The sequence below is a fragment of the Nonlabens sp. Hel1_33_55 genome (genome assembly GCF_900101765.1).
Classification (GTDB): domain Bacteria; phylum Bacteroidota; class Bacteroidia; order Flavobacteriales; family Flavobacteriaceae; genus Nonlabens.
Genome location: NZ_LT627735.1, coordinates 346029 through 1268774 on the forward strand (window position 1 = coordinate 346029; position 922746 = coordinate 1268774).

Consider the following 922746-nt stretch of genomic DNA (forward strand, 5'->3'; position numbering starts at 1 on the left):
GTCTTAAGTCACCATCTGTAATGATTCCCAATATTTTTAGATTCTCTACCACAACGGTCATTCCCAGCATGTTTTCTGAAATGTTGACGATCACCTCACGCAATGATGTCGATGGTGCTACTTGCGGTTTAGATCGTTGATCTGCGAGATCTTTTACTCTTAGATATAATTTTTTGCCCAGCGCTCCACCTGGATGATAACGCGCAAAATCTGCATCTGTAAAGCCTTTTAACTCGAGCAAACTAATTGCTAAAGCATCGCCCATGACCAGTTGTGCCGTGGTGCTCGTGGTAGGAGCGAGGCCATTGGGACAGGCTTCCTCTTTAATAGGAGCGTGTAAAATGAAATCGGCCTCTTGAGCGAGAAACGATTCCCTATTGCTGACTATGGCGATTAATTTGTTGTCAAAATTTTTAATGAGCGGTATGAGCACCTTGATTTCTGGTGTGTTGCCGCTTTTTGAAATACAGATGACGACATCATTTTTTTGGACGATTCCTAGGTCACCGTGAATGGCATCTGCAGCGTGCATAAAAATCGCTGGTGTGCCAGTGCTGTTCATCGTCGCAACAATTTTCTGTGCGATAATGGCACTTTTTCCTATACCAGTTATAATGACTCTACCGTTTGAGATGTGTATGTGTTGTACCGCTTTCGCGAAAGCGGAATCAATACAATCTTCCAGCTCTTTAATGGCATTTGCCTCAATACGAATTGTGCGACGGGCGACTTCCAGAATTTTATTTGTGTTGCTCAAGAGCGTTCGCGGTTTATATCGTTTGTGAGAAACGAATTTAATTGTAAATTGTAACGAACAAAGATAAACAAAAAGGGAGCAGCCGTATGGCATTTAAGCAATCTGGATTAGAGGATAACCTCAAAAAATACTTCGGTTTTGATCAGTTTAGAGGACTGCAAAAAAGCGTAGTTACCTCAGTATTAAACAAGGAGGATGTATTTGTCATCATGCCTACCGGCGGTGGGAAATCCCTATGTTATCAATTACCTGCTTTAATGCAGGAAGGCACTGCCATCATCGTGTCGCCGCTCATTGCCCTGATGAAAAATCAGGTGGATGCCATACGTGGTATATCTGAGAATGAAGGCGTGGCGCACGTTTTGAACAGCAGTTTGAACAAAGGAGAAGTTCAACGAGTCAAGGATGATATAGAAAACGGAGTGACCAAGCTACTATACGTTGCTCCAGAATCACTTACCAAAGAAGAATACGTCGATTTTCTAAAAGAACAGAAAATCAGTTTTCTAGCTGTGGATGAGGCGCACTGTATTAGTGAATGGGGACATGACTTTAGACCGGAATACCGAAACCTGAGAAGGATCATTGACCGTATAGGTGATAATATACCTATTATAGGACTGACGGCAACGGCAACGCCTAAGGTTCAGGAAGATATTTTAAAGAATCTCCAGATACCGAATGCGACAACGTTTAAAGCCTCATTCAACAGGCCTAACCTTTATTATGAGGTACGTCCCAAAACAGATCAAGTAGACGCGGACATCACTAGATTCATCAAACAAAATGATGGAAAATCAGGTATCGTGTATTGTTTGTCACGCAAGCGTGTGGAGGAATTGTCGCAAGTGCTGCAGGTGAATGGTATTAAAGCCGTTCCCTATCATGCAGGACTTGACGGGAAAACAAGAGCTTCACATCAAGATAAGTTCCTCATGGAAGATGTGGACGTTGTTGTGGCGACAATCGCTTTTGGGATGGGAATCGACAAGCCAGACGTACGTTTTGTGATTCATCATGATATCCCGAAAAGTATAGAATCCTATTATCAAGAAACTGGTCGTGCCGGTCGCGATGGCGGTGAAGGTCACTGTCTGGCTTACTATAGTTATAAGGACATAGAAAAGCTGGAGAAGTTCATGTCAGGAAAACCTATTGCTGAACAAGAGATTGGACATGCGCTATTGCAGGAAATGGTTGGTTACTCAGAGACTAGCATGAGTCGTCGTCAGTTTATATTGCATTATTTTGGTGAAGAATTCGATCCAGAAACTGGAGATGGTGGCGATATGGATGATAACATGCGCAATCCAAAACCGCAACGTGAAGCCATTAACGATGTCAAGAAATTAATTGAAGTGATCGATGCAGCAGGTGAGCGATACAAGGCAAAAGACATTGTCAAGATACTAGTAGGTAAGAGCAATGCGATGATATCTGCTAATAAACTGGATTCCCATGAATATTTTGGTAGTGGTAAAGACAAAGAGGCAGCCTTCTGGACGGCATTGATACGCCAGGTAATGGTCGCCCGATATATTAGAAAAGACATTGAGTCCTACGGCACGTTGAAAATCACTGAAGCTGGTCACGAATTCGTTAAGTCTGGAAAGACTTTTATGATGAGTGATGACCATACCTATCATCAGGAAGATTCCATGCCTGCTGGATCAGGAAAAGCAGCGGCTCTTGATGACAAACTGGTCAAGATGTTGAAGGAACTTCGCAAAAAAGTTGCGAAACAAAAAGAAGTACCGCCTTACGTAGTATTTCAAGATCCTTCCATTGATGATATGGCTACCAAGTATCCTATTTCGTTGGAGGAAATGGCTAACATCCATGGTGTAGGTGATGGGAAGGCCCGCAAATTTGGAAAACCATTTGTGGAGCTTATCGCCAGATATGTTGAGGATAATGATATCACTAGAGCAGATGATCTTGTGATTAAATCCACTGGAACAAAGTCTGGAAACAAACTGTATTTTATTACAAGTATTGACCGTAAACTCTCTTTTGAAGATATCGCAGATGCTAAAGGCATGGAAATGCAGGAACTCATAAGCGAGTTGGAAAGCATCGTTTTTAGTGGTACAAAATTGAATATAAGTTACTGGGTTGACGAGATGCTCGACGAAGAACAACAGGAAGATCTACATGCCTATTTCCTAGAAGCAGAAAATGATCATATTGATGCTGCCATGGAAGAATTTGATGGAGAGTATGAAGAAGAAGAGATACGCTTGTATCGCTTGAAGTTTATTAGTGAGGTTGGGAATTAGAACGATTAATTTCAGATTCGATAATTTGAAATTAATTAAGTTCTAGTTGAAGCCTATGGTCGAATGATTTCGCTTTCGCGAAAGCGATATTATCCAAAAACTCTTTATCAAGTCTTAAGATTTTATTGATTATATAATAGGGGTTGTAACCCTTAACTTTGCAATTCAATTAAAATTACGACATGGAAGACGGATTATTTGCCAAATTAAATACCTCAAAAGGAGAGATACTACTTCAACTGCACTACAAAAGAACCCCAGGAACAGTAGGGAACTTTGTAGGATTAGCAGAAGGAAATTTAGAAAACACCGCTAAACCACAGGGAACGCCATTCTATAATGGATTGAAATTTCATAGAGTGATTCCTGATTTTATGATTCAAGGTGGCGACCCTCAAGGCACTGGTGCTGGAGATCCTGGTTATAAATTTGATGACGAGTTTAATTTAGAATTGCGTCATGAAGGGCCCGGAGTTTTAAGTATGGCTAATTCGGGACCTGGAACCAATGGGTCACAATTTTTTATCACTCATATAGAAACGGCATGGTTGGATGACAAGCACACGGTTTTTGGTAAGGTTGTAGAAGGACAAGATGTAGTCGATGCCATAGCTCAAGGAGATGAGATCAAGACCGTTGAGATTATACGCAAAGGAGCTGATGCTGAGTCTTACAACGCAGTAGAGGCTTTTCGTCAGTTTACTGGTGCAGCGTTGCAACGTCAGGAACAAGCCAGAAAACAAGCGGAAGGGGAATTGGATGAAATCGCTGCTGGTTTTGACAAAACAGATAGCGGTTTGAGATATAAAATCATCAATAAAGGGGCTGGACCTAAAGCAGAAAAAGGAAAAATGGTCAGCGTTCACTATAAAGGAATGTTGCCTAACGGTAAAGTTTTTGATTCCAGTTTTGAGCGTAAAAAACCGATCGATTTCCAACTAGGTGTAGGTCAAGTGATCTCTGGTTGGGATGAAGGGATCCAATTGCTACAGGTAGGAGACAAAGCTAGATTTGTGATACCATCGCACATTGCCTATGGTAGCGCAGGCGCTGGCGGAGTGATTCCACCAGATGCAACACTTGTATTTGACGTCGAACTGATGGACGTTAAATAAAAACTTATAGTTTTAATAAAATCCCCAATCGTTGACCGGTTGGGGATTTTTGATTTGAGAAGTGAACTATTACTTGATTCAAGCTTATTATCTTTGAGGTAATTCTATTCTTATGAAATTACTGGTTGGTATTTGTCGAGTCTTTGTGGGTGTTCTTTTTATATTCAGTGGATTGGTCAAGCTCAACGACCCTGTGGGTTTTGGTTTTAAACTGGATGAATATTTTGGGGCTGCCGTTCTAGGTCTAGAGTTTTTGCAACCATTTGCATTGCCTCTTGCTATTTTTCTGGTGATTCTAGAAGTCATTCTGGGCGTCATGTTGCTTATAGCCTTTCAAAGAAAGTTTACCGTGTGGTCACTATTACTGATGATCATATTCTTCACGTTTCTAACATTTTACTCGGCATACTTCAATAAGGTAACTGATTGTGGTTGTTTTGGAGATGCTATACCGCTTACACCGTGGGAAAGTTTCACTAAGGATGTGATCCTGCTATTTATGATCGTGATTCTCTTTATGAACGTGAACCTAATACAGCCTATCTTCAAAAAATTTACAGGAATGGTGACTACGATGCTGGTAACCATTGGATGTTTTGGGATTGCCTATTACGTTTTAATGCATCTGCCTATCATTGATTTTAGAGGTTATAAAATTGGAACCAACATCAATCAGGCCATGCAACCAGACCCAGAGCGACCTGATGTTTATGGTTACGACTGGTATTATAATGAAAATGGTAATGAAGAAATCATCACCACTAAAGGAACGCCACCAGAAGGTAGACCAAATTATACCAAGGTTGAAACCAGACTTCTTGAAAAAGGATATGAACCACCCATTCATGATTTTGCCATCAATTCTGAAACTGAAGGCGATATTACTCAAGAGATTTTAAATGAGCCCAAGGTGGCGCTGCTTATCATGTATAATCTTAATAATACAGAGAATCGCGGGATGCTCAAGCTGCCTCAAATTATTAAGCGCGCGAAAGCCTCAGGTTACAGGGTGATAGCTTTGAGTTCATCTGCACCTAAGGAAGCAGATCAGGCTAAATCCACCTACGGACTTGATGTAAATTTCTACACCACAGATGGCACAGCTCTTAAAACGGTTATACGTTCCAATCCTGGAGTTGTGTTATTGAAAAACGGAGTCGTTACTGCCAAATCGCATTGGAATGATTTTGAGGAAATGGATTTATGATAAGCTATCTGCTTAAGAAATTAGGGTATGCCATTCTTACACTCTATGGAGTAGTAACGGTTGTGTTTCTATTATTCTATCTGTTACCAGGAGATCCAGCCCAAATGATGATGGGTCAAAATGAAAGTGAGGGACAACTCGCGGCAGTAAGAGCTAAGTATGGCTTTGACCAATCGCTGGGTCAACAATACCTGTACTTTCTAAATGATCTGAGTCCGCTATCGGTGCACTCGACACCTCAAAAAGACTTCACTTATAATGATGGCAAGTATACCGGTTTGAAGATCATGACCATGGGAGAAACAAGTTTGATGCTCAAATGGCCTTATTTACGAGAATCGTTTCAAAAATCGGGTAAGAAAGTGAGCCGAGTGATAGGCGAGACTTTGCCTAACACCATCATTTTAGCAGTAGTTGCTATCATCATTGCCTTGATGATAGGATTGGTGTTGGGAATTATTTCTGCATTGAATAAAGGAAACTGGATAGATCAAACGATACAATTGGTCAGTACGATAGGAATGAGCGTTCCCAGCTTTTTCAGCGCGATCATATTTGCTTTTTTGTTTGGCTATTTGTGGCATGAATATACAGGATTGAGAATGAGTGGTAGTTTATATGAACTGGATGACTATGGTGAGAATATGCAACTTCAGTGGCGCAATTTGATATTGCCAGCCGTTGTTTTAGGAATACGACCGCTAGCCGTCATTAGCCAACTTATGCGCAATAGTTTACTGGAAGTCATGAGTCAGGAATATATAGTTACCGCTTATGCCAAAGGTTTGACTAAATACCAAGTCATCACAAAACATGCGTTTAAAAACGCCTTAAACCCAGTTATCACAGCAGTAAGTGGTTGGTTTGCCAGTATGCTTGCAGGAGCCGTTTTTGTTGAATATATTTTCAACTGGAACGGTTTGGGAAAGGAGATTGTAGAAGCGTTAAACACGCTGGATCTTCCCGTAATTACTGGTGCTGTATTAGTCATTGCAACGCTATTTATTCTGATCAATATCCTTGTGGATATTGTTTATGTATGGTTAGATCCACGCGTGAAACTAGATTGATTCAGAGGCTACAATCTGCCGAATGGCATAAACCATTTTAAGTTCAATATCTTTGTGGTAAGTTAATATTGAAGAATCATCACTTAAGAAACTAAATACCATTGAATAAAACTTTACTAATAATACTTCTTGTATCAAGCCTTTTTGGGTTTTCACAAAGCGACGAAGCTATGTTGAAAGCTGATTTTGCTAAGTATGCCAGCGCACTTAAAAGCAGGCAATACACTCAGGCAACGAGCTACATGCCAGACCAATTGTTTGATGTGTATAATAAGGAAAAACTGGTTCAACAAATGAAGCAAACCTTTGAAAGCGCAGATACAAAGGTCAAGATTAACGCAGTAGAAATAACCAGTGTAGACAGTAAAATTATCGACGGCGATGAATCATACATTCCGTTTGAGTTTCGTCAGAAATTTGACCTGCAATATATCAATCTGTTTGACGCCACAGATGATGAACAATCCAGAGATTCTACCACAAAGTTCATCGTGGATATGCTCAATGAATCATTACCAGATTCAACCATCAGCTTTGACAATAAGCAAGAGGTTTTCATGATCAATAACCTCAAAAAAGCTATCGCTATAAAATCAAATTCAACAGACTCATGGAAATTTTTGGTCATCGAGCCATCGCTCAAAAATGTGATGGATAGATTAATACCAACTACCGTGATGCAAAAAATAAAATTATGAGAAACAATATACTAGCAGGAAACTGGAAGATGAATTGCGATCTTCCCATGACGCAAGAACTTATTTCAAACATCAAGAAGCAATTGCCAGAGCAGTTGGATTGTGAAGTGATGATCGCACCATCACATCCATTTTTATACGCCGCTTTCAATGATTCACTGGACACACCTATTGAGGTCATTGCGCAGAATGTATCACAACATGAGAATGGTGCTTTTACAGGCGAGGTCTCTATTGATATGCTACAAAGCGTTGGAATCAAGACTGTTATTCTAGGTCATTCAGAACGTCGTGATGTATTTCTTGAAACAGATAAGGACCTAGCACAAAAGACTAAAGCTGCCATTGATAAAGGTATGCGCGTTGTGTTTTGTTGTGGGGAACACCTAGACCAACGCAATACGGGCAACCACTTCAAAACAGTAACAGACCAGATTGAGAAGGCTCTTTTTGACCTATCTTCTAAGGAATGGAAACAGATAGTCGTTGCCTATGAGCCAGTTTGGGCAATAGGAACCGGTGAGACTGCAAGTCCAGATCAAGCTCAAGAAATGCACCATCATATAAGAAAATTTATTGCAGATAAGTACGGCGATAAAACGGCAGATAAGTTGAGTATCCTTTACGGCGGTAGTGTAAAACCTGCAAATGCTCAAGAAATATTTGCACAACCAGACGTTGATGGTGGTCTAGTAGGTGGTGCGTCGCTTGATGCAGACTCCTTTATTGCCATTGCAAAAGCTTTTTAGATGTCAAAAGTGACAGATCAGCTGTATGTAGAATATACATTCACGGTAACTCCTTTGGAGCCTTGGAATGATGTACTTGCAGCGCAACTGGGTGCCATTGGATTTGAGAGTTTCATGGAAACTGACAATGGTTTGCTGGCATATGTTCAAAAGGATCTGGATCATGATACTATCTTGAACGATCTGGAAATCCTGCAAAATGATTTTGTTGATATCGCTTTCGCGAAAGCGGAAATACCACCAACGAACTGGAATCATGAATGGGAATCGAACTTTGAACCCATCATGGTGGACGATCGCTGTGAAGTAAGAGCACCATTTCACGAGAAGCACGATGTTGATTATGATATCGTGATTGAGCCAAAAATGAGTTTCGGGACTGGTCATCATCAGACAACGTATATGATGATGGAGCACCTTCTGGAATTGGACTTTACAGATACAAAAGTTCTTGATATGGGAAGTGGTACTGGTGTCCTCGCTATTCTAGCTCAAATGCGAGGTGCTGTTGCCGTAGATGCTGTCGATATTGATACCTGGTGTTATGAGAATGCGCTAGAAAATGTGCAACGCAACAACGCAGATAAAGTTGAGGTGATTCTGGGTGGTGCAGAGGTGTTGCAGGACAAATACTATGACATCATCATCGCAAACATCAATCGCAATATACTGTTAACCGATATTCCCACTTATGCCAAATGCCTTTCATCAGGAGGCAAATTGTTACTTAGCGGTTTTTATGAAGAAGATCTAGAAGCCATTAAAAGCGCTTGTCTACAGGCTGGAATGGAGTATTTGAGCCACAGGAAAAAAGACAACTGGATAGCTCCTATCTTCCTTAAAAAGTAAATTTGAGTTAAAGCAATTTCATAGAACAACAACATTTTTTAATTTTGTACCATTATGAAAATGAGTACGTACACACAGGAACTTCCAGAACTGGATATCGAGGTAGCTGAAAAAGTCGAGAACAAGATCGTCCTTTTCAATGATGAGGTCAATACCTTTGACCACGTTATAGATATGCTTGTTGAGGCTTGTGACCACACAGCGATTCAAGCAGAACAATGCAGTCTAATTGTGCATTATAAAGGAAAATGTAACGTGAAAACCGGTGAATACAGTGACCTAGAACCTAGATGCTCTATGTTGTTGGAAGCTGGTCTTACTGCAGAGATTCAGTAGAAAATATAAGAATTACAAGATATAACCATCGCAACATCGATGGTTATTTTTTTTTATAAAAAGCTACATTGCCAGTTGCTCAAAAAAGGAGCCTATTTTTTTATCCCGATCAACAAGATGGATCTCAATAATCCAGTGTCTGGGATTGCCTGATTGATCCAATTGATTCAACGGGATGTGATTTTCTGGATGAATATAATTGGTCTTTTCCTCACCATCGAGTTGTTCATGTGGGAAATGTCCAATCAAGTGTCCAGCGATAGGTCCACCAAATTCCCATCCTGCATCTTTCGCAAGATCTGTGCAATACTGATAAAGCTGTGATCCTGTTATTCCAGGATTCTCAAGAGCATATTTTTGAGCAATATACCATAGACGCTCGCTGTCGTCAGCTAGTCGTTTTTTAGTTCTGTCGTGCCCTAAAACGTACGTGCGTCCATAGTCTGCTTCCCATTCTTCCAGGATTGGTCCAAAATCCAGAAACACGATATCATCTTCCTTAACAGTTAGATCAGGTGGATTCTCATCATAAGGATGCAAGGTGTTCTCACCAGCGCGTACGATTCTTTTATGCCAGTATTTTTTGATGCCAAATAACTCTTCGGCTAGTTCAAAAACGTGGGTATTGATTTGTTTTTCGGTAATTCCAGCTTTAATAATCGACCGCTTCTCAATTTCCTGAAACAGTTGCGCCGCCTTTTTTTCTGCAAGATTTAATTTTTCTAACGTATTGATCATTGAATAAAAATAGAGATAAAATGCAGTTAGTTTTCGCGAAAGCGATCACAAAAAAGTCCTCTCTAATATCCACAGTTGTTAAATAAAACTAATAATATTATTAGTTAATAGTAATACTATTACTTTCGCAAACTAGAAATAACTTATGGACACGCTACTGAAGAATTTGAAGGTAGAAATTAACGAGATGATTTTTCTCAAAGATCCTGAATCTTCAGATTTGGGTCGTAGGATTGTGCAGCATAGCATACAAATGATTCATGAGATGGGCTTTGAGCAATTTACATTTCGCAAGCTGGGAAAGGAGATAGGTAGTAATGAAAGCTCCATTTATAGATATTTTGAAAATAAACACAAGTTGCTGTTGTACCTCACTTCATGGTACTGGAGCTGGATGGAATACCAACTTATTATTAAAACGATGACCATTGCAGATCCCGTAGCAAGGCTGGAAACTGGTGTGTCCATTCTGACTCGGGAAGTTGTTCAGGATATGAACTTTGGTCATGTGGACGAGGTTACCTTGAGTAAGATTGTAGTAGAGGAATATTCAAAATCCTATTTGACAAAGGAAGTAGACGAAGAGAACAAAAACGGTTATTTCGCTATATACAAGCGACTGGTGTTGCGATTGAGAGACATGATTACTAGCGTAAACCCTAATTATGAGTATGCCGCAAGTTTGAGTAGTACTATTATAGAAGGTTCTTTACATCAGCATTTTCTCAAACGACATTTTAAAGCCTTAACGGACTGTAATCAAAAGGTCACACCTACAGACTACTTCCTAAATCTTATTCACCTTACAGTAAATCCTTCATGAAAAAAGACAAGAATATTCTGACCGCATGGCAGCGCTTGACTAGAATGCTGGAGCTGGATAAACGAGATGTTTATCAAATTTTTTATTACGCAATTTTTGCTGGTCTAGTTGGTCTGTCCCTACCATTGGGAATACAGGCAATTATCAACTTGATTCAAGGTGCCCAGATTACCACATCGTGGATATTGCTTGTGGTAGTAGTGACCTTAGGAGTTGCCTTTGGAGGTGTTTTACAGCTCATGCAAATTAGAATTACAGAGAATGTCCAGCAAAAGATATTCACGAGATCATCGTTTGAGTTTGCCTACCGCTTTCCCAAAATTAAGATGAGCGAGCTGCGCAATAATTATCCGCCAGAGTTGGCCAATCGTTTTTTTGATACACTAACGATCCAGAAAAGCCTTTCAAAACTTTTGGTAGATTATCCTACGGCAATTTTACAGATCATTTTTGGACTGATACTATTATCCTTCTACCATCCATTTTTTATTGCCTACGGAATGCTGTTGTTGGCTTTGGGTTTTATCCTTTTCAAGTTTACAGCAGACAAAGGATTAAAAACAAGTCTTCAAGAGTCCAAGAGTAAATACAAGGTAGCGCACTGGTTGCAAGAAGTAGCCAGATCCATAATTAGTTTCAAGCTTTCTGGTAGCACATCACATGCAGTAGACCGCAACAATATACTCACTACAGAATATTTAGAGTATCGTGAGAGTCACTTTAAGGTATTGATAGTTCAGGCGATACAATTGATAGGTTTCAAGGTACTGGTTACCGCTGGATTGCTGATCATTGGTGGTTTTCTTGTACTTAATCAAGAGATGAACATTGGACAGTTTGTAGCTGCAGAGTTGATTATCCTTATCATTATAGGCGCTGTGGAAAAAGTAATTTCAGGGCTGGAATCTTTTTATGATATGCTAACATCACTGGAGAAGCTGGGTGAAGTTGTAGATAAAGAAATGGAGTCAGGCATAGGTGAGAAACCTTTTAAAGCAGAAGAGAACTTCAGTGTGGAACTTGAGGATGTTACCTATACCGTAGAACATCGCACCGCTCCAATTTTGAATCACATTTCCCTGAAGCTGAAAGAAAACTGCTCCGTTGTGATCAATGGTCCCAATGGTAGCGGTAAATCTACCTTGCTGCGACTTATTGCAGGAATCATTGAACCTACAGAAGGAAATGTATATCTAAACAACACCAACTTACGCGGAGTAAATCTCAATTATTACAGATCCAATATAGGTCAATCCATGGCTGAAGAAACTCCGTTTGAAGGAACCTTGCGAGATAATATCACCTTTGGTGATACTAATATCTCTGATGAGGATATTTATTGGGCCATGGAAAAAGTTGGGCTGCTACCTTACCTCAAATTATTACCACTAGGTCTAGCCACACTTATTTATCCTGAGGGAAAACAAATAAGTTATACCGTTGGTAAGAAAATTGTCCTTGCGCGCAGCATCGTGAGGAAGCCTAAAATGTTGATACTCAAAGATCCTTTAGATCAATTTGAACCAGAAGAAAGCGATCGCATCATGAAGTTCCTGACAGATCCATCAAATGGATGGTCTATTGTAGTCGTGAGCCAGAGCTCACGATGGTTGGATCATTGTAGTAGAATAGTATCGCTTGAAAACGGTAGAATCATAACAGATAAAACGATCTAATCATGTTGAATATTTCAGAAAATAAACTCATCGACAGGCTGGATCTCAATGAATATTCCGCTGGTAAACGAGTGCTTAATAGAACGCATTTTGAATATTTCAATAGATTTCTCACGGGATTCTCTATAGTGTTGATCATTATTCTCTTTATGCCGTGGACTCAAACGGTGACAGGGAATGGATCGGTAACGACCTTGACTCCAGCACAGCGACCACAAACATTACAATCGCCTATTCCAGGTAGGTTGGAACAATGGTTTGTGCGTGAAGGTGATAGGGTAAGAAAAGGAGATACCATATTACAGATAAGCGAGGTCAAAAGCGAATATTTCGATCCTTTACTTGTAGAGCGTACTGGCGAACAGATCAATGCTAAAAACAGCAGCGTTAACGCATACGGCCAAAAGATTAATGCACTTAATCAACAGACTGGTGCTCTAGCATCAGAGCTGCGTCTCAAACTGGAGCAATCGCAGAATAAAATTGAGCAAGCGAGATTTCAAGTTACTAGTGATAGCATTGACCTACAAGCCGCACGCACTAATATAGAAATTGCACAACGACAGCTGGTTCGGGAACAAACCTTGCAGGAGGAAGGTCTTAAGTCTGTAGTTGATGTGGAACAAAAGCGTTTGAAACTACAGGAAACTCAAGCAAAACTTATTTCTCAAGAACAGAAGCTCTTGAAAAGCCGTAATGAAGTCATCAATGCAAGGATTGACATCAACAGATTGCAGCAGGAATATGCAGAGAAAATTGCCAAAACTCAAAGCGATCGATTCAGTGCAGAATCTGCCCAGCTCGATGTGGCCGCGCAGGTAAGTAAACTGGAAAATGATCGTAGTAACTATAGCATACGTAGTGGCATGCTTTTCATAGTTGCACCTCAGGATGGTTATATCAATAAAGCAATAGTTGCTGGACTAGGTGAAACTTTTAAAGAAGGTGAACCATTAGTCAATATCATGCCAGCAAATTATGACCTTGCTGTAGAAACCTATGCAGACCCGCTGGACTTGCCATTGCTTTATGTGGGTGAGAAAGTGCGCGTACAGTTTGATGGATGGCCAGCGATTGTGTTTTCAGGATGGCCTAATGCCAGTTACGGTACCTATGGTGCAGAGATTGTCGCCGTGGAAACTTTTATCAGCCCTAATGGTAAATACAGAGTGTTGCTCGCACCAGATGAAGATGAGGATCACGAGTGGCCAGATGCCTTGCGACCAGGTTCTGGTGCCTACACTATAGCCTTGCTGGATGATGTTCCCGTGTGGTACGAGTTGTGGCGTCAGCTTAATGGTTTCCCGGCAAATTACTACCAACCAGAAAATGCCAATGGCGTTCTAAAAACCAAAAAATAGAATGAGGTTCACACTATTGATAGGCTTTTTGTTAGTGATGCAGGTGGATGCTAGCTCGCTTTCGCGAAAGCGAACTCATCAACAACCACCTACACAAATCATTCAGGATACGACTGTTTTAAGCTTTTCTGAATATTTAGGTTACGTTAAACGTCATCATCCAGTTGCTAAGCAAGCGGAACTTTTGCTTGATGAAGGTCAGGCAAATTTACTGCGTGCGCGAGGTGGTTTTGATCCAAAAATTGAAGTCGATTACCGCCGCAAGGATTTCAAGGGTACGGAATATTACGACGAGTTATCTGGAGTTTTCAAGATTCCGACATGGTATGGAGTTGAGTTCAAAGCTGGAGCAGAACGTAATCAAGGTGAGTTCCTGGATCCTTCTCTTACCGTTCCAGAAGATGGTCTTTACAGTGCAGGAGTTCAAGTGAATTTAGGCCAAGGTTTATGGATTAATGAACGTATGGCAACCTTGCGCAAGGCACGATTGTTTGAGCAACAAAATGCGGCGCAACGGGATCTTGCTGTCAACGAGATTTTGTATGAGGCGTCGACGGCTTATTTTGAATGGTGGCGAGCGACTAAAGAAGTAGAAGTTTACATTGACATTTTAGACGCTGCAATCATTAGAGAGCGAGGCGTTATCATTAGTGCACGTGCTGGTGATGTCGCTGCTATTGATACGGTTGAGGCCGGCGTGGCAACCCAGAACAGATTGTTAGGTCTGGAACAGGCACGAGTAAATGAAATAAAAAGCCGTTTACAACTATCCAACTATTTATGGCTGGATGGTGTCCCGGTTAAATTACAGCCTACAGTGATACCACAGCAAGACCTCAATATTTCTATTGATGTGACCCTGGGATTGCTGGGAACTAACCTGTCAGAATTCAATATTGAGAATCACCCTAAAATACAGGCGCTCAACTTCAAACTGGACCAGTTGGATGTTGATAGGCAACTAAAGGCTAACAAACTACTACCTAAAATCGCCGTGGATTATAATTTCATTACAGCAGATTATGATCAATTCAATACCATCACTCAGGAAAACTATAAAGCTGGATTGACCTTTGCCTATCCCATTTTTACCCGTAAGGAACGTGGCGATCTGCGTCTTGCCAAAATCAAGATTGCAGATGCGCGATACGGCCTACAGTCAGAGACCTTGATGTTGCGCAACAAAGTAGTTTCAGTTTTTGCAGAGTTGGATGGTTACAATCGGCAATTGGACATCGCCACATCACTAACTGATGGAACCGCCACTTTACTCAATGGAGAAGTGCGCAAATTCGAATTAGGTGACAGTTCTCTTTTTCTAATCAATACACGGGAAGTTAAGTTCATAGAGGCCCAATTGAAACAACTGGAAGTTCAAAAGAAGTTGTTCGAGGCAAAAGCGGCATTGTTCAGGAGTCTAGTGATCTTGCCAGAGAATTTGTAAGTGCCTGTTCTTATTCTGGATTTTTTTCAATTTTTGCTACTAGTTGCAGGAATACGGGTGAATGATCTCGCTTTCGCGAAAGCGTTTACCATACAGACCTAGCAAGATTGAACGCTGTTTATCATCTGGACATTGCTTTGTTAGATTTATGAAGGGTTTAGGATCGTAAAGGTTTGTCGCTTTCTAACTTTGGATTTAATTATTTGGTAAGCGATTATCCTTTTCGTGATGCTTCCTTTATTTTTTGAAAATCCAACCCATGACCAACTTACTTAAAAATCTTTTTGCCGTATTTGTACTTTTAGTAACCATTATATCTTGTAAAGAGACGAATACCTCTAATACTGAAAAAGAAGAGTTCCAACCTGCAGATTCGATTTCACAATCAGTTACTCAAGTAGCAAGTTTTAAAGGTCAACAAGTTACTGGTGTCACCGTAGCGAGTGATGGACGCACATTTGTCAATTTCCCTAGATGGCGTGAAGGCGTTGAAAATTCTGTTGTTGAAATCAAGGCAGATCAATCGCTTCAAAGTTTTCCTAACGACTCTTGGAATAGTTGGGAAATTGGCCAACCCACAGCGTCAGATCAATTCGTAGGAGTTCAATCTGTTGTGGCTTTTGAAAACGAGTTGTACGTGATCGATACAAGAAGCGTGAAATTTCAAGAAGTGCTGGATGCACCACGCATTTACGTTTTTGATCTAGAATCAGACGAGTTGAAAAAGACTTACATCTTAGACGATGCTGTTTATTACCCAGATTCCTATATCAATGATTTGAGAATTGATCCTATCAAAAATTTGATCTATCTGACTGATTCTGGTCATGCGGGATTGATCGTATTGGATCGTGAGACTGGAAACTCCAGAAGAATTTTGAACGAACATCAATCCACAAAAGCAGAACAATCCTATCTAACTTTTGATAATAATAAATGGGAAGGATTTATCAATTCTGATGGAATTGCTCTAGATGCGGTCAATGGTCGCTTGTATTATCATGCTCTAACGGCTTATAGTTTATACTCAATACCTACAGATTCTTTATTGACAAAAAGCAAGAAAGCTATTGAAAACAGCGTTGTTTTTGAAGATAAAACTGGAGCTCCAGATGGTATGATCCTAGACAGCAAAGGCAACCTCTATTTTGCCGATTTAGAGAACAATAAAATCCAATACAGAAAACCAGATGGTTCGATCCAAACATTATTAGAAGGCGATCAAGTACGCTGGGCAGATACCTTTAGTATCTATAACAACGAATTATACTACACCAATTCCAGAATCAATGAAGCGACTGGTGATATTTCAGATATGACGTTTACTCTAAATAAAACGCCATTGCCTGTCCAATAGAGTCTTAGGCAGAATTAATTAATAAATTTTAAAATTAAATATGAGTCATCTTAAAAATAAGAAAGCCATTATTACCGGTGGCAGTAGAGGATTAGGTAAAGCAACAGCTATTGCTTTTGCAAAAGAAGGTATAGATGTAGCGGTGACTGGAAGAGATGAAACTGCCTTGCAAGAAACCGTGAAAGAGTTGGAGCAGCTAGGAGTTAAGGCGCATTACGCTGCATTTGATGTAAGCAATTATCAAGAAGTGAAAAATAGTGTTGCTAATCTTATAGGTAAATTGGGATCTGTTGATATTCTTGTGAATAATGCGGGAATCGCGGCATTCGGTAGCTTTCAAGATATGGAAGTTGAGCAGTGGTCACAGATTATACAGACCAACGTGATGGGAATGTATTACATGACTAAAGAAGTTTTGCCACACCTTATCGATAAAAACGAGGGCGATATTATCAATGTAAGTTCTACCGCTGGACTTTCTGGTAATGCCAATACATCTGCTTACTCGGCATCAAAATTTGCTGTAATTGGCATGTCAGAATCTTTGATGAAAGAAGTTCGTAAAGAAAATATTAGAGTATGCACGCTAACTCCTAGTACGATCGCAACAGATATGACGGTGGAATTAGGAATAGCAGATAAGGACTCAGAAGACAGCGTTTTACAGCCAGAAGATTTTGCACAACTTATTGTCGCTGGATTGAAGTTACCACGTCGCGCCATGATGAAGAGCGCAGCTTTATGGTCAACAAACCCATAGCGGTTTTAGAATACATTTTTTTAATTTATATCAATCTCACTTATTAAACTCTTGTTTAAGGCAATTTAAAACCATGAAAAAATCATTTTTATTTAAGATTAGCACTTTGATCATCATCATTCTAATTACGGCAGCATGCAATACCAATCAAAAGTCAGAGGTTGACCAAGAGTCCACCAAAGAAGAAATTACATCACCAGTAGAAATGTCTTCAACGGCAGATGATGAAGAAGATGACTCTATCGTAAACTTCGAGAATGGTAGGTGGATAAGTACAGAAGATGCAAATTCAGGCATTGAAATACGTGACGACAAATGGATCATGTTCTACAAAGGAACAGACCAAAGCCCCAGAGATGTTTATGATTATAAGGTGGAAAGAAAGCCTGTTAATGAAACAGATCCTGATGCAGCGATGATTACCTATTTGACGATCAGTAATTCAAATGAAACATTGGAATATGCTCTGTTAGAATACAATGAAAACCTACTTAGTTTAAGTTATGTACCGCGTGGTAATACGTTGAACTACAAGCCAGAATAGGTCGTATGAAATAATTTAAAGGCATAATAAAGCGCGTCAGGCTATTAAGTTCCTGCTTATTGATTAAGAATAGATAAGTCTGTGGTACAAAAATGAAATGGCAGTGATTAATAATACAGATCAAGCTTTATTAATGATCATACCCATTTTAAACCTCCATCTTCTTCAACTCTTCATAATTCCTTTTGAGCCTTTTCAAGAGAATTCCATAAATCAGACTGTATACTCCATAGATAAGAGCACAGAAAATGGCAAAGAACAGTACCATTACTGTGATGTAGCCAGCCATAAACCTTACTTTATGCTCTTGAAATTCTGCAGAATTAATGACCTCTGAGAATTCGGGAGAATTAAATAAAATCATTACGGCTCCTACAATCCCAAAGATCATAATAAAGATAAGATTGTACCATATGTACCACTTCATGGTGCGTCTGGTTTTCAAGATGTTCTTCATCAATTTACGCGCTGGTTGATCTGCAGAGATACTCTTATAATTCATCCAAAATCTGTAAATAAAGAAAAGGACCACTGCGTAACTAAAAGCATAGGAACCGTAATATAGAGGCTCACCTAAAGCCGAAACAAACGGTTGAACATTTTCTCCATCCATGTAAAAAATGTTGAAAAGAGTCAATAACACAAACTCACCTATACCTATGTAAAAAATCCACTTTACGATGCTACTGGATTTTTTAGCCAGTAATAACGTCAACTGCTCTGCAGTATAGGATGGATAATCGCTTTTTTGCGACTGCCATTTTGATTTTAATATATCTAATTGATCCATGATTATGGATTTATAATGTTCGTTAATTTAGTCTTGATCCTATTCATTTTCACTCTGGCATTTACTTCACTTATTCCTAATGTTTCTGCTATTTCTCGATAATTTTTATCTTCTAGATATAGAAACACCAGCGCCTTATCAATGTCATTCAATTGCTTTACGGCACCGTACAGTAAGGTGAGCTGCTCCATCGTTTCATCATCCTCAGTGGTGTCTTCAATTTTGAATTCAACCGTCTCGTAACGCTGCGTTTGCACACGTCGTTTAGACTTACGATATAAAGTGATTGCCGTATTTAGGGCAACCCTATACATCCATGTTGAAAATTTTGAATCACCCCTAAATTTGGGATAAGCCTTCCATAATTGTATCGTTACTTCTTGAAACAGGTCGTTGTGAGCATCTTGATTGTCCGTGTAGAGCCTACAGATTTTATGGACAATATTCTGGTTCGTTTCTAACTGTTCAACAAATTCCTTTTCTAGTTGAGAACTCACTGGTTGGGTTTGGTTAAAGGATTAGTATCTCAATATTACTTTGTGTTACAAGGTTATGAAAAGATTGTTAAGCGCAGGTCGATATTGGTCATCGTGGGTTAATTTTATAAAAAATCCAACCATGCAGATTCCTGCTAGTCAAAATCCCAGAGTCGTTATTATAGGTGGCGGTTTTGGAGGTGTTACGCTTTCGCGAAAGCTAACAGAGCACAAATTTCAAGTCGTATTAGTAGATCGGCATAATTATCACACCTTTCAACCACTTTTATATCAGGTTGCGACCAGCGGCTTGGAGCCAGATTCAATCGCTTTCCCGTTGAGAAGCATCGTAGATGAAACGCACGATTACTTGTTCAGAATGGCAGAAGTCGAGAAAGTCAATCTTGAAAAAAATTCCATTACCACAAGCATAGGAGAGATTGATTATGATCATTTGATCCTTGCCACGGGAACCAAAACCAATTTCTTCGGGAACGATAAAATTGAGGAGAACGCACTTTCCATGAAGTCTGTGCCAGAAGCCTTAGATATAAGAAGTCTCATGCTTCAAAATCTTGAAAAGGCCACCATTACGGACGATGTCCAAGAGCAAAAGAAACTCATGCGTATCGTGATGTCTGGTGCTGGACCAACAGGTGTGGAACTTTCAGGAGCCTTTGCCGAGTTCAAAAACGGAGTTTTAAAAAATGATTATCCAGATCTCAATCCAGATTTCATGGAGATCCATTTATTGGATGGAGCAGATCAGGTGTTGCCACCATTCAGTAACAAGGCTTCTTTAAAAGCCTATAAGTATTTAAAGGAATTAGGAGTTCAGATTCACCTAGAAGAAATGGTCACCAATTATGAAGATGATATAGTGACTACTAAAAGTGGTATGGAATTAGAAACGGCTACTTTTATCTGGAGCGCTGGTGTCACAGGTGCACATCCCACTGGTTTTGCAGATTCCATGATTACCGAAAAAGGAAACAGGCTCAAAGTGGATCTTTTCAATAAAGTGGAAGGAACTTCAAACGTGTATGCCGTAGGAGATATCGCCCTAATGAAAACAGATGATTTCCCTCATGGTCACCCACAAGTGGCACAGCCAGCTATCCAGCAAGGAAATAATCTTGCAAAAAATTTGATTCGCATGGCTGAAGGTAAAGAAATGAAACCATTCAGCTATTTTGATAAAGGATCAATGGCCACAGTAGGAAGAAATCGCGCTGTAGCAGATATTGGAAAGTATACCTTAGGTGGTTTTCCAGCCTGGTTTGCTTGGTTAGGCGTTCATTTATACTTCTTGGTTGGCGTACGCAACAGGATTGTGGTATTCTTGAATTGGACGTATAACTATTTCAATTTTGATCGTGCGGCACGGCTTATCATCAGACCTTATCACAAGCGCATCAAGATGCCTAAATCAGTTAGTGAAATGCAGGAAGAAGAGCCTACAATCTAATATGCCTTTCCTATCTTTGCAATCCTTTTTAACACATAGAAAATAGAGTTATGAGTACATATGACGTAGCAGTAATAGGTTCTGGACCAGGTGGATATGTGGCGGCAATTCGTTGCGCACAATTAGGCATGAAAACAGCCATCATTGAAAAATATGATACCCTAGGAGGAACTTGTTTAAATGTAGGTTGTATTCCATCTAAAGCTTTGCTAGATTCTTCTCACCATTATGAAGATGCAACAAAGCATTTTGAAGAACATGGTATTGAAATACCTGGCGATATCAAGATCAATTTTGAAAAAATGATTGCCCGCAAGGCAAGCGTTGTTTCTCAAACTTGTGATGGTGTGGCTTATTTGATGAAGAAGAATGAGATTGATGTATTTACGGGAATGGGTTCTTTTGTAGATGCTACTCATATCAAGATCGATGGTGAGAAAGAGCAAACTATCGAGGCAAAAAATATAATTGTTGCAACTGGATCTAAACCGGCTAATTTACCATTCATTACCCTAGATAAGGAAAGAGTTATCACTTCTACTGAGGCTTTAAAACTTAAGGAAATACCTAAACACATGATCATCATTGGTGGTGGGGTTATTGGTTTGGAATTAGGTCAGGTATATAGAAGATTAGGTGCTGAGGTTACTGTAATAGAATATCTCGATCGCATTGCAGCAGCAATGGACAGTTCACTTTCTAAAGAATTAATGAAGGTGATGAAAAAGCAAGGTGTGAAATTTCATCTTTCTCATGCGGTTAATAAAGTGGAACGCAACGGTGATGAAGTAACAGTTACCGCCAAAAATAAAAAAGGAGAAGAAGTAGAATTCAAAGGAGACTATGTTTTAGTTTCTGTGGGACGCCGTCCTTATACTGATAAACTTAATGCTACCGCTGCTGGTATCAAGATCAACGAGCGTGGACAGGTAGAAGTGGATGAGCACATGAAAACCAACGTCGATAACATCTATGCTATTGGTGATGTAGTTCGTGGTATCATGCTCGCTCACAAGGCAGAAGAAGAAGGTGTTTTTGTAGCCGAAACTCTGGCAGGTCAAAAACCACACGTCAATTACAATTTGATACCTAATGTTATCTACACCTGGCCAGAAGTTGCCAGCGTTGGAAAAACAGAAGAAGAGCTTAAAGAAGCTGGTGTTGAATACAAATCAGGTCAGTTTCCTATGCGTGCTTTGGGTCGTTCCAGAGCATCTGGCGATACAGATGGATTAATTAAGATCCTCGCAGACAAAACAACCGATGAAGTGTTAGGAGTTCACATGATTGGTGCTCGTGTTGCAGACCTTATTGCAGAGGCCGTAACCGCGATGGAATACCGTGCCAGTGCAGAAGATATCGCACGCATGTCACATGCACACCCAACGTATGCCGAAGCCGTGAAGGAAGCAGCTCTTGCCGCTACTGAGGATCGCGCATTACACATATAATAGACACTATTAAATCAAATTCACTAGCCAGCTTTAGAAGCTGGCTAGCTTGTTATAGCCATTTTCAAAAGTCACTTTACGGTTTCTTTAACAGTCGTTTCAAAACTGAAACATTTTTTTCGCACGTACTTATTACAACTATACCACTGACTAATGAAACACCGTTTTTCTGCACAAAAGAATATGCAATCGGCAATTCTTGTTTTAGTTTTTTTATTCTCAAATTTCATTCTGGCGCACACCATAACGGGTACGGTCGTCGATACTGACAACCGTCCAGTGAAGGATGTTTACGTGCTGCATGTCAAGTCTGGAACACACACGCACACAAATGCAAAAGGTTATTTTGCTATCGATCAAGTGGAAGAAGGTGATGAATTGAGGTTTTCTAAGTTGGGATATTCCGCTTTCGCGAAAGCGATAACAAACGAGGCTGAGGTGCTACAAATTGTTCTTGAGTATGCTGCGATTGACCTTGATGCCATAAGCTTGACAAACGAAGTCGATGTATTAAATACAATCACACAAGCAGATTTTGAAGTGAATCCCGTCACATCAACCCAAGAGGTGCTCAGGTCCGTTCCAGGATTATTTATAGGCCAGCATGCAGGTGGTGGTAAGGCAGAGCAATTATTTTTGAGAGGTTTTGATATCGATCACGGTACTGACGTTGCTATAAGTGTCGATGGTATGCCGGTCAATATGGTGTCACACGCACACGGTCAAGGTTATGCAGATTTGCACTTTGTCATTCCAGAGACGATTGATAATATCTCGTATGGCAAAGGAAGCTATGATAAGAAAATAGGGAACTTTGCTACTGCTGGTCATGTGGATTTTCGCACGATGGATTATGTGCGGGAAAACGTAATAAGTTCAGAGATTGGAGATTTTAATTATCAACGTTACGTTGGACTGGTTCAAGTTTTAGATAACACGAATACCAGTGCTTACATCGCTACGGAGTATTTGACTTTTGATGGACCATTTGATAGCCCACAAAATTTTGACAGAGTCAATCTGTTTGGAAAACTGAACCATATCTCAAATAACGGAAATGAGTTGGGCATCAGTATTTCTCACTTTGATAGTGAATGGGATGCCAGCGGTCAAATACCACAACGTGCTGTAGATCGTGGTTTGATAGGAAGATTTGGAGCGATTGACGATACTGAAGGTGGAGAAACCTCACGCACGAGTGTGAACATCAATTATGACATGCAGGTGAGCGATAATGAGGTTTTTAGTACGCACTTGTACTATTCCAAATACGATTTTTTGCTGTTCTCTAATTTTACATTTTTCCTAGAAGATCCAATTAACGGTGATCAGATCAAGCAACAGGAATCGCGTGATCTTGCAGGTTTTGATGCGGCATATACTTATACGACTCAATTATCTAATCATAAGCTAGACCTGACTGCAGGAATCAGATTAAGAAATGATAGAACTGAAGGTAGTGAGCTTTCCAGAACATTAAATCGTAGAACAACTCTGGAGAACATTCAGCTAGGAGATATTAATGAAACGAACACTTCGGGATTTGTTGGTGCCACCTGGTATGTCAATGATTTCTTGATAGATGCTGGTTTGCGTTTAGAACGTTTCAAATTCACTTACAAGGATGCACTCACCACTTTATATGACACTCAAGCACAATCAGAAACCGCTTTACTACCAAAATTAAATTTCAATTACAGAGTGAATGAAGACGTTCAGTTGTACTTCAAAAACGGAGTTGGTTTTCACAGTAATGATACAAGAGTGGTTCTGCAGCAAACAGCAGATGATATTTTACCTAAATCGTATGGATCAGACCTGGGAACCATCTGGAAACCGACTGATCGTATGATTGTAAATGCCGCTTTGTGGTATTTGTTTTTAGAACAAGAATTTGTGTATGTGGGCGATGCTGGAATTGTAGAGCCTAGCGGTGAAACGGAACGTTATGGTTATGATTTGGGAATTAGGTATCAGCTTACGGACCATCTTTTTTTTGATGGGAACCTCAATTATGCACATGCTAGAGCGGTCAGTGAGCCCGATGGTGCAGATTTAATTCCGTTGGCTCCTCGATATACTTCTACCGGTGGTTTGAGTTTAAAGGATTGGAATAAGTTCAATGCTGGTATTAGATATAGATACATAGGTGATCGCCCTGCAAATGAAGACAACAGTATCGTTGCAGAAGGTTATTTTGTATCAGATTTGAATGTGAACTATGATATTAGCAATAATCTAAGATTAGGTGTTGCCATTCAGAATTTATTTGATGTAGAATGGAACGAGACCCAATTTGCTACAGAGTCCAGATTACAGAATGAAGCCGCACCTGTAGAAGAAATTCATTTTACACCTGGAACTCCTTTCTTCATAAGAGGATTACTGCAGTACAGGTTCTAACCCATCAAGAACAACGAAAACATAATTTACCCGATTTGATTTGAACGTCTAATCGGGTTTTTTGTGATCTATTGTTTGAGTTGGAGCAATCCAATTTACCTTTGCCACGTGAACAACGAGAGAACGTCCCATAGCTTTTCCATTGAAAATCAGGCCGACTTCAAAAAGCGCTTACTGCGTTTTTTTGAAGAAGAAAACTATATATCATTTTTGGATAGCAATGATGCAGACGGTTCTACTTATAGCTGTCTTTGTGGGATAGGTGCAATCGATGTGATAAGCTGTGATTCTGGAAACGCTTTTGAAAAATTAAAAAATTTTCAAGAAGAGCATGAAGATTGGTTGTTTGGATATTTAGGCTATGACCTGAAGAACGAATTGGAACCATTAGAAAGTAAAAATTCAGACGAATTAGAATTTCCAGATTTACAATTCTTTATTCCTGAAACGGTAATTGAAATAGGAGAGAAGCAGGTAAGTTTTCATGTGTATGAAGAGGATCAAGAGGTAATCCAACAACTTTTAGAATCAATCCTACAGCAAGAACTGGATGCTCCAAAAAGCTACAAGCAACAAAATTACCTTATAGCAACTGATTCCAAATTAGAATATTTAAAGAAAGCAAGATCATTCTTAGATCACATTCAGCGAGGTGATATTTATGAAGCTAATTTGTGTACACAATTTCTAGCTAGAGATATTGAAATTGATTCTTTAAAAGCTTTTGAAGATTTGAATGAAAGTAGCAAACCACCATTTGCTGCCTATTCTAGATGTAATAATCATTTCATTATCAGTGCCAGTCCAGAACGTTACCTTAAAAAAATAGGTCGCAAATTACTTTCTCAACCTATAAAAGGAACAGCCGCTAGATCCAAAGATCGTGCGACAGACGAGCAGCTCAAACAAGAATTGCTCAAAAACCAAAAGGAACGATCAGAAAATGTGATGATTGTCGATCTTGTGCGCAATGACTTATCCAGAGTTGCACTACGAGGTAGTGTTAAGGTTTCAGAACTTTTTGGGCTGTATTCCTTTCCTCAAGTTCATCATATGATTAGCAGTATTACGGCACAGTTGGGTGAGCAATTTTCTGCAATCGATGCGATTAAAGCAACTTTTCCTATGGGAAGCATGACTGGAGCACCTAAAATTAGCGCGATGAAAATCATTGAAAAAACGGAATCTTTCAAACGTGGTGTTTATAGTGGTGCCGTTGGCTACTTTAAACCTGATGGTGATTTTGATTTTAATGTTGTCATTCGTACCATTCTTTACAATGCTGGGAAAGGAGTTGTTTCCGTTAGCGTTGGTAGCGCTATAACAGCTTCTGCGATTCCCGAGGCAGAGTATGAGGAATGCCTGATAAAAGCTGCCGCATTGATGCAGGTTCTTAAGTCACAAGGCATTGCTTTTTCTTAGATTTGCAGCATGCTACAGGCGTTTGTCGATCATATAAAAGTTACGTTTCCGCAGTTGTTTGACGGCACTCATTTGCTTGCCATAAGTGGTGGATTGGACAGTGTGGTTTTAGGAAATTTGCTCCAGTACGCAGGTATAAAAGCGCAATGGGCCCATTGTAATTTCAACTTGCGTGGCGTGGAGAGTGATGGTGACGAACAATTCTTGATCGAACTAGCCAAAACCCATGATATCAAACTTCACAGATCTAGCTTTGATACTAAGGCGATTGCAAATGAGCGCGGTATTTCTACCCAAATGGCAGCGCGGGATCTGCGTTATGAATGGTTCGAGGATCTACGATCGCAGAATGATTTGAACAGCGTTCTAACGGCGCATCACCTAGATGATCAGATAGAAACATTTTTGATCAATCTGAATCGTGGCGCTGGACTGGCTGGACTGCAGGGAATTCCTGCTGTGAATCAGCATATCATTAGACCGTTGCTCCCATTTTCTAGAGATCAAATTTTGGAATATGCTCAAGAGCACGAATTAAAATGGCGTGAGGATTCTAGCAATGCCAGTAACTCTTACCAGCGCAATGAGTTGCGCAATCAAGTATTGCCATTGCTCCACAACGCTTTGCCGGATTTGAAAATGAATTTTGCCAAAACTCTGTCCTACCTCAATGATGCTGGAAGTATAGTGGATGATGCGGTAGCACGCTTTCGCGAAAGCGTGACAACTCCCAACAACACTGCCTTTGAAATTCATATTGATGAGGTTAAGGCATTTGATGGGTATTCTAAATATCTATTTTATCTGTTGCATCCTTACGGATTCTCCCAAGTGGAAGACGTTATTCAACTGCTGGATGCAGAAACGGGTAAGCAACTGAAGAACGATAGATACACATTGCTGAAAGATCGCGATTTGTTGAGGTTGGAGGGAAATCAAGATCTATTAACGGCAACCTGGTATTTGTTGCCAGAAACTACAGCGGTCAAAGTAGATGATGCGCAACTAACTATAGAAACGGTAAATCCAGAGGATTCAATAACGTTTCTCAATTCTAATCTGGCTAAAAATGTGTTGCTGCTGGATACGTCACGGCTGGATTATCCGTTAACTTTACGGGTGTGGCAACATGGTGATAAGATGGAGCCTTATGGGATGAAAGGGTCGCAGTTAGTGAGTGACATCCTGATTAATGAAAAGATTTCCCGATTGGAAAAAGAGCGTTGCTTTGTTCTGGAATCGGGTTCAAAAATAATTTGGTTATTAGGCTTGCGATCTAGTAAACATCACGCAATAAAGCCACAGACCAGAGAAATTAAAAAGATTACATGGAGTACATAAAGAGTTTACTGTTAGCACTTTTAGTGTCAGTTGGTTTTATATCAAGTGCACAAATATTAGATCCTGCTAGCTGGAGTGTTAAGGTTAATGATTTGGGCGATGATACCTATGAGTTAGTTTCTACGGCGCAGTTGGAGCCTGGATGGCACATTTACTCACAATTTTCAGTTGGTGCAGGGAATATCCCAACAGAATTTAGATTCTACGAGGCTGACAATCGCTTTCAATTGGATGGGCCTAATCAAGAAACAGGAACTTATAAGGAATACACAGAAGTTTTTGGAGCAGATGTCTACCAATTCAAGGACTTCGCCATCTTCAAACAAAAAGTAAGACTACTTAATAAAGATGTTGACTACATCCTTGCCGAAGCTATTTATCAAGCCTGCGATGATGAGAAGTGTTTACCACCATCACCAGAAGTTCTAGTATTTAAGATCGATCCACAAGCTGTGGTGGATGAAGATGTAGCTAACATTATAGGTGAATATTATGACAATGATATCGAACCGCTTATTGCTACAGCTCCAGATTTATCAAATTTACAGGAGAAGGAATCAAATGAAACTCAAGCAAGCTTAAGCGATGATATTGAGAAAGACAATGAAAATGATTTGACCACTATTTTCATTTTGTGTTTATTGGCTGGGTTTGGAGCTTTACTGACGCCATGTGTTTATCCAATGATCCCTATGACGGTATCGTTTTTCACGAAGCAAAACGAAAAAAACACTGAGGGAAAATTTCAGGGAATCCTTTATGGTTTATTTATACTGCTCATTTATGTTCTGTGCAGTTTACCATTTCATTTATTTGAATCCATCTCGCCAGATATCTTCAACGAGTTTAGTACCAATCCATATCTGAATATTTTCTTCTTTATCATTTTTGTGGTATTTGCGATCAGCTTTTTTGGAGCTTTTGAGATCACTATGCCTACATCCCTAATCAATAAGGTGGATAAGGCTTCAAATATCGGTGGTGTGATAGGTATCTTTTTTATGGCTTTAACGCTGGTGCTGGTTTCATTCTCGTGTACAGGCCCAGTTATAGGTAGTGTTTTGGGAAGTGTGCTATCATCAGATGGTGGTGCTACGGCATTGACTGTTGGATTGGCTGGTTTCGGTTTTGGTTTAGGAATACCATTTGCGTTGTTCGCTATATTTCCTAGTTGGTTGACCGCTTTGCCTAAATCAGGTGGCTGGCTTAATACCGTGAAAGTGTTTTTAGGATTTTTGGAATTGGCATTTGCCTTTAAGTTTTTGTCTAATGCAGATCTAGTTTGGCAGGCAGGTTGGTTGCAACGTGAATTATTTATAGCGATCTGGATAGCCATTTTCGGAGCCTTGGCGATTTACTTATTTGGTAAGATACGCTTGCCTCATGATGATAAAGACCAGCCGATATCGGTTGGGCGTTTGCTACTTGGGATCTTGTCGCTGTGTTTCACGCTTTATTTGATTCCGGGACTTTGGGGCGCGCCGCTCAAGTTGATTAGCGGTTTCACGCCGCCTATGACCTATAGTGAATCACCTTACGGATTCTCAAGTAATGCAAGTACTGCCCAGATTGAGATACCAGATGGAGCACATTTAGGCGTTCACGATATCATTACTTTCGATAATTATACAGAAGGTCTCGCTTATGCAAATCAAGTTGGGAAGCCGGCTTTGATTGATTTTACTGGTTGGGCTTGTGTGAATTGCCGTAAGATGGAAGAGCGAGTTTGGGGAGAACCCGTTATCAAGGATCTTCTCAAAAATGATTTTATTTTGATCTCGTTGTACGTTGATGAAAGAGCAGATCTGGAGCCAGAAAATCAATATATCTCTGATACTACTGGTAAAAAGATCAGGACCGTAGGTAATAAATGGAGTGATTTTCAGATTGAAAGATATCAGGTAAACGCCCAACCCTTTTATGCGATCGTCGATGATAAAGGGAATGATCTAGTAGAACCTGTAGGTTACACGCCAGATGTGGATGACTATAAGAAATGGTTGGAATCTGGTTTGAACAAATAATATTGCTATGAAAAAAATTGCGTTGTTTGCCTTATTGATCGTGTCGGGATCTTGTAAAAATGATAAAGAGAATCACGCTTTCGCGAAAGCGGAACAAGTTCAAATCTCTAATCAATTCAATGACTGGCTAGAAGAACAGTTTCAGAAAGACCTTGCTAGGGATCCACAAATGCAAACCCAAATGGGTATCAAAACCAATTATGGACAGTGGACGGATATCTCATCTGCTAGAGATCTAGAGGATAAAGAACTTGCAGAATCCCGATTAAATTACCTCAATAAGGAAGTAGAAACAGCTGCATTGGAAGGTCAAGATCTCTTGAGTTACCGACTCTATAAAAGCGAACAAGAACAAAAAATAGCCGATTTTGATTACCGTTTGTACAGCTATCCGGTGAATCAGATGCATGGAATGCAGGCAGAAATCCCTGCATTTTTGATCAATATGCACCAAGTAAGTGATGAGTCAGACGCGCTGGCTTACATTGAACGGTTGAAAGGAATCCAGCCATTGTTTGAGGAGTTGGTGAATAATTTGTCAATTAGAGAATCTAATGGTGTGATGTTACCGCGGTTTGTTTTTGAGAAAGTTCTTAAGGATTCGCGCAATGTAATTACCGGCACTCCTTTTAGTGATGTAGGTGAACAAAGTACACTTTCGGCAGATTTTAGCGATAAGCTCAAGAAACTAGACTTAACTAAAAAGCGGAAAACAGAGCTTCAACAATTAGCAGATGATGCGTTAATCAATCACGTGCAACCTGCGTATGAGTCATTGATTACCGTATTGACAGATCAACAACAGCGTGCTACAGGAGAAGATGGTGCCTGGAAATTCCCGAAGGGTGATGAGTTCTATCAATACGCTCTTAAAAGAACAACGACAACAAACATGACTGCAGACGACATTCATGAATTAGGTCTTAAAGAAGTAGAACGCATCAATAATGAGATGAAAGAGATCATGAAACAGGTAGAGTTTGAAGGGACTTTGCAGGATTTCTTTTTATTCATGCGTGACGATGAACAATTCTACTATGCAGATACAGATTCAGGAAAGGCTAAGTATTTAAGGGAAGCAAAATCCAAAATAAATGTCATGAAGGCAAAACTTCCTGAGCTCTTCAATACATTACCCGAAGCTGATATTGTAGTAAAGGCTGTGGAGAAATTTAGAGAGGCTAGTGCTGGAAAGGCATTTTACCAGCAACCTGCTGCAGATGGCAGCCGACCAGGAACTTATTATGCGAACTTATATGACATGAAAGCTATGCCTACCTATCAAATGGATGCGCTTGCTTATCATGAAGGAATACCAGGCCATCACATGCAGATTGCAATTGCACAGGAATTGGATAGTATTCCAGAGTTTAGAAAACACTCATTTCATACAGCCTACGTAGAAGGTTGGGGACTCTATTCAGAACTAATTCCAAAGGAAATTGGATTTTATCAAGATCCTTATGCTGATTTTGGTAGACTCGCCATGGAATTATGGCGCGCTTGCAGACTAGTTGTAGATACAGGAATCCATTCCAAAAAATGGAGTAGGGAAGAAGGTATTGATTACTATGTGACAAATACCCCAAATGCAGAGAGTGATGCTGTCAAAATGGTGGAACGTCATATAGTAATGCCATCACAGGCAACGGCATATAAAGTTGGAATGAATAAAATTGTACAATTGCGCTCCAAAGCTAAAGCTGCGTTAGGTGATGAATTTGATATCAAAGAATTTCACGATGTAGTGTTGACTAACGGATCTGTTCCTTTGAGTTTATTGGAAGAATTGGTTGATGAATATATTGAAGGAAAGAAGTAAATATTCAAAAGAGATCTAGGAATAGATCATAGCACAGTACAAGCATTTGTACAATTAAATACTAAGATAATCGCATTATGAAACGGTCATCACCGTATTTTTAATAGCTATGGCTTGCTTGTAGTTGGATTCTTTAAAAGCTTTTCCCGATAGAGTTCAAACTATCTATGACTTACAAGCCTATAATCCATGGGTACTTTTGTGCCTTAATCTTACCATAGATAGGAAGTGAAAGGTACATACCTTTGTATTCAGGCCTGACAACGACTAAGGCGCTCTTAAATACCTAGTCGTACAAACCAGTCTTTATCATACTAGTTCTATAACTGTTCTATACTGTTGCACACTAATTTGTCGAGTATTAGTCGAATGAGAGTCGTGTGTTAGTCGAGTCAGTCATACTCTTCTCACACGCTCCTCATACATTACCCCTTAAGCATCTCCCTAGTATCTCCTAATTATGTCAACTTATCAAAGTAATTTATTTACCATAATACCTGGTAATCATATTAGGATGGTATTGAATTACTTTACCCTGCGCTGAGTCTATCTGTATAAAAATAAGAAGGTTGTATTTGATGCTAAGGCTTGAATTAATTTGAATTCAGGTGTTGTCTTGATGTAGCTCTTTTTCTTATGGAAAGGTTTTTAAATTGGAAGCATAAAAAAAAAGGGCTGCCAATTGGCAGCCCTTTCATATTTAATATTATTTCTAAGATTAGTTGTTCACTTGGAACTTCACTCTTCTTACTAATTGTCTTGCAGGTGAGCTAGACTTCTCAACAGAAGCATCTTCGCCATTACCTTCATAAGATAATCTACCAGCATCTACACCAGTTGCAACAAGAATATCATTTACCATCTTAGCTCTACGCTCAGAAAGATCTTGGTTGTAAGAATCAGAACCTAATTCGTCAGCATAACCAGTTAAGCTTGCAGAAGCACCTGGGTTGTCTTTCATATAAGTTGCAAGGAAGTTGATAGAAGATAAAGAGTATTGAGTTGGCTTAGTGCTGTTAAACTCAAAGTAAACATTCACATAACCATCGTTAATCAATTTCTCAATCATTCCGTCAGTGTCACCGCCGTTGCTTCCATTAGCGCCTTTCATAGCATAACGAGCATCAAGAGCAGATTCCATGTCGTCAGGAATACCATTCTTGTTAAGATCTAATGCACGACCTTTAGTATCTACACGTACACCACTTTCGGTAGTATTATCACGATCTAAATAGTTAGGTACACCATCTTGATCATCATCTGCGTTGTTAGTTTCTAGAAGAGCTACTCTATCTTCAAGATCATCAAGTCTTGAATCAGCACTATTATCGTACCAGTCAGCATGAACTTCATTTCCACCTAAGTAGAAAGAAATACCAACTGATGCATTAACTAAAAAGGAATTAAATCCTCGTACTGAATTGTCAACACTTTGTGTACCATCAAATGTAAGATTTTGACGAACATGCCCAAAAATGGATAGGTCACCGAATAAAGCTACACGATCACTTAATCTTAGTTGCGGAGTTACACCTGCAGTAAAATTCAACATCTGATCTCTATCATCAATATCATTAGGTTCTGCGTAAGAAAGAGAAGTTACACCACCACCACCGTGAACTAAAAGTCCGAAACGATTGGTCCATTCCTTAAAACCGACTACATTACCAATGTTGATAACACCTTCAATAGATGCTCTGTAGGCATGAGATTTAAAAGGAAGACTCTCATCATCTCCTTCAAAACGGTTGTATCCAAGGTCTAAATTCAAACCGAATTTGTCATTGATCATATATCTTACACCAAGATCAGCTTGTCCGAAAGATGGAGTGTTGGTAAAATAGCCAGGGGCAAGAGGATTAACAGGTTTGTGTACACCTACACCAAGGTCTAAAGACCATTGATTGTAAGGTATAACTTCGCGATCTGCTGTGCGATCATCAGTCATTGAATCATTCATCATAGTATCCTGAGCCATTGCGGTCATTCCACTTAGTAATAAAACTGAAAATAATAATTTCTTCATGTTAAGTTTTTTTGCTTTCAAGGAGCAAATATATAATTGTTGTAATGATTAGCATGCTAAATTGATGATAAAAGGGCTATTTAACTATTATTTATAAAGTCAATTAGGAATATGGCAATAAAATCTGATAGGTATTACAAATCAAGCATTAAAACATATCTAAAATTAATAATTAACTATATTGGACAATCCTGTATTTTCATAAGCCTTTCTTTTTTGATGTGGACAAATTATAAGACTGGATATTTATTTATTTCTGTTGGTTTGTTAGCATAATAGCCATCTTTTATTAAATTTTTTTGGAGGCCTGTTAATCTGAAATTAACTTTAATAAATGAAATGACTTACAACTTGATAAAATCATTTATTTATATAAACCGTAATTTTGGATTTTATAATAATGTAGAATGAATAAAGTTAGGACAGTAGAATTGATGCTGCCAGCTTTGTGAATTTTTCAGAATCACATAGAATTTAAATGAAAGTAAAAAATATATGCTGTATTGGTGCGGGTTATGTAGGAGGTCCTACCATGTCCGTCATCGCAGCAAAGTGTCCTGATATACAGGTTCATGTTGTCGATTTAAACGCCCAACGCATTGCTGCCTGGAATGATGCCGACTTAGATAAGTTACCCATTTATGAGCCAGGACTTTCTGATATCGTAGCTGAAGCTCGCGGTCGTAACCTTACCTTCAGTACTCATGTAGATCAAGCCATTCAAGATGCAGACATGATCTTTATATCGGTTAATACACCTACCAAAACCTATGGAATAGGAAAAGGTATGGCCGCCGACTTGAAATACATTGAACTTTGCGCTCGCCAAATTGCTGCTGTGGCTACCACAGATAAGATCATTGTAGAAAAATCAACCTTACCAGTCCGAACGGCTGAGGCTTTGAAATCCATTCTTTCCAGTACAGGAAATGGCGTTAATTTTCAAGTCTTGTCAAATCCAGAGTTTTTGGCAGAAGGTACTGCGGTGCAAGACTTGCTGCAACCGGATCGTGTCCTGATAGGTGGTGAGCGAACCCCTGTAGGTGAAGAAGCCATGCAAGCGCTGCACGATGTTTATAATAACTGGATTCCAACGGAACGTATTTTATTGACCAACGTTTGGTCTTCAGAGCTTTCTAAGCTCACGGCTAATGCGTTTCTGGCTCAACGGGTATCCAGTATCAACAGTTTGAGTGCATTGTGTGAAGCGACTGAAGCTGATGTGGATGAAGTCGCAAGAGCTATAGGACAAGACTCGAGAATAGGACCTAAATTTTTAAAATCCAGTGTTGGTTTTGGTGGTTCTTGTTTTCAAAAAGACATTTTGAACTTGGTATACCTGTGTCAAACCTACGGTTTACAGGAAGTCGCCGAATATTGGCATCAAGTCATTAAGATGAACGATTATCAAAAACGCCGATTCGCACAAAAAATCATTAGCACGTTATATAATACCGTTAACGGTAAAAAGATCGTTCTTTTAGGTTGGTCCTTTAAAAAGGATACGAACGATACTCGAGAGTCCGCAGCTATTTATGTGGCCGATTATCTGTTGAGCGAAATGGCAGAGATTGTTGTTTATGATCCAAAAGTTACTGCAGAGCAAGTGTATGCAGATTTGGATTATTTAAATACGAGGAGCGAGTCCAAAAATAGAAGCTTAGTAACGGTTGTCAACAATTACGATGAGTTGTTCCATGAAGCTCACGCTGTGGCCGTCATGACCGAGTGGGATGAATTTAAAGAGATTGATTGGAATGGCGTTTTTGAAAACATGTTGAAACCTGCCTTTGTTTTTGACGGTAGGGCCATTCTAGACATGCCTGCTTTAGAAAAAATAGGATTCACAGGCTTTGCGATAGGCAAAGGATAATTTCGCTTTCACGAAAGCGAACAAAACACTTAGGTTGATCCAAGCATGAATTTGAAATAAGAATAGCGCGGATTCAAACATTAATTTAAATTATGAAAATAGCCTTAATCACAGGAGTCACAGGTCAAGACGGTGCCTATTTAAGTGAGTTTTTGCTTAAAAAAGGATATACCGTCCACGGACTGAAAAGACGTTCTTCTTTACTGAATACCGATCGGATTGATCATTTGTATGAAGATCCTCATGTAGAAAATCAGCGTTTTATTCTGCACTATGGTGATATGACGGACAGCACCAATTTGACCCGATTGATCCAAAGTATCATGCCAGACGAGATTTATAACCTTGCTGCGATGAGTCATGTTCAGGTTTCTTTTGAGATGCCTGAATATACCGGTAACGCCGATGGATTGGGAACCCTGCGTATTCTAGAAGCTGTGCGATTGCTGGGAATGGAAAAGAAAACGAGGATTTATCAAGCTTCTACCTCAGAATTGTACGGGAAAGTACAAGAGGTTCCACAAACAGAAACTACTCCATTTTACCCTAGATCGCCTTATGCGGTTGCCAAAATGTACGCTTACTGGATTACCGTAAATTATAGGGAGGCTTACGGGATTTATGCCTGTAATGGTATCCTGTTTAATCATGAATCTCCCATACGTGGGGAGACTTTTGTTACTCGTAAGATTACCCGTGCCGCAGCTCGCATCGCTTTAGGTCTTCAAGACAAGTTCTATATAGGAAATCTAGATGCTCAACGAGACTGGGGTCATGCTAAGGATTATGTACGTATGATGTGGATGATCCTACAGGCCGATGAGCCTGAAGATTGGGTTATCGCTACGGGAACGACCACTACGGTTCGTGACTTTATACGTATGGCCTTTAGAGAGGTAGGTATAGAGTTGGCGTTTAAAGGTACTGGCGTTGAAGAGAAAGCTTATGTAGCGTCCTGTTCCGATCCTAAATATACGGTCGAAATAGGTCATGAAGTTTTGTCCGTTGACCCGAAATATTTTAGACCTACTGAGGTAGAACTCTTGATAGGAGATGCCACCAAGGCTAAGGAAAAATTAGGCTGGGAATGCGAGTATCAGTTGCCTGAATTGGTGAAGGACATGATGAAAGGTGATCTTAAACTCATGCAGAAAGATCAGTTTTTAAAAGATCATGAGTATGATACCTTAAATTATTTTGAATAGTTCGCTTTCTATTCAAAGAATAGAAGTTCATGCCGCACTTGATGCGGTACGAAAGCGGAATACCTTCAAAAGTTAAAACATGGAAAAAGATTCAAAAATTTATATCGCTGGTCATCGTGGCTTGGTAGGAAGTGCGATTATGAATCATTTAATAGAAAGAGGATTCTCCAACTTGATCACAAGAACTTCTGCGGAATTAGATTTGAGAGCATCTGTAGCGGTTGCTGCTTTTTTTGAACAGGAACAGCCAGAGTATGTTTTTCTAGCTGCTGCAAAAGTTGGCGGTATCGTTGCTAACAACACCTATCGGGCAGATTTTATTCATGATAACTTAATGATCCAGAATCATGTGATCCATCAGAGTTATGTACATGGGGTCAAAAAGCTGCTTTTTTTAGGAAGTACCTGTATTTACCCTAAGGAATGTCCACAGCCTATGAAAGAAGAATACCTGTTGACAGGTCCTTTAGAATATACCAACGGACCTTATGCTATCGCTAAGATCGCTGGTATCAAGATGTGTGAGAGCTATAACTTGCAGTATGAAACGAACTTCGTTTCGGTCATGCCTACCAATTTATATGGTCCCAACGATAATTTTGATTTAGAAAAGTCCCATGTGCTGCCTGCATTATTAAGAAAAGTTCATTTAGGCAGGGCACTAGAACAAGGAGATTGGAGCGCTATTCAACGAGATTTGGATCGTTTGCCTATAGAAGGAGTTACTGGGCAGTCTAGTCAAGAGGATCAGCTTAAGGTGTTTGATAAGCATGGCATTCTTTTATCTGACCATGGTGTTCAAGTAGCCATTTGGGGTAGTGGAGCCCCCATGAGGGAATTTTTATGGAGTCAAGATATGGCAGATGCTTGTGTTTTTGTGATGCAACATGTGGACTTTAAAGATTTGGCAGGAACAACGGATGAAGTGCGAAACACACATTTAAACATAGGTACGGGTCATGATATTAGCATCAAAGACTTGGCGGGTCTTATCAAAAAGCAGGTTGGTTTTCAAGGTGAGTTCTTTTTTAGAGATGATAAACCTGATGGGACTATGAAAAAGTTGACGGATGTTTCTAAGCTTTATGGCTTAGGTTGGGAACACAGAGTAAACCTAGAAAACGGAGTTGAGAGGATGTACAAGTGGTATCTGCAACAAAAATAATATACTTTTAAAATCCTTATTCATTAGATTAAAGTGAATAGTCTCTATAATTTTAAGCTTCAGATACTTCAGAATATTCATACCTTTGCCGCTTTGTTTAGAAACCTTCAAAAACCTTAGCTTGAAGATATTAATAACTGGTGTCGCCGGATTTATAGGGAGCAACCTTGCAGAGTACTTTTTACAAAAAGGCGAGCAAGTCGTTGGTCTAGATAACTTTGCGACCGGGCATGCTCACAATATTGAGCCTTTGAAGAAAATGGAGTCTTTTTCTTTTATAGAAGGAGATATTCGAAATCTGGATACCTGTCATCAAGCCGTCAAGGGTTGCGATTATGTATTGCATCAAGCTGCATTAGGGAGTGTTCCTAGATCTATTAAGGATCCGATTACTTCTAATGATGTGAATGTGGGCGGATTTTTAAATATGCTGGTCGCATGTAAAGAAGCTGGTGTTAAGAAAATGGTCTATGCTGCCAGTAGTTCTACTTATGGTGACTCTGCTGCGTTGCCCAAAGTGGAAGATGTTATCGGGAAGCCGTTATCTCCTTATGCAATTACCAAATATGTGAATGAACTGTATGCTGATGTTTTTTATAAAACCTACGGCTTAAATACGGTAGGACTCCGATACTTTAATGTTTTTGGCCGCAAGCAAGATCCTAACGGAGCCTATGCTGCTGTGATCCCTTTGTTTACGAAGAATCTAATGAATAAACAATCGCCCAATATCAATGGTGACGGTACGTATTCGCGAGACTTCACTTATATCGATAACGTGATTCAAGCTAACGAGAAAGCGATGTTGTCAGAGCATCCTGATGCTGAAAATACCGTTTTTAATGTGGCCTATGGAGATCGAACCGATCTGAATTTGTTGGTAGATTTACTACGAAACAGCCTTTCCAAATACGATGCAGCTATTGCAGATGTAGCCACTACTTATGGACCCGAACGAATTGGTGATATTCCACATTCCTTGGCTTCCATTGATAAGGCTCGTTCTATCATTGGCTATGATCCCCAATATAATATACAGACAGGTATCGATGAAGCTGTAAAATGGTACTGGAATAATTTATAAAACTTCGCTTTGATTACGCAGTAATCAAGTTTATGCCGCACTTGATGCGGTACCATTAGTTAAAGAAAATGAAACAATAAAAAGATGCAAAGAAAAATCGCCGTCGTTGGATTAGGATACGTAGGACTGCCATTAGCTAGATTGTTTGCTACAAAATTCCCAGTTGTGGGTTTTGATATCAATGAAGCCCGAGTTACTGAATTGAATACAGGTCATGATAGTACGCTGGAAGTAGAAGATGACATTCTTAAAAAAGCCTTGAAGCCTACTAATGACGATGACAATGGGTTGTTTTGTACTTCACAGTTAGAACATATTTCTGATTGTAATTACTATGTCGTTACTGTTCCTACACCCGTAGATAAGAACAATAGACCAGTCCTTACCCCTTTGTACAAATCTAGTGAAAGTGTGGGGTCTGTCTTGAAAAAAGGAGATATTGTCATTTATGAATCTACAGTATATCCTGGGGTGACTGAGGAGGAATGTGTGCCGGTTTTGGAGCGCGTGAGCGGTTTGATTTTCAACAAAGACTTCTTTGTAGGATACTCACCAGAGCGTATTAATCCAGGAGATAAGGAACATACGGTAGATAAAATTTTAAAGGTGACCTCTGGTTCCACACCAGAAGTCGGAATCAAGGTAGATGCTTTATATAAAGAAGTCATTACTGCTGGGACTCATTTGGCGCCTACAATAAAAGTAGCCGAAGCGGCTAAGGTGATTGAAAATTCACAACGCGATATCAATATTGCGTTTGTCAATGAGTTGGCGAAGATCTTTAATAAACTGGATATCAATACGCATGATGTTCTCGAAGCTGCCGGGACTAAATGGAATTTTCTTCCCTTTAAGCCAGGCTTGGTAGGTGGGCACTGTATAGGTGTTGATCCTTATTATTTGGCACAAAAGGCTCAAGAAGTAGGGTATCATCCCGAGATTATTCTAGCAGGAAGACGTATGAATGACAGTATGGGTAGCTATGTGGCTAGTGAAGTCGTTAAATTGATGCTTTCCAAAAATATTGCCGTTAAAGGATCTAAGGCGCTCGTACTCGGTATAACGTTCAAGGAGGACTGTCCTGATGTCAGAAATACCAAGGTAATTGATGTCGTATCCAATCTAAAGGAATTTGGTATCGATGTGACGATCTTTGACCCGCTAGCTAATCCAGACGAGGTAGAGCACGAATATGGAGTGCGTAACATCAAAAAATTAGGAACTGAAACCTATGATGCTATTGTATTAGCGGTAGCCCATAAAGAATTTCTAAGGCTTGACTTTAGTGCTAGTTCTAAGGAGACCGCTGTGTTGTACGATGTCAAGGGTGTTTTAGGAGATCGAGCCGATAAGAAATTATAATATGAAAAAGATTTTAATTACCGGAGGAGCTGGTTTTATAGGATCCCATGTGGTAAGACGATTTGTTAGCCAATATCCAGATACGGCGATTGTCAATTTAGATGCATTAACCTACGCGGGTAATTTGAACAATATTACCGATATTGAGGATGCATCTAATTATACTTTTGTAAAGGGTGATATTACCAACTCTGACTTTATCCATAAGCTATTTCAAGAACATAGGTTCGATGGCGTGATACATCTAGCGGCTGAATCTCATGTGGACCGATCTATAACCGATCCCGTAAGCTTTGTAATGACTAATGTGGTAGGAACTGTTAATTTGCTTAACGCGTTCAAGGAATTGTGGAAAGGTGATTTTACCAATAAGCGCTTTTACCATGTAAGCACAGATGAGGTATATGGATCGCTAGGAGAAACTGGTTTGTTTACCGAATCCACCTCTTACGACCCCAATTCGCCATACTCCGCTTCTAAAGCAAGCTCTGATCATTTTGTACGTGCCTATGGAGAAACATATGGAATGCCCTATGTGATTTCCAATTGTTCCAACAATTATGGTCCACATCATTTTCCAGAGAAGTTGATCCCCTTATTTATCAATAATATTATTCATCATAAGCCCTTACCAGTATATGGTGATGGTAATTATACACGTGATTGGTTGTATGTGATCGATCATGCCATCGCTATTGATCTCGCTTTCCATCAAGGGGAAAACACCGCTACCTATAACATAGGTGGTTTTAACGAGTGGAAAAATATAGATCTGGTGAAGTTACTTTGCCAAATTATGGATGAAAAACTAGGCAGAGATACTGGTGCCTCTGAACAACTTATCACTTATGTAACCGATAGGCCCGGTCATGATTTGAGGTACGCCATAGATGCTTCTAAAATTAATAGTGAATTGGGTTGGAAGCCTACAGTAACCTTTGAACAGGGATTAGAAAAAACTATAGACTGGTATTTACATAATGAAGAATGGTTGGCACAGGTAACTAGTGGAGCCTATCAAGATTATTACAACCAACAATACAAATAATAAGTTCGCTTTCGCGAAAGCGGAATACCGTTCGATATTAATTGCAGACAATGAACTTAAAACACACAGAGATAGAGGGTTGTTTTCTTTTAGAACCAAACATCATCAAAGATGAGCGCGGTTTTTTTATGGAGAGTTTTAATCAGCAAAAATTTGAAGCCCTTACGGGTGTAAAGATGGCTTTTGTACAAGATAATATGTCGCATTCTACCTATGGAGTTATTCGTGGAATGCATGCGCAAGCTGGAGAACATGCCCAAGCAAAACTAGTAAGTGTCTTGCAAGGCGAGGTCTTGGATGTAGCTGTTGATATCAGAAAAGAATCGGCCACCTACGGAAAGGTCGTTACTGCATTATTAAATGATGTCAATAGGCATCAACTCTTTGTTCCCAGAGGCTGTTTACATGGTTTTGCGGTATTGAGTAAACAAGCTACATTTTTCTATAAATGCGATAACTTTTATAATAAAGCATCAGAAATTGGTGTCAAATATGACGATTCATCGCTTCATATAGATTGGAAAATCCCAGCGGATCAGCATATCATTTCAAGCAAAGATGCAGATCTTCCAATTTTAAAGGATTTGAAACTATGAGCATGGTTTTAGTCTTTGGCGGCAATGGTCAGTTGGGTCAATGCCTGCAAGAGGTGGTCAAGGATCAAGGATCTAATGGATTGAACTATAAATTTCTTTCGACAGCTGAAGGAGATATTACTAATGATAAAAAGCTGACACTTCTATTTCAGGAGAACCAACCATCTTATATTATCAATTGTGCTGCCTATACCGCAGTAGACATTGCAGAGGATGAAGGGGAAAAGGCAAAAAACATTAACACGATCGGTGCGGGAAATCTAGCAAAGTTATGCGGTCAATATGGAACAACACTCATACACATCTCAACAGATTTTGTTTTCGATGGTTCACAATCTTTTCCTCTTAAAGAAACCGATGCTACAAATCCATTAGGGATTTATGGAGTAACCAAACTAGCGGGCGAGCAATCGATTGCTGAAAATTGTGACAGGTATTTTATTATTAGAACGAGCTGGTTATACAGCACCTATGGTAAAAATTTTTTGAAAACCATGCTTCGACTAGCTCAGAATCGAAATACTATTTCAGTAGTTTCTGACCAGATCGGTACGCCAACTTATGCCATGGATCTTGCAGGATTCATCCTTCATCTCATTGACAACAACGCTAATCAATATGGTGTTTACCATTTCAGCAATCAAGGTGTGGCTTCATGGTATGATTTTGCAAGCGAAATTTTAAAGAACACAAAAACTATCGCAGTAGTGCCGGTAAATAGCGATGCATATCCTACTAGGGCTATCAGGCCTGCATTTTCTGTTCTGGATAAAAATAAAATAAAGAACACCTTTTCCTACAATATTCCTTACTGGAGAGATAGTGTGGAAAAGTGTTTGTTAAAATTAAATGCTTCACTATGAAAGGAATAGTTCTCGCCGGTGGATCCGGTACTCGATTGCATCCATTGACATCAGTTTTGTCTAAACAATTGCTGCCCGTGTATGATAAACCCATGATCTATTATCCGTTATCCACGCTCATGAGCGCGGGAATCAATGAGATATTGATTATTTCAACTCCCAAGGATCTTCCCATTTTCAAGGAATTACTGGGCGATGGTAGTAAATACGGTTGTCATTATGAATATGCTGTGCAAGAGAATCCCAATGGACTTGCTGAGGCTTTTATTATAGGGAAGGATTTTATAGGTAAAGATAAGGTCGCGCTCATATTGGGCGACAACATTTTTTACGGCACTGGTCTCAATGATTTATTAAAAAGCAATAATGATCCTGATGGAGGCATTATCTATGCCTATCATGTCCATGACCCAGAACGGTATGGTGTGGTAGATTTTGATAAAGATGGCAAGGTCATCTCCATTGAAGAAAAACCCAAGGCGCCTAGGTCAAACTATGCCGTTCCTGGGATCTACTTTTATGATAATTCTGTTGTAAAAATCGCAGAAAACATAGAGCCTTCTGCCCGTGGAGAGTTGGAAATAACTGATGTCAATAGAGAATATCTCAAAAGGGGGAATCTTAAGGTAAGTATACTTGATAGAGGTACTGCATGGCTTGATACCGGTACTTTTAAATCACTTATGCAAGCCTCTCAATTTGTAGAGGTAATTGAAGAGCGACAAGGTTTGAAAATAGGATCTATTGAAGCAACTGCGTTTGAAATGGGTTATATTGATAAGGAGCAATTGGAAAAACTCATCACACCATTGTTCAAAAGCGGATATGGAAACGCATTGAAGGATAAATTGAACGATTCCATTTAAATACTGCAAATGATAAAAATATTGATTCTTTTTGGAACGCGACCAGAAGCCATTAAAATGGCTCCGCTGGTGGAGGAATTCAAAAAGCGAAAAGATAAGTTTGATGTAAAGGTCTGCGTTACGGGTCAGCATAGGGAAATGCTGGATCAGGTGTTGGATTTTTTTGACATCGTGCCAGATTTTGACATGGATTTGATGAAGCCCAATCAAAATCTATACAATCTGACAGCCGAGATCCTGACTGGATTGAAACCGATCTTGGAGTCCTATCGACCAGAGTTTGTATTTGTTCACGGCGATACCACTACCACAATGGCTGGAAGTATAGCTTCCTTTTATGCAGGAGCAAAGGTTTGCCACGTTGAGGCTGGATTGCGCACCTTTGACAAGTTATCTCCATTCCCAGAAGAAGTTAATCGTCAGATCACAGGACGCATAGCAGATTATCATTTTGCTCCTACTTCCACCTCCAAAGAAAATCTACTCAAGGAAAATGTGGATGAAAGCAAGATCATTGTTACGGGCAACACGGTAATAGACGCATTGTTGCAAAGTGTGGAAAAGGTTTCCAAAAAGCCAACCTTATTTGCCGAGGAGCTTTCTAAAGAACTAGGCGAGAAAAGAGTGGTATTGATAACTGGCCATAGAAGGGAAAACCATGGCGCGGGATTTGAAAGAATTTGTCAGGCGATAAAAAAGCTCGCGACGGTAAAACCTGAAGTCGTTTTTATTTATCCAGTTCATCTCAACCCCAAGGTTTTAGAGCCAGTCAATAAAAATTTATCTGGTGTTGAAAATGTCATGTTGATTGAACCCCTAGCCTATGAAAATTTCATTTGGCTCATGAATAGGTCAACAGTTATTTTGACAGATAGTGGTGGCGTTCAAGAAGAAGCACCTAGCTTAGGCAAACCAGTGCTAGTTCTTCGGGACACCACTGAAAGGCCAGAAGCGATTGAGGCCGGCACGGTCATTCTTGTTGGCACTGACGTCGATTTGATCGTGAATCATACTATGGAGCTATTGGAGAATGAGGATAAGCTGATAGAGATGAGTAATCGTCATAATCCTTATGGAGATGGACAAGCTTGTAGAAAAATTGCAGATTTCATTAGTAATAGTAGATAAGAAAAATTATGAATCCAGAAGTAGTAATGATAGGTCTAGGTTATATTGGACTGCCGACGGCGGCTCTAATAGCGTCAAATAAAGTTGAAGTTCTTGGAGTAGATATCAATCCTAAGGTAGTTGAGACCATTAACAAGGGCGAGATTCATATTGTCGAACCAGACCTACATACGGCAGTTCATAAAGCAGTTACTGATGGGTTTCTAAAAGCATCAACTACTCCAGAAAGCGCCAATATTTATATTGTTGTGGTTCCGACTCCATTTAAGGATAAAAACGAGCCAGATATTTCTTTTGTTGAAGCTGCTACTAAGGGTATAATTCCTTTATTGAAAGATGGGGATCTTTATATCATTGAATCCACCTCACCGGTAGGTACCACAGAAAAGATGAGGGATTACATTTTCAGTGAGCGTCCAGAATTGATGGACAAGCTGGACGTTGCCTACTGTCCAGAACGAGTGCTGCCTGGGAACGTGATGCATGAATTGGTGCATAACGATAGGGTTATTGGTGGGATTGATCAAAAAAGCACAGAGAGAGCAACCAGTTTCTACGCGAAATTTGTACAGGGAGATCTTCATCCAACAAATGCGCGAACTGCTGAAATGTGCAAACTCGTAGAAAACTCTTCACGGGATGTTCAGATTGCGTTTGCTAATGAACTGTCACTCATCTGCGACAAAGCAGATATCAACGTATGGGAATTGATAAAACTTGCAAACAGGCATCCACGAGTGAATATTTTACAACCTGGTTGTGGAGTAGGTGGCCACTGTATAGCAGTTGACCCCTATTTTATTGTGGCAGATTTCCCTTTAGAATCCCAGATTATAGGAAAGGCCCGTGAAATAAATAACTACAAGTCTTTCTGGTGTGCAGAAAAGGTCAAGAATGCAAAATTGAAATACCAATTGGATTATGGTAAAAAGCCAAGTATTGCTTTAATGGGTCTTGCATTCAAACCCAATATTGACGACCTCAGGGAATCACCGGCAAAATATATTGCACAAAAGGTACTTCAGGATTCACAGGATGAAACCTATTACATTGTGGAGCCGAATATCGAGGATCACAAGGTTTTTAAATTGACCAATTATCAAAAGGCGGTTGATCAAGCAGATATCGTCGTATTTCTAGTGGCCCACGATGAATTCAAGAATCTCAATTTGTCTGATGATAAAATGATTCTAGATTTTTGTGGGGTAAATAATAAATAATTGGATTCCGTAAAAAACAGCAACTCTTTCGGTCAGAGCAATACGGCACAGGCTTTCTGGGTTGCTGCTGGTAGCTTGAGTTCCTTTGCTCTTGCCATGGTAAGTGCTGCGGTATTGTCACGATATTTTGATAAAACGGAGTATGGTACATATCGACAGATCCTTTACATATACAGTTCACTACTGATCATATTTTCTGCGGGATTGCCTCGTGTGTTTGCCTATTTTCTACCTAGGCATACAATTGAGGAAGGAAAATATATTGTCAAGCAAATTACCCAAGTTCTGTTTCTTGCAGGAATGCTGTTTTCTGCATTTCTTTTTTTTGGATCGGGATTGATTGCCCAGTTTCTTAATAATGAAGAACTGGAATATGGATTGAGGATATTCTCACCTATTCCCATGCTGCTTTTACCTACACTAGGTATTGAAGGCATTTTTTCTACCTATAAAAAAAGTATGTATATCGCCATATACAACACCGTTTCACGGTTGATTATGCTCGCCTTTATTCTGGTGCCAGTGCTTTATTTTGGAGGTACTTACATCTATGCTATTTATGGATGGCTGGCTGCATCAGTGTTGATGCTGTTTATGGCGTTGTGGTTTAAGAACATTCCATTTAAGGGTATTGTATCCCAATCAAGTTCTCTAACCTATAAGGAGATATTTGGTTATAGTCTGCCATTGGTTTTTGCAAGCATTTGGGGAATCGCGATCAAAACGGCAGATGAGTTTTATATCAGCCGCTATTTTGGTGCAGACACGTTTGCAGAGTTTTCCAATGGATTTACTGAGCTTCCTTTCGTTACCATGATTACCGCAAGTACATCGGTGGTTTTGATGCCCTTGTTTTCCAAGCTTTTCAAGGAAGGTGGGAAGATAGAAGAGCTCATAACGACGTGGCGTAGTGCATTGAAAAAGTCCGCGATTTTAATTTATCCGTTGGTCATTTATTTTTTGGTGTTTAGTACAGATATTATGGTTTTTCTCTATTCTGATAAATATGAAGTTTCGGGATCCTACTTTAAGATCAAGCTGCTCTTCAATTTTTTCAATATCGTGGTGTTTGCTCCTTTGTTTTTAGCAAATGGAAAGACAAAGCTCTATGCGTACGTTCACATGTATCTGGCGATTTTTTTATGGGCAAGTGATTACGCCTTGATTTTATTATTTGATTCTCCTTATGCAATTGCAATAAATAGTATTTTTTTGGCTGTAGCCAAAATTTTAATATTCGTATACCTTTCTGCAAGATTCATCAAGGTGCCAGTGTTAAGGTTTTTCCCATTAAAGACCTTGGTAAAGCTATTGATTCACGGAAGCATCATTATCGCATTGGTCAAGTTATTTGATATATATATATATCATGTGGATATTTTATTGCTCCATTTGACGATCACATTTTCTCTGTTCTCTTTACTTTTGGTAATCAGCGCCAGATTCTTCAGACTTAATTATCTAGAAATTTTTATTCCGTTTATAAATAAAGTAATCAAGAAGAAATGATACCATTGAAGATTACGATTATCACTGCGTTTATCTTTCCAGAAATGACGCCACGAGCAAATAGGTCGACAGAGCTGGCCATTGAGCTGGCCAGGACTGGTCATGAAGTTACTTTGTACGCCATACTGGGCAATTACGATTATTCTTCTTTTGAAATGGAGCATTCCTTGAAGGTTAGGGATTTTCCCAAAATGAGGTTCGTCAAAAAAACGAGCAGCTCCAATGAAAGGCGAGGTTTAAAAGACCGAATACTGCGCAAGCTATTTGGAAGGTTGTTGGAATTCCCAACCATTGAATTAAGCTTTAGGGTGCAATCCATTTTAAAAAAGACAAAAGGCGCTGATTTGTTGATTACGGTTTGCGGTAGTTATCCAATTAATTGGGGAACCGCTTGGTTCAAAGTGAAAAACACGACGCTCTTTCCGAAAATTTGGATCGCAGATTGTGGCGATCCCTATATGGGCAATATATTCAACAATCCACCTTTCTATTTCAAATATGTGGAAAAATGGTTTTGTAGAAAAGTAGATTACCTAACAGTTCCCATCGAGAATGCTAAAAATGGTTATTACCAGGAATTTTGGGATAAGATCAAAGTAATTCCTCAAGGATTTAGATTCAATAAACCCAAGACCAACCTTGCCGTAATAAATAGTAGCCCTACTTTTGTGTACGCTGGAGCTTTTTACCCAGATTTGAGGGACCCTAGGGTACTGTTGGAATACCTTGCTTCTCTTGAGATAGATTTTAAATTTATAATATACACAGGCGCGATAAATTTAGTGGAACCCTACATGGATAGGCTGCAAGGAAAAATCGAGTTGAGGGATTATATCATGCGGGATGAGCTGATTGACGTAATGGCTTCGGTAGATTTTCTTTTGAATCTTGAAAATGAAACATCAGTGCAGAATCCAAGTAAGCTTATAGATTATGCACTAGCTGAAAGGCCTATTTTAAGTATCAGATCATCTACCTTTAACCATATAACAGTTGATGAATTCTTAATGGGTAATTATAAAAATCAATTAGAGATTGAGAATTTAGAGCAGTATAATATTAGGAACGTAGCCCAACAGTTTGTTGAATTATATTCCATTGATAAAGTCAAGTAGATGATAAATGTTACACAAACATTTTTTCCACCTTTGGAAGAATATAATTCTTATCTCCGGAGAATATGGGACAATAAGTGGTTGACAAATCGTGGTAAATTGGTAGTGGAGTTGGAAGAAAAACTCAAATCCCATTTGGGCACTTCCTCTATTTTAACCATGACTAATGGTACGCTTCCCATACAGATTGCCTTAAAGGTGTTGGGCGATGGTGGAGAAATAATTACAACACCCTTTAGTTATGTGGCGACAACATCTGCCATTATTTGGGAAAATTGCACACCTGTTTTTGTTGATATCGATCCAGAGCATTTGACCATTGATGAAGAATTAATAGAAGCTTCAATCACATCAAAGACTACGGCAATACTAGCAACGCATGTTTTTGGCAACCCATGTCATGTAGAGAAGATAGAGGAAATAGCACAAAAACATCAACTTAAAGTAATTTACGATGCAGCGCATTGTTTTGATGTTGTTTACAAAGGCAAATCCATTTTTGAATACGGCGATGTAAGCACCTGTAGTTTTCACGCCACAAAACTTTTTCATTGTGGAGAAGGTGGAGCCTTATTCTGCAGGGATGAGGATCTTATGCATAAATTGTTTTATTCCCATAATTTTGGACACGATGGACCGGTAGCTTTTCATGGTTTGGGGATCAATGCAAAAATATCAGAACTTCAAGGAGCAATGGGTTTGTCAGTATTGCCCTACATGACTGAAATCGCAGCTGCTCGAAAAAAAGTAGTCGACTATTATCGGGATCATTTGGACTTCTCAAAAATTCAGTCGATGAAGATAAGGAAGGACACACAGTGGAATTATAGCTACTTCCCAATCATATTTAAAACCGAAAAGGATTTGTTACAAGTGCAGTCCCGTTTGAATGAAGCAAAAATTTTCCCTAGGCGTTATTTTTATCCATCGCTCAATACTATACCTTATGTAAATGGTAGCAGTATGCCTATATCGGAACGAATAGCGTCGCGTGTATTATGTTTGCCTTTATATTTTGGTTTGGAAGAAATTGATCTGAAAAAAATATGTAATTTGATAAATTTGAATGATGAATAAAATAAAAGTTGGAGATCGGGCAATTGATAAACGGCGTTTCTCATCTGCAGACGTTCAAAACTATGCTGATCTAAGTGGGGATTTTAATCCTATTCATTTTGATGAGGATTATGCTAAGGATACAATTTTTAAAAAACCGATTGTGCACGGGCCTTTAGTAATAACTTTAATAACAACCCTATTTGCTAAAGAGCTTCCGGGACCTGGGAGTGTTTATCTTAGTCATGATATAAAATATCTACATCCAGTATTTATCGATGATGAGGTTACAGCAATTTTAGAAGTAATTGAGGTTACAGATAAACAGCATGTTATAATCAAAACTAGTTGTTACAACGCTCAAGAAATATTGTTACTTGAGGGAATAGCACGATTAAAAAAATATTGAGGCTATGGATTTGGCAATAATGCAACCATACATATTCCCTTACATTGGTTATTATCAGTTAATTTATGCTGTAGATAAATTCATCTTATATGATGATGTAACTTTTATAAAAGGAGGTTGGATAAACCGAAATAATATATTGATAAATGGTACCGCCAGTCTTTTTACTGTTCCTCTAACCGGAGCGAGTTCTAATCGAGAAATTGGAGCCATTGAAATCAATGAAAAAATGTATCCGATCTGGAAAAAAAAATTCCTCAAAAGTCTTTCTCAAAATTATTCTTCAGCTCCTTTTTACGATGACGTATTCCCTTTGATTGAAGAGGTATTAAATGTTTCTTCCTGCTCCATAAGTACTTTAGCTGGTAGAAGCCTACTAGCGGTTTGTGAGCATTTGAAAATTAATACAGAGTTTGTAAATTCTTCATCAGTCTATGGAAATCATCATCTTTCAGGAAAAGATCGAGTTATCGACATTTGTAAAAAGGAAGATGCTGAGCACTATATTAACCCGATAGGCGGTAAAGAACTTTATGATAAAAGTGATTTCGAGGGCGAGGGATTGCATTTAAGTTTCATTCAGACAGGTGAAATCTCTTACACTCAATCTAAAGGCGATTTTGTGCCGTATCTTTCAATAATTGATGTCTTGATGTTCAATTCCAAAACGGAAACATTAAAATTGATGCAAAATTATCAATTAGTATGATAGCGATTGGTGGCTATTTTGAATTAGAATTAAGAAATGGCGAGACTTATCACCCTACGGCTATAAAATTAAATACCGGTAGAAATGCACTTGAGTATATACTAAGAGAAAGGAAATATGATAAAATTCACCTACCTTATTTTACATGTGATGTAATTTTGGAGCCGTTAAAGAAATTAAATATTTCATTTAAGTTTTATTCCATCAATGATCAATTTGAGCCAATACTCGAGGTAGAAAATATTCCTGAGAACGAAGGTTTCATTTTAAATAATTATTTTGGATTAAAGGATGATCTAATTTATAAGTATCGTAATTTTTCAAATCTTATAGTTGATAATTCTCAGGCATTTTTTTCCAAACCACTGAAAAATGTCGACACATTTTATTCGCCAAGAAAATTTTTTGGCATTCCAGATGGTGGCTATTTGTATATTAACGTGAATAGTCAAATGCAAATGAAAAGGGATATCTCTAGTGATAGATTTGAGCATCTTTTGTTAAGAACAGAGAAAGGCGCCGAAGCTGGGTATAGAAGTTTTCAAATAAATGATGAAAATCTTGAGGAACAACCTATTTTGGCTATGTCTTTAATTACAGAAAAACTTTTAAAATCAATAGATTATAACTTTGTAATCAATAGGCGCTGTAACAATTTCAAATTACTAAATCAAGGCTTGAGAAAACACAATCAATTTACTCATATCTTGAAAAGCGATGATGTACCGATGGTTTACCCTTTTTGGAGTAAAAATAAGTCTATAAGGGAAGCATTGTCAAGTCAGCTCATATTTACCGCTGTTTATTGGCCGAATGTCAAAAATTGGTGCGAACCCCAAACTTTGGAATATCGACTTGCCGATGAGGTAGTTTATTTGCCAGTCGATCAAAGATATGGCGCCGACGAAATGAATAAAATTTTAAAAATAATAAATGATGAACTTTAAAATAGGATTTAGAGCATTTGAGGTAGCCGATTCAACTTTTATAAATGCTCTAAGAAACCTGGAAGATTATGAAAATTCTATTGGCGGCAATAAAAGATTCGTTTCTAAGGAGAGAGAACAAAAATGGGTTGAAGACCTAATTTTTAATGATTATCAAGATAGAATATATATGGCAATTTATGAAGCTGGAGATGAAGCTCGCCAGATAATAGGCTATACTTCTATTTCTGATATCGATCATGTCAATAAATCTTGTTTTTGGAGCGGTATTAAAATCCACCCTGATTTTAGCGGGAAAGGATATGGTACGCAGACTGCGCTTCTTATTTTAAAATATGTTTTTCAAGAGTTAAACATGGAAAGGTGTACTGGAGAATGTCTTGAAAATCATCCCGCAGTCAAAAAAATGTTAGAGAAAGTAGGTTATTCGGTAGAAGGCTTAAAAAGGCATAGTCTTTTTAAAAGTGGGGAGTATCAAAACCAATTCCTTTTCAGTATTTTAAAATCTGAATTTATCCAAGTAAAATCTTCATTTGATTTGTAAACCAAAATAGTTCTATGGGAAATGAAAAAATTTTGGTTAGTATCTGCTGCACTGTTTATAATCATGAAAATTATATTCAAAAATGTCTTGAGGGTTTCTTAGAGCAGGAAACAGATTTTGAATATGAAATACTTGTTTTTGATGATGCTTCAAAAGATAACTCTCAAGAAATCATTAAGAGATTTGCAGATAAAAATCCCTCCATTAAAACGTTTCTTCAAACAGAGAATCAATGGGTGCAGAAGATTTATGGATTGATAGATTTTATGTTTCCCGCGGCTAAGGGAGAATACATTGCACTTTGTGAAGGCGATGATTACTGGACAGACCCACTAAAACTGCAAAAACAGGTTGATCTAATAAGGAGATCAAAGGATTGCAATATGGTAGTTTCAGACAGTCAGTATCTCTATCAAGCAACTGATAGTTTTAAAGATTTCAACGTTCCCAGTAAATTTATATCTTCTACTAATAAAGTGAGTCTTGAATACATTTTTCTTAAAAAGGGAGTGGTTTTTAGTACCGCTTCTTTTTTGTTTAAAAAACATATTTTAGACAATGCTTTTGATGAATTGCTTAAGAATATATCGGTAGGAGATCGTGCTCTACAATTGAGAGCCATTTTAGATGGTTCTATCTATATAGTTCCAGAACAAATGACGGTCTATAGAGTCGCATTTACTGGAAGTTCTTGGACCGCAGCAAACTCGTCAAAATATGATCCAGATCGCCTTACCAGGCTTTTAAAATTTCAGGATTTCTTAAACAAATGGTCAAATTATAAATTCGATAAGTACATCGGTTTTTCTAAGTCAGGCAATGTTGTAACTGAAGTGAATAGATCCAGTTTAAAATTATCCAAATGGCAGCAACTAAAATTACTATTTAGACATCGCCAGGCCGTTACGTGGAGCGATTGGTTTTTTATACTTCCAAGGGTTGCATTGAAGCGCAACCGTCTATTCTAAATAATTTAGATAGATAATTGTGATTTGATACATGGTTTGGTTAAGCCATGATCAATTCCCATTGATTCCTCTTTAAGACAAAAAAGATAGAAGGTTAAAGCTCTTATTAATTCGCTTTCACGCTTGTTAACCGTACGAATTTTCCCCTATATTGCCTTCTTTAAGAAGTGATAACGCTGGATCATAATTACAATAGTCACATACAGCGTTTATTGAGTATGTGATAGCCTAAGAATGCACATGAGGAATAATTCGATTGATTTACTTAGGTTTTTAGGCTTGATGATGGTTATACTAGCCCACACATCCACACCTACGTTTTTTCTACAGATCAGAAATTTTGATGTTCCGTTGATCGTGCTCATCTCTGGAATTTCCTTCAAGCTTTCCTATAAAAATGATATTACGTATCTGAGTTACGTTTGGAAACGGATTAAAAGATTGGTGTTTCCGGTATGGATATTCTTAACCCTGTTCTTCTTGGTATTTGAGATATTCCTGCCAGGTAAGATTAGCAATAGAGAGATCGTGACCTCATACGCCTTTTTATCGGGAATAGGCTATGTTTGGATAATTAGGGTATTTCTTATGGTGGCGCTAATAGCCCCTTTTCTATATATCATTGAACGTCGCATAAAGGGAAATAAAGTTTTTTTCTTATTTCTCATCCTTATATTCTTATCCTATGAATTTTTGGTTTATTTCTCATACGCATACTTTGTCGATCAAGGCAATCTGAATGTACTAGGTAGCATTATCTTTTGTATCAAACCTTATTCCATCATCTATTTATTGGGAATGCGCTTGATCAAATTTTCTCAAAAAGGTATCAAATCGCTATTTATCTTTTTCTTGATTCTTTTTTTAATCTTGGGAGTTTGCTTGTATATTATTAATCAGGAGCTTATTCCTACACAGGACTTTAAATATCCCATATCTACGTATTATCTATCCTATGCCTTGATGTTCTCTTTATTTTTATTTTATATAGCTGATGATATTTGGAAATTACTGAATGAATTTCAAAAGAAGCTTGTAGTTTTTATATCCATGAACTCGATTTGGACCTATTTGTGGCATATACCTTTAATCTTTTTAATAGGTAAAATTGATCTTCATTTTCTAATTGAATACGCAATAGTCGTTATTGCCGCCTTTTCCATTGTGTATGCTCAGGTATTCGTGATCGATCGCATCATGGTTCCAAGAATCAAGAATAAAAAAGTAGCCAAGGTCTTTAGAGGCCTATTTACTGGTTAGATCATTCATTTATAGAAACATTATTAGAGTAAACGCTTGCTTTTACGCAGAAAAAGATTGCATTTAAATCTTTAAAAAGGTATTAAATTCATGATCCTTCCAATTAATCAGCGACGTTGAATGTCTTTAATTTTTCGTTGGATGGAATGGCAGTTTTCCATGTTCAATGCACGATACCTTAATTGATCGATGACAGCATTATTTTATATGGACTATTTTAGGCATTTTTGCAGCTGATTGAGGAATTGCCTTAAGACCTAAAGTAAGGTTTCAAAATACGGTAGCTTACGCTATTACACACATTCAAAATGAAGATCATACGTCTTACAACATTACTGGATTTTGGCGGTCAGGAAAGAAAATATATTTCCTTTACAGAAGATCAAACCATGCTGCATCACAAGTATATTTTTGCGGCAATAGGTCGTGGTGGCAATGCAGAAAAAATTATAAGGGGAAGAGGTTTTGAGGTAAGGGTTTTCAACCTCAGTCCATCCATAAAGTCGTTGTCCAACATAAAATATCTGTACAAATGGATAAAAAGCGAGCAGCCAGACATTGTGCATACCGCTGCCGCCGAGGCTAATTTTCATGGTATTATAGCAGCCCGACTAGCTGGCGTGCCTGTGATCATAGGAGAAGAAATTGGGATTCCAACACATTCTAAAATTGCCATCAAGGCTTTTGAAACCATTTACAGATTTGCACAGGCAGTCATTTGCGTTTCAAGAGCCGTAAAAGAGCATTTGGTTAATATAGGCGAGATCCCAGCGACTAAAGGCATCGTGCTCTACAATCCGGTTAGTAAGCCACGGACCTTTTCAAAAACCAACTCTGATAAATTCCGTATTGTTTTTGTGGGTAGGCTGGAGCATGTGAAGAATGTCAAGACATTGATCAAGGCTTTTGCGGCAATGCAGCATAAGGATAAATGCACACTTACAATTGTAGGCAATGGTGCTCAGCGGTCAGAGATTGAAGCCTTGATCAATGAGCTACAGCTCACTAATGTTGTGATGCAGGGTTTTCAGGACACGCCTGAAAAATTTGTGTCACAGGCAAATCTTTTCGTGCTACCGTCATTTTCTGAAGGTTTTGGGATTGCCGTGGTTGAGGCCATGATGCAGGGAATACCTTGTCTATGTTCTCAGGTAGGTGGCATTCCAGAATTTATAACAAACGATGACAATGGCTGGTTGTTTGACCCCAATAATGTAGGTCAACTCACGCAACAGATGGATAAAATCCAGGCAATGGATAAGGACAGATTGGAAGAAGTAGGTCTTAAGGGTCTCGCTTTCGCGAAAGCGAACTTTACCAGCAAAATTTACATCAAGAAACTGGAGTCTATCTATGAGGAATTATTTGAAAAATCACGACACAACAAGAAATAACCAGTACCTATGGCCATAGCCCGAAAAAATGTCTTGTTTATCTCTTGGGATGGTCCACAGACCAGCTATATGGAAGGCCTATTCTTACCTATTTTCAAGGCGATAAGTGAGCAGGCCGCATTTGATTTTCACGTTATTCAATACACATGGGCAGGTCGTGAAAAGCTAGCTGCCATACAAAAGGTCGCAACAGAATTCAACATAAGATATACCAGCCATAAGGTGCGACGCAAGCCTACCGGTAGTATTGGCAGCATACATACCTTGTTGACAGGCTCGGGATTTATAAAAAAATATATCAGGAAAAACGATATCGATATTGTGATGCCCAGAAGCAATTATCCGGCTTATCTAGTTTCAAAACTCAAGTCAAAAGATCTCAAAATAGTTTTTGATGCAGATGGACTAGCGTTGGAAGAACGTGTTGATTTTGCGGGCTTGAAAAAGGAAAGTTTTATGCACCGCTTTTTTTCAAAGGTAGAACGCGAACTGTTGCAAAAAGCAGATGCTGTTCTTACCAGGTCAAATAAATCCATCGATATACATCTTGAAAAGATAGGAGTAGGCAATAGAGGTAAATTCTATAAGGTACTCAATGGAAGAGATATAGGAACCTTTAAGCCAGATCCCGATCTAAGAAAGGAGAAAAGGCAAGAATTGTTGCTTGATCCGCAACAGACACTATTTGTATATTGTGGTTCCTTGGGGCCGCAGTACGGTTGGGATGAAATGCTGGCCATATTTAAGGGATATCAACGTCAAGATGAGGACGCGCATTTCCTGATACTTTCTGGCAACCAAAAATTTGCCTTGGATAAAATCCCTAGCCAGCTCAAGAATAAAATCACAGTAATGTCGGTTCCATTTGATCAGGTTCCTGCCTATCTCAGTGCCGCAGATATTGCTTTTGCAATACGGCAACCTACCTATAGCATGCAGGGCGTGTCGCCCATAAAATTGGGTGAATATCTGTTGATGGAACTGCCCACGATTGCTTCTAAAGGAGTAGGCGATACAGATGAGATCATCAACGGTCTGGATGGCGCGTTCATTTTTGATCACAATGATGGAGCAATCGTTGATAAAGCTATTACATTTGCAAAAAACTCCCGTAATGTGGACGTTACTAAGTTGAGACAAAGAGGAATCGAACATTTCTCCATGCAACAAAGCGCAAGCAGTTATATAGAAGCACTGACCAATTTATAGAAAACGACAATGAAAAATATATTGATTACCGGCGGCGCTGGTTTTATAGGCTCCAACCTCGCACTGCATCTGATTGAAAAAGGATTCACTATTACCGTACTGGATAACCTTTCAAAACAGATCCACGGCGATGATCAGGATTCCTCACTTTATAAGAGCATCAAAAACAAGGTCACGTTTATCAAAGGAGACGTAAGAAACCTCGCCGACTGGGAAACCGCTCTTAAGGATCAACATGCCGTCATCCACCTCGCAGCAGAAACTGGTACGGGTCAATCCATGTATGAAGTGCAGCGATATGTTGACGTCAATGTGAATGGAACAGCCATATTATTGGATTATCTGGTAAATAAAGATCATTCCATTAGAAAGGTAGTAGTAGCTTCTTCCAGAGCTATCTATGGGGAAGGCAAGTATAATTGCTCTCAACATGGCGCGGTATTTCCAGATGAACGCATTGAAAAGCATCTAGAAAAGGGAGATTTTGAGCCTAAATGTCCTGTCTGTCAACAAACCGTGCAACTTGAACCTACTGATGAGAGTTCAAAAATACATCCTTCATCAATTTATGGTATCACTAAGCAGAATCAAGAGCAAATGGTTTTGAATATCTGTCAGTCGCTGGATATCGCAGCTGCCGCATTCAGATATCAAAATGTGTACGGTCCAGGTCAATCACTCAAGAATCCATATACTGGCATACTATCCATATTTTCCACACAAATAAGAAATGGAAATGACCTCAATATTTTTGAGGATGGTCAGGAAAGCCGCGATTTTGTTTATATCGATGATGTCGTTCATGCGACAACGCTTGCCATAGAAAACAATGAAGTCACGCAAAAAGTCTATAATGTTGGTTCTGGAGAGGCAACAACCGTACTCGAGGTTGCAGAAACTTTAAAAGAGCTATACGATTCTTCCATCGCGATCACGGTAACGGGCAATTATCGTTTGGGAGATATACGCCACAACTATGCAGATAATTCTAGAATTGAAAATGAATTAGGCTTCAAGCCGAAATTCAATTTCAAAAAAGGAGTGACAGAATTTGCAAAATGGGTTAAGACTGAAGCTATTGAAGAAGATCGTTATGCAAAGTCCATTGAAGAAATGAAGAAAAAAGGACTGTTCAAATAAATAGCTGGAACGCCATGAAATATATTTTCTTTACGATGAATAGTTTTGCCCATGAAGGTGGCGGTACCATCAGGATGACAGGCATCATGAATGAGCTGGCCAAAAGATGTAACGAGGTACTGTTCATATCCAACGTTACAAAAGAAATCACGTTGCATGAGTCCATTGAGCAGATCCATATTGATCTCTTATTCTCGGCTACAGACAAAAGAATATTTCAGGGATTGGTTGCTGTATCTGACACCATGCTGGCAAATCTCCATTACAGGAAATTATTGAAAAGGCTCAAGGAAATTTATGCAAGTCTATCGATAGAAAATGCGCATCTTATCTTTTGTGAATATCTGGATAATTCCATCGGGTATTGGCTCAAAAAAAATGGTGTTATACCGCACTATACCAATGATCTTCATGGAGTAGCCACCCTTGAGCTTAAATTCCAAGCAGATCAGGCAAAAGGATTTGCTGAAAAATTGAAATTCTCTACCAAATATACCTTTTCGCAGTTACTGGATAAAAAGGTCTTCAACGCCGCAAACCGATTGATTTTTGCAAGCAGTGCGATGAAGGATTTCTTTGAAAACCTATACCCGGCGGTTGCTGATAAGGACAATTATATTTTACCGTATTTGTTGAGTACCAGTTCCTTTAATGATGAGGTGGATGAAGGTATGCGCAACCAGATATTGCAACAATATAATATCACACCTGAAAAAAAAGTAATCCTGTTTGCCGGAGCATTCAAAAAAACAGGTGGTGTAGCAGATCTGATCAGGGCATTTAATAAGCTGGAAAGCGATCATGAAAACGCATTGCTTTTATTGATAGGCGATGGTTATGCCATGAAAGACTGCCAGGATCTTGTCGAGAAGAATAATCTCAACGACAGAGTTAAATTTATAGGTAGGACTAAGTATAAGGAATTGAGAACTTATCAAAATATCTCAGATATATTGGTATGTCCTGATAAGCAAAACGTCTATTCTCAATTGATCATACATGTGAAGTATCTTGATGCCTTGTTAGCGCAAAAGATTGTGATCAATGGTAAATTCAAAAGTGTTCAAGAAGTAAATATCGATGAGAAACTATCCCTCAACTTTGAGCCATCCAATATTGAGGATCTTAAAAACACGCTGGAAAGGGCTCTTAAAAACACAGAAGCACTCAAGCAGAAATATATGGGCAGTAGGGCTTATGCGCTCAACAACCTAACCTATGAATCCAAGATTGCAGAATTAGAAAAATATTCAAATCCCTAACCATTAAGAGTTAACGATACCACTTCATGATTGATATCTTTGTTTTCCTTGTTGTTTTACTTTTGGGGATCAATGCCCACAAGGTATTGATTAAAGATGCAACCTATCAGGATATAAAGATAGCAAAATGGCTATGGATCTATCACGTGTCGTTCGGTGTGATTTATTGGGCATACATTAGATTTGGACCTGGCGGTGATGCGTTCGGCTATTACAATACAGGTAGTGTAATTGATATTGGTCAGGCATTACAGGCCTTTTACGTTCATGGGCCAGGTACTTTTGGCATGCATATTCTCAACGTGTTGCCCGCAAAGCTTATGGGCTTTTTCGGCTTATCCATGATCTATACGCTCATTGGTTACTTCGCTTTCTTGCTTTATTACGATTTTTTTAAAAATAGAATCCCATTCAATAGCAAACTAATGGGATACAACCTGTTTCCGCTCATTTTGTTTTTGCCCAATTTACACTTTTGGTCAGCTGGATTGGGCAAGGATACCATTCTATTTTTTTGCATCGCGTTATTCGTTCATGCAATGCAAGATCCAAAAAGATATTTTGTACGGATTATATTTTCTCTCGCATTATCTTATTTGATAAGACCGCACATCACTATTTTTCTTATTATTTCTTATGGGGTTGCCTTTATTTTGGATGGAAGGTTGAAGGCTTACCAGAAGGTATTCTTATTTTCTATAGCTTTAATTGGGTTCATATTATTGTTTGACAATATCCTGACCTATCTGAAAATAGAAGAGCTAAATTTAGAAACGGTTGATCAATATAGTGATGCTCGCCTCGAGAATACCAGTAGATCGAGTACGGGAAGTGGACTGGATGTAAGCTCCTATCCATTGCCATTAAAAATATTCACATTTCTTTACAGGCCGCTATTTTTTGATATCAATAATGCTCTGGCCGTAGTTGCTTCATTTGAAAATTTAATTCTGTTGGTTCTAACGTTGAAATATCTGGCGTCCAAACCATTCAGAGCGTTCAAGAAAGGTAGCTACCATATAAAGGCATTACTGATATTTTTAGTACTTGGAGCTGTCTCTTTCTCATTCATTTTGGGAAATCTAGGGATTATGCTTCGTCAAAAAAATATGTTCATGCCAGCATTGATTTTTACGGTAATGTGGGCAATTTCCTATCAATTCCAGTTCAGTAAAGCAATTCGGTCATCTTAGGTACAGTTGGACATACAGTAAAAAATCGGTTCGAGTTTCCTGCTTTTTTGTTTTGGATGTTGATGCTGATCGTGCATATTATCTGCACGATCGTTTTTTACCTATTTATCCAAAAAAATGGCGGCGATGCAAACACGTACTGGTACGTCAGCGATTTATTTACCACTGATAAAAGTCTGAGTGAACTCCTGCTGGGATCAGGTCTAATCAAACTCTTCAACTACCCATTTGCGATTGTATTGGGACTACCTCAATACGTGGGTTTTGCTATATATTCGAGCATAGGGTTTGTGGGTATTTGTCTACTCTACAAACTTTTTATACTGGCATGTCCAGATGGGTTTTATGCCTTTGGGATCAATATTATACAGCTATTTTTTTTATTGCCCAACCTGCATTTTTGGACGTCTGGAATAACGAAGGAAGCGCTAGTTTTCACATGCATGGCCTATCTTTTTTTATTTTTTTTCAAAAAACGGTATTCTTGGTTGTTTGCAATCTCATGGATTCTTCTTGGTGCCATTCGACCACATCTTGCCCTATTGTTATTAGTTGGTTTTGGTGTTGCGGTACTGTTGGATAGTTCGCTTTCGCGAAAGCATAAATCCTATTATATTCTTGCAATTACCGGCTTGTGTGCAATTCTACTCGCCTTTGTTTTACGTATCCTCAAGTTCAACCCATTGAATATTGGTAGGTGGATGATTACAAATTCCTATTCCAGGCAATCTTTTATGGGAAGTACTACGTACATAGATATGGAAAATACAAATATGCTCTTTCAACTATACAGTTTCCATCTAGCGCCATTGTTCCATGACATTGTACATCCGTATATATGGATCATCAGTATGGAAAATATGATGATGAGCTTCATTTTTTTATTGATGGTATTGAGGTTGGTAGGAAATTACAAAAATTTAAAATTTAGCTTTTTGACAACCTGGATCTTAAGTTTTTTTGTAGTTGGAACCATTGCATTCATGCTGCGGTATTCAGGATTGGGAATATTTTTAAGGACGAGGATGCTCTTGTTGCCATTTCTTGTCCTAGCATTATTGATGATGCTTGACGCTGGGAAAGATGCGAGGAAAGATAGATTCGTAAAAATATCATAACAAGGTAAAATAAATTAACTACAGTGACATACGATTACACAATACCAGATAATTGGCTGCCGCAGGGTAAAATGGCGGCCGTCTGTTTTACCATTGACGATATACACCCAGGAAAAAGCACGGATCATTTTGAAGCTGGCGGCGATTTACACGATGGAGCTCTAGGACTTGTGGCAGATCTATTGGATGAGTTCCCAGAGTTGATAGTAACCTTGTTCACGACAGCAAACTGGAGAGAAACTACACCTGTTCCCGCTTATAAATTATTGGCGGCTATTCCCTATCTACGTGATTTTTTCTACCTCTCCAAACGGTTGGAAAAGGACAGCATGAACTTGATCAACCATCCTGAATTCATTTCATACCTTAATGATAATGAACGATTTGAATGTGCGTTTCATGGTCTCTATCACATACATAAAGGATTAAGGATACCGGTCGAGTTTCAAAATCAGTCCAGCAATGAATTCAAGGGAATGCTCAGGGAAATGATGCGTATTTTCAATGGATCAGGTTTAAAATTCTCCACTGGCGTATGTCCACCAGGCTGGAATGCACCTGAAAACTTACTGAGAGTCCTTAAGCAACAGGGTTTTGATTACATCGCATCGTCAAGGGATATATTGAGCCCGATAACCAGTGATCAAACTGGTGAGATGAGTGGTTTGAAAGGATTGCCGTTGATGAAACCCTGTGTTTTGCCTTTTGATGGACTCTTGCATTTCCCAACCAATTTTCAAGCGACTTCAACCTATGATCGAGCCAAAGCTATCATTGACAATGGTGGTCTGCTGTCGATAAAAGCTCATATTGTCAAGGAAGTTGACGGCTACGTGGCGCTTGATGGTGTGGATACAGCATACATGAATTATCTTTCAGAAATTCTAGCAAAACTCAAATCTGAATACGGAGATATAATCTGGTGGACTTCTATGGGTAAAATGTGTGAAAAAATTAATGGTACGTATGTTACAGAATGAAATTGTTAAGAATCCGGAAGGAGTCAAGGAAGAGTATTTAAAGTATTTGAATGTTGCCTTTACAAACTGGGGCGAAGAGCACTTATATTCTTGGGTTTTTGATCGTCAGGTAGGAGACTTGACAACAGATCAACTCATTATAAAAAGGGAAGGTAATGTTATAGCAGGATCTGCCGTTACCTATCGTAAAATAGCACTGGGCGGAGCAGATATAATCAACGTAGGCATTATGACCGGTTCCTGGACGTTGCCAGCAGCGCGCAAGACAGGTTGCTTTACAACAATTATTGAAGAGTCAAAGATAATGTGTAGGGAAAATAAAGTTCCTTTTTTAACTGCTTTCGTTACAGATGAGAATCCTAGTTCAAGACGTCTTGCCGCAGCTGGAGCATTAATGATTAAGTCGTGGAACTTGTTTGCGCCCAAAGAGATTTCAGAATCAAAAAACCAGATTAATTTTATCGATGATTTTGAGGATAAGAAAAGCCAGGAAGTGATTTACCAGAAATTCATGGAGCCGGATGGATCAACGGTTGCCTATAGCTATAACGAGGCAGAATTTATCGGTCAATTTATTAAAAGGCCTAATGTGCCAATCATTCTTGAAGTCAATGGTGTTTTTGTCATCATGGAAGAGGGATTTAATGCCATGAAAATCTTAGTAACAACAGCTCGTGGTATACCTCAATTAGTTGAAGTTCTAAATGATGTAAATCAATGGTGCATCCAGCATCATGACAAAAACCTATTCTTCTTTACAATGGATGAAAAAATCGAGAATGAGTTTTCAAAATTGGGATACACTTCAAAATTGGGATATTATACGGTAATTGATTGCGACAATGGATCCAGTCCAGAGCTGATTGAAGATGTTAGAATCAACATGGGAGATAAGATGTGATGAAAAAATTAATAAGAATTACGACTGTACCTGTTTCTTTGGAAAAACTCCTTGAGGGACAGCTCGAATTTATGAAGTCGCATTTTCAAGTGCTTGCCGTATCGTCAGATGCAGATCATTTAAAAACATGGGGCGATCAACATCAAATCCCTACCAGGTCAATTCCCATGACCAGGAAAATTACATTGTTCGCAGACTTGAAATCACTGTATCTAATGTACAGGCTTTTTCTAAGAGAAAAACCCCAGATCGTACACACTCACACGCCTAAGGCTGGCATAGTTGGTATGCTTGCCGCATATTTTGCAAGGGTGCCCATACGGCTGCATACGGTTGCAGGTTTACCATTGCTCATTGAGACTGGAGTCAAAAGAAAAATTTTGGAGATAGTGGAGAAGCTCACGTTTAAATGTGCTACGATGGTGTATCCCAACTCCTTGGTAATTCAAGAATATCTAGTGAATAATCAATTTTTACCAGCAAAAAAATCGATGGTCATCGCCCAAGGCAGCTCCAATGGAATCGATACCAGCTACTTTGACCCACAAATTCATGACGATAATTTCAAAAGAAAATTCAAGGCAGAATTAGGCATCCCGCCGGATAATCTCGTTTTTATTTTTATTGGGCGATTGGTTTCTGATAAAGGTATCAATGAATTGATTGAAGCTTATAAAGAAATCAAAAAAGAGCATTCAGGATTAAACCTATTGTTGGTAGGTCCTGAAGAACCGGACTTGGATCCCTTGTCAAGCCAGACTAAAAATTATATTACGAATGACAAATCAATTATTACTACAGGTTATCAGGCGGACATCAGGCCATTTCTGAGTGTTTCAAACGTCTTAACATTTCCCAGTTACAGGGAAGGTTTCCCCAACGTTGTTATGCAGGCTGGAGCAATGGGACTTCCTGCCATTGTTACTAATATTAACGGTTGCAATGAGATCATCAAATCAAATGAGAATGGTTTGATCATACCTGTAAAAAACGCCTTAGCTTTGCAGCAAAGTATGAGTGAATTGTTGACTAACCGTGAAAAAACCAAAAATTTGGCAGACAATTCTAGGGCTGCGATAGTAACTAGATTTGAACGTCAACAAATTTGGGATGCTTTATTAATTGAGTACAAAAGACTACAAGCTAGACTATAATATGTATAGAAACATAATCAAACCATTTTTAGACTTTGTATCTGCTCTTATGGCATTGATAGTCGCAAGTCCCGTGCTTTTAATCTTTGGGATATTGTTGATAATAAATAATCGTGGTTCGTTGTTTTTTACACAGTTGAGACCAGGAAAAGACGCCAAATTGTTTAAGGTCTACAAGTTCAAGACGATGACTGATCAAAAGGATGCTTCAGGTAATTTGCTGTCAGATGAAAAAAGATTGACGCCCATTGGTAAGTTTGTTCGAGCAACTTCCATGGACGAGCTTCCCCAGATTCTCAATGTTCTCAAAGGCGATATCAGTTTTGTGGGTCCACGACCATTGTTGCCATCCTACCTCGAATTGTATACCAAAAGACAGGCAACAAGGCACGAGGTAAAACCTGGTATTACTGGTTGGACACAGGTTAATGGCAGGAATGCTATTCCATGGGAACAGAAGTTTGAATACGACGCCTGGTATGTGGAAAACCAGTCCTTTCTACTTGATTTCAAAATTGTCTTGATGACCTTTAAAAAGGTCTTTCAATCTGACGGAATAAGCGATGCTGATAGTTCCACAATGGTTTCATTCACGGGAACCAAGGACGAACCAGAGAACGGATCAAAGCAAACGAATAACGCCACTGTTTAAACTCTTATTGATATGCCAAGGCTATTAGACCTTATACTAGCCTTGATAGCTGCACTGGCTTTTTTCCCATTCCTGATTGTTATCTGGATAATTTGCATACTCGATACCCAAAGCATCGGAATTTTTGTCCAGACTCGTATAGGACAGTACGGCAAGAAATTCAAGATCATTAAATTTAGATCCATGGTCGCGGGATCAGCTACTACATTTGGATCGTGGATCAGGAAATACAAATTTGACGAGTTGCCACAACTTATAAATATCATTAAAGGCGACATGGCTATTGTCGGTCCTCGGCCAGATATTCCCGGTTATTACGATAAATTGGTCGATACCGATCTAATATTGCTAAATTTGAAGCCAGGATTGACAAGCCCGGCGGCGATTGAATTTAAAAATGAAGAGAAAATATTAGCCCAACAATCAGATCCCAAAAAATTTAATGATGAAATCCTTTTTCCGGAAAAAGTAAAGCTCAATTTGCTATATCAAAGTAGGAAGAGCATCATTTATGATTTGAAGGTAATTACAAATACAATTTTCGGCTCTATTTGGAGTCTCTAATACGATCATCTTGGAACAAGAAACAAGAGTACTAGTTACTGGTGCAGGCGCACTTTTAGGACAAGGCATGTTAAGATGTCTCAATGCCTCGCAGCACAACTACCATATCATTACTGCAGATCCTGAAAATAAATCCACGGGTCATGCCCTAGGCCATACAGCCTATCGCATTCCCATGGCAAAGGATCCAGCCTATATAAGCCAAATAGAAAAGATCATCGTTGCAGAGCGCGTTGATGTAATATTGGTAGGAACTGATGTTGAGCTACCCATCTTAAGCGCCCACCAAAAAGCTATTGAATCCAAACACAAGGTAAAAATCGTGATCTCACCTGAGCATATTGTGGATATAGCAAACGACAAATGGAAGACCGCTGAATTTTTAAGGAAAAATAATTTCCCCTATCCACAGTCATCACTTACCACAGATGCCGCAGGTATCGCAAGCCTCAAAAAATTAAATAAATATCCATACATAGCAAAACCGGTAGATGGAGCTCGATCCATGGGACTTGAGATCATTAGGTCAGAAGCAGAGCTGGATCACCTTACCACCTATAAGAACAACCTTGTGGTTCAAGAAATGATTGGTGATGAAGAAGGAGAATTCACAACAGGATGTACCGTTTTGAATGGTAAGTGTGTTGCCGTAGTCAGCTTGACCCGAGAACTTAGGGATGGGAATACATGGCGAGCTTATCGTACAGGCAATTCTCCATATGATACCACTATTGCAACAATTGCGGAAAAACTGGGTTGTGAAGGTCCAGTAAATTTCCAATACCGCATAAGAAGTGGCGAGCCGGTAATTTTTGAGATCAATTGTAGGTTTAGCGGCACGACGCCTTTGCGGTTGATCTATGGATTCAATGAGGTAGAGGCAGTTATAGAATATTACCTAAGAGGTAAAATCGTTGAGAAACCAACACTTAAGACAGGAACGGTATTGAGAACCTTTTCTGATATCTTAATATCAAATGAAGAGCTTGATACATTTGACCGTCAGGGAAAGATTGATAATTTATCTGTAGAATATATACCATTTAAAGCTTGATATGAGAGTTGCTGTTTTCGGCGGTACTGGTTTGGTAGGTGCAGCAATCGTTAAGTTATTGGTTCAGCAGGGTCACGATGTGATTAGCATCTCGCGTTCTGGCAAGAGTAACGTTGCCAGATCCATCAATCTTGATATCGTTGAGAGTGATAATTTTAGCCGCATTGATTTTGTACCCGATGTTGTTATCAACTGTGCTTCCATGATACCGCAGCGCGGCAAAACATCAACCGACCCATCTTTTGTGGAAATGATGCAAAAGGTAAACGTTGTTGGCGCCCTGAATATCGCCAATTGGGCTGTTGCTCAAAAAGCAGGGAAGATTATCAATTACTCTACATTGGTTACCGTTAAAAAGCCGTGGCCTGCACCGCTCCTAGAATCATATGCTTCAACACCTGATGGCTTTCACGTTGCTTACAGCATGTCAAAATTGAGCCAGGAGCAACTCATGACGCAAGCGGTCAATGGAACGGGAACGTCAATCGTCCACCTTAGACTCGGCGCCGTATATGGTAATGAAATGACCCGTGATGGTATATTGTTCAGCCTGTTTGATCAACTTTCAACTAATGAACTGGTAAAGTTAACTAATGGTAATAAAGTTAGTTTTGACTTTATACATACTCAAGATATTGCTGCTATCACTGCGTTAATAATGGATTCTGGGATAAGCTCGGGAATCTATAATTGTGGATCAAGTGAGGAAACTTATTTATATCCACTTGCAAAATTAGTAAAGGAAATAACCCAAAGTAAAAGCACGATTGATAATGTGGACGAGTTGGAAAATGAGAACCGTGCTAGCATAGATATCTCTAAATTGTTAAATGCCATTAACTTGAATGCTTCTGAACTAACATCATTAAAAACTGGATTAACCCAACTTTTCAATATTAAAAGCGCATGAGACTTTTGGTAATGGGCGACATACACGGCAATTTACCAGCGCTGGAAAAGACATTATCCATTTATCGCGATAATGTTGATGCCATCGTCTGTCACGGTGATGTTGTGAACTATGGACCATGGAGTAATGAATGCGTACAATTGTTGCATGAAGAAAAAATCATCTGTTTGCTGGGAAATCATGAAGAGGCTTATCTTCAGGGATATTATCCGGGAAATAACGCTATGGTCAAGGATTTCTTTGACGTGACTTTCTCGACATTCACACATATCGATAAGTTGAAAAACTATGCCACCCAACTTATTATTGATGATTACCTCATAACACATACCATCAACAATAGGTACTATTATCCTGATAGTGATCTTTCTGGAGTCGATCTCAAACAAAATACGATCATTGGTCATTCCCATTACCCGTTTATTAGGAAGACTGAAAACTCTAATTACCTGATCAATACGGGTAGTATTGGCCAAAATAGGAAAGACCTAGCCATTATCAATTTTTTAATTCTTGATACCTTAACGGGCAAGGCTGAAATTATAGATTGCCATCACGATACAGGCCAACTAATTTCTAAAATGGTCTCTTTGAACTATCCAAAAGTTTGCCTTGATTATTATAGGAGCAAGCTCCATTAACACATTTTACAATTACAAAATATGTCACAAGAAAAAATATGGCTATCCTCACCACATATGGGTGGAGCGGAGCGTGACTTCGTAACTGAAGCATTTGATACCAATTGGGTAGCACCATTAGGGCCCAATGTCAATGGTTTTGAGAAAGATATAGAGAAATACTTGGATCAGGAAGTTCATGTGGCAGCACTGAGTTCTGGTACGGCTGCCATCCACCTAGCTTTGATACAGGCAGGTGTGACTGCAGGAGATGAAGTGATATGTCAGAGTTTCACCTTTTGTGGTAGTTCAAATCCTATATTGTATTTGGGAGCCACTCCAGTTTTAGTTGATAGTGAGCGAGATACATGGAATATGTGTCCGCAATCGCTTAAGATGGCCATTAAAGATCGGATGGAGAAAGGAAATAAGCCTAAAGCTATAATAGCCGTTCATTTGTATGGGATGCCTTATAAAGTTGATGAGATTCACGCTTTCGCGAAAGCGTACTCCATACCAGTCATAGAAGATAGTGCAGAAGCTTTTGGTAGTACCTATAAGGGACAGAAATGTGGGACGTTTGGTAACTACGGAATATTGAGTTTCAACGGTAATAAAATTATAACAACCAGCGGCGGTGGTGCCATGGTGTGTCATACTATGGAGGATAAACAAAAAACGGTTTATCTCGCTACTCAAGCCCGAGATGATGCTCCACACTATCAACATAGTGAGGTGGGTTATAATTATCGAATGAGCAATATAAGTGCAGGAATAGGTCGTGGGCAAATGCAAGTTTTAGATGCCCATGTCCAATTAAGGCGTGAAATGAATGCGTTCTATCGAGAAATTTTCTCTGACATTAATGGAGTAGAAGTACTGATAGAGAAGACTGATGATTACTTTTCCAATCACTGGCTCAGCGCCATTCTAGTTAATCCTTCAAAAACTGGAGGTATCACTCGAGAAGACTTGCGTCTAGCGCTAGAAGCTCAAAATATTGAATCACGACCGCTCTGGAAACCCATGCATTTGCAGCCTTTATACTCCAATTATCCTTATTATGGAGGTAAGGTGTGTGAGGAACTATTTAACAACGGATTGTGTTTGCCATCTGGATCAAATCTTACTAATGATAATCGTGAAAGGATTTCAAATGCAATTAAAGCGTTGTTTGTCAAATAATTAAACCCTTATCCTTCTCTTAGACGAATATCCATTCATTACATCGTAATTAACGTATAGATAAAGTTGAGTTCATTTTTAGATGAAAAAGTCGGGCTATTTTTAGATCGTCTTAAACATATAATTATGAAACATTTTTTACTCAAAAGATTCTGGTTCTTTTTCTTTTTTGCTTGCTCCATTGGCTTAGCACAGCAAAATGCATGGATAAATGAGATTCATTATGATAATGCTGGTGGTGATATCAACGAGGGAATTGAAGTTATTGTTGAAAATTCTGGTGCAGCTTCGGACTATTTAATAACCGCCTACAACGGTTCTAATGGAACTTCTTATGATACCGAAGATTTAAGCGCTGCAACAGCGACAGACTTAGGCAATGGTTTTACATTATACAATTTGCTAATTTCAGGAATTCAGAATGGTGGGCCAGATGGTATTGCTTTAAGTTATCAAGGTTTGCTTATTCCTGGACAGTTCTTGTCATATGAGGGAAGTTTTACAGCGACCAATGGCGTGGCCGATGGTAATACTTCGACAGATATTGGTGTTTCAGAAACGTCAAGTACTCCAACAGGTCAGTCTCTTCAACTTTCGGGTTCTGGTAATAATTATTTTAGTTTTGGGTGGCAGGATCCAGCATCAGATACATTTGGTGCTCTCAATAATGGGCAAACAATTGCGGCAGGTGTTGCTACTACTCAAGTCAACTTTGCCGCAACAGCGGTAGCCGTCAATGAAGGCGTTGGAACAACCTCCGTAGAAGTTATTATAACCAATGAAGATGCCACAAACGAAACTAATGTAGATGTCGTTCTAACCTCGGGAGATGCGGCAGATGTAAATAATTTTTCCACGCAAAGCCTTACTTTTTCTGCAGGGAGCTCTATGAATCAAACGGTGACATTTACCATCACTGATGATGCAGTAGTTGAGGGAAATGACATTCTAGTATTCTCACTTCAAAATGTCACAGGAGGCAATGACGCAGGCGTTGGTAGTCTAAACACATTTACCTTAACGATTGAAGATAATGATTTCCCACCAGCACCTACTTTGATTTTTACAGAGATCGCTGATCCCTCAGATGTTTCTAGTGGTCGATTCGTAGAGATCTACAATAATGGTTCTGAAATCATTGACTTTAGTGCCACACCCATTTATATATCCCGTTTTGTTAACGGAGCTACCGCAGCAACGAGTGGCGATACAGAATCGTTAACGACTGGTAGTATTGCTCCAGGTGAGTTTTTTGTGATTGCCTCTAGCGGTGTAAACTTTAAAAGTCAATATGGTTTTACTACCAATGAGATTAACGGTGGATTCGCGGTGGATGGGAACGATCCTTTCGGAATGTATACAGGAACATTCCCAAATGGAGTTTTGTTTGATGTTTATGGCGAAATAGGAACTTTCGGTAATGGTGAGGCATGGCAATACAATGATTCCCAAGCGGTTCGAAATGACCTGTCAGTTATGCCATCAACAATTTGGAATGCAAGTGAATGGGATATAACTACTGCAAACATTGCAGATATGACACCAGCAACTGGAGAAAGTGGGATTTCATATACCTACAGTGATGATTTATGGTCGCCACGATCACCTGAAGGTAACGCAACAATTAACGATTTAGTCGTAGTTGTTGAAGGTACTGCGGCCATTACGGGCGATGTTAATGCATTCCATATAAAAGTTGAGGATGGAGCCACCCTAGATCTAGGTATTAATATTCTGAATGTAAACACACTCATCACCAATAACGGAACCTTGGTAGCAGATCAAGGAACCCTCAACTTTGCTGGAATAGTACCTTCTACCGTAAAAGGGAAGGCTTTTGCATTGGAAAATCTAATCGTTAATAATGTTTCAGGACTGTCTATAAACAATCCTTTAGCTCTTGAAGGCATGTTAACTTTGACTAATGGAGAGCTATCAACAAACAATAATCTTACATTTAAAAGCGAATTGAACAAATCTGCGGTAGTTGATGAAGTGATTAGTGGTTCAATTTCTGGAAATGTGACCATAGAGCAATTTTTCCCAGCAACAACAGGAAGAAAATTCAGATTTGTATCTGCTCCTTTAAACTTTGAAGGGTCTATTTTTGAGAATTGGCAAGAAGTTGGTGCTTCTGTTGCAGGATTAGGAGTTCAAATTACTGGTGGGACAATAGCTGATGGATATGACCAATCTGCAACCAATAATCCTTCATTATTTAGATTCGATAATGATTATACGGTTGCAGCTGACGCCTGGACAGCAGTAAGTAGTGAGAATGGCGATGACCTAACTATGATTTCACCTGTTGCAGGAGATTCTTTTCGATTGTTTGTTCGTGGCGACCGTACCACAGATTTATTTTCCAATACGCCAGCAGCTACCGCTACTACTCTAAGAGCTACTGGAACATTAGTTGCGGGCGCCTATCCAGCGACTCCTATCACATTAGCAGGTCCCAATCTTTATTCTCTCATAGGGAATCCTTATCAGTCTAAAGTAAACGTACAGCAGCTACTTCAAGCAGCAACTAATGTGGTGGCTAGTGAATATTATCAATGGGATCCAACGATTAACAATTATGTTCTTTATGAATTTGCCACGCCTAACGTGCCTATGGGTTCAGAAGTTACTGAAGAAGCGTTGCCGGGACAATCCTTCTTCGTGCAGTCTGATGCTACGGGTAATGGTACTTTACAATTTCAGGAAAGTTTCAAAATCTCTGGAAGCGAAGTTCCTACCAAAAGCCTTGAATCGCTAAATCAGTTAACGATTAATTTATCCACCCAAGAACAAGCGGCAAATGGTAAGGCAAATGATATCGCAATTGCTCGTTTTGATGAACAGTTTAGCAGTGATTTTAACGAGATAGATACAAAGAAGTTTTTTGGGTTATCTCACAGTATTGCATGGGAAAACGATGGTGAACATTATATAGTGAATAGAGCAAATACCCCACAAGACGGTGATCGATTTATATTGAACGTTTTTGTATCCAAGACTGATACTTATACATTTACTATTCAAAACAGTTCAATAAATGGGATCGATGCCTATTTCTACGACAGTTTAAATGACACATATGATCTACTTAACGACGATGACAACACTGCGATTACAAAATTTATTGATTTGAATGATATCGAATCTGCCACGGTAGATCGATTCAATATTGTCTTTAGTAAGTCGACGTTAGGTATTAATGATAGTTCCGCTTTCGCGAAAGCGATATCCATTTATCCTAATCCTTCCACAGGGAATGACGTTACTATCACAAACTTGGTGCAAGGGGAATCTTTGTCGATAGAGGTTTACAATAGCTTAGGTCAAGAAATGCTGAAGGTGGAAAAGGTGATCAGTGGACCAAATGAGACATTGAAGGATTTGGATAATTTCGCAAATGGTTTATATTTGGTGAAGGTGTCCCAAAATGATCTCCAAACCACTGTTAAACTAATGATTAACTAAATTTATTATGAAAAATATAAAATCTCTACTTTTTGTTACAGTACTTTTGTTTGCTGGTAGTTTATACGCACAACCACCTGCTTTTGAAGAAGAAGTTAACGATGTAGAAGCGGCACCTATTTCTGGAATATTATATGCCGTAGTAGCTGGTGTCGCCATAGGTTGTGGAACTTTATATAAAAAGTCTAAGTAGCTAAACTATTTGACCTTGTAATTAAAAAGATGCTGTGAAAACAGCGTCTTTTTTAATTATATTGCACCTATAAAAAGCTGCTAGATTGAGATGGAGGTATTTTAAAATACGCGCCAAACAAATATTTTGGAATGAGGATAATAGAGTGCGTATACGTAATCTTAATTATCTGCCTCGTTGGTTGGTGCTGATTATTGATTTAGTTACTGTAGTATTTTCCTTCTTCATGACGTTTTTCATAGCGTCTCATCTCAACGTTACATTTTATGAAGTGTTAACTCTTTGGGAAGAATGTGTTTTCATCTCTTTAGTTTATTTCTCTTCGTTTTTCCTTTTTAGTACTTATGCTGGGTTAATTCGCCACAGCACTTTTGTTGATATTTTCAAAATAGCTTTCTCCTGTGGTTTCAGCGCTGTTTTATTAGCTGTGATAAGCTATAGCTACTATTTATTTTCAGGGTTTAAAATTTTTCTCATTCCATTTTTAATCATTCACGCGGTCATCACATTTGCGTGTATGTTAATGTTGCGCATTTTAGTAAAGTCTTTATATACCTATATGATGAATATGGGACGTAAAAAATACCGTGTTTTGATTATGGGAGTCAACGATGACAGTATTGCTGTTGGAGAAGCCTTATCTATTTCAGATCATCAAAATTTTGTACTTGCTGGTTTTGTCAGTTTTAAAAAGCGATATCAAAAGATAAAAATACAAGGTGCTCCCATCTTTAAATATGATGCTGATTTTTTTGAACGTATTGTTGACTATAAAGTAAACGGTATTGTTCTAGTTGGGAGTCAGTTGAGTGTTTCAGAGAAGAATAAAATAGTAGATCGAGCCTTAGAAAAAAATCTGAGAATTTATTATGCTCCATCCATCTCCCAATGGGAGAACGCCTCTGATGTAAGTGCTAATATCAAAGAAATACAGATTGAAGATTTGCTGGAACGTTCTCCCATTTTGCTTGATGACACTAAAATTAATGAGTATTTGAGTGGAAGGTCCATATTAGTTACTGGTGGTGCGGGTTCTATAGGAAGTGAAATTGTTAGGCAGGTAAGTCAATACCACCCTAAAAAATTAATAGTCCTGGATCAAGCCGAATCTCCGCTACATTCCCTAGAATTGGAGCTAAGAAAAAACTTCCCAAATATTGACTTTGAATTCGTTCTCGCCGATGTGCGTAAAAAGAATCGTTTGGAGCATATTTTTCAAAGTAATGATCTATCCGTCGTGTTTCACGCTGCCGCCTACAAGCATGTTCCCTTGATCGAACGTAACCCTACCGAGGCGGTGCAAGTTAATATCCTAGGCACCATTACCCTAGCTGACCTGGCTTCTGCCTATCAAGTGGACCGATTTGTTATGGTAAGCACAGATAAGGCTGTAAATCCTACTAATGTTATGGGCGCCAGTAAGCGTGCAGCAGAAATATATGTGCAGGCCTTGATGCATTCTGGGAGCTCAGACACTAAATTTATTACTACCCGATTTGGGAACGTTCTAGGTTCCAATGGGTCTGTTATACCCTATTTTAAGGAGCAAATTAAAAATGGTGGGCCGGTCACCGTGACCCATGAAAATATCATACGTTATTTTATGACTATTCCCGAGGCCTGCCAACTTGTGTTGCAAGCAGGTACCATGGGGCAAGGAGGTGAAGTTTTTGTTTTTGACATGGGGAAACCCGTCAAAATCATGGATCTGGCTCGTAAAATGATAAAGTTGTCTGGACTGGAACCGGATACCGATATTGAAATCGCGGTTATAGGTTTACGACCTGGAGAAAAGCTTTACGAAGAACTGTTGAGCGATGCTGCTACCGCTTTGCCTACCCATCATAAAAAAATATTGCGAGCTATAGACGAGCCCATGCCGTTAGATCGGGTGATGCATTTGATCATTGAAATTGCCGCCGCAGCAGAAACGTCTGATGATGTTTTAATGATTAACCAATTAAAAATACTCGTACCTGAATTTAAGAGTGAAAATAGTGTTTATCAACTGTTGGATTCGGATCGAAAAAATTAATAGCATAAGCCTATATTTGCCCATTCATATTAAATATCTCTATGTATTATAGATTTCTAGTTTTGATTCTCTTTTCCATATTATTGGTGAACTGCGTCTCTCGTGAAAAGGTAGTTTACCTAAATGATATAGATTCGTTAGAACAAACTTCAAACACTACCTATTCTACTATCATCAAAACCAATGATATTTTGAACATTAGTGTTTCTAGTAGTAATATGGAGAGCGTGCAAGACTTTAATAAATCTACTGGGTCTGCTAATAATTTATCTGGAAACACGTCATTATCATCACAACCTGTAGGCTATCTTGTGGATGGGTCAGGCAATATCAACTTTCCTGTATTAGGAACATTATCTGTGGCTGGATTAAAAAAATCTGATTTGGAACTTCTACTGCAAGATAAGTTGTCCGTTTATTCTAAAGATGCGTTGGTTGATGTGCGTATTTTAAACTTTAAAATCACCATTCTGGGTGAGGTAAATGCGCCAGGTACCTATCCCATAACAGATGAACGAATTACAATTCTACAAGCTATAGGACTGGCAGGAGACCTTACTTTAAATGGACAACGTGGTAATGTATTGCTTTTAAGGGAAGTGAATGGTACTCAAGAATCTTTTAGAGTTGACTTAACTACTACTGCATTACTGGATTCCCCAGTCTATTATTTACAACAAAACGATGTCGTTTATATTGAACCGAGTAAGAATCAAATCAATTCAACAGCTGTTGGTGCCGATACCCGGTTGTATTTATCCTTGGCTTCATTTCTGTTGACGCTTGTGCTATTATTTGTTAGATAAATCCAGAACTCATTGGAAAATATTCAGAATACCTCATCAGATACCTCTATTGGACAACTTATAGCTCCTTACTTACGGGTATGGCCTTGGTTGATTCTCAGCGTTTTTATCGCATTATTAGGAGCTTTTTTATACCTTAGATATACTGCAAAGTCCTATCAAGCTTCGGCCTCCATTATCATTAAAGATACCCAAGGCGGAGGAGGTTTTTCTGAGCTCAGTACATTTCAGGATATAGGAGTTCTTGGAAGTTCAGGTAACAGCCTGGCTAATGAAATTGAAATTCTTACCTCTAAACGATTGGTGAGAGCTGTCGTGAATGAGCTTCACTTAGGCGTGCAAATTTTGCAAGAAGGGAATATTAAAATCACAGACGTTTATACGGAGTTCCCATATGCTGCCCGTTTTATAGATGATGTAGGATCTAGTCCTAAGGATAGAAAAACTCAATCTATCTATTTAAAAACAGTAAGCGACAGCTCCTTTGCTTTTAAACTGGTTGAAAATGAACCTTACCAAGAGTTTAATTTTGATACTCCACTACTATTACCACAAGGCTCTTTATTTCTAACTCCTAAGTCCTTGATATCACCACCATCTAATTTTGGACGGGAATATGTTATCAAAATGTTAAATGCAGAAAACTTAGTATCTTCTATAGCGTCTCGCCTTCAAGTTTCTACTGGTAGTAGAGGTGGAAGTGTATTGAACCTATCTCTAACAGATAATGTTTTGGCTCGTGCTGTTGATATTCTTAATGAATTGGTCATTCAATATAATGCGGATGCTATTAATGATAAAAATCTCGTTGCTACTAATACTGCACGATTTATTGAAGAACGGATAGAGGCCATAAGTGTTGATTTAGATTCCGTTGAAAATACTATACAAGATTTTAAGACCTCTAATAATATTTCTAACATTGAGGCACAATCTCAAATGAATCTTGACTTTTCTAGCGAGTTCACGAAGCGACTGATCGAAGCAGAGTCTGAACTACAAGTTGGAAATTTTTTACAACAGTCGTTGCAATCTACGCCCCTAGGGGAGTTGTTACCTGGCAATGTAGGCTTGCAGAGTCTAGAAATTAATACTGGATTGGATCAATATAATCGACTAGCGCTACGTTATCAAGAACTTTTGAAAACCTCTACCGAATTGAACCCCACAGTTATTCAATATAGGGATCAACTCACCACCTTACGTAATTCAATATTAAGCTCATTGAGTGGTTATCTATCTGCTTTACGAATCAAGCGTAATGCTTTGAGCGCTCAAGAATCTAAGGTGGACGATAGGATTGCTGAGGTTCCCGAAGCAGAACGTGTCTTTAGAGGTATTGCACGTAATCAAACCATCATCGAGTCTATTTATCTATTTTTAGTTACTAAACGAGAGGAGACTGCTATTTCACTAGCCGTTACTGCTCCAAAAGCAAAAGTTGTAGATGCAGCTTGGGGAAGTACATCAAGCATTGCGCCTAAATCCAATGTTATTTATTCAGGGGCATTGATTTCAGGACTATTGATCCCTTTAGCGTTTGTTTATTTGATGGGCCTTTTTAATAACAAGATTGAAAATCGTAAAGACGTTACGAATAGACTTTCCAATACTCCTTTTCTAGGAGAGGTGCCCGAATTATCTTCTGACGAGTCCGACATGATTGAAAAGAACGATCGATCTGTACTGGCCGAGTCCTTTAGAATCTTACGAACCAATCTTCAATATAAACTTTCCGCTTTGGGAAGTTCAGTAAAATCTCCAGTGGTAATTGTTACCTCTTCTGTAAAAGGAGAAGGTAAAACATTTGTGTCTTTCAATCTTGCTATGACTATGGCTAATTCAGGAAAGAATGTCTTGCTCATCGGTGGTGATATTAGAAATCCACAATTGCATAGATATTTAGAAAAAGGTAGTAAGAACTTAAAAGGAGTAACGGAGTTTCTTGTTTATCCAGAATATAAACCCGAAGAACTGATTCATGAAAGTGATGCCAACCCAAATCTGAAAATATTCTTATCTGGAGCTATACCGCCTAATCCAGCCGAATTATGGATGAGTTCTCGAGTTGATGAGTTATTAGCTTACGGTAAGGCAAACTATGATGTGGTTATCATTGACAGTGCCCCATCGATGCTAGTTACAGATACTTTATTAATAAGCGATAAAGCAGATGTTACGGTATATGTGGCTCGAGCCAACTATACTGAAAAACCGCTGTTAGACTTTGTGAGCGACACCATAGAAAGTGAAAAGCTCAAGAATGTAGCTATGGTTCTTAATAATGTTAAGATCGCCAACTTTGGTTATGGGAATAAATATGCTTATTCCTATGGAGTGGATCAAGACAGTGCTTGGACTAGATTAATGAAAACCTTAAAGTTCAAAAAGTAAAAAATCACAGAATCGCGATTTAATTGAATTTGGCCATTTGAACTTCCACTAGATGTTGAAGAGCTGGCATGATCTTCTTATCCATTTGAATCTGTTTTACTTTTTCCAAATGCTCGGGTTTGTGAGCATCAGTGGCAAGAATTTCATATTGGTTATCTTTCAAAAGGGCAAGTGATTTTTGCTTTGCATCTGATCCGTAATGTCCAGAAAGACTTAATACATTGAGTTGTAAGGCACAGCCTCTATTCTTGAAGTCTAGAATCTTCTTAACATCTAAATATCTGTATCGCTCTGGATGAGCCAGAATTGGATGGATCTCTAGATTATTCATTTCAAATATCAATTCTTCCGCATTGACTGGTTTTTGAAAATAACTAAATTCAAATAGCAACTGCTTGTTTGGTAGCGTCAGGAAGTTTTCTGTTTTAAGAAGCTCTTCAAAGCCGCCATCCATCATATATTCTGATGCAGTTCCCAGTAAAAAACTTGCTTCGTTTTCTGATAAATCGGCCTTGGTTTGAGTGAAAGAGTTTTTGATCTTATCCGCATCATTCCCATAGTAATCTTCCATGGTATGTGGTGTTGTATATACTCCAGAAAAACCCAACTCTCGATACAACTTAATCATTTGAGAAGTAGTTTCCAGACTATCTGAACCGTCATCGATATTAGGTAACAAATGATTATGCACATCGACAATACTATCGATCGCATCAGCGAGGAAAATTTTTTTTGTAAAAAAGAACATCAGCTGTATCTGGCGATAAGGTCTTTAACTTCTTTCTCTTTCAAAAGCTGTGGGAATAACTCTTCAAGAATGATCACAAACTCAGGGTCGTTCTTTAACGCATTTTGCAGGTGGAATCTAGCCTTTACATTTTCATTCAATTTGTAGTAGGCTCCGGCAATACGGTATTCCATTTCCACTTGTTGTGGGTAGAATTCTAGGCCATGATTAAGGTTTGAAACAACAGCCTCAGTTTCTCCTAAAGCTAATAGAATGTCTGCTCTTGATAGCCAGGTTTCTTCTTCGTAATTACCTAATTCAATGGCTTTTCGGTAACCATATTCAGCTTCTTCAAAAAAGTTTAGGCGTTTATTTAGGTGCGCATATCTAGTCCAGTATAATGCATTTTCTCCATCAACCTCTATCGCTTTTTCTATATAGCTTAAGGCTTTAGGATAATTAAGCAATTTTGAGTAATAATCTACTATAGCAATCCAGCCTTTATCTAATAGCGGATCTTCATTAATCGTTTTCTTATAATACTTAATGGCCATCTCACTGTTTCCTAACTTGTTGAAACATTTTCCCAAGCGCAAATATGCGAAAGACGTGGGGTCGTCCAATTCTAAGGTAATCTGATAATTTTCAATGGCCTCGTTGTATCGTCCCAACTTTTCCAAAACCTTTCCTTTTTCTAAATAAGCGCCAACAAAGTGGTCATCAGAAATAATAGCGAACTCAAAAGCTGCCAGTGATTTCTCATACATTTTTAAATCAAAATACTGCTTCCCTACTTGATGCCAAGCGACCTCACAATACGGATTCTTGTTTAGAAACATATTCAAGAAGTCGATCGCTTGCTGATTTTCCTGTAAAAAATCGAAACAGTATATGATATTATACAGCGCAGAATAATCTGTGTCATCTAACTCTAGACACTGCATGAAATTGAGTTTGGCACTGGAATAATCTTCGATGAAAAGGAATTCCATTCCTATTAGATTGTAAACATCTGCGCGATCGTCAGTTAATGCTAAGGCATCGTTAAGCAGGTTGATAGCCTTTTCATGCTGTTCAGTTTTTGAAAAAATGTTGGCTTTCTGGATAAAGATCTCAGAATTCTGAGGTTGTAGTTCGTGCAGCTCGTCTAATAATCCATGAGCCACGTCAAACTTGTCATCAAAAATTAGCATCTCTGCATGGAACAGTCTAAGATTTACTGATGACGGATGCTGATTCATGGCAAGATGAATCGCTTTGCGGGCTAGAGCCATCTTTCCGTTCTCTAGATAATGTTCAATAATTTCTTCAAATTCATCACTATCAAAGAAACCTACTTCGTTTGTTTTCAGCATTAATTCAAACTTCTCAATGCTCAAATCATCATCACTATTTAAGTTGAATTCCATGGGTCGAATTTTTAATGATCCGCTTCTTACTAAGTTCAAAAGATTTGCCAAAGTCTCGCACCAACTGTCTAATCTCTTGTCAACATCTTATAAACACTGCAAAACGGTGGTTTTTAGTTGTAAAATTCAGCGATAGTTTCCTTCAAAATATTACAGGCATGATCAATTTCGTCCATGGTCACTGTATACGGTGGAGTGATGCGAATGGCGCGTTTTTCGAAAAGCAATAAAAAGAAAATAACTCCTTTTTCTCGGCATCGGTCAACTATGGCAGCCGTGTATTTAGCATCGGGCAAAATGGCAGCCAGCATCAAACCAGTACCTCTTACTTGCACAATGTTTTTGGAGAGTAAGCTTTCGCGAAAGCGTAATTCCATCATCTTCATACGTTCCATATAACCATCTTCTACAACAGCTTTCAAAGTTGCAAGAGCCGCCGAAGCGATCACTGGATTCCCACCAAAAGTGGTGATGTGCCCCAACATAGGTGAGGTTTTGAAATGATTGAGGTGTGCCGCACTAGCCGTCAATGAGCCTATAGGCAAGCCACCAGCCAGACCTTTACCACTAACCACCACATCTGGTACGATTCCATATTGCTGAAAATGCCACATGGTGCCCGTGCGACCAACTCCTGGCTGAATCTCATCCAGAATCAATAAGCTACCGGTTGCTGTACACTTTTCTCGCAGTGCGTTGAACCAACGCTCATCTGGCATAATAAATCCTGCACCACCTTGAATAGTTTCCATGATGACGGCGGCTGTACGCTCGGTAATTTTGTTGAGATCTGGTAGGCAATTGAATTGTATGTGATTAACATCTGGTAATAACGGCCTAAACGGAGCCTTACGCTCTTCATAATCCATCAAACTAAGGGAACCTAACGTATTACCATGATAGCAATTTTTCATGGCGATGATCTCAGAACGCTGTGTGACGGTTCGTGCAAGTTTTATTGAAGCCTCAATGGCTTCTGTACCACTGTTAACTAAATAAGTCATTTCCAGTGGTGCAGGCATTGTGCTGGCTAGCAGTTTGCAAAGTTCAACGGCAGGCTGTTGTGAATACTCGCCATACACCATTACATGCATGTAGCGATCCAGCTGAGTTTTGACCGCAGCTATAATTTTGGGATGACAATGACCTAATGGCAGCGCGCTTACTCCAGCGACCATGTCAAGATATTTTTTTCCAGCGATATCTGTAATGTAATTGCCAGATGCGCTGTCAATTTCTAATCCTGGTGCAAATGGAGTAGTAGGAGCCTGGTATTTAAAGAAGTCTTCTTTCAATTGTCACCGGTTCCTTCAATGTTTTCAATCTTGTCTTTTTCTCTGTTTTCCAGATCTTCTTTTTTGAGCTCGCTGTTTTCGTTCAGGTTTTCTAGATCGTCTTCTGTAAAGAAATCTTCTTCAACTTTTGGTAATGGTAACCCTTGGATCTTAATTTGTTTGGGAACAGGTTGACCTTTAAAAAGATCACTATAGGAATAAGGTCGCTCTTCTTCACGCCAGTTTAATCCTCTTAAGGTTCGTGCATTTACGGGCAACTCTTCTGGAGGGAACGTGGTTCCCTTTGCCTCATTATAATAGGTATTGACAATTACCTCTTGATTTTCTAGTTCAAGGACCATACGACCACTCGTTCTTTTATCAATTCCAATGAGCTCTTGAATGTCGTTGCGCAAATAAATGAGGTGCTCCACATTTTTATCAATGTTGACTATACTCAATTCGTTATCCTTAAATAAACCCGTGAGCTCCTTTCCCTTAATTTGATTGAATCCTCCAGCGGTGTCTTGATCTGCAATAAATGCATTATAGAAAACTCTCAAGGAATCTAGTTTTTCGGTCTCCACGTTGCTTTGAATGAAAATGCTATCGCCAGTAATCTGGCTCTTTCCACTCCATAAAACGGGATTTGTAATCATCTTAGTTAAACCAGTAGTCTGTCTAGAAACGATACTGTCTGATCTACCACTCAGATCACTTTTGAATAGCCGAACATCATAAAAACCTCGAACCAATCTATCATCTTCTTTACCAGTGATCATTAAGGTATCTGCATGTATGTAAACGCTGTCTTGACCCTGCAATGAAATAGCTACAGCTCGTTTTGTTATAAAAACGGAGTCCTTAGACCTAAAAACCTCGGCATAGTCTCCTTTGATGATGGAATTATTAATGGTGTCTGTGATCTTTATATTGTTGACTCCGCTAGCGAAATCTCGTCCACGATTAAAGTAGAGACTATCGCCCTTTACATTACGGTCATTGTAATCAATGCTGGAGTTTTTTACAAAATACCCTTCATCTGCCCGTGTGTCGTAAAATCCGCGCTCGCAATAGACCTTGCTCGTTTTACCGGTAATGGTCGATGGACCATACATGTACACATACCCTGAATCAGAATAGAAATTCAAGTGGTTGGAGTTGATGACGTATTCTGGGTTAGTGACTACAACCTTATCAAGGAATTGATATTTTTTATCCTTCATAAAATAAGTGCCAACCCTACTTTTTAAGGTGCTAGCTGTATCCCGTACGGTACCACCGCTACGATAATAAGCTTGCTGACGTTTTCTATTAAACCACAAGGTATCAGTTTGAAGCGTGGATTCTGGACTACGCATATTGACATTTCCACTAGCAAATGCAAGCTGGTTGCCACCATTATATTCGGCATACTTGGAGCTCATGGTAATGGTATCACCTTGATTCATCCTCACGTTACCAATAGCCTTGATGAAGTTACTTTCCTTGTAAAATACGGCTTTGTCGCAGTACATTTCAATACCTCTATGTTGCACAAAGACTTGTTTTCCTGCATTTCTCAAGTACAAAATAGCTCCAGGAAATTCCTGCTCATTGATACTCTCAAATGGTGATTCTACTCTTATAAGCGAATCAACCGGTTGCTCCTGCGCCAAGGAAACAAATGCCGTAAGCATTATAAAAACAAAGGCAGATATATATTTAGGGCGCGTCATGGAGAATTATAAGTTTACCTCTATAGCATTTTCTGGTTGCGAGAAAAGGTCTTTTTTAACCATACCAAATTCGATATTACTGATGTTAGCTTCACCTATCACCTTAGAACGATCAATACCATTGGAATAATTATAAAATTTCCAACTGGTAGCTATAGGGACATTTTCAACTGTTTGATAGTCGCTGTACGCTATGGCGTGAGCATTTTCTGCGGCCTTTTCTGCTGGCGTCCCGCCGTAGGTGACGATATAACCTGCGTGGTCAATAAGATCAGTTTCTTTATCGATATAAATTTCATACCAATCATCTGGTGCATCACCTGTTCCGTTTTCAAAAGTCAGCCGGATCACTTTAAAATTTTCCGTATCCGGAAACAAATTGGTGATGGTGCCTTCATCTGATAATTTAAAAGGTAAAGCAAAGAAATAGCTCCAAGTGAACATATCAAATCGAGCACCTTCATTATTTGCATCTTTAGGACTCATCCATACCTGCTTTCCATCATAGATAAGAGAGCTTCCATCTGTTTTATCAACTCTTACGTATTTGGAATCTGTGGACATGTAAACAGTTCCTTCCAATCGCTGCTGGCCTCCAAAACTCAGGTCAATATCAAATTGAACCATTTCCTTGTTAGTAAACTGCTCCTTACCATGAGCCAATTCTACCAAATCAACAAGTAGCTCATCTTCGCTTAGAACTGCTAGTTCAGTAGTTTGCTCTTTTGGTTCTTCGGTAATTTCTATTGTTTTATCCTTGCAACTGGTGAGGATGAAGAGCATTATGAAAAGGGAAAATAAATATTTCATCTATCGTGTTTTGTTGGTTTTAAACATAGAATCAAGAATAGTCTGGATGCCTTGATACATAAAAACGATGGCAAGAATTGCAAACGCAATTCCTGGTATTAAAAATATGATGGGATGCTCGCTACCAGCACCTATATAAATAAGAATAGGGCCCAGAAAGAAAAAAGGAATCGCCATCATAAGGCGTTTCACTCCTTTGCTCAAAACATCTCTATCTGTAGACGGTTGTTGGGTTTCCATTAGCAAATTCCTATATGATCAAGAACGCTTCTAACACTACCGTATTTCTTGAGCATTTCTTGAGACTGTTCATAATCCATTTTAGTAGCTTCCATGATCATGCGGGTACCTCTATCAACGAGTTTGTCGTTGCTCAATTGCATATCGATCATTTTATTTCCTTTAATGTGTCCTAATTTAATCATCACGCTGGTACTGATCATATTGAGTACCATTTTTTGTGCAGTTCCAGCTTTCATACGACTACTACCAGTCACAAATTCTGGACCCACGACAGGAACGAGTGAATAATCTGCAATATCATCCAGTTGACTTCCTGGATTACAAGTGATTCCTCCAGTAATGACGTCACGCTTTTTACAATCTTCAAGACCACCTATCACATAAGGTGTGCGACCACTAGCTGCAATACCTATTACTACATCATTCTTACTAAGGTTATATTGATCAAGGTCTTTTATGGCTTGTTCACGATCATCTTCAGCATTTTCAACTGCATTTCTAATTGCTTGATCACCACCGGCGATGATGCCTATGACTTTATCTGGTGCTACTCCAAAAGTTGGTGGACACTCACTCGCATCCAAAATTCCCAAACGACCACTAGTTCCAGCACCTATGTAAAACAGCCTTCCAGCATTCTTCATTTTCTCAACAATGACATCCACTAATGCCTCAATCTTTGGAAGAATCATTTGCACTGCTTGTGCGACCTGTTGATCTTCATTATTGATAGCAGTAAGCAATTCACGTGTGGTCATCTTTTCTAGATGATCGTGATTTGAGTCTTGTTCAGTAATATTGTTTGAGGCCATGTTGTTGAGTTCGCTTTCGCGAAAGCGAAATTTATTTAATAATCCACGGTTTCTACAATCTCAAGGTCATAGCCTATAATCCCAATGCGTTTGCTTTGCTCGCTGTTGGTCATTAATTTGAGCTTGGAAATATTGAGATCATGTAAGATTTGAGCACCTATTCCATAATCCTTGTTGTCCAAATGACGTCTTGGTGCTTTATGGGTGCCATTTTCCTGAAGTTCTTTAAGCTCTTCCAATCTTCCCAGCATATTCTCAGGCTCAAACTGCTGGTTAATAAACACTATGGCGCCTTTGCCTTCTTTATTTAATCGCTCAAACATGGCGTCCAACTTGCGGTCTGCCTCTGATGTTAGGGTAGAGAAGAGGTCATTGTTCACCTGAGTCGAATTCATTCTCGTCATCACCACATCATCGTGATCCCAATCTCCCAATGTCAATGCAAGGTGGATTTGATCGTTAGTGGTTTGCTGGTATGCTCGTAAACGATAATTCCCAAAACGTGTCTTTAGTTCAAAGTCTTCTTTCTTTACGATCAGGCTATCATTTTTCATGCGATAGGCCACTAAGTCTTCAATACTGACCAATTTTAGATCGTGCTTGCGCGCTACTTCAACCAATTGCGGCAACCTTGCCATGGTGCCGTTCTCATTCATGATCTCTACAATCACGCCTGCGGGCTCATGACCGGCCAATCTGGCAAAATCTATAGCGGCTTCAGTATGTCCTGTTCTTCTTAGAACTCCACCATCTCTAGCTTTCAAAGGGAAGATATGTCCAGGTTTAGTAAGGTCGTGTGATTTGGTATTCTTATCTATGATCGCTTTGATAGTGAGTGCTCGATCGCTGGCGCTGATGCCAGTGGTGACTCCATGACCACGCAAATCAACGGAAACTGTAAATGCTGTTTCCATAGGATCAGAATTATTGTTTACCATCATGGGTAACTCTAGTTCCTTGACACGTTTCTCTGTAATAGGACAGCAAATCAAACCGCGACCATGGGTCGCCATAAAATTGATCATCTCTGGAGTTACTGATTGTGCACTGGCAAGAAAATCACCCTCATTCTCCCGATTCTCATCGTCAACAACGATAATAACTTTACCGTTCTTGATATCCTCTATAGCATCTTCAATACGATCCAGCTGAATCTTTGTTTGCTGCTGTTCTGTAACCATGGTACTTTTCCTCTTTCAATTCTTACACAAAGATACGGGTTTATGCCGCGGTGGTTGGGGCTTTGGGTTTCTTTTTGAACTTGTTGAGTAGGGAATTAAAGGTACCGCCTAGATCAAAGAAACCTTGATCTGTTGTAGCGCGATAAGTGAGGAAAATGCCTATCGGGAAAATAATGAGCGTGCTCATCCATGCGCCTAGCCATGCTGGGAAAGCACCTTCCGCAGCAGATTTTTCTGCAAAAATCCCGATGAAGTGATACGTTAAAAAGAAAATGGTGGCCACAACTAGTGGTAATCCCATTCCACCTTTTCTAATAATGGCTCCTAATGGTGCTCCTATAAAGAACAAAATGACACAGGCAACTCCCAAAACATATTTCTTATGAATCTCAATTTCATATTTATTGAGTCGTACTATTTCTCGCTGCAGCTGCTCCTTGCGTGCTTTGATCGCATAGATTTGTTGGGTCACTTTATTCATACCAACATCTACAGCTCGTTTTTGGTCATTTAGAGATAGGCGCTCATAGAAAGGCTCTAGATTCGTAGTGGAATCAACATATCGTGTCAAACGATCAGATAGTTTATCTGGTGACCATTTTAATAGCTGTGTCCTGTTGTAAATATCTTTCTGCGAATTGTAATTGGCAGAAAATGAATCAATCTGCGTTTGCAGTTCATTGATCTTAAGCATCTGGTGATCATCCGTTACGTTTTCCTTATCCATGTCCACGTCGTTCAATTCTGATACGTCAACATTCAAGGTATAAGTATCAAAATAGCTTTTTACAAAAGGAGATGATGCTCGCTTTCTGGGATCATTCACAAAGAGATCTTCGTAATAGTTACCATTAGTCAATACCAATTGTATGATATCAGACTTGAGGGAACTTTTTAATTCGCCTTTTTCGCTTTTGATGACTCGCCAATTTCCAGAACGACCAGGACTCTTCTTGTGGATGATCACATCATCTAGAAACTCACCGCGATCACCAGTTTTATCAGAAACCTTGATATTAATATCACCCAGCTGATTGAACACGTTTTTGCTAATCGCCATGGCAGGTTTCACCTGAGCTATATTGCGACGTAGATTACGCTGTTTTAAATTTCCCCAAGGAATGACCGTATTTGCAAATACAAAACTGGTGATACCCAGCGAGAAGATTACAATCGTCAAGCTGCGCATGGCACGCTGCAAAGAAATACCGTTGGATTTCATGGCGGCAAACTCATAGTTTTCTGCCATGTTCCCAAATACCATGATAGAGGCAAGAAGGATACTTAAAGGTAAAGCCAGCGGCACGATCACTGGTATCGTGTACATCATGAACTTACCAATGGTGATAAGGTCAATATCCTTTCCAGCAATATCTTTAATGTAAAGCCAGATCGCCTGCAAGATCAAAATAAACATTAACACAATAAAGACGCTCAAGAACGTCTTTATAAATTGTGTCAATATGTAGCGATCCAGTATCTTCAATCTAGTTCATTTCCTCGATGTCCCAGTTTTTGTACTGGCTAGAATCAAATGTAAAACAGTTTTTGGCTAGAGGTTCATTTGTCTTGAACGTTTGTAAGGTAAACGTAATCACCGTACCGCTACGTTCTGTAATGATGGTGTTGTAGATATGCTTGGTATTGGCATCAATACCTAACAATATATTCTTGTAATCTGAGCCTGATTTAATAGGAGTGAGCTTGACGTATTGGATTTTTCTTCCCTTTACATTCTGTACGATATCCAATTCCTTGTTATAACCTTTCTGGTAAAACGTCATGATATTGGATGGGTTGATCATCTCACTGCCGTCGTTGTTTTGAGTGGCGATAGTTACCTGCTCATCCTCGCGATTGATGGTATATAATTTTTTACCGTCATACATATAAGTTGTCCCGTTATAGGTCGCGTTATACTTATTACCGCTCAATTTTGCTTCACCTTGGAGATCTGTGTCAAAGTTGGCTTTGGAGTTTTTTAAATTTCCTTTATAGGTAAAGGTGACGTTGTCATAGCCCTTGTATTTGGCTGCTACTTGATCCAATAATTTAGTTGCTTGACTGGATTGTGCTGTTCCCGCTTTCGGGAAAGCGAAAAATACCAAAACCACTATATATAAATTCTTCATTTTCATCTATTTATTCTTTTCTTCATTTAAAAGTACCTCGAGCGCCGCTAGATCTGGAACCAAAACCTGTCTAGCCTTGCTGCCTTCAAAACCTCCAACGATTCCTGCAGCTTCCAACTGGTCAATAATTCTACCAGCACGGTTGTAACCCAACTTCAATTTGCGTTGCAATAAAGAGGCACTACCTTGTTGTGCAATCACGATAATCTCTGCACCTTCACGGAACTTTGAATCGCGCTCGTCTATACTAATATCAAGACTTGTGCCACCTTCCTCGCCCACGTATTCTGGTAACAAATGAGCGTCTGGATAGGCTTTTTGAGAGCCAATAAAATCAGTAATTTTCTCTACTTCTGGCGTGTCCACAAATGCACATTGAATACGAATAATCTCGTTTCCAGACGTATATAACATGTCACCACGACCTATCAATTGATCTGCGCCACCGCTATCAAGAATTGTTCTTGAATCCACTTTCTGTTGAACTCTAAAAGAAACACGCGCAGGGAAGTTGGCCTTGATCATACCCGTGATTACATTAACTGACGGTCGCTGTGTTGCAATAATCAAGTGAATTCCTATGGCACGAGCTAGTTGCGCGAGTCTTGCGATAGGCGTTTCTACTTCTTTACCAGCCGTCATAATCAGATCTGCAAACTCATCTACAACGAGTACTATATAAGGAAGGAATTTGTGCCCGTTTGCTGGATTGAGTTTTCTAGCCTTAAATTTTGTGTTGTATTCCTTGATGTTACGGCACATCGCCTCTTTCAAAATATCATAGCGCTGGTCCATTTCAATACATAAACTATTGAGTGTATTGATCACCTTGGAATTGTCAGTAATAATCGCTTCCTCACTATCGGGAAGCTTAGCTAGATAGTGACGTTCAATTTTGTTGAACAGCGTCAATTCTACCTTTTTCGGATCGACGAGTACGAATTTGACTTCGGCGGGATGTTTTGAGTAGAGTAGTGAGGTAAGCACGGCATTCAATCCAACCGATTTTCCTTGACCCGTAGCACCAGCCATGAGAAGGTGAGGCATTTTGGCAAGGTCTACTACAAAAGTCTCGTTACTAATTGTCTTCCCAAAAGCGATAGGCAGCGCCATTTCGGCATTCTGGAATTTAGGCGATGCGATCACAGATCGCATAGAAACAATGGACGGATTTTGATTGGGAACTTCGATACCTATCGTTCCCTTTCCAGGAATAGGAGCGATGATACGTATACCTAACGCCGCGAGCGATAATGCAATGTCGTCCTCTAGGTTTTTGATTTTGGAAATACGTACACCAGCCTCGGGAACGATTTCATAAAGAGTTACAGTAGGGCCAACGGTCGCTGTAATTTTTGCAATTCCAATCTTGTAATTCTTAAGCGTGTCAACGATACGATCTTTATTGGCTTGCAATTCCTGCTCGTTGATGGTAATCGTTTTTCCTTTTGTGTAATCCTTGAGAAGATCTATTGGTGGGAACTGGTAATTGCTCAATTCTAAAGTTGGATCAAACTCACCAAAATCTTGCACCAACTTAGACGCCTTATTGTCAAAAACCTCTTCTTCATCAACGGTTTGCTCGATATCCATTCCGATATCGTCGCCATCTCCTGAGGCAGGAATTGTAGTTACTACTGGTTTGGTTGGCTCAGTTTTGAGGACTGGTTCTGGAATATCTTCCTCCTCGGTATTTTGAATATCATTCAGATCAACGCCTGAAGTATTGGATTGGCCTTCAATAGTATTTGTTTTCCAATCGGTTTCTTCATCTGTGGCTTCTGTGTTTTCCAGTGGATCAAATCCTTCCTTGACTTGTGCCGTTGTTCTTTTGAAATAACTGCTCACTTTTTCTGGTGTGACACCTAATCTTAAGGTCAAATAGATCAATGCGAGAAAGGACATTACGATGATGGCACCTATAAAACCTATGTAATCCTGCATAAAATCGTTGAGCTCCATGCCTACCATACCGCCAAGTAATGGCAAACTTTCATGAAAGAACCCAAAGAATACAGATAGCCATAGCATGAGCGGTAGTCCCCAAATCCATAGTAGAGAAATACGCTTTCGCGAAAGCGAAAAAGCTCCACGTTTTGCTGCAAATAAATAAATACCTGTGATAACTAATAGGATTGCAATGGAAAAGGCAGCAATCCCGAAACCGTCGTATATAAAGACATCACCTAACCATGCACCTAATTTACTCAACCAATTTTGTGCTTCCAGCTCACGTTCTGTAAGGCGTCCTAGAATGCTCTGATCGCTGCGCCAGATAAGTAGAAAGGAAGTGAAAGACAATAAAAAAATAATGCCCAGTGCAATCAGGAAAAAACCTACTATAACTTCTTGTAAACGAGATAGTTTAAATGAAGATATAGTGAATGGTTTAGACTGTTTTGAGACTTTCTTTTTAGTGGTTGATTTTTTGCGGGCCATATCAATAGTGAACGAGCAAAAATAGCAATATTGTATGGTTTCTTTGAGCCACCAGCTCGCTGATTATACAATTTATACTTCCAGCAAATTCCTGAAATATGGTAGATAGATAATTAAGCCTATGATGGTTGCAATGACAGCTGCAAAGAAGACGGCACCAGCAGCAATATCTTTGATGTGGCCTATTTTGATATGATAATCAGGATGAATGAAATCTGCTACCGCTTCAATAGCGCTGTTGAGACCTTCTGCAGTAAGTACGAGTCCTATGGCAAGCAATTGGAACATCCATTGGGTTGCTGTAATTTGGAAATAAAATCCCATGGCAGTCACCACGACAGAAAGAAAAACCTGAACTTTTATGCTAGGTTCGGTTTTAATAAGGGTTGCGGCTCCATTAAAAGCATAGACACAACCCTTTAATCTTCCTTTTATAAATTTTTCAAATCCCAATTATAGTAGGGATTTAAGAGCTTCTAGATAATCAGGTTCCTGTCCTATCTCTGGTACTTGTTGATTGTAGATGACCTTACCATTTTCATCAACGACCACGACAGCTCTAGAATGAAAGCCTTCAAATGGTCCATCTTGAATGGTAACACCATAGCTCTCACCGAATTCACCATTCCTGATATCGCTTAAATTCATAACGTTGCTAGTGTCCTCATCCTTAGCAAACCTCTTCAAGGCAAAAGGTGTATCTCTAGAAACACTGACTACCTGGGTGTTGTCTAATTCTGTAGCTCTTTTATTAAAGTTGCGAACTGAAGTTGCACAAACATCAGTATCGATGCTTGGAAATATATTAAATACTACACGGCTACCTTTGAAATCTTCTAAGGTTGCTGTTGAAAGATTATCTTTAAGTAATTTAAAGCCTGGTGCTTTTGACCCTACTTCTGGAAGTGAGCCTGCAGTATGAATCTCGTTGCCGCCCAATGTAATCGTTGCCATCTTTTCTGTTTTTCGGTTGGACACTAAATTACCTATGGTAGCGGGCGGTTTAAGTTGGTAAAATGTTAAATAATTTCAGAACGCTTGCTAGATAGGTCATGTAAAGCAATAGAGCAATCGAATAGATTTAATTAATTTTGTAGAAAATATCTATCATGACCATCACCCAGCTTAAATATGTTCTCGCGGTTGCTCAACACCAAAATTTCACAAAAGCAGCCAATAAGGTATTTGTTACGCAACCCACGTTAAGCATGCAAATCCAGAAGCTGGAAGATGAGTTGGATGTTCAGATTTTTGACCGCACTAAAAAGCCCATCGAATTAACAGAGACCGGTAAAAAGATCGTTCAGCAGGCTCAGAATATTGTCAATGAGAGCGACCGCATTCAAGATATTGTGGATCAAGAAAAAGGATTTATTGGTGGTGATTTCAAATTAGGAGTAATACCAACGGTCATGCCTACCTTGTTACCTATGTTCCTGATGAATTTTGTTAATCGTTATCCTAAGGTAAGATTGCGAATAGAGGAGTTGACTACGGATAATATTATCGACGGTTTATTAGAAGGTTCCATTGACGCTGCCATTGCAGCGACACCGCTAGAAAATGAAGTCATCAAGGAACGGGTTCTTTATTATGAACCATTCGTTTGTTACGATCCTCGTAATGCAGGTAAGAGTAATGAAAAAATAAAGGTTGAGGATATCAACGTCGATGAGTTATTGCTGTTGGAAGATGGCCACTGTTTTAAGGACAACGTTCTTAATCTTTGTCGCAGCTCCAAAAAGAAGGATGATGACAAGTTTACATTGGAAAGTGGAAGTTTTGAGACCATGATCAAGTTGTCTGATGAAGGTCTTGGAATGACGTTGTTACCGTACTTAAATACGTTAGATCTTTCTGAAGTTAAAAAGGAAAACCTTAGATTTTTTGAAGAACCTTCACCAGCTAGAGAAGTAAGCCTGATCTATCATAAATCAGAATTAAAACTACAAATAATAGATGCACTTCAATCTGTCATTGCAGGAGTGATAAAAGGAGCTATTGCATTTAGCAATGTCCAGATCATAAGTCCGTTGTCAAAGAAATAGATAAGGTTTCACTAAATAAAGTTGACCTAAGTAAAACTAGGTGGCAAACATACTTTCAATTCAGGCTGCATCATGTATAGATTTTTAAGCCAGATATTTAGTTCCTGAATTTCAAAGGGTAGAAGATGCTTTAACGCTTTTTCCAGTTCCTTGCAGAAAAGTGTAGGTTCAAAACTTACTTTTTCAAGAATCAAGATGGTATACTCGAACATTGCTCGTGCCATAACATTAGAATTTTAGAAGCGTAGTTTTATTCAATAAGTGGAATTTTTAACCAACTAAATATAGGGAATGATGTAGTGATTCTCAGAATTCCATTTGTTAATATTTGAAATCTGAGAAAGTTAAAATTGCACATAAACACTTCAAATAAATGTATTCCAGTTAATTAGCTAATCACCAAAACTGATATAACTGAAAGCAATGCGAGTAAAAAAGTAGAAAGAGCTACTTTCTTCAATTCAGGATCCAGTAAAACCGACGATGCTGTTTTTTTAACCGTAAATAAATGTGCTATCAATGGGATAAATGCAAGCACTGGTAAGAATAAAATCCATTGGAAGGATATTCCCAGATTTGCAGCTTCTGTAAATTGGATTAAGAGAAATAGGGTCATCGCAACCAGAGCACTGATGATATAAGTATAATGTAGTTTTTTGGACTTCGCTAGCCCTAATTTGACCGGTATGGTATTCTTTCCAGCTTTAAGGTCACTTTTAATGTCTCGCATATTATTCAAATTAAGGACTGTGACACTCAAAAGTCCTATGGAGATAGACGGTAGGATTAGTTGCCAGCTCAAAATGGATGTGATTAGATAATAGATGCCTATAACACTGACGGGTCCAAAAAATATAAATACAAATACATCACCCAAACCTCGATATCCATAGGCATTATCGCCAACCGTATATTTAATAGCAGCCCATATGGCCGCAATTCCCAAGCCCAAGAACAGCAAGGAGTCGACTAATTGTTCCAAACCTAAGCTTACATAAATCAGCGCAATGGCACACATAAATGTTAGAATGGAAGTGATGATGATCACTCGTTTCATTTCCGCGGGCTGTATGATGCCGCTTTGAATGGCTCTCATGGGACCTATGCGTTCGTGATTATCTGTGCCTTTGACGCCATCGCCATAGTCATTGGCAAAATTGGATAGGATCTGAAATCCTAATGTGGTCAATAATGCTAGAACGGGAATCCACCAGTTGAAAAGTGCATTATATAAACTAGAGACAGGTATATTAATAACATTTTCTCCAAAAGCTGATTCAAGTTCCGCTTTCGCGAAAGCGATATCCAGATAAGCATAGGCGCTACCCACAAGAATCCCGCTAATGCTCAATGGCAGGGTACGTGGCCTGGCTGCACTGATCCAGGCTTGAGTTTTATTCTTCAAGGCGCCATGATTTTAACCATGGTTTCTTTCAATAGATCTGCGTGTGGCATCTGTATGGCGCCTACACCTTTTGACTTCACGTCCATTTCTCGTATAATCTGTATCGCGCGGCTGCAATATTTCATAGGATAATTGCGTACTGCAACCAACACTTCTTGTACGAAAAACGGATTGATACCAGCAGCTCTCGCCACGCTTTTGGGCGATCGATCCTTAAGAGCATGCACTTTCAAAAGCTGCACAAAAAAACTGTGTAGCTGCGCTGTAGTTAGGACAATGGGATTATCCTTTGGGTTTTCTGCAAAATAATTGATGATGCGGTGCACCTTGACGGTGTCACGAGTTCCTAATGCTTTGCGCAATTCAAAATTGTTGAAGTCTTTTGAGAAACCTATATTCTCCTCAATAGCCTGTGGAGTAATGGGTTGACTTTTATCTTGGACAATGGTCAGTTTTTCAAGCTCATTGCTTATTCTGCTTAGATCATTCCCTATAAATTCCACCAACATTTGTGTCGCCTTAGGCTCTATGGAATATCCCAGCTGCTTAAGATGTCCAGTTATCCAATTGGGCATCTGATTATCATATACCGTTTTACTCTCAAAGACAACCCCATTTTTCTTGATGTTTTTGAAAACCTTGGTACGTCCATCTGGCTTTTTGTATTTGAAATTGAAAACGAGAATTGTGGTAGCAGATGGGTTTTCCATATAGCTTTCCATCTGTGTCAACTTGGAGCTTAGATGTTGCGCTTCTTTCACGATGATCACTTGATACGGCGCCATCATTGGGAAGCGTTTTGCGCTTTCTATTATCTCATCAACCTTTGTGTCCTTTCCATATAAAATCATCTGGTTGAATCCTCTTTCTGACTCATCCAGAACGCTGTTCTCAATGGCATCACTTATTTGATCTATGAAGTAAGGTTCATCACCATATAAAAAATATACCGGAGAGAATTTTTTAGCCTTGATGTTGGAAAGAATATTATTGAGATCACTCATCTAGAGCCGTAACGCTTTTTGTAGTTTTGTTTTATGAAGGCACTGCGATTGCCGCCTGCAAATTTCAGGGTTAAAAATACTGAAAAAGGGCGTCTCATTTTTGATCCCATACGTAAAAAGTTTGTCCAGCTGCAACCAGAAGAATGGGTGCGCCAGCATATCATTCATTGGCTCATACATTTCAAAAAGACACCCATCAACCTTATAAATGTTGAGAAACAATTGATTATAGCGGGAACTTCTAAACGATATGATATCGTTGTTTACAGGCCTGACGCCAGCATCGAGGTTATTGTAGAATGTAAGGCACCTAGCATTGATATTGATCAAACGGTTTTTGACCAGATTGCACGGTACAACCTTGCTGTAAACTCTAGGTTTCTAATGGTCAGTAATGGTATGGAACATTACTTTTGCACTATGGATTATGAGCAACAACGTTATAATTTTATAACAGATCTTCCTGAATATAGCTTATGAAATTAGCCATTGTAATTCTCAATTGGAACGGTCTTGAGTTGTTGAAGGAATTTCTACCTAGCGTCGTGGAATTTTCTTCAAATCACCGAATTATAGTTGCAGACAACGCATCAACAGACGGTAGCGTTGAATGGGTAAAGAATACATATTCTAATGTTGAGGTAATAGTTAATCAAGAAAACTTGGGTTATGCTGGTGGTTATAACGCGATCATACCTCAAATAGATGCAGAGGTATTGTGTCTTTTAAATAGTGATGTAGCAGTAACACCAAACTGGTGTGATTTCATCCTGACTGAATTTGAACAAGACTTAGATCTAGGAGCTGCGCAACCTGTATTGATGGATTATAATAATAAGGAGCGTTATGAATATGCCGGTGCTAGCGGTGGATTTTTAGATCATTTAGGTTATCCATATTGTCGTGGACGTGTTTTTGATTATTTGGAAAATGATCATGGCCGATATGATAATTCCATCGAGATCGATTGGGCAAGTGGTGCCGCGTTATTTGTTAGAAAAAAAGCTTTTGTCGAGGCTGGACGTTTTGATGAGGATTATTTTGCGCATCAAGAAGAAGTGGATCTGTGCTGGAGAATGCGGCGATTGAATTACAAGATCAAGGTTTTTCCAGAATCGAAAGTCTATCACTTAGGAGGCGGGACGTTGAGTAATTTGAATTCAAGAAAAACGTTCCTCAACTTTAGAAACAGTCTTTTTACCATCGTTAAGAACGACTCTCGCTCTCATTACTGGCTTATCATACTTCTAAGATTACTTTTAGATGGTGTTGCAGGATTCAAATTCTTGTTTGAGCTAAAATTCAAACACTTTGTTGCAATAATTAAGGCACACATCAGTTTCTATGGACAATTCAATGAATTGATAAAAAAGCGTAGAGTATTGAGAAATTCTAGGATGTCCTATGTGAAAAATAGTGGTGTAACTAGCATTGTATTAAGTTATTACATTTCTGGAAAAAGACACTTTTTCTAAGGAACCTTTCTTATAATTCTATGTTAACAATTCTTTGAGGTACCTTTACATTTTTACTTTTGAACGTTAAATAAACATAACAAATCCGATGAAAAAAATAGCCTTATTAGCACTAACTGTATTATTAGCAGTATCATGTGCATCAAAAAAAGATTTAGAAGCTGCTGAAGCAAGAGCTAGACTTAACCAAGAATTACTTGATTCTGCTACCGTTAAATTGAATGCTTGTCTTGCAGATGAGAAAGTGTCTGCTGCAGAGCTTTCTGCTTTACGTTCACAAGTAGCTGACTTACGTGCTAACAACCAGTCACTTATCGACAATACTGGAAACTTGACAACTCTTTCTAAAAAAGGAGCTGAAAATCTTGAGAAATCTTTAGAAAGTCTTCGTGAAAAAGACCTTCAGATTCGCACTCTTAATGAGGCAATTACAAGAAAAGACAGCGTTACTCTTGCATTGGTGCAGAGCTTCAAAGGTGTTTTAGGTAACATAGATGATGAGGACATTAGCATCAACGTCGAGAAAGGTGTTGTGTTTGTATCTATCAGCGACAAGTTATTGTTTGCTAGTGGTAGTGCTAACGTGAACAACGCTGCAAAAAATGTATTAGGTAAAGTTGCTAAGGTTGTAAATGACAAGCCAGACATCGAGATCATGATTGAAGGTCACACAGATAATCAATCAATCAGCACTGCTAAATTCGAAGACAACTGGTCATTGAGTGCTGCACGTGCCGCATCTGTTACTAGAATCCTTCAAAACGACTTCAATGTAGCTCCAGAGCGCATGACTGCAGCAGGTAGAAGTTACTATGTGCCAGTTGCAGATAATGATACTGCTTCAGGGCGTGCAAAGAATAGGCGTACAAGAATCATCGTACTTCCTAAGTTGGATCAATTCTTTGACATCGTAGAACAAGGAATGGAAAAGGCTAGAGCAGGAGAATAAATCCTAGCTTCGGTAATATTGAAAAGCCTCCTAGAAATAGGAGGTTTTTTTTATGCCTTAATAGAAAGGTTTTGATGAGGTTATTAATGAGTTCGCTTTCGCGAAAGCGATATTATCACGCACATAATTACTCCATAGAAACCATGAATGATAAGATATTTTAAAGCGGAATTAGTGGACTGCAAGTCGAGTTCTATTATTCGGAAAACGACTTATACTACAGAGAATATAGCAGCACCGTAAAGGGCAAATCGCAAGAAACGCAGTAAACCGATGATTACCCAATATTTGAAAGGGTATCGCAACATTCCAGCGACGAGACTACCAACTGAAAAAGGCAACGGCAAGAGCGCGCCCACTGCGATCAAGATGCCACCCCATTTTCTGGCCATGATCAATTGTTTGGCCATTTTTACTTCTAGATAATTGTGAATGGCTGGAATTTTAAGCGACCATCTTCCAATGAAATAAGAACACATTCCTCCAAGATAGGAGAGAAGTGCAATGAAAAATAGGTTGAGTGCAGGCTCTGAGGTTTTTCCTGCCCAGGCGATAAATAATTCTGGCGGTATCAGACCTAAAATCGTTTCTGAAACGAAAAAGAATGCCAATACACCGTAGTTAGGAAGTTCTGCCACAGCTAGTTCCAGCGCATCTGGAATAGGCATTACAGCAAAATGAAAGATGACCAGTAAACCAACGACTACTAGTACTGGTGGCATCGATTTCTTGATGCTTTCCATTACGAACGAGTAAAAACCGGTGATTTTATAATACCGATGTGCTCGTTGAGGCTGAAATTTATTTTTGGAAGAACCCATTCAATCGCGTTGGAATTTGCAAAAATAGGAATAAGCGCGTCTTTACATTGTTAAATTCGCATCAATAAAAATTAATTAAAAAAGTCAACGTTTACGGTAGTTTCAAAAGGATTTAAATTCCCTATTTTTGCAAATCCCAAAACTGAAAATAACATCATCTATGCAGCAAGAACCTAAATCAAAAATCAAAAAACTTTATGATTACCAAAAGCGTGATCTAAGTCAGATTTTTGATCGCATTGATGAACAACCAGATGATTACAAATTACTTTATCAGCTTCCAACTGGTGGTGGTAAAACCGTAGTTTTTTCTGAGATTGTAAGGCGTTATCTTAAACAAAAAAACAAGAAGGTTGTCATTCTAACACACCGTATCGAGTTGTGTAAACAGACCTCTAAGGTTTTGGACAATTTTGAGGTGAAGAATAAGATTATCAACTCTAAGGTTAAAGAGTTAGATGATCAAAAGGACTACCAGTGCTTTGTTGCCATGGTAGAAACACTTAATAACCGTATCCAAGACGATAAGCTTAAACTGGAAGATATAGGGATGGTTATTGTGGATGAGGCTCACTATAACAGTTTCCGCAAGTTGTTTAAGTATTTTGAACACTGCTTCATGTTAGGAGTTACGGCAACGCCGCTTAGTTCCAACTTCAAGTTACCCATGAAGGATAATTATGATGAGCTCATTGTAGGTGATAGCATTACATCGCTAGTTGAAAATGGTTTTCTTTCTAGAGCTGTAACGCACACTTATGATGTAGGTCTAAGTGGTTTGACCATAGGGATGAACGGTGATTACACCGTTAAGTCTAGTGAAAAACTGTATACTGATCATTCCATGCAGGATAAGTTACTGCAGGCTTATTTTGAAACCAGTAAAGGAAAGAAGACCCTGATTTTCAATAATGGTATACGAACCAGCCTTGAGGTAGAGGACACCTTTAGAAGAGCTGGTCTTGAAATTAAGCACCTGGATAACACCAATAGTAAGGAAGAACGTAAAGAGATACTTCGCTGGTTCAAGAAAAAACCTGATGCGATCTTAACATCGGTTAGTATTTTGACGACCGGTTTTGATGAACCGTCAGTAGAGTCCATCATATTAAATCGAGCGACAAAATCATTGACGCTTTATTATCAAATGATTGGGCGTGGATCCCGTATATATAAGGATCAGGAAGAATTTCAAATTATCGATTTGGGTAATAATGTTGCCCGTTTTGGTTTGTGGAATGAACCGGTAGACTGGCAGCAAGTATTTAGATCTCCGGATTTCTATGTAGAGAATATTGTTTCTGATGAGGAGATTGAGCGCAATTTCGTTTATAAAATGCCGGATGATGTCAAGGCAGAATTCCCTAATACAAAGGACTTCACTTTTGATATACGAGGTGCATACAAACGCATCACTAAGGAAAACCGAAAGTCAAAAGAAGTCCTCGATGAGAGCATTGCACAACACGTTCAATGGTGTGTAGAAAATAGTGAGGACGTTTTTGACGCCCGTATACTGGCAAAGCTGCTCAAAGAAGATATCAAGGATCGTATTCGTAGGTATTCGTACTGTATCATTAATAACACCAACAACTATAAAGATTGGTTAGAAGAGGATTACTACCGTAGATTAAGAATGTCAATACAACAAGAATTTGCTGGAGTAGAAAGTTAGAGGATGATGTTATCTCGCTTTCGCGAAAGCGTAATTATGTAAACTACGAAGCACTAAGCCTCCAAAAATTTAAGACAATAAAAAAGCACCCAATTGGGTGCTTTTTTCATTTGAAGTTATTTCCTAACCTTCCGTCAACATAGGGCGGTTATCTGAGTTTGCCAATTCCCACGCAGTTACAAATATCAACTGAGCGCGTTGGGCATATAAGTCATATTCAATCTTATCTGGAGTATCACTTGCCTTGTGGTAATCTGCATGTGTTCCATTAAAATAAAAGATTACTGGAACATTCTTCTCTGCAAAACTATAATGGTCAGATCTATAGTAAAAACGATTGGGATCATCCTTACCGTTGTAAGTGTAGTCAAGATCCATATTTACATACGTTTTATTTGCCTTTTCACTCATGTCATGTAAGTCTTGACTCAACATATCACTACCAATAAGATAAACGTAATTTGTTTTTGCTTCTCTCTCTGGATCGATACGACCTATCATATCAATGTTAAGGTCTGCAATTGTGTTTGCTAAAGGATATACTGGGTTTTCAGCATAATACTTACTTCCTTGAAGTCCTATTTCCTCTGCAGTAACATGTAAAAATAGAATGGATCGCTTAGGTCCATTACCTTCATTTTTCGCTTGTTTAAAAGCTTCAGCGATTTCAACAAGAGCTATGGTACCACTACCATCGTCATCTGCACCATTGAATACTTCACCATTGCGAGTTCCAATGTGATCCAGGTGAGCAGAAATCACAAGTACTTCTTCTGGCTTTTCAGAACCTTCAATAAATGCAAGAACATTTTCTGAAGTGATATCTTTCTTTCCAAAGAACTCTTTAGGAATGTTCTGAAAATACTCTCCATTTTGAGCACCACCAGGAACGTTCATTACCTGATATTTTCCTTTCAAATATTCTACAGCTTTTCTTTGTCCAGCTGTTCCAGTCATGCGACCTTCCATTTCGTCACTCGCATATTCGTAGAGTTGCTCTTTGAGCTCTGCTGCGGTAATAGTATTCATGTACTTCACCACTAATGGATCTTTCCCATCAGCCATCATTCTAGGCTCATCGTCAACAGGACTTATTGGAGCCGCTGGTGGAGCAGGAGGCGCCGGTGGAGCGTCTGTGCTGGAAGTTTTTGCTGAAGTACAGCTGGTAATTGCAGCGATCGCAAATGAAGCGATCAAAATAGTATTACGTATCATAGTTATAATTTCAATTTTGTTTGAGCACTTTATATTCCTCATAACATTCACTAATGGCATCGAGGATTTGAAGATCGTTTGCTCCGGTTATAAATTCTTTAGAATATTGACAGTTCCGCAATATGGCATCAATACTCACCTTATCCATTTGTAGCAGATTGACGAGCGTTTCCCTATCGTATTTGGATTGTAACAAATTGCGAATTTCATCCTGTTCTTTGATCCTACGAACCTTACTCAACGATTTTCCTTCTTTACCAAAGGTGTTGAATAAAAAGTCTACCGGATTAAAAATGGAGTTCAATGTTTTCTCAATAGCTCCAGGAGCCTTGTTTCCAGCTTCATAAGCTTCTGGCAAACCGCTAATACTAAATCTGCGAGTAGCATATATAGGTGCACGTTTTGCATCAATTTCAAGATAGCCTGTCAGACCGTTGTCAGTTACAACAACATCTTCAAGTGCGATTCCTTTTTCAGTCATGGAAATGGTGACATCGCCGTATTTTATCCAGTCTTCGGTAACTCTTACATTAATCGTTTGGAAACCTATATAAGAGAAATACAACGTGTCGTTGACTGCCGCTCTTATTTGGAAAGTTCCATCTGGTTTGGTAATCGTACCTACTACTTTGTTGAGGTTCACGATATTCACGTCCTGCAGAATAGAATCATTCTTTGCGTTGAGGACTTTACCATTAACAATGGAGATCTGTTGTGAGGTGTTTGTATTGTTGCTGTTTTCGCCTTGAGCGATACCCAAATAGGAGCCAAGGAATATAAAAATAACAACGAGTCTAATTGTGTTCATATGGAACTATAAAAATACGGTATGTGTACTGTTTTAAAAGGATATTTAGACAATTTTGATGCCATTTAAATGCGAAATCAGTTTTTTAAGCGCCTTTCCTCGATGACTTATAATTGATTTTTGATTCATGTCCATTTGAGCAAAACTTTTTTGATACCCATCTGGTTGAAATATAGGATCGTAACCAAATCCCTTCTCGCCCTGACGCTGGTGTAAAATCATCCCATTACAACGTCCTTCAAAAATAAATTGCTGCCCATCCATGAAGAGTGATATTACCGTGAGAAAGTAAGCAGACCGATCTTTATCGCCTGTTAGATTCTTGAGTAAAAGATCCATATTGTCCTCACTATCTTTATGTTCACCTGCATATCGAGCAGATCGCACTCCAGGATTACCATCAAGAGCCGGCACAATTAAACCTGTATCATCTGCAAACACAGGCATGTCGAATCTAGCTTTTATATAATCCGTTTTGAGAATTGCATTTTCTTTGATAGTCGCCGCCGTTTCTGGAATTTCATCAAATAATTGGACGTCTTCTAGGCTTAAAAGTTTAATGCTTTTAGGCATCATTTGCTGCACTTCTTTGAGTTTATTAGGATTGTGAGTAGCAAATATTAGTTCCATAATTATAGTGTTTTGGCAATTGATTTCAATAATTGCGTATCGACTTCATGTTTGATATCTGGACGATGTAATTCACAAGTGTCCCTAAATAGTAAATCAATTTTTTGCTGCTCCTTTTTAATTCGCTCATCAGTAAGATATTCATCTTTAGTTCCAACAATATGAATAATACGATTTGCCGTTTGCCTAAACAATTGTCCATCTTCTTCATTAAGCTCATCTGGTATGCTACCACTGTGGAGTATAAGCGCTTTGATAGACCTTGCATAATGCTTCAAATAACGAGTTGCAATAGAAACACCTTGAGAATAACCCATGAACACTAAACGCGGGTCATCTAGTAAATCTTCGATTTCTAATACCTGATCTATATAGTTGATGTTGTTTTTCATTTCCTGAACGGTATCTACTTTAGTTAGCCAACTTGCGCCAACGTGCTTGAATTCTTTTCCCAGATAGAATTTTGATGGAGCCTGAAGTACAAATACGGCATGAATATCTGGATCAAAGTCTTTAAAATACTTTTTAAAGAACCTTGCTAGATATCCTAATCCGTGAAAGCAGATCCAGATATTTTCCGTGCTTTTTTTGATAGGGTAGAGCACTTCGTAGGAGTTGGTGTGTTTGTAAGAAACCGTCTTTACCATAGAGTCAATTTGATAGCTTATTTTTGATAAAGATATGGACAAAGAAAAGATACTGTCGCAGTGCAATGCCATTTGTAAAAATACACTTATGGATACACTGGACATAGAATTCATCGATGTAGGTGCCGATTTCCTTACGGCAAAAATGCCCGTTAATTCTAGAGTACATCAGCCTGATGGAGTTCTCCATGGAGGTGCCAGTGTTGCCCTAGCGGAATCAGTTGGAAGTGCGGCTAGTTACCTATTTCTTGATACCGATAATTTTGCTATTAGAGGTCTCGAGATTAGTGCAAACCATACACGTTCAAAAGTAAATGGACATGTTTTTGCGACTGCTAGATTCCTACACAAAGGCCGGACCACTCAGTTGTGGGAAATCAAAATTATAGATGAAGAGGAGCGGTTAATTTCTATTTGTAAATTGACGACCATCGCACTCAATAAAAACGCTTAAAACCTTATCGCTTGCGCGAAAGCTTACTTACATACACCGCTAAATTATTATCAGAAAATCTGCCTTTTCTCCTGCTACGCAAAAGTGGTGGTGCCGAAGTTAAAATCATACATCAAGAATCAAAAAAGCTCTATAAAAAGGCACATGACACAATGTCAAGTGCTTTTTTTTCAAAGTTTTTATCATCTGATAATCAGTTTTATATTTATGGTGAAGTGATTAAAAGATTTGACTGGAATTTTAAGCCTTTCAAATCAGAAATAGCTACGGTTAAATTATCAAAAGACGTAAGATTGGCCCACGAAATGTTGGTTAGTGATGCCGTTTCTACAATCCAAAATACCAATTTGGAAAAGGTAGTTTTGTCTTTGAAACATCCTATTCAAGCAAAGAAAACTCCTTTAGAAATTCTGGGTAATTTGCTGGATAAATACTCGCAAGCCAACTGCTATTTCTTTTACCACCCAGCAGTCGGATCTTGGATGGGTGCGACTCCAGAAACATTGCTTTCCTACAACAGTGGCTTGCTTAAAACCATGTCTCTGGCTGGAACTAAATCGGCTGAAAATGATCACGAAAAACCTTGGGGAATGAAGGAGCAAAACGAGCAGTTATTAGTTACTGAATACATAGCTAAAGCGCTACAAAAAGTAGCCGATAGTCCACCTACTATAGGTCCGGTCAAAACTGTGCAAGCAGGTTCGTTACTGCATTTGAAAACAACGCTGGAAGTTCCATTGAGTTACGATAAAATTAATCAAGCGATTAAGGAATTACATCCAACACCAGCCATATGTGGACTGCCTAGAACAGCGGCACAGGACTATATCATCACTCATGAAAATTACGACCGTAGTTTTTACACGGGCTATCTAGGAATACAAAATCCGCAGGATCAAACTGCCGATTACTTTGTAAACCTAAGGTGTATGGAATTGAAAAATAATTATGTTGATTTATATGCTGGTGGTGGAATAACGGGCATGAGTGTACCACAAGATGAAGTTGATGAAATAGAAAACAAGCTGTCGACAATGGCTAGCATTGTATAGTATTTGCCAGGATTTATCCCAGAAAAATTCCAGCGGCACTTTTCACGGTCCGGCGCATCTCGTAAATTAAGATATAACTATAAAGTGCTATGTACTTAATAATGATCATATTGATCTAATGGTTAACAGTGATTAATGTACAACTTATTGTGATTCAACTGTAAGAATTTTACCATTCATTTTAAGATTGGTCCTTACAAAAGTCAATTCTTCCTCTTTTTGCAATTTAGCTTCAACGGTATTGAGCACTAAACCTACTGGTTATAGACGTAAATATTTCGATATGCTAACTACTAAAAGATGTAGTTAAACCACTATGATAAGGTTACCGCCTCTATTACCTTTGGGATATGATTACATCAGTTCTACACGCTCAACAGATCATTCAGCTGTTTAAGAAAAGAGAAATTAAAAACATCATAATTTCTCCTGGTTCGCGCAATGCTCCGTTGACGATAAGTTTTACTCAAGATCCTTTTTTTAAATGTTATAGTATTGTTGACGAACGGTGCGCTGGACATTTTGCGCTGGGAATAGCACAGCAGTTGCAAGAACCGGCTGTTTTGGTTTGTACTAGCGGTAGTGCTTTACTCAATTATTATCCAGCAGTTGCAGAGTCTTATTATAGCGAGATTCCCTTAATTCTGTTGAGCGCAGATCGTCCACCACATAAAATTGATATAGGTGATGGGCAGACCATCAGGCAAAAACATGTTTTTGCAAACCATATTCTTTGTGATACACAGTTGGAAATGATTTTCAACATAGATCAGAAGGAATATTTGATTACGAATGAACGTGAACTCAACAAGGCGATCAACACGGCAATTTCTAAACACGGACCGGTTCACGTTAACGTTCCTTTTGAAGAACCTCTCTATAATTCCGTTGAGAAACCATCCATTGAAGTGAAGGTAATGGATGTTTTAAAAGATGAAACTACAGAAATACCAGCAGAATTCTACGAACATTGGAATGCCTCAAAGCGTAAACTCATCATTCTATCGACGCTCAATCCGCCAGTTTTTGAGAAAGAAGATATTGACCGGTTAACCGCAGATGGTAGTGTACTTGTCATGAGTGAGGTAAGCTCAAACATTGTGCATGATAACATCGTTTGGGGAATCGACACCTTGATAGCTCCTATAGAGTTTGATGACAACCAAATCGCAGCCCTACAACCCGATATGGTGGTGACCATTGGTGGTATGATCGTTTCCAAAAAAATCAAACAATACCTGCGTAGGTTTGAGACTAAGATCCATTACCATATAGGTAAACGTAGAGCTTACGACACCTTTTTTAAACTTGCTGCACACATCAAAATCACTCCAAGAAAGTGGTTACACTCTCTACCAGCGCAAACGGTACCTAGTAATTACCAACATCAATGGTTGAATCATTTCAAAAATTATCTGGAAAAGCGTCCTAAATATTTCGACAAAATAGGTTGGAGTGACATGAAGGTTTTTGAGCTGTTATTCCAACAACTGCCAGACGATATTGTCTTACAACTAGGTAATAGCAGCACGATACGCTATGCGCAGCTTTTCAAGATGAACGCATCACACCGTATTTTTTCCAACCGTGGCACAAGCGGTATCGATGGATGTACTAGCACGGCAATAGGCGCCGCAGTTGGCTCTGGATGGCCTACGATCTTAATCACGGGTGACCTAAGTTTCTTTTACGATTCCAATGCATTGTGGAACAATTATATTCCCAAAAACTTCAAGATTATTCTCATCAACAACAGTGGTGGCGGGATTTTTAGAATACTTCCTGGCGAGAAGCAGGAAGATTATTTCAAGACTTACTTTGAAACCACACACGACATGGACGCTAGTCATTTGTGTGCAATGCATGGTTTTGGATATAGCAGGATTGATGATGAGTTCGCTTTCGCGAAAGCCTACAAACATTTCATCACCACTAACAATCAACCGCAATTGTTGGAAATACAAACTCCTCGAGAAGTAAATGACAAGATTTTACTCGAGTACTTCAAATTCCTGAGATAAAACTTTTGTTAACGTCTTTTTTTAATTAGCTTTAACTCATCAACTAATCCCTAAAAAATTGACAATGAGTAAATTTGATGAAAAATTAGAAAAGTACATGGCTTCCTATAAGGAACACATAGGCGGCAAATTGGACGAGGAATTGCTCAAAAAAGTAACCAAAGGTCTAGGACCATCAATCTACAATCGCGATGCAGAGACAGTAAGTGCAGAAAAGTCTGAAATGGAACGTGTAGTAACAAACTACTTGAAGAAAAAATTAGGACTCTCTGGAGATAACTTGCTAGCATCTGTAGAGGCTGTCATTGAGAAATATGGTAAAAGTAACCGCTCCAAATATCGTGCGGTTGTGTATTATTTGTTGTGCGAGCACCACAAAAAACAATCTGTTTACAATTAGAAGATTTTATATTGCTTTCAAGAAAATCCCCAACCGATTACCGGTTGGGGATTTTTAATTCAATGAATTGAAAAGTTATTATTCTTCAATCGCTGCCACTTCTTCAACAGTAACTATATCTCCTTTGTTCCAGGTTTGAATGGTATAATTCATAACATCTGCTATTTCTTCATCATCTAATCCTAAAGGCAGCATGACGCTGTTATAGGATTCTCCATTGACTTCAATCTCTCCTTTGAGTCCGTATTTAACGGCATGTATACTTTCTGTTCTCTTTTCAGTAAGCCAGTTGGATGGATTCAATGGAGGAAAAGCTCCAGGAACACCTTTACCATTAGGTAAATGACAAGTGACACATAACTCAGAATACACTTCGCGGCCACGTTTAACGCTTTCTGCAAGTGGATCTTGAGGTTGTTCTTTGACTATGGAATTTGTAGCTGCAGTTTCCTTTTTATTGGTTTCTCCACAACTTATCGCTACGGTCGCTAGGATCACTAAAAATGTATTTTTCATATTATAATTTCTGAATTCTGATTTGAAGCAGATGTGCTGCCAGTCCATTGATTTTATTAGCTAAGAGGATAAAATTGGTCTTGAGCTTACTTATTAGTGTTTGCTATCCTTTCAAATTGATCGTTTAGATATATCTGAGTACCACTTCTAAGAAGCCACTTTTATTGCTCGCTCACAGTTTCTAGGTTTATTTATCAATTCGATAAATTCCTTTTCCTTCAACACCTATATATATTTTACTATCAGGACCGATCTTTACATTACGTAAACGTCCTAATCCATCTACTAATTTCTCTCGCTTTGTCACTTGATCACCATCCATATAAAGCATTTCTAAGTATTGGAATTTCAAACTACCAACGAGATAGCTGCCAGCCCAATCACCATAGGATTCGTCTGTGACAACAGCAAAACCACTGGGTGCGATGCTAGGTACCCAATAGTAAATAGGTTGTGCCATTCCTTCTTTCTGTGTGATTTCAGTGAATTTGCTACCGCTGTAATTGATTCCATAACTTATGACTGGCCAGCCATAGTTGACACCAGCTTTGATAATGTTGATTTCATCACCACCGCGTGGACCGTGCTCGTTTGCGACGATTTCACCAGTAGTTGGATGCTTCAATAAACCCTGCGGATTCCTATTTCCATAAGTGTAGGCTGCGGTTTTTGCATCAGTAATCCCTACAAATGGATTGTCATCTGGAATACTGCCATCATCGTTGATTCTATAAATTTTACCACCATCACGAGTGATATCCTGCGGATTCACATCACGCTCACCGCGTTCACCTATGGAGAAATAAAGTTTGTCATCATTTCCCCAGGCAAAACGGCTCCCGAAGTGTTGCCCTTTTTTAGTGTTGGGTTCTGCTTTGTATAATACTTTAAGATTGGTTAATTCGTCGCCATCAAGCACTGCACTAGCGATAGCGGTATTTCCGCCATCATCATTACCCGTTGAACTTGCGTAGGATATAAAGATTTTATTATTTGCATTGAAGTCTGGATGCACCATTACATCCATTAATCCACCTTGACCGCGTACATACACCTCAGGGACATTTTTAATTTCAGTAGATGTATTCCCGTTAAAACGGAACAATTTACCTTCTTTCTCAGTATAAATCATATCGCCATTAGGCAACCAATCCATTCCCCAAGGATTCGTTAGGTTTTCAACGATAGGTGTAACGGTATAGTTTTTTTGGTCCTCGATCAAGGGAATGTTATCTACCTGAGGAACTTTTTGATTTACACTGTCTGCAATAACTTTAGGAGATTGCATGGAAGTGCTAGCTAATTCATCTGCGTCATTCGTTTCTGAAAAAGCCTTTTTACAGGAACTTGTAAGAATGACACATAAGCATAAAAATAGGATAGTTCTCATAGCACGATATTTAGATAAAAATACTCGCCTTTACTTGAAGTTTTGGTTAAATCCATAAAAAAATCCCTAAGCAGGTTGGAAGCTTAGGGATTTTTGAGATAGAGTAGAAGACGTCTGCTGGTTTTGTGCAGCGATGGCATTATGCTAATCGGTATCTTCTTTTAGTATTCCAAGATTCAGACAAAGACTTCTCTGGTCTAAATCTTTTGTTGATTAATTCTCTTGTCTCGTTGAAGGTGTTTGAAGCATTCATAATATAAAGTTTTAAAGGTTATACTATATAGACGAGCCATTTTTAAATTTGTTACAGTACTGTGTAATACAAAGTAGTATATTCGGCGAAGAGTCAAATTAATTCGATGATTTACATAAAAAAGTCCAGATTTAAAGATCTGGACTTTTGCTTATTGAATTTAGGTTTGCTTATTTCAGTGAAATATTACTCCTCTTTTTTGGACTCTTCTGGAACATTGAAGATTATGGGCAAGCCGTAAATGACACCTACCTTATGTCCTCGTTGAGTTCCCGGTTGCATTTTGGGCAACAAGTTGACAACTCTTGCCGCTTCTGCTTGAAGTTCTGGAGCTTTAGCTCTTGATATGATATTTGCAACGTTTCCATTTTGATCAATTTTAAATTGAACAGAAATAGTTTGCTTACCGTTTAATCCAACTCTGCTGGCGATGGAAGTGTCAAAATTCTCTTTAACAAGTTGCGTGATATTTTGCTGCATACATTTCTTTTTCTCTGCGTTATCGCCACTGCAACCTGGGTAAGTTGGAACGTTTTCTATAATTGCAAAAGGAACAACGGCTGCTTGTTTTTGCATATCATACTTTTCTTCCACTACCTCTACTTCTGTAACTACCGTCACATCGTCGGCCTTTCCGTACTTCTCATGTAAATTTTTTAAATAAGATGAAATTTCATCATTACTCATATTTAATTGATCGATCGGACCAGTTCCTGTAAAAGTAGGACTACCATTTTCTGATTCTTGAATTGTCAAAACATAATTGTTGTTCTCAATATCACGTACTATTGTTTTTCCATTATCGCTTATTTTTTTGGTGACTCTACGATATTCCTTCAAATTTGGATCCCGCAACATCCTTTTAGCAACTTCAAAACTCTTCTCGTTGCTGGTATCATCACTTAGATACTGTTTCATAATCTCGATCCCTTTTTCTAAAATTTCCATTTCTTCTGCTGTAACACCTTTATAAAAATCAATTTGCCCATAGATATGTTCCTGAAGAGTAGGTAATTCATCAACTCTATACGTTTTCTGCTCCACTTTAATAACCTCTTGTTCAGTGCTACAAGCCGTATAAATCAAACTGGCAAAAAGTATAGGCAAGATCCACAACAGCTTGAGGTAGTTGAATTTTTGTGGGTTGTTATTTTGTATCATAGCTAATCGGGTTTTAATTGTTTTGGATTTAAAAAATGGGTTTGCAAAAGAGAAGTCAGGACAGTCCATGACTTGCTTCAATAGGTTTTCATAGTAGGATTTCTTTCCGTGTACTTCGATGGTTTTCTGGTCGGCAATGAATTCGTGTACTAATTTCAATTCACGCTGGCCTAAATAGGAAACAGGATGAAACCAAAATATCACGCGCAAGGTTTCAAAAAATAAAAGATCCCAACTGTGCTTTTGATTTACGTGAACTTTCTCGTGTTCAAGGATTTGTTGGTATTCTGCTTTCGCGAAAGCGTCACTTATATAGATACTATTCAGGAAGGAAAAGGCACTGGGCAGACCGTGAACGCGAGTGACATAAGTACCGTTTTGATATGCCGTTTTTCCGCTTTCTTTCCATTGCTGGATTTGAGCCAGTTTGTATAGAAATAGGATGAGCGATACGCAAAGACCAACCAAATAAATAATGCCAAGAATCTGGGAGATATCAATAGGATTAGGTTGAGTTACCGCTGTGGTACTTTTACTTGAATCAACAACCTCGACCATCATGGAGTCAACGACCGCAGGTGTAAATACCGGACTACCTGCAAGACCAAAATCAACTGGAACAACCATTAATGGTAGTACGAATGAAACTACTGGAATAGCCAATAAATAAAACCGGCGCGTCTGGAATCCTTGTGATTTTTGAATGACCAACTTGTATAGTAAATACAGGAATAGCGCGAGAATGCTGCTGTGTATAAGATGTATCATATTCACGATTTTTTATTGATTTCCTTCAGGATTTCTTCCAGATCCTTGACGCTCAGTTTTTCCTGTTCCATAAAAAAGGAGACCATACTTTTATAACTGCCCTTGAAATAATTACTGGCCAATTTTCCTGCAGTAGCGCGTGAATAAGCGTCTTTACTCACCATAGGGAAGTAGATGTGGCCGCGACCTTCCTTGCGGTAATCCACAAACTTCTTGCTTTCTAGAATACGTGTGATGGTAGAAACGGTGTTGTAGGCAGGTTTGGGCTCTGGCATTTTCTCAATGATCGAGGCCACATTTGCCTCGTTGAGATCCCAGAGAATCTGCATGATTTCCTCTTCGGCTTGAGTTAGAGTTTTCATAGTAACTAAATTGTTAGTTCAAATATAAACTAATATTTTAGTTTAACTAATTATTTAGTTGAATTATTGAAATAAAAAGAGATCAATCGATCTCTTCCCATAATTTTTCAGAGGATAGGCGGTAGGTGCCCACGTGATCCCAGCGGCATTCCTGCGGGCCTATGACAGATAGAAAGTTGCCCTCATTATTTTGGTATAGGTGATATGTCTCGCCCACAATGGGTTCAAAAGAAAATTTTGCGCCGTAAACCAATTGGTTATCGTTGAACTTTTTGGTCATCTCATCATACTGCGCCTTGAGTTGGTCAAATTGAGATTTGATCTCATGATTGACCTTTGAGATATTGTTTTGCTTCCACGAGGTGATGTCTGGCGTTGTAATTTTGGGAGCGCCTACACCGCTTGCATAGGGAAGTAGCGCGGCATTGTAGGTTCCAGACTCTTCATCATACACCACCGCATCGGGTTTCTTTTTCTCACTCATGTTACAAATTTAAGGGACAGCTTGCAGTAATGTTTATAGTTAACGTGATTTTGTTAAACAAGAGTGTAGATTAAAAATATTCCGCTTTCGCGAAAGCGTAACATTCATCATCATCCTGCAACTAATAAAATATGACAATAACCATAAAACACATCGACTTTGCTCCAAAATCACTAGAGAAAAGCTTCTGGGGATCGCACACATATGAAGACTTAGGCATGGTGCTGGAACGCGCGAATGAGTGGATACGCAGGAATTATAATGTAGAAATCATCAATGTGGAAACCGTAGTGATGCCCAATATCTTCATAAAGGAAGCATCGATAACGGATCAAGTGACACAGGTTGCCACTGGCGGTTCAATCGTGCAGAATTTCCAGATCATCAGAATATGGTATAAAGGGTAGCGCGGTCTATCTTTGAATCTTAAACCAATTTTATGAGCATCCACTGGAAAACAGCCAAAGAATATCAAGATCTCACCTACAAAAAAGCCGATGGTGTAGCACGTATTGCCTTCAATAGACCAGAAGTGCGCAATGCCTTTAGGCCTCAAACTGTAAGTGAGTTGATCGATGCGTTCTATGATGCGCAGGAAGATTTGTCCATAGGTGTGGTCATTTTGACTGGTGAAGGACCTAGTTCCAAAGATGGCGGCTGGGCTTTTTGCAGTGGTGGCGATCAGAATGCTCGCGGTAAGGATGGTTATAAGGACAGTGCTGGTACTGGCCGCTTGAACATTCTTGAAGTGCAACGTATGATAAGGTTTATGCCTAAGGTAGTTATTTGTGCCGTTCCAGGTTGGGCCGTTGGCGGTGGACACAGCCTACACGTGGTATGTGATATGACTATTGCCAGTAAGGAACACGCCATTTTCAAGCAGACTGATCTGGATGTTGCCAGTGTTGATGCCGGTTATGGAAGCGCCTACCTTGCCAAAATGGTAGGACAGAAAAAAGCACGTGAGATTTTCTTCTTGGGAAGAAATTACAACGCGCAGGAAGCGATGGATATGGGAATGGTCAATGCTGTCGTACCGCATGCTGAATTGGATCAAACGGCATATGATTGGGCACAAGAAATCATGGAAAAATCACCAACGGCTATCAAGATGGCAAAATTTGCTTTGAATGCCACAGATGATGGAATGGTAGGCCAGCAGGTATTTGCCGGTGAGATGACCCGATTGATCTATATGACTGATGAAGCCAAGGAAGGACGTGATGCATTCTTACAGAAACGTAAGCCAGACTTCGGTGCGGATAAATGGATTCCGTAGATCTTCACCAATCTTTTTTAATTGATTAACTCGTTTCTTGTTTGAACAATAAAACGACTTATTGCTGTTCCACGGTAGTAAGTCGTTTTGTTATATATGTAAACGTGTTGAAACCTTTAGCCTTGCAGAAGTTGAATGCCCATCAAAATCAAAGTTTTTTGCTCCATTTAATGGTTCTAAAAACGTAATTAATACTCTTCTAACAATCCAAGCAAAAGCAGATGGATCAATTTGAACTAAATTCTTGTTGAAAATGGTCGATGGCGAATAAAATATTTGTTCGGAGAAATGAAATATTGAAAAAAATACGGTTGTAAATTTTTCACTTCGTATAAAAATAATGTTCGCATTTTGCGATTTATGCAATTATGAATTTTCCCTTTAAACTGTTTCAATTGCTTTGTTTACAATTATTTGATCTATTAACTCATAAGTTAAACAAAACGTAAGCTTAACTAAACATTAAGATTTATAGAAGTGTCGCATGAATGAAAGGAGCTAAATTACTTTTGAAAGTAATTCGTTTTATCATGGTTGATAATATAAAACATAGCACATTTCCTTACGAGAAACTCATGACTAGCACTTGTCTCATATGCTGTGTTGTCGATAATAATTCAAAATTAATTCAAGCCAATCCAGAATTCTATGATGCTCTAGGTTATGAAGAATCTTATTTTGAAAATCATACCATTTTAGACATTTTAGGAGATGACAGTAATTGGCCAGACTTCAATGATATCGATCGAGCAAGTCAAAATACAATATCGGCTACCATCAAATTTTATAGTAATGAGGGAATACCGGTTTATCTTAAATGTAATTTTGGTTTTAGGAAACACTTGATTTACGTCGCTGGTGTGGATGTAAGTGTTGATATTTTTTTACATAAGAATAATAAAACAATCAGTGAAATTGCCAACCTAGGCGCGTGGTCCTACATTCCAGCTAAAGATAAGTTCCAACACACAGAATTCTTTAGAGAACTATATGGTTTCTCAAAAGATGACACTATCGATAACAAGGCACTTTATGAATCTGTACAGCGGGATAGCCGCGAAGTCATTGATCACGCCTTAAAAAATCTATACGAGAATCACGAACCTTATGATGTAGAGATAAAGGTATCCTTAAAGAATGGGGAAACTGCCTGGTTAAGAGTGATGGCGGCACCTGAGGTCCATAAAGGAGAAGTAACTGCTATTAATGGTGTAACTCAAAATATTACCAAATACAAAGAGCTTAATTTATCGCTAAAAGAAACCAAGCGTAATCAGGAATTGGCCTTTAGAGCCATAAAATCTGCCTACTTCACTTTCAATTTAAAAACCCAAGAAAGTGAATCTGGAGATTCTTTTACCGCACTATCAAATTTTCCCTAGGATATAAATGCAGAAAATTTCATGGAGCATTTACATCCAGATGATCGTGAGGCAGCACAGCACCAGCATGATAGGGAAATTAATGATGATGGTGAATTCTATTTCAATGCATTTAGAATGCGCAATACTTTAGATGCTTATAGACATTATGAAATTCACGGGTTCAAGGTATTCAATAATCACGATGAACCGGTCAAGCTTGTAGGTAATCTTATTGATGTTGAGGATAAATACCGACTTTCAGAAATGGAGGATAAGCACAGGTACCATTTAAATACGATGTTGGACAATGCATTTGTTCGTACCATACTATTAGACAAAGATTCAAGAATAATAGGATTGGATGGTAAAACTAAAAAGATTTTAATTGAACATTTAGGCTATAACCCAATTTCAAAAAAGTCATTTTTTACAGATATAATTTCTGATTATGATCTTTTGAAATTCAGCATTATTGACAGGGTTTTGAAAAAAGGTCAAGAATACCGCAATGAATTATATCTAGATTTATTTGAAAACAGCAGTACCTGTTATGACACTTTATGTAAACCTATCCTAGATTATTCAAAGGAAATTGATGGCTATGTATTTTACTTTTTTGACTTAAGTGGTAAAATACGATTACAACAAGAGGTAAAATCCTTCCAGAATAAATTAATTACAGCGCATCATTTTACTAATAATGTGCTCTCACAAGTTGCAGATGAAAGTAAACATCCAATCTATAATTTACTAACTACAACCAAAGGTATTTTTGAAGAAGAGTCTAATTTCAAGCTTGAAGATAACTTGTCAGAGAACCAAATACAAGGTGGACTGCAGTTGATGAAATCAATTGATGAGATCATAAATAATGTGGAATTTGAGCATCTTTTCTTCACATCTCAAAAATCAATAGATCTAGCACTTATGTTACAAAACATGACTGCGAATTCTGTTGTAAAAGCAAATCAAGAAAACATCGATTTTTCATTTGATAATTTTGATAAGCTTGTTCTTGTCAATGCAGATCCCGTGTTTTTAAGGCAGTCTTTATCAAATGTCTTAAATCTTCTATTTACCATTTGCGTCAATCAAAAACTGACTATCTGGTCAAGGATTAATAATAATCAAGCTCAGATAATGGTAAAATCCTTAGCTCCTCAAAAAGCCCATTCTCAAATAGAAAGTATTCTTGATGCTCATCATGCATCAAGAACTAGAGAAACAGATATATTCAGACCGTTAGGTGAAGGGATTCCATTTGCCATCAAATATTTGGAAGGTATAAATGGAAGCGTCCGTATATCGAATAATGATGATGGAAGTTGTGAATTTACAATGTCGTTTCCTTTAGTGTAATATCTATATTACTGTACGTTCAACTACCTCTTCTATAGTGAGTTGCAAATGTTTAGGTAGTAAGTTGTCCTTAGGTAAAACAGATAGTTGCCTATCTTCATTAGAATCAAAAACACTTTTAAACATCGGTTTTTTTTCACTTAGAACATGACAAATATCTTTGATCAAATCACTGTGATGAACTAGATCCTTGCTTCCCAAGTGAAATATACCACGACGTCTTCTATTGATTAGATAATGAATTTGCTGCGCTAGTTTATCGATATGAGCAGCATTGATAACCACATTAGGGAAAACCTCGATGGGAACGTCATTTTCTATTTGAGCTTTCAATTCCTTAACTCTAGGACTATTGGCGCCAAAAATCATCGGGATGCGGCAAATCACATACTTATCAGGCGGTAATCTTAAAAGTCTATTTTCGATTTTGATTTTCAATCTGCCATAAATACTTTCAGAAAAAGTCTTGTCATATTCATAGCTAGGGAAGTTGGTAAAGCGATCAAAAACGTTAGCACTGGAGAGAAATAATAGTCGGCAATCATTATTCATGATGTATTTGATCAATTGATCATGCAAGTACAATTGACTGTTCTCGTTTCCTCTAATAGCGCTAATGATGTATTTAGGTTTTAATCGCTCTAAAAGAATTTCAACCATATCTGTTTCCATGTCAAATTCATGAAAATGTTGATTGTTTCTATATTCTTTGCGATCACTTAAGTAGGTCGCATGAACATCATATAGTGGTGCCAGTTCCTTGTAGATCGCATTACCTACAAAGCCACTACCGCCTATGATTAATATCCTATTCAAATAATTATGATTTGTAGAACGGTAGTTTTACCACGGTTGCAGGCACAATTTTCTTGCGTATTTGCACGTAAACTTTGCCATCTGGAATACCCAGAGAAGAAGGAACGTAACCCAATCCTATGCCTTTATTTAAAGACGGCGACATGGTACCACTAGTAACCATACCTATGGCGTTGCCTTCAGGATCTGTAATGTTGTAACCGCCACGAGGTATGGCTTTTTCATCCATGGTGAAGCCTATTAATTTTCGCTCTGCGCCAGTTTCCTTTTGAGTGGCAAGCGCTTCGTGATTTACAAATTCCTTTGAAAATTTGGTAACCCAACCTAAGCCAGCTTCAATAGGACTTGTGGTATCATCAATATCATTGCCGTATAAACAGAATCCCATTTCCAGCCTCAACGTATCTCTCGCAGCGAGACCTATAGGCTTGATACCAAAATCTTTTCCAGCATTAAGCACCGCATTCCAGATATCTTTCACCTCGCTATTTTTACAGTAGATTTCAAATCCACCGCTGCCCGTATATCCTGTAGCGCTGATGATGACGTGTTCCGCTTTCGCGAAAGCGCCAACTTCAAAATGATAGTATTTAATCGCTGACAAATCAATATCAGTTAGGGATTGCATCGCCTCAATAGCCTTGGGGCCCTGAATGGCAAGAAGGGAATAATCATCGCTCAAGTCGCGTAGATTAGCATCTATAGTTTCATTGTATTTTGAAATGTGATTCCAATCCTTTTCAATATTTGAGGCATTGACAACCAGTAAATATTGCTCATCTTTTATTTTGTAGATCAGTAGATCATCAACGACACCACCAGTTTCATTAGGTAAATAGGAATATTGCGCTCTACCTACCATCAATTTTGAAGCGTCATTTGCAGATACTCTTTGAATCAATTCCAAAGCATTAGGACCGCTTACCAAAAATTCACCCATATGGGAAACATCAAAAACGCCCACATCATTGCGAACGGTATTGTGTTCAATAGTTACACCTTCATATTGTACGGGCATATTATAGCCTGCAAACGGGACCATTTTTGCACCTAGTGCTTCGTGAATACTGGAGAGTGCCGTGTTTTTCATATTCTTATTATTGGGATGGCAAATGTATCAAAATACTAGGGATTCACATGAGGTTTGATGGTCTATACCAGCTTCCTCTTTCAGTTTATAAGACATTGATTTATTAAATTGCAGTACAAATCAAACTCATGAAAATTCTTACCGCGGCGCAACTTGCAGATGCAGATAAAGCTACCCTAAAATCCCAAAACATATCTAGTGCAGACTTGATGGAACGGGTTTCTATGATAGTGTTCAATAAGATCCATGAGCGTTTAAATGGTGCACCGGTGCCAATTAAAATCTTTTGCGGTATAGGCAATAACGGTGGTGATGGCCTTGCCGTCGCGCGGCATATGATACAACATGGATATCATGTGAAGGTTTACGTGACCAATTGCAGTAAGAAACGTTCAAAGGAATTTTTAATCAACTATGATCTGATTAAGGATGTGACAAAAGACTGGCCCACGCTACTTGATTGTGAGGATGACATTCCTAAAATAGGCCCTAAAGACATCGTGATTGATGCGATTTTTGGAATTGGGCTTAACAGACCTGTTGAAGGCTGGATGGCGGCTTTGTTTGAGCGCATCAATGAATCACAAGCTTTTACGGTGAGCATTGATATGCCCAGTGGTTTATTTTCTGATTCGGCACAGCCTAAGGATTCTGCTGTCATACAAGCAGATCACACCTTCACTTTCAACAATTCCAAATTAAGTTTCTTTCTAAAGGATACGGGAAATTACACGGGATCTTTTGAAGTTCTTAATATAGGGTTAGATCCAGAATTCATTCATAATGCCGCTCCAGCTGCTATGTTAATTACAAGTGAAGCCGCTCAGAATATATATCGACCTCGTAAAAAATTCACGCATAAAGGAGACTACGGTCATGTTCTGGTAGCTGCTGGTAGTAAAGGAAAAATGGGAGCAGCTGTGCTTGCCGCAACCGCTGCTATTAATAGCGGTGCTGGAAAAGTTACAGCTTACATTCCTGCATCTGGGAATCAGATTTTACAATCCTCTATTCCTGAGGTGATGACCATTACCGATGCAGGAACGGATCATCTGGCAGATTTTCAATTGGAACTCAAAGAATACACGTTATGCATTGGACCCGGATTGGGAACTGACGAAGAAGTGGTTTCCGCTTTCGCGAAAGCGATTAAACAACAATCTGCTCCAATTCTTATCGACGCTGATGGGATCAATATTTTGTCCAGCAATAAAAAACTTTTTGAGAGTTTACCACCTAAATCTGTGCTGACACCACATGATGGCGAACTAGAGCGATTATTAGGACCTTGGAGTTCTAGTATGGAGCGACTAGAAAAGGCTCAGAAATTTTCCAAAAAGCATGATGTGATTTTTGTGCTTAAAGGAGCGCATAGCATTGCCGTCTACCACGACAACATATATATAAATGACTCTGGAAATCCTGGAATGGCAACTGCTGGAAGCGGTGATGTGCTGTCAGGAATAATCAGTGCTTTCATGGCACAAAAATATGATCCATTGATGGCTGCTGTTTTTGGTACGTATATTCATGGAGCAGCTGCTGACGTGGCTTCACAGACTTATGCTCATGAAGGATTGCGGGCAAGTATCATCTCTAATTTTGTGGGTGCAGCGATTTTGCAGCTGTTTAGGCAAGAAAAGCCGCAGCAGAAGTGAGAGCTGTCGAATATTTAAAACATATAAGACATAAAAAATCCCGAGCAATTGCTCGGGATTTTTAATATTTAATGGCTGTCAATTACTCAGCAGATTCTGTTGCTTTTTCAATCTTTACGGTAAGTTCATTGGACTTCTCATCCAGATCCATATAGATAGAATCACCTTCAACTAGCTGGCTGTTAACAATCTCTTCGGCAAGTGCATCCTCAATGTATTTTTGAATAGCTCTTTTGAGCGGTCTAGCACCATATTGTTTGTCAAAACCTTTGTCGGCTATGTAATCTTTTGCTTTATCGCTAAGCTTGAGGTTGTAACCTAAATCATCAATACGAGCAAAAAGTTTTTTCAATTCGATATCGATAATCTTGTGAATATCCTCACGCTCCAAGGCATTGAATACAATCACGTCGTCAATTCTATTTAAGAATTCAGGAGCAAAAGTTTTCTTCAACGCACCTTCAATCACACTACGAGTATTATCTGCTTCTGCAGATTTTTGAGCAGCTGTACCAAATCCAACTCCAGAACCGAAGTCCTTGAGTTTTCTAGCACCTATGTTTGAGGTCATGATAATAATGGAGTTTCTAAAGTCGATCTTACGACCTAAACTATCTGTCAAATAACCATCATCTAATACCTGCAATAACATATTAAATACATCTGGATGCGCTTTCTCAATCTCATCAAGCAAGATTACAGAATATGGTTTTCTACGAACCTTTTCAGTAAGCTGTCCACCTTCTTCATAACCTACATATCCTGGAGGTGCACCTATCAAACGAGATATAGCAAACTTCTCCATGTATTCACTCATGTCCACTCGTATCAACGAGTTTTCTGAATCAAATAATTCTTTTGCAAGAACTTTAGCTAGCTGTGTTTTACCAACACCAGTTTGTCCTAAGAAGATAAATGACCCAATAGGTTTATTAGGATCTTTCAATCCAGCACGATTACGCTGTATGGCTTTAACCACTTGTTTCACAGCCTTATCCTGACCTATTACAAGATCTGTGATCGTGTGATCCAGATCCTTAAGTTTCTTCATTTCTTTAGTCGCAATACGATTTACAGGAATTCCTGTCATCATGCTCACAACCTCTGCAACGTTTTCTTCAGTTACGGTGTCTTTATGAAGTTTAGAAGCTTCTTGCCATTCTTCTTGAGCTTCGGCAAGGGCTTTTTCAAGTTTCTTCTCATCGTCTCTTAATTTGGCAGCTTGTTCGTATTTCTGCTTTTTGACAACACTGTTTTTTTCCTCCTTAACATCTTCAAGCTGTTTTTCAAGATCCAGAATTTGTTGTGGTACTTCAATGTTGGCAATGTGTATACGTGAACCAGCCTCGTCAAGCGCATCAATAGCTTTGTCTGGTAAAAATCTATCAGTCATATAACGACTGGTCAATTTCACACAGGCCTCAATGGCACCGTTCGTATATTCAACGTTGTGATGTTCTTCATATTTGTCCTTAATATTATTAAGGATTTCAATCGTCTCTTCAACGTTGGTAGGTTCTACCATCACCTTTTGAAAACGTCTTTCTAGAGCACCATCCTTTTCAATACTATTGCGGTACTCATCTAAAGTTGTCGCACCTATACATTGAATCTCTCCACGTGCTAAGGCAGGTTTGAACATATTACTGGCATCCAAAGATCCAGCGGCACCACCAGCACCTACGATTGTATGAATCTCATCAATAAATAAAATGATATCCTCATTTTTTTCAAGCTCGTTCATTACCGCTTTCATGCGCTCCTCAAACTGACCTCTATATTTAGTACCAGCCACAAGGCTAGCAAGGTCAAGAGTGATCACACGCTTGTCGTATAGAATTCTAGAAACCTTGCGCTGAATGATACGCAATGCAAGACCTTCTGCAATGGCGCTTTTACCAACTCCAGGCTCTCCTATAAGTAAAGGGTTGTTCTTCTTACGACGACTTAGGATTTGAGACACACGCTGGATTTCTTCTGTACGGCCTACCACAGGATCTAATTTATCCTCTTCAGCCATTTTAGTAAGATCTCGCCCAAAGTTGTCCAAAACTGGAGTCTTAGACTTCTTGTTCGTTTTCTTATCTCCAGAAGGTGAGAAAAGATTCTCCTTTCCATCATCCTTCATATCCTCCGCGTCATCGCTAAACGATGATGCTAGCGGGTCTTCATAGCTATCATCACTCTGTGACAATAATACTTTGAATTCCTCTTTAACACCATCATAATCAACTCTAAGCTTATTTAGTAACTTAGTGGTTGGATCATTTTCATTGCGTAAAATACACAACAGTAAATGTGCTGTATTAATAGAGGTACTTTGAAAAAGTTTTGCTTCTAAAAATGTTGTTTTAAGTGCTCGTTCTGCCTGTCTAGTAAGGTGTAGGTTTTTCTTCTCATTGATTACTGCTCCAGAACCTGGATTTGCAGGGCTTAAAATCTCTACTTTTTTGCGTAGATGATCTAAGTCCACAGAAAGATTATTAAGTATTTCAATTGCTTTGCCATCGCCATCACGCAATAATCCTAGCATTAAATGTTCAGTTCCTATAAAATCGTGTCCCAATCGCAGGGCTTCTTCCTTGCTGTAGGCGATCACGTCCTTGACTCTTGGTGAAAAATTATCGTCCATATCGCTTCTTTGTCTAAATGTAATTTAAAGATATGTTTCAAAAAGCATTCCGCATTGTAATTATGGGTTAAAGTGAAGTTACGCTTTCGCGAAAGCGTACTAACCACAAGCCTCAACGCATTATTTGAGCAACTGAATACTTATCCACACAAATCCTATCAAAGTGTTAATAAAAACACTGTCTAATCTGTCGTAGAGCCTTATCATTACTGACATTTTACTTAAATTGCTCTTTGTTAAAATTATACGTAATAAAATAGATTTTTAAATGGCAGATGGAGAAAAGTTAATCCCAATCAATATTGAGGATGAGATGAAGTCAGCGTACATCGATTATTCGATGTCGGTCATAGTGTCACGAGCACTGCCAGATGTGCGAGACGGCTTGAAACCCGTGCACAGACGCGTGCTTTATGGAATGTATGAGTTGGGAGTTCTTTCCAATCGTGGTTATAAAAAGAGTGCAAGAATTGTAGGTGAAGTTTTAGGTAAGTATCACCCACACGGTGATACATCTGTTTACGATACCATGGTTCGTATGGCGCAGGAATGGTCATTGAGATATATGCTCGTTGACGGTCAGGGAAATTTTGGATCTGTAGATGGTGATCCACCAGCGGCAATGCGATATACAGAGGCGCGCATGCGCAAAATCTCAGAAGAGCTACTTGCCGATATCGACAAAGAAACGGTCGATACTCAGCTTAATTTTGACGATACACTTTCAGAACCAACGGTTTTACCTACTAAAGTGCCTAACCTATTGGTTAATGGAGCAAGTGGTATCGCTGTAGGTATGGCGACTAATATGCCACCACACAACCTAACCGAAGTTGTTGATGGAACCATTGCCTATATAGATAATCATGACATCGAGATTGATGAGTTGATACAGCACATTAAAGCACCAGATTTCCCTACCGGCGGTATTATTTATGGATATGACGGCGTGAAAGAAGCGATGCACACAGGTCGTGGTCGTGTAAAAATACGTGGTCGTGTTAGAATAGAGGAAGTCAAAGGTCGTGAGTGTATTATCGTGGACGAGTTGCCATATCAGGTCAACAAAGCTGACATGATCAAGAAAACGGCAGACCTTATTAATGACAAGAAACTGGACGGCATAGCATCCATACGCGATGAGTCTGACAGAAAGGGAATGCGTATCGTTTATGTATTGAAACGTGATGCGATACCTAACATCGTTGTAAACACGCTTTACAAGCATACCGCATTACAATCATCATTTAGCGTTAACAATATTGCCTTAGTCAACGGTCGTCCAGAAATGCTGAACGTCAAGCAAATGATCCACCATTTTGTGGAGCATCGCCATGAGGTTGTAGTACGACGTACCACATATGAGTTGCGCAAGGCAGAAGAGCGTGCCCACATCCTTGAAGGATTGATTATTGCGAGTGATAATATTGATGAGGTCATCAAAATTATTAGAGCTAGTTCTAACGGCGAAGAAGCTCGTGAAAACCTGATCAAACGTTTTGAACTTTCTGAAATTCAGGCAAGAGCCATAGTTGAAATGCGACTGCGTCAACTAACTGGTCTGGAGCAGGACAAACTAAGAACAGAATATAATGACCTATTAGTCACCATCGCCGACTTAAAAGACATTCTAGCTAAGAAAGAACGCAGAATGGAAATCATCAAAGAAGAACTTGCTGAAATACGCGAGAAGTACGGTGATGAAAGAAGATCTCAAATTGAGTATGCTGGAGGTGATTTGAGTATTGAGGATATGATTCCTGATGAGCAGGTAGTAATTACCATTTCACATGCCGGTTATATCAAAAGAACAAGTCTTACTGAATATAAAACCCAAAACCGAGGTGGTGTAGGGCAGAAGGCAAGTACTACCAGGGATGAGGATTTCCTAGAAGATATTTTTGTGGGAACTAACCATCAATACATGCTCTTCTTTACCGAGAAAGGAAAGTGTTTCTGGATGCGAGTCTTTGAAATCCCTGAAGGTAGCCGTACCTCAAAAGGTAGAGCGATCCAAAACCTTATTAATATCGAGCAGGATGATAATGTAAAAGCTGTCATTTGTACTCAAGATATAAAGGATGAAGAATACATCAACAGTCACTATGTTATTATGTGTACTAAAAAAGGTACCGTCAAGAAAACTTCTCTCGAGCAATACTCTAGACCACGTACGAATGGTATCAACGCCATAACTATTAAGGATGGCGATACGCTGCTAGAAGCAAAACTGACTACTGGAGATAGCCAGATCATGTTAGGTCTCAAAAGCGGTAAAGCCATTAGATTTGATGAGAAGAAAACGCGATCCATGGGTAGAAACGCTAGCGGTGTTCGCGGTATAAGACTTGCAAACGATAAGGATGAAGTGATAGGAATGGTTGCAGTTAATGATTTGGACTCTGAGATTCTCGTTGTTTCAGAAAAAGGTTATGGTAAACGCTCCAGCCTTGAAGATTATCGTGAAACCAATCGTGGTGGTAAAGGTGTAAAAACAATATCTGTCACTGAGAAAACTGGTGGTTTAGTAGCGCTTAAAAATGTAACAGATGACGATGGTTTAATGATTATTAACAAATCGGGTATTGCAATTCGCATAGATGTTTCAGATCTTAGAGTCATGGGACGCGCAACTCAAGGTGTTCGTTTGATTAAAGTCAAAGGTGATGATAGCATTGCCGCTGTCGCGAAAGTTGCTAATGAAGAGGACGAGGACGAGGAGCAAACAGCAGAGGATGCTACCAACTCAAGCGATACGGAAGATGGCACAACCCTTGCAACTGATGATAGTGAAGAATAAAAACTAAAGAACTACAATTATGAATTATAGGTTATTAATATTAGGACTGGCATTTTCAAGCCTTGCTTTTGCTCAGAAACGAGAGATAAGAAAGATAGAAAAAGCCGTTGAGGATAATGATTACAAAGAGGCTTCTTCTTTATTTAGCGAAATTAATGAGAGTGAAGTAGAGGAAAAATATGTGGCAGACTATACTTATTTCAAGGCCGTTACAATGTTAGGAAATCCTAATAGAGTGACCGCAAGTGGTAAAGAATTGCAGAACATAATGGTTTTATTTGATAAAGCTAAGGATTTAGGATATGATTCAGCAGCCGTTAGTGGCCAAAAAAGTTTGGTAAGTGATGCTATTTTCGCACATGCACAAAAAATGTTACAGGCTGGAAAACAAGATGAGGCATTAGCTTCAGTAAATTATTTGTTAGAATTAGATCCTTCTAATCAACGGATGAGAGAGAATGCAGCAAACCTAGCTTACCGATCAGGTGATTTCAAAAGCGCTAAAGATAATTACCAGCAGTTATTAGATGAGGGCTATACGGGAATAGAAGAAACGGCTTTAGCAACTTCTTTGGGAAGTAATAAGGATGAAGTTTTTCCAAATCTAAAAACAGCTGAGGTTGCGGTAAAAACGGGTCAATATACTAATGCTCGATTAGAAAAATCTGATTCTAAGCTCGGCACAATTGTAACGAATTTAGCTTGGGTTTATAATAACAACGGTGAAAAACCAAAAGCTAAAAGCCTTGTAATGGAGATATTCGACAAATATCCAGAGGATGAAAGTTTAAAAATCGCAGCCGCAAATTTATATCTTTTGGTAGGTATGGAGGAAGAATATAAAAAAGCTGTTTCTAAAATGAATGAAGAAATTACAGATCCTGCAGTATATCAAAATTTAGCAGTAGCTGCTGCTGATAAAGAAAATTGGGATCAAGCTATAGATTACTACAATAAGAGTATAGAGTTAGATAACTCAAATTACGCAACTCAAAATAATTTAGCTGCGGCTTATATACAAAAAGGGAACTTAGAGGAAACTACAGCGGTTCAACAGAAAGAATACTATATGAATGCTGCTAAACATTATGAAAAAGTGCTTGAACTTAAGCCTGATATGGATTCTGCTAAAACGACATTAATTAGTATTTACAAAGCTTTTAATATGGACGATAAGGCAGCGGCTCTAGAGGCAGGTAACTAATTAAATTATTAAAAGAACTTTGATTTGAAACCCAGCAGTTGCTGGGTTTTTCTATACAATTTTTTTAATCATCCTCAGCTTATGAGAGTGACTGGAAGTATTTAAGTTAAATATTCCCGTTTGATCTAAACGGTCAATTCTAACCTTTCCATGCGCATGAATGATGTAATTATCTTTCATGATGATTCCAACATGAGTTATCAAACCTTCTGTGTTATCAAAAAATGCTAAATCGCCTGGATCTGACTCCTCTATAAAACTTAACACTTCTCCTTGCTTAGCTTGTTCACTGGCGTCTCTAGATAGGTAATAACCGTTCAGTTTATAAATTAGCTGAGTAAAGCCGCTACAGTCGATTCCCATATTTGAGCGACCACCCCATAAATAAGGTGTGTTTAACAATAACAAAGCTTCACTTACTAAATTTGACTTTTCATGCTGAACTTTTAAATTGGCAATATCTGTGGATGAAAAACTATCTCCTAGAAAAGTAGCAGACGATATTTGAGAGCCTATTAATATTGAACTAAGCGTTTGATTTGAATGGGTGACCGTGCTAATGGGATCTTTCGCGAAAGCGATATTATTTTTATCACTTAGATTCTTATAATCATTTTCTTGTATTTCTAGGTATTGCTTGTTGTCAATCCATCCTTCATAATGGTCATTGCTCAGACGTATGCGTGACCATTTTTTACGATATTCCAATACTTTAAAAACTTCTCCATACATCATCTGGGACACCATCTCACTAGTATCACTAGTTTCTTGTCGCATAGGTACAATGGATATAGGACAAATACCGTATTTCATCTAAAAGTGAGACTCGATAACTAAGGCTGAAGCTCCACCGCCACCATTACAAATTGCCGCAGCGCCTAATCTACCACCTTCATTTTTAAGTGTACTTAATAGAGTCGTGACTATGCGAGCACCGCTACATCCTAATGGATGACCCAATGAAACAGCTCCACCATAAACGTTTACGTTTTCATCATTGATGCCTAATAACTTCATATTGGCAAGTCCTACAACTGCAAACGCCTCGTTGAGCTCAATGAAATCCATATCCTTTAGTCCCAATTTGGCCTTATCCAACGCTTTTGGTAATGCTTTTGCTGGAGCGGTGGTAAATCTTTCTGGCTCTACAGATGCATCTGCATAGCTGATAATTGTGGCTAATGGCTCTATATTTAATTCTTTTGCTTTTTCCTCACTCATGAGAACCACTGCTGCAGCACCATCGTTTATAGTACTTGCGTTTGCAGCTGTTACCGTTCCATCTTTAGAAAATGCAGCTCTAAGTGATGGGATCTTATCCATTTTGACATTGGAAAATTCTTCATCAGTATCTACGATAATATCGTCACCTCTGCGTTGTTTTACAGCAACTGGAACCACTTCTTCTTTAAATTTTCCAGCTTGCCATGCCGCAGCAGATCGTTCATAGGATTGAATGGCAAATTTATCTTGATCCTCGCGAGAAAAACCATTTTCAGATGCACATAGATCTGCACAAACTCCCATGGCATTTTTATTATAGGCATCTACCAGCCCATCGCGCTGCATACCATCAATCATAGTTGCTGGTCCAAATTTCTGTGGGTTTCTCAAATTTAAATAGTGCGGTATCTGACTCATATTTTCCATACCACCCGCAACAATAACATCTTGATCACCTAACGCAATACATTGAGCTGCTAATATGATTGATTTCATACCACTTGCACACACTTTATTTACAGAAGTTGCTGGAACGTTATTAGAGATTCCAGCACCTAAAGAAGCTTGCTTTGCCGGAGACTGACCGGTGTTTGCTTGAACTACGTGACCCATTAAAACTTCTTGAACATGTTTAGGATCCAACCCGATTTTGTCAAGAGCGCCTTTAATTGCAATGGTGCCTAATTCAGTCGCTGGAACTGAACTCAGGGATCCCAAAAAGCTACCTATGGGTGTACGTGCGTATGAAACTATTACTACTTTTCTCATCGAGATGTTTTTTTGCGAAAATAATAATTTCAAGTTCTATTTTCTGTCAATAATATCTCAAAAGGTAACAATCCTTAATTGTACCTAATAATTATTTCGATAGTTGTTACTTTGCATTAATGAAGGCTTCTAAAAATAAATTGTACCAACATCAAGATCTGGCCATCAGAATATTTTTAGTTCTGTTTTGTACGGCCATCATAGTTTATTTCTTCCCTAAAAGCGATCGTTTTAAATATGACTATGCTCAAGGTGAGCCATGGGAATATGAAACGCTCTACTCACCGTTCCGGTTTGCAATCATGAAAGATGAGGAAGAACTCGCTGAAGAGAGACTGGAAGTAATTGAACAAACTCCTAGGCATTTTTATAGTACCAATGTTGATCAGAACGAGTTGTTAAATAATTATACGGAAAGTCTACAAGCAGGACTATCTGATAGCATTTATAATATTTATAACCGTAGGATTTACACTACCGCCAATGAATACCTGTCAAAGCTTTTAAAAAATGGATATCTGGAGGATGTACAGGATCTAAAGGATATTCATCCTATTGTATTGAAAACTGGTGATGATGAATTACAACAATTGACTTATGGTGACCTCGTGCTACCAAAAGAACTAAACCAACAAGTTGATGAATTATTTCAAGATTATCCCGATGAATTTAATGCAGTTCTTACACGCAGGCTTAAAGCGTTAATAGAGCCTAATATTTTTTATGATCAACCCATAACCGATCTTAATATCGAGAGTGAGCTTGAGAAAATATTACCTACTCGAGGTTTGATTGCTCAAAATTCCAGAATTATCGCTCAAGGCGAAATTGTAGAAGGCGACAAACTCCAGATACTTAATACTCTCAACAGTACTTACGAATCGCAAACATGGTCTGACTCCCAATATAACTGGAAATTATTAGGCTACGTGATTCTGGTAGGGATGGCGCTTACTATGCTTATGTTGTTTATAAAGAAATATAGAACAGAGGTCTACCAGAGTAATAAGAAGCTACTATTTATATACTTCAATATTTGTCTTTTTGCAATCCTAACAGCAGCTGTGGTAAAATTAGATGCTGTATTTGTATACATCGTTCCAGTGTGTATGTTACCACTAATAGTGAAAGCATTTTTTGATGCTCGTTTAGGATTGTTTAGTCATGTGATTATTATTTTCATATTGAGTTTTGTAATTCCATCTAGTGCTGAATATCTGTTTTTACAGATCATGGCTGGTATTGTGACGATTTTGTCGGGAAAAGAGATTTATAAGCGAGCGAACTTATTTGTCACCGTTGGTAAAATCGTTTTGGTTTATTTCATCTCTTATTTCGCATTCTATGCTGTATACCAAGGTGGAATAACTGGTTGGGAATGGGATAGGCTTCTTTATTTTACACTCTGCGGTTTAGCAATGCTATTTGTGTGGCCGTTGATCTATGTATTTGAAAAGATATTCAATTTGGTAAGTGACGTCTCCTTATTGGAGTTGTCAGATACAAATTCAAAATTACTGAAGGAACTTTCTAATAAAGCTCCTGGAACATTTCATCATTCCCTCAATGTTGCAAACATAGCAGAGACGATTGCAAATGAGGTAGGTGCAAACGCCATGCTGGTTAGAGTAGGAGCTTTGTATCATGATATTGGTAAGATGGCTAATCCAACTTATTTTACAGAAAATCAGGGTAATGGCATTAATCCTCACGATGATCTTGACCCAGAAGAAAGCGCTCAAATTATTATAGATCACGTAATTCACGGAGTAGAAATCGCCAAGAAAAATAATCTCCCAGATAGAATTATAGATTTTATTAGAACGCACCATGGCGATAGTCTAGTTTATTACTTTTATAAGAAAGAACAGGCAGATCATCCAGATCTGGATGAAAGCCTATTTAGATATCCTGGCCCACGACCTTATAGCTTAGAAACGGCGATTTTGATGATTTCTGATAGTGTAGAAGCCGCTTCTAAAAGTCTTAAGAGTCCTAGTAGTGTGGCTATTGATAAGCTTGTGGAAAGCATTATTACTTCACAGATGAATAATGGTCAATATCTTAATGCAGATATAACCTTAAAACAGATCGAGTCCATTAAAACTATCATCAAAAAGAAGCTCGCGAGCATGTATCATCTTCGCATAGAATATCCTGAGTAAATTCATTTAAAAAAAGTCAGGATTACTTGGGCAAAATATAAACATACCATACATTTGCATCCGCTTTCAGAAATGGTAGCCGTTCTTTAAAACTGGAGAGGTGCCAGAGTGGTAATGGAGCAGATTGCTAATCTGTCGACGGGTAACCGTCGCCAGGGTTCGAGTCCCTGTCTCTCCGCAAACGAATTAAGTCAGATCCGTAACTGACATAAATAAAAATCGGGGTGTAGCGTAGCCCGGTCATCGCGCCTGCTTTGGGAGCAGGAGGTCGCAGGTTCGAATCCTGCCACCCCGACGACGATCTAACAAGATCGCATCTTTAGCCCATCAAACGTTGTTTGATGGGCTTTTTGTTTCTTCCTGTTTTTCTCAGATATGCCTGCAAACGGAATCTATAAATTTTATTTTTCGGTTTGATTCATTGAGACTAGGTTTATTCTCATTTTAGCCGGTATTAAGGTTCAAATCGGATAACGGAATCTGAACTCTTTAGCACAAAGGTTTAAGAACTAAGTAATGGTTGTAGGATTTGTCCGCTTTCGCGAAAGCGATATCAAATTCACTTATTATTACATCGAGAATGTAGGTTACACTCGTGGAGGTTTTGTGAAACCTTTCTTTAGAATCATCCATTTAATTTATCAAATTCATAAATTGCAGGGAAACCCAGTACATGGAACAGAACCTGCACGAGTCAAGGAAATCCTATGAGAAGGATGCTTTATTAGAGGAAAATCTCTCGAACGATCCTTTTGAAGTTTTTTCCAAATGGTTTCAAGATGCCGAAAATGATGATGGAGTAGAAGAGGCTAATGCGATGGGAATCTCGACAATTGGTAGCGATGGATTTCCTAAATCTCGCATCGTTTTACTCAAAGAAATTAAGGATAACCGATTCATTTTTTATACCAACTACACTTCAGAAAAGGCTGTTTCCATTGCTAATGACAAGCATATCTGCATTCATTTTTTCTGGCCTAGTCTGGAACGTCAGGTGATTATAAAGGCCATATCCCAAAAGGCATCCCGAGAAAAGTCAGCATCTTATTTTAATTCTAGACCACGTGGTAGCCAGCTGGGAGCTTGGGCAAGTCATCAAACTAATGTCATAGAATCCCGAGAAGAGCTGGAAAAACAACTTCAAGAAGTGGAAGAGCGATTCAAAGATCAAGATGTACCACTTCCAGAATTTTGGGGTGGATTTGAGTGTGAACCCGTTTCATTTGAGTACTGGCAAGGACGACCCAACCGTTTGCACGATCGCATTCTTTTTGATAAACTTAATGGTGATTGGAATTCTAAAAGACTTCAACCTTAATGAAAAAATTGATTATCACCAGACACGGGAAATCCAGTTGGGAGTTTGATGTTCGCGATCACGATAGACCATTGATCCAAAAAGGAATTGATGATGCACATACTATTGGTAACGCTTTGAAAGAGTTGAATACGAGTCCAGATTTAATCCTATCAAGTACTGCGGCAAGAGCGTTGCAAACAGCTACTATCATTACAGAATATATTGATTACCAGCTTAAGAAACTTAAATTGACCAGAGACTTATACACTTTCAACTGGAACGAGCAATTGAAGGTTCTTAAAGATCTTGATAACGATATTGACACCTGTATGATCGTTTCCCACAATCACGGCCTCACTGACCTTGCAGGAATAATAGGCTCTGAACGCTTTTCCAATATTCCTACCACAGGTGTAGTTATTATTGAGTTTCCAGTCGATGATTGGTCTCAGATTAATAAAGGTAATACTACATTTCACCTATTTCCCAAAAACATCCAATGAGCAACGAATATTATAATAGAGAATTAAGCTGGCTCAAATTCAATGCTAGAGTATTACAGGAAGCCAACGATCCAACTGTACCGCTAATTGAGAGATTGAGGTTTCTTGGGATTTTCTCTAATAATCTTGATGAATTTTTCAAAGTACGCTATGCTACCATACAGCGTATTTATCGAGCTGGAAAAAATGCTACAAAATCACTGGGTGGAATATCTGCCGGTGATTTGTTGAATGAGATCAATGAGGCGGTAATTAAGGATCAAACGTTGAGTTTCCAGATATTGAATGATCTGGAGCAGGAACTAGGTAAAGAAAATATCATCATTGTTGATGAACAAGAGATTCTTAAGGAGCATGAAGATTTTATACGACAATACTTCAATGAGAAGGTGAGTCCAGCTCTAGGCGTCATCATGATCGATGAGACCACGACATTCCCACCACTACAGGATGGAATGGGATATCTCGCCGTGAGAATGACTTTTGCCAAGGATAAGATCAAACACGCCTTGATTGAAAAGCCAAAACACTTGAATAGATTTGTGGTGTTACCAGATCTCAATGATGGCAAACAGTATATTATTCTGATTGATGATTTGATCAGACACCGCATGCATTATTTATTTAGCATCTTTGAATATCAGCACATACAGGCGCATATGATCAAGGTGACTCTTGATGCAGAATTAGACATGGATCTTGATCTTAAAAAGAGTCTATTAGAAAAAATCAGGGATAGTGTGTATGATCGCAAGGATGGCGATCCAGTAAGATTTGTATTTGATAGGGAAATTCATCCAGAGACGATTGATCTTATCATGAGCAAGCTTGATATTGATGATACAGACTCGATCATACCTAGTGGTAGGTACCATAACAGGAGAGACTATCTTAAGTTCCCAAGTTTAGGCAGGCAAGATTTGCTCTATCAAAAGCAAACCGCACTACCTATTAAAGGAATTGATATCAAAGGATCACTTTTGAAACGAATCGCACAAAAGGATATTCTTCAATATGCACCATATCACACCTTTGCAAATACTACTAAATTCTTGCGGGAAGCTGCACTGGACCCTAAGGTGGAAGAGATAAAAATCACTATTTACCGCCTAGCAGAGGTTTCGCAGATTGCTGGTTCTTTAGTGAATGCGGCAAAGAATGGTAAATCAGTAACTGTTTCCATAGAGTTGCAGGCCAGGTTTGATGAGCAGGCAAACATCAATTATGCAGAATTGATGCAGGAAGAGGGCATAAAAATGATTTTTGGCGTGCCTGGTTTAAAAGTTCATTGTAAGGCTTGTATGATAACCAGACGTGAGAACGATAAGCTCATGCGTTATGGTTTTATAAGCACTGGGAATTTCAATGAGGCAACCGCTGGCATCTATACAGACTACACACTTTTCACAGCAGATCGTAAAATTTTAAAAGAAGTAGAACGTGTTTTTGAGTTCTTTGAAGTCAATTACAAGCAGCACAAATACAAGCACCTATTAGTTAGTCCCAATTTCCTAAGACCAGGTATAGAGCGATTGGTTCGTCGTGAGATCGCTTTCGCGAAAGCGGGAAAACCAGCAAAAATTCGTCTCAAACTCAACTCGTTTTCTGACTACAGCATGATTGACCTATTCTATGAGGCATCACGTGCTGGCGTTAAGATTGAATTGATCGTTCGCGGTATATGCTGTATTATTCCTGGCGTGAAAGGTATGAGCGAGAACATAAAAGCCATAAGTATTGTGGACCGCTATTTGGAACATCCACGCGTCTACTACTTTCACAATGACGGTGATCCAGCAGTATATATCTCAAGCGCAGACTTTATGCAACGCAATCTAGATAGCCGTGTGGAAATCGCATGTCCTATCTATGACGAGGATATTAAAAAAGAAATTCTTGAGACGCTGGATATTTGTTGGAACGATAATGTCAAAGCGCGTGTACTTGATAAAACGCAATCCAATAAATATGTCAAAAACAACAAAGCCGAATTAAGATCTCAATATGCCACTTATGAATATTACAAAGCCAAAAATCAAAGCTAATGGGATTTAAAACTGAGAAATATGCCGCTATTGATATAGGTTCCAATGCGATTAGATGTTTGATAGCCACGGTCAATTTATTTGATGATCTAGCTCCAGTTTTCAAAAAAACGAGTTTAGTTCGAGTACCAATCCGTTTGGGTCAGGATGTTTTTACTAAAGGAGAGATATCTGATTACAACCAGAAGCGTATGGTACAAACAATGAAGGCTTATAAACATTTAATGGATGTTCATGAGATTTTGGATTATAAGGCTTATGCTACTAGTGCCATGCGTGACGCGACAAATGGAAAAGAGGTGTCTCGTAAAATTAGAAAGGAAGCCGGCATCGATATTGAAATCATTGACGGTTCCCACGAGGCTGCCATCATCGCGATGACAGACTTGCATAGCATTATTGATCAGGAAAAAGTTTATTTGTACGTCGACGTTGGTGGTGGTAGTACAGAATTTACTCTTTTTGCTAACGGTCACGCCGTTGAATCAAAATCCTTCAAAATAGGAACAGTACGTCTCCTAAATGACATGGTAAAAAGTTCCCTGTGGACCGAAGCAGAAAACTGGGTAAAACAAGTTTGTGAGCCATACAATCGAATTGAACTCATAGGTTCAGGTGGTAATATCAATAACATATTCAAGAATAGCGGTAAGGCTTATGGCAAGCCATTATCATATTTCTATATGACTAGTTATTATGAAAAGCTACAAAGCTATACTTATGAAGAACGTATCTATCATCTAGCGCTTAATCAGGATAGGGCAGACGTTATCATTCCAGCCTGTAGAATCTATTTAAGATCCATGAAATGGAGCGAGGCAAAGAATATTCACGTTCCTAAAATTGGACTCACTGACGGCATCATTAAATCCATCTATAATTCAAAAACCCAAAATACTGCGCTATAGGCGATTTTTTAATTACTTTTAAAAATTATTACAGAGAACAGACTAAAATAAAAACATGAAACAATTTTTACCATTCATAATGCTTGCGCTTATATCAAGCACAGCAATAGCTCAATATAGAACTGAAACGAAGTTTGGGATACGTTTGGGCGCCAATTATTCTGATCTGGAAACCAATTTGTTAGAAGATCCAGAATCTCGTATCGCACCAGCCGTGATTTTCTTTTCAGAAATTCCGCTGGGAAACACATTTGCTCTAGTTCCAGAAATTGGCTTTAGCGCACTTGGAGCAAAAGAAGATGAGGTAGAAGGAATCAATGGTAATGATGATAGATTAAAAACTAACTACTTGACGGGTGGATTATTAGCTCAAGTCAACATCGCACGTTTCCTATATTTAAATGTAGGTGGACAGCTGGCTTTGAACGTTTCAGAAAACGATAGAGGTGATTATTACGATGGCGATTATCAGGCAATAGGTGGCTTAGGGATTAAGATAACTAATGGTTTGAGCATTGATGCGAGATATGGTTATGGTTTCAATAATGTTTTTGAAGGCGATTTAGGAGCTCAAGGATTTGAGGCAGAAAATCGTTTCTATCAATTGACACTTTCCTACAGAATGTAAGATAATATCGCTTTCGCGAAAGCGAATAAAACAAAAGCCGCATCCATAAGATGCGGCTTTTGTTTTGACACTTTTCAAGTTATTAAAACTCTAGATTGAACGTCCTGCGTAGTAAATCAACCGCTGGGTTTTTCTCTGCCAACTTATTGAATTTGTCCTGATCTGTATAGATGTATTTCTTGGTTACCGTTTTGTCAACTTCTATTTCGAAATCAATTAAATAATTGTTCAGTTCCCTTTTGAGATATTCTAAGATTTGGCCTTTATCCTTTTCAAGGTCCTCTTTCATGGAAGCGTTGGGGAACTTGAGGTGAATTGTAGTTCCTTTCAATCTTGGTTGGTCAATTCCTAAAATACTGGATAAGATAAAGTCGCCTCTTTCTTTGAGATGATCTGCATATTTGTTCCATACCATCGTCAATTCTTCCTGAGAGAATTCTTTTTCAGGCAAACGATCAGATGATGTAGTTGCATCTTTCTGATTTTCTAGCATCTCCTTTTTGCGCTCCATTCCTTGAATAGAGAGTGAGCTCACTCGTTTTTGACCTTTTTGAAGTAGCGCTTTACGTTTTTCGGCTAGCGATATTTGATCCTCACTTGAAGACGCATCAGTTTTAGATGAGGGTTCAGAGGTTTTGTTTGGAGTAGAAGGTTCCGGAACATCTTCGAGATCTGCGACACTATTCATTGCAGGGACTTTTGTACTAGTTTCCTGAATGGATTCATCTGATTGCTTTTCTGGTTGTTGGCTATAGTTTGATTTATCAACTACAGGTTCTGCAACTACAGCATTTTCAAAGGTTTTAGCTGGTAGTATGTACGTTAGAGGCTTTTTTTTTTCGCCAGATTCTGGCAGTAGGATAGAGGCAAGCTGCATCAAACACAACTCAACCAGCAATCGCTGATTGCGACTGTTGCGATATTTTAAATCTGCATTATTAGTGATTTCAATAGCAGTTTTTAAAAATTCAAGATCTGTTTTCCTGGATTGTTCTAGATATTTCTGCTTTGTGGATTCTCCTAACTCCAGTAAAACGATAGTGCGCTCATCTTTGCACACCATCAGATCTCTGAAATGCGAAGCAAGCCCGCTCAAGAAATGTTGTCCATCAAAACCTTTGACCATAATCTGATCATAGTCAATCAACAATTGCGGAATATTATTCTCCAAAATCAGCGAAGTCATGCTGAAATAAGTATCCCGATCCAAAACGTTTAAGTTCTCAGTCACAGCCTGAACCGTGAGATCCTTCCCTGAAAAACTAACGACTCTATCAAATATGGAAAGTGAATCTCGCAATGCACCATCTGCCTTCTGGGCAATGATCTGCAGTGCTTCTTCATCTGCATCAATACCTTCCTTGATAGCAATCTTTTTAAGATGCTCACGCATGTCGCTTACAGTAATTCTTTTAAAATCAAAGATTTGACAGCGCGATAGAATGGTCGGTATGATCTTGTGTTTTTCTGTGGTAGCAAGAATAAAAATTGCATGCGCTGGTGGCTCTTCAAGAGTCTTTAAAAAAGCATTAAAAGCGGCAGATGAAAGCATGTGAACCTCATCAATAATATAAATCTTGTATTTACCTACTTGTGGCGGTATGCGCACTTGTGCGATAAGTTCTCTTATCCCATCAACGCTATTGTTGGAAGCAGCATCCAGCTCAAAAATATTGAATGCAAAATCTTCATTTGCATCATACTCAACATTATGCTGGTTGATCTTTTTGGCAAGGATACGTGCACAAGTCGTTTTTCCAACACCGCGAGGACCTGTAAATAGAAGTGCCTGCGCTAGGTGATTGCTCTCAATCGCATTCTCCAAAGTTTTGGTAATAGCAGATTGACCCACAACATCCTCAAAGGTTTCAGGTCTATATTTTCTGGCAGATACTATGAAAGGTTCCATGGGTTTCAAAGATAAAATGATGTACCTCTTCATCCTTCATTGACGCCTGTTGTTTTTGCCCTAATTATTAACAGGCATCACATAATTCGGTTAGTTTTGCAGCAGCAGGCCGCTCTATCGTCTCAGCTTTTGTTGAGGAGGAAAGTCCGGACACCATAGGATATCATAGCGGCTAACGGCCGTCGTTTTGTTTTCGCTTTCGCGAAAGCGAGATAGGACCAGTGCAACAGAAAGAATGTACAGATAATGCTGTAGTGAAACCAGGTAAACTCTATGTGGTGAAATGTCGCGTAAATCAGAGCTTGAGTGCGATCCGTGCGATCTGAAGGGTAGGCAGTTTGAGATCTTGAGTAATTGCGATCCTAGATAAATGATAGAGGTTCCCGTTTGTGCGGGATCACAGAATCCGGCTTATAGGCCTGCTTTTTTAATTTTAAGGGATTGTAGGCTTTCGAATATGTGACTTAGCTCATCAGCCAATATAAAAATGATATAACTATTATTGAACAAACGGTGAATATGGCCAGCTTGAGTCTTGCCTCTTTTCTGTTCGTTTGAACAACTTTATTTGTAATTACTTTATTGATGTGATTAGGTCTGGTTTTTTGAAGCTTGCCTAGTTTATTAGGTTCAACAAGATCTTTTTTCTTGTTTGATAGATCTGTTCTCAAACTTAGTTTGACTTCGTTCCTGCGTTTTGAACGATCGTTATGGCCAGATAGATGATGATTCATCTTTTAATTTTCTTCTGGCGTAGTTTTGAAAAAACTAAATACCGTGCCTCCATATCTACGGGCATTGTCAAACGATGGGTGCTCACTTAGGTCAGTGTGTTTGGAGTGCTCAATAATTAAAAGACCATCCTCGTTGAGCATTTGGTTTTCTGCAACCGTATCGGCTATTTTGAGAAAATCTGTGGATTCTAGTGCATATGGAGGATCTGCAAAAATGATATCATATTTGATGCTGTGATTCTCTAAAAACTTGAAAACATCTGCCTTGATGGTATCAATAGGAAGATTAAGTTCCTCTGCGGTTTTTTTGATGAATGCAATGCATGGAAAATGTTTGTCAACGGCTAGAATATTACCAGCACCGCGACTGGCAAACTCATAAGACATGTTACCGCTACCTGCAAAAAGTTCCAAAACCTTGATGTCGCTTATATGAATAATATTGCGCAGAATGTTGAATAGAGCTTCTTTGGCCATGTCAGTAGTGGGACGCACCGGCAAATTTTTGGGAGCTTGAATACGGCGGCCTTTGTGAATACCTGAAATTATGCGCATATGACTTTGTTGAGGTAATCCTTATAATCTTCTATAAAACTTACATTCCGCACATAAGTGTAGAGATGGTTAAATAGTTTTTGGTCTTTGTTGTTCTGGATAATGGTAAGCGGAATCGTTTCTGGATCTAGTTTATTCTGTTCTAATGCAAATAAGGTATAGTATAAGATATCTTCTACCTGTTCAAATGGGAAAATATTATGGGCTACAAGATGATCCTTATCCATCACCGTAAAGTAAAAATGGGACTGCATGATCTCTAGATAAATACCGCTAGGCATTCCAGAAAGTGTCGTTAGTGATCTCGTAGAATAATGAAAATATGAGTGATCACCGTAGGTTTCAAAGAAGTAATTATTGACGTTGGAATACGCTACATAAACCATCTGTGCTCCAAAAGCAGGAACTGGATCGTCAATGCTAATAGTATCTGTCTGTAACAGTTTAGTATTATACTTTAAATAATCTGCGGCGTACTCTTCCTCAAATAAAGCTGATGGTACCGCTGCAAAAACATTATGATGATAGATGAGTTTCACATCTTCAAATTCCTGTTTCAAAAACTCTTGCGAAGCCATCACATCTTCAATGGCAGCCAGTATCTCAATAGGGTTTGAAGAATATTTAAATTCTTTAGAAAAAGTTTCTTGAATACCCGTTGAGTTATGGGTATAAAAAGAAAGTCCATCCTGATGAATCAGGACGGACAGACTATATTTCTTTTCGGTATTAGTTACTTCGGTTTGGGGCATATTGTCTTGGCCAGTTTCCACTTGTGGTCACCTCAGAAAGGCTTCCTACTATAATGTTAGGTCCATCAATAGCTTCCACTGCCTTTGCTTCAAGTTCTGCATTTACTAGACGTTCTGGTTGATCAAAAAGAATGTCTGCTTTAGATGCTTTTGCTTCAAAGACACTCAAAATATTCTCACCATCAACAAACGTATCTGTTGCTAATTCGATTTTACCTGGAGCTCCTTCAATAGGGTAGTTCAACAAGGATCTAATGTCAACACCACTGAATAAAGAGTCCTTCACAGATCTAAATCCTAAAGTGTCGATAAGAGTAATTTCCTTAGTATATCCACCAGCACCAGAAAGTCCATATCTTCTGTTCTTTTCTACATCGACTACGGTACTATCTCTTTTTTGGGTCAAGGCAAATTCTGCCGTATCAATGAATCTAGCAAGAGCGTCGATGTCATTTGTATATTTACCCTTAATGAGTTTATGTGCAGCTTCTGCATCACGCAAGGTGATCAATTGAGAAACGACATCTTTGTAGCGTTCTTCTTTGACTGCTTCAAACCTAACAGGTTCAGCAATGGATTGATAAAGTTTATATGCAAAGAATCCTATCAATGCTAAAAGCACAAGAATAATTACAATATGAAGTTTGCGTGGTATTTTATTGATAAAAATCGCAAGTAGCACTAGCACTATAATTCCAATTACTACCGACAAGATCAAATTGAACATAAGAAGAGTTGTTTATTAACTTAATTTCAAAGCAAACAAATCTACAATTTTTTTTGTCTCGTCCTAATGAGCCGTGACATTTTTGAATTAAGTTTATCCATTACCTTTCCACACTTTTTTGATGACTCCGCAAGATTTTTTTAAAATTCTTAAACTCGATTTTCCTTTTGAACCTACTTTTCAGCAGGAAAGAGCCCTGGAAGAACTATCGCAGTTTATTCTTAGTCCAGAAAAGGACGAGATATTCATGTTGCGCGGTTATGCTGGTACAGGTAAGACCACCATCATTAGTAGCCTGGTCAAAAGTTTGTGGAAAGTAAAAAAAAGCCCGGTACTACTGGCGCCAACTGGTAGAGCTGCAAAGGTGATTAGTAGTTATTCCAATAAACAAGCGGCTACCATTCACAGGGAAATTTATTATCCAAAAGGTCAAGGATCTGGCAATGTTCAATTCACGCTCAAGGTAAATAAGCATCGCAATGCTCTATTTATTGTAGATGAGGCATCCATGATTCCAGATGTTGCAGCAGAAAATAAGATGTTCGGTGGGAATGGCTCACTGCTGGATGACCTGATTGAATACGTTTATAATGGATTTAAGTGCAAACTGATTATTATAGGAGATACAGCCCAACTGCCACCTGTGAAATTAGACATTTCGCCAGCCCTGGATGCTCAACTTATAGAACAGCGATATCTCAAAACGGTTATCGATATGGAACTGGATGAGGTCAAGCGACAGTCAGAAGGTTCTGGAATTCTCTATAATGCTACCCAAATCAGAGAACATATCGAACAAGATGATGCTACTTTTAAATTCAAAACCCAACCATTCAAAGACATCGAGCGATTAATTGACGGCCATGAAATTATGGAAACGGTGATGAGTGCTTATGATAATCAAGGTCACGAAGAAACAGCGATCATCGTGAGGTCCAACAAGCGAGCTAATTTATATAACCAACAAATCAGGTCGCGTATTCTCTTTCGCGAAAGCGAGCTAGCGGCAGGAGATTACCTTATGGTGGTCAAGAATAATTATCACTGGCTGGATATAACTAGCGACGCAGGGTTCATCGCAAATGGTGATATTATTGAGGTGTTAGAAATCTACGATTTTAAGGAAATCTATAATTTTAAATTTGCAAACGTCAAGGTGCGCATGGTGGATTATCCCAACGCAAAAGCTTTTGATACGACGTTATTGCTCGATACATTGACGTCAGAGTCTCCATCGCTTACCTATGAGCAGAGTAACAGTCTGTACCAAGAGGTGCGTATGGATTATCTGAAATTACCCAAGTGGAAACAATACAAGGAAATCAAGGCAAATGCCTATTTCAATGCGCTACAGGTTAAATTTTCTTATGCAATCACGTGTCATAAATCGCAAGGTGGACAATGGGAAAATGTGATTGTGGAACAACCTTATTTACCAGATGGTCCCAGTAAAGAATATTTGCGATGGTTGTATACTGCAGTGACGCGAGCTAAAACAAATTTGTACCTTATCGGCTTCAAAAATGAGAACTTCATAGAATAAACATGCTAGAAATCATCATAAGTGTTTGCCTGGGAATAGGCCTATCTGCAAGTGCAGGGTTTCGGGTTTTTGTGCCGCTTTTACTATTAAGTATCTCGGGATATTTGGGATGGATACCGCTCAATGAGGACTGGCAATGGGCAGGAAGTTTGACTGCAATCATCGTGCTTGCAGTAGCTTCGGTTATAGAATTGGGTGCCTATTTTATCCCGTACGTGGATAATTTGCTGGATACGGTTTCCATACCGCTGGCGACAGTCGCGGGAACGCTAGTGATGTTTACGGTACTTAGTGATGTAGACCCTATTTATAGTTGGACTCTGGCGATAATAGCCGGTGGTGGTACGGCCGCAAGTATCGCCACGACCACAAGTGCAGCCCGCGCGACAAGCACGACGGTTACTGCTGGCATTGCAAATCCTATTATTAGTATTCTCGAGGCTATATTTTCCACATTCCTGAGCATACTCTCCATTCTAGCCCCATTTTTAGCGGTCATTGTGGTGATTCTGACATTTTTTGGAATTCGCAAATTGTACCGTAAAATGTTTAAGAAAAGTCCGCTTTCGCGAAAGCGTAACAACCCAACTACAATCGAGCAATAATGAGTTTCTTGGAACGAAAATCAACAGAGTGGACGTGGTCTGAAAAGGAACAAACGCTAAGTATCATTGATAGGGATCAATATATCATATGGTGGCTTCCAGCCTTATTATTTATACCCGCAATAATTCAATTGATTTACGGTATATATTTTTCAAAATGGATTGAGGTTGCACTAGCATCAATAGTTGTAATTCCAGGCACAATACTATATTTGATTGGTTTGAAAACCATTAGCTTGAAACGTTATATAGCGTTTCAAGAAATCGATCTTATTGTAGTGAAAAATAATACGATCAATGTGGTAAGTATTAAACTTTGTAATGGTAGGTACCGCCAGCTATATTTTACTAAGCGTGCTGATTATAATGAATTTATAGAATTTGCAGAGAGTAAAAATATCAAAATCAAAGAACGTTCTCTCTATTGGTCATTACCATTAAATTATTAGTATGCTTAAGAAAATAGCGATTATTCCCGCACGTTTGCAATCGCAAAGACTGCCCAAAAAGTTATTGCTCGATTTAGGAGGATCTCCCGTAATCGTTCGCACGTATGAAGCGGTGAAAAATACGAACCTGTTTGACGAGGTTCTTGTCGCAACAGATAGTAAAGATATCTATCAAACCGTATTACAATTTGACGGTAAGGCCGTGATGAGCGATCAAGAGCATGATTGTGGTAGCAACCGTATTGCCGAAGCTGTTGAAGATCTTGATTATGATATTGTTGTTAATGTTCAAGGCGATGAACCTTTTACCAACAAAGAAGATCTGCAGCGACTGTTAGAAGTTTTTGATGATGATGAGCAAAACGAAATTGCGCTTGCTTCACTTATGCATACCCTAAGCGAGGAACGAGATATTGAAAACCCTAATAACGTAAAGGTGATTGTTGATACATATTGCAATGCCATGTATTTTTCTAGGTCACCTATACCTTTTATAAGAGATGAATCTGCAACTGCTGAGGTTTATAAACACGTTGGGATCTATGCTTTTCGCAAAGATGCGTTGATGGACTTTTATAAATCAAAACCTACACCACTAGAGCTAGCGGAAAAGATTGAAGCCATCAGGCACCTTGAATATGGTAAAAAGATAAGAATGGTTGAGACCTCAAATCATACCATAGGTATTGATACAGCTACAGATCTGGAAAAGGCTCGAAATTACTGGGAGCGCTGGGCGCAGTTACATCGTTAGATACTAATACCTACAGGAAGCATTTCTTTATAATCATTGCGATGCTTGCGTACAAAACCAGCAATCTTTGGATGCGTAGGTACTACCTTCAATTTTTTGTTATCTCTAATATCTGCAAAAACAGCTTTTAGAAAATTTTCCCTGAACTCAACATTGTCTTCTAGGGATTCTGGAATTATAAGTTTAGTAAGAAAAATTTTACGTTCTTGTTGAGCATATTCAATTTTTGCCATGCCAGATTCTTGCTGACATTCATATTGACGTAAAAAGGCATTATCGGTAACTTCAATCATATTGGATTCCATATTCATTCTTTAAACTCATTCTAGTATTAAGTGCAGATAGTTGTTGTTTCAAAAAGTTATGAAACGATTTTGAGAAGAGTAAAAATTGCTTGATTAACTTTGCAAAGATACCTTAAAAACCGCATTATCGCTGTACTCCATCCGTTAAATCCGCTATTTTGAAAGATTTTTCCTCATGACACAGGTTTATTTCATGCCAGGAATGGCGGCATCTCCACTCATTTTTGAGAATGTTTTTCTACCTCAAGATCAATTTGAAGTGCATCTTATGGATTGGATCATTCCAGAGCCTAAAGAATCGTTAGCTTCTTACTGCAACCGACTGCTAGAACAAATAGATCATGAAAATCCAGTATTGATTGGTGTTTCTTTTGGTGGTGTGATCGTACAGGAACTAGCCAAATTGATCAAGGTGAGCAAACTCATCATTATTTCCAGCGTTAAGACCCATCATGAGTTTCCTAGACGTATGCGATTAGCTAGAAAAACGGGTTTACATAAGTTGTTGCCTACTAGTTTAATGGGCAACTTTGACCAGCTATCCAAATATGGTATGTCAATTGCACCCAAGAAGATGGAGATGTACAAGCGATACCTCAATCTTAACGATCCTAGATACCTTGATTGGGCGCTTGATGCCATCATTCAATGGCAACAGGAAAAGCCTATGGAAGGTATCGTTCATATCCATGGAAGTGCAGATCCCGTATTTCCCATAAAATATATTGAAGGCTGCATTATAGTTGATGGCGGCACTCATGTGATGATCATTAACAGGTTTAAATGGTTCAATGAAAACCTTCCAGAAATCATTATGGAAAGCTAACTTTCATTAGGCTGTTTCTCTTACCTTTAAACAAAAAATAAGGATGAAAAAAATCGTCATTGGTTTCTCGATAGCAATCCTATCTATTGTCACCATAAGCGCCATTCAAATGGCAGATAATTCAAACGAACAGGAAGAAAGCACGCAGGATACTGAGCCAACATTGGTTCCTGGATATACCATTCACTCGTTGCCCATGCCAGAGAATTTGACGTTTGCCGGTGAGGCAGTTCCGTTGGACGATCCAGATATTCAAGAACGATTTGATAATGAACTTTTGTCTAATGTTTATTTTCAGTCAAATGCGGTAAAACTCATTAAAAAATCAAAGAAGTATTTTCCAATAATAGAGCCTATTTTGAAGGAGAATGGTATACCGGACGATTTCAAATATTTAGCAGTGGCAGAAAGTGCGCTGACTAATGCCGTTTCACCAGCAGGAGCTAGAGGTTTCTGGCAATTAATGCCGGCGACTGCAAGAGAGTTGGGAATGGAAGTGAATGATAACGTAGATGAGCGATATGATATGGTAAAATCCACCGTCGCCGCTACGCAATACCTCAAGGACAGTAAAAAGAATTTTGGCACATGGACGCTGGCAGCCGCAGCTTACAATGCGGGTAATGCAGGAGTAAATAGAGAACAGAACAGACAAGAATCAGAAGAATATTATGACCTGTTACTGAATCAAGAAACGGCTCGATACGTCTTCCGTATTCTGGCGCTCAAGGAGATTCTTGAGAAGCCAACAGCCTACGGTTTTGATGTAGATTCAGCACATTTATACACTAATGTTCCAGTAAAAAAGTTGAAAGTTGATTACGAGATTGATGATCTTGTCGCTTTCGCGAAAGCGAACAACATTTCATACAAAGTGCTCAAGATCCACAATCCATGGTTGAGAGAAACTAAGCTGAACAACAAGTCTGGAAAGACCTATTACATTTCCATTCCAGAAGCTGGATATTACAAATAGAATATGATCTGGTTCTGGAAAAATTGGTTTTTGACCGCATTGATCATCAACTATTTGGTGGCGCTCAGTGCTGCATTTTTCTTGATACGCAATAACCAGAATCCACGTAAGACAGTCACCTCTTTACTTTTTTTGGTTGCTTTTCCATTTGTAGGTCTAGCGGTCTACTATTTCTTCGGACTTGAATATCGCAAATCAAAAATCTTCAAGCGCAAGGATCTTAACTCTCATCATCTGGTAGAACGCTGGAATAATAGGCTTTTTATGGATGATAAGAAGCTAGCGAAATATGAGGAGTCATTTCTTGAAGATCGGGTAAAAATGGTGCGGTTGTTACGCCACAATCAAAAATCACCTTTGACTCTACGCAATGATCTTGAAGTATTATACAATGGAGAAAATACGTTTGAATCTATTTTCAAGGCTCTCGATCAAGCCAAAGACCACATACATTTGGAATATTTCATTTTCAACGATGATACTATAGGTAACAAATTCATCGACCATCTTGTTGATGCAAGAGAACGCGGCGTTGAAGTAAAACTGATCTACGATTCGGTAGGTAGTGACTTATCAAGAACTGGAAAGAAACGAATGACAGATGCCGGTATAATCTATCACTCTTTTATGCCGGTACTTTTTTCCAGATTCACCAGAAAAGCAAATTATCGCAATCACCGCAAGATCTGTATTGTTGATGGGCACATTGGGTTTTTAGGTGGTGTGAACGTTAGTGATGAATATGTAAATACTCCAGATCGTGACCCTAAGGATTACTGGCGTGACACTCATTTACGCATTGAAGGTCATGCAGTAAAAAGTCTACAGGCACAATGGCTTCTTAATTGGTTTTTTGTTTGTGATGGAGAATACCATGAGGTTGATGAAGAGATCAAGGATAGCTATTTTCCAGAAATCGATGAGAAAGAAAACAAGGCTGTACAGATTGCTGCAAGTGGACCAGATACAGACTGGTCCAACATTATGGAAGCAATATTTGCAGGAATTAATAGCGCAGAAAAGTCCATAAGAATCACAACGCCTTACTTTATTCCTAATGAAGCTATTTTAATCGCTCTTAAAAGTGCTGCTAGATCAGGAATCGATGTAGAAATCATGGTTCCCAGAATTGGGGATAGTTGGGCGGCGAGATATGCATCACGATCTTATTTTGAGGAAATAATGGAAAGTGGTATCAAGATCTATTGGTACTGCAAGGGAATGCTTCATGCAAAAACGATGGTAGTTGATGATAAGTTCCTCACGATAGGAACCTGTAATATGGATTACCGTAGCTTTGATATTAACTTTGAGATCAATGCCTTGATATTTGATGCAGACACGGCACGCAGTCTAGATGATAAATTTGATGAAGATTTAAAGGATTGCCAGCAGTTGGATCTGGAAGAATGGAGAGATAGATCCAAATTCTATAAATTCAAAGAGTCTTTTTGTAGATTGTGGGCACCATTATTATAATATGAAACCAGGTAAAATGACATTAGAAATAATCTTACTGCTTTTGCTATTAGGCCTTATAGCTGGATTCTTAAGCGGTAGTGTTGGAGTAGGTGGTGGCGTGGTAATGGTACCATTGGCTATCTGGTTTTTGGGATATGATCAATACCAGGCACAAGGTATGAGCCTTGCCGTGCTGGCCGTTCCAGTAACTTTTATAGCGGCTTATACTTATCATACTAGCGGGCATTTTCTAGACTGGCGTTATGCATTGATTATCGCTGCAGCGTTTGTTGTAGGAGGTTACTTTGGTTCTAAGATCGCCATAAATATTAACCAACAAGTGCTCAAAAAGATATTTGGCTTCGTACTATTGCTGGTAGCCATCAAAATGATTTTCTTTTCAAGCGCCAAAGCTTGATCCAATTAACCTAAAATTAAAAACATGAAAATGAATCGACTTATTTTACTTTTTCTATGCTGCGCGACTAGCTTAACGCTTCAAGCTCAAATAGAATCACCACAACCTAGCCCTAAGGCTAAGGTAATGCAGACCGTAGGTCTAACAGACATTACACTGGAATACTCCAGGCCAGCCATGAGAGATCGCGCCATATTTGGTAGTCTCGTTCCTTTTGGAGAGCTATGGAGAACAGGAGCTAACGAGAATACAAAGATCACATTCTCTGATGATGTAACTGTTGGCGGTGCAAAACTAGCTGCTGGTAGTTATGCTATTTACAGCAAGCCAGGTAATGATCAATGGGAAGTTATTTTTTATTCCAATACAGATAATTGGGGAACCCCACAGGATTGGGATGAAAATCTAGTAGCTGCTACCGTTATGGCAAAACCTGTAACTACTGCTGACAAGCAACAAAACTTCGCTATCGAGATCAACAATCTTGAAATGAATGGAGCAGATCTTGAGATCAAATGGGATCAGACTATGGTAAGTGTTCCACTTGAAGTTCCTACTGACGAGAAGACGTTGCAAAGTATCAATCGCATCATGTCAGGCCCATCTGCAGGAGATTATTACAGTGCTGCAACCTTTTATATGGAAAGCGGTAAGGACATGAATCAGGCTTATGACTGGATCAATAAAGCTGTTGAGAAAAACCCAAATGCCTACTGGATGTGGAGAAGTAAATCCCTTATGGAAGCTCAAATGGGTAACAAGGACAAAGCGATCGCAAGTGCAAAAAGATCTATGGAATTAGCTGCTGCGGCACCTAATCCTGACTATGTAAGATTGAACAGAATTTCGCTTGAAGAATGGGGCGTTAAGATGTAAGAATAATTGTCTCGCTTTCGCGAAAGCGAACTAAACTCAAAACCGTTTCTATCTTTAGAAGCGGTTTTTTATTGCGATAAACCTTAGTTAAAGCCCATTGCACGACGAGTAGATGGCTGTATTTTTATGGAAAATACTTACAACTATGAAATTTTCAAGAAAAGCAGAAGCTCAATGGCAAGGAACCGGTAAAGAAGGTAAAGGCCACATATCTACAGACAGTAAAGTAATGGTCGATGTTCCTTATTCATTTGGGACACGATTTGAAGGTGAGCAAAAAGGAACCAATCCTGAAGAATTATTAGGAGCAGCACACGCAGGTTGTTATACCATGCAATTGAGCTTTCTTTTAAATGAAGAGGACTTTACAGCAACAAAACTACACACAGACGCAAAGGTTCACTTTGAGGACGGCGAGATAACCACAGTTGATCTTGACGTGACTGGTGAAGTGCCAGAAATTAGCGCAGATAAGTTCAAGGAAATTGCAACTAAAGCCAAAGAGGTTTGTCCAGTTTCTAAATTGTTCAAAGCAAAAGTAAACCTGAAGGTGACATTGAAATAATCATCTTAAATAATTAGAAAAATCCGCTACGGTTATCTGTAGCGGATTTTTTATTTCTATAAGTCTCTATATTATTTCTCCTTCAGAATAGGCTGTGGCTTCATGGAGCTATCACTCCAGCCAGATTGTATGATCAATGCCAGCGCTATAGTCAGCAAAGCACCCAGCGGATTCAACCATAAGAAAGGCAGTATCTTGATCCCATTGTCTGCGAGGTCAACCAGATAACACGCCACCACAACAGCTTCAGAAATCAGAGCGGCTATAAAAATGGCGCGTCCTTTTATTTGTTTAAAATAGAAGGCGACCAAGAAAATTCCCAAAATGGTTCCATAGAAAAGTGAACCAATAATATTCACAAGCTGAATTAGATTGTCAAATAGCGACACGACACTCGCGAAGGTAATGGCAATAACGCCCCATAATAGAGTAAACCATTTACTGGCTACCACAAAGTGGTCATCATCCTTTCCAGCGCCACGAAATCTTTTATAGATGTCAATGGTTGTGGTCGATGACAATGCATTTAATTCTGATGCTGTGGAAGACATGGCTGCGCTTATTATAACGGCGAGCAATAATCCAATCAAACCTTTGGGCAAGTGATTAAGGATAAAGTTGATGAATACAAAATCCTTATCGTTGGTCTCGGCACTTGGATCTGCTTTTGTGATGAGTTCGCGTGCTTTTTCGCGATTTAGTTCTTCGGTGTTTCTTAACCCTTTCAATTCGTTGCTTAAAGCATTTGACTTGGCTGAGGTTCCGTTTTCCAATAGTTTGCCGTAGGCAATTTGCTTCGTTTGCTTCTCTGCTAGAATCGCTTCATGCTGGAGTTGTAAGCTTTGGTAGTCTCCTGCATATTTACTTTTGAGAACCGCCTTTTCTGCAGCTGGATTAAAATTGAGCGGTGTAGAATTGAATTGGTAGAAGACGAAAACCATGACGCCTACCATCAAAATAAAGAACTGCATAGGAACTTTAAGCAAACCGTTGAATAGTAAACCTATACGCATTTGCTTGACTGATTTTCCAGACAAATACCGCTGTACCTGTGATTGATCGGTCCCAAAATAACTGAGCATCAAAAAACTCGCTCCAAACAGCGCGGTCCAAACATTATATCTGTCATCTAATGAGAAATCGAAATCCAGAATTTTCATCTTGTCAGCGTTTCCTGCCATGGTCAAAGCATTGTCAAAGGAAACGCTGTCTGGAAGTTGGGTAACGATTAAAACAAATGCCGTTACCATACCGGCCATTATGACGATCATTTGCTGCTTTTGAGTAACGTTCACCGCTTTGGTCCCACCAGATACGGTGTAGATAATCACTAGAATTCCAATGGCAATGTTGAGGTATTTCAACTCCCAATTCAACACGGCGCTCAATATAATGGCAGGCGCATAAATAGTGATTCCGGCCGCAAGACCTCTTTGTATCAAGAATAGGATGGAAGCAAGTGATCTAGTTTTGACATCAAATCGCTTTTCAAGAAACTCGTATGCAGTGTACACTTTGAGTTTATGATAGATTGGGATAAAAGTCACGCAGATAATAATCACCGCGATAGGCAGTCCAAAGTAAAATTGCACAAACTCCATCCCATCGGTATAGGCTTGTCCTGGAGTGCTCAAAAAGGTAATGGCACTAGCCTGGGTCGCCATGACGGACAAACCAACGGTCCACCATCGCGCATCGCCACCTTTGATGTATTGCTCACTAGTTTGCTTGCCACGTGTTTTGTAAACGCCGTAGAGTACTATAAATGCTAGGGTAGAAGCCAGGATAAACCAATCTACCATCGATAGCTCGCCCAGATTTCCTGAGAACAAATCAACTATTCCCATAAACCGAACTTAGGATGTAGAATGCCACGGCAAACATCAGGTTAGCGACGATCACGAGCACATACAATCGGTTCCACTTTTTAGAACTTTTGATCTTGTTTTGTTTCAAGGTTAGGTTTGGTTTTACTCAAGCTTATCATATTTGCCAGCAACTTATAAGCGCCAGCAACTCCAACCGGCAACTCACGGAAGAGACTCAGTCCTGTATAAACCACATGACCATCTCCATATTCAGCAACGATCAGGCTGCCATCAGTTTGTGCTTCTCCTTTATCGCTCATTCCTAGAATAGGTTGAAAAGCAGGATCCCATTTTTCTGGAAAATATAATCCGCGTTCCTGAACCCAACCTTCAAAGTCTTTTTGAGTAATCTTATTAGGTACGTTCAGGACTTTATTTTCTGGATCTAAGAAAGTGACTGCAGCATTCTCGTCAGTAACTCGCTTTCGCGAAAGCGAGATCTCCAACGGTCCCAATACATCATTAGGAATACCGCGATCTGTATTATACTGCATCACCAGAGTGCCACCATTTTTAACAAATGTATCCAGCCTATTTTGAAGGCTTGCCATGGCTTCTGGCTCCACGTTAAAAGCTCTAATGCCTACAACTACAGCATCATATTTGCTCAAATCTGCAGGAACCTCACTAGGCTCAAATTTGAAAACCTTGCTACCTATGGCTTCAATAGCCGTGGCAACATCATCGCCAGCACCATTGATGTATGCGACGGTTTGGGCAAGATTTGAAAGCCCTGGGTTGACCAATTTTGCAGTCGCAGAACGAACCAATTGCTGATCTGGAATGTGGTTATAAGAAATATTGACTACTTCCTTATCAAACTTTTTATCGCCAGTATTCACATAAACCTTCATCTCACCTTCAGAGAAGCCAGTCGGTGCTGAAATTTTGAACGTATAAGATCTCGATTCCCCTTTTGATAATGAAAACGGCTGCTGTTTTACCATAGGCTGAATCCAACCATTAGGAATGTCAGCAAAAACAGTAACATTGGAAACATCAGCAAAAGCTTTGATGTTGACGGATATGCTTTTCATTTCCTCATTTCCAAAAACATAGACTGGATTCTCTACAGATATCGCAATTTCTGGGACAACATTGAACGGCTCATAGATCTCTCCACGTACACGATCGGTGGTTTTGTAGATGACCGGTAGAGACATTTCTATTTTCTGGTCATCAAACATGAGAATTACTGGAATCTGAAAAGCTGCCGCTGCTTCTGGCATTCCTATTTTGTTGGGGTCATCCACTACATACATTCCTAAACTACCTTCTTCTTCAAGATAATAAGGGTTTGTCGGTGCCTCATTTTCAGGAATGTTAAGAATTCCCTCTATAGTAACCGACTTATTTTTTGCAACCGAACCTTTCGATTTCTCAAAGTTCACTGCAGGGTTATCGTTGATTTGATAGTCTAAATTGGCGATGGTGCGATTTGCTAATTCTACCTCAAGTTTAATCGATTCACCAGATGTGCCAAAAGGTTGATTGACCGTTGCCTTGGCATATAATCCAATGAGGTCTCTTATGATCAAGTCGGTTTCTTCGAGCTTCAAATCTCTCCAGTAACCAGAATCCAGTGCATTAATCTGCTTGCGCAATTCAAGCAAATCATTCAAGCTAGCAGATGGATCTTTGAAGTCATAAGTTTCTTTAACCTTATTCAGTTGCGCCATCACTTTCTGTCCGCCTTGTACTCTTGTCCATGTCGTATTAATTCCAGAAAATGGGTCTGACTTATCGGTAGGGAACGACCCTTTCAAAAACTCAAGATATTCCGTAGAAGAACCTCTGGAACCTGATGATCCAAAGCCTTGTGATTGGTGTCTGCTTCGGCTTAATGCTGCGATCTCGCCTACAGAATAGCCTGTGGAGGTGAAGTAATCTCCGTTGTCTATTTCCAGGAGATTTGTTTTGTCCGCTTTCGCGAAAGCGTCCTCACTACCATAGAACCACCAGCTGGTGTTGAAAAATAATCGCTCTGGTTTCCAAGTATTTACATATTTCAACTGTGCAGGAAATGCACCTTTATCGTTTGCCAAATCAAAAGCCTGAACGCTCAAAATAGCGCTGCTCGTGTGATGACCATGAGTGGTACCAGCGGTCCTGTGATCAAAGCGGTTGATAATAATGTCTGGTTGAAACTTGCGAATCACCTGCACCACATCAGAAAGCACTTCGTCACGTTCCCATATTTCAAGGGTTTCTTCTGGATCTTTGGAATACCCAAAGTCATTGGCCCTTGTAAAAAACTGCTCACCACCATCGATGCTTCTCGCCTCCAGTAATTCTTGGGTGCGTATCATTCCTAATTGTTCACGCAATTCTGGTCCGATTAGGTTCTGACCACCATCGCCACGAGTGAGCGATAAATAAGCCGTCCGAGCCATTTTCTGGTTGTCCAACCAGGCTATCAACCGTGTATTCTCATCATCTGGATGTGCGGCAATAAAAAGTGCAGATCCTAGAAAACCTAATTTCTCGATATTCTGATAAATCTCTGAACTACTGATAGGTTGATTACCCAATCTATTCTCTTGTGCCGCGACGACTGCCGATAAAAACAACGTCAAAAACAGGCCAAAAATTAGCTTCTTCATAAGTCGTGAAGATAGAAAAAGCAAAGTTATTTATGGAAATATAGTGGTGGGAACTGACCTTCAAGGTAAGGTACTATTAGAACTATTTAATGGGGATATTTCTATGCTTGCCACTCATAATTAAGAACATGCCGTAACATATGATCCCAAAAGAAACCACACCCATAAAAAAGGCACCATAGGTAACGCTGATAAATGCAAACGCCGCATCAAAACCATCTGGTAAATTATCCATACTATAATAGGCAGATCGCGCCAAAACGTAGGCAAAAACAGCAAAAACAATCCCACGACTGAAACGTCCAAATCGTCCTAATAACATTAGATACTTGTATTGTCTTGCGGTTAGATCGTCACTGTGTGTCATTTTATCCATCATGGAAGAAAAGGAAATCCACCATTCATTGACCGCGCTCACGGCGAGACCAACGGCGACAATAAAAACGAGCACTTTTCCAAAATCAGATTGCAATACCATTAACTTGATATTGGAATCATCATCATTTTGTGCACCTATCAAAACCGTTACGCATGTGAATAGTAACAGGCAATATCCCAAACCATTTATGAGATAGGCAGCTCTTCTAAAAGTAGGTTTGCTATTGGAGCCATCGTAATCGCTATTGTTGAATGTGAGGTAGAATCTTGAAAATATATAGCCAACTAAACCAATGGTCATGAGCAATAGCAAAAACCAGCCGATGGATAATCCATAGATCCACTCGATCACCTCACGTTCATTTTTTAAGGCATTGGCAAGATTGCAGGCGGTTACAAAGGCCATAAAGCCCAAAAGAAAGAATACGATACCTTTTGTAACAATACCTATTCTGGAAAAACGTCTAGAATTCTTCAATTAACGTACGATTCAGCCTTCAAAGATAAAGCTGGAAAAATGGAAGAAAGAATGCTATGTTAGTTAATAACAGCGTTAATGCGTTCCCATAGAAGATCGTGCGATTGTATGGGAACCAAATCATCGTCAGCAGAGTTGCCCATTCTTATAATAACTAATCCCATAGATGGAACTACATCTATAATTTGGCCATTTTTACCTAAGGCACTGTACATATCGTCAGGTGCATTGCGCACTACAGGACGATTAAACGAATCTGCAAAACCTGGAAAAATGGTTGAATCTGTTCCATTAATCCACCAAAGATATCCATAAGAAGGATTCAACTGCTGGGAAGTTGTAGTCATTGCTGTAAAGAAGTTTTCTGATACTAATTGATCACCGTTCCAGTTGCCATTATTTAAGTTAAGCAAACCAAAACGTGCTGCGTCAAGTGGTCTGCTCCAGAAAACATTGCTGCCACCTGTAGAACGCCAGGATCCATTGATGCCAGTAGCGCTTAGACTTTCAGTGGTAAACTGATTGTAACTTGTTCCAGACGCATTTTCTATCACATCATGCAACAAAAGATAAGGAGCGTTGTAATAATACCATTCTGATCCAGCATCTGCCTTGTAATTTAAGCATATAGGATCTTTGCAATTTAGATTCCCACCATCATAATCAAATCCAGTGGTCATCTGTAATTGAGTTTTTAAGGTGATCAGGTTTTCTTGAGCAGGAGTGAGCGTTGTCCATCCATTTCCTAGGTAATCAGACGTTCTATCATCAATATTTAATAAACCATCGTTCTGGGCTATTCCTGTTAAGAAGGCTGTTAGCGATTTACCAGCACTGGCCCAATACCATTGAGATTCTCTCGTAAACTCTCTATTGAAGAAATCGTTACCGTAATACTTCTCTATGGCAATCCTTCCATCTTTAAGGACGATAAAAGCTTTGGTTTCCTGATCTATAAGAAAAGTCTCCAAATCGTCAATGGCCTCTGTATTCCAGCCCAAATCATTTGGTTCTACGGTTTCCCATTGCGAATTATCTAATGGCGGGAAATACAGAGCATCTACCGCAGGTTCTGCTTCCAAAGTTTGAGAATCAGAACATGCCAACAATAAAGCGAAAATCAGAAAAGAAAAAACTTTCATAATCCTAAGACGTTTAAAGATTACAAAAGTTTGATTTTTAATTAAATATGTTCGTTGATCAACCAACTTATTGAATAGGAATATTTCTATATCTAGAGCTTGCCAGCAAATAGATTCCATAAAGCGCGAGGCCAAAAGCTACAACTCCCATGAGAATCAAACCACCTTGTTCTTGAAGAAATGCAAAGGCTTGTTTAGTTCCTCCAGCTTCTTGAGCATCAGATTGTGAAGCCGCTTTGTAAAATAGAAATGCTATGATTCCAAATACTACTGCTCTCGCGGTGAAGCCAGCTTTTCCAGCTTTAATAAGGAAGGATTGGCTTTTGGAATCTAATTCTGAATTTTGAATACGATCTGTAAATTTCCCAGAATAGGCTCGGTATAATTCATAACCAGCTTTACCTAACAAGATCAAGGCAATAATATAAATGGCAATCGATCCCCATGATTGATCTAATATCATAGCTAACCATCCCTTTTTGCTAGAACCACCACTAGAGCTATTTAATAAAAGTTCTATAGCGGTATAACAAAGTAGCGCATAGGAAATGGCACTAAAAACATAACCTATTCGCTTCACTGTAGATTTGGTATCAGAATCACCTTCTGGATTTGCAATAGCGAGGTACAGTCGCCAGAAAACGTAACCAGCAATACCTATAGCGGTTATTAAAAGTAATATCTGTCCAAAACTTTGACCTGCAATGTACTTAAGTGCACCATCACTGGAAGTCATGTTTTGGTTGGAATTGAACGCGGCGTATGCGGTGATTCCACCTAGAATCACGTAAATAATTCCTTTTGTTGCGATCCCTATTCTTGCAAAGGTTTCTTTTTTACTGGAGCTCATGGATAGTATTTTTGGTTAGTTGTAACTGAGAATTTTAAAAATAAAAGCTTTTTCCTACAACAGATACAATTTCAGGTTAAACCTAAAGGAGCAATTTGAGCATCCATCGGTGTAAAGTTTAAAACATCATTGGCAAGTCCAACGCTATCATTTTCGTAATTTTGCAGCGTCTAAAATCAGAAATTCGCAATGCAAGATCAAACACCATACGTTCCAGTAAATAAAGTAAGAATAGTGACTGCAGCTAGTCTTTTTGACGGTCACGATGCAGCCATCAATATCATGCGTCGCATCATACAATCTACCGGTTGCGAGGTGATCCACTTGGGTCATGATAGAAGTGTGGAAGAAGTTGTGAATACGGCAATTCAAGAAGATGCAAATGGTATTGCTATGACTTCCTACCAAGGTGGCCATAATGAGTACTTCAAATACATGCGCGATTTATTGGTGGAGAAAGGTGCTGGTCACATCAAGATTTTTGGTGGTGGCGGTGGTGTGATTTTACCTTCAGAAATTGCTGAATTGATGGAGTATGGAATCACGAGAATCTATTCTCCAGACGATGGTCGCTCCATGGGATTGCAAGGGATGATCAATGATTTGGTCGAACGTTGCGATGTGCCGGTTCCTACCATGGAAGAAGTGTTGAAGAATAAAGGTGATCGGGATTCCGCTTCCGCGAAAGCGAACTTAAATGGAGAATTATTGCACAACCACGTGCTTACGATTGCAAGACTTATTTCGCTAGCTGAAAATCGTCATGAAGATTTTGTCAAGCATTTTGCCGAAGCCGATAAAACAGAAAAACAAGCGCCAGTACTTGGGATAACCGGAACTGGTGGCGCAGGAAAATCCTCATTGGTAGACGAGTTGATCCGTAGATTCTTGATTGATTTCCCTGAGAAAAACATTGGAGTAATATCTGTAGATCCATCTAAACGTAAGACTGGCGGCGCTTTACTAGGTGACAGAATTAGAATGAACGCGATCAACAATGACCGTGTTTACATGAGATCGCTGGCCACACGCCAATCCAACCTCGCACTTTCAAAACACGTGCAGGAAGCTGTAGACGTCTTGAAAGCTGCCAATTATGATTTAATCATTTTGGAAACCAGCGGAATAGGGCAGAGCGATACCGAAATCTTAGAGCATAGCGACGTGTCTTTATATGTAATGACGCCAGAATTTGGTGCCGCAACTCAGTTAGAAAAAATCGACATGCTTGATTTTGCAGATGTCGTAGCGATCAACAAATTTGATAAACGTGGTTCGCTAGACGCTTTGCGAGATGTAAAGAAACAATACCAGCGTAACCACAATCTTTGGGAAGCAGATCCAGAAACATTACCAGTTTATGGAACTATCGCGAGCCAATTCAACGATCCAGGTATGAATGCGTTGTATGAAGCGCTGATGGCTGAGGTAACTGAGAAAACGGGGGCCGACTTCAGTTCTAAGAACGAACTTAACAAAGCCCAAAGCGAAAAAATCTTTGTAATCCCACCATCAAGAACACGCTATTTAAGTGAAATTGCTGAGAGCAACCGATCTTACGACAACACTGCCGCCGTACAATCCGTGGTCGCTCAAAAGCTGTTTGGAGTGTATCAAACGATCCTCACCGTACTTGATACAACCACAGTTTCATCATCATTAAATCCAAATATTGTAACTCAAAACAAGGGTAAAGATAGCGCTCCTGATAATGATTTCTTAGCCGAAAAAGGTCTCAATGAAGAGCAGATCTTAAAGCAAGTTCAGGATGTTGATAAAGAATTTATAGATCTATTGATCGCACAATTCAACAAATCATTGAAAGATCTTGATCCCTACAATTGGGAGATCATCACCACTTGGGACGATAAAGTAAATAAGTATAAGCAACCTATTTATGAATTTCAGGTTCGTGATAAGGTCATAAAAATTGAAACCCATACAGAATCACTTTCTCATAAAATGATTCCTAAAGTGGCGCTCCCTAAATACACCGCGTGGGGTGATATTTTAAAATGGTGCCTGCAGGAAAATGTTCCAGGTGAGTTTCCATACACGGCTGGACTCTATCCATTTAAGAGAACTGGAGAGGATCCTACTAGAATGTTTGCTGGAGAAGGTGGACCAGAACGTACTAATAAGCGTTTTCATTACGTGAGTCTAGGAATGCCAGCTAAGCGATTGAGTACCGCTTTTGACAGTGTGACTTTATATGGTAATGATCCTGGATTGCGCCCAGATATATATGGGAAAATCGGTAATGCAGGTGTAAGCATTTGCTGTCTGGATGATGCTAAAAAACTCTATTCTGGTTTTGATTTGTCACATGCGATGACATCTGTTTCTATGACGATCAATGGACCAGCGCCTATGTTGTTAGGGTTTTTCATGAATGCAGCGATTGATCAAAATTGTGAGCGATTCATTACAGAGAATGGTCTAGGCGATAAAGTAGAGGCAAAGCTCAAAGAAGTTTATGACGATAATAATGTAGAACGTCCTTCTTATTTGAACGCTCAAGGCGAAAAAGTATATTCCAAAAACGGTCAGGTAGATACTAGCAAACTCCCAGAAGGAAACGACGGATTGGGATTGATGCTTTTGGGACTTACAGGAGATCAAATCCTAGAGCCAGCAGATTATGCCAAAATTAAAGCTGAAACGCTAGCGCAGGTACGCGGTACGGTTCAGGCAGATATTCTTAAAGAAGATCAGGCACAGAACACTTGTATTTTTTCTACAGAATTTGCATTGCGATTAATGGGTGATGTACAACAGTATTTTATTGAAGAAAAGGTGCGCAATTTCTATAGTGTTTCCATTTCAGGATATCATATTGCAGAGGCTGGAGCAAATCCTATCACTCAATTGGCATTCACACTCGCTAACGGATTTACTTATGTAGAGTACTATTTAAGCCGTGGTATGGACATCAATAAATTTGGTCCTAATCTAAGTTTCTTCTTCTCCAACGGTATCGATCCAGAATATTCTGTAATTGGTCGTGTGGCTAGAAAGATTTGGGCCAAAGCCATGAAGAACAAATACGGCGCAAACGAACGTGCCCAGATGTTAAAGTACCACATACAAACTAGTGGTCGTTCTTTACATGCTCAAGAGATTGACTTCAACGACATACGTACCACATTGCAAGCGCTATATGCGATTAATGATAACTGTAATTCACTGCATACCAACGCTTATGATGAAGCGATCACCACACCTACAGAAGAGTCGGTAAGACGTGCGATGGCGATACAATTAATCATCAATAAAGAATTAGGTCTCGCCAAAAATGAGAACCCAATCCAAGGAGCATTTATTATCGAAGAATTGACAGACCTTGTAGAGTCTGCAGTGCTGGAAGAATTTGACCGCATCACAGAACGTGGTGGAGTTTTAGGTGCGATGGAGACCATGTATCAACGCAGTAAGATCCAAGAAGAATCCATGCACTACGAGATGTTGAAACACACCGGCGAGTTCCCGATTATAGGAGTCAACACATTCCTAAGCTCTAAAGGCAGTCCAACTGTTTTACCAGCTGAGGTGATCCGTGCGACAGAAGAAGAGAAGCAAGCTCAAATTGCAACCAAGAATAATTTGCATTCCGCTTTCGCGAAAGCGCAACAAGAACAACTTTCCAACATACAACAAGCAGCGGTGGATCAAGGCAACATCTTTGAACACTTAATGGAGGCTACCAAGATTTGTACATTAGGACAGATAACTGAAGCCTTGTTTGAAGTTGGTGGACAGTACAGGAGGAATATGTAAGAAGTATATTTCTTCGATAAAATAAAATCATAATGAATGAGAATGCGGTTTTAGTTTATCGAAGGAATTTAGGTCAAATGCTAAATTGAAAATGCTTAAAACAAATTCAATCAGTGCTTTCCATATAGAAATTTGCTATAAATTGTAGAAGACTAAAGTGTTACTCTTATAATTTCTTCATTACCATACTCCTTGAACTTTCTTCTCAAAATTTTATAACATTCAGAAAGAGCTTTTTGAGTGTTCAAAGATCTTGACAAAGAGGAAAATGTTATGTAGTCTTCTACAAATAAAGTTTTACCGTTCACCTTTTCAGTTTCTTTAGCTATCAGTCTATTTTTATGAAATTCTACTAAGAATGAACGTAAATTATCATTTCCCAAATCGCTATAAAGTTTGTAATACACAGGTATCAATCCGCTGGATCTAAGAAGTGGATCTTTATCCAAAAATGATTTCCTCATTCGATCGAGAGTTTGTAAAACATTATTTTTCGCCGAGTCAAAATTATAGCTTTCGGCATCAACTGCTTCTTTAACAAATCGGTCTAGTTGAATTTTTTGTACATCTACAAAACGACCTCGAAATTCAGTAAGTAAAAGTTTTGCTGCTGTATTCCTACCTTGACTTCTTTGTGTACTAAAGTTAATACTTTTTTCAAAAAAATTGTGGCTACTTATTTGACGAATTAGGTCAGGAACAACACCTTCCATTGCATTTCTTAATTCTGCGCCATTTAAAGCTTTACTGTTGTTTAATCTTACGAATAGCTCATTTATCTTAGAAAAATCGTCCGTCAAAATACTAACAACTGAAAGATTGTAGTTTTCAAATTTTGAAGATATTTTCGGGAATTTGATTTTCAAATCTTTGTAGCTTAATCCCGCTAGTTTCATTGAAGGATCGTCCAGATAAATAAAGTCATCATTCAAAGTTATTTTACTTTCGAAGAAATCAAATATCGCTTCAAATCTTTGTTTACCGTCGATGATTGCGTAAGGTTTTTTAGAGGTATTCAAATTTGATTGAGTGATAGTGAAATCTGCGATATAAAGTTTTGGTAAATCGAATCCATTGAGAATCGAATCTATCAAAAAGGATTTATCTTTTTTACTCCATAAATTCCCTTTTCGTTGATATGGTGGATCGAAGTCTAAATCTTCTTTCTGAGTGAACCACCAACTTAAAGTTTTGGTTTCAAAATTTCTAATTGTAAACATTAAATACTGAATTTATAAAATCGTTGAATTTCTTTACTTAGACCGTCAAGATCTGGAAAGACTGTTGAATCGGTAATTCCTATAGAAATTAACGAATTAAGGACTTTGTCAACATTATTTTTTGGAATATCAATTCGATATAAGGCGTCGTTGGCAAATCCACTTTCGACAAGAGTATCCATTGGTGTTGTTTGTTTTCCGAAAATCGTAAAAACTCCGCGCTGCGCTACAATTCTGGTGCTGTTGTGATTACCATAAATAGCAATTGGTTTGTCTCTCATATGTTCCGGCTGACCACTCAATGGTTGGTAACTATCTGTAAGTGTATGATCATGACTTAGTATTCCATTTTTATAGCTTACGTCCTCCAAAGCATGCCTGTTCCATCTGACAGGATCTAGTAACCAAACATTTATATCATCATCGTATTCCTTTTTCCCGCCTTTGAGCCACTTGAATTTTGCACTAGTACAGGCAAAATATAAAGCTACGTATGGATTTTCTGACCAATCTAAAAGCCTTGTTGGAGTACCAAAATGTTGCATGTAAAATAAAACTTCCCAAGAATTTTTAAGGTCTACTTTTCTTTCCAGAAAAGGTATTGATCTTTGTTTAAATCTTTGAATTATTTTAGATTCCAATTCAAGAATTTCCTTTTCCCCTGTTATCAAAGGATGTCTATGTAGTGTAGGAGTCAGCTTGTAATTACTATTCCCTGATCCTCTAAACCATAGTGTTTTATCGATAGTATTCGTAATTGTTTTCGATATATAACTGGTATAAGCGTTTAATGATTTGACTTCCTTTATTTCCAAATTAAAATTATTTTACATCACGAATTTAATCTAAAGACACGTATATAAAACTACCCTAACTATTTTCGTTTTTAAAATGTGTCTTTCCTTAAATTATTTTCTACGTGGTCTTTGCGAATTCGAGAATAACTAAACAATAATGTTGCGAATATTATTTCTTATATTTTTACTCTTACAATAATGCCGATTAAAATAGCTAATTCTTTCATTTTTAAGTATAAATTAATTCGCAGGCTGAATTATAAATAGTATTTTAACTTAAAAGCCAACGAATGATTCAATCCAACCATCCCATTTTTTCTTCATACGAGAGAAATCCAGAGCTCTTTGATGAGATTTTTGATAATGACGGTAATGTAAAGCAGATGTACCAAAAGCTTTTTGATATCTATAGTGAACATAGTATTGAGGATTTTGCGACTTTGAATAATAATGCTAAATCCTCTTTCTTCAATCAAGGAATCACCTTTCAGGTGTATGGTGATAAGGAAACTAAAGAGAAGATATTTCCCTTTGACCTGTTTCCGCGCATAATAGATGCTAAAGAATGGGACCATATTGAGCGTGGCGTGCTGCAGCGCAGTAAAGCTTTGAACCATTTTTTACATGATGTTTACCACGAGAAAAAAATTATCAAGGCAGGAATCGTACCTCTTGAGCTGATCAGCTCCAGTACGAATTATCTCAATCAAATGAATGGACTCGAGCCACCAGGTGGGATTTATAACCATATATCTGGAACAGACTTGATCAAGCATAGTGATGGAGAATATTATGTACTGGAGGATAACATACGTTGTCCTTCTGGAGTGAGTTATGTGATCTGTAACAGGACAGCTTTGAAGAAGGCACTTTTTGGTGTATTCAACGAATACCAAACTTTTACGGTGACTGATTATGCTCAAAACCTGCTGGAGATCATGCAAACCGTAAGACCCAACGGTGTAGATGAACCTAATTGCGTGGTGATCACTCCAGGAATTTACAATTCCGCTTACTATGAACATTCTTACCTAGCTAAAGCAATGGGCGTGGAGCTGGTAGAAGGTCGTGATCTATATGTTGAGAATGATTTTGTCTACATGCAAACCATCAATGGACCAGAACGAGTCGATGTTATTTATAGACGTATCGATGATCAATTTATCGACCCGCTAGAGTTCAAGCCTGATTCTACGTTGGGTGTTCCTGGATTGTTCTCTGCTTACAGAAAAGGTAATGTGACCTTAGTCAATGCGCCAGGAACTGGAGTTGCAGACGATAAAGCCATCTATACCTACATGCCAGAGATCATCAAATTCTATTTGAATGAAGAGCCTATTTTGAACAATGTCCACACCTACCATTGCAGCAGACCTGATGAATTAAAGTATGTATTGGAAAATATCGATAAGCTAGTCATCAAACCAGTCGATGAAGCTGGTGGATATGGTATTTCCATAGGGAACCGTCTCACCAAGGATGAGATTGAAGAGGTGAAGAAAACCATCCAAGCCGCTCCTAGAAAATACATCGCTCAGCCCATCATGTCACTAAGCGTGCATGCCACTTATATAGAGGAGGCCAATTCTTTTGAACCTCGTCACGTAGACTTGAGAACCTACACCATACTTGGAAAGGACAAGGAATTTGTACTTAAAGGCGGATTGACCAGAGTAGCACTCAAAAAGGGAAATCTGATCGTGAACTCATCACAAGGCGGCGGTTCCAAAGATACCTGGGTCCTTAAATCGTAATGAAGAATGTCGTGATTACGCTTTCGCGAAAGCGGACTTATCCAAAACCTCCAACCTTAACCCATTAATACCTATTTATGTTAGCACGTGTTGCAAATAATTTATTCTGGATGGGACGTTATATAGAACGTTCTGAGCATATTGCCAGATTTTTGAGTGTCAATTATTTTTCGTCGCTAGATGCGCCCAGTGAAGCCTCTCAATCGCGCCAGCGTGTATTGCGATCTTCCTTGTTTATGGCTAATAGAATGGCAAAAGATGAATCCATAATTCTTGATGAATCGCAAGTTTTGTACGACATAGGATTAAATCCAGACGAGTACTTTTCCATTTTAAATACAGTAAAAAATGCGCGTGAAAATGCTAATGGTGCAAGAGATGTTATATCAACAGAATTCTATGAAGCGCTGAATAAATTTTATCATTCCGTATCCAATTATGATGTGGAATTTTACAAGACAAAAGGCTTGTTTGACTTCACCGTACTTATTATAGAATCTACCGCCATCCTGCGTGAAAAAATTAGAGGAACGTTATTTCACGATGAGATTTATGCGATAATCATGTTAGGTATAAGTGTTGAGAGAGCCATACAGGTGAGTCATATCATAGAGAATAAATATCTGGATGCTACTCATGAGTCTAATATCAATGAGTTTGATAAAAGTTATGAATGGACTACGTTATTGAAATGTATTGAATCACATGACATGATGCGCCGTCATTATAAAAGGACTCCGGATGCTGGAAATGTTTTGGAATTTTTAATTTTGCATCCTGATTGTCCAAGATCTATTATGAATAGTATTAATAGAGCGCATCGCCATATAGAAGAGATTTCACAAGAGAAGTTACCAAGCAGAGGTTCTGCAGAATATCTGGTAGGTAGAATTCAAGCAAAATATGCCTATTTACAAGTAGAAACCATTGAGAATAACATACCTCAAAACTTAAAAGAAATTCAAGAAGACCTTTACCAAATCGCATCTACCATTGAGAGCGAATATTTCAAATATTAATTTTACCCTTTAAGCGCTATTGCGTTACAACGATGTCATTAAAATATCAAATCTTTTACCAAGCTACCAATACCTACCAGTCTCCATTGAAAGAGGCACTATGGCAATTTTTGATTATTCCAGAGAATAGCAAGAATCAAAACATTCACAACTTTTCTTTTAAGAATTCTGAGTCGATTGCCTATCAAGAATCGATTGATGGTTTCGGCAATCAGGTATTGCGCGTCAGCACCAAAAAACCGATCACAAAAATTGAATTCACTGCAGAAGTGGAACTGGAAAAAGTCAAGGTTAATCCGTTTGAGAATATCCAGATTACAAACCCTTCAGATGATTATAAAACCATTAACGACTTAGGATTTAAGGTAGAGCATGAATCTTTTCTCTCACCAACTGATCAAACGCGAATTCCCTCAGCGTTTCAGGATCTGTATGTGTTTGATACAGCGAAAACCATTTTTGATAACCTTCTAGATCTCAATAAATTTCTATTTGATTATTTTGATTTCAAGACAGAGGTGACTGATACAACTACTGGAATTGACGATATCCTACAACAGAAACAAGGTGTATGTCAGGACTTCACCCATGTATTTTGCGGTATCGCAAGATTGAACCACATACCAACGCGTTATGTTTCTGGCTATTTGCATCAAAACAATGGACTTGTAGGAGATCTTCAAATGCATGCTTGGATCGAGTGTTTCATACCTGAAAATGGTTGGGTTGGATTTGATCCTACTAATAATCTGCTCGCCGCAGACAATCATATTAAGGTAACTCATGGTAGAGATTATAAGGATTGTGCACCTATCAAAGGATTGATTTATTGCCAAGGCGACGGTACGAACGAGACCGTTTATACTGTAAGGGTTAAAACGGTAGAGGAATTTGAGGAAAACCCTATCCAGAATAAGATCCAGTTCCAAAAACAGGATTATGGTGTGGAGCAATTAAAACAGCGACAGATTCAATGGCAACAACAGCAGCAGCAATAGGATTTACACAATCTTATGCTAATGCCGATGGCTTTACAATTGGATTTTAGCAATTTGCGATCCCTAATAGCGTTTCCCTAAACGCAAAACCGTCACGTGGAAGAAAACGATAAAAAGACTACCAAAAAAGTAAGGAAATACCGCTGGCTGCGCAGACTAGGCCGTGTTTTTCTAGGTATTCTTGTTTTCCTAATTCTTCTAGTTCTATTTATTCGCAGTCCTTGGGGCCAGGATATTATCGTAGGTCAAGCCGTTAACTATGTAGAAGGCAAAACGGGAACTGAGGTTTCCATAGACAAAGCATTTGTCACATTTGGCGGCAATATAGAACTGGATGGCGTTTACCTGGCAGATAAGAAAGGAGATACGCTCGTCTATTCAAAAAGTCTGGAAGCGAGCGTCCCATTGTGGCCTATCATTAATGGCGGTGGCATAGGTCTAGATTATGCTCGCTGGGATGGTTTGAAGGCTCGTATAAATCGCAAGGACACGGTAGAAGGATTTAATTACCAATTTTTAATCGATGCCTTTGTGGTAGAAGATACCACGACAACCTCAGAGCCACTTCAATTTTCACTGGGTGATCTTGATTTCACCAATTTTGATATCACTCTCAATGACGATGTAGAAGAGCTGGATGCCATTATAAAGTTTGAAGCTTTCAATCTTTCCATGAATGAATTGGATCTGGATAAGATGATTGTGGATATTGATGAGGTATCACTAACAAATGCCATAATCAAGTATGATAAGGACACGGTTACCGCTTTCGCGAAAGCAGAACCCGACGACGATCCCAACACAGATACAACCATCGCAGAAGCTATTACAGACGATGCTGGAGATTCACCATTACCTAGAATTACCGTTGGGAATTTAAAATTGGATCGTGTCAGGTTGGGATATGAATCTGTTCCTGATGCGTTAGATTTGGATAGTTTTATTGGCTTACTGGAAACATCCATTTCAAAAGCAGATGTACAAGACAGCAACTTTGTAGTGGACTTTTTCACGCTTAACGATAGCGAAGTCAAACTCGCCATGCGAACTGTGGAAAGTGAAACTACAGCTACAAATACCGCGGCCGCACCATTTGAATGGCCAGATTTTATAATTGATGTCCAGGATATCGATCTTAACAACAATTCAGTGGATTACAGACTGGACGGTGCTGCACCTAAACCCAATCAGTTTGATCCTAATGCGATCGTTATAAGCAATCTTAGGTTGCTTACAGACGATATTCATTACGAAAACCAAAAAGCAACCGCTACTATTGATGAACTTGCTTTTGACGAAGGTTCTGGAATCAATGTGAACCAGTTTTCGTTAGCCGTCACTGCTTCAGACCAGACGATTGATATCACAGATCTTAATGCGCAGGTCAACAACAATTCCCTTCAAGGAAAGGTACAATTGGGTTATGATAGCATGAATAGCTTTATCAATAATCCAGAAAATGTACAACTGGACGTCGCTATTCCCAATTATAGCATCGATTTGACTGATGTCTTTAGATTTCAGCCTGACTTGAGATCCAATGAATATTTACTCGCTCTTAGTAAGAGACAACTTACTGGAAGTTTAAAAGCAACGGGTTCGACTGCAGCGATGCAAATCCCCAATCTTGTGGCAAATTGGGGAAATCAGACCGCCATCATGGCTACAGGTAGCTTGCGCAACGCCACAGATCCTGACAATCTATACATCGACTTTCCATCCATAAAAATACGATCTACTAGAGCAGACATGCGACGTTTTGTGAACGAGCAGGAGCTAGGTGTACAATTACCAGAGCGCTTCTCGCTGGCTGGAAATGCTCAAGGCCAGGTCGATGATATCAATGCAAAAGCGACACTGACAACGTCTGCGGGTAACATCAAACTGGATGGAAGTTTCAAGAATCAAAATGTGATGGCTTTTAATGCCACTGTAGAAGGAAGAGAAATCGATCTGGGTAGCATATTGCAGAATCCACAGTTGGGTAAATTGAGTCTGGATTTGAAAACCAGCGGTTCTGGATCGACCATTAATGATCTAGACGCTGTAATAGATGCGAGTATCAATAGTTTCACCTATAACGGATATGAAATCAAAAATCTTCCCATTAATGGTTCTTTCAAAAATGGAAACGGATCTGTTACTTCAAAATACAAAGATGATAATATCAACCTGAATTTAGATAGTCAAATCCAATTGGATAGCGTGGCAACCCAAGCAAATGTGCAGTTAGATATTGCTGGCGTTGATCTGCGAGCTTTTGGGATTACTAACCAAAATGTAAAAGCAGCAGGAAACATATCCGCGCAATTTAAGGGTGATGCTACTAATTATGAAGTGAATTCTACCATCACTGATGGTATTGCCGTTTTTGACAATCAGTCTTATTTGTTGGGTACGGTAGATCTCGATGCTTTTGTACGTCCAGACACTACATCTGTTGATGTTAGGAACAAAATGTTGGATTTGGAATTGCGCTCTAATGCAGACCCTGCGGCACTTGCCAGTGCGTTACAACGACACATAGATCGCTATTTGACTACTAATGTAAGCATGGACACCATCCAGCCAGTGGTAATGAAAATAAATGGTTCATTGAGGCCAGCACCTATTTTGAGAGATGTGATGTTGCCTAGCCTTGAGGCGCTGGACACCGTGAAGATTGCCATGAATTTCAATGAACTGGATCGCAAATTAGATACAGATATCACAGCTCCCTATATTAAATATGCTGGTAGTGAAATCGATAGCCTGGTCATTACCTCTAGGTCTGATGAGCAAAATTTGACATTTGATGTGGGATTCAAAGATCTAGAATCTGGACCGCTGGCAATCAAGCGTACCAATCTCAATGGAGTCGTTTCACAAAGTGAACTAAACCTTGACTTTATCTCTTATGATGATGAAGAAGTATTGATGCATTTTGGGAGCACGCTTTCGCGAAAGCGTAACGATCAAGGAATTGAAGACCTACTATTCAGGCTTAAGTTGGATGATTTAATCCTCAATAAGAAACCGTGGACCATACCAAATGATAATAGTGTGGCCTACGGCGATAATCTCATTACGTTCAATAATTTCAAGCTATCCAATGAATCCCAAAGCGTTGAGTTGCGTAGCGATTTGACAGGTGTCGATAAGGATCACGTGGCCTTGTTGCTCAATAATTTTAGATTACAGGCGCTTTTGAGCTTATTAAATCCAGATGAAAAATTAGCTAGCGGCAGCCTCAATGGAGAATTGGTCTTGGAAGATATTTTTGGCAAGATGGGATTCACAGCAGATCTTAACATTCAAGACTTGAACGTATTTGAAGTACCGCTAGGTGTGTTGACGCTGGATGCAGATTCTGGTTCAGGTGACCTTTATACGATGAACATGACCTTGAAAGGTGATGATGTGGATATGGAACTGGCCGGTGATTACCGAGTAGATCCTGTGGCTGCGCAGATAGATCTTAATCTAGATCTACAGCGATTGAGTATGTCTACCGTAAGTGGTATTGCGTCAGATTTTTTAAGTGATGGAAAAGGTTATCTCTCTGGAGAAATGAATCTGAATGGAACCACTTTGGAGCCTATTTATGAAGGTAATTTTAATTTCAATCAGGCAGGATTTACCGTGAATATGCTCGACGCACCTTTTCTTATGCAGGATGAGGAACTTATCGTTAATAACGATGGGCTCGTCTTCAATAATTTTGAAGTAAGAGATGCAGACAATAATATCTTCTCGGTTGATGGAAACATAGGAACGGAAGATCTATTAACACCAACCTTTGACCTGAGGTTAAAGGCAGACAATTTTACCGCTTTAAATTCTACCGCTGGTGATAATGATCTCTATTACGGTAAAGCCACCTTTGACGCTACTGCAACTGTAACAGGTGATCTTACGATTCCTGTGGTTGATTTGACACTAGATGTTGATGATTCAACAGATGTTACTTATGTTATGCCGGCTACAGAACTTGATATTGTACAGCGTGATGGTATCGTACAGTTTGTCAATAAAGAAAATCCAGATGCGATATTGACGCAGACCGAAGATGAAAGCGCCACACTTACTGGATACGACATTACCGCAGACATGCGAATTACAAACGGAGCTAAAGTCAATGTCATCGTCGATCCAACCACGGGTGATAACCTGCAGGTGACCGGTGATGGAGATTTGAAATTTAGAATGACTCCTAATGGCCGTATGACGCTTTCGGGACGTTATGAGATCAACGATGGGTTTTATGAGCTAAGTCTTTACGAAATAGTTTCCAGAAGATTTGATCTTGCTAAAGGCGGTAGCGTTTCTTGGTCTGGTGATCCATTTGATGCCAGCCTAAATGTGAGTGCGATATATGAAGTTGAGACGAGTGCAAGTTCATTAATGGCTTCAAGAACGAGTGGAAGTGATATTACTCAATTAACACAATTCCGTCAGGTGTTGCCATTCTTAGTTTATCTAAATGTTGATGGAGAATTAACGGCACCAGTAATTAGCTTTAGACTGGATATGCCAGAAGATGAACAAGGTTATGCTGGTGGTCAGGTCTATTCACAAGTACAGCAATTGAATAGCCAAGAGCAAGAATTGAACAAACAGGTGTTCTCTTTATTGGTACTCAATAAATTCTTCCCAACCAGTGGCTCGGATGGTAGTTCTGGTGGAACGGCAGCGATTGCCAGAGACAATTTGAACCAAGCGCTAAGTGATCAGTTGAATCAGTTTGGCGGAAAATTATTGGGGAATACTGGAGTGGATCTAAACTTTGGACTAGATAGTTATACCGATTATTCCAGCGGTGATGCGCGTGATCGCACAACACTAGACGTCGCAGCGAGCAAAAAATTGTTGGATGATCGTCTAATTGTAAGTGTAGGTAGTGAGGTAGATATTCAGGGAAGCGCTGCACCTTCAGAAGGTCAAACACCTGTCATAGGTAATGTAAGTCTAGAATATTTACTTAACGAATCTGGCCAGTGGCGATTGAAAGGATTCCGTAAGAATCAGTTTGATAATGTGATTGATGGACAGTTAATCGTGAGTGGTATAAGTCTCATTTTCACCAAGGAATTCAACGAATTCAAAAACCTGTTTACTAAAACGGTTCAAGAAGAAGCTGCAGCCGCAAAAAGAAGAGAAGACGCCGAAAAGAAGAAAGAGAAGGAAAAGGCAGATGCTGCCAGAAAGGAAGAAGAGGAAGCGCAACGACAGTTGGAAGCAACAAAAAAAGAGCGCGAGGCACAGCAGAAGAAAGAGAATAATTAAGAGTTTAAAAATATCTCATTGATAAAAAGACACTATATAAGAATTAGCATTTTGCTTGTCACGCTCATGGCAGTTTATTCATGTGCCGTGAAAAAATATGTACCAGAAGATGAGCTCTTATTGGATTCTTATGACCTCGATGTTAAAGTGGATTCTGCTGCAACGGTGGAGAATGTGGATGCTTTAACTGCAGAACTTTTAAAAGCAATTTCTCCCAAACCTAATTCCAAGATTTTGGGATTGCGACCAGGACTGCATTATTACTATAAAGTTAATGTCGATAGTGCCGGTTGGTTTAGAAAGTTCATGAATAAAAAGATAGGTGAAGATCCAGTCTATTTATCAGATGTAGAACAGGAATCAACCAGAGACCTAATCAGAAATCGATTAGAAAATCGCGGATTTTTTTTCAGCGAGATTGGAACTACTGTAGAACGCAATGAAGATGTTAAAGAAGCAACGGTAGGCTATCAGGTTACTTTGCCGCAACCTTACACCATGGAAACCTATCAAGTAGATAGGGATTCGATTCCGTTTTATGATTTATTGGAGCAGCAAGTCCAAACTTCGCCCATTAAGAAAGGATCAAGGTTTGATTTATCCGCAATGAAGCTAGAACGTGAGCGTATCGATGCGGACCTCAAAGAAAAAGGCTATTACAATTTCAATTCAGGATTTTTAATTTTTCAGGCAGATACCAATAGATACGATAATCGCAAGTTTGATTTGTTTTTAAAACTCAAACAAGATGTTCCTAGTAAGGCCGTAAAGCCCTATAGATTGAAGGAAATCAACGTGTATCCTCACAACACCGTTGGTGCAGATAGTACCCGACAAGACACCACCAGATTTGACAATAAAAATTACATTCAGGATGAGAACTTCTTTAGAGTAGATCGATTGGATCCTTTCATTACACTAACTGAAGGTGAGTTGTACAGCCCAGAAAAATCAAAAGCCACCAGCCGTAGATTGGGATCCATAGGAGCCTACAAATTTGTAAACATCGAGTATACTGAGGTAGATTCCATGCTTAACGATTCTGTTAATTATCTGGAGGCAAATATCTATTTATCACCGCTTAATAAGCGGGCTATAAGAGCAGAGCTGCAAGGAGTCACCAAATCCAACGATTTTGCAGGTCCTAGTTTGGGACTTACCTTTTCAAACAGAAACCTTTTTAGAGGTGGCGAGCTACTCAACCTAAAAGCTAGAGCAGCTTATGAAGTTCAAATTGCTGGTAGTAGTCAAGCAGGACTTACCAGTACAGAGTTTGCGTTAGGTGCAGACCTTATTTTCCCTAGAGTGATCTCGCCCATTTCTTTTGATAGTGATGTTTTTGAGTATTCGATTCCTAAAACTATTATTAGTCTGGAAGCTAACCTATTAAATCGTAGTGCATTATATGGGCTATTGACGTTTTCTGGAAGTTTTGGTTATGTGTGGCAAGCCAATAAATATGTTACACACGAGTTGGATCCCATCGCAATTAATTATGTCAATTTGCTGTACCAATCTGAGGAGTTTGATGCTATTCTGAATGACAATCCATTCCTTAGAACAAGTTTTGACCAGCAGTTTATATCTGGATTGAACTATAGCTTTACCTATAATGGTATGTTGCGCACGAACCGCCGCAGTCTGTTTTATGTAAATAGTAATCTGGACGTAGCTGGTAATTCCATCAGTTTATTAGGCCAGGATGGTGATCCAGATCCTGACACTGGAGAGATAAAGGACGAATTTTTGGGATTGGAATATGCACAGTATGCAAAAGTCGATGTAGACTTTAGATATCATTTTATCACTGGAGAAGACCAGCGCATTGCCACCAGGCTTTTTGCTGGAATAGGAGTTCCTTATGGGAACAGCGACGTGATGCCATTTAGCAAACAATACTTTTCTGGTGGTGCGTACAGTGTTCGCGCCTTTAGAACGAGATCCTTAGGTCCAGGAACCTACACGCCACCAGATGCTGATAGTCGATCCTTTTTTGATCAATCTGGTAACTTACGACTTGAGGCAAACGTGGAATATCGCTTTCCTATTTTTGGTTATGTGAAAGGAGCATTTTTTGCAGATGCCGGTAACGTTTGGAATACCACGGATAATGGTTTGCCAGGTGGTAAGTTTAGCGGTAATTTCTATAATGAATTAGGGATAGGCGCTGGTGCTGGTATACGAGTCGACGTTCAGGGTTTTGTGATCAGGTTTGACCTTGCCGCACCGTTGCACGATCCTTCATTGCCAGAAGGCGATCGATGGGTCAACGATTTTGGCAGTCCTGTGTTCAATTTCGCAATTGGTTACCCGTTTTAATTGTTAATAGGGTTGTATAAATAGTTCGCTTTCGCGAAAGCGCAATTTCCAATTTTCATATCTTTCATCGATCAAAACCAACCAAAATGTCAGATCTCAATCAACCAGCATCCAACTCAAACTACCAACCCACAAGACATCACCGTCCAGAAGATGGAACCGTTGCATCTAAGGGAATGATGGATTATGTCAAGACGTGCTTCAATAAATACGCAGACTTTAATGGACGCGCTCGTCGTTCAGAATTTTGGTATTTCTATCTCTTCAATATCATCGTATTCTTTGCACTTTACATTCCTGTTATTGCTTTACTAGTTGCGGAAAGTGATTTAGTGATACTTCCTGGAATTTTACTGGGTATCTATGGGTTGGGAGTTATACTGCCTACTCTTGCTGTCATAGTTCGTAGACTGCATGATACTGGTCGTAGCGGCTGGTATTATTTAATGGCTTTGATACCGCTCGTTGGTAATATTATATTGTTGATTTTTTGGGTTGAAGACAGCAAGCCAGGAACCAACGAATGGGGTCCCAATCCTAAAGCCATGGCTCAAGATAATTTTGAAAACGATGCTTTTGTTTAGAAGTGCTAAATATTAGGTAATTTCTTACAGACCCATGGTCATAAGGCTATATTTAAAAAAATTGATATTATGAACTGGAGAATTACATTTCAAATTATAGGTTTAATTGCGGCATTATTGTCACTAGTTCCGTTATTCGCTGCAGACTTTTGGTGGATTAGAGTATTCGATTTCCCACACCTTCAATTGGCTGCGTTTACCTTAATTGCCATCATCCTTTATTTCTTTACTTTCAAACCACGATGGATTAAGGATTACCTATACATTGGTATTCTAATAGGTTGTTTTGCCTTTCAAATGACAAAGATCTATAAGTTCTTACCCATAAGTAGTAATGAGGTTTTAGCAAGTACTGAAGGAATTTCTGAAAATAAAGAATTCACAGTATTCACAGCAAACGTTCTTGAATCCAATGAGAGTAGTGAAAAGCTTTTCAAAGATATACAAGATCAAAATCCAGATATAATTCTCTTCACTGAAACTAATAGCAGATGGCTCAATACAATAAGTAGTAAAATAGGCCAAGATTACCCTTACAAGGTGGAACAGCCTCAAGACAATACTTACGGAATGATATTGTACTCAAAACTACCAATTCGTAATTCATCAATCAACTTTATGGTTGATGAAGGGATACCTTCAATTGATGCACAAATACAGTTGAAAGATGGCAACTGGTTCCAATTACTGGCTATACATCCAACTCCACCTATGCCGCAACACAATCCTAAGAGTACCGATCGTGATACCGAGTTGATGAGAACGGCCATTAAGAGTTATAATTCAGATCTTCCAGTAGTAGTTCTAGGAGACTTTAATGATGTCGCGTGGTCTGACCCAACTGAGTTGACTAAAAAGATAGGAAAACTGCTTGACTATCGCCTTGGACGTGGATTTTACAACACCTTTCATGCGCAGTATCCTATCATTATGCGCTGGAACTTAGATCATATATTAACGTCATCAGAATTTAGATACAAGAACGCTGGTACAGGTTCAGATTATGGTAGTGATCATTTTCCAGTATTTGTTACTTTGACCTACGAGCCAGAACTGGCTAAGGAGCAGGAAGCATCAGAGCCTACAGAAAATGAGTGGAAGAGAGCTAAGGATCAAATGAGTGAAAAAGGTATCGAAAGTTTTACAGAACTTCCTCCAGCATTTGAAGAGCTTATGGACAACTGATGAAAACCTTGTCTAGTTAATAAAATAGTAATTGTATGTGCTTTAACTTGAAAATGAGGAGTTCTCATTGAAATTTGTACTCTATAAATGAAACATCATGAATAAATTTATACTTATCCTAGCCATCATTGCTACCATTAGTGGTGTTGTAGGCTTTACCATTGATTTTGCTGGAACCACGTTCTTGAGAATGTTGTTTCTAGTAACGGCAGATATTGCTGTGATACTTCTTTTGGGAAAATTCCTTTTCCATTCTGAGAAAGCGAAAAGAATTGGACAGCGCATTAGAGTACGCTAGTACAGTTTTTAATTCATGGATTTGATCCATTGATAAGAAACAAAAACTGCGGTTATGCCTAAACTCGTACTTAGCAAAAAATAGCTGAGTGCTTGCAAGTAAGCAGTTTGTTTTAATAAAAAATATAATTCAGCAGAAAATGTGCTGAAGGTCGTCAGGCCACCACAAAAACCAACAGCCAGCAATAAGAATGTAGATTCTGATAGCTGGCTTTTGTCATTAAGAGCAAGAAAACTGCCCAGTAAGAGACATCCTATTACATTTACCGTAAGTGTAGGAATCCATTTGATACTTTCATTATTCATCCAGATGGAAAAGGCAAACCTTAAACAACTGCCTAAACCACCACCAATAAATACAAAGATTAAACTCTTGAGCATTATAGCACAGGTAAATAGACCTCAGTCAAATAATTTGCTGGATTAGCCTCTTTGTAGGAGTCTGTTTTGTAGAATTCAAACGGCGGCTGTTCAGAGCGTTCCAAACCATTTACCGTGATAAATCCTTCACCTATCTGCCATGCTTCTGGTAAATATTTATAATCGCCCTTTAAGGTGATTTTTACCGCTCTACCTGGTTCTTGAAAACCACATAGTATGGTAGAATTTACAGCAGTGATGACGCGATCCTTAACAGGAATCCCTGCCGAAAAGATAACGTTCTCTCTAGTCTCATCAAATTTTTCATAGATCACCATAGGCGCTCCATAACTATCAATATTGTTGCTACTCATGTAGCTTCTTATTTTTTGCAGCATTTGGGTTTGCAGCCTTGTAAAATTTTCCATGGTGCTGCTGGTTGACATATATAAATAATAGCCGCCACCATAATCAATCAATCCATCTGGGCTAATGGTATATTGATCCATCTTTTCTTGAAGATAAGTGTCAAGATTTACCAAGCTCTCATCATAGATATCACCCAGTTCCTGTTCCATATCAGTACCAGTAACCTTGTTGAAAATTTTGTCCACAAGTGTTTGGTCACCTTCTACGTGCATGGTCACTTGAGTTCCATCTTCAACCTCTACGAGCTGATAATCAATCTGGGCTTCTGATTTTCCCATGCTGTGTTCATACACAAAATCCATTTCCATGGATTTGTTTGGGTCCAGTTTTGTTATGGTTATAGTACCAGTACCGTACTCATCTGTAAAGGAATAGGCGCCATCCACGCCAGCGGTCTGGTCACGGTAAGTGACCTCCATATCTTCCTCATTTCTATAAGCATCCCAGTTCTCCCATTTTTTCAAGTCAGCGAGTTGTTCGTAAACCAGACTTTTGGGAGCTTCAACTACAGCAGATCTACTGACATCATAATGACCGTCTTGTAACGAGAAATAAATGGCGCCGGCGATGATCACTACCAGCAGTAAAATGAAAATATATTTGAGGGCTTTCATTGCTATACTTGATTTACAACCAAATATACAATTTAATTCCAGCGAGCTTAAACAAAAAAACTACCAGACGGTATCGCCTGGTAGCTATAAGGAATTGCTTCCAATTCCTTTCCCCTTTTCTTGATGTCTTACTTATTGATAAAAGTAAGCTGTGAGGAAAGGCTAGGGAATACCCAATAAAGGGTATAATATGTTAAAAAATAGTTAGTTAGAATTAGTTGCTAGCTTTTGAATGTAGCATTTAGATGGTATGTATATTGCTTTCGCGAAAGCGAAACAAACAACAGCCTTATTTATAGTGTTCATGTTTTTGCAAGGCATACCGCAACAATTCACCTTTACCGTGCAAGCCCAATTTCTGAATCATATTTTTGCGGTGTTTGTGGATCGTTCCCACGGCACAGTGTCTAATCTCCGCAATTTCTGAAGACTGATTACCAGCCGCTATAAGTTTAAGGATCTCACGCTCTGTATTAGAAAGTAATTCGTCTGCGTCATATGACTTTTTAGAAGTAGGGACAATCGTGATGGCGCTATCCATATAATTATTTCCTTGCATAACGGTAAGAATGGCTTCCCTAACAACAGATAAAGGTCGTATTTTGAGAATGTAACCTTCTGCTCCAGCGTCGATCATATCTCTAACGGCTTGGTCATCATCAAACATGGTAAATGCAATCACTTTAGTATGGGGATCAATCTCTTTCACCTTTTTGCAGACCTCGACGCCATTCATTCTGGGCATGCTTATATCAGTAAGGATAACGTGAGCTTGTTTATAATCTAAAAGTTTTACAAGTTCCACACCATCTTGTGCAGTGGCTACAACTTCTATTTCTGGATCGTTCGCAAAAAGCAATTTCAATCCATCGATGAGTGACTCGTGATCTTCAACAATGATAAGCTGAATCATAATATGGGAATTTCAATGGTGATGGTGGTTCCATGTCCAGCGCTGGAATCTATTTCCATAGTCCCGTCCATTTCCTCTACACGTTTTTCTATGCTGTACAATCCCATACCATCTGATTTTTGATCAATTTTTGCCTTGAAACCCTTACCATTATCTTCTACCATAAGATTGATGCTTTTTGCAGAGCCTATCACATTGACCGTCGCAGCAGTGGCACCAGCATGTTTGACAACATTACTAAGCAATTCCTGAATCATTCTGAAAATATTGAGTTCCAGTGAATTTTCAATATTGCGATCCATCTCATGACTGTAAACGGTGACCTTTATTTTGCCTGTATCGGTTAGGTTTTGTGCCAACTTTTGAACTGTTGGGATCAAGCCTTTACTTGCCAGCACACCATTATGCCTACTGTGCGACATACCGCGTATGGTGGCATAGGTTTCTTCTAGCAACTTATCTGTACGTGTATAGATTTCTTTTGAGGTATCTTCTTTAAAATGATCTTTGAGATTTTCAAAGTAAAGCCTGATCGTGGTCAAAGAACTGCCCAGGTCATCATGTAGCTCGCTTGCCAAATTTTTACGTTCTTTTTCCTGACCAGCGATCATGGCGTCTATGGTGGCAAGTTCTTGATTTTTCATCAAGTTATCTGCGCGTTGTTTTTCAAGTTCAGTTTCCTGTAAAGCCAGTCGTCGTTTTTTGTCTTGATTCTTATATACAAATATTCCACCAAGAAGCAATACCAATGCGCTACCAGCAATGGAAATGATCATCGTTTTTTGACGCTCATTGTCTGCACTTAACTCGGCATTTTCAAGTTTGCGTTCTTGGACTTGATATTTGGCTTCTAATTCTTGAACTGCTTTTAGGCGTTCTGTTCTATTAAGTGAATCATAATAAGAAATGTAATCCTTATAGGCCTCGATACCTTTCTTATATTCTTGATTGAGATCATAATTTTGTGCAAGATTATAATAGATATTTAGTTTTGAAGGGTTGATAGCTTGATCTTTTGATAATAGCAACGCTTTGTTCAAATTCTCAATGGCTTCATCGTACCTGCCTAGACTATTCAAGGTATTTGCTATGTTATTGAAGAAGGCAATTTTAGTTGGTAAGTATTCCTTATTCTCTACGTATGCTCGGGATTTCTCATAATAAATCATTGCAGAATCAAATTGCTCTGCTTTATCATGAATCGTTGCGATATTTATAAGCGTATTCCCATGAATGACTTTTAGATTAGACTCTTCAGCAATCACTCGATCCTCATGTAATAATGCTAATTGCTTTTGGAATTTAAATGGATCTTCATTATTAATTTGGTAAAACTTATAACTGTTGCAATAAATGACATGTTTAGGGTCCTGAGTTTTTTCTGCTATGGCACAATTTTCAGCCATTAGCTCATTGGCAGTATTTTCACTGTCATCAAAAGAAAGCTGAGCATAAATGAGCTCATCATTCAATTTAAAAAGTAAGTCATAATTTCGATTGCCTAGTAGTTTTTTGGCATCTAGTAAAACCTGATAGGATTTGACTACTTCACCTTCCAAGTTAATTTTGCAAAGGGCAACCTCATAAAGGTATTTTGCTCTATTGAGCCTGTTAAACCCAACAGTATCAATCGTGATTAAGACTTCATTACCTTCTTTGTATTTACCCAAATAGTTTAGGCTACGCACTTCGTCTAAAAGATTGGTCTGGGCAAAACTCGTAGAGCAAACAAAAATTAAGAGGACTAAAATTAATCTCATTAAGGATTCCTTCTTACGATGATCGTTCCATCATCTGGAAAAGTGAAATCGTCTTCATCTTCTTTATCATCCATTAAAATGATAGTTGGGTACTCTATATTTTTTTCTAACTTCTTAGGTAGATTAAATTTATGGAGTGGCTTGGCATTCTTTTCTAGAGACACATATATCTTTTCGTCTTTGAATTTTACTTTACCTACTTGATAGTCTCCTTCCAATTGGCAAAAAACGATACTACTTAAAGAAAACTTGTCACTCCATTCAAAAAAGGCCCATAGATGGATACCGTTTCCTTCATAAATTGATATAGGTTTATAGCAGTTTGCTTGGGAAACTTCGGTTATTGGTTTGAAAGGATCTGATTTGGTCATTAGATTAGTTTTTTGAGGTTGGGTTCAAATATGCCTTTAAATTAGGCAAAAAAAAATACCCAATAATGGGTATTTTTCTTTGAAAGCTTTGTGTTTGCTTAGCGCATGGTTCCTGAGGGAAAGGATACGACACTTTCAGTACCGTCAGCTGCTACAGCTGCCACACCAAAAAATGAATTATCAATTACGATACCTTTTAGTGTAAATTCTGTGATGTCGCCTACATATCTGGAATTATCCCAAGTAGGACTTGTAGTATCTCTCCAGTAGATTTTATAGCCTACCGCTCCAGGAACTTTTTCCCAAGCCAGTTTTGCGTCTGCCTCAACAATACCGCCTATTCTTACATTTTCTGGTCGGGTAGGAGCCCATGCGAGTTGTGCCAGGTTGATTGCATTTACTGCAGTAAGTTTCTTAGCATAAGGGAAGTTAACATGCTCTACTACATCTCCATAAGCGATGCCATTTTCTACTCTAATATCTTGATGCTGCTGTGTATAATTTTCATGCGCTTCCATTATTCTGATTCCTGCAAAACCTAAATCATTAAATGGTCTATGGTGTCCACCACGACCAAAACGATCCAATCGATACACCATCATAGGCTTCATCTCTGGCATGTAATTCTGCACGCTTTTGTGAATGTACCTAGCTAGCTGTCTGGAGATCCCATCTACCTCGCCGCCATAGAAACGACGGCCATTGCGCTCGCGCTCAGTCTCGGTCGGGTCAGTTGGTTCAGAGAAGATTCTGAATTCGCGATTATCAATCACACCATCCACACCTTCAATATTTCCTATCATGTCATTGTTTAAAAAACCTATGACGTTCCATTCCTTTTCTTTGGCATATTCAGCCAGTCCTTTCCCACCGAAGAGTCCTTGTTCCTCACCACTCAACCCAACATAAACAATGGAATTTCTAAACTTGCGCTTGCTCAATACTCGAGCGGCTTCAATGGTACCAGCCATACCGCTGGCGTTATCATTTGCTCCAGGAGCATCTTTAGTAAAATCAGATCCATCGCTGTTACGGGAATCGATGTCACCACTCATCATTACAAAATCGTTCGGGTTCGTTGATCCACGCTGGATAGCGACCACATTGACTACATAGGTATCCATGGGTATACGATTGCTCATCTCTTTGGTCACAAGATCTTTTTGATAGAATACCTCGAGGCATCCACCACAGTCGGCGCTGATTTTATCAAATTCTGCTTTGATCCAGCGTCTCGCGGCACCTATCCCACGAGTATCACTTATGGTATCAGAAAAGGTGTTGCGAGTACCAAATCCAGCCAGCCTGCGCACATCACTTTCAATACGATCTGCACTGACCTCGTCAATGATCTTATAAATATCCTGCTGATTTGCAGAAGGAACTTGGGCAAACGATAAACCACTTGCAAGAATGAAAATAGGAAGAAACTTCATGTAAATTTTTGTTTTAAAGATAGCGGTTGTTACGCTTTCGCGAAAGCGGAATACCAACAATCCTGATTACTTCACACACTCTCCATCCACGTTAAAGAATAAACAATAAGTTGCCCGAGGTTTTATATTGTAATATTTTTCTTCAAAATGATTTCCATGATACGTCTATTTATATTGAGTTGCTTACTGATAACAAGTTGTAGCGATGATGATGCCGCAGATAACCTACCTGTAACTACCGGAGCGAACTACAGTTTTTCCCGCGCAGAATTTGATGAAACTTATTCATTGCTGGTAAGCAGTCTACGCGATGCAGGACCAGTAAGCATTGTGGCGCAAGTGGATCATAGAAGTAATGCATCTAGAGTAAATCAAGAATTGCGTAATACGAGCACCGTATTTTTTGGAAATCCTGCGTTGGGAACACCTTTTATGCAGCAAAATCAGCAAGCTGGACTTGATCTACCACAAAAATTTGCGGTCTACGAAAATGAAAATGAATTGACGACAGTCATCTATAATTCAGTTGACTATCTGAATGCTAGACATGGAGTGGATCCAGAATCTGGAGATATGGTGGCACAGGCATTAAGCAATTTTGCCAGTAGTGCTACAGATAATTCGGTTAGAAGTAATGGTACACGCGTTTCACTCAATCAAGGTGTGCGAACGGTTGTTAGTGATCAGGATTTTGAAACGACTTATTCCACTTTAATTTCTACACTGCAGTCTAATTCCAACATTTCTATCGTTGCAGAGCTTGATCATCAAGCAAATGCGGCTAGTGTAAATATGACGTTGAGACCAACTAGGGTTGTGATCTTCGGCAATCCGGCCTTAGGAACGCCTTTACTGCAAGAAGGTAGCTCTATTGCATTAGACCTTCCACAGAAAATGCTGGTGTATGAATCTGCAGATGGTTCGGTTAATATCGCTTACAATGATGCTGTCTATATAGCGCAACGTCACGGGATTTCTGGTCAGTCAGAAAATTTAGAAACCATCAATATGGCTTTGAGTAATCTTGCAAATACTGCGGCAGGACGTTAATCTTCTTCCTCAATAATCAATTTTGCTTCAAACTCACCTTTAATAAAATCTTCATTGTTGATCCAGTAATCTGATGTGATGATCTGATAGGAGTGATCACCTGTTTTTTCAAAGTACCACAGAATATCTTCGGCTTCTGGAAATTCTTCCTCACCGCTTATCTGATCTTTATATAAACGCTGAACGATCGCATGAGGATCAATACCAGTACACAACATTCTTAATACATCATCTTCTTTCAACTCTTGGGTATTTTCCTTGAGAGGTTTAGCAGTGAATTGGATCACAGTTGCTTTGGCATGTGGGAACTTACCATTGTAGGCTTTGTATAGAAACTCATTCACATCAAATAGTCTGCTATGTAAGGAGATGTCAGAATGCTTTTCGGCTACATTTTCCTTAAGCATATCGTTGGATACTTGATCATATTGACCGTCGTTCATTTCATCATTAAATTTATAACGCAGGACAATCTCTGCAGCCTCTTGTGGCTCATATTCAGAAATGGCGAGGTATAATAGTTCTTTTAAATCCTGATCAGAAGCATCGCCTGTATCACCAAATTCAAACAACTCCAATAGATTGACATAATCATCGTGATTCCATTTGTTTTCTATCTCATCAATGTTGGATACGTCGTCTATGGATATTTGATACTTCATAAGTCTAATTTTAAAGAAGTAAAATTAGAATATAGACCTTGATAGCCTGCCAAAATCAGCTTAAAGTAATCGTATCAAATCGTCTGATTAATAGCAGTAAAAAGTCGTGTTTGTAAGATCCCGGTTTTTTAAAAGGCTGGTATATTGTAATTGAGTAGCTACGGGACAAACATCGCGATTAAAATTTGCCCGGTTTATTCTATCTGTATACTCGACAAGAAATACGGCTTTATTGGCATTGATGTACGGTTCTAATTGCTGATAGAAGTTCTCTACATAAGCATCTTCTGCAAGGAACCAATCGAATTCGTTTACCATTATAGGTATAAGTTCTTCTGCATTTTTTTGAGCGATGCTTAAACCACGTTCATGAGCTTCTCTTATAAGCCATTTGGAATAGGTGATGGCATCTTGCTCGGTTAAGTTGAAACCTGTATTATTTTGATAGCCGTTAATGTTGTCAGGTTCAATGCCGTCAAAGCCTTTAGCTTTAATCATGTCCAGTCTAGCTTCCATAATCGGACCTATGATATCAATCTGTCTAACATCTAGCCAATTCTCATCTGGAAAATCTTCATATCTGTTTCCTTTAATACCTGCAGGGAATGAGCCGGCATCTTCTCTGAAATTTTCAAAACTTCCCACCGATAGATATGCAATGACTTTTGTGCCTTGGGCTTGTAGGTTAGCCACTAATTCTGGAGTAGCTGCAAAAGCATCAATGTCAATAACATCAACATTTGCCTGAAAGTTATTTGGAAGATCATCCAATCGCCATTCAAATGTAGTTCCTGGTGTAGGGATGAAAATTCCATTTTCAAACCTTCCATTTCCTGTTTGCACTGGTGGATTATTAGGATCCATTCCAGTGTCATAATCTTCCTCACTAGAGCAAGAAAGTAACCCTAACAGGATAAAAATATAGCCTAAAAATGATCTTGATTTCATGGATTCTCAATTTGCCCGAATAACGGTTTACGACAGATTAAAGTATTTAAAATGTCAATTCAAATGAGAACATAAAAACATAAAAAGCCGATTCAAACTAATGAAACGGCTTTATAAATTTAAGGCAATAAATTAAGCCTCTTTATGAATCTCCACCTGATGAGGATAAGGTATCTCAACACCTATGGCATCTAATGTAGGTTTGAAGTTCTCCTGCAAGTACCAGTAAACCGTCCATACATCATTAGATAGAGTATACGGTCTTACATTAATATTAATACTGCTATCTGCATTTTCAGCAACTTGAATCAATGGAGCCGGATCTTCTAACACTAGAGGATGAGACTTACAAAGATTCATTAATGCCTCTTTTACCTTAGGAATGTCAGCATCATAACTCACACCTATCGATGCCTGACATCTAAGTATACCAGTACCATCATGATTGATAATATTACCGTTGAGTAATGGACCGTTAGGAATGATAGCTAGCTTGCGTTCAAAAGTGATCACTTTAGTTTGAAGGATATCAATTTCAGATATCGTACCAGTAATTCCTTGAGCTTCTACCACATCGCCTACCTTGAAAGGTTTGAACAAGAGAAGTAGAACACCACCGGCAAAGTTAGATAAGGATCCTTGTAATGCAAGGCCTATAGCAAGAGCCATACCACCAAGAACAGCCGCAAATCCAGCGGTTGGAACTCCTAAAATTCCTATAATCGCCAAAATCAAAAGTATCCACGCACCCCATGTCAGAATGTTGACTAGGAATTTCTGCAGCGTCAGCTCATAATCACGCTTGGTCATGACCTTACGAGCTAATTTGATAAATCTTTTAATTAACCAGGCACCAATGATATATGCGATGATCGCCTTTAAAATAGGCAAGCCATATTCTAGGGCAAGTGCAACGATGCTTCCGGTATTGAAATCTTCCATAATACTATATTCAGTTTTCGCAAAACTATAAGTTAGATCGCCATTTCTCCTTAGTAAATTGTTAAGTATACTGATGATGAGGATATCGCTTTCGCGAAAGCGAACTAACATTCCACTCAATCAGATAAAAAAAAGCCTTGAATCTCTCCAAGGCAATTTTTCACTTCACGTTTTAGTTTCCTAGAAAGGATACTTATTTTCTTCAGTTACTTTATCTGCGATCGTGTTTCTTAGTTCGATCACGTTAGGCAAATTGGCATACTTAGTAAATCGTTTCAAGCCCATTAGCATCATTCGTTGCTCATCACCTTCGGCAAATCCTGCGATTCCTTCTTCAGCTTTTGCTTGAATAATCTTGGATGCTTTGTATAAGTATAACTTAGACATTGCGATTTGCTCTGTCTGAGAGTCTTCACCATAACGGCCAGCGTTCTTTTCAGTTCTTAGGATCGCACTTTCTGCCATATAGATCTCGATCAAGATATCAGATGCGGCAAGCAATAATTGCTGGTGCTTCTCTAATTCAGTTCCTAATTTTTGAACGGCGCTACCAGCAACCATCAAGAACACTTTCTTGAGTTTGGCAAGCATTTCTTTCTCTTCAGCAAAAAGCTGAGAGTAATCTGGCGTATCAAAAGATGGAATAGAGGTCAATTCCTGGCCTACTGCCATTGCTGGTTCTAGTAGATTCACATGACCCTTCATTGCCTTCTTCACAAGCATTCCGACCGCTAGCATGCGGTTGATCTCGTTAGTACCTTCATATATACGGGAAATACGAGCATCTCTCCAGGCGGCTTCCATAGGAGCATCTGCACTAAAGCCCATACCACCATAAATCTGGATACCTTCATCGGCACATTCCTGCATATCTTCAGAAACTGCTACTTTGAGGATAGAACATTCAATAGCAAACTCTTCAACACCTTTCAATTCTGATTGAGCAAATGTTTCTCCAGCTTCTTGTCTTGCGTGGATCCTATTTTCAATGTCTTTTGCTGCACGATAAGAAGCACTTTCACCTACATAAGCGTTAGTTGCCATATCTGCAATTTTCTTGCGTATCGCACCAAACTTGGCAATAGGCGTATTGAACTGCTCACGGTCGTTAGCATATTGAGTAGCTAATGAAATCACACGACGTTGTGCATCTAAACATGCTGCTGCCAACTTGATACGACCTACGTTCAACGCGTTCATAGCAATTTTGAAACCTTCACCTTGACCAGCCAACATATTTTCAACTGGTACTAACGTATCGTTGAAAAATACCTGACGAGTAGAAGAGGAGTGGATACCGAGCTTATGCTCTTCTTCACCCATAGAAATCCCATTGCTAGAATCATTTTCTACAATAAATCCAGTGATGTTTTTATCATCGCCCATACGTGCGAAAACCACAAATACATTACAAAAACCAGCATTTGAGATCCACATTTTTTGACCGTTGATCTTGTAATGCTTACCATCTTCTGTAAGTTCTGCTTTTGTTTTTCCAGAGTTGGCGTCAGAACCTGCGCCTGGCTCTGTCAAACAGTAAGCTCCAAACCACTCACCAGTGGCAAGTTTAGGAACGTATTTTTTCTTCTGTTCTTCAGTTCCGTATAAAGTAATAGGCATGGTACCAATTCCTGTATGTGCACCAAAAGCGGTAGCGATGGAACCAGTTGCTCCAGAGATGTAGTCACAAACCAACATTGTGGAAACAAATCCCATTCCTAGACCGTCGTATTCTTCTGGCACTGCGATACCTAAAAAGCCCATTTCTCCAGCCTTGCGCATTACTTCTTCAGTAAGTGCGTAATCTTTCTTTTCAAAACGTTCTTTGTGAGGTACAATCTCTTTGTCCACAAACTCGCGGACAGATTCCTTCATCATCTGTTGTTCATCCGTGAAATCTTCAGGAGTGAACACATCTTCTGCGGTTGTTTCTGTTACTATAAATTGACCACCGCGGATCATTTTCTTTTCTGCTGTTTCTGTTGACATAATAGTATTTAGTATTTAGTACGCAAGCCTAGCTTGCTTTTAGTAATTAGTATTTTTACTCAGTGACTTTTGTAGTGAAATATTCATTTTGCTAATCTCGACACATTGATCAACTATTTTTTCTGATATTTCTTTATCAATTAATTTTAATCTCTCAGATAAAAATGTTTGAGTTATCAATTCTGAGGTACTTCCAGAAGCGATCCCTAAGAAATAATTAAACTGCTGATTACTATTTCTTCCTGACCCTTCTGCGATATTTGATGGAATTGAAACAGCGCTTCTTCGCATTTGTGAAGTCAAACCGTATTTTTCTTCGTTCGGAAATTGCTCGGTAGCTTTATAAATTTCAGCTACAAGATCCATCGCTTTTTGCCAAATATTCAATTTCTCAAATTGATGCATTATATATCCTTAAATTTCAATCCTATTACGCTTTCGCGAAAGCGTAAAAACCAATCTTCTTTGAACGCTATTAGTCTTTCTTTATACCACTAAAATACCTTCAACTCTAACGTCTAATTACTAAAAGCGAAGCGGTCTAAATACTGACGACTAATTTAAAAACTCAAATATTCCAGCGGCTCCTTGTCCAGTTCCCACACACATGGTAACCATACAGTGTTTGCCTTGATTGCCACGCTTGCGCATTTCATCAAAAATCTGAACCGATAATTTTGCACCAGTACATCCTAGTGGATGACCCAATGCGATCGCACCACCGTTGACATTCACGATGTCCTTATTAAGATCTAACTCGCGAACTACAGCTACAGATTGACTTGCAAACGCCTCGTTCAATTCGATCAAGGCCATGTCTTCTTTTTTAAGTCCGGCTTGTTTCAATGCTTTAGGAATCGCAATGATAGGAGCAATTCCCATCACGCGTGGTTCAACGGCTGCAACGGCAAAGCTTACCATTTTTGCAATAGGTTTGATGCCCAATTCGTTCACCATATCCTCGCTCATCACTAAAGTGAATGCTGCACCATCACTAGTTTGTGAAGAGTTACCAGCAGTAACACTACCACCAGCAGCGAATACTGGACGTAATTTTGATAAAGCTTCTACATTAGTTCCTTTACGCGGACCTTCATCTTTAGTCACCGTGTAAGTTCTAGTTTGTTTTTTACCATTCTCATCAAGGTAAACTTCCTCAACATCGATAGGTACGATTTGATCTTGAAAACGATTCTCTTCTTGAGCTTTTAAGGCTTTCATTTGAGATTCGTAGGCAAACTGATCTTGTTCTTCACGAGAGACGTTGTATTCATTCGCCACCTCTTCAGCGGTCAATCCCATTCCCCAATAATAATCTTCGTGACCTTGTTTGGCCAGCTTGTAATCTGGAGTTGGTTTGTAACCACCCATTGGGACATAGCTCATACTTTCTACACCACCAGCCACGATACATTCTGCCATTCCTGACTGTATACGTGCTACTGCTGCGCCTATCGCATCTAATCCTGAAGCACACCATCTATTGATAGTGGTTCCAGGAACGTCCACACGATCCAACGCTAAAAGTGAGATCTGGCGTGCCATGTTCAATCCCTGTTCTGCCTCAGGCATCGCGTTACCAATGATCATATCATCAATGCGGCCTTTGTCAAAATCAGGAAGATCCTTCAACATTCCTTGAATGGTTTCGGCAGCAAGTTCGTCAGGTCTTTTGAACCTAAAAACGCCTCTGCCAGATTTTCCTACCGCTGTTCTTTTTGCGGCTACTATATATGCTGTTTTGTTCATTGTCTTAGTTTCTAAGTGGTTTACCTTTTTGCAACATGTGCTGCAAGCGTTCCAACGTTTTACGTTCTCCCGTTAAACTCAAGAAAGCTTCTCTCTCAAGATCTAGAAGATATTGTTCTGATACTTCTTGTGCTTGACTCAAATTGCCACCAGCCATAACGTAGGCTAGCTTGTTGGCAATTTTCTTATCATGGTCGCTGATGTATTTACCAGCTTCCATTGCGTCAGTTCCAACGAGGAACATACCTAAAGCCTGTTGACCAAGAACTTTAATGCTTTTGTTAGGTGGCGGTTGGGTGTAACCCATATCTGCCAGCATTCTAGCTTCTGCTTTGGCAGCTGCAATCTGGTGAGACGCGTTTACCACAACTTTGTCTTTTCCTTTCTCTAATATTCCCAAATCAAAAGCTTCATAAGCACTTGTTGCAACTTTAGCCTGTCCAATGGTTAAGAAGTATTCTCTTAATCGGTTGAGTTCTACATCACCCTGACCAAATCCTTTCGCTGCTCTCAGCGTCATTTCTTTAGATCCACCACCGCCAGGAATTACTCCAACGCCAAACTCAACCAAACCGATATAGGTTTCTGCATGAGCTACCACGGCATCTGCATGCATAGACATCTCACAACCACCACCCAGCGTCATTTGATGTGGTGCTACAACAGTAGGAATACTGCTATAACGCATGCGCATCATAGTGTCTTGGAATTGTTTGATTGCCATGTTAAGCTCATCATATTCCTGCTCGACGGCCATCATGAAAATCATTCCAATGTTGGCACCTACTGAGAAGTTGGTGCCAGAATTGGCAACTACCAATCCGTCATAATTCGTTTCTGCAAGGTCAATCGCTTTATTAATACCGGCAAGTACATCACCACCTATAGAATTCATTTTACTACGGAACTCACAATTGATGATACCATCACCTAGATCTTGAATGGAAACACCAGAATTGCTCCAGATTTCTTTGGATTCTCTTATGTTATCAAGGATAATAATACTGTCCTGTCCAGGTTTCTTAACGTAGTCTTTATCTGGGATAGAGTAGTAATATGTCGCTCCGTCTTTTACTTTGTAAAAAGACTCAAAACCTTTCTCGAGCATTTCGGTTACCCATGAAGCTGGCTCTTTTCCCTGTTCTTTCATCAGGTCAATCCCTTTCTGAACACCAACAGCATCCCATATTTCAAAAGGGCCATTCTCCCAACCGAATCCTGCGCTCATTGCATCATCGATGCGATATAATTCATCAGAAATTCCTGGGATTCTGTGTTGTACGTATGCAAATAGGGAACCAAAACTCTTACGGTAAAATTCGCCAGCTTTATCTTTTCCTTTTATTAAAACAGGAAAACGATCTGGTACATTATCAATACTTTTAGTTTGTTCTAGAGTAGCAAATTTTGCTCGATCCTCTAGTTCATACTCCATCGTTTCAAGGTTCAATCCTTGAATCTCACTTTTGCCATCTTTCCCTTTTACTTTTTTGTAAAATCCTTGACCAGATTTACTACCTAGCCATTTGTTTTGCATCATCGTGTCGATGAATTCTGGAAGTTTGAACATATCTCTATGTTCATCTTCTGGAGCATTTTCATAAACACCATTGGCAACATGTACCAATGTATCCAATCCAACAACATCGACAGTTCTAAATGTAGCCGACTTAGGTCGTCCTATTACTGGACCTGTCAATTTATCGACTTCAGAAACAGTTAGTCCCATTTCTTTAACTGTATGGAATAAACTCTGTATAGAGAAAATACCAACACGGTTACCAATAAATGCCGGAGTATCCTTTGCAAGTACAGAAGTTTTGCCCAAGAATTTCTCACCATAGTGCATTAAGAAGTCGGTCACTTCAGGATCACAATCTGGTCCTGGAACAACTTCAAATAATTTCAAATATCTAGGTGGATTGAAGAAGTGTGTTACCGCAAAATGCTTACGGAAATCTTCACTGCGCCCTTCATTCATAAATTTGATAGGAATTCCAGACGTATTTGAGGTAATCAGAGTTCCTTTTTTACGGTGCTCTTCAATCTTTTCAAATACTGATTTCTTGATATCTAGTCGTTCTACAACTACCTCAATGATCCAGTCTGTATCTTTTATTTTTTTAAGGTCATCTTCTAGATTTCCAGTAGAAATGCGATTTGCAAACTCCTTAACATACAAAGGTGCAGGGTTACTTTTAATCGCACTGGCAAGATTTTCATTTACCATGCGATTGCGCACCTGCTTATCTTCTAGCGTTAATCCTTGAGCCTTTTCCTTATCTGTCAGTTCTCTAGGAACAATATCCAGCAATAATACCTCGCAACCTATGTTAGCAAAATGGCAAGCGATACCGCTTCCCATAATTCCTGAACCTATAACGGTCACATGTTTAATTCTGCGTTTTCCCATTTTTATTTTTTAACTAATGCTTGTTCTTGATTGTATACTTTCTTTGAATTAACCAGCTCATTAATGTGCTGGGCAACCTCTAGAAAGGTACTTAATTTTTCTTCTGAAATTTCTGCTTTGACTACGTTATCAAAGGTTTTAACGACGTTTTTTGAAAAGTCACGCATCTCCTTGCCAAAATCAGTTAGATGTATCAAAACACTACGTCCATCTTCTGGATTGCGAGATCTTTTGATCAATCCCTTTTCTTCCATTGACTTAAGTGTTCTAGAAAGTGATGTGGCTTCCATACCCATTTTTGGTCCCAGTGCCGTGCTCGGTGTTCCCGTATCTGGATCGATGCTAATAAGCGCAAAACCAGTTGCCATCGTACTATTCTTCACGCTGGCCTGTTCGTTATACATTTTGGCCACAGACATCCATGTGGATCGCAACACGTAATCTATCGTTTTGTTTTTCATATTCCTGCTACCAAAAATAACATAAAATACTATGCATGCATAGTAAATGTGTTAAAATTTGTAGTCAATTATTGGAAGAATGGCAAATGATGTAACATGGAAATGAGAATGTGATGGTTTACGCTTTCGCGAAAGCGAACTCATCCTAATCATCTTAATAGGTTAGGTAGATGTAGCCAGCAGAATCTTTCACCTCTGGATCATTGAGTTGAACCACATAATAATAGGTGCCAGCCGGCAACAATTCGCCATCGGTCCCTGCAACGTTGGAAGTTCCATCCCAGTTAGGATTATCGGGACCGCCATTCCAAACCGCACGACCGTACCTGTTGAATATGGAAATCTCAAAATTTTCATAGATGCCAATCAAGCCTGCGATTTGCAGTGAATCGTTAGACCCGTCGCCATTAGGAGTTAAGGTGTTGAATATTTCTACGGGACAATTTTCAATGATCAGACGGAGTTCTCTTATTTGAAAACAGTTTTCGTTTTGCACTTTCACATACAAAACGGTCGACTCTTCATCGCTCAAATAAGGCACGGTGACATTGATTGGTTCCTCATTGTTCAAAGCATCTTCTTGATTCTCGTGAATGGATACTGTTTGCTCTGGAATATTACTAATCGTCTCTGGAATAGCGCTTAAATTAAAAAAAGTCGCACCAGTTCCTAGATCGCATTCGGTAATCTGTAAATCGGTTTCATTGATTGCAACCTGCGGATAGATGATTACAGTTTCACTCAACGTTATAGTTTGGAAAAGAGTGGTAATTGTCGCACTAACCTCATAAGTTCCAACGCCAGAAAAAACGACCGATCCTTCTCTAGCTGTTGAAGTGTTTTCAGTTCCCAATTGTGGATCACCAAAATTCCAAACTACTTCATAATCATCAGTATTGGTTTCTAACGAATAAGTGATAGCATCACCATCACAGCCATTTTCCATTCTAATGGTAAACTCCTGGAAGAAGCTTTGCACAAAAATTGGTAGGCCATAAACACTTATCGTTCCTGGTTGTAGCGATTGCTGGTTGAAACCGTAACTGACTGGTACAGATCCATTGTTAGGATTTGATAAAACACTTAAGGCATTCTGATTGATTCTAGCGTGGTAAATATTGCCATCGATACCTATTTGCAAAGCTCCTCTAAACAACTGATTCCGATCCTGATGTATGGTGCGCTTTGAAGCAGCAATATCTGTGGCGTTGAGATCAAACTGAGCAATCTCACCGCCTATAAAATTAAATATCGAATTAACTGATGGTTCTAAATAGTCAATTTCTGCATACAGATAATTTCCATCTGGTGAGAACTCAATGCCATAATAAGAGCCATTGTCTTCTCTACTTAGTAACGGAATTGGGTTGCTCACAATACCTGTATTGTTATCAAAATCGTAGAGATAAAGTTCACCACCTTGAGCATAAGCCAGACTGCGTGCCTCAACGATGCCAGTAATGCCATCAAAATCTGCCGTTGTATTGTTAGAAAAATGAGCTGCTGCAAGTTTGGTACCGCTGCTATTCACCTTAATGTAGCCACGCATGGCTGCCACGTCCACATTAGTTATAAAAAAATCAACCAGCTCAATGAATGGGTCAACCTGAGAGATGACGGGTTCCATATTCAGTCCTGATGCAGTTAATTCATAGCTATAAAAGCGGTCTTCAAACTGGGTGATGATCCAGTAACCGGTATTGGTAGCATTTTCAATGGCAGTCAATTTTTCTGACGTGCGCTCCAGAACGAGCGTGTTTTTAGAATCTTGAAGTATGCCACCATTGCCATTATCTAGCGTCATATCAACAATCGAGTAGTGCATACCTTCGGCAAGGCGATATACCAGATCATCTGTGTCTACTGTAAAAATGTAGAAAAGGTTGGTAGAATCTGGAAAAGGAACTGCAACGGCGCTGCTTGTGCTGGAAGAGTTTCCTTTTAGACCGGTACCGTTAACCATGATTTCATGGTTGCGATTGTAAACTGTTGAGCCGTCGGTATAGAAGAGTAGGTTACCGTCCTCGTCAGATAAAGTTGCGCAGCCTTCACCGGTTTGCATCTGGCTTATGGCTGTTGATTCGACGTTTCCAGACCTAAAGTCTACTCCTGCATTTTCTCCAAAAAACCATTGAGATGATTCTAATTGCGCTTTCGCGAAAGCGAAACACATCAACATCATTCCAATAGCGAGGATCTGTTTAGTCATGTAATAGCGAGGCCTACAAAAGCTATCTTATCTTTTGAGTGAAAAGTTAGCGGAAAACTCTGTCCCATCAATTAGTGTTGCTTTAAACCAATAGTCTGTGGAAGGTAGCGGTTCTCCATTAAAAGTACCATCCCAACCTGGGCTAGTAGGTAACAACTGCTTGAGCAATTTGCCGTAGCGGTCAAATATATAGATGGTCGTATCTGGTTCAAACATTGCATTCACACCATCCAATTGCCAGAAATCATTAAATCCATCACCATTAGGCGTGAAAAATCTAGGATATCCAACGATACTGAAGGTTGCACTGGTCTCACCACATCCATTTTTATCATTGACAAACACCGTGTAGAATCCTGGATCCAATTGTTCAAAAACAGGATTTTCCTGATAAGCTGCATTAGGATCTATTCTAAATTCATAATCGCCCAAACCGCTTACCACAATAGTTGCAGATCCAAAAGTGCCACCATTTGCATTCACCACGTCAACCCGATCAATAGTTGCTGGCTCGCTAATCACTACCGTAACAACACGTTCATTGGTACAATTGTTAGAGTTCGAAACTACAACCGTGTAATCACCACCATCTCTAACATCAATGGCAAAAGTAGTTTCGCCAGTACTCCATTGATAGGTGTAATCTGCTGTGGCTCCTGGTAAAGGCCCAGCATCAATCGTCAACGGCTGCGGATCGTTTCCGCAATATTCTTGATAATCAGTCGGTACTATTTGCGGCAATTCATTGACTCTTAACTCCACCTCACTGATTCCGAAACAATTACCATCAGGTGATTCTGCTCTGGCATAAATCACTTGAGAATTTGGAGTGGTGTTGGTGAATTGAGTAGAAAGTGCGTTACGTTCTGCTAGAGCATCAGTAGCGGTCAGGTAATAGTTGACTGTTACATCGCTAGGAGCATTTGTTAGAACCGCATTGTCAGCATTTGTTAACGTGAATGTATGCAGACCGTCTTCAATGCCATCGTCATCACATTGCTCCAATAAAGCGTCCTGCGCATCACTGGCGCTTACTCTTAAAGTGACGTTTGCCGTGTTGAAGCAGCCTGTAGTTTGATTCGTTACACGAGCCACTATATTTTGAACTGGAGTCAGGTTACGGTAGTCGTTACGATCCAGCGGATTATTATCATTATCAGCGTCGTTTTGATCGAGGTAATAAGTGACCGCTACATCGCTGGCATTGTTAGAAACGCTTTCGTCAAAACTGGAAAGATTAAAATTGGTCCTCTGATCTGGGACACCATCTTCATCACATTGAAATCCGGTGAAATCAATGGCATCTGGTCGTTCCTGAACGACTAGGTCAAAACTCGTAGTAGCCTCACAAGAGGTTTCGGCATTGTTTTCAACTCTGGCAAAAATGGTTTGCCTGAACGGAGTGGTATTGCGATAGGATAGTGGCAACGGATTTTGATCAAGGGCTGCATCATTAGAATTTAAATGATAAGAGATTGTAAAATCTGCTGCGTTTTGAGTGGCTAAGATACTAGCGCTTTGATCACTTAGATCAAAGGTTTCAAAGCCATCAAAATTGTCATCACATGCTTCTAAGTCTTCTACTGTGTTAGCCACTGGTTGGTCATAAATATTAACTTGAAAAGATATTGTACTGTAACAATCGATATTAAATCTGTTATCAACCCGCGCGTATAATCGTTGTTGTGGAATATCTGTGGCGTATGGAACATTGATCTCATTCTCGCCAAAATCTGCATCTGATTGATTCCTGTAATAACTTACTAGGAAGCGTTGAGCGTCTTGACCTCCCAGAATTTCGGCTGTAGTTTCTATAAGATCAAAGGTTTCAAAACTATCCAGATTATCATCGCAAGCAAAAATATTTTCGGTTGGGTTTGCCGTTGGCGTATCAAAAATTTCTATCTGTTTGAAGAATTTTCTTTTAGTTCCCAAGAAATCCAATGTTAGTACGATATCATACACATCGGCTCTAGCATATTGAATTGTTGGAGTTAGTTGCGTTGAAGTATTTCCATCACCAAAATCCCATTCAACAGAGTTGGGAGCAGTATCCGTTTCAAATGAAAATAATGTATCATCTCCTTCACAAATATTCTCCACGTTGATACTGGCAAAGAAGGTTTGTATGAAAGGAGGCAATCCTTGACGTGATAATCTTCCCGCAAGCGGTATGGCGTCGTGCTGGTAATTTGCTCCAGCGCCCTTTACATCTGGATTATTTATCACCCCTAAAAATGGCTTACCATTTGGATAATTATCTGAAAGAGCAAAGTATATTTTACCATTCACTCCTAGTTGTAATGCACCTCGATAACCTAGTCCATCATAAATAGATAATCGACTGGCATTTATTTCAGTAATATTCGGTTTTTCAACATCAAACTGATAGATATTGGTTTGATGTGCTGAAGCTGGAGCGCCAGCACCAGCTCCATTAGTTGCAGAGATATAAAGAAATTGATTGTTAGGAGAAAACTCAACTCCGTATCCTTGTCTAAAATTTAGATCCAGAGCTCTTTCATTGCTTACTTCTCCAGTGACATCATTAAAATCGTAAAGATAGGTTCCTCTATCCATGTTAGCAGAAATCAGTTTAGTACCGTCTGAAGAAAATTTTAAATACCCACGACTTTCATCTCTAACAATTCGAGAAAATGTGTTTTCAACCGGAGAAGTCTCAACACCATTAGTAGTAACTTTGAAAGTATAAGTGGTATTAAAGCGAATACTACTATTTCCATCCTCATTTGCGTAACCGACTACAAAAATATCCTCATCATTATCAGCACTAATCGCTGCTATTTTTTCAGAACATAAACTGATGAGGTTTGGTGGATTATTAACATCCGTAGTGACTGCACCATTTCCAGAATCTAGTGTCATGTCTACCTCATAGTAATTCATCCCATAGGCAGGTAAGGCAGGTACATTATTGAATGCGGCTGAACCATTTGAGACGGTGAATATATAATAGATATTTGGGTCGCCAGGCTTAGGAATTATAATGCCACTTTGCGTGCTGGAAGGATTGCCTCGCAGATCATTGCCATTCTGCATGACTTCATGGTTACGATTGTAGACAGTGATTCCATCAGTATAAAACAAAAGATTACCATCTGTATCTGAAATTGTAGAACAGCCTTCATCGGTTCTCAGACTACCATTTGTGAGCGGAGAAACTTGTCCTGTATCTGGGTCAAAGCGAATACCTGCATTATCTCCAAAATACCAGTTTGCAGCCTCTAACTGAGCATGTCCCAATTGAGTGGCAACCAAAAGCAAAACAAATAAAACAAAACGTGTTTTTAGCATCTTGCTAAATTAAGGGATCTTAATTACAAATCCCTGCGCTTGATCAACCAGAAAGACCAATAAATAAACAAACTACTCCAGATAATTACAGAGGCTACATCGATCCATTCTACAGCGTATTGAAAGGTGACGCCACCTTGCCCTAATTGATTGATTCCAGAATCAATTAAATCAATGCGTGTAAATGGTTGCTTGATCAAATTTGACATGGCATTTAGAGGAAGAATATGTTCCAACCATTCCAAAGAATTCCATTGGAAGTAATAATCCAATCCACGGGCAGCTAAATTTAAGAGGCTTTCGAAAATATACCAGACAAATACAAACCCTAGCGCAAAGGCGCTTCGCTTCAATAAGATACCTGCAAATAGACAAAAACAGAAAAACACCAAGTGGCTTAAGAAAAAGGCTCCCAAAAATTCCATATCAGAAAAAATGATCGCTATCTCGTTATAATCGGAATAGATTAGTCCTAAAACTAAGGATGCCAAAAACACGATAGCGGTAACTAAGATGGCTAGAACTAATACAAAATAGAATTTTGAAAGGACCAATTCCTTCTTACTAAGACCGTCGATCAAATTTTGTTTTATAGTGCGATTACTGTACTCGCTAGCGGTAAGAGACACAATCACAATCGCAATAAAAATCTTTAGGTAGCTCGTAAAAAAAGTGCTAATGTGCCAAATGATTGGAAAATTAAAAATGCCCAAATCTGACAGACTTCCAGAAAAACCATTGAAGTCAATTCGTATCATCCCACCGAACATCATCAACACAACGATCGTGAGATAAATGATAGTCAACACTTTACTGCTGCGACTGTATCTAAATTTGTGAAATTCTATATCGAGTAATCGTAACATTCTGCAGTTGGTTTAGTTGTTTGTTAATTCAATGAATTGATCCTCTAGACTTTGCTTTTTGAACATGAGTCGGCTTAAGACAATTCCTGAGTTGAATGCATCCTGATTAATTTTTGTGGTGTCGACATCACTCAAAAGTTTTACTTCAAAACCATCAATGGTATCTTCAGTAGAGCCTGCATAGGATTGGGTTCTAAGGAAATTTGAAAGAGCTGAGCGATCTGTCGCATCAATCAAAATAGAACCAAAGTTTTTATTCATCTCTTCGACAGGACCGCAGTATAACATGGAACCTTTGCGCAGGACAATGACATGAGTACACACTTTTTCAACTTCATCAAGCAAATGCGAGGCCAACAAGATAGTGGTGCCTTGTGCAGCAATATGCTGTATAATATCACGGATCTTTCTGATTCCCTGTGGATCCAAACCATTGGTAGGTTCGTCCAGGATTAATATTTCAGGATCGTTTAGCAATGCACTCGCAATGGCAAGACGCTGCTTCATTCCTAACGAATAAGTTTTAAAGGGACTACGCTTTCGCGAAAGCAAATCCACCAGCTCCAACTTTTCATCAATTTTGTCAGCAGAAATATTTTTGATCTTACAAACAAGTTTGAGATTTTGGACCGCATCCATACTGGGATAAAAATTAGGCCTTTCTATAATCGCCCCAATCTTTTTTAAAGCTTCATGATCGTTAGTGGAACCATCAAACCAAGAGTAGCTTCCAGACGTTGGGTTCACGACATTGAGCACCATTCCCAATGTGGTGGATTTACCACTACCATTAGGGCCTAAAATGCCATAGACATGGCCTTTTTCTATTTTGAAACTAACATTATCCACGGCCTTAAGTGCACCATAATGTTTTGAGAGCTGGTTAATGTCAAGGATTTTTTCCACGGCTGGTCTTTTTGTTGTATTATGAGACTAAATTAATTGCTAAATGTTACGATACTAATGGATGAAGTTCTCGATGATAAATTATTGTCAAAAAAGAAACCAACGTTTCCAGTACATCAAAAACTAAAGGAATATCTCAAAAAATACAATAGAGAGTCCCAAATCACGGTCTCTTATGATGATTTGTTGAGGTTTCAAGGTGCGGTGACCGTTTATGATCACAATGACGATGATACCTTATGGGTACGTTGCTATTATCCGGACCATGAAAGACAGCACATAGATCGTGATCTTAAACATATTTATGATGTACTGCATAGTGATGGTCGGGATCAGTCGCAGGAATTTTTAACTGTCGATGCCGTTGACTACTGCACCTTTGGCAATACTAAGCCGTTCCGCATCAAGATCCGGAACATTCTGAATGATGGTCATACATACTTCTATGTAAAGAAAGCAGATTCTTCAAGAATCTACGGTCTGGAATTAGAACATCTTCTATCACCACACCGAATCAATTTTTTAGTGAACGGAGATACGTTGATAGAAGAGCACATTGCAGGAATACCTGGTGATGAATTTATCGAAGATTATCTCGAGGCCTGTACGCATCAAGAACGTACTCAAATTGCTAAGGAGTTTGTAAAATTTAATGAGCGTTGTTTGATACGTTTATTGGGTGATATGCGGGCTTACAATTATGTTATTATCCCAACACATGATTTTGACAGAGTGAGTTATGCAATACGTGCTATCGATTTTGATCAGCAAAATTATGAAGGCAGGTTAAAAGTATATCGACCACAATTTTTCAAGGAAAATGTGCCTATGGTCATGAACGTAGCAGAGTGCCTCAAAAACGAAAGCATCGAGCAATATAAAAAAGAGGAACGGGCTCTAATTGCAAAACGTTTGATTAACACGCAGTCTCGCTACAAAGCGTTACTTAGATGTATGCGTTCTGATGAATTAAGTACTCAAGATAAACTCAAGGAACTTAAAACCGAACTGCTAAATTTCACGGGTGATATAAAATTCAAAAATTGCCGAAATATGGGATCTGTGCTCAACACAGCGTTAGAATTTGTCAGACGTAATTATAACAATGATTATTGATTACTTCTTTTCCTCACGGTTGAAGTAAACTAGGTAATAATACATCTGGCGTTCTTCATCCCAACCTTTCTCAATGAACTTTTCTGCACTGTCGCTGTTGGTGAAGTCCATTTTGATTTGCACGTGCGTGTCTAGATTAATAACACTTTTGATCCCCTTTCTGGCTGCGCTCACAGCAGTGTTCGAAATAGGAAAGTTGGAGACGTCTTCGATGCTATATTTAGGCCCTTTTTCAACTTTGTAATGCTTGAATTCTGGGATGAGGTCAGGATTTTCAAACGTGTCGTTCAAAAATGCAGACTCTTCAAAATTGTCATTTTTCGCAAAGTGATTAACCGCGCGATTCATGAACATCACTTCTTCCTTTTTGTCTTCGGCGGGAAGGACTACATCTTTTGCAAAGTCCTGACAGAACTTGAGGTATTTCTTGGTAAAGAAATTCTCGTCCTCAAATACATCAACACCTAAGAAATCGTCTAGCCAATATTTAGCATCATAACGGTTTGAGTCTACAGATAATATTTTGAATCCGTTTTCCTGTTCTGTGTTGAAAATGATGGCTCCTTTGTCTAATTTGTTGAGGTTGACACCTTGTTTTAGGAGCATTTTGAGATCGGTTTCAGTTTCTTCAAATTGTAAAAAATCCTGTTTGATCTCGCTTTTAAAGATACCTATCGCGTCCACTTTGTTGTTGTCCAACATCAAGTTGGTCAAATGACATACGTATAACTCGCCGCTTCTTATGTGTGGATGAACGGACTGTTGATAGAGGTGTTTCGCAATCTTTTTAGAGTTGTCCAGTAAGCTTGCTGGAGTGGAGAATATCGCTTTCGCGAAAGCGAATAATTCATGAAATTCAAGGTCTTCTTCATGATGAAAACTATAATAAGCCTCTTCTTTTGAACGGAACGGTTTCAAAAAATACTCCTTGAGCAGTGAGTGCATCTCATCATCCAGTGGCGTGCTATTGCTGGAAGTAAGCAACATCTCACCTTTGTTTTTGTTCCCAACGCGATGGATGGCGAGGTCTTCAATTCTGGTATTATATAGGTTGATCATGTGTTTTTAGTAAAACTCGTTATCGTCATAGTCCTCATAGAACTCCTCGTCATCGCCGTACTCGTCATCGTCCTCATCTTCTGCAAATCGAGGATCTGCCTCAAATTCTGGATCTGGTGGCGAGTCTGGTAATGTTCCCATTTCAAAAATAACTTGCGGGTAGGCAGTGCCATCCACAGGACCGGCAACATCTGCAAGTTCCAACATGAACGTCCACATATTCAAGAAGTCATAGATATAGATCAATCTGGTGTTGCTCTTATCCATGACCTGGCTCAAGTCAGTATCCTGCATTTTCTTTAAAGGTGCCGCACCTTCACTCATATCAAAAAGGCAATATTCCTCGCCTTGATTCCAGTCTTCATCACTGGTATAGAAACTTGCCATCTCATCACCTTGCAGTTGAAATGATTGTGTAATCACATTATGCAGGTCTTCTAGATTAGCGTTATCTTCAATTTCAATGTCTCTAAAAACGTCTTCTGTAGCATTCAGAATAGCTCTTAATCTATAAATCATAAACCTAGATTTTAAGGGAGCGCAAAGATAAGATTTTAAGGCTTTCTAAGTAGTTAAAGAATCAAGAGTCCCGATCAATATTCAAGAAAATATGATCCGGATTTTGGTATCTCAATATAGATCTGACAGGAAAACTAAAAAATCTTATTTGACCAAGAGCGAAAAACACTCAATAACCCACGCTTACTTTTTCAGCTCTCGATTCTAGCAGACCGCAATCGCATCCAAATATAGAATTGTAATCCTAAAATAAGCGACGCCACAACTAAGTGAATAGGTTGGGAAGCGAGCGTAAAATCAAAATAGTTCATGATGATTCCACTGGTTATGGTAAGAACCAGCAACAACCCCAGTATAGAATAGGAGCGCAGTGGATGATGCCATTTCATGATTGTTATATAGAAAAACCAAGCATGCAATAACAAAAGCACGATTGAAAAACTGCGGTGAATAAAAAAAATCCACGGACCGTTTTCCAACCATTCAGAACTCAAGGGATAACCAAATAAATCCACCTGATGATCAATGAACTGTCTTACCTGCGTTCCCATGGCAACTTGTACTAGGGTTAGAATGATAATGCCTAGAGCTACTTTGCTTAATCTACCATCATTACGGTATTTAGTATTTGCGGGCAATACTTCATAAAGCAAATAAATGAGCAGACCAACAATGAGTAATGCTACGATCATGTGAATGGTAATCAATACTGGAGAAAGCAAAGTATCTACCACGATCTTTCCTATTACAGCCTGTATCAACATCGCCAGCAAGGCGACCACGGTCAAGATGGTGAGTTTAGGTCTAGTTCTTATAAATTGGAGCGATAGAACCGCAGCAATTAATACCACCAAACCACCCAAGGCACCTATCAGTCGATTAATATATTCTGTCCATGTATGGAATTTGTTGAATACGGCATAATCATGTTTGGTGTACGGTTCCCAATTCGTTTCAGAATAAGTATCTGTGGTGAAAAAGTTTTCTTTGGCGACTCTAAGTTCTTCATCGACGATGATGACCATTCCTTTTTTGTAAGATGTATTAACGCTGAATTCCAGCTCCGCTTCCTCAGTAGGTGGTATCCAGTAGCCGAAACATTTGGGCCAGTCTGGACAACCCATACCACTACCAGTCATACGTACCACAGCACCAGCAATGATGATGAGGTAAATGACTAGGATGCTCAAGCGCAGCCAGCGACGGTAGTTTTTTGTTGTAAAAATCATTCTTGGGTCACAACTTAATTAAATCTCGATCTTAATGATCATTTCCAAATCTCAAAGGTCACAGCGCTTCAAATCTCAAAACCCAAATTGCCAATTTTTGATTTGCTGCGCAAATCGTGATGCCGATTTCAAGTTCCAAATTTCAGATTTGAATTTTAAGTTAGTTCTAAGCCACATTTTTATCCGTTTTGTTTTTGCTTTTTAATTTGAACCTATTTTGCACTATGGTGTACGCAAATCCTAAAATATTCAAAATAGCTATTACTTGAAAAGTATAGCTGTATTCCCAATTTTCTGGTTCATATTCTCCTCTAAATTTCAAATCTGTTAAGGATATAGAATAAGTCAAAATAGCAACAATCAAACTAAATAAAAGAAATAATATTCTATCTCTTTTGAGTTTCCACAAAACAAAAGACTGGCAAAATAGTAGCATCGAAAAAGCAATTACAGCTATCCCTAAAAAAATGGCAGATTTAAAATCACTAAAAAAAGATGTTAATCCCATTATTAAAATTGCAACCGATATAAGAATAAGGCTCATTTTTCTATCATTCTTACTCAACAACGCAGGTAAATGATAGATAACTCCAAATAATGCTATTATACCAAGTAATGCATTCATTAAATATGCACCACCAGTAGCAATTCCCATTTTATCATCTCTTGCAATAGTAATAGTTACGAACATTAGAAAATAGAATGTAAACATTAGAAGCAAGGTGAAAAAACCGATATAATTTAATTTCCTTTTTTGGCTCATTTTACAAGTTTCTGCATTTGTAATGTTTTCAGTAAGTTTTTTCACAGCTTAAAGATTCACAAACTCATTAATGCATCCTATCGCCACGTACTTCTCGATTCTTCATCATTTCTGCTTCATATTCCAGCCAGTACTGCCATCTATCCATGACACGTTTTTCTGGGAAATAGGTTTTGCCTAGATCGAGGAACATTCTGTAATGAGCGGCTTCTGCGACCATGAACTGATGATAGAACTTTTTCAAACCTTCATCTTCCAGTTTCTCTGACAACATCTTGAATCGTTCACAACTTCTGGCTTCTATAAGAGCACAAATTAATAGCTGATCCAAGAACAAAAAATCACGACTTTGTCCCTTTGGTTTTCCTTTCATCAAGGTTTTAATGTAGTCGTCTGGGCGTTGCAATCCCAACGTGAGTCCGCGTTTTTTTAATTCGGCGAGCACCATACGGAAATGTCCCCATTCTTCAGTGACTACTGGCGCAAGAGCTTCCACCAGTTCTGGTTTGTCGCTGTGCATCTGTACCATGGTAATCATGGTGCTGGCTGCTTTTTGCTCGCAAAAGGCATGATCTGTCAATATTTCCTGCAAACTCATTGCCGCTAGATCTACCCATCTTGGATCTGTAGGCAGGTTCAATCCCAGCGTCGTTTTTGAAGTCGTTGATTCCATGGGACAAAGATCGGCTACAGAACGGGCATTGTCAAAAAGTCAATAGCGTTTCTTACATGATGCTGCTAGAAAGTATAGTGTTAAGCATTATCCAACTTTTAAAGTTCGTCGATTCAATTTCATAATTTCAAAGCAAATCTTAAATAACAATATGAATACCCAAGAAGTCGCAAACAAGCTGGTGGAGTACTGCCGCAACAATCAATTTGAAAAAGCTTATCAGGAACTTTACAGTCCAGATGTCATCAGTATCGAGATGTCAGAGCCCATGAAGGAACTACACGGAATGAAGGAAGTCGAGAAAAAACTTCAATGGAGACAAGAAAACTTTGAAGTTGAATTCACAAATATTTCAGATCCTATCGTTGCCGATAATCATTTTGTATTGGTATTATCCCTAAAATCAAAGAACAAGTCCACTGGTGAACAAGCAGAAATAGATGAAATAGGCGTTTACCAAGTGAAAAACGGAAAAATCTTGAAAGAACAATTCTTTTATACTTCAGAGGATTCTTCGTTTTAACCCTTGCTTTTCACGAATACTATATTACAACTGGCTAATGTAGAATCGGACATCATGCATCCTATTGTGAATCTATCAGAACTTCCAATACAACCGGCCTTCATTTTTATGCTTTTGGATACCACAATAAGAGAATTTACAAGTTGTGTGGTCTTGTTTAAAATTTGAAATTAAGTGTTATTGTGCATAAAATCAATTTGTTATATTTAATTTCAATTTGAAAACCAACTCACATGAATATTCAAGATGTAGCAAACAAGCTTGTGGAATACTGCCGCAACAATCAGGAAGAAAAAGCCTATCAGGAACTTTATAGCCCTGAAATTACCAGCGTGGAAATGTCAGAACCCATGAAAGAGGTCAACGGTATGGACGGCATTAAGAAAAAAGGCGAGTGGTGGCAGGAAAATTTTGAAGTTCACGGAAATACCTATTCTGATCCTATCGTAGCAGACAACCATTTTGCCGTTAAGATATGGATGGATACTACGCATAAGCCTAGCGGTCAGCGTTCACAAATGAGTGAGCTCGCAGTCTATCAAGTCAAGGATGGTAAGATCTGGAGAGAGCAATTCTTCTATGATGTAGATCAATAAATGTTACGGTGTATAATAATTTCTGCTTTCGCGAAAGCGTAAACAAAAAAAAAAGGGTTGCTACATGCAACCCTTTTTCAATCAATCAACTAAATAATCTTTAGTAGGCAAGAACAATGTCCACGTGAAAATCATCGTGAATCATATTGTCTCCTAAATCGTTAAAAAAGCTTTTGCTACCGTAACGTATGTTGTATTGAGTACGATCTATCACTAAAGTACCTTTAGCTTCGTTTTCTGCTGCTTCTAGTTCAAAGTGAATAGGATTTGTAATTCCTTTGATGGTAAGATCTGCCGTTACATCATAAACTCCTTCTTCCTTTTTAGCGACCTCAGTAAAATCTAGAGTTGCCTCAGGATTTGCCTCTGTACTAAAGAAGTCTTCGCTCTTAAGGTGACCTTCCAGTTTATCTTTTGATTCACCAGTTAGATCAACAACTGTAATACTTGACATATCAATGGTTGCAGATCCATTAGTCAATTTCCCATCTTCAAAGTTGAGCAGTCCAGCTTTGAGATTAATGGTTCCATTATGTGATCCAGCTAATTTTTTACCAGTCCAGATAGCACTGCTTTCTTGTGATTTGATATTTTTCATTTGTATCTTTTATTTGTAGGTACAAATATATGTGCTTTCACTATTAACTCAGCTTGCTTAAAGTTTCTATTAACAGTTTAATTTCTTTCTCACTTAAAGCTTCCACGAGTTCCCGTTCTCTATGATCCACCTTTTCATCGAGTCTAGCGAGCAGTTTTAACCCAGAATCAGTAATCGTGATTTCAATCTGTCTTCTATCATTTTTACATTGGATACGCTCTGCCAGCTCTTTGGCTACGAGCTTATCAACAACACGTGTAGTGTTAGAGTTGGAATGCAACATGTCCTTGCTTACATCCTGCAAACTGGCAGGTTTCCCTTTTCGGCCACGTAAAATTCTCAGAACATTGAATTGTTGCATTGTTATCTTTTCCTCTTTGACAACAAGCGATATGGCCTCGGTAAATACAGTTCCAGCTTTTACGACACGAGTAATTAATTTACGTGGTGGTGGTATGGAATTATTATCGTGATTCATTCAGTGTATTTTCATTTATTGTAGCTACAAATTTACGTCAAGGCATTGGGAAAGCGGCGAATTTGCTGATGTTTAGATAAATTTAGCAATTGAGACCTTAATAAAATCAATTTAAGCTCGTTATTCATTAAAATAAGCACACTTATGAAAAATGTAATTTTAGTAGCGACATTACTCATCGCTTCATTTGGGTTTGCCCAGAGCGACAGCGGGTTTGGGATCAAAGGCGGTTTGAACTATGGATCCACTGGAGATTTTGAAAACGAAATCGAAAACAATGTAGAAAACCCAGATAGTAAACTGGGGTATCATTTAGGTGTTTTCGCCAAAGCTGATTTGGGTCCGATTTATATTAGACCAGAAGTGATTTACACAAAACTAAGTAGTGAATACACTTTAGGCGACCTGGAAGTACAAAAACTTGATGCGCCCATTCTATTAGGTGTGAACGTTTTAGGGCCATTACATGTATTTGCTGGACCGTCGCTACAGTATATTCTTGACACTAGTTTTGAAACTGATAATGTAGAGTTTGATTTAGGCGATGCAGAGGACGACTTTACCGTTGGCTTACAACTAGGTGTTGGACTCAATCTGGGCAGCCTAGGAATTGATGTCAGATATGAGCGCGGCTTCAACGAGAACGAGGCAGAGTTTATTAACAACAATACTAGCGTGCGCAGTGGCCGTCTCGATACTAGACCTGAACAGCTTATCGTCGCGTTGAGTCTAGCGCTTTAATAATTCGAACTGATTCTTAAAAACCATCGTACTTGCGGTGGTTTTTTTATGTCTTTAAATCAAATGGTGCAGGAATGTTTAGGGTAATTCGCTTTCGCGAAAGCGGATGTTCAAAGACAATCTCCTCTGCATGCAAATGAAGTCTGGAGTCCGTTGTGCCATATAGATCATCGCCTACAATGGGTGCGTTGAGTCCATCTGTGTGTGCTGCATGAACTCTAAGTTGATGCGTGCGACCTGTGATAGGGTAGAAGTGAACCTTAGTTTTTCCATCGCGCTGATCTATTACCTTAAATCGCGTTCTAGCCGATTTTCCATATTCAAAATCCACCAACTGGCAAGGTCTATTGTCCAGATCGACTCTAAGAGGCAAGTCAATAAAGCCTTCATTATTGTCAATGTTTCCATTTAGAATAGCGACATATCGTTTTTGCACCGTGCGTTTTAAAAATTGCTGTTGCAGATGGTGGTAGGCCTCGAGTGTTATGGCAACCAACATTATTCCTGAAGTTGACATATCTAGCCTATGAACAATCATAGGACCAGTAGCCTCTGGATACCGAGCTTTCATTCTAGTTTGAACACTATCTGAAATAGTTTTACCAGCTACGGAGAGCATTTCTGCCGGTTTGTTGACAGCAAGCATGCATTCATCCTCGTAAATAATCTCCAACTCTTTGCCAACAGCAGGATTCTCCAACAGCGGATTCTCCTCAACGTCCAATCCCTGCAGCATAAACTCAAGAACCGGTTCACATTTACCGCGACAGGCAGGATAGTAATTCCCATGTTTTCTCACCTTGGATGCTGGTGATGGACCGTACCAGAATTCGGCCATTGTGATGGGTTTGAGGTCGTTTGCATAAGCATATTGCAGCATTTTAGGAGCTGCACAATCACCGGTTCCCGCTGGTGGTACATCTGGAATCCTGGCTTTGAAAAGGTCCTTAACACGTCGGGTTTCTTTTCTCGCATTGAGAAAATTGTATTCGTCAAACAACCAGTCCTGCAACCAGTGAGATCCATCACGCCGATTATTACGCAAGGTCTCTAGTTGTGTACTTAATGATTCAAATTGCTTTTGAAGCGGCTCAATTTTTTGATTCAGGTACTCCTCATATTCTTTGAGAAAGAAATTGTTGTTGAGACTGAGCTGTCGTTGTTGGGCTTCCAGTTTTTTGAAACTTTCAGGATCTATTTCAGCTTGTTTTTTCTTTACAAACTTCCGTCTGTCGCGTTTTATAGCTTTAATTCTTTGGTTTTCAGTTTCCAATAATCTGGTTTGTAAATCGGATTGCTCATGATAATCGGAAAATATCTGTTTTGTTTTAGGATCCTTTTCTAGCGCTGCTATCTGCTTTGTGATAGTATCAAGCTTATCGGTTTCTTGCTTGAAGAATATATCCACTCGTTCCAATTCATATACTGGCGGCACAAAATAGGGTTGTGTGGTCTCGCCTCCCAATTTTCCTGAAAACCCAGCAAGAAAACCTATCCGATGATCAACATCTCGAATCACCAAAACCCCAAACATCTTTCCAGCTTCCTGCGATCCATTTTCTACAAACCATTGAGATTGCTTGTCAAGATATTCCTTCAACTGTTCGGCAGCCTTTATGGCGAGCTCATGCGGCTGATAATAAAACGGAAAATTGAACTGCGATGGCAGTTCAATTTTTGAAATGTCGGAATTGAAAGAATGAACCAGTTGCTCCATGGCTTAAGCCAGACTTTGCATATTCACCAGGTTGTTATAGATGCCTTGCAACGCGATAAGTTCTTCATGCGTGCCTTGCTCTACAATCTTTCCTTTGCTCATCACGACAATCTTATCTGCTTTTTGAATCGTACTCAAGCGGTGTGCGATGACGATGGAAGTACGGTTTTTCATGACGTTCTCTAATGCTTCTTGAACCAATCGTTCACTTTCTGTATCCAGTGCACTAGTTGCCTCATCCAGAATTAGGATAGGCGCATTTTTGAGAACGGCGCGAGCAATACTCAAGCGTTGCTTCTGACCGCCAGAAAGTTTGTTACCGCTGTCGCCTATATTGGTATGAATGCCTTGCGGCAACTGAGATACAAACTCCCAAGCATTGGCTATTTTCAATGCTTCGATGACCTCTTCATCGGTGGCGTTTTTATTGCTTAGAGCCACATTCACGGCAACCGTATCATTAAATAAAATACTGTCTTGGGTCACTATCGCCATTTGATCACGCAAGCTCTTTAAGCTCACATCTTTGATATTGTGACCGTCAATGGATATGCTACCGTTAGAAACATCGTAGAATCTTGTGACGAGGTTTGCGATCGTACTTTTACCGCTACCAGATTGTCCTACCAGCGCCACTGTGGATCCTTTTGGGATTTCTAGCGAGAAGTCTTTCAAAACGTCCTCATCTCCATAGGCAAAGGTGAGATTGTTGAATTGTACCGCTTTCGCGAAAGCGGAAACTTCAACAGCATTATCCTTATCCTTGATGTGATTTTCAGTATGTAAAATTTGCAATACACGTTCTGCTGCGGCATTTCCTTGTTTCACACCGTAGCTGGCTTTAGAAATAGCTTTTGCAGGAGTCAGAATTCCATACGCAAGTCCCATAAAGGAAATGAAGATGGCACCATCAATATCACCTTCAAAAACCATCGTCCCACCAAACCATAGCAAGGTCCCAATCACCAAAATCCCCAAGAATTCACTAACCGGACTTGCCAGACCTTTACGCAGTTCCAGCTTGTTGGCAAAATTGTAATACCGTTGGGTACTGTCCTGAAATGTGTCTTGCATACGACGCTCTGCGTTGAAACCTTTGATGACTTTAAGTCCGCCGAGGGTTTCTTCCAATAGTGATAAGAAAAATCCTTGTTCGCGCTGCACTTTGGCTGATCGTTTCTTAAGTCGTTTTCCTATCAGGGAAATTATGAAACCGGAAATAGGAATAAATACCAAAACAAAAATCGTGAGCTTAACGCTAAAAATAAGCATGGCAATCAAAGCAAAAATGATGTTGAGCGGTTCCTTAATGATTAATTCAAGAATGGATAAAAAACTGGTTTGCACTTCTTGTGCATCACCAGTGGCGCGAGCAATGACGTCACCCTTACGCTTTTCAGAAAAATAGGAGATAGGCAGGTTGACGATCTTATGATATAAGGCATTTCTTATATCGCGCATGACGCCGTTGCGTAAAAATGTGATAAAATACATTCCCAAATACCCGAACAAATTCTTCAATAAAAAAAGAATCAATACGAGCGCGATCATCATGATCAACGCTTGCCCTTGATCCTCGTTCATGACATCTGTGACGTACCAATTAATATAGCTTTCCAGATATTCTTTTGAGTTTGTGATTCCCTGCCATACAGGTTTTACGTATTCATCTTCTGTGGTTTGAAATAGTACTTTCATAACGGGAACCAGCGCCACAAATGACAGCGTTCCAAATAGTGCATAGAAAATATTACATATAATATTAAGTACGCCAAAACGCTTATATGGTCTGGCGTACTTTAAAATTTCCTTGAAGTAATTCATTAATTGATGTCTAGGCTTTTAAGAATCCCAGCGAGTTTTGCATTGAGGTTTTTTTGTACCGTTTCATATTCATCCACACTATCCAGTTCTTCCTTGACTGACATGTAGAATTTGATTTTCGGCTCGGTACCACTAGGTCTGGCGGCGATCTTGCTTCCATCTTCCAGATAGAAAATGAGGACATTTGCTTTTGGGATATCCATGGTTTCCGTTGTGGAGAGATCTTTATTTGTTCGTTTAGAGTTTTGGTAGTCCTCTATAATCGTGACTTTTTTGCCAGCAATTTTAGTCGGTGGATTCTGTCTCAAATCGATCATCATTTGCTTGATTTCCTGCGCTCCAGAAATGCCTTTTTTGACGAGACTTACCAATCGTTCCTGATAGCAGCCGTATTTTACATACAGCTCTAATAGATATTTGTAGGCGGTTGTGTTGTTCGCTTTCGCGAAAGCGATCAATTCACAAGCCAGTAAAGTCGCAGTAACTGCATCTTTATCACGAACGAAATCGCCTACCATGTATCCAAAGCTTTCCTCACCACCACCAATGAAATCTTGATCTGGATGGTCCACGATCATTTTTGCGATCCATTTGAAACCGGTCAGGCCTTCCTTGCATTCTATACCATTTCCTTCTGCAAGAGCATGCATCATGGGTGTACTCACAATAGTGGAACCAATGAATGGATTTGTGAGTGATTCAAGATCTGTTTTTTCCAGCAATAAAGCGGTCATGGCAATCATGGTCTGGTTACCGTTGAGCAACTTCATAGTACCGTCATTATCACGCACGGCTATTCCTAGACGATCGCAATCTGGATCTGTTCCTATGACGATATCTGCGTTTATTTTATTAGCCAGTTGCACGGCAAGAGCTAGTGCTTCTGGTTCTTCTGGATTAGGAGAAGCCACCGTTGGGAAATCACCGTTAGGTACAGCTTGTTCCTGTACGATGTGAACATCTGTATATCCAGCAGCTTTAAGCGTATCTGGAACTAACGTGATGCTGGTACCATGTAAACTGGTAAATACGATTTTCACTTTGGAACGATCTACATCGCCCGCTATTTTTCCAGCTTTGACACTATCATCAATAAATGCCTGATCATCACTTTCATCCAAGTACTGAATCAGATCTTCGTTTTTATCAAAATTGATATCGGCAAACTGTGTGTTTTCAATCGTGTCCAGAACTTCTTGATCCTGTGGCGGCACTAATTGTCCACCATCCTGCCAGTACACCTTATAACCATTATATTCTGGTGGGTTATGACTTGCAGTAAGTACGATACCCGCGTGACAACCTTTACGTTTTACCGTATAGGAAAGTAGAGGTGTAGGTCTCAATTCTGGGAAAATATACGCCAGTATTCCGTTTGCACTGAAGACCTCTGCCACGGTAATGGCCAGTTCCTTAGAATTATGGCGACAATCGTAAGCGATAGCAACCTTGACCTGTTCATCGGGAAAGGATTTCTTCAAATAACTGGAAAGTCCCTGCGTGTTTTTACCCAACGTGTATTTGTTAATACGATTGGTCCCAACTCCCATAATGCCGCGCATACCACCAGTACCGAATTCTAAATTTTTATAGAAGGATTCCAAATATTCATCAGATCCAGAATCGATTAGTAGTTTAGTTTTTGAAATGGTGTCAGTATCAAACGGCTCTTTTGTCCAAGCAGTTGCTACATCTAGAATGTGCTTTTTGTCCATGGTGCTTTAAATGGTGTAGTTAACAAAGGTAAGATTTTATCAGACTAAGGTTAAATAAGGACTTAATTTACACAATTCTCACAATAACTATTTTTCAAATAATCATCTTCCAGCAATTGAAAAGTCACGCCACCTTCCAAGGATGGATTGAACAGCTCGCAATAGCGCTGTTGATTGAGATTGACTGCATTGAGCATGATGGTGCGATATGCATCAGACTGAGTTAGTCGTTTGTCAATAAGTGTAAGATTGAGGTAATAAAACAATAAGTCTTCATCAATGGTAATTTCTCGCGCTCTGGGTTCCAACAGCTTTACAGCCTCACCATTCTGAGCATAATAAGTTAGGAACTGAGCCAGACTCAGATAATCACCGTCAGTTAGCGGAATCCGGTTGTAGGTGCTCAAGATATTCAGAACGCTTTTATCTTTCTCATTGAAGTTGCGCTTGCGCATCTCACGTTCAGCTCGAACGATATGGTAATTGATATTCATGCGATCTATCAGGGTGCGATCTATACCATAATTCTGCAGGTCGGCGATTTGTTTTTTGAATTGGTTAGCGTCGATAGGTGCGGCATTGTTGCGCCAGATGACAAATTTGAGGACGGCAAGATTGTATTGTAGCCTCGGGTTTTTAGGATCTAGTTCTGCTAATTGTTTCAATTCGTTGTAGGCGATCATCGTCATTCGCACATCCATGAGATAATCATACATGACTTTTTTATTGATGAAGTTCACATATTCTACCTGTCGTGGTATTGTTATTTTTTTCAAGATGTCTGGAGATGCAGATATTCTAATCTTTTCCAATAATGAATTCTGGATCGCTGCGGCTTCCTCAAGGTCATTGCCAGATATGGACGTGTTGAATAAAGTCGTCAATTCGGGAATGGACTTTTCCTTGTAGATATCAATTTTGTCCAGTTCTAAAGTAATTACTGCCTTGCGATGGTTTTCCAATATAGGTTCCAAAGCCGCAGAAGTCGCTCCTGTAAGCGCCGCTTTGATCTGAGATTTAGACTTGGATTTAAGATCTGAGTATTTTGTTCTTTCCACATCGTTAAAAAACTCTACCCAATTTTCAGAAGTCGTGATATTGGTTTCAATTTCTGGAGACTGAAACGATTGCAGCGAACTCGCAATACTGCTACCACGTTCCTGTTGTAGCTCCATGTTACGCTCAGTGCTTCCTTCCACGCTGGCGTACGCTTTTATGTCAATGGTTTTTATATTAAAATCGGTTAGACGTAGGGAATCGTATAAAGGCTTGATGTCAGATGGATCATAAACCGACTTATTCTTCTCGAACGGAATCACAAACTGGAGCGTTTTATATCTCATCACGGCTTGCTCGCTATCGTTTACGATTTTTTCGTTTTTGTAAATGATGGAATCTAGGTAAACGCCCATATCCAATAATCCCCATGGATAGGATGCCAGATTGAAGATGGTGTAATATTTACAAAGGATATTATTATTCAAAAAGAGAATATTGAACTCTAAATCTTCCTTAAGCATTGAGGTAGGAATCTTGCCTACCGCTACTCGATAACGCTTGTTTTCATAAGGTTTTAAACCTCTTTTTATTTCTTTGGTATAGACTGGTTCCAACAGTTTTCCCTTTATTTGTGAAGATTCTGATCGTGTGTCACATGCATAGCGATCTTTAGAAACAATATCCACAGCAATTCCATCCTGCGGATTTTTAAAAAGTTGCTTTACCCATCTGTCATCATTGGTTTCAAAAAACAATTGATTGTTCTCACGCTTGATTACAAAAGAAGATTCCTTTGGTTTGTTTTGAAATGCCTGTTCAAAATAGCCGCATACGCTGGAACGTTGACTGGAATTTGGAAATTGAATTCCAAAATTTTCTTGAGCATTGCCTAGAATAACAAATAAAAAGAATAGAAAAGAAAGCTGGTACTTCATGGACCTAATTTGAAACACTAAAATAGCACATCAATTAGAGGCTGCAAGAAAATTAGGACTTGCCTTGTAGTTTATCGGCTATGGTGTAGCGATCCTGATTGCTTCCTGTTCTAATGATCAACTCGCCCAAAAATCCAGCGATAAAGAACAAACTCCCCAAAACCATTGCCGTAAGCGCGATATAAAACCATGGATTTCTAGTAACAAGCTGATAGGGTAGGTCTGCTGCCATTTTATAAAGCTTTGATCCACCAACATACACGGCAATTACAAATCCAACGGCAAACATCAAGAATCCCATAGTACCAAATAAATGCATGGGACGTTTCCCAAATCTTGAGATAAAAGCAATGGTGACCAGATCCAGAAAACCTTTGATGAATCGATCGTACCCAAATTTGGTCTCACCGTATTTGCGCGCTTGATGCTGAACCACCTTTTGGGTGATGTTGGTATAACCTGCATTAGCCGCTAGCACAGGAATGTACCGGTGCATCTCACCATGTACATCAATATTTTTGACAACTTCCTTGCGATAGGCTTTCAACCCGCAATTGAAATCATTTAACTGGACACCGCTGGTGCGTCGTGCCGCCCAATTGAACAGTTTGCTAGGCAAATTTTTGGAAAGTACAGAATCGTAACGTTTTTTCTTCCAGCCACTCACCAGATCATAATTATCGCTGGCAATCATGCGGTAGAGTTCTGGAATTTCCTCGGGACTGTCCTGTAAGTCTGCATCCATGGTTATTACCACATCACCTTGGGCAGAATTGAATCCTGCATGCAAAGCTTGTGATTTACCGTAATTACTAAGGAATTGAATGGCTTTTATATGATCTCGCTTTCGCGAAAGCGAACTCAAAACATCCCAACTACCATCTGTACTACCATCGTCGATGTAAATGACTTCATAGGAAAGCTCACTTGTGGCGAGTACGCGATCGATCCATTCCTGTAATTCTGGGATGGATTGTGCCTCATTGAGTAACGGTATGACAATGGTAAGCTGCATCTATGCCGGCGGATTTTTCTTGATAAAGAATGCGGTGATGATACCAATAACCGTGTAAAACAACAATTTTGAAGTCGCCGCAATCAAATATTCCTTAGCAGAATAATCGATCTCACTGACCTTAACGGCAGCATTTGATGCCGCTTTTTCCTGAGCTACCATCTGTTCCTGCATCAACCGCACGGTTTCTTGTGCGCTAGGATCCCATACTACGTATATCAAATAGTTGACAAGAGCTTCAGTCACAAAGATGATCAAAACCGCCAGGAAATAGGCGAGTACCGCTTGTTTGAGCGTTAGATAGCCACCTAGTTTGTTCTTACTGTACACTTGTGCCGCGATACCAATGGCAAGTGGCAAAATGAGCGTCACGACACCAATTGCCATGTTTTGGAAATCCTGAGTTTGCCAGATATAGATGTATAGTGTAGCGGTAATTATAGCACCAATCAATCCTAATACAGCAGCGTTTTTCTTTACTATTTGATCCACTAGATAGTCAACTTTGAAGGTTTGATTGCAAATATAACCGTTATGAGCCTGTGAATTAATGGTTGAAAAGGATGTATTTTTGCTTCTATTGCTATTGTGTATTTAATTTAAAACATTAAATTTGCAGCCGCTAAAGAATAAAGCACAAGATCATGCAAAAAGGAATTCACCCAGAAGAATATAAGTTAGTTGCGTTTAAGGACATGTCTAATGATGAGGTTTTCATCACTAAGTCCACCGCAAATGCTAAAGAAACAATCGACGTAGATGGTACTGAGTATCCATTGATCAAACTAGAGATTTCTAGAACGTCGCACCCATTTTATACGGGTACTACAAAACTTATCGATACTGCTGGACGTATTGACAAGTTCAAGAACAAATACAAGAAATTTGATAAGAAGTCTTAAGGACTCTTTCATACATATTGAAAAGCCTCGCAATTTGCGAGGCTTTTTTATTTATGCTAATTGGGACTTTCTTCTTCGGTTCGTGTGAAATAGAAATAGATCACATAGAACCAACTAAAAATTCCAGCTAGAATAGCCCATTTAATGGACTTATTACGCGTCCATGAACATACGACAGCAATCGAGCAACCTATTGCTGTACCGGTGGAAATTCCAGTACTCGTGATGTCGGAGCCTATAAGCGAGTGAAGAATGGTAGTTGAAATAGAAATCATAGTTTGATGGTGTTTAGATAAAGTAATTTATAAGTTCAATGGCTTCTCAAAGCATTTACTCAACGGCATTCCTATATACTGGTCATAATTGGGAATAGGAGTGTAGCCATTCTTTACATATAAGCCAATCGCTTCTGGTTGGTTGATGCCTGTCTCCAGCTGTAATTTTGTAAAATTCAGTTGTTTTGCCCAAAATTCCAATTCAATCAAAATCTTTGTGGCAACTCCTTTTCCTCTCGCATTTTCCATGGTGAACATACGCTTTATCTCTGCGATATCACCAATTGATTTTTTGAAAGCACCACAGCCTACTGCTATTTTATTCTCGTAAGCGAGAACGACATGATTGATATCGTCCAGCCTATTGAACTGATTATAAAACGCATGGTCATCACCATCTGTAACGGACAGATAGCGATCCAGAAGTGGTATGAGTTGCTGGAAATCCTCATGAGCCGAATCCGTTCTCAATAGCTGAATCATGGTAAAGGTTCAGTAGTTTACTTCTCGATTTTATCGTACGATGTTACAATTCCCTTGATAAGAGCACTACTAAAGCCATTATGCTCCATTTCATTTAAGCCGGCAATAGTACAGCCTTTGGGAGTTGTAACTTTATCAATCTCGTGTTCTGGATGTTGCTTGCGCTCAATAAGCAACTGAGCGGCTCCTTTTACGGTATGTGTCACAATGTTGCTGGCAGTAACGGCATCAAAGCCTATCTCAATGCCACCCTGAATCATACCGCGCATAAATCTTAATACGTATGCAATACCGCATGCACCCAAAACGGTAGCGGCATCCATCAATTCTTCATTGATAACGATAGAAGTACCTATGGTATCAAAACACTGTTTTACAATCTTTTCTGAATCTGCATTTGAAGTGCTGCTTGCTATACACGTCAAGGATTCACCTACATCTGCTGCTGTATTAGGCATCGCTCTGAATACAGGAATATCAAGATCAATTGCAGATTCAATTTGCTGTATAGAAATCCCAGTCGCTAACGAGGCTATAATATGTTGATCCTCTTTTAGAACTCCTTTAAGTTCCTTAAGGATTTCAAGAATTGTGTACGGCTTTAGGGCAATAATCAGCAACTCTGATTGTTGAACAGCTTCGATATTATTGGAAGTAATGTGAATGCCAGTATCAGCAAGATGACTTAAGCTCGAGGTACGGCGTTTAGTTACTGTTATTTTTTTGGGATCAATCTTGGGATCTGCTAGAAGTCCATTGAGTATTGAAAGACCTAAATTCCCGCAGCCAATAATGGCTATTTTTTTATCGTACATATTGGCTGGTTGATTTACCTTATGAACAGACTAATATAATCACTTCATCCTCTAAAATTACCTGAAGCAGTAGATTTGTACTCGTTTAGCTTTAGGTAATTCAAAATTGGTATTGGAAATAAAAGTGGAGTTGCCTGATTTGTTAGTGCCCACATAAGTATTTTAAATTATTTTTCTAGTAAGGAGTTGGTGAACAAATCTGCAGCTTCAAATGTTTTGGTTTCCAGTTTTTTATATTTTATCCAATCTACAAATCGGCCGATAATGCTGGAGTCAAAAAGTCCCCAATTATCTCTTGCATCAAAACTAGGTAACGATAATTCAAGAGCTTTATCTAGATTAATATGTACATCACTGCTGGGAACATATTTCTTGAAAAGAGCAATACTCTCCTGCGGATATTCCTTGCAGTGTAGAAAACCTTTAGCTGTTGCCTCTAAAAATTTTGAATAATCAGTTTTACGATCATCCAATAAATCACCGTTGGCAACCAAAACTGGAGAGTACGAGTAAGGAATATCATAATCCTCCATTTTGAAATAACGTACAGGAGTTTCCATCGCTTCTGCAGCCACACCTTCCCAATTCAAAAATATCCACGTAGCATCAAACTCACCATCCAGAACCGTGTCCCAGATACCCAATTTTTCTGGATAACCTATTTTGAATTCTCCTTGACCACCATCATTAATAATCATCTGGCGTACGATCTCATCTTCATACCTCGCCTCGTAAGAACTGTATTTTTTACCATCCAGATCACGTGGTGATTTTATACCACTATCACTTTTCACTACAATAGCACTCAAGTCTTTTTTGAGAATTGCTGCAATGCCTATAAGATGGAATGAGTTCGCTTTGGTTTGATAGCTTATGATGCTTTCTGTTGGGCACAAAGCAAAATCGGCATCACCGTTTTCTACTTTTTTGGCCGGCGTTGTTTTATAGTTGTCTTGGGAAGGATCTATGATAGTGACATCTAACCCAGAATCTTTGTAGAAACCTAGCTCTTGTGCCACAAAAAAGCCGATGTGATTGATGTTAGGAGTCCAGTCGAGCGCTATTTTTAATTTCTTCATCAGTATGAATTCTTTGATAGATAAAGGTAAAAGTTCTAAAACGTATTGTTTCATTGATGTATCAAATTGACAAAACTTTAAAACTTGAACTATTATTTGATTGATCTCGCTTTCGCGAAAGCTGACTAACCACAAACCCTATCTTTACCAACTATGAATGAAGAAGCGGAAAATTCAGCGAATAGCAGATCCAAAGTCACGATAACCTCGGCATTTAAAACGATTATTTGGCCACGTAGGAAGTTGGTATTCATCGGGCTGATTCTTATCGTCATCAGTAGACTCGCGAGTCTTGTATTGCCATGGAAATCTAAAGCGTTACTGGACGATGTTATTCCTAATAAAGATTACGAGGCGCTCTATGATTTACTGTGGTTAGTGGGGTTTGCATTGCTCGTGCAGGCAATAACATCTTATTTGTTGACCATAATATTGAGTGTACAGGCACAGTTTTTAATTTCAGAACTGCGCGCGCAAGTTCAAAAGAAAGTCCTGTCACTACCCATTAGTTTTTTCGATAATTCAAAGTCAGGAGCACTAGTATCGCGGATTATGAATGATGTGGAAGGCGTGCGCAATTTGATAGGAACAGGCCTTGTTCAATTGGTTGGTGGAACGATTACAGCGATCGTCTCGCTAGTATTGCTGATTAGGATCAACGCCTTAATGACCTTATTTGTGTTTCTACCGGTAGCGATTTTTGGCTTTGTCGCTTTGAGAGCCTTCAAATATATCAGGCCTATTTTCAGAAATCGAGGAAAAATAAGTGCAGATGTAACTGGAAGATTAACTGAAACTCTGGCAGGTGTGCGAGTGATCAAAGGCTTTGGAGCTGAAGCTCAAGAAAACAAAATCTTTGAAGAAGGTGTCGATCGACTCTACCAGAATGTAAAGAAGAGTCTAACCGCAACTGCAATAGTCACCAGTAGTTCTACCTTTTTGTTGGGATTAGCCTCAGTTGGTATAATGGGAATAGGTGGTTATTTCATGATGGAAGGCGATATGACAGTTGGAGAATTTTTGTTCTTTACTATTCTGCTAGGTTTTATGATCGCGCCCATTATACAGATGAGCAATATTGGTAGCCAACTCACAGAAGCGCTTGCAGGACTGGACCGTACAGAAGAGCTAATGAATCTTACTCCTGAAGATGAAATGGGTGACCGCACGATTGACTTGCAACATTTTAAAGGCGACTTGAAATTTGAAAACGTCTCTTTTTCATACGAGAAAGGCAAAGAGGTGATTCATAACATTTCTTTTGAAGCAAAATCTGGATCTACCATTGCGCTGGTTGGAAGTTCAGGTTCTGGAAAATCTACCATCGCGGGATTGTCAGCGACATTTTTGAATCCCGTCAAGGGCATGGTTACTATTGATGGTCAGGATATGTCCAAAGTGAAGCTGGCTAGCTTTAGAAAGCATCTGGGAGTTGTATTACAGGACGAGTTTTTATTTGAGGGAAGTATAAGGGAAAACATATTATTCCCACGACCAGACGCCAGCGAGGATCGTTTGCTTGCAGCAGTTAAAGCTGGTCACGTCAATGAGTTTACAGACCGTTTTGATGATGGACTAGATACGTTGATAGGCGAGCGTGGTGTCAAATTATCTGGTGGTCAACGCCAGCGTATTGCTATTGCCAGAGCCATCCTAGCCGATCCTAAAATCATTATTCTTGATGAAGCTACATCCAACCTAGATACTGAAAGCGAGGCTCTTATTCAAAAATCTTTAGGAGAACTAGTTAAAAACAGAACCACGATCATCATAGCTCATCGATTAAGCACTATTAAGAAAGCAGACCAAATACTAGTCATTGAATCAGGAGAAATCGCGGAACGTGGCACTCATGACGAGTTGATTGCTAAAGAAGGTCGTTATTTTGATTTGTATACGTATCAGGCTAAAATCTAGCAGGAATTGATTGCATTCAAAGGTTGAATAGCAAATTCGATCTGACCAGTTTATTGGATCGAAATTATTGGCTAATTAAATTAGACTTAGGTTGGTCAACGATGCAACTGATAAATGAAGTTTTCAACTATTAAAACTAAGAGATTTCAAATTTTACGATTCCTATTGCTGTTGATAGTAATCTCTGTATTTGTTTCATGCCCTGTAGGTTCAGACAAAGCGATTATTCTAGGCCATAGCCGAAAGAGCGCTTCCAAAGAACTAAAGGATCAAAAAATGGGTGGTAAGTTTTCATTTTTTTACTAATGTAATAGTACTTACTCCTAATGTGGTTGAAATTCGAGCAAAGTACATTCCACTAGCTAAAGTTGAGGTGTCAATAATTGTACTAAGGCTATTGGGTTTAACTTCATTGACCTTGTTTCCCAGAGTGTTATAAAGTGTAATATTTTCTATACTCTCGTTTTTAGATGTAATTGTAATTAAATCTTTAGAAGGGTTTGGAAAAGCATAAATGTCGTCAATGCTTAAAGCCTGGTCAACGTCATTACTTAAAGTATTTGATATGATCTGGATATCATCGAAGAAAAACGTTGCATTTGGAGATGCATCATTTGCTCCATTATAACCTAGCATCAAGGTTAGTACATCGTATATAGGGCTATCGGCGTTTGAAAGATCCCAAGTATAGGTGGCCCACTCGCCAGATACTGTGGTTAATGCGTCTTGTTCTTTACCAAATTGTTCTGGTGGAGTACTTTCTAATTTGAATTTAAGGATGGATCCAACTGGAGCTTCTGTATACACTTTCATAGATATCGTTCCAGTAGTTGACATGTTCTTAAGATAATCTGTCAACCTTAATTTACTTCTCATAAATCCTGCACCACCACTTCTTAGAAATTTCCCTACTGTAGCACTAGGGTTGTTTGCGTCCATTTTTGGGTTGGGAAGGATTGTCGTTTCTGCGCCGAAAAAATTTGTAAAGTCTGTAGTTACAACGCTGTTTTCAAAATCTATAGGAAGGGTTGTTGGTAATGCCTCTGGTAAAGCAGGACCAGATATTTGTTGCACCTCGTCAAACAAAAAGGTAGAGGTAGATGAACCGTCTCCAATAGTTCCAAAATCAAACATTACCTGTATCCTATTGTAATCACTAGCCTTTCCATCAAAATTCCAACTTATGGTTTCCCATGCACCAGAGACTGTGGTTAATTGATCTAGATTAGTAATTCCGCCTGAGTTTTCAAGTTCTAATTTAATTCTAGTACCTACGGGTGCTGTGGTATAAACCTTCATTGAAATGTACCACATGGTAGATAAATCAATGTTTTCATTTAAAAAGACTTTGCTTCCTGCCCAAAAATTACCACCATCCCTCACTACTTGACAAACGGTCTCGCTTGGGTTATCTTCATCCATCTGCGGGTTAGAAATAATGGTTGCTTTAGCACCATTATAATTGATGAAATCAGTACTGACAACATCTGATTCAAAATCAATGGGTAAAGAAGTAGGTACAGGTGCTACTGGTCCTGAAACCTGTTCAATATCATCAAAATAAAATGTAGAATCATCTGAACCATCTCCAACATTGCCAAAATCAAACATGAAAACAATTTCATTTAGATTATTTTCAGTGCCTACAAAAACCCATTCCAAAGTTTCCCATGAGTTGGAAACGGTGGTAAAAGCATCTACGTCTGCAGCTGGCCCAGAGCCTTCTAGTTTAAACTTTACCGTAGTTCCCACAGGTGCACTTGAATAGACTTTCATGGTTATTTTAGTTAACTCAGAAAAATCTAAATTATCTGTCAATAAAATTTTACTACCTGCAAAAGGTGCTCCTCCATCTCTAATGATTCGTGCAACAGATGAACTTGTGTTGATTCCTGATGAATTTGGGTTTGATGTTACTATTGCTGTTCCACCTTCAAAATCAACGAAATTTGATGTGGTTATATCTCCTTCAAAATTGACGGGTAAACTTTGTGAAGATCCAGTGTAGAATGAAAAGAAGATAATCAGAGAATAAAAATGTGTCATAACGAGCACTAAAGATTTTCGATAAAAATAGAGTAAGAATTGCTTCCCAATGGGTAAATTAACCACTACAAGAACTATACAGAGCGTATAAACTGTTGTCAATTTGAAATAATTTTTAAATTTCAATACGGTTTCAGGAGATATGGTGTGATGATTTCAAAAAGTTGTGATAGAGCAGATTCAAAAAACCTTTTCACTTTGATTTATAAGATGCATTAGATGTTTTGCGCCTGCCTGCCGCAGGCAGGAAAGCAAAAAACAAAAAACAACCCAATAAAAAAGCGCCCTCTCAGGCGCTTCAGTATAAAAAAATATAATAAAATGGCTTATCCTAGATAAGACTTCAAGATTTTACTACGGCTGTTCTGGCGTAGTCTCTTGATTCCTTTTTCCTTGATCTGGCGCACGCGCTCACGGGTCAAGTCAAAAGTTTCACCTATCTCTTCCAAACTCATAGGCTGCTGGTTCCCAATACCGAAGTATAGAGAAATAACATCTGCCTCTTTTTGCGATAGTGTCTCTAGCGCGCGAGTAATCTCAAGCGTTAGCGACTCATGCAATAGAGCGCGGTCAGGATTAGGTGACTCACCACTACGAACAACGTCGTAAAGGTTAGAAGTCTCACCTTCTTTAAGCGGCGCATCCATGGATACGTGACGCCCGGCATTCTTAAGCGATTGCTTCACGTCACTTACCGTCATATCTAGCTCAGTTGCTAGTTCTTCAGGTGATGGTGGACGCTCATGCAGTTGCTCGAGGTGTGAAAAAGCCTTGTTGATTTTGTTAATCGAACCGATTTTGTTCAATGGAAGTCGCACGATACGTGACTGCTCTGCTAGTGCCTGTAAGATCGACTGGCGTATCCACCATACCGCGTACGATATGAATTTGAAACCGCGAGTTTCATCAAACCTTTTGGCAGCCTTTACGAGACCGGCATTTCCTTCATTAATAAGATCGGGTAATTTAAGCCCTTGATTTTGATACTGTTTTGCAACAGAAACCACAAAACGTAAGTTTGCAGTAGTCAATCTCTCAAGTGCTCTCTGATCACCTTTTTTAATACGCTGTGCCAGTTCCACTTCTTCCTCTGCAGTGATCAGGTCGATCTTAGAGATGTCTTGTAGATACTTGTCTAGCGATTTAGACTCACGGTTGGTAACCTGCTTGGTGATTTTGAGTTGTCTCATTAAAATAAAAAGATTAAAAAATTAGGCGGCTGTCAGCTTTTGACAACCAAAAATATAGTAGCAATAATCATACCAAACACATTACTCTGACATCAATTCAGGCCAGTAATAGTGCGACATTCACTGCTTTTCTATTAGTCGCTATATACCTATTTATGTTACAAGGTTAGCTGATTTTATCGCTTTCGCGAAAGCGGAATTCTCATCCAACGCCAGTACTATCACGTTGTCGCTCGTAAGCAAAAAAGATTTTGCAAGGCTGCTTTTTTGCTTCCTACCAAGACCCTTTGTAGCTTTGTAAGTATAATCCTTCCCATGAAAAATTTCTTAGCGGTATTTATAATAATTATCACCTGTCAGGTGGCGCTGTCCCAACGTGGTGTCAGCGAGACAGGTTTGTGGAGTCAGTATTTTTATACTGTTCCATTGTCAGAGAGATTTAAAGTGGCTGGAGATTTTCAGTTTCGTACCTATGAAGTGACCAACGATTTTCAGCAATTTATTGCTCGTACAGCTATTGCCTACACGCCAAAAGCGGGAACACTAGAACTACATGCAGGGTATGGGTATTTTTATAGTGAGCCCTTTGGGTCTGGTGATGCGGGAACTTCAGAACATCGTTTGCATCAGGACGTTTGGATGGATACAGATGCAGGTAAGACTTTTGGAATAAGACACCGTTTCCGTTTTGAGGAGCGATTTATTGAGGATCAGGATTTTCGTAGCAGGGCGCGTTATACGCTGTTTGTGAATGTCAACTTTTACAATAGCGAGGAAGAGTTGAGTGATTTTTACCTACCATTTTGGAATGAGATTTTTATTAATGGTGAGACACAGCTGCGCAATTCAACCGTGGAAAGGTTTGACCGCAACTGGAGTTTTGGAGGTGTAGGTTATCGCTTAAATTCAGATTTACGCATACAGGCTGGATATATGAGAGAAATCACCAGCAATTCTTCAAAAGGACAGGTGGTTCTTGCTGTTTTTCAGACGTTTTAACTGATTTTAAAAAATTTTAGATTCACTGTCGTTTAATGCGGTATCAAGTTATTAAGTGACAACTCAAGTATTATTTACAAAAAAAGAGTTAGATTAATCTAATACCTATAAACAATGGCATTAATGTTCATTCCAGCTCCAACGCTGGCAAACATTACCACATCACCTTTTTCAACTTTGTGATCCTTCATTTTGCCTTTCATTACAAGATCCATAACCGTAGGAACGGTTGCAACACTGCTGTTTCCCAATTTATGGATGATCATAGGCATGATATGTTGAGGCATTTCCATACCGTACAACTTATAGAATCTAGTAACGATGGCTTCATCCATTTTTTCATTAGCCTGATGGATAAATATCTTCTTGAGGTCCTTGATGTCAACACCAGATTGATCTAAAGCGGCTTTCATACCTTCCGGAACTTTAGAAAGTGCGAAATTGTAGATGCGTCGACCGTACATTTTAATGTACTGCGTTTTATCTTCTAACTTAACGTTGTAGGATTTTTGATTAAAGATGAAATAAGCCTCTTCATTGGTATAGGTTGCTGTAGCTTGACCAATGATTCCGGTCTCGTCATCACTTTGTTCCACGATCACTGCACCAGCACCGTCAGAATAGATCATACTATCCCTATCATGAGGATCCACAACTCTAGAAAGAGCCTCTGCTCCAATGACTAGAACTTTTTTAGCCAGTCCTGATTTTATAAAAGAATCTGCTTGAGTCAATCCCAGAATCCATCCAGGACAACCGAAGAGAACATCATACGCAACACAACCCGGATTGTTGATGCCCAATTTTTGTTTGACACGAGTGCCTAAACTAGGAACCATATCACTGCTGCCACCATTTGGCTTCACATCACCATAATTGTGCGCGACAATAATATAATCAAGTGTTTCTGGGTCAACTTTGGAATCTTCAATAGCTTTTTTTGCAGCCTCGGCAGCTATATCGCTGGTGAATTGGGTGTCGTTAATATAGCGACGCTCCTCAATACCAGTAATAGCGGTAAACTTTTCAATGATCGTCTGATTATCACTACCAAAGGAACTACCGTCGTTGTTAAGAAACTCGTGATTTAAAAACTCCTCGTTTTTACGCACAACATCTGGAACATAACTTCCTACACCAGTAATTTTAGCTCTCATAAAATCATAATAATTTGTAAAAAAAGTGATAAAAAATTGATTATCCTATTTCTCGGCTCATTTTTCTATGCATGCATAATAAATATGCCAATCATCAGATGACGATTGGCATATTTCAACTCTATAAATATTCTTCCATTGGTGCGCAGGTACACATCAAATTACGGTCACCATAAGCATCATCTGCTCTACGAACTGATGGCCAGAATTTGTTGAGTGATACCCAATCTAATGGGTAAGCTGCTTGTTCGCGAGTGTAAGGAAAATCCCATTCATTTGCAGTAAGCATCATCATCGTATGCGGTGCGTTCTTCAAAAGATTATTAGGTTCATCCTTATCACATTCTGAAATTTCTTTTCTGATGGAAATCATGGCATCACAAAAGCGATCCATTTCTGTCTTACTTTCTGATTCTGTAGGTTCGATCATCATCGTACCAGCTACAGGAAAAGAAACAGTAGGAGCGTGGAAGCCGTAATCCATTAATCTTTTGGCTATATCAACTACTTCAATACCGTTTTCCTTAAATGGTCTGCAGTCAATGATCATTTCGTGAGCGGCACGACCTTGTTCACCAGAATAAAGACATTCAAAACTTCCTTTGAGTCTTTCTTTGATATAGTTAGCATTGATGATGGCATATTCCGTAGATCTTTTAAGACCATCAGCACCTAGCATGCAGATGTAACCGTAGGAAATAAGACATGCCAACGCACTACCAAAAGGCGCTGCACTAATAGGTGTAATCGCTTGATCGCCACCAGTTGGAACAATAGGATTGGTAGGCAAAAACGGAACCAGCCTTTTTGCCACACAAATAGGACCTACTCCAGGACCGCCACCACCATGCGGAATGGCAAATGTCTTATGCAAATTCAAGTGACAAACGTCTGCGCCTATGTTTCCAGGATTGGTCAAACCAACCTGTGCATTCATGTTGGCTCCATCCATATACACCAGTCCGCCATTTTCATGAATCAAACCTGTAATTTCCTTGATGGCACTTTCATAAACGCCATGAGTGGATGGATAGGTCACCATCAAAGCACTTAGGCTGTCTTTATATTTTTCTGCTTTTTCTCTTAAGTCGTCAACGTCAATGTTCCCGTTTTCCAATGCTTTTGTGACCACCACTTGCATACCAGCCATAACGGCACTGGCAGGATTGGTCCCATGAGCACTTGACGGAATCAAACAGATATTTCTATGCTCATCACCTCGTGAAATGTGATAGGCTCGTATCGCCATAAGACCTGCAAACTCACCTTGCGCTCCAGAATTGGGTTGCAGTGAAGTTCCTGCAAAACCGGTAGCTTCATTCAATTGAAGCTCTAATTTTTTGAGCATCTCCTGATAACCAGCTGCTTGATCCAGCGGTACAAATGGATGGATATTTCCCCATTGAGGATCTGATAGCGGCAACATTTCTGCTGCGGCGTTGAGTTTCATTGTACAGGATCCCAAAGCAATCATCGAGTGATTTAATGCCAGATCCTTGCGCTCCAATCGTTTGATGTAACGCATTAATTCTGTCTCGCTATGGTACGAATTGAAAACCTCAAACGTAAGGAAGTCGGTCTGGCGTCCGGTTCCTAAGTTCGTTTCCTTCAATAGTCTTGTGATGGAATTTGCTTCTTTATTTACCGCTTTCGCGAAAGCGGAAACAATTTCATTCAGATCTGCAAGAGATGTAGTCTCATTGATAGAAACCTGCACTGTATCTGCATCGGGATAATAAAAATTCAATTCCATTTCTAAGGCAACCTTGCGTACCGCATCAGAATCTGCTTTAAATGAAAGCGTGTCAAAGTAATTTTCGTTAGTCTGATAAATGCCTAGTTTTTCAATAGCATCTGCAAGTGTCGCAGCATGTTTGTGAACTTTGCTAGCGATATATTTAAGACCTCGTGGACCATGATATACAGCATACATTCCAGCCATAACAGCTAGTAAAACCTGTGCGGTACATATGTTTGAGGTGGCTTTGTCACGTTTTATGTGTTGTTCTCTTGTCTGCAAAGCCATGCGCAGTGCACGCTTGCCATCCATATCCTTAGTTACACCAATGATACGCCCAGGAATCTGTCTTTTAAATTCTTCTCTAGTTGCAAAAAATGCAGCATGAGGACCACCATATCCCAATGGGATTCCAAATCGTTGTGTCGTTCCCACAACGACATCTGCGCCCCAATGTCCAGGAGCTTCCAGCAATACTAATGATAAGATATCTGCTGCGACTGCTATTCGAATGCCCTTGTTCGAACACTCTTTCGCGAAAGCGGTATAATCCACCACATTACCACTCGCACCAGGATATTGTAACAAAATAGCGTAGTAGGTATCATCAAGATCCATTTCTTTAGGATTACCTTCTACCAACTCAATCTCAAGCGGAATCGCACGTGTTTTCAAGAGTTCCTTAGTTTGTGGTAGTACGTCATGATCCACGAAGAATTTGACGTGGTTATTTTTCTTCTGATCGCGATCACGAACTGAAAGTAAAAGCGTCATTGCCTCTGCAGCAGCTGTGGATTCATCGAGTAATGAAGCGTTTGCTAATTCCATTCCTGTGAGGTCTGTCACCATGGTCTGGTAATTCAACAATGCCTCAAGTCGACCTTGCGCAATCTCTGCTTGATATGGTGTATAAGCGGTATACCAACCTGGATTCTCCAAAATATTGCGCTGAATCACCGCTGGTATAATAGCTGCATTATATCCCAATCCTATAAAAGACTTGTACTGCTTATTTTTATTTCCCAGGGTATTGATATGGGAAGAAAATTCATATTCACTCATGGCTTTGTCAAGCTCCAATTCTTTTTTGAGCCTAATTCCCGCAGGAATGGTCTCATGAATTAACTGATCAATATCCTCAACGCCGATTTTTTCCAACATCTCTGGAAGATCTGCGCGTCGTGGGCCAATGTGTCTAAGTGCAAAACGATCTGTATTCATAGGTCTTAAGGGTCTATTTTAAGCAATACAAAAATAGTCGTTTAAGCTGTGGAAACTAACATGTAAGAGCAGCGATAAAGGATGATTTTTCAACGGTTTGTGACAAGTTGTTAACGATGGGAATTACCTTTGAGATATGAGGATGGTGCACGATTTATTTGACTTCTATTTGCGCAGCAGTCTGCACGTGAGTTTATGTTACATTGCTTTCTTTGCGGTGGTTGCTTTGTCAGCTGGTTTTGAGCCAACAATTTGGGAGTTGTTAGCAGTGGGAACTTCTACGTTAGTAGGTTATAATCTTGCCAAATATGTGCATTTGTTACAACGATCTTTTCGATTTAGGCGATGGATTATTGCGTTGACTATGGTTTGCGTTGTGGTTGCTCTTGTGGCAGTAGTAGAAATGGGAATTAATGCCATTGCTTTGTTTCTAGTTTGCGGCCTTTTGACTTCTCTCTACGCTTTACCCGAAATTCTAGGCCGTAGTTTTAGACAGATACCTATTTTAAAGTTGTTAACTATTGGGCTTTGCTGGTCGCTGATGGCTGTGTTGTTACCAGAAATTATTATTGAAAACAGTGAGTTATTGGAAAATTCAGTTTTTAGAAAAGAAAATTTTGGAATGCCAATTGTTCTTGTTTTGCCTATACTCAAATACACTTTATTCGTAATTGCATTATGTATTCCATTTGAAATACGGGACCTGAAATATGATGCAAGCGAGCTGCGCACCTTACCACAACTTATTGGTATTAGAGCATCAGAATACACGGGCATATTTTTACTGCTTATAGTGGCAGGTATAGATATCTGGCAATTTGAAGTAACTCAATACGATTCGGTAATTGCACTAGTCATATATGCATTGACAGCGTTAGCAATTGCCTTCTCTAATAAGTTTAAAAGTGATTATTATGCCAGTTTTTGGGTAGAATCGATTCCAGCAATATGGTTGGGATTGTGGTGTGCAGTAAACTATTAACGATTCAATTCTTCCATCAATCGCTGCTTTATGGAAGACTTCTGTTCATCAGAAAGGCGAACCCACTTTAAACGATTCATCTTATTTGTAAATGAATGATTCGTTTTGTCAAAATCACGACAACTTGGACAATGCGTGGTGTGCAACTTCAAGCGAAATTTCTCTTTTGACTTTAAGTCACGGTATTGATGACGCGTACTGAGTACGTGAGCATCATCACATTTGATAAAAAGTCTAGCTATCATGTGTCTTTTTCATTGAACCATTTGTCCTTAAGGCAATCCATAAGTTGCACTCTGGCGCGGTGCAATATTACCCATAAATTTGACGGTGTGATATCATGTTCCTTACAGATCGTTTCAGTTTCTAGATTGTCAATGGATTTTTGGACAAAAATGGTGGCATAACGTTCTGGCAATGAATTGATGCAGGCATTTAAGGCTTCGCCTAATTCGCGTTGTTCAATCTCATCTTCTACCGTTGGATTACGCATATCACCGACACGTTCTTCCAGCCAGTCGCCTTCTTGATCGCTTGTTGCTAGGTAGCTAACACGAACCTCAGCTTTACCTTTTTTACTGTTTTGCTTTCTATACTGATCAATGATTTTGCGCTTCAAGATGGATACCAGCCACGTACGTTCTGTACTTTTTCCTTGAAAGCGATGGGCACTTTTGAGTCCCGCGAGAAAAGTTTCAGATACCAGATCTTCTGCCAGCGTGGAGTCGTTCACTCGGGTGATGGTGTAATTGAATAGGTAGTCCGCATAGCGATCTACCCATTTATCCGGATCCAATTTTACTTCAGGCAATCTTTTATTTATTAAGGTTTTGACATTCGCTTACTTAGCGTGTTTGGCAAATAACCAATTATAATTCTTGTTTCTAATCTTTAGGCTACTAGTCCAGCTCGTTTCAGTAATGCATCTATTTTAGGTTCGCTTCCGCGAAAGCGTGTATACAACAACATTGGGTTTTCAGTTCCACCTTTAGACAACACATTATCCTTAAAGCTAGTTCCAATTTCCCTATTGAAAATACCTTTCTCCTTAAATAATTCAAAGGCATCTGCATCAAGCACTTCTGCCCATTTATAGGAGTAGTAACCTGCACTGTAACCACCTTGGAAAATATGTGCAAATGCGGTACTCATGCAACTGCTTTCCACATCAGGATAAAGATCTGTTTGATCAAATGTTTCCATTTCATGCTCTTTTACATCTTCTACCTCACGAGGATCAATCCCATGCCAGCTCATATCCAACATTCCAAAGGACAACTGTCTCAAGGTTTGTAATCCTTCATGGAAACTCGCTGCCTTCTTTATTTTTTCAATGTACTCTGCTGGAATCACCTCATCCGTTTTATAATGACGGGCAAACAATTCCAATGCTTCTTTTTCATAACACCAGTTCTCTAGAATCTGACTGGGCAACTCTACAAAATCCCAAAACACTGAAGTTCCAGATAAGCTGCGATAAGTGGTATTAGCCAGCATACCATGCAACGCGTGTCCAAACTCATGAAACAATGTCGTAACCTCGTTGAAGGTCAATAACGATGGCTTAGTAGCAGTAGGTTTGGTAAAATTACAGACGATGGAAATATGTGGACGGCTGTTGTTGCCGTTTTCAATGTATTGGTCCTTGAAGGAAGTCATCCATGCACCATTTCTTTTTCCCTTACGTGGGAAGAAGTCTGCGTAGAATATAGAATTGAGGGAACCATCTTCGTTTTTAACCTCATAGGTCATCACGTCTTTATGGTACGTATCGATCTTATCTGTCTTATGGAATGTAAGTCCATACAATCGCTGTGCAACTTCAAAAGCACCGTCTATAACGTTCTCTAATTTGAAGTAGGGTTTGAGCAACTCATCATCTAGATTAAAGTGGCTTTTTTTGAGCTTTTCAGAAAAGTAAGCGGAATCCCATTTTTGAAGTTCCTCAATGGGATCTAAATGATTGTCACGCAAATACTCAATGGCAAAATCTGTAAGCTCATCGTACTCTTTTTTGGCAGCAGGTTTTGCTTTTTTAAGAAGATCCTCAGAGAATTTGCGAACTTTTTTAGGCGTCATCGCCATGCGCTCTTCCAGCACGAAATGTGCATGGGTCTTGTAGCCCAACAAATTGGCGCGCTCATATCTCAATCGAGCGATTTCAAGAACATTTTCTTGGTTACTGTGTTTTCCTTTATAGGCTCTTGCACCAAAGGCTCTTGACATTTTTTCACGCAACTCTCGATTATCTGCATATGTCATAAACGGAATGTAGCTGGGATAATCCAGCGTGAAAACGTATCCCTCTTTATCACGGCTTTTGGCTTCTTCCTTAGCTGCTTCTAGCGCAGTTTCGGGTAAACCTGCAAGCTGATCTTCATCGGTGATATGTAATTCAAATTCCTGCGTTGCTGCAAGTACATTCTCACCAAAACTTAAGGAAAGCTGTGACAACTTCGTGTCAATCTCCCGCAGACGCTCTTTTTTGTTTTCTGCTAGGTTGGCACCGTTTCTGGCAAATCTCTTGTATTGCTTTTCCAGCAACGTCAGCTGTTCTGGATCCAGCGATAATTCATCACGGTTATCATAAACCGCCTTCACTCTGGCAAATAGTTCTTTATTGAGTGTCACATCGTTACCAAATTTTGATAACTGCGGGCTTACCTCTCGCGCTATGCGCTGTATCTCGTCGTTAGTTTCTGCACTGTTGAGATTAAAGAAAATCGAACTGATTCGGCTTAGTTTATCACCGCTTTGGTCCAGTGCCTCAATCGTATTTGTGAATGTAGCCGGCTGGTCATTACTGGTGATGGTGCCTATTTCTTGCTGTGCTAGGGAGATCGCTTTCGCGAAAGCGGACTCAAAATGAGCCTCTTCAATCTGAGAAAATGGAGCTGTACCGTGAGGTGTTTTAAACTCCTGTAATAATGGGTTGTTAGTTGTACTCATAATGGTAAATGTACGAGCCAGCGGCCTAAGGTTTTATAGGGATTTGTTAAATACCTTATCAATTCATTAAGAATTTACAATAGAAAATAACCGTAAGCAAAGAATATGACGGCTAGACTCACGTGAATCCATCCCAACACATTGGTTCTAATCGTGAACTGGCGATTGATAATGATGGACATGATAAAATGTAATCCACCAGCTGCTAGAAAATGCCATCTAACAAAATGGTGCAATTGAAATTCATAGGTCAACCATAGTATCGTTAAAGCTATAGCAATGATCGAACTGTAGAAGAATGGTTTACTCATGGGAACGCATCTGCGCTGCGGCATCCGTCACCTTTTTCTTGAGGGTTTCCTTATAATCAATAATGCGATTGCGTACATCTTCCTGAGTCGCACCTAGAATCTGGGCAGCAAGAATTCCAGCATTTTTCGCGCCGTTCAACGCCACGGTAGCCACCGGTACGCCGCCAGGCATTTGTAATATGGAAAGAACACTATCCCAACCATCAATGGAATTGCTGGATTTGACTGGAACACCTATAACAGGTAATGGCGATAGACTCGCGACCATTCCCGGTAGATGTGCCGCGCCGCCAGCGCCGGCAATGATAACAGCAAAACCACGATCGTGCGCATGCTTGCCAAAATCGAACATCTTTTCTGGCGTGCGGTGTGCACTGACCACATCAACAACCGTTTCTATCTGCAGTTCCTTAAGAACATCAATGGCATCCTGCATGACGGGTAGGTCACTGGTAGATCCCATTATAATGGCGACTTTCATATTCATGGACCAAATTTAGGAAAAAGACCGCTTATCAAGGTTTAATAAAACTGTGCATCTCTCTAATGCGTTTATAAGCTTAACAAAGCTGCAACACAAAGAGGTACGGTTGTGGATTAATTTTATAAAAAAATAGATATGTTTAAGAATGCAATATTAGGACTGCTCGCGATTGCAGCAGTTTCCTGCAAATCAAATGCACAGGATAAACCAGCCGATGATATGGCGATGAACTCTGGAACCCAAAGCTATAAAGTCTCTAAAACAGATGCCGAATGGAAACAAATCCTTACACCAGAGGAATTCAACATCTTGCGAGAAGCAGGAACTGAGCGTCCATTTTCCAGTCCATTGAATGAAGAAACGAGCCCAGGAACGCTTATTTGTGCCGCTTGCTATGCGCCGCTATACGACAACGCTCACAAATTTAAATCTGGAACTGGATGGCCTAGCTATGATAGAGCCATGGAAGGAGCTATCGTACTGGATAGCGATATGAAAATAGGCTACAAAAGAGATGAAGCTAAATGTGCCACTTGTGGTGGTCACTTGGGACATATTTTCAATGATGGACCAGCAGAAACTACCGGTAAAAGACATTGCATCAATGGAGTTGCGTTGGATTTTGTTCCAAAAGGACAGGAGTTACCAGCATTAAGAAAATAAGAAAAAATGCTATTGTAATTTTTAGGGCGTTGCAGTAGAACACCGCTTATTGCGGTTTCTACTGCCGCGCTTTACGTTACAATCTTTCTAAAGAATACCTCAATCCTTTCGGTAATTCTTAGAAAGGATTTTCACTTCAATCGCTAACGCTTAATTGGCAATAGAAATTGAGGCTTAAAAATAAATGATATGACAGAAGAAGAATATAAAAAGAAACTGACCCCAGAACAGTATCACATTCTACGAGAAAAAGGTACAGAGCGACCACATACTGGAGAGTATAATACCCATTACGATGACGGAGTCTACAGCTGCGCTGCTTGTGGTAACGAACTATATAAATCTGATGCCAAATTTGACAGCGGTTGCGGCTGGCCTTCTTTTGATGATGAGATTGAAGGAGCCATCGAGCGCAAACGCGATACAACTCACGGTATGATGCGTACTGAGATTTTGTGCGCCAATTGCGGTAGCCATTTAGGTCATGTTTTTAATGATGGACCTACAAATACTGGAATTAGACACTGTGTGAATAGCTTGAGTCTAGATTTTGAGAAGAAGTAGTAGAACTTAAATCTAAGTTTAAGTTTAAATTTTAAAGTCTCAATTCGTTGGGGCTTTTTTTGTTGCAATAGGGAATGTGGTGATTTATGTGATTCCTTTTTCGAGCGGTAGTTGAGAAAAGGAATTTCTATTGGAAAATGCATTTTAACTTCAACCATATCTCGACTGCCGCTCGATACTGGTTTATTGGCTTTTGAATCTAAAATGCAAGCCGGTTCGAGCGACAGTCGAGAACGAGCGGTTCAGTTACGAGAAAGCTTAATACAAACTTCCTAAGAGTTCCATTCCTCTAGATCTTCCATCCAGACTTTCATTTTAGTTTTTTTCTGGATAACTCTCATATGATGAGCGTCTTCTGGAGTTACGAGTGTAAAAACGGTCCCTGGCTTTTCGGCGCGGCCGGTTCTTCCTATTCTGTGGATGTAATCCTTGGGCGATCTGGGAAGTTCATAGTTGATGACAAAGGGCAAGAATTCTATATCAATACCACGTGATAAGAGGTCTGTTGTCACCAGGCAACGTACATCACTATCTGCATCCTTGAAATCGTTTAGATGCGATTGTCTGGTGCCTTGCGCTTTTTTACCGTGTACAGCTTTAGATGTAATGCCGTTCGTATTGAGTTTGTCGTTGACATGTTCTACCTGATAGGTAGATGAGCAAAAGATCAATACTTGCTGCATATCGTGTTCCTCAATGAGGTGACGTAATAAAATGCCTTTCTTTTCTGGGGTTACCCGATAACCTATCTGCTTGATGAGCGACAGATCTTCTTCTGGAACCTGAACGTCTATAACGACAGGATCTTTAAGAAGCTGGCGTTTGATTTCGCTTACTTTATTGGAAAGAGTGGCAGAAAACAACAACGTCTGCTTCTTACTGGGTAATCGGTTAAAGATTTGATCCATCTCTTCCTTAAAGCCAGCCGATAACATTTTATCGGCCTCATCAAGCACCAAAATCTTTGTACTAGCCACCTTCACCGCATTCTTTTCCATCAATTCCAGCAATCGTCCAGGCGTCGCCAAGAGAATGTCCACGGTATTCATCTTCATCATCTGCGGATTGATGCTCACACCACCATAAACCGCCATCGTGATCAGCGGATTCTTCAACGCCTTTGAAAATAGTATTATGGCATCACTCACCTGAACAGCCAGTTCCCGTGTAGGAACCATAACAAGCGCTTGAATCTCACGATTTTCTGACGACTGGTTTTTTAATCGATCAAGTAGTGGTAAAACATACGCAAGAGTCTTTCCTGAACCAGTTTTTGCAATTCCCATCACATCTTTTCCTTCCAGAATAGGAGTTATGGCCTGCTGTTGAATAGGAGTTGGCTTTGAGAATTGGTTCTTTTCCAGCTGTGAGATAAGCTCAGAAGAAAGGTTGAGGTCTTGAAATGTCATATAGTAAGGTATGGCTGCAAAGGTAACGAGTTGCATTGCTAAACCTTTATTAAGAATCCGTGAGATGGATTGCTTTTAAAATTAGACCACTTATTTTAGAACTATGCCTTCAAAAAAACTTCCCGCTAGCTATTATCAAAATGATGATGTCGTTTTTCTAGCACGTGACCTTATAGGAAAAACCATAGTTTCTATGGTTGACGACAAACGTACCAGCGGTATTATCACAGAAACCGAAGCCTATCGTGGTTATGATGATAAAGCCTGTCATTCACATCTGGGAAGATTTACAGAGAGGACCAAAGTGATGTACGAGCAAGGTGGCGTTGCCTATGTCTATCTATGCTATGGCATTCACAACCTCTTCAACATCATTACCAATACAAAAGACAACGCAGATGCGATATTGATCCGTGCGGTGGAACCTGTTGCGGGAATCGGCACGATGCTGGAACGCCGTGGTAAGGAGAAGCTGGATAAGTCGCTCACTTCTGGACCTGGAAATTTTAGCAAGGCGTTGGGTCTGGACAGGTCACATTACGGCTCTGATTTGACGGGAGATATTGTCTGGATTGAAGCTTCTAACGATGGAAATCCAAAAGATGACGATATAACCGCAAGCAAACGCATAGGCATTGATTATGCAGATGAGGATAAACACCTGCCGTGGCGGTTCTATCTCAACACCTCAAAATTTATAAGCAAGCGATAAAACATCTGTCAATTCGTGTTTAAAAGTGTCAGCTTGTCATTTGATTTGTTTTGGTACTTCATTTGACCTGTGAGGATGGTGGTAATTGCGCTTTCGCGGAAGCGTAACTCACCCATAAACTTTAAAAACACAATATAATATGTCACAACAAGGAAAAATTAATGTTGCCGTTGAGAATATCTTCCCGCTCATTAAGAAGTTCTTATACAGCGATCACGAGATATTTTTACGTGAACTCGTTTCAAATGCAACCGATGCTACCCTAAAATTAAAACACCTGGCTAGAATAGGTGAGGCTAGTGTGGAACTGGGCGATCAACAAATAGAGGTGAAGATCAATAAAGATGATCAGACCCTTCACATCATAGATCAAGGTCTGGGAATGACTGAGGATGAGGTGCAGAAATACATCAACGACATCGCGTTCTCTGGTGCTGAGGAGTTCCTGGAGAAGTATAAGGATACGGCTCAGGATAGCGGGATTATAGGACACTTTGGTCTAGGTTTCTACAGTGCCTTTATGGTGGCCGACAAGGTGGAGATCATAACCAAGTCCTATAAAGACGAGCCTGCGGTACACTGGACTTGTGATGGTTCACCTAACTATACGATCGAACCAGCAGATAAGGAACAATTTGGTACTGAGATCATTCTGCATATTTCTGACGATGAGAAGGAATTTCTTGAAGAAGGAAAAATAAGAGGTCTATTGACCAAATACAACAAGTTTATGCCAGTGCCGATTAAATTTGGTACAAAGACAGAAACTCTTGAAAAGCCAGAAGGTGCTAAAGAAGGGGATAAAGCTCCAACTCAGGAAGTTGATAATATTATCAACAATCCTAACCCAGCCTGGACTAAGCAGCCTACAGAACTTGAGGATGAAGACTACAATAACTTCTATCGCGAGTTGTATCCTATGCAGTTTGATGAGCCATTGTTTCACATTCACCTGAATGTTGACTATCCTTTCAACCTGACGGGAATCTTGTATTTCCCTAAAATGACTCAGGACTTGAATGTACAGAAGGATCGTATCCAGTTGTATCAGAATCAGGTTTTCGTCACGGACAACGTGGAAGGAATCGTACCCGAGTTCCTAACGATGCTACGTGGTGTGATCGATAGTCCAGACATTCCGTTGAATGTTTCTCGTTCCTACTTACAGGCAGACGGAGCAGTGAAGAAAATCTCCAGCTACATCACTAGAAAGGTTGCTGATAAATTGAAATCACTCTTTAATGAAGACCGTGCTGCTTTTGAAGAAAAGTGGAACGATATCAAGATCGTTATAGAGTACGGTATGTTGAGTGAGGAGAAATTCTTTGAAAAGTCCGATGCTTTTGCATTGTATCCAACGGTAGATGGAAGTTTTTACACTTGGGATGAGTTGATAGAAAAAGTGAAGCCAGCTCAATCGGATAAAGACGGTAAGACAGTCCTGTTATATGCATCCAATAAAGAAGCACAGCATAGTTATCTAGCTGGAGCCAAATCAAAAGGGTATGAAGTCTTGTTGCTAGATTCTCCAATTGTATCACACTTGATGCAAAAGCTGGAGCAATCTAAGGACAACGTCACATTTGCAAGAGTCGATGCAGACCACGTGGATAATCTGATTAAAAAAGAAGATGACCAGATCTCCAAGTTAAGTGATGAGGAAAAGGAGACTTTGAAAAAATCGATTACTGAAACGATTGCAGATTCCAGTTATACGGTACAGGTTGAAGCAATGAGCAGTGATGCAGCGCCATTTATGATTACACAGCCAGAATTTATGCGCCGTATGAAAGAGATGCAGGCTACAGGTGGCGGCGGCATGATGGGAATGGGCAATATGCCAGACATGTATAATCTAGTGGTGAATGCCAACCACGAACTGGTCCAAGAAATCTTCAACACTAAAACTGAGAAGAAAAAGGCCAGACTGATCCAGCAATCTGTTGATCTTGCAAAACTCTCTCAGGGATTATTAAAAGGAGAAGCCTTAACCGATTTTGTCAATCGTAGTTATGAACTAATTAAATAAAATTGATTTTTTAATATTATAAAGCCCTCAATTTTTGAGGGCTTTTTTTATGAAATTGATTTTTAAAGAATAACCAAAGGTTAATTATGTTAAGAACTACCCCATATGGGGTAGAGATTTGTTTATCATTCATTCATTAGTTCCTACAAAATAATGTCGTTCAGCGATTATTAATGCATTAACATAAAATTAACAGCCATTAACAAATCATTGATTTTGTTGTTGTTACAAAGCTAGTTGTGAGGAAATTTCTGATATGCCGTTTGTCGATCGCTTGTTTAAAACATTTATTCCTACATATATTTGGATGTCTTCAAGAAACAAATTCCCCTTCAGTTTCAGAGACAGGTAAAATTCCCTTTTTTACCATAGTTGTTTTCCCTAAACATTAAATTTTGAATTTCCCCTTTGTTGAACCAGACGCGTAAGGTCTGTATTTGATAGCTCATAGTTGTGTATTTATTAATTCTAAATATTTTAATTATGAAAAGAGTAATTCTCAGTGCAGCAGCACTAATGATCGGAGCAACAGTGTTTGCTCAAGTTCCAACCCAATCACCACAACAGGTGAACCCGAATGCACCTGCCGCAGCTGGGCATGGATATTCTCAGATTGACCAAGTTGGTATTGGTAGTGACGCAGATGTCCTTCAAGAAGGAACTTTAAACAGTTCATACATTGATCAATTAGGAACTAGCGCGACACTCAAAAACTTTGTAGGTGTTGTTCAAACTGGTAACGTAGGACAAACTCCTTCTAATCCAGGAAGAAGCGGTTTAGAAAATTATTCTGAGGCATTACAAGATGGTTCAGGAAATTTACTGAATGTTTTTCAGTACGGAGATAGAAATGATGCTAGATCAACGCAAGTTGGTGTAAGTAATAGTGGCGTAATTCAACAGGGAAGTTCTAATGCACAATTAGGAGAACGTAATTTAGGTGTGATTGATCAGTCCGGTGATGCTAACTACGCGAGTATTCAACAGCGTTATGATGGTAATGAGGCATATAGTGAGCAGATCGCTGCAGCTGGAGGTCTAGGAAACAGATCATATCAGGAGCAAACAGCTGAATCTAATCAGTCTGTAGGGCATGAAGCTGTATCAACCCAAAATGGTAATAATAATGAGGTTAGACAGTTCCAAACAGGACCGTCAGAAAGTGCAGGAAACTATGCCGAAGCAAATCAAGGTGACGTAGCTGGAACAGATACTGCAACTAATGCTTTTGCTCAACAGATTCAAGATGGTATTGACAACAACGCATTAGTTAATCAAAAGCTTACTAACGATGTTTCTTACCAAGAGCAAATAGGTACACGTAACACTGCAACCACTGACCAAAATATGGGAGGTATTGCATCTGGAGGCGATAACTATTCTGATCAATATCAAGATGGAACTCGTAATGATGCGGTTACAACTCAGAATGGAAACAATAATGTTTCTTTTCAAGAACAAAGAGGTATAGCTAACGAAGCAACTACTATGCAAACTTATGGTCAAGATGCTGCTAACAATGCTATTTCATTACAGAATGGTACTAGAAACAGTTCTACTATAATGCAAGCTGCCCACGGTAACTATGCATTCGTTGATCAATTTGGTGTTGGTCATGTTAGTGTGGTAAATCAGAACCAAATGGGTACTCAATTGAATGATGGAGCATTTAGCGGAACGAATAGCGCCATAGTAACTCAAAGAGATGCTAGCGGATTATCAGCAAATGGAGCTCAATCTTTGAGATCTCCAATGTCAACTCCTAGAGCTCTTTCACTTAATACTAATAACTAACTATTAGGTGTCTAATTACTTAAACTAAGCAGGGTAGAATCGAGGATGTAACATTCTCGATTCTACCTAATTAGTTATCAAAGAGCAAAAGATTTTACATAATTACTCAAACGTTGAGGAGAGAAATATTTAATTAAAGAAATCATGAAAAACAACATAATTACCTTGCTAGTAATTTTCACAGTAGGATTTGTTACTGGTCAAACATATATGAATGATCAGAATTTGATTTCAGAAAAATCACTAAATACTGAAAACAAACAGCTTAACGTAATTCAAAACCAATCATTTTATAATCTTTCCAGAAGACAATCCATGTCAGGAAATGCTGTATTTATTGATCAAGTAGGGTCAAATAACACTGGAAATATATCAGTAGCCTCGGATGATAGTGAGGTGAATCTGCTGCAAGTAGGATTCAATAATCAAACTAACATCAATCTTAGAGCTACTACCATAAGGGAAAATGTTACACAATTAGGGTATAACAATATCTTCAATGATTTTAGCCTTCATGGAGCTCAACTCCATACGGCAGATATATTGCAAGATGGTAGTTTAAATAAAATAATAAGTACTGGCAAAAATAGCCTGTCAGAGCGAATTCAAGTTACACAGAGAGGAGTAGGAAGAGAAGCTTTTATCATTCATAATTAATGAGAGTTATAATTTCAATATTTTTATTACTACCTGGACTTATAAAAGCCCAGCAATCACTCTATAATCAAGAAATCAAGGCTGAAGTTTTGATGAAAGATAAGGGAGGATTTTTAAATATCACAGGTGTTGCATCCAACCTGACAAATGCGGAGCAAGGAATACGTTATGAGCTGGCTGTAATAAAAAAAGATACTGCTACAAACAACAGTTCTAAAAATAACCAAACTGGAAGAGGTGTATTGAATGCTAAATCACAAGCTATTCTTTCTACAACGACCGTCAATCTTAATATTCCAGATATTTTGACAATAATGTTACTTATATATGATGATGACGATAAATTAATTGGTAAAGACGTGCAACGCATTGAACCTAATACTTTCCAATTAGAAGAAAAGAAAGTCAATACCTATGATGGTATTGAAATTAGAGGATTAGTCACTCGTAATTTGAGAACAGCACCTGCCAGAAAGTTTTATGACTATTTCTATAAACAATATAAAAAGTATCAGCTCAATGGTGCTAAAGTGGTCACCATAAATGAAAAGTTTGGCCAAGGAAGAAGCACAAGAATAGAGGTTTTAGTAGGAACAGAAGTTATCTATCAATTTTTTCTAAATCCCACTGACGATTTCATTAAGGAAATGGGAGACTATGTCGTAAGACTAGTGTACCAACAATTTGAAAAATTAAAGGCTATTGAAGCCGCAATCAATAATCAATAAATTAAATCATGCTCAAAAATTTATCAACATCGCTCATGTTGTTAATTGCTCTCTGTTTTATAACAGATTTAAATGCTCAACAACTGACCTACAAACCCATTAATCCTGCATTTGGTGGTGACACCTTCAATTATCAATGGTTGCTTCAAAGTGCAGAAATTCAAAATAAATTTACAGATCCTAATGCTTTCGCAAATTCTGACGATCAATCAAATTTAGATGCTTTTGCAGATGGTCTAAATAGACAATTATTAAGTCAATTTTCTAGAGCTCTTCTCAACTCACAAATCAATTTGAATGATGGCTTAGAACCTGGAACTTTTTCATTTGGAAATTTAGAAGTAGAAATATTAGATGGCGTTGATGGACTAGTTGTCAATATATTGGATACTAGTACAGGTGATACCACGACTGTAGTTATACCTAATAGTTAAGGTATGAGATTCTATAGAAAATATAAAAAGCTGTTATGGCTTATAGCAATTGGGTGCTTTTCATCAAGTTGTGGCTCTTATTTTTCCCAACCGCTCGATACTCAAAATGCACGAATAGGAGAAACTACTGATGCTACTTATAGATTGAGAAGCTTACCGCCACCTATAGCACCTGCTCACATAGGAGTTTATAAATTTGAAGATCAAACGGGACAGTTTAAACAAACGGAAGCTGGATCTACTTTTAGTAACGCAGTGACTCAAGGAGGAACGACAATTCTGGTGAAAGCGTTAGAAGATACTAACTGGTTTACGATCATTGAAAGAGAAAACCTAGATAATCTTCTTAATGAACGTCAGATCATTAATTCAACACGCAAGGATTATGCAGTACAGACAAATACACAGCAACAACCGCTGCCGTCATTATTATATGCAGGTATTCTTGTAGAAGGTGGTATTGTTTCTTATGACACTAATGTACTTACAGGAGGCGCTGGCGCAAGATATTTCGGTGCTGGCGGGTCAAGTAAATATCGCCAGGACAGGGTCACCGTTTACTTGAGAGCAGTGTCTACAAAAAATGGCGAGATTCTTAAGACTGTATATATATCAAAATCTATATTCTCTCAAGCGGTTGACGCTAGTCTATTTAGATATGTTAATTTCAAACGTTTATTAGAAGCTGAAACAGGGTTTACTAGAAATGAGCCTGCTCAGCTTGCTGTTAAGGAGGCTATAGAAAAAGCCGTGGAGGCGTTGATAGTGGAAGGTATAGAGGTTGGATTATGGTTTCCCCAGGGTGGCGAACCTGTAGCCAGCCAAATGATTGAAAACTATAGGAATGAAAAAGAAGTCGCAGAGCGTACTGATGTTTATCAACGAGAATTTCTTGATCGTCGCAGCAGATGGAGATTCGATGTAGGTGCTGGTGGTACCTACGCAAATAATGACTTACCTAATCCAGACTATGAATATTCCATTACTGGTGGATTGAGGTATAATTTCTCTCCATTTGTAGGGATTTATGGTACAGCAAACAAATACAGAATCAAGAATGCTAACGCACTCAACCGAGAATTTGCGAGTACTGATTTCAATCTGGAATATACGGTTTTACCCTATGAAAAATTTAGCCCTACTATCTATGCAGGACCAGGAATCAACTACGCTAGTAATTTTGAGGAAATTGATTTGAAGTTTCAAGCTGGATTGAGTTTGGAGTATTTGATTTCACCCAGTTTTGGTTTGAAGGTTTATGGAGAATATAATGCAACATTGTCAGATCAATTAGACTATGTGATTTCTGGTGAACGAGATGATCAGTATTACAAATTTGGAGCAGGTATCAACATATATCTAGGCAATAATCAAGCTAAAGAAAACTCACCAAAATTTATTAAAAGAAGAGAGGCCAGAGAGCTTAAAAGAATGAACAAGCTAGAATCTCAAGAAACTGTTACTTCAATAGATACGCTTTCGCGAAAGCGAACTAACCCAATAAATCAATAATCATGATGAATAGAATTTATTACATACTATTTGGATCTTTCTTGATATTATTAGGATGCACGGAAGAAGCTATAGATCTAGAAGGAACTGGAACAATAACGGGTACCGTTGTTCAGGATATCACATTTGAAAATTTAGCGAATGTGAAAATATCAACCAACCCTAGTTCAAATACTGTTTTTACAGATGCTGAGGGAAAATTTACACTAGAAGTAGAAAGTGGCACATATGCCGTAAAAGCGGAAAAGGATGGTTTTTTAGTAGATTTTGAGTCGGCAGATGTAGAAATTGATGAAGAGACATCAGTGGTTTTTGAACTACAAATTTCTACGGCAAATAATAAACCACCACCATCACCAACGCTTATAACGCCTGAAGACGATTCAATTAATGTACCAGTCGATGTGACCTTTGAATGGGAGTCCATGGATGTAGATGGAGATTCTCTTGTATATACTATAGAACTTAGAAATGCTAATGAAAATACAGTAGAAACTTTTGAGAATTTAGATACCAATGAATTTCAAACTACTCTAGAATTCCAGACTACATATTTCTGGCAAATTACTGCAGATGATGGTATAAATCCAGCTGTTTTGAGCGGCCTGAATAGTTTCACAACCGTTGATTTCCCTAATAACTCCTATCATTTTGTTAGAAATATGGGTAACAACTATGTGATATTCAGTTCTGATGACGATGAGAATGAGGTGCAACTAACTCAATCCAATACCAATAGTTGGAGACCTCGTGTCAATCGAATAGTTGGAAAAATCGCGTTTCTTAGAAATGTAGGTGCTAATGCTCAGGTATTTACCATGAATTTAGACGGCAGTAATGCGAAACAAATAACTAGTAGCGTACCTGTTTCTGGATTTAATCTAGATGAGATTGATATTTCATGGTCTGACAATGGTAGTTTTATTTATTATCCTTCTCAAGATAAGCTCTATAGAATAGGAGCAGATGGTAGCGGGAATACATTAATCTATCAAACTAACGACGGAAATCTAATCACAGAGGTGGATTTCAATAATGGGATAATCGCTGTTAAAACGAACAATCTGGATGGTTACAACGTTCGCATATTTACAATTGATGAAAATGGTCAGGAGTTAAGCACAGTTTTGGCGGGCAGACAAGGCGCAGCAGGAGGATTGCAGTTAAGTATAGATAATAGACGATTGATTTATTCTCGAGATGTATCTGGATTTGAAAGTAGTAGTTATCGACAATTAGATTCCAGAGTTTTTGTTTTTGACTTCTCAAGTTCATCAAATACTCAATTTACCACTAATAAACCTGGAGGAACAAATGATTTAGATCCTAGATTTTCCCCAACAGACGCACAAGTGATTTTAACTAATCGACCTAATAATTCTAATACTTCAGGAACTGTTCAGGTTTTAAATCCTGAAATAGCTGAACCTAGACAAGGTCTATTTAATAATGCCTTTATGCCAGACTGGGAATAGCATCCTTTTATCTAAGAAGAGATGCGTAATCTCTTCCTAAGAAATCCGAATCTCTGAGCAAGATTCAATGAATTTCAGATAACCGAATATGATACTTACGCGCATCAATATTGTTGTTGCTATTCCCTTACTGGTACAAATAATGAGCCAAGTGTTACTTAAGAGGTTGCACTTGGCTTTATTTTTTTAGTTACGTAAAAATGTGTGCTCTAGTTTGCTTATGGATCCATGTTATATCTAAACGATATTTGAAAATACAATAATCCTACTAAGACATTTGGTAATCCTACTTAACCGACTAAAGTATAATTGACTTAAAACTAATTATTCAATTTCCAAATCAATACTCTCAAAGGCTCCAGCATCTGGGCTGGCGCCTCTTAATGCGCCGCTAATATCGATGGTTGTCGCTCTACTAGGTTCAGCGATACTATTAGCACCACTTTCATTATCAATGCGCAACAGATTGCGATCTACGTTTTCAAACAAAGGATCTTCATTAAAGATATTTTGAGAATAATTAATAGTGTTTGTGAAGTCGTAGAAAGCATTATCCTCAAAATCATCGAATCGATCATTAAATCGTATCAAGCTATTTTCAAAACTAAAATTGAAATCAACTCCATCTACCGCTCCTAATATCAATTCAATATCACGATCACCGTAAATAATACCATTGGTAAAGTTAAACTGAATTAGCGCTTCTGTTAGGTCTGTATTCGGGATCGTGTTGCTAACAAATAGGGTAGGATCCTGTCTAAAACCTTTGTCCCAATAATTGGAAATCGTACAATTATTAAAATTATAGGTGCCGCCTAATCTTGCTACAAGGGCTGATTGACCAGCGTTGTGAATTATCAAGTTCTCTGCATTGATATTTGCTGTGGAAGCCAGTAAGCCAACATTTGAGGAATTTAAAATTTTAGAATTGTCAATTTTCAAAGTGGCACCATCAGAATCTGGATTTGAATTATCCATTATAATTCCGATACTCGCATTCTTGATCGTAGCGTAAGATATTTCATGATTCTTACTTCCATCAGTTAACCAGATTCCAAACCATTGGCCAGTAACATCAGCGAAAGTAGGTTCTAATCGGTCGCCTTCAAAAATCACTTCATTTTCCAGTTCTTCTGTGCTGGAAAGAGCTCCGTTAATTTTGACTGTTGACTCATTTGCTGCGATAATTCCACTTTGACTGTGAAAAAATAAACGAGCGCCAGCTTCAATGGTTAGGGTTTTATCGGCTGGAACAGCTGCAAAGCCATAGATAACATAGGGTTTCTCGTTTGTGAAGGTTAGCTCATCATCATCCAATAAATATCCCGAGATTCTGATCTCGTTATTTTCTTCATCAGTTCCCAATAAAAGTGTTTCGGTAATCCCGTTTGCATCACGTTCTGGAAAAAGCAGGATGGCATCTTTTACCAAAGTTATTAATTGAACATCTTGCTGATTGGCACCGCTATCAAATTCAATAACGTCTTCGTACAAAAATTCATTTCCGTTTGAAAAGTTTGTAATGTCAACAGTAGTTTCTACAAAAACGTAAAGAGAATCATTAGCAAGCAATTCCACATCTTTGAAAATCTGCCCTGGAACTCCATCTACGGCAAGTCTATACCTAGATTCATTTCCTAAACCTAAAGCCACTCTTGGAATGACAATATCATCATTGCTTCTATTATAAACTTTAAAGGTGCGTGTACTACTACCTATATTGCTAAATATGGTATCGAGAAAAACAGTGTCTTGGGAGAAACCTAGGTTACCAGTACTTTGCACAAATTCAAAATCATTACGACAAGAAGACAATCCTATGATTAGTGTAGCGATAAGTCCCGTGAGTAAAATCTTTTTCATTCTGCTACTTCAAATAGTTCTCTTAATTCCTGTGATATGCGTACTGGTTTTCCATTTTTGTCAATAGCACACCAGTCTGATACCGTTTTAGCAAGCAACTCCATCGAGTCTTCTTTATATATTTCTATAAAACGTTCATACCTAACGTTTGTTGCTCGGCCTACTTGGGTCTTTATCAATATGTTGTCGTCAAGAATTGCAGATTGTTTATATTCTATACAATGCTTGATCATCACCCAATCATATTGATCAAGAATTTCTTGTGGCGCGACAGTAGTCCAGTGTTTCGAAGCCACATCGTTAGCCCATTGCACATAAACAACATTGTTCACGTGGTTTAGATCGTCAATTTCATTCGTAGATACTCGGCGGTGCTGCTCAAAAATGGGTAGACTAGAATCCAAATTAGTTCGAGATTTCAATTTCAAACATTTTTGCCCAGCGTTTCCCGGTCACAAATAAACGGTCTGTTGCCTTATCGTAAGCGATCCCGTTCAGCACATTGTCATCTTTACTCCAGTTAGGAATCTGATCTTTCAGATCAGTGAGATTAATAACTCCTTCGAGAGCACCTGTCGATGGATCTAAAGTAAAGATGGCGTTTTCTTGATAGATGTTTGCATAAATTTTACCATTCACAAATTCAAGCTCGTTGATTTTATCGAACGTCTTTTTGTTGGAAACAATTTGAATGTATTCCAGTTCCTCAAATGTGACTGGATCAATTTTCCAAATCTTATCCGTTCCATCACTCTTGTATAAGAACTCTCCATCATTTGCAAGTCCCCAACCTTCTTTGCTCTGATTATATTTGAAAGTCTCTGTCTCATTGAGATCAAGATCATAGACGTACCCAAAACGACTGCGCCACGTCAATTGGTACAACTTATTATTGAGTATGGTTAATCCTTCTGCAAAAATATCTCTTCCTAACTCTTCTTTCTTAATCACATCACCCGTTTCTACTTGAGTAATTCTAACATCAGACTCGCCGTATTGTCCCGTACTTTCATAAAGTTGCCCATCGTGAAATTCAAGACCTTGAGTATACGCTGCCTCATCGTGAGGATATGTATTTACAATGGAATAAGAATATATTTTTGGCGCTATTGGATTCAGCCTTGTGATACTAGTGGTCGCCGTGGCAACCTTATTATCTTGATACACCACAGCCTTGTAAGTTAGTTTTCCTAGCGGTTGATTTGTTAGATTTCGCGAAAGCGTGTTTCCTTCAACATCATCTAATCTACGAGCATTTTGATACCATACGATGCTATCTGCACCCATTGATGCGTCGTCTACCAAAGAAATTTGAACGGTATCCTCATCATTCCAGTTTTTTTTATCATTGGTAATTTCCAAGGAGTAATTGGATTTAAATCGATCCAATTCGGTTTTACAACTTGATAATGAGAGTGCTACAAAGGCTATTAAAATGGAGTATTTCCAGTTCATCGTGGACTTCTTAAGTTGCCGAAATATAGTGAGAAAAATCATGCTTAAAAACCTTTGCACAGCTCAAAGGAGACCTTATATTTGCACCGGGCAAGTCCTACACAACCAGCTCCTGCTGAACTCCTCCAGGGCGGGAACGCAGCAAAGGTAAGCGGTCGTAGCGGTGTGATGTAGGTAGCTTGCCTTTTTTTGTGCCTTATAGTGAAATATAACTATTTGATATTTAAAGGTTTATGAAAAAAGTAGTTTTGATAACAGGTGGTTCATCTGGAATAGGGAAGTCCGTCGCCATTCATTTACAGGAGTCTGGTTACAAGGTTTACGGTACCAGCAGGAATCCAGATCGCTATCCAGAATTCCCCATCAATTTAGTGCAGATGAACGTTCAGGACCCAAAATCCATTGAGTCTGCGGTTTCTTTTATTCTCGATAAAGAAAAAACTATTGATATTCTCGTTAACAATGCTGGCGTAGGTATCACGGGTCCTATGGAAGAAACTCCTATTGACGAGGTCAAGAATACCATGGAAACCAACTTCTACGGCCCATTGAGGGTTCTTCAAGTAGTATTGCCGGTCATGAGAAAACAGCGTAGTGGTAGAGTTATCAATATTACAAGTATCGCTGGTTATATGGGATTGCCTTATCGTGGCATATATAGCGCCAGCAAAGGAGCCTTAGAAATCGCTACGGAAGCGTACCGTATGGAATGCGCGCATCTCAATATTTATTTTAGTAATGTAGCTCCAGGTGACTTTGCAACTAATATTGCGGCAGGACGTTTCCATGCTCCAGTGGTTAAGGGCAGTGATTATGAGACTGGATATGCCAACACTTTAAAGTTGATTGATGATCACGTAGATGATGGAAGCGACCCTATTGAGGTTGCAAAAAAGATCAAGGAGATCATCGAGATGAAAAATCCCGGCATTCATTATAAAGTGGGTAGTTTTTTACAAAAATTCTCCATCGTCTTGAAGAAAATTCTTCCAGAAAAGCAATATGAGAAAATGCTCAAGAAGCATTACGGGCTCTAATTTATTTAAAGTACTTTGTTGTTCTCAAATCCCTTCATTTGCGTCACTTTTTTATTGTTTTCGTTCTAAGTTTTGCTTGGTTTATTAACGCTCAAGATGTTGGTATTCTGTACGATCAAACTGGAAAACTCACCTTGCCTCAAATTGAAAACCAATCGTTTAAGCCCATCAGCAGTGGTTACTCAAACGGACTAAATAGAGGAGCCTACTGGTTGAAAATATCACCGTTAGAAGAGGTTTCTATCTTTCAACTAGAGAATAATCATATCAAACAAATTGAGGCATATACTCGCTCAGAGCAACTAAAACTTGATCGCTTCAATGGATTTACAAGTTTCCAACTGGATCAAGCCGAACCTACATATATAAAGTTGGGTGTGGATAAGGAAGCCTATTTCCCTTTTTCAATAAAGATTATAGATGATTATAAGCGTTCTGGTATCGTGAACCATATAGGAATGGGGCTTTTCTATGGTTTTGCCATGGTTTGCCTACTACTTAATCTGGGATTGTTCTATAATTCAAAGGATTTCACTTTTCTATTTTATTGCCTATTTCTGTTCTTAATTCTTTCTGTAATGGCGCATCGTGATGGAATGGTAGAAATCTTGGGATTACCTGATAACATAAAAGAAATAACGGAACCTTTATCTCTTTCTATAGGTGGATTGATGTGTGCCGTTTTCACGGGTAAAAGCATTAAGCTCAAAAAACATTTTCCTGTTTTGGTTTACAGCTATTGGGGACTTACAGTTTTAAGTTTGTTCCTTTTGACGATGTACTTTACAACTCAGGATTATTTATATGTCGTGGGTATTTACTTTGTTTGCTTGTACATTTTTGTGAGCTCATGGATTTCTTCCCTCTTGCTTATTAGATTACAAAGTTTTGCCATCATTTTTTGCTTGGCATATTTTTTCATGATGATTTCTGCTATTCTCTTTTACCTGGGTCCAGCATTCGACATACAGTTATTTGAAGTGAAACAAGGCTATTTAAAAATAGGTGCACTTCTTGAAATGGTTGTTATCACATCAGCTATCCTTTATAGACTTAGGATTATGGATCGTCGCCAGAAAAAGATGAGAAAGGAAATGACGGAATATCTTTCACATATTGATTTCTTAAATGAAGAGCTGGAAAAAAATCAATTGGGTCAAGAAAATGTATTTACAAGATTTGATCTTACCTCTCGTGAAAGTGAGGTTTTGGAATTGATTGCAGCTGGTAAAACGAATAAAGAAATAGCAGACGCTCTTTTTATCTCTATCAATACCGTAAAATATCACGTAAAGAAAGTTTACGAAAAACTACAGGTTTCAAATCGTAAAGAGGCTTATCAAATAGTTCAATCTGCTATCTAAAAAAGATTTCAAATCTTACTGCAGGTATATTTTTTCCTATAATCCTACCTTATTAAAGTCGTTACTACCCATTTACTACCCGTTGGTTTTCCCAGTAAAAATGGGAGATACCATACTTTAGCCGTATCAAAATAAATTGTAAAGGGGTTTATTTGAAAGTGGAATAGATGATCAACTATGTAGGGTATGTTGAGAGTCTTTCCACTTTTTATTTGTCTTAGAATTAGTTCGCTTTCGCGAAAGCGAAATCATCCAAAAACCTATTTAACCTTAAATGGCTCGGTCATTTGCCTACCTAGATCGTTGGGAAAATTCTCATCGCCCTCAAAACCGAGTTCTAAGTCTGGATCGTGATAAGGAACATGAGCAGTTCCGAAAAGATAGTCCCAAATACTTAGAGATAATCCATAGTTCATCCCATATTTATGGTCAGCTGGGAGCTCCTTGGCGTGATGCCATAGGTGCATTTTTGGATTATTGAGAACATATTTGAACGGCCCATAATCCCAAGCGAGATTTGCGTGATTTAAATGACCAATGAGAACGCCCAGCATATGTACAATGAAAAACTCCTCGATGCCAAATCCAATCATCGCCAGCGGTATATATTGTAGAGACTTGTAAAGTATGGTTTCCATAAAATGAAACCTAAAATGTGCTGCAAATCCCATTTCCTTGACACTGTGATGAACTTTATGAAATTCCCATAAGAAAGGAACCCTATGCAATAATCTATGCACATTCCACTGGATGAAATCTGCTATAATGAACATGACTAAAAGTTGAGACCAGAAAGGCCAACTGCCAATTTCAAAAGCCACAATATTCTCCATTCCTATGGAATTGAGCACATCATTAAAAGCCTTAACAGCAACATTGGAAACGGCATTATATCCTACCAGTGAAAACAAAAAGAAATTGAACACTAGATAAAAAAGGTCCAACCAAAAATCTCTACGCAGTATCTTCTGATTTTTGCGCCACGGCAGCCAGATCTCCAGCATAAAAACTAAAAAAGACAAACCCAACAGCCAGTAGAAATAATTATTCGACGCGGGCTCGCTTATCTCTCTCCATAGATAGTTTGCATAATCAGTAAACGAGTTGAGAAAAAGATCTAGGTATTCTTTCATTGCTTCTTAAGTCGCTCAAAAATACAGAGGTTTACAAGGATTTGAACCATTTTGATACTGCTTCATCAACCTTTACTATTTTTGAGGGTATCTAGATTAAGACTTATGAAAAACTTCATTCTCATCATTTTTTGCGTAGTGCTTGTGACAAGCTGCAAGCTAACTCAGGAAAACAGTACAGTTACAAGCGAGCTAAGTCAAAAACATTTAGATTGGAATGCCGCTAACGTTTACTTCCTGTTGACAGATCGGTTTAATAATGGTGACACAACTAATGATAACATCGTTCCAAGAGATGAGCAAACAGCTACCTTACGAGGTTTTGAAGGTGGCGACTTTGCAGGTATCCAGCAGAAAATTGATGACAATTATTTTACAGATTTAGGTGTTAATGCCATCTGGTTGACGCCCATTTTTGAACAGGTGCGTGGTGGCGTTGATGAAGGTACAGGCTTTACCTATGCCTATCATGGTTATTGGGCAAAAGACTGGACGGCAGTAGAGCCAGCCTATGGAAAAATGGAGGAATTCAAGGAACTTGTAAAAGCAGCTCACGACAAAAACATAAGAATATTATTGGATGTAGTCATAAATCACACGGGACCAGTAACAGATCAAGATCCACAGTGGCCTGATGAATGGGTAAGAACAGGCCCAACTTGCACCTATCAGGATCAGGAAACTGCCGTAAGCTGCACGTTAACTAATAATTTGCCAGATGTGAGAACGGACAGCACCACAGAGGTGGAACTGCCGCAGATGCTAGTTGAGAAATGGAAGGAAGAAGGTAGGTACGAGAATGAAGTTGAAGAATTGGATGCTTTTTTTCAATCTTCAGGACTTCCTAGAACACCAGTCAATTACATCATAAAATGGGTGACAGACTATGCTCGAGAAACTGGAGTGGACGGCTTCAGAATTGATACCGTTAAGCATGTTGAAGAAGACGTGTGGACGACATTTATAGAGCAATCCAGAATCGCCTACAACGACTGGAAGAAAAATCATCCTGAAGAAATGATTCATGATGATGAGTTCTTCATATTGGGAGAATTATACGGATACTATGCTGTTGGCGGTCGAGATTATTACTATAATGAAACCCCAGTGGATTACTTTGATTCTGGCTATGATGCGATGATCAATTTTGGTTTTAAGGAAGATGCTAGAAAAGACTACAAATCTCTATTCACTTCGTATCAGGCCATAAAGGATAGCTTACAATTATCTGATCAGGCAGATCCAGTTACGTTTATGAATTACGTTAGTTCGCACGATGACGGTCAACCGTTGGATCCCTTGCGCCAAAACTCATTAGAAACCGGAACGAAACTTTTGCTGACACCAGGAATTTCACAGATTTACTATGGTGATGAATCGGCGAGAGTGCTTAAAGCAGAAAATGCTAGTGGAGATGCTAACCTGCGAACCAATATGAATTGGGATTCTATGGATCTACAGACGTTGAATCACTGGCAAAAGTTGGGGCAATTCCGTAGGGATCATCCAGCGGTTGGAGCTGGAAAAGGTTATTCATTGACATTTGAAGGAAAGGGATATATTTCTGCGCGATTGTATGAAAAGAATGGTTTTAAGGATGATATCATCATTGGAGTTGGCCTTGAAGATGGAAAAAGAAGTATAGATGTTTCTAAGGTATTCAAAAATCAAAACCAACTGCGCAATGCCTACACGGGCGACATACTAGATGTTGAGAATGGTAGAGTAGAGGTGCTCGCAAAAAATGGTGTAGTGTTGATCGAGCCTATGATTTAAAACATGTTTGTTGTATAGTTCGCTTTCGCGAAAGCGAACTTCAAGAAATTCTTACTGCTGTTAACACATTTTGGCAGTATCTAAATAAAATTGGAATATAGTTGGCTATTGTACATTAGAAAGCTCAATATCTTTATAATAAAAAGCTATGAGCACAAATAATTTATCCAACAACGAAGCACAGAAAAAATATAAAAAACTTGCTGAAAGTATTGATTTTGCAATGATGGTTACGCACTTAGATCAAACGCCATTGCACGCAATACCTATGAGTACAAAGCGTGTTGACGATAATGGAACTACTTATTTCTTAAGTAATGCAGACAGTGAGCATAATTCAAATATTGAATCAGATAGTAGATGCCAATTGCTGTATGCAGAAAAGCATTCCATGGAATTCTTAAGTGTTTACGGTAAGGCAAAAATATCAAGAGATACAGCACTTATCCATGATCTTTATGGAAGTGCTGATGATAACTGGTTTGAGGGAAAAGATGATCCCAATATCACCGTAATTACTTTTCATCCAGAAGAAGGTCAGTATTGGGATTCTAAATCCAATGCTTTAGTGAGCTTATTTAAGATGGGTTATGGTGCTATAACTGGTGAAAAGCAAGACATAGGAGAGACGGGAAGTTTAAATCAACTGTAATATGAATATTTTTGAAGCCTTGCGCGAGGATCATGAGATCCAGAGAACCTTGATTGATAAATTAGTCAAAACCTCTGGAGACAATGAGTTGAGGCGTAATATGTTTGATAAACTTAAGCATGAACTTGAAATCCATGCAGATGCAGAAGAACGTCATTTCTATGTTTCTTTGATTGAAGCAGATTTAACTCAAGAAAAAGCGAGACACAGTATTGCAGAGCATCATGAAATGGATGAGCTAGTTGAAAAACTTGAGGAAACGGATATGAGTAGTCCTGCATGGCTCACTTACATGAAGCAATTAGCTGAAAAAGTAGAGCATCATCTTGATGAAGAAGAACAAGAGGTATTCCAGCTTGCTGGAAAAGCTTTAAAGGAAAAGGAGAAAACTCAGCTTGCCAAAGATTATCAGAAAGCTATCAAAGAAAATAGATAGTTATGTCAGATTACGATAAAGAAGAAATTTGGAAAGAGTTTCAAACAAAGCAGAACATGACTTCTAAGGAATTGGAAAAATGGCTGGATACAGAGGAAAGTAAAAATGCAGGTAAGGAAATGGATAATGGTGAAACCGTTGGACATTCCAGAGGTCGCAGTATTCTTGAGATTAAGGAAAAGAACAAATCTGATTTCACGAAAACTAATTGGGATAAAATCAATGAAGCTGTTGGGTATTATCATCAAAATCTGAATGATTCTCAAAAACCCAAAAACGACGTTGAAAATAGTGCTTGGTATTTTGCCCTAAAAAAAGGGGACATGACGCGTTAAAATAGATTTATAGAAAAGTATAAAGTAATAGCCCGATCCATTGGATCGGGCTATTTATTTATGGTAACCTTGTTTTAAAACTTGGGATGCAATAGTTAGAATTAGATTCCTAGTGCTTGACCGCCACCAACTTGGATAGTCTCGGCGGTTAAGAATCCAGCATCTTTACTAGCTAGGAAAGAAACAACTCCAGCAACATCTTCTGGTTGTCCTAATCTTCCTAACATGATATTGTTTGCCCATGAAGCAAAAACTTCAGGCTTCGTTGACTTGATCTGTGCGTGAAAAGGAGTATCGATCGTACCTGGCGAGACTGCGTTTACACGTATTCCATATTCTGCTAGGTCTTTTGCTAATGCTCTGGTAATGGCGTGCACACCTGCTTTAGAAGTACCGTAAATTCCAGCTCCTGGTCCACCTGCATTCCATCCAGCATTAGAGGTATAATTGATGATTGTTGGATCCTCTCCTTTTTTAAGGAATGGAATGGCTGCTCTAGAAGCAAAAAATACAGAGTCCAAATTAAGAGCCGTCACAGATCTATAAAATTCTGTTGTCATTTCTTCAAAACGTGAACGGCCACCTAGACCACCTGCAATATTGACTAGCACATCGATCTTGCCATATGTCTCGCCTATGTTCTTTATGTTTTCAGATACAGCATCGTGCTTAGTCACATCAAATCCTACGTATTCTGCTTTGATACCATCTGCTTTAAGTTCTGAAACGCGCTCAGCACCTACTTGATCATTAATTCCGTTAAGAATCACAGTGTAACCGTCATTTCCTAGTCTTTTTGCTAAGGCAAACCCTATTCCGCCAATTGCACCGATTATAATTGCGATCTTTCCGTTTAATTCTTTGAAAGTATTTGTTCTTGATTTTGGTTATTTAAATTTTTGTTGCAGTAGATAAAGAGTTCAGAAAAATGCAATTTCATCATCTCTTCTGCGGCATTCTCATCCTGCATTTCTATTGCTTGATAAATAGCATCATGTTGATTGATTCCCTTATAGGCTCGATCATTGCCGCACACGTGGTGCTCTTCAAATTTGGTAATTATCTCTGGAGTGATAAACAACATAAGAGTTCTCAAAGTACTATTACCACTTGCTTTTGCTATAGCTAGATGAAAGAGTAAATCTTCTTGAACAGCATCTTTGCCGGTTAATACTTTAGATTTATAAGCTTCCATCGCCAGTTTAATGTTTTCCAACTCGGATTTTGTCCTATTTTTTGCAGCAAGGCTTACTGTTTTGAGCTCTAATAAAATCCTAGTTTCGACCAATGATTTGAAATCAGGTGATTTTAAATCCATGATGTCATCGATCATCCCATTCATTGCCGTAACCCCTATGTGCGCTACAAACGTACCACTTTGAGGTACGCTGTTGACTAAACCGTAGAATTCTAGTTTTTGCAAGGCTTCTCTAACAATATTTCTAGGGACTTGAAATTTTTGGGATAAAACTCGTTCAGAAGGTAATTTATCACCTGGTTCCAGATTTTGCCGATTAATCGAATCTTTTATGTCTGCAATAATCAGTTTCTGGACATTAGCCTTATCATTAATTATAAACTTCTCTGTATTCAAAAATTGTAAATTAGTTCTTAGTTTCTGTTTTTCAGCTACTTGGTGATAAAATGCTTCCTCATAGGTGCTGAGTTTTAAATATAGCGACAGATCTGTTAAGTTTATGTTGGATCAAAGCTGTAATAGCTTGAAGTTATTGCGATAGGCTAGTAATTTTCAAAAATATAAACTGCATTAATTGCAAGAATGAGGCAGGTATGAGGATTTAAAATTTTGTTTAAGATTTAGGTTATTTCATAATTCGCTGTCCTTCCTAACTACTGCAGCTTAATTGAGAAGATCCTGGTTTATTCCTAGCCCAATCTGGCCGCTTAGCATACCAGTGTTTCATTTCAGGCTGATCTTCATATGGTTTTTTGAGCATTTCATATACCTCATTTAGCAAGTCATAATTTACTTCTTCAGCTTTTTCTATGACAAGTTGTGAGATGTAGTTGCGTAACACGTATTTAGGATTTGATTGTTGCATTTGAAGTGTTCTCGCTTTTTCGAAAGCGGACTCCTTTTCAAGCCTCTCTATATAATTTTCAATCCACTTAACCCATTGATTTTTTACACTAGCAGGCATTTGTTCTACATCATAAAAACTAATTTTTAGGACTTCCCAAGCTTCATTAAATGTACTATCTTGGTTGACAGCAATGAGCTGTCTGTAAAAAATGGTCATGTCAGTCTCGTAAATGGGCAATAGGTCTAATAAATCTTTAATGAGAATAGCATCATTGAAATCTTTTTTTTGTAGCCCTAATTTGGATTTCATCATCTCCTGATGTCTTATAGGATATTCTCTTTTGTAGGAATCGAGAATATCTCCCAGCGCCGTTGAGTCATTAATTAATAGAAATAAAGCGTTAGCAAGTTGCCATAAATTCCACAGGCCTATTTCTGGCTGTGCGCCGTAGCGATATCTTTTATGTTGATTATCAGTAGTATTAGGTGTCCAACCGGGATTGTAGTCATCCAGCCAGCCATAAGGTCCATAATCAATCGTGAGACCAAGTATGGACATATTATCTGTATTCATGACGCCATGCACAAAACCCACTCGCTGCCAGTGCATGATCATCGTTAAGGTAGTCGTTGTGACTTCTTGAAAAAACTCTAAATATTTCTCAGTTCCAGAACTTTTGATGTGAGCGAAATGATGTTCTATGGTATAATCAACAAGTTGCTGTAGTTCATCCTTCTCATTATTTGCAGCAAAAATTTGAAAATTACCAAACCGTATAAAGGATGGCGCAACGCGACAAACAATGGCTCCTTTCTCATAAGCAGGATTACCATCATAAAACATATCGCGATACACTTCATTACCAGAAAGTGACAGTGACAGCGATCTGGTAGTAGGAACTCCTAAATGGTGCATAGCCTCACTACACAAATGTTCACGTATGCTAGATCTTAAAACGGCGTATCCATCGCCACGTCTGGAATATGGTGTAGGTCCAGCTCCCTTGAGCTGCAATTGCCACTGGACATCACCATTTTCAATTTGACCAATATTAATTGCACGACCGTCGCCCAGCTGTCCAGCCCAATTGCCAAACTGATGACCACCATAATTCATGGCAAAAGATTTATCTAAATAATCTGCCTTCCCAGTAACAAGATCTTTGAATTTAACAGAATTTAAATCTGCATTACTAAAACCAAGTACGCTTGCCATTACGTTACTTACATGTATAACTTGTGGAGATTCAAACGGTTGGGTGTCAATTAGGCTATAATGTGACTTAAGAACTTGTCTAGGTTCAGAGCTTTTTGAAGCGTCAGCTGACAATTTCTCTTCAAATGTGGATGCTTTTAAATCAATCATAAATAGCTTAAGTCGATAATTAGACGAATTAATTGCAACTATAAGTCTTAAAAATATTCACATATGTTAAATATTGATATATTTGCAGACCTTGTTGTAGAGTATATTTATTTAGTTGTTGTGCATGAATACTCTAAATGCATTTAATAAAATGATTTACGAATCGCTCTTATGAAAACACCCCAATCAAATCTAAAGATAGCAAATGAACAACATACAGATATTGCGAGCATTTATTTCGTAGAAAATTTCGCTATTGTAGAAATTATGGCAAATACGATTTTGGGTAAAAATGGTTTGACGCCAATTCTAGATGCTATAGAGAATGAATATAAAGACTTAAGCAAGGTTCATTATATATCCAACCGTACTGAGGTTTATTGTCTCAAACCAGTTGAGATTAAGGAATTGAAAGATAGAATTGATTTATTTAGAAGTTATTCCGTAATCCTTTATGGCAAAGCGGGAAAAACCAATCTCGATTTTGAACGCATGTTTCTAAACAAGCCCATCATTAAATATCATAATCTGGAAGAAGCTATTCTTGCAGGACAAGTTCAGGATAGAGGTGGTTTTCTTTAAAATGCAACTGGCCTTAGAATTGAATCTAATATCCTAAAAAGAGTACTTGAACGTACGTTAATATTCATTCAATCGTAATGATGGTTTAGTATGTTTTGAGTTATTTAGCCGCCATGAACTCTACGAATACTGTCAAAGAAAAATTTTCAATAAAACATTTACCTCAATTACTCTGGGAAAGTGCAAAACAGTGGAATCAAGACGACGTTTGGCAGCTGGCAGCGAGTATTGCCTACTATGCCATTCTATCGCTTCCAGGTTTACTCATTATTTTGATAAGTATTGTAGGCGTTATTTGGGGACAAGATATCGCTACCGGTAGACTTACTAGCGATCTCGCTGGTTTGATAGGTCTAGAAGCGGCAGAAGGTATTAATGAAATGCTCAAAGCAACTGATAAAGACAATGGTGTTGTGGCAACTCTTGTTGGTATCGCAACCCTAATATTTGGTGCGACTGGATTATTCTATCAGCTGCAATTATCACTCAATAAAATATGGAGACTCAAGATCAATCCCAAAACACCGTGGTGGAAAATCCTGACAGATCGTGCTAAAAGCTTTGGATTTATTCTTGTGGTTGGTTTTCTCATCTTAATCAGTTTTGTACTATCTACGCTCATTGGCTTGCTGCAGGATATGATTCAGGACAATTTTGCAGACTACCTATTGTACGTGGCATATACACTCAATTTCTTTCTTGCAATTGCGATTATATCACTGCTTTTTGGTTTAATGTTCAGGTATCTACCAGATGCTGATGTTAAGTGGAAGTTGATATGGCCTGGAGCTATAGTTACGGGCGCCTTGTTTGAACTGGGTAAATTTTTATTGGAGCTATATTTTACAAATTCCTCTCCAGCAAGTGCTTACGGTGCCGCAGGAATCATTGTGTTACTCCTGCTTTGGGTTTCTTACAGCGCGCTCATTCTTTTCTATGGTGCAGAGTTTGTAAAAATCTATGCCCAGCGCTACGATAGAGGAATTTTTCCCAATAGCAAAGCTGTCAAATATCGTGAAGAGGTCGTTGAAATAGAGCAAGCAACACCGGTTGATAAGGAGACAACTTAACTAATTGATTTTGATTGTGATTATGTTGAGTTCGCTTTCGCGAAAGCGAAAAAACCTCAATCTTTAACTCAATTAATTAACATAAAGGCTAGAATACCAGCAATGTAACCAACAAGTGCCAATAAGCTGATGTTTTTGAGGTACCACATAAAATCGATCTTCAAAATACCCATAATAGCAACTCCAGCGGCAGATCCAATGATCAAAATGCTACCACCAGTACCAGCGCAGTAGGCGAGTAGTTCCCAAAACGTATTATCCACAGGATAAGTTTCCAATGAATACATTCCCATGGCTGCTGCGACTAGCGGGACATTGTCAACAATAGAGGACAATACACCTATAGATGCATTTACCGCATAGATGTTGTTGAAATTATTGTCTAAAACCGTAGCAAGATCCACCAAATGTCCAGCCGATTGTAAACTTCCAACAGCGATCAAAATACCTAGGAAAAATAGAATGCTAGGCGTATCTATTCTGCGTAGGACGCCAGCTATGGTAAGAGAATGTTTGTGTTTAGGAGCTTTGGATTTGTGAATAATTTCTGTTAAGATCCAGACGATTCCCAATCCAAATAAAATTCCCAAGAAAGGTGGTAATCCAGTCAAACTTTTAAAGATGGGAACGAAAAGCAAAACTCCTATTCCAACAACGAAAACCAACTTTTTCTCATAATTGGTTACTGGAACCGTCTCATGGGAATGCCCTTCTGCAGATTCTATATTTCCTTTGAATCTAAAAGTCATTATGATCAATGGTACGAGTAGACAAATCAGACTAGGCAGGAATATTTCTGTAATAATATTTGTTGCAGTTATCTGTCCACCTATCCATAACATGATCGTCGTTACATCACCTATAGGAGACCACGCGCCGCCAGCATTTGCAGCAATGATAAGTATGCCGGCAAACATCCATAGGTCTTTTTTGTCCTTGATCATCTTGCGTAGAAGTGCTGCCATTACAATTGCCGTGGTCAGATTATCCAATGCCGCAGATAAAAAGAATGTCAGAATTCCCAATATCCACAATAGCTTGACCCTATGAGTTGTGGTGATTCTATCTGTGATGATGGAGAAACCTTCGTGAGCATCGATAATCTCTACTATAGTCATGGCACCCATAAGAAAGAATAGAATTTCTCCTATTTCACCTATATGTTCTTTGAGTTGTTCGTCAATCCATGAAGCAGATTCACTCGCCTCGATTTGCGGGATTAGCGTATCGCTACCATATACAAATAGCACCCAACATAGTGTCCCAGTTAATAATGCTATGGCAGCCTTATCGATCTTTAAGGAATGCTCCATGGCAATCCCTAAATAGCCCAAAACAAAAACAACGATGATTGCGATGTACATGAATTCCTATAGATTTAAGAATCAAATATGCATCAAAATTCTATACTATGAATTGGCCGGATAAAAATTTAAGATATCCAACAGAATCAGAAAATCATAGTACTACACTCTAGGCAAATCGTTGTCGTCCTTAAGTGGTAAACTAGAAGACCCCATTAAATATTTATCCACGTGATGTGCAGCTTGACGGCCCTCAGAAATTGCCCAAACAATTAAGGACTGGCCACGACGCATATCACCAGCAGTATAAATTCCAGGTATATTAGTCGCATAATCCTTGACAGTAGCTTTAATATTGGTTCTGAAGTCCATTTCAAGTCCAAACTGATCTGCAAGAGTCTTTTCAGATCCTGTAAACCCTAAGGCTAACAAAGCAAGATCACAATCCCATAGCTTTTCTGTTTCCGGTAGTTCTTTTAATTCTGGACGTTGACCATCCTTAAAAATCCATTCTACTTCCACAGTTTTTAAGCCTGTAAGTTCTCCTTCTTTGTTACCTACAAATTCTTTTGTAGAAACACTAAAAACGCGTTCTACACCTTCTTTGTGAGAAGATGATGTGCGTAGGCGCATAGGCCAATAAGGCCAAGGTTGATTTGCTGGACGTCCTTCTGTAGGTTTATCCAGGATTTCAAAATTAGTGACGCTTTTAGCTTTGTGACGATTGCTTGTACCAATACAATCTGATCCTGTATCACCACCACCTATAACAATCACATTTTTATCTGTCGCTTGAATGATGCCTTCAAAATCACATAGGTTGTCAACGTATTGATTGTTTGCTTTGAGGAAGTCCATGGCTTGAACCACACCTTTCAAATGGCTTCCAGGAATAGGAATAGAACGTCTTACTGTAGCTCCGCCACATAGAACGATAGAATCATAATCTGCTTTGAGCGTTTCTACACTTATGTTATCACCTACGTGAGCGTTTACTTCAAAATTGATACCTTCTTCTTCCATTATAGCAACACGCCTATCGATCACATGTTTTTCCATTTTGAAGTCTGGAATACCGTAACGTAATAATCCGCCTACCTTGGCGTCACGTTCAAATACGGTAACATGGTGACCTGCACGATTGAGCTGTTGAGCTGCTGCAAGCCCTGCAGGACCTGATCCAATTACCGCTACTTTTTTATCAGTACGTTTTTTAGGTGGATGCGCTTCAATCCATCCTTCTTCAAAGGCTTTTTCAGCTATGTTTTTTTCAATATTCTCTATACTTACTGGATCCTCGTTGATTCCCAATACACAGGCTTCCTCACAAGGAGCTGGGCATAAACGTCCCGTAAATTCTGGAAAGTTGTTTGTGGAATGTAAAATGCGAGATGCTTCTTTCCATTTTCCTTTATAAACTGCGTCGTTGAAGTCTGGAATCAAATTACCTAGCGGGCAGCCGCTATGACAAAATGGAATACCACAATCCATACAGCGTGCACCTTGACTTTTTAATTTATCCTCTTCTAGAGGAATTTTAAATTCTTTATAACCTTTGACTCGCTCATCTGGTTGTACAGATGCTTCATCAATACGTTCATATTCTAAAAATCCTGTGATCTTTCCCATGTTCTCCTTCTACGTAGTTATTAAATTTTCCTCTTCTAGTCTTAGCAATGCTTGTCTGTATTCCTCTGGTAATATTTTAAGGAACTTAGGTAGTTCTTGCTTCCAGTTTTCCAATAAGCGTTGCGCTAGTGGGCTAAAAGTGGCATTATAGTGTTGTTCGATTAAATCTCTTAATTGATTGATGTCTGCCTCATCAGTTACAGGATCTATGTTCAATCCTTCTGCATTGACTTTTCTTTCAAATGATTTTGTACCATCATAGATATACGCAATACCACCGCTCATTCCAGCACCAAAGTTTCTTCCAACTTCACCTAAAACAACAGCAACACCACCAGTCATGTATTCACAACCATGATCGCCTATTCCTTCCACTACCGCAGTAGCTCCAGAGTTACGAACACAGAATCGTTCACCAGCCTTACCGTTAATGTACGCTTCACCAGCAGTAGCACCATAAAGAGCAACATTACCAATGATGACATTTTCTTCTGGTTTGATGGTTGCTTCTTGATGCACCTTCACAATCAATTTAGCTCCTGATAAACCTTTACCTATATAATCATTTGTGTTTCCAGTTACAGATAAGGTCAAACCATGGGTTGCAAAAGCTCCAAAGCTTTGACCTGCAGATCCAGAAAAGTTGATTTTCAATGTATTTTCTGGTAAACCTTGGGATCCATAGATTTTTGAAATCTCGTTGCTCAATATGGCTCCAACGGCGCGATCCTCATTAGTGATCTTTAAATCAAGGATAGTTTTCTCTTTTCTAAATAATGCTGGATGCGCCTTGCTGATGATTTCTAAATCAAGCGCATCTTCCATTTGGTGATCTTGCTTTTCTGTATTGTAGAGCTTGGTTCCTTCTGGAGCATCAATTTTATGCAGAATAGGAGATAGATCGATCCCACGAGTTTTGTAAAAATCAATAGCCGCATTACGATCCAATTTTCCAACTTGGCCAACCATTTCGTCAACGGTTCTAAACCCTAATTTTGCCATGATTTCACGCAATTCCTGCGCGATGAAGTACATATAGTTTACCACGTGCTCTGGCTTACCCTTAAACTTTTTACGTAATTCTGGATTTTGAGTAGCAATCCCAACAGGACACGTGTTTAAGTGACATACACGCATCATGATACATCCTGAAGCTACTAGTGGAGCGGTTGCAAAGCCAAATTCCTCTGCACCCAGCAAACAAGCTACCGCTACATCACGGCCTGTTTTCATCTGGCCGTCACATTCTACTACAATACGATTACGTAAATCGTTCATGACAAGCGTTTGTTGAGCCTCTGCGAGACCTAGTTCCCATGGCAAGCCACAGTGTTTAAGTGATGTTAGAGGAGAAGCTCCTGTACCACCGTCAAAACCAGAAATAAGAACTACATCTGCTTTTGCTTTAGATACACCAGCGGCAACAGTTCCAACTCCAACTTCAGAAACCAATTTCACATTGATTCGAGCTTCGCGATTAGCCGATTTCAAATCGTATATAAGTTGTGATAAATCCTCGATTGAGTAAATATCATGATGTGGTGGTGGTGATATCAACCCTACATAAGGAGTTGAATTACGAGTTTTGGCAATTTGTGGGTTCACTTTAGGTCCAGGCAATTGACCACCTTCACCAGGTTTAGCACCTTGAGCCATTTTTATCTGAATCTCAGACGCATTAGTCAAGTAATTAGAGGTAACACCAAATCTTCCTGATGCTACTTGCTTGATCGCACTATTTTTCCAGTCTCCTGTGGCATCCTTATAAAAGCGAGCTTCATCTTCACCGCCTTCACCGCTATTACTTTTACCACCTATACGGTTCATGGCAACGGCTAGGTTCTCATGAGCTTCTGCACTTATGGATCCATAGGACATGGCGCCCGTTTTGAAGCGCTTAACAATATTGGTCCATGGTTCCACTTCTTCTAGTGGGATAGGATCAAAATTTGTGAACTCAAACAAACCTCTTATTGTCATCAATCGTCTGGATTGATCATTTATAATATCAGAGTATTCCTTGTAGGTTGACGCTTTATTAGTGCGCACCGCTTCCTGTAATTTCGCTACTGATAATGGATTGAACATATGATGTTCTCCATTACGTCTCCAGCGATATTCACCACCCATTTCTAGATCAAGATTTCCTTCGATTTCCTGACGTTCATAGGCTTGTTTGTATCGCTTATTGATTTCTTTTTCTAATTGGTGTAATCCAACACCTTGAATTCTTGTAGTGGTTTTAGGGAAATAGGCGTTGACAACTTCGGTATTGATTCCAATACATTCAAAAAGTTGTGCACCACGATAAGAGTTGAGAGTGGAAATACCAATCTTGTTCATCACCTTCAAAATCCCCTTACCTACCGCTTTGTTGTAGTTTTCAATAGCTTCTAAAGGTGTAATTGAAGTATCGTTCAATTCTTCCAATTGTTCTTCAATGATCTCGTTGACCATATACGGATTGACTGCACTTGCACCATAACCAAACAATAGTGCAAAATGGTGCACCTCACGAGGCTCTGCAGATTCTACGATGATGCTTGCCTTAGATCTCAATCCTAATCGCTGCAAACCACTATTGATATGAGAGCAGGCGAGTAGTGCTGGAATAGGCGCAAGGTCTTTGCTTGTATTACGGTCTGATAGTATGATTAGGTTGAAACCTTTTTTCGCTTTCGCGGAAGCGGTCTGAAGCATTTCTTCCAGCGCATCTTCAAGCCCATTGTGACCTCGCTTAATATCGTAAAGCATTGGGATCTTTGCAATCTTAATGTCCGGATTTTGATAGCTTTTAATTTTATCTAAATCCTGTTTTGAGATTACTGGGTTTTGAATCTTTAGCTTTTGGCAGTGTTTCTCATCAATCTCAAAAATATTTGCATCCTTACCAAGTGTAAGACTGATATCTGTAATTAGTTTCTCTCGAATACCATCCAATGGTGGATTAGTTACTTGCGCAAACAATTGTTTGAAGTAATTATAGATGAGCTGCGATCGCTGGGACAATACTGCAATAGGTGTGTCGCTACCCATGGAACCTATGGGCTCTTTGCTGTTTTTTGCCATGGGCAGGATGATGGTATCCACATCTTCTTGTGTGTAACCGAAAACCACTTTACGCTTCTCTAAAGTCTCCTCGTTCAAGAAAACCGGGCAGTCATTATAAGGTATATCTCTTAGATGCACTAAGTTCTCATCCAACCATTTGCGATATGGGTGTTTTGCCGCAATAGCATTTTTGATCTCATCGTCATTCACGATACGACCTTCTTTCATATTCACAAGAAACATTTTCCCAGGTTCCAACCTACCGTGAAATTTGAGGTTACTAGGTTCGATGTCCACCACGCCAGTTTCTGATGACATGATAACAAAACCGTCTTTAGTAACGCTGTATCTTGATGGACGCAAGCCATTCCTGTCCAGTACGGCACCTATGTAGGTTCCATCAGTAAAAGGTATAGAAGCAGGACCATCCCACGGTTCCATAAGACATGAGTTGAACTCATAAAATGCACGTTTCTCATCAGACATGTATGGGTTTTTCTCCCAAGCCTCTGGAACTAGCATCATCATAACCTCAGGCAAAGATCTGCCGGTCATCAGTAACAATTCTACCACCATATCCATGGAAGCACTGTCTGATTTTCCAGGCAAGACAATAGGCAAAATCTCTTTAATATCATCACCAAAGGCTTTGCTCTCCATCAATTCCTGTCTAGAAAACATTCTGGAAACATTACCCCTTAACGTGTTGATCTCACCATTATGGCACATGTATCTAAAAGGTTGTGCTAGATCCCATGTAGGGAATGTGTTTGTAGAAAAACGCTGATGAACCAGTGCTAATCTTGTTACAAATGATGGATCGTTCAGGTCTTTATAAAACCCTTTGATATCGCCAGGCATGAGTAGCCCTTTGTAAATTATTATTTTTGTAGAAAGACTAGGCAAATAGAATTTCCCGCTCTCTGATATCTTTGACGAATAGATCTCATGTTCTGCCTTTTTACGGGCTATGTATAGAGATCTTGTAAAATCAAAATCGGCTTGTTTGCTATCTGATTTACCTATAAATATTTGCTTGATAAACGGCTCTGTAGTTGTAGCAATTTTCCCTAAATGATTAGGATCAACAGGCACATCTCTCCAGCCCAAAATATTTAGGCCGACGATATTCAGATGATTTTCTAAGGTTTTGATACAGTACTGACGCTGGTTGATCTTTTTAGGAAGGAAGACATTACTTACAGCATAACTACCGGCATCTGGAAGTTTGAAATCTACATTTTTCAGGAAAAATTCATGAGGTATATCTATCAAGATACCAGCACCATCACCCGTACGACCGTCTGCGCTTACCGCACCGCGATGTTCTAATTTCTCAAGTATTTGTAACGCCTTGTGAATGATGTCATTAGAAGTTTCTCCTTTGAGACTACATATAAAACCAGCACCACAATTGTCGTGCTCGTATTCTGGATAATATAAACCTTGTTGCTTTAACATAAACCTTGATTTTGAGCCGTGAAAACTCTTAAATATATCCTAATATAAAGGTTCTTTAGCGACCAAAAAAATAACCATTCAAGTTTTGCGAGATCAAGAATTAGACGCTGGATCAATTATGTTATACGGATTTATAGGTGTTTTTTCTTACGATATTCCCATTCAAACATTTTGGCTAAGAAACTTTTGAGAATGTACTATGAGCTTATTTTGAAAGATGTCTTAAGTTATTTCGCTTTCGCGAAAGCGGAACAAGCATCAATCTTTCTCAATACATAGCCAAACTTCATAAGAGGTCCTAGATTTATAGATAAATTTGCATCAACAATATTGACCATGGTTGCTGCGATTTCACTTTTTCTAATAGTTACTCTATCTGCGCTCATCACTAAGATTGCATCCATTGCATTGATCCATACTGGTCTGTCTGCAGAGAGTGCCAAGTTCCAAGCAAGGTCTGCCTATACCGGTGCTGGTTTGAGTACCAAAGAAACAGAGTTGATCATGAATCATCCTGTACGACGCAAGATTGTCTACAATTTGATGTTGATTGGTAATGCGGGAATCGTCACCGTGATGTCTTCATTGATTCTAACGTTTGTACTTCCAGAAACTACGGCCTCACGGTTATACGGTTTACTTATTATAGTCGTGGGTTTGACAGGTTTGTGGTTTGCTATACGTAGCAATTGGGTGGATCGAGGTCTTTCTAGAATGATTAGTTCTATGCTGCGTCGTTATACAGATCTTCAAGTACAAGATTTTGAAGCTGTTCTACATCTTAAAAATGATTATAAAATCAGCGAGGCAAATGTTGATAGTGACGGCTGGATGTGTAATCGTACGTTACAGGAACTCAACTTGCGCGAAGAAGGCATTACAATTCTAGGAGTTTATCGCAAGGGTGATGATTATTATGGTTCTCCTGCTGGACCTTTCAAACTAGTCTCTGGTGATGTTGTAACTATTTATGGAAAGGCAAGCGGCATCAAGAGCCTATATAAAAGGAAGAAAGATTTTTATGCTCATCTAGAACACGAGAGAGCTGTTGCTAAAGAAGAGGAACGTCGCAAGGCTGAGATTGAAAAGGCAGAAGCTGAAGAGGAATAAACCTGTTTTATATATTATTCTATGAGTTTTGATGAAGATGGCAGATAATGTCATCTAGCGTTTTCTGAGGAAAACCACGAGTATTGCTGGAGGTCAAAACTTTTAAGATTTTATAATTCTGCATTAGGTGATTAGCAAATTTTCAATAAACACTACTTTATATATAGCTTTTTATATCATCCATTAATCTTAAGTACTCGTCTACTCGAGTATTTTCTGGAAGGCTCTATTCGCTAAAGAGTCTTAATTCCAAATTGAAATTCTAATACTATTTAGCTTCCGTGGAAGCTGACTGTTCACAATCCATTTTTTTTTGATTCAAATTTTTTAGTATAATATCAACCTTAGATCGCAAGATTGATTGCAGATAAATTCTTAATTCTACTTCTTAAAAATATCACAAGAAATGTCAAATCTGACGTCTTATTAAAGTTTTTAACATGTTATCACCAAAAAAATAGCATAATTCAACATTTTTATTGAAGATTCATCAATGATTTATGATTGTGAAATTATTGTTAATATAATTATTATGGGTTTTGAATGAAGACCCTATAATATTTAGGGTAGTTATTGATATAAATGTAAATCTTAGGTATTTACCCCTAAAATTATTGGGGTTGGTTGGTTTTAAATATAGTTTTAACGACTTAAATCAACCAAATCATATTACAATGAGAAAACTTTTACTAGGAGTATTTGGACTGTTAGCTTTCAGCGCGGTTGCTCAAGAAGAAACAGAAGAAACAAAAAAATTCACATTAGGAGGTAGTGTCGATGCTTATTATCGCACTCAATTAAGTTCGAGCGATACAACCCCACAAAGCTTGACATCTTTTGCAGATCAAACAGGATTTGCTGTGGGTATGGCAAATATTATTGCGAGCTACGAAAGCAGCAACGGTAAAGTAGGAGCTGTGGCAGATCTAGTCTTCGGACCTAGAGGTGATGATGCAACAACGCTTGATAACGTGAATCAGTTGTATGCGTATTGGAATGTGTCAGAATCTACGACGCTTACTTTAGGGCGCTTCAATACTTATCTAGGATATGAGGTGATTTCACCAGTAGGTAATTTCAACTACAGTACTTCCTACTTATTCACAAACGGACCATTCTCACATGTAGGTGTTAAAGCAGATTTTGCCTTATCAGAAGATTTTAGTGCCATGCTAGCGGTAATGAACCCAACTGATGTCAATGAAAATCTTACTGGAGATTATGCTTTAGGTGGTCAACTAGGATATAAAGGTCAGTACTTGAACCTTTATTACGATTCTGGAGTAGTTCTAGGATTTGAAATAGACTACACAGGTGGTTTTGATGTAACTGACACCTTCTTTTTGGGAATCAATGCAGCTTACCAAACTAACGATGACGCTGGATTTTATGGGGCAGCATTATATCCTCAGGTTAGCTTGACAGATAGTTTTGGTCTAGGATTGAGAGGTGAATATTTTGCCCTACACGGTGATGGTGATGATTTACCTAGCGTCACTGCCTTTACCTTGACTGGAAGTTACTCTCTTGACAACTTAACGATCAAACCAGAAATACGCCTGGATTCATTTTCTGAATTAGAACCATTTTTAGACTCTGATGGAATGGCATCAGATAATCTATCTGCATTTGTAATAGCAGCAATCTATCAATTTTAAACAAACTAGATAACATGAAAAAAATAGAAGCAATTATCAGAAAATCAAAATTTTCTGCAGTTAAAAAAGCATTACACGAAATTGACGTCAATTTTTTCTCCTACTGGGACGTAACAGGACTTGGAAATGAGAAAAAAGGATCAGTCTATCGTGGTGTTTCCTACAGTACCAGTGATATCCAGCGTAGATATTTATCCATTGTAGTCACCGATGACTTTGAGACCAAAACGGTGAATGCAATCATTGAATCAGCTAGAACTGGTGATGTAGGTGATGGGAAAATCTTCGTCTCTGATGTACAGGAAAGCTATAGAATAAGAACAGGTGCCAAAGGACCCGACACTTTAAAATAATCAATCAACTAACTAAAATTATATTATGGAATTATTAACTGTAAACAATGTATGGATGATGATCTGTACAGGGCTTGTATTTCTTATGCACCTCGGCTTCGGTCTGTTGGAAATAGGACTGACGAGACAGAAAAACACCATCAACATTTTATTCAAAAATGTCTTTATACTAACTACAGGATTGTTATTGTATTACCTAGTAGGTTTCAATTTGATGTATCCACCTGGAGAAACCTTTAATGGTGTACTAGGGTTTGGAGGATTTGGGCTTGAGGCACCGTTGGATGCGGCGGGATCTTTAGATGTGGCCTATAATGAAGGTTATACCTACTGGACAGATTTTCTTTTTCAGGGAATGTTTGCAGCAACAGCAGCAACTATTGTTTCTGGAGCAGTTGCAGAACGAATGAAACTTGTACCGTTTATGATTTTCACGGTCATTTATGTAGGACTTATATATCCTATTGCAGGATCATGGTTCTGGGGTGGCGGATTCCTTAAAACATTGGAAACACCGTTTTACGACTTTGCTGGATCAACACTGGTTCACTCTGTAGGTGGATGGGCGGCGCTAGTCGCGGTGATTTTGTTGGGACCTCGTATTGGAAAATTTGTAGATGGTAAGGCTCAAGCAATTCCAGGACATAGCATTCCGTTGGCAACCGCTGGTGTGATTTTGCTATGGTTTGGATGGTTTGGATTTAATGGTGGATCCGTTTTAAGCGCAGATCCTGGATTGACATCCATTACTCTTGTTAACACTTGTCTAGCTGCAGCAGCTGGTGGTTTTATTGCTTTTATCGTTTCAACAGTAATGTATAAAAACTATGATCTTACCATGTATCTCAACGGTATTTTAGGAGGTCTTGTTGGTATAACTGCGGGAGCAGATGTAATGTCACCCATTGAGTCCATTATGATAGGATCTATTGCAGGCGCCATCATTGTATTTGGTATATCATTAGTTGATAAGGTGAAGGTTGATGATCCTGTAGGAGCTATTGCAGTTCATTTGATTTGCGGTATTTGGGGAACCTTAGCAGTTGGAATTTTTGGTTCACTTGCGGGCGGAGCGCAGTTCGTGAGTCAGTTGGTAGGTGTTGCTTCATATGCGGCAATTTGCATCCCATCTGCATTTATTATCTTGTTTATCATGAAGGTAGCTGGAGGAATCAGAGTTTCAGAAAAAGAAGAATTTGAAGGTCTGGACAGCTATGAGCACGGTATGTCAGCTTATCCAGATTTTAGACTCAACGAGCACTAGAAGATAAAAAATCAAAGCTTTCAACCAGCCTTGATGTAAACCGCCTATCAAATGATAGGCGGTTTTTTTATGCATTGAGGTTTTGGGTAGTACGCTTTCGCGAAAGCGGACTTAACATAGTCCTGTAATGATTTTATTGTAAATATCGGTGAATAACCACTTTGATGGAATAAAAATGTTATAAAAAATGATTTTGTATAATAATTGTTCATTTTATCGTTTCTTGTAAATCCTAATTAAATGTTAACTAAAAATGAAGCCCTAGTCGTTGGAAGTTTTTATTTATAGGTAATTACCCTAATCCTGTTGAACGATATCATAAACCCTATATGAAATCATTTTACCTGCGATCCCTGATTGTAGTATTTCTTTCTAGCTCTGTAATAGCTGGTGCCGTTAGTGCCCTAAGCTACAACTTCACCTTCAAATCATCCATGATGCCCATGGCAACGGTCACTGGTGGTGGTAATTACTGTCAAAATGAAACTGGCGTAGAGGTAATTTTCACTGGTTCTGGCGGTACAGGTACTGGCTTCTACACTTTCAATTATGAGGTAGGTGGTGTTAATGGTAGTATATCCTCAAACTCAGGAGATGATACTGCAAGCTTGCCTTATGATACTTCTATAATAGGAACAAGTATTTATCGACTTCTAAGTGTTTCTTTCAACGGTGGTCCAGAAACTACGCTGAGTAATCAATTTGAAGTCTTTAGAACCGTTACGAGACCAACAGCGGCGTTTGATTTTACAGATAATCAATGTTCTGGCGCCTCAGTTTCTTTCACAAACAATAGTACTACTGGTAGTGGTATAACCTATCTGTGGAATTTTGGCGATGGTGAAACTTCAACGGAATTTGAACCATCTCACGAGTTCGATGCTCGAGGTTGTAACACACAATCCTTTAATGTATCACTCCAGGTTTCCAGTAACGGTTGCGTTGTCACAGAAAGAAGGTCGATCAATATTCTGGAAACTCCTAATTTGATCTTAACCGATGTAGGTAACCCATTGGATCCTTTCAATAATTGTTCTGGTTCATCAACCTCTAGTAGCTATACCATCATGGTAGATGATGACACAACAGATACTTGTGTTACTAATAAAAGAATAGATTGGGGTGACGGTTCTGCTATTGAGAATAATCCAAGTTTTCCATTATCGCATACGTACACAACAAGTGGTGCTTTTAACTTGCGTTTCATAGGAGATTCAGATAATGGATGTGAAGCAGAGACCGACTATGTCGTGGCTAACGTATCCAATCCACAAGGTGGTTTGAATAGCCCTGGAACTACACAAAATCTGTGTGCACCTACGGATGATTTACAATTTTCAATTTCAAATTGGGGAGGAAATAGTAATGATACACAATACACTATTGATTATGGCGATGGAACGCCAGTAGTCATGTACACGCAAGCAGACCTACAAGCATCACCTGCATATAATCCATCTGATCCGATAAGTTCTGCTCCATTTCCCGTACCGCACATTTATACAGAAAGCAATTGTCCTGAAGAATTCTACACTGTCAATCTAGAAATAGAAAATGCTTGTGGCTCTACAGCATTCACGGTTTCCAACATTACTATTTTATCACCACCTATCGCATTATTTGATGCACCAGAAGAGACTTGTGTAAATACTGCGGTCACTTTTAATAACCTATCTGACTCAGGTTTTAGCAGAAACTGTAGTACAGATGCGCTTTTTGAATGGGATTTTGGTGATGGTAGTCCAATTGAAAATGTAGGACCAGGTCCTGTAGAGGACATTAATCACGTTTACACAGTTCCTGGTACTTATACAGTAACCTTAACGGCTGAAGGATTTTGTGGCGAGGATGTTTTTCAGCGTGAGATTTGCATTGAGCCAGAATTAGTTCCTGAGATATCTTATTCTCAAGTAGAAGGTTGTACTGACTTTGATGTAGCAGTTACCAACACCACTGACACTGCGGACATCTGTAGCGAATTGGCTTACAATTGGACTGTTACATATGCAGCAGACTTTTGCGAGGCTGGTCCTGGAGACTTCTCATACGTTAATGGAACCGATGAAAATAGTTTAGAGCCTGAGATCAATTTTGTTCAACCTGGTAGATATATTCTGAGTGGTACAATAACTGGCAGTAGCTGTGGTAACGTACAAATACCTGAACAGGAGATACTTGTGAAGCAACCGCCTAGAGCAGTTATTGATCCTATCGATAATCTTTGCGAAGGTGATGGATTGATGATTTCACCAACAGCAACGGTCGAAAGCTGTACGGTAACCTCGGGCACTATTACCTATGCGTGGAGCTTCCCTGGAGGTTCCCCAGCCACTTCATCTGCTGTGGATCCTGGAACTATAACCTATCCGTCTTCTGGAGATTATACGGTATCGCTTAATGTTACCAATGAATGCGGTACAACTACCGCGACAAATGTAACGTTCTCAATTTCAGAAGATCCTGTGATATCAGGTATCTTAACAGAGTGTGAAGGAGAAACGGAGCAACTTACAGCAACAGGAACCGGAGCGACAGGTAATCCATGGAGATCTTTAGATTCAACCATAGCGACTGTAGACGCATCTGGATTAGTGACTGCAGTTAGTCCAGGAACTGTGGATATTACATTTACGAATGAAAATCGTTGCGAGGATACTGTATCCTTTGAGGTTCGTCCTGGTCCAACATTTACTTCTCAGCCACTCTCAGATCAAGAAGTATGTATTGGTGGGTCACCAACGCCCTTATCAGTCAGTTTTACAAACGGCAGTGGTACCGCGACATATCAGTGGTATGAAAATACTGTAAACAGCTCAACTGGTGGTACCGCAATATCAGGAGCCACATCAGACACCTTCACGCCTGATGCAAGTTCCGTAGGTGAGCGATTTTATTATTTAATTGTCAATTTCACAGAAGGCTGTCCTACCATTGTTTCAGATGTCGCAAGAGTAGAGGTTACTCCAGCACCAGCCCTAACTAGCCAACCACAACCTACTCAAGATATTTGTGTTGGAGCTGTAATTTCAGCATTACAAGTCCAGTTTGATGGAGGCGCAGGAACACCAACGTATCAGTGGTTCTCCAATAACTTAAATTCGTCAACAGGTGGAATTCCTATCACTGGTGCAAATGACTCTACCTACACACCGCCAGTGTTCAGTGCTTCAGGAATATTTTATTTTTATGTGGAAGTTGATTTTGCAGCTAGCGGTTGCGGGTCAGTTACTAGCGATGTTGCAGAGATCAACGTTACGGATGATCCCGTCATAGACTTACAACCACTGGCCACTCAAGAATTATGTCAAGGTACGATGTCAACCGATCTAGTCGTAGAGGCATCTGGTGGTTTGGGAGCTTTTTCATATCAATGGTTTGAAAACAACGTGGATTCCAATACTGGTGGAACCGCAATAACTGGAGCAACCACAGATACTTTTACGCCTCCAAGTAATGCCGTTGGAACTTTATATTATTATGTTGTGGTTGATCAAACAGATCTGGATTGTAACGTGACCAGTAACACTGCAGAAGTTATCATAGTGCCAGCTCCATCGATCTCGAATCAACCACAATCTGCCGAATATTGCGAAGGTGAATCAATTAATACCATGAGGGTTACTCCTTCAAATGGATCTGGCGCACCATCGTATCAATGGTTTGAAAATAATACTGACTCAAATATAGGCGGTACCGCAATTACTGGCGCAACAACAGATTTCTACGACCCGCCAGCTACATTAGGTATTTCCTATTATTATGTAGAAGTGAGCTATGCAACTGGAGGATGTTCTTTAGTCACCTCTGACGTGGCTACAATTGAAGTTAATCAAGCACCCACGATCGCAGATGAATCGATAACAGTTTGTAGTGGTAACGCATTTAGCTATGTTCCAAATAATACTGGATCTAACGTAGTCGCAACTAATACTACGTTCAGCTGGTCATCACCAGTAATCTCTCCTGCTGGTTCATTGACAGGTGGCACTTCACAATCAACGTCGCAGTCCAGTCTGGATCAGCAATTAATCAATACTACAAATACGTCAGCAACTGCGACCTATACGGTAACTCCTAATACTGGAGATTGTAGTGGAAACTCTTTTGAATTGATCGTAGAGGTATTACCAAATCCCACGGTAAGCTTTAGTGAGTCAGATCAGACCATTTGTAGCGGTTCCACAAGTATCGCGGTAAATCTATCATCGAATTTTACCTCTAACATTTCTTATGAATGGAACGCTTCAATTCCCGCTGGAATAAGTGGTGCAGTCACAAATGGTACAGATGTTATTCCTGACCAAACGTTGATCAATTCGACCAGTGTAGCACTTACAGTAACATATTCCGCGACAGCGACATTTGAAAATGGATCATCGTCCTGTGAAGGTGTTGAACAGAGCTATTCCATAACAGTACTACCAGAATTAACCGCCTCAGGAGTCCTCTCAGATTACAACGGATTTGGTGTGAGCGCTGCCGGTGTTGATGATGGATCGATTGATTTGACTGTCAGTGGTGGCTCAGGAAATTATTCGTTTAATTGGACAGGTCCAGGAGATTATAACGCTTCCGCGGAAGATATCTCAGGACTGTCTGCAGGAAACTACCAAGTCACAATAACTGATGCCACATGTCCTGCACTTGTTTTGAATTTCACTGTTACGTCACCACCAGAATTATTATTTAGTGAAGATCTGGCTGCTCACAGAGACCTTGAATGTTTTGGAGATAATGACGGAATCATTGTAGTTGAAATCACTCAGGAATCAATTGGGCCCTATAATTATGAATTAGTCGACGAAAGTGGCGCTACTGTTTTCAGTAACTTAAATTCTAATGACTTGAGACAGGAATTTACTGGATTGACTGCGCAGACGTATAGCGTTAGAATTACTGACGGCAATAGCGCTTTAAAGACCTTGGATGGATTGGAGATTTTGCAACCTTCACAGATTGTCATCACACCATCGACAACTCCAATAAGTTGTTTCCAGGCAAATGATGCCTCCATTTCTTTAGAAGTTACAGGTGGTAGCGGGAATTATTCCGCAAGCTGGAGCAATCTGGCTACAGGCTTTTTTCAGGACAATCTTGCTGCAGATATCTATACGATTACCGTCACAGACGACAACGGTTGTCAGGAACAAATTAGCGTAGAAATTGAAGAAGCACCTGAATTTTTCACCTCTCCAACTTTTAGCAACATATCCTGTTTTGGTGCTAATGACGGTTCCATCCAGCTAAATCTCGTTGGAGGAGTAGATCCTGTTACTTTGACCTGGAGTGATGGAAGTACTCAAGGAACTACAAGAAACAATTTAGGTCCAGGAACCTACACTGCAACCATTACTGAAAGTTCAGATAGATCATGTGTCATAACTGAAACTTTCACGATTACTGAACCCCAAGAAATATCTCTAGATTCAAATGTTACCAATGTTTTGGATTGTAATCAGCCCAACTCTGGCGCCATTGATTTATTGGTTTCTGGAGGTTCAGGTCCGTTTACCTATAGTTGGTCTAATGGTGAAACCACAGAAGATCTATCAAACATCACTGCTGGAAATTATCAAGTAAATGTAGTCGATGCTAACGGTTGCACTGCAACTCGCGAGATTAATGTAAGCGGTACGACACCCATAGAGTTGGACATTATAGACCAGATCGATGTGAATTGCGATACTGGAGTGATAAGCCAGATATTAACTGCAGTAGTTTCTGGCGGTGTAGCTCCGTATAATTACAGGTGGTCAAGTGGTGTAGTATCAGGAGAAAATGGTGAGACTACTACCACAGATCTAAACGGACTAGTCATAGTAACAGTTACAGATGGTTTAGGCTGTTCAAGAGAAGAAACCTTTGACGTGGATCTACAACCGCTGGGTCAAGCCGCATTTGATACAGGCTCCTTTGCATATTCCACATTCGGTGATTATTCCATTCAAGATCCCATTCAGTTTACTGACTTGTCAACGGGATCTCCTATTTCAATCTCTTGGGATTTTGGCGATGGTACTTTCTCAAATGAAACCAATCCTACTCATGTCTATTTATCACCAGGTCAGTATACGGTCGTGCAAACTGTTGAATATGAATATAATTGCTCACAGGATTTTGTAATCACGCTCAACGTCACAAAAGGTTATAAGTTGGTAATGCCCAATGCATTTACACCCAATGGAGACCGTATAAACGATGTGTTCAAACCTGTTCAAGAAGGACTGGAAGATCTCAAATTTGAAGTTTATGATACATGGGGTTCAACGATTTATTCTGAGCAAGGCGAGACCATTGCTGGGTGGAATGGTGTGATCAATGATCGCAATTCAGAAAACGGAAATTTCTATTACAAATTTTCTGCTTTGACATTCTATGGAACTGAGGTCGTTTCTGAAGGCACTTTTACCAAAATTGATTGATAAAATGAGGAAAGCCATCATCTTATTGATTCTAAGTTGCTGTTTTATGAAAACCGGATATGCTCAAGATCCAATTTTCACCCAGTATTTCCTTTTTCCCGAAACCTTGAATTCTGGTTTTACGGGATTTCAAGAAACCACTAAGGCAGGCTTACTGCACCGCACGCAGTGGCCAGATTTAAATTTTAGGGTTGATAGCGATTTCGCCACATTTAATACTTGGGTTCCCAGTATGAAAAGTGGAATAGGTGTGAGCGCATTGAGTCAACGTGAGCGATTCAGTAATTTTAGCTTGACCCAGGCAAACGTTAGTTATGCTTACAAAGTGGATCTGGACGATCGCTGGACATTTAGACCTGGAGTTGAAGTAGGCTACGGCTTCAAATCTTTCAATTTCAATAATTTGGTTCTTGAAGATCAAATTAATTTAAATAGCGGGACAGTGAATCCATCATCAGTAGATGCTTTGTCAATTAATGATAAGGTCAACTACCTTGATTTGAGCGCTTCATTATTAGTTCACGATGAGAACTTATGGTTAGGAGTTTCAGTAAAACATTTGAATAGACCAGATATTTCGCTTACTACTGATGGTAATGTAGAATTACAGCCGCTGGGAACGATCACTGCCGGCTATGAACTCGAACTTGCAGATGTCATGGATATCAAATGGTTGCCTTATTCCACCAAATTCCTATTGACGGGAAATTATATGCAGCAAGGCGATTTCAATCGTTTTGACTTAGGCGGTATGTTTGTAATTGACACCTTCTACATGGGTGCTATCGCAGCAACCAACCCAAATAGGCAAACAGAAAATGGTCATTTATTGACTTCTATAAACCTCTTGGGAGGTTTACAATATGAAAACTTCAAATTTGGCCTCTCTTACGACATCAATGTTTCCAATCTTGGTAGAACAGGCGGTATCTACGAGCTATCTCTTATATACGTGCTCGACCAGAATGCAGCCTGCTTCGGTTGTCCTGGTTATTAGATGAAGTTTTCTTTTGAGTTCGCTTTCGCGAAAGCGAACTCATACAGTCCTTCCATTTAAAAATCAATCTTTACATTTACGGGAACCCTTGAATCGTTTTCGTGAGATACTTACTAATTGCCTTATTATTGATCGTTGCTGGATGCCAGCAGAATCAAAAAAACATTACTACTGAAAATCCTGAAGTTGAAGTGGCTGTTGATAGTATTGCCACTCCACAATTGACTTTAGAACAAGCGAATAACCTCGCTTTACTACCATTGCATTGCGTGGATCAAGAATATCCCAATAAAATGGGACATGTCACTGCAACTCCCGAAGATCAAAAACGACCAACCGTACAACATCCTGCATTTTATGGTTGTTTTGATTGGCATAGTGCTGTACATGGTCATTGGAGTGCTGTAGCTTTATTCAAGAAGTTCCCTGATCTTGATAATGCAAGTAAGCTTTTGGACAAACTGACCTCTAACATCACCAGCGAAAATATTGCAGTAGAAATAGCTTACCTCAATACTGATAACAATGCAAGTTTTGAGCGCACTTATGGTTGGGCTTGGTTACTCAAATTGCAGCAGGAACTCGATACATGGGATTCAGACGAAGCGCGACAGATGGCTCAGGCGTTACAACCCTTATCGACTCTGATTTCTGAACGATATATCGACTATTTACCCAAACTAAATTATGCGATACGTGTAGGTGAGCATTCAAACACAGCTTTTGGGATGGCTTTTGCTTGGGACTATGCGGTTCACGCTAACGATGGAGCGCTCAAAAAAGCCATTGAATCAAAAGCCATAGAATTTTATAAAAACGACAAGGATTGCCCACTAGGTTGGGAACCTAGCGGTTATGATTTTCTTTCACCTTGTCTGGAAGAGGTAGACATAATGCGCCGCGTTCTCCCAGCAGATGAATTTCACAGTTGGCTTACCAATTTCCTACCAGGAATTGAAAACGGAAAGTTAGACCTTGAATTGGGCGAAGTAAGCGACAGGACTGATGGAAAGCTAGTTCATATTGACGGATTAAATTTAAGTAGGGCTTGGGTGCTATACGGTTTAGCTAATCAATACGAGCGATATGGAAACCTAATAGAAACAGCAGATGAGCATATAACTTACACGCTACCTAATCTGGTAGCAGATGATTATGAAGGTGGTCACTGGTTGGGAAGCTTTGCAATTTATGCCTTGCAACAAGCAGATGTTAATTGAAAAGGTTGTTTAAAAATATTGGACCAGCTACTCTAGTCGCAGCAGCATTTGTTGGACCTGGAACGATTACAATTTGTACAGTTGCTGGTGCTACTCAAGGCTATACATTATTGTGGGCAATGCTGTTATCGATGCTAGCTACAATCGTTCTACAGGAAATGGCAGCTAGATTGGGATTGATTACAAAAAAGGGATTGTCAGACATCGTCCGGCATCAAATACCTAGTAAACCTGTAAAAATTGTCATGATCTTATTAATGATCAGTGCCATTTTTGTGGGTAACGCAGCCTATGAAGCTGGCAATATTTCAGGCGGAGTGATAGGTCTAGAAGTACTCACCGGTAGCGCCTGGTATCAACCTTTGTTGATAGGTATCTGCGCCTTTGTTCTTTTAATAATTGGCAATTATAAAATTCTCGAGCGCGCATTGATAGCGATGGTTCTACTTATGGGAGTTTCTTTTATTGCTGTGGCCATTGCCATTAGGCCTAACATGAGCGCTATTTTGCTAGGGTTACTTTCTCCATCATTTAAAGAAGATCAGCTATTGTTGATATTGGGTTTGATAGGAACTACGGTAGTTCCCTACAACCTATTCCTACATGCTTCACTCGTAAAAGAAAAATGGAATAATGATGGTGATTTGAAATATGCACGTTGGGATACCATTATCTCGGTAATTATGGGTGGTATTGTTTCCATGGCTATTATCATTGCTGCTACTGGTCTACAAGGTCAAGAAGTAAGTTCGCCCGCGGACTTAGCTAGATCTCTGGAACCTGTTTATGGCTCATTTTCTACTATCATTTTTGCAATAGGAATTATAGCTGCAGGCATCACCAGTGCCATTACTGCGCCATTGGCAGCAGCTTATGTGGTTCAGGGTTGTATGGGTTGGGATAAGGATCTTAAAAATTGGCGTTTTAGGATGGTTTGGATGCTGGTGTTGGGAATAGGAGTTTTGTTCGCATCCATAGGTTTCAAGCCGTTGCAGGTAATCACTTTTGCTCAAGTAGCAAATGGTTTGCTTCTTCCCATCATGGCGATCGTACTACTGTGGTTAGTCAATACCAAAATATTAGGAGCATACAAAAACAACATTTTTTTAAATGTTCTCGCAATTGCTGTGGTTTTGGTGACTTTGTTTTTGGGTGGTAAAACCATCGCAAGCGTTGCAGGAATACTATGATGACTATTGACCTCAATTGTGATCTAGGCGAAGGCATGGGAAATGATTCCCAGATCATGCCACATATTTCTTCATGCAATATTGCTTGTGGTGGCCATGCGGGCGATGCAGCCAGTATTATTGAAAGCTTAAAATTGGCAAGAAAATATAGTGTTAAGATAGGAGCTCATCCTTCTTTTGAGGATCCAGCAAATTTTGGTCGTTTGCGATTGGAATGGTCTAGATCTCGCTTTCGCGAAAGCATGACTCATCAACTTAACCTCTTTACAAATGTTCTATCAGGTGTAGATATGAAATTACATCATATCAAGATGCACGGTGCTCTATACCACGCTACAGCACACGAGAATTCATTTGCAGAATGGACCGTGGAATGGTTACAAGAGTTTTTCCCTGAAACGCCTATTTACAGTCTACCCAACTCTTTATTACATCAAAAATGTAAAGCAATTCAACAACCATTTATCAAAGAAGTTTTTGCTGACCGTGCCTATTTAAACAATGGAGCTCTTGTTTCCCGAACAAAGGCGCACGCGGTTCATGAAACAATTGATGAGGTGTTGAATCAAGTTCTGGATATAGCATTACATCAAAAGGTGAGAACTTCAGAAGGAACTAATATTGATATGTTTGGAGACACTTTCTGTATACATGGTGATAATTTAAAGCTGGTAGAGAACTTGCCCAAATTGATTAAGCAGCTGAATCACAATAATATTCAAATTGCCAGATAACAATCTTAAATATAAACAGATAGGTGAACGGTCCATTGAAATTGCATGGCCTGACACAAGCCATTCCATAATTGAGGAGCGTCACCTTAAGGCGCAACAGATTAAGGCTAATTATGGCAACAAGGCGCTTGTAAATGAAGGATATCGTACGATACTCATCATTTTTTATCAAACGATTGAAAATTTAGAGCAATTGATCGATGAAATCAAAAAGCTAACAATTAAAACTGACCGACTGCACCTTACTGAAAATTCCAGTTGGAATATACCAGTACTATATGAACAAGATAGCGATGATTTGTTGTCGATAAGTAAGCATACGTTACTGACCTTTGAATCTATTATAAGGAAACAACAAGAAGCTACTTATACGGTAGATTTTATAGGGTTTCTGCCAGGGTTTCCTTATTTATCTGGTCTGCCAGATATTTTAAATGTACCTCGCAGACAAACACCAAATCCTAAAATTGAAGCTGGTTGCCTTGCTATAGCGGCTGGTCAGTGCGGTGTTTATCCGCAGGATTCTCCTGGTGGTTGGTATGTATTGGGTAAGAGTCCGTTGGTGTTTTTTGATGTTCATAGAGAACAGCCTAATTTATTATCCATAGGAGATACGGTTCAGTTTTATGCGATTGATCAAAATGAGTTTGATAACCTCAAGCAACAGCCCAAAGATCTAAATTCTTATAGAAATGGGTAATGCCAACATCTTAAATCCAGGTTTTTATAGCAGTGTTCAAGATTTGGGCAGGCTCAATTACCGCAACATAGGCGTGCCACAATCTGGCGCGATGGACATGCGATTAGCCAGATGGGTGAATCAATCTCTACAAAATAGGGCAGAGGATGCAGTGCTGGAAATGATCACAACTGGTGTTACTGTATCTTTTGATCAGGAAACAACTATCTGTTTTTCTCCAAATATTGAAAGCGTTACCGTTAACGAAATCAATGTAAATCATCGTTCAACAATCAAAATACTGTCTGGTGATGTAGTTCGAATTGGCCGAGTTAGTAAAGGCAATTTTGCCTATCTAGGAATTGCCGGTGGCTGGCAAACCGAATTGGTTCTGGGCAGTCGATCCATGTACGCCGGAATAACAGCTATAGGAAGGTTGAAGAAAGGTAATGTATTGCCCTATGAATCTATGGTGCGTGATGATGAGGTAGTCAGCTTTCGCGAAAGCGAACTACTCACAAGTACCAGTATCGATGTTTTTAAAGGACCGGAGTATGATCAATTGCCTGAAAACTTTATATCCAGGTTGATTGAGTATGAATACAGCATATCTCGATCGTGGAATAGGATGGCTTTTATAGCTTCCACGGGAATACCTATGAGGCTTGATGAATCGAAAACGGTTCCCGTAATGCCTGGAACAGTGCAGTTAACACCTGGTGGTGATCTCTTATTTTTGATGCGAGATGCTCAGACGACTGGTGGCTATCCTCGCATATTTCAGGTTCCTACTGAACATTTGAACATATTGTCGCAAATAAAAATAGGTAAATCATTCAAAATCAATTTGAAAGAGATTCTTCCTTTTTAGATTTATTTAAAAAATTGCGATCGTTTAATTTGTACTTTAATCGATTATTTACCGTTTTTACCTATACATTGCATTTTCAAAATGTGATCATAATCCTAGCGCTTGATGAGGTTATTCCTATTTTATGCTGTACTGCTCTCTAGTAGTCATTCTTTATTTGCGCAAAAGGAACCATCAAAGAGGAGATTACCAGATCCACCATACAACTTTAGTGTACAGGAATTGGATTCCGTTTTGGAACTCGCCTATGAATCTTATTTTGAGGGTAATTATGTTTCCATTCTTCAAAAGGCGCCTGACCTTATAGACTATGCAGAAGAGATTGATGAGTTACAGATCAAGACTCGGCTAAGAGCGGTATTAGGTAATGCTTTTATTCAACTGGGCGATCGTGAGAACGCGGCTGCGCTTTACAAGGAAGCTTTGAAAGAGGCTGCCCAGCGCAAGGATACCTTTCAATTTGTCAATACGTATATCAATTTAGGTAATACCTATTTTGATACTGATGAAGATCTTGCCATTAATTATTATACCAAGGCTTTAGAACTAGGAAAAAATGGTTCCAGAGATCCACATTACATCATTATCCATCATAATCTGGCAGAGATTTACGTAAAAAGGGATCAACCTGGAAAGGCGCAATTTCATCTGGATAATGTTATATCTGCACTCGATGATCCCAGCATCACGAATCGCAAAGAACAATTCATTCCTACATCTCAAAGTATCCAGGGAAGTATCTATTTGATACAAGAGCTGTATTACAGGTCTATTGAGAGTTCACTTCAGGCATTAGAAAATGATCGCGATGACATAGATGAGAGCTACCGAATCTTAGCTTATAAAAATCTTTTAACTGCCTATGAGAAAACCAGACAGTTTGAGCTGCTCAGTGATGTGCACAAGGTGTATGATTCGTTAATAACGAATCGTTACGAGAACGAAAAAATCAGGCAGCAGCAGCTGGCCAACTCAAAATATAAGGCAGACCGCTATCGTCAGGAATTGGTGAATTCAGAGTTTGAAACTAAACTCATGAAGCAGCAAACCGAGCAGGATGAGACCTTGATCTGGACTTTTGCGATATTAGGTTTACTTCTTTTGATTTTGATATCTACACTTTTATATACGCGTGAAAAACGCAACAAGCTTTTGAAGATCCTTCAGATAAAAAACGCTCAATATCTAGAAGCTAAAGATCAATCTGAAAAGCTGGCTCAAAAGAACACTAAGTTCTTATCCACTATTAGCCATGAACTGCGTACTCCACTTTACGGTATTATAGGCTTATCATCTGTTTTTCTAAATGATAAGGAATTGGATAAGTATGACGAAGAATTCAATTCCCTAAAATTCTCTGCTGACTATTTGCTATCATTAGTAAATGACATTCTGAATATCAACAAGTTTGAATCAGAGAAAGGTAGAAAGCTTCAAGAAGAGCATTTCAATTTATCGCTATTGATGAATAGCATTGTACAATCCTTTCAATTTCTCAACCAGAAGAATAATAATACACTCACTCTACAAATCGATCCTAGGATACCAGAGGTGCTATACGGAGATAAAACAAAACTTTCCCAGGTGATTATGAACCTCTTGAGTAATGCCAGTAAGTTTACGTTAGACGGCTCTATTACTATCACTGTTGATCAAAAGACCAATGACGGTAAAAACACAACGCTATCATTTGCCGTCGAAGATACCGGTCGTGGGATTGAAGAAAGTAACCAAAAAGAGGTCTTTGAAGAGTTCACACAAGTACCGGCGACTATCTCAGAAGGAGGAACAGGCCTTGGCCTACCCATAGTGAATAAACTTCTTAAGATACTTAACAGCCAGTTAGAGATGGACAGTACGTATGGCATAGGGACGACTTTTTCATTTGTTTTACCTCTCAAGATAGGCTCTAAACAAGAAATGGAATCGACCATCAACGATAGAGACATAAAGAAACTGGATCATAAAAAATTACTGATTGTTGATGACAACAAGATCAATCAGTTGGTGACGCAAAAAGTTCTGGAACAATATCATCTGGATCATGATACAGCAAACAATGGTCAAGAGGCCGTTGACATGGTTAAAGCCAATAGCTATGATTATATATTGATGGATATCAATATGCCGGTCATGAATGGGATTGACGCTACCATTGAAATACGCAATTTGGGAATTGAAACACCAATCATTGCTCTTACCGCGGCAGACGATCTTAACCTAGAAAGAGATATTTATGGTCACGGCATCAATAGCATATTGGTAAAGCCTTACCATACAGAACAATTGCTCGCACTTCTCATTAATCACATGTCTTAAAACCTAAAGTTATTTAGGTTTCCAACGTCGTATTAAGGACAAAATATTAACTAAATCGATCGATATATTTAACTAAAATTCAGATCAGAAATAGACTACATCTGTGCAAATTTACCATATAACTTAAAGTCATTATATCATGGCAGAAAAAGGAAAACAAGCACCGAAAAGCGCAAGCAAATCGGCTGCTAAGCCAGCTCCTTCAAAGGGAAAGGCTACCAAGCAAGCTCCTAAGAAATAGGTTTGCAAAGTCGTTGTGATACGTTCACAACTTATGTCTAACAACTAAGACCGCTCTAGAAATAGAGCGGTTTTTTTCTGTGATGATTTTGGATGCTTTCGCTTTCGCGAAAGCTTAATAAAATGATAGTCCACATTGATTCCTTTCATAATGTAAATCAGGTTGAAACGAATAATGTATTAAACATGAATGCTATCGACTTTGGCTAAAAGGGTGAGAAAAAAGAATCTACTTATCTAAGTTTATTTCTAGGTATCTCTTGCTAATCTTATAAATGTCATTGAGTTTATCGAGAGGAACAGTTTCAGCAAAATTTTTAATGTAATACGACGACATCTCTGCTATTAGGGCTTTTTCTTCGATACTATCAAACTCCTCCAAAAACATTTCTACTGTATACACTTTAACTTTTTCTAGTAATTCTTCATATTCGATGGCTTGATTCAGATAAAACTGACGAGGTTTAAGGTCAATTCCACTTATATCCTTGTACATTTCATAATTGTCGGCAATCCCTTTTACTACATCTATATTGACTTGTATCAAGCTTTTAGGATCAAAATATTTTGACTTTACCTTATCAGGATTATTTCTAAAAAAGGTCTCTAGTTTATATTTAATATCACGATTTATAATTTCTATGTACATTACTTTTTCATTCGTATTGCCCAGCATCATTTTGACTGTTTCTAGGTGTTCTAGACTTTCTGCATAATTACCTGCTTGATAATCCTCTTCCGCGGCCATGAACTCGATTCTTGCTATGGTTTCTTGGCCATGTAGATTTAGTGATATAAATAATAAAATTATTAAGATGAATTTACTCTCCATACTTTCGAGCTAAGTAGTTATTGAAAATTTAAAACCTTTAATTTTTGACACGCTATAATATTACCATTTTCACATACCTCTAAAAATTTAAACTTTGCCTCATCAGTTTTTCCGTTCTCTTGAAGTATAGTTGCGCTCATAAGACGTTCAATATCAATGGTCAGTGGCTCAATATTTTTTTGTATTGTATATATGTCTCTGAGTTTTTCTGAGGGAACGGTATTTTTGAACTGATCTAAGTAAATATTTGAAAGATCTTCTATCTCTTTCAAGTTTACTAAATTTTTCTCCGAGTGTAAGAGCACGTTTTTCAATTCTAGAAGATTGATAAAAGAATATGCATCTTCAACTTGGATCATAGGATTATTGATGGTTTCATTTAAACTTAATTTTATACTTCTTTTAAATGAATCGTTTAACAATTTAGAGAGTTTATCTAATTTATCAGTTGCTCCACTCATCATATGATTAGTGATTTCCTTTTCAAATTGTTTCTGATCAATTAGGTTTTCTTGAAATATTCCACTTCTCGAAATTATCTCCAAATACATCACCGTAGAATTTGTACTACCCAGCATTTCTTTGACGGTTTCCAGATGTTCTAGGCTTTTTGCATAATTGCCGGACTGATATTCAGTTTCCGCGGCAGCAAACTCGATTTTTGCCAGGGCTTCTTGGGCGTTGGAAAATGAAAATGATATTATAAAGAGAATCGTAATAATATATTTCATTTTGTTTGCTTTTATTTAGTATCAAGCACAAGCCTTATTCCTAGATTACTGTAGTGTTTACCATTGTCTTCAACACCATTGCGATTGATAATCAGACAATCTGTATTTTCGGATGTTACATGACCACCTCGAATCACATGGGCTGTACCGCTCGATGGTCCTGTTGGGTTATTTGTGGCCATTTGTGAGTGATACCCTAATTCATAATAATCAGAGCACATTTCCATCGCGTTACCGGACATATCGTAAATACCTAGTTCATTAGGTATTTTGCTTCCAAAGTCTTTGATGTAGCCACCACTATTATTTAGGTACTTAGCTACTTCTTTAAGCCTATTACTTCCTGAATATTTATAGCCTTCTGACTGAGCGCCACCTTTAGCAGCATATTCCCATTCTGCCTCTGTCGGTAATCTGTATTGTAGTCCAGTTTTTTTATTCAGTTCTTCGATAAAATTGAAAATCTCACTTACGGTCAGTTGAAAAATAGGATATTGGCTAGCAAGATCCTTTGTCAAACTATCATAAAATTTTTGAGTTAGACCCTTAGGCTTTTCTCGAACAATGGTAAAATATTGCAACATTGAAACTTCATATTTACTCATCAGAAAATCATCTACAGTAACCTCTCTTGTGGGTAGTGGCTGGAATTCTTTTTTATACAATCCAATTTTCCCACCCATTGTAAATCTGCCACCTTCCACTGGGATCATATTATTCTTGATTCCATTTAATACTTCATCCTGAAGCTCTTTGGCTTTTTTATTATTATCAACGTTTTCTTCTAATTTGCATGCAAATGGATTACCCGCATCGCAGGATTTTTGATAGAGAATTTTAGCTTGTTTAAATTCTTGTTCTAGAATTAATTTATAGGCTTCAATTATATTGTCAAACTCGATTGAATGTCCTTGATATCTTTTTTGGAGGTCATAGATTTCCTTTAATTTCTCTGAAGGAACATCGTCTGCAAAATTTTCTACGTAGTAATTGATCATTTCCAAGTTTCTTTTCTTAGAAATGTAATAGTTTAGATTGACGGGTTCTTTGATGGTTGTTAAAAAGTATTTCTGTTGAGCGACAATTTCCAAATACATCACCGTAGAATTAGTACTACCCAACATTTCTTTGACGGTTTCAATATGCTCCAGACTCTTTGCATAATTGCCGGCTTGATAGTCTTCCTCCGCGGCAGCGAACTCGATTTTTGCTAAGGCTTCTTGAGATTGACAAATGCAAAATGTTAGCAATGTGAAAATCGCGGTTAGAATACTATTTTTCATGATTGGGATTTATCTGCGGTCCAATACAAGTCTAAGTCCAAAGTCTGAGCCTGCGAGTCCAGGCTTGGCACTATTTCTCACATCGACACTTCTTTGCTTACTCTTACTATCAAAGGATCCGCCGCGTAAGACATTCTCAGTACCACTAGTCGGGCCTTCTGGATTATCAAGTGGCGCCACCTCATAATAATCAGGATCGTAATAATCTTTACACCATTCGTATAAATTACCAGTCATATCATAAATACCTAAAACATTTGGGTCTTCTTGACCTATGGTCGCTGGCTCATCACGATCTCTTCTTTTCATCAGACTTTTATAAAAACGATTACCTGCAGAAAAAATACCGTCATCACCGCTATTATCTTCATTAGCCGAACCCTGCCTGCCGCCACGTGCGGCATATTCCCATTCTGCCTCAGTCGGCAATCTATAATTAAGACCAGTCAGGTCGTTAAGTTTAGAGATAAAACCCATCGCAATGTCATGAGAAATACCACTTACTGCGATTCTTTTATTTCTTACGGCCTGACCAACACGGTCTGGATTGACAACGGCAAGATATTGCTCAAAGGTTACCTCGTAAATACCAATTTGAAAATCCCGAACCCGTACCTCGTGTACAGGTAATGAAGGATCTTCATCTGCTTTTCTGGTAGTTTCGCCACCCATTTCGAATGATCCGCCTTCTACTAGAATCATTTCATCTGCTATACTTCTAATCACTGCTGCAACTTCTGCTTGTTTTGCAAGCCTAGTATCTGCTATTCTAACCATATCACAGGCTATAGCATTACCGTCACTACACGACTGATCCAATTGTGCTTTTGCTCTTGAGAAATCCTGTAGCTCTAGTGCCTGTGCTCCAGCAAGTAGATCTTCAATCCCAACATTCAAACTTTTGTATTCCTTATTAATGTTATAGATATCAGTCAATTTCTCTATGGGAGCACTTTCCTCAAAGTTTTTGACATATTGAGAGGATAACTCATCTATTAAACGGATATTCTTAACCCTTTCAGTCAATGAACCTTGAAGGGTAGAGTTGTCGATACCAGACCCACTAGAATTAGATTGTGGTACTCTACTCAAGGCATCGCTTTGACTCGATGTTTGTCCCATCGAAACTATCATCGACATGGCTGCGCCCATGCTTGATGATGAAGAGACTTGTTGAGAATATAAAGGCGACTGTCGTGAAACAATAGAATTTTGATTCTCCATCTTATAAATTTTGTCACGATTTAAGATCTCCAGATACATGACGGTAGAGTTGGTGCTTCCCAACATTTCTTTCACAGTTTCAAGATGTTCTAGACTACTGTTGTAGTTACGGTTTTGAAAATCGGTCTCAGCTTCAGAAAATTCAATTTTTGCCAGCGGACTTTGAGCAAAGCAAATTGTGAATGAACATAAAAGGGTTAGGAGTGAGCAGGTAAATTTTTTGAGCATTATATAAAAATTGAATTAATTATTTTTCTTTTTAACGGGAACAGATTCTCCCCAGAAATCATCTTCATTGGAACTTGATTTTTTCTTTTTGGCGGTGATTTTTTTCTTAGGCTTTACGGTTGTCTTATTGGTTTTCACAGTTTCTCCCCAGAAATCAGAGGAAGCATTTTTAGCTGGTTTTTTTGAAGTTTTAGCTTTTTTCTTCTTTTTACTAGAAACTGGATTTCCCCAAAAGTCTGTGGACGGTGCTTCATTACCTAAATCACTGACAATGGCATCTGACGGCACATCAAAAACCTCTGCGATGCTAATGATTTCTACCGTAACTCCATTTTTAGAGAATTCTTTAGTCAAATCTGATAATGCAGCATAAGCGTCATCATAAGTGTTGAAATAACCTACTAATGCAATACTAGAGGTATTCACCTTAGGAATTTTTCCCAACGTACTGTTCAAAAAAGGCCAGCTTCCATCACTGTATCGATTTACAGCAATGACATCACTTACCGTAATTTCTGGATTTTCTTCCTCTAATGTGGCAGGCTCAAAGTGAGTGGTAAAAAAGTATGCCGTACTTAAGGATTGTGAGGTAGCAGAGTTAGGGTAAGTAATCGCTGGTAATTTGGAATATGCATCTTTGCGCTCCACAATAAGTTTATCAAAATAAGCCTTGCGCTCTGCTGCTATTCGAGCCTCTTCTCTTGCGATGGCTTCCTGCCGTTCCCGTTCTTCACGTTTGGCTTGACCATTCGCGATCAATCCACCTATGAGATTTGCAGCACCTGTAACAACTGACGTTGCATCTAAATTACCCGAAGCGATAGAACTGGCCACTGCATAACTGGTCTGTGCGATTCCCGTTGCCAGTTGATCACCAGCAAAATACTGTGCCGTCATTTGCATGACTTCTGCATTTTGTGCGTACAGTTGTTGCTTTAGTGCTTCAGTTTGCTGTTGTCTTTGTATATGCGCTTGTTGCAACCTTGCTTGCTCTGATGCCTGGCTATTTAGGTCTGCCTGAGACTCTCCATTACGCGCGTATTGTCTAACATACTTTTGCCCTTCATAGGATTTTGTGTAGTCAGGTCTCACCTGGTTTTGCGCGGTTGCCGTGCTGGAGCTGCGCGATGAGGAACTGCTCATAAAATCATTAGATTGATCGATGGCATAAGAGTTGTCGGCAGTTGAACTCTGTGATCCTTTATTTGAAGAATTCTTTTTGTAGGATTGCTTGTCTAAAAACTGCTGGATAAAAACCTCTGTATTGGGTTGTCTTGCATCTGTAATAGTAACGCTTGATATGGCAAAATCAGATAAGTTGTGAGGCGTAGAGCTCGTGTTATCAGCCACCCGAAACGCTTGACCTCCTGATCCAGCGCCAAAACTTCCAGTCAAAACCTGACCGTTTACTAAGGCCACACGAGCCTGAATTATGTGTGATTGAGTTATGGCAGGCCCATTCCCGCTGTAATCATTATAGGGATAGATTTTACCTTTGTAGGCATAGCCAGAAGAACTCAAACTGCTGGAACCTATAACCACGCTACCCATAACAAACCACAATTTATCATCTTTTGCAGCGCCTGGAGAATTATCCCATTTGTATTCGTTTTGTGCTTTGCTTTTAAAAACTACATTACTCAATACAGCCCCATCTTGATTAACACCACCATAACTGGAAACGGTATAGGAATCGGTAAAGTCTTGACTGAAAGAGTGGTTAATGATGAATAAAGTAGCCGCAGTAAAACATGTAATTTTAACTAACAAAGAATAATTCATAAAGATGTTTTTTAATTAAATGCCAGTCAACTGTTCTGTTATTTCTGTGATAATTCTCCTCGGATTTACCGAATTGCCAAAATAATCATAAAATGAATGCAACGCCATACCCTTTTTGGGGTATATTTTCTCCATTCCTTTCGACTTTTACGCTTTCGCGAAAGCGAACTAATCCACCAATTCATTTTTATTTTACTGGCACGTTGTTCAAAAGAAACGCACAGTTCCAATATTCGTTTTTGAATTATCTTGCTGACTATAATTCAAGTCAATGAAAAATTTACTCTTTCTCTTTTCGTTTTGTGTATCCATTATAGCTGCAGCTCAAAACGATGCTGGTTGGTTGCGACACAGTTCCATTTCTCCAGATGGATCTCAGATTGCGTTTACCTATAAAGGTGATTTGTACAAGGTCTCTTCCAATGGCGGTAATGCCCAACAATTGACATTTCATCAAGCGCATGATTATATGGCCGTATGGAGCAAGGATGGGAAAAGCATTGCTTTTGCCTCTAATCGTTACGGCAATTTTGATGTCTATGTAATGAGTGCTAATGGCGGTGGCGCAACTCGTATGACGTATCACTCGAGCGATGAGGAGCCTTACACATTTAGTGCAGATGGATCACAAATCTATTTCGGCGGTTTGCGTCAGGACACCGCTCAACACAGACAATTCCCTACAGGATCACAACCTGAGGTGTACACCGTACCTGTTGCCGGTGGACGAGTAAACCAATTGTTTACTATTCCTGCAGAAGCTCTTGCCGTCAACAGCGATGGGACGACCATCTTGTACCACGATAAAAAAGGTGGTGAGAACGACTGGCGTAAACATCATACCTCAAGTATAGCCAGGGATTTATGGTCATATGATTTGGCTGCCGATAAGCACACAATGCTAACGAATTATAACGGTGAAGACCGCCAACCAGTTTATGGAGATGATGACCAGACGGTTTATTATTTAAGCGAACAAAGCGGCAGTTTCAACGTTTACAAAATGGACTTGAACAATCCTACCAAATCCACCCAACTAACTGACTTTAAAACACACCCAGTACGATTTTTAAGTTATGGAAATGGTACGTTGAGCTTTGGTTACGATGGTAAATTGTACACCATGAAAGAAGGCGAGCAACCACAGAAATTGGCCGTCAATATAACAACTCAAGAAATAGGCAATAGCGACAAGTTTATTTCAGTAAATGGTGGTGTACAGGAAATGGCAGTGTCACCTAATGGTAAGGAAATTGCCTTTATCGCTCGCGGCGAGGTGTTTGTCACTTCAGTCGAGGAATCATTTACAAAGAGATTGACCAACACTCCTGAAGCGGAGGAATTCGTGACTTGGGGACCTGATGGGAAATCGGTGGTTTATAGCAGTGAGCGTAATGGAAAATGGAGTATCTATAAAACCGAAATACAACGCAAAGAAGAGCCTTTCTTTTTTGCATCCACCTTGCTTAAGGAAACTCCGGTAATTGAAAATGAGAAGGACAATTATCTAGCGAGATACTCACCTGATGGTAAGAAGATCGCATTTATAGAAGATCGAAAAACGCTTAAAGTAAAAGATGTGAAATCTGGTGATGAGGTAACGCTGCTAACTCCAGAAGAGCTTTTTCATATGAGCGATGGTGATAAGTACTTTAGATGGAGTCCCGACAGTAAATGGTTGTTAGTAGATTGGAGCCTTTCCTTAAGTAATAGCGATGTATTGCTCATGGCAGCAAACGGTTCCAAAAGAGTCAATCTTAATGATAGTGGTTATTACGATTCCAATCCAGTATGGGTCAATGATGGAAAACAGATGCTTTGGTTTTCAAATAGAGATGGCTTGAAATCTTATGCCACCAGTGGTTCTACTCAAAGCGATGTGTACAGTATGTTCTTTACTCAAGATGCTTGGGATGAATTCAATTTGAGTGAGGAAGAATATGACTTGATGAAAGAAATCAAAAAGCTTTCAGAAAAGAAGTCTGATGACGACAAGGACGATAAAAAGAAAGACAAAAAGGATAAGGATAAAAAAGAAGATGAGCCTGTAAAGGATTTGACCTTCGATTGGGATGAGATAAAGGATCGTGTCAAGAAATTCACGATTCATTCTTCTAACTTGAATGACGCAGTTCTTTCTAAGGAAAATGACAAATTATACTATCTCACAAGATTTGAGGATAAGCTGGATTTATGGGAAACCGATTTGCGCACTCAAGAAACTAAAATGAAAATGAAATTAGGTGCATCCTCAGGGAATCTGGAATGGGATGCAGATCGAGACAACCTCTTTTTACTCAGCAGTGGAAAGATCTCTAAAATTGATCCTGAAAAGGAGAAGAAAGAAGGCGTGGACATCTCTGGTGAGATGGAATATGATGCCGTTGCAGAACGTCAGGCGATGTTTGACCACGTGTGGCTGCGTACCAATAAAATCTTTTACCATTCAAATTTTCACGGTATCGATTGGGACCAGATGAAAACCGAATATGAAAAGCACCTGCCTTACATAGGCAACAGCACAGAGTTTGCAGAGTTACTTTCTGAAATGCTGGGCGAGCTCAACGTTTCTCATGCTGGCGCCAAAGGCGCTAGTTACTCCATAGATAATGAGGATGAAACCGCATCGCTAGGAATCTTCATGGATTACAATTACAAGGATAACGGAATCAAAATCGAGGAAATCCTCACAGCAGGACCACTTGATAAGGCAAAATTTGATATTAAGCCAGGAATGGTGATCGAGAAAATCGACGGTCAGGAAATCCAGTCCAGTGCTGATGTTGCGAGATACTTGAACCGTAAGAAAGACAAGTTCACCTTATTGGAGATTAGCGACCCAGATAAAAAGGAGAATATGGTTGTTACTGTAAAGCCTATTTCGCTAGGTGAGGAACGTGGTCTACTATATAAACGTTGGGTAAAAACCAATGAGAAAGAAGTTGCTGAAAAGAGTAACGGCAAGTTGGGTTATGTGCATATTCCAGGAATGAGCGATGGTCCATACCGTGATGTCTATGATAAGATGATGGGTAAATATCACGGTCGCGATGGTGTTATTGTAGATACCAGATTCAATGGCGGCGGCGATCTAGTGGCAGATCTAGCTGCATTTTTTACGGGCCAGCCATTTATCACGTATGCCACAGAGCAGAAAGTAGTTGGTGGTGAACCTACCTCGCGATGGACTAAACCTACACTTGCAATGATTAACGAGGCACAATACAGTGATGGTCATTGTTTTGCTGCAGGATATAGTGATCTCAAGATTGGAACTACCGTAGGTATGCCTACACCTGGAACCTGCAGTTTTGCGGGTTGGGAACGCTTGCCAGATGGCTCTCGTTGGGGCGTTGTGCCGGTAAGTGCAAAGGATATCAACGGCGACTGGATGGAAAATAACCAGACTAATCCCATGATTCAAGTAAAAAATACGCCTGCTAGTATTAGCAAAGGTATTGACGAGCAGTTGGATCGTGCTATCAAGGAATTAATGAAAGAAGTAGAGTAGTGGTTGAATGAGTTCGCTTTCGCGAAAGCGAGATAAATTAAATCTCTCATAACTTCATATTTACTTTTGAATTCTATGGTGCCGCAATGTTCACGTTTTTAATTCTTTGAATGCTATTTGTTAAACAATCTAACATTAAGTGCTCTCATATAGTAAAGTTTGGTAAAATTGTAGGATTTTTACGAATAATTTCTTGCCAATGAATCCTAAAACTGAGCCAAAAGACAAACATATTATTGTTGCCATAGGAGCCAGTGCTGGTGGATTACAAGCGCTAACAGAATTCTTTAGCAATATTCCAGAAAAAAGCCCGTATAGTTTTATAATAGTCCAGCACCTATCGCCAGATTATAAAAGCTTTACAGATGAGCTGCTTTCTAAGAAAACCTCCATCCCAATCACAGAAGCTGTTGATGGTGATGAATTTATCAAGCATCATATTTACGTAGTTCCCTCTGCGAAAAATATAAAATTAGAGAACAAAAAAATAAAATTGGTCGATAAGCCATCTGGTAAAAAGCTCAATCTTCCTATCGATATCTTTTTTGAATCATTGGCACTTAACTATAAGGAAGATGCCGTTGCGATTATAGTAAGTGGTACTGGAGGCGATGGATCCAGTGGTATTAAATATATCAAGGCAAATGGTGGTCTTGTAATGGTACAGCAATTGGATCAGGCAAAATTCCAGGGAATGCCTCAAAGTGCCATCAGTACCAATCTTGCAGATTTTGTCCTTCCTGTAGAAGAAATGTATCAGGAGATTGAAGAATTCTTTTCTTCACCTAGTCTAATGGATGCATCGCAGGAGTTTGCCAATGTCGATGAAAAAAGCCTCAAACATATTCTCGATCTTATTCAGGAATCAACAGATCTGGATTTCAACCAATATAAAAAGCCGACGCTTCTAAGACGCATGAGCCGCAGGATGAAAATCTTGCAAATGACATCCATACGTGATTATTATAATTACTTAGAGGATCATCCAGATGAGGTAGATCAATTACATAAAGATTTTTTAATAGGTGTTACTAAATTCTTTAGAGATAAAGGTGCGTGGGATGTAATGCGCAAGCATGTTATTCCAGAACTGGTCAAATTCAAAAATCCTGGTGAGGAAATTAAAATATGGGATGTAGGTTGTAATACGGGTGAGGAAACCTATACGCTCGCTATGCTCATTTTTGAGGAATGCAAAAAGCAGGAGCGCAATCTTAAGCTTAAGATTTTTGCAACAGACATTTCTCAAGAACATCTAGATATAGCAGGAAAAGGACTTTATGAGCCTAATCAACTGGCTGATATGGACGTGAGCTATATCGCATCTTATTTTAGCAAACAAGAGAATGATAGTTATAAGATAAACGACAAGATCAGAAGATCTGTTTTGTTTACCAACCATAATATCATCAAGGATCCACCATTTAGCAATGTGGATATGGTATTGTGTCGCAACCTATTAATTTACCTTCAAAATCCTGTACAACAACGTGTCTTAAAGGTCTTGCATTACAGCTTGAAATTGGATGGTTTTCTAATGTTGGGACCAAGCGAGAATTTAGGAACTGAACAGAAATATTACGAGGATCTAAGCCGTAAGTGGAAGATATTCCGCAATGTGAAGACGACTCATAGAAGTCGCAATAGACATATCAAAGATATTAGTGCTTTTAATTTCACCTCTGAAACGCAAAAGAAAAAGAAATCTTCTGAAGCTCCAGAAATTTCTGAAAGATCCCGACGTCGTCGTAAGGCAGAAGAATCCTTAAGTGCAGCAATTCTTGAACAGTTTAGCGCAACCACCATTCAAATTGATAATAAATTCAACATCATCGAGGCTAGAGGTAACCTCGCTCGATATGCACAATTTCCAGAACAAGGATTTACAACAGATCTATTAAAGATTCTTCCAGATGATTTTGAGATTCCTGTCAAAACAGCGGTTAGCAAGGCAAGAAAATCAGAGTCACGTATTATTTATGAGAAGATTTTTGTAAATGTTGCGAACAGAGATGAGAAAAGTCTTGTAGATATCATGGTGTTGCCACTCACCCATTCAGAGATGGGCAAGGAAGAAAATTATGTAGTGACCATCATCGAGCGTGATTTGGCAGAAGCTGATAATACCATTATCCAGACAGCTTCCATGAGCGAAACGGCCGCAAATCGCATTACAGATCTTGAGGAAGAACTGGAACAAGTCAAGTCAGATTTAAATCGTGCGATTGAAGAGACAGAAACAAGTAATGAAGAGCTGCAAGCTAGTAATGAAGAATTACTAGCAAGCAATGAAGAATTGCAAAGTACGAATGAAGAGCTGCAAAGTGTTAATGAAGAACTGCATACCGTTAACAATGAACACATCCAGAAAATGGATGAATTGGCATCGCTCAATGCAGATATGGATAACCTATTGACGAGTACAGATATAGGTGTTGTTTATCTAGACAGGGATTTGATGATACGCAAATTCACGCCATCCATCAAAGAACACTTCAGTTTACTAAAACAGGATGTAGGTCGACACATTGATAATTTCACGCTCAACTTTGGAGATAAAAAAGATGATGATCTTGTTGAGATTGCTAAAAAGGTAATTGAGACTGGTGAGAGTGTAGATAAACGTATCGTAAGTAAAAGTGGCCGTCACTTCTTAAAAAGAATCAACCCATTCTGGGGTGTGAGTAAAGAAATAGAAGGAGTCGTAATTGGCTTTATAGATATTGAAGAAATACACTTATCGCAAGAAAGCCTAAAACGTAGTGAGAAGAAATTCAAGGATTTCTATGATTCAGATCCAGTGATGCACGCAAGTGTCAATCCAAATACTGGAATTCTTCTAGAGTGTAACGTAAAGTTCTACAAGCGTTTGGGCTTCACTAATAAAAAGCAAGTTATAGGTAAATCTATTTTTAACTTTATTCCTGAAAATAGTAAATCCAAAGCCAGTAAAGCTATTGAAACAGTGCGCAAAGTAGGTGAGGTAAGAAATTTTGAAGTAGAGTTCAAATCAAAATCTGGTGAACATATTCCCGTATTATTAAACTCCAATCTTAAAAAAGCTCCAGACGGCACTGAATCGACGCGTAGTACTTTAATGGATATTTCTCAAATCAAAAAGATCGAGAATCAACTGCGTGCTCAGAAAAAGGAGTTGATCCATACGAATAAAGAACTGGAGCAATTTGTATCGATCTGTTCCCACGATTTACAGGAACCGTTGAGTACAATTCGATTTGGTAGTGATTTCCTAATGAACAAGTTCAATGATCAATTAGGAGAGAAAGCCAAAGAGTACGTCTCTTATATCCATGATGCTTCGGGTAGGTTGAGTGACCAGATTAAGGCATTGTTGGAGCACAGCAAATTAGGACAGAATGCTGAAAAAACAGATGTCAAAATTGATGAGTTGATTGAAGTTGTCAAGTATGATCTTTCCCAGAAAATAGAATCCAGCAAGGCGACGATTCATAATGGAAAACTTCCCAACATTAAAGGCTACAAAACAGAACTTAGGTTATTGTTTCAGAACTTGATAAGTAACGCTATCAAATATTCTAAGGAAGGTGTGGCACCAGATATACGCATTTCATCGTTCCAGGATGGCGGTTTCAATGTATTCACGGTTACAGATAATGGTTTGGGAATTGCAGAGGATGATCTGGAAAACATTTTCACCATTTTCAATCGCGGTAATGCCAGGCACAAACAGTCAGGAACCGGTGTTGGCCTTGCTCACTGTGAAAAGATTGTCAAGCTTCACGATGGTAAAATCTGGGCAGATTCTAAGCTAGGAGTTGGTAGTACCTTCCATTTTAAGTTGAAGAGAAACTAGCATTTCAGCCGTAATTATCTTGTTGGTATGATGTTGAAATATTTCGCTTTCGCGAAAGCGAACTCACATCATCATCTGTGCAAATAGTTAACTTTAGTTATTTATTTCATTAATATTCATAGTGAGTTTGTGCTGTTTGGATATTGAATCCGATAATAAAATCGATTAAGTGTAATAATACGCTGTATTTCAACCTTTAATCGATGTTTATGATTGCTTTGACCTATTTTTGTTTTGTGTACATCGTTGTACACAGGCTCGAATAGCGATCACTTGAAATACACGATACATTTATTTACTACGCTACTAGTTCTGGCTGGAATGATATCCAAGCCAGACAGTGTTGCTGTTGGAACTTTTCCCAGTGACTTAAATGAAACACGTCCGGTTGCCGCGTCCATATCTTGTCCATCTGACATAGTCGTGAGTGCAGATCCTGGCGAATGTGGAGCTGTTGTGAATTTTCCTGATGCGACGATAAGCGGAGTCACTTCTAAGGAACAGATCATTTTAACTTTCAATGGCGATAATAATTTTGCGGTAACTTATGAAGAGCAAGGTATGCGCCTTGATGGGATTGATCGGGATCATATTGATGCGCCGCAGTCTCTTTCATGTGACAATAAACAAGGAGCTTTGATCCACGCAAATACTGGAAATACATGGAGTTATAATAATGGTGAGCCTTTCACACCTAATCGGGTTTACGTTTGTACTACCAATATGAAATTTTCAACAGGCGATTGCGGGACAGAATTTATTCCAACAGAAACAGGCGACGTAGATTTTCCAGACACACCTGAATGGCAAAACATTACCTCTATGAAGTGGGTTGAGACCGGTGGTCTAGTAGACACCAGCATCGATAACTTCAGATTCACACCTACGGCGATTAAACAAACAGATGGATTGGAATCTGGTTGCTTCTTTCCTGTTGGGACTACTCCCGTTACTTTCACCGCGATTGGAGATGACGGTGTTGAAACCAGTTGTACGTTCAACGTCACGGTTCTTGATGAGGAAAATCCGCAATTTACCGTCCGTAATATCACATTGTCACTAAATAATAGCTCATCTGTGTCTATTGATTCTGCAGATGTGTTGGATGGTCCAGCTTCTGATAATTGCGGGATTGATCGTATTGAATTGAGTAGAGATACGTTTTTCTGTAGTGATGCTGGAGAAAATAGTGTTGAGGTAACTGTAACAGATGTTAATGGAAATACTACAAGAGATACCGCTATTGTTACCATTTCAGGTGATGGGAGTTCTGGAGCCATAGACGATATTCCAGACGGCAATTATTGTGATCGATTCACTTTTCCAGAAATCACTGGGAACGATTTATCTGGAACTGAGGCGTTCTACACACAGCCCGACGGCAACGGGACAAGATTTGTTACCGGTGACAGCATCGACTATGATGATGTAGAAACTTATCCATTGACCTTTTATATTTATGGTGAACCAGACAGCACCGCGGGCTGTCAAAGTCAGGAATCCTTTCAAGTAACGATCAATGCTACACCATTGTTAGATTCAATGGCAGAAGTTCTGGTCTGTGAGACCTACGTTTTTCCTGAAATAACAGGAACAAAACTATCTGGAAACGAAGCCTATTATACAGAACCTGATGGGAACGGTACGAGATATAACGAGGGCGATACAATTCATGTGGACAAAACCTTGAATTATCCACTGACGATTTATATCTATGACGAGAATACCAGCAATTGCTCTACACAAACCGATTTTCAATTGGATTTGACTGTTTGTGATGTTACGGTAACCGTAGATGCATCCACAACTTCCATCTGTGATAATGATACGGAAATGGTTATTTTGAACGCATTGCCATCGCCATCAGATAATAATGAAGAGTACACATATGAATGGCGTAGGAATGGAGACGCCAGCGTTTTTGCTACTACTCAACAAATTGAAGTATTACCGTCCGTTACAACTACATATCAGGTTACCGCAACTGATCCAGCCAGCAGAGCTGCAATATCAAGCGCCACAGAAGAAATTGAAATAACAGTAGACGAAGCGCCCATTGCAGCGGCAGATATCAAAATGGAACTATGTGATGAGCCTACCAACGGTCTGGGAAGTGAACCCATCAACTTAACGGATTATGACAACGAGATCACGATGGGAATCAATGATTTACAAATCACCTACCATCAAACTCAAAATGATGCCGATAATTCGATCAATCCTATGGCTTCAGCTGTAGAAATAACAACAGGTGAAACCTCGTTTTTTGCTCGGGTTACCAATGCAACATCAGGCTGCTATACTACTACAAGTCTAAGCTTTGAATTGTTTGCAGCGCCAGATCTAATAATTGATCCTACATCGGTTTCTTTGTGTGCCGCAGGTGCTGGAGGTTTTTTGACAACTACTATAACTACAAACTTATCTGTGGATGACTATGACTTCATCTGGACTGTAGAACGAGACGACAATTCTGAAACATTATCCAATACAGATGCAGAACTAGAAGTAAATGAAGCTGGAATTTATAGGGTAGAGGTTATTAATAAAACGACCGGCTGTACGGCGAGCGATATAGCTGTAGTAGAAACCATTCAGGATCCTATTGAAGCTACTGCAACAGCAGAATTAACTGCTGTGCTCGATAATCATGTCATAAATATAGAGATTCAAGCACCGTCAGGTTACGATGCTAGTTATCAAGTTATGTTGGATAATGGTTTATGGTTTGATATGAATCAAGTCAATGATAGATTCACTTATACCTATCGTGGTGTTGAAACCGGTAACGGAATTCACGAGATCAACCTGAGAGATACCGGTGGCTGTTGGACCCAAACAATAGAGGTTATCACGCTGGGAATCCCGCAATTTGTTACGCCTAACGACGACGGCTATAACGATTACTGGAATATCAAAGGACTGGAAGTGCTCGAGCAAGATTCAAAACTGTTTGTATTTGATCGATATGGGAAACTATTGGCAGACTTGTCGATTCAATCTCAAGGCTGGAACGGTATATTTAATGGAGAACCCTTACCATCTAACGATTATTGGTATCGATTGGAATTAGAAAACGGCAGCGTTGTCAAAGGTCATTTTTCCCTAAAGCGATAGGCTGATTTTCTAGATCACTCTTAATGGTCACCGCGGTTTTGTCCTTACAACTTCAAATTTGCTATATGCTAGGTATTAAAGCACTGCTTTGTAAATCGGTTGAAATGGAGAGTTAATCCCAGATCATTTAGAATTACTTAACAGCGATTCCGTTTCAAAAAACTACAGATCGTGGATATTTGTATAAAGTGAAAATATGAAAAGCGTCAAAGCGACCGTAGCCGTTGTGATTTTTAGTATGATTTTGATCGCTGTTTTGGCGTATGTGCTTGTATCGCACAATAAACCTATACAAGCATCAGAAAATTATAAAATAGTCAAGACCTGGCCACTTGCTAGAGAACTGGAAGAGATCAGCGCCATTACGTGGTTGTCAGACAACACGATAGCTTGCGTACAGGATGAGGACGGACTCATCTTCATATATGACTTGCAACAGTCTAAGATAATTGACCGTATCAATTTTGCTGGACCTGGTGATTATGAAGGTATAGCTGTGATCAATGACGATGCTTATGTGATGCGCAGCGATGGTAGATTGTATAAAGTGTCACGCTTTCGCGAAAGCGAACAAAAATCTACCTCTCATTTTCAAACCAACTTCACGGCAAGGAATGACATGGAATCGCTCGCTACAGATGCGAACGGCAATATGTTGCTGACCATTCCCAAGAAAAAAGACAAAAACGAAAACTCCAAAGGAATTTATCAGATCAATCCTACCACTGAAAAAACATCTACAAGCCCATTCATCACTATCAAAATGAATGATAGCCTGTTTTCCAGGGATGAGCAAAAGGCTGTACGCACAAGATTTAGCCCATCTGACATAGCGGTACACCCACAAACAGGAGACTTTTATATGATTGAAGGTATTCACCCAAAATTGATGGTGCTGGACAGAGAAGGTTCTGTTAGGGATATTATTTTTCTGGATACCAAAAACTTTGCTCAACCTGAAGGTATTACCATAACTCCAGAAGGTAGAATTTTTATTGCCAATGAAGGAAATGCTGGAATAGCAACCATTCATGAGGTGAATATTGTTATTGACGGTGATATACAACTAACTGAAAAACAATAAATTAAATACTCAATGTAAAATTAAGGTTAACTAAATGTATATTTAAGGTATATTATTTTATCTTTATGATCTAATATTTTAATTATGAGACCTTACAGAACGCAAGTTGTGAAGAGAGAAGGAAGAGTCTCTCGAATTGAAAGACTGGTTGCGAACCTTAGAACATACGGCAAGAAATGTCGTGCTTTTTATCAAGTAGCAACTATGACGTAAGCTTTTAGATAAGTTTAGAATTGCGAGCCTAACGATATCATGTCATTAGGCTCGCGATTTTTTTAAATGCTTTTGAACCTCTGATTTGAGGATATCTCAAAAACAATTTTGAATTTATTCAGGGTTTTCCTTGCTGGCTTTCAAGGCTTTTTGAAGATTTTTCAAGCGCTCTGCTCGAGCCTCTTTATCGGCTTTTAGTTTGCTTTTCTTCCTTTTGATGAGTTTGGAATGTTTGCTTTTATTTTTGGTATTCTTTTCTTTTCCAGATTTTCCCATGACCAGATTTCGGTTTATTAAAAATAAGCGTACTGCTATCCCTATTTTTTCACTTTAGGTTTAATTTTTGATGCTTCGTTTATAAATATTGCAATTTTACACTCTTATGAAAACCCTTAAATATACGATTACAGCGGCCTTGATACTTTCACTAGCCATTATCGTGCTAGCTTTTCAAGGTTTGGGAACTGATGATGAACCATTTAAGGTTAATGAATCTGCAGAATATAAGGTAGTTCAGAAATGGGAAATGCCAGGCTACTTGAAAGAAATAAGCGGTATCGCTTGGCTTCCAGATGGCACTATGGCCTGCGTTCAGGATGAGGAAGGTGAGATATTTATCTATGACCTCAAGAGTGAAAAAATCGTGCAGAACATCCATTTTGCAGATAACGGAGATTATGAAGGCATTGCAGTGAACAAAGGTACAGCCTATGTGATGCGTAGCGATGGGAAGATCTTTGAGGTAGAACGCTTTCGCGAAAGCGGAAACTCTAAAACATTGACATATCAAACCGAGTTTTCTTCCAAAAACAACATGGAAACATTGGCTATGAGTAGTGATGGGAATTATCTAATAACAGCTCCAAAGGATCGCGATAGAGTGGACGAGTTTAAAGGGATGTACAAGATCAATCTAGATTCCAGAAAAATAGATGCTCAACCAATGGTCAAGATCAATATGGAAGATGACGCATTTGTCGACTATCTAGAAAAGAAAGTTTATAAAACGTTTAGTCCATCAGATGCTGCGGTGAATCCAGTAACAGGAGAGTTTTACATATTAGAAGGAATCGACCCAAAATTGGTGATTCTCAAGAAGGATGGAACCATAAAAAAGGTGATCGAACTTGACGACAATGAGTTCAAACAGCCTGAAGGAATAACCTTTAGTAAAGATGGAAAACTTTATATTTCCAATGAGTCAAGTAAGAAAACAAAAGCCAATATCCTACAAGTAGAACTATCAACTGATTAGTTTTAATTGATAAATCATATAGTTATAGTATAAAAGCCATTTTTTCAATAATCGAAAAAGTGGCTTTATTATTAAACAAACTCTTCCTTATCCGTATCCAGAAAATCCAATAATCTAGATTCTAGATCAGTTTCTGGATCGCCATGTAGAACACTAACATCGCCGGTGCTTTCAAAGACAACGGCTTTAACTTCATCAAATTTCAACACGTTTGCTTCGCGCAGTTTTGCTATGAGCTCTGATCTATGAAGGTTGGTTTTGGCAAGGTTTTCTTCGATGATTTTACCGTTTGCCATTAATAGAATAGGAGCATTGGTAGCTGTTTTTCTAAACCACTTGGAATATCGTTGTAGATACGCAAACGCAACCTGAAAGAGAATAATAGCTATTAATGCAACAGCACCATTACCTATAGAGGTTGATGGTGAAATGGAAACAGATGCCAAAATACTACCTATGGCAATCGTCGTAGCAAAATCAAAACTGGTCATTTTTGAGAAGGTCCTCAATCCAGCAATTCTAGTGATAAGAATTAGAACAAGGAAGATTACAATGACGCTTATAACAATAATGGTAGCTGCTGATGCATCCCAATAAAGCCAGTCTTTTAGATTAGATAATTTCATAGTTTTTTAATTTAGTAATCTGTGTTTTAAATTTTACAAACGCTCAGAGTTGATTATTTCCTCAGTTATGATAAAGCTGAATTTCCGATTATTTCAAAAGCTAGCATCATAATTAAATTGTAAGTCTTTTCAAACAAAAGCAAATTTTAGAAGTAAGTAATAGAAGTTACAATTCGGTTATAGACTTAGACCAGCCTTGTGAAAATATTAGAAATGCTGTAATGCTAATCGGCTTAGTTTTGTCGATTGGAAATTAATGTCGATGCAAAAACAATTACTTAAACTTCTCAGGTACCTAAAGAACTTTCTCTCTCGAACAATGGAGAGATATGATGACCGTCTTGCCTACATCATTATTGTTGTAATTACCAGCGTTGCTTTCGTTGGTGGCGTCAAGTTATTCATTAAGTTGACTGAGGTTTTGAAGTCAGAATATCTGGCCAACTACGATCGCTCCATTTCTGAATACATCCAGCAATATCGCACTCCAGCACTCACTGATTATTTTGTTTTTGTTACAAATATGGGGGATACGGTAGGTTATCTGATCGCATTCACCACGTGTACTTTGTTGTTTTACTTTTTTTTCAAAAGCTGGAAATACGTTTTACAATTTGCGATGGTCATGGTTCTCGCACTTAGTTCAAATTTGATATTGAAACAGGCGATCAATCGAGCCAGACCAGATGCAGAACATCTTGTAACGGTAGAAACCCTGAGTTATCCCAGCGGTCACGCCATGATGGCGATGGCATTTTATGGATTGCTTATTTATTTTGTGTTTCAGTTTTCGATCAGCAAAATCTTTAGGACAACCCTTATTTTACTGCTCTTAATTCTCATTTTAAGCATTGGTATTAGTAGAATCTACTTAGGCGTACACTTTCCGTCAGACGTTGCAGGCGGCTTCATTGCCGGATTCATATGGGTTGTATTTTGTATAATGATTTTCAATCTGATCAAGATTTTCAAACGAGATCCTGCGACCTAGATCGGGACGATTACTTGTGTTGTTAGTGTTTGACTTTAGTTCGCTTTCGCGAAAGCGATATAATCATCCATACTTTTGCCAACGAAATCTGTTTGTAATAAAAAGGAGCTATGAGAAAATTACATAGCTGGCGCAAACCACGACGATGATAATCACGCTAACCCAACGAGCATGTCTCCATGGTGTAATATCGACTTGTTTTGTAAACTGTAATTCAAACGCCACAGACCGTGGATTCATTTTCCCTATGAGTAGCATGATCAGGACATTGAGTACAAACAGGATCGCCATGACGTGCAGAAAATGTGGGTAGGCGCTTACTTTAATCTCGTTCACTCGCTGTGAAAATAAGCTGCTCGATTCCAGATAGCTTTCTGGCAAGTCGACTAATTGCTCACTAGCGTTCATTTGTATTTTATTGATAGATCCTATTATGGTAGCAGTGTTTGTCTCCAGATTCTCATCTGTTCTTAATCTATTTAAATTGATTAAGGTTGTGGTGTACAGACTGTCTGTTGGAGAATTAAATTGATTGATTTCAGTTGATATATTATTTGATAGAGCCAGAAGTTCAGTTTTGTTATTTTCAAATTCCTTGCTAATCATATAAGGTTTGAGAGCAAACTGGCTGATGCTATAAAGCACGACACCTGCGATTAGGGCAATGTTTGCAGCTTTGGCAGGTACGTATTTAGTAAGATAGCCTACAACGATAATGGTCAAAATTGGAATGCTATAACAGCCATTAATTTCCTGTAAATAACCAAAAAGTCCATCTGGTGCATTTGCTATGAACGGCGCCACGAACATGGAGAGAAATGCCAGGAATATTCCAAAGGTTTTCCCAGCCTTAACCACTTGCTTTTCTGGAGCATCTTTTTTGATATATTGTTTATAGATATCAATACCAAACAAAGTAACACTACTATTAAGTGCACTGTTGAACGAACTAAGAATAGCACCAAACAAAACCGCGGCAAAAAAGCCGACGAGCGACGCAGGCAGTACTCTGGTAACCAGTTTGGGATAGGCCTCATCAGGTACAGCTAGATCACCACTAAACAAATGATAGGCGATGATTCCCGGTAATACCACGATGAGTGGTCCCAAAATTTTGATCATCGCGGCATAGAGCATTCCTTTTTGACCTTCTTTGAGATTTTTGGCTCCTAATGCACGCTGTATAATGGCCTGATTGGTTCCCCAATAAAAGAGCTGTACCAACATCATTCCTGTAAATATCGTAGCAAAAGGTATGCTACTATCTGCGCTACCAATCGCGTCAAATTTTTCTGGATGTTCACTTAATAGCCGATCGATTCCAGCGCTAATACTATTGTTGCCTATTTCTAGTAACCCAAAAACCGGTATCATCAATCCACCAATCAATAAACCTACAGCATTGATCGTATCTGAAACAGCAACGGCTTTCAAACCACCGAAAATCGCATAAATGGACCCTATAATTCCTATAGCAAAAACCGTGATCCATAAGGCTGAGGATTTAGTAACGCCCAATAGTGCTGGTACATCAAACATGGTATTTATCGCCAGTGCACCGCTGTAGAGAACTATAGGCAAAAGAACTACCACATAACCAGATAAAAACAAAGCTGATGTAATGGCTTTGGTACTTTTATTAAAACGTGTTTCTAGAAAGGTAGGAATTGTTGTTATGCCACCTTTTAAATATCGAGGTAATAGGAATAAAGCGGTGACAACAATCGCAATGGCAGCAAGCGTTTCCCAAGCCATTACTAGAATTCCCTCGCGGTACGCGCTTCCATTAAGCCCTACGATCTGTTCTGTACTTAGGTTGGTCAATAGTAGTGATCCTGCAATCACAACTCCTGTCAGACTACGGCCACCTAGAAAATAACCTTCTGAAGAGGATTCATCTGTCTTGCGAGTAGCGAAATATGATACTATCGCGACCAGCGCCGTAAAACCTACAAAGGATAAAATCTGTAACATAATATTGAGTTGGGTTGGAAGCTACCATCAGCACTAGCAGTGGATGACAAGCATTTTAGATCTGGTTATTATAGTATTTATAAAATTGAGAGCTGTAACGATCAAATGGATGGAGTTGATTCAAATGTGTGGTCTAAAATACTGAAATCACTTTTAAGCCATATGTATGTGTCAAATAATGAATAGATAAGACAAGTGCATGAACTATCTCTTTTATGATTGTTGATAGTAGTTTTCAAAAATTTTACGGATAAGCTCAAGTCAAATTATTAGAGCACTCATCACTATATCTGCTAAAAATTAGAACGCAATACTATTTGATTTTCTTAGAATATCAATAGATAATCCTACCGGCAACCGATCAGCAACAGTAGTTCTGTGAAGTAATTATTGGTTTTTGTGAAGTAACCATTTAATAGTAAAGGGTCAAAATCAAATGATCTTAATAAAGAATATATTTATGGGAATGGTTCTATATCTTAGAATTTTGCTCAACATCAAATGATCTTTCGATTTCTTAACAACTTCTTGCTGTGTTGGCTGAAAAATGCTGTAGCAATTTTCGGTGTTTTATTTCTCTTGACATCTTGGCAAACTCAAGAATTGAAGGTAAACTCTCGGGATGATTTTGATAAGGTTAATATGAAACGCGAACAGCTGCAAAAGCAATTTGCAGACTCTAATGTTTTCATTATTTCTGATTCTTATCTAAAGTCATTTATGAATGCTCGCGTATGGGCGACTAAAAATGGAACAGAAAAAGAAAAAAATCTAGCCGATTATAACATCCTTTTTTACCACTATAACCATCAAGATAGCGACAAGGTAATTTCTATAGCAAATGCCTTGCTTAGCCGTCCTAATTTTATGGAAATGAAGGAGTCAGTGAGAACGCTAGAAGCGCTCAATTCTTCCTATAACCGTAAGGGATTTTATAACCGGCAATTAGATGTTCTTCCCATCTTGATTGCTCAGAATGAGAAGTTTGATTACTACGTATTTCAACCAGAGTATAGCGATTCTTACGAAGTGGGAATGATTTATTACAACCTCAATCAGTTTTCACGAGCCCGACAAAACTTTGAAATACAGGCAGAATTATTTAAAGATAATAATCGAAATTTCATGTATGCCAGTATGATGAACAACATCGCCTTGACTTATGAAGGCGAGAAGGATTTCAATAATGCGGTAGAGAAATTTCAGGAAGCATCAAGAATTGTTGATGAGTCCATGGATGAAGAGAATCCTTATTTCAATAGAGAATACAAGGGACACTTTAAAAATGTCATTGAATCTAATATTGCCAGTATACGATTGAAGCAAGGAGAACTTGCTCAATTGGAGCCGGTTTTTCTCAAGGAATTGAAATCAAGTCAACTGGTAGGTGAGCCTAGAATCACCATTCAATGTTATCTACACTTGTCTAAATTGAGTATGCTGCAAAATGATGTTTCACAAGCGCTTAGATATAATGATAGCGCACTATCGCTGGAACGTGAATTTAAAAACCCCAGCATTCGTGCAAATATTCTTTCGGTGCGAAGCAGCATTTTTTTAATGCAAAATAAAGTGGCAGAATCTTATGATCTGGAATTACGGTCAGATGATATTAAAGATTCACTGATCTCGATCGCTACCCAGAGAAATATGGAAGAAGCATCGCTTAATTATGATTTTGTAAAAGCAAGAAAAGAAATTGCAGAAGCAAATTTATTACTACAGGAAAAGAACAAAATTGAATGGATGCAATGGATTATTCTAGGAATATCCACCATTCTGATCATCACCTTCATTACCCTATTTATAAGAACTCGGAAAGCAAGAAAACTATCAGAAGAACAAAGTAGAAAACTCAAAATCGCGGCAGATGAAAAGGAGCTCATGCTTTATGAAATACACCACAGAATAAAGAATAATTTACAAACCGTATCTGGAATCTTGGACTTGAAGACCAGTCAGTTGTCAAATCCAGAATTCACAGCTGCAATCAATGAGTCACAGCAACTGATACAGACTATGAATATGGTTCACGATCAGCTTTATGAATATGGCGAGGATACCATTGTAGACATGCAGGAGCACTTTGTCAATATATGCCAGGGAATTACCAGTCAACATACTGATAAGGAAATATCACTTCACGTTAGCTCGCGCGATGTCGTTATTCCTACACGTGATGCGATTCCGCTGGGTCTAATTTTGTGTGAGTTGGTTACCAATAGCATGAAGCACGGTTTTAATAAGAAGAACACCGGTAGAATAACAGTATTTCTAAAGAAGGAACTTGCACAATATATTTTTAAATACAAGGACAATGGCTCTGCGACTGAAAAGAATGTGGAAGATCAGTCAAATAGCGTTGGGCTTAATTTAATCGCGATGCTTGTGGAAGAATTGGATGGCAAGATGGAAACAAGTTTTCAGCAAGGCTTCAAATTTGAAATGAAATTTTAGAATAGAAAAGTGAATATGAAACTTAGAGTTTATGTTGTAGAAGATATGGGTGTGGCGAGAGCTAGTATAATCAATGCTCTTACTCGTGGTGGTCATAACGTTACGGGAAGCGCTACCAGTGCAGAATCTGCATGGATGGAAATACAGCAAATAATTCCTGATTTAGTGTTGATCGACATTAACCTCAAAGGTTCAAAAGATGGCATATGGTTAGGACAAAAAGTCAAGAATCAATATAAAACTATGGTGATATTCTTGACAGCCTCTAGTAATAATGATCATTTAGCAAAGATTGCCAGCATGGATGCAGACGGTTATCTCATGAAACCCTTCAATAATCCCAGTCTTCTTACCATGATTGATATGGCCGCAAGGAGAAGATCATCTTCCCAAACTGATATTTCAAAAAAAGAAGAAACCACCACCTTTCTAAAATCCAAAACAGGTCTACATAAAGTAATAATTTCAGATATCGTTTATCTGCAGTCAGAAGCAAACAATGTGCATGTCTTCTTGACCAACAACAAGTACATGACAAGAGCAAAACTGAGTGATTTAGCTGCAGATTTAGAATTGCCCATTAGTTTCATTAGAATCCACAGACGTTACCTGGTGAACAAATCAAAAATTAAAACCATTCATAGCAATAGCATCATCATGTCTACAGACGTGGAGTTGCCTATCTCAAAGAAGTTTTCAGAAGACATTAAATCTCTAATCTAAAGGCTGGTCAAGTGTTTTTATAGATTGATATATGTCGCTTTCGCGAAAGCGTAATTCTTCTCGTCTCCATTGCTCAAAAAGTTTTGAATTTTTCCCTACGATCAATTTCGAGATCTAAAATAAACCGCAACAGAATTTTTTTACAACTTATAATTGGGATCGTTGGCATGAATTAGCCTTATATTTTCCAACACTAAAAAAAGAACTATGAGAATTGCAGTATTGTCGGCAAACCCCAATTTATATTCTACAAAAAGACTGGTTGAAGCCGGGAAAAAGAAAGGCCATGAGATGTTGATCATTGATCATACTAAATGTAACCTAGTCATTGAAAAGAAAAACCCGACGATTATATATAAAGGTAAAGTCCTAGAAAATATTGATGGTGTCATCCCTAGAATAGGAGCTTCTGTAACATTCTTTGGAACAGCAGTGGTGCGTCAATTTGAGATGATGAAAGTATTTTCATCTACAGAGTCTCAAGCACTAGTGCGATCAAGAGATAAATTGCGTAGTCTTCAAATTTTATCACGAGCTGGATTGGGCTTGCCTAAAACGGTTTTTAGTAACTATTCAAAAGATGTTAGCGAAGTAGTGGATGCAGTTGGCGGTGCGCCACTTGTTATCAAATTACTTGAGGGAACGCAAGGTATAGGAGTTGTACTTGCAGATAACAGAAATTCTGCTGAATCGATTCTTGAGGCTTTTAATGGGCTACAAGCTCGTGTGATTGCTCAGGAGTTTATAAAAGAAGCAGGTGGATCAGACATCCGTGTATTTATCGTCGATGGAGTAGTGGTAGGCGCCATGAAACGTCAAGGGAAAGAAGGCGAGTTTCGTTCTAATCTACATCGCGGCGGTAGCGCAAATATTATTGAATTAACAGACGAAGAAGAGAATGCAGCTCTAAAAGCAGCAAAAGCAATGGGTCTAGGAATTGCAGGTGTAGATATGTTACAGTCATCTCGCGGGCCGTTGATTCTTGAAGTTAATTCCTCTCCAGGATTGGAAGGCATAGAAGGTGCAACTGGCAAGGATATTGCGACACATATCATCAAATATATTGAGCGTAATGCTAATTAAGTGAGCATTTTCAATTAATAAAAAGCCACCATTAGGTGGCTTTTTTTTGTTTTAATCATTCTTGGTAATCCATTAGTTTCAAACTGGTTATTTATGATTTCGCTTTCGCGAAAGCGAAGTAATTCAACATCAGAGGTAAACTTGAAAGCCGTGCTGTAATATGATTTTAATTCCTACATAGAACACTAAAAGAGCAGTAAGAACTCCCAAAAATTTTAGATTGAACTTTTTACTAGATAGATAGGATCCCACAATGCCTCCTAAAATGACGGCTATGATTAATTGAAACATCACTTCAAAGTTCAATGAAAGTGTTCCAGCGATTTTTAATCCTATCAGTCCAGCAACAGAATTAACTAATATAAATACGGAAGCTAGTGATGCGATAATTCGTGGATTTGCCCACTTGAGTAAATTCAGTACAGGTGATAAAAAAATGCCACCGCCTATTCCAGAAACTCCTGAGAGTAACCCAATACCACCACCCAATAGTATTTTCTTTGAATTGGAAAGCTCTACAGTTTCTAATTTACTTTGAGCATATCTAAGCAACATGCTTATTCCTGCCAAAATCAAAGCTGTTCCCAATAAAATAAAGAAAGCCGTTTGTGACATTTGAATTTGCGCACCAATATATGCCAGCGGGACACTCAGTAAAAAAAATGGCCAGAGCAACTTGGGTTTCAAAATTCCGTTCTTAATGAAAACAAAAGTTCCTATCGCCACTACAAATATGTTGAGCAGTAATGCCGTGGAGCGGATTTCATAAAAATCTACAAGAACCAAACTCAAGATAGCGAGATAACTAGAACCGCCGCCGAAACCTACAGAGCTATACAAAAGCGCTACAAAAAAGAATATAAAAGGCAAATATTCCAGCGCCATATCAGGACGTTATATAGCAAACAACCTCATTGCCTTTCTTTAAAGATATATCAGCATCGACAAAAGCAATAGCGTTGCCATGGGCCATGGATCTTAGCATGGAAGAACCTTGACCGTTTAGTATTTCAACTATACCGTTTTCTACGTTTGCTTTTAGAAAGGATGGCCGATCCGTTTTATTTTCGAAATCATTTTTTAATGGAAACTTATACTGTGGCAATCCAGATTTAGTCGAGCCACTAAGCTTGTATAGTAATGGCAGCACGTATAGATAAAAACAACTTAAGGAAGACGCCGGATTTCCAGGTAAAGCAAATACAAACTGGTTTGCTTTTCTACCGAAGTAGAGTGGTTTGCCGGGTTTCTGAAAAACTTTATAAAATTGTTCTTCAACTCCGTTTTCTTCTAAAGCTTGCTTCACAAAATCATAATCTCCAACGGATATTCCTCCAGAAAGAATCAACACATCAGAGTTATCCAAAGCCGATTTAATTCCTGATTTGATAGCTTCAAAGTCATCTTCAATTTGGATAGTTTGATCACAAAAAAATCCGAAACCTGTGCAAGCTGCCGCGAGCGCAAAACTGTTGGATTCAAAAATTTGACCACTTGATTTAGGATGGCCTGGAGCTACTAATTCGTTTCCAGTAGTAATGAGCTTGATGTTTGATTTTTTGATGACTGGAATGGAATTCATTCCTAAGCTTCCCAATAATCCAATGGTCGCAGGTGTTATATAGTGGCCTTTCTTAAAAACCAATTCACCCTTTTGTAATTCCGCTCCTTTAGGACGGATGCTTTGACCTTCTTTAGGTAATACTTCCAATAGAAGATTTGAACCTTCAACGCCTGTGTTTTCTTGCATCATTACAGCCACGGTTCCTTTAGGAACTGGCGCACCTGTAAATATGCGGACAGCTTGTCCATCTTTTAAATTGAAGCTAGTTGCATCGTCACCAGCCGCAACTTCACCAATAATGGTGTATTCTTGATGTATACCACACAGAGCATAACCATCCATCGCAGAATTGTCAAAGGAAGGCATATCAAAAGGAGCATAAATATCTTCGGATAGGGAATATCCCAAACAATTATCTAAGTCCTTAGATTCAAGCGAGTGTTTGACTTTTTGCTGCTGTATGATTTCAAGTGCTTGTTCTATAGTTACCATTAGCCACCTATTGAAATCATGGATCTATTCTGCTCGTAATGTTCAGCTTCCATTTTTACATCCATACCATCGCGGGAATGCTTTTTAGTCTTGATCGCGTTAATAATCAAATCATCCATAGCATCACGATTCCGAAGTGGAGTTAGTAGATCGGTTTCTGAGTTGGCAAACAGGCAGTTTTTCATCTTGCCATCAGCAGTGACTCTTATTCTATTACAATCATCGCAAAATGGGCTTGTAATCGTACTAACAATGGCAAAGCTCCCAACATGATTTAGCACTTTGAAATTGGAAGAAGTGCTATGCTTTGGATTTTTCAATTCTTCAATAATTCCAAATCCGTTTGAGATCGTATCTAGAATTTCGTTTTTGCTTACACCTTTGTCCCAGTCCCATTTGTTCCCTTTGAAGGGCATGAACTCGATAAATTTGATCGTCAAATTTTTATATCGAGTGAGTTCAATAAAATCATTAATCTCATTATCATTGACGCCTTTGATCAAAACGATATTCAATTTTACTTCCATATCCATTTCTAGCGCCGTTTCTAAGTTTTGCAAAATGCGCTGGAAGTAGTCACGTTTGGTAATAAAAATAGATTTTGCTTTATCGAGCGTATCAAGACTGATGTTTATTTTTTTGAGACCAATTTTTTGAAAAAGGTCCAGGTATTTGTCTAAGACAATACCATTAGTTGTCAGTTTCAAGGTCACGCCTAGCTTGGCCAATTCCTCAATTAAAAAACCGAAATTTTTCCGAACGAGTGGCTCGCCACCAGTTAATCGTATGGTGTCTACACCTAGATCTCTGAAAGTTGTAGCGAGATCTATAATTTCTTCAATCGTCATGATGTTGGATTTCTCCATCAACTCAATGCCTTCTTCTGGCATGCAATAAAAACAACGAAGATTGCACCTATCGGTCAACGATATTCTCAGGTAGGTGTGTGGCCTACCAAAATTATCTACAATCTGTGGTTTACTATCCGTCATGTCGTGTTCCTTCTATCACTTTAAATACATGCAATACATGTGGGAAAATAGCGTCCATACATTCCGCAACACCTTTTGATGATCCTGGTAATGCAAGTACTACTTTTCCGTCTTTCAATCCTGCTACAGATCTAGAGAGCATGGCATACGGCATACGTTCTTGACCGTAACTTCTCATTTGTTCTTCAACGCCCTTTAGTTTAATATCAAGCAGCGGTTCAATAGTTTCTGGTGTAACGTCTCTTGGTCCAACCCCAGTACCACCTGTAAAAATCACCAATTCAGTGGTTGCAGTATTCAATGCTTCTTTGATTTTCTCAGAGTCATCAGCAATGATGGTTATATTTGACTCAATGCCTAACTCTTTCAATCTTGAGGCAATGATCTTTCCTGATTTGTCTTCTGCTATTCCTTTGGAGATAGAATCTGAACAAACCACCACTTCTGCGGTCAGTCCTGAAGCGTCAATTTTATAAGAGGATTTTCCTCCTTTTTTCTGTTGTAATTTGATAGTGCCTATTTCCACATTCTTATCGATGGGTTTCAGCATATCATAAAATGTCAAAGCCACAATGCTGGCGCCGTGCATAGCTTCTACTTCAACACCTGTTTTGTAAATGGTTTTTACGGTTACGGCAATCTCGATCTCGAGTCCCTCAATTTTATAGGCAATGCCTGTATATTCTATAGGCAGTGGATGACAATCTGGTAAAAGCTCTGGAGTTTTTTTAACTCCTAGCAGTCCAGCTGCTTTTGCCATTTCAAAAACATTTCCTTTTGGAACTTTGTTTTCCTGTAAAGCGGTGATGGTATCTTGATTAGAAGTGCGCACTATAGCTATAGCGGTCGCTTCTCTCAATGTATTTATTTTATGGGTAATATCTACCATCTATGTATTGACTTTCCATTGGTGAGTTTCATCTTCAAAAATCTCTTTTCCGAAAACTGGCACTTTTGATTTAATCTCTTCGACAAAATAATTGCAAGCTTCAATTGCTATTTTTCGGTGCGCAGAAGAAGTAAAGACGAATAGGCAAATTTCGCCTTTTTTAACCGTTCCAAGACTGTGATAAATATGGGCACATGTAATATTAAATTTCGCGAAAGCGGACTCTCTAATCTCATGAAACTTATTTTCTGCCATATCCTCATAGGCCGTATATTCAATCGCACTAACAGTCTTTCCGTCAATTTGATCTGCCCTAATCTGACCCAAGAAAATGCTGTGTGCACCTATGTTGGTTTTTGATTGATGGTTGGCAATAGAGGTTGCGATTTTCTCTGGAGAGATCGCGCCCTGTACCAACGCCTTTTTAGGTTTTTTATGTTCCATGAATAATTGTTTCTATGCCGCCATTAACGTTGTGTAGATTTTTGAATCCGTATTCAGTCTGCAATAATTCTATCGCCATGCTACTACGTTTGCCTGTTTTACAGAAAACGAAAACATCCGTTTCTCTAGGGATTTCCCCATGTTTTGCGTGTAAATGATTTAAGGGAATATAAATGATACTATTGGACTCGATTCTAGGCTGCTCCATCTGTTCTCGAACATCTAGATAAACTCTTTCCTCATCTTTAAGCCGACAATTGATCTGCACAGGAATGATGCCGTTCTCCAGGATTTGGTCGATTTGATCTTGTTTTTTGGTAATATTTATGCTTTGTTGCGTGCCATTCAGGAAATTGAAGATCCTCAATCTATCTGAACAAACGGCGTCACTATTCAATATAATTTTCAATGCTTCCATAGCTTGGTACAGCCCTAATAAGCCCGGAACTGGTCCTAAAACCCCAGTAGTTTCACAACTTATATTTTCTGTTGTCGCTTTCGCGAAAACGCATCTATAACTAGCTCCACCTTTAAAATTAAACACACTTAATTGTCCTTCATTTTTGAAAACAGAACCATAGACCCATGGTTTTCCAGATAAAATAGCGGCATCATTGATTAGGTATTTAGTTTCAAAATTGTCAGAACCGTCGATCACCATATCATATCCCGAAAAAATAGATACTGCATTTTTATCATCTAGTGCTTCATTGATAGCGATGATGTTCACTTCTGAATTCATTTCAATGAGACGCTCTTTTGCAACTATTGCTTTAGGTTTCCCCAAATCTGATTCACGGTAAAGCACCTGCCTGTGTAAATTGGTTATGGAGACAAGATCGTGATCCATCATTCCAATAGTTCCAACTCCTGCACCCACCAAATACTGAGCAGCAGGACAACCCAATCCACCAACTCCTATAATAAGAACCTTGGCGTCAGCAATTTTTTGCTGTCCTTCAACACCAACGGTGTCCAATTGTATTTGACGGTTATAGCGCATCAGCCTCCAGCAAAAGGTGGTAAAAAAGCTACTTCATCGTCTTCCTTTAATTGCGAAGTAACATTGAGATCCTGATTTACTGCTATTTGAACAGTTCCTGGATCTTTAATATTATATAGATTTACGATCTGTGCTTTCAATTCGGCGACCGTATTGCCATCGGTAAATGAAAACTTTTCCTCAGACTTACCTGCAGACTCTGCAATCATACCGAAGTATTTCAAATTCAATTTCATTCTTGTTCCATTTTATGCAGTCGTTCAACATCTTCTGGAGTATCCACGTCAAAAATTCCTTTTTCAAAAGGTATTGTTTGATAATCAAAAGCCTTATCGCTTAATAGTTTTTTAGCACCTTGATCACCTTCTAGTTTCATTAATTCAGGGACAAGCGATACAGAAAAAATAGCTGGAACACCAATTATGCCATCGTATTCTGAAAAAGTTGCTGGTGACTGCTTATCTAATTGGACTTCAATGAGTCGATTTATTTCTGTTTTTCCAACAAACGGTTGGTCTGATAGCAAGACGACAATCTGACTCAAGGATTGATCTAGATCTAGAGCTTGTTCTAACCCTAGTTTGAGACTACTAGCCATACCATTTGACCATTCCTTATTCTCAATAATTTCAAATGCTGATGCTTTGATTGAAGTTTTGATTTTCTCATAATTGGCTCCCAAAACCAAAATATTTACATCAAAGTCAATAGCACTAGTTAGATCGATTACTCGTTGCAATAGCGTACTTCCCTTAAATTCTACGAGCTGTTTTGCGTGACCTAAACGGCTGGAAGATCCTGCAGCGAGTATGACGACTCCTATTTTGATTCCGTTGATCATGATGCTGTAGTTTTGAAATTTGAGTCTATGCGTTCGTGAATGGGCTGCTTTTTATTTTTCAAAGGCTGCGCACTGGATTTCGTAATGACTGCTTGTATTTCAGCAAGTATGGATAGACCTATTTCTGCCGGAGTCTCTGCGGCCAAATCCAATCCAACTGGCGCATGTATTTTGTGTAATAATTTTTGAGTGATCTCAAAACCTTGGGATTCCAGATCATCCTGCATTTTTTGCCATTTTTTCAACGGTCCTAGAATGCCTATGTACGGAATCTCAATTTGCGGAATCAGTAACTTCAAAACTTCCAGATCGTAATGATAATTGTGACTCATCAACACAACACAGGTTCGTGAATCTATTTCAATATGATTGAGTGTTAGCTCTGGTTTACTCACTATTATTTGACAAGAGCTTGTAAATCGGTCCGTATTTGCGTGCGTGGTTCGTCCATCTGTAACGATCACTTTCCAGCCAAGTAAATCTGCCTGCTGCGCTAAAATTTGAGCATCGTTACCAGCGCCTACAATGACTAATTTGACCGCAGGTAAATAATATTGTAAAAACAAATGGTGATTCGCGTGTTTAAAAAAGATCTCACTAAACGTATTGTGCGCTTTTTGAAATGTGCTTTTCAATTCTGAACTAATTGTATTCAATAATTCAAAATTCTCATTTTGGTTTAATGCATCAAGATTGTCGTTTACTACAACGATAGTTCCTAATTGTGTCAACGTTGCATCTAGATTGAAGAGAACACCAATCGCTGTAGGCTCGCGTTGATCCATTGTTTTACTCAGTATTTCACAAGCATTTTGATCATCATCATAATTTAGTGGTTCGAATAAAACCCGAATAATCCCATTGCATCCTAATTGCGCACCTATCACCACATCGTCCTCATCGCTAGTATCGTATGTGATTAGTTTGTTTTTGTTTTGATGCAAGGCTAGAAGCGCTTTTTTTAGAGCATCACCTTCTAAACAGCCGCCGCTTATCGCGCCAGTTATATTTCCATATTCATCAATCAGCATGCGAGCGCCAGATCTGCGATATGATGACCCGTCTACATGAACCACAGTAGCAAGAACAGAGGTTGTACCTTCCTTCTTAAGCTGCTCGTAACGTTCTACAATAACATCTAGCTCTCTCATAATTCCGCGAATTGTAGTGCATTCACGGCACTTTTAATTTCTGCAACTGCAAGATGAATATCTTGTTCTGTCGTGGGATGTCCTATGCTTATTCTAAGAGTGGCCATCGCCAGATCTTTTTCCAATCCCATTGCACTCAACACATGAGATGGTTCCATAACCACAGATGTACAAGCAGATCCGCGAGAGACTGCGATGTTTTTTAATCTCCTAATGAGTTTGTTACCGTCTGTATTTTTGAATGAGATGCTGGTAGTGTTTGGTAATCTGGATTCGTTTTGGCAATTGATAATTGCGCCAGGAATATCTTGAAGTTCACCTTCTAACTGATCTCGTAATGATGATAAGGAGCGTGACTCTTTTTCCGCTTTCGCGAAAGAAATATCGGCTGCTTTTCCAAAACCAACTATTGCAGGTATATTCAAAGTACCCGGCCGCATGCCTTTTTCCTGACCGCCACCATAAAAACTAGGGTCGATGGAAATTTGATTGTTCTTATTGAGAAATAGCGCTCCTGCACCTTTAGGGCCATACATTTTATGTGCAGAAAAGAAAGCGATATCAATATCCAAATCGTGAATATCAACATTCACTTTACCAACGGCTTGCGTTATATCGCACATTAAAACAGCGTAGCTTTTACGAACCACTTTGGCGATTTCTTTAATAGGATGTATCAGTCCAGTCTCGTTATTGGCCAGCATCAGACAGACTAAAACAGTCTGTTCTTTAATCGCATTTTCTAGATCTGAGACATTGATATTTCCTTTGTAATCCACATCGAGGTACGTGACATCAAAGCCATTTTGCTCTAATTGATTTATTGGGTCAAGAACCGCTTTGTGTTCTGTTTTACAAGTGATGATGTGGTTTCTCTTATGCTTTTGTGCCTTGCAATATCCTTGCAAAGCCATATTTGCAGCCTCTGTAGCACCTGATGTGAAAATTATTTCAGAAGGTTTTGCACCTATTAGTTTGGAAACTTGCTTTCTAGCCAAATCCACCGCTTCCTGAGCTTCCCAACCATAAACATGATCGCTCCCAGAATTCCCAAAGTTTTCTGTGAAATATGGAATCATAGCATCGACCACGCGTTGATCGACGGGTGTAGTTGCATTATAATCCAAATAAACTTTTGGCGTGTTTACCATCAAAAATTAGATAAATCCCAGAAACAACCTTGAGAGTTTGAAGGTTGTATCACTGTATTTTATGTAGTTCGCTTTCGCGAAAGCGAGATTATTATTGAACTAAATCCTTATAAAAAGCTTTCATTCTGTAAAATGACTGCTCAGCAATTTAGCGTATAAACTTCACGATTAAGCCATGACTCCGGGCTCCAAACCAGCTTCAATCAGCTTTTCAGGAGTGATGGGCAGCTCGCGCATTCTCTTACCTGTGGCATTGAAAATCGCGTTGGATATGGAAGCTGCAACGCTCGTGATTCCCAATTCGCCAATTCCCTTAATCCCCATTTTATTAGCGATTTTGTCTTCTTCAGGAAGGAAAACCACTTCAATATTTGCCATATCCAAATTGACCGGAACGTGGTAGTCTGCAAAGGAACGAGTTATGAAATTCCCGAAATTAGGTTCCACCTTAGTCTGCTCTGCAATCACCATTCCCGCGCCCATGGTAAGGCCGCCAATGATTTGACCATAAGCAGTCTTAGGGTTCAAAACCTTACCTGCAGATGCGACATTTACCATGCGCTTGATGCGGTACATGCCAGTATCTTTATCAACCCAAACCTCTGAAAAGTTGGCTCCGAACGAGAAAACAGAATGCTTTTTAAATTCTGCAGACGGCTCTGCCATTCCTTCAGATTCAAACGTTTTGAGCTTGTTCATTTTCATGAGTTTTGCTACAGAAATCTCTTTATCTCCGGCAACGTTTCTGTTATTTTTCAATTTGGCTATCGCATTTTCACACGCAGATCGAACACCATTTGAAAATGATGCCGCGCCCCAAGATCCACCAGAACCTGGAGTTACTGGGAAATCAGAATCACCTAATTCTACCGTTATTTGATTCACGGGAATATCTAAATATTCTGAAGCTGTTTGAGCAATGATGGTATAACTACCAGTTCCAATATCAGTAGCATCCATTTGGACTTTGGCCATTACCTTGCCGTCTTCTAACGTCAAAATTACTTTAGCATACGTTTTTTGATATGGTGAATTCCTAGATGCAGCGCTCACGCCGTATCCGATCAGCCAATTTCCTTTTTGGTTGGTTCCAGGCTGATCCTTACGATCTTTCCAACCAAACTTATCGGCTCCTATGCGCAAGCATTCAACCAACAATCTACTGGAAAACGGTTGGTTTTTATGTAGGTCCTGTTGTGTGTCATTCTTGATACGAAACTCCAATGGATCCATTTTAAGTTTCCAGGCCATTTCATCCATCGCAGATTCTAATGCAAAACTACCAGTCGCTTCACCAGGCGCACGCATGGCAAATGGCGTTTGTAAATTCATGGGAATTAATCTGTCTTTCACGGTTGCATTGGCAACATTGTATAACATTTTAGAAACCATACCACACGGCTCCTGAAACTCCTGATTTGTTGAAGTATGAGATAAAGTCTCGTGAGAAAGCGCCGTTAAGGTTCCATCTTTTTTGGCGCCAATTTTCATTTTTTGCTCGTTGAGCTGTCGCATTCCTGTGTTGGTGAACATTTGCGTACGAGTCACTGTAACCTGTACGGGTCTATTGATCATTTTTGAAGCCATGGTGGCCATAATGACGTGACGTTCCAAATTAAGTTTTGACCCAAAACCACCACCTACAAATGCTGAAACTACACGTACATCTTTAGTTGGTATCTGGAATGTAGCAGATATTGCGATGGTCGCATCTTCCACAATTTGCTGACTAGCGTAAGCGGTCACTTTCCCGTTTTCCCAGCTCACTATTGCTGCGTGAAGTTCCATAGGATGATGATGCTCAATAGGAGTGATGTAGGTTTGTTCTACAACTTCATCTGCCTCTGCTATTCCTTGATCAAGATTACCTCTGGAGTAATCTGATTTTTCGTTTGGTTTATAAGCTTTTGATCTTGATTTATCAAAATCAATTACTGCACTAGGATCTGCTTCATATTCAAATTTCACCAATCTTGCAGCATATTGAGCTTGTTCAAAAGTTTCTGCTACTACAAAGCCTACATACTCGCCATAATAGTGAACCTGGTTGCTTTGTAAAACAGGTGCGATCGTATCTGTTGCAATGGAAACCATTTCCTCGTCAAAGGTTTTGAGTTTCTCAGCATTTTTGTACGTGATTACCTTTAATACACCTTCTTGTTTTTCTGCCTCGCTGGTATCGATGGATGTTATCGTTCCCTTTGCGATCGTGCTGTTGATGCCTTGACCGTAAACTTTATTTTTGATAGGATATTCAGAGGCATATTTTGCCTTACCCATAACTTTTAAATGACCTTCAACCCGATCAATAGCATTTCCAATTCCAGTTTTATTTGATTTCTTCATTTTGATGTTTTATTAGTTGAAATTGGTTTCTATGCTTCTCTTTCAAAAGCTTGGGTCAACGCTCTAACTACAGCATTCTTTCCCATTTCTACTTTATACTTATTGGCTTCAAAAGGCTTGGCATCTTTCAATGCTAGTTCTGCAGCTTGTTTAAAATTAGCTTCGGTAGGTTGCTTTCCTGCGAGAAAATCTTCTGCCTCTGTCAATTTCCATGGTTTGTGTGCCACGCCGCCCATAGCTAGACCTGCTTTTTTGATGCTTCCATTTTCCATTTGTAAACCTGCCGCAACTGATATCAATGCAAAAGCATAGCTTGATCGCTCGCGAATTTTCAAATAGTAGTAGTGATCTGAGAAAATGGGTTTATCTAAATGAATAGCTGTAATAAGTTCTCCAGGTTCAAGATTGTTATCCTTTTCTGGTTGATCTCCTGGCAAGCGATGGAAGTCTGTAAAGTCAATCATTCTTGAAGAACCATCAGTTTTTTCAACTTCTATGGTGGCACCTATTGCTGCCAGCGCAATGTTCATATCTGATGGGTTAGTTGCGATACAACTATCACTGTAGCCAAAAATGGCATGTCCTGAATTGGATCCGTTTAAAGCGCCGCAACCAGAACCAGGTTCTCTCTTATTACAAGGCATGGAAGTCTCAAAGAAATAGGGACAACGCGTGCGTTGTAATAAGTTACCACCATTGCTTGCCATATTCCTTATCTGTGCCGTAGCGGCAGATAACATTGTCATGGATAGTAATGGGTATTTAGATCTTACTTCTTTATGGTTTGCTGTCTCAGAATTGCTAAGCATCGCGCCTATCGTTAAGCCACCTTTATCATTTGAACTAACGCTTTTATAATTCAAGTCATTTACGTGAATGATCTGGTCAGGTCGCTCAACATCTTCCTTCATGAGGTCAACGAGATTCGTTCCACCAGATAGGTAATGAGACGTATTAGTGAATGCGCTTAGCGCTTGTTCCTTGCTTTGTGCGTCGGTATATTTAAATGGTCTCATTGAATTTCAGTTTTATTAAAAGAGTCAAGGCTGTTAGTTAATATCGTAGGTCTAAGCATTTTTAGCCTTTTTCATCTGTGCTTCAGTAGCAAATTCCCAAGTGGGCATCACGTCATCGCCAGAGTGTACTTCTTTGACCGCCTGTACAATATTGTTGTAGGCACCGCATCGACAAATGTTACCAGACATACGTTCTCTGATCTCTTCTTCAGATAAGGTGAGATTACTTTTCACATTTTTAAAATCTTCTGTAACATAACTCGCATCGCCATTTTTAGCTTCTTCCAACAATGCTACTGAAGAGCAAATTTGTCCTGGTGTACAATAACCACATTGAAAACCATCATGTTTCAGGAAAGCCTTTTGCATAGGGTGCATTTCACCGTTTGTGGCTAGTCCTTCTACCGTCGTTATTTCTTTTCCTTCACAAGTTGCTGCAAGTGTCAAACAGGAAAGGTTACGTTTACCATCAATTATTACAGTACATGCTCCACATTGTCCGTGATCACAACCTTTTTTGGTTCCCGTGAGCGCAAGACGTTCTCTTAAGGCGTCTAGTAGACTCATTCTTGAATCAATCGTCAACGGTTTTACCGTTTTATTTACTCTAAGATTTACTTTGACTTCGTTGAGTAGTGCCATAACATTATTGGGTAAATCAGATACAGTTCTTGCAAATAATTCGTTTGTAAAAATGGAAGCTGCATACATACCTATCCCAGCAACAGATACCTGTTTCAAGAATTTTCTGCGGGAACTGCCATTGAGACCCATAGCATTTAAGATGATATTTTCATCGTCGCTAAGCTGATCAGAATTGGAATTTTGATTGGATTTATCGGTCTCTTTCATAAAAATGGGATTTGTGTACAACGGCCTACAACGAAAATAGGCGTTTGTTTCTCGGCAAATATTAACGGAATGCTAATTAGGATTTGCAAGGATTCATGAACCTTATGTAAGATTTGAATCACATCAGGCAAGATTTGCGAGGTAATGAGATTTTGATTCTCATTAAGGAAGGAAGAATGTTATCGATTTCGTGAAAGCGAAATACTAACCACATTGAAAACCAAATAGGTGATGTCTAATCTGATCTTCAGTCAGGAACTGTGACAGAAAGTGCATTTAAAACTAAATTGTATTTCTAAAACAATCTAACAAATAGATGGATGCAATTTGACTAGATTGCAACCTTGAATCCTAGTTCTAATAGCAATCCATCTTAAGTTGTCCGTTGTGCTGAAGATCATCCAAGCCAATGGTTGTATTGTTTTTCAAGAGATTTTCTAGAAGATCGAGAATGTCGTGTTGCATGGCCAGTGAGCCGCAGATCATGATGATTCCACGTTCTTGTATGGTTTGAAGGACAAGGTCACTATGATGTGAAACCAGTTCTTGAATGTACTGTTCATTTTCTTCTCTAGAATAGCTTTTGTAGATCTTGAGGTTTGTATTTTTTTGACATGCTTGATTTAAAGTACTGTCGTAGATGTTAGAGGACGCTCTGGTCTTGCCACCCCAAAATAAATGGATATCTGTGTTTTGATGAGAGTTCAACATTCCTAAAAAGGGAGCGATGCCTGTTCCATTTGCAATCAAAATGGCTGACTTGGTTTTCTTCGGAAAATGAAAATGCGGATTTAAATCAATCGCTGCTTTGATGCTGGTGCCCGTTTCAAGCTCATATAAATAATTGGAACCAAGGCCGTGCTCGTGCTTTTTCACGCTTAATAATAGCTCATTATTTATCCTAGCGATAGAATATTGACGTACTACCTCAGTTTGTGGTGGGAAAATAGATAACAAATCACCAGAGGTGAATTGCTGTTTGCTTTTAGGTTTTAGTTTGATAAGGAAGGTGTCATCCACATTCAACCCGGTGCGATCTGTGACCTCAAATGAAATAAGTTTTTGCTTTTCCTTTTTAGATGTAGGAATGGTGACTTTAATAGGCAGTTTAATTATTGTACTAAATTGATCGACCCAATTTTGAAAATCTGCAGCACTGGCATTGTTAATTTTTTGCAGTGGCATTAGTGGTTGGAAATTTGGGTTTGACTGCAGGAGTGCATCAGTTTGAATGGCAAACTTGCAATACGCTGGATATTCCAGTGACCCAAAACCTACCACGGAATACTTGATTTTATTTGGCTGATGAACCGTCAGGAAACGTTCAACAAATTTGCGGGCATTGGTTGGTGGCTCGCCATCGCCGTAGGTTGCGGTAAAGATGATAATGTGTTCCGCTTTCGCGAAAGCGGTATAATTATTCATCTCAGTCAAATACACCTTCTTTCCTGCGGCAGTCAGACCATTGTAAAAACGGGTAGCGAAATCGTAAGTGGTTCCAGTCTCAGAACCGACTAGAATTATAAATTCACTATCGTCTTTATCTGGCATTTTTGAACTCAATGATGTTTTGCTGCGACGCTTTATAAACATTGCGATACCAGAATAGATGAAAAACAAAATAGATGCGCTGGCGAGTAATAAAATCACTGACCACCATACATTTCCCTCGCCAGTATGTAACGACCAACTCCACTGGGAAGCTAGCTGCACAAAAGGATAGCTCGCACTACTAAGGATCTGTCCAGTTTGCTGGTTGACTCTTAATTCTTTTTCTTGAAATGCAATCTCATAATACTCTTCTGGATCATCAGAAAATGGGAATTCAACCCTGCGAACCTGATTCAGTGTCGTTTCCTTGAAAAACGGAATCTCATTTATCGATGAGTAAATCTTTAATGAATTTAAATCTTTTACCTCTTGATGAGTTACCTGTGAATCTGGAAGTAAATCGAACTTTTCGGCAGAGAGATAGACTCCGGTGAGCGCAAGAATTACAATGGGAATAAAGAACCATCTACTTAAAATGACGTGATATCGCAATTCAAAATAATCCTTTTGAACCTTTGAAAACAAGCGTTTAAAACCACCTTGTCGTTGCGCCAAAAGCAGTAAACCAGTCACGGCAATCAAGAATAGCAATAGCGAAATCAAGCCTACAAAAAACCGCCCGATGCTCTTCAAGAACAGCGAACGGTGCAGGTTTGTGGCAAAACTATAAATTGCGGGACGTTCTTGAACCTCACCTAATTGATCTCCAGACGCAGCATCGATATAAATATCAAGCGTTTCCATCTCTACAGTAAGTACAGAAGCCTTAACAAAACCAGACGATTCTACTTCCATGGAGAACACCTCGTCGTAGTTGGACCTCAATCCTGTGATAGCAGTTGCTAGCGAAACCTCACTTAGATTTTGAACAGCATATCCCTGCGCTTGATGCGAGATAGGCTCGACCGCGAGAATCACACCGGTAATGGATGCAACAAGCAGAAATATGGAAGAGGCAAGTGCAAGTACTAAATGACTAAGCCGCCAGATGGAAATTGTCATAGGGAATCCTTACTGTGGTAACATTCTCACGTACCTGATAAAACCTTTACCATCTTTTTTAGCTTTTAGGTTTTCAGTAGTGAGTTCAAATTGGATGTCGTCTTTATAATATTTCTGATCCTCAACTGATGTTTCAAAACGTAGGCTGTATCCCTTGTTTATTTTATCCTCTGGAATCTGCAATACGGTAACCGTACGCTCGCCACCGCTAATAGTCTCACCAGAAATCGCATCGATGTTTGGTCGGTATTTACCATAGAATTTCCACCATGCAGGTATCTCGCTGTACCATTCACTGTCCTTGCCCTGTACATAAAGCGTTTCTTCATATTCTCCAGATGGATCAAGCAAAGAAACCACAACGTAGGCACCTTCTCCAGTGTAATTAGTCATTTGGATCAAGCATTTTACAGCTTTGGTGTTGTCTTTAGTAAATGAGGTAAGTAGCAATGCTACAAAGGCAATGGCAGGAAGAAGTTTAAATATTTTTTTCATATTAATTTAAAAAGTTGAGTGTAGTGTTTTGTTGTTGTAAGAGTTCGTTTTCTTTAGCTAGGTCTTGAACCGTTTCATCAAAATCGGTTTTGATTTTTGTACTTGCACCTTGCGCAATGAGGTATTTCATCATTTGATCGTCTTGTGCTTTCATGGCTGCTATGTGCAATGCCGTCAGGCCTTCATCGTTTTTCTGATTGATGTCAATTTCAAAAGCAGAAACGCGTTTCAATAGATCTAGATTATTCTCTTGGGCAGCCAGGTGAAGCAACGTATTACCTTCAGCCTGAGTTAGGTTCATTTTGACACCTTTATCTTGAAGTAGTTGGAGCTTGCTTTCAAAGGCTTCGGCATTTCTGTTGTTGTAAGAAGCTATTAAATAGTGAGCGATGGTGTTTCCCTTATCATCTTTCGCGAAAGCGTCACTATCATTAATCAGTAAAAATTCAACCACCTGTGAATTGTTGCGTTGGGTGGCAAGCATTAAAGCCGTTTGGCCAGACTTATTCTTCGCATTGAAGTCAATTACATCTTTTGAAAGTAGTTGGACTATTTCCAGTTCATTGCGGGAAGCGGCATTTAGAAATGGTGTGTTGCCATCACGATCTTTCTGATTGACGTTAGCACCAGCGTCAAGAAACAGTTTAAAAATCGCAGAATCTGTCGTATTGTAAGCAAGACTATGCAATGGTGTATAGCCGTCTGTGGTTACAATGTTGGGTTCTAATCCTAGACCCTGTAAAAACTCATATACCTCCAACGGATTGCTGTAACCTCGAGCACCTTGTGCGGCATATAGAAACGCATTGCCACTTTGATCATTGAGGGACTTGTAATCAGCACCTCTCTCAACTAATACGTTGAGAAACTCGATACTTCCCTTTTTTGAGGCGTAGGCAAAAATCCCATTACCAACGTTGTCCTTACTACCGAGTTCAAAACCTTTATTTAAAAAGAAATCCAATTCCTTTTCAGATTTCAAGTTAGGTGCTGCGAGTAATAGGAGGTTGGCACCATATTCGGTTTTCTGTTCAGTAAGGTTGACGCCGTTATTTTCAAAAGCGTTGAATAGGGCTTCATCATCTTGTCCAGCATTTACAGCAAATTCCAGCGGTGTATAACCATGACTGTCCTGTGCCGTTACAGATGCACCTAGGTCAAGTAAGTGATTAACTATGTCTACAGTACCAGCATAAGCAGCCCAATGCAAGTAAATGCGGCTGTCGTGAGTTTTCTTATCTACCGGATTACCTTCTAGCGAGAGAAGGTATTTAACGACATCATTATTAGTATTAGCAAGAATCGCATAGATCGTGGCATCAAAAGCGTTGCTATTAAGCGCCTGAGCATCGTTACCATCTGCAATCTTCTGTTTGACGGTTTCTAAATCAGGATTGCCCTTCCAGAAGTCGCGATCCATAAAAACATTGTTTTCTTGTGCGACCATGGCGCTACCTATAAATAGTATAGCCAGCATTGTTAATTTTTGTAGTGAATTCATTCTATTACTTTTTTACAAAGGATTCTATTACGGCGTCGATTGTAGCTTCTTCTTCAAAGCCTTCATCTTCTAGTAAAAATTTATACAAAGGTTTATTATCAACTCTCTCTTCAAGCACAAGGTTTTTGTCCCGGCTATATACTTCATCCCATTTAGAACGAACCAGAGACCATTTTTGATTGTTTTCCTTCCACCATTGTTGGGACGCTGCGCAACGAATGTCGTCCACTTTCACATAAGTGTTGTATCCTTTTTCTTTAGCTAATAGAACATCTTCCTTGCCAGACTCTCTTATTATTTTGGAATTATCCTGATCGTGCAACCAGCCATATTTCGTAATTTCTTGACGGTTACCACGCATTAATACATTGTAATCGCTACGTGTGGTATACTCACGTCTAGCGAGTGGCGCAGGCGTGGTATTTTCCCAATAGCTTTTACCATCAACGTGAACCCATGATGCAGATCCCTCATAACGAGGACTATCATCTACCTGGTAAACCTTTTGTGTCCACTGGCCTTTTACCTCATTTGCTGGTAGTTTTTCAAAGGTCCATTCGTTATCAGCATTATAAGTGTATAAATCTGTGTTTTCAAACAACCAGTCTTGTCGCCAGTGTTTAACGATCATTGGGTCAGCTGGATTTCCTACCTGTAATAAGTGCTGGATCTGTATCTCGTCAGCTTCATCAGTCACGAGTTGTGCCCATTCTAATGCTTTGTCTACTTTGGTTTTTGAAGGTTTATATAAAGAGTCTTGGCTGTAGTTAAATGTTTCGGCAAAATTGAAGGTTACTTCATAGCAGCCACACATGTCTTTGATGGCTTTTCTGTCTTGCTGTTTCTTAGAGGTTTGCGCCATCGAGGCGATAGAAATGAGTGTTATGATAATGTATAACGGTGTTTTCATTAGATAGTAGTTTATGTAATTTGATGGCAAATATAATTATTCTTATTAGTTCTAAATAAGAATAACCTATATATTTGCGCTTTATTAAGAATTAATCTAAATAATAAATGAAGAATTACTGCTTGTTATTGATTTTTGCTTTGTTCGCTTTCGCGAAAGCGATATCACAAGAAACACCTGTAGACACCACAGAAGTGAAGCAGCTTGAAGAAGTCATTTTAACAGCGACCCGCACGCAGCGCCAACTTTCTTCATTGCCCTTACCGGTTACGCTGATTTCAAAAAAGAAGATTCAACAATCTGGTTCCGTACGATTGAATGAGATTCTCAATGAACAAACAGGAATCGTTACGGTGGCAGATGAGAGCGGCTTTGAAGGTGTGCAAATCCAGGGAATGGCATCAGACTACATCATGATCTTAATTGATGGCGTGCCGCTGGTAGGCCGCAGTGCCGGGAATTTTGACTTGAGCAGATTGACCGTGGGAAATATTAAGCAAATTGAAGTTGTAAAAGGACCATCGAGTAGTCTCTATGGGTCTGAAGCGCTGGGCGGCGTTATTAATATTATTACTGAAAAACCAAGATCTCGAGAGCTTAATGGTAATGCGTCTTACCGCATAGGTAGTTTTATGCAGCAGGATATCAATCTGGACATCAAGCAGCGATCAAAAAAATTGCGCTATGCATTTTTTGCTAATCGGTTTTCTAGTGAGGGCTACGATCTCAATCCAGATGTCGATGGATCAACCGTGAATCCTTTTGAGAACTATACGGTTAATGGGCGTTTTTATTATGATTTTAATGATAGGTTGACACTATTCACATCTGCCAGGTTTTATGATCAGGTTCAGGATGCTGGGTTGATACAGAATGAGGTGCAATTTGAAGGAGATACCAAGGAGCAGGAATGGAATGGACACGCGAGGTTGGATCAAAAATGGAGTGATCAACTCAGTACAAGTTATGAGTTGTACTATACCAACTACAACGCCAGCGAGCAGATAGCAGATCCCATCGCAAACGATGTTTTGAGTGATAGCGACTTCGATCAGCGATTACTCCGGCCAGAGATTAGAGGTAGTTATAAGTTTGATTCCTCAAACTCAAAACATAGCGTGAATGCGGGAACGCTAACGGCTGGTATAGGTTTACAATATGATGAGCTAGACAGGACTTACTTTGATGAAACGGTACGTTTTAATTCCCAATACATTTATGCACAATATGATGTAAATCCTTTAGAGCGATTGAATATTATCGCTGGTGCTCGCTTTGATAACCACTCAGAATATAGCAATCAATTAAGCCCAAAACTCGCGGTACGCTATGAGCTGACAGATGATATCGCTGTGAAAGGATCTGTAGGATATGGCTTTAAGGCACCTGATTTTAGACAGCTTTATTTTGACTTTACAAACTCGGCCGTTGGATATACCGTTTTGGGATACAATGTGGCGCTGGATAAATTGCAGGAATTGCAGGATCAAGGACAGATTCTAGATGTGGTGGTTTCAGAAATGGATTTGGAGAACCCGTTAGAAGCAGAAAGTTCTGTGGGTTACAATTTAGGATTCACTTTCAAAAAGGATTCGTGGAACAGTGAGCTCAATTTTTTTAGAAATGACATCAGCAATTTGATCGATACGCGCATCATTGCCAGAAAAAACAATGGGCAGAATGTTTTTAGCTATGTCAATTTTGACGAAATCTTCACCACAGGATTTGAATTAAATGTAGGACGTCAAATCAGCAAAGCCATAAACGTGAGTGGCGGCTATCAATTGTTATATGCCTATGATAAAGAGAAGAGAGAAAACGTTAGTGACGGTAATGTTTTTGCACGCGATCCATCGACCAATCAGACCACTGCACTGGAGTCCACTGACTATTTTGGTCTTGTAAATAGATCCAGACATAATGCCAACTTTAAAGTCTTTTATGATATCGCTTCCGCGAAAGCGAACATCAACTTACGCCTTTTATATAGAAGTAAATATGCGCAGTTCGACACCAATGGAAACGGACTCATCGACACCTATGACACCAGTTTTATAGACGGTTATGTCACCACCAATGTTGCTGCGAGCAAAACTTTCTATGATCAATTAAATATTCAAATAGGAGCGAATAACCTACTTAATCACACTGATAACAACATTCCAACTTTACCGGGAATTCAGGGATACCTAAAACTTAACTATCAATTTTAAATTTTAATTACAATCAAAAAAACAACTATGAAAACATTACAAATTGCAACAATAGCCGCATTATTTATAGGATTTACATCTTGTAGCAGCGATGATGATTTAAACCAAGCAGTCGATTCAGTAGAATCTCAAATGGTAACCAATCTGGAAGCGCCGCAAACTGGTGGACAAGGCCAACCTGTAGGTGGAGCATTTACAAAATTTGACTTTGCGACCGGAATGCAAACTACTAGCGATACAGATTGGGATATCGCCTTTAGAGGCACCACCATCGCCATTAACGGCGGTACATCCACAGGAACAGCAGATGAACCTGTCAGAAATGGTAACGCAGGAGCTGCTATAGTTTCTGGTACTTTTGCAAGTGTGGAAACAGCGCAAGGCCTCTCTTTTTCACAAGATTCCGATAGCTCTTTTGCGATTCCCACAGGAAGCGATAATGGATGGTACAACTACAATCCACAACAGAATGTGGTAAGCGCGATTCCTGGAAAGATCTTAGTATTCAGAACAAGAAATGGAAACTACGCCAAAGTAGAAATCTTAAGCTACTACCTGGATCAAGATAGTTCCAATCCATCCAATGGACGTTTTTACACGTTTAATTATGTGTATAACCCAAATGATGGCGATAGCTCTTTTTAATATTAATAAAAATCAACAAAGGCTCTTTTAGTTTTCTAGAAGAGCCTTTTTTTATTTCAAACAGATTTTGATCAGGTGCCAGAATAATTGAAATGATATTATCAGTTGTTTAGAGGTGATTTTCCTTTATTTACTTCCCGAGGCAGAATATTCAATGTTTTGATATTGATGGAATGCAAGCTTCAAGGGTGTAGTGCATATATATGGCTGACCTTTAATATTTGATCTTGTCACGATTTTGAATATATGATTACCACTCGTCGACACTTAAACGTCATCTACCGATACTAAATAGCCCTTTGGACTATAAATGGAATATTGTTAAGGAGATTGAATCCATATTTGTAGGTGCTTAAACCCAGAAATGTGGAATACAAAAAACTCAAAGTCTTACTTATAGAAGATGATACCATCGAAGTAATGAAATTAAAACGGGCCATTGCAAAACTTGAAATGCCACACGATCTTATTGAAGCAAAAAATGGGGAAGAGGCTCTTGAGATTCTTAAGGATAACAGCTCACTGCCAGACATTATTTTGCTTGATCTTAATATGCCACGAATTAACGGATTGGAATTTCTCAAAATATTGAAGAGTGATGAACTGTTACGTTTTTTGCCAACCATCATTCTTACAACTTCCAGCAATAGAAAGGATATGTTGGAATGTTACAAAGAAGGCGTCGCTGGTTATATTCTTAAGCCTTTGAAATACGATGATTATGTAGAAAAAATAAGCACTACGTTGAATTACTGGAGCACTAACGAGTTAATTAAAGGATAATGAAGGGAATCGTATTTACAGAATTTTTGGATCTGGTAGAAACTAAGTTCGGTTTGGAAATGGTGGACACCATCGTTTCAAACGCAGATTTGCCTTCAAACGGTGTTTACACATCTGTAGGTACCTATAGCTTTTCTGAAATGTTGAGCTTATTGGTAAATCTCAATAAGGAAACGGGAATTGCTATCGACGATCTGCTACTGGTTTATGGTGAGCACTTTTTCTCTGTAGTTGAGGATAGCTATTCGTTTTTCCTTAAAGAATTTACTGAGCCTATCGCGATGCTGGCTTCCATAGAGAATCATATTCATGTGGAAGTAAGAAAGATATATCCTGATGCAGAGCTGCCTACCTTTAAGGTAGTGGCGAGAACGGATGATTCACTTGTCATGATATACAAGTCCAGTCGCTCGATGCATTGTTTTGGATTGGGACTTATGAACAAAACTTTTGAGTACTTCCATGCAGAAGCCACTATATTAGTTGAGAAAATAAAAGAAGATGGAACTGAGGTCAAATTCAGTATTCAACAACATGAGTGAGGATAAGATAAAAATCTACGAACGAGCACTTGCTCGTGAAAAAGCTGCTAGGAAACAGGCTGAACAGATTTTAGAGCAAAAGTCAAGAGAACTCTTTGAAAAATCTGAAGAACTACGTATTTCCAACTTGAAGCTGGAAAATCTTTACAAGCAAACATCCTCAGAATTAAAAGGCGTATTTGAAAATATCGTTGATGCTTACGTTGTTATTGACACAGAAGGTAAGGTCATCAAATTGAATCAAGCGGCAGAGAAATTACTGGGATATCATCTAGAAGATGACCTCAATCTTTTTTCACTGGTTTTTCCTGAAGAATTGGAAAGAGCCTACGAAGCCTTCGAATATCTACTAGAGAACTCTTCCCTTACTAATTTTCAGATTCAGATCAGTACTAAAGATGGATCTACTAAAATGGTTCACGTCAATGCGAGCTTAATTCTTAATAATGATGGTTTACCCATAGCAGCTCAAGGTATTGTAAGAGATATTACACAAGAAAAGGCCGCAGAGAACCAACTGAAGGAATCTCAAAACCGACTTTCCACCTTGATCCAAAACCTGGAAAGTGGTATCCTCTTGGAAGATGAAAACAGAGACATTGTCATCACTAATAGCAGATTCTGTGAGTTTTTTAGCATTCCTGTAACTCCTGAACAACTTGTAGGGCAGAACTGTGCAAACGCCGCAGACCAAAGTAAAAGCCTATTTGCAGATCCAGATAGCTTTGTGAAACGAATTAATAGTCTCGTAGAAAAGAAAGTACAAGCACTAGCTGATGAGCTTCAACTAGTCGATGGACGTATACTGGAACGGGATTTTATTCCAGTTTATGAAAATGAAATTTATAAAGGCCACCTATGGGCGTATAGAGATGTCACCTTACGCAGGCGCTACCGTAAGAATATTGAGGTAGAACGCCAGAAGTACCGTAGCATCATAGCAAATATGAACCTTGGTCTTATTGAAGTGAACCTCAATGATGAAATTCTAATGGTGAACCAGCGCCTGGAAGCCATGTCTGGATATAGTGAGGAGGAATTACTAGGAAAAAGAGGTAGTGATATATTGTTGGTTAAGGATGACCAACACGTTTTAACTAATGAAAACAATAAAAGGCTCAAAGGAAGTTCCAATTCTTATGAGATAAGAGCCCGAAAGAAAGATGGTGAGATCCGTCACTGGCTTATTAGTGGCGCACCGCAATACAATATAAGCGGTAAGGTGACCGGTTCCATAGGGATTCATTTAGACATTACTGAGCTCAAAAACCTAGAATTCCAAAAAGAGAATCTTTTAAAAAAATTGGAGAAAAGTAATGATGAACTTCAAGAATATGCCCATGTGGTATCCCACGATTTGAAATCGCCATTACGAAGTATCAACGCGCTTGTAAGTTGGATAAGAGAAGACAATCCTGATAAGTGGACAGAAGATACCAGGCACCATCTAGATATGATAGATACCACGCTTGAAAAGATGGAGCATTTAATTTCTGATGTTTTAGAATATTCGAGCGTTGGCGCAGATAATAATATTAAAGAGCCAGTTGATTTGAATGATGTACTAAAAGATATCGAGACCTTATTGCACATTCCTGAACACATCATATTGGAAATTAAAAAACCACTTCCATCTGTAAACGCTGATAGAATTAAGATTCAGCAGTTGTTTCAAAATCTGTTGAGTAATGGGATACGGTACTGCGATAAGGATCCAGGTTACGTGTCGGTAGACTTTGAGGAAAGTGCAAACTTCTACAAATTTTCAGTTGCTGATAACGGCGTTGGAATCGCACCTGAATTCCATGACAAAATTTTTAAAATATTTCAAACCCTTCATAAACGTGACGATTCAACTGGTATAGGCCTATCTATTGTCAAGAAAATTGTCGATCTGTATAATGGTGAAATCTGGGTAGAAAGCAATGTTGATCAGGGCACTATATTCCATTTTACCTTAGCAAAATAGTATATGAAAACAGTACAGGTACAGCGTAAGAAAAATGAGGATTGGGCATATCTCACTGAGGTAATTCCATTAAAAACACCTCTAGTTCTAGTTTTCGGTAATAGGTTTCTGCTTGAAAACTCAGATTTATATGAAGAAGTTAGGGAGCTTTTTCCAGATGGTGAGATAGTTTTTGGATCCTCCTGCGGTGACCTTATTGCTGGAGCGGTTAATGACGATCATGTAACGATCACCGCCATTGAATTCGAAAAATCCCAATTTGACATTAAAAGGGTAAATATCGTTAATTATGAAAATACGTCAGAAGCTGGAAATGCTGTCGCATCACTATTAAATCCTGAAGGATTACGACACGTGTTCGTATTATCAGAAGGTAGCAGCGTCAATGGGTCTGATTTGACTAAAGGCATGCAATCCATTTTACCTAACACGTTAATTACTGGAGGATTATGTGGTGATGATGATCGGTTTCAAAGAACGTTAGCTTCATACAATGAACAACCAAAGGAAGGTGAGATCATAGTCATTGGTTTTTATGGAAACAGCTTTGAAGCCTCCTTTTCCATTTATGGAGGTTGGAAACCCTTTGGTCCAGAAAGAATTATTACAAAGTCAGAAGGTAATGTTCTCTATGAAATTGATGGAAAGCCAGCACTTGATTTATACAAAAAATACTTGGGTGAAAAGGCAAAGGATTTACCAGGATCTGCATTGATCTATCCGCTGGATGTAAAACTGGAAGGAAACAAGCAGTCTTTTGTTCGTACCATTCTCAACATTGATGAGGAAAAGAACGCCATGATTCTTGCCGGCGATGTACCAGAGAAATCGACGGTACAGCTCATGATGAGTACCATGGATGATATTGCTGCAGCCTCAGAGACTGCAGCGATCAGAGCAATGGAAGGCAGGCAGCAACCACCACAATTGGCGATTCTCATAAGTTGTATAGGCCGTAAACTAGTATTGGATCAACGAGTGGAAGAAGAAGTGGAAGAGGTGATGGACGTAATAGAAAATGATGTCACCATAACTGGAATGTATTCCTACGGTGAAATTGCTCCCTTTTATGGTGAGCGCCATTGCAAATTACATAACCAGACGATGACTATTACACTAATAAGCGAGTAGATGAATCCACTCCTCAAAAGGCAAATAAGAAAATTTCTACCAGCAGATCTTCGGGATAGGGAAGACCTGCAATCGTTTTTAAAATCGATTGGAGATTCTTATGATAATATGGAGGATCAGTTTAAGATGACCCAGCGCGCGATGACGATAAGCTCAGATGAGCTTTTTGAGGCAAACCAAGCGTTGCGCGAAGAAACAGAACAACAGCGCAGATTACTGGAACGACTGGAAGCAGTTATCAATAGTGTCAACACAAAAAATACAGATGAGAATGATGCCGCCGTTATTCCAGAAATTAAACAGGGAAATCTGGCAGACTACATCAGCAATCAGGCAGATCAATTGATTGCTGTCAATAAAAATCAGGAGCGTTTGCTGCAAGAGCTGGCCCTGCAGAATCAGGAGCTAAATGATTATGCACACATCGTTTCCCACGATTTGAAATCGCCGTTGCGCAGCATAGAAGCTCTGGTAAGCTGGCTCAAAGAAGATTATGAACAAGAATTGGGAGATGAGGGCAAAGCACAGATTGAGCTCATTGTCACACATCTGGAAAAAATGGATGCGTTAATTCAAGGTATCTTAAGTTATTCCTCTATTGATAAAGAAGAGCGCAAGGAGAACTCTATTGATTTAAACAAACTTATGAGTGAAACAATTGATTTACTTCATGTTCCACCGCATATTGAAGTGAAAATTCACAACCTACCATCCATTACGGCAGATCGTTTTAAGATACAACAGCTATTTCAAAACCTGATAGGTAATGCCGTGGCTAATATGGATAAAACCGAAGGGCGCATTGATTTGATAGCCAGAAAATTAGATCAAGGTGTTCAATTTGAGGTAAAGGATAACGGTAAGGGCATACATCAGGATTATTATGGAAAAATATTCCAAGTGTTCCAGAAGTTGGAAGATGATTCCATGAGTACAGGCATAGGCCTTTCTATTGTTAAGAAGATCGTGAATTATTATGGTGGTACCATTTGGCTGGACAGTGAGTTAAATAAGGGAACTACATTTTATTTTACACTACCTAAAACCATTTAGATGGAACAGCCCAATCGCAATTATATCAACGAATTATCAGGAGGCAATAAAGAATTTGAAGATAAACTGATTCATGTAATCAAGTCAGAATGGCCCGATGAGGTTGAAGAATACCACGAGAATATGAAGAATTCCGCTTTCGCGAAAGCGGCACAAAACGTACACAAAATCAAACATAAATTAGGCATCGTTGGTCTAGTTGAAGGTTATGAACTAGCGGTGCAATATGAACTCCAACTCAAAGATGGAAACACGATAATGAAAGAGCAATTTCAGAACATTTTGAATGTGGTTACCCGTTTCATAAATGGATTGTAATATGTAAATTGCTGTGAATCCTAAATTCTAAGATTTGAAGTGTATCATAGTAGATGACGAGGTAGCAGCTAGAACGATAGTGAGCCATCTGTGCAGTCAGACCGATAATTTGAAGGTGTTGGAAGAGTTTCCCAATGCCATGCAGGCCATTAAATTCTTGAATAAGAACGAAGTGGATTTGATATTTCTAGACATTCATATGCCAGATTTTACAGGCTTTGACTTTATCGATACGCTCAAAAATCCGCCTAAAATCATCCTGACCACATCAGATAAAAACTTTGCGATAGAAGCTTTTAGCTATGAATGTATTGTCGATTATCTGGTAAAACCCATCACGTTACCTAGATTTCAAAAAGCCGTACTCAAGGCAGAGAATTTTGTAAAACCCACAGAAGCCGCACCTTTATCTCGCAACACTTCTAAAGCAGATCCAGCAGAAAAGGAAATGTATGTAAACATCGATCGTCGATTGATTAAAATTGAGTTCGATAAAGTCTATTTGATAGAAGCTAAAGGTGATTACATTCTTATCAAAACAGAGGATAAAAACTACACCGTGCATTCCACGCTTAAAAAAATACAAGAAAAGCTACCAGACAGCAGCTTTTTGAAAGTACACCGTTCCTACATCATCAATTTTAGAAAAATCATTGATATCGAGGATAACAGCGTGCTCATTGCAAAAAATGTGGTGCCCATAAGCAGGTCCAACAGACCTGAATTGATGAAGCGTTTAAATCTCTTGTAAATCGTTCACTGATAGGTTTTTATGATTCTAGTTATAGTTAAGAACAAAAAACCGCAAAAACCAATAGTTTCCATTGACCCAGAAAGTCTGGAGAAAGACTTCCTTAGAACTTGAATAAAGGTCCATCTAGTATTTGCCATCTCAACTTGACGCCTAGCTCCATGAACTCAAAACCGGCTGCTGTCGCGCTCGCTGTGTTGCTGTATTTTCCATAAGTACCTGCCTGAAATCGCTGGCTTATCGCATAACTCAAATTAGCTTCTAGACGATACAAAGTTGTCGCCTCTTCATCTTCTATGAATTGATATCCACCAGCTGCGTTAGCGCTGTAGGTCCAGTTTTCTGATGTACCGCTAAAGTCTGCAAAAAGCTCTACCGCTTGATACTTTGAAGGGCTAAAGTAAAGGGTAGGCACCTGATCTTTGTAACTCAAGTACTGGTAGTTCACACCACCTTTTAGCGCTGGTGACTTCGTAAAGGTGTAGTACAACGATGTGAATAATAGATTTCTCGAGTTTCCATCCGTTTGTTGTGTGTGCATTAAACCGGTGTACCAGCCCAGATTGATGTTGGTTCCCATATTGTAATTGAGCGAGTAGTTGTTCATAAAGATCTTCTCGTCAATCAAGTCCGCATTAAAGTTTTGCAGTTCACGGCTGTAGCCTACTTCCAGATATTGCAACGCCCATGGTCTTGATTTTACAAAGACAGACCCATTGACATCAGTATAATCATTTTGATCTGCGTTAGCTTTTACAAAACCCAGCGTGCTTTCTACCCAAGTATTATTATGAACGCGGTAATGCGCTCCAATGGAGGCATTGGTATTGTATGCCATGGAACCATTGCCTGTATTTTCTGTAGTTCTATACGAATAATTAAAAACAGATCTGAATCGGTCAGAAAACGGAATCACTGCGTTAACACCTGCAGCATATGCCTCATTATTACCATTATCACTGGTGTAGGATCCTATCGTATTCAAAACAGGAGCGAGTCCATTTCTCAAGGCTGCCAATAAGGCACGAGCATCTGGCTGATTCGGATAAAAGCCCAGCGTTTTCAAGGCGTAATTTCTAGCAAGATCCAGATTTCCTTGTGCTCTATAGGCGTTGGCGATGCCTAGGTTCCCGTCAAATGAGGTGCTGTCTTTTTCAAGAATAGCTTTGTAGTAGGAGATACTTTTGGCAAAGGTTCCTGTGTACATTCCCAACGTCGCTTTCAATGCGTCCAGTCTATTGCTCGTGCCACAAGCCGCTTCTGTGCTGGCGATGACTTCTCTTGCTTCTGGATACTTGTTGTTCCAGATCAAGGCTTGTATGTAACGTTCGTTAGCTGCTAGCAACGTCTTTTTATGGGTTACGGAATCTTGTTGGAATTTCGCTTTCGCGAAAGCGGAACCTTCAACAGCATATTGCAAGGCGAGTTTGTCCTTTTTCAGTAGATGAGCCACCAGCGATTGACCTGTTAACAGGCTCAAACTATCTGCCATGCCTGAGTATGTTGTGGCAGCTAAGTCGTAATTCTTAATAGCGATGTAGGCGTTAGCTAAAGCATTTTGAGTATCTGCATCTTTAGGGAACAGCGTGAGGTTATTTTTTAGAGTGACGATGGCGTCATCCACTTGCTCATTGGTGATTTGTTGGGAAGCTTTGCCCAGTTGCATGTATTTTTTAGAGATGGCAGCGTTCTGGTTCTTAGGTTGCAATTCCAGTGCGTTGTTGACGTATATGAGAGCGTTGTCGTATTTCTTAAGATTCGATAAGGTATTGGCATAACCCAATATGGCTGGGAAGCTGGCGGAATCTTGCTTTACAAGATTTTCATAAACACCTTCTGCCTCTGCGAAGTCTTTGTTCCATAATAGGGATTCGGCATAGTTGAGTGCTACTTCAAAATCGGTTGGGTAATCCTTTTGAAGCTCAATAAACAATCTTTTTGCCTCTATTGTTTTACCGCTTAAGCCTAACGCTCTACCATAACATAGACGAGCGGTTTTGTTTTCTGGATGCTTTTCCAGCACTTCCTCAAAAAAGTCCCGAGCCTGAACATAATTGCCTTGTTCCAATAATTGGAAACCGGTGTTCATGTCTTGGGCAAACCCGAAGCTTGCGATGAATACGATTGCTAAAAAACTAATGATTTTCATGTTCCTTGTTTTACAATAGCAAGGTAGAACCGGTTTGCAGTGCAGCAATCGGCAGGAAAATACCACTCGTCTACACTTAACGTCCATCCAAAGAACTTGAGGGCGATCGATAGGCATTTAGGCAAGGTAAGCTGCCTGAAAGTGCTCCTATTTTATGGGTGCCGCCTCTAATGAAAATCTACAGATACCTAATCGTTAAGGCCTGTTTTGCTTTAAAGAGTCACAGACACCATTCATCTACAGTAAAATTCTGCTCATCGAAATATGATCGCCATGGCTGGGAACCATCCACATATTTGCATCAGTAATCTAAACCCCATCGCTATGCAAATGACCGTCATACACTCAGCCACACACTTGAAAGTGGTACACCAGAACAAAAAACCTAGTAAAGACTGCCAGTTACAAGTAGTGTACAGAAAAGCGGAAACTCCACTTCTTTTTCTAACCATCGCTTAAAAAACTACTTCAATGACTGCCATCATACTCAAGCTTAAAAGAACTTTATCACCCCAACAAATATTCATGGCGAGCGCCTTTATCGTGAATGCTGGCAATTATGCCTATAATCTCATGCTAGGCAGATTGCTGGGACCACGTGCTTTTGCAGACGCCGTTATTCTCATCACATTGTTGCTGGTGTTGTCCTTTGTGGCTATGACCTTTCAACTTACCGTCGCAAAATATATGGTAGAACTGCACAGCAGGAACCAGAATAATTTTATCCAGCAGGCTTATAAATATGCGCTTATGTTCGGCTTGGTGCTTGGTGCTGCGGTCGTCATTTTTGCTCCAGAACTGCAATCACTATTTCAAACCGAATCCAGTTTGATGTTCACCATTTTTGGTGCGGCCGTACCGCTCTACTTTATCATGAGCGTCAATCGTGGTAAACTGCAAGGTGATCAATCCTTTGTGGAATTATCGATGACGTATCAACTCGAGATGCTTTGGCGGTTGGGACTCACTTTTGCATTTCTTTTATTTTTATCGATCAATCCTGCAATTGCCGTTTCCATTTCAATCGCTATCTCTTTCATTGCGGGACTGTTTCCTTTCAAAAAAGTACGCAGAGCCTCATTTTTGAAATTTGATCTCACCGTAGCAGAGAAGAAGAACATTTTGCGATTTTTTCTTCTTACCGCTTTTTATGAACTGACCCAAATCGTTTGCAACAACAGCGATATTTTAATGGTCAAGCATTACTTTGACTCTTATGATGCGGGACTATATTCATCACTCGCCTTGATAGGTAGAGTCGTGTATTTCGTTACCTGGATGTTCGTTATGTTGTTGCTGCCAGCGGTCATTGAATCGCGTAAGCAAGGAAAGAATCCCGTTCCGGTTTTGAAAAAATACGTGGGTTACATAACGGCATTGTCAGCAGTTATCGTGAGTTTCACCTTTTTATTCCCAGAATTTGCCGTGCAGTTATTATTCGGTGAGGAATATTTGAGCATCGCACCCTTATTGGGCTGGTATGCTCTGGCGACGTCCTTTTTTGCGGTCTCTAACATATTTGCCTATTATTTCCTGTCGTTGGATCATTACAAGCCTGTTATCATTGCGGGAGTTTTCGGTTTGCTACAAGTTTACGCGATCAGCCTGTTTCACGATTCCTTATTTCAAGTCACCATGGCGCAGGTGCTGGTGATGTCCTCATTGCTCATGGTGCAGTTAGGGTATTTTATGATCCACCATGGCTATCTCAAAAAAGCTAATCGGCTGGAATCTACCACTCATCTACACTAGTTGTCCATCTGTCGTTTTTAGTCCGCTTTCGCGAAAGCGTAACCCCATATTTGCACTGTCAAACAATTAAACATCATCATTTTAACCTCATTAAAACAAGTATCATGTCACTAGAAATCAACAGTATCGATGGAGTCATCTGCATCAAAGGAGAAGTACAAGCCAGTAGATTGTCAGAGCTCAGAAATTATGTAATTACAGCGCTAAAGTTTGAAAATAGACTCGTGGTCAACGTGTCACAAGTGGGTCGAGGTCAGACGTTGTTACTGTTTTTATTGCAACAGATCAAGGATGAATTAACCATCGATAAATCACTCATCTTTTTTGGGAAGCCAGAAAGTAACGTCAAGAAATTATACCAAGAATTGAACAGCCCAGCCAACTACTATCAAGCTGCTTAAAACACCACCAAAACTCAACTATTCACCTCAAAATAAGGAAATTATGAAACTTGCCATCGTCACCGCTTACCCGCCTAGTAAAGTAACCTTGAATGAATATGCTTATCATTTGGTCAAACACTTTCGTCAGCAGGAAGAAGTAACAGAACTCGTTTTACTCACGGACACTACACCTGAAGATGCTGACCTAAATTTTGAGGAAAATGGATGTAAAATAACAGTCAAACAATGCTGGAAATTTAATTCCATGCGGAACGTAATTTCCATCGCCAAAGCCATTAATTCCAGCCAGCCTGATGCCGTATTGTACAACCTACAATTCATGAAATTTGGCGATAAGAAGATTCCAGCTGCATTAGGCTTGTTCTCTCCATGGGTAACCAAATTAATGAAGGTGAAAACGATTGTTCTTTTGCACAACATCATGGAAGCTGTCGACTTAAGCAGCGCCGGATTTACCGAAAACAAATGGAAGGCCAAAGTATTCAATTTCATTGGTGAAACGCTTACTAGAGTAGTGCTACAAGCAGATCAGGTTGCAGTGACGATACAGAAATATGTGGATATTCTTGAAGAGAAATATGCGGCAGACAATTGTATTTTGATTCCGCATGGTACGTTTGAAATCCCAGCCGAACCAGATTATATTTTGCCAGAAGGTCCTATGAAGATTATGACTTTTGGAAAATTTGGGACCTACAAAAAAGTAGAGGTAATGATAGAAGCCGTAGAGAAAGTACGACAGTCCACCGGCAGGGATCTTGAAATCGTGATCGCAGGAACAGATAATCCCAATGTACCTGGATATTTAGATAGCATGAAGGAGAAATACAGCCACGTTCCACAACTAACTTTTACCGGCTATGTAGAGGAAGAAGAAGTTCCCGTGATATTTAGAGAAAGCGCTATGGTCGTGTTTCCTTACACTTCTACTACGGGAAGTTCTGGAGTGTTGCACCAGGCAGGAAGCTATGGTAAGGCTGTTGTGATGCCAGATCTAGGAGATCTAAGCACACTTATGAAGGATGAAGGTTATATGGCTGAATTGTTTCTTCCATCAAATGTGGATTCACTGGCCTTATCCATCAAAAAATTCGTTTTAGATACCGAATATAGAAACCATGTTGCCAAGGTGAATTATGAAGCTGCAACCGCAATGCCCATGTCAGTAATTACAAAAAAGTATATTCATGCTTTTGAAGGTCAAGGTGCGATTAAAACAGCAGCACTAAAAGTTGCAGCCTGACCTATTGATCCTTGAAGGATTGGTAGCTAGGTTTCTTCTTCCCATCCGTAGCAATAAGTCCAAAGTGCTTTTGCTTATTGACACGCCATGGTCGGGAACCAGCAACGCTGGAAGGAACTTCTTCAAAATCGTATAAGGTCCAAGAGAGATAGTTGATGCTGTCTCTCTTTTGCGTTGTAAAAAACTCCGTGTATTTCTCGGCTTGATCTTCTTTATCCATCCCAAACGGATTCCAAAAACCATGATAGCTAGACCAACCTATTTCTTGTAAAACAATAGGTTTTTTGGTTTTTGACTTCAATTCTTGATGCGTTTTGGACAAATCTTCTAGATCCTTATAATAGTGGTAAGAAACCACATCTACTTGATTTTCTAAATTAATTGCCGCGGCAGCTGTTGACCAACCTATAGTCACTGGATGGATGGAATCCATTTCTTTTAATCGCGTCATGGTTTGTGAAAGCCATGCATTCACCTTGCGTTTTTCTCGAGATTTATAATCCAGATCAGGTTCATTTTTAATGTCCCAAGCATAAACGGCTGGATGGTCTTTAATGTGATCTACAATATTTTTAAGGTAGGAATTAGTCAAGGTCCAGTCTTGAATGCCATAATCACCGTAAAAGTCAAATAGGGTGACCATCACTTTTAAATCGGCTTTTTCTGCCTGATCCAATAATATCTTGAGTCTTTGCATTTTCTCATTGGAGTTTTCGCTGATTTTGAAATCTTTATAGCTAAGGAATATTCTGATGGTATTTAAGTTCAAGTCTTGAATAACCTTAAAATCAGTAGCGATTTGTGAGGAGTCAAAGTTTTCTCCAAAAGTATCCCAAGGACTGTCTTGCGGGTAATAATTCAATCCTGCTAGGTTTTTGATTTCATCAGAAATTACTAAAGCACTTTCTTCAATGGGATGCGTTTCCAATAGTTCAAAATGACGCACTCTCCAGAAACCATCTTCCAACAATAGAATGATGCGATAATCATTATTAAATTCTCGTTGGATAATAAATTCATCATTTTGATAGAGCTGTTCCACGCCACGTACTTCACGATCGGTTAAAACCGCTAGTGTACCGTCTGCGCTGTAAAAGTCTAGCGTGAGATGATGGCTCAAGGTAGTAGATTCAATACTGATGTTCTCACCTGCGTTGTAGGAAATGAGTTCGCGTACCTTAGCTCTGGCGCTTTTGGTATAATGGTCATAGATTCCAGCATCATCACCAGTCAACAGAGCCTGATTTTTCACAAACCAAGCGTCCAGATAATCTTGTTCTATTTTATCTTTATTGGCTGGTTTCATTGGTCTTCCTGGGTTTTCAATAGATTTCCAAACGACCTCAGGCACGTAGTAATTTTCCCGTTCCAGATCCAGATGTAACATGGTAGAACGGTCGGCTCCCGTATTCAAATAGGCCAACAGCTGACTAATCCCGAAGAGGACTCCAGAAAATAGCGCCAGAAAACCCGCCACGATCAATATGCGATACAAGGCTTTATTCTTTTTCAAGCGATCCTATTTTAGAATTTTTGGTCAATCCCAGGGTTGTGATGGTGATATTTTCATTTCCATCGACGGCATCATCAAGAACAAAAGTTGCTATTCCTTTTTCTGTGAAGAGAATATGAGTCTTTCCTGTTAATTCAATCCTAACTTGAATTCCATCAGGAATAATCTGGCCTAAATGGCTTGTTAATGGTCCCACAACGATAGTTTTCTTATTTCTTAGTTCCACAGGTATATCGTCAATGATGGAATTGAAGGTCACTTGCAAATCGGGACTTTCGGCTATTCCTTGAATCAGTGCCTTGACGTTCCATTTGGTAGGTGTTTGTGGATGTATCGCTTTCGCGAAAGCGTATCCATTAATCGTACTTGCTACCGTCTGCCACTGGGAACCTGTAGCATCGCTCATAAAAAATTTGACCAGCGTGCCGTCCGTCATTACATTGCCGTGCTCGTCTTTAATCTGCGATGTTTTGAAAGTGGATATCTCGTTACCATCTGCATAGGAATGGTTCTGATCCAGCTCAAGCTGAAAATCCACCGCAACATCAGGAAATACATCAGCAACTAACTCCAACGAAGAAATATCGTTAAGCGTACTGCCAGTACTGATCCTACCGGTAGTAAGTGGTGCCTGTATGCGTTGCCAGGCAAAACCCTTATCCAATTGAAAAGGCGTTCTAGTGATCTGGTTTTTAAATTGATGATTAAGCGAAACCTGAGTACCATCTGGCAACATGTTGTCCAGCGAATCTGTAGGGATGGCGACCAGCATGGTATAATCTCTCACATTTGCCACGATGCTGCGAGGTCCCAGATAGTTTTCCAGCGCACCAAGATTCTCAGCGCTGGGTAACAATTGAAACTGCCCTTTCTGAATACTATTTTGATCTAGAACCAAATTCCATTGCACAACGCCAGCGCGTTTCGCAACAGTCGCAGGAAGTTGGAAAAACCATTTTTCATTGCTCTTTTCAAGTTTCAAAATAGTGGTACCATAAGTTCCAGAAATTATCAATTGGAAATTTTCTAATTCTGCCAACCCAGAATTCAAAACCGAAATTGAAATTCCGTCAGATCGTACTTCCTGATCTTCTGGAGCTTGAATCTTGATTTTTGCATTTTTCTGTGAGGACAATTTATTCGCTGTAACAGTGTTCCATGAAATTGCTATGCAACACATGACGAGCAGCAAAAACAAACCGATATAGACGTGTAGCTTTCTCATTCGGGATTCCCTATGTAACTGTTAGGCGTAATAGAAATATAGCCAAATGGCGAATTCTTTAAAGGGATCAATCGATTCCTCAGACCGATATCACTACGATTGGGCACCACCTTATCTGAAATACTTTGATTAGGCAACCCATTAACGGAAACGTTTTCTAGACTTGAAGAAAGCACTTTTGGAACAATCATGTCCGAAATGTCAATTTGAAATTTACGCTTGCGCTGCTGGCGCACACTCTCATCAACATAAACCGATTCTACCGATAGAAGCTCTTGATTTGCATCGTAGTAACTAATCAATAGTTGCGGTATCGTGGCCGCCTCAATACTGGGGTTGAAGAGAAAACCATTGATGAGGTGCTCGTTTTGTTCCACTTGTGAGGAAGCAATGGCTTGATACAGATCTGTTGTAGCTACATTAGCTACCACTTGAACTTCAAAATTAACGGGTGTATCACTCAGGTCTATTTTTGTAAATGCTGTCGGGTCGTAGGAAGCTGGTTTTTTAGCTTGATTACTAGCCCACGCGATATCCTCAAAATTGACACGGTAAGGTGTGGTTTCCTTTGCGAGTAACTTGTGTTTGATGACATCCTTTGCATTGAACTTTGCTAATGGGTTGTTATCAATATCATACAGCGTTCCCGTAACTGAAATATCTGCTGGAACATTATCTACATTTTGAATCTCACCTATGATGGCATATTCGCCGTCGACAACCACCATTTTAGCCGTTAAGACTTCTACCACAGGTTGTTTGAGCACATCTTCATGATACGTTTGCTCTGAGGTTATTTTACGTTTGCCGTGATTGTAAAACTGTGTATTGCTTTGTATTACTAGTTGCTCTGGTGGTACGTCTGGATCAATGGTTTTAGGTTTGATATACCATTTGTTATTAATCTTCTTAAGATCTATCGTGTCGCGAGTATCAATGACCTTGAGCGGTGTGACCCAGTTGGCTTTTACAAATCCGGTAGCGGTACTATCTGTTTTAGAGGCGATATCTATAGCGATTTCATCCAGTTTTGCATAGGAACTTAGCAGACCATCAGACACTGAAATCTCTAACATAAATTGAGAAATGGATTTATCTGCATCTGGATCTAGATAAGAATAAGCGCGTTCAAATTCCTTGAAATCCAATGCGTCGTAATAGGCAAGGACGACATTTTCTGCACTAATCTGAGTTGAGTTTTTAAGATAGAAAATATAGAATCCTATAGCCACGCACACTGCCACGATTATAAACCAAATGATTGAAATGTTGTAGAGAGGTCTAGGCAATGGGTTGTAGATGGGAGCAAATCCCATATAGGCAGGAATTTTCTCTTTGCTGCTCTTTAATGAGCGTGTCCACATCGATCTGAGATATAAGAGTAGTGCAATGATTATGGTTAGAAAGGGAATGGTTCCCCACATAATTTTTTGAAATAGAGGTACATTATCTTTGGGCAAAATACTGGGTAACGGCGCTATTCCTGCCTTTTCCCAGACCATGATTCCGTTTTCAAGCAAACTCAATCGATGCCAGCCCGTAAAGTAGAGTAGTGGATCGTAAAATTTATCGTTGGAAAACACATACTTCAAATGGTACTTTTCAGGAACAGTCAGAAACTGTTGTAGCGATCCTATGCCTTCAATACCTCGATACTTGGAGTTTTCTAAACGCTCCACCGCTCTTGATGTAAGTTCTGGCAATCTCCTGGCGCTGTGGTAGTCGCCATCAACAGTCGTTGCTTTAGTCTGCGCAGATAGCCACGCCATTTGATCCCCAAAACCTAGTGGTAAGTAACGCCACATGTCATGATCATCTTCATTTAAGAAATTGACGATAGGCAGCATGTTGATCTCGTCAGGCTGGCTGGGTCTGAATTTACCTAGTGTGATTGTAAAAATGGCCAGAAATATAAATAGACCGGCGAGCAGTCCGCCAGACAACCGGTGAGCGAGGCTTCCCCATTTGCCCTGCAGATATTCTTTATAATCACCTTCCACAAACCGATAGCAAAATTCGCCAAAAGCAGGTAAGGCCATGATGGATGCCCACAAAGTGAATCGGTCTAGCGTCAGGATGTTAAAAGCGTTTTCACCCAATATCTTTAACGGAATAGGTGTAGTACCGCCAGTTCCTAGTACGGACAGCAAAGTGAATGAGAATCCAAAAAACAGTAATCGCTTGCTGTAATATCTGTAGTAGAAGTAAGGTAGTAGGACGAGTAAAAGTCCCCATGGAATTACGAAAAACACCAATCCTGAAGAGGTCACCTCGAGAAAGTTATCGCGAGACCCATGAGGTATGGGAACCTGTGTGATTGGGTTGTTTTTGGTATTGATCCAGTACGGTAGGATGCACCCGACTATCAGAACGAGTGAGCACGCACCAAATAGGATAATGCGCCTCATGTGCTGCCATAACGCTTTCGCGAAAGCGAAAAAGGTCACCTCTTTATTACTATTTACTTTTTCTCTGGTAGCATCCATCACCGCCATACCTATTAAGGGAAAAATGAAAAATGCCATTCCAAAAATGGGCGTCACGTGATGGGATGTCACCGTAACCGCTAGTAAGGCCAATGCTTTAAATAGATGCTTGTAACGTGCTGTCTTGATCCATAAATAGATTTCTGGCATCGCATGCATCAACAGGGATATTCCAATGATGCTGGGCAGCTGACCGAAAATGTGTAGCGTTTCAACAAAGGACGATGAGAATACTGCTAGCAATGCTGAATAACCAGCAACCTTTTTATTGGGTATCAAGACCTCGGTAAATCGATAGACTCCTGTAATGAATAGGACGATGGCGATGAGCGCGACCGTAAACATCCCAAATTTAAGTCCACCTATCAAGGAAAGAGCACCTATGGTTTGATGCACCAGCGGTGGATAACCCATCACTGTAAAACCAGTATACCAGCTATAATTCCACGGTTCAAACCAGCTGGTCGCATAATGGTTTGCAAAGAATAAATGAATGAGTGCATCATAGGTTTTCTCCAGAGTAAAAAACATGGAAGTACCGTGAAAAACTACACCTATGAGTATGGCTGCAATCAGGTATTTATTGGTTTTTACACTATTCATTTGAAGCGCCTTGAAGGGCTATGTTTTGACAATCCGAAGATAGAGTATTTAAAAAACTGACCGATCTATCGATAAGCGGTTTCCGTCTACAGAAATCTTCCACTGACCGAAAACCAACCTCTGTCAGCCCTTACCAGCTCTAAGTTTGTGTCATAATTAAAACGAACTTTTATGAAAACTGGAATCATCATACCATGTTATAACGAGGCAAAACGAATCGATCAACAGGCGTTTATCGACTTTGCAACCACTCACCAAAACTATCATTTGTGTTTTGTGAATGATGGTAGTACGGACAATACCAATGATGTTCTTGAAAAGATGCAATGGAAATCGCCTTACAATATCAGCATTGTTGATGTTAAGAAAAATGCAGGTAAGGCAGCAGCGGTAAGATCTGGATCCCAGTATATGTATGGAATTCCAGAAATCACATCGATAGGTTTCATCGATGCAGACCTTTCTACTGATTTCAGGGATTTTAAAGACCTTGTAAAAACGTTACATAGAGATGAAAAGCTCATGGTTTTTGGATCTAGAAATACAGGTAAGACTTCAGGTATAGAGCGTGATCTTGTACGTGGGCTGATTTCAAAATTCATAAAACAATTCATCCTGCTTATTCTAGGATTGCCTATAAGAGATACACAATGCGGTGCCAAGGTATTTAAGACAGAGGTTATCCCGATGATTTATTCAAAGCAGTTTGTGAGTCGATGGTTATTTGATGTAGAAATTTTCCTAAGGTTGAAAAAGACATTTGGCAAGAAGAACATCATGCAGAAGATCGTCGAACAACCCTTAATGCGATGGGTACATGTGGATAACTCTAAGCTGGGATTGAAGGACTCCATCAAAATACCTTTTAATCTAGCTCAAATATGGCTCAACTATACAATCGCTTATTCAGCCAATGAGGTCGCTACAGACCAAGCTTTTGGTCTACCAACAGAAACCTTAATTACACAAAGAAAAGCAGCATAATTCTTTTAACTTCTTAAACGCATCATCATGAACATCTATCCATTAAAATTTGAACCCATTTTACAAGAAAAAATTTGGGGCGGTTCCCGACTTAAAGATTTATTCAATAAAAAAACCGATAAACAGAATGTCGGCGAAAGTTGGGAAATTTCAGGAGTTGAAGGGAATATCTCAGTAGTTGATAATGGTGTTTATAAAGGCTTATCTCTTGTTGAAATGCTTAAAACCCACAATAAAGATTTAGTGGGATCTAAGAACTATGATCGTTTTGGCGATGAGTTTCCGTTACTTATTAAGTTCTTGGACGCCAAAGAGAATTTATCAGTGCAAGTTCATCCAAATGATGAGATTGCTAGAAAGGATCACAGTTCCTTCGGTAAGACGGAGATGTGGTATATCATGGATCATGAAGAGGATGCAGAGATTATCGTTGGTATGAAAGACAAGCAGGCAGATACAGAAGTTTTGAGAACAGTAGGAAAGGACAATGTGTACGATATATTTGAAACGAGCCGCGTTAGTAAAGGAGACGCTTATTTCATTCCAGCCGGAAAGGTGCATGCCATAGGTGCTGGAGTAGTAGCTGCAGAAATACAGCAGACATCAGACATCACCTACAGAGTTTACGATTGGGATCGTATAGATAATAGCGGTAGTAAACGAGAATTGCATTTAGACCAATCTATAAATTCAACCAAAGAATTTGAAGAAGAAAGCAAGAAGGATTTTAAGGTAAAAGCAAATGAAATTTCTAACGTTGTCAACTGTAATTATTTTACCACTAACATTTTTCAAGTGAATCATCAATTTGAACGTGAATATTCAAATCTCGATTCTTTTGTAATTTTGATGTGTGTCGAAGGAAGTTGTAAAGTTTCAATTAATGGATGTACAGAATCTGTTCAAACTGGAGAAACTATTTTACTGCCAGCAACTGCAACTAGCACCCATTTTTCTTCCAGAGGAGCCAAATTTATGGAGGTTTATATTGCTTAGAACGCTGCTTGTATGCAAGCCACTAGTTTTGTAATCCTCTGTTTATTTGCCGATGCAGAATATTGAATGTGTTGATATTATTGGGATAGAAGCCTTATGGGTGGATGATAGGTGTACTTTATATCGAACAATTTATCAATTACTTCATCTTGTATTTACTCCAATACAATAGGACTCTAATATTTAGGTTCACAATGAATAAATATCTATCAAACTTGATAAATTGATATAGCATTTTCGAATTTTTTGCTGAAAATATGGGGACCATTTGGTGATGGATATATTATATACCCCCAAAGGGGTATTTTTTGATAAATCGAATGGTTCTATATTTATCTTTTACGTTCAATTAGTACTAATAAGCTTGTACAGTAACAATTATCCTATGCTAATTTATGAAGTAATTGCAGATGAATTATATAGAAAACATTAAGAATAACACGTAAAAAGACAACAACGAATTTATCAACATCATGCCCTGAAATTACTGATTTTGCTGAATCAAAAGGAAATTGAAACTCAATTATTAGAACAACAGCGAATAAGGGATTCTATATTTCAATTAGAGCAAGGGAAACTTGATGGACAAATTGATGAGTTAAGAGCCATTAGAGAACGTCTTGAAAATGAGACTGATAAATAATCACTATTTTAGATTGAGCAAAAATCGTTTCGCATTGTGATTAATATCCTTGCACTTAATTGAATTATAACTTATGAATTTTACATCGCGTTCCCGAACCATTTCATGCATTTTAATGGTCTTGACTTCTTTAGCATTTGGTCAAGTTGCAAATAAACCTAATCTATTGTTAGATGGGATCAGAATTGATACAGAGCGTGAATGTTTTGATCAAGATTATCCTTTTGATGGATTGACCGTTGAACTATCTAATGATAAGAGTGTAAAACAATGCCAACTTGAAATTAAAACCAATAACAATCAACTAATTTATCAGGTAGAAAGCTATCGAGACTTTGACGGGCAAGCACTGTATAGATCCATGGATAATTCAGGAGTGTTTGATCGTACTGGGATAATTGTTTTTGAATTTCTAATTACTAGTAAAGACAATAATACTTTTATTGAATATCTGGAAATCTGTATTAATCCAAATGAGCCTATTGTTGCTGAATCAAGAGGTGTTTCTATTACCAGCAAGAAATACACAAAAGTACCTATCTATTATGCCACAGATCGTAAGGATAGTAAAAAAGCAAATGTCTACGAACGATTTGCAGGTGAGCTCGAGTCAGACCATACGATCAATTATGGCATATGTAATGTAACGATTCCAGCAATACATCAAATAGGTCAAATAGAAAGCCCTTCTTTATTTAGGTTTGAATTAAGCGAAGATCCTGAGAAACATATTGTGCTGCAAAATATTATTCCTCTATCTGAAGGTTCTTTTTTTAATTTGATGGCTAATGGTGTTTCGCTTTCGCGAAAGCGGAAAACCTTCATGTTCATTCACGGTTATAATGTCTCTTTTGCAGATGCAGCTAAAAGAACTGCGCAAATGAAGTATGATTTGAAGTTTGACGGTGAAGCGGTACTGTACAGCTGGCCGTCGCAAGCGGCAACATCTGCCTATACGATTGATGAAAATAATATACGCTGGTCAACAGAGAATATCAAAAATTTTCTAGACGATTATATAACAAGATCTAAAGCCGAAGAGATTTACCTCATTGCACATAGCATGGGAAATCGTGGATTGACCGATGCGCTCATAGATTTGATAAAAGAGAAACCGTATCTAGCTTCAAAAATTAAAGAGATCATACTCGCTGCGCCAGATATCGATGCCGCCATTTTTAAACGAGATATAGCCCCACAAATGGTGGCTAGCATTAAGAAACCTATCACTTTATATGTAAGCGCTGATGATGTAGCACTTGAAGCTTCCAAAACTTTACATGGTAGAGCTAGGGCTGGCGATGCAGAATATGGTGTAATGCTTGTTCCTGGAGTGGAGACAATAGACGCAAGTGGAGTGGATGCTAGTTTCCTATCGCATTCCTATTTTGCAGAGACTAAATCTATTCTTGATGATTTGATCACAGTAATAGGCTCTGGTTTGAGGGCAAAAGGGAGGCCCAAATTATTAAAGATTTCCACCTCAGAAGGTGTGTATTGGAAATTTAAAAATTGACATTAATTCAATCGGTACGACATAAATAAATTTAAATAAATGAAACAATATTACACATTTGTTATTCTACTCGCTTTAGTTTTGACCTCATGCTCAGTACATAAAAGGTCCTACATTCAAGGTGATGAAGAGTTTGTGGTAGAGATGAAGAAGCCTGGCAGTCGCGGCGGTATGGTAGAGATTGCTTTACAGGGATTGTTTTTAGGTGCTGATTACCTTGCTGTAAAAACAGCCAAATCACTAACGAGCTCTTACTCGCAAGCCTTATCCATCAACGATTACTACTATTTTAATAGTACTAACGGTACGGTTACAAAAACCTATAATGAGATTCATATTAAGAAATATGAAGCACCTGCAAATGCAGAGAAAAAAGCAGAAATCGTTAGCACCATAAAAAGCGAAATAGATGCGCAGCCTAAGCCAAGAGGTACATCTGCTGCTGCTGCTGCTTTTACTTTTGATGATAACGTTTTGAGGATACAAGATGATAAAGAAGACCTACTCAATTTTGAGGCGGTAATTGAAATATTAACCGACTCAGAAAATCCAGGAGTTTCTCGATTAAGCTTTAATGAGTTGCGTATTCTATTCTCAAGAACTAAGATTTATGAAGATGAGAATCTTAATGCAAGGCTATCGGTTTCCATAACTGGTCAATGGCGCAATAAAGATAACACGCCTATGGAGGCTGTGCTTGTAGAGCAGGAATATGATTTACGCAACTTGAAATACGGTCCAGAAAATCAAATTCAAACACCTATTCTCTCACCATGGTATGTGGATATACCTTATCTGGCCGAAGATGAATTCCAAAACTATGGTATCGTCAAAGTCAATGTGCAACTACAAGAATATGAAGGTGGCAAGAGCAAGTACATCAATCAGTTGCCTAGTATATTATCAGACAACAAGGATTCGGTCATTAAAAGTGGATCTGCTACGATCCAGAAAATTTTAGGGAATTAAAAACATGAAGCTTTTCACTTGTCTACTTTTTTTCTCACTTGGTATAGTTTGTTTATCTCAAGAACAAGATGATCCTGTAGGCGTTCTATTGAAGGATGTACATTATGCCCCTGTAACTGATGTAGTGGTTTTAGAGAAAAGAGGTGAGGTATATTCTGCAGATACTTCAGGCAAAATATTAATACACGATCAGCAAACTGGTGACTACCTATCTACTTTTAAGCAAGCAGATAACGTTCCTATATCTAGATTACTAAGCATAAATGATGAGCGTTTAACAATTGTCAAAAAATACTACTTAACGCCTAACGAGCCTATAGACTCCTTATATACATATGAACTTGATTCTGGAAAGATGGCATCAAGCTCGGGAATTAAAGGGACCTTCAAAGAAAAAAGTCATGAAAACTATTTAGTGGCAGTGGTCAATTCTAATATTGAAAATGGAATGGTCATTTTTCAAAGAAATCCTTACTCTCAAGTAGGTGCTACAAGAACTAGTAAAACAGTACAGAATATTTCGTTTTTACCTCAAGATTCTGTTTATGTTTTTACCCAAAACATCGGGATTGATTATAAGAACGAATTGGTTGTCAGGAAATTTGATGGAGAGATTTTGCATACCCAGCCACTAAAGGAAAGTAGAGTAAACTATAAGGTGCTTTTTGAGAATTCAAAATCTTTCCTGCTTTTTGAATATGATCAGGATTTAAAGACACTTAGCATATTCAGGTATCAACTAGATAGTTTTGCTAAAGATTTAGTTTTCCAGACAAAAATCTTTCTAATCGACTGGCGTTTTGAAATCTCAAATAATGGTAATCAATGGATATTATTCTCTGGTAGTAATAGCTTTGAGACACCTGTAATACATGGTAGTCGCAAGAAAGGAGCTTACAAAATATCAAAGTATCAAATTGATAAACCTATAAGTCACCTGTACATTGCAAAAGAAAATCTCATCAGAGGATTTATCAACTCAGATACGGGACGTGATGAACCTCATTCAATTATTGAATTTAATATAGCCAACAAGCGGTCAGTCGAGTTAGGAAGATCCTTGACTTATGGCGATAACAGAGCTTTTTTTCTAGCCAATGGAGATTATATCCTTCAAGAATACAATTCAAATTATGAAACCAATATCAGATATTATAAAGCTTCTACATTTCAAAATAAGTACAACAAATTAAAATTTGACGATTGGCTTCAACTCAATAAAGGTATTGATAGGTACGACCGTAACTTTTCAAAAGGTCAACAGGAATTTCAACACAATAGTATTGCCTTTATGGGTAAATACGCGGATGAACTCAGGCTCATCGATTATAATCTGGATGAAGATACTTTTTCTTACCTCTCACCAGTATTAAGCACACGTAAAAGTATCGTCGACTACAGCAGTTCTAAAAAGTTAGCTATTGTTGTGGATCGGCCTTTCACAGTTACTGAATATCCAAGTCTTAGGACTTTAGAGGTGTGTACAGAGGAGAGTTGCTACCCTATGAAAGGATTATTCCTCAAAGCGGTTTTAAGTGAAAACGGAGAACTCCTTGCCACCATTGATCAGAAGTTCCTTTTTGAGATACGAAATATTGAATCCCAACAACTTATCTACAGTGAGCAATTAGTTAAAGAACAAGGTTATGAAGTCATTTCTATCGATACGACAGGTTTTGCCATGTCGGTACAACCTCCTTTTGAATTTAACAAGTGTGTGAAATACACTGTAATCTACGAAGTGGACGAGAATCAAAATATTACTTCCCAAAAGAACGAGTGCTTTGAGATCAATGCTTTTGCTTATAATAATGAAAAAGTTGCGATAGGAATAGATAGTTATGGCATTGTAGTAGACGATCAAAAAATACCTATCGATCAAACCAATCCTGCCGTAGAGCTCTCTTTAAATAATGATGCTAGTCTGTTATTCGTGAGCCATGCTATGGGAAATATTGATATCTACGATACTACTACCAATCATAGAAAAGCACAATGGATTCTTGAAGATGATGAACGCCAATTACTGGTGAGTGATTCTGGATATTATCTAGCAAATTTTAATGCAAGCGACTTATTGACGATACGGCATAATGAGAATGGTAAGATCAGAGATTACCTGAAACCAGATGAGGTACTCAAAACCTTGGGTGATGTAAATGAAGAATACCTTGCCGCTATTAATAAAGCCGAAGAAATACGAACTACAGCCACAGCTACTCAAAAAGATCCTGTCGATCTTAATGTCAATGATATTCAAGTTAATGGCGGCAATAGTCTATCAACAAACCAACTTAAAAATAATATTCGTTTCACCTTCAACGGAACATATGATGACTTGCTTTTCAAGCACAATGGCGTCAACATGAGCAATGATCAATGGCAAGTAGTTGAAGATCAAATTTCCCTTGATTTTGAAGTGTCAGACACAGTTAATCATATAGAAGTAATAGATAAAGATTCCAATAATCGATTACTTAAAACTACCATTAACTACAATGGTTCAGCATTGGAGCCTGTACTTCATGTCTTGGCAGTAGGAGTATCTCAGTACGAACAGTCGAGTAATAACCTCACCTTTGCTGATAAGGATGCTCTTGATATCGCAAGGTTTTATGGCGATATTCCAAAAGAGGATATTCAGTCTTATTACGATAAGTTTTATGCAGAACCCTTAAGTATTCATAATGTTGATGGCGAGCAACAAATGGAAGCCATCAATAAGTTTGACTTTGATATATACGGTGTTGATTTAAAGTATTTAGGAGCAAATGGTCGTTACTGGTATAATTATAACGCTATGGAAAAGAGGTTTTACTTGTTTGACTTCAAGGATGCTCGTGTTTCTGCTATGAACTTACCAGCCATGGAACAGATTGAATCCGTTTCATTTGACAATGACTTTGTATCAACCATTGATGGCGATGCCTTTTATTTTTTAAGTAACAGTAATTGGAATCGATACGATGTAGCTAAAAATTCATTTGAACCAATCGACTTTCCTTTTGATCAAGATCTGCGATACCAGAACAACAATCTCTACCAGCTCAACAACGATAGGTGGTTGCTGTATGAGGCCAATTACAATGGTATGAAAACCGAAGTCACCCTTACTTTGTACGATGGTGATGAAAAGGAAATCATAAGAAGTACTCTCGAGAATGATCAAGGTTTAACCTTATTGAGCGTATCTTCAGAGGGCTCTCATTTTTTATTTAAGGACTTTTTTGATGTACTGCATCTTTACAGTTTGGACGATAAAAAGTTCAGCCTAATTTCAACTAGCAAAGAAATTTCTATCGCCACCTTAGATAAATATTTCATCAATGTTGACGATCAGACCATTTCACAGTCTGAAGATTCTTATGAAAATGAGAAGAGACGATTGCTATGGAAAAAGTACGATTTTGATTTTCAGCTTTTAGAGGAAAGTAAGTTAGTGATAGACCTAGAGTATGTCGTTACCGCTATTGTGGATGGCGGTGAACTGTTGGAGCTTAGGCAAAAGAAAAGCCTTGCTAATAAAAATCAAGTTGTATTGTTGGATAAGAATGACGCTTTCGCGAAAGCGGGAAAACCAGCATCTTTCAAAAAAACTACGGTCACTTATTTATTGAACGAACAGGCCACACAAGAGTCCATCCAACAAGAGCTCAAAGCTTTGAAATCAAAGGTAAGACCGCAAGATCAGGTGATGGTTTTCTTTGCGGGTCACGGTGTACTTGATCAAGATTTGAATTACTATTATGCCCCACACGATATGGATTTCAATGAGGTGACTGACCGTGGAGTTTCTTTTGATGATATCATTGCTTCTCTAGGTGACACCCAGTCTACCAAAATGCTTTTGCTCATGGATACCTGTCACTCTGGAAATACGCTAGATATGGAAGGTTATGAGATAACTAAAGCAAACGGAAAAGATGGAGAGCGTGGCGGTATTGCCAAGAGAGTAGGGAAGAAGGATAATCCTATTAAAGTATCTGAAGTAGTATCTACATTATTTGATAACCTTAATACGGTCAATGGTGTTACAGTACTATCAGCGTCCTCTGGCCAGGATGTAGCTTTTGAAGCTAGGGATTTAAGTAATGGTGCGTTTACGACAGCTTATATGCAACAGGTAAAGTCTGGTTTGAGCGGTAGAATGCAAATAGAACCTGATTATGAACAATCGCTGACACTTTCGCCAGAGTTTGTAAATAACCTACGTGTCAAAATTCTAGAACTGACTAACAATAAGCAGGAAATGGATATAAGAGAGAGAAACGAACTTACCACGATAAGGTTGTGGTAAGATAATGATTTAGTGTTTGTTTCAGTCTCACCAAACTTTCCAGTCATTTTCAATCGTCTGATTGCGACTTGTGGGCTGTTGTAAACCATTGGTTAATGCTACAACTTGTTTGCTTACTAGTCTTTTCAATTCGCTTACACTTATTGATTCTTTTCTTTTAAGTTGGTTTAGAATACAGTAGGTGAAAACTCCATTCTTAAGTTCACCTCTTTCTTGAGCAAATTGAGTGCCAGCTGCAGCCGATATGACAGTTGCTCCTGTCGCTCTATCCACATTATTGAATAGTTCTTTCATTAACTCAAAACTGTTTTTCATACCCATTTTCACATTTTTATTTCGCACGCCTATAGAACCTTTTAAACCTGGTTTCAGGTTTTCCACTTTGGCGATTGCCTCAACTTCGTCTTTATCAACTTCTCCGCTATGGCAGGCATCAATAAGCAAAAGTTTTTTTCGAGATGGTATTCCATCCAGTAAAAACTCTAAGTCTTCATAGGGTAATCCATTTTTTTCAGGATCACTAAAATTTACATCATAGGTACCTAGATAATAATCTAAATCATTACTCAGTAAACCATGACCTGAAAAACTGATGATCACCTTATCGTCAACTTTGGTTTTTTGTAATTTGTCTTTGAGTTTTAATATGTTTTCAACCGTAACATTTTTGTCAAATAAGGTATCAATTGCTATATTTTGATTATACCTCACCTTAAGTTGTTTCGATAGATCTCTGATATCCTTTACGGAATAATTCAAATCGTGACCTTTTTCCTTATAATTATCTATGCCAATTCCAACAAAATAAAGTTTTTCTTTTGTTAGTTCTTTTGTCTGAAAATTAATATATAAAGGACGTCTGTAACTTTCAGTGCCGTTCATATTAAAAACAGATGCTTCTATTTTGTTGATCCCGTTTGACAGTTCTAGGGTAACTGTGGTATCAATGGTGTTTGATACTCTTTCTTTTAAAGAAATTCCATTTTTCCCATATAAGGGAACCTCATTGACCCAAACATTGATTCGGTCAAGAGCATAAAGGCTATCTGAGCTTTTTAAACTAAGCTCTAGTTCAGATTTATTTTGATCAAAAGCAATTGACTCTCTATTAGTAATTTTGCTTTGTGGTAAGGAAAAAATTTCGGTAAAGCTAGTGGTATCGATTTTGAGCTTTTTGACTCTTTTTTGCCATGCCTTTTTATAGGCCCTTATCATTATAGTGTCTGGTGTATTATTTATAGTACCTAAAACTTCTAAAACTTTATCAGGTCGGTTGTACTTTATGTCTAGTTGCTCGAAACCAAGTGTTTGAAGTTCTTTTTTATAGTAAAGATTAGTAACTGCATTTTTTGATCCCGAGTAATATCCATCTGGTAGAAATAATATGTAATCCTCATCATCAAAAATAAATTGACGAATCAACTGTTTGCCTGTTTTGGAGTCCCAGTGTATGATCGAACCATCGTCAGAAGCTGTAACTATAAAATTTCCATTTGGATTATACAATGCTGAATTGACTAAATCATCATGACCATTAAGAGTGTGAATCAACTTTCCAGAAGCGACGCTCCAGATTGATGCGGTCTTATCATCAGAAGAAGTAACAATGTTCTGACCATCAGGGCTGAAATGAATTGAATTAACAAAACCCTGATGTCCATCAAGTATTGTTAAGAGTTCGAAAGAGGTAGCATCCCAAATGTAACCTTTATCGTAAGTAGATGTAGCAACTTTCTGCCCATCAGGACTGAATTGAACATCCTGCACATCGCCACTCGAATGTTTAAGAACGCCTTTTATTAGAGGCCTGCCATACACTGTTTTGAATAATTGTAAATCTCGATCAGATGACATAGCAATCGTTTTACCATCAGGACTAAAAGAGATTGTTTTTATATCTTTAGTGCCTCCAACGTATGTTTTCAATAATTTTCCTGAGATAATATCATACAGAGATGCACGATTGTTAGAGGCAATCAATATAGACTCCTCATTAGGATTTATCGCTATTGATTTAATCTCATAAGTATAATCATTAACCTTATGGCCCTCAAATTGGTGTAATAGTTTACCAGAAATGATGTCCCAAAGCTCTGCGATTCCTAAGTAAGAGGTCAAGGCGTAATTCCCACTAGGACTTATTTCTAAGTTACGAAATGATCCTTTATTACTTTGTAGTGTTTGAACTTTTTTTCCTGTACTGATTTCCCTTATTAGTAGTTTATTACCGTAACTAGATATCAATAACTTATTTCCATCGGCACTTACTTTTGCTGAGTTAACCCGCAGAACAACCCCTTCAAACTTATGTAGAAGTCTTCCAGACAAAACATCCCATAGTAGAGTGGAATCAGATTGAGATGAGGTCATTATATTCTGACCGTTCGAGCTAAAATTAATAGAGTTTACAAATGAGCCGTTATCCAGGGTCTTTTTCAGAATTCCAGTATCAGCTTCCCAAATACGAGCTGTACCATCTTCTGAACCAGTAGCAATATTCCTACCGTCTTTACTAATGTCTAGAGATATAATGGAACCGGTATGGCCTTTAAGAACTTGAAGAATTCTAGCTGATTTGAGATCCCAGATTATCGCAGTTTGATCCCCTGAAACCGTAACGGCGGTTTTTCCGTTGGGACTAATTAGTGACGCTTCAATTTTACGCCTATGACCTTTAAGTTCGTTAATTAACCTGCCTGTACTAGTTTCCCAAAGCCTAGAAGTACTGTCGTAAGATGAAGTCATAATTTGTTTACCATTTGGGCTAAATTTTGCAGAGGTAACAATATTAGTGTGTCCTTTTAGTCTCTTTAAAAGCCTTTTTGATCTTGCATCCCAAATTATTGCAGTGCTGTCACGAGACGAAGTCAAAATAGACTTACCATCTGGACTGAATTCAACTGAAAGCACCCAGTCTGTATGTTCCTTAAGAGTTCGTAATAATTTACCGTTATCTGTTTTCCAAACCTTAATTGTATTATCTGCCGATATGGTTACTATATTGCTGTCATCTGGATTAAATGTAGCAGATCTTACTGTTTTTGAGTGCCCTTTTAGTGTAAGTAATAATTTCCCTGTTGCTGTTTCCCAAACTTTGGCTGTATTATCGCTAGAGGCAGTTACAACCATTTTACCGTTATGACTAAATTCAGCATCAAGAAGATTGGCTGAATGCCCCACGAAGGTATGCAATAACTTACTGGAAGAAGTTTCCCAAACACGAGCGGTTTCATCAAAAGATGTAGTCACTATATACTTGCCATCTGCACTAAATTTAGATGAATTGATCATTGAGCTATGACCTATTGGCAAGCCTACTTGTAGTTCTTGGCCTAACGTTATCAAGGAGAATAAGAATAGAATGATGAAAAGGTGTGTAATTTTTACCGTCATTGCTTTCAAATTTATTCTGTGATATCATCCTTAGAAATAGTGATTTCAAATGATCTCATATTAATAAGACAATCCCATTACATTAAATTACTTTTATCACATTCAGGCTACTTTTTCTTACGCTCCTTCTTCAACCATTTACCTAAATCTTTGTGTCCTGCTTTCTTAGCTACTTTATCAGGGTATCTACGATCTCTATTTTTTAGCTTGGCATTTGCCCCATATTTAATGAGAAGTTTAGCTAGAGCACTATTTCCAGATCTTGCGGCGATGTGCAATGCGCTATTACCTGATCCATCTATAATTGTGGCGTCTGCGTCATTGACTAAAAGTAATTCGGCAATAGCACTTTTGTTGTTTTTTACAGCATTTAATAAAGCGGTATCACCACCAGAGGTATTTTGATTGGGTTTGGCTCCATTTTTTAGAAGCAGCTCGACAATTTCTTGTTGCTTTCGCATATTACCTTCAGTAGCAATAAGTAATGGCGTTTTTCCATTGTTGTTGACTAAGTTGGGATTTGCCCCATATTCTAATAGCTCTTTTATCATATCAACATCAGTAAATGCATGTGAAATAATGTTCATCAATGCGCTGTCGCCATCTTGATCCACCGCATCTAGATTCAAATAGTCAGCCGCCATTGATCTAAGGTCAGAATGACCGCTATCGTACACATAATCTACCAATTTATTCTCGAAACCAGTTTCATAGCTGCCTTGATGTTCTTTGATTAAGGCTTTTAAAATTTTAGCTCTGCCTCCTAATAATTGTCCTGATCGATCATAGGCCATTATTAAAGTTTCGAGACTATCACCGTCGCCTAAATAGCCCTCTTTAAATATCCAGGAGTAAACTGCCCATCGCTCAAACTCTGATGGGTCATTGTTCCTTATGGAATTTTCTAGATTTTCATAAATTATGCTTTCAAGAAAATTAAAAGGTATTTCATTAATCTTTTGAATTTGGCATCCGGCATTGTAATCAGCATTACTGAAAGTCACGGTTTTAACGCAGTCGCAATCTGCATCATATTTATAATCACCTGTGTAACTTCCATTAGCATATTCTACGGCGCCACGTACTAGGATACCTTCAATAAAGCCATTGGGATCAAAAACGGGACCTCCAGAATTTCCAGGAAAAGCATCAATATCTGTTTTGAACCACTGTTCAGGCGTGTTCTCAACAACTTCGCTATTCAAAGCTACTTTTAGAGGTAGCCCAGTAGGTGCTCCAATAGTATAGACTGATGCTTCATTAGCGGGTTTTCCACTTGTTCTAATGCGGTATGGTTTTCTGTCTTTGACTTTACGATCTAGGCGCATCACTACATAATCTTTCTGGTATTCTCCTTCACCTTCTAACTTTCCTTCCAGAACTTCATTTATTTCGTACAAGTTATCAGGATCAAATTCAATAAAAAACCCATCTTCACTTGATTTCAAATTGGTGGTATAATCAAATAACCAATAGAATCCCTTAGCATCGTCATCTGTAAGTATACAATGACCGGCACTTACCATAATATCTGGCGCCACTAAAAATCCAGAACAACCCGCAATAGTAGGTTGGTCTAAATACTTAACGTTTTTATCCATGTTCTCTGTACCAAATTGATACGTAAGTCGATCTCTTAGCGTAACGCCATAAAGACTATTTCCATAGACGCTTTCCTTTGGAATCATAACTGCGGTAGCTCTGGTATAGTCTTCAATGCCACTAACATCGCTAACCTCATACCGGTCATCATCTCCGAAAACCCCTCGAGAGTCGTCCTTTGGATTACCAAATGGATACTCTGCAGGTACAGGAAGTTCTTTGTCTTGACCATAACTAATAGTTGCCATAAGCGCAACAATTAGAATTGAAATATTTTTAATGATACATCTCATAATTATAATTTTTCTACTATTTCATAGACAAATTCTGTTGTAAATCCTGCGATGTTGCCAGAGGACTGTGTGCGTGAACCACTACCACCACGTGATTGGGTGTAGGTTTCTTTAACTAAAGCTTCTAATGGATCAATACTAGAACGTGTGTCTATTCTTGTCACCACAGGTTCTAGATTAATAGGTGTTGTTGAGGCAAATCCCTTTAAAACAATGCGCTCGTAGGGTGGTGCAAAAGTGTAGCTACAACCTTTAATGACCTTAGTAGATTTACGTGGGATCAACCGCCCATCTGCTGTGTAATCGCATGCTGAATTAGGCATGAAGGGTATAATTTTACCGTCTGTATACACTTCAACTATAGTGAAGTACAAGTCTTTATTGCTATGGTTGGTAACCTCTAGGTATGCTGCTTGTTGTTCACTAATTTTAAAAACACCATCTTCATCAAGATGATCTTTTTCTGTTCCTTCTAGTGCTGGTATTAATTTAAAACTGAATTCATAGGTAGGGTTGCTCATTTTTAAGCTGCGTATATACGATCCTTGTGCATAGGTAAATAAATTGTCCTGCAACTTTTCAAGATTAGAAGCGCCACGATAATCTTCATCTGCATTGAGATAGGTAAGATCTGTTGGGCTTTTAAGAAAGTAATCTCCATTTTCCTGCTCTACCACAACATCTGCTAGACTGATGTCAGTGACCAGATTTCCTAATGCATTGGTCTCTAAATAATTTTTGACGCCTTCTTCTATCGATTCGGCTTTATCCTTCAAATAAACGTTGAGTTCAAGATCTCCATAAGCGATTTGATCAATAAAAACGATGTAATCTTGTGCTACCGTGTTAGGCAACTCTTTGTCTAGTAGTAGTCTTGATTCGTTAAACATAGACCTAGTCACCGTTCCTTTGGCAAGACTAAGCTTCTCATCAAATTGTGCAGTACCGGCGGGTAGAATGTGTGCTGTAGTACCTTTATTAAACTGTTGTACGCTACCTGCATTGACACTAATGGAGTTGGGGTTGACGACTCTTTTAATAGTGAAATACGGCTGTTGTTGCACATACTCACCTTTGAATAATTTATAATCAATATCACCTTCAATTGCTGGTTTTTGGCGTGGTGCAATAGTGGCCATTTCGGCAGTTATTTTATTGAATAATTGTCTGTAGGTAAAATCAGTGCCTAAGGTTGTCATCGCTTTCGCGAAAGCGTAACTCAAACTACCATTGCCTTTATATTCATAATTCAATTCACGCGAGCTAGCTCCTGAAATCATCACAAATGGAGCTGCTTTTTTATTCAATTCTACTTTTTCCATCAAGTCACTACCGTCTGAGGTTGCGGCAATGCTTTTTTTCTTTTTCTCTTCATCCCAATTAGGCGGGACCAGTGCACCGTTGCCACCGCGCGCTTTAGCACCACGGGTAGCACCACCACTATGGCAGCTATCCAGTAAGAAAAGTAGCTGACCGTCAGCCCCTAATTTATTTCTAAACCCTTTAATGATATTACCTAGATCGTCGTCTCTCAAGTGATTTTGACCCGTGTAGGAGTCAGAATAGGTCGCAAATGCATCAAAAGGCACTAGGGCTTCATCAAGGTTGTCCACCTCGTCACCATTATCATCAAAGACTTGTTGACCGTGCATGGAGAAATGAACCACAAGAATATCTCCTTTTTTAAGTCGCTTCTGAAGGTCAGCAAACGTGCTTAGAAGACCCGCTTTAGTGGCTTGGTCATTCATGATGGTGACCATGTTTTTTTCTAAAAAACCTTGGCTCGCAAGTGAGGTTTTAATAAGATCAACATCGTTAACACTGCTTATGTTGCCCCATCCAGAATTTTCTGGATAATCGCCCACGGCGACAATTATTGCATATTTTTCGGCTTGTGCAAGAATACTTGTTAGGCAGAATATTGCGGTAAATAAAATTTTTTTCATGGGTTTATTTTTGTGATTAATAGGAATGCCAAGCTTAAGTAGTAAAAAGTTTCATTTTTCGGTAATTCGCATATTTACCAAAACCTTATTTTGATGAGCTCATTAAACTCTTTAATATCCATCTTTTGTTTTCCATCAGTTATTTCTAATAAATTGTTGTTGAGTGTTTTTATGAATTCATTAAAGTCGTTTTCATTATAGTATTCGTTCTTTATCGGAATTTTCATTGTTTCGAAATAGGCTCGAGTAAATGCACCATTAGTTATAATATCAGACTCATAAGCAACCTCTTCTCCTGAAGATGCAGATAACACAGTCACACCAGAATTACTGTAAAAATTATCGAATACAGAATTAATTATGGATGAGACAGATATCTCTCCATCTTTTTGAGCGGTTCTTTTCGCAATACTACCTCTAATTCCAGACTTTTCTTTTTCCTCTTCAATGTCATAATTTTCTATATCAAAAGTATTTCCTGAATGACAAGTATCTGTTATGAGAAGCTTTTGTAAAGCTCTAGAATTAGATAACATATCAATAATCGTACTGTATGAAATACCATTCTTTTCTGGTTTATTAAACTTCATGTCATATGGAGCGTAATAATATTCTAATTGATTATCTAAAACACCATGGCCAGCTAAGAAAAGCATAATTTGATCTTCTGGTTTTGCGTCTTTAAAAAAGTCTTCCGCAGCTGAGATTATGTTTTTTGAGGTTGCATTTTCATTAATAAGTGACTTTACAAACTCAGTTTTAAAAGAGGCTGGTTGGTAGTGTAAAAAATTAAGGTCTTCAACGATGGATTTAAAGGTCTCGTATTCATCTTCATAATTCCCAGATCTACTAGAAGTTAAAAAAAATGGTTTACCGTAATTATTTCCAAAAATGTGAATTTCATTTGATGCGTTTATTCGCTTGTTTGTAATTAGTTTTTTCTTTGACAAATCATAAGTGAAGAAATTATATAGAGTTTTGTCTTCCCTTTCATAATTAGCATCTTGACCATAATGTTGAATTGCGTATAGTTCTTTCTTATCTGCACTAATCCAAACTTGAGAGTCTAAATCAAGCCAATTAGAATCGAAAGCTATTTCGGTATAAAAGTCGTTATCTAATTCAAAAAGCCTATACCTTATTTTATACATGGAAAATTCGGGTATATGAGGGTCTGGAATTTCGTAAAATTCTTGAATGACAATTAATTTTCCATCATATGATACGTCTTGCAATGTAAACACTGCGTTTTCTAAGCTTATATTTTCACCCTTCGATATTAAGGGCTGTTTTTTGATGATCCATTGATTATTGACTTTCAAATGTCGTAGAGCATAAAGCAAACTATCTTTTTTAATTAATCTGTCTTTCCTGGAGAATGATTCAGTAATCGAATCGTTTGGATTGTCTAAATTGTTAATTTCAAGCCATTCCTTTTGATTGAATTGAAAAGCATTTTGAATGCTAAAGTCAACATCTGTTTTTATACTTTTTCCTGAGTCAAAATCTAAATAATAGACCTCTTCTTTTTCAAAAGATTCTTCATAAACAAAATAACAACCTTCGCTGTTTGAGGCAGATTTGAAAAAATTTACCATATGTTCATAGGGAACGTCAAAAGTGATCTTTTTTACGGCATTATTCTTAAAATCATAAAGTTTCGTCACGTTCGTAGTACGGGTATAATCTGTCATTTCGCCTGAGTCCATGGGAAGTATCCAATAATTCCCATCTTTTGAAACTTGAGTGGGCATATGGTTTGCATATTCATAAGGATCATGGTTTATGAAAAGATGGGCAGAAGGTTGATTTGTCAAAAGTTTTGTAACAGTATTATTTAAATCCTTTTTTAATATAGATGCAGGATAATGCTCGTCAAGGTATCTGACTACCTTATTTGAATCTATTTTGTCGTAAACAAAAGAAATATCTGTAGCGTCTTTATCTGCATAATTCAATTTATATTTCTTATCCGAATAATCTGAGACGCCTACAGTAAACACATAAAGATCTCGCTCAATATCTGAGTCATTTATGACTTCTTTAATAATAGGTTTAGACTTACCATTACTTGTTTCAGTTGTCAATTCAAGCCTATTGATCTTTTGCGTTAAATATATATTCGCCTGATATTTTTTAGAATCAACTTTTTTGAATTTTAACTTCTTTTGTAGGACGTTATTTACTTTAAGTTGTAAGCTTGGTTCTTGATCCTTTGCTAGATTTACTTCAATTGTATATTCTGACGGTTTTTTATTCAATACGACTGAAAAGTCCTCAATAATCTTTAAACCTGTTTTAGTTTCATCGCTAAATTTGTTCCGAAGAGTAACAGCTTTGTTTAACTTAGTTTTCATTTCCGTATCAATATCTCCAAAATCAGAAAGTATTGAAATTGGATCAAATAAGTTTAAAGTATCATTAAGAATGGAAAGGCGCTCATTATTTTTCCTCAAAAATAAATAGCCATCTATATCATCAGTATTGCTGTAGTACTTCTTTTTTGTGTTATAAATTAAGGTCTTACCATCTTTAAAATTAACTATAGTGTTTAACCATTTAAAACTCTTAGTATCCAGCAATCTAGAAGTTCCGTTATCAAAGTTTACTAATAACTTTGAAGCATCTGTATTTAATGAAATGGTCCGGGCGCCATCTAAACCATCAATTGGGCGAAATTCATTATTGTATAATATCCCATTCTTGTTTAAAAAGATTGAAACCTTATTTTTAAAATCTGCAGAATATACTGGGTTTTCATAGCTATCAGTCACAGAATATAAATTACTGATTTCTTCTATTTTAAAACTGCCTTGGTTGGTGTTAAAAATAAAATCATTTTCACCAATAGCTATTGACTCCCAAGCTGTTGTTTTCCAAGATTCTCCCTCAGTTTTTTTTTCAAAAACTATTTTATTTTTTTTCCAATCATAAATTTTAAAACTCCAGTTGTAATTTTCATCGCAACTGTAAGCACAGAGATATTGCCCAGAGTTGGAGAATTTAAGTGTTCTAGGCTCTATAACTCCTTTGCGACCGCTTTTTCCAACATTGAATTTATGACCGTTACTAAAGACCGTAATAGTAGTTTCTTTAGTAGGTTTTGATGCGCGACCACTTCGATGTTCTACAAATGCATTTTCTACTGAATTAAATGCAATCAAGTCATTATAAAGATCTGAATTATCAATTATCTCAAATTCAAAAACTTTTGTTGTTTCTCCATTGATTAAATCATGGGAGTAATAGATATATTGGTTTTTATAATTATTATCAGAATTTTCTTTTTCAAATCTGCGAAATCCGATAGTGCCACTTTTTTTATCCAATAATTTTTCCTTTAAACTATATGTTTCTGGCCCAAAGTTGCGTGAATGTTGACTTGTTATAAATTCTTTTGCATCATTGCCCTCTACTAACATGTTAGCTAAAGAGTTATTACTTCGCAGGGTCAGTACAATATGCTTTCCTTTATTTAAATTATAGGAGAGCCAATAATCATCGGAAATAAAAAAAGATTGTGAATTTATCTGATTTTTAAAAAGTACAAGTTCCTTATTAAGTATTTTAAAATTTTTATCGTGAATACTAATGCCAGGTTCAATGTCTTCATGATATTCAGGAGTCAATAAAAAATATTCATTATTAACTTTATTGTGGATTCCAACTCTATTATTTAAAGAGCATTCTTCAAATTTCTGTTGATACTTACCGTTTTTCAATTCTAAAATTATGACCCCATTTTTATATGGCTTTCGATAGCCGTTAAAAGGTTTATTGAAAATCATAATTACACCTCTATCAACTGATGTAATATTGGTTTCTGCGTCTGCTGTATAAAATTGATTAGACCCCAATTCTTCAAAATCGAAAGTTTTAAGATTGATTCTTTTAATTTCAGAAAACGTACTCCCCACTTTTGAAGTCACACATAAAAGACTTTTATTCTCAAAAATAATGGCTGATGGAATTTTATTAGGATCTAAAAACCGATGATTAAAAATTTGTTTATTCCTTCTGACGTCATAAATTCTAAGTGTCTTAATTTCGATATTGCTTTCATCATTTTCTGAATTACTCTTATTAATTTCAGTTTGCTCTAGGTTAGCAATTAAAAAATTATCAAATGAAGTTGTGGTTGATAATATACTGCCATCTGTGGTTAAAGAGTCAATTAGAGAGAATGGGCTTTTGCTAAAGAGAGATAAATCTTGTTTATTGTTACGGACTGCGATTAATGATTCGCCATTTGGATTAGTTATTTTAAAATCACCTTCTATTGTTTTGTAGATCTTATCATCTTCAAAATTGTAAAAGGAAAGATTTCCTGTTTCCTCGTTAAAATTTACGTAGTTTATTAATAAGTCCTTATTGTTATTTATTAATCGAATAGCTCCAATTTTTTTTGAACTTGCCAGACTTAACGATCTAATATATTTATAGTCTTGAGAACTATAAATTAAGATATTTCCTTCACTGTCAGAAGTCAGTATTTCATTAGTCCTCTCATCAATAATAATATCTGTGATAAATCCCTGATTACGCTTGACAGTAGCAAATTCATAATCTGTCAAGTTTTGACCATAGGAAAAGAATAAAATAAAAAAAGCTAAGGCAAATAAATAAAATTCTGATTTTATCATGTTGATAAGATGATTCAAATTATATAATTTAATAAAATGTGTTATAGATCTTTTAGTGTTGATATTTTGATTTTGATATCGCACTTAGTTCGATATAATTTATAGATTGATTATCAGATTATTTCTTTAATTTAAATCAAATAAAGAAAAAGAAACCCCTAGATAATAGCCTAAATCATACTTGTTTTCAGTAAAGCTGTCCACATCATTACCTATGGCAGCATCACCAATCACAAGACCGTTAGTCAATTGCTTTACAGGACCAAAGGCAACGCCTCCTGACAGTGAAAATCTATTTTTATTACCTAGAAACAGGGATGGTCCTAGTAAGAAATTCACACCTGTAAGTTCATCTGCAATAGGTATGGAGAGTCCAAAACTTCCACCAATATTGAAACTTTCCCCTAGGATAGGGTAGAAGTTGATCATGGTACTCAAATTAGGAGTATAACTATCGTCTGGTGTGGCTCCTATATCACCATTAGTGTCAATAAAATAATCGTTCGATTTTCCTGCGTAGTTATTAAGAGTAAGAGCGACGCTGCTATTGATTTTAAAACCACCTTTTGCATTAACAGGAATACTTCTGATTTTTATGGCATTGCTAGCGTTGTTATCCTCCATATTATCAGATTTAGGAATGAAATTCATTTCTATCATAGCCTTGTCTGCGGTAACACGATAATCATAAACCTGAGAAAAGGTCGCTGCCTCGATGCTAGCATATAGATTGACAATGCTGGCAACTTCATCAGTGCTCTTTAAGGAATAACTATTCAATGAACGTTTAACTGATGTACCTCTAGAGGTATTTGCTAACTCACTATCGTCGACTCTCGAATTAATTTCTTGCACGTCGCTAGCGATTAATTGGTCCAGCGTTTCAAGATATAAATAGAGATTATCTTCAGGATCTGGTAATCGTTGATCCGTATTTTGGGCAGCTAGGTTTTTAATATTTCTAATCATTTTTTCTTTAGAAAGATTTGGGTTTTTCATGTTGCTTAGGATCATTTTCTTAAGCGCCTTGACATTTGTGGTGAGTTTAGTAAGATCATCAACCATGCTGCCGCCACGAGCATTTGAAGCCAGACCAGCAATGTCTGAAACAGGTAGGTCGGGTGTGTTTAATTGAAGACCACCACCTGTAATGTTTTGAATGCTTCCTAGCAAATTTCCAAATCCAAAACTACCTGAGCTTTCATGAAGCTTTTCTTCTTCAACGGTAGTTTCAATTTTTAAAGCAAAAGGGTTCACGTTTTTGACCTCCACCATTAAAACGCTACCTCGTTTGAGCTTAGCATTATCAATCGTATCGATGACCTGATTTTTATTGTTAAGAGTGAAATATAAAAGCTGGTCAGTCTGATAATCATACGTTACTTTATATTTTTCTTGAGCAGTGAGAATGATTGATGAAAGGAGCAATAGAATAAGTGCAATTCTCGAGTGAAACATGATGTACGAATTTTTAGTAATAATATGGAAAACAGTTGGTTTATCTAAATTTCTTGTTAAATATACCCCAAAAGGGGTAGATAGAATTCGGGTTAAATATCCTAATGATGTAGGAAGATTTTCAAATCTAATGCTAGAGTCAAAATAGAATAGACCTGCTGGGCTTTTGAAAAGTCTGGAGTTTTAGTCTTTACTTTCTTTGATTATCTTATCTAATCTTGTAAGAAAGTGGCTAAAGGAAATTCAGCAATTAACGTAAAGGCGTCAATTTAAATCGGTTTCTAAACCTATTTATAAATGATTAATTGACTTGAAAACATGTTTATTTGCCGATGCAGAATATTCAATGTATTGATATCACTGATGGTTCAGTATTTTGGGTGGAGGATAGGTGTACAGCATAATGGAATTAAAAGGTTGTTCCCATTTAATTAGACTTGCTAAAAATTACCTATGATTTTTTGTATAACAAAATTTGTAAGAACTACTTATTATAGGTCTTAAGCTCTTTTTCACCCACAACCGTCCTAAAGCCCAAGTGATCAGATCCAGAATCACGGCTGGTACTCATACGTGCTGAAATGCGGTAACTCGAGCAGTAAGATGCATGGCATAAATAGCTACCACCTTTCATAATCATTTCTACCTGATAAGGATTCTGCGGATTGTAATATTCTGTGGCACCTTGTGGATTGAATACGGGAGCACTGGTATTTAGAGTTTTGTAATAATTATCATTATAGGTATCACTGGTCCATTCCCAAACGTTACCGGACATATCATATATGCCTATTGAGTTTGCGGGAAAGGACTTTACAGGTGCGATATATTTAAAACCATCCTCACCTGTGTTTGAGGTTGGAAAAGTTCCATTCCACGTATTAGCGTTAGAAGAAAGTTCGCCGGCATCGTTACCCCAAGTATAGATGGCATTGTTATTATTACCCTGTGCGGCACGTTCCCACTCAGCTTCAGTAGGCAGTCTTCTATTTGCCCATTTGCAATAGGCGAGAGCATCTTCATAGGCAACATGTACTACTGGAAAATTATCCTTTTCTTCTATGTTACTATTGGGTCCGTAAGGATGTTTCCAATCTGCACCGGTTTGCCATTTCCACCACTGACCATAGTTCTGCATATTTACCACGGCGTCTACGTCCTTGTTAAATACCAGTGATCCAGGTTGGAGAATGCTATCTGCAGGTTTAGGCGTGCCTTCTGGCAAGTCTTTCTTCATTTCTTCCCAATCTATGGGTCGCTCTGCAATGGTGATGTAATTGGTCGCCTCTACGAAATCTCTGAATTCTGCATTTGTCACTTCGGTCTCATCTATAAAAAAACCATCAACACTAACTTGGTGTCCGGGCTTTTCTCTAGGCATTGCCATCCCATCAGCATCTTTAGCTCCTTGAACGAATGTCTTTCCAGAGACCCAAACCATTCCTTCAGGAGTTTCAAAGTCGGTAGGCTGTTCAATTAGTAATTCTTTCGTGCTGACCTCATTCAAGTCGGTTGTTTCAACTTGAGGATTTTTTTCCTTGCAGGCAACCAATGAAAAAAGAATAACCAGTAGGCTAAATCGTTTTATTAAGATAACTTTAAGGGATTCTACGGATTTCATATTTTCACGCATTTATTACTGATTTATTCATAACAATTCCAGACAAAATTAGGTTTTATATTTTGAGAAACGTTTTTTACAGTTTTATCGTATCGTTTTTTGCCATGTGTTTTATATCTCAAGCGCAGACAACACTTGAATTTACCGCTTTGGATGGAAAATTTATGTCGTCACCATCGATTGTTTATGATATTGATCAAGATGATTTGGGCAATATTTGGATTGCAAGTGAAGAAGGTGTCCTGAAACACAATTCGGTTGATTTTGAGAACTACACTCCGTATAGCGGGATGTCTGGTGATCTTTCCAATAGGGTTACTAGTTTGCTTATATCAGATGAACAGCAAGTTCTTATTGGTACTGATAATGGTGCCGCCATCTATATTGAAGATGAGAACAGATTTCAAAGATTAAAAGTTCAAAATAACGATCGATTCAACATCGTTAAAAAAATTGTCTCAGGAGATGGCTACGCTTTACTCGCAGGTTACCAAGGAATTTACAAATGGAAAAAGGAAAGCAATGAGCTAATTAAGTTTATTGACATAGTAGATGTAGAAGATATTCTTGTCATGGATGATTTTCTTTATGTGATTATCAAAAATCAACTGATGGTATTTGATCTCGAAACCAAAAAAGCTCTAGCCGACTTTACTCTATCTAATAATGCTCGCTTCTCATCCATTGAAAAAGTAAATAATGCAGTTGCTGCTGGAACAAATGATGGAGAATTATTTCAAGTGCAATTCAATACAGGCCTTTCTGTACTCTCCTTGGGTAATTACGGATCGATGATCCGCGATGTGGTGGCAGCTCCAGGTGGAGGCTTTTATTTAGCCACGGACGGCCGTGGTATTATTAGACTTGATAATAATTACAAGATTCAGAAAATTTATCAAGATAATGATGACGATTCCTCGTCACTTTCTAGCAATGGTATTTATGATTTGCTAATTGACAATGCTGAGAATTTGTGGGTGGCTACTTATGGCGGTGGCGTCGTTACTACAGCTCGAGGGAATAAGATATTTACATCCATACAACATCAGTTTAATGATGATCAAAGTCTCAAGACAAATTTCACTCGAGCTTTACTTACAGATAAGTTCGGCAAAATTTGGTTCGGTACAAAGAAAGGATTGAGTATCTGGGATAGAAGTAAAGACTCCTGGCGACACATTGACTATTTGAAAAATTCAGAATCACGAGAGAGCACCATTGTCCTCTCATTAGAAGAACAAGATGATTGGGTATATGTGGGAACCTTTAATCAGGGATTATTTAAGATACATACCAGCAGCTATACTATCGAACCACTACCGCTTTTAAATTCCAGCGATGGCCGTGCTCCTAAGACCTATGCATTAACATCAACCGCTGATGGTTCATTATGGGCAGGTAATTTAAATATGCCAATGTTGCGTATTCAAGGTGATAAAATAATGCAAACCTATCCTTTAACAAATATAAAGTCCATTGTAGCATATGATAGTGATATTTATGTAACTGGAAGAACAGGCCTCCATAAGGTAAATACAATTACTAGTAAGATTGATTCCTTTAAAAAAATAGCTAACGGAAACGGAAAATGGAATTATACCTCGCTTAATAATACCGCATTTTGGAGAGATAAGATATTCATAGCAACAAATGGTTCTGGTATTTTAATTTATGATCAGAAAACTCAAGAAGTGGATGCCATCACGACTGCAGATGGGTTGGGATCCAATATTGCTCAGTCCATTTTGAAATCTGAAAATGGAGAGTTCTGGGCAGGAACCACTAATGGAATTTCCCATATCATCATAGATGGGTCAGAAACCTTGGTTTACAATTATGATCAAAGCGATGGTCTTGCCAGTAACGAGTTTAATTATGGCAGTTACACAACTACTGGTCAAGGAGAATTTTTGTTCGGCGGTACAAAAGGTGTGGTGCTATTTCATCCCAAGGATGCGGTCACTCAGGCAAAAACACCAAATCTCATATTTGATCAATTGAAGATTTCCAATGAGGTTATTGCTCCAGGAGAAGCACCATTAACTCAAGGAATTAATCGAACCAAGCAATTACAGCTTGATGATGATCAAAATGCATTGGAAATAAGTTTTGTTGGGATTTTGCATGGTTCACAGGAACAAGTAAAATACTCTTACTACCTCGATGGTTTTGATAAGAAATGGTCAGATACCACACGACAGAATTTTGCCACTTATACTAACTTGAATCCTGACAAATATACCTTTAGGGTCAAGGCATTTAATAAATATGGCCAGTCTAGTGAAGAGCAAACAATTCGATTTAATATTGACAAGCCGTGGTGGTCGACAAATCTTGCCATTGTATGCTATTTGTTGCTGTTGGTGGTTTTAGGTTATGTCGTTTACCATTTCATTCGCATTTTGGTCAGAAAACGAAACGCAGATCAGCAAATTGATTTCTTCAACAATATTACTCATGAGATTAAGACGCCGCTGGCAGTCTTGATGTCCTCACTGGATAGTGTTACCAATGAATTAGAGGAAAAGGATCAATCAAAAAAACGCATAAAGCGTACTGTTGAGCGAATCAATTCACTTTTTGAACAGTTGCTCAATTTTCATAAGGTTACTTCACAAAATAGTATTGAACAGCATCTTAAACAGTTTATCATTAAAGATCACATTGCAGCCTTACTGGAAGATTTTAAACCCATGATGAATGAGCGGGAACTTAATCTTTCTTACACTACTGCATTAGATGAGGAGCTGTTCCACCACGATAGGGATGTGATGGATAAAGTAATACGCAATATTATTTCAAATTCCATAAAGTACTCAAATGCAGGTGGTGTAATTGATGTTCACTTAAGTAATACTTCTAAGATGGACCTTCAGGTAGAGATTGCAGATCAAGGAATAGGTATACCTCAAGAACAGCAAAAATTTATTCTTCATAATTATTATAGAGCTCGTAATGCAGTTAACAGTCAACGTCCTGGGACTGGGCTGGGATTAGTAATGGTCAAAAAGCTGATTGAAAAAACGGGTGGTGCGATAGCCTTTGAGAGTGAGGAAAATGTGGGTACAAAATTTACCATTGTACTTAAGGATTATAAAGAGGCTTATCTTGAGAAAGAATCTCTAAAAAACACCATCATCAAAGAGGACGTATTGATAGATTCAGAAATCCAAGGTGAACTAACGGAATTTAGCAATGCAAAAATTCTCGTGGTAGAGGATAATGATGAGTTGCGCACCTTAATGGTCAACAATTTGAGTACCTATTTTCAAGTATATGATGCAGCAAATGGAAAACTGGGTCTTGAAATCGCTCACCAGGTATTTCCAGATCTTATCCTCACAGATTTAATTATGCCAGAGATGGATGGAATGGAAATGTCTAAATTGATGAAAGAGGATGTAAGCCTTAATCATATACCTATCTTCATGTTGACGGTACTGCAAAATTCCACTCAAAAATTAGACAGCCTTAAGAGCGGTATATCAGAATATATCGAGAAACCGGTCAATTATAAATTGATGCTGGCCAAAATCGTGAACACGCTCAAGTACCAACGCCAGCTCAGAAAAAGATTTACTAAGGAGAAGGATACCAACAATGCTGCTATATTTAAAAATCAGATTGATAAGGAGTTCCTGGAAGAACTGGACAAAAACATTCAAAACAACTTAGGCAATGATGAGTTTACCGTACACGACCTATCTGCCTCGATGGGAATGAGCCGTACATCGCTTTACATGAAACTCAAAAATCTTGTCGACCTTTCCCCACAGGATTACATCATTAATACAAAACTCAAGCTCGCCAAAAAATTATTGATTGAGTCTGATTTGAGTATCAAGGAAGTCGCATTTCAGAGTGGCTTCTCAAACCCTAAATACTTCAGCACATCCTTTAAAAAATTCTATGGGATGACGCCTTCTGGTTTTTTAGGAAGCATAAATAAGTAAAGTGGATGTTGGTATTTCGCTTTCGCGAAAGCGTGTTACTATAAATTTTTCTACAATATTTTCGTATAATTAAAACCTTGATATATAGTCAGTTGACAATAAGCAAACCTATTGTGACAACGCTTGCCCACGAAATATTAAGGAAAATTTTAGTTTTATCTCATCCAATAATCCATTATGAGAAAAGTTTTATACTATTTATTGTTCCTCTTACCATTGTTGGGACTAGGACAGCAAACAATCACAGGTAAGGTGGTCGATCAGGAAGATGAACCTTTGTTGGGAGCATCAGTTTCAGTGAAGGGAAGTACATCTGGTGTGGTAACTGATCTTGATGGAAATTTTGCTATAAGCGTTGAAGAAACGCCGGTGATCTTGTTGATTTCATATTTAGGGTATGAACCTAAGGAGGTCATTATTGAAAATGAACGTTATGTCAATGTATCACTAGAACCTAAAGCAGAAGGCTTGAACGCTGTTGTAGTCATAGGTTATGGAGAGGTGCAAAAAGGAGAACTCACGGGAGCTGTAGGAACGGTTAAACCCAGGCAAAATGCAGTGAATGCCAATAACTCTGTGGAAAGTTTGATTCAAGGACGAGTAGCAGGTGTACAGGTCCAGGCACAAGGTAATGAGCCAGGCGCACCATTATCAATCAAGATTCGTGGTCTCAATAGTTTGACGGGTAGCGGCGAACCATTATATGTCGTTGACGGGATCATTATCGATAGCGCGACTGAGGATACACTTGATCCACTATCTGGTGGGAGCAGCTATCTAGCACCGCAAGGCGGTATTGCAGGAGTTAATCCCAGAGATATTGAAAGTATAGAAGTACTGAAAGACGCTAGTGCCACCGCGATTTATGGTTCAAGAGGTTCCAATGGTGTCGTACTGATTACAACAAAAAAAGGAGTTGCTGGAAAGGCTAAATTCAGTTATGATACCACCACTACAATAGGTACGGTCACCAACGATATCGATGTTTTAAATTCAGATGATTATGTGAATTACATAAACGATACTAGAACCAATAGAGGTTTTGCTGACCCGACTTACTTTAGATATCCAGATGGATCGATTGCAAGATTTGAGCAGAGTGAGCAATTCTTGTTAGACAATTCTGCAACCATTGAGCGCTTGCAACCTGTGGACTGGAGTGATGACATCTATCGCACCACAATTTCAACAAATCATAGATTGTCAGCTCGCGGTGGTTCAGAAACCAGCAACTATTTCATTGCTGCAGGATTCCTGGAAACAGAAGGTGTTATTCCCAATGCATTTGCTCGCAGCACAGATTTTGTAGCAAACCTTACCAATGAACTTACTCCTAAGTTAAAATTGGACTCTAAGTTTGGAGCCACTTTTACTAAGAATTCCTCCTCAAAAGGGACTGACAATTTGGGAGGACTTAACAATAACATTATTAGACAGATTGTTTCTGGAGTACCGTTTTTAAACGATCAAGACAATAACGATGGTCTTGACAATGATGAAGCAGTTGATGGGCCACGTGCCTGGTTGAATGATTACGACGATTTGAGTGATGATCTTAGATTGCTAGGAGCGCTAACTGCCAATTATGAAATCAACGATATATTCACTTTCCAATCACGATTTGGTGCAGATTATAGATACAAACAACGCCAGGTATATTACGGGACATCCATAAGTCGTGGCGATCAGGCAAATGGTGAGGCAGGATTAAGTGAGTTGAAACGTTTTAGATACAACTTTGACAACACTCTTAGATTCAACAAGAAGTTCAACAGAAGTCATAAAATAAATGGTACCGCCGGTGTGGTCATTGACCAGAGCCAGATCGAGAGACTGTCAAATCAGGCTTCTAACTTCCCTGATCAAAGTCTACGAGCGGATGGTATTTCTACAGGTCAGGTATTCCAGCAACCATTTTTTGCCAAGGAAAGAGAGACGATACTATCGTTTTTGGGTCGTTTGAATTACACCTTAAACAATAAATACTTATTTACGGCAACTTATCGTGCTGACGGTAGTAGCAAATTTGTAGAAGGAGAAAGATTTGGTCATTTTCCATCTGTCGCCCTAGCTTGGAAAATGGATCGCGAGAAGTGGTTAAGAAAATCAGATGCTATCAGTAATTTAAAACTAAGGGCTAGTTATGGTTTTACAGGTAATCAAAGAATACTTAACTATCAATATTTAGCACCATATGGATCTACAGCATCACCTTATAGTGATGCTCGTAACGGTGCATTGATTGCACTAATTCCTGAAAATCTTGCAAATCGCGAACTCAATTGGGAAACTACAGAACAAATCAATCTGGGATTGGATTTTGGTTTTTATGATGAACGTGTGACTGGAAGTTTTGATATTTACAAAAAAGATATTAGAGACCTACTTCTCAACCTTCAGATACCACCATCCACTGGTTTTGAAACATACTTTGCTAATAATGGTGGATTGGAGAACCGTGGTATTGAATTTTCTATCAATGCAGACATAGTAGATAGTGAGGACTGGAAATGGAATGTTTATGGGAATATAGCTGCAGTAAAAAATAAAGTCACTGAATTGGGACGTCCTGCGGCTCAGTTTGGAACTGAATTCGCTCCAGGTTATGTAGGTGCTCAAATCTCAGGTGGTAACTATTTTAAGGTTCCTGCTAATATTTATTTGGAAGGTCGAGAAGCAGCACTATTCTATGGTTTTGCAATAGATGGTATTATATCTGATCAAGCAGAGCTAGATGCATCACCAGATTATAGAGGTGCCGCACCACAACTGGGCGATGTGAGATTGGTAGACCAAAATGGCGATGGCAATATTACTGATGAGGATTTAACTATTATAGGAAACCCAAATCCAGATTTCAATTATGGGTTTGGTTCTAGTGTTAGTTATAAAAACCTATCTCTTAGCTTCTTTTTCAATGGTGTCCAAGGCAATGATATTGCTAATGGGAATCTCTTGAGAGAAGCTTATGCAGATCAACTTAGCACTAATATTAGACCAGAAGCTTATTTCAACGCTTGGAGTCCTACAAATACTGACGGTACTTATCCAAGAGTAGGTTACGATCTGGCTGCTGACACTGGCTTTACTGATCGTATCGTTGAGGATGGTAGTTTCTTAAGGTTATCGTATATCACTTTAGGTTACAACTTGCCTACAGAGAATAGCAAGTTCATTGATGCTGCCTACTTATCTATATCGGGTCAAAACCTACTACTCTTTACTAATTATTCAGGATTTGACCCTGAGGTCAACAGCTTTGCTTTTGACCCAGGAAGACGAGGTATTGATTGGAATTCATTTCCCAACCAAAGGTCTTTTGCTTTTTCCTTGAACCTATCATTTTAAAATAAATCGCAATGAAAAGTATTATAAAATTATTCGGTCTTACGCTTTTATTATTAGGCATAACGGGCTGTGAAGATAGTCTGGAAGAAGAACCAGACACACTTTTTAGGCAAGAACAAATATTTGCAACAGAACAAGGTCTTGAAGCTGCGGTGAATGGACTGTATCAAAGCATGGCAGATGGCGATTACCACGGTAGTTCTGTTCATGGATTACTTATGCCAGTTTCTGGAAAGTTTTATTCAAGTCAAGGAGCGAGTAGCGATGCGAGTAGTCTCAATACGCTACCTAATAACACCTGGATAGAAAGAATCTGGCCACAAATGTACCGTACCATCAACGTGGCAAATGAGATTATTGCTCAATTAGAGCTTGGATCAGAACTAGCTAATAGAGATGTAGCTTTAGGCCAGGCCTATTTTGTACGAGCTGCTACTTATTTTGATTTGGTTCGTTTGTTCGGCTCTGTTCCCTTAAAAGTTGAACCATCAACTTCAGAAACGCTGAATGCACCACGCGCTCCAAAATCTGATGTTTATAACCTAATAATTTCAGATTTTGAGCAGGCGAAAATCTTGCTACCTGCATTAGGATCTCAAACTATTGGCAGACCGGCTAAACCTGCTGCTTTTGCCTATCTGGGAAAAGTCTACATGCAGCTCGCTGGTGAAGATGGAGGTGATCCAACGTTATGGCAAAATGCTTTTGACGAAACAATTGAGGTTTATCAAAAATATTCCTTGGCACCAACACATGCAATACTGTTTGAAGATCTGGAACAAAATTCGGTAGAATCCATATTTGAAATTCAGTACGGACAGAATGGAGCCGTTCGTAATTCTGATGTGATTAGGTTTTATACTCCTAATGGATATTTTGAAAACTTTGATACGTTTGGTCGTGTACGTCCCAACAAGGAGGTTTATACCCAACACGTAACGCAATATCCTGATGATCCACGATTAGAGTCCACATTTATTGCTGGTTCTTACCAACGTTATAATAGCAACCGTATGGAATTTCAGGAAAGAACCATTTATCCTAATAGAACTAATGGAAACGATGGTTTCCCGGTATTGAAAAAATACATTGACCCAGATTTCAACGGTGCTACTACAAGTAGAAACTTTCTAAAATTTAGGTATGCAGATGTATTATTAATGCTTGCAGAGATAGAAAACGAGCTCAATGGTCCTGACAATGCTTATCAGTACGTGAATGAGGTTTTAGATAGAGCTAGAAATTCAAGTTCACCAGCAGCTACAGAACCAGCAGATTTTGCCGCTTTTACACAAGATGAATTTAGAACTAGAATTCTACGTGAACGTCAGTATGAAATGTTGGGCGAAGGACACATCTGGTTTGATACAAGACGCCGTGGTTATGATTATTTCTTGGAAGAGGTTGTTCAAACCCATAATAATTTTGATAACCTAGGAAACCAAGACTTTATCTATCCAACTGATCGTAAAAATATGTTGCTTCCCATAGCATCCTCAGAAATCAACGGTAATCAATTAATAGATCAATCTGATCAAAACCCTGGATATTAAAACCTTTTCCCAATGATTAAAATAACAAAACAAGACATTGATATTTTTATAACAGGCCTAGCATTTTTAGTATTACTAGTGGCGTGTAAACCAGTAGAATCTGCAACCGTCAATAGTAACTCAAGTAGTTCTTCCGCTGCAAATTATTCTTATAAAGATGCAAATGCGCCGGTTAATGCTCGTATCGATGACCTAATGTCAAAAATGACGTTGGAGGATAAGGTGTATCAAATGTGTCAGTACGTTGGCCTTGAACACATGAAGCATGCAGAAGCTAAGTTGACTCCTGAAGAATTGGAAAAAAGTGACGCTCTAGGATTTTATCCTGGTGTTCGCAGTGATAGTGTTGCTAGACTTACTGAAGCTGGCCATATTGGGTCTTTCCTGCACGTAGTAACCGCAGAGGAAGCTAACTACCTGCAGGGACTTGCTCAAAAATCGCCTTTACAGATTCCTTTACTGATTGGTATCGATGCTATTCATGGTAACGGATTGGTAAGTGGTTCAACCATTTATCCATCACCTATTTCACAAGCTGCTACCTTTGCAGATGATCTTGTAAAAGAAGGTAGCCGTCAAACAGCAGCAGAGATGAGAGCTAGTGGTATGCACTGGTCGTTCACTCCTAATATTGATGTGTTGCGTGATCCACGTTGGGGACGTACTGGTGAGACCTATGGAGAAGATCCATACCTCGTTGGGAATATGGGAATCGCTACTATTAGTGGTATGCAGTCAGATGATTTTTCAGGAGATGACAACGTCATTGCCTGTGCAAAACACCTGATTGCGGGAAGTTCATCCATAAATGGTTTGAACGCTTCTCCGACAGACGTTTCAAAACGTACCCTTTTTGAAATTTTTCTTCCTCCATACCGCCGTGCCGTTCAAGAGGCAAACGTCTTTAGTATCATGGCCGCCCATAATGAGGTTGCCGGTATGCCTGGACATATGGACAAGTTTATGATGACAGATTTAATGCGCGACCGTTGGAACTTTGATGGTTTCTATGTGAGCGACTGGAACGATGTTTCCCGTATTGACATCTGGCACCACGTTGCTAAGGACTTCAAGCAAGCCGTAGAATTTTCTGTAGGCGCGGGAATGGATATGAATATGCACGGGCCGCTTTTTGACAAGCACGTGATCGCTTTAGTCAATGAAGGAAAACTTTCTGAGGATCGTGTAGATGAAGCGTGCCGTAAGATCTTGGAAGTGAAATTCAAAATGGGATTATTTGAAAACCCTTATGTAGAAGAAGAGAATGTTCAAGAGATCACTTTCGCGAAAGCGCACCAGCAAAACGCTCTTGAACAAGCAAGAAGATCTATTGTCCTACTTAAAAACGATAAGAACATCCTACCATTGAAATCCAGCGGAAAGATTTTCATCACAGGACCTAATGCTGACAATCAAACAACTTTGGGAGATTGGGTTTCGCCTCAACCCGAAGAGAATGTGGTTACCATGTATGAAGGCATAAAGGAAATAGGTGAGGCGAACGGTTATATCGTAGATTACTTTGATAGTGGTGACCGCAGTAAGGAAATTACAGATAGCAACATTGACAAAGCTGCAGATATGGCTGCAGATGCAGATATGACCATTCTGGTATTGGGAGAGAATTCATTCCGTCACGACTGGCCGCGTAAAACTACCGGTGAGAATATCGACCGTGCAACGCTCAAGCTTTCTGGAAACCAGATGAAACTTGCAGATAAGATTCTTGATACCGGTAAACCTGTAATTGTAGTTTATGTGTCTGGAAGCCCTATTGCAGAACCAGAACTGGAGCAACGCGCCAGCGCTGTTTTGAACACTTGGGAAAGTGGAGCTTTTGCCGGAACAGCAACTGCTGAAATACTCTTCGGGCAGGTAAATCCTTCAGGTAAATTGCCATTGACGATTCCACGCAGTGTTGGACAGTTGCAGATGGTCTACAATCACAAGCCTACAGCCTATATCCACAAGTATAATACAGAGAAAAAAACGCCCTTGCACCGTTTTGGATACGGTATGAGTTATACCAAATTTGAGATAGGAGCACCTAGATTGTCTAATTCCGCTTTCGCGAAAGCGGACGATGTCATCACGGTAAATGTAGATATTACAAACACAGGAACTATGGACGGCGAGGAAGTTGTCCAAGTTTACATCAATGATGCGATGAGCTCTTTTACAAGACCTGTTAAAGAACTCAAGGGTTATAAAAGAGTGGCTCTAAAAGCTGGAGAAACTAAAACTGTACAAATCGAACTGGATGCAGAAGCATTTGCATTCTATGATAGAGATTACAATTTTGTTATCGAGCCTGGAGATTTTACCATCATGGTAGGAAACAGTAGTAACGACAAAGACTTGAAGACTACGACGGTCACAGCTTCCCAACTGATCACTCTAGAAAAAGCTAATTCATAATGAAGATGAAAACATTTTATATCGCCATAACAGGTATTTTTTGCCTTGCAATGACAGGTTGTAAGAGTAATTCAGAAAAAATGTCTCAAGACCTAGCTGTTGCACAAACAGAGCCAGTTGAAATCAAGAGACCTAACATCATCTACATTATGGCAGATGATTTGACTACCCAAGCCATTAGTGCTTATGGTGGTATTTACAAAGACATCGCACCTACACCAAATATTGACAGGTTAGCTAATGAAGGGATGATCTTTCAGGATGCTATTTGTACTAATGCGATCTGTGGACCCAGTCGGGCAGCCATCCTAACGGGTAATTACAGCAATCGCAATGGTTACTACAAGAATGAAAGCGGTGGTAAGTTTGATGAAACCCAATGGACGTTCCCACAGGAGTTTCAGGATGCCGGTTATCAGACATCGCTTTTTGGAAAATGGCACCTAGGAACAGAACCACAGGGATTTGATACGTTCAAATACCATAACAGTGCTGGCCAGCAGGGTCACTATTGGGATCCTTTGTATAATATGAATGGAACAGACACCAAAACAGAAGGCTATTCCACCAACTTAAGTACCGACTTTGCCATGCAATGGTTGCAGGAAGAGCGTAAGCAAGACGATCCATTCTTGATGGTGTTACAATACAAGGCGCCACACAGACCGTGGCAACCAGATGAGAAATATGAAGATTTATGGGAAGATATAGAAATGCCATACCCATCAACCTTCAACGATGATTATGATGGGCGTGAACTAACAGCTGGCGATACTGAAATGACGATGGAACATTTTTCCCGTCGTGATATGAAATTTGAAGAGCCCGAAAATCTTAAAGGAAAGGAAAAGATTCAATGGGCATTTTATGGTGCTAAGAATGACGAAATCGTACAGCCAGAAGGAATGAGCGATGAGGAAGGTCGCAAATGGAGGTACCAGACTTACATCAAGGATTACCTAGCTTGTGTAAAATCTGTAGATGATAATATAGGTCGTGTCCTCAATTATTTGGATGAGAACAATCTTGCTGATAATACAATCATAGTTTTGACTTCTGATCAAGGATTTTACCTAGGTGAACACGGCTTTTTTGACAAGCGATTTATTTATGAGGAGAGCGTACGCATGCCTTTCATCATGAAATATCCAGGCTATGCAAAACCAGGCAGTGTTAGCAACGATGTAGTCGCTAACATTGATTTTGCTCCTACCTTATTGGATGTTGCAGGAATCGAGACCGATCAACCTATGCACGGTAAGAGTTTCAAAACCTTATTAAGAGGTGAAACTCCGGACGACTGGCAACAAGCAACATACTACCATTACTATGAGTGGCCATACTGGCACCATGTACAACCGCACTATGGTATTAGAACGCAGAAGTTTACTCTCGCGCATTTTTATTACAACATTGATGTATGGGAACTCTATGATCTAGAAAAGGATCCTGAGCAGATGAATAACATCATTGACGATCCAGCCTATGCGGATACTGTTACACGATTGAAGAGCGAACTTAAGGACTTGATGGCTAAATACGAGAACGACAGAACGTTGGAAGACTTCCGTGAGATAACAGATAAGGATTTTGGCTCGATTGTAGATATTAAGGATAGTGAGACCAGCGTACAAGATGTACTTACCGGTGATAACTAACGAACACTTTGAAAAAACAAAACCCAGTATGAAACCTATCCTTAAACTAGTTGCGGTATTTTTTGCAGCAATATTTGCTGGGTGCAACGCCCAACAGGTGTTCGCTCAGGAAAGTTCTTCATCAAGCGATCAAAAGAACATTCTTTTTATTGCTGTTGATGATTTGAAACCACTGCTTTCCAACTACGGTGAATCCCAAATGGTAACGCCTAATTTTGACCGTTTGGCAAAAATGGGAGTCACATTTACCAACGCACACGTGCAGTATGCCGTTTGTGGACCGTCCAGGGCTAGTGTAATGACGGGAACAAATCCCGATAGAACAAAGGTTTGGGACTTGCATACAGATTTTCGCGAGAGTGCTCCAGATCTTGTGTCGATGCCAGAATATTTGATATCTCAAGGCTATGCCACCACCGCGGTAGGTAAGATATATCACAAGGGTTCATCTGCGCCAGGTCACGATGGTAAGAGCTGGTCCATTGATTACACCTTACCAGATAATTACCCAGAAGCTTACGGTGAACCTCTGTTTAGCTATTATCAGGACCCTGAAAATAAGATGAAGTATGAGGCTATCTTAAAGGAAGCAGAAGCAAAGGGAATCAAGAGAAATGGAAAACTGCGCAATTTTGCTTTCAAAAAATTCAAGCCTTCTACAGAAGGTGCTGATGTCCCAGACAATGCTTATCAGGATGGTTTGTATACGCAAACAGCACTGGCTAAAATCAATCAGTTAGAAGAAGGTGATAAACCTTGGTTTTTAGGAGTTGGTTTTCAAAAGCCGCACCTACCGTTTGTAGCTCCCAAAAAATACTGGGATTTGTACGATCGTGATGAGATTGAATTGGCAGCGTTTCAACAGCTATCTGAAGGCACGCCTGAGTTTGCGTTTCACTCTTTTGGTGAGTTAAGAGCATTTTCTGACATTAACAATAAGTTGCGTCAAGGCGATGTGTTACCAGAAGAAAAACAGCGTGAACTAATACACGGTTACATGGCTTGTATTTCCTATATCGATGCCCAGCTGGGCAAGTTGTTGGACGAGCTCGATGCCCGTAAAATTACAGACGATACCGTTATCGTTCTTTGGGGTGACCACGGTTTCCACTTAGGTGACCATACAGAATGGTGCAAACACTCCAATTTTGAACAGGCAACCCGCATTCCATTTATGTTTGCAGGTCCTGGCGTTCAAAAAGATAAAATGGAGTCAACTCCAGTGAATCTTGTCGATTTGTTCCCAACCGTATTTGAATTGGCTGGCGTTCAACAATCTACTCAAACGGATGGTAAATCATTGGCTCCATTGCTTGATGAAGATCCACAGACTCAAATAGGTGTCGATTATGCCTATTTCCAGTACCGACGTGGCAATAGAATGGGCTATGGCATACGCACAGATCGTTACAGATATACAGAATGGCTGGGCGACAACTGGCGCAGTACACAAACTTATGATGCAGACCTTATCCAGGGAAGAGAACTATATGACTATAAGTTAGATCCTTTGGAAACCAAAAATTTTGCAAAGGACGATGCATACAAAGCCGTTATGAAAGATTTGAGGGAGCGTTTGCTATCACATTTGGCAAACGGTAAAAAGTAACTTGTTCTAGATCGGTTTGCTTATCGTCAGGAAATTATAGTGCAGTTTGTTGGTAATAATTTCGCTTTCGCGAAAGCGGAACATTTAAAAATATTTCTATGAAAAATTTATGGTCATTGCTTATTCTTGCCTTGGTTGCAAGTAGTTCCTACGCTCAAGAAAAACCCAACATCTTGATCATTCATACAGATGATTTAGGGTACCACGATTTGAGCCTTACCGGTTCAGAATTGTACGATACGCCCAATATTGATGGATTGGCAAAGAAATCAGTTCAATTTACTAATGCGTATAGTTCTTACCCGCGATGTACACCATCGCGCTATGCGATGATGACAGGAACCTATCCTGTTAATGAGGACAAAGGATATTTGGGTGGTATTTCAGATGATAAAAATATGGTCAAGCAATTTAATAAGGCTGGCTACAACACCGGGTTTATTGGCAAATGGCATTTAGGAGAGAATGAAAGTGATCCTAAAGGTTTCGGTTATGATTATTCCTATGCCGCTGGAAGAGCTGGTGGTGTAGGCCAGCGATACTATCCATTCAATACTCAAAAAAATGGTAAGGAGGCAAAGGAAATTGTTCCTGATGTTGAAGAAGATAGCCAGGAAGGTGATTATATAAGCGATGTGATGACGGGTGCTACCATTGATTTTATTAAGAACAATACTGGTAAGCAGCCATTTTTAGCCGTGTTGTCATTTTATGCCGTCCATACACCGCTAGAGGCGAAAAAGGAAGATAAGCAAAGGAATAAAAAGCAACTGGAATCGATGACTTTTGAAGGTCCAGATTTCTTACCACAAGGTGAAGGTAGAAACAAGCAACATCAAGATGATGCAGACTATGCCGGTATGGTAGAGAACGTGGATGAGAACGTAGGGAAGTTGTTAAAAACGCTCAAGGATTTAGGTATAGATAAAAACACTATCGTCGTTTTTTCCAGCGATCATGGTGGTCTTTCCAATGATGGAAACAAAAGAGAACGAGAACTAGCCACTTCAAACCTACCGCTCAAAGCAGGTAAGGGATGGTTATATGAAGGCGGAATTAGAGTGCCGTTATTTGTAAAATGGGCAGATCAATTAGAGCCTAGAGTTGACCAACAATCCATAATTGTTGGAATGGATATTTTTCCAACATTGATGGATCTAGCCATTGATCAAAAAATAGATGGTATTGACGGGAAGAGTTTTGAGCCGGTGTTGAGAGCAGACGACACCTGGGACGAACGTACTGTTTTCTGGCATTCCAATAAAGCTAGACCGCACTCTACAGGTGATTCAAAGATGAGCGTGGTGAGATCTGGCGATTACAAGTTGGTCATGTACAATAAGGAAAATCGCACTGAACTTTACAACCTTAAAGAAGATATAAGCGAGCAAAATGATCTGTCTGCCACGATGCCCGGAAAAGCACAGGAACTTACCAAAACATTGAAAGCTTGGAAAAGAGAATATCTAGTACCTGAAAAAATGGATATGTGGAAGAGCCACCGTACGGAGATGAAAGCTAAAAAGAAGAAAAAGAAGTAGTGAACTTCAATCTTGTATTCAGAAATGTTTTAATCTTATGCTGCCTGATAGCTACCATATTAATGGATGCGCAAAATCTGCAGCAAGTCCCTTTAAAAACAAAAGTTTTCCTACTCGCAGGGCAATCCAATATGGATGGTCGCGCAAAGGCTAGCGGATTATCTCAAGAAGATAAACTGCGACTCAAAGCTGCACAACGCAATGTTACGTTACATTACAACTTTGAAGAACGGAAACCGCTCGATACGACTAAGGTCGCGACTCATACCGCAAGAAAATTTGGTGCCGATTATCTCTTTGGGCCAGAATTTTTTTTTGGTATTGAGATGTCAGAGGAATATCCAGAGCATCAAATCGTACTTATTAAGCGAGCGCGTGGTGGTATGTCGCTTTACGGTGCTTGGAATCCAGACTGGACGCTAGAAAAAGCCACCGAAATCAAAGAAGAAAATCAGCCTAAACTCTATGGCGAATTTGTAAGCTATTCAAAGGATGTGCTCGCAAGTTTAAAAAAAGACAGCTATGAACTTTGTGGTATGCTGTGGGTTCAAGGAGAATCTGATAGTGGTAAGAAAGGTGGTTTAAAGCCTAGAAATGAATATCAGGAGAACCTAACCAATCTTATTCAACACGTACGCAAAGATTTTGATGCTCCCGAACTACCATTTCTAATGTTCCAAGTAGGAAATGGAAAAGTGGTAGAAGCTATGCAAAATGTATCCCGAGAAAACGCGAACGTTGTTCTAATACCACAAGAAAAAGATAAAGATTCCGATTTCTACTTTGAAAAAAATCCACCACCAGTTGGTCATTATGTAGCTCAAGCGATGAAGAAAATAGGTGTGTATTTTTTTCAATATTATCAAAAGGAATTTGTACAGAGATTCCCTGTATTCGAGGAGCACTAATAATTAATGCTCATCAACTGTGATCCACTTGAAATATCGACTTTAGTGGAAAATCACAGAATTTTAAAATGTTAGTGAATGAAACATATACTCGTAATATCAACATTAATATTGCTTTCATATAGCTCTCTTTATGCACAAAAAAACAGCTCCTATAAAAATCAGTGGCAGTTTCCCGCTCAGGATCCTGCCATGTATGTCACTGCCGATCAACAACGAGAACTATACGCTACAGATGCAGAAATGCAATGGTTCAAGGATGCAAAGTTGGGCATATTCGTTCATTGGGGACCAGCCCTATTGAAAACTAATGTCTTGAGTTGGGGAAGAAATGGAGAACGTCCTGGAGCTGGAAGAGCCGCCACTAATGGAGTTGAACCAGAAGTTTACGATAATCTCTACAAAAAGTTCAATCCTAAAAATTTTGATGCAGATCGGTGGATGCAACAAGTCAAGGATTGGGGCGCAGAATACATTGTATTCACAGCAAAGCATCACGATGGATTCGCCTTTTTTGATGCAAAGAATACGGAGTACGATATAATGAATACGCCTTATGGTAGAGATATTTGTAAGGAATTGGCAGATGCCGCTCATAAAGCTGGTGTTAAGCTATTCTGGTATTACTCACAACCAGACTGGACGCATCCAGATAATTTGAGAGAAAAACATTACCAAAATTATTTGCCCTATATGAAAGAACACGTGGAGCAGTTATTCACGGAATATGGCAAAATCGACGGTGTTTTTTGGGATCATTTGGCTACTAAGTATTGGCAATGGGACAGTTATAATGTCCTAAAAGATATGAAGAAATGGCAGCCTGGAATTGTTAGCAACGCACGAACCGGTTTTGGCTGGCCACTGGAAGATCGTGGCGATTATGACACACCAGAACAATCTCTGGGACCAGTAGATCATCATAGGTATTGGGAAGCCTGCCTAACAATGACTGATAAATGGCTTTACAGTCCTAAAGGTCCGATCAAACCTTATGAAACCGTTCTGGGTATGTTGATTCAAGTTGCGGGTAATGGAGGGAATCTTCTGTTAAATTTAGGGCCTAACGGCAAAGGTGAATTTGTTCAAAAAGAAGCTGATGAGGCCATAAAAGTCGGTCAATGGATCAAAAATTACTGCCACACCATTAAAAACACGCGTCGCGGCATCTACATTGGCGGTGATTACGGCGCCTCCACTCAGGTCGGGAAAAAATTATACATACACATATTACAGAAAGATGCTAACGCTGGTGCCTACATCGAGTTGCCTGAGCTTCCCACAGCTATAATTTCCGCAAGGGGAATTACTGATGGTTTTGAAAATTATAAAGTCGAGGATGGAAAGTTGGTTCTCGCTTTCGCGAAAGCGGAATTTGACAAAAATATAGACAACATTGTAGAATTGACCTTAGCCGAAGATCCTGCCAACTTTGAGCGTATAGAAACCTGGAAAGCCATACCCATCGAAAACAGCGAGTTTGTGGCAAGAGCATCTACTTTCACGAAAGCGAAAAACAAACCCAGTGCCATTTACAATGAGGATGGCAATGTATTTAGTGAAGGCATTCACTTAAAAGAATGGTGGGAACCTGCAAAAGACGACGCTGAACCTAGCTTGACATTGGATTTCAAGTCAGCTAAAGATATCAGAACTGTACTGTTGAGTGAAAATATGCGCTCGCATTGCGTGCGTGAGTTTATGCTTGAGGCAAAAGATTCCAACGGAAACTGGAATGAGATCTATCAGGGAAAAACGATAGGTGAAGGTTTACGAATCAAGCTCAATGGCAGTGCTATACACGGTCTGCGATTCCAACCAACGAAACATACTCAAACCATTCAAATAACCGCTTTCAATGCTTATGAATAATTTTTTCTTCATTCTAGCCTTGGTTAGTTCCTTGGTTTTAAATGCGCAGGACTCAAATCGCCCTAATGTCTTATTCATCTTAGCAGACGATCTAGGTATCAATGCATTAAACAGCTATGGTAACGAGCTGGTAGAATCACCCAATATAGACCAGCTGTTTGATGAAGGAATGCATTTCACAAACGGTTACAGCAATGATCCAACCTGTGCGCCAAGTCGTGCTTCTATATTATCAGGTCAATATGTACCACGACACAAAGTCTATCGTGTTGCTGATCGTTATAAAACAGACAAGAAAACGCTAGAGGCTATGAAATACCTACCCCCAGAAGTCAACCGAGTCCAAGGTTCTGGTACTGGAATGAGTCTGGAAAAAATCACAATTGCAGAAGCTTTCAAAGCAAATGGTTATGCGACGGCGGCTTACGGTAAGTGGCATCTGGGAAAAAATGATTTACAGATAACAAATCAAGGTTTTGATGAAGGGTTTGAAATGACAGGTCATTATGATTTTAAAACTTCGCCTCATCAGGATATGGACAAATCACGATTCTCGGCAGACGTGATTACTGAGAAGACAATTGAATTTATCAAAGAGTCCAAGGCTAAGGACCAACCATTCTTTGCTTACGTTCCGTTTTATCTGGTTCATAAACCTTTGGAACCTAAAGCAGAATACCTCAAGCATTTTAAGGGAAAACTAAAGGGAAATAAAGGAGTTGGTCCTGATGAAATAAAGGTTTTGGCGATGATCAAGAGTCTCGATGAAAGCGTTGGTCAATTGATACAAGCCTTAAAGGATTTGAATCTGGAAGATGATACAATCATCGTATTTACCAGCGATAACGGACACTACAAAACCGAAAGTGATATTTTCAATCAACCATATCGTGGCGTCAAAGGAGAAACCTTGGAAGGAGGAATCAGAGTGCCGTACATATTCAAATGGAAAGATAACATAGAAGCTGGATCATCATCCAAAGAACCGATTATTCACGTGGATATTTATCCTACAATTCTGGGATTAACCCAAACCAATCAACCTCAAAACTATATTCTTGATGGAGAGGATTTATCGCCAATTCTCTTGGGGGAATCAACCGAAACAGTTCGCGATGCATTAGTATGGGAATACACCAATTATGCACGCTGGAATGAAAAGAAGCAGGAGTTTGCTTCAAGTTGGGTAAACGTGATTCAAATGGACGGATTTAAAATGACGGAAGACGTGGAATCCGGTAATTACTACTTATATAATTTGACAACTGATCCTTATGAGACCAAAGAAGTTGCTGCCCAAATCCCAAAACAAATAGAAAAGCTCAAGAATAGATTAGCACAATGGAAAAACGAGGTTGGTTACGAGGAACCTCAATTAAATCCTGACCGTAAATAATAACTAGAAATCTGACAGTAAAAAGGAGTTTGCAAAGATAGAGTAATAGGCCTTGAGCAAAAAAAGTTATAGCTCCGTTTTATATAAATTTCATATTAAAGTCGATGAACAAACCTCTTAAGTCTTTCCTTAAACCTGATTCCTTAGGAATTTGATTTAATTGCAGGAGCTGGATGTTACTATTAATATCAACCACTCTATATGAATAACCGACTATGAATTATACGGCTACTAATAGGAGAACAATATTCTTCATAGCTCTAGTGTCGTTGACACTAACGAGCAACGCCCAGGTCGTTGCTAGTCTGAATACGAATGTAAGTGAGAAATCCAATGTCGATTTTGGATTCAATAGAAGATCTGATAGGCCTGTTTTTTTTGGAACTGATTCATTTATATCATTACTAGAAGACCTCAATCCAGATATCATAAGATATCCAGGTGGAACACAGGCAAACTATTGGGACTGGCGTACCGGTCAATTTTTAGAGAACACAGATAAACCAACTGGAAATCAGGAAATGGTTACCATTCCAGATTTTGTAAGTACTATTCCTGAAAGAACTAAAGCGATTTATGTCATCAACCTAGCTAGGCCTACTCCCGCAACGGGAATTCCAGTGACTGCGAGTGAAGCGGTTTTAAAAAGTGAGAAAACGCTTGATGCTAAGATTCTTGACATGATCGATGCTATCGATGAATTTACTGCTCAAGGCAAAACACCGTACGCTATTGAATTAGGTAATGAATTCTATTTTGGGAATGAAGAATCAGGCATTTTTGAAACCGTTGAAAGAAATGGCCTGTGGTACTCTGGTTTCAATCCTGCAACACAAGAGCCTTATGAATCCACGAATAAAAAAGAAGCTATAGAAATAAGTGCTTCGTTTTATGTGGAGCAGTGTCAAAAGGTAGTTGCTGCTATTAAAGCAGACTATCCAGATATTAAAATAGCAATTATCAATACTAAAAGTGGAAATGGTCGTAGTGCGAGAGAGAGCTGGAACAATACGGTTAACGATGAGTTACTAAATAATCCTGACTATGCCCAGCTGGCAACGCAGATTGATGCGGTTACACAACATCATTATCTTAATGATGAATATGGAAATCAAATGGTAATCAATGATCTCCCTTCCGCGGAAGTTGCTATTGCAGAAGGTATTCAATATCCCATTGATAAGAATCCAGACTACAATATGGTTCCTAATCCGTATCAGTTATGGATCACGGAATATGGTGCTACAAAAAATAATGCTAACGAGACATGGGCATCAGGCGTGAGATACGCTGCTTTACTTTACAGCTGGCTCACCAGAGGCGATAAGATAGGACAACTTCATTATCATCATTTGACAGATGAAAATGTCATCAACAACGACGGTACATTGAGACTTGCTCCCATAGGTATAGCCGCAAAAACCGTAGCAGAAGCCAGTGCGGGAATGGACACCTTTCAACAAATCGAATTTGAAAATAATCCTATTGCTGATAGCGGTTTTCCAGCGTTGTATGGTCTCAAATTCAGAGATGGGAGCCGTGAAAAATTACTGATCATCAACATCGGTCGTAGAAATATCAATCCGATAGATATTAGTGCTCTATTTGATAACGAGGGAACTATCACTCAGACAAGACATCATTCCAACGAACCTTTCGTATTTGGAGTGGCAGACGGAGATTCAAATATTGTCTCAAATACCTCGGTAGTTGACGACCAGATCAACATTAGGAAGTTTTCGGTTAATGTGTTAGAGGCTAGTGGAACGTTGAGTAGTTCGTCTGCAAACATTAGATCAGTAGGATTGTTTCCCAATCCTGCATCAGATATATTGAATATTGAAACTCCCGCAGTAATACAATCCATTACTATTTATGGACTGGATGGAAAACTGATTCGAGCAGAGTTGACAACTGAAAAATCTTTAAATGTACAGTCATTGTCAAATGGTCTTTATATTATCAAGTTAACAACAAACAATGGCACCGAATCCATTCCATTTCTAAAAAATTAATATGAACTTGCTGTCAAATATTCATAAACAGGTTTTCTACTTACAGGTTCTAGCTTTGATTCTATTATTGACTGCATCCTGTTCCAGCAAAATACAGGATAAGAATACAAGCGAGCTCGTTACTTCCAGCGCTACAGTAAAACCCAACATCCTTATCCTACACGTAGACGATCTAGGTTATCACGATTTAAGCATCAACGGGTCAAAAATTTATCAAACTCCCATTATTGATCAGTTGGCTAGGGAAAGCGTTCGATTCACTAATGCCTATGCAAACTATCCGCGCTGTGTGCCTTCACGTTATGCGATGTTGACAGGTAATTATCCAGTGCAGGATGGCGATGTTCCAGATGATAGCTTCTCCATAGACCATCTGGAAGATGATAAGAATTACATCAAAGCCATTGATGATGCCGGTTATCAAACAGCTTATTTCGGCAAGTATCATCTGGGAGAAAGCCCGACAGATCTTGGCTTTGATACCAGCGTAGCCGCTGGTCACGCGGGATCGCCCATTTCCTATATTGCTCCCTTTAATGTGAATAAGCGTAAATGGGAGTCGAATAAGGATCCTATACTGGATCTCGATGCCATCGCAAAACCAGGCGAATATCTAACTGACGTGCTTACCAGCCAGACCATTGACTACATCAAGAATAGAGATTCACAACAACCTTTTATGGCGATGCTGGCGTTTTACAATGTCCACCAACCGTTTGAGGCAAAGGAAGAAGATATTAAGCGCAACCGTAAGGAAATCAAAGATTTTGATTACGGCAATACTCTAGAATACATCAAAGAAGGGACCGGCCGTACTAAAATGCGTCAGGATAATGCAACCTATGCCGCAATGGTTGAAAATACCGACGAGAACATTGGCAGGATTCTGGATATGTTGAAAATAGAAGGTCTTCTAAATAACACCATTATCATATTTTCCAGCGATCACGGTGGTTTAAGTAATGATGGGACTAAGGAGAGACAGTTGGCAACATCTAACTATCCGTTGCGGGCTGGAAAAGGCCATTTGTATGAAGGTGGTATCAAGGTGCCATTTTTCGTGAAGGCAAATGATCTGGAACCACGTGATGAAAACAGCCTCGTTATGTTGATGGATGTGTTCCCTACGCTGGCAAACCTTACAAGCAACAAACAACCTGTTGCCGCTGGACAGAATATGTTACCTGTATGGTACGATCAAGAAAACTGGAACGACCGTACGGTATTCTGGCACAGTTCAAAGGCACGACCGGTAAATACGGGAGACACAAAATCTTCTGCCGTGCGACAGGGCAAGTACAAACTGATCCACTGGTACGAGGAAGACCGCAAGGAACTGTACAATATGGAGGCAGATCCTGGAGAGCAAAATGATTTGAGCGGCACGATGCCAGATGTGGTTGTTACGCTTTCGCGAAAGCTGACTAATTGGAAAAAAACGTTTTAATGAAAAATAGTATCAATTTAATCCTACTTTGTTTCACGACTGCACTTGCGGTTGCCCAAGAAATTCCAGTAGGAGTAGAACTCATCGATTCCAGCCGGTTGGAATATGTGCAATGTATGTCTGATCAAGGCGAGGTTTTATTCAGAGATGGAGATGAGCCTATTCTTGAATTCAAAACTCTGGAACAAGCCCGATTCATCTATAAGCTGAATTCCAGTCTTCCAGTGGAAAAGCAAAAAATCAATAAGGAAACACCAGTTTTATTGTCTTTTGAAGCCAGAACCAGCGAGAGCAGCGAGGAAACCGGCGAGGCCAAAGTACTCGTGCAACTGCGCCAGTCTGATAGTTTTAAGGATAACCTGGACAGAACCCTTAATCTGGGCTCTACTTGGAAAACGTATTATATACCGTTTGAAACTACCCAAAAGGTTCCGGCAGATGATTTGGGTGTTTCATTACAATATGGCTTTGCACCGCAGGCTTTTCAAATGAAGAACATTTCATTTCAGGTTTTTGATAAAGATATCAATATAGCAGACCTACCTCAAACCGAAATTACTTATACAGGAATGGCACCTGATGCAGAATGGCGCGAGACTGCCAATAAGCGTATCGAGCGATTGAGACAATCAGATTTCAACATCACCGTCTTGAAAGATGGCAAGCCCACAAAAAATGCCCAGATAGAGGTGGAGCTGGTCAAGCACGCTTTCCCATTTGGTGCTGCGATGCAAGGTGATGATATTCTAGACAATCCCGAACAATATGAATTGTTTAAGAATGCCTTTAATTTAACAGTGCTGGCAAATGACTTGAAAATTAAGAGATGGTCTAACAAGAGCAAACGTAAAAAAACTCTAAAGGTGATTGACAAATTGAGAGACGACAACATCACCGTCAAAGGTCACGTATTGATGTGGCCAGGATTTCAGTACAATTCTGACGAGGTAAAGGCTAACAAAGACAACCCAGAGAAAGTAAAAGAACTGGTGCGCAAGCATATGTGGTCCATACTGGATGCAACAGAAGGAAAGATTTCCCATTGGGATGTGGTCAATGAGGCCTACACCAATAGGGACTTCCAGAACCTGATGGGTGGCGAGGAGTTTTTATACGAGGCTTTTAAAATTGCCAGGAACAAAGCGCCACGTTCTACACGTTTTGTCAATGAATATGGAATCATTAGTAAAGGTGGTATCGACACTCAGAAACAGCAATGGTATTACGACTATATCAAACGAGTAGATGAAAACGAACCAGGTGCCATCCAGGGAATAGGAATCCAGTCCCATATGGGAACAGATCTAACGCCGCCAGAACGTGTTCTGGAAATATTGAGTTATTACGCAACTCTGGGTAAACCCATCAGTATTTCAGAATTTACAATGGACGAGACCGATCCTGTTGTGCGTGAGCAATACACGAGGGATTTTATGATTGCAGCGTTCTCACATCCCAACGTCGCCGAATTTATGTTCTGGGGATTTCAGGAAGATGGTCGCGGCAAGGTAGATATCTATGAGAAAGACGGTTCCATAGGCGAGATGGGAAAAGCTTATTTCTCTTTAGTTCACGACGCTTGGAAAACCAGAGCCTCAATGAATTTAGGTAAAAAAGATGTCTTGGAAGGCCGTGGCTTTCACGGATTGTATTCTTATAAAGTGATGGTCGATGGTAAGGAAAGCACAGGCTATTTTGAAGTAAAGAATCAAAAGGATAACGATATTGAAATTGAGTTATAGTTTAAGCCTAAAAACCTCTAGATGAGATTTATCCTGACTTTATTATCTCTTGCTATTAGTACCATTGTCTTTGCGCAAAAAAGCACTGGTATTGTAAAGCTTGAATACTTTAGAGATAGTATTGTTTCAATGCAAAAGCACTATGGAGCTGACGGAAAGCTGGACAGCCTTAAAACCTTTTACAAGTCGGGTAATATCGATGAAGTTTTCTACTACAAAGATTCGAAAATAGACGGTGTATGTTTAAAGTACGCAACGGATGGAAAGAAACTCACAACTTGGGTTTTTGAAGAAGGATTATTAGTTGACCACATCACTCACAGACTAGAGTACAATCTTAAAAATAAACAAAGAATTGAAAGTGCTTCAAACCGCTTAGAGGAATTGAATAACAAATCTAAGCGCGAAAAATTAAGCATGAATGAACTAATTCAAAGGGCGGACTTAAGATTCACTCTCAATTATAATATTCTAGCATTAGAGACTTACTTGAGAGTTGTGCGCTCACTGCATCCTGAGAAGACACATCCAAAAGTAAAAAGTAGATTTTTTGATAGAATAGCCGCTATTTATGCCAGCTATGAAATGGATAATTGGGCTTTGCATTATAGACATAAAGCTGTAATAGCATCACCAGAGGACACTCGACTCTTATATAATCTAGGAGCTAATCTATATGAAGTAAAGGCCTATCGATTGTCCATTAACTATTTAGGTGAGGTAAAAAAGAAGTGGAAAAACCATCCGTTTTCTAATTGGCTCTTGGCCGCGATGCATACCGATCTTGAGGAATACGAGAAAGCGTTTGAATATGTAAACCTAGCTTTTAAAAAGGAAGAAAACCTTGATAAATACAGTTCAAATAAAGCTGAGAATGACCTGAGAACGATTAGAGGTTTGCTTTATCACAAGCTGGGAGAATCTGAAAAAGGTATTGCAGATCTAGAAAATGCACTGAGTATCAATGAAAACAATTCGAGGGCTTATAGAAATCTGGGAGTTATTTATCACAATATGGGTCAGTTTAATACCGCCTGTACACTTCTTGAAAAAGCTCAGGAATTGGGTTATAGCGAGAAACACGATCAAGATGATTTAGAATTTTATTTGGAGCAATCCTGCTCAGGGAATTCATCCATAGAAATACAAAGCTTGGCAAAAAAACCATTCATATACCCGAATCCTGTCATTGATATTCTGAACGTCAAAAATCTTGATGAGGCTAATTTCCAGTTTGACCTATATGACTACAACCGTCAATTAGTGAAAAGTGGAACAGGAAACGGTTCATCAATCAATATGACTGGCCTTGAGTCAGGTCTTTATATTTTAAAAATCTATGCAAAGGATGAAGTTCACACCTTTAAAATTATAAAATCATAAAATGAAATTTTTACAATTAACTACGATTCTCCTTTTAATTGTCAGCTGCAAGTCCAAAAAGGAGGTCGCTACGGTTCCAACTGTAAAACCTAACATTTTATGGATCGTTTGTGAAGATATAAGTCCTATGCTTTCCTTTTATGGAGATTCAACTGCACAAACTCCAGTATTGGATCAATTGGCTAGTGAGAGTATGGTGTATGACAATGCGTTTGCAGTGGTAGGTGTTTGCGGTCCCAGTCGTAGCTCTATCATTACGGGAATGTATCCAACAGCGATTGGTACCCAGCATATGCGTACGGGAACCGATATCACAAGTTGGGGTAAGCGCGTTTATAAAAAAGAAACAGGTAGATATGATCTAGAGAATCAGGAAATAATTCAATATTCTGCTGTGATACCAGAATATGTCAAGGCTTTTCCAGAGTACATGCGTAAGGCGGGATATTACACTACCAACAACGACAAAACTGATTACCAATTTGCCGCACCAGTTACGGTTTGGGATCAGAATGATAAAAACGCACACTGGCGCAATCGTCCAGATGGAGAACCATTTTTCTCGGTTTTTAATTTTAATGTGACGCACGAGAGCATGATTTGGAAAAATGCAGAAAAGCCACAAACAGTAGATCCAGCAACAGTTCCATTACCTGCTTATTTTCAAGACACGCCATCTTCCAGAAATGACGTGGCCAGAGTCTATAGCAACATAGAATTATTGGATCAACAAGTAGGAGAGTTGTTGCAGCAATTGAAGGACGATGGATTGTACGACGATACCATCATCTTTTTCTACAGCGACCATGGCGGTCCATTACCACGGCAGAAGCGTGAGATCTATGACAGCGGCTTGAAGGTTCCGTTCATGGTCAAGGATCTACGCGGTACTAGCGGTCGCAGCGATCAAGTGGTTTCATTTGTGGATCTTGCGCCCACGGTTTTGAATATTGCCAGCGTTACGATTCCAGAACACATTCAGGGGCGCACCTTTTTAGGTCCACAGATGGAGCCAGAACGCACGGTTGCCTTTGCGACGAGCGATAGATTTGATGGAGTTACAGATCGCAGTCGTGCAGCACGCAATGAGAGGTTTCTCTACATTGAACACGATTTCCCTGAAAAAATGTGGTACAAGGATATTGATTATCGCAAACAAGTACCGATGATGGAAGAGATGTTACGCTTTCGCGAAAGCGGAAAACTCAACAGCATCCAGCAACAATGGTTTACCGATAAGCAAAAAACCGAATTGTACGATTGCATTGCAGATCCAGAAAACTTAGTCAATCTAGCTGGCGATCCCAACTATGCCAAAGAACAAATGGAGCTGATGCTTGAACTGCAATATTTTAGGAGGTTGCATAAGGACCGCGGCCTAGAACCAGAGGCATCGATGATTGCATCAATGTGGCCTGGCTTTGAACAACCAGTAACTATGCCCGTACAAGTGAAAGTCCAAAATGGTAAGGCCATACTGTCAAGTCCCACAACAAGTGCATCCATAGGTTACGTTTTATCAAATGAGCCGTTGAAAAACCTAGACCTCAATAGCGGCTGGAACGTATATCATAAGCCACTGACAGTGGAAAAAGGTCAATACCTATACACGATGGCGCAACGAATAGGTTTAGCCGAAAGTGAGGTTGGGACTAACATCATTCCGTAGTTTTAATTTGGATTTTACGAAGTGTTTGAATGTTGACCTCTTTTGATTATGAGTGAACCATATGTAATTAGAAAATGGCCTAATTTGTAGAAACAAAACCAGTTATGAGATTTTTCCTTTTCACTCTTATTTGTTTCATTTCATCAACGCTTGCTGCTCAAGATATTTTTGTCGCCACAAATGGTAATGATAACACTGGCGATGGCAGAATGAATAATCCATACAGAACCATCAATTTTGCAGCAGATCAGGCCTTTCCAGGTTCGACGATTCAAATACGTGGCGGAACATATAGAAACTCACAATTCAACGACGGCGACATTTGGGAAGGAGACAACGTTGCTAATTTGAGCCTCAATGGAACTGCGAACGAGTACATCACCATCCAACCTTACAATGATGAAGATGTTGTTATTGAATTTGATGCTACCTATGGATTTATTCTAAGAAATTCCTCGTATGTTAGAGTAAAAGGTTTGACTTTCAAGGGGATTAGTGATCAAATAACACTGACCGAGGCAGAAAATGCTTGGGGACTTTACAAAGATGCCAGCGGTACCCTTCACGATTTGCAGCAAGAAATGGGTATCGATATTTCTGATCCTACTTTGATTGGAACCCAGCGGGATAAACCTGCTACACCCAATGCGGACAAACCTAGTTATTACAACGGTCGTGCACTGGTAGCTAATAGTTCACACCACATTGAATTCATTGATAATATTGTTAGAGATGTACCATCAGCAGCCATACGTGCGCAGCAAAGCGATTATATATTGATATCTGGGAACAAAGTTTATGGTAACACGTTTTATACGACCCAAGGAGTCGGTGCTATTACAGTTGCAGAAGCTACGGTACCTAATGGCGATGCTTCTAACGAGATCAAAATCATCATTGAGAAAAATGAAGTGTACGGTAATGAGAATCGACTGATTTCCTGGAATCCCAACAAGTCATTTGTCAAGTTTGAAATAGATGAAGGTACCGGTATTTTCCTTACGCGAAACAACGATACCTATGCAAATGGTCGAATGCTAATCGCGAACAATCTATCTTACCAGAACGGCGCAAGCGGTATAGTGTGCCACTTTACTGATAACGCAATTATTGCTCATAATACGGTTTACGATAATGCTACAACCAATACAGGTGATGCTGGCGGGATAGGAGTGAATAATTCTGACACTGTTACCATCATCAACAATATTACCTGGTCCAAATCAGATAAATGGGCGTTGGGAATATTGGCAAACCCAGTAACTAACCTAACCGTGTCCAACAATATAATTTTCAACGATCAAGGCCAAGAAAATGCGAGTAGAAATATTTCCAATGGCTGGGTGGAAGAGAACCCGTTATTTATGGAAGCATCCAATTTTGATTTTGAGCTCGAGTCTGATTCACCTGCGGTTGATGCCGGATCAGATCAGCCCGCCCAAACAGAAGACTTTAACGGTAATCCACGCAATGATGGATTTCCCGACATAGGTGCTTTTGAAAAAAGTGCAACCGCTGGTATCGATGGTGTTTATTCAAATATCATTCAACCGTATCCTAATCCGTTCAAGGAAAAATTCAACGTGAGAATACCAAATTCCAACCAAAAAATTAAGCTTTACAATCAAGCAGGTCAAGAAATTGAAATAAAGACTAACGCTCTTCAAAATTCTACTGTAGAAATCAAAACATCGTCCCTTCCAATTGGCATTTACTTTTTACAAATGGGTAGTGAAATGACAAAAATGATCAAAATTTGAATTGGGAAATTAGATTCAACATTGTGTTGAAGCCTCTGGTGAGCATTTTATTAGCACTAATTACAATAAGCTGTCATTACAAACAGAGCGATCAAATTGAGGTAGAAAACTCTAAACCCAACGTCTTATTACTGTATATGGATGATCTGCGTCCTGAGTTGGGAACTTACGGTGCAAAACAAATCATCTCACCCAACATAGACGCGCTAGCTGCGAACGGTATGCAATTCAATAATGCCTATTGTAACGTTCCGGTCTGTGGAGCCTCTCGCGCCAGTATGCTCACTGGAATGTTGCCTACGAGAAGTAGATTTCTTAATTACGACACCTTTGTGGAACAGGAAACGCCACAGGCGATTACATTGCCGCAGCTGTTCAAAAACAATGGTTACAAGACTATTTCCAATGGTAAGATCTATCACCATCTGGACGATAGGGAAAGTGATTGGGATGAAGTTTATAGACCTTATGCATTTGATGACAATGATATAAATCTATTACCAACCGATTACTGGCAGTCTCTATGGAAGGATTATCAAAAACCTGATAATGTTGCGGAATATAATGCTTCTAACACCGGTCCAGCATATGAAAGTGCTCGCGTTGCAGACTCCACTTACATCGATGGACTGATGACTGAAAAGGTCATTAGAGATATTAAAAAGCTGAAAACTTCCAACAAACCATTCTTTCTTACTGCTGGTTTTATAAGTCCGCATTTGCCGTTTAACGCTCCAGAGAAATATTGGGATCTTTATGATCGTGAAGAAGTCAAACAGCCTGAGAACTACAATTACATTCCGCGGGATGCACCTGAAATGAGCATCAGCAACTGGCCAGAGATGCGTGCCTATTCCAACATCCCCAAACAGGGACAGGTAAGCGATAGTCTTGCCACTGACTTGATCCATGGCTACTATGCTACCGTGAGTTATACGGATGCGCTGATAGGGAAGATTCTGGACGAGCTCAAAGCCTCTGGACTGGATCAAAACACAATAGTAATTCTAGTTTCTGACCACGGTTATAATCTGCAGGAACATACACAGTGGGCAAAATTTACGAACTACAAGACTTCCACAAAAGTGCCGTTCATCATTAGCTATCCCGGTATGGAAAACCGTGGTGATCAAACAAATGCACTGACAGACCTAGTCGATATCTACCCGACAATAGCAAAATTGTGTAACTTGGAAATCCCTAAAGATCAACTAGACGGCGTGAGTCTATTGCCGGTCTTGAAAAACCCTCAATTGGCTGGCAAACCTCAGGTTTTGATCAAAAAAGGTAACGGTTATACCATGCAGACCAACAGATACAGCTACACAGAATTTCTGAAACAGGACAGCGATGACACGATTGCAACAATGCTTTATGACCATCAAACAGATCCTGAAGAGAACGTGAATGTGAGTGGAAAGTCCGCTTTCGCGAAAGCGGAACAAAAATTGAAAAGCACATTACATGAAACTTATTGTGAGAACATAAAATAAACCAGGATAACACGAGATTCTTAAAGCTTAACCTATGAAACCCTTTTACTATTTTCTTTTGGCAGTGTTGGTTGGTTCCAATGCAGCCACTGCTCAGAATACAGATTCCACAAAGCCTAATATACTATTGCTTTTTGTAGATGATTTAAGGAATAGCCTAGGTGCCTACGGCGACGAGCAGGCCATTACACCTAATATGGATGCGCTGGCAGAAAAAGGCGTGACCTTTAGAAATCATATGGTGCAGTATGCAGTTTGTGGACCTTCCAGAGCCGCTATTGTCACGGGATTGATGCCAGAGGAAACAGGCGTGATAGGGTTCAAGCCCATCAGGAAAAAGCTGCCTAACGTGACTTTCCTGCCAGAATACTTTAGAAACAATGGATACACAACGGCTGGAGCAGGAAAAATTCACGATCCACGCACGGTAGGAGATGGTGAGCGTGGCGATGGTGATGACGTCAAGTCATGGAGCATCTCATATGAGGCGCCTAAAGGTGCTTACAACAACAGAAAGAATGCCCTCGATTTTCAAGAGAAACCGGACGAGGATTACGTGGACGGAATCATCAGAATGCAGGGAATTGATTTGATGAAGCAAGTAGCCCAGAAGGACGAGCCCTTTTTTCTAGCTATAGGTTTCAAGAAACCTCACGAACCTTTTGTAGCGCCCAAAAAATATTGGGATATGTACGAGGACACAGAATTTGAGCCCGCTGCTAATCAAAATGCACCCATAGGACGTGATGACCTCAAAACCCATATCCTGAATGGAAAGGACGTTAAGGCTCAGATCAATCCAGAAACAGGATTGATCAATGAGGATTTCCAGCGAGAGCTCAAACGAGGCTACTATGCCTGTACCACCTTTGTCGATGCGCAGATAGGCATGGTCATGGAGGAACTGGAAAAGCAAGGTGTGGCTGACAACACGATTGTTGTTTTATGGGGCGATCACGGTTTGTTCCTGGGTGAGCACGGCCGCTGGAACAAGCATTCCAACCTGGAAGTAGCATCTGCATCGCCATTGATCATCGTTGATCCCAGAAATGAAGATGCTCAAGGTGAGAGTTTTTCCGCAGTTTCATCCGTAGATCTTTATCCTACTTTGTGTGAATTGGCTGGATTGCCCGTTCCAGAACAACCTAAAAATAAAAACAGTACAGATGGTAGGTCCATCAAAGGTCGTAGTCTGGTGCCTATTCTCAATGATACAGATGCAGAGGTAAAAATAGGAGCCATTACTGTTTATCGCGGCCAGCGCGGCTTGGGGTACGGATACCGTATGAAGGGCAACCTGCGCTATATCGAATGGGTCAAGAATGGTCAGGATAATTTTTATGAACTCTACGATTATGAGCGCGATCCCAACGAGACCAGAAACCTAGCGGTTGTAGAGCGAGAGATCTATGAGCCGTTGCTACATAAATTTTCCAGAAATATCAGAGCGATGGGTGAAGGCGATGGATGTCTGGCGCTGCTCAAAACTGAACCTTATGAAATGTCGCGTAAAAACAAGGATAAGACCTTAGTTAGGGATGCAGATGGTGATGGCATTCCAGATGACCAGGAAGGTGCAGGCGATGCAGATGGAGATGGTATTCCTAATTATCTGGATAAGGACTAAGCTGTCTCTTTAGCTATCATTGCTTCGTTAAACGATACAGTTTGACGCTTATAGACACATTTATACGGTGATTGACAATAATCAAACCTGCTAGGTCGATGAGTAAACCTCTTGTCGATCTGGTGTATATATATTTGAGACTTAGATTTCAACTTATGAGAAACTTTACTTTTTTAATGTTGCTGTTGATGTGTTCCGCTTTCGCGAAAGCGCAAATCAATTATTACGTATCACAAGAAAACGGCAGCAATGTTAACAACGGTCTTACTGCAGCCACGCCTTTCAAAAACATCGATGATGCCACAGACATCGCTGGACCAGGAGATACCATTTTTCTGATGGGTGAATTTACTAACCGTAGTTACTATCCCAACTACTCTTATAGCGGCGATATCAATGATCCACATCTGTGGCATCAGGAAAATACGGTCAGGATCAATGAATTGAACGGATCTGCCAGTGGATACATCACCATCACTTCCTTTGACGAGAATACCGTACTGAAAGGCGATGGAGCCAATATCCTGCGCATCACAAATTCTTCCTACCTACGTATTACCGATCTAAAAATCACTGGTGAGGTAGAAAACATCCCATTAAGTACCGCAGAAGCACTCCAATTTCTCTATCGCGAGGAAAATAGTAACAACTCACTGTATCGCGTACAACCTGGAACTAGCGATGAGGAAATTGGAAACATGAGTTTTCCAGAGCTGAACAACGTCTCGAGACCATCCTATACAGATACTAGAGGTCTGTTTTTCAGTAACGTTCATCACGTCGATATTTTGCGAAACAGCATCACACTAGTGCCAGGTAATGGCTTGAGAGTGGCAAACTGTGATTACATCAACATCAAAGACAATGAGGTTGCAAACACCTCGCGAAAATCATATTCTGGTACACATGGTCTCGTGGTAACAAAAGCAGATAGCGGCAACGATACGAGCGATGATTACCGCATTTTTATAGAACGTAATACAATACACCATAACTACAATGAAATCTATTCCTGGGCTCCAGATAAAACCGTGATCACACCTCTTATTGATGAAGGCAAGGGAATCTCCCTGCAACGCAATGATATCGATGATAACGGTACACCCAATAATCCCAACGATGATACTGGATGGACTCACGGCCGTATTTTAATTGCCAATAATCTGTGTTATTTCAACGGTTTTAGTGGTGTGCATTCCAACGCTGGAACGCGTATCGATATGATTAACAATACGTGTTACTTCAACTCATACACAAAATCCATTTATCTCAACGAACCATCTGACAATGGTGGAAACATCGGGATAAGTATTCAAGGAGGTAGCGATTTTAAAATCATCAACAATATTTCCATCATTGATAGCGAGCAGAACAAAAGCGCCATTGCTATTAATGCAGATGATGTTCTGATCAAGGATAATATCATTTATGGCACGAATGGACCTATCGATACAAATGCTGCAACGGTAGAAGTAGAGCAGAACACTAGAATGGTGGATCCCATGTTTACAGATCCAGAAAATTTTGACTTTACATTACAGTCTGATTCACCGGCACTTGATACGGCAGATCCTGCCTTTGCGCCAGAGGATGATTTTAATCAATTTTCCAGAGATGAAACTCCAGATTTGGGTGCACTGGAATTTGGCACCACAGCTGGGATTGAGGAAATCGAGAGAGTTATAGCAGTATACCCAAATCCCGCGACAGATTTCATCAAATGGAGAAGTGTTAATCCAGTTGAACAGGTCGCTCTTTACAATCTAGCAGGACAACAGCTTAACGTGAAGCGATCAAATAATAGCATTGACGTCAGCAATTTATCTACAGGAATGTATGTATTGGTAGTGGATGGGACTACGAGATCCATCATAAAGCAATGATACGCCACTGTTTACTACTGGTCACTGCTTTACTCTCGCTAGTTTCCTGTAAAACAAAGCAGCTAGCCCAGCATTCCAACCCTTTTGATAAGTCAAACCTAATACCTTGGTCCATCGTTGCATTTGACAGCCTGGAACGAACACCGGCGCAACGCGTTGCAATGATTAAAAGATTGGGGTTTGATCAGTACGCTTTTGGCGGTAGGCAGCAACACATTGATAGGATGGTAGAGGAGATTCAGATGGCCCGAGCTAACGATATCAAAATACCAGCGGTATGGCTGTATCTCAATCACAACAAGGACACCGTAGGGAAATTGAAGCCCATGAGTGAGCAGGTGTTTGCAGCCTTACGGGAAACCGGCTTGCAGACAGAGATTTGGGTAGGTTTTCATCCAGAGTATTTTGATGGAGATAGTGATGATATCGCTTTCGCGAAAGCGGAACAAATGATACGCTACCTTGCACAACGAGCGGACAGTGTTAACTGTAAACTCGCTCTGTACAACCACGGCGGCTGGTACGGTAAGGCCAGAAACCAACTGGAGATCATTAAACGTATCCCAGAATATGACATAAACGTAGTATACAACTTCCACCACGCTCACGATGACTTGTCCAACTATGAGTCCAACATTGACCTATTATTGCCCTATTTGAGTTGTGTCAACTTAAACGGTATGAAAGCGGATGGCCCCAAAATCATGACAATAGGAGACGGTGATCTGGAAGAAAAGATGATTCAATATTTGTTTCAGAAAGGATATAAAGGTCCCTTTGGGATTTTGGGACATGTTAAAGGCGGTGATCCGGAGCGTATCTTGATGGAGAATTTTAGAGGCCTATCCAGCTTGCGTTAAATTCTTGATCATCATTAATTGATGAAATGACCACCTTTCATTTTTCTATTTCAGGTTCATTTTTATTAGTAATTTATTCACTGTAAAATAAATATTTGTAAGCCATCAGCTAGAGATTTGCAATGACTGCTGAAATTTCGTACGTTTAAATCGTACAATCGATAGTAGTTACGATCTTATGATTATGAGCGGGTTTCACGATAAACAAACCCTATCTGACATTTAATGAACCCTTTTGTTTTACGAATTACTCAATTTTACCACAACTTAACTACGATGTTGTGATACTACAACGTTATAAATTGAACATTATGAAAAATACATTATTGATACTTGCTTTTATGATAGGTGCTGGAACTTTTGCAAATGCACAGAATAAGAAGATGCAGATGAAGATGCAGGAGAAAGCAATGGAACAGGTAACAGAATTAAATGAGGCACTCACATCACAAGGTGAGGAGTTTGCATTAACTGCAGAGCAGATGGATAAGATTAAAGAGATAGAGTACAACAAATTTATTGGTACCAGAAAAATCAATAAGAACGAGAGCCTATCTGACGATGAATCAAAAGAACAGAAAAAAGCTTTAAGAAAGGCAAGTCGCAAAGAGGTAAATGATATCCTGACTAAGGAACAACGCAAAGCCTGGAGAGCCAGTAAAGACTAATACTTAATCAATCTGCCTTAACAATAAATGTCAGGGCAGATTATCTTAAACCATAATTAACTAGATTTCAATAAAAGGAACCACACACTCAATAATATGAAACAATTTCTACTCTCCGTTTTAATCATTCTCCCGCTGGCACTAACAGCTCAATCTTTTGAGTTTAACAACTCTGCAGATGGATGGTCAGCAAATAATGCGACACTTACTACCAATGCCAATAGCATCACGCTGACTCTTACTGCTGGTCAAAATGCTCAACTTGAGACAACAACTGCTGGAATTGACGCCGCTGCAAATTCTATAATGGCAATTAGAATCCGAAATTCTGCAGAAACGTCTGTATTGAAAGTTAGATCAGAACGATTAGAAACTACCGGTAATCGTTTTACCCCATTTGATGTGGAACCATACAATTTCGCATACACTACCTATTTCTTTGATCTAGATAATTCTGAATGGGATAACAATGATACGCCTGGTACTACTCAAAATAACATTGTCATACTGTTTAGAGGTCCTGGAGATACAGTCAATAGTACGGATGGTAGTGTGGAAATTGATCGTATAGCATTTATACCTAGAGCAGAGCGTGAAGACTTTACTTTTGAAACTGATGGAATAGATGAGGGATGGAATGGTCAGGCTGGGAGCGATATTTTGATATCTAATGGTGTTTTAGCTTGGGATATTAGTGAAACGACTGGTGACAATCCTCGCCTAGCACAAACAAAATTTTCCATTGATGCGTTAAATGCTCAGTACGTTCATATCGTATTGCGCAATAATACACCTGACAATCAGTTGCGTTTGAATTTCACCAACAGTGACAGTAATAATGGAGGTCGCAATATAGCGATGGATCCAGACGATGGTTCTGGAACACCACCCTTTCAAGTGTTGAATGATCAAGTAAGTAATAACGCAAACTGGACTGGTATAATCGATGTCTACAACTTTGTTTCTAGAGATAACACGGCTACTAATAATAACAGTAATAAATCTGGTACAATTGAGATTGAACGAATTGTTTTTGACAATAACCCTACGCTAGAACAACCTTATATTTATACAGCTACAGGTTGGGAACCTACTGATCCTTCTGGAACAACAGTAAGTGCCGCGAGCAATATATACGTGAGAAGTAGCCTAACTCTTAGCGGTGACTTATCATTTCAAAACCTATATGGATCAGAGGCAGCAACCATTAATCTGGGAGCGAACACACTAAATGCAGAACGTGATATCAACATAAGAGGATCGTTGACGGCAGATGAAGGTTCCATCTTATTAAGCGGTACAGAGCAACAATCAATCAAAACTCCCGATTTTACCTTAGAAAATTTGGAGGTAGACAATGCAGCTGGTGCGGTTTTAAATGCAAACCTAAATTTAGATGGGGTTTTAACATTGACAAACGGTGCGTTGACCACTCAACCTAGCACAACGCCAGTTGGTGTGCTGACTTTTAAAAGTACTGAGGGTAAAAGCGCCGTGATCGACCAGGTGGTTTCAGGTAGTATTAATGGACCTGTTACTGTAGAACAGTTTTTTCCTGCTTCAACGGGCCGCGCATATAGATTTGTATCTGCTCCTGTAAATTTTGACGGGTCTATAACTGATAATTGGCAACAAGGCGGTCTTGTGGAAGGAGAAGTAGGATTTGAACCAAACGTGGGTACCCAAATAACTGGAGGCCCTGAATCAGAAGGCTACGATCAATCCGTGACAAACGCACCATCACTATTCACATTTGACAATTCTTACACAGTGGCTGCTGATGCATGGCAAGCCGTAATCTCAGATAATGGTAATGATTTGAACGCAATATCTCCTCAAGCGGGAGATGCCTATAGAATTTTCATTAGAGGTGATCGTACTATTGATCTCACTTCAAATACAGACACGCCTACGGATACAAAACTTAAAGCTCAAGGAACAATTGTGACTGGTACATACCCAGCAACTGCTATACCTCTTGCTGGACCAGATAGGTTTGCTTTAGTAGGTAACCCTTACCAAGCAAAAATTAGTGCACAAGCACTTCTTGAAGACCCAGAAAACACAAATGTTGTTAGAACATCTTTTTGGCAATGGGATCCCACAATAGAACAATACGGTCTTTTCACTTTCGAAGGAGTATCAACGCTGCCTATGGGATCAATTTTAGATGGTGACGTAAGTCCTGGCCAGTCCTTTTTCGTTACATCTGATAATACTGGTAATGGAGAGTTAAGATTTAAGGAGACGTATAAAGTTGATGCAGGCAAGAACAATGTCAATACTAAAAACTTTGCTGTTAATTCCCAATTAACCATCAACCTTTCAACTCAGGAACAACTAGCTGCTGGAAAGGCTAATGATGTAGCCGTTGCCAGATTTGATGATCAATTCAGTAATGATTTCAACGACGAGGATACTGCGAAGTTTTTTGCAAATACTCACAGTCTTGCTTGGGAAAATAATGGTGAATTTTATATCGTGAATAGAGCTAGCCAACCACAAGAAGGCGATAAATTCAATTTGAATGTATTTGTGGGCGAGACCGCAGATTATGGATTTACCATCGATGTACCGGCACTGGATAATATCAACGCGTTCTTTTATGACAATCTAGATGAAAGTTATACTGCTTTACCTTCATCTGAATCTACGCTAGTGATGAAAAATATTGATGTATCAGATGATGAGTCAGCTGCGGCAGATAGATTTCAGGTTGTGTTTAGCAAGTCTACCTTGGGAGTTGATGACGAGTCCGCTTTCGCGAAAGCGATATCACTTTATCCAAACCCTGTAACTAATAGCAATATCTCTATTAAAGGCCTTCCTGCAAGTAATGATATTGATCTATCCCTTTATAATATATCTGGACAGTTGCTTTTTGAAAGAACCTCTCAAAATTCTTCATCACTTCAAAATCTACAATTACCCAACCTAAGCGCTGGAGTATACGTAATGAATATCACTAGTGGTGATAACGAAGCAAATCTTAAACTAATAATCCAATAACTCAAAAATTATCAATTATGAAGAAAATTACTTTAGCCCTATTATTTATGTTACCATGTGCCATGGTAGCACAAACGACCTTTGATTTCACAAATTCCAATGAAGGATTTGAGGCCATTGAGGGTACATTGACTCCTGGAGAGACTGCGTCAATTTTAGAATTGAATACGACAGATGATACCAATACCAGTATTGAAAATTTGAATGCTGGTATCAATTCAGATGATTCGAGCTTTGCTGTTATAACGCTTAAAAACAATTCAAATAATGAGTATTTAAGATTCAGCTACCCTAGACCTGGCGATACTGAAGGTAGAAGAGCCTTTAGAAATCAAGTCATAACTTCAAATGACTCAGAATTTCAAACTTACATCGTTGACTTGACAGGTCAATTTTATACTGGTATAGTAGATGACATACAGGTTACAATTAAATTAGACGCCAACACTAATTCTGATGCTAGTGGTGGAACTATTGAGATTGACCAGATTGAATTTACCAATAACCCTCCAACGATCGTAAGAAACGACTACGCATTTGATACTGATGGTGATGTTGAAGGCTGGAATGGTAGTGGAGGTGTAAATGCAAGTGCATCTAACGGCGCTTTAGTAGTAGATTTTACAGGAGCTAACAATAATGGTAGAATCAATCAGGATACCTACGGAATCAATGCAGATCTAGGTGATTTTCTTCACGTAGTAGTTATAAATAATTCTGCCAATGATGAAATTCGTATTTCTTATCCAAATACTGAACCAGACGGTGGGAACTTTGTTTTCAGAACAGCCCCTATCGACCCTAACTCTGCAGAAACTCAAGTCATTGATATAGACGTTTCTAGCGCAAGCTGGAGTGGTCTTGTAGAAAATTTTAGATTACAGTTGCGAGAAAGCGGTGGTGGTACACTTCCCGCTGGTAATGCTGAAATTGATCGCATTGTCTTTGACAACAATGAAACGCTATCCTTTGATAGAACGCAAAACTTTGTAGCTGGGCTATACCCAAATCCTGTTGTTGATGTGTTATATTTTAATACAGAGGATGTATTGAAGAGTGTTGCCATATACAACATGAATGGTCAAAAAGTACTTGAAGTGATACCAACTAACAATTCGGTTGATGTTAGCGGACTTTCCACTGGTGTTTACATTACAACCATAGTGGATGAGAATGATAATTCCCTAAGTAAGAAGTTCATTATTAAATAGTGATACTGACTCCCTAAACCTGAATACTTTTAGTGTTCAGGTTTTAAATTAAGTAGGATGATATTGAAAAGTGTTTCAACTATAATCGCTAAGAAGTTGAAATTGATGTTTAAGTTGTGACTTTGATCATTGAGCACATCAAGCACTTAAATTACACTTGATTTCACTCAAATATTTTCATTTGTAACTGTAAATACTGTGGATCCTAAGTCATCCAGAAAGTTGAACTTTTCAAATTAAAAAACATTTGAATTTTGACTTTACGCTTATTCTAGAAGACTTTCAAGTAAACCTAGATGTTTCAAAATCTTTAAACTAATTAGAACTTCCCTTTAGTGGGATATATACTTAAATCAAATATTATGAATAAAAAATTCTTACTATTACTCTTGGCAATAATGCTTACTGTGGGAACCGCAGTTGCACAAGGTGGCCCACCTGATTTTGATAATACAGATCCAGAGGCTCCCGCTGCACCAATTCCAGGATTGATACTTGTCGCTGGTGTAGCTTTGGCATTAGGAATTCGCTATAACAGGAATAACGATTAAATAATCTCCAAACAATTAGATCTTAAATTAAGATAAACTCAATCGGTTACTAAAGTAATTTTGTCATTTCGACAAATAGATTTAGGACTACTTTTGATTTTTGAGAATGTTTGCTTTAGAAAATCAATCTGTTTATTTGCCGATGCAGAATGTTCAAAGCTTTGATATTGCTGATGGTTCAGTACTTTAGGTGTAGCATAGGTGTACAATTTGATATTATAAGTGTTAACACATGATTGACATTAGTCAATACTTCATCGCGATCTATTTGCATTAAAGAACTTGTTCATCAAAATTTGTTATTTGTATATCCACAATTATACATATTTGTAAATACATAAAACTAATTATTTTGAGCTCAATAAACTCAAGGTAAAGGTAAGATTAAAGAAGTAAAATTTAAACTGACTCATATTTGAAAAGCTTTGACAGAACTAACTAAGCAAATTTACTGCGGCGGATTTAGCAGCTAATTTTCAAAGACTTCATGATTGGGTGAAATCATATTTTTCAAAATTTTCATTTGAAATTGCAATTACTTTATAATCGCTTTCCCGCAAGAAGTACTTTAAAAAAATTAATTACCATCGATGCTCCACTTTCTGAACTACTATCCATATTTGACAAAACAATAACAGTGTATTTATCCTTGGTAAAATCCATCAATTCACAATGTACTCCATACCATCCTCCACTCTGGCCTTGTATAGTTTGATTATAGCGTGTATCCACATCTACACCGTAACCTAGATATGTGTTTTGACCTTTAACTTTAGGCTCAAACATTAATTCAACAGTTTCAGTTTTTAGTAGCGTCCCATCTGTTAATTTTTTTGAAAAATTATATAAGTCTTCTGCGGTAGAATAGTGGAACCCACCTGGTGAGGCCTTAGACAGATAGCTGTCGTTTTTTGTAAGTATTTCTGCATCCCCAAACATTGAAGAATAACCACTTGCTTTATTTGAGATTACGTCATCAACATTGTGCTCTCTAGTATTTAACATACCAGAAGGAATAAATACGTTATCATTGACATAATCATAATAATTTTGACCACTTACTTCTTCTATTATTAGACCAAGGATTACATAGCCAGAAGCACTATAGTTATATTGTACTCCGGGCTTTGACAATAAGGGTTCGTCTGAAAAAAGAGGAACAAAATCTGAAATAGAATCATATTTTGTATTGCTCAATTCTTCAGCATACGAAACATAGAAATTATTTAGTCCAGATGTGTGAGATAATAATTGATGAATCGTAACAGAATCACGCACGATTTTCTTTGGGTAGTTTGGTAGATACTTTTTTATAGGCACATTTAAATCAATTTTATCCTGTTCAAAAAGTTTTAAAGTGGCTACGGCTGTTATCATTTTTGAGATAGACGCTATATTAAATTTAGTATCAATTTTGTTTTTAACGTTATACTCTATACTAGCAAGACCGTATGCTCTTTTTTCAACTATACTATCTTTATGAGCAACAAGAATTGTTCCTGAGAATTGTTCTGGTTTTAAATCATTTAAAAAAGTCTTGATTTTTTCGGTCTTGTTTTGCCCACTGACAAAAGTATATGAAAGCAAAAAAACTAGAAGTAATAAAATATTAATGATTCTATTCATTTGATTTTGGTTTAGATTAGGTAGTTTTTTACTAAAAATTATTATTGGTACTGAAACCCCTGAAATTTAGTAATAAGGTTTTAGTTTTTGTTTTAAACAGCTTTTTCAGCAACTAATTATTTCAAACATATTCTTCTTATTAACTCTTTTGTGCACACTAACAGATTATCGTTAGAGTCCGATAAAGACATCAGAACCATAGTTACTCAAACCTATAAGCCAATTATAATGTTCAATTAATTATTGAAGAATTTTTTCTTTATTTCTTTATATCTAGTGCGACCCACTGGAAGCCTATCCTCATTATTAAGTTCTATCGAGTATTGACTTCCTGTGCTTATTAAAATTGTGTTTATTTCATTCAATTTTACTAGATAAGATTTATGAGTTCTAACAAATGAGTGAGGTAACAGTTGAGATAAACTCTCTAAAGATTTATCGTGTAATTCCTTATTACCATTTATTAAAAAAACTTCGGTATAAACACCTGCTCCTTTAAAATAAATCACCTCGCTTATATCGATTAATTTAATTTCACCTCGTTTTTTTATAGCTAAAAATTTTATTTTTTCATCATCAACATAATTGCTCCTCGATATCCTATTAAATGCTTTGAAAAGTCGTATTTCATTAAACGGCTTAGGGATAAAATCAATTACTTCTAATTCAAAAGCTCTCAACGCTTGTTCTTTATTGGCAGATATTACAATTGTATGAAATTGATCCGCTGAGAGATTTTTTAAAAGATTAAAACCATCTTCACCATTTAGGTTTAGATCTAATAACACTAAATCAAACGTATAATCCTTTATTAAAGTTTTAGCATCTAATAACGACTGGGCAGAGGTAATAAATTCTAAACTATCGGAAAAGAAAGCTTTTGCCATTTTTTCAACACGATTTGCTATTCTTATTTCATCTTCTACAATTAATATTTTCATAGCTATGGATTGATTATAATTTTATCCATCCATCCATCTTTATTTTCTTTAGAAGTAAATAACCAGCTATCTTTATAACTTTCCTTTAATCTTGCTTTTACATATTTATGTCCAGTACCCTCAAAATTTATGTTTTTCGGTTCCCTGATTTGAGCCATTGTGCTAAAATTATATACTGTTTTTTCTTTGTCAGAGTAGATTTTTAAGTAAAAACGCATTTCATTATTACTATTAGGTTTGCAATGAGTAATACTATTTTCTAATAGTGTATGAATCACACCTGGTGGAATCTTTTGAGAAAAATTTTTATCAACACCTTCATCACTCCATATGTAATTTACTTCCTTACGGAATCTCATTATATCAATAAGACTTTTACACAAGTTAATTTCTTTCTGTATTGGTATTAAAGCCTGATTTTCTACCTCATTTAAAATGTTAAATTCTTCAGCTAAAGCTTCAATAAACATTACACCCTTTTTAGGAGATTCTTCTATCCAATCAATTAGTGATGTCAGCGTGTTTAATAAAAAATGAGGCTGAATACTTTTCTTTAAAAGTTCTAATTTTAATCTTGAAGATTCAATAAGAGAATTTTCATAGGCTATTCTTTGCTCTTTTGCTCTTATAGATAAAATATAATACATTAGTAAGAGGACTATGGTGAAACTCACGAAAAGACTGATATCATAAATAGATATTTGATACACTACAAAACTCACAATCAGTCCAGCAAGCATCAAATAAGATCCTTGTCTCTTTTTAGAAATCGCGTAAATGATAATTACTATTGAAGAAAGCCACATTAATTGACCCAATCTTAGATTTATCTTATCGTACTGATTGTAATATATTATAGCAGTTACAACCAAAATACTCAAATAAGATAATGCCAATACATTTTTATTTTTTAATCTAAATTGTACTGAAAAATAGTAGGGTATTAAAAAGGCAATCAGAATATTAAGCAAACCTATAATCCTTAAACGCGTATAAAAATTAGTATAATGAATCGCTGTATAAAACTTTGAATATTCAAAAATAATTAGAATGAAAAAAAGTATGGAAGAAAGCCCAAATAGCAAATTTTCTTTATTGCTTTGATTATTTAGAAATAAAATAGAAAAATATATACCAGTAATTAAGAAACAGCCCGCTAGTATATTAATAAACAACACCAAAAGCAGTCGCTCGTTGAGATTGTTTTGATACTCTATAACTTCTACCACAACATCTCTTTGTAAATCGTTTTCAAAGAATTGAGAGAAACGAAAAGCTAATAGATGATTTCCTTTGCTAGCTAAAGAATTTGGAATAATAAACTTTTTAAGAGTAGAGCTATCACTTTTCTCTCCTTTCTCTGCTCCTGGCTTACCGTTTGTCCCTATAAGAATTCCATCCCAATAAACTTCATAATCGCCAAAAGCACCAATTATCATTTCAAAAGGCTCAAAGCTAGAACTACTCTCGTTTAAAATAATTTTTTTCCTTGCATAAAAAATTTTATTATCTACTGGTTCGGACCAACTATTTGCCCATTTAGAATCGTTAAAATCTTTTTTTTGCCAGTCCGGATTATCACCAATTTTATATACAGTTTCTGATGTACTAAAAAGATTTTGCGTAAGATGACCTTCATCCCTTGTGCACGAAATAAAGCATAGAAAACTTAAAATGGTTACAGTTATTTTCATCCAGAACAAAAGTAATCATACTTATTTGATAGATAATGCTGTTTGAAAAGCAATAGAGTTGTTTACAAGATTGATATAAGTTCTTGCATAGAATATCTTTTAATTTGTAATGTATATACAATATTATGAGCAATATTTTAATATTCAGAAATTTTCAATGTAGAGCAAAAACGATTTGGTTTATATTTTTTATTATAATGACTACAAGTAGTTGTGATAATCTCAAAAAATTAAATATTGATGTAAACCACACTTCTAAAAAAGATTCTATTTATATAAAAGACTATCAACAATACTGGGATATCGTAGCTAAAAATTTTGCCTATTTCGATACGCGAAGAACAGATTGGGGAAAAGTGAAAAATTATTATCAGCCAATTGTTGACACAATAACAAATAAAAAAAGTTTCATCACTGTTTTAGAAAAATCTAATTATGAACTCTATAATGGTCATCTAGGTTTAAATACGCACAATCCAAATTCTTTTAGGGTCATTCCTACATCTTCAGAACTTACTATAAAGAAAAATAAAAACAAATTTTTTATTGAGTCAATTAGGCAAAATTCTAATGCTGAAAAAACAGGTCTTAAAGTCGGGATGGAAGTCGTTGAACATAATAATGAGAAACTTACTGATGCATTATCAGAAGTACTACCTATCTCTTTTAAAGATTATGATAATGAAGTTTATGAGTTTGCCGCAAATGTTCTACTAGCGGGAAAACGTAATCAAAAATCTCAGATAATAGTAAGGGATAAAAATGAAAAATTAAAATTTGAATTGAATCCCAAAAAGTCAAAATCATATTACAAAAGTGATGATGTTTTGCTCGTGGAAAGAGATGCGAACAACATTGGTTATATTAAAATCAATAACTCCTTAGGCGATAATAGTTTAATAACTGCTTTTGACAACGCCATTGATACATTAATGGATACTAAAGCTTTAATCCTAGACCTTAGGGAAACCCCTAGCGGTGGTAATAATACCATAGCTAAAGCTTTAATGGGTCGCTTAATTAATAAGGAAGAATCATATCAAAGATACCGTTATGTTTTTGACGAAAAATTAACTGGAATTGAATTTTTATGGTTAGAACAAGTCAGTCCCAGAAAAACCATTTATACAAAACCAATAGTTTTACTTGTTGGTCGTTGGACAGGTAGTATGGGAGAAGGAATAGCTATTGGCTTAGATAGCTTTAAAAGAGCTGATATTGTAGGGACTAAAATGGCGGGTTTATTAGGTGCGGTTTGGCAGTATACTTTAGAAAACACAAAAATAGGAATTCAACTTCCAGGTATTAAACTTTATCATATTGATACGACACCACGGGAGGATTTTGTGCCTGAATATAATGTTGTTGATAATGATGACTATTTGAAGATTGCAAACAAAATCATCAAAGATAAAACCAGGTAAAAGCAAATCAATCAGCTATCTATAAATTATAAAATATACTTACAATGAAGTTCTTCAGTATTAAACTAATACCATTTTTAATAGCAATTTCTATCTTTCAGTATAGTTTCTCTCAAATTAACAATAATCCTACTGAAAAAGAATTGCAGATTAGATTAGATTCCTTATTTGAAAATCTCAGCTCAAAGGGAATGTTTAATGGGAACATTCTCGTAGCTAAGAACGACAATATTATTTATCAACGTGAGTTTGGGTTTGCGCGTGGAGATTTCAAAACAAAATTAGAGTCGACGGATAGATTTAACATTGGATCAATTTATAAAGAAATCCCTGCAATTTCTATACTACAACTTATGGAAAAAGGAAAAATTAATCTTAGTGATCCACTCAATAAATATTTAAATGATCTTCCTGACTGGTCAAACCAGATAACGATACTAAATCTTCTTCAATACACAAGTGGCCTGCCAAAAGTAAATTGGATGAAACATAAGTCTATAAACGACACTGTGCTGTATGATGATATTAAATGCTTAGAAAATTTGTCATTTAGTCCAGGTAGTTCTTATTTATACACTAATAATAGTCCGTTTCTTCTTTCAAAAATTGTTGAGAAAATCTCAAAAAAGGCATTTGTACAGTACGTAAAACAGAATATTTTGGACAAACTAAATCTTAATCAAACTAGATATAGTTTGTCATTTCCTTACAAAGATTTTGATTCAATTGCTGTTGCTTTTAACGAGAACTACTTAGAGGATAGCCCACCATTTACCATTGAGACACCACTGTTCTTATACACTACTACTATTAATGATCAAATAAAATTACTTAATGGCATACATAATTTAACACTTATCTCGAAGAAATCATTGATTCTGGGTTCCAAAATTCCCGTGTTAGATCTGAAAAATCTGGAATCTTCTTTTGGGAATTTAAAGGTTGATAAAGAAGGGAATATTGAGCATTTCCATCACGGAAGTAGCGGTAATTACGAATCAACAATATATAAAAATAAAGATATAACTATAATTTTAATGACTAATCGCAAAAATGAAAATCTTCATTTTTTGAACGAAGAGATAATCAAAATAATTAAATAGCAACTTATGATTATTGCAATTAAAAGTATTTATTTGAAAAAATTAACTGTCTTCGTTTTTTTTCTTTTATCAACAGCGGCCTTTGCTCAAAGCGACATATTTGACCATTATTATAAAATACGAAAAGCAGATTCCTTATATGAATTAAAAAAATATAAAGAATCTTATATAGCCTATAAAGATGCAATTCAAAATAATAATAAATATATTAAACAAAACGACATATACAATGCTGCCTGTTCAGCTGCATTATCGGGAAAGACAAATGATGCGTTTCTTCATTTATCAGAATTAGCAAATAATGTCAACTATAAATACGATAACATTGAGCACCTAACTGACAATCCTGATTTTAAAATATTGCACCAGCATAGTGGCTGGAAAAAGCTTTTAGAATTGATAAACACAAACAAAAAGGAGACTGATAAAAAACTAGATATAGAGCTAATAGCCATTTTAGATTCAATCTACGATGATGATCAGAATCTTAGAAATCAAAATAGAGAAATATCAGATACTTACGGATATTCTTCTAAGGAATATATTGACCTTTGGGATAAAATAGAAATCAAAGATTCTATTAATCAAATACGAGTTCAGAACATTTTAAACAATAAGGGTTGGCTTGGGGCTGATATAATTGGAGATCGAGGAAACTTAACATTGTTCTTAGTAATTCAACATTCACCTTTAAGCATCCAAAAAAAATATTTACCATTGATGAGACGCGCTGTAGCCAGCGGTGATGCTGAACCTAGAAATTTAGCCTTGTTAGAAGATAGAATATCAATGCGTACTAATGGAACACAAATTTACGGGAGTCAAATAAAGAGAAAACCTAAAAGCAAACAATATTACTTACCAACCATCATTGATCCTGAAAATGTAGACGAAAGAAGGCTTAAAATTGGGTTAGGTCTAATTTCAGATTATGTTAAAAAATGGAACATCATTTGGAATATAGAAGATCACAAAAGAGAATCAAAAAAGCGTTTGGAGTAAGCAACTAAAACTGTTTTAATTTAAAAAGAACAACTATGACATATAGCAAAAAAAATAAATTAAAAAATATAATCTGTGCATTACTGCTTTTTATCATTAGCATCAATTCTATTAATGCTCAGAATATTGAAAAAAGATTTGAGACAATTATCGATTCAATATATAATCTTAATCGGGATGGAATAGGTTTTATTGTTCACATAGAAGCCCCTGACAGAGAAAATTCCTGGTCCTATGCTGTTGGTCATAAGGCAAAAAACAGTACTGAAGCCCTCGACAAAAACCAACCTGTTCTTACCGCGAGTAATACTAAAACTTATGTTTCTGCTGCTATTTTAAAATTGATAGAAAAAGGTGATTTTACCTTAGATGACTCGATTGAAAAACTGATAACTAAAAAAGCTAAAAAAGCCTTGAAGTTTAATGGCTATGGCGTAGATCAAATTACTGTTCGCAATTTACTTTCACATACATCTGGTATTACCGACTATGTGGATGATTCTTATTTCAATTTTGTAGATAACAATCCAGATTATAATTGGACTAAGAGCAAGCAAATAAAATTAGCTATGAAAAAAACTAATGATAGCACACAATTAGGAAAACATTCTTATGGAGATATTAATTATCTATTACTCGCAGATATCATTGAAAAAGCAAGCAATAAATCTTTTTATACAGCTATTAGAGAAAATCTGAATTTGGAAGAAAATGGACTAGATGCTACCTGGTTTCAAGGTTTGGAAAAACTGCCTAAAGGTATATTAGATTTTCCTACTCAATATACTGATATGTTCAGTAATAATTCAACAAATATTAACCCGTCTTGGGATTTATTTGGTGGTGGCGGACTCGCATCTACTGCAAAAGACTTAGCAGTTTTCTTTCAACTTCTTTACAACGGTAATATTATAAAAGATAAAAGCTTATTGTCAGAAATGACTACACAAGTTGATAAGTCTAATAATTATTGCCTTGGTGTTTTTAATATCCCTTCATTTTTCGGCACAAACGTATTTTATCACGGAGGTTTTTGGGGAACAGACGTAGTATATATTCCCGAGCTTAACACATCAATAGCAATTTTTACTTTGGTCAAGGAAAAAAGAAATGTAAATATTAGTATGAATATTGAACTAATTAAAGCATTGAAGAAATAATTTATAAAATCACAACTCATTACTATTAAAATTAAACAACAGTTTATTACTTATTAATAACAAACCATTTACCTATATTATGAAAAGAATTTATATAATAATTTTAATAGTAGCAATAAGTTGCAAAGAAAAAGCGCAATTTAAGAATGGGCCAGATAATGAAATTGTGACATTAACTACGGAAGATTACGTTCTAGAAAAAGCAGATCATACTCAGGCCTTGCTAATATTATTTCCAGGTGGAGGAGCTACTTCAAAACAAACTAAGGAAAACTTCAACATTACTGATAAAGCTACAAAAAATAATATTTCGGTTCTTTTTATGAATTTCAATAGACACTTTTGGGTTGATGACGATACATCAAAAGATCTTGCAAAATTAATTGAGGATGCTATCAACAAATATGACTTAAAACCTCAAAAAATTGTTATAGGCGGTATGTCCATTGGTGGTAATGTAGCCTTAGATATTTCAGATTATTTAACAAAAATTAACAGTAAAGCTCAACCACAAGGCGTGTTCGTAGTAGATGCTCCTATTGATTTGTTTGCAATGTATGAAAGTGCACAAAAAGATTTAAAAAACAAAAATCTTACTGAGGAACGTCTGCAAGAGCCTAATTTCATAGCAAATTTCTTAGAAGATCAAGTACCTGATGGTACATCAATTTTAAATGGCTTAGAGAAAATATCACCAATTGTTTTAAAAAGCGGAAATATTTCAAACATCAACAATCTGAGCGAGACGAAATTAAGATTCTATACAGAACCTGATACGCTATGGTGGCAAGAAACAAGAGGGACAAAATTTGAATCTACTAATGCATATATTTTGCAAAGAACTGAAGTACTGCTTAATAAAAAAAAATGGCGGTATGTAAGTCTCATACAAACAGAAGATAAAGGTTATCGAGCAGATGGCAGTAAGAATCCACATAGCTGGTCTATTGTCGATAAGGATGATCTAATTAAATGGATTTTAGAATAGCGTAATTAAATATTTACAATGAAATTAAAGAAAACATTTATCTACACGCTCTTAATTTTACTTTCCTCAGCTTGTGTTACGAGAAAAGAATTGCCAAATCTAATACCACCTAAAAATGCAATTACTGTAACCCATCATAGAAATATTATTGGAGGTTTTGAGAGACCAGTAATAGTAGAAACTTGGAACGATTTCAATCCCAAAAAAAATTTATCCGAGAAACTATAGACAAATATAATCGAGTAACAAAACTAGAGTTTTTTAGAGAAGAGAATGTGTTAGGGAATCACGTTTTACCAGCATCAATTATCAATTATGAATACGAGCGGGACAAAATTATTGAGACGCTTTTAGACAAATTTAATCAAAAAACATATGCAGATGAACACGGTTGTTCTTATAAAACCATTTATCACTTAGATGAAAACAAATTTATCATTAAGGTAGAACGATTTACTGATTATGAATCTATTAGTCCAAAATGGGAAGATTTGGCAGATTTGGGTTACAAGCCACCTACGATAGAAGAGTTAAAGGAGGAAATAAAATACACTGATTCTATTAATAATAGAAATACAGGACGCCAGATAGAGTTTTATAAATATTCATTTGCAAAAATGGACGGTGTCTATCCGGTTTCGAAAGATTTTGATATTGAAAAGGAAATTGACCTCAAGGCGTTTATACCTACTATGGAAAAAGGTATTCATAAAGGAGTTGAAAAATTATTTAAAAATTTAAAAGAGTAAATCAAGGAAATGCATTTTAAATTTAGTACAATAATAAAAAACATTAAAGTTGAGCAATAAAAGTAATATATCGAAGCCAGTTAAAAATTCACAGCGTATAGAAATTTTAGATATCTATAGAGGTTTCGCATTAATGGGAATATTCGTAGTTAATATAACCATAATGAATTCGACATTCTTGAATCAAGATGAGTACACCCAAAAATTTACTTCAACTTTAGATTTAATGACAGGAAAAATTTTGCAACTTTTTTTTTATACTAAATTTTTCCCCATATTTTCATTACTTTTTGGTTTAGGTATAGCGATGCAGGCAATAAAGATTTTGGAAAGAAAAAAATCTCCAATAATATTCTTTAGTCGTAAGATGATTATTCTCTTCATTATTGGTGTAATGCATATTTTATTTTTATGGTCTGGAGATGTTCTTAATCTATATGCTATAATTGGTCTGTTTACCATTTTACTTTTAAAATTACCCAGCAAATTAATATTAGCCCTTTCCGTTCTATTTTTAATATTTCCCTTTTATAATCAAGCCTTTGAATTTATTTTTGACAAACTCAATTATAGTCCAGAGCTTTATCTATCAGGTTATACAGGAGAAACCGTGAGTCATATTATCAAAAATGGAACGTACATCGAGGGATTAAAACTAAGAGTTTTAGAATACCTCGCAAATATACCTGTGCTGTTTCAATTCTTAGCTCCTATCGCTATAGCAATGTTTCTTTTAGGTCTATACTTGGGAAAATTAAAAGTTTATCAATCATTAGATAGCTTTATTAAAACGATTACTATCCCAGTTCTCATCGTTACTTTGCTCAGTAATGTTTACAGGGTACTATTTCTATTTATAATAATAAACCATCAGCTATTTACAATCGAAGATAATCGTGAAATTTTCATAAAAGTTATGGTAGTTTCAGATGTTCTAATGGGCTTATTTTATCTATGGATAATCGGTTGGTTATATTACAATACCACTTTCGCGAAAGTTTTAAAATCTTTTAGGTTTATCGGAAGAATGGCACTTACAAATTATATATTTCAAAGTTTTATTGGTTTAATTACATTTTCATCAATAGGATTTCAACTTTATGAGACCTTAAGTCCATTCGATTGTCTCTTAGTTGCCGTAACTGTATTTATAGTTCAGATAATATTGAGTAAAATCTGGTTGAAATATTTTTTGTACGGTCCATTAGAATGGATGTGGAGATCTCTTACCTATGGAACATTACTTCAGATTAAAAGATAAACGATGGGTATTTAGCCTTTAATTCGTTAAAAACTAAAGGCTTACGATCTAATTCCGTGAGTAATGTAATGGGCAAACCACTGAATGGATCTGAAACGATTTCTAAAAAAGCGAATCTTCATGTATTTGGAGTAGATTTAAGATATGAATCTGATCTTTAAATAATTGAAGATTACAAGTAGAAAAGCGGGCTTTGATGAGAGTCCGTTTTTTTTTGATATCCAATGAATTCATCGGATTTATACTAAACTTAAAGATGATTTAATTATGCTTCAAAATGTTAAATACATAAATTAAATCTAATTTTTTAGGTAATTCTATTTACTGGCGAGGGCTTGACCTCAAGGATTTAGTACTTAAAAATGAGTTTTACGCTTTCGCGAAAGCGATATTTATAAATACGAGGAATTCAGAAACGTTTTTGCACATAGTCCACCAATAATTTTCACATTCTTACAAATAGAAAAGTACCAAGTTTGATTCCTTAGAATCTATGCCCAATAAGTTCAATCGTATTTATTTGCTGATACAGAATATTCAATGTGTTGATATAATGAGATAGAAGCCTTATAGGTGGAGAATAGGTGTACTGATTAAACAATTTATGTGGTACCATTACTGATTTTGAAATCAATTATTTTTAAAGTCGATGGTCGAACTTAATCCTATTTGTAAGTTCAAATGTACTCAGACTGGGTAAATTACAGCGAGCATTGGTTTATACAAAGCAGGTAATTAGTGAGACATGTAAGTTTATCGAATATCGCGATATGCAATATGATAACTTAATTTACCGGTATTCATTGCTTTATTTTCTATATTGCATATCGCAATACGCAATATTATGAATAACAAGGCGGTTTTGAAATCGCAGGATATACTAATCCTGCTGAAAATTGCGCTTATGGGCGAGCAACTCTGGTTGCAACAATCATTGGCTGACGACTTGCATTTAAGCCAGTCTGAAGTATCGGAGTCATTGTCCAGATCAAAGTATGCGGGACTATTAAATGCAAGTGGTAAAAAAGTCAATTTGCTCAATCTTTTAGAGCTCATAGAACACGGTGTTAAATATATATTCCCCCAACGTCCTGGAGCTATTGTTAGAGGAATTACGACTGCACATTCAGCACCACCATTGAAGGATAAAATTGTTAGCGAAGAAATCTATGTATGGCCTTACGCTCGTGGAAACGCTCAAGGACAGTCCATAGAGCCACTGTACAAAACAGTGCCTATAGCAGTTGCAAGCAATCCCGAATTACATAAGGCACTTGCCTTAATCGATGCAATACGGGTAGGGAAGGTGAGGGAACAGCAACTAGCTGTACAACTAGTAAAGCAACAATTACAAAATGCCAAATAACTCACAGCTCAATCTAAAAGTAGTTGCCGAAGTAGCTCGTGCACTTGGCGATCTTAATAATGAAGTCGTTTATATAGGTGGTGCGGTAATCAGTATTTATGCAACTGAGCCTGGTGCAGATCTTCCAAGAATGACGGAAGATATAGATGTTTGCGTACAAGTGTCCACATTCAGCCAGATGGAAGCTTTGAGGGAACAACTCGCTACAAAACAAATCTATCCTGACCCTGAAGGGACCCACATGTATCGATACACTCACAAGGGAATTTTGATCGATTTTATTCCGTTTGAGGAGACGGCTTTTGGCCCAACAAACTCTTGGTTGAAACCAGGCTTTGACAAAGCTTATAAAACTACCATTGACGGAATTGAAATCGCCGTGTTGCCAGTTTCTATTTTTCTGGCTACCAAATGGGAGGCGTACAACAGCAGAGGTTCTGATCCCAGATATAGTCATGATTTTGAAGATATTATCTATGTGCTGGATAATAACTTGGATGTAGTGCAGAACGTAAATGAGGCGTCTGCAGCCGTGCAGAAAACCTTAAAGGAAATGAGTTCTTTTATTTTAGATCATCCAAATAGCAGTGAGATAATTGAATGTCACATCAACCAAAGGACTGCTATGGAGCGAGGTGCTTTTATTCAAGAGAAGCTCCAGAATATTTTGATGATATAGCTACCTCTCAGGTACTGCTCTCGTCGATTGCAACCATATGAATTCATAACGTATCTTTCTTGCAAATTAGTTCTCTATCTTTTAATCCTATTTGTAAGTAATTAATAATTAATTAGATGCTAATAGTTAGCTCTTTTTATTTGCTTTTACTTCGTTTTGTTTACTTTAACAATTACCTTCATGACCCCCTAAATCATCGCATTTTCCTACAACTGGGAATCTGCATGCTTTGGGGATTTTGTTTTTTAATTTATGGTAAAAAATTATTTATGATAGCAAGAGTCAAACAATCTGGTAATTACTTAGAAACAATTGACAAAAACGGAAAACGAATTAGTCGAATGCATTGCGATGATCAACTTTTGGGAAATTCTGATCAGATCGTGGTGATCCAGAACGGAAACTACATAGAAACCTACGATCAGGATTTAAAAAGAATCGCTAGAATGCATAAAGATATTGACCGTTTCTTAGGAGCATCAGGCGATACCTTTTCCATTCAAAATGGCAATTATGCGGAAACCTATGACTCTAAATGTAAACGAATAAGCAGATCTTACTCCAAATGATTAATATATCCAGCATAATAGACGTACCGAAAATTGCAAGCGATAAGGACCAACTTGGAATCTTAAATTATCAAAAAGGGCTATCTAATTTTATTAAAAATGCCCAAACACCGCTAACCGTAGCCGTTCAAGGAGAATGGGGAAGTGGTAAGACTTCGTTGATGAATTCTGTAAGACACGATTTATGCGGAGACGGTAAACCATTTTTTGATATTTGGATCAACACATGGGAATACTCCTTATTGAATGATGAGTACACCACAATGACTCAGATAATAAAAGGCATCATAGTCAATGTAGTGGAAGTTCTCGAGAAGGATAAAAATCAGAATGTAGAGAATCTTAAACGTAAGGCAGCTAGTTTCTTTGGATCTGTGGCTAAAACAGCAACTAAAGCAGCTGCAAACTATGCAACTGCTGGTATGGCTGGAGATGTCACGGATCAATTATTTGATAAAAACGAGAATCGCTCATCCTTGCGAGAACTTCATTCAGAGCTTCAGGCACAGATTAATCAATGTGTAAATGGAGATAATAGTATTAATGGTTTTCTTTTTTTTATTGACGATCTAGACCGAATTAACCCACCAGTTGCTGTACAGATTTTAGAGTTGCTCAAAAACATTTTTGACCTTGAAAATTGTATTTTTTTACTCGCTATTGATTATGAAGTAGTAGTAAAAGGGCTGGAGCCTAAATTTGGGAAGAAGACACAAGAGAACGAGCGCGAGTTTCGTTCTTTCTTTGAGAAGATTATTCAATTGCCTTTTTCAATGCCTATAGGTCAATATCGAGTAAATGATTTGATTATAGACAACCTCAAAGAGCTTGCTTATTTTAAAGAAGAAGACTTTACAGAGCAAGTACAAGAAGCGGTAGTGGAGTTTAATAACTTGACGGTAGGTTCAAATCCAAGATCGATAAAACGATTGCTTAACAGCTTATCATTAGTAAAAAACATTTCACAATCTGTTGATGACAATCAAGACTCAAATGCCTTTGAGCAATTAATCAATATTGGAGTTTTTAGTATTCAAATTTCATATCCGTTAGTTTATAAAGCGCTGGAGCGGTATCCAGAATTTGATCAATGGGACGATGAACTTGCCGAGTCATTCAAATTGAAAGCCCTAGAGCCATCAGTCATTGAGCAGTTTAAAACCAATCAATATTTTGATGAACCTTGGGAGCAAATTTTATATAGAATTTGCCAGAGAGATTTATATCTCAGTAATCGTGCTATGCAGATTTCTCGACTATTAAACAAGGTTAAAGATTTGATAGAAGATAATGCAGGTAGGGAAGAGAATAAATCTCAAGACGTATCACTCAAAGATGTGATGAGTAACGCAATACAAATTGCAGCTGTGACTAGTTATAATGATACGGTAGAAGAATCTACGCCTAATGAGATCCATAAATCCAATTTCCTCAAAAGCCTTCGCAATAAAATTAAATCCAAGTTGATTGAAGGCGGAAAAGATAAAAATTTCGATATTCTTTATAATCAAAGCAGAGTGCAATCTAATTTGACCTTTCAGATTAAGAAAGATCAGCACCATTATCGTCTTGATATTTCCATCCATCCCGAGGCTAAGCATTACCGTTTGAACACTCGTTACTCTTGCTGGTATTATGTTAAGAATGAAGCAGGAAGTCTTGAGAAAAATCTCGAACTGGAAACATCAAAAAGCATAAATGCCAAACAACGTTTTGAGGAAATGAAAACCAAGCTTGCGCAATTGGATCAAAAAGAGCCTGTAGAAATAAAAACGAAATACTGGGATTCAATAAACGATCATCACAGTACTATAAATATTGTTATGGATTTGTTACTGCCTAATGCTTGGGTGTATATCAATGACGATGAGAATATTGAAGAGTTTTTGAAATATTTGTTTCAATTTTTAGAAGCTACTAGAACAATCAAGATAGGTAATGACTAATTCATTTACGCTTTCGCGAAAGCGAAATAGAAATAAGCCTGCTCCATTTATTCGATAAAGGAGACAGATAAACCTGCATTAAAATTTGAAAAATTACATGAGAGATTGTTTGACAATCGAGCAACTATTAGAGGAGGCTAAAAAAATCGTGAAACAACACGAGTTTGACACCAAAAAAAATGGTGAAGATTTCAATTTATTTTCCATATTGAGAATGGAGTATAATGAAACAAAGACTCATTCTGGAATGCTCGTCGCATTATTGGATCCTAATGGTAACCATTACCAGGAGGATCTATTTCTAAGGCTCTTTCTTGATCAAATAGGATATGATTACTCTGGTGAAAACTTAAAATCGGTAAAGGTTAAGTCGGAACATCACATTGGAAAAATTACAAAGGATTACTGGAGTGGCGGCTTTATAGATATACTTATTACATTTCCAAGTAATAAGATAATTGCAATTGAAAATAAAATCTATGCCGGTGATCAGCCTAAACAGATGTATAGGTATAGTTTGTACAGGCCTTCGTTCTCATCTTTATATTACTTAAATCTATTCGGCGATAACCCATCGGCAGACAGCCTTCAAAACTTAAAGGAAGAGGAATATAAGATTATAACATACCGCAACCATATTTTGAATTGGCTAGAAAAGTGTATGGCTACGGTACCAGCAGGATCGATAATTGAAACCTCTTTGAAACAATATTATATACTATTAAAACAACTAACCAACAGCATGGAAAATGTATTAGAAAACCAGCTTCAAGACGTTATATTAAAGGATTTAGAAGGAGCAAGCTATATCCACTCACATTACCAAAAGGCCATTGAAAATATAAAGGATAAATTTAAAATTGCGGTATTTCAAACTCTTGAAGAATCATTGGTGGGAAAATTTCCAGTGCGTTTGGGTAATGACATTAGCTCAGTCCATTCACAAATATGGATTGATGGAAAATATGAAAACAGAAACATCATTTTTGGTATTGAATCCTTCTCTGGCTTAGGACATTTTCACGGGCGTTTGTTTGTGGGTGTAATAGATAAAGAAGCTAAAATTGAAATACTTGAAGAAGAAGATCAGTTTTTTAATTATGGCTGGCAGTCGATAAGAACTATCAAAACCAATGAAAGTAATCCCCTCAATCTATCCAGCCTCAAAACTTTGCAGAAATTACATAATGATAAGGCTTATTTCGATTCTCTGGTAAAAACTACAGCTGAGCAAACTATTGCCTTTGTTGAGACCTATCAAGCTGATTTTGACAGGAAAACTAATTTATAAACTTAAATTATTACATGAGTACCTTTTTAACTGGCGACGCACTTAACGATGCAATTGATAACATAATTACAGATACTAAGAAATTTCTATTTATTACCTCACCTTTTATCAAACTTGATGATCATTTCAGGGAACGATTTGATCTTATTAAAAATAATCCATCTATTTACCTCCAAATTATGTTTGGTAAAAACGAAAATGATTTTTATCGAAGCGTTAGGACTGAGGACCTAGAATATTTTAAGACATTTCCCAATGTTTCCATTATATATGAGCCTAGACTGCATGCAAAAAGTTATTCAAATGAGAACAATGGTATAGTTACCTCCATGAACCTTTATGATTATTCTGCAGAGAATAATGTTGAGTATGGTATTTGGTTCGGTCGGACCAAATTGGCTGAAAAAGTTTATGAGGTACACTTAGATAATCATTATAAAATTCTTGAAGAATCGGCACATTGTTTATTCATTAAGCGACCCGTTTTCAAAACAGCCATTTTCGGTTTGAGTAAGAACTACACTAAATCAGAGACCTTATTAGATCTCTTTGACTCATTTGACCCCAGCGATAGTGAGTATGAAAGAATAGTTTATCAAGATATTGATGTTATCAGCCTTGATGAAAAAGACCTCGTTCCAGTACTCAAATCCCGATCAGAAAAGCGATCAGAAATGGAGCTCAAAACCCAAAAAGAGTCGAGTCAAGAAAGTCCTTCTCATGGTTACTGTATAAGGACTGGAGAACAGATTGCGTTTAATCCATCACAGCCGCTATCAAAAAATGCATACTATGAATGGCTAGAGTGGAAAAATATGGACTATCGTGAGAATTTTTGTCATCTCACAGGCAATCGATCATACCATCGTAATTCAATGCGATTTCCTATTCTAGATAATAATTTTCAAAATGAAGATATATGGAATTGAACGATGTAAATAAATTCTTTTTGAGATTTACTTTTTAGTATGCCCCAATATCTCTGCTAATGCTTCTGACCATTCCATTGGTTTAGACTGATTGTTTTTTTTGAAAATCATGGGTTTTTTAACATCCCTTGGATTATACATCCTAATTCCTTTTTCATTTAATGAGTGACAAAACATTAAAATCCCGAAAGTCCATAGTGAACTGTTTTCAAATTCTTCAAAACCTATGAGCTCTTCAATTTTACTTTTTTCATCAAGGTCAATGTGATCTATAAAGGTTTTAATTTTTTTAGGACTGATCAAATTTGATTTGTATTCATCATAGTTGAGTGCGCTTCTGAATTCTTCGGCCGTTCTTTCATAATTTTTATTATGAAGAATATTTGCAAGCTTGCGTTTTTTTGCTGCTTTAAATCTTCCCCATTTTCCTTCACCTTGCCAGAACTCCAATAGTTTATAAGCTTCTAGTAAAGTGAACCCTTTACGCTTTGATAAATTGTTCTCTTTAATGAAATCACCAAAGTACTTATTAAAGGTGGTTCTTGATTTTACACCAATGATGTCACCAATCAAAGACCGTGGGACACGGTCTCCAAACATAGGTTCCAAGTAGGCTATGATTTCTTCATTAGTTATCTGTGCAGAAGATATCTCTCTCAAATCAATTAAAGAACCAGCATTCAACAAGTAAATTAGAAAGCGTCTGAAAGATTTGAAGTTGTAGTTTAATAGGCAGATAAGTATGAACCAAAATGGAACTCCATTTTCAAACTTTCGTTTCTTTAAATCTTCTTCAGTCATAGATAAAGATGGTCGCAATTTTTCAAAATTGCGACCATTTAAAAAATTTACTTCTTTCCTTTTGAACTAGAGTATCCTGTTTTACCTGAACTTGTTCTGGGTGGATTGTTTCCTCTTCCGCTTCCTGATTTGTTTCCAGTTGTACTTGGTGCATTTTTTAATCCGCTTGACTTTGCCATGATTTTAAGTTTTAAATTAATGATGGTTCAAATATATAGGCACTTTTTTAAGTGGATTGTAAACTTTGGACGTAAGTGGACATTATAGAGGGTAACTCGATGATATTCTTATATATATTCCAAAAAATCATCAGTTGACTTGAAGTTTGTTCATTAAATTTTGGTTGTTATTACCCTATGCTATAATCATTAAAATTTCCCGTTAGACCCATTTGAAAACTAGCGACATTTCTTTTATCCATTTGAAGAGTAAATGTCATATTCCATCTCTTATTTTCATTATTACTTAAGTCTATCTTTTCAACCTCGTAAGTTTTTCTAACGCCTTGTATCTCTAAGATTGGGGGCATATTGACAACAATCTTGTTCTTCGGTTTCTTAATAGGTAAAACTATTTCGAGCATAGTTTTTCCGAAATAAGCGATCAATAAATATTGTGGATGATATTTATGCTGAACTGCAAGCTGCTTCAGCTCAAAATAGGGCTCTGGAAAAATCATTTGATCAGTATAGATTTGATACATGCATGGGAATATTTGTTTGGTCACATTATCACTGAAAAGTAGATGCTTCATCCATTGTTCTTTTTTCAGTTTTTTATCTGGCATTAGCGACAAAGCGATTTTCAAAAACACTTTATAAATGTGGAATGGATTTGCACCGCCTAATCGGAAAGTCAATTTAGCTATTTCATCATCTAGAATTTTAAAGTCCTCGGCGGTCGCCAACTTACCTTTTAAGACCCCTAATTCGTCCATGAAAATTTCCGTAGGATAATCATAATCATCTAGCCTTGATTTGAACTTAGGTATTTTACTCTTTTTGTTTTTAATTTTACTTACTATCCTGATGGGTGTTAAGAAAGTTCCTACCGAACTTTCCCATCTACCAGACATTTTATTACAGTCATCACATTCAAAATCATTTAGAGTTGCATTTTTCCCAAATAACTCAGGAATTAAGTGAGATTGAGTTTTATTATTAGCTTTTAGTTGACTTCCACAAAAAATACATTCATCTGTATTTCTCATTATTGGATCCGCGGAGCTCCCGATTGTTCTGTAATTTAATAATAGATCTAATCTGGGATATATTTTAAGACCATTATAATCATAACCAATATATTCTTTCGGTTTTGGTGTCATATAAACTTCAATCAGTGAATAAAGAAAGCAGCCCGCTCAGGCTGCTTCTTTATATTTACTCTCTTTTTATCAAAGAGTAAATAGAACGCTTGTGTGTGAACTCCCGAGGAAGTCGTTATTTGAGCGGAGCGTATTTTAATATACTTCTTGGCTTTTCTTTGCTTCTAATTCTTTTCCAAAATTAAAATTATCCCATTTAGTAAACCAATATTTTTGGTAGTTTATTAGTTTAGATTTCAATCTGCCATCTGATGAGCTTATACTGAATAATGGAAACAGCTTGTTTTTAAAGGTTCTGTCTAAATAAGGACAACTAAGTAAATCGAAAAATAACATTACCAACTCGGCACTTTGAGTGCGATTCTCAACAGCGACATTTTTAATTTTGTTAATTATATACTGCTCTAATATTCTTCGTAGAGATTTATATCGCACCTTATTTCCTATATAGAAGAGAATAACAGTAATAGAAAAATAGTGCAATGGGAATGAGCATCTTTTATTTTTTATATCGATACCCATATAATAAGCAAGCACGTCTTGGTCAAGTCGATATTCGCGGCCTAGATCTTTTAAAGATAATAGTAAATAAAGTGTTTCTATTTGAATGTGCTCTTTCATTCGATCCTTTTTAAGCACTAAAAAGATTTCATCGTATACTTTTTTAAACACCTGATCTTGATGATCATTGTTCAGATATAACTTTGCAAACTGTATAATTTTGGCTGTGATTGAACACAATTTTATGGTGCTATTTACTCGTGGCTCTACGGCATAAATAAAGAAAGTTAAATCTAAAATTTCTAAAATGATTTTGCTTGTAAATAATCGATCACGATTAGTTTCTCCATTTATTTTTATAAATGCGACTACCTTATTGTCTATGCAACCTAAAGTGAAGTTTTGAATATCCTTGTACCTTACATCCGCACCTTTTACAATTATTTTGTATTCAGTGATAAGTTTATTAGAACTTACATAAAACGTTTCAGGAATAGTATCGCTATCCAGAGTATATGATAAGTTTTTATCTAAAAGTTTTACAATGTTAACTTTAGCTACTGTTATTCCTGTAAGTATGGGCTTCAAATACTCTTCGCTTTTTTCTTCGTTTAGACCGAGTTTATAATCTCTTAGTTTTAATCTAAACCTTCCGACCACTTCATCTTTTATGGCTTCATCATTGTAAAAAATGAAATAATCATCCACATAGCGATATATTTCATAGTCTCTTTTATGTATCAAAGGCGTTTCAAGCTGAAGCAATTGCTCATAGATGGTCTTGTCTATTTTTTGTAAAATAATCTCAGCAAAAATCCTTGAAAATTCTGGGCCAATGACTATTCCATTAGTTTCTCCGTAGTTAAGGTTTTGAATTAGCCGGTCAAATTTGCCTCCGAATGTGGAACTTGATTTACCAATGTTATGTTTGACTATCTCTTTTTCCAATAAAGCCCAACTTATAGAGTGTGAGTATATGCTATCAAAGCATTTTGAGATATCGAACTTATAGAGGTGTTTGTATTTTTTTTCACATCTGTGATATTTGTACGACTCATAGAATTTGTGAATATTGCTTATTTCTTTATAAGAAAAATAAGTTTTGAGATTTTCATACTCTTTGTCAAATTCTTCAACACCAGCTATTTCGTGATCTGGTGATAATGTATCATAATGTAATCTATCTTTAAAGTAAGAATACTGAGCAACTTTAAAAGGGTAACGGATTGAAAACTCACTTCGATTAGAGTAGTATAATATGAGATTTTTAAAATTGCTGTAAAATTCAACTACACATATTTGACTTTTGGGATGAACAACTGTAAGCTCTCTAAATTCCTTTTTTTTATGTGATATTTTGTACTGAAAGGGTATTGCTTTTAAAGCTCCTTTAGGCACATTAAGAGTGTAGCTAGAATTTGAGTCAGAAAGAATATATTTATCAGTAAGACCAAATAGTATTTTTATAATTGATTTAGTGGCTGGATCTGTATCATTCCAAAAAATCCTATCGTTTTCTACAATGACACCTTTATTACTTAAAAACTTATAAAAGAATCGATTTGAAAAGGTTGCTGGTGTTTCATAGGGTAGAACCTCAGATAAAACCACGCGCTGCTTTTTTGAAGTAATGGTACTTTTGTTTTTCTTCATTACTTCCAAATTTTCATTATTTCTCTAAATTGTACACCAGTAAAAGCTGAAAACCTCCTGTTTTCAAAACCATCTTGAAAAGTATATTTACAAAGTCTTTTTTTTAATGAGGCTGATGATAATTTTGTATGAATTTCTCTCTTTAATAAACCGTCCAACCTACCTATTTGATTTTTTTCAGTCAAGAAGTTATTAGAATAGTAAATACCAATTAATATTTTAGATTTATTATTTGCAAGTCTTGTATTACCTGTTAGAAAGCGAATTCGCCACACAAGTATTTTTCTTGCAAGTTTTTCATTAACCACGGATAAATTTGCGTAATTCTCAAATGAGGTCTCTATACGTGTCTTTAATTTATCATACTTACTTAAGGTCAGCTTAGTTTTGACGACTCCTTCTTTAATGATAAAGTTATAACCTAAAAAATCAAACCTATAGTTTTTATCATCTAGAATTTCTCTTGTCAATGTTTTGGCTGTATTAGTTAGTAAGTCGCTATTGTTTTCAATCGCGGAAGTTATCTGTCCAAGGTAGTCTACCTTAGGCTTATTTGGATTTGGTAGCAGGATAATTATAATATCATCAACGTAGCGAGCATAATAAATAACATCGGGTTGTTGCCTTATTATTTGGTCAATCTTACGCATGTATATTTCTGCCAAATAAGCACTTATACCAATACCACGCGGGACCCCAACGTGACTGCCTGATAAATCTCTATAACTTCTTAGGACTTGATTAATTAGCTTGCGAGACTTTGGCGTAAGTAGATTATCTTGATTTATTTTTTTACGTAATGTTGTATGATCAATTGACTCATAAAAGTTTTTGATATCTGTCCTAACAATAATTTTTGGAAAGTTATTTTCTAATAATCCCTTTAGTTGATCTACAATCATATTGCGGTCGGACTGTTTGACACCATACAAACGTGATAAATTGAATTGTAACTGTTTAATTGCAAAAAAAAATTCTGGCGTACTATCTATTGTATATAGATTTTTACCGCCAGGGATTTTTATTTGTTTCAGAGCTATCTTAAATTTTGTTTCGGCAATATTTGAGCTGATTGCGTTCAAAACAGCTTCTACTTCTAAATCTCTATTCTTTCTTATTTGCTCTTTAACTTCATTGAAAAAAATATGTAAATCTTTACGACCTATTTTTTTATTATGCTTTGCGAGATTGCCATATATTTTAATGTCATTAGTAAACGCTCTTATAGAGGTAAGCCCCAACTTATCTTCAACAAAAAGTCCATTTCTATTTGCTATATCAAATATGATTCTAAAATTTTTACCAGAGAATGATTGGTCTAACATCAGTGTGTGATTTTTTATTCGTCAAAAACATATTCGTAAACTGTCTTTCTGTCCAACGGACCAGCAAGCCCATTCATTCCTTGAGGCTTCTTAGCTAGTTTAAAAATATAAACCCACTTTGAGGTAATCTTTGCTCCTTGTGGCTGAGGCATATTTTGTGTTCCTTTGGCTGAAAAATATGATTCAACTTCATTTGCTTTTATCATTGTGCCAGCATTGATGCATTTCCAATGCACAATCTTACCGTTCTTAAGTGAATGCTCTCCTTTACGACGTTTTTCGTTATTAGTTATTCCCGCATACCAGCCGTTGAATCGTGGGTTTTTACTTCCCATCGATGACTTGATAAATTTGGTCAGTTCGCCTTTAATTGCTTTTGCTTCCATTCAACTATCCTTATAAAATTCGTTAATTCGTAGCCTTATTGTTTTTCTACAAACTTTATCACTTGAGTATTTCTCTAAACCTTGGCACCTTTTGATAAATTATGAGGTGCACAGAGGAGTTCTCCATTTTCAACAATCGTCTGGCCACCTCTTGAATGTGGTATTACATGATCAGCTTGATAGTTAGACCAACTGACTTTAGATTCTTTTTCAGATTTACCTTCTCGCAAGCATTCTTGACAGCAGCCTTTTCCATCTCTATAAATAATCAAGCGCTCTAACTCTGAAAATGCACGTTTCTCGTCTTTTTCAAGAAGCACAATTTCATTATTTTTCAGATACTCAAAAAAGACTTGACGCAATATCCTATCTCTGACTTCTAAATCGTTTTCAGATTGTTGTCTTCTATTGCTGAATGTAAGTAGATCGGTATCACTTGCTTCGTCATATGTTTTCCATCTTTTATGAAAGCTGTAAACGAACTCTCGGATGTGCTTTTGAATGTTCTCGTCCAAAACGTAATACATCCTAAGATGCCTAATTAGCATGTAAATTGAAATAATGAAGTACTCCGTAGACAATTCTTTAATCCCATTTTTTTCATCCAGTATAGGATCATCTTTAAAGATGTTATAAATCGCTTTTAAATTCTTGCGAACCTCTATAGCAACTTTTGAATTCTCAAAGCTATAATCTCCAATTCCCTTTGCTGTTTTGTGATCATTTATGAACTCGGTAATCTTTTTATCTCCTAGATCAGCATAACCACCTGCGTTTTCAATAATTAGAAAACGAGCCATGAATTGTAAATGTTTCATTCTCTCATTGTCTACATTTAGTAATGAAAAGAAAGACATCTTATCAGGATTGCTATCAATAGTAGCATACGTCTCGTAATCAAAAGTTAAGTCGTCTGCATACTTCACGATAAAGTTTCTACTTAGACTAGATAATTGGGCATGAGCGATTTCCATATAATTCAAGGTTTCACCCTGCTGCAGGCGCCAGAAGATGTCCGTTGCGATAATCTGATGCTCTACACTTTCCGGTTGATCAATATCCTTAATTACGTCTGCTTGATACTTCAATGACTTATCTATAAACTTTCGTACATCAGTACCCAGGTCTCTATAATATTTACCAGCGACACCTTCTCCCAAATCGCTCAATGATTTCGGTAATGGATACGCATTATTAAAAAAATCCTGAACCGTAGTAATACGTTGCTGACCGTCTACAATTTCAAAAAGTACGTTGCTATCGTCTAATCGCACCTCTCTAATTACCAGTTTAGGAATGTAATATCGACGAAATAAACTATCCATCAAGGATTGCTTTTTTTTGCGTTTCCAAACTACCTTACGCTGATATGGAGGTCTAGTCACATAGTCCTCTTTATAATCAAAAAAGTCCTTTATACTGATTTCTTTGGGAACTGTAGTGTATGCTGATTTTGGGTTGAATGCCATTATAAATTTATATGATTTGAATAGTGAGCAAATTAGTAACTGATTCCAAGTAAAATATAATTAACGAACTGTTATACGAGCTGGCTTTTTTCTTTTACGCTGACCAAAAATTTCGGGAGGAATAAAAAATTGTTCAACTTCCTTTTTGAATTTTACTCTATCCCTGTTTATATCTTCGGGTAAAATACTATCTAAAACCTCCATTTGTGGATTACAATCTTGTAATGTTACTTTGGCGCTAACTTTAAGATTAGTTAACAAGTCTAAATCTACTCGCCTATTAAATGCAGGGAAGCTGTAGCCCACAATCACTAAATGATCTGTTTGAGATAGGATTTCACGACTACGTTCAAGCTTTTCGGCATCCATTTCCCAAACATAGGAAATATCTTTTCCAATGTTGTTTTGATCTCTTTCGCTAAACTGTTTGATTAGAGTAGCATAAAAAGTTTTTTCTGTTTGTAAGTTTTGTTGGATGAAATTAGGTGTGAGCTTACCAGAACTATTGAGGTGAAAAGCAGAATGGCCATTCAAATGAATAATTTGTCTGTCCTTAAAATCTGTAGAATCTTTAGGTAACATACCCGTATTTAAATTTTCTAAGTAGAACCCTGTATCGAATGTAACCCCTGATAACTCGCAAATTGCGCATTCCAATTGCAAATCATAGTTGTACGTCAAAAAATTGATATTGCTATCAAGTTGATGAGCCAATTGATTATCATTTTTATCTAACAGAATAGCCAACAATCCAAAATATCTATGATCAATAGATTCATAATGTTGCTTTTTATCCTCGTTTAAATAAGGAATAGCTTTAGGGTTCGTAATAGTCCTGTAATGCCACCATGAAAAAAAGGAATCGACACAAAATTTTAAGACATCTAAATAATAGTCTGCATGTGAAAACCAAAGTTTTCTCGCTACAGTATCAATTGTACCGTATTCAAAAGACCTTTTACAATATTCCTTTATTAACGTCGCCAGATGAGCTCGATCATCATATAAAGGATTTTTTTGATCAAAATATGAATCTCGAGAAGGTAGGGATTCTAAATAATCAGCAAAATCATACATGGATTGTGTAAGCTTCTTCTGTATCGGTACTGAATGATAACTTGCACCAGCGCCGAACCAATACGTAATTTTAGGACTACTCATAAATACTCTCTCTAACTTTTTTCCACAATAGCTATCTCCTCCTCAGTCAACCCATATAGTTTATAGACCATTTGATCGATTTGCTTCTCGGTTTGCTGGATTTGGGTTTGAAGTTCTTGGGCTTCTTTCTTTTTGACCTCAAAGGCATCCATCCAGTCCATCTCGTCAAGCTTTGTCAATGCCGGAATCTCTGGGTGGTTTTCCTTGCTCCTGATTTTGTTGGTAGCTTTTATGGCTTTGTTGAGTTCTTTGAGGAAGTCGGCGAACTCGAGTTCGTGCCAAGACTCTAGTTTCTTTGAAGTCTTCTCAATATTACTTGAATAAACTAGATGCCTCAGAAACTTATCACTTAAAGTTTTTTTAACCTTGTGAGATGAACTAAGCTTTTGAACAGTATTTTCAAAATTGATCTTGTCAGAAGCATCAATCGTTACGATAGGTATAAGTGACAAATATTGATAGATGAACCTCAAATACCCACCTCTTACCTCTGGAGAGATGCTTTTGTAAAAAAAGTAATCAGTTTTGAATTTAATATTCCTAAAAGATACAGATCCGCATTTCCAATTATGTATGCAGTATTTACAAGAGTATAGTGTTCCTTCAAATCAAGAGCGAAATTACCTCGCTTGGAAATATCGGGCAGTAATAATTTTGGCTTGTCAAATTCATCGTAATAAGAACATGATCTTAACTCCCACCAGTATTCACCTTGATCTGATCTGGTTTTGGCTTTTTCTTTAAATTTTGAAAGGTGTGTTATAATTTCTGGATGATACTTCTCCATAAACGCAATCGGTTCTAAATCCCTACGATGCTTATCTGTCCATCCATTTGGAATTAATATCAAATATGTATCGTTAAAATCAATTGCATATCTCTTAACATCCCTTCCAGCTAAAAATGGCTTTATTAATTCAATTGAATTTGAGTTTTGTTTTAATATAAATTCTTTCTCTTCTCTGGATATAAGAAAAGCCTCGTTATATCCTGTTTTTACACCGTAAAAAATTTTGGAATCAACATAATCGATAAGTTTAGTGCCAAGCGCTTTCAACTTATTCGTAAGATCACTTATTGATTTATCTACTAATGACCATGAGTCTTCGGTCAAATTCTTACTAGCAACATTAAAGTGTGTTTGCTCGACTAACAAATTCAAATCAGCAAAATCTAAGCTTTCAGGTTGAGTGACCCTAAATAGGTTATTAGGTTGACCAGATTTGATAGTTATTACACAAGGGTAAGCAGCTACATCTTTAAAAACATTTAGATCTCCAAAATCGACAATTTCTACTATTTGCTTTATACTCAACCACTTTCTGAGAGGTTTCGCATAGTTAGCCTGCATCCATTTATTTGCGACTATAATACTATATATACCAGTTTCTTTAATAAGCTTATCCACACTCAACTCAAAAAAGTAAGTATAAAGATCTGCTGTTCCTTGAAACACATTGTAATGCTTTTTCAAATAAGGCTTAATGTCAGTAAAAAGTTCTTGCCTTACATAAGGCGGATTCCCGATCACGACATCAAATCCTCCTCGTGAAAACACTTTCGCGAAAGCGGACTCCCATTTAAAGGCTTTATCACCGGCAACTGCTTTACTATCGATCAAGCTGTTCCCGCATTTGATGTTGCTGCTTAAATCATTGAGTTTGCGACGTGGCTGTGCGGTACGCAACCATAGCGACAGTTTTGCGATCTCTACACTTTCTTCATTGAGGTCAACGCCATAGATGTTGTTTTCTAGGATGGTGTTCTCGATATCTGGAAAGGCAAAACCACCGTGGTATTTTGCAGACAGCTCATCCAGGTAGTTGTGCTCGCGTATGAGAAACTCCAGCGCCTGGTTGAGAAAGGCCCCAGAGCCACAGGCAGGATCACAGATGGTGAGTTCCAGCAGCCAGTTGCGGTAGGTCTCCAGATCACTGATTCCCTTTTTAGAGCGCGCCTTTGCGTTGCCGAATCGCTCGTCTGTAATCTTGAGTTCGCGTTTCTTTTCTTCACACAGCTTGCCCACCGTGTTGTCCACGATGTATTTGGTTATGTATTTAGGCGTATAGAACACACCGTCTTTCTTGCGTTTGCTGGTTTGTTTGTCAAACTCGCCACCCTCAATCTCTGCATTGACGCTCTCAATCTCATTCAGGGAGTTTTCAAAAATATGACCTAGGATATTGACGTCTACCTGGCTTTCAAAATCGTATTTGGATAGCTTTAAGGCATGCTTGTACAACAGCTCACTATCAATATCCAGCGCATCCAGAATGGAGTCGGGCTTAAAAAGCCCACCGTTATAAGCATAGATCTCATCGTGGCCTTCCTTGCCCGCTCGACCTTGATCAAGAAAGTTGAAATTGAGTTTGAAACGCTCGTAGAGCGTGACGTCCACATGCATGTCTACCAGCTTTTTCCAGTCCGTAATGATGGTATTGGTAAAGTTAGAAGGCAATAGCGATCGATCCTCTGCAAAAAAGATGAATAGGAAGCGGTCGATGAGCTTTTGGGACTTCTTAAAGAGTGTGAGTTTAACGTTTTTCTCTAGACGTTGTAGGTCTTCATTGGTATCGATATTTGCTTCGACATGCTTAGCATGACTGTTGGAACCAGAACTTGTTAATTTTGACTTGACCGTTTTGGAATTGCGTTTGACCAGATCTCTGTAGAGTTCGCGTTTGAAAACGGAATAATCTTTATAAAATGCTTTGGTAATTTCTTCTTCCTCAACGATGGACGCCTGCTTGATGTGGAGCGGTGCGTTTTGAAGCAACTTGTCTTTATGCAAGCACAGGTACAGTAGGTTAAACCGCTTTCGCGAAAGCGTAAACAAATCAAACTCTTCAAACTCTGTTGCATCATTGATGTAAAAGCGAAGTTTCTCAAAGTTGGACGTAATGATATATACGCAGCCAGTCTGGTAGTTCTTGTAATCAAAAGCTTGCTTGCGTATGCTCTCCAGATCCTTTGTATTCATTCCCTTCAATTCAATCACTGCCAGTGCGTTGCTTTCCTTTAGAATGGCGCCGTCTGCCTTGCGGGCATTGGTCTGGTTTTTAAACTCTGTCGTTAGGTTTGAGTTAGGATTAGGAAAGAGCGTGTACCCTAAAATATTGACAAAGAGCTCGTGCAAGAAGGTCGCCTGATACTGTTCCTCATTGGCCGTTCTAATGTTGGTCTGTATGGTGGTATTCCAAAAGTATTTTTGGAATTTCTTATAGGCCTTATCAACAATAGATTCGTCAAGTTGAGCTAGGTGTGATTTAATTACAGAGGTCTGGAATAATGCCATTAAATAGGAAGGAATATGGCACTAAGTTAGTCATAAGGTTTGGGTTGAGATGGTGGGGTTTGGGATTTGGACTACAAAGTTTTCATTGGGTTTTGAACAACGAAATTTACTAAAAATCTATATTTCAAATACATAAGAAAATGTAGTTTTCTAGATTGCTGTATTTCTAGATTTCTAGAAAACTACATTAAAGTAAAAGTGTTATTTGCTTTTTGTATCTGGAAATAGCTTGTTCTCTGGATTATATGGCTTTCCTCTATTAGCTTGTTGAATTGCCTTATCGTCTAGATAAGCTATCAAAGACCGGTCATTCTCATAGTTTTTCAAAATATCATTAGGATCAGTTCTTGGCCCATCATAATCTTGAAGTCTGCATACTTGTTCATAGGTATAGGGTTTACCGTTTTTTGGATTGAAAAAGCATTCGCTCAAATCGATATTTTCATTCTGATTTTTTTTCATGATTTATATTTTATAAAAATTATCGTATCCTTCTATAGCCACATCATCAACTCGATTAATCCCGATCTTTATTGCATAATTGTAAAGCGCAGTATTTAAAATTTCTCGATATGCGATATTGTTCTCTATACAGTAGTCGTTAATATCATTTTTTAGTATTGGGGAAATTCCCTTTATTGTTTTGTCGATAGGGAAATAGACTTTTGGAATACCTTTCTTGAAGTATTGACCACATACATCAATACCAGAATAAGATTTATAGATAATACCATATTTATCCTGGTCACCTAAAAACTTTTCTACCACAGAAAATGCCTCGATGTATCTCACTTCATGCATTCCGCTGAAATTACTTTCAGGTGTCCATTTTGTTTTCCACTTCATAGTTATTTCCAAAAGATTTTTTTCTAATAAATTAATCTTTGAGGTTTCATCGTGAGTTATAACTGAAGAGTTATAGTAATCTATTCTCAAGCTTGTAGCATTTTCTAAGCAGTAGATTCTTTGCTTGAGATTTTTAGTAATTCCAATCTTAAAGACGTTATTGTAGTTATTCTTGAATTTTAGGAGATATAATATTTTTTTCATTTTGGCGATTTTGATGATTAGCATTACATCAATATCTATAAAGCATAAAGCGAGGAACTGAAACTATCTAGTCTTAAGGCCTTGCCAGCCGTGCACCACAATAGTTCAGCCCTCGCAGTTGCAAGGGCGTTTTACTATGATGTGGTGCAGTGGTAAACGGCAAGTTTAAAGACCAATCAAAAGCTAAACGCTTATAATATGTATTCTACTTTAAGTCAATTTAATTGTTTGGCTTAAAATTAATCATTGCTTCTGAGATATTGTGTAATACTCTTATTAATAATTTTTTTGATTGTTTCATTTTCCTTTAAGGCTTGCATTTTCAGCCTTTTCATTAGGCCTTTTTCAACATAGCAGGAAAGTTGGACTTCGTCCTTAGGATTTTTCTCCAGTATTGGAACTACTTTTTGTTTAATTGCTGGTGGCTTTTTAGCTTTGATTTTGTCCATCCAATTATTTATTTCGTCCTTTTCCATTGGTGTAGATTTATATTAATGTTTAATTGTAGAGATCTAGATTTATAGTTTTATAGCGCTATACAATTCTATTGTTCAAGTAATTTTGTTAGTATTTCTCTAGTTAAATTGTCAATTTGACTTATTGCTTTATCGTTTTTTCCCAAACCGCCTTGAATTACTGATCTTGTAAAAGAAACTAAATCGCTGATGTGAGTTTTGGCTACAGAAGCCTCCAATTTATTGAGTTCAATTAAGATGTCAAGGGTCAATGTTGTGTTAGGCTTGACCATATTTAGAACGATCATTGTTTTTTTAAGACCTCCAGTTTGATTTATCAACTCTATCGTATTGGTAATAGCCATAAGGTCTAAAACCCCAGCCTTAGTAGGAACAACAATTAGATCTGCAATACGTATCAATTGAGGCAATGAACTTGACAAGTAGGGTGGTGTGTCTATAAAAATGAAGTCAAACCTAAGAGAACTTATCGAATTCAAATCTGCCGGACTTTCTAAGATATCCATTGTTTTAGTGGTTGATTGCAATTGCATCAAACTGCCTTGAGCATCAAAATCAATGATTGCGACTTTAGCGCTGTCCGCAAGGTTAAGTGCTAGATTAAAAGTGAGGGTAGATTTACCTACACCGCCTTTTTGATGGGTAATTAGTATAATTTTACACATTGTCAAAGCTTAAATTTTATTGATGGTTTGACAGATTCCTGCTTTTGCTTCATAGCTGGAGCAATGGATCTTTTTTCTTGCTGGTTATAAGACAACAACTCTTTAATTCCCTTTAAGGAATAACTTCTATTAATACTTGATCCTTTGTAGTAAACACCGTCTTCATCCTTAAAAGAAATCCCTCTGCCAATCTTCAAGGTAACGCCTATGTTTTTAAGATGAAATTCTAAATCAATTAGATGATCCGATTGTCCAATTGCAATCTTGATCTTCTTTTCTAGAGGTTTCATCCTTTTGTCATTACGTTGAAAAACCTCTTTGTTTTTAGCTTTTTCTAATACACGTTCAACTTTTCTCAACTTGTATTTACGCTCCATTTCCCTGCAGAAGTCCATATTTTTGTAATGGGTAAAGCTATCTGATACGGCTAAGTTATTCTCGCCAATACGTGAGGCCACAATATGAATATGTTCCGATTCAGTTCCTTCCTCATGAATATACACGGCATACATGTGGTCTTCGAATTTATGTTTTGTGGCATAAATATGGGATATGTCAATCCAATCTTGATTATTCAATAGGCCTTTATCCTCTGGAGCCATTCTGATTTTGATGTGATAAGTATTTGCTTCACATCTATCATTAAAGGAGTTATTCAATAGCATTTGTTTAGCGATCTCTCTGCCATTGCCTAAACATTTATTCGTGGTCAATAGTTCGCCACCTCTTTCACAGTAGAGTAGTGCACTAGTGGTATAATGAATCGATTGAAGTTTAGCGATCATTTGATTCAAGTTTATCTAATTGATTTTGAAGCTCTTTTTTCATTTTGTTATCGTTATAGCTCTTCTCTAAGTTTTGAAACCCCACAATAAACGAGCTGTCACGAGCGACCACTTTATTAAATGTTTCTTCAACAATTTTCTCTTTTCCATCTCTAAAGTTTAAGTAAAGTATGTATTTGAAAAACAGTTCATACCTATCCCGTTCAATAACTAGATCACTTCTTCGCACATAATACGGTAGTGCGTATTCTGCAAGCATCACTACAATAAAAAGTCCTACAATTAAAAATTTAAGATGTCTTGCCTTAAAAACTGATTCCTTTCCTATTAAGCTGTATTCATTGCTAATTATTTGTGCTGGAATTTTAGACTTATTATTTAATTCTAGCAAAATATTCTGTTCATTTTCATTTATAGATGCTCTCAAGTTTTTTTCAATGCTTATTATATTTTGGCATTTAGAGTTTAGCATTTCTAGTTGATTAGTAATTTTCTCATCATTTTCACGATTTGAATTTGAACTGTTTTGTTCGTCTATTTTCAGTGAAATTTCTTCAAGGCTATTACTAACGTTTTGCATTAAATTCAAAACTTGATTATTTAATTGATCACTCATAAATCTTGATTATAATTTTGATTTTATTTCTAAAATGTGACTTTTGATCCATTCTAAATCTTTCAAAACTGTACTTTGATCAGCTATCAAAAACTTATAACCTTTATTTAGTTTTCTTGCAATTTGATTCATATTGGATCCGATCATCATTAGATGAGATATGTATATTTTGGTTTGGAGGTTTTGAACAGGTTTTGATATAATTGGTTTATCTAATTTTTCCAAGACGGCAGTCCTATAAAACATGGATGGATTGATCTGTAGCATTTCGCATTGATCGTTGACTAAGTTTTTATCAATTGGATCTAAGTAAAAAATGATCTTCACTTTGTTTCTTTTTTTTGATTTCATTGTTTTATTGTTTTCTTATGAACGATTTTAATTGTGAATAAGCCAGGCGGTTTAGATATCGATTTTGAGCCCAGAGGGTACTAAATGGGTAGGTAAACCACGACTGGCATTAACCTCACAATCTCGAACAGTCAAATTGGTTCTTAGGCTTACCACTTTTTATTTTCAGAAGCAAATGATCTAAACTGGTTTTGATTTTAATTGATTGCGATCAATCAACCATTCGTTCAAATCAATAAACTTTTTATATTTTGGCCGAAAGTCTTTTGCATTTTCGAGCTGATTAAGTAGGGTGATAGTTGCGCGATCACCTGCATTATCATTATCTAAATAGAGCCTGATTGAGCTATAATTTTTCAGAGTATTGATTGATCGACTTACCTGATTAACGGAATTTAGAATGATGAAATCTGCATTCAGTCGATCTATATTTTTGAAAGTCACTATACTCAAGAAATCAAAAATTCCCTCTGTTACAAACACTGTTTTTTTTCCTAAATTGATATATGTAATATCCTTTACCCCAAGACAGTTTTTTAAAGCTGAATTTCTCAACTCCCATCCTCCAGATCGATTCTGAATTCCTATCGAGACATATGATTTTGAATTCACTTTATACGCCACCTGAGTCAGAAATGTCTGTGCATATTTTGATATAAATCTAGAGCTACAATATGATTGTAATTCTTTGTTTAGAACTTTTGTTGTTTCCAATATTTGCGTGTTACTGTTTTCATTTATTGGATCTGCTTTGTGCTGATGAAAAGAAAAACCTTCAAATTTATCGTTGAACATTTTAAGTGCTTTTGTGAATTCTATATTCTCTAGTTTCATGAATAAGTCAATTCCGTTTCCGCCAAAATTGACACCATGATCAAACCAAACATTTTTTTTTAGGTCAACTTTTAATGATGCTGTGCGCTCATTTCTAAAAGGACTCTTAAACCAGGCTTCTCTTTCGTTGGCTTTATTTGGAGTATAGCCCAGCTGTTTTAATAATGATACTATTGGTATTGATTTTGCCTGTCGTGCGTTCATAGTTATGTTTTATAGTAGATAAGTAGATTATTAGCACAATAGATTGAAGACTAGTTCATTGTAAGTCTACTAATATCTACTTATCTACTTTTTATAAATTACTCTTGAAATTCATCTACTTAGCTACTTTTGATATTAAAGAAGTAGATCTGAAGTAGATTATTAACTAATTGTTTTATAAATACTTACATTTAATATCTACTTATCTACTAATTTTCTGTTTAGTGTGTAGAACTTTCCTTTTTTTCTGATTGTAGCAAAGTCACCAATCGGATCTTTTATGATTTTATCATAATTGGATGAATTTTGTAAAGGCAGAATATTGAAATGATTAAGAAGTATGTCTTTCAAGGAAGATTTAGTTTCTCCAATTTCTTCTTTAGTAATGGTGTATAAGTCTCCCAACGTGAATTGTAATTGATCTCTACCCAGCTCGTCCATAAGATCAATAAGAAATAATTCTAATTCAATAAGTTTTGGATGTCTACTGGCTCGTTTTAGATTTACTAAAGCTTGAGTTTCTAATTCTTTTGGATCGAAATGCATTCTTCCAACTCTAGTTGTACTGAGTTTACGGTGAGTTAAATAATGTAAAAAATGCGGTATTTCCTTTTTAAGATGTTTAAGTATATTCACATCGTCTTCTTTCAAAACAGGAATTTTTCGAACCCAAAACCTAGTTTCGTCTTGATCAATTTTTATAAATGTGGTCTCATGATTACTAATTGGGATAAATTTCCCATAAAAATTGACACTTTTACGATCTTTATTTTTACTCTCTGATTGAGCTTTATAAGATGTACTTAGGAACTTCATTGTCTCGACAACCTGCTGGAGGCTTATCATGGTCTCATCAATGATTAAAACCAAGTTGTTAAGCCAATCTCCGTTAAATTGACTAGCCAAATCCCTTACTCCGATAAACAAAGCGTTGTCCTCGTAGATGTCTTTAATCCACTTACCAAAGGTGCTTTTACCTGTATTCCTTTCTTTCGAGACTAAACATAGTACAGGAAGAAAATGTTTAGGATCTAAATACATTATTTGTAGATAGTCCAGACCTAATTCCATTTGTTCTCCAAAAATGTGTTTTAGAAATTCTAGTGTGATAGTTACATCTCCTTCTTTAGGAATATGGGACAAGCAAGAGTACTCGTTCAAATAGTCTCCTATCTCTTTTTTGAGCCCAATATTGTCTGGCTCATAAATAAAACCATCATATTTAGGAATCCCATTAGCAAAATCTTTACTATGGTCATTAACAATATTTTGATACGACCAGCGAATGATTTTCGTTCGAAACTCATTGTCTCCAACAGGAAACTGTGAAAATTTAAAAGTGTCGGTACCTACACGAGCATACCAATTTCTTTCGTCATGGTTTTCTTTACTATTTTTCATTGCATATAATTTGCAATGCATCACTCAATACTATAATTTTACTTTATCACAAGGAATTATAGACCTCAAGTAATACATCTAGTTTGCTTGAGGTTTTTATTTTGAGATCTTATTATTAAGTATGTAGCTAGTGGCTTCTGATGCTAATTGCTGTGAAGACTTCACACCATTAGTAAGCATCCATTCTTCGACCTCTTTCTTACTGAAATACAATACCTTACCTAATGGTTTATAGAACGGTATTTGCTTTTTAGAGGTTAAAGTATAGATATACTTTTTTGAAAGTCCCGTAAATAGTGAGACTTCATCTGCGGTTAGGACAGCCTTATTGTTACATAAAGCATCTTCTATTCTATTTAATTGGTCTTTTAATTCTAAATCGTTCATTGATCCTTATTTAAGATTAATGAACAGGCCTGTTCGCTATTGTTCGATATCGGAAACAAACCTATTTCAAAAAGAACTAACAGAAAATTATCTTGCTGAATTGATAGAAATTAAAATTAAAAAACTGTAAATCAGTAATTTAAAATGCATCAATATTTTGAACAAGATAAAATTTGTTCTGAATGTGGATCAAGTGTGGCATTTGTAATATCAGTGGGTAAATGCCTTTTAAACTTTAAATAGTTGGATTTCAAAGTAGATGCTGAAAATCCTATTTTAAAATCATATAGAAACATCAGAGCTAAAGTTTTAAAAACCTCCTCCTGATTGTCAAACACAATTTTGTTTTTAAGTACTATTGTGAAAAGTGCTTTTTGAAGCTTATCCTTAACATTTCTTGGAAAATTAATCAAAGGTTTTTCAAGAGAATAATTCAATAATGGGTCGATTGAAGAGTCACTAGTTTGTTCTTCAACAGAAAAAGTGTTAACCAATAAATTTATTCTCAAAGCCATTTCTTTTTTTAAATTCTTTTTAATTGATATTCCAGAATACGAAATCAAGATGTTGTTTAAAATAGTTATAAAGTCTTTATGGTTAAAACCTGATTTTAAAATAAGAGGTTTAAAGTTTTTACCAAAAATTGGATTACGACATGAGAGCTTATAATTGTCTATCCATTCGAAATAGATTAGGTTTTGAGATAATATATATCTGTCACTAACCTCTAAATCGTCGATTTCTTCTTGATATAGCCTTGAATCTTTTTGATTTTCTGCATCGGGATCTATTACTGGTAGATGGTGTAAATTGAACATGCGTTTATCAAAGGCAGTACTTCCTGTTATCCACGGCTCGTCAGTTAAATAATCGCACGAATTATAGGATACCTTAAATCGTTCAAATACTGGTTGACGAGATAAATTATCCAAGCGTAAAAGATTAATTAGTTCGTTCTTTCGATTGATTAAATCATTTTTTATTTCAGCTTTTTGAAAATACCCATGGTAACGTTCAATCCATTCCCTATGAGTTAAACAATAAATAAAACATCGTTCAAACTTTAAGTTACTAAAGTTGACGGATTTGTCTAAGTTAAATTGGCGAAAATTTTCAATTATTTCATTCTTGACCTGAAAATACCTATTGTAAGGATAATTAGAACTTAAATCACGTTCGAGATATTGAACAACTGAGTTTAATATTTGAACCAATTTCACAGAAAATATAGTTTTACAAATATTATTGTCTCTCAAAAGAGATTTAATATCTGTTTCATATAATGTTATTTCATGTTTTACTGTATCAATTATTTCTCTTTTTGTTTGATCCAGTTTGTCCCAATCATAGAAATAATCAAGGACGTAGTCTAATTTATCGATAGGGTCAAATATTCGTTTAGTTGGGAATGGAAAACCATTCTTCAAATCATTTACTACCCAAACCTCATCAAATGATTCATTAAAGCTTTCATATTCTATGCTTATGTTAGCGAATAACTCAATGTTTTCTATACTAACCTCGAGTGTTCTTATAACATTTTTAAAAACCCATAAAAATTGATATTCACTCAAATGGTATAAATCGTATGTTAATTTATCTGGGAAATTATTTTGGTTTCCTTGAACAATACCTTTCAATACTTTTTTTGTCGTCCTATTTATTTTAAAATCTTTATGCATTGTTTTGAATTTTTAATTCAGGTATAAGCTCTGCGGCCTCTTTCATTTTTTCATCAATGATCTTAGCGTAAATCTCCGTGGTTCGAAGCTCACGATGCCCTAATCTTTTAGATACCGTATAAATATCAGCGCCCATTGTAAGTAGGAGTAGTGCATTGGTATGTCTAGCGCTATGAAATGTAATATGTTTTGGAATACCAGCTCGAATGCACCATTTCAAAAGCTCTGCATTATAAGTTGCTCCATATTTGAGTCCTTTAAAAACTTTTTCAAATTCACCTCGTCTACTTCCCATGAGATCTCTTGATTGCTGGCTTATCGGTAAATATTCCATTCCCTTAGTTTTCTTCTGGCGAAAATTAATTTTACATCCATTAGGTTCGTCCCTCACTTCATACCATTTTAGTTTATCAATATCGGACCACCTTAATCCTGACAAGCAAGAAACCAAGAACGCATTTTTTAATTGTGGATACTTACAGTAAGTACGAGCCAATTTTTCTAATTCATTCATCGTTAAATATTCTCGATTAGATTCAGCCATTTCAAAAGATTTTGCAGCTTTTCGTAGGTCTTTGTCTAAGAAGTTTTCTTCGAACGCCCGGCGCAGACAAGCTTTGAACTTGTTGTAATAGGTATGTTTTGTATTCTGAGATAAACTAGTGTGAGATTTTGTTTTTGCGGTTTGATCCAAGTACTTTCTAAACCCTCTGACAAAATCTTCGTTTACGTCTTCAAATGTGTAATGGCTAGGACAGTATCTTTCTAGATGTAATCCGGCTGCGTCCCAATTATCATAGTTCCCTTTACTCTCAAATCTCTCTTCTTTGAGCTTGGTATAGTACTCAAGAAAGTTTGTGTTTTTCTTTCTAGTGTTTGCAATTTTATACTTCCCTTGAAGATGCTCCGACTTGCGTATAGAAAGAATGTTTTCAGCTAACTCTAGATTTTCTTTATTTTGATTTTGAATCTTTCTTTCCTTGGAACTGTTATCCAGATAAAGGTTGAGATACTCAAATGACCTTCTATGTTTTCTCTTTCCAGTATCATCAACGGTAGAGCCATTGTAGTATTCAATAAATAAGCTTTCTCTAGAATTTTTGAGTTTTTTACTTTTAAGAGTGATTTTCATTTTCGATGTACTTTGTACACCTCTCGAAAAATGCTGCAAGGCAAGATGTACTAATGAGGTACTAAATGTAGAACCATCATTGAATATACACAACTAAAGTTGTGAACAAATATCTGTAAATCAGTTATTTGTTCGTTTTGGTAATCTTTTGATTCTTGTTGTTTCACTTATTTACTTCCCGATGCAAAACTGCGAGAAAATATTACCCAACAATTCATCATTTGTAATCTCACCCGTGATTAGGCCTATGTGCTCTGCAGTGGCTTTGATGTCTATAGCAAGGAACTCGCTAGAGATATCGTTTTCGATGCCTTGTTGTACTTCCATGAGCGTTGCGTATGCTTTTTGTAGCGCATCATAATGTCTAGCATTACTCACGATGCTGTCGTCTGCGCTTAGCGCGCCGCTTTGGAAACTAGCAACTAGTGCTTCTTTCAATTCCTCAACGCCTGTACCTGATTTTGCACTTAGAGATATTACTATAGTTTCTGGTGAGCGTTTGGTAAGTTGTTTAGTGATTTCGGCGTGTTCCAGTCCAGTGATTTCGTCTAGCTTATTGAGAACTACCACGATGGGTTTGTCTGGAAACTTTTCCTTCATGATCTGAATGCGCATCAAGCAGTGAACTATTCGCGGATTAGTATTGAGCTGTGTAGCATCTAATAGATAGAGTACCAATCTGGATTGTTCTGCTTTTGAATAACTGCGTTGGATACCCATCGTCTCGATGGTGTCTGTCGTCTCGCGTATTCCAGCTGTGTCGATGAATCTGAATCTGATTCCCTCAATGTTGATCTCGTCCTCGATACTATCTCTGGTAGTTCCTGCAATATCACTTACAATAGCTTTATCCTCATTAAGTAAAGCATTCAGTAATGTAGATTTACCAACATTGGGTTCTCCCACGATGGCGATAGGGATTCCAGACTTTAGAACGTTGCCCAAAGCAAAGGAATCAATAAGTTTTCTAAGCGTCTTTTGACTTTCTGCAAGTAATTTTTTCAAGTCATCTCTATTGGCAAACTCTACATCTTCCTCGCTAAAATCTAGTTCCAGCTCAATCATACTAGAGAAGTTCAATAATTGCTTTCTCAAATCTTGCAGCTCGTTAGAAAATCCACCGCGCATTTGCTGGATGGCCATCTGGTGCGCCGTTTCACTTTCTGATGCGATTAGGTCGGCCACAGCTTCCGCTTGTGATAAGTCCATCTTTGCGTTCAAGAAGGCTTGTAGTGTGAATTCACCTGCTTTTGCGGCTCTCGCACCCTTGCGCAGACACAATCCTATGATTTCTTGCTGTATGTAGATGGACCCATGACAGGAGAATTCCACAACGTCTTCGCCCGTGTAAGATCTAGGACCATCAAATCGCGTCAACAATACCTGATCTACGACACGATCGCCATCCAGAACGTGTCCTAATGTTACGGTATTAGGATGCAGTCGTTCGTATAGTTTTGCATTTGGTTTTGATTTCGCTTTCGCGAAAGCGGGAACAAAAACACCACCAGCAATAGCATGAGCATCGGGTCCAGAAAGTCGTATTACTGCAATGGCCCCAGATCCTGCTGGCGTCGCCAGTGCTACAATGGTATCGTTTTTAAACATATGACAAAGGTAATAGCTTCACGCCTCAAATGTGTGGTGCGGATGCTAAACTCTCCTAAAGCACCATCAAATTACCAAAGTTTGATGCTATATTTAGAGGACTAGAAAACCTTTTAATTATGAGAAATCTACAATTATGGGTGGCTGTTTGTGTTTTATTCGCTTTCGCGAAAGCGAACTCACAAGAAAAGCTAACCTACCAACAACCATCTGAAGAAATCATGAAACTCGTGGATTATGATCGCCCGCCATGGGTGCTCATCGACGAGAATGCAGAAAATATGGTGCTCATGTACCGCGACACCTACAAGTCCATTGCAGATTTGTCAGAGGAAGAAATGCGTCTGGGTGGTCTGCGTATCAATCCTAAAACCAACATTGGAAGTCGTACTACTTTTTACGATAAGGTTGCTATTCAAAAAGTAGGATCTAAGGAAATGACTGCGGTTAAAGGACTGCCTGCGCAACCAAAACTGTCCAATGTCAACTGGTCTCCAGATGAATCCATGATCGCCATGACACACACTACCACAAACGGTACTGAGGTTTGGGTGCTGGACGTTGAAAAAGCAACGGCCCGCAAACTGACAGATGATACTGTCAATGCAAATATGGGAAACCCTATTGATTGGTATGAAGACGGCAGCGCTTTAATGGTCAAAATGCTGGCTACAGATCGTAAACCGCTAATCGATACGAGTATTGCAGTACCTGAAGGACCTACCATTTCTACTAGCGACGGTAGCAAAGCACAAAACAGGACCTATCAAGACTTATTGAAAAACCCAGCAGATGAGCATAATTTTGAGCAACTGGCATTAAGCCGATTAGTCAAGGTAAATTTGGATGGTACTGCAACCGATTTTCTTTCAGGTGCTATGTATACCAGCCTGAGTTTTTCACCTGATGGATCGCATGTAATGGTTTCCAAACTTCAAAAGCCATTCTCTTATATAGTGACTTACGGTAGATTCCCAGAAAAATCTACGGTTTATGACCTTGATGGAAATAAAGTAGCGGTCGTTAACGATGTCCCACTTATTGAGGAAATGCCACAGGGATTCATGGCTGAACGTGAAGGAAAACGTAATGTTTCCTGGCGTGCAGATAAACCTCATACTCTAATGTATGCTGAGGCTCTTGACGGTGGTGATCCTGAGAAAGATGTTCCTTATCGGGATATCGTCTATAGTTGGGAAGCTCCATTTAACGACAATAGCGCGACTGAATTACTTAAAACAAAAGACCGTTTTTCAGGAATTCAGTTTGGCGATGATGATACAGCCATTGCTTACGACTATTGGTGGAACACTAGAAATACAAGAACTTACGTATTCAATCCATCTGATAACTCTGTAGAGCCTAAGGTTATTTCTGACCGCAGCTACCAGGATGTCTATTCAGATCCAGGTAATTTTGTAACTACCAAAAATGAATTTGGTAACAGCGTACTTCAATTGGATGGCGATATGGCATATCTAATGGGTGATGGATACAGTGATGAAGGTCAATTTCCTTTTGTTGACCAAATGAATTTAAAAACTGGATCCACAAAAAGAATTTATAAATCACAATACACTGACAAAAAAGAATCTCTGGTGGAGTCTCTTGACATGGATAAAGGGCTGGTTTTGGTACGAATTGAAGGACCAACGGAATATCCCAATTATTACATCAGAGACATTAAAAAGAAAAACAAGCTAAATCAAATAAGCTTTTTCGAGAATCCATTTTCTGGCTTGCAGAATGTCCATAAGGAATTGGTTACCTATAAAAGAGATGATGGTGTTGATTTGAGTGCTACGCTTTACTTGCCGCCTAATTATGATATGAAGAAGAAGGAGAAACTACCTATGTTGGTCTGGGCTTATCCACGGGAATATAAAGACGCAGCAAGCGCTGGACAAAACACACAAAATCCAAACGAATTTATCTATCCATCATATGGAAGCTTTGTGTATTGGGTTATGAAAGGCTATGCCGTGCTGGATGATGCAGCATTTCCCATCATAGGTGAAGGAGATGAAGAGCCTAATGATACTTTTATCCCACAACTGGTAGCAAACGGAAAAGCGGCAATCGATGCCGTTGATGATATGGGATATATTGATAGAAATAGAGTAGGAGTTGGCGGTCACAGCTATGGCGCCTTTATGACGGCAAACCTGCTGGCTCATTCTGATCTATTTGCCGCTGGAATTGCAAGGTCTGGAGCTTATAATAGAACGTTGACACCTTTTGGATTCCAAAGTGAGGAGCGTAACTATTGGGAAGCACCAGACATTTACAATACTATGTCACCATTCATGAATGCCGAAAAAGTTGATGAACCTATCCTATTGGTTCACGGACAGGCAGATAACAACAGCGGTACGTATCCATTACAAAGTGAGCGTTATTTCAATGCTTTGAAAGGATTAGGCGCAACAGCAAGACTTGTTATGTTGCCTAAGGAAAGCCACGGATATGCAGCTAAAGAATCCATTCTTCACGTTTTATGGGAACAAGATCAGTGGTTGGAAAAGTACGTGAAGAACAAACCATCCACATCCAGCGATATGAAAGCAGACAAAAAGATGAAAGGATAATTTATTCTAGTTCTTAGTAGCAGTCTCAACATACTCTGATTTGAGATTATAAATTATAAAATGCGATTCTCTTCCATAAGGGAATTGCATTTTTTAATGCTTCGGTTTCAATGGCTTCAAATGTTGAAATAATATATAGTCAAGCAGTGTCGGCTATGCTATTTAAATACTTATACAAATCTATTTCTTGATTAATTATAAGATCATTCTTACTAGCAGAATTTTCTAATTACCAAAGGCAGGATATATTAAGTATTAAAACTTTTGAGATCGTAGATCTCCACTAAAAACTACCAGGGAAATCTATAAACTAAATCCAGCACCGTAATTTTGATCTATGTTTTCAATAGAAGAAGCTAAACAGGTGCGTCAGGATTTCTGGACGTTTTTTGGAAAGCGGTATCATCGCAAGTGGACGCTGTATGACACAAAGCTAAAAGATGTTAACCTCAAATTTTCAATGGAAAATAATCAAGCCATTATCTCACTGGACATAGAACATGATGACATTATCTTCCGGCATTATTATTTTGAAAAGTTTGAAAGCTTTAAATCGGTGATGGAGGATGAAGTTAGTGCTGATTTAATATTCGAAAGAGACCATATCCTAGAGTCAGGAAAAGTCATATCGAGAATCTACGTTAGCATGGATAACGTCAAAATAACTCGGAAAACCGACTGGCCAACGGTCTATGAGTTCTTCTATGAGAACATGGATAAATTGGAAACCTTCTTTTGGGAATACAAAGATTTTATTGAGGATTGAGACCCAAAATCCATTTTCAAATAAATCTCCGTACTAAATTTCAGAAGCGTTGATTTCCTTAAAAAGCCAAAGTAACAAAGAACTTACAACGATTTAAAATTCTCAATCACTTTCATCGCTACATCAAGCGCCGCAGTTCCATCTTCAAGACTTACTACAGGTGTCGTGTTATTTTCAATGGCGTCTGCAAAAGTTTCCAGCTCCATTAGAATGGCGTTGGTTTCCATGATGTCTGGATTGTCAAAGTAGATCTGCTTTTTTATTCCTTCCGCATTTTGTAGGATCATATCAAAATCTCCAGGAACTTCTGGTGCATCCTTCATACGTACCACTTCTACTTTTTTAGTCAAGAAATCAACTGATATATAAGCATCTCGTTGGAAGAATCTCGCCTTACGCATTTTTTTAAGACTGATGCGGCTCGCAGTTAAATTAGCAACACAGCCATTTTCAAATTCTATACGTGCATTTGCGATATCTGGAGTTTCTGAGATTACACTTACTCCACTAGAACTAACATGTTTCACAGGGCTTTTAACCACACTCAAGATGGCGTCAATATCGTGAATCATGAGATCCAGTACCACACTCACATCAGTACCACGTGGGTTAAATTCTGCCAGTCGGTGAGTTTCAATGAACATGGGATTTTCGATGCGATCCTGCACGGTTCTAAAGGCATCGTTGAAACGTTCTACTTGTCCCACCTGACCTTTGACATTATTCTTTCGCGCAAGCGATATCAACTCGTTTGCTTCTGCCACGGTAACCGTGATTGGTTTTTCAATGAATAAATGTTTTCCAGCTTCGAGAACCTTCTTACCAGATTCATGGTGATAAGTCGTTGGTGTCACGACATCCACCATGTCGCAGGCTGCTATGAGTTGGTCAATGTCTTTGAAATAGGTGTACCCAAATTCTTTCTCCAATTCCTGCGCATACGCCTCATTAGCATCGTAGAATCCTACCAAATCATATCGGCTGGACTGTTGTAATAATTTCAAGTGAATCTTTCCCAAATGTCCTGCTCCCAGAACGCCAGCTTTCAACATATTGCTTGTGTTTCCTACAAAAATAGGGATTTGGAACTGATTTTATCACAATGCGTTGGACTACCTTTTTTGATTGCTTATTTAATTGAAAGTCATTGTTTTTTTGGGCGTTCCCTTCCCGATTGCCATCGGGAAAGGTCGGGCTTTACGCTGCAATTCCTCGCTTGCTGCGCCGCTGCGGGATTTCCACTTCAATCCCTAACGCAACAGCTCAGGTAGTAAGTAAATAGTTTTCAATGATATAATAAGATGAGCTAATCTACTAAAAGCTAAAATCAGGTTCCAAAACAGAACGTCAATATATAAAGCATCTCTATAAATAATTGAGCATATTCAGTGAAACATATTTGTTGTGAATAACTGTGCTTAAAAACGGACGGAGAGTTTCTTATGATTTATCCTTAGCACTCTATTTTTGCGTCATCAAAGATGATTTTATACATAAAGGAAAACGGCGCCATCTCATGCAACTCATGCGTGATAAGGGAATTTGCGACCATAGCGTTCTTGAGGCGATTAACACGGTTCCTCGTCACCTTTTTTTAGACAGTTCGTTTTTGGAACATGCTTACCAAAATAAAGCCTTTCCCATTGGTGCTGATCAAACCATATCTCATCCCTATACAGTGGCCTTTCAGAGTGAGTTATTACATGCACAAGCTGGTGACAAGATTCTTGAAATAGGAACAGGTAGCGGCTATCAGTGCGCTGTATTGTTGGAAATGAAATTGCAGGTGTATACTATTGAAAGACAAAATGAGCTTTTTAAGAGAACAAGTTCGCTATTCAAAAAACTGAGGTATCGACCGCGTAAGTTTGTTTTTGGCGATGGTTATTTGGGATTACCTAATGAAGCTCCATTTGACGGAATTATAGTCACCTGCGGTGCGCCAGACATCCCTGAATCATTATTAAGTCAACTTAAAATAGGAGGTAGGCTTGTGATTCCCGTAGGAACTGATGAACAGATTATGACACTCGTTGTACGAGACTCAGAAACAGATTACAGTAAAACTACGTATGGTGAATTTAGGTTTGTTCCATTTTTGGGAGGAAAAGAATAGGTTGATTTCCAGTTATTCCATAGACCGTTCTTAACAGCGTCTCAAATTCTTTTTGCTTTCGCGAAAGCGTAAAAACAAGGAAGCCCAACAAATATGTTGAGCTTTGATAGTATGATATGGATTCAGTTTAAAATTGAGACAACGCCTCAACTAGATCTGATTTGCGATTACGACTTAACGGTAAAACTTCGTTATCCAATTCCACCGCTTTTGAGTTGAATTTTTCTACACGGCGCAGGTTCACTATGTATGATTTGTGAATACGTAGAAAATCTTCTTCAGGTAGTTGCTTTTCAAAAGCTTTCATAGTAGAAAGAACCACTAGACTTTCATTTTCAGTTATCAGTTTTACATAATCACCTAAGGCTTGTATAAATTTCAAATCCTTTAGATACACTTTACGTTTCTTAAGGTTGCTTTTGACAAAGATGAATTCACCTTTATCCTCAACCATCTCTGTTCTCATCTTGTGCGCAAGAAGAGCACGCTCCACAGCATAAAGGAATCTGTCCTTTTTAATGGGTTTTTGTAAATAATCGATCGCACTGTAATCAAAAGCTTTAAAAGCATATTTGGTTTGACCAGTAACGAATATTACTCCAGGTTTTTCTGTAATATCGTCCAATAAGTCAAAACCTGTTAGAATAGGCATCTCTACATCCAGAAATATGAGATCTACACCAGCGTCTTTTATCGCTGCCTTAGTTTCTATGGCATTGCTAAATTCTCCCGCCAGTTTTAAGTTAGGATGGTTTTCTATAAGCTTGACAATGGCAAGTCGCTGTATGCTTGAATCGTCAACGACAAAGCATTTGAGTACAGTATCTGTCATAAGTGTAATCTGGTTAGATAAAAACTAAACAATACTAATACCTTTATAGACGAAATGCAAATAAAAGTGTTCATTAATCGATACTTTACGTTTTTTTAACGAATTGAGGTATAATAATTTTGCGAGTTAAAAGTCGATTAACTTACTATATTTTAAGTTGCTGTATTTAAGGAAAAACTGTATTTTTGCACTCGTTTTAAAATAATGTAACATGAATCAATACGAAACTGTTTTCATTTTGAATCCCGTTTTATCTGATGATCAGGTAAAGGAAACAGCTAAGAAGTTTGAGAATTTTCTTACTGAGCGCGGTGCCAAAATGGTAGCTAAAGAAGATTGGGGCCTTAAAAAAATGGCTTACACAATCGACAACAAGAAGAGTGGTTTTTACCACCTATTTGAATTCACCGCACCAGGTGAGGTCATCAACGAGTATGAGGTTGAATTCCGTCGTGACGAGCGCGTGATGAGATACCTTACTGTAAGACTTGATAAGTATGCTATCGAGTGGGCAGAAAAAAGAAGAAGTAGAATGTCTAAAAAATCTCAAGCTTAATTATGGCAACATTACAACAACAAGCTAAAGGTAAAAAGGACGGTGACATACGTTACCTGTCTCCTTTAAAGATCGAGACTCAAGAGAGAAAAAAATACTGTCGTTTCCAACGCAGCGGTATTAAATACATAGACTATAAGGATCCTGATTTCTTGATGGGTCTTGTTAATGAGCAAGGGAAAATTCTTCCTAGACGATTGACTGGAACTAGTCTTAAATATCAGCGTAAGGTAGCCGTAGCGATCAAGAGATGTAGACACATCGCTTTGATGCCATTTGAAGGTGACCTTTTAAAATAATCTAATCAGACTCAAACAATGGAACTAATACTAAAACAAGATGTAGAGCACCTAGGCTTTACTGACGATGTGGTTACTGTTAAGCCTGGTTATGGCCGTAACTTTTTAATACCTCAAGGAAAAGCTGTAATGGCGACTCCAGGAGCTAAAAAGCAACTTGCTGAAACTGTTAAGCAGAGAGCTCACAAAGAAGCTTCAAATGTAAAGGCAGCACAATCACAAGCTGATAAATTGAATGATCTAGACCTTAAAATGGCTGTTAAAGCTGGTGAAGGTGATAAATTGTTCGGTTCTGTAACTACTGCAGACCTTTCTGATGCTCTTGCAAAAGAAGGTATCGAGATCGACAAGAAATTCATATCCATTGCTGGTGGTAACATCAAGCGATTGGGATTGTATGAAGCAACTGTACGTTTCCACCGTGAAGTACAGACTTCTTTCTCATTTGATGTTGTCGCTACAAAAGGATAACACTTAATTGAATTGAATAGAGCCGTTCCAATGATTTGGGACGGCTTTTTTATGGAACAGCTATGAAGTATAGAAGACTTACTAAGGAACAACTGGAAGAATTACATCCAGAATTTATCAACTTTCTCGCTACTCAATCCATTGACGCTGCAGAATGGGCAAAAATTAAAGAAGAAAAGCCAGAGGTTGCAGAAGAAGAAATAGACGTTTTCTCTGATCTCGTTTGGGAAGGCGTGCTGGGAAAGGCAGAATTCTTAGAACACATTAGTCCACAGACGATGAATCTTTTTGAACTGCGTGAAAAAGATATGGGATTGATTTCCATTATTGTGGGCGACAACAAGATTGATATCACTACCGCAACAGGTTACAAATGGTTGCAAAACAATCTGCTCGATGAAGAGGTGAAAATCTTCACCGCAAATAAAACATATGGCGAAGATGCCAATGTTGACAAATTCAAACTCATTGAGTCTGGCGCCGTGATTACAAAAGGCGACCTCTTTCGTTATTTTGACGATTTGATGGAAATGGGAAAAGAAAAAAACGGTTTCTAAAACAAACGTCGTTGACCATTGTAAAGGTCAATTCCTTCTAGTTTAAGTAATTGTTCTTTAGCTCTCAATCCGCCTGCATAGCCGGTCAAAGATCCATCGCTTCCTATCACGCGATGGCAGGGAATAATTATCGATAAGGCATTGGCACCATTGGCCGCCGCTACGGCACGGACATCTTTGGGAGACTTTGAGTTACCGATATCTTTAGAAGGTTGCGATGTATTGTTTTGAGTTCGCTTTCGCGAAAGCGAACTATACGAAATCGTCTCACCATAGTTAATTCCTTGCAGAGTTGACCACACACTTTTCTGAAAGTCAGAACCACACAGTAGCAAAGGCAAGTTGAATGTTGTACGCTCACCCTCAAAATATTCTGTGAGTTGTTCGATGCACTGATTCAATATTTCATGAGATCCAATCGTCGTGGAGGAATCGCAAAACGATTCAATTCGTTGGTCAATTTGGGTACGCATCTTGCGATAGGTCCAGTCACAGAGGCATAGTTGATTATTGAAAACTCCTAGAGTTAAATCTCCAACTGGTGATTTGTAATTTTGGATGATGATGTTATTCATATCTCAAAGCCTCAATAGGATCCAGTCTTGAGGCCTTGATGGCAGGAATAATTCCAGAGAAAATAGTGATTACAATAGATATGATAATCGCCCAAACAATTGCCGTCCAAGGAATCTCAAACGGAATCTCGAACCCAGCCGAAACACCCCAACCAATCAACATTCCCAGAATAATCCCAACGATGCTACCGTACTGACTTACCAACAGGGTCTCGATGAAGAATTGCCAAGAAATGGTAGAACGTTTTGCTCCTAAAGCTTTACGAACACCTATTTCTCTTGTTCTCTCTGTAACAGAAACCAGCATAATATTCATTAATGCGATCGAACTACCAAAAATGGTTATCACGCTTATAATAATTGCCGCTGCATTCAATGCAACGCTTATTTCATTGACAGATGACATTAATTCATCACGTTGTACGATGCCAAAATTATCTTCCTCAACAGGTGTCAACCCGCGAATGCTGCGCATTAATAGCGTAGCCTCATCTCTGGCTGCATCCATCAATTGCTGATCCAGTACTTTAACGCTTATGTCATAATTGATATTAGGCAGCGTATAGATACTGCGTGCTACATTTAAAGGGATCAAAACTCGTAAATCCACATTGTTACCAAAAGTAGATCCCTTTTCCTCCAACAAACCAATGACTGTAAATTTATTGCCACGTATACTGATAGTTTGACCTATTGGATTGAGCCCTTGGAAAAGTGCATCTTCCATATCGCTTCCAACCAATGCCACTCTGGAATTGTTCTCAACATCACTAGCAGACAAGCCACGACCGTCCAAAATTTTGGTACCGCTATTATCCACAAAATGCGCATTGATACCGCTTACAATGACTTTGGGCTTTGTTTTACGGTCTTCGCTTTTTACCTCTGCCTGTGAGGTTGCTTGAAATGAAACGCCAACTTGAGATGTAGGAAAAGAATAATCGCTTTCAAATGCACGCACATCGCTATAACCTATTATGGGATTGATCTTACGTACCTCACCGCCACCACTACGCTGTATGCCCAATGAATAGCGTTGTATACTAAAAGTGTTGGTCCCGATATCAGAAAAACCATCGCTTAAGGTACGTTCCAATGCATTGACCGCGCTCAATATCCCAACCAAAGCCGTTATTCCTATGGCAATGATAAAAACGGTCAAAATAGTACGCAGCAGTTGACCTTTAATGTTCTGCTGCGCGATGCTTAGGTTTTCCTTGAATAATCCTATCATGTCAAATAGGACGCAAGCTTAATTACCTTGTTACAAATTTTCACTGATTTTTATAAGGAAATACCACCATCTGCCACATAAGTAGAACCTGTAGTGTAGCTGCTCATATCGCTAGCTAGAAAAGCCACCAGTTTTGACATCTCTTGCTCCGTTCCATATCTTTTCAAAGGGACTTGCTGTTCAAAGTCTTTTTTTACAGCTGCTGCATCATCACCTAGGCCGCTTTCAATCTGATTCATCATTCTGCTATCGATAACTCCTGGATGGATGGTATTAACTCTAATTTTACGTGGTGCAAGTTCGAGCGCAGCCGTTCTCATAATTCCTATGACCGCATGTTTGCTAGTTACATAAGCGACCATTCCAGCGGTTCCCTGTAATCCAGCTACCGAACTTGATATAATGATACTGCCGCCATCATTCATATAAGCTGGCGCATATTTCATTCCCAGAAAAACTCCCGTGACGTTCACGGCCATCACTTTTTCAAATTCCTTGAGATCAAAATCTGGCATTTTTGCGACTGGACCTTCAATTCCCGCATTGTTGTGGAATATATCAATGGCACCGAATTTCTTTTTGGCTTCCTTAAAATATCTTTCTACTTGCTTTTCATCTGTGACATCAGCAACTACGTAATCGATATGATCGCTGTCTGCTTTCTTAATTCTTTTTTTGAGAGCATCTTCTTCTAAATCAACCAAAACCACTTTGGCTCCATAGCTCATTAATGTTTGAGCTGTTGCAAATCCTATCTCACCAGCGCCACCTGTAATAACGGCTACTTTTCCTTTTAAATCTTTCATTTTTCTTAGTTTTTATTTAAAGATATTTTCTAAGCATTGTTTCTACCGTTAAGGAACTAGTAAAATGTTTGAAGATCAAGATGGGTTTGGCTCGTACTGCCAGTCAATTCCTATATTTGCAGCCTTACAAAAATTCATGACACAAAAACCTTCCATACCCAAAGGAACCAGAGATTTTAATCCAACCGAAGTATCTCGCAGGGAATACATCATTGAAACCATTAAGAAGCATTTTCAGCTATATGGTTTTATGCCTATCGAGACGCCTAGTTTTGAAAACTCTGACACATTACTTGGGAAATATGGAGAAGAAGGTGATCGTTTGATATTTAAGATTCTCAATAACGGTCAGTATTTAAGTAAAGTAGATGAAAATGCTCTGGATTCAAGAGATGAAACAGCGATAACATCTCAAATAAGCGATCGGGCCTTACGCTATGACTTGACCGTTCCTTTTGCACGTTATGTGGTTCAACACCAGAACGAAATTGCATTTCCTTTCAAGAGGTATCAAGTTCAAAATGTATGGCGTGCAGACCGGCCGCAGAAAGGAAGGTTCAGAGAGTTTACTCAATGTGATGCAGATGTGGTTGGAACCGACTCTTTATTGCAAGAAGTGGAATTCATCAAGTTATTTGATGATGCTTATACAGATCTTGGTTTGAAAGGCTGTACCATCAAAATCAATAACCGTAAAATTCTTGCGGGAATTGCTCAAATGATAGGAGCAGAGGACAAGCTGATAGATTTTACAGTTGCCCTAGATAAGCTGGACAAAATAGGTGCAGATAAAGTCAAGCAGGAAATGCTGGATAAAGGCATAGATCATCAAGCCATTGAAAAATTACAGCCCGTTTTTTCTCTAGAAGGAACGTTTGAAGAAAAAATAATCCAGATGAAAAACTTGCTTTTCTCTTCTGATATAGGAATGCAGGGTATCAAGGAACTAGAATTCATTAAAGAGAACCTTACTGGTCTGGAGTTGAAGACAACTCATTTAGATCTGGATATCACGCTTGCACGAGGTTTGAATTACTACACCGGATGCATCTTTGAAGTTGCGGCACCAGATGGTGTCAACATGGGTAGTATCAGTGGCGGCGGTCGTTATGATGATTTGACTGGTATTTTTGGAATGCAGGATATGAGCGGCGTTGGGATCAGTTTTGGTTTGGATCGCATCTACCTCGTCATGGAAGAATTAGGTCTTTTTCCAGATACGGTAAAGGTTGGCGTGCAGGTGTTGTTTATTAATTTTGGAGAGGTTGAAGCTAGTTACTGTTTGAAATTGATGTTCCGCTTTCGCGAAAGCGAAATAAAAACAGAGCTATATCCAGATAGCGGAAAGATGAAAAAGCAAATGACCTATGCGGACAAAAACGATATCCCTTTTGTAATTCTTGCTGGTGAAGATGAGATTGAATCTGGTAAATTGACGTTGAAGAATATGAAAACTGGTGAGCAAAACCAGCTCACGGCTGATGAGCTGATCAACAAGTTCAAAAAATAATTATCGCAACATCACCTTACGGTGGTAATCGGTACCAGCGCTTTTCATAGTGACGATGTAGTTACCGCTCGCTATACCATTGCGGGATAGAACGATTTCCTTGCTGTCATTTACTTCCCAGTTTTTTACCTGTTGCCCCAACATGTTAGTCAATGAAACTTGATCTAGCACAATAGTATCAGGCGTTGAGATGTGAATAGCATCAGTGGCCTGAGGCGTGAAAACTAAAATGTTTTCCTGACTTTCAACAGTGTCATTACTTAAAGTAGATTTACCGTGGAAGACTATTGAAAATCTAGCCTTGTATTGGCCCTTAAACAAAAATGGGCTTTCGAATTTGCTTTCTCTCAAGTTATGAAGAACACCTGTATTAGCATCCTTCAGATACACAGGCTGGTCATCATCTAGGTTCTCAATATGATCCAGACCTATTTTTATGGTTCCGTTATCTTTAAGTTTTATATAAAGTGGTAGTTCAATAGATCCCGTAACCTCACCAATTCCCTGAATTGAAAAGCGTTCATTTTGCATCCAAAATGCCATATCATCTACTTGATCATCAAACTGGTAACCATCATAACCTCTATCGATTCCTCTTGTCGCATTGGGATCTATGGTAAGTAGAATTTGTCTGTGGATCTCATTAGGAGAATCGAATCCTATTCTGATTTTGGAACGCTCATCAGAGTCCTGAGAGTAAGTGCTGTGAGCTGCATCATAAGTGCTTCCTGGAGCAGATACAAACACGCTATTGCCGTTATTTTCCTTTTCAAACACTCGCTGTGAGTTGTCAAATTTGATGGCGCCATCATCTTTTACAATAACAAAAAACCCTTGAGCAACTGGAATAAATCGTCCCGGTAATTTAATATCCTTTCCATCAGAATTTACTAACGCGTCTGCTGTTCCCTTAGTGGCATTAGGAGTACCTCCTGATAGATTGTACATGGAATATCCACCTACATAATCTGTGGTACTATGACTCTCACCGCCCATGTGTTCCCAATAATAAATAGTACCATCCAGTTGCGGATTGTCCATTATAAATCGTCTGGCATCCATCGCACTAGGATAAGGATTTCCAATTAGGTAATCATTACCAGCATTAGCGTTCAATTCAATAGGCCCATTATTGGGTAATCCCTTAAACGTATAATTTTGATCTGTAGAAGCGCCAGTACCTTTCATTGAGTAGGCCTCACCGGCTTTAAGCTCTCCTTCATTACCTACATATTGCCAGTTGGCGTAGGTTCCTGAAGCAAGGTTGGAATATTTATGAATCCACCTAGGAGAAACGGTGGCAGCCTGGCTATTAGTAGCAGGTGAGCCATCTGGATTTGTTTCTGCTGTAAAATTTAGTGGTTTTGGTTCAGTAGGGTTCGTTCCGTCCATCATTATAGACGCCACGTCAAAACCTGAATTTACTTGATCTGTTTTAGAATAACTCACTGGTGAACTCCAGTAATTGTAATTGTATTTGTTTCCAGAGCCTTGTTGGTCTCTTTCTATAAAACCCTTACTATCAGAGTTCAATTTGCTGCCCATGGTTTGAACGAGCTGAGATTCACCAACTAGATCTAGAGTTCCATCCAGTTTAAGCGTGTTGGTGATAGTTAAAGATTGGTTTTTTAAAACTTCAATAGTCTGATTTTGAATGTCCAAACTTAAAATTTCAATGCTATTATTGATTTTAATATCATGTGTAGTCTGCACAATATTCCAGTTTACAAGAACTTGTTCCCCATTAATCACTCTAGTAGAATTGGGAGCATGAATCGCCAGGTTTTCATTCCAGGTAGCAGGATCCTTCCAATCTCCATTAGTGATTGAAGTGTAAGGTAATGGCGCAGTTTGATCAACTGCATCAAACCTTGTGGCATCTTGGATAGTGGTTAATTGTTGATTAGATCTATCGACCGCTATTCCATTATTAAAAGTATAGTAAGCGACAAGATTGTCCCATGAAAGTGATTCGCTTGAATCATTTGGATACGGAAGAATGGATCCAGCGACGTTACTGTTCAGATTTATCAGTTCCTGATTCATGAAAAACCTAATATGATCGATGGCTAGAGCCGTATTCCAAATGCGAAATTCATCAATGAATCCTTTAAAATGTTGACCTGTGGTTTGATTTGATTTTGCCAAAGCTCCAATCGCAATAGGTGTTTCTAGTAATTCAGCTTCAAAATTAATGGATTGACTAGTATCTAAAATTCCATCAATATAGATACTTAATGACTCGCCATCATACACTAGACTTACATGACGCCATACATCATAACTTATTAAGGAATTTGTTTCAATTTTAAAGGTGGTAGAGTCAGAGAAATACAAAGCTTGTATACGATTGGTCTCGCTTAGTTGAAAACTCCAGCCATTGCTACCGTTAGATTGTGATACTATGGATTGGATTTTAGATACCTGATCACTGCTTGTATTGATCCATGTAGAAATAGAAAAACTATCGTTTATTTGGACTTCATTCTCTATAAATATCTGGTCAGTAATTCCATTGAAGGAAGCACTTCCAACCTCTTGAATCGATGTTGTGGTGCTTGCTATTGCATAATAACTTATAGCATTTATGATAACCGTGATAAGTAGAGTAGATTTCAGCATAATGATAAATGATTATAACAATCACTAATCTATACACTTTAAACGGTAATAAATGTAATTAGGCTAACTAATTGTCTTTTATCGTTGATATATGTGCTTTAATCTGTTTATCGAGAGGTTTTTTTCTAACATAATTTGAGTATTCGACTAATTAGGTTTAGTGTTCATTATGAATGGTTGATGTTACGCTTTCGCGAAAGCGATATTTCCAACACGATCTATTTCAAAATATTTACCTTTATTAAAATTTTTTATAGTGAAGAAAAATAAAGTCACTTTAAGTCTTCTTGCCGAAAAACTGGGACTCTCCATCTCGACCATTTCCAAATCCCTGAAAAATAGTCACGAAATAAGTGAAGAGACTAAACAACTAGTCGTTAATACCGCCAGAAAAATGGGCTACAAGGGAACCGTTGAACATCCCAAAGCTCATAAGATTATCGCCGTGGTCATTCCTGATGTGGTGAATGGTTTCTTTGCACAGGTTTTGACTGGGATAGAACAAATAGCTTCTGAAAATGATTATAAAATCATGACCTGTTTGACCAATGACTCCATGGAGAAAGAGGCTTCATTTATTGAAAGTCTTTTGAATGACAGTATCGACGGTTTTATTGTTGCCGTGGCAGAGGAAACACAAGTAGCTGCCAGCTACAACCACTTTAAAAAAGTGCTGGATCGCAAGATTCCTTTGGTGATGTTTGATCGTGTCGTTGATGAGCTGGAATGTGATAAGATCACCAACGATGATTTGTTATCAGGTATACGTGTTGTAGAGTTTCTTGCTGGTAAAGGAGATAAGCAACTTTGTATGATCAGTGGTATCAGTAAACTTAGCGTTGGTAAGTTGCGAGAAGAAGGCATTAGAAGACAGGTGGCTCAATATGATGATGTCCTACTTAATGTCATTACTAATATTAACGAGAAGCAACTTGACGAACGTCTTGAAGATGCCTTGAAATATGATGGTATCGATGCCATTATCGCCTTAGACCAAATGGCTGGAATTTTAGCGCTTAATAAAGCAAAAGAATTGGGAATCAACATTCCTAAAGACTTACAGATTGTATGTTATTCTAATGTAGTAACGTCAGAATATTCTTTTCCAAAGATGACGGTGGTAGATCAACATGCCATTGAGATGGGAAATAAAACCTTTACCAGATTGCGCAATTTGATAAATAATCTAGAGGATGTCAAGGTCACTAGAGTACATACCCTAAAGACTTCTTTATTAGAAAGAGGAACAACTAGAAAATAAAAAAACCCTTCAATTTGAAGGGTTTTTTCGTAGCGTGAGGCGGGCACGATCCGCCGACCTCAGCATTATGAGTGCTGCGCTCTAACCAGCTGAGCTACCACGCCATGTCACCTAAACCGCTGGTGGCTTAAGCGGCTGCAAATATAACTTTAATTTATATTGTCGACCAAACTCAATCCATCAAAAATTTTAATTCAATAAATTTTCACGACTTAGTAGGTTTACGTTATATTGCCGCTCAAAGTTAAAGACCAATGCAAGATCCTATCAAATTTGAGTTAGAGTTTCTCGTTCAAGTATCTCCAAGTTTATTATATCAATATTTTGCCACACCTTCTGGAATGTCAGAGTGGTTTGCAGACAATGTAAACAGTCGTGGTGAGTACTTTAGATTTATATGGGATGGCCAGGAAGAAAAAGCCAAAATCATTAAAAGAATAGGTGAGGAGCGCGCACGATTTCAATGGGATTATGATGAGGATACAAAGAAGTATTTTGAGTTTCGTATTGAGGTTGACGAGATCACTAAGGACGTATCCTTAATGATAACAGATTTTGGCGATGATGAGGATGAAGTTGAGGAGCAAAAGATGTTCTGGGAAAATCAGATTAGTGAATTGAAAAAAGTACTGGGATCACGATAGTGACCTATTCATAAAGATTAAATTTGTGCCCTGAAATTCAGGGCATTTTTTATGGTAATACTTAATGATCGACTTGTAGAAAAAGGAAAAGCTCAAATAGCTTTTAATAATCGTGGTACCTACTATGGTGATGGAGTTTTTGAAACCATACGCTGTTATAAAGGAATCGCCATTTTTAACGAATCACATTATTTTAGATTGATGTCCAGCATGCGCATTTTGCGTATGGAAATTCCAAACACTTTCACTCCAGAATTTTTTGAACAGCAAATCTTAGCGCTGCACGAATCGAGTGATAAAGGTTCAAAACATAGTAGAGTTAGAATAACGGTCTGGCGTAATGAAGGCGGCCTTTACACGCCAGAGGATCAAACAATTTCTTATAGCATGGAATTGCGATCGCTATCCGGACCATTTCAAAAAAATGCAGTCAATGAAGTGGAGTTATTCAAAGATCACCTCCTGCCATTGGGAATGTTAGGAACTATCAAAACTACCTCTAAAACGATCAATGTTCTTGCAGGTATTTATAAGACGGAAAATGATTATGATGATATGCTATTGCTCAACCAGAATAAGATGGTGGCAGAATGCATATCTGGGAATCTATTCTTAAGATCTGATAATATTATTAAAACACCACCTATCACAGATGGTTGTTTGAATGGAATCATGCGAGGTCAGGTTATTGCACAACTAAAGCGAATGTTTAATTATTCTTTTGTAGAAGAAAGTATTACTCCATTTGAACTCCAAAGAGCAGATGAGCTGTTCTCAACTAATGTGGTTCAAGGAATTAAATCTATCAGTAAGTATAGAAAGAAGGAATATGATACTGCGGCTGCTGATGAGTTGCGTACTTTCTTTAATGAGAAACTCTTTGATTAGAGCTTATTAATTGTAACTGGGATTTTCTGGAGCGTTGGACCAGATTTCATAGCCATCGCCTAAATCTCGCATTTTGATCTTCCAGATGTCGTGAATTTCATCTGACAACACTACAGCGCTATCTTCATTATCTGTAACTACCCAACTTTTTGAATCTAATTCTTCTTGTAGTTGATGACGTTCCCAACCAGAATAACCTAGAAAAAATTTGATCTCATTACTTGCAATCTTGTTTTGATTGATGAGTGCACTAACCGTTTGAAAATCTCCACCCCAATAAATACCATCTTCAATGTGATGGGAATCTGGAATAAGATCTGGAATACGGTGTAAAAAATAAAGATTATCAGTGCTCACTGGACCGCCATCATACACCTCGAATTCTTCGTGAATCTCTGGCACCAACTCATCCAAAGTATAATCCAATGGTTTATTGATGATAAACCCAACGATACCTTCGCTATTGAATTCCGTTAACAGAACAACTGATCTCGAGAAAGAAGCATCACCAATGATACTAGGTTCTGAGATTAGAAGTTTGCCGCGTTTGGGTGCAAGAGTTTTCATATGCTGGTAGCCTGAATAAACTTAATAAAATTAATTAGGTTATTAACAAATCATTATGGTTTTTTCTTGTAAAATAAAAAAAGCCCATTCTGCAAAGCAGAATGGGCTTTAAGTTGTAAAAGTTGGAATTAGTTTACAGCTTTCTGTAAATCGCTTCCTGCTTTGAATTTCACTACTTTTTTAGCAGCGATTTTGATGGTTTTACCAGTCTGTGGGTTTCTTCCTTCACGTGCAGCTCTTTTAGAAACTGAGAATGATCCGAAACCTACTAGAGAAACACGGTCACCTTTTTTAAGGGACTTTTCTACGTTACCTAGAAAAGATTCTAATGCTTTTTTTGCAGCTGCTTTTGAAATGCCAGCAGATTCTGCCATTCCTTCGATTAAATCTGTTTTGTTCATAATAGAATTTAAATTAATGTTGGTTAAACTAAAACGTGAAACAAATTTATACGGAATATGCTAGCACGCAAGGAATACTGCAAGAAATGAGAAAAATTGTTAATAAACCTGAACAATTGTTAATAACTATACGTCAGTAAATCAGTTTATCGCTAGCCCTTGCCAAATCTAGCGTCAGCCGTAAATTGGTAGCCGTTAAGTAAATCTGCAGACTTCATTCTTTTTTTATTGGGAAATTGTAGTTCTACGAGTTCAAGCATATTCTCTCCACATGCTACTAAAAATTTTCCGTCATCAATCACAATACTACCTGGTTCCATGGAATGGGTTTTATCAACAATTTCGGTTTGGTAAATCTTAATAATCAGATCTTCTCCATCATTAAGCATAGCTTTTGCAACAGGAAAAGGATTTAAACCTCTTACCATCGCATCTACTGCTGTCGCACTTTTAGAAAAGTCGATAACCGTATTACCGGCGTTGAGTTTTGGTGCATCCTTTAAATTAGCTGCATCTTTTTGGATTCTGGTAGTTACGTTTCCATTGGCGATATCGTTCACAGTTTTTAAACTAAGGTTAGCGCCTAATTCCATTAGTTTTACATAGAGGCTACCCACATTTTCTCTTTCATCAATAGGTATAGCCATCTGATCAATGATAGCACCAGTATCAATTTTGTCATCTATAAAAAAAGTGGTGACACCAGTTTGTTCTTCCTTATTTATAATCGCCCAATTGATAGGCGCAGCACCACGGTATTGTGGTAACAAACTTGCATGCAGATTGAAAGTACCCAGCGATGGCATGGACCAGACTACTTCTGGCAACATTCGGAAAGCTACTACTACTTGTAAATCTGCCTTTAATGTTTTTAGTTCATCTGTAAATTCAGCAGATTTTAAGTTGGTAGGTTGTAAAAGATGGAGGTCGTTTTCTAAGGCGTATTTTTTTACGTCACTTTGATGAAGTTGCCTACCGCGACCAGCCGGTTTGTCTGGAGCCGTCACCACGCCAACTACTTCATGGCTTGATGAATGAAGAGTTTTCAATATACCAGTGGCAAATTCTGGTGTACCATAGAACACGATTTTGAGATTCTTACTCATTGATTTGATATTTGTTGTCCGGTGTGATTTTAATAGTCTTTTGTTCAAGAAAGCTTCTTATGATTCTGGTCAATTCAGTTTGATCAATCCCCAATTTTCCTTGAAGTTCCATAAGATTTAATGGTGTAGCTAATACATCGAGAACCATTTGATGATTTGTAAGTCCCTCGGATTTTTTTCTTGGACTGCAGTTGGAACATGCACCACAGGGTTTTCCTGGAGTTTCATTAAAGTAAGTCAGGATGAAATTCTGCAAACAAAGGTCGCGTTCTTGAACCAATTGCATCATTGCATCCAGCTTATTCTTTTTAATCTCATTTTGCCTTTTGAGGAGTCCTGCAAAGCGATTGATTGTGCGGTCATTCTCTCTAGGAACTAGAAAAAATACTTGTGTATCTGCTTTTGCCAGTTGCCCATCGATCACCTCAAGCTGAATCATCTTCTCGAGCACTTCTATGACTTGACTTTCGGTCGTATTACTGCGCATTGCAATAAGACCAAGATTAATATGGATGTCCTGCTGCTGGCTACCACTGTATGTACGCAAAATGGCCTGCATCACGCTACCAGAAACCTGATTGTTTTTAGTATGGTGGATGATGGTGTTTGCGCTTTCGCGAAAGCGAATACTCGACAGTCTCTCTCCACTTTGTTGCATCTTTAAAACGTCATATCTATCTAAGATTTGCAGGGCATTGTAACATGATAACGCATTGAAATTATAATGTTTACAGAACTCTGAGAAAGAAAATTGGTATTGGGTTTCCATGCCTTCATGAAGTGCAATCTGAAGATGGTTGCACAAGGCTCGATAGATTTTCTTAACGAAATCGACTGTAGGCAGCGCTTTGATAAATTGGTTGTGAGCGTGATTAAGGTCATTGATGTTGTAGATAAATTGTGCAATGCTTGCGGCTCCATCACGACCTGAGCGACCTGTTTCTTGATAGTAACTTTCTATACTGTCCGGCAACTGTAAGTGTACGATGGTGCGCACATCAGGTTTGTCAATGCCCATCCCAAAAGCATTAGTTGCAACCATTACCTGCTTTTTGTTTTCCATCCATTCATTCATGGAACTATCGCGACTTTTGGTATCTAGGCCACCATGATAATAATTGGATTTGATCTGGTGCTGCTGCAAATAATGAGCATATTCCAGACAGTTTTTCCTGCTTCTCACATAAGCGATAGAGCTACCGTTATATTTTTTGTAAAAAGAGGCGACAGCAACTCGTTTGTCTGGAGTATCAAGAATTCTGTAGGTAATATTTTCCCTCTTGAAGCTATTCTTAAAAACGACAGCCGCTGGTATTTCAAGGTTATTTACAATATCCTGCTGTACTTGAATGGTTGCGGTAGCAGTCAAAGCCATGATAGGTGCGTCTGGCTTTAATGTTGCCACGGTAGCAATATGGCGATATGACGGTCTAAAGTCATGACCCCATTCACTAATGCAGTGTGCTTCATCCACTGCTATTAGGTTGACATTCATCAGTTTGATACGTTGTTGTACAAGAGGATGCTGCAATCGCTCTGGACTCATGTATAGAAACTTGTAGATATTCTTGCCGTTCTCATCAATAGCGTGAATGGCGTTATCCAGCATATCATCTAGGTCTTTGATCCTGACGGCTCCTGTGATGCCTATAGCTTTGATATCGCGTTTCTTGAGTTGCGCTACCTGATCTTTAATTAATGCGACCAAAGGTGAAATGACAATGCAAATACCTTCCATTTGTAACGCTGGTATTTGATAGCAAAGAGATTTCCCGCCGCCTGTAGGCAGTAATACTAGGCTGCTATTTCCCGATAGAGCATTTGAGATTACTTTTTCCTGTAAAGGTAGAAAGGACTCATACCCAAAAACACTGTTTAATATTTGCGTTGACCTTTCAATCAATGGCAGCGGTATTTAAAATAAATTCGAGACGTTCTTCAACACTTGCTTTAGGAACTTCATGAACATAGTAATCTAAGTCTTTATAATATTTAAGGAGTATGGAGCCTATAGTCATAGCTTGATCAAAGCTTTCATAACGCTCATTATCACTTTCATATATCTCTTCCCATGGCGGCAGGAAAAAAACAGAATCATATCTATATTTATTGGAAGCTTGCTCATAAGATTCTGGAATTTCATCACCTGTGAATTTATGATAAGCCGGTACATCTGGAATACCGCGATCATAGAAGTGGACACCTTTGGTTGCCTTTTTGTATTGATCAATACGACCTTTTAATAACTCATTGCTAAAAGCCATTGGATCTTTTAAAAATAATTGTTCAATTCCTTTTTCTTGGGCTCGCTTGGTAACCAGCCTTGATATTTCATGATGCACTTGATACCCTGCATTTTCAATCGAATTTATGATTGAGGTCTTTCCAGAGCCAGGACCACCAATCAATAAGATTCTTTTTATATTTTCCATAAACTACAAATTAAGGAAATCTCATGTTAGTAGTAGCGCTATCCTAATTATTATATTTGCATTTCTTATTACAACTATGAACGACCCAAAGTCAGAAGAATTCTACGAAAAGCTCAAATTACAGTTAGCAGACACAAGCCTATGGCCATCTAAATATCTTTACAAATTTATCGTGCCATCGCAGCAATCTAAAATTGATGAGATAGAAATCTTTTTTGACAACATGGGCGCTGTTATTACCACAAAAGAATCCAGTAAGGGAAAGTACACCAGTTTGTCAATTCTTGTCAATATGAAAAGCCCAGATCATGTGGTTGAAAAATATAAGGAAGTAGCAACCGTTGATGGTGTCATCTCATTATAGGCTGTCATTTACCTCTTTAAATCAATTTTATGTATGATTTAGATGTTTTTGCTTATTTTGCAGCACTTCACAATACCAATTACAGTCCATTTTGATATCATCCTTAGAATACAATACAGAGCGTAACCAGCTCAACATACCTGAATACGGTCGTCACATTCAAAAGCTAGTCGAGCATTGCAAAACCTTGGAATCCAAGGAAGAACGCAATCGCATGGCAAACGCCATCATAGGTGTGATGGGTAATTTGAACCCGCATTTAAGAGATGTGGCAGATTTCCAGCACAAGCTTTGGGACCAGTTTTTTATCATCGCAGATTTTGATCTAGACGTAGATTCCCCATATCCTTTACCCAATAAAGAAGATTTACTGGCACATCCTCCTAGAATGCCTTATCCACAAAAGAAGCCTAGATATCGTTTTTACGGAAACAATATCCAGAGTATGATCGATGTGGCTAGTTCATGGGAAAAAGGAGAAAAGCGTGAGGCATTGACTTTTATCATTGCTAACCACATGAAGAAATCCTTCCTTAACTGGAACAAGGATTCTGTAGATGATGCGGTTATTTTCAAGCACCTGTTTGAACTTAGTGATGGAAAAATAAATCTCGCTGCTAAAGATGAAGACTTATTGGAGTCAAAAGATTTGATCTACCGCAATACCAATACTAGACGTCACAACAATAACAACAATAATAATCGCAATCGTTCTAAAAAGGGAGGTCGCAGCAACAATAATAACAATAGACGTAGACGTAATTAAACCTCAATTGCGATAAGCGCTTTAATTTTAATCCTAATCTCACAGAGCGAGATTAGGATTTTTTTGTTTTGCAGTGATATCTATTCTGTTGATTACTTATTAATACTTCATTTTAAAAAGCAAGGAACTCTTTAACCAGATGTCTATTTTTAAATTTTAAACCTATTCTTTTTCATGGGAACATTCATAATAGAAGGCGGTCACGCACTTAAAGGAGATATTCAACCACAAGGAGCTAAAAACGAGGCATTACAAATCTTATGTGCCGTGCTCCTCACAGCAGAGCCTGTAACAATTAATAATGTACCAGACATTATTGATGTAAATAAACTGATTGACTTATTGAGCCATCTAGGTGTCAAGGTGACTAAGAATTCTAATTCATCATATACATTCCAAGCAGATAATGTAGATCTTGATTTTCTTCAATCTGAAGAATATAAAACCTTAGGTCGCGGCTTGCGCGGTTCGATAATGCTGGTAGGTCCTTTGTTGGCCCGTTTTGGAAAAGGGTTTATTCCTAGACCTGGTGGTGATAAAATAGGCCGCAGACGCTTAGATACTCATTTTGAAGGTTTTATCAAGTTAGGAGCAAAATTCCGTTACAATCGTGAAGAATATTTTTATGGAGTAGAGGCAGAGGAGCTTCAGGGAACAAACATGTTGCTGGATGAAGCATCTGTTACTGGTACAGCAAACATTGTGATGGCAGCCGTCATGGCAAAAGGAATTACTACAATCTATAATGCGGCTTGCGAGCCATACTTGCAACAGCTATGTAAAATGTTGGTGCGCATGGGTGCAAAGATCACCGGTATTGGATCCAATCTTTTGACGATTGAAGGAGTAAATGAGCTAGGCGGTACAGAGCATAGAATTCTTCCAGATATGATCGAGATAGGAAGCTGGATAGGCCTTGCGGCTATGACTAAAAGTGAGATCACCATCAAAAATGTGGCTTACGATGAGTTGGGACTTATTCCGTCGACCTTCCGCAAATTGGGAATTACTATTGAGCGTCGTGGTGATGATATTTACATTCCAGCTCATACTGATGGATACGAGATACAGAACTACATTGACGGCTCCATTTTGACCATTTCAGACGCACCATGGCCAGGATTTACACCAGATCTTCTCAGTATCGTTCTTGTCGTTGCCACTCAGGCTCGCGGTAGCGTGTTAATTCATCAAAAGATGTTTGAGAGCCGTTTATTTTTCGTTGATAAATTGATTGACATGGGCGCCAAAATCATTTTGTGTGATCCACATCGAGCGAGTGTGATAGGACACGATTTCAATTCCAGCTTGAAGGCCACCACAATGACTTCTCCAGACATTCGCGCTGGTATTTCGCTACTTATTGCGGCCTTGAGTGCAAAGGGAACTAGCACGATTCACAATATTGAGCAGATTGATCGAGGTTATCAAAATATTGATGCACGTCTCAAGCGCATAGGTGCTCATATTCAGCGACTGAGTTAGTTGTCTGTTATAGAGTTTTTTATGTAGTTCGCTTTCGCGAAAGTGAACTCATCAAAAACCAGAATGCAACCTTATGCGTTTATGCTAGTCAAAAAGATCATAAAAGTTTTGTCTGAAACGAGTTAGGCAAGGATTTTGTTATTTTAGTAGCATGAGAATTCGGTTATTATTTATCGTATTGTTGATTGGGTCTTTTGTGGCAGCACAAGAAACGCCTAAAAGTTCTACCGTGAAAGTGAATCCAGTAGAGAGAGAAGTGGAGGCGCCCAATGAAAGTGGATCACTCTTGTTTCCTAAAAAAGAAGAATCCATCACGCCATTTTTCTCCAGAACTAAATCAGCTCCAGAAATAAGCATGAGAACCGATACCGATTTGTTGGATCCAGGTGTGCAATTTGCACGACCTAAATTCAAAAAGGATCTAGGTAACAGCATTGGGTTTGTAAGTGATACTTTTCTAGGTGAGATAAAAACTGGTGAGCAAGTCTTGACCATGGTTTGTCGTGATCACCAGTATGAAGATGGTGATTTAGTACGTGTGTGGCTCGATGACAAAATACTCGTTGAGCAGATTTATTTGCGCAATGCTTTCCAAGGTTTTGATATTAATTTGAAAGAAGGTTTCAACAAACTTGAAATTGAAGCGTTGAATCAAGGCTCGTCAGGTCCAAATACTGCGGAATTTAAGGTTATGGACAAAGAAGGAAATGTTGTTTCCAAAAATATATGGAATCTCGCCTCTGGTGTAAAAGCCACGATGATCGTGATTAAGAAATAGCTGTTCTAAGCTGATTGTCATCAAGTTCTATAACTTCGCCACTATTCATATTTTCTATAGAATAGCTTCCGATTCTAACTCGAGCCAATCTTAATGTAGGAAATCCTACGGCGCTCGTCATTTTACGCACTTGCCTAAATTTCCCTTCATTCAATATTATGGAAATCCAGCTTGACGGCCCATGGCGATCATCTCTGATTTTTTGGTTTGTAGATGGAAGTTCAGGGATTGCATCCAATCTTCTTACCTCGCAAGAACTAGTTAAATATGGTTTTCCATTTACTGAAATCTCGACGCCATTCGAAAGTTGATCTACTGCTTCATCAGTAATTACACCATCAACTTGAGCAAAGTATTCTTTTTTAAAAGTATCTGATTTATTAATTTGATTACTCAATTGACCATCAGTAGTGATGATTAAGAGGCCTTCACTAGTTTCGTCTAACCTTCCTACGGCCATGCAATCTTCTGGAAAATCAAATAACTCTCCTAAAAATCGTTTTTTTCTCTGATGCCTGTCGTTGGTAATAAATTGACTTACCATCTTATAAGGCTTATATATTAGAAAATGTCGATGGTTCATGAACACTATGGATTCAAAAGTTTTCCGTCAATCCTCGGTCTCAAAATATTATCGGCAGGGATTGAATCTTTATAATTGAAGGGTTTATTCTTCACATGCCATCATCTAAACAAGTTATTGAAGTTGCTTTATGAGCCATAATGTGTCTCAATTTCTATTAACACTTTATAACGAGAATCTTGAGAAAAGAAAAAACGCCCCATGAACTGACAAGGAACGTTTTAATATGTAAAGTACTAAGTTTAGTCCAAATGATAGATCTCCATAATGTCATCAAGTATGGATTTGAAATCGATCTTAAGATCAATCAATTTACCGCTTTCAAGATCGAACACCCAACCATGGACAGTAATATTCCGATCTTTTACAGCTAGCTGTACATCACTAGTTTTAAGCACATTAATACACTGCTCTTGAACGTTTAGTTCCACTAAACGCTTGTATCTAGCATCCTCATCTTTAATAGCATTTAGCTCATCTTTATGGGTTCTATATACATCCCGAATGTTACGTAGATATGGATTTAAGATTCCCAAATCCTGTGACTGCATGGCTGCTTTCACACCTCCACAACCGTAATGTCCACAAACGATGACATGATCCACCTTTAAGTGTGTAACAGCATAATTAATAACGCCCATGGCTGTCAAATCTAGATTTGATGCCATGTTAGCAATATTTCTGTGTACAAAGATTTCTCCTGGACCTAGACCCATAATCTCTTCCGCAGTTGCTCTACTGTCTGAACAACCTATATATAGAATTTCTGGACTTTGTCCAGATGCGAGCTTATCAAAATATTTGGAGTCTTCGTCTAATTTAGACTTTATCCATTCTTTATTGTTTTCAAAAATCTGATCTAAGTTCTTCATTGTGATGGCTAATTGTATAAGTTATATGCTTGTAAAATAAGATATCGTCACCATTTCTCCCATTCCTTAATGATATTTTTAAGAGATCAAAATGAGAATAAAAGAAATCGGCAAATCATTTGACTTGCCGATTTCCTACAATCAATCAAAAATCTATTTCAAAAAGTCTTTTAATATTTTGTGTAATTCATCTTGATGTGTGAGGTACAAACCGTGTGGAGCTCCTTTAATTATTTCTAATTGAGAATCCTTAACTAGTTTGTGTCCTTGCTCTGAAGTAGGTTTTGATGGTACCACTTCATCTGCATCACCATGAATGAATAAAGTTGGAATATCAATGGACTTGAGCGCATCTCTTAGATCTGTTTTCCCAAATGCGTCAATACAATCTAAGGTAGCCTTTGGAGAGGCAGCGACTGCGATATTGAAGTTGTAATCCATTTGACCTTCAGAAACTTTGTCTTTATTGTCTTCATAATTCACAAAGTTCTTTCCGAATTCTTTAAGGAAACCGGCACGGTCATTTTTCACATTATCTTTCATTCCCGTGAAAACTTTTTCTGGTACTCCATCAGGATTATCATCTGTTTTCATCATGAATGGTGCAATAGAGCTAATAAAAACCAATTGTTTCAAGTTGCTAGTTCCATATTTTTCAACGAATTTTCCCAATTCACCACCACCCATAGAAAACCCTACAAGTGTTACATTCTGCAAGTTCAGTTTTGTGATCAATTCATGAACATCTTGAGACATCTCACTATAATCATAACCTTTGTAAGGTCTAGAGGATTTTCCAAAACCTCTTCTATCATAAGTGATCACTCTATAACCAGCGTCAATCAATACAGGAACTTGATATTCCCACATGTTCCCGCTCAATGGCCAGCCGTGACTTAATATAATTGGATCTCCTGATCCGTAATCTTCATAATAGATTGATATATCTGCTTGTGATGTTCCCGTTGTTTTTTCTAGGTATGGCATATTTTTATTTTTGTTTTAAAGTACTGCGATAAGTAGGGTATTTCTTATAAATTGATGTGAATTTGCGTTTTGTTTAGAAATGTAGAAATGAAAAAAGCCGCAAACCTTAGGGTTGCGGCTCAGGTTGATATTTTTTTTGTCTTACAACTCAGTACTACCTTTTCCTTCTCTAATCAGAGTTGGTTCTGATGTTGTTAGATCAATAACCGTTGAGCCTATATTGCCACCAGCGCCACCGTCAATGACGAAATCCACCAGTTTGTCCCATTTCTCGTGAATCAAACTAGGGTCTGTGGTGTATTCAAGAATCTCGTCCTCATCTTTAATGGAAGTAGAAATGATTGGATTACCCAGCGCTTTGACTAAACCTGTCGCGATATTATTGGCAGGAACTCTTATACCTACGGTTTTTTTCTTTTTGAATATTCCCGGTAAATTGTTGTTTCCTGGCAATACAAAGGTATAAGGTCCAGGAAGATTGCGTTTCAATATTTTGAATGTACCAGAATCAATTTGGCTGGTGTATTCACTTAGGTTGCTCAAATCTTCACATATGAATGAGAAGTTTGCTTTCTCAGATTTCACACCTTTTATCTGTGCAATTTTTTCAATGGCAGCTTTATTTGTGATATCACATCCTAATCCGTAAACAGTGTCAGTAGGATAAATCACTAATGCACCATCGCGCATGGCTTTGGCGATGCGCTTCAATTGTTTCTGATCCGTTTTTTCTTCGTAGAGTCTTATTAATTCAGCCATGTTATGATCGGTTTAGAATAAAGTCTAGAGGTATAAAAAGTACACTTGCTACTAAGACGAACACTACAATCTTCATTAAGATTGACATCTCGTCCTTAGGTGCTGCAGGAATCTTGTGATATTCATGTTTACCATCCTTGCGCAACTTTATTGCAACAGTGTCTTTATCATCTTTGAACAGTTGAAAACCGTACAACACGATAGCAACGATAATGGCAATTATCATGAACTCAGTCATTCCAGACGTTGTAAGTTGAATCATAAATTAGTAGTATTAATCGGCACGCTCGACTTCACTCTCCAGTTTTAGTACTGCGCCGCCGTCTTCTTGTTTGATATATAAAGCCTTATTTCCTTCTTCTCCATCGCGAGTTACCTCATTTCCATCTATGGTTCTGGTTACTTTTTTAGTAAATGTCGATTGGACTTTTCCTTCGGCAGTACCGTTGCCCCATTTCCATTTTACTTTGGTTCCTTCTTGAATCATCTTTTTTCTTTTAAAGATAGGAGAAGTTCGCTTTCGCGAAAGCGAAATAACATCAACTTAACTTTACAAGATTCATTCCACGTATTTCAATAATTAAATTCAGAACATTCTTACTAGAACCACTTCATAAACTTCTTGACTAGTGAAACTGGGTAGTTATAAGGTGGATATTTAAGAGGAATATCTAACCACGTACCTCGATGTACCACGCTTTTATAATGGCTGAAAGTTTCAAAGGTTTTCTTGCCGTGGTAACTACCTATCCCACTGGTGCCAACTCCGCCAAAAGGTAGACCTTCATTGATATACTGTACAATACTATCATTTATAGCGCCACCGCCGAATGAGAATCGATCAATGAACCAATCCACAAAATCGCTGTCATTTGCGTAAACGTAGGCACCTAATGGTTTATCATAGCTATCGACCCATTGTTCCACATCCATTTTATTAGCGTAGCTTATAATGGGTAAAATAGGGCCGAAAATCTCGTCTTTCATTACCGTACTTTCTCTCGAGGGCTCATCCAATAGCGTAGGTGCGATGTACAGATCTGACTTATCCATCATGCCGCCATAAATTACCGTTGATTCATCAATCATTTCTTGCAATGCGTCAAAATGTGCATCTCTAATAATGCGCGGATAGTCCGCACTCTCTTGCGGATTTTCACCATAAAAATCTACAATCGCTTTCTTCAACAATTGGATCAGCTTTTCCTTAATGGAATGATGCACCAGCAGGTAATCGGGAGCGATACAGGTCTGGCCTGTGTTCAGAAATTTTGCCCAAACAATTCTTTTGGCACAGACTTCAACGTTCGCGCTTTCATGAACGACGCTAGGATTTTTGCCGCCCAATTCTAGTGTTACTGGAGTCAAGTGTTTTGCTGCAGCTTCATAAATCTTTTGGCCTACGCCAGGACTTCCAGTAAAAAAGATATAATCCCACTTGAGTGATGTCAACTTTTGTGCAATCTCGCCATCACCTAATACTACAGCGACGTGACCAGGTTCAAAAGATTCCTCACAAACACGTTTCAGTAGGTGGCTGGTAGCTTTTGAGAATTCGCTAGGTTTCAAAACAACGGTATTCCCTGCTGCAACCGCACCAATCAGTGGAGCAAGCGCCAATTGAAACGGATAATTCCAAGGCGAAATAATAAGCGTATTGCCATAAGGTTCTGGATAACGTCTTGCTTTTGAAGGAAAATTGAGTAGCGCGGAACTAACTTTTATAGGTCGTGACCATTTTTTGGTCTTTTTTATAAAGGTGTCCAGTTCACCAATCACCACTTGATATTCGGTTATGAATGCTTCAAATTTGCATTTTCCAAGATCAGCTTTAAGTACATTGTAGATTTCCTGCTCATCTCTAACTAAAACCGATTTTAGCTTTTTTAGAGCCGCAATGCGGTAGGAGACATCAAAGGTTTTACGGGATTTGAATAATTCTTTTTGTGCTTGATGTACTTGGTCTGGTGTCATAAATTCTTTTCTATCGCTTTCCAGATGGGATCATGTGAAGGAACTGGAGCGGTGATATGAACCGGTTCCTTTCTTACTGGATGTATGAAAGATAAGAATCTTGCGTGCAAGTGAATACTACCATCTTTATTACTGCGCTTAGCACCATATTTCAAGTCACCTTTAATGGAGTAGCCTATTTTGCTGAGTTGCGATCTGATTTGGTGATGCCGTCCAGTTTCCAGAGTGACTTCTAACAAGCTATAGTTATCCAACCGGTGCAGCAATCGATAGTGTAAGGTGGCCTTTTTAGAATTAGGCACAGCATGGTCGTGAGAGTAGCTTTTGTTTTGTTTGGGATTGCGTACTAAATGATGGGTGAGTGAGTCTTGATGTTTTTCTACATGACCTTCCACAACAGCCCAATATACTTTTTTAGTATCGTGATCTGCAAAGAGCTTATTCATTCTAGTGAGCGCCTTAGAAGTTCTTGCAAATATTACTGCGCCAGATGTAGGACGGTCAAGTCTATGAGTCACGCCTAGATAAACCGCTCCAGGCTTGTCATATTTAACCGCGATATAATCCTTTATCAAATCTGGCAGAATAGTATCACCAGTTTTATCGCCCTGCACTAAATCGCCAGAATTTTTGTTGATGGCAATCAGGTGGTTATCTTCAAATAGAATGCGATGTTGTTCTAGTTTTTTCAAACCAGATCCTTACGATAGGTGCGACGTCGCTTATGTAATATAGGATCAAAATCTTTCCAGGAAGCTTGTACGGCAAGATTATCTTCCAGTTCTGGATTAGTCTCACACAATTCAACACCGTAATCCATGAAATTTTGCGTCACATTGCGGAACATCATCGCGGTCACGCCCTTTCCTTGAAGTTTGGGGTGAATACCTATCAAATAAAAAGCGGCTCGTTTGTTTGTCTTTTTTGCTTTCAACAAATGGAGAAAACCGAAAGGAAATAATTTACCGTTTGCTTTTTGTAAAGCTTTAGAGAACGAAGGCATAGTAACAGCAAAAGCTACCAATTTACCATCACCATCAACGATACATTCCAAGAAGTCTGGATTGATGAATGGAAGGAATTTCTCGCGGTAGAGATCAACTTGATATTGTTGAATGGGAACAAAGGTTACTAGTTCAGAATAGGTCTGGTTGAGCAATTCAAACATGCCATCCACATAGGGTTCCACTTCCTTTATATTTTTGAATTTAAGTTGTGTAAGATTATATCGCTTTGCTACAAGATCTGCAAACTTGTTGAATCGTTCAGGAATAGGATTTGGTGGTTTGAATTTGAATTCCACCCATTCGGCACTTTTGACGTATCCCAATTGTTCCATGTGCTCCTTATAATAAGGGTGATTGTACCACGTGATCATCGTCGCAAGTTCATCAAAGCCATGGATTAGAATTCCAGCTTTATCCATTAAGTTAAACCCTACGGGACCTTCTGCATATTCCAGCTCGTGTTCCTTTCCAATCTTTGTAACCTCATTGAGCAACGCTTTGGTTATCTCGATATCATCAATCATATCCAACCAGCCGAAACGCATCTTTGGTTTCTTTTGCTCATTGACTTCTATATGATTGATAATTGCAGCGATGCGTCCTACTATTTTGCTTTCGCGATAAGCGAGAAACAACCAGCAGTCTGCATTCTTAAAAACCTGATTTTTATTGGGATCAAAAGTTTCCATTTCGTCCTTGATGATAGGCGGCACGAAATACTTGTTGTCCTTGTAAAGCTCCATGGGAAACTTGACAAACTTCTTGATGTCTTGCTTACTGGAGATACGTTTAACGGTAATACTCATGGATGATAGTTAGTACAATTACTGTATTACGGGATCCTTGTGCAGGTCGAGTCGATAGCTCATCCCAACATTAATTTGATACAGGTTAGGTGTATCCTTGAAATTGATGGCGGCACTGGCATCTACCTGCCAATTCTTATTTATTAGATAAGCACCACCAGCGCGAGCTATATCGTCGCTGTAAAAATCTGAGATAATGGTCTGGAACTCGCCAAATGCTGCCCAGTTGTTATTGATGCTATGAGTCAATGTGAAAATACCGCCATATGCAGGAAAATCTGTGCCTATACGATCTGCAATGAAGTTTCCAACGAATACCCAACGGCCAAAATTATTTTGAGTAATTAATTCTGCTCGAGGCGAAAATTTTGCATCTCCAGGTGGCAAAAGGCTATTAGGATCTGCTAGATCTATGTTTGCCCCTGCAAATACTGATACTGCAGGAATGAGATCCTTGAGCTTGATCCTGCGGTTATCGTGATAACTATATAGGTTTACCTTGCGTTCACCCCATTTTTTGATAGGATCGAGAATCAAATATTTTGCACCCAACGTACTGCGGGAAAAGTTTGAAAAAGTATTCTCCTGAACTCCAAAGCCTTGATTGATCGTCTCGTTGACATTTTCAAAAGTTCCAAAATAGGAGATTTCCAATTGTTCCCAAATCAACCCGTAGCGCAATTGAAAAGCCAGACCAGTTATGTCTCGTTCATAATTGAGCAAACTATGCTCTTCATTGCGATAAAATGCAGATCCTTCAACCTGTATTACATTCACACCTACTGCAAACGCGCCTTGCGACTGACCAGGATTATTGGTGTTTATGGTTTCCGTATACTGACCCATCATTGCCAGTGGCATCATGAATATTCCTGTCAGGATTGGAACAATTAATTTCTTGAGCTGCATAGTTTATAATGAGAACCAAATTTAAGATTTATTAAAGAGTCTCAAATAGGTAGCGCCGTAATTTTATGGCAAAGCTTTTAAACTTGAAATTACTACAGGCTATTCTAATTATCGTTGGTGTTTATCTAACCGTACGATTAATCGTGAGAATCTATGGAAAGTCCATCTTGAAATGGGCAGGAAAGAAAGCCATGAATCGCGTGCAACGCCAGTTTGAACAACGCCAGAATGGATCGCAAAGAAATACTGTGAATGAAGGTGAAACCATCATAAACGATACAAGTTCTACCAGCTCTGCAAATTCCCAGCGTTCCAAGAAAACCGTAGGTGAGTACGTCGACTATGAAGAAATTGACTAATTTTCAATTTCTAACGATCATAGTTCATTCATGCAGTTCCAGTTTAAGAAAATAGTACCACATCTAGCGGTATTTGTCATCTTCATCATTGCTTCACTTGCTTATTTTTATCCGGTTTTGTCGGGTAAGAAGTTGTACCAAAATGATATTGTACAGTACAAGGGTAATGCTCGCCAACTTATCGAGAATAGGGAAACGACAGGCGAGGAAATCTATTGGACAGATTCGGTTTTTGGAGGAATGCCTACCTATCAGTTGGGTGCCCGTTATAAATATGATTTTATCGATGGATTAGATCGAGTCATACGTTTTCTACCACGACCGGCAGATTATCTTTTTCTATATTTTATTTGTTTTTATATCCTGATGATGGTGCTGCGCGTGGACTGGCGACTGGGTCTGCTGGGTGCTCTGGCTTTCGGTTTTTCCACTTATCTGGTGATTATACTGGGCGTTGGTCACAACGCAAAGGCACATGCTATTGCCTATTTCCCGCTGGTGTTGAGTGGTATAATTCTGGTTTTTCAGCGTAAGTACATTTGGGGTGGCATTTTGACTGCGCTGGCCATGGCGCTGGAATTACAGGCCAACCATCCACAGATGACTTACTATTTGTTGATGGCTGTTGCCGTTCTTGGCATCGCCTATTTGGTAGATGCCATAAGACGTAAGATTCTACCTCATTATTTCAAATCCATCGGTATTATGATCGCTGCGGTTTTACTCGCGTTGGGAACGAATGCTGGGAATCTATTGGCTACAAAAGAATACAGTGAAGAAAGTACTCGTGGCCCTTCAGAATTGACTATTAACGCTCAAGGCGAAAGCGTAACAACCACAAACGGTCTAGAATACGACTACATCACGCAATACAGTTATGGAATTGCAGAGAGCCTGAACCTGATCATTCCGCGGTTTGCTGGTGGCGGCAGCGGTGAGCGACCTGATGAGGAATCCAATACGGTAAACTTTTTAGTAGATACTTACGGTATTCCAAAATCTGATGCTCTGGCTTTTGCGCAACAGAATGTTCCACTTTATTGGGGTGCGCAACCTATAGTGGAAGCACCAGCCTACATTGGGATCACCGTGTTTTTTCTTGCATTATTGGCTTGTTTTCTGATTAGAGGTAGATTGAAATGGTGGACAATAGGCGCTGCTGTTTTGGCATTACTGCTTTCCTATGGTAAGAATCTGGATTTCCTGACACAGCTATTTGTGGATTATGTGCCGTTGTATTCAAAATTTCGGGCTATAACGTCCATTCAAGTGATCATTGAGTTGTGTTTGCCTATTCTAGCAATGGTCGGTTTGTATCAGCTATTTAATAAGAAACATGCTATTGAAGATAAATGGAAGGCACTCAAATATGCTGGATTAGGGTTGGGAGCTTTCATTTTAGTGATTGGCTTATTTGGAAATCAATTATTTGATTTTGCAGGACCCTATGATGCTTCTTATAGAAATAGCGAGGAATTAGGACAAGCATTTGTGGATGCTTTGCGGCAGGATAGATTTGAAATGATGCGTGCAGACGCGTTTAGATCTCTATTTTTTGTAGGTCTCATCGTTGGTGGATTATTTCTTTATCTAAAATCTAAACTTTCTGAAAACCTGCTGATTTTAGGAATGGGAATCTTACTGTTGGTAGATTTGGTTGGATTTGATCAGAACTATATCAATTACAAAGAAACTCCAACAGAGCGCAGCAATTTTGTTAGAGCGAGTGATTACGATCCACCATTTGAAGCTACTCAAGCAGATGTTGAAATTCAGCAAGATGACGAGATTTTCAGGGTTTACGATTTACTTCAGGATCCTTTTAATTCTGGTCGCGGTCCATATTTTCACAGGTCGTTAGGAGGATACCACGGTGCAAAACCAAAACGCATTTCTGATCTCGCCGATTTCTATCTAAGAGATGAAAATGGATATTTTATTCCACAGATAACTGCTCAGAATCAGGAGATTTTGAATATGTTCAACGTGAAATATGTGATCACTGCAAATGAGAATCAGCTACAGACTTTAGTTAATGAAGAACGATTAGGTCCAGCATGGTTTGTGAACTCTTCTCTCGAAGTGCCTGATGCCAATGCTGAAATTCAAGCTTTAATCCAGCTCAACGGAAAAGAGCTGGCCGTCATTCAGAAAAGTGAGGGCGATTTTATAGATCTTCAAAATATCGGGCGCGATAGTTTAGCAAGTATTGAACTTACAGATTACTCTCCAGAACGCTTGATCTATAAATCAAAAAATTCTCAAAATGGGTTGGCCGTTTTTTCTGAAGCCTACTATCCGCATGGATGGAAAGCTACTATTGATGGTAAAGAAGTTCCAATCGCCAAGGTGAATTATGCGCTGCGTGGACTGAAAGTTCCAGCTGGTGAACATGAGATCATTTTTTCATTTGAACCAGAAGTTGTGGCAACAGGAAATACCGTGATGCTTGCGAGTAATATTTTGCTGGCATTATTGATTCTGGGATCGGTTTTTCTCTGGATTCGTAAATCGAAGTAATTGAAACATCAATTATTTATTGTCGCATTCTACTGGCCACCAGCTGGTGGTCCTGGCGTGCAGCGATGGTTGAAATTTATAAAATACTTACCCAAAGACCAATTCGAGATTACCGTGGTCATTCCGCAAAACCCTGATTATGCAAGCACAGACCATTCACTATTGAAAGACATTCCTGAAGGAATCACCACCATTGAGGTTCCTCTAAAGGAGCCCAGCCGCTGGATCAAAAAGCTGTTTAAGAGAAAAACCAAAAAGCTGCAACGAGGATTTATTGACAAGACGCCTGGACTGTTGGAACAGGCTTTGCTCTGGATTCGCGGGAATTACTTCATTCCAGACGCTCGGGTTTCATGGGTGAAAAATGTTGTAGAAGAGTTGGAGAGCAGTACCGCTTTCGCGAAAGCGGACACACTAATAACTTCAGGACCACCACACTCAGTTCATTTAATAGGAAAGAGGCTTAAAGTAACTTCTGCATTTAAAAACCTGAAATGGATCGCAGATTTTCGGGATCCTTGGACGACTATAGGTTATCACAAGTCTCTTAGATTGACCAAGAAAGCCACAGCAAAACATATTAAACTAGAAAGTGAAATACTTACAAGCGCTGACCAAATCATCGTTACCAGTCCATCCACAAAATCTGAATTTCAAACCAAAACGTCAAAACCCATCACGGTTATAACAAATGGTTATGATCTCGAGCCTAATCAAATAGAGCAGCCTGAAGGCAATTTTACCATTAGCCATATAGGAACGCTGCTGGCAGATAGGAATCCGTTAGTATTGTGGAAAGCGCTAGCCGATTTAACTAAAGAACACGCCGACTTCAAATCAGATTTTGAACTGATTCTTGCTGGCAACGTAAGCTCTGAAATTATTGATTCTATTGGGGAAGCAGGATTGAAACCATTCTTGAATCTGGAAGGTTACGTAAGTCACGATAGGGCAGTAGACCTTATGAACAACGCTCAAATGTTACTTCTTATTGAAATAGATGCTCCAGAAACTAAAGCTATTATTCCCGGAAAAACATTTGAATATCTTGCCAGTAGGCGACCCATTATCGCCATAGGTCCAGATGGATCAGAAATTAAACATATCATTCAAGATTCAAACGCTGGTAACTATTACGATTATCAAGGAAACGGTTTAAAAGAATACATACTTGAAAATTACCGTCGCTTTAAGAATCACCAACTCAACGGTAACCCAACCGATATTTCCAATTATCACAGAAAACAACTGACTCAACAGTTGGTAAATACCATTGTGAACTAGATGGGAATTGTTATCAAACATAGCAGCTGGAATCTCGTTATAACGGGATTCGGTTTTTTATTGGGAGCGATTAATGTTCTTGCACTTGCGACCACGTATCTGGATGCGGACTACTACGGATTAATGAATTACATTTTGAGTACAGCATTTTTGCTGTTCCCTTTGATGTCTTTTGGTTTGCACAATACCATTGTTAAGTATTACAGCACATACAAAACAGATCGAGAACGGAATAACTTTCTGACTCAGATGTTGTTCTGGCCAGTAATAGGAGCTATTCCCATTTTTCTGTTGTTGTTTGTGTTCTACGATGATATACGCTTGCTGATTTCAACCACTAATCAACTGACAGGTGACTTTTTATGGCCTATCTTGTTAATTGCTGTATTTCAGGCCTATTTCGAAATCTTCTATGCATGGACAAAGGTGTATTTGAAAACCATAGGCGGTAATTTTCTCAAGGAAGTTTTCTATAGAGCCGCGGCGACTATCGCGTTGCTTTTGGTAGCATTTGAAGTCATCACGCAGGTTCAGTTTATTTATAGCCTAATTTTAATTTACTTCTTACGCATGCTGGCGATGGGAATCATGGCTTGGCGCACCTATGCTCCAAAATTTACTTTTTACAAACTAGAAGCGTCTAGAGAGATTCTTTGGTATTCCGTTTTGATGGTGATTGCAGGCAGTGTGGGAACTGCGCTTATTGATCTGGATAAGAATATGCTAAATCAATACGTAGACCTAGCGGACATAAGTTACTACGGCGTTGCTGGATTTATCGCTACCGTTGTTGCTATTCCTGCACGTGGGATGGCTCAGATCATGCATCCTTTAACCGCAGGTTATTTCAATGCTGGTGACCTCAAAAAGGTTGAATGGCTCTACAAGCGCAGCGCGCTCAACCTTACAATTGTTGCAGGGTTATTGATGGTGTTGATCATATGTAATGTTCAGGAATTTTATGGATTCTTACCGCCAGAATTTGCTATTGCTATACCGGTCGTTTTGCTTATTTGCTTTGTTAAGTTCACTGAGAATTTACTGGGCAGCAATAATGCAATTCTTTACAATACAAACTTGTACCAATTCACGCTATGGTTGGGATTGGGTCTTGCCATCGTCGCCTTTTTATTGAACATTTGGTTGATCCCTATTTTTGGTATGATAGGAGCCGCCATAGCTACCTGCGTGGCTTATGTAGTTTACGCTTTCGCGAAAGCTTACTACGTCAACATCAAATTGCAAATGCATCCATGGACTGCAAAAACGACCGTCGCTCTAGTCGTTATCATTGTGGTAATTACCATATTCTATCCATGGGATTTTCAATGGAACCTATTCGTGAACATCGCAGTTAAAAGCATATTGATTTTTATTCTTTATGCAGTTCTAGTGTATTTCCTTAAACTTTCTACCGAGGTCAACAGTGCCATCGATCAATTTTTTGCCAAAATAAAACGCCCGCAATAATTGCGGGCGCTTGTTATAATTGATTTAGAGAAAATTATCCTCTGGTACTGCGTCTGTTTGAAGTACTTCTTGAAGAACTGGATCTACTGTTACCTGAAGTTCTTGAAGCCTTGCTGGTACGTTGCGGTGCGCTTTTGGCAGCTGGTCGTGATGACCTACTACTTGTTGCTTGACGCTGTGCTTTACTACTTGATCTTGTACTTGAAGTTCTTGCCGCAGGACGTTGAACCTTGCTATTGGATCCTGTACTCACACGATTTGTAGATCGTTGGGCTACTGGCCTTGCAGAACTATTTTGCGTTCGTGAGGATCTTGTAGCTGTACTCGTTCTAGAACTTGTAGCTTTTCTGTTATTGGAAACGCTGGTGTTCGATCTAGTTGACGTTCTACTGGAACGATTTACATCACCTGAAGATCTGCCTGTAACTCCTGTAGTTCTTCCTGATAGTCCAACTGTAGAATTTGATCTACTTGTGGTATTTCTAACATTAGTAGACTGGCGATTGTTATTCACTGATCTTGAACCTGCAGTAGATCTTCCCACATTGTTAGATACCTTACGACGATTATCGCTACTTCTCGTGTTTACAGAGCGTCTGTCGTTAGAAACACTTGCAATCGATCTGTTATTTTTACGATTGAAGTCATCATTTCTTGAGATAGATCTTCTTCCAGATGCTATGTTATTACGATAATCTCTGCTACTTCTACTATTGGAGATAGCTCTACCGCGATTGTCACGACGTCCTCTTTCATAGTCTCTGTACACTACACGATCATTAGGTCTGTAAAACGATCTACGATTTCTGTTATCTATGTAACATCCATTATAGTAACTAGGCGTATTCCAGTAATTTCTATGGTAGGCATAAGAAAACCTGATTGGGTTATAGTATGCTCTATAAGGGCTGTTGTATACAACTACACGGTTTATAAATGGTGCCGCATAGTAGCCATGCCATGGCTGATAGATATAACTTCTATTATACACATTGATAAATCCTGTATAGTTAAGAATAACTCCTGGGCTGCGATAGTTCACATAAAGGTTACCAATATTACGAACGTAACCGTTGTTATAATTGATGTTTATGTTACCAGCTTGGATAATACGACCATATGCATCGTAATAAATAGGTGTATTCTCAATCTGGATTACTGCTCCATACGTGTCATATTGCACAAACGGATCATAATTATATCCAGTATTAAAGGAAACATTCACGTTGCCCAGATTTGCATTTACTCCAAACTGTGGCCCATTGTCTAAGTAGTTAAAATCAAATTGTCCATCAGGGAAAACGGCAAATTCAATTCCACCTTCTGTGAAAATAAAGCTGTTGGAATAACCACGATAACGGGTATCGTCATCGGCTGGCTTTTCTGCGTTTGCGATTCCAAATCCTAGGAACAGCATCGCTAAAAGGGTAGATAGCTTTTTCATAATTGAAAGGTTTTACTGTGAACAACATCGTCCACGCTATTAACATTTCAATCAGCGTGCCAAAAAATAAATACGGGTTGTATAACTCTTAAGGTTACCATGAAATATTTGACCGCTATTATTTGATAATCAGCATATTATTAGATAAAATATTTTATGTAAAAAATATCGATTTGGAACTATAACGTTTTCGCTTGAAGCGAAAATTAACTCTACAATATCTTAAAACTATTAGAATTGGATGTAAAGAATTTCGGTATCATCTTCCAAATCGATGGGTTCTGCTATACCATAAGAAGTGTCCATTCTAAAACCTACATCTCCTTCATGAACGAAGACTCTAGCCTCGATCGCGCTACCATAGGCGATAGGATTATCGTAGGTATTTCTTAATTCCTCATAAGTCAGACCTGGCCTAATCATAGCATCTGGAACACCACCGGAATGAATAATTTCTATAGTACCGATAACATCAGATTCATAGTAGAAGTACGCCAATTCATTGTCAAAGCTATCCACAAGTTTGTAGATATCAAAAGTACCATCACCAGTTTCCAATACATCTTCCACTAATTGATCGCCTTCTCTTAATTGAGCAGCTAATAAGACTTCAAGACTTCGGTTTTCCATAAGTTCACCTAATTGTAGTCTGTTTAGTACTCTGGAAATATCAAATTCTTCGTAAACAAATTCTAGATTCTCTTCGTCTTCATAATATTCAATATCATTCTCTATAGAATTTTGCGAAACATCAACATCTTCCACATTTATATCATCTTTTAATGCTTGAGATTGTGAGGTGGGTTGAGTCGGCTCGGCTATGTCTGCAGATTCCTCAGTTTGAGGTGTGCTTTCAATATTTTTGCAGCCTACGGTAAAAGAAATTATGATTAGTGAGATAATCGTAAATCGGGAAAACATGGTGGATTAATTTTAAAGCGACTAAGATACAGCAGCCTTATAAGTTTTCAAACAGCGTTCCCTAGCTTCCTTATGATCTACCATCATATCTGGATACTCATCTGTATCATGTTCTGGAACATATTCACTGATGTAATTTCTGTCTTTGTCAAACTTATCTTTTTGAGTAATGGGATTGAATATTCTAAAGTATGGAGCAGCATCAACACCACTACCAGCAGCCCATTGCCAGTTGCCTACATTGCTGGACATCTCATAATCCAATAGTTTTTCTGCAAAGTATGTCTCGCCCCAGCGCCAATCGATCAATAAATGCTTGCATAAGAAACTAGCGACCAGCATTCGGACACGGTTGTGCATGTATCCAGTTTGGTTAAGCTCTCGCATTCCCGCATCGACCAATTTATAACCTGTAGTTCCTGTTTTCCATTTCTCAAATTCGTCCTCATTATTGCGCCATTCAATCCGGTCATACTTCTTCCGGAAGGCGTTATCTCTTGTTTCTGGATAGTGATACAGGATTTGCATGAAGAATTCACGCCAGATCAACTCTGATAGAAAAACCTTGTTGTCTGACTGCATTCCTTTCTTGACCATTTTACGCGGACTTGCCACACCAAATCTCAAGTAAACACCTAATCGAGTTGTACCATTTTTAGCAGGGAAGTTTCTCGTCTTTTCATATTCTTCTATGGTAGTAGGTGTGACGTCATATTCAGGAATCTCAATACTGGATTTTTTAAAACCCATATCAGATAGACTCAAATTGGGAAGTCTTGAGTTTTTAATACAATTGTCGAGCACAGAACTTGTGTAATAAATTCGTAAGCCTTCGGCGTCTTTGTGCTCTTCCTTAAAACGTTCCAGCCATGTATTTTTATAAGGCGTGTAAACGACATAGGGATCACCATCTTTTTTAACTACCTCTAGTTTTTCAAAAATCACTTGATCTTTAAACGTGTGAAACTTTACATCTTCTTTCTCTAGTATCTCTTTAATGGCGATATCACGCTCTTTAGCATACGGCTCATAATCATGATTGGTATAAACTGCATTTACCTGATAATCACTTAATAGTTCTTTCCAGACCTTTTCTGGCTCACCATAATACATGGCAACGGAACTGCCTACATCATCTTGCAACTTAGAACGCATGCGCTGCAATTCTTCATATATAAAGGTAACTCTAGCATCATCTTCGGGTAGTTTATCAAGAATCTCTTTGTCAAAAATAAATATGGGTATCACAGGTAAGTTGCCAGACAGTGCTTCATAAAACCCAACGTTATCATCCAATCTCAAATCACGCCTGAACCAAAAAATATTTACCGCATCTGCCATAACTACCCTAGATCTAATGTTGATTTACCACCATCTAGTCCTAAAACCTGACCGGTCATCCAGCCTGCATTTTGCAGTAATAAGTAGGAGGCGAGTCCTGCAATATCCTCTGCAGTTCCCACGCGTTTCAATGGATGGAGATTGCCCATTTTTTCTTTCTTGTCATCGTTATTTAGTAATCTGCCAGCGAGTGGTGTGTCTACTAGTGATGGCGCGATAACATTGACGCGCACCGTTGGCGCATATTCTGCGGCCAATGCTTTTGCAAATCCTTCTATGGCGCCTTTAGCAGCTGCAACGCTGGTGTGATAAGGCATTCCAGTCTGTACGGCAACGGTCGAGAAAAACACGGCGCTACTGGAACCACTCTTAGTCAACAATGGCATCACGTCTCTCGTTACCTTGATTAAAGAGAAAAAGTTGATCTCCATATCTTCTTCAAATTGTTCCTGCTTGAGCATTTTGAATGGCTTGAGATTGATACTTCCAGGACAGTAAACGAATCCGTCAAGAGCTTCTGGAAGTAAGCTAGTATCCAATGAATCTGTACTGGCATCAAATTTTATATGAGTCACACCATCCGGTAGGTTCTCATTCTCGCGAGATGCGACGAACAACTTGTTGTTTTCGTGTAGTTGTTGCACGATTGCGTTTCCTATTCCGTGGCTGCCGCCTATTAGTAGTATGTTTCTGGACATGTTAGTTGAGTATACCTTGTTTTAAAGTTGAATTATTTTCTGGTTCTGTATAGACTCCAAATTTTTTAATAAGTGCGCTTTCGCGAAAGCGGAATATCTCCTCCAGCTTAGGTTGCACTAAAAAGGGCTGTACCATTTTGCCTAAAAATCCTAGAGGCAATCTGTAATGAACAATATCTTCCATAAGGGTACCGCCAGGAATCTCGCTAATAAAATGTTTGTGATGCCAGGTCGCATAAGGACCATACATCTGTTCGTCGACAAAATATTCCTTGTCTTTCACTTGGGTAATGTGAGTCACCCAGTTGGTTTTAAAAAAGGGTAGTGGCTTCACACTATATTCTATAAGCTGGCCAGGATACATACCACGCTCTGTTCCATAAAGGACTGTCATTTCCATTTCTGGAGGTGTGAGCAGTTTGAGGTTGTTGGGATCTGTCAGGAATTCCCAAGCTTCATCAATGGATATAGGAAGTTTTTGGCGGGTGTGTTTTTGGTAGAGTTTCAATATGTTTTGTTTGATTCTTAAAGATAATCTGTAAACAAAACTATAGGTCTCAATCCTATGTTAATTGTCCAGCTCGCTATCGTCACGCAACTCGCCGCTGGTGTATTCTGGAGTTAGAGCAAATTTGATACCTATTGAGAAAATAAGATTGGACACATCAAAACTAGGCCGTAGTCCAGTTTGAAAGTCTGGATCTATACTGATGATATTTCGTCTATTATCATAGGCAAGAGCATCACCCAGAGATCCGTGATATTGCGATGAAAAATAAAGCTGCACACTACGACGGAAGTAATAGTTGAACCGCAGCCCAGCATCGATGACAATAGGTACTTCTTCAAACGCGTCATTATCTAAGGAATAGTTCTGTTGATTGTTTTGACTCACCGCGTCTCCTTCATTGGTACTAAGAAAACCAATACCAAATCTTCCAAAAGCATCTACTTGAAAGCGATTCAAAGTTTTTGAAACTACGATTCCCGCAGTGAGGCTAGAAAGTGAAGTATTCTCAACATCATAATTAGCGGCAAGTGCTGTCTCGTTATAAGTATGCCTACCAGCAATACTCAATCCTACATTCTTGTTAAAATAATACTCATAGGTTCCAGTAACGGACAATCCTGATCTTGAAACGTCACCATAGTCACCCAACGGCTGTGCAATTCCTAAATCAATGGCAAGATTATGTCGTGGTATCTCGCGCAGGTGTAAAGGAATATCATTTTGATCAGCTTGTGCGAAGATGATCACGGGAAAAAGCAGTATAAAAAGGAAGCGGTTCATACTGTAAATATATTTCAAACACATTGGGAAAGCTTTAAATAAGATTATGATTTTGTTTTATTCGCTTTCGCGAAAGCGAACTACTTTTAGGTATAACTTAAAAATAAATATCATGAGCGATAAAGAAATCGAAGGAAAATTAGACCAAGCAAAAGGAAAAGTCAAAGAAGGTTACGGTAAAGCAACCGGAGACAAATCTGTTGAAAATGAAGGTAAAGCTGATCAAGCCGAAGGTAAAGTGAAAGAAGCTTACGGTGAAGCAAAGCGCAAGATTAAGAATGCGTTTGACAGCGATAGCAAATAGAAATGGATAAATTGACCGAAGCACAGATTGAAAAACATCTGGAAAATGTAGAAGGTTGGGATTATTATGATGATGCCATCCACACTACATTTGAATTTGACAATTTTATGGATGCCTTTTCAGTAATGACAAGAATAGCCATGGAAGCCGAAAAGATGGAACACCATCCAGACTGGCATAATGTATACAACACACTTGAGATTACTTTAAGTACTCACGATGCAGGTGGTTTGACAGAAAAGGATTTTAAACTTGCTGCAGCCATTGAACACATTGTTGGTGACGAGTAAACATCACATTTAATAAATAAAACCTCGCCCATTGGCGAGGTTTTTGATTTTAGAATTAAATCGGTTTTAAGAAAAAACCTACATAATAGTAGTACATTCAAAATAAAAACATGAAAAATATAATCTTCATCCTTGTTCTATTCATTACTGGCAGCATTGCAGCCCAAGACTATGTAGCACCAGAGCCCAATGAACGCCAAAAAACAGAGGCAAAAGAATTAGCGAAAACCATGGACATGGAATTATCCTTTACTGAAAAGCAATTACTTTTAGTAGAGAAAATTAACGCCACTTTTAATGCACAGCGAGATCAAATTTTGGGGAATCAAGATTTGTCCATTGCAGATAAGAATGAATTCCTCAGAGCTATGTATGTTGAACAAGGTAGAGAAATGTCAGATGTGTTAGTGAGAGAACAATTGGATCTATATGAAAGAATAAGAGGCGAGATGCAGCCGCTTGTCGTTATAGAAGAATAAAAAATAATGTATTTGAAAAACCGCCTCAAGGCGGTTTTTTTATGGTTGCAAGAGATCATTCATAATCTTAATTTTACCTCTTTAATTAAATAAATATACATGGGAAGAGCATTTGAATTCCGCAAGGCACGCAAGATGAAACGTTGGGGCGCAATGTCTAAAGCATTTACCCGTATTGGGAAAGATATTGTAACCGCTGTTAAAGAAGGTGGTCCAGATCCAGATTCTAATGCAAAACTGCGCGCGGTTATACAGAATGCAAAGTCCGTCAACATGCCTAAGGCAAACGTGGAACGTGCCATTAAGAAAGCAAGCGACAAGGATACTAAAAACTATGAAACCGTATTGTTTGAAGGTTATGCGCCACACGGTATTGCCGTACTCGTAGAAACTTCTACAGACAACAACAATAGAACCGTTGCTAATGTGCGTAGTTATTTTACCAAATATGATGGTAGTCTAGGAACCAGTGGCTCAGTCGAATTTATGTTTGAGCATAAATGTCATTTCCGTATTCCAGCTGAAGGTAAAGACCTTGAAGAATTGGAATTAGAACTAATTGATTACGGTGCTGAAGAGTTATTCCTAGACGAAAAGGATGAAGAAGATTCAAACAGCGTTGATGGTATCATGATCTATGCAGAGTTTCAAAACTATGGCGCCATGCAGTCTGGTCTAGAAGAACTGGGTCTTGAAATACTAAGTTCTGGCTTTGAATATATTCCTACCGTTCAAAAAGAACTCACGGATGAGCAACGAGAAGATGTAGATAAATTATTGGAGAAACTTGAGGAGGACGACGATGTAAATAATGTCTACACTACAATCCAAGAAGATGAGTAAGGATGTAAATTAATGTAAGATTTAAGAGTTGTATGCTTATTAATCGTAATAATACTGAAGCCTAATATCATATTTAATATTTTATTTCTTAAAAAGGCTCGTCAAATAAGTATCTTTAAAACCTAACCTTAAAAAGACAATTAAAATGGTAAAGGCAAAATATCAAAGCGTATTAGACCTAGGTGAAAAACTAAATATCCATGGTGGAGACGTGAAAGTTAACGATGGGAAACTAGAAATTAGAGGAACCGCATCAACTCCATATCAGAAGGATTTGCTTTGGGATGAAATCAAAAAAGTAGGTGGTGAGAACCCATCAGATCTTATGGCTGACATTAAAGTAGCAGATAGCTCAGTTTATGCAATGCACACTGTAGAAAAAGGAGAATCTTTAAGCCTTATTTCTAAAAAGTATTATGGTGACCCAATGAAGTACAAGAAAATTTTTGAAGCTAATACAGACAAGCTCAAAAATCCAGATATGATTCATCCTGGTCAAGAATTGGTTATTCCTAACAAATAGGAAATCAAACTAAATTTAAATGCCGCTCAATCGAGCGGCATTTTTTTTATCAAATCATTTGAATAATCCTGAAGTTCTGCAAAGAATCGATGAAATTGACTTTCCAACTCCTTATAGTGATCTTGCAATTCTTTTAAAGCAAACTGCATCTTGCTTTTGTTTTTAGTACGTTGATCCATTTGATATAAAATAACGCCCATGCCTTGTATTGTACGATAGCTGTATAGCCAGTTATGTTCTACCATAATTGGATAAAACCGCTGTATGCGACGTGGTAGGATTTCCCAGCTCTTGTTGAGATCCTCGTAAAAATCTAGAGTAAAAGATTCAAGATCTTGATCGTGATAACGGGACCAGTTTGCAGCGAGAAAATGGTCATAATATAAGTCAACAATTACGCTACTCCATAATCCGTAAACAGGACGAATCAAATCTTTACTTTCTCGAACAATTGCATGAGAGTCTGTAAAAGAATCAATTAGTCTATGAATAGTAATGCCGCGAGCGACATCTGCAGGAAATTTTGAGAAGTCCTTACCTCTAACAGAATCTGCTATAAAGTTGCCTATGCGCAATTCCTTATGATCTCCAGAAAGAAGGATGTGAGCGAGATAATTCATGATAGAGATTGCGGTTGATAGCGTAGAAAACTACATTTGCCGTAAATGTAAGGCATAAAAATCATGACGTTAATAAAATCTATTTCGGGAATTCGTGGAACTATAGGTGGCGCTCCAGGCGACAACCTTACACCACTAGATGCGGTAAAATTTGCTAGTGCTTATGGCAAATGGATCAAGGAAGCATCTGGAAAGGAAAAACCTCTCGTGGTGATAGGTCGTGATGCTCGCATTAGTGGATCTATGATTCAAGCGCTAGTTCAAAACACGCTTGTAGGTGTAGGATGTGATGTTATCGATTTGGGATTGAGCACGACGCCAACAGTTGAGGTTGCCGTTCCCATGGAAAATGCAGATGGTGGTATCATTTTGACCGCAAGTCACAATCCTAAACAGTGGAATGCCCTGAAGTTATTGAATAATAAAGGAGAATTTCTGGATGGAGTAGAAGGTCAGAAAATATTGGATACTGCAGATGCTGAGGATTTCGCTTACGCGGAAGTTGATGATCTAGGTCAAGTAACCGCAATAACCGACTATATCGATAGACACATTGATGAGGTGCTTGCTTTGCCTCTCGTTCAAACCGAAGCTATTAAAAAAGGAAATTTCAAAGTCGTAGTCGATGGAGTTAATTCTACAGGTGGTATTGCAGTGCCTGCTTTATGCAAAAAACTAGGTGTAGAAGTTATAGAACTTTATTGTGAACCGACAGGTCACTTTCCACATAATCCCGAACCACTTAAAGAACACCTAGGTGATTTATGTGCAGCGGTTGTGGAACACAAAGCAGATTTTGGGATCACCGTAGATCCAGATGTAGATAGATTGGCATTTATTACAGAAACCGGTGAGATGTTCGGTGAGGAATATACGTTAGTCGCTTGTGCAGATTACGTGCTGAGCAAAAACAAAGGAAACACGGTAAGTAATCTTTCTTCTTCTAGAGCCTTGAGAGATGTTACTGAAAAGCATGGTGGCACCTATCAGGCAGCTGCTGTAGGCGAGGTCAACGTAGTCAAGAAAATGAAGGACGTAGAAGCTGTAATAGGTGGTGAAGGTAACGGCGGTATTATTTATCCAGACAGTCACTATGGACGTGACTCATTGGTTGGAATTGCATTATTCCTATCTCTCTTGACCGAAAAGAAGATGAAAGTCAGTGATCTTAGAGCCAGCTACCCGAGTTACTTTATGAGCAAAAAGAAAGTACAGCTCACTAAGGGAATGCCTGTAGATGCCATTTTGAAAGATGTAGAGAAAAAGTATTCCAATGAAGAGTTAACAACTATTGATGGTGTCAAAATAGATTTTGACAAAGAATGGGTTCACCTACGTAAATCTAACACAGAACCCATCATCAGGATTTATACAGAATCAGGAAGTCAAGAATCTGCAGATCAACTAGCAGACCGGTTTATCTCTGAACTCGAGGCGATAGCTCAACAGCACGCTTAACATCTTCGGGCTTGGTTTTCCAGCGTTTGTGCGACCAGAGGTAATACTCTGGTTGCTTTTTGATGAGTGTTTCCAGTTGTTGGAAGAAGGAATCGGTTACAAACCATTCTTTTTCTTTGCTGGCGTCCAGCGTGATTTTTTCAAAATGTGATTTGTAGTAACCACGTTTGATTTTCTCTACTTTCAGAAAATAAACAGGCATGGCATATTGGTGCGCCATGCGCTCGCCACCCATGAATACAGGTGTGGTCTCGTTTAAGAACTTAGTAAAGAACTGTGCAAATGATGGTTTAGGGGCTTGATCTGCCACAAGTGCATACAAACCAGCCTCATCAGAATTGCGGCTGCCGCGTATGATGTTATAGGCCTTTTTCATAGGTACGAGATCTGAACCGAATTTCCCTCTAACCTTCCTGATGTATTGATCAAAGTACTTGTTCTTGATGGGTTTATAAACCACATAGGTCCTAAAATCAATGAAGTCATCCAATGCTATGGTCCATTCATAACTAGCTTGATGGGCAAGCATGAGGACGATGGGTTGTCCCGCTTTCGCGAAAGCGTTAACCTCTTCCACATTGTCACAAGTAAATCGCTTTTGAACCTCACGACGGCTGATGCCTGTGGACTTAATCATCTCCACAAAAATATCGCAAAAATGGCGTGTGCTTTTCTTAGAAAGTGCAACAACTTCTTTATTGCTTAGATCTGGAAAAGCTCGTTTGATATTGGAAAAAATGACTTCTTTACGGTAGCCTATGATGTAGTATAAAATGAAATATACGACATCGCTCAACGCATAGATCACAGGAAACGGAAGTCGCGCAATGAGCCAAATTAAAGGGTAAGCGATGTAAAATGCAGCGGCTTGCATCAAAGGATTTTTGGCAAATATACTATCTTGCCCACTAAGTATTTTTATATGTTTTACAGCATTGACATTGTCACTATCGCGATCATTGTGATCACCTGTATTATCAGTTTTAAGGGTTTTCAGGACCTTGAGTTTTTTGATAAATACAAGTTCAACATTTACGGGATTCAGCGAGGTGAACATTTTAGGTTTTTCACCAGTGGTTTCCTGCATTTAGATATGCAGCATCTATTGTTCAACATGTTGACGCTTTACTTCTTTGCCAATATTGTTGTGTCCGCTTTAGGTAGCGTGTCGTTTGTGGTTTTATATATCGTCAGTCTTTTAGGAGGTAATTTCTTAAGTTATCTCTTTCATAAGGATGAGTATCATTATAGCGCGATAGGTGCCAGTGGTGCCGTTTCCGGAGTGATTTATAGTGGGATTTTACTACTACCTGAAATGATGATTTACGGGATTATTCCTGGATATATTTTTGGAATAGGTTATTTGATCTACTCGATTTATGGTATAAAAAATAAAGTAGGGAACATAGGTCACGATGCACATTTTGGCGGTGCGGTGGCTGGTTATCTAACTACCATATTATATGATTACAGAGTGATCTATGAAGAACCTATAACGGTCATCGCTCTGTTGATTCCTATCATTATTTTATTTGTTCTTATGAAGCTTGGGAAGATCTAGTTAAGGACTTCTGCTAATTTATTGTGTAGACTTTTACCTCTCAGGTCTCTAGCGATGATCACACCATTTTCATCAAGGAGAAAGGTGGCAGGAATAGCACTAACGTTATAAAGCTGTGCGATGGGGTCACTCCAGTGTTTCAATCGAGAGATATGATTCCAGGTCATGTTATCCTGTTCAATAGCTGCGATCCACTTGGCTTCATCTTCTGGTCTATCTAGAGAAACACTAATGATATGGAATCCCTTATCATGAAACTGTTGGTAAGCATCAACGACATTGGGGTTTTCTTTACGGCATGGTCCACACCAGCTGGCCCAAAAATCAATAAGCGTTACTTTCCCTAATACTTCAGGTAATTTGACCACATTACCTTCTGGGTTTTTGCCCTCAAAATAAGGTGCTTTTTTCCCAATCGCTATGGACTCTGTCTTGAGAAGTTTCTCATTGATAGATTCCATGATAGGAAGATTTTGAAGGCGAGTATCAATGACATTGTAAAGCTCTCTTACTTTCTCTGGTTCCATTCTGTATTCATAGAATAAGGACTGGAGCGCTACCGGCGCAACGATGGCATCAGGATGCTCTTTGATAAGTGTGATTGTTTTCTCGTTGTAAGAAGCTTGGTTAGCTTCCCATTTGGCTTTTAGTTTTGCAATTCCTTCTTGTCCTTCATTTTCAAAAATCTCTTGTTGATTCGCCCGAATTTTTTGAGAAGCAGTGGCTTGTTCTATTCTGAGTTTAATGTATTCAGAAAATATTTCATTCTCTTTTCCAGCTTTGATATTGCTGGACATAATACTATCGTTTCTAAGCTCGATTTCAATAGGTTGGTTTTCAGAAACAAAAAGGAGCATCCCATCAGTCCCATCTAGGGAAATCAAACGTTGATCGCTCAATTCTTGAGATTCCTGCAACCCAAAATCAAACTTTTCATTCATGACGATCGCAGTATCCAAAGCAATAGGAGTACCATTTCCATCCACTTTTTTGAGATACACGCGCAGTCCATTAGGAACGTTGAGTGCTGTTCCTGATATAGTTATAGGTTCAGCTTCTTGCTTACAACTAACAAAGCAAAAGGTGAGGCATAAAAGAAGTAAAATCGATTTCATTTCCTAATTTCTGCCAAAAATAGTGGATTATACTGGTTAAAATATTCCCAAGGCGTGGATTTTGGCTATCAAATCAGGCAATAATCGTATTTTTATTATATGAAATGTAATTCTAGTTTTAGTGGAGATCATCAGATGGATGTCGTGCTTAGTTTTGATCAATTAATCAATGCTTATGCAGCACGTATTGAATCTGAAAAGAACAGTTTTAAAAAACTGTATTATTCCGCATTACTTCAAGCAATTACCAAGGATGATTTCCCAAACGCAGATATTACTGAAGAAAACTTAAACGAATATTCAGAACCTATTGATTTAATTCTATCTGAATTATTTCCAAAGAGTTTGAGCGGCAATGAAATCAAAGCTGCGACGATTCCCTTTTCATCTGTACTGTTTAATTGTACGGATAGGCTCACTAAGATTTTTGAAAACGCAGGTGAAAATTACACCTTCAACTTCCTGGAAGAAGAGACCTTTGATAGGTTTAGGTTAGCCTGTGGACTCGTGTTGAACAAATGCTATAACATGAAACTGGACATCGGTAAACTATTGCATGCCGAAATTCCAGATGCCAATGGCAATTTAAGAACCTATAGAATTACATACAACGCAGACTTTATTGATGTCTTTAGCAACAGCAAGTCAGAACAGCTAGAAGAGCATGAGATAAATGACCTGTTGCGTTTCCCAGATGATGAAGATCGATGGAGGAAAGCTTTCCCACATGGATCTTATCAATTCAAAGGTTTTGGTATTATCTCGTTTACTGATGTTACCGTGGACGCTTCCATTTCTGAACTAAAAACGATACTACTAAATCAGCCAGGTTCAAAATTGGCAGATAAGGACAACTTTGTAAACATCTTCAAGAAGATGTTCAATATGGATAATATCTATGCTGGTTTTACCAGTTTTGATGCCTACGACAGCAGTTTTGAACAGATGCATTTTTCTGACGCTCCTAGTTATTTATTGGGGCAAAGTCATTCTAAACTTACCCAGAATGCCATTTGTAAAGATGCTTACAATCACCTAATTAAATTACACAAACCGCTCATTATTCCTGATGTAGAGAACTATCATGATAAGCAGGATGTGAAATTCATGACTAAAAATTTACTGGAATCAGGCATCAAGAGCGCTGTGTTATATCCGGTGACTAAAAATGAACGACTAATTGGTGTTTTGGAACTGGGAAGCGACATTGCTTTTGGACTCAATAGCTTCAACACCATTAAGATTGAAAATATCATTGATTACATCAAAGCTGCAGTAATACGTGGTGAAGAAGAAGATGAAAATAGGGTAAAAGCGATCATTCAAACAGAATGCACATCCATTCATCCTAGCGTACAGTGGAAGTTTGAGCGCGAAGCAAGACGTATTCTTAAATCAAGAATTAATGGCAAAGAAGAGACCTTTAAAGATTTAGGATTTGAAGATGTCTATCCATTGTACGGTCAGATTGATATTGTTGGTAGCAGCGATTCTAGAAATAGAGCTATTAAAAAAGATCTATGTTTTCAATTGGATAATGTTTGTGAGATCATCGCTTCCGCGAAAGCGTACGAGCCACTACCCATTTATGATCAAATAGGCTTTAGAGTTCAAGAATATAAGGATCAACTGCAACATCAGGCGATTGATGCCAATTCTGAACGCGGAATCATCAAACTGCTTACAGATGAGATCAATCCAGTGATGCACCACATTAAGAATATATCTCATGATTTGAAGGAGCGTGTTGCCACCTATCAAGAAAAGCTGGATCCATTAAGCGGTGTTATTTATGAAAGTCGCAATAATTACGATAACACGGTACAGACCATAAACCACGCTTTGTCAAGATATATTGACAACAAGCAAGTAGAGGCGCAAGGTATTTACGAACATTATTTTGAACGCTTTAAAACAGATGGTGTCGAGCACAATATTTATATAGGCGGCTCTATTACAGAAGAAGCAGAGTTCAACGTGGTTTACCTTTATAATCTAAGGTTATGGCAGCTTCAAACCATGATTGAAATGGAAGATAAGTTTTACTCCATTCAAGAAAACCTGCCTTCTCAATTAGATGCTGCATCCATGATTTTGGTCTTTGATAATACGCTAAGCATTCGTTACCGTATTGATGAGAAGCGATTTGACGTCGATGGAACTTACAATGCACGTTATGAAGTTATAAAAAAACGTATTGACAAAGCCCACATCAAAGGCACGGAAGAAAGAATTACTCAAAAAGGTACGATCTCAATTATTTATACCAATAAAGAAAACGAGAGCGAGTACATGCGATATGTAAGTTACCTGCAACACAAAAAGTATCTGGGTGATGAAGTAGAAAGCCTAGAACTTGAAGATGTTCAAGGAGTGATAGGACTTAAAGCAATAAGAGTTAATATTCTCTATGGATTCAAAGCCTCAGAAAACCGAATGACTTATGATGATCTAATTGAGCAACTATCGCTTAAAGAAGTAGAGAGCGAATAATTTATTAGTATTCCCAAATCTTACAATAAAAAACGACCGCTAAGCTGATAAAGCTTAGCGGTCGTTTAGTTTAAGTTTCAGTCTAAATTATCCTGGGACAATTTCTGCTACTACAGGATATTCATAAGTTGTAAATGCTATAACAAAGGCAATTACAGATGATATGATACCTATCATAAATATGGTGTAGGTCCATCGCAACAAACTATACTTCCTATTGAGTACCACTCCTAATAGCCATAAATCTTTTAGCAAGCTCTGATAAACTTCTTCCTTATCATCAAGCAAACCCATCAATGCTTTTTGATATCTCTCAAAAGGTACTTTATGAAAGTTTCCAAAAAAGAGCAGGTTTACCTCGCGTTTCTCTACCTGTTCATCAGTAAACTCTCCGCTTGTTACATTTGGACGCGTCGATAAAATTGACAGGATTATACTGGCAACAGAGAAAAGTATCAATACCAGTGTAGGATATAATAAGTGTCTGTTACTTATTTGATCCAGCTTAGGAATTAAGTTGGCTAAAGCAAGTGAGATAATAATCGCATTTACAGATAAAAGAATGTTCGCTTTTGTATCTGCAATATCACTAAGCTTGATGTGGTTTCTCAAGGTGGTTCTAAAAAGCGTTTGGATTGCACGCTCTGGACTTTGGTTTTTGAGATCAACTTTAAGCTTCTCCTTATTATACTTGGCAGCTTTTTTCTTTTTCTTCTTGAAAAGCTTCATCAAGTTTTCATTCTTCCTAACGTTCCAGTTTTTAACAGCATACTCGCTATAAAACCTATGTTTCTCAGTGAAAACGAGAATATTTTCTTTGCGCCATTCTTTATTGGACATTTCATTGCCGCGCAGCTCTAATTCTTTCTTGAGCAACTCGCTTGTTTCAAAATAATAGTCCTTTGCAAAATGAGAAGAATCTGCATCACGCAGTATTTCTTCTAATTTCCCTTCAGGTTGATCGTTGAACTTTGTCGCTCTGATTAATTTCTGAACTTTAGCAATTGTTTCCTTTTCAACGTTTTGTTCCGTTAGGAAATCTTCGGCGATTTTAGCGCTCGCTTCTTCATGTTCTTCTGCACCATGAATATATCCTGTATCGTGTAGCCAGGCCGCAAGTAATAGCGCCTTTTTCTCTTTAACATCTATTTCGGAATTCTCGATGATTTCGTGTGTACTTTTCACAACACGTTTAGTATGTGTATAATTGTGGTACACATATATATCGTCTAATTTATCTTTAAAAAGAAGCAACACAAAATCGTCGGCTGCGTTAAGTAATTCAGTCATATTAGGGTTTGAGAATTAAAATTACCACGAATTGATAACTTATGCTTAAAAATAACATTCTTTTATTAATAGTCGTCTGTTTACTTGCGAGCTGCGCAAGCTATAACGCACAATATAAAGAGGAAGAATTAGAGCAATATCCTACAGGATCGCCTGTAGAAAAGAGCATTTATCTCATAGGTGATGTAGGTTATTCTCCATTAGGTGGGAAGAGCGATGGTCTATTGTCTTTAGAGAGCTATCTAGAAGGTAAGGATACTTCTAAAGAATATCTGGTCTTTTTAGGAGACAACATCTATCCCACAGGAATGCCGGCTGTAGATGATGAGTTTAGACCAACGGCAGAAAATCACCTGGACGCTCAGATTGATGTGGCGAGAGGTTTCAAGGGTAAGTCCCTTTTTATACCTGGCAATCACGATTATTATAATGAGAATCTCGTCAATGTAGAACGAGAAAAGAAATACATTGAGGAAGCACTGGAAGACGACGATATCTGGCAACCTAAAGTGGGTTGTCCATTAGAAAGTCGCGAGATCACACCAAATATTCAATTGGTGATTGTGGATAGTCAGTGGTATTTATCGAAATGGGATGATATTCCAACCATCAACGACGATTGTGACCAGATTAAAACCAGAGAGCAATTCTTTCTCGCCATGGAAGATGAATTTAAACGCAATCAGGATAAAACCATAATAGTTGCCCAGCACCATCCTATTTTCACCAACGGTGTCCACGGTGGTCAGTATGCGGCCATAAAACACCTATTCCCAACCCAAGGTAAATTACCTATTCCCATACTGGGCTCGCTGGTAAGTTTGATTCGTACTAGTGGTGGTGTTAGCGCACAGGACAAGCAAAATAAGAGATATCAAGAATTTGCAGATCGCATGACCAGGCTGGCCATAGCATCAAAGGCACCTCGCATCATTTTTTCTAGTGGTCATGAGCACACCTTGCAGTACATTGAAAACTCGGGCATTAGACAAATTGTTTCAGGTTCTGGAGCAAAACAAGGTTATGCGTCGTTAAGTAACGATGCCTTATTTGTTTATGGTGGTAAAGGTTTTGCCCGCATGGATGTAATGCAGGATGGAAGTTCCTGGCTACAGTATTACGGTTGGGATGGCGAGAATCACAAGCTACTTTATACTAAGAAGGCCATCGAGCAACCTAAATCCTTTGATCTTGACTCGTTGCCAGAAAGTTATTCCGCTTTCGCGAAAGCGAACATATATGAAGACGAGAGAACAGAAAAATCTGAAGTCTTCAAGGGATTATGGGGAAAAAAATACCGAAAACTCTACGGTGATAAAATCAACGCAAAAGTAGGGTTGCTAGACACTCTAAAAGGCGGTTTGAAAGTGTTGAGAGCAAGCGGCGGTATTGAAACCAGATCATTAAGATTACAAGATTCTGATGGTAGAGAATATAACTTACGAGCCCTCAAGAAAAGCTCCGTTCAATTTTTGCAAAAGACCGTTTTTAATGAAACGGATATATCTGTAGGGTTTGATAATACGGGTGCAGAAAACCTCTTATATGATTTTTATACTGCGGCACATCCTTATGGAGCATTGGTCATACCTGATCTTGCTGCCTCCATTGATGTCTTTCACACAAATCCAGAAATCTACTACATACCTAAACAAATATCGCTGGGCCAGTATAACGACGACTATGGAGATGAATTATATATGCTCGTGGAACGTCCAGAAGATAACTTCAAGGATTTAGAGAGCTTTGGAAAACCACAGGATATAAGAAGTACTGAGGATGTTCTGGAGCGCCTGCGACGCGATGAAAAGTATAAAGTTGATGAAGCCTCTTACCTGCGTGCGCGCATGTTTGATATGTTGATAGGTGATTGGGATCGAGGTAAGGATCAATGGCGCTGGGCAGAGTTTGAAAGCGCAGGTGGGAACGTAACCTACAAACCCATACCTAGAGATAGAGATCAGGTATTTTCTAATTTTGATGGTGCTGTTTTTGCCACATTGAGAACGCTGGTAGGTATTACAAATCAGTTTGCTACTTATGATGGTACCTTAAGTAATACGAAATGGTTCAATACATCTGCCACTTATCTGGATAGAAATCTTGCACAAGGTGCAGATATGGATGCATGGGTTGCGCAGGCCAGATATATTCAAGAAAATCTATCTGACGAGGATATTGAAGCAGCATTCAAAAAACTACCAGCCGAAATTTATCCAGATCCAAGCACCCAGCTTATTATAGATAGCATGAAAGAACGTCGGGATAATCTTGTAGAAATTGCAGAGCGATACTATGGCGTTCTTTCAAGACTGGCGATTGTTACTGGAACAGACAAAGATGATTTTATTGAAATTAACCGGGTCGGCAAGGACCTAACTGAAGTGGCCATCTATAGAAATAAAGGTGGTGAAAAAGCAGATGTAGTTTTCCAGAGAACATTTAACCGTGAGAACACAAAGGAGATTTGGATTTATGCTCTCGATGATGATGATATTATTAACGCAACTGGTGATGCTAACAACCCCATTAAGGTTCGTGTCATAGGTGGACAAAATAATGACATCTATGACATTAAAAGTGGTAGAAAAATCACGGTGCATGATCAAAAAGCCAAAGAAAATACCTTCATTGAAATGGAAGATGCGGTGAAACGATTGAGCAATAGATATGAGGTAAACACATACGATCCTAAAAAAGCCATTCAAGCTTCTAATATCTTGACACCAGCCGTAGGTTTCAATCCTGATGACGGTTTGAGACTAGCAGTGCAAAATACGTATACGGTAGATGGATTTAATAGGAATCCTCATACTAGGGTGCATAAGGTCACTGCAGGATATTTCTTTGGTACAGAAGGATACACTATAGGTTATGAAGGAGAATTTGCTGGTATTCTTAATAAGATGAACGTGCTGCTGTTTGGTAAATGGAACGGCCCAACGTTTACTGAAAACTTCTTTGGTTTTGGTAATGAAACTCCCAATCTAGATGACGATAGAACGTATGACTATAACCGGGTTCGGTTAAGTACCTATAGTGCTGGAGCTGGCGCGGTGTATCGCGGTGAATATGGTTCTAACTTACGACTAAGCATGACGGTTGAGGGAAATCAAATCAACGAAGATCGCAATAGATTTATAACTGAATTTCCAGGTTCTCAAACTGATCCAGAGTATTTTGATAGAAAATGGTTTGGTGATGTTAACGTGACTTATAATTATAGCTCTTTTGATAACAATCAAAACCCAACCCGTGGGATGATATTTGAAATCAATAATGGTATCATCGGTAACTTTCAAGAGTTAGGCGACACCTTTTATTATTTCAAACCTAAAATGGGTTTCTATAATGCGCTAACACAAGATCGTAAGGTGGTACTCAGAACTCTAGCACAATCCCATATTATCGTTGGGACAGACTATGAATTTTACCAAAGCGCCCAATTGGGGCAACTTACAGGTTTGAGAGGTTACCGTACCCAACGGTTCTCTGGGCAACGATCTTTTGTGACTAGTGCAGATGTACGATACAGCTTTGACGAATTCAAATCTGGGCTGGTGCCACTGCAGGTTGGAGTTTTTGTGGGTGGTGATGTAGGTCGCGTTTGGATAAGTGATGACTTTAGCCAGAGATGGCACAATGATTATGGTGGCGGAATTTGGGTAAATTCTGCAGAAGCTATTGGTGCCACCTTCAATCTATTCCACGGTGAGGATGGTTTGCGTTTCAGTTTCCAGGTTGGATTCAACTTCTAAACAGGAACATATTTAAATACAAAACCTGCTGGATATTAATTCCAGCAGGTTTTTTACTTTTGGAAAAAGAATAAGAATGCTGCATCCCAGAACAGGTATTATTTTAATTGCTTTAGGTAGCGTGATCGTGATCATAGGAATTCTATTCTACTTCCTAGAAATTGTTGGAGCTACTGGAATGATATTGATAGGTATTATTGTAGAAATAATTGGCGGTGTAAGTTTCCTGCGCAACCGCAAAAACCGCAGGAAATAGATAACTCGAAGTAGACATTAAAATACAACGCATAAAAAAATCCCGAATTCCTCGGGATTTTTAATTTATGTATTGATTGGACTAGATAGCTTTGTGTACATCTCCAGTTTTCATTCTCCACGCATCTAACATCCAGCTGGTAGTTTCCAGTTCACGAATGTAGGCACCTATCAAATCAATAGTTCCTTCATCTTCTGCAACGCCTGCAACTTCAACGACCTTGGACATTTGCTTTAGCAACGTGCCATGATCATCAATAAGTGCATTCACCATCTCAACGTCCTTAAGTTCAGACTTAGACTCTTTAATACTAGAAGTCGCGAGATACTCGCTGTAATTAGAAGTTGGCTGGAACCTTAAAGTCAATATGCGCTCTGCAATCTCATCAATTTTTAGAATGGCATCGTTGTACATTTCTTCAAATTTCACATGCAGGTCAAAAAAGTTGTGACCCAAAATATTCCAGTGAAAATTTCTAAGTTTTTGATAATACAAATGATAGTCAGCTAGAAGTACATTCAATTCTTTTGATGTGTTTTTAGCTTTCTCTGCATTAAAATTTAGGTAACTCATTTCTTCTTTTTTTCTTTTTCTTTTTTATTAATAGTTGTAGAGTCAAGATCAAAATCCTTTGGTTTTGAACGATCTCCTATTTCGCCTAGTGGCTTATCACTTTTGGTTCTTTCAAATTTGCGTTCCATAATTATTGTTTTCATTAAAGATAAACCGTGATGTTGTCATCTTTTAAAACATCATGTTAAAACGTGGTCAATTAGTGGGTAAGGCTGCGACTACAAAGAAAGTTTCAAAACTACCATCTGCTAATTCCATCCATATGAGTGGTGCAAAACCACGGTGTAGACTTTGCGAAACCATCGGCACAATCTCGTGGTAGGTCAAAGTTTCTTGCAAGGGTTGTGGTTTCATTTTCCATTGCTTTTTTTCGGGCAGGAAATAGGAGTTGGAGGTTTCCGCTTTCGCGAAAGCGAACTCATCCATATAATATCCCTTTATACAACGCTTATTGAGATACTTAAAATCATGTTGCCACATCTCTCGCGGTATGTAAACATGCGCCAAAAAGCAAACCTGCTGCTTGACAGAATTTGTGTCGATGCCTATGGATTCCAGCAGTTCAATGGTTTCAGGAATTTGTAAAATGGGAAGCTGCTTATTTTTGAGATGATCAAATTTCTTAATAAAATTATCACGCCGGTTGGGACCTACATAATTTGAAAGCTCCTTGTTTTGATCACTGCTTAAATAGGTGGATGCATGAGTTTTGCCAGGCTCGTAGATGTAAAATTTATAAACCAATTCTACGTGTAATATTTGGTTGGTCTTGCGATGTTTGAGAATATAATCAATCTCGCCCAGAGTGCGATTGCCCCTAAAAATCTGGATATTGGAAGCGAGCACCTCATAATTAGAACTTTGCCTTGCGCAAAACTCAAAGAAATACTCCGCTCGTTTACCTAAAACAGTTCCATGTGGTATGTTAGGCAGTTCGAGCAAATTTTGTTGCTCATCTAAATGTGAGAAATCAAAATTGGATAGTGGAAATTGTTGCAGACCACCTAAAGATCCTTGCCAAAACGTTGACGTTTGGTAAAAAGCGCTGAATCTATCATAATCGGTATTCAAGATAGATTGACGTTTTTGAGATAGGCGCGGCTGGATGGACCCAAATTGAATAGAAGATCCAGGCCTGACATAGGAGTTTGAAATCCGTGTTTTTCCTGAAACACCTGCATGTAAGGATCTATATTTTGAGTAGATAGTTTTTTAGCAGTTATCAGGTATGTCGCAACATTGTTGCCTAAATATTCTTCAGCATATGCAAACTCATCTTTCATTTCTAGTTGAGATAACAACCACTGCATGGTTTTTATGTTCCAATCCATAAGCCGATCGGGTATATGATCATAGAGTCTTTTGAGATCATCTTCATAATACTCGTAATACGGACTACTTTTATATGCGCTTGCTATACTCTTCAAATGATTGGACGCCCATGGCTGACTGTTGTCAATGGGAACATCCTTATATAGCATCGATGTTACCTTGCCATTATGGACAATAGGAATATTGAGCGTAAGAGGTCCATTAGCTGCTGCGATGTAACACCTACTGCGATAGGTTTGTTTCACATAGCTATCACTGGCATCCACCAGCAATCCATCATAATGAAAAATATGAATCAAGGATTCTACATCCACGAAATAGCTAGGATGTATGATGAGTGGCATACCTATTTTTTGGCTTTGCGATTTTTCATAATCTTACGGACAACAAAATAGCCAGCCAGTAACACTACAAAATAAACAAAATAGGAGGTAGGCTGTCCATCACCATTGACCGTCGTAAACAATCGATCCCAACGTACCATGTTTGTAATTCCTTTAGTCCAATCCAGGCTCATCCAGACAAACACTGGCTTACCAACCACATGTGTTTCTGGAACATAACCCCAGATGCGGCTGTCCTCACTATTGTGACGGTTGTCTCCCATGAGCCAGAAATAATCCTGCTTAAAGGTATATTCAGTCAATGGTGCACCATTAAGATAGACGCTGTTACCACGCAAATTAATGGTATTAGAAATTTCCATTTCAGAGCCTTCATACTCTTCAATGATCCTACGGTAGTAATCAATATTCTTGTAGGTAATAGGAGTTGTCATTCCTTTTTCTGGAATCAAGAATGGTTTGATATTGTCATAGCTATTACCTACCATTCCATCATAAGGAAAGTAGCGCTGTGATGCAGCATCGTTGAATACGGTTTGTTCTACACTTACCACATTGCCCGTCGCTTTAAGCTTTTCAATGGCTTCATCAGTCGCAGCTTTGATAGAAAGTCCAGGTGTATTGGTACCAGTCAGTTGACCTTGCTGGAAACCATCTGTGATGCCATAATCAGCCATCTGTTCTGGTGTGTATTGACCACCTTTAGTTTCAAGTAGGAAAGAATGCTGCAGTTTAGCTCGTTCTGGCAATTGTAGCGGTTCACCGTTGATATACACTTTACCGTCAACCATTGACAATGTATCACCAGGAACCCCAACGCAACGCTTGACATAATTGGATTTCTTATCGATGGGTTTATAATGGTATTTTCCATCATTGTATGGAAAAGCATTAACCGAATCCACCGGCCAGTTAAAAACCACAATATCATTACGTTTCACATCACTTACTCCAGGCAGGCGCAAATAAGGCAATTGTGGTCGATCCAGATAACTTTTGACTCGTAATACAGGAATTGTATCGTGAACCATAGGCGCCGCAATAGGTGTCATTGGGAATCGTGGTCCGTAATGGAACTTTGAAACAAATAGGAAATCACCTGTTAGCAGTGTTTTTTCCAGCGATGGTGTAGGTATGATGAATGGTTGCATTACATATGTATGCACAATCGTCGCTGCAACTACGGCAAATAAAATCGAGCTGGTCCATTCACCAGCGGCTGTTCTAGGCTTCAGCGATCGATCTTTGATGTGAACTAAAGGCTGTGTGTAGTTTACATAGTATAAATACAAGCCTCCAGTCAATACGACAAGAGCCGTATCCTTTGCGTTGTTATAGCCAAAAGCTCTCAACGTTTCTACCCAAATCACGATAAACATGATCAGGTTTACTACCGGTAAAAACAATAAAATCGTCCACCATACAGGACGATTGATAATTTTCATCAATATTACCGAATTATAAATCGGTACAAAAGCTTCCCAAGGTTGTCTGCCAGCGGCTTTATAAAACTTCCAAGTTCCAGCGCCGTGTACTATCTGTAATATGATAAATAGGATGATCCAACCTGTCCAACTCATTCTTGATTCTTTATTGTATTCGTTTACTTATGGTATTTGTTGATATAGATATGTAAATGTTACAATCCCAGCACATCCTTCATAGTGAAGTTGCCTTTTTTACCTACTAACCATTCTGCTGCAATAACAGCACCTAATGCAAAACCATCACGACTATGAGCCGTGTGCTTTATTTCTATTTGATCTACATCACTGTCGTAGGAGACCAGATGCGTTCCTTTCACATCATGTTCTCTCAATGCCTCGATACCGATCGATTCATTTTTATTCTCTTTTCCTAGATGCCAATCTTCAAAATTAGTATGCTCTATAATACCTTCGGCAATAGTAATAGCGGTACCACTTGGTGCATCGACTTTTTCAGTATGGTGGATTTCTTGAACGGCCAGCTTATACTCGTCAAATGGCTTCATTAAAACAGCCAATCTCTTATTGAGTTCAAAAAATAAATTCACTCCTAAACTAAAGTTTGATGCATGTACTAATGCTCCGTTTTTGTGTGAAACCAGCCCATAGATTTCTTCTATACTGTTATTCCAACCTGTTGTTCCACAGATTATTGGTAAGTCGTTGTTAATGCAATACTTTAGGTTATCGATAGCACTTTCTGGAGCGGTAAATTCAATCACGACATCGCTCTTTGCAAGGTCTTTTTTGCTATCATCCTTATTGATTCTAGCTACAATTTCATGACCTCTATCTTTAGCGATCCTTTCAATTACCTTACCCATTTTGCCGTAGCCCAGTAGTCCGATTTTCATTGTCTAAAAAGTATAGGATAAGGCAAAACCATAACTGGTTCCAGATGCCGATTGATTATAATCTAAATAAGGTTTGAGTGACAAATCACGGTCCACATCAAATTGACTCAAGTGGCCGTCAACGTTTGCATCGATAATTTGAACGGCATAAAATGCCGCAGCAATTAACAAACTAAGTTCCTTGTTACGCCTGGATACACGTTGTGCTCTTTCTAGACCAGCAATGGTGACAATGGGCTCTCCATTTTCATCAGAGAATTCATCATCTGTCCCACCAGCAAGACGTATCTGGAAAGCAGTTCGCAGTCTTTGATATTCCTTGTCGTTTGCAATATAGGCGAGTACGGGAAGCCCTATTCCTGCGTAAGCGAGCGGGATTTTCCAGTATTTCCCATTGTATGCTTGACCTAAACCAGGTAATACAGCACTATAAAACGCAGCTTTAGATGGTCTGTTGGCATCGTATAGATAAGCGCTGTTGTCCGGCTGGATCAGGCTATCAGTTACTGCTGTGACCTGTATGGGATCACCAGTACGTTGTGCGGCACACCAGAAGGATGCCAGCAAGAAAATGTATGGAAGTGTTTTACCCATTAATCAACTTAGTGATACGCTCCAGATCATCCTTAGAGTCAAATGCAATCGTTAATTTCCCTTTTCCTTTTGAACTGGTGGTCGCTGTTACTTTGGTGTTTAAAGCACTGCTCAATGTTTCAATCGTTGATTCCACATGTGCAGGTAAGGATTTTGTTTTGTTCTGCTTTCGCGAAAGCGGGCTACCCTTAGACTGTTTCACAAGCGACTCTGTATCTCTAACTGATAGATTATCACTCAATATTTTTTGATAGATATCCAGTTGCTCCTCCAGGTTTTCCACAGTAATCAAAGCACGTCCATGACCCATGGAAATGAAATTATCGCGCATACCAGTCTGGATAATGGGATCGAGTTTCAACAATCTCAAATAGTTAGCAATAGCGCTACGGCTCTTGCCCACGCGATCGCTCATTTGTTCCTGTGTAAGATCGATTTCTTCAATAAGTCGTTGATAAGAAAGCGCAATTTCTATAGGATCGAGATCCTGACGCTGAATATTTTCTACCAGTGCCATTTCCAGTGATTCCTGGTCGTTTGCTATACGTACGTAAGCGGGAATTGTTTTCAAGCCCAACAGCTTTGAAGCTCTACAACGACGTTCACCACTAACCAATTCAAACTTGCCAAAACCTTTTTTACGAACCGTAATAGGCTGTATAACACCTAACTCTTTGATTGAAGAAGCCAGCTCACGCAGGTTTTCTTCGTTAAAACTAGTTCGCGGCTGGAACGGATTCATATCAATATCCTCCAGCGGTAGATCTACTACATTACCAACGATCTTGTCAGCATTTTTGTCTTGTGCGGTGTTGATATCGTTGGATGGATCCTTTAATAATGCAGATAATCCACGACCTAAAGCTTGTTTTTTAGTTGCTTTTGCCATGTGATTAGGAGTTTTTTTGAATGAGTTCATTAGCAAGGCTCAGGTAATTCTCTGATCCTTTACTACCCGCGTCATAATTAATAATGCTCTCACCATAAGATGGTGCTTCACTTAAACGCACATTGCGCTGTATGATTGTCTTAAAAGTCAATCCTTCAAAATGTTGGTTCACTTCTTCAACTACTTGGTTGGACAACCTTAGCCTGCTATCGTACATAGTAAGTAGTAATCCCTCAATATCCAACTGCGGATTGTGCAGATTCTGCACACTTTTTACAGTATTCAATAATTTTCCCAAACCTTCCAAAGCAAAGTATTCACACTGGATAGGAATAAGAACACTATCACTTGCCGTGAGTGCGTTGAGCGTCAACAAACCTAGTGATGGTGCACAATCTAGAATGATATAATCATATTGATCTTTTACCGGAGCGATAGCTTTACGCAACATTTGCTCACGATTTTCTTGATCAACCAATTCAATTTCAATAGCAACCAGATCAATATGCGCAGGAATAATATCCAGATTGGGCGATTCTGTCTTGACGATCAGATCGACAGCCTTCATGGTATGTTCCAACAATTGATAGGTTCCTGCTTCAACTTCATCCACATTAATTCCTAGGCCAGAAGACGCGTTAGCTTGCGGGTCTGCATCAATGAGCAGCACCTTTTTTTCCAGAACTCCTAGACAGGCTGCAAGATTCACTGCCGTCGTCGTTTTTCCCACGCCGCCTTTTTGATTTGCTATAGCAATGATTTTACCCATGAATATTGTTGAATTTTTAAGACTGCTAAAGTAAATATTTATGTTCGTATTGCCCAGATTAATCTACATACTTATAACGCAGTTATGTACAGTATTCTAACCTAAATTTGTTGCATGAATAAGCTGCTCGTCATAGGTTACATCTGGCCAGAACCCAATAAAACGGCGGCTGGTTATAGAATTCTGCAGCTTGTTGATCTCTTTCTAGAGCAAGAGTATGAAGTGGTTTTTTGCAGTGCCGCAAGGATGAAACCAACGGCCTTACCATCGTTTAAGGACCGCGATATTGTCATGCGCTCCATCGAGCTTCATGATGACTCACTGGATAATCTACTAATTGAATATCAACCAGATATTGTTCTCTATGATCGTTTTTTGATTGAAGAGCAATATGGCTGGCGAGTGCGTCAGCATTTGCCAAATGCTATTCAAATTCTCGATACTGAAGATCTCCATTTTTTGAGAACCGCAAGAGAAAATGCGGTCTTGCATCATATAGAACTGGAAATAGGCTTTGAAAGTGAACTGGCTATACGTGAGGTAAGCAGTATGAATAGGGTAGATGTAAATCTTATCATCTCTATATACGAGATGAAATTGCTGCGAGATCAGTTTCCCGTTGATCTTGAAGGCTTATTTTACATTCCGTTTGTGATTGATATTGAAGACATTCAAAAGCGAGAGGCTAGTGCAGTTTCCTTTGACGATCGAGCCGACTATTGCACGATTGGGAATTTACGTCATGCGCCTAATGTGGATTCGGTGAAAGTGTTGAAACATGAAATTTGGCCCGCGATGAGAAAAATACAACCAGAAGCAAAGCTCTTTATTTATGGTCCCAACGCTCCTAAAACGATATTGGATCTACATGATCCAGAAAGTGGTTTTTACATCAAAGGTCACGTGGCAAATGTCGATCAGGCATTATCTAAACATCGTATACTGCTGGCACCTTTGCGTTATGGGGCAGGTTTGAAGGGCAAGGTCTTTGATGCCATGAAAAATGGATTGCCGGTAGTAGGAACTTCTATAGCTTTTGAAGGGATTTCTACCCAATTTCAGTCCGTGGATCATTTCGCTTCAATGGCTGTGAAATTGTACTCAGATCCAATTAGCTGGAATGATCAAGTTAAGAGTAGTTTTGATATTTTGAAAAATGATTTTGATAAGTCCGCTTTCGCGAAAGCGTTATTCCTCAAAATCAATTCAGTTAGACAAAATCATCCTAAAACAAAAAGTCTAGAGAACAAGATCGCACTACATCACGCAGATGCACATTTTAAGTTCATGAATTATTGGATAAAGGCCAAAAAGCAGTAGAGTAGAAGGCTGACCTACGACTCCTGCCTATCCAATAATTTTTGAGAAACCTTGAAGTCTGCTCGATAAAGCATGCCTTTTTGAGCTCTTTTGAATTTCCCAAATGCCGATTTATACCACTGTGGATGTGTGGCTTTCTTACGGTATACCTCATGATTATCTGTACCGAAAAGTTTACCGTCGTGGTAAGCTTCCATGTCAAATATCCCGATGCCATAATGCTCTGCTCTGATTAAAATAGAGGCAAAATCATTCTCACTAAAGTAATTTTTGTCTTCTTCAAGGCCTTCATTTTGGTTCTCTAAATCGTAGAAAACTTTGTCAACAAGAAACACTTGTTGCTTGATTTCATTGGTATCTGTTTTGGATTCTTCGCTCATAATTTTAATCTTCTAAAAGTGAAATACGTACTTTTCGCTTTTTTATCTTACTGTTATTCAATGTATTGATTAATTCAAAGGCTTTCTCATAGGGAACAGCAACAAACGCGCAATCCTGCTTGAGTTCTATAACGCCCAGCTCATTTTTCTCAAGATTACCTTGTTTGAAAAACAGACCTGCGATATCGCCTTTTGAAATCTTGTCCTTACGACCTCCAGAAATGTATAAAGTTTCCCATTCTTGATCTGGTTTTTGCTTTTTAGCTTCTGTTAATTCAAATACGGTGGCATCTTCTATAAAATCAGGTAATTCTTGTTGTTGATGTTTGATCATGTAAGCCGTACCGCTAGCATGCATTCTAGCTGTTCTACCATTCCTATGAATAAGTTCTTCACGCTTATATGGCAATTGATAGTGGATGATGTAATCTAATTCTGGAACGTCAATTCCTCTTGCGGCAAGGTCAGTAGCGAGTAATATTTTATGTGTTCCATTTCTAAATTTGATCAAAGCTCGTTCTCGATCCAACTGCTCCAGACCACCATAAAAAACAGAATGCTGGATTTCTCTTTCCCACAAATAGTCACTTACATCTGCAATAGTATCCTTCAAATTACAAAAAATAATACCTCGTTTTGATCTCAAGTGATTAATGAGATGGTTTAAGGTAACTAACCTATTATCAGTAGTCGACACTATTATCTTTAATTGAAGTTTAGGTTCCTCGTCTGATAAAAATATCAATCGTTTGGGATTTGACATTTTCATGAATGGAGGAATACCCACTTTTTGAGTGGCAGATGTCAAAATCTTCTTCTTCAATTGTGGAAGCGATTGCGCAATCTCTCGCATTTCATTTTCAAAGCCAGTCTCCAGTGATTTGTCAAATTCATCAAGAACCAATGTGTTGAGTTCGCTTACATCGATATGGCCACGGCGTAAATGATCTGCAACGCGACCGGGCGTACCAATTAATATAGCTGGTGGCGTAGAAAGCAAAATCTTATCTCCAGAACCCGATCTACCACCATAAACGGCGTTGACCTTATAGCCACTTCCCATTTCACGTAAGACCTGCTCAATTTGAATGGCCAGCTCTCGCGATGGCACAAGAATGAGCGCCTGTACTTTGTCAATATCAACATTGAGCTGTTCAACTATAGGCAGTAAAAATGCCAACGTTTTTCCAGTACCTGTAGGCGATAGAAGTACAATCTCATCGTTGTTACCAATCGCTTCTTGTGCCGCTAGTTGCATCTCATTTAGTTGATCAATGCCTAGCTTCTCTAGTATTTGTTGCTGGTTTTTAAATGACTCGCTCATGGTGCAAAGGTAGTCTGATTCAGGTCAGAAAGTTGGTAGTTGAGAATTTCCGTTTTTGTAATACAAAATTTAATGATCGTGTATTCGGCTTTTTCAATTCTTTCCACTACGACGGTCACTGAATCATTGAGCTTGACCCATTTTTCTCAGATTTGTCATAGCATTCACATTATTTGGATCTATGTTCAAAACGATCCTATTGTACTTTATGGCTTCGGGAATGTTTTTAGCAGCTTGATGGGAAAGTGCAATATTTAAGAGGTCCTGAACATTGTTTCCACCACGCAACTCATTGCTTTTTTTGAAGCCAGCGATCGCATCATCATAATTACGTAAGGGAAAGTAACTGTAAGCGAGTCTTCGCCAGTAATTGCCTTGAGTTGGGTCTATAGCAACCGCTTTTTCAAACGATTGCGACGCTTTGAGATTGTTTCCCAGATTTTCATAGGATAATCCCAATTTAAAATGAACCACCTGCTCAGCAATAGAGCGAGTTGGGAACGACTTTTCAAAATATTTGACGGCATTTTGATACTCTTTTAAATAAAGATAAGTGTCTGCGATGCTGTAATTTAGATCTGTTACGTTTGGGAAATATGGTATTGATTTTTTGAAATTTGCGATTGATTTTATTCCATAGAAACGGGCCTGAGCTGTATCGGCTGATTCTTTCATTAATGCTTTATACTCTTGCCCTAAGCTTACTAAAATCAATCCACTATCAGGATTTGTCTGTATATCATGTTCTGCTAGGGTCAACATGTCCTTCCAATCACTATTTCTCTGTATTGTCTGAAACGAATAAAGTGATACTAGTGAGATTACCAGTAGGAAGTAAATGGGCAACTTTTTAGGCATTTTCTCCAGAACTTTGAATCCCAAATATCCCATTAATATTACCACACCAAATGAAGGTAAAAATAGAAAACGTTCTCCCAAAGTCGCCCCTATTTTAAAGATGAAATTTGAGGTTATGGAAAAGGTAATTAGGAAAAATAGCAACGAAAAAGAAATCAGAGATCTGCTTTTAAACTTGATGACCGCTACAAAGATCATTACTAGTAGTACGATTAGTCCGGCTATGGCATGACCATCTGTAAAATTGAGAACTTCAAAAGTGCCTACCGAATAGTCAAAAGCAAATGATGTAGGAAAAACAGACTGCTCAAAATATTTGAGAAAAATTGAGCAGTTGGTCGCAAATTCTTCTAAATAAGTTTCCGCAGCAAACAAGGTGTTGTTGTATGGTACCTGCCAATTGTTGAACGTGTTTGTTGTCTGTACAAAACTATCCAAAATAGTGAGTCTCAAGAGAAACATTACCAGTACTGGTATAATAAGCGGCCAGCATCTCGCGATTGCGTTCTTCAAAGAATAGTTTCTGAAGAAATAAAGAGTGAGCGGAAAAATAGCTAAAAGAGTAATTGTATTCTCTTTAGAAAGAAGGCTTGCCAAGAAAGTCAAAAGATAACCTACCAACCATTTAAGCTTTGAACTTTGCTCATGTTTCAAAAACAAAATAAGACTAAGCACACCAAACAACATAGAATAAATCTCATCCCGACTTTTGATATTGGCAACGACTTCCGTATGAATAGGATGGGAGATAAACAGAGCCAAAATGGCCAGTAAAATAAATGTGCTTGCATCAGGAAGCAAAAAAAATAGCAGCCTGGCTACAAGCAGGCACAGCAAGCCAAAACTGAGAACATTCATAAGGTGAAAATAGAACGGATCACCGCCAAATATCTCCTGTTCAAAAGCAAATGATATGAGGGAAATAGGTCGATATGTATTGCGGTTACTGCCGTCAAAACCATGCATGTAGCTGTTGGTGAGAAGGTCTGAAATCCCATCTAACCCGTAAAGTACATGTTCATTATCTACGATTGCAATCTTATCATCCAGCACAAAATTATGTCCCAAAGTATTTGCGTAGAGCAGGAACGCCGCAACAAAAGTGGTGATGAATAACTGCCATTTATAGGCATTGTAAAAGTTTGAAGCACCATGCCAAGCTGGATCGGAATCTTTCTTAGATTTATGATTGCCTTTAGTTTTAGCTGACATGTTTGGGTTTTGCAGAAAGCTTTAAATGTAAGTCAAAAGTAGGAAATCTATTCAACGGCGTGTTGATGATCACGCTTTCGCGCAAGCGAGATAATTATACTTGACCACTACAGTACAAATGCGGAGCAATATCAAGTTGATTCTAAATTATTGATTGAATTGAAATATTACTTAATCACTGCCTCTAAACTCAAGCAACTGAATGTGGGATTTGATTCATCAAATACTTTCCACAAACTCTTTAAAAACCTCTTTGTGTCGCTCCAAGTCTAGGTCTGGTGATAAAGAAGCACGTACAATGTAATCCTTGTCACCTTCTTTGGTAGTACCCTGAGTTGATGTAGCAGGAACGGTCCAGTAACAGCCTTTCAACTGGCCATAACTCACGCAAAATTTACTTTCCAAAGGGATTTCATCGATCATTAAATGAATCAGTTTGAGATTGAGGGCTCTTTTATAGGTTTCTCGTTCTTCAGGCGTGGATCCTTTTGTAGGCAAATCCATAGAAAATACAGATGGCGTGAAACCTTGTGCAGCAAGTTCTTCACTAACAAAATTGATTTTAGCTTCTGGTAGTTCCTTTTGTATAAATGTCACGAACTCACGGGTGTTTTCATAAGCTGCTTTGATGCGCTCATTCATGGATGGCAATTGCTGGGCAAGAATCTCATACTGCTGTGCCGTTGCTTCGTTATCGCAAAGTTCAAGGTGTAACGCTACCTTATTCATCAAAGCCTCCGTTTTATTGTTTCCTACGCAATACCCAGCAGTACATTTCCCACCACTTGGGAATTTTGAGCCACTAGCATATGAAATAGTTCGTACTTCAGATAAAACCTTTCCTTCGCCTAGAAAGAGGTAATTGGGACAAAATGTTTGATCGAGAATAAAAACTGGATCGATCGCAGTAGAGCCGCTTGGAGTAGTTCGCTTTCGCGAAAGCGCAATTCTCAAATCCTCCAGATCAGGAACTTCCACTCGTGGATTGGTTGGAATTTCTGCAATGATAAAGGGTACGGCATCCTGTTGAGCAATCTGATCCAAGACTCGATCCACGCTACTTACCATGTCATTATCACCATCTACTGGCAAATCCACGACTTCTACATTCTCCAGACACGCCGCGACACGTCTTGCTTGATCGTTGGTACCACCATAACAATTGGGTGGCACGAGAAATTTGATGGATTTTCCAGGATGATGTTCTTGCGCGCTATCTACCATTCCCATCATGATGGCATATTGTACGGATAGACCGCTGGATCCCACTAAAGGTTGTAACTGGGTTCCAGTGATTTCATTAATGGATTTCAAGACGCTGGATTTATCTTTTTCTACATCTGGTTTGCTTTGATCAACATCTTCAGGACCAACCAAAGCTTCTAAAGCAATTAGCGAATTAGAAGGTGTCATCGCTACGGTTTCTCTGCGTCGAACATGTTGTATGCCTGAAATATATTCTGCAGATTCAGATCCATTTGCAATCAAAACACTGCCTAGATGACCATAAATATTTATATAAAAATCAACCGACTCATTCAAATCGGTTTGACCCATTTCTGATGGGTTTGACAGGAAAATATTGGTACCATCAAAAGAATCGACCTCGCTGGCAGATGCTACTTGATTCAATTCAAAGTCATACCCATAAACCTTTCTGATTTTTTCAGCATCAAAAAATTTAGGTAGATGACCACTGTAAATAATTCTAGTTTTTTTGCCGTCCAATAAATTCTTGCGTAACACAGCTAGAACTGGCACCGTTTGCGATTGAAACGAAATGATATTATCCGCTGGCAGGTTTAGTAACTGGCCAATTCCCCATTCTAGAATACAGGATAATGGATGACCTAAACGAATGTAGTCATAAGCCGTTGGCAACTCGGCTAGAGTAGATCTATCGATATTATCGGCCTTAAATAAGAGCTCAAGTTTTTCTAGAAATTCAGTTTTAGCAAACTCTTCATTGTAAACATCCAATCGATGCGTCGTGAGTCCCAACCAATCTTTGGGTTGATTCTTTAATACTTTATCAATGAATTGGAGCGCCCTATTTTCTTGCATTTGATGTTCTTAATTTTTGCAAAGGTACAATGGATACATGGCGATAGAAATAGTCTGGTGCCCCTTAGCTAAAGTTTATGATTGCGATGAGAATGGATAGACTTAACGATTATAATGCAGAGAAAAATTTGCCATTGGCACCGTTATTTTCTATAAGAACTGGTTTTAGTGCTCCAGGTAATACGGCTTCCACTGGATTATCTGCATGCTCACCGCCTAAGTCTGTTTTGAGCCATGTAGGATCAAAGTAATTCATTCGAACCGGCGTGTTTTCAAGTGCAACCGCAAGATCTTGAGACAACTTGTCCACAGCCCATTTTGAAGCACCATAAGGAGCCAATTGCGGCTGGCCAGAAATGCGTGAGGTAACATTAACTACTCGTCCAAATTCATTTTCAATCATGGCTGGAACAAACGCAGCACAAAGTTTGTACATCGCAACCACATTTACTTTATAGGTTTGCATCCATTCTTCCGTAGAATGTGTCCAGATGTCTTCATGATAATCCTTCATGATACCGGCATTATTGTATAATATATCAATAGGATTTTCAAGGTCGTTTACTTGATTGATAAGGTTTTCAATTTCCTGATCATCGGCCAGATTGCCGTAAACGCTGTAAGTCTTTACTGAATAAGAGTTGAGTAACTTTAAAGTTTCATCATTACTCGTCTTTTTACTGCCATGAACGATGATATTACAACCTAAATCTGCTAGACCTAGCGCTATTTGCTGTCCTACGCCGCGACTGGATCCCGTAATCAACGCTGTTTTTCCTTTTATATCAATCATTGTTTCGTTTTTATCTTATGGATAAAGGTAATGGATGGCGCGGTTCCTACTTCTTACAGTAATGGTAAAACCGATGGGAAAAACAGGTGAGAATTATTTACTCTCATTCTTCAGTACGGTTCCTCTTGGAGCATCTTCTTGCAGTAAAACGATTTCAGAATGCAGGAATTCTGCTGCCCGTGCAGATTCTCTAACTTTCACGGCGCTGCGTACTATCATTTCCTTCTCAAAATCCTTTAAAACAGTTTCTCGCAATCCTTTTACTTTCCAGTTGCCAGCAGATCTACAAGTGGTATAAATTTTACGTGCCAGAGCTAATGCATCGAGTAAAGCTTGATTTGCACCTTGGCCTTTGAAAGGACTCATGGGATGTGCCGCATCGCCTATGATGGTTGATGATTCCGCTTTCGCGAAAGCGTGCTCACCTAAAACTTCACGATCATAAACAGGATAACCGGTAACTAGGCTTTCTTGTGTTGCTTTAAGAATTTGCGGAATAGGAGCGTGCCAATCTAAGGTTCGTTTGATAGCTTCATTTTTCAAATCTTTTGAACCTTGAGTACTTAAATTTATAGCTTCCTTTTCGTCCATTGGGTAACTAAATTGCCACATGATGGAATTAGTGGAGTAAGGCATCATGTACATGCGCTCGTGTCCATTTGCCGTTTGAAATACCGTAGTGGAATCCAATAAATCGGTTTCTGAATTCTCAATATTTTCCAATGGGCAAATACCCAAGATCACGATACAATCAAGATAGCGCAACGGATTATTATCCTCTTCAAGAAGCATGTTCCTGACCTGACTGCGTATTCCATCAGCTCCTACAAGAAGATCAGCATGAAAGGTTTCAAGTTCATCATTTACTTTGAAATCCATTGAAATCTTGCCAGATTCGTCTTCTCGACGTTCAACAAATTGATGATCCCATTTTATAGAATCCTGGTCAGTCAATTGATCCATCAGCGCTTTTCGCAAGGCTTGTCTTGCAATATGAATATTTGTTTTTTTAGGAGAAGGTTTGTCGGATTCTTCCAGCCACTTACGCATTCCCCATTCGGCAATTTTTTCACCGCTAGGTTTGTGCACTATATGTCTTGTCGAAATGACGCCATCTATTAGTTCTTGAATTCCAAAACCTGCCATCGCTTTACTAGCTTGTTGCAGCGTCAATCCATAGCCTTGAGATCGCGCATCAAAACTCGCATCACGCTCAAATAATGTAAATGGAATCCCTCGATGCTGGCAAGCCACAGCCAATGCTACACCACCAATTCCAGCACCAACAATAGCCACATGCGGGAAGTTGTTGTTAAGAATAGGAGCGTGGTCGCTCTTGACCAACCCTGAACCATCACATGTGGAGCAGGTTTTGAGATGTCCTTTTGGTTTTTTAGGTGGTGCACCGTTATGGTCAGATCGTTCGTAGGCTTCTAGATCCTTTTGGTAATTTAGTTTAGCCTTCTTGCGTATGCGCTGGCTAGTTTTACCACGACTTTTACAAGCTGTGCAGGCATTCCAGAAAGTTTCAGGATCTTGCAAAAAATGTTATTTACTAATGTGCTGCTGCATTGTCTTTTTTAAAGAACAATTTTTTAATCACCTTATAAATGATGAGAGAAAGCGCTCCTACGACAATCCCAGTAATTACTTCGGCTAGTATAGATGGTAGTCCATGAAGGATTTCTTCAATAAAGTGAAGGTTGTGTAGAAAAATTCCACCTGCAACTAGAATCAATGCTATTGTTCCTATCACCGATAAGCTCTTGACAATCATTGGCAATGCTGCTACTAGAAATTTCCCAACGGCATTACCAAATCCCTTTCCATCGCTAGTTCTAATCAATCGCAATCCAAGATCATCCATGCGAACAATGGCCGCAACGATTCCATAAACTCCTATGGTAGCTATGATGGCAACTACTGTAACTACCATGATTTGATTGAGAATAGGTTCATTTACTACTGAGCTAAGTGCAATTATTACAATCTCAACGGATAGAATAAAATCTGTTACAATGGCCGCACGTATTTTTTCTTTCTCGTGAGCAAGGATTTCTTCCTCAGTCATTTCCTGTGGCGGTATGTCTGTGGCGGGTTGTGCATGCGGAAAGATCCACTCATAGATTTTCTCGGCTCCTTCAAAGGCGAGGTATACACCGCCAAGCAATAATATTACCGTCACTGCCCATGGTAGGAAGGCACTTAAGAGAAAAGCTACCGGTAAAATGATCAGTTTATTAAGGAAGGAACCTTTGGTTATCGCCCACAAAACAGGAATCTCTCTGGAAGAAACAAAGCCTGATGCTTTTTCTGCATTTACGGCAAGATCATCACCTAGTATTCCAGCAGTCTTTTTAGTAGCAACTTTACTCATGGCAGCCACATCGTCCATCAATACACTGATATCATCTAGTAATGCAAAAAATCCTGAAGCCATAGGTGGTAATTTCAAACAAATGTACAAATAGGCGCGTGTATAACTACATCGCTTCAATAATGTAACAAAATATTAAATCAAACATCCGCAAAAGACAGGTGTCTATTACGGATGGTTTTTAGAAGAGAGAGCGAATTTATTTTCCTTTCTTCAATTTCTTTTCTGCCTTTTTTTCCTTGGCAGTTTTTGCGGGTTCTTTTTTGACATTTTTCTTAGCGTCCTGTGACTTGGCCATGGGATATCGATTTTAAGTGAAACCTAAATCTAGTGTTTATCCTGACATTTTATCAAGATTAGATTATAAATGATTGGCATTGATAAAAACTTATTGCCACTTATTCGACTATCGTTGTAATGGTAATCGAGAACTGTGATCCAGCCGCAATGCTTTGATAGCTGCTCTTTTCTGAGATTTCCGTCGATTCATCTTCTGAATCTGGTAAACCTAGCCAAGGTTCGATACATACATAGTCAGCGCCAGGTTTTGACCAAAGCGCGAGGTTGGGATAACCTTCAAATTTTACCATCAAGCCTTTGTTTTTTCCGCTTTCCTGCCTGTCCGGCAGGCAGGCGCGTAGGCGTACCCAATCGTAATCTACGTTTACAAATATCAACGCATCGCGGTCGAACAATGTTTTGGAAAGCGGTAAGGCAGAATTCTCTATCGGAATTTTTCTTATCTCATCAGACAATAAACCAGAATCACCCAAAGTAACTGCCTTTAAAGACTTGCCGTTTGGGAACTCAATCACATAATCCTCTAGTTTTTTGCCATTTGTCAATGGGCAAGCATAAGCCGTGTGTCCACCACAAGAAAAATACATAGGCACATCGCCCTTATTCTTAATGTGATAGGTCATTTTCAATTGATTGCTGACCAATTCATAAACCACAGTAAAAGAAAACATGAACGGATATTTCACCAAGGTTTCTGGCGAACTGTTCAGTGTAAACGAGCATTTTGAATCACTATGCTGTTCAAACAGCATATCATCATTGTGCCTGATGATGCCGTGTTTGGTCATCGCATAATCCTTACCATTATAAGTAATCTTGTCGCCCTTGATTTTCCCTATGGCAGGAAATAATACCGGCGAGCTGCTTGCCCAAACCGATTCATCAATTTGCCAAATATATTCCTTATCGGTTTCCTTTTTCTTAAGCGAGCGGATCTCTGAACCGTTGGAACTGACGGAGCAGGTGAGTAGGTCGTTTTGAATGGTGTGGAGCACTGTGTTTGTTTTAGAAATCTAAGCTAAGAAATTGGCTTAACTTTTCTGCTAATTAGTGCTGTAAGTCAGAAGAATATCTGTAACCTTTTGGAGATTGTCACCTGTAATCTCAGCCTCTGGAGCAAGTGGATACTGCTGCTGCCCAGGTCGGGCAATAAATGCTGCACGCCATCCAGCCCATTGCGCACCAGCGACATCCCAACCGTGAGCAGCGATCATCATACACTCTTCTGGTTTGACGTTTTTGTGTTGAGCGGCCCAATCGTAAGCTTCTTTAAAAGGCTTGAATTTGCCAGCACTTTCTACGCTCAATAATTCGTCAAATAAATCTGTAAGCACGGCATTTTTAATTTGCTCTTTGACGCCTTCATTAGAGCCATTGGTAAATGCCACCAGTGTATATCCAGCATTCCTCAACTGGATTAGGGCCTTTTTAACTTCTGCATGCGGATTCAAATTGCGGATGGATTCAATCACAACCTTCTGAGCTTCGCTTTCAGAAATATGAATGTCGTTACTGGTAGCTACCATTTGTAAAGTTGCTGCGCCTATCTTTCCAAAATCTTCATACTGACCGCTAGCGCTGGTAACTAGAGAATATTGCAATAGTGTTGTGAACCATAGTTTGATCAAGTCATCGTTGCCATTTAGCGATTTGCTGACGTTCTCTTTCAAATTGGAAAGATCGAGCAAGGTTTCATTGACGTCAAAGAACAATACTTTTGGTCTCAATTTATATTCCATGTATTACTTATTAAGAATGTTGGTCAATCGCTTCCTGTAAGACTTGTTTGAACACATCTACTGGTTGCGCGCCGGTGACCGCGCTTTTTCTATCAAATACGATGGTAGGCACTGAATTCACACCCAATTCTTTCCAGTATTTTTCTGTGGCTTTTATTTCGTTTCTGGCTTCTTCATTATCCAATAAAGCCATTCCTTTTTCAGCATCCAACCCAACGTCCAGTAAGGCATGTTTCAATACATCCTGTTTAGAAACATCTTGACGCTCACTGAAAAAGGCAGTGGTCAGTCGCATTTTTAATTCGGTTTGTTTGTTGAATTCTTTGGCATATTCTAGCAAGACGTGCGCATCAAACGTATTGGCCATGCGCTGTTCCGCATAATAATCAAAAACGAAATCAACGCTATTGCCAGCAGCAGTCATTTGCTCTTGCATCTGACGGTATTGCTCTGGACTAGAACCGTATTTCTCTACAATATGCTCCTGTAAATTTTGACCTTCGACAGGCATGTTGGGATTGAGTTGGAACGGTTGCCATTCGATTTCGATTTGGTCTTCAACACCTAGTTCTTTGATCGCTTTTTCCAATCGTTTGTAACCTATGGTGCACCATGGGCATACTACGTCTGATACGATGTCGATTTTTAATTTTTCTTTCATGGCTTTTGATTTAATTTGCTTTCGCGAAAGCGAAATTAACCGATAGACCTAGCATAGGAGTACATTTTAAGACGTCTATAGGAAAATTGTGTGTACCTAGCAGATTAATCGTCGCCAGCACAATAGGAGGTAAGCAGAGTCGCACATTTCTAGGAAACGCCTAAGGCCTTGCGTTCAAAGCATCAGTATATCTGTAAATACCAAAGCCTTTGATATTCAAAAACTCCTTGTTAGTAATGTCAGTACTTGCCTGGTAATCGTTGCTCCATTCAACAAAGGCTTCTTCAAACTCATGATCCATAGCAGTCTCTGCAAAGTAATTCCATATTTCTGGAGCTAGCGAACTCTGATTGACGTTGAATAGAATGACTATGTTGACTTGTTGATTGAGTTCCAGACCAGCCTGAGCCAACAGATTGAGTTTATTGACTATCGAGTTTTCTTCAATTGAGCCAGATAAATTCCAAGCGTCTGTATGGTAATTAGTCAAAAAGATCTCGTCATGATTCAATACTAAGTCTTTTGCAATAGCTAAGCTAGGTGGCAAACCAGGATCTTTGATTTTTCCAATATAAAATTGCCGAGTTACACCAGGATTGAGCGGTACAGGCTGACCTGGCGGTGGCGTGAATTTCAGATCGTTCAATCGATCGATCCAAGGCTCGTAATTGTCTGTAAAATTCATGGTGCCATTCCAGAATTCGATCTCACTAACGATTCCGTCTGGCCTGCTATCTTTTCTACCATCGTGATAGCCTTCAATCTCAGAGAAGGAATCACCAAATCCTGCAGATACAAATGAAACCTTGACATAAGGATCTTCGTTATGGGCTTTGTTGACAAAGGCTCTGAGATCATCATCCAGTCCATCACCTAATGCATCACCAATGTTGTATAGATAGATATCAGTAAAATCATTCACATCTACCCAAGCGAGCAGATCATCTTCCAGCGCATCATTGCCCAAGATTCCAGCGGTATAAAAATCATTGATGTAAACACCGCGATGTTCTGCAAGTAGTCCTATGGAAATGGTGTCATCATCTTCATCGCAGGAAGCGAAAAGTAGTAGCGTAAGTATAGCTATTGAGAAGTATCTTAAAATCATGATTCATATAATTATCAGATTATAAGTAAGATATGATAATTAAGTGAAGTGGATTGTAGGAATTTGGATGGTCTAGTTGGCAATGCTGAGAAGGTAGGTTGTTAAATTTCTATTTCCTTGATCGCATTTTCGATTCGCTTATAACCTATGGTGCACCATGGGCATACTAAGTCTGATACGATGTCGATTTTTAGTTTGTTGGTTATTTTAAACTTTATTAGAATGATAATTCCCTTGATTATTCGCTAGACAATAGTCATCTCAAGAGTTATATTTTCAATTTTTTGTCAAAAGAATTTAGTCTAATAGTCGTAATTATTCCGTAATTAAGATGTGATCTAAGGCATTACTGTTCTCACACGATGGACATAGAGAAAGTCCAAGCTGTTCTAATATAGTACTATCAAACTCCAACTCTGGATTAGATGTAAATCGAAATAATTCCTGCATATATTTTTTATAGGGTTCTTTAAATTCATTGTGAAATTTTTTGAGCACTTCTAAAATCTCACTTATACTGTAATCAATATGATTGAATTCTTTAACGGTGTCCTTTTTAATCAAAAAAGAATTTTCGCCGTAGTTACTTATAATTATTTCATTCTTTCTCGAAGAATTAATTAATTCTTGAGTTTTCCTAAGTATCACTTTTATCTTTTTTCGAAGATCATCGAGATCGTAATTTGTTTTTTCAGTATATCCTGAATTATCAAACGATATTTTTTGAGGCAATTCATCAAGATTGAATTTCCATCTAATTCTCTCATTAAATAGTTCAGATTGATCTTCCAACATTTTTTTATTTTCTAAAAAAAAACTTCTGTATTCTTCAATCTTTTCAATTCCTTGTTCAATAATTGATTTCGGAATTTCAAAATTGTTGTAGGAGGCACTCAAAAGTTTACACTCTTTTGTTAAATGAAACGAAGGCTGACTTTCGTAAACATATTCATTCTTGTGACTTTTAATTTTTCGATACTGCCTTAATAACTTATTTGGATCGTTGTAGAGAAAATAGTAGGAATAGAGAACACTTCGTTCTCGAACATTCAACCATTTAAATAATTTTATAAGTTTAGCATCATCGGGATAGTAGAAATTATGTCTTAAATTAGAAACTATTCTATTTGCGTTGAAATTTGTTATAAATACTTTCATGAAATCTAATGGTATTTTGAAGCTGGATGTAAAAGGTAATCATACTTATGTGATTAATTCAATTCATCATTTTTTCAAAGTTTACATTTAGAATGGTAATAAATCAAACCTTATCCTTTCGTCAAATATATTTACTTCAACCGTTAAAACTGGATTTTCATGAGTTCTGTCGTGGAAATTCAAGTAAAATCTTTCAGAACATGGATGTTTGATTTGTTTTGTGGAACAACTCAAGAATCCTTCAGAGAATTCATCAACAGAGTGAAGCATGTATTTGAAGAAGCAGTAAAACCTTGTTTTGTTTGGCATACCCACTAAAACGTTTTTCTTCATTAAGAATGGCAAGAATGATGATGCATTTAGCTGTATACATGAGGAAATGAATTCGTTTTGGATGCGATCTATAGTGGTCATTTCGGTTCATTCTGCTCCAGATCAAGATAGAGATTATTTGGAATAAAATTCTATCAATATAAAATATTTTTCAATCTCAACAAAAAACTCCCAACCCAACAAAGGATCGAGAGTTCTACAAACATTCAATTAAACAACAAGCAGATGCTGAAATGAATTCAGCATGACATATCTGTTTAGGCTTCTACAGCTTCAGCACCAATCTCCAACTCAACTTCAACCTGATTTCTTAAGATATCATCCATCGTTTCACGCTCCCTTATCAAGTGTGCGGTGCCGTTGTGCCATAGTACCTCTGCAGGTCTGTATCGGCTGTTGTAATTACTTGCCATAGAATAGCAGTAGGCACCAGCGTTTGAGAAAGCAAGGATATCGCCTTCGCCGATCTCGCTTATTTGTCGGTTTTGTGCAAACGTGTCCGTTTCACATATGTATCCAACCACGCTGTAGAATCGGTTTTTACCTTCTGGATTGGAAATATTTTTAATGCCGTGGTAGGAACCGTACAACATAGGTCTGATCAAGTGATTGAAACCAGAATCCACACCAGCGAAAACCGTGCTCGTCGTCTGCTTGATCACATTCACTTGAGCTAAGAAATGTCCAGCCTGCGAAACCAAAAACTTACCTGGCTCAAAAGCAAGCGCAATATCTTTGCCGTACGATTTGCAGAAATCATTGAACCTACCAGACAATTGCTCGCCCAGTTCCTCAATGTCCGTCGACACATCACCTTCTTTGTAAGGTACTTTAAATCCAGAGCCAAAATCGATGAATTCCAGATCCTTAAATTTCGCTGCCGTTTCAAAAAGGATTTCCGTCGCATATAAGAATACGCCTATGTCCAGAATATCGCTACCCGTATGCATATGCACACCATTCACGGTCATCCCAGTATTTTCCACAATACGCAACAAATGCGGAATCTGATGTATGGAAATACCAAACTTAGAATCGATGTGACCTACACTAATATTAGCATTACCACCAGCCATCACGTGCGGGTTGATACGCACACAAACAGGAACCTTGGGATGCTTCGCACCAAATTGTTCCAGAATAGATAAATTGTCAATATTGATCTGCACGCCCATACCGGCGACTTTCTCAATTTCCTCGAGTGAAACACCGTTTGGTGTGTAGATAATTTTTGATGGATCCACGCCAGCAGCAAGACCCAACTGCACTTCCTGTGAACTCACGGTATCGAGTCCGGCGCCTAACTGTTTAAAAAGCTTCAAGATAGAAATGTTTGACAACGCCTTTACAGCGTAGTGAATTCTAAGGTTTTCCACTTTCGCGAAAGCGGACGTCAAACGTTCATACTGCGACACCATCGTGTCTGCATCGTAAACATAGACAGGACTACCGTGCTCCTGCGCTACATTTAATAGATCTTGTGCATTCATTAGTTATGCGATTAAATTTTAATTAAGAGATCAAAAATAGGATGGAGATGCCATATAATTGACTTTATCGCAAAACATTTTGAGTCAAGCCGTATATATCACGTTTTATTTTTACCGTTCGTTTTATTTTTAAGTAGGGCGTTTCCTTCGCTACGGCTCAGGTCGGGCTTTACGTTTCAATCTTTTATCACGCTGCTGGCGCGATAAAAGGATTTTCACTTCAATCCCTAACGCAACATTGTTTCACGATTTTGGATTTTATACTTATCACTGTCATGCTCAATTCATTTCAGTATCTGCCTGCTGCGGTTCCTGAACTAGTAATGTCTGTAAATAACTCTAGAATTCAAAACTATTAATTCTCGTTTCGAACGGCAGCGACTCACTGAGCTTGTCGAAGTGTTGAGAAAAGGAATTTGCAATGAAGTAAGATTAGAACAAGAACTATATCTCGACTAGAGTTCACATTGAGCGTAGTCGAAATGCTCGATACTGGTTTACAAAGATGAAATTAAAGCACAAAGCAAGCCGGTTCGAGCGGCAGCGCTGCCCTGAGCTTGTCGAAGTGTCGAGAACGAGCGACTCGCTAGGATTGAGATCATCTTAGGAAGCAAAGTGATTTGAGTATGGATAAATTCATGTAACCATAACAGAATTTGTAAATTCTCCATTCTCCATTCTCCATTCTCCATTCTCCATTCTCCATTCTCCATTCTCCATTCTCCATTCTCCATTCTCTATTCTCCATTCTCCATTCTCTATCTTCTAATCCCTAATCCCTAATCCCTAATCCCTAATCCCTATAAAAACCTAACGTATTATTAGGATCAATAATTTCCAAATAGCCCAATGCTTCATTATTTTTGCTGGAAACCATTTAAGTAACAAAACATACATATGAATCTTCACGAATATCAAGGAAAAGAAATTTTAGCGAGCTACGGTGTTACCATACAACGAGGTAAAATCGCAACAACTCCAGAGGAAGCTGTACAAGCTGCCAAAGAATTGACTGAAGAGACCGGAACCGGATGGCACGTTATCAAAGCACAGGTTCACGCAGGTGGACGTGGTAAAGGTGGTGGTGTAAAACTTGCCAAAAGCCTTGACGATGTGAAGAAGATCTCTGGCGAAATCATAGGAATGGATCTTGTAACGCCGCAAACTTCAGCCGAAGGAAAGCGCGTACACCAAGTTCTTATAGCAGAGGATGTATACGAACCGGGTGAAGTAGAAGTAGAGGAGTTTTATATGTCCGTACTTCTAGATAGAGCACAAGGCAAAAATATGATCATGTATTCCACAGAAGGTGGAATGGATATAGAGACCGTTGCAGAGGAGACTCCGCATTTGATTTTTACTGAAGTGATAGATCCAGCTCACGGATTGCAGGGTTTCCAAGCGAGACGTATCGCTTTTAACTTAGGCTTGAGCGGCAAGGCATTTAAAGAAATGACCAAATTCGTTTCAAAACTCTACAATGCTTACGTAGGATCTGATTCGGCACTTTTTGAAATTAACCCAGTATTGAAAGCAAGCGATGAGAGAATCATCGCGGTGGATTGTAAAATCACTTTGGACGAGAATGCGTTGTTCCGTCATAAGGATTTGGAAGCGATGAGAGACATCCGTGAAGAAAACCCAACTGAGGTGGAAGCTCGTGAAGTTAGATTGAATTACGTAGACCTTGATGGTAACGTAGGTTGTATGGTTAATGGTGCTGGGCTTGCTATGGCAACTATGGACTTGATTAAACAATCTGGTGGAGAACCAGCTAACTTCCTAGATGTAGGTGGTACCGCAGATGCCAAAAGAGTAGAAGAGGCCTTTAAAATCATCTTGAAAGACAAAGGCGTGAAAGCTATTTTGGTAAATATTTTTGGTGGTATCGTACGTTGTGACCGTGTCGCACAAGGAATCATCGATGCTAAGAAAAGCATGGGTGATGCGATGAATGTACCATTGATCGTTAGACTACAGGGAACCAATGCAGAAATTGCAAAAGAACTGATTGACAACTCTGGAATGGATGTACAAAGCGCCATCGAGTTCAAAGAAGCAGCAGATAAAGTACAGGCTGTACTTGCATAATTAATCATAATTCTCTTAATAGAATTCAAAAACCATCCTAGCGGATGGTTTTTTTGATTTATAAACTAGATAGTGAGTTCCTTCTTTATGACTGCTAGAAACAAATTGTAGGTCACATAAAAGTTTGTAAACCCGTATGGAGCATTTCAACTGTTCTCAATGCAAACACTTGTTGAGATATTTTTTTTGTAAAAAAGATTTGCGCTGAACGAATCTCTCCTTCTCGACACTTCGACAAGCTCAGTGCGGCGCTCTCGCTAGAAGCGGCTTGCAATTTAGTTTATTTATGCAGCTAATAAACCAATATCGAGCGGCAGTCGAGATATGGTTTTCCCACCAGCTTTTTTCATAACGATACGCTCCTTCTCGACACTTCGACAAGGTCAGTGTGGTACTCTCGCTAGAAGCGGCTTTCAATTTTGTGAATGTTGAGAAGCTATTAAACCAGTATCGAGCATTTCGACTTCGCTCAATGTGAATTCTAGTCGGTATATGGTTGTGGCACAGAGGATATGTATCAAACAAATGGTCTCTTATAGATTCTCGCTCGAAATTCCTACCATTAACGATGCACAAAAAAACCGCCCTAATTAGAGGACGGTTTTATAAATTAATATGGAAAACTAAGAAGTTGCAATAATTGCTAATCTTCCTCTTCGTCATCCGGTTCCTCATCTGCGATCTCTGCAGCTTCGGCGTTAGGATCCATTTCTGGTAATGCATCTGGATCGCTCATTTCTGCATCGTCATAGTCATCTACGTCAAAGGCTTCCATTTGCATCTCCAGTTTTTGGGAGATTTTTACAAGATACTTGACATCTTCCGTTTTAACCTCGACGGCATGAATGGTTTCGTTTTTATGATTTTTGAAAGTAATGACATCATCGTCACCATAACCATCTGGATAGCGATCTACTAAAAGCTGTAGAACGTCTGGAGTTAATTTTTTGTAATCTACGATGACATTTCTCATAGTCTAAAGGGTTTCAATTTTTTGGGAAAGTATAAAAATATCTCAGTATCGACAATAAAAAGGAAGGAGTTTATTTATTTGAGATACAATTTAAATCCATTACGTATTTCATCCAGGTTGACTACACAATCGGTTTGATATTGACCTATAGAATTGAGCAATACAAATCGTACCTCACCATTGACATTCTTTTTGTCATGAGCCATCAAGCCTATGATCTGATCCACGTCTTTATCAGTAAAAGAAAGTTTGAGTTCCAACTTTTTATAAAAAGACTCAATCTGATTGAAATCTGCTTGTGACAAATCTGTATTTAAGACACTTAAATAGGATTCTATCATCATACCTGCGGCAATGGCTTCACCGTGAAGTACATCCTCATGATTTTCGCTCGCCATACAGAAAGATTCTATCGCGTGACCAACAGTATGACCGTAGTTAAGAGATTTGCGGGCATCCTTTTCATAGGGATCGCTTTGTACCACATCATTCTTTATAATAATGGATTGGTAAATCAAGGATTCAAAAGTATCATCGCTAAAATCAAAGTCAATGGCCAGCATATTTTCCCAATAGATACGATCTGCAATCAATCCATGTTTGAACATTTCAAAACTACCGTTGCGCAATTGATTTTGAGGTAATGTTTCTAAGAAGTCTGGATCAACCAATGTCATCGCTGGCGGCTGAATCACACCTATCTGATTTTTTAAATTCCCTAGATCCACGCCGTTTTTACCGCCAACTGATGCATCTACCATTGCCAGTAAACTAGTAGGCACGTGTATAAAGTCAATACCTCTCTTAATAGTGCAGGCTACAAAACCGCCTAGATCAGTGACCACGCCACCACCTAAACTTATAAAAAGGCTATTGCGATCGCAACCTAATTCAATAAGCGCGCTCCACACACCAGTACAGGTATCTATATTTTTAAACTCTTCGCCAGCTTCAATTTCTATCACCTCAATAGGCGCGATTGTTTCCAGTCTCGCGATAAACCTAGCATAACAATGTTGCATGGTATTCTCATCAACCAGTACAAATATGATACTCGGCAGTTTTTGAGCAACATAGCTATTTAGTTGCTCATAACACTCTTCGCCAAAATGTATGGCATACGTCTCATTTATTATGGAGGTCATTCTCGTCATCTTACGGTTGATGTTCTCCTAGAATCAAGTTATTTACAATGGCTTTGAGATGAGTTCGCTTTCGCGAAAGCGTAACTTTTACCTACCATTCTACAACAAGTCTTAATGAGAACTTAAATAGGTGTCAAAAGTACAACTCTATGATAAATGAGCTGGGTTTCCCATTTATATTTGCGCCATGAACAAGCAATTTTTTGAGGATACAAAGACGGCTTTTGCCCTTAAGTCTGATTCAGATTTGAAGAAGTCACGGTTTATTTTTTCAATGATGGGACAGCAATGGCTGGTCAATCTAGGTTCTAAGGCGACCATGATAGGTTTGAAAATGGGCTTGCCTATCAAAGGCTTGATCAGGAATACCATTTTTGATCAGTTTTGCGGTGGTACGACGGAAGATGAGTGCATGCCAGAGGTTGAGAGAATGTATGAGAAAGGCGTGAGTTCTATCCTGGATTACTCTGTTGAAGGAAAAGAAAATGAAGCCGATTTTGATAACGTCGTAGGTAAGAAGCTGACTTTGATCCATGCAGCAGCTATTAATCAGGCATTACCATTTGAAGTGGTTAAACCAACAGGATTGGGAAGGTTTTACATTTGGCAAAAAGTGTCTGAAGGTGTAGAACTTTCCGCCCCAGAAAAATTGGAATGGGAACGCATCGTTAATAGGGTTGATTTGTTGTGTAAAACGGCAGTTGATAGTGAAGTAATGCTACTTTTTGACGGTGAGGAAAGCTGGATGCAGGATGCTGCTGATGCTCTGATTAGAGATATGATGCAGAGTTACAACAAAGAAAAAGCTTACATCTACAACACGGTGCAATGCTACCGCTGGGATCGATTACAGTACATTGAGAATTTATATCAAAACGCTAAGGCCAATAATTTTATTGCTGGTGCCAAAATTGTACGTGGTGCCTACATGGAAAAAGAACGCGATAGAGCAGCAGAAATGAATTATCCTTCACCAATTTGTAAAGATAAAGCCGCCACTGACGACATGTTCAACGATGTCATGAACTTTATTCTGGATCATCTAGATACTATTAAATTGTGTTTAGGAACACATAATGAGGAAAGTACGATGGATACTATTGAGTTCATGAAAGAAAAAGGAATTGATCCAAAAAGTGGTGATGTGTGGTTTGGTCAATTATATGGAATGAGTGATAATCTAACGTTCAATCTGGCAAAAGAAGATTATAATGTCTTCAAAATATTACCCTTTGGACCTATAAAAGATGTGATGCCTTACCTAATTAGGAGAGCACAAGAGAATACTTCTGTAGCTGGGCAGGTCGGCCGTGAATTAAATTTGATCAATAAAGAAATCGAGCGTCGCGATATTTAATTCGTTTCTATTACTAATTCTTCTACGCGAACAAAACGATCGCAGTTGGTCACAATCAAAGCAGTTTTGGCAAGTTCTTTACGACCATTAATATAGTATCGATTGCACGGAATTGTATCTGTATTTGATTTTGAGAAATCAACGTCTCCATATTTAAGAATCATTATAACGCTGGTCGTATCTATCTCACGATTGGAAAGCAGCTCTCTAAACTCTGGAGAAAATCGTACCGAGTTTTTTTTATTGATATCAGCTATGACACGATCTCCCGGAAACCAATTACATTGAGCGCGTTTACCGCTTAAAAAAAACACTAGAAAAACGAGCCCTATGGCAAAACCGCCCATGTAGAAACCTAGACGTTTAATAAAATTCATGAAGTTTGCTTAAAAGATGAGCAAATTTACATCGCTGCAAGGTAGGTTGTACCACTCACCAACAGATTTATTGGTATTTATGCCGTGATACATGTAGATTCCGTTTTTGAGTCCTTTGTCCATTCTTATAGAATGTTCAATCCCACCATCATCTGCAATGTTTAAAATGTAAGGCGTAAAAATATTGCTTAAGGAAATGGATGCCGTCTTTGAATATCTTGAAGGTAAGTTGGGTACACAATAATGAGTCACACCAAATTTTACAAAGGTTGGTTTCTCGTGAGTGGTAAGTTCGCTTGTTTCAAAACAACCACCCATATCGATACTCACATCTATGATTACAGAACCAGCTTTCATATTTTCCACCATTGTTTGAGAAACCACAACAGGAGCACGATTCTTACCGGATAATGCCGCAATGACTACGTCACAACGTCTTAGTGCTTTAGAAAGATATTTGGGTTGCAACGTACTGGTAAATACGGATTGACTTACATTGTCTTTGACTTTTCTCAAGTTGGATATTGAATTGTCAAATACTTTTACGTTTGCACCTAAACCTAATGCGGTACGAATCGCAAATTCTCCAACCGTTCCTGCGCCCATTATTACGACTTCTACCGGCGGTACACCAGTTATATTCCCGAAAAGCTGACCAGTTCTGTTAGGACCACTACTCAATAATTCTGATGCGATTAAAATGGAGGCTACTCCAGAAATTTCACTGAGAGCTGCAGTTGCGATATAATGTCCCTCATCATCCTGAATAAATTCAAATGCTAAGGCCGTAATTTTTTTCTCAGCTAGCTTTTCAAAGTATTCCTTGTTGCGAGTTTTAAGTTGTAAAGCACTGATCAGAACCGTTTGTGGCTTGATCATTTTTATTTCTTCTAAAGATGGTGGTGCTACTTTAAGTATAGTAGGACAGGAGAAAACCTTTTTAGTATCTGAGGTTAACTCTGCGCCAGCCTCAAGATATTCATTGTCAATAAAGCTACTTCCTAATCCTGCGCCCTTTTCCATGATGATGCGATGACCGTGTGCTGTAAGTGCCGCAACGGCATCTGGAGTTAAACAAATGCGTTTTTCAACGTGTTGATCTTCTTTAGGAATACCTATAAAAAGCTCTTTTTTAGTACGTTGAATCTCCAATCGCTCCTCTTGCGGGATCAACTGGTCTTTAGTAAAAGGATTGAGAACGTGACTCATAATGTAAAATATGCAGTCAGCAATATAGAATAATTACTTGAAAAATTTATCGCTCGGTTTTTTAATGAAGTTCTCAATTTCAGAGATGTCAATCCCATGAACCTTATCAAAAACCTTTGTTCTAGCGAGATATGACGCAGATAATGACGCAACTACAACGGGAACTAAGAAGCCTAATTCTTGTCCTTCATCCATGATATGGATATCATCATTTATTGCACTATACATTTGAAAAGCAAACATGGCCATTGGAATTAAGATACAATGATACCACCAATGCTTACAAGTTAGAAACCAGATTACCATTAAATAAAAAGGTATAAACTTTGCCATTATAGTCCAGATACTTACTTGAGCTCTTAGATAATATCCCGAGTGATATGTAAACAAAAAATTGTCCCAATCCGGACCGGTTGGGACAACTTCATAAGTATAAAAAAAGTATGGAGTAGTGGCCAGAATGACCGCTACAATACTACCCACGAGAAGGTATGATGATCCATCTTTTGTCGATTTTCTTTGCATTGGTTGTTTCAGGTGCAAATGATGTTGCAGCAGTTGCAGCTAAAGATACTGCAAAAAGTGAAACTAGGGCGATTGCTTTGAGTGATTTGTTGTTCATAATAATTGGTTTAAGTAAGTTAAAAAAGGGTTTAAGTAAATAAGTGATATAAAACTAGGGATCACTTGCCTTTTTTTTCTTCAAACCAAATATTTATCGACGTAAGATCTAGATTATCGTTGTAATTGTAATTATTAAGATAATATCAAGTTAATAATTTAATAAATGATAAATTAGTTTATCGACGAACTACATCATTCACGTTTAGACTTCTTAAATCTTTCCCAATAATATCTATTTTAATATGTTGGTAATCAGAAATAATTGGAATTATAAGCGATGGCCACTCAATAAGTCTTAGGGACTTTTCATCGAAATATTCTTCAACTCCTATATCGTGTAATTCATCGATTGATTCAATACGGTATAAGTCAAAATGGTATATTCTATAATTATTCCCTTGATATTGGTTAACAATATTATAAGTAGGAGATGATATATTTTCGGTTACGCCTAGTTGTTTACAGATCGCTGCAATTAGTGTGGTCTTTCCAGATCCCATGGGTGCATCGAATAATAGGTTATCACTTTTCGCGGAAGCGATAACGTAAGCTGCAGCCTTATCAATTTCTTCTAGACTATATTCCATCTATCTAGGGTTGAATACCGCAAATGGAATTAACATCTCTTCCAAGGAAACACCGCCATGTTGATAGGTGTTTCTATAATAACTCACATAATGATTGTAGTTGTTGGGATATGCGAAGAAAAGATCTCCCTTAGCAAAGATGAAACTACTGCTCATATTTATCTTAGGTAGACCTATTGTATTAGGATCTGTGGCTGCCAGAACATCTTTATCTTCATAAGACAAACTGCGGCCGGTTTTGTATCGCAGATTGAGACTTGTGTTTTTATCGCCTATCACTTTACTAGGAGTGGTCACATTTATGGTACCATGATCCGTGGTAAGAACGAGTTTCATACCAAGTTCTGCACCACGCTGGATCATCTCCAATAATGGCGAATTCTTAAACCAACTTACCGTAAGAGAACGATATGACTTATCTGTACTCGCAAGGTCCTTGATAACTTCCATTTCTGTTTTAGAATGGGAAAGCATATCCACAAAGTTGTAGACAATTACAGTCAAGTCATTATCTTTTTGAGTTTTAAAGCTCTCGGCTAGTTTGCGACCATTCTGTTCGTTTGTAATTTTGTGGTATTGATGTGTGATATTTAATCCCAGACGTTTGAGCTGCGCTTCAAGAAAATCATTCTCGTGCATGTTTTTGCCACCATCATCTGTATCATTAAGCCAGTAGTTAGGATGTCTCTTTTCCATATCTGCTGGCATTAGGCCAGAAAAAATAGCATTACGAGCATACTGTGTAGCTGTTGGCAAAATCGAACAGTACGTTTCTTCCTGCACCTTTTTGTAGGTGTTGTTCACGATGTTTTCGAACATCTTGAATTGATCATATCGCATGTTGTCTACCACTACAAATAGAACCGGTTCTTTTTCTTTTAATAGAGGAACCACTCTTTTTTTGAAAAGCTGATGACTCAAAATTGGCGCATCCTCTTCATCTTCAAACCAATCTTTATAATTCTTATCAATGAATTTGCAGAATTGCTGATTGGCTTCTGTTTTTTGAGCTGTTAGAATTTCAAACATGCCGCTATCATCTACATTCTCAAGTTCCAATTCCCAAAAAAGTAGTCTTTGATACATCTGTACCCATTCCTCATAGCTATTGATCATGGAAAGATCCATGGCAATCTTGCGGAATTCCCTTTGATAATCAGAGGTTGTTTTTGCATTAACGAGTCTCGAATGGTCCAGATTCTTTTTGAGAGATAGCAAAATCTGATTAGGGTTGACAGGCTTGATCAGATAATCTGCGATTTTTGAACCTATGGCTTCTTCCATGATATATTCTTCCTCACTCTTAGTGATCATAATCACGGGAAGATTTGCCTGCTTTTCCTTGATTTCGTGAAGGGTTTCCAGTCCAGTCAATCCAGGCATATTCTCATCGAGTAGAATTATATCATAAATTTCTTCTTCAATAGCCTCTATTGCCTCAGTTCCAGATACTCTTGTATCCACTTCATACCCCTTATTTGTAAGAAATATAATATGTGGTTTTAAGAGGTCCACTTCATCATCTACCCATAGTATTTTGATCGTCGTCATATCTGTATATTTGTTGAAACGCTTGCATCTATTGAAACAGCAGAACAAACTTAAAATATTAAACGATCCTATCTATGGATTTATTTCCGTCCCCAGCAACGAGATATTTGAGTTAATAGAACATCCTTACTTTCAAAGGTTGCGTCGCATCACCCAGATGGGATTGAGTTATTTAGTCTATCCAGGTGCAAATCACACTAGATTTCATCACGCGATTGGTTGCATGCATCTCATGCAAAAAGCTGTTCAAGTCCTTAGATCAAAGTCGGTTAGCATTAGTGATGTTGAAGAAGATGCTCTTTATAAAGCGATTTTATTACATGATTTAGGGCATGGACCATTTTCTCACGCACTGGAAAATTTGATCATTCCAGGACTACATCACGAGCAAATTTCATTGCTTTTCATGGAGGATTTGAACGACCAGTTTAACGGAAGTTTAACCACAGCCATTCAAATATTCAAAGGAGAATACGACCGGCCGTTTATGCTTGAGTTAGTTTCTAGCCAATTGGATATGGATCGTCTGGATTACTTGAGAAGAGACAGTTTTTACACCGGCGTTGCAGAAGGTAACATCAATAGCCAGCGGCTTATTGCCATGCTCAATGTTAAGAACGACCGGCTAGTGGTAGAAGAAAAGGCACTATACAGTGTGGAAAGCTTCTTATCGAATCGCCGTTTGATGTATTGGCAAGTTTATTTACATAAAACGGGAATAGGAGCAGAGCATCTACTGCAGAGTGTTTTCAAGCGCATCGAGGAGTTAATTCAACGTGGTAAGACTGTAAAAATTCCTGAAACCCTTCAGTATTTTTTGATTGACAAGAGCAATATCCCAAAGGTTTTTTTACCTGCATTTGCTAGGATTGACGACAGCGATGTAATACAGCTTTTAAAAATCAATATGACAGCAGACGATTTTGTTCTGAGTGAGCTCTGCAAAATGATTATTAATAGACAATTATTGAAAATCAAAATCTCTGACAAACCTGTATCTAAAACCAGACTGACAAAGAAGATCGAAAAACTGAAAAAGTCCTATAATCTTTCTGATGAAGAAGCATCCTATTTTATTTTCAATGGGACTATTAGTAATTCCGCTTACGCGAAAGCGAATCCTATTTTAATATTGAACAAAAAAGGGACGTTGGAAGAATTGACAGACGCCACAAACGAGCAAAGTTTTGAAGCACTAACCAAAGTTGTTACTAAATATTACTATTGCTATCCTAAGATTCAAGATTGATGTTAAATTAGTATTTTTGCTAGAATGAAATTTAAAGTGCAACAGATTGCAGATATTTTAGAGGGAACCGTGGTGGGCGATCCCAATATTGAAGTCAACAAACTGTCTAAAATTGAAGAAGGATCAACAGGCAGTCTTAGTTTTTTATCAAATCCTAAGTATACTTCCTATTTGTACTCCACAAAGGCTTCTGCAGTTATTGTAAATGAAAATTTTGTTGCAGAAAACGAGGTGTCATCGACACTTATCAAGGTGAAAGATTCTTATAAAGCATTCTCTAAATTGCTTGAATTCTATCAAGCTGCAAAACTTAATAAGAATGGTGTCGAACAACCTAGTTTTATTCATGACAGCGTCAATTATAAAGACGATTTATATTTAGGTGCATTTAGTTATGTTGCAGAAAATGTAAAAATTGGAAATAACGTCAAGATATTTTCTAACGTTCATATTTCTGAGAATGTCACGATTGGTGATAATTGCGTGATTTATTCTGGTGCTAAGATTATGTCAGAATCTGTAATTGGCAATCATGTGATTATCAATTCTGGTTGTGTCATAGGTGCAGATGGTTTTGGCTTTTCACCCAATGATGATGGTAGTTATTCTAAAGTTCCGCAAATAGGAAATGTAATTATAGAAGACTACGTAGATATAGGTGCTTTAACAACAATCGATAGAGCCACATTAGGAAGTACGATAATTAGAAAAGGAGTGAAGCTTGACAATCAGATTCAAGTCGCTCACAATGTAGAAATAGGAGAAAATACAGTTATCGCCTCGCAAACTGGAATTGCAGGTAGTACAAAAATAGGTAAGAATTGTAGGATTGGTGGTCAGGTTGGTGTAGCGGGACATCTTACAATAGGTGATAATGTTGGAATACAAGCGCAATCAGGAATTGGACGAAATATTAAATCCAACTCTAATATTCAAGGTTCTCCAGCATTTGATTATGGCGATTGGAATAGATCTTATGTGAATTTCAAAAACCTTCCGAAAATTGAAAAAAGAATAACACAGTTAGAGAAAAATCACGCATAAATGACGGCAACAGAGTTTAAGCAAACAACCATTGAAAATGCCGTATCACTAAGCGGTGTAGGTTTACATACTGGAAAATCTGTAAATCTAAATTTTAAACCAGCACCAGCAGATCACGGTTATGCCTTTCAAAGAATTGATCTTGAAGGTGAGCCGGTTATTGAAGCTTTGGCGCAATATGTGACCGATACCAAAAGAGGTACAACTCTTGACAAAAATGGTGTGCAAATCAATACTTGCGAGCATGTGTTAGCTGCCTTAGTAGGTTTAGAAATAGATAACTGTTTGATAGAAATAAACAGTAGTGAACCACCTATAATGGATGGGTCTTCTAAGTTTTTTGTAGAAGCATTAGAAAAAGCCGGTAAAGTTGAGCTTGAAGCACAACGTAAGGAATTTGTTGTGAATGAAGTTATTTCCTATAAAGATGAAGAAACAGGCAGCGAGATTCTTCTCATGCCCGCAGACTCCTATCAGATAACAACGATGGTGGATTTTGGAACGAAAGTTCTGGGAACGCAAAACGCCACTTTACAAAAGCTTTCAAACTTCAAGGATGATATAGCGAGCTCTAGAACCTTTAGTTTTTTGCATGAGATTGAAATGTTATTGGAGCATGGTCTTATTCAAGGTGGCGATCTCAACAATGCGATCGTATATGTAGACAAAGAATTGTCTGAAAAGACAATGTCTAATTTAAAGAAAGCTTTCAACAAGGAAAACATTTCGGTTAAGCCTAATGGTATTCTTGATAATTTGACGTTGCATCATCCTAACGAGGCCGCTAGACACAAACTGCTTGATGTTATAGGTGACCTAGCATTAGTAGGTTACAGAATTCGAGGAAAAGTAATAGCAACAAAACCAGGGCATTTTATAAATACCCAATTTGCTAAAAAGCTTTCAAAACATATAAAGAAGGAGATCAGGGATAACGTTCCGCAGGTGGATATTCATCAGGAGCCTTTAATGGATACGGTCAAAATCATGGAGGTTTTACCACATAGACCACCATTTCTTTTGGTAGATAAAATTTTTAAACTTACAGACACCCAGGTTATTGGTTTGAAGAATGTTACCATGAACGAACCGTTCTTTGTGGGTCACTTTCCAGGACAACCAGTTATGCCAGGTGTTTTAATAGTAGAGGCAATGGCGCAGAATGGTGGTATCCTAGTGTTGAGTACCGTACCTGATCCTGAAAATTATCTTACGTTTTTTATGAAAATGGATAATGTAAAATTCAAGCGCAAAGTTTCTCCGGGAGATACGCTTATCTTTAAGGCAGAACTGATTAGCCCTATACGTAGAGGAATTGCCCATATGCAGGCTTATGCTTATGCAAATGGCGTTCTTTGCGCAGAAGCCGAACTCATGGCTCAAATTTCTAAAGTCAAATAATGAACCAACCACTAGCATACGTACATCCAGGAGCTAAAATCGCCAAGAATGTCGTTATTGAACCGTTTACTACTATTCATAATGATGTTATCATTGGTGAAGGATCATGGATAGGTTCAAATGTGACCATCATGGAAGGTGCACGTATCGGTAAGAATGTGAGCATTTTTCCTGGCGCAGTGATATCTGCCATTCCACAAGATAAAAAATTCGATGATGAGGATACACAAACCATTATAGGTGACGGCACAACGATTAGAGAGTGCGTTACTATAAATAGAGGAACTACTGACAGGATGAAAACCATCATCGGGAAGAATTGTTGGATAATGGCTTATTGTCACATAGCTCATGACTGTGTTGTGGGTGACAATTGCATATTTTCAAATAACAGCACGTTAGCTGGACATATTACTGTTGGAGATCACGTGGTTTTGGCTGGTATGGCTGCCGTTCAGCAATTTTGCCAGGTAGGTAGTCACGCATTTGTAACTGGTGGGTCACTTGTCCGTAAAGATGTACCGCCATTTGTAAAGGCAGGTCGTGAGCCACTTAGCTATGTTGGAATCAACAGTGTAGGTTTGAGACGTCGTGGTTTCGAGTTAGAGAAGATCAGAGAAATCCAGGATATATTTAGAATCCTTTATCAAAAGAATTACAATGTGAGCCAAGCAGTGGAAATCATTGAAGCAGAAATGAGTGCAACTACAGAGCGCGACGAAATTTTAGAATTTATTAAAAACTCAAAACGAGGTATCATGAGAGGATACGTCGGTAGTAATTAACATATGGCATCAACAAGCGACATTAGAAAAGGATTGTGCATTAGGTACAACAACGATATTTATAAGATCATAGAATTCTTGCACGTTAAGCCTGGTAAAGGTCCAGCGTTTGTGAGAACTAAACTCAAAAGTGTAACGACTGGTAAAGTGCTGGACAATACATTTTCTGCAGGTCACAAGATTGAGGATATTAGAGTAGAAAGTCAGAAATTCCAGTATTTATATAACGATGGTGAATGGTTTCACTTTATGAATACAGATGATTATTCACAAATCCGTTTGTTGGAAAACTCATTGGACACGCCAGACTTGTTGAAAGAAGGTGAGAATGTAACCATCCAGATCAATACCGAGGATAATTCACCATTATCTGTTGACATGCCGCAGTATGTCGTACTTGAAGTCACAGCAACTGAGCCTGGACTTAAGGGAAATACAGCTACAAACGCTACAAAACCTGCTACTGTAGAAACTGGAGCATCTGTGAATGTTCCTTTATTTATAAATGAAGGAGATATTATCCGCATTGATACAGAGAAAGGATCGTATCAAGAACGCATGAAGCAATAATTGAAGTTTCCATCCACATACAAGCTAAGTGAGATAGCAACTATTTTAGGTTGTGAGTTTGTTGGTGAACCAGATTTTCCCGTGACTGGTATGAACGAGATTCATGTTGTCACTCCTGGGGATATCGTTTTTGTGGATCACCCTAAATATTACGATAAAGCTTTGGCTAGTGCAGCCACGACTGTTTTAATCAACAAAAAGGTAGATTGTCCAGAAGGTAAAGCGTTGTTAATTTCAGACGATCCATTTCGGGATTTTAATGTATTGACAAAGAAGTTTAAACCGTTCACCGCTTTCGCGAAAGCGGAACAAACCTCATACAAAGTTGGTAAAAACAGCATCATCCAGCCCAACACCTTTATTTCAAAAGATGTGGTAATTGGTGATAACTGCATAATTCATAGTAACGTATCCATCAATAACGACTGTATCATAGGCGATAATGTTATTATCCATTCTGGAACCGTAATAGGTGCTGATGCTTTTTATTACAAAAAACGAGAATCTGGATATGACAAATTATTGAGTAATGGACGTGTAGTGATTGAGGACAATGTAGAAATAGGAGCTCTTTGTTCGATTGATCGCGGTGTTACTGGAGATACTACTATAGGTTATGGGTCAAAACTAGACAATCAAGTCCAGATAGGTCATGATACAGTTTTGGGTAAACATGTGCTTATTGCTAGCCAGGTTGGGATTGCAGGCTGTGTTGTTATTGAAGATGAAGTGATTATTTGGGGTCAGGTTGGAATTACTAGCGGGATTACAATTGGCAAAAAAGCTGTCATATCTGGAAAAGCTGGCGTTAGCAAGTCATTAGAGCCCAACAAAAGCTATTTTGGTATTCCTGCAGATGATTTTAGATCAAAGTATAAGGAGATAGCAGCGATTCGCCAGATTCCAGAATTGAAAAAAGAAATAGAAGAGTTAAAATCGAAAGCTAATCGGGACTTAAAGTCCTCTCAAATATAGAGGTCCCTTGAAATGAGCTTCTTAATATTGTAAATTGAATAAATAAGATGTCAGCAGCGGCAAAAAAATTAGTACAATCATTCTTTGAATCAGATTCCTTTTCTAAAAAAGAGGTTTACGAACAGTTTGTTCATCCTGATTTGGAGGTGTATTGGCATTCTAGTACTGGTTATAACGTATATGATTTTGCTAGTTATTGGGAATTAATTGAATCTGCATCGTTATCTTATGAAAGTATTAGATATGATGTAAGTCACATTCTTAGTGAAAAGGACGAAGTAGCTGTTAGATATACATTATACTCTAGAACTATTGAAAACCCAGGTGAAGAGGTTCCTATAGGCTACTTCATAAGTATTTGGGAAGTCAAAGATGGAAAGCTGGCAACGTGTCATCAGACGAGTTATCCAGCAATTTAAAATTTAATAATACTCAACTTAAAATTATATAAATGAGCGTTTTAGTAAACAAGGATTCTAAAATTATTGTTCAAGGATTCACAGGTAGTGAAGGAACATTCCATGCAGGTCAAATGATCGAGTATGGAACTAATGTTGTTGGTGGCGTGACGCCAGGAAAAGGTGGACAAAGCCATTTAGACAAGCCTGTTTTCAATACGGTTAAAGAAGCTGTAGATAGGGTAAGTGCAGACGTAACTATCATTTTCGTACCACCAGCTTTTGCTGCAGATGCAATTATGGAAGCTGCAGATGCAGGAATAAAGGTAATTATTACAATTACAGAAGGTATTCCTGTGGCAGATATGGTTAAAGCTGCAGACTATATCAAAAATAAAGATTGTAGACTAGTAGGTCCTAACTGTCCAGGTGTGATCACTCCAGGTGAAGCAAAGGTTGGTATCATGCCAGGATTTGTTTTCAAAAAAGGAAAAGTTGGAATCGTCTCCAAATCAGGAACTCTAACTTATGAAGCTTCTGACCAGGTAGTAAAGCAAGGTTTCGGAATTTCTACAGCGATTGGAATTGGTGGTGACCCAATTATTGGAACCACTACTAAAGATGCCATTGAGCTTTTCATGAATGATCCAGAAACGGAAGCTATCGTTATGATAGGTGAGATAGGTGGTCAATTGGAAGCAGACGCTGCTAAATGGATCAAAGAAAATGGTAATAAAAAACCAGTGATAGGATTTATTGCAGGAGAAACAGCACCTGCTGGTAGAACTATGGGACATGCTGGAGCTATCGTAGGTGGATCTGAAGATACTGCCCAGGCCAAAAAGAAAATAATGAGAGAATCTGGTATTCACGTAGTAGACTCTCCAGCCGAAATAGGTAAAAAAGTGGCAGAGGTACTTTCAAAATAGTTTGAAAGTAACCTGTAGTCATAAATATTAAAATTTCCCCTTTATGTCGAACTACAAAATAAGTGATGAAATTGCGGTAAAGATGAAACTTCATTACCAACAAGAGTATTCACAAACATTGAAGAAGCTTGGAGAGCTGAAAGCTGTTCTCGATGAATTGTCTAATGTGGACACTGGTATTCCTGAATCACAATCTGTGGTGAGCGCTGAGAATATATCACCGCAAAATGATCGCGGTAATCAGGTAACTCCATCAGAGAAGCCTAAGCGCAAGTACAAAAAGAAACCTGGTAGGAAATCTATCTGGGGAAAGTTCATTTTGTCTCGACTCAAAGCCACTCGCACTCCCTTATCTTACGATGACATGACAAGTCATGCCATTGCAATAAAAAATCTAGAACCAACAGAGTTTGATAAAATTCGTAAGAAAATAATAGCTTCTGCATTTGTGCTGCGAACCAAACAAGACAAGATTGATAATTTTGCCATTAAAGGTTCCAGAACAAAATACATGGGTCTTAAAGAATGGTACGAAAGAGAAGGTTTGCTTAAAGAGGAATATCGAACTAAAATAGTTACAAACTAGATGAAATTACTGGAAGGAAAAAATGCAATTATAACCGGTGCAAGCCGCGGAATAGGTAGTGGTATAGCAAAAGTTTTTGCAGAAAATGGAGCCAACGTTGCCTTTACTTACAGCAGTTCTGAAGGTCCAGCAAAGGAGTTGGAAAAAGAGTTGCAGGAAATGGGAGTTACTGCCAAAGCCTACAAAAGTAACGCTGCAGATTTCAAGGAGTCACAAGAGCTAATCGATCAAGTAACAAAGGATTTTGAATCTATTGATATCCTTATTAATAATGCAGGTATCACTAAGGATAACCTATTGATGCGTATTAGTGAAGAAGATTTTGATAAGGTTATTGAAGTAAATTTGAAATCGGTATTTAATATGACTAAGGCCGTACAACGTACCATGCTCAAACAGCGTCACGGTAGTATCATAAATATGAGTAGTGTGGTAGGAGTTAAGGGAAATGCAGGTCAAACCAATTATGCAGCTAGTAAAGCAGGTATCATTGGGTTTACAAAGTCTGTTGCTCTTGAACTAGGTTCTAGAAACATTAGATGTAATGCCATAGCTCCAGGATTTATCGAGACTGAAATGACTGGTGCACTCAATGAAGAAACAGTACAGAGTTGGAGAGAAGCAATACCACTCAAACGTGGCGGTACGCCAGAAGATGTTGCAAATGCTTGTGTCTTTCTTGCGAGTGACTTGAGTTCCTATGTGACTGGACAGACACTCCATGTGGATGGTGGCATGTTGACATAACATATATGATGGTCTGGATCTGGTTGTTTATTGCAGTGATTGCTGCAATTGTAGTTGCACTGATTCAGTATGATTACTTATTTTCCAGCAGTAAAAAGAATAGAAAACCGTGGTTTGCCGTTTTAAGAGCGATCACGGTTTTTTGCGTTTTGCTCCTTTTTATTAGTCCTAAATTTGAGAGTCAATCCTACAAAACAATAAGACCGCAATTGGTCCTAATGACTGACAACAGTCAATCGATTGAGAATCTAGAAGCGAGTAACCCATTAGAAATTGATCTGGAACAGATACGAACAGATCCAGATCTCAATGAAAGATTTGAAATAGTCACTTATCAATTTGCAGAGGATATTTCATTATCAGACAGCCTCAATTTCAATGGAACAGCTACCAATATTGCAAATGCCATTGATCAACCTCAAGAATTGTTGAGAGGTAGAAATAAGGCTATTGTTTTGATGACAGATGGCAATCAAACCTTAGGCAAGAACTATCGCTACACCAGTTTAGATCGCAATTCTCATCTCTATCCCATCGTTTATGGAGATACAACCAGATATCCAGACCTCAGGATCAATCAAGTGAATGTGAATAGGTATAGTTATCTCAATAATGAATATCCAGTTGAAGTCTTTGTTAGCTATACCGGTCAAGCTGCCGTCAGTACAAATTTCAAGATTACAAATGGGAATGCGGTTTTGCATCAGCAACGTTTGGAGTTTGATGCTGACAAAACATCTGCTGTCATCAATGTCCAGCTTAAGAGTAACTCCATTGGATTGCAGATAATGGTGGCTCAAGTAGACCCAATCACCAGCGAGAAAAATATCACTAATAACCGTAGAGATTTTGCCGTCGAGGTGATCGATCAACAATCAAAAATATTGATCCTAAGCAACATCGTACATCCTGATATTGCCGCTTTAAAGAAAGCTATTGAGTCCAATAGGCAGCGCAGCGTTGACATCATGAAAACCACAGATGCTTATGATATTAATGACTATAATCTAGTAATAATGTTTGGTTTGGATTCCGCTTTCGCGAAAGCGTACTCAACCATAAAAACTTTGCAAAAAAACACTTGGCTCATTTTAGGGCCTAAGCCGGATTTAGGATTTTTAAATCGCACTACAGCAGCTTTTCAGATTGAGAATTATCCGCAGCGAGATGACGTGCAGCCTATCTTGAATGATGCCTATCCAAACTTCAACCTTGAATCTTTTGACTTTGAAGATTATCCACCGGTGACAGCGCCTTTCGGTCAAATAACAGCTCGTGAGTCTTTATCTGTTTTAATGTATAAGCAAATTGGTTCTGTAACTACAGATCAGCCCTTGTGGTTTACCTATGAAGATGGAACCAGTAAACACGCAGTTTTTACAGGAAGTGGTTTGTGGCGCTGGAGATCGCAAAGCTACTTACAAGAAAAAGACTTTAGAAACTTTGATGATCTGATCAATTCCCAGATACAGTTTTTGGCAAGTAATAAAAAGAGGGATCGGTTGGATGTTGATTCTAGGACTTTTTATTTTGAGAATGATCGCATTTTGATTTCTGCACAGTATTTGAACCAAAACTATGAATTCATCTCAGATGGCGTGTTGAACATGCAGCTATCAAACGATGAAACCAATGAGCAGTTAGTCAGACCTTTTGTTCTTTCTAATAATACCTATCAAGTAGACTTGAGCGGTCTACCTGCTGGAGATTACTCTTATACGGTAGAGGCTGCCAATGAAAATTTACGTAGATCTGGTGCGTTTTCCATATTAGAATTCAATATAGAAAAGCAATTTGTAAATGCTGACTATCAGTCTCTTCAATCAATCGCTACTGATCGACAGATATTTTACGGAAAGGAAACCGAAAAACTTAAGACCAAGTTATTAAGTGATACCTTGCTACAAGATGTGGAAAGAAGCGAAACGACTTATGAATCGCTGATTGATTGGAAGGTTTTGTTAGCTATCATTTTACTACTACTTTCTGCGGAATGGTTCCTGAGAAAGTATAACGGATTAATTTAAAATATATATTATGGAGAGATTACCTAGAGCAGCCATTTTTGCAATTATTGGCGTTGTTTTATTTATCATTATTGTCATCAAAAGTTCTGTGGTCATCGATGCTGGTCAAGCTGGAGTTTTGTTTAGACCTTTTAGCGACGGTGTTGATACTGAAAACACATATGGTGAAGGTTTTCACATTATTGCACCATGGAACGATATGATCATCTATCCCGTGAGACAACTGTCTGTAAGCGATAAAATGAAAGTGTTATCTGTGAATGGATTGGAAGTTCAGGTGGACGGTACAGTTTGGTATCAACCACAGTATGATAAGCTTCCTTATTTACACCAGGAAAAAGGACGTAATTATGAAACCGAGATTCTTGAACCTGCTATAAGCGCAGCAGCAAGAAGCGTGGTAGGTCGATATACACCAGAACAATTATATTCTAGTAAACGCGACGTCATTCAAACCGAAATTCTGGATGAAGTTCGTAGAGAATTGAAAACTCAATATGTACAGGTAAACCGTGTTCTTGTTGAAGATGTAACATTACCACCTAAAATTAAAGAGGCTATTGAACGCAAGCTGCGACAGGAGCAAGAGTCATTGGAATATGAATTCCGTTTAACTAAGGCAACAAAAGAAGCAGAGCGTCAAAAGATTGATGCTGAAGGTAAAGCAGTAGCAAATACAATTCTAAGTGCATCCTTAACTGATAAGATTCTAACTGAAAAAGGAATTGAAGCTACTTTGCAGTTAGCACAATCACCAAATGCCAAAGTTGTAGTTGTAGGTTCTGGAGACAGTGGATTACCAATCATTCTAGGTAATCAATAACAAGCTTAGTTGAATATTTTTGAATCAGGCATGAAAGCCATCTAGCTTTTATGCCTGATTTTCTTTTGCTGATAATTGTTGTGCTTGCCCTTTCCAATCATCTCTTTGGATTCTGCCAGGAAAGAAATCAATCAAAGCTGTTATAGCTTCCATATCTTTTTCAGTCATATTTGCTAGTTGGCTAAAATTGTAAATACCAATAGAATTCAATTTCTCTTCAATGAATGGGCCTATTCCAACAATCTTTTGAAAGTCATCCTTATTGTGGCGATCACCACGACCTAATGATTGGAAGTCCAATCTATCTTCTGCAATAGTCAATTTAGCATCATTGCTCAAGGAACCAGAACGTTCCCTAGTTTTTAACGCTCGAATAGGACCTGGCCTACTTAATTCATCAATTTCAATGCGTTTGCTGGTATCGCCTTTTTCTATAGCCGAATTTTCATTGTCTTTTTCAGGAGTTGACGATGCAAGTGGTACTGCCACTTTCTCTGTCTTAACGACAATAGTTTTATTGGATGAGTTCCCAAAGAAATAACCAATCACAAAGGCACCAAACAACATCATCACTAGAATAGCATAGAAAGTCCAATTGGCCAGAATATCTTCCATATCTATTATTTGATTACAAGTATTACACTTAAATTATTTCCAGAGCCACCAGCATTTTGCTCACCACGAGCTACTGATTGAATTCTATTTGATGATATACCACTTTGTAGAAGAATTTTTCTTACTGTACCAGCGTTATCCCTAGAGATTGCATAATTATCATTAGCATCACCTTCATTATCAGTGTAGCTGTAAGCATAAACTTTACTTCCAGGATTTTCACTCAATAATTTCTTTATCGTGGTGGAGTAGGACGTAAACTTTTGATCTCCATAAAAATACTTCCCTTGAAATCCAGATGTGAACTTCCTAGAAGCAAGAACTGCTTTTGTCTCTGTAGCTCCATCAGTAGAAGAAGGCGTTGAATTCTCAGTAAGATCTGTTGAGGATGAATTGGTGGATATGCGCCCATTGATTTCCATAGCAACACCGCCGTTAGCAGAACCAGAACTAAAATTAAGATTATTTACCGCAGAGGTAGCAATAATTCTATCTGCAGGAATTCCTGTATTGGTCAATAAGTTTTTTAAATAATCTGCTCTACCAGTCCCAGTGTTTGGCGACTCGATGGGATCCGTATATCCGGTAATCTTTAAAGTTGAACCAGGGTTTTTGTCCAAAAACGATTTAATACTAATTCCATACTCTCTACAGGAATAAGGGATTTTTACACGACCCTGATTTTGAAAAACCACTGAGAATGCACTGCAATCAATCAGTTTGGAATTATCAGGTAAAGAGATATTAAATGGTACTGCTGGGCGATTTATATTTTCAGCATTCAAATCATCACTTTGCTGGTTAATGCCGTTTAAGTCATCTAGTTCAAGTCCTGAAGAATTATCTGTAGAATTATTTAAGGAATCAGTCGACTCTAATTGGATATCACTCATATCCTCAGTGCTTGTTGCTCCTAAATTAGTAGAATCTTCAAAAGATAAATCTGTAGCAATTCCTACATCACTTAATTCTTCATTTGATTGGTTCAAAGCGTCACTTCCAAAGGTATAAGTATCGCCCATCGTGTAGGAAAGAAGTCCTATACACAAAACGGCATAAAAAATAAAAACCAAGAGGCCTACAAAAAAACTCTTCACTTCAAAAGATTTTGATAAAGATAACTGCTTAAGTCATAAGTTCACCAACATGTTAACTATAAGTTAATGCTGATCCAAAAATTTAGATTTTAAATCAGTTGTAGGAATCATGCAATTGTCTTTTTTACCGAACCAATCATACCTATTTCTAGCTATAAAATCGTAAACCGTGTTTGTAATGAATTTAGGTAAAATGACAAAAATGTAAACTAAAGAAATAGGGCCTTTCAAGTCCTTAGCGATGCGCAAAGCAGCACTAGCTTTTATGTAAGCCTTGTTTTCTTTGATCAAGATAATGCTATCGATTTTTGAACGATCAATGTTATGTTTTGCTAAGAGTTCTTCACCTATGTCACTTTGTAATGCGGCAAATCTGAATTCATCTTTAGGATCATGTTCAATAATAAAAGTGACCGCCTTATTGCAGAGATTACAAACGCCATCAAAAAGTACAATCTTCTTTTCCATTATTTCTTTACGGGTTCTAGTTGCTCCAGGCTAACTAAAGTAGTAAACATTCCATAGTTCACGGTTGCCTTACCTTTTTCAATATTATCAATGGTTCCTATGGATTTTGAATCGATTAACCGTACGCGCTCATTGAGCTTAAAAGTATGTTTTGGTTTCTCTTCAACCACAACTTTCGGCTTTTCTGCCTGCCGTTCTTTGCGTATTTTGGTGACTTTTTGGATCACTTCATTTTCCACTTGTTTTTGCTTGCCTTGTGCCTTTTTAGCCTCAGATTTTTTTGCTGGTTTTGGTTGTCGTTTTACATTTTCAGTAATAACCAACTTCATAAGCTCATCCAGTAAAAGGCGCTTCTTTTTATTATTTGAAAAATCCTTAGCAAGCTGGTCAAACTTTTTACCCAGTTGAATGTGCCTTTGATAGGTATCGTATAATTCTTGAAAATCCTCCAGCTTTTGTTTGACTCTATCTTGAGTATCTTCTAATTTGTTCGCAGTTTGCGTTGCGCGCACTTCCTTATCACGCAGGGAAGCATTGTTTTTTCTTAAATCAGATCGCTCTTTTTGCAATGCAGCAATAGATTTATCAAAACGTATTTTACCACGTTCCACTTTCTTTTTGGCCTTGTTAATTAAAGAAAACGGTATCCCATTCTTTTGGGCAACCTCAAAGGTGAAGGAACTACCAGCCTCGCCTAATTGTAATTGATAAATGGGCTCCAGCGATTGAGCATCAAACAGCATATTTGCGTTTGTCATTTCCTCCAGCTCATTTGCAAGCATCTTGAGGTTGGTGTAGTGCGTGGTTATAATTCCGTACGATTTTCTGGCGTATAGTTCTTCCAGCATACTTTCTGCAAGGGCGCCACCTAATTCTGGATCTGAACCAGTTCCAAATTCATCTATAAGAAAAAGTGTTTTATCATCTGCCTTACGCAAAAAACCTCGCATATTCTTCAACCGGTAGCTATAGGTACTCAATTGATTGTCGATACTTTGATTATCTCCTATGTCAGTTAGAATCGTATGGAAAAAACAAACCCTACTTTTCTCATGTACAGGTAGCAGCATACCAGATTGAAGCATCACCTGTAGTAAACCGATTGTTTTTAAGGTGATGGATTTACCACCGGCATTAGGTCCAGAGATTACGATAATTCTGTTTTCTGGCGCTAGTCGTATACTTTGTGGATACGTTTTTTGGTCTCTTTCTTTATTGGCAACCATCAGTAATGGATGGTAAGCATCTACAAGATCTAATTCTAGATGTTCCACGACCATTGGTAATAAACCATTGATTTTACGAGCATATTTAGCTTTTGCAGCAATCACATCCGTCTGTGTGAGATAAGCACGTTGCTCTTCAAAATCTTCAATGAAATACCTCATAAAATCGGTCAGCTCCTTTAGAATGCGCTGTATTTCCTCATGTTCCTCAATCTCTAATTCTGACAGCTTTCGCGAAAGCGTCAAAACACGCTCCGGTTCGATATACGTGATGCTACCCGTTTTTGAGCTGCCCATGATCTTACCTTTTACTCTGCGGCGGTGCATGGAACGTACTGCTAGAACACGCCGATTGTCCACAACACTTTCACGGATCTCATCCAGATATTCCAGTTTGAGATAATGTGTCAAAGCTGCACCAAAGCTGCCGTTGAGCTGTCCACGCACGCTATTCATTTCCCGGCGTAAATCTTTGAGCACGGGTGATGCATCATCCTTTATCTCACCGAATCGATCCAAAATCTCATCCACCTTATCAGGGATTTGAGTGTTGTACTCGATATCTTCTGTTCTAGAAGATAGAACTGGAAATAATTCTGCTGTTTTCTTGAAAAACTTAATGTGTTCATTGACAGATCTAGGCAATATCACTAGCCTGCGAATGCTTTCTTTTTCCAGCACACTATTCTCGATTCCCAGCAGTTGTAACTCGCGATCAATGGGATCAAAACCATGATTGGGAATGGCATAATCAGAATTGAAAGAAGCAAAATATTCACTGGTGTGAGAAAGAGCTTCCATGATGGCGGCTCTATTATCAAGTGGCCTCACTTTTGAAAGTGCGGTTTTGCCGTCATCTGTGCTGCAATAAATGATGGCTTGTTCAACTACTTTGTCAAACTCTATATCCTGTAATGTCTTTCTGGAAATTTTCCTCATATGATTTGACAAAAATAGGGTAGTAGTGCCGTTCCCGTGAGTTGGTTGGTGGTTTTTTAACGGTACTCAATGGTTATAAAGGAAGTTGTGAATAGATTATAGTAGATGATTCTATCATAAATATTATGAGATTGTAACTTTACGGGAAAAGATTATCATGCCCGTGAAAATTGATCCCAGTTGGAAGGAAGTATTGAGAGAAGAATTCAATAAAGAATACTTTGAAAACCTTATCACCTTTGTCAAACAGGAATATGAAACCAAGACCTGTTATCCACCAGGAAATAAAATTTTTGCGGCTTTTGATCGCACGCCTTTTGAAGATGTGAAAGTTGTGATTTTGGGTCAAGATCCCTACCATGGTGCTGGACAAGCTAATGGTCTTTGCTTTTCTGTGGCAGATGGTATTACTCACCCGCCATCCTTGATTAATATATTTAAGGAACAACAACGAGATATCGATTTGAGAAAGCCATACCCTAAATCTGGAAACTTAGAACACTGGGCAGATCAAGGCGTTTTACTTTTGAATGCCACACTAACTGTAGAAGCTGGTAAGGCTGGAAGCCACCAGAAAAAAGGTTGGGAGCAGTTTACAGATCAAGTTATCAAGACACTTGCGGAAGAGCGTGAAAAGCTGGTGTTTATGCTTTGGGGCAGTTTTGCAAAAAGTAAACTAAAATTGATTGATGAGAAAAAGCATTTTGTCCTGACCTCTGGACATCCATCACCTTTGAGTGCCAACCGAGGTTACTGGTTTGACAACAAACATTTCTCAAGATGCAATCGCTATTTAAAGGAACAGGGCAAGAAACCTATTGACTGGTAAACTACTCTTCCTCGTCTGGAAAAGGTAAATTATAAAGAAGATCATCTAATTGAATAGGCTCCTTGGAGATACCTACATTCAAGAATTGTTCACTGATTTTAGCAACTGTTTTTGCATCCAACTGTTGATCTGTAAACTCAGTTCTCAATAGCCATTGTTGTACGTCACCAACCTGCAAATCATAATGTGAAGCTATAGTACGGTCAATGCTCGGTATCTCTTTAAAATCAGCAGAATACTTATTAATTATTTGCAGCATTTTAATCAACGCTTCTTCCTTTTCTGCAATGCATTTGTCTGTTGCAGCAATCACAAAACTGGGCCATGGCGTTGCTATTGTTTCCAGTCTTTTGAAGATACCTTGATCCACATAAGGCTGTGTCATATAGCGTTCCCATAGGAATAATTGTGCCTGGTCTGTACTCAATGATTTAACAGCGCCATCAAGAGTATTCACAAGATCAAATTTTAGCTCATCTGGATTCCAATCATGCCTTTTGGCAAGCAGGAAGCTCATCAAATGAGAACCGCTACCAAAACGACTTATGGCAATCACTGGATCATCAAGTTGAGCAGTATCTTCAATAATTAGGCTTGCTGGAGCGTGTACACCCCACAATAAAGGTGATTCAACATACACCTGTAGAATTTTAGATGGATTGCCAGCTGTTATATCCTTAATGATTCCGTCGGTCAAAATACAGGCCACATCCAACTCGCCATCTCTTAATGCTTGGCACATTCTACCGGTACCTTCTGGTATGTCCTGCCAGTTTAAATCTATGTTCGCTTTCGCGAAAGCGTCATCCTCTATAGCTAGATGCCATGGTAGATTGAAATGTTCTGGAACGCCACCTATATTGATTTTAGTTCTCATTCTATGCGTTGTGTTTTTTCTTCAGATAATTATAAATTACTTGTTGGGAGCGTACTGGATTATCCTTATCAGTCTCTACAAAAGGATTATTTTCTTGAGGTGTATGGATTCGAGCCTTGATATTATCATTCAATTGAACCTCAAGAATCTCATCGAGTTCCTGAAAAATATCTTCGTCATAAATAGGAGCGAGTACCTCTATACGTCTATCAAGATTGCGAGACATCCAGTCTGCACTGCCCATAAACATTAATGGTTCTCCATTATTGTGGAACTTGTAAATACGGCCGTGTTCCAAATAGCGATCCACTATAGACGTCATATGGATGTTGTCGCTTATTTGATCCAGTTGTGGGATCAAGCTTGAAAAACCTCTCACGATCAAACGTATCTTGACTCCAGCCTGGCTTGCCTTATACAACAGCTTTATCATTCCAGGATCTTCCAGCTGATTCATTTTTGCCGTGATACTTGCTGGCTTACCATCTTTGGCAGAGTCTGTTTCTTTGCGAATGAGATCCTCAAAAGTGCTGCGCGTAGTAAATGGCGAAATCAGTAAATGTTTTGCTCTAGGAATAATAAGCTTGCCTTCCAATACTTTGAAAACCCTAGATAAATCTTTGGTAATTTGCTTGTTAGCAGTGAATAAGCCATGATCACAATAGATTTTGGAAGTTTTCGCATTGAAATTTCCTGTTCCTATATAAGCATATCGTTTGGTCTTGTTCTTTTCCTTGCGCAGTACGAGCAGCACCTTGCTATGAACTTTAATTCGCGGATAACTATAAATAACCTGCGCGCCATGTTCCTCAAATATGCGACCCCATTTGATATTGTTTTCTTCGTCAAATCTAGCTTTAGCTTCTACAAAAACGGTTACTTTCTTACCGTTTTTAAGAGCAGTCAATAAAGAATCTGTCAGATCACTCTCGTCTGCAACGCGATACAAACTAATCTTAATCTCCTCAACCTGATCGTCTGTAGAGCTTTGATCAATAAATTTTTGCACGTAATCAAAAGACATAAACGGAAAATGAACCAATTGGTCTTTCTCCTTTATAACATCAAAATAGTTATTGCCATGTAAACCTGAATGCTCTAAAACCTCTAGATCTGGAGCGTGAAGTTCAGGATTATTGGTTGGATCTGGAAAACCAAAAAAGTCGTCAAAATTGTGATAAGCGCCACCAGCTACCATATCAATTTTACCTAACCCAAGACTTTTTCTGATGTTTTTGCGAACGACCTTTGGCATGCCTTCATCGTACAGAAAACGTGTAGGTTGACCATCAGTTCGTTGTTCTAATGACTCGTAAATTTTATCGGCTAATTCTCCTTCTAGTTCTTGGTCAAGGTAAAGTTCTGCATCTCGAGATAGCTTTACAGCATAACATCCTGTTAGCGTTTCCTCCTGAAATAGATGTGGTAATTTCAACTTAATTATATCATCCAGGAAGCAGATGTAGTGTTTTCCATCATTCTGAGCAATTTCAACAAATCTCTGATCCTCATTAGACGGAATGTTTACAATACCATATTTAGATTCATCTTCAAAAGTCACCAACAAAAACAGCCTTTGATTCTCAAGGAATATATCACTGTGCTTGCTGGCTTCAACTAATTGAGATTGGACAATGTCTTTTAAATTCTTGTCAAAATAGGAGAGTGCTTCCTTTTTGAATTGTTGTTTTAATTCGTCTTTTTTTAAAATTACAATTTTGTTGCTTGCGAGTTCTGGAACGATTTGCTCAAAGAATATTTCACCTAAGAGCATTTGTTGATCATGCACTTTGCGTAGTAATTGCTTCACAAATTTTGAAGGTCGCAGCGCTAGTTTTTTACGTAGACTCTTATCAACCCGTTTTAATTGTCGCAATTGAGAAACCCTAACTCTAAAATACTCATCAAGATTAGAAGAGAAGATGGCGATGAACTTTAGCCGTTCATATAAAGGATTGCTAGTGTCAGCAGCCTCTTGAAGCACTCGATCATTGAAGCTAAGCCAATTGATATCTCTATGCTGATACGGGTAATCCTTTAGTTTTTCCACAAGTGCGTTATATGAACTCAAATATTTAAATTGTTGCAATACGATCCAGCGTGAACTGAATCAATTTATCAACCGTTTCATTAGGCTGTTTTGAAAACGCTCCTGTTGCTCGGTTAGCTAGAACGGCGTTCAATGATACAGCTCTATGCCCCAGAAGGGCTGCCATAGCATAGATGCCAGAGGTTTCCATCTCTAAATTTGTAATCTGATGCCCATCATAAGAAAAATTGGTGATGAGTTGTTTCAATTCTTTATTTGACGGTGCTAATCGCAATCGGCGTGATTGTGGTCCGTAGAATCCAACGTTTGTAATAGTTGTTCCGTTCAACATTTCAATAGTTTGAAAATGCTTGGATAGTTCTTTGTTACATTGTACGATGTATGGAGTTGCCATATCATCAGATAGTTGCAACTCTTTGACTAGAGCTGCAGCAAATTTTTTATCCTCGATATCATTATCATACCAATGCAATAAACTGTCAAAGCCGATTCCACGTTGCGATAGCAAGAATGAATCCACCGCAATTTTAGGCTGTACAGCTCCAGTAGTGCCAATTCTAATAATGTCAAGCGTAGTGAGTTGATCCTTCACCTCACGTGATTCAAAATCTATATTTACCAAAGCATCCAGCTCATTGAAAACGATGTCAATATTATCGGTTCCTATACCTGTGGAAATAACACTAATTTCTTTGCCTTTGTAAGTCCCAGTGTGGGTATGAAATTCACGTTTAGCAATCTTATGCTTAATCGTGTCAAAATATTTCGATACCTCTGGAACACGCTCTGGATCACCTACTGTAATGATAGTATGCGCAAGTTGCTCTGGTTTCAAATTCAAATGATAGATACTTCCATCACTATTAAGAATCAGCTCAGAATCAGAAAAGACAGATTTATCCATTGATAGCTATAGCTGAAATTTCTACATTGACGTATTTAGGAAGGTTAGCAACCTCAACAGTTTCTCTTGCTGGTGCGGTATCCTCATTGAAATAACTCCCATAAATCTTATTCACGGTGGTGAAATTTTTCATGTCACTCAAAAATATACTGGTCTTAATCACATGATCAAAACTCATTCCCGCAGCTTTCAAAACCTCTTGCAGGTTTTTCATTACCAGATGGGTTTCTTTTTCAAGGTCTTTAGTCTCTATATTTCCTGTTGTGGGATCAATAGCAATCTGGCCACTGGTATAAAGTGTATGTTGGTGTAAACCTCTCCATAGCACGGCTTGATTATAGGGGCCTATGGGATTAGGAGCTGTTTTTGTATAAATGATTTCCTTCATAATTATAAATATAATGGTTTATGGATGAGCAAAAAAAAACGCACCATTTTCAGGTCCGTTTTTACAATAGATTTAGCTTTTGAGGCTATTGATCGTTTTCCATCAGTTCCATTTCAAAGATCAAATTTGAGTTGGGTGGTATAGGGCCATTTCCAGCTTCACCATAAGCGAATTCTGACGGAATGAAAGCCACAATCTTATCACCATAATTCATTGAAAGTAATGCATCTCTAAATCCTGGAATCGCTGCTGCTTGATTGCTGTATTGTACAGGTATAGGGCGATACATGTTAGCTCTTTCCTTATTAGGATTAAGTGCATCAAATTCTTGAGCCGTTTCAATATCACTACTGTCAAAAAGGTTCCCATTTTCAAGAAAGCCAGAATATTCAAGCAACACTCTCGTTCCTTCTTCTGGTTTTGCACCGGTTCCTTTTGAAACAGTGTAAATCATAACATTGCTGTTGGGAAGTTTACTAGCTTTACTTTTAAGGTCAGCAAATTCTACTGCTTTTGCTTGTCGTTTTGCAGGTGCTGCGGCACGACGGTCTTCAGCTAGTTTTTCTGCTGCTAACCTTTCTTGTTCTGCTAATTCTTGACCTTCTTTAAAAGTTTTTACAGCATCCCATTTTTGAGCATCCTTTCCTTTTCTAATGATTTTGACAGATTTCATTACAACGCTATCTAATGGGCGATTGTCTCTAGGATTAGTCGCAACCGTAGAAATAGAATCGATCACGGCAAGACCTTCAATCACTTTACCAAAAACGTTATAACCTCCATCAAGGTTAGCATTAGGCTCGTCCATGATAAAGAACTGGCTACCATTTGTATTAGGACCCGCATTTGCCATGGAGAGAATTCCTTTCTCGTCATGCTTCAATGTATCAACAATTTCTTGTGCAAATTGATATCCTACTTGTCCAGAACCAGTACCTGTATAATCGCCACCTTGAATCATGAAACTATCGATAACTCTGTGAAATACAAGACCATCATAGTATGGTTTTCCTTTCAAACTATCCAGTACAAACTCGTGGTTACCTTCAGTAAGCGCCACAAAGTTAGCTACGGTGGTAGGTGTTGCTTTGTAGTACAACTCGGCGAGCATGGTTCCTTTGGTTGTTTTGAATTCTGCATAGATGCCATCTTCAATATCAGGATATTCATTTTTACAAGATGCTGCAGTTAAAATAATGGCTAGAATCAATAGTAAGCCGTGAATCTTCTTCATGTTAGAAATTTTAATTTTTATTATAGGGTTTGTGGTTGAGTCCGCTTTCGCGAAAGCGGAACAAATTTAATATTATTTACTCTTATCAATCTTAAGCAATTTCACCGTGCTTTTGATAGGTGTGTGCAGGCCTATGCGTTTCTCGTCACCATAAAAACCGTACGCCGTATAGGAAGGAAAGTAGAAAATCACCTCGTCGTTTACCTGCATAAGTTTCAATCCTTCACGTAATCCCTTGAAAATACCGTATTCCTGCTCCAGGCTCTTTGTTACGGGAGATAGCTCTTCTTCACTGTATATAGTCTCTCCATCTAGCGTCTCCATGTTGTAATTAAACGTGACGCGATCGCCAAATTCGGGACGGTCACCTGCGATGCTGTCCTGGACGATAAAGCGGTAATAGAATCCATTGGGAGAACGGGAAAATTCTGCTGAATCTGCCTCAATCAACTTCTCGATGTAAGCTTCCTCTGCAGCATTTCTTTGCTTGTTGAGTTCTATGGAAAAGTCAGTAGTTGTGCTGGTCTTGCGTTCAATAGGTTCACGTGGCTCCAGATTCTTACAGCCTACCATAACACTGACAAACAGCGCAATCATGATACTATATTTGTGTGCCCTGAAGTGCTTTTTCATAGTCGCGCAATATAAGGATTAATTTGGCTTTAGTCTCTTCCATATTCAGTTCTGACCTGCCGCCAGCGGCATTTTTGTGTCCGCCACCATTCCAGTGTTCACGAGCCATTTGATTGACATCAAAATCACCTTTGGATCGCAGGGAAGTCTTGATAATGCTTTCGTCCTTTTTCTCGATGAAAATCTGAGCAAATACAATGTCATTGAGACTCAAAGCATAGTTCACAAAACCTTCTGTATCGCCTTTCTGGAAATTGTTGTCGTCCAGCTCTTCTTGCGTCAACGTGATAAAAGCGGTACGTAATTCTGGTAAAACTGTCAGATTGTTCAAGGCTACTCCTAAAAGCTTCATGCGGGATGGCGTGTTCACATCATAAATCTTACGGTTGATGGCCTCACTTTCTGCACCTTTATCCACTAGATCTGCAGCTACTCTCAATGTGGTAGATGTTGTAGATCTATATTTGAAACTGCCTGTATCAGTTAAAATACCGGTATAGAGGCTGGTCGCCATAGCGGGATCGATCGTATCAAGTGCTTTCATTTTATCAAGAAAATGATACATCATCTCACACGTACTACTCATGCTGGTATCGCTATACATATAGGTAGCAAAGTCATCTGGCTGCTGATGATGGTCAATCATTACAAAGGTCGCATTTGCCGCAGAAAGCGGTTTCTCCATATCACCGGCACGATGGAAGGCATTATGATCCAGAATAAATATAAAATCTGCTGTTGCAATCAATTTATCAGATTCATCGCGAGTCTGTTCATAGTTGAGGATGTCCTCACTATAAGTCAACCAGGATAGAAATGATGGAAAATCATTAGGTGAGATCATGGATACTTGATGATTCCCCTTTTTAAGATAACCATACAAAGCCGTTATGGAGCCCACAGCATCACCATCCGGACTTTTGTGGGGAACAATAACTATCTTTTTAGGTGAGGACAATTCAGCTTTGAGCTTTTGTATTTCTTGATCTTGCATAGACTGCAAAAATAGGATTTCTAGTACTCAGATACAGATCCTATAGTCCTTAAGTGAAATGATGAATAGCCAAAAAATCCCAAATGAATTGTCCTAAGCCTTTTATATACCGTATTTTTGCACCGCAATTTTAAAAACAGTAAATGGCAACGAATAGAACTTTTACAATGATCAAACCTGATGCTGTCGAGGATGGACACATTGGAGCTATATTAGAAAAAATAACTAGCAGCGGCTTTAAGATCGTCGCTTTGAAACTAACGCAAATGACTGTTGCAGATGCACAGGAATTTTATGCGGTTCACAGCGAGCGCCCATTCTATGGAGAGTTGGTTGAATTTATGTCTCGCGGCCCTATAGTGGCAGCTGTATTAGAGAAGGAAAACGCAGTAGCAGATTTCCGTACACTAATAGGAGCAACAAACCCTTCAGAAGCAGCTGATGGTACCATCAGAAAATTATTTGCAAAGAGTGTAGGCGAGAATGCTGTTCACGGTAGTGATAGCGATGAGAATGCGGCGATTGAAGCAGCATTCCATTTTGCTGGAAGAGAGATGTTCTAGAGAACATTTTATATCATATTGAAAAACCCATCTCGATTTGAGATGGGTTTTTTGTTTAGTTTGCTTTCGCGAAAGCGAATTTATTCAGCCTTTGTGATTTTTAAGATCTTTCAATTTATACCTACTTCGCCACAAATAATAAATGGCCATGACAATCAAAGGTGCAATGGTTTGTAAAAATAGCCATGCAAAATGTTTCCAGTTAAAATATTCATACTGGAAATTTATATCCGAACTATAGAACAGCAGTGATAGAACAGCCGCTGCAATACTTCCAGCTATAAAACCTTTGTAAATATTACCCATCTATCCGTATCATTTCAAATTCTTCTGGACCATCTGGTGTGTAGGAAACGCATTTGTATCCATAATCCATAACATCTGTGATGACCACTCTCAGGACACTAGACACTACCGCCATGTTATCTAGATTGTCTGTATCTGTAATATGTAGTTCGTATTCACAGTCTGTGATCCATACGACATCACTATAAATCTTGAGATCATCGGTTTCGCTTATTTCAATACTGGTAGTTTCATTGCGATCAATGATCCATTCGCCATAAGCAGGATTGGCATATTTAAATTTACCAGTCTTCACCGATGAACAATCCAAAACTTCAACAAGCTCATCCTCTTCAACCGATTCTTTATCGGTTTTACAACTCATAGCTAAGCTCAACATCAAAGCTAGTAGAGTAGTAGTTGCTATTTTTTTCATTCTTGGAAATTGTTTGAAAGCCATTGATAGACTTTAGGTAAAGGTAATCCCATCACGTTATAATAGCAACCATCCAATTTTTCAATGGCAGTATAACCTATCCAATCCTGAATACCGTAAGCACCAGCGCGATCCATAGGTTTATAGGTTTCTACGTAGTAAGAGATTTCAGCGTCTGTGAGGTTTTTAAAGTACACTTTTGTGGAATCTGTGATAGTATCTTGACTGGTGCTTGTCGTGAAGGTAACTGATGTGAAGACCTCATGCATCTTTCCGCTCATGGATGCTAACATTTCTTTGGCGTGGCTTAGGTCTTTTGGTTTTTCCAGCGCAGCATCTTCCAGCCATACGATGGTATCGCTGGTAATGATTAATTGGTTGTCTTTGATGTTGTTTTGAAAGGCTTTCGCTTTAAGCTCAGAAAGAAAGGCTGTGATTTCTCCTGCTTTAAGCTCTTTGCTATAAACTTCGTCAACGGGTCTTGTCTCAATTCTGAAATCAATATCCAATTCCTTCAACAATTCCTGTCTTCGCGGCGATTGTGAGGCAAGAATAATATCTAGGTGCTGTAATTTTTTCTGTAACATTTAAAATTTTATAATGGCGATGCCTATGATTCCTGTCAGCAAAACTAATTTACAAACAAGGGATAAGATTGCAAGCTCTTTAGTGGATACTGAACTCCACAGCCGTATTCCCAGATACATTAGCGGAGCCATAATCAGAAATACTGTATAATAAACGCTGATACGGTCTACATAAAGTACGGTAGTCAAGAAGTAACCCATGATAAGTAATAAGATAATAGTATAAACCGCCAATACTTTCAAGGCTCTGTCACGACCCAATAAAATTGCGAGACTATTACGTCCTGTAGCATGATCGCCTTTTATATCCTGACAATCCTTGATACTTTCCCGCAATAGATTGACGACGACAGCAAATAGGGCAAAAATTAAAAGATGCTGAAATACTGCCAATTGTTCCGCTCTGTTGAATTCCGTTATGGATGGAACCAATTCAAAAACAGCGGTTATAACAACCACAAAACCAACTAAAACCGATATTAGCAGGTTACCTAACAATAGTACCTTTTTTAAATACGTTGCATAGAAGTATAACAAAAAAGAAACGATTATAAATACCGCCGCAAGACTTGCCAGACCTACCGAATTTGCCAAAATAAATCCAGCAACAACAGCAAGTATCGTCAATATTATGTAAAAGTTGAAAGCCTTCTTTTCTGTGATTTTTTTACCTACCAGTACCTTATCGGGTTTGTTCAGTATGTCCGTCTGCACATCATAAATGTCATTGATCACATTACCGCTAGCGGTTAATAGAGCAGTGGAGATCATCAATAGAGCAACCTGCCAAAGCTCCAAAGCTAGATCTGCACCCGTTTGAGGCAGATAACCATAAATGATAACCAGTTGCGTGAGCGCGGTCATCAATACGTTGGGCCAGCGAGAAAGTTTAAGATAGATCAACTGCTGGCAGCGGTTTTACCGTGTTCAACATTCCATTTACCATGAACTTTCATAACCTGCTCAATAACGTCACGCACGCAGGCATCGCCTCCAGTTTTATGCGAGATGTAGTCACTCACTGCCTTGACCTCTGGAATAGCATCTTGCGGGCAAGTGGCAAGACCTACGTATTCTAACACAGGAACATCTGGCATATCATCGCCCATGTATAGAATTTGATCAACTGTAAGATTGTGTTTTCCCATGTATTCTTCAAGCTGAATCATTTTGTCACTCGCATTGAGAAACACATCATCAACGCCTAAACCTAGCAGTCTGGATTTCACACCTTCGTTTTTTCCACCTGTTATGATACATACTAGATAGCCATTGTTAAGCGCTGTTTTCATGGCATAACCATCTTTGGCATTCATGGTACGTAGTAATTCACCACTTTCTGAGATCAGTAGTCGGCCGTCAGTTAGTACACCGTCTACGTCAAATATAAAAGCCTTGATATGGGTGAGCAATTTCTTATAATTAGTCTTCATAGGTTCGTTTAATGGATTCACTTATAGCCAGATACATGGCTTGATCTGATTCTTTGAGTTGTTCTAAATGCCTATTTATGGTTGCACTATCACCGCGTCGCGCTGGACCGGTTTGAGCATCATGAGGTTTTGATTGCTTGGCATTTTCCAACGTTTCTGTTTGCAAACCTTCCAACAATTTTGGATCTAAATCTGCTGCTTTCAGGATTTCAGCAGACTTGTAATAACAGTGATTCACAAAATTGTTCATATACACCGCAGCAAGATGAAGCTGTTGTCGTTGCGTGGAGTTGATGTGAGTTCGCTTTCGCGAAAGCGAGCCAGCCACCATCCATAATTTTTCTTTCATTTCCATTGAACCTGATTCCAGACAAATCGTGATTTCTTCCAGATCTGCCTGACGGTATTTATTGAACGTTTGAGGTATATACAAAACGCCATATTCATCATGACTATCTAAAACACTCATAGGAACGCTGCCGCTCATGTGTGCTACTGGCTGATTTGCTGGAATTGATGCGCTTACTTTTTCAATGGAATCGTCAGGAACTGCAAGTAAGTACAAATCACATTTAGGAAATTTTTCCTTAAATAAAGGAGCCTTGATTTGCGGAATATCATTCAAGCTATGGTTGGTGTAACCCATCAGTTTGATTTGAGAATCTTGATCAGATTCCAACGCAACGCATAATTGCTTTCCCAGATTACCAGTACCTATGACAAAAACAGTGATCATACTGTAAAAATAGGAAGTAACAAGCGACAGACAAGGTATGGCAGTGCGGCTTTTGTAAAGTATCTTTGCACACTCTTAAAAACACCTATGAAAGACAGGATAATAGCGATTCTTTTCTCCACTAGAACCATGTCTGTTTTACTTCTCGTTTTTGCAATAAGCATGGCGGTTGGAACATTTATTGAAAATTCATACGACACACCTACATCTAAGCTTTGGGTCTACAATACCTGGTGGTTTTCATTGCTAATACTATGGTTGATGCTCAATTTTATTGGGAATATCAAACGCTACCAATTATGGCAGTGGAAAAAATGGGCTACACTCACCATGCACCTATCATGGATCTTGATCATTATAGGCGCTGGAATTACTAGATACATTTCTTATGAAGGAATGATGTTAATACGTGAAGGCCAGACTGAGGATACTTTTTTAAGTGATGAAACTTATTATAGCGTTTTGATCCAAGGCGAAGATTCTGATGGTAACCCCATGCAACGTGAGGTCAAGGAGAAAATATTGTTAAGTCGGTATGATTATGACGATGTAGAAACCTTTAGCTTTTATGATGAGGATGTCAGCTTACAAATAGATACACTTATCTATGATGCGGTTGAAGGTTTAAAACCTAGTGAAAGCGGTGATAGATATTTAAAGATCGTTGAAGCTGGTGGCGGTACGCGACATGATCACCTTATCAAAGATGGAGAAGAAGCTAGTATACACGGTGTTTTATTTGCGGTAAACAAAGATCCTCAAGAGGCTGCAGATAAAGGGATGATCAACATCATAGAGAACTGGAATGGTTACTCGATCCAGACACCTTTCGAAGGCGATTATCTACGTATGGCAGATCAGCAAAAAGGAGATGTCTATCCAGATTCTCTCCAACCTTTACAGCTGCGATCGTTGTACAACATGGCTGGAATGCAGTTTGTAATTCCAGAACCCATCCAGCAAGGTGAGGTTGGTATCGTGGCCAGCCCAGAGCCTACGGCAGCAAAAGCGTACGGATTAATAGGAACCCTACGCAGCGGTGGAGAAGAGCAAAAAATTGAGATACTAGGTGGAAAAGGTATTCTCACTGACTTTTCCAGTACAGACATTAACGGTATGAAGTTTTATATCAAATATGGATCGATTGAGCGTGAGCTGCCTTTTAGTATTACACTTAATGATTTTATAGCTAACAAATATCCAGGTACAGAAAAAGCTTATTCTTCTTACGAAAGTAAAGTGGTTGTCACCAATCCTGATAGCACTAAGACAGACGAGCATATTTACATGAATCACGTTTTAGATAAAGCTGGCTACAGATTCTTTCAGTCTGGTTTTGATCCAGACGAGTTGGGAACGCATCTTTCTGTCAACCATGATTTCTGGGGAAAGGCCGTTACATATACAGGTTACATTTTGCTGTATATCGCCATGATGGCGTTGATTTTTGATCCTAATACAAGATTCGGCGAGTTGCGCAGATTGATCAATAGAGTGGAGAAGCGCAAAGCAAAACAAACCTTGATGATCGCGGTTTTGATGATGGGAAGTTTCGCTTTCGCGGAAGCGAACTTTCAACCGCCACCTGTGCAAGCAGATAGTTTGCAAGTAGATCACACCGGTCATAACCACGCCATCCAGCAACCGGCAGCTGCAGGTCACGTAGGTCATAACCATGAGACCACTGACAGTGACACATCCATGGAAAGTCGAGAAGGTGTGAGCACCAACATGCCTGCTGATGCCATGAAGTCAGAGCAAACAGCGCTAGTGCAGCCACAGGTATTACCAGAAATACCACTGCGTGTTCTGGACAGTATTATCGTGGCAAACATGGTTCCCAAGGCTCAAGCAGACCGTTTTGGTAGAGTAGTGGTGCAGGACAATGGTCGCATGAAACCCATAGCGACGCTAGCTTCTGAAGTACTGCGTCGTATGTCAGAGCGTGATTACTATGAAGCTAAGGTTGGTGATTCTACGGTTAGACTTTCACCAGAACAAACGCTTATTAGCATGATGCAAATGGGGCAGCTTTGGTTTGAGGTTCCCATTATCAAAATGAATTACAAGAACGATTCATTAAGATCTGTTATTGATGTGGATAAGAGCCGCTCTTTTGCCAGCGGTATGGATTTCTTCAGAAAACCAAACGGAGAAGTTGGCGGTTATAAACTAAGTCCATTCCTAGACGATGCTAACCGCGCCGATGTTAAGACCAACATCCAAAACGAATTTATTGATATCAACTTTAGCGTTGGTTTGTTGGATCAAGTGATTAGTGGTTCCATTCTAAAGATTTTCCCTAATCCAAATGCCGAGAATAACACGTGGTTCTCCTCATTGGAACGCGACGATGCCGGCTTTGAAAGAGAAGGCGATTATAATTTTGTTCGAGACTTTATACCTGCTTACACTACTTTACTGAATGAAGGCAATCAGACTGGAGATTATTTAAGAGCCAACACTGCACTCAACAGTCTCTTTGAATTCCAGCGCGCTTATGGCGCAGAAGTGATGCCATCAGAAGATAAAATTGAGGCAGAGATCCTTTACAATAAGTATGATGTTTTCAAGAGCTTGTACAAATGGTACGTATGGTTTGGAATCATCATGTTAATCCTTTTGATTGTGGAGATTGTTAGGCCTATGAAAGAAATACGCTGGACGATTATCTTTCATAAGTATGCGATTTTCGGAATATTCTTAGTTCATACATTATCCTTGGGAGTTCGTTGGTATTTAAGTGGTCACGCACCATGGTCGGATGCTTATGAATCCTTGATTTATGTAGCATGGGCAACGATGGCGTTTGGACTCATGTTTGGTCGCAAGAGTGAGATGACGATCGCCAGTACGGCGTTTGTGGTGGCCATCATTTTATGGGTCGCGCAGTTGAATTGGTTGGATCCTTCCATTGCCAACTTACAACCGGTATTGGATTCCTATTGGCTTATGATCCACGTAGCTGTAATTGTAGGTAGTTATGGCCCTTTTGCGTTGGGAATGATATTAGGATTAGTATCTCTGATCCTGATGATCTTTTCTACCACTAAGAACAAAAAGAAAATGGATCTCAATATCAAGGAGCTGACTTATATCAACGAAGTTTCCCTGACCGTAGGTTTGATCATGTTGACGATTGGAAACTTCTTGGGCGCCATGTGGGCAAACGAAAGTTGGGGACGTTATTGGGGTTGGGACCCAAAAGAGACTTGGGCACTCATCACCATATTTGTATACGCATTTGTTTTGCACTTACGATTGGTTCCAGGCTTGAAAGGCCGCTGGACGTTTAACTTATGGTCTGTCCTCGCTTTTTACAGTGTGATGATGACCTATTTTGGGGTAAACTTTTACTTAACTGGACTGCATAGTTATGCTAGCGGTGATCAGATTATATCCTACAATGCGATATTTGGATCATTAGCTTTTGTAGCCTTGCTCGCAGGATTTGCCAGATGGCGTGAGAAGAAGGTTTATGGGAAGAAATTAAAACACGGCAAAGGCATTAATAATCAAGACTAATCGTCAAAAGAGTATTCATAAAAAAACGCAAACCTTAGGTTTGCGTTTTTTCTTAATACGGTAAACGTAATCAGTAATTCTTAGTAAAGATTTACCTACATATCTTTATCAAGTTGAATGTTCATTTTGTCAAAGATTTCATTGACTCTTTTACGTATTGCTTCCCTGTCTTCTTTGTTTTCCACTTCTTTGAGTGCATCCTGTAAATTTTCCAATGCATCTTCTAGATCATCAGCAGCGTCACCTATATCATCAGAAGCATCTTCCAGATCGTCTGAACGTTGCTCTAGTTTGTCTTCTAAATTGTCAAATTTAGTATCCTCTTTACAAGAAATGGCACCCGTAGAAAGTAAGGCTACAGCCGCAATGGTTAAAATGTACTTTTTCATAATCAAATTGGTTTATATATGTAATAAGAGCACAAAGTATTGCCTTTAAACCTTTAGACACTAAGGTTTATAATAATGTTGTGTTTTTTTATTCGCCTTCAAATTCACTCAACTGTAGTTATCTAAGCAAAAAAAAGCTCAACCTGCAGGTTGAGCTTTTATATCTGGTTCAGAAACAAATTATCTCTTCCCAACCATGTCCTCAGGCTTGACCCATTCGTCAAACTCATCTGCAGTTAGATAGCCAGTAGCTACTGCTGCTTCTTTTAAAGTAGTTCCTTCTTCGTGTGCTTTGTTAGCTATTTCGGCGGCTTTGTAGTAGCCTATTTTAGTATTTAAGGCCGTTACCAGCATCAACGAATTATTCACCAACTCGTTTATTCTAGAATGGTTGGGTTCAATCCCTGCGGCGCAGTGCTCTTCAAAACTTTTACAGGCATCACCTATCAAGCGGGCGCTTTGCAATACTGCTGCCGCCATAACCGGTTTGAATACATTGAGTTCATACTGGCCTTGCATACCACCAACACTTACAGTTACATCATTACCCATAACTTGAGCACTTACCATAGTCAATGCTTCGCATTGGGTTGGATTCACTTTTCCTGGCATAATTGAGCTACCAGGTTCGTTTGCTGGAATGATGATTTCACCAATTCCGCTACGTGGTCCGCTGGCGAGCATTCTTATATCATTAGCAATTTTATTTAAAGAAACTGCGACTTGCTTTAAGGCTCCATGAGTTTCTACTAGAGCATCGTGTGCTGCCAAAGCCTCAAATTTGTTCTCTGCCGTTTTAAACGGAAGACCCGTAAATTCTGCTATGTAGCGAGCAACGGTTGTATCATAACCGTCTGGAGTATTTAGTCCAGTACCAACTGCCGTTCCTCCTAATGCTAATTCGCTTAGGTGATTCAGCGTATTTTCCAAAGCGATGATACCGTGATCGAGCTGAGAAACGTATCCAGAAAATTCCTGACCCAGCGTTAATGGTGTTGCATCCATGAGATGAGTGCGACCAATTTTTACGACATCGCTAAATGCCTGGCTTTTCTCGTGCAGCGTGTTGCGCAACTGGATAATTCCTGGGATGGTGTCTTCTACAATGCGTTTATAGCAGGCAATGTGCATACCCGTAGGGAATGTATCGTTACTACTTTGTGATTTATTCACGTCGTCATTAGGCTGGATGGTTTTGTCGCCTTCACCTATTTTTTTTCCTGCAATCTGGTGCGCACGATTGGCAATCACCTCGTTGACATTCATGTTAGATTGTGTTCCAGAACCTGTTTGCCAGATCACTAGCGGGAATTGATCGTCATGTTTACCTTCTAGAATCTCATCACAAACCTGTGCGATAAGATCACGTTTTTCGGCAGCAAGTACGCCTAACTCTTCATTGGTGTAAGCAGCAGCTTTTTTCAAATAGGCAAATCCATAAACGATTTCCAACGGCATACTGCCAGATGGCCCTATTTTAAAATTCTCTCTGGAACGCTGCGTTTGCGCGCCCCATAGTTTATCTGCCGGGACCTCAATTGGTCCCATCGTGTCTTTTTCTATACGGTATTCCATGGAGTTGATTTTAAACAAATATAGCAGTCATAGCGCTTATGGCTGGAACATCGGCAATAAATTGTTCTAAAGATTTGCAGTGGTGTAGGTGGTTTATCTCGCTTTCGCGAAAGCGGACTAACTTTCAATCTTATCCACAACAAGTCAGACATTTTTGTTAATAAAGTATTGTTGCAGGTTTTATTTTATACGCGCAGCCCTTATCTTTGCAGTATCTAAATAAAAATTATGTTTGAATTTGATCAATATTTAGGCTTTCTAGCATTTGCGGCCATTCTTACAATAGGATTCTGGTTGATGATTTTCCTCACGGCTTTTGCCATTCCTTACTGGATCACGGGAACCATGCTTGAAAAAAGAAAGATGAAGAAAGAAGCAAAAAAACTGGAGCAGGAAAAGGCAGCCAGGTCTTAAACAGCTTTTACAATAAATAGTAAGCCATAAAGAATTTTTCTTTATGGCTTTTTCTTTGAGATAATCTGAAAACATGGCTTGCTATTTAAAGATAACGCAGCTCTCTTAAGCATCCCAAAAAGTTATATTTGAACCTTCAAAATAGTTGCAATTACAATGGCAGAAACTCCCAAAAAAATTGAAGCAATTAGCGTGTTTGACATGCTTAAAATAGGCGTTGGTCCATCGAGTTCCCATACTCTGGGACCGTGGCGTGCGGCTCGTAATTTTTTAGGAAAACTGCGCGACAAAAATCTTTTGGGAAATGTATCGTCCATTGAAGTTGATCTTTATGGCTCACTGTCGTTGACAGGAAAAGGACATGCGACAGACATCGCTGTGATTTTGGGACTGACAAATTCAGATCCTCAAACCTGTGATATTTCTGAAATTCCAGAAACGATAGATTATGTCACCAATCAAAAATTGCTTCAACTGGATGGTGTTTATCTGATTACTTTCAATCCGCAGACTGCTATTCGTTTCAATAGAAACTTTTTACCGTTTCATCCCAATGGTATACGTTTCAAAGCTATTATAGATACGGGTAAGGTTATTTTTGAAACATATTACAGCATAGGCGGTGGTTTTTTTGTTCAGAAGGAGCGAAAGAGAGCCGCTAGACAACGTGCTATTTTTGAATGCTTTCCCAGACCTGTTTCCAACGCCGTTGAATTATTAGCTTATTGCGAGCGAGAGAATAAACCGGTTTCCCAGATTGTTCTAGAGAATGAGGAATATCTCAATGAGCCAGAAGAAATAGACTCGAGATTGCAAGATATTTGGGATGTGATGCTGGATTCTATGTATACCGGTTGTCATACAGAAGGTATTCTGCCTGGTGGCTTGAATGTACGACGTAGAGCCTTTGATACGCACCAGCGTTTGCAGAAAGGCGAAGGATACACCAACAAGGAAGAATGGATAGAAGCCATACGATCCACAGAGGTAAAATTCAGGGAAATCCTTAAATGGGTTTCTTGTTTTGCACTTGCAGTCAACGAGGTAAACGCTTCTTTAGGTCGCGTAGTTACAGCGCCTACTAATGGAAGCGCTGGAGTCATTCCAGCAGTAATGATGTATTATCTAGTCATTGAAAACCATCAAGCCGATTTCAAACACATCAAAAAGTTTTTATTGGTCGCGGGTGAGATCGGATCGCTTTTCAAAAAAGGAGCTACTATAAGTGCAGCAATGGGCGGTTGTCAAGCAGAAATAGGTGTAAGCAGCGCTATGGCTGCCGGCGCATTAACTGAATTAATGGGCGGCACGCCTGCACAAGTTTTAATGGCCAGCGAGATTGCCATGGAACACCATTTAGGACTTACTTGCGATCCAATAGGCGGATTGGTTCAGGTTCCATGTATTGAGCGCAACGCTATGGGCTCCATAAAAGCGATTAACGCTTGCGAGATGGCACTAGATACTGATGCAAAAAATGCTAAGGTACCTCTAGATAAAGTGATTGAAACTATGTGGCAAACCGCTCAGGATATGAATTCCAAATACAAAGAAACAAGTGAAGGCGGCCTTGCCGTTAATGTAGCGCTGTCTGATTGTTAATAAGGTACTTTTTCTGTGTGAAGATTGAGGAATTACGCTTTCGCGAAAGCGAAATATTCCAGATCTTATAAGTAAAAGATGGTGACATTAACCGCCAACGCGCTTTACCTTAAATCCTTTTTCTTTAAGCATTTCCATAATGCGGTCTCTGTAATCTCCCTGGATGATGATGGTATCGTTTTTGAAACTGCCACCAACTCCTAATGAGGTTTTGATGTCTTTTGCCAAGATTTTGAAGTCCTCTGTAGCTCCAGTATAACCGGCTATGATGGTGTTGACTTTCCCTTTACGCTTTTCAAAGCGGCATTCCAATGGATCATCTTGTAACCAAATGTCACTTTTTTCAGCTTCGGGCTCTTGAGGCACTTCGTGTTCTGGGAATAGGTTTTTAAGTTGGTCTTTTAAGTCCATGGTAAATTTAATTATCTGGCGGTAGGATCGGTTTCTGCGTGTTTGTCAATATCAAAGATAGACTCCTCACGATTGTACAATATACTAACTCCTTTTTGAAGCAGCAGGTTATTGGGGTAGGTGATAAGTTCACCTTCGGCAGTTCTAAGAATTGTATAGAAACCTTTGATGTCTTCAATAACTGCGGTTACTGGTAAATCCTTATCATGAATTCTTACGCGATCGCCTATTTTATAGGGAAACGTAAAGTACAAAATGAAACTGGCAGTGACATTACTCAAAATGCTCCAGTTGGCAAATAATGCCACACCTACCACGGCAAATGTGGAACCCAGCGCCACCCAAAAAGTTTCACCGCGACTCAATCCCCAAACAAAAACAATTGCTATTACAGTAAGACTCCATATCACATAGCCTACATAGCGGTTCAAGTATTGCTTGCGTAATTTAGACCGCTCTACTTTCTTGCTCAACTTACCAGCACTCCAGATAACACTTCTGTGAATGATAAAGGCGATGAACAATATGATCAAGGTCGCTATGACCTCTGGTTGTATTAAGATTTCTTTCATAAGCCTAAACTATCTCTTAATACCGAATATTTGTTGCTGTTTTGATTCCAGTACGGTGTTCTTAAAGATTTTTTCAAACTGGCAGTGGATGTTGATATACTGCCACGTTGTGGATACTCTTCGTACCACGATAAAATCTTATAAGGACTTGTGGATTCTAATGTATAGGAAATCTTTCTGCCATTATTATATATAACACTATATATGAATTGGTCATCCTGCATCTCTAAACTTGCAGTTGCCATTAGTGCTTCCGTGGGATTGTGAGTCAATCTCAAGTATTCTGTAGATGGAATGATTTTGATATCGCCCGTAGGCATAAGCTTGGGATCGATGCGCAGCTGATTTGGGATTTGATTTTCCAACATGACATTTTCAACGGTAAACTCTGTATTTCCTTCACTTTGGAAATAACTATAAAGGACACCATCATATTTGTCACCTTTATTATTGAGTTGCATGTAGGTATGACCACACCATTCTTGAATGGACGTTGCTACTTTGATCGCATTTTCTTCTTTGTCCAGCGGCAAAAAAGTACTACTCATAATTTTATAGGGATAGATTCCTGTGTAAAAATCTCGGGTAGCGTTCAATTTCAGTACAGATCTGTTAGTCTCCTTGTCTTTATCAGCTTTGATTTGGTCTAAAGCGTCAAAAGGCTCGGTAACAAAAATAAGAACTGCATTTCCATCACGCTCCTCGCCATATCTAGTGATCTTGAGATCATAATTACTGATCTCTGCAACTCCAGCATACCAGTAATCTTTAAATTCTGGGCTTAGACTTCGATTTGCTGCGTCTGGCACATCGTTCCTTAATGCATTTGGTTGATTACTTGCTGCTATTGTTTCATTTCCTGTTGAATCACAACCGATTAGCATAAAAAAACAAACGAAAATCAATAATGTCTTCATGTCTTTTTTTGCAAAGATAGGAATACCGCGCAGGGCTGCGTATGAAGTAAAGATTCTCTTGTTTTACTTAATATGCTTTTAACTATTCCTAGTTAAACATCGTTAATCTTTGGAATCTGTGGCTACAACTCTTATAATTTCGGGTCAAATTTTAAACCAATGAAAAAATATATTCTTTTTAGTGCGATTACTGCACTTTTACTAGTAGGCTGTGGTGGTACTCAAAACGCCATCAAACAAACTGAAAGAACTGTTAGAGGTAACTGGGTCGTTGATTCGGTAACTTATACAGGTAATGGCCAGTTTAAGTCAACCTTATTACAAGACGTAAGTGCTCAGTGCTTTGAAGGAAGTCAGTGGTATTTTGTAGCTAACAATAATCGTGGTAGCTATTCCATCGAATCTCCGTCATGTAATACAGGAACGAGAAACTTTGTATGGGTAATACCTGGATCTAAAGATATCATCGAAGGCGATCTTTTGTTGAAACCAACTGGTGATAATTACAAAAGTGAAACCGATGCTGGTTTTAGATTGAACGTAAACAACCTTACTGAAACTAGTATGGTATGGAGTCAAAGTGTTCTTGTAGGCGGTAACACCGTTAAAGTAAATATGAACTTCAGAAAATTAGCTGAATAACAACAATCAACCCTAATAAATTAAATTAAAACTATGAAAACTAGAATTTTAAGTATAGTGACCGCATTATTACTAATCGTAAGCTGTCAATCATTACAAAATACCAATAAACAACAACGTGGTACCGCAATAGGTGCTGCTGCAGGTGGAATCCTTGGAGCTATTATCGGAAATAACGTAGGTGATGGAGATAACCAAACTGAAGGTGTTGTTGCTGGTGCTGCCTTAGGTGGTGTTATTGGTAACGTGATAGGACGTAGAATGGACAAGCAGGCACAAGAAATTTCTCAAGAAATTCCTGGTGCGCAAGTAGAACGAGTAGGTGAAGGAATTGTAGTAACTTTTGATGAAGGTAGTGGAGTAAAATTTGCAACTAATCAGGCTAGTCTCAACGCATCCTCAAAAGCAACTTTGGATAAATTGGTAAATGTAATGAATGATTATCCAGGAACAGAAATACTTGTTTCAGGTTATACTGATAGCCAAGGAGAAGCTGCTTACAACATGGATCTTTCTAAAAGAAGAGCATTTGCAGTTCGTGATTACCTAATTACTGATGGGATAGCTACAGATCGCATGGTAGTAACTTACCATGGTGAAGAGCAGCCTATTGCTACAAACGACACAGCAGAAGGTCGTGCACAAAACCGTCGCGTTGAAGTTGGTATTGTTGCCGGTGAAGAAATGCGTCGTGATGCAGAACAAGAAGTGAAAGGTTAAGAAACAGCTTTCATTTTGAAGAACCGCTTTGCCTTGAGCAAGGCGGTTTTTTTATGAGATAATTTAGAGGTTACTCACAGTAGCTACAATAATTTAGTGCTAATAAATAATAACCAACCCCATGGACTACACAGTATTAAAAGTTTTAGAAATAATAATTAAACTAGCGATAGGGCTTAGCATTTTAAATGTGTGGCTACTCAATAGAAAAAAAGCAACTCCTTGGAGAGCTCAAAACGCTACGACCATGAGAGAAGAGTTTGCGGTATATGGACTTTCAAAAAGCATGATGGTCATTGTGGGAACTTTGAAATGCTTTTTCGCCGTTTTATTACTCATTTCGATATTCTATCCTTCAAACCTATTTCCTAGCATAGAATGGATTGGAGCGGCAGGAATTGCTTTAATGATGGCCGTTGCTATATCAATGCATTTTAAGGTAGGTGATCCTCCTAAAAAATCATTGCCAGCTGCCATATTTATGATTCTTTCAATAATCGTAATCTTTATTTAAATCAAGATCCACAGCTTATAAGCAATGATCCCATTAAGGATCATAAAAATAAATGCGGGCGAGGATTCATAGACAGAATCCTTGATCCGCATTCTTGTAATAAAGCCTAAAAGCATAAGAATTGAAAGACCTGCTGCAGATATCGCGGCAATCAATAGACTGTAGGTGAATAGTAATAAACCTATGGAACCCGCGATTTGCAGAACTCCAGTGATCTGGCGTTGAATTGTAGAAAGACCAAATCTGGTAAACTCGAGCTTCATCCTCGGTGTAAGAAGACAGGTTACACCAAAAAACAGAAATGCAATACCACTAAAATAGATCAACAAACTCAGTACGGACATAGGTGGTTTTTATGGTTCTCGCTTTCGCGAAAGCGAAATTCAAGTTAAACTTAAACCAATCTGGACTAGCCATTCCATTTACTTCAATCTTTAACTACAACTTAACCGAGTAGTCCTGGAACACCTATTATTTTTAAAAGAATTGATAATTAGACAAAATAAAAAATGAGTACAGAAATAAAAGCTTACGGCGCACAAGATTCAAAGGCAGATTTAAAACAGATGACCATTGAGCGTCGCGATTTGAATGCAAATGATGTCAAAATTGACATTTTATACTGTGGTGTTTGTCACAGTGATATACATACAGTTCGTAATGATTGGGGAAATGCAAAATATCCTTCCGTTCCAGGACATGAGATTGTAGGAAAAGTAGTTGAAGTAGGAGCAGATGTCTCCAATTTTAGCGAAGGTGATCTTGTTGGAGTTGGATGTATGGTAGATTCCTGTTTGAGTTGTAGTGCCTGTGAAGAGGATCTTGAACAATTCTGTGAAGAAGGTATGGTAGGTACGTATAATGGAAAAGATAAGCACTTAGGCGGTCATACTTATGGTGGATATTCTACTAGTATTACTGTTAGGGAACACTTTGTACTTAAAGTACCAACAAACCTCGATACTAAGGCCGTTGCGCCATTGCTTTGTGCAGGTATAACCACCTTCTCTCCATTAAGTCACTGGAACATTAAGAAAGGTGATAAGGTTGGAGTAGTTGGTCTAGGTGGATTAGGACACATGGGAATCAAATTTGCTGCTGCTATGGGAGCAGAAACGATCATGATTACTACATCACCAGATAAGGCAGAAGATGCCAAAAGATTAGGCGCAGACGGCGTTTTGGTTTCAAAGGATGAGGACGCTATGAAAGAACACCGTGGATCTTTTGATTTTATACTAAATACAGTTCCTGTAAAGCATGACGTCAATCCATACCTACAATTATTGAAAAGAGATTCTACCATGGTGATGGTAGGTGCCATTGAACCACTTGAACCTATGAATGGTGGAAATATCATTATGGGTCGCAAGAGTATTGCAGGTTCTTTAATTGGTGGTATTAAAGAGACTCAGGAAATGTTGGACTTTTGTGGTGAAAACGACATCGTTTGTGACGTTGAAATGATCAACATGGATGAAATCAATACGGCTTATGATCGCGTTACTGACGGTGATGTGAAATATCGTTTTGTAATTGATATGCAGTCATTGAAGAACTAAGAAGAACAGAATTAAATTTTAATAAAATCGGATATGGCGCCTTTATGGTTCCCTATCCGATTTTCATCTTTGAATATTTATGAAATATACTATCATAGTGTTAATGATATTAGGCTTTTATGCTGCAGCTCAAGATCAGAGTACGAGTGGCTTTAAAGAATATTATCCTATATCTGTACGTCCTGAATTGTCTGCAGGTTTGGGAAATAATCCTTATGAACAGATATTACTTGAAGCAAAGCCAACGGTTTATTATGGTATTTATAACGATTTAAGATCTGCATTGAATAAGGACACCATCACTAGTGGTGATGCGATTTACTTAACTTTTCAACCAGAATTTAGAATTTATAATGAAGAGTCTAAACCGGTAAAAACACCTAGTTATAAGTTACTGATAGGATGGCAAAAGATCATTAAAACCGATAGTGATAACTTTTTAACCGCGGCCATCGAGTCGGGACATTACAGTAACGGACAATCACGCAGTGCCTTCAGTACTGAATTTGAAGATGACTCTGAAGAAAGCAGAGCATTGTACGATGAATTTACAGATGACACTAATCTAGCCGCTTTACTTAATAGACAAACTGGTAATTTTTCTACCAATTTGACACGATTTAGCATCAATTACAGGCTAAACAAATTTGATTCTCAAAATGTCCCAGAGAAAATACATTCCATGACTGCAACCTATCAATTGTATCACAATAAGTTTTTGGGAGTGGCAGATTTTGGTGGGTATAATCCAGAAGACATTGAAATCTATGGAAGGCACCGCATAGAATTGGGCTATGAATACACAGGTTACTATAAAGACATCAGGTATGTAATCAGCGAACAGGCTTTATTACATTTAGGCTCACATCCATCTAGTGTTCCCTATAGATCTGAAACGAGATTTATGATCTACCCATTTAGCAATGACTTTGGGTTTATGACTCAGTTATCTATTGGTAGAGATGATTACAACTATAGGTTCTTGGAGGATTTTACAAGATTTTCTGTGGGAATCACTTGGGATTGGTTTACTCCATTTGTCATCAAACCCACCAGACAGCAATTACCTGATGTTCCTGATTCACAGTTGTAATCAACCGAATCTTACTGTTTAAGAAATTTTGGAAGGAAAATGGTAATGTTGGTTCCTTTACCAACTTCAGATTGTATGTCAAAAGTACCATCTAGATGGCCCAACAATTTTTTCACAGTTGCTAGACCTATCCCGGTTCCTTTATTTCCATGTCGATCTTCTTCATCTGCCGTGTAGAAAAGATTGAATACGTGATCTATTTTTTCTTGAGGAATACCGCGACCATTGTCTGATACAGAAATGCTGTAGTATTCATCTTGATCAAACAGGTCTATTGACACCCTAGTGGTTTTCTTATCACCGTACTTGATGCTATTATTAACAAAGTTCAATAAGATTTGATGTAGAGCGGCTTTGCTTGATTTAATAATCGTTGGCTCCTTAGGAGAATAGGATATCTTGACCGCTGCATCTTTACCAGTCATAGCTATGATATCCTCGACAAGTTCTGTGAAGTTTACATCATCAAGTTCATCAGAGACTAGTTCGTCACTTTGATAGAATAGCAACATACCGTCTATATACCTGCTCAAATTGAATCCAGCATTTTCTAGTAATTCCAAATACTCCATGGAATCCTTTGTAAACTTATCCTTATTGTCAGCTGCAAGCAGCTGTGATATCATGGATATGTGCGCTAACGGTGTTTTGAGATCGTGAGTAACAATACCAGCAAAATCCTTCAATTCCTGATTACGAACCTCTAACTCTTCCTGAATTTTTTTAAGTTCAAAATTTTGTAAACGCTCATCAAAAAGTAACATAACATGCTTTGCCATGCTTTTTAATGAGTCTATTTGCGTCTCATTTAATTCTCTGGGTTTGCCATCAAACACACAAAGAGTTCCAAGCTTGAAACCTTCTTTATCTATCAAGGGAACACCTGCATAGAAAATAGTGTTTTGCTCTTCTATGGCTGGATTGCCTACAAAGCGATCATCTTTTCTAGCATCATTAACCATCATTATATCATCATCACTGATGATGGTATGAGAACAAAAGGATAAATCTCGTGGTGATTCTGTTAAGTCAATACCATGTCTCGATTTAAAGAAATTGGTTTCATTGCCTATAAGAGAGATAAGAGCAATAGGTGTATCACAGATAGCAGCAATAATTCTTGTAATATTGTTGTAGCTATCTTCTGGTAAACTATTGAGAATTTGATATTTCTCAAGTGCCTGCTGTCTTAGTATTTCATTAGAAGGTCTTGGGGCAATCTTCATAATTGTACAAATGTATCTTTGACTAGGTTTAAGGGTGAAGTCGGCTTAAAAATAAGCAGCGCAACTTACGAATATTCGAATACAAAACAATATTTGTTCCAATACCTAATGAACATATGTGTATTATGATCGTTTAATCGATTATGTAGGAAGCGCCTAACAAACGATCTTTTCTAATTTAACGTTTGACACCATTATACATAACTATTGACTAAACCTAAGCCAATTGGATTTTCATAAACATCATTAACCTCATGTCCTGCCTATTTTTGTCAAAATTGGGAGAACAAAATGAACTACAAACTTATATTTATTCTAGCAGCAACTATTATAATTTCTAGTTGCGAAATGACCGAAAAGGAAAAAGTCCCACAATCAGTTGTGGCAACTTTTTTAAACAAATATCCTGATGAAGATGATGCCAATTGGGTAAAAGACGATTCTGGATTGTGGGAAGCACAATTTGATAGGAACGGTGAGGATTACCGTGCTGGTTTTAAGGAAAATGGCTTATGGGTTGAAACCGAATTAACTTTAGCTCAAAATGATATTCCAAAATCGGTTAACGATGCAGTAACCAGAGATTTTAAAAATCAAAAGATAAAAGAAGTAGAACTAGTCAATCATTTTAGCAAAGGAGTTTTCTACAAAGTAGAATTCATGAATGATAATTCAACGGAGCAGGTCAATTATAAAGAAGACGGCACGAGGCTTTAATACAACGCTTCAAAACAAAAAAAAACCACGCCATTAGCGTGGTTTTTTTTATGTAATACAGTCTATGGGAAGTACAATAAATAATGTGGTTCCTTCCTCTTTAGAAGAAATGAACGAAATATTACCACCGTGGAAACCTGCAATCATTTTAGCGATGTAAGTTCCTAATCCGGTACCACGATCCTTCCCAGATGTGGTGTATTTTTCAAAAAATGTTTCCTGGATATCTTCTGGGATCATTCCCATATTAGAAAACGAGATTCTCAGCTCATCATCGCAGGCAAGGTCGATCGTTATTTCTTCATTATCTGGTGAAGCTTCGATGGCATTTCCCAGTATATTTTGAAACATGTGCTCCAGATAGAATTCGTCACCCTTGAACATTAACTCGTCAGTACTTGGCTCGAGGTCTTTCCCATCGCGCACTAAATGAATCATTAGGTTCTTTTCTTCAATCGTATCAATATAATCTTTGGTAACATTGGCAAGTGACGCTACAAGATCAAATTCTGTAATCTCTGGTTCATACTCACCACGTTCCATTCTGGCAAAATCTCTGGCAGACGATAATAAGAGCAAAGTGTCTTTTCCTATACGCTTGATGGTGTCAATCCATTTACGTTGCTTTTCATCAACCTTACTGTTGGATAAAATATCTGCTACAGATACTATAGAGCTCAAACGGTTGCGCAAATCATGTTCAGCAAGTCTATTCGCTATGTCTTGCGTTTCTAGTTTTCTTTCTAGAATTGCAATGGTGGTCTCAAGGCGTTTTACAGTGTCCTCAAGTTCTTCGGCTTTGACAACCAGCGTCATTTTGCGGCTGTCATTCTCTTCCGTTTTTAAATAAGCAGCATTAGCAATTATATCAAACTGCTCGTTGCTTTTGTTTTGAACGGTCCAGCGGCCTTGCAACTCATATTGTCTTTGCATGAACTCCTCATGGTAGTCCAAGAGTTTTTCTTTTTGTTCCTCTGGTACGACATAAGTAAAGGAATTACCTATCAACTCATCCTTAGTGTATCCATAGATATCACAATAAGTGGCATTAACATCTGTAAAAATACCTTTAGAGTCAGTAATGCATATACCAATAGGCATGTGCTGAAAAAGATTGAACGAAAGCGCCTTTTGATCCTCAAAGATACCTTTGATGGATTTCAGTTGCCTCTCTGCATTACTATCGCTTAACATACTCATATATACCTGGTGGTCAGAAATTGGGAGTTACAAATATAGGAACCGCCCTACAAATATCATTATACTTTTTTTTGCATTTCTTATTCAGTGTTGTTAAAGTATTATTAATACGCTTTCGCGAAAGCGAACTAAAAACCACCCAATTACAACCTACTTAATTCATAATTTGACACCATTTGTTGCAGAATCTTACAGAAGTATGTAAATTTAAACTATGATTCAAAATAGAACTATAGGATTTCTACCCAGTTTGCGCCGCCGCTAATGCGATGCGCAACTATCTCTAATTAAACAAACTATTTTGAATATCTACTTTTCTTTTTTTCTATTTACACGAGCTATATCCTTTAGGACAATGCTTTGTTATCCTCGTCGCCCGTAAGGGCTATCTAGACTTTGGAATCAGGTGAGTCCGTTTCCGCATCATCTCAAATAACATTTTACTCATTTAAACCGCTCGCAATGTATATAGGAATTGCAGACACTTCACATTACAAATTTGCAGATATAATCTGTGAGACCATCAATAAGTCAGCTGTGGAACGTGATACTGGAATCGCAAAACGAACTCCAGAATATATCAAAACCAAAATGGATAACGGTAACGCCATCATCGCGTTAGATGACGATAAATTTGTCGGTTTTTGTTACATAGAACGTTGGGATCATGGTAAATATGTGGCTAACTCTGGATTGATTGTGCACCACGATTATAGAAGTTTAGGCTACGCCAAAAAGATTAAAGAGAAAGTCTTTGAACTTTCTCGCACTAAATTTCCAGAAGCCAAGATTTTTGGTATTACTACAGGTCTTGCCGTGATGAAAATCAACTATGAGTTGGGCTATCAACCCGTAACTTTTTCAGAACTGACAACTGATGAGGCTTTCTGGAACGGTTGTCAGACCTGTAAAAACTTTGACGTTTTGACCAGAACTAACCGCAAGATGTGCCTTTGTACTGGGATGCTTTATGATCCTAATAAAAAGATAAAAGAACCAGAAAAAAAGGTGGTTTCCAAAACACTCCACGACCGACTTCAAAATATTAAAAAATCCATTCTCTTTAAAAAAGACGAAACTAAAGATCCAAGCAAATGAAAAAATTAGTTCTCGCCTACAGCGGCGGTCTCGATACATCTTATTGTGCTGTTCACCTTTCTAAAGATTTAGGCTACGAGGTTCACGCTGTTAGTGTAAATACAGGCGGTTTCACGTCAGAAGAAATTAGCCATATTGAAAGCAACGCCTACAAAATGGGCGTTTCCACTTATAAGAACATAGATGCCATAAAGACGTTCTACGACAAGATCGTGAGGTATCTCATCTTCGGGAACGTGTTGAAGAATAATACCTATCCATTATCAGTAAGTTCTGAGCGTATTATTCAAGCTATTGAAATTATCAATTATGCTAATAAAATAGGAGCGACCGCTATCGCGCATGGTAGTACTGGCGCAGGAAATGATCAGGTACGATTTGATATGATATTTCAAACATTTGCTCCAGATATTGAGATTATCACACCAATTAGAGATAAAAAACTCTCACGTCAGGAAGAAATAGAATATCTCAAATCCAATGGTGTGGATATGAATTGGGAAAAGTCCCAATATTCAGTAAACAAGGGATTATGGGGAACCAGTGTTGGTGGTGCAGAAACCTTAACTTCTAGTAAAGCATTACCAGAATCTGCTTATCCATCTCAACTAGAATCTAAAGAACCTAAACAAATCTCTTTAGGATTCACTAATGGTGAATTGACATCGATAAATGGAGATTCTGACGAGTCGTACGTGCTTATTGATAAACTAAATGACATAGCCTCGGCTTATGCTATAGGACGTGATATTCACGTAGGTGATACGATCGTAGGAATTAAGGGGCGTGTTGGTTTTGAAGCAGCCGCTTCATTGATATTAGTGAAAGCTCATCACTTGCTTGAGAAACATACCTTAAGCAAATGGCAGTTACAGCACAAAGAATATTTATCTAGTTTTTACGGTATGCATTTACATGAAGGTTTGTACCTAGATCCAGTAATGCGTAACATCGAGTCTTTCCTTCAAAGCAGTCAGAAAAGCGTCACTGGGAAAGTGTTTGTCACATTAAAACCATATCAATTCCTACTTGATGGTATTGAATCCGAATTTGATCTTATGAATGCTGGATTCGGGACATATGGTGAAGAAAATAAAGCCTGGACTGCAGACGATGCTAAAGGCTTCATCAAGATCTACAGCAACGCGCAGAAGATTTACCAACAAGTAAATAAAGACTCATGATCAAAGCAGGAATAATAGGAGGTAGCGGCTTCACAGCAGGCGAACTCATCAGAATCCTGCTGAATCATCCAGCAGTCGAGATAGATTTTGTATTTACCACATCAAAGGCAGGCCAGCCAGTAAGCGATATACATCAAGATCTATATGGAGTAACAGATATAAAGTTTACAGATCAGGTAAATCTTGAAGTTGATGTGGTTTTCCTTTGTTTAGGACACGGCAACAGCAGCAAGTTTTTAGAGGTAAATGACTTCAGCGATAATACCAAGATCATTGATTTAAGCAATGACTTTAGACTCACGGCAGATTCGCTTTTCCAAGGCAAACAATTTGTCTATGGTTTACCAGAATTGAATCTTGATGAGATTGAAAAAGCAGATTACATCGCAAATCCAGGTTGCTTTGCAACTGCGATCCAGCAAGCCATCTTGCCACTTGCGGCGAACGAATCCATAACATCTGATATTCACGTCAATGCCGTTACAGGTGCGACAGGTGCCGGTACAAGCCTGTCTGACACCACAAACTTTGTGTGGCGCGATAATAACTTCAGCCATTACAAGGCTTTCAATCATCAACACTTAGGAGAGATCAATCAATCGACTAGGCAATTACAGAAAGATTTTGATCAGGAAATTCACTTTATTCCCAATCGCGGGAATTTCTCTCGTGGGATTTTTGCAACGGTTTACACACAGTTCGATGGCAGTCTAGAAGATGCACAGTCGATGTATAAGAAGTTTTACATACATGCAGCTTTCACGCATGTCACAGAACGACCTATTCATATGAAACAGGTTGTGAATACCAACAATTGCTTGATCCAGCTAGAAAAACATGGTACTCAACTATTGGTGACCAGTGCCATTGACAATCTTTTAAAAGGAGCTTCTGGACAAGCGGTGCATAATATGAATCTGATTTACGGCCTTGAAGAAACCTTAGGTCTTAACCTTAAAGCCAGCTATTTCTAATGGGACTTTTCAATGTATATCCGTTGTTTGACATCACTCCGGTAAGGGCGCAAGATGTTTTTATTTATGACGAGAATGATGTGGAATACCTCGATTTATATGGAGGTCACGCTGTAATTTCTGTAGGACATTCCCATCCAGAATATGTGGCTCGCATCGCAGATCAGTTAAGTAAGATTGCATTTTATAGCAATTCCATACAGAATCCACTGCAGACACAAATGGCGGAAAAGCTAAAAAGACTTTCTGGCTGCAAGGATTACAATTTGTTCCTGTGTAATTCAGGTGCAGAGGCCAATGAGAACGCGTTAAAGGTAGCTTCTTTTGCCACTGGGAAACGTAAAGTGATTGCGTTCAAAAATAGTTTTCACGGTCGTACATCTGCAGCTGTTGCCGCAACTGACAATCCTAAAATAGTGGCGCCCATCAACGCCCAGCAGGAAGTGATATTCTGTGAGTTGGGTGATACTCATGCGGTTGAAAAAGCCTTGGAAACCGGCGACGTCTGTGCGATTATCGTAGAAACCATTCAAGGAGTTGGTGGACTGGATGAAGCTGAAACTAGTTTTTTCTCAGATATATATTCGCTTTCGCGAAAGCATAATTGTCTCATCATTGCAGACGAGGTTCAATCTGGGTTTGGTAGGACAGGCGATTTCTTTGCCTTTCAAAAACATGACTGGACACCAGATTTGATCCCAATTGCTAAAGGAATGGGTAATGGTTTTCCAGTTGGAGGCGTCTTGATTCATTCAGATATTCAGGCGAGTTTTGGAATGTTGGGAACCACATTTGGCGGGAACCACCTGGCTTGTGCCGCGGTTAATGCGGTTTTGGATATCATTGAGAAGGAAAAGTTAATGCAGGCGGCAAGCGACATGTCCGCTTACTTTTTAAATCAAATCAAGGATATTCCAGAAATCACAAGAATTAAAGGTCGTGGTCTCATGTTAGGTCTTGAGTTCGATTTCCCAATAGCCGATTTGCGCAAGGATCTTATATTGAATCATAAGATTTTTACCGGTAATAGCAAGAATCCAAATCTCATCAGGATCCTGCCATCGTTGACGGTTCAAAAATCACACTTGGATACATTTGTTAGCGCTCTCAAAACTGCGCTGAAAACAGCAACAAAATGAAACATTACAGCAACCTAGATAGCTTAACCGATTTTCAGGGAACCGTTGATCTTGCATTGCAGCTTAAGGCAGATCCCTATGCTTTTGAAGACTTGGGAAAGCGTAAAACTATCGCTTTAGTCTTTTTCAATAGCAGTCTGCGTACACGCTTGAGCACAGAGAAAGCTGCGCGCAACTTAGGGATGGATGTGATGGTATTGAATGTATCAGATTCTTGGAATTTGGAATTTGGTGATGGAACCGTAATGAATATGGATACGGCAGAGCATATCAAAGAAGCTACAAAAGTGATTGCTCAATACGCTGATATTATTGCCGTACGAGCCTTTGCAGGATTAAAAGACAAGGATTTAGATTATACTGAAAAGGTGTTAAACGCCTTTATTAAACATGCCGGTGTTCCCATAGTGAATATGGAAAGTGCATTATTTCATCCATTACAAGGATTGACAGATGCCGTCACCATCAAAGAATTGGTCAAGAAGAAAAGGCCTAAAGTGGTTTTGTCATGGGCGCCTCATCCACGTGCTTTGCCTCATGCTGTTCCCAATAGTTTTGTGGAAGCTATGAAGCTGACTGATGTAGATTTAGTAATCACAAATCCCGAAGGGTATGATCTAGACCCAAACATCACAAAAGGAGTCACCATCAATCATAATCAAAAGGAAGCCCTAAAAGATGCCGATGTCGTTTACGTAAAGAATTGGAGCAGTTTCGAAGATTATGGCGAAGTAAAAAACACAGATGCCAACTGGATGATGACCAAAGAGAAACTAGGCAAAGCGATATTCATGCATTGCTTACCTGTGCGACGTAATGTCGTGGTAGTAGATGCAGTTTTAGATAGCGATCAATCGGTTGTAATCACACAGGCAGGGAATAGGACGTATGCTGCGCAGGCGGTTTTAAAGTTGTTATTAGATTCCCATGAATAATGATTTCAAAACTCGTTTTTAGAAAAACAGATTGAATGAAAATTTTTGAAACAGATCGGCTGGAAGTAAGGAGAATAACAGAGTTTGATAAAGATAATTTTGCAGAGTTAATTACGAATCCAGTGATTCTTGAAAAAATTCCTGTAAAACCAGCTTCAAAAGAAATAGTTGCTGATCGTTATGCAAAAGCTATGAAGATTGAGTTGAGTGATATAGGGATGAAGAAATGCTTTTTTGGGATTATTGAAAAAGGAAAAGATGAAGTCATCGGTCTGGCGTTATTTCTTATAAATGACATAAAAAGACAAGAATTAGGTTATCGCTTTAGACCAGAATACTGGGGCAATGGATATGGAACCGAAATCGCTAAAGGAATGCTTAATTATTATTTCGACGTTCTCGAGGCAACAAAAGTTACGGCTGGTGCAAACGCTACGAATGAAGCTTCAGTTAAGATTTTAAGTAAATTCATGAAGCCGATTGAAGAGGTCTATAATGAAGAGCAAAATTATACAGATATAAGGTTTGAAATTTCCAAAAACGATTGGATGAATAGAAAAGGAATAATCTAAACAAATAGTAGACTCAGTCGATTTTAAATAATTGAAAATGAAAACTTTAAAAGTTATTAAAATAGGAGGTAAGCTCATCGATGATTCCGTTGCGATGGAATCGTTTATGCAAGATTTTAAAGCCATTAAAGAAGCTAAAATATTGATTCATGGTGGCGGTAATCTTGCTAGTTCCATGGCTCGAGATCTGAATATTCCCGTGAAACAAATCGATGGTAGGCGTATTACAGATGATGCCACGCTGGACATTATTACGATGGCTTATGCTGGAAAAATTAATAAGAATTTGGTGGCACAATTACAGGCCTTGGGCTGCAACGCATTGGGTTTGACTGGCGCTGATGGGAATAGTATTAAATCTAAAATCCGTGATAAAAACCCGATTGATTTTGGTCACGTGGGCGATCCTGAAAATGTGAATACAGATTTCATCCAATTGTTGCTCGATAATGGAATAACTCCTGTTTTTTGCGCGATCACGCACGATGGTATTGGTCAATTACTCAATACCAATGCAGATACCGTTGCGGCTGATGTATGTTCCGCTTTCGCGAAAGCGTACTCAACCCAGCTATACTACTGCTTTGAGAAGCAAGGTGTTTTAAGAGATGTCAATGATTCCGATAGCCTAGTAAAAAGTATAGACAAGAACGAATACGAGAAATTAAAGTCAGAAAAAGTCATCGCTGACGGTATGTTACCAAAAATGCAGAATAGCATCAGAGCACTAGATAATGGCGTTTCCAGTGTCCATATAGGTCTTGCAAGCATGATATCAAATAGCGACGATCACCATACAACCCTTACATTATGAGCGAATTAACCTCTCAAGCCATTGACTTATTAAAACAGTTGATAGAAACGCAATCATTCTCTAGCGAGGAAGACCAAACGGCGCAGCTCATCAAAACCTGGCTGGAAAATCATGATGTAGAAACAAAACAGACCGATTACAATGTCTGGGCGATCAATAAGTATTTTAATGAAAGTAAACCCACTATCCTACTTAATTCTCACCATGATACGGTAAAACCCAACAAAGCCTACACTAGAGATCCATTCAAAGCAACTGTTGAAGGCGATAAATTGTATGGTCTGGGCAGTAATGACGCAGGTGGTTGTCTCGTTAGCTTGCTCGCCACTTTTGTTCATTTTTATGACCATAAAGATTTAAAATACAATCTAGTAATTGTTGCAAGTGCAGAAGAGGAGAGTAGTGGTGACAAAGGTCTCGTAAGCATGAAAACCGTGATACCTCATATTGATGTGGCCATTGTAGGAGAACCTACTCAAATGAATCTAGCTGTATCAGAAAAAGGATTAGTGGTTTTTGACGCTATCGTTAAGGGAACTGCGAGCCACGCCGCACATCCCAATGAGAATAATGCTATTTACAATTGTATCAAGGTATTGGATTGGTTCAAAAATTATAAGTTTGAAAAAACCAGTAAGTCGTTAGGAGATGTAAAAATGACGGTGACCCAGATTAAAGCTGGTGTGCAGCACAACGCCGTTCCTGCTCAAGTTGAACTGGTAGTTGATGTTAGAGTTAATGATGCGTACAGCAACGAAGAAATAGCAGACTTACTACAAAAAGAGTCACCATGTGACAGCATCACACCTCGCGGACTCAAATTGAATTCTTCCAGCATTCCCATGGATCACGATATAGTGAAAGCTGGAATTGCGATAGGAAGAGGCACTTACGGATCACCTACACTTTCAGATCAATCTGTATTAACTTGCCCATCAGTGAAGTTGGGTCCAGGATTGAGCCAACGGTCTCACACGGCAGATGAGTTTATTTACGTTTCTGAAATAGAGGAAGGAATAGAGATTTATAGAGAAATATTAGAGAGAATTTTATAGAAAGCATATGAAACTTTGGGATAAAGGAATTGAAATTGATGACCGCATTGAGCAATTTACCGTTGGTAATGATCGGGAAATTGACTTGCATATAGCAGGATACGATGTTCAAGCATCGCTCGCGCATGCTCAAATGTTAGAGAAAATAGGCATCATCAATTCTACTGAGCTAAAACAACTAACGCAAGGATTAGCCATTCTCAACCAACAAATAGAGAATGGAGAATTTGTTATAGAAGATGAGTTTGAAGACGTGCATTCTAAAATAGAGAGCGAACTCACTAAACGCTACGGTGAGGTTGGTAAAAAGATCCACACGGCAAGATCAAGGAACGACCAAGTAATTACGGCATTACAGCTATTTTACAAGGAACAGTTATCTGCAATTCAATCACAATCGCACGAACTTTTCTCAACACTCCTTGATCTAGCAGAAACACATAAAGATTCATTATTACCAGGTTACACGCACTTGCAAGTCGCTATGCCATCATCATTTGGTTTGTGGTTTTCCGCTTATGCAGAGTTGCTTGTGGACGATAACTATTTGCTACAGGCAGCTTTCAAGACCGTGGATCAGAACCCGCTAGGAAGTGCTGCTGGTTATGGAAGTTCTTTCCCTATCGATCGTTCTTTCACCACTGAAAAAATGGGGTTTTCAACGCTCAAATACAATGTTGTTGCAGCACAAATGGCGCGTGGTAAAAGTGAGCGCACCATTAGTTATGCACTAGGTAGTCTGGCCAATACACTTTCCAGATTTGCGATGGATATCTGTTTGTATATGAGTCAGAATTTTGGCTTTGTCAGCTTTCCAGATGAACTCACAACCGGCAGTAGCATTATGCCTCACAAAAAGAATCCAGATGTCTTTGAACTAATCAGAGGAAAATGCAACCGGATTCAAGCGCTACAAACCGAGATGGTTTTGCTTACCAACAATCTACCTAGTGGTTATCATCGTGATTATCAACTTATGAAGGAATCCATGATCAGAGCGATTGTGGACATGCAGGATTGTCTAGAGATCTTGAATTATGCGATCAAACAGGTTATTGTGAAGGATGTTGATCTTAACGACCCTAAATACCAATATCTCTTCACCGTGGACAGCATCAATAACCTAGTTGTTGAAGGAGCTAGTTTTAGAGATGCTTACAAAACAATTGGCGGTCAAGTGCAAAACGGAACCTACGAGCCAGATTACTCTAAAAAGCATTCCCATGAAGGTAGTATCCACAACTTGAATCTGGAAGAAATCAGGAATAAGTGGAATTAGTCCAATAGTTAATTTTACATAGGAATTAACCAATTGCCTGTAGTTGGAACGCGCAGTATTGTCCTAGTTTTGCAAGCTGAATTCCAGCAGCAAAATTAGCTTATGAGCCTTTCCAAAAAAACATGGTTACTGATCCTTGCATTTTTTTGCATCTACGTGTTTTGGGGCAGCACCTTTTTGTGGAATAAAATGGCGGTGCTGGAATTAGAACCTTTCTTTTTAGCATCTATTCGGTTCACATTTGCGAGTATCATCATCTTCATCATTGCAAAATCATTAGGATACAGCCTTGCTATTACTAGAAAGCAGCTGCTCAATTGTGTTTTGGCTGGATTTCTTTTCCTAGCCTATGGAAACGGTGTATTTGTTTGGGCGCTCAAATGGGTGGATTCAGGATTTGCTTCACTGCTTGCAGCTTTACAACCATTGATCATATTACTAATGATGAGAATAATTCAGCGTAAAAAGCTGCAATGGAAATCCATGGTTGGCGTGGCTCTAGGATTTGTTGGGATGTATTTGTTAGTCAGTCAGAACGATATTATCGCTAAGGAAGGTATGGTCATAGGAATAGTCATGATTTTTAGCTGTTTGATTGCGTGGTGTAGCGGTAGTTTATTTGTGGCCGCTGCAGATTTACCTTCCAACTTTTTTGTCACGACCGCTTATCAGATGCTTACCGCAGGATTCATATTGATTTTAGGTAGTCTGGCTTTTGGAGAGACTTGGAAATCGCCCTTGAATTGGGAAACACAAACCCAGATTTCGCTGATCTGTTTGATACTCTTCGGTAGTATCGCGGCATTCACCTCTTTCAATTATTTGTTGAAGAACGTCTCGCCAGAAAAAGTTTCCACTTCAAGTTTTGTAAATCCAGTGATCGCCATTTTGCTGGGCTGGCATTTTCTTAATGAAGAACTGAGTATACAAACGGGAATCGCTGCCCTGCTTTTACTGACAGGAGTTTACTTTATCAATAGCAGAAAACGAACAAAGGACGACGTTGTACCACCTAAGCGCGCATAAAAAAAGCCTTCTGATTAGAAGGCATTTTTAAATATTGTGGATCAATTTCTTAATTGTAAGAGAACGATCTAAGTTTCCAGAGATAAATATCAACACTTGCCTTCACATCAATCAATAAATCTTGCGTGACTACATCAGATTCTCCAGTGATCTCGATCTGGTCAGATAGGAATTTAGAAAGTTGCTGTGTTTTATTGGTGATATCCTTTACGACATTATAGTCCTTTTGAAAACCTGTAGATGTAGTACCAAGCGTATTGTTTTGAGCAACCTGTCCAGGTCTACCATCTGCAGCACTTCCTAGAACTATTTGACGCTCTGCAACACGATCAATATCAGCACCTAAGGAGCCATAAAAATCACCTAACAAACCGTGTAGACTTTCAAATTGAGGTCCTTGAACATTCCAATGTGCTTGCTGTACACCATGATAGTGAGCAATCATTTGATACAAGCTTGATTGTAAACTAGAAGTAGTTGTCGCATTGTCAGAAGTGTCTGGAATACTTTGATTGACATTAAGGTCAAAATTTGATTGGGAATTTGCAATCCCACTAATGGATATGGCAACCGCCATAAATAGTATCTTTTTCATCTTTCTATTTTATTTAAAAATACGTGGTCATAGATGCTGCTTTAGTTAAAGTGGATTGAAAATTCTTACAAAGTCGAGTTAACGATAATGAAAATTACTTGATGAAATGTTGATTTATATTCCGCTTTCGCGAAAGCGAAATAACCTTCCAACTTCAAATCATATTTAGGGTTAAGGTATTTCCAAAAACTTAAAGGTTATTAAGGCTTAATTATTTTTAATTCTTGCGGACTGTCTTAATTTTGAAGCCACAGAAATAATGCAAAAATACCATGGGAAGAAAAACATCCAATAAAGTAAGAATGTATCACCGCTATCTAGGTTTTTTCCTGGCTGGTATCATGGCAGTGTACGCTATTAGTGGTATCACACTAATTTATAGGGATACTGATGTTTTCAAGAAAAAAACGAACATTGAAAAATCATTGGAACCTAATCTCACGGCAGATCAGGTAGGACAACAATTGAAAATAAGAAAGTTCAAGGCGACATCAGAATCTCCCACAACGATCACCTTTAAAAATGGGACTTATGAAAAGAGTACTGGTGAAGCCAACTATACCAAAATAGAAACGCCATACATACTCAACAAATTGCAAAACTTTCATAAGGCAGAAACCGGCGATCCATTATATTTCTTAAATATTTTCTTTGGAGTGAGCTTGCTATTCTTTGTGGTATCAGCGTTTTGGATGTTTTTACCTTCCACACCTATTTTCAAAAAAGGAATGCTATTTGCCGCAGCCGGTCTTGTATTGGCATTGGTACTTTTGTTTGTTTAATGGTGCTAACTGTTATCTTTTATTTGACAGAATTTATATCATAAAAAAGCCATTCTATTTTTAGAATGGCTTTTTTGTTTAAACAAATACTAGACTACATTCCGCCTAGTCTTGTGGGTGATCTTGGCTCTGGCCATTCTCTAGGCTCACCAGTTCTGCTATCCATAGGTAGCACTGCTTTCTCTCTAGAGGTTTTATCAGGATCCTCGCTGGCTTTGTACGCTAGGATTGCCGTTAGAATCGCGTTATTTCGCACATCATCAAAAACAATTTTATCATAGGTATCACGGTTGGTATGCCATGTGTAATTCCAGTAATCCCAACTAATCGAACTCAAACTAAAGGCTGGCGCACCAGCAGCTTGAAAGGAAGCGTAATCAGATCCACCACGAGCTGGTGATCCAGGAAAACTTGTTTCAATATGCTTAGTGATATCATTTGGAACGGCATCGAGCCAGCTGCTCAAGTAATCGTAAGAATAAAGAAAACCGCCGCCAGAAAGATTGACCACGCGACCAGTTCCATTATCCTGATTAAATACTGCTTGAACACCTTCCACTATCTCTGGATGGTCTTCCACAAAAGCTCTGGAACCATTCAGACCTTGTTCCTCGCTACCCCAAAGACCTACGATGATCGTTCTTTTTGGATTTGGGTAATGTTTCTTGAGCAATCTCGCTGCTTCCATCATGGTGATGGTTCCCGTACCATTGTCTGTAGCACCGGTACCGCCATCCCAAGAATCAAAATGCGCTGATAGTACGATGTATTCTTCTGGCTTTTCTGTTCCTTTAATTTCAGCTAGTGTGTTGAATGTAGGTTGCTTGCCTAGCTCTTTGGATTCTGCAACGATGTTGACCTCTGGTTTATGACCAGATTCTGCAAGTCTCCATAGCATACCGTAATCTTCTAATTCAAGGTCAATTTCTGGAATCTTCTCTGTACTTGTACTGAAAATTTTATTAACCCCAAATCCTCTAGACCAATTGGAAGAAATAACTGCAATGGCACCTGCTTTTTCAAGCGTAGCATCCAGTTCGCGGGAACCTATTCCCATATTGCGCATATTGTTTCTAAAGGTGCTGTTCATGGTGTCACGCATCTCTTTCATCTTTTCAAATGACTCTGGCGTCGCAAATTCTTCCCAATTCTCATCAGGTCTGCCGGTAGGCTGTGGCATGGAAGTCAATACGATTTTACCTTTAATGGTTTTGAGCCAGTTTTGAAATTCACCTTCATTGGCTACCGTTGGCAAAGCAACCACCTCACCGCGTACGCCTTTTTTCCCTGTGCTTGGGCTCCAGGCTAGTTGCATTCCTTGCAATGTTTGCACTCGAGGCTCTACCATATCTATATGAGTGATGCCGCGTTCCCAGCCGCGCCAGTCGCCATACTTTTCGGTTTTGGCGTCGATTCCCCAGGATTTATATTTATTGACTGCCCAGTCGCCAGCTGCTTTCATTTGAGGTGAACCCACCAGTCGTGGACCTACGACATCCATCAATTCATGAGCGAGATTCTCCAGTTGTGAATTTTCGGTAGCATCTTTTACGATGGCTTCCACGACTGGATCGTTTTGCTGTGCCGTCACGATACATCCAGCCAGTAAGAGGCTTGATAAGAATAGTTTGGTTTTTTTCATTGGTTTTTAGTTTAGTGAATGAGTATTTTATGTAATCGCTTTCGCGAAAGCGAACTTATCAAAACCTTCAAATTTAAGAAAGGTGTTTCTTGAAAAAATCAATCGTTCTGCTCCAGGCTAGATCTGCGGCAGCTTTGTCATATCTAGGCGTTGAATAGTTATGGAACCCATGGTTTGCACCTTCATAAAAATAGGCGGTATGCTCAATATTATTGGAATCCAATACTTCTTTATACTCTGGCCATCCAGCATTGACGCGCTCGTCCAGTCCTGCATATTGTAGTAGGAGCGGAGCTTGAACCTCGGCAGCTTGTTCCTTATCAGGTTGTCTACCATAAAACGGTACGGCAGCACCAAGACCTGGTAGCTGTACCGCCATCATATTTGCTACCCAACCACCAAAACAGAATCCCACAACACCTACGTTACCATTACAATTCTCATGATTCTTGACGTAATTATACGCAGCGATAAAATCTTCAAGCATTTCAAGACGGTCTCGTTTGCCCTGCATCTCGCGACCTTCATCGTCATTTCCAGGATAACCACCTAGCGGTGTGAGTGCATCAGGAGCTAGCGTGATGAATCCATCAATCGCACCTTGGCGGCCTACATCTTCTACATAAGGATTTAATCCACGATTTTCATGAACGACAACGATACCTGGAACTTTTCCAGAAAGATTTGCAGGTTTTGACAATAGGCCGCGTATCTCGCCGCCACCTTTTGGAGAATCATATATAATGAATTCGCTTTGGAACCTATCATCATCGACGGCAACCGTTGGGTCGTCATAATTGGGCTGGACAAAACTTAGCAGCGATGGCAACGTTAGAGCACCAACCGCAAAAACCGATAAGCGTTCTAAAAAAATACGCCTATCTATCTTGTTATGAGCGTAGTCGTCATACAGGTCAAAAACCTCTTGTGAAATATCTTCTCTTTTTATAATTGCCATTAGTTGCGTTTTAGAGGTTTATACTTTCTAAAAATACTCGATTGTTAGTCAGCATCCTATAATCCTGACTAATCAGGTCATAAAAAGGAATATTTGTCAAAAACAAAACATGCGGCAAGTCCTACTAACACTAAGTTGTTGATTTTCAAAAGCCTTTTATACAAATTAAAGTGTGAATTATAGCTGTTACTAGCTAGAATAAGTCCATCTTTGCAGCTTAATTATTATAACATTTACAATGAGTACAGGAACAGTAAAATTTTTCAATGAAACTAAAGGTTTCGGATTCATCACTGAAGAAGGTGTTGACAAGGACCACTTCGTACATATCTCAGGATTGATCGATGAAATTCGCGAAGGCGATGAAGTATCTTTTGATCTTAAAGAAGGAAACAAAGGATTGAACGCAGTAAACGTAAAAGTTCTCTAGTTAGAATTTAAACAAACTGCTCTTCCGGTTTTCTTTTAGAAATAAGGAATTGAATTTAAAAACCCATCGCGCAAGTGATGGGTTTTTTGTTGTTCGTACTTTTTAGAACTCAATGATCATATTGTATAACGATGATCAGGCGCTTGAATAATTTCTATCTTTACTACAAACCTAACCAGAGATGAACAAAATAATCTACCTGATTTCAATTCTTGCGCTTTCAGCTTCTTGTAAGAGCGACACATCTACAGACCCAACTCCATTTCCAGAAAAAGATAGAACCGTCGTCTTTGACGGCATCAATGATTCCATTGCGCCTGGTGATAATTTCTATGACCACGTAAATAAGACGTGGTATGAAAATACACCCATTGCAGACGATCATGTTGGAGTAGGAGCTTATCGATTCCTAAACATCCCACAACAGGAGTTGCTACTAGGTATTCTTCAGGATGTAGCAAAAGAAGATTTTGAAAAAGGTACCGTTGAGCAACAAGTAGGTGTATTTTATGCGTCTGGAATGGATACGACTCGCATTAACCAGCGTGGATCAAAACCTATTGAGCCTCTCTTGAAGCAAATCGATGGTATTAAGGATAATGGTGAACTCTTGGATTATGTGATCCAACAATTGAAAGTTTCAGACAATTCCATCATTGGTCCATACATCTCTCCAGATCAAAAAAATAGTGAATTAAACATCCTGCATTTTGCGCAAACAGGCTTGGGTTTGCCAGATCGTGACTATTATTTTGCAGAAGATCCGTCCGTAGCTCAAATCCAGGAAGCGTATCAAACATATTTGACAACGTTGTTTGAATTGGTGGGTGAAGATGACGCTTTCGCGAAAGCGGAAAAAGTCTACAGCATCGAAAAACAACTAGCCCAATCGCATAAAACGAGAGTGGAACGACGTGTGGTATCTAAAAATTACCACATGACAGCGGTAACAGACTTGCAAAAACAGCAACCCAACATAGGTTGGAATTCCATGCTGGAAAAGCTAGGAACCAAAGTAGATTCCGTAGATATCGCTCAAACGGAGTATTACACCAAACTCAATTCACTTCTCGCAAAAATCCCTATAGAGGATTGGAAGTTGTACGTCAAAGCCAATACAATCAGTGCGCACGCAGACTTGCTGAGTAAGCCATTTCAAGATGCAGAGTTCGCCTATTCCAAAGTTCTATCTGGACAATCGCAACAGCAACCTAGAGAAAAGCTAATGACTAGACGTGTGGACAATCAGTTAGGCTTTGCGCTAGGTCAATTATACGTAAAGCGCCATTTTAACGAAGACGCAAAAGCGAGAGCTTTAGATCTGGTCAATAATTTCCAGAAAACGCTGGAGAAAAGAATAAATGCACTGGACTGGATGAGTGATAGTACCAAAGTCAAAGCGGTGGACAAACTATATGCGATCAATAAAAAGATAGGATATCCAGATGCGTGGAGAACTTATGATGTAACCATGGATCGTGAGAAGTTTTTTGAAAATGTAGTTGCCTTACGTCTTGATGAATATGAGTACGAACTTGCTAAACTGAACAAAGCACCTAATCGTGATGAATGGTACACGACTCCATCTACCGTTACGGCGTACTACAATCCATCAGCTAACGAGATTGTGTTTCCAGCTGGAATATTACAGGCGCCCTACTTTGATCTTTATGCAGACGATGCGGTAAATTATGGAGGTATAGGCATGGTGATAGGTCATGAATTCACGCATGCTTTTGATGATCAAGGCGCACAATACGATAAAGATGGAAATGTATCCAACTGGTGGACAGAAGATGATTATACCAAGTTCAAAGCCAAAACCCAACAAATCATTGATCAATACGGAGAATTTACAGTGCTTGATAGTTTACATCTCAATGGTGCACTTACCGTGGGCGAGAATACTGCAGATAATGGTGGTATCGCGATAGCTTATGATGCTTTTCAATTAACAGATCAAGGAAAAGGAGATGAACAAATAGGCGGTTATACTCCAGAGCAGCGCTTCTTTTTGAGTATTGCCAGAATCTGGCGAGTCAAAATGCGTGACGAATTTCTGCGCAATTATGTTACCACAGATCCGCATTCACCACCGCAATGGCGTGTAAATGGACCTTTAATGAACTTTACACCGTTCTATGAGGCTTTTGACGTAAAAGAAGGTGAAGCCAATTATAAGACAGAAGAAGAACGAATTAAGATTTGGTAACCTGATCAAGGTTCTGAAAACTATAAATGAATCCCGATGCAGGTCGGGATTTTTTTTAAGCGTAAGTATCGATTGGGATTTTTATAGGAGTACATGGTGTTTAGCTAACTCATGTTTTATTCTTTTACCAAATTGTTATAGCGATTAAGTCTAGTTGTCAGGTTGGGTATCGTGGTATAGGATTTGAATCTTAATCTGTATGAAAGAGAAAGAAACAAGTTATTCCATACTTGATCTTGCTTTGGTATCGCAGGATCAATCAACTCAACAGACCTACCACAATACATTAGCGATTGCCCAAAATGCAGAGGAGAATGGCTACAAGCGTTACTGGCTAGCAGAACATCATAATGCACCCAACATTGGAAGTAGCGCCACATCCATTTTGATGGGTTACCTCGCCGAAAACACAAAAACGATAAGAATAGGTTCAGGCGGTATTATGCTGCCCAATCATTCACCACTAATTATAGCAGAGCAGTTCGGGACATTGGGAGCTTTGTATCCCAATAGAATTGACTTAGGTCTAGGACGCGCGCCAGGAACTGATCGTGAAACCGCGCAAGCCATTCGTTCTGATTTTATGCAGGCGGCACAATCATTCCCATCAGAACTAGATAAACTAGAGCGATATTTCACTAAAGAAAATGCAGCCTCTAGAGTTCGTGCAACGGTAGCAGAAGGTGTTGATGTACCACTTTACATTTTAGGATCCAGTACGGACAGCGCCCATCTGGCTGCAGCAAAAGGGTTGCCTTATGCTTTTGCAAGTCATTTTGCAACCACGCACTTGTTTGATGCCCTTAGAATCTATCGAGAAGAGTTCCAGCCTTCAAATGTTTTGGATCAACCTTATGTAATGGCAGGAGTGAACATTATCATCGCAGATACAGATGAGGAAGCCCAAGCATTGTCTACTTCTTTAATCAAGATGATTTTAGGAATCTTCACTGGTAAAAGAGATTTTGTACAACGACCAGTTGCCATGAACGAAGAAATGGAACAAGTTCTACAACATCCTCAAATTCATCAAATGCTAAAGTATTCCTTCATAGGCAGTAAGGAAACGGTGAAGAAGCAAGTAAGAGAATTCTTGGATAAAACCCAAGCAGATGAATTAATTGCTGTTTGTAATATCTATGATGTAAAGGACAAGATTAAATCTTATAGTCTATTTGCTGAGATCATGAAAGAGTTGGCTGTAGAGAAAGATACAGTTAGTGTGGGATAAAGACTGATTTATAACGCTTTCGCGAAAGCGAGATAAACAATCACTTCACTATAATTATCGAGTAGTTGCGTGGTCTCTATGGATTGGTAATCACGCCTTCCAAAACGTCCCAAACATTTTGCGCCACGATTTTGTGACCTTCTACCGTTGGATGTATGCCATCATTCTGATTGAGTGATGGAATACCACCAACATCTTCTAAAATGAACGGAATGAGTTCAATATCGTTTTCATCAGCTAGATCTGTGAAAATGGATTTGAATTCGCTCGTGTAATCTTGTCCCATATTAGGTGGTAATTGCATTCCTGCAAGTATGATTTTAATATCGGCATCCTTTTCTTGAACGGCATCGATGATCGCTTGTAAATTGTTTCTGGTTTCAGAGAGTGCAACGCCTCGCAATCCATCATTAGCACCCAACTCCAAAACAAAAACATCGATTTCTTGATTTAAAATCCATTCAATACGACTACGCCCACCAGCGGTAGTTTCACCACTAACGCCAGAATTCACTACTTGATAATCCAATTCCAGCGAATCAATTTTAGTTTGAATCACACCAGGAAAAGCATCGTTGGTATCATCTAGACCATATCCAGCGGTAATACTATCGCCAAAAAACAGAATCGTTTTATCACCAGAATTGGAGGTTTCTTCAGTTTCCTCTATTGTGGTTTGAACTTTATTTGTTGCTTCAGTAGGAGTGTCATTCTTACAAGAGAAGAGCGACAAAGCAAATAGAAAATAACAAAAGTTTAATAGGTTGCGTCGGCTATAAATTGCTCTGTTTAAAAGGGTTTCCATAGATTTAGATTTGAGCATAAGATTAGCGGTAAATATTAAAAATTTTTCATGTCAAAGATATTAAGCCTATCCTAGATCCTTTCCATTAGAAAGTACTTTTCTAATCCTATGAAATTAGATTTGGCTTTAAATTTTAATTAATTCAACTGAAACATAAAACCTTTGCTCTGAAATTCAAATTATAATATGAGTATCATTTTAAAAATAAATAACCTAGAGAAAACATATACTAGTGGTTCCAAGCAATTGACGGTATTAAAAGATGTTTCCTTTGAGGTAGAAAAAGGTCAGACTTTTTCCATCGTCGGTCCGTCGGGTAGTGGTAAGACTACGTTATTGGGATTATGTGCAGGACTTGACCAACCTAACGCGGGAACGGTAGAACTTTGTGGCCATAATCTTAATGAATTGAACCAGGACGAGCGCGCGCAATTACGCAATAAAGAAGTTGGCTTCATTTTTCAGAATTTTCAATTGCTGCCAACACTTACCGCATTAGAAAATGTGAGCGTTCCTTTGGAATTGCAAGGTGACAAGAAAGCGAGTTCTAGAGCTAGCGAACTTTTGCAAAAAGTAGGTTTGGGAGATCGATTGGATCATTACCCATCACAATTATCTGGTGGCGAGCAACAGCGTGTGGCACTCGCACGAGCCTTTTCAAATAGGCCATCCATCTTGTTTGCAGATGAACCTACAGGTAATCTGGATGAAGAAACTGGAGAGAAAGTAATCAAACTGCTTTTTGATTTGAATAAAGATGCTGGTACTACGCTCGTGATTATTTCGCACGATCTGGATCTTGCCGCAAGAACCCAACAAATCTTGAGACTGAAAGGTGGCCAAATATTAACCAACGAACCTACTGCAGTAATTTGAGTACTTCTAAACTTACATCAACCTTGAGATTAGGTTGGCTATTTAAAATGGCATGGCGTGATGCTAAAGCTAGTAAAGCAAGGCTTTTCTTGTTCATGGCGTCCATTATTCTGGGTATCGCAGCGGTGGTTTCCATCCAGCTGTTCTCGCAAAACCTAACGGATAACATCCAGCGCCAATCCAAATCCCTCATGGGAGCAGATTTCATTATCGATAGCGATGATATTCCCAACGAGCGAGCGCAAACGATTATCGACTCGTTACAACCAGACGCTAAGGAAGTCACTTTCGTTTCCATGATTGCCTTCCCAAAAAACGGCGGCACAAAATTAGTCGACGTTCGCGGTATTGAAGGAAAGTTTCCCTTCTACGGTACGATAGAAACGATCCCGTCAACTGCAGGCGATGTTTACCAAACCAGCGGCGGAGCGTTAGTAGATGCCACACTCATGCTGCAGTATAATATCAAGCCAGGCGATTCCATCAAGATTGGAGAATTGACCTTGCCTATTGCAGGTTCATTAAAATCAATTCCAGGAAGTGAAGGAATTTCTACATCTGTGGCGCCACCAGTGGTGATTCCGTTCGAATATATTGAAGCGACAGAATTGCTACAATTTGGTAGCCGTAAGGAATATCAATTCTTTTTCAATCAGCCGGATGCTGATTTGAATACATTGGAAAATATCATCGAGCCTAAACTCGACATAGAAGATGCAGATCTTGACACACATACCAGTACCAGTAGAAGGTTGGGCAGGCGTTATGAGAATGTCGGTTCCTATCTCAATCTGGCAGCCTTTATCGCGCTGTTATTGGGATGTGTTGGTATTGCGAGTTCAGTCAATATTTATATTAAAGAAAAATTGAGCGCTGTTGCAGTATTAAAATGCATGGGCGCATCTAGAAAGCAGAGTTTCTTAATATATCTCATTCAGATTGCTGGAATAGGGATTTTGGGTGGTTTGATAGGTACGGCGATAGGAGTTGGATTACAATACGCTTTCCCGTTTATCTTGAGTGAATTTCTGCCTTTTGAACTCGAGATTAGCATAACCGCGCAACCCTTGATTATGGGTGTTTCGTTGGGACTTTTTATGTCGGTATTGTTTGCCTTGTTACCATTAATGCGCACTTGGTTTGTATCGCCGTTGGAAGTATTGCGAGTAACCGATAAATCCTCACAGCAATCCAATACGGCGCGCATCGCAGTAGCAGGATTAATTGTCCTGTCGCTATATTTATTCTCGTTTTGGTTATTGAAAGACTGGTTATTTGCACTAGCCTTTGTCGGCGGTGTGTTGGTGACGTTTGCGATTTTGGCGGGAATCGCAATAGGAGCCATGCGATTGGTAAAAACCTATTTCCCCAAAGGCGCTGGATTTACCACCAGACAAAGTCTGCTTAATCTGTTCCGTCCCAACAACCAAACCCTGGTTTTATTAGTTGCCATAGGTTTAGGAACATTCTTGGTCAGCACGTTGTATTTTACTAAAGACATTCTTCTAGGTAAAACCGACATAGGGCAAACCTCTCAAAGAGCAAACATTATTGCGCTTGACGTACAACCAGATCAACTGGATGATGTGGTAGCCACGTTTGATCAGAACGAGTTGCCAGTGCTGGATAACATACCACTAGTGACGATGCGCATGCATAAGATTAAGGATAAATTAGTCAGTGAGTTGCGTGTGGACACGACAAGACAAATACGTGGTTGGATTCTCAACCATGAGTTTAGAACGACCTATCGTGACAGCTTGATACCGTCAGAAGAAATTATTGCTGGACAATGGATGCCGCAACAAAATCCTGGTGAGCGTATCAACATTTCGATATCTGACAATTTAGCGGCAGATGCTGCGATTACCGTAGGTGATCCAGTCACACTCAACGTACAAGGCGTGCTGATGGAAACTGTTGTGGGAAGTATAAGAAAAGTGGATTGGGCTAATCTCCAGATCAATTTCTCAATTGTTTTCCCAAGCGGTGTGTTGGAAGATGCACCACAATTCAATGTGTTGACCAGCTATGCACCAACTGAAGAGGAATCTGCAGGATTGCAACGGGAACTGGTCAGGAAATTCCCTAATATTTCAATCATTGATCTTAGACAAGTATTTACGGTGGTAGAGGACATTCTGGACAAAGTATCGTGGGTCATCAACTTCATGGCATTCTTCAGCATCCTGACGGGAATCATCGTTTTAATAGGATCTGTGCGCACCAGTAAATACCAGCGCATCAAGGAAAGTGTGTTGCTGCGCACCTTAGGCGCAAAAAACAAGCAAATTCTCAAAATCACGGCACTGGAATACCTGTTTCTGGGAATTTTAGGAAGTCTGGTAGGAATTCTATTGGCATTAGTCAGCAGTTTACTGCTCGCATTGTTGGTATTCAAAGAACCGTTTATTCCGTCTGCGGTACCATTTATAGTGTTTCTGCCAGTGATATCAATTTTGGTATTGGCTATAGGATTAAGCAACATACGCAGCGTATTGAGCAGTTCGCCGTTGGAAGTATTGCGCAAGGCCGCTTAATAGAAATTGAATTTTTGATATGAAGTTAGAAAAGAGTAGAAAAGTTGAAAGTTATATCGCTTTCGCGAAAGCGAGAACGTTTACAATCCTTGCTTTATTCTTCATTTTCATGGCGCCGCTACAAAGCTGCAACAGCCAGAAAAAAGAAGCAGAAAGTGTTGAAAACAACGAAGTGTACACCTATAAATCAGGTGATTACAATGGAATAGGGAAGTGGTACCTAGGACGCGAGATCGCCCACGTCATGGGATTTCAAGGCATGGAATGGTTGAACCGACCTGAACGTGAGCAGGAAGAAAACGTGAGTACTTTGTTGGAAAACATGGAAATCGAGAGCGACGACGTGATTGCCGACATAGGCGCAGGATCTGGCTACCACGTGTTCAAAATGGCGCCTAAAGCCAGTAAGGGAAAAGTCTATGCGGTGGACATTCAAGAAGAAATGCTGGCAGAAATGAAAAGACAAAAAGAGCTAAGAAAAACCACAAATGTGGAACTGATAAAAGGCAGCGAGCAAAGCGTGAACTTGCCAGAAGACACCATTGATAAAGTCTTGATGGTTGATGTGTATCACGAGTTTAATTATCCATTAGAGATGATGTTGTCGATCAAGAAGTCTTTAAAACCCGATGGAAAAGTCTATTTGATTGAATACCGTGGCGAGGATCCTGCCATTCCCATCAAAACCATTCACAAAATGACCGAAGCTCAATCTGTTAAGGAAATGGAAGCTGCTGGGTTCAGTCTCGTTGAAAACATCGACAACTTGCCCTGGCAACATTGTATGGTGTTTAGTTTAAAATAATATATCTAATATCACCCGTTTACCCCATTGAAGTTTTAAAATTCCGTTTAAAGGTATTTAAAAGGCGTAAAAACGTGATTTACTGTGAAGTTGTGACTAATTTTTTTTTTATTCATTATTGCGATGTTACCTTGCAGACAACAGCAATAAATACAAATGAAAATTAATATAGTTTTTTTCCTTTCGCTAGCTTCATGTTACCTCACTTTTGCCCAAGTAGGTGTAGGTACAATTAATCCTAAAAGTGACCTGCATATATCCAAAACAGAAGCTGACGGCGGTTCTATACAAATCGATGGAGGAATAAGATTAGGAGGTGATTCAACAACACAAGGGAGCAAAGGGACCCTAGGTCAAGTGCTTGTTAGTAAAGGCCCTTTGAGTGGTGCCGAATGGATTTCTTTAGGGAAAGCAGGAGAATATTTTACAGATTGTGAGGTACCTAATCAGATTGCTTCCATAAATGTAAATATTCCAGATGGCAGTAATAGAAATGTAGTAAATGTTCAAAGTAACCAGATTGCAACAGCTTTAAATAGCTTGCCAGATGGTGGTATTATTGTTTTAAGGACTAATGCATCAACAGTGTATAATAATGTAACGACATTCATTACCGTTGAGCTTCCAGTAGCGACCAACTTTTTAAATAAACCATTTGTTCTTGCTTTTGACGGTCCTGTAAACACAAATAATTTTGTCAATGATAATAAAAATCTTCAAATTGTTGTGAAAGCTACAGAAGCTGACTCGATGATGTATGAATTTGACTTAGGCTCTACGATACCTAAAGTATTTATCAAGGAATTTGATACAGATAATATTCATGATTTATCAGAGTTAAATAATGACTCTGGAATTAGACAAAATATTCTCATCTATAATTCAGCTACCATTAAGGCCGTTAATACAAAAACTTGGGCCTTTATTACTCCTGAATGCTATGTTCAAAATCCAACCTACAACTAGAAAGACTAGAATAGAACGCGCACCAATTTATTTTACCGTAAATTCCATAGGTGAATTGAAACAATAAATTGTTTGCTCGCTTTTGCGAAAGAATGCAACTTTAATATAGTTGCTTTAAAGAACTATTAACTGATAAATTAGAAGGACTACCGCAATTCTTGAACTAAGGAAACATGGGGTAGTTGTCACTCGTTAGTTAATTTGAAACTGGCATTCATTTCTCGCGATGTGATGATTCCTAGGATACTGGCATCCAAAAATTTATCACATCTCTTGAAGTAAGGCAGGCATAATCTAACAGAAGATTGTACACACCCCTTCCAAACTATAATACTTTACAAGAAGCCGATTCCTGTAGGTTTAATAATCAACAACGATCATTATAATCCAGAAGGAGTGAAATCTACTTGGGGTGTTAAGTTGAGGACAAATCCTATTAATTTGTGATCAGTAATCAATCTACCGCCGCAAGAGAATCTTCCATTTCTAGAACTTCATCGGTTTCATTAGAAACTCGTTTAGAATCCCTAAGGGCTGTAAAGTTTTTTAAACGTTCTACATCTTCTTCTTCACCAGTAAAGTATGGGAAAACATCCATTATGGGTGACTCTGCAATAGATGGGATGGAATATTCACCCATCGTGTCTGCCATAGCACTTACTGTATTTTCATAAGCTTCTTTCACATCGTTTGCTTGTACCAGAAAATAGATATTGGTCTTGCGTTTCTTGCCACTTTCCTCATCCACAGCGATAAGCGAAATCTTTGATTTAAACCAGCGGTCTGAGTTTTCAAAAGGATGGATCTCGGCATAATTAGCGATTTTGATGTTAGTAATTTTGATCTCTTCGCTATCGCTTAAATAAGCCGCCATTTCCTCTGTAATTCTGCTTTCGGCTTCTGTATAAGATATCGCATCTACCAGAAAAGGCTCTGTTTTCATTTTATGACTCGCCGTGGCCTCATCAAATTTTTTATATTTTACTTTACACTCGTACCAGATTGCGCTCATCTATTATTTTTTAGGACGGCAAATATAGAGTGGTGGACAAGCTTAGGCTTGTGAATTTGTAGCTAGATATTCACAATGGCTAACGGTAATTCGTAGTTACTTTAAGCTGAAAGGATTAGAAGATGGATGGTTTTTTTCGCTTTCGCGAAAGGGAGTATAGAAGAGTTTTATGCGGTACTTTAAAGAGTCGGAAATTTAGATTTTGATGATGGCTGTTTACTTCATATTATGGGAAACCATAACGGAAGTTCTTTGCGTTATAATAATTTTAAAATACAGGTGTCGATACATATTATAAAGACTTTAAAAACCACAATTATGAAAGTAGAAGCTATTAAACTAGGTCCAAAACCTAAGAAACCAGATGTAACCCCAGACAGGAGAAGACGAGTAAATGCACCAAATAAGCCAAAACATCCTGATCTTAAACCTCATAAGCATGAGCCTGGTGATTAAACATTTCCATTAATTAGTCAAAAGTAGTTTCTTTATCACGATGATCCATTTGAAGCTGATTTGATATTATTTACTCGGATTAATGGGTTTTTTGTTTTTTCTGCAAATGTTGTGGTGGATGGTGAAGCTTTGTTTATTTCTTAGGTTTGAGTGCTATAAGATGTTAATGGGATATATTTTTTATCAAGACAATTAATGATTACCGTCAACTCATTGAAGCTATAATTATTAATTTACTCTATCTTGTTTCATTTCAACAATAATTAAATAATAGTCAGAATTAAATGACGAATACTACCATACCAAAAGCTTTATTAGACCAAATTAAGGAAGGAAAATGTGTACTCTTTTTAGGAGCTGGAGCTTCCTTCGATGCAAAGCATCCTGATGGAGAAAATCCACCTAGTGGTCAACAATTATCTGATTTAATCGCGTTAAAATTTTTAGGAAAAGAATATTTAGGGAGTGATTTACAATATGTTTCAGAGTTAGCTATAAGCGAAACAGATCTAGGAACAGTTCAAAAATTTATTGCAGACATTTTCAAAAAATTCACTCCTGGAAAGCATCATTTAAGATTACCTCTTTATAATTGGCATTCAATTTTCACGACTAATTATGACCTAATTATTGAAAGTGCCTATGATAAAGTGCCTTCACGGCAACAAGTGTTGGCTACATTTATTAAGAACGGAGAAAAAGTTCAAGATAAAATGAGCATCACCAATTCAGTAATGTATAGTAAACTTCACGGTTCGATTACTGACCTAAACGATATTGAATTACCTTTAATTCTGACTGCGGATCAGTACATTGACCATAGAAAAAATAGGGATAGACTATTCGATAGATTAAAGGAGGCATCCTACGAATATCCAATTTTGTTTGTCGGATTCAGTTTTGCAGATCATGATATCAGATACACTTTAAAAGAATTGAACAATCTCGGTATGGCAAGACCGAGATCATATATGATCGGTCCCCATATAACCGATGCGGAGGCAAGATTTTGGGATTCAAAAAAAATCTCATCGATCAAATGCTCTTTTGCAGAATTTATCAAGAATCTAGATGATAATATCACTGAAAATGAACGCCTATTAAGCACATTAGTAAAGGAAGATTTTGGTCATCCAATCACGAGAAAATTTCAATCTGATGCTCAAGAACCGTCCGACCGACTTATTGAGTTTTTAGAACGTGACTCTGAGTATGTGCATAAAAACTTAGCAGCAAAAGATACTGATCCAAAAGTTTTTTACAAGGGATACTTTGAAAACTGGGATCCGATCATCAAAAATTTTGATGTCGAAAGAAAACTCACCGATTCAATATTATTAGAAATATTCTTAGTGGAGGAAGAAGATAGATTTACTAATGAAGAATTTTTCTTACTTAAAGGTAATGCAGGATCTGGCAAGACTATATTGATGCATAGATTGGCTTGGGAAGCGGCAATTGCTTATGACAAGCTTTGTATTTTTTATAAGTCAGATATCTCTCTTGAGTATAATCGAATTTCTGAATTATATCAACTATCAAAAGAACGAATTTTTCTTTTTGTAGATGGCATCGCTGATAGAGTAGATGAGATTGAATATATCTTGAAAAAATCTAAAAAAGACGAAATAAAGCTAACTCTGATTTGTTCTGAAAGGACTAATGTTTGGAATGTTGAAGGAGATCGTTTATACCCGTTCGTTGTTAGGGAATATGAACTAGAATACCTAAATGACTCTGAGATCGATGGTCTCTTAAAACTTTTACAAAAACATAAATCATTAGGGTATTTATCAGGCAAACCGATTGATGAACAAAGAGAGGCTTTATCGCATAGATCCGGTCGTGAGTTATTAGTAGCACTTTACGAAGCTACTGCCGGAAAGCCTTTTGCTGACATCGTAATGAATGAATATAAGTCAATACCAAGTGAAGAAGCAAAACTATTGTACTTGTCTATATGTGTTTTTCATAGAATTGGTGCTTATGCTAGAGCAGGAATAATATCACGCTTACATGAAATTAGTTTTTCTTATTTTAAAGAAAAATTATTTGATCCGCTGGAATCTGTTGTCTATAATCACCGAAATTATGTCATAAACGACTATGTATTCACCACAAGACATCAGCACATCGCTGAATTAGTTTTTGAACAAGTTCTTGTTGATCAAGAATCACGATATGAAACTTATCTAAAAATAATATCTAAGCTTGATGTAGATTATGAAAGTGATCGTCAGGTTTTCATAGCTCTAACCAATGCAAAAAAACTAATGGACTCCTTTAAGGATCCTGAAAAAATTAGAGATATCTATTCTGTAGCATACAACAATGTGGGAGAGCAAGCACCATTGCTACAACAAGAATCCATTTTTGAAATGAATGCGCATTCAGGTAATCTAGATAAGGCAGAATCCTTACTGAAAAAAGCCCATGAAATTGAGCCTAAAAACGGATTTATTGCCCATTCAAAAGCAGAATTTCTATTAAGAAAAGCAGAAAAATCTTCTCAAAAACTAATCATTAAAAATAATCTTGCAATGGCTCGTGAGATATGTAAAGAAATTATAAGTAATAGAAGAAATAAAAATATATCACATGGATATCACACATTACTAAAAATCAATATTTACGAACTTAAAAAGCTATTAGAAGAAGAGGATGACAACTCATTGTTAATAGATGACAAAATAAAGGAGTTCGAAAAAATCTTAACTAAATCCACTTCTTTATATCCAAATGAAAGTTTCTTATTTGATGCGGAAGCAAGTTTCAATAATTTAGTTGAAAATATACCAAAGGCATTAGCATCTCTGACCACCGCATTTGAAAAGAATAAAAGAAGTCCTTATTTAGCCAAACGTTTAGCTAAGTATCACATCGATAATGAAAATGATTTAAACTCTGCAATTGTGGTTATTAAAGAGTCGTTAGATCTTAATGTGAACAATAAAGATTTAAATTTTCAATATGCCAAACTAATAATGAAGTTAGATCCTGAAAATTATGTGGAACATAAACACTATTTGCGTAAATCATTTACTAAACATGATAAAATGTATGTTGCTCAGTTCTGGTATGCTAGAACTTTATATTTATTGAAGGATAGTGAAAATTCAGAATACTTTGATTTTTTGAGATTAGCACCGATTGATAATAGAATTAAAAAGCAAATAAGCGGTATTGTCACCGAAGGATTAGAAGATGTAATATTTGAGGGGACTATAATTAAACTAGAGAATTATTTTGGTTTTATAAAGCAGGATTTTAACGGCGAAAGAATATATTTTGCTAGAGATAAAAAACATTTACACTTACGTTTTAATATGCGTGTAAAATTTAAAAAAGGATTTACTTATAATGGACCTGTTGCTTTGCTAGAAATAGAGAATGAAACTGATACTTGATTTTATGAGTACTGTGGATTAAAAAATTCGATTATTTAATAGAGAATACTGTAAAACATGACTTCCAAAAAACTTGAGTTTTCTGGAAGTCATGTTTTAATTTTTACTTTAGGTGTTGCTTAAGTATTGAATATTAGCAATCTTTTAAAAATTTGATTTCCCGACTCAATTCTCTTTATCTTCTCACCTTATTATTACCATTTCAAAATAGGCTATGACTATTTCATCATCGGTTTTTTGTTTCTACAACTGTGATCAGAGATTTGTCGACTAAACCATAAATCATGATGAGTACAATAAAATAATTTACAATTTCTAAAAACTATGTCTCATCTCCTGAGTAGAAGAGGCATTCAACAATTGGTGGTAGGTCTTGATCAAATTGAAATCGGCAGTGAGTTCTTGTGAAAGGGCAAGTCCAGAAATACCAGTTGAGATAATGTTTTTTACATCGTTGGTAGTAATGCTGCCAGAACCTATCAAAGGTGTTTCGGTTTGTAACGCTTCCGCAATAGCGGTATAGCCATTAAGTCCCAAAGCTTTATTTAGTGAAGTATCAGAAGTTTTAAAAGGGCCTAAAACAATGTAATCCACTTCGTTTGCAATCAGTTGCTCGCAATCTTGCAGCGTGTGTGCGCCAGCTCCAATAGTCTGCCATGGGAATAATTGTTTTCTCACTAGAGTAGGAGCAGCATCTGTTTTATCTAGAAAGACGCCATCTGCTTTGATGGTTTTGGCAAGTTGATAATGGCTATTGATAATAAGCCTCGTTTGAAAATGTGAGGTGATCTCCAGCACATCTGCGGCCAAGGTTGCCAGAGCTGCTTTTTTGATATGACGCATGTCTAACTGTACCAGTTCAATCCCAGCACTACAGGCTTTTTGGATATTTTCCAGATGCTCTTGAGGGGTTTTGGCGTTTGATACGTAATGAAGTTTGGGGATCATAAATTTTAATCTAAGTAACACAGCGGCGTCATTAATTGGACCTCGCTTATAAATAGTGAATCAACAAAGTTACCGAATCGCTAGGCGTCCTGATTTAAATAGCTGCCGCCGTTTTAGGTGTATTGAAAACAATGAACAAAATGGTAGTGATAAATAGTAACAGTAAATACCAAGTGTTGGAGACCAAATCAAGGTAGTTGATCTTCTCATTAGACAAACTTAAAATCATCAACACCTGAGCACCGTAAGGAAGTAATCCTTGAAAAATACAAGCAAAAATATCCAGAATAGAAGCTGTTTTCTTGTTATCCAAATGGTACTCATCATTTATAGTTTTGGCAATAGGACCTGTGATAATAATAGATACCGTATTATTTGCAATGGCTAGATTGACAGTGCTCACAAGAGATGCAATTCCCAATTGCGCCGATTTTTGACTGGAAATGAGCTTTTTGATTTTGATCAGAATAAATTCGATTCCGCCATTTGCAGCTACTAAGGCAGCTAGACCACCAGTGAGCAACGAGAGTAAAAAGATCTCGGTCATTCCTGTAAAGCCTTCATAAGCGATTTTGGTAGATTCAAGTATGGTAAAATCACCATAAGCAATGCCTAGAATAGCTGCACTAATAAAGCCTAAAAGCAGTGTGATAAATACATTGACTCCAAGCACCGATAGTGCGATCACCAAAATATAGGGAAGAATCTTAAGTATCGAATATTCGTAAACGATGGCTTCTGCAGTTGCAGACTCCAGATCCAAACCTTGAACGACTAAAATGGCAATCGTTACCAACGCGGCAGGAAGCGCTATTTTAATGTTCTCTTTAAACTTGTCACTCATCTTACAACCCAATGATTGCGTGGCAGCAATCGTAGTGTCTGAAATCACAGAAAGGTTATCTCCAAACATACTGCCACCTAGCAAAGCGCCACAAAGAATTGCAAGGTCTGCGCTGCTCTTATCTGCAAAGCCAACCACGATAGGTGCTAGCGCTACAATAGCACCAACAGATGTTCCGGTAGAAACCGATAGGAATGCAGCAATTACAAATATGCCGACATAGATATATTGAACGGCGATAAAATCGAGTCCTATATTGACGATGGCATCCACGCTGCCAGTAGCATTAGTGATAGCTGCGAACGCACCAGCCAATAGATAAATAAGACACATAGTCAAAATTTTATCATCGCCACAACCCCTTAATAAGGTTTGAATTTTTGATTCAATCGTCTGGCGGAACATCAGGAACGCCACGATGATACCGGCAATTACAGCAATTGGTGCCGGTAGTGCGTAAAAATCGTTTTGATATATTCCAACGCCTAGAAAAGTGAAAACGAAAACGAAAAGCGGTATAAGCGCTGAAAATTTAGGGGTAACTATAGTTTTTTGATCCATATCTTATATTCAGATAAGGGAAACAGCAACCTAGCAATAGAAGTATGAGTTAACATTTTTTCCAAAAACTTGGCTTATCTATTCAGCACCTTGCTTGTTATTGCAGGTTGCTATCTCCCTTTTGAGATTCTTGATAATTAATTTGCGGCGGCAAAACTAAGCCATAAGCTTTTCAAAAGGAGATCTGAAAAGCTTAAAAAATGTTAAGTATTGGTTTGTTGAAATAAGGGCGATATTTCATGAGAGCGAGCAATTATCAATCTAATAAAAGCAATGGCTTTAAATCCCATAGAATCACTGATTTGAAAAAAGTAGAGTAGTGGTCTTAGAAAATAATCGCTATAGATCTTTGAGTTACCTTTCATTTAATTTTGAAAAGCTACTTATGAAATACACTTTCTTATTCGTGATGTTTTGCATGGCTAGTTTTGGTCATGCCCAAGAATCATCAGCCGATATTTCTGGAAGCTATCATATACCAAGCAATGATCCTCAAGGCGGTTCAAGTATCATAATTTCGGCAGACCATCACTTTGCAATCGCTTATTTTGGTGGAATTCAAAAAGGAACTTGGGAACAGAATGGATCCATAATTCAGTTTACATTCCATAAAGAACCTCGAGCCGTGTTGTATGCTAAAAAAAATTCTACTGTAAATGATTCGGTAGGTGTGAGAGTGAGTATGAACGATTTTAATGAAGTTGCGTTACGATTCAACGCTTATGATGATGAGCCATTTATCCCGTTATTTAATGAAAAGGCCAATTGTTTTACCTATCCATACATTTACAAACAGCCCGAAGCTTTGAACCAGATTGATGTTTATTTCAAAGATGAAAGAGAATATTATGAAGGCGAGATTCAAGCGCCACCTGCAGATGTCTATCGTTTTAACAGTCTTGGAAAGTACAACGATTTTATACTGGTAGGTTTATCATCAGATTATTCTCAAGGCGGCTCTTTTACGGCAACATTTGAAAATAACACATTGACCATGTCAGGTCAAAGCTCCCTTAAAAAACGCTCTGAATATGCCGATATCAATTCTGAGGATCTTGCATACTTTGATAAGATATTCAACAATGAATTATTCCCAGAAACTTTAAATGCACAAGATCAGTTTTTCCCTTATCATGAAAACCCAACCGATGATGATTTAAAAAGCTTTGTTAGAATCCATCCAGAATATATTTCATCTGATCATATCATAGTTGTTTCTGGGAGTTTGTTTTATGCCGTTTGTGAGGATTGAATGTTTTAAGATGCTTTGATCCTTGGTACTTTTTTCAATATTGTGTCTGAGATGATCTTAATGTTGTTTAACTATCAATTACATTTAAACTTATATTGAACCATAATGTATATTATGTCAAATAGAATATTTAGGATACCACAACAATAGTTCCCTTTAATGATTACTCGGTGTCAGAAGTTGATACCACTCTGCCGTCGTAACGTATGACTGTTCTAGCGCTGCTTCTTACATAAACCGTTGCGCTACCGTTTGCGAAAACCACCACATTGACATCAAAGTTTTCCGTTTTATTGTTGGCTTCAAAATCTACGTCGTATTGCAAGTCAGATTCATTGGCTGCAAATTGGTAATCTTCTGGAGCTTGCTCAAAGAAAATTCCGCTGTCTTGAGTGTTGTTATAACCACCACCTTGACGACGCTCTCCAAAAAACGGTAAATCAGCGCTCACCGTATCGGCACTAAATTCTAGGAACGCACCATCACCAGTTAGATCTATGCGGTTTGCAGTATCGCCCGTATTGCGCATGATCTGATTAATGACTTGCTGTGAGGCAAACGTATTAAGTGGATATGCCGCATTCATCTCAATTCTAATCGTTTCACCATTATTCATTAAATTGGAAAGATTAGCAAACTCTGCCGGCGTACCAGATTTCTTCACGCCACACGCTGTTATCATTACCAGCACGACAACAGCCACGGCACATCTAGTATATATATTGGAAAGCATTTTCATAGTCATTTATTTTCATATCAAATTACCAAAACTATGCCATGCGATTTGGTAAAATCCTACTAAAAAACCAGTTAGCACTTTATTATAATGGTTTCGGCTGCTGTTCTGCATTATTCACAACTTGATTGCACGAACCGTGTCACTCACAAGAATGTCCTTATATGCAATGATGATGATGTTGAGTCCGCTTTCGCGAAAGCGTAACTACTCTTCTATCATTCCAACAATTATTCCAGCTAGCTAGATTGACAAAACTTAATTTTTTAACAGAATGTACCGTTCGTCGATTAATCCTAACGATAAATACCTAATTTATCAGATTAAAGTGATAGGCTACCGCTATTCTTATATATTTAGCCACATCTAACAACTAACTTAAACCTCTTCTTTTACCCTTCTTGATCCACATCCACCTTATTTAGGCTTTTATTTTATGAAGAAAAATTACGTAAACAACACATTGCAAGCGAAATGGCTGCTGTTCCTGCTCCTATTTCTACCAATGCTGCAAATGCAGGCGCAATGTCCAATGGTTCCCGTATCACCACAAGTGATATGTGATGGTGCCGGACTCACCTTTGCAGATTTGAATGCATTTGCAACCGCAGGACCCAATCCCATTAGATGGTATAGAAATCCCACCGGTGGCCAGGCACTGGCTCCATCACAACTGGTACGTCAAGGCACTTACTATGCTGGCGATACTACTGGTAATTGCGGTACTCGTGATGAACTGGTAGTAGATTTTACCGTTGATCCCAGCGGTCAAAGCCTCGAGGCGATCTTTTGTGATAATGAGAACCCAACGATACAATCCTATATTGATCAGGCACTGGCACCCAACACGCCACCTGGTGGATCTGTAGAAGTTTATTCTGATTTCCAGTTGACCGATCAGCGACAACCAAATGAAGTCTTACCGGACAATGCAAATTATTTTATCGTTTTTATCGATGCTGCGGGATGTACCAGCCAGATAGAATCTGGAAGTATTGCGGTCTTTGATTCTCCAGCAAGTCCTACTCCACCTACAACTCAGGAATTTTGTTCTGATACGGCACCAACGGTTGCAGATTTGAATCCAGGAACTACTGATAACTTCAATTGGTACATGACCGTTGACAACAACAATGATCCCATACCGCCAGCACTTATGGATTCTACCTTATTAGTAGATGGCGAGACCTATTATGTACAAGCGGACAACTTCTTTTGTGAAAGCGAGGTTGTTGCCGTAACTGTTTCCATAGCAGAGCCGCCGGTTCCTGGTCAAGGAACAACGGTAGAATACTGTGAGGACGACATACCTCAAGCAGATTTTGATCTTTTTCCATTATTAGTGGGTAATCCTGATACAAATGGTACCTGGACTGGTCCTACTACAATAACCAATGGAAATACAGGAACTACAAATATTAGCAGTCTAGGCATAGGCGCTTACAGTTACGTTTATACCGTTCCAGGAACAGCTCCTTGTCCTGATCAAACTGCTACGGTTGTGATCGTGATCAACGAGATACTGACCTCTGGAATACCATCCGCATTAAATCCTTTGAGCTTTTGTGTTTCTGATGCTTCGGCGGCTTATGATTTATTTCAGTTGATCGATAACGAAGATGCTGGCGGGATCTGGACGCAGGGAACAACGAGTTCTGATCCAGTGGTATCCTCTACTTTTGACTTTACAGCTTTGGCGGCTGGAACTTATAACTTTACCTACAGCCAAAACGTGGATCCCAATCCATGTCCAGAAGAAAACACTACAGTACAAGTCAACATACTAGAAGATCCCAATGCGGGAACAGCAATACCAGCTGAATTCTGTGAAAACGAAACCGCAGACAATTCTCCGTTTAATTTATTTAACGCATTGGACGGCTCACAAGATGACAATAATGGCATCTGGACAGATGCTGATGGCAACACGGTTTCAAACACCGTTGACATTAGTGGTTTCACAGTAGCTGATAGTCCTTATACGTTTACATACATCATCGACAATGGATCGTGTACCGATAGCGAAACTATTACAATTACAATTTTACCAGCTCCAGAGTCTGGTGAATATGTGGGAACTCCGTTTGAGGTTTGTGAGGATGAAGCAGCTGCAAACTCGCCTTATGATTTATTCTCATTACTAGATGGCACACAAGACACTAACGGATCCTGGTTTGCAGGTTCTGACGCTACTGGAACTTCAGTTGCCAATCCAATCGATCTAGCGACACTGGGAACTGGTAGTTTTAACTTTACCTATACCGTACCACCTATAGGCGGTTGTACCGATAAAGAAGTTACGGTAACCATTATCATTACAGAACTTCCAGAAGCTGGAACTCCTACTCCATTCGAAGTTTGTGAAACCGATACTGCTATTTTCTCACCCTTTGATTTATTTAATCAGTTGGCTGGTGAAGATGCTGGTGGTGAATGGGCAGACGATAATACTACAGGAGCTTTGAACGGCAGCATTGTAGATCTTACCCAATTGGCAGTTGGCTCTTACAATTTTACCTATACGGTAACTGATGCAAGTTGTACAGCGATGTCAACGGTGACAGTTACGGTTACAGATCCGCCAGAAGCTGGCGTGGGAACTGATTTTGAAATCTGTTTGGAAGACGTCACTGCAGGACAGCAATTGGATTTGTTCAATCAGCTTGCAGGTAATGATGCTGGTGGGGCATGGAATGATGATAACGCCACTGGAGCTTTGACCAACAATATCGTTGACCTAAGCCAGCTCGCACAAGGTGCATACAATTTCACCTATACTGTAACAGGAACTGGCAGCTGCGTCGATGATTCAGAAACCATCACGATAACCATCAATGATATTGTAGCGCCAGCTGCGCCAGCATCACAAGCATTTTGTGATGAAGCGACTGTAGCAGATTTAAGCGCGACTGGAAACAATATCCAATGGTACAGTGATATGGAACTGACCAACCTACTGGCATCGACTGATGCTCTTGTAGATGGTGCTGATTATTATGCAACACAGACAGATGCGACTACGGGTTGTGAATCTTCTACAGCTACTGCGGTAACGATTACTATTAATGAAACGCCAAATACTGGACTTGCGTCACCAATAACAGAATGTAGCGATGCGAGCATGATTGATTTGTTTACAGCTTTGGATGGCTCTCAAGACGCTGGAGGAACTTGGGTCGATACAGATAATACAGGAGCCTTAAGTGGATCTACCTTTAATGGTAGTGCCGTACTTCCTGGAACCTACAACTTTGAATATAGAATTGATGGCATCGCACCTTGTGCTGATAGCACTACCATTACTACAGTTACCATACAAGATCAAGTGAGTGCTGGAACCAGTACTAGTATTGATTTATGCTCTGATAATGGAACGATTGACTTGTTCACCTTATTAGGATCAGCTGATGCTGGCGGTACCTGGTCACCAGCTCTTGCAAGTAATACTGGAGTTCTTGATCCATTAGTCGATCCAGCGGGAACTTATACCTATACTGTAATGAATGGTTGTAATACGTCAACAGCAACTGTAGATGTTACCATTACCACTGCTCCTGATGCAGGAACAGATGCAACTATTATGGTTTGTTTTATTGATGAAGCTTTTGACCTGACCACAAGATTAGGTGGAACTCCAGATACGAATGGAACATGGTCACCATTGCTAGCCAGTGGCACCAATATATTTGATCCTGGTGTAGATACGGCTGGAGTTTATACCTACACGGTTGCAGCAACTGGACCATGTGATACTAACGCGGTTTCACAGATCGATGTGATGATAGAAGATACTGCTGCACCTACAGTGACCTCTCCTAGTCTAACATTTTGTGCTAGTGAAGCTCCAGTAGTTATGAATCTTGATGCTGCCCTTTCTGGAACAGACATTACTTGGTACGATTCGGTTGATTCGACCACGCCACTTGCTGATGATACTGCACTTGTAAATGGAACGACTTATTTCGCTACTCAAACGAGCGCTACAGGATGTGAATCTGATGAACGAGTTTCAGTCGATGTGATTGTCAATGATGCTCCTACTCCAACCTTAGCGGTTGACGGAGACTTATTCTGTTTCAATGACAGTCCAACCTTATTGGAACTTACTCAAAACATTAATGAGTATGATGCAAATAATAACAATGTAATCTGGTATGCAGAAGAGAATAGCACTTCGCCTCTATCGCTTTCTGCTTTATTGACTGCAAATACTACGTATTACGCTGTATTGGTGGATTCTGCTACCAATTGCGAAAGTAGTGTTCGACTCGCAGTCACACCAGATCTAACTGATTGCGACGATGTGGTTGTACCTGATGGATTCTCGCCTAATGGTGACGGAGTCAATGACACATTTGATGTTGATGGCTTAGGTTTCCTCTACCCGAATTTTGAAATAGAAATTTTCAATAGAAACGGAATCGTTGTCTATAAAGGTGATGACAGCACGCCAAGATTTGATGGCTTCTCCAATCAAGAAGTTCTATTAAGCGATGGCCAGTTGCCAGTAGGTGTGTATTTCTACATACTACGATTCAATGACGGTACCACAAAGCCAAGACAAGGACGTTTATACATAAGCAGATAGAAGCCAGAAAGATGACACACATGAAAAACAAAACTACGACTTGTCTATTCCTAGCTTTTGCCTTCGGGTTGATATGGAATGTTACTGCGCAACAGGATCCACAGTTCACGCAGTATATGTACAATCAAAAGATTATAAATCCCGCCTATGCTACTGGCAACCAGCAGGAAATAAATGTAGGTGCCTTATACCGTTCCCAATGGGTTGGTATTGAAGGAGCACCTAGTACCGCTTCCCTATTTGTCCATTATCCGGTAAGTGAGCGCATAGAATTGGGACTTTCATTTACAAACGATGACATAGGAAATGTTGTTACTGAAAATAACATCTATGCAGATTTTGCATACATACTTCCTGTTTCAGAACAAGGCAAGTTGTCGCTTGGTTTAAAAGCTGGAGTTACCTTATTCGATGCCAACTTTGATGGATTTACGTTGCAATCTGGTGGTAACGATACTGATGCTGCCTTCAGGGACAACATCAACCAGACCTTCCCAAATCTTGGTGCTGGTGCATTCTATTACACAGATAGATTTTATGCAGGCCTTTCTGCACCAAATCTCCTGACGACACAGCACCTTGAGAATGAAAACGGTGTGCAAACTACCGGTGTGGAGAATGTTCACCTGTTCTTGACCAGTGGATATGTTTTAGATGTAAATGATGCTATCAAACTAAAGCCTGCCTTCTTACTTAGAGGTGTGCAAGGTGCGCCGCTAACACTGGATGTGACTGCAAATGTGCTATTTAATGACAAGTTTGAAGCTGGACTGGCTTATCGTGTAGGCGACGCTGTTTCTGGATTGGTTAATTATAGAATAGCTCCTAACCTACGTGTGGGTTACGCCTATGATTATACCTTGAGTAACCTTGGGAATTACAATACTGGCTCCCATGAAGTTATGATTCTGTTCAATATAAAATCTAAAGCATGGGATCGTGGGTTTGACCGTTCTCCTAGATTCTTTTAATAAGATACCATCATTATGAGATTAAATATATACTTAATACTTACCGTGCTAGGCTGTTCTATTGTCGGGCAAGCACAAGATTTGAGCTTAAAGCAAACCAATAGGCTTTTTCAAAAACAAGCTTATTATGAGGCCGTAAAAAATTACGAGAATCAAAAGCCAACAACAGAAGTTCTGAAGAAACTTGGAGATAGTTATTACTACACAGGTGATATGGCCAAAGCCGCTTTTACCTATTCCAAAATTGAGGATAATGGTGATGCTATTGAAGATTTTGATCGCATTTATAGATATGCACAATCACTTATGGCTATAGAAGACTATGATAAAGCAGATAACTACATGCTCTATTATCAAGGTCAATCGTGGAATACCAAAAAGTTTTTGAAGGAACTTGAATTGACCACACCGCACGTTTTCAGCGTGAGACCAATGTCTAACAGTGGATCCAGTAGCGATTTTGGAATGACATTTATGAATGCAGACAAAGTTGTTTTTGCTTCGTCGAGAAATACAAATAGGCCTATTTACGCCTGGAATGGCTTGCCGTATTTGGATTTATATCAAGCCAAGCTGGATCAAGACGGCTCGCTTAAATCCATTGAACCTTTCAATCAGATTAATACAGACCTGCATGAGAGCAACGCTGTTTTTAATGAAACTGGAACCGTCATGTATTTCAATAGAAATAATGAGCAACGCGTTAAAGTAGATGGAGTGCCAATATCCAATATGCATCTCTATCGAGCCGACTTGGTCGATGGCCAGTGGAGTAACATCCAGTCGCTACCGTTCAATGATGAAACCTATAGCAATCAACATCCGTCTTTGAGTAGGGATGGTTCGACGCTATACTTCTCAAGCAACAAGCCTGGTGGTTACGGTGAGTTTGATATTTATAAAGTGTCCATAAATCCAGACGGCTCTTATGGTGAGCCAGAAAATTTAGGTGATGTAATCAATACGCAGCATTTGGATCAATTCCCTTATATCAGTGATACAAATACTCTGTATTATGCTACTAATGGAATGCCTGGATTAGGTGGCCTTGATATCCATAGAACTGATATGGTGAACGGAGCTTTTGAAGAACCAATTAATTTGGGACAATCCATCAATAGTTCTAGAGATGATTTTGCCTACATCGTTGATGAACAAAATGACAAGGCATATTTCTCATCAAATCGTAGTGGTATCGATGTTTTATATGCATCCTACCGTGAGGAAAATATGCTGGACAAATATGCTGTTGGCGGCGTTGTTAAAGATAGTATCACCAATAAGCTCCTACCAGAATCATTGGTTTCATTACTAGATGAAAGTGGTACCGTGATTGACGATGCCATAGTTGGAGATGATGCAACTTACTTTTTCAAGATCAGACCTAACAGAAGGTACACCGTAAGAGGAACACGCAAATTGTACATACCGCAGAATATTAATTTTTCAACAGATCAAAATGGTAAAATCAGCCATGATATAAAGCTTTCTTTATTGTCCTATGACGATGCTGAAGAAATGATCAAGCCAGATCGTAAAGGTGATGTTCAGGTAGAATTGGATCAGATATTCTTTGATTTTGACCAGTCCACCATCAAGCCACAGGCTGCTTCTACCCTAGATAATCTAGTGATGATTATGAACAAATATCCTGAAATGGAAATCGAGATTTCATCGCATACAGACGTGCGTGGTCCAGCGGACTACAATCTGGACTTATCCAACAGACGTGCTGCCGCTACACTAGAGTACATTGTAAGTAAAGGTATTGACAGAAACCGCTTGAGAAGCATTGGTTACGGTGAAATGCAACCGCTTAACAAATGTGTAAATGAAGGTCTTTGTACGGAAGAAGAATACCGCAAAAATAGAAGAAGCGAGTTCAAGATACTTAATTAGACTACTCTATAAGTTGCAAGAAATCCAGACGGTTCGAACTGTCTGGATTTTTTATTTGAAGTCCTTTGAGCAAACCTACTTTCCTAATATGATGATGTGCTTAAGGTTCTTGTTTTGTTACGCTTTCGCGAAAGCGAACTAATTCAAAAGCAATTAAACAATTAGTAGTTAACGTTTCAAAGAGAAATGCCCTTTTATTTCTACGTCCTCATAAGTAACCCGGTACCAATAATCGCTACTAGGTAAAGGTTCATTGTTGAAGATTCCATTCCAGTTGGGATCTGCTTCATCCATTACCTTTAATAGCTTACCGTAACGATCATACAATTCCACTCGTGCGCCAGGAAAGGCCGCTAGATTACCAACTTCCCAAACATCGTTGAACCCATCGCCATTAGGTGTGAAAAATTGTGTGATTCCCAGCCGATTGAATGTTTCAGTAACCGTGGTGCAATTCTCCAGGTCAGTGACTTCAACCACAGCCTGTAAGATCCCGTTTATGTCAAGTCTATTGCTCAATTGATAATCACCACCATTGATTCGGTATTGAAAATTGCCATCGTTGGTTATCACCGTAAGAACATCTGCATTTTCTTGTAACTCTATGATTAATGGTGCATCGATGGTGCTCACATTAAATGAGGTAGTCGCACTACATCCATCTGTGTTGGTGACAACACACGTATAGGTTCCAGCGGTGTTTACCTCAATTGTTGGTGTCATCTCGCCTGTACTCCATTCATAGCTAAACGTATCACTCGCTTGTGGATCCAACAATACATTTTCATTTGGGCAGATTACAAAATCCTGACCATTTAATAACGGTGGATCACTTACTGTAAACTCTATTGCGACTCGATCAGCACTAGTGCAACCAGAGTCGGTATCACGTGTTTCTGCATAGTAAGTTCCTGATTGAGTTACCTGTATCGAGTTGCTAGCCGTCACAAGCGCATTACCACCAGTAGGTGCATCAAACCAATCAATAACAAAACCGTTAGCAACACGAACTTCTAACGTCCCTTGTTCTCCAGTACAAACGCTAACATCATCGTCAACTGCTGTTGCTGCTGGTGCGTCCACTACTCTATACTCAAAAATACCCGAGAAGTTAGCACATTCAGATCCAGATAAATTCACCGCATCCTCGGCAATTTTGACTCGGTAAAAAGTAGTATTAGTAATTGTAGGCGATGTAAAAGAATTTCCGTTTTCACCAGTGATATCTGTAAAGTTGGTACCGTCAGTACTGGATTGCCATTGATATTCTGGAGTATCATAAATAGATTCACTTGTATTGACAGTCAACGTGATGGATTCACTAGCATCATTAACGCATCTAGAGGCTTCTACATCATTATTGCTATCCTCCAATTGTACCACATCTCCACAGGTGCGGAATACAATATCATCTATTGCAAGATCATTTCCACAGCCGCCATCACCTTCATTAATCATTTTGAGAATACAGCCATTTTGACCTGCGGCAGTTGTAAATGTGAGTGCGTACTGTATCCATGTGGGCTGATTTTCACCAAATCTGGGGTTCATAATTCCATCAGCAAGACGGTTAGTGTCTGTCGCATCCCATATTTCAAAACGTACCTGAATGGGAATTTCGCGACCTGAACAAAAGCCACTACTAGGATTATATAAATTAATGATCCACGCACTAAACTCGTAATTTGTATTCTCACATAAATTATTAATTGAAGTTTGATAAAATTGATCCGCTGCGAATGAAGCGTTAATAATCAAAGCCTTCCCATTGACGTCTCCAGTATGATCAGGAGTATTATGAAATGTGCCAACAAATTGTTCTAAATTATTAGAAATTGTATACTGACCATCCTGCGTGCCTGAATTCACAAAGGTGTAATTGGTTTGCATAGCGTTCAAAGGAGGTCCACTATTGATTCCACGACCAAATGTTTCTGTAAAAATGGCTTCACCGGATGCACCAGAGCAGAATCCTAATTGCGCTTTCGCGAAAGCGAAACTTGCAACCATCACAACAACAAACAATAACTTTTTCATTTCACGAATATACTTAGAACAAGAAGTTTTTTCGTTATAGTACTATCTGGATCAAAAGGGTTGTTGAAAGAAAATCCTTCGAAAGGTTGTTTTAGTAACAACTGGATAAAACATAGGTAACCTTTACTAGTCATCGATAACCTTAAAGAATATGTAAATCAATGCTAAGAATTGATTAAATTAGGGAAGAGAACTTCCATCACCACTTATCTTTATTTAAAAACATACATATATGTCCATAAACTTCAACTACCAACACGTTACAGGAAGCCAGGAACTAGAGGCTTATACAACCGAAAAACTTCAACCCATTTTTGACCGATATAACTGGGTAACAAGAGCAGATGTATTCTTTAGAAAAGAAAACACATCGAGCCGCGAGACTGGAATGATTGCAGAAATACGTCTAAGCGCTCCAGGACCAAGATTATTTGCAGAAGAATCTCACGATACATTTAAAGAGTCTGTAAAGAAAGTTGTTTCTCAACTCAAAACGCAATGTGAGAAGCGTAAGGCAGACATGATAAATCATTAAGATGGTATCCATAGCAACCGACGAACACGAAATCGTTCTACTATATAATAGCGACATTAAAAATCACAGAGAAGTCTACGCTTATGCAGAATCTGCAGAAGTCAAATTACGTGCGATAGACGTGACTAAAGAAAAAGTCACAGGAACACTTTATACAGAGCTCGCAGATCTTTTAGGAATGGAGGTCAAAGATATCATTCCAACAGATCACAGTTCTTTTGTTGAAAAGCATGGCGAGAAGGTTTCCCTTGACAACGATGGTGCGATAAAGATCTTACAGAAAGAACCTGACATGTTGATCTATCCTATTGCAGTGCGTGGTAAAAAAGCCATCATCACAAAGCTATATGGCGATATTACACAATTATTTAATTCAGATACAGCAGCGGTAGACATACCGTAACACTTGTATCTTTGACGATTACTAAGGCTGTAAGAGAAAATGCTTCTTTTACGGCCTTATTTTAAATTCACCTCTTTATGATTGTATGGGTATCCTTTATTATTCTAGTGACCATCTTCTTGGCGCTAGATTTATTTGTCTTTAACCGCAATGCTCATGTCATTGATACCAAAGAAGCTTCTAAATACACAGCGCTTTGGGTAGGAATAGCTCTAGCCTTTACTGGTGCCGTTTATCTTATTTATCAAAATGAATGGATTGCAAATCCTGATGGATTAACCGCTTCAAATGCTGCTCTTAAATACGTTACCGGGTACCTCATTGAACTATCGCTTAGTATAGATAACATCTTTGTGATTGCCGTTATTTTCAAATCGTTCTCGATACCGCTTAAGTACCAACATAGAGTGCTTTTTTGGGGAATCGTAGGTGCACTGGTATTTAGAGCATTGATGATCCTGTTTGGTGTGGCTTTGATTAATGAGATAAGCTGGATGACTTATGTGTTTGGTGCATTCTTATTATATACGGCTTACAGTATGCTCACATCACACGATGAAGAGTTTGATCCAGAGAAATCTTATATCTATAAGCTAGCACGCAAACTGTTCCCTGTGACCAATACATTGGACGGCCAGAAGATGTTTGTTCAGAGAATGGGGAAACGTATTGCGACACCTTTGTTTCTTGCATTAATAGTTATTGAGCTTACTGATATCCTGTTTGCTTTGGACTCGATTCCTGCAATTCTTGCCATCACTTCAGATCCTTTTCTAGTATTCTCTAGTAACATTCTGGCGATAATGGGTTTACGTAGTATGTATTTCTTCTTGTCCAATCTGCTGGACAAATTTCAATATATACATTATAGCCTGGTTGCGATCCTCGCTTTTGTAGGGATAAAACTAATATTAGTTCATCATGTCGAGTTTCCAGAGTGGCTTTCTCTAGCCGTTATTATCCTAGCATTAGGATTGGGAATGCTGTTTTCTAGCATGAAAAAGACCGATGAAAAAGATCGACAAAACGTTAAAGAGTCATTGAACACCGATAAAAAGCCATAAATACTGTTAATATTCCCTTTAGTCGATCAATAAGTGTTTTTAGTCGGTATATTAGTACCAAATTAATTACATATGGTACACTTCAACTATAACCACCTAACTAGAAGTAAAAAATTAGAAGAGTTTATCACAGATTCTCTGGAAGAACTAATGGGAGATGAATCCCATATTTCGACTATTTATTGCTTCTTAAGTAGAACATTTGACAATCGAGATAAACTAATTAGCACCCTTAAAATGCAAATTCGTTTAAAAAGTAACGATAGTGTTGTCATAGAACAATCTGGAAACAATTTCAAAAACGCGTTTAAAACCTTAAAGCCTGAATTAGCCTTTATGTTTAATGAGGAACAACGACAGATTGTGGCATCTGCATAATTTTAAATAGTAGGTTTTTCCCCTGAAACCTAGCTATTTTAAATTGAATAGATCGCTTAAAAATTTAATACCAAAATGTATTACTACTTTACATTGTAATGAAGCTTACCACTACTCTACTTTAGGTAAGCTTTAATAGAATTCAATTACTTCCCTAAAAATTGAGAAAGAAAAAAGCCACGGTTTTGAAAACCATGGCTTTTTCTATTGCAATAAATCAAGATTTCTAGAGAGGTCTATTCGTTACCATTTCAATCATAGTTTTTACGCTCAGGCTGCCAGGTTAATGCATTTATGAGCAAGATATAGAATGCTATGGCATGAATAATCTGTGAAGGCAACGCCGCCCAATTTTCAATTAAACAAGTACCTATCATTAAAATACCCATTAGTAAAATACCACTGGTCAGTGCATATCTACTCACCTTCCATCCTATCAAAATTCCAATTCCAACAAGTACTTCTGCTATAGGTACAAAAAAACCTGCAGCTAATGATGGTATTCCTTGCAATAGCGTACCATCAAAATCAGAACTAATTCCTTCTGCCACTTTAAGCAACTTGGGAATTCTCACCGCACCATGAATCAGTATGCTGATTCCCATCGCAAGTCTAAAGCTGTGATATGCTAGTTTGTTGTTGGTCATGATATCAAATTATGAGATTTATTTATCCTCACTCACATCTGCGCGATCTACGTAGTTTCCATTAAAAACAAATTCATCCTGCTTTTTACGCTGACGGTCTTTCTTTTCTTCCTTTTTAAGATCACCGGAGAGATCATCCATTTCTCCACCGTAATATCCAACTGCGATTGCAGTAGCCATGTGATGATCTTCTGGAAATTTGAATGTTTTGTGTGCTTTTTCATGGTCAAAACCAGCCATTTGGTGCATGGCTATTCCCATACTTTGGGCTTGTATCGTCATGTTTGCGGCAAACATTCCCAGATCGTGTAGCGCGTGGAAATTATCTTTCCCATCTGGTGTCTTCTTATCGTAAGCTCCTAACAATAGAACTGGCGCATTATCTGCCCAGCCCTGATTGAATTCTGCTAAAGTTTCATAGATACGATCATAAGTCTCGCTTCCTTTTTTACCCCAAACAATTTTCCAAGGTTGGAAATTGTTACTACTCGCTGCCCATCTGCCTGCCTCAAATAAAGACTGTAAATCTGTATCACTTACCGGAGTATCTGCAAATTTGCGTGGACTCCATCTGTTTTTGATAAGATCATGAATTTTATGATCTGTTGGAGTTTCTTTTAGTAATTCATTCTTCTTATCGCTCATAGCTTTGTATTGTTAAGTTTAGTTTCTTAAAAATACGATCTAGTACAAGCAACAATGCACGTTTAAGAATACTTAAACATGCATTTTGATTGATTTAACGCTATGTGTTTTTAGGCGCTATTTCGGCTAGCGTTGATATTCCCGTATAAGGATCGCGTGACGAGTCTTTCGTAAACTTTCCGGTCAGCGGAATCCTCATCACCCATTTCTTGTATGCGTTTTAATGCAAATTGTTGAATAGTCAATAGTGGGAGAACTATATTTTCTCTAGCAAGGATACTCGCTTTTCCAGCAGGTTCATTTTCCATTAATTCCTTCATTCCAGAAAGTTCTAGCATCAATGATTTTGTGCGTTCATATTCATCGTGAATGAGCGTCCAGAATGCTCCATACTCAGGATCATCCTGCATGTAAGCAGTTAAACCAAAGAATGACTTGGTTAAACTCATCATACTATTATCCAGAAGTGTACGGAAAAACTTAGAGTGCTCATATAGATCCTGAACATCACTCCATTTACCATCGTTCTTCATTTTCTCTAAAGCCGTTCCAACTCCATAAAATCCAGGAACATTTTGTTTCAATTGACTCCAGGATCCCACAAACGGAATTGCTCTTAGGTCTTTAAATTTAAGCTCATTACTCGTCCCGCGTTTGCTGGGTCGACTACCTATATTCGTCATCGCATAATACTTGAGCGTACTCATATTTTCCAGATAAGGAAGGAATTTAGGATGTTGTTTAAATGCAGTGTAGGTTTCATAACTGTATTCTGCCAGAGCATCCATTGTTTTGGATTCTGATTTGGTAAAATCGTTAACCTCACTGTCATAGATCGCATTTGATACACCACTACTAAGCAGTTGCTCTAGGTTATATTGACAACTATCTAGCGTCCCAAATTTTGAACTAATCGTTTGACCTTGAACGGTAAGTTGTATTTGTTTAGATTCAATCTTACTTCCCATGGAAGCATAAAATTGGTGTGTTTGTCCACCACCGCGAGCTGGCGGTCCACCACGACCATCAAAAAAGATCACCTCAATGCCATGTTCACGACTTACTGAGGTTAGTGCTTCCTTGGCTTTATAGATACTCCAATTAGCCATCAAATAGCCGCCATCTTTAGTACCATCGCTAAAGCCCAACATAATATGCTGCTGGTTGCCACGACGTTTTAAGTGTTCGCGGTACTCGTTATTGCCGTAGAGTTTACGCATCACATCTGGCGCATGAACAAGATCTGGAACCGTTTCAAATAGCGGCACCACATCTACTGCTGGTTCATGCATGCCGCACAATTTAAGCATCGCATAAGCCTCCATAATATGAAGGATCGTCTGGGTATTAGAAATAATATAACGATGACAAGCACGCTCACCGTTGCGTTCTTGGATCGTTTTGATCGCCCTGATGCTACCTATTGTTCTCTTGGTGTAATCGTCTTCAACATCATCAGATGTCAAATCTCCAGTAATAGTTGCAAGAGCTTCAATTTGCTCTGATTCTGATAAGTCCTGATAGTTTTTGGGGAATCTCGCTTTCGCGAAAGCGTACAATTCATCAAACACCTGATCATGAATGCTACTGTCTTGACGTATATCAAGCGCAGAAAAATGAATCCCGAACAGCTGAATCTTGTTGATAAGCGACTGAACATCTGCAGCAAAAAGACCGTTGTGACGATCGATTACTGTTTGTCTGATTTTTTCTAGTTCGGTTTTCAAGTGATCTGCAGTGAAATCCAAGACTCCTTCTACAGTGATAGCTTCATAACACTGGAGTTCCAGTTTTTTAAGAGGCTGTTCGACTCCTTTAAACGTCAATCGCCTACCTAGCTTTCTTAAATCGCGGTAGTAATTCTTGAATATGGTGGATCGTAGTTTTTGCGCTACATTCAGTGTAATATCAGTTGTTACAAATGGGTTCCCATCACGGTCACCACCTGGCCAGAAGCCTACTTCTATGAGCGCATTTTCAAAATCTTCTGTATTGGGGAAGTTGGACTTTATATAATCGTAGATATTCCCCATCGCATGATAGAAAACATTTTCAAGGTACCAAACTAAGCTTGTTGCCTCATCAAATGGTGTAGGCTTCTCCTTATTAAAAAAAGGAGTCTTACCTAATTGAGCCAATAATAGCTTTACTTCCTGAATATCGTTGTGCAATACGGCAGCGCTCAAATCATTGATAATTCCTAAAACAGATCCAGGATAAAATTGAGTTGGGTGAGCCGTCAAAACTGGTTTGATCTTCATTTCTTTGAGATACTCGACTAACTCTGCTTCCTTCTTGTTCTCTGTTGCTTCTTCTTTAATACCTCTCAAAGTACCGCGGCCATCTAGGTTTTGAACGGTAGCAAAGGCAGCATCTTCAATAGCATCAAACAAAACCACCTGGCGTTCTATGTACTGAATAAAACTAAAGAGTAATTGCTCTTTTTCTTCCTTATTAGTATCACGCATGTAGCGATCATAGAAATATTCTACAATTTCTGTTGGGTTCTTCTTGAGTTCAAAACCCTGCTTGCAAATGGTATGGAATAATGGTAGTAAACCACCAGTATTGGAAATATTATCAAAAGGTAACGTCATGAAAATACCATTGAATATGTGGTATTTTGAAGCTACTTCATTCTCGAATCGCTGTAATTTAGGTAGTCGTGCCATAGAACGCTAAGGTACTACAGGACACCTTCAATGCCGAATTTATACTAGAAGATTAGGTTAAATCTTAAGGATAAATGTATTCTTTCAGGTATTCTTAATCAATAGTTCTGAATTTTATGAGAACTTCATTATTTATATAAATAATTATGAAATTCGTAAAGAGGTGTAGTGACTACTCACTTTGAAATTTATCACAAAATTTAGGCAGTTTTTCTCTCTACTATGGAGACAGCATCATTGACCGTTTGCATAGCTTCCATGTCTTTTTCATCCAGAGTTATATCAAAGGCATCCTCTACATCAAGGGCCACATCCACTAAATGAGCACTGTTGATATTCAAGTCATTCATTAAATGACTGTCGGGCTTTATGGCGCTCGCATCCACATCTTGAGGTAAATAAATCTTGACGATGCTATAAAGCTTTTCTTGTATTTCGGTTGTGGTCATTACTAATAATGTTATTTGGGATGGAAAAGGTAATTGGAAAAGTTCGTTGAATGAGTAATATTTAAAAATTATTATTCCACAAAACGCTTTAAAACCACACAGGCATTCACATCTCCAAAACCAAAACTTGCTTTAAGTAAAACATCTATTTGAGCCTCCATAGTTTCCGTTGGAATCTTTGAGGGATCAACTATACTGGATATTTCTGGATGCAGTTGTTCTAGATTATTGTTTTTGTGGATCTGTTGATGATGAATTTGCAGGATACTACCCACGAGTTCAATGCTACCGGCAGCTGCCAGACAATGGCCTATTGTTGATTTAAAGGAATTCATCATTGGGAAATTGATACCTTTTCTATTTAATGCTTGTGACCAGTTCATCACTTCATAGGCATCCTTTCCTGTTGCTGTCACGTGGCCATTGATAGCATCAACCTCTTGGGAGGATATGTTAGCATCTTTCAATGACATTTTTATGACTTGTTGTACAGCTGCGCCATTAGGCGCCGTCATGCTACCATCACCTCGATGCCCACCAGCGTTTACTGCACCGCCAATTATTTCACAGTAAATCGTTGCATCACGAGCTAATGCAGATTCAAGGCTTTCCAGCATTATGGCTCCAGCACCAGATCCTGGTACAAATCCAGCAGCATCTGCAGCAAATGGTCTACTAGCGCTTGATGGGTTATCGTTGTATTGAGTTGGCAGTATACGCATCGCGTCAAAACCACCCCAAATATAGGGTCCAGAATCGCTGGTAGAGCCCACTAACATCTGCGTTGCCTTTCCAGCAGAAATCCGTTCGTATCCTAAAATCATTGCTTCAGTGCCAGTTGAGCATGCGCTGGAATTACTAGTCACCATATTTCCTGCTCCCAACTCACCAGCCAGCCATGCACTGATGCCACTGCTCATGGTTTGAATCACGCTGGTGCTTCCCAGTCGTCGCACTTTACCATCATCGATCAAATGAATCGCCTCGCGGAATTTCTCACCACCACTTTGACCAGTCCCAAAAATGATCCCGAATTCTTCTAAAGCACTTTCCTTAGGTGCTACGTTCAATCCAGCATCCTCAAAAGCTTGTTTACCTGCTATTATGCCATAGAGCATGCCGCTAGCTTTAAAGCCTCGCTGTTGTAAAGGTGTGAGGTATTTGTCAATTTGTTCTTGAGTTACCTGAGGCGTTCCAGCCACCTGACACCCGAAATTCAAATCGGCTAGTTGTTGCTCAAATCTGATACCACTGATTCCATTTTGTAACGCTTTCGCGAAAGCGGAAACCCCAACAGCATTAGGTGCTACAACACCTAATCCAGTCACCACTACTCTACCCGATTTCTTATTCATGGTCGCTAAGCTAGAAACAAATTTGCGGAAAACCATCACGGGATCGCAGGGAAAAATGGTTAAGGAATCGGAATCATTCTGTGAAGATTTGATAAACTATCGTTTGTATTATTGCGCCATGGATAAACGATTTTGCCTGACTTGGATATTTTTCATGATTATGATATGTGCATTTTCACAGAACATCACGTCAGTAGAATTCAAAGGGTTGAAGCGCACCAGATCATCATTTCTAGAACGTATCCTAAAGGCGCAGGTCAACGCCGCAGCAGACTCATCCATCATTGCACTGGACGTGGAACGATTAAACCGATTGCCAGGAATCGCAAAGGCTACAGTGAGTCAAACTAAAAAAAATAATGGTGACATCAATGTGACCTATACCATTGATGAAAACTTTACCATCATTCCTGGATTGCGAGTTTCAACAGCTGCCAATGGCGATTTTGCTTTCAGGATCTCGCTTTTTGAATTTAATGCTTTAGGAGCGAACCATTTGATAGGTGGTTATTACCAAAATGAGGTTTTTTCGTCTTACGGTGCATTCATTGAGTCACGTTATCTATTTAGTAACAAAGCCGGATTAGGCGTGAATTTTCAAAATAATAATACGTTTGAACCCATCTATTTTGACAATCAAACCGAAACTAATTATCGCTATCTAAATCAGCTTTTTGAATCGTATTTGATGTATGAGTTTGACTTTAGAAATCGAGCCGAGCTAGGTTTTTCCATTGCCAGCGATGATTATACTTATGAGGATGGTGAGCTCAACACTTCAATTCCAAGCGAACTTGATGCAGACCGGATCAATTTCAGAACCCAATACGAGTATATCAATCTAGACATTGATTACCAGTATGTTTCAGGATGGCGCAGTCAAACCGATATTCAAGTTTTGACTGGCGGCAATCAAATACTAGCAGATAATCTCATCATTAATAATGATCTCGAATACCTTACCAGAGTTGGAACAAAAGGTAATTGGGCCAGCCGATTAAGATTGGGGTATGCGAGCAATAATGATTCACCCTTTGCTCCATTTATAGTCGATAACCAGGTCAACATTCGTGGTGGTGGCAATGTGGTTGCACGCGGTACAGCAACAGCCACGATCAACACAGAATATCGTCACACGCTATACGAAAAAGGCTGGTTTGTATTACAGGGAAACAGTTTTTTGGACCTAAATACACAACGCCAAGTCAATGAAAGGTTTGATAGTTCATTCAATAGCGATAACATTAGAGTCTCTCCAGGTTTAGGCGTACGCTTTATTCACAAGCGAATCTTCAATGCGGTTTTTAGATTGGATTACGGGATAGGAATAGGCGCTGATGCCAGTAATGGGTTGGTGTTTGGGATTGGGCAATATTTTTAGAGATTTAAATTTAAATTTGAAGCTCTAATTAGATCGCTGGCTTTTAGGTCAATAAAAAATTTTGATCAATTTTCGATTTTCGATATTCAATTTTCTTTTTCTTTTTCTTTTTCTAGTCTCTATTTTAAGTTTCGGTTTAAATTTATTCTTCTTTAAGCATCATCCCACTCATCCAGCCTTCGGCAATTTTGTTTTCGTTCTCATCGAGCATTTGAACGACCACTTTAAGTTTCCCGAATCTAAAATATTCCTTTTTAGCGGTAACGATAACCGTAGTTTCTGGCAAGACCTGACCTCTAAACGTGACATGCGCCTCAGTGAAAACCACTCGCGGATTTGTCTTGGTATCCCTTATGAGATATGCTCCCAAACAAACCAACCCTATTTGAGCCATGCATTCCTGTAGAATAACACCTGGCGTTAGTGGCCTATCTGCAAAATGATGTTTGTAAAAATACTCGCTTTCGCGAAAGCGAAAATGATAACTAAATCAGATGGTATTACATCAAAAGATCTTAGTGATACATTAATGATCTGATTTCAAATAAGTTGTAACTTAAATATATTCAAAATACCCCTTATGGGGTATTTCGTCGAAGACCAAATCGATATACTTTTACTAAAATTAACTTAAACTACTTATCATGAATAAAAAATTACACATTTTACTATTATCAATATTATGTTACTGGGCCAGTAGCGCTCAGGTACCCGTTAATGATTTAATAGAAAACGCGATTATAGTTCCTAATGAGAACTTTACAGACTCTAATGTACGTCTTGATTTAGCAACCAATACGGGAGTTGGTGGTTCTAACTGTGGTGTAGAAGCTTTTGCCCGTGTCTATTATAAATTCACGGCAGCGACAGATAATTCTATAGATATTAGAGTTCTTAATTCCACTGGGCAAGTTGCTAGTTCTTCTTTTGCGATCGCTTATAACGCGCCTGATTTAAATCAAACAGACGAATCGCAACTTACTGTGCTACCAAACAATTGTGCGTTTTCAGGAATGAGATCGATTAATGTGATATCTGGTCAAAGCTATTATGTTCAAGTTCATAGAGCAGGTGCGGAATCTCAAGAATCAAGCATCCAGTTTGAAATACCTGAGGATGGCTCACAAATCGATCGGACTGCGTTGATAGAGTTCTATAATGAAAACGGAGGTTCTAGCTGGACTAATAATTTCAATTGGTTATCTAACTTACCGTTAGGTTCATGGCAAGGAGTAACCGTGAAAGATGGAAGAGTCACTCAATTAAATCTTCAAAGCAGTAATGTCGAAGGTAATAGTTTGAGCATGTTACTAGACCTTGACGCTATAGAATCTATATCATTACAAAATAATATGATTAGCGGTTTGGTACCAGATTTTGCTTCTTTAACAAACCTAGCAACAATAAATTTAAATGGTAACTTTATTTCCTTTGCAGATCTAGAGGCTAACTACTCCTCAAATACCACTTTGGATGAATTTGTTTATCAAAACCAAAATTCTGTTGATATGGAGCAGAATATTGAAGGCATTGTAGGTAGTGATTATGCTCTTACTATGACTCCCATAGCAGGAACAGATATAAAATATCAATGGTATAGAGCTAACCGATTTTCTCCAAGTGTAACAAAAAATCCAGTAGATGGAGCTACTAGCTCTGTCCTTACATTTTCGAATATACAATTAGTTGATTTTGATTCTTATGTATGCTGGGCAACTAGTCAAATTATAACAGATTTAATTATAAAACGACCTCGAGTTGACATATCTGCAGAGGTCAGTCAAGTAGAGAGAGAGGCCTTGATGGTGCTTTATAATGCGCTTGATGGTGACAATTGGAATGATAATACTAACTGGGGAACAGAAGAACCAGTAAAAGAATGGTCACATGTTTTCACAGCTGGAAATCGCGTAATCGGTTTAGATTTTTTTGGTTCTGGAGGCATGACAGGACAGATTCCTACAGAGATCCAAAATCTAACCAATTTAGAATATTTAGGTATAGGAATTGAACCAGGAGTTTCTGGGACACTTCCAGAAAGTATTGGGAATCTAACCAACTTAAAAAGATTACGTCTTCAAGGTACATCTAATTCAGGGTCATTGCCTGCCACAATTGGTAATCTTGTAAATTTAGAAGAGCTGCGGTTGATAGGTAATAATTTCAGTGGAGATTTACCTACAACTTTTAATAATCTTGTAAGCTTGAAAAATTTCTATGTTATTGGAAGTGAATTTGTATTCGCTGGTAATTCCAACCTTTTTACTGGCTCATTACCTGATTTTGCTAATTCTCCAGATTTAAATTTGATTCAGGTATCAGGTAATGATTTTACTGGAGAGCTGCCAGATTACAGTGGTTTAGCAAATATGAATACTTTGGTAATTGATAATAATTTGTACACGTTTGATGATCTCGCCAAAAACCAGGAGAATAACTTAACTATTAATAACTATTTCTTCTCACCACAGCGAAACAATAGTACAGAAGAAAGTATTGTAATCACACCAGGGCAAAGTGTAACATTTGATGCAAATTCTAACAGTACTGAAGGGAAAACGTTCTGGGAAGTTTTGGCGACAAATCAATATCAATGGTTTAAAGATGAGACCGAAATAGAGGGAGCGACCTCATCGACGTATTCGATTGCAGATCCACAAACATCAGACAGTGGTGTTTATTACTGTGAAATCACTAATACTGATGTGCTAGATCTAATAGTAAGGCGAGCTAACATTACATTGAACGTAGATAACACAGCAAGCAACGAAACAGTACAATTATCTAACTTTAGATTGTACCCAAATCCAGCTACAGATTGGATCAATATTTCTGCAGATAATTTACAGAATTCTAGGTCAGAGATTTATGATTTAAGTGGAAGATTGGTTCGAGAATTTGATCTGTTATCAAACACAACCAATCTTAATATTGAGGATTTAAATTCTGGAATATATCTTTTGAAGATAACGACGGCAAATGGTAAAACAGCCACAAAAAGATTTATCAAAAAATAGATTTATAGAATTTTTTAAATAATAGCCGAATTCTCCTTGAGTATTCGGCTATTTATGTTAATAGTGACTAAGTTTTCATATATATAGAGTGAATTTTTTACAAAATGAAGAATTAATTTCTTGTTATATCATTAAGTTTGAGGTACCAAATTAGAACCTATACCCTATCTCCTTCATGCAATTTAATACTGTTAAGCATCATCCCACTCATCCAGCCTTCGGCAATTTTGTTTTCGTTCTCATCGAGCATTTGAACGACCACTTTAAGTTTCCCGAATCTAAAATATTCCTTTTTAGCGGTAACGATAACCGTAGTTTCTGGCAAGACCTGACCTCTAAACGTGACATGCGCCTCAGTGAAAACCACTCGCGGATTTGTATTGGTATCCCTAATAAGATAGGCTCCCAAACAAACCAATCCTATTTGGGCCATGCATTCCTGCAGGATGACACCTGGCGTTAGTGGACTATCTGCAAAATGATGTTTGTAGAAATACTCGCTTTCGCGAAAGCGATATATACCAATCACATGATCATCAGTGAGTTCCAAGAGTTGATCTACAAACTTGAAACCATCGCCGTATGGTAAGTTGGCAACAATTTTTTCCTTTTCTGAAAGTAGCATAGTAGTTTAAGTTAAAGATTCGCCACCATCCACCTTGATCACATTACTATTGATGAATGAGGCTTCTGGGCGACACATTAGATAAACAACATTTGCCACATCCTCCGGCAAAGTCATCCTTTTCATGGGATTTCTGCTTAAGCTATTTGCCTTCAATTCCTCATACATGGGAATACGCTGTAGGCTCTCTGTATCTGTGACTCCAGCCTGAATGCAGTTTGCTGTTATTCCTAATGAAGCATATTCTAGCGCCATGTTTCTTGTAATGGCTTCTAGCGTAGCTTTTGCAGCACTTACTGCTGCATATCCTTTCATAGGTTTATGATTTCCTTCACTTGTAAAGCTCAAGAACCGCGCTGGATTATCTATCAAATTGTGCTCAATCAGTTGTTGAGTCCAGCTGTAATAATTGATTCCCATGGAATGGATGGTCTGCGCAAAATCTGCTGGTACGAGTGGTTGTTCTCCTGTTAACGGCTTCAAATTTCCTTTGGAAATACTGTGTAGAAACAGGAATAATTTCTGACCATCTAAATAGGATTTGACACTTTCAATTAATTCTGGAATTTTCAAATCATTGGTAGCATCTGCATTAATAAATAGGTGATCGCTGGAGTTTTCTAACTCATCAAATCGCTGATTAATAACATCTTGCTGAGCGCGACCTGAACGATAGATGATGATAAGTTTCATGCCGTGTTGAGCACACTTTATAGCTGTAGCATAACCTAAACCACTACTACCACCCAAGATTAATCCATACTTATTATCGAGATCCTTTACCATTCCAGCAATATTCTCTGTGCAGTGAAACCAGGTCCAAAACTGAGCATCAGTCCATACTCTCCAATAACCATGTCTGGTCTATTCATAAATCGCTCCAATACAAAAAGAACGGTTGCACTACTCATGTTTCCATAAAGTCGTAACACTTCTTTTGTATCGTCAATGTTTTTCCCAAGATCGTTGAACAAAGCCTCAACGGTTTGCACAATTTTCTTACCACCTGGATGAAAAATCAAGTGATTAATATCATCGATTTTTAAATCAAATTTCTTCAAAAACGGATGTATAATAGCTGGAAAATGAGAAGCTATGGTTTCAGGCACCTCTTTGTCTAGCACCATTTGTAAACCACTATTGACAAGATCAAACCCCATCATTCTGGTAGCATCTGGAAAGTGATACATTTCATGACCTTTGATCGTAGGACCGGTAGCATCTTCACAAGAAGAAAGTAGCACACAGGCACAACCATCTCCAAAAATCGCTGCGCTCACCATATTTGCCATGGAGAAATCATCGAGCTGAAAAGTCGCCGTAGGCGCCTCAACTGCTATAACGGCGGCTTTTTTATTAGGATTAGCACGTAAAAAATTATCGGCATAAATTAAACCTGATATTCCGGCCACGCAACCCATTTCCGTTACTGGTAATCTTACAATATCCTGACGCATGTCCAACTGATTAATCAAATAAGCATCAATCGACGGTATCATAATTCCCGTACAACTCACGGTGATGATATAGTCTAGATCCTGCGCTTTCCAGTCTGCTTTTTCAAGTGCTTTTTCGACAGCAGTTTTGGCTAGTGGAACAACTTCACGTTTGTAGATCTGATTGCGATCCTCAAACGAAGTTTTTGTAAATACCTCAATAGGATCCATAATGGAATAGCGCTTGTCAACAGCGGCACCTTCAAAAATCTTGATGGTTTTACGCCGCAGGCGTTCATCTTGATCTGCTAACCAATTCTCTACAAACGGCAAGATCTCTGCGGTTTCCTTATAATATTTTGGGGTTACCGTAGCAACAGTTTTAATTTTTACGCTCATGTGATGGTAGGATCCATATATAACGGAACGACCACTTCCATTTCAACCGGTCATTATTTAATTCAAGCGCTCGTGCGTATCTATTGAAATCTGCACGTCTAAAACCTGAAGCAATCGAGATGAGTCCATCGTGGATGGAAATCTCATTACGTATAAAAATAGGGCTTAAAAACTTAAAGAAACCATAAGCTATAGGATGCCTGTGCAAGTCGTTTATAATGACGGCTTTGTCTGCCATCTCCATAAATCGCCTTAAAAAATCAAGAATCACATCTTCGTCAAAATGGTGCAACGTCAATGTTACAAGAACAATATCGCATTTCAATTCTCGTAAGGGCGTTTTGAAAATATCGCTTTCGCGAAAGCGAACTCCTTCCAATCCTCTACTCTTTTCACTAGCTTTTTCAATAGAACGACTACTCAAATCAATCCCAGTGAGTTCTAGATCGTGATCAGGTAACTCTTTCTTCAAATACCGAAGCATCGCACCATCACTGCAACCTACATCGATAATTCTGTATCTCTTTTGAGGGTTTTGATTGATGATGTTTAGAATGGCCTTTTTGGTAAAACCATAGCCGCCTAGATAGGTATTACATTTATTGATATCTGCAACAGCTGTATCCAACACTTGTGGATCTAGCGCAGGATCATCCATCCATTCAGGATCTGTATTGCGTTTGCTGTAGTTAAACTTCAAGGCTGGACAGATTTTCCATGGGTTTTTCTAATAATAACGGGTAGTAGGAAAGGCATTCTAGAAATCAATTGGTACATCACTCTTGTCCATCGTTTGTGAATCAATATTTTCTGTATCCAACTACCGTATCTCATTCTCGATTTGAACGCTTTGTTCCATTCCTTGGTATAGGATTGAATCATAGTCGGCCGGTCTGTTTTTCCTTGCAAAAATCTAGATACTTGTTTAGTTGCTAGATGGGCGCTGTGAATTGCCATTGCCATACCATTACCACATAGCGGATGAATCAATCCAGCGCTATCGCCTATGAATAAAAAATCGGTATTGTTGATCTGTTTAGATCCAAATGCAATTTGAGAAATCGCAATAGGCTTTTCCCACAAAGGTTTTGCGGCAGCAAAAAATTGCTGCAGTTTTATATTTTGACATAAAACCTCACGCTGAAACGCATCGATATCCTTGTATTTTTTAAAAGATTCATAACTAGTCAAATAGCAAAGGTTTACAGCACCAGTTTCTAGTCTTGATAAACCTGCATAACCACCTTCAAAATTGTGAAGCTCTACCTTATCATCAGGCATGTCATACTCATAATGCATTTTGACTGCCAGCCATTCTGATTTGGTTTTTATAAAATCACGACCCAACTTTTTATCAAGTAAGGAACGTTTGCCTGTTGCCAAAATAACTTGTTTGCAAGTAAAGGAGTTGTTCGCGGTAGTTACCGTTTGGATATTGTTGTTAGACTTAAGATCTACCACTCTATCTTTAACAAACTCACATCGTTTGAGGGCTTCTTGATAAAGCGCGTTATCTAAATGATATCTGGATATACCAAAGCCTCCAAGAGGTAATTGGGCAGATATAGTACTGTCTTCAAGTGTGCTGATCTCAAACTGAGAAATGCATACTGAAGTTAGATTTTTTAAATTGATGTTTTGATTTGTTAGAAGTTCTTGAACTTCTGCACTTAGGTATTCTCCACACATTTTGTGACGTGGATAGTCATCTGTATCAATGACCAAAACCTTATAATGATGGGATAATGTAACGGCAGCAAAGAGTCCTGAAAGACCGCCGCCGCCTATAATAATATCGTAGCTAGCACTCACATCTCAAAGATAGATGTGCTTTGGTAATTCGTAGAATGAGAAATTGTTAAGATTGAATTTCTTCTCTTTCCTCGTTTGAATAGTATTTACGCTGTATTAATTTGAGAATCAAATAAATAACTAGAAGGCTTGCAAAAAGTCCTAATAACAATCTTCCTGTCCTTCCCAAAGTCCCTTCACTAGGACCAAAGAAAACTAAAATAGAAAAGAGAATCGTCAGGAACCAAAGGACATATCTAAAATTGTCCGCTTCATCCATGAATTTCATAATCGTTGAGTTTGGTTTAGTATAGTTTGTAAGGGGAATTAATTCAAATTTAGATAAATTTTAGAAAGTAAGATTAGTACTCCAACAAAGATTTAATAGAATTTTGTATCTTTTTAACAGGTAGATAATTTGATTCCAAGTCCTTATGAAAAGGAATAGGTGTATCAATACTTCCCAATCGCATAACTGGAGCGTCAAGATATTTAAAGCAAACTTCTCCTATCATTGCAGCAATATCGCTACAAACGCTTCCTGTAAGATTATCTTCAGAGATCAATAAAACGCGTCCCGTTTTTTGGACGCTCTTTGTAATACAATCCTTATCAAGAGGTGATAACGTTCTCAAATCAATAAGGTCAAAAACGTTATTATACTCCTCGATTAACGGCAATACCCAGTTTACAGCGGCACCATAAGCTATTACCGTTGCTTGATTTCCCTCACAAATCAGGTTTGCCTTACCTAGTTCGATTTCATAATCCTCTATGGGAACTTCTCCATAAACAGATCGATACAGCGCTTTGTGTTCAAAATACAATACAGGATTGGGATCATTTATAGATGCTAACAAAAGTCCTTTAGCATCGGCTGGGTTTGAGGGATAAACTATTTTCAAACCTGGTATCGTATAAAACCAGGATTCGTTAGTCTGAGAATGAAATGGTCCAGCTCCTACTCCTGCGCCGCAGGGCATTCTAATGACCACATCGGCATTCTGATTCCAGCGATAATATGATTTTGCCAAGTAATTCACGATTGGATTGAAGCCGCTGCTCACAAAATCTGCAAACTGCATTTCTACCACCGCTTTCATTCCAGCAATGGATAATCCCATAGCAACCTCTACAATGGCACTTTCACAGATAGGTGTGTTGCGCACTCGATCTGCGCCAAATTCCTCTAAAAATCCTTCGGTTATTTTGAAAACGCCACCATAGTCTGCGATATCCTGTCCCATGATGACAAGATCTTCATGTTGTCGCATGGCAGATTTCAAACCGTAATGAATGGCATCCACAAACCTAATATTTTCGGTTTCTCCTTTAGGAACTGTGATGTTTTGCACTGCTGGTTGGTAGACATCTGCCAGTTCTTGCTCGATGTTTGTATTGGGTTCCGCTTTCGCGAAAGCGATACCTAAACCATCTTCAATACTAACCTTGATCTCATCACTCCATTCAGAAATCTCTGCAGGTTTGATCCATTGCTTTTCCAGAAGTTCGTGCTCGAGTAAATGCAATGGGTCTCGCTGTTCCCAATGTTCCATGAGCTCATCTGGGACATATTTGGTACCACTGGCTTCTTCATGTCCTCGTCTTCTAAAAGTCTTGAATTCAATCAACACCGGCCGTGGATTCCTTCTCATCTCTTCCAGAATCTGAGTCGTTTTTTGGTAAACTTCTATGATGTTGTTCCCATCGATGATATGCGATTCCATACCATAGCCAGCACCACGATCGGCTAGATTTTCACAGCGATATTGCTCTGAGGTTGGTGTACTTAATCCATAACCATTGTTTTCAATACAGAACAAGACTGGCAAATCCCAGACGCTAGCCACATTGAGTGCCTCGTGAAAATCACCTTCACTGGTGCCACCTTCACCGGTAAAAACAACGGTTGCTCTTTTGGTTTGATTGAGTTTTTGAGCTAGTGCAATTCCATCTGCGACACCCAATTGCGGGCCCAAATGAGAAATCATTCCTATGATTTTATAATCTTGAGTCCCAAAATGGAAACTACGATCTCGTCCCTTGGTAAAACCTTCCGTCTTGCCTTGCCACTGCGCAAATAACTTCCACAGCGGAATGTTTCTAGATGTAAAAACGCCCAGATTTCTGTGCATGGGCAAAATGTACTCTTCAGACTGCATTGCCATGGTCACACCTACAGCTATGGCTTCTTGACCTATACCAGAGAACCATTTTGAAATCCTGCCCTGTCGCAATAAGATGAGCATCTTCTCTTCCACCAATCTAGGTAACAGCATACCCTTATACAGAGCGATCGTGGTTTCCTTAGAAATATCATTCAAGTTTAGTTGCGTATTATCTGTAGTCATTTGAGTAAGAAGATCTGCTCAAATGTAAAATTTATAACGAATGAATCCATCAAATTCATAGGACATAATTTTACTTCACACCAAAGATTAGTATCTTTATGCTACTAGGATTAGGGCTATTTAGTAACCGTAAGATCCTTTTAATAAATAGAGAAAATGACAAATATACCCAGCGTAGATCTCGCCGATTTCCTAAGCGATGATCCAGAGAGAAAAAAGAAATTTATTGATGAAATTGGAAAGGCCTATGAGGAAATAGGTTTTGTGGCGCTTAAGAACCACTTCCTTTCTGACGAATTAGTTGAAAAATTATATACTCAGGTAGAAAAATTCTTCCAGCTACCTGTGGAGACAAAAGAATCGTATGAGCGCCCAGAATTAGGCGGTCAGCGTGGTTATGTATCTTTTGGAAAGGAACATGCCAAAGGAAAAAAAGAAGGTGACTTGAAAGAATTCTGGCATTTTGGGCAAGTGCCTAGCGATGATGCAGATCTAACCGAAACCTATCCGGACAACGTCAAGGTGAAAGAACTTCCAGAATTTAATGACACTGGAATGGAGGCTTACAGAATGCTTGAAAAAACAGGGATTTATGTTTTGAGAGCACTTGCATTACATATTGGTTTACAGGAAAACTACTTTGACCATTGGGCAAGTAATGGTAATTCCATTTTAAGACCTATTCACTATCCACCTATTACAAGCGAGCCTGATAATGCGGTAAGAGCTGGAGCGCATGGCGATATCAATTTAATTACTTTATTGATGGGTGCCAGTGCACCAGGATTACAGGTACAACGCCGTGATGGCGAGTGGCTGGATGCTATTGCACAAGAAGATGAACTGGTTATTAATGTAGGTGATATGTTGCAGAGACATACCAACAATAAACTACGATCAACAATTCACAGAGTTGTGAATCCGCCACGTGATCAGTGGCATACGCATCGTTATTCTATTCCTTTTTTCTTGCATCCACGTAGTGATATGAAACTGGACTGTTTAGATGAATGTGTTGATGAAGATCACCCAAAACAATATGAAGACATCACCGCAGGTGATTTCTTGCATCAGCGATTGGTGGAAATAGGATTGATAAAAAAATAACTATTCAACCGTGAGTTCATGAGTTCAAATAAAAAAATCCAGAGTAGCATGATTGCTTTCTCTGGATTTTTTATTTCTTATATTCTCTATTCTCTAAATACTATCCAACAACCACTTTACCTTCAATTTTATCGATTACAGCCTGAGCGGCTGCTTTACCGTTTAACATCGCCGCGTTGAGTGAACCATTACTTAACTGATCGCCTGCAAGATATACGTTTTCAGTTAGTTGAGTTTCGGTTGGATTCATTGAGTAATTAATATTTTTCAGGTCTGGCAAGGCTTTTTTGATGATTTTGGAATGTATCATTTCACCTAAACCAATATCGCAATGCTCTTTCATTTCCATGCGCACACGGTCTGATAACTCAGTGATTTTATAATCGTATTCTTTGACAACAGATACACTTACTACTTTTTCATGACCTTCAAAAACATCCTGTAAAAAATGAAAGTTATTACACAAGGTATTCTCTGCACTAACTAAACCGATGATTGGTTTTTTGAAACCACTATTGGCAGTGTTGAAATATAGAACAGTCACCTCATGCCACTTCATGTTTGATATAGGCAGATTAGGTACAAGTCGGTCAGCCTGTGCGGCGATGATGGAGTAGTCAGATTCCAGTTTTGAACCGTCAGCCATTGTAATTTGTGAACCTGCCACTCTAGAAACCGATTGATCTAGGTGTATTTGATCTTCTGATACGTGGCTGGCTAGTTGTTTAGGAATCGCTGCGATTCCGTTTTTAGGTAAGGTCGCGCTGCCTTCTGCAAACATTTTAAATACAAATTCAAACATTCGGCTGCTGGTTTGTAACTCGTCTTCCAAGAATATACCGGCGTAGAAAGGTTTGAAGAAATTGGATATCATCTTTTCAGAGAATCCAGCTTCTTGCAGGTAAGAAAGTGTGGTTTGTTCCTTAGCTTCAAATATTTCCTGTAGGGATTTTTGTTTCAGCTTTCGCGAAAGCGTAAATATTTTAAACTTATCTTTTATAGATCCAACCTTAGAAAATGCAACGGTCAACAGGAAACTAGGATCTCTTGTGGGGTCACCAACGGTTGATTTCTTACCATCGCAAAATATGTAGGCACCTGGTGAAAATTTAACCAAATCCAAAGCCTTCAGATCCAAAAATTCCTGAGCTGCTGGGTAAGCATCCAACAGTACCTGAAAGCCATGATCGAGGATCATGTCGTTGAGGAAATCTGTAGCAACACGGCCACCTACATGATTATGAGCTTCATAAATCTGTGCCGTAAAACCTGAATTTTTTAAGTGTATCGCGGCGCAAAGGCCACTGACGCCTGCTCCTATAATGGTAATGGTTGGGGAATTTTGCATGCCACAAAAATAAACCAGCATGGTATACCGCCGCGACTTTTGACTAAGCTTAACATTTATGGCACTATGGCAGCTTATTTTTACATAAATACTCCATCATGCTTTTTTTACAAGCCATTCAATCTCAAACTTTCACTGAACAAATATCTGTCGCTTTAGAAGGTTACTACGATCGTTTTGTTGAATTACTTCCCAGAATAGGTTTAGGGCTTTTGATCGTCATCTTAGGATTTTTAATTGCTGGAGCCTTGGGGCGTTTTGCTACCAAGCGTGTCAAAATGAAAACGGAAGATCCTCTAATGAGCCGATTCCTAGGTCAAGCCATACGGTTGATTCTCATAGTACTATTTATAGTTCTCGCTCTGGAAGCCGCTGGGTTAGGCAATATTAGTGCAGGAATTTTTGCTACAGCTGGTGCCAGTGCTGTGATTTTAGGTTTTGCTTTTAAGGATATAGGTCAAAATTTCATCGCAGGAGTCATTTTGAGTTTTAATAGGCCGTTTGATATTAATGATACTGTAGAAATAGGTCCTAATTTTGGAAAGGTAAAAGCGCTTGAGTTTAGATACACGAAGCTGAAAACATTTGACGGTAAGGATGTTTATATACCTAACAGTGACGTGATTACACAGCCGGTAACCAACTATACGGAAGATGGGTTTTTCCGTTGGGATTTTATGGTAGGTCTGGATTATGAAGATGACATCAACCTCGCTAAAGCCACGATTCTTAGAACATTAGAAGCAGATCCAAAAGTGGTGACTGATGAGGAACACCAAAGTTACGTAGCCGAGGATGAACTTGCCACAAGTACGGTCAATGTCAAAGTGATGTTTTGGGTAGATACCACAGATTATGGCAGAGTTGCCACACAAACTAAAGGCCGAGTCATAGGTAACGTAAAAATTGCATTGATGAATGAAGGCTTCTACTTACCAGCAGATATTCAGGAAATCAAATTGTATGGTCGCGAGTCTGAACTAAATTTGTCCATGAAAGAAATGAGAAAAGCTGATGATTAAATTTTTTAGATACCTCGCCATTGCAGAAGGTTACTCCTTCTTGCTAATACTTTTTTTAACCATGCCATTGAAATACCTAGGCGGTATAGGTTTGCCCAACAAAATCATAGGAATGGCTCATGGTTTTCTCTTCTTGGGTTATGTGGTTATGGCCATTGTTGTGGCGCAAATCCTGAAATGGAAATTCAAAGACACGATTATTGTGATATTGATGTCTGTAGTGCCATTTGGAACTTTCTGGATGAAGGATAAATACTTGAACAGCCGTGATGAAGCAAGCTTGAAGACTGCGTAACAAGAGCGTGCGCTGCGTGTTCATGAATTCTAAAAGTCAAGATTAGACAATTATAGCAAGGAGTTTAATATTTAATGGCAATTTCTCTTCAACCTAATGTTGTAATGAGGTTTTAATTTTCAAACTTCTCTATTCTCTATTCTCTATTCTCTATTCTCTATTCTCTCTCCATTCTCCGTTGTCATTTTAATTGTTAAATGAATTTTGGATGATAAGGACCAAATTGATCGCTTATAAATCATTCATCAATTCCACGACGCTTCATCCTTTCAGATTGGTATTCGGTTTTAGTTTTGCCGTGCGGTGCTGGCTTACCATCCTCGTCCAGATTGACTAGGACTATTGTTTTGATGGTAATGATCGTTTCATAAGTCATCTTATTGCGCACGACGCAATTCAGGTTGATAGAACTAATACCAAAAGAATTGACCTCCAACCCTATTTCAATAATATCACCTGTTCTTGCACTCGCCTTAAAGTTGATATCACTCATATATTTGGTGACCACTCGGGAATTTTCTAGCTGAATGATGGTATAAAGTGCAGCCTCTTCATCAATCCAGTCCAACAATCTACCACCAAATAAGGTTCCGTTAGGGTTGAGATCTTCTGGTTTGATCCATTTGCGAGTGTGAAAATTCATAGCGTTAGTTTTTCCAAAATTACGCAAACCAACTTTCAACTACATATTGCCTTAACTTTGTTTCAACAACCGCATCCAGTGAAATACATTTCAAGCCCACATAATGCCGTCATACGCCATGCAGAACAGCTGCAACGCAAAAGCAAAACCCGTAGAAAAGAAGGTCTTTTTCTAATTGAAGGAAAGCGTGAAATAGGACTGGCCATCGCAGGAGGTTTTAAATTGGAAAAAATCCTCGTTTGCGGCGATATATTCTACGGCGGAAATGAGTTTACCAGAGAGCAAGTCGTTTCAGATCTTGGTTTAAACGGCGACGAAGAACTTGTAGCGGTATCCATCGAGGTATATGAAAAGCTTGCCTATCGCAGTGGTACGGAAGGATGTATCGCTTTCGCGAAAGCGAAAAAAACAACCATCACTGATCTACTATTATCAGCCAACCCATTAATTCTAATCGCAGAATCACCCGAAAAACCGGGAAACGTAGGCGCATTATTGAGAACCGCAGATGCCGCCGGAATCGACGCTGTAATTATTGTAGATCCTATATCAGATTTGTTCAACCCCAATGTCATACGTTCCAGTGTAGGTTGCATTTTTACAGTGCCAACCGCGACGGCAACAGCCGCGGAATGTGTGAGTTTTTTAAAGAGTAAATCCATTGATTTATATGCAGCGACACTGCAAACCAGCGAGCGATATGATTTGATCGATTTTAAAAAGTCTACGGCCATCGCAGTAGGAACGGAAGCCACAGGTCTGTCCCAAACCTTGCGAGATACCGCAACGGCAAACATCATAATTCCCATGAGCGGTGCGATTGACAGCATGAACGTGAGCGTGAGTGCAGCGATCCTGCTATTTGAAGCAAAACGCCAGCGCGGTTTTTGATAACGAATCGTGTATAACTCTTAGGTTTTTGACAGCATCAAATAGGTTGATCCAGCTACATTTGCAATATGGATGCGCAAACTCTTTTCTTCATCATTATAGGGATTCTAACTTTTGAATTCGTTCTGGAACGCACCTTGAGTTATCTTAATTATACCTGGTATTCCAAACCAATTCCAACAGTGGTAGATGATGTTTATGACGCTGCAGAATATGAGCGCTCGCAGGAATATAAAAAGACCAATTTCAGGTTTGGTACCATATCCTCAAGTGTATCGTTTGTCGCTACCGTATTATTTCTGTTTTTGGATGGCTTTGCCATTGTAGATACATGGGCGCGCTCCATTGCAGATAATGAGATTCTTATCGCTATTGTATTCTTTGGGATCATTGCTATAGCTGGTGAGTTGATCTCGTTACCTTTTTCCTATTTCGGTACTTTTGTGATCGAGGAGCGATTTGGATTTAATAAAACGACCAAAAAAACCTTCATCTTAGATAAGTTGAAAGGCTGGTTGTTGACAGCTCTATTGGGCGGTGGTCTGCTTGCAGTGGTTGTACTTTGCTATCAATGGGCAGGCGATAATTTCTGGTGGTATGTCTGGATTCTTGTTTTCTTGATTTCTGTATTGATGAACATGTTTTATGCACGGCTGTTTGTGCCATTATTCAATAAACAAGTTCCGCTGGAAGAAGGTGAACTCAAGCACAAGATTAGTGCTTATGCAGCAACCGTTGGCTTTCAATTGGATAAGATTTTTGTGATTGATGGCAGCAAGAGATCAACTAAGGCTAATGCGTATTTTAGCGGTTTTGGAAGTGAAAAGCGAGTGACATTATACGACACGCTTATTGAAAAGTTGACTCAGGAAGAAATCGTAGCCGTTCTTGCTCATGAAGTAGGTCACTACAAAAAGAAACACATCATCTATAATTTGATCGCCAGTACATTGACTACAGGCTTGACCTTATGGCTGTTCTCTTTATTCGTAGATAGCGATTTGCTGGCGCAGGCTTTGGGAGTTGGGTCAGCGTCATTTCATATAGGATTGGTAGCCTTTGGGTTGCTCTACGCTCCTATTTCAAGAATTACTGGGCTTGTAATGAGTTCGCTTTCGCGAAAGTTTGAATACCAAGCAGACCATTACGCTGAACAAACCTATGAAGGATTACCTTTAATCAACGCGCTGAAGAAGTTATCCAGTTCAAGCTTGAGTAACCTCACACCACATCCAGCTTATGTGTTTTTCCATTACTCTCATCCTAGCTTACAGCAGCGTATCAAGGTGATGCAGGCATAAATAGAATTAGCAACTTGTCAAAAATTCGCGTATCAAAATAGCCTGACATTTGATGACAAACAGATTTGTCGCACATAAATCATTTTAAAAACGCTTATAATTTTTAGATGATCATTAGCTTTATTTCCGATAAATCTAGAATATGAATTTGATTGCCAAAAGAATTGTAGAGGCTAGGAAGACTAGAGGTCTATCTCAGGAAGAGCTCGCTGAAAAAGCGAATCTGAATCTAAGAACCGTTCAAAGAATTGAAAATTCAGAAAATGAACCTAGAGGAAAAACGCTGAATCTTATCTGTGATGTTTTAGAGATTAATTCTACAGAACTAGTTGAAGGTAAAACGGCTTGGTCTGCAAAAAGGATAGCAAACATCATTGTCACAGGTTTATTTCTAATTGCCCTCAATATGATATTGATGGGAATCATCGGTTATCTTACGTTGGATTCTAATGCAAATTTGAATAGTAGAGTTGGTGGAGTTTTAGTAAGTATTCTTCTACCCTTTTCTATTGTAGTATTTACGAGAAAAATGAGCTCCATAGAACGTGTATTGTATTTCGGTTCTGGGTACGTTGTGTACTTTTTGATGACCGTAATTAAGTTAGGATTTCCCAGAGGATTTGTCGTAGGGCTAATTCCATGTTTACTTATAAGCGTTACCGTGCTTTACTTTGGGAATGCGGTCTTTAAAAAGAAATAAACGTTTTCAAATATGAGCTTGCTTAGTAATTAACAAAGCTTAGCTTTTCTTTCTGCGGTTTTTACGTCGCTCTTTTTTCGCCTTCTTTTCAAGGTATTCCTTGCGGCGTTCTGCACGCTCGGCAAGATTTACCTTATCGTAGTTGGGTGGTAAATTAGATTCAAAGTTTTTCCACAAGTTGCGTCCAGCAAAATAATCGATGGGAATCGCTGGCTCTTGAGGTTCCAGAACATCTCTTTTGAACTGCTGCTGTAAAATATCTTCCACATAAAAATCTTCAACCACAGTCATGGGTTGGTATTCCTCTTTGAGTGAAATGTCAAAAAAACTTGCGGTATTGTTGAACCAGAACGCACTCCAGCCACTACGCAATCGCTTGATCAATTCAAAAGCTGTATCGCCGGTTTGACGGTGAATCAGTTTGATCAGGATCTGACCTTCTGTACGGGTTAGCTTCTTAAGTTCTTCCTTAAATTCGTCCTCAATGTAATTCTCCACCATTTTTGCATAGCGACGCTGGTCACCTTTGTTTTCAATGGTTGCAAGTCTTCTATCCAATTCCGTGAGACGTTCTGCTGCTAGTTTTGCGTATGGCCACACGCGTTTTACCTTGCGTTGTAAAATTAGGTATCGTACACGTTCGTATCGGCTGGTGAATTTGAGATCTTGAATCAGCAATATCTCCTGCAATTCCACAGCACTCACGCTGTCGCCATCTATGTAGTAGTAATCTGCATCTGCGGTCTTGGTGCTGTCAGTAGGTTGTTGTGATGATGGTGTGGTTTGCGCTTTCGCGAAAGCGGAACACATCAAAATCAATATCACAAAATAATGTCTATGGGTCATGCGGTAATGGTGCTAAAAAGCGTTCCAAAGTTAAGAATATACCTCACAAACAAACGGTTTCTAACGACCGATTATTATCTTCACGGGAAAATCCAAAATAATGGCAGACAAGAGTATACTGAACGATAAATCGATGAAATTTCTTGAGAAATATCTCAATACGGCATCGCCTACCGGTTATGAATGGAATGGGCAGCAAGTATGGATGGATTATCTCAAACCTTATGTGGACGAATTTATAACCGATAATTATGGAACTGCGGTTGGAGTTATAAATCCAGATGCTAAATACAAGGTGGTTATTGAAGGCCATGCAGATGAAATTTCTTGGTACGTCAATTATATTACAGATAACGGATTGATCTATGTCGTGCGCAACGGTGGATCTGATCACCAGATCGCACCGTCTAAACGTGTAAACATTCATACGGCCAAAGGAATCGTTATGGGCGTTTTTGGCTGGCCAGCAATTCACACCAGAGACAAATCTGATGAAAAAGCTCCAAAACTTGATAACATCTTTATCGACGTAGGTGCAGAAAATAAAAAAGAAGTACTAGAAATGGGTGTTGATGTAGGTTGCGTCATCACTTACCCAGATACATTCATGGTCTTGAACAAAAACAAGTTTGTTTGTCGTGCTCTTGATAACCGCATGGGCGGATTCATGATTGCAGAGGTCGCTCGTTTGTTGAAGGAGAACAAAAAGGAATTAGATTTTGGCCTTTATGTGACCAATAGTGTTCAAGAAGAAATAGGATTACGTGGTGCAGAAATGATTACCCAAACCATCAAACCTAACGTTGCCATAGTGACTGACGTAACTCACGACACCACTACTCCAATGATCGAGAAGAAAACTAATGGTGATGCTGCGATAGGGAAAGGACCAGTTCTGGCTTATGCACCGGCGATTCAAAATAAGCTGCGCAATATCATCATGGAAACGGCTAATAAAAATAAGATTCCGTTTCAGAGACGTGCCACGAGTCGTTCCACAGGAACTGATACAGATGCTTTTGCCTACAGTAACGGCGGCGTGCCTAGTGCACTGATATCGCTACCATTGCGATACATGCACACCACGGTAGAAATGGTTCACAGAGAAGACGTGGAAAATGTTATCAAAATGATTTATGAAACTCTTTTGGTCTTAAAAGCAGACCAAAGCTTTAGTTACTTTGACAACCGCAGTGAAAAGCTGATTTAATTTCAATTTAAAAGTCAATTCAAAAGCCAGCCAATTTCAATTTGATCTTGCTGGCTTTTTTGCGATTAAATTCCATCATTAATAAAGAACAATTATGTTTTCCTCAACTGACTGGATAGGTACTATAGGAGTATTCTTGATCTTATTAGCTTACTTCCTCACCGTGATCAAAAAGATCAAAACGGAAGACCTTTTGTTCATCCTTCTGAATTTTGTGGGTGCTTCATTAGCTTGTCTCGCATCGATCCTACTCGAATATTGGCCATTTATCATTCTTGAGGCGTGTTGGAGTTTGATATCTTTATATTCGTTGATTCGGTATTTTAATAGAAAAACTGCGACTGCTAACGCTTAATAACCTTCATTGAATTCTAGATTTACAAATTGGCTTAACATCATCCTGCTTATTCTAGCTGGTGAAGCCGTTTTTATTTTGCCTTTTGTATTGCCTAGAATCTTTAGGCCTACGGTGCTGGAAGTTTTTAATTTGACTAATGTGGAATTGGGTGCTCTGTTTTCTACTTATGGGATTGTGGCGTTCTTTTCCTATCTATTTGGTGGTTCCATAGCAGATAAATACCCGCCTAAATATTTGATTAGTGTAGCATTAATGCTTACCGCTGCTGGTGGTCTAGTTCTCGCCTCCTATCCTAGTTTCTGGACCTTGCAATTGCTTTATGGCTACTGGGGTTTTACCACTATATTTCTGTTTTGGGCGGCGATGCTGAAGGCGACAAGAGTCACTGGTGGTGCAAATCGACAAGGTCTGGCTTTTGGATTATTGGATGGTGGACGTGGTTTGGTCGCAGCAGGATTTGGATCACTTGGAATATTTGTGCTGTCTATATTTATGGCAGATAACGTCACACTCGACCCACAAAATCAAGCCGATTCCTTTCAAAAAGTCATCATCGTATTTTCTGCAGTGATTGCATCTGTAGGAATTCTCGTGGCACTACTTCTAAAATCTACCAATCGAGCCGAAAAACTCCAAGTAACTCACTGGAAGGATCTGATCACCAATTTTAAAATAGTTATCAAAATCAGGTCTGTATGGTTATTGATGATCATCATATTATGTGCCTACGTAGGTTATAAAATCACAGATGTTTTCTCACTCTACGCCAATGATGTCATGGGATATGACGAGATTGAGTCGGCTGGTGTTGGAACTTTTATGCTTTATATTCGTCCGTTTGTGGGCGTTGGCGTCGGGTTACTGGCTGATAAGACCAAAACCTCTCTCATGATGATTATCGGGTTTATGCTATCGATTGTGGGATGCATCTTATTTGCCAGCGGCATCATCAATGAAAATCTGGGAACCTTATTTATCGTTTCTATATTGATCACTGCGACTGGAGTTTACGCTTTTAGGACCTTATATTTTGCCGCCATGCAGGAAGGTCATATCCCATTGGTAATGACGGGTACCGCAATCGGTCTTATCTCGCTGGTAGGTTATACTCCAGATATTTTTATGGGACCAGCTATTGGTTATTTTCTTGATGGCTGGCCTGGTGAGTTGGGTCATCAATATGTTTTTGCGATGTGTGCGGCGTTTATGGTTGTCGGACTTTGTGCAGCCATAGTTTTTAATAGAACCACTAAGATTTCTCTAGGGAAGTAGATTTTTAAGTGTTCCGCTTTCGCGAAAGCGGAATATTTCTATCCACACGGTAACATCGGTACCAATTATAAGATTACTTTACAGCAAACATTCTAATGAATAAAAATATAACGCTTGACATTGACGAGAAGGTTGCGATCAAAGCGTTGGACTATGCTGCGGCCAATGACATTAGCCTTTCCAAAATTTTTGAAGCTTATCTAGTGGAGCTGGTAAAGCCTCAAAAAAAGTTTTAAGACATACCCAAGTTAAACCCGGTCCAGGTTTATAAGCGACTCTCTGTAAGGTATCTTTGCGGTTATGGCGCGACCAAAATTACAATCCATTACAGAGAAGAAAAAAACCTCTGTTTTCTCCCTTGATTCACTATCTGCTATTCCGCGGTTTTTTGGTGAAATATGGCGAGTTAGTCCCAAGCTTTTCACGCTCAATTCCATAGCTAGATTGTTGACTGCATTGTCACCAGTCGTGACTTTATGGATTGGGAAAATCATTATCGATGAAATCATCACACAAATCGCACTTGATAAGCAGGATCTAACAAGACTATGGACCTATGTAGGCATCGAGTTAGGTGTGGTCGTTGTAACAGAATTACTTAATCGAGTCGTCTCTTTAACAGATGGTTTAATAGGCGACCTCTACTCCAACGCTTCATCAGAAAAAATCATACGTAAGACCAATGAACTGACTCTGGAACAATTAGAAGATCCTGAGTTTTATGACAAACTGGAACGTGCCAGACAGCAAACCAATGGCCGTGTGAATTTGATGAGTGATGCATTGGGTCAGGTTCAGGCGCTTATCTCCATTGTCTCGCTGATTGCAGCATTGATTTACTTCGAACCTTGGTTGATTGTATTGTTGATTTTGAGCATTATCCCGTCATTTATCAATGAGGCAAAATACAGCTCGCACCGCTACTCGCTGGCACGCAGCTGGACTGCTGAGCGTCGTGAACTGGATTACTTAAGATTTGTTGGAGCGAATAATACCACTGCCAAAGAGGTCAAACTCTTCGGGCTTACTGACTATATCGCACTGCGTTTCAAGAATCTATCTCACAAATACTATAACATCAATAAGAGTCTTTCCATCAAGCAAAGCATTTATGGATCGTTGTTCAATATTCTGGGAACACTATCCTATTACGGCGCCTATTTGTTCATTATCATTGAGGTTATTGCAGGCGTACTTACAATAGGTGAACTCACGTTCCTTTCTGGATCCTTCAATAGATTGCGCAACAACCTGCAGCAATTCTTCTCACGATTCACACGTATTTCAGAAAGCGCTTTGTACTTGAGAGATTACTTTGACTTTCTTGACATACCGCTGGAACAGCATACGGTTGATCCTGTCGGGTTACCTGAAACTATTGAGCGTGGTTTTGAGCTCAAGAATGTACATTTTAGTTATCCTGGTAGTGACAAACCAGTATTAGAAGGCGTAAATTTTCACATCAAAGCAGGTGAAAAGATTGCATTTGTAGGTGAAAATGGCGCGGGAAAAACTACTCTGATCAAGTTGATCCTCAGGTTTTACGAGCCTACCAGTGGTGAAATTTTGCTGGATGGCATCAATATCAATAAATTTTCAAAGGAAGAATATCGAGCGCGATTCGGTGTGATATTTCAGGATTTCTTTAAGTATGAATTTCGCTTACGCGAAAACATAGCCGTTGGAGATATTGCTCAAATTGATAATGACTCCATGATTAATGACGCTGCAGAACGTAGTCTAGCCAGTCAGGTCATCACAGAAATGACTGATGGTATCGACCAGCAGTTAGGCCGCCGTTTTGCCAAAGGTCAAGAACTCAGTGGCGGTCAATGGCAAAAGGTAGCACTCGCAAGAGCCTATATGAAAAATGCAGATATCATGGTGCTGGACGAACCTACCAGCGCTCTAGATGCACAAGCAGAGTTTGACGTATTTGAACGATTCATAGGATTAACCGAAGGAAAAACCAGCATCATCATTTCCCACCGCTTCTCAACCGTTCGTATGGCAGATCGTATTCTCGTACTCAAACATGGAAAGATTGAAGAAATAGGAACTCATGAAGAACTCATGGAAAATCCGCAAACGTATTCTCGATTATTTAATTTACAGGCTGCTGGGTATCAATAGATTTCAATGAAACTATCCTTCAACCACCGATTCAAATTTACCATTCAGGCAATAAAATCAAATGGCGGAGTTCTAGCGATATTATCTCTTTTCGTAATCGTTGGCAGCGTGTTGATCTTTATAGGTTTGCAGACTGAATCAAGCGAAGCCTATTGGTTTTTAATCATTTTTGGAGGTGTATTCATTACGGTCAGCCTTGTGGTTTTCGTAACAACCATGCCATCGAGCTTCCTTCATTATTTTGAAAAGGAACTGATTCAAAAATATGGGAAGTATACTGTGGCAAAAGTCACTAGCAAAGAAAAACAGGACTATAGTTATGACAACTCAAACATATTTGATTCGAGAAAAATCAAAGTAGCAGAATTCCATAACTACATCACTTATGAATTCAGCTCAACAAATAGAGTTTATAATGGGACTGACATCATAGATGATAATGAAATCTTTGAATCCTTAGAGGTAGGTTCCTCTATTCCTGTAAAGTTTTTGTCCATTGATCCCAACCAGTCACAAATAAGAATACGCAAACTTAAAAACGAATTGAAAAGAAACTAGTTTTTCTCCAACCACTCCACAACATTCTCTTCAATCCGATCCAGAATGTTATTGGTATCTGCTTTGTCGAATTCCTCGCCAGTGATTTTCTCGTAGAGCTCAATGTATCGCTCACTAACAGATAAGATGTATTCGTCTGTCATTGTAGGAACTTTTTGACCTTCCAAGCCTTGAAAATCATTGGAGATCAACCACTGTCGTACAAACTCTTTGCTTAATTGTTTTTGGGGCTCTCCTTTTTCCTGGCGTTTCTCATAGCCATCTGCATAAAAATATCTGGAAGAATCTGGTGTGTGGATCTCATCGATTAGAACAATAGTGCCATCTGCAGTTTTGCCAAATTCATATTTGGTATCCACCAAGATCAAACCACGATCTGCAGCGAGTTGCGTTCCTCTTTCAAACAATGCGCGTGTGTATTTTTCAAGAACCTCATAATCTTCTTTGGAAACGATACCGCGAGATAAGATGTTCTCTTTTGAAATATCCTCGTCGTGATCACCCATTTCTGCTTTGGTAGCTGGAGTGATTATAGGTTGTGGGAACTTATCGTTTTCCTTCATACCTTCTGGCATAGGAACGCCGCACAGTTCGCGTTTTCCTGTTTTGTATTCGCGTGCCGCATGACCACTCATGTAGCCACGAATCACCATCTCCACTTTGAAGGGCTCGCAATTATGTCCTATCGCAACATTAGGATCTGGTGTCGCGATCAACCAATTAGGAACAATATCCTCAGTAGCGGCCATCATTTTAGTCGCTATTTGGTTTAATATTTGTCCTTTGAATGGAATGCCTCGCGGCATCACTACATCAAATGCACTTAACCTATCACTAGCGATCATGACAAGCGTGTCATTCTTCAGCGTGTACACCTCACGAACTTTCCCTTTGTAAACAGATTTTTGTCCTGGGAAGTTAAAATTGGTATCAGTTATGGTATCAAATAAGAACATTGTGGTACGTTTTAATCTTAGTGTAAAATTGCAAAATCCCACGTGCAATACAGCAAATGGGATTCTTTTTTATTCAGTAGTTATTGACGATGTTTGGGAAGAGCACGCTTTCGCGAAAGCGAACTCATTTCAACCCTGCTCAACTACCACACTTTTTTAATTGCGATTCTCAATCTCTTTGTAGGCTGCAATCACTTTTTTGACCAGTCTGTGACGCACCACATCGCTGTCGTCTAGATACATCATGCCTACACCTTCAACTTCTTTCAAAATCAAGAGAGCCTCTTTGAGACCAGAAATAGTCCTGCGTGGCAAGTCAATTTGCCCTGGATCACCAGTGATGAAGAATTTTGCATCTTTTCCCATGCGGGTCAGAAACATCTTCATCTGTGCATGTGTGGTGTTTTGGGACTCATCCAAAATCACATAGGCATGATCGAGCGTTCTACCACGCATAAATGCCAGTGGCGCAATCTGAATTGTTCCTTTTTCAATGTATGTCGCAAGTCGCTCAGCAGGTACCATGTCGCGTAAGGCGTCATAGATGGGCTGCATGTAAGGATCCAATTTTTCCTTGAGATCACCTGGTAAAAACCCTAGATTCTCGCCAGCCTCAACTGCCGGACGTGTAATAATAATGCGTTTGACCTCGCGGTTTTTAAGTGCCTGCACAGCAAGTGCAACTCCTATATATGTTTTACCCGTTCCTGCTGGTCCTATGGCAAACACCATGTCATTTTGCTTACAAAGTGCTACCAACTTGCGCTGGTTGGGAGTTTTGGGGCGAATCAAAGCGCCGTTATTTCCATGAACAAGCACGTCGCCAGTTCCTTTTGATTCGTAATTTTCAGTATCATTTGCGGTTAACAAACGTTCAATCACATTTTCATCAATCTTGTTATATTTTGTAAAGTGCTTGAGTAACATTTCAAGCCTCTTGTCAAATTCCGCTAGCTGTTCTTCATCGCCATATACTTTCATGGTGGAACCACGAGCGACGATTTTTAGTTTGGGATAGTGTTGTTTTAAGAAGGCAAGATTCTTGTTCTTGACGCCAAAAAATTCTCTAGGATTTGCGTCTGCAAGGTCGATGACAAGTTCGTTCAAAAGCGGTAAATTAAGTGACTGATTGCGTCTATTATTTTTTAGTTTTGTTCTGGGTAATTCAATGGCTTATGAAATTAGTAAATTCTAGTCTAGACCATCCATTTAGAAGCCAATTTTAATTATTATTTAATCAACAACGACCTACGATTTATATGGCCATAATTACATTGACGACAGATTTTGGCTGGAAAGATCCATATGTAGGCGCGGTTAAGGGCGCCATTCACAAAGAGTTAGATGCCGTCACTATTGTTGATATTTCTCACGACATCTCTCCTTTTCACATTGCCGAGGCTGCTTACATCATTCAAAAAGCATACGATTCCTTTCCAGATGGAACCATTCATATTATAGGCGTTGATGCAGAACACACGCCAGAAAATAAGCACGTCGCTATTTTACTAAACGGCCATTATTTTATTTGTGCTGATAATGGGTCGCTTTGCCTAATCATGAGCAAACTGAAGGCAGAAAAAATGGTCGAGATTAATATTCACGATCGTATATCGTCCAACTTTACAACACTGGACGTATTTGTACAAACAGCCTGTCACATTGCTCGTGGTGGTACGTTGGAAGTGATTGGGAAGCCTATCCATTCCTTAAAATCAATCACAGGCATTCACCCACAGGTATCTGATAGTGGCAATTATATCAACGGTCAGGTTATTTACATTGATAATTATGGGAACAGCGTCACAAACATAAGCCGAGAATTGTTCAAGGAAGTAGGTCGTGGACGTACGTTTGAACTTTCCGCACGTAGTGAGCGGCACAAAAAGATTTATGACCGCTACTCTGATATCGTAAACTTTGAAACCGCACCAGAAAAGCGCGATGTAGATGGTAAAGGTCTCGTGATCTTCAACACCGCTGGGTTGATTGAAATAGCGACCTACAGATCAAATCCCTTGACAGTTGGTAGTGCCAGTACACTTTTTGGTTTGCAACTGGATGCGCCGGTAATCATTAATTTTGAAAACAAATGATTGTAAGAATCGTACAGATGCATTTTACAGCTGATAAAGTTGAGGGATTCAAGCAGATGTTTGATGAGATTAAAGAAGGCATACGCCATCAACCCGGTTGCACATTTCTAGAGTTGTATCAAGGAACTGATGATCCACAGACCTTTTTTACTTATAGCTATTGGAATTCTACAGCAGATTTAAATAACTACAGAAATTCTGCGTTGTTTCAAGAGATCTGGCCGAAGACTAAAGCCATGTTTGATCAAAAACCTATCGCCACATCTGTAGAGAAAATCCATAGCCTTTCATGAAAGCCATTTATCTAAAGGAAATACGCGGATTTTTCAGTAGCCTGAGTGGTTATCTGGTGCTTTGTATATTCTTGCTTGTAAGTGGTTTGTTTGTATTCGTTTTTGATGGTGAATTCAATGTGCTCAACTACGGTTTTGCAGATTTGACTCCGTTTTTTCTTTTGATTCCGTGGTTGTTCATGTTTTTGATTCCGGCGGTTTGTATGCGCAGTTTTACCGTGGAACGAGACTTGGGAACTTTGGAGATATTATTGACTCGACCTATCTCCATCCGCGCACTAATAGGTGGGAAATTTGCTGCGGCATTTACCATTACTCTATTGGCATTGATTCCTACCGTTATATATGTAATTACCATTGGTATATTGGGCCAGACGGCTTATAATCTTGATTTGGGCAGCACGGTTGGTAGTTATTTAGGGACATTATTGCTGTCGCTTTGTTATGTGAGTATCTCAATATTATGCTCTACCATTACTAAGAACCAAATCATTGCATTTCTCATTGGTGCATTGTCCTGCTTTGTGATGTATTTCGGTTTTGAAGGTGCAGCAGGCTACCTCGCGACAGATAATTTTGTGGCATCGCTAGGGATGAAATACCACTACGAAAGTATGGCTCGCGGCGTTATCGATACTCGTGACGTCGTGTATTTTTTGAGCGTAGCTGTTTTCTTTTTCGCTTTAAGCGAAATTTCACTCAAAACAAGCCTTGACAGGAATTCATGATCAAAATTGTTAGAAATATAGCCTTGTTAATTGTTGCACTTGTTGCGATTAATTACGTGTCCGGTAAATTTCATAGGCGTTTTGATCTGACCGAAAATAATCGGTATACCATCGCTCCAGAAACTAAAAAGCTATTGGATGAAGCAGAGCTTCCTATTTTTGTTGATGTATTTCTGGATGGTGAATTACCAGCAGAATTTCTCAAGCTTAAACAGGAAACCAGACAATTGCTGGAAGAGCTATCTGCACTGCATCCAAACCTGAAATATGATTTTCTTGATCCCATAGAGAATCTGAGCCAAGAGGAATCCAATCAAGTCGTTCAACAACTCGCTCGTGAAGGTGTCCAGCCTGCCATGGCTAATATAATTGAAAAAGGGAAACAAACTAATGTTACCATTTTCCCTTATGCAATCATTGCCTATGATGGCAAACGTACGGCTATTCCTTTGCTGAAATCTGTAGCTCGATCTACTACAGAGCAACGTGTGAATTCTTCCATCAATCAGTTAGAATACCAATTAGCAGATGGTTTGCGTAAAGTCTCTAAACCCAAAGACAAAACTATTGCCATCCTGCGCGACAGTGGAGAGTTGGCTAACCTTCAAATAGCTGATTTCATCAGGTCACTTCAGGCCTACTATCGTATTGCACCGTTTGGAATTGAGTTCGTTACTTCAAGCGATAGCGTTACACCTGTAAAAGTGCTGAACGAATTAAAGAAATACGATCTAGTTATAGAGCCTAAACCTACAGTAGCATTTTCTGAAACCAAAAAGTATATTCTAGATCAATACTTAATGAATGGTGGAAAATTCTTGATGGCAGTTGATCCCATCATTATGGAGAACGACAGTTTAGCCAATCCAGATCAAAAGGCCTATGCCCTTTCTCGAGATCTCAATCTTGACGATATGCTATTTAGATATGGTTTAAGATTAAACCGTGGATTAATTAAAGATGTACAGAGTGGTGCACTTGCGCTCGCTACTGGCCAAGGAAGAAATACCCAATACGAAGCTTTTCAATGGCCCTACTACCCTATGGCTAGTGGCGATAGCACCAGCAACATTACCCGAAACGTTGAAGAGATCAAGTTTGAATATACAGGTAGCTTAGATACATTAAAAAGCCCTAGCAAAAAACAAATATTACTTTCTTCAAGCGATCAAACAGCAGTAGTCACGCTACCATCGGCAATCTCACTATCAGAACTTGATGATGACATTGAAGCTCAATTCTATCAGTCAGGAAGTCAGCCGCTAGCGGCTATTGCTCAAGGTGAATTTACCAGCGCATACAAAAACCGCGTCAAACCTTTTGAGCTCAGTGATCACAGAGATGAAACGAGAAACGCGTCTCTATTTTTAGCCGCAGATGGTGATATAATGAAGAACCAAGTAGATCGTGGGCAACCGCAAGATTTGGGTTATGATATGCGCACCGGTCAATATTATGGTAATAAAGAATTTTTAATGAATGTGGTCAACTATATGTTGGATGATGACAACTTGATTGCATTGAGAAACAAGGAGATTGAAATTCCGTTTTTGGATATTAAACGTAGTTACGATAACAGGTTTATGTGGCAAGCTATCAATATCGTCCTGCCTTTACTGCTCGTTCTTGGATTTGGAGGTTTATTCCTTTGGTTGCGTAAGAGAAAATACGCTGTTTAAGACTTTTTCACGTACTGCGTCAAGATCACAATGTGCTGCCCATTGACTTTTCCTTCAATGTGATTTTCATTCTCGTGATCCACCGAAATATTGCGTACTGCTGTGCCTCGTTTAGCGGTGAAGTTGGCTCCTTTCACATCTAAGTCTTTGATCAAAACAACACTGTCGCCTTTAGCTAATACATGACCATTAGAATCTCGGTGTACTATTTCATTACCAGTTTGAATACCAGCTTTTGCCCATTCCTTCACATCGTCTTCTAGATACATCATATCTAATAAGTCAGCTGGCCAGCCTTCCGATTTTAATTGATATAGCATTCTGTAGGCTACCACTTGAACGGCTGGAATTTGACTCCACATAGTGTCGTTCAAACAACGCCAGTGATTGACATCCACTTGATCTTTGTCAGTTAGTTGAGTCACGCAAGTGGAACAAGTTAGTATACTCGTGTCTTTTACATCACTTGGAGAATCTGGAATTTCATATACTACTAATGCTTCCTTGGAACCACAAAGTTCGCATGCGTTACCACTGCGTTCTTCCAGTTCTTTTTGTAAATCTGACATAAAAGTTGTTTGAGAAAGTAAAGGTAAAGAGAATAAAAAAAGGATTACTTGCCTTAATAGCGAATACTATAATTAATGCAAGGCATTCCCTTACTACTGCTGGATGGTAAGGCTTGCTCTATCCATGGCTGTTTTCTCAAAATTGAGATCAAGATTTGGATTTTTGATTTTACCGCTGGTATCTATAGAAATCACTCTTGGTAATAACTCAAGACCTAAATCCTTCTTGAATTGAAATGCATTTCTAGGACTACCTTTTACGTTGAGTCCAGCGATCTGACTCGAGAATTGCAACTTTTTCCAAACCTCGAGTTGAGAAGTTGCATCAATAGCATAAGCAATATTATAGGTGTTGGATTCCTGTTCTACTGCAAACCTGTTCCATTTACTAATATTTCTACCCAGATATGGATCTGCAAAACTATAAATGAAAAAGTTCACATTTTTGCCTTTGAATTTAGAAAAGTCTAATAAAGAGTTGTCAACCGTTGCAGCCTCTGGATATTCAAATTCACTGCCTACACCATTCTTTTGACTATTCTTATAAAATCGGCGTTCTCTTGAACTATGTGGATTGAATTGAGGCTTTGATATATCGTATAAAAATTCCGCGCGAGGATGATGTTCTGTAGAAAGCAAATAAGCTTTTGTCTTCAAATGATTCTCTAGATAAAAGGAATTGAGCCTATTAATATATCTGCGACCATACCTAACTTTTTCCAATTCAAGAATCTTCTTGAAATGATATTCTTGTGCCATAACTTTGTATGGAGCAATGGTAGTATAGTACCGTTCGCTTTGGAAATCAATGTTGGGAAAATCAGCGAACGCTGCATTGCTTAAAGACGTCAATTGATCTGATTCTGATAGTTTAAAAATCATTTGCAGATAACCTTGGTAGCTTTTATAAAACATGGTTTCGTCCGCCTTGAAGATTGGTGAGAATGGCATAGATTCCAACTTGTCGGTCCAGACACCTATTAAACTATCTAAAGAAACTACGGTGCTATCACTAGGTTGCGTAAACAAATTATCTTTCTTAGTAAACTCAGTAAATGCTTTATTACGGCTGGAAAGGAATTCATTCTTCAAGGCGCCTTGTGCTCCAGAATAAACTATAGTTGCAATACTATCATTTTTAAACGCCGCGATGTTGAAATCATCATAGTCTTCTAAATGGATAGGAAACACATCGTTTCCAACAATCAAATTATTGAAGCCACCATAACCGTATCGGTAAACGGTATCAGTTCTTGTATATCTAAAATCAACTCCAGGATTGGTTACGATTCTCATTTCGAGATCAGAATCAGCCGAGGTCGTAGTTACATAAATCGGAATCTCATATTGCCCAAAACAAAACCAAGCTCCACTTAAGAAAAGTGTGGCAAGTAGGTTTATTTTAAATTTTGTAAAATCCATTCTACGCGTTGGTCTTTGTTATTATTGGAATTATAGGACTTACATATATGGGTAATAGGTTTTGCTAATCCTACTTCTTCTAATCTTTTAACTGATGATAAGTACTCTAGGGAACATTTACCCATCAACAATGATTCCATGTCCTCGCCAGATTGATAACGGTTGTAGATTTTTTGCAATCCAGAAAGATATAGAGCATCCTTAGTAAAACCACCGCCACGGTGTACTCTCAATGTAATATTAAAGGCTTTCTCTCGATCAAGTCCGTATTGATTATGAATAAGATTGAAGGTTTCCGTGAAATCATTTCCTTTGATCAAACTGTCGGTAGCGATTACACGGTAGGCTAATTCTCTTAAACGGGTAACATTCAAATTACCGCTCATGTATTCAGCAAAAACGGCAAGACCTTCTTGAGTTTCCACATTATTAGGAAATCCATTGCCAAAAATCTTCAGCTGTTGTTCTATAGCATTAAAGGTGGTCACAAGGTGAACTCCTATTTCGTGGTGTGCCAGTACATTGAGTTGGTGCTGTGAAAACAGGTGGTTCTTTTTGAGAATGAGTGCACGATCATTATTGGAAACCATTGCCGCGGCGCTCATGGCGTTGCTGGTTTTTATTGCAAAATCAAACTCATACTCTTTTTTGTAATCCTCAAAAAATGCAATCGCTTGTTCTGTGGATAGTTCAGAGTCCGCTTTCGCGAAAGTGGAATTGTCATCCTCTTTATGGTGCAAAATGAACTTTGCATTTTCCACCATCTTATCAGTTGGTGTGCCGTAAAACCGGAGACTGTTGAAGTAAAATCGATTGTCTGGCTGGCTGATGGTCTCGATGCATTGCACCATGCCGCTGTAGGTATAGACCACATCCTTATACAAATCGCGAATGACCTTATCATCGATATCCTTGAGCCGCTGGCTAAAAAATAAGCGGTGCAATTTATAGGTGTCAAACCTAACCTTGCGATACTTGAACTGTGGATTGTACTTGAACTTCTCCTTAAAAAATCGCTTACGCTCCTGAGCAATATTCAGCGGATTAATAAACGCCAACAATTCCAAATTACCGACCAACCTATGAATATTTTCATCAATCTCCAGCACTTCCTGAAACTCATTTGTAGACTTCAATACTTTCATGAATTTTTATTGATCGTAGGTGTGATGACGGTCATAATAACGATAAGCGTGCGATTGAATATAATACTTAAGCTTATCCTTTAACGCATGAACAACTTCTGGAAAAATAACGCCAGTTTCTTCATCGCAATAAACTTTAGAAATCTCTGTCGCGAGAACAAGTGTATTTTGAGAATTTGCGGTTACGTATTTCAAGAAGAATCCATTTCCCTGAAAAACGTCATTGACCTCACAAGATACTTTCTCCTTGATAGGTAAATCAATTTTACCTAATATTTCCTGCCATTGTTCAATGTCCATTTTGTACTTGACCTGATCAACGTTTGACGTTCCCAAATTAAACACAGGAATCTGACGATCCCATCGCTTGCGATTGTAAGAATGTAAATCGTAGAAAATAGTGGTGCCAAAAAGTTCTTCCAATTTCACGATCAATTGAAGAATGACTTTATAAAAATTTTCATGCTTTTCAAGGGCGCGATTTTTTTCGTCTTCTGTCAATGGCGATTTCCAGAGATTTTTTCCCCATGCTGTTTCATATATAGCATTCTTGGGATCTCTGTTTAAATCATACTCAAACCTACTGTCGTGAGCAATGATGGTGATAGGAAGCATAGAGATCATGGTTCCTGTAGCAGGATCTTCTTCATACCAGCGATCATATTCCGTATGGAGGCACTTAGCCCATAATCGCTTGTCAAAATGATGTCCATCGTGAACAGCTGCGCATACGTAAGGAACGTAGTCATCTATTTTGATAGAGAACGAATAGTCGTCAGCAACAGCATGGAAAGTTTCTTCATGCTCGATCTTACTCAAGATCTGACGTATGGACATTTTATTCATTTAGTAGGGTATTCTTTAATTTCTGAGTTCTGTCTAATGCTTTTTTTCTGATGCTTGTCTCCTCTTCAAAGTAATCGATGATTTTCTCTTGAACCTTTGTTTTTGAAGATTTGTTAATCTGTGCGATACCGCCAGGTGACATCACGTTGACTTCAACCAGCATGCCGTTTATGACATCAATCCCAACAAAGTAGAGACCGTCATTTACCAATTTAGGGCCGATTTTTTTACAGAGTAATTTCTCTGCTTTGGTTAGTACGTGCTTTTCAAAAGTACCACCAGCACTAATATTTGATCTATGGTCATCGCCGCCAGGCACACGTCTCACGGCTCCTATAGGCTTCCCTTTAAGTAATAATATTCTACTGTCTCCTTGATCTGCACCTTCAATATAGTCTTGCAGTATCACATAGTTGGTAGTTCCATCTTTATTATCAATGTAGAAATCCAATAACGAGTTCACATTGAACATCGCGCTTTTTTCTATCATGATCACACCGCTACCACCATAGCCATTCAATGGCTTCATGATCATACGATCTCTGGGATTTTCCTTGATCACAGATTTAAGATATTCCTTGTTTTTAGAAACATGCGTACGTGGAATGATGGTATTATCTGGATCATCAAAACAAGCTGTATAAAGCTTGTTGTTTGCCTCTCGCAATCCTTCAATATCATTAACGATAAACACATCTTCTTTAACTGAATCCAAAAAGTTTAAGGCAATGGGATCCAGCGGCGGGTTTGCTCGCATCATGATCACATCAAAACCTGCAAGAGGTAACATTTTTTCCTTGAATTCTGCTCTCTTGTAAAAGGACTTCATCTGCGCTGGCACCTTATCCATCTTGCGCACCACGCGTGAGAATGCATAAGCAATACTATCGCGTATCGTCAGATTTGCCGGCGTTGCCATAGCCACCGTATGGCCACGTTTTATACACTCGTGAATCAGGACTAGAGTGGAATCACTCTCGGGATTGACTTCATCCCATGGATACATAATAAAGCAGACATTCATATAGTTGTGGTTTTGGTTGGTAGCCCGCAAACTAGGAATAAAAAGGAAAGAATGCTGTTAAGTAAATGCAATAGTTGTAGGAGAATGTGGTGTGACTATATCGCTTTCGCGAAAGCGTAAAACCTAAAGAATTATGCATCAAAAAAGGCATGAGAGAATTTCATGCCTTTTTGTATTAAAATCTTATTGAAAACTTAGGAACTAACCTCGTCCAGGTGGTCATCCCAATCTTGAACATCTGGCTCACCAAATTTACCCAAGGACTTAGCAACGATAGACGCCACAGTCGCATCACCCGTAACGTTAACGGTTGTGCGCAGCATGTCCAGCGGTCGATCTACGGCAAAAATTAGGGCTAGTGCCACAGGTAACAATTCGCTAGGGAAATTGATAGATTCCAAAACAATAACCAGCATCACCATTCCAGCACCTGGCACCGCGGCAGAGCCAATGGAGGCCAATAATGCCGTCAATACGATGGTCAACTGCGCAGACAAAGCCAACTCAATTCCCAAAGCTTGACAGACAAAAACGGCGGCAACCGCTTGGTATAAGCTGGTTCCATCCATATTTATCGTAGCTCCTACAGGTAGAACAAAACTGGCGACCTCCTTCTCGACTCCCATGTGTTCTTCCACTCGCTCCATCGTGACTGGTAATGTTGCCGCACTTGAACTGGTAGAAAAGGCCAGTAGCTGTGCTGGTGCAATCTTATTGAGAAACCAAAGTGGTGATTTTTTCACGTACAAACTAAAAATCAAACAGTACACTCCTATCATCAATATCAATCCTAGAACTACAGTTCCCGCATAGAATAACAAGGCTAGTAATATATCTGGATCATCTGCACTTACAACCACATTTGCCAATAAGGCAAATACAGCAAATGGAGCTGTCAACATGATGAGGTCCACCATCTTAAGAACAACATCATTTAGTGAATCGAAGAAATTCTTTAACGGCTCTGCTGCTTTCTCGCCTATCAATAGCATAGAAATCCCTAAGAAAATCGCAAAGAAAATAACCTGAAGCATCAAGCTGTTGTTAGCCATCGCAGCGACCGCATTTTCTGGAACCATATCTACTAAAGCCTGTAACGGTCCTGCATCTTTTTGCATCGCAGCTGTAGTTAGCTTCCCAGCAATATCTGAGTTTCCTTCATAAGTCGCACTCAAATTATCAATGGTTTCTTGTGAGATTCCAGCACCAGGATTCAGCGTATTTACTAATACTAATCCTAATGTGATAGCGATAATCGTGGTAAGAATGTAAATGATGATGGTGCGGAGTCCCATCTTGCGGAATTTGGCTATATCCTTAAGGTCAGAGATACCTTTGATCAATGACGCAAGGATGAGCGGTACCGCAATCAGCTTCAATAGGTTTACAAATATCGTCCCGAATGGGTTGATCCAGTCCTCTACAAAGCCTCGACCCCAGTAGAATTGTACCATCAAAAATCCGAAAAGGATTCCCAGAACCATTCCAATTAATATTTGCCAGTGAAGTGCTAATTTTTTCATGTGTTCAATTGTATTAGAAAACTAAATTAATTTCAGGATAAGATGCCTGAATTTTTTGGATATTAAATCCTTGATGTTTTATTTCTCAAAAAATGATCTGCTATCACGAGTGCTGCCATGGCTTCCACAATGGGAACAGCTCTGGGAACGACACATGGATCGTGACGTCCTTTTCCTTGCATTTCGGTCGCGTTACCTTCTTTATCTATAGTTGGTTGGGACTGCATTATGGTCGCGACAGGTTTGAATGCTACATTGAAGTAAATGTCCATACCGTTGGAAATGCCGCCTTGGATGCCACCGCTGTGATTTGTTTTTGTACTACCATCTGCATTGTACAGATCGTTGTGCTCGCTACCCAGCATTTCACTACCGGCAAAACCGCTACCATATTCAAAACCCTTTACAGCATTAATGGAGAGCATTGCTTTCCCAAGGTCTGCATGTAGTTTATCAAATACGGGTTCGCCCAATGAGGCTGGAACATTTTGTATCACGCAACTCACTACACCACCAATGGTATCGCCAGCCTTGCGTACTTCCATGATTTTTTCTTCACACGCTTTCGCGAAAGCAGAATCAGCACATCTTACTGCATTATTCTCTATTTCTGCAAAGTCAAGCTCTTTATAGGGCTTGTTCATTTTGAGATCTCCTACGCTGCTGGTAAAGGCATTGAATTGAAGTGCAGATAGCATTTGCTTTGCAACGGCTCCAGCCACTACCCTACAAGCTGTTTCTCGAGCGCTGCTGCGGCCACCACCACGATAATCACGTGTGCCGTATTTGTCCGTGTATGTTTTATCTGCATGACTAGGCCTGAAGCTGTCTGCAATGTGTGAGTAATCCTTTGATTTTTGGTTCTCGTTGACAATCTGAAACCCTATAGGTGTTCCCGTAGTTTTTCCCTCAAATATCCCTGATAAGAACTCAACGGTATCAGATTCCTTACGCTGTGTAACGATCTTGCTTTGACCAGGTTTACGCCTATCAAGATCTCGCTGTACGGCAGCAAAGTCAATTTCGATTCCAGCAGGACATCCGTCTATGATTCCGCCAATTGCTATTCCGTGTGATTCTCCAAAGGTGGTCAGTCTAAACGCCTGACCAAAAGTATTTCCCGCCATAGTAGACAAATATAAGGTTTGAGAACATTAAAATTAACGCAGATTTTAGTTTTGATATGGCTGTTCTAAGTAGTTATATTTGGATATATGAGATATATTTTTCTTCTATTATTTGCTCTATTTAATCATTGGACTATTGATGCCCAATCAACTGCAATTGATTCCAAATTGATTCAAAGGTCTAAAAAGGCCTATGGCAAACTTGATTTTGACAAAGCTGAACGTCTTTGCTTTAAAGCAATGAAGAAGGATAGCCTAGAGAATGACGTCGATGTGCAGATCTTACTCTCGAATATATTCTTTGCAAACAAGGAATTTGATAAATCAAGAAAGCTTTATTACAAGATACTGAGCGACCTTGATGTGAATGATGAGCGAAGAACATTTTTACAAAGTGGTATCGCTAGATCTCAAAGCCATATAAGAAATGAAGTAGCTCTTAAACAGCCTAAAATAAAGTTTGAAGAAGAAATAGAAAACGGTCTAGTAACGTTGGATAGTTTCGAAAAAATTTCAAGCCTGGATCAAATGGTCACCTATCCTGGCTGCGAGAATAAGTCAGATCAAAAAGCAACCGACAGTTGTTTACATTATTACATTATTGACTTAATTACTTATAACTTTGACAAGGCAATTTTAAAAGATTTAGGCTTACCGGAATTTCTCGTACTTTATTTGTATTTCAAAGTTATGCCAGATGGGACTTTAGAAAACGTAGAGGTCTATTCGATTCATCCACTTATCGAATTAGAAGGAATAAGAATATTACGAGGAATGCCTATACTGGAGCCTGCAATTGTTAATGGACAACCCATAGCAGTAAAGGAGTACCTACATGTTCATCTTTAATTATAGTTTGAATTTCTTTCTATAGAATCTCTAAATTTATTTTTAAGTTTCCCTGTCGATTATAAATTTGGTCCATTAGTCTAATAATAATTCCATTTCATATTTAGCGTTATAAACCTTACCCTATGCAAAAGTTTTTAGTTTTATTCTTGCTCTCCATGTTCCTATGTTCACCTGTTACCGCTCAAAACAGTTCTGGATTGAGCCAAAAGAATGAAAGGTTACTAAATAAAGCGTTTAAGTCCTACAGCAACAAAAAATTCAAAAAGGCTTTGAATTTTATGGAAGATGCTATGCAGTCTGATGAGGTCCAGCAGTTATCAGGAGCATCGCTACTGCAAGCCAATATCTATTTTGCTCTAAAAGATCACGAAGAAGCAAAAAATTACTATTTGAAGGCCATCCAAACGGCCAAACCTAGCGAATACTCCAACGAAGTCGCACAGATTGGACTCGCCCGTAGCATGGCGAAAATCAATAAAGAAAAGGAGTCTGAAAAAATCAAAAGAGAGAAAGACTCTATAGCTAGTTCTTCTAATCCCAATGATAAAACGTCCAAAGAAATCGCTCCATTTGCTCTTATTGAACAGGTTCCAATTTACCCAGGTTGTGAAATGGAGAAATCCAATAAAGCCCACAAAAACTGTATGCAGCAAAAAATTACCGCTCATGTGGCTGATAATTTTAAAACTGGTATATCAGGCTCTATTGGCATAAAAGGAAAAATTTATATTAATGTTCAGTTCAAAATCAGTAAAGATGGCGAGGTCACTGACATTTATGCAAATGCCCTAAATCCTTTATTAGAGGAAGAAGCCATACGCGTTATAGAACGTTTACCAGAAATGCAACCGGGTACCCAGCAAGGAAAGCCTGTAGGAGTAATTTATGGGTTACCTATTATTTTTGAGGTTAATTGAATAAGACACCCTTTATTTACAAGTTTTACCGCTTAGAGCAGGTGAAAATTTCGAAGAAATTTATGCGTGATTTGCAATTAAAATCTACATTTACATCTGGTTTATCTTATTGAACCTAAAGTAATTATGAAAGGTTTTTTTACCTTTGGCTTACTGCTCTTTACAGTATTACCTGCTATTGCTCAAGAAATTGAGACACCCAATAATAAGACCGCCGATTCACTTTTTGTGGTTCAGCATGAAGCCTATGCTCATCACAGTTTTGAAACCGCCAGAGAATTGCTTAAAACAGCATTGCTCAATAAGCGAATGGCTAGAAGCTACGAGCCACATTATGAATTAGGTGATGCAGAATTTGCTCTAGAAAACTTTGAAGCTGCTGCAAAAGCTTACGCTAAAGCAATACAGCTAGCTGAAAATCAGGTTAAAACAATCAATGGTCCCAAGCAAGGTCTGGAACGTAGTCTCGCACGCATAGAATATATCAAAGAAGAAAAGGAACGCGAGTCACAAATAGATACGGCGCTACTCAAAGGACTAAAGAAAGATGTTCCATATTCTAATGAAGCAGAAGAATTGACCCAATTCCCGATATATGAAGGTTGCGAAATAGGATCTTACGTCGACATGAAACGATGTATGAATCAAGCCCTGGCTTTATTTATAGTGAGAAATTTTAAATCAAACCTCGCAAATAGGGTCAATCTGTATGGTCGTCTGCCTATAGAAGTTAATTTCACAGTAGATCCAACTGGTGCTTTGACCAATGTCAAGGCAAAATCATTGAATCCGCAGTTGGAACATGAAGCGTTACTTTTAATTAGTCTAGTGCCGCAAATGAAACCAGGATTGGTAGGTGATAAAACGGTGAGCGTTAATTATCTACAGCGCATCCTATTTGTCATCGAGTAAAGTCAGGACAACTTATATTCTGGATAGGTTTGTTCCAGGTAATACTGCGCGTGTTTAGGAATTTCAATGGTCATGATGTAGAGAAATAAGTACATGCTGCAGACCAATATGCTAATAACGATAAGCCAGAACATACTCACAGAAGAGATTCCTGCGGTCCCATTCAAAATGTTGAACACATGAAGCGGAATGAGGGCAATGCCACCCATCGCACCTTGATTGAACAGCATGTCTTGAAACATCCAGCGTTTTTCTTCCTTCTTCCTTTTTAATTTTTTTCTCATTATCATCAAAGCCAAAATATACACAGCCATTACAGAAACTATAGATCCCAGAAACAGGCTTTCAGAAAAAGAAACAATCTTAAGTAGATAAGCAAACAATCCAATTACAGTCAAGAACCCGATGATTCTTGGCACCTGCATATATTGCAGAAAGTGCGACCACACGATCTTCATGTACTTCTTACTCAATGCTTTTTGCCGTTCCTCAACAACATCCATAAAACCAAAAACGCCGAACTTCTTAAACTCACGATCCCGCGCCTGCTCAAAAGAAAGGTTGGGATGATCGCTCCATTGCTGTTCAATACCATGCGCCATATGATCTACAAGCTCTGTCTGTAGGTCATAATGTTCTACAAAATGTTGTCTTGTAAACTTGTAAAGTGATTCTATTTGTTGGTCATCAAGTTGGGTCATTAGTAACTCCATTTAGGATTGAACAATTGTTCCATAGTGGTCATATATTCTCGCAGCGCCTCCAGTTGACTCACACGTTCCTGTTCGCCAGCTTCCGTAATTTTATAGTATTTACGTATACGATTATCTACTTTTTCAGCTTCAACGGTTAGGAAATTCTGAGCCTCAAGTTTATGCAGTATAGGATACAATGCGCCTTCCTTTATCTCCAACGAGCCATTGGTTTTCTCTTTGACTTTCTGAGTGATTTCATATCCATACATCCGACCTTCGGTGTCCAAAAGCTGGAGAACAATCGCTGTAAGATTGCCACGATAAAGAGATGTATTTGACATACCTATGTAACTTAGGTATAAAACTAAGAATTATTTTGAAATATGCAATTGGTGAGAATAATTATCTCGCTTTCGCGAAAGCGTAACTCTGATAAACCACAAGTAGAAACCATATCTCGACTGCCGCTCGATACTGGTTTGTAAGTTTCAATAGTAAATAAAAAAGAAATTTGAAGCGACAGTCAAAAGACAGCTACGCTTATTGAAATCTTAAAATGAAAGCCATTTCGAGCGAAAGTCGAGAAACGTTTGGTTTCAAGACCTCTATAGCTTTATACAGAAAAATATCCCGACTCTCGCTGGATATTGGTTACAAATATTACGGTGTAGATTGAAAAGCCATTTCGAGCGAAAGTCGAGAAACGGCTGGTTACTAGACCTCTAAAGATTGATATAGAACCATATCTCGACTGCCGCTCGATACTGGTTTGTAAATTTCAATAGTAATTAAAAAAGAAATTTGAAGCGACAGTCGAAAGACGGATACGCATATTGAAATCTTAAAATGAAAGCCATTTCGAGCGAAAGTCGAGAAACGGCGGTTATATGTTCAAAGTTTCTACAAAACTTGCACACGCACGATCCCATCTTCGTCAATCTCAACTAATTGAACCGTTTGCAATTCATTGACCAATTCTGGATTGTAATACGTTTTGACTTTTACATAATTCTCAGTAAAACCATGTATGAATCCTTCTTTGTTTTCGGCTTCCCAAAGGACAGTTTTGGTGTTACCCAATTGGCTTTCATAGAACGCACGGCGCTTTTTGACGGATAATCCGCGCAACATTTTAGAACGTTTTTTACGCACATTCATTGGGACAACGCCGTCCATGACAGCGGCTTCTGTATTCTCACGTTCTGAATAGGTAAACACATGCAGATAGGAAATGTCTAAATCACTCAGGAACTTGTATGTGTCCATAAAATGATCATCGGTCTCGCCTGGGAAACCCACGATTACATCAACGCCTATGCAGCAATCTGGCATGGTTTCTTTGATGCGAGCCACGCGATCCACATATAACTCTCTATTGTAGCGGCGTTTCATTTTACCTAACAACTCATTACTACCAGATTGCAGCGGTATGTGAAAATGCGGGACAAAAGCTCTGGATCTGGAAACCAATTCAATGGTCTCGTTTTTCAATAGATTGGGTTCAATCGATGAAATACGCAAGCGTTCAATTCCTTCTACTTGATCCAACTCTTTCACTAAATCAAGAAATGTATGTTCATGACGCTTGTTACCAAATTCGCCTTTTCCATAGTCACCTATATTGACACCCGTCAAAACGATTTCTTTAATATCCTGCGCTGCGATGTCTCGAGCATTTTGCAATACATTTTCCATCGTATCGCTACGTGAAATGCCTCGTGCCAACGGTATGGTACAATAGGTACACTTATAATCACAACCATCCTGAACCTTGAGAAAGGCTCTCGTTCTATCGCCTATAGAATAGGAACCCACATAAAAATCGGCCTCATCGATTTCACAGGAATGGATCTGTGCCGGCTGATCCTTAGATAGCTGATTGATATAATCGGTAATCTTGAATTTTTCCGTTGCTCCCAACACTAGGTCTACTCCATCTACCGCGGCCAATTCTTCTGGCTTTAATTGCGCATAACAACCTACAGCTATAGTAAAAGCATCCTTGTTTTGCTTTTGGGCTTTTTTTACAATCGTTTTAAACCGCTTATCAGCATTTTCAGTAACGCTACAGGTGTTAATCACATAGATATCTGCAGGCTCATCAAACTCCTTGCGATCATAACCTTGCTTGTCAAAATCACGCGCTATGGTTGATGTCTCGCTAAAGTTTAGCTTACATCCCAACGTATAAAAAGCCACTGATTTTTTGTCTGCTACGGCGTTCATGATCCTGTTCAAATAGTCTGCAAAGATACTGGCATTTAAAGACAGTAAAAAGTTTCAAAACCCATTTTGCAATGCCTTTGAAATGCTATCAACAAGTCTCACAAACCAGTATCTTTGCGACCATGAATAAATGGTGGTCACTCCTACTTTTCACGATCATTTTTTACAGCTGTTCTAGCGATACAAATCAGATCGATCCTACAACGGTTTTCCGTTATAATGAGCATGCAAACATCACAAGTCTAGATCCAGCATTCTCAAAAGATCAACGAAATATCTGGGCTTGTAATTTGATCTACAACGGTCTAGTGAAGCTTGACAATGAACTTCAAGTAGTTTCCGATATTGCTGATAATTGGGAAGTTAGCATCGATGGACGTACCTATAACTTTAAGTTGAAAGATAGCATCTATTTTCATGAGAATTCCGCTTTCGCGAAAGCGAACTCATCTCAAACTATATTACAAAAAGTTACTGCTTCAGATTTTAAATATTCATTAGAACGCCTCACAGATCCTAGAGTCGCATCTCCTGGCGCATGGGTCATGAGCAATGTGAAAAGCATTTCAGCTCCTGCAGACAATGAATTGATCATTGAATTAAACCAGCCGTTTCCAGCCTTTTTGGGATTGTTGACCATGAAATATTGTTCAGTCATTCCAGAAGCTAGCCGACTCAAACCTGATTATGACCAGCGATCCAATCCTATAGGAACTGGCCCATTTTACATGAAACGCTGGGAAGAAAATGTAAAACTAGTATTGCGAAAGAATGAGCATTACTTTGAAACAGATGAAAAAGGCGAGCCACTTCCCTATCTAGAAGCCGTTGCCATTACTTTCAAAAATGACAAGCAGTCAGAATTTCTGGAATTTGCTCAAGGAAATCTTGATTTTATCAACGCCTTAGATCCTAGCTATAAGGACGAGCTGCTGACCACGCAAGGTGAACTCAAACCTGCCTACGTATCTAGTGTGAATATGATTAAAGCTCCATTTCTTAATACAGAATATCTGGGATTACAGCTAGACAGTGAAACACCAGAATTGCAAAGCTTGAAATTACGACGCGCAATTAATCTAGGTTTTGATAGAGTTCAAATGATCAAATACCTACGCAATAATATTGGAACACCAGCTACCAGCGGTTTTATACCTGCAGGCCTACCTGCCGGTGGACAGATCAAGGGTTTCGAATATGATCCTATGGAAGCAAGAATTCTGGTGAATGAATATATAAGAGAAACCGGCGATGAAAATCCGCAGGTGGTGATAAGCACAAATGCTAATTACCTTGATCTATGCGAGTATATCCAAAAGGAATTGGAAAAGGCTGGAATCGATGTAGCGGTTGAAGTGATGCCACCATCCACATTACGCCAGGCGCGCAGCGCTGGTCAATTGGACGCTTTTAGATCCAGTTGGATCGCAGATTATCCTGATGCCGAAAATTACTTGTCATTGTTTTATTCTGAAAACTTTGCTCCAAACGGACCTAATTACACGCATTTCTCAAACGAGAAATATGATGAATTGTATGAGCAAGCTCTAGCAATTCCAGATCCAAAGCAACGTGAAGAGTTATATATAAAAATGGATTCACTCATTATTGAAAATGCTGCGATCGTTCCATTGTATTACGATCAAAGCGTCCGTTTTATCAGTAAGAATGTACATGGTCTAGAAACTAACGGAATCAATATTCTGGATCTTACCAGAGTTTATAAAACAGCCGATTAATGCGCGATTTCCAACTACTTTCCTCGCCATTGCAAGGCTTTACCGACTTTAGATTCCGCAATGCGTTTCATGAGTTTTATGGTGGGATTGATACCTTTTATGCGCCTTACATTCGATTTAACGGTAAACTGGAGATCAAAGCTTCCTACCAGCGGGATCTGGATCCTGAAAATAATCAAGTACCAGAATTGATTCCGCAAGTGATGACCGCAGATGCAGATGAATTTTTGCTGGCTGCGAATTACATCAAATCCTTGGGCTATAATGAACTCAACTGGAATCTAGGTTGTCCCTATCCCATGGTTACCAAACGCGGCATGGGTTCTGGATTGATCTGTAACCACATTGGAATTGATCACATACTAGAAAGAGTCCACGCCGAAACGGACGTGACCATCTCCATGAAAATGCGATTGGGCTATCACGAGACTACCGAGATTTTAGAATCTTTTGAAACTCTCAAGAAATATCCTTTGAAAAGCATTGCCGTTCATGCTCGTACGGGAAAACAATTGTACAAAGGTGGCGTACACCTAGACGCATTTGAAAAGTGCATTGAGCAATCACCGCATCTACTCTATTACAATGGCGATATAACGAGCGTAGATATTTTCCAAGAGCGCCTGGAGCGCTTTTCCACTATTGAACATTTCATGATAGGCCGCGGTCTGATTGCAGATCCCTATTTACCGCTAATGATCAAACAAGATCTAAAAGATTATCCCGCAGACCGTTGGGAACGATTTAAAGCGTTTCATGATCAAATTTTTACTCATTACGATGAGTTTCTTCAAGGACCAACGCCTATCAAGATGAAGATGCAAGGCTTCTGGGGTTATTTTGCTGAACAATTTGAAAACCCACAAAAAACATTCAAAAAAATAAAGAAAGCTGGAAACACTAGAAATTACCAGATCGCGGTCAATGAAATATTGAATTCGGTTAAGTAGTTTAAAAATGACGCATAAAAAAAGAGCGGTCTCCACCGCTCTTTCACTAGCGATCTCCACCGCTATATTTTAATAAACAACAAATTTTCAGATGATTGCTTATTTACTTAAACCGTGTTAAATGTAATACGTCGGCTTTGTTTTTGTGTTTTATATCTTATTTATTTAGCATTCTAACGATGAAAATAATTTATTTTATTGATTTTCAATAACTTAACATAAGTTCATTATATGCAGTTCGTCGATAGTTTATTTTCTCTTTAGTTCAAATCGGCTTATGTGGTTGCTTCCGGCTAGCAATCCGGTTGCATCGTTTGACATGGCGATGGTATAAAATCCTGTAGTTGAAAGCTGTTTCCAATCCTTTCCTTGATTGCCGCTCCACCAAATGCCGGGACTTCCAACCGCTAGGAGTTCGTTTCCATCTGTGTTGGGAACAAAAGTAATATCACTGCAATAACCTGGACCATTGCCATCTGCTATAAGTTCCCAGGTAGCTCCACCATCATAGGTAATGGCCTTATTAGCAACTTTATTCTCCTTACTATTCCAGTCGCCACCTATTATAACTCCCAACTTTTCATCATAAAAATCAACTGCATAAATTCCCGTCATCTCACCGCCATTTGTTATGGGTGTTTCCTGAATTTCCCAGGTCTTACCGTGGTCAGGACTGTGTAGAATTCTTGAAGCCATGCCACCTGTCGCAATCCAGATGTGGTCGCCTTGTAATGCAATGTTGGAATTACTGGCAGCATAGGCAGCCTCACCTTCCACAATTTTAGGCAATTGATCGCAGTCTATTTTTGACCAGCTATCACCACCATCGTATGTGGTCAATACTGTAAAGCAGTCGGTTTGTGGGTCGCCCATGGCAATTCCATCGGTATCGTTCCAGAATTTCATACTGTCGTAAAATACCTTCTCACCAGATTCCTCATAAACCAATGCCAGTGAGTCATTCTCGTGTGAAATGCGATAGATCAACGCTGGATTTCCCGCTGTTAGGATAAAAGTATAATCTGTCGTGATCGCGATGGATCTAAATTCCAATTGGTCGTTTCCGTTATACAGGACACGTCCTTTATGTATTCCTGGCAAGCTATCGTGACATGAGCCATAGGTACTGCGGTTTCCTGCAAACCAAAATGTATCGTCCTTCACGTCCAGAGCCCGCACACTTAAGGAATCTGTTGATAGGGATTCCAACTCTATAGAGACTTCTTGCGGTATTTGATAAGATGATTGGTTTTCCTTTTTACAGGATAACAAAAGAAAAGGAATGACGAACAGAATGATTTTATTCATGAGGAAGTTTGAAATATGTGGTAAAGTTGAGGAATAGTTCGCTTTCGCGAAAGCGAATACAAAAACAACCTTTTAATAACTTCTAGAGCGATGAGATAAATGTATTTTTGCAGCATGAGATTTCACCACAATTTACTACAGGCCACCGTGGATGCCCTGCACAATATATTTAACGACGGCAAATATGCAGATCAAGCGATCCAACGCATCTTAAAAAAAGATACTCGTTGGGGTTCCAGGGATCGCGGTTTCATTGCCGAAACCACGTATGACATCGTTCGTTATAAAAGACTTTATGCAGCGATCGCAAATGTAAAAGAACCTTTCAAACCAGCCGATTTATGGCGCATGACAGCCGTATGGATTGTGCTAAAAGGACATGATGTTCCTGCCTGGGAAGAATATTATAACACGCCGGTACGACGCATCAAAGGAAAGTTTGATGAGCTATCTGCCACAACAAAATACAAAGAATCCATTCCAGACTGGATGGATGAATTGGGTAAAAAAGAACTGGGCGAGGAACTCTGGAATAAGGAAATTCATGCTCTTAATGAGCAGGCAGATGTGGTATTGCGCGCCAATACATTACATACTGATGTTCAAACTTTAAAGGAAAAACTAACGGCCTTAGAAATTTCAACTAAAACCGACGAGCGTTTTCCAGATGCCTTGATTCTTGATGAAAGAGCCAACGTTTTTCAAACGGAATTGTTTCAAAATGGCCTCTTTGAAGTACAGGATGCCGGTTCCCAAACCATAGCACCTTTTGCTCAAGTGGAGCCTGGTATGCGAGTGATGGACTCTTGTGCTGGAGCTGGTGGGAAATCCCTGCACCTCGCGGCACTAATGGAAAATAAAGGTCAAATCATATCTACTGACATTTATAACGGTAAACTCAATGAACTGAAACGTCGCGCTCGTCGCGCTGGAGCTCATAACATTGAAACACGCCTTATTGATTCTACCAAAGTGATTAAGAAACTGGACGGTAAAATGGACAGGCTCGTGATTGATGCGCCTTGTAGTGGTTTAGGTGTTTTGCGACGCAATCCAGATGCAAAGTGGAAACTAGAGCCAGAATTTCTGGATAACATTAAAAAGACACAGCAAGAAATCTTGCAATCCTACAGTCGTGTGGTAAAACCAGAAGGAATGATGGTTTATGCTACCTGCTCCATTTTACCTTCAGAAAATGAAAGGCAAGTGGAAACATTCCTAAATTCTGAGGCTGGAGCCAACTTTGAATTGGAAGATTCACAATCTCTTTTAGCTCATCGTGATGGTTTTGATGGGTTTTATATGGCTCGATTAAAAAAGAACTCCTAATATATTTCCCCTATGAGCAGATTTCTACTCACTTCTCTATTCTTCAGTTTTTTCCTCGCTACCGCACAGCCACCACAAGGTTATTATAGCAGCACGCAAGGGTTATCAGGCTATGAACTTAAAACGGAATTAAAAGAAATAATCACCAATGGCTTTGATGGTCAATCTTATGGTGACCTGATAGATTTATACCAAACATCTGACAATGATGATTATTATGATGCCAACCAATCGTTTACGATTCTTGACATGTATTCAGAAAATCCAGATGGTGCAGATCCTTATTCCTACGCATTCAACGAGAATTGCGGAAATGTAAGTTCCAACGAAGGTTTCTGCTATAATCGGGAACACCTATATCCGCAAGGATTTTTTAATGGAGAGGATATCATGCGTAATGATGCGCACCACGTTGTACCAACAGATGGTCAGGTGAATGGAAGACGTAGCAACTTCCCTTTTGGTGAAGTAAACAACCCAACATTTACTTCACGTAACGGTAGTAAAGTCGGACCATCAGTAACTCTTGGATTTTCACAAACTGTTTTTGAACCACTTGATGAATTCAAAGGAGACATAGCGCGTAGTCTGTTATATTTTGCGACTCGGTATGAGGATAATTGGGATGACAACTCCTGGGACGATAAGGATGCCAATGTAAGCGATCCACGTGGTGGACCTAACAAGAATCAATGGTATGAGCAATGGTTCATCGATTTATTGGTACAATGGCACGATCAAGATCCTGTAGGCCAGCGTGAGATCGATCGCAATAATGACGTATTTGATTATCAAAATAACCGCAATCCATTCATAGATAATCCTGAATGGGTGAATATGATTTGGTCCACTACGGCTTCATTAAACGATCAAGATTTAGCGGGAATCTCCTTATATCCAAATCCTTCCACTGGCGTTTTCCAAATTTCAAATCTAAATGAACCAGCTTCTGTGACGGTTTATGATGTTTCTGGGAGAATGATATTTATGGATCAAATGACGGTTGATAACCGATTTAGTATCGATGGTAATGGAATGTATCTCGTGAAATTGGATACTGATTTGTCAAGCAAAACCTTTAAGGTGATAGTTAAATAAACTTATGATTAAATCATTCATTAATTGTTTCTGTTTATTGTGTGCCTCATTGATTTTTGGTCAGGCAAAATTAGAATTCGGATTTAAATATCAAGCTGAATCAGTTGATTGTACAAGTTTTGATTTTTCAAAATATGGAGTAATGCATCATTTCTTGACCCTTGTTCAAGGTGAGGAAAATTACAATACTATGGTCGATGCTCAACATGATTGCGTCAAAACAAAAAATGATACATATCATACCATGTATTATATTATAAGAGTTCCAGATATATTGAACAATGAAACCGAGTTTATCGATTTTACAAAACATACGATTCAAGTTATCAAAGACGCTAGCGGAGATAATCCTTCGCATCGATTTATAGCTCTCTCAGGCGATAATGTTCAGTTACTTAATGCAGCAGAAGAGATGGAAAAATCTGCTGGATTGAATACGCGTTTCTTCTTTTACGGAGATATAGATGAACAAAATTGGTGCAGTGTTGTGGATAAAAATGCAATGAAGGATTTGAAGAAGTCAACTAAAAAAATAAAAAAAGCAGAGAAACGATTCTCTCGCAAAGCTAAAAATTAAGAAAGCCCTAAGATTTTATAATCTTGGGGCTTTTGCTTAAAATTAATTTTACCTACAAACTCATATTGAGTACCGCTCTAAAACGAGTCTCGTTATTCATCATCTTCTCAAAAGCTTCATTAGCATCTTTCAAAGCAAATTCTTCAATCATGGGCTTTGTCCCAGTCATCGCGCTAAAGTTGAGCGTGTCCTCACTATCTGGCGCTGTACCACTAGGCCATCCTTTCAAACTCTTGCGGGCTTGTAGCAATTGCATAGGTGAAACTTCTACATTATCAGGTGTGGCTGCGATTAGTAACATAGTACCGTCCATGGCTAGACCATCTATTACGCTTGAAATTGCATCTGCATGTGGTGCTGTGGCAACAATTAAATCTGCGCCGCCCATTTCTTGTAGTTTTTCAACGGCATCTACATTATCTGTAGCTATAAATTCATGAGCCCCTAATTCCATGGCAAGCTTTTTCTTGTCTTCGCTGGTAGAAATAGCAATCGTACGCATTCCCATTTTATTGGCATATTGAATGGCAAGGTGACCCAAACCACCAATTCCTTGAACAGCTACCGTATCTCCAGCTCTCAATCCAGCATTACGCATACCATTATAAACTGTGATACCTGCGCATAATAAAGGTGCCGCTTCCGTACTTTTTAGTTCTTCTGGAATGGCTGCTGCAGCTTCATAAGGTGCTGTCATATATTCTGCATAACCGCCATCATAGGATATTCCAGAAACTTTTGCGTTCTCGCAATTGATAAATTTACCACGTCTGCAGGGATCACAGGTAAAGCAGTGACCACCATGCCAGCCTATTCCTACTCGTTGTCCTTTTTTGAGACTGGTCACATCACTACCTAATTCCTCAATAATTCCAACAACTTCATGCCCTGGAGTTCTAGGAAATTCATTTCCCATCGCGCCTTGTTTTACAAAGACATCGCTGTGACAAACACCACAGGCTTCTACTTTTATTAAAATCTCATTATTCTTGGGCGTTGGTTTGTCCATATCGACAATTTCCAGATCGCCGCCTTGTTTCATAAATCGTGCTGCTTTCATAATTTTTTTGGTTTTTATATAAGATACATAGAGATAACCGAGAAGCTTTCGGCATTTGAATAATCTTAACTTATAGAAATGTTTATGGATTTGTTTCGCTTTCGCGAAAGCGAAGTAATTCTCAACTATTACTTTAAAAAAATCAAGACCTTTCTTATAAAAACTATTTTTGGCACCTATTATATTTACAATGAAGTACCTACCATTCTTTTTGCTTTCCATCCTTTTCACAGGCTGTAAAATTCCCGTAAAACGCATCACCACCATGCCCATAAAGCAGGATGCAAAACTCACATTGATTGCTGAAATACCTGATCTGACCCATGCAGAATCTGTTGCGCATGATCCCAACTATAATAGGTTGTACGTTTCTGTTCAAGGTGAGCAAGAGCCTGGAGATGGTAGTATTGCGACCATTGATCTTGAGGGAAATATCATTGATAGAAACTTCACCACAGGCTTGAATAATCCTAAAGGCATCGCGGTTTTAGAGGATTGGATTTACGTTTCTGATGCTACCGTATTGGTTGAGATCAGTCGGCAGTCAGGTGAGGTAACCAATAGATACAAGGTTGGTGATGAGCAATCCTTGAATGACGTAGCGACAGATGATAAGGGTAATGTGTACGTTTCTGACATTCGCAGTTCTTCCATCTATAGACTAGACGCTGATAAACGATTTACGAAATGGATGAATACCTTAGAACTAGAAAACCCTAACGGATTGCTAGCAATAGGTAACGATTTGTACATAGGTGGTTGGGGATCGCCAGGATCTGAAAATAGCGAGGGAAATACCCAAGGTCGTTTTCTCAAAGTCAATATTAATACTAAAGTGATCGAAAAAGTAACACCAGTACCACAAGGTAATCTGGATGGTATTCAAGTATTTGATAATAATAACTTTTTAGTTTCTGACTGGCGCAGAGGTACGATCTACAAAATCTCCAGATCTGGCGAGGTCAGTGTCTTTATGACCTCAGAAGCTAGTGTAGGCGATATTCTATACATAAGAGATAAGAAACTACTCGCGCTACCTCTCAACTTTCAAAATAAAGTATTGCTTTACAACGTAAATTAAACCTATGAAAAGAGAAGCTGTGGTACTCAATACAGATGTAAAACTCTTACCAATCGCCATCGATGAACAAGAACGTTTGAGGCGCATGATGCATCTTATTTACAAACCCGTATATCAACATTTGTGGCAGGACAATGGTGAAGCTTATGTAGAATCTCAGTACAATCGAGATCAAGTCATGACTGAATTGGCTCTGGAAAATGCCAGATATTATTTTGTTGAATATAAAGACGAAGTCATGGGCATGTTGCGCTATCTTTTTGACTGTCCATATCCTGAAAGCGCTCACCATAATGTTACAAAACTGCACCGCATCTATCTCGATCCAGCTACTCATGGTTCTGGGATAGGTGGATTACTTGTGAATTATGTAGTGGATCAGGCTGCACAGGCGGGTCAAAAATCGGTATGGTTGGAATGTATGGACACACAGGAACCAGCAATTAAATTCTACCATAAAATGGGCTTTTATACAGAACGTCCGTTTCAGCTAGATTCGCCAAGTATGAAACCAGAATTTCGCGGTATGCTGCTCATGAAAAAGGACCTTTGATATTGTTGAAAAACTGGTGGTAATTCCGCTTTCGCGAAAGCGGATTCCTATCAATTCACATCCTAAAAATGTAACTTTGTAAATGCCCACAAAAGCGCACACAATGATCCATTTTTACGGAAATCCCACCAAGAAAATCTATGCAGTTCAAACGTCATCCAACCTATCTGAAGAGGATGATCAAAAGCTGCAATGGCTCTTTGCCGATGCTCCACTAATTGAAGCTGATTCAATCCCAGGTTTTTTTACAGGCCCGCGCGCCACGACCATCACGCCATGGTCTACCAATGCAGTTGAGATCACTCAAAACATGGAGATCAAAGGCATCCAACGCATTGAGGAGTTCAATGCCTGCACAGCGGATTCAGCTTACGATAAAATGTTGCAGGTCAAATTTGATGGACTGGACCAGTCGCAATTTGATATCAATGTAGAGGCAGAAGGTATTCTTGAGGTAGAAGATATCGCAGCGTATAATATGCAGGAAGGCTTAGCATTGAGCGATGATGAGATCGATTATTTGATCGCACTTTCTGAGAAGCTCGATCGTAAATTGACTGACAGCGAGGTCTTCGGGTTTTCACAGGTAAACTCAGAGCACTGCCGCCACAAGATTTTCAACGGGACTTTCATTATCGATGGCGAAGAAAAACCATCTTCTCTATTCAAATTAATTAAAGAAACGAGTAAGCAAAATCCGAATGAGATTGTAAGTGCTTATTCTGATAATGTGGCTTTTGTTCACGGACCTAAATCCGAACAATTTGCTCCCAAAACTCCTAACAAACCAGATGTGTATCAGACAAGCCTGTTTGATAGCGTTATTTCCCTAAAAGCCGAAACCCACAACTTCCCAACGACTGTGGAACCTTTCAATGGTGCTGCCACAGGTTCTGGTGGTGAAATACGCGACCGTCTCGCTGGTGGTCAAGGTTCCTTACCACTTGCAGGAACAGCAGTTTATATGACCAGCTATTCCAGATTGAATGACGAGCGTCCATGGGAAAATGGCTTTGAAGCCAGAAAGTGGTTGTATCAAACGCCTATGGATATTTTGATCAAAGCTTCCAACGGTGCCAGTGATTTTGGAAATAAGTTCGGGCAGCCGTTGATAGTTGGTTCTGTGTTGACTTTTGAGCATCAGGAAGGTGATCAAAATTTGGGTTATGATAAGGTGATCATGCAGGCTGGCGGTATCGGTTACGGCAAACTTTCCCAAGCCTTGAAAAAGACACCAGATACTGGCGATGACATCATCGTTATGGGTGGCGATAATTACCGCATAGGAATGGGCGGCGCAGCCGTTAGTAGTGCTGATACTGGCGCACTAGATTCCGGTCTAGAATTAAACGCTGTACAAAGATCCAATCCTGAAATGCAGAAACGTGCCGCAAACGCAATACGCGGTCTGGTAGAAAGCGAGAACAACCCCATCAAATCCATCCACGATCACGGCGCTGGTGGACATTTAAATTGTTTATCTGAATTGGTCGAAGAAACTGGCGGTATCATTGATGTAGATTCTTTACCAGTGGGCGACCCAACGCTGTCGCGTAAGGAACTCATTGGTAATGAATCGCAAGAACGCATGGGACTCGTTATGGATGCTGCCGACACACCAATTCTCGAGGAAATTGCTGCTCGTGAACGCGCGCCGCTTTACAAGGTTGGAAAAGTCACTGGTGACAACAAGTTTACTTTTAGCGAGAAAGATGGTCGCAGCCCGATGGATCTAGCGCTGGAAGATATGTTCGGTTCTAGTCCTAAAACCGTCATGAACGATACGACGATCTCTCGAGATTATAAAGAAATCAATTATGATCAAAAAGATCTTAATAAATACATTGAACAAGTCCTGCAGTTGGAAGCTGTTGCTTGCAAAGACTGGCTTACTAACAAAGTAGATCGTTGCGTTACAGGTCGTGTGGCTAAGCAACAAACCTGTGGTGAGTTGCAATTACCACTCAATAATGTTGGAGTGATGGCGATGGATTACAATGGCAAAAACGGAGTTGCGACGACTATAGGTCACGCACCGGTGGCAGCCTTGATCAATCCTGCGGCTGGATCTCGAAATGCGATTGCTGAAGCACTGACGAATCTCGTTTTTGCTCCCATAGAAAAAGGGCTTGCTGGCGTTAGTTTAAGTGCCAACTGGATGTGGCCGTGCAACAATCCTGGTGAAGACGCACGTTTATATGCTGCGGTGGAAGCTGTTAGCAAATTTGCTATTGACTTGGGAATCAATATTCCTACAGGTAAGGACAGTCTAAGCATGAAGCAAAAATATCCTGATATGGATGTATTGGCGCCTGGAACGGTCATCATCAGCACGGTTGGTTCCTGTGACGATATCAACAACATTATCGAGCCTGTTTTGCAGCCTAATTATGACGCGCCTATCTACTACATCAACATGAGTAGTACGGCTTTGGAATTAGGTGGATCCAGCTTTGCACAAACCCAAAATGCGATAGGAAATAACTGTCCAGATGTGTTGAATGTGTCCGCTTTCGCGAAAGCGTTTACCTCAATCCAAACTTTAATTAAACAAGGCAAAGTAATTGCAGGTCATGATGTTGCTAGTGGCGGATTGATCACCACATTATTGGAAATGTGTTTCCCTTCACAAAACATTGGAATGGATCTTGACATAGCTGAATTGAGTGACGACTTGATCAAAACCTTGTTCTCAGAAAATGCCGGAATCGTCATCCAAGCCGTGGATTCATCGGTTGAAAGTGAGCTTGATGCTAGCGGAATCTCATACAACAAAATAGGAACCGCAACAGAATCTGCTACTTTGAATTTTGACGGGAACTCCTTAGATATTAATAAATTGAGAGATGTCTGGTACAAGACGTCTCACCTACTCGATCGCCAGCAATCAGGCACTGCTAAAGCTGACGAGCGTTTTGCGAATTTTAAGAATCAGCCGTTAAAGTTTGAGTTTCCATCGCAGTTTGATGGAAAGCTACCTGCATTGCCTAACAAGCGCATCAAAGCAGCGGTCATCAGGGAAAAAGGAAGTAATTCAGAGCGTGAGATGGCTCGAGCCATGTATCTCGCAGGATTTGAAGTGCTGGACGTTCACATGACAGATTTGATTAGCGGTCGGGAGAACCTAGAAGGTGTGCAATTCATAGCAGCCGTCGGCGGATTCTCAAACAGTGATGTTTTGGGAAGTGCTAAAGGTTGGGCTGGTGCATTCTTATATAATGACAAGGCAAACAAGGCTTTGAAAAACTTCTTTGCCAGACCAGATACGATGAGTATTGGCGTTTGTAACGGTTGTCAGTTGTTTGTAGAATTAGGATTGATTCATCCAGACCACGACGAGAAGCCTAAAATGTTACACAACGACAGCGCTAAATTTGAATGTAACTTCACCAGCGTTGAGATCGCCGAGAACAATTCCATTATGCTAAAATCATTGGCTGGAAGCAAACTAGGCATCTGGGCCGCACATGGTGAAGGAAAGTTCCAATTACCTAAAGATCGCAGTGCCTACCAAATACCAGCAACTTACGGCTATGAAGACTATCCAGCAAACCCTAATGGTTCTGACTACAATGCAGCAATGCTTAATAGTGAGGATGGTCGTCACCTTGTAATGATGCCACACCTAGAACGCAGCACATTCCCATGGAATTGGGGATACTATCCATCAGATCGTAAAGATGATGTGGTGACGCCATGGTTGGAGGCATTTGTGAATGCTAGGGTCTGGTTGGAGAAGAAATAAAATAATTTTATAGAATGAATAAATATTTAGTCCAAACCGTTTTCTATTGCACCTTACTTATAAGTTGTACAAATAAATCAAATGAAAATATTAATCAGCCAAATTTTGTAAAGGAAAATAACGATGTTGAAGAAGTTCAAAGATTAGAAAGTAATCTTAAGGATCTTATTTCTCAAATTAAGATGAGTGAAAAAAATTACACTAGTAATTTGAAAGGTAGCGACTTTAAGAACCTTTTAAAACCATTAAGAATAAAAAATGACGTTCAACATATCGAGTCTAATAGAATATTATTCAAAGTTGACTCATTGTTAGAAAATCAAAAATCAAAAACGAAAGAAATCAGTACTAAAATTTTTGTGACTTTAGATTCAATCAAAGAATATGAAATAGTTTCTGATTTGCAGATTAATTCTATCAAATCAGAGATTGAAAATTTTATAGTCGTTTCTTCTAAAAACCGTGAACTAGACTCTCTTATTTTAAATAGTAATAAGGCTATGATCATGTTTTTAAATGGAGAATGCGATTATAAAATTGAAAACAACCAATTTATTTTTGCAAACGAAGCATGCTTAAGACAATTTAATTTAAAAAATATGTCAATTAATTTTGCTGAACTAAAAACGAAATCTGAAATCAACTCACAAAAAACGAATGATCTTCAACTTCAAATCAAAGAATTTCAACAGAGAAATTCAAATATTTTAGATAAATCATAAAAGCTCCTTTCCTTAGATAAGGAAAGGTGGATCGCGGCGCAGCCGTGAGACGGATAGGTAGAAATTCACCGAGGAATATAACTTTTGCCTAAATTAACTTCATGAAACGCAGGCCTCCTATCCACAACCTGAAGTATTTAGAATCCAATAGAAAATACCTCAGGAAAAATCTGACTCCAGCAGAAGCTTATTTGTGGAGTCATTTGCAGTCAAAAAAGTTTCATGGTTTAAAATTTAGAAGACAGCATTCCATAAAAAACTATATCGTTGATTTCTATTGTGCTCTACACAAACTTGTTATTGAATTGGATGGTCAGGTTCATGAAGAACCCGTCCATAAAGAAAAGGATCAAAAAAGAGATCAAGATTTAACTGAATTGGGATTCACAGTCTTAAGGTATGAGAACAAATATGTCTTCGAGGAACTACCGCATGTTCTACGTGATATTAAAAATCATTGTGGAATAGACTGAATACATCCAATTAAATAATCTTCTTTGCAACTTCAACCACTCCTGAAGCAAAACAAGTTTCACTTCGGTCCTCGCCTTTTCTAAGGCAAGGAGCATACATGTTTTCAAAGCTTACGCAATAAAATAGATTAATTGTAAATCTTCTACCTTTCAGCTTGAAATAGCAAGTTTAAATGGCATAGAGTCTTGCTAATTCAAGAGCTTCACTACCCAACCATCTGCTTCAAATCTGCGCGATACTTACTGGCGCTTTTTCCAGTAAACTGTTTGAATAGTTTATTGAAGTGTGAGAAGTTATTGAAGCCGCATTCAAAAGCCACATCGCTAATGCTCATTTGGCTTTCTGATAAAAGCTTTGTGGCATGAACGACGCGATATTCGTTGACTAATTTTGTAAAGGTTTTTCCTGTGGATTTTTTGAAATACCTGCAAAAGGCTGGAACGGTCATGCTAACCTTATCTGCTATTTCGTCCAGTGAGATGTGCTCCTTAAAATTCTGATTGATGTGTTTGTAAATGGTCTCAATCTTGGAATTATTTTGATGATCCGTTTCAAACACAAACTTCTCTGCATTTAAAATCTCGTAGTGTTCTGTATTTGCTAGAAAATTCAGGATCTCTAATAATAGTAGTATACGCTCAAAACCATTGACATTATTTAATTCATGAAGCTTCTCTCCTATTTGCTCCTTCACTGGTTTTAGAAATACGATTCCGTTTTTTGCTCTTTCAAAAAGCTGCTTGATGGGCTGGATAGCCGTTTTGCCTAAAAAGTCTTCTCCCAAGAAATCAGGTAAAAACTGAACCAATAATTCAGAACCATGATTGGGACTATCTGTAAATCCTATATGTGGCAAATTAGATCCTATTAAGATGAGCTGGCTGTTATTGTAATAGGACATATGGTTACCTATATGGCGTTTGCCTTGTCCTTTATCCACGTAAACTAACTCGATCTCAGGATGATAATGCCAGAAGGGTTTCCAGTCGTTACGCTCTGTAGTACTCTTACTTACATAGATGGTACTCTTAAATTCTGGATGAACCTTTTTAAGTACTGGATGACGTAGTTGTATTTCTTTCATAGCAATAACAAAGTTACTAATATCAAATTGCTGATATGCGCTTATTTTAACCTGATTCTATACTAAATTAACACGAAAACGATATAGTGAATAATTGACCTGATAAAATACCACACAAAATGGTCAAATCTGTTGTTTTCTATGCTTGCATAGCAATTTACCTTTGTCATGTATAACAGTTAAAAACTGAACACTATGAAAACTATCAAAAACCTAATAGCTGCAACATTGCTTTTCACAGCCTTAAACAGCTATGCCACAGAAATCGAAATCGTATCATCTGCTAACGTGACCACGTTGCAATTTTCCAACGTCAAGAAAGGTCAGCAGGTTACCATAAAGGATGATTTCAATACCATACTATATAAGGAAACAATCCAGGCAAATGGAACCTATGCTAAAAAGTTCAATCTTACAGCATTAGAAGATGGTTCTTACACCATCGAACTTACTAAGGATTATGAAATCATCGTCAAGAGTTTTGATATCAAGGCAAAACAAGTAAAATTGAACCAAAGCAATGAGGTCATGATATTCAAGCCTAATGTTAGACTGGAAGATGTAAAAATGATCATTTCCCAATTGTCATTGACAAAATCACCGCTCAACGTAGAATTATACTACAATGGCGTGCTTATTCACAATGATAAAATTACTGGAGATACCATACTTTCCAGAGTATATCAATTATCAGCAACCAAGAAAGGAAACTATAGAGTTGTCATGAACTCCAATGACCACAGTTTCACAAAGAATTTTACAATCTAAACAATACGGACTAATGTTTTATATCATAGGCTACCACTTCGGTAGCCTATTTTTTTTGCTTGGATTGACCAATCAAATTTAGCAATCGCTTAAAAAGAATTGCTTGAAGGAAATGATGTTGGTATTCCGCTTTCGCGAAAGCGAAATAAAAAAGGCTTCCTTAACACAAAGAAGCCTTTTTATTATTAGTGAAATCTGGGTTTTAAGCCATTTCTTGATCTTTCTTACTCTTGCGATATAAGTAGTCATTGAAGATATTGCGCTTTGCAAACCTGTAGCGATTGGGAGCGTTGATGAGCTTTTGGAAAATAGGTTTCTGCACGCCAAAGTACTCATAAGTCGATCCATCAGTAAAGGTGATTTCCAGTACCTGACCTTTGTGATCAAAATCTTCAATACCAGTATTGGTAGTCGTTTCCTTATAGGCATCAAGGTTAGCAGCTTTAGTCTCTGGAGCAATGCTCACAAGAAAATGATAGCCATCGATGATCTGGCGACTCATAACTTCGGCTTCTTCTTTTTTATCATCACCATCCTGGAATTTATCTGGGTGCCATTCTTTTACCAGGTTGCGGTAAGACTTTTTAAGCTCTTTGAGCTCTATAGGTCCTTCCACACTAAACATTTTCTTATACTGATTGATACGCTTCATAATAGCATTTTTTAAAAGTGCGCAAAAGTACGTCGTTAAGTTTGATATGTAGCTTTCATGAATCAATATAATTTTTAACTTTTGAATACCTTAACATTCTCATTTCCAATTGATAAATAAACTAAAAGTTTAAGAACTCTATGGTAAAAACATTTTTGATAATGTATACTTTAGGTCTACAAATCAATACATAAAACTGTGATTCATCCACATACTGAAGTAAAATTTATTAGTGACGAGATAGGCTATGGCGTCGTAGCAAAAGAGTTCATTCCTGCGGGAACCATCACCTGGGTGCTCGATAAACTTGATCGGGAATTCACACCTGATCAATACGATCAAATGGACGATGTTTATAAGGAAATCCTTGATACATATACCTTTAGAAACAACAAAGGCAAGATGATTCTATGTTGGGATATAGGTCGATTTGTGAATCATAGTTTCAAATCCAATTGTTTGACGACGGCGTATGATTTTGAGATCGCCATACGCGATATTCAGGCTGGTGAGCAGTTGACAGACGATTATGGTTACCTCAATATTTCAGAGCCTTTTGAGGCCATGGATGAAGGTACAGATCGCAAAATGGTCTATCCAGATGATTTGACACGTTTTCATGCCGTTTGGGACAAACAAATTGAGAATGTATTTCACAAAATCCCCAAACTTGACCAGCCTATGAAATCGATGATAGAGCCTACCATGTGGAACAAGGTGGAAAATATTGCCGCTGGACGTGAAGAGATGGCGTCTATCCTAACCAATTATTATGATCCTGAAAAGGCATAATAATCTATCAAAGTTGAAATATTTCCGCTTTCGCGAAAGCGGACAACTATCTATCAAAATTAACACTCAAGTCTCATGCTTAAATCAAGACTAACCATAATAGGTCTCATATTATTCACCACGCTATCATGCAAAAACATTGAGGTAGAAACCGTTGCTGAAGAAGAATTTACAGAAGAAATACAAACCAATGACGCAAGGTTAGATGAAATCCAGCAAAAATTGCAAGGAGACTGGAAACGCGTTGATTATCCATATAGTAGTTATGAGTTTGATGGTAATACCGCAAAATTAATCTCTGAAGGCCAGGTAGAAGAACCAACCTTTGACCCATACGAACTATCCATGAACTGCCGATTTGCAGATAATTTTGATGCTGAACTGTCAGCTCAAGAAGCCGTCATGATCAACCCTAAATTTGAATCCTGTGAAATAATCAGTGTGGAAAACGATACGCTTCGATTATCAGATTTAGAGCGTAGCTTTGAGATCGTTTATACAAGGAATTAAAAGTCAGTTATGTGGAAGAAAATCTCTTTGATTCTATTCATCATATTTTACGGGTTTGCCGGTATCAATCATTTCCTGAATCCAGAAACCTACGAGCAACTCATTCCTAATTGGCTAGGCGATTCTGCTATAATCAATTTGGTAGCTGGCGTTGTTGAGATCGCCGTTGCAATTCTAGCTATTTTCAAACCTACCAGAAAGTGGGCTGGTTACCTCACTATAGCGATGCTGCTGGCGTTCATCATTTCTCATGTTTACTATATCCAGCTGGGTCACTGTGCTGGAGATTTGTGCTTAGATCCTTGGATAGGTTGGATACGACTCGTTGTTATTCACCCTTTGTTGATCTATTGGGCGTATCGTATAAGTAACTATTGAAGTGATCTCGCTTTCGCGAAAGCGTAACTCCAATCAATCTTTTTGAGGATCTCCGGATTTATTGTCAAACAACCGTTCCATACGATCAGAAACATCAAGCGTACGAATTGGGAATGGTATGTTGATGTCGTTTTCTGCAAAGATATCATTGATCAACAAAATGGCTTCATGTTGCGCCTGGTACATCTGACTTTTCTTGATGAAATCTGTCCAGAATCTGGTCATGAAATTAATAGAGGAATCTGCAAACTCCAAATAATAAAATTCAATGCGTTCGCCAGGCCGCTGCTCAAAATGATCTCCGATTGCCTGGCGCACCAACTCTTCTACCTTGCGCAAATTAGTGCCGTAAGCAATACCACATTTTACCGTAATTCGGGATCTAGGAGCCAGCGAAAAGTTGACAAACGGCTCCTCAATAAACTTTGAATTAGGCATGATCACAAAATGATTATCAGGTCTTCTTAGTACGAGATTACGCAGGCTTATTTCATGTACAAAGCCACCATGGCTGTCGGTTTCTATGTAATCACCTATCTTGATTTTAGGCAGGAAAGACAGCATTATTCCAGAGAACGTATTACTTAATGTGCCCTGCAAAGCTAGACCTATGGCGAGTGCCACCACACCAGCACCAGCGAGAAGAGAAGTCAAGGCTTTATCCAGATCCATAACGCCCAGTGCGATAAAGAAACCTATGAAAAGAATGATCGCAAAAATGACCTTGGTAATAATCCTTCTAACAGATTGGTTGGTATAGTATTTTCTGAAAATTTTACGCATTACACTTGAAACAGCTCTTGCTATAAAATAAAAGATGACCATCACTAGAATGGCCACGGCCAGGTTGGGTAATCTCAAAATGATAGCATCCCACCAGCCTTCAAGTTTCAATAAAAGCTTGGTCCACATATTGGCTTCTTCCTGCAATAAGATTAAATATTGTTTCATAGTGACTTATAATAAAGTGGATAACAACAAGGTGGCTACAATCCAAAGAATCAAACTCAATAATCCTCCAATCACTAAAAAATGGCGGAATTTATATATTCCTGTCCCATAGATTAAAGCATTGGTCTGATAGCCTACCGGAGTAAAAAAGCTGAAGTTTGCCGCAAACATTACCGCCAGAATAAATGGTTTGATTTCAAGACCAAATCCTGCACCGACAGACATGGCAATAGGCGTCATTATAATTGCTGTTGCGTTATTGGAAATGGTACCACTCATCAACATGGTAAATAAAAAGATGAGTCCCAAAACTATGATTGGCGCCTGACCTTGTAACAATGCCAGCAACTGTTCAGAAATCCATGTATCTGTACCTGTATTGTTCATCGCTATTCCCAGCGGTATCATTCCCGCGAGCAGGAAAACAATTTGCCAGTTTACTTTGTGGTAAATCTTTTCAAGTGAGATGCAATTGGTTAACAATAAGATCCCTATACCGGTCAATGCACTGGCGAGAATCGTTAGCACACCACTACTGGCAAGACCTATAACCGCAAGCAAGGTAAATAGTGTAGTATACTTTTTATATAACGGTACCGTGCTTTTGAGTTCGTGCTCATTGAGAATGGCAACATTCTCCAATCGCTCAAGATCTCTCATAGAGCCGTCCTGTAATTCCAGTAATAACCTATCTCCAGGCTTTACTCTAATTTCATTGATGTCTTTGCGTATGAGACGATCTTTTGTGTTTCTTATGTTTTTACGCTTTTGAATGGCAAGTGGATATGCACCATAAAGTGAGGACCGTCGTATTTTTTTCAAAGTACTGCCTATAAAAGAAGATCCAGGCAAAATGAGTAATTCGATATATCTCATTATAGGAATATCTTCCTTCTTTTCCTTTGATTCAGCTTCTTCTTCTTCAAGCTTTTCCGCAGGGTTGCGCTCTTCATGAAGTAGTAAATCTTCATCTTGTACAAACCCAGTCAGACTTTCCACTGTTCCCATTAAAACCAACTCATCTCCTACTCGCAGGTTAATATATTTTCCAGGTGCATTGACTACTTTTTTATCTCTAATAAGTTTGATGATACTTATATCTGGATTGTCATTTAGAATACTCTCTGAAAGTGATTGATCTACCAGTTTACTTTCTGCTGTGATCGTAACGGTAAATATAAATTCCTGCAACCCGTAGCTATCAGCTAGATTGGTGGACTTATCTTTTGGTAGCCATCTGGAGGCAATCGCCATAAATACGATACCAATAGCGAGAAATATGACTCCAAAAACCGTGAACTCAAAAAATCCCAACCGCTCCGCGCCTAGATTGCGCGCTACAGAATTCACGATTAGATTGGTAGAAGTTCCCATCAACGTACAGCTACCACCTAGAATTCCAGCAAATGAAATAGGCATCAGCAATTTGCTCGCAGAAAAGTTGAATTTAGCGGATAGCTGAGACACGATCTTGATAAAAATAATCACCACCGCAGTCGTACTTATAAAAGCCGATATGCTGGCGCTAACAAACATAAAAACCGGTGTGATTAGAACTAACGGTAGAATACTTACCTTTTTAATTCCTCTGGTGAGCCACTCTATCACGCCATTATCTTCCAGACTTATAGCGATTATCATTAGGGATAGTACCGTTATGGTCGCAGGATCTGCAAAGCCGCTTATGGCTTCTTCAGGTTTTGTTAGTCCTAAAAGGACTAAACTAACGATGATTAAAAAAGCAATTTTATCAATAGGAAACCACTCTGTTAGAAACAGTAAAATGGTCATTCCCAACACACAGAATACTAAAATGATTTCCAAATCCATAAGGCCGCCTAAACCATTAAATGTATTTTTTAATTAGACTATGTCGCTATTAAAGAATTACTAAACTTTCTGAGTTCTACACAGGACTTGATTAACTTCCTTGAGTTGAAAATCAATAGCAATGCTTAAAAAGAGAGGATATTCAAAAATTAAATACAGCTGGATCTATGCATTGCTTATCGTTGGCTCCATCGTCATATTATCCATAATAGTTTTTCAATTAGGCTTGCGACAGGAATGGTACATTAAAGCCATGTATATACCCATAGTTTTCTTGGGGATCTTGTCATTTATACGCGATGTGGTCCACAACACAAAAAAGAAAATCAAATACAAGAAGCTATTATTTTATGCTATGCGCACAGGCGTTTTCACCTGTGTTTTCCTATATCCTTTAATTATGTTGTTTCTAATCTACTTCTATTCTGATGGTGGATTGATCAAAATGAGAGAATCTGTTGTAGGCGACGCCGGTGATTTGAGAGTGTTGTTTTCCTTGGAGCTCGAGATCTTTTTGGTGGTATTATTTTCGGCACTAGTTTCTAGTGGGATTTATTTGAACCGTCAAGATCGTCCTGTAGATATATAATGTCACTATTCCGCTTTCGCGAAAGCGAGATGTATCAATCCTATTTACCTTCTAACTTTCTCTTTAGAAATTAATTCTGCGATCTCTAAGTGAATAATAAGTGTCTGAATACTTGATATTTATGAATAAATTAATGATCAAAATATACCCTATTTGGGGTATTTTATTGAATAATAAGAGCCTTTAACTTTATCGATTAATCATAAAAGGTTTTATTATGCAAAAAATTACACTCTTCTCATTATTAATCTGTTGCGCTGGTATGTATGCGCAGGAACAACTCCTTTCATCTATCGATCAATTTTCAGTAGGTACCGGCAATTTCGAAAATGCCTTCGGCTACAATTATGAGTATGATGCAAATGATAATCTGATATCAGAATCTGGGTTTTCATGGAATTCTTCAACCTCGCAATGGGTACCAAGCAACCGAGACATTTATCAATACAATGCTAATGGTAGAGCAAGCGAATTGACGTCTCAAGTCTACGATTCCAATACAGATAGCTTTGTAAACGACTTTAGGGACTTATACACATATGATTCCAACAGCAGCCCTATTGAAGTGATCTATCAGGAATTCATAAATGGCTCGTACGAAAATGAATTTAGGCTCACGGCGACGTATTCCAATAATAATCTCATTTCTTTTATAGAATATGAATGAGATGGAAATGATTGGATTGCAGAGGACCGCGCCTTTGTGAATTATAATTCTAACGGTACGGTTTCAGATATTATAGGTGAAGAGTTTCAAAATGACACTTGGGTCAGTGATTACCGCGATAGTTTTACCTACAATGGAGATGGACAGTTAACTCGTAAAATTTTTGAAACCTGGAATGGTTCCAGTTATGAACTGGATGAGGAATTTGATTATACTTATGATAACAATGGTAATTTGATCGTAGAAGTGTCTGACTTTAATTTTTCAACGGCTGGACCTGAAGGTCGAGAAACATACGTTTATGACACCAGCGAATTAATGAGCAATATCGCAAATCCATTTGTTGATAAAACCGGTCTTGAATACGTTTTTGATGACTTCCCATATGTCAATAAAATTTTAGAAGAGCGTTATGAAAGTTATGATAGCAACTCATCATCTTTTAACGAAGTGAGTTCTAAAAGAGTTTACAATTATAATTCTACATTGAGCATTGAGGAAGCTGCAGCGCCATTAGCTAAAGTCAATGTCTATCCCAATCCTACATCTGGAATTCTAAACATTGAAACATCGAACTTTGAAATAGCAAAAGTTTCAGTCTACGGATTGTTCGGCAACCAAATCCTGACCACTAGCAAACAAATGGTTGACCTCGAGTCTTTCACTTCTGGTGTTTACTTTTTAGAACTTACAGATGTTTCTGGTCAGTCCAGCAAACATAAAATTATCAAGAAGTAATTTGACTTTTGATTTCAAATGAAAAATCCCGATAACTTAAAGTTATCGGGATTTTTATCTAATGAAATTTGAGGCTACAACACCTTAGCATTCTTCACCTTCTGCTTAGTAAGTGCCAGTTCAAGCACGTTACTCATGTCGCTCACATAATGAAAAGTAAGTCCTTTCAAGTAATCAGCTTTGATCTCTTCTATATCTCTACGATTTTGCTCGCAGAGTAAAATCTCTTTGATTCTTGCACGTTTGGCAGCAAGGATTTTTTCCTTGATTCCACCTACGGGTAATACTTTACCACGTAAAGTGATCTCACCAGTCATAGCTATGCTCTTCTTGACTTTGCGCTGTGTGAATAATGATACCAGTGAGGTAAGCATCGTTATTCCTGCGCTAGGTCCATCTTTTGGTGTGGCACCTTCAGGAACGTGAATATGGACATTGTATTTACCGAATATATCCGAGTCGATTCCCAATTCTTCAGAATGTGCCTTGATGTATTCCATGGCGATGGTGGCACTTTCCTTCATCACCTTACCTAGATTACCAGTTACAGTAAGTTGGCCTTTGCCTTTACTCAAAATGGATTCTATAAATAGAATATCACCACCTACTCTAGTCCACGCTAGTCCTGTAACAACACCAGCAACATCGTTGTTTTCGTATTTACCGCGCATCATTCTAGGCGCGCCTAATACTTCAACAATTGTATCATTGGTAACTTTGAGATCATACTCATCTTCCATAGCAATACTTTTGGCCGCGTAACGCACCATTTTTGCTATTTGCTTGTCCAGACCTCTAACACCACTTTCTCGTGTGTAACCTTCCACTATTCTTTCGATTTGTGGCTTTCCTATCTTGAGGTGGGATTTATCCAGTCCATGTTCCTCGAGTTGCTTAGGCAATAGGTGTCTTTTCCCTATCTCTACTTTCTCTTCTATGGTATAACCGGTAACATTAATAATCTCCATACGATCACGCAAAGCAGGTTGTATTGTCTGCATGCTGTTGCTCGTAGCTACAAACATTACTTTACTCAGATCAAACCCCATTTCTAGGAAATTATCGTAAAAGCTATTGTTCTGCTCTGGATCCAAAACTTCTAACATTGCACTCGATGGATCACCATTGTGCGAATTCCCTAGTTTATCGATCTCATCCAGTACGAAAACAGGATTTGATGTTTTGGCCTTTTTGATACTCTGGATAATACGTCCAGGCATCGCACCTATGTAGGTTTTACGGTGACCGCGTATTTCTGCTTCATCGCGCAAACCGCCTAAACTGATTCTTACGTACTCTCGTCCTAAAGCTTCTGCAATGGATTTTCCCAAAGATGTTTTACCAACTCCTGGAGGTCCATACAAACAAAGTATAGGCGATTTCATATCGTTGCGCAGTTTGAGTACTGCTAGATATTCAATAATGCGTTTTTTCACATCATCCAGACCATAGTGATCGCGGTCCAGAATCTTCATCGCACGTTTCAGATCAAAATTATCCTTAGAAAACTCATTCCATGGCAGATCCAAAAACAGATCCAGATAATTACGTTGGATGGAGAATTCCGCTACTTGCGGATTCATTCTCTGCATTTTTGCAAGCTCCTTATCAAAATGTTCCTTGACCTTATCGTCCCATTTTTTCTTTTTGGCACGCTGGCGCATCTCATCTATTTCCTGATGTGAGCTCACGCCACCACCCAACTCTTCCTGAATGGTCTTCATTTGCTGGTGTAGGAAATACTCGCGCTGTTGTTTGTTTATATCCGTTTGAACACGAGACTGAATATCATTCTTGAGTTCCAGTTTCTGGCGCTCGATATTCATGAAACGCAAGGTTTCCAGTGCGCGCTCCTTAAGGTCATTGATCTCCAGCAATTTTTGCTTATCCTCAACCTTTAAATTCATGTTGGAGGAAACAAAATTGACTAGAAAGCTGTTGGACTCGATATTCTTGATCGCAAAACTAGCCTCACTTGGAATATTGGGACTTTCCTTTATAATTTCTAGGGAAAGCTCCTTGATCTTATCTATAATCGCATTAAACTCCTCATTATCAGCGGCTGGTCTTGCCTCTTCTACCGCTTTAGTAGTTGCTTTCAGGTAAGGTTCCGTTTGAACAATGGAATCGATGGCAAAGCGTTTTTTACCTTGAATAATTACCGTGGTATTCCCGTCAGGCATCTTGAACACCTTGAGAATACGCGCTACAACACCCGTTGAGTGCAAGTCAGCTTCAGATGGGTCTTCAACAGATTCATCTTTTTGGGCAACGACACCTATAGGTTCATTAGCTTTATTAGCTTCCTGCAGCAATTTTATGGATTGATCACGACCAGCCGTAATAGGAATCACGACTCCGGGAAAAAGTACCATGTTGCGCAACGGCAAGATGGCAAGCGTTTCAGGAACAGCTTCGGCATGCATTTCTTCCTCATCCTTGGAGCTTAAAAGTGGTATAAACTCTGCATCCTGATCAAATTCCTGCTGTGACATAATGTCTATTTGAAACTTCTTTGGTTTAAACATATATTTTCAAGTCGCCACAATGACAGTGCATTGCGGCTTATTTAAATTAGTATTCTTTGGGTAGCGTTGAAGATTTTAAGGAGTCCGCTTTCGCGAAAGCGAACTAATCCAACACCAACCCTTTATCTATCAGCATCTTATTCATGCTCCTACTTCAAAGCAATCTGGACATCACATGAATACCTACCGATTTTCTATAGTAAATTTCAAAATCAATGCCATCAAGTGTAACAAGTCCGCAAATGTTGCATCTTTAATGTAGAAACACTAACCAAGTGAACCTAACCGAACTAGAAAACGACGTATTTGACCTGTGCGAAAAAGGCGACCGGCGCGCCCAGATGCAAGTGTACAACGACTATGCAAAAGGGATGTATCATGTGGCATTGCGCATTGTGGAAGACACCGCACAGGCTGAAGATATCATGCAGGAAAGTATGATTACCGCATTTGCAAAAATCAATCAGTGGAACCGCGAGGCCACCTTTGGCAGCTGGCTCAAACGTATCGTGATCAACAATAGTTTGACCTATAAGCGCAAGGCGAGCAAAATGCCCACTACAAGTTTTGAGGAGTACCATGAGACCATCGATGATAGCGAAAGTATTGACATGGAGAACGCAGGATGGACCGCAAAACGTGTCATGATCGCCATGAAGGAATTGAAGGCAAGTTATCGCGAGGTACTGACTTTATCGCTTATTGAAGGAATGGATAATGAGGAAATCGCCCAGATTATGGGAATCTCTCACGGTATGTGTCGCACGACCATATCCAGAGCAAAAACAAGTTTAAGAAGTAAAATGGAATTGATATGAAAGATGAAATGAAAGAATGGTTTATGAAGCAGGATTTTGATCTTAATGAATTGCCACAAGGCAATGAGCAACGGTTTCTAGATAAGCTGGATGCAGCTTGTGAGGATGTTGAAAATCAAAATCAAAACGAAAATCAAAATCAAAATCCTATGGCTGCCGAGACTAAGACAAAAGGCCGAGTCATTACTATGTCTGCCATCTTAAAGTGGTCTGCAGCAGCAGTGATTGCCGTTATTATAGGATCTGCGAGCTTTATGGCGGGACAATCACAATCTTACGAACTCAAATCTGTTTCTCCAGAAATGGCGGCTGCTCAAAATAGTTATGTGGAGACCATTGATTATCAGCTAGCTGCATTGAACCAATTGCAATCTCCAGCGACAGAGAAAATTATTGCAGATGCTAAAATGAGTCTAGAAAAGCTGGAAACAGATTATAAAAGAATTCAGAAGGATTTCAAATCCAACAGTGAGAATCCCGCGGTAATTGATGCGATGATTCAAAATTTTAAGACCAGAATATTATTGCTGGAGGACGCTCGGGCACAGATTAAAGCAAAAAAACAACAACTCAAAAAACAAGAAAATGAACTTATATAAAACCTTTTTCCTGGTATGGATGTGCGTGCCGCTTATTGCCATCGCAAATCCCAACGATAAATATAGAAAGACCAAAAAAATCAATAAGACCTACAGCGTTAATAGTGATGCGCTTGTGGACATAGAGAATAGCTTTGGTGATGTGACGGTACAGTTATGGAACCAAAATACGGTGAGTATCGATGTACTCGTGGAAGTGAGCGGTAACGATGAAGATCGGGTTAATGATCGTCTAGAGCGTATCGATGTAGAATTTAAAGCTTCTAAAACCAGAGTAAGCGCGCAAAGCGATATTCCTAACGAGAATTCTGGTTTTATGAGCCTGTTCTCTGGAAATAATAAAACAAGTACCAAAGTAGACTTCATCATCAAAATGCCTATGAACTCACCTCTGGAATTAGAAAACGACTATGGTGCGGTAATCATTGAAAAAATGATGGCTCCATTGAAGATGAGTTGTGATTTTGGGAGATTGCAAATAGGTCAATTACTTCATCCCAACAATGAGCTGTCCTTTGACTACACCACAAAATCACATATTGACTACATGAAAGGTGGCGTTATCAAAGCTGATTTTAGCGAGTTCAAATTATACGGCGCTGGAAATTTAGATCTAAGTGGTGACTATACGACGGCTACCTTTGGAGCGATGGAAAAATTGAAATACAATTCTGATTTTTCTACCTATAACATTGAAAGAATAAAGACGCTGGATGGCCGTGGTGATTACAGCAAAGTCACGATCGACACTGTAGAAGATGAAGCCATCATGAAAGCCGATTTTGGAACTATTACCATTAATAGTCTAAGCAAAGGATTCAAAAATGTAAACATCAAATCTGATTACACGACCGTAAAGGTGCGTTATGACAAGGATGCAAGCTTTGTTTATGAATGTAAGACAGAGTTCGGTTCTCTTAATCTAGGTTCTGGGCTGGCAACGGTAAACTCAAGAAAGGAAATGAACGAATCCTACAAACAAGGCTATAACAATACCCAAGGCAGTAATAATAGAATCGATATCAACAGCAGTTTTGGTAACGTTTCTCTTCAAGCAAACAACTAATCAATAACCTAAAACTAAACAAAATGAAAAAAATAATTCTAGTAGCAATTGCCATAGTCGCATTTCAATCGGCTAATGCTCAATGGTTCGGCAATAAAAAAGTAAATGGTAATGGTGACGTCATCACACAGAATTTTAGAACTTCAAACTATGATGGTGTAAGCATGGCTGGATCCATGGATGTCGAACTTATAAGCGGTAAAGAAGGCAACATCAAAGTAGAGGCCGAATCCAACCTGATGGAATACCTTGAGATTGAGGTGAAAGGCAACCGTCTCACCATTGGCATAGAGGACGGCATCAATTTGAACAGTCGTAAGGGAATCAAGGTTTACGTTCCTGTAGAACAAATTGATTATGTAAGTCTCGCTGGAAGTGGTGATATCACAAGCGATCTGACCTTGAAGTCAGAAAAAATGAAAATAAGTGTTGCGGGCAGTGGCGACATCAAATTAAGAACCGAATCGAAAAACCTGAGCCTTGCCGTTGCCGGTAGTGGCGATTTGAAAGTCTCTGGTAGAACAGAGAATCTGGATGCCAGTGTTGCTGGTAGTGGTGATATAAGTGCTTATGACCTAAAGGCAAATAACGTCAATGCTAGTATAGCTGGAAGTGGTGATGTTGCGGTATTCTGCAATGGTGGTAAGATGAACGCTAGTATAATTGGTTCGGGAGACTTACGTTATAAAGGCAAGACCAGCGATATCAAAAAGACGGTTATGGGTAGTGGTGATATTACACAAATGTAGATTTGTATCGCTTTCGCGAAAGCGAACTCAAAAACAACAATTCAATTAATCCCAATCAGTCTAGACTGTATTGGGATTTTTTATGATCCTATTTCAAAAAATCAGGAGCCTATCGTCACAGTAAGTTTGATTTGTAATTATAGACTACTTTTGCGCCCGCTAACGCTAGAATCACCTGATGTCCAAACTACCACCCAAATATCAATTTACAGATCTATCAGATTATGGTCGATCTGGTGGTAAGTGGATCGCTGAAAAGCTAGAGGATACAAGCTTCACTCCTATTCACGTTACGCTTTTATTTGTAGTGAGTGGGATTATTGCTATTTATTCCATATTGAATGGTCATTATATTACCGCAGCTTTTTTTCTTATACTTAAATCTGTTATTGATGCGGCAGATGGTGAGTTAGCTAGGTTGAAAAAAACACCATCATACGTAGGCCGTTATTTGGATTCCGTTTGTGATTTGTTGCTTAATATGTTTTTTCTATTGGCCATCATGTATGTGACAGATGCCAGCTGGATCTGGACGGTATTAGCATTTATAGGACTACAACTACAAGGAACCTTGTATAATTTCTATTACGTGATCTTGAGGAATAGTGTCGATGGTGATTTAACCAGTCGCGTACGGGAAAACAGTGTGCCAGTCGCACTTGAAGGCGAAACGCAAAAAATGGTGACGTTCTTCTATCACTTGTATAAAAGCCTTTATGGGGTTTTTGATTTTGTGATCTACCACATGGACAGTAAAGCGAGAAAGTGCGAGCCTTTCCCTAGTTGGTTCATGACTTTGTTGTCAGTCTATGGACTAGGATTTCAATTGCTTGTAATCGCGTTGTTGCTTCTCTTTGGAATGATACAATTCGTGATTCCTACTCTTCTGGGAATGTCAATTTTGATCTTTGCGTTTATAGGAATCCGCAAGTTGTTTTTGAAGTAGATTTTACGTAGTGGTTGCAGGTTCTTTTATTCTTGGAACCCGTATCAAGAGAATGATACCGATCACAAAAAACACTACCAAAAACAGAATGCTCCCACGCATAGATCCTGTGATCTCTCCTACCACAGCAAACAACAGCATACCGATCACAATCCCAATCTTTTCTGCTACGTCAAAAAAGCTAAAATAGGATGCCGTATCGAGACTGCTTTCTGGAATCATTTTAGAATAGGTACTTCTAGAAAGTGATTGTATCGATCCCATCACAAACCCTACAAAACCTGCGGTAATATAAAACTGTATGGGCGTGGTTACAAAATAGCCATAGACACATACACAAGCCCACACGATGTTTATTCCAATGAGGACGTTGATGTTTCCAAGCTTTCGCGAAAGCGAACTCGCCACAAATGCTCCTGCTATAGCTACGAACTGTATGAGTAGTATGGAAATGATCAAACCTGTGGTGGCGCCACCTTCACCCCAATTTACTTCTTCAGTACCAAAATACGTTGCTACCAGCATCACCGTCTGCACTGCCATGCTGTAAATAAAAAAGGCCGCGAGGTATCGTTTCATCTGTAGGTTTTCTCCTAATTGATTCCAGATTTTTTTGAGTTCTTTGAAGCCATTTGTGAAGATATTATCCACGTTGCTACTGTCCTTTCTGGTTCCCATAGGTAAATATGCATAGGTATATTGTGCAAAGCCTACCCACCAAATACCAACGAGAACAAAGGAGATTTGGGTAGGTAGTTTCTCGCTTTCAAAAAATCCACCTTGAATAAGAACGAGACAGATCACCAGTAAAATAACGCTACCTATATAACCCATGGAAAATCCGAGAGCACTGGTCCTATCCTGCTGATCAGGATGCGCCACATCTGGCAAATAGGAGTTGTAAAAAACCAGCGATCCCCAAAAACCAACCAACGCCAGCAAATAGATCAACAAACTGATCCATAAATGATCAAAGCTAAAAAACGCCAACCCAATACTACAGGCGCCACCTAAATAGCAAAAGAATTGCAGAAACCGCTTTTTCTTCCCTGAATAGTCAGCCACCCCAGATAATATGGGAGATATGATGCTTACAATCAGAAAAGCCAGCGCTGTGGTAATAATAATGATGGATTCATTATTCATTCCTTTGAATATATCTGGGACGTTGCCAGATTCATAGGCATTACTGCTTATGGCGCTATAATAAATTGGAAATATAGCGCTAGCAATAACAAGTGAGTAAACGGAATTTGCCCAATCGTAGAATGCCCAAGCTGTGAGAAGTTTTGGATGGCCTTTAGGGTAAGTTTTTTTCATAAAAAAAGGGTTCTTGAAGAACCCTTTAAAAGTATGTTTTTGAGATGACTATTTGAATGAAGTCACTCCGTATTTTGCTGCTTCTTGTTTAGCAACTGGTGCTAGCTGTTTTAAGTTTGCGATACGAGTATCATTTGATGGGTGTGTACTCAAGAACTCTGGTGGAGCTTGACCACCACTATTAGCCTTCATACGTTCCCATAATCTTGCACCTTCATCTGGATTGTAACCTGCTATGGCAGTAAGAATAAGTCCTATTTTATCTGCTTCAGATTCTTGAGCTCTAGAGAACGGTAGTAATGCACCGTATTGAGAACCCAATCCGTAAGCTTGATTCAAAATGTTCATCGTCTGACCACTTGTTCCTGATACTACACCACCTACAGCAAGTCCAACTGCTCCTAATTGTTGCAATTGACTAGCTCTCATGCGTTGACCACCATGATTTGCAAGTGCATGAGCAACCTCATGACCCATGATTACCGCAACACCAGTCTCTGATTGAGCAATAGGAAGAATTCCCGTGTAGAATGCAATCTTACCACCTGGCATAGCCCAAGCATTCACTTGATCATCATTGATTAAGTTGTATTCCCATTCATAACCATCAAGATATTCAGGATGGCCTAATGCATTCAACCACTTTTGAGATGCAGATTTAATATTTTGTCCTACGTTCACAATCATTCGTGATTCTGCTGTTCCAGTGACTAGATTACTCTCTTCCAGCACCTCGTTGTAGGCAGAAAATGCTGCCGGGAATACCTGATCATTAGATACAGGTTTCAACGTTCTTTCTCCTGTAAACACATTGGTCGCACAGGAAATTACTAGTAATGAACTAGCAAGTAAGTAAAATCTTATATTCTTCATAGTTTGGTTTATTTAATTAGGGATTGGATTTTATTGATATCGATACCGTGATGGCTTTCTGTATGTATGACCTTTTCATCCTTAAGTACGATCACTTGCGGTGATTGATGTTGAACGTTGAGCTCTTCAGCGATTGCTGTACTTACATCTCTATAGTTGAGTAAATCCAGCAAATAGTAAGCTGCATTTTGATCAAGGTTTTCATAGTTTTTTTCGAAACTACTTAGCGCCATTCTCGATATACCACATCGAGTACTATGTTTGAAAATGACTTTGGTTTTTAAATTTGAGTTCTTAACTAAATTGTGAAGTTGATCAACAGATTCTAAAGGTTCCCACGAGATACCTTTGATCTCGTCCTTAGCAATTTCCCGTTGCGATTTAAATAATTTATCCATTAACCCCATAATCCGTTATAATTTTAACCCTACAAATATATAAGGATGGCAGCTCATAAAGTATTAATTAATTAATAATATGTCAACCTGTCGTCTTAATTTATTGAAAATGCTGACTTTTTGACAAAATCCATTTGGGAACATCATTTGACTAAGAAAAAGAAAACATAAATATGAACTTTAATAAACTCACTATAAAATCGCAAGAGGCCGTGCAACAGGCACAGCAACTTGCACAGGAAATGGGCCATCAAATCATTGAGAACGCTCATCTTTTTAAGGCGATGCTAACGGTTGATGAAAACGTGATGCCTTTCTTATTCAAGAAATTGAATTTGAATCTTTCATTAATAGAGCAATTAATTGATAGCCAGTTGGCTTCCTTACCTAAGGTTGAAGGAGGTGATCTTCAATTATCCCGCGAGGCAAATCGTGTTTTGAACAACGCCGTATCTATTGCCAATAAAATGGGTGATGAATATGTATCAGTTGAACATTTGCTGCTCAGTATTTTTGATGGAAAATCTAAGACAGCACAGATACTTAAAGACCAAGGTCTAACCGAAAAGGATCTAAAGGCTGCTATTACCGAATTGCGCCAAGGAGAAAAGATTACCTCTCAAAGTGCAGAAGAAACTTACAATAGTCTGAGCAAGTATGCGAAAAACCTGAATGAGTTAGCAGATCAGGGAAAACTGGATCCTGTTATAGGGCGTGATGAAGAGATTAGAAGAATTTTGCAAATCCTTTCTAGACGTACTAAGAACAATCCAATGCTTGTTGGTGAACCAGGAGTTGGTAAAACAGCCATTGCCGAAGGACTTGCTCACCGTATCGTTGCAGGAGATGTTCCAGAAAATTTAAAGAATAAACAAATTTTCTCTTTAGATATGGGAGCATTAATTGCTGGTGCAAAGTATAAGGGCGAATTTGAAGAACGGCTTAAAGCGGTGATCAAAGAAGTTACTTCAAGCAATGGTGATATCGTCTTATTTATTGATGAGATTCATACGTTAGTTGGCGCTGGCGGTGGTCAAGGAGCGATGGATGCTGCTAATATTTTGAAGCCTGCCCTAGCTCGTGGTGAACTGCGTGCGATAGGTGCAACAACTTTGGATGAATACCAAAAGTATTTTGAAAAGGACAAGGCATTAGAACGTCGCTTCCAGAAGGTACAGGTGAATGAACCTGATACAGAGAGTGCGATTTCCATCCTACGTGGTATCAAGGACAAATATGAAACTCACCACAAGGTGCGCATCATGGATGAAGCTATTATTGGTGCCGTAGAATTATCTCAACGATACATTACTAATAGATTTCTTCCAGACAAGGCCATTGACCTTATGGATGAGGCAGCTTCTAAGCTACGTATGGAAATTAATTCCAAACCTGAAGAACTGGATGTGCTGGATCGTAAGATCATGCAAATTGAAATCGAGATTGAGGCCATCAAACGTGAAAAGGATGAGGCTAAAATGAAAACCTTGCGCAGCGACCTTGCAAATCTCAAAGAAGAGCGCAATGCCTTAAATGCGCAATGGGAAACTGAAAAAGAGCTGGTTGACAATATTCAAAATGCAAAAACAGATATTGAAAACTATAAGCTTGAAGCAGAACGTGCAGAACGCGATGGAGATTACGGCAAAGTGGCTGAACTGCGATATGGTAAAATTAAGGAAAGCCAGGAGCAGCTAGAAAAACTGCAACAAGAAGTAAACGCCTCTGATAAAAGCAAATCCTTGATTCAGGAAGAAGTTACCTATGATGATATCGCAGAAGTTGTAGCAAAATGGACTGGAATACCCGTTACTAAGATGCTACAAAGCGAGCGTGAGAAACTACTGCGCCTTGAGGAAGAATTGCACAAGAGAGTCGTAGGTCAAGAAGAAGCCATTGTTGCTGTGAGCGATGCAGTAAGACGAAGTCGAGCTGGTTTACAGGATCAGAAAAAACCGGTAGGTTCTTTTCTATTTCTTGGTACCACTGGAGTTGGAAAGACAGAGCTGGCAAAAGCACTTGCAGATTACCTCTTTAATGATGATAGCGCTATGACGCGTATTGATATGAGTGAATATCAAGAACGCCACAGTGTGAGTCGCCTAGTAGGTGCTCCTCCAGGTTATGTAGGATATGATGAAGGTGGACAATTAACAGAAGCGGTTCGTAGAAAACCCTATTCTGTAATACTGCTGGATGAAATTGAAAAAGCGCATCCAGACACGTTCAATATCTTGCTACAGGTACTTGATGAAGGAAGATTAACAGATAACAAGGGTCGTGTGGCAGATTTCAAGAACAGTATCATCATCATGACCTCCAACATGGGAGCAGAAGTGATTCAGGAACGATTTGAAAATGCCGCTACCGATAGAGAATCGGTTATAGAGGCGACGAAGCTAGAAGTTTTAGGAGCGCTCAAACAACGAGTGCGCCCAGAATTTATTAACCGTATTGATGACATCGTGATGTTCACACCGCTTAATGCTACCGAAATCAAAAAGATTGTTGGCCTGCAACTCAAAGGTGTGACCAAAATGTTAGCACAGCAAGGAATAATAATCGACGCTACACCACAAGCGATTGATCTTCTTGCACAGCAAGGTTTTGACCCGCAGTACGGAGCGCGACCTGTAAAGCGTGTGATACAAAAAAATGTACTCAACCAGCTTTCTAAAAGTATTCTATCTGGAGAAATTATTACAGAAAGTGTGGTTCTTATTGACTCATTTGAGAATGAATTGGTGTTCCGCAATCAGGCTCAGGAAGTGGATGTAGAGTAAATAGTGAATTAGATGGTTGATTGTTTCGCTTTCGCGAAAGCGAACTGAACATCATTTTATAAAAAAAGCCCATTCTATCATTTAGAATGGGCTTTCTGATTAAAACTAATTAGGCTTATTCAATAATTAACTTTAAGCTTTGTTGTTGATCAGATACTGATATCTGAACAATATAGATACCTGTAGACAAATTATTCATTTGTAGTCTATTCACTCCATTTTGAAGTGTTGACCCACCTACAACTTTACCGGTCATATCCATAACTCTATAGGTTGCAGTTGAAGTAATCTGTGCTGGCAATTCAATATTGAACTGTCCATTACTACTAGGGTTAGGATACATACGAACTGATGCAAGTGCTTCTGAAACGTCATCATTTGAAAGCGTTACTTGTGCTTCATAAGAACCTATGTCACGTGCCGCTCCAAATACTTCAAATCCACGTTGATCTGTCAGATTATTACCAGGTTCACCTTGATCTTGCGCTCTTGTTCCATTTTCCAATGCGTGTGTAAATGTATTACCACCATTGTCCTGTAATGGACCTAAAGAAGCAAATTCAGGACTTGCAACCGTACCAACGATATCATTTGCCATTGTAGTAAATGAATTAGTATCATCTATCTCGATTAAGTTATAATCGTTTGAAGTAATTCCCTGTACATTCAGATTACTGCTAGCTTGGTTTTCACCAACTAAAGTGTTTCTGATTGAAAAGGCTCCAGAAGCAGAGGCTAATCCACCACCGTTCCCAGCCGCAGTGTTTTGTGCAATAGTAACAATATCAAAGTCAACACTAGTACCGGCATTATAAACGCCAGCACCATCTAAATCTGCTGAGTTACTAGAAATCGTAGATGTTTCTACGATTAACGTTCCAATCTGGTTAGATATACCACCACCATTAGATGCACTTGTATTGTTGGAAATTGTAGTATCATATACTTCAGTATCTCCACCATTATTGAATATTGCTCCACCACCATTATCAACAGCAGTACCATTAGTACTATTACTGTCTAAGGTAGAATTTGAAACGATCAAAGTAGAGTTTGTTTGATTCCATAAAGCTCCACCTTCAGATGCTGCTGCATTGTTATTGAAAGTACTATTATCGATGGTCACAGTTGCACCTTCAGTTTCTGAAGCACTAATATGGAGAGCTCCTCCATTTCCTGGTGCAGCAGTACCCGCATTTCCATTCACATCATTTCCAGATATATCAGAAGTATTAATATCTAATGTACCTAAAATAATCTCGATCGCTCCACCAGCTCTGTTTGCAGAATTGCCTGTGATTTCAGAGTCTGTAATTGTGACGGCACCATCAGTACTTAACAATGCACCACCTGATCCCGAAGCACCTGTGGCAAGGTTTCCAGTCACTGTAACGTTAGTTGCGTTGAACGTTCCTCCATTATTGAAGAGTCCACCACCACCATTGTCTGCATCGCCACCTGTAGCTGTATTGTTAGATACAATAACATCATTTAGGGACATTGTTCCTATATTGTTCCAAAATGCTCCACCTTCTGCAGCGGCCATATTAGAATCAGCAGTTCCTCCAATGATATCCATCAATCCTGGTCCAGTTATATGGATTGCTCCACCGTTTCCTGGTCCACCATTTGCAACGAAATCACCACTATTTAATCCAGCCGTGTTTCCTGTAAAGTTCACGTTTGTAATTGTTGATGTAGTAGCTCCTAATGACCAGTCCTCGATCCCACCACCGGCACGACTTGCACTGTTATTGGAAATAGTAACTGGACTTGCGTCTGTACCGTTGATTGTCAAGGTAGTTCCAGTTGCCATTAAGATTCCACCACCGGAGCCTTGTACTCCAGTTGCAACGTTACCGTCGATAATTGTTCCTTCATTGATAACAACACTACCAGTCATGCTATCTTCAGAGAAGATTGCTCCACCACCAACAATTTCTGGAGGTGTTCCTGCAACGAAGTCACCCTGAGCGTCATTTCCTGATAAGGTAGTTCCGTTAATGGTAAGTAATCCACCATTGTTCCAAAGTCCACCACCTTCTTTGGCAGCAATGTTATTATTCACGGTACCACCAGTAATTGTTACAGGTGCTGCTCCACTTACGTGAAGACCACCACCATTACCAGGCGCTCCTGCTCCTGTTACGGCTCCTGTAAAGTTTCCATCAAGGTTTGTGTTTGTAAGCTCTACTGAACTATCACCATTGGTTTCTATTCCACCACCAGCTCTGTTTGATTCATTTCCTGAAATCTCAGAATCAGTTGCAGTAAATGTACCAGCAGCATTCAATACTCCACCACCAGTTGATTGTGCACCATCTGCGATATTGTTTGAAATAACTGCATTATTTGTAAGATTTACTGTACCACCTTCATTGTAGATTCCTCCACCACCGGAAGCTCCAGTTACATCAGGATCGTTACCACTGGCTGTATTTCCATCGATAGTAGTTCCATCTACTGTCATTATCCCAGCACCATTCCATAATCCACCACCTTCATTAGCAGCATCATTTGTATTTACTGTTCCTCCAGTGATATCAACAGATCCAGCACCGCTTACGTGAAGAGCACCTCCATTACCTGGTGCACCCATTCCTGTAATCACTCCTGTGCTGTTGTTATCTAAGGTTACATTAGTTAAAGTAACACTTGAAGCTCCATTTGTTTCAATACCACCACCAGCTCTGTTAGACTCATTTCCTGAAATCTCAGAATCAGTTGCAGTAAATGTCCCAGCTGCATTCAATACTCCACCACCAGTTGACTGTGCACCATCTGCAATATTGTTTGAAACAACTGTTCCAGCAATTAGGTCAACAGTACCACCTTCATTGAAGATACCACCACCACCAGCTGCACCAGCTACATCAGCGTCGTTACCACTAGCGGTATTTCCGTCGATTGTAGTACCACTAATAGTCATAGTTCCTGTACCGTTCCAGAATCCACCACCTTCATTTGCAGCTAAGTTACCAGTTGCTGAGCCACCTGTAATGTTATTACTACCAGGTCCAGTTACGTGAATCGCTCCACCGTTTCCAGGACCGCCATTTGCAACAAAATTATCAGCATCAAGTCCTGCAGTATTACCAGAGAACACAACGTTTGTTAGATTATTTGTGTTTGCATCCAGTGACCAGTCTTCTAAACCACCACCAGCACGACTTGCGCTGTTGTTGGAAATAGTTACCGGATTACCTTCTGTACCATTGATAGTCAAGGTAGTTCCAGTTGCCATTAAGATTCCACCACCAGAGCCTTGTACTCCTGTTGCAAAGTTGCTGTCAATAGTTGTTCCTTCATTGATGATGACAATACCTGCACCATCTTCTGCGAAGATTGCCCCACCACCAACAATTTCTGGAGGTGTTCCAGCAACGAAGTCGCCTCTAGCATCATTTCCAGTCAATTCAGTTCCATTAACGGTAAGTGTTCCTTGATTGTTCCAAAGTCCACCACCTTCTTTTGCAGCAATATTATTGTTCACCGTACCACCAGTAATTGTTACAGGTGCTGCTCCACTAACGTGAAGTCCACCACCATTACCTGGCGCTCCAGGACCGGTTGTTACACCTGTGAAGTTTCCGTCTAGGTTTGTGTTGGTAAGTTCTACTGAACTATCGCCATTGGTTTCTATTCCACCACCAGCTCTGTTTGATTCATTTCCTGAAATCTCAGAATCAGTTGCAGTAAATGTACCAGCAGCATTCAAAACACCACCGCCAGTAGATTGTGCTCCTGTCGCTTGATTGTTAGATACCACTGCATTATTTGTAAGATTCACTGTACCACCTTCATTGTAGATTCCTCCACCACCTGTATCACCAGGATTAGTTGCTCCAGCTGCACTTGTACCTGCCGCAATATTTGCATTAATTGTTGTTCCAGAAACAGTCATTGTTCCTGCTCCATTCCATAATCCACCACCTTCATTTGCAGCATCATTTGTATTAACCGTTCCTCCAGTAATATCAACAGATCCAGCACCGCTTACGTGAAGAGCTCCTCCATTACCTGGTGCACCCATTCCTGTTACCACGCCTGTGCTGTTATTTTCTAAAGTTACATTAGTTAAAGTAACACTTGAAGTACCATTGGTTTCTATTCCACCACCAGCTCTGTTTGATTCATTTCCTGAAATCTCAGAATCAGTTGCAGTAAATGTCCCAGCTGCATTCAATACTCCACCACCAGTTGACTGTGCACCATCTGCAATATTGTTTGAAACAACTGTTCCAGCAATTAGGTCAACAGTACCACCTTCATTGAAGATACCACCACCACCAGCTGCACCAGCTACATCAGCGTCGTTACCACTAGCGGTATTTCCGTCGATTGTAGTACCACTAATAGTCATAGTTCCTGTACCGTTCCAGAATCCACCACCTTCATTGGCAGCTAAATTACCAGTAGCTGAGCCACCTGTAATGTTATTACTACCAGGTCCAGTTACGTGAATCGCTCCACCGTTTCCAGGACCGCCGTTTGCAACGAAATTATCAGCATCAAGTCCTGCAGTATTACCAGAGAACACAACGTTTGTTAGATTATTTGTATTAGCATCCAATGACCAGTCTTCTAGACCACCACCTGCACGACTTGCGCTGTTGTTGGAAATAGTTACCGGATTACCTTCTGTACCATTGATAGTCAAGGTAGTTCCAGTAGCCATTAATATACCACCACCAGAGCCTTGTACTCCTGTTGCAAAGTTTCTTCTAATGATTGTTCCCTCATTAATTACTACTTCTCCAGTCGGACTATCTTCAGAAAAAATAGCTCCACCACCAACAATTTGTGGAGGTGATCCTGCTACGAAATCACCTGAGGCGACATTATCTTCCAACAAAGAACTATTAATGGTGAGTGTTCCAGCGTTATTCCAGAGTCCACCACCTTCTTTTCCAGCTACGTTTTCTCTGATCGTTGCTCCTGTAAACGTATAAGAACTTGATCCTGATACATGCAGCGCACCACCGTTTCCAGGATTTGCTCCAGCATCGTTTCTTGCAAAAGTTGAGTTAGTAACAATTATCGGCGTACCAGCGCTTGCATTGTCCTCAATAGCACCACCAGCTCTTTGAGAAGTATTAACTCTAAAGATGGAATTGTCAATAGTCATTGATCCTCCATTTGAATTTAGAATAGCACCACCACTACCTGAAGTTCCTGTAGCATCGTTGCGAGTGAATAAACAATTTGTTAGGTTTACGATTGCTCCATCATTGAAGATAGCACCACCACCTTGAACTGCATTGGCTCCTGTTGCTTCATTATTTCGTAGTTCACTATCTTGAATATTCACGACAGTAGAACCACCACTAGCAAGTATAGCGCCACCACTTTGTTCTGAACCATCTCTCAATATGAGAGAGTTCAAATTGACGACAGCGACAATGGTAGCATCAATGTCAAAAATACGACTGCTTGAACCAGCAGATATCGTAGTAAGTTGACCACCATTGTTTCCATCAATCGTTATGGAAGCAAATGTATTGATGGGAATCGCTCCCATGGTAACATCAATTTGTTGTCCTTGTATAGAAGGATCAAAGGTTACTGTTCCGCCAGCGGCGGTTTCAGCAATTTCAACACGCAAGGTTCCATCTGTACCATCGTCTACAATTTTAGTTACAACTTGCGCATGAGCGCAAATAGCACCTAGAAAAAAGAACGAGAAGACGAAACTCAGAAGAGTAAAGTTTTTCATAGTGTTTTTTTAAATTATTTATTATTAAAGTATTAAAGTATGTGATTGATTTCATTTGTAGGTACAAATGATCAGAAATTGGTAAAATATTAAGGTTTTTAACACAATTCATCGGGCTACGAAAAAACTGTGATCTTGGTTTTTAAAGAATATTCTTACAATATTTATAACTGTCTGTTATTCAATTGAATGCAATAATTACATTTGATGATTAATTGTCAAAAATCGATGAACGTAGCTTTTTTCGCTTTCGCGAAAGCGAAACTCTTATCAATTGTTTAGTTGACAATATTCCGTTTGGAAAATGAAGATCTTTCCTTACTTTGCAGTATTAATTATCAGATATGCAAATCAAAAGACTTTTTGACTTTCCTTATTATCAGCTGGAAAAATTTCCAAGAGAAGATGCTCTCGTTACTAAAAAGAATGGTTCATGGGAAAAAACCTCGACACAATCCTTTGTAGATCAAGCTAGAGCTGTGTCTCGCGGTTTGATGAAGATGGGCGTGAAAAAAGATGATAAGATTGCGCTTATATCCACCGTAAACCGTACTGAATGGAATATAATGGATATAGGTATTATGCAAACAGGTGCTCAAGATGTACCTATCTATCCTACTATATCAGAAGAGGAATATGCCTTTGTCCTGAATCATAGTGAATCAAAAATGGTTTTCGTTTCTGATAAAGAAGTATACGAAAAAGTAATGGCCATCAAGGATCAGGTACCATCACTTACTGAGGTGTATAGTTTTGATGATATCTCAGGTTGTAAAAGCTGGGAAGAGGTTAAGGTCGCTGGCGAGAATCTTGAAAACGATAAGGATCTAGATGCGATGATGGCGTCCATTCATGAAGATGATTTAGCCACATTGATTTATACGTCTGGAACCACTGGTAAACCTAAAGGTGTGATGCTATCGCACAAAAACATAGGCAGCAATGCCATCAACTCAGAAACTAGATTACCCATTGAACTTGGTAGATCTAAGGCTTTGAGTTTTTTACCTGTCTGTCACATTTATGAACGTATGTTGCAATACCTATACATCTATACAGGTAGTGGTATTTATTTTGCAGAATCACTAGAAACAATCTCTGAAAACCTAAAAGAAGTGCAACCTGAAGTGATGAGCGCTGTACCGCGATTATTGGAGAAAGTTTATGACAAGATAATTGCTAAAGGGACCGACCTTGATGGTGTCAAAAAGAAGTTATTCTATTGGGCCGTAGAGTTGGGTCTTGAATGGGAACCTTATGGTCAGAACGGCTGGTGGTATGAAACCAAACTTAAACTTGCCAGAAAATTGATATTTTCAAAATGGCAGGAAGCCTTAGGAGGAAACCTTAGAGCTATAGCAAGTGGTAGCGCTGCATTACAGCCACGACTTGCGAGAGTTTTTAATGCTGCAGGCGTTCCTGTAATGGAAGGATATGGGCTAACGGAGACCAGTCCAGTAATTTCAGTAAATGATATACGTAACAAAGGATTCAAGATAGGAACTGTTGGTAAAATGCTTCCAGATACTGATGTACAAATAGCATCTGATGGTGAGATTATCATCAACGGCCCACAACGAATGCTGGGATACTACAAGGACCAAGAGAAAACTGATGAAGCGATTGATAAGGATGGCTATTTCCATACGGGTGACATCGGTGAAATTGATGCTGAAGGATTCTTGAAAATTACCGATCGTAAGAAAGAAATGTTCAAAACATCCGGTGGTAAATATGTAGCTCCACAGCTGCTAGAAAACACCATGAAACAAAGCCGATTTGTAGATCAAATCATGGTTGTAGGTGAAGGCGAGAAAATGCCTGCAGCATTGATCCAACCTAATTTTGAATTTTTGGAGGATTGGGCAAAACGCAAAGGAATTAACTTTAAAGATCACAAGGATTTAATTTCCAATGAACAAGTGATTGAGCGTTTCCAAAAGGAAGTGGATGAACACAATGAAAAATTTGGGAAGTGGGAACGTGTAAAGCGATTTGAGTTAACTCCTGATGTATGGAGCATTGAAGCTGGTCACCTCACTCCTACCATGAAAATGAAGCGTCGTAACATTAAAGAAGCTTACCAAGATCTCTATGATAAAATCTATCATGAAAAGATCTAGATAGTTTAAAGTTTTAGAATTTAAAGAGTCAATCAAGGTTGACTCTTTTTTTGTTTGAGAGTTTTGGCTTTCTGCAAAATTCTAGAAGTATCCTTAAAACAACTCCTTTGAGAAATTACTTAAAGTACATATCGTCTGGAGATAGTATGAACGCGACTTATCCTGATAAAATCAAATATTATCTTACATTTGAAAGCGTTCATTACTTGAAGATAAACGCATTAAAAACTTAGTATTTGTACGCGATAGTAGATGTAGAAACCACTGGTGGTAAATTCAATGAAGAAGGAATTACTGAGGTTGCAATTTATAGATTTGACGGTCATGAGATCGTTGATCAATTTGCTAGCTTAATCAACCCTGAAAAGGAGATTCAGCCCTTTGTAGTGAAACTTACGGGCATCAATAATAAAATGTTAGTTCGTGCTCCTAAATTTTATGAAGTTGCCAAACGCATCATAGAAATTATGGATGGTGCCATCCTCGTGGCTCATAATGCAAATTTTGATCATCGCATGTTACGATTGGAGTTTGAAAGATTGGGTTATGAGTTTGACATGCAAACACTTTGTACCGTAGAGCTTGCCCAAAAGCTAATGCCAGAGCAAGAAACCTACAGTCTAGGTAAACTTGTGCGCAATCTGGGGATTCCCATAACTGATAGACACCGTGCTACCGGTGATGCTCTAGCAACAGTAAAACTTTTTAAGTTATTACTGAATAAAGACAGCTCTAAAAGCATTTTGCAGCAAAGTCTTAAGTCGTTTCCTAAAACTGTTGTCGCAAATAATCTCAAGACACTTCTTGAAAAGGTGCCGGCGTCCACAGGACTTTATTATTTATATGACGATCAAGATCAATTGATCTACATAGGTCGCAGCCGTAATATGAAGAAAAGTCTGACTCAGCATTTTACCACTGACCGCAGGCGATCTGTGGAGATGAGCAAGCAGGTAGAAAACGTAAGGTTTGAAAAAACAGGTAATGATCTACTAGCGCTACTCAAGGAACATCTTGAGATGAGAAAGCACAAGCCAAAATTCAACAAGAAATCCAATAAACCTAGATACAGTCACGGGATTTTTAAGGGAAGTGATGATAACGGCTACCTCACCTACCACATTGCATCGACGAGAAAAAACGGTGATTATTTGACTAGCTTTAGCAATGGTAAAGCAGCCAGATCTTTCATGGAAAAAATGCAGGAAGAATATCAACTATGTGGTATCCTTACAGGACTTGAGAAAGCCTCTGATGGGCCATGCTCCAGATATGAAACAGGTCATTGCCATGGAGCCTGCATTAACAAAGAGCCTGTAGAGCAGTACAACGAACGAGCGATTGAAATCTACAATCAGCATAACTTCAAAATCGATAGACGCATTCTTGTCGACCGCGGCCGGGAACATACAGAGCGCAGTGTCATTCTCATCGAGGACGGTATCGTCAAAGGCTACGGTTTTGTAGATCTCCAAATTCAGTTTACAGATCCTAAAATTCTTAAAAATATTATTACAGAAATTCCAGAAGACCGCAATACCAGACACATTGTTCAAAGCTATTTGAGGCAACGCAAAGTGTATCGTGTGATTGATCTTTAGAAGTGATTTCGCTTTCGCGAAAGCGAGATAACAATAATTTCCATTTACTATCCATAAAACTTATAAATAAAATAAAATAAAACCAACCCATGTCACAACCCTACGGCACTCTCTATCTCATACCAGTCACATTGGGCGATGTGGATCCGTTAGAGGTGATGCCTATTTCTATAAAACGCATTGTCGAATTGGTGGATGATTATATTGTAGAGAATGAAAAAACCGCGAGAAGATCCATTAAAAGTTTGCTACCAGAGAAGGAACAATCTATTCTCGAGTTTTCACTTATCAATAAATTCACTGAGCCATCTGAAGTTCCTTCATTCTTACAGCCTTGCCTGGAAGGCAAACCTATGGGATTAATGAGTGAGGCCGGCGTTCCAGGCGTTGCAGATCCAGGAGCTGAAGTCGTCGCCATAGCGCACCAAAAAGGCATCAAGGTAGTCCCATTAGTTGGTCCTAGTTCCATTCTCATGGCGGTTATGGCAAGTGGTCTCAATGGACAAAACTTTGCTTTCAATGGCTATTTACCTATCGATAACAAAGATCGCAAGCGTAGAATTCTAGAGCTGGAACAACGATCCAAGAATGAACAACAGGCTCAACTATTTATTGAAACTCCTTACCGCAACAACAAAATGCTTGAGGTATTATGCAACAGTTTAAATTCAGACACCTTGCTTTGTGTGGCCTGTGACATCACACTTCCAACCGAGTTCATTCGAACCCAATCCATTTCCCATTGGAAACATAATAAGGAAGATTTTCACAAACGTCCCGCGATCTTTATGATTCAACAACAGGATTTTTCGTTCTAATTATTTAGAGAGGTAAATCCCAAAAGCTAATCTGCCGCCTTCTTCACCTGTGAAATAGGATATATTACCTTTTATCAATCCAGGAAACGCCAGTTCCAATCCACCACCATAACTGGTGTGAAATGTACTAACCGTATCCCTGGAAACCCATACTCTTCCCGTATCTACTCCTATATAAGGAATCAAGCGTAACGGTAACAATCGGGTTTTGATAGGTGCGGCATCGTAGCGCAAATCTGCACTTGCATTCAGCGCATAATTGCCATTAAAACGCTCCTGTCTAAAACTGCGTAAACCGTTTGAACCACCTAAACGTGCCGCTTGATAGAATAACGGCTCATCGCCCATGCGCAGTTGCCCAGCGATATTAGATTTGAAAATCAACCTGCGATTATCATCAATCGCGTTCCAAAAGGTTAATGATGGGTCAATACCTATAAAGTTATCTCCATTGGCAAGATTATCCGTGAATGAGAAATCACTGGTGAGCCACATACCTCTTGTTGTAAATCTATTATCGTCGATGCTTTTAAATTCATAATTGAAGAAAGCCTTGAAGTAATCATCGCGTTCATTTTCAACATTTGTAAATAAAGGTATGTTTGGTTCTACCTCAATGCCCTCATACATGGTACCTACAGTAAAATTGCTACCGTAATCACCAATTTTGTAAATGGAGCCACCTATGGATTGACGCTGCATAAAAATGCGATTGTCATCAAAGTCAGTATTTTCATCAAAATTTGAGTCGTTCCCATAGCCAAAGAAGTTTTCTGTATAGTTATTTGTTGTAATAGATGCATCAAGTTGAAGATTCCATTGTCCCAACACGTTTGCTCTAGCCCAATAAGCATCAAAAACAGCGGCTTGGGTCAATGATCTATAGTCAACGTTAAGCCCATATTTAACGGTATATGGATTGCGCTCAAAACCAACGTTGGATTTCTCAATACCCAATTGCGGTCGGATACCATCGTCTGGGTTGTATTCCATTTTTAAGCTGAATGTACTTTTCTGCTCAGGGAATTTTCTGTGATCATAGTGGTTGATTTCATAATCATCTCTTAAGGTATTACGGGACTTTCCAGCTTTGCTCAAATCATTTTCTTCGCTTTTGTAATCAAATATGGAGATTCCCTTTCCGTTTTCTACTTCATAGATATCCTTGCCTTTACCGCCAATTAAGACGATTGGAATCTTACTATCACCATCACCAGTCACTATAAATTCATCATCATCGTCAAGACCATAAATCCAGATTTCTTGAGTTACATCATCTACAAATGACCGCTCAAAAAGAACATCCTCAGATTCTCCATCTTTGATACGAAAAGCACTAATAAACGTTTCTCCATCTTCCCTACGAATTGTGAATCGGTCGTCTTTGTCCGTTTCTTTCAATGTTTGAAATTCTAGAAAATGCTCAAAATAGCGTTGCACGATGTCGTTGAGATTACGCTTTCGCGAAAGCAAATCCTCTTGTGTCTGCAACCACTGCTCATCCTTAACCTCTTCAGGCATCTCATTGAATGCTTTTTCTACAACCTCTGGAGTAATATTCTCTTGAATGTATCGTACTTGCTTTTCCCAATCGACTATGGAAGTTCGCTGTAATACAGCACGATCTAAACGAATGGCACTCTGGCTAAACTGTTTGATGTATTCAATATCTGGCCCGTAATTACCAAACTGCTTGGTGCTACCTATGGCGGTATTCATAAATTCCAATAGATCACCATCAAATCGTGCAAACACCTGATCTCTATCTCGCGGTATAGCCTCAAAGGTGCTGTGGTCATCATCAATTTTGATTTCTGCCCAGCGCCATTGATCCTCATGCCGGTCCCAATCGCCTAATAACATATCAAAGATTCGGGCACGTATGTACAGCTCTTCATCGACAGTGTACTGTTCATCTTCTCTAATCTTCTCAAATAGATCATCAGTACTTTCCACGTCTTCATTGTAACCGAACATGTGTGCGTTGTCAAAACTATCATCTGGCTTCTCAACAATCATATAAAGTCGATCGCCATGCGTGCTATTGAAATCTCCCAAAACTGGCTGTTTGGGAACGTAAAATAATTTAGGATGTGTGTGGCTCAGTTTTATCGCACCAGCCAGTCGTGGTACTGCAAAAGCACCGTATGGATGCGCCGCCGTATAAAAGTCCCGAATCAATTCTTGTGGCAGCGTTTCTGCAAAATATTTATCGGCATCTAGCTTGTCATATCCGGCGCTCTTTAAAAATTGTAGGGCGTCTTTTTCTAGCGCTCTCATATTAAACTCGCGATCCAGACTATCGACTAATCGCAATCCTTGTGTTTGATTACCACCACCAGCACGTTCCACTTTTAAACCACCATAAAGGGTATCCAGCATTACGGTAGGCGCTTCCACATCAATACCGTAAAGTCTGCGATAATGTTTTCCATAAAACTCTTCGTGGTCTTCATCAACGTCTGTTTCTTCTTTAGGGTAAACACTTGCCATTACTGTTTTGGAAGTATTTACAGGTATAGCAGAAATATCATAGGGTTGTTTCGTATCAAATAATTGATTGGCATAGACTTGTTCTAAATCGCCAGTATCATTCATAACATGGAAAAAGACTTGAGAGCTCTGATCCTTAAAAATTCGTAATTCAGAAAAGCCGATTTTCCCTGCACTAAATTTTCCTTTTTTACCTAAAGAAGCCACATTGGTAGCCGTCACAGCTCCAGAAACGATCTGTTTAATATTATCCTGATCAATGAATTGCAAACTTTCCTCATGCGCAGAAACGATGACCAGCCTTTCAATGCCACTGCCTATGGTTTCTATTTCTTCCATTAATTCATTCATCAATGGATTGTAGCGATCTTGCGGATATAGACCTGATTGAGATCGAACAAAACTGTATAGAAAACCTAGTCCAGGAATGTACGCGTTCTCCTGTTTAGGTGTAGATAGCATACGCAAACCTAGTGTGCCTCCATGAACACCATTAGTGTACAAAGGATGATGCATGGCTAGAATAACTGTCTTGTGTCTGGCCTTACGCATGGCATCTGCTAGAACCTTAATAAATTTCTCTCTGGTTTTGATCTCGCACTCATCGTTGAATTTTGGACTATCATTCCAGTCCTCAATCCACCACTGACTATCTACTACAATGAGGTGCATGTTGTCAGAGATGTCAATTTCTTCAATAGGACACGCATTTTCTGGTTGATAGGCATCATCGTTGTCAAGCATCTTCTCAGTAAATTCCTCAATGTTTTTTAGCCCATCAATCCCTTCATCATTCCAGTCTTCATCTCCAGGTATCACGACAACATTTAAATCTAATTCTGCGAGTTGTTCCAGCTGAGATTCCAGCTGCTCTTTATCTGCACTATCCTCATCATCTTCTTTTAGTGATTCCGCATCAACATTATCACCTAAAACCAGAACAAAATCTTCAGATCTTGAATTTGACTTAATATGATCCACCATTTTAGCAAAGGAATCTTTATCCTGCGGGTCATTGACGCCTATATTTCCAAGCAAATAAAAACTGCGATAGTCTTCATCATTAGGCAGCACATTGATTTCTCCTGAAGTCTGAATAGCTCTTTTAGCACAAGAATTAACTAGAACTGCTAAAGCCAGTACCAAAAAGAATTTTATGGAATGTTTGATCATGAATATAGAATTGCGGCAAATATAGAATTATCAACCACAGACCACTTCCAATTAACAAATTTGCGCAACCTATTAACGTTCCATCATCATTTAAACGAATTCCGTAAGGTCTATTGAATGACGGATAGCAAAAAAGCTACGTATCGTTCTATAATTAAGCTTAAAATGCAAAATGCTTGAGTTGAGTTCGCTTTCGCGAAAGCGTGCTAGTCAAAAACCATTTATATAATCATTTGAATGACCGACTTGGTAAATTTTAAAATGAATAAATTGAGGACATTAAACTTTTTAACTAAAATCTTAGTCATTAAATTCGTAAACTAATTCTTACTAAATAAAACAGAATGAAACTAAACAACATTTATTATGTGTTTGCGGCGTCCTTGATTCTCGCCTGTTCTCCTAAAATGGTAGATCAGAAACAGAAGGATGCAAGTCAAAACATGACTCAAGAAGACCAGATGGAGAAAACCATGGAACAGCCTATGGCTGGCATGGATCAAAAAATCCCCATGGATCCTACTGTACGCATGGGCGTCCTAGATAACGGACTTACTTACTACGTTCAAAAGAATGCGAAACCTGAAGATAAGGTAGAGCTAAGACTTGCGGTAAATGCAGGTTCTGTTCTTGAAGATGACGACCAGCGTGGACTTGCTCACTTTATGGAGCACATGAACTTTAATGGTACAACCAATTTCCAGAAAAACGAATTGGTAGATTACCTTCAAGGTATAGGTGTGAAATTTGGTGCAGACTTAAATGCTTACACCAGTTTTGATGAAACCGTTTACATCTTGCCTATTCCTAGTGATGATCCTGAAAAACTGGAGCAAGGCTTTACCATTCTTGAAGATTGGGCAAGCGGCGCATTGCTGGAAACTGATGCCATCAACGATGAGCGTGGTGTGGTTCTGGAAGAGTCCAGAAACGGTAAAGGTGCTAATGATCGTATGAACAAGGTGACTATTCCTGTTCGATTTTACGGTTCTAAATATGCAGAGCGTCTACCGATTGGTAAAGATGAAATTCTACAGAATTTCGATCCTGAGGTTTTAAAGAGATTCTACAATGATTGGTATCGTCCAGATTTGATGGCCGTTGTTGCTGTTGGAGATCTTGACCCAGCTATTTTAGAGCAAAAGATCAAAGATCATTTTGCCGGAATCCCAGCTGCAGAAAACCCAAGAGAACGTCCGACATTTGACTTACCTAACCACGAGGAAACTAAAATTGCAGTAGCACAGGATGATGAGGCAACGTTTGCTTCCATCAATGTTAGCTACAAGGATACTTTTGAAACGCAGCCTACCACAACCGTTGGTGACTACCGTGAAGACCTTGTGAATGGTTTATTTTCTTTCATGATCAACAACCGTTTACAGGAATTGACCCAGAAGCCTAATCCGCCATTTATTTTTGCAAATAGTAGTTATGGTGGTACAGTTGATAAAACTAAAAATGCCTACTCCTCTTTTGCTGGATCTGCTCCAGATGGACAGTTGGGAGCTCTAAAAGCAGTTTTAGAAGAGAACCAACGAGTGAAATTGTACGGTTTTGGAGAAGCAGAACTTGAGCGTGCAAAAGCTGCGTACAAGTCCTCTTTTGAATCCTTCTATGCGAACCGCGATAAGCAGGAAAGCGGTCGTCTTGTTGGACAATACGTGAATAACTATTTGAATGGTGGCGTTGTTCCTAGCCCAGAATGGAGGTATGAAAAAACAATGGAGTTACTACCTGGTATCGCTGTAGAAGAAGTAAATGAAAAAATCACGAAGTACATCCACGATGATAACAGAACGATCGTATTTACAGGTCCAACGACGGAAAATAAACCTACTGAAGATGAAATTTTAAAGGTTATCAATGATGTCGCTTCCGCGGAAGTTGCTCCTTATGAAGATGCAGTAGTTCGTGAGAATCTTATAGAAGAATTACCAGCGCCTGGTAGCATTACAGAAACAACTACCAATGATAGATTAGACACTAAAACTTTTACTCTAAGCAATGGTGCCACAGTAACGATCAAGCCAACCGATTTCAAAAATGATGAGATCCTAATGTCTGCCTACAGTTATGGTGGATCTAGTCTTTATTCTGATGAAGACTATCTAGCTACCGTATTTGCAAACGGTGGTTTGACAGAAGCTGGTATTGCTGGAATGTCACAAATCGACATGGATAAATTCATGACTGGTAAATTGGTCAGAGTAAGTCCATCTATAGGTAGCACTACTGAAAATTTGAGTGGCTCTTCTACTCCGCAAGATTTAGAAACCATGTTCCAATTGGTCCACTTGTACTTTACATCGCTTAATAAGGATGAAGAGGCTTTTGCTAGTTTTATCTCTAAGCAAAAATCATTTGTAGGTAGAATGATGTCAAATCCGCAGACTTACTTTAGTAATGAGGTGAATGAAATGCGTTTTAAGGACAATCCAAGATATTCAGGCTTCCCAGATGAGGCGGCTTATGATGCTGCAGATTACAATAAAGCTTATGAATTGTATAAAGAACGTTTCTCTAATGCTGGCGACTTCAACTTCTTTTTAGTAGGAAATGTTGATGAAGCTGTGATCATGGATCTATCCAAAAAGTATCTTGCTAACCTACCTTCTACTGGTGAGAAAGAAATGTATAGAACTTTTGACTGGAAAGAAACTCAGGGAACTAGAAACATTACCGTTAACAAAGGAACAGAGCAAAAGAGTCTAGTTCAAATGCGTTGGGATTATGATATTCCTACTTACAGCGCCAAAGAAGAATTGGCCGTTGATGCGTTAGGAGAAGCTCTTACTATTAGAATCATCGAAGTATTGCGTGAGCAAGAAGGTGGCATCTATGGTGGTGGCGCTCGTGGTAGCATGAGTAAAATTCCAGAGCCTGGATTCAACTTTAGTGTTTCGTTCCCATGTGGTCCAGACAATGTTGAAAAACTGGTTGCTGCAACACAAAAGGAAATAGCTAACTTGAAAGAAAATGGCCCAAGTGAGAAAAACCTCAATAAGGTGAAAGAAGGTTATTTATTAGAACGTAAGGAAGACATGAAGTCCAACAGGTTCTGGTTGAATAACTTGGTGAACGCAAGTCGTGAGCAAAGAGATCCTAACAACATGATGAACTTTGAAGCAGAAGTTGAAAAAATGACCGCACAAGATGTTCAGGCAGTTGCCCAGAAATATTTGAATGAGGATTATATTCTTGCGATCCTTATGCCTGAAGCTGAATAAGCACTTCGGAATAATTTTATAATACTTTAGAGAGCCCATCATTTATTTGATGGGCTCTTTTTTGTTTTGAATTTGTGGTTTCTATTTAACGCATGGAGTTGATCCATTTTCTACTTGCTTTTGAACTTGAACTTTTTCTTGATCGTCTACTTCGGCAAGCTCAGCACAGCGGCTCGAAACGGGTTTGACAATCATTTAAACAAGAACCTTTTCTCGACTGCCGCTAGAAACAGGTTTCAGAATCAATTGTACAAGGATCTTTTCTCGGCTGTCAACTTCGGCAGGCTCAGTACAGCGGCTTGAAACAGGTTTATGGGATTTTGAATAGGAACCTTTTTTTGACTGTCAACTTCGGCGGGCTCCGTGTGGTTGGTTTGAAACAGGTTCTACAATCTTTTGAACAAGAACCTTTTCTAGACTGCCGCTCGAAACAGGTTTACGGGATTTTGAATAGGAACCTTTTCTTGACTGTCTACTTGGGCAGGCTCGGTATGGCGGCTCGAAACTGGTTATATTGGCATTTCAACGAGGTTCATTTTTGACTTTACCACGTATTAAGCTTACTTATTTTCTAATCTTGATGAACTTGTTACCATGTAAACTTGCAAAATGAATAAGTCAAGGTTGAGATGATCTTGTTAGTTGTGAGGCTTGAAAGAATTATGCTTTCGCGAAAGCGATATCGTTAAAATCATTCTAGCACTAACCTTTTCTCGACACTTCGACAAGCTCAGTGCAGCGCTGCCGCTCGAAACAGGCTTATATGCATTTCAACTGTAAACCTTTTCCCGACTGCCTAATTCGACAAGCTCAGTACAGCGGCTCGGTACAGGTTTTATATTTTTTTTGAAAAACACGCCTGCGTTTTATGACAGGAATATCGAAATCAGATAGAGTTTTCTGACAATAATAGTCCAATTCTGACAGCTTGTCATTTGATTTCTGGTGGCACAAACATTGACTTTAAGTGAGTGTTCAAGAATTAAAAATTACAAACTAAAACATATAATAATGAGTAAGATAATTGGAATTGACTTAGGTACAACAAACAGCTGTGTGTCCGTAATGGAAGGTAGCGAGCCGGTTGTAATACCTAATGCAGAAGGGAAACGCACTACTCCATCTGTCATCGCCTTTGTGGAAGGTGGCGAGATCAAGGTAGGTGACCCTGCAAAAAGACAAGCGGTGACGAACCCGACAAAAACCGTGGCGTCTATCAAGAGATTTATGGGTAATAAATTCAGCGAAGTATCTAACGAGGCTGATCGTGTTCCTTATAGTGTAGTAAAAGGTGACAACAACACACCACGTGTAGATATCGATGGTCGTTTGTACACACCACAGGAATTAAGTGCCATGATTCTTCAGAAAATGAAGAAAACAGCTGAAGATTACTTAGGACAAGAAGTAACTGGAGCGGTAATTACGGTACCTGCCTACTTTAACGATTCACAACGTCAAGCGACTAAGGAAGCTGGTGAGATCGCAGGTTTGAAGGTAGAACGTATCATCAATGAGCCTACGGCAGCAGCGCTGGCTTATGGTATGGATAAAAAAGATACTGACCAGAAGATCGTAGTATTTGACTTTGGTGGTGGAACGCATGACGTTTCTATCCTTGAGTTGGGTGACGGTGTATTTGAGGTTTTGGCTACTGACGGTGATACACACTTAGGTGGTGATGACGTGGATGAAAAGATCATCGACTGGTTGGCTGATGAGTTTCAGTCTGCTGAAGATATCGACCTTCGTAAAGACCCAATGGCTTTGCAACGTTTGAAGGAAGCAGCTGAAAAAGCAAAAATTGAGCTTTCATCCAGTGCACAAACCGAGATCAACTTACCTTATGTAACGGCAACCGCTAGCGGACCTAAGCACTTGGTAAAAACATTGACCAAATCTAAATTTGATCAATTGATTTCTGACCTAGTAAAAAGAACGATCGAGCCATGTGAGAAAGCATTGAAAGCTGCTGGATTGTCTAAGAGCGATATTGATGAGATCATCCTTGTTGGTGGATCTACTCGTATCCCAGCGGTACAAGAAGCAGTAGAAGCATTCTTCGGTAAGAAGCCTTCTAAAGGTGTAAATCCTGATGAAGTTGTTGCAGTAGGTGCAGCGATTCAGGGTGGTGTATTGACTGGAGATGTGAAAGATGTATTGTTACTGGATGTGACTCCGCTTTCTTTAGGTATCGAGACTATGGGTAACGTGATGACAAAATTGATTGAGTCTAACACAACGATCCCAACTAAAAAGTCACAGGTATTCTCTACCGCAGCTGATAACCAGCCTAGTGTTGAGATTCACGTACTTCAAGGAGAACGCGCCATGGCACCAGATAACAAGACGATTGGTAGATTCCACTTGTCTGATATCCCACCAGCACGTCGTGGAACGCCACAGATCGAGGTAACTTTTGATATAGATGCTAACGGTATCATCAAAGTAAGTGCTGAAGATAAAGCGACTGGTAAGAAGCAAGACATTCGTATCGAGGCATCTTCTGGACTAAGCGAGGAAGAAATCGAAAGAATGAAGCAAGATGCAGCTGCTAATGCAGATGCAGATAAGAAAGCTAAAGAAACGGCTGATAAACTGAACAGTGCAGATCAAATGATCTTCCAGACAGAGCAGCAGTTAGAAGAATTTGGCGATAAGCTTCCGGAAGATAAAAAAGCTCCTATTACAGAAGCGCTGACAGAATTGAAAGCAGCTTATGAAACTAAGGAGATTGAGAAAATCGATCCAGCACTAGAAAAACTGAACACCGTATGGACAGCTGCTAGTGAAGAGATGTACAAAGCACAAGCAGATGCTCAAGGTGGACAACCTGGACCAGATGCAGGCGCTGGAGCTTCTAACGACGCTGATACTAGTGATGTAGAAGATGTAGATTTTGAAGAAGTAAAGTAAGCAGGACGTTAGTTCTGCACTAGCAAAACTTTACGTATCGCTTATCCCAAACAAGCAATAGCGTAGATTTGGGATCTCTATAAAGTAGAAAAGACTCTGATTGATTTCAGGGTCTTTTTTGTTTGTAGGGTTTTCGCTTTCGCGAAAGCTTAAAAAGCGACCAGCATAACGGCAAATTCATTTCATTGAAGAAAACAGAAAGATAGAGTCGTTTGCAAATGCTTAATGACTAAACATGCTGATAACCTCCCAAAAAGAGGTATTGTACTATGAACGAACGACTATTGGCTAAGCTTAGAAAACACAAAGGTTGTAAGCGATAATTATGTAACTTGTTTCTATATATTAGTTACCTGCAAGCACAAAACAAATGAAAAACGAAATAATTAAACTAATCCAAAACTGGAAAGAAGAAGCATCTAAAGACATTGAGATTGATGCCGTATATTTATTCGGCAGCTCGATATATATGGATGGTAGAATGTTTAAACCAAGTAAAAGTGATTTAGATTTAATTGTCCTGATTCCTGAAAGTATCCAAGACGCTATCGAAAGAAGAAATTGGATAGAAGAAATTAAAATTCACAAAGAGAAACTGGAAAAGGATGCTTTGTTTTTGCTGAAAAAAGAAGATACCAATGAACAAATTGTAAGTATTGTTCCAATAACAAAAACAGAATTAGATTATAATATTCATAAAGGTGAAACAAGAAACTTTTTTGAAATAAATGAATTTCTAGATATTGACACTCAGGATATATTCAAAGGTTCAGAACAATTCACATTCAAAGTCTGTGAAAGTGAATTTATTATTCAAGTGCTTAAAAGTATTCAAAAAGCTAGAAACAGTTATCTCACTAATTCAGCGATGGTAGATTATCAAGAATTGGAATGGGAAGGTGAAGATATTATTCCAAAAACACTAGCTAGAGAAGCTGCAAAAACAGCTTCATTTTTTGAAAAAAGCTATAAACCTGGAGATGAATTAAATACATCTTTTGGTTGTGACTTTATTAAGCAAAATCTCAAATTGAATAGAAATATTGAAGAGTATCTAGATTTATACACTTGGATTGACGACAGAAATGGTGGAAGAAGTAATTCTAAAGAAAAAAACACACTAAGTCAGAAAAGTCATCTACTATTATTTGAATTACTCTACGATTTAACAATCCAAGCTATGCAACTACCAATGAAAACAAATGAATCTATAGATATAAAATTAACTGACGAATTTCAACTGTTTTTAGAAGATACTGAGATGTTATCAAAGGCACACTCAAGCAAAAAACCAGTACTTTTGAGTGATATTTACGTATCTCCACTACTAAAAGAATTTGATGACTCAAAGGATGAATTAGATGACATCAGTTTTAGTGAGATGATTGAAACTCTAAATGACAATACAAAAATTCTAATTGCAGGTGAAGGTCAATCTGGGAAAACTACATTGTGCAAACGTCTGTTCTCAAAATTATTCAATCAAGGTTTAGTGCCTATTTATCTTTCAGATGGTAAAAACAATTATCTCGGATCTATAGATTCAAAAATTGAGAACTCATTTAATGAACAGTATAGTATAATAGATACTAAACTATCCGAAATTGATAAGCATAAACTTGTTTTGATATTAGACGATTTTCATTTGGCTAAGCATAAAGAGAAAATTGTTGATCAACTCACCAACTTTGAAAAACAGATATTAATAGTTGATGACATTTTTAGTTTCAATTTTAAAAATGAAACATTGATGAACCAATATCAACGATATAAAATCAATGAATTTAGCCCTTCTCAACGAAATGAATTAATAAAAAATTGGGTTTTGATTTCTGAAGACAATTGGACAACTGACAACGAATTATATCAGGAAATAGATAACAAAACTGAACTTGTTGATTCCGCTTTAGGAAAAATTATCGGCAAAGGAATAATGCCTTCTTATCCTTTTTTCATTTTATCATTTATTAGTAATTATGATACTCTAAATAAGCCATTAGACCAAAATATTACATCACAAGGATACATTTATCAATCTTTATTATACATCTATCTCAGAAAGGAAGGTATCAAAAATGATGACTTTGACACCTATTTTAATTTCCTCACAGAATTAGCTTTTTTCTATTTTGAAAAAGAAAAAACGGTAATTAATAAAATAGAATTTGAAAGTTATCTAGAGGAATATAAGTCTAATTTTAATCTCACTATCGGAATTGAGGAACTAATTAGGAATCTAAGAAATACTAATATCCTTCATTTAGATGGTTTAGGTCATTACTCATTCAAATATCCATATTTATATTACTTCTTTGCTGCCAAGTATTTTGCAGACAATGCAAGTGAACAATCAAAAAACATTGATAAAATTCTTGGCAACTTACATATTGATGAATTTGCTTATATCGCAATATTTATTTCGCATCATGATAAAAACACTACTGTTCTAGATGATGTTATTTTGAACGCAATGACGTTATTTGAAAAGTATTCTCCAGCCACACTTAGCGCTGATGAATTGAAGTTTTTTGATGAGCGAATAGACGAAGTAGTTCAAGCAGTACTGCCACAAGCAACCGAGTCAGCTGAGAATCACAGAAATCAGGAATTAAAAAGGAAAGACGAAATTGAAAAATCTCATTCAACAAATCAAAAGGATGAAATTGACAGCGAATTAGAAGATGATGAATTAGCAATAGAATTACGTAGAAGTATCAAGACTGTGGAAGTAATGGGTAGGATTATAAAAAATCGTGCAGGCTCACTTAAAAAAGAACAACTAGAATCTATTTTCAAAGAAGGGATGAATGTACATCTCAGAGTTTTGACCTCATTTATAGAATTAATAAAAAACAAAGATTCTCAGAATTTTGTTGAAGAATTCATAGCTAAAAAACTAAAGCAAATAATTGATGAAACAGAGACAGCAGAAGAAAAAAAGAAGTTACTAGCGAATGAAGATAAACTAAAGAAAATAGCAAAGAATATATTCTGGAATGTAAATTTTAGTATTATTTATGGTTTTAATAGTAAAATCATTCATTCTTTAGGTTCTAATAAACTAACAAATGTAGTTGAGAATGTTTGTGCCTTGCAAGATACTCCTGCCACTTTTATTATTAAACATGGGATTCTAATGTGGTATAATAAAAGTTTACAAATTGATGAAATTTACGATAAAATTGAATCTGATGGGTTTTCTAAAACGGCTAAGCGTATTATGGAACATAAAATTGTGAATCATTGTCAAACGCATAGCATGGGTTTCAAGGAGCATCAAAAAATTGAACAAAGATCAAGAATTCCTAAACGCGTTTTATTAAAAAGAAAATAGCCAGCAGGTAACACTGTATATGAAATCATAGCACCCTTCGGGATGCTACGCTTCATATACTTAACGTTAGCACCAATACGAGAAAAACTATGCCACACATCATACCTTTTGAAGGAAGGCAAAATTCTGGAACTTATAAACTGAACTTATTATTCCAAGATGATAAGACATATCTAATGGATAATCATTTAGCTGCAAGTTGGTGTTGGTTGAGAGAAATAGACGTAAATACACAATACAACTTATTCCATATTGATAGACATTATGACTTATTAAAAAGTCAATTAGATTGGTGGATTGAAGAGCTTGAAAGGCAAAATGTTGACTTGCAAAATATTGGAATTCAAGAATTGACTGCATTAAGATATAACCCTGCCGAAATGCGAATGAATGACGAAGGTTATCAAATTCTTCGTTGGGATAATTATTTGACAATTTTCAATAGAATTTATCCAAACGTTTTGAACTTAACGTATTTCGCAACGCATAAAGACGGAGACACTTTAGAAAATTTGGAGATGTATGAACCTGAAATATGGGACTTACACGAAAATATGGCATATTGGATTAATGAGAATGATAATCACCAATGGATAGTTAATCTTGATATTGATTATTTCTTCATAAAATATGAGGACGAATATTTACAATTTCTTACGGATGATTATGTACTTAAAATTGCGGAGGAAATTAAAAAGTCAATGGAAAAAATTGATGTTTTAACTATAGCATTGAGTCCTGAATTTTGTGGTGGTTGGGAAAATTCAATGCGAGTAGCGAAATTAATAACTGACCATTTAGAAGTAGAATGGGTAGAATAGTACTGGTGCTAACAATGTATATTAAAAATAGCGCAAGTAGTTGCTAACACAAAGGTTCAGGCATTTTTGGTAAGTCGCCAAATTTTTAAATTTGACGATTTCAAAGTAAAAAGATAAATAGTAAAAATTAAAAATTCGGCTTGTGTATTATCCGAAAAAGTATCGCTTGTTTTCAGCGCTACTTTTCATATACGAGACGTTGCAATTAATTATGAAACTAGTACAAAAAAACGTGAAATATTTTATTACAACCATTTTTCTTTTGTTAATCAACTACACGAATGGACAAGAGATTTTTAATAGTATTAAGTCTGGTAACGAAGTTGACTTGGAAACTCTGTTGAAAAATGGAGAAGAAACTGAACAGTTTAATGAAAATGGATTAACACCTTTATGGATGGCAGTATTTAATAATGATACTACATCTGTCAAAATCTTAATTGAAAATGGAGCCAATGTAAACGGACTGACTGAAAAAGGTCTGACTCCCATAATTGTAGGGTCTATGGCAAATGCAAAGGAGAGTGTCAGAATATTATTAGACAACGGTGCGGATGTCAATTGGAAATCTCCAGCAGTAGGTAATCAAGAAGCAATTCGATTTGCTTCCAAAAATGGAACTGTCGAGTTTATAAAAATGCTACTTGACGCGGGTGCAGATATGGAATCTACCGCAAATGATGGAGGAACACCATTACTTGCAGCGGTTTACAGCAACAATTACAACCTTGCTAAATTCTATTTCGATATGGGTGCAAAAGTTAATATTCTAGCTAGAGATGGAGAATGTATAATTCTTGAAGCGATTAAAACAAAAAACCCTAAAATGGTAGAACTCGCGCTTCAATACAATTGCCCGTTAGACTTCAAAGATGGTAAGGGATTAAGTACAAAACAAATTGCAGATGCTACAGGGAATAAAAAAATCAAGAATCTCATCAAGAATGCGCTGAAATAACGAATAATAACAAAACCTCTAAACAATAGAAGCTTCGAGCTCAATCTCTGGGTTAGTACTTTTTTTGGAGGTCTCAAAATTTTTAAATTTAGTTATATGCATCAAACGAAAAGTGATTTTTAATTGAGATGTATTAAGAATCTATAGAAACAAGCTAAAAAACCTTAATTGACCTACAAAGACTATTTCAAAAATCTAGCTGATAAAGAAAATGGAGAGTTCTATTTCAAGGATGAAGATGTATCCATTGGAATGGGCGTTCGAAGTCCTGACGTTGTTTATAAAGTAACTTTTGATTATAAGAACAATCTTTTTACCGTAATAAATAGAACGGGAACTGCGTACGTTGCAACGTTTACCTGCGAACTTAGCCCAGCGATGCAACCCATTGCCTTTGAGATTAGTACAAGATCTCACATACTACAACTATTCTCAACAAAACAAACCCGATTGAAAATCAACGCTGAGAATGCCAACATTAAATATTATTTGAACAACAATCCTTCTTTCGAGACCTTAAGTCAGATTGCTAAGAAGGAAAATTTCAGTCCGTATATCGCTTGTGAGTTAGATAAAGGTTGGAGAATTGAAGCGAAATATCATTTGGAGTTTGATAATTGGACAGATCCAATAGAGCCAATAATTGACTTATATAAGGGTTTAATTGATGAGTTTGAAAACGCATTGCTAATATGAGTGAAAAGGCTTATCGAGAAATGAATTGAAATTAAATAAACAGTAAAAAAGTTATACCAAAAATGTCTTCGTCGTGAACAAATTTAACTTCGCTCTTCTTTTAATAATACTAGGTTTCTCATCTTGCAAAAATGATCCTACTCCCTATAAGGTTCAGTATTCCAATGAGCCCATCACAACACCGGTTCGCTTTGTACCTGGAGTTATTTCTACAGAAGACAATAGCGAATTTGAACTCACATTTTCTCCAGATGGTCGTAATACTTATTTCTCTAGAAGAAAACCAGAGGGAAAGCAAAAGATCTATCAAAGTGATTTTGTAGATGGAAAATGGACCACGCCAAAATTGGCTCCTTTCTCCACAGACCGTGATGAAACTCCAATGATTACGCCAGATGGCAAGTATTTGTTTTTTGGATCAGAGCGTGCGATACCGGATCAACCCAATCAAGGAAATTTTGATATGAACATCTGGATGATGGAGAAAACAGAAACTGGTTGGAGTGATCCATCACCGGTTCCAGGACCCATTAATTCGGTTCAAAAAGAAGGCGAAGAATGGCCATCGTCCAATAATAACTTCTTATTTACCAACGATAGCGAAACCTTCCAATTTACTACTATGATGCGTGGTGATACCGCTATCAGACTTTACGAAACCAAATTTGACGGTAACTCCTTCTCTACTCCACAGGTGGTTGAAGGTATTTGGGATGATGAAAAGTATTGGGTGTATTCGGCTGTTATTTCACCAGATGGAAATTATTTAATTTTTAATTCTTACGGAGCGCCTGACGGCGCTGGTGGTGAGGACATTTTTGTTTCCAAAAGATTTAATAATGGCTGGAGCAAAGCCCAATCTATAGGTCCATTGGTGAATACCGTTAATGAAGAAAGTAGTCCTCGATTTTCAAGAGATGGCAAATACTTCTTCTTCAGCCGAGCGGAAAATCTGGGGAATTATGAATTTGGTGAGTGGAGCATTTACTATGTAGAAACAGAATACTTGAAATTGAACGCATTGTAAATTAAATGGTAGAATTAAGTTCTTTATATGAGATTTTTTAAAAGACACCGTCTTTGCATATTTTTCTTACTTGCGGCTACAGTAGCACAAGCGCAGGAAAAATTACCTTTTGAAGTAGATCCTTTATTTGATTTTGAACAACCTAAAACATTAGGCTTACCTTTTGCCAAAGGGCTGGAAACCATCACTATATTTTCACCAAAAGCTAGTGATAACAAATACAATCACGGTGTGGTATTGTTTCCGTTTCAAGGAATGCTCTATGCTCAATGGCAAAGTTCATCTATTGATGAAGATGGCGCCGACACGCAAGTATTTTATAGTAAAAGTTCCAACGGTACTCATTGGGAACCACCGTTAGAATTAACCAAAAAACGGGCAAATGGTATTAAGACTAGTGGCGGCTGGTGGAGTGATGGAGAAACGCTCGTGGCTTACATATGTGTATGGCCAGAGAATAAAAGTGGCTCTAAAGAAGGTTATACGGAGTACATGACGTCTACTGATGGCATTCATTGGGATTTACCAAAACGAGTTACAAATGCTGATGGAGATCCTGTACTTGGAATTATAGAGCAAGATGTTCATCAATTACCTAACGGAAGAATTATAACTGCGTTCCACATGCAGCCTGGATTGACTGCGACGCCTTATTATACAGATGATCCATTGGGAATATCTGGCTGGACCTCTGGAGTCATGGAAAACATGCCTACGAATAACCAAAACATGAGCAGAGAATTAGAACCAAGTTGGTTCTATCGATCAGATGGTGCGATAGTCATGATCTTCCGGGATCAAGATAGTTCGTTTAAAAAGCTTGCAGCTGTTAGCCATGACAATGCTGTCACTTGGACTACACCAGTAGTTGTAAATACACCTGATTCCAGAGCCAAACAAAGCGCTGGTAATTTACCCAATGGAACCGCTTTTATGGTGAATAATCCATCGGGCAATAAAGACCGGTTTCCGTTAGTTTTGACACTGAGCAAGGATGGTTTTTTATTTGATAAGGCTTGGGTATTGAGAAGTGGTGATGATGATCTGCAACCCATGAGGTTTGATGGGAAGTATAAAAGACCAGGGTATAGTTATCCAAAAAGCGTAGTTTGGGGTGATCATCTATATGTCTCATATGCCACTAACAAGGAAGACGTGGAACTGACTAGAATACATATTGATAATTTAAAGAAATAGAAATTAACCGCTTGTAACAAATGCCCAACTTCTCATTCAACCATATCGCACTTGCGGTGAAAGATGTCCAAAAATCCATTTCATTCTATCAAAGTGTATTTCGGTTGGAAGAAATTGAAAACACAGCATCAAATTCAAAAACTCGATGGCTGTCTCTAGGCGAAGGAAAACAATTGCACCTCATTCCGCGGTCAGAAGAAGTAATCAAGACAACAAAGGCTGTCCATTTTGCTTTGTCCACTTCATCGATGGATAGTTTTGTAGCTCATTTGGGTAAATTAGATATCGGCTATTCGGACTGGCCAGGTTCTGAAAATAAAGACTACGTCAGAAATGACGGAATCAAACAAGTATACTTTCAAGATCCAGATGGATATTGGATTGAGGTAAATGATGATATTACGATACGTACCCAGCTATCTAGCTAAACCATTTTTCATTCTTATAATCTTGCATAAGTCAATTTTTGCAAAAAGTTATTTGACTTCAAAGTCTTTCTAAATACTTATTTTTAATTGCAATCTATTAGGATTCAGATTTTAAGAATTTGAGATTAGTTAAAATTAAAGTATGTACACTAGAAAGGTTTTCAAAGTAAAAGACATGGCCAAGTGGACTAGGTTTGAAACCTTATTGTTCTTGGCGATCATCATCATATTTGTAGCGGTATATTATTTCTTCGAATTGGATTGGTTACAAATACCATGGACACCGTTAGCGCTTATTGGTACTGCAGTGGCTTTTGTGATTGGATTTCAAAATAATTCTGCTTACGGTCGAATTTGGGAAGCTCGAAAAATTTGGGGCGGCATCACAAATACTTCTAGGACCTTCGGAATGTTTGTTCAGGATATGGTGAGTAATGAACTTGTACTCAACCAATATTCTAAAGAAGAATTAAATGAAGAAATAAAGATACTCACCTATCGGCATATTGCGTGGATGACCGCTTTGCGTCATGCAATGCGGGTTTCAAAACCTTGGGAAACTGCTATTTTGGAAAGGTCCAATAAAGAATGGAGTGATCTAAACAGTCCGCCAGAATGGAAATCTACCGTGGAAAAGGACATGAAACCTTATTTATCTGCAGAGGATCTAGCTTATACCATGAGCAAGAACAACAAGCAAACTGCACTACTCTATTTACAATCCCATCATCTCAAAAAATTAAAAGAGAAAGGAATCGTTTGGGAGTTTTCATTTCTAGAATTAGAAAATGTTCTAAAGGAGCTATTCACGTTGCAAGGTCAATCAGAGCGTATAAAAAACTTTCCTTATCCACGTCATTTTGCAAGTTTAAATCATTATTTCATGTGGTTATTCGTGTTGTTATTACCACTAGCAATTGTTCCTCAATTTGCCGAAATAGGTTCTGAAATAAGCCTTATTCATCCTACTATTGGTTCTCTTTTTATTTGGCTTTCTATTCCATTTTATGTGATCGTAGCTTGGATCTTTCATACCATGGAAAAAATAGGTCGAACTGGAGAGAATCCTTTTGAGGGATCGGCTAACGATGTGCCTATTTCAACCATGGCTCGCGGTATTGAGATTGATCTTAGACAAAATTTGGGAGAATCACTCGAAGACATCCCTAAGCAGTTCCCAATGATATACGATACAGAAATGTAATTGATAAGTATTGTGACCATAATCCTGAATGGTAAACTGAATACCTAAACAAGAATTTAGATCTGAGTAGACTCTAGTTTATTTCGACTATTTCGTCTGGTAATCTAGATCGGTTTGATCGAGCTACCGTATTAGGTTAAATCCCTGCTAAAGCCCACAAACTATAAGATTTCTTTTTGACTGCAACTCTTCTTTCTTTTCTAACTTAAATAAAAAGTTAGCCATGAAAGATATTAAAGCCGCTGTCGTAGAGCAGAAAAAAGGGAAATTCAATATGAAATCCCTCAAATTAAAAGACTTACAACCTAACGAAGTTCTGGTAGAGATTAAAGGTGCCGGGATTTGCCATACCGACCTCACCGCAAGAGATCAATCTTATGATGTGCCATTACCTATGATTTTAGGGCATGAAGGTTCTGGAGTAGTAAAAGAAGTAGGTAGCCAAGTTAAAAAAGTAAAATCAGGAGATCATGTGGTACTCACCTACGGATCATGTGGTGTTTGCCGCACATGTCTTGAAGGCACACCTCAATACTGTGAGAAATTCTTCGGTCTCAACTTTGGTGGTGAGAGATTGGATTCTGATGAAGAAGCCATCGATCAATCCAAAGAAGAAGTCCACAGCCGCTTTTTTCAGCAATCATCGTTTGCAACCTATTCAATCGCCACAGAGCGCAATGTTGTAAAAGTAAATAAGAAAGCACCCATCGAAATGTTGGGTCCACTAGGATGTGGGATCCAGACAGGATCTGGAGCTGTCATCAATTCGTTGAAACCAACGGCTGGAAGTACGATCGCCATTTTTGGAGCTGGATCTGTTGGTTTGTCAGCTGTCATGGCTGCCAAAATTTGTGGATGTCAGACCATCATCGCTGTTGATATCAATGCAGACCGCTTAAAACTCGCCAAGGAATTAGGAGCAACACACACCGTAAATAGCGATAAGGAAGATAATGTCGTAGAAAAAATAAAAGAGCTAACAGATCAAGGTGTTGATTATGCTGCCGAAACTTCAGGAGTTCCTGCAGTGCTAGCTCAAGCTGTGAAAGCCTTGCGCTGGAAAGGTAAAGTGGCCGTTGTAGGTGCACCGCCTATGGGCGTTACGGCAGACATTGATGTGAACGAAATCTTGGTTTGGGGTAAACAAATCATTGGTGTGGTAGAAGGTGACAGTATTCCAGACGTTTTCATACCTCGATTAATTGAATATTATCAAAATGGCCAATTTCCTTTTGACAAATTGGTAACCAAATTCAAATTTGATGATATCAATGAAGCCATTGAACAAATGGAAGCCGGCAAAGCCATCAAACCAATTCTAACCTTTTAAAAAAACCAAATGGATTTTAGTAAAAACTTAAATAAACAATATATCAATGGATCATGGGTCGATGGACGTGATGATGATGTCATCATCAATAAAAACCCATATAATCAAGAGAAGCTACAAGAAATAAAAGCAGCTTCAAAAGCAGATGTTGACAAAGCTTATAAAGCAGCAAAAGAAGCTTCCACTTCTTGGGCCAACGCTCTACCTCAAGAACGGTCGCAGGTCGTTATGAAATTTAGCGAGGCGCTGGAGAAGAATAAGGAAAAAATCATGGAATGGCTGATTAAGGAAGCCGGTAGTACCAAGGTAAAAGCTCAAATTGAGATTCAGATTTGTCAGGCAATTATCAAAGAAGCGGCCTCATTTCCTACTCGATCTCATGGATTCATCATGCATTCTTCCATCCCAGGAAAGGAAAACCGCGTTTACCGCAGACCAATTGGGGTTATGGGAATCATCAGCCCTTGGAATTTCCCGCTCAATCTTTCTATTCGATCCGTAGTAACTGCTATCGCATTGGGAAATACGCTGGTACTTAAACCGGCTTCACAAACGCCGGTCACTGGCGCTATTTTAATTGCCAAACTCTTTGAAGAAGCAGGATTACCTAAAGGTGTTTGTAATGTAGTTGTAGGTAAAGGTTCTGAAATAGGCGATTATTTTGTGGCTCATGAAACACCACAGCTTATTTCGTTTACAGGATCAACGCCGGTAGGCCGTAACATAGGGAAAATTGCTGGTGAGGCTCTTAAAAAGGTAGCATTAGAATTAGGTGGTAACAACGTCTTTATCGTGATGAAAGATGCCGATGTAGATAATGCCGTTGACGCAGCTCTTTTTGGCAAGTTTATGCACCAAGGTCAAATTTGTATGTCCATCAATCGCATTGTTTTGCAAGAAGACATTGCTGACGAATTCGTTGAGAAGTTTGTCGAAAAAGCCAAAAAACTCAAAGCTGGTGACCCATCTGATAAGAAAACCACTATTGGCCCTTTGATCGATACAGATCAGGTAGAGCGCATACAGGAAGATGTTAAGAAAAGCGTCGAAGCTGGTGCAAAATTAGTGTTGGATGGTAAGGTTGAGAGCACACTCATGCATCCTACCATTTTAGATCATGTAACTGACGATATGCCTATCGCTGCTAATGAAATTTTCGGTCCAGTGGCAGCTATCATTCGTTTTAAGACGGAAGAAGATGCTTTGAAAATTGCCAATAGCAAAGACTTTGGACTAAGCGGTGCGCTTCATACTAAAAACATCGAGAAAGCGGTTGCCTTTGCTAGAAAAGTAGAGACAGGTATGATTCACATAAATGATCAGACCGTCAACGATGAACCTAACGTACCATTTGGTGGTGAAAAAGGTTCTGGCGTGGGCCGTTTCAACGGTGAGTTCATCCTTGAAGAATTTACAAGATTGCAATGGGTTTCCATACAACATGAGGACCGTGATTATGCACCTTTCGCTTAAAGCGAAAGAGCAATAACCACCAGCCTTAGAATACATCCATTCTTTAATGCTAACTAATAACATAACAGCATTCAAGGATGGATTTTTTTGATTGAATAATCAGAGATAGAAATGCTATTTTAGAAGTTTTCAACTCTTAATAACAACCCATGGAATTTTCCTTGTCCATTGAAGACAATCCAGAATTCTTTTCAGACAAAATGATCACGTTTGAAAAGCGCCGTATTCTTCAACATTACTTTGAAAGTAATATCAAAATCAATGATAAGGAACGTAATATTCTAGAGAAATGTCCAGCCAATGAAATTGAACCCATTGCGCTCATAGGTTATTTATTGGGTACCACCACTCCACTTAATGTATTCAGACTGCGCATAGGATCAGTTTTTAAAAGCGATCTGCGACTTGCGAAAGAATGCCAGCAGTTATTTACCGAAGATGACGTCAAGCATGCAGAAAGCGTCTTGTACCATTGGGAATATGAGTATGATGAGGATGTTGAAGAACCCATTGTACATTATTACAATTCCTATTTCTAAAAATTTTTGATTACGCCTTTGGCAAAAAATGTATCCCGATTATTTTTAGATCAATGCTATGTTTTAATAGTTGGTTTTTATTTTAGCGGCTTAAAATATACTCCATGGTCAAAAATTACTTGCAAATAACCGTAGCAGTATTCCTACTCTTGATATTACAATCCTGTGATTCAACACTGTGCGATGAGGGATTTACAGAAGTTGATCAAAATGGCGGCACTGTTTGCCTGCCCGATTATGTTGTCGGTATTGAAAAATCAACCTGGTTAGGAACTGACTTTTATCACAGTGACTTTGGAGTTATTGCTTTTAAAGATGGCTCATGGGTCACGTCATACGGTGAGAAGCTAGAACTTTCAGATCTGGACTAGCCTACTTCTTTTATTGAAACAGATGGTTTTAGTAGTTGCGTATTAGACAAAACTCTAATTTAGTTTCATAAAGAAATTCATTTTATAGATGCAGACTTTAGTTCATTATTTTCTGCATTTTGGAGCGCCTTTCATTATTGCCTATGTCTTTTTTAGATCGCAATGGAAAAAGGCATATTTGATACTGCTGGCTACTATGTTGGTAGATTTGGATCATTTGCTGGCTACCCCTATTTTTCAGGCAGATCGTTGCAGTATCAACTTTCACCTATTACACACCCATTACGCGATGATAATTTATGTGGTGTTGCTTTTCTTTAAAGGTCCATTGAGAATCATAGGCATCGGTCTCTTGTTCCACATGGTTACAGATACCGTGGATTGCTTATTTACATATTCCAATTGTAAGGAATGTCTTGCCACATCGCCAGCGATTGGGTTATTGGAAACCATCGCAAGCCTGCTGAACATATGAATTTTGAATATTAGTTCGCTTTCGCGAAAGCGATATCCTCATCATCTCACTTATCAAACTGACTTTAATAAAAAAGCCCATACGTTATCGTACGGGCTTTGTTCAAATGAGGTTGAAATTATTTTACTGAATCGTAAAGCAACTCTGCCACCTTATTAGATGAAGCTGGATTTTGTCCAGTGATCAAACGACCGTCCTGCAGTACATATTCTGACCAGTCATCACTTTTAGAATAGATGCCGCCATTTTCCTTCAACATATCTTCTACCAAAAATGGTACAACGTCCACTAGGTCAACGGCTTTCTCTTCAGAATTGGTAAATCCAGTGACCTTTTTACCTTTTACAAGTGGCTCACCATCAATTCCTTTCACATTTTTCAATGCTGCTGGTGCGTGACATACAAATGCAATTGGTCTTTCTAATTCATTGAATTTTTCAATCAGTCTTATCGATGTCTTGTCATTGGCTAGATCCCAAAGTGGTCCATGTCCACCTGGATAGAATACCGCATCATAATCTGCTGGGAAAATGTCCGTCAATTTATGAGTATTGTTGATTCTTTCCTGTGCCTCTTTGTCGTTGTGAAAACGCTCTGTCGATTCGGTTGAGGCGTCATCTGTATCACTGCTAGGATCGATGGGTGCTTTACCACCTTTAGGCGTAGCAAGTGTTATATCGACACCTTTATCTTTTAAGGTGTAATATGGTCCTGCAAATTCTTCTACCCAGAAACCTGTTTTTTTACCAGTGTCTCCTAATTTATCGTGTGATGTTAATACAAATAGTACTTTCATGATATTTATTTTAATGTTTGTTAATAGCCGCAATCGTATAAGCAGCGATTTATTTTAATGATTTTAAATGTGACTGTGAAACTGTTTAATCAATCACTGTCACCAGGTCTTCCATAGGTTTTCTCACTTTCACAAGATCTGACAACCAGTCCTCTGATGCATGACGGTAACCTATAGGCATAAGAACGCAGCTGCGTAGTCCTTTTTCTCTTAGACCTAATATTTTGTCTACAGCATCTGCATCAAAACCTTCCATAGGTACAGAATCAACTTTCTCCTCTGCCGCGGCCATCAAGGCATGTGCAAGACCTATGTAGGCTTGTTTTGCTGCATGGTTGAAGTTCTCCTCGTCATCCTTTTGCGGATAAGAATTCAATAGCTGCTGGCGGTAATTTTCCCAGCCTTCGTTTTTGAATCCGCGTATCTCGTTAGTCAAATCAAACATGTAATTGATGCGGTCTTTAGTGTAGGTATCCCATGCTGCAAAAACCAAAAGGTGTGAACAATCTGTCACGGTAGATTGATCCCATGCTACTGGTTTGATCTTTTCCTTAGTTTCTTGATTTGTGACCACCAAGACTTCAAAAGGCTGTAAACCACTAGAAGTAGGCGCTAGACGCACGGCTTCTAGGATGCGGTCAATTTTATCCTGTGATACCTTCTCGCCGTTCATGGCTTTGGCAGCATATCTCCATTTTAAGTTCTCCAATAAATTCATTTCTTCTCTTTTTTAATTGTTTTGTTTTTTGATCAGTACCTGCATCCAGTTTTCTAGAACGCCTTTAAGGTGCTGTATTTCTGATAGGTTGATGTTTTCAGTAGTTAATAAGCCAAGAACATCAGTAGGTACACTAGCAGCTTTCTCTTTTAGTTTCCTGCCTTTATTAGACAAACAGATGATCACACTGCGCTCATCCTCATTGCAACGATTGCGATGTATAAACTCCTGACTTTCCATGCGTTGCAACAATGGTGATAATGTATTTGTGTTGAGTAACAACCGCTCAGAAATATGATTGATGCTCAAATGATCCTCTTCCCATAGCACCATCATAACCAGATATTGGGGATATGTCAACCCAATTTCTTTGAGATATGGTTGGTAAGCCCTAGTAATTAATCTTGATACAGAATAGATAGGAAAACAAACCTGATTGCTCAATTTGAGTGGATCTGTATTTTCCTTGTCATCTATCATATCATAATTTATATCGTGCGCGACACAAATATAGAATAGGAAAAACACGCTACGTATTAATCTTATGTTAGAATAACGGAACCGCGCAGATGGATAGGATAGGTTTTACTGAAATGTATTGGTATGTAATTATGTTTGAAGTAGTTCGCTTTCGCGAAAGCGAAGATTCTAGAAACATACACACAAAATGAATCTCATGAACTACGAGTAAACTTGATAAACAAGTGTAAAAATGAGTAGTGGCTTTCTACTCTACTGAATTATCGATAGTACTAATAAGCTGCCAAAATTTGTAGGTGCTCATCGGTTGATCGACAGTATCAAATAAGGAAAGATATTTGAACTCCAGCTCATCATTAGATCCTATTTTAAGAATTTCGTCGATGATTGTATCGCCATTTTGATTTTGGACGATATAAATTGTTTTTTCTTTAAGATTTTTGAAAACTACCTTTTGCCCTATTAAAATACATGGTTTTTCAATGTCAGGATGCTGGCTTTTTTGACAATTAAAAACGGAAAGATTCCGGTTCGTATTTATAAGCTTGAACGTATCTACGACTTCAATTTGAGATGAGATTTCTTCTATATTGACGTGCTCACTTCCACCTGAAAAAAAGACGTTATGAGATTCACTTTCAGTTGATTGTCTCTCATCAAAAAAGATATAATTAAGATCTAGATTTTTATCATCACATAGAGCTATCACCTTATTAAAATCTAGCGTATCCCTTTTCTTCCATGTGGATAATGTGTTTGATTTTATATCTAACAATTCACACACATCCTTATCTGCGCTGATGGATAATTCTTCCTTCAAACGAGCAATAATGTTAGTCGCATTTTGAGACATTTAACTTTTTATTAAGATTTAAAAGAAACTTATTCCGATAATTTTAGAATTAAATACGACGAACGGTAAGTTTCTAAATTATTGGAAAAGATAGCACATATAAACTAAATCGTTTGAAATATTCCAAAAACTATCTAAAATTCTCAAAAACCTAAACGAACCTTCTCAAGAATAATAAGCTCATTAAAAATTGTTCTTATGAAAATCAAATTACGCACTACAGCTTATTGCTACGCTAATTTACTCGTAGCATTTATTCTAACACTTTTGATATCAAGTCCAGCACTTGCACAAGTCAAAACATTTGCAACCCAAATTGTGAATGAAGAAAATGTTTCTAATTCAAATGCTGTTTTGACTCCTAATGAAGGAGATTTTGCAACGCTAAATTCATATGGTGGTATTGCGGTAGGTGTAGGTTCCTATAAAGGAGACCTTGAAGTTTCTTTTCCTTCTACAGTACCGGCAAATACCACCTCTTATATCAAGATAGATTTTGATAATGACATCCTGAATTATTTATTGGGTGGCTCTTTAGGAAATCTTGCCGCTGATCTTGTGGGCAATATTGCATTGGGAGATCATAGATTTGAAGTAGAAGCCAGTTTTTTTGATGGTAGTTCAACCTCATCCATCTATACCTTGTCATCTACTACAGTAGGTTCTTCTTACCGCCAGAGAGTAGTGAGAGGTGCCAATGGGGACTTTTTCATTGCAATTACTCCAGACCAAGACTACAACCGGATTAGGGTAAGCGACATTACAAGTAATTTGCTTTTAGGTGTAAATCATCAGATGAACGTTTACAACGTGTTTTATTTTAATACGGACTCCTGTCTCCCATTTGCTCAGGTGACTGATTTTGATGGTCAAGGAGTAACACTTGATGTTTTGGGTCTAGGTGGCGCTGGAGTGCAAGATTCATTTCATGTAATCGATAATGATCCTGATAATTTTTCCCAGATTAGTTTAGGAGTTGTTGGAGTCGCCGCAAATATGCAGCAAAATGTGTATTTCCCATCTACTAAAGCCACAGATCAAAATGTATCAGTAACCTTAAAAACTGATCCAGCTTTATTAACCCTTGGACTGTTAAATAACGTTCAGGTAATTGCCTATAATCAAGGAAGCGCGGTATATACAGGAACGATTTCTACCCTAATCAACCTGGACGCGCTGACCTTACTACAAAACGGCCAACGTGCCATAGTAACAATTTCTCCTAACCAAGAATTCGATCAAATAGCAATCAGGTTGAACTCGCTACTCAATGTAAATCTCGTACAATCCTTAGATGTCTACGAGATCACAACCGCAGTAGCACCACCAACAACGACAGAACCAGAACAAACCTTCTGTGCTTCCTTACTTTCCAACCTTCTCGACCTAAACGTCAATGGTAACAACCTGATTTTCTACGATCAAGCTGATGGTGGAACTGCATACAATTCTACAGATGCGTTGATAGATGGCGAAATATACTATGCCGCCCAGGTCGGAGTCAATGGATGTGAAAGCGAAACAAGATTAGCCATCACGGTAAACATCGAGGATCTTCTGACTCCAACAACCAATTTGATCAATCAGATATTCTGCTCTACAGAATTGGCAACCATTGCTTCGCTGCAAGTAAACGAATCCAATGTGATTTTCTACGATCAGGCCATTGGCGGAACAGCTTACGATTCTACAGATGCGTTGATAGATGGCAAAATATATTATGCCGCCCAAGTCGGAGCAAACGGTTGTGAAAGCGAAACAAGGCTTGCCATTACTGTAAATATCGAGGATCTCCTCGCCCCTACTACCAACTTGATCAATCAAATATTCTGCTCTTCGGAATTAGCAACTGTTGCTTCGCTTCAAGTCAATGAGTCTGATGTGATTTTCTACGATCAAGCCACTGGCGGAACAGCCTACGATTCTACAGATACATTGATTGATGGAGAGGTTTATTTTGCAGCACAAGTTGGAGCCAATGGTTGTGAAAGCGAAACAAGATTAGCCATCACGGTAAACATCGAGGATCTTCTTACTCCAACAACTAACTTGACTAATCAATTATTCTGCTCTACAGAAGTAGCAACTGTTGCATCGCTTCAAGTCAATGAGTCCAATGTGATTTTCTACGATCAGGCCATTGGTGGAACAGCATACGATTCTACAGATGCCCTAGTCGATGGAGAAGTTTATTTTGCAGTGCAAGTTGGAGCAAACGGTTGTGAAAGTGAAACCAGATTAGCCATCACGGTAAACATCGAAAATCTACTATCTCCAACAACAAACCTTATCAATCAGATATTCTGCTCAACCGAAATAGCAACGATTGCATCACTACAAGTAAATGAATCTAATGTGATCTTTTACGATCAAGCCATTGGCGGAACAGCCTACGATTCTACAGATGCTTTGGTAGACGGAGAAGTTTATTTTGCAGCACAAGTTGGGGCAAACGGTTGTGAAAGTGAAACTAGATTAGCCATCACGGTAAATATCGAGGATCTGTTGACTCCAACAACGAGCCTTATCAATCAAATATTCTGCTCTACAGAATTGGCAACCATTGCTTCGCTGCAAGTAAACGAATCCAATGTGATTTTCTACGATCAAGCAATCGGCGGAACAGCATACGATTCTTCTGATGCATTAGTAGACGGAGAAGTTTATTTTGCAGCACAAGTTGGGGCAAACGGTTGTGAAAGTGAAACTAGATTAGCCATCACGGTAAATATCGAGGATCTGTTGACTCCAACAACGAGCCTTATCAATCAAATATTCTGCTCTACAGAATTGGCAACCATTGCTTCGCTGCAAGTAAACGAATCCAATGTGATTTTCTACGATCAAGCCACTGGCGGAACAGCTTACGATTCTACAGATGCATTGATAGATGGAGAAGTTTATTTTGCAACACAAGTTGGAGCAAACGGTTGTGAAAGCGAAACAAGATTAGCCATCACGGTAAACATCGAGGATCTACTGGCTCCAACTACCAACTTAATTAATCAGATATTCTGCTCAACCGGATTGGCAACTGTTGCATCGCTTCAAATAAACGAAACTAACGTGATCTTCTACGATCAAGCAATCGGCGGAACAGCCTACGATTCTAATGATGCTTTGATAGATGGACAAGTTTATTTTGCCGCACAATTTGGAACAAACGGTTGTGAAAGCGAAACTAGATTAGCAATTACTGTGAACATCGAGGATCTACTGACTCCAACAACAAACCTGACTAATCAGATATTCTGCTCTACAGAATTGGCAACTATTGCTTCCCTTCAAGTAAACGAGTTCAATGTGATCTTTTACGATCAGGCCATCGGTGGATCAACATACGATTCCACGGATGCATTGATAGATGGAGAAGTTTATTTTGCCGCTCAAGTTGGAACCAATGGCTGTGAAAGCGAAACAAGATTAGCCATCATGGTAAACATCGAAGATCTTCTTACTCCAACAACAAACTTGACCAATCAAATATTCTGTTCTACGGAATTGGCAACTATTGCTTCCCTTCAAGTAAATGAGTCTGATGTGATTTTCTACGATCAGGCCATTGGCGGAACGGCTTACGATTCTACAGATACTTTAATAGATGGAGAAGTTTATTTTGCCGCTCAAATTGGAGCCAACGGTTGTGAAAGCGAAACAAGGCTTGCCATCACGGTAAACATCGAGGATTTATTGACTCCAACAACTAACTTGACTAATCAATTATTCTGCTCTACAGAATTGGCAACCATTGCTTCTTTACAAATAAATGAATCCAATGTGATTTTCTATGATCAGGCAATTGGCGGAACGGCTTACGATTCCACGGATGCATTGATAGATGGCGAAATATACTATGCCGCCCAGATTGGAGCCAATGGTTGTGAAAGCGGAACACGATTAGCCATCACGGTAAACATTGAGGATCTACCAACTCCAACAACAAGCCTAATCAATCAGATTTTCTGCTCTACGGAAGTAGCAACTGTTGCTTCGCTTCAAGTAAATGAGTCCAATGTGATCTTTTATGATCAAGCAATCGGCGGAACAGCCTACGATTCTACAGATGCTTTAATAGATGGAGAGGTTTATTTTGCAACACAAGTTGGAGCCAATGGTTGTGAGAGTTCAACGAGGCTTGCCATAACGGTGAATATTGAAAATATAGCAGCTCCAACAACTAATGCCGCAGAACAAATGTTCTGTTCAATAGATAATGCTACGATTGGTTCGCTTCAAGTAAATGAATCCAATGTGATTTTCTACGATCAAGCAATTGGCGGAACAGCCTACGATTCTACAGATGCATTAATGGATGGTGGGATTTATTACGCAGCGCAAGTGAGTTCCAATGGTTGTGAAAGTGAAACGCGTTTAGCCATTACTGTACGATTAGGAAGCTTGCCAGCTCCTACAACTATGAACGTCAATCAAGAGTTTTGTGAATCTGATTCTCCAACGATTCTGGACTTACAAGTAAATGAAAGCAATGTATTATTCTATGCTCAACCCGTTGGTGGTGATCCGCTTAGTGGCAATGAGAGTTTAGAAAATGGTCAGACCTATTACGTAGCATCTGTTTCAAGTGGATCTTGTGAGAGCGATGATAGACTTGCTATTATGGTGAGCGTAAAAGTTGATCCTATGCCATCCATTAATTCAGATACTACTGGTGAGGTTTGTATGGGTACAACTGTCACTTATATAACCGAAAGTGGTCACTCAAATTATAACTGGACAGTTAACGGCGGTGACATTGTAGATGGTGGAACAACTAACGATTCAATGATCAGTGTTCAATGGATGGATGATGAAGAAGGTACGATATCAGTTGCTTATGATGATCCTACCTTTTGTAACGGTAGCTCCACCGCATTCCTTGACGTGGACATCATGGTTTGCGCAGATATATCGATCACTAAAACTGTGGACAATGAACGTCCCATGGTAGGTGAAGCGGTAACGTTTACTATCCAGGTGGAAAATGAAGGTCCTCACCCTTTCAATAATGTACAGGTTATAGATGATATGCCATCAGGATACTCCTTTATTGATGCTAATGTTACCATTGGTTCCTATAACTCGTCAACTAATATATGGACGATCAACCAACTGCAACCTAATGCACTGGCCGTCCTGACCATTCGGGTTAAAGTATTGGGTACTGGTGATTATATGAATCGGGCTTCAGTAATGATATCGAACCCTATCGATATAGCTCCTTCCAATAATACTGCGCAAGCAGGAACTGAGCCATTATGTCTCATAGTCTACAACGAGTTCACACCTAACGGAGATGGTATGAACGATCGCTTTGTCATCTCTTGTATCGAGAACTTCCCAGATAATGATTTGAAGATTTATAATAAATATGGATCGCTCATCTACACATCCAGAAATTACCAAAATGATTGGGATGGTAGGGCAAACGTTTCAAACGTGGCTGACCAAGATGAGGTACTACCAGCAGCGACCTATTATTATGTTCTGGATATGAAAGAATTAGGTACCAAAACCGGTTGGGTTTACCTCGCATTGTAGCGCCTTTATCATCACTTGCTTACTCATTTTAAAATACTAAACGTTATGAAATCAAGACTCATAGAGGTGGCTCATCGTTGCCTAGAAAATAGGAATTATGTTTTAATGTTGATGTTTCTCGCTTTCGCGAAAAGCGGTATAGCACAGCAGGAACCGCAATACACACAGTATATGTACAACCCTTCAATCATTAATCCAGCCTACTCTGGATCTACTGGGACGCTGGATTTGTTTGCTGCCTACAGAAACCAGTGGACTGGCCTGGACGGTGCGCCTGAAACCCAAACTTTGGGAGTCAATAAACCTCTGTACAATGAGCGAATGGGAATAGGTCTCAACATACAGAATGAAACTTTGGGACCCGTTAAGGAATTCAATGCTGTTGTAAATTTCTCTTACAATATCGACCTGAATTATAATACGAAACTGGCTTTTGGGGTCAGCGGTGGAATTGATAATTATGACGTTGATTTCTCGAGAGGAACTTTTCAGGATGGCAATGATCCCATCTTATCAAACAACATCGATAACCGATTCTCTGCCATAATTGGTGCTGGTGCCTACGTTTATAGTGATTCATGGTACGCTGGTGTATCTGTTCCAGATTTCTTTACTAATGAGTTATACAATGGCGTTGAAAATTCCATAGCGACAGAAGAGCTGCAACTATACTTGATGGGTGGTTATGTTTTTGAACTCAACCCTAATTTGAAATTCAAACCCACGGTTCTGGCTAAATATCAAAAGGAATACCCGTTAGTGGTTGACATATCTGCTAACTTTTTGATTCAGGATGTTATTAATGTGGGTGCCTCGTATAGATATGATGATGCCGTGAGTGCCCTGGCAGGAATTCACATATTTGATGGCTTTTTTGCTGGCTATTCCTATGATTACACGGTCACCGGATTATCAAGCTATAATGATGGTAGTCATGAAATTGTGCTAAGATACACGCTACCTCAAAGGTCAGAAAAAGTCAATTCTCCACGTTTCTTTTAAAACAGCGCCATGAAAAGAATATTTACAATATTAATAGTGTTCGCCATAACAAGTTCTTACGGGCAAAATATAAAAAAGGCAAACAGCTTGTTCGAGAAAAACTCATTGGTCAAGGCTGCAGAAGCTTATAATGAGATCATAGAAAAGGACAAATCACTTCCTAAAGAGGTCTTTTCAAATGCTGCGCTAGCTAATTATGAAGTTGGTAATTATAGAAGCTCTGCTTCTATTTATTCTCAAATGAAAGCTCAAAATTATTCTTTATCGGATTCTGAAATCTTCAATTACGTGAGGTCTCTAAGAGGCGTACGAGAATATGAAAAAGCAGATCTCGTGTATCGCGAATTTCTACAAAATAGTGGTGCCGTATCAAAACTAGCCGCCTATGAGCGTGAAAAAAGAGCATTTGACTCTGTCTTCAATCTGGAAGATGATAATAAGGTGTTGCTGAAAAATTTAGAAATCAATACCAATTATGCAGAGTTTTCTCCAGTAAATCATCAAGGCAATTTGATTTTTTCCTCATCAAGACCTGGAGCCGCCAAAGCTTTATATGAAAGAACGGAGCAACCCTATTTAAGTTTATACACTGTATCTGTCAATAATATGTACGATTCAGAAAGTGTCCGCTTATTATCAGACAACTTGAATTCTGACCTTCACGATGCTACCATTGCCTTTAGTCCTGAGAGTGATGTTATATACTTCAGCTCTAATGAGAGTTCTAAAAACCTTGAGAAAAATCAAGAATCCAATTTTGATCTCTACAAAGCACGATGGGTCAATAATGAGGTTATTAATCGCGAAAAATTACACTTCAACAACAGCACCTCTTCTGCTGGGCATCCATTTGTTAATGCAGATGGAACGATGTTGTTCTTTGCTTCTGACATGCCTGATGGCTATGGTGGTGCAGATATTTATTACTGCAAGATTTATGAAGACGGAATGATATCAGATCCCATCAATGCTGGTGAACTCATTAATTCATATGGTGATGACTTCACTCCTTTCATGACTAAGGATGGTGATTTCTATTTCGCCTCTGACGGTCATGTAGGTTACGGTGGCTTGGATATTTTTAAAGCAGATTTCGATTCAGAAAATAAATCATTTTCTCAATTGGTTAATCTTGGTGCTTCCTACAACACCAGCTACGATGATTTTTCTTTTACTTTAAATAATACAAAAGGATATCTAGCTTCCAACCGACCTGGCGGTAAAGGAGATGATGACATTTATGAGTTTGAAATTCAAAAAGAAGAATGCTCTCAAATGATTCAGGGAACTGTTTATGATTTGCAGAGCAAAGCTGTCTTACCACGAACAATGATTTTTGTAACTGATGAAAATGGTACATCTGTCGCTAGTACGTTTACAGATGACATGGGGAAATATACGTTAAGCACAGCCTGCACGCCGCCATATAAAGTTACGGCCTCCATTATGGAGTATTTTGTAAAATCAAAAACACTGGAAATTAGCGATGGCAAACCCATTGAGAATGTGGATTTCTTTCTGGAGCAACCTAAGAAAATGATTGTTACCAATAAGGATGGAGAAAAACAATTAAAGCTAGATCCTATTTATTTTGAATATGATAAAGCCACCATTGCTAAAGAATCAAAACCTGTCTTAGATAAAGTTGTTGAATTTTTAAACTTCTATCCTGATATACAGATCAGAATTGAATCTCACACAGACTCCAGAGGCTCTGATTTATACAATCTTAAACTATCGAAAGAACGCGCTACATCGACCTTAAACTATTTAACTTCTCGAGGAATAGATAAACGGCAAATAATAAGTGCTGATGGTTATGGTGAATACAGACCTCTAAAACCATGTGATGAATCTAGTGTCTGTAGCGACTCAGACTATGATATGAACAGAAGGTCAGCCTTCATAGTAATAAATAACTAATGAAAGTTAACAGAAAAAATAATGTAAGAAAAATACTTAACATTTGTGAAATATATGAGATATATGTAAATTCAAGCTAAAATCAAGTCCCTGGTGATTTTTAAACCCTATTAACAGTGAAATACGACAAGTATGTGTCTAAAGGTTATAAAATCAGATCTCAAGAAAGAACTACCCACTGGGTTTGGAAAATTACTCATGCACTCCAGTGATGAGAAAAATTCAATAAAATCTTACAAAGAGTTTAATTCATTAATTAGTATGAATGAAGTGTTTATTAATCCTGGTTCAGGTATTTTGCCGTATGAGATTAAAAACATTTTCAAATTAGTAATTCCGCTACAAGGAGTTTGTGCAGAACGATTGAATAATCAAGACTCTACTCAGGTTTCCGTTGGAGAAGTTCAAATGATCAAATATCCAGATGTCGCTTTTAAAATGGAGTATAATCCAAATAATGAGAAGGCGCTAAATTATTTAATACTTGAATTTGACTATAAACGTTCCAATTCAAAGTACAAATCAGAAATTTTCAATTTAGAATACAAAAGTCAAAATTTCAATAAGATACTTAGTGCTCCTATAGATGAGGATGAGAATACTACAATCACACTTAAGGCTGGTAATTTTAAAAAGGATGCCGTGGATGATTTAGTAACTAATAATAATGCCAAAGCAAGGATTGTATATGTGATCAATGGGTCGATAAGCCTTACTAATACTGATAAAATACTCGCGAAATCAGACTCCATATTCTATTCAAAAAAGAAACAATTGGGCTTTAAAGCACAAGAAGATTCAAATTTATTAATGATTGAAATATCCTAAAGATTTAAACAAATAACATAATTTTTTTCTAAGGAAAAATCTCAAATGCTCTACCTATGAGATTACCAACCATGTCCATTTATTGCTTTCTGTATCCCATTATGACGATGGCTGCCTTTCTGTTTTGGCTATTGAATTTCAGTACAGATTACTATGAACATTATGAGACTCCGCTACTTTTAAGCTATTCGCTACTCGTGATTCTTATCATAGAATTACCTATTACTACCATTTTTAGAAAACAATGTCAGACCGCTCGATGTGTTTGGGTAATCGCCGCTTGTAGGTTAATAATGTTTGAATTGATTTTGTTTTTGATGAGCGGTAATGCATCAATCCTTGATGCCATAGAATCACCTATCATCAAAAATGTTGAACTAGCATTTTCCATGGCTTCCATCGTTTCTATAGTGGTAACAGCATCACTTATGCATTTGAGCTTAGTCAGAAAGCCAGTCAATGAGTTAATTTAATTTGTAGTTAGTCCGCTTTCGCGAAAGCGTATTCACATCAATCCTCACTTTAAGCATATTACTTTAATGACTATGACTTAATTTAGAGGACTATGAAAAAAATATTTGTTCTCCTATTATTTTTTGCCACCGCTTTACAAGCCCAGACTCTATTGGTTCCAGATCAAGTTTTTGATGGAACTGAACTGCATAAAAACTGGGTAGTTCTAGTAAATGGTAACTTAATTGAAAGCGCAGGTTTGCGATCTAACCTGCAGATCCCATCAGGTACAAAGGAAATTAGTCTTGAAGGAATGACATTGATGCCGGGATTGATTGAAGGGCATTCCCATATATTATTGCATCCATACAATGAGACTTCATGGAACGATCAAGTGCTCAAGGAATCACCAGTAGAACGATCTATTAGAGCTGTCAATCATTTGAAATCATCGCTTATGGCAGGTGTGACCACCATGCGCGATTTGGGATCAGAAGGTGCTAGCTATAGCGATGTTTATATCAAGAAAAGCGTTGATCAAAATATAATTGACGGTCCGCGGCTGCTCGTTGCTGGGCCAGCTATTGTTGCTACCGGCGCTTATGGTCCCAAAGGCTTTCACGACGGCGTCACGGTACCTTTAGGCGCAGAGGAAGCAAGCGGTAATGATGTCATCGCGACGGTAAGAAAGCAAATAGGCAACGGTGCAGACTTCATTAAAATCTATGCCGATTATCGCTGGCAATCTGGCGCACCATCGCAACCCACTTTTTCGCTGGAAGAAATTAAATCGATGGTAGAAACCGCAGAAAGCGCTGGAACCTATGCCGTGGCTCATGCCAGCACTCCAGAAGGAATGCGTCGAGCAATTCTGGGCGGCGTTGAAACCATCGAGCACGGTGATAATGCCACGCCAGAAATCTATGAGCTCATGAAACAGAACAATGTGGCTTTGTGCCCAACACTAGCCGCAGGAGAAGCAATCACGAGATATGGTGGCTGGAATACAACAGATCCAGAACCAGAACGAATCAAAAACAAACGCCGCTCGTTTAAAAAAGCCTTAGATAGTGGCGTTACCATCGCCTTTGGCGGTGATGTTGGCGTTTTCCCTCATGGCGAGAATTATCGTGAATTAGAATTGATGGTGGATTATGGAATGAAGCCACTAGATGCGCTCAAAGCGGCCACATCAGGCAACGCACAGGTTTTTCATTTATCAAATCTTGGTAACATTAAAAAAGGCTCCCTAGCCGATTTGATAGCCGTTAAAGGTGATCCAACGATAGACATTACCCTAATGCGAGAAGTCAATTTTGTAATGAAAGATGGTGTTATTTATAAGCAATAACTCTTGAGTTTAACTTGTTCTGATAAAAGTGCTATCATTATAAGATAAAGATGATCCTGACCTTGGAGTTAAAATTGCGATGCCTTTAAACCTTATGGCTCTAAACGAACTCTTATCTTTGCCTTTTCTAGATATATTCCATGGATAACAACGACATTCTTAGAAGACTGCGCTACATACTCAACTTAAGTGATGATGCAATGATGGACATGTATGCCAAAGGTGGTGAGCCTGTCTCCAGAGCTGAAGTGAGCGATTGGCTTAAAAAAGAAGAGGACGAAGCGTTTGATGTAGTCATAGACGAGAATCTAGCAACCTTTCTTAATGGCGTGATCGTAAATTACCGTGGCAAGAAAGATGGACAAACACCGGTAGCAGAGGTGGTACTAGATAACAACATCATCTTGCGCAAACTTAAAATCGCCTTCAATTTCAAGTCAGAAGAGATCGTTTATATCATGAAATTAGGTGGCCAGAAGGTGAGCGCCACAGAGTTAAGCGCATTCTTCCGCAATCCTAAGCATTCAAAATATATGGCGCTTAATGATCAATATTTGCGCAATTTTTTGAATGGCTTCCAGAAACAACGCGATGCCCAGCGACATAAATTAGAACAAGACAAATTGGGTAATCTAAATTCTTAAAACCTTAAGAGTAAAAAGTCACGGCACCTGCTATTTTTGGTAGAAAATTACCACGTGTTATACATACTTCCATTACTAATTCTAGCAGCGGCAGCGCTGTATTTTTTCGTGTTCCGGTCTCCTGATGCACGTACAGATACACATCCAGACACGTGGCATCCCATTCTAATTAAACATGTTGCTTTCTATGCAAACCTCAATTCGAGAGCCCAGCGCAGATTTCGCAGTAGAATGTTGCTTTTCCTTGAAGAAACCTATGTAGAAGCCGTTGGTTTTGAGCTGGAAGAATTGGATACTGTTTTGGTCGCCGCCAGCGCAGTGATTCCCGTGTTTAAATTTAAGGAATGGCACTATGAAAATTTAAGTGGCGTGGTCTTGTATCCTGATAATTTTAATGAAGATATGGACTTTGATGAGAATCATCCAGACCGCATGATAGGTGGCTTGGTAGGAAACGGTCGTTATGAAAACCAGATGATTCTATCGCGATCTTCATTGCATCTGGGTTTTGATAACACCAGCGACAAGAACAATACAGGAATTCACGAGTTCGTCCATTTAATTGACAAAGTAGATGGTGAGACTGATGGCGTTCCAGAGCGATTGATGGAGAAATCATTTGTCCTGCCGTGGATCAATTTGATGCATCAGGAAATGGAGGCGATTGACAAGAATAAATCTGACATTAGAAAATATGGCGGTACTAACCAAGCCGAATTCTTTGCGGTTGCTGCAGAATACTTTTTCTCTAGACCCAAACTCATGAAACGCAAACATCCTGAGCTCTACAAGATGCTGATGATGTGTTTTGATCCGCGTCAGAAAAAGTCTGCATAAAGATTAAATCATGTGGTTGATGCTTGTAGCCGTTACGCTTTCGCGAAAGCGGAAACAAAACAGCCTTCACTCCTACTATTTATAATTCAGTATTTAATTAATGATTCGGTAACATGTGTAGCGGATGTTTAGAATTAAATTGCGATAAAATTTACGGAATGAGATATTTGATTTTGGCAGCTTTGCTATTGGTTTCTACAAACATGAAAGCAGACGATTGGGGACAAACAGGACACCGGGTTACTGGTGCCATTGCTCAAAAGCACTTAAATAGAAAAGCCAAAAAAGCCATTGCAGACTTATTGGATGGCGAGTCACTAGCCTTTGTATCTACCTATGCAGATGAAATTAAGAGTGATGGTCAATACCGTTCTTATGGTCCATGGCATTATGTGAATGTACCTTTTGACCAGACCTATGAAACGCACGAGCATAACGATGAGGGCGATGTCATACAAGGAATCGATAAATGTATAGAAATCTTGAAATCAGAAACTGCCACAAAAGCCGACAAAGCTTTTCACCTGCGACTGCTGGTTCATTTTGTAGGAGATCTTCATCAACCCATGCACGTAGGAATTGCAGAGGATAAAGGCGGCAATGACTTCCAAGTGCGCTGGTTCAATGATGGCACCAATCTGCACAGCGTCTGGGATACAAGAATGATTGAAAGCTATGGAATGTCCTATACAGAACTAGCCAACAATGTGGATGACCTGTCAAAAGAAGAATACAAAGCTATCGCCAGCGGCACACATCGCGACTGGATGGAGGACAGCCGGGTACTTGTAAAAGACATTTACCAAAATACTGAAGTAGGCGAAAAACTGGGTTACCGCTACATGTACGACTATTTTTCTACTGTAAGAAAACAACTTCAAAAAGGCGGAATCCGACTGGCGGCAATGCTCAATGAGTTACTTGGTTGATTTGGTAATGTGGTAATGTGGTAATGTGGTAATGTGGTAATGTGGTAATGTGGTAATGTGGTAATGTGGTAAGTTAAAATTTCGTTTTATGAATTACATCTTATCTAATTTTATTTCATAATTATTACATCTGCTGCATGAGAGATATAATTTGGCTAGAAAATAGTTCTCGACTACGCTCGAGTAGGCATAGCACTATACCAATGCCATAAAAACCAGTATCGAGCGGCAGTCGAGATATGGTTCTTGTTACCATGATAAATCCTTACAAATTCCTTTACTCGACTGCCGCTTGAAACAGGAATCACAGGCTTTTTAAAACCGTCTAGAAGTTTACTCGTTCATTTATAACTCCATTAATCAATTTGTTACACATCGATAATCTCGAAAACCAGTATCGAGCATTTCTGCTGCGCTCAATGTAAACTGTAGTCGAAATATGGTTATTGTTCCCAAAAAAGTTTCTTACAAATTCCTTTTCTCGACTGCCGCTCGAAACAGGAATTACGCCCTTGAAAAATTTACAATAACTTTATCGGTACCTTTAAGTCACCTTCTACTAAGTAAACATCTATCTTAAATCTCGAAAACCAGTATCGAGCATTTCGGCTGCGCTCAATGTAAACCGTAGTCGAGATACTGTTCTTGTTCACATGATAGTTCCTTACATATTCCTTTTCTCGACTGCCGCTCGAAACAGGAATCATAGGCTCTTGAAAATCTTATATAACTTAACTAGCAGATTAAATTACACTCCTCCTAAAATGTAGCAAGCTAAAATTTATCGAACCAGTATCGAGCGGCAGTCGAGATATGGTTCTTGTTACTGTGATAGTTCTTTACTCATTCCTTTTCTCGAGTACGCTCGAGCAAGCATTTCGTTTTTGGTTTTTTGTTTCATTTTCAGTTTCACTTTCAGTTTCAGTTTCAGTTTCAGTTTCAGTTTCAGTTTCAGTTTAAATATGCATTTTGATTTTTAAAATCAAAGCATTCAACAGTTCCTTTTCAAAGTCTTATGATTTATTCTATTCTTTATTTTTTACTTTAGAGTACTTAAATCAGTGCTCATGAGTAATTACCACATCAAAGGATTAGAAGAATATTTTCAAGTATATCGTAAGAGTGTCAACCATCCAGAGCAATTCTGGGAAGAGATTGCAGAGGAGAATTTTGTCTGGCGCAAACGCTGGGACAAAGTCCTGCAATGGGATTTCGCAAAACCCGAAGTCAACTGGTTCCAAGGTGCGCAACTCAATATTACAGAAAACTGTCTGGACAGACATTTATATACACGTGGTAATCAAACGGCCATCATCTTTGAACCCAACGATCCCAAGGAAGCTGCCCAGCACATTACCTATAATGATCTGCATGAGCGTGTGTGTAAGTTTGCTAACGTTTTAAAAGATAAAGGCATCCAGCGTGGTGATCGCGTTTGCATTTATTTACCCATGATACCAGAGTTGGCTGCTGCCATGCTGGCTTGCGCGCGCATAGGTGCGATACATTCCATTGTTTTCGCGGGATTTTCAAGTACCGCATTGCGCAGTAGGATTCAGGATTCTGAATGTAAAATGCTTATCACCAGCGATGGTTCTTATCGTGGCGGCAAAACCATTGATTTGAAAGGTATCGCTGATGAGGCGCTACAAGACGCGCCTAGTATTGAAAGCGTCCTTGTTGTCAAACGTATCAAGAGCGATATCACAATGAAAGAAGGACGTGATGTCTGGTTGCAACCCTTACTTGACAAGGCCTCAATCCATTGCGATCCAGAAATCATGAATGCAGAAGATCCTCTTTTTATTCTTTATACATCTGGATCCACAGGACAACCCAAAGGAATGTTGCATACCACGGCTGGTTATATGATTTATGCCGCTTATACCTTCAAGAACGTATTTCAATACAGGCAAAATGATATTTATTGGTGTAGTGCAGATATAGGATGGATCACCGGTCACAGTTATATTATTTATGGACCACTGGCAAATGGTGCCACAACCGTTTTATTTGAAGGCGTTCCTAGCTATCCGGACTATGGTAGATTTTGGCAAGTGGTGGAAAAGCATAAAGTCACTCAATTCTACACCGCGCCAACAGCCATACGCGCGCTGGCCAAAGAGAACTTAAGTCACGTGCAAAAACATGATCTAAGCACGCTCAAAGTACTGGGAACTGTAGGTGAACCCATTAATGAAGAAGCATGGCACTGGTACAACGAGAATATAGGCGGCAAGAATGCACCCATTGCAGACACGTGGTTCCAGACAGAAACCGGCGGGATCATGATAAGTCCCATTCCGTTTGCGACACCAACGATTCCCACTTTTGCCACATTGCCTTTGCCAGGAGTACAACTGGCGCTTATGGATGAGGACGGCAAGGAAATCAAAGGCAACCAGGTGAGCGGTCGACTCACCATCAAGTTTCCATGGCCTGGAATGGCTCGCAGCATTTGGGGCAACCACGAACGCTACAGGTCCACCTATTTCTCTACTTTTGAAAATCACTATTTTACGGGTGATGGCGCCCTGCGCGACGCTACTGGTTATTACAGGATCACTGGTCGTGTGGACGATGTTATCATTGTATCTGGACACAATCTGGGAACGGCGCCTATTGAGGATGCGATAAATGAGCACCCTGCCGTTGCAGAAAGTGCTATCGTGGGCTTCCCACATGATGTCAAAGGCAATTCACTCTATGGTTTTGTGATTTTAAAAGAAGCCGGTGAGAGCCGTGACAACAACAACCTGCGCAAAGAGATCAACCAGCTCATTGCAGAGCGTATAGGTCCCATTGCCAAACTGGAGAAGATCCAGTTCACACCTGGATTGCCTAAAACGCGGTCTGGTAAAATCATGCGACGTATCCTGCGCAAGGTAGCTGCTGGAGAGCTCCATGATCTGGGCGATATATCCACACTGCTCAATCCAGAGGTTGTGGAGAGCATTATTGAAAATCGCCTGTAGTGGTGGTTTGCTGTGGAGCACGCTTTCGCGAAAGCGGACTCATCCTCTATCCTGCGCTACTATAAAAAATCCAACGGACTGCGTACCTGCTGCATACTGCGCTGGGTCACGTGCGTATAGATGAGCGTGGTCTTGATGTCCTTATGGCCCAGCAACTTTTGAATCATGCGCAGGTCAGTGCCGCTGTCCATGAGATGCGTGGCATAAGCATGTCTAAGGCTGTGCAAGGTAACAGTCTTGTGTATGCCAGCGGTTTTACAGGCGTTTTGGAACACCTTGCGCAGGCTTTGGGCACTGTAGCGTTGACCTTTTTGACCTGGAAAAACGTAGGTAGATGGTTGATATTCCTGATAATATTGGGTAAGAATGGGCTTGAGAGAATCTGGATAGGGAATGATGCGATCCTTACCACCTTTGGCATTCTTGAGATGAATCGACTTACGCTTCTTATCAAAATCTGTAATCTTTAAATGGATCAACTCACCACTGCGCAAACCAAGGCCGTATACTGTATAGAGCATGGCCTTATGCTTAAGGTTTTTAGGAGACTGAAGTATTGCCTTGATCTCACTGGTATTGAGTATAACGGGCAACTTGCTGGAACGGGTTGCTGGTGTCACCTGATCCAGATTGATTTCCCTACCACACATCTCCCTATAATATAATCTCAAGGCCGCAATGATCTGCCGCTGTGTAGCTGGCGCAATGCCTCTGGCCTTGATAAATTCTATAATTTTCTTGTTAATCTGGAAATCGTCATATTCCTGCAACGGCGTGTGTGGATTCATGAATTTATGTAGTGAAATCAAGAGACCAACGTAAGCGGTAACGGTATTAGGAGAATAGCGCTTGATCGCAAGAATCTCGGCAAAATCGTAAAAGGTTTGCATAACCAACTAAAATACTGTTATGCGCAATGTAGATAAAAAGATTGCATAACCAGCTAATCTTATGATAGTTTGCAATAAAAAATTGGTTAGGTTTGTTTATACACTAGTTAGCCACAATACGAAAAAAAGAACATCGCATAAAATAATGGCATTTGAGAGAACGATAAAAGAGGCTTTTGACAAATTATCTGGAGAAATCCTTAAAGCTGACGAAGTTTTTGATGATTCTAAAGATGCTTTTCTTGTACGAAAACAATTTCACAAAGATGAGATTGAACTCTATTGTCTTGAATGTCAACAGAAATTAAATGTTTCTACAAGCAAATACGATAGACTTCACTTTAAGCATAATCCAAATGCTGACTTCTGTCTTTTAAAAGATGGCAAATTATCGCCTGATGAAAGCGAAAAAATCTATGCAATTTATAGGTCGAAAGAAAGTGAACGCCATAAGTTTCTTAAAAATCAAATCGGTAAACAACTTTCTTTACTTGGAGATGTTTCAAATGTCCAGATAGATGATAAATTCATTTTCGATAATAACGAAAAAAGAAAACCAGACGTTTATTGTAAATACTTGGATAAAGAAATTGTATTTGAGATACAACTTTCTGACCTTTCTTTAAGGTATATTATAAGCAGACACGAATTTTATCAAAGAAAAGGAATTTACCTAATTTGGATTTTAGACAATTTCAATGCAGAAGGTAAAAAACAAACAGAAAGAGATATTAAATATCTTACCGAATATCAAAATTTCTTCAAATTTGATGAACAACCCGAGCAATTTAGGCTGATTTGCAAATATAAATTTCCATTCTTAAACGAGAGAAATAGATTGATGAACAAATGGAAATCTAAATCACTTGCTTTATCGCAAATCAAATTTGATGATGAATCAAAACAAGCTTATTACTATGATTTTCATAAAAAAACTACCAAAAAAAAGGAAGAACAATTAAAAATAGAAAAGGAATTAGAAGAGCAACAAATATTAGCCGAAAAAAAACGTAAAAAGAACGATGCAACTGAAAAAGCAAATTATATAACTGGATTATTAAAAGAAAACTGGATAAAAGGACAATCTTGTGGTTTTGCAAAAAGAGAAATAGAAGATTTAAATGATTATGAACTCAAAATCCTCAATGAATCAAATGCTTTCAAGCCAGAAAATGGTCAACCTAAAATTCATCGTTGGTTTAAGATAGCAAAAGAAAAACACATCTATTTTTTATACTTCATTCTTGATTGTAAACAACTAACTTTTGATTTCAATTTAAAATCCATCGACAATAAAACAATTATTCAAACTCTAATAGAAAATAAAGAGTTGCACAGCAAAAATTATCTAATCAGACAAATTTTAAAGAATGGATACATTTTTAAAGAGACTGATAGAGTTTATATAAATCAATTGCCAAATAAAGCCAAAGAAAATCAAGCGACAGAAATACTCTGCGAATTGAGTTCAAAGATTTGGAATAAATCGCTAATCGATGATTTGTTTGAACACCAAAGTCTGATTTGTATAATTGAAAGTGCGAAACGAAATAAAATTGTTGGTTTTGGTTGGAAAGGCAACCAATGGATAGCTTTTGCAAATAATGCAATTGAATTTTATAGTCAATATTGGGAATATATTGAGTTAGCTTTTAAACATTACGGAATTTGGGAAAGATTAATTGAGTTGGATTTCAAAGGTAGTTTTCAAAAAAAATTGGAAAATTACTATGAGACTAATCCAACCCAAAATTTTGATTGTGACATATTATTTAGATACCTTTATGACGAATTAAGCGAATAAGTACTGTGGCTAACAATGTATATAAAACATAGCTATTACAGGCTTTCCGAAAGGTTTTTGTGTATTTATGAAGACCGCCAAATTTTTAAATTTGGCTTTTGGTAAAATAAAGATAAAAAGAAAAATTTAAAAATTCGGCTCGTGTATAATCCGAAAAGTTAGCGTCTATTTACACGCTACGTTTCATATACGGAGACGTTGGCACCAATTAAAAAAAAATGCTCAGTAATAACGAATTTGAACAATTATTAGCAAAGTCTGAAAATTCAACTTTAGATTTTAAAACAAGCCTTTATGACTTTAGTAAAGGGCAAATAGAAAATGCTAAATTTATAAAAGACGTTATTTCGTTCTCTAATACAATAAGAAAAGATACTTCATATATAATTTTTGGCATTAAAGAATTGCAAAATGGTGCAATTGAATTTAATGGTATTACTCAAAATATTGATGACGCAATATTGCAAGATAAAGTTAAAGACAATATATATCCAAGACCAAGTTTCGCATATTATACAATTAAATTTGAAGATAAAATATTTGGTGTGCTCGAATTTCCAGTTACAAAATTTGAATTACCTCTTTCGCCAACAAAAAAAATGAAAGGATTGGAAGCCGGTAAATTTTATTTTAGAAATGGTACATCTAATACCGAGGCTACAGGATTAGATGCCATAAGAATTTCTAAATGGCTTGAAAGTATCCCTGGTAATAATAGTATAACTCAATTGAGCGAAAAAATATCGAATTACATCATTCGTCTTTCGGATAAAAATCAGAAGTTGTCTATAATAATTCCAGAGCTATTGTCTTTATCCAAAAAATTTGACTTGAAAAATATTACTGAATTTTGTTCTTCTCAAATTAAAGGAATTGATTATGAGGATAACGAAAATAATTCGTATCGCAAACAGAAGGTATTTGGCTCTCCTTTGAAAGCTGATTTTAATACTAACCCATACATAAAACCTACTCAAAGTAAAGTGAAATCTGAAATGTCAGAAAATAAAGAGTTCTATTCTGTTAAAATAATATTTAACCAGAACTTGTTAGAATTAGAAGACTTTCTTGATAAGTTTTCAAAAAGTAATGGTGTTTCTATGACAATTCAAGAAACAAAAGCTAGTGACTTTTTAAAAGTAAAAAAAGCTTTTCCTTTTTATATATATTGTTTAGAAGATGATTATATCGCTGTTTATAATAACATTAGACAAAAAACAATAGATTTGTTAATGGATAAATAACTGGTGCCAACAAAGTATATAAGCAATGCGGGAGTTGTCGCTTAATTAAAAGTTAAGGTATATTTGGAAGTCGCCGAATTTTTACAAATCCGACTTTTGATACAAACAAATAATAAAAAGCGGACTTTGTAAAAATCGGCTTGTGCTCAACCGAATGGCTACAGCCATTTTCGCCCGCACTGCTCATATACAGAGACGTTGTGCGTAAGCTAAAAAAACTGAATCTAAAAATTGAAAAATATGAAGTTAACAAGGGTATTTATTTATTTAATAACAATTATCTTAATTAGTAGCTGTTCAGTCAATAAGGCCGCAAAATATCTTAAAGAAGGAGAAACAGCTGAAGAAAACTATAAAGTTACTTTACCTTTCGAAATAAGAAATGGCTATATAATTGTACAAGCAAACATAAAAAATAAGGATTATAATTTTATTTTAGACACAGGAACACCGAGTCTTGTATCAAAAAAACTTGCAGAAAAATTAAATTTGAAAATTATTGATTCGGTAAAAGCGTCTGATGTTTTTAATCAAAAACAAGCAAATAAATATACAAAAATAGAAAAAGTCAAAATTGGAACTTTAGATTTTGTTGATACAGTGGCCTTAATAAATGACTTTAATTCTATACCGATGTGGTCTTCTTTAAATATTGATGGGTTTATCGGAGCAAATTTAATGCAACACGCTATTTGGGATATTGATTTTGGTAAAAAACAAATTACAATAACTGATAATGAGTCAAAATTAAACTTACCCAAAGAAATTATTGAAAACAAGTTATTTATTGGTGTTGCAGGAGTACCTTCTATTGCTTGTAAAATGAACGGAAAAAAAGTTTGGAATTTTACTGTAGATTTTGGATATAACGGAGGAATAGTAATGCCATTTACCGAATTTGAAAAGCAAATAGAAAATGGTCAAATTTTAGATTTCAAAAAATTTAAAACTTACGCTACTGTTGGAATTTATGGAGGTCAGGATGTAAAAAGGGAATCTTACAAAGGGACAATTAATGATATTGAATTCGGAAACACTACTCTAAAAAACGAAAAAGTATATTCAGAGCAATATTTGGGTAAAAGATTAGGTTCAGCTTTTTTTAGTAATTATCGTGTTATTCTAAATTGGAATAGTAAAAAAATAAAGTTAATAGAAACAAACTTGGAATAAAAGCCTACGCACAACAACGTATATAGCTCATAACTAATTAGTTACTTAAACGAAGTTAAGGTATATTTGCGAGGTCGCCAAATTTTTAAATTTGACGATTTCCAATAAAAAAGATAAATAGTAAAATTTAAAAATCTGGCTTGTGCTTAATCCGAAAATAATTTTCTAATTTGCACGCTACGAGCCATATACAAGACCGTTCAGGCCAATTGCCTGCGGCCGTAGCTCTCCGCTATGAAAATCGGATTTTAATCCAGTCTATATCATAAAGATCAATTGACCGAAATCTATCGGATAGCGTAAAGCCAAAGCTTGGTAAAATCCAATTTTCAAGACTCCCAATCTACTCAATTGGCCTGAACGGCAAAGGTGTGAAACGCCTTGAACAAGAATTGGTTTGTACCTGGAACAACCACGCTGCCACAAACAACAGTCATGAACAATGTATAAAGCGCATGAGGCGTTCCAAATGCTCAACGCGAGGCTTCAATTCAATAACATTGCATATCTTCATCAAGATAAAACTATTTAAGGCAAGGTAACAGCCAAATGAAGGAGAACGCCTCACACGCATTATACCTTTGCCGTTGTACACAAGCTGATGAAAACCAAGTTACATATATTCAAAATTGTTGCTAAACATTTAAGCTTCACAAAAGCTGCCGAGCAATTGTATATTTCACAGCCTGCTATATCCAAGGCAATTAAAAATTTAGAGCAAGAATATAAAACAACGTTATTTATTCGAAAAAGAAACTCGATAGAAATGACCAAGGAAGGAAAGTCATTTCTTATATACGTTAATAAAATTTTAGCTATCTATTCTGAAATGGACGAACAGTTTCTACATAAGAAAGAAACCTTCCCAAAACTAATAAACTTCGGAGTAAGCACAACCTTGTCTAACTACATTATACCTAAAATAATTGCGAAGTTTAGAGTACAATTTCCTGAAACAAATTTTAACATAATCAGTAATAATTCTGAAAATATTGAAAATTTAATTTTGAATCAGGAAATTGATTTCGGAATTACTGAAGGAAGTATTTCGAATCCAAAATTACAATTTGAAAAATTTATTAAAGATGAAATTGTCCTCGTAACCAATGTTAATAATAATTCTTTTAAAAAAGGAAGTATCGATATCGAAAAGTTGCAAAGAATTCCAATGATTGAACGTGAAAAAGGTTCTGGAACTAAAGTAATTATTAATAAATTTTTATTGGAAAATAATATCAAAAAGCTTAATGTAGCAGTAACTTTAAACAGTACTGAAGCTATTAAAAATTATTTATACAATTCTGATGATTATGCACTTCTTTCAATTAGTGCTATCACTGAAGATTTGTTAAATAATAAACTCAAAATTATAGATATTAAAGATTTAAGTATTGAAAGGTGGTTTTATTTTGTAAAAAGAACAGGTTATCTTTCAAATACCGTGGAATATTTCGAAAAATATATTCGGCTTAACTATAACTTTTAGTTATCTCAAATAACTAATTAATTTGCTTAAAGGTTATTAATTCAATCTACTTTTGTATCAAATAATACTAAATGATATGAAAGAGATTTTTTCAAAAATAGTTTACTTCCTTATAATTATTATTGCCCTTTTAGGCATTATAAACAGTCCAACTGCATTGTTACTTGGTTTTGTATATACACTTATTTTCAATAATCCGTTTAAAGCATACAGTCATAAAGCAATTCATTATTTTCTAAAAATTTCGGTTGTAGGGCTGGGCTTTGGGATGTTTATCAAAGAAACTTTGGAAACAAGTAAAGAGGGATTAAGTTTAACTATATATTCAATATTTTTAACCGTATCGTTAGGTTTGTTGTTAACAAGACTTTTGAAGTTAGATTTAAAACTAGGTCATCTAATTACATCTGGAACAGCAATTTGTGGTGGAAGCGCAATTGCTGCAATTTCCCCAGTAATTAAAGCTAAAAGTAAAACTATAAGTATTGCTTTAGGTATCGTATTTCTATTAAACTCTATTGCGTTGTTTGTGTTTCCTGCAGTCGGTCATTTTCTAAATTTAACACAAGAACAATTTGGCTTATGGTGTGCTATTGCTATACACGATACAAGTTCGGTAGTCGGAGCTGCGCTAGGTTATGGAGACGAAGCCTTGAGAATAGCAACAACAGTAAAACTATCTAGAACTTTGTGGATTATCCCTTTATCAATTTTTTCAATGTTTCTATTCAAAACAAAAGGAGAAAAAATAAAAATTCCTTACTTTATTGTTTTATTTATTATTGCGATTATTATTAATAGTTACCATATTTTACCTGAACCAGCTACTAATTTTATTGTATTAATGGCTAAACGATTATTAATAATAACATTGTTTCTTGTAGGTTCTACCATTTCTATAAAAGATTTGAAATCTACAGGAATGAAACCCATTGTATTCGCACTAACTTTGTGGATTTTTATTTCAATTTTTTCATTAATATATATATTGAACTAAAGCCAGTGTACAACACCGTATAAAATTAATTGCTAGTGCAAGCCTACTTACGAAAATCCTCGCGTATTTGCAATTCGGTTATTATTTGCTAAATTAAGTGCTTAAACAACGCAACTAATCTTATACAAAACCGTTCAGGCCAATTGCCTGCGGCCGTAGCTTTTTGTCTTCCTCTCGTTCGCTATCTCACTCGTCGGAGACAGGATGAAAATCGGATTTTAATCCAGTCTATATCATAAAGATCAATTGACCTAAACCTGTCGGATTGCGTGAAGCCAAAGCTTGGTAAAATCCAATTTTCAAGACTCCCGATCTACTCTTATGTCTGCCTCTCGCTCCTACCTCGCTCGTCGGAGACAGAAACGGCAACCGTGATTCAACGCCTTGAGTAAGAATTGGTTTGTACCTAAAACAACCACGCTGCCACAAACAACAGTCATGAACAATGTATAAAGCGCATGAGGTATGCATTCCTCTCGCTGTGCTCGTAGGATGCAGGATGCTACTCGTGAGGCAATAATTCAATGACATTGCATATCTTCATCAACCTAAAACAATTAAGGCAAGGTAACAGCCAAATGAAGGGGAACGCCTCACACGCATTATACCTTTGCCGTTAGCTGCAATGGCTAAAAAAATAGCTATATGAAGTCATTTTGATTATTTATCTTTAGCAAAAGAGATTATAAGCCAAAAATTAGAATAATTTAACATTACCCGAACAATACTGACTTAAATTTAATGGTTATTAAGTTATAATGAAAAAGAATGTAGACATACCAGCAATTCATGACAATGACTTAATAGATGTTCTTAAAGAACTTGGACTTTATTCTGAATTAGTAGATGAAAACATTAATTGTTTAAATTGTGAAGAAGTTATTCAAATGAATAATCTTGGAGGTCTAATATCTATTAATAAAGAAGTGAAAATTATTTGTAATAATCCAGAGTGTTTGGCTAGCGAAATCATAAAAAGCACACCTTAATGGATGAAGTTGCAAAGGAAATACTGAAGATAGGATTACTTCCTACCTTACTTTTAGTAATTGTTTTCTTAATTGTTCAGGATTCGACTAGAGCTGACAAATTAAAATCCCTAATCACCAAACCTTTTTTTCGTCTTTTTAAATGGTTCTCTAAATCTTACATTTCTAGTGAAATAAATGCATCACTAAACGGTTTTTTTAATAAAAATATATACAGCTATTTAATTCAAAATCCGAATACTAAATTTAAAGTCAAATGGGTAAGAAAAAGTAAAGATCCTATTTTTAAAAATAATGGCACACTAATATTAAGAATAAGAAATGAGGAAGATCAAACAAGGAATATCTTAAGTGCATCAAAAGTTGCATTGCCACATGTAATTTGTCCTCTAATACGTTCAAATATTGATGCTCATATATCTACAGCAATTGATTTAACAATAATGAAAAACTTAGCTGGCAAGCTAGGACGTCACGGCAAAGCAATTTTTAAAAGACACTTCCTTGATCCAGAAACAATTGCAGAAGCCCAAATTACTGATGTATTGCCAAAACTAATAGAATTAGATAAACATGGAATTTTTACATCTATATTTCTAAATGAACTTGAATTAGTAGGAGATGAACTATATTCAGAATCTGACTATAAAAATTACTCAAATGAAACTTTAAACTTTATTAAATACCTATTAGATATCGTTAATCGAGAAAAAGGATCGGAAATTGAATTGAATTATATTAGTGGTCCTTTTAAAGTTGGGACAATACTTTTAGCAAAAACTAGCAGAGCAAACTCACAGGGTCTTAGACCTTATTTAAGGAGACTAAGAATGAAAATAGATAAAGGATGTGAATCGATCTATTTAATATCATTTCCTAATAGTTATGACTTTTTTAAAAGAATTATTAAAACAATAGAAAGTCATGAATCAATAAACTTAGTAAAGATTGTAAATACAATAGATTTTGGAATAGATAGTAATAAAACAAAAGAAAACTTCAAAATAGCCATTCTGTCTACAAATCAAATTTCTGGATCATTAAGCTTTAAAGCTCGTATTGAAGCAAATGAAATTACAGAAGGAAAAATTTATGATGGAATTGTAGAAGATTTGTCTGAAAAAGAAGCATTAGTAAATCTTTTAGGTTTACGTGCTTACGTAAAGAAAAATGAATGTTGCTGGGGAATAGCTAATGACTGTCGAGAACACTTAGAAATAAATACTGAGTACAAATTCAAAGTCAATAATATTGACTTCATAACTGGTACCATTTTATTGTCAAGAAAAATTGAAACAGAAAACCCATGGCTTATAAATGAAAAACCAACTATCGATGAAAGAATAGTAGTTATGGTTAATTCTACTTCATTTGGTAATTTATATGGTGAATATAACAATTTGGTTGTGTTAATCCCAGAAAATGAAATTTCTTGGTTTGCACTCACTGTTGATGAAATTTCAGATTTTAAAGGAAAAGAACTTGAAGTAAAAGTGAATGAGATTGATAATGAGAATTTTCAAGTAATCTGTAGTAAAAAGGACATTATTAGTAACCCTTGGCCAGAAATTCATAAACTACTTCCTAGAGGCCAGGAATTTAATGGAAAAGTATTACAAGTGCATGAGCATTTCGTTAAAGTAGAAATTGACCATTCAATTGTCGGGATTCTACCAAAAGAAAGTCTTTATAAAGCAGGACATGAATATGCTAATTTTATTGAAAACATGAAAATTGGACAAGGAATCGATGTGTATATCAGTAAAGTATTTCTAAATAAGAAAAAAATAAGACTAGATTTAACTAGAAATAAATAAAAACCACAGCAGCTAACACCGTATAAAATTAATTGCTAGTGCAACCCTACTTACGAAAACCCTCGTAGCCTTTTTAATCGGCTTGTATTTGCTAAATGAGTTGCTCAAAACACGCAACTAATCTTATACAATCACGTTCAGGCCAATTGCCTGCGGCCGTAGCTTTTTGTCTTCCTCTCGCTCCTACCTCGCTCGTCGGAGACAGAAACGGCAACCGCGATTCAACGCCTTGAGTAAAAATTGGTTTGTACCTAAAACAACCACGCTGCCACAAACAACAGTCATGAACAATGTATAAAGTGCATGAGGTATGCATTCCTCTCGCTGCGCTGGTAGCATGCAGGATGCTACTCGTGGCGCAATAATTCAATGACATTACATATCTTCATCTAACAAAACTAAACAAGGCAAGGTAACAGCCAAATGTGAGGGAACGCCTCAAACGAATTATACCTTTGCGGTTAAGCAACATTTGAAAAAAATTCTGCAAACATTTAGAAATTTACTTATCTTTGACGTTAGTAACGCAAAACAAAACTATGATTATTTCTTTTGGCTCGAAACAAACCGAACAAATTTGGAACGGAATCCGAGTTAAAAAAATGCCGATTGAAATACAGAACGTTGGACGTCGAAAATTAAGAATGTTGAATAATTCACAAGATATTGCTGATTTGAGAATTCCGCCTTCTAACCGACTTGAAAAACTGACTGGAAAATTAAAAAAGTTTTATAGTATTCGGATTAACAAACAATGGCGAATTATATTCATTTGGGAAAGCGGAAACGCAAGCGAAGTGGAAATAATCGACTATCACTAAAAAAGTAAAATAATGAAAAAGTTAGCAAACGTACATCCAGGAGAAATTTTGAATTTTGAATTTCTTGAGCCGCTTGAAATTACTGCATACCGACTTTCAAAGGACTTGAAAATTCCGCAAACTCGAATATCTGAAATTATAAAGGGAAAACGTCGAATAACTGCCGACACAGCTTTACGATTGAGCAAATATTTCGGCAATTCTGCAAAATTCTGGCTCGGAATTCAAGACGATTATGATATCGAAGAAGAACAGGACGCAAAAGAAAATGAACTGAAAGAAATAAAACATTACGGAAATAAAAACGTTGCCTAACATCGTATAAAAACAATAGGGCAATTGTAGCAAAACCGAATGGTTCCAGCGTATTTGCGAGGTCGCCAAATTTTTAAATTTGGCTTATTGAGAAAAGGAAGATAAATAGTAAAATTTAAAAATTCGGCTTGAGTTTAACCGAATGGATAGCGTGCAAATTAGCGCTACTTTTCATATACTCGACCGTTCAGGCCAATTGCCTGCGGCCGTAGCTTTTTGTCTTCTTCTCGTTCGCTATCTCACTCGACGGAGACAGGATGAAAATCGGATTTTGATCCAGTAAATATCATAAAAATCAATTGACCGAAATCCATCCGATAGCATAAAGTCAAAGCTTGGTAAAATCCAATTTTCAAGACTCCCGATCTACTCAATTGGCCTGAACGGCAACGGTGATTCAACGTCTTGAGTAAGAATTGGTTTGTACCTAAAACAACCACGCTGCCACAAACAACAGTCATGAACGATGTATAAAGCGCATGAGGTATGCATTCATCTCGCTCCGCTCGTTGGATGCAGGATGCTACTCGTGAGGCAATAATTCAATGACATTGCATATCTTCATCATCCAAAACCAATAACGAAAAGGTAACAGCCAAATGCGAGGGAACGCCTCACACGCAGTATACCTTTGCCGTTGGCTACATTTTGAAAATGAAAATCCAAGAAAAAATATCGAACAAAAAAGGAAATTGGTATATCGTCGAAATTATTGAAAAATGCGAACCAGTCGACCGCAATGAAAAACAAGATTTACGGAGAGTAACAACTTGGGGAAATCACCATTTAATAAAAGCTGACTCTCCTGAAAAAGCATTTGACAAAGCAGTTAAACTCGGAAAAGAAAAAAATTATAATTTCATAAACTCTGACAAAATCGAAATGGAATCAATATTTGTCGGAATTGGAGAATTATTACCGATTTATGAAGACATTGAAGATGGAGCGGAATTGATGTGGACAGATTACGGATTCATAAGTAATCGCCGAACAATGAAAATGCCTTATGAAAAAAGGGAACTTATGGAATTAATTAAACAGAAACGAAATAAAAAACTGTAGCCAACAATGTATAACCGCAATTACGGCGGATTCAACTACGTCCGGATCCACTAGAAATTGCTAATCCGTCCGCAATCCAACAACTAATTTCTTTTAGAATTAACAAACAGGTATACTTAAAACTAGAATACTTATCTCAATTTATATTTAGTCCTGAGCCAAAAAATGACCAGTAGAAATGCTAGAACAACAAGAGCCAGTAAAAAGACGTAGCTCATCGTTAAGCTACTGATATTTGAAATAAACCCGAGTAGTACTGGTCCTACTAGAAAACCTAGAAATCCAATTCCTGATACTACTGATATTGCTAGCGACGCACTCAATCGTTTCGTTCTTCCTGCTAGCCTAAAAAGCTCAGGAATGATAACTGAGATACCAAGGCCTAAAATCCCAAAGCCTAAAACGCTTACATAGATGTTTGAAGCCAAGATAAGTCCATAAGCCAAGGCAGCAAGTATGAACCCATAAGCCATAACGGTAGTCGCTCCTATCCTATTACTTATTCCATCACCCAAGAATCTACCTAATGTCATTGTTAATGAGAAAACGATAAATCCATATCCAGCTTGACTTTCTGTAACATGGACTACATCAAAAAGAAATAAATTGCTCCAGTGCTCTACGGCACCTTCATTAAACAATACTATAAATGCAACGATGGATAAACCGAGTACGGGTCGTACATTTTTGAAGATATTGACGCTTTGAGTATTCTCATCTTTGGGATCTTCTGTGATATGAGTGTAGTATTTTGATAAGAATAGGGTGGTAATAATTACGATACTAGATATAAGCAGCATATGATAGCTAGGATCTGTAAAGCTCAAGATCAGAAAACTACCTATTCCTGCTCCTATAAATCCACCTAAACTAAAAAAACCATGGGCTGCAGACAGGAAATTTTGCTGGTCCTTGCTTTCAATGATTGACACGGTCGCATTCATTGATGTTCCTGTAAATCCAGAGAATAAACCTGTTCCTAACAAACTGGCGCAAAGCATATAATAATTGGGAGCCAATAGTGGTAAATTATACAAAAGCGCCAGTCCTATAATACCGTATTTCGTGGATTTACCTGCTCCTAATTTTGCATTGATGATAGGTACCAATGGTATAGAAATCAATAAACCGCAGGCAGTAAAAAACAGCGCAATTCCTATTTCAGAATCATCGAGCCCAAACTTGAGTTTTATATGCGGGATATAAAGGATCCAGGTTCCAATTAAAATATTGACTGATGAAAAAACCCATGCCGGAGCAAAGTATTTTAAATGGGAAAGAATAAGTTGGAGTGATTTCATTTGCTAATTTAGACTTGCAAAGAAACAATTATAGATCAAGGGTTTTGAGGAAATCGAAAACCTATTTTTAATGAAAAAATAATTCCCATAAATCAAAAAAAGCCGATTCATTACTGAATCGGCTTTTGCATTTTGAATGATTATTCTAGAATTGATCTACTAGATCAAAACGATCAAGGTTCATCACCTTAGTCCATGCTTTTGCAAAGTCTTTTACAAACTTCTCCTTAGCATCATCACTAGCATAAACTTCTGCTATGGCTCTTAATTCGCTATTCGAACCAAAAATCAAGTCCACTCTTGAACCACGATATTTTGTATCTCCGGTTTTGCGATCCGTACCATCAAACATAAGTTCTGAAGATGAAACGGCATTCCAAGTGATTCCCAAATCTGTGATGGCTACAAAGAAATCATTATTCAAAGTTCCAGGAGCATCTGTGAACACTCCAGTTTTGGACCCATCATAATTGGTGTTCAACGATCGCATACCACCAACCAATACGCTCATTTCTGGTATGGAAAGGGACATGAGATTTGCTCTATCAATCATCAACTCCTCACCTGCTGCATTCTGGCCGTTTGCGATATAATTTCTAAACGCATCTGCTTTAGGCTCTAGATATCCAAAGGATTCTACATCAGTTTGTTCCTGAGAAGCATCTGTACGTCCAGGCATAAACTCTACATTTATGTCATGACCTGCATCAGCAGCAGCTTTTTCAACGGCAGCGGTTCCTCCAAGAACAATAAGGTCTGCCATGGATACTTTATTGTTTCCATCAGCATCTTTATTAAAACTTGATTGGATATCCTTAAGAGCGTTTAGCACTTTGTGCAACTGCTTAGGATTATTAACTTCCCAATGGCTTTGTGGCGCTAGTCTGATATGTCCACCGTTTGCACCACCACGCTTGTCAGAATGACGGTACGTAGAGGCAGATGCCCACGCAGTGCTCACCAATTCAGAAACCGATAATCCAGAATCTAAGATTTTTGATTTTAAGTTTTCAATATCTTTTGGCTCTATGATGTCATATGTTGCTTCTGGGATAGGATCCTGCCATTTGTAGTCTTCTGCAGGAACGTCTGCTCCTAGGTACAATGCTTTTGGTCCCATGTCCCTATGGGTTAATTTGAACCACGCTTTCGCGAAAGCGTCCTCAAATTCAGCTGGATTTGCTCTAAAACGCTTTGAGATTTCCAAGTATTTTGGATCCATCTTAAGTGCCATGTCCGCAGTGGACATCATCAAATCTTGAGTTTTTGAAGCATCGCCAGCCATAGGTGCTTTCATCGCGTTTGACGCGTCAGTAGGTCTCCACTGGTGTGCACCTGCAGGGCTCTTTGTTAGTTCCCATTCATAATCCAGCAATACCTTGAAGTAGTCATGATCCCATTGAATAGGATTAGGTGTCCATGCTCCTTCCAGTCCACTCGTAATAGTATCATCTCCTTTACCAGTTTTGTAGGTGTTTTTCCATCCTTTGGACATTTCTGCCATAGGGGCACCTTCCGGTTCAGATCCTACATATTCTTCAGGGTCTGCCGCACCATGCGCTTTACCAAAGGTGTGTCCACCAGCTACCAATGCCACAGTTTCCTCATCATTCATGGCCATACGACCAAATGTCTCTCTTATATCATGTCCAGAACCTATTGGATCTGGGTTTGCGTTGGGACCTTCAGGATTTACATAGATCAATCCCATATGGGTAGCTCCTAGAGGTGCTTCTAGATCACCTTCTGCATAACGAGCCTCGTTGCCCATCCATTCTGTTTCAGAACCCCAATAAATATCCTGTTCAGGTTCCCAAGTGTCTGTACGACCACCAGCAAAACCTTTCAATTTCAATCCCATAGACTCTATCGCCATGTTACCGGCTAGAATCAATAGATCTGCCCAAGAGATTTTCTGTCCATATTTTTTCTTGATAGGCCATAATAATAATCTGGCTTTATCAAGATTTCCATTATCTGGCCAGCTGTTCAACGGTGCAAAACGCTGGTTTCCTGTTCCAGCACCACCACGACCGTCTCCTATACGATAGGTTCCAGCACTATGCCAGGCAAGACGTATCATTAATCCACCATAGTGACCGTAATCTGCTGGCCACCATTCCTGGGAATCTGTCATTAAATTTTTAAGATCTTTCTTCAAAGCCTCAAGATCTAGACTTTTAAAAGCAGTTGAATAATCAAAAGTCTCATCTAACGGGTCAGATTTAGGAGCATTTTGTCTAAGTATATTTAATTTGAGAGCGTTGGGCCACCATTCTTTATTTGTAGTACCACTACCAGCAGTACTGGAAGGTGCGCCGCCCATGAAAGGACATTTTGCCGCTGCGCTAGGATCGTTTATTTCCCAAACGTTTGAATTTGCCGCACCCTTGTCATGATGATTTTTGTTATCCATAATATAATTTTAATGAGTTACTTACTTCTCAAATATATTTTATTTAAAAGCCAACGATGCAGGATTTGGAAAGATTAAACAGAACCATCCATAGTCAAAATCTATGGAGCATCAATTTCTAAAAGTTTTAGTCAATGGAATTGCCATGTAATCCCAACCAATTTCTTCCCTTTGTTTTAATTGATTAGGTATGTTTCAAATGCATTTCTTCTATACCGTCATGGACACTAAAACTTTATTGACCCAATTCTATAAAGGATTGAAGAATGCTAATGCCAGCAACATGACTGCGCTATATAAAGACAACAGCCATTTTAAAGATCCAGTATTTGGAGATTTACACGGTGAACATGCAATATCGATGTGGCACATGTTGTTTTCCAAAAATAACCAAGTGAAAATTTCCTATAAAATTATTGAGGCCACACCCACATATGGTAAAGTCCAATGGACAGCTAATTATCTAAATGGATCTAACAAAAGGCCGGTTACAAATCACGTCACGGCTAATTTTAAGTTGGCGGACGGTGAGATTGTTAACCATGTTGATTCTTTCAATCTATCGAAATGGTCTAGACAGGCACTAGGTGTAAGCGGTCTTTTAATGGGCTGGTCCTCTTTTATGAAAAACCAAATCCAGAAAAAAACGAACTCGTTATTGGATCATTACATAGAACTAAAAAGGTAGATCTTTGAAAGAACCTTGCAGCGATGAAGTATCTAATTGGAATATAATTGATTGAGCAACTCGGTGGCACTACTCACGTTAAGTTTTTTATAGATGTTTTTGAAATGGGTTTTAACCGTATGAATGGACACGTTCAGTTCATCTGCGATATCCTTTTTAGTGCTTCCTTTTGAAAGAAGTTCGGCGAGCTTTAATTCTGTGGTGGTAAGCATTTCCAGATCGTGCAGGATCATGCGATCATAGATCAATTCCTGACCAGTGGTTGTTTGTAGCCGAACGATACCTCGCACGCCATTCATTTTAAGCGCAGACTCATAACAAACGCCTGTAGATGCAGTTGGCTCTCCGTTTTCATCATAATTGGTATAAGAAGTATATTCTACAATAGATACGGGATCTTGGCCAGAATGTCCTTTAAAGCGATAATAAAGTTCAAACATAGCGTTTGACCTGTCTTTTTTATTCATTGCTTTATAGGCGGTTTCCATTTCTGGAAACAAAGATTGACCCAGTTTTTCTAAATCGGCTGGTTCCATAATAATAGGGAGAATATCAAGCCCCTTCTGCTTAAATCCTAACGGAGTTACTCCTGTAAAAGCGACGCAAGAATCGCTGACAAATTCATACTTCAAAGTATGCAGATTGAGCAGATAAGAAAAGGAATTCTTGTGAATCGCCTGTTCAGATGCTTTTCTAAATCTATTGATCAACTCCTTTAGATCTGATTCAGGTAATCTGGTATTACTTCTAAGTAGGGACTTATGCTTGATGAGTACCTTTTTCATATCAAATTAGTTTTGTATCTATCTGTATTCAAAGGGGTTTCAAATCTACTCATAATTAATTAAATGTAGGAAAAACATTCGGTTTTAGTATGATTTAAGTCGTTTAACGATGTGGTCTTAAAATTGCTCGCTTTCGCGAAAGCGAACTCATCATTCTCACATACTGCTCTCGTAAGTATTGGTGGATGTCACAAACTAATGTATTTTTACTATAATGACAGAAGCTGCCGTAAAAGAGGAAAATAAGCGCATTGCCAAGGAATACAAGGAGTTGCTTAAAATAAGCTATCAAGCCTTGTCGAGCGATGACAAGAAGCTGATTAGAAAGGCGTTTGACATCGCGGTAGATGCTCATGCTCCACAACGTCGCAAATCTGGTGAAGCATATATCTTTCATCCCATTGCCGTAGCCAAAATAGTGGCCAAGCAAATAGGCCTGGATGCCACTGCAATCGCCGCTGCGCTACTACACGATGTTGTTGAAGATACCCAATACACGCTGGCAGATATCGAGGAACTTTTCAATCCAACGATTGCTCGTATCGTCGATGGATTGACTAAAATCATGCATCTCAAAAACGATGCAGATATCTCTTCCCAGGCAGAGAACTTCCGTAAGATGTTGTTGACGCTCAATGATGATGTGCGAGTTATCATTATCAAGATTGCAGACCGGTTGCATAATATGCAGACCATGGACAGCATGCCGCCTGCAAAACAGGTAAAAATTGCGAGCGAGACGCTCTACATCTATGCACCTATTGCCCATAGGTTAGGACTTTACAACATTAAAACAGAACTTGAAGATCTGGGTCTCAAATACACAGAACCTGAGGTATTTCAAGATATTCAGACGTCCATAAAGGAAAGCAAGGAGCAGCAGGATGAATACATCAGGCAATTCAGCTCTATAATTGATGACAGTCTACACAAAGAAGGACTGGAATATTACATTAAAGGTAGACCTAAATCGGTTTTTTCCATACGTCGCAAGATGCTCAAGCAAAATGTAAGTTTTGATGAGGTCTATGATAAGTTTGCTGTTCGCATTGTTTTTAGAAGCGATAGAGCTAACGAGAAGTTTCTAGCTTGGAAAATATACAGTGTCGTTACAGACCACTTTAGACCTAATCCAGTTCGTTTGAGAGACTGGATAAGCTCACCTAAATCAACAGGCTATGAAGCGCTACACATTACCGTCATGGGTCCTGACGGCCGCTGGGTAGAAGTCCAGATTCGTAGTGAACGTATGCATGAGATCGCAGAAAAAGGATATGCAGCCCACTACAAATACAAACAGGGAAATGAGGAAGATGGACTGGATGAATGGCTCAACCGCCTACAGGAGGCTCTAGAAAACTCTGAATCCAATGCGATTGACTTTGTAGAGCAATTCAAGCTGAATCTCTACAGCAAAGAGATTTTTGTTTTTACGCCTAAAGGCGAACTCAAATCATTGCCAAAAGGAGCAACGCCTCTTGACTTTGCTTTTGCTATTCATACAGAGGTTGGATTGCATACTCGCGGTGCTAGAGTGAATGGAAAACTGGTACCACTATCACATACGCTTAATAGTGGTGACCAGGTAGATGTGATTACCAGCGATAATCAAAAGCCAACCAAAAACTGGTTGGACTATGCAACGACCGCACGGGCAAGATCAAAGATCAAAAGCGCCTTAAAAGAAGATCAGAAAGACATTGCTGCAGAAGGTAAAGTTATTCTAACCCGCAAGCTTAAATCCCAAAAGATAAAGCTGGATGAGAATACCGTCAATGAGATGGTGACTTACTTTAAAATGAAAACCAGCCAAGACTTATTCTATAGAGTCGGTTCAGGAAACATTGATAATAAAATGATCAAGGAATATGCTAACAGTCGTAGCAATGCCTTGTATTCTTTCTTCAAGAGCAAAATGCGCAAGAAGGAAGAGAATACTGATTTATACAAAGAAGAAGTTACCCAGAACTATGATGAATTGGTTTTTGGTAAAGAACAAGCAACCTTAGATTATACACTGTCCAAATGTTGCAACCCTATTCCTGGTGATTCGGTTTTTGGGTTTACAACGGTGAGTGAAGGAATCAAGGTTCATAAGAACAACTGCCCAAATGCGATAAGTCTGCAAAGTAAATATGCGTACAGGATTATTTCAGCAAAATGGATTGACTCTTCTCAGAAAGAACATCGCGCAGATCTCAAGCTGGAAGGCATTGATCGTATGGGACTTGTTCAACAAATCACCCAGCTAATTTCTGAAAACATGCATGTCAACATTAGAAATATAAGCTTTACTAGTGACGACGGTGTTTTTAAAGGGCAAATTACAGTCGTAGTCCCCAATATCAATATGCTGACAAAGCTCATGCAGAACTTGAATAAAATTAATGGTATCGACAAGGTAACCAGATCATGATCAAATGAAAGAAATTATCAACAATCTAGAGAGAGAACAAGAAATAGTAAAAGGGGTTTTTACCCAATTTCTAAGCGATAACAAGCATAGAAAAACTCCGGAACGTTATGCCATTCTGGATGAGATCTATGCCAGTGAAGAACACTTTGATGTGGAGTCTCTCTATATCAAAATGAAAGAGCAAAATTACCGTGTAAGTCGCGCTACGCTTTATAATACGATCGAATTATTATTGGATTGTGGACTTGTACGTAGACATCAATTTGGTCAGAATCAATCTCATTATGAGAAGTCTTATTTTGACAGGCAGCATGATCATTTGATCATTCAAGATACCAACGAGGTTATTGAGTTTTGTGACCCTAGAATTGAGTCGATAAAAAAGACAATTGAAGAGGTGTTTGATGTCAAGATTGCCAGCCATTCTTTATATTTTTACGGCGTCAAAAACACAACCGAAAACAAAAAATAATGGCAGTAGATCTATTGCTCGGTCTTCAATGGGGCGACGAGGGAAAAGGAAAGATTGTAGACGTACTTACTTCAAACTATAACATCATCGCTAGATTTCAAGGTGGCCCGAATGCCGGACACACCTTAGAATTTGATGGTATTAAACATGTTTTAAGAACGATCCCTTCTGGGATTTTTCACGAGGATTCTATCAATGTGATTGGAAACGGTGTTGTTATCGATCCGGTGGTTTTTGTTCAGGAGCTAGACGGATTGGATCAATTTAATATTGATTATAAGAAGAAATTAATCATTTCCAGAAAGGCACATGTCATCTTACCAACGCACAGATTGCTTGATGCAGCCTCTGAAACTTCAAAAGGCAAAGCAAAAATTGGTTCTACGCTTAAAGGAATAGGTCCAACATACATGGACAAAACAGGCCGTAATGGGATACGTATAGGCGATCTTGAAATGGATACCTGGAAAGACAAATATCGTGCGCTGGCTAATAAGCATGAAGCGTTGATTAGCTTCCATGATGTAGATATTCAATACGATCTTAACGAGATGGAAAGAGAGTTCTTTGCCGCTGTAGAACGCTTGAAAGAATTAACCTTTATTGATTCTGAAGAATATTTGCAGCAAGCGCAAAAAAATGGAAAAAGCATCCTAGCAGAAGGTGCTCAGGGATCCTTACTCGATATTGATTTTGGAACTTACCCGTTTGTAACATCATCAAATACCACAGCAGCAGGAGCCTGTACAGGATTAGGTGTTGCTCCCAATCAAATAGGTGAAGTCTACGGAATCTTTAAAGCGTACACCACAAGAGTTGGTAGCGGTCCTTTCCCAACAGAGTTGTTTGACGAAGTTGGCGCAAAAATGGCTAAGGTTGGTCATGAATTTGGCGCAGTAACGGGTCGTCCTAGACGTTGTGGATGGTTGGATCTTGTAGCTTTAAAGTATACCTGCCAAGTCAATGGTGTTACCCAATTAATGATGATGAAAGGCGATGTCCTATCAGGATTTAAAGAGCTTAAAGTTTGTACCGCCTACAAATTCAAAGGTGAAGAAATCCAGCACTTGCCGTACAACATTGAACCTGAAAATGTAACTCCAGTCTATAAGTCGTTCCCATGCTGGAAAGAAGATCTGACTAAAATGACAGATCCTTCTCAATTTCCTAAGGAGCTTAACGAGTACATCGACTTTTTAGAAAAAGAGTTAGAAATTCCTATCAAGATTGTAAGTGTAGGTCCAGATCGCACGCAAACAATTCATAGGTAGTAACGATAACCGCTATTAAATACTCTCATGTCCTTTAAAAAAAACCTAAGTGTAACTCTTAAAGGAATGATGATGGGTGCGGCAGATGTTGTTCCTGGAGTCTCTGGTGGAACCATTGCTTTCATAACAGGAATTTATGAGGAGCTTATCAAAACCATTGACAATTTAAGCTTTGCTGTCCTCAAAGATTTCTTTAGAATAGGTTGGACAGCCACGCTGGTAAAATACAATCTAGCTTTTTTGATTTCTCTATTGTTGGGAATTGCCATTAGTGTTTTAAGCCTATCCAAATTAATTACTCATCTACTGGAAACCTATCCGGTTCTGGTATGGGCATTTTTCTTTGGTTTGGTGCTGGCTAGCATACTCTACATAGGTAAACAAATCGATCGCTGGAATGCATTAGCTATTGTTGCTATTATCGCGGGTAGTGTCATCTCCTATTTCATCACTATAGCAGAGCCTTTAGGAGCACCAGATAGCTGGTGGTATCTTTTATTTTCTGGATTCATTGCCATCATCGCAATGATTCTACCAGGAGTTTCGGGTGCATTTTTATTGTTGCTCTTGGGAAGTTATCAAACCGTTCTCAATTCAATTACAGGATTGATTGAGTCATTGTTAGCTGGTGAATGGTCCAGAGTTTTCAGCAACCTTGGTAATCTGGCACTCGTTGGTGTAGGTGCGATTTTAGGAATCAAATTATTTTCTAGAGCGTTGACCTGGCTTTTTGAAAACAAGAAAAATCTCACTTTAGCCTTACTTACTGGTTTTATGATTGGTTCACTCAATAAATTATGGCCGTGGAAAGAGGTATTGAGCACCAGAATGAATTCAAAAGGCCTCGAAGTTCCGTTTTTGGAGAAGAGTATACTACCTCAAAATTTTGCTGGTGATCCTCAAATATTATGGGTTTGTGTGCTCGTTGTCATTGGTTTCCTGCTTATTCTTATCTTAGAACAATGGGCAGTTAAAAAACCAGCATAAGTGCGGCAACCTACACGTAACCTTAGTGATAAATTCTATTTAGTCCTCAAAGGAATGGCAATGGGAACCGCAAACAAGGTTCCTGGAGTTAGCGGCGGTATCGTTGCTTACGTTGCTGGATTTTATGAGGAATTCATCTACTCTTTTCAAAAACTAAATTTTAAAGCACTCAAACTACTTGCTTCTGGTCGATTGCGCAGTTTCATGTACTACATCAATGGAAGGTTTTTAGGACTACTAATTCTTGGTGAATTGATCAGTTATTTCACAGTGAGTTTGGGATTTGACGTGCTCATCTCCTACTTCCCAATTTTGGTCTGGTCAGCGTTTTTTGGAATGATTCTAGGATCCATTTATTACCTAACGCGCAGTTATGAAGACTGGACCAGCAGGAAAGTCATGTTTTTAATGGTTGGCGCACTGGTCGGTATAGGTACTTCCCTACTCGATCCTGCAACACAAAACACCAACCTTTTCTTCGTTTTCTTTTGCGGTATGGTGAGTATATCTGGTATGACTTTGCCAGGTTTGAGTGGTAGTTATCTGCTCATTTTATTTGGGAACTATGTGTTATTAATGGTTGATAGTGTCAATGCTTTTCTTAATGCGGTCGTTTTATCACTGCAGGGAGATTTTACCTGGTGGTATGATCCAATGCAAACAGAGTTGTTGCTTATACTTCTCGTTTTTGTTGGTGGATCGATAGCTGGATTGATCAGTTTTTCTCATCTACTGGGCTGGACGTTCAAGCATTATAGGGACGAGACTAATGCAACTATCATTGGATTTATCACTGGTTCGCTGGGCGTTGTCTGGCCATGGAAACGTGAGGTTTTCAAAATTAACGAGCTTGGGATCGCCTTATTAGATAATAATGGCAACAGGATCGTAGAGAATTATCAGCGTTACTGGCCTTCCATTACTAGCGGTCACACATGGGTCGCCATACTATTAATCGGCGTTGGTTTTGCCATCGTATATTTATTGGATCATTATGGAAACAGAGCAAATCCCGCCTAGTGTTTTTGGCCTGATAGGCGCGCGGTTGGACTATAGTTTTTCCCGAGCTTATTTCGGTGAGAAGTTTGAAAAGTTACGACTGGACGATCATGAGTACCGCAATTTTGAAATTAGCAGTGTGGATGAATTAGTACGCTTTCGCGAAAGCGTGCTCTACAACAAACAACAACGCACCACTAACGGCAAGAACGAGATCATTAGAGGTCTGAACGTGACGATTCCCTATAAGGAAAATATGCTCCAGATCGTTGATCATGTCAATGAGGAAGCGGCTGCGATAGGTGCAATCAATACAGTGGTGATTGAAGATAACGTCTGGACCGGCCACAATACTGATGCCTACGGTTTTGGTAAGTCACTGGAGCCATTTCTACCCATTACGGGTAACGCACTTATCCTGGGAACTGGTGGTGCCTCAAAAGCAATTGCTTATACTCTGGAAGCATTGCAAATTCCTTATTTGAAGGTGAGTAGGAATCCGCAGGATGATCACACCATAGGATATGCGTCGCTCAATAAAGATGTGGTGTCACAAGTTCAATTAATCGTGAATACCACGCCAGTAGGGACACATCCAGATAATGACCAGTGTCCTGCCATTCCCTATAAACATCTAACCAGCAATCATGTATTGTATGACTTGGTCTATAATCCTAGCTTGACTCTTTTTATGAAAAAAGGCCAGCAGCAAGGTGCACGTGTGAGCAATGGCTATCAAATGCTGGTACACCAAGCAGAAAAGTCATGGGAACTATGGAATAAGTGATCCACCTTATCATTGCCACAACCGTAGATTCTAATTATCTTGCCTACTTTTTAAAACCATTACATGGAAACGAATGATAACCTGCCTAAAAAAGCAGACGGAAAATCAACAAAACCTGCCAACGAAAACCTGGAGGACAACACGCATGAAGATGCGATGATTCAAGAATCTGAATCTACTAAGGACCAAGAGCATATCGAGGTTGAAAAAGAGTCAGAGGAAAAAACAAAGAAAGGTAACAATACTACAAAGTCTCAAGAAAACGATGATGATGATGCCCACGAGGATGCGATCATTGAAGAAAAGAAAAAAGTAGAAAGTACTGTGGATCCCATCGTTGATGTGGATGAGGACGAGGATGATGATGAAGAGTCTGATGACGACGAGGATGACGACATCGATGGCGATGATGACAACAAGCGCAAGTCACCTGACCAAAAAGATTATAACGAGATGTCTATTGCAGTTCTAACCAAAGAATTGCGCAACTTGATGCAGGAATATCCCATCAACAAAATCAAGGAGCCTGTAAGAGAAATTGAAAAGGCCTTTGAACAGAAGGACAAAGATCTACAAGCAGAACAGAAAGAGGCTTTTGATAAAGGACAGAAAGAACTTCCAGAAGAAGAACGCACTGCAGACTTCAACTATGATAACAAGGAAAGTAGAGAGTTCAAAGACTTGCACGCCTTATATCGCAAGCAACGCGGCGAATTCCAACGTCAGGTAAGAAAGGAAAAAGAGCAGAACCTAGAGAAGCGACGCTCCATCATTGAAGGGATTAAAAACCTGATTGATGAAGAAGAAAATATAGGTACTACGTTCAAAAAATTCAATCAGCTACAAGATGATTGGAAAAATACGGGAAGTATCCCGCATGATGCTTATAATATCGTATGGGAAGATTATCGTTTGCACGTGCAAAACTTCTACGATTATATTTCTTTAAGTAAGGAACTGCGAGACAAGGATTTTGAACGCAACCTTGAATTTCACAATAAAATCATTGCCAGAGCAAAAGAACTAGCTGATGAACCCAATGTTCATAAAGCCTTACGTGAGTTACAGGAACTTCACCGCATGTGGAAGGAAGATACTGGACCAGTAGCTAAGGAAATGCGAGACCCTATCTGGGAAGAATTCAAAGCAGCATCTGATGTTATTCACGATCGCAGACAGGCATATTATGCAGAGCGCGATAAGCAAGCAGCCACCAACCAAACCATTAAGGAGAACATCATTGCAGAAATTGAAATGATCGTTAATCGTGGTGGCGATAGTCATAAGGCCTGGCAGGACAGTTTGCAAGAGGTGAATGCCTTACGTGAACTTTTCACTACTACAGGTGGTGCTCCTAAAAAAGTCAATAATGAGCTTTGGAATCAATTCCGCGGTGTGACTCGTGAGTTCAACAAAGTCAAGAATGATTATTACAAAGGCTTGAAAAAAGAGCAGCAGGATAATCTAGACAAGAAAATGGAACTCGTCAAGATTGCAGAAGAACACGCTGAAGCCGGTAACTTTCAGGAATCCCTGGATACGATGAAGCGCATACAGGCGCAATGGAAGACCATAGGTCATGTACCTAGAAAAGATAGTGACAAGATCTGGAAACGATTCCAGAAAGCTTGTAATTCATTCTTTGATCAAAAGAACGCAAAGCGGAATGCAGAAAGTAAAGAAGAGGTAGCTAATTATGAAGCCAAATTAAAAGTCTACGATAAAATCAAGGATCTTTTACCTCAAGATGATCAGGAAGCAATGAAATCTCAAGTCGAGGCTTTAATGGAGGAATGGTCTGCCATAGGTCGTGTTCCACATTCCAAGAGACAGATTCAAGATAAGTTTGAAAAGCTTGTAAAAGCCAAATTTATCGCAGCTGGAATGACTGCAGTCGATGCTGAAATGTTGAAGTACAACAATAAACTGGATAGCCTTAAAGAAGGTGATGAAAGGGATTTCAAAAACGAACGTTTCTATTTAAGAAAGCGTAGAGATGAGATTCAGGATGAGATGCGACAGTTGGAAAACAACCTGCAATTCATCAATGCAAAGGATGATAAGAATCCTTTTTTAGTACAACAACGCAAGAATATCGCAGCATTACAAAAGGAGCTGGATATTATAAAGGAGAAGCAAAAGCAACTCAATATTCTACAGCGTCAATTGGAAAGAGAGAATGAACCTGAAGAATCTGATGAGGAAAACGCAACAGATACCGCTGAATAGTCAAAACAAAATTTGAACACATTTTCAAATACCCATTTCTTAATCAGAAATGGGTATTTTAATTTTGTCTTCTTAAGATTAAACTAGGCGAACAACATTACATCAACCTATATCGTATATTTCATTTATGTGGAAATTTTTACAAAATATCATGGGACGCTCCTCAACATATTATGAAGAGCTGATGAAATCAAGAGATACAGAGGCTCAAATTTCTGCTCAACAACTTGAAGAGTCAAAAAAGTTGATTTCTCCCTTAATTAAAAAAGCATATTCGCTGGAACAGGCTCCAGCTCCAACTGGATTACAAAAATTGTATAATAATAAAGGCAAATCAGTTCCTTATTACAAATCCTACTATCATCCCAATCATATTTTACACCTTTACATTAATCTAGAACAATTGGAAAAGCATGAGTCAAATGTGCAGCTCATCTTAGAAGAACGAAAACCTGATGTCGACCTGAAAGAAATACCATCACTTCCTATGTGGGAATCCTTGATTCATCTAGATCTTGAGAAACATAGGCAACTCGTGAAAATGGCTTCAGGTCAACCGTGGACGTTGTATAAAAAGACGAAGCAAGAATTAGTCGGTAATCCTATAATCAATCAAGTTATGGGATATCCACAGTGGATTGTAAATGATATTGATTACAGAAAGTTAGAGAATACCACGTTCTTATTCCAGATGGAATTACTAGATAAGGAAAGAGTGTTATATTTCGTTTTTAACAGTACTTCCCAAAATTCAGAATTCTATATTCAAAAATGGTAGTTATACCTAAAGGAATACTATATTAAGTAGACCTTCTAAAACACTTATGCACTCAACCAAACCAGATATTCTATTATTCGGAGACCAAAGAGAAAATCTTACCTGGTCAAAATACACAGATGAGGTAGTTGGTGGGTTATCTAAAGGTGAAATAATTCATCACGAAGAGTTTTTAGAGTTTACCGGTACATTAAAACCTACGCTAGATCATGGCTGGGCTGGGTTGCGCTCCAAAAAAGAGCAGCATGATTTAAGTGACTATAAATTCATTGAGCTTAAAATAAAGACAGACGGTCAGCCATACCACTTTCAATTAGAACATAATCCTGCATGGCAGGAAGATAAACTAAGCATAGAAATTGATATTGTAGCTAATAAATGGCGAACAATGCACCTTGAAATGGAAGATTTCAAAATTTACAATACCCATACAAAATATCTCACGCGCAAGCCTAAGTTAAACACGATATTGAATGCGATTAAGAGATACAATATCCTAGCATCAAGTAAAAATGCAGCCGATTTCAATTTCCAAATCGAGTACATTAAATTTCACTAGGCATTCAACTTGCTACGATGGTATTCTACGAGACCATCAATGGGTCTTCTAACAATATTTCCAACTTCATAATCAAATTCTTCTGCCACTTGCTGAATACGACTTTTTGCAAAGTGTGCAATACTTCCTACGAAATGAACTTCACAGGATTTAATTTCTTCATGAAACTGTAAGATCATGTTCCTAGAAAATTTACGTAGGCCACGGCGTAGTAATTTTTTGATATAACGCTCATCAAGATGTTGAAATATAAATTCAGCATGTCCTGCGAGGAAAGCATTTGGATTAGGTTGCTTGTATAGATTATACTTGATATGATCATCGCTCATATCATAAGCTGCAGAAAATTCCTTTCTCAAATTCTCTGGCATGTTTTTAAAATAGTAATCTCTTATCAGTTCCTTTCCATACCAGTTCCCACTGGCTTCATCCATTAAGGTATATCCTAACGAGACTACCTTTTGATGCAATTTTTTACCATCTGAATAACAACAATTGGATCCAGTTCCCAGAATACATACCACACCTGGCTCATCGCCTACCGCGGCATATACAGCGGCGGCAGTATCTTCTTTTACCACAACATCAGCATTCTTGAAATAGGTGGTTAACAAAGCTTGAAGCGCCATTCTAGGTTTTTCAGTACCGCAACCAGCTCCATAGAAATAGACCTTGGTGGCTTTGTCTCTGTTTTTTACTAGATCCTCACTTTCTTCTAATCGCTGTTGTAAATCTTCCACAGATAGAATAGCTGGATTCATACCTCTTGTACGAGCCTTAAACAATTGCTCGCCATCATCAGATAAGGCTATCCAATCACATTTTGTTGATCCACTGTCAGTTAATAATATCATGGTAATGGTTTTGTTGGTTTCAAGATACAAAAAAGGCTGTTAGATCAAATTCCAACAGCCTTTTTAGTAATTATTATAGTGAATTTACTTTTTCAGCTAGGTCTACTAATTTATTGGAATAACCGAATTCATTGTCGTACCAGCTCACCAACTTATAGAAGGATGGATTAAGCTCTATCGCTGCTCCAGCATCGTAGATACTGGTTCTTGCATCACTTACGAAATCTTGGGAAACAACAGGCTCATCTGTATAACCTACAACACCTTTCATTGCTCCTGATGCCGCTTTCGCGAAAGCGGAATTAATTTCTTCCAATGAGGTATCCTTAGAAAGTTTCACGGTAAGATCCACCACAGAAACATCTGCCGTTGGAACACGGAACGCCATTCCAGTCAATTTACCTTTCAAAGCAGGAAGTACCTTAGTTACCGCAACCGCAGCACCTGTAGAAGTTGGGATGATATTATTCATCGCACTTCTTCCTAATCTATAGTTCTTTTTACTAGGTCCATCAACCGTTGCTTGTGTAGCAGTAGCTGCGTGGATGGTAGTCATCAATGCCTCTTCAATACCAAAGTTGTCTTCAAGAATTTTAGCCATAGGTGCAAGACAGTTGGTCGTACACGATGCATTTGAAACAATCTTGTGATCTGCGGTCAATTCTGAATCGTTAACGCCCATAACAAACATAGGAGCCGTTTTAGAAGGAGCAGAAATTACTACTTTCTTAGCACCAGCATCGATGTGAGCTTGTGCCGTGTCAAGATCTGTGAAGATTCCTGTACAATCTGCAACAACGTCAACATCTACTTCATCCCATTTAAGGTTTTTTGGATCACGCTCTGCAGTTACTCTTACGTGTACACCATCGATGATAAGATTTCCATCTTTGATCTCGATCGTACCACCATAACGTCCATGAACGGAATCATATTCCAATAGGTAGGCAAGTTGCTCTACATCTACAAGATCATTGATCGCTACCACCTCTACGTTCTCACGTTCTAGTGTTGCTCTAAAAACGATGCGTCCTATGCGTCCAAATCCGTTAATTCCTAATCTCAATTTCTTACTCATGTTATTAATCTTTAATTATTAGTTGCTGCTCTAGGCAGTCATTTTTATTAATCTATTTTCATTGATTTACAAGATAACCTTAAAATCATAACCATTTTATGTGGTCATAATATCACTTACTCTTATCAATTCTTTATCAATGTCTGTTTTACCTTTTACTGCTTTCTCCAGCGGACAAAGGACAATTTTTGTGTCCTGAATTCCCACCATATTATTATAATCGCCTTCCATTAGGCTTTCTACGGCTTTCACACCCATGCGGCTCGCAAGCACACGATCCCAGCAGGATGGAGAACCACCACGCTGCATGTGTCCCAAAACGGAAACACGTACTTCATATTCTGGAAGATTTTCTTCCACATAATCCTTAAGGGCAAATACATTTTCGCCGCTCTCCACGCCTTCTGCCACTACTACGATACTGGATGATTTACCAGATTTACGGCTACGTTTCAAGCTCTCGAGCAATCTGTCTCTTCCCAGGTTTTCTTCAGGTATCAAGATCTCTTCTGCTCCTGCTCCAACGCCAGCGTTAAGGGCAATATTCCCTACGTCACGTCCCATAACTTCAACAAAGAAAAGTCGGTTATGAGAACTTGCGGTATCCCTGATTTTGTCAATCGCTTCAACTACCGTATTGATCGCAGTATCATATCCCAAAGTAGATGAGGTTCCATAAATATCATTATCGATAGTTCCTGGAATTCCCATCACCGGGAAATCATTCTCCTCTGAGAATATCATGGCTCCTGTAAAGCTACCATCACCACCTATGACTACTATTGCATCAAGTCCTTGTTGTTTCGCTTTCGCGAAAGCGGTATCACGACCTTCTCTAGTTCTAAATTCCTTAGATCTCGCACTCTTTAAGATAGTACCACCTTTATTGATGATGTTGTTCACACTACGAGCATCCATGGGCTTAAAATCTCCTTCAATCAACCCTTGATATCCTCTATATATTCCTATGCATTCTAGCTTGTGATAGGCACACGTACGCACTACAGAACGTATTGCTGCGTTCATACCTGGTGAATCACCACCAGAAGTCATTACTCCTATCTTCTGAATGTTTTTTGTCATTAGTTTTTGATAAATTCCTAGCTAATCTATTAAAGAATGACGTTTCTGGCATATAAATCTCATTATATTTAGCTATTCAACGCAACTAAAACGTTATAGTTAATAAGTTTCCTGTTTATGGTATTAGAATTTGTTGATTTCGCAATAATCATTGGATTTTTTGTGATTTCGCTAGTGGTGGGAATAGTCGTTTCCCGCAAAAGCTCCAAAAGTGCCGACTCCTTTTTCCTTTCTGGTCGTAATATGCCCTGGTGGTTACTGGGTGTATCCATGGTAGCTACCACCTTTGCAGCAGATACTCCTAACCTTGTGGCGGGAATCGTTAGAACAACTGGTGTCGCAGGAAACTGGGAATGGTGGGCTTTTTTGCTTACAGGAATGCTGACCGTTTTCTTCTATGCAAGATTGTGGCGCCGTAGTGGTATTACTACAGATCTCGAATTCTATGAGTTGAGATATGATGGTAAGAGTGCGGCATTTTTGAGAGGATTTCGTGCGATTTATCTAGGTGTGATCTTCAACGTTATCATCATGGGAACCGTCTGTCTAGCAGCGATTAAAATAGGTCACGTGATGTTTGGGTTTACCGCTGGACGCACTTTAATCATTGCAAGTGTGGTGACGGTGGCATATTCGCTTCTAGGTGGTTTGAAAGGTGTTCTTATTACAGATTTTATTCAGTTCATTATTGCCATGGTAGGTTCTATCTGGGCAACGGTTTACATTTTAGACCTACCGCAAATAGGCGGTATGCAAAATCTTATCACACATCCCAACGTGGCAGATAAGATCAACCTCCTACCCGACTTTTCAAATACAGATCTACTCATGGGAATCTTCATCATTCCCATTGCTGTTCAATGGTGGAGCACCTGGTATCCAGGCGCCGAACCTGGTGGCGGTGGCTACGTTGCACAGCGTATGCTCGCGGCCAAAGATGAAAAGAATGCCACCTGGGCGGTACTTTTCTTTAATCTGGCACATTATGCATTGAGACCATGGCCGTGGATCATTATAGGTCTGGCTTCCTTAATTATCTACCCTAATCTTGACGCGTTAGCAACAGCTTTTCCTAATCTAGGCAGCCAATTCATTAAAAACGACCTAAGTTACCCAGCTATGTTGACGTTTTTGCCAGCCGGTCTTTTGGGACTTGTAGTCACGTCATTAGTGGCTGCTTTTATGAGTACGATTTCAACGCACCTCAATTGGGGTTCCAGCTACATTGTCAATGACTTCTACGCCAGGTTCATCAACAAAACAGCGAGCGAAAAGCAAAAGATTATTACCGGTCGTATATCCATTATTATCATGATGGTACTTGCAGGGTTGCTGGCGCTGGTACTGGAAGAGGCAAAAGATGCTTTCGACCTCGTCATACAGATAGGTGCAGGTTCTGGGTTGTTATTTATCCTGCGATGGTTCTGGTACCGCATCAATCCATGGTCTGAGATTACTGCAATGCTAGTGTCATTTCTCATGGCGATAGCATTCTTCATTAATGCACGACTGGATGGTGCACTATTTCCAGATATGGCTGGATATGAGAAGATTTGTCTAAATGTACTGGTCACAAGTATCGCCTGGCTCACCGTTACGTTTTTCACCCAACCCAGCGGCAAGTATAAGCTAGCGGCTTTTGATAAGGCAATTTTTGGCAATGAGTCCAAGTTTCACAACTTTCAGTATAAAACCATTGCGTTTCTTTTAGGTGTTGCCGGAGTTTATAGTTTGCTTTTTGCCATAGGTAAATTAATTTATGGGCAAACCACCATCGGTTTAGTTATGATAATGGTCTTTACGGGTTGTTCCATCGGGATTCTTTCCATGAGGAAAAAGTTGTTCTAGACTTTAATTAAGTCTGAAAATTTTCTAAACCTCAATTAATTTAGCTTTATCTATTTATGTCCATAGCCAATATTCCTGAAATCTATCTTAACAATAAAGCAAGTGAACCAGACTTGTTTGTTTATGATTTCAAAATGACAAATGATGTGGTTAAGAGTAAAGTGAATCTTGGAATGAACATGTTCAGCTTTTTACAGATTGGTAAGAAACAGATTCATTTCCCAGGGAATTCGGTCGCGGTAAATAAAGACCAATCATTACTTTTAAAAAAAGGAAATTGGTTGTGGACAGAACTTTTAGAAACTGAAGAGATCTATTATTGTAAATTGCTTTTCTTCTCTCAAGATAGAATCAAAGAATTCTTAGCCAAAAATTGTAAAAAACAGCAATCCGCAGAATCATCGCTACCCTATTTTATTATAGGTAATGATGACTATATTATTTCTTACCTAAATTCATTATCAGAGATTGGAAAACTACCTAATTCTTTAAAACAAAACCTTCTGTCTACAAAATTTGATGAATTGCTACTCTATTTGATAAATAAATACGGCAGTGCTTTCGAAAAATATTTACATTCTTTGATTCTTAAAGAAGTTTCTCCATTCAAAAAAATCGTGGAAGCAAAACTTCATTTTAACTTGAAACTTGAGGAAATCGCATTTTTATGCAACATGAGTTTATCTACCTTCAAACGCAAATTTATAAGTGAATACGGTACATCACCAGGCAAATGGATTCAATCTCAAAGATTAAACAAAGCAAAGGAAGCTCTGGAAAATAAGGAAGTAAAACCTTCTGATATTTATCTAGATTATGGTTATAACAATTTGTCTAATTTCAGTACTGCTTTTAAAAATAAATTTGGATGTAGCCCTTCAGAAATTTGATGTACTGTCATATCTACATCTCTTTAATTGACCTTTTTTCATAAATTTATGACCTTAATTCATAAGTAATCAGTCATCCTTAATCTTAATTTTAAAGGATCAATAACTTTTAAAACAACAGATTATGAACATTACACTAGCCCAGGCAGAAAAAATGATTTCAAGTGCAAAATCTAAAGCCACTGAAATAGATACAAAAATGAATATTGCAGTGGTAGACTCTGGTGCAAATCTTATTGCGTTTGCAAGAATGGATGGCGCCTGGTTAGGATCTTTAGATATATCCATTAAAAAGGCTAAAACCGCTCGCTTCTTTGATATGAATACAGGGCAAATAGGGGAACTTTCACAGCCCGGTGGACCACTATTCAATATAGAACACTCCAACTTAGGACTTATAACTTTTCCCGGAGGTATCCCTGTGAAAGATGCTTCTGGTAACATTATTGGCGCTATCGGCGTGAGTGGAAGTTCTGTAGAAAATGACCATACTGTAGCCGAGGCTGGAACAAAAGCGATCTCATAAGTTTTATCACTTTAATGCACGATAGTCGTCGCATTTTTCACATTTAAAAATTAAAATATGGCAACTAATAAAGGTATAGTCTACATCAAACCAGGTGTAGTAGAAGTTCAAGATATTAGCTATCCTAAGCTAGCGTTGGGAGATCGTAAATGTCATCATGGCGTTATTCTCAAAGTAGTAGCAACAAATATTTGTGGTAGTGATCAACACATGGTTAGAGGTAGAACCACTGCGCCTTCGGGTCTCATTCTTGGTCATGAAATCACTGGGTTGGTTATTGAAAAGGGACGTGATGTAGAATTTATGGATATAGGAGATCTTGTATCTGTGCCATTTAATATCGCTTGCGGAAGATGTCGCAATTGTAAAGAACAACAAACGGGCATATGTCTTAATGTCAATGACGAGCGACCAGGAGCAGCTTATGGATATGTTGATATGGGTGGATGGTTAGGTGGTCAATCAGAATATGTAATGATTCCTTATGCAGATTTTAATCTTCTGAAGCTGCCAAACAAAGATGCTGCGATGGAAAAGATTCGCGATTTGACTTTGCTTTCTGATATTCTTCCTACTGGATATCATGGTGCTGTGACCGCTGGTGTAAAACCTGGAGCAACAGTTTATGTGGCAGGAGCTGGCCCAGTAGGTCTTGCCTGTGCTGCTTCCTGTCATTTACTCGGTGCAGCAGTGGTAATTGTTGGTGACATGATTCCCGAGCGTTTAGAACAAGCCAGAAGCTTTGGCTGTGAGACTGTGGATTTGAGAAAGGACGCGACTCTTGGTGAGCAAATCGAGCAAATATTAGGTATTCCCGAGGTTGATTGTACCGTGGATTGCGTCGGCTTTGAGGCAAAAGGTCACGGACAAAATGCAGAAGAGCAACCAGCAACAGTTCTTAATGACGCTATGACGGTTACAAGAGCTGGAGGTGGCATAGGTATTCCTGGACTTTACGTTACTGGAGATCCAGGAGCAAAAACCGAAGCGGCCAAAGCTGGTAGTTTAAGCATTAGAATAGGATTAGGTTGGGCAAAATCCCACCACTTCCATACAGGACAATGTCCTGTTATGCAATACAATCGCAACTTAATGCAAGCCATTATGCATGATAAAATCAAAATAGCCGAAGCGGTAAATGTCCAAGTCATAAGCCTTGAAGATGGACCTAAAGGCTATGCCGATTTTGATAGTGGTGCTGCAAAGAAATTTGTGATTAACCCGCATGGAATGGAGTATTAATTAAATCGAATAGATTTTAAGTCCTTTGTTTCGATAATGAGCATAGGGCTTATTTGTTTTAAGCTCTAATGCTTTGTAGATAAAGATATATTTATACTGCCAATGACTTATTTTTAATAATTCTGTTCATACGTTTGATTACTGCATAAAACTATATTTTCAACACTAAAATTTCTCGATAAGCACTCAGATGCGAGGTTTTAATTCAAATTTGGCATTTCAAGATTTTTAGTCTTCCATTGATCCGCTAATTTTACTAAAGGCGTAAGATTTTTACTATATCTCCGAACAGGTTGAAGTATAAATCATTTCCTAATGCTTTTACTAATTGAAAAAACTTTAAATGAAATACATAGATAACCCAGAGAATTTAGAAAAATGTCCCTTTAGAGGCACACGCATAGGTGGCGCGATGGGAACACCGCCATTATCAGATGATTGGTGGCCCAACCGTTTGCAAGTAAGCATGTTGCACCATGACCAACCTATTGCAAATCCATTAAGCGATGAAGATTATAAAAAGGCATTCAACAGCCTTGATTATGAACAGTTGAAAAAAGATATTAAGGAAGCACTTACTAGCTCACAAGACTGGTGGCCGGCAGATTATAACAACTATGGACCACAGATGATACGTATGGCTTGGCATAGTGCCGGTACATACCGAATAGCAGATGGTCGTGGTGGTGCTGGACAAGCTATGCAGCGTTTTGCTCCTATCAATTCGTGGTGGGACAATGGAAACATTGATAAATCCAGAAGATTGATCTGGCCAATAAAGAAAAAATATGGTGCTGCTCTTTCATGGGCAGATTTGATTGTACTTACCGGTAACTGTTCTTTGGAGATAATGAATTTCCCAACCTTAGGTTTTGCTGGTGGTCGTCGTGATGCTTGGGAACCAGATCGCAGCACGTACTGGGGTCCTGAATTCTGGGATGGAAAACCATTTGATGAACATCCAAGATCCACAGATCGCTTAGGTCATCCCGATGAGATGGTGAGTCCAGAATTGCGCTGGGTAGGTGGACCAAAAGAAGAATACCATGATTTAGAGAATCCGCTGGCGGCGACTCATTCCAATTTAATTTATGTAAATCCAGAAGGACCTGGCGGTAACATGGATCCAATGGATTCTGCTCGTAATATCAGAGAATCATTCAAGCGTATGGCGATGGATGATGAAGAAACAGTTGCTTTAGTAGCTGGTGGACACGCCTTTGGGAAAAGCCATGGTGCCGTGCCTGCTGCTAAAATAGGTGCTGCCCCAGAAGCTGCTTCAATAGAGGAGCAAGGCTTTGGATGGCACAATCCAGTAGGAACAGGAAACGCAGAATACACAAGTACCAATGGTATTGAAGGATCATGGACTCCCAATCCTACTCAATGGGATAATGACTACTTGACCAACTTATTCAAGTTTGAGTGGCATCAAAAGAAAAGTCCAGCAGGTGCTGGTCAGTGGACGCCTACAGATCCCAATGCTCCTAAAACTCCAGATGCACACATTGATGGAAAAATGGACGATTTGATGATGATGACATCAGATATTGCTTTAAAGGTAGATCCTGCCTATCGCAAGGTTTGTGAGAAGTTCATGAATGATTTTGATTATTTCACTCAGGCATTTGCGAAAGCCTGGTACAAACTAACACACCGCGATATGGGTCCTAAAGACCGATATCTAGGTCCTGAAGTGCCTGAACAGGATTTCTTGTGGCAAGATCCAGTGCCATCTTGCGATCATGAATTGATCAATGATGCAGATATAGATGAGTTGAAAAAAAGAATTTTAGATTCAGGTCTGAGTATTTCGGCGTTGGTTTCTGCGGCATGGTCTGCAGCTTCTGTTTATCGCCATTCTGACAAACGTGGTGGTGCTAATGGTGCGAGAATAGCCCTGCAACCACAGAAGGATTGGGAAATGAATCGACCTGAGGAATTAAACCGAGTGATAGGTGCTCTAGAAGTCATCAAAAATGATTTCAATAGTCCACAAGTAGGAAACAAAAAAGTTTCCCTAGCTGACCTTATTGTCCTTGGCGGATGTGCTGCAATCGAAGTAGCGGCAAAAGATGGTGGTAATGCCATCAAAGTTCCGTTTACTCCAGGAAGAATGGATACCACTCAAGATCAAACCGATGTGGAAAGTTTTGACTGGCTCAAACCAGTTTCTGACGGGTTTAAAAATTACCACAATAACGGTGTAGGTTATCGAGTAAATCCAGAAAGAATCTTTATGGACCGCGCTAATCTATTGAATCTATCAGCTCCAGAATGGACGGTATTGACTGGTGGTCTACGAGTATTGGGTCAGAACTATGATCATTCTGCACATGGTGTTTTTACAGAACGTCCAGGTCAGTTGACAAACGACTTTTTCCAGGTGCTGACGAGTATGGATTACGAGTGGAAGCCTAAAAGCTCCAGTAAACTATTGTTTGATATCAATGACCGCAAAGACGGATCTACCAAATACACCGCTACTCGCTGTGACTTGATCTTCGGCTCGAACTCACAATTGCGCAACATCGCAGAAGTTTATGCTGCTGATGACGCACAAGAAAAGTTTGTTCAAGATTTTGTCAAGGCTTGGGATAAAGTAATGATGCTTGATCGCTATGACGTCAAGGATGATTAATTCTTAACCGTATATAAGTAACCAAAAGTCCTTTCCTTGTGAAGGGACTTTTTTTGTTAATGAGGAGTTGGTCCGGCAACGATATTTGTAATGATTTTTTAGTAGCTAGTGCCTGTCTCCTTTGATTACTCAATTTAACTAAGTTAAAACAGCGATCTTTAGGTTTTGGCTGTTCACTTTCGCGAAAGCGAAATCCACTACAATCACAATTATTAAATTAAGAAATGCTTTATCCAACATTAAGTTTTGATATTATTTTAAATGGAAAATAGAAAGGCCACCTGGCTCGAACTCTTCTTTGATCTGATTTTTGTGGTTGCTCTAGGTAAAGTGACTCACATTCTTGCAGAAACTGATCAATCTTTCATATCGCTAGAGACCGCGGTTACATTTGTTGTTTTGTTCCTTCCATTCTGGTGGGTATGGACATTGCACACGTCTTTCTCCAATCGTATTAAATGCGATCGAACTCTGCACAAGGTATTGACATTGCTATTGATGTTCCTGCTGATAATCTTGTCCACGACCCTAAACGAAGGCATAGAAAACGATCACGTTACTTTTCTTATAATTTATGGAATCGTGAAATTATGTGCTGCCGTGATTTACATTACAGACATCATGGCTGTCAATGACAGGGAAATAAGCAAGAGGATTGTGGCTGCAATAATAGGCGGCACCTTACTGGCGCTTTCAGGCATCTTTTTGCATTATGAAATAGCTGCTATTGTTCTAGTGATAAGTATTATTCTTGAGATCGTGATTATCCAGACGGCATTGAATGCAAGCAAGGCCACCCAACCTGTTAATAAGGAACATTTGGTAGAACGCATAGGCCTACTCGCTATCGTATTGCTGGGAGAATCTGTAATAAGTCTGTCCTATGGGCTCACCAAAGTGGAATGGGCTCCCATGAATATCACCGCGGGAATTCTAGGATTTTCCATCATAGCGATGATTTGGTGGATATACTTTGGCTCCTTAAGATTTCTTATAGAAAGTGGCAGGGATAAATATGGTACTGGTATTATTTATTCCCAGTTATTTGTATTCATGTCCTTTTCAGTTCTAGCAAATACTATTAGACATGCCATTCTCAACGATCTGGATCTATATGATTTTAGAATCATGGCGATATCTGGAATGATATTGCTCTATGTGGGTAAACAAACTGCCTATGCCATCAACAGACCGCAGTATATGAAAAGTAGAATTATTAGAACTGCCGTTGTCCTTGCAATAGCTGGAGTATCACTTTTATTACCAAAAGCAGAGTTCATCCTAGCTGGAATCGTTCTTTCCTTTTTGGTTTATATATTAATGACATATCGAGATCAGGAAAGCCATGAAAACGATATCATGGAAGACCATACTAGTTAGCGAACTAAAACGCTGTATTCAATAATTTCATGAACTCTCCTATTTTATTAGGCTCCAACCATCGCGTCACGACCACTAGATCATTTTTACGGTCGATGACGATAAAATTACCTCCAAAACCTGCCGCATAAAAAACATCTTGATCCACGCCATCCCACTGGCGACGTCCATCTGCATTGAGCCACCACATGAAACCATAATTAGGTTCTGGTGTTGAAGGAGTTGTAGCCATTTCAATCCATTCCTTAGAAATAAGTTGCTCTCCATTCCATTGGCCATTATTGAGGAATAACAAACCAAAACGTGCCATATCTTCTGTATTGATAAACATTCCAGCACCGCTATGGCCGCCACCAGTCACGCTCTTCATTTGTAAGCCATCAATAGTCTCCCATGCGTTGTCATAACCATACCAGCGCCAGGTCGTTGATGCTCCTATCCTATCCATGATATTCTTCTTGAGCACTCGAGGTAATGGCTCTCTAAAAACCTGCAGTAAACTGTAAGCTAGAACATTGACACGCACATCGTTGTATTCCATTATCGTTCCTGGCTGTGCAGGTTGTGCGTACTGCCAGTCATCGATATCGCCATCACGAGGTGGACGGTCTGCCCAATCCTTACCGCCGTAAAGCGTTCCCTGCCAGGCACTATTTTGTTGCAATAATTGACTCCAGGTAATCTGGCTGTTCTGTCTACCCGCAAAGGTACCATCCCATACATAATTTGCGACCGTATCATTAACGCTCTTGATTAAACCTTTATCCACAGCGATACCTGCAACGGTTGATAGAAAGCTTTTGGTAACAGAAAAAGTCATGTCCACTCTCTTGGTATCGCCCCAACTGGCGACCAACTTTCCTTTTTTGAGAATCATACCTACTGGACCACCACGCTTTTTGGTTGGGCCTTGAATCTCATGGAAGGGTTCGGTTTTGAATCCGTCGAGGATGGCAATTCGTAAATCTCTAGAGCCTGAATATTCATTCGCTTTCGCGAAAGCGATAACATCTTCCAGCTTCTTTGCATCTATCTGAGCATCATCTGTAGAAATTTGTTCCCAATCTGCATGGCGTTGTGGGAAGTAATTGTCTTGAGCGTGGATAGTCAAGCTACAAGCGAGAAAAAGTAAAATTGATTTCATGATACTAAAAATAAGGTTTACGGTCGATTATAGCGAGTTTACCAAATCAATTTTGAGGATGCAAAAGTTCCTGTACCTGTGCTGGCAAAACTTGAAGGTGGCACACCATTAGAGGTCTTTGCAGACATAACTGTAACTGGAGAATGGACAGAATTAAGTTTTGATTTCAGCGATGCGATTGGTGATGCGAACGATGCACTTGTTCTATTCTTCAACGCTGGAGAAACAAACACTTCAACGACGGACATCTACTTCATAGATGACATAAGATTTGAAGCGCCTTAATATCTAATAACTCAATTAAAACTAACCTCAAAAGTCTTTGCTATGAAGCACTAAAATTTTATTTGTTGAAAGGGTAAATTTTAAATTAGCCTATAGTGCTGGATATCTGTAGAGTGCTTGATTTAGTTCGCTTTCGCGAAAGCGTAACAACTAAACATCATTTTACAGGTATCCTTTTTTAATTTAAAACCTAATCATTAAGGAAATAAGTCACACCAATTTTGAGCTGGTTATACCCTAACTTTGACCCATGATCAAAGAAATACAACTGCGGGTTACCTTACCAGAAGAGCAACAGGATCCAGATATTAGACGGAGAGCTGCTTTATTCTTAGGTGAGGATATTTCTAAGATTACAGGAGTTGTGGTTTTACGCAAATCGATTGATGCTCGCAAGAAAGTGGTAGTGTTCAATTATAAACTAGCCGTTTATATCAATGAAGAGCTTCCCAAAGAATCTGAATATCATTTTGATTATCAGGATATTTCTAAGGCTAAGGAAATTCATATCATAGGTTTTGGTCCTGCGGGAATGTATGCAGCGCTGCGTTGTATTGAGCTAGGTTTTAAACCCATTGTTCTCGAACGTGGTAAAGACGTTCAAAAAAGACGCCGGGACATCAAGGCTATCAATCAAGATCATGTGGTAGATGCTGATTCCAATTACTGCTTTGGTGAAGGTGGCGCAGGAACCTATAGTGATGGTAAGCTATACACACGCAGCTTGAAACGCGGTGACGTGAGACGCATTTTTGAAAACCTCGTTTTCCACGGTGCAACCAATGAAATATTGGTAGATGCACATCCTCATATAGGAACGAATAAACTTCCTAAAATCATTCAGCGTATACGCGAGACGATCCTCAACTATGGCGGCGAGATTCATTTTGAAACCAAAGTGACCGACTTTATCCTCAACCAAAATCAAATAACTGCACTCATTCTGGATGATCGAAAGGAAATGAGTGTCGATAAGGTGATTCTTGCAACGGGACATTCCGCTAGGGATATTTTTGAATTGTTGCGTAAAAAGGAAATTGCTATTGAGGCCAAATCATTTGCAATGGGCGTGCGTGTGGAGCATCCACAACACATCATAGATTCCATCCAGTACAATTGTGGGATGGAGCGACCTGATGTTTTGCCTGCTGCTGCTTATAGTCTGGTACAACAGGTAAAAGGTCGTGGAGTGTATTCCTTCTGTATGTGTCCTGGTGGTTTTATTGTCCCAGCAGCCACTGAAGCTGGCGAGGTCGTCGTCAACGGTATGTCGCCATCCCGCAGAAACAACAAATTTGCAAATAGTGGCATTGTTGTAGAAATCAATGCAGATGAAGATTTGAGATCCTTTGCACATCACGGCGCACTCGCTGGATTAGAATTTCAAAAAAGTTTGGAAAATTTATCCTTCACAGCTGGTGGCAAATCCCAAACCGCACCAGCACAACGCCTTACCGATTTTGTGGACGGCAAACTTTCAACAAGTCTAAATGAAAGTTCATACCAGCCAGGATTATTGAGCGCGCCACTGCATAGCTTATTGCCCAAACATCTAGGTAGCCGACTGAGAAAAGGCTTTGCTGCCTTTGGTCACAAAATGCACGGTTACAATACGAACGAGGCTAATATTGTAGGCGTTGAATCCCGAACATCCTCACCAGTAAAAATTCCCAGAAATGATACATTGGAACACCCGCAAATTTCCAATCTTTTCCCATGCGGTGAAGGTGGCGGTTATGCTGGTGGTATCGTTAGTGCCGCGATGGATGGTGAGCGATGTGCTGAAGCCGCTATTAAATAAATTATTAAAATGATAAAAGGTATAATCAAACTTTCTTTTCTATTGCTTGTTTTTTTAATGGCCAGTTGTAGCGCTTCAAGAGGTAATACTGAAAGGATATTTGAAGATTTAAAATGTGACAAGGAGATATGGATAAGCATTGATGAAACCAGACCCACAGATTATCTAAGTTTATATAATACAGCGCCTAGTAGACCTCTAACACCTAAGGAATTTGCAGAATTAAAAGCTGATTTCATAGAAGTTGTGAATGAAATTAATAGCATCACGGACGTTGAAATTAAATTAGTAAACCAGCTAGGTTTTACTGATGAAAATATTGCCAAGGCAAACCTTAGAATAGCCACTGTAATTGGTAAAAAGGATTACTATAAAGTAAACTCAGATATAGAATTAAATTATCAAATGCTCAATGGTAGATATGAAAGTTTCGCTACAAATTTGGGTTCTAAAAATAGCTTCAGCACTAGAGTTCTCCCTTTGTATGCTATGAAAGTTGCAGTCAGAGATCTCGTTATGGCAATGTGTAATCATAATTGATAATTTCACTTAATCTTACCAACTCGCCGTTCTAAAACAACGGAATTTTGCGGGTCATGAGTGAAAATCCAACTGCCGAACCAAAACTATCCAATACTGTACTCTATTTGATGAGTATATCTGCTGGATTAGTGGTGGCTAACATCTACTACAATCAGCCGCTACTTAATCTGATTGCCCAAAATTTAGATGTTTCCCAAGCATCAGCAAGTAATGTGGCGCTGGCTACACAATTGGGTTATGCCGTGGGATTGTTGATTATCATACCCTTGGGAGATAAGTTTTCAAACAAACTGATTCTAAAATACGATTTCCTAATCTTGATCATCTCGTTGCTAGTTACAGCCTTAGCAAATAACATTTATGTTCTAATCGCCAGTAGCTTCGTTATAGGATTTGCTTCAGTCATTCCACAGTTATTTGTTCCCATGGCAGCCAGATTATCAGAAGAAGCGCATAGAGGTCGTGCAATTGGGATCGTTATGAGTGGCCTACTCATTGGTATATTGGGAAGCCGTACGCTTAGTGGTGTAGTTGGAGAATATTATGGATGGCGAGCGATATTTTATGTAGCTACAGGATTAATGGTTCTACTATTTATCCTACTCCACTATAAGTTGCCAAAATTGAATCCTACCTATCAAGGCAGCTATTGGAGTTTATTCAAATCTATTGCACATTATTTCAAAACAGAACCAACCGTAAGAGTTGCCGCGCTGCGCGGCGGATTGGGTTTTGCTGCGATAAGCGTATTTTGGACAACGCTCGTTTTCCTGCTGGAAGAATCCTTTAATTATGGAAGTGATGTCGCTGGTTATTTTGGGTTGATAGGAATCGTAGGTGCGCTGGCAGCAACAGTCACTGGAAAGCTCAACGATAGGATCAACAAATATTATATCATCTTGGTGGCAAGTGCTATTTTATTGGTCTCTTGGATCCTTTTCTTTTTTTCTGGGGATTCGCTTATAGGTTTGATTATAGGTGTCATTCTCATTGATTTGGGAATGCAAGGACTTCACATTACGAATCAGAACATCATTTTTTCAAAAAATAAAGATGCCAGAAATAGAATCAACACGATCTACATGGTTGGATTCTTCGTCGGTGGCGCATTGGGAACATTGGGCGCATCTATCGCATGGGATAGTTATGGCTGGACAGGCGTTTCCATCTTTGGAATTTTGATCTGTGCAGCGATAGTTATCGTCCAGTTGGTTTGGGGAAAGAACGACGACCTTTAAATCAAATTACATCCCACAACTCCCTATAGGACTTCCATCTGGAATTTTCTGAACCGGTATTTCCTTGATGGTTTCTGGATGCTCTTCTGCTCTATTTATCATTTGTGCCAAAACTAGATCTTCAGCATTTCGGGAATTATTCAATTTACTTTTTACGGTATTGATCTCTGATAAAACAGCCGACTTCACATTGACATTCAACGAACTTGAATTATTTGCCATAAGTAATTTGGACACATACATTTCCTTCAATCGCTGCTGAATCAGTTTTTCATATTCTCCGCTGGAATTTTCAAAAACCGTTTCTGTCATGTCGTTCATCATTTCGGTCAGTTCGAGGTTCTTGCCGTAGATGTTTTGCTGGGCAATGCGATTCAATCTTGTGGCATTCAGCAAGAAATCCAAAGTCACCTCTGCACTCGTTACTGCGGCAGATACTGGATCAAAAGCCACTCCTGTTTCTGATTTGAAGCTTTCTCTGTCTCTATTGTATCCATAAGCTCTTGGTGGGAACAATTCCAAAACATTTTCTGGAATAGTAAGATTCTCGACTTCGATAGTATTTAGCAAAGCTTCCAATGCTTGTTTTTGTTCTTTTTCTGGAACATACTCGAATTCTGGATCGCCTTTCATAGCATAGCTGTATCGCATACCGCCTACTAATTTTGACGCTGCTTCCACCTGATAGCGGTGTGAGAAATACACGGGAACAAAGACATCTTCCAAAACACTAAGTGGCTGGCCTTCTGGAATATTATCAAGTCCGAACTGATTCATCGCCACGGAGCGTATGTTCATCATCCGGTTAAGTTCTTCCACCGCATTCTCGCCGCCATCCCAAAGGTGTGCATCTGCACTGGCACCGCTGCTGTCTCTGGCATCACTGTCGCTAATGAATTTAAGCTGCTGATCTTCGGCAGCTTTAATGATGCTCTGTAGGTATTGATTTTCAGTCATTCCTTGTGGTGCCGTACCGTAAGAATATAGGACGGTCAATTTGTCCCATTCACCTATTCCCGTATCATAGGCATCTGCCAGGGATATCTTACCGTCAACCAATTCATACTTGGGATGCGGATAATCCATCACGCTAGCGCGATCACTCACACTTGCAGCAAAATTATGGGCAAACCCTAAGGTGTGACCTACCTCGTGAGCACCCAGTTGACGTATTCTAGCCAGTGCCATTTTTAGCATCTCTGGAGATTCTTGTCCATTGGCAAAAGGCGCGTCCAGCATTCCTTGTGCCAGCATATAATCCTGACGTATTCTCAAACTTCCTAGACTCACGTGACCTTTCAATATCTCACCCGTTCGTGGATCTGTTATGGAACCACCATAACTCCAGCCACGTGTGCTGCGGTGCACCCATTGAATCAAATTGTATCTCAAATCCATAGGATCTGCACCTTCAGGAAGCATTTTTACTTGGAATGCATTGATATATCCTGCACTTTCATAGGCTTGATTCCACCAGCTGGTGCCTTCCAGTAATGCACTGCGCACGGGTTCTGGCGTTCCGGGATCCAAATAGTAAATTATAGGCTCTACAGCCTCACTCCTATTAGCTTGCTTATTCTTTTTCTCTAGACGGTGACGAGTGATCCATCGTTTTTCCATAGGCGTTCCTATCTCACTGCTGTAATCCAAATAACTAGTGTAAAATGATCCAGATCGTGGATGAAACTCTCGTGGTTCAAAACCATCATCTGGCAGTTCTACAAAACTATGATGTTGTATCACACTCACGCTGCTGGCATCTGGTGCCACACTGCGAAGGTTACGGCCTTTGGGCTCACCTGAAAAAGTGAGCATCGCTTCAAATTCTACGTTTTTAGGGAAAGCTTTGGTATTATCCATCCAGATCGCACTGCGGGATTTTTCGATTTTATATGTTCCCTCATTTCGTGATTTGAGACGGTCAGCCACGCCATGTGCGTCCTCCATTAAAAATGGGGTGATATCAATGTTGTAAGTGCCGTCGCTGGATTTTTTGTCCTTGTCTTTCTCTATTTCAAATCCATAGAGTATCGATCGCGCAAAGGCTTGTTCCACAGACTTTTTCTCTTCGCTATTATCAGTGATCGCACGATATTTTTGGTTGGGTTGCACGAGTAGCAATTTGTTGCCAGCTTTGACCCATTTAACCACAACGCCGTCGCCCAACTGTCCACGATCCAGTCCTATATCGTTGGATCCCAGTCCTGTGGATAGCGAGTGAACGTACAAAAATTCTTCATCTAAGTCCTTGACCTCGAGCAGGATGGTTCCCTTGCTGTCATCATAGGTGAAGTTGAAAAAGCCTTTGAATTGCTGTGGTGATGTTGATGATTGCGCTTTCGCGAAAGCGGTACAAAAAACAAGACAATAGAACGTTATAGCTGGTAGGTATTTCATAGTTTTATGCTGAGCCTCTAAAATACCAATTAACGCGATAGAATTTAAGAATCGCCTATTTAAACATTATTGATCCATGAAATTATTAGGTTTTCTTCTCTTATTGATCACGGTAAATTCTTGTGACAATACCAAAAATACTTCCAATGAGCTGGTGGGAACATGGCGCCACGTAGAATCATTGAGCGATATAGGCGATGGCAATGCGACTTTTCATAGAGTCAACAGTAAGAAAACAATGACATTCAACACTGACGGAACGGTTACCTCAAATGAAAATGTTTGTACAGGAAATAATTTCCAAGAGGGCAGCACCGCAGATTGGGATACGGACAATGAATCTTTCTCCCTAGGCGATTGTCAGGCAACCTACTCTTATGATGCCGACATTGAGGAATTAATCATCAATTATCAGTGTATCGAGGCTTGTGGTGAGAAGTATATAAGGTTTGAATGAATAAGTTATAAGATCCTAAAATGCTTTGTGCTTGGTTCTAACAATTAATTAGCCGACAAATTTCTTATAAATAGCACTAGCTCTGTAAAAATTCACGACAAGCTTTTGCCAATGCTGGCTTCTAACCGAGTGTCAAAATACGGATGCCTGCTCGAGCGCAGTCGAGAGCTATCTGGTAGCAACAAGCTTTACTGGAGATAGTATGATCTTGACTACACTCTACCCAATATGGAAATGAAACCCCTAATCCTTCCTATACTTTGAAGTCTGTTCAAACACCGCATCAAGAATGTCAATGTCAGTTTGTTCCAGCGATAGGCCACGTCGTTTCATAACCACATCTGCGACTTCATAAGCCTTATTTGTTTTGTAAGTCATGGTTCCCTGCGGGCCGCCCCAAGAAAAGCTGGGAATAAAATTACGCGGATAGCCAGCGCCGTAGATATTGGCACTTACTCCTATCACGGTTCCTGTATTGAACATGGTATTGATACCGCATTTAGAATGGTCGCCCATCATGAGCCCGCAAAATTGTAGTCCGGTTTTTGCAAAACGTCCGGTTTCATAGCTCCATAGTTTGACTTCAGCATAATTGTTTTTTAGGTTGCTGGTGTTGGAGTCTGCACCTATGTTGCACCATTCGCCTAACACGCTATTCCCTAAAAATCCCTCGTGGCCTTTGTTGGAATATCCAAATATCACCGAATTATTGACCTCTCCACCAATTTTTGAATGTGGTCCTACAGTCGTTGGTCCGTATACTTTGGTTCCTAATTTTGTAGCACTATGCTCACATAAAGCAAAGGATCCTCTAATGATTGAACCTTCCATGAGCTCAGTATCTTTACCTAAATAAATAGGTCCTGTAGATGCATTTAATATACAGAATTGGGCAATAGCACCTTCTTCTAAGAATATATTCTCTGGATTTACAGTCTGTACAGAATCAGGAATAGGTTGGCTTTTTCTTCCTGTGGTAAGTAAATCAAAATCTGCTTGAAGGGCTTTTCCATTTTTAGAGAAAATGTCCCAGGTATGGAAAATTCCATCTACTTCTTCTTCTGTGAAAAGCACTTGCGTCAATTCAATAGTTGGTGTGTGAATTTCTTTGGCTCTGTAGGCGATCACTTGATTGCCGCCCATGAGCTTCTGCCCTATTTCTAGCTCTAATATCTTATCTGCCAGTTTTTGAGTGGCGAAAATATGTCCTGCAACGATTAGATTATCAGCTGTTTCTTTGAGTGGATATTTTGTTTGCAGATAATCTTCTGTTTGGTAGCTGACTTTTTGTTCCAAGAATTTTTCCCAACGTTCTACCATGGTCAATATCCCGCAGCGGATGTGCGACGTAGGTCTCGTAAAAGTGAATGGCAATAGTGGAGTATGCAGATTGAAGTCGGCTAAAACGATGTTCATTGAATTGTATTTTGCGCTAATTTCGGGAAAATAAGTTTTATCCCATGCGAATCTTTGAGCCTATTGATACCTTAGCCGTATGAAAAAATGGTGGTTGCTTGTCTTATCTATTGGATTGTTAATACTCCAGCTTATTTATTATAGGTCTCTACGCCATTTCCCAGAATTCGTTGAAGAATGGTATAGCACCGGAATTTATCCATACATAGGCCGAGCCATGCGTTTTGGATTGGGTTGGATTCCGTTTTCTTTTGGTGATCTGGTTTATGGCATCGTGATCATTTTAGCGTTGCGATGGGTCATTTTATTTATTCTGGAACTTTTTAAAAAGCGAAAAGAATTCAAGCTGGCTGTAAAATTGAAAGAGCTGGTCATGGCTGTCAACCTAGTATTGTTCTTCTTCCATATGGCTTGGGGTTTTAATTATTACCGCCAACCTCTCAATGAGATTTTAGAATTAGATTCTACATACACTGATGAACAACTCATCAGCACCAATAGGAAGTTGATTTTTACTGCCAATAAGCTGCATCAAACTCTACAAACCAATGACTCGCTTGCTGTTGTTTTTCATCGAACTCAAGATGAGTTATTTGAACTAGCTCCAGAGGCGTTTGAAAATTTAAAAAGTATCGATCCAGCGTTGACTTATGGTCCAAGCAGTATAAAGGAATCCTTGCTCACGCTTCCATTAACTTACATGGGTTACAGCGGTTATCTAAATCCCATTACCGGCGAGGCGCAAACCAATGGTTATATCAACAATTATAAAACGCCGGTGCTCATCTTGCATGAGATGTCTCATCAATTGGGATTTGCCAAAGAAAATGAGGCTAATTTCATCGCGGTCATTTCAGGAATGAAGCATGAGGATCCTTACTTTCAATACAGTGCCTGTATTTTTGCCTTACGCTACTGTCTCAATGATTTATATCTAAAAGACCCAGCTGCTTTTCAATTGCTTAAAACAGAAATTTATCCAGGTATTTTTCAAAACTATAAGGAACTGGATGATTTCTGGGAGCCTTATGATGATAATGTAATCGAGAAGGTCTCGCAAGCGAGTTACAATACGTATCTACAAGCTAACAATCAGCCGGATGGTATGCGTACGTATAGTTATGTAGTGGCTTTGTTGGTGAATTATTATCAGTGATGTTTTTGATTGTTTGATAGGAGAACAAATTATATAGGTTTTGTTTGAAACGAATCGCTCCTTCTCGACTTGCCTGCAGCAGGCAGGCTGTCGCTCGAAGCGGCTTTCATCTGGACTTTTGATAATCCTAAGTATAATGTCGTGAATCTGCCATTTCTAGACGTGGTTTAAATGTTATCTTAGATATCAAGTTCTCTTTAAAACGAATCGCTCCTTCTCGACCTGCCTGCAGCAGGCAGGCTGTCGCTCGAAGCGGCTTGTTTTATGGAGGTTCAAGTAGGTCTCGACTACGCTCGACCAAGCATTGTTTACTGCAGATTATAAGTTTCTCTCATTACTTTTTCCATTGCCGAAAAAGTAACCAAAAAGTCTAGGCTGTGGCACACCTGTCTAAAAATATCAGAGCCTTCGCCAAAGAAATTAAAACGCTTTCGGTTTAATGAGCATATCGATCCTAAAAAATTCACTTCTCATAAATCACATTTGATTAGCCGACTAATTTCTTTCAAATAGCTCCAGCTCTTTCATTTTTTACGACAGACTTGCCAATGCCTTTTTCTCTTTAAATATCAAAAAACGGATGTAGGCTCGAGAGGCAAGAGCCATTTTTATAGCAATAAGCTTTAGAACATATTTGGTAGGTCTCGACTACGCTCGACCAAGCATTGCGCTCTGATTTGCTCTCATTACTTTTTCCATTGCCGAAAAAGTAACCAAAAAGTCTAGGCTGTGGCACACCTGTCTAAAAATATCAGAGCTTTCGCCAAAGAAATTAAAACGCTTTCGGTCGAATGAGCATATAGATCCTAAAAAATTCACTGCTCATAAATCACATTTGATTAGCCGACTAATTTCTTTCAAATAGCTCCAGCTCTTTCATTTTTTACGACAGACTTGCCAATGCCTTTTTCTCTTTAAATATCAAAAAACGGATGTAGGCTCGAGAGGCAAGAGCCATTTTTATAGCAATAAGCTTTAGAACATATTTGGTAGGTCTCGACTACGCTCGACCAAGCATTGCGCTCTGATTTGCTCTCATTACTTTTTCCATTGCCGAAAAAGTAACCAAAAAGTCTAGGCTGTGGCACACCTGTCTAAAAATATCAGAGCTTCCGCCAAAGAAATTAAAACCCTTTCGGTTGAATGAGTATATTGATCCTAAAAAATTCACTGCTCATAAATCACATTTGATTAGCCGACGAATTTCTTTCAAATGGCTCCAGCTCTTTCATTTTTTACGACAGACTTGCCAATGCCATTTAAACTTAAAGTATTCTAACAAATGCCTACTCCAACTGGCTGGCATGAAATAATTGAGATCTCGAGTACAATCGACTTAAAATTAGTTTCTATTGCGTTAGGGATTGAAGTGAAAATCCTTTTTTGAATCGACGCATGAAATGCGACGTTTCAAAAAAGATTGCAACGTAAAGCCCGACGATCCCGTCAAAAACGGGATGGGAACGCCCATATCTTTTTTGTAAGAATTTTAATCCTTCAAATAGTTCACTGTGGCATCGCTATTTTAATCGTGATCAGATTCCTATCTTTAAAGCTTAAAATCAACTTTTATATGAAAAAATTACTTTTTTCTCTCTTGGCGGTGGCAGCAATGACGTCCACGGCACAAGAATATTTCCCAAATAACGATGATATTTCGGCGGTGAGTAGTGCCACTCGAGCGATCACTAATGCAACGATTATCACGAGTCCTGGGAAACGAATGGAAAACGCATCGATCCTGATGAAGGATGGCAAAATTGTCGAGATAGGCAAAAACATCAAAATTCCTCAAGGAACGCTGGTAGAAGATGCTGAAGGAACCTATATCTATCCATCTTTTGTGGAGGCGTACGGTGATTTTGGGATGAAAACTCCTGAACGTGCCTCACGCAGCGGACAACAATACGATGAAGGTCGGGAAGGCTTCTACTGGAACGATCACATACGACCTGAACAAAATGCGATCGATTTTTATGAATACGACAGCAAGGCAGCGGAAAAGATGATGGAAGCCGGTTATGGTGCCGTACAAACGCACCTGCACGATGGTATTGCTCGTGGTACGGGAATGTTGGTCGCGCTGAATAACAACGGTAATGACTCTGAGCGCATTTTGGTCAACAAAAATGGCGCCTACTACTCTTTTGACCGCAGCCGTCAGACCAATCAGTCCTATCCTACCTCGCTTATGGGAACGCTCGCATTACTGCGTCAGTCTCATTTTGATGCAGACTGGTATGGAAAAGGAAATTCCAAAACTAAGGACCGTTCGCTGGAAGCATTGAATGCTACTAAGGGTATGGTTCAATATATAGAAGCTGGCGATAAGAAAAATATCTTGAGAGCAGATAAGCTGGGCGATCGCGTGGGCAAACAATTTGTCATTGTAGGTGGTGAAGATGCTTACGAAATGGTAGAAGACATCAAAGCTACCAACGCGCAATTGATTTTACCTGTAAACTTTGAAGATGCTTATGATGTGACCAATCCTTACCAAGAATGGTACGTGAATCTATCTGATATGCGTGACTGGAAACAAGGTCCTGGAAATCCAAAGATGCTTGCAGATGCTGGTATCACATATGCCATCACAACGCATGGCTTGAAATCTCCTGGAGATTTGAACGGTAAATTGATGAAGGCCATGGAATATGGACTTACTAAAGAACAGGCGCTAGCATCACTTACCACCATTCCTGCAAAAATCATCAAAGCAGATGCGATGGTGGGAACCTTGGAAAAAGGAAAACTGGCCAACTTTATCGTGACCAGCGGTGAGCTTTTTGAAAAGGACACTAAGATTTATGAAAACTGGGTTCAGGGATCCAAGCATATCCTTAAAGACCGCAGCGTGATTAATGCTGATGGTAACTACACGGTACAAATGATGGGTGATTCTTATTCTTTTGACATCACAGACGATGCTAAAAAAATCACGGTGAAACAAGACAGCACCAAATTAGGCAGCAAGATTGTTCGCAACGGTGACTGGATCACCGTAACCACATCTCAAAAAGATGCCAGCGACAAATCCTATACACGCTGGATGATCAAACTTACTGACGACACTTCTAAAATCAACGGTAAGGTTTATATGCCTAATGGTACAGAACGCAGTTTTGTAGCTACTAAATCTGCAGCCACCGCAAGTGAAGATGAAGATGATGACAAAGAAGATGAAGAAGATACTGACATAGCAAACATGGAAATGGGAGCCATTACCTACCCTAACGTTGCCTTCGGATCTGCAACTAAGCCAACTGAAGAATCCATTTTATATAAAAACGCAACGGTCTGGACTAATGAGGATCAAGGTATCGTTGAGAATATGGATGTTTTGGTCAAGAATGGAAAAATTTCCAAAATTGGCAGCAATCTCAATGCTGGTGGTGCACGCACCATTGATGCAACGGGAATGCACCTTACCAGCGGTATCATTGATGAGCACTCACACATAGGAATTGATGGTGGTGTGAATGAAGCAGGACACAATTCTACGGCAGAAGTTACTATTGAAGACGTTGTTGATCACGAGGACATCAATCTGTATCGTGACCTTGCTGGCGGCGTGACGACCTCGCAATTACTGCACGGTTCTGCTAACCCAATTGGTGGACGAAGCGCGATCATTAAATTGAAATGGGGCTACAAGCCAGACGAGATGATCTATGAGAACTCTCCTAAATTTATCAAGTTCGCTCTAGGCGAAAATGTAAAGCAGTCCAGATATGATAACGGTATTCGTTTCCCGCAAACGCGAATGGGTGTTGAACAAGTTTTTGAGGACTTCTTTACAAGAGCTCAGGAATACGAAAAGACTCGTGGAACCGACAGCTTTAGATTTGATGAAGAAATGGAAACCCTTTCTGAAATCCTAAAAGGTGAACGTTACGTGACCTGTCACTCTTATGTACAGACTGAAATCAACATGATGATGGAAGTAGCAGAGCGTTATGGATTTACCTTGAATACATTTACTCACATTCTGGAAGGCTACAAACTAGCCGATAAGATGGCAGCGCACGGTGCTGGTGGTTCTACTTTCTCTGACTGGTGGGCTTACAAATATGAAGTAAATGATGCGATCCCTTACAATGGTGCGATCATGCACTCTCAAGGTGTGGTAACAGCTTTTAACAGTGATGATGCAGAGATGTCTAGAAGACTGAATCAAGAAGCTGCCAAGGCTGTTAAATACGGTAATGTAAGCGAGGAAGAAGCCTGGAAGTTTGTGACACTCAATCCTGCAAAACTATTGCACATTGATGACCGTACCGGTTCTATCAAAGAAGGAAAGGATGCAGATCTAGTGTTGTGGAACAAGCACCCGCTGGATATTCAGGCGCGACCACAAATAACTATGGTGGATGGTATCGTGTTTTTTGACATTGATAAGGACATGCAAATGAGAGCTGCGGTTAAAAAAGAGCGTCAGCAATTGTCCAACGAAATGATCATGGCCAAAAACAAAGGACTTAAAACCCAAACGCCAAAGCAATCCAAGAAAACCGAATATCATTGTGATACCCTAGAATGGTAAATAGATGAATTTGAACTTGAAGCCGAGTTTTTAAATTTCGAATTAAGGTTGGTTTCAAAAGATTGAAAGAAGTAAAATATAATATTGAAATTCTAGATTTGGGAAACTGAATTTATAAATTATAAAAAATGAAAAAACTACTATATATAGCAAGTCTGCTCGCGGTGACGACAGGTATTGCGCAACAAGCGCCTGCACCAGTGCAGTCCAGTGCGGTGCGTATCATGAACGGTACGGCACATTTGGGTAACGGTGAGGTGATTGAAAATTCTGTAATAGAATTTGAGGATGGAAAATTGACAATCGTTGGCGATGCAACCATCATGCGACTGGCAGCACCTACAGGCGAGGTTATCGACGCCACTGGCAAACACATCTATCCAGGAATGATCGCGGCAAATACCACGCTGGGATTGGTTGAGGTAGATGCCGTAGGCGCCAGTGATGACGAGCGCGAGATAGGAACCTACAACCCACACATACGCAGTATTATCGCGTACAATGCAGAAAGTAAAATTGTCGAGACCATGCGTCCCAATGGGATCCTACTCGCGCAGGTAACGCCACGTGGCGGCCGTGTTTCTGGTAAATCCAGTGTGGTACAGATGGATGCCTGGAACTGGGAAGATGCCGCTGTACGCATGGATGATGGTATCCACGTGAACTGGCCGCGCAGCTTCTCAAGATCTGGATCTTGGCCTGATTTTGGTCCCATCGAGCCGTCTGAGGATTATGAAAAAGACGTGGAGGAATTACGCTTGTTTCTCAACAGAGCAAAAGCCTATGCCAAAACCAACAATCCAGAAAACGTGGACCTGAAATTACAGGCTATGGGAACGGCCATGGCAGGAACGACAAATATGTACATACATGTTAGTGGTGAGAAAGCGGTTATTGATGTACTCGCTTTCGCGAAAGCGAACAACCTATCCAACAATCTCGTACTCGTAGGCGCCGAAGGATCTGAAAACATCGCTGCAGACATCGCCGCAGCTGGCGTACCGGTACTCGCAGCGCGCGTGCACAGCTTGCCATCCAGAGAAGATGAGGATTATGACATGCCCTACAAATTCCCTAAACTGCTGGCAGATGCGGGCGTACTGGTAGGACTGGAAAACTCAGGAAGCATGGAACGCCATCAGGTGCGCAACGTGCCGTTTTATGCGGGAACGGTCGCCGGTTTTGGCCTAGACATAGAAAAAGCATTGATGATGGTTACACTCAATCCAGCCAAAATCCTAGGCATTGATGCAGATTATGGCTCACTGGAAACAGGCAAGAGCGCTACCCTTTTTATATCTGAAGGCAACGCACTGGACATGAGAACCAACAAACTGACCCGCGCATTCATTGACGGTCGCGACGTATCGCTAGACACACGCCAGAAGGAATTGTACGAGCGCTATATGGAGAAATACTCTCGTGAGGATTAAGACAATCCAACTACCCTATTTCAAAAGCCCATTCAATTTGAATGGGCTTTTTTGCTGGTTGAAAAGATTTATAGTTTTCGCTGCTACAATAGAAAGAAGTTGACTTCCTAAGAACCGACATTAAACGTTTAAGATTTAAAAGGTTTCATAACCAACTAAAATACGGTTACGTGCGAATCCCAATAAAAGTGTGGATAACCAACTCATCTGATGAAAGTTTGTAGTAATAAATTGGTTAAGTTTGGTTATACACTAGTTGTGAGCAATTAATGACAAACACCTGTAATAACGTCAAAATAAAGGACTAAACGATATTTCATAAATGACCGATGTAATTTTAGATACTAATATTTGGATTTCACATATAGCAAAGGATAAACCTAATGGAATATTTGATTCTTTTAAAAGTCAAGTAGATAATGGAGAAATCTTTCTTTTGATTAATGATATTATTCTTGATGAATGGCAAAGAAATAAAAGCAATACAATTCGAGATATTACTAATGAAATCAAATCAAGTTCAAAAAATGCACTTCGAATGAAAACATTTCTCGACGAAAATGGAAAACAAAAAATTGATGAATTGTTAAGTGATTATAATTCAAAAGAAGAGGAGCGAATAAAATTGGCCGAACAAAGAATCGAACAAGTAGAAAAATTAATGACTAACGCAACGAAAGTAATTGTAACTAATGAAATGAAAATTCGAGTTGCAGATTGGGCATTAGAGAAAAGAGCGCCATTTAAACAAAAATCTAATAGTGTTGGAGATGCTTTAATTTTGTTAAGTACAGTAGAGCATCGTAATTCCGATAGTACTTCTCATTTTCGTCCAGGTTTTTTTATCTCTTTCAATCACACAGATTATGCACAGAGAGAAAACTCTGATGAAATTCACGAAGATTTACAAGAATTATTGGATGGAGCAAATCTATCCTACAAAAGGAATATCGGAGAAGTTTTGAGCCTAACACCTGAATTAAACGCTGAAGTAGAATCATATATTGACTATCAAGTGGAGTCGTATATGGAAGACCAAGCAGAAATAAGGCGTGGGAAATAACTGCTCACAACAACGTATATAGCTCATAGCTAATCAGTTGCTTAAACAAAGTTAAGGTATATTTAGAAAGTCGCCAAATTTTTAAATTTGACGATTTCCAATAAAAAAGATAAATAGTAAAATTTAAAAATCTGGCTTATGCTCAAGCGAAAAATAATCGCTAATTTGCACGCTACGAGCCATATACACAACCGTTCAGGCCAATTGCCTGCGGCCGTAGCTCTCCGCTATGAAAATCGGATTTTAATCCAGTCTATATCATAAAGATCAATTGACCGAAATCTATCGGATAGCGTAAAGCCAAAGCTTGGTAAAATCCAATTTTCAAGACTCCCAATCTACTCAATTGGCCTGAACGGCAAAGGTGTGAAACGCCTTGAACAAGAATTGGTTTGTACCTGGAACAACCACGCTGCCACAAACAACAGTCATGAACAATGTATAAAGCGCATGAGGCGTTCCAAATGCTCAACGCGAGGCTTCAATTCAATAACATTGCATATCTTCATCAAGATAAAACTATTTAAGGCAAGGTAACAGCCAAATGAAGGAGAACGCCTCACACGCATTATACCTTTGCCGTTATGTGTAAGTTAGAAAAAACAAATATTATGAAAAAAACTATCTATTTATTATTTACCTGTTTAGTATTAATTTCTTGTAGTAAAAGTCTTTATACTTCAACTTATGAAACAGATAAACAAGGAGTCTCATATAATTTGCCTAAAAACTTACTAAAAGTTGAAGTCGTTTACACGATAAATGAACCTCGATACATAGATAATGGAGAAGATAAAAAACTTGTTGGAGAATTTCCCAAAATAACAATAGAAGACCCTGTATCTATTTCTACAGTTTTGGTTGCTGACAAATCAAAAACATACCTTATCACCTCTAATGAAATATCTAATAGTTTCTTTTTGAAATCTGATATAGATATAAAACTTTCCGATAATGGACTTTTATCTTCAATTGATTCAGACGTCGATGACAATTCAATTGATTTTGCTGAAAACATTGTGATATCAAGTGCGAAATTGGCTAAAACTTTAGCAGTACCAGGATTTCATAAAGGTTCACCTTTTTTAGATGACCAAATAGAAGCGACTAGAAAGGAAATTTATGATTTTATTATAAAAATACAGAGAGATATTATCAAAATAAAAAAGAAAGAAGATTTAGAGCTTGCGTTGAAAAAAGTTGATTTTTATAAAAGTCAAATTGAATGGAGCTTGAAGAATTTTAAAACATATTACAAGAAAACAAAATTAAAATACACTATTATCATTGACCCAACAGAGAAGTACACGAAAAAAGGTGTTTCATCAATTGTGGAAAATAGTAAAATATATCACAACATATTCCCTACACATATTTTTCCCGACGGAAGCGAATTTAATGATACAATTTCTATCGAATTACCTCAAACAAAAGAAAATCTATTCGACCCATTAAAAGGAAAAGAACAAGTGCAAGGAATTGTATACAGAGCACCATCAAATGTGAATATAGACATAACCTCAAATAAAAATTTATTAGGTACTACATCTATTTATTTAGCTCAATTTGGAAAGACCTCTGTAATTCCAGTAGATTCTAAAAAAGGTGGAAAAAAGAAAACATCCCTTGTTTTTAGTTCTGTAACAGGTGGTTTAGTTAATCAAAAAGTTGTTGCTGGTAGTTCTTCTGAAAAATTATCAAAATCTATAAAAAATTCTGTCGATGCTGTTAGCGAAACTATTGAATACTTAAAATTTGAGGCGGAAATAAAAGAATTAACAAAAGAAAAATCAATAAAAGACCTGAAAGACTCTTTAAAAGAGCCTGAAAAAGTCGAAGAAGAAAGTGAAACGGAATTTGAAAGAATTTTAAGGGAAACAAAAGAAAAACAACAAATATTAGAGCTGGAGTTACTTATAAAACAAATTCAAAAACAAATTGAAAAATTAGAAGAAGACAGTGAATAACCTACACATAACACCGTATAAAAATAATTGCGGTTTAGTGCTTAATCAAAGGTCGTTGCGTGTTTGTAACGTCTGAATTTCTTTCGGAAATTCCTCGCATACAAACCCGCAACTATTCTTATACATAAACGTTGTACTGCATTAAACCAATCATTAAACTATGAGCTTATTCAAAGGTTTGTTTTCTTCAAATAAGTCTGAAAAAGAGTTCGGAATTGAACTTTTTAGAGCATTGTACGAACCGAACAAACAAAAGGTTATTGAACTGATAACAAAAGGTAAGATTGACCTAAACGGATATTTAGATAATTCAAATTCAATTCTTATCAATGCAGTAAACTGTTCGTCTGAATTTCAAGACTCAAAAGAACAGTTAGATTTAATAAACTACCTGCTCGAAAATAATGCGGATGTAAATTATAAAAACGATAACGGATTTAATGCCTTACATATCGCTCTATCATATCATAATCTTTCAAAAACTTCTTTACTTCTTATTAATAGTGGAAATCCTAATATAAATGATGCGGAAAATAAAAATGGAAATAGTCCTATATTTACTGCAATTCGTGAATATGGATTGACTTGGCGGGATGAACAGAAAGAGGTCAATCAATTAAGATTTGAGATTATTAAAGAATTATTGAATCGTGGTGCTGATTTAGACCAAAAAAACAAGCACGGAATTTCATCGAGAAAATGGCTTGAGACCATTGCCGAAAATGATAAATTGCATAATCTGATTAAAGAATATGACGGAAAATAACGCAGTACAACAACGTATAAAAATAATAGGGCAATTGTAGCAAAACCGAATGGTTCGGGCGCATTTGCAAGGTCGCCAAATTTTTAAATTTGGCTATTTGAGAAAAGAAAGGTAAATAGAAAATTTAAAAATTCGGCTTGTGTTTCATTCGAAAAATTAACGCTTATTTTCAGCGCTACTTTTCATATACAAAACCGTTCAGGCTAATTGCCTGCGGCCGTAGCTTTTTGTCTTCCTCTCGTTCGCTATCTCACTCGTCGGAGACAGGATGAAAATTGGATTTTGATCCAGTCAATACTATAAAAATCAATTGACCGAAACCTGTCGGATAGCGTGAAGCCAAAGCTTGGTAAAATCCAATTTTCAAGACCTGCCTGCCAGAGGCACGACAGGCAGGCTCCCAATCTACTCTTATGTCTTCCTCTCGCTCGTCGGAGACAGAAACGGCAAAGGTGTGAAACGCCTTGAACATGAATTGGTTTGTACCTGGAACAACCACGCTGCCACAGACAACTGGCATAAACAATGTATAAAGCGCATGAGGTGTGCATTCCTCTCGCTGCGCTCGTCGGATGCAGGATGCTACTCGTGAGGCAATAATTCAATGACATTGCATATCTTCATCAACCTAAAACAATTAAGGCAAAGTAACAGCCAAATGAAAGGGAACGCCTCACACGCATTATACCTTTGCCGTTGCCAACAATACGAAAAATGAAAATCGGAACTAAAATATTAATCCTTTTCTTGACTTTAAATTTTCTTTCTTGCAAAGGAATTGCTCAAGAAACGGAAACTAAAAAACCGACAACTGAAATTGATTTTTCAGACAAAGAAAAAAGTTCTATTCCGAAACCAATTGGAATTATAAATGATTACGGACAAATTTTTACGGAATCACAACGAACTGAATTATCGAAAATTCTTTACGATTACAATATTGAAACGACAAGACAAATTGTTGTGGTTACAGTTGACAGCATAAAATCATATAACGATATCCAAAAATTCGCAACGGATTTAGGACAAACTTGGGGAGTTGGAACGGCTGAAAAAAATAACGGATTGACAATAGTTGTGTGTAATCCTTGCAGACAAATCGGAATTGCAACTGGAACTGGAACTGAATTGATTTTGACTGACGAAGTTTGTAAAAAAGTAATTGACGAAAAAATAATACCTGAATTTAAAAACGGAGAATTTTATATCGGAATTAAAAAAGGCATGATAGAATTAATAGAAAAGTGGAAATAAGTACTGTTGGCAACAACGTATATAGCTCATAGCTAGTAAGTTGCTTAATCGAAATTAAGGCATATTTGCTAGTCCGCCAAATTTTTTAATTTGGCTTATTGAGAAAAAAGATAATAAGAAAATTAAAAAATTCGGCTCGTGCTCAATCCGAAAATAATTTCATAATTTGCACGCTACGAGCCATATACACAACCGTTAGGCATAATTTAAAAAAAATGAGAAATACATTAATAATTCTGATTTCAATATTATTTTTTGGCTGTGGAGCGAAAAAACAAACTGCAACTAAATCGAATGACATTTTTGCAGAAGCACAAGAAATGATTAAAAATGAACAATGGAAACAAGCGGAAGAAAGGCTAAATACATTGATAACTTTATATCCAAATAATGCTGATTTATATTTTAAGCGTGGATACGTTCGAGAAATGGATTTGAGATACGAAGAATGTATTCCTGACTTTACAAAAGCTATTTCTTTAAAGCCAAGTATGCACACAGCTCGAACCAATCGTGGATTTGCATATCGAAATTTGGAGCAATACGAAAAAGCTATTGCAGATTTTACGGCTGAACTTGCTGTAAATCCAAACGCATATTCTTACGAACATAGAAGTCAAGTTTACTATTTGACGAAAGAATATGGAAAAGCTTTGACGGACGTAAACAAATCAATACAAAAAGACCCAAATAACTCAATTTCATTTAAGACCAGAGCATTAATTTACAAAGCGACTGATTTAAAAAAAGAAGCCTGTGCCGATAAACAAACTGCGTTAGAACTAAATATTTTAGAAAAATATCCAAAATACGAAACAGATATTTCGGAATTGGTTGAATACTGTCGCGAATAAAAACTATGCCTAACAATGTATATAAAAAATAGCGCGGGCATTAGCAAACACATAGGTTCGGGAACTTTTTCGATGTCGCCAAATTTTTAAATTTGGCTATTTGAGACAAAAAAGATAAATAGAAAAATTTAAAAATTCGGCTTGAGTTTAACCGAATGGATAGCGCACTTTTTCAGCGCTACTTTTCATATACTCGACCGTTCAGGCCAATTGCCTGCGGCCGTAGCTCTCCGCTATGAAAATCGGATTTTGATCCAGTCTTTACCATAAAAATCAATTGACCGAAATCTATCCGATAGAATAAAGTCAAAGCTTGGTAAAATCCAATTTTCAAGACTCCCGATCTACTCTTATGTCTTCCTCTCGCTCCTACCTCGCTCGTCGGAGACAGAAACGGCAAAGGTGTGAAACGCCTTGAGCAAGAATTGGTTTATACTTGGAACAACCACGCTGCCACAGACAACTGGCATGAACAATGTATAAAGCGCATGAGGTGTGCATTCCTCTCGCTGGGCTCGTCGGATGCAGGATGCTACTCGTGAGGCAATAATTCAATGACATTGCATATCTTCATCAATCTTAAACAATTTAAAGCAAGGTAACAGCCAAATGAAAGGGAACGCCTCACACGCATTATACCTTTGCCGTTGTCTTTAATGCTGAAAAAATCCGTTTCATAAAATTATATCTTTGCTTTTGAACCGAATTGAATTTTATGAATCAACAAAATAAAAAAATATCTGCTCAAGGAATATTAGCTTTGAAAGAAGCATTATCTGTTATTTTTTGGAAAAAAGAACAGTTAAAAGATTTTGTGAAATTGACTTTGAATAACTCATCGATTGTTAATTACATTGACTGGTCAGGCTCAAAACGAGAAAGTGTAAAGGAATTGTTAGAAAGAATGACTAATCGCCTTGATATTTACCGTGATGATTTAATGAATTTAATTTTAGCAGTAACTGATTTCAATGACTATTCACATCTTGAATTTTGGGATGAAGATGGCTCAAAGAGAAAAAAAGCCAAATTAGCTGTAGAAAAGTTAAGAACGCAAACGAAAGGTTACATCCAAATCACAAAAGAAAAAGATGATGCACGCAAAAGAAAATTAGAAGTTGAGAAAAGAATTGCAAAAAGCAAATCACTTGATGATGAATTAATTGCCTTAAAAAATAGATTTATTGAAATCTCAATGATGACGAATCTGCAAAAACGAGGTTTTGAATTAGAGCCATTTTTAAACGATTTGTTTCTACTTTACGATTTAGACCCAAAAGGCTCGTTTAAAAATTATGGAGAGCAAATTGATGGGGCATTTACTTTTGATAACACAGATTACTTAATGGAGGCTAAATGGAAACGACAAGTAGATAGAAGTGATTTAGCAAGTTTTACATATAAAGTTGAAACCAAATTAAGAATCGCAATGGGTTTGATGGTAACTATTGATGGACTAACACCACAAGCGATTGCACCAGAATTTAAGTCAATAATAATTATGGATGGAGTGGATATTATGGCAGTTCTTGAAGGTCGAGTAAAATTGCCAGATTTGCTTTATCGAAAAAGGAGAAAAGCAAACGAAACAGGAAAGATTTATGTCAACTATTTTGAGTTGATTGGATAAAGACATTGCGGAAAGCACTAAAGACAACAACGTATAAAAACAATAGGGCAATGGTAGCAAAACCGAATGGTTCATGCACTTTTTAGAAGTCGCCAAATTTTTAAATTTGGCTTATTGAGAAAAGTAAAGTAATAAGAAAAATTTAAAAATTCGGCTCGGGTTCAACCGAATGGATAGCGCACTTTTTCAGCGCTACTTTTCATATACTCGAACGTTATCTCTCATTATAATCAACCTATGAAAAGAAGTTTCAGATTTAATAAATTATATGTGATTGAATCACTCGAAGCTGATGAAAAACAAACTGGAACCGAATTGTACAATGATTTATTGCGATGGAAAGTTATTGGCACCGAAAAGTTAAGTGCTGAAATAATAAATGCAAACTCAAAAAAAGAATTTTTCTCGATAATACAAAGAATTCAAAGTGACTGTAAAAAGGAAGACATCTTCCCGATTATTCACCTCGAAATTCACGGTAGTAAATATTTAGATGGGCTCGTTTTAAATTCCGGAGAATTGATTAGATGGATGGAATTGTACGATGATTTGGTAAGACTAAATGAGAGTATAGGTAATAATCTTTTTTTAACAATGGCAGTATGTCACGGCGCACATTTGATGCAATTAATTAAAATTGATAAGCCTTCACCATATTGGGGAATAATCGGCTCTTTCGATGAAATTTACCAACAAGATATATTAGTAAGGTATAATCAATTTTACGACGAGTTTCTAACATCATTTGATTTAGATAAGTCAATTGAGAGATTGCAAAAAGCTAACGAAATAATGCCAGCTGATTATAGATATATAAATTCGGAAGAAACGTTTGAAAAAGTATATAATGATTACTTGAACGAACAATTTTCTACGAAAGCCATTAAAAAGAGAGCAAATGATACTATTATTGAAGAAAATTTAAATATTGTAACAAGAAATGATAAGAGAAAATTTTATAGAGATTTTAGGAAAAGATTAGAGAAAACCAAAAAGCATTATTTTCAGAAACATCACGATATATTTTTTATGATTGACAAGTTCCCAAATAATAAGAATAGATTTAAAGTTAATGTAACACCCTAAAATAACGAGAGATAACAATGTATATAAAAAATAGCGCGAGCAGTTCCTAACTCAAAGGTTTGGGCACTTTTTCGAGGTCGCCAAATTTTTAAATTTGGCTATTTGAGAAAAGAAAAATAAATAGAAAAATTTAAAAATTCGGCTTGAGTATAACCGAATGGATAGCGTACTTTTTCAGCGCTACTTTTCATATACTCGACCGTTGCCATTAATTTGAATGAAACTAACTGACCAAATAAAAATCCGAGAACTGAAATTCAAACCAAAGGTGGAAATTTTAGAAAATACCGTTGAATTGAACGACATCGGAATTTCAATTCCAATACTCAACGGATTTACAGTTGATGACGGTGGAATTTTTGAAAATTTTAAAACGGAATATATTTTTCCAGAAAACTCGGAATTTTCAAAAAAGGACAGAGAAAACTTTGAAAACGGGATTTTTCCACCTGTTTTTACACTCAAAAAAAGTAATGGAAGACCAATTATTGCTTGTTACTTATTTGACATTAGAGCATTAAAAGGTGGAAGTAACCTAAACATTCGGAGCATAAACAAGTTTGAGTTAATGTGGACACCATATTTAGCAAAAAAGACAAACGAAGTACCAATGAATGCCAAAAGGATTCTGAAAAACCTGACTGGAGCACTTTCGACCGAATACGGATTTGAATATAAAACCAAAAATGGAACTGAATCAATTCCATCTAATTTAAGAATATTGACATACGAAGTTGGGAATTTTGTATTGACTTTTTATTTAGTTTATGATAAGGCGAATGACTTGAAACAAACCGAGTTGGATTCTTTCATTGACGGAATAAAAACTAATGGCAACAATGGCTATAATTCATTGTGGCAAAAAGCTAAATCGATGTTTTATCTATAAATCTAACGGCTGGATTTCGGCGGAATAATCCTGCGGATGATTCCACAACGAAATCATATCCGAGACCGTTAGCAATAATTTAACCACGAATGCGAATACACTCAATAGATAGATTATCTGAACAAATTAAAAATTCAAAAAGCAAAGAGTATTTTGAAGAAGTAATACGGTCTTATTATTCAAATAATTATCGTTCAGCAATAGTAATGTTGTACTCTATCGTAATTTGTGACTTAGTGTTCAAATTGCAAGAATTAAAAGACCAGTTCAATGACAATAGTGCAAAAAATATCCTTGAAGAAATTGAGGATTTACAAAAACGAAATCCAACATCATCACATTGGGAAACTAAACTAATTGAATTAATAAAAGAGCAAACAAATATACTTGAACACGCTGATTTTGAAAATATTTTACACCTTCAAAAACATAGACATCTATGCGCTCATCCAGTAATGTTACAGAATTACAAGTTATATAGTCCTAATCAGGAAACAGTAAGAAGTCACGTAATAAATATTCTTGAAGGTCTATTAACAAAACCAGCATTATTATCGAAGAAAATATTCAATGAATTTTTATCAAATTTAGCTGAAATTAAAGAGATTTTAATTACCGAAAAAGATATTGAAACTCATTTAAAGTCTAAATACTTCGAGAATTTAAATCCAACCATTGAGAGAGAAATTTTTCGTTCATTATGGAAAATTGTCTTTAAAATGGACAATGTAGAATGCAATGAAAATAGAGAAATAAACTATAAAGCTTTGGACATAATTCTTCAGAGAAATTATGATACTTTAATAAATTATATAAAAGACGAAAGTCAGTATTTCAGTAACAATTTAAATTTAGACTTTTTTGATTTTATTTTAAAGTTTATAAATAACAATCCAAAAGTTTTAGATAGTCTAAATGAAAGTTCAAAAACTTTGATTGAAAATAAAATTAACCAAGATGAAAATTATATTTTTTTAGCTTGGTATCTGAACGATTCCCTAACTAAACATTTGACATTTTTAAAGAGTAAAGACGATTATGATTTTAATTTAGCGATTAACACTAATACAATTGTTCTACTTTTTAACACTTTCAAAAAACAAGGACTATTCAGCCAAGGAAAAGAACTTGTAATAATGATGTATGGAAATAGTAAAAGCTTTGACCAAGCCGATTCAAGGTTTGACAATCTTATTCAACCATTATTACCTCAATTTACATTGCTTGAACTTACTGAATTGATTAAATGCATACACGAAAATGGACAAGTACACGGAAGAAGATATGCTAAATGGAGTAATCGTCTTATTAAAGAAAAATTAGATGATTTAAACCCTAATTTTGATTTAAGCCAGTATAACTATTTTGAGACATAAAAACTATTGCTAACACCGTATATAATTTATTGCTAGTTCTAGCCTACTTACGAAAATCCTCGCGGATTTTCTATTCGGTTTTTATTTGCTAAATTAGGTGCTTAAACCACGCAACAAACCATATACAACAACGTTCAGGCCAATTGCCTGCGGCCGTAGCTTTTTGTCTTCCTCTCGTTCGCTCTCTCACTCGTCGGAGACAGGATGAAAATCGGATTGTGATCCAGTCTATACCATAAAAATCAATTGACCGAAATCTATCCGATAGCGTAAAGCCAAAACTTGGTAAAATCCAATTTTCAAGATTCCCGATCTACTCTTATGTCTTCCTCTCGCTCCTACCTCGCTCGTCGGAGACAGAAACGGCAAAGGTGTGAAACGCCTTAAGCAAGAATTGGTTTGTACCTGGAACAACCACGCTGCCACAGACAACTGGCATGAACAATGTATAAAGCGCATCAGGTATGCATTCCTCTCGCTGCGCTCGTCGGATGCAGGATGCTACTCGTGAGGCAATAATTCAATGACATTGCATATCTTCATCAATCTAAAACAATTTAAGGCAAGGTAACAGCCAAATGAAGGGGAACGCCTCACACGCATTATACCTTTGCCGTTACCTATAATACGAAAAATGAAAATCGGAACTAAAATATTAATCCTTTTCTTGACTTTAAATTTTCTTTCTTGCAAAGGAATTGCTCAAGAAACGGAAACTAAAAAACCGACAACTGAAATTGATTTTTCAGACAAGGAAAAAAGTTCTATTCCGAAACCAATTGGAATTATAAATGATTACGGACAAATTTTTACGGAATCACAACGAACTGAATTATCGAAAATTCTTTACGATTACGATATTGAAACGACAAGACAAATTATTGTGGTTACAGTTGACAGCATAAAACCATATAACGATATCCAAAAATTCGCAACGGATTTAGGACAAACTTGGGGAGTTGGAACGACTGAAAAAAATAACGGATTGACAATAGTTGTGTGTAATCCTTGCAGACAAATCGGAATTGCAACTGGAACTGGAACTGAATTGATTTTGACTGACGAAGTTTGTAAAAAAGTAATTGACGAAAAAATAATACCTGAATTTAAAAACGAAGAATTTTATATCGGAATTAAAAAAGGCGTGATAGAATTAATAGAAAAGTGGAAATAAGTACTGTTGGCAACAACGTATATAGCTCATAGCTAGTAAGTTGATTAATAGAAGTTAAGGTATATTTGCTAGTCCGCCAAATTTTTTAATTTGGCTTATTGAGAAAAAAGATAATAAGAAAAATCAAAAAATTCGGCTCGTGCTTCATCCGAATGGTTTGCGACTGTTTTCAGACCTTCTATTCTTATACCAGACCGTTGTAAACTATGCGAAATATAAAATTATACATAATAGTATCTTTTCTATCACTATCGTCGTGTGATGTAGTTACAGGAGAAGATGGAATTGTAATTGACAATATAACAGAAGAACGTATTTCTGGCGTACTAGTAAAATTACAAGTAGACAACGGACATTACGAAGAGGACACTACTGATGAAGCTGGATATTTTAATGTAGTTGAGGTGGAAAATTGTGGAATTGTTCCTTGTCCTGATGACTTCACAATTACACTTGAAAAAAACGGCTATCAAACTCTAATTATTAATGAGGCATATTATAACTCTGAACTTGCTGAATGGGTTAATGAAAGTATGAAAGACAGTCTCATAGTGAGATTAGTGCGGAATTAGCACAGATTACAACAACGAATAAAAAAAATAGGACAATTAGTACTTAACCGAACGGTTCGGGCACATTTGCAAGGTCACCAAACTTTTAAAATTGACCTCTTGAGAAGAAAATCAATGAGACAATCCATACTTATAGCAATTTTCTTAGTTATCATAGGTTGTAAAAAAGAAACCAAGTCCGCTGAGGAAAAATTAGAACCTACAACCGAACTGCAAAAGAAACTCAGGACAACTGATTTACCGATTGAAGTAATCCAGGCTAATGTTACTTATTTGAGCAGTCCCATATTAGCTGACAATGCTTCCCAATTGCGATATGAATTGAATATTGCGAACAATTACAGAATACCTTTCACTTTAAGAAAAGTTGAGATATACGATTTGCAAAATAACGATACCCCAATAGCTGAGTTTGGTTCAGTTTATATTGACGAGAATTTTGACAGACCTGGAAACGATGATATCGATGATTTGAAGCTTCTATCTGGAAATGAATTTGGTGTTTTAAATCTCAATCTAGTATTCAAACCAGAAAAAGCAATTCCTGAAAAGATATTTCACAAACTCTACTTTGAAAGAACTAAAAGTAGTGGCGAAACAGTGACACATCCTATGGAAGTTGCAGTAATAAGCATTCCAGAAACAAACAAATTCACTTTAGGTTTACCTTTCAATAAAAAAGGGAAATGGCTCTACGAGGCTGAAAGTCATCAAGGCGCCAGATTTTTAACCGAAGGTCGAGTGAATTATCCGCAAAGGTTTGCAATAGATTGGACACTCATTGATGACAGCGGTATTTTTGCCAAAAAAGATATCAAACAGAACAAAAATTGGGAAACTTATGGAATAGAGCTAATCGCTGTAGCAGATGGAAAAGTTGTCGGGATAAAAGATGAAATTATAGAAAACGAACCATTATCAGATGAAATGGCTGTGAGAATAACTCGGGAAACGATCGGTGGTAACTATGTTATTTTAGATATTGGAAACGGAATTTATGCTTTCTACGGTCATTTGATCCCGAATAGTCTCAGGGTAAAAATTGGTGATACCGTTCATAAAGGACAAATAATAGGACTATTAGGCAATAGCGGAAATTCAGACGCACCACATGTACATTTCCATTTAGAAAGTAAAAGCAACACCTTTTTTGGCGGAGAAGGAATACCGTATCATCTCGATAATTTTACCCAACTACAAAATTATTCTGAACAAGAAATAGCTGATCTATTTGATAGTAATTACGTTTCGTTAGATAACTTAAATCCAGTCAATAAGACTAATGAATTACCAATGGGATTTGGATTAATCGAAGTAGATTAATATTGAAAAAACCTAATGTTTTATAACAAATTAGTTATCCAGCAGAAACAATTCGGTTTTGTAAATTCGCCCTATTCCATTAGCACTCTTGGGATTTGCCAAAAGTCCTAATTTTATAAACCAGTCTACCGTCTTGATGTAACTTAATCCGATATTTGCAACGTAAAATATCATCAAAATATTTATGGACTTAAAACCAGGAGATAAAGTCAATCTAACCGTACAACACGAGTCACCGCTAGGTTTCAATGTTTTAATTGAAGGCGAGTTTGAAGGTTTGGTGTATCATGAGGATGTCTACATTGAATTGGAAGAAGGCATGGAAGGCATCGGTTTTATTAAGAACATCCGCGAGGATGGAAAAATTGATGTATCCCTACGTCCGCAAGGCTTTCTTAATGTCATCGACACAGATTCTGAAACCATTCTTGAAGCTCTTCGAGAAAGTGAGCATGATTATATTTTAGTTACTGACAAGAGTTCGCCAGACTCTATTCGTTCCCACATGAATATGAGCAAAAAGTCCTTCAAAAAAGCTGTAGGTAATCTCTATAAGCAAAAGTTAATTGCCATTAAAGAAGATCGTATAGAGCTCGTAGAAAGATCCTCGTAATCCTTCCTTACAAATGAGACAGTTCTGCAGTTAACTTAGCTTCGATTAGTCGTTTATCATCTTTTACCTTCTACGATAACTCATGGAATATCATTGATTTGATCTCAAATTTCAGAACATAGAAATGTAGGTTAATAGGTGTTCCGCTTTCGCGAAAGCGGAATCACCCACAAACAAAAAAGGCAGATCATATCGATCTGCTTTTCTTTTATACTTAGTTGAACCTTATTTCTCTGGATTGAGAATATCATCGATGCGAGCCAGTAGATCATCGTAGTGGAAACGGGTCACCGTATCGCTGGTTCCACGCCTTTTTGAGCGGATCAAGGACTGCAAGCTGTTGAGTTCTCCACGAACCAAGGAGCGCACATCGCTCTGGCTCACGTCATAATAATCACCACCACGGCCGCGTTGCATCTCTCCAGTCATCAAATAATTCAACCTATCCACATAGGCTCGTTCAAGATTACGCTGGTAGATATCCAGTTTTCCATTAGGCGAATAAACACCAGATCTCACGTCCTTCATCATATCCAAAGCACTGTAGTAATTGCTAGAAATCGTCTCTGCGTTGAGCAATCTGCCTATGCGGTCAAAGTCCAATAAGTCATTCAAGTATCTGGTCTGGATGGATCGCATACGCTCTGCATATCCAGAATAATCAATGTTCTGTACAATGGCAGGATCGATCAACCATTGTGGCGTTTCAAATACATTTTCATTCATCCATTCAACAGACTTCTCTTGAGTAGCCGCATCAACCGGTGTATAAACAGGTCCTGATTGGTTTGGCTTTTTTAGATCTTCATTAACACCACCAACGTTAGTCACAACGTGTCCTACATATCGTGACCAAACGCCCAATAGCTCACCATAGAGTTCTTCTAGATCATTGTAATTATTGGTTTCATCTGAGGTCCATTGCGGTAGGTTTTTGGCAACGTATTTTAGGTTTTTGATTCCGTAGGTGCTTGCTGCAATCGGGTCGTTACCAATGGCTTCTGTTTGTGATTGTGGGTCAAAACGGCTGCTCTGACGACCAAACTTATATCTAGGGTCGCCTGCCTTTTCCATGATCCACTCGTTAAGCGTTTCTACTTCGTCCTCTGGCGTGCTGGCATCTGGAATGACACGGTAACCCCAATTCACGGCATAATGATCGTAAGGACCCATCTGACGGACAAAACGGATATTCTCATCACCAGGCTGTGCAATGTAATTGTATCGCGCATAATCCATTAAGCTAGCTGCAATACCGTTCTCTTGGGTAAAGTCACCATCGCGATAATCCTCTACATTGTAGGCATAACTCGCTGCCATATTATGAGGGAATCCTAATGCGTGTCCTACCTCATGGGCAATTACCTGACGCATCATCTCTCCTATTTCTTCTGGCTCTGTATCCAGCGTTCTAGCTGATGGATTTGCAGCACCAGTTTCCAACAAATATCTGTTTCGGTACGATCTTAAGTGATTGTGGTACCAAATGATATCACTCTCAATGATTTCACCAGATCGTGGGTCACTCACACTAGGTCCAACGGCGTTACGGGTCGTACTCGCCACATAGCGCACCACTGAATAACGGATGTCCTCTGGACTGAATTCTGGATCTTCCTCTGCTGTAGGCGCATCCTTAGCAATAATAGCATTCTTAAATCCAGCCGACTCAAATGGCTTTTGCCAATCTTCAATACCTTGTTTGATGTATTCCTTAAGATTTTCAGGGGTTCCTGGATCCAGATAATAAACGATAGGTTTTGCCGGTTCCACCAATTCTCCTCTTGCATAAGCTTCGGGATCTTTAGGCTCTAATCTCCATCTACGTATATAGGTATTCTCATCTGCTTTCAATGCACTACTGGAATAATCAATCTGATCTATCGTGAAAAACCCAACGCGTGGATCATAAATTCTAGGAGTCATAGGATCTTCAGGCAACAAGATCATTGACTGATTCATTTGCAGACTTATAGAACCTACAGATCCATTTGATGGTGGCTCTGTAGCATTATAAGTAAAGTCTTGCTTCACCTCAATGTTTTCTGGGTAACTATTAATGGAGTTGATAAAACTACGGTCACTGTCAAGATTACGCACCTTGTAGGTAGATCTCATTCTAGAATCCAAACCACTTAAAGCAGGAACATCAGAACTAAAAAATTTAGTCACATCAATTACAGCGGCTGTAGAATCTGCGCTCATGGTTTCAATATCAAAAGCATAAAGAGTCGGTTCATAATTATTCACTCGAACCGAGTTCGTTATCGCTGCTGCAGAATCGCGGGTAATTTCAGAATACGACTTTACCTTTAATAATATCTTGTCCTGAAAACGCTGCCATGCAACGACTTGCTCATTGGTTTTACTACCAGCATTCATATATCCACCACCTAGGTTGGATGGGATCTGCGCAATACGGCTTACCAACAACATGTCTTTGTTGAGAACGTCTTTTGGGATCTCATAGTAAAACTTATCCTTAACCTGATGCACCTTGAAAAGGCCTTCATCGGTTTTGGCGTCTTTTGTAATCACCTTGGCATAGGGTTTCATCCCATCATCGTCCTTATATTTAGAGGATTCCGTACCAGATTTTGAGGCGACTGCCTTGCTTGATTTACAGCTTGAAAATACCATCGTTCCCGATAGAAGAATGGCAAAAATGATTCTTTGAGTCATAGAAATTTATTGAGGTTTCTAAATTAAGGATTTGAACTGTCAATAATAAATCCAGTGACCATTATCTTAGTCACAAACAAAGTAGCGATGGATTACCGTATTGAAAAAGAGAAGAAAGTATATGATGGATTTTTAAAAGTTCTAGAGGCCCAGGTGAAACACGATACTTTTGAACAAGAAACATACATCACTGCAAAAAGAGAGTGCCTAGAACGTGGTGATAGCGTTGCAGTTTTGGTTTACGAGGTGGATACGGACAGTTTTGTATTCACGAGGCAATTCCGCTATCCATCTGCCCGTCGCGGATCGCCGTGGATGCTGGAATTGGTTGCCGGTTCCATTGATGATGGTGAGAGTGATATCGCTTCCGCGAAAAGAGAACTTCAAGAAGAGATAGGTTACCAAGTCGACAAGCTTGAAAAGATCCATACCTACTTCCCATCACCTGGCGGCTGCTCAGAGCAGATCCATTTGTTCTATACTGAAGTCCACTCTAGTCAACAAACCCAAACCGGCGGCGGCAAGGAAAGCGAAAAAGAAGATATTCAGATCGTAAGAATCAAAAAGCTGGAAGCAAAAAAAATACTCCTTGAAGGAGCATTTAATAATAGTATTAGCATTATTGGGTTACAGTGGTGGTTTCTGAAAGATTCTTAAAATTACATTTTTTCGGCAGTCAGAGATACGGTGTTACCCACAAAGCGAGTTTCATTACCAGAAGTTCTGTAGGTGAAATATATACGATCTCCTGCATTTAAACTCTGAATAAATGTTTTTGAATTTCCAAAATAAGTATTTGAATTTGACGTCCCTGCAAATGATGTTGCTCTCGACAAAATACTAGCGCCAGATCCACTAGGTGCTCTAGCAACTGTAAGCTCAAAATTCCTGTCGGATGCATCCGACGTGAACATCGATGAACTATAGGTGATTTTATAACTTCCAGTAATTTGGATTTCTAAATAATTAGTTCCAGCCGTCATATTAAAATTATTATTCGCATTTGTACTCATTCCACCTAAAATGCGATATTTATTATCAGCAATAGGATTCTCATCAGCTGTATTATAAATCTCCCCATAAGCTTTAACATTATTGGACACTTGCCATGAAGCTACTCCGTTTGCATCAGATGTAAGAACTTTACCTTCTGCTTGAGTTCCATCCACGATCTTTACAGAACCTACAACGTGCAGTTTTTCATCGGGAGTTTCGGTTCCTATACCAACATCTGCATTGTTACCTAAAATAACAGAGTTCGCCTGACCAGCATCTACATTATGACCTATTGCGATAGCATTTGTTGCACTAGCGGTTGATAAATGACCTATAGAAATAGCGTCAGAACCTGAAGCATTTGCACCATTAATGTTGTTTGGATCACCGCCGCCAATTGCTATAGCATGAAGCCCATTTGCTCTTGTGTTAGAACCTAGGGTTGAAGCATACAAGCCAGCAGCCTCCGATTTGAATCCAACAACGGAAGATCCGCTTCCAGATGCTATGGCATCATTACCTAGTGAAGTGGCATTGTTGTTTGTCGCATCAGCGCCTGAACCAAATGCGGTGGCTCCGATTCCTGTTGCCGTGGCACCATATCCAAAAGCTGCCGTAAATGTGTTACTGGAGGATGCAAACGTACCAAAGGAAGCAGAATAATCTGCACTAGCTCTTGAACTAAGGCCTAAAGCTAACGATTGAACGCCTGTTGATTGAGCGTCACTACCAATAGCTAAACCGTTAGTTCCTGTATTTGAAACCAATGCCTTTTTACCTATTGCTATGCTGTTTTCACCTGCAGCGATGGCGAATTCACTAGCTGTGTCATCACCTCCACCAATTGAAATCGAATTATTCCCTTCTGCAGCGGCATTAGCACCGATCGCTGTGGCGTATTCTCCATTTGCACCACTTACACCTGTTTTACTATTTGAACCTAAGGCCGTGGATCCTAATGTTTCCGCTCTAGCACTATAACCGATTCCTGTCGCATAGGATTGCAAAGCGTAAGCTGCATTTCCTAACGCTGTCGATTGAAACCCTTCAGCTTTGGATGTAAGTCCTAAAGCACCAGCACTTTCTGCGGTTGCATTGGCAAGAGCTCCTATTGCAAACGTAGATTGTCCAGTAGCATTTGCTCCAAAACCTATTGCTATGGATGCTAATTGCGTTGCAGATGCATTGCTACCTATAACTATATTGTTTGTTGCAGAACTTGTTCCTCTACCTAACCTAATGGAACCATTGGTTTCAATACCACCAGCATCGGTATTATTAATTTTAAAATTTAATGACTGATCGTTAGTAGTTCCCAAAAACTCACTACCGGTAATCGAATTCCCTTGTAGCGTCCAGTCATTAGACTCTGTATTGAGGTCAAGAAATGTACTCCATTGACTACCATCCCAATAGGTATAACCTACATTTAATCCCACAACATTAGCAGTATTGTAAACTAATAGACCTGGTTTTGGATTTGCAATTGTTGAGATATCTAAAGTTCCTGTAAGCGATACTTTAGGCAAAATGACACCCTTATTTGAAGATACTACCTCTAATATGCTGGATTCATCAGGATCTACAGTTCCTATTCCCACTTGGGAAAACATAGGTAGCGTTATTAAGAAAGATATTAGTAGAGTAAAGTTTTTCATTTGTGAGTATTATCTTGCAAACATACTCGTAATGAAAGCGTTCGGTTTTAAAATTAGGTTAAACGATGGGTTTTTACCTTTAAAATATGCTTTTAATCTATATAACGGTTTATTTAACCTTTAAATTAAGCACTTTAACCGCTTAAGTATCTATTTAAGGCGGTTAACATATGTTAACTATAACTATGCCAAAAAAAATCGATGTCATTTCAAATAGAAAGGACATCGATAGAAATTTGTTAATTTTAATTAACAGTTTGCTGCTAGTATTTATTCACAACAACCGTTTTAATATTCACGAATTCTCTAATACCAAATCTAGAAAGCTCACGTCCATAACCAGAAATTCCTGTACCACCAAAGGGTAGATTAGGGTGACTGCTCACCTTTTCATTAATGAATACTGATCCATCATCAAAGTGAGAAACCATTTTTTCCATGCGTTCTGTATTTTCAGAAAATAGGCTTACTCCTAAACCAAATTCAGATTCGTTCACTAAGTCAATTGCCTCTTGATCACTTTCAAATAATGTAACAGACAGCAATGGTCCAAATGTTTCTTCTTTAAACACAGGCATCTCTTTAGTAACATTAGTCAAAATCGTAGGCTCAAAGAAGGCATCCTTTCTTTTACCACCTAAATGGATATCTGCACCCATGTTTACAGACTTGTGCATGGTTTCTTCTAGCTCTTCAGCAAGATCTGCTCTTGCCATCACACCTATATACGTATCTTCATGTAAAGGATCTCCAACTTTAAGATCCATGACCTTATTGGTCAATTTTTGAAGAAATACTGAAGTAATTTCTTTATGAAGTAGCAAGCGTTTTCCCGCGATACAGCTTTGTCCCGTATTTTGATATCTGGCATCTACACAGGTATCAACTGCGTTATCAATATCTGCATCATCAAAAACCACGAGCGCATTACTACCGCCTAATTCTAGAACCGTTTTCTTTATTTCACTACCAGCAGTGGAAGCCACAGCACTACCTGCAGGCTTAGAACCGGTAAGGGTTACCGCTTTAATTATAGGACTTTTAATAACAAATTCAATGGGATCGCTGCTCACAGTTAGATTCTTCAAACATCCTTCTAAGAATCCAGCCTCTTTAAACAATTCTTCCAGCATAATAGCACAGCCCATGACGCTGCTCGAGTGTTTAAGAACACCTACGTTACCAGCCATAAGTGCAGGAACGATAAAGCGCATCACTTGCCAGAAAGGATAATTCCATGGCATCACAGCTAGCACTACACCTATAGGTTCATAAGTAACATAAGATTTGTGGTAATCAGTATCAAACTGTTCTGAATCTAAAAATCCCGCAGCATTGTCAGCATAATAATCACATAACCAGGCACATTTTTCGGCTTCAGCTTTTCCTTGACTTATGGGTTTTCCCATTTCCATCGCCATCTGTCTCGCATACTCATTGGCATTTTTGCGCAACAGCTCACCTACTCGTTTTATGAGTTTTGCCCTGAAATTCATATCGGTTTTACGCCATTCCTTAAAGGCAATATCTGCGATTTTAAGTTTATCGTCAATTTGCTGCGCAGTGTCTTCTTTGTAAGATTTAAGTTCAGTGCCGTTGTATGGATTAATAGTCTTTATCATCTTTTTCTTTTAAAAATACGATTTGGCTCAACTTGCAGCGAGAGACTTTGCAATGGTTTAACTTATTTTGATTGTTGATAAGGTTGTGGAGAATGTCCGCTTTCGCGAAAGCGAAAAAACCACCATCATCCCTACATTTAAGAAACACTACATTATGGAAAATAGAGATGAGTATCTAGTCGCACTGCGTCCCGATATACCGAGCGCCAAAGTCAATGATACCATGAGTGCTGATGAACAGTTCCAGAATCGAACGCTGCGTCCCGTGGCAAAACTGCAACACGATCTACTTGTAGAGGTTTTTCGCAATTATATTAAGAAGCACAAGAATGTTTTTTATGGCTTGACTGCGGTAAAGCGAATTGATTACATAGAGAATGCGGTCAATCGGGATCAGAAATTTAGAAATAGCCTCAAGGGAATCATCATGGGAATGTTCACGATTACTGAATATCTGTTTTACATTTCCAATTCCAGTGCTCTCAATAAACGCATGATGAATATTGTAAGGGAACGTCTTATAAGTAGTATTCAGGTCTTTGAGCGGCCTACTATTGATTTATAGCTATATGCTAAATTTAAATTAAGTAAACCGGACGTGCTCCTGCTGCCTCATATCTTTACGCTAAATTATAGGCTATGAAAGAATTGAAAATGGCTGCCGTAGCAGCTTGTAAGCAAGAGATAAAAGATCGTATCGCTGTTCATAAAGAACAGCTTGATGATATCAATAACAGCATTGAATCGAACGAGACTAAACACGGTTATGACAACGATGATAGTCAGGGTGAGCTTTTAGGCGATTTTGAACGTTATGCACAATTGCGTGAAGAGCATGAAGATATGCTGGTTGCTTTCAATAATATTGACTTTCATGGTGGTAAAACTACAGTACAGGAAGGTGCAATAGTCAGAACTGCTGATAGACTGTTATTAATAAGCGTTGGCATAGGTCAGATAGAATTAAGAGAGCAAAACAGTGATTTATTTGCGATCTCAAACCAAGCTCCTTTATACCTAGCCATGAAAGGTTTACGGGAGAATGACTCTTTTACTTATAATGACAAGAAACACGATATAGTAGAAGTTTACTAATCTCGAATTTGATATACTAAAAAGCCCGACTGAATAGTCGGGCTTTTTTATTGCTACATTTTGATCTTTATTTCACAATCAGCTTACGTGTGGATTTGAGATTGCCATCACTAACAGCAACAAAATATACTCCAGATCTAAGATCAGAGATGTTAACTCGCTGATTGAATCTACCGTTATTATTGAACGATTCATTTTTCACCATCTGGCCTAGCGTGTTGTACAACTGAATTGTAACATTATTACTAACAGAGGTCGCATTAAAAGTTATATTGACAAAATCATTAGCTGGATTAGGAAAAATGCTAAGCCCTGCAATTTCTTCTGAACTTGTGGATGCCGTTGCTTTTGTTGCGCCGTTGACTAGTAAACTATAATTTTGAGGATTGTCCAGAACACCTTTGTGAGTGATTTCTACTCGATAATTTCCTGCTGGAGCATTGATATGAATGATTTCAATATTATCTACGTTATTAACTCCTGTAGTTGCTCGGCTTCTAAATCTTTCAACATCTAGTTTATAAGGAAAAAACTCATTTCCTTCATCATCTACTACCTTCAAATCTAGATCGTTGATTAAAACAGGAGTAGTGTCGTCAATCGTATATTCACTCTTAACTTCACCTGGTAAATCTGTCCATGAAAGTGCGAATGAAATACGCTCAGTGTCAACTGCCGTAAATGTTTCAGTCAATGATTCTTGATCGGCAAGTTCTTTTTCTTCTATAACTCCTAAATTTAAATTGCTAACGTTCAACAACATTTCAGCTGCGGCTTCTACATCTAAAAGTCCCCATCCGAAACGGTAATCGGGACCAGGAGTGTTACCAGCTTCTTTAGCAGTAAATAACACTAAACCCTTGATTGTTGCAGATCTCATGAAAGATTCAAACAATTCATTATATAACTGATGTAATAACATTAATCCACCAGCTACCATTGGAGAAGACATTGAGGTACCCTGTAATACTGAATAGGAAGTGTTGCTTTGATCACTAGTACTCAAAACACTAACACCTTTAGCAACTAAGTCAGGTTTAATTCTTCCATCGTCAGTTGGTCCCCAAGAGCTGAAATTAGACATCGTAATGTTTGATGGATCATCATTATCTGTTGAACCAGTTACAGCACCAACTGTGAGGGCATTTTTAGATGTTGTTCTATCTGTCAATAAATCATATTCTGCCTTGCCGCTATTATAATCTTTACCTCTATCATTACCTGCACTTACGACTGGTAAGTAATAGGGATTAGCATCTGTAATGGCATCAAAATCTCTAGCTGAAAAATCGTATTGTCCAAACACTTCCAACTCTGTATCTACTGTTACTTCTCTTCCATAAGAGTGGTTTGAAATTAATAATCCATCCTGTGCTTGTTCCAACATCTCATTAACATCATTATCAAATCTAAAGCTTTTCAATCTACCACCAGGTGCCATCCCACGCGCATCTGCACGACCATCACCTGATGCAATCATTGTTCCTCCAACATGAGTACCATGACCACTAACAGATTTATCAGCTTCTCCATATCTTACTCTTCTATTAAATTCTTGATGATTTTGAAGAACGTAACCACCATCCCAAATTCCTGCCGTTATACCACTTCCATCGATATCTAATCCTAGGCTGCCACCAGAATAAAGCTGATTTGCACCTATCATTTCCGCTCCTTGGGTGTTTGTAGTGATTATAAAAACTGGATGACCATTTTCATTGATTCTTTCTAACCACCTAGATGATTCTTCTAAGTTCAAAGATTTTGCTAAAAAGGGATTGTTCTTTAGATACAAATCAACCTGCTCTTGATTTGTTTCAAAATCCAAAGTCAGCCTTTTTTCTAATTGAGCGTTTTTATTCTGATCAGATTTTGAAGATATTTCCTTAAGTTCTAATTCAGATTGAGCAAATAGTATAGAACAAAATAAGAAAACAGTAAGTGTGAGTATTTTTTGAAACATATAGAATTTTGTTGATAAATAAATGCAAAGAACCATATTATAAAAAATATCTTTGCTCTGCGATTTGAGTTCGCAATTTAATAGAATAGCTTACAATTTTTATACCATCTCAATATATTTTTAGTTGGTTAAACGATTTAACAAGACAAAATGAAGTTTATAGTATCCAGTTCCTATTTACAAAAGCACCTTCAATTACTAGGTGGCGTGATAAATAATAACAACACGTTGCCTATTCTTGACAATTTCCTACTGGAATTGGTAGGTAATGAATTGAAAGTCTCTGCATCTGATATGGAGACTACGATAATCAGTCGATTAAACGTTGAAAGTCAAGATGACGGTCAAATTGCTATTCCTGCTCGGTTACTATTGGACACATTAAAAACTTTCCCTGAACAACCATTGACCTTCCATGCAGAAGGAACGATGATGACGGTAAGTCACGATAAAGGAAAGTCTGAGATTGCTTGTGCTCCTGCTGAGGAGTTTCCTAAAGCAGTTCAATTGCAAGATCCAAGCAGTACTTCTGTAATGGGAGATACACTAGCTACAGCTATTAACAAAACTATTTTTGCCGCTGGTAATGATGACCTAAGACCTGTGATGAGTGGTGTATTCTTCCAATTTGCCAGTGATTCATTGACGTTTGTTGCAACAGATGCACATAAGTTAGTGCGTTATAAGAGAGAAGATGTAACTGCCAGCCAGACTGCGGAGTTTATAATGCCTAAGAAGCCACTTAATCTTTTAAAATCCATACTTCAGGGAAGTGAGGCTGATGTCCTTATTGAATACAACGAGAGTAATGCTCAATTCACTTTTGAAAATACAACCATAATTTGCCGATTAATAGACGGAAAATATCCCAATTATGAAGCCGTAATTCCTAAGGAAAATCCTAATAAACTTACTATTTCAAGAACGCAATTCTTAAATAGTGTGCGACGAGTGAGTATTTTCTCGAATAAAACCACTCACCAAATAAGACTCAAGATGGCTGGAGCAGAATTAAACATTTCTGCTGAAGATCTTGATTACAGCAACAAGGCTGACGAACGCCTAACTTGTGATTACCAAGGTGATGATATGCAGATTGGATTTAATAGCCGTTTCCTAATTGAAATGCTTAACAACCTGAACTGCGATGATGTATCTCTAGAGATGTCTTTGCCTAATCGTGCTGGTATTCTAACACCTGTAGACGGACTGGATGAAGGTGAGAATGTTACCATGCTTGTAATGCCGGTAATGCTTAACCAATAGATTGAGTTTTTATAAAACAAAAAAGTCCCGTTCAAATGATTTGAACGGGACTTTTTAATTTAAGACAATGCTAATTATGCATGTTGTCTGTCATGTTTTCCTTCTTTCAACTCTTCAACGATCTTCTTGTTGAAAGCTGGAAGATCATCTGGATTTCTACTAGTGACAAATCCCTGATCTGTTACAACTTCTTCATCTACCCAGTTCGCTCCAGCATTTTCAAGGTCCTTGCGGATTGTGTGATATGAAGTCATTTTTCTTCCTTCAACAACTTCTGCGTTAATTAGTGACCATGGCCCGTGACAAATGGCACTAACTGGTTTTTTCTGCTTAAAAAAATCCTTGATAAAAGAAATGGCATCTTCATTAGTTCTAAGACTATCTGGATTGATGACACCTCCAGGTAACATCAATGCGTCATAATCACTAGCACTGACTTCACTTAATTTTTTATCTACCTTATATGATTTGGACCAATTACCATCTGCCCAGGCTTTAATTTCTCCACCTTCTGGACTTACTATATGTACGGTTGCTCCTGCATCTTCAAATGCTTTTTTGGGGCTGGAAAGTTCGCTTTCCTCAAATCCGTTAGTTGCTAATATTGCTACGTTCTTATTCATGATAGTTGTTTTTTGATTCGTTACAAAGATGAAGATGAATCTGCCCAAGGGAGCGTTAACAAATCAAAAGGCTAACTAAAGAAAGTGGTAAAGTTGTAAGAAACTTCTTAAATGAAGTTAATATCTATCGGCTATGATTTTAAGGTGATGCTTCCAGTGGCCACAAATTACAAATGGAATGGATCTTACTGACATTGAGTTACCATTACCTACGCCTAGATTATTAAGCGATTCTGCAGTTGCAGTTTCGAATAAATCTAAAGTTGAAGCTCGAGTTATCTCTATGGATGAAATTAAGTTCGCTTTCGCGAAAGCGAAATCCCGCAAACCACGAACATATAGATCTTGGTCAAAACCGGGTAAATTAGTTGCATCTCCTCTCATAAAAGATAAGGCTCTGTAAAAAAAGATGCGCTCTGTATCAATGCAGTGCATCAAGAGTTCTCCAATGCTCCATTTATCTGACGCATAGCGATGATCCAGTGGCTTTTCAAGATCCTTGATGAGCGATATAATCTCATGTAGATTATCCCTAAGCAGAAATAGCATATCGCTTTCCAGCGGTATGCTATCAATGTATGGTTCGTAATAAGCTGCGTATTCTGACGGCCTAATGTCCCTGCGGAATATCATTATAGATCCTGAAATACTTTGTGTAGCAGCCTTTTCTTATCGTTGATGCTCTCCTCAAGACTAATCATGGTCTCTGTGCGGCTTACTCCATCAATATCATCTAATAAGAAGATGATCTTCTTTGCATGCGTAGTATCTCTTGCTCTAATTTTACAAAATATGTTGAATTTGCCTGTAGTGATATGTGCCACGGTGACGTAAGGAATCTCTGCAATACGCCCCAATACAAATTGTGTTTGACTGGTGCGATCAAGATATACTCCTATGTAAGCAATGAAATTATAACCCAACTGATGATAATCCACTGTAAGTGAAGAACCATGGATAATCCCTGATTCTTCCATCTTTTTCACTCTCACATGAACCGTTCCAGCGGAAATATTTAGTCTTTTGGCAATGTCAGTAAAAGGTGTTCTGGTATTTTCAATCAACACATCAAGAATCTGCTTGTCGATCTCGTCTATCTTAGCCCTCATTTTTTTTAAATTTTAATACAAAATAAAAGATAACGTTGATAGATTCCTAATAAATTTGAAGAATTAATGATTATTTAATGAAAGAATTGATTTTAAGTGATTCTGAAGTAACCATCATATCCTGAGATATTATTAAATCATTTTCAAATTCTTGATTATGAGACACATCGATTATTTTGTGACCATATAAAATCTTAGGATCATCGATTACATAAATCATTGGAACGAATTCTAAATGATCATTTACGACTTGCTCATGATACATTATTGCAATATTACGTTTTCCTTTTACAGATGGTAGATTCAAAAGCAATACGTCTGTATAGTTTTTAGCGACTTCTGGAATAGCAAAATAAGACTGTGTAATCTGGTCAGTATCTTGCTTATCCATTTTAGCTGAGTTCTCTATAACTGTAATTAAGGAAGCCTTGATCAATTCTACTACTCTACTCCTATCATAATCATTACCAGCATGGCCAGCTTCAAATAGAATAGTTGGTATATCTAATGACTGGCAGTAATCACCCCAACAATTTATATTAAAAGAATCATCATAACGGCCAATGGCCGCAGCTTCCAGTGAACCCAATTCGGTTGCGATTGCATTTATTAATTGCATTGACCTTACTCGAGACTTAGTAATAGACTTTTCAGGATCTGCTGAAGGAGTCAAAAAAGATAATTGACATGGTAGGACAGATTGCTCTACACCATAAATGGTTCTTTGACCGTGAAGATTTAATGCAAGGTCGGGTTCAAAAAAATCAATAACGTCCTTTAATATGACACTTTCAGGCTGGCTCAACTTCTGTGCGTCACGATTGAGATCCACATTGTTTGCATTATTCCTTGTCCAATACTGAGCTCCATCAGGATTTAAAACAGGAATAATGTATAATGAGCAACTCTTTAAAATCTCAAACAATTTTTCTGATTGAAGCAGTTCAATTATTGCTCTTGTTGTTGAAGATTCATTGCCGTGCATTTGGGACCATGCCAAGATTTTGAAATCACCATGACCTAAGCGAATTCCAAAAATGGATCGGTTTTCTACAGAAGATCCTAAATAAGAGAAGGAATAAAAATCCTGCGGAAGCTTCTCTATAACTTCCATCAACACTTTTTCATAATGCTCATAAGAATAGTAGCGATTCAACTTTATCAGTGGGTGATTCATGCAAGAATAGATTTAATGTAAAAATACGTGTTGTCATTGTAAAACGGAGCGCAAAACCGATGTTTACAATCGTAAACAATCAATTATTTACAATTGTAAACAATAGATCAACTAAAAATGTTTATTAATGTAAACAGAATCCTTACGGTTTTCGAGCGAGAGGTAATCCAACATCAAAGAATCGTCTAATGGGAAGTTTTTAAATATTATAATCGATTATAATCAGCTTATTACACATCTTCAAGTAACCTAAAGGTTTATGTTTAAAGGTGGTCAATTATATAAGGACACAAATATTTCAATCATATGTTGACAATTGGAAACATCAATTAGACCTATATTTGGTTATCTTTGTAAACATGGTAAACTCAGAGGAATTTTCGAAGAGATTAGAGCTCATAATGGAGCATCACGACCTCAACGCATCCAGTTTTGCAGAGCAAATTGGTGTTGGTCGTAGCTCCATTTCACACATACTTTCTGGAAGAAACAAACCGAGTTTAGACTTCGTCTTGTCCATTCTAAAGAACTTTGATGAAGTAGATCTCTATTGGTTACTGAATGGAAAAGGCACCTACCCTAAAAGTAAATCGGCTCCAATTGTAGAAAATTCCAACACCCAAGAATTGACAAAAGAGAAGTCAACTACAGTAAACAAAAGCGATGCTGTCGAAGAATCTGATACAGATAAAACAGCTGAACCAATAGCTGAAAAGTCAGATACACCTCAATCTCATTTTTTAAAAAAAGGGAAAAATATATCAAAAGTAATTTGGTTTTATGAAGACGGTACTTTCACAGAGTTTATTCCCAACCCTTAATTTTAGATAACGTCAAGATCAAAGCTCTTGGAAAGCATTTTCTTTAATCGCTTTAATTCATGTAGCAATTCTGCACGATGTATTTTTGTAGTTGATCTTTATAATAGGATCACCTTACTATAATATTATTCTTCTATGCGTCAATTTGTATTCCTACTGCTCATTACTTTCTGTATCACGGCTTGCTCAAATTATAAAAACACGAGAGAATGCGACGATTTTAGAACAGGAACGTTCGTTTGGGAACAAGATTCAGGTGGGAATTTATTGAAAACCACATTTGAACGAACTGAAAACATACAGATAGAAACCTTTGAAGGAGTAACGGATACCTCGAGAGTAGAATGGATCAATGCTTGTGAATGGCGCATTATACCTATCAACCCTAAGACTAATGCAGATAGCCGTGCTTATCTCTTCAAGATTCTCAATACCAGTAAGGATAGCTACTCTTTTGAATTTAAGCAATCTGGTCGTGACCAGATTTATTACGGTACTGCCAAAAAACTTGACTAATCCCAGTATAAATAAAAAAGCGCCAGAGTCGTTCTCTGGCGCTTTTTTTTGGCTATTCAAATAAATCTAAACTTGAAAACAATTTATAATCAAAGCGTTTTGGCTAAAAAACTGCTTAAAATTCGTTTTCAGCTTTCTGACCATAGTATGTTTAAATAGTTTAAGATTAAATGAAATAGAATTTAGTTATGGTATTACTTTAGGCGTAACTAACCTATTTTCAGTAAATTAAACTAAAGGATTATTTCCGGGAAAGAATTTTATTTTGTTCTTCCATTAATTCTTTTAAATCATTGAGTAATTCAATGTCCTTTGGAGTAACCACTTCTGGATTTTTAGGATCCTGTGCTCGATTGCGCAGTTTGTTCATGAGTTTAATCACAAGGAATACGGTAAAACCAATGATTACAAAGTCAATGGAAACCTGTAATAGCTCGCCATAGCCTATTGCGATTTCTTCTGTTCCAGGTGTAGGCGTCGTACCACTACCGCTAACGGCCTCAACGCCTTCTCGCAGCACCCATTTGCGATTTGCAAAGTTGACATCATCCGTGAGCATTGATAAAGGAGGTAAGAAAACCTTGTCGACAATAGTGGTGACCACATTATTGAATGCCGTTCCTATAATTATACCAACGGCCATGTCGATCATGTTACCCTTGACCGCAAACTCCTTAAATTCAGTTAATAAACCCATTTTTTACTCTTGTAATTCTTGTTTTTAGTAAGTTCCGCTTTCGCGAAAGCGAGTTCAAAAATAAACTTTAGTCTTTAAAACAAACTTCCTTGTCCCTTGTCATCGATAGGTGAATCATTCTTTGAATCCTTGTTATTCTCGGTGCTGTTCTCTTTAGGATCGCCATTATTCACAGTAGTTTCCTCTTCGTCATTTTCTTCAATGACTTCTACGTCTTCTATTTCTGGAGTCTCATACGGCCGTGGATCAAGTAAATTGATTTGCTTTACCTTTTCCTTAGTCAGCATGTTTCCTTGCGCTGTAATACCTTTAATGCTTATAAATTCTTCCAACTCAATCTGGTCATTAGGTGGTTGTTCCTTGCCTCTAGGTTTATTGTAAACGATTTCGGCAACTGGAAGGTGGTCGGTAGAGATAATTTCCAAGTAAGATTTTTCATGATCAGAAATGAAAACTTCTTCCCGATCCTCGTTTTCTATAAGGAAACGCTTGACGTAGAACAGCTCCTTTTCACCATTAAAATAAATCGCACTAATGGGTTTGTTTGGAATCCATTTTTCAAGAACGATCATATCCTCGTCAAAACGTGCCGTAACTTCTGGAATGATTGTTTTGGCTATTCCTTTTTGGTTGATAATTAGAAGTCTGTCTTCTCCTTTGAATTCGCCCAGCAACTCGCCACGACCATCAACATTGATGCGTTGTACGGTCTCATCAAACCAGATCTTACGAGGTTTAAGCGTACTAACACCTTCTTCCTTAAGCTCAACTTTTTTGATATTATACTTTGTGACTAGATTACCCTTACTGGATCTTCCTTTGATCAAAATATCGCTGAAGTCCAGATCCCATTTGAGCTTCTTGATACTTCCCTGCTGGCGCAAATTGATCGTCACGATCTCTGCCTCACCATTAGGATTTGCACTAAAGTAATGAACGCTTGTTCCCGCCTTTCCGTACCCTACATTATATTCCCTATCTCTAGTCATACTGGTAACAGCAAATCGTTTCACGTAGCTAGGGCCTGTTTTCCCATCGCGATAGATCAAATTGTAGATCGTACGCTTATCCTTCTTTTTAAATACAGCAACGTGGAGGATATCCTTACCTATGAAGGTTTTGGAATCGACCTTAGTGACCATCATGGTTCCTGCTTTCGTGAAAACGATAATATCATCAATATCTGCACAATCACAAACGTATTCATCTCGTTTTAAGCTGGTTCCAATAAAACCTTCTTTACGATTGACGTATAGTTTTGTATTTCTAATAACCACTTTACTAGCAACAATGTCATCAAATGCCTTGAGCTCTGTCTGGCGCGTGCGATCCTTGCCGTAGTCCTTCTGGAGTTTTTTGAAATACTCAATGGTAAACTCTATAAGATTCTCGAGATTCTTTTTGAGCTCTGCAATACGATCCTCAAGAGCTTCAATCTTTTGCTGAGCCTTATCAATGTCGAATTTCGAAATTCGCTTGATGCGTATCTCTGTCAACCTCACTATGTCATCCACCGTAACAGCACGTTTCAAATACTTGATATGAGGCTTTAAACCTTTATCAATAGCGTTTATCACGCCATCCCATGTTTCTTCTTCCTCAATATCACGGTAGATGCGGTTCTCAATGAAAATGCGCTCCAGAGAAGCAAAATGCCACTGCTCTTCCACCTCATCCAGCTGAATCTGTAGTTCCTGACGGACGATCTCTACCGTATGATCGGTACTGCGGCGTAGCATTTCTGTGACGCCCACGAACAGTGGTTTATTATCTTCAATCACACAACCCAACGGTGATACGCTTACCTCACAATTTGTAAAGGCAAAAAGTGCATCCATCGTTTTGTCTGGTGATAAACCAGGTGGTAGATGAATCTGAATCTCAACCTCTGCAGCTGTGTTATCCTCAATCTTCTTGATCTTGATTTTGCCTTTATCATTGGCTTTGAGAATGGAATCAATAAGAGAACTAGTAGTCGTGGAAAACGGAATCTCTGTAATAATGATGGTACTCTTGTCCGGTGAGTGCATCTTAGCACGCACGCGCACCTTGCCACCACGCATTCCGTCATTATAGTTCGAGACATCTGCCTCACCACCAGTTGGAAAGTCTGGAAACAATTTAAAACGCTTGCCTTGCAGGTGTTTGATGCTGGCATCAATAATCTCATTGAAGTTGTGCGGCAATATCTTGGTACTCAAACCTACAGCAATACCTTCTGCACCTTGTGTGAGCAGTAAGGGGAATTTAACTGGTAGGTTAATAGGTTCCTTGCGGCGGCCGTCATAACTGGCTTGCCATTCGGTTATTTTGGGGTTGAAAAGTACCTCTAGGGCAAACTTAGACAATCGTGCCTCTATGTAACGAGAAGCAGCCGCTGGATCGCCAGTAAGGATATTTCCCCAATTTCCCTGCATATCGATCAACAGGTCCTTCTGCCCTATTTGCACCATGGCATCACCTATGGAAGCATCACCGTGCGGGTGATATTGCATGGTGTGACCTACAATATTAGCCACCTTGTTGTACCTGCCATCATCCAGATCCTTCATGGACTGCATGATACGACGTTGGACTGGTTTAAAACCATCCTCAATGGCAGGCACGGCACGTTCTAAAATGACATAACTAGCATAATCCAGAAACCATTCCTTATACATGCCAGTGACACGTGTAATGGTTTCTGTGGCTTGTTCTTCAAAGCCGTTTTCCAGATTTTCTAATTCTTCGTTTTCGTTTTCCTCGCTCATGCTGATTTAAAATCTATCTGGTTTGCACTTCGTTTTCAGTGAAGTTGGCGGTGATGAATGGGTTTGCTTCTCTTAGAATAACTAATAGTTCAGTTGCTCTTTGGCTTTCTCGAACCTCGCTCAGGTTACGTTGTTTACCGTTACTCAAAACTAGATAAAAAAGAGAGCTACTGACAGAGCTTTGTTTAACTTGTTTGATATCAGAAATTGGTAATTCGCTTCTGAAAGTCTTTTTGATCAAAGCCCAAACGAGTACTGATATACTCGTGAATAATAGAGCCAAAGAAAAGTATGTAATAAAATCAGGCTCTTCATTCCTGCTACCTACGATTGTGAGAACAAGACTAACGATTGTCAAACCAACGGCGATAAAAGGCATAGCTAAAACGAGCGGACTCGAGTCCGTCATTTTTAGTTTACCCTCTTGTATTTTGTAATGTTTCACTTCCTCTAATTCAATTTCTTCTTTGCAGTCAATAAACTAATCATAAACCAAATTAAAGCTACAACCTTTAAAATCAGTCCGGCAGCCAAAATTGTGTTGCCGTTTACTAATGCTTCTGCCCCAAAACCCCAATGCATGATCTTGAATAATGCACCAACAATTATTAGAAAGATGGCAGTTATTAAGATGAATATGATTCCTTTATAATTCAAACTCTCCTTTAGTTGCTTTTGTTTTTGGTAATCTACTTTCACTTTTCATGCTTTTATTATAGCCTTACATAGGTAGTTCTTCCTCTACCACATCCAACTCCACCTTCAAATTATCAATGATAAATTCTTGTCGGTCAGGTGTGTTTTTACCCATATAGAAACTCAATAGTTCCTCAATACTCATATTGTCATCCAGCATGATGGGATCTAATCGTATGTCGTCTCCTATAAAGTGGACAAATTCGTCTGGGCTTATTTCACCTAGTCCCTTGAATCGTGTGATTTCTGGGTTCTTACCTAATTCTGCCATAGCTTCCGCACGTTCTTGTGGCGTGTAGCAGTATCTGGTTTCTTTCTTGTTGCGAACTCTAAATAGCGGAGTTTGCAAGATGTATAAGTGTCCTTTCTTTATCAATTCTGGAAAGAATTGAAGGAAGAAGGTGATCAACAATAAACGTATGTGCATTCCATCCACATCGGCATCTGTGGCAATCACGATCTTGTTGTATCGCAGGTCTTCCATGCTGTCCTCTATATTGAGTGCCGCTTGAAGTAGATTGAATTCCTCATTTTCATAAACAATCTTCTTGCTCATGTTGTAGGAATTCAAAGGTTTACCACGTAGCGAAAACACCGCTTGTGTATTCACATTCCTACTTTTCGTGATCGATCCACTCGCACTATCACCTTCCGTAATGAAAAGAGTACTGTCCAGGTGCATATCTTTTTTACTATCCGTTAGATGCACGCGGCAGTCGCGCAGTTTCTTGTTGTGGAGGCTGGCTTTTTTAGCACGATCTTTTGCCAGTTTTCTAATTCCACTTAACTCTTTACGCTCACGTTCTGCTTGAATAATTTTACGCTGGAGTGCGTCAGCAGTCTCTGCATTTTTATGCAGATAATTATCCAGCTGCGTACCTATAAAATCATTAATAAAGGTTCGAACGGTTGGCAAATCGCCGCCCATATCTGTAGAACCCAGTTTAGTTTTGGTCTGTGATTCAAAAACAGGCTCCATCACCTTTATAGCAATAGCACTTACAATGGATTTACGTATGTCACTGGCCTCATAATTCTTGCCATAATATTCACGTATCGTTTTCACGATGGCTTCTCTAAAAGCCGCCTGATGCGTTCCACCTTGGGTAGTATTCTGTCCATTGGCAAACGAGTGATATTCTTCAGAATATTGGGTTTTGCTGTGGGTCATCGCAACCTCAATATCATCTGCTCGCAGGTGAATGATTGGATACAGTCTATCAGATGCATTGATGTTCTCGCTCAACAAATCCTTCAACCCATTTTCAGAGAAAAACTTCTCGCCGTTGAAAATAATGGTCAATCCAGGATTGAGGTACACGTAGTATTTAAGCATACGCGCCACATATTCTGGGCGGTATTTGAAATTCTTGAAAATCTCATCGTCCGGTATGAAAGTGATTTTGGTTCCCTTACGACGGCTGGTCTCGTCCAGCATTTCCTCGTTGGTAAGCTCACCACGCTCAAACTCTGCACTGGCGCTTTTTCCATCACGAGTGGACTCAACCCTAAAGTAATTTGAAAGTGCATTCACCGCCTTGGTTCCTACTCCATTCAATCCAACCGATTTCTTAAAGGCGCGGCTATCGTACTTCCCACCGGTATTCATTTTGGAAACCACATCCACCACTTTTCCTAGCGGTATACCGCGACCGTAGTCACGAACAATAACGCGCTCGCCTTGTATGGAAACCTCAATGGACTTACCCGATCCCATCACATACTCATCGATGGAATTATCAATAACTTCCTTCAACAAAATATAGATTCCATCATCTGCACTGGAACCATCGCCCAGTTTCCCAATGTACATTCCAGGACGCATCCTAATGTGCTCCTTCCAGTCCAGCGACCGTATATTATCTTCAGTATATTTAGTTTCCTCGCTCATTTGCTCTCGTGTGTCCTAGCTTGAAATATAATAAAGGTTGTTGGTAGTTCGCTTTCGCGGAAGCGAAACTAATCAACAGAAACGACCCCTAAATTGTGGATAATTACCAACCGTTGTTCAAACCTTAATATAATTATTTGGGCGTTCCCAGCCCGCTTGTGGCGGGATGGTCGGGCTTTACGTTACAATCTTTGACCACTCTACCGTGTGATCAAAGGATTTTCACTTCAATCCCTAACGCAATTTGAACTAGAGATAAAGTACTGCCATAAATCAATACTTACATATTTAAAAGATAACATTGAGGAGTAGAAATGTTGGATAAACGTAGTATTAACACAATGCGATGCAAGTTTGCCTATTTTTACCCATTTAAAGATCCTATCATGAAACATATTGTCTTGATTCTCGCATTAGCACTGATATCCTGTAATAATTCCAATTCTCAAAACCAAAAAATGGAAGATGATGGCCTCACAACTTTCTATTTTATACGCCATGCCGAAAAGCAGGACGGCGCAGATCCAGAGTTGACTGCCTATGGAAAACAGCGCGCTACAGAATGGGTCAATTACTTTATGCTCAAGGATGTAGATCACGTGATATCATCTGACACTCAACGTACACAATCCACTGCTGAGCCACTCGCACGATCCAAAAAACTTGACGTAGAAACCTATGATGTGAGCGCAGTAAATGGTAAGACATTATTAGAACAATATCGTGGTAAAACCGTGGTGCTTTATGGTCACAGTAATACCATTAATAAATATGCAAACGACCTCCAACAGGATCAAAACTATGGCGAGTTGGATGATGCAGATTTTGATCACTTTTTCATTGTGAGAATTGATGAAAATGGAAATACCAATGCGGTAAAGGAATCAATGCAATTTGATATTGATTAATGGAATCCCAACCTAACAATCCACTGCACGGCGTTAAGCTGGCGGATATTGTAGAGCAACTCGTGGAGCATTATGGCTGGCATGAGTTGGGCGGCAAAGTTAGAATTAACGCTTTTAATACAAATCCATCCGTAAAATCCAGTCTCAAGTTTTTACGCCGCACACCTTGGGCGCGCGAGAAAGTTGAAGAATTATATCTGGAAACATTTCACGGCAACAAGTAATTCTTTGTGGAACAATAATAAAAATTGATAGCTTACTTAGTATTTACTTGGATTTTAGCCTTTCAACATTTCCGGTTTTCAAATCTTTGAGAATGTCTGAAGATGAGTTCGCTTTCGCGAAAGCGATACAAAATTCAAACTCCAGTAAATTTCTTTAGGCGATTCCTGCTATCTGCGATTTAAAGGAATATGCTTACCTCTTAAGAGTAAAGTGAGCCCTGAAATCACGCGGTGCATCAGCTCCTATAGGAATATAATTGATCCTGAACCAGTAGTCTGACGATGGCATCAACTCGCCAATGAACGTTCCATCCCAAGAAGGATCTGTAGAGTTTAATTGCTTGAGCAGCTTACCGTAACGATCAAATATATAAATGCTTGCATCTTGATTTTCCTGCAATCCAGATATTCTCCATAGATCATTGAATCCATCGTTGTTGGGAGTGAAAAACTTAGGATAACTCAATATATAAACGACTTGAGTCTCCTCACCACAACCATTTCTATCCCGCACGGTAACTTCATATCTACCGTTATCGAGGTTTTGAAAAACTCCGTTTCCCTGCCATACACCATCACCTATACTAAATTCAAGGTCTCCATCACCGGTTGCAGTGGCCACGATCATTTGATCTTCCTCAAAGTCACTTGATGTTGTCTCTACAGTGAGAGTTGGAGGTTCTTTGCGTACGGCAGTGGTACTATCTTCAAATTCACAACCTGTAGCATTAGAGGTTGCAACAAGTCTGTACTCTCCAGAGAAAATGACTTCAATGGAACTGGCCGTCTCGTTATTTATGAGATCATTATTGTAAAACCATTGAAAGGAATGTGCAGCTGCATCAAGTCCTGATTCCAATATAGGTGTTTCTAGTATCACATTACCATCTTCATCTGTACAGACGATGACCGTATCAGGCAGGTTGAACTCTGGTAAGGGGTCGACCGTGACCACAACATCTGTGCTGCACCCATTATCGTCTACGGCTGTAATTAGTGTAGAACCAGCAATGAAACCTGAGACAAGTCCATCTTCATCAACACTTGCTATAGAGGTGTCTGAAGAACTCCACTGCAATGCAGAGCTACCTCCAGAAAAAATCAACTGTAACTGTTGGTTTTCACACACGTTGTCAGGAGTTTCAATAACTATGTGTTCTGTTACGGTAATGTCGATACTACCATTACAACCTATAGCGTTTGTAAATGTTATTGTCGTAGTGCCTGGTGCATTTGACGTGACCAGACCTACTCCATTGACAGAAGCAATGGATGGATCGAGTGATTGCCACATATCGCCAGGACTAGGCAAAGCCACTGTAGATAGTTGACTGGTTTCATTCAAACAGAGAACATTCTCACCGGTGATGGATGCATCTGCAGCAATATCCACTAGAATTGTATCCGTACATCCAGCTTGAGTGGTATAAGTAACCATGGTAGTTCCAACAGATATTGCTGTTAATAATCCGCTTTGGTCAATCGTTGCAACTGCAGGGTCAGAAGATATCCACGGATCTGTTGTTGATGGTGACCCGCCAGCCGTGAAAATTGCCTGACTGTCAAAGCAAACTATCTCGGGACCATTAATAGCTGGTTGTGTGGATACAGTTAGATCTATCGACACATTTCCTTCACAACCACCTTCTTCAAAATAGGTGATTACTGTTGTACCGGCCGTGATTCCGGTTACCAGGCCATTGTTATCAACGGTCGCCACACTTTCATCTGAGGATGTCCAGGGCAATGTTGAAGATGGAACACCAGACCCTGATAACTGGGTGGTTTCCATTTCACAAATAGCAGTGCTGCCTGTTATCTGCAGCGTGTTATCAATAATGAGATCCAGCGTATTGCTTTGCAGACATATCTCATCAGATTTTATCAGGATTCTATAGTCAGAACTCAATTCAATGCCATCTGGTATGGTACAGTTGACTGTACCACCAGTGGCGGTCTGATCTGATCCTATAATGACGGCATTGCTAAAATCCCCTTGCTCATCACTCAAAATGACCTCAAATAAAGATGAAGATGTAAATGTTCCGAACAGTTCAAATTCAATGTCAAAAGAATTGCTATCACAAAAGTCGGGCGGAGTTTCGAACTCATTCAAGCGAATGTTCTTTAATAAATCAGGATAGACGGATAGAAAAATCTGACCATCTTGCGAGTATACTGCCACAATATCGTCAGTGAACGGATTGCGAGCGATATTATGACTTTCGCCTGTAGCAATAATCACAGGATCACTAAAAGTGGTTCCTTGATCTGCACTTATTTTCATCTGCAGCTCTCCGTTTCCAGCTTGATATCCATCAATTAAAGTACCGGTATTATCTGCAAATAGAGTTCTTCCCTGAACGTTTCTTGAGTTTTCTGCGAGTGCTATAGGTAGTGTCATTCCAGTCTCGACATCCAGACGGTATCCGGCAGATCCTGCTCCACCTGTGAAAATATAAGTACCACAAGGTCCGTCACTCAGTGCGTAGCTAGAAAAAAAGACTTCTCCCGGTGGATTTAATGTTATTTCATTTACAGTATTCCCATTATCGGTACTTACAAAAAGATATAGATTAGGGTCATCTGTGGGTAAAAAGACATTTCCGTTGACATCAGTAAATACATCTGAGTATACAAATGATCTACCGGTAGGTGTTATGGTGTAATCGCCAATGCCTTGATTACTGTTTGAAATTAAAAATCTACCTGAAGTATCGGTTAAGTAAACATTGTTATTGTAATGAGCCATATGAGCGGCACCAAAACTACTATTCGATACGCCTCGAGGCTCTTCAAAACTTTCACCTTGATCTAGACTTCTTGATATGAACAAGCCGTTGGAGATGAAAGACACAAATACGATTCCCTGATCATTTACCATAATGGCAGGTTCTGATCCTACGCTAGCACTTATCTGTAAGCTGGGTAAGAAGGTAGCACCTCGATCTGTACTTTTTGCGACTCGTACTCCTGCACTTCCACTATACACGACATAAATAGTCCCATCAGACGCCACGGCTACGTTCTTGCTGGTGTTTGCCTGTCCTATGCTATTGCCGTTTCCCATGTCACTGACCGCCACGCCGGAAAAAAGAGGTGCCTGAGAAAAACCGGCAGTACCTACCGCTAAAAATAATAGCGAAAGGAGTATTGCTTTAGACGATGAGAAATGATGTAAATTCAAATAATCAGGTTTTGGTGGTTGGTGTATTTGACAATTCTACGATAGATATTTTAGTTCATCAAATTTAAATTTATCATTCTTAACGAGCCCATTTAACACGGCTTTTTCTGAATCAAAGCCCAATGTATGTCGCATTATCTTTAATTCCGTTTGAGATGAAGGGTCAAAGTACTGACTTGTTGTTATTTGTCCTAACACTTAAAGTATAGGTCATCGATGGCTTACGATCATATTGTACTCCTCAAAACTGAACTTACCTTCAAAAAGTTGGATGGACTTCTCTATAATTCTAGCAGCACGTTGTGGCGGCATCCCTATTTCCAAAGCATAGTTGTAAACCATTTTGCGTTCCTGCTCATCAATAACATGATCAGCAAATATGATGTGGAACATCTCATAAAGCCGTCTCATCTGTTTACTCACGATAGTCGTTTTTTCAACAGGGTATTTTTCGGGATTCTCGATGAGCATGGAAAAATCGTCCTCACTGATCTTGAGTTTCTTTGCAATTCCCTTGAGAATGTCCTTTTCTTTATCGCAAATGTCGCCGTCCATGTGTGAGGCAAATACCAATGCAGACATGTGAGCAAACCTTTTACCGTGTTCTTTTGAATCCATAATTGATGATAGTTATTTCGCTTTCGCGAAAGCGAGAACATCAAAGCTCCAGTACAAATCTAAACCTGACATGATAGCAATCATATTCCGCAGGATGGTCCCGCCGTCGGTTAATAAGATAATGAATCCATAGAAATTATCGAGCTGTGCTCAAAGACAGGTAACACTATGGTAAAAATGATATAGTCCTTTACTATCGTTTCATCAAGGTGTAGAGATGTGCCCTGAGACGGTTTTTGTAACTACTGCGGGAACTATCCAAGGGATTGAGATCAAATGTCTCTACCGATTGAATGGTGTAGTCGGACTTTAATGAATCTAGTCTGTCTTTATCTTCTGTAAAATTTGTGAGGATCTGAATCTTGGGACGATCCATCTCACTCAATTCCTCTATGGTTGCGTGAGTCGTTATAGAGCCATAATCCCAATATATTTCAGGAGCAAGTTTATCGATGGTATAAACGGGCACCTGACGGTCAGAAAGGTGCGACACAGAATTAAAATCAGGATTCCCCAATAAGGCACCAGATAAAGGGAAGCCACAGATAATGACGACCATAATAAAAGCAATGGTGAGATGGAAAACCTTACCTAGATGTTGCTTCAAAAGATGAAACCATATTGAAACTCCCACAGCTACTAATGCTACAGATGTTACTACAAAGTAACCTAGATAGTCACTCAGTTTATCACCAAAATACAGATACGCTCCCAAGGGAAATAGGACTCCAATGGTTCCTATCAAACCAAAATTGAAATACACCGGCCATTTTTCCCATTTACTTGTAATATTTTTAAAATTGAGGATGAGATACTCGATATAAAAGGCAGTTGTCATTGCCAGTGGAATCAATACCGGAAGCAGGTAACGGGACTTTTTAGTAGGAATAAGAGACAGCAAAATTACCGAAAAAACGGTCCACAGCAGTACGAAACGATACACCTTAGGGTTGGAAACCTTTTTCTTCAGGTAGGGATAAAACAATGCAACGAATGCCGGTATGGTCCAGATACCGGATTGCGTGAAAAAACTCCAGTAGTAATAGAATGGTTTGAGCTCATAACCTACCCAGCGACCGGATTCTTTAGTGGCAATTCGGGTAGCTTCTGCGGTGTCGTATGCATAAATGTAAATCGCCCACCAGGATGACAATGCAGCGATCACGATAATCATCAATGTGAGCGGCAGCCATTTATTCTTGAATGTGTTGAATTTATAGGTGAAGATATAAGCTATTAGAAATGGTAATAGCAAAGCGTAATGTGAAACTGGACCTTTGCTCATAAATGATAATCCGATCAGTAGCCCAGCAAGTAAAGCGTTGCGATATTTTTTCTCTTGGTCGTAAAAGAAAGAGAACAAATAATAAATACCCACGAGCATGAAAGCATGGGCAAATATGTCCCAAGTGCCGTTGCGTCCAGCAAAAATGATGTAGAAGCTTGTACCAGCGATAAGGCTGGTTAATAGTGAAAGAGATTTGTTTTGAGTCAGCTTTCGCGAAAGCGAGAACATATAAAACAACAATAACAAAGTCACTAACGCCGCAGGTAATCTAAGGGCTGTAATGCTATCCATCCCAAAGATTTCACCAAAAAATGCCGTAAGCCATGTAGGTAACGGTGGTTTTTCATACCGCGCCAGACCATCCATGGTTGTGAGTATCCAGTTCCCATCAGTGAGCATTTCTCTAGCGGTTATGAAGTTGCGCGCCTCCATAATATTGGGGTACAAGTATCCCAGATGCGCTAGGTAAATAGCGATCCACATGATGGTGATGGACCAATAAGGATGCTTATCTAGGAACTTTGTCATTCTTGTCGTTTCAATATAATCATGTTGCGAGCGTATAAAAAGATGCCTAGTAAATGTCCTAAAAATAATACGGGATCCACTCTTATGATCGCGTAAGTCAAAATTAATAGAGAACCCACAAGACTCAATACCCAAAAGCCGAATGGTAATGAAGATTCCTTGTGTTTTTCACTGTAAAACCATTGATACACAAATCTTAGGGTAAAAACTATTTGAGCAATGATTCCCAAGGCCAGCAACCATCCTGGAATGTCGTCGTTCTGGAAAAGCAGCACTCGATCATAAACTTGATTGTTATAACCCACAATCAAGATGAGTACGGGAAAAAGGTAAAGAAACCAACGGATTAGTTTAGGAAAGGATTTCCAACTGCCTTGTAGCTGCATGTTACGTATGTAAATGAAGTAGGTCAATATCTGACCCAGCATGATGGCAAAATCATCACGCAGGTATCCGTAGACGAACAATGCAAACGATGCTAATAGACTAAGCTGCCAGAATAGAACAGGTGTCAAGACACGTTTATTCTTTTCTGAAACGATCCATTGCATTATGGACCGCGCAGAAAATAGAATTTGGGCAGCAAAACCTATCGCATAGATCACCCAATCATTCATGCTTTATCTGCTACCTTGTAATTGATGTATTTTTTCTTCATCCATAGATAGGCGAAGCAATCCATCAATGGACCCAACAACCTATTCCATAACCCGAATTTTGCGGTACCCGCAAGGCGTTCAAAATGTTGAACGGGTACTTGTTTTACTGTTCCATTTTGTAATAAGATCATTGCTGGTAAAAAACGGTGTAGACCTTTAAACATAGGGATGCGCTTGGCATAATCTGCTTTGATAATCTTGAGTGGACAGCCAGTATCATCCATGCCATCATGAGTAAAACTGCGTCTTATGCCATTTGCGATGGTTGACGACATATTCTTTACAAAACTATCCTTGCGTTGTGAACGTACACCTGTAACTAGATCGTATTCATCTATATGTTCCATCAGCAAATCAAAATCCTTAGGACTTGTTTGTAGATCTGAATCGATATAACCTACCAGCGTTGAAGTAGCGTGATCAAAACCAGCTTTAATGGCGGCGCTCAAGCCGTAGTTACGATCAAAATTGATATAATGAAAACGATCGTTTTTTGAGCAAATATCCTTGATCATCTTGAGACTTTGATCCTTAGAGCCGTCGTTGACCAGAAGAACAGATGTCTCTACTTTAGCATTTATTATATAATCATTAAGTTCCTTTTCTACCCTATGTAGATTATCAGCCTCGTTATAGACAGGAACAATAATGGTCAAAGTTTGCAACATGCAGTTGTTTGTTTTTTGGTTGATTTTACAAGGTTAAACATAAAATCTAAAGTAATTTTGAAATCAAGCCAATTTGCCAACTAATAGAGCAAACCTTTTTTAAATTGATATTTAATCTATTCCTTTGGCATAGCTAACTTCCCGATTAATGAAAATTCTCATCACTGGCTGTGCCGGTTTTATAGGTTCGCATCTTGCAGAAAGACTTCAGTCCTCAAACCATGAGGTTATTGGGATCGATAACTTCTCAGATTATTATGATACCAGGCTCAAACGAGAAAATGCAAAAGCATTATCGCAATTGGGAATTGAGGTCAAAGAATTGGATCTACGTGAAGCAGACTTAAAAGTTGCATTACCAAAAGACTTAGATTACATTTTTCATGGCGCGGCCTTGCCTGGTATTGCCAGCACCTCAACTTTTGAACAATATCTCACCAACAACATTATTGCAACACATAGATTGACAGCTGCGGCTACTCACCTAGCCCAATTAAAAATGTTTATCAACATTGGTACCTCATCTATTTACGGCAAAGACGTTTTTTGTGATGAGGAACAAATGGCAAAGCCTATATCCAACTATGGTGTCACAAAGCTGGCTGCAGAGCAACTGGTAATGTCACAGTCGCGATTGGGGAATTATCCAGCCTGCTCGCTACGGTTATATTCCGTTTATGGGTCACGAGAACGACCTGATAAGATGTTTAGCCAATTAATCGATTGTGCTATAAATGATAAGAAATTCCCTCTGTTTGAAGGTAGTCTGGAACACAAACGCAGCTTCACGCACATTAATGATATCATTGATGGGATCGTTAGCGTAATTGGAAAAGAGGACCAATGCGATGGTCAGGTCATCAATCTAGGCACCGACCAGGAATACACTACCGCTCAAGGAATACAAACCGTTGAGAAGTTGATGGATACTAAAATTGGAATCGATCTCAAACCGGCTCGCAGTGGTGACCAGTTGAGAACCAAAGCCGTCATCGACAAAGCCAGATTTATTTTGGGTTACAATCCGCATGTTGGGCTTGAGGCTGGTGTGCAGGAACAGATTGATTGGTTCCAGAACAATCGTGTTTGATTATCCTGAAATAGAGTTTGTGTTATGCGATTGATTTTTGATTGTTACGCTTTCGCGAAAGCGAGATAAGCTAGACATTTCAATCAAAACATTCATAATCCTAGATAAAATCACAATTTTTGGTATTACTAATTATAATTCGTAATTGGATATGAAATCTAAAATACTAGCTAATAAAGTTGAAGGAATCGATTTAAATCGAGATGAAGAAGGTATAAATTGGAAAGGTGATTTTAAGATTTGACCAGTTATAGAATACTTGTAATGAAAAATGACATCATAAAAAAAGCTGCCAAATAATAGGCAGCTTTTTAAATGAAAACTAAGCAACCTATTCCTTATGCAGGAAGTAAAACAGTGTCTACTACGTGAATCACACCATTGGATTGATTAACGTCTGCGATGGTCACCGTGGATGTTCCACCTTTAGCGTCTGTAATGATTACCTTATTACCTCTTAAACTTGCAGTAAGCTTCTCACCATTTACAGTTGTAACTGTAAATGCTCCATTATTCATATTGATAGCATCGATGATATTCTTTGCGCTGTAATTACCAGCTACCACATGGTACGTCAATACACCTTGAAGTGCTGATTTGTTTTCTGGCTTAAGCAATGTTTCAACCGTGCCCGCAGGAAGCTTATCAAATGCAGCGTTTGTTGGAGCAAAAACGGTAAATGGACCTTCACCTTGTAAAGTGCTCACTAAGTCTGCTGCCTTTACTGCTGCCACAAGTGTAGTGTGGTCTTTAGAGTTAACTGCATTCTCTACGATATTTTTTGATGGGTACATAGCTGCACCACCTACCATTACAGTTTTCTCATCATTCATCATCTTATCACCTTCCATACTTTTTGAAGGACCACAGGAAACCAATGTTATTGCTGCAAAAAGCATACTTACTCTTAAAATGTTCTTGAAATTCATTTGTATTTGTTTTATGGTTATACACTAGTACAAACGATTAATAAAAATTTGCAGTTTTCGTAAGTAGCGACTTTGGTTTTTATTTAACGGAGTGCCACTGTTTACTTGAAGAAACTGAAATCCTATTTAATTACGAATACCGAGATCAGTATGGGTCTAATAGTTTGGAGCGGCGACCCCATCAGAACCAAAACTGTGATTGATAAAAATAGATCCTTATTTAATTTAAATCTGCGTTTCTAACTTGAAGTTGGTTTGTATGAACAGATTGATTGGTTCCGGAAAATCCTGTTCGATCATTTTGATCATTAGTTATCAAGGGTAGTGTTTGTAGGATTAATTTTAATTGTTTCGCTTTCGCGAAAGAGTGAAAATATAAGCTACGCATTCCTTCAATTTACTCAAATAATAAAACAAAAAAGCCCAGCGTTTTCACGCTGAGCATTTATTTTGTCGGGATGACAGGATTTGAACCTGCGACCACACGGCCCCCAGCCGTGCATGCTACCAGACTGCACCACATCCCGATAATATTAATCTAAAAAATAATTACACATTAAACAAGAAATGCATGATGTCTCCATCTTGCACGATATATTCTTTACCTTCTACTTTAAGTTTACCTGCTTCCTTTACTTTTTGTTCAGAGCCATAATCGACATAAGTATCGTATTTAATAACCTCTGCACGGATAAATCCTTTTTCAAAATCAGTGTGAATCACACCGGCAGCCTGTGGAGCTGTAGAACCTGCATTGATGGTCCATGCTCTAACTTCCTTGACACCAGCGGTAAAGTAAGTTTCTTGATTTAGCAACTTATATGCTGATCGAATCAATTTTGCACTTCCTGGCTCATCAAGTCCCATATCAGATAGAAACTCTTTTCGCTCTTCGTAATCTTCTAATTCCGTGATATCGGCCTCAGTTCCCACGGCAAGGACCAATACTTCTGCATTCTCGTCCTTGACTAATTCGCGTACTTTTTCAACGTGTGCATTTCCAGTTACTGCCGCGTCGTCATTTACATTACACAAATACAAGACTGGCTTGTCAGTTATGAACTGTAATGGTTTGATATATTCTTGTCTAGAAGCATCATCCACTTTAACCGTACGCACTGAATTTCCTGATTCCAGCGCACTCTTTACCGCAGATAGCACTTCATCTTCTTTCATTGCTTCTTTGTTACCTGTGCGAGCGGCTTTCTTTACTTTCTCAAGTTTCTTATCAACGGTCTCAAGATCTTTCAGCTGTAATTCGATGTCTATAGTTTCTTTATCTCTTACTGGATTTACATTACCATCCACGTGCACGATATTATCATTCTCAAAGCAGCGCAATACATGGATGATCGCATCAGTTTCCCGAATGTTACCCAAAAACTGATTCCCCAATCCTTCACCTTTACTTGCTCCTTTCACAAGTCCAGCTATATCAACAATTTCAACAGTAGCTGGTACAACTCTTTCTGGATTCACTAAAGACTCCAATTTCTCCAAACGTTGATCTGGCACGTTCACCACGCCAACATTGGGTTCAATCGTACAAAACGGAAAGTTGGCACTTTGCGCCTTGGCATTTGACAAACAATTGAATAAGGTGGACTTACCAACATTGGGAAGACCTACGATTCCTGCTTTCATAATAGACTCTTTTTAAGCGGCTGCAAATATACGTTTATAGCTCAGTATAAATAAATCTGCTTTAAAACAAAAACCCTTTTGCGAACAATGCAAAAGGGCTTATCTAAATTTTTAATACCTAATTATTACTCGGTTTCCATTTTCATATCTCCTACTGGTAATCCCAATCCACCAATAATGGATTTCATTCCAGAAGTATTGAGATCATTCCCTTGAACTTCCTGAATCATTGCCATGATCTCGCTCACATTCATATCGTCTCCCAATATACGAGCTACACCTAATCCCATCTCGTCAGATCTACCGTAAACAATGATCTCATCAATAGCATCTTGGGATCCATCAAAAAGCATCTTCATTTTAATGCCATCGCTGCTGTGGGACATCAAAAGTTCATATTTATCATTCTCAAAAATCTGATCCAGCTTTCTGGATTCAATTTCATAAAGTGCTTTATTTTCTTCTTTTGCAGGCAGCGCTATCAAATTTACCTTGTCAATGGACTCATAAGCCTTTTGAGAATCTTCAGAGAAATTGGAGGCGGTCAATCCTAAAATAGATTTTGGGATGCTTGTAGTAATGAATCCGTCCTTTTCTGCACTATCCACATAGAATTGTTGCAGTGATTCTTCTTTCTCACAAGAGGTAAGCATAGCCATTGCCGTTAGTGAGATGGCGATTACTTTAAAAATAAGCTTGTTCATAATAATAGTTTTTGGTGGTTGGTGGTTTACTTCTGTGTGGCCTTTTCAATCTGTTTCTGGCCTGGTATATTCATCTTTTGAGTAATCTTAGCAATCTGATTCAAATCAAGGTCACCTGTAATTACAAGCAAAGCCGTATCTGTTTTATTACCGCTGGCATCTTCCATGAACATGATCAGCTCCTTTATTTTGGTATCACCGTTTCCCTTACGCATGTGAAAGGTGAATTTCTCTCCATCTTCCTTCACGCTCATGAGAAGCTCTAAGTTATTCTTGTTCACAAAATTATCCGTAAACAATTTCATTTTAGAGGAAGAGGTCGCATCATCCGTAGTGTAGACTCTCAAATCCTTGAGGTTTCCTACAATTTTGGCAAGCTCTGCAGTTTCTGGATCGTCCAGATCAATACCGCCTATCATCTTGAACATGGCACTAGTAACTCTAGTTTCTGAAACATGTTTAAAATTGCCGACTTCATCAAAGCTTTGGGCCGTTGCTGTCATTGCAAAAGCAAAAAACAGGACTATGGTTATTATCTTTTTCATTGTTTTTGTATTTAAATTATTGGTTGATATTAAAAACCTGTGAGGTTTGTTTATTTAATTCGGTCATTGGTTCTAGGTTCCTTGTCCCTTTATTGAATTTGTTTGAAACCAGTTCCAGCGCTGCTACCGTTGCATCATAAGCTTCTTCTGGCGAGTCATAGGTTCCTAGATCTGCATCTCGTGAGTTGTCATATATTCCAGATCCTACGGCTACCATAAGTGAGACACTTGCCGCTACTGCGATGCCGGTCCACGTTCTGCGATTGAATCTCTTGTTATGGTGCTGTTGTGATTTCACTTTCGCGAAAGCGTCAAAACCATCCACCTCAATGCTACTTTCCATCTCGTAACTATGGAACAACCCTTTGTACACAAGGTGTTCTGGTGCAACCTGATCACTATTGAAGTAATCTCTCAACTCCTGCTCCTCTTGAAGACTGGTGTCGCCTTCCCAATATTTTTCCAGTAGCTTGTTCATGCTATTTCGGTTTTATAAACTTCTTCTATATTCTTTTTAAGCAACTTACGTGCCCTACTCAAATTCACTCTCACCGCAGTTGATTTCATATCCATGATGCGTTCAATTGCCTCGTAATCATAATGTTCAATGTCACGCAGGTGAAGTATTGTCCTGTAGTTCTCTGGTAATCTTGCGATCATTTTCCTGACCATGCTCACTTGCGATTCACGCTCCAGTTCATCTTGTGCATTACGCTCTGCAGACTCATAATTGTTATGGACAATCTTTAAATGACTGGCCTGTTTACTTTTCAATCGATCCAGCGAATAGTTCTTCACCATTTGCATAGCATAAGCTTCCTTATTATTGATCTCTTCAATATCCTTGCGCTTTTCCCAAAGCTTCAACATCGTCTCCTGTACGGCATCTGCAGCCTCTTCATGCGAGGTAAGCAGCCTGCGGGAAAGGAAATACATCTTTTGCTGTACTTCTTTGAAAGTCGCTATGAAGGTTGGTTGATTCATTTATGCGGTTCTATTATCATGACGAGTTAATAACGGTGTTGTTACAAAAACATCGATTATTTTACATTATATCGAATTTTAGCACGATTTATGTATTACTTAAACCTAATATAATGTCTATGAAGAGACATTGATTATTTTAGCCCCTAACTATATTACCCTATATGAAAATTTATAAATATGTATTCCTACTCTTTGCTGGTATAGGAATTCTTTCTAGCTGTGCAGAAGATAATGACGATCAATTTGCCAGCGATGCAGTGGTCAAAAATTTTATCTATCGAGGTTTGAACACCTTTTACCTATATAAACCTGAGGTGCCTATTCTTGCTAATGATCGTTTTGCGACCCAGGCGGAATTAGAGAACTATCACGATCAATTCAATTCACCAGAAGCGTTTTTTGAATCCTTGATATTTGACCGTGCTCGAACAGATCGATTCAGTATTCTTGTGGACGACTATGTGGCTTTAGAACAAGCGCTTTCTGGGAATACTTTGAATAACGGTATGGAATTCGGGTTAGTGAGATATCGTGATAATGGTACTAACATTTTTGGGTATGTGAGGTATGTGTTACCTAATTCTGATGCAGATGCAAAAGGAGTACAACGAGGACAAATCTTTACCGAAATTGATGGAATCCAATTGACAGACACCAATTTTAGAACTCTGATAGCGCAAAACGTGTATAGCATAGGCCTAGCCGATTTCAACAACGGTAACCCTGTAGCCAATGGCAATGGAATTAACAATTTGACCAAGTCCCAATTACAGGAAGACCCTATTCTAGTGAGCAGAGTAATTACTCAAGGAAATGCCAAAATAGGTTATCTAGTTTACAATAGCTTTTTAAGACAATTTGATGAAGACTTGAATGACGTTTTTGCAGATTTCAAGGCTCAAGGTGTTACAAATCTAGTACTGGATTTAAGATATAATAGCGGTGGTAGTGTGAATACGGCGATTACCTTAGGTAGTTTAATTACAAACAATCCAACTACTGACGTTTTTTCCAGAGAAGAATGGAATCCAGAGATACAGCAATTTTTCCTTGACAACGATCCTGATCGATTGACCAATTTATTTAGGAATACAACGTTTAGCGGGACAGCATTGAACCGTCTTGGACTCAATAAGGTTCATATCATCACAACCAACAACAGCGCGAGCGCGAGTGAATTAGTGATCAACGGTCTGGATCCATACATAAACGTGGTTCAAGTGGGTGAAAATACTGCCGGTAAGTTCCAAGCTAGTATTACATTATATGATAGCGAGGACTTCGGTCGTTCAGGAGCAAATACTTCTCACCGTTATGCTATGCAACCGCTGGTATTAAAAAGTTTGAATAGTGTAGGTAATACAGATTATTTTGATGGACTTGCGCCAGATATTGAGTTGCAAGAAGATTTTGGAAACTTGGGAATGCTGGGCGATCCTAATGAGCCTTTATTGAGAGCTTGTCTTAATGACATTTCAGTAAACGGTAGCATATTCCAGCCTACTTCTATAAAATCAAGCTTTAAAGATCTTGAATTTATGGGTAGTAATGATTTCAAACCTTTGGGTAATGAAATGTGGAAGGAAGACACCCAACTTCCCACGAGATAAGAAAACTCAAAACGTATCTTTGAAGCCTTTGGAACATTCCAAAGGCTTTTTTATGCACTCAACAATTACAATCATAGGTGGTGGATTGACCGGATTAACGCTGGCTTATCAACTTAAAAAGGCAAGAATTGATTTCCTGCTTCTGGAAGCTAGACCAAGATTGGGTGGTCGCATTTTTACCAAAATGTCAGGAAATCACATACCTATCGATTTGGGTGCGGCTTGGTTTTGGGATTACAATCCGCGAGTGAAAAAATTGCTGGAAGAGTTGCAAATTCCAGCATTTCCGCAAAAATTTGGAACAGATGTCTGGTATCAAGGTAGACCTAACGCTGACTTCCAGCAAATCCAAATTCCAGAACAGCAGCAAACCAGTTATCGCATCAAAGGTGGAACCACGAATCTGATTCTTTCACTTGCTGCAAAGCTGGATCACAATCAGGTCCATCTGGAGACACAGGTTTTAAAAATCTCCTACCGCTATTCTAAATATACCATCCAGACCAACAATGGTTTTTTTGATACTGATCTAGTCATCAACACCTTACCACCAGCGTTAAACTCTCAACTGGAATACGATCCAGAACTTCCACAAGATTACATAGATATCGCTGTTAACACACACACGTGGATGCAAGACAGCATCAAGTTTGGTTTAGGGTTTAAAACGGCTTTTTGGGAGCAATTAAACCTACCTGTTACTGCATTCAGCAATTTTGCGATAGCCAGTGAGATTTATGACTACTCTAATATCAATGGTGATAGGTTTGCCATCATGGGATTTTTAAATTCTCATTTCAGCCAGTTGGATAAGGTAACTCGTAAGCAAAAGGTGCTGGAGCAATTAAGTAGTTTCCTTGGTAAAAACGTATTGGATCATGTTTCCTATGAAGAATGCGCTTGGATTGATGAACCATTCACTAAAACAACTTCTCAAAATCAGCTACAGCCACATCAAAATAACGGTGACTCCAAATTGAGATCCAGTTTCAATAACGACACCTTGATAATGGCTGGATCTGAGACTAGCTCCGTATTATCTGGATATATGGAAGGTGCAGTAAACTCTGCAATGGAGACCTTTGATCGTATTCAGAAATGATTTGAGACGAGTTCGCTTTCGCGAAAGCGAAATCTATTCCTATCTTTAGAACATCAATATTATTTCTATGAAGAATTATACCTTTTTACTACTGCTATTATTGCCATTTCTGGGCATTTCACAAAAGCTGGATCTTGATCTGGTGAAAAATATGAAACCTAGAAACATAGGGCCTGGCGGCATGTCGGGACGTGTGACAGCGATCGATGTGGTAGAAAGCAATCCAGACATTATTTATGCCGGTACAGCGAGTGGCGGTTTATGGAAATCTGAAAGTGGCGGTATCAAATGGGAACCCATTTTTGACGATCAGGTAACGGCATCCATAGGTGCAGTTGCTATCCAGCAATCCAATCCCAGCGTGATCTGGGCAGGAACTGGTGAAGGGAACCCGCGTAATTCCTTGAATGGTGGTTATGGGATTTTCAAATCACTCGATGGCGGTAAATCCTGGCAATCGATGGGTCTGGAGAAAACCCGACACATTCACAGAGTGGTGATTGATCCCTCAAATCCAGACGTCGTATATGCCGCAGCGATAGGTTCGCCATGGGGCGAGCACCCAGAACGTGGTGTTTTCAAAACTACTGATGGAGGTAAAACTTGGAACAAAGTTTTGTACACAAACGATAGATCTGGCGCAGCTGACCTTATCATGGATCCTTCCAACCCCAATAAGCTGATTGCAGCCATGTGGGAACATAAACGTGATCCATGGTTCTTTAAATCTGGTGGTGAAGGCTCTGGCTTGTACATCACTCACGATGGCGGTGCCAATTGGAAAAAAATGACTGATAAAGAAGGTATTCCTGCTGGAGATTTAGGTCGTATAGGTGTGGCCATTTCCCGCAGCAATCCAGATATTATCTATGCGCTTATAGAATCCAAAAAGAATGCCCTCTATAAAAGCACAGATGGCGGATTCAATTGGAAAATGATTAACAATAAAAGCGATATAGGTAATCGACCATTCTATTATTCAGAGATTTATGTGGATCCCATCAATGAAAATCGAGTCTATTCTGTATTTACTTATGTGAATGTTTCAGAAGATGGTGGTAAAAACTTTGAACAGTTGATGCCTGCTTATGGCGCTAATAATGGAGTGCATCCAGATCATCATGCGTGGTACATCCATCCAGAAGATGGATCCTTTATGATCGATGGAAATGATGGTGGTTTGAACATTACTAGAGATCGCGGTGAATCCTGGAGGTTTATAGGTAATCTACCAGTTGCCCAGTTCTACCACATTAATGTAGACATGGATATACCCTACAACGTTTATGGTGGTATGCAAGATAATGGTAGCTGGCGAGGTCCAGCATACACTTGGCGTGACCAGGGCATTAGAAATAGCTACTGGCAAGAAATTAGTTTTGGCGATGGATTTGATGTAGTTCCAGATCCTGATAACAGCCGTTATGGATATTCTATGAGTCAGCAGGGATTTGTAAGTAGATATGACTGGGAAACTGGTAACAACTATAGCGTGCGTCCTACACATCCAGATCCAGAAGTGGACCTAAGATTCAACTGGAACGCAGCTATTAATATCGATCCCTTTGATAGCAGCACGTTATATTTTGGAAGCCAGTTTGTCCATAAATCAACAGACAAAGGTTTAACATGGACTGTGATTAGTCCTGATCTAACCACAAACGATCCCGAAAAGCAAAAACAAGGAGAATCTGGAGGACTCACTCTAGACGCTACCGGTGCAGAAAATCACACCACTATTCTTGTCATTGAACCTAGCGCTGCAGAGCGCAACGTGATCTATGCAGGATCTGACGACGGTCGCGTTCACGTCACAAAAGACGGTGGCGGTAGCTGGACAGACATTAGCAAAGGATTGAAGGGTTTACCTGAAGGTAGCTGGATAGCACAGATCAAAGCGTCCACTTCTAAGAAAGGGCACGCACTACTGGTTGCTAACGATTACCGCAGGTTCAATTATGAGCCATACGCCTATCGCACCACCAATTATGGGAAAAGCTGGGATCGTATTGTCGATGCAGACGATGTAGAAAGCTATACGTTGAGCATCATTGAAGCTCCAGATCAAAACGAACTCATGTTTTTGGGAACTGATGATGGACTTTATGTTTCCATTGATGCCGGTGATAATTGGGTGAAATATACTAATGGATTCCCGACGGTTTCCGTCAAGGATTTGGTGATCCATCCGCGTGAGCAGGATCTTGTTATAGGAACTTTTGGACGTGCCGCATGGGTATTAGATGATATCAGGCCTTTGAAAGATATCGCTTCCGCGAAAGCGAAATACAATCAACCCGTTAAACTATTTGAGCCGCCCATCGCCTACCAGGCAAGATATCAACAACCTACAGGAAGCCGCTTTGGAGGTGATGCGATCTATCAAGGAGAAAACCGTGACAGTTCTGGATCGTTCAAATACTATTTTGACAAAGAACTTTCAAAACAAGTGGATAGTACCGCTAGAGATTCCATGAAACTGAAGATTTATGATGGCTCGAGATTGATACGCACCTTAGAATCAAAGGTTCCAAAAGAAACGGGAATCCATGAATGGAACTGGAGATTGCGTGAGAAAGGAACCAACTATCCATCACGCAGAGTCAATGAGCGAGAAGGAGAATCTGGTGGTGTAGATGTGTTGCCTGGAACTTACAAGGCAGTGCTGGAATACGGCGATATCCAGAGTGAAACGATGATCACCGTAGAAGATGACCCACGAGTAGATGAATTGACAGTGGCAGATCGCAAGGCGAAATATGACGCCATGAAAAAGGTAGAAGCTTTGAGTGATGAAATCTATCAAATCACACAAAAGCTCGCAGAAAATAAAAAGACTGCAGATGCCTTTAATGCCATGCTCAAGGAAAAAGATAAAAAAGCCTACGAGGAGCAAATCAAGACTACAGATTCTATCATCAAATCCATTGAGAAGGAACAGGCAAAATACTTTGGAGCCATTGATGATCGCCAGGGCATCACCCGTAATCCTGATGTTACCGTCCTGCAGCGATTGGGAAGTGCCCGCAGTTACATTGACAGCCGTCAAGGTCCTCAAACTGCTACAGAGACCCAATTATATCAACAGGCACAACAGGCAGCAAACAAAACCATGACCGAAACCCAGCAATGGCTGGACAATGAATGGGAAACCTACAAGGCCGAAATGAAAAAGGTACAGATCAATCTCTGGGAATAGATAGCGTATGAAAATCAACAAAATTACCTTTCAGAATGCTGACGGTAAGGACTTGAGTGGAAGGATTGAATTACCGGTAGATCAAAAGCCGCATAACTTTGCCATTTTTGCGCACTGTTTTACCTGTAGTAAAAACTTTACCGCGACTCGCAATATTACGCGAGCCTTGACTGGTGCTGGTTTTGGTGTTTTGAGATTTGATTTTACAGGATTGGGAGATTCTGAAGGTGATTTTGGCGATACCAATTTTTCTGGAAATGTGGAAGATCTGCTCGCTGCCGTTGAATACCTAAGGGTCAATCATCAAGCTCCTACTCTAGCGATAGGTCATTCTTTAGGTGGTGCTGCAGTTATTTTCGCTTCCGCGAAAGCGGAATCGATAAAAGCTATAGTAACTATTGGGACACCTAGCGATACTAAGCATGTGAAACATCTCTTTGGCGATCAGATTGAAGCTATTATTGAAAACGGTGAAGCGGTCGTGGAATTAAGCGGTAGACCTTTTAAGATCAAGGAGCAGTTCTTGCGTGATGTTGACGAGCAAATGTTGACGCAGACTCTTAAAAAATTGCGCAAGCCTATACTCTTTTGTCACTCGCCACAAGACGATACCGTGAGCATCAATCACGCAGAAAAGTTATATCAAGCTGCTATGCATCCCAAAAGTTTTATAAGTCTGGATGGAGCTAACCACTTGCTTACTGACAAAGAAGATAGTTTATATGCAGGTAATGTTATCGCGGGCTGGGCGAGCCGTTATTTGGAAATCCTGACAGAAGACCCTGTAAAATCGAACTTTGAGGTAGCCGCAAGTCTTGATGCTAGAAGCGGTTTCACTACTCAGATCAAAGCTGGAAATCATTATTTTACCGCAGACGAGCCTATATCGTATAATGGTAATGACTACGGTCCAACTCCGTACGATTTATTATCCAGTGGTCTAGCGGCTTGTACGGTCATGACCATACAGATGTATTCAAAACGGAAAAAATGGAACGTCGAGAATGTAGAATGTCATGTTACGTATAATAAACAACACAGTGAAGATTGTGAAAACTGTGAAAATGATAGCGCCAAGATTGACACGTTCACCAGACACATCAAATTTCCAGATGATCTAGAAGAATCGCAAATAAAAAAACTGTTACAAATAGCAGATAAATGTCCCGTTCACAAAACGCTACATTCTGAAACGCAGGTGCTTACTAAATTGTTATGATCTTTACTTTCGAAACGTCTGTTGGTCACAATGGCTGGATAGGAACGTTAATAATTCCAGACGACATCGCTGAGCAGCTCGAAATCTCAAAAATCAAAAGAGTCGTTGCCGAAGTTTCAAAAGCCGATAATGAGGTAACACTATATGCAGGCGTCATCAAAAGAAAGGGAATCAAATATTTAATGCTTTCAAAAGCTAATCGCAAAGCTCTTAATTTGGAAGATGGCGATACGGTAAAAGTTTCCATGAGTGAAGACACCAGCAAATATCAAGCTCCAATGACCGAAGAACTTGAAGCGGTATTGCTGAGCGATTATGAAGCTTACCAAATCTTTGAAAACCTGCTTCCTGGCAAGCAGCGTAATATCATATTCATGATCTATAGAATCAATGACTCTCAAAAAAGAGTTGATGTAGCACTCAACGCCATGGAAAACCTGAAGATGGGTAATCTAAATCCCATGAAGTTTGAGAAGATATTACCTTCGTAAGGTGCTGCAAACCCATAAAGATTTCTAAAAACATTGGCAGTCGTTATTCACTTCTCTAAATTGTAATCAGTTAACCAAAAACAAAAAACAATGAAAAAATTAAACTTAGCCATTATGATTATGGCATTAATCTTTACAGTTTCCTGTAAGGAAAAAGAGAATGATACCATGGTAGATGATATGGAAATGGAAGAAGTAGATGGATCTGACATGGATATGGATGGAGATTCTATGAATAGTGATGATATGGACTCTATGAATAGCAATTCAGGCGATAAAATGTCTATAGTTGTACCAATGGGATCAAAAAGTGAAAGTGGCGTTACGGGTTCCATTCGTTTTGTTGAAGAAAACGGAACAGTTACAATGACTGCCAACTTAAAAGGTTTATCAGAAGGTACACATGCCATTCACATTCATGAAAATGGAAATTGTGATTCCAGAGATGGATCTAGCGCAGGTGGTCACTGGAATCCAACATCAGATGAACACGGTGATTGGGGTGATGGAAGCTATCACATGGGTGACATAGGAAATTTAGAAACAGACAGTGAAGGTATAACCATTAAGGAGTTCTCTACAGACCAATGGTGTCTAGATTGTGATGACGACTCTAAAAATATCGTTGGTAAATCTGTAATAGTTCACGCTAAGGCAGATGATTTTACAAGTCAACCTAGCGGTGCTGCTGGTGCAAGAGTAGCTTGCGGTGTGATTGAATAGATCGCATTAACTTCTTAAAATTAGAAATCTACAAGCAACACGCTTGTAGATTTTTTTTTGCATCTTTAGAAAACTTTAAAACTGACTATGAACTTACAACCAGATCTATTGATCGGCCGCCTGCAGGAAGGCAGCGAGGTCGCATTTAATAGAATTTATGAGCGATACCATAAGGCATTACACGGCGTTATTTTTGCCATCGTTAAAAATGAGGATGTTGCCCAAGAGATATTACAGGATGTATTTATTAAAATCTGGAAGAATGCTAAAAGCTATGATAAGTCTTCAGGAAGGTTTTTTACTTGGACACTGAATATCGCTCGCAATGCATCTATCGATTATCTGCGCAGTAAGAACCATAAAAACAGTCTTAAAAACTTAAGTACCGATAATTTCGTAGATGTAATAGTGTCAAATGATAATCTTGAGGATAAAACAGATGGTATGTTCCTCAGAGAATGGGTCGACAAACTAGAACCCATGTGTGTTAAAATCATCGATATCATATTCTTTAAAGGATTCACCTTTAAAGATGGCGCAAAAGAACTGGATATGCCATCCGGGACTTTGAAGACCAGACACAGAAGGTGCCTGAATAACCTACGAGAAATGATGATCAACTGATGACGGTAGATGAACTAAAAAATAGCGGAGATCTTGAGGCATACGTTTGTGGTGTACTAACACGAGAACAATCCAGAGAGATTTCAAAGCAAGTTAAAAAAAGTGATGAGCTTCAAAATGAAGTTCAAAATATTGAAGATGCTTACTTCAAACTTGCAGCGGGAATTTCACCTAGTATTGACGAGGTGAAAATCTATGAAAACTTACGTAACTATATAAAAGAAACAGAACATGGTAGCGACTCTTCCAACTGGAGCCAATATTTAGGTTGGGCAGCTGCTATATTACTCTTTATTGGAGCTGGATATTTTTTCCATGAGAATACAAATCTCAATGAACAGCTCGTCGATACAGAAAGAACCAATGATATTCTTAATACAGAATTAGATCAACTTGATGATCTCAACGCAGACTATCAAGAGGCGCTGGCTTTTATTAAGGATAAAAACACTATAAAGGTGAATCTTGCAGGTCAAGGAGACTTTGCAAGTTCAAGCGCTGTGGCATTTCACAATCCTATTAGTGATAAAACATACGTTGATGTTTCAGGACTACCAGAAGCTCCAGAAAATATGACCTATCAATTATGGTCACTTACCTTAAATCCATTATCTCCAACTGATCTAGGTGTAGTTTCAATAAATGAACAGAAATTTGTAGAATTTGACAATAGCTTTGAAACACAAGCATTTGGTATTACATTGGAAAATGCTGGTGGTAGTGAATCGCCTACACTGGAAAAATTATATACATTGGGAGTTATAGAATAGTAACACCTGAGAATTTGAAACATTGAAAGCCGCGTCTCTACAGATTGCGGCTTTTTTATTCGCAGCTAGTTTCTACCTGATTAATGTCTTAATAATCCAATGAATTAAATATAAAATGGGCTTAGGAGGCATTTACCATAGCTAAGCATAAGAGGTTTAAATGTGACCCATCAAAAATGCCTGACTCTTGCGAATCAGGCATTCCTAAACTAACCAACCAATAGTCCTCTAAGATTCTCAGTTTCAGAGTGACTAACTATCTATACTATGTACGTAAATACATTAGATACGGTTTTAAATAGATTGAATTTCTTTAAAAGTTACTGGTCCCATTTCATATTCTGTTTCGAGAAGTTCATTCTTAAATTGATTAGCCTCTTCCACCATGCCGTTTGCTTTGAGTATTAAAGCGGTATGAAATTGAGCTACAGGTTCAAAGGTTTTACCAATGACATGTTCTTCATGATTTGTAAGCGCTTGTTTTGGGTTGCCGTTTTTGAGTAAGGCATAACCTAATAGATCATAGGTTTCTGGCGTTGCACGATTTGAAACCTCTTTATAGGCGAGATCAACAGCTTCCTGAGTTTTACCAGCATCGATTAGTTCACTTATCATGTATGCATTATACATACCACCATAAGCTGGGTCATCTACAGATTTCATGAATTTATTTTTTAGTTCCATTGATCTCTCCATGTCGTTCTCAAAAGCGGCGAGTTCTGCAAGCTCAAGATTATAATCTGGTAACGGGTGACGTTTTTGAATAGCCTCAAGAATAGTTCGTGCTTCTTCTGGATCACGATCATTGGAATAAGCAATCCATGCGATGCCTTTTAAAGCATACGTATTATAAGGATCTAACTCCAACGTTTTCAAATAGTGCTCGTAAGATTTCTCTAATTGACCATTGTGCCCATAGTAATCTGCGATGTTTGAATATGACCATATTTGTAGGTATTGATTACCGCTCTGGTCTGCGAGCGTCATAGCTCGTTCCAATAATTCAATAGTCGTGTCTAATTGCCCTATGTGATCATTCCATTTTCCGGCACGTATTAGATAATTAAAACTATTAGCATCACGTAGACTATCTAAAAGTGACTCTGCTCGTACGTACTGACCTAACTCGAGGGCTATATCAAATTGCACCATATTGCTTTCCACACTGCTGTAATCCTGTGTGAAACTGTTGACTAAACTATCTGCTTTCTTGAAGCGATGTTGTTTGATATAGGACTGTGCAAGCGTTCTTTTAGAACTTTCTGGTCTTATGTAGGAATTACGGGATACGCTTTCGCGAAAGCGAACTGACTCATTTAAATAATCAACATCACCAGTCAGATCAAATAATTTATCCAACTTTCCTGCAATTCTGGCGTTATGACCTATTCTGGTAGAATCTTCGCCAGCTTCCATTTTCAATTGCGTAATCTCTATCTTTAAAGTGTCAACCATTCCTGATTCGTCTTTATCAAGATATTTTTGATAATCTTCAGGACTAGTAATGTTAGCCACCTTTGTTTGTTCTGGTTCGGTTTTACAAGCGATTAAACTTAGGATCGCTAATCCATAAAATATATTCTTCATAAGCATATGCTAAACAATAAAGCCGATTCTCGTTAAAGAATCGGCTAAATCTAATTTAAAAATTAATTTCTAGAAACTTGCTGGTTGCAAATATGGGAAACTATTTGAAGTCGTTCCATTTTCTAAACCTACGTTATCAGTTACAAGTTCAGGAGTTCCGTTGTCACCGTCAAAACGAGCACCATCGTTACCTCCGAAGAGTAAGATTAAGGATACATCAATTACATCATCCTGCAATCTTCTACCAGTCAATGGTACACCAGTACTTGGCGTGAAGTATGCTGTATCAGCACCAGGTGAAACTTGAAGTACGTCTAAAGCTAAAGCTGTAGTCAAAGTAGGCAAATCAAGTCCTAAAATGTTATTCTCATAAGTTGCTCCATAAGCATTGTATAATGCTTCTACAGTTCCCTGAAAAGTTGGCTGCCATCTGTTTATTTGATTAGCAGGAATTGTAACATTAAATTCATTCTCATCAGCTTCTGATATAGGAAATACAGTATTTATTCCCGGACGTCCCATTTGATCCTCTTGTTGGAAAGTACCAGTAAAGTCTGTACTCGCAATTGGTCCACCAGTTATATCGTCATCATCATTACAGCTAACTGTAAATGCGGTAATCGCTAATGCAAGAACTGCATATTTTATATTATATATTTTCATTTTATGATTTTTTAGATTGATTAATTTTATCTTCTTTTTGTTTCTACCCAAACGTTATATGCAGCTGGTAATCCTGGTCCATTAGGAGCCAATAATTGGTCCACAATGTGAGTAGGAGCAGTTCCCAACATAGTATTAGGAATTTCAATAACAATTGCATTTACATTAAGAGGTGCAAAGAAATTGTTTCCTGTAGATCCAAAACCGTCAGCTGGTGGTGTGTTTCCTGCAACTACAGCACCTTTAATTGCGTTGAAAGCTTCAAAGTCAAAGAAGAAAGCATCTTGACGCAATCCTGCGAAATAACTAACTCCATTAGAAGTAGTCGTACTTCCAATATTTACAGAAGCTGCAAATTCATCAACATCAATAGTACTTGACAAACCTGTAGTAGATGGACGATATGGTCCAAAGAAATACATTTGGTCTCCTTGTCTTAATGCTTGGATCACAAGATCTTCAACAACTCCACCGTTTTCAACACCAGTGTTGTCAATATTAATTTCAATAAGTACGTTTTCGTCAAATTGAGCACTATTAGAACCTGCTGGTAATGTTACTACAAACGTTGTAGCATCAGAATTCTGTCCTTCAAATGCATAAAAATCTGCAATATCAGAACTTGTCATAGCGACGTCAGTGGCGTCGACGTGGTCAGCTGCAATAAAGATTCCAGCTACGGTACAAACCGCAATACTTGACCAAAGGGCAATTTTTTTCATAGTTTTTTTATTAGTAATTAGTATTATATATCTAATTAACGAAGAAGAAGCGATGATGGATTTGAATAAAACGTTAAACCGTGCTAAAAAACTGTAAAAGAGACAATATTAAGTCATTCATCCCTCTAACCACTGCTTAAAATCCTTAACTCGCTCCCTACTTACGATCAAATCAAATTCTGAGAATGAATCAATTATAACTTTAAGTCTGGAATTAGTGTAGGCAATAATGTCTGCTATTCCATCAACGTGAACTATCGCCTGACGGGATATTCTAAAAAACTTTTGTGGATCAAGTTCTGTTTCCACTAGTTCAAGCTTTGAATCAATCAAATAATTGCGCCCGTTAGGCAGATTGATATATGTCCCTTTATTCTCTGAATAGAACAGCTGGATCTCATCTGCTGTGAACAACTTGATGTGTTCCCCAATTTTTGTCGTGTACCTGTTTTTATAGCTAGTTGTGTTACCGTTGAGCAACGCAGCAATTTGTTGTAGGTCTGCAGGACTTATTTTTGTTGAGAGTTTTTGGTTTTCATCGCTTTCGCGAAAGCGTAACTTATACTTATCTACAGCCTGCTCCAATTCTTCGGCATCAATAGGTTTCAACAAATAATCGATGCTGTTAAGTTTGAAAGCCTTGAGCGCATACTCATCGTATGCCGTGGTAAAAATGATCGCGCTATCGACATCGACATGGTCAAAGATTTCAAAAGAAAGGCCATCGCTAAGCTGAATATCCAGAAAAATCAAGTCAGGAGATTCATTGCTGGACAAGTATTCCACAGATTCCTTAACAGAATGCACCGCTGTATCCACCTGCAAACCTAGCTTTTCCAACATGCGCGTCAACCGTCTAGCGGCTGGTTTTTCATCTTCTACGATTAAGATATTCATTTGGTGTTGATTAATGTTTGATCTTCCTCATTCTCCATAAGTTCTTGCAGCTTTCTGTTTTCCCAATCCTTTCCTGTAAATGGATTGAGTCTAAAAACACCTGCGGCATGACTCAACAATCCTATGCCCCAACCCAATAAAGGAAATAAAAACCAAGGGAAGCTCCATTCATTACTGTAATAATTGAGAGCAGCTAGTCCAGAATTAATAATAAGGTATATAATGACGTGGTTATAGAATGCCTTTAGCTCTTCAACACGAGCTTTGGCTCTAGTGTATCGCTCTTGATATGATTCTTGCGTGTTCATGGTTAGAAATTTTTATCGTTCATTAATTCATTGATCTTGTTTTGCTGCCAGTTTCGGTTTAGGAAAATGTCTTTATCAAAACTGCGCTGATACTGGAAGAAAAGGCCTATTCCCATTCCTATGGCTGGGAAAATCACCCAAGGAATGCCACCCGTGAAATAGTTAAGCAATCCCAGAAAAAATAGAATGAACACCGTTTTCACTGCGTCATCATAGAACTTCTTGATGTCCTTCACTTTTTCTCTCGCGTCGACCAGTTTCCTGTCTTCTATAGTAGCTTCAATAACTTCTGATTTTAAGGTTTGAATTTGGCTTTTATCCAGTAAAGGCAAGGTCACCTTAAAAGTTTCCCTCGTTTTTTCAATCTTCATCTGGTCGCTAGTCAACAAAGAATAGCGAGATGCTATGTTATTGAGCCCAACGCCTGTACCTGTACTCACGACTGACTTTTCCTGTAGATTATTCTCAATTATCAGATGAATTCCTTCTTCATATATAGACAGCTTTAGAGGCTGACTATCGTTGATAATATTATGCTTCACTGCATTTTCAATAAGCAACTGGAGTGATAGCGGTACTATCTGTAAATCTGAATTGGATACCGTAGCTGGAATGGAAATGTCAAGGCTATCTTCAAATCTCATCTTTAGAAGTCTGACATAAGTTCTCGCGAAAACTAATTCTTCTTCTAAGGAAACTAGTCCTTTACAGCGTTGTTCCAAAACATATCGATACACCTTAGAAAGCGAAGTCGTAAAATTCACGGCAGCTTCTGGATTTTCTTCTATTAAGGATACCAGAACATTCAAGCTATTGAATAAAAAATGTGGATCCAATTGATTCTTTAGCGCATCGAATTGTGCTGTGGCAGATCCTGCGATTACTTTTTGCTCCTTTATTTTGGATTTCTGGAGTTCCTTATAGAAGTAGAAAGCGTGAAATATCAAGGTAATCACCAGTGTGATGATCACGCCACCAACATACCATTCAACACTTTGTCCATCTAGATAATTCTGCACCGTGTTATCGTAAATAACGATCTGTATGAATCCAATCAAGAAAAATAAGGTGACCATCGTGACAATGATGGATCCTACAACACCTGCCAGCAATCTAACTACCGGCTGTTGTTGCCACGATAAATGTTTATTGAGATAGTCAACAAGCGCCTCATTCACAAATGTGAGGAAGAAGGCAAACATGGAATTCATTCCTATATTAGAGAAACAATCCTCAACCGTCGTGTCAAATCCAGATTGAAACAGGTTGACAATCGTGATTCCAGCACCTATCAAAATGCTGATGAGAATGAGACGAATGAGTTTTTTTAGTATCATGTGGCTGGGCATTCCCTAAATGTAAATCTTATTAGAGAACGACACAAAGATGCCTTGAACATCCAGTTATGAAAAACGCATGCTACCCAACTGTCAAATACAGCTACTGAATTGTAAAATGAAGAGGTTTACGGTGCGCTTTTGATGGTCACCTTGGGAAATTCTGACTTGATCTCGCTCATCAACTCCAGTTTGCCGGCTTCAAAGGCCTCATCAAGATCTTCCAGTACCGGATCAGAACTCTCAGATCTGTAATTCTTATAATCCTGCACGATAATCCCATCGAGGTTTCTACGGTTTACGCTTTCGCGAAAGCGGAACCCACATTCATCCTCACAGTAAGAGTAAGCCAAAAAGTCAATGAGATAGTCGGTTGCATCGATCCAATACACAAACTCATCCTCGTGATCCTCACCGCCACCATCTTCTTTAAATGTCACTTTGATCTGGTGATAATCCTGTCCATTGATTTGATCCATTCCCAGATTTTCAAGAATCACCGCATCACCGTCAAGACTGTAGGGCAATTGCGCGAAATACACAACGCTATTAAGAGATGCGCTGTATCGTGTACTCAACGAGTCTGGTAAAGACACTACACTATCATTGACTGTCCTGACAAAACCTTTGTTATCCAATCGATCTATTACCGGCAAATCATTCTTTAAAAATTGGCGCTGGTATACATAGTTACCACCTAATCTATCTGCCTTATAATTGATACTTCTAAAGGTAAAATCCAAAGTTGCATTTGCAGCCACATCTGCTCCATGAGCGGTAATGCTTTTAGCAATAATTTCTTCTGCTGTGATGGAATCGTCCTGACATGATATCATTGTCAAAACCGCAAAACCGTATACTAAAAACCAGATCTTTTTCATTTCACAAATATATAACGATGCCCACGAACTGTTAAATTATATTTGCGTTAATGGATTTCAAGAATAACGTACAGATAAAAAACCGAAAGGCACGATTTGAATATGAACTGCTGGACAAGTATACCGCGGGAATCGTTTTGGGAGGTACTGAAATCAAAGCGATTCGACTAGGTAAGGCCAGTATTGCTGAGGCTTTTTGTGAGTTCAAGGACGACGAACTATGGATTATTAATATGACCATACAGGAGTATTCCCACGCAACTCATTTTAACCATGCGCCTAAGGCTGCTCGCAAACTCCTACTCCAGCGTCGCGAGCTTAAAAAGCTTTACAAAGACGTGACAAATTCTGGAAACACCATCATCCCGCTAGTCATGTTTATCAATGATCGTGGTTTTGCAAAAATCCAGATATCTCTTGCTAAGGGTAAGAAACTCTACGATAAACGTGAGACTATAAAGAACAGGGATAACAAAAAGCGCATGGATCAAATTAAAAAAACCTACAACACTTAAACAACTATTTGCATTTTTGAACGTCTATGAATAGAGACCTGGCTTAAAAGTTGACAGCCATGACTCCTTTAAACAACCACCAATTCGTTCATTTATGAAGTTATTTTACACTCTTTTCCTTCTCATTTCCTTTTTATCGACCGCACAAATAACTGGTACCGTCACTGATGCCGACGGAGAATCCATTCCGTTTGCTAGTATTTTTATAAAGGATACCTACACGGGAACATCGACTAACGTGGATGGGATTTACCAACTTGATGTCAAAAAAACGGGTGGCTACACTGTCGTCTTTCAAAGTCTAGGGTACAAAACCAACGAGGTTACCGTCAGTATTGATAAACTACCCTTCGAGTTGAATGCCACACTTCTTACTGAAACTACGTCACTTGATGAAGTGGTTGTGCGCAGCGATGAAAATCCAGCTGATCGCGTCATACGTGAAGCCATCGCCAACAGAGAAGCCAACCGATTAAAAGGATCCAGCTACACCGCAGACTTTTACTCTCGTGGTTTGATGGGAATGGAAGATGTTCCAGAAAAATTTTTGGGTCAGGAAATAGGTGATCTAGATGGTTCTCTCGATTCCTTGACACGCAGTGGTGTCATCTATCTATCAGAAACAGTTAGCAATATAGCTTATGAGGCTCCAGACAATTTTAAGGAATTTATCACAGCAAGCAAGGTAAGCGGCGATGACCGTGGTTTTAGCGCCAACAGTGCAGAGAGTGCCAACTTTGATTTCTACAATAACAACATTGACCTTAATAATAGGATTGTATCACCCATCGCAGATTATGCTTTTACCTATTACAGATATAAACTACTGGGAACATTCTATGATAGCAACAATTTCTTGATTAATAAAATTGAGGTCACCTCACGGCGTCCCAATGACAATACCTTTAATGGAATCATATATATTGTAGAAGATCAGTGGACCATTTATGGTCTGGAATTGACAACAACAGGTCAAAACATCAACGTACCATTTATAAGGGAAATTACATTCACGCAGGATTTCACTTATGAAACGGAAACTAGCGACTGGGTTAAACGAAATCAAAACATCGTTTTCTCTTTTGGCTTATTTGGATTTGAGGGCAACGGTAGGTTCATCGCTAACTATACCAACTATAATTTCAAACCAGAATTTGATAAAAAAGCTTTTGGTGCAGAGGTTCTTGCTTTCAATCCAGACGCCAATAAAAAAGATAGTCTCTTCTGGAAACAAGTCAGACCGGTTCCTTTAACCGCAGATGAATCTAGAGAATATGTAAAAAAAGACAGTATTTCTGCCGTGAGAAATGATCCTAAATATAAAGATAGTGTGGATCGAGTGGAAAATAAATTCGGTGTGCTGGATGTATTGACAGGTTATACCTATCGCGATTCCAATGAGAATTACAGGATCAGTTACGATGGAATCTTAGACTTGGGTGCTTTTCAAGGATTTAATACAGTTCAAGGATTTGTTTTGGGCAGTGGCCTCAGTTACTCTAAAGGCTTTGATGAAGATTACAATCAAAGTTTTTACACCGCAGTTAATTTTAATTACGGTACCAGCGATGATCGGCTTAGATATGATGGGCGTATTTCCTATAGATTCAATCGCACTAATCGCAGGAGCATCTCGCTTTCTGGAGGAACTGAAGTCGCTCAAATAAACACCAGCAATCCTATTTCTGGATTGGAAAACTCCATTTCAAGTTTGTTTTTTGAACGCAACTATGCTAAATTCTTTGAACGTGATTATGCTCGATTCAGTTATTCAGAGGAAGTGACCAATGGTTTTTTTCTAAACGGATCTGTAGGATATGAGCGACGACAGCCATTGAAAAACACAACCGATCAGGTTTGGTTCACGCAATCAGATGTCGATTACACGCCTAATAATCCTTTGTTTCTGGATCAGAATCGGTTGGGATTCGTGCGAGAACATGAGTTATTAAAAGTTGGTGCAGGATTGACCATACGGCCAGGTCAAAAATACCAGAGTTATCCAGACCAAAAATTCAACATCGTCAATGAGAAATATCCAACCATACGACTAAACTACGAAGGCGGATTTGCAGCAAGCGAGAGCAACTACAATTACCATCAAATAAGTGCAAGCATCTGGCAAAACTTTGATCAGGGAAATCTGGGTCGTAGTAGTTACTGGGTGAATGCGGGCACTTTCTTTGATGCAGACGGCATCTCGCTTATAGACGCACAACATTTCAATGGCAACCAACTGCGCTACAAACTAGCCGCGCTCAATCCCTATGGTTTTGGATTGTTGGATTATTACGATTACAGTACCAATGAATCCTATGCACAAGTACACGTGCAGCATGATTTCAAAGGTTTTTTACTAGGTAAGATTCCTGGTATCAACTTACTGAACTATGATTTGATCGTGAGCGGTAAAGCGTTGATGACCCAACGCAAACCTTACTTTGAGGTCAGTGCTGGGATTGACAACATAGGTTTTGGCAACTTCAGACCATTCCGTGTGGATTATGTGCGCAGCATCACGAGCGATAGAAATTATGGGGCTTTTGTGGTTGGGATTAATTTTGGGTTGTAGTAGGAGTTTGCTTTCGCGAAAGCGAGTTAAACGAAATTGGAATCATCTGAAGACCAACCTTTTCAATCGAATTAATTATATTTAAGATTAATTTCTAAAAAACTTGTTCCAGGGCTATGAGAAATCATCTTATTAAATTGACACAACCTTGCTCAGAAGACTGGAATGAAATGAATTCTACCAAAAACGGTGAATTCTGTGTTTCTTGTTCAAAGGATGTCCTTGATTTAACTAACATAGAATCAGAAACTATACTCAAAATATTCAGTTCCAAAAAGGATCTTTGCTGTAAGATTCATAAAGAACAATTGCAAGCTCCTAATGTTGAAATTAATGAGTGGGATAATTCTCAAACATCTTACTCTACCTATTTCGCAGCGATCCTCCTTGCATCTGCTATATCCATAAGTCATCCTATTGAGGCAAAAGAAAACCTCTTACCAATGGAAATAATAAAAAGTACTAGCTCTTCAGAAGCAATATCTCATTCAGCTAAAAGTAGAATTATAGCTTCACCAGTTCAAAAGCAAGATTCCATACATTTTGAAGCCATCGTTATTTTTGAGAGTGATGGAAAACCTATCGAAAATGCTGATGTAATGTTCGTATCAGCAAATTTGATTTTAAAAACTAAAACCAATGATGACGGTTCTTTTTCATTGAAAATTCCATTAGAACTAATTGATGATCAAAATCTTTTTAGAATTTCTCATGTTAATTCACTACCACATTCTGGTATTACAGAAAGGTTCGACACTAAAAATTATATACTCAGTAAAAAGAGTATGTCTACAAAGTATCAATTTAATGTGCCAGCGGTGATTACATATCTAGGCGGAGCGTATTATATTAAAAATGCTCCAGATCCGGTAGTTTTATATAAAGGGTCTGAAATATCATATAAACACTTTGATAAAGCTCTTGATGGTAAAAACAAGAAGTTTGATATGACAAACAAGGGTTATTATTTTTTTGATGAAAATGATGGAGTAGCTATATATGGAAACAGAGCTTATTATGGAATTTATCTAGTGTATGACAAATAGGCTCTAAGCATTAAGTATGCTATTACCGCTTTCGCGAAAGCGAGATAACAACCAATAAAAATCCCATTTAGATCAAATCTAAACGGGATTCTTTATTTATTAACTATCCCAGCACGCTGGAAATTGAAACTAATCTAGTCCCATTTCTTACCGAAGAACTTAGATCTTCCTGCTCCTTTTTTTCCGCCTTTGGAAGATGAGGAACGATCTCTACCAGAATCGCTATCGGTAGTTTTGGTACTGCGACCTTTGAATCCGCCAGATCTAGGTTCTGAAGGTGCATCACCATCAGAGCGACGTCCTTTATATCCACCACCAGAATCACCATCAGATCTGCGACCTTTGAAGCCACCACCATCGCGTTTGCCTTTGAAGCCACCGCTGCGACCACCGCGATCTCTAGATTCGGTTACTTTACCGTGATGTTCATCTACTCTAAGTTCACGACCATCGCGTTGCGTACCGTTTACCTTGAGCATTTGGGAAGCGACTTCTTCTTTTACATCCATAAAAGAGTGTGCTCCATCGAGAACAATGCGTCCTATATCATCACCGGTAAGTCCAGTCACATCACAAACGTAACCCAATAAAGCTCCTTTGTTAATGTTGTCCTTGCGTCCCAAATTGATAAAGTAGGTTTTCATTCCTTCTTCTTTACCTCTATCGTTGGTGCGACCACGTTCACGACCACCACGTTGACGATCACCGCGACCACCACGATCATCATCACGACCTTTAGAACGGTCGTTGACATCTTTAATGGAGTTACGTTTGTAAATCGAGTTATATTCTTTAGTCAACAGTCTTGCGATCAAATCTTCCTTAGAAACTTCTTCCAAGCCTTTTATCACACTTGCCATAAGCTCATCACTTATCTTAGGATTGATCTCTTGGTTTTTGAGATTGTCTGACCAGCGAGCAATACGCTTTTCTGTAATCGCGTCCAGTGCTGGAACCTCTGCTGGCGCAAAACTTATTCCTAATTTGCTGGCGATGTATTTAAGCTTGCGGTTATCACCTTTAGTGATCAAGGCAAGAGATACTCCTTTTTTACCAGCACGAGCGGTACGACCAGAACGGTGCGCATAAAACTCAGGATCATCTGGCAAGGCAAAGTGAATCACATGGGTGATATCATCCACATCAATACCACGAGCAGCAACATCTGTCGCAATTAGTAATTTCAAATTCTTATCGCGAAAACGTTTCATCGCAGCATCACGCTGTGCTTGTGACATGTCACCGTGCAGAGCTTCAGTCGCATAGCCGTTGTTATTCAACTCGTCAGCAACTTTTTGTGTATCACGTTTGGTACGGCAAAATACCACGCCAAACATATCTTCATAATAATCCAGATAACGACGCAAAGCCTCAGTCTTATCAGAAGCTTTTAATTGCACCGACTGGTGTTCAATGTTAGTATTAACAATATTTTCCTGATTAACGCGTACCTCTTCTGGCTGCACCATGTAGGTATCAACAATGCGTTTGATCTCGCGCGCCATGGTTGCACTAAACAACCAGATGCGGCGACCACCATCACTCTTTGAAAGGATAAAGTCTATGTCTTCCTTGAAGCCCATGTTAAGCATCTCATCTGCTTCATCCAGCACCATGAACTTAAGAGAGTCCAACTTGACTTCCTTACGTTTCATTAAGTCCATCAAGCGACCTGGAGTCGCTACAACAATCTGTACACCGCGACGTATCTCGCGTATCTGGGTCATTATGTTAGCACCTCCAAAAACGGGAACCACGTTAAGCTTGCCCATCTTTTGGGACATTTGCTCCATTTGCCCACAAATTTGTTGGGCAAGTTCTCGAGTAGGTGCAAGAATCAATGCCTGCGTTTCTCTCGAGTTAATATCTATAAGATCCAATAAGGGTAAACCAAAAGCAGCAGTTTTTCCCGTACCAGTTTGCGCAAGACCTATAAAGTCTCCGTCGTGTTTCAATAAAATGGGAATGGACTGTTGCTGAATCTCTGTTGGGGTTTCAAACCCCATTTCAGCGAGGCCGTCTAGTAACGGCTGTGAGAGCCCTAAGGCTTCAAAATTTTTCAAATAACTGTCTTTAATTATTTTGCAAAAGTACAAATAATTGATGGCATTGCAGCGTGTATTAACGTTTTGGTTATCAGCTTCTAAAAGCGCTAGGCTTGCAACTTATTCGATAATTAATCAGTCAATGAATTCTACAAACTCTTCTATCGATTTCCTTTTGGGTAAATCGGTTGTTTGAGACTCGACCGTTCCCATGTAGAAAAAGCCTAGAAACTTGTCGTTTTCAGAAGTTTCTATAGTTTGAAATTCTGCCATGTGTGCAAAGCTTTTTGGTGAGCTCCAGTAAGCGCCATAACCCAGCTCATGAGCCATGAGCCACATATTTTGCACACTCATGGACACCGCGGCAACTTCTTCCCATTCTGGCAACTTCTCTTTGGGATCGCGATTTAAAAAGATTAGAACAACGGCAGATGACTGCTGCATTTTGTCGGCCATTTTGCGGGCCTTGATACCAGATTTGCTTGTATTCTTTTCAAATTGATCTTTCATAAAGTCACCCAGCTTTTCCAGACCAGCACCGCGTACCACCTTATACTTCCACGGTTGGGTTTTCTTGTGCGTGGGCGCCCATCGAGCTGCCTCTAATATTTGATTCAAATGGTCAGCATGGATTTCGCCTTGGGTATAATCGGCGGGAAATCTGGAACGGCGATGTTGTATGGTTTCTAAAAGTGTCTTCATATTTTAAAGATAGTGGTGAGTTCGCTTTCGCGAAAGCGTAATTCCTCCCAATCTTAAAAGTTGCCATAACTTTAAGATCTCGAATAATATTGCTGCAATTTATCCATCATTATATCTTTAAGTGTATTTGCCTATTTTTAAACCAAAGACCAACCCATGTTAACCAAAGTTTACGGTAGTGCCGTTTTTGGCGTTGAGGCGCAAACCATTACCGTTGAGGTAAATGCCGCGACCGGGATAGGCTATCATCTTGTGGGATTGCCCGACAAAGCCATTAGTGAAAGTTCCTATAGAATTGCTGCGGCACTTTCCAACGTAGGTTACAAAATGCCTGGCAAAAAACTCATCATCAACCTCTCTCCTGCCGATTTGCGCAAGGAAGGAAGCGCCTATGACTTGCCCATCGCGATAGGAATCATGGTTTCCTCAAATTTGATCAAAGCAGATGATCTAGACAAATATATCATCATGGGCGAGGTATCCCTTGATGGAACGTTGCAACCTATAAAAGGTGCTTTGCCCATCGCTATTAAAGCGAGAGAGGAAGGTTTCAAGGGATTCATTTTGCCTAAGCATAATGCGCGAGAAGCCGCCATAGTCAATGACCTCAATGTGTATGGCGTAGAGAATATTTCTGAGGTGATTCAGTTTTTTGACAAAGGAGTGGAATTGGAAGAAACCATCGTGGACACTCGCGATGAATTCTTTCAGGCACTGGAGCATCCAGAATTTGATTTTAGCGATGTGAAAGGTCAGGAATCCATCAAGCGATGCATGGAAATTGCAGCAGCTGGTGGCCATAATATCATTCTCATAGGTCCACCAGGTGCTGGTAAAACAATGCTGGCCAAACGCTTGCCTTCCATCCTACCACCCATGACATTGCAGGAAGCATTGGAAACTACCAAAATTCATAGCGTTGCAGGGCGAACGCTTGAAAAGGCAGGACTCATGGCGCAACGGCCGTTTAGGAGTCCGCATCATACTATTTCAGATGTCGCTCTCGTCGGCGGTGGAGCTTATCCACAGCCTGGCGAAATCTCATTATCGCATAACGGTGTACTTTTTCTCGACGAACTACCAGAATTTAAAAGAGGTGTTTTAGAGGTCATGCGACAGCCTCTGGAGGACCGTGAAGTGACCATCTCTAGAGCCAAATTTACCATTACTTATCCGTCCAGTTTCATGCTGGTCGCGAGTATGAATCCCAGCCCAAGTGGTTACTTCAATGATCCTAGCGCACCCGTACAAAGTAGCCCTGCAGAAATGCAGCGCTACCTAAGCAAAGTCTCTGGACCACTGTTAGATAGAATCGACATTCATATTGAGGTAACACCTGTTCCTTTTGATAAATTAACCGAAGAAAGGCTTGCAGAAAAGTCTACGGTAATACGTGAGCGAGTGACGGCTGCAAGAGATGTTCAAACAGCACGCTTTCGCGAAAGCGAGAAGACTCATTACAATGCTCAAATGGGAACTAAGGAGATCAGAAAACACTGTGCGCTGGACGATGCCAGCAAAGATTTATTGAAAAATGCTATGGAACGCTTAAATTTGAGCGCTCGAGCGTATGACAGAATTTTAAAAGTCGCAAGAACGATCGCAGATCTTGAAAAATCTGATCAAATTAACGGCACTCACATTGCTGAAGCGATCCAATATCGCAGTCTAGATCGTGATGGATGGCTAGCATAAATAGTAGGATATGAGCAGAAATGACATTCTTGAATTAGAGCAGTTGAGAGAATCCTTTGGCGAGGATCCAGATACTTTTGTGGCAGTACTTGAAATGTTCATGCAGGAAGTTCCTATGGATTATGACGACTTGATCAGTAAGATGGGTCAGGAAGATTATTATGCCTCTGGATTGCTGGCTCACAAGGTAAAGAGCAGCTACAGAATGCTGGGCATGGAAAAGGAAACCTTGCTACTACAAGAAATCGAGGATCGAGCTAAGCGCAAGGAAAATACTGATGAGATTCCAGCGCTCTTTAAACAGTTCCAGGAAGGTTATGATGAAGGCCTGAAACTAATCATGCGCACCATCAAGCATTTGAAGAAAACCAGAAGGTAGTCTCTCTTTTAATCACTTTAAATTTATTCTTAATTGTATAAGATTGATAGCGTCTAATGATTGCTATCATCTCCATTTTATATACCTTTTACAACAATCGAGTAATTACATACCATGAAAAATATTACCATTATAGGAGCCGGAACAATGGGTAACGGCATAGCACATACTTTTGCACAATCAGGATTTAAAGTCTCACTAGTTGACATCTCTCAAGAAGCGATAGATCGAGGAGTGGGCACCATTAGCAAGAATCTGGATCGAATGATCGCTAAGGATAAAATTACAGATGCTGATAAATCTAAAACCTTAGAAAACATCTCTTCCTTTACTAATGTTTCTGAAGGAGTGAAAAATGCAGACCTTATCGTTGAGGCTGCTACAGAAAATCTTGATCTGAAATTGAAGATTTTCAAGCAAATGGATGAAGCTGCACCAGCAGATTGTATTCTAGCAACAAACACATCCTCGATATCCATCACGCAAATTGCTGCCGTAACGAGCAGGCCTGATAAGGTAATTGGGATGCACTTTATGAATCCTGTGCCTATTATGAAATTAGTAGAAATCATTCGTGGTTATTCAACTAGCGATGAGGTTACCAAAACAATTATGGAGTTGTCTGAAGAATTAGGCAAAACACCAACTGAGGTGAACGACTATCCAGGATTTGTGGCTAACCGTATCCTGATGCCCATGATCAATGAGGCTATTGAAACGCTGTATAATGGCGTTGCAGGTGTTGAAGAAATCGATACCGTGATGAAATTAGGTATGGCGCATCCTATGGGGCCATTACAGCTCGCCGATTTTATAGGTCTTGATGTTTGTCTTTCTATTCTAAATGTGATGTACGACGGATTCAAGAACCCGAAATATGCTCCATGTCCGCTATTGGTAAATATGGTAATGGCTGGTAAAAAAGGAGTAAAATCTGGTGAAGGTTTTTACGATTATTCTGAGTCTAGGAAAGCGGAGAAGGTATCTATTAGTTTCAAGAAATAACAATATGAAAAACAATATTTTCTTACTTGTATTTTGCCTTATTATAGCTTCATGCAGCTGTCCCCAAAATATACAAACGAATGCTGGCGATTCTGGTAATATCATTGCTCCAAAATTTGCTCAAAATAGTAATCTTTTTGTTCAACAAATTAAACAAATAGCTCAGACAGAAAATTTCTTTTATGGTGTGCAAAAAATAGCTTTGAATGGGCAGAATAAATTAGCGTTTTCTTTCGAATTAGAAAATCCAAAGATCGACTTAAGCAATGATGGGGAAGTCAAAAAGCTTGCCCATAAACTTGAACCAATATTCAAAAATAATATTACAAACTTGAGTTCTGTGGACTATTTTCTACTCGTATTTTCAAAAGTTGAACTTATCGATAATATTGAGAATAAATTAGTTACTACTATAACAATGGAAACAAAGTAAATGGTTAGAAAAAAATTTTACAACTTTCCAAAATTTAATTCAGAGAATTACATTTTTACTAAGGAAGTTAAGTCTGAAACTAAAGCCACTATCATTAGTTACGGTTTGTCTTCAAAATACGATGAATCAATAACTAAAAACATTAGGGATCCGAAATTCGATTCTCGCAATGATCACCTACTTAAAGTAAAGGAATCCATGCTATAAAGCATTTGCAAGAAAGAGATATCAAATCTAAAGTTTTATGATTCGCTATGTCTTTATTTTAAAAAATAAGACCATTCTGATTTCATATAGAGACAAGATATAGCTGTTTTGAAATATAAAATAAACAGTAAATAGCAATTATACTTCTAAAGAATGCCCAGCATTAAACCATTTAAGGCAATAAGAGCGACACCTGAAAAGGCGGCGCATGTGATCTCGCGCACCTATCAGGATTATGGTGCTGAGGAATTGGAGGCGCAGCTCAAGTTCAATCCTTTTAGTTTTTTACATATTCTTAATCCTGGCTACAAATACAGCTATGAGATTACTGGTGAGGAACGGTTCAATCTGGTTCGCAATAGGTTCTTGGAATTTAGAGAGGAGAATCATCTCATGAAAGAAGACGCTCCTGCTTTCTATTTGTACGAGAACAAGGATCCGCATCATGAGTATACAGGAATAATTGCTGCCGCTAGCGTTGATGACTATCTCAATGACCGCATCAAAAAGCATGAAGACACCTTATCGCACAAAGAAGTGCTTTTTAAGGATTATCTCAAGATTGTGGGGTTTAATGCAGAGCCCGTTTTGTTGACCTATCAAGATGATGCGAGTATAGATGAAATTACCAGCCAGATAAAGAAAAAATTACCTGACTACCATTTTTATACTACCGATTTTAATCAGCACAAGATCTGGGCGATCACTGATGCTGATTTAATTCAATCTATCGAGAGTATTTTTTCAAATAAAGAGAAATTGTACATCGCAGACGGTCACCATCGCAGTTCCAGCTCTTCGTTATTGGCTCAAGAATTAGGCGAACAAAATGATAGTTACAATCATTTTATGAGCTTCCTCATTCCCGAAAGTCAGCTCAATATATATGAGTTCAATAGATTAGTTAAGGATCTTAATGGCCATTCTAAAGAGTCTTTTCTCATGCAGCTGGATCAATATTTCAGAATCCAAAACCGAGGTCTCGAGATTTACAAACCCTCAAAAAAACATCATTTTTCCATGTATTTGGATGGTGATTTCTACAGCCTGTATTTGAGGAAGGATCTATACAAGATTGACACACCGCTGGATGATCTGGATACCCAAATGTTATACGATCTCGTTTTGCAGCCTATACTAGGCATTGCAGATTTGAGAAACGATGGCCGCATTGATTATAGCTATGGTAAATCTGACCTATTGGTGATGAAAGATAAAATTGATCGTGGTGATTTTGCTGTTGGTTTTGGATTGTTTCCAGCGACCGTACAACAAATGAAATCCATCGCAGATGCTAACCTAAGAATGCCTCCCAAAAGTACCTTTATTAGACCTAAACTCCCTAGCGGGTTGATCATATACGAATTTGAAAATGAGTAAAATAGCAGATAATATAGATCGCTTTCGCGAAAGCGTCGAACCTCAAGCTACACTGGTAGCAGTAAGCAAAACCAAACCTAACAGCGATTTGCAGGAAGCTTATGATGCAGGGCAAAGACATCTAGGAGAGAACCGGATCCAGGAAATGACCGAAAAATGGGAAACACTTCCAAAGGACATTCACTGGCACATGATAGGTCACACGCAGCGCAATAAAGTCAAGTACATGGCTCCTTACGTGCATTTGATACATTCTGTGGACTCACCACGACTGGCTAAGGAAATCAATAAGCAGGCTCGCAATAATGATCGGGTGATAAATTGTTTGCTTCAAGTTTTTATTGCAGACGAAGAGAGTAAATACGGTTTTGATGAAAAAGAACTGCTGGACTTTCTAAACTCTGACGCTTTTAAAAAACTTGAACATATCAACATCAACGGTTTAATGGGAATGGCCACCTTTACAGACGACAAAGATCAAGTTCGAGCAGAATTCAAATCACTAAAGTCCATCTTTGAAAAAATCAAATCAGAAGGTTTGCTGGATGATAGACATGAATTTAAAGAGCTTTCCATGGGAATGACCGGTGATTATAAAATCGCACTGGAAGAAGGCAGCACTATGGTGCGCATAGGAAGTGCTATTTTTGGTAGCAGAGATTAACCCATAAATTATAGATTTTGGAATTAGGATTAAGTGTACCGGCATTACTTTTCCCTGCTATTTCTTTAACCATGCTCGCCTATAATGCTAGGTATCTTGCTATTGCAGCGCTTATAAGAAATTTACATAGCAGTTACGAGCAATCAGAATCTGAAGCTATTAGATTGCAGGTAGAGAAACTGCGCAAACGACTCACAATAATAAAAAACATGCAAGCGGTTGCAATCATTAGTTTTATACTAGCGGTAGTGACGATGTTCTTAATCTACGTTCAGTTGGATTTCTGGGCAAAGCTGGTTTTTGGGATTAGTCTTGTAGCCTTAATGATCTCGCTTCTTCTTTCATTGATAGAAGTACAATTATCCACTAGAGCGTTGAGCATACAACTACAAAACATGTCTAGATCTAGTAAATAGATATTGTTGTAGTTTCTATTAGTATCAACGATCATTTTTTTGAAAAGTTCTTAAAAGAGAAAAGACCCTGTAAAGGGTCTTCTCTTTTCTACAATCTACTCTACAAATTGTACTTTGAAATTGTAATGCCTTCCGGCTTATTTATTAATTCTAATTATTCTACGTTAAGATAGATGCTAGAGATACCAGCAACTGATTGCTTCATCATTGGCTTGCTGTTTCCAGTTGTATTCATGTCAAAAGCTAAAGCCATTCCTCCATTTGTGCTACGCTCTGCGGTATAAAGAGTTTTGCTAATGTTGTCATATTCAAGATCAACTGGGTTACCTAACAATGTGCTAGATCCTGTGATCGTTTCGATATCTGATGATGCGATAGTAGCAAAGTTGTTCATTCCGCTATAGATCACTGAAAAGTTTTTGATGGTGTGGATAGCTCCGTCGCTATCGTTTAGTGGGTTACCAACATCTGCAAGGAATAATTGATCTCCTACAGAATCATAAGTAATACCTCTTAGAGATTGTGCTCCTTCTATAAAGATGAAATCATCTGCAGTTACTTCACCGTTTTGGTTATCAAAGAAGTTGTTGTAAACTGCTATTCTATCGCTATTATCTACCGCTGCATACAAAGTGTTTCCTACGATAAATATTCCCCAGCTCTGGTTACCTGTTTCATAGATGTTGACCAATCTAACAGCGTTAGGAGTTGATTCATAAATGTAAAACTTGTTGCTATCGTTAGGACCTGCAGCATCAGATGATACAATGATCTTATCTCCTGCGATTGCGATATCTCTAGGGTTTTCAACCTGTACGTCAGATCTTAATGAAGGTGCAAGTGCAGCTCCAGATTCATTGTTTCCTAGGTTTTCAAAAACCAATACATTGCTCTCTGATCTTGACGCCTCAAAAAGACAGTCATTCAATGGATCATAGTGTATACCATTACCATCTGTACTGGCGCTCTTAAAAGATTTGTTGGTGATGTTATTTCTATCAGTAAAGTCAAACATGTTGATTTTACCTGATGTGTTACTACTTGTAAACAAGGTAACTTTTGCTCCATTGATAGGAGCGCTGTTGTCATCGATACCTTCTGTATCTGTTGAACATGATGTGAAAGCTGTAGCGACTAATAAGGCGATCGCTGGTAGAGTAAATTTTTTCATTTGTAGAGTTATGAAGTGTTATTGAATCAGTTCGTCCGATTCGATGATCCAAATATCCGATTGTTTCACACGTTAAACAAACTCATTTTATCGACTAAGTGTAATTAATTGAGTTAAACTAATGTTTTTCAGGTATTTATATCAATATCATAAAATTATCTAAATATACTTTTAATCGTTTTATCGTGTTTTTAATCGATAATTACTGACTCTGACTAGAATTATCACCTTCACTCCATTGGTATTTATTCTTGATAATTGTAAAATGGATAGAAAAATCACTTTCGCGAAAGCGAACTCAATACCATCCTTATATATAATGTCTTTCAAATCTTGATCAACTCAGAATACTTGACATTGATCCATAAAAAAAGCCCGGCTAAAATTAGTCGGGCTCTTGCACTATCATCGAAAGGTATTTAATCGAGCACGTGGCTCAAGTCATATCCTCCAAACTTTTTCATATAACCTCTAACGGAACTACCATAGGCATCGCGACTGCGACCGGCACCGTTCGTTCTTAGGTATTTCTTCACGCCACCTACACCACTAAGGTGAGCAGCGGCTAGAATACCACTTTCTGTAACCTTAACACCACCTACTTCCTTGCCGTCATACATATCGATGTAATCTTCCAGCATGGAATGGTTGTATTGAAGGTTCTTTAAAAATACGCGTTCCTGTAACCTAGGTGATTGCAAAAAGGTTAAGGAATCGATCACACCAAAGGTGCGCAGGGTACTCATACCAAACTGGTATTTACCAAGATATCCCAATGTATTAACCACACCGTACTTTCCTTGAGATTCCTTAAACGCAAGCGCCTCTCTAAAAGAGATAAAGGAGTCAGAATTAGGTGTTGCTAGCGAGTACTCTTTTAAATCCTTTGTATAGGATTCAAAACTTTCCTCATTGGGACCGTAAAGGACAGGTCTTGTAGCACTAGTCAAAAACGTCATTTTTGACTCTTGGTGCTTTTGGATACTCTTGACGCTTAAATTGTCTTTTTTGAAGACAAAGAATCCAGCAATTAAAACAACTGGATAAGCTAAAAAGTTTACAAAGTTTGTTCTCATAGTTTACTATTTCGAAAGCTGCTGTCACCCTTTCTAAAAGCGCTGCAAATTTACGACATAATTCAAGTTCAACTACAAAAGTTTGTTAAACAGTTAGTTAAGAGGTTTTAGGGTGTTAAAATCGGCCGCTACAAGTGATGAATAGGGCGATTGCAAAAAAGGGAAATATGGAGGATTTGTTAAATTAATTAACTTAAAATCCGTTTTAAGAGATTTCCAGAAGAAAAAATGACGCTCAAAACGTCAGATTTTGACTATCGATTTACATTTTGAGAACTTATCCATCGACGATAGCGATCTGCTTTTCGATTGTGTTCTGACAATGTTTTAGAAAAGTCATGGTAACCAAAGTTGTCAATATCTGCAACGAAATAATAGTAATCGTGCTTTTTATAATTAAGAACTGCATCGATAGCCTTAAGGTCTGGAGTCACGATAGGTCCTGGAGGCACACCAGTATACTTATAGGTATTAAATTTATTATCGATAGTTAAGTCCTTATATAGGACGCGCTTGATGACCTGATTGAAATCACTGTCTTCTAATTTTTTGGAATATATCACGGTAGGATCTGCATCCAATTTAATTCCGCTTTTGAGTCTGTTGATGTAAACGCCAGCTACCGTTGGGCGTTCATCGTTTTTAGCGGTTTCCTTGTGCACTATAGCGGCTAGTGATGTGACTTGTTGTGGTGTCAGACCTAGCTCTTTCGCCTTTGCCAGACGAGATTCATTCCAGAAACTCTTCCATGATGCCAGCATTCGTTTTCTGAAAGCCTCTGGTGAGCTGTTCCAATAAAACTCATATTGATTGGGCAAATACATGGTCAATGCATTTTCCTTAGTAAATCCGTTTTCTTCAAGAAAGGTTTTGTCCTGCATCACTTCTAAAAGCGTCAAACTATCAGGTTCAATCTGGCTGGCGATACGACCGGCAAGATCTTCTATACGTTCCTGATTATTGAATCTTACATTAAGTGGGATGTTGCGAGAACGCACGGCATTGATAATATCATTGTTACTCATTCCTGGCTCGATGATAAAACGTCCTGC

At 38.7% G+C, this 922746-nt stretch carries 784 protein-coding genes, 4 tRNA genes, 2 other RNA genes, 3 pseudogenes and 1 riboswitch (2 of these 794 running past the window's edge); of the genes and pseudogenes, 441 read left to right on the forward strand and 352 right to left on the reverse strand.

The genetic code is table 11. From position 1 onward, the window contains the following. On the reverse strand, positions 1–757 hold the 5' portion of the coding sequence (locus BLO34_RS01570; protein ID WP_172823942.1) for an SIS domain-containing protein. 212 nt of this gene lie to the left of the window's left edge; 757 of the gene's 969 nt are visible here — the first part of the coding sequence; the start codon lies at positions 755–757; its stop codon lies off the left edge, out of view. A gap of 86 nt (positions 758–843) precedes the next feature. Between BLO34_RS01570 and recQ the strand changes: the two genes are divergently transcribed. The 8 genes from recQ to BLO34_RS01610 all read left to right on the forward strand — a co-directional run bounded on the left by recQ (position 844) and on the right by BLO34_RS01610 (position 9060). After that, positions 844–3036, forward strand: a complete 2193-nt coding sequence (gene recQ, locus BLO34_RS01575) for a DNA helicase RecQ (protein WP_090751989.1) — start codon at positions 844–846, stop codon at positions 3034–3036. 182 nt (positions 3037–3218) lie between these two features. Next, complete coding sequence (locus BLO34_RS01580; RefSeq protein ID WP_090751991.1) at positions 3219–4151, forward strand: peptidylprolyl isomerase; 933 nt, start codon at positions 3219–3221, stop codon at positions 4149–4151. Between the two features lie 112 nt (positions 4152–4263). After that, positions 4264–5358, forward strand: coding sequence for a BT_3928 family protein (locus BLO34_RS01585; protein ID WP_090751993.1), 1095 nt, complete (start codon positions 4264–4266; stop codon positions 5356–5358). After that, positions 5355–6428 (forward strand): ABC transporter permease, encoded by a 1074-nt coding sequence (locus tag BLO34_RS01590; protein WP_090751995.1) that lies wholly within the window; start codon positions 5355–5357, stop codon positions 6426–6428. Before BLO34_RS01585 ends, BLO34_RS01590 begins: the two co-directional genes overlap by 4 nt. 170 nt (positions 6429–6598) lie before the next feature. Continuing rightward, on the forward strand, positions 6599–7126 hold the full coding sequence (locus BLO34_RS01595) for a hypothetical protein (RefSeq protein WP_090751996.1): 528 nt from the start codon (positions 6599–6601) through the stop codon (positions 7124–7126). Then, positions 7123–7875: a triose-phosphate isomerase gene (tpiA, locus tag BLO34_RS01600; RefSeq protein ID WP_090751998.1), complete on the forward strand. Its 753-nt coding sequence runs from the start codon at positions 7123–7125 to the stop codon at positions 7873–7875. Before BLO34_RS01595 ends, tpiA begins: the two co-directional genes overlap by 4 nt. Next, complete coding sequence (gene prmA / locus BLO34_RS01605; protein ID WP_090751999.1) at positions 7876–8724, forward strand: 50S ribosomal protein L11 methyltransferase; 849 nt, start codon at positions 7876–7878, stop codon at positions 8722–8724. It abuts the gene before it with no gap. 60 nt (positions 8725–8784) lie between these two features. Further along, positions 8785–9060, forward strand: a complete 276-nt coding sequence (locus BLO34_RS01610) for an ATP-dependent Clp protease adaptor ClpS (RefSeq protein WP_090756351.1) — start codon at positions 8785–8787, stop codon at positions 9058–9060. A 63-nt stretch (positions 9061–9123) separates the two neighbouring features. Here BLO34_RS01610 and BLO34_RS01615 read toward each other — a convergent pair whose 3' ends face one another. Further along, complete coding sequence (locus tag BLO34_RS01615) at positions 9124–9798, reverse strand: M24 family metallopeptidase (RefSeq protein WP_090752001.1); 675 nt, start codon at positions 9796–9798, stop codon at positions 9124–9126. Between the two features lie 145 nt (positions 9799–9943). Here BLO34_RS01615 and BLO34_RS01620 point away from each other — a divergent pair, with 145 nt between their 5' ends. From BLO34_RS01620 to BLO34_RS01650, 7 genes are all read left to right on the forward strand, one after another. Then, the gene (locus tag BLO34_RS01620; RefSeq protein WP_090752003.1) at positions 9944–10621 is read left to right on the forward strand and encodes a TetR/AcrR family transcriptional regulator; all 678 of its coding nucleotides are present in this window, start codon (positions 9944–9946) and stop codon (positions 10619–10621) included. Beyond that, entirely contained in the window at positions 10618–12297 is a 1680-nt protein-coding gene (locus tag BLO34_RS01625) for a peptidase domain-containing ABC transporter (protein WP_090752005.1), read from the forward strand. The genes BLO34_RS01620 and BLO34_RS01625 overlap by 4 nt, the downstream gene beginning before the upstream one ends. A gap of 2 nt (positions 12298–12299) precedes the next feature. Then, positions 12300–13658 carry an HlyD family secretion protein gene (locus tag BLO34_RS01630; RefSeq protein WP_090752006.1) on the forward strand — a complete coding sequence of 453 codons (1359 nt, stop codon included), beginning with the start codon at positions 12300–12302 and terminating at the stop codon, positions 13656–13658. A 1-nt stretch (position 13659) separates the two neighbouring features. Continuing rightward, positions 13660–15102: a TolC family protein gene (locus BLO34_RS01635; protein WP_197672892.1), complete on the forward strand. Its 1443-nt coding sequence runs from the start codon at positions 13660–13662 to the stop codon at positions 15100–15102. A 259-nt stretch (positions 15103–15361) separates the two neighbouring features. Continuing rightward, a complete protein-coding gene (locus tag BLO34_RS01640; RefSeq protein ID WP_090752009.1) occupies positions 15362–16459 on the forward strand; it encodes an L-dopachrome tautomerase-related protein in 1098 nt (365 codons plus the stop codon). A gap of 40 nt (positions 16460–16499) precedes the next feature. Beyond that, the gene (locus BLO34_RS01645) at positions 16500–17219 is read left to right on the forward strand and encodes a 3-ketoacyl-ACP reductase (RefSeq protein WP_090752011.1); all 720 of its coding nucleotides are present in this window, start codon (positions 16500–16502) and stop codon (positions 17217–17219) included. A 73-nt stretch (positions 17220–17292) separates the two neighbouring features. Then, a complete protein-coding gene (locus BLO34_RS01650; protein ID WP_090752012.1) occupies positions 17293–17763 on the forward strand; it encodes a hypothetical protein in 471 nt (156 codons plus the stop codon). Between the two features lie 148 nt (positions 17764–17911). Here BLO34_RS01650 and BLO34_RS01655 read toward each other — a convergent pair whose 3' ends face one another. Continuing rightward, positions 17912–18553 carry a hypothetical protein gene (locus tag BLO34_RS01655; RefSeq protein ID WP_090752014.1) on the reverse strand — a complete coding sequence of 214 codons (642 nt, stop codon included), beginning with the start codon at positions 18551–18553 and terminating at the stop codon, positions 17912–17914. A 2-nt stretch (positions 18554–18555) separates the two neighbouring features. Then, positions 18556–19050 (reverse strand): RNA polymerase sigma factor, encoded by a 495-nt coding sequence (locus BLO34_RS01660; RefSeq protein ID WP_090752015.1) that lies wholly within the window; start codon positions 19048–19050, stop codon positions 18556–18558. 121 nt (positions 19051–19171) lie between these two features. Here BLO34_RS01660 and BLO34_RS01665 point away from each other — a divergent pair, with 121 nt between their 5' ends. The 7 genes from BLO34_RS01665 (at position 19172) to BLO34_RS01695 (ending at position 30960) form a co-directional block, all read left to right on the forward strand. Further along, a complete protein-coding gene (locus tag BLO34_RS01665) occupies positions 19172–20497 on the forward strand; it encodes an NAD(P)/FAD-dependent oxidoreductase (RefSeq protein ID WP_090756352.1) in 1326 nt (441 codons plus the stop codon). 50 nt (positions 20498–20547) lie between these two features. Next, entirely contained in the window at positions 20548–21948 is a 1401-nt protein-coding gene (gene lpdA, locus BLO34_RS01670; protein WP_090752017.1) for a dihydrolipoyl dehydrogenase, read from the forward strand. A gap of 153 nt (positions 21949–22101) precedes the next feature. Next, the gene (locus BLO34_RS01675; protein WP_231959533.1) at positions 22102–24351 is read left to right on the forward strand and encodes a TonB-dependent receptor; all 2250 of its coding nucleotides are present in this window, start codon (positions 22102–22104) and stop codon (positions 24349–24351) included. Between the two features lie 108 nt (positions 24352–24459). Beyond that, positions 24460–25773 (forward strand): anthranilate synthase component I family protein, encoded by a 1314-nt coding sequence (locus tag BLO34_RS01680; RefSeq protein ID WP_090752019.1) that lies wholly within the window; start codon positions 24460–24462, stop codon positions 25771–25773. Positions 25774–25782: 9 nt separating this feature from the next. Then, the gene (gene tilS, locus BLO34_RS01685) at positions 25783–27114 is read left to right on the forward strand and encodes a tRNA lysidine(34) synthetase TilS (protein WP_090752021.1); all 1332 of its coding nucleotides are present in this window, start codon (positions 25783–25785) and stop codon (positions 27112–27114) included. Continuing rightward, positions 27102–29138 (forward strand): protein-disulfide reductase DsbD family protein, encoded by a 2037-nt coding sequence (locus BLO34_RS01690; RefSeq protein ID WP_090752022.1) that lies wholly within the window; start codon positions 27102–27104, stop codon positions 29136–29138. The genes tilS and BLO34_RS01690 overlap by 13 nt, the downstream gene beginning before the upstream one ends. A gap of 7 nt (positions 29139–29145) precedes the next feature. Further along, positions 29146–30960: a DUF885 domain-containing protein gene (locus tag BLO34_RS01695; protein ID WP_090752024.1), complete on the forward strand. Its 1815-nt coding sequence runs from the start codon at positions 29146–29148 to the stop codon at positions 30958–30960. 718 nt (positions 30961–31678) lie between these two features. Here the strand turns inward: BLO34_RS01695 and BLO34_RS01700 are convergent. Further along, on the reverse strand, positions 31679–32986 hold the full coding sequence (locus BLO34_RS01700) for an OmpA family protein (RefSeq protein ID WP_090752026.1): 1308 nt from the start codon (positions 32984–32986) through the stop codon (positions 31679–31681). A 478-nt stretch (positions 32987–33464) separates the two neighbouring features. Between BLO34_RS01700 and BLO34_RS01705 the strand changes: the two genes are divergently transcribed. The 40 genes from BLO34_RS01705 (at position 33465) to BLO34_RS01900 (ending at position 78145) form a co-directional block, all read left to right on the forward strand. Beyond that, positions 33465–34859, forward strand: a complete 1395-nt coding sequence (locus BLO34_RS01705; RefSeq protein WP_090752028.1) for a nucleotide sugar dehydrogenase — start codon at positions 33465–33467, stop codon at positions 34857–34859. 92 nt (positions 34860–34951) lie between these two features. Continuing rightward, positions 34952–36064, forward strand: coding sequence for a GDP-mannose 4,6-dehydratase (gene gmd, locus BLO34_RS01710; protein ID WP_090752030.1), 1113 nt, complete (start codon positions 34952–34954; stop codon positions 36062–36064). A 79-nt stretch (positions 36065–36143) separates the two neighbouring features. After that, positions 36144–37229, forward strand: coding sequence for a GDP-L-fucose synthase family protein (locus tag BLO34_RS01715; RefSeq protein ID WP_090752032.1), 1086 nt, complete (start codon positions 36144–36146; stop codon positions 37227–37229). 121 nt (positions 37230–37350) lie between these two features. Then, positions 37351–38313: an SDR family oxidoreductase gene (locus tag BLO34_RS01720; protein WP_090752033.1), complete on the forward strand. Its 963-nt coding sequence runs from the start codon at positions 37351–37353 to the stop codon at positions 38311–38313. Between the two features lie 84 nt (positions 38314–38397). Next, positions 38398–39675 (forward strand): nucleotide sugar dehydrogenase, encoded by a 1278-nt coding sequence (locus BLO34_RS01725; protein ID WP_090752035.1) that lies wholly within the window; start codon positions 38398–38400, stop codon positions 39673–39675. Between the two features lies 1 nt (position 39676). Beyond that, positions 39677–40723, forward strand: a complete 1047-nt coding sequence (gene rfbB / locus BLO34_RS01730) for a dTDP-glucose 4,6-dehydratase (protein WP_090752037.1) — start codon at positions 39677–39679, stop codon at positions 40721–40723. A 50-nt stretch (positions 40724–40773) separates the two neighbouring features. Next, a complete protein-coding gene (rfbC, locus tag BLO34_RS01735; protein ID WP_090752039.1) occupies positions 40774–41319 on the forward strand; it encodes a dTDP-4-dehydrorhamnose 3,5-epimerase in 546 nt (181 codons plus the stop codon). Further along, positions 41316–42182, forward strand: a complete 867-nt coding sequence (gene rfbD / locus BLO34_RS01740) for a dTDP-4-dehydrorhamnose reductase (protein ID WP_090752041.1) — start codon at positions 41316–41318, stop codon at positions 42180–42182. The genes rfbC and rfbD overlap by 4 nt, the downstream gene beginning before the upstream one ends. Further along, positions 42179–43048: a glucose-1-phosphate thymidylyltransferase RfbA gene (gene rfbA, locus BLO34_RS01745; RefSeq protein ID WP_090752043.1), complete on the forward strand. Its 870-nt coding sequence runs from the start codon at positions 42179–42181 to the stop codon at positions 43046–43048. Before rfbD ends, rfbA begins: the two co-directional genes overlap by 4 nt. Positions 43049–43057: 9 nt before the next feature. Next, positions 43058–44176 (forward strand): non-hydrolyzing UDP-N-acetylglucosamine 2-epimerase, encoded by a 1119-nt coding sequence (gene wecB, locus BLO34_RS01750; protein WP_090752045.1) that lies wholly within the window; start codon positions 43058–43060, stop codon positions 44174–44176. A gap of 8 nt (positions 44177–44184) precedes the next feature. Continuing rightward, positions 44185–45396 (forward strand): UDP-N-acetyl-D-mannosamine dehydrogenase, encoded by a 1212-nt coding sequence (gene wecC / locus BLO34_RS01755; protein WP_090752047.1) that lies wholly within the window; start codon positions 44185–44187, stop codon positions 45394–45396. After that, positions 45397–46905, forward strand: coding sequence for an oligosaccharide flippase family protein (locus BLO34_RS01760; RefSeq protein ID WP_090752049.1), 1509 nt, complete (start codon positions 45397–45399; stop codon positions 46903–46905). A 5-nt stretch (positions 46906–46910) separates the two neighbouring features. Beyond that, positions 46911–48020 carry a hypothetical protein gene (locus BLO34_RS01765; protein WP_157686612.1) on the forward strand — a complete coding sequence of 370 codons (1110 nt, stop codon included), beginning with the start codon at positions 46911–46913 and terminating at the stop codon, positions 48018–48020. Next, positions 48021–49097 (forward strand): DegT/DnrJ/EryC1/StrS family aminotransferase, encoded by a 1077-nt coding sequence (locus BLO34_RS01770; protein WP_090752052.1) that lies wholly within the window; start codon positions 48021–48023, stop codon positions 49095–49097. Further along, complete coding sequence (locus BLO34_RS01775) at positions 49090–49485, forward strand: MaoC family dehydratase (protein ID WP_157686614.1); 396 nt, start codon at positions 49090–49092, stop codon at positions 49483–49485. Before BLO34_RS01770 ends, BLO34_RS01775 begins: the two co-directional genes overlap by 8 nt. Before the next feature lie 4 nt (positions 49486–49489). Further along, positions 49490–50194: a WbqC family protein gene (locus BLO34_RS01780; RefSeq protein ID WP_090752057.1), complete on the forward strand. Its 705-nt coding sequence runs from the start codon at positions 49490–49492 to the stop codon at positions 50192–50194. Next, positions 50191–51141: a hypothetical protein gene (locus BLO34_RS01785; protein WP_090752060.1), complete on the forward strand. Its 951-nt coding sequence runs from the start codon at positions 50191–50193 to the stop codon at positions 51139–51141. Before BLO34_RS01780 ends, BLO34_RS01785 begins: the two co-directional genes overlap by 4 nt. Then, positions 51128–51685 carry a GNAT family N-acetyltransferase gene (locus BLO34_RS01790; RefSeq protein ID WP_090752062.1) on the forward strand — a complete coding sequence of 186 codons (558 nt, stop codon included), beginning with the start codon at positions 51128–51130 and terminating at the stop codon, positions 51683–51685. The genes BLO34_RS01785 and BLO34_RS01790 overlap by 14 nt, the downstream gene beginning before the upstream one ends. Before the next feature lie 14 nt (positions 51686–51699). Then, on the forward strand, positions 51700–52653 hold the full coding sequence (locus tag BLO34_RS01795) for a glycosyltransferase family 2 protein (protein WP_090752064.1): 954 nt from the start codon (positions 51700–51702) through the stop codon (positions 52651–52653). A gap of 240 nt (positions 52654–52893) precedes the next feature. After that, positions 52894–53913, forward strand: coding sequence for an acyltransferase family protein (locus tag BLO34_RS01800; protein ID WP_157686616.1), 1020 nt, complete (start codon positions 52894–52896; stop codon positions 53911–53913). A 308-nt stretch (positions 53914–54221) separates the two neighbouring features. Further along, positions 54222–55307 (forward strand): glycosyltransferase family 4 protein, encoded by a 1086-nt coding sequence (locus tag BLO34_RS01805; protein WP_090752067.1) that lies wholly within the window; start codon positions 54222–54224, stop codon positions 55305–55307. Positions 55308–55316: 9 nt separating this feature from the next. Beyond that, the gene (locus BLO34_RS01810) at positions 55317–56516 is read left to right on the forward strand and encodes a glycosyltransferase (RefSeq protein WP_090752069.1); all 1200 of its coding nucleotides are present in this window, start codon (positions 55317–55319) and stop codon (positions 56514–56516) included. Positions 56517–56525: 9 nt separating this feature from the next. Continuing rightward, positions 56526–57656: an NAD-dependent epimerase/dehydratase family protein gene (locus BLO34_RS01815; RefSeq protein ID WP_090752071.1), complete on the forward strand. Its 1131-nt coding sequence runs from the start codon at positions 56526–56528 to the stop codon at positions 57654–57656. A 14-nt stretch (positions 57657–57670) separates the two neighbouring features. Then, a complete protein-coding gene (locus tag BLO34_RS01820; RefSeq protein WP_090752073.1) occupies positions 57671–58918 on the forward strand; it encodes a glycosyltransferase in 1248 nt (415 codons plus the stop codon). Between the two features lie 26 nt (positions 58919–58944). Then, on the forward strand, positions 58945–60111 hold the full coding sequence (locus BLO34_RS01825; RefSeq protein ID WP_090752075.1) for a hypothetical protein: 1167 nt from the start codon (positions 58945–58947) through the stop codon (positions 60109–60111). Between the two features lie 56 nt (positions 60112–60167). Continuing rightward, a complete protein-coding gene (locus BLO34_RS01830; RefSeq protein WP_090752077.1) occupies positions 60168–61229 on the forward strand; it encodes a hypothetical protein in 1062 nt (353 codons plus the stop codon). Positions 61230–61252: 23 nt separating this feature from the next. Continuing rightward, positions 61253–62209: a DUF2334 domain-containing protein gene (locus tag BLO34_RS01835; protein WP_157686618.1), complete on the forward strand. Its 957-nt coding sequence runs from the start codon at positions 61253–61255 to the stop codon at positions 62207–62209. Then, complete coding sequence (locus tag BLO34_RS01840; RefSeq protein ID WP_090752082.1) at positions 62196–63110, forward strand: hypothetical protein; 915 nt, start codon at positions 62196–62198, stop codon at positions 63108–63110. The genes BLO34_RS01835 and BLO34_RS01840 overlap by 14 nt, the downstream gene beginning before the upstream one ends. After that, positions 63110–64264, forward strand: a complete 1155-nt coding sequence (locus tag BLO34_RS01845) for a glycosyltransferase family 4 protein (protein ID WP_090752085.1) — start codon at positions 63110–63112, stop codon at positions 64262–64264. The genes BLO34_RS01840 and BLO34_RS01845 overlap by 1 nt, the downstream gene beginning before the upstream one ends. Before the next feature lies 1 nt (position 64265). After that, entirely contained in the window at positions 64266–64916 is a 651-nt protein-coding gene (locus tag BLO34_RS01850) for a sugar transferase (protein ID WP_090752087.1), read from the forward strand. Between the two features lie 12 nt (positions 64917–64928). Then, entirely contained in the window at positions 64929–65480 is a 552-nt protein-coding gene (locus BLO34_RS01855; RefSeq protein WP_090752089.1) for a sugar transferase, read from the forward strand. A gap of 10 nt (positions 65481–65490) precedes the next feature. Beyond that, positions 65491–66534: an ATP-grasp domain-containing protein gene (locus BLO34_RS01860; RefSeq protein ID WP_090752091.1), complete on the forward strand. Its 1044-nt coding sequence runs from the start codon at positions 65491–65493 to the stop codon at positions 66532–66534. 1 nt (position 66535) lies between these two features. Beyond that, entirely contained in the window at positions 66536–67444 is a 909-nt protein-coding gene (locus BLO34_RS01865; protein ID WP_090752093.1) for an NAD-dependent epimerase/dehydratase family protein, read from the forward strand. After that, positions 67441–68085 carry a metallophosphoesterase family protein gene (locus BLO34_RS01870; RefSeq protein ID WP_090752094.1) on the forward strand — a complete coding sequence of 215 codons (645 nt, stop codon included), beginning with the start codon at positions 67441–67443 and terminating at the stop codon, positions 68083–68085. Before BLO34_RS01865 ends, BLO34_RS01870 begins: the two co-directional genes overlap by 4 nt. 21 nt (positions 68086–68106) lie before the next feature. Further along, complete coding sequence (locus BLO34_RS01875; RefSeq protein WP_090752096.1) at positions 68107–69249, forward strand: DegT/DnrJ/EryC1/StrS family aminotransferase; 1143 nt, start codon at positions 68107–68109, stop codon at positions 69247–69249. A gap of 126 nt (positions 69250–69375) precedes the next feature. Next, entirely contained in the window at positions 69376–72717 is a 3342-nt protein-coding gene (locus BLO34_RS01880; protein ID WP_090752098.1) for a T9SS type A sorting domain-containing protein, read from the forward strand. A gap of 7 nt (positions 72718–72724) precedes the next feature. After that, positions 72725–72910 (forward strand): hypothetical protein, encoded by a 186-nt coding sequence (locus tag BLO34_RS01885; RefSeq protein WP_090752100.1) that lies wholly within the window; start codon positions 72725–72727, stop codon positions 72908–72910. A 226-nt stretch (positions 72911–73136) separates the two neighbouring features. Next, positions 73137–74945 carry a polysaccharide biosynthesis protein gene (locus BLO34_RS01890; protein WP_410503929.1) on the forward strand — a complete coding sequence of 603 codons (1809 nt, stop codon included), beginning with the start codon at positions 73137–73139 and terminating at the stop codon, positions 74943–74945. Between the two features lie 41 nt (positions 74946–74986). Further along, on the forward strand, positions 74987–75751 hold the full coding sequence (locus BLO34_RS01895) for a polysaccharide biosynthesis/export family protein (RefSeq protein ID WP_090752104.1): 765 nt from the start codon (positions 74987–74989) through the stop codon (positions 75749–75751). A 12-nt stretch (positions 75752–75763) separates the two neighbouring features. Next, positions 75764–78145, forward strand: coding sequence for a GumC family protein (locus BLO34_RS01900; RefSeq protein WP_090752105.1), 2382 nt, complete (start codon positions 75764–75766; stop codon positions 78143–78145). A 19-nt stretch (positions 78146–78164) separates the two neighbouring features. Here the strand turns inward: BLO34_RS01900 and BLO34_RS01905 are convergent, their stop codons facing one another. From BLO34_RS01905 to tpx, 13 genes and pseudogenes are all read right to left on the reverse strand, one after another. Further along, the gene (locus BLO34_RS01905) at positions 78165–78893 is read right to left on the reverse strand and encodes a tyrosine-protein phosphatase (protein ID WP_090752107.1); all 729 of its coding nucleotides are present in this window, start codon (positions 78891–78893) and stop codon (positions 78165–78167) included. Next, entirely contained in the window at positions 78893–80281 is a 1389-nt protein-coding gene (locus BLO34_RS01910; protein ID WP_090752109.1) for a tetratricopeptide repeat protein, read from the reverse strand. Before BLO34_RS01910 ends, BLO34_RS01905 begins: the two co-directional genes overlap by 1 nt. A 113-nt stretch (positions 80282–80394) precedes the next feature. Further along, positions 80395–81576: an aspartate aminotransferase family protein gene (locus BLO34_RS01915; RefSeq protein ID WP_090752111.1), complete on the reverse strand. Its 1182-nt coding sequence runs from the start codon at positions 81574–81576 to the stop codon at positions 80395–80397. Further along, the gene (locus tag BLO34_RS01920; RefSeq protein WP_231959535.1) at positions 81573–83273 is read right to left on the reverse strand and encodes an OstA-like protein; all 1701 of its coding nucleotides are present in this window, start codon (positions 83271–83273) and stop codon (positions 81573–81575) included. Before BLO34_RS01920 ends, BLO34_RS01915 begins: the two co-directional genes overlap by 4 nt. Positions 83274–83279: 6 nt before the next feature. Then, complete coding sequence (locus BLO34_RS01925; protein ID WP_157686620.1) at positions 83280–84083, reverse strand: DUF6503 family protein; 804 nt, start codon at positions 84081–84083, stop codon at positions 83280–83282. Further along, on the reverse strand, positions 84084–84323 hold the full coding sequence (locus tag BLO34_RS01930; protein ID WP_090752118.1) for a DUF6095 family protein: 240 nt from the start codon (positions 84321–84323) through the stop codon (positions 84084–84086). After that, a pseudogene (murQ, locus tag BLO34_RS01935) lies at positions 84323–85147 on the reverse strand (N-acetylmuramic acid 6-phosphate etherase); the annotation flags it as partial. The pseudogene murQ and the gene BLO34_RS01930, both read right to left, overlap by 1 nt. Positions 85148–85173: 26 nt before the next feature. Then, positions 85174–86319, reverse strand: coding sequence for a 3,4-dihydroxy-2-butanone-4-phosphate synthase (ribB, locus tag BLO34_RS01940; RefSeq protein ID WP_090752122.1), 1146 nt, complete (start codon positions 86317–86319; stop codon positions 85174–85176). 40 nt (positions 86320–86359) lie between these two features. Next, complete coding sequence (locus BLO34_RS01945; RefSeq protein WP_231959536.1) at positions 86360–87736, reverse strand: LptF/LptG family permease; 1377 nt, start codon at positions 87734–87736, stop codon at positions 86360–86362. A gap of 70 nt (positions 87737–87806) precedes the next feature. After that, positions 87807–88451, reverse strand: a complete 645-nt coding sequence (locus BLO34_RS01950) for a LolA family protein (protein ID WP_090756360.1) — start codon at positions 88449–88451, stop codon at positions 87807–87809. A gap of 6 nt (positions 88452–88457) precedes the next feature. Continuing rightward, positions 88458–90890, reverse strand: coding sequence for a DNA translocase FtsK (locus tag BLO34_RS01955; protein WP_090752126.1), 2433 nt, complete (start codon positions 90888–90890; stop codon positions 88458–88460). A 72-nt stretch (positions 90891–90962) separates the two neighbouring features. Beyond that, a complete protein-coding gene (locus BLO34_RS01960; protein ID WP_090752127.1) occupies positions 90963–91343 on the reverse strand; it encodes a diacylglycerol kinase in 381 nt (126 codons plus the stop codon). Then, on the reverse strand, positions 91344–91844 hold the full coding sequence (gene tpx, locus BLO34_RS01965; protein ID WP_090756362.1) for a thiol peroxidase: 501 nt from the start codon (positions 91842–91844) through the stop codon (positions 91344–91346). It lies immediately after the preceding gene. A gap of 155 nt (positions 91845–91999) precedes the next feature. On the opposite strand from tpx, the gene BLO34_RS01970 reads away from it, so the two are divergent. Beyond that, positions 92000–92938: a LysR family transcriptional regulator gene (locus BLO34_RS01970; RefSeq protein ID WP_090752129.1), complete on the forward strand. Its 939-nt coding sequence runs from the start codon at positions 92000–92002 to the stop codon at positions 92936–92938. A gap of 26 nt (positions 92939–92964) precedes the next feature. Here the strand turns inward: BLO34_RS01970 and BLO34_RS01975 are convergent, their stop codons facing one another. The 3 genes from BLO34_RS01975 to holA all read right to left on the reverse strand — a co-directional run bounded on the left by BLO34_RS01975 (position 92965) and on the right by holA (position 95347). Further along, the gene (locus BLO34_RS01975; protein ID WP_090752131.1) at positions 92965–93162 is read right to left on the reverse strand and encodes a hypothetical protein; all 198 of its coding nucleotides are present in this window, start codon (positions 93160–93162) and stop codon (positions 92965–92967) included. 164 nt (positions 93163–93326) lie between these two features. Continuing rightward, on the reverse strand, positions 93327–94343 hold the full coding sequence (gene menA / locus BLO34_RS01980) for a 1,4-dihydroxy-2-naphthoate octaprenyltransferase (RefSeq protein ID WP_090752133.1): 1017 nt from the start codon (positions 94341–94343) through the stop codon (positions 93327–93329). Further along, on the reverse strand, positions 94340–95347 hold the full coding sequence (holA, locus tag BLO34_RS01985; protein ID WP_090752135.1) for a DNA polymerase III subunit delta: 1008 nt from the start codon (positions 95345–95347) through the stop codon (positions 94340–94342). Before holA ends, menA begins: the two co-directional genes overlap by 4 nt. Before the next feature lie 33 nt (positions 95348–95380). Here holA and BLO34_RS01990 point away from each other — a divergent pair, with 33 nt between their 5' ends. The 3 genes from BLO34_RS01990 to BLO34_RS02000 all read left to right on the forward strand — a co-directional run bounded on the left by BLO34_RS01990 (position 95381) and on the right by BLO34_RS02000 (position 97771). Then, positions 95381–95827, forward strand: coding sequence for a type I restriction enzyme HsdR N-terminal domain-containing protein (locus tag BLO34_RS01990; RefSeq protein WP_090752137.1), 447 nt, complete (start codon positions 95381–95383; stop codon positions 95825–95827). After that, positions 95824–96822, forward strand: a complete 999-nt coding sequence (locus tag BLO34_RS01995; RefSeq protein WP_090752138.1) for a glycosyltransferase family 2 protein — start codon at positions 95824–95826, stop codon at positions 96820–96822. The genes BLO34_RS01990 and BLO34_RS01995 overlap by 4 nt, the downstream gene beginning before the upstream one ends. A gap of 88 nt (positions 96823–96910) precedes the next feature. Beyond that, positions 96911–97771 (forward strand): flagellar motor protein MotB, encoded by an 861-nt coding sequence (locus BLO34_RS02000; RefSeq protein ID WP_090752140.1) that lies wholly within the window; start codon positions 96911–96913, stop codon positions 97769–97771. Between the two features lie 212 nt (positions 97772–97983). Here BLO34_RS02000 and BLO34_RS02005 read toward each other — a convergent pair whose 3' ends face one another. Beyond that, positions 97984–98514, reverse strand: coding sequence for a YqaA family protein (locus BLO34_RS02005; RefSeq protein ID WP_231959537.1), 531 nt, complete (start codon positions 98512–98514; stop codon positions 97984–97986). A 238-nt stretch (positions 98515–98752) separates the two neighbouring features. Between BLO34_RS02005 and BLO34_RS02010 the strand changes: the two genes are divergently transcribed. Further along, positions 98753–100267 carry a DEAD/DEAH box helicase gene (locus BLO34_RS02010; protein ID WP_090752143.1) on the forward strand — a complete coding sequence of 505 codons (1515 nt, stop codon included), beginning with the start codon at positions 98753–98755 and terminating at the stop codon, positions 100265–100267. Positions 100268–100390: 123 nt separating this feature from the next. Here the strand turns inward: BLO34_RS02010 and BLO34_RS02015 are convergent, their stop codons facing one another. The 4 genes from BLO34_RS02015 to BLO34_RS02030 are packed head-to-tail and all read right to left on the reverse strand — an operon-like array spanning position 100391 to position 103567. Continuing rightward, positions 100391–101482, reverse strand: a complete 1092-nt coding sequence (locus tag BLO34_RS02015; protein WP_090752144.1) for a M28 family metallopeptidase — start codon at positions 101480–101482, stop codon at positions 100391–100393. A gap of 10 nt (positions 101483–101492) precedes the next feature. Then, entirely contained in the window at positions 101493–102290 is a 798-nt protein-coding gene (locus BLO34_RS02020) for a carboxypeptidase-like regulatory domain-containing protein (protein WP_090752146.1), read from the reverse strand. A 45-nt stretch (positions 102291–102335) separates the two neighbouring features. Next, positions 102336–102920, reverse strand: coding sequence for an RdgB/HAM1 family non-canonical purine NTP pyrophosphatase (gene rdgB, locus BLO34_RS02025; protein WP_090752147.1), 585 nt, complete (start codon positions 102918–102920; stop codon positions 102336–102338). A 2-nt stretch (positions 102921–102922) separates the two neighbouring features. After that, the gene (locus tag BLO34_RS02030; RefSeq protein ID WP_090752149.1) at positions 102923–103567 is read right to left on the reverse strand and encodes an alpha/beta hydrolase; all 645 of its coding nucleotides are present in this window, start codon (positions 103565–103567) and stop codon (positions 102923–102925) included. A 34-nt stretch (positions 103568–103601) separates the two neighbouring features. Between BLO34_RS02030 and BLO34_RS02035 the strand changes: the two genes are divergently transcribed. From BLO34_RS02035 to BLO34_RS02050, 4 genes are all read left to right on the forward strand, one after another. Next, complete coding sequence (locus BLO34_RS02035; protein WP_090752151.1) at positions 103602–104021, forward strand: hotdog fold thioesterase; 420 nt, start codon at positions 103602–103604, stop codon at positions 104019–104021. 11 nt (positions 104022–104032) lie between these two features. Then, on the forward strand, positions 104033–105073 hold the full coding sequence (locus tag BLO34_RS02040; RefSeq protein WP_090752153.1) for a chorismate-binding protein: 1041 nt from the start codon (positions 104033–104035) through the stop codon (positions 105071–105073). A gap of 350 nt (positions 105074–105423) precedes the next feature. Beyond that, a complete protein-coding gene (gene menD, locus BLO34_RS02045) occupies positions 105424–107094 on the forward strand; it encodes a 2-succinyl-5-enolpyruvyl-6-hydroxy-3-cyclohexene-1-carboxylic-acid synthase (protein ID WP_090752155.1) in 1671 nt (556 codons plus the stop codon). A gap of 64 nt (positions 107095–107158) precedes the next feature. Next, the gene (locus BLO34_RS02050; RefSeq protein WP_090752156.1) at positions 107159–107494 is read left to right on the forward strand and encodes a DUF2853 family protein; all 336 of its coding nucleotides are present in this window, start codon (positions 107159–107161) and stop codon (positions 107492–107494) included. A 78-nt stretch (positions 107495–107572) separates the two neighbouring features. Here BLO34_RS02050 and BLO34_RS02055 read toward each other — a convergent pair whose 3' ends face one another. The 5 genes from BLO34_RS02055 to BLO34_RS02075 form a co-directional block, all read right to left on the reverse strand. Continuing rightward, entirely contained in the window at positions 107573–108010 is a 438-nt protein-coding gene (locus tag BLO34_RS02055) for a c-type cytochrome (RefSeq protein ID WP_090756363.1), read from the reverse strand. A gap of 187 nt (positions 108011–108197) precedes the next feature. Beyond that, entirely contained in the window at positions 108198–109400 is a 1203-nt protein-coding gene (locus BLO34_RS02060) for a PQQ-dependent sugar dehydrogenase (RefSeq protein WP_090752158.1), read from the reverse strand. Positions 109401–109839: 439 nt separating this feature from the next. After that, the gene (locus BLO34_RS02065) at positions 109840–111582 is read right to left on the reverse strand and encodes a M56 family metallopeptidase (RefSeq protein ID WP_090752159.1); all 1743 of its coding nucleotides are present in this window, start codon (positions 111580–111582) and stop codon (positions 109840–109842) included. Positions 111583–111584: 2 nt separating this feature from the next. Continuing rightward, a complete protein-coding gene (locus BLO34_RS02070) occupies positions 111585–111944 on the reverse strand; it encodes a BlaI/MecI/CopY family transcriptional regulator (protein ID WP_090752161.1) in 360 nt (119 codons plus the stop codon). An 82-nt stretch (positions 111945–112026) separates the two neighbouring features. Then, on the reverse strand, positions 112027–112428 hold the full coding sequence (locus BLO34_RS02075) for a DUF2452 domain-containing protein (RefSeq protein ID WP_090752162.1): 402 nt from the start codon (positions 112426–112428) through the stop codon (positions 112027–112029). A gap of 131 nt (positions 112429–112559) precedes the next feature. Here BLO34_RS02075 and BLO34_RS02080 point away from each other — a divergent pair, with 131 nt between their 5' ends. From BLO34_RS02080 to BLO34_RS02095, 4 genes are all read left to right on the forward strand, one after another. Beyond that, a complete protein-coding gene (locus tag BLO34_RS02080; RefSeq protein WP_090752164.1) occupies positions 112560–112835 on the forward strand; it encodes a hypothetical protein in 276 nt (91 codons plus the stop codon). 32 nt (positions 112836–112867) lie between these two features. After that, complete coding sequence (locus tag BLO34_RS02085; protein ID WP_090752165.1) at positions 112868–113707, forward strand: 1,4-dihydroxy-2-naphthoyl-CoA synthase; 840 nt, start codon at positions 112868–112870, stop codon at positions 113705–113707. 575 nt (positions 113708–114282) lie between these two features. Further along, a complete protein-coding gene (locus BLO34_RS02090; protein WP_172823943.1) occupies positions 114283–115089 on the forward strand; it encodes a PAS domain S-box protein in 807 nt (268 codons plus the stop codon). Positions 115090–115110: 21 nt separating this feature from the next. After that, positions 115111–116430 (forward strand): PAS domain-containing protein, encoded by a 1320-nt coding sequence (locus BLO34_RS02095; protein ID WP_090752168.1) that lies wholly within the window; start codon positions 115111–115113, stop codon positions 116428–116430. A 3-nt stretch (positions 116431–116433) separates the two neighbouring features. On the opposite strand, the gene BLO34_RS02100 is transcribed toward BLO34_RS02095, so the two are convergent. Both BLO34_RS02100 and gcvT read right to left on the reverse strand, forming a co-directional pair. Continuing rightward, complete coding sequence (locus tag BLO34_RS02100; protein ID WP_090752170.1) at positions 116434–117246, reverse strand: NAD-dependent epimerase/dehydratase family protein; 813 nt, start codon at positions 117244–117246, stop codon at positions 116434–116436. 4 nt (positions 117247–117250) lie between these two features. After that, positions 117251–118336: a glycine cleavage system aminomethyltransferase GcvT gene (gcvT, locus tag BLO34_RS02105; RefSeq protein ID WP_090752171.1), complete on the reverse strand. Its 1086-nt coding sequence runs from the start codon at positions 118334–118336 to the stop codon at positions 117251–117253. 128 nt (positions 118337–118464) lie between these two features. Here gcvT and BLO34_RS02110 point away from each other — a divergent pair, with 128 nt between their 5' ends. After that, a complete protein-coding gene (locus BLO34_RS02110) occupies positions 118465–119994 on the forward strand; it encodes an NAD(P)H-hydrate dehydratase (protein WP_090752173.1) in 1530 nt (509 codons plus the stop codon). An 82-nt stretch (positions 119995–120076) separates the two neighbouring features. Here BLO34_RS02110 and BLO34_RS02115 read toward each other — a convergent pair whose 3' ends face one another. After that, positions 120077–122626, reverse strand: coding sequence for an ATP-dependent Clp protease ATP-binding subunit (locus tag BLO34_RS02115; protein ID WP_090752174.1), 2550 nt, complete (start codon positions 122624–122626; stop codon positions 120077–120079). Positions 122627–122894: 268 nt separating this feature from the next. On the opposite strand from BLO34_RS02115, the gene gyrA reads away from it, so the two are divergent. Further along, positions 122895–125426: a DNA gyrase subunit A gene (gene gyrA, locus BLO34_RS02120; RefSeq protein ID WP_090752176.1), complete on the forward strand. Its 2532-nt coding sequence runs from the start codon at positions 122895–122897 to the stop codon at positions 125424–125426. 19 nt (positions 125427–125445) lie between these two features. Further along, positions 125446–126630: a tetratricopeptide repeat protein gene (locus BLO34_RS02125; protein ID WP_090752178.1), complete on the forward strand. Its 1185-nt coding sequence runs from the start codon at positions 125446–125448 to the stop codon at positions 126628–126630. A gap of 51 nt (positions 126631–126681) precedes the next feature. Here BLO34_RS02125 and BLO34_RS02130 read toward each other — a convergent pair whose 3' ends face one another. Beyond that, positions 126682–127443, reverse strand: a complete 762-nt coding sequence (locus BLO34_RS02130) for a C40 family peptidase (RefSeq protein ID WP_090752180.1) — start codon at positions 127441–127443, stop codon at positions 126682–126684. After that, the gene (locus BLO34_RS02135; protein ID WP_090752182.1) at positions 127444–128622 is read right to left on the reverse strand and encodes an acetyl-CoA C-acyltransferase; all 1179 of its coding nucleotides are present in this window, start codon (positions 128620–128622) and stop codon (positions 127444–127446) included. A 119-nt stretch (positions 128623–128741) separates the two neighbouring features. Between BLO34_RS02135 and BLO34_RS02140 the strand changes: the two genes are divergently transcribed. The 9 genes from BLO34_RS02140 (at position 128742) to BLO34_RS02175 (ending at position 136171) form a co-directional block, all read left to right on the forward strand. After that, positions 128742–130787, forward strand: a complete 2046-nt coding sequence (locus BLO34_RS02140) for an HD family phosphohydrolase (protein ID WP_090752184.1) — start codon at positions 128742–128744, stop codon at positions 130785–130787. 94 nt (positions 130788–130881) lie between these two features. Further along, positions 130882–130965, forward strand: a tRNA-Ser gene (locus tag BLO34_RS02145). A 42-nt stretch (positions 130966–131007) separates the two neighbouring features. Then, a tRNA-Pro gene (locus BLO34_RS02150) sits at positions 131008–131082 on the forward strand. Between the two features lie 221 nt (positions 131083–131303). Then, on the forward strand, positions 131304–131498 hold the full coding sequence (locus tag BLO34_RS14525; protein ID WP_157686622.1) for a hypothetical protein: 195 nt from the start codon (positions 131304–131306) through the stop codon (positions 131496–131498). After that, positions 131461–132105 carry a pyridoxamine 5'-phosphate oxidase gene (pdxH, locus tag BLO34_RS02155; protein ID WP_090752187.1) on the forward strand — a complete coding sequence of 215 codons (645 nt, stop codon included), beginning with the start codon at positions 131461–131463 and terminating at the stop codon, positions 132103–132105. The genes BLO34_RS14525 and pdxH overlap by 38 nt, the downstream gene beginning before the upstream one ends. Further along, the gene (locus BLO34_RS02160; protein ID WP_090752188.1) at positions 132105–132590 is read left to right on the forward strand and encodes a SixA phosphatase family protein; all 486 of its coding nucleotides are present in this window, start codon (positions 132105–132107) and stop codon (positions 132588–132590) included. The genes pdxH and BLO34_RS02160 overlap by 1 nt, the downstream gene beginning before the upstream one ends. After that, positions 132587–134635, forward strand: coding sequence for a polyphosphate kinase 1 (gene ppk1, locus BLO34_RS02165; protein ID WP_090752189.1), 2049 nt, complete (start codon positions 132587–132589; stop codon positions 134633–134635). Before BLO34_RS02160 ends, ppk1 (BLO34_RS02165) begins: the two co-directional genes overlap by 4 nt. After that, positions 134635–135543, forward strand: a complete 909-nt coding sequence (locus tag BLO34_RS02170) for a Ppx/GppA phosphatase family protein (RefSeq protein ID WP_090752191.1) — start codon at positions 134635–134637, stop codon at positions 135541–135543. Before ppk1 (BLO34_RS02165) ends, BLO34_RS02170 begins: the two co-directional genes overlap by 1 nt. 55 nt (positions 135544–135598) lie before the next feature. Then, positions 135599–136171, forward strand: coding sequence for a porin family protein (locus BLO34_RS02175; protein ID WP_090752193.1), 573 nt, complete (start codon positions 135599–135601; stop codon positions 136169–136171). Positions 136172–136253: 82 nt separating this feature from the next. Here the strand turns inward: BLO34_RS02175 and BLO34_RS02180 are convergent, their stop codons facing one another. Beyond that, on the reverse strand, positions 136254–138080 hold the full coding sequence (locus BLO34_RS02180) for a DNA polymerase III subunit gamma/tau (RefSeq protein ID WP_090752195.1): 1827 nt from the start codon (positions 138078–138080) through the stop codon (positions 136254–136256). Between the two features lie 101 nt (positions 138081–138181). Between BLO34_RS02180 and rnpB the strand changes: the two genes are divergently transcribed. Then, positions 138182–138510: RNase P RNA component class A (gene rnpB / locus BLO34_RS02185), an RNA gene on the forward strand. A 34-nt stretch (positions 138511–138544) separates the two neighbouring features. Here the strand turns inward: rnpB and BLO34_RS02190 are convergent. From BLO34_RS02190 to BLO34_RS02205, 4 genes are read right to left on the reverse strand one after another with little or no spacing between them, the layout of a single operon-like run. Continuing rightward, the gene (locus BLO34_RS02190; RefSeq protein ID WP_090752197.1) at positions 138545–138814 is read right to left on the reverse strand and encodes a hypothetical protein; all 270 of its coding nucleotides are present in this window, start codon (positions 138812–138814) and stop codon (positions 138545–138547) included. Positions 138815–138817: 3 nt separating this feature from the next. Beyond that, positions 138818–139369: a 16S rRNA (guanine(966)-N(2))-methyltransferase RsmD gene (gene rsmD / locus BLO34_RS02195; protein ID WP_090752199.1), complete on the reverse strand. Its 552-nt coding sequence runs from the start codon at positions 139367–139369 to the stop codon at positions 138818–138820. Beyond that, on the reverse strand, positions 139360–140121 hold the full coding sequence (locus BLO34_RS02200; RefSeq protein WP_090752201.1) for a DUF3822 family protein: 762 nt from the start codon (positions 140119–140121) through the stop codon (positions 139360–139362). Before BLO34_RS02200 ends, rsmD begins: the two co-directional genes overlap by 10 nt. Further along, complete coding sequence (locus BLO34_RS02205; protein WP_090752203.1) at positions 140099–140848, reverse strand: hypothetical protein; 750 nt, start codon at positions 140846–140848, stop codon at positions 140099–140101. The genes BLO34_RS02200 and BLO34_RS02205 overlap by 23 nt, the downstream gene beginning before the upstream one ends. A 121-nt stretch (positions 140849–140969) precedes the next feature. On the opposite strand from BLO34_RS02205, the gene BLO34_RS02210 reads away from it, so the two are divergent. The 4 genes from BLO34_RS02210 to kdsB are packed head-to-tail and all read left to right on the forward strand — an operon-like array spanning position 140970 to position 144199. Continuing rightward, the gene (locus BLO34_RS02210) at positions 140970–142391 is read left to right on the forward strand and encodes an ATP-dependent RecD-like DNA helicase (RefSeq protein WP_090752205.1); all 1422 of its coding nucleotides are present in this window, start codon (positions 140970–140972) and stop codon (positions 142389–142391) included. A gap of 2 nt (positions 142392–142393) precedes the next feature. Then, on the forward strand, positions 142394–142996 hold the full coding sequence (locus BLO34_RS02215) for a DUF4126 domain-containing protein (protein WP_090752207.1): 603 nt from the start codon (positions 142394–142396) through the stop codon (positions 142994–142996). Further along, entirely contained in the window at positions 142996–143445 is a 450-nt protein-coding gene (locus tag BLO34_RS02220; RefSeq protein WP_090752209.1) for a hypothetical protein, read from the forward strand. The genes BLO34_RS02215 and BLO34_RS02220 overlap by 1 nt, the downstream gene beginning before the upstream one ends. 1 nt (position 143446) lies before the next feature. Beyond that, positions 143447–144199, forward strand: a complete 753-nt coding sequence (kdsB, locus tag BLO34_RS02225; RefSeq protein ID WP_090752211.1) for a 3-deoxy-manno-octulosonate cytidylyltransferase — start codon at positions 143447–143449, stop codon at positions 144197–144199. Here kdsB and BLO34_RS02230 read toward each other — a convergent pair. Further along, positions 144196–144504, reverse strand: a complete 309-nt coding sequence (locus BLO34_RS02230; RefSeq protein ID WP_090756365.1) for a GNAT family N-acetyltransferase — start codon at positions 144502–144504, stop codon at positions 144196–144198. The two genes, kdsB and BLO34_RS02230, sit on opposite strands and share 4 nt — an antisense overlap. Before the next feature lie 175 nt (positions 144505–144679). Here BLO34_RS02230 and BLO34_RS02235 point away from each other — a divergent pair, with 175 nt between their 5' ends. From BLO34_RS02235 to BLO34_RS02260, 6 genes are all read left to right on the forward strand, one after another. Further along, positions 144680–145330 carry an alpha/beta fold hydrolase gene (locus BLO34_RS02235; protein WP_090752213.1) on the forward strand — a complete coding sequence of 217 codons (651 nt, stop codon included), beginning with the start codon at positions 144680–144682 and terminating at the stop codon, positions 145328–145330. Positions 145331–145373: 43 nt separating this feature from the next. Then, on the forward strand, positions 145374–146306 hold the full coding sequence (locus BLO34_RS02240; protein WP_090752215.1) for a lytic transglycosylase domain-containing protein: 933 nt from the start codon (positions 145374–145376) through the stop codon (positions 146304–146306). Between the two features lie 3 nt (positions 146307–146309). Continuing rightward, a complete protein-coding gene (gene cls / locus BLO34_RS02245) occupies positions 146310–147785 on the forward strand; it encodes a cardiolipin synthase (protein ID WP_090752217.1) in 1476 nt (491 codons plus the stop codon). A gap of 16 nt (positions 147786–147801) precedes the next feature. Beyond that, positions 147802–148185, forward strand: a complete 384-nt coding sequence (locus BLO34_RS02250) for a sulfite exporter TauE/SafE family protein (RefSeq protein WP_090756366.1) — start codon at positions 147802–147804, stop codon at positions 148183–148185. A gap of 30 nt (positions 148186–148215) precedes the next feature. After that, positions 148216–149061: a DUF2911 domain-containing protein gene (locus BLO34_RS02255; protein WP_090756367.1), complete on the forward strand. Its 846-nt coding sequence runs from the start codon at positions 148216–148218 to the stop codon at positions 149059–149061. Between the two features lie 145 nt (positions 149062–149206). Beyond that, positions 149207–149626 carry an OsmC family protein gene (locus BLO34_RS02260; protein ID WP_090756368.1) on the forward strand — a complete coding sequence of 140 codons (420 nt, stop codon included), beginning with the start codon at positions 149207–149209 and terminating at the stop codon, positions 149624–149626. A gap of 71 nt (positions 149627–149697) precedes the next feature. Here the strand turns inward: BLO34_RS02260 and BLO34_RS02265 are convergent, their stop codons facing one another. The 5 genes from BLO34_RS02265 to BLO34_RS02285 form a co-directional block, all read right to left on the reverse strand. Further along, positions 149698–151473 carry a sodium:solute symporter gene (locus BLO34_RS02265; protein WP_090752219.1) on the reverse strand — a complete coding sequence of 592 codons (1776 nt, stop codon included), beginning with the start codon at positions 151471–151473 and terminating at the stop codon, positions 149698–149700. A gap of 80 nt (positions 151474–151553) precedes the next feature. Then, a complete protein-coding gene (locus BLO34_RS02270) occupies positions 151554–154097 on the reverse strand; it encodes a PIG-L family deacetylase (protein WP_090752221.1) in 2544 nt (847 codons plus the stop codon). Between the two features lie 82 nt (positions 154098–154179). Then, entirely contained in the window at positions 154180–154953 is a 774-nt protein-coding gene (locus BLO34_RS02275; protein ID WP_090752224.1) for a DUF1206 domain-containing protein, read from the reverse strand. A 59-nt stretch (positions 154954–155012) separates the two neighbouring features. Beyond that, complete coding sequence (locus BLO34_RS02280) at positions 155013–156035, reverse strand: serine hydrolase domain-containing protein (protein ID WP_197672893.1); 1023 nt, start codon at positions 156033–156035, stop codon at positions 155013–155015. Between the two features lie 127 nt (positions 156036–156162). Continuing rightward, positions 156163–156945, reverse strand: coding sequence for a DUF1206 domain-containing protein (locus BLO34_RS02285; RefSeq protein WP_090752228.1), 783 nt, complete (start codon positions 156943–156945; stop codon positions 156163–156165). 189 nt (positions 156946–157134) lie between these two features. Here BLO34_RS02285 and BLO34_RS02290 point away from each other — a divergent pair, with 189 nt between their 5' ends. After that, the gene (locus BLO34_RS02290) at positions 157135–160722 is read left to right on the forward strand and encodes a methylmalonyl-CoA mutase family protein (protein ID WP_090752231.1); all 3588 of its coding nucleotides are present in this window, start codon (positions 157135–157137) and stop codon (positions 160720–160722) included. Positions 160723–160874: 152 nt separating this feature from the next. Here BLO34_RS02290 and BLO34_RS02295 read toward each other — a convergent pair whose 3' ends face one another. Both BLO34_RS02295 and BLO34_RS02300 read right to left on the reverse strand, forming a co-directional pair. Continuing rightward, positions 160875–161942 carry a DUF262 domain-containing protein gene (locus BLO34_RS02295; RefSeq protein WP_090752233.1) on the reverse strand — a complete coding sequence of 356 codons (1068 nt, stop codon included), beginning with the start codon at positions 161940–161942 and terminating at the stop codon, positions 160875–160877. After that, a complete protein-coding gene (locus BLO34_RS02300; protein ID WP_090752234.1) occupies positions 161942–162757 on the reverse strand; it encodes an FRG domain-containing protein in 816 nt (271 codons plus the stop codon). Before BLO34_RS02300 ends, BLO34_RS02295 begins: the two co-directional genes overlap by 1 nt. Positions 162758–163029: 272 nt before the next feature. Between BLO34_RS02300 and BLO34_RS02305 the strand changes: the two genes are divergently transcribed. The 8 genes from BLO34_RS02305 to BLO34_RS02340 all read left to right on the forward strand — a co-directional run bounded on the left by BLO34_RS02305 (position 163030) and on the right by BLO34_RS02340 (position 176161). Continuing rightward, positions 163030–164493: a circularly permuted type 2 ATP-grasp protein gene (locus tag BLO34_RS02305; RefSeq protein ID WP_090752236.1), complete on the forward strand. Its 1464-nt coding sequence runs from the start codon at positions 163030–163032 to the stop codon at positions 164491–164493. A gap of 77 nt (positions 164494–164570) precedes the next feature. Continuing rightward, positions 164571–165512, forward strand: a complete 942-nt coding sequence (locus BLO34_RS02310) for an alpha-E domain-containing protein (protein ID WP_090752237.1) — start codon at positions 164571–164573, stop codon at positions 165510–165512. Positions 165513–165544: 32 nt separating this feature from the next. Then, entirely contained in the window at positions 165545–166510 is a 966-nt protein-coding gene (locus BLO34_RS02315; RefSeq protein ID WP_090752239.1) for a transglutaminase domain-containing protein, read from the forward strand. 96 nt (positions 166511–166606) lie between these two features. Continuing rightward, positions 166607–171775, forward strand: a complete 5169-nt coding sequence (locus tag BLO34_RS02320) for a translocation/assembly module TamB (RefSeq protein ID WP_090752241.1) — start codon at positions 166607–166609, stop codon at positions 171773–171775. A gap of 18 nt (positions 171776–171793) precedes the next feature. Beyond that, the gene (locus tag BLO34_RS02325; RefSeq protein ID WP_317039242.1) at positions 171794–174094 is read left to right on the forward strand and encodes a BamA/TamA family outer membrane protein; all 2301 of its coding nucleotides are present in this window, start codon (positions 171794–171796) and stop codon (positions 174092–174094) included. Positions 174095–174180: 86 nt separating this feature from the next. Further along, the gene (locus BLO34_RS02330) at positions 174181–174678 is read left to right on the forward strand and encodes a DUF805 domain-containing protein (RefSeq protein ID WP_231959538.1); all 498 of its coding nucleotides are present in this window, start codon (positions 174181–174183) and stop codon (positions 174676–174678) included. A 69-nt stretch (positions 174679–174747) separates the two neighbouring features. Continuing rightward, complete coding sequence (locus tag BLO34_RS02335) at positions 174748–175863, forward strand: endonuclease/exonuclease/phosphatase family protein (protein WP_090752244.1); 1116 nt, start codon at positions 174748–174750, stop codon at positions 175861–175863. A 97-nt stretch (positions 175864–175960) separates the two neighbouring features. Further along, positions 175961–176161 (forward strand): hypothetical protein, encoded by a 201-nt coding sequence (locus tag BLO34_RS02340; protein WP_090752246.1) that lies wholly within the window; start codon positions 175961–175963, stop codon positions 176159–176161. Positions 176162–176169: 8 nt separating this feature from the next. On the opposite strand, the gene crcB is transcribed toward BLO34_RS02340, so the two are convergent. The 6 genes from crcB to BLO34_RS02370 all read right to left on the reverse strand — a co-directional run bounded on the left by crcB (position 176170) and on the right by BLO34_RS02370 (position 182043). Further along, the gene (gene crcB, locus BLO34_RS02345; protein WP_090752247.1) at positions 176170–176541 is read right to left on the reverse strand and encodes a fluoride efflux transporter CrcB; all 372 of its coding nucleotides are present in this window, start codon (positions 176539–176541) and stop codon (positions 176170–176172) included. Continuing rightward, complete coding sequence (locus BLO34_RS02350) at positions 176541–177563, reverse strand: SRPBCC family protein (protein WP_090752249.1); 1023 nt, start codon at positions 177561–177563, stop codon at positions 176541–176543. Before BLO34_RS02350 ends, crcB begins: the two co-directional genes overlap by 1 nt. Positions 177564–177852: 289 nt before the next feature. Continuing rightward, positions 177853–178476 carry a response regulator gene (locus BLO34_RS02355; protein WP_090752252.1) on the reverse strand — a complete coding sequence of 208 codons (624 nt, stop codon included), beginning with the start codon at positions 178474–178476 and terminating at the stop codon, positions 177853–177855. Beyond that, positions 178473–180236: a sensor histidine kinase gene (locus BLO34_RS02360; protein ID WP_090752253.1), complete on the reverse strand. Its 1764-nt coding sequence runs from the start codon at positions 180234–180236 to the stop codon at positions 178473–178475. The genes BLO34_RS02355 and BLO34_RS02360 overlap by 4 nt, the downstream gene beginning before the upstream one ends. Beyond that, entirely contained in the window at positions 180236–180607 is a 372-nt protein-coding gene (locus BLO34_RS02365; protein WP_090752255.1) for a hypothetical protein, read from the reverse strand. Before BLO34_RS02365 ends, BLO34_RS02360 begins: the two co-directional genes overlap by 1 nt. A gap of 98 nt (positions 180608–180705) precedes the next feature. Beyond that, positions 180706–182043 carry a M28 family peptidase gene (locus BLO34_RS02370; RefSeq protein ID WP_090752257.1) on the reverse strand — a complete coding sequence of 446 codons (1338 nt, stop codon included), beginning with the start codon at positions 182041–182043 and terminating at the stop codon, positions 180706–180708. A gap of 156 nt (positions 182044–182199) precedes the next feature. Here BLO34_RS02370 and BLO34_RS02375 point away from each other — a divergent pair, with 156 nt between their 5' ends. Next, complete coding sequence (locus BLO34_RS02375) at positions 182200–183093, forward strand: DUF302 domain-containing protein (RefSeq protein ID WP_090756373.1); 894 nt, start codon at positions 182200–182202, stop codon at positions 183091–183093. Here the strand turns inward: BLO34_RS02375 and BLO34_RS02380 are convergent. The 12 genes from BLO34_RS02380 to BLO34_RS02435 all read right to left on the reverse strand — a co-directional run bounded on the left by BLO34_RS02380 (position 183090) and on the right by BLO34_RS02435 (position 199553). Next, a complete protein-coding gene (locus tag BLO34_RS02380) occupies positions 183090–183755 on the reverse strand; it encodes a hypothetical protein (protein WP_090752260.1) in 666 nt (221 codons plus the stop codon). The two genes, BLO34_RS02375 and BLO34_RS02380, sit on opposite strands and share 4 nt — an antisense overlap. Positions 183756–183842: 87 nt before the next feature. Next, positions 183843–184703 (reverse strand): endo alpha-1,4 polygalactosaminidase, encoded by an 861-nt coding sequence (locus BLO34_RS02385; RefSeq protein ID WP_090752262.1) that lies wholly within the window; start codon positions 184701–184703, stop codon positions 183843–183845. A 132-nt stretch (positions 184704–184835) separates the two neighbouring features. Continuing rightward, the gene (locus BLO34_RS02390; RefSeq protein WP_090756376.1) at positions 184836–185645 is read right to left on the reverse strand and encodes a mechanosensitive ion channel family protein; all 810 of its coding nucleotides are present in this window, start codon (positions 185643–185645) and stop codon (positions 184836–184838) included. 180 nt (positions 185646–185825) lie between these two features. After that, complete coding sequence (locus BLO34_RS02395) at positions 185826–187634, reverse strand: acyl-CoA dehydrogenase family protein (RefSeq protein WP_090752264.1); 1809 nt, start codon at positions 187632–187634, stop codon at positions 185826–185828. 39 nt (positions 187635–187673) lie between these two features. Then, positions 187674–188039 (reverse strand): four helix bundle protein, encoded by a 366-nt coding sequence (locus BLO34_RS02400; protein WP_090752266.1) that lies wholly within the window; start codon positions 188037–188039, stop codon positions 187674–187676. A 150-nt stretch (positions 188040–188189) separates the two neighbouring features. Next, positions 188190–189383 (reverse strand): acetyl-CoA C-acyltransferase, encoded by a 1194-nt coding sequence (locus BLO34_RS02405; protein WP_090752269.1) that lies wholly within the window; start codon positions 189381–189383, stop codon positions 188190–188192. Between the two features lie 4 nt (positions 189384–189387). Then, positions 189388–191796 carry a 3-hydroxyacyl-CoA dehydrogenase/enoyl-CoA hydratase family protein gene (locus BLO34_RS02410; protein ID WP_090752271.1) on the reverse strand — a complete coding sequence of 803 codons (2409 nt, stop codon included), beginning with the start codon at positions 191794–191796 and terminating at the stop codon, positions 189388–189390. A gap of 2 nt (positions 191797–191798) precedes the next feature. Then, positions 191799–192257, reverse strand: coding sequence for a MarR family winged helix-turn-helix transcriptional regulator (locus tag BLO34_RS02415; protein ID WP_090752273.1), 459 nt, complete (start codon positions 192255–192257; stop codon positions 191799–191801). Between the two features lie 154 nt (positions 192258–192411). Next, a complete protein-coding gene (locus BLO34_RS02420) occupies positions 192412–194466 on the reverse strand; it encodes a gliding motility-associated C-terminal domain-containing protein (RefSeq protein WP_090752275.1) in 2055 nt (684 codons plus the stop codon). 27 nt (positions 194467–194493) lie between these two features. Next, on the reverse strand, positions 194494–197781 hold the full coding sequence (locus tag BLO34_RS02425; protein WP_090752277.1) for a T9SS type B sorting domain-containing protein: 3288 nt from the start codon (positions 197779–197781) through the stop codon (positions 194494–194496). A gap of 23 nt (positions 197782–197804) precedes the next feature. Next, positions 197805–198647, reverse strand: coding sequence for an ABC transporter permease (locus BLO34_RS02430; RefSeq protein WP_090752279.1), 843 nt, complete (start codon positions 198645–198647; stop codon positions 197805–197807). Positions 198648–198659: 12 nt separating this feature from the next. Then, the gene (locus BLO34_RS02435) at positions 198660–199553 is read right to left on the reverse strand and encodes an ABC transporter ATP-binding protein (protein ID WP_090752281.1); all 894 of its coding nucleotides are present in this window, start codon (positions 199551–199553) and stop codon (positions 198660–198662) included. A gap of 57 nt (positions 199554–199610) precedes the next feature. On the opposite strand from BLO34_RS02435, the gene BLO34_RS02440 reads away from it, so the two are divergent. Beyond that, positions 199611–200669, forward strand: a complete 1059-nt coding sequence (locus BLO34_RS02440; RefSeq protein ID WP_090752283.1) for a hypothetical protein — start codon at positions 199611–199613, stop codon at positions 200667–200669. On the opposite strand, the gene BLO34_RS02445 is transcribed toward BLO34_RS02440, so the two are convergent. From BLO34_RS02445 to BLO34_RS02465, 5 genes are all read right to left on the reverse strand, one after another. Further along, positions 200670–201728, reverse strand: coding sequence for a nucleoid-associated protein (locus tag BLO34_RS02445; protein WP_090752285.1), 1059 nt, complete (start codon positions 201726–201728; stop codon positions 200670–200672). It abuts the gene before it with no gap. 6 nt (positions 201729–201734) lie between these two features. After that, positions 201735–202247: an IS1096 element passenger TnpR family protein gene (locus BLO34_RS02450; protein ID WP_090752287.1), complete on the reverse strand. Its 513-nt coding sequence runs from the start codon at positions 202245–202247 to the stop codon at positions 201735–201737. Between the two features lie 191 nt (positions 202248–202438). Beyond that, positions 202439–203476, reverse strand: a complete 1038-nt coding sequence (locus BLO34_RS02455) for a COX15/CtaA family protein (RefSeq protein ID WP_090752289.1) — start codon at positions 203474–203476, stop codon at positions 202439–202441. Between the two features lie 166 nt (positions 203477–203642). Further along, positions 203643–204284: a hypothetical protein gene (locus BLO34_RS02460; RefSeq protein ID WP_090752291.1), complete on the reverse strand. Its 642-nt coding sequence runs from the start codon at positions 204282–204284 to the stop codon at positions 203643–203645. Positions 204285–204306: 22 nt separating this feature from the next. Beyond that, positions 204307–204912 (reverse strand): tRNA-(ms[2]io[6]A)-hydroxylase, encoded by a 606-nt coding sequence (locus tag BLO34_RS02465; RefSeq protein WP_090752293.1) that lies wholly within the window; start codon positions 204910–204912, stop codon positions 204307–204309. Between the two features lie 151 nt (positions 204913–205063). On the opposite strand from BLO34_RS02465, the gene BLO34_RS02470 reads away from it, so the two are divergent. Together BLO34_RS02470 and BLO34_RS02475 are read left to right on the forward strand one after the other, a co-directional pair. After that, positions 205064–205435, forward strand: a complete 372-nt coding sequence (locus BLO34_RS02470) for a nuclear transport factor 2 family protein (RefSeq protein WP_090752295.1) — start codon at positions 205064–205066, stop codon at positions 205433–205435. Positions 205436–205668: 233 nt separating this feature from the next. After that, positions 205669–206031, forward strand: coding sequence for a nuclear transport factor 2 family protein (locus BLO34_RS02475; protein WP_090752297.1), 363 nt, complete (start codon positions 205669–205671; stop codon positions 206029–206031). 100 nt (positions 206032–206131) lie between these two features. Here the strand turns inward: BLO34_RS02475 and BLO34_RS02480 are convergent, their stop codons facing one another. Both BLO34_RS02480 and BLO34_RS02485 read right to left on the reverse strand, forming a co-directional pair. Continuing rightward, a complete protein-coding gene (locus tag BLO34_RS02480; protein WP_090752298.1) occupies positions 206132–206629 on the reverse strand; it encodes a YceI family protein in 498 nt (165 codons plus the stop codon). A 43-nt stretch (positions 206630–206672) separates the two neighbouring features. Continuing rightward, the gene (locus tag BLO34_RS02485; protein ID WP_090752300.1) at positions 206673–207107 is read right to left on the reverse strand and encodes a MarR family winged helix-turn-helix transcriptional regulator; all 435 of its coding nucleotides are present in this window, start codon (positions 207105–207107) and stop codon (positions 206673–206675) included. A gap of 144 nt (positions 207108–207251) precedes the next feature. Between BLO34_RS02485 and BLO34_RS02490 the strand changes: the two genes are divergently transcribed. Beyond that, positions 207252–207848 carry a porin family protein gene (locus tag BLO34_RS02490; RefSeq protein ID WP_090752302.1) on the forward strand — a complete coding sequence of 199 codons (597 nt, stop codon included), beginning with the start codon at positions 207252–207254 and terminating at the stop codon, positions 207846–207848. 46 nt (positions 207849–207894) lie between these two features. On the opposite strand, the gene BLO34_RS02495 is transcribed toward BLO34_RS02490, so the two are convergent. The 6 genes from BLO34_RS02495 to BLO34_RS02520 form a co-directional block, all read right to left on the reverse strand. After that, positions 207895–209565 (reverse strand): RluA family pseudouridine synthase, encoded by a 1671-nt coding sequence (locus tag BLO34_RS02495; RefSeq protein ID WP_090752304.1) that lies wholly within the window; start codon positions 209563–209565, stop codon positions 207895–207897. Between the two features lie 3 nt (positions 209566–209568). Then, on the reverse strand, positions 209569–211389 hold the full coding sequence (locus BLO34_RS02500; protein WP_090752305.1) for an ABC transporter ATP-binding protein: 1821 nt from the start codon (positions 211387–211389) through the stop codon (positions 209569–209571). Next, positions 211389–213104, reverse strand: coding sequence for a phospho-sugar mutase (locus BLO34_RS02505; protein ID WP_090752307.1), 1716 nt, complete (start codon positions 213102–213104; stop codon positions 211389–211391). The genes BLO34_RS02500 and BLO34_RS02505 overlap by 1 nt, the downstream gene beginning before the upstream one ends. Positions 213105–213166: 62 nt before the next feature. Further along, on the reverse strand, positions 213167–215038 hold the full coding sequence (locus BLO34_RS02510; protein WP_090752309.1) for a hypothetical protein: 1872 nt from the start codon (positions 215036–215038) through the stop codon (positions 213167–213169). A gap of 52 nt (positions 215039–215090) precedes the next feature. Next, positions 215091–216053 (reverse strand): glycosyltransferase family 2 protein, encoded by a 963-nt coding sequence (locus tag BLO34_RS02515; RefSeq protein WP_090752311.1) that lies wholly within the window; start codon positions 216051–216053, stop codon positions 215091–215093. Then, positions 216054–216545, reverse strand: coding sequence for a DUF4199 domain-containing protein (locus BLO34_RS02520; protein WP_157686624.1), 492 nt, complete (start codon positions 216543–216545; stop codon positions 216054–216056). A 152-nt stretch (positions 216546–216697) separates the two neighbouring features. Between BLO34_RS02520 and BLO34_RS02525 the strand changes: the two genes are divergently transcribed. Further along, positions 216698–216955 (forward strand): type B 50S ribosomal protein L31, encoded by a 258-nt coding sequence (locus BLO34_RS02525; RefSeq protein ID WP_090752315.1) that lies wholly within the window; start codon positions 216698–216700, stop codon positions 216953–216955. Positions 216956–217011: 56 nt separating this feature from the next. Here the strand turns inward: BLO34_RS02525 and BLO34_RS02530 are convergent, their stop codons facing one another. The 4 genes from BLO34_RS02530 to BLO34_RS02545 all read right to left on the reverse strand — a co-directional run bounded on the left by BLO34_RS02530 (position 217012) and on the right by BLO34_RS02545 (position 219607). Next, positions 217012–217230 (reverse strand): hypothetical protein, encoded by a 219-nt coding sequence (locus tag BLO34_RS02530; RefSeq protein ID WP_090752317.1) that lies wholly within the window; start codon positions 217228–217230, stop codon positions 217012–217014. A gap of 27 nt (positions 217231–217257) precedes the next feature. Next, complete coding sequence (locus BLO34_RS02535; protein ID WP_090752318.1) at positions 217258–217713, reverse strand: GNAT family N-acetyltransferase; 456 nt, start codon at positions 217711–217713, stop codon at positions 217258–217260. Positions 217714–217730: 17 nt separating this feature from the next. Beyond that, positions 217731–218528, reverse strand: a complete 798-nt coding sequence (proC, locus tag BLO34_RS02540) for a pyrroline-5-carboxylate reductase (protein WP_090752320.1) — start codon at positions 218526–218528, stop codon at positions 217731–217733. Between the two features lie 167 nt (positions 218529–218695). Further along, positions 218696–219607 carry an ABC transporter substrate-binding protein gene (locus BLO34_RS02545; protein ID WP_090756378.1) on the reverse strand — a complete coding sequence of 304 codons (912 nt, stop codon included), beginning with the start codon at positions 219605–219607 and terminating at the stop codon, positions 218696–218698. Between the two features lie 153 nt (positions 219608–219760). Between BLO34_RS02545 and BLO34_RS02550 the strand changes: the two genes are divergently transcribed. Continuing rightward, the gene (locus BLO34_RS02550) at positions 219761–221524 is read left to right on the forward strand and encodes an ABC transporter ATP-binding protein (RefSeq protein WP_090752321.1); all 1764 of its coding nucleotides are present in this window, start codon (positions 219761–219763) and stop codon (positions 221522–221524) included. A gap of 291 nt (positions 221525–221815) precedes the next feature. Here BLO34_RS02550 and BLO34_RS02555 read toward each other — a convergent pair whose 3' ends face one another. Both BLO34_RS02555 and BLO34_RS02560 read right to left on the reverse strand, forming a co-directional pair. Next, the gene (locus tag BLO34_RS02555; RefSeq protein ID WP_090752323.1) at positions 221816–223570 is read right to left on the reverse strand and encodes a T9SS type A sorting domain-containing protein; all 1755 of its coding nucleotides are present in this window, start codon (positions 223568–223570) and stop codon (positions 221816–221818) included. A 326-nt stretch (positions 223571–223896) separates the two neighbouring features. Continuing rightward, positions 223897–224760 (reverse strand): RNA polymerase sigma factor RpoD/SigA, encoded by an 864-nt coding sequence (locus BLO34_RS02560; protein ID WP_090752325.1) that lies wholly within the window; start codon positions 224758–224760, stop codon positions 223897–223899. Between the two features lie 315 nt (positions 224761–225075). On the opposite strand from BLO34_RS02560, the gene BLO34_RS02565 reads away from it, so the two are divergent. Further along, on the forward strand, positions 225076–225759 hold the full coding sequence (locus BLO34_RS02565; protein ID WP_090752326.1) for a DUF2490 domain-containing protein: 684 nt from the start codon (positions 225076–225078) through the stop codon (positions 225757–225759). Between the two features lie 98 nt (positions 225760–225857). On the opposite strand, the gene BLO34_RS02570 is transcribed toward BLO34_RS02565, so the two are convergent. Both BLO34_RS02570 and gcvP read right to left on the reverse strand, forming a co-directional pair. Further along, on the reverse strand, positions 225858–226916 hold the full coding sequence (locus tag BLO34_RS02570) for a 3-oxoacyl-ACP synthase III family protein (protein WP_090752328.1): 1059 nt from the start codon (positions 226914–226916) through the stop codon (positions 225858–225860). Positions 226917–227037: 121 nt separating this feature from the next. After that, positions 227038–229875 (reverse strand): aminomethyl-transferring glycine dehydrogenase, encoded by a 2838-nt coding sequence (gcvP, locus tag BLO34_RS02575; protein ID WP_090752330.1) that lies wholly within the window; start codon positions 229873–229875, stop codon positions 227038–227040. Positions 229876–230011: 136 nt separating this feature from the next. Between gcvP and BLO34_RS02580 the strand changes: the two genes are divergently transcribed. After that, positions 230012–230857, forward strand: a complete 846-nt coding sequence (locus tag BLO34_RS02580) for a hypothetical protein (RefSeq protein WP_090752331.1) — start codon at positions 230012–230014, stop codon at positions 230855–230857. A gap of 241 nt (positions 230858–231098) precedes the next feature. Here the strand turns inward: BLO34_RS02580 and BLO34_RS02590 are convergent, their stop codons facing one another. From BLO34_RS02590 to purE, 4 genes are all read right to left on the reverse strand, one after another. Next, entirely contained in the window at positions 231099–231668 is a 570-nt protein-coding gene (locus BLO34_RS02590) for a sigma-70 family RNA polymerase sigma factor (RefSeq protein ID WP_090752335.1), read from the reverse strand. 80 nt (positions 231669–231748) lie between these two features. Further along, entirely contained in the window at positions 231749–233806 is a 2058-nt protein-coding gene (locus tag BLO34_RS02595; RefSeq protein ID WP_090752337.1) for a M3 family metallopeptidase, read from the reverse strand. 74 nt (positions 233807–233880) lie between these two features. Next, positions 233881–234117 carry a hypothetical protein gene (locus tag BLO34_RS14530; protein WP_157686626.1) on the reverse strand — a complete coding sequence of 79 codons (237 nt, stop codon included), beginning with the start codon at positions 234115–234117 and terminating at the stop codon, positions 233881–233883. Continuing rightward, a complete protein-coding gene (gene purE, locus BLO34_RS02600; RefSeq protein ID WP_090756380.1) occupies positions 234110–234598 on the reverse strand; it encodes a 5-(carboxyamino)imidazole ribonucleotide mutase in 489 nt (162 codons plus the stop codon). Before purE ends, BLO34_RS14530 begins: the two co-directional genes overlap by 8 nt. A gap of 138 nt (positions 234599–234736) precedes the next feature. On the opposite strand from purE, the gene msrB (BLO34_RS02605) reads away from it, so the two are divergent. Further along, positions 234737–235264 carry a peptide-methionine (R)-S-oxide reductase MsrB gene (gene msrB / locus BLO34_RS02605; RefSeq protein WP_090752339.1) on the forward strand — a complete coding sequence of 176 codons (528 nt, stop codon included), beginning with the start codon at positions 234737–234739 and terminating at the stop codon, positions 235262–235264. Positions 235265–235453: 189 nt separating this feature from the next. Continuing rightward, the gene (gene msrB, locus BLO34_RS02610; protein ID WP_090752340.1) at positions 235454–235828 is read left to right on the forward strand and encodes a peptide-methionine (R)-S-oxide reductase MsrB; all 375 of its coding nucleotides are present in this window, start codon (positions 235454–235456) and stop codon (positions 235826–235828) included. 272 nt (positions 235829–236100) lie between these two features. Here the strand turns inward: msrB (BLO34_RS02610) and BLO34_RS02615 are convergent, their stop codons facing one another. Beyond that, positions 236101–237273 (reverse strand): DEAD/DEAH box helicase, encoded by a 1173-nt coding sequence (locus BLO34_RS02615; RefSeq protein ID WP_231959539.1) that lies wholly within the window; start codon positions 237271–237273, stop codon positions 236101–236103. Positions 237274–237340: 67 nt separating this feature from the next. On the opposite strand from BLO34_RS02615, the gene BLO34_RS02620 reads away from it, so the two are divergent. The 8 genes from BLO34_RS02620 (at position 237341) to BLO34_RS02655 (ending at position 246578) form a co-directional block, all read left to right on the forward strand. After that, positions 237341–237949 carry a DNA-3-methyladenine glycosylase gene (locus BLO34_RS02620; protein ID WP_090752344.1) on the forward strand — a complete coding sequence of 203 codons (609 nt, stop codon included), beginning with the start codon at positions 237341–237343 and terminating at the stop codon, positions 237947–237949. 139 nt (positions 237950–238088) lie between these two features. Next, positions 238089–239978, forward strand: coding sequence for a molecular chaperone HtpG (gene htpG / locus BLO34_RS02625; RefSeq protein ID WP_090752346.1), 1890 nt, complete (start codon positions 238089–238091; stop codon positions 239976–239978). 483 nt (positions 239979–240461) lie between these two features. Continuing rightward, on the forward strand, positions 240462–241772 hold the full coding sequence (locus BLO34_RS02630) for a hypothetical protein (RefSeq protein ID WP_197672894.1): 1311 nt from the start codon (positions 240462–240464) through the stop codon (positions 241770–241772). A gap of 144 nt (positions 241773–241916) precedes the next feature. Beyond that, complete coding sequence (locus BLO34_RS02635; RefSeq protein WP_090752349.1) at positions 241917–242429, forward strand: hypothetical protein; 513 nt, start codon at positions 241917–241919, stop codon at positions 242427–242429. Then, positions 242429–243157 carry a CsgE family curli-type amyloid fiber assembly protein gene (locus BLO34_RS02640; protein WP_090752351.1) on the forward strand — a complete coding sequence of 243 codons (729 nt, stop codon included), beginning with the start codon at positions 242429–242431 and terminating at the stop codon, positions 243155–243157. Before BLO34_RS02635 ends, BLO34_RS02640 begins: the two co-directional genes overlap by 1 nt. Positions 243158–243165: 8 nt before the next feature. Continuing rightward, positions 243166–243591 carry a curli production assembly/transport component CsgF gene (locus tag BLO34_RS02645; protein WP_231959540.1) on the forward strand — a complete coding sequence of 142 codons (426 nt, stop codon included), beginning with the start codon at positions 243166–243168 and terminating at the stop codon, positions 243589–243591. A gap of 3 nt (positions 243592–243594) precedes the next feature. Then, a complete protein-coding gene (locus BLO34_RS02650; protein WP_090752352.1) occupies positions 243595–245103 on the forward strand; it encodes a CsgG/HfaB family protein in 1509 nt (502 codons plus the stop codon). Positions 245104–245105: 2 nt separating this feature from the next. Further along, positions 245106–246578, forward strand: a complete 1473-nt coding sequence (locus tag BLO34_RS02655) for a carboxypeptidase-like regulatory domain-containing protein (protein WP_090752355.1) — start codon at positions 245106–245108, stop codon at positions 246576–246578. Between the two features lie 324 nt (positions 246579–246902). On the opposite strand, the gene BLO34_RS02660 is transcribed toward BLO34_RS02655, so the two are convergent. From BLO34_RS02660 to BLO34_RS02670, 3 genes are read right to left on the reverse strand one after another with little or no spacing between them, the layout of a single operon-like run. Then, entirely contained in the window at positions 246903–248441 is a 1539-nt protein-coding gene (locus BLO34_RS02660; protein ID WP_090752356.1) for a hypothetical protein, read from the reverse strand. Continuing rightward, entirely contained in the window at positions 248438–248845 is a 408-nt protein-coding gene (locus tag BLO34_RS02665; RefSeq protein WP_090752358.1) for an acyl-CoA thioesterase, read from the reverse strand. The genes BLO34_RS02660 and BLO34_RS02665 overlap by 4 nt, the downstream gene beginning before the upstream one ends. Before the next feature lies 1 nt (position 248846). Then, positions 248847–249896, reverse strand: a complete 1050-nt coding sequence (locus BLO34_RS02670) for a glutaminyl-peptide cyclotransferase (RefSeq protein ID WP_090752360.1) — start codon at positions 249894–249896, stop codon at positions 248847–248849. An 88-nt stretch (positions 249897–249984) separates the two neighbouring features. On the opposite strand from BLO34_RS02670, the gene ffs reads away from it, so the two are divergent. The 3 genes from ffs (at position 249985) to BLO34_RS02685 (ending at position 252297) form a co-directional block, all read left to right on the forward strand. Continuing rightward, an RNA gene (gene ffs / locus BLO34_RS02675) (signal recognition particle sRNA small type) lies at positions 249985–250084 on the forward strand. Positions 250085–250129: 45 nt separating this feature from the next. Beyond that, positions 250130–250933: an SDR family oxidoreductase gene (locus tag BLO34_RS02680; RefSeq protein WP_090752362.1), complete on the forward strand. Its 804-nt coding sequence runs from the start codon at positions 250130–250132 to the stop codon at positions 250931–250933. Between the two features lie 38 nt (positions 250934–250971). Next, positions 250972–252297 (forward strand): LuxR C-terminal-related transcriptional regulator, encoded by a 1326-nt coding sequence (locus tag BLO34_RS02685; RefSeq protein WP_090752364.1) that lies wholly within the window; start codon positions 250972–250974, stop codon positions 252295–252297. Between the two features lie 260 nt (positions 252298–252557). On the opposite strand, the gene BLO34_RS02690 is transcribed toward BLO34_RS02685, so the two are convergent. Then, positions 252558–253430, reverse strand: a complete 873-nt coding sequence (locus BLO34_RS02690) for a sterol desaturase family protein (protein WP_090752366.1) — start codon at positions 253428–253430, stop codon at positions 252558–252560. A 105-nt stretch (positions 253431–253535) separates the two neighbouring features. Between BLO34_RS02690 and BLO34_RS02695 the strand changes: the two genes are divergently transcribed. From BLO34_RS02695 to BLO34_RS02710, 4 genes are all read left to right on the forward strand, one after another. Further along, the gene (locus tag BLO34_RS02695) at positions 253536–255206 is read left to right on the forward strand and encodes an alpha-amylase family glycosyl hydrolase (RefSeq protein ID WP_090752368.1); all 1671 of its coding nucleotides are present in this window, start codon (positions 253536–253538) and stop codon (positions 255204–255206) included. A 148-nt stretch (positions 255207–255354) separates the two neighbouring features. Further along, the gene (locus BLO34_RS02700) at positions 255355–255858 is read left to right on the forward strand and encodes a pyridoxamine 5'-phosphate oxidase family protein (protein ID WP_090752370.1); all 504 of its coding nucleotides are present in this window, start codon (positions 255355–255357) and stop codon (positions 255856–255858) included. Between the two features lies 1 nt (position 255859). Beyond that, positions 255860–256294: a hemerythrin domain-containing protein gene (locus tag BLO34_RS02705; protein WP_090752372.1), complete on the forward strand. Its 435-nt coding sequence runs from the start codon at positions 255860–255862 to the stop codon at positions 256292–256294. Between the two features lie 2 nt (positions 256295–256296). Then, complete coding sequence (locus BLO34_RS02710; protein WP_090752374.1) at positions 256297–256629, forward strand: DUF3140 domain-containing protein; 333 nt, start codon at positions 256297–256299, stop codon at positions 256627–256629. A 101-nt stretch (positions 256630–256730) separates the two neighbouring features. Here the strand turns inward: BLO34_RS02710 and BLO34_RS02715 are convergent, their stop codons facing one another. The 3 genes from BLO34_RS02715 to BLO34_RS02725 all read right to left on the reverse strand — a co-directional run bounded on the left by BLO34_RS02715 (position 256731) and on the right by BLO34_RS02725 (position 260039). Further along, complete coding sequence (locus tag BLO34_RS02715) at positions 256731–257474, reverse strand: SDR family NAD(P)-dependent oxidoreductase (RefSeq protein WP_090752375.1); 744 nt, start codon at positions 257472–257474, stop codon at positions 256731–256733. A gap of 8 nt (positions 257475–257482) precedes the next feature. After that, on the reverse strand, positions 257483–258223 hold the full coding sequence (locus tag BLO34_RS02720; RefSeq protein WP_090752377.1) for a FadR/GntR family transcriptional regulator: 741 nt from the start codon (positions 258221–258223) through the stop codon (positions 257483–257485). Positions 258224–258476: 253 nt separating this feature from the next. Then, a complete protein-coding gene (locus BLO34_RS02725) occupies positions 258477–260039 on the reverse strand; it encodes a protein adenylyltransferase SelO (RefSeq protein WP_090752378.1) in 1563 nt (520 codons plus the stop codon). 171 nt (positions 260040–260210) lie between these two features. On the opposite strand from BLO34_RS02725, the gene BLO34_RS02730 reads away from it, so the two are divergent. Then, positions 260211–260621, forward strand: a complete 411-nt coding sequence (locus tag BLO34_RS02730; RefSeq protein ID WP_090752380.1) for a hypothetical protein — start codon at positions 260211–260213, stop codon at positions 260619–260621. 113 nt (positions 260622–260734) lie between these two features. Beyond that, complete coding sequence (locus tag BLO34_RS02735) at positions 260735–261691, forward strand: YihY/virulence factor BrkB family protein (protein ID WP_090752383.1); 957 nt, start codon at positions 260735–260737, stop codon at positions 261689–261691. Positions 261692–261759: 68 nt separating this feature from the next. Here the strand turns inward: BLO34_RS02735 and nhaD are convergent, their stop codons facing one another. The 4 genes from nhaD to BLO34_RS14645 all read right to left on the reverse strand — a co-directional run bounded on the left by nhaD (position 261760) and on the right by BLO34_RS14645 (position 269540). Further along, the gene (gene nhaD, locus BLO34_RS02740) at positions 261760–263055 is read right to left on the reverse strand and encodes a sodium:proton antiporter NhaD (protein WP_090752385.1); all 1296 of its coding nucleotides are present in this window, start codon (positions 263053–263055) and stop codon (positions 261760–261762) included. Positions 263056–263157: 102 nt separating this feature from the next. Beyond that, positions 263158–264624, reverse strand: a complete 1467-nt coding sequence (locus BLO34_RS02745) for a glutamate synthase subunit beta (protein ID WP_090752387.1) — start codon at positions 264622–264624, stop codon at positions 263158–263160. Positions 264625–264633: 9 nt separating this feature from the next. After that, a complete protein-coding gene (gene gltB / locus BLO34_RS02750) occupies positions 264634–269136 on the reverse strand; it encodes a glutamate synthase large subunit (RefSeq protein WP_090752389.1) in 4503 nt (1500 codons plus the stop codon). Between the two features lie 227 nt (positions 269137–269363). Further along, the gene (locus tag BLO34_RS14645; RefSeq protein ID WP_172823934.1) at positions 269364–269540 is read right to left on the reverse strand and encodes a hypothetical protein; all 177 of its coding nucleotides are present in this window, start codon (positions 269538–269540) and stop codon (positions 269364–269366) included. A gap of 4 nt (positions 269541–269544) precedes the next feature. Between BLO34_RS14645 and BLO34_RS02755 the strand changes: the two genes are divergently transcribed. The 12 genes from BLO34_RS02755 (at position 269545) to BLO34_RS02810 (ending at position 287953) form a co-directional block, all read left to right on the forward strand. Beyond that, positions 269545–270246: a TrkA C-terminal domain-containing protein gene (locus BLO34_RS02755; protein ID WP_231959541.1), complete on the forward strand. Its 702-nt coding sequence runs from the start codon at positions 269545–269547 to the stop codon at positions 270244–270246. 674 nt (positions 270247–270920) lie between these two features. Further along, complete coding sequence (locus BLO34_RS02760) at positions 270921–271904, forward strand: outer membrane beta-barrel protein (RefSeq protein ID WP_090752393.1); 984 nt, start codon at positions 270921–270923, stop codon at positions 271902–271904. 14 nt (positions 271905–271918) lie between these two features. Continuing rightward, entirely contained in the window at positions 271919–272257 is a 339-nt protein-coding gene (locus BLO34_RS02765; RefSeq protein ID WP_090752395.1) for a P-II family nitrogen regulator, read from the forward strand. Positions 272258–272282: 25 nt separating this feature from the next. Beyond that, a complete protein-coding gene (locus tag BLO34_RS02770) occupies positions 272283–273521 on the forward strand; it encodes an ammonium transporter (RefSeq protein ID WP_090752397.1) in 1239 nt (412 codons plus the stop codon). Between the two features lie 329 nt (positions 273522–273850). Beyond that, positions 273851–279943 carry a PKD domain-containing protein gene (locus BLO34_RS02775; RefSeq protein WP_090752399.1) on the forward strand — a complete coding sequence of 2031 codons (6093 nt, stop codon included), beginning with the start codon at positions 273851–273853 and terminating at the stop codon, positions 279941–279943. A 4-nt stretch (positions 279944–279947) separates the two neighbouring features. Beyond that, on the forward strand, positions 279948–280940 hold the full coding sequence (locus BLO34_RS02780) for a PorP/SprF family type IX secretion system membrane protein (RefSeq protein WP_090756383.1): 993 nt from the start codon (positions 279948–279950) through the stop codon (positions 280938–280940). 101 nt (positions 280941–281041) lie between these two features. After that, positions 281042–282160, forward strand: a complete 1119-nt coding sequence (locus BLO34_RS02785; RefSeq protein WP_090752401.1) for a DUF2891 domain-containing protein — start codon at positions 281042–281044, stop codon at positions 282158–282160. A 5-nt stretch (positions 282161–282165) separates the two neighbouring features. Beyond that, positions 282166–283350 carry an Nramp family divalent metal transporter gene (locus tag BLO34_RS02790; RefSeq protein WP_317039243.1) on the forward strand — a complete coding sequence of 395 codons (1185 nt, stop codon included), beginning with the start codon at positions 282166–282168 and terminating at the stop codon, positions 283348–283350. Continuing rightward, positions 283347–284084: a LamB/YcsF family protein gene (locus tag BLO34_RS02795; protein WP_090752405.1), complete on the forward strand. Its 738-nt coding sequence runs from the start codon at positions 283347–283349 to the stop codon at positions 284082–284084. The genes BLO34_RS02790 and BLO34_RS02795 overlap by 4 nt, the downstream gene beginning before the upstream one ends. After that, positions 284074–284784: a 5-oxoprolinase subunit B family protein gene (locus BLO34_RS02800; RefSeq protein ID WP_157686628.1), complete on the forward strand. Its 711-nt coding sequence runs from the start codon at positions 284074–284076 to the stop codon at positions 284782–284784. Before BLO34_RS02795 ends, BLO34_RS02800 begins: the two co-directional genes overlap by 11 nt. Further along, entirely contained in the window at positions 284777–285634 is an 858-nt protein-coding gene (locus tag BLO34_RS02805) for a biotin-dependent carboxyltransferase family protein (RefSeq protein ID WP_090752408.1), read from the forward strand. The genes BLO34_RS02800 and BLO34_RS02805 overlap by 8 nt, the downstream gene beginning before the upstream one ends. Positions 285635–285739: 105 nt before the next feature. Further along, the gene (locus BLO34_RS02810; RefSeq protein WP_090752410.1) at positions 285740–287953 is read left to right on the forward strand and encodes a response regulator; all 2214 of its coding nucleotides are present in this window, start codon (positions 285740–285742) and stop codon (positions 287951–287953) included. Between the two features lie 469 nt (positions 287954–288422). Here the strand turns inward: BLO34_RS02810 and BLO34_RS02815 are convergent, their stop codons facing one another. The 5 genes from BLO34_RS02815 to BLO34_RS02835 form a co-directional block, all read right to left on the reverse strand. Further along, on the reverse strand, positions 288423–288941 hold the full coding sequence (locus tag BLO34_RS02815; protein ID WP_157686630.1) for a hypothetical protein: 519 nt from the start codon (positions 288939–288941) through the stop codon (positions 288423–288425). Positions 288942–289042: 101 nt separating this feature from the next. Then, complete coding sequence (locus tag BLO34_RS02820; protein ID WP_090752413.1) at positions 289043–289756, reverse strand: hypothetical protein; 714 nt, start codon at positions 289754–289756, stop codon at positions 289043–289045. Positions 289757–289767: 11 nt separating this feature from the next. Continuing rightward, entirely contained in the window at positions 289768–291039 is a 1272-nt protein-coding gene (locus tag BLO34_RS02825) for a formylglycine-generating enzyme family protein (protein WP_090752415.1), read from the reverse strand. 9 nt (positions 291040–291048) lie between these two features. Beyond that, entirely contained in the window at positions 291049–292491 is a 1443-nt protein-coding gene (locus tag BLO34_RS02830) for a formylglycine-generating enzyme family protein (RefSeq protein ID WP_090752417.1), read from the reverse strand. A gap of 15 nt (positions 292492–292506) precedes the next feature. After that, complete coding sequence (locus BLO34_RS02835; RefSeq protein WP_090752418.1) at positions 292507–294273, reverse strand: hypothetical protein; 1767 nt, start codon at positions 294271–294273, stop codon at positions 292507–292509. A gap of 271 nt (positions 294274–294544) precedes the next feature. On the opposite strand from BLO34_RS02835, the gene BLO34_RS02840 reads away from it, so the two are divergent. The 4 genes from BLO34_RS02840 to BLO34_RS02855 all read left to right on the forward strand — a co-directional run bounded on the left by BLO34_RS02840 (position 294545) and on the right by BLO34_RS02855 (position 305820). After that, positions 294545–297784: a S41 family peptidase gene (locus BLO34_RS02840; RefSeq protein WP_090752420.1), complete on the forward strand. Its 3240-nt coding sequence runs from the start codon at positions 294545–294547 to the stop codon at positions 297782–297784. Between the two features lie 199 nt (positions 297785–297983). After that, complete coding sequence (locus tag BLO34_RS02845; RefSeq protein ID WP_090752422.1) at positions 297984–301619, forward strand: CheR family methyltransferase; 3636 nt, start codon at positions 297984–297986, stop codon at positions 301617–301619. A gap of 273 nt (positions 301620–301892) precedes the next feature. Next, positions 301893–304736: a T9SS type B sorting domain-containing protein gene (locus BLO34_RS02850; RefSeq protein ID WP_157686632.1), complete on the forward strand. Its 2844-nt coding sequence runs from the start codon at positions 301893–301895 to the stop codon at positions 304734–304736. A 196-nt stretch (positions 304737–304932) separates the two neighbouring features. Beyond that, entirely contained in the window at positions 304933–305820 is an 888-nt protein-coding gene (locus BLO34_RS02855; protein WP_090752425.1) for an SdiA-regulated domain-containing protein, read from the forward strand. Positions 305821–306147: 327 nt separating this feature from the next. Here the strand turns inward: BLO34_RS02855 and BLO34_RS14650 are convergent, their stop codons facing one another. Next, positions 306148–306309 carry a hypothetical protein gene (locus tag BLO34_RS14650; RefSeq protein WP_172823945.1) on the reverse strand — a complete coding sequence of 54 codons (162 nt, stop codon included), beginning with the start codon at positions 306307–306309 and terminating at the stop codon, positions 306148–306150. A 106-nt stretch (positions 306310–306415) separates the two neighbouring features. Between BLO34_RS14650 and BLO34_RS02860 the strand changes: the two genes are divergently transcribed. Then, positions 306416–307288: an SdiA-regulated domain-containing protein gene (locus BLO34_RS02860; protein WP_090752426.1), complete on the forward strand. Its 873-nt coding sequence runs from the start codon at positions 306416–306418 to the stop codon at positions 307286–307288. A 71-nt stretch (positions 307289–307359) separates the two neighbouring features. Here the strand turns inward: BLO34_RS02860 and BLO34_RS02865 are convergent, their stop codons facing one another. Further along, entirely contained in the window at positions 307360–307914 is a 555-nt protein-coding gene (locus BLO34_RS02865; protein ID WP_090752428.1) for a DUF421 domain-containing protein, read from the reverse strand. Positions 307915–308233: 319 nt separating this feature from the next. Between BLO34_RS02865 and BLO34_RS02870 the strand changes: the two genes are divergently transcribed. After that, positions 308234–308905, forward strand: coding sequence for a phosphatase PAP2 family protein (locus BLO34_RS02870; RefSeq protein ID WP_231959543.1), 672 nt, complete (start codon positions 308234–308236; stop codon positions 308903–308905). A 108-nt stretch (positions 308906–309013) separates the two neighbouring features. Here BLO34_RS02870 and BLO34_RS02875 read toward each other — a convergent pair whose 3' ends face one another. Next, complete coding sequence (locus tag BLO34_RS02875; RefSeq protein WP_090752431.1) at positions 309014–310879, reverse strand: solute:sodium symporter family transporter; 1866 nt, start codon at positions 310877–310879, stop codon at positions 309014–309016. Between the two features lie 603 nt (positions 310880–311482). Here BLO34_RS02875 and BLO34_RS02880 point away from each other — a divergent pair. The 3 genes from BLO34_RS02880 (at position 311483) to rimK (ending at position 315142) form a co-directional block, all read left to right on the forward strand. Further along, positions 311483–313336: a sensor histidine kinase gene (locus BLO34_RS02880; protein ID WP_172823946.1), complete on the forward strand. Its 1854-nt coding sequence runs from the start codon at positions 311483–311485 to the stop codon at positions 313334–313336. 15 nt (positions 313337–313351) lie between these two features. After that, a complete protein-coding gene (locus tag BLO34_RS02885) occupies positions 313352–314059 on the forward strand; it encodes a LytR/AlgR family response regulator transcription factor (RefSeq protein ID WP_090752433.1) in 708 nt (235 codons plus the stop codon). Between the two features lie 207 nt (positions 314060–314266). Continuing rightward, positions 314267–315142, forward strand: a complete 876-nt coding sequence (rimK, locus tag BLO34_RS02890) for a 30S ribosomal protein S6--L-glutamate ligase (RefSeq protein WP_090752435.1) — start codon at positions 314267–314269, stop codon at positions 315140–315142. A 129-nt stretch (positions 315143–315271) separates the two neighbouring features. Here the strand turns inward: rimK and BLO34_RS02895 are convergent, their stop codons facing one another. The 17 genes from BLO34_RS02895 to BLO34_RS02975 all read right to left on the reverse strand — a co-directional run bounded on the left by BLO34_RS02895 (position 315272) and on the right by BLO34_RS02975 (position 333342). Further along, positions 315272–316027: a sulfite exporter TauE/SafE family protein gene (locus tag BLO34_RS02895; RefSeq protein WP_090752436.1), complete on the reverse strand. Its 756-nt coding sequence runs from the start codon at positions 316025–316027 to the stop codon at positions 315272–315274. Position 316028: 1 nt separating this feature from the next. Continuing rightward, positions 316029–317198, reverse strand: coding sequence for a molybdopterin molybdotransferase MoeA (locus BLO34_RS02900; RefSeq protein ID WP_090752438.1), 1170 nt, complete (start codon positions 317196–317198; stop codon positions 316029–316031). Continuing rightward, on the reverse strand, positions 317198–318190 hold the full coding sequence (moaA, locus tag BLO34_RS02905) for a GTP 3',8-cyclase MoaA (RefSeq protein WP_090752440.1): 993 nt from the start codon (positions 318188–318190) through the stop codon (positions 317198–317200). The genes BLO34_RS02900 and moaA overlap by 1 nt, the downstream gene beginning before the upstream one ends. Continuing rightward, the gene (gene moaCB / locus BLO34_RS02910) at positions 318180–319079 is read right to left on the reverse strand and encodes a bifunctional molybdenum cofactor biosynthesis protein MoaC/MoaB (protein ID WP_090752441.1); all 900 of its coding nucleotides are present in this window, start codon (positions 319077–319079) and stop codon (positions 318180–318182) included. Before moaCB ends, moaA begins: the two co-directional genes overlap by 11 nt. Then, positions 319080–319523 carry a molybdenum cofactor biosynthesis protein MoaE gene (locus BLO34_RS02915; RefSeq protein WP_090752443.1) on the reverse strand — a complete coding sequence of 148 codons (444 nt, stop codon included), beginning with the start codon at positions 319521–319523 and terminating at the stop codon, positions 319080–319082. Further along, the gene (locus BLO34_RS02920) at positions 319513–320526 is read right to left on the reverse strand and encodes a HesA/MoeB/ThiF family protein (RefSeq protein ID WP_090752444.1); all 1014 of its coding nucleotides are present in this window, start codon (positions 320524–320526) and stop codon (positions 319513–319515) included. Before BLO34_RS02920 ends, BLO34_RS02915 begins: the two co-directional genes overlap by 11 nt. Beyond that, positions 320526–320762 (reverse strand): MoaD/ThiS family protein, encoded by a 237-nt coding sequence (locus BLO34_RS02925; protein ID WP_090752446.1) that lies wholly within the window; start codon positions 320760–320762, stop codon positions 320526–320528. Before BLO34_RS02925 ends, BLO34_RS02920 begins: the two co-directional genes overlap by 1 nt. Then, positions 320759–321367, reverse strand: coding sequence for an NTP transferase domain-containing protein (locus BLO34_RS02930; RefSeq protein ID WP_090752447.1), 609 nt, complete (start codon positions 321365–321367; stop codon positions 320759–320761). Before BLO34_RS02930 ends, BLO34_RS02925 begins: the two co-directional genes overlap by 4 nt. Beyond that, positions 321364–322518 (reverse strand): XdhC family protein, encoded by a 1155-nt coding sequence (locus tag BLO34_RS02935; protein ID WP_090752449.1) that lies wholly within the window; start codon positions 322516–322518, stop codon positions 321364–321366. The genes BLO34_RS02930 and BLO34_RS02935 overlap by 4 nt, the downstream gene beginning before the upstream one ends. Beyond that, positions 322515–323669 (reverse strand): cysteine desulfurase family protein, encoded by a 1155-nt coding sequence (locus tag BLO34_RS02940; protein WP_090752450.1) that lies wholly within the window; start codon positions 323667–323669, stop codon positions 322515–322517. Before BLO34_RS02940 ends, BLO34_RS02935 begins: the two co-directional genes overlap by 4 nt. A gap of 168 nt (positions 323670–323837) precedes the next feature. After that, complete coding sequence (locus BLO34_RS02945; RefSeq protein ID WP_090752452.1) at positions 323838–326015, reverse strand: xanthine dehydrogenase family protein molybdopterin-binding subunit; 2178 nt, start codon at positions 326013–326015, stop codon at positions 323838–323840. Between the two features lie 29 nt (positions 326016–326044). Continuing rightward, complete coding sequence (locus tag BLO34_RS02950) at positions 326045–327031, reverse strand: FAD binding domain-containing protein (RefSeq protein WP_090752453.1); 987 nt, start codon at positions 327029–327031, stop codon at positions 326045–326047. A 51-nt stretch (positions 327032–327082) separates the two neighbouring features. Next, a complete protein-coding gene (locus BLO34_RS02955; protein ID WP_090752455.1) occupies positions 327083–327883 on the reverse strand; it encodes a 2Fe-2S iron-sulfur cluster-binding protein in 801 nt (266 codons plus the stop codon). A gap of 357 nt (positions 327884–328240) precedes the next feature. Continuing rightward, complete coding sequence (locus tag BLO34_RS02960) at positions 328241–330436, reverse strand: PepSY domain-containing protein (RefSeq protein ID WP_090752456.1); 2196 nt, start codon at positions 330434–330436, stop codon at positions 328241–328243. 9 nt (positions 330437–330445) lie between these two features. Beyond that, complete coding sequence (locus tag BLO34_RS02965; RefSeq protein WP_172823947.1) at positions 330446–330931, reverse strand: DUF2271 domain-containing protein; 486 nt, start codon at positions 330929–330931, stop codon at positions 330446–330448. Position 330932: 1 nt separating this feature from the next. Further along, the gene (locus BLO34_RS02970; protein ID WP_090752459.1) at positions 330933–332432 is read right to left on the reverse strand and encodes an ankyrin repeat domain-containing protein; all 1500 of its coding nucleotides are present in this window, start codon (positions 332430–332432) and stop codon (positions 330933–330935) included. 4 nt (positions 332433–332436) lie between these two features. Beyond that, positions 332437–333342 carry a DUF6607 family protein gene (locus tag BLO34_RS02975; protein WP_090752461.1) on the reverse strand — a complete coding sequence of 302 codons (906 nt, stop codon included), beginning with the start codon at positions 333340–333342 and terminating at the stop codon, positions 332437–332439. A gap of 107 nt (positions 333343–333449) precedes the next feature. On the opposite strand from BLO34_RS02975, the gene BLO34_RS02980 reads away from it, so the two are divergent. The 9 genes from BLO34_RS02980 (at position 333450) to BLO34_RS03020 (ending at position 342747) form a co-directional block, all read left to right on the forward strand. Continuing rightward, positions 333450–335555 (forward strand): TonB-dependent receptor plug domain-containing protein, encoded by a 2106-nt coding sequence (locus BLO34_RS02980; RefSeq protein ID WP_090752462.1) that lies wholly within the window; start codon positions 333450–333452, stop codon positions 335553–335555. A 27-nt stretch (positions 335556–335582) separates the two neighbouring features. Beyond that, positions 335583–336200: an HmuY family protein gene (locus BLO34_RS02985; RefSeq protein WP_090752464.1), complete on the forward strand. Its 618-nt coding sequence runs from the start codon at positions 335583–335585 to the stop codon at positions 336198–336200. Positions 336201–336566: 366 nt separating this feature from the next. Continuing rightward, positions 336567–336983, forward strand: coding sequence for a response regulator (locus tag BLO34_RS02990; RefSeq protein WP_090756384.1), 417 nt, complete (start codon positions 336567–336569; stop codon positions 336981–336983). Continuing rightward, the gene (locus BLO34_RS02995; protein ID WP_090752465.1) at positions 336983–337525 is read left to right on the forward strand and encodes a heme NO-binding domain-containing protein; all 543 of its coding nucleotides are present in this window, start codon (positions 336983–336985) and stop codon (positions 337523–337525) included. The genes BLO34_RS02990 and BLO34_RS02995 overlap by 1 nt, the downstream gene beginning before the upstream one ends. Beyond that, positions 337485–339494 carry a PAS domain S-box protein gene (locus BLO34_RS03000; protein WP_231959544.1) on the forward strand — a complete coding sequence of 670 codons (2010 nt, stop codon included), beginning with the start codon at positions 337485–337487 and terminating at the stop codon, positions 339492–339494. Before BLO34_RS02995 ends, BLO34_RS03000 begins: the two co-directional genes overlap by 41 nt. 3 nt (positions 339495–339497) lie before the next feature. Beyond that, entirely contained in the window at positions 339498–340625 is a 1128-nt protein-coding gene (locus tag BLO34_RS03005) for an FIST signal transduction protein (RefSeq protein WP_090752467.1), read from the forward strand. Next, entirely contained in the window at positions 340626–341678 is a 1053-nt protein-coding gene (locus BLO34_RS03010) for a sensor histidine kinase (protein ID WP_090752469.1), read from the forward strand. Further along, positions 341679–341996: an Hpt domain-containing protein gene (locus tag BLO34_RS03015; protein WP_090752470.1), complete on the forward strand. Its 318-nt coding sequence runs from the start codon at positions 341679–341681 to the stop codon at positions 341994–341996. 34 nt (positions 341997–342030) lie between these two features. After that, on the forward strand, positions 342031–342747 hold the full coding sequence (locus BLO34_RS03020) for a LytR/AlgR family response regulator transcription factor (RefSeq protein WP_090752472.1): 717 nt from the start codon (positions 342031–342033) through the stop codon (positions 342745–342747). A gap of 103 nt (positions 342748–342850) precedes the next feature. Here BLO34_RS03020 and BLO34_RS03025 read toward each other — a convergent pair whose 3' ends face one another. Then, complete coding sequence (locus BLO34_RS03025; protein WP_090752474.1) at positions 342851–344896, reverse strand: tetratricopeptide repeat protein; 2046 nt, start codon at positions 344894–344896, stop codon at positions 342851–342853. A 471-nt stretch (positions 344897–345367) separates the two neighbouring features. Here BLO34_RS03025 and BLO34_RS03030 point away from each other — a divergent pair, with 471 nt between their 5' ends. From BLO34_RS03030 to BLO34_RS03040, 3 genes are all read left to right on the forward strand, one after another. Further along, the gene (locus BLO34_RS03030) at positions 345368–346648 is read left to right on the forward strand and encodes an oligosaccharide flippase family protein (protein WP_090752476.1); all 1281 of its coding nucleotides are present in this window, start codon (positions 345368–345370) and stop codon (positions 346646–346648) included. Between the two features lie 104 nt (positions 346649–346752). After that, positions 346753–347049, forward strand: coding sequence for a hypothetical protein (locus tag BLO34_RS03035; protein ID WP_090752477.1), 297 nt, complete (start codon positions 346753–346755; stop codon positions 347047–347049). A gap of 43 nt (positions 347050–347092) precedes the next feature. Further along, a complete protein-coding gene (locus BLO34_RS03040; protein ID WP_090752479.1) occupies positions 347093–348295 on the forward strand; it encodes a glycosyltransferase in 1203 nt (400 codons plus the stop codon). 1 nt (position 348296) lies between these two features. Here BLO34_RS03040 and BLO34_RS03045 read toward each other — a convergent pair whose 3' ends face one another. From BLO34_RS03045 to BLO34_RS03055, 3 genes are read right to left on the reverse strand one after another with little or no spacing between them, the layout of a single operon-like run. Next, positions 348297–349808: a glycoside hydrolase family 2 TIM barrel-domain containing protein gene (locus tag BLO34_RS03045; RefSeq protein ID WP_090752481.1), complete on the reverse strand. Its 1512-nt coding sequence runs from the start codon at positions 349806–349808 to the stop codon at positions 348297–348299. Continuing rightward, positions 349795–351033, reverse strand: coding sequence for a hypothetical protein (locus tag BLO34_RS03050; protein WP_172823948.1), 1239 nt, complete (start codon positions 351031–351033; stop codon positions 349795–349797). The genes BLO34_RS03045 and BLO34_RS03050 overlap by 14 nt, the downstream gene beginning before the upstream one ends. Continuing rightward, positions 351030–354122 (reverse strand): hypothetical protein, encoded by a 3093-nt coding sequence (locus tag BLO34_RS03055; protein WP_090752484.1) that lies wholly within the window; start codon positions 354120–354122, stop codon positions 351030–351032. The genes BLO34_RS03050 and BLO34_RS03055 overlap by 4 nt, the downstream gene beginning before the upstream one ends. Before the next feature lie 171 nt (positions 354123–354293). Here BLO34_RS03055 and BLO34_RS03060 point away from each other — a divergent pair, with 171 nt between their 5' ends. The 6 genes from BLO34_RS03060 (at position 354294) to BLO34_RS03080 (ending at position 363527) form a co-directional block, all read left to right on the forward strand. Further along, a complete protein-coding gene (locus tag BLO34_RS03060) occupies positions 354294–355106 on the forward strand; it encodes a dolichyl-phosphate beta-glucosyltransferase (RefSeq protein WP_090752486.1) in 813 nt (270 codons plus the stop codon). Positions 355107–355133: 27 nt separating this feature from the next. Beyond that, entirely contained in the window at positions 355134–356102 is a 969-nt protein-coding gene (locus BLO34_RS03065; RefSeq protein WP_090752487.1) for a type I phosphomannose isomerase catalytic subunit, read from the forward strand. Positions 356103–356595: 493 nt separating this feature from the next. After that, positions 356596–356745, forward strand: a complete 150-nt coding sequence (locus BLO34_RS14535; protein WP_157686638.1) for a hypothetical protein — start codon at positions 356596–356598, stop codon at positions 356743–356745. A gap of 73 nt (positions 356746–356818) precedes the next feature. Further along, a complete protein-coding gene (locus BLO34_RS03070; RefSeq protein WP_090752489.1) occupies positions 356819–358261 on the forward strand; it encodes an alpha/beta hydrolase in 1443 nt (480 codons plus the stop codon). A 39-nt stretch (positions 358262–358300) separates the two neighbouring features. Then, positions 358301–359230 carry a hypothetical protein gene (locus BLO34_RS03075; protein WP_090752491.1) on the forward strand — a complete coding sequence of 310 codons (930 nt, stop codon included), beginning with the start codon at positions 358301–358303 and terminating at the stop codon, positions 359228–359230. Positions 359231–359234: 4 nt separating this feature from the next. Next, positions 359235–363527, forward strand: a complete 4293-nt coding sequence (locus BLO34_RS03080; RefSeq protein ID WP_090752492.1) for a caspase domain-containing protein — start codon at positions 359235–359237, stop codon at positions 363525–363527. 27 nt (positions 363528–363554) lie between these two features. Here BLO34_RS03080 and BLO34_RS03085 read toward each other — a convergent pair whose 3' ends face one another. The 6 genes from BLO34_RS03085 to BLO34_RS03110 all read right to left on the reverse strand — a co-directional run bounded on the left by BLO34_RS03085 (position 363555) and on the right by BLO34_RS03110 (position 378483). Next, a complete protein-coding gene (locus BLO34_RS03085; protein ID WP_090752493.1) occupies positions 363555–366920 on the reverse strand; it encodes a caspase family protein in 3366 nt (1121 codons plus the stop codon). A gap of 107 nt (positions 366921–367027) precedes the next feature. Next, positions 367028–368815 carry an ankyrin repeat domain-containing protein gene (locus BLO34_RS03090; protein WP_090752495.1) on the reverse strand — a complete coding sequence of 596 codons (1788 nt, stop codon included), beginning with the start codon at positions 368813–368815 and terminating at the stop codon, positions 367028–367030. A 2-nt stretch (positions 368816–368817) separates the two neighbouring features. Beyond that, positions 368818–370761, reverse strand: a complete 1944-nt coding sequence (locus BLO34_RS03095) for a caspase family protein (protein WP_090752497.1) — start codon at positions 370759–370761, stop codon at positions 368818–368820. A gap of 74 nt (positions 370762–370835) precedes the next feature. Continuing rightward, positions 370836–375404 carry a caspase domain-containing protein gene (locus BLO34_RS03100; protein ID WP_090752500.1) on the reverse strand — a complete coding sequence of 1523 codons (4569 nt, stop codon included), beginning with the start codon at positions 375402–375404 and terminating at the stop codon, positions 370836–370838. A gap of 126 nt (positions 375405–375530) precedes the next feature. Beyond that, positions 375531–376862 (reverse strand): hypothetical protein, encoded by a 1332-nt coding sequence (locus tag BLO34_RS03105; protein ID WP_090752502.1) that lies wholly within the window; start codon positions 376860–376862, stop codon positions 375531–375533. 484 nt (positions 376863–377346) lie between these two features. After that, positions 377347–378483 (reverse strand): formylglycine-generating enzyme family protein, encoded by a 1137-nt coding sequence (locus tag BLO34_RS03110; RefSeq protein ID WP_090756387.1) that lies wholly within the window; start codon positions 378481–378483, stop codon positions 377347–377349. Between the two features lie 62 nt (positions 378484–378545). Here BLO34_RS03110 and BLO34_RS03115 point away from each other — a divergent pair, with 62 nt between their 5' ends. From BLO34_RS03115 to BLO34_RS03230, 24 genes are all read left to right on the forward strand, one after another. Continuing rightward, complete coding sequence (locus BLO34_RS03115; protein WP_157686640.1) at positions 378546–382436, forward strand: ATP-binding protein; 3891 nt, start codon at positions 378546–378548, stop codon at positions 382434–382436. Between the two features lie 177 nt (positions 382437–382613). Beyond that, positions 382614–385784: a SusC/RagA family TonB-linked outer membrane protein gene (locus BLO34_RS03120; RefSeq protein ID WP_090752506.1), complete on the forward strand. Its 3171-nt coding sequence runs from the start codon at positions 382614–382616 to the stop codon at positions 385782–385784. An 11-nt stretch (positions 385785–385795) separates the two neighbouring features. After that, positions 385796–387337: a RagB/SusD family nutrient uptake outer membrane protein gene (locus BLO34_RS03125; protein ID WP_090752507.1), complete on the forward strand. Its 1542-nt coding sequence runs from the start codon at positions 385796–385798 to the stop codon at positions 387335–387337. Between the two features lie 12 nt (positions 387338–387349). Next, positions 387350–389755 carry a glycoside hydrolase family 3 N-terminal domain-containing protein gene (locus BLO34_RS03130; protein ID WP_090752509.1) on the forward strand — a complete coding sequence of 802 codons (2406 nt, stop codon included), beginning with the start codon at positions 387350–387352 and terminating at the stop codon, positions 389753–389755. 5 nt (positions 389756–389760) lie between these two features. Next, positions 389761–391413, forward strand: a complete 1653-nt coding sequence (locus BLO34_RS03135; RefSeq protein WP_090756388.1) for a sulfatase — start codon at positions 389761–389763, stop codon at positions 391411–391413. 28 nt (positions 391414–391441) lie between these two features. After that, positions 391442–393022 (forward strand): sulfatase, encoded by a 1581-nt coding sequence (locus BLO34_RS03140; protein ID WP_172823949.1) that lies wholly within the window; start codon positions 391442–391444, stop codon positions 393020–393022. Positions 393023–393120: 98 nt separating this feature from the next. Next, positions 393121–394563, forward strand: a complete 1443-nt coding sequence (locus BLO34_RS03145; protein WP_090752513.1) for a sulfatase — start codon at positions 393121–393123, stop codon at positions 394561–394563. Next, complete coding sequence (locus BLO34_RS03150) at positions 394563–395471, forward strand: sialate O-acetylesterase (protein WP_172823950.1); 909 nt, start codon at positions 394563–394565, stop codon at positions 395469–395471. Before BLO34_RS03145 ends, BLO34_RS03150 begins: the two co-directional genes overlap by 1 nt. A gap of 78 nt (positions 395472–395549) precedes the next feature. Then, positions 395550–397343, forward strand: coding sequence for an alpha-L-fucosidase (locus tag BLO34_RS03155; protein ID WP_090752517.1), 1794 nt, complete (start codon positions 395550–395552; stop codon positions 397341–397343). Further along, positions 397330–398739, forward strand: coding sequence for a sulfatase (locus tag BLO34_RS03160; protein ID WP_090752519.1), 1410 nt, complete (start codon positions 397330–397332; stop codon positions 398737–398739). Before BLO34_RS03155 ends, BLO34_RS03160 begins: the two co-directional genes overlap by 14 nt. A 215-nt stretch (positions 398740–398954) precedes the next feature. Next, positions 398955–400754, forward strand: coding sequence for a T9SS type A sorting domain-containing protein (locus tag BLO34_RS03165; protein ID WP_090752521.1), 1800 nt, complete (start codon positions 398955–398957; stop codon positions 400752–400754). 1 nt (position 400755) lies between these two features. Further along, entirely contained in the window at positions 400756–402201 is a 1446-nt protein-coding gene (locus BLO34_RS03170; protein ID WP_090752523.1) for a sulfatase, read from the forward strand. Further along, a complete protein-coding gene (locus BLO34_RS03175) occupies positions 402201–403943 on the forward strand; it encodes an endo-1,4-beta-xylanase (RefSeq protein WP_090752525.1) in 1743 nt (580 codons plus the stop codon). The genes BLO34_RS03170 and BLO34_RS03175 overlap by 1 nt, the downstream gene beginning before the upstream one ends. 21 nt (positions 403944–403964) lie before the next feature. Continuing rightward, on the forward strand, positions 403965–405326 hold the full coding sequence (locus BLO34_RS03180) for a T9SS type A sorting domain-containing protein (protein ID WP_090752527.1): 1362 nt from the start codon (positions 403965–403967) through the stop codon (positions 405324–405326). Between the two features lies 1 nt (position 405327). Next, positions 405328–406995 carry a sulfatase gene (locus tag BLO34_RS03185; RefSeq protein WP_090752529.1) on the forward strand — a complete coding sequence of 556 codons (1668 nt, stop codon included), beginning with the start codon at positions 405328–405330 and terminating at the stop codon, positions 406993–406995. A 104-nt stretch (positions 406996–407099) separates the two neighbouring features. Further along, a complete protein-coding gene (locus BLO34_RS03190) occupies positions 407100–408755 on the forward strand; it encodes a T9SS type A sorting domain-containing protein (protein WP_090752531.1) in 1656 nt (551 codons plus the stop codon). A gap of 38 nt (positions 408756–408793) precedes the next feature. Continuing rightward, positions 408794–410248 carry a sulfatase gene (locus tag BLO34_RS03195; protein WP_157686644.1) on the forward strand — a complete coding sequence of 485 codons (1455 nt, stop codon included), beginning with the start codon at positions 408794–408796 and terminating at the stop codon, positions 410246–410248. A 34-nt stretch (positions 410249–410282) separates the two neighbouring features. Then, positions 410283–411875 carry a sulfatase-like hydrolase/transferase gene (locus BLO34_RS03200; protein WP_090752534.1) on the forward strand — a complete coding sequence of 531 codons (1593 nt, stop codon included), beginning with the start codon at positions 410283–410285 and terminating at the stop codon, positions 411873–411875. 155 nt (positions 411876–412030) lie between these two features. Beyond that, positions 412031–413758: a T9SS type A sorting domain-containing protein gene (locus tag BLO34_RS03205; RefSeq protein WP_157686646.1), complete on the forward strand. Its 1728-nt coding sequence runs from the start codon at positions 412031–412033 to the stop codon at positions 413756–413758. Continuing rightward, complete coding sequence (locus BLO34_RS03210) at positions 413755–414618, forward strand: sugar phosphate isomerase/epimerase family protein (protein ID WP_090752537.1); 864 nt, start codon at positions 413755–413757, stop codon at positions 414616–414618. Before BLO34_RS03205 ends, BLO34_RS03210 begins: the two co-directional genes overlap by 4 nt. A gap of 311 nt (positions 414619–414929) precedes the next feature. Further along, on the forward strand, positions 414930–415286 hold the full coding sequence (locus BLO34_RS03215) for a hypothetical protein (protein WP_090752539.1): 357 nt from the start codon (positions 414930–414932) through the stop codon (positions 415284–415286). Positions 415287–415382: 96 nt separating this feature from the next. Further along, entirely contained in the window at positions 415383–418295 is a 2913-nt protein-coding gene (locus BLO34_RS03220; RefSeq protein ID WP_090752540.1) for a T9SS type A sorting domain-containing protein, read from the forward strand. 17 nt (positions 418296–418312) lie between these two features. After that, positions 418313–419506, forward strand: coding sequence for a T9SS type A sorting domain-containing protein (locus BLO34_RS03225; protein WP_090752542.1), 1194 nt, complete (start codon positions 418313–418315; stop codon positions 419504–419506). 362 nt (positions 419507–419868) lie between these two features. Then, positions 419869–420057, forward strand: a complete 189-nt coding sequence (locus BLO34_RS03230) for a hypothetical protein (protein ID WP_090752543.1) — start codon at positions 419869–419871, stop codon at positions 420055–420057. Positions 420058–420597: 540 nt separating this feature from the next. Here BLO34_RS03230 and BLO34_RS03235 read toward each other — a convergent pair. The 3 genes from BLO34_RS03235 to BLO34_RS03245 all read right to left on the reverse strand — a co-directional run bounded on the left by BLO34_RS03235 (position 420598) and on the right by BLO34_RS03245 (position 424318). Beyond that, positions 420598–421683 (reverse strand): serine hydrolase domain-containing protein, encoded by a 1086-nt coding sequence (locus BLO34_RS03235; RefSeq protein ID WP_090752545.1) that lies wholly within the window; start codon positions 421681–421683, stop codon positions 420598–420600. Positions 421684–421919: 236 nt separating this feature from the next. Beyond that, positions 421920–422624, reverse strand: a complete 705-nt coding sequence (locus BLO34_RS03240) for a LytR/AlgR family response regulator transcription factor (protein ID WP_090752546.1) — start codon at positions 422622–422624, stop codon at positions 421920–421922. 2 nt (positions 422625–422626) lie between these two features. Next, on the reverse strand, positions 422627–424318 hold the full coding sequence (locus BLO34_RS03245) for a histidine kinase (protein WP_090752548.1): 1692 nt from the start codon (positions 424316–424318) through the stop codon (positions 422627–422629). 125 nt (positions 424319–424443) lie between these two features. Here BLO34_RS03245 and BLO34_RS03250 point away from each other — a divergent pair, with 125 nt between their 5' ends. The 13 genes from BLO34_RS03250 to BLO34_RS03310 all read left to right on the forward strand — a co-directional run bounded on the left by BLO34_RS03250 (position 424444) and on the right by BLO34_RS03310 (position 438785). Beyond that, entirely contained in the window at positions 424444–425742 is a 1299-nt protein-coding gene (locus BLO34_RS03250) for a S41 family peptidase (RefSeq protein WP_090752549.1), read from the forward strand. 44 nt (positions 425743–425786) lie between these two features. Beyond that, positions 425787–426845 (forward strand): serine hydrolase domain-containing protein, encoded by a 1059-nt coding sequence (locus BLO34_RS03255; protein WP_090752551.1) that lies wholly within the window; start codon positions 425787–425789, stop codon positions 426843–426845. A 6-nt stretch (positions 426846–426851) separates the two neighbouring features. After that, a complete protein-coding gene (locus BLO34_RS03260; protein WP_090752552.1) occupies positions 426852–427847 on the forward strand; it encodes a DUF6624 domain-containing protein in 996 nt (331 codons plus the stop codon). 35 nt (positions 427848–427882) lie between these two features. Further along, positions 427883–429007: a serine hydrolase domain-containing protein gene (locus BLO34_RS03265; RefSeq protein ID WP_090752554.1), complete on the forward strand. Its 1125-nt coding sequence runs from the start codon at positions 427883–427885 to the stop codon at positions 429005–429007. A gap of 79 nt (positions 429008–429086) precedes the next feature. Continuing rightward, a complete protein-coding gene (locus BLO34_RS03270) occupies positions 429087–429995 on the forward strand; it encodes a hypothetical protein (RefSeq protein ID WP_090752556.1) in 909 nt (302 codons plus the stop codon). Positions 429996–430177: 182 nt separating this feature from the next. Next, positions 430178–430744, forward strand: a complete 567-nt coding sequence (locus BLO34_RS03275) for a hypothetical protein (RefSeq protein WP_090752557.1) — start codon at positions 430178–430180, stop codon at positions 430742–430744. 49 nt (positions 430745–430793) lie between these two features. Beyond that, positions 430794–432005: a DUF418 domain-containing protein gene (locus BLO34_RS03280; protein WP_231959545.1), complete on the forward strand. Its 1212-nt coding sequence runs from the start codon at positions 430794–430796 to the stop codon at positions 432003–432005. 904 nt (positions 432006–432909) lie between these two features. Further along, the gene (locus BLO34_RS03285; protein ID WP_231959546.1) at positions 432910–433371 is read left to right on the forward strand and encodes a hypothetical protein; all 462 of its coding nucleotides are present in this window, start codon (positions 432910–432912) and stop codon (positions 433369–433371) included. Further along, positions 433361–434050, forward strand: coding sequence for a nucleotidyl transferase AbiEii/AbiGii toxin family protein (locus tag BLO34_RS03290; RefSeq protein ID WP_090752560.1), 690 nt, complete (start codon positions 433361–433363; stop codon positions 434048–434050). The genes BLO34_RS03285 and BLO34_RS03290 overlap by 11 nt, the downstream gene beginning before the upstream one ends. Positions 434051–434319: 269 nt before the next feature. Next, entirely contained in the window at positions 434320–434619 is a 300-nt protein-coding gene (locus tag BLO34_RS03295; RefSeq protein ID WP_157686648.1) for a hypothetical protein, read from the forward strand. Then, entirely contained in the window at positions 434616–436565 is a 1950-nt protein-coding gene (locus BLO34_RS03300) for a P-loop NTPase fold protein (protein ID WP_090752563.1), read from the forward strand. The genes BLO34_RS03295 and BLO34_RS03300 overlap by 4 nt, the downstream gene beginning before the upstream one ends. Before the next feature lie 85 nt (positions 436566–436650). Beyond that, positions 436651–437856, forward strand: a complete 1206-nt coding sequence (locus BLO34_RS03305; protein ID WP_157686650.1) for a PD-(D/E)XK nuclease family protein — start codon at positions 436651–436653, stop codon at positions 437854–437856. A gap of 14 nt (positions 437857–437870) precedes the next feature. Further along, positions 437871–438785 carry a phospholipase D family protein gene (locus tag BLO34_RS03310; RefSeq protein ID WP_090752566.1) on the forward strand — a complete coding sequence of 305 codons (915 nt, stop codon included), beginning with the start codon at positions 437871–437873 and terminating at the stop codon, positions 438783–438785. A gap of 27 nt (positions 438786–438812) precedes the next feature. Here BLO34_RS03310 and BLO34_RS03315 read toward each other — a convergent pair whose 3' ends face one another. The 23 genes from BLO34_RS03315 to mnmE all read right to left on the reverse strand — a co-directional run bounded on the left by BLO34_RS03315 (position 438813) and on the right by mnmE (position 461891). Beyond that, entirely contained in the window at positions 438813–439586 is a 774-nt protein-coding gene (locus BLO34_RS03315) for a hypothetical protein (protein ID WP_090752568.1), read from the reverse strand. A gap of 47 nt (positions 439587–439633) precedes the next feature. Next, positions 439634–439765: a hypothetical protein gene (locus BLO34_RS14755; RefSeq protein WP_262492276.1), complete on the reverse strand. Its 132-nt coding sequence runs from the start codon at positions 439763–439765 to the stop codon at positions 439634–439636. A gap of 170 nt (positions 439766–439935) precedes the next feature. Beyond that, complete coding sequence (locus tag BLO34_RS03320; RefSeq protein ID WP_157686652.1) at positions 439936–440796, reverse strand: HNH endonuclease; 861 nt, start codon at positions 440794–440796, stop codon at positions 439936–439938. Between the two features lie 249 nt (positions 440797–441045). After that, complete coding sequence (gene drt3b / locus BLO34_RS03325) at positions 441046–443064, reverse strand: antiviral reverse transcriptase Drt3b (RefSeq protein WP_090752571.1); 2019 nt, start codon at positions 443062–443064, stop codon at positions 441046–441048. Then, positions 443064–444389 (reverse strand): antiviral reverse transcriptase Drt3a, encoded by a 1326-nt coding sequence (gene drt3a, locus BLO34_RS03330; RefSeq protein ID WP_090752572.1) that lies wholly within the window; start codon positions 444387–444389, stop codon positions 443064–443066. The genes drt3b and drt3a overlap by 1 nt, the downstream gene beginning before the upstream one ends. Before the next feature lie 14 nt (positions 444390–444403). Continuing rightward, complete coding sequence (locus tag BLO34_RS03335) at positions 444404–444775, reverse strand: hypothetical protein (RefSeq protein WP_090752574.1); 372 nt, start codon at positions 444773–444775, stop codon at positions 444404–444406. A gap of 74 nt (positions 444776–444849) precedes the next feature. Further along, positions 444850–446244 (reverse strand): HNH endonuclease family protein, encoded by a 1395-nt coding sequence (locus BLO34_RS03340; protein ID WP_090752575.1) that lies wholly within the window; start codon positions 446242–446244, stop codon positions 444850–444852. Between the two features lie 60 nt (positions 446245–446304). Further along, entirely contained in the window at positions 446305–447405 is a 1101-nt protein-coding gene (locus BLO34_RS03345) for a hypothetical protein (protein WP_090752577.1), read from the reverse strand. 11 nt (positions 447406–447416) lie between these two features. Beyond that, positions 447417–447857 carry a hypothetical protein gene (locus tag BLO34_RS03350; RefSeq protein ID WP_090752578.1) on the reverse strand — a complete coding sequence of 147 codons (441 nt, stop codon included), beginning with the start codon at positions 447855–447857 and terminating at the stop codon, positions 447417–447419. 32 nt (positions 447858–447889) lie between these two features. Continuing rightward, a complete protein-coding gene (locus BLO34_RS03355) occupies positions 447890–450700 on the reverse strand; it encodes an Eco57I restriction-modification methylase domain-containing protein (protein WP_090752580.1) in 2811 nt (936 codons plus the stop codon). A gap of 201 nt (positions 450701–450901) precedes the next feature. Continuing rightward, on the reverse strand, positions 450902–451162 hold the full coding sequence (locus BLO34_RS03360; RefSeq protein ID WP_090752581.1) for a hypothetical protein: 261 nt from the start codon (positions 451160–451162) through the stop codon (positions 450902–450904). 3 nt (positions 451163–451165) lie between these two features. After that, on the reverse strand, positions 451166–451750 hold the full coding sequence (locus BLO34_RS03365; RefSeq protein ID WP_157686654.1) for a GIY-YIG nuclease family protein: 585 nt from the start codon (positions 451748–451750) through the stop codon (positions 451166–451168). Between the two features lie 239 nt (positions 451751–451989). Continuing rightward, on the reverse strand, positions 451990–452226 hold the full coding sequence (locus tag BLO34_RS03370) for a hypothetical protein (RefSeq protein ID WP_090752584.1): 237 nt from the start codon (positions 452224–452226) through the stop codon (positions 451990–451992). A gap of 68 nt (positions 452227–452294) precedes the next feature. After that, positions 452295–452891: a ParA family protein gene (locus BLO34_RS03375; RefSeq protein WP_090752586.1), complete on the reverse strand. Its 597-nt coding sequence runs from the start codon at positions 452889–452891 to the stop codon at positions 452295–452297. Between the two features lie 2 nt (positions 452892–452893). Then, entirely contained in the window at positions 452894–453676 is a 783-nt protein-coding gene (locus BLO34_RS03380) for a relaxase/mobilization nuclease domain-containing protein (protein ID WP_090752588.1), read from the reverse strand. Beyond that, complete coding sequence (locus tag BLO34_RS03385) at positions 453666–454292, reverse strand: hypothetical protein (RefSeq protein ID WP_090752589.1); 627 nt, start codon at positions 454290–454292, stop codon at positions 453666–453668. The genes BLO34_RS03380 and BLO34_RS03385 overlap by 11 nt, the downstream gene beginning before the upstream one ends. A 9-nt stretch (positions 454293–454301) precedes the next feature. Next, positions 454302–454643 (reverse strand): hypothetical protein, encoded by a 342-nt coding sequence (locus BLO34_RS03390; RefSeq protein WP_090752591.1) that lies wholly within the window; start codon positions 454641–454643, stop codon positions 454302–454304. Between the two features lie 180 nt (positions 454644–454823). Further along, positions 454824–455681, reverse strand: a complete 858-nt coding sequence (locus tag BLO34_RS03395) for a toprim domain-containing protein (protein WP_090752593.1) — start codon at positions 455679–455681, stop codon at positions 454824–454826. A 198-nt stretch (positions 455682–455879) separates the two neighbouring features. Next, entirely contained in the window at positions 455880–457082 is a 1203-nt protein-coding gene (locus BLO34_RS03400) for a primase-helicase family protein (protein ID WP_090752594.1), read from the reverse strand. A gap of 96 nt (positions 457083–457178) precedes the next feature. After that, complete coding sequence (locus BLO34_RS03405; RefSeq protein WP_090752596.1) at positions 457179–457469, reverse strand: helix-turn-helix domain-containing protein; 291 nt, start codon at positions 457467–457469, stop codon at positions 457179–457181. A 149-nt stretch (positions 457470–457618) separates the two neighbouring features. Beyond that, a complete protein-coding gene (locus tag BLO34_RS03410; protein WP_090752598.1) occupies positions 457619–459151 on the reverse strand; it encodes a hypothetical protein in 1533 nt (510 codons plus the stop codon). Next, the gene (locus BLO34_RS03415; RefSeq protein ID WP_090752600.1) at positions 459144–460283 is read right to left on the reverse strand and encodes a site-specific integrase; all 1140 of its coding nucleotides are present in this window, start codon (positions 460281–460283) and stop codon (positions 459144–459146) included. Before BLO34_RS03415 ends, BLO34_RS03410 begins: the two co-directional genes overlap by 8 nt. Before the next feature lie 171 nt (positions 460284–460454). Then, positions 460455–461891 carry a tRNA uridine-5-carboxymethylaminomethyl(34) synthesis GTPase MnmE gene (gene mnmE / locus BLO34_RS03420; protein ID WP_090752602.1) on the reverse strand — a complete coding sequence of 479 codons (1437 nt, stop codon included), beginning with the start codon at positions 461889–461891 and terminating at the stop codon, positions 460455–460457. Between the two features lie 119 nt (positions 461892–462010). Here mnmE and BLO34_RS03425 point away from each other — a divergent pair, with 119 nt between their 5' ends. After that, positions 462011–464479, forward strand: a complete 2469-nt coding sequence (locus BLO34_RS03425) for a prolyl oligopeptidase family serine peptidase (protein ID WP_090752603.1) — start codon at positions 462011–462013, stop codon at positions 464477–464479. 337 nt (positions 464480–464816) lie between these two features. Next, a complete protein-coding gene (locus tag BLO34_RS03430; RefSeq protein ID WP_090752605.1) occupies positions 464817–465245 on the forward strand; it encodes a DUF4268 domain-containing protein in 429 nt (142 codons plus the stop codon). A gap of 83 nt (positions 465246–465328) precedes the next feature. Here the strand turns inward: BLO34_RS03430 and BLO34_RS03435 are convergent, their stop codons facing one another. Then, positions 465329–466297, reverse strand: a complete 969-nt coding sequence (locus BLO34_RS03435; protein ID WP_090752606.1) for a Gfo/Idh/MocA family protein — start codon at positions 466295–466297, stop codon at positions 465329–465331. Positions 466298–466719: 422 nt separating this feature from the next. Here BLO34_RS03435 and BLO34_RS03440 point away from each other — a divergent pair, with 422 nt between their 5' ends. Then, the gene (locus BLO34_RS03440) at positions 466720–467361 is read left to right on the forward strand and encodes a protein-L-isoaspartate(D-aspartate) O-methyltransferase (protein ID WP_090756408.1); all 642 of its coding nucleotides are present in this window, start codon (positions 466720–466722) and stop codon (positions 467359–467361) included. A 127-nt stretch (positions 467362–467488) separates the two neighbouring features. Here the strand turns inward: BLO34_RS03440 and BLO34_RS03445 are convergent, their stop codons facing one another. Further along, on the reverse strand, positions 467489–468193 hold the full coding sequence (locus tag BLO34_RS03445) for a LytR/AlgR family response regulator transcription factor (RefSeq protein WP_090752608.1): 705 nt from the start codon (positions 468191–468193) through the stop codon (positions 467489–467491). 211 nt (positions 468194–468404) lie between these two features. Here BLO34_RS03445 and rpsF point away from each other — a divergent pair, with 211 nt between their 5' ends. The 4 genes from rpsF to BLO34_RS03465 all read left to right on the forward strand — a co-directional run bounded on the left by rpsF (position 468405) and on the right by BLO34_RS03465 (position 470076). Then, the gene (gene rpsF / locus BLO34_RS03450; protein ID WP_090752609.1) at positions 468405–468749 is read left to right on the forward strand and encodes a 30S ribosomal protein S6; all 345 of its coding nucleotides are present in this window, start codon (positions 468405–468407) and stop codon (positions 468747–468749) included. A gap of 2 nt (positions 468750–468751) precedes the next feature. Beyond that, the gene (rpsR, locus tag BLO34_RS03455; protein ID WP_041496972.1) at positions 468752–469048 is read left to right on the forward strand and encodes a 30S ribosomal protein S18; all 297 of its coding nucleotides are present in this window, start codon (positions 468752–468754) and stop codon (positions 469046–469048) included. A gap of 18 nt (positions 469049–469066) precedes the next feature. Continuing rightward, the gene (rplI, locus tag BLO34_RS03460) at positions 469067–469519 is read left to right on the forward strand and encodes a 50S ribosomal protein L9 (protein ID WP_090752611.1); all 453 of its coding nucleotides are present in this window, start codon (positions 469067–469069) and stop codon (positions 469517–469519) included. Between the two features lie 62 nt (positions 469520–469581). Further along, positions 469582–470076 (forward strand): DUF6495 family protein, encoded by a 495-nt coding sequence (locus BLO34_RS03465; RefSeq protein ID WP_090752613.1) that lies wholly within the window; start codon positions 469582–469584, stop codon positions 470074–470076. Here BLO34_RS03465 and BLO34_RS03470 read toward each other — a convergent pair. Genes BLO34_RS03470 through BLO34_RS03480 form a run of 3 tightly spaced genes read right to left on the reverse strand, consistent with a single transcriptional unit; the run spans position 470073 to position 472691 of the window. Further along, positions 470073–470651: a methylated-DNA--[protein]-cysteine S-methyltransferase gene (locus BLO34_RS03470; RefSeq protein ID WP_090752614.1), complete on the reverse strand. Its 579-nt coding sequence runs from the start codon at positions 470649–470651 to the stop codon at positions 470073–470075. The two genes, BLO34_RS03465 and BLO34_RS03470, sit on opposite strands and share 4 nt — an antisense overlap. Further along, positions 470644–471885, reverse strand: a complete 1242-nt coding sequence (locus tag BLO34_RS03475) for an ABC transporter permease (RefSeq protein WP_090752616.1) — start codon at positions 471883–471885, stop codon at positions 470644–470646. The genes BLO34_RS03470 and BLO34_RS03475 overlap by 8 nt, the downstream gene beginning before the upstream one ends. Positions 471886–471935: 50 nt before the next feature. Next, positions 471936–472691, reverse strand: coding sequence for an SDR family NAD(P)-dependent oxidoreductase (locus BLO34_RS03480; protein WP_090752617.1), 756 nt, complete (start codon positions 472689–472691; stop codon positions 471936–471938). Positions 472692–472827: 136 nt separating this feature from the next. Here BLO34_RS03480 and hisS point away from each other — a divergent pair, with 136 nt between their 5' ends. Beyond that, positions 472828–474201, forward strand: coding sequence for a histidine--tRNA ligase (gene hisS, locus BLO34_RS03485; protein ID WP_090756410.1), 1374 nt, complete (start codon positions 472828–472830; stop codon positions 474199–474201). Here the strand turns inward: hisS and BLO34_RS03490 are convergent, their stop codons facing one another. Beyond that, entirely contained in the window at positions 474202–476823 is a 2622-nt protein-coding gene (locus BLO34_RS03490) for a LamG-like jellyroll fold domain-containing protein (protein WP_090752619.1), read from the reverse strand. Between the two features lie 256 nt (positions 476824–477079). Here BLO34_RS03490 and BLO34_RS03495 point away from each other — a divergent pair, with 256 nt between their 5' ends. Beyond that, on the forward strand, positions 477080–478084 hold the full coding sequence (locus tag BLO34_RS03495; protein WP_090752621.1) for a LacI family DNA-binding transcriptional regulator: 1005 nt from the start codon (positions 477080–477082) through the stop codon (positions 478082–478084). A gap of 30 nt (positions 478085–478114) precedes the next feature. On the opposite strand, the gene BLO34_RS03500 is transcribed toward BLO34_RS03495, so the two are convergent. Next, a tRNA-Met gene (locus tag BLO34_RS03500) sits at positions 478115–478188 on the reverse strand. A gap of 150 nt (positions 478189–478338) precedes the next feature. Between BLO34_RS03500 and BLO34_RS03505 the strand changes: the two genes are divergently transcribed. Further along, positions 478339–478728 (forward strand): START-like domain-containing protein, encoded by a 390-nt coding sequence (locus tag BLO34_RS03505; RefSeq protein WP_090752622.1) that lies wholly within the window; start codon positions 478339–478341, stop codon positions 478726–478728. A 51-nt stretch (positions 478729–478779) separates the two neighbouring features. Next, positions 478780–479616, forward strand: coding sequence for an aminotransferase class IV (locus BLO34_RS03510; RefSeq protein WP_090752624.1), 837 nt, complete (start codon positions 478780–478782; stop codon positions 479614–479616). Between the two features lie 6 nt (positions 479617–479622). Here the strand turns inward: BLO34_RS03510 and BLO34_RS03515 are convergent, their stop codons facing one another. The 5 genes from BLO34_RS03515 to BLO34_RS03535 all read right to left on the reverse strand — a co-directional run bounded on the left by BLO34_RS03515 (position 479623) and on the right by BLO34_RS03535 (position 484122). Continuing rightward, positions 479623–480183, reverse strand: a complete 561-nt coding sequence (locus tag BLO34_RS03515) for a YqgE/AlgH family protein (protein WP_090752625.1) — start codon at positions 480181–480183, stop codon at positions 479623–479625. A 128-nt stretch (positions 480184–480311) separates the two neighbouring features. Then, the gene (locus BLO34_RS03520) at positions 480312–480584 is read right to left on the reverse strand and encodes an HU family DNA-binding protein (protein WP_041496960.1); all 273 of its coding nucleotides are present in this window, start codon (positions 480582–480584) and stop codon (positions 480312–480314) included. A 152-nt stretch (positions 480585–480736) separates the two neighbouring features. Continuing rightward, on the reverse strand, positions 480737–481690 hold the full coding sequence (fmt, locus tag BLO34_RS03525) for a methionyl-tRNA formyltransferase (RefSeq protein WP_090752627.1): 954 nt from the start codon (positions 481688–481690) through the stop codon (positions 480737–480739). Beyond that, complete coding sequence (locus tag BLO34_RS03530) at positions 481683–483593, reverse strand: ATP-dependent DNA helicase RecQ (protein WP_090752628.1); 1911 nt, start codon at positions 483591–483593, stop codon at positions 481683–481685. The genes fmt and BLO34_RS03530 overlap by 8 nt, the downstream gene beginning before the upstream one ends. Beyond that, positions 483586–484122 carry an AAA family ATPase gene (locus tag BLO34_RS03535; protein ID WP_090752630.1) on the reverse strand — a complete coding sequence of 179 codons (537 nt, stop codon included), beginning with the start codon at positions 484120–484122 and terminating at the stop codon, positions 483586–483588. The genes BLO34_RS03530 and BLO34_RS03535 overlap by 8 nt, the downstream gene beginning before the upstream one ends. A gap of 76 nt (positions 484123–484198) precedes the next feature. Between BLO34_RS03535 and BLO34_RS03540 the strand changes: the two genes are divergently transcribed. The 4 genes from BLO34_RS03540 (at position 484199) to BLO34_RS03555 (ending at position 487515) form a co-directional block, all read left to right on the forward strand. Beyond that, positions 484199–484486 (forward strand): DUF493 family protein, encoded by a 288-nt coding sequence (locus BLO34_RS03540; protein ID WP_090752631.1) that lies wholly within the window; start codon positions 484199–484201, stop codon positions 484484–484486. Positions 484487–484577: 91 nt separating this feature from the next. Next, entirely contained in the window at positions 484578–485252 is a 675-nt protein-coding gene (locus tag BLO34_RS03545) for a DUF4290 domain-containing protein (protein WP_090752633.1), read from the forward strand. 174 nt (positions 485253–485426) lie between these two features. Beyond that, positions 485427–486737 (forward strand): UDP-N-acetylglucosamine 1-carboxyvinyltransferase, encoded by a 1311-nt coding sequence (gene murA, locus BLO34_RS03550; protein ID WP_090752634.1) that lies wholly within the window; start codon positions 485427–485429, stop codon positions 486735–486737. A gap of 151 nt (positions 486738–486888) precedes the next feature. After that, on the forward strand, positions 486889–487515 hold the full coding sequence (locus BLO34_RS03555) for a hypothetical protein (RefSeq protein ID WP_090752636.1): 627 nt from the start codon (positions 486889–486891) through the stop codon (positions 487513–487515). Here the strand turns inward: BLO34_RS03555 and BLO34_RS03560 are convergent. The 10 genes from BLO34_RS03560 to BLO34_RS03605 all read right to left on the reverse strand — a co-directional run bounded on the left by BLO34_RS03560 (position 487505) and on the right by BLO34_RS03605 (position 495412). Beyond that, positions 487505–488098 (reverse strand): pseudouridine synthase, encoded by a 594-nt coding sequence (locus BLO34_RS03560; RefSeq protein ID WP_090752638.1) that lies wholly within the window; start codon positions 488096–488098, stop codon positions 487505–487507. The genes BLO34_RS03555 and BLO34_RS03560 overlap by 11 nt on opposite strands. Positions 488099–488340: 242 nt before the next feature. Next, positions 488341–488970, reverse strand: a complete 630-nt coding sequence (locus BLO34_RS03565; protein ID WP_090752639.1) for a carbonic anhydrase — start codon at positions 488968–488970, stop codon at positions 488341–488343. Positions 488971–489123: 153 nt separating this feature from the next. Continuing rightward, complete coding sequence (locus BLO34_RS03570) at positions 489124–489957, reverse strand: alpha/beta fold hydrolase (RefSeq protein WP_090752641.1); 834 nt, start codon at positions 489955–489957, stop codon at positions 489124–489126. 141 nt (positions 489958–490098) lie between these two features. After that, complete coding sequence (locus BLO34_RS03575) at positions 490099–490716, reverse strand: L-threonylcarbamoyladenylate synthase (protein WP_090752642.1); 618 nt, start codon at positions 490714–490716, stop codon at positions 490099–490101. 1 nt (position 490717) lies between these two features. Continuing rightward, positions 490718–490978, reverse strand: a complete 261-nt coding sequence (locus BLO34_RS03580; RefSeq protein ID WP_157686656.1) for a hypothetical protein — start codon at positions 490976–490978, stop codon at positions 490718–490720. Positions 490979–490990: 12 nt separating this feature from the next. Continuing rightward, the gene (locus BLO34_RS03585; protein ID WP_090752646.1) at positions 490991–491203 is read right to left on the reverse strand and encodes a DUF2945 domain-containing protein; all 213 of its coding nucleotides are present in this window, start codon (positions 491201–491203) and stop codon (positions 490991–490993) included. A 113-nt stretch (positions 491204–491316) separates the two neighbouring features. After that, the gene (locus BLO34_RS03590; protein ID WP_090752647.1) at positions 491317–492690 is read right to left on the reverse strand and encodes an aldehyde dehydrogenase; all 1374 of its coding nucleotides are present in this window, start codon (positions 492688–492690) and stop codon (positions 491317–491319) included. Then, on the reverse strand, positions 492687–493382 hold the full coding sequence (locus tag BLO34_RS03595; protein WP_090752649.1) for an RluA family pseudouridine synthase: 696 nt from the start codon (positions 493380–493382) through the stop codon (positions 492687–492689). Before BLO34_RS03595 ends, BLO34_RS03590 begins: the two co-directional genes overlap by 4 nt. Beyond that, positions 493379–494503, reverse strand: coding sequence for a GTP cyclohydrolase (locus BLO34_RS03600; protein WP_090752651.1), 1125 nt, complete (start codon positions 494501–494503; stop codon positions 493379–493381). Before BLO34_RS03600 ends, BLO34_RS03595 begins: the two co-directional genes overlap by 4 nt. An 18-nt stretch (positions 494504–494521) precedes the next feature. After that, positions 494522–495412: a transporter gene (locus tag BLO34_RS03605; protein ID WP_231959548.1), complete on the reverse strand. Its 891-nt coding sequence runs from the start codon at positions 495410–495412 to the stop codon at positions 494522–494524. Positions 495413–495477: 65 nt separating this feature from the next. On the opposite strand from BLO34_RS03605, the gene BLO34_RS03610 reads away from it, so the two are divergent. Genes BLO34_RS03610 through BLO34_RS03625 form a run of 4 tightly spaced genes read left to right on the forward strand, consistent with a single transcriptional unit; the run spans position 495478 to position 501045 of the window. Further along, positions 495478–495771, forward strand: coding sequence for a DUF4834 family protein (locus BLO34_RS03610; RefSeq protein ID WP_090752652.1), 294 nt, complete (start codon positions 495478–495480; stop codon positions 495769–495771). Between the two features lie 30 nt (positions 495772–495801). Next, the gene (locus tag BLO34_RS03615) at positions 495802–498291 is read left to right on the forward strand and encodes a YfhO family protein (protein ID WP_090752654.1); all 2490 of its coding nucleotides are present in this window, start codon (positions 495802–495804) and stop codon (positions 498289–498291) included. Beyond that, positions 498292–499575, forward strand: a complete 1284-nt coding sequence (locus BLO34_RS03620; RefSeq protein WP_090752655.1) for a glycosyl transferase family 1 — start codon at positions 498292–498294, stop codon at positions 499573–499575. Then, the gene (locus tag BLO34_RS03625) at positions 499576–501045 is read left to right on the forward strand and encodes a lipopolysaccharide biosynthesis protein (RefSeq protein ID WP_090752657.1); all 1470 of its coding nucleotides are present in this window, start codon (positions 499576–499578) and stop codon (positions 501043–501045) included. 34 nt (positions 501046–501079) lie between these two features. Here BLO34_RS03625 and BLO34_RS03630 read toward each other — a convergent pair whose 3' ends face one another. The 6 genes from BLO34_RS03630 to BLO34_RS03655 form a co-directional block, all read right to left on the reverse strand. Beyond that, a complete protein-coding gene (locus BLO34_RS03630) occupies positions 501080–502489 on the reverse strand; it encodes a hypothetical protein (protein ID WP_090752659.1) in 1410 nt (469 codons plus the stop codon). A gap of 231 nt (positions 502490–502720) precedes the next feature. Then, positions 502721–503410: a hypothetical protein gene (locus BLO34_RS03635; protein WP_090752660.1), complete on the reverse strand. Its 690-nt coding sequence runs from the start codon at positions 503408–503410 to the stop codon at positions 502721–502723. Positions 503411–503431: 21 nt separating this feature from the next. Continuing rightward, positions 503432–504751 (reverse strand): cryptochrome/photolyase family protein, encoded by a 1320-nt coding sequence (locus BLO34_RS03640; protein ID WP_090752662.1) that lies wholly within the window; start codon positions 504749–504751, stop codon positions 503432–503434. A gap of 2 nt (positions 504752–504753) precedes the next feature. After that, positions 504754–505449, reverse strand: coding sequence for an SDR family NAD(P)-dependent oxidoreductase (locus tag BLO34_RS03645; protein WP_090752663.1), 696 nt, complete (start codon positions 505447–505449; stop codon positions 504754–504756). Between the two features lies 1 nt (position 505450). After that, complete coding sequence (locus BLO34_RS03650; RefSeq protein WP_090752665.1) at positions 505451–505957, reverse strand: SRPBCC family protein; 507 nt, start codon at positions 505955–505957, stop codon at positions 505451–505453. A gap of 60 nt (positions 505958–506017) precedes the next feature. After that, complete coding sequence (locus BLO34_RS03655) at positions 506018–506740, reverse strand: hypothetical protein (RefSeq protein WP_090752666.1); 723 nt, start codon at positions 506738–506740, stop codon at positions 506018–506020. A gap of 112 nt (positions 506741–506852) precedes the next feature. Between BLO34_RS03655 and BLO34_RS03660 the strand changes: the two genes are divergently transcribed. From BLO34_RS03660 to BLO34_RS03680, 5 genes are all read left to right on the forward strand, one after another. Further along, on the forward strand, positions 506853–507044 hold the full coding sequence (locus BLO34_RS03660) for a CsbD family protein (protein WP_090752668.1): 192 nt from the start codon (positions 506853–506855) through the stop codon (positions 507042–507044). 2 nt (positions 507045–507046) lie between these two features. After that, positions 507047–507334, forward strand: coding sequence for a 4a-hydroxytetrahydrobiopterin dehydratase (locus BLO34_RS03665; protein ID WP_090752670.1), 288 nt, complete (start codon positions 507047–507049; stop codon positions 507332–507334). A gap of 110 nt (positions 507335–507444) precedes the next feature. Beyond that, entirely contained in the window at positions 507445–507813 is a 369-nt protein-coding gene (locus tag BLO34_RS03670; protein ID WP_090752674.1) for a hypothetical protein, read from the forward strand. Between the two features lie 99 nt (positions 507814–507912). Next, complete coding sequence (locus tag BLO34_RS03675) at positions 507913–508656, forward strand: YebC/PmpR family DNA-binding transcriptional regulator (protein WP_090752675.1); 744 nt, start codon at positions 507913–507915, stop codon at positions 508654–508656. Positions 508657–508801: 145 nt separating this feature from the next. Next, positions 508802–509179, forward strand: a complete 378-nt coding sequence (locus BLO34_RS03680; RefSeq protein WP_090752678.1) for a LysM peptidoglycan-binding domain-containing protein — start codon at positions 508802–508804, stop codon at positions 509177–509179. 26 nt (positions 509180–509205) lie between these two features. On the opposite strand, the gene BLO34_RS03685 is transcribed toward BLO34_RS03680, so the two are convergent. Continuing rightward, positions 509206–509799 carry an ACP phosphodiesterase gene (locus BLO34_RS03685; protein WP_090752680.1) on the reverse strand — a complete coding sequence of 198 codons (594 nt, stop codon included), beginning with the start codon at positions 509797–509799 and terminating at the stop codon, positions 509206–509208. 63 nt (positions 509800–509862) lie between these two features. Here BLO34_RS03685 and glmM point away from each other — a divergent pair, with 63 nt between their 5' ends. After that, on the forward strand, positions 509863–511257 hold the full coding sequence (gene glmM, locus BLO34_RS03690) for a phosphoglucosamine mutase (RefSeq protein ID WP_090752682.1): 1395 nt from the start codon (positions 509863–509865) through the stop codon (positions 511255–511257). On the opposite strand, the gene BLO34_RS03695 is transcribed toward glmM, so the two are convergent. After that, positions 511217–512344, reverse strand: coding sequence for a lysophospholipid acyltransferase family protein (locus BLO34_RS03695; RefSeq protein WP_231959549.1), 1128 nt, complete (start codon positions 512342–512344; stop codon positions 511217–511219). The two genes, glmM and BLO34_RS03695, sit on opposite strands and share 41 nt — an antisense overlap. 6 nt (positions 512345–512350) lie before the next feature. Between BLO34_RS03695 and BLO34_RS03700 the strand changes: the two genes are divergently transcribed. Then, positions 512351–512818 (forward strand): rhomboid family intramembrane serine protease, encoded by a 468-nt coding sequence (locus tag BLO34_RS03700; protein WP_317039248.1) that lies wholly within the window; start codon positions 512351–512353, stop codon positions 512816–512818. On the opposite strand, the gene BLO34_RS03705 is transcribed toward BLO34_RS03700, so the two are convergent. Continuing rightward, positions 512815–513933, reverse strand: a complete 1119-nt coding sequence (locus BLO34_RS03705; RefSeq protein ID WP_090752688.1) for a TlpA disulfide reductase family protein — start codon at positions 513931–513933, stop codon at positions 512815–512817. The genes BLO34_RS03700 and BLO34_RS03705 overlap by 4 nt on opposite strands. A gap of 99 nt (positions 513934–514032) precedes the next feature. Between BLO34_RS03705 and BLO34_RS03710 the strand changes: the two genes are divergently transcribed. Next, positions 514033–516426, forward strand: coding sequence for a GAF domain-containing protein (locus tag BLO34_RS03710; RefSeq protein WP_231959550.1), 2394 nt, complete (start codon positions 514033–514035; stop codon positions 516424–516426). An 87-nt stretch (positions 516427–516513) separates the two neighbouring features. Here BLO34_RS03710 and BLO34_RS03715 read toward each other — a convergent pair whose 3' ends face one another. Then, positions 516514–517716 carry a Pycsar system effector family protein gene (locus BLO34_RS03715; RefSeq protein ID WP_090752690.1) on the reverse strand — a complete coding sequence of 401 codons (1203 nt, stop codon included), beginning with the start codon at positions 517714–517716 and terminating at the stop codon, positions 516514–516516. 41 nt (positions 517717–517757) lie between these two features. Here BLO34_RS03715 and BLO34_RS03720 point away from each other — a divergent pair, with 41 nt between their 5' ends. Together BLO34_RS03720 and BLO34_RS03725 are read left to right on the forward strand one after the other, a co-directional pair. After that, positions 517758–521474 (forward strand): metallophosphoesterase, encoded by a 3717-nt coding sequence (locus BLO34_RS03720; protein WP_090752693.1) that lies wholly within the window; start codon positions 517758–517760, stop codon positions 521472–521474. A 76-nt stretch (positions 521475–521550) separates the two neighbouring features. Continuing rightward, positions 521551–521730 carry a hypothetical protein gene (locus BLO34_RS03725; protein WP_090752695.1) on the forward strand — a complete coding sequence of 60 codons (180 nt, stop codon included), beginning with the start codon at positions 521551–521553 and terminating at the stop codon, positions 521728–521730. An 81-nt stretch (positions 521731–521811) separates the two neighbouring features. Here the strand turns inward: BLO34_RS03725 and BLO34_RS03730 are convergent, their stop codons facing one another. From BLO34_RS03730 to BLO34_RS03765, 9 genes are all read right to left on the reverse strand, one after another. Beyond that, positions 521812–522303 carry a Dps family protein gene (locus BLO34_RS03730; RefSeq protein ID WP_090752697.1) on the reverse strand — a complete coding sequence of 164 codons (492 nt, stop codon included), beginning with the start codon at positions 522301–522303 and terminating at the stop codon, positions 521812–521814. After that, positions 522300–522431, reverse strand: a complete 132-nt coding sequence (locus BLO34_RS14760; protein WP_262492277.1) for a hypothetical protein — start codon at positions 522429–522431, stop codon at positions 522300–522302. Before BLO34_RS14760 ends, BLO34_RS03730 begins: the two co-directional genes overlap by 4 nt. 67 nt (positions 522432–522498) lie before the next feature. Further along, positions 522499–523374 (reverse strand): DUF1853 family protein, encoded by an 876-nt coding sequence (locus BLO34_RS03735; protein WP_090752699.1) that lies wholly within the window; start codon positions 523372–523374, stop codon positions 522499–522501. Beyond that, on the reverse strand, positions 523371–523979 hold the full coding sequence (locus BLO34_RS03740) for a WbqC family protein (RefSeq protein WP_090752701.1): 609 nt from the start codon (positions 523977–523979) through the stop codon (positions 523371–523373). The genes BLO34_RS03735 and BLO34_RS03740 overlap by 4 nt, the downstream gene beginning before the upstream one ends. 2 nt (positions 523980–523981) lie before the next feature. Then, on the reverse strand, positions 523982–525559 hold the full coding sequence (gene lepB, locus BLO34_RS03745) for a signal peptidase I (RefSeq protein WP_090752702.1): 1578 nt from the start codon (positions 525557–525559) through the stop codon (positions 523982–523984). A gap of 59 nt (positions 525560–525618) precedes the next feature. Further along, a complete protein-coding gene (dapB, locus tag BLO34_RS03750; protein ID WP_090752705.1) occupies positions 525619–526320 on the reverse strand; it encodes a 4-hydroxy-tetrahydrodipicolinate reductase in 702 nt (233 codons plus the stop codon). A gap of 3 nt (positions 526321–526323) precedes the next feature. Then, positions 526324–526914 carry a DUF5683 domain-containing protein gene (locus BLO34_RS03755; RefSeq protein WP_197672895.1) on the reverse strand — a complete coding sequence of 197 codons (591 nt, stop codon included), beginning with the start codon at positions 526912–526914 and terminating at the stop codon, positions 526324–526326. Then, positions 526907–527803: a ParB/RepB/Spo0J family partition protein gene (locus BLO34_RS03760; RefSeq protein WP_090756416.1), complete on the reverse strand. Its 897-nt coding sequence runs from the start codon at positions 527801–527803 to the stop codon at positions 526907–526909. Before BLO34_RS03760 ends, BLO34_RS03755 begins: the two co-directional genes overlap by 8 nt. Before the next feature lie 4 nt (positions 527804–527807). Then, positions 527808–528572, reverse strand: coding sequence for a ParA family protein (locus BLO34_RS03765; protein ID WP_090752708.1), 765 nt, complete (start codon positions 528570–528572; stop codon positions 527808–527810). A 114-nt stretch (positions 528573–528686) separates the two neighbouring features. Here BLO34_RS03765 and BLO34_RS03770 point away from each other — a divergent pair, with 114 nt between their 5' ends. After that, positions 528687–529892 (forward strand): glycosyltransferase, encoded by a 1206-nt coding sequence (locus BLO34_RS03770; RefSeq protein WP_090752710.1) that lies wholly within the window; start codon positions 528687–528689, stop codon positions 529890–529892. A gap of 14 nt (positions 529893–529906) precedes the next feature. Here BLO34_RS03770 and BLO34_RS03775 read toward each other — a convergent pair whose 3' ends face one another. The 15 genes and pseudogenes from BLO34_RS03775 to BLO34_RS14655 form a co-directional block, all read right to left on the reverse strand. Continuing rightward, complete coding sequence (locus BLO34_RS03775; protein WP_231959551.1) at positions 529907–530272, reverse strand: hypothetical protein; 366 nt, start codon at positions 530270–530272, stop codon at positions 529907–529909. Between the two features lie 4 nt (positions 530273–530276). Beyond that, a complete protein-coding gene (locus BLO34_RS03780) occupies positions 530277–531596 on the reverse strand; it encodes a DEAD/DEAH box helicase (RefSeq protein WP_090752713.1) in 1320 nt (439 codons plus the stop codon). Between the two features lie 123 nt (positions 531597–531719). Beyond that, a complete protein-coding gene (locus BLO34_RS03785; protein WP_090752715.1) occupies positions 531720–533666 on the reverse strand; it encodes a tetratricopeptide repeat protein in 1947 nt (648 codons plus the stop codon). 219 nt (positions 533667–533885) lie between these two features. After that, the gene (locus BLO34_RS03790; protein ID WP_090752717.1) at positions 533886–535730 is read right to left on the reverse strand and encodes a PLP-dependent transferase; all 1845 of its coding nucleotides are present in this window, start codon (positions 535728–535730) and stop codon (positions 533886–533888) included. 109 nt (positions 535731–535839) lie between these two features. Then, positions 535840–536523, reverse strand: coding sequence for an SDR family NAD(P)-dependent oxidoreductase (locus tag BLO34_RS03795; RefSeq protein ID WP_090752719.1), 684 nt, complete (start codon positions 536521–536523; stop codon positions 535840–535842). Between the two features lie 93 nt (positions 536524–536616). Continuing rightward, complete coding sequence (locus tag BLO34_RS03800) at positions 536617–538065, reverse strand: FAD-dependent oxidoreductase (RefSeq protein ID WP_090752721.1); 1449 nt, start codon at positions 538063–538065, stop codon at positions 536617–536619. Positions 538066–538078: 13 nt separating this feature from the next. Next, positions 538079–538963, reverse strand: coding sequence for a DUF808 domain-containing protein (locus BLO34_RS03805; protein WP_090752723.1), 885 nt, complete (start codon positions 538961–538963; stop codon positions 538079–538081). A gap of 335 nt (positions 538964–539298) precedes the next feature. Continuing rightward, positions 539299–540195: an aldose 1-epimerase family protein gene (locus tag BLO34_RS03810; protein ID WP_157686660.1), complete on the reverse strand. Its 897-nt coding sequence runs from the start codon at positions 540193–540195 to the stop codon at positions 539299–539301. 48 nt (positions 540196–540243) lie between these two features. Then, positions 540244–540939 (reverse strand): haloacid dehalogenase type II, encoded by a 696-nt coding sequence (locus BLO34_RS03815; protein ID WP_090752728.1) that lies wholly within the window; start codon positions 540937–540939, stop codon positions 540244–540246. Between the two features lie 10 nt (positions 540940–540949). Further along, positions 540950–541600 carry a DsbA family protein gene (locus BLO34_RS03820; protein ID WP_090752730.1) on the reverse strand — a complete coding sequence of 217 codons (651 nt, stop codon included), beginning with the start codon at positions 541598–541600 and terminating at the stop codon, positions 540950–540952. Positions 541601–541760: 160 nt separating this feature from the next. Next, positions 541761–542708 carry a hypothetical protein gene (locus BLO34_RS03825; RefSeq protein WP_090752732.1) on the reverse strand — a complete coding sequence of 316 codons (948 nt, stop codon included), beginning with the start codon at positions 542706–542708 and terminating at the stop codon, positions 541761–541763. A gap of 104 nt (positions 542709–542812) precedes the next feature. Next, a pseudogene (locus tag BLO34_RS14700) lies at positions 542813–542914 on the reverse strand (DsbA family oxidoreductase); the annotation flags it as partial. A 109-nt stretch (positions 542915–543023) separates the two neighbouring features. Continuing rightward, positions 543024–543866: a hypothetical protein gene (locus BLO34_RS03830; RefSeq protein WP_090752734.1), complete on the reverse strand. Its 843-nt coding sequence runs from the start codon at positions 543864–543866 to the stop codon at positions 543024–543026. A gap of 590 nt (positions 543867–544456) precedes the next feature. After that, complete coding sequence (gene lysA / locus BLO34_RS03835) at positions 544457–545689, reverse strand: diaminopimelate decarboxylase (RefSeq protein WP_090752737.1); 1233 nt, start codon at positions 545687–545689, stop codon at positions 544457–544459. 598 nt (positions 545690–546287) lie between these two features. Beyond that, on the reverse strand, positions 546288–546437 hold the full coding sequence (locus BLO34_RS14655; protein ID WP_172823951.1) for a hypothetical protein: 150 nt from the start codon (positions 546435–546437) through the stop codon (positions 546288–546290). 149 nt (positions 546438–546586) lie between these two features. On the opposite strand from BLO34_RS14655, the gene sucC reads away from it, so the two are divergent. Beyond that, a complete protein-coding gene (gene sucC / locus BLO34_RS03840; protein WP_090752740.1) occupies positions 546587–547780 on the forward strand; it encodes an ADP-forming succinate--CoA ligase subunit beta in 1194 nt (397 codons plus the stop codon). A 643-nt stretch (positions 547781–548423) separates the two neighbouring features. Here sucC and BLO34_RS03845 read toward each other — a convergent pair. Together BLO34_RS03845 and aroB are read right to left on the reverse strand one after the other, a co-directional pair. Beyond that, entirely contained in the window at positions 548424–548753 is a 330-nt protein-coding gene (locus BLO34_RS03845) for a hypothetical protein (protein WP_090752741.1), read from the reverse strand. 74 nt (positions 548754–548827) lie between these two features. After that, positions 548828–549898, reverse strand: coding sequence for a 3-dehydroquinate synthase (gene aroB / locus BLO34_RS03850; protein ID WP_090756422.1), 1071 nt, complete (start codon positions 549896–549898; stop codon positions 548828–548830). A 187-nt stretch (positions 549899–550085) separates the two neighbouring features. On the opposite strand from aroB, the gene BLO34_RS03855 reads away from it, so the two are divergent. After that, positions 550086–551255, forward strand: coding sequence for a proline dehydrogenase family protein (locus BLO34_RS03855; protein WP_090752744.1), 1170 nt, complete (start codon positions 550086–550088; stop codon positions 551253–551255). Here the strand turns inward: BLO34_RS03855 and BLO34_RS03860 are convergent. From BLO34_RS03860 to BLO34_RS14705, 3 genes are read right to left on the reverse strand one after another with little or no spacing between them, the layout of a single operon-like run. Beyond that, positions 551252–551632, reverse strand: a complete 381-nt coding sequence (locus BLO34_RS03860) for a DUF4258 domain-containing protein (RefSeq protein WP_090752746.1) — start codon at positions 551630–551632, stop codon at positions 551252–551254. The genes BLO34_RS03855 and BLO34_RS03860 overlap by 4 nt on opposite strands. 9 nt (positions 551633–551641) lie before the next feature. Further along, the gene (locus BLO34_RS03865; RefSeq protein ID WP_090752748.1) at positions 551642–552841 is read right to left on the reverse strand and encodes an alanine dehydrogenase; all 1200 of its coding nucleotides are present in this window, start codon (positions 552839–552841) and stop codon (positions 551642–551644) included. Positions 552842–552874: 33 nt separating this feature from the next. Further along, the gene (locus tag BLO34_RS14705) at positions 552875–553084 is read right to left on the reverse strand and encodes a hypothetical protein (RefSeq protein WP_231959552.1); all 210 of its coding nucleotides are present in this window, start codon (positions 553082–553084) and stop codon (positions 552875–552877) included. Positions 553085–553332: 248 nt separating this feature from the next. Here BLO34_RS14705 and BLO34_RS14660 point away from each other — a divergent pair, with 248 nt between their 5' ends. Then, the gene (locus BLO34_RS14660) at positions 553333–553506 is read left to right on the forward strand and encodes a hypothetical protein (RefSeq protein ID WP_172823935.1); all 174 of its coding nucleotides are present in this window, start codon (positions 553333–553335) and stop codon (positions 553504–553506) included. A 135-nt stretch (positions 553507–553641) separates the two neighbouring features. Here BLO34_RS14660 and tsaE read toward each other — a convergent pair whose 3' ends face one another. Both tsaE and BLO34_RS03880 read right to left on the reverse strand, forming a co-directional pair. Next, complete coding sequence (tsaE, locus tag BLO34_RS03875) at positions 553642–554052, reverse strand: tRNA (adenosine(37)-N6)-threonylcarbamoyltransferase complex ATPase subunit type 1 TsaE (protein WP_090752753.1); 411 nt, start codon at positions 554050–554052, stop codon at positions 553642–553644. Next, a complete protein-coding gene (locus tag BLO34_RS03880) occupies positions 554053–555603 on the reverse strand; it encodes a bifunctional response regulator/alkaline phosphatase family protein (protein ID WP_090752754.1) in 1551 nt (516 codons plus the stop codon). A 31-nt stretch (positions 555604–555634) separates the two neighbouring features. On the opposite strand from BLO34_RS03880, the gene BLO34_RS03885 reads away from it, so the two are divergent. From BLO34_RS03885 to BLO34_RS03940, 12 genes are read left to right on the forward strand one after another with little or no spacing between them, the layout of a single operon-like run. Further along, positions 555635–556852 carry an HD domain-containing protein gene (locus BLO34_RS03885; protein ID WP_090756424.1) on the forward strand — a complete coding sequence of 406 codons (1218 nt, stop codon included), beginning with the start codon at positions 555635–555637 and terminating at the stop codon, positions 556850–556852. A gap of 24 nt (positions 556853–556876) precedes the next feature. Then, positions 556877–557896, forward strand: a complete 1020-nt coding sequence (lpxD, locus tag BLO34_RS03890; protein ID WP_090752756.1) for a UDP-3-O-(3-hydroxymyristoyl)glucosamine N-acyltransferase — start codon at positions 556877–556879, stop codon at positions 557894–557896. Further along, on the forward strand, positions 557897–559297 hold the full coding sequence (locus BLO34_RS03895) for a bifunctional UDP-3-O-[3-hydroxymyristoyl] N-acetylglucosamine deacetylase/3-hydroxyacyl-ACP dehydratase (protein WP_090752758.1): 1401 nt from the start codon (positions 557897–557899) through the stop codon (positions 559295–559297). Further along, positions 559297–560082, forward strand: a complete 786-nt coding sequence (lpxA, locus tag BLO34_RS03900) for an acyl-ACP--UDP-N-acetylglucosamine O-acyltransferase (RefSeq protein WP_090752761.1) — start codon at positions 559297–559299, stop codon at positions 560080–560082. The genes BLO34_RS03895 and lpxA overlap by 1 nt, the downstream gene beginning before the upstream one ends. 3 nt (positions 560083–560085) lie before the next feature. Next, complete coding sequence (gene efp / locus BLO34_RS03905) at positions 560086–560652, forward strand: elongation factor P (protein ID WP_090752763.1); 567 nt, start codon at positions 560086–560088, stop codon at positions 560650–560652. After that, the gene (locus tag BLO34_RS03910) at positions 560653–561627 is read left to right on the forward strand and encodes a UDP-3-O-(3-hydroxymyristoyl)glucosamine N-acyltransferase (RefSeq protein WP_090752765.1); all 975 of its coding nucleotides are present in this window, start codon (positions 560653–560655) and stop codon (positions 561625–561627) included. A 47-nt stretch (positions 561628–561674) separates the two neighbouring features. Then, entirely contained in the window at positions 561675–562046 is a 372-nt protein-coding gene (locus tag BLO34_RS03915; protein ID WP_090752767.1) for a nuclear transport factor 2 family protein, read from the forward strand. A 32-nt stretch (positions 562047–562078) separates the two neighbouring features. Beyond that, positions 562079–562954: a succinate--CoA ligase subunit alpha gene (gene sucD / locus BLO34_RS03920; protein ID WP_090752769.1), complete on the forward strand. Its 876-nt coding sequence runs from the start codon at positions 562079–562081 to the stop codon at positions 562952–562954. Between the two features lie 43 nt (positions 562955–562997). Then, the gene (locus tag BLO34_RS03925) at positions 562998–563540 is read left to right on the forward strand and encodes a hypothetical protein (protein ID WP_090752771.1); all 543 of its coding nucleotides are present in this window, start codon (positions 562998–563000) and stop codon (positions 563538–563540) included. Beyond that, complete coding sequence (fabG, locus tag BLO34_RS03930) at positions 563541–564287, forward strand: 3-oxoacyl-[acyl-carrier-protein] reductase (RefSeq protein ID WP_090752775.1); 747 nt, start codon at positions 563541–563543, stop codon at positions 564285–564287. It abuts the gene before it with no gap. Positions 564288–564292: 5 nt separating this feature from the next. Then, the gene (locus BLO34_RS03935; protein WP_231959553.1) at positions 564293–566314 is read left to right on the forward strand and encodes a hypothetical protein; all 2022 of its coding nucleotides are present in this window, start codon (positions 564293–564295) and stop codon (positions 566312–566314) included. A 10-nt stretch (positions 566315–566324) separates the two neighbouring features. Next, positions 566325–567137 carry a prohibitin family protein gene (locus tag BLO34_RS03940; protein WP_090752777.1) on the forward strand — a complete coding sequence of 271 codons (813 nt, stop codon included), beginning with the start codon at positions 566325–566327 and terminating at the stop codon, positions 567135–567137. A gap of 48 nt (positions 567138–567185) precedes the next feature. On the opposite strand, the gene BLO34_RS03945 is transcribed toward BLO34_RS03940, so the two are convergent. From BLO34_RS03945 to BLO34_RS03960, 4 genes are all read right to left on the reverse strand, one after another. Next, the gene (locus tag BLO34_RS03945; protein WP_090752779.1) at positions 567186–567752 is read right to left on the reverse strand and encodes a hypothetical protein; all 567 of its coding nucleotides are present in this window, start codon (positions 567750–567752) and stop codon (positions 567186–567188) included. A 5-nt stretch (positions 567753–567757) separates the two neighbouring features. After that, positions 567758–568849: an OmpA family protein gene (locus tag BLO34_RS03950; protein WP_157686662.1), complete on the reverse strand. Its 1092-nt coding sequence runs from the start codon at positions 568847–568849 to the stop codon at positions 567758–567760. A 63-nt stretch (positions 568850–568912) separates the two neighbouring features. Continuing rightward, positions 568913–569317, reverse strand: a complete 405-nt coding sequence (locus BLO34_RS03955) for a thiol-disulfide oxidoreductase DCC family protein (protein WP_090752782.1) — start codon at positions 569315–569317, stop codon at positions 568913–568915. Beyond that, positions 569317–571482 (reverse strand): endonuclease MutS2, encoded by a 2166-nt coding sequence (locus BLO34_RS03960; RefSeq protein WP_090752784.1) that lies wholly within the window; start codon positions 571480–571482, stop codon positions 569317–569319. The genes BLO34_RS03955 and BLO34_RS03960 overlap by 1 nt, the downstream gene beginning before the upstream one ends. 157 nt (positions 571483–571639) lie before the next feature. On the opposite strand from BLO34_RS03960, the gene ung reads away from it, so the two are divergent. Then, positions 571640–572311: a uracil-DNA glycosylase gene (ung, locus tag BLO34_RS03965; protein ID WP_090752786.1), complete on the forward strand. Its 672-nt coding sequence runs from the start codon at positions 571640–571642 to the stop codon at positions 572309–572311. 1 nt (position 572312) lies between these two features. On the opposite strand, the gene BLO34_RS03970 is transcribed toward ung, so the two are convergent. From BLO34_RS03970 to BLO34_RS04000, 7 genes are all read right to left on the reverse strand, one after another. Further along, positions 572313–573188 (reverse strand): substrate-binding domain-containing protein, encoded by an 876-nt coding sequence (locus BLO34_RS03970; protein WP_090752789.1) that lies wholly within the window; start codon positions 573186–573188, stop codon positions 572313–572315. 1 nt (position 573189) lies between these two features. After that, a complete protein-coding gene (gene ppk1, locus BLO34_RS03975; protein WP_231959554.1) occupies positions 573190–575259 on the reverse strand; it encodes a polyphosphate kinase 1 in 2070 nt (689 codons plus the stop codon). Positions 575260–575263: 4 nt separating this feature from the next. Further along, the gene (locus BLO34_RS03980) at positions 575264–576142 is read right to left on the reverse strand and encodes a nucleoside phosphorylase (RefSeq protein WP_090752793.1); all 879 of its coding nucleotides are present in this window, start codon (positions 576140–576142) and stop codon (positions 575264–575266) included. Further along, positions 576135–576530, reverse strand: a complete 396-nt coding sequence (locus BLO34_RS03985) for a Rid family detoxifying hydrolase (protein ID WP_090752795.1) — start codon at positions 576528–576530, stop codon at positions 576135–576137. Before BLO34_RS03985 ends, BLO34_RS03980 begins: the two co-directional genes overlap by 8 nt. Positions 576531–576615: 85 nt before the next feature. Continuing rightward, positions 576616–577764, reverse strand: coding sequence for a peptidylprolyl isomerase (locus BLO34_RS03990; RefSeq protein WP_090752797.1), 1149 nt, complete (start codon positions 577762–577764; stop codon positions 576616–576618). A gap of 72 nt (positions 577765–577836) precedes the next feature. Beyond that, positions 577837–578361: a gliding motility-associated peptidyl-prolyl isomerase GldI gene (gldI, locus tag BLO34_RS03995; RefSeq protein ID WP_231959555.1), complete on the reverse strand. Its 525-nt coding sequence runs from the start codon at positions 578359–578361 to the stop codon at positions 577837–577839. A gap of 4 nt (positions 578362–578365) precedes the next feature. Continuing rightward, positions 578366–579391 carry a DHH family phosphoesterase gene (locus tag BLO34_RS04000; RefSeq protein ID WP_090752803.1) on the reverse strand — a complete coding sequence of 342 codons (1026 nt, stop codon included), beginning with the start codon at positions 579389–579391 and terminating at the stop codon, positions 578366–578368. 143 nt (positions 579392–579534) lie between these two features. Here BLO34_RS04000 and BLO34_RS04005 point away from each other — a divergent pair, with 143 nt between their 5' ends. Next, positions 579535–579954, forward strand: a complete 420-nt coding sequence (locus BLO34_RS04005; RefSeq protein WP_090752805.1) for a nucleoside-diphosphate kinase — start codon at positions 579535–579537, stop codon at positions 579952–579954. A 298-nt stretch (positions 579955–580252) separates the two neighbouring features. Here the strand turns inward: BLO34_RS04005 and BLO34_RS04015 are convergent, their stop codons facing one another. From BLO34_RS04015 to BLO34_RS04035, 5 genes are read right to left on the reverse strand one after another with little or no spacing between them, the layout of a single operon-like run. Beyond that, positions 580253–580675, reverse strand: coding sequence for a hypothetical protein (locus tag BLO34_RS04015; protein WP_157686664.1), 423 nt, complete (start codon positions 580673–580675; stop codon positions 580253–580255). Continuing rightward, positions 580672–581262: a Maf family nucleotide pyrophosphatase gene (locus BLO34_RS04020; protein ID WP_090752814.1), complete on the reverse strand. Its 591-nt coding sequence runs from the start codon at positions 581260–581262 to the stop codon at positions 580672–580674. Before BLO34_RS04020 ends, BLO34_RS04015 begins: the two co-directional genes overlap by 4 nt. Next, positions 581263–582165 (reverse strand): geranylgeranylglycerol-phosphate geranylgeranyltransferase, encoded by a 903-nt coding sequence (locus BLO34_RS04025; protein WP_231959556.1) that lies wholly within the window; start codon positions 582163–582165, stop codon positions 581263–581265. Continuing rightward, positions 582162–582695 carry a KdsC family phosphatase gene (locus BLO34_RS04030; RefSeq protein ID WP_090752815.1) on the reverse strand — a complete coding sequence of 178 codons (534 nt, stop codon included), beginning with the start codon at positions 582693–582695 and terminating at the stop codon, positions 582162–582164. The genes BLO34_RS04025 and BLO34_RS04030 overlap by 4 nt, the downstream gene beginning before the upstream one ends. After that, positions 582685–583431, reverse strand: a complete 747-nt coding sequence (locus tag BLO34_RS04035) for a Rossmann-like and DUF2520 domain-containing protein (RefSeq protein ID WP_090752818.1) — start codon at positions 583429–583431, stop codon at positions 582685–582687. Before BLO34_RS04035 ends, BLO34_RS04030 begins: the two co-directional genes overlap by 11 nt. An 87-nt stretch (positions 583432–583518) precedes the next feature. Here BLO34_RS04035 and ccsA point away from each other — a divergent pair, with 87 nt between their 5' ends. Then, positions 583519–586956 (forward strand): cytochrome c biogenesis protein CcsA, encoded by a 3438-nt coding sequence (ccsA, locus tag BLO34_RS04040; protein WP_090752820.1) that lies wholly within the window; start codon positions 583519–583521, stop codon positions 586954–586956. Positions 586957–587051: 95 nt separating this feature from the next. Here the strand turns inward: ccsA and BLO34_RS04045 are convergent, their stop codons facing one another. Together BLO34_RS04045 and fumC are read right to left on the reverse strand one after the other, a co-directional pair. Then, positions 587052–587345, reverse strand: coding sequence for a hypothetical protein (locus tag BLO34_RS04045; RefSeq protein WP_090752822.1), 294 nt, complete (start codon positions 587343–587345; stop codon positions 587052–587054). A gap of 180 nt (positions 587346–587525) precedes the next feature. Further along, on the reverse strand, positions 587526–588920 hold the full coding sequence (fumC, locus tag BLO34_RS04050; protein WP_090752824.1) for a class II fumarate hydratase: 1395 nt from the start codon (positions 588918–588920) through the stop codon (positions 587526–587528). Positions 588921–589148: 228 nt separating this feature from the next. On the opposite strand from fumC, the gene BLO34_RS04055 reads away from it, so the two are divergent. Together BLO34_RS04055 and BLO34_RS04060 are read left to right on the forward strand one after the other, a co-directional pair. Then, positions 589149–589334, forward strand: a complete 186-nt coding sequence (locus BLO34_RS04055) for a hypothetical protein (protein WP_090752825.1) — start codon at positions 589149–589151, stop codon at positions 589332–589334. 156 nt (positions 589335–589490) lie between these two features. Next, positions 589491–590936 (forward strand): L-serine ammonia-lyase, encoded by a 1446-nt coding sequence (locus BLO34_RS04060; protein WP_090752829.1) that lies wholly within the window; start codon positions 589491–589493, stop codon positions 590934–590936. A gap of 87 nt (positions 590937–591023) precedes the next feature. Here the strand turns inward: BLO34_RS04060 and BLO34_RS04065 are convergent, their stop codons facing one another. The 3 genes from BLO34_RS04065 to BLO34_RS04075 are packed head-to-tail and all read right to left on the reverse strand — an operon-like array spanning position 591024 to position 592836. Then, positions 591024–591347 (reverse strand): translation initiation factor, encoded by a 324-nt coding sequence (locus tag BLO34_RS04065; RefSeq protein ID WP_090752832.1) that lies wholly within the window; start codon positions 591345–591347, stop codon positions 591024–591026. Between the two features lie 11 nt (positions 591348–591358). Beyond that, positions 591359–591919 (reverse strand): mechanosensitive ion channel domain-containing protein, encoded by a 561-nt coding sequence (locus BLO34_RS04070; protein ID WP_090752835.1) that lies wholly within the window; start codon positions 591917–591919, stop codon positions 591359–591361. Continuing rightward, complete coding sequence (locus BLO34_RS04075; RefSeq protein WP_090752836.1) at positions 591916–592836, reverse strand: septum formation inhibitor Maf; 921 nt, start codon at positions 592834–592836, stop codon at positions 591916–591918. Before BLO34_RS04075 ends, BLO34_RS04070 begins: the two co-directional genes overlap by 4 nt. A 159-nt stretch (positions 592837–592995) precedes the next feature. On the opposite strand from BLO34_RS04075, the gene BLO34_RS04080 reads away from it, so the two are divergent. The 3 genes from BLO34_RS04080 to BLO34_RS04090 all read left to right on the forward strand — a co-directional run bounded on the left by BLO34_RS04080 (position 592996) and on the right by BLO34_RS04090 (position 594712). Continuing rightward, positions 592996–593478, forward strand: a complete 483-nt coding sequence (locus BLO34_RS04080; protein ID WP_090752839.1) for a lipocalin family protein — start codon at positions 592996–592998, stop codon at positions 593476–593478. Between the two features lie 33 nt (positions 593479–593511). Continuing rightward, a complete protein-coding gene (locus BLO34_RS04085) occupies positions 593512–594198 on the forward strand; it encodes an OmpA family protein (protein WP_090752841.1) in 687 nt (228 codons plus the stop codon). Positions 594199–594319: 121 nt separating this feature from the next. Continuing rightward, positions 594320–594712 (forward strand): DoxX family protein, encoded by a 393-nt coding sequence (locus BLO34_RS04090; protein ID WP_090752844.1) that lies wholly within the window; start codon positions 594320–594322, stop codon positions 594710–594712. Here BLO34_RS04090 and BLO34_RS04095 read toward each other — a convergent pair. Beyond that, positions 594709–595056 (reverse strand): DoxX family protein, encoded by a 348-nt coding sequence (locus BLO34_RS04095; RefSeq protein ID WP_090752847.1) that lies wholly within the window; start codon positions 595054–595056, stop codon positions 594709–594711. The two genes, BLO34_RS04090 and BLO34_RS04095, sit on opposite strands and share 4 nt — an antisense overlap. A gap of 165 nt (positions 595057–595221) precedes the next feature. Here BLO34_RS04095 and BLO34_RS04100 point away from each other — a divergent pair, with 165 nt between their 5' ends. Together BLO34_RS04100 and BLO34_RS04105 are read left to right on the forward strand one after the other, a co-directional pair. Beyond that, positions 595222–596274: an NAD(P)-dependent alcohol dehydrogenase gene (locus BLO34_RS04100; protein WP_090752848.1), complete on the forward strand. Its 1053-nt coding sequence runs from the start codon at positions 595222–595224 to the stop codon at positions 596272–596274. Between the two features lie 79 nt (positions 596275–596353). Beyond that, positions 596354–597367: a hypothetical protein gene (locus BLO34_RS04105; protein ID WP_231959557.1), complete on the forward strand. Its 1014-nt coding sequence runs from the start codon at positions 596354–596356 to the stop codon at positions 597365–597367. Positions 597368–597378: 11 nt separating this feature from the next. On the opposite strand, the gene BLO34_RS04110 is transcribed toward BLO34_RS04105, so the two are convergent. After that, entirely contained in the window at positions 597379–598593 is a 1215-nt protein-coding gene (locus BLO34_RS04110; RefSeq protein ID WP_090752855.1) for a sensor histidine kinase, read from the reverse strand. Between the two features lie 291 nt (positions 598594–598884). Between BLO34_RS04110 and BLO34_RS04115 the strand changes: the two genes are divergently transcribed. After that, positions 598885–599310: a PepSY-like domain-containing protein gene (locus BLO34_RS04115; RefSeq protein ID WP_090752858.1), complete on the forward strand. Its 426-nt coding sequence runs from the start codon at positions 598885–598887 to the stop codon at positions 599308–599310. Between the two features lie 48 nt (positions 599311–599358). On the opposite strand, the gene BLO34_RS04120 is transcribed toward BLO34_RS04115, so the two are convergent. Beyond that, the gene (locus BLO34_RS04120; RefSeq protein ID WP_090752861.1) at positions 599359–600510 is read right to left on the reverse strand and encodes a PAS domain-containing sensor histidine kinase; all 1152 of its coding nucleotides are present in this window, start codon (positions 600508–600510) and stop codon (positions 599359–599361) included. A gap of 462 nt (positions 600511–600972) precedes the next feature. On the opposite strand from BLO34_RS04120, the gene BLO34_RS04125 reads away from it, so the two are divergent. From BLO34_RS04125 to BLO34_RS04170, 10 genes are all read left to right on the forward strand, one after another. Next, positions 600973–601608 carry a GNAT family N-acetyltransferase gene (locus tag BLO34_RS04125; protein WP_090752863.1) on the forward strand — a complete coding sequence of 212 codons (636 nt, stop codon included), beginning with the start codon at positions 600973–600975 and terminating at the stop codon, positions 601606–601608. Beyond that, on the forward strand, positions 601605–602792 hold the full coding sequence (locus BLO34_RS04130) for an argininosuccinate synthase (RefSeq protein WP_090752866.1): 1188 nt from the start codon (positions 601605–601607) through the stop codon (positions 602790–602792). Before BLO34_RS04125 ends, BLO34_RS04130 begins: the two co-directional genes overlap by 4 nt. Next, positions 602789–603766 (forward strand): N-acetyl-gamma-glutamyl-phosphate reductase, encoded by a 978-nt coding sequence (gene argC, locus BLO34_RS04135; RefSeq protein WP_090752869.1) that lies wholly within the window; start codon positions 602789–602791, stop codon positions 603764–603766. Before BLO34_RS04130 ends, argC begins: the two co-directional genes overlap by 4 nt. Beyond that, on the forward strand, positions 603766–604905 hold the full coding sequence (locus BLO34_RS04140) for an aspartate aminotransferase family protein (RefSeq protein WP_090752870.1): 1140 nt from the start codon (positions 603766–603768) through the stop codon (positions 604903–604905). The genes argC and BLO34_RS04140 overlap by 1 nt, the downstream gene beginning before the upstream one ends. Beyond that, complete coding sequence (locus BLO34_RS04145) at positions 604902–605840, forward strand: acetylornithine carbamoyltransferase (RefSeq protein ID WP_090752873.1); 939 nt, start codon at positions 604902–604904, stop codon at positions 605838–605840. The genes BLO34_RS04140 and BLO34_RS04145 overlap by 4 nt, the downstream gene beginning before the upstream one ends. A gap of 35 nt (positions 605841–605875) precedes the next feature. After that, positions 605876–606412, forward strand: coding sequence for a GNAT family N-acetyltransferase (locus BLO34_RS04150; RefSeq protein ID WP_090752876.1), 537 nt, complete (start codon positions 605876–605878; stop codon positions 606410–606412). A 37-nt stretch (positions 606413–606449) separates the two neighbouring features. Then, a complete protein-coding gene (argB, locus tag BLO34_RS04155) occupies positions 606450–607226 on the forward strand; it encodes an acetylglutamate kinase (protein ID WP_172823952.1) in 777 nt (258 codons plus the stop codon). Next, on the forward strand, positions 607223–608281 hold the full coding sequence (locus tag BLO34_RS04160; protein WP_090752881.1) for a M20 family metallo-hydrolase: 1059 nt from the start codon (positions 607223–607225) through the stop codon (positions 608279–608281). The genes argB and BLO34_RS04160 overlap by 4 nt, the downstream gene beginning before the upstream one ends. Positions 608282–608288: 7 nt before the next feature. Then, entirely contained in the window at positions 608289–609560 is a 1272-nt protein-coding gene (gene argH / locus BLO34_RS04165) for an argininosuccinate lyase (RefSeq protein WP_090752883.1), read from the forward strand. Between the two features lie 102 nt (positions 609561–609662). Next, entirely contained in the window at positions 609663–610586 is a 924-nt protein-coding gene (locus BLO34_RS04170; RefSeq protein WP_090752884.1) for an EamA family transporter, read from the forward strand. 49 nt (positions 610587–610635) lie between these two features. On the opposite strand, the gene BLO34_RS04175 is transcribed toward BLO34_RS04170, so the two are convergent. Beyond that, complete coding sequence (locus BLO34_RS04175; RefSeq protein WP_090752886.1) at positions 610636–611181, reverse strand: Dps family protein; 546 nt, start codon at positions 611179–611181, stop codon at positions 610636–610638. A gap of 272 nt (positions 611182–611453) precedes the next feature. Between BLO34_RS04175 and BLO34_RS04180 the strand changes: the two genes are divergently transcribed. Further along, positions 611454–611963, forward strand: coding sequence for a PepSY domain-containing protein (locus BLO34_RS04180; protein ID WP_090752887.1), 510 nt, complete (start codon positions 611454–611456; stop codon positions 611961–611963). A gap of 94 nt (positions 611964–612057) precedes the next feature. Here BLO34_RS04180 and BLO34_RS04185 read toward each other — a convergent pair whose 3' ends face one another. Together BLO34_RS04185 and BLO34_RS04190 are read right to left on the reverse strand one after the other, a co-directional pair. Further along, positions 612058–613605 (reverse strand): M20/M25/M40 family metallo-hydrolase, encoded by a 1548-nt coding sequence (locus BLO34_RS04185; protein ID WP_090752890.1) that lies wholly within the window; start codon positions 613603–613605, stop codon positions 612058–612060. 73 nt (positions 613606–613678) lie between these two features. After that, a complete protein-coding gene (locus BLO34_RS04190; protein ID WP_090752892.1) occupies positions 613679–614563 on the reverse strand; it encodes a dienelactone hydrolase family protein in 885 nt (294 codons plus the stop codon). A 238-nt stretch (positions 614564–614801) separates the two neighbouring features. Here BLO34_RS04190 and BLO34_RS04195 point away from each other — a divergent pair, with 238 nt between their 5' ends. From BLO34_RS04195 to BLO34_RS04205, 3 genes are all read left to right on the forward strand, one after another. After that, complete coding sequence (locus BLO34_RS04195; RefSeq protein ID WP_041496837.1) at positions 614802–614993, forward strand: cold-shock protein; 192 nt, start codon at positions 614802–614804, stop codon at positions 614991–614993. Between the two features lie 181 nt (positions 614994–615174). Next, entirely contained in the window at positions 615175–617205 is a 2031-nt protein-coding gene (locus BLO34_RS04200; protein ID WP_090752894.1) for a M13 family metallopeptidase, read from the forward strand. Positions 617206–617404: 199 nt separating this feature from the next. Continuing rightward, positions 617405–618436: an LLM class flavin-dependent oxidoreductase gene (locus tag BLO34_RS04205; protein WP_090752896.1), complete on the forward strand. Its 1032-nt coding sequence runs from the start codon at positions 617405–617407 to the stop codon at positions 618434–618436. A gap of 76 nt (positions 618437–618512) precedes the next feature. On the opposite strand, the gene BLO34_RS04210 is transcribed toward BLO34_RS04205, so the two are convergent. Beyond that, positions 618513–619241 carry an arylesterase gene (locus BLO34_RS04210; protein ID WP_231959558.1) on the reverse strand — a complete coding sequence of 243 codons (729 nt, stop codon included), beginning with the start codon at positions 619239–619241 and terminating at the stop codon, positions 618513–618515. A 186-nt stretch (positions 619242–619427) separates the two neighbouring features. Here BLO34_RS04210 and BLO34_RS04215 point away from each other — a divergent pair, with 186 nt between their 5' ends. The 4 genes from BLO34_RS04215 to BLO34_RS04230 all read left to right on the forward strand — a co-directional run bounded on the left by BLO34_RS04215 (position 619428) and on the right by BLO34_RS04230 (position 624428). Then, a complete protein-coding gene (locus tag BLO34_RS04215; RefSeq protein ID WP_090752900.1) occupies positions 619428–620117 on the forward strand; it encodes an ABC transporter ATP-binding protein in 690 nt (229 codons plus the stop codon). 47 nt (positions 620118–620164) lie between these two features. Further along, positions 620165–622657 (forward strand): ABC transporter permease, encoded by a 2493-nt coding sequence (locus BLO34_RS04220; RefSeq protein WP_090752901.1) that lies wholly within the window; start codon positions 620165–620167, stop codon positions 622655–622657. A gap of 19 nt (positions 622658–622676) precedes the next feature. Then, complete coding sequence (locus tag BLO34_RS04225) at positions 622677–623462, forward strand: class I SAM-dependent methyltransferase (protein WP_231959559.1); 786 nt, start codon at positions 622677–622679, stop codon at positions 623460–623462. Between the two features lie 156 nt (positions 623463–623618). Continuing rightward, the gene (locus BLO34_RS04230; RefSeq protein WP_090752903.1) at positions 623619–624428 is read left to right on the forward strand and encodes a hypothetical protein; all 810 of its coding nucleotides are present in this window, start codon (positions 623619–623621) and stop codon (positions 624426–624428) included. A 454-nt stretch (positions 624429–624882) separates the two neighbouring features. On the opposite strand, the gene BLO34_RS04235 is transcribed toward BLO34_RS04230, so the two are convergent. Beyond that, a complete protein-coding gene (locus tag BLO34_RS04235; protein WP_090752905.1) occupies positions 624883–625440 on the reverse strand; it encodes a DUF4494 domain-containing protein in 558 nt (185 codons plus the stop codon). A 318-nt stretch (positions 625441–625758) separates the two neighbouring features. Here BLO34_RS04235 and BLO34_RS14665 point away from each other — a divergent pair, with 318 nt between their 5' ends. Both BLO34_RS14665 and BLO34_RS04245 read left to right on the forward strand, forming a co-directional pair. After that, a complete protein-coding gene (locus BLO34_RS14665) occupies positions 625759–625896 on the forward strand; it encodes a hypothetical protein (protein ID WP_172823936.1) in 138 nt (45 codons plus the stop codon). Positions 625897–626180: 284 nt separating this feature from the next. Beyond that, positions 626181–629303 carry an SIR2 family protein gene (locus BLO34_RS04245; protein ID WP_090752909.1) on the forward strand — a complete coding sequence of 1041 codons (3123 nt, stop codon included), beginning with the start codon at positions 626181–626183 and terminating at the stop codon, positions 629301–629303. Between the two features lie 315 nt (positions 629304–629618). On the opposite strand, the gene BLO34_RS04250 is transcribed toward BLO34_RS04245, so the two are convergent. Both BLO34_RS04250 and BLO34_RS04255 read right to left on the reverse strand, forming a co-directional pair. Further along, positions 629619–630251 carry a thiamine phosphate synthase gene (locus tag BLO34_RS04250; protein WP_090752910.1) on the reverse strand — a complete coding sequence of 211 codons (633 nt, stop codon included), beginning with the start codon at positions 630249–630251 and terminating at the stop codon, positions 629619–629621. A gap of 94 nt (positions 630252–630345) precedes the next feature. Further along, on the reverse strand, positions 630346–631656 hold the full coding sequence (locus BLO34_RS04255) for a Na+/H+ antiporter NhaC family protein (RefSeq protein WP_090752912.1): 1311 nt from the start codon (positions 631654–631656) through the stop codon (positions 630346–630348). A gap of 45 nt (positions 631657–631701) precedes the next feature. After that, a riboswitch (SAM-I-IV-variant riboswitch) is annotated at positions 631702–631798 on the reverse strand. 243 nt (positions 631799–632041) lie between these two features. Between BLO34_RS04255 and BLO34_RS04260 the strand changes: the two genes are divergently transcribed. Further along, complete coding sequence (locus tag BLO34_RS04260; protein WP_157686666.1) at positions 632042–632908, forward strand: hypothetical protein; 867 nt, start codon at positions 632042–632044, stop codon at positions 632906–632908. Between the two features lie 163 nt (positions 632909–633071). Here the strand turns inward: BLO34_RS04260 and BLO34_RS04265 are convergent, their stop codons facing one another. After that, a complete protein-coding gene (locus BLO34_RS04265; protein ID WP_157686668.1) occupies positions 633072–633647 on the reverse strand; it encodes a DUF4251 domain-containing protein in 576 nt (191 codons plus the stop codon). A gap of 433 nt (positions 633648–634080) precedes the next feature. On the opposite strand from BLO34_RS04265, the gene BLO34_RS04270 reads away from it, so the two are divergent. The 3 genes from BLO34_RS04270 to BLO34_RS04280 are packed head-to-tail and all read left to right on the forward strand — an operon-like array spanning position 634081 to position 641102. Then, positions 634081–638232, forward strand: coding sequence for a gliding motility-associated C-terminal domain-containing protein (locus BLO34_RS04270; protein ID WP_090752916.1), 4152 nt, complete (start codon positions 634081–634083; stop codon positions 638230–638232). 20 nt (positions 638233–638252) lie between these two features. Then, a complete protein-coding gene (locus BLO34_RS04275) occupies positions 638253–639203 on the forward strand; it encodes a type IX secretion system membrane protein PorP/SprF (RefSeq protein WP_090756433.1) in 951 nt (316 codons plus the stop codon). A gap of 15 nt (positions 639204–639218) precedes the next feature. Further along, a complete protein-coding gene (locus BLO34_RS04280; RefSeq protein ID WP_090752917.1) occupies positions 639219–641102 on the forward strand; it encodes an OmpA family protein in 1884 nt (627 codons plus the stop codon). A gap of 168 nt (positions 641103–641270) precedes the next feature. Here the strand turns inward: BLO34_RS04280 and BLO34_RS04285 are convergent, their stop codons facing one another. Beyond that, positions 641271–643139: a T9SS type B sorting domain-containing protein gene (locus BLO34_RS04285; RefSeq protein WP_090752919.1), complete on the reverse strand. Its 1869-nt coding sequence runs from the start codon at positions 643137–643139 to the stop codon at positions 641271–641273. 232 nt (positions 643140–643371) lie between these two features. On the opposite strand from BLO34_RS04285, the gene BLO34_RS04290 reads away from it, so the two are divergent. The 4 genes from BLO34_RS04290 to BLO34_RS04305 all read left to right on the forward strand — a co-directional run bounded on the left by BLO34_RS04290 (position 643372) and on the right by BLO34_RS04305 (position 645519). Beyond that, a complete protein-coding gene (locus BLO34_RS04290) occupies positions 643372–643674 on the forward strand; it encodes an HPF/RaiA family ribosome-associated protein (protein ID WP_090752920.1) in 303 nt (100 codons plus the stop codon). 1 nt (position 643675) lies between these two features. Then, the gene (locus BLO34_RS04295; RefSeq protein WP_090752922.1) at positions 643676–644077 is read left to right on the forward strand and encodes an arsenate reductase family protein; all 402 of its coding nucleotides are present in this window, start codon (positions 643676–643678) and stop codon (positions 644075–644077) included. Between the two features lie 77 nt (positions 644078–644154). Then, a complete protein-coding gene (locus tag BLO34_RS04300; RefSeq protein ID WP_090752923.1) occupies positions 644155–645141 on the forward strand; it encodes a TerC family protein in 987 nt (328 codons plus the stop codon). Between the two features lie 72 nt (positions 645142–645213). Beyond that, complete coding sequence (locus BLO34_RS04305; RefSeq protein WP_090752925.1) at positions 645214–645519, forward strand: hypothetical protein; 306 nt, start codon at positions 645214–645216, stop codon at positions 645517–645519. Between the two features lie 251 nt (positions 645520–645770). On the opposite strand, the gene BLO34_RS04310 is transcribed toward BLO34_RS04305, so the two are convergent. From BLO34_RS04310 to BLO34_RS04330, 5 genes are all read right to left on the reverse strand, one after another. Then, positions 645771–646166, reverse strand: coding sequence for a hypothetical protein (locus BLO34_RS04310; RefSeq protein ID WP_090752927.1), 396 nt, complete (start codon positions 646164–646166; stop codon positions 645771–645773). A gap of 18 nt (positions 646167–646184) precedes the next feature. Then, positions 646185–646811 carry a nitroreductase family protein gene (locus tag BLO34_RS04315; protein ID WP_090752928.1) on the reverse strand — a complete coding sequence of 209 codons (627 nt, stop codon included), beginning with the start codon at positions 646809–646811 and terminating at the stop codon, positions 646185–646187. A gap of 110 nt (positions 646812–646921) precedes the next feature. Continuing rightward, entirely contained in the window at positions 646922–649483 is a 2562-nt protein-coding gene (locus BLO34_RS04320; RefSeq protein ID WP_090752930.1) for a phosphoenolpyruvate carboxylase, read from the reverse strand. A gap of 200 nt (positions 649484–649683) precedes the next feature. Beyond that, positions 649684–649932 (reverse strand): acyl carrier protein, encoded by a 249-nt coding sequence (locus BLO34_RS04325; RefSeq protein WP_090752932.1) that lies wholly within the window; start codon positions 649930–649932, stop codon positions 649684–649686. Between the two features lie 71 nt (positions 649933–650003). Next, the gene (locus BLO34_RS04330) at positions 650004–651287 is read right to left on the reverse strand and encodes a beta-ketoacyl-[acyl-carrier-protein] synthase family protein (RefSeq protein WP_090756435.1); all 1284 of its coding nucleotides are present in this window, start codon (positions 651285–651287) and stop codon (positions 650004–650006) included. A gap of 118 nt (positions 651288–651405) precedes the next feature. Here BLO34_RS04330 and BLO34_RS04335 point away from each other — a divergent pair, with 118 nt between their 5' ends. Then, the gene (locus tag BLO34_RS04335; RefSeq protein WP_157686670.1) at positions 651406–652668 is read left to right on the forward strand and encodes a POTRA domain-containing protein; all 1263 of its coding nucleotides are present in this window, start codon (positions 651406–651408) and stop codon (positions 652666–652668) included. Positions 652669–652810: 142 nt separating this feature from the next. Here the strand turns inward: BLO34_RS04335 and BLO34_RS04340 are convergent. Then, positions 652811–653119, reverse strand: a pseudogene (locus BLO34_RS04340) (3-hydroxyacyl-ACP dehydratase FabZ family protein); the annotation flags it as partial. A gap of 193 nt (positions 653120–653312) precedes the next feature. On the opposite strand from BLO34_RS04340, the gene BLO34_RS04345 reads away from it, so the two are divergent. Further along, the gene (locus BLO34_RS04345) at positions 653313–655685 is read left to right on the forward strand and encodes a T9SS type A sorting domain-containing protein (RefSeq protein ID WP_090752935.1); all 2373 of its coding nucleotides are present in this window, start codon (positions 653313–653315) and stop codon (positions 655683–655685) included. Positions 655686–655842: 157 nt separating this feature from the next. On the opposite strand, the gene BLO34_RS04350 is transcribed toward BLO34_RS04345, so the two are convergent. The 7 genes from BLO34_RS04350 to BLO34_RS04380 all read right to left on the reverse strand — a co-directional run bounded on the left by BLO34_RS04350 (position 655843) and on the right by BLO34_RS04380 (position 662287). Continuing rightward, entirely contained in the window at positions 655843–656310 is a 468-nt protein-coding gene (locus tag BLO34_RS04350; RefSeq protein WP_090752937.1) for a 3-hydroxyacyl-ACP dehydratase FabZ family protein, read from the reverse strand. Positions 656311–656316: 6 nt separating this feature from the next. Continuing rightward, the gene (locus tag BLO34_RS04355; protein WP_090752939.1) at positions 656317–657096 is read right to left on the reverse strand and encodes an SDR family NAD(P)-dependent oxidoreductase; all 780 of its coding nucleotides are present in this window, start codon (positions 657094–657096) and stop codon (positions 656317–656319) included. After that, positions 657090–658145, reverse strand: coding sequence for a type III polyketide synthase (locus BLO34_RS04360; RefSeq protein WP_090752940.1), 1056 nt, complete (start codon positions 658143–658145; stop codon positions 657090–657092). Before BLO34_RS04360 ends, BLO34_RS04355 begins: the two co-directional genes overlap by 7 nt. Further along, a complete protein-coding gene (locus tag BLO34_RS04365) occupies positions 658129–658845 on the reverse strand; it encodes a methyltransferase domain-containing protein (RefSeq protein WP_231959560.1) in 717 nt (238 codons plus the stop codon). Before BLO34_RS04365 ends, BLO34_RS04360 begins: the two co-directional genes overlap by 17 nt. Continuing rightward, entirely contained in the window at positions 658842–659957 is a 1116-nt protein-coding gene (locus BLO34_RS04370; RefSeq protein ID WP_090752942.1) for an NAD(P)/FAD-dependent oxidoreductase, read from the reverse strand. The genes BLO34_RS04365 and BLO34_RS04370 overlap by 4 nt, the downstream gene beginning before the upstream one ends. A 46-nt stretch (positions 659958–660003) precedes the next feature. Next, positions 660004–660225 carry a hypothetical protein gene (locus BLO34_RS04375; RefSeq protein WP_090752943.1) on the reverse strand — a complete coding sequence of 74 codons (222 nt, stop codon included), beginning with the start codon at positions 660223–660225 and terminating at the stop codon, positions 660004–660006. 73 nt (positions 660226–660298) lie between these two features. After that, positions 660299–662287 (reverse strand): thiamine pyrophosphate-dependent enzyme, encoded by a 1989-nt coding sequence (locus tag BLO34_RS04380; protein WP_090752945.1) that lies wholly within the window; start codon positions 662285–662287, stop codon positions 660299–660301. 156 nt (positions 662288–662443) lie between these two features. Between BLO34_RS04380 and BLO34_RS04385 the strand changes: the two genes are divergently transcribed. Further along, complete coding sequence (locus BLO34_RS04385) at positions 662444–663394, forward strand: isopenicillin N synthase family dioxygenase (protein WP_090752946.1); 951 nt, start codon at positions 662444–662446, stop codon at positions 663392–663394. A gap of 100 nt (positions 663395–663494) precedes the next feature. Here the strand turns inward: BLO34_RS04385 and BLO34_RS04390 are convergent, their stop codons facing one another. Next, entirely contained in the window at positions 663495–664742 is a 1248-nt protein-coding gene (locus BLO34_RS04390) for an FAD-dependent oxidoreductase (RefSeq protein ID WP_090752948.1), read from the reverse strand. Between the two features lie 98 nt (positions 664743–664840). On the opposite strand from BLO34_RS04390, the gene BLO34_RS04395 reads away from it, so the two are divergent. After that, a complete protein-coding gene (locus BLO34_RS04395; protein WP_090752949.1) occupies positions 664841–665764 on the forward strand; it encodes a mechanosensitive ion channel family protein in 924 nt (307 codons plus the stop codon). Next, entirely contained in the window at positions 665757–666059 is a 303-nt protein-coding gene (locus BLO34_RS04400; RefSeq protein WP_090752951.1) for a DUF3817 domain-containing protein, read from the forward strand. The genes BLO34_RS04395 and BLO34_RS04400 overlap by 8 nt, the downstream gene beginning before the upstream one ends. Before the next feature lie 238 nt (positions 666060–666297). On the opposite strand, the gene BLO34_RS04405 is transcribed toward BLO34_RS04400, so the two are convergent. Continuing rightward, the gene (locus BLO34_RS04405) at positions 666298–666702 is read right to left on the reverse strand and encodes an acyl-CoA thioesterase (RefSeq protein WP_090752952.1); all 405 of its coding nucleotides are present in this window, start codon (positions 666700–666702) and stop codon (positions 666298–666300) included. Between the two features lie 78 nt (positions 666703–666780). Between BLO34_RS04405 and BLO34_RS04410 the strand changes: the two genes are divergently transcribed. The 3 genes from BLO34_RS04410 to BLO34_RS04420 all read left to right on the forward strand — a co-directional run bounded on the left by BLO34_RS04410 (position 666781) and on the right by BLO34_RS04420 (position 669594). Further along, positions 666781–667593 carry a TrmH family RNA methyltransferase gene (locus BLO34_RS04410; RefSeq protein ID WP_090756439.1) on the forward strand — a complete coding sequence of 271 codons (813 nt, stop codon included), beginning with the start codon at positions 666781–666783 and terminating at the stop codon, positions 667591–667593. 68 nt (positions 667594–667661) lie between these two features. Further along, positions 667662–668894 (forward strand): M48 family metallopeptidase, encoded by a 1233-nt coding sequence (locus BLO34_RS04415; protein ID WP_090752954.1) that lies wholly within the window; start codon positions 667662–667664, stop codon positions 668892–668894. A 142-nt stretch (positions 668895–669036) separates the two neighbouring features. Beyond that, positions 669037–669594, forward strand: a complete 558-nt coding sequence (locus BLO34_RS04420; RefSeq protein ID WP_090752956.1) for a helix-turn-helix domain-containing protein — start codon at positions 669037–669039, stop codon at positions 669592–669594. Positions 669595–669633: 39 nt separating this feature from the next. On the opposite strand, the gene BLO34_RS04425 is transcribed toward BLO34_RS04420, so the two are convergent. After that, positions 669634–670440: a DUF4294 domain-containing protein gene (locus BLO34_RS04425; protein ID WP_090752957.1), complete on the reverse strand. Its 807-nt coding sequence runs from the start codon at positions 670438–670440 to the stop codon at positions 669634–669636. A 100-nt stretch (positions 670441–670540) separates the two neighbouring features. Here BLO34_RS04425 and BLO34_RS04430 point away from each other — a divergent pair, with 100 nt between their 5' ends. The 6 genes from BLO34_RS04430 to BLO34_RS04450 all read left to right on the forward strand — a co-directional run bounded on the left by BLO34_RS04430 (position 670541) and on the right by BLO34_RS04450 (position 675971). Then, the gene (locus tag BLO34_RS04430; RefSeq protein WP_090752959.1) at positions 670541–671650 is read left to right on the forward strand and encodes a M42 family metallopeptidase; all 1110 of its coding nucleotides are present in this window, start codon (positions 670541–670543) and stop codon (positions 671648–671650) included. 94 nt (positions 671651–671744) lie between these two features. Further along, positions 671745–672005 (forward strand): CBU_0592 family membrane protein, encoded by a 261-nt coding sequence (locus BLO34_RS14820; protein ID WP_090752960.1) that lies wholly within the window; start codon positions 671745–671747, stop codon positions 672003–672005. A 9-nt stretch (positions 672006–672014) separates the two neighbouring features. Further along, positions 672015–673280: an MFS transporter gene (locus BLO34_RS04440; RefSeq protein ID WP_090752962.1), complete on the forward strand. Its 1266-nt coding sequence runs from the start codon at positions 672015–672017 to the stop codon at positions 673278–673280. A gap of 95 nt (positions 673281–673375) precedes the next feature. Then, a complete protein-coding gene (locus BLO34_RS14545; protein ID WP_157686672.1) occupies positions 673376–673516 on the forward strand; it encodes a DUF6364 family protein in 141 nt (46 codons plus the stop codon). A gap of 64 nt (positions 673517–673580) precedes the next feature. Further along, positions 673581–675413 carry an ABC transporter ATP-binding protein gene (locus BLO34_RS04445; protein ID WP_090752964.1) on the forward strand — a complete coding sequence of 611 codons (1833 nt, stop codon included), beginning with the start codon at positions 673581–673583 and terminating at the stop codon, positions 675411–675413. A 6-nt stretch (positions 675414–675419) separates the two neighbouring features. Continuing rightward, positions 675420–675971 (forward strand): hypothetical protein, encoded by a 552-nt coding sequence (locus BLO34_RS04450; RefSeq protein ID WP_090752965.1) that lies wholly within the window; start codon positions 675420–675422, stop codon positions 675969–675971. Here BLO34_RS04450 and BLO34_RS04455 read toward each other — a convergent pair. Both BLO34_RS04455 and BLO34_RS04465 read right to left on the reverse strand, forming a co-directional pair. After that, complete coding sequence (locus BLO34_RS04455) at positions 675968–676927, reverse strand: phosphoribosylaminoimidazolesuccinocarboxamide synthase (RefSeq protein WP_090752967.1); 960 nt, start codon at positions 676925–676927, stop codon at positions 675968–675970. The two genes, BLO34_RS04450 and BLO34_RS04455, sit on opposite strands and share 4 nt — an antisense overlap. A 156-nt stretch (positions 676928–677083) precedes the next feature. After that, positions 677084–678034, reverse strand: a complete 951-nt coding sequence (locus BLO34_RS04465; protein ID WP_090752970.1) for a PhoH family protein — start codon at positions 678032–678034, stop codon at positions 677084–677086. A gap of 152 nt (positions 678035–678186) precedes the next feature. Between BLO34_RS04465 and BLO34_RS04470 the strand changes: the two genes are divergently transcribed. From BLO34_RS04470 to gldG, 4 genes are read left to right on the forward strand one after another with little or no spacing between them, the layout of a single operon-like run. Next, the gene (locus BLO34_RS04470; protein WP_090752971.1) at positions 678187–679023 is read left to right on the forward strand and encodes an S-adenosyl-l-methionine hydroxide adenosyltransferase family protein; all 837 of its coding nucleotides are present in this window, start codon (positions 678187–678189) and stop codon (positions 679021–679023) included. After that, the gene (locus BLO34_RS04475) at positions 679020–679316 is read left to right on the forward strand and encodes a putative quinol monooxygenase (RefSeq protein ID WP_090752973.1); all 297 of its coding nucleotides are present in this window, start codon (positions 679020–679022) and stop codon (positions 679314–679316) included. The genes BLO34_RS04470 and BLO34_RS04475 overlap by 4 nt, the downstream gene beginning before the upstream one ends. Then, on the forward strand, positions 679313–680044 hold the full coding sequence (gene gldF / locus BLO34_RS04480) for a gliding motility-associated ABC transporter permease subunit GldF (protein ID WP_090752974.1): 732 nt from the start codon (positions 679313–679315) through the stop codon (positions 680042–680044). The genes BLO34_RS04475 and gldF overlap by 4 nt, the downstream gene beginning before the upstream one ends. Then, positions 680041–681723 (forward strand): gliding motility-associated ABC transporter substrate-binding protein GldG, encoded by a 1683-nt coding sequence (gldG, locus tag BLO34_RS04485; protein WP_090752975.1) that lies wholly within the window; start codon positions 680041–680043, stop codon positions 681721–681723. The genes gldF and gldG overlap by 4 nt, the downstream gene beginning before the upstream one ends. On the opposite strand, the gene BLO34_RS04490 is transcribed toward gldG, so the two are convergent. From BLO34_RS04490 to aroC, 7 genes are all read right to left on the reverse strand, one after another. After that, the gene (locus BLO34_RS04490) at positions 681720–682292 is read right to left on the reverse strand and encodes a PhnA domain-containing protein (RefSeq protein WP_090752977.1); all 573 of its coding nucleotides are present in this window, start codon (positions 682290–682292) and stop codon (positions 681720–681722) included. The genes gldG and BLO34_RS04490 overlap by 4 nt on opposite strands. Before the next feature lie 93 nt (positions 682293–682385). After that, positions 682386–683588 (reverse strand): hypothetical protein, encoded by a 1203-nt coding sequence (locus BLO34_RS04495; RefSeq protein ID WP_157686674.1) that lies wholly within the window; start codon positions 683586–683588, stop codon positions 682386–682388. A 101-nt stretch (positions 683589–683689) separates the two neighbouring features. After that, the gene (locus BLO34_RS04500; RefSeq protein ID WP_090752980.1) at positions 683690–684859 is read right to left on the reverse strand and encodes a flavohemoglobin expression-modulating QEGLA motif protein; all 1170 of its coding nucleotides are present in this window, start codon (positions 684857–684859) and stop codon (positions 683690–683692) included. A 6-nt stretch (positions 684860–684865) separates the two neighbouring features. Then, positions 684866–685705: an N-formylglutamate amidohydrolase gene (locus BLO34_RS04505; RefSeq protein ID WP_090752981.1), complete on the reverse strand. Its 840-nt coding sequence runs from the start codon at positions 685703–685705 to the stop codon at positions 684866–684868. Continuing rightward, positions 685698–686729 carry a glutathione synthase gene (gene gshB / locus BLO34_RS04510; protein ID WP_090752983.1) on the reverse strand — a complete coding sequence of 344 codons (1032 nt, stop codon included), beginning with the start codon at positions 686727–686729 and terminating at the stop codon, positions 685698–685700. The genes BLO34_RS04505 and gshB overlap by 8 nt, the downstream gene beginning before the upstream one ends. A 194-nt stretch (positions 686730–686923) precedes the next feature. Next, on the reverse strand, positions 686924–688252 hold the full coding sequence (locus BLO34_RS04515) for a dicarboxylate/amino acid:cation symporter (RefSeq protein WP_090752985.1): 1329 nt from the start codon (positions 688250–688252) through the stop codon (positions 686924–686926). Positions 688253–688314: 62 nt separating this feature from the next. Then, positions 688315–689379, reverse strand: a complete 1065-nt coding sequence (gene aroC, locus BLO34_RS04520) for a chorismate synthase (RefSeq protein WP_090752986.1) — start codon at positions 689377–689379, stop codon at positions 688315–688317. 87 nt (positions 689380–689466) lie between these two features. Between aroC and BLO34_RS04525 the strand changes: the two genes are divergently transcribed. From BLO34_RS04525 to BLO34_RS04535, 3 genes are all read left to right on the forward strand, one after another. Then, positions 689467–690228 carry an energy transducer TonB gene (locus tag BLO34_RS04525; protein ID WP_090752987.1) on the forward strand — a complete coding sequence of 254 codons (762 nt, stop codon included), beginning with the start codon at positions 689467–689469 and terminating at the stop codon, positions 690226–690228. A gap of 125 nt (positions 690229–690353) precedes the next feature. After that, positions 690354–691148, forward strand: coding sequence for an energy transducer TonB (locus tag BLO34_RS04530; RefSeq protein ID WP_090752989.1), 795 nt, complete (start codon positions 690354–690356; stop codon positions 691146–691148). Between the two features lie 126 nt (positions 691149–691274). After that, positions 691275–692060 (forward strand): hypothetical protein, encoded by a 786-nt coding sequence (locus BLO34_RS04535; RefSeq protein WP_090752990.1) that lies wholly within the window; start codon positions 691275–691277, stop codon positions 692058–692060. Between the two features lie 2 nt (positions 692061–692062). Here BLO34_RS04535 and BLO34_RS04540 read toward each other — a convergent pair whose 3' ends face one another. From BLO34_RS04540 to mtaB, 3 genes are all read right to left on the reverse strand, one after another. After that, on the reverse strand, positions 692063–692761 hold the full coding sequence (locus tag BLO34_RS04540; RefSeq protein WP_172823953.1) for a hypothetical protein: 699 nt from the start codon (positions 692759–692761) through the stop codon (positions 692063–692065). Beyond that, positions 692761–693096 carry a PadR family transcriptional regulator gene (locus tag BLO34_RS04545; protein ID WP_090752993.1) on the reverse strand — a complete coding sequence of 112 codons (336 nt, stop codon included), beginning with the start codon at positions 693094–693096 and terminating at the stop codon, positions 692761–692763. Before BLO34_RS04545 ends, BLO34_RS04540 begins: the two co-directional genes overlap by 1 nt. Before the next feature lie 559 nt (positions 693097–693655). After that, entirely contained in the window at positions 693656–694981 is a 1326-nt protein-coding gene (gene mtaB / locus BLO34_RS04550; RefSeq protein ID WP_090752995.1) for a tRNA (N(6)-L-threonylcarbamoyladenosine(37)-C(2))-methylthiotransferase MtaB, read from the reverse strand. 71 nt (positions 694982–695052) lie between these two features. On the opposite strand from mtaB, the gene BLO34_RS04555 reads away from it, so the two are divergent. Together BLO34_RS04555 and BLO34_RS04560 are read left to right on the forward strand one after the other, a co-directional pair. Next, entirely contained in the window at positions 695053–696720 is a 1668-nt protein-coding gene (locus BLO34_RS04555; RefSeq protein WP_231959561.1) for an ABC transporter substrate-binding protein, read from the forward strand. Beyond that, positions 696720–697670, forward strand: a complete 951-nt coding sequence (locus BLO34_RS04560; RefSeq protein ID WP_090752999.1) for a tRNA dihydrouridine synthase — start codon at positions 696720–696722, stop codon at positions 697668–697670. Before BLO34_RS04555 ends, BLO34_RS04560 begins: the two co-directional genes overlap by 1 nt. Before the next feature lie 249 nt (positions 697671–697919). On the opposite strand, the gene BLO34_RS04565 is transcribed toward BLO34_RS04560, so the two are convergent. After that, positions 697920–698978, reverse strand: a complete 1059-nt coding sequence (locus BLO34_RS04565; protein WP_090753001.1) for a WD40/YVTN/BNR-like repeat-containing protein — start codon at positions 698976–698978, stop codon at positions 697920–697922. Positions 698979–699092: 114 nt separating this feature from the next. Here BLO34_RS04565 and BLO34_RS04570 point away from each other — a divergent pair, with 114 nt between their 5' ends. The 3 genes from BLO34_RS04570 to BLO34_RS04580 are packed head-to-tail and all read left to right on the forward strand — an operon-like array spanning position 699093 to position 701982. Beyond that, the gene (locus tag BLO34_RS04570) at positions 699093–700307 is read left to right on the forward strand and encodes an RsmB/NOP family class I SAM-dependent RNA methyltransferase (RefSeq protein ID WP_090753002.1); all 1215 of its coding nucleotides are present in this window, start codon (positions 699093–699095) and stop codon (positions 700305–700307) included. A 12-nt stretch (positions 700308–700319) separates the two neighbouring features. Beyond that, positions 700320–701405: an endonuclease gene (locus BLO34_RS04575; protein ID WP_090753004.1), complete on the forward strand. Its 1086-nt coding sequence runs from the start codon at positions 700320–700322 to the stop codon at positions 701403–701405. A 4-nt stretch (positions 701406–701409) separates the two neighbouring features. Next, positions 701410–701982, forward strand: coding sequence for a hypothetical protein (locus BLO34_RS04580; RefSeq protein WP_157686676.1), 573 nt, complete (start codon positions 701410–701412; stop codon positions 701980–701982). A gap of 52 nt (positions 701983–702034) precedes the next feature. Here the strand turns inward: BLO34_RS04580 and BLO34_RS04585 are convergent, their stop codons facing one another. Next, on the reverse strand, positions 702035–703042 hold the full coding sequence (locus BLO34_RS04585; protein WP_090756441.1) for an alcohol dehydrogenase: 1008 nt from the start codon (positions 703040–703042) through the stop codon (positions 702035–702037). A gap of 190 nt (positions 703043–703232) precedes the next feature. Here BLO34_RS04585 and BLO34_RS04590 point away from each other — a divergent pair, with 190 nt between their 5' ends. The 5 genes from BLO34_RS04590 to BLO34_RS04610 all read left to right on the forward strand — a co-directional run bounded on the left by BLO34_RS04590 (position 703233) and on the right by BLO34_RS04610 (position 709616). After that, on the forward strand, positions 703233–704123 hold the full coding sequence (locus tag BLO34_RS04590; RefSeq protein ID WP_157686678.1) for an SMP-30/gluconolactonase/LRE family protein: 891 nt from the start codon (positions 703233–703235) through the stop codon (positions 704121–704123). 4 nt (positions 704124–704127) lie between these two features. Then, positions 704128–704676 (forward strand): GNAT family N-acetyltransferase, encoded by a 549-nt coding sequence (locus tag BLO34_RS04595; protein ID WP_090753008.1) that lies wholly within the window; start codon positions 704128–704130, stop codon positions 704674–704676. Positions 704677–704779: 103 nt separating this feature from the next. Beyond that, a complete protein-coding gene (purL, locus tag BLO34_RS04600; RefSeq protein WP_090753010.1) occupies positions 704780–708421 on the forward strand; it encodes a phosphoribosylformylglycinamidine synthase in 3642 nt (1213 codons plus the stop codon). 14 nt (positions 708422–708435) lie between these two features. Continuing rightward, complete coding sequence (locus BLO34_RS04605) at positions 708436–709143, forward strand: hypothetical protein (RefSeq protein ID WP_090753012.1); 708 nt, start codon at positions 708436–708438, stop codon at positions 709141–709143. A gap of 101 nt (positions 709144–709244) precedes the next feature. Beyond that, positions 709245–709616 carry an endonuclease domain-containing protein gene (locus tag BLO34_RS04610; protein WP_090753013.1) on the forward strand — a complete coding sequence of 124 codons (372 nt, stop codon included), beginning with the start codon at positions 709245–709247 and terminating at the stop codon, positions 709614–709616. Between the two features lie 206 nt (positions 709617–709822). Here the strand turns inward: BLO34_RS04610 and BLO34_RS04615 are convergent, their stop codons facing one another. Continuing rightward, positions 709823–710701: an AraC family transcriptional regulator gene (locus BLO34_RS04615; protein WP_231959562.1), complete on the reverse strand. Its 879-nt coding sequence runs from the start codon at positions 710699–710701 to the stop codon at positions 709823–709825. 195 nt (positions 710702–710896) lie between these two features. Between BLO34_RS04615 and BLO34_RS04620 the strand changes: the two genes are divergently transcribed. After that, a complete protein-coding gene (locus BLO34_RS04620; protein WP_090753014.1) occupies positions 710897–711469 on the forward strand; it encodes a hypothetical protein in 573 nt (190 codons plus the stop codon). A gap of 202 nt (positions 711470–711671) precedes the next feature. Here the strand turns inward: BLO34_RS04620 and BLO34_RS04625 are convergent, their stop codons facing one another. Continuing rightward, positions 711672–712121: a KTSC domain-containing protein gene (locus tag BLO34_RS04625; protein WP_090753016.1), complete on the reverse strand. Its 450-nt coding sequence runs from the start codon at positions 712119–712121 to the stop codon at positions 711672–711674. Between the two features lie 198 nt (positions 712122–712319). Here BLO34_RS04625 and BLO34_RS04630 point away from each other — a divergent pair, with 198 nt between their 5' ends. The 3 genes from BLO34_RS04630 to BLO34_RS04640 all read left to right on the forward strand — a co-directional run bounded on the left by BLO34_RS04630 (position 712320) and on the right by BLO34_RS04640 (position 713801). Next, positions 712320–712913 carry an SET domain-containing protein gene (locus tag BLO34_RS04630; RefSeq protein ID WP_090753018.1) on the forward strand — a complete coding sequence of 198 codons (594 nt, stop codon included), beginning with the start codon at positions 712320–712322 and terminating at the stop codon, positions 712911–712913. A gap of 75 nt (positions 712914–712988) precedes the next feature. Continuing rightward, positions 712989–713423 carry a hypothetical protein gene (locus BLO34_RS04635; RefSeq protein WP_090753020.1) on the forward strand — a complete coding sequence of 145 codons (435 nt, stop codon included), beginning with the start codon at positions 712989–712991 and terminating at the stop codon, positions 713421–713423. 9 nt (positions 713424–713432) lie between these two features. Continuing rightward, a complete protein-coding gene (locus tag BLO34_RS04640; protein WP_090753021.1) occupies positions 713433–713801 on the forward strand; it encodes a MauE/DoxX family redox-associated membrane protein in 369 nt (122 codons plus the stop codon). A 33-nt stretch (positions 713802–713834) separates the two neighbouring features. On the opposite strand, the gene BLO34_RS04645 is transcribed toward BLO34_RS04640, so the two are convergent. Then, complete coding sequence (locus tag BLO34_RS04645; protein ID WP_231959563.1) at positions 713835–714752, reverse strand: mechanosensitive ion channel family protein; 918 nt, start codon at positions 714750–714752, stop codon at positions 713835–713837. 6 nt (positions 714753–714758) lie between these two features. After that, positions 714759–716582, reverse strand: a complete 1824-nt coding sequence (locus tag BLO34_RS04650; protein ID WP_090753023.1) for an SLC13 family permease — start codon at positions 716580–716582, stop codon at positions 714759–714761. A 121-nt stretch (positions 716583–716703) separates the two neighbouring features. Here BLO34_RS04650 and BLO34_RS04655 point away from each other — a divergent pair, with 121 nt between their 5' ends. The 3 genes from BLO34_RS04655 (at position 716704) to BLO34_RS04665 (ending at position 718576) form a co-directional block, all read left to right on the forward strand. After that, positions 716704–717171 (forward strand): hypothetical protein, encoded by a 468-nt coding sequence (locus BLO34_RS04655; protein ID WP_090753024.1) that lies wholly within the window; start codon positions 716704–716706, stop codon positions 717169–717171. A 217-nt stretch (positions 717172–717388) separates the two neighbouring features. After that, on the forward strand, positions 717389–717838 hold the full coding sequence (locus BLO34_RS04660) for a DUF3836 domain-containing protein (RefSeq protein ID WP_157686680.1): 450 nt from the start codon (positions 717389–717391) through the stop codon (positions 717836–717838). A gap of 36 nt (positions 717839–717874) precedes the next feature. Beyond that, positions 717875–718576, forward strand: a complete 702-nt coding sequence (locus BLO34_RS04665; protein WP_090753027.1) for a T9SS type A sorting domain-containing protein — start codon at positions 717875–717877, stop codon at positions 718574–718576. A gap of 74 nt (positions 718577–718650) precedes the next feature. On the opposite strand, the gene lon is transcribed toward BLO34_RS04665, so the two are convergent. Further along, positions 718651–721104, reverse strand: coding sequence for an endopeptidase La (gene lon, locus BLO34_RS04670; RefSeq protein WP_090753029.1), 2454 nt, complete (start codon positions 721102–721104; stop codon positions 718651–718653). Positions 721105–721379: 275 nt separating this feature from the next. Between lon and BLO34_RS04675 the strand changes: the two genes are divergently transcribed. The 5 genes from BLO34_RS04675 (at position 721380) to BLO34_RS04695 (ending at position 725282) form a co-directional block, all read left to right on the forward strand. Continuing rightward, on the forward strand, positions 721380–721922 hold the full coding sequence (locus BLO34_RS04675; RefSeq protein ID WP_231959564.1) for an RNA polymerase sigma factor: 543 nt from the start codon (positions 721380–721382) through the stop codon (positions 721920–721922). Then, positions 721919–722521: a hypothetical protein gene (locus BLO34_RS04680; protein WP_090753032.1), complete on the forward strand. Its 603-nt coding sequence runs from the start codon at positions 721919–721921 to the stop codon at positions 722519–722521. Before BLO34_RS04675 ends, BLO34_RS04680 begins: the two co-directional genes overlap by 4 nt. Then, entirely contained in the window at positions 722508–723587 is a 1080-nt protein-coding gene (locus BLO34_RS04685; RefSeq protein ID WP_090753034.1) for a hypothetical protein, read from the forward strand. The genes BLO34_RS04680 and BLO34_RS04685 overlap by 14 nt, the downstream gene beginning before the upstream one ends. A 23-nt stretch (positions 723588–723610) precedes the next feature. Then, positions 723611–724336 (forward strand): head GIN domain-containing protein, encoded by a 726-nt coding sequence (locus BLO34_RS04690; protein WP_090753035.1) that lies wholly within the window; start codon positions 723611–723613, stop codon positions 724334–724336. A 178-nt stretch (positions 724337–724514) separates the two neighbouring features. Further along, positions 724515–725282, forward strand: coding sequence for a CDP-alcohol phosphatidyltransferase family protein (locus BLO34_RS04695; protein WP_090753037.1), 768 nt, complete (start codon positions 724515–724517; stop codon positions 725280–725282). 3 nt (positions 725283–725285) lie between these two features. On the opposite strand, the gene BLO34_RS04700 is transcribed toward BLO34_RS04695, so the two are convergent. From BLO34_RS04700 to ytxJ, 3 genes are read right to left on the reverse strand one after another with little or no spacing between them, the layout of a single operon-like run. Then, positions 725286–726602 carry an MFS transporter gene (locus BLO34_RS04700; RefSeq protein WP_090753039.1) on the reverse strand — a complete coding sequence of 439 codons (1317 nt, stop codon included), beginning with the start codon at positions 726600–726602 and terminating at the stop codon, positions 725286–725288. A 48-nt stretch (positions 726603–726650) separates the two neighbouring features. Beyond that, positions 726651–727475 carry a M48 family metallopeptidase gene (locus BLO34_RS04705; protein WP_090753041.1) on the reverse strand — a complete coding sequence of 275 codons (825 nt, stop codon included), beginning with the start codon at positions 727473–727475 and terminating at the stop codon, positions 726651–726653. 8 nt (positions 727476–727483) lie between these two features. Continuing rightward, positions 727484–727873: a bacillithiol system redox-active protein YtxJ gene (ytxJ, locus tag BLO34_RS04710; protein ID WP_231959565.1), complete on the reverse strand. Its 390-nt coding sequence runs from the start codon at positions 727871–727873 to the stop codon at positions 727484–727486. 173 nt (positions 727874–728046) lie between these two features. Here ytxJ and clpB point away from each other — a divergent pair, with 173 nt between their 5' ends. After that, positions 728047–730656 carry an ATP-dependent chaperone ClpB gene (clpB, locus tag BLO34_RS04715; RefSeq protein WP_090753044.1) on the forward strand — a complete coding sequence of 870 codons (2610 nt, stop codon included), beginning with the start codon at positions 728047–728049 and terminating at the stop codon, positions 730654–730656. Positions 730657–730771: 115 nt separating this feature from the next. On the opposite strand, the gene BLO34_RS04720 is transcribed toward clpB, so the two are convergent. Beyond that, positions 730772–736372, reverse strand: a complete 5601-nt coding sequence (locus BLO34_RS04720; RefSeq protein ID WP_090753045.1) for a T9SS type A sorting domain-containing protein — start codon at positions 736370–736372, stop codon at positions 730772–730774. 344 nt (positions 736373–736716) lie between these two features. Here BLO34_RS04720 and BLO34_RS04725 point away from each other — a divergent pair, with 344 nt between their 5' ends. From BLO34_RS04725 to BLO34_RS04735, 3 genes are all read left to right on the forward strand, one after another. Further along, positions 736717–738495: an AMP-dependent synthetase/ligase gene (locus BLO34_RS04725; protein ID WP_090753046.1), complete on the forward strand. Its 1779-nt coding sequence runs from the start codon at positions 736717–736719 to the stop codon at positions 738493–738495. Between the two features lie 236 nt (positions 738496–738731). Beyond that, positions 738732–740096 carry an exonuclease domain-containing protein gene (locus tag BLO34_RS04730; protein WP_090753048.1) on the forward strand — a complete coding sequence of 455 codons (1365 nt, stop codon included), beginning with the start codon at positions 738732–738734 and terminating at the stop codon, positions 740094–740096. Between the two features lie 89 nt (positions 740097–740185). Next, positions 740186–740914: an SAM-dependent methyltransferase gene (locus BLO34_RS04735; RefSeq protein WP_090753049.1), complete on the forward strand. Its 729-nt coding sequence runs from the start codon at positions 740186–740188 to the stop codon at positions 740912–740914. Here BLO34_RS04735 and BLO34_RS04740 read toward each other — a convergent pair whose 3' ends face one another. Next, positions 740915–744580, reverse strand: a complete 3666-nt coding sequence (locus BLO34_RS04740; protein ID WP_090753051.1) for a metallophosphoesterase — start codon at positions 744578–744580, stop codon at positions 740915–740917. A 344-nt stretch (positions 744581–744924) separates the two neighbouring features. Here BLO34_RS04740 and BLO34_RS04745 point away from each other — a divergent pair, with 344 nt between their 5' ends. From BLO34_RS04745 to BLO34_RS14710, 15 genes are all read left to right on the forward strand, one after another. After that, positions 744925–747810, forward strand: a complete 2886-nt coding sequence (locus BLO34_RS04745) for a M16 family metallopeptidase (RefSeq protein WP_090753052.1) — start codon at positions 744925–744927, stop codon at positions 747808–747810. 1011 nt (positions 747811–748821) lie between these two features. Beyond that, positions 748822–750726 (forward strand): molecular chaperone DnaK, encoded by a 1905-nt coding sequence (gene dnaK, locus BLO34_RS04750; protein ID WP_090753054.1) that lies wholly within the window; start codon positions 748822–748824, stop codon positions 750724–750726. 370 nt (positions 750727–751096) lie between these two features. Continuing rightward, positions 751097–754060 carry a hypothetical protein gene (locus tag BLO34_RS04755; RefSeq protein WP_090753056.1) on the forward strand — a complete coding sequence of 988 codons (2964 nt, stop codon included), beginning with the start codon at positions 751097–751099 and terminating at the stop codon, positions 754058–754060. 89 nt (positions 754061–754149) lie between these two features. Then, positions 754150–754881, forward strand: a complete 732-nt coding sequence (locus BLO34_RS04760) for a UPF0489 family protein (RefSeq protein ID WP_090753057.1) — start codon at positions 754150–754152, stop codon at positions 754879–754881. A 211-nt stretch (positions 754882–755092) separates the two neighbouring features. Then, the gene (locus BLO34_RS04765) at positions 755093–755839 is read left to right on the forward strand and encodes an ankyrin repeat domain-containing protein (RefSeq protein ID WP_090753059.1); all 747 of its coding nucleotides are present in this window, start codon (positions 755093–755095) and stop codon (positions 755837–755839) included. 168 nt (positions 755840–756007) lie between these two features. Continuing rightward, positions 756008–756535, forward strand: coding sequence for a hypothetical protein (locus tag BLO34_RS04770; protein ID WP_090753061.1), 528 nt, complete (start codon positions 756008–756010; stop codon positions 756533–756535). A gap of 73 nt (positions 756536–756608) precedes the next feature. After that, positions 756609–757562, forward strand: a complete 954-nt coding sequence (locus BLO34_RS04775) for a TolB family protein (protein ID WP_090753062.1) — start codon at positions 756609–756611, stop codon at positions 757560–757562. A gap of 27 nt (positions 757563–757589) precedes the next feature. Continuing rightward, positions 757590–758759, forward strand: a complete 1170-nt coding sequence (locus tag BLO34_RS04780; RefSeq protein ID WP_090753064.1) for a sialidase family protein — start codon at positions 757590–757592, stop codon at positions 758757–758759. Between the two features lie 20 nt (positions 758760–758779). Then, a complete protein-coding gene (locus BLO34_RS04785) occupies positions 758780–759187 on the forward strand; it encodes a VOC family protein (protein ID WP_090753065.1) in 408 nt (135 codons plus the stop codon). A 142-nt stretch (positions 759188–759329) separates the two neighbouring features. Next, positions 759330–760391: a bestrophin family protein gene (locus tag BLO34_RS04790; RefSeq protein WP_090753067.1), complete on the forward strand. Its 1062-nt coding sequence runs from the start codon at positions 759330–759332 to the stop codon at positions 760389–760391. A gap of 223 nt (positions 760392–760614) precedes the next feature. Beyond that, positions 760615–761721, forward strand: a complete 1107-nt coding sequence (locus BLO34_RS04795; RefSeq protein ID WP_090753068.1) for an NAD(P)-dependent alcohol dehydrogenase — start codon at positions 760615–760617, stop codon at positions 761719–761721. Positions 761722–761730: 9 nt separating this feature from the next. After that, positions 761731–763194 (forward strand): aldehyde dehydrogenase family protein, encoded by a 1464-nt coding sequence (locus BLO34_RS04800; RefSeq protein WP_090753070.1) that lies wholly within the window; start codon positions 761731–761733, stop codon positions 763192–763194. A 149-nt stretch (positions 763195–763343) separates the two neighbouring features. After that, positions 763344–763733: a hypothetical protein gene (locus BLO34_RS04805; RefSeq protein ID WP_090753071.1), complete on the forward strand. Its 390-nt coding sequence runs from the start codon at positions 763344–763346 to the stop codon at positions 763731–763733. Between the two features lie 104 nt (positions 763734–763837). Next, positions 763838–764104, forward strand: coding sequence for a hypothetical protein (locus BLO34_RS04810; RefSeq protein ID WP_090753073.1), 267 nt, complete (start codon positions 763838–763840; stop codon positions 764102–764104). 88 nt (positions 764105–764192) lie between these two features. Next, positions 764193–764579 carry a DUF6122 family protein gene (locus tag BLO34_RS14710; RefSeq protein WP_090753075.1) on the forward strand — a complete coding sequence of 129 codons (387 nt, stop codon included), beginning with the start codon at positions 764193–764195 and terminating at the stop codon, positions 764577–764579. Between the two features lie 118 nt (positions 764580–764697). Here BLO34_RS14710 and BLO34_RS04820 read toward each other — a convergent pair whose 3' ends face one another. The 4 genes from BLO34_RS04820 to BLO34_RS04835 all read right to left on the reverse strand — a co-directional run bounded on the left by BLO34_RS04820 (position 764698) and on the right by BLO34_RS04835 (position 767426). After that, positions 764698–765375: a type 1 glutamine amidotransferase domain-containing protein gene (locus BLO34_RS04820; protein ID WP_090753076.1), complete on the reverse strand. Its 678-nt coding sequence runs from the start codon at positions 765373–765375 to the stop codon at positions 764698–764700. Positions 765376–765460: 85 nt separating this feature from the next. Further along, entirely contained in the window at positions 765461–766093 is a 633-nt protein-coding gene (locus tag BLO34_RS04825; protein WP_090753078.1) for an NAD(P)H-dependent oxidoreductase, read from the reverse strand. Positions 766094–766105: 12 nt separating this feature from the next. Beyond that, the gene (locus tag BLO34_RS04830) at positions 766106–766573 is read right to left on the reverse strand and encodes a MarR family winged helix-turn-helix transcriptional regulator (protein ID WP_090753079.1); all 468 of its coding nucleotides are present in this window, start codon (positions 766571–766573) and stop codon (positions 766106–766108) included. A 247-nt stretch (positions 766574–766820) separates the two neighbouring features. Continuing rightward, positions 766821–767426 carry a helix-turn-helix domain-containing protein gene (locus BLO34_RS04835; RefSeq protein ID WP_090753081.1) on the reverse strand — a complete coding sequence of 202 codons (606 nt, stop codon included), beginning with the start codon at positions 767424–767426 and terminating at the stop codon, positions 766821–766823. A 198-nt stretch (positions 767427–767624) separates the two neighbouring features. Between BLO34_RS04835 and BLO34_RS04840 the strand changes: the two genes are divergently transcribed. The 10 genes from BLO34_RS04840 to acs all read left to right on the forward strand — a co-directional run bounded on the left by BLO34_RS04840 (position 767625) and on the right by acs (position 783906). Next, positions 767625–772964 (forward strand): gliding motility-associated C-terminal domain-containing protein, encoded by a 5340-nt coding sequence (locus tag BLO34_RS04840; protein ID WP_090753083.1) that lies wholly within the window; start codon positions 767625–767627, stop codon positions 772962–772964. Between the two features lie 45 nt (positions 772965–773009). Then, positions 773010–773966, forward strand: a complete 957-nt coding sequence (locus BLO34_RS04845; RefSeq protein WP_172823954.1) for a type IX secretion system membrane protein PorP/SprF — start codon at positions 773010–773012, stop codon at positions 773964–773966. A gap of 9 nt (positions 773967–773975) precedes the next feature. Continuing rightward, complete coding sequence (locus BLO34_RS04850) at positions 773976–775889, forward strand: OmpA family protein (protein WP_090753084.1); 1914 nt, start codon at positions 773976–773978, stop codon at positions 775887–775889. 132 nt (positions 775890–776021) lie between these two features. Continuing rightward, a complete protein-coding gene (locus BLO34_RS04855) occupies positions 776022–776717 on the forward strand; it encodes a hypothetical protein (RefSeq protein ID WP_090753085.1) in 696 nt (231 codons plus the stop codon). Between the two features lie 56 nt (positions 776718–776773). Next, positions 776774–777190 carry a hypothetical protein gene (locus tag BLO34_RS14555; protein WP_157686684.1) on the forward strand — a complete coding sequence of 139 codons (417 nt, stop codon included), beginning with the start codon at positions 776774–776776 and terminating at the stop codon, positions 777188–777190. Positions 777191–777282: 92 nt separating this feature from the next. Next, on the forward strand, positions 777283–778521 hold the full coding sequence (locus BLO34_RS04865; RefSeq protein WP_090753087.1) for a metal-dependent hydrolase family protein: 1239 nt from the start codon (positions 777283–777285) through the stop codon (positions 778519–778521). Positions 778522–778661: 140 nt separating this feature from the next. Further along, positions 778662–779165, forward strand: coding sequence for a DUF1456 family protein (locus BLO34_RS04870; protein WP_090753088.1), 504 nt, complete (start codon positions 778662–778664; stop codon positions 779163–779165). A 54-nt stretch (positions 779166–779219) separates the two neighbouring features. Beyond that, positions 779220–780002, forward strand: a complete 783-nt coding sequence (locus BLO34_RS04875) for a zinc-dependent peptidase (RefSeq protein WP_090753089.1) — start codon at positions 779220–779222, stop codon at positions 780000–780002. 158 nt (positions 780003–780160) lie between these two features. Next, the gene (locus BLO34_RS04880; RefSeq protein ID WP_090753091.1) at positions 780161–780931 is read left to right on the forward strand and encodes a S1/P1 nuclease; all 771 of its coding nucleotides are present in this window, start codon (positions 780161–780163) and stop codon (positions 780929–780931) included. Positions 780932–781998: 1067 nt separating this feature from the next. Then, positions 781999–783906 (forward strand): acetate--CoA ligase, encoded by a 1908-nt coding sequence (gene acs, locus BLO34_RS04885; protein WP_090753093.1) that lies wholly within the window; start codon positions 781999–782001, stop codon positions 783904–783906. 59 nt (positions 783907–783965) lie between these two features. On the opposite strand, the gene BLO34_RS04890 is transcribed toward acs, so the two are convergent. After that, positions 783966–784796 carry a tyrosine-type recombinase/integrase gene (locus BLO34_RS04890; protein WP_090753094.1) on the reverse strand — a complete coding sequence of 277 codons (831 nt, stop codon included), beginning with the start codon at positions 784794–784796 and terminating at the stop codon, positions 783966–783968. A gap of 145 nt (positions 784797–784941) precedes the next feature. On the opposite strand from BLO34_RS04890, the gene BLO34_RS04895 reads away from it, so the two are divergent. From BLO34_RS04895 to BLO34_RS04940, 10 genes are all read left to right on the forward strand, one after another. Next, a complete protein-coding gene (locus BLO34_RS04895; protein ID WP_090753096.1) occupies positions 784942–786600 on the forward strand; it encodes a DUF6035 family protein in 1659 nt (552 codons plus the stop codon). Between the two features lie 218 nt (positions 786601–786818). Next, positions 786819–787844, forward strand: a complete 1026-nt coding sequence (locus BLO34_RS04900; RefSeq protein ID WP_090753098.1) for a helix-turn-helix domain-containing protein — start codon at positions 786819–786821, stop codon at positions 787842–787844. Positions 787845–788084: 240 nt separating this feature from the next. Further along, positions 788085–789017 (forward strand): retropepsin-like aspartic protease, encoded by a 933-nt coding sequence (locus tag BLO34_RS04905; protein WP_090753099.1) that lies wholly within the window; start codon positions 788085–788087, stop codon positions 789015–789017. A gap of 601 nt (positions 789018–789618) precedes the next feature. Next, positions 789619–790503, forward strand: coding sequence for a LysR family transcriptional regulator (locus BLO34_RS04910; protein WP_028284074.1), 885 nt, complete (start codon positions 789619–789621; stop codon positions 790501–790503). Between the two features lie 76 nt (positions 790504–790579). Beyond that, complete coding sequence (locus BLO34_RS04915; RefSeq protein ID WP_028284075.1) at positions 790580–791500, forward strand: YeiH family protein; 921 nt, start codon at positions 790580–790582, stop codon at positions 791498–791500. A 758-nt stretch (positions 791501–792258) separates the two neighbouring features. After that, complete coding sequence (locus BLO34_RS04920; protein ID WP_090753101.1) at positions 792259–792489, forward strand: hypothetical protein; 231 nt, start codon at positions 792259–792261, stop codon at positions 792487–792489. Beyond that, positions 792489–794306 (forward strand): S1 RNA-binding domain-containing protein, encoded by a 1818-nt coding sequence (locus BLO34_RS04925; protein ID WP_090753103.1) that lies wholly within the window; start codon positions 792489–792491, stop codon positions 794304–794306. The genes BLO34_RS04920 and BLO34_RS04925 overlap by 1 nt, the downstream gene beginning before the upstream one ends. A 539-nt stretch (positions 794307–794845) precedes the next feature. Next, positions 794846–795127, forward strand: coding sequence for a type II toxin-antitoxin system RelE/ParE family toxin (locus BLO34_RS04930; RefSeq protein WP_090753104.1), 282 nt, complete (start codon positions 794846–794848; stop codon positions 795125–795127). Positions 795128–795139: 12 nt separating this feature from the next. Beyond that, positions 795140–795442, forward strand: a complete 303-nt coding sequence (locus BLO34_RS04935; protein WP_090753106.1) for a HigA family addiction module antitoxin — start codon at positions 795140–795142, stop codon at positions 795440–795442. 654 nt (positions 795443–796096) lie between these two features. Then, entirely contained in the window at positions 796097–796504 is a 408-nt protein-coding gene (locus tag BLO34_RS04940) for a DUF4288 domain-containing protein (protein ID WP_090753108.1), read from the forward strand. Positions 796505–796635: 131 nt separating this feature from the next. On the opposite strand, the gene BLO34_RS04945 is transcribed toward BLO34_RS04940, so the two are convergent. Together BLO34_RS04945 and katG (BLO34_RS04950) are read right to left on the reverse strand one after the other, a co-directional pair. Next, a complete protein-coding gene (locus BLO34_RS04945) occupies positions 796636–797805 on the reverse strand; it encodes an MFS transporter (protein ID WP_090753109.1) in 1170 nt (389 codons plus the stop codon). A 145-nt stretch (positions 797806–797950) separates the two neighbouring features. Beyond that, the gene (gene katG, locus BLO34_RS04950; protein WP_090753110.1) at positions 797951–800221 is read right to left on the reverse strand and encodes a catalase/peroxidase HPI; all 2271 of its coding nucleotides are present in this window, start codon (positions 800219–800221) and stop codon (positions 797951–797953) included. A 190-nt stretch (positions 800222–800411) separates the two neighbouring features. On the opposite strand from katG (BLO34_RS04950), the gene BLO34_RS04955 reads away from it, so the two are divergent. Continuing rightward, the gene (locus BLO34_RS04955; protein WP_231959566.1) at positions 800412–800909 is read left to right on the forward strand and encodes a nuclear transport factor 2 family protein; all 498 of its coding nucleotides are present in this window, start codon (positions 800412–800414) and stop codon (positions 800907–800909) included. Between the two features lie 32 nt (positions 800910–800941). Here BLO34_RS04955 and BLO34_RS04960 read toward each other — a convergent pair whose 3' ends face one another. Continuing rightward, positions 800942–801694 carry a helix-turn-helix transcriptional regulator gene (locus BLO34_RS04960; RefSeq protein ID WP_090753112.1) on the reverse strand — a complete coding sequence of 251 codons (753 nt, stop codon included), beginning with the start codon at positions 801692–801694 and terminating at the stop codon, positions 800942–800944. A 214-nt stretch (positions 801695–801908) separates the two neighbouring features. On the opposite strand from BLO34_RS04960, the gene BLO34_RS04965 reads away from it, so the two are divergent. From BLO34_RS04965 to BLO34_RS05005, 9 genes are all read left to right on the forward strand, one after another. After that, on the forward strand, positions 801909–804110 hold the full coding sequence (locus BLO34_RS04965; protein WP_090753114.1) for a RelA/SpoT family protein: 2202 nt from the start codon (positions 801909–801911) through the stop codon (positions 804108–804110). 4 nt (positions 804111–804114) lie between these two features. Next, a complete protein-coding gene (locus BLO34_RS04970) occupies positions 804115–804582 on the forward strand; it encodes a Fur family transcriptional regulator (protein WP_090753115.1) in 468 nt (155 codons plus the stop codon). Next, complete coding sequence (locus BLO34_RS04975) at positions 804582–805853, forward strand: adenylosuccinate synthase (protein ID WP_090753117.1); 1272 nt, start codon at positions 804582–804584, stop codon at positions 805851–805853. Before BLO34_RS04970 ends, BLO34_RS04975 begins: the two co-directional genes overlap by 1 nt. Positions 805854–805880: 27 nt before the next feature. After that, positions 805881–806840: a DUF368 domain-containing protein gene (locus tag BLO34_RS04980; RefSeq protein WP_090753118.1), complete on the forward strand. Its 960-nt coding sequence runs from the start codon at positions 805881–805883 to the stop codon at positions 806838–806840. Then, on the forward strand, positions 806841–807860 hold the full coding sequence (locus BLO34_RS04985) for a DUF368 domain-containing protein (RefSeq protein WP_090753120.1): 1020 nt from the start codon (positions 806841–806843) through the stop codon (positions 807858–807860). Next, entirely contained in the window at positions 807835–808626 is a 792-nt protein-coding gene (locus tag BLO34_RS04990) for a shikimate dehydrogenase family protein (RefSeq protein ID WP_090753121.1), read from the forward strand. The genes BLO34_RS04985 and BLO34_RS04990 overlap by 26 nt, the downstream gene beginning before the upstream one ends. A 63-nt stretch (positions 808627–808689) precedes the next feature. Then, positions 808690–810855 (forward strand): DUF349 domain-containing protein, encoded by a 2166-nt coding sequence (locus BLO34_RS04995; RefSeq protein ID WP_090753123.1) that lies wholly within the window; start codon positions 808690–808692, stop codon positions 810853–810855. A 127-nt stretch (positions 810856–810982) separates the two neighbouring features. Then, on the forward strand, positions 810983–811633 hold the full coding sequence (locus tag BLO34_RS05000; RefSeq protein ID WP_090753125.1) for a hypothetical protein: 651 nt from the start codon (positions 810983–810985) through the stop codon (positions 811631–811633). Positions 811634–811679: 46 nt separating this feature from the next. Then, positions 811680–812192 carry a CIA30 family protein gene (locus BLO34_RS05005; RefSeq protein WP_090753127.1) on the forward strand — a complete coding sequence of 171 codons (513 nt, stop codon included), beginning with the start codon at positions 811680–811682 and terminating at the stop codon, positions 812190–812192. Here the strand turns inward: BLO34_RS05005 and BLO34_RS05010 are convergent. From BLO34_RS05010 to pfkA, 3 genes are all read right to left on the reverse strand, one after another. Next, positions 812189–813046: an N-acetylglucosamine kinase gene (locus BLO34_RS05010; RefSeq protein ID WP_090756451.1), complete on the reverse strand. Its 858-nt coding sequence runs from the start codon at positions 813044–813046 to the stop codon at positions 812189–812191. The two genes, BLO34_RS05005 and BLO34_RS05010, sit on opposite strands and share 4 nt — an antisense overlap. Positions 813047–813119: 73 nt before the next feature. Then, entirely contained in the window at positions 813120–814124 is a 1005-nt protein-coding gene (gene gap / locus BLO34_RS05015; RefSeq protein WP_090753128.1) for a type I glyceraldehyde-3-phosphate dehydrogenase, read from the reverse strand. 96 nt (positions 814125–814220) lie between these two features. Then, a complete protein-coding gene (pfkA, locus tag BLO34_RS05020) occupies positions 814221–815207 on the reverse strand; it encodes a 6-phosphofructokinase (RefSeq protein ID WP_090753130.1) in 987 nt (328 codons plus the stop codon). Positions 815208–815324: 117 nt separating this feature from the next. On the opposite strand from pfkA, the gene BLO34_RS05025 reads away from it, so the two are divergent. The 6 genes from BLO34_RS05025 to BLO34_RS05050 all read left to right on the forward strand — a co-directional run bounded on the left by BLO34_RS05025 (position 815325) and on the right by BLO34_RS05050 (position 823734). Further along, positions 815325–817055 carry a sodium:solute symporter family protein gene (locus tag BLO34_RS05025; RefSeq protein WP_090753131.1) on the forward strand — a complete coding sequence of 577 codons (1731 nt, stop codon included), beginning with the start codon at positions 815325–815327 and terminating at the stop codon, positions 817053–817055. Between the two features lie 56 nt (positions 817056–817111). Continuing rightward, on the forward strand, positions 817112–817945 hold the full coding sequence (locus BLO34_RS05030) for a helix-turn-helix domain-containing protein (protein WP_090753132.1): 834 nt from the start codon (positions 817112–817114) through the stop codon (positions 817943–817945). A 124-nt stretch (positions 817946–818069) separates the two neighbouring features. Next, complete coding sequence (locus BLO34_RS05035; RefSeq protein WP_090753134.1) at positions 818070–818471, forward strand: GlcG/HbpS family heme-binding protein; 402 nt, start codon at positions 818070–818072, stop codon at positions 818469–818471. A gap of 57 nt (positions 818472–818528) precedes the next feature. Then, complete coding sequence (gene fdhA / locus BLO34_RS05040) at positions 818529–819713, forward strand: formaldehyde dehydrogenase, glutathione-independent (protein WP_090753135.1); 1185 nt, start codon at positions 818529–818531, stop codon at positions 819711–819713. A 343-nt stretch (positions 819714–820056) separates the two neighbouring features. Then, complete coding sequence (katG, locus tag BLO34_RS05045) at positions 820057–822354, forward strand: catalase/peroxidase HPI (protein WP_090753137.1); 2298 nt, start codon at positions 820057–820059, stop codon at positions 822352–822354. A 261-nt stretch (positions 822355–822615) separates the two neighbouring features. Beyond that, positions 822616–823734: a low temperature requirement protein A gene (locus tag BLO34_RS05050; RefSeq protein ID WP_090753138.1), complete on the forward strand. Its 1119-nt coding sequence runs from the start codon at positions 822616–822618 to the stop codon at positions 823732–823734. 4 nt (positions 823735–823738) lie between these two features. On the opposite strand, the gene BLO34_RS05055 is transcribed toward BLO34_RS05050, so the two are convergent. Further along, positions 823739–824878, reverse strand: a complete 1140-nt coding sequence (locus BLO34_RS05055) for a serine hydrolase domain-containing protein (RefSeq protein WP_090753140.1) — start codon at positions 824876–824878, stop codon at positions 823739–823741. 78 nt (positions 824879–824956) lie between these two features. Between BLO34_RS05055 and BLO34_RS05060 the strand changes: the two genes are divergently transcribed. From BLO34_RS05060 to BLO34_RS05075, 4 genes are all read left to right on the forward strand, one after another. Further along, a complete protein-coding gene (locus tag BLO34_RS05060; RefSeq protein WP_090753142.1) occupies positions 824957–825163 on the forward strand; it encodes a hypothetical protein in 207 nt (68 codons plus the stop codon). Between the two features lie 250 nt (positions 825164–825413). Then, the gene (locus tag BLO34_RS05065; RefSeq protein WP_090753143.1) at positions 825414–826964 is read left to right on the forward strand and encodes an NAD(P)/FAD-dependent oxidoreductase; all 1551 of its coding nucleotides are present in this window, start codon (positions 825414–825416) and stop codon (positions 826962–826964) included. Positions 826965–826973: 9 nt separating this feature from the next. Then, the gene (locus tag BLO34_RS05070) at positions 826974–827504 is read left to right on the forward strand and encodes a hypothetical protein (RefSeq protein WP_157686686.1); all 531 of its coding nucleotides are present in this window, start codon (positions 826974–826976) and stop codon (positions 827502–827504) included. A 56-nt stretch (positions 827505–827560) separates the two neighbouring features. Then, positions 827561–828745, forward strand: a complete 1185-nt coding sequence (locus BLO34_RS05075; protein WP_090753146.1) for an MFS transporter — start codon at positions 827561–827563, stop codon at positions 828743–828745. 6 nt (positions 828746–828751) lie between these two features. Here the strand turns inward: BLO34_RS05075 and BLO34_RS05080 are convergent, their stop codons facing one another. Further along, positions 828752–831142, reverse strand: coding sequence for a zinc-dependent metalloprotease (locus BLO34_RS05080; protein ID WP_090753148.1), 2391 nt, complete (start codon positions 831140–831142; stop codon positions 828752–828754). A 76-nt stretch (positions 831143–831218) separates the two neighbouring features. Between BLO34_RS05080 and BLO34_RS05085 the strand changes: the two genes are divergently transcribed. Continuing rightward, the gene (locus tag BLO34_RS05085; RefSeq protein WP_090753149.1) at positions 831219–831599 is read left to right on the forward strand and encodes a glycoside hydrolase family 43 C-terminal domain-containing protein; all 381 of its coding nucleotides are present in this window, start codon (positions 831219–831221) and stop codon (positions 831597–831599) included. 243 nt (positions 831600–831842) lie between these two features. On the opposite strand, the gene BLO34_RS05090 is transcribed toward BLO34_RS05085, so the two are convergent. After that, positions 831843–833015, reverse strand: a complete 1173-nt coding sequence (locus tag BLO34_RS05090) for a GlmU family protein (RefSeq protein WP_090753151.1) — start codon at positions 833013–833015, stop codon at positions 831843–831845. Positions 833016–833094: 79 nt separating this feature from the next. On the opposite strand from BLO34_RS05090, the gene BLO34_RS05095 reads away from it, so the two are divergent. The 16 genes from BLO34_RS05095 to BLO34_RS05175 all read left to right on the forward strand — a co-directional run bounded on the left by BLO34_RS05095 (position 833095) and on the right by BLO34_RS05175 (position 854714). Further along, positions 833095–834171, forward strand: coding sequence for a DUF3810 domain-containing protein (locus BLO34_RS05095; RefSeq protein ID WP_090753152.1), 1077 nt, complete (start codon positions 833095–833097; stop codon positions 834169–834171). 1573 nt (positions 834172–835744) lie between these two features. After that, a complete protein-coding gene (locus BLO34_RS05100) occupies positions 835745–838714 on the forward strand; it encodes an amidohydrolase family protein (protein ID WP_090753154.1) in 2970 nt (989 codons plus the stop codon). Between the two features lie 128 nt (positions 838715–838842). Beyond that, positions 838843–840147, forward strand: coding sequence for an amidohydrolase family protein (locus tag BLO34_RS05105; protein ID WP_090753156.1), 1305 nt, complete (start codon positions 838843–838845; stop codon positions 840145–840147). Between the two features lie 322 nt (positions 840148–840469). Beyond that, a complete protein-coding gene (locus BLO34_RS05110; protein ID WP_090753158.1) occupies positions 840470–841210 on the forward strand; it encodes a PIN domain-containing protein in 741 nt (246 codons plus the stop codon). Between the two features lie 611 nt (positions 841211–841821). After that, complete coding sequence (locus BLO34_RS05115; protein WP_157686688.1) at positions 841822–843177, forward strand: DUF4831 family protein; 1356 nt, start codon at positions 841822–841824, stop codon at positions 843175–843177. 160 nt (positions 843178–843337) lie between these two features. Continuing rightward, positions 843338–843943 (forward strand): ankyrin repeat domain-containing protein, encoded by a 606-nt coding sequence (locus BLO34_RS05120; RefSeq protein WP_090753161.1) that lies wholly within the window; start codon positions 843338–843340, stop codon positions 843941–843943. 714 nt (positions 843944–844657) lie between these two features. After that, positions 844658–845197: a TPM domain-containing protein gene (locus BLO34_RS05130; RefSeq protein ID WP_090753164.1), complete on the forward strand. Its 540-nt coding sequence runs from the start codon at positions 844658–844660 to the stop codon at positions 845195–845197. Positions 845198–845412: 215 nt separating this feature from the next. After that, on the forward strand, positions 845413–846051 hold the full coding sequence (locus tag BLO34_RS05135; RefSeq protein ID WP_090753166.1) for a tetratricopeptide repeat protein: 639 nt from the start codon (positions 845413–845415) through the stop codon (positions 846049–846051). A 715-nt stretch (positions 846052–846766) separates the two neighbouring features. Beyond that, positions 846767–847681 carry a hypothetical protein gene (locus BLO34_RS05140; protein WP_090753168.1) on the forward strand — a complete coding sequence of 305 codons (915 nt, stop codon included), beginning with the start codon at positions 846767–846769 and terminating at the stop codon, positions 847679–847681. 237 nt (positions 847682–847918) lie between these two features. Beyond that, complete coding sequence (locus BLO34_RS05145) at positions 847919–848767, forward strand: hypothetical protein (protein ID WP_090753169.1); 849 nt, start codon at positions 847919–847921, stop codon at positions 848765–848767. Between the two features lie 217 nt (positions 848768–848984). Beyond that, positions 848985–849656: a hypothetical protein gene (locus BLO34_RS05150; protein WP_090753171.1), complete on the forward strand. Its 672-nt coding sequence runs from the start codon at positions 848985–848987 to the stop codon at positions 849654–849656. 89 nt (positions 849657–849745) lie between these two features. Then, entirely contained in the window at positions 849746–851032 is a 1287-nt protein-coding gene (locus BLO34_RS05155) for a hypothetical protein (protein ID WP_090753172.1), read from the forward strand. Positions 851033–851666: 634 nt separating this feature from the next. Then, positions 851667–852206 carry a TPM domain-containing protein gene (locus BLO34_RS05160; RefSeq protein WP_090753174.1) on the forward strand — a complete coding sequence of 180 codons (540 nt, stop codon included), beginning with the start codon at positions 851667–851669 and terminating at the stop codon, positions 852204–852206. Positions 852207–852412: 206 nt separating this feature from the next. Further along, positions 852413–852778, forward strand: coding sequence for a hypothetical protein (locus BLO34_RS05165; protein ID WP_090753175.1), 366 nt, complete (start codon positions 852413–852415; stop codon positions 852776–852778). A 99-nt stretch (positions 852779–852877) separates the two neighbouring features. Further along, positions 852878–854101: a M23 family metallopeptidase gene (locus BLO34_RS05170; RefSeq protein ID WP_157686690.1), complete on the forward strand. Its 1224-nt coding sequence runs from the start codon at positions 852878–852880 to the stop codon at positions 854099–854101. Between the two features lie 184 nt (positions 854102–854285). After that, complete coding sequence (locus BLO34_RS05175) at positions 854286–854714, forward strand: DNA-binding protein (protein ID WP_090753178.1); 429 nt, start codon at positions 854286–854288, stop codon at positions 854712–854714. A gap of 225 nt (positions 854715–854939) precedes the next feature. On the opposite strand, the gene BLO34_RS05180 is transcribed toward BLO34_RS05175, so the two are convergent. Then, entirely contained in the window at positions 854940–857396 is a 2457-nt protein-coding gene (locus BLO34_RS05180) for a zinc-dependent metalloprotease (RefSeq protein WP_090753180.1), read from the reverse strand. Between the two features lie 54 nt (positions 857397–857450). Here BLO34_RS05180 and BLO34_RS05185 point away from each other — a divergent pair, with 54 nt between their 5' ends. Then, complete coding sequence (locus BLO34_RS05185; RefSeq protein ID WP_231959567.1) at positions 857451–858053, forward strand: NUDIX domain-containing protein; 603 nt, start codon at positions 857451–857453, stop codon at positions 858051–858053. Between the two features lie 2 nt (positions 858054–858055). On the opposite strand, the gene BLO34_RS05190 is transcribed toward BLO34_RS05185, so the two are convergent. Further along, positions 858056–860050 carry a hypothetical protein gene (locus BLO34_RS05190; RefSeq protein ID WP_090753181.1) on the reverse strand — a complete coding sequence of 665 codons (1995 nt, stop codon included), beginning with the start codon at positions 860048–860050 and terminating at the stop codon, positions 858056–858058. Positions 860051–860313: 263 nt separating this feature from the next. After that, positions 860314–861672 carry an NAD-dependent succinate-semialdehyde dehydrogenase gene (locus BLO34_RS05195; protein ID WP_090753183.1) on the reverse strand — a complete coding sequence of 453 codons (1359 nt, stop codon included), beginning with the start codon at positions 861670–861672 and terminating at the stop codon, positions 860314–860316. Between the two features lie 154 nt (positions 861673–861826). Here BLO34_RS05195 and BLO34_RS05200 point away from each other — a divergent pair, with 154 nt between their 5' ends. After that, complete coding sequence (locus BLO34_RS05200; RefSeq protein ID WP_090756455.1) at positions 861827–862237, forward strand: glyoxalase; 411 nt, start codon at positions 861827–861829, stop codon at positions 862235–862237. 74 nt (positions 862238–862311) lie between these two features. Next, complete coding sequence (locus BLO34_RS05205) at positions 862312–862767, forward strand: hypothetical protein (RefSeq protein ID WP_090753185.1); 456 nt, start codon at positions 862312–862314, stop codon at positions 862765–862767. A 67-nt stretch (positions 862768–862834) separates the two neighbouring features. Here the strand turns inward: BLO34_RS05205 and BLO34_RS05210 are convergent, their stop codons facing one another. After that, the gene (locus BLO34_RS05210; RefSeq protein WP_172823955.1) at positions 862835–864730 is read right to left on the reverse strand and encodes a S8 family serine peptidase; all 1896 of its coding nucleotides are present in this window, start codon (positions 864728–864730) and stop codon (positions 862835–862837) included. A gap of 150 nt (positions 864731–864880) precedes the next feature. Here BLO34_RS05210 and dnaN point away from each other — a divergent pair, with 150 nt between their 5' ends. Further along, positions 864881–865996 carry a DNA polymerase III subunit beta gene (gene dnaN / locus BLO34_RS05215; protein WP_090753188.1) on the forward strand — a complete coding sequence of 372 codons (1116 nt, stop codon included), beginning with the start codon at positions 864881–864883 and terminating at the stop codon, positions 865994–865996. A gap of 74 nt (positions 865997–866070) precedes the next feature. On the opposite strand, the gene BLO34_RS05220 is transcribed toward dnaN, so the two are convergent. From BLO34_RS05220 to BLO34_RS05235, 4 genes are all read right to left on the reverse strand, one after another. Next, entirely contained in the window at positions 866071–866619 is a 549-nt protein-coding gene (locus BLO34_RS05220) for a type 1 glutamine amidotransferase domain-containing protein (protein ID WP_090753189.1), read from the reverse strand. 117 nt (positions 866620–866736) lie between these two features. Further along, a complete protein-coding gene (locus BLO34_RS05225; RefSeq protein WP_090753191.1) occupies positions 866737–867252 on the reverse strand; it encodes a DinB family protein in 516 nt (171 codons plus the stop codon). Next, on the reverse strand, positions 867252–867728 hold the full coding sequence (locus tag BLO34_RS05230) for an Lrp/AsnC family transcriptional regulator (protein ID WP_090753193.1): 477 nt from the start codon (positions 867726–867728) through the stop codon (positions 867252–867254). The genes BLO34_RS05225 and BLO34_RS05230 overlap by 1 nt, the downstream gene beginning before the upstream one ends. 70 nt (positions 867729–867798) lie before the next feature. Then, positions 867799–868905 carry a M14 family zinc carboxypeptidase gene (locus BLO34_RS05235; protein WP_090753194.1) on the reverse strand — a complete coding sequence of 369 codons (1107 nt, stop codon included), beginning with the start codon at positions 868903–868905 and terminating at the stop codon, positions 867799–867801. A 359-nt stretch (positions 868906–869264) separates the two neighbouring features. Here BLO34_RS05235 and BLO34_RS05240 point away from each other — a divergent pair, with 359 nt between their 5' ends. Beyond that, positions 869265–869726 (forward strand): helix-turn-helix domain-containing protein, encoded by a 462-nt coding sequence (locus tag BLO34_RS05240; RefSeq protein WP_090753196.1) that lies wholly within the window; start codon positions 869265–869267, stop codon positions 869724–869726. Positions 869727–869861: 135 nt separating this feature from the next. Continuing rightward, positions 869862–870242: a DNA topoisomerase IV gene (locus BLO34_RS05245; RefSeq protein ID WP_090753198.1), complete on the forward strand. Its 381-nt coding sequence runs from the start codon at positions 869862–869864 to the stop codon at positions 870240–870242. Positions 870243–870483: 241 nt separating this feature from the next. Here BLO34_RS05245 and mscL read toward each other — a convergent pair whose 3' ends face one another. The 5 genes from mscL to BLO34_RS05270 all read right to left on the reverse strand — a co-directional run bounded on the left by mscL (position 870484) and on the right by BLO34_RS05270 (position 876276). Continuing rightward, positions 870484–870939 carry a large conductance mechanosensitive channel protein MscL gene (mscL, locus tag BLO34_RS05250; RefSeq protein ID WP_090753200.1) on the reverse strand — a complete coding sequence of 152 codons (456 nt, stop codon included), beginning with the start codon at positions 870937–870939 and terminating at the stop codon, positions 870484–870486. Between the two features lie 74 nt (positions 870940–871013). Beyond that, positions 871014–873689, reverse strand: a complete 2676-nt coding sequence (locus BLO34_RS05255) for a DNA gyrase/topoisomerase IV subunit A (RefSeq protein WP_090753201.1) — start codon at positions 873687–873689, stop codon at positions 871014–871016. 13 nt (positions 873690–873702) lie between these two features. Continuing rightward, positions 873703–874134: a hypothetical protein gene (locus BLO34_RS05260; RefSeq protein WP_157686692.1), complete on the reverse strand. Its 432-nt coding sequence runs from the start codon at positions 874132–874134 to the stop codon at positions 873703–873705. A 5-nt stretch (positions 874135–874139) separates the two neighbouring features. After that, positions 874140–874388, reverse strand: a complete 249-nt coding sequence (locus BLO34_RS05265) for a GldL-related protein (RefSeq protein ID WP_090753204.1) — start codon at positions 874386–874388, stop codon at positions 874140–874142. Between the two features lie 22 nt (positions 874389–874410). Next, positions 874411–876276 (reverse strand): DNA topoisomerase IV subunit B, encoded by a 1866-nt coding sequence (locus tag BLO34_RS05270; RefSeq protein ID WP_090753206.1) that lies wholly within the window; start codon positions 876274–876276, stop codon positions 874411–874413. A 386-nt stretch (positions 876277–876662) separates the two neighbouring features. Here BLO34_RS05270 and BLO34_RS05275 point away from each other — a divergent pair, with 386 nt between their 5' ends. Together BLO34_RS05275 and BLO34_RS05280 are read left to right on the forward strand one after the other, a co-directional pair. Further along, positions 876663–877184 (forward strand): SixA phosphatase family protein, encoded by a 522-nt coding sequence (locus tag BLO34_RS05275; RefSeq protein ID WP_090756457.1) that lies wholly within the window; start codon positions 876663–876665, stop codon positions 877182–877184. After that, positions 877184–877408: a VF530 family DNA-binding protein gene (locus BLO34_RS05280; RefSeq protein WP_090753207.1), complete on the forward strand. Its 225-nt coding sequence runs from the start codon at positions 877184–877186 to the stop codon at positions 877406–877408. The genes BLO34_RS05275 and BLO34_RS05280 overlap by 1 nt, the downstream gene beginning before the upstream one ends. A gap of 193 nt (positions 877409–877601) precedes the next feature. On the opposite strand, the gene BLO34_RS05285 is transcribed toward BLO34_RS05280, so the two are convergent. The 5 genes from BLO34_RS05285 to BLO34_RS05305 all read right to left on the reverse strand — a co-directional run bounded on the left by BLO34_RS05285 (position 877602) and on the right by BLO34_RS05305 (position 884356). Beyond that, complete coding sequence (locus BLO34_RS05285; RefSeq protein WP_157686694.1) at positions 877602–880595, reverse strand: T9SS type B sorting domain-containing protein; 2994 nt, start codon at positions 880593–880595, stop codon at positions 877602–877604. A 210-nt stretch (positions 880596–880805) separates the two neighbouring features. Further along, the gene (locus tag BLO34_RS05290) at positions 880806–881213 is read right to left on the reverse strand and encodes a TerB family tellurite resistance protein (RefSeq protein WP_157686696.1); all 408 of its coding nucleotides are present in this window, start codon (positions 881211–881213) and stop codon (positions 880806–880808) included. Positions 881214–881406: 193 nt separating this feature from the next. Continuing rightward, complete coding sequence (locus BLO34_RS05295; protein ID WP_090753212.1) at positions 881407–883029, reverse strand: ArnT family glycosyltransferase; 1623 nt, start codon at positions 883027–883029, stop codon at positions 881407–881409. Then, on the reverse strand, positions 883026–883646 hold the full coding sequence (locus BLO34_RS05300) for a lipid-A-disaccharide synthase N-terminal domain-containing protein (RefSeq protein ID WP_090753213.1): 621 nt from the start codon (positions 883644–883646) through the stop codon (positions 883026–883028). Before BLO34_RS05300 ends, BLO34_RS05295 begins: the two co-directional genes overlap by 4 nt. Then, on the reverse strand, positions 883643–884356 hold the full coding sequence (locus BLO34_RS05305) for a glycosyltransferase family 2 protein (RefSeq protein ID WP_090753215.1): 714 nt from the start codon (positions 884354–884356) through the stop codon (positions 883643–883645). Before BLO34_RS05305 ends, BLO34_RS05300 begins: the two co-directional genes overlap by 4 nt. A gap of 148 nt (positions 884357–884504) precedes the next feature. Here BLO34_RS05305 and BLO34_RS05310 point away from each other — a divergent pair, with 148 nt between their 5' ends. Beyond that, complete coding sequence (locus tag BLO34_RS05310; RefSeq protein WP_090753217.1) at positions 884505–885446, forward strand: NAD-dependent epimerase/dehydratase family protein; 942 nt, start codon at positions 884505–884507, stop codon at positions 885444–885446. Positions 885447–885784: 338 nt separating this feature from the next. Here BLO34_RS05310 and BLO34_RS05315 read toward each other — a convergent pair whose 3' ends face one another. The 7 genes from BLO34_RS05315 to BLO34_RS05345 all read right to left on the reverse strand — a co-directional run bounded on the left by BLO34_RS05315 (position 885785) and on the right by BLO34_RS05345 (position 890252). After that, a complete protein-coding gene (locus BLO34_RS05315) occupies positions 885785–886375 on the reverse strand; it encodes a fasciclin domain-containing protein (RefSeq protein WP_090753218.1) in 591 nt (196 codons plus the stop codon). Between the two features lie 453 nt (positions 886376–886828). Next, positions 886829–886902, reverse strand: a tRNA-Pro gene (locus tag BLO34_RS05320). Positions 886903–886924: 22 nt separating this feature from the next. Further along, on the reverse strand, positions 886925–888019 hold the full coding sequence (ychF, locus tag BLO34_RS05325) for a redox-regulated ATPase YchF (RefSeq protein ID WP_090753220.1): 1095 nt from the start codon (positions 888017–888019) through the stop codon (positions 886925–886927). A gap of 125 nt (positions 888020–888144) precedes the next feature. Beyond that, positions 888145–888723: a DUF4252 domain-containing protein gene (locus tag BLO34_RS05330; protein WP_090753222.1), complete on the reverse strand. Its 579-nt coding sequence runs from the start codon at positions 888721–888723 to the stop codon at positions 888145–888147. 26 nt (positions 888724–888749) lie between these two features. Further along, the gene (locus BLO34_RS05335) at positions 888750–889268 is read right to left on the reverse strand and encodes a DUF4252 domain-containing protein (RefSeq protein WP_090753223.1); all 519 of its coding nucleotides are present in this window, start codon (positions 889266–889268) and stop codon (positions 888750–888752) included. Between the two features lie 16 nt (positions 889269–889284). After that, on the reverse strand, positions 889285–889746 hold the full coding sequence (locus tag BLO34_RS05340) for a hypothetical protein (RefSeq protein ID WP_090753225.1): 462 nt from the start codon (positions 889744–889746) through the stop codon (positions 889285–889287). Beyond that, positions 889743–890252 carry an RNA polymerase sigma factor gene (locus BLO34_RS05345; RefSeq protein WP_090753226.1) on the reverse strand — a complete coding sequence of 170 codons (510 nt, stop codon included), beginning with the start codon at positions 890250–890252 and terminating at the stop codon, positions 889743–889745. The genes BLO34_RS05340 and BLO34_RS05345 overlap by 4 nt, the downstream gene beginning before the upstream one ends. A gap of 164 nt (positions 890253–890416) precedes the next feature. Between BLO34_RS05345 and BLO34_RS05350 the strand changes: the two genes are divergently transcribed. The 8 genes from BLO34_RS05350 to BLO34_RS05385 all read left to right on the forward strand — a co-directional run bounded on the left by BLO34_RS05350 (position 890417) and on the right by BLO34_RS05385 (position 899993). Next, positions 890417–891865, forward strand: a complete 1449-nt coding sequence (locus BLO34_RS05350; RefSeq protein WP_090753229.1) for a S41 family peptidase — start codon at positions 890417–890419, stop codon at positions 891863–891865. Continuing rightward, complete coding sequence (locus tag BLO34_RS05355) at positions 891825–892967, forward strand: flavin monoamine oxidase family protein (RefSeq protein WP_172823956.1); 1143 nt, start codon at positions 891825–891827, stop codon at positions 892965–892967. The genes BLO34_RS05350 and BLO34_RS05355 overlap by 41 nt, the downstream gene beginning before the upstream one ends. A 67-nt stretch (positions 892968–893034) precedes the next feature. Next, positions 893035–896166, forward strand: a complete 3132-nt coding sequence (locus tag BLO34_RS05360; RefSeq protein WP_090753233.1) for a WD40/YVTN/BNR-like repeat-containing protein — start codon at positions 893035–893037, stop codon at positions 896164–896166. A 7-nt stretch (positions 896167–896173) separates the two neighbouring features. Then, the gene (locus tag BLO34_RS05365; protein ID WP_090753235.1) at positions 896174–897385 is read left to right on the forward strand and encodes a bifunctional alpha/beta hydrolase/OsmC family protein; all 1212 of its coding nucleotides are present in this window, start codon (positions 896174–896176) and stop codon (positions 897383–897385) included. Continuing rightward, complete coding sequence (locus BLO34_RS05370; protein ID WP_090753237.1) at positions 897382–897876, forward strand: DUF1905 domain-containing protein; 495 nt, start codon at positions 897382–897384, stop codon at positions 897874–897876. Before BLO34_RS05365 ends, BLO34_RS05370 begins: the two co-directional genes overlap by 4 nt. A 90-nt stretch (positions 897877–897966) precedes the next feature. Beyond that, entirely contained in the window at positions 897967–898599 is a 633-nt protein-coding gene (locus BLO34_RS05375; protein WP_090753239.1) for a superoxide dismutase family protein, read from the forward strand. Between the two features lie 87 nt (positions 898600–898686). Continuing rightward, positions 898687–899223, forward strand: a complete 537-nt coding sequence (locus tag BLO34_RS05380) for an RNA polymerase sigma factor (protein WP_090753241.1) — start codon at positions 898687–898689, stop codon at positions 899221–899223. After that, complete coding sequence (locus tag BLO34_RS05385; RefSeq protein WP_090753243.1) at positions 899223–899993, forward strand: anti-sigma factor; 771 nt, start codon at positions 899223–899225, stop codon at positions 899991–899993. The genes BLO34_RS05380 and BLO34_RS05385 overlap by 1 nt, the downstream gene beginning before the upstream one ends. Positions 899994–900287: 294 nt before the next feature. Here BLO34_RS05385 and BLO34_RS05390 read toward each other — a convergent pair whose 3' ends face one another. The 7 genes from BLO34_RS05390 to BLO34_RS05420 all read right to left on the reverse strand — a co-directional run bounded on the left by BLO34_RS05390 (position 900288) and on the right by BLO34_RS05420 (position 906388). Next, positions 900288–901580: a tetratricopeptide repeat protein gene (locus BLO34_RS05390; RefSeq protein ID WP_090756459.1), complete on the reverse strand. Its 1293-nt coding sequence runs from the start codon at positions 901578–901580 to the stop codon at positions 900288–900290. A gap of 69 nt (positions 901581–901649) precedes the next feature. After that, positions 901650–902243 (reverse strand): DUF4331 family protein, encoded by a 594-nt coding sequence (locus BLO34_RS05395; protein WP_090756461.1) that lies wholly within the window; start codon positions 902241–902243, stop codon positions 901650–901652. A 26-nt stretch (positions 902244–902269) separates the two neighbouring features. Continuing rightward, a complete protein-coding gene (locus BLO34_RS05400; RefSeq protein ID WP_090753245.1) occupies positions 902270–902965 on the reverse strand; it encodes a DUF4331 family protein in 696 nt (231 codons plus the stop codon). A 117-nt stretch (positions 902966–903082) separates the two neighbouring features. Then, the gene (locus tag BLO34_RS05405; RefSeq protein ID WP_090753247.1) at positions 903083–903862 is read right to left on the reverse strand and encodes a LytR/AlgR family response regulator transcription factor; all 780 of its coding nucleotides are present in this window, start codon (positions 903860–903862) and stop codon (positions 903083–903085) included. Further along, on the reverse strand, positions 903859–904170 hold the full coding sequence (locus BLO34_RS05410) for a 2TM domain-containing protein (RefSeq protein ID WP_090753249.1): 312 nt from the start codon (positions 904168–904170) through the stop codon (positions 903859–903861). Before BLO34_RS05410 ends, BLO34_RS05405 begins: the two co-directional genes overlap by 4 nt. A gap of 2 nt (positions 904171–904172) precedes the next feature. After that, entirely contained in the window at positions 904173–905507 is a 1335-nt protein-coding gene (locus BLO34_RS05415; protein ID WP_090753251.1) for a histidine kinase, read from the reverse strand. Between the two features lie 128 nt (positions 905508–905635). Continuing rightward, complete coding sequence (locus BLO34_RS05420; RefSeq protein ID WP_090753253.1) at positions 905636–906388, reverse strand: DUF6503 family protein; 753 nt, start codon at positions 906386–906388, stop codon at positions 905636–905638. A gap of 50 nt (positions 906389–906438) precedes the next feature. Here BLO34_RS05420 and smpB point away from each other — a divergent pair, with 50 nt between their 5' ends. The 3 genes from smpB to BLO34_RS05435 all read left to right on the forward strand — a co-directional run bounded on the left by smpB (position 906439) and on the right by BLO34_RS05435 (position 910521). Continuing rightward, the gene (gene smpB, locus BLO34_RS05425; RefSeq protein WP_090753254.1) at positions 906439–906903 is read left to right on the forward strand and encodes an SsrA-binding protein SmpB; all 465 of its coding nucleotides are present in this window, start codon (positions 906439–906441) and stop codon (positions 906901–906903) included. 94 nt (positions 906904–906997) lie between these two features. Then, a complete protein-coding gene (locus tag BLO34_RS05430) occupies positions 906998–909475 on the forward strand; it encodes a DUF5686 and carboxypeptidase regulatory-like domain-containing protein (RefSeq protein ID WP_090753256.1) in 2478 nt (825 codons plus the stop codon). Between the two features lie 116 nt (positions 909476–909591). Continuing rightward, complete coding sequence (locus BLO34_RS05435; RefSeq protein WP_090753258.1) at positions 909592–910521, forward strand: hypothetical protein; 930 nt, start codon at positions 909592–909594, stop codon at positions 910519–910521. 134 nt (positions 910522–910655) lie between these two features. Here BLO34_RS05435 and BLO34_RS05440 read toward each other — a convergent pair whose 3' ends face one another. Then, positions 910656–912584: a DEAD/DEAH box helicase gene (locus BLO34_RS05440; protein ID WP_197672896.1), complete on the reverse strand. Its 1929-nt coding sequence runs from the start codon at positions 912582–912584 to the stop codon at positions 910656–910658. A 117-nt stretch (positions 912585–912701) separates the two neighbouring features. Continuing rightward, positions 912702–913268: a nitroreductase gene (locus BLO34_RS05445; RefSeq protein ID WP_090753260.1), complete on the reverse strand. Its 567-nt coding sequence runs from the start codon at positions 913266–913268 to the stop codon at positions 912702–912704. A 156-nt stretch (positions 913269–913424) separates the two neighbouring features. On the opposite strand from BLO34_RS05445, the gene BLO34_RS05450 reads away from it, so the two are divergent. From BLO34_RS05450 to BLO34_RS05485, 7 genes are all read left to right on the forward strand, one after another. Next, positions 913425–914963, forward strand: a complete 1539-nt coding sequence (locus BLO34_RS05450; RefSeq protein ID WP_090753261.1) for a YifB family Mg chelatase-like AAA ATPase — start codon at positions 913425–913427, stop codon at positions 914961–914963. 10 nt (positions 914964–914973) lie between these two features. Next, entirely contained in the window at positions 914974–915342 is a 369-nt protein-coding gene (locus tag BLO34_RS05455) for an Hpt domain-containing protein (RefSeq protein WP_090753263.1), read from the forward strand. Between the two features lie 114 nt (positions 915343–915456). After that, positions 915457–916347 carry a 3-hydroxyacyl-CoA dehydrogenase family protein gene (locus tag BLO34_RS05460; protein ID WP_090753265.1) on the forward strand — a complete coding sequence of 297 codons (891 nt, stop codon included), beginning with the start codon at positions 915457–915459 and terminating at the stop codon, positions 916345–916347. A gap of 4 nt (positions 916348–916351) precedes the next feature. After that, complete coding sequence (locus BLO34_RS05465; RefSeq protein ID WP_090753267.1) at positions 916352–916780, forward strand: hypothetical protein; 429 nt, start codon at positions 916352–916354, stop codon at positions 916778–916780. Positions 916781–917140: 360 nt separating this feature from the next. After that, a complete protein-coding gene (locus BLO34_RS05475; RefSeq protein WP_090753270.1) occupies positions 917141–918367 on the forward strand; it encodes a DUF1015 domain-containing protein in 1227 nt (408 codons plus the stop codon). Then, complete coding sequence (locus tag BLO34_RS05480; RefSeq protein ID WP_090753272.1) at positions 918360–919031, forward strand: YggS family pyridoxal phosphate-dependent enzyme; 672 nt, start codon at positions 918360–918362, stop codon at positions 919029–919031. The genes BLO34_RS05475 and BLO34_RS05480 overlap by 8 nt, the downstream gene beginning before the upstream one ends. A 17-nt stretch (positions 919032–919048) precedes the next feature. Further along, positions 919049–919447 carry a DUF2721 domain-containing protein gene (locus tag BLO34_RS05485; RefSeq protein ID WP_090753274.1) on the forward strand — a complete coding sequence of 133 codons (399 nt, stop codon included), beginning with the start codon at positions 919049–919051 and terminating at the stop codon, positions 919445–919447. Positions 919448–919601: 154 nt separating this feature from the next. Here the strand turns inward: BLO34_RS05485 and BLO34_RS05490 are convergent, their stop codons facing one another. The 3 genes from BLO34_RS05490 to mltG form a co-directional block, all read right to left on the reverse strand. Beyond that, complete coding sequence (locus BLO34_RS05490) at positions 919602–920618, reverse strand: hypothetical protein (protein WP_090753276.1); 1017 nt, start codon at positions 920616–920618, stop codon at positions 919602–919604. A gap of 419 nt (positions 920619–921037) precedes the next feature. Next, positions 921038–921694: a hypothetical protein gene (locus BLO34_RS05495; protein ID WP_090753278.1), complete on the reverse strand. Its 657-nt coding sequence runs from the start codon at positions 921692–921694 to the stop codon at positions 921038–921040. A gap of 254 nt (positions 921695–921948) precedes the next feature. Continuing rightward, positions 921949–922746 carry the 3' portion of an endolytic transglycosylase MltG gene (gene mltG, locus BLO34_RS05500; protein WP_090753280.1) on the reverse strand. The gene runs 249 nt beyond the window's last position, so 798 of the gene's 1047 nt are visible here — the last part of the coding sequence; the start codon falls outside the window, past its right edge — the gene reads right to left on this strand; its stop codon occupies positions 921949–921951.

What these genes read in the sequence shown, in the direction of transcription:
- recQ (WP_090751989.1), top strand. Translation starts at nt 844, where the DNA reads ATGGCATTTAAGCAATCTGGATTAGAGGATAACCTCAAAAAATACTTC.
- BLO34_RS01580 (WP_090751991.1), top strand. Translation starts at nt 3,219, where the DNA reads ATGGAAGACGGATTATTTGCCAAATTAAATACCTCAAAAGGAGAGATA.
- BLO34_RS01585 (WP_090751993.1), top strand. Translation starts at nt 4,264, where the DNA reads ATGAAATTACTGGTTGGTATTTGTCGAGTCTTTGTGGGTGTTCTTTTT.
- BLO34_RS01590 (WP_090751995.1), top strand. Translation starts at nt 5,355, where the DNA reads ATGATAAGCTATCTGCTTAAGAAATTAGGGTATGCCATTCTTACACTC.
- BLO34_RS01595 (WP_090751996.1), top strand. Translation starts at nt 6,599, where the DNA reads ATGTTGAAAGCTGATTTTGCTAAGTATGCCAGCGCACTTAAAAGCAGG.
- tpiA (WP_090751998.1), top strand. Translation starts at nt 7,123, where the DNA reads ATGAGAAACAATATACTAGCAGGAAACTGGAAGATGAATTGCGATCTT.
- prmA (WP_090751999.1), top strand. Translation starts at nt 7,876, where the DNA reads ATGTCAAAAGTGACAGATCAGCTGTATGTAGAATATACATTCACGGTA.
- BLO34_RS01610 (WP_090756351.1), top strand. Translation starts at nt 8,785, where the DNA reads ATGAGTACGTACACACAGGAACTTCCAGAACTGGATATCGAGGTAGCT.
- BLO34_RS01615 (WP_090752001.1), bottom strand. Translation starts at nt 9,798, where the DNA reads ATGATCAATACGTTAGAAAAATTAAATCTTGCAGAAAAAAAGGCGGCG.
- BLO34_RS01620 (WP_090752003.1), top strand. Translation starts at nt 9,944, where the DNA reads ATGGACACGCTACTGAAGAATTTGAAGGTAGAAATTAACGAGATGATT.
- BLO34_RS01625 (WP_090752005.1), top strand. Translation starts at nt 10,618, where the DNA reads ATGAAAAAAGACAAGAATATTCTGACCGCATGGCAGCGCTTGACTAGA.
- BLO34_RS01630 (WP_090752006.1), top strand. Translation starts at nt 12,300, where the DNA reads ATGTTGAATATTTCAGAAAATAAACTCATCGACAGGCTGGATCTCAAT.
- BLO34_RS01635 (WP_197672892.1), top strand. Translation starts at nt 13,660, where the DNA reads ATGAGGTTCACACTATTGATAGGCTTTTTGTTAGTGATGCAGGTGGAT.
- BLO34_RS01640 (WP_090752009.1), top strand. Translation starts at nt 15,362, where the DNA reads ATGACCAACTTACTTAAAAATCTTTTTGCCGTATTTGTACTTTTAGTA.
- BLO34_RS01645 (WP_090752011.1), top strand. Translation starts at nt 16,500, where the DNA reads ATGAGTCATCTTAAAAATAAGAAAGCCATTATTACCGGTGGCAGTAGA.
- BLO34_RS01650 (WP_090752012.1), top strand. Translation starts at nt 17,293, where the DNA reads ATGAAAAAATCATTTTTATTTAAGATTAGCACTTTGATCATCATCATT.
- BLO34_RS01655 (WP_090752014.1), bottom strand. Translation starts at nt 18,553, where the DNA reads ATGGATCAATTAGATATATTAAAATCAAAATGGCAGTCGCAAAAAAGC.
- BLO34_RS01665 (WP_090756352.1), top strand. Translation starts at nt 19,172, where the DNA reads ATGCAGATTCCTGCTAGTCAAAATCCCAGAGTCGTTATTATAGGTGGC.
- lpdA (WP_090752017.1), top strand. Translation starts at nt 20,548, where the DNA reads ATGAGTACATATGACGTAGCAGTAATAGGTTCTGGACCAGGTGGATAT.
- BLO34_RS01675 (WP_231959533.1), top strand. Translation starts at nt 22,102, where the DNA reads ATGAAACACCGTTTTTCTGCACAAAAGAATATGCAATCGGCAATTCTT.
- tilS (WP_090752021.1), top strand. Translation starts at nt 25,783, where the DNA reads ATGCTACAGGCGTTTGTCGATCATATAAAAGTTACGTTTCCGCAGTTG.
- BLO34_RS01690 (WP_090752022.1), top strand. Translation starts at nt 27,102, where the DNA reads ATGGAGTACATAAAGAGTTTACTGTTAGCACTTTTAGTGTCAGTTGGT.
- BLO34_RS01695 (WP_090752024.1), top strand. Translation starts at nt 29,146, where the DNA reads ATGAAAAAAATTGCGTTGTTTGCCTTATTGATCGTGTCGGGATCTTGT.
- BLO34_RS01700 (WP_090752026.1), bottom strand. Translation starts at nt 32,986, where the DNA reads ATGAAGAAATTATTATTTTCAGTTTTATTACTAAGTGGAATGACCGCA.
- BLO34_RS01705 (WP_090752028.1), top strand. Translation starts at nt 33,465, where the DNA reads ATGAAAGTAAAAAATATATGCTGTATTGGTGCGGGTTATGTAGGAGGT.
- gmd (WP_090752030.1), top strand. Translation starts at nt 34,952, where the DNA reads ATGAAAATAGCCTTAATCACAGGAGTCACAGGTCAAGACGGTGCCTAT.
- BLO34_RS01715 (WP_090752032.1), top strand. Translation starts at nt 36,144, where the DNA reads ATGGAAAAAGATTCAAAAATTTATATCGCTGGTCATCGTGGCTTGGTA.
- BLO34_RS01725 (WP_090752035.1), top strand. Translation starts at nt 38,398, where the DNA reads ATGCAAAGAAAAATCGCCGTCGTTGGATTAGGATACGTAGGACTGCCA.
- rfbB (WP_090752037.1), top strand. Translation starts at nt 39,677, where the DNA reads ATGAAAAAGATTTTAATTACCGGAGGAGCTGGTTTTATAGGATCCCAT.
- rfbC (WP_090752039.1), top strand. Translation starts at nt 40,774, where the DNA reads ATGAACTTAAAACACACAGAGATAGAGGGTTGTTTTCTTTTAGAACCA.
- rfbD (WP_090752041.1), top strand. Translation starts at nt 41,316, where the DNA reads ATGAGCATGGTTTTAGTCTTTGGCGGCAATGGTCAGTTGGGTCAATGC.
- rfbA (WP_090752043.1), top strand. Translation starts at nt 42,179, where the DNA reads ATGAAAGGAATAGTTCTCGCCGGTGGATCCGGTACTCGATTGCATCCA.
- wecB (WP_090752045.1), top strand. Translation starts at nt 43,058, where the DNA reads ATGATAAAAATATTGATTCTTTTTGGAACGCGACCAGAAGCCATTAAA.
- wecC (WP_090752047.1), top strand. Translation starts at nt 44,185, where the DNA reads ATGAATCCAGAAGTAGTAATGATAGGTCTAGGTTATATTGGACTGCCG.
- BLO34_RS01770 (WP_090752052.1), top strand. Translation starts at nt 48,021, where the DNA reads ATGATAAATGTTACACAAACATTTTTTCCACCTTTGGAAGAATATAAT.
- BLO34_RS01775 (WP_157686614.1), top strand. Translation starts at nt 49,090, where the DNA reads ATGAATAAAATAAAAGTTGGAGATCGGGCAATTGATAAACGGCGTTTC.
- BLO34_RS01780 (WP_090752057.1), top strand. Translation starts at nt 49,490, where the DNA reads ATGGATTTGGCAATAATGCAACCATACATATTCCCTTACATTGGTTAT.
- BLO34_RS01785 (WP_090752060.1), top strand. Translation starts at nt 50,191, where the DNA reads ATGATAGCGATTGGTGGCTATTTTGAATTAGAATTAAGAAATGGCGAG.
- BLO34_RS01790 (WP_090752062.1), top strand. Translation starts at nt 51,128, where the DNA reads ATGATGAACTTTAAAATAGGATTTAGAGCATTTGAGGTAGCCGATTCA.
- BLO34_RS01795 (WP_090752064.1), top strand. Translation starts at nt 51,700, where the DNA reads ATGGGAAATGAAAAAATTTTGGTTAGTATCTGCTGCACTGTTTATAAT.
- BLO34_RS01800 (WP_157686616.1), top strand. Translation starts at nt 52,894, where the DNA reads ATGAGGAATAATTCGATTGATTTACTTAGGTTTTTAGGCTTGATGATG.
- BLO34_RS01805 (WP_090752067.1), top strand. Translation starts at nt 54,222, where the DNA reads ATGAAGATCATACGTCTTACAACATTACTGGATTTTGGCGGTCAGGAA.
- BLO34_RS01810 (WP_090752069.1), top strand. Translation starts at nt 55,317, where the DNA reads ATGGCCATAGCCCGAAAAAATGTCTTGTTTATCTCTTGGGATGGTCCA.
- BLO34_RS01815 (WP_090752071.1), top strand. Translation starts at nt 56,526, where the DNA reads ATGAAAAATATATTGATTACCGGCGGCGCTGGTTTTATAGGCTCCAAC.
- BLO34_RS01820 (WP_090752073.1), top strand. Translation starts at nt 57,671, where the DNA reads ATGAAATATATTTTCTTTACGATGAATAGTTTTGCCCATGAAGGTGGC.
- BLO34_RS01825 (WP_090752075.1), top strand. Translation starts at nt 58,945, where the DNA reads ATGATTGATATCTTTGTTTTCCTTGTTGTTTTACTTTTGGGGATCAAT.
- BLO34_RS01830 (WP_090752077.1), top strand. Translation starts at nt 60,168, where the DNA reads ATGTTGATGCTGATCGTGCATATTATCTGCACGATCGTTTTTTACCTA.
- BLO34_RS01840 (WP_090752082.1), top strand. Translation starts at nt 62,196, where the DNA reads ATGTTACAGAATGAAATTGTTAAGAATCCGGAAGGAGTCAAGGAAGAG.
- BLO34_RS01845 (WP_090752085.1), top strand. Translation starts at nt 63,110, where the DNA reads ATGAAAAAATTAATAAGAATTACGACTGTACCTGTTTCTTTGGAAAAA.
- BLO34_RS01850 (WP_090752087.1), top strand. Translation starts at nt 64,266, where the DNA reads ATGTATAGAAACATAATCAAACCATTTTTAGACTTTGTATCTGCTCTT.
- BLO34_RS01855 (WP_090752089.1), top strand. Translation starts at nt 64,929, where the DNA reads ATGCCAAGGCTATTAGACCTTATACTAGCCTTGATAGCTGCACTGGCT.
- BLO34_RS01865 (WP_090752093.1), top strand. Translation starts at nt 66,536, where the DNA reads ATGAGAGTTGCTGTTTTCGGCGGTACTGGTTTGGTAGGTGCAGCAATC.
- BLO34_RS01870 (WP_090752094.1), top strand. Translation starts at nt 67,441, where the DNA reads ATGAGACTTTTGGTAATGGGCGACATACACGGCAATTTACCAGCGCTG.
- BLO34_RS01875 (WP_090752096.1), top strand. Translation starts at nt 68,107, where the DNA reads ATGTCACAAGAAAAAATATGGCTATCCTCACCACATATGGGTGGAGCG.
- BLO34_RS01880 (WP_090752098.1), top strand. Translation starts at nt 69,376, where the DNA reads ATGAAACATTTTTTACTCAAAAGATTCTGGTTCTTTTTCTTTTTTGCT.
- BLO34_RS01885 (WP_090752100.1), top strand. Translation starts at nt 72,725, where the DNA reads ATGAAAAATATAAAATCTCTACTTTTTGTTACAGTACTTTTGTTTGCT.
- BLO34_RS01890 (WP_410503929.1), top strand. Translation starts at nt 73,137, where the DNA reads ATGACGTTTTTCATAGCGTCTCATCTCAACGTTACATTTTATGAAGTG.
- BLO34_RS01895 (WP_090752104.1), top strand. Translation starts at nt 74,987, where the DNA reads ATGTATTATAGATTTCTAGTTTTGATTCTCTTTTCCATATTATTGGTG.
- BLO34_RS01905 (WP_090752107.1), bottom strand. Translation starts at nt 78,893, where the DNA reads ATGTTCTTTTTTACAAAAAAAATTTTCCTCGCTGATGCGATCGATAGT.
- BLO34_RS01910 (WP_090752109.1), bottom strand. Translation starts at nt 80,281, where the DNA reads ATGGAATTCAACTTAAATAGTGATGATGATTTGAGCATTGAGAAGTTT.
- BLO34_RS01920 (WP_231959535.1), bottom strand. Translation starts at nt 83,273, where the DNA reads ATGACGCGCCCTAAATATATATCTGCCTTTGTTTTTATAATGCTTACG.
- BLO34_RS01925 (WP_157686620.1), bottom strand. Translation starts at nt 84,083, where the DNA reads ATGAAATATTTATTTTCCCTTTTCATAATGCTCTTCATCCTCACCAGT.
- BLO34_RS01930 (WP_090752118.1), bottom strand. Translation starts at nt 84,323, where the DNA reads ATGGAAACCCAACAACCGTCTACAGATAGAGATGTTTTGAGCAAAGGA.
- ribB (WP_090752122.1), bottom strand. Translation starts at nt 86,319, where the DNA reads ATGGTTACAGAACAGCAGCAAACAAAGATTCAGCTGGATCGTATTGAA.
- BLO34_RS01945 (WP_231959536.1), bottom strand. Translation starts at nt 87,736, where the DNA reads ATGTTTATTTTGATCTTGCAGGCGATCTGGCTTTACATTAAAGATATT.
- BLO34_RS01950 (WP_090756360.1), bottom strand. Translation starts at nt 88,451, where the DNA reads ATGAAGAATTTATATATAGTGGTTTTGGTATTTTTCGCTTTCCCGAAA.
- BLO34_RS01955 (WP_090752126.1), bottom strand. Translation starts at nt 90,890, where the DNA reads ATGGCCCGCAAAAAATCAACCACTAAAAAGAAAGTCTCAAAACAGTCT.
- tpx (WP_090756362.1), bottom strand. Translation starts at nt 91,844, where the DNA reads ATGGCAACGATTACATTGGGCGGCAACGAGATTCATACTGCAGGCTCA.
- BLO34_RS01970 (WP_090752129.1), top strand. Translation starts at nt 92,000, where the DNA reads ATGACCATCACCCAGCTTAAATATGTTCTCGCGGTTGCTCAACACCAA.
- BLO34_RS01975 (WP_090752131.1), bottom strand. Translation starts at nt 93,162, where the DNA reads ATGGCACGAGCAATGTTCGAGTATACCATCTTGATTCTTGAAAAAGTA.
- holA (WP_090752135.1), bottom strand. Translation starts at nt 95,347, where the DNA reads ATGAGTGATCTCAATAATATTCTTTCCAACATCAAGGCTAAAAAATTC.
- BLO34_RS01990 (WP_090752137.1), top strand. Translation starts at nt 95,381, where the DNA reads ATGAAGGCACTGCGATTGCCGCCTGCAAATTTCAGGGTTAAAAATACT.
- BLO34_RS01995 (WP_090752138.1), top strand. Translation starts at nt 95,824, where the DNA reads ATGAAATTAGCCATTGTAATTCTCAATTGGAACGGTCTTGAGTTGTTG.
- BLO34_RS02000 (WP_090752140.1), top strand. Translation starts at nt 96,911, where the DNA reads ATGAAAAAAATAGCCTTATTAGCACTAACTGTATTATTAGCAGTATCA.
- BLO34_RS02005 (WP_231959537.1), bottom strand. Translation starts at nt 98,514, where the DNA reads ATGGAAAGCATCAAGAAATCGATGCCACCAGTACTAGTAGTCGTTGGT.
- BLO34_RS02010 (WP_090752143.1), top strand. Translation starts at nt 98,753, where the DNA reads ATGCAGCAAGAACCTAAATCAAAAATCAAAAAACTTTATGATTACCAA.
- BLO34_RS02015 (WP_090752144.1), bottom strand. Translation starts at nt 101,482, where the DNA reads ATGATACGTAATACTATTTTGATCGCTTCATTTGCGATCGCTGCAATT.
- BLO34_RS02020 (WP_090752146.1), bottom strand. Translation starts at nt 102,290, where the DNA reads ATGAACACAATTAGACTCGTTGTTATTTTTATATTCCTTGGCTCCTAT.
- rdgB (WP_090752147.1), bottom strand. Translation starts at nt 102,920, where the DNA reads ATGGAACTAATATTTGCTACTCACAATCCTAATAAACTCAAAGAAGTG.
- BLO34_RS02030 (WP_090752149.1), bottom strand. Translation starts at nt 103,567, where the DNA reads ATGGTAAAGACGGTTTCTTACAAACACACCAACTCCTACGAAGTGCTC.
- BLO34_RS02035 (WP_090752151.1), top strand. Translation starts at nt 103,602, where the DNA reads ATGGACAAAGAAAAGATACTGTCGCAGTGCAATGCCATTTGTAAAAAT.
- menD (WP_090752155.1), top strand. Translation starts at nt 105,424, where the DNA reads ATGATTACATCAGTTCTACACGCTCAACAGATCATTCAGCTGTTTAAG.
- BLO34_RS02050 (WP_090752156.1), top strand. Translation starts at nt 107,159, where the DNA reads ATGAGTAAATTTGATGAAAAATTAGAAAAGTACATGGCTTCCTATAAG.
- BLO34_RS02055 (WP_090756363.1), bottom strand. Translation starts at nt 108,010, where the DNA reads ATGAAAAATACATTTTTAGTGATCCTAGCGACCGTAGCGATAAGTTGT.
- BLO34_RS02060 (WP_090752158.1), bottom strand. Translation starts at nt 109,400, where the DNA reads ATGAGAACTATCCTATTTTTATGCTTATGTGTCATTCTTACAAGTTCC.
- BLO34_RS02065 (WP_090752159.1), bottom strand. Translation starts at nt 111,582, where the DNA reads ATGATACATCTTATACACAGCAGCATTCTCGCGCTATTCCTGTATTTA.
- BLO34_RS02070 (WP_090752161.1), bottom strand. Translation starts at nt 111,944, where the DNA reads ATGAAAACTCTAACTCAAGCCGAAGAGGAAATCATGCAGATTCTCTGG.
- BLO34_RS02075 (WP_090752162.1), bottom strand. Translation starts at nt 112,428, where the DNA reads ATGAGTGAGAAAAAGAAACCCGATGCGGTGGTGTATGATGAAGAGTCT.
- BLO34_RS02080 (WP_090752164.1), top strand. Translation starts at nt 112,560, where the DNA reads ATGACAATAACCATAAAACACATCGACTTTGCTCCAAAATCACTAGAG.
- BLO34_RS02085 (WP_090752165.1), top strand. Translation starts at nt 112,868, where the DNA reads ATGAGCATCCACTGGAAAACAGCCAAAGAATATCAAGATCTCACCTAC.
- BLO34_RS02090 (WP_172823943.1), top strand. Translation starts at nt 114,283, where the DNA reads ATGACTAGCACTTGTCTCATATGCTGTGTTGTCGATAATAATTCAAAA.
- BLO34_RS02095 (WP_090752168.1), top strand. Translation starts at nt 115,111, where the DNA reads ATGGAGCATTTACATCCAGATGATCGTGAGGCAGCACAGCACCAGCAT.
- gcvT (WP_090752171.1), bottom strand. Translation starts at nt 118,336, where the DNA reads ATGAAAAACACGGCACTCTCCAGTATTCACGAAGCACTAGGTGCAAAA.
- BLO34_RS02110 (WP_090752173.1), top strand. Translation starts at nt 118,465, where the DNA reads ATGAAAATTCTTACCGCGGCGCAACTTGCAGATGCAGATAAAGCTACC.
- BLO34_RS02115 (WP_090752174.1), bottom strand. Translation starts at nt 122,626, where the DNA reads ATGGACGATAATTTTTCACCAAGAGTCAAGGACGTGATCGCCTACAGC.
- gyrA (WP_090752176.1), top strand. Translation starts at nt 122,895, where the DNA reads ATGGCAGATGGAGAAAAGTTAATCCCAATCAATATTGAGGATGAGATG.
- BLO34_RS02125 (WP_090752178.1), top strand. Translation starts at nt 125,446, where the DNA reads ATGAATTATAGGTTATTAATATTAGGACTGGCATTTTCAAGCCTTGCT.
- BLO34_RS02130 (WP_090752180.1), bottom strand. Translation starts at nt 127,443, where the DNA reads ATGAAATACGGTATTTGTCCTATATCCATTGTACCTATGCGACAAGAA.
- BLO34_RS02135 (WP_090752182.1), bottom strand. Translation starts at nt 128,622, where the DNA reads ATGAGAAAAGTAGTAATAGTTTCATACGCACGTACACCCATAGGTAGC.
- BLO34_RS02140 (WP_090752184.1), top strand. Translation starts at nt 128,742, where the DNA reads ATGAAGGCTTCTAAAAATAAATTGTACCAACATCAAGATCTGGCCATC.
- BLO34_RS14525 (WP_157686622.1), top strand. Translation starts at nt 131,304, where the DNA reads ATGGTTGTAGGATTTGTCCGCTTTCGCGAAAGCGATATCAAATTCACT.
- pdxH (WP_090752187.1), top strand. Translation starts at nt 131,461, where the DNA reads ATGGAACAGAACCTGCACGAGTCAAGGAAATCCTATGAGAAGGATGCT.
- BLO34_RS02160 (WP_090752188.1), top strand. Translation starts at nt 132,105, where the DNA reads ATGAAAAAATTGATTATCACCAGACACGGGAAATCCAGTTGGGAGTTT.
- ppk1 (WP_090752189.1), top strand. Translation starts at nt 132,587, where the DNA reads ATGAGCAACGAATATTATAATAGAGAATTAAGCTGGCTCAAATTCAAT.
- BLO34_RS02170 (WP_090752191.1), top strand. Translation starts at nt 134,635, where the DNA reads ATGGGATTTAAAACTGAGAAATATGCCGCTATTGATATAGGTTCCAAT.
- BLO34_RS02175 (WP_090752193.1), top strand. Translation starts at nt 135,599, where the DNA reads ATGAAACAATTTTTACCATTCATAATGCTTGCGCTTATATCAAGCACA.
- BLO34_RS02180 (WP_090752195.1), bottom strand. Translation starts at nt 138,080, where the DNA reads ATGGAACCTTTCATAGTATCTGCCAGAAAATATAGACCTGAAACCTTT.
- BLO34_RS02190 (WP_090752197.1), bottom strand. Translation starts at nt 138,814, where the DNA reads ATGAATCATCATCTATCTGGCCATAACGATCGTTCAAAACGCAGGAAC.
- rsmD (WP_090752199.1), bottom strand. Translation starts at nt 139,369, where the DNA reads ATGCGCATAATTTCAGGTATTCACAAAGGCCGCCGTATTCAAGCTCCC.
- BLO34_RS02200 (WP_090752201.1), bottom strand. Translation starts at nt 140,121, where the DNA reads ATGCCCCAAACCGAAGTAACTAATACCGAAAAGAAATATAGTCTGTCC.
- BLO34_RS02205 (WP_090752203.1), bottom strand. Translation starts at nt 140,848, where the DNA reads ATGTTCAATTTGATCTTGTCGGTAGTAATTGGAATTATAGTGCTAGTG.
- BLO34_RS02210 (WP_090752205.1), top strand. Translation starts at nt 140,970, where the DNA reads ATGACTCCGCAAGATTTTTTTAAAATTCTTAAACTCGATTTTCCTTTT.
- BLO34_RS02215 (WP_090752207.1), top strand. Translation starts at nt 142,394, where the DNA reads ATGCTAGAAATCATCATAAGTGTTTGCCTGGGAATAGGCCTATCTGCA.
- BLO34_RS02220 (WP_090752209.1), top strand. Translation starts at nt 142,996, where the DNA reads ATGAGTTTCTTGGAACGAAAATCAACAGAGTGGACGTGGTCTGAAAAG.
- kdsB (WP_090752211.1), top strand. Translation starts at nt 143,447, where the DNA reads ATGCTTAAGAAAATAGCGATTATTCCCGCACGTTTGCAATCGCAAAGA.
- BLO34_RS02230 (WP_090756365.1), bottom strand. Translation starts at nt 144,504, where the DNA reads ATGGAATCCAATATGATTGAAGTTACCGATAATGCCTTTTTACGTCAA.
- BLO34_RS02235 (WP_090752213.1), top strand. Translation starts at nt 144,680, where the DNA reads ATGACACAGGTTTATTTCATGCCAGGAATGGCGGCATCTCCACTCATT.
- BLO34_RS02240 (WP_090752215.1), top strand. Translation starts at nt 145,374, where the DNA reads ATGAAAAAAATCGTCATTGGTTTCTCGATAGCAATCCTATCTATTGTC.
- cls (WP_090752217.1), top strand. Translation starts at nt 146,310, where the DNA reads ATGATCTGGTTCTGGAAAAATTGGTTTTTGACCGCATTGATCATCAAC.
- BLO34_RS02250 (WP_090756366.1), top strand. Translation starts at nt 147,802, where the DNA reads ATGACATTAGAAATAATCTTACTGCTTTTGCTATTAGGCCTTATAGCT.
- BLO34_RS02255 (WP_090756367.1), top strand. Translation starts at nt 148,216, where the DNA reads ATGAATCGACTTATTTTACTTTTTCTATGCTGCGCGACTAGCTTAACG.
- BLO34_RS02260 (WP_090756368.1), top strand. Translation starts at nt 149,207, where the DNA reads ATGAAATTTTCAAGAAAAGCAGAAGCTCAATGGCAAGGAACCGGTAAA.
- BLO34_RS02265 (WP_090752219.1), bottom strand. Translation starts at nt 151,473, where the DNA reads ATGGGAATAGTTGATTTGTTCTCAGGAAATCTGGGCGAGCTATCGATG.
- BLO34_RS02270 (WP_090752221.1), bottom strand. Translation starts at nt 154,097, where the DNA reads ATGAAGAAGCTAATTTTTGGCCTGTTTTTGACGTTGTTTTTATCGGCA.
- BLO34_RS02285 (WP_090752228.1), bottom strand. Translation starts at nt 156,945, where the DNA reads ATGAGCTCCAGTAAAAAAGAAACCTTTGCAAGAATAGGGATCGCAACA.
- BLO34_RS02290 (WP_090752231.1), top strand. Translation starts at nt 157,135, where the DNA reads ATGCAAGATCAAACACCATACGTTCCAGTAAATAAAGTAAGAATAGTG.
- BLO34_RS02295 (WP_090752233.1), bottom strand. Translation starts at nt 161,942, where the DNA reads ATGTTTACAATTAGAAATTTTGAAACCAAAACTTTAAGTTGGTGGTTC.
- BLO34_RS02305 (WP_090752236.1), top strand. Translation starts at nt 163,030, where the DNA reads ATGATTCAATCCAACCATCCCATTTTTTCTTCATACGAGAGAAATCCA.
- BLO34_RS02310 (WP_090752237.1), top strand. Translation starts at nt 164,571, where the DNA reads ATGTTAGCACGTGTTGCAAATAATTTATTCTGGATGGGACGTTATATA.
- BLO34_RS02315 (WP_090752239.1), top strand. Translation starts at nt 165,545, where the DNA reads ATGTCATTAAAATATCAAATCTTTTACCAAGCTACCAATACCTACCAG.
- BLO34_RS02330 (WP_231959538.1), top strand. Translation starts at nt 174,181, where the DNA reads ATGTCAGATCTCAATCAACCAGCATCCAACTCAAACTACCAACCCACA.
- BLO34_RS02335 (WP_090752244.1), top strand. Translation starts at nt 174,748, where the DNA reads ATGAACTGGAGAATTACATTTCAAATTATAGGTTTAATTGCGGCATTA.
- BLO34_RS02340 (WP_090752246.1), top strand. Translation starts at nt 175,961, where the DNA reads ATGAATAAATTTATACTTATCCTAGCCATCATTGCTACCATTAGTGGT.
- crcB (WP_090752247.1), bottom strand. Translation starts at nt 176,541, where the DNA reads ATGCTCAAGAGTTTAATCTTTGTATTTATTGGTGGTGGTTTAGGCAGT.
- BLO34_RS02350 (WP_090752249.1), bottom strand. Translation starts at nt 177,563, where the DNA reads ATGAAAGCCCTCAAATATATTTTCATTTTACTGCTGGTAGTGATCATC.
- BLO34_RS02355 (WP_090752252.1), bottom strand. Translation starts at nt 178,476, where the DNA reads ATGATTCAGCTTATCATTGTTGAAGATCACGAGTCACTCATCGATGGA.
- BLO34_RS02360 (WP_090752253.1), bottom strand. Translation starts at nt 180,236, where the DNA reads ATGAGATTAATTTTAGTCCTCTTAATTTTTGTTTGCTCTACGAGTTTT.
- BLO34_RS02365 (WP_090752255.1), bottom strand. Translation starts at nt 180,607, where the DNA reads ATGACCAAATCAGATCCTTTCAAACCAATAACCGAAGTTTCCCAAGCA.
- BLO34_RS02370 (WP_090752257.1), bottom strand. Translation starts at nt 182,043, where the DNA reads ATGAAGTTTCTTCCTATTTTCATTCTTGCAAGTGGTTTATCGTTTGCC.
- BLO34_RS02375 (WP_090756373.1), top strand. Translation starts at nt 182,200, where the DNA reads ATGATACGTCTATTTATATTGAGTTGCTTACTGATAACAAGTTGTAGC.
- BLO34_RS02380 (WP_090752260.1), bottom strand. Translation starts at nt 183,755, where the DNA reads ATGAAGTATCAAATATCCATAGACGACGTATCCAACATTGATGAGATA.
- BLO34_RS02385 (WP_090752262.1), bottom strand. Translation starts at nt 184,703, where the DNA reads ATGAAATCAAGATCATTTTTAGGCTATATTTTTATCCTGTTAGGGTTA.
- BLO34_RS02390 (WP_090756376.1), bottom strand. Translation starts at nt 185,645, where the DNA reads ATGGAAGATTTCAATACCGGAAGCATCGTTGCACTTGCCCTAGAATAT.
- BLO34_RS02395 (WP_090752264.1), bottom strand. Translation starts at nt 187,634, where the DNA reads ATGTCAACAGAAACAGCAGAAAAGAAAATGATCCGCGGTGGTCAATTT.
- BLO34_RS02400 (WP_090752266.1), bottom strand. Translation starts at nt 188,039, where the DNA reads ATGCATCAATTTGAGAAATTGAATATTTGGCAAAAAGCGATGGATCTT.
- BLO34_RS02405 (WP_090752269.1), bottom strand. Translation starts at nt 189,383, where the DNA reads ATGAACAAAACAGCATATATAGTAGCCGCAAAAAGAACAGCGGTAGGA.
- BLO34_RS02410 (WP_090752271.1), bottom strand. Translation starts at nt 191,796, where the DNA reads ATGGGAAAACGCAGAATTAAACATGTGACCGTTATAGGTTCAGGAATT.
- BLO34_RS02415 (WP_090752273.1), bottom strand. Translation starts at nt 192,257, where the DNA reads ATGAAAAACAAAACGATAGATTACGTGTTGCGATCCACATGGATGTCT.
- BLO34_RS02420 (WP_090752275.1), bottom strand. Translation starts at nt 194,466, where the DNA reads ATGACTAAACAGATCCTCGCTATTGGAATGATGTTGATGTGTTTCGCT.
- BLO34_RS02425 (WP_090752277.1), bottom strand. Translation starts at nt 197,781, where the DNA reads ATGCTAAAAACACGTTTTGTTTTATTTGTTTTGCTTTTGGTTGCCACT.
- BLO34_RS02430 (WP_090752279.1), bottom strand. Translation starts at nt 198,647, where the DNA reads ATGTTACGATTACTCGATATAGAATTTCACAAATTTAGATACAGTCGC.
- BLO34_RS02440 (WP_090752283.1), top strand. Translation starts at nt 199,611, where the DNA reads ATGGATGAAGTTCTCGATGATAAATTATTGTCAAAAAAGAAACCAACG.
- BLO34_RS02445 (WP_090752285.1), bottom strand. Translation starts at nt 201,728, where the DNA reads ATGATCAACCTATATAATACCAGAATTGAAGACCTCGCCATCCATCGC.
- BLO34_RS02450 (WP_090752287.1), bottom strand. Translation starts at nt 202,247, where the DNA reads ATGATTTATAGATTAAGAGCTATTCTGAATGCTACAGAAGACGTTTTT.
- BLO34_RS02455 (WP_090752289.1), bottom strand. Translation starts at nt 203,476, where the DNA reads ATGATTTTTACAACAAAAAACTACCGTCGCTGGCTGCGCTTGAGCATC.
- BLO34_RS02465 (WP_090752293.1), bottom strand. Translation starts at nt 204,912, where the DNA reads ATGGAATCAACGACTTCAAAAACGACGCTGGGATTGAACCTGCCTACA.
- BLO34_RS02470 (WP_090752295.1), top strand. Translation starts at nt 205,064, where the DNA reads ATGAATACCCAAGAAGTCGCAAACAAGCTGGTGGAGTACTGCCGCAAC.
- BLO34_RS02475 (WP_090752297.1), top strand. Translation starts at nt 205,669, where the DNA reads ATGAATATTCAAGATGTAGCAAACAAGCTTGTGGAATACTGCCGCAAC.
- BLO34_RS02480 (WP_090752298.1), bottom strand. Translation starts at nt 206,629, where the DNA reads ATGAAAAATATCAAATCACAAGAAAGCAGTGCTATCTGGACTGGTAAA.
- BLO34_RS02485 (WP_090752300.1), bottom strand. Translation starts at nt 207,107, where the DNA reads ATGAATCACGATAATAATTCCATACCACCACCACGTAAATTAATTACT.
- BLO34_RS02490 (WP_090752302.1), top strand. Translation starts at nt 207,252, where the DNA reads ATGAAAAATGTAATTTTAGTAGCGACATTACTCATCGCTTCATTTGGG.
- BLO34_RS02495 (WP_090752304.1), bottom strand. Translation starts at nt 209,565, where the DNA reads ATGGAGCAACTGGTTCATTCTTTCAATTCCGACATTTCAAAAATTGAA.
- BLO34_RS02500 (WP_090752305.1), bottom strand. Translation starts at nt 211,389, where the DNA reads ATGAATTACTTCAAGGAAATTTTAAAGTACGCCAGACCATATAAGCGT.
- BLO34_RS02505 (WP_090752307.1), bottom strand. Translation starts at nt 213,104, where the DNA reads ATGGACAAAAAGCACATTCTAGATGTAGCAACTGCTTGGACAAAAGAG.
- BLO34_RS02510 (WP_090752309.1), bottom strand. Translation starts at nt 215,038, where the DNA reads ATGAAGTACCAGCTTTCTTTTCTATTCTTTTTATTTGTTATTCTAGGC.
- BLO34_RS02515 (WP_090752311.1), bottom strand. Translation starts at nt 216,053, where the DNA reads ATGCAGCTTACCATTGTCATACCGTTACTCAATGAGGCACAATCCATC.
- BLO34_RS02525 (WP_090752315.1), top strand. Translation starts at nt 216,698, where the DNA reads ATGCAAAAAGGAATTCACCCAGAAGAATATAAGTTAGTTGCGTTTAAG.
- BLO34_RS02530 (WP_090752317.1), bottom strand. Translation starts at nt 217,230, where the DNA reads ATGATTTCTATTTCAACTACCATTCTTCACTCGCTTATAGGCTCCGAC.
- BLO34_RS02535 (WP_090752318.1), bottom strand. Translation starts at nt 217,713, where the DNA reads ATGATTCAGCTATTGAGAACGGATTCGGCTCATGAGGATTTCCAGCAA.
- proC (WP_090752320.1), bottom strand. Translation starts at nt 218,528, where the DNA reads ATGTACGATAAAAAAATAGCCATTATTGGCTGCGGGAATTTAGGTCTT.
- BLO34_RS02545 (WP_090756378.1), bottom strand. Translation starts at nt 219,607, where the DNA reads ATGAAGAAATTAAAAATAGCGCTCGACTGGACTCCTAACATCAATCAC.
- BLO34_RS02550 (WP_090752321.1), top strand. Translation starts at nt 219,761, where the DNA reads ATGAATGAAGAAGCGGAAAATTCAGCGAATAGCAGATCCAAAGTCACG.
- BLO34_RS02555 (WP_090752323.1), bottom strand. Translation starts at nt 223,570, where the DNA reads ATGACACATTTTTATTCTCTGATTATCTTCTTTTCATTCTACACTGGA.
- BLO34_RS02560 (WP_090752325.1), bottom strand. Translation starts at nt 224,760, where the DNA reads ATGAGACAACTCAAAATCACCAAGCAGGTTACCAACCGTGAGTCTAAA.
- BLO34_RS02565 (WP_090752326.1), top strand. Translation starts at nt 225,076, where the DNA reads ATGAAAAATTTCTTAGCGGTATTTATAATAATTATCACCTGTCAGGTG.
- BLO34_RS02570 (WP_090752328.1), bottom strand. Translation starts at nt 226,916, where the DNA reads ATGAGAGCTAAAATTACTGGTGTAGGAAGTTATGTTCCAGATGTTGTG.
- gcvP (WP_090752330.1), bottom strand. Translation starts at nt 229,875, where the DNA reads ATGAATACAGATCGTTTTGCACTTAGACACATTGGCCCACGACGCGCA.
- BLO34_RS02580 (WP_090752331.1), top strand. Translation starts at nt 230,012, where the DNA reads ATGAGGATGGTGCACGATTTATTTGACTTCTATTTGCGCAGCAGTCTG.
- BLO34_RS02595 (WP_090752337.1), bottom strand. Translation starts at nt 233,806, where the DNA reads ATGAGTACAACTAACAACCCATTATTACAGGAGTTTAAAACACCTCAC.
- BLO34_RS14530 (WP_157686626.1), bottom strand. Translation starts at nt 234,117, where the DNA reads ATGAGTAAACCATTCTTCTACAGTTCGATCATTGCTATAGCTTTAACG.
- purE (WP_090756380.1), bottom strand. Translation starts at nt 234,598, where the DNA reads ATGAAAGTCGCCATTATAATGGGATCTACCAGTGACCTACCCGTCATG.
- msrB (WP_090752339.1), top strand. Translation starts at nt 234,737, where the DNA reads ATGTTTAAGAATGCAATATTAGGACTGCTCGCGATTGCAGCAGTTTCC.
- msrB (WP_090752340.1), top strand. Translation starts at nt 235,454, where the DNA reads ATGACAGAAGAAGAATATAAAAAGAAACTGACCCCAGAACAGTATCAC.
- BLO34_RS02615 (WP_231959539.1), bottom strand. Translation starts at nt 237,273, where the DNA reads ATGCAACTCGTTACCTTTGCAGCCATACCTTACTATATGACATTTCAA.
- BLO34_RS02620 (WP_090752344.1), top strand. Translation starts at nt 237,341, where the DNA reads ATGCCTTCAAAAAAACTTCCCGCTAGCTATTATCAAAATGATGATGTC.
- htpG (WP_090752346.1), top strand. Translation starts at nt 238,089, where the DNA reads ATGTCACAACAAGGAAAAATTAATGTTGCCGTTGAGAATATCTTCCCG.
- BLO34_RS02630 (WP_197672894.1), top strand. Translation starts at nt 240,462, where the DNA reads ATGAAAAGAGTAATTCTCAGTGCAGCAGCACTAATGATCGGAGCAACA.
- BLO34_RS02635 (WP_090752349.1), top strand. Translation starts at nt 241,917, where the DNA reads ATGAAAAACAACATAATTACCTTGCTAGTAATTTTCACAGTAGGATTT.
- BLO34_RS02640 (WP_090752351.1), top strand. Translation starts at nt 242,429, where the DNA reads ATGAGAGTTATAATTTCAATATTTTTATTACTACCTGGACTTATAAAA.
- BLO34_RS02645 (WP_231959540.1), top strand. Translation starts at nt 243,166, where the DNA reads ATGCTCAAAAATTTATCAACATCGCTCATGTTGTTAATTGCTCTCTGT.
- BLO34_RS02650 (WP_090752352.1), top strand. Translation starts at nt 243,595, where the DNA reads ATGAGATTCTATAGAAAATATAAAAAGCTGTTATGGCTTATAGCAATT.
- BLO34_RS02655 (WP_090752355.1), top strand. Translation starts at nt 245,106, where the DNA reads ATGATGAATAGAATTTATTACATACTATTTGGATCTTTCTTGATATTA.
- BLO34_RS02660 (WP_090752356.1), bottom strand. Translation starts at nt 248,441, where the DNA reads ATGAAAAAGATTTTACTCACGGGACTTATCGCTACACTAATCATAGGA.
- BLO34_RS02670 (WP_090752360.1), bottom strand. Translation starts at nt 249,896, where the DNA reads ATGAACTGGAAATACTCCATTTTAATAGCCTTTGTAGCACTCTCATTA.
- BLO34_RS02680 (WP_090752362.1), top strand. Translation starts at nt 250,130, where the DNA reads ATGAAAAAAGTAGTTTTGATAACAGGTGGTTCATCTGGAATAGGGAAG.
- BLO34_RS02690 (WP_090752366.1), bottom strand. Translation starts at nt 253,430, where the DNA reads ATGAAAGAATACCTAGATCTTTTTCTCAACTCGTTTACTGATTATGCA.
- BLO34_RS02695 (WP_090752368.1), top strand. Translation starts at nt 253,536, where the DNA reads ATGAAAAACTTCATTCTCATCATTTTTTGCGTAGTGCTTGTGACAAGC.
- BLO34_RS02700 (WP_090752370.1), top strand. Translation starts at nt 255,355, where the DNA reads ATGAGCACAAATAATTTATCCAACAACGAAGCACAGAAAAAATATAAA.
- BLO34_RS02705 (WP_090752372.1), top strand. Translation starts at nt 255,860, where the DNA reads ATGAATATTTTTGAAGCCTTGCGCGAGGATCATGAGATCCAGAGAACC.
- BLO34_RS02710 (WP_090752374.1), top strand. Translation starts at nt 256,297, where the DNA reads ATGTCAGATTACGATAAAGAAGAAATTTGGAAAGAGTTTCAAACAAAG.
- BLO34_RS02725 (WP_090752378.1), bottom strand. Translation starts at nt 260,039, where the DNA reads ATGATTGATTTAAAAGCATCCACATTTGAAGAGAAATTGTCAGCTGAC.
- BLO34_RS02730 (WP_090752380.1), top strand. Translation starts at nt 260,211, where the DNA reads ATGAAAACACCCCAATCAAATCTAAAGATAGCAAATGAACAACATACA.
- BLO34_RS02735 (WP_090752383.1), top strand. Translation starts at nt 260,735, where the DNA reads ATGAACTCTACGAATACTGTCAAAGAAAAATTTTCAATAAAACATTTA.
- nhaD (WP_090752385.1), bottom strand. Translation starts at nt 263,055, where the DNA reads ATGTACATCGCAATCATCGTTGTTTTTGTTTTGGGCTATTTAGGGATT.
- BLO34_RS02745 (WP_090752387.1), bottom strand. Translation starts at nt 264,624, where the DNA reads ATGGGAAAGATCACAGGATTTTTAGAATATGAACGTATTGATGAAGCA.
- gltB (WP_090752389.1), bottom strand. Translation starts at nt 269,136, where the DNA reads ATGTTAAAGCAACAAGGTTTATATTATCCAGAATACGAGCACGACAAT.
- BLO34_RS14645 (WP_172823934.1), bottom strand. Translation starts at nt 269,540, where the DNA reads ATGGATGCAATCTTAGTGATGAGCGCAGATAGAGTAACTATTAGAAAA.
- BLO34_RS02760 (WP_090752393.1), top strand. Translation starts at nt 270,921, where the DNA reads ATGAGAAAACTTTTACTAGGAGTATTTGGACTGTTAGCTTTCAGCGCG.
- BLO34_RS02765 (WP_090752395.1), top strand. Translation starts at nt 271,919, where the DNA reads ATGAAAAAAATAGAAGCAATTATCAGAAAATCAAAATTTTCTGCAGTT.
- BLO34_RS02770 (WP_090752397.1), top strand. Translation starts at nt 272,283, where the DNA reads ATGGAATTATTAACTGTAAACAATGTATGGATGATGATCTGTACAGGG.
- BLO34_RS02775 (WP_090752399.1), top strand. Translation starts at nt 273,851, where the DNA reads ATGAAATCATTTTACCTGCGATCCCTGATTGTAGTATTTCTTTCTAGC.
- BLO34_RS02780 (WP_090756383.1), top strand. Translation starts at nt 279,948, where the DNA reads ATGAGGAAAGCCATCATCTTATTGATTCTAAGTTGCTGTTTTATGAAA.
- BLO34_RS02795 (WP_090752405.1), top strand. Translation starts at nt 283,347, where the DNA reads ATGATGACTATTGACCTCAATTGTGATCTAGGCGAAGGCATGGGAAAT.
- BLO34_RS02805 (WP_090752408.1), top strand. Translation starts at nt 284,777, where the DNA reads ATGGGTAATGCCAACATCTTAAATCCAGGTTTTTATAGCAGTGTTCAA.
- BLO34_RS02810 (WP_090752410.1), top strand. Translation starts at nt 285,740, where the DNA reads ATGAGGTTATTCCTATTTTATGCTGTACTGCTCTCTAGTAGTCATTCT.
- BLO34_RS02815 (WP_157686630.1), bottom strand. Translation starts at nt 288,941, where the DNA reads ATGGCCGCGGAAGAGGATTATCAAGCAGGTAATTATGCAGAAAGTCTA.
- BLO34_RS02820 (WP_090752413.1), bottom strand. Translation starts at nt 289,756, where the DNA reads ATGAAATATATTATTACGATTCTCTTTATAATATCATTTTCATTTTCC.
- BLO34_RS02825 (WP_090752415.1), bottom strand. Translation starts at nt 291,039, where the DNA reads ATGAAAAATAGTATTCTAACCGCGATTTTCACATTGCTAACATTTTGC.
- BLO34_RS02830 (WP_090752417.1), bottom strand. Translation starts at nt 292,491, where the DNA reads ATGCTCAAAAAATTTACCTGCTCACTCCTAACCCTTTTATGTTCATTC.
- BLO34_RS02835 (WP_090752418.1), bottom strand. Translation starts at nt 294,273, where the DNA reads ATGAATTATTCTTTGTTAGTTAAAATTACATGTTTTACTGCGGCTACT.
- BLO34_RS02840 (WP_090752420.1), top strand. Translation starts at nt 294,545, where the DNA reads ATGAAAAATTTACTCTTTCTCTTTTCGTTTTGTGTATCCATTATAGCT.
- BLO34_RS02845 (WP_090752422.1), top strand. Translation starts at nt 297,984, where the DNA reads ATGAATCCTAAAACTGAGCCAAAAGACAAACATATTATTGTTGCCATA.
- BLO34_RS02855 (WP_090752425.1), top strand. Translation starts at nt 304,933, where the DNA reads ATGAAAAGCGTCAAAGCGACCGTAGCCGTTGTGATTTTTAGTATGATT.
- BLO34_RS14650 (WP_172823945.1), bottom strand. Translation starts at nt 306,309, where the DNA reads ATGGGAAAATCTGGAAAAGAAAAGAATACCAAAAATAAAAGCAAACAT.
- BLO34_RS02860 (WP_090752426.1), top strand. Translation starts at nt 306,416, where the DNA reads ATGAAAACCCTTAAATATACGATTACAGCGGCCTTGATACTTTCACTA.
- BLO34_RS02865 (WP_090752428.1), bottom strand. Translation starts at nt 307,914, where the DNA reads ATGAAATTATCTAATCTAAAAGACTGGCTTTATTGGGATGCATCAGCA.
- BLO34_RS02870 (WP_231959543.1), top strand. Translation starts at nt 308,234, where the DNA reads ATGGAGAGATATGATGACCGTCTTGCCTACATCATTATTGTTGTAATT.
- BLO34_RS02875 (WP_090752431.1), bottom strand. Translation starts at nt 310,879, where the DNA reads ATGTTACAGATTTTATCCTTTGTAGGTTTTACGGCGCTGGTCGCGATA.
- BLO34_RS02885 (WP_090752433.1), top strand. Translation starts at nt 313,352, where the DNA reads ATGAAACTTAGAGTTTATGTTGTAGAAGATATGGGTGTGGCGAGAGCT.
- rimK (WP_090752435.1), top strand. Translation starts at nt 314,267, where the DNA reads ATGAGAATTGCAGTATTGTCGGCAAACCCCAATTTATATTCTACAAAA.
- BLO34_RS02895 (WP_090752436.1), bottom strand. Translation starts at nt 316,027, where the DNA reads ATGGCGCTGGAATATTTGCCTTTTATATTCTTTTTTGTAGCGCTTTTG.
- BLO34_RS02900 (WP_090752438.1), bottom strand. Translation starts at nt 317,198, where the DNA reads ATGGTAACTATAGAACAAGCACTTGAAATCATACAGCAGCAAAAAGTC.
- moaA (WP_090752440.1), bottom strand. Translation starts at nt 318,190, where the DNA reads ATGACGGATAGTAAACCACAGATTGTAGATAATTTTGGTAGGCCACAC.
- moaCB (WP_090752441.1), bottom strand. Translation starts at nt 319,079, where the DNA reads ATGGTAGATATTACCCATAAAATAAATACATTGAGAGAAGCGACCGCT.
- BLO34_RS02915 (WP_090752443.1), bottom strand. Translation starts at nt 319,523, where the DNA reads ATGGAACATAAAAAACCTAAAAAGGCGTTGGTACAGGGCGCGATCTCT.
- BLO34_RS02920 (WP_090752444.1), bottom strand. Translation starts at nt 320,526, where the DNA reads ATGCGCTATAACCGTCAAATACAATTGGACACCGTTGGTGTTGAAGGA.
- BLO34_RS02925 (WP_090752446.1), bottom strand. Translation starts at nt 320,762, where the DNA reads ATGAAATTGAATTTGAAATACTTCGGTATGATTGCAGAGTCTGCAGGT.
- BLO34_RS02930 (WP_090752447.1), bottom strand. Translation starts at nt 321,367, where the DNA reads ATGATCAACGGAATCAAAATAGGAGTCGTCATACTCGCTGCAGGATCT.
- BLO34_RS02935 (WP_090752449.1), bottom strand. Translation starts at nt 322,518, where the DNA reads ATGAGAGAGCTAGATGTTATTGTAGAACGTTACGAGCAGCTTAAGAAG.
- BLO34_RS02940 (WP_090752450.1), bottom strand. Translation starts at nt 323,669, where the DNA reads ATGGTAAACACGCCAAAAGTTTATTTGGATTATAATGCAACTACACCC.
- BLO34_RS02945 (WP_090752452.1), bottom strand. Translation starts at nt 326,015, where the DNA reads ATGAAGAAATCAAATAAAACTGGAATTGGAAATGCTATTGATCGGGTT.
- BLO34_RS02950 (WP_090752453.1), bottom strand. Translation starts at nt 327,031, where the DNA reads ATGAGACCATTTAAATATACCGACGCACAAAGCAAGGAACAAGCGCTA.
- BLO34_RS02955 (WP_090752455.1), bottom strand. Translation starts at nt 327,883, where the DNA reads ATGAAAGAGACCGATAAATCCAATCAAAATTCCAATTCTGATCAGCTT.
- BLO34_RS02960 (WP_090752456.1), bottom strand. Translation starts at nt 330,436, where the DNA reads ATGACAATTTCCATCTGGCGGCTTAGTCATTTAGTACTTGCACTTGCC.
- BLO34_RS02965 (WP_172823947.1), bottom strand. Translation starts at nt 330,931, where the DNA reads ATGAAAAAAATATTTAAACTTCTTCCTGCCATTGCCTTTGTAGCATTG.
- BLO34_RS02970 (WP_090752459.1), bottom strand. Translation starts at nt 332,432, where the DNA reads ATGAATTCACTACAAAAATTAACAATGCTGGCTATACTATTTATAGGT.
- BLO34_RS02975 (WP_090752461.1), bottom strand. Translation starts at nt 333,342, where the DNA reads ATGAAAACACCGTTATACATTATCATAACACTCATTTCTATCGCCTCG.
- BLO34_RS02980 (WP_090752462.1), top strand. Translation starts at nt 333,450, where the DNA reads ATGAAGAATTACTGCTTGTTATTGATTTTTGCTTTGTTCGCTTTCGCG.
- BLO34_RS02985 (WP_090752464.1), top strand. Translation starts at nt 335,583, where the DNA reads ATGAAAACATTACAAATTGCAACAATAGCCGCATTATTTATAGGATTT.
- BLO34_RS02995 (WP_090752465.1), top strand. Translation starts at nt 336,983, where the DNA reads ATGAAGGGAATCGTATTTACAGAATTTTTGGATCTGGTAGAAACTAAG.
- BLO34_RS03000 (WP_231959544.1), top strand. Translation starts at nt 337,485, where the DNA reads ATGGAACTGAGGTCAAATTCAGTATTCAACAACATGAGTGAGGATAAG.
- BLO34_RS03005 (WP_090752467.1), top strand. Translation starts at nt 339,498, where the DNA reads ATGAAAACAGTACAGGTACAGCGTAAGAAAAATGAGGATTGGGCATAT.
- BLO34_RS03010 (WP_090752469.1), top strand. Translation starts at nt 340,626, where the DNA reads ATGAATCCACTCCTCAAAAGGCAAATAAGAAAATTTCTACCAGCAGAT.
- BLO34_RS03015 (WP_090752470.1), top strand. Translation starts at nt 341,679, where the DNA reads ATGGAACAGCCCAATCGCAATTATATCAACGAATTATCAGGAGGCAAT.
- BLO34_RS03025 (WP_090752474.1), bottom strand. Translation starts at nt 344,896, where the DNA reads ATGAAAATCATTAGTTTTTTAGCAATCGTATTCATCGCAAGCTTCGGG.
- BLO34_RS03030 (WP_090752476.1), top strand. Translation starts at nt 345,368, where the DNA reads ATGACTGCCATCATACTCAAGCTTAAAAGAACTTTATCACCCCAACAA.
- BLO34_RS03035 (WP_090752477.1), top strand. Translation starts at nt 346,753, where the DNA reads ATGTCACTAGAAATCAACAGTATCGATGGAGTCATCTGCATCAAAGGA.
- BLO34_RS03040 (WP_090752479.1), top strand. Translation starts at nt 347,093, where the DNA reads ATGAAACTTGCCATCGTCACCGCTTACCCGCCTAGTAAAGTAACCTTG.
- BLO34_RS03050 (WP_172823948.1), bottom strand. Translation starts at nt 351,033, where the DNA reads ATGAGAAAGCTACACGTCTATATCGGTTTGTTTTTGCTGCTCGTCATG.
- BLO34_RS03055 (WP_090752484.1), bottom strand. Translation starts at nt 354,122, where the DNA reads ATGAATAGTGTAAAAACCAATAAATACCTGATTGCAGCCATACTCATA.
- BLO34_RS03060 (WP_090752486.1), top strand. Translation starts at nt 354,294, where the DNA reads ATGAAAACTGGAATCATCATACCATGTTATAACGAGGCAAAACGAATC.
- BLO34_RS03065 (WP_090752487.1), top strand. Translation starts at nt 355,134, where the DNA reads ATGAACATCTATCCATTAAAATTTGAACCCATTTTACAAGAAAAAATT.
- BLO34_RS03070 (WP_090752489.1), top strand. Translation starts at nt 356,819, where the DNA reads ATGAATTTTACATCGCGTTCCCGAACCATTTCATGCATTTTAATGGTC.
- BLO34_RS03075 (WP_090752491.1), top strand. Translation starts at nt 358,301, where the DNA reads ATGAAACAATATTACACATTTGTTATTCTACTCGCTTTAGTTTTGACC.
- BLO34_RS03080 (WP_090752492.1), top strand. Translation starts at nt 359,235, where the DNA reads ATGAAGCTTTTCACTTGTCTACTTTTTTTCTCACTTGGTATAGTTTGT.
- BLO34_RS03085 (WP_090752493.1), bottom strand. Translation starts at nt 366,920, where the DNA reads ATGACGGTAAAAATTACACACCTTTTCATCATTCTATTCTTATTCTCC.
- BLO34_RS03090 (WP_090752495.1), bottom strand. Translation starts at nt 368,815, where the DNA reads ATGAGATGTATCATTAAAAATATTTCAATTCTAATTGTTGCGCTTATG.
- BLO34_RS03095 (WP_090752497.1), bottom strand. Translation starts at nt 370,761, where the DNA reads ATGAAAAAAATTTTATTTACCGCAATATTCTGCCTAACAAGTATTCTT.
- BLO34_RS03100 (WP_090752500.1), bottom strand. Translation starts at nt 375,404, where the DNA reads ATGATAAAATCAGAATTTTATTTATTTGCCTTAGCTTTTTTTATTTTA.
- BLO34_RS03105 (WP_090752502.1), bottom strand. Translation starts at nt 376,862, where the DNA reads ATGTTTCACTCGAGAATTGCACTTATTCTATTGCTCCTTTCATCAATC.
- BLO34_RS03110 (WP_090756387.1), bottom strand. Translation starts at nt 378,483, where the DNA reads ATGAAATCCGTAGAATCCCTTAAAGTTATCTTAATAAAACGATTTAGC.
- BLO34_RS03120 (WP_090752506.1), top strand. Translation starts at nt 382,614, where the DNA reads ATGAGAAAAGTTTTATACTATTTATTGTTCCTCTTACCATTGTTGGGA.
- BLO34_RS03125 (WP_090752507.1), top strand. Translation starts at nt 385,796, where the DNA reads ATGAAAAGTATTATAAAATTATTCGGTCTTACGCTTTTATTATTAGGC.
- BLO34_RS03130 (WP_090752509.1), top strand. Translation starts at nt 387,350, where the DNA reads ATGATTAAAATAACAAAACAAGACATTGATATTTTTATAACAGGCCTA.
- BLO34_RS03135 (WP_090756388.1), top strand. Translation starts at nt 389,761, where the DNA reads ATGAAAACATTTTATATCGCCATAACAGGTATTTTTTGCCTTGCAATG.
- BLO34_RS03140 (WP_172823949.1), top strand. Translation starts at nt 391,442, where the DNA reads ATGAAACCTATCCTTAAACTAGTTGCGGTATTTTTTGCAGCAATATTT.
- BLO34_RS03145 (WP_090752513.1), top strand. Translation starts at nt 393,121, where the DNA reads ATGAAAAATTTATGGTCATTGCTTATTCTTGCCTTGGTTGCAAGTAGT.
- BLO34_RS03155 (WP_090752517.1), top strand. Translation starts at nt 395,550, where the DNA reads ATGAAACATATACTCGTAATATCAACATTAATATTGCTTTCATATAGC.
- BLO34_RS03160 (WP_090752519.1), top strand. Translation starts at nt 397,330, where the DNA reads ATGCTTATGAATAATTTTTTCTTCATTCTAGCCTTGGTTAGTTCCTTG.
- BLO34_RS03165 (WP_090752521.1), top strand. Translation starts at nt 398,955, where the DNA reads ATGAATTATACGGCTACTAATAGGAGAACAATATTCTTCATAGCTCTA.
- BLO34_RS03170 (WP_090752523.1), top strand. Translation starts at nt 400,756, where the DNA reads ATGAACTTGCTGTCAAATATTCATAAACAGGTTTTCTACTTACAGGTT.
- BLO34_RS03175 (WP_090752525.1), top strand. Translation starts at nt 402,201, where the DNA reads ATGAAAAATAGTATCAATTTAATCCTACTTTGTTTCACGACTGCACTT.
- BLO34_RS03180 (WP_090752527.1), top strand. Translation starts at nt 403,965, where the DNA reads ATGAGATTTATCCTGACTTTATTATCTCTTGCTATTAGTACCATTGTC.
- BLO34_RS03185 (WP_090752529.1), top strand. Translation starts at nt 405,328, where the DNA reads ATGAAATTTTTACAATTAACTACGATTCTCCTTTTAATTGTCAGCTGC.
- BLO34_RS03190 (WP_090752531.1), top strand. Translation starts at nt 407,100, where the DNA reads ATGAGATTTTTCCTTTTCACTCTTATTTGTTTCATTTCATCAACGCTT.
- BLO34_RS03200 (WP_090752534.1), top strand. Translation starts at nt 410,283, where the DNA reads ATGAAACCCTTTTACTATTTTCTTTTGGCAGTGTTGGTTGGTTCCAAT.
- BLO34_RS03205 (WP_157686646.1), top strand. Translation starts at nt 412,031, where the DNA reads ATGAGAAACTTTACTTTTTTAATGTTGCTGTTGATGTGTTCCGCTTTC.
- BLO34_RS03210 (WP_090752537.1), top strand. Translation starts at nt 413,755, where the DNA reads ATGATACGCCACTGTTTACTACTGGTCACTGCTTTACTCTCGCTAGTT.
- BLO34_RS03215 (WP_090752539.1), top strand. Translation starts at nt 414,930, where the DNA reads ATGAAAAATACATTATTGATACTTGCTTTTATGATAGGTGCTGGAACT.
- BLO34_RS03220 (WP_090752540.1), top strand. Translation starts at nt 415,383, where the DNA reads ATGAAACAATTTCTACTCTCCGTTTTAATCATTCTCCCGCTGGCACTA.
- BLO34_RS03225 (WP_090752542.1), top strand. Translation starts at nt 418,313, where the DNA reads ATGAAGAAAATTACTTTAGCCCTATTATTTATGTTACCATGTGCCATG.
- BLO34_RS03230 (WP_090752543.1), top strand. Translation starts at nt 419,869, where the DNA reads ATGAATAAAAAATTCTTACTATTACTCTTGGCAATAATGCTTACTGTG.
- BLO34_RS03235 (WP_090752545.1), bottom strand. Translation starts at nt 421,683, where the DNA reads ATGAATAGAATCATTAATATTTTATTACTTCTAGTTTTTTTGCTTTCA.
- BLO34_RS03240 (WP_090752546.1), bottom strand. Translation starts at nt 422,624, where the DNA reads ATGAAAATATTAATTGTAGAAGATGAAATAAGAATAGCAAATCGTGTT.
- BLO34_RS03245 (WP_090752548.1), bottom strand. Translation starts at nt 424,318, where the DNA reads ATGAAAATAACTGTAACCATTTTAAGTTTTCTATGCTTTATTTCGTGC.
- BLO34_RS03250 (WP_090752549.1), top strand. Translation starts at nt 424,444, where the DNA reads ATGAGCAATATTTTAATATTCAGAAATTTTCAATGTAGAGCAAAAACG.
- BLO34_RS03255 (WP_090752551.1), top strand. Translation starts at nt 425,787, where the DNA reads ATGAAGTTCTTCAGTATTAAACTAATACCATTTTTAATAGCAATTTCT.
- BLO34_RS03260 (WP_090752552.1), top strand. Translation starts at nt 426,852, where the DNA reads ATGATTATTGCAATTAAAAGTATTTATTTGAAAAAATTAACTGTCTTC.
- BLO34_RS03265 (WP_090752554.1), top strand. Translation starts at nt 427,883, where the DNA reads ATGACATATAGCAAAAAAAATAAATTAAAAAATATAATCTGTGCATTA.
- BLO34_RS03270 (WP_090752556.1), top strand. Translation starts at nt 429,087, where the DNA reads ATGAAAAGAATTTATATAATAATTTTAATAGTAGCAATAAGTTGCAAA.
- BLO34_RS03285 (WP_231959546.1), top strand. Translation starts at nt 432,910, where the DNA reads ATGGGCGAGCAACTCTGGTTGCAACAATCATTGGCTGACGACTTGCAT.
- BLO34_RS03290 (WP_090752560.1), top strand. Translation starts at nt 433,361, where the DNA reads ATGCCAAATAACTCACAGCTCAATCTAAAAGTAGTTGCCGAAGTAGCT.
- BLO34_RS03295 (WP_157686648.1), top strand. Translation starts at nt 434,320, where the DNA reads ATGATAGCAAGAGTCAAACAATCTGGTAATTACTTAGAAACAATTGAC.
- BLO34_RS03300 (WP_090752563.1), top strand. Translation starts at nt 434,616, where the DNA reads ATGATTAATATATCCAGCATAATAGACGTACCGAAAATTGCAAGCGAT.
- BLO34_RS03310 (WP_090752566.1), top strand. Translation starts at nt 437,871, where the DNA reads ATGAGTACCTTTTTAACTGGCGACGCACTTAACGATGCAATTGATAAC.
- BLO34_RS03315 (WP_090752568.1), bottom strand. Translation starts at nt 439,586, where the DNA reads ATGACTGAAGAAGATTTAAAGAAACGAAAGTTTGAAAATGGAGTTCCA.
- BLO34_RS14755 (WP_262492276.1), bottom strand. Translation starts at nt 439,765, where the DNA reads ATGGCAAAGTCAAGCGGATTAAAAAATGCACCAAGTACAACTGGAAAC.
- BLO34_RS03320 (WP_157686652.1), bottom strand. Translation starts at nt 440,796, where the DNA reads ATGAGAAATACAGATGAATGTATTTTTTGTGGAAGTCAACTAAAAGCT.
- drt3b (WP_090752571.1), bottom strand. Translation starts at nt 443,064, where the DNA reads ATGAAGAAAAACAAAAGTACCATTACTTCAAAAAAGCAGCGCGTGGTT.
- drt3a (WP_090752572.1), bottom strand. Translation starts at nt 444,389, where the DNA reads ATGTTAGACCAATCATTCTCTGGTAAAAATTTTAGAATCATATTTGAT.
- BLO34_RS03335 (WP_090752574.1), bottom strand. Translation starts at nt 444,775, where the DNA reads ATGGAAGCAAAAGCAATTAAAGGCGAACTGACCAAATTTATCAAGTCA.
- BLO34_RS03340 (WP_090752575.1), bottom strand. Translation starts at nt 446,244, where the DNA reads ATGGCATTCAACCCAAAATCAGCATACACTACAGTTCCCAAAGAAATC.
- BLO34_RS03345 (WP_090752577.1), bottom strand. Translation starts at nt 447,405, where the DNA reads ATGAGTAGTCCTAAAATTACGTATTGGTTCGGCGCTGGTGCAAGTTAT.
- BLO34_RS03355 (WP_090752580.1), bottom strand. Translation starts at nt 450,700, where the DNA reads ATGGCATTATTCCAGACCTCTGTAATTAAATCACACCTAGCTCAACTT.
- BLO34_RS03360 (WP_090752581.1), bottom strand. Translation starts at nt 451,162, where the DNA reads ATGAAAAAAAATCAGAATGAAAATATCGATTTGAGCGAATGCTTTTTC.
- BLO34_RS03365 (WP_157686654.1), bottom strand. Translation starts at nt 451,750, where the DNA reads ATGAAAAAAATATTATATCTCCTAAAATTCAAGAATAACTACAATAAC.
- BLO34_RS03370 (WP_090752584.1), bottom strand. Translation starts at nt 452,226, where the DNA reads ATGGAAAAGGACGAAATAAATAATTGGATGGACAAAATCAAAGCTAAA.
- BLO34_RS03375 (WP_090752586.1), bottom strand. Translation starts at nt 452,891, where the DNA reads ATGTGTAAAATTATACTAATTACCCATCAAAAAGGCGGTGTAGGTAAA.
- BLO34_RS03380 (WP_090752588.1), bottom strand. Translation starts at nt 453,676, where the DNA reads ATGATCGCTAAACTTCAATCGATTCATTATACCACTAGTGCACTACTC.
- BLO34_RS03385 (WP_090752589.1), bottom strand. Translation starts at nt 454,292, where the DNA reads ATGAGTGATCAATTAAATAATCAAGTTTTGAATTTAATGCAAAACGTT.
- BLO34_RS03390 (WP_090752591.1), bottom strand. Translation starts at nt 454,643, where the DNA reads ATGAAATCAAAAAAAAGAAACAAAGTGAAGATCATTTTTTACTTAGAT.
- BLO34_RS03395 (WP_090752593.1), bottom strand. Translation starts at nt 455,681, where the DNA reads ATGAACGCACGACAGGCAAAATCAATACCAATAGTATCATTATTAAAA.
- BLO34_RS03400 (WP_090752594.1), bottom strand. Translation starts at nt 457,082, where the DNA reads ATGAAAAATAGTAAAGAAAACCATGACGAAAGAAATTGGTATGCTCGT.
- BLO34_RS03405 (WP_090752596.1), bottom strand. Translation starts at nt 457,469, where the DNA reads ATGAACGATTTAGAATTAAAAGACCAATTAAATAGAATAGAAGATGCT.
- BLO34_RS03410 (WP_090752598.1), bottom strand. Translation starts at nt 459,151, where the DNA reads ATGCATAAAGATTTTAAAATAAATAGGACGACAAAAAAAGTATTGAAA.
- BLO34_RS03415 (WP_090752600.1), bottom strand. Translation starts at nt 460,283, where the DNA reads ATGAAAATCACTCTTAAAAGTAAAAAACTCAAAAATTCTAGAGAAAGC.
- mnmE (WP_090752602.1), bottom strand. Translation starts at nt 461,891, where the DNA reads ATGTTTAAAAACGATACCATTGTAGCACTGGCGACGCCAGCAGGATCT.
- BLO34_RS03425 (WP_090752603.1), top strand. Translation starts at nt 462,011, where the DNA reads ATGAGAAATCTACAATTATGGGTGGCTGTTTGTGTTTTATTCGCTTTC.
- BLO34_RS03430 (WP_090752605.1), top strand. Translation starts at nt 464,817, where the DNA reads ATGTTTTCAATAGAAGAAGCTAAACAGGTGCGTCAGGATTTCTGGACG.
- BLO34_RS03435 (WP_090752606.1), bottom strand. Translation starts at nt 466,297, where the DNA reads ATGTTGAAAGCTGGCGTTCTGGGAGCAGGACATTTGGGAAAGATTCAC.
- BLO34_RS03445 (WP_090752608.1), bottom strand. Translation starts at nt 468,193, where the DNA reads ATGACAGATACTGTACTCAAATGCTTTGTCGTTGACGATTCAAGCATA.
- rpsF (WP_090752609.1), top strand. Translation starts at nt 468,405, where the DNA reads ATGAATCAATACGAAACTGTTTTCATTTTGAATCCCGTTTTATCTGAT.
- rpsR (WP_041496972.1), top strand. Translation starts at nt 468,752, where the DNA reads ATGGCAACATTACAACAACAAGCTAAAGGTAAAAAGGACGGTGACATA.
- rplI (WP_090752611.1), top strand. Translation starts at nt 469,067, where the DNA reads ATGGAACTAATACTAAAACAAGATGTAGAGCACCTAGGCTTTACTGAC.
- BLO34_RS03465 (WP_090752613.1), top strand. Translation starts at nt 469,582, where the DNA reads ATGAAGTATAGAAGACTTACTAAGGAACAACTGGAAGAATTACATCCA.
- BLO34_RS03470 (WP_090752614.1), bottom strand. Translation starts at nt 470,651, where the DNA reads ATGAATAACATCATCATCCAAAATTACAAATCACCAGTTGGAGATTTA.
- BLO34_RS03475 (WP_090752616.1), bottom strand. Translation starts at nt 471,885, where the DNA reads ATGATAGGATTATTCAAGGAAAACCTAAGCATCGCGCAGCAGAACATT.
- BLO34_RS03480 (WP_090752617.1), bottom strand. Translation starts at nt 472,691, where the DNA reads ATGAAAGATTTAAAAGGAAAAGTAGCCGTTATTACAGGTGGCGCTGGT.
- hisS (WP_090756410.1), top strand. Translation starts at nt 472,828, where the DNA reads ATGACACAAAAACCTTCCATACCCAAAGGAACCAGAGATTTTAATCCA.
- BLO34_RS03490 (WP_090752619.1), bottom strand. Translation starts at nt 476,823, where the DNA reads ATGCTGAAATCTACTCTACTTATCACGGTTATCATAAATGCTATAAGT.
- BLO34_RS03505 (WP_090752622.1), top strand. Translation starts at nt 478,339, where the DNA reads ATGCAAGATCCTATCAAATTTGAGTTAGAGTTTCTCGTTCAAGTATCT.
- BLO34_RS03510 (WP_090752624.1), top strand. Translation starts at nt 478,780, where the DNA reads ATGGTAATACTTAATGATCGACTTGTAGAAAAAGGAAAAGCTCAAATA.
- BLO34_RS03515 (WP_090752625.1), bottom strand. Translation starts at nt 480,183, where the DNA reads ATGAAAACTCTTGCACCCAAACGCGGCAAACTTCTAATCTCAGAACCT.
- BLO34_RS03520 (WP_041496960.1), bottom strand. Translation starts at nt 480,584, where the DNA reads ATGAACAAAACAGATTTAATCGAAGGAATGGCAGAATCTGCTGGCATT.
- fmt (WP_090752627.1), bottom strand. Translation starts at nt 481,690, where the DNA reads ATGAGTAAGAATCTCAAAATCGTGTTCTATGGTACACCAGAATTTGCC.
- BLO34_RS03535 (WP_090752630.1), bottom strand. Translation starts at nt 484,122, where the DNA reads ATGGAAAATATAAAAAGAATCTTATTGATTGGTGGTCCTGGCTCTGGA.
- BLO34_RS03540 (WP_090752631.1), top strand. Translation starts at nt 484,199, where the DNA reads ATGAACGACCCAAAGTCAGAAGAATTCTACGAAAAGCTCAAATTACAG.
- murA (WP_090752634.1), top strand. Translation starts at nt 485,427, where the DNA reads ATGGGAACATTCATAATAGAAGGCGGTCACGCACTTAAAGGAGATATT.
- BLO34_RS03555 (WP_090752636.1), top strand. Translation starts at nt 486,889, where the DNA reads ATGAGAATTCGGTTATTATTTATCGTATTGTTGATTGGGTCTTTTGTG.
- BLO34_RS03560 (WP_090752638.1), bottom strand. Translation starts at nt 488,098, where the DNA reads ATGAACCATCGACATTTTCTAATATATAAGCCTTATAAGATGGTAAGT.
- BLO34_RS03565 (WP_090752639.1), bottom strand. Translation starts at nt 488,970, where the DNA reads ATGAAGAACTTAGATCAGATTTTTGAAAACAATAAAGAATGGATAAAG.
- BLO34_RS03570 (WP_090752641.1), bottom strand. Translation starts at nt 489,957, where the DNA reads ATGCCATACCTAGAAAAAACAACGGGAACATCACAAGCAGATATATCA.
- BLO34_RS03575 (WP_090752642.1), bottom strand. Translation starts at nt 490,716, where the DNA reads ATGGCTGAATTAATAAGACTCTACGAAGAAAAAACGGATCAGAAACAA.
- BLO34_RS03580 (WP_157686656.1), bottom strand. Translation starts at nt 490,978, where the DNA reads ATGATTCAACTTACAACGTCTGGAATGACTGAGTTCATGATAATTGCC.
- BLO34_RS03585 (WP_090752646.1), bottom strand. Translation starts at nt 491,203, where the DNA reads ATGATTCAAGAAGGAACCAAAGTAAAATGGAAATGGGGCAACGGTACT.
- BLO34_RS03590 (WP_090752647.1), bottom strand. Translation starts at nt 492,690, where the DNA reads ATGACACCAGACCAAGTACATCAAGCACAAAAAGAATTATTCAAATCC.
- BLO34_RS03600 (WP_090752651.1), bottom strand. Translation starts at nt 494,503, where the DNA reads ATGAGTATTACCGTTAAACGTATCTCCAGTAAGCAAGACATCAAGAAG.
- BLO34_RS03605 (WP_231959548.1), bottom strand. Translation starts at nt 495,412, where the DNA reads ATGCAGCTCAAGAAATTAATTGTTCCAATCCTGACAGGAATATTCATG.
- BLO34_RS03610 (WP_090752652.1), top strand. Translation starts at nt 495,478, where the DNA reads ATGGCAAAGCTTTTAAACTTGAAATTACTACAGGCTATTCTAATTATC.
- BLO34_RS03615 (WP_090752654.1), top strand. Translation starts at nt 495,802, where the DNA reads ATGCAGTTCCAGTTTAAGAAAATAGTACCACATCTAGCGGTATTTGTC.
- BLO34_RS03625 (WP_090752657.1), top strand. Translation starts at nt 499,576, where the DNA reads ATGGGAATTGTTATCAAACATAGCAGCTGGAATCTCGTTATAACGGGA.
- BLO34_RS03630 (WP_090752659.1), bottom strand. Translation starts at nt 502,489, where the DNA reads ATGAAAAAGCTATCTACCCTTTTAGCGATGCTGTTCCTAGGATTTGGA.
- BLO34_RS03635 (WP_090752660.1), bottom strand. Translation starts at nt 503,410, where the DNA reads ATGTTTTCCCGATTTACGATTATCTCACTAATCATAATTTCTTTTACC.
- BLO34_RS03640 (WP_090752662.1), bottom strand. Translation starts at nt 504,751, where the DNA reads ATGGCAGATGCGGTAAATATTTTTTGGTTCAGGCGTGATTTGAGATTG.
- BLO34_RS03645 (WP_090752663.1), bottom strand. Translation starts at nt 505,449, where the DNA reads ATGTCCAGAAACATACTACTAATAGGCGGCAGCCACGGAATAGGAAAC.
- BLO34_RS03655 (WP_090752666.1), bottom strand. Translation starts at nt 506,740, where the DNA reads ATGAACCGCTTCCTTTTTATACTGCTTTTTCCCGTGATCATCTTCGCA.
- BLO34_RS03660 (WP_090752668.1), top strand. Translation starts at nt 506,853, where the DNA reads ATGAGCGATAAAGAAATCGAAGGAAAATTAGACCAAGCAAAAGGAAAA.
- BLO34_RS03665 (WP_090752670.1), top strand. Translation starts at nt 507,047, where the DNA reads ATGGATAAATTGACCGAAGCACAGATTGAAAAACATCTGGAAAATGTA.
- BLO34_RS03670 (WP_090752674.1), top strand. Translation starts at nt 507,445, where the DNA reads ATGAAAAATATAATCTTCATCCTTGTTCTATTCATTACTGGCAGCATT.
- BLO34_RS03675 (WP_090752675.1), top strand. Translation starts at nt 507,913, where the DNA reads ATGGGAAGAGCATTTGAATTCCGCAAGGCACGCAAGATGAAACGTTGG.
- BLO34_RS03680 (WP_090752678.1), top strand. Translation starts at nt 508,802, where the DNA reads ATGGTAAAGGCAAAATATCAAAGCGTATTAGACCTAGGTGAAAAACTA.
- BLO34_RS03685 (WP_090752680.1), bottom strand. Translation starts at nt 509,799, where the DNA reads ATGAATTATCTCGCTCACATCCTTCTTTCTGGAGATCATAAGGAATTG.
- glmM (WP_090752682.1), top strand. Translation starts at nt 509,863, where the DNA reads ATGACGTTAATAAAATCTATTTCGGGAATTCGTGGAACTATAGGTGGC.
- BLO34_RS03695 (WP_231959549.1), bottom strand. Translation starts at nt 512,344, where the DNA reads ATGCAGGAAACCACTGGTGAAAAACCTAAAATGTTCACCTCGCTGAAT.
- BLO34_RS03700 (WP_317039248.1), top strand. Translation starts at nt 512,351, where the DNA reads ATGCAGCATCTATTGTTCAACATGTTGACGCTTTACTTCTTTGCCAAT.
- BLO34_RS03705 (WP_090752688.1), bottom strand. Translation starts at nt 513,933, where the DNA reads ATGAAATCGATTTTACTTCTTTTATGCCTCACCTTTTGCTTTGTTAGT.
- BLO34_RS03710 (WP_231959550.1), top strand. Translation starts at nt 514,033, where the DNA reads ATGAAATGTAATTCTAGTTTTAGTGGAGATCATCAGATGGATGTCGTG.
- BLO34_RS03715 (WP_090752690.1), bottom strand. Translation starts at nt 517,716, where the DNA reads ATGACTGAATTACTTAACGCAGCCGACGATTTTGTGTTGCTTCTTTTT.
- BLO34_RS03720 (WP_090752693.1), top strand. Translation starts at nt 517,758, where the DNA reads ATGCTTAAAAATAACATTCTTTTATTAATAGTCGTCTGTTTACTTGCG.
- BLO34_RS03725 (WP_090752695.1), top strand. Translation starts at nt 521,551, where the DNA reads ATGCTGCATCCCAGAACAGGTATTATTTTAATTGCTTTAGGTAGCGTG.
- BLO34_RS03730 (WP_090752697.1), bottom strand. Translation starts at nt 522,303, where the DNA reads ATGAGTTACCTAAATTTTAATGCAGAGAAAGCTAAAAACACATCAAAA.
- BLO34_RS14760 (WP_262492277.1), bottom strand. Translation starts at nt 522,431, where the DNA reads ATGGAACGCAAATTTGAAAGAACCAAAAGTGATAAGCCACTAGGCGAA.
- BLO34_RS03740 (WP_090752701.1), bottom strand. Translation starts at nt 523,979, where the DNA reads ATGCCACTCATCATACATCCTAGCTATTTCGTGGATGTAGAATCCTTG.
- lepB (WP_090752702.1), bottom strand. Translation starts at nt 525,559, where the DNA reads ATGAGTTGGACAGGTTGGATCATCCTATTTATCATATTACAGATAGTA.
- dapB (WP_090752705.1), bottom strand. Translation starts at nt 526,320, where the DNA reads ATGAAAATCGGACTACTGGGCTACGGCAAAATGGGTAAGGTAATTGAA.
- BLO34_RS03755 (WP_197672895.1), bottom strand. Translation starts at nt 526,914, where the DNA reads ATGGGTAAAACACTTCCATACATTTTCTTGCTGGCATCCTTCTGGTGT.
- BLO34_RS03760 (WP_090756416.1), bottom strand. Translation starts at nt 527,803, where the DNA reads ATGGCAAAAGCAACTAAAAAACAAGCTTTAGGTCGTGGATTATCTGCA.
- BLO34_RS03765 (WP_090752708.1), bottom strand. Translation starts at nt 528,572, where the DNA reads ATGGGTAAAATCATTGCTATAGCAAATCAAAAAGGCGGCGTGGGAAAA.
- BLO34_RS03770 (WP_090752710.1), top strand. Translation starts at nt 528,687, where the DNA reads ATGAATAAGCTGCTCGTCATAGGTTACATCTGGCCAGAACCCAATAAA.
- BLO34_RS03775 (WP_231959551.1), bottom strand. Translation starts at nt 530,272, where the DNA reads ATGAGCGAAGAATCCAAAACAGATACCAATGAAATCAAGCAACAAGTG.
- BLO34_RS03780 (WP_090752713.1), bottom strand. Translation starts at nt 531,596, where the DNA reads ATGAGCGAGTCATTTAAAAACCAGCAACAAATACTAGAGAAGCTAGGC.
- BLO34_RS03785 (WP_090752715.1), bottom strand. Translation starts at nt 533,666, where the DNA reads ATGTCAGCTAAAACTAAAGGCAATCATAAATCTAAGAAAGATTCCGAT.
- BLO34_RS03790 (WP_090752717.1), bottom strand. Translation starts at nt 535,730, where the DNA reads ATGCAAGAAAATAGGGCGCTCCAATTCATTGATAAAGTATTAAAGAAT.
- BLO34_RS03795 (WP_090752719.1), bottom strand. Translation starts at nt 536,523, where the DNA reads ATGATTGATATAAAAGGAAAAACAGCGTTGATTACGGGATCCAGTCGC.
- BLO34_RS03805 (WP_090752723.1), bottom strand. Translation starts at nt 538,963, where the DNA reads ATGGCTTCAGGATTTTTTGCATTACTAGATGATATCAGTGTATTGATG.
- BLO34_RS03815 (WP_090752728.1), bottom strand. Translation starts at nt 540,939, where the DNA reads ATGGAATATAAATTGAGACCAAAAGTATTGTTCTTTGACGTCAATGAA.
- BLO34_RS03820 (WP_090752730.1), bottom strand. Translation starts at nt 541,600, where the DNA reads ATGAAAGAAAAATTAAAAATCGACATCGTATCAGACGTAGTATGCCCA.
- BLO34_RS03825 (WP_090752732.1), bottom strand. Translation starts at nt 542,708, where the DNA reads ATGATTTTAAGATACTTCTCAATAGCTATACTTACGCTACTACTTTTC.
- BLO34_RS03830 (WP_090752734.1), bottom strand. Translation starts at nt 543,866, where the DNA reads ATGAAAGTATTTATAACAAATTTCAACGCAAATAGAATAGTTTCTAAT.
- lysA (WP_090752737.1), bottom strand. Translation starts at nt 545,689, where the DNA reads ATGAATGCACAAGATCTATTAAATGTAGCGCAGGAGCACGGTAGTCCT.
- BLO34_RS14655 (WP_172823951.1), bottom strand. Translation starts at nt 546,437, where the DNA reads ATGGAGAATAGAGAATGGAGAATGGAGAATGGAGAATGGAGAATGGAG.
- sucC (WP_090752740.1), top strand. Translation starts at nt 546,587, where the DNA reads ATGAATCTTCACGAATATCAAGGAAAAGAAATTTTAGCGAGCTACGGT.
- BLO34_RS03845 (WP_090752741.1), bottom strand. Translation starts at nt 548,753, where the DNA reads ATGAGAAATGTCATCGTAGATTACAAAAAATTAACTCCAGACGTTCTA.
- aroB (WP_090756422.1), bottom strand. Translation starts at nt 549,898, where the DNA reads ATGACCTCCATAATAAATGAGACGTATGCCATACATTTTGGCGAAGAG.
- BLO34_RS03855 (WP_090752744.1), top strand. Translation starts at nt 550,086, where the DNA reads ATGAACAAGCAATTTTTTGAGGATACAAAGACGGCTTTTGCCCTTAAG.
- BLO34_RS03860 (WP_090752746.1), bottom strand. Translation starts at nt 551,632, where the DNA reads ATGAATTTTATTAAACGTCTAGGTTTCTACATGGGCGGTTTTGCCATA.
- BLO34_RS03865 (WP_090752748.1), bottom strand. Translation starts at nt 552,841, where the DNA reads ATGAGTCACGTTCTCAATCCTTTTACTAAAGACCAGTTGATCCCGCAA.
- BLO34_RS14705 (WP_231959552.1), bottom strand. Translation starts at nt 553,084, where the DNA reads ATGTTTGCTTTTCAAATGTATAGTGCAATAAATGATGATATCCATATC.
- BLO34_RS14660 (WP_172823935.1), top strand. Translation starts at nt 553,333, where the DNA reads ATGATGATCCATCTTTTGTCGATTTTCTTTGCATTGGTTGTTTCAGGT.
- tsaE (WP_090752753.1), bottom strand. Translation starts at nt 554,052, where the DNA reads ATGGAATATAGTCTAGAAGAAATTGATAAGGCTGCAGCTTACGTTATC.
- BLO34_RS03880 (WP_090752754.1), bottom strand. Translation starts at nt 555,603, where the DNA reads ATGACGACGATCAAAATACTATGGGTAGATGATGAAGTGGACCTCTTA.
- lpxD (WP_090752756.1), top strand. Translation starts at nt 556,877, where the DNA reads ATGAAATTTAAAGTGCAACAGATTGCAGATATTTTAGAGGGAACCGTG.
- BLO34_RS03895 (WP_090752758.1), top strand. Translation starts at nt 557,897, where the DNA reads ATGACGGCAACAGAGTTTAAGCAAACAACCATTGAAAATGCCGTATCA.
- lpxA (WP_090752761.1), top strand. Translation starts at nt 559,297, where the DNA reads ATGAACCAACCACTAGCATACGTACATCCAGGAGCTAAAATCGCCAAG.
- efp (WP_090752763.1), top strand. Translation starts at nt 560,086, where the DNA reads ATGGCATCAACAAGCGACATTAGAAAAGGATTGTGCATTAGGTACAAC.
- BLO34_RS03915 (WP_090752767.1), top strand. Translation starts at nt 561,675, where the DNA reads ATGTCAGCAGCGGCAAAAAAATTAGTACAATCATTCTTTGAATCAGAT.
- sucD (WP_090752769.1), top strand. Translation starts at nt 562,079, where the DNA reads ATGAGCGTTTTAGTAAACAAGGATTCTAAAATTATTGTTCAAGGATTC.
- BLO34_RS03925 (WP_090752771.1), top strand. Translation starts at nt 562,998, where the DNA reads ATGTCGAACTACAAAATAAGTGATGAAATTGCGGTAAAGATGAAACTT.
- fabG (WP_090752775.1), top strand. Translation starts at nt 563,541, where the DNA reads ATGAAATTACTGGAAGGAAAAAATGCAATTATAACCGGTGCAAGCCGC.
- BLO34_RS03935 (WP_231959553.1), top strand. Translation starts at nt 564,293, where the DNA reads ATGATGGTCTGGATCTGGTTGTTTATTGCAGTGATTGCTGCAATTGTA.
- BLO34_RS03940 (WP_090752777.1), top strand. Translation starts at nt 566,325, where the DNA reads ATGGAGAGATTACCTAGAGCAGCCATTTTTGCAATTATTGGCGTTGTT.
- BLO34_RS03945 (WP_090752779.1), bottom strand. Translation starts at nt 567,752, where the DNA reads ATGGAAGATATTCTGGCCAATTGGACTTTCTATGCTATTCTAGTGATG.
- BLO34_RS03955 (WP_090752782.1), bottom strand. Translation starts at nt 569,317, where the DNA reads ATGGAAAAGAAGATTGTACTTTTTGATGGCGTTTGTAATCTCTGCAAT.
- BLO34_RS03960 (WP_090752784.1), bottom strand. Translation starts at nt 571,482, where the DNA reads ATGAGGAAAATTTCCAGAAAGACATTACAGGATATAGAGTTTGACAAA.
- ung (WP_090752786.1), top strand. Translation starts at nt 571,640, where the DNA reads ATGCCCGTGAAAATTGATCCCAGTTGGAAGGAAGTATTGAGAGAAGAA.
- BLO34_RS03970 (WP_090752789.1), bottom strand. Translation starts at nt 573,188, where the DNA reads ATGAGAACTAAAATCAATATAGGTGGCGTTCCAGAACATTTCAATCTA.
- BLO34_RS03980 (WP_090752793.1), bottom strand. Translation starts at nt 576,142, where the DNA reads ATGGATAAATCTGTCTTTTCTGATTCTGAGCTGATTCTTAATAGTGAT.
- BLO34_RS03985 (WP_090752795.1), bottom strand. Translation starts at nt 576,530, where the DNA reads ATGAAGGAAATCATTTATACAAAAACAGCTCCTAATCCCATAGGCCCC.
- BLO34_RS03990 (WP_090752797.1), bottom strand. Translation starts at nt 577,764, where the DNA reads ATGAAGAAGATTCACGGCTTACTATTGATTCTAGCCATTATTTTAACT.
- gldI (WP_231959555.1), bottom strand. Translation starts at nt 578,361, where the DNA reads ATGATTGCGCTGTTTGTCAGTGTTATGGTAGGCTGTAAGAATCTGGAG.
- BLO34_RS04000 (WP_090752803.1), bottom strand. Translation starts at nt 579,391, where the DNA reads ATGCAAGATCAAGAAATACAAAAGCTCAAAGCTGAATTGTCCTCACCT.
- BLO34_RS04005 (WP_090752805.1), top strand. Translation starts at nt 579,535, where the DNA reads ATGGCAACGAATAGAACTTTTACAATGATCAAACCTGATGCTGTCGAG.
- BLO34_RS04015 (WP_157686664.1), bottom strand. Translation starts at nt 580,675, where the DNA reads ATGAAAAAAATAGCAACTACTACTCTACTAGCTTTGATGTTGAGCTTA.
- BLO34_RS04020 (WP_090752814.1), bottom strand. Translation starts at nt 581,262, where the DNA reads ATGTTACAGAAAAAATTACAGCACCTAGATATTATTCTTGCCTCACAA.
- BLO34_RS04030 (WP_090752815.1), bottom strand. Translation starts at nt 582,695, where the DNA reads ATGAAGACTAATTATAAGAAATTGCTCACCCATATCAAGGCTTTTATA.
- BLO34_RS04035 (WP_090752818.1), bottom strand. Translation starts at nt 583,431, where the DNA reads ATGATCACTGTTTTTGTCATAGGTACTGGTAATCTGGGAAAGCAATTA.
- ccsA (WP_090752820.1), top strand. Translation starts at nt 583,519, where the DNA reads ATGAAAGACAGGATAATAGCGATTCTTTTCTCCACTAGAACCATGTCT.
- BLO34_RS04045 (WP_090752822.1), bottom strand. Translation starts at nt 587,345, where the DNA reads ATGAAAAAGTACATTTTAACCATTGCGGCTGTAGCCTTACTTTCTACG.
- fumC (WP_090752824.1), bottom strand. Translation starts at nt 588,920, where the DNA reads ATGGAATACCGTATAGAAAAAGACACGATGGGACCAATTGAGGTCCCG.
- BLO34_RS04055 (WP_090752825.1), top strand. Translation starts at nt 589,149, where the DNA reads ATGTTTGAATTTGATCAATATTTAGGCTTTCTAGCATTTGCGGCCATT.
- BLO34_RS04060 (WP_090752829.1), top strand. Translation starts at nt 589,491, where the DNA reads ATGGCAGAAACTCCCAAAAAAATTGAAGCAATTAGCGTGTTTGACATG.
- BLO34_RS04065 (WP_090752832.1), bottom strand. Translation starts at nt 591,347, where the DNA reads ATGGACTTAAAAGACCAACTTAAAAACCTATTCCCAGAACACGAAGTG.
- BLO34_RS04070 (WP_090752835.1), bottom strand. Translation starts at nt 591,919, where the DNA reads ATGAAAGAAATCTTAATACAACCAGAGGTCATAGCGACCTTGATCATA.
- BLO34_RS04075 (WP_090752836.1), bottom strand. Translation starts at nt 592,836, where the DNA reads ATGAAGACATTATTGATTTTCGTTTGTTTTTTTATGCTAATCGGTTGT.
- BLO34_RS04080 (WP_090752839.1), top strand. Translation starts at nt 592,996, where the DNA reads ATGAAAAAATATATTCTTTTTAGTGCGATTACTGCACTTTTACTAGTA.
- BLO34_RS04085 (WP_090752841.1), top strand. Translation starts at nt 593,512, where the DNA reads ATGAAAACTAGAATTTTAAGTATAGTGACCGCATTATTACTAATCGTA.
- BLO34_RS04090 (WP_090752844.1), top strand. Translation starts at nt 594,320, where the DNA reads ATGGACTACACAGTATTAAAAGTTTTAGAAATAATAATTAAACTAGCG.
- BLO34_RS04095 (WP_090752847.1), bottom strand. Translation starts at nt 595,056, where the DNA reads ATGTCCGTACTGAGTTTGTTGATCTATTTTAGTGGTATTGCATTTCTG.
- BLO34_RS04100 (WP_090752848.1), top strand. Translation starts at nt 595,222, where the DNA reads ATGAGTACAGAAATAAAAGCTTACGGCGCACAAGATTCAAAGGCAGAT.
- BLO34_RS04105 (WP_231959557.1), top strand. Translation starts at nt 596,354, where the DNA reads ATGAAATATACTATCATAGTGTTAATGATATTAGGCTTTTATGCTGCA.
- BLO34_RS04110 (WP_090752855.1), bottom strand. Translation starts at nt 598,593, where the DNA reads ATGAAGATTGCCCCAAGACCTTCTAATGAAATACTAAGACAGCAGGCA.
- BLO34_RS04115 (WP_090752858.1), top strand. Translation starts at nt 598,885, where the DNA reads ATGAACTACAAACTTATATTTATTCTAGCAGCAACTATTATAATTTCT.
- BLO34_RS04120 (WP_090752861.1), bottom strand. Translation starts at nt 600,510, where the DNA reads ATGAGTATGTTAAGCGATAGTAATGCAGAGAGGCAACTGAAATCCATC.
- BLO34_RS04125 (WP_090752863.1), top strand. Translation starts at nt 600,973, where the DNA reads ATGTATATAGGAATTGCAGACACTTCACATTACAAATTTGCAGATATA.
- BLO34_RS04130 (WP_090752866.1), top strand. Translation starts at nt 601,605, where the DNA reads ATGAAAAAATTAGTTCTCGCCTACAGCGGCGGTCTCGATACATCTTAT.
- argC (WP_090752869.1), top strand. Translation starts at nt 602,789, where the DNA reads ATGATCAAAGCAGGAATAATAGGAGGTAGCGGCTTCACAGCAGGCGAA.
- BLO34_RS04140 (WP_090752870.1), top strand. Translation starts at nt 603,766, where the DNA reads ATGGGACTTTTCAATGTATATCCGTTGTTTGACATCACTCCGGTAAGG.
- BLO34_RS04145 (WP_090752873.1), top strand. Translation starts at nt 604,902, where the DNA reads ATGAAACATTACAGCAACCTAGATAGCTTAACCGATTTTCAGGGAACC.
- BLO34_RS04150 (WP_090752876.1), top strand. Translation starts at nt 605,876, where the DNA reads ATGAAAATTTTTGAAACAGATCGGCTGGAAGTAAGGAGAATAACAGAG.
- argB (WP_172823952.1), top strand. Translation starts at nt 606,450, where the DNA reads ATGAAAACTTTAAAAGTTATTAAAATAGGAGGTAAGCTCATCGATGAT.
- BLO34_RS04160 (WP_090752881.1), top strand. Translation starts at nt 607,223, where the DNA reads ATGAGCGAATTAACCTCTCAAGCCATTGACTTATTAAAACAGTTGATA.
- argH (WP_090752883.1), top strand. Translation starts at nt 608,289, where the DNA reads ATGAAACTTTGGGATAAAGGAATTGAAATTGATGACCGCATTGAGCAA.
- BLO34_RS04170 (WP_090752884.1), top strand. Translation starts at nt 609,663, where the DNA reads ATGAGCCTTTCCAAAAAAACATGGTTACTGATCCTTGCATTTTTTTGC.
- BLO34_RS04175 (WP_090752886.1), bottom strand. Translation starts at nt 611,181, where the DNA reads ATGAAAAAGATACTATTTATGGCGGTTGCCATATCCATTAGTGGGATT.
- BLO34_RS04180 (WP_090752887.1), top strand. Translation starts at nt 611,454, where the DNA reads ATGGGAAGAAAAACATCCAATAAAGTAAGAATGTATCACCGCTATCTA.
- BLO34_RS04185 (WP_090752890.1), bottom strand. Translation starts at nt 613,605, where the DNA reads ATGAAAAAAACCAAACTATTCTTATCAAGCCTCTTACTGGCTGGATGT.
- BLO34_RS04190 (WP_090752892.1), bottom strand. Translation starts at nt 614,563, where the DNA reads ATGGCAATTATAAAAAGAGAAGATATTTCACAAGAGGTTTTTGACCTG.
- BLO34_RS04195 (WP_041496837.1), top strand. Translation starts at nt 614,802, where the DNA reads ATGAGTACAGGAACAGTAAAATTTTTCAATGAAACTAAAGGTTTCGGA.
- BLO34_RS04200 (WP_090752894.1), top strand. Translation starts at nt 615,175, where the DNA reads ATGAACAAAATAATCTACCTGATTTCAATTCTTGCGCTTTCAGCTTCT.
- BLO34_RS04205 (WP_090752896.1), top strand. Translation starts at nt 617,405, where the DNA reads ATGAAAGAGAAAGAAACAAGTTATTCCATACTTGATCTTGCTTTGGTA.
- BLO34_RS04210 (WP_231959558.1), bottom strand. Translation starts at nt 619,241, where the DNA reads ATGGAAACCCTTTTAAACAGAGCAATTTATAGCCGACGCAACCTATTA.
- BLO34_RS04215 (WP_090752900.1), top strand. Translation starts at nt 619,428, where the DNA reads ATGAGTATCATTTTAAAAATAAATAACCTAGAGAAAACATATACTAGT.
- BLO34_RS04220 (WP_090752901.1), top strand. Translation starts at nt 620,165, where the DNA reads ATGGCATGGCGTGATGCTAAAGCTAGTAAAGCAAGGCTTTTCTTGTTC.
- BLO34_RS04225 (WP_231959559.1), top strand. Translation starts at nt 622,677, where the DNA reads ATGAAGTTAGAAAAGAGTAGAAAAGTTGAAAGTTATATCGCTTTCGCG.
- BLO34_RS04230 (WP_090752903.1), top strand. Translation starts at nt 623,619, where the DNA reads ATGAAAATTAATATAGTTTTTTTCCTTTCGCTAGCTTCATGTTACCTC.
- BLO34_RS04235 (WP_090752905.1), bottom strand. Translation starts at nt 625,440, where the DNA reads ATGAGCGCAATCTGGTACGAGTGTAAAGTAAAATATAAAAAATTTGAT.
- BLO34_RS14665 (WP_172823936.1), top strand. Translation starts at nt 625,759, where the DNA reads ATGAAAGTAGAAGCTATTAAACTAGGTCCAAAACCTAAGAAACCAGAT.
- BLO34_RS04245 (WP_090752909.1), top strand. Translation starts at nt 626,181, where the DNA reads ATGACGAATACTACCATACCAAAAGCTTTATTAGACCAAATTAAGGAA.
- BLO34_RS04250 (WP_090752910.1), bottom strand. Translation starts at nt 630,251, where the DNA reads ATGATCCCCAAACTTCATTACGTATCAAACGCCAAAACCCCTCAAGAG.
- BLO34_RS04255 (WP_090752912.1), bottom strand. Translation starts at nt 631,656, where the DNA reads ATGGATCAAAAAACTATAGTTACCCCTAAATTTTCAGCGCTTATACCG.
- BLO34_RS04260 (WP_157686666.1), top strand. Translation starts at nt 632,042, where the DNA reads ATGAAATACACTTTCTTATTCGTGATGTTTTGCATGGCTAGTTTTGGT.
- BLO34_RS04265 (WP_157686668.1), bottom strand. Translation starts at nt 633,647, where the DNA reads ATGAAAATGCTTTCCAATATATATACTAGATGTGCCGTGGCTGTTGTC.
- BLO34_RS04270 (WP_090752916.1), top strand. Translation starts at nt 634,081, where the DNA reads ATGAAGAAAAATTACGTAAACAACACATTGCAAGCGAAATGGCTGCTG.
- BLO34_RS04275 (WP_090756433.1), top strand. Translation starts at nt 638,253, where the DNA reads ATGAAAAACAAAACTACGACTTGTCTATTCCTAGCTTTTGCCTTCGGG.
- BLO34_RS04280 (WP_090752917.1), top strand. Translation starts at nt 639,219, where the DNA reads ATGAGATTAAATATATACTTAATACTTACCGTGCTAGGCTGTTCTATT.
- BLO34_RS04285 (WP_090752919.1), bottom strand. Translation starts at nt 643,139, where the DNA reads ATGAAAAAGTTATTGTTTGTTGTTGTGATGGTTGCAAGTTTCGCTTTC.
- BLO34_RS04290 (WP_090752920.1), top strand. Translation starts at nt 643,372, where the DNA reads ATGTCCATAAACTTCAACTACCAACACGTTACAGGAAGCCAGGAACTA.
- BLO34_RS04295 (WP_090752922.1), top strand. Translation starts at nt 643,676, where the DNA reads ATGGTATCCATAGCAACCGACGAACACGAAATCGTTCTACTATATAAT.
- BLO34_RS04300 (WP_090752923.1), top strand. Translation starts at nt 644,155, where the DNA reads ATGATTGTATGGGTATCCTTTATTATTCTAGTGACCATCTTCTTGGCG.
- BLO34_RS04305 (WP_090752925.1), top strand. Translation starts at nt 645,214, where the DNA reads ATGGTACACTTCAACTATAACCACCTAACTAGAAGTAAAAAATTAGAA.
- BLO34_RS04310 (WP_090752927.1), bottom strand. Translation starts at nt 646,166, where the DNA reads ATGACCAACAACAAACTAGCATATCACAGCTTTAGACTTGCGATGGGA.
- BLO34_RS04315 (WP_090752928.1), bottom strand. Translation starts at nt 646,811, where the DNA reads ATGAGCGATAAGAAGAATGAATTACTAAAAGAAACTCCAACAGATCAT.
- BLO34_RS04320 (WP_090752930.1), bottom strand. Translation starts at nt 649,483, where the DNA reads ATGGCACGACTACCTAAATTACAGCGATTCGAGAATGAAGTAGCTTCA.
- BLO34_RS04325 (WP_090752932.1), bottom strand. Translation starts at nt 649,932, where the DNA reads ATGACCACAACCGAAATACAAGAAAAGCTTTATAGCATCGTCAAGATT.
- BLO34_RS04330 (WP_090756435.1), bottom strand. Translation starts at nt 651,287, where the DNA reads ATGAATAAGAAATCGGGTAGAGTAGTGGTGACTGGATTAGGTGTTGTA.
- BLO34_RS04335 (WP_157686670.1), top strand. Translation starts at nt 651,406, where the DNA reads ATGGATAAACGATTTTGCCTGACTTGGATATTTTTCATGATTATGATA.
- BLO34_RS04345 (WP_090752935.1), top strand. Translation starts at nt 653,313, where the DNA reads ATGAATAAAAAATTACACATTTTACTATTATCAATATTATGTTACTGG.
- BLO34_RS04350 (WP_090752937.1), bottom strand. Translation starts at nt 656,310, where the DNA reads ATGCTACTTTCAGAAAAGGAAAAAATTGTTGCCAACTTACCATACGGC.
- BLO34_RS04355 (WP_090752939.1), bottom strand. Translation starts at nt 657,096, where the DNA reads ATGGTAAAGGATCTCGATAATAAGTATGGATTAATCTTGGGTGGTAGT.
- BLO34_RS04360 (WP_090752940.1), bottom strand. Translation starts at nt 658,145, where the DNA reads ATGAGCGTAAAAATTAAAACTGTTGCTACGGTAACCCCAAAATATTAT.
- BLO34_RS04375 (WP_090752943.1), bottom strand. Translation starts at nt 660,225, where the DNA reads ATGAAATTCATGGATGAAGCGGACAATTTTAGATATGTCCTTTGGTTC.
- BLO34_RS04380 (WP_090752945.1), bottom strand. Translation starts at nt 662,287, where the DNA reads ATGACTACAGATAATACGCAACTAAACTTGAATGATATTTCTAAGGAA.
- BLO34_RS04385 (WP_090752946.1), top strand. Translation starts at nt 662,444, where the DNA reads ATGACAAATATACCCAGCGTAGATCTCGCCGATTTCCTAAGCGATGAT.
- BLO34_RS04390 (WP_090752948.1), bottom strand. Translation starts at nt 664,742, where the DNA reads ATGCAAAATTCCCCAACCATTACCATTATAGGAGCAGGCGTCAGTGGC.
- BLO34_RS04395 (WP_090752949.1), top strand. Translation starts at nt 664,841, where the DNA reads ATGCTTTTTTTACAAGCCATTCAATCTCAAACTTTCACTGAACAAATA.
- BLO34_RS04400 (WP_090752951.1), top strand. Translation starts at nt 665,757, where the DNA reads ATGATTAAATTTTTTAGATACCTCGCCATTGCAGAAGGTTACTCCTTC.
- BLO34_RS04405 (WP_090752952.1), bottom strand. Translation starts at nt 666,702, where the DNA reads ATGAATTTTCACACTCGCAAATGGATCAAACCAGAAGATCTCAACCCT.
- BLO34_RS04415 (WP_090752954.1), top strand. Translation starts at nt 667,662, where the DNA reads ATGGATGCGCAAACTCTTTTCTTCATCATTATAGGGATTCTAACTTTT.
- BLO34_RS04420 (WP_090752956.1), top strand. Translation starts at nt 669,037, where the DNA reads ATGAATTTGATTGCCAAAAGAATTGTAGAGGCTAGGAAGACTAGAGGT.
- BLO34_RS04425 (WP_090752957.1), bottom strand. Translation starts at nt 670,440, where the DNA reads ATGACCCATAGACATTATTTTGTGATATTGATTTTGATGTGTTCCGCT.
- BLO34_RS04430 (WP_090752959.1), top strand. Translation starts at nt 670,541, where the DNA reads ATGGCAGACAAGAGTATACTGAACGATAAATCGATGAAATTTCTTGAG.
- BLO34_RS14820 (WP_090752960.1), top strand. Translation starts at nt 671,745, where the DNA reads ATGTTTTCCTCAACTGACTGGATAGGTACTATAGGAGTATTCTTGATC.
- BLO34_RS14545 (WP_157686672.1), top strand. Translation starts at nt 673,376, where the DNA reads ATGAATAAAAATATAACGCTTGACATTGACGAGAAGGTTGCGATCAAA.
- BLO34_RS04445 (WP_090752964.1), top strand. Translation starts at nt 673,581, where the DNA reads ATGGCGCGACCAAAATTACAATCCATTACAGAGAAGAAAAAAACCTCT.
- BLO34_RS04450 (WP_090752965.1), top strand. Translation starts at nt 675,420, where the DNA reads ATGAAACTATCCTTCAACCACCGATTCAAATTTACCATTCAGGCAATA.
- BLO34_RS04455 (WP_090752967.1), bottom strand. Translation starts at nt 676,927, where the DNA reads ATGTTCTTATTTGATACCATAACTGATACCAATTTTAACTTCCCAGGA.
- BLO34_RS04470 (WP_090752971.1), top strand. Translation starts at nt 678,187, where the DNA reads ATGGCCATAATTACATTGACGACAGATTTTGGCTGGAAAGATCCATAT.
- BLO34_RS04475 (WP_090752973.1), top strand. Translation starts at nt 679,020, where the DNA reads ATGATTGTAAGAATCGTACAGATGCATTTTACAGCTGATAAAGTTGAG.
- gldF (WP_090752974.1), top strand. Translation starts at nt 679,313, where the DNA reads ATGAAAGCCATTTATCTAAAGGAAATACGCGGATTTTTCAGTAGCCTG.
- gldG (WP_090752975.1), top strand. Translation starts at nt 680,041, where the DNA reads ATGATCAAAATTGTTAGAAATATAGCCTTGTTAATTGTTGCACTTGTT.
- BLO34_RS04490 (WP_090752977.1), bottom strand. Translation starts at nt 682,292, where the DNA reads ATGTCAGATTTACAAAAAGAACTGGAAGAACGCAGTGGTAACGCATGC.
- BLO34_RS04495 (WP_157686674.1), bottom strand. Translation starts at nt 683,588, where the DNA reads ATGAGAATCGTAACCAATCCTGGAGTTGATTTTAGATATACAAGAACT.
- BLO34_RS04500 (WP_090752980.1), bottom strand. Translation starts at nt 684,859, where the DNA reads ATGAAAGTATTGAAGTCTACAAATGAGTTTCAGGAAGTGCTGGAGATT.
- BLO34_RS04505 (WP_090752981.1), bottom strand. Translation starts at nt 685,705, where the DNA reads ATGAATAAAATGTCCATACGTCAGATCTTGAGTAAGATCGAGCATGAA.
- gshB (WP_090752983.1), bottom strand. Translation starts at nt 686,729, where the DNA reads ATGAATGTCTGCTTTATTATGTATCCATGGGATGAAGTCAATCCCGAG.
- BLO34_RS04515 (WP_090752985.1), bottom strand. Translation starts at nt 688,252, where the DNA reads ATGAAAAAATTAGCACTTCACTGGCAAATATTAATTGGAATGGTTCTG.
- aroC (WP_090752986.1), bottom strand. Translation starts at nt 689,379, where the DNA reads ATGGCGGGAAATACTTTTGGTCAGGCGTTTAGACTGACCACCTTTGGA.
- BLO34_RS04525 (WP_090752987.1), top strand. Translation starts at nt 689,467, where the DNA reads ATGAGATATATTTTTCTTCTATTATTTGCTCTATTTAATCATTGGACT.
- BLO34_RS04530 (WP_090752989.1), top strand. Translation starts at nt 690,354, where the DNA reads ATGCAAAAGTTTTTAGTTTTATTCTTGCTCTCCATGTTCCTATGTTCA.
- BLO34_RS04535 (WP_090752990.1), top strand. Translation starts at nt 691,275, where the DNA reads ATGAAAGGTTTTTTTACCTTTGGCTTACTGCTCTTTACAGTATTACCT.
- BLO34_RS04540 (WP_172823953.1), bottom strand. Translation starts at nt 692,761, where the DNA reads ATGACCCAACTTGATGACCAACAAATAGAATCACTTTACAAGTTTACA.
- BLO34_RS04545 (WP_090752993.1), bottom strand. Translation starts at nt 693,096, where the DNA reads ATGTCAAATACATCTCTTTATCGTGGCAATCTTACAGCGATTGTTCTC.
- mtaB (WP_090752995.1), bottom strand. Translation starts at nt 694,981, where the DNA reads ATGAACGCCGTAGCAGACAAAAAATCAGTGGCTTTTTATACGTTGGGA.
- BLO34_RS04555 (WP_231959561.1), top strand. Translation starts at nt 695,053, where the DNA reads ATGCCTTTGAAATGCTATCAACAAGTCTCACAAACCAGTATCTTTGCG.
- BLO34_RS04560 (WP_090752999.1), top strand. Translation starts at nt 696,720, where the DNA reads ATGCGCGATTTCCAACTACTTTCCTCGCCATTGCAAGGCTTTACCGAC.
- BLO34_RS04565 (WP_090753001.1), bottom strand. Translation starts at nt 698,978, where the DNA reads ATGAATAAAATCATTCTGTTCGTCATTCCTTTTCTTTTGTTATCCTGT.
- BLO34_RS04570 (WP_090753002.1), top strand. Translation starts at nt 699,093, where the DNA reads ATGAGATTTCACCACAATTTACTACAGGCCACCGTGGATGCCCTGCAC.
- BLO34_RS04575 (WP_090753004.1), top strand. Translation starts at nt 700,320, where the DNA reads ATGAGCAGATTTCTACTCACTTCTCTATTCTTCAGTTTTTTCCTCGCT.
- BLO34_RS04580 (WP_157686676.1), top strand. Translation starts at nt 701,410, where the DNA reads ATGATTAAATCATTCATTAATTGTTTCTGTTTATTGTGTGCCTCATTG.
- BLO34_RS04585 (WP_090756441.1), bottom strand. Translation starts at nt 703,042, where the DNA reads ATGAAAGCAGCACGATTTATGAAACAAGGCGGCGATCTGGAAATTGTC.
- BLO34_RS04590 (WP_157686678.1), top strand. Translation starts at nt 703,233, where the DNA reads ATGAAGTACCTACCATTCTTTTTGCTTTCCATCCTTTTCACAGGCTGT.
- BLO34_RS04595 (WP_090753008.1), top strand. Translation starts at nt 704,128, where the DNA reads ATGAAAAGAGAAGCTGTGGTACTCAATACAGATGTAAAACTCTTACCA.
- purL (WP_090753010.1), top strand. Translation starts at nt 704,780, where the DNA reads ATGATCCATTTTTACGGAAATCCCACCAAGAAAATCTATGCAGTTCAA.
- BLO34_RS04605 (WP_090753012.1), top strand. Translation starts at nt 708,436, where the DNA reads ATGAATAAATATTTAGTCCAAACCGTTTTCTATTGCACCTTACTTATA.
- BLO34_RS04610 (WP_090753013.1), top strand. Translation starts at nt 709,245, where the DNA reads ATGAAACGCAGGCCTCCTATCCACAACCTGAAGTATTTAGAATCCAAT.
- BLO34_RS04615 (WP_231959562.1), bottom strand. Translation starts at nt 710,701, where the DNA reads ATGAAAGAAATACAACTACGTCATCCAGTACTTAAAAAGGTTCATCCA.
- BLO34_RS04620 (WP_090753014.1), top strand. Translation starts at nt 710,897, where the DNA reads ATGAAAACTATCAAAAACCTAATAGCTGCAACATTGCTTTTCACAGCC.
- BLO34_RS04625 (WP_090753016.1), bottom strand. Translation starts at nt 712,121, where the DNA reads ATGAAGCGTATCAATCAGTATAAGAAAATGTTTAGTGTGGAAGGACCT.
- BLO34_RS04635 (WP_090753020.1), top strand. Translation starts at nt 712,989, where the DNA reads ATGCTTAAATCAAGACTAACCATAATAGGTCTCATATTATTCACCACG.
- BLO34_RS04640 (WP_090753021.1), top strand. Translation starts at nt 713,433, where the DNA reads ATGTGGAAGAAAATCTCTTTGATTCTATTCATCATATTTTACGGGTTT.
- BLO34_RS04645 (WP_231959563.1), bottom strand. Translation starts at nt 714,752, where the DNA reads ATGAAACAATATTTAATCTTATTGCAGGAAGAAGCCAATATGTGGACC.
- BLO34_RS04650 (WP_090753023.1), bottom strand. Translation starts at nt 716,582, where the DNA reads ATGGATTTGGAAATCATTTTAGTATTCTGTGTGTTGGGAATGACCATT.
- BLO34_RS04655 (WP_090753024.1), top strand. Translation starts at nt 716,704, where the DNA reads ATGCTTAAAAAGAGAGGATATTCAAAAATTAAATACAGCTGGATCTAT.
- BLO34_RS04660 (WP_157686680.1), top strand. Translation starts at nt 717,389, where the DNA reads ATGCAAAAAATTACACTCTTCTCATTATTAATCTGTTGCGCTGGTATG.
- lon (WP_090753029.1), bottom strand. Translation starts at nt 721,104, where the DNA reads ATGTTTAAACCAAAGAAGTTTCAAATAGACATTATGTCACAGCAGGAA.
- BLO34_RS04680 (WP_090753032.1), top strand. Translation starts at nt 721,919, where the DNA reads ATGAAAGATGAAATGAAAGAATGGTTTATGAAGCAGGATTTTGATCTT.
- BLO34_RS04685 (WP_090753034.1), top strand. Translation starts at nt 722,508, where the DNA reads ATGAACTTATATAAAACCTTTTTCCTGGTATGGATGTGCGTGCCGCTT.
- BLO34_RS04690 (WP_090753035.1), top strand. Translation starts at nt 723,611, where the DNA reads ATGAAAAAAATAATTCTAGTAGCAATTGCCATAGTCGCATTTCAATCG.
- BLO34_RS04695 (WP_090753037.1), top strand. Translation starts at nt 724,515, where the DNA reads ATGTCCAAACTACCACCCAAATATCAATTTACAGATCTATCAGATTAT.
- BLO34_RS04700 (WP_090753039.1), bottom strand. Translation starts at nt 726,602, where the DNA reads ATGAAAAAAACTTACCCTAAAGGCCATCCAAAACTTCTCACAGCTTGG.
- BLO34_RS04705 (WP_090753041.1), bottom strand. Translation starts at nt 727,475, where the DNA reads ATGAAGAATATAAGATTTTACTTACTTGCTAGTTCATTACTAGTAATT.
- ytxJ (WP_231959565.1), bottom strand. Translation starts at nt 727,873, where the DNA reads ATGGATAAATTATTTAAATCGCAACGGGAAATTGCTAAGGACGAGATC.
- clpB (WP_090753044.1), top strand. Translation starts at nt 728,047, where the DNA reads ATGAACTTTAATAAACTCACTATAAAATCGCAAGAGGCCGTGCAACAG.
- BLO34_RS04720 (WP_090753045.1), bottom strand. Translation starts at nt 736,372, where the DNA reads ATGAAAAACTTTACTCTTCTGAGTTTCGTCTTCTCGTTCTTTTTTCTA.
- BLO34_RS04725 (WP_090753046.1), top strand. Translation starts at nt 736,717, where the DNA reads ATGCAAATCAAAAGACTTTTTGACTTTCCTTATTATCAGCTGGAAAAA.
- BLO34_RS04735 (WP_090753049.1), top strand. Translation starts at nt 740,186, where the DNA reads ATGTCACAACCCTACGGCACTCTCTATCTCATACCAGTCACATTGGGC.
- BLO34_RS04740 (WP_090753051.1), bottom strand. Translation starts at nt 744,580, where the DNA reads ATGATCAAACATTCCATAAAATTCTTTTTGGTACTGGCTTTAGCAGTT.
- BLO34_RS04745 (WP_090753052.1), top strand. Translation starts at nt 744,925, where the DNA reads ATGAAACTAAACAACATTTATTATGTGTTTGCGGCGTCCTTGATTCTC.
- dnaK (WP_090753054.1), top strand. Translation starts at nt 748,822, where the DNA reads ATGAGTAAGATAATTGGAATTGACTTAGGTACAACAAACAGCTGTGTG.
- BLO34_RS04755 (WP_090753056.1), top strand. Translation starts at nt 751,097, where the DNA reads ATGAAAAACGAAATAATTAAACTAATCCAAAACTGGAAAGAAGAAGCA.
- BLO34_RS04760 (WP_090753057.1), top strand. Translation starts at nt 754,150, where the DNA reads ATGCCACACATCATACCTTTTGAAGGAAGGCAAAATTCTGGAACTTAT.
- BLO34_RS04765 (WP_090753059.1), top strand. Translation starts at nt 755,093, where the DNA reads ATGAAACTAGTACAAAAAAACGTGAAATATTTTATTACAACCATTTTT.
- BLO34_RS04780 (WP_090753064.1), top strand. Translation starts at nt 757,590, where the DNA reads ATGAGATTTTTTAAAAGACACCGTCTTTGCATATTTTTCTTACTTGCG.
- BLO34_RS04785 (WP_090753065.1), top strand. Translation starts at nt 758,780, where the DNA reads ATGCCCAACTTCTCATTCAACCATATCGCACTTGCGGTGAAAGATGTC.
- BLO34_RS04790 (WP_090753067.1), top strand. Translation starts at nt 759,330, where the DNA reads ATGTACACTAGAAAGGTTTTCAAAGTAAAAGACATGGCCAAGTGGACT.
- BLO34_RS04795 (WP_090753068.1), top strand. Translation starts at nt 760,615, where the DNA reads ATGAAAGATATTAAAGCCGCTGTCGTAGAGCAGAAAAAAGGGAAATTC.
- BLO34_RS04800 (WP_090753070.1), top strand. Translation starts at nt 761,731, where the DNA reads ATGGATTTTAGTAAAAACTTAAATAAACAATATATCAATGGATCATGG.
- BLO34_RS04805 (WP_090753071.1), top strand. Translation starts at nt 763,344, where the DNA reads ATGGAATTTTCCTTGTCCATTGAAGACAATCCAGAATTCTTTTCAGAC.
- BLO34_RS04810 (WP_090753073.1), top strand. Translation starts at nt 763,838, where the DNA reads ATGGTCAAAAATTACTTGCAAATAACCGTAGCAGTATTCCTACTCTTG.
- BLO34_RS14710 (WP_090753075.1), top strand. Translation starts at nt 764,193, where the DNA reads ATGCAGACTTTAGTTCATTATTTTCTGCATTTTGGAGCGCCTTTCATT.
- BLO34_RS04820 (WP_090753076.1), bottom strand. Translation starts at nt 765,375, where the DNA reads ATGAAAGTACTATTTGTATTAACATCACACGATAAATTAGGAGACACT.
- BLO34_RS04825 (WP_090753078.1), bottom strand. Translation starts at nt 766,093, where the DNA reads ATGAATTTATTGGAGAACTTAAAATGGAGATATGCTGCCAAAGCCATG.
- BLO34_RS04830 (WP_090753079.1), bottom strand. Translation starts at nt 766,573, where the DNA reads ATGATAGATGACAAGGAAAATACAGATCCACTCAAATTGAGCAATCAG.
- BLO34_RS04835 (WP_090753081.1), bottom strand. Translation starts at nt 767,426, where the DNA reads ATGTCTCAAAATGCGACTAACATTATTGCTCGTTTGAAGGAAGAATTA.
- BLO34_RS04840 (WP_090753083.1), top strand. Translation starts at nt 767,625, where the DNA reads ATGAAAATCAAATTACGCACTACAGCTTATTGCTACGCTAATTTACTC.
- BLO34_RS04845 (WP_172823954.1), top strand. Translation starts at nt 773,010, where the DNA reads ATGAAATCAAGACTCATAGAGGTGGCTCATCGTTGCCTAGAAAATAGG.
- BLO34_RS04850 (WP_090753084.1), top strand. Translation starts at nt 773,976, where the DNA reads ATGAAAAGAATATTTACAATATTAATAGTGTTCGCCATAACAAGTTCT.
- BLO34_RS04855 (WP_090753085.1), top strand. Translation starts at nt 776,022, where the DNA reads ATGTGTCTAAAGGTTATAAAATCAGATCTCAAGAAAGAACTACCCACT.
- BLO34_RS14555 (WP_157686684.1), top strand. Translation starts at nt 776,774, where the DNA reads ATGAGATTACCAACCATGTCCATTTATTGCTTTCTGTATCCCATTATG.
- BLO34_RS04865 (WP_090753087.1), top strand. Translation starts at nt 777,283, where the DNA reads ATGAAAAAAATATTTGTTCTCCTATTATTTTTTGCCACCGCTTTACAA.
- BLO34_RS04870 (WP_090753088.1), top strand. Translation starts at nt 778,662, where the DNA reads ATGGATAACAACGACATTCTTAGAAGACTGCGCTACATACTCAACTTA.
- BLO34_RS04880 (WP_090753091.1), top strand. Translation starts at nt 780,161, where the DNA reads ATGAGATATTTGATTTTGGCAGCTTTGCTATTGGTTTCTACAAACATG.
- acs (WP_090753093.1), top strand. Translation starts at nt 781,999, where the DNA reads ATGAGTAATTACCACATCAAAGGATTAGAAGAATATTTTCAAGTATAT.
- BLO34_RS04890 (WP_090753094.1), bottom strand. Translation starts at nt 784,796, where the DNA reads ATGCAAACCTTTTACGATTTTGCCGAGATTCTTGCGATCAAGCGCTAT.
- BLO34_RS04895 (WP_090753096.1), top strand. Translation starts at nt 784,942, where the DNA reads ATGGCATTTGAGAGAACGATAAAAGAGGCTTTTGACAAATTATCTGGA.
- BLO34_RS04900 (WP_090753098.1), top strand. Translation starts at nt 786,819, where the DNA reads ATGCTCAGTAATAACGAATTTGAACAATTATTAGCAAAGTCTGAAAAT.
- BLO34_RS04905 (WP_090753099.1), top strand. Translation starts at nt 788,085, where the DNA reads ATGAAGTTAACAAGGGTATTTATTTATTTAATAACAATTATCTTAATT.
- BLO34_RS04910 (WP_028284074.1), top strand. Translation starts at nt 789,619, where the DNA reads ATGAAAACCAAGTTACATATATTCAAAATTGTTGCTAAACATTTAAGC.
- BLO34_RS04915 (WP_028284075.1), top strand. Translation starts at nt 790,580, where the DNA reads ATGAAAGAGATTTTTTCAAAAATAGTTTACTTCCTTATAATTATTATT.
- BLO34_RS04920 (WP_090753101.1), top strand. Translation starts at nt 792,259, where the DNA reads ATGAAAAAGAATGTAGACATACCAGCAATTCATGACAATGACTTAATA.
- BLO34_RS04925 (WP_090753103.1), top strand. Translation starts at nt 792,489, where the DNA reads ATGGATGAAGTTGCAAAGGAAATACTGAAGATAGGATTACTTCCTACC.
- BLO34_RS04930 (WP_090753104.1), top strand. Translation starts at nt 794,846, where the DNA reads ATGATTATTTCTTTTGGCTCGAAACAAACCGAACAAATTTGGAACGGA.
- BLO34_RS04935 (WP_090753106.1), top strand. Translation starts at nt 795,140, where the DNA reads ATGAAAAAGTTAGCAAACGTACATCCAGGAGAAATTTTGAATTTTGAA.
- BLO34_RS04940 (WP_090753108.1), top strand. Translation starts at nt 796,097, where the DNA reads ATGAAAATCCAAGAAAAAATATCGAACAAAAAAGGAAATTGGTATATC.
- BLO34_RS04945 (WP_090753109.1), bottom strand. Translation starts at nt 797,805, where the DNA reads ATGAAATCACTCCAACTTATTCTTTCCCATTTAAAATACTTTGCTCCG.
- katG (WP_090753110.1), bottom strand. Translation starts at nt 800,221, where the DNA reads ATGGATAACAAAAATCATCATGACAAGGGTGCGGCAAATTCAAACGTT.
- BLO34_RS04955 (WP_231959566.1), top strand. Translation starts at nt 800,412, where the DNA reads ATGTTTCAAATGCATTTCTTCTATACCGTCATGGACACTAAAACTTTA.
- BLO34_RS04960 (WP_090753112.1), bottom strand. Translation starts at nt 801,694, where the DNA reads ATGAAAAAGGTACTCATCAAGCATAAGTCCCTACTTAGAAGTAATACC.
- BLO34_RS04965 (WP_090753114.1), top strand. Translation starts at nt 801,909, where the DNA reads ATGACAGAAGCTGCCGTAAAAGAGGAAAATAAGCGCATTGCCAAGGAA.
- BLO34_RS04970 (WP_090753115.1), top strand. Translation starts at nt 804,115, where the DNA reads ATGAAAGAAATTATCAACAATCTAGAGAGAGAACAAGAAATAGTAAAA.
- BLO34_RS04975 (WP_090753117.1), top strand. Translation starts at nt 804,582, where the DNA reads ATGGCAGTAGATCTATTGCTCGGTCTTCAATGGGGCGACGAGGGAAAA.
- BLO34_RS04980 (WP_090753118.1), top strand. Translation starts at nt 805,881, where the DNA reads ATGTCCTTTAAAAAAAACCTAAGTGTAACTCTTAAAGGAATGATGATG.
- BLO34_RS04990 (WP_090753121.1), top strand. Translation starts at nt 807,835, where the DNA reads ATGGAAACAGAGCAAATCCCGCCTAGTGTTTTTGGCCTGATAGGCGCG.
- BLO34_RS04995 (WP_090753123.1), top strand. Translation starts at nt 808,690, where the DNA reads ATGGAAACGAATGATAACCTGCCTAAAAAAGCAGACGGAAAATCAACA.
- BLO34_RS05000 (WP_090753125.1), top strand. Translation starts at nt 810,983, where the DNA reads ATGTGGAAATTTTTACAAAATATCATGGGACGCTCCTCAACATATTAT.
- BLO34_RS05005 (WP_090753127.1), top strand. Translation starts at nt 811,680, where the DNA reads ATGCACTCAACCAAACCAGATATTCTATTATTCGGAGACCAAAGAGAA.
- BLO34_RS05010 (WP_090756451.1), bottom strand. Translation starts at nt 813,046, where the DNA reads ATGATATTATTAACTGACAGTGGATCAACAAAATGTGATTGGATAGCC.
- gap (WP_090753128.1), bottom strand. Translation starts at nt 814,124, where the DNA reads ATGAGTAAGAAATTGAGATTAGGAATTAACGGATTTGGACGCATAGGA.
- pfkA (WP_090753130.1), bottom strand. Translation starts at nt 815,207, where the DNA reads ATGACAAAAAACATTCAGAAGATAGGAGTAATGACTTCTGGTGGTGAT.
- BLO34_RS05025 (WP_090753131.1), top strand. Translation starts at nt 815,325, where the DNA reads ATGGTATTAGAATTTGTTGATTTCGCAATAATCATTGGATTTTTTGTG.
- BLO34_RS05030 (WP_090753132.1), top strand. Translation starts at nt 817,112, where the DNA reads ATGTCCATAGCCAATATTCCTGAAATCTATCTTAACAATAAAGCAAGT.
- BLO34_RS05035 (WP_090753134.1), top strand. Translation starts at nt 818,070, where the DNA reads ATGAACATTACACTAGCCCAGGCAGAAAAAATGATTTCAAGTGCAAAA.
- fdhA (WP_090753135.1), top strand. Translation starts at nt 818,529, where the DNA reads ATGGCAACTAATAAAGGTATAGTCTACATCAAACCAGGTGTAGTAGAA.
- katG (WP_090753137.1), top strand. Translation starts at nt 820,057, where the DNA reads ATGAAATACATAGATAACCCAGAGAATTTAGAAAAATGTCCCTTTAGA.
- BLO34_RS05050 (WP_090753138.1), top strand. Translation starts at nt 822,616, where the DNA reads ATGGAAAATAGAAAGGCCACCTGGCTCGAACTCTTCTTTGATCTGATT.
- BLO34_RS05055 (WP_090753140.1), bottom strand. Translation starts at nt 824,878, where the DNA reads ATGAAATCAATTTTACTTTTTCTCGCTTGTAGCTTGACTATCCACGCT.
- BLO34_RS05065 (WP_090753143.1), top strand. Translation starts at nt 825,414, where the DNA reads ATGATCAAAGAAATACAACTGCGGGTTACCTTACCAGAAGAGCAACAG.
- BLO34_RS05070 (WP_157686686.1), top strand. Translation starts at nt 826,974, where the DNA reads ATGATAAAAGGTATAATCAAACTTTCTTTTCTATTGCTTGTTTTTTTA.
- BLO34_RS05075 (WP_090753146.1), top strand. Translation starts at nt 827,561, where the DNA reads ATGAGTGAAAATCCAACTGCCGAACCAAAACTATCCAATACTGTACTC.
- BLO34_RS05080 (WP_090753148.1), bottom strand. Translation starts at nt 831,142, where the DNA reads ATGAAATACCTACCAGCTATAACGTTCTATTGTCTTGTTTTTTGTACC.
- BLO34_RS05085 (WP_090753149.1), top strand. Translation starts at nt 831,219, where the DNA reads ATGAAATTATTAGGTTTTCTTCTCTTATTGATCACGGTAAATTCTTGT.
- BLO34_RS05090 (WP_090753151.1), bottom strand. Translation starts at nt 833,015, where the DNA reads ATGAACATCGTTTTAGCCGACTTCAATCTGCATACTCCACTATTGCCA.
- BLO34_RS05095 (WP_090753152.1), top strand. Translation starts at nt 833,095, where the DNA reads ATGAAAAAATGGTGGTTGCTTGTCTTATCTATTGGATTGTTAATACTC.
- BLO34_RS05100 (WP_090753154.1), top strand. Translation starts at nt 835,745, where the DNA reads ATGAAAAAATTACTTTTTTCTCTCTTGGCGGTGGCAGCAATGACGTCC.
- BLO34_RS05105 (WP_090753156.1), top strand. Translation starts at nt 838,843, where the DNA reads ATGAAAAAACTACTATATATAGCAAGTCTGCTCGCGGTGACGACAGGT.
- BLO34_RS05110 (WP_090753158.1), top strand. Translation starts at nt 840,470, where the DNA reads ATGACCGATGTAATTTTAGATACTAATATTTGGATTTCACATATAGCA.
- BLO34_RS05115 (WP_157686688.1), top strand. Translation starts at nt 841,822, where the DNA reads ATGAAAAAAACTATCTATTTATTATTTACCTGTTTAGTATTAATTTCT.
- BLO34_RS05120 (WP_090753161.1), top strand. Translation starts at nt 843,338, where the DNA reads ATGAGCTTATTCAAAGGTTTGTTTTCTTCAAATAAGTCTGAAAAAGAG.
- BLO34_RS05130 (WP_090753164.1), top strand. Translation starts at nt 844,658, where the DNA reads ATGAAAATCGGAACTAAAATATTAATCCTTTTCTTGACTTTAAATTTT.
- BLO34_RS05135 (WP_090753166.1), top strand. Translation starts at nt 845,413, where the DNA reads ATGAGAAATACATTAATAATTCTGATTTCAATATTATTTTTTGGCTGT.
- BLO34_RS05140 (WP_090753168.1), top strand. Translation starts at nt 846,767, where the DNA reads ATGAATCAACAAAATAAAAAAATATCTGCTCAAGGAATATTAGCTTTG.
- BLO34_RS05145 (WP_090753169.1), top strand. Translation starts at nt 847,919, where the DNA reads ATGAAAAGAAGTTTCAGATTTAATAAATTATATGTGATTGAATCACTC.
- BLO34_RS05150 (WP_090753171.1), top strand. Translation starts at nt 848,985, where the DNA reads ATGAAACTAACTGACCAAATAAAAATCCGAGAACTGAAATTCAAACCA.
- BLO34_RS05155 (WP_090753172.1), top strand. Translation starts at nt 849,746, where the DNA reads ATGCGAATACACTCAATAGATAGATTATCTGAACAAATTAAAAATTCA.
- BLO34_RS05160 (WP_090753174.1), top strand. Translation starts at nt 851,667, where the DNA reads ATGAAAATCGGAACTAAAATATTAATCCTTTTCTTGACTTTAAATTTT.
- BLO34_RS05165 (WP_090753175.1), top strand. Translation starts at nt 852,413, where the DNA reads ATGCGAAATATAAAATTATACATAATAGTATCTTTTCTATCACTATCG.
- BLO34_RS05175 (WP_090753178.1), top strand. Translation starts at nt 854,286, where the DNA reads ATGGACTTAAAACCAGGAGATAAAGTCAATCTAACCGTACAACACGAG.
- BLO34_RS05180 (WP_090753180.1), bottom strand. Translation starts at nt 857,396, where the DNA reads ATGACTCAAAGAATCATTTTTGCCATTCTTCTATCGGGAACGATGGTA.
- BLO34_RS05190 (WP_090753181.1), bottom strand. Translation starts at nt 860,050, where the DNA reads ATGAAAAACTTTACTCTACTAATATCTTTCTTAATAACGCTACCTATG.
- BLO34_RS05195 (WP_090753183.1), bottom strand. Translation starts at nt 861,672, where the DNA reads ATGATAAAGACTATTAATCCATACAACGGCACTGAACTTAAATCTTAC.
- BLO34_RS05200 (WP_090756455.1), top strand. Translation starts at nt 861,827, where the DNA reads ATGGAAAATAGAGATGAGTATCTAGTCGCACTGCGTCCCGATATACCG.
- BLO34_RS05205 (WP_090753185.1), top strand. Translation starts at nt 862,312, where the DNA reads ATGAAAGAATTGAAAATGGCTGCCGTAGCAGCTTGTAAGCAAGAGATA.
- BLO34_RS05210 (WP_172823955.1), bottom strand. Translation starts at nt 864,730, where the DNA reads ATGTTTCAAAAAATACTCACACTTACTGTTTTCTTATTTTGTTCTATA.
- dnaN (WP_090753188.1), top strand. Translation starts at nt 864,881, where the DNA reads ATGAAGTTTATAGTATCCAGTTCCTATTTACAAAAGCACCTTCAATTA.
- BLO34_RS05220 (WP_090753189.1), bottom strand. Translation starts at nt 866,619, where the DNA reads ATGAATAAGAACGTAGCAATATTAGCAACTAACGGATTTGAGGAAAGC.
- BLO34_RS05225 (WP_090753191.1), bottom strand. Translation starts at nt 867,252, where the DNA reads ATGATATTCCGCAGGGACATTAGGCCGTCAGAATACGCAGCTTATTAC.
- BLO34_RS05230 (WP_090753193.1), bottom strand. Translation starts at nt 867,728, where the DNA reads ATGAGGGCTAAGATAGACGAGATCGACAAGCAGATTCTTGATGTGTTG.
- BLO34_RS05235 (WP_090753194.1), bottom strand. Translation starts at nt 868,905, where the DNA reads ATGAATCACCCACTGATAAAGTTGAATCGCTACTATTCTTATGAGCAT.
- BLO34_RS05240 (WP_090753196.1), top strand. Translation starts at nt 869,265, where the DNA reads ATGGTAAACTCAGAGGAATTTTCGAAGAGATTAGAGCTCATAATGGAG.
- BLO34_RS05245 (WP_090753198.1), top strand. Translation starts at nt 869,862, where the DNA reads ATGCGTCAATTTGTATTCCTACTGCTCATTACTTTCTGTATCACGGCT.
- mscL (WP_090753200.1), bottom strand. Translation starts at nt 870,939, where the DNA reads ATGGGTTTATTAACTGAATTTAAGGAGTTTGCGGTCAAGGGTAACATG.
- BLO34_RS05255 (WP_090753201.1), bottom strand. Translation starts at nt 873,689, where the DNA reads ATGAGCGAGGAAAACGAAAACGAAGAATTAGAAAATCTGGAAAACGGC.
- BLO34_RS05270 (WP_090753206.1), bottom strand. Translation starts at nt 876,276, where the DNA reads ATGAGCGAGGAAACTAAATATACTGAAGATAATATACGGTCGCTGGAC.
- BLO34_RS05275 (WP_090756457.1), top strand. Translation starts at nt 876,663, where the DNA reads ATGAAACATATTGTCTTGATTCTCGCATTAGCACTGATATCCTGTAAT.
- BLO34_RS05280 (WP_090753207.1), top strand. Translation starts at nt 877,184, where the DNA reads ATGGAATCCCAACCTAACAATCCACTGCACGGCGTTAAGCTGGCGGAT.
- BLO34_RS05290 (WP_157686696.1), bottom strand. Translation starts at nt 881,213, where the DNA reads ATGGATTCAAAAGAACACGGTAAAAGGTTTGCTCACATGTCTGCATTG.
- BLO34_RS05295 (WP_090753212.1), bottom strand. Translation starts at nt 883,029, where the DNA reads ATGACAAAGTTCCTAGATAAGCATCCTTATTGGTCCATCACCATCATG.
- BLO34_RS05300 (WP_090753213.1), bottom strand. Translation starts at nt 883,646, where the DNA reads ATGAATGATTGGGTGATCTATGCGATAGGTTTTGCTGCCCAAATTCTA.
- BLO34_RS05305 (WP_090753215.1), bottom strand. Translation starts at nt 884,356, where the DNA reads ATGTTGCAAACTTTGACCATTATTGTTCCTGTCTATAACGAGGCTGAT.
- BLO34_RS05310 (WP_090753217.1), top strand. Translation starts at nt 884,505, where the DNA reads ATGAAAATTCTCATCACTGGCTGTGCCGGTTTTATAGGTTCGCATCTT.
- BLO34_RS05315 (WP_090753218.1), bottom strand. Translation starts at nt 886,375, where the DNA reads ATGAATTTCAAGAACATTTTAAGAGTAAGTATGCTTTTTGCAGCAATA.
- ychF (WP_090753220.1), bottom strand. Translation starts at nt 888,019, where the DNA reads ATGAAAGCAGGAATCGTAGGTCTTCCCAATGTTGGTAAGTCCACCTTA.
- BLO34_RS05330 (WP_090753222.1), bottom strand. Translation starts at nt 888,723, where the DNA reads ATGAACAAGCTTATTTTTAAAGTAATCGCCATCTCACTAACGGCAATG.
- BLO34_RS05335 (WP_090753223.1), bottom strand. Translation starts at nt 889,268, where the DNA reads ATGAAAAAGATAATAACCATAGTCCTGTTTTTTGCTTTTGCAATGACA.
- BLO34_RS05340 (WP_090753225.1), bottom strand. Translation starts at nt 889,746, where the DNA reads ATGAACAAGCTACTGGAAAAATATTGGGAAGGCGACACCAGTCTTCAA.
- BLO34_RS05345 (WP_090753226.1), bottom strand. Translation starts at nt 890,252, where the DNA reads ATGAATCAACCAACCTTCATAGCGACTTTCAAAGAAGTACAGCAAAAG.
- BLO34_RS05350 (WP_090753229.1), top strand. Translation starts at nt 890,417, where the DNA reads ATGAAAATTTATAAATATGTATTCCTACTCTTTGCTGGTATAGGAATT.
- BLO34_RS05355 (WP_172823956.1), top strand. Translation starts at nt 891,825, where the DNA reads ATGAAATGTGGAAGGAAGACACCCAACTTCCCACGAGATAAGAAAACT.
- BLO34_RS05360 (WP_090753233.1), top strand. Translation starts at nt 893,035, where the DNA reads ATGAAGAATTATACCTTTTTACTACTGCTATTATTGCCATTTCTGGGC.
- BLO34_RS05365 (WP_090753235.1), top strand. Translation starts at nt 896,174, where the DNA reads ATGAAAATCAACAAAATTACCTTTCAGAATGCTGACGGTAAGGACTTG.
- BLO34_RS05370 (WP_090753237.1), top strand. Translation starts at nt 897,382, where the DNA reads ATGATCTTTACTTTCGAAACGTCTGTTGGTCACAATGGCTGGATAGGA.
- BLO34_RS05375 (WP_090753239.1), top strand. Translation starts at nt 897,967, where the DNA reads ATGAAAAAATTAAACTTAGCCATTATGATTATGGCATTAATCTTTACA.
- BLO34_RS05380 (WP_090753241.1), top strand. Translation starts at nt 898,687, where the DNA reads ATGAACTTACAACCAGATCTATTGATCGGCCGCCTGCAGGAAGGCAGC.
- BLO34_RS05385 (WP_090753243.1), top strand. Translation starts at nt 899,223, where the DNA reads ATGACGGTAGATGAACTAAAAAATAGCGGAGATCTTGAGGCATACGTT.
- BLO34_RS05390 (WP_090756459.1), bottom strand. Translation starts at nt 901,580, where the DNA reads ATGAAGAATATATTTTATGGATTAGCGATCCTAAGTTTAATCGCTTGT.
- BLO34_RS05395 (WP_090756461.1), bottom strand. Translation starts at nt 902,243, where the DNA reads ATGAAAATATATAATATAAAATATGCAGTTCTTGCATTAGCGATTACC.
- BLO34_RS05400 (WP_090753245.1), bottom strand. Translation starts at nt 902,965, where the DNA reads ATGAAAAAAATTGCCCTTTGGTCAAGTATTGCGGTTTGTACCGTAGCT.
- BLO34_RS05405 (WP_090753247.1), bottom strand. Translation starts at nt 903,862, where the DNA reads ATGAATATCTTAATCGTAGAAGATGAAAAACCAGCCGCTAGACGGTTG.
- BLO34_RS05410 (WP_090753249.1), bottom strand. Translation starts at nt 904,170, where the DNA reads ATGAACACGCAAGAATCATATCAAGAGCGATACACTAGAGCCAAAGCT.
- BLO34_RS05415 (WP_090753251.1), bottom strand. Translation starts at nt 905,507, where the DNA reads ATGATACTAAAAAAACTCATTCGTCTCATTCTCATCAGCATTTTGATA.
- BLO34_RS05420 (WP_090753253.1), bottom strand. Translation starts at nt 906,388, where the DNA reads ATGAAAAAGATCTGGTTTTTAGTATACGGTTTTGCGGTTTTGACAATG.
- smpB (WP_090753254.1), top strand. Translation starts at nt 906,439, where the DNA reads ATGGATTTCAAGAATAACGTACAGATAAAAAACCGAAAGGCACGATTT.
- BLO34_RS05430 (WP_090753256.1), top strand. Translation starts at nt 906,998, where the DNA reads ATGAAGTTATTTTACACTCTTTTCCTTCTCATTTCCTTTTTATCGACC.
- BLO34_RS05435 (WP_090753258.1), top strand. Translation starts at nt 909,592, where the DNA reads ATGAGAAATCATCTTATTAAATTGACACAACCTTGCTCAGAAGACTGG.
- BLO34_RS05445 (WP_090753260.1), bottom strand. Translation starts at nt 913,268, where the DNA reads ATGAAGACACTTTTAGAAACCATACAACATCGCCGTTCCAGATTTCCC.
- BLO34_RS05450 (WP_090753261.1), top strand. Translation starts at nt 913,425, where the DNA reads ATGTTAACCAAAGTTTACGGTAGTGCCGTTTTTGGCGTTGAGGCGCAA.
- BLO34_RS05455 (WP_090753263.1), top strand. Translation starts at nt 914,974, where the DNA reads ATGAGCAGAAATGACATTCTTGAATTAGAGCAGTTGAGAGAATCCTTT.
- BLO34_RS05460 (WP_090753265.1), top strand. Translation starts at nt 915,457, where the DNA reads ATGAAAAATATTACCATTATAGGAGCCGGAACAATGGGTAACGGCATA.
- BLO34_RS05465 (WP_090753267.1), top strand. Translation starts at nt 916,352, where the DNA reads ATGAAAAACAATATTTTCTTACTTGTATTTTGCCTTATTATAGCTTCA.
- BLO34_RS05475 (WP_090753270.1), top strand. Translation starts at nt 917,141, where the DNA reads ATGCCCAGCATTAAACCATTTAAGGCAATAAGAGCGACACCTGAAAAG.
- BLO34_RS05480 (WP_090753272.1), top strand. Translation starts at nt 918,360, where the DNA reads ATGAGTAAAATAGCAGATAATATAGATCGCTTTCGCGAAAGCGTCGAA.
- BLO34_RS05490 (WP_090753276.1), bottom strand. Translation starts at nt 920,618, where the DNA reads ATGAAAAAATTTACTCTACCAGCGATCGCCTTATTAGTCGCTACAGCT.
- BLO34_RS05495 (WP_090753278.1), bottom strand. Translation starts at nt 921,694, where the DNA reads ATGAGAACAAACTTTGTAAACTTTTTAGCTTATCCAGTTGTTTTAATT.